The organism is Chitinophaga dinghuensis (assembly GCF_003259435.1).
GTDB lineage: Bacteria > Bacteroidota > Bacteroidia > Chitinophagales > Chitinophagaceae > Chitinophaga > Chitinophaga dinghuensis.
Map to the genome: position 1 here is coordinate 230,687 of NZ_QLMA01000001.1, position 922,746 is coordinate 1,153,432.

At 44.9% G+C, this 922,746-nt stretch carries 761 protein-coding genes, 16 tRNA genes and 1 other RNA gene (2 of these 778 only partly in view); 490 read left to right on the forward strand and 288 right to left on the reverse strand.

Going from position 1 to position 922,746, the window contains the following annotated elements:
- The 4 genes in view from CLV59_RS00830 to CLV59_RS00845 are tightly spaced (at most 36 nt apart) and all read left to right on the forward strand, a layout consistent with a single transcriptional unit that may run on beyond the window.
- Positions 1–2,830 carry the 3' portion of a TonB-dependent receptor gene (locus CLV59_RS00830; protein WP_170137611.1) on the forward strand. 512 nt of this gene lie to the left of the window's left edge, so the window shows 2,830 of its 3,342 coding nt (coding positions 513–3,342); its start codon lies beyond the left edge, outside the window; it ends in the stop codon at positions 2,828–2,830.
- 36 nt (positions 2,831–2,866) lie between these two features.
- Complete coding sequence (locus tag CLV59_RS00835) at positions 2,867–4,549, forward strand: RagB/SusD family nutrient uptake outer membrane protein (RefSeq protein ID WP_146616100.1); 1,683 nt, start codon at positions 2,867–2,869, stop codon at positions 4,547–4,549.
- A gap of 11 nt (positions 4,550–4,560) precedes the next feature.
- The gene (locus CLV59_RS00840; protein WP_111590113.1) at positions 4,561–5,766 is read left to right on the forward strand and encodes a glycoside hydrolase family 27 protein; all 1,206 of its coding nucleotides are present in this window, start codon (positions 4,561–4,563) and stop codon (positions 5,764–5,766) included.
- Entirely contained in the window at positions 5,766–7,208 is a 1,443-nt protein-coding gene (locus CLV59_RS00845) for a hypothetical protein (protein ID WP_111590114.1), read from the forward strand. The genes CLV59_RS00840 and CLV59_RS00845 overlap by 1 nt, the downstream gene beginning before the upstream one ends.
- Positions 7,209–7,263: 55 nt before the next feature.
- Here the strand turns inward: CLV59_RS00845 and CLV59_RS00850 are convergent, their stop codons facing one another.
- A complete protein-coding gene (locus CLV59_RS00850) occupies positions 7,264–8,643 on the reverse strand; it encodes a Fic family protein (protein ID WP_111590115.1) in 1,380 nt (459 codons plus the stop codon).
- A gap of 328 nt (positions 8,644–8,971) precedes the next feature.
- Between CLV59_RS00850 and CLV59_RS00855 the strand changes: the two genes are divergently transcribed.
- The 3 genes from CLV59_RS00855 to CLV59_RS00865 are packed head-to-tail and all read left to right on the forward strand — an operon-like array spanning position 8,972 to position 10,601.
- On the forward strand, positions 8,972–9,346 hold the full coding sequence (locus CLV59_RS00855; protein WP_111590116.1) for a VOC family protein: 375 nt from the start codon (positions 8,972–8,974) through the stop codon (positions 9,344–9,346).
- Positions 9,343–10,032 carry a class I SAM-dependent methyltransferase gene (locus CLV59_RS00860; RefSeq protein ID WP_111590117.1) on the forward strand — a complete coding sequence of 230 codons (690 nt, stop codon included), beginning with the start codon at positions 9,343–9,345 and terminating at the stop codon, positions 10,030–10,032. The genes CLV59_RS00855 and CLV59_RS00860 overlap by 4 nt, the downstream gene beginning before the upstream one ends.
- Before the next feature lie 8 nt (positions 10,033–10,040).
- Positions 10,041–10,601, forward strand: a complete 561-nt coding sequence (locus CLV59_RS00865) for a hypothetical protein (RefSeq protein ID WP_111590118.1) — start codon at positions 10,041–10,043, stop codon at positions 10,599–10,601.
- Here the strand turns inward: CLV59_RS00865 and CLV59_RS29145 are convergent, their stop codons facing one another.
- On the reverse strand, positions 10,602–10,964 hold the full coding sequence (locus CLV59_RS29145; RefSeq protein WP_245950794.1) for a hypothetical protein: 363 nt from the start codon (positions 10,962–10,964) through the stop codon (positions 10,602–10,604).
- Between CLV59_RS29145 and bla the strand changes: the two genes are divergently transcribed.
- The 5 genes from bla to CLV59_RS00890 all read left to right on the forward strand — a co-directional run bounded on the left by bla (position 10,912) and on the right by CLV59_RS00890 (position 14,113).
- The gene (gene bla, locus CLV59_RS00870) at positions 10,912–11,667 is read left to right on the forward strand and encodes a class A beta-lactamase (protein WP_245950784.1); all 756 of its coding nucleotides are present in this window, start codon (positions 10,912–10,914) and stop codon (positions 11,665–11,667) included. The genes CLV59_RS29145 and bla overlap by 53 nt on opposite strands.
- A gap of 51 nt (positions 11,668–11,718) precedes the next feature.
- The gene (locus CLV59_RS00875) at positions 11,719–12,213 is read left to right on the forward strand and encodes a hypothetical protein (RefSeq protein ID WP_111590120.1); all 495 of its coding nucleotides are present in this window, start codon (positions 11,719–11,721) and stop codon (positions 12,211–12,213) included.
- A gap of 3 nt (positions 12,214–12,216) precedes the next feature.
- Complete coding sequence (locus tag CLV59_RS00880; RefSeq protein WP_111590121.1) at positions 12,217–12,564, forward strand: hypothetical protein; 348 nt, start codon at positions 12,217–12,219, stop codon at positions 12,562–12,564.
- 10 nt (positions 12,565–12,574) lie between these two features.
- Positions 12,575–13,294: an ATP-grasp domain-containing protein gene (locus CLV59_RS00885; RefSeq protein WP_111590122.1), complete on the forward strand. Its 720-nt coding sequence runs from the start codon at positions 12,575–12,577 to the stop codon at positions 13,292–13,294.
- Between the two features lie 114 nt (positions 13,295–13,408).
- Positions 13,409–14,113, forward strand: coding sequence for a DUF1028 domain-containing protein (locus CLV59_RS00890; RefSeq protein WP_245950732.1), 705 nt, complete (start codon positions 13,409–13,411; stop codon positions 14,111–14,113).
- Positions 14,114–14,195: 82 nt separating this feature from the next.
- Here the strand turns inward: CLV59_RS00890 and CLV59_RS00895 are convergent, their stop codons facing one another.
- Positions 14,196–14,858 (reverse strand): hypothetical protein, encoded by a 663-nt coding sequence (locus CLV59_RS00895; protein WP_111590124.1) that lies wholly within the window; start codon positions 14,856–14,858, stop codon positions 14,196–14,198.
- A 206-nt stretch (positions 14,859–15,064) separates the two neighbouring features.
- On the opposite strand from CLV59_RS00895, the gene CLV59_RS00900 reads away from it, so the two are divergent.
- Positions 15,065–15,628 (forward strand): collagen-like protein, encoded by a 564-nt coding sequence (locus tag CLV59_RS00900; protein WP_111590125.1) that lies wholly within the window; start codon positions 15,065–15,067, stop codon positions 15,626–15,628.
- A gap of 156 nt (positions 15,629–15,784) precedes the next feature.
- Here the strand turns inward: CLV59_RS00900 and CLV59_RS00905 are convergent.
- Positions 15,785–15,858: transfer RNA gene (locus CLV59_RS00905), tRNA-Met, on the reverse strand.
- A 125-nt stretch (positions 15,859–15,983) separates the two neighbouring features.
- Positions 15,984–18,518, reverse strand: a complete 2,535-nt coding sequence (locus CLV59_RS00910) for a mechanosensitive ion channel family protein (protein ID WP_111590126.1) — start codon at positions 18,516–18,518, stop codon at positions 15,984–15,986.
- 117 nt (positions 18,519–18,635) lie between these two features.
- Between CLV59_RS00910 and CLV59_RS00915 the strand changes: the two genes are divergently transcribed.
- Positions 18,636–20,213 (forward strand): glycerol-3-phosphate dehydrogenase/oxidase, encoded by a 1,578-nt coding sequence (locus tag CLV59_RS00915; protein ID WP_111590127.1) that lies wholly within the window; start codon positions 18,636–18,638, stop codon positions 20,211–20,213.
- 21 nt (positions 20,214–20,234) lie between these two features.
- On the opposite strand, the gene CLV59_RS00920 is transcribed toward CLV59_RS00915, so the two are convergent.
- The 4 genes from CLV59_RS00920 to CLV59_RS00935 are packed head-to-tail and all read right to left on the reverse strand — an operon-like array spanning position 20,235 to position 22,391.
- Positions 20,235–20,825, reverse strand: a complete 591-nt coding sequence (locus CLV59_RS00920; RefSeq protein WP_211323696.1) for a nitroreductase family protein — start codon at positions 20,823–20,825, stop codon at positions 20,235–20,237.
- 11 nt (positions 20,826–20,836) lie between these two features.
- Positions 20,837–21,271, reverse strand: a complete 435-nt coding sequence (locus tag CLV59_RS00925; protein ID WP_111590128.1) for an acyl-CoA thioesterase — start codon at positions 21,269–21,271, stop codon at positions 20,837–20,839.
- A 21-nt stretch (positions 21,272–21,292) separates the two neighbouring features.
- Positions 21,293–21,874 carry an RdgB/HAM1 family non-canonical purine NTP pyrophosphatase gene (rdgB, locus tag CLV59_RS00930; RefSeq protein WP_111590129.1) on the reverse strand — a complete coding sequence of 194 codons (582 nt, stop codon included), beginning with the start codon at positions 21,872–21,874 and terminating at the stop codon, positions 21,293–21,295.
- Between the two features lie 16 nt (positions 21,875–21,890).
- A complete protein-coding gene (locus CLV59_RS00935) occupies positions 21,891–22,391 on the reverse strand; it encodes a hypothetical protein (RefSeq protein ID WP_111590130.1) in 501 nt (166 codons plus the stop codon).
- A 130-nt stretch (positions 22,392–22,521) separates the two neighbouring features.
- Between CLV59_RS00935 and CLV59_RS00940 the strand changes: the two genes are divergently transcribed.
- The 3 genes from CLV59_RS00940 to rpsG all read left to right on the forward strand — a co-directional run bounded on the left by CLV59_RS00940 (position 22,522) and on the right by rpsG (position 24,815).
- Complete coding sequence (locus tag CLV59_RS00940; protein ID WP_111590131.1) at positions 22,522–23,619, forward strand: branched-chain amino acid aminotransferase; 1,098 nt, start codon at positions 22,522–22,524, stop codon at positions 23,617–23,619.
- Between the two features lie 316 nt (positions 23,620–23,935).
- Positions 23,936–24,316, forward strand: a complete 381-nt coding sequence (gene rpsL / locus CLV59_RS00945; protein ID WP_012789278.1) for a 30S ribosomal protein S12 — start codon at positions 23,936–23,938, stop codon at positions 24,314–24,316.
- Between the two features lie 31 nt (positions 24,317–24,347).
- Positions 24,348–24,815, forward strand: coding sequence for a 30S ribosomal protein S7 (gene rpsG / locus CLV59_RS00950; RefSeq protein ID WP_111590132.1), 468 nt, complete (start codon positions 24,348–24,350; stop codon positions 24,813–24,815).
- Between the two features lie 344 nt (positions 24,816–25,159).
- Here rpsG and CLV59_RS00955 read toward each other — a convergent pair whose 3' ends face one another.
- The 5 genes from CLV59_RS00955 to CLV59_RS28750 are packed head-to-tail and all read right to left on the reverse strand — an operon-like array spanning position 25,160 to position 30,531.
- Positions 25,160–28,084, reverse strand: coding sequence for a beta strand repeat-containing protein (locus CLV59_RS00955; protein ID WP_111590133.1), 2,925 nt, complete (start codon positions 28,082–28,084; stop codon positions 25,160–25,162).
- A 12-nt stretch (positions 28,085–28,096) separates the two neighbouring features.
- Positions 28,097–28,516: a hypothetical protein gene (locus tag CLV59_RS00960; RefSeq protein WP_111590134.1), complete on the reverse strand. Its 420-nt coding sequence runs from the start codon at positions 28,514–28,516 to the stop codon at positions 28,097–28,099.
- A 59-nt stretch (positions 28,517–28,575) separates the two neighbouring features.
- On the reverse strand, positions 28,576–29,742 hold the full coding sequence (porV, locus tag CLV59_RS00965; RefSeq protein WP_146616103.1) for a type IX secretion system outer membrane channel protein PorV: 1,167 nt from the start codon (positions 29,740–29,742) through the stop codon (positions 28,576–28,578).
- Between the two features lie 31 nt (positions 29,743–29,773).
- Positions 29,774–30,280, reverse strand: coding sequence for a T9SS type A sorting domain-containing protein (locus CLV59_RS00970; RefSeq protein WP_111590136.1), 507 nt, complete (start codon positions 30,278–30,280; stop codon positions 29,774–29,776).
- Between the two features lie 11 nt (positions 30,281–30,291).
- The gene (locus tag CLV59_RS28750) at positions 30,292–30,531 is read right to left on the reverse strand and encodes a hypothetical protein (protein ID WP_146616104.1); all 240 of its coding nucleotides are present in this window, start codon (positions 30,529–30,531) and stop codon (positions 30,292–30,294) included.
- A 774-nt stretch (positions 30,532–31,305) separates the two neighbouring features.
- Here CLV59_RS28750 and fusA point away from each other — a divergent pair.
- From fusA to carA, 36 genes are all read left to right on the forward strand, one after another.
- The gene (fusA, locus tag CLV59_RS00975; protein WP_211323697.1) at positions 31,306–33,450 is read left to right on the forward strand and encodes an elongation factor G; all 2,145 of its coding nucleotides are present in this window, start codon (positions 31,306–31,308) and stop codon (positions 33,448–33,450) included.
- Between the two features lie 378 nt (positions 33,451–33,828).
- The gene (locus tag CLV59_RS00980) at positions 33,829–34,632 is read left to right on the forward strand and encodes a glycosyltransferase (RefSeq protein ID WP_111590138.1); all 804 of its coding nucleotides are present in this window, start codon (positions 33,829–33,831) and stop codon (positions 34,630–34,632) included.
- A gap of 23 nt (positions 34,633–34,655) precedes the next feature.
- Positions 34,656–35,426, forward strand: coding sequence for a polysaccharide deacetylase family protein (locus CLV59_RS00985; protein WP_111590139.1), 771 nt, complete (start codon positions 34,656–34,658; stop codon positions 35,424–35,426).
- Positions 35,427–35,700: 274 nt separating this feature from the next.
- The gene (locus tag CLV59_RS00990; protein WP_111590140.1) at positions 35,701–36,300 is read left to right on the forward strand and encodes a hypothetical protein; all 600 of its coding nucleotides are present in this window, start codon (positions 35,701–35,703) and stop codon (positions 36,298–36,300) included.
- Positions 36,301–37,691: 1,391 nt separating this feature from the next.
- Complete coding sequence (gene rpsJ / locus CLV59_RS00995; RefSeq protein ID WP_012789286.1) at positions 37,692–37,997, forward strand: 30S ribosomal protein S10; 306 nt, start codon at positions 37,692–37,694, stop codon at positions 37,995–37,997.
- Between the two features lie 194 nt (positions 37,998–38,191).
- Entirely contained in the window at positions 38,192–38,809 is a 618-nt protein-coding gene (gene rplC / locus CLV59_RS01000; protein WP_111590141.1) for a 50S ribosomal protein L3, read from the forward strand.
- A gap of 1 nt (position 38,810) precedes the next feature.
- Positions 38,811–39,449 (forward strand): 50S ribosomal protein L4, encoded by a 639-nt coding sequence (gene rplD, locus CLV59_RS01005; RefSeq protein WP_111590142.1) that lies wholly within the window; start codon positions 38,811–38,813, stop codon positions 39,447–39,449.
- A gap of 52 nt (positions 39,450–39,501) precedes the next feature.
- Positions 39,502–39,801, forward strand: coding sequence for a 50S ribosomal protein L23 (gene rplW / locus CLV59_RS01010; RefSeq protein ID WP_111590143.1), 300 nt, complete (start codon positions 39,502–39,504; stop codon positions 39,799–39,801).
- Positions 39,802–39,889: 88 nt separating this feature from the next.
- Positions 39,890–40,723 carry a 50S ribosomal protein L2 gene (gene rplB, locus CLV59_RS01015; protein WP_111590144.1) on the forward strand — a complete coding sequence of 278 codons (834 nt, stop codon included), beginning with the start codon at positions 39,890–39,892 and terminating at the stop codon, positions 40,721–40,723.
- 68 nt (positions 40,724–40,791) lie between these two features.
- Positions 40,792–41,058, forward strand: coding sequence for a 30S ribosomal protein S19 (gene rpsS, locus CLV59_RS01020; RefSeq protein ID WP_111590145.1), 267 nt, complete (start codon positions 40,792–40,794; stop codon positions 41,056–41,058).
- A gap of 45 nt (positions 41,059–41,103) precedes the next feature.
- Positions 41,104–41,451 (forward strand): 50S ribosomal protein L22, encoded by a 348-nt coding sequence (rplV, locus tag CLV59_RS01025; RefSeq protein ID WP_111590146.1) that lies wholly within the window; start codon positions 41,104–41,106, stop codon positions 41,449–41,451.
- Positions 41,452–41,510: 59 nt separating this feature from the next.
- On the forward strand, positions 41,511–42,287 hold the full coding sequence (gene rpsC / locus CLV59_RS01030) for a 30S ribosomal protein S3 (protein WP_111590147.1): 777 nt from the start codon (positions 41,511–41,513) through the stop codon (positions 42,285–42,287).
- A 59-nt stretch (positions 42,288–42,346) separates the two neighbouring features.
- Positions 42,347–42,766, forward strand: coding sequence for a 50S ribosomal protein L16 (gene rplP, locus CLV59_RS01035; protein WP_111590148.1), 420 nt, complete (start codon positions 42,347–42,349; stop codon positions 42,764–42,766).
- Positions 42,767–42,833: 67 nt separating this feature from the next.
- Positions 42,834–43,034, forward strand: a complete 201-nt coding sequence (gene rpmC / locus CLV59_RS01040) for a 50S ribosomal protein L29 (RefSeq protein WP_111590149.1) — start codon at positions 42,834–42,836, stop codon at positions 43,032–43,034.
- A gap of 59 nt (positions 43,035–43,093) precedes the next feature.
- Positions 43,094–43,354: a 30S ribosomal protein S17 gene (gene rpsQ / locus CLV59_RS01045; protein ID WP_111590150.1), complete on the forward strand. Its 261-nt coding sequence runs from the start codon at positions 43,094–43,096 to the stop codon at positions 43,352–43,354.
- A gap of 70 nt (positions 43,355–43,424) precedes the next feature.
- Positions 43,425–43,793, forward strand: coding sequence for a 50S ribosomal protein L14 (gene rplN / locus CLV59_RS01050; RefSeq protein ID WP_073083202.1), 369 nt, complete (start codon positions 43,425–43,427; stop codon positions 43,791–43,793).
- 168 nt (positions 43,794–43,961) lie between these two features.
- The gene (rplX, locus tag CLV59_RS01055) at positions 43,962–44,300 is read left to right on the forward strand and encodes a 50S ribosomal protein L24 (protein WP_111590151.1); all 339 of its coding nucleotides are present in this window, start codon (positions 43,962–43,964) and stop codon (positions 44,298–44,300) included.
- Positions 44,300–44,875 (forward strand): 50S ribosomal protein L5, encoded by a 576-nt coding sequence (gene rplE / locus CLV59_RS01060; protein WP_111590152.1) that lies wholly within the window; start codon positions 44,300–44,302, stop codon positions 44,873–44,875. The genes rplX and rplE overlap by 1 nt, the downstream gene beginning before the upstream one ends.
- A 20-nt stretch (positions 44,876–44,895) precedes the next feature.
- Positions 44,896–45,165, forward strand: coding sequence for a 30S ribosomal protein S14 (rpsN, locus tag CLV59_RS01065; RefSeq protein ID WP_073083209.1), 270 nt, complete (start codon positions 44,896–44,898; stop codon positions 45,163–45,165).
- A gap of 128 nt (positions 45,166–45,293) precedes the next feature.
- A complete protein-coding gene (rpsH, locus tag CLV59_RS01070; RefSeq protein ID WP_111590153.1) occupies positions 45,294–45,692 on the forward strand; it encodes a 30S ribosomal protein S8 in 399 nt (132 codons plus the stop codon).
- A gap of 129 nt (positions 45,693–45,821) precedes the next feature.
- On the forward strand, positions 45,822–46,376 hold the full coding sequence (rplF, locus tag CLV59_RS01075) for a 50S ribosomal protein L6 (protein WP_111590154.1): 555 nt from the start codon (positions 45,822–45,824) through the stop codon (positions 46,374–46,376).
- A gap of 92 nt (positions 46,377–46,468) precedes the next feature.
- Complete coding sequence (gene rplR, locus CLV59_RS01080) at positions 46,469–46,822, forward strand: 50S ribosomal protein L18 (RefSeq protein WP_111590155.1); 354 nt, start codon at positions 46,469–46,471, stop codon at positions 46,820–46,822.
- Between the two features lie 52 nt (positions 46,823–46,874).
- Positions 46,875–47,393, forward strand: a complete 519-nt coding sequence (gene rpsE / locus CLV59_RS01085; protein WP_111590156.1) for a 30S ribosomal protein S5 — start codon at positions 46,875–46,877, stop codon at positions 47,391–47,393.
- Between the two features lie 94 nt (positions 47,394–47,487).
- On the forward strand, positions 47,488–47,673 hold the full coding sequence (gene rpmD / locus CLV59_RS01090) for a 50S ribosomal protein L30 (RefSeq protein WP_111590157.1): 186 nt from the start codon (positions 47,488–47,490) through the stop codon (positions 47,671–47,673).
- A 122-nt stretch (positions 47,674–47,795) separates the two neighbouring features.
- Entirely contained in the window at positions 47,796–48,242 is a 447-nt protein-coding gene (gene rplO, locus CLV59_RS01095; protein WP_111590158.1) for a 50S ribosomal protein L15, read from the forward strand.
- Positions 48,243–48,320: 78 nt separating this feature from the next.
- The gene (secY, locus tag CLV59_RS01100) at positions 48,321–49,664 is read left to right on the forward strand and encodes a preprotein translocase subunit SecY (RefSeq protein WP_111590159.1); all 1,344 of its coding nucleotides are present in this window, start codon (positions 48,321–48,323) and stop codon (positions 49,662–49,664) included.
- 112 nt (positions 49,665–49,776) lie between these two features.
- Positions 49,777–50,577, forward strand: a complete 801-nt coding sequence (gene map / locus CLV59_RS01105; protein ID WP_211323698.1) for a type I methionyl aminopeptidase — start codon at positions 49,777–49,779, stop codon at positions 50,575–50,577.
- A 148-nt stretch (positions 50,578–50,725) separates the two neighbouring features.
- Complete coding sequence (infA, locus tag CLV59_RS01110; protein ID WP_012789309.1) at positions 50,726–50,944, forward strand: translation initiation factor IF-1; 219 nt, start codon at positions 50,726–50,728, stop codon at positions 50,942–50,944.
- Positions 50,945–51,008: 64 nt separating this feature from the next.
- Entirely contained in the window at positions 51,009–51,125 is a 117-nt protein-coding gene (gene rpmJ, locus CLV59_RS01115) for a 50S ribosomal protein L36 (protein ID WP_073083232.1), read from the forward strand.
- 62 nt (positions 51,126–51,187) lie between these two features.
- On the forward strand, positions 51,188–51,568 hold the full coding sequence (rpsM, locus tag CLV59_RS01120) for a 30S ribosomal protein S13 (RefSeq protein WP_111590161.1): 381 nt from the start codon (positions 51,188–51,190) through the stop codon (positions 51,566–51,568).
- A 112-nt stretch (positions 51,569–51,680) separates the two neighbouring features.
- Positions 51,681–52,082 (forward strand): 30S ribosomal protein S11, encoded by a 402-nt coding sequence (gene rpsK, locus CLV59_RS01125; protein WP_073083840.1) that lies wholly within the window; start codon positions 51,681–51,683, stop codon positions 52,080–52,082.
- A gap of 155 nt (positions 52,083–52,237) precedes the next feature.
- On the forward strand, positions 52,238–52,843 hold the full coding sequence (rpsD, locus tag CLV59_RS01130; RefSeq protein ID WP_111590162.1) for a 30S ribosomal protein S4: 606 nt from the start codon (positions 52,238–52,240) through the stop codon (positions 52,841–52,843).
- Positions 52,844–52,910: 67 nt separating this feature from the next.
- Positions 52,911–53,906: a DNA-directed RNA polymerase subunit alpha gene (locus CLV59_RS01135; protein ID WP_111590163.1), complete on the forward strand. Its 996-nt coding sequence runs from the start codon at positions 52,911–52,913 to the stop codon at positions 53,904–53,906.
- Positions 53,907–54,007: 101 nt separating this feature from the next.
- Positions 54,008–54,490, forward strand: coding sequence for a 50S ribosomal protein L17 (gene rplQ / locus CLV59_RS01140; RefSeq protein ID WP_111590164.1), 483 nt, complete (start codon positions 54,008–54,010; stop codon positions 54,488–54,490).
- 188 nt (positions 54,491–54,678) lie between these two features.
- Positions 54,679–55,506 (forward strand): hypothetical protein, encoded by an 828-nt coding sequence (locus CLV59_RS01145; RefSeq protein ID WP_111590165.1) that lies wholly within the window; start codon positions 54,679–54,681, stop codon positions 55,504–55,506.
- Positions 55,507–55,642: 136 nt separating this feature from the next.
- On the forward strand, positions 55,643–56,755 hold the full coding sequence (gene carA, locus CLV59_RS01150) for a glutamine-hydrolyzing carbamoyl-phosphate synthase small subunit (protein ID WP_111590166.1): 1,113 nt from the start codon (positions 55,643–55,645) through the stop codon (positions 56,753–56,755).
- Between the two features lie 833 nt (positions 56,756–57,588).
- Here the strand turns inward: carA and CLV59_RS01155 are convergent.
- Complete coding sequence (locus CLV59_RS01155) at positions 57,589–58,791, reverse strand: pyridoxal phosphate-dependent aminotransferase (RefSeq protein ID WP_111590943.1); 1,203 nt, start codon at positions 58,789–58,791, stop codon at positions 57,589–57,591.
- Between the two features lie 127 nt (positions 58,792–58,918).
- A complete protein-coding gene (locus tag CLV59_RS01160) occupies positions 58,919–59,320 on the reverse strand; it encodes a DUF1573 domain-containing protein (protein ID WP_111590167.1) in 402 nt (133 codons plus the stop codon).
- 201 nt (positions 59,321–59,521) lie between these two features.
- Between CLV59_RS01160 and CLV59_RS01165 the strand changes: the two genes are divergently transcribed.
- Together CLV59_RS01165 and CLV59_RS01170 are read left to right on the forward strand one after the other, a co-directional pair.
- A complete protein-coding gene (locus tag CLV59_RS01165) occupies positions 59,522–61,924 on the forward strand; it encodes an alpha-ketoacid dehydrogenase subunit alpha/beta (protein WP_111590168.1) in 2,403 nt (800 codons plus the stop codon).
- A gap of 258 nt (positions 61,925–62,182) precedes the next feature.
- A complete protein-coding gene (locus tag CLV59_RS01170) occupies positions 62,183–63,502 on the forward strand; it encodes a DUF3472 domain-containing protein (protein WP_111590169.1) in 1,320 nt (439 codons plus the stop codon).
- 72 nt (positions 63,503–63,574) lie between these two features.
- Here CLV59_RS01170 and CLV59_RS01175 read toward each other — a convergent pair whose 3' ends face one another.
- From CLV59_RS01175 to CLV59_RS01200, 6 genes are all read right to left on the reverse strand, one after another.
- Positions 63,575–64,996: a M57 family metalloprotease gene (locus CLV59_RS01175; protein ID WP_111590170.1), complete on the reverse strand. Its 1,422-nt coding sequence runs from the start codon at positions 64,994–64,996 to the stop codon at positions 63,575–63,577.
- 382 nt (positions 64,997–65,378) lie between these two features.
- Positions 65,379–67,139: a RagB/SusD family nutrient uptake outer membrane protein gene (locus CLV59_RS01180; RefSeq protein ID WP_111590171.1), complete on the reverse strand. Its 1,761-nt coding sequence runs from the start codon at positions 67,137–67,139 to the stop codon at positions 65,379–65,381.
- A gap of 18 nt (positions 67,140–67,157) precedes the next feature.
- Positions 67,158–70,553, reverse strand: coding sequence for a SusC/RagA family TonB-linked outer membrane protein (locus CLV59_RS01185; protein ID WP_170137612.1), 3,396 nt, complete (start codon positions 70,551–70,553; stop codon positions 67,158–67,160).
- A 460-nt stretch (positions 70,554–71,013) separates the two neighbouring features.
- Positions 71,014–72,129 (reverse strand): FecR family protein, encoded by a 1,116-nt coding sequence (locus CLV59_RS01190; RefSeq protein ID WP_111590173.1) that lies wholly within the window; start codon positions 72,127–72,129, stop codon positions 71,014–71,016.
- A gap of 63 nt (positions 72,130–72,192) precedes the next feature.
- Entirely contained in the window at positions 72,193–72,765 is a 573-nt protein-coding gene (locus tag CLV59_RS01195; RefSeq protein ID WP_111590174.1) for an RNA polymerase sigma-70 factor, read from the reverse strand.
- A 109-nt stretch (positions 72,766–72,874) separates the two neighbouring features.
- Positions 72,875–73,123: a hypothetical protein gene (locus CLV59_RS01200; protein WP_111590175.1), complete on the reverse strand. Its 249-nt coding sequence runs from the start codon at positions 73,121–73,123 to the stop codon at positions 72,875–72,877.
- A gap of 156 nt (positions 73,124–73,279) precedes the next feature.
- Here CLV59_RS01200 and CLV59_RS01205 point away from each other — a divergent pair, with 156 nt between their 5' ends.
- The 3 genes from CLV59_RS01205 (at position 73,280) to CLV59_RS01215 (ending at position 75,562) form a co-directional block, all read left to right on the forward strand.
- Positions 73,280–73,546, forward strand: coding sequence for a hypothetical protein (locus tag CLV59_RS01205; RefSeq protein WP_111590176.1), 267 nt, complete (start codon positions 73,280–73,282; stop codon positions 73,544–73,546).
- 10 nt (positions 73,547–73,556) lie between these two features.
- Positions 73,557–74,516: a D-2-hydroxyacid dehydrogenase gene (locus CLV59_RS01210; RefSeq protein ID WP_111590177.1), complete on the forward strand. Its 960-nt coding sequence runs from the start codon at positions 73,557–73,559 to the stop codon at positions 74,514–74,516.
- Positions 74,517–74,803: 287 nt separating this feature from the next.
- On the forward strand, positions 74,804–75,562 hold the full coding sequence (locus CLV59_RS01215) for a response regulator transcription factor (protein WP_111590178.1): 759 nt from the start codon (positions 74,804–74,806) through the stop codon (positions 75,560–75,562).
- Between the two features lie 584 nt (positions 75,563–76,146).
- Here CLV59_RS01215 and CLV59_RS01220 read toward each other — a convergent pair.
- Together CLV59_RS01220 and CLV59_RS01225 are read right to left on the reverse strand one after the other, a co-directional pair.
- A complete protein-coding gene (locus tag CLV59_RS01220; RefSeq protein WP_111590179.1) occupies positions 76,147–76,857 on the reverse strand; it encodes a YebC/PmpR family DNA-binding transcriptional regulator in 711 nt (236 codons plus the stop codon).
- A gap of 84 nt (positions 76,858–76,941) precedes the next feature.
- Positions 76,942–78,438 carry an amino acid permease gene (locus CLV59_RS01225; protein WP_111590180.1) on the reverse strand — a complete coding sequence of 499 codons (1,497 nt, stop codon included), beginning with the start codon at positions 78,436–78,438 and terminating at the stop codon, positions 76,942–76,944.
- A gap of 193 nt (positions 78,439–78,631) precedes the next feature.
- Between CLV59_RS01225 and CLV59_RS01230 the strand changes: the two genes are divergently transcribed.
- From CLV59_RS01230 to CLV59_RS01240, 3 genes are all read left to right on the forward strand, one after another.
- The gene (locus CLV59_RS01230; RefSeq protein ID WP_111590181.1) at positions 78,632–79,906 is read left to right on the forward strand and encodes a dicarboxylate/amino acid:cation symporter; all 1,275 of its coding nucleotides are present in this window, start codon (positions 78,632–78,634) and stop codon (positions 79,904–79,906) included.
- 69 nt (positions 79,907–79,975) lie between these two features.
- Positions 79,976–80,662, forward strand: coding sequence for a DedA family protein (locus tag CLV59_RS01235; protein WP_111590182.1), 687 nt, complete (start codon positions 79,976–79,978; stop codon positions 80,660–80,662).
- Positions 80,663–80,757: 95 nt separating this feature from the next.
- Positions 80,758–81,993: an MFS transporter gene (locus CLV59_RS01240; RefSeq protein WP_111590183.1), complete on the forward strand. Its 1,236-nt coding sequence runs from the start codon at positions 80,758–80,760 to the stop codon at positions 81,991–81,993.
- Between the two features lie 8 nt (positions 81,994–82,001).
- Here CLV59_RS01240 and CLV59_RS01245 read toward each other — a convergent pair whose 3' ends face one another.
- The 3 genes from CLV59_RS01245 to CLV59_RS01255 form a co-directional block, all read right to left on the reverse strand.
- Positions 82,002–82,463 (reverse strand): MarR family winged helix-turn-helix transcriptional regulator, encoded by a 462-nt coding sequence (locus CLV59_RS01245; RefSeq protein WP_111590184.1) that lies wholly within the window; start codon positions 82,461–82,463, stop codon positions 82,002–82,004.
- A gap of 161 nt (positions 82,464–82,624) precedes the next feature.
- The gene (mdh, locus tag CLV59_RS01250) at positions 82,625–83,563 is read right to left on the reverse strand and encodes a malate dehydrogenase (protein WP_111590185.1); all 939 of its coding nucleotides are present in this window, start codon (positions 83,561–83,563) and stop codon (positions 82,625–82,627) included.
- A 146-nt stretch (positions 83,564–83,709) separates the two neighbouring features.
- Positions 83,710–84,207 (reverse strand): peroxiredoxin family protein, encoded by a 498-nt coding sequence (locus tag CLV59_RS01255; protein WP_170137613.1) that lies wholly within the window; start codon positions 84,205–84,207, stop codon positions 83,710–83,712.
- Positions 84,208–84,396: 189 nt separating this feature from the next.
- Between CLV59_RS01255 and efp the strand changes: the two genes are divergently transcribed.
- The 3 genes from efp (at position 84,397) to accC (ending at position 86,936) form a co-directional block, all read left to right on the forward strand.
- Positions 84,397–84,960, forward strand: a complete 564-nt coding sequence (gene efp, locus CLV59_RS01260; RefSeq protein WP_111590187.1) for an elongation factor P — start codon at positions 84,397–84,399, stop codon at positions 84,958–84,960.
- Positions 84,961–85,005: 45 nt separating this feature from the next.
- Entirely contained in the window at positions 85,006–85,494 is a 489-nt protein-coding gene (accB, locus tag CLV59_RS01265) for an acetyl-CoA carboxylase biotin carboxyl carrier protein (RefSeq protein ID WP_111590188.1), read from the forward strand.
- 104 nt (positions 85,495–85,598) lie between these two features.
- Positions 85,599–86,936, forward strand: a complete 1,338-nt coding sequence (accC, locus tag CLV59_RS01270) for an acetyl-CoA carboxylase biotin carboxylase subunit (RefSeq protein ID WP_111590189.1) — start codon at positions 85,599–85,601, stop codon at positions 86,934–86,936.
- A 235-nt stretch (positions 86,937–87,171) separates the two neighbouring features.
- Here accC and CLV59_RS01275 read toward each other — a convergent pair whose 3' ends face one another.
- The 4 genes from CLV59_RS01275 to CLV59_RS01290 form a co-directional block, all read right to left on the reverse strand.
- Positions 87,172–87,807, reverse strand: a complete 636-nt coding sequence (locus tag CLV59_RS01275; protein WP_111590190.1) for a hypothetical protein — start codon at positions 87,805–87,807, stop codon at positions 87,172–87,174.
- Positions 87,808–87,858: 51 nt separating this feature from the next.
- On the reverse strand, positions 87,859–88,605 hold the full coding sequence (locus tag CLV59_RS01280; protein WP_111590191.1) for a hypothetical protein: 747 nt from the start codon (positions 88,603–88,605) through the stop codon (positions 87,859–87,861).
- 65 nt (positions 88,606–88,670) lie between these two features.
- Complete coding sequence (locus tag CLV59_RS01285) at positions 88,671–89,435, reverse strand: hypothetical protein (RefSeq protein ID WP_146616105.1); 765 nt, start codon at positions 89,433–89,435, stop codon at positions 88,671–88,673.
- Between the two features lie 174 nt (positions 89,436–89,609).
- On the reverse strand, positions 89,610–91,799 hold the full coding sequence (locus tag CLV59_RS01290; RefSeq protein WP_111590193.1) for a glutamine synthetase III family protein: 2,190 nt from the start codon (positions 91,797–91,799) through the stop codon (positions 89,610–89,612).
- A gap of 348 nt (positions 91,800–92,147) precedes the next feature.
- Between CLV59_RS01290 and purL the strand changes: the two genes are divergently transcribed.
- A complete protein-coding gene (purL, locus tag CLV59_RS01295) occupies positions 92,148–94,370 on the forward strand; it encodes a phosphoribosylformylglycinamidine synthase subunit PurL (RefSeq protein ID WP_111590194.1) in 2,223 nt (740 codons plus the stop codon).
- A gap of 52 nt (positions 94,371–94,422) precedes the next feature.
- On the opposite strand, the gene CLV59_RS01300 is transcribed toward purL, so the two are convergent.
- The 3 genes from CLV59_RS01300 to CLV59_RS01315 form a co-directional block, all read right to left on the reverse strand.
- Positions 94,423–95,778, reverse strand: coding sequence for a Fic family protein (locus tag CLV59_RS01300; protein WP_111590195.1), 1,356 nt, complete (start codon positions 95,776–95,778; stop codon positions 94,423–94,425).
- Between the two features lie 117 nt (positions 95,779–95,895).
- On the reverse strand, positions 95,896–98,223 hold the full coding sequence (locus CLV59_RS01305) for a TonB-dependent receptor (protein WP_111590196.1): 2,328 nt from the start codon (positions 98,221–98,223) through the stop codon (positions 95,896–95,898).
- Positions 98,224–98,974: 751 nt separating this feature from the next.
- On the reverse strand, positions 98,975–100,216 hold the full coding sequence (locus tag CLV59_RS01315; RefSeq protein WP_111590198.1) for an aminotransferase class I/II-fold pyridoxal phosphate-dependent enzyme: 1,242 nt from the start codon (positions 100,214–100,216) through the stop codon (positions 98,975–98,977).
- A gap of 185 nt (positions 100,217–100,401) precedes the next feature.
- On the opposite strand from CLV59_RS01315, the gene pafA reads away from it, so the two are divergent.
- The 3 genes from pafA to CLV59_RS01330 all read left to right on the forward strand — a co-directional run bounded on the left by pafA (position 100,402) and on the right by CLV59_RS01330 (position 103,709).
- Entirely contained in the window at positions 100,402–102,069 is a 1,668-nt protein-coding gene (gene pafA, locus CLV59_RS01320) for an alkaline phosphatase PafA (RefSeq protein ID WP_111590199.1), read from the forward strand.
- Between the two features lie 163 nt (positions 102,070–102,232).
- Positions 102,233–103,012 (forward strand): enoyl-CoA hydratase/isomerase family protein, encoded by a 780-nt coding sequence (locus tag CLV59_RS01325; RefSeq protein WP_111590200.1) that lies wholly within the window; start codon positions 102,233–102,235, stop codon positions 103,010–103,012.
- Between the two features lie 49 nt (positions 103,013–103,061).
- Positions 103,062–103,709: a hypothetical protein gene (locus CLV59_RS01330; protein ID WP_111590201.1), complete on the forward strand. Its 648-nt coding sequence runs from the start codon at positions 103,062–103,064 to the stop codon at positions 103,707–103,709.
- A gap of 79 nt (positions 103,710–103,788) precedes the next feature.
- Here CLV59_RS01330 and CLV59_RS01335 read toward each other — a convergent pair whose 3' ends face one another.
- Positions 103,789–104,205 (reverse strand): hypothetical protein, encoded by a 417-nt coding sequence (locus tag CLV59_RS01335; RefSeq protein ID WP_146616106.1) that lies wholly within the window; start codon positions 104,203–104,205, stop codon positions 103,789–103,791.
- Between the two features lie 150 nt (positions 104,206–104,355).
- Here CLV59_RS01335 and CLV59_RS01340 point away from each other — a divergent pair, with 150 nt between their 5' ends.
- The 3 genes from CLV59_RS01340 to CLV59_RS01350 all read left to right on the forward strand — a co-directional run bounded on the left by CLV59_RS01340 (position 104,356) and on the right by CLV59_RS01350 (position 107,574).
- Complete coding sequence (locus CLV59_RS01340) at positions 104,356–105,777, forward strand: tetratricopeptide repeat protein (protein ID WP_111590203.1); 1,422 nt, start codon at positions 104,356–104,358, stop codon at positions 105,775–105,777.
- Positions 105,778–105,957: 180 nt separating this feature from the next.
- Entirely contained in the window at positions 105,958–106,722 is a 765-nt protein-coding gene (locus tag CLV59_RS01345) for a phosphosulfolactate synthase (RefSeq protein ID WP_111590204.1), read from the forward strand.
- Between the two features lie 120 nt (positions 106,723–106,842).
- Entirely contained in the window at positions 106,843–107,574 is a 732-nt protein-coding gene (locus tag CLV59_RS01350) for a shikimate dehydrogenase family protein (protein ID WP_111590205.1), read from the forward strand.
- 51 nt (positions 107,575–107,625) lie between these two features.
- Here CLV59_RS01350 and CLV59_RS01355 read toward each other — a convergent pair whose 3' ends face one another.
- Entirely contained in the window at positions 107,626–108,423 is a 798-nt protein-coding gene (locus CLV59_RS01355) for a class I SAM-dependent methyltransferase (RefSeq protein WP_111590206.1), read from the reverse strand.
- A 74-nt stretch (positions 108,424–108,497) separates the two neighbouring features.
- Here CLV59_RS01355 and truB point away from each other — a divergent pair, with 74 nt between their 5' ends.
- Entirely contained in the window at positions 108,498–109,187 is a 690-nt protein-coding gene (gene truB, locus CLV59_RS01360) for a tRNA pseudouridine(55) synthase TruB (RefSeq protein WP_111590207.1), read from the forward strand.
- Between the two features lie 60 nt (positions 109,188–109,247).
- Here truB and tamL read toward each other — a convergent pair whose 3' ends face one another.
- On the reverse strand, positions 109,248–111,641 hold the full coding sequence (gene tamL / locus CLV59_RS01365; protein WP_211323699.1) for a translocation and assembly module lipoprotein TamL: 2,394 nt from the start codon (positions 111,639–111,641) through the stop codon (positions 109,248–109,250).
- 144 nt (positions 111,642–111,785) lie between these two features.
- Between tamL and CLV59_RS01370 the strand changes: the two genes are divergently transcribed.
- From CLV59_RS01370 to CLV59_RS01380, 3 genes are read left to right on the forward strand one after another with little or no spacing between them, the layout of a single operon-like run.
- Positions 111,786–112,526 carry a TrmH family RNA methyltransferase gene (locus tag CLV59_RS01370; RefSeq protein WP_111590209.1) on the forward strand — a complete coding sequence of 247 codons (741 nt, stop codon included), beginning with the start codon at positions 111,786–111,788 and terminating at the stop codon, positions 112,524–112,526.
- Positions 112,523–113,569, forward strand: coding sequence for a hypothetical protein (locus CLV59_RS01375; RefSeq protein ID WP_111590210.1), 1,047 nt, complete (start codon positions 112,523–112,525; stop codon positions 113,567–113,569). Before CLV59_RS01370 ends, CLV59_RS01375 begins: the two co-directional genes overlap by 4 nt.
- Positions 113,535–115,877, forward strand: a complete 2,343-nt coding sequence (locus CLV59_RS01380; protein WP_111590211.1) for a hypothetical protein — start codon at positions 113,535–113,537, stop codon at positions 115,875–115,877. The genes CLV59_RS01375 and CLV59_RS01380 overlap by 35 nt, the downstream gene beginning before the upstream one ends.
- Here the strand turns inward: CLV59_RS01380 and CLV59_RS01385 are convergent, their stop codons facing one another.
- Complete coding sequence (locus CLV59_RS01385) at positions 115,878–117,113, reverse strand: ABC transporter permease (RefSeq protein ID WP_111590212.1); 1,236 nt, start codon at positions 117,111–117,113, stop codon at positions 115,878–115,880.
- 113 nt (positions 117,114–117,226) lie between these two features.
- Between CLV59_RS01385 and CLV59_RS01390 the strand changes: the two genes are divergently transcribed.
- Positions 117,227–118,516 carry a type IX secretion system plug protein gene (locus CLV59_RS01390; protein WP_111590213.1) on the forward strand — a complete coding sequence of 430 codons (1,290 nt, stop codon included), beginning with the start codon at positions 117,227–117,229 and terminating at the stop codon, positions 118,514–118,516.
- A gap of 39 nt (positions 118,517–118,555) precedes the next feature.
- Here the strand turns inward: CLV59_RS01390 and CLV59_RS01395 are convergent, their stop codons facing one another.
- The 5 genes from CLV59_RS01395 to CLV59_RS01415 form a co-directional block, all read right to left on the reverse strand.
- Positions 118,556–119,869, reverse strand: coding sequence for an NAD(P)/FAD-dependent oxidoreductase (locus tag CLV59_RS01395; RefSeq protein WP_111590214.1), 1,314 nt, complete (start codon positions 119,867–119,869; stop codon positions 118,556–118,558).
- Between the two features lie 174 nt (positions 119,870–120,043).
- Entirely contained in the window at positions 120,044–121,543 is a 1,500-nt protein-coding gene (gene glpK, locus CLV59_RS01400; protein ID WP_111590215.1) for a glycerol kinase GlpK, read from the reverse strand.
- A gap of 143 nt (positions 121,544–121,686) precedes the next feature.
- Positions 121,687–122,340 carry a fructose-6-phosphate aldolase gene (gene fsa / locus CLV59_RS01405; protein WP_111590216.1) on the reverse strand — a complete coding sequence of 218 codons (654 nt, stop codon included), beginning with the start codon at positions 122,338–122,340 and terminating at the stop codon, positions 121,687–121,689.
- A gap of 122 nt (positions 122,341–122,462) precedes the next feature.
- Positions 122,463–122,562: signal recognition particle sRNA small type (gene ffs, locus CLV59_RS01410), an RNA gene on the reverse strand.
- A 105-nt stretch (positions 122,563–122,667) separates the two neighbouring features.
- On the reverse strand, positions 122,668–123,399 hold the full coding sequence (locus CLV59_RS01415; RefSeq protein ID WP_111590217.1) for an RDD family protein: 732 nt from the start codon (positions 123,397–123,399) through the stop codon (positions 122,668–122,670).
- A gap of 45 nt (positions 123,400–123,444) precedes the next feature.
- On the opposite strand from CLV59_RS01415, the gene CLV59_RS01420 reads away from it, so the two are divergent.
- The 5 genes from CLV59_RS01420 to CLV59_RS01440 are packed head-to-tail and all read left to right on the forward strand — an operon-like array spanning position 123,445 to position 128,831.
- Positions 123,445–124,446, forward strand: a complete 1,002-nt coding sequence (locus CLV59_RS01420) for a stage II sporulation protein M (protein WP_111590218.1) — start codon at positions 123,445–123,447, stop codon at positions 124,444–124,446.
- Position 124,447: 1 nt separating this feature from the next.
- The gene (locus CLV59_RS01425; RefSeq protein ID WP_111590219.1) at positions 124,448–125,263 is read left to right on the forward strand and encodes a hypothetical protein; all 816 of its coding nucleotides are present in this window, start codon (positions 124,448–124,450) and stop codon (positions 125,261–125,263) included.
- Positions 125,260–126,483, forward strand: a complete 1,224-nt coding sequence (locus tag CLV59_RS01430) for a DUF4350 domain-containing protein (RefSeq protein WP_111590220.1) — start codon at positions 125,260–125,262, stop codon at positions 126,481–126,483. The genes CLV59_RS01425 and CLV59_RS01430 overlap by 4 nt, the downstream gene beginning before the upstream one ends.
- On the forward strand, positions 126,484–127,464 hold the full coding sequence (locus CLV59_RS01435; RefSeq protein ID WP_111590221.1) for an AAA family ATPase: 981 nt from the start codon (positions 126,484–126,486) through the stop codon (positions 127,462–127,464).
- A gap of 14 nt (positions 127,465–127,478) precedes the next feature.
- A complete protein-coding gene (locus tag CLV59_RS01440) occupies positions 127,479–128,831 on the forward strand; it encodes a DUF58 domain-containing protein (RefSeq protein WP_170137615.1) in 1,353 nt (450 codons plus the stop codon).
- Here CLV59_RS01440 and CLV59_RS01445 read toward each other — a convergent pair.
- From CLV59_RS01445 to gatC, 5 genes are all read right to left on the reverse strand, one after another.
- Positions 128,828–129,466: a hypothetical protein gene (locus CLV59_RS01445; RefSeq protein ID WP_111590222.1), complete on the reverse strand. Its 639-nt coding sequence runs from the start codon at positions 129,464–129,466 to the stop codon at positions 128,828–128,830. The genes CLV59_RS01440 and CLV59_RS01445 overlap by 4 nt on opposite strands.
- Positions 129,467–129,477: 11 nt before the next feature.
- A complete protein-coding gene (locus tag CLV59_RS01450; protein WP_111590223.1) occupies positions 129,478–130,068 on the reverse strand; it encodes a riboflavin synthase in 591 nt (196 codons plus the stop codon).
- Between the two features lie 30 nt (positions 130,069–130,098).
- Positions 130,099–130,656 carry a cob(I)yrinic acid a,c-diamide adenosyltransferase gene (locus CLV59_RS01455; protein WP_111590224.1) on the reverse strand — a complete coding sequence of 186 codons (558 nt, stop codon included), beginning with the start codon at positions 130,654–130,656 and terminating at the stop codon, positions 130,099–130,101.
- Positions 130,657–130,728: 72 nt separating this feature from the next.
- Positions 130,729–131,439 (reverse strand): ABC transporter ATP-binding protein, encoded by a 711-nt coding sequence (locus CLV59_RS01460; RefSeq protein WP_111590225.1) that lies wholly within the window; start codon positions 131,437–131,439, stop codon positions 130,729–130,731.
- Positions 131,440–131,445: 6 nt separating this feature from the next.
- Positions 131,446–131,736: an Asp-tRNA(Asn)/Glu-tRNA(Gln) amidotransferase subunit GatC gene (gatC, locus tag CLV59_RS01465; RefSeq protein WP_111590226.1), complete on the reverse strand. Its 291-nt coding sequence runs from the start codon at positions 131,734–131,736 to the stop codon at positions 131,446–131,448.
- 98 nt (positions 131,737–131,834) lie between these two features.
- Between gatC and trpS the strand changes: the two genes are divergently transcribed.
- The 9 genes from trpS to CLV59_RS01510 all read left to right on the forward strand — a co-directional run bounded on the left by trpS (position 131,835) and on the right by CLV59_RS01510 (position 144,594).
- The gene (trpS, locus tag CLV59_RS01470) at positions 131,835–132,839 is read left to right on the forward strand and encodes a tryptophan--tRNA ligase (RefSeq protein ID WP_111590227.1); all 1,005 of its coding nucleotides are present in this window, start codon (positions 131,835–131,837) and stop codon (positions 132,837–132,839) included.
- 53 nt (positions 132,840–132,892) lie between these two features.
- Positions 132,893–133,528 carry a deoxynucleoside kinase gene (locus tag CLV59_RS01475; protein WP_111590228.1) on the forward strand — a complete coding sequence of 212 codons (636 nt, stop codon included), beginning with the start codon at positions 132,893–132,895 and terminating at the stop codon, positions 133,526–133,528.
- A 187-nt stretch (positions 133,529–133,715) separates the two neighbouring features.
- A complete protein-coding gene (locus CLV59_RS01480; RefSeq protein ID WP_111590229.1) occupies positions 133,716–134,489 on the forward strand; it encodes a hypothetical protein in 774 nt (257 codons plus the stop codon).
- Complete coding sequence (locus CLV59_RS01485; RefSeq protein ID WP_111590230.1) at positions 134,477–136,477, forward strand: ComEA family DNA-binding protein; 2,001 nt, start codon at positions 134,477–134,479, stop codon at positions 136,475–136,477. Before CLV59_RS01480 ends, CLV59_RS01485 begins: the two co-directional genes overlap by 13 nt.
- Before the next feature lie 496 nt (positions 136,478–136,973).
- A complete protein-coding gene (locus tag CLV59_RS01490) occupies positions 136,974–140,333 on the forward strand; it encodes a SusC/RagA family TonB-linked outer membrane protein (RefSeq protein WP_111590231.1) in 3,360 nt (1,119 codons plus the stop codon).
- A gap of 35 nt (positions 140,334–140,368) precedes the next feature.
- A complete protein-coding gene (locus CLV59_RS01495; protein ID WP_111590232.1) occupies positions 140,369–141,730 on the forward strand; it encodes a SusD/RagB family nutrient-binding outer membrane lipoprotein in 1,362 nt (453 codons plus the stop codon).
- Positions 141,731–141,808: 78 nt separating this feature from the next.
- Positions 141,809–142,123 carry a DUF3467 domain-containing protein gene (locus CLV59_RS01500; RefSeq protein ID WP_111590233.1) on the forward strand — a complete coding sequence of 105 codons (315 nt, stop codon included), beginning with the start codon at positions 141,809–141,811 and terminating at the stop codon, positions 142,121–142,123.
- 39 nt (positions 142,124–142,162) lie between these two features.
- A complete protein-coding gene (locus CLV59_RS01505) occupies positions 142,163–143,236 on the forward strand; it encodes an Ldh family oxidoreductase (RefSeq protein WP_111590234.1) in 1,074 nt (357 codons plus the stop codon).
- A 35-nt stretch (positions 143,237–143,271) separates the two neighbouring features.
- Positions 143,272–144,594 carry an aspartate kinase gene (locus tag CLV59_RS01510; protein WP_111590235.1) on the forward strand — a complete coding sequence of 441 codons (1,323 nt, stop codon included), beginning with the start codon at positions 143,272–143,274 and terminating at the stop codon, positions 144,592–144,594.
- A 92-nt stretch (positions 144,595–144,686) separates the two neighbouring features.
- On the opposite strand, the gene CLV59_RS01515 is transcribed toward CLV59_RS01510, so the two are convergent.
- Genes CLV59_RS01515 through dinB form a run of 4 tightly spaced genes read right to left on the reverse strand, consistent with a single transcriptional unit; the run spans position 144,687 to position 149,868 of the window.
- Positions 144,687–145,148, reverse strand: a complete 462-nt coding sequence (locus CLV59_RS01515; protein ID WP_111590236.1) for an RES family NAD+ phosphorylase — start codon at positions 145,146–145,148, stop codon at positions 144,687–144,689.
- Between the two features lie 21 nt (positions 145,149–145,169).
- Positions 145,170–145,619, reverse strand: coding sequence for a type II RES/Xre toxin-antitoxin system antitoxin (parS, locus tag CLV59_RS01520; protein WP_170137616.1), 450 nt, complete (start codon positions 145,617–145,619; stop codon positions 145,170–145,172).
- A gap of 38 nt (positions 145,620–145,657) precedes the next feature.
- Positions 145,658–148,612: a DNA polymerase III subunit alpha gene (locus CLV59_RS01525; RefSeq protein WP_111590238.1), complete on the reverse strand. Its 2,955-nt coding sequence runs from the start codon at positions 148,610–148,612 to the stop codon at positions 145,658–145,660.
- Positions 148,613–148,656: 44 nt separating this feature from the next.
- A complete protein-coding gene (gene dinB, locus CLV59_RS01530) occupies positions 148,657–149,868 on the reverse strand; it encodes a DNA polymerase IV (RefSeq protein ID WP_111590239.1) in 1,212 nt (403 codons plus the stop codon).
- 252 nt (positions 149,869–150,120) lie between these two features.
- Here dinB and CLV59_RS01535 point away from each other — a divergent pair, with 252 nt between their 5' ends.
- A complete protein-coding gene (locus CLV59_RS01535) occupies positions 150,121–150,783 on the forward strand; it encodes an SdpI family protein (RefSeq protein WP_111590240.1) in 663 nt (220 codons plus the stop codon).
- 88 nt (positions 150,784–150,871) lie between these two features.
- Here CLV59_RS01535 and CLV59_RS01540 read toward each other — a convergent pair whose 3' ends face one another.
- Positions 150,872–151,312, reverse strand: coding sequence for a cytochrome B (locus CLV59_RS01540; RefSeq protein WP_111590241.1), 441 nt, complete (start codon positions 151,310–151,312; stop codon positions 150,872–150,874).
- Between the two features lie 113 nt (positions 151,313–151,425).
- On the opposite strand from CLV59_RS01540, the gene CLV59_RS01545 reads away from it, so the two are divergent.
- The 24 genes from CLV59_RS01545 to trhA all read left to right on the forward strand — a co-directional run bounded on the left by CLV59_RS01545 (position 151,426) and on the right by trhA (position 173,915).
- The gene (locus CLV59_RS01545; RefSeq protein WP_111590242.1) at positions 151,426–152,178 is read left to right on the forward strand and encodes an XRE family transcriptional regulator; all 753 of its coding nucleotides are present in this window, start codon (positions 151,426–151,428) and stop codon (positions 152,176–152,178) included.
- A 520-nt stretch (positions 152,179–152,698) separates the two neighbouring features.
- Positions 152,699–153,025: a cupin domain-containing protein gene (locus CLV59_RS01555; protein ID WP_111590244.1), complete on the forward strand. Its 327-nt coding sequence runs from the start codon at positions 152,699–152,701 to the stop codon at positions 153,023–153,025.
- A gap of 77 nt (positions 153,026–153,102) precedes the next feature.
- The gene (gene rpsU / locus CLV59_RS01560; protein WP_111590245.1) at positions 153,103–153,300 is read left to right on the forward strand and encodes a 30S ribosomal protein S21; all 198 of its coding nucleotides are present in this window, start codon (positions 153,103–153,105) and stop codon (positions 153,298–153,300) included.
- Positions 153,301–153,385: 85 nt separating this feature from the next.
- The gene (locus CLV59_RS01565) at positions 153,386–154,327 is read left to right on the forward strand and encodes a tyrosine-type recombinase/integrase (protein ID WP_394336924.1); all 942 of its coding nucleotides are present in this window, start codon (positions 153,386–153,388) and stop codon (positions 154,325–154,327) included.
- A 493-nt stretch (positions 154,328–154,820) separates the two neighbouring features.
- On the forward strand, positions 154,821–155,120 hold the full coding sequence (locus tag CLV59_RS01570; RefSeq protein ID WP_111590247.1) for an HPF/RaiA family ribosome-associated protein: 300 nt from the start codon (positions 154,821–154,823) through the stop codon (positions 155,118–155,120).
- 236 nt (positions 155,121–155,356) lie between these two features.
- Positions 155,357–155,430, forward strand: a tRNA-Thr gene (locus tag CLV59_RS01575).
- A 74-nt stretch (positions 155,431–155,504) separates the two neighbouring features.
- A tRNA-Tyr gene (locus CLV59_RS01580) sits at positions 155,505–155,589 on the forward strand.
- A gap of 158 nt (positions 155,590–155,747) precedes the next feature.
- Positions 155,748–155,820: transfer RNA gene (locus CLV59_RS01585), tRNA-Gly, on the forward strand.
- A 29-nt stretch (positions 155,821–155,849) separates the two neighbouring features.
- Positions 155,850–155,921 (forward strand) — tRNA-Thr (locus CLV59_RS01590).
- A gap of 112 nt (positions 155,922–156,033) precedes the next feature.
- Positions 156,034–156,114, forward strand: a tRNA-OTHER gene (locus tag CLV59_RS28835).
- A gap of 72 nt (positions 156,115–156,186) precedes the next feature.
- Positions 156,187–157,374: an elongation factor Tu gene (tuf, locus tag CLV59_RS01595; RefSeq protein WP_111590248.1), complete on the forward strand. Its 1,188-nt coding sequence runs from the start codon at positions 156,187–156,189 to the stop codon at positions 157,372–157,374.
- Between the two features lie 99 nt (positions 157,375–157,473).
- A tRNA-Trp gene (locus tag CLV59_RS01600) sits at positions 157,474–157,544 on the forward strand.
- A gap of 108 nt (positions 157,545–157,652) precedes the next feature.
- A complete protein-coding gene (gene secE, locus CLV59_RS01605; protein ID WP_111590249.1) occupies positions 157,653–157,850 on the forward strand; it encodes a preprotein translocase subunit SecE in 198 nt (65 codons plus the stop codon).
- A gap of 6 nt (positions 157,851–157,856) precedes the next feature.
- Positions 157,857–158,423, forward strand: a complete 567-nt coding sequence (gene nusG, locus CLV59_RS01610; RefSeq protein ID WP_111590250.1) for a transcription termination/antitermination protein NusG — start codon at positions 157,857–157,859, stop codon at positions 158,421–158,423.
- 86 nt (positions 158,424–158,509) lie between these two features.
- Positions 158,510–159,679 (forward strand): transglutaminase domain-containing protein, encoded by a 1,170-nt coding sequence (locus CLV59_RS01615; RefSeq protein ID WP_111590251.1) that lies wholly within the window; start codon positions 158,510–158,512, stop codon positions 159,677–159,679.
- Positions 159,680–159,776: 97 nt separating this feature from the next.
- Positions 159,777–160,967 carry a transglutaminase domain-containing protein gene (locus CLV59_RS01620; RefSeq protein ID WP_111590252.1) on the forward strand — a complete coding sequence of 397 codons (1,191 nt, stop codon included), beginning with the start codon at positions 159,777–159,779 and terminating at the stop codon, positions 160,965–160,967.
- A 60-nt stretch (positions 160,968–161,027) separates the two neighbouring features.
- Positions 161,028–162,203, forward strand: a complete 1,176-nt coding sequence (locus CLV59_RS01625; RefSeq protein WP_111590253.1) for a transglutaminase domain-containing protein — start codon at positions 161,028–161,030, stop codon at positions 162,201–162,203.
- Positions 162,204–162,453: 250 nt separating this feature from the next.
- Positions 162,454–162,897: a 50S ribosomal protein L11 gene (gene rplK / locus CLV59_RS01630; RefSeq protein WP_111590254.1), complete on the forward strand. Its 444-nt coding sequence runs from the start codon at positions 162,454–162,456 to the stop codon at positions 162,895–162,897.
- A 44-nt stretch (positions 162,898–162,941) separates the two neighbouring features.
- A complete protein-coding gene (gene rplA / locus CLV59_RS01635; protein ID WP_111590255.1) occupies positions 162,942–163,631 on the forward strand; it encodes a 50S ribosomal protein L1 in 690 nt (229 codons plus the stop codon).
- Positions 163,632–163,694: 63 nt separating this feature from the next.
- Positions 163,695–164,231 carry a 50S ribosomal protein L10 gene (rplJ, locus tag CLV59_RS01640; RefSeq protein WP_111590256.1) on the forward strand — a complete coding sequence of 179 codons (537 nt, stop codon included), beginning with the start codon at positions 163,695–163,697 and terminating at the stop codon, positions 164,229–164,231.
- A 93-nt stretch (positions 164,232–164,324) separates the two neighbouring features.
- Positions 164,325–164,693, forward strand: coding sequence for a 50S ribosomal protein L7/L12 (gene rplL, locus CLV59_RS01645; RefSeq protein WP_111590257.1), 369 nt, complete (start codon positions 164,325–164,327; stop codon positions 164,691–164,693).
- A 221-nt stretch (positions 164,694–164,914) separates the two neighbouring features.
- Positions 164,915–168,724: a DNA-directed RNA polymerase subunit beta gene (gene rpoB / locus CLV59_RS01650; protein WP_111590258.1), complete on the forward strand. Its 3,810-nt coding sequence runs from the start codon at positions 164,915–164,917 to the stop codon at positions 168,722–168,724.
- Positions 168,725–168,849: 125 nt separating this feature from the next.
- Complete coding sequence (gene rpoC, locus CLV59_RS01655; RefSeq protein ID WP_111590259.1) at positions 168,850–173,145, forward strand: DNA-directed RNA polymerase subunit beta'; 4,296 nt, start codon at positions 168,850–168,852, stop codon at positions 173,143–173,145.
- A gap of 128 nt (positions 173,146–173,273) precedes the next feature.
- Positions 173,274–173,915, forward strand: a complete 642-nt coding sequence (trhA, locus tag CLV59_RS01660; protein WP_111590260.1) for a PAQR family membrane homeostasis protein TrhA — start codon at positions 173,274–173,276, stop codon at positions 173,913–173,915.
- A gap of 36 nt (positions 173,916–173,951) precedes the next feature.
- Here trhA and CLV59_RS01665 read toward each other — a convergent pair whose 3' ends face one another.
- Together CLV59_RS01665 and CLV59_RS28840 are read right to left on the reverse strand one after the other, a co-directional pair.
- Positions 173,952–174,563 (reverse strand): hypothetical protein, encoded by a 612-nt coding sequence (locus CLV59_RS01665; protein WP_111590261.1) that lies wholly within the window; start codon positions 174,561–174,563, stop codon positions 173,952–173,954.
- Between the two features lie 145 nt (positions 174,564–174,708).
- Positions 174,709–175,137 (reverse strand): hypothetical protein, encoded by a 429-nt coding sequence (locus tag CLV59_RS28840; RefSeq protein WP_111590262.1) that lies wholly within the window; start codon positions 175,135–175,137, stop codon positions 174,709–174,711.
- A 113-nt stretch (positions 175,138–175,250) separates the two neighbouring features.
- On the opposite strand from CLV59_RS28840, the gene CLV59_RS01675 reads away from it, so the two are divergent.
- From CLV59_RS01675 to CLV59_RS01700, 6 genes are all read left to right on the forward strand, one after another.
- Positions 175,251–175,955: a DUF4397 domain-containing protein gene (locus tag CLV59_RS01675; protein WP_111590263.1), complete on the forward strand. Its 705-nt coding sequence runs from the start codon at positions 175,251–175,253 to the stop codon at positions 175,953–175,955.
- 171 nt (positions 175,956–176,126) lie between these two features.
- Positions 176,127–176,729, forward strand: coding sequence for an OmpH family outer membrane protein (locus CLV59_RS01680; protein WP_111590264.1), 603 nt, complete (start codon positions 176,127–176,129; stop codon positions 176,727–176,729).
- A gap of 88 nt (positions 176,730–176,817) precedes the next feature.
- Positions 176,818–178,251: an APC family permease gene (locus tag CLV59_RS01685; protein ID WP_111590265.1), complete on the forward strand. Its 1,434-nt coding sequence runs from the start codon at positions 176,818–176,820 to the stop codon at positions 178,249–178,251.
- A gap of 691 nt (positions 178,252–178,942) precedes the next feature.
- Entirely contained in the window at positions 178,943–179,545 is a 603-nt protein-coding gene (locus CLV59_RS01690) for a DUF4254 domain-containing protein (RefSeq protein WP_111590266.1), read from the forward strand.
- A gap of 23 nt (positions 179,546–179,568) precedes the next feature.
- Complete coding sequence (locus CLV59_RS01695) at positions 179,569–180,603, forward strand: glycosyltransferase family 9 protein (RefSeq protein WP_111590267.1); 1,035 nt, start codon at positions 179,569–179,571, stop codon at positions 180,601–180,603.
- Positions 180,604–180,688: 85 nt separating this feature from the next.
- Positions 180,689–180,759: transfer RNA gene (locus CLV59_RS01700), tRNA-Gln, on the forward strand.
- An 80-nt stretch (positions 180,760–180,839) separates the two neighbouring features.
- On the opposite strand, the gene CLV59_RS01705 is transcribed toward CLV59_RS01700, so the two are convergent.
- From CLV59_RS01705 to CLV59_RS01725, 5 genes are all read right to left on the reverse strand, one after another.
- Positions 180,840–181,730, reverse strand: a complete 891-nt coding sequence (locus CLV59_RS01705) for a metallophosphoesterase family protein (protein WP_111590268.1) — start codon at positions 181,728–181,730, stop codon at positions 180,840–180,842.
- A gap of 8 nt (positions 181,731–181,738) precedes the next feature.
- Positions 181,739–183,544 carry a RagB/SusD family nutrient uptake outer membrane protein gene (locus CLV59_RS01710; protein ID WP_111590269.1) on the reverse strand — a complete coding sequence of 602 codons (1,806 nt, stop codon included), beginning with the start codon at positions 183,542–183,544 and terminating at the stop codon, positions 181,739–181,741.
- 25 nt (positions 183,545–183,569) lie between these two features.
- Positions 183,570–187,034 carry a SusC/RagA family TonB-linked outer membrane protein gene (locus tag CLV59_RS01715; protein ID WP_170137617.1) on the reverse strand — a complete coding sequence of 1,155 codons (3,465 nt, stop codon included), beginning with the start codon at positions 187,032–187,034 and terminating at the stop codon, positions 183,570–183,572.
- A 257-nt stretch (positions 187,035–187,291) separates the two neighbouring features.
- On the reverse strand, positions 187,292–188,347 hold the full coding sequence (locus tag CLV59_RS01720; protein ID WP_170137618.1) for a FecR family protein: 1,056 nt from the start codon (positions 188,345–188,347) through the stop codon (positions 187,292–187,294).
- Positions 188,348–188,465: 118 nt separating this feature from the next.
- Complete coding sequence (locus CLV59_RS01725; RefSeq protein WP_111590271.1) at positions 188,466–189,059, reverse strand: RNA polymerase sigma-70 factor; 594 nt, start codon at positions 189,057–189,059, stop codon at positions 188,466–188,468.
- A 315-nt stretch (positions 189,060–189,374) separates the two neighbouring features.
- Between CLV59_RS01725 and CLV59_RS01730 the strand changes: the two genes are divergently transcribed.
- Positions 189,375–191,750, forward strand: coding sequence for an ABC transporter permease (locus CLV59_RS01730; protein ID WP_111590272.1), 2,376 nt, complete (start codon positions 189,375–189,377; stop codon positions 191,748–191,750).
- Between the two features lie 43 nt (positions 191,751–191,793).
- Here CLV59_RS01730 and CLV59_RS01735 read toward each other — a convergent pair whose 3' ends face one another.
- On the reverse strand, positions 191,794–193,251 hold the full coding sequence (locus CLV59_RS01735; protein WP_111590273.1) for an aminoacyl-histidine dipeptidase: 1,458 nt from the start codon (positions 193,249–193,251) through the stop codon (positions 191,794–191,796).
- A gap of 168 nt (positions 193,252–193,419) precedes the next feature.
- Here CLV59_RS01735 and CLV59_RS01740 point away from each other — a divergent pair, with 168 nt between their 5' ends.
- The 8 genes from CLV59_RS01740 to CLV59_RS01775 all read left to right on the forward strand — a co-directional run bounded on the left by CLV59_RS01740 (position 193,420) and on the right by CLV59_RS01775 (position 202,979).
- Entirely contained in the window at positions 193,420–193,995 is a 576-nt protein-coding gene (locus tag CLV59_RS01740; protein ID WP_170137619.1) for an RNA polymerase sigma-70 factor, read from the forward strand.
- Positions 193,996–194,079: 84 nt separating this feature from the next.
- Complete coding sequence (locus tag CLV59_RS01745) at positions 194,080–195,309, forward strand: FecR family protein (RefSeq protein ID WP_111590275.1); 1,230 nt, start codon at positions 194,080–194,082, stop codon at positions 195,307–195,309.
- 54 nt (positions 195,310–195,363) lie between these two features.
- Complete coding sequence (locus CLV59_RS01750; RefSeq protein ID WP_111590276.1) at positions 195,364–198,750, forward strand: TonB-dependent receptor; 3,387 nt, start codon at positions 195,364–195,366, stop codon at positions 198,748–198,750.
- A gap of 16 nt (positions 198,751–198,766) precedes the next feature.
- Positions 198,767–200,194 (forward strand): RagB/SusD family nutrient uptake outer membrane protein, encoded by a 1,428-nt coding sequence (locus tag CLV59_RS01755; RefSeq protein WP_111590277.1) that lies wholly within the window; start codon positions 198,767–198,769, stop codon positions 200,192–200,194.
- An 8-nt stretch (positions 200,195–200,202) separates the two neighbouring features.
- Positions 200,203–201,327 carry a TlpA disulfide reductase family protein gene (locus CLV59_RS01760; protein ID WP_111590278.1) on the forward strand — a complete coding sequence of 375 codons (1,125 nt, stop codon included), beginning with the start codon at positions 200,203–200,205 and terminating at the stop codon, positions 201,325–201,327.
- Between the two features lie 150 nt (positions 201,328–201,477).
- A tRNA-Gln gene (locus CLV59_RS01765) sits at positions 201,478–201,548 on the forward strand.
- A gap of 85 nt (positions 201,549–201,633) precedes the next feature.
- Positions 201,634–202,524: a carbohydrate kinase family protein gene (locus CLV59_RS01770; RefSeq protein ID WP_111590279.1), complete on the forward strand. Its 891-nt coding sequence runs from the start codon at positions 201,634–201,636 to the stop codon at positions 202,522–202,524.
- 62 nt (positions 202,525–202,586) lie between these two features.
- Positions 202,587–202,979 carry an acyl-CoA thioesterase gene (locus CLV59_RS01775; RefSeq protein WP_111590280.1) on the forward strand — a complete coding sequence of 131 codons (393 nt, stop codon included), beginning with the start codon at positions 202,587–202,589 and terminating at the stop codon, positions 202,977–202,979.
- 10 nt (positions 202,980–202,989) lie between these two features.
- Here CLV59_RS01775 and CLV59_RS01780 read toward each other — a convergent pair whose 3' ends face one another.
- The 3 genes from CLV59_RS01780 to CLV59_RS01790 form a co-directional block, all read right to left on the reverse strand.
- Entirely contained in the window at positions 202,990–204,516 is a 1,527-nt protein-coding gene (locus CLV59_RS01780; protein ID WP_111590281.1) for a hypothetical protein, read from the reverse strand.
- 37 nt (positions 204,517–204,553) lie between these two features.
- The gene (locus CLV59_RS01785; protein WP_111590282.1) at positions 204,554–206,155 is read right to left on the reverse strand and encodes an NAD(P)/FAD-dependent oxidoreductase; all 1,602 of its coding nucleotides are present in this window, start codon (positions 206,153–206,155) and stop codon (positions 204,554–204,556) included.
- A gap of 150 nt (positions 206,156–206,305) precedes the next feature.
- Entirely contained in the window at positions 206,306–207,163 is an 858-nt protein-coding gene (locus CLV59_RS01790) for a hypothetical protein (RefSeq protein WP_111590283.1), read from the reverse strand.
- Between the two features lie 219 nt (positions 207,164–207,382).
- Here CLV59_RS01790 and CLV59_RS01795 point away from each other — a divergent pair.
- The 12 genes from CLV59_RS01795 (at position 207,383) to CLV59_RS01850 (ending at position 231,069) form a co-directional block, all read left to right on the forward strand.
- A tRNA-Gln gene (locus tag CLV59_RS01795) sits at positions 207,383–207,453 on the forward strand.
- A gap of 345 nt (positions 207,454–207,798) precedes the next feature.
- Entirely contained in the window at positions 207,799–212,445 is a 4,647-nt protein-coding gene (locus CLV59_RS01800; protein WP_146616108.1) for a hypothetical protein, read from the forward strand.
- Positions 212,446–212,455: 10 nt separating this feature from the next.
- Positions 212,456–214,546 carry a fibronectin type III domain-containing protein gene (locus CLV59_RS01805; RefSeq protein WP_111590285.1) on the forward strand — a complete coding sequence of 697 codons (2,091 nt, stop codon included), beginning with the start codon at positions 212,456–212,458 and terminating at the stop codon, positions 214,544–214,546.
- A 38-nt stretch (positions 214,547–214,584) separates the two neighbouring features.
- Positions 214,585–219,441, forward strand: a complete 4,857-nt coding sequence (locus tag CLV59_RS01810; protein WP_111590286.1) for a hypothetical protein — start codon at positions 214,585–214,587, stop codon at positions 219,439–219,441.
- A gap of 21 nt (positions 219,442–219,462) precedes the next feature.
- Entirely contained in the window at positions 219,463–221,745 is a 2,283-nt protein-coding gene (locus tag CLV59_RS01815; RefSeq protein ID WP_170137620.1) for a fibronectin type III domain-containing protein, read from the forward strand.
- Positions 221,738–225,346: a polymorphic toxin-type HINT domain-containing protein gene (locus CLV59_RS01820; RefSeq protein WP_111590288.1), complete on the forward strand. Its 3,609-nt coding sequence runs from the start codon at positions 221,738–221,740 to the stop codon at positions 225,344–225,346. The genes CLV59_RS01815 and CLV59_RS01820 overlap by 8 nt, the downstream gene beginning before the upstream one ends.
- 5 nt (positions 225,347–225,351) lie before the next feature.
- On the forward strand, positions 225,352–225,822 hold the full coding sequence (locus CLV59_RS01825) for a hypothetical protein (RefSeq protein ID WP_111590289.1): 471 nt from the start codon (positions 225,352–225,354) through the stop codon (positions 225,820–225,822).
- 339 nt (positions 225,823–226,161) lie between these two features.
- Entirely contained in the window at positions 226,162–226,632 is a 471-nt protein-coding gene (locus CLV59_RS01830) for an SMI1/KNR4 family protein (protein WP_111590290.1), read from the forward strand.
- A gap of 62 nt (positions 226,633–226,694) precedes the next feature.
- Positions 226,695–227,090: an SMI1/KNR4 family protein gene (locus CLV59_RS01835; RefSeq protein ID WP_170137621.1), complete on the forward strand. Its 396-nt coding sequence runs from the start codon at positions 226,695–226,697 to the stop codon at positions 227,088–227,090.
- A gap of 103 nt (positions 227,091–227,193) precedes the next feature.
- A complete protein-coding gene (locus tag CLV59_RS01840; protein WP_111590292.1) occupies positions 227,194–227,928 on the forward strand; it encodes a hypothetical protein in 735 nt (244 codons plus the stop codon).
- 55 nt (positions 227,929–227,983) lie between these two features.
- The gene (locus tag CLV59_RS01845; protein ID WP_111590293.1) at positions 227,984–229,333 is read left to right on the forward strand and encodes a PKD domain-containing protein; all 1,350 of its coding nucleotides are present in this window, start codon (positions 227,984–227,986) and stop codon (positions 229,331–229,333) included.
- A 17-nt stretch (positions 229,334–229,350) separates the two neighbouring features.
- On the forward strand, positions 229,351–231,069 hold the full coding sequence (locus CLV59_RS01850; protein WP_111590294.1) for a hypothetical protein: 1,719 nt from the start codon (positions 229,351–229,353) through the stop codon (positions 231,067–231,069).
- 85 nt (positions 231,070–231,154) lie between these two features.
- On the opposite strand, the gene CLV59_RS01855 is transcribed toward CLV59_RS01850, so the two are convergent.
- From CLV59_RS01855 to CLV59_RS01900, 10 genes are all read right to left on the reverse strand, one after another.
- Complete coding sequence (locus CLV59_RS01855; RefSeq protein ID WP_111590295.1) at positions 231,155–232,513, reverse strand: DUF3472 domain-containing protein; 1,359 nt, start codon at positions 232,511–232,513, stop codon at positions 231,155–231,157.
- 57 nt (positions 232,514–232,570) lie between these two features.
- A complete protein-coding gene (locus tag CLV59_RS01860) occupies positions 232,571–233,626 on the reverse strand; it encodes a DUF5007 domain-containing protein (protein WP_111590296.1) in 1,056 nt (351 codons plus the stop codon).
- A gap of 25 nt (positions 233,627–233,651) precedes the next feature.
- Complete coding sequence (locus CLV59_RS01865) at positions 233,652–234,347, reverse strand: fasciclin domain-containing protein (protein WP_170137622.1); 696 nt, start codon at positions 234,345–234,347, stop codon at positions 233,652–233,654.
- Between the two features lie 29 nt (positions 234,348–234,376).
- Positions 234,377–235,861 (reverse strand): RagB/SusD family nutrient uptake outer membrane protein, encoded by a 1,485-nt coding sequence (locus CLV59_RS01870; RefSeq protein ID WP_111590298.1) that lies wholly within the window; start codon positions 235,859–235,861, stop codon positions 234,377–234,379.
- A 23-nt stretch (positions 235,862–235,884) separates the two neighbouring features.
- Positions 235,885–239,049: a SusC/RagA family TonB-linked outer membrane protein gene (locus CLV59_RS01875; RefSeq protein WP_111590299.1), complete on the reverse strand. Its 3,165-nt coding sequence runs from the start codon at positions 239,047–239,049 to the stop codon at positions 235,885–235,887.
- A 515-nt stretch (positions 239,050–239,564) separates the two neighbouring features.
- Complete coding sequence (locus CLV59_RS01880; RefSeq protein WP_111590300.1) at positions 239,565–240,767, reverse strand: hypothetical protein; 1,203 nt, start codon at positions 240,765–240,767, stop codon at positions 239,565–239,567.
- Positions 240,764–241,174, reverse strand: coding sequence for a hypothetical protein (locus CLV59_RS01885; protein ID WP_111590301.1), 411 nt, complete (start codon positions 241,172–241,174; stop codon positions 240,764–240,766). Before CLV59_RS01885 ends, CLV59_RS01880 begins: the two co-directional genes overlap by 4 nt.
- A gap of 92 nt (positions 241,175–241,266) precedes the next feature.
- The gene (locus CLV59_RS01890) at positions 241,267–242,022 is read right to left on the reverse strand and encodes an SOS response-associated peptidase (RefSeq protein ID WP_111590302.1); all 756 of its coding nucleotides are present in this window, start codon (positions 242,020–242,022) and stop codon (positions 241,267–241,269) included.
- Between the two features lies 1 nt (position 242,023).
- On the reverse strand, positions 242,024–242,512 hold the full coding sequence (locus CLV59_RS01895; RefSeq protein WP_111590303.1) for a hypothetical protein: 489 nt from the start codon (positions 242,510–242,512) through the stop codon (positions 242,024–242,026).
- Positions 242,513–242,519: 7 nt separating this feature from the next.
- The gene (locus CLV59_RS01900; RefSeq protein ID WP_245950736.1) at positions 242,520–242,939 is read right to left on the reverse strand and encodes a LexA family protein; all 420 of its coding nucleotides are present in this window, start codon (positions 242,937–242,939) and stop codon (positions 242,520–242,522) included.
- A 219-nt stretch (positions 242,940–243,158) separates the two neighbouring features.
- Here CLV59_RS01900 and CLV59_RS01905 point away from each other — a divergent pair, with 219 nt between their 5' ends.
- Positions 243,159–244,034: a methyltransferase domain-containing protein gene (locus tag CLV59_RS01905; protein ID WP_111590304.1), complete on the forward strand. Its 876-nt coding sequence runs from the start codon at positions 243,159–243,161 to the stop codon at positions 244,032–244,034.
- 25 nt (positions 244,035–244,059) lie between these two features.
- Here the strand turns inward: CLV59_RS01905 and CLV59_RS01910 are convergent, their stop codons facing one another.
- On the reverse strand, positions 244,060–244,197 hold the full coding sequence (locus CLV59_RS01910) for a TraB/GumN family protein (RefSeq protein WP_111590947.1): 138 nt from the start codon (positions 244,195–244,197) through the stop codon (positions 244,060–244,062).
- 105 nt (positions 244,198–244,302) lie between these two features.
- Entirely contained in the window at positions 244,303–244,962 is a 660-nt protein-coding gene (locus CLV59_RS01915; RefSeq protein ID WP_146616109.1) for a hypothetical protein, read from the reverse strand.
- A gap of 89 nt (positions 244,963–245,051) precedes the next feature.
- Here CLV59_RS01915 and CLV59_RS01920 point away from each other — a divergent pair, with 89 nt between their 5' ends.
- Positions 245,052–245,606, forward strand: a complete 555-nt coding sequence (locus CLV59_RS01920; protein ID WP_211323700.1) for a hypothetical protein — start codon at positions 245,052–245,054, stop codon at positions 245,604–245,606.
- A 12-nt stretch (positions 245,607–245,618) separates the two neighbouring features.
- On the opposite strand, the gene CLV59_RS01925 is transcribed toward CLV59_RS01920, so the two are convergent.
- Complete coding sequence (locus tag CLV59_RS01925) at positions 245,619–246,116, reverse strand: RNA polymerase sigma factor (RefSeq protein WP_111590306.1); 498 nt, start codon at positions 246,114–246,116, stop codon at positions 245,619–245,621.
- 14 nt (positions 246,117–246,130) lie between these two features.
- Positions 246,131–246,967 (reverse strand): TraB/GumN family protein, encoded by an 837-nt coding sequence (locus tag CLV59_RS01930; protein WP_170137623.1) that lies wholly within the window; start codon positions 246,965–246,967, stop codon positions 246,131–246,133.
- A 570-nt stretch (positions 246,968–247,537) separates the two neighbouring features.
- Here CLV59_RS01930 and hisG point away from each other — a divergent pair.
- From hisG to CLV59_RS28845, 19 genes are all read left to right on the forward strand, one after another.
- Positions 247,538–248,392, forward strand: coding sequence for an ATP phosphoribosyltransferase (hisG, locus tag CLV59_RS01935; RefSeq protein WP_111590308.1), 855 nt, complete (start codon positions 247,538–247,540; stop codon positions 248,390–248,392).
- Between the two features lie 15 nt (positions 248,393–248,407).
- Entirely contained in the window at positions 248,408–249,703 is a 1,296-nt protein-coding gene (gene hisD, locus CLV59_RS01940) for a histidinol dehydrogenase (protein ID WP_111590309.1), read from the forward strand.
- The gene (gene hisC, locus CLV59_RS01945) at positions 249,696–250,769 is read left to right on the forward strand and encodes a histidinol-phosphate transaminase (protein WP_111590310.1); all 1,074 of its coding nucleotides are present in this window, start codon (positions 249,696–249,698) and stop codon (positions 250,767–250,769) included. The genes hisD and hisC overlap by 8 nt, the downstream gene beginning before the upstream one ends.
- Positions 250,766–251,902 (forward strand): bifunctional histidinol-phosphatase/imidazoleglycerol-phosphate dehydratase HisB, encoded by a 1,137-nt coding sequence (hisB, locus tag CLV59_RS01950; protein ID WP_111590311.1) that lies wholly within the window; start codon positions 250,766–250,768, stop codon positions 251,900–251,902. Before hisC ends, hisB begins: the two co-directional genes overlap by 4 nt.
- A gap of 254 nt (positions 251,903–252,156) precedes the next feature.
- Positions 252,157–253,566 (forward strand): anthranilate synthase component I family protein, encoded by a 1,410-nt coding sequence (locus CLV59_RS01955; RefSeq protein WP_111590312.1) that lies wholly within the window; start codon positions 252,157–252,159, stop codon positions 253,564–253,566.
- A gap of 1 nt (position 253,567) precedes the next feature.
- Positions 253,568–254,137 (forward strand): anthranilate synthase component II, encoded by a 570-nt coding sequence (locus CLV59_RS01960; RefSeq protein ID WP_111590313.1) that lies wholly within the window; start codon positions 253,568–253,570, stop codon positions 254,135–254,137.
- Between the two features lie 55 nt (positions 254,138–254,192).
- On the forward strand, positions 254,193–255,185 hold the full coding sequence (gene trpD, locus CLV59_RS01965; RefSeq protein WP_111590314.1) for an anthranilate phosphoribosyltransferase: 993 nt from the start codon (positions 254,193–254,195) through the stop codon (positions 255,183–255,185).
- A complete protein-coding gene (gene trpC, locus CLV59_RS01970) occupies positions 255,185–255,991 on the forward strand; it encodes an indole-3-glycerol phosphate synthase TrpC (protein WP_111590315.1) in 807 nt (268 codons plus the stop codon). Before trpD ends, trpC begins: the two co-directional genes overlap by 1 nt.
- 12 nt (positions 255,992–256,003) lie before the next feature.
- Positions 256,004–256,651 carry a phosphoribosylanthranilate isomerase gene (locus tag CLV59_RS01975; RefSeq protein ID WP_111590316.1) on the forward strand — a complete coding sequence of 216 codons (648 nt, stop codon included), beginning with the start codon at positions 256,004–256,006 and terminating at the stop codon, positions 256,649–256,651.
- A 26-nt stretch (positions 256,652–256,677) separates the two neighbouring features.
- On the forward strand, positions 256,678–257,886 hold the full coding sequence (trpB, locus tag CLV59_RS01980; RefSeq protein WP_111590317.1) for a tryptophan synthase subunit beta: 1,209 nt from the start codon (positions 256,678–256,680) through the stop codon (positions 257,884–257,886).
- 6 nt (positions 257,887–257,892) lie between these two features.
- Positions 257,893–258,663 carry a tryptophan synthase subunit alpha gene (gene trpA / locus CLV59_RS01985; protein WP_111590318.1) on the forward strand — a complete coding sequence of 257 codons (771 nt, stop codon included), beginning with the start codon at positions 257,893–257,895 and terminating at the stop codon, positions 258,661–258,663.
- A gap of 27 nt (positions 258,664–258,690) precedes the next feature.
- Positions 258,691–259,284, forward strand: a complete 594-nt coding sequence (hisH, locus tag CLV59_RS01990) for an imidazole glycerol phosphate synthase subunit HisH (protein WP_111590319.1) — start codon at positions 258,691–258,693, stop codon at positions 259,282–259,284.
- A 4-nt stretch (positions 259,285–259,288) separates the two neighbouring features.
- On the forward strand, positions 259,289–260,431 hold the full coding sequence (gene hisA / locus CLV59_RS01995) for a 1-(5-phosphoribosyl)-5-[(5-phosphoribosylamino)methylideneamino]imidazole-4-carboxamide isomerase (RefSeq protein WP_111590320.1): 1,143 nt from the start codon (positions 259,289–259,291) through the stop codon (positions 260,429–260,431).
- Positions 260,432–260,441: 10 nt separating this feature from the next.
- The gene (gene hisF, locus CLV59_RS02000) at positions 260,442–261,197 is read left to right on the forward strand and encodes an imidazole glycerol phosphate synthase subunit HisF (protein WP_111590321.1); all 756 of its coding nucleotides are present in this window, start codon (positions 260,442–260,444) and stop codon (positions 261,195–261,197) included.
- 20 nt (positions 261,198–261,217) lie between these two features.
- Positions 261,218–261,811 carry a bifunctional phosphoribosyl-AMP cyclohydrolase/phosphoribosyl-ATP diphosphatase HisIE gene (gene hisIE, locus CLV59_RS02005; protein WP_111590322.1) on the forward strand — a complete coding sequence of 198 codons (594 nt, stop codon included), beginning with the start codon at positions 261,218–261,220 and terminating at the stop codon, positions 261,809–261,811.
- A 24-nt stretch (positions 261,812–261,835) separates the two neighbouring features.
- Positions 261,836–262,921, forward strand: a complete 1,086-nt coding sequence (locus CLV59_RS02010; protein WP_111590323.1) for a TlpA disulfide reductase family protein — start codon at positions 261,836–261,838, stop codon at positions 262,919–262,921.
- A gap of 71 nt (positions 262,922–262,992) precedes the next feature.
- Complete coding sequence (locus tag CLV59_RS02015; RefSeq protein ID WP_111590324.1) at positions 262,993–264,129, forward strand: TlpA disulfide reductase family protein; 1,137 nt, start codon at positions 262,993–262,995, stop codon at positions 264,127–264,129.
- Positions 264,130–264,283: 154 nt separating this feature from the next.
- A complete protein-coding gene (locus CLV59_RS02020) occupies positions 264,284–264,646 on the forward strand; it encodes a BlaI/MecI/CopY family transcriptional regulator (protein ID WP_111590325.1) in 363 nt (120 codons plus the stop codon).
- Positions 264,647–264,662: 16 nt separating this feature from the next.
- Positions 264,663–266,231: a M56 family metallopeptidase gene (locus tag CLV59_RS28845; RefSeq protein WP_170137624.1), complete on the forward strand. Its 1,569-nt coding sequence runs from the start codon at positions 264,663–264,665 to the stop codon at positions 266,229–266,231.
- A 138-nt stretch (positions 266,232–266,369) separates the two neighbouring features.
- Here CLV59_RS28845 and CLV59_RS02030 read toward each other — a convergent pair whose 3' ends face one another.
- A complete protein-coding gene (locus CLV59_RS02030) occupies positions 266,370–267,422 on the reverse strand; it encodes a formylglycine-generating enzyme family protein (RefSeq protein ID WP_111590326.1) in 1,053 nt (350 codons plus the stop codon).
- Between the two features lie 162 nt (positions 267,423–267,584).
- On the opposite strand from CLV59_RS02030, the gene CLV59_RS02035 reads away from it, so the two are divergent.
- From CLV59_RS02035 to CLV59_RS02065, 7 genes are all read left to right on the forward strand, one after another.
- Complete coding sequence (locus tag CLV59_RS02035; RefSeq protein WP_245950738.1) at positions 267,585–268,982, forward strand: GH1 family beta-glucosidase; 1,398 nt, start codon at positions 267,585–267,587, stop codon at positions 268,980–268,982.
- Positions 268,983–269,182: 200 nt separating this feature from the next.
- Complete coding sequence (locus CLV59_RS02040) at positions 269,183–269,791, forward strand: RNA polymerase sigma factor (protein WP_111590327.1); 609 nt, start codon at positions 269,183–269,185, stop codon at positions 269,789–269,791.
- Positions 269,784–270,497, forward strand: a complete 714-nt coding sequence (locus CLV59_RS02045) for a tetratricopeptide repeat protein (protein ID WP_111590328.1) — start codon at positions 269,784–269,786, stop codon at positions 270,495–270,497. Before CLV59_RS02040 ends, CLV59_RS02045 begins: the two co-directional genes overlap by 8 nt.
- A gap of 2 nt (positions 270,498–270,499) precedes the next feature.
- Positions 270,500–271,927, forward strand: coding sequence for a S8 family serine peptidase (locus CLV59_RS02050; protein WP_111590329.1), 1,428 nt, complete (start codon positions 270,500–270,502; stop codon positions 271,925–271,927).
- A gap of 4 nt (positions 271,928–271,931) precedes the next feature.
- Positions 271,932–274,706, forward strand: a complete 2,775-nt coding sequence (locus CLV59_RS02055) for a CHAT domain-containing protein (protein ID WP_111590330.1) — start codon at positions 271,932–271,934, stop codon at positions 274,704–274,706.
- Positions 274,707–274,782: 76 nt separating this feature from the next.
- Positions 274,783–275,316 carry a hypothetical protein gene (locus CLV59_RS02060; protein WP_111590331.1) on the forward strand — a complete coding sequence of 178 codons (534 nt, stop codon included), beginning with the start codon at positions 274,783–274,785 and terminating at the stop codon, positions 275,314–275,316.
- A gap of 26 nt (positions 275,317–275,342) precedes the next feature.
- Positions 275,343–275,906 carry a hypothetical protein gene (locus tag CLV59_RS02065; protein WP_111590332.1) on the forward strand — a complete coding sequence of 188 codons (564 nt, stop codon included), beginning with the start codon at positions 275,343–275,345 and terminating at the stop codon, positions 275,904–275,906.
- A 106-nt stretch (positions 275,907–276,012) separates the two neighbouring features.
- Here CLV59_RS02065 and CLV59_RS02070 read toward each other — a convergent pair whose 3' ends face one another.
- On the reverse strand, positions 276,013–277,242 hold the full coding sequence (locus CLV59_RS02070) for a hypothetical protein (RefSeq protein ID WP_111590333.1): 1,230 nt from the start codon (positions 277,240–277,242) through the stop codon (positions 276,013–276,015).
- Positions 277,243–277,263: 21 nt separating this feature from the next.
- Positions 277,264–278,598: a DUF4270 family protein gene (locus CLV59_RS02075; protein ID WP_170137625.1), complete on the reverse strand. Its 1,335-nt coding sequence runs from the start codon at positions 278,596–278,598 to the stop codon at positions 277,264–277,266.
- Positions 278,599–278,846: 248 nt separating this feature from the next.
- Here CLV59_RS02075 and CLV59_RS02080 point away from each other — a divergent pair, with 248 nt between their 5' ends.
- The 5 genes from CLV59_RS02080 (at position 278,847) to CLV59_RS02100 (ending at position 283,588) form a co-directional block, all read left to right on the forward strand.
- A complete protein-coding gene (locus CLV59_RS02080; RefSeq protein WP_170137626.1) occupies positions 278,847–279,845 on the forward strand; it encodes a Kelch repeat-containing protein in 999 nt (332 codons plus the stop codon).
- Positions 279,838–280,173, forward strand: coding sequence for a DUF4907 domain-containing protein (locus tag CLV59_RS02085; RefSeq protein ID WP_170137627.1), 336 nt, complete (start codon positions 279,838–279,840; stop codon positions 280,171–280,173). Before CLV59_RS02080 ends, CLV59_RS02085 begins: the two co-directional genes overlap by 8 nt.
- A gap of 308 nt (positions 280,174–280,481) precedes the next feature.
- Positions 280,482–281,678 (forward strand): sensor histidine kinase, encoded by a 1,197-nt coding sequence (locus tag CLV59_RS02090; RefSeq protein ID WP_170137628.1) that lies wholly within the window; start codon positions 280,482–280,484, stop codon positions 281,676–281,678.
- Positions 281,675–282,388, forward strand: coding sequence for a LytR/AlgR family response regulator transcription factor (locus tag CLV59_RS02095; RefSeq protein ID WP_111590338.1), 714 nt, complete (start codon positions 281,675–281,677; stop codon positions 282,386–282,388). The genes CLV59_RS02090 and CLV59_RS02095 overlap by 4 nt, the downstream gene beginning before the upstream one ends.
- A gap of 75 nt (positions 282,389–282,463) precedes the next feature.
- Positions 282,464–283,588, forward strand: coding sequence for a cysteine desulfurase family protein (locus tag CLV59_RS02100; RefSeq protein ID WP_111590339.1), 1,125 nt, complete (start codon positions 282,464–282,466; stop codon positions 283,586–283,588).
- Between the two features lie 203 nt (positions 283,589–283,791).
- Here the strand turns inward: CLV59_RS02100 and glmM are convergent, their stop codons facing one another.
- Positions 283,792–285,174 (reverse strand): phosphoglucosamine mutase, encoded by a 1,383-nt coding sequence (glmM, locus tag CLV59_RS02105; RefSeq protein WP_111590340.1) that lies wholly within the window; start codon positions 285,172–285,174, stop codon positions 283,792–283,794.
- Positions 285,175–285,338: 164 nt separating this feature from the next.
- Here glmM and CLV59_RS02110 point away from each other — a divergent pair, with 164 nt between their 5' ends.
- From CLV59_RS02110 to CLV59_RS02275, 33 genes are all read left to right on the forward strand, one after another.
- Positions 285,339–287,360: an LTA synthase family protein gene (locus tag CLV59_RS02110; protein ID WP_111590341.1), complete on the forward strand. Its 2,022-nt coding sequence runs from the start codon at positions 285,339–285,341 to the stop codon at positions 287,358–287,360.
- A gap of 9 nt (positions 287,361–287,369) precedes the next feature.
- Complete coding sequence (locus CLV59_RS02115; protein ID WP_245950740.1) at positions 287,370–288,122, forward strand: class I SAM-dependent methyltransferase; 753 nt, start codon at positions 287,370–287,372, stop codon at positions 288,120–288,122.
- The gene (locus CLV59_RS02120) at positions 288,116–288,694 is read left to right on the forward strand and encodes a phosphatase PAP2 family protein (protein WP_111590342.1); all 579 of its coding nucleotides are present in this window, start codon (positions 288,116–288,118) and stop codon (positions 288,692–288,694) included. Before CLV59_RS02115 ends, CLV59_RS02120 begins: the two co-directional genes overlap by 7 nt.
- A complete protein-coding gene (locus tag CLV59_RS02125; protein WP_111590343.1) occupies positions 288,691–289,425 on the forward strand; it encodes a ZIP family metal transporter in 735 nt (244 codons plus the stop codon). The genes CLV59_RS02120 and CLV59_RS02125 overlap by 4 nt, the downstream gene beginning before the upstream one ends.
- A gap of 24 nt (positions 289,426–289,449) precedes the next feature.
- Positions 289,450–290,742, forward strand: coding sequence for a hemolysin family protein (locus tag CLV59_RS02130; protein WP_111590344.1), 1,293 nt, complete (start codon positions 289,450–289,452; stop codon positions 290,740–290,742).
- Between the two features lie 143 nt (positions 290,743–290,885).
- Positions 290,886–292,421: an HAL/PAL/TAL family ammonia-lyase gene (locus tag CLV59_RS02135; RefSeq protein WP_111590345.1), complete on the forward strand. Its 1,536-nt coding sequence runs from the start codon at positions 290,886–290,888 to the stop codon at positions 292,419–292,421.
- 20 nt (positions 292,422–292,441) lie between these two features.
- A complete protein-coding gene (fabG, locus tag CLV59_RS02140; protein ID WP_111590346.1) occupies positions 292,442–293,170 on the forward strand; it encodes a 3-oxoacyl-ACP reductase FabG in 729 nt (242 codons plus the stop codon).
- Between the two features lie 34 nt (positions 293,171–293,204).
- Positions 293,205–294,428, forward strand: coding sequence for a beta-ketoacyl-[acyl-carrier-protein] synthase family protein (locus CLV59_RS02145; protein ID WP_211323702.1), 1,224 nt, complete (start codon positions 293,205–293,207; stop codon positions 294,426–294,428).
- A gap of 190 nt (positions 294,429–294,618) precedes the next feature.
- Entirely contained in the window at positions 294,619–294,876 is a 258-nt protein-coding gene (locus CLV59_RS02150; protein ID WP_111590347.1) for a phosphopantetheine-binding protein, read from the forward strand.
- Entirely contained in the window at positions 294,876–295,748 is an 873-nt protein-coding gene (locus CLV59_RS02155) for an LpxL/LpxP family acyltransferase (RefSeq protein WP_111590348.1), read from the forward strand. Before CLV59_RS02150 ends, CLV59_RS02155 begins: the two co-directional genes overlap by 1 nt.
- 100 nt (positions 295,749–295,848) lie before the next feature.
- Entirely contained in the window at positions 295,849–296,268 is a 420-nt protein-coding gene (locus CLV59_RS02160; protein WP_111590349.1) for a 3-hydroxyacyl-ACP dehydratase, read from the forward strand.
- A 12-nt stretch (positions 296,269–296,280) separates the two neighbouring features.
- Positions 296,281–297,021, forward strand: coding sequence for a hypothetical protein (locus tag CLV59_RS02165; RefSeq protein ID WP_111590350.1), 741 nt, complete (start codon positions 296,281–296,283; stop codon positions 297,019–297,021).
- A 6-nt stretch (positions 297,022–297,027) separates the two neighbouring features.
- On the forward strand, positions 297,028–297,447 hold the full coding sequence (locus tag CLV59_RS02170; RefSeq protein ID WP_111590351.1) for an acyl-CoA thioesterase: 420 nt from the start codon (positions 297,028–297,030) through the stop codon (positions 297,445–297,447).
- 9 nt (positions 297,448–297,456) lie between these two features.
- Complete coding sequence (locus CLV59_RS02175; protein WP_111590352.1) at positions 297,457–298,653, forward strand: beta-ketoacyl synthase N-terminal-like domain-containing protein; 1,197 nt, start codon at positions 297,457–297,459, stop codon at positions 298,651–298,653.
- 50 nt (positions 298,654–298,703) lie between these two features.
- A complete protein-coding gene (locus CLV59_RS02180; protein WP_245950742.1) occupies positions 298,704–299,765 on the forward strand; it encodes a class I SAM-dependent methyltransferase in 1,062 nt (353 codons plus the stop codon).
- Between the two features lie 61 nt (positions 299,766–299,826).
- Positions 299,827–301,083, forward strand: coding sequence for an NAD(P)/FAD-dependent oxidoreductase (locus CLV59_RS02185; protein WP_111590354.1), 1,257 nt, complete (start codon positions 299,827–299,829; stop codon positions 301,081–301,083).
- Positions 301,076–301,675: a beta-ketoacyl-[acyl-carrier-protein] synthase family protein gene (locus CLV59_RS02190; RefSeq protein WP_111590355.1), complete on the forward strand. Its 600-nt coding sequence runs from the start codon at positions 301,076–301,078 to the stop codon at positions 301,673–301,675. Before CLV59_RS02185 ends, CLV59_RS02190 begins: the two co-directional genes overlap by 8 nt.
- Positions 301,676–301,729: 54 nt before the next feature.
- A complete protein-coding gene (locus tag CLV59_RS02195; protein ID WP_111590356.1) occupies positions 301,730–301,993 on the forward strand; it encodes a phosphopantetheine-binding protein in 264 nt (87 codons plus the stop codon).
- Positions 301,990–303,183, forward strand: coding sequence for a beta-ketoacyl-[acyl-carrier-protein] synthase family protein (locus CLV59_RS02200; RefSeq protein WP_111590357.1), 1,194 nt, complete (start codon positions 301,990–301,992; stop codon positions 303,181–303,183). Before CLV59_RS02195 ends, CLV59_RS02200 begins: the two co-directional genes overlap by 4 nt.
- 9 nt (positions 303,184–303,192) lie before the next feature.
- Positions 303,193–304,257 carry a beta-ketoacyl synthase chain length factor gene (locus CLV59_RS02205; protein ID WP_111590358.1) on the forward strand — a complete coding sequence of 355 codons (1,065 nt, stop codon included), beginning with the start codon at positions 303,193–303,195 and terminating at the stop codon, positions 304,255–304,257.
- Positions 304,258–304,277: 20 nt separating this feature from the next.
- Entirely contained in the window at positions 304,278–305,030 is a 753-nt protein-coding gene (locus CLV59_RS02210; RefSeq protein ID WP_211323704.1) for a polysaccharide deacetylase family protein, read from the forward strand.
- Positions 305,023–305,655 carry an outer membrane lipoprotein carrier protein LolA gene (locus tag CLV59_RS02215; RefSeq protein ID WP_111590360.1) on the forward strand — a complete coding sequence of 211 codons (633 nt, stop codon included), beginning with the start codon at positions 305,023–305,025 and terminating at the stop codon, positions 305,653–305,655. Before CLV59_RS02210 ends, CLV59_RS02215 begins: the two co-directional genes overlap by 8 nt.
- Positions 305,656–305,665: 10 nt before the next feature.
- Complete coding sequence (locus tag CLV59_RS02220; protein ID WP_146616110.1) at positions 305,666–306,262, forward strand: hypothetical protein; 597 nt, start codon at positions 305,666–305,668, stop codon at positions 306,260–306,262.
- A gap of 4 nt (positions 306,263–306,266) precedes the next feature.
- A complete protein-coding gene (locus CLV59_RS02225) occupies positions 306,267–306,626 on the forward strand; it encodes a 3-hydroxyacyl-ACP dehydratase (RefSeq protein ID WP_111590362.1) in 360 nt (119 codons plus the stop codon).
- A 4-nt stretch (positions 306,627–306,630) separates the two neighbouring features.
- A complete protein-coding gene (locus tag CLV59_RS02230) occupies positions 306,631–307,842 on the forward strand; it encodes a DUF2062 domain-containing protein (RefSeq protein WP_111590363.1) in 1,212 nt (403 codons plus the stop codon).
- Between the two features lie 9 nt (positions 307,843–307,851).
- A complete protein-coding gene (locus tag CLV59_RS02235) occupies positions 307,852–311,730 on the forward strand; it encodes a trifunctional MMPL family transporter/lysophospholipid acyltransferase/class I SAM-dependent methyltransferase (RefSeq protein WP_111590364.1) in 3,879 nt (1,292 codons plus the stop codon).
- Positions 311,720–313,243, forward strand: coding sequence for a phytoene desaturase family protein (locus CLV59_RS02240; protein WP_111590365.1), 1,524 nt, complete (start codon positions 311,720–311,722; stop codon positions 313,241–313,243). The genes CLV59_RS02235 and CLV59_RS02240 overlap by 11 nt, the downstream gene beginning before the upstream one ends.
- Complete coding sequence (locus CLV59_RS02245; protein WP_111590366.1) at positions 313,221–314,939, forward strand: C45 family autoproteolytic acyltransferase/hydolase; 1,719 nt, start codon at positions 313,221–313,223, stop codon at positions 314,937–314,939. The genes CLV59_RS02240 and CLV59_RS02245 overlap by 23 nt, the downstream gene beginning before the upstream one ends.
- Before the next feature lie 6 nt (positions 314,940–314,945).
- Entirely contained in the window at positions 314,946–315,323 is a 378-nt protein-coding gene (gene acpS / locus CLV59_RS02250; RefSeq protein ID WP_111590367.1) for a holo-ACP synthase, read from the forward strand.
- Between the two features lie 26 nt (positions 315,324–315,349).
- Entirely contained in the window at positions 315,350–316,642 is a 1,293-nt protein-coding gene (locus tag CLV59_RS02255; protein WP_111590368.1) for a phenylacetate--CoA ligase family protein, read from the forward strand.
- Positions 316,643–316,671: 29 nt separating this feature from the next.
- Positions 316,672–316,965 carry a hypothetical protein gene (locus CLV59_RS02260; protein ID WP_111590369.1) on the forward strand — a complete coding sequence of 98 codons (294 nt, stop codon included), beginning with the start codon at positions 316,672–316,674 and terminating at the stop codon, positions 316,963–316,965.
- Positions 316,966–317,236: 271 nt separating this feature from the next.
- On the forward strand, positions 317,237–317,758 hold the full coding sequence (locus CLV59_RS02265) for a hypothetical protein (RefSeq protein WP_111590370.1): 522 nt from the start codon (positions 317,237–317,239) through the stop codon (positions 317,756–317,758).
- A gap of 425 nt (positions 317,759–318,183) precedes the next feature.
- Positions 318,184–318,477 (forward strand): hypothetical protein, encoded by a 294-nt coding sequence (locus CLV59_RS02275; protein WP_111590372.1) that lies wholly within the window; start codon positions 318,184–318,186, stop codon positions 318,475–318,477.
- 141 nt (positions 318,478–318,618) lie between these two features.
- Here CLV59_RS02275 and CLV59_RS02280 read toward each other — a convergent pair whose 3' ends face one another.
- Positions 318,619–319,107 (reverse strand): DUF6702 family protein, encoded by a 489-nt coding sequence (locus CLV59_RS02280; protein ID WP_111590373.1) that lies wholly within the window; start codon positions 319,105–319,107, stop codon positions 318,619–318,621.
- 68 nt (positions 319,108–319,175) lie between these two features.
- Between CLV59_RS02280 and CLV59_RS02285 the strand changes: the two genes are divergently transcribed.
- From CLV59_RS02285 to CLV59_RS02310, 6 genes are all read left to right on the forward strand, one after another.
- Positions 319,176–319,760, forward strand: coding sequence for a HupE/UreJ family protein (locus CLV59_RS02285; protein WP_111590374.1), 585 nt, complete (start codon positions 319,176–319,178; stop codon positions 319,758–319,760).
- A 17-nt stretch (positions 319,761–319,777) separates the two neighbouring features.
- Positions 319,778–322,099 carry a M1 family metallopeptidase gene (locus CLV59_RS02290; RefSeq protein ID WP_111590375.1) on the forward strand — a complete coding sequence of 774 codons (2,322 nt, stop codon included), beginning with the start codon at positions 319,778–319,780 and terminating at the stop codon, positions 322,097–322,099.
- 126 nt (positions 322,100–322,225) lie between these two features.
- The gene (locus tag CLV59_RS02295) at positions 322,226–322,663 is read left to right on the forward strand and encodes a hypothetical protein (RefSeq protein ID WP_146616111.1); all 438 of its coding nucleotides are present in this window, start codon (positions 322,226–322,228) and stop codon (positions 322,661–322,663) included.
- A 28-nt stretch (positions 322,664–322,691) separates the two neighbouring features.
- A complete protein-coding gene (locus CLV59_RS02300; RefSeq protein WP_111590377.1) occupies positions 322,692–323,510 on the forward strand; it encodes an alpha/beta hydrolase in 819 nt (272 codons plus the stop codon).
- Positions 323,511–323,820: 310 nt separating this feature from the next.
- A complete protein-coding gene (locus CLV59_RS02305; protein WP_111590378.1) occupies positions 323,821–324,978 on the forward strand; it encodes an alginate lyase family protein in 1,158 nt (385 codons plus the stop codon).
- 111 nt (positions 324,979–325,089) lie between these two features.
- On the forward strand, positions 325,090–326,205 hold the full coding sequence (locus CLV59_RS02310; RefSeq protein WP_245950745.1) for an alginate lyase family protein: 1,116 nt from the start codon (positions 325,090–325,092) through the stop codon (positions 326,203–326,205).
- 181 nt (positions 326,206–326,386) lie between these two features.
- On the opposite strand, the gene CLV59_RS02315 is transcribed toward CLV59_RS02310, so the two are convergent.
- The 9 genes from CLV59_RS02315 to CLV59_RS02355 all read right to left on the reverse strand — a co-directional run bounded on the left by CLV59_RS02315 (position 326,387) and on the right by CLV59_RS02355 (position 344,238).
- Entirely contained in the window at positions 326,387–327,949 is a 1,563-nt protein-coding gene (locus CLV59_RS02315) for a SusD/RagB family nutrient-binding outer membrane lipoprotein (protein WP_111590380.1), read from the reverse strand.
- Positions 327,950–327,983: 34 nt separating this feature from the next.
- Positions 327,984–331,112, reverse strand: coding sequence for a SusC/RagA family TonB-linked outer membrane protein (locus CLV59_RS02320; RefSeq protein ID WP_111590381.1), 3,129 nt, complete (start codon positions 331,110–331,112; stop codon positions 327,984–327,986).
- Positions 331,113–331,492: 380 nt separating this feature from the next.
- Complete coding sequence (locus CLV59_RS02325; protein WP_111590382.1) at positions 331,493–333,097, reverse strand: SusD/RagB family nutrient-binding outer membrane lipoprotein; 1,605 nt, start codon at positions 333,095–333,097, stop codon at positions 331,493–331,495.
- Positions 333,098–333,126: 29 nt separating this feature from the next.
- Entirely contained in the window at positions 333,127–336,270 is a 3,144-nt protein-coding gene (locus CLV59_RS02330) for a SusC/RagA family TonB-linked outer membrane protein (RefSeq protein WP_111590383.1), read from the reverse strand.
- Between the two features lie 156 nt (positions 336,271–336,426).
- On the reverse strand, positions 336,427–338,004 hold the full coding sequence (locus tag CLV59_RS02335; protein WP_111590384.1) for a SusD/RagB family nutrient-binding outer membrane lipoprotein: 1,578 nt from the start codon (positions 338,002–338,004) through the stop codon (positions 336,427–336,429).
- A 14-nt stretch (positions 338,005–338,018) separates the two neighbouring features.
- The gene (locus CLV59_RS02340) at positions 338,019–341,504 is read right to left on the reverse strand and encodes a SusC/RagA family TonB-linked outer membrane protein (protein ID WP_111590385.1); all 3,486 of its coding nucleotides are present in this window, start codon (positions 341,502–341,504) and stop codon (positions 338,019–338,021) included.
- A gap of 12 nt (positions 341,505–341,516) precedes the next feature.
- Positions 341,517–342,548 carry a FecR family protein gene (locus tag CLV59_RS02345; protein WP_111590386.1) on the reverse strand — a complete coding sequence of 344 codons (1,032 nt, stop codon included), beginning with the start codon at positions 342,546–342,548 and terminating at the stop codon, positions 341,517–341,519.
- A 72-nt stretch (positions 342,549–342,620) separates the two neighbouring features.
- Positions 342,621–343,211: an RNA polymerase sigma factor gene (locus CLV59_RS02350; RefSeq protein ID WP_111590387.1), complete on the reverse strand. Its 591-nt coding sequence runs from the start codon at positions 343,209–343,211 to the stop codon at positions 342,621–342,623.
- 151 nt (positions 343,212–343,362) lie between these two features.
- Positions 343,363–344,238 carry an AraC family transcriptional regulator gene (locus CLV59_RS02355; protein ID WP_111590388.1) on the reverse strand — a complete coding sequence of 292 codons (876 nt, stop codon included), beginning with the start codon at positions 344,236–344,238 and terminating at the stop codon, positions 343,363–343,365.
- A gap of 264 nt (positions 344,239–344,502) precedes the next feature.
- Between CLV59_RS02355 and CLV59_RS02360 the strand changes: the two genes are divergently transcribed.
- From CLV59_RS02360 to CLV59_RS02390, 7 genes are all read left to right on the forward strand, one after another.
- Positions 344,503–345,525, forward strand: a complete 1,023-nt coding sequence (locus CLV59_RS02360; RefSeq protein WP_111590389.1) for a LacI family DNA-binding transcriptional regulator — start codon at positions 344,503–344,505, stop codon at positions 345,523–345,525.
- Positions 345,526–345,710: 185 nt separating this feature from the next.
- Entirely contained in the window at positions 345,711–348,812 is a 3,102-nt protein-coding gene (locus CLV59_RS02365) for a SusC/RagA family TonB-linked outer membrane protein (protein ID WP_111590390.1), read from the forward strand.
- 24 nt (positions 348,813–348,836) lie between these two features.
- Positions 348,837–350,411 (forward strand): SusD/RagB family nutrient-binding outer membrane lipoprotein, encoded by a 1,575-nt coding sequence (locus CLV59_RS02370; RefSeq protein ID WP_111590391.1) that lies wholly within the window; start codon positions 348,837–348,839, stop codon positions 350,409–350,411.
- 702 nt (positions 350,412–351,113) lie between these two features.
- Positions 351,114–354,398 carry a SusC/RagA family TonB-linked outer membrane protein gene (locus CLV59_RS02375; protein WP_111590392.1) on the forward strand — a complete coding sequence of 1,095 codons (3,285 nt, stop codon included), beginning with the start codon at positions 351,114–351,116 and terminating at the stop codon, positions 354,396–354,398.
- An 18-nt stretch (positions 354,399–354,416) separates the two neighbouring features.
- A complete protein-coding gene (locus tag CLV59_RS02380) occupies positions 354,417–356,132 on the forward strand; it encodes a SusD/RagB family nutrient-binding outer membrane lipoprotein (RefSeq protein WP_111590393.1) in 1,716 nt (571 codons plus the stop codon).
- A 595-nt stretch (positions 356,133–356,727) separates the two neighbouring features.
- Complete coding sequence (locus CLV59_RS02385; protein ID WP_111590394.1) at positions 356,728–359,985, forward strand: SusC/RagA family TonB-linked outer membrane protein; 3,258 nt, start codon at positions 356,728–356,730, stop codon at positions 359,983–359,985.
- Between the two features lie 29 nt (positions 359,986–360,014).
- Positions 360,015–361,715, forward strand: coding sequence for a SusD/RagB family nutrient-binding outer membrane lipoprotein (locus tag CLV59_RS02390; RefSeq protein WP_170137629.1), 1,701 nt, complete (start codon positions 360,015–360,017; stop codon positions 361,713–361,715).
- Positions 361,716–362,117: 402 nt separating this feature from the next.
- Here the strand turns inward: CLV59_RS02390 and mutS are convergent, their stop codons facing one another.
- Entirely contained in the window at positions 362,118–364,727 is a 2,610-nt protein-coding gene (gene mutS, locus CLV59_RS02395) for a DNA mismatch repair protein MutS (protein WP_111590396.1), read from the reverse strand.
- Positions 364,728–364,773: 46 nt separating this feature from the next.
- Here mutS and CLV59_RS02400 point away from each other — a divergent pair, with 46 nt between their 5' ends.
- The 8 genes from CLV59_RS02400 (at position 364,774) to CLV59_RS02435 (ending at position 370,695) form a co-directional block, all read left to right on the forward strand.
- A complete protein-coding gene (locus CLV59_RS02400) occupies positions 364,774–365,310 on the forward strand; it encodes an RNA methyltransferase (protein ID WP_111590951.1) in 537 nt (178 codons plus the stop codon).
- A gap of 16 nt (positions 365,311–365,326) precedes the next feature.
- A complete protein-coding gene (locus CLV59_RS02405) occupies positions 365,327–366,193 on the forward strand; it encodes a UbiA-like polyprenyltransferase (protein ID WP_111590397.1) in 867 nt (288 codons plus the stop codon).
- 29 nt (positions 366,194–366,222) lie between these two features.
- Positions 366,223–366,642, forward strand: a complete 420-nt coding sequence (gene ruvX, locus CLV59_RS02410) for a Holliday junction resolvase RuvX (protein WP_111590398.1) — start codon at positions 366,223–366,225, stop codon at positions 366,640–366,642.
- Positions 366,643–366,672: 30 nt separating this feature from the next.
- Entirely contained in the window at positions 366,673–367,251 is a 579-nt protein-coding gene (gene def, locus CLV59_RS02415) for a peptide deformylase (RefSeq protein WP_111590399.1), read from the forward strand.
- Positions 367,252–367,413: 162 nt separating this feature from the next.
- Positions 367,414–367,890: an RNA polymerase sigma factor gene (locus CLV59_RS02420; RefSeq protein ID WP_245950747.1), complete on the forward strand. Its 477-nt coding sequence runs from the start codon at positions 367,414–367,416 to the stop codon at positions 367,888–367,890.
- Between the two features lie 5 nt (positions 367,891–367,895).
- The gene (locus CLV59_RS02425) at positions 367,896–368,795 is read left to right on the forward strand and encodes an anti-sigma factor (protein WP_111590401.1); all 900 of its coding nucleotides are present in this window, start codon (positions 367,896–367,898) and stop codon (positions 368,793–368,795) included.
- A gap of 246 nt (positions 368,796–369,041) precedes the next feature.
- A complete protein-coding gene (locus tag CLV59_RS02430; RefSeq protein ID WP_111590402.1) occupies positions 369,042–369,647 on the forward strand; it encodes an anti-sigma factor in 606 nt (201 codons plus the stop codon).
- Positions 369,648–369,747: 100 nt separating this feature from the next.
- Entirely contained in the window at positions 369,748–370,695 is a 948-nt protein-coding gene (locus CLV59_RS02435; RefSeq protein ID WP_111590403.1) for a hypothetical protein, read from the forward strand.
- Here the strand turns inward: CLV59_RS02435 and CLV59_RS02440 are convergent.
- Together CLV59_RS02440 and CLV59_RS02445 are read right to left on the reverse strand one after the other, a co-directional pair.
- Entirely contained in the window at positions 370,692–372,317 is a 1,626-nt protein-coding gene (locus tag CLV59_RS02440; protein ID WP_170137630.1) for a gliding motility-associated C-terminal domain-containing protein, read from the reverse strand. The two genes, CLV59_RS02435 and CLV59_RS02440, sit on opposite strands and share 4 nt — an antisense overlap.
- A 184-nt stretch (positions 372,318–372,501) precedes the next feature.
- Positions 372,502–373,605, reverse strand: a complete 1,104-nt coding sequence (locus tag CLV59_RS02445; protein WP_111590405.1) for an RluA family pseudouridine synthase — start codon at positions 373,603–373,605, stop codon at positions 372,502–372,504.
- 67 nt (positions 373,606–373,672) lie between these two features.
- Here CLV59_RS02445 and lipB point away from each other — a divergent pair, with 67 nt between their 5' ends.
- The 3 genes from lipB to CLV59_RS02460 all read left to right on the forward strand — a co-directional run bounded on the left by lipB (position 373,673) and on the right by CLV59_RS02460 (position 375,358).
- Positions 373,673–374,371 (forward strand): lipoyl(octanoyl) transferase LipB, encoded by a 699-nt coding sequence (lipB, locus tag CLV59_RS02450; protein ID WP_111590406.1) that lies wholly within the window; start codon positions 373,673–373,675, stop codon positions 374,369–374,371.
- 305 nt (positions 374,372–374,676) lie between these two features.
- Positions 374,677–375,054 (forward strand): hypothetical protein, encoded by a 378-nt coding sequence (locus CLV59_RS02455; protein ID WP_111590407.1) that lies wholly within the window; start codon positions 374,677–374,679, stop codon positions 375,052–375,054.
- A gap of 4 nt (positions 375,055–375,058) precedes the next feature.
- On the forward strand, positions 375,059–375,358 hold the full coding sequence (locus CLV59_RS02460; RefSeq protein ID WP_111590408.1) for a hypothetical protein: 300 nt from the start codon (positions 375,059–375,061) through the stop codon (positions 375,356–375,358).
- 65 nt (positions 375,359–375,423) lie between these two features.
- Here CLV59_RS02460 and CLV59_RS02465 read toward each other — a convergent pair whose 3' ends face one another.
- From CLV59_RS02465 to CLV59_RS02475, 3 genes are all read right to left on the reverse strand, one after another.
- Positions 375,424–376,158, reverse strand: coding sequence for a hypothetical protein (locus tag CLV59_RS02465; protein ID WP_111590409.1), 735 nt, complete (start codon positions 376,156–376,158; stop codon positions 375,424–375,426).
- 67 nt (positions 376,159–376,225) lie between these two features.
- A complete protein-coding gene (locus tag CLV59_RS02470) occupies positions 376,226–377,125 on the reverse strand; it encodes a 1-aminocyclopropane-1-carboxylate deaminase/D-cysteine desulfhydrase (protein ID WP_111590410.1) in 900 nt (299 codons plus the stop codon).
- A 90-nt stretch (positions 377,126–377,215) separates the two neighbouring features.
- Complete coding sequence (locus CLV59_RS02475; protein WP_111590411.1) at positions 377,216–378,556, reverse strand: alpha-L-fucosidase; 1,341 nt, start codon at positions 378,554–378,556, stop codon at positions 377,216–377,218.
- A gap of 131 nt (positions 378,557–378,687) precedes the next feature.
- Here CLV59_RS02475 and CLV59_RS02480 point away from each other — a divergent pair, with 131 nt between their 5' ends.
- From CLV59_RS02480 to ilvA, 8 genes are all read left to right on the forward strand, one after another.
- Entirely contained in the window at positions 378,688–379,590 is a 903-nt protein-coding gene (locus CLV59_RS02480; protein ID WP_111590412.1) for a sugar phosphate nucleotidyltransferase, read from the forward strand.
- Entirely contained in the window at positions 379,590–380,672 is a 1,083-nt protein-coding gene (locus CLV59_RS02485) for a phosphotransferase enzyme family protein (protein ID WP_170137631.1), read from the forward strand. Before CLV59_RS02480 ends, CLV59_RS02485 begins: the two co-directional genes overlap by 1 nt.
- 607 nt (positions 380,673–381,279) lie before the next feature.
- On the forward strand, positions 381,280–382,182 hold the full coding sequence (locus tag CLV59_RS02490) for a branched-chain amino acid transaminase (protein WP_111590414.1): 903 nt from the start codon (positions 381,280–381,282) through the stop codon (positions 382,180–382,182).
- Positions 382,183–382,496: 314 nt separating this feature from the next.
- Complete coding sequence (ilvD, locus tag CLV59_RS02495) at positions 382,497–384,176, forward strand: dihydroxy-acid dehydratase (protein WP_111590415.1); 1,680 nt, start codon at positions 382,497–382,499, stop codon at positions 384,174–384,176.
- A complete protein-coding gene (gene ilvB / locus CLV59_RS02500; protein ID WP_111590416.1) occupies positions 384,142–385,893 on the forward strand; it encodes a biosynthetic-type acetolactate synthase large subunit in 1,752 nt (583 codons plus the stop codon). Before ilvD ends, ilvB begins: the two co-directional genes overlap by 35 nt.
- Before the next feature lie 49 nt (positions 385,894–385,942).
- On the forward strand, positions 385,943–386,479 hold the full coding sequence (gene ilvN, locus CLV59_RS02505; RefSeq protein WP_111590417.1) for an acetolactate synthase small subunit: 537 nt from the start codon (positions 385,943–385,945) through the stop codon (positions 386,477–386,479).
- Positions 386,480–386,558: 79 nt separating this feature from the next.
- Positions 386,559–387,602, forward strand: coding sequence for a ketol-acid reductoisomerase (ilvC, locus tag CLV59_RS02510; protein ID WP_111590418.1), 1,044 nt, complete (start codon positions 386,559–386,561; stop codon positions 387,600–387,602).
- A 58-nt stretch (positions 387,603–387,660) separates the two neighbouring features.
- Positions 387,661–388,920 carry a threonine ammonia-lyase IlvA gene (gene ilvA / locus CLV59_RS02515; protein WP_111590419.1) on the forward strand — a complete coding sequence of 420 codons (1,260 nt, stop codon included), beginning with the start codon at positions 387,661–387,663 and terminating at the stop codon, positions 388,918–388,920.
- A 96-nt stretch (positions 388,921–389,016) separates the two neighbouring features.
- Here the strand turns inward: ilvA and CLV59_RS02520 are convergent, their stop codons facing one another.
- On the reverse strand, positions 389,017–390,066 hold the full coding sequence (locus CLV59_RS02520) for an NAD(P)-dependent alcohol dehydrogenase (protein WP_111590420.1): 1,050 nt from the start codon (positions 390,064–390,066) through the stop codon (positions 389,017–389,019).
- Between the two features lie 86 nt (positions 390,067–390,152).
- Here CLV59_RS02520 and CLV59_RS02525 point away from each other — a divergent pair, with 86 nt between their 5' ends.
- The 8 genes from CLV59_RS02525 to CLV59_RS02560 all read left to right on the forward strand — a co-directional run bounded on the left by CLV59_RS02525 (position 390,153) and on the right by CLV59_RS02560 (position 401,609).
- A complete protein-coding gene (locus tag CLV59_RS02525; RefSeq protein WP_111590421.1) occupies positions 390,153–390,953 on the forward strand; it encodes an SDR family NAD(P)-dependent oxidoreductase in 801 nt (266 codons plus the stop codon).
- Positions 390,954–390,965: 12 nt separating this feature from the next.
- Positions 390,966–392,102, forward strand: coding sequence for an NAD(P)/FAD-dependent oxidoreductase (locus CLV59_RS02530; protein ID WP_111590422.1), 1,137 nt, complete (start codon positions 390,966–390,968; stop codon positions 392,100–392,102).
- Positions 392,103–392,502: 400 nt separating this feature from the next.
- Positions 392,503–394,881: a glycoside hydrolase family 95 protein gene (locus CLV59_RS02535; RefSeq protein WP_111590423.1), complete on the forward strand. Its 2,379-nt coding sequence runs from the start codon at positions 392,503–392,505 to the stop codon at positions 394,879–394,881.
- 194 nt (positions 394,882–395,075) lie between these two features.
- Positions 395,076–396,752 (forward strand): sodium:solute symporter family transporter, encoded by a 1,677-nt coding sequence (locus tag CLV59_RS02540; RefSeq protein WP_111590424.1) that lies wholly within the window; start codon positions 395,076–395,078, stop codon positions 396,750–396,752.
- A gap of 93 nt (positions 396,753–396,845) precedes the next feature.
- Complete coding sequence (locus CLV59_RS02545) at positions 396,846–398,351, forward strand: xylulokinase (RefSeq protein ID WP_111590425.1); 1,506 nt, start codon at positions 396,846–396,848, stop codon at positions 398,349–398,351.
- Between the two features lie 19 nt (positions 398,352–398,370).
- Positions 398,371–399,699: a xylose isomerase gene (gene xylA, locus CLV59_RS02550; protein ID WP_111590426.1), complete on the forward strand. Its 1,329-nt coding sequence runs from the start codon at positions 398,371–398,373 to the stop codon at positions 399,697–399,699.
- 42 nt (positions 399,700–399,741) lie between these two features.
- Complete coding sequence (locus CLV59_RS02555; protein WP_111590427.1) at positions 399,742–400,692, forward strand: aldose 1-epimerase; 951 nt, start codon at positions 399,742–399,744, stop codon at positions 400,690–400,692.
- 200 nt (positions 400,693–400,892) lie between these two features.
- The gene (locus CLV59_RS02560) at positions 400,893–401,609 is read left to right on the forward strand and encodes a carboxypeptidase-like regulatory domain-containing protein (protein ID WP_111590428.1); all 717 of its coding nucleotides are present in this window, start codon (positions 400,893–400,895) and stop codon (positions 401,607–401,609) included.
- Between the two features lie 781 nt (positions 401,610–402,390).
- Here CLV59_RS02560 and CLV59_RS02565 read toward each other — a convergent pair.
- Together CLV59_RS02565 and CLV59_RS02570 are read right to left on the reverse strand one after the other, a co-directional pair.
- The gene (locus tag CLV59_RS02565; RefSeq protein WP_111590429.1) at positions 402,391–403,485 is read right to left on the reverse strand and encodes a S1C family serine protease; all 1,095 of its coding nucleotides are present in this window, start codon (positions 403,483–403,485) and stop codon (positions 402,391–402,393) included.
- A 6-nt stretch (positions 403,486–403,491) separates the two neighbouring features.
- Positions 403,492–404,067 (reverse strand): RNA polymerase sigma factor, encoded by a 576-nt coding sequence (locus tag CLV59_RS02570; protein WP_111590430.1) that lies wholly within the window; start codon positions 404,065–404,067, stop codon positions 403,492–403,494.
- A gap of 133 nt (positions 404,068–404,200) precedes the next feature.
- On the opposite strand from CLV59_RS02570, the gene CLV59_RS02575 reads away from it, so the two are divergent.
- The 8 genes from CLV59_RS02575 to CLV59_RS02615 all read left to right on the forward strand — a co-directional run bounded on the left by CLV59_RS02575 (position 404,201) and on the right by CLV59_RS02615 (position 412,605).
- Complete coding sequence (locus CLV59_RS02575) at positions 404,201–404,434, forward strand: hypothetical protein (protein ID WP_111590431.1); 234 nt, start codon at positions 404,201–404,203, stop codon at positions 404,432–404,434.
- A gap of 782 nt (positions 404,435–405,216) precedes the next feature.
- Positions 405,217–406,041, forward strand: a complete 825-nt coding sequence (locus CLV59_RS02585; protein WP_111590433.1) for a prephenate dehydratase — start codon at positions 405,217–405,219, stop codon at positions 406,039–406,041.
- Between the two features lie 12 nt (positions 406,042–406,053).
- Positions 406,054–407,220: a pyridoxal phosphate-dependent aminotransferase gene (locus CLV59_RS02590; protein ID WP_111590434.1), complete on the forward strand. Its 1,167-nt coding sequence runs from the start codon at positions 406,054–406,056 to the stop codon at positions 407,218–407,220.
- A 5-nt stretch (positions 407,221–407,225) separates the two neighbouring features.
- The gene (locus CLV59_RS02595; RefSeq protein ID WP_111590435.1) at positions 407,226–408,068 is read left to right on the forward strand and encodes a prephenate dehydrogenase; all 843 of its coding nucleotides are present in this window, start codon (positions 407,226–407,228) and stop codon (positions 408,066–408,068) included.
- Positions 408,069–408,101: 33 nt separating this feature from the next.
- Positions 408,102–409,211 (forward strand): chorismate mutase, encoded by a 1,110-nt coding sequence (locus tag CLV59_RS02600; protein ID WP_233180703.1) that lies wholly within the window; start codon positions 408,102–408,104, stop codon positions 409,209–409,211.
- A 4-nt stretch (positions 409,212–409,215) separates the two neighbouring features.
- Positions 409,216–410,241 (forward strand): 3-dehydroquinate synthase, encoded by a 1,026-nt coding sequence (gene aroB, locus CLV59_RS02605; RefSeq protein WP_111590436.1) that lies wholly within the window; start codon positions 409,216–409,218, stop codon positions 410,239–410,241.
- Between the two features lie 41 nt (positions 410,242–410,282).
- Entirely contained in the window at positions 410,283–411,551 is a 1,269-nt protein-coding gene (gene aroA / locus CLV59_RS02610; protein ID WP_111590437.1) for a 3-phosphoshikimate 1-carboxyvinyltransferase, read from the forward strand.
- 52 nt (positions 411,552–411,603) lie between these two features.
- On the forward strand, positions 411,604–412,605 hold the full coding sequence (locus tag CLV59_RS02615; protein WP_111590438.1) for a chorismate synthase: 1,002 nt from the start codon (positions 411,604–411,606) through the stop codon (positions 412,603–412,605).
- A gap of 189 nt (positions 412,606–412,794) precedes the next feature.
- On the opposite strand, the gene CLV59_RS02620 is transcribed toward CLV59_RS02615, so the two are convergent.
- On the reverse strand, positions 412,795–413,514 hold the full coding sequence (locus CLV59_RS02620; protein WP_111590439.1) for an FKBP-type peptidyl-prolyl cis-trans isomerase: 720 nt from the start codon (positions 413,512–413,514) through the stop codon (positions 412,795–412,797).
- Between the two features lie 101 nt (positions 413,515–413,615).
- On the opposite strand from CLV59_RS02620, the gene CLV59_RS02625 reads away from it, so the two are divergent.
- Positions 413,616–414,809: an acyloxyacyl hydrolase gene (locus tag CLV59_RS02625; RefSeq protein ID WP_111590440.1), complete on the forward strand. Its 1,194-nt coding sequence runs from the start codon at positions 413,616–413,618 to the stop codon at positions 414,807–414,809.
- Positions 414,810–414,860: 51 nt separating this feature from the next.
- Here CLV59_RS02625 and CLV59_RS02630 read toward each other — a convergent pair whose 3' ends face one another.
- The 4 genes from CLV59_RS02630 to CLV59_RS02645 form a co-directional block, all read right to left on the reverse strand.
- The gene (locus CLV59_RS02630; protein WP_111590441.1) at positions 414,861–416,747 is read right to left on the reverse strand and encodes a CocE/NonD family hydrolase; all 1,887 of its coding nucleotides are present in this window, start codon (positions 416,745–416,747) and stop codon (positions 414,861–414,863) included.
- Positions 416,748–416,825: 78 nt separating this feature from the next.
- On the reverse strand, positions 416,826–417,182 hold the full coding sequence (locus CLV59_RS02635; RefSeq protein ID WP_111590442.1) for an MmcQ/YjbR family DNA-binding protein: 357 nt from the start codon (positions 417,180–417,182) through the stop codon (positions 416,826–416,828).
- A 69-nt stretch (positions 417,183–417,251) separates the two neighbouring features.
- Complete coding sequence (locus tag CLV59_RS02640; RefSeq protein WP_111590443.1) at positions 417,252–418,145, reverse strand: hypothetical protein; 894 nt, start codon at positions 418,143–418,145, stop codon at positions 417,252–417,254.
- A gap of 46 nt (positions 418,146–418,191) precedes the next feature.
- Positions 418,192–418,704 (reverse strand): hypothetical protein, encoded by a 513-nt coding sequence (locus CLV59_RS02645; protein ID WP_111590444.1) that lies wholly within the window; start codon positions 418,702–418,704, stop codon positions 418,192–418,194.
- A gap of 194 nt (positions 418,705–418,898) precedes the next feature.
- On the opposite strand from CLV59_RS02645, the gene CLV59_RS02650 reads away from it, so the two are divergent.
- The 3 genes from CLV59_RS02650 (at position 418,899) to CLV59_RS02660 (ending at position 422,756) form a co-directional block, all read left to right on the forward strand.
- A complete protein-coding gene (locus tag CLV59_RS02650) occupies positions 418,899–420,152 on the forward strand; it encodes an alkaline phosphatase family protein (RefSeq protein WP_111590445.1) in 1,254 nt (417 codons plus the stop codon).
- Positions 420,153–420,305: 153 nt separating this feature from the next.
- Positions 420,306–422,522: a heavy metal translocating P-type ATPase gene (locus tag CLV59_RS02655; protein ID WP_111590446.1), complete on the forward strand. Its 2,217-nt coding sequence runs from the start codon at positions 420,306–420,308 to the stop codon at positions 422,520–422,522.
- A 24-nt stretch (positions 422,523–422,546) separates the two neighbouring features.
- Entirely contained in the window at positions 422,547–422,756 is a 210-nt protein-coding gene (locus tag CLV59_RS02660) for a heavy-metal-associated domain-containing protein (protein ID WP_111590447.1), read from the forward strand.
- A gap of 91 nt (positions 422,757–422,847) precedes the next feature.
- On the opposite strand, the gene CLV59_RS02665 is transcribed toward CLV59_RS02660, so the two are convergent.
- From CLV59_RS02665 to gcvP, 6 genes are all read right to left on the reverse strand, one after another.
- Positions 422,848–423,090: a hypothetical protein gene (locus CLV59_RS02665; RefSeq protein ID WP_111590448.1), complete on the reverse strand. Its 243-nt coding sequence runs from the start codon at positions 423,088–423,090 to the stop codon at positions 422,848–422,850.
- Between the two features lie 25 nt (positions 423,091–423,115).
- Positions 423,116–423,766, reverse strand: coding sequence for a hypothetical protein (locus tag CLV59_RS02670; RefSeq protein ID WP_111590449.1), 651 nt, complete (start codon positions 423,764–423,766; stop codon positions 423,116–423,118).
- Between the two features lie 22 nt (positions 423,767–423,788).
- On the reverse strand, positions 423,789–425,771 hold the full coding sequence (locus CLV59_RS02675) for a TonB-dependent receptor plug domain-containing protein (RefSeq protein WP_111590450.1): 1,983 nt from the start codon (positions 425,769–425,771) through the stop codon (positions 423,789–423,791).
- 106 nt (positions 425,772–425,877) lie between these two features.
- Entirely contained in the window at positions 425,878–426,573 is a 696-nt protein-coding gene (locus CLV59_RS02680; RefSeq protein WP_111590451.1) for a LytR/AlgR family response regulator transcription factor, read from the reverse strand.
- On the reverse strand, positions 426,570–427,595 hold the full coding sequence (locus tag CLV59_RS02685) for a sensor histidine kinase (protein WP_111590452.1): 1,026 nt from the start codon (positions 427,593–427,595) through the stop codon (positions 426,570–426,572). Before CLV59_RS02685 ends, CLV59_RS02680 begins: the two co-directional genes overlap by 4 nt.
- 148 nt (positions 427,596–427,743) lie before the next feature.
- Entirely contained in the window at positions 427,744–430,605 is a 2,862-nt protein-coding gene (gcvP, locus tag CLV59_RS02690; RefSeq protein WP_111590453.1) for an aminomethyl-transferring glycine dehydrogenase, read from the reverse strand.
- Positions 430,606–430,769: 164 nt separating this feature from the next.
- Between gcvP and CLV59_RS02695 the strand changes: the two genes are divergently transcribed.
- Positions 430,770–431,264, forward strand: coding sequence for a YkgJ family cysteine cluster protein (locus CLV59_RS02695; RefSeq protein ID WP_111590454.1), 495 nt, complete (start codon positions 430,770–430,772; stop codon positions 431,262–431,264).
- 6 nt (positions 431,265–431,270) lie between these two features.
- Here CLV59_RS02695 and CLV59_RS02700 read toward each other — a convergent pair whose 3' ends face one another.
- Complete coding sequence (locus CLV59_RS02700) at positions 431,271–432,524, reverse strand: MFS transporter (RefSeq protein ID WP_111590455.1); 1,254 nt, start codon at positions 432,522–432,524, stop codon at positions 431,271–431,273.
- A 131-nt stretch (positions 432,525–432,655) separates the two neighbouring features.
- On the opposite strand from CLV59_RS02700, the gene CLV59_RS02705 reads away from it, so the two are divergent.
- Positions 432,656–433,876: a PQQ-dependent sugar dehydrogenase gene (locus CLV59_RS02705; RefSeq protein WP_170137632.1), complete on the forward strand. Its 1,221-nt coding sequence runs from the start codon at positions 432,656–432,658 to the stop codon at positions 433,874–433,876.
- 180 nt (positions 433,877–434,056) lie between these two features.
- Positions 434,057–436,174 (forward strand): carboxy terminal-processing peptidase, encoded by a 2,118-nt coding sequence (locus CLV59_RS02710; protein WP_111590457.1) that lies wholly within the window; start codon positions 434,057–434,059, stop codon positions 436,172–436,174.
- An 832-nt stretch (positions 436,175–437,006) separates the two neighbouring features.
- On the opposite strand, the gene CLV59_RS02715 is transcribed toward CLV59_RS02710, so the two are convergent.
- Positions 437,007–438,611, reverse strand: coding sequence for a S41 family peptidase (locus tag CLV59_RS02715; protein ID WP_111590458.1), 1,605 nt, complete (start codon positions 438,609–438,611; stop codon positions 437,007–437,009).
- Positions 438,612–438,769: 158 nt separating this feature from the next.
- Between CLV59_RS02715 and CLV59_RS02720 the strand changes: the two genes are divergently transcribed.
- The 8 genes from CLV59_RS02720 to CLV59_RS02755 all read left to right on the forward strand — a co-directional run bounded on the left by CLV59_RS02720 (position 438,770) and on the right by CLV59_RS02755 (position 448,281).
- Positions 438,770–439,621 (forward strand): N-acetylglucosamine kinase, encoded by an 852-nt coding sequence (locus CLV59_RS02720; RefSeq protein WP_111590459.1) that lies wholly within the window; start codon positions 438,770–438,772, stop codon positions 439,619–439,621.
- A gap of 22 nt (positions 439,622–439,643) precedes the next feature.
- Positions 439,644–440,462 (forward strand): N-acetylmuramic acid 6-phosphate etherase, encoded by an 819-nt coding sequence (gene murQ, locus CLV59_RS02725; protein WP_111590460.1) that lies wholly within the window; start codon positions 439,644–439,646, stop codon positions 440,460–440,462.
- 31 nt (positions 440,463–440,493) lie between these two features.
- Positions 440,494–441,057, forward strand: coding sequence for a hypothetical protein (locus CLV59_RS02730; protein WP_111590461.1), 564 nt, complete (start codon positions 440,494–440,496; stop codon positions 441,055–441,057).
- Between the two features lie 100 nt (positions 441,058–441,157).
- Positions 441,158–441,844 (forward strand): succinate dehydrogenase cytochrome b subunit, encoded by a 687-nt coding sequence (locus CLV59_RS02735; RefSeq protein ID WP_111590462.1) that lies wholly within the window; start codon positions 441,158–441,160, stop codon positions 441,842–441,844.
- Between the two features lie 19 nt (positions 441,845–441,863).
- Entirely contained in the window at positions 441,864–443,837 is a 1,974-nt protein-coding gene (locus CLV59_RS02740; RefSeq protein WP_111590463.1) for a fumarate reductase/succinate dehydrogenase flavoprotein subunit, read from the forward strand.
- A gap of 62 nt (positions 443,838–443,899) precedes the next feature.
- A complete protein-coding gene (locus CLV59_RS02745) occupies positions 443,900–444,664 on the forward strand; it encodes a succinate dehydrogenase/fumarate reductase iron-sulfur subunit (protein WP_111590464.1) in 765 nt (254 codons plus the stop codon).
- A gap of 137 nt (positions 444,665–444,801) precedes the next feature.
- Entirely contained in the window at positions 444,802–446,187 is a 1,386-nt protein-coding gene (locus tag CLV59_RS02750) for a Gfo/Idh/MocA family protein (RefSeq protein ID WP_111590465.1), read from the forward strand.
- A 48-nt stretch (positions 446,188–446,235) separates the two neighbouring features.
- The gene (locus CLV59_RS02755; protein ID WP_245950748.1) at positions 446,236–448,281 is read left to right on the forward strand and encodes a S9 family peptidase; all 2,046 of its coding nucleotides are present in this window, start codon (positions 446,236–446,238) and stop codon (positions 448,279–448,281) included.
- 90 nt (positions 448,282–448,371) lie between these two features.
- Here the strand turns inward: CLV59_RS02755 and murI are convergent, their stop codons facing one another.
- The 5 genes from murI to CLV59_RS02780 all read right to left on the reverse strand — a co-directional run bounded on the left by murI (position 448,372) and on the right by CLV59_RS02780 (position 451,270).
- A complete protein-coding gene (gene murI, locus CLV59_RS02760) occupies positions 448,372–449,196 on the reverse strand; it encodes a glutamate racemase (protein WP_111590467.1) in 825 nt (274 codons plus the stop codon).
- A 15-nt stretch (positions 449,197–449,211) separates the two neighbouring features.
- Positions 449,212–449,874 carry a carbonic anhydrase gene (locus CLV59_RS02765; protein WP_111590468.1) on the reverse strand — a complete coding sequence of 221 codons (663 nt, stop codon included), beginning with the start codon at positions 449,872–449,874 and terminating at the stop codon, positions 449,212–449,214.
- A gap of 67 nt (positions 449,875–449,941) precedes the next feature.
- Positions 449,942–450,343, reverse strand: a complete 402-nt coding sequence (locus CLV59_RS02770) for a hypothetical protein (RefSeq protein WP_111590469.1) — start codon at positions 450,341–450,343, stop codon at positions 449,942–449,944.
- 35 nt (positions 450,344–450,378) lie between these two features.
- A complete protein-coding gene (locus CLV59_RS02775) occupies positions 450,379–450,780 on the reverse strand; it encodes a hypothetical protein (RefSeq protein ID WP_111590470.1) in 402 nt (133 codons plus the stop codon).
- Positions 450,781–450,841: 61 nt separating this feature from the next.
- Positions 450,842–451,270, reverse strand: a complete 429-nt coding sequence (locus tag CLV59_RS02780; protein ID WP_111590471.1) for a hypothetical protein — start codon at positions 451,268–451,270, stop codon at positions 450,842–450,844.
- A 257-nt stretch (positions 451,271–451,527) separates the two neighbouring features.
- Between CLV59_RS02780 and CLV59_RS02785 the strand changes: the two genes are divergently transcribed.
- Positions 451,528–453,171, forward strand: a complete 1,644-nt coding sequence (locus CLV59_RS02785; protein WP_111590472.1) for an ABC-F family ATP-binding cassette domain-containing protein — start codon at positions 451,528–451,530, stop codon at positions 453,169–453,171.
- Between the two features lie 59 nt (positions 453,172–453,230).
- On the opposite strand, the gene CLV59_RS02790 is transcribed toward CLV59_RS02785, so the two are convergent.
- On the reverse strand, positions 453,231–453,626 hold the full coding sequence (locus tag CLV59_RS02790; protein WP_111590473.1) for a response regulator: 396 nt from the start codon (positions 453,624–453,626) through the stop codon (positions 453,231–453,233).
- 445 nt (positions 453,627–454,071) lie between these two features.
- Positions 454,072–455,037 carry a hypothetical protein gene (locus CLV59_RS02795; protein WP_111590474.1) on the reverse strand — a complete coding sequence of 322 codons (966 nt, stop codon included), beginning with the start codon at positions 455,035–455,037 and terminating at the stop codon, positions 454,072–454,074.
- A gap of 110 nt (positions 455,038–455,147) precedes the next feature.
- Between CLV59_RS02795 and CLV59_RS02800 the strand changes: the two genes are divergently transcribed.
- Positions 455,148–455,873: a ribonuclease H-like domain-containing protein gene (locus CLV59_RS02800; RefSeq protein WP_111590475.1), complete on the forward strand. Its 726-nt coding sequence runs from the start codon at positions 455,148–455,150 to the stop codon at positions 455,871–455,873.
- A gap of 21 nt (positions 455,874–455,894) precedes the next feature.
- On the forward strand, positions 455,895–456,890 hold the full coding sequence (holA, locus tag CLV59_RS02805; protein ID WP_111590476.1) for a DNA polymerase III subunit delta: 996 nt from the start codon (positions 455,895–455,897) through the stop codon (positions 456,888–456,890).
- An 84-nt stretch (positions 456,891–456,974) separates the two neighbouring features.
- On the opposite strand, the gene CLV59_RS02810 is transcribed toward holA, so the two are convergent.
- Positions 456,975–457,910 carry a bifunctional riboflavin kinase/FAD synthetase gene (locus CLV59_RS02810; RefSeq protein ID WP_111590477.1) on the reverse strand — a complete coding sequence of 312 codons (936 nt, stop codon included), beginning with the start codon at positions 457,908–457,910 and terminating at the stop codon, positions 456,975–456,977.
- Between the two features lie 128 nt (positions 457,911–458,038).
- On the opposite strand from CLV59_RS02810, the gene CLV59_RS02815 reads away from it, so the two are divergent.
- Positions 458,039–459,217 carry an AIR synthase related protein gene (locus CLV59_RS02815; RefSeq protein WP_111590478.1) on the forward strand — a complete coding sequence of 393 codons (1,179 nt, stop codon included), beginning with the start codon at positions 458,039–458,041 and terminating at the stop codon, positions 459,215–459,217.
- Positions 459,218–459,293: 76 nt separating this feature from the next.
- On the opposite strand, the gene CLV59_RS02820 is transcribed toward CLV59_RS02815, so the two are convergent.
- Together CLV59_RS02820 and CLV59_RS02825 are read right to left on the reverse strand one after the other, a co-directional pair.
- Positions 459,294–460,841, reverse strand: a complete 1,548-nt coding sequence (locus CLV59_RS02820) for a M56 family metallopeptidase (protein ID WP_111590479.1) — start codon at positions 460,839–460,841, stop codon at positions 459,294–459,296.
- The gene (locus CLV59_RS02825) at positions 460,838–461,209 is read right to left on the reverse strand and encodes a BlaI/MecI/CopY family transcriptional regulator (protein WP_111590480.1); all 372 of its coding nucleotides are present in this window, start codon (positions 461,207–461,209) and stop codon (positions 460,838–460,840) included. The genes CLV59_RS02820 and CLV59_RS02825 overlap by 4 nt, the downstream gene beginning before the upstream one ends.
- Positions 461,210–461,470: 261 nt before the next feature.
- Between CLV59_RS02825 and CLV59_RS02830 the strand changes: the two genes are divergently transcribed.
- From CLV59_RS02830 to CLV59_RS02840, 3 genes are all read left to right on the forward strand, one after another.
- Complete coding sequence (locus CLV59_RS02830; protein WP_111590481.1) at positions 461,471–462,166, forward strand: cell division ATP-binding protein FtsE; 696 nt, start codon at positions 461,471–461,473, stop codon at positions 462,164–462,166.
- Positions 462,167–462,396: 230 nt separating this feature from the next.
- Entirely contained in the window at positions 462,397–462,669 is a 273-nt protein-coding gene (gene rpsO, locus CLV59_RS02835) for a 30S ribosomal protein S15 (protein WP_111590482.1), read from the forward strand.
- 150 nt (positions 462,670–462,819) lie between these two features.
- Positions 462,820–465,144 (forward strand): polyribonucleotide nucleotidyltransferase, encoded by a 2,325-nt coding sequence (locus tag CLV59_RS02840; protein WP_111590483.1) that lies wholly within the window; start codon positions 462,820–462,822, stop codon positions 465,142–465,144.
- A 79-nt stretch (positions 465,145–465,223) separates the two neighbouring features.
- Here the strand turns inward: CLV59_RS02840 and CLV59_RS02845 are convergent, their stop codons facing one another.
- Entirely contained in the window at positions 465,224–465,826 is a 603-nt protein-coding gene (locus CLV59_RS02845; RefSeq protein WP_146616112.1) for a hypothetical protein, read from the reverse strand.
- Positions 465,827–465,929: 103 nt separating this feature from the next.
- Here CLV59_RS02845 and prmA point away from each other — a divergent pair, with 103 nt between their 5' ends.
- The 3 genes from prmA to CLV59_RS02860 all read left to right on the forward strand — a co-directional run bounded on the left by prmA (position 465,930) and on the right by CLV59_RS02860 (position 468,475).
- Entirely contained in the window at positions 465,930–466,748 is an 819-nt protein-coding gene (prmA, locus tag CLV59_RS02850) for a 50S ribosomal protein L11 methyltransferase (protein WP_111590485.1), read from the forward strand.
- Between the two features lie 122 nt (positions 466,749–466,870).
- Entirely contained in the window at positions 466,871–467,527 is a 657-nt protein-coding gene (gene plsY, locus CLV59_RS02855) for a glycerol-3-phosphate 1-O-acyltransferase PlsY (RefSeq protein WP_111590486.1), read from the forward strand.
- Between the two features lie 132 nt (positions 467,528–467,659).
- Entirely contained in the window at positions 467,660–468,475 is an 816-nt protein-coding gene (locus CLV59_RS02860) for a M48 family metallopeptidase (RefSeq protein WP_111590953.1), read from the forward strand.
- Positions 468,476–468,553: 78 nt separating this feature from the next.
- Here the strand turns inward: CLV59_RS02860 and CLV59_RS02865 are convergent, their stop codons facing one another.
- Positions 468,554–469,498, reverse strand: a complete 945-nt coding sequence (locus tag CLV59_RS02865) for a hydrogen peroxide-inducible genes activator (protein ID WP_111590487.1) — start codon at positions 469,496–469,498, stop codon at positions 468,554–468,556.
- A 118-nt stretch (positions 469,499–469,616) separates the two neighbouring features.
- A complete protein-coding gene (locus tag CLV59_RS02870; protein ID WP_146616113.1) occupies positions 469,617–470,945 on the reverse strand; it encodes a hypothetical protein in 1,329 nt (442 codons plus the stop codon).
- Between the two features lie 182 nt (positions 470,946–471,127).
- Between CLV59_RS02870 and CLV59_RS02875 the strand changes: the two genes are divergently transcribed.
- The 4 genes from CLV59_RS02875 to CLV59_RS02890 are packed head-to-tail and all read left to right on the forward strand — an operon-like array spanning position 471,128 to position 474,354.
- Positions 471,128–471,865, forward strand: a complete 738-nt coding sequence (locus CLV59_RS02875; RefSeq protein ID WP_111590489.1) for a glycosyltransferase family 2 protein — start codon at positions 471,128–471,130, stop codon at positions 471,863–471,865.
- A gap of 17 nt (positions 471,866–471,882) precedes the next feature.
- Entirely contained in the window at positions 471,883–472,680 is a 798-nt protein-coding gene (locus tag CLV59_RS02880) for an O-methyltransferase (protein ID WP_111590490.1), read from the forward strand.
- 51 nt (positions 472,681–472,731) lie between these two features.
- Positions 472,732–473,529, forward strand: a complete 798-nt coding sequence (locus CLV59_RS02885; protein WP_111590491.1) for a carboxylesterase family protein — start codon at positions 472,732–472,734, stop codon at positions 473,527–473,529.
- Positions 473,530–473,559: 30 nt separating this feature from the next.
- Positions 473,560–474,354 (forward strand): carboxylesterase family protein, encoded by a 795-nt coding sequence (locus CLV59_RS02890; protein WP_111590492.1) that lies wholly within the window; start codon positions 473,560–473,562, stop codon positions 474,352–474,354.
- Between the two features lie 305 nt (positions 474,355–474,659).
- On the opposite strand, the gene CLV59_RS02895 is transcribed toward CLV59_RS02890, so the two are convergent.
- From CLV59_RS02895 to hemA, 16 genes are all read right to left on the reverse strand, one after another.
- Entirely contained in the window at positions 474,660–476,087 is a 1,428-nt protein-coding gene (locus CLV59_RS02895) for a TolC family protein (RefSeq protein WP_111590493.1), read from the reverse strand.
- Positions 476,080–479,220, reverse strand: a complete 3,141-nt coding sequence (locus CLV59_RS02900; RefSeq protein WP_111590494.1) for an efflux RND transporter permease subunit — start codon at positions 479,218–479,220, stop codon at positions 476,080–476,082. The genes CLV59_RS02895 and CLV59_RS02900 overlap by 8 nt, the downstream gene beginning before the upstream one ends.
- 29 nt (positions 479,221–479,249) lie before the next feature.
- A complete protein-coding gene (locus CLV59_RS02905; protein ID WP_111590495.1) occupies positions 479,250–480,362 on the reverse strand; it encodes an efflux RND transporter periplasmic adaptor subunit in 1,113 nt (370 codons plus the stop codon).
- 127 nt (positions 480,363–480,489) lie between these two features.
- Positions 480,490–480,876 carry a hypothetical protein gene (locus tag CLV59_RS02910; protein ID WP_146616114.1) on the reverse strand — a complete coding sequence of 129 codons (387 nt, stop codon included), beginning with the start codon at positions 480,874–480,876 and terminating at the stop codon, positions 480,490–480,492.
- 154 nt (positions 480,877–481,030) lie between these two features.
- Positions 481,031–481,456, reverse strand: a complete 426-nt coding sequence (locus CLV59_RS02915) for a hypothetical protein (protein ID WP_111590497.1) — start codon at positions 481,454–481,456, stop codon at positions 481,031–481,033.
- A gap of 52 nt (positions 481,457–481,508) precedes the next feature.
- Positions 481,509–483,116 (reverse strand): RagB/SusD family nutrient uptake outer membrane protein, encoded by a 1,608-nt coding sequence (locus CLV59_RS02920; protein WP_170137633.1) that lies wholly within the window; start codon positions 483,114–483,116, stop codon positions 481,509–481,511.
- Between the two features lie 11 nt (positions 483,117–483,127).
- Positions 483,128–486,463 (reverse strand): TonB-dependent receptor, encoded by a 3,336-nt coding sequence (locus tag CLV59_RS02925; protein WP_170137634.1) that lies wholly within the window; start codon positions 486,461–486,463, stop codon positions 483,128–483,130.
- 172 nt (positions 486,464–486,635) lie between these two features.
- Positions 486,636–487,637, reverse strand: a complete 1,002-nt coding sequence (locus CLV59_RS02930; protein WP_111590500.1) for a FecR family protein — start codon at positions 487,635–487,637, stop codon at positions 486,636–486,638.
- A 67-nt stretch (positions 487,638–487,704) separates the two neighbouring features.
- Complete coding sequence (locus tag CLV59_RS02935; RefSeq protein ID WP_111590501.1) at positions 487,705–488,274, reverse strand: RNA polymerase sigma-70 factor; 570 nt, start codon at positions 488,272–488,274, stop codon at positions 487,705–487,707.
- 174 nt (positions 488,275–488,448) lie between these two features.
- The gene (gene hemL, locus CLV59_RS02940) at positions 488,449–489,735 is read right to left on the reverse strand and encodes a glutamate-1-semialdehyde 2,1-aminomutase (RefSeq protein ID WP_111590502.1); all 1,287 of its coding nucleotides are present in this window, start codon (positions 489,733–489,735) and stop codon (positions 488,449–488,451) included.
- 69 nt (positions 489,736–489,804) lie between these two features.
- Positions 489,805–490,776, reverse strand: a complete 972-nt coding sequence (gene hemB / locus CLV59_RS02945) for a porphobilinogen synthase (RefSeq protein WP_111590503.1) — start codon at positions 490,774–490,776, stop codon at positions 489,805–489,807.
- A gap of 27 nt (positions 490,777–490,803) precedes the next feature.
- Positions 490,804–491,718 (reverse strand): oxygen-dependent coproporphyrinogen oxidase, encoded by a 915-nt coding sequence (gene hemF, locus CLV59_RS02950; protein WP_111590504.1) that lies wholly within the window; start codon positions 491,716–491,718, stop codon positions 490,804–490,806.
- Positions 491,718–492,746: a uroporphyrinogen decarboxylase gene (hemE, locus tag CLV59_RS02955; protein ID WP_111590505.1), complete on the reverse strand. Its 1,029-nt coding sequence runs from the start codon at positions 492,744–492,746 to the stop codon at positions 491,718–491,720. Before hemE ends, hemF begins: the two co-directional genes overlap by 1 nt.
- A gap of 2 nt (positions 492,747–492,748) precedes the next feature.
- Positions 492,749–493,465, reverse strand: coding sequence for a uroporphyrinogen-III synthase (locus CLV59_RS02960; RefSeq protein ID WP_111590506.1), 717 nt, complete (start codon positions 493,463–493,465; stop codon positions 492,749–492,751).
- The gene (gene hemC, locus CLV59_RS02965) at positions 493,455–494,375 is read right to left on the reverse strand and encodes a hydroxymethylbilane synthase (protein WP_111590507.1); all 921 of its coding nucleotides are present in this window, start codon (positions 494,373–494,375) and stop codon (positions 493,455–493,457) included. The genes CLV59_RS02960 and hemC overlap by 11 nt, the downstream gene beginning before the upstream one ends.
- A gap of 4 nt (positions 494,376–494,379) precedes the next feature.
- Positions 494,380–495,633, reverse strand: coding sequence for a glutamyl-tRNA reductase (gene hemA, locus CLV59_RS02970; RefSeq protein ID WP_111590508.1), 1,254 nt, complete (start codon positions 495,631–495,633; stop codon positions 494,380–494,382).
- A gap of 328 nt (positions 495,634–495,961) precedes the next feature.
- Between hemA and hemH the strand changes: the two genes are divergently transcribed.
- The 8 genes from hemH (at position 495,962) to CLV59_RS03010 (ending at position 505,436) form a co-directional block, all read left to right on the forward strand.
- Complete coding sequence (hemH, locus tag CLV59_RS02975) at positions 495,962–496,996, forward strand: ferrochelatase (RefSeq protein ID WP_111590509.1); 1,035 nt, start codon at positions 495,962–495,964, stop codon at positions 496,994–496,996.
- A 19-nt stretch (positions 496,997–497,015) separates the two neighbouring features.
- The gene (hemG, locus tag CLV59_RS02980) at positions 497,016–498,362 is read left to right on the forward strand and encodes a protoporphyrinogen oxidase (RefSeq protein ID WP_111590510.1); all 1,347 of its coding nucleotides are present in this window, start codon (positions 497,016–497,018) and stop codon (positions 498,360–498,362) included.
- A 62-nt stretch (positions 498,363–498,424) separates the two neighbouring features.
- Positions 498,425–499,555: a Re/Si-specific NAD(P)(+) transhydrogenase subunit alpha gene (locus tag CLV59_RS02985; protein ID WP_111590511.1), complete on the forward strand. Its 1,131-nt coding sequence runs from the start codon at positions 498,425–498,427 to the stop codon at positions 499,553–499,555.
- 55 nt (positions 499,556–499,610) lie between these two features.
- Positions 499,611–499,928: an NAD(P) transhydrogenase subunit alpha gene (locus tag CLV59_RS02990; RefSeq protein WP_111590512.1), complete on the forward strand. Its 318-nt coding sequence runs from the start codon at positions 499,611–499,613 to the stop codon at positions 499,926–499,928.
- A gap of 12 nt (positions 499,929–499,940) precedes the next feature.
- Positions 499,941–501,491, forward strand: a complete 1,551-nt coding sequence (locus tag CLV59_RS02995) for an NAD(P)(+) transhydrogenase (Re/Si-specific) subunit beta (protein ID WP_111590513.1) — start codon at positions 499,941–499,943, stop codon at positions 501,489–501,491.
- A 44-nt stretch (positions 501,492–501,535) separates the two neighbouring features.
- Positions 501,536–502,936, forward strand: a complete 1,401-nt coding sequence (locus tag CLV59_RS03000; protein ID WP_111590514.1) for a methyltransferase RsmF C-terminal domain-like protein — start codon at positions 501,536–501,538, stop codon at positions 502,934–502,936.
- A gap of 96 nt (positions 502,937–503,032) precedes the next feature.
- Complete coding sequence (locus tag CLV59_RS03005; RefSeq protein ID WP_111590515.1) at positions 503,033–504,013, forward strand: LysM peptidoglycan-binding domain-containing protein; 981 nt, start codon at positions 503,033–503,035, stop codon at positions 504,011–504,013.
- Positions 504,014–504,215: 202 nt separating this feature from the next.
- Entirely contained in the window at positions 504,216–505,436 is a 1,221-nt protein-coding gene (locus tag CLV59_RS03010) for an erythromycin esterase family protein (RefSeq protein ID WP_111590516.1), read from the forward strand.
- A 96-nt stretch (positions 505,437–505,532) separates the two neighbouring features.
- Here CLV59_RS03010 and fmt read toward each other — a convergent pair whose 3' ends face one another.
- Together fmt and CLV59_RS03020 are read right to left on the reverse strand one after the other, a co-directional pair.
- On the reverse strand, positions 505,533–506,459 hold the full coding sequence (gene fmt, locus CLV59_RS03015) for a methionyl-tRNA formyltransferase (protein WP_245950751.1): 927 nt from the start codon (positions 506,457–506,459) through the stop codon (positions 505,533–505,535).
- Between the two features lie 37 nt (positions 506,460–506,496).
- Positions 506,497–507,669, reverse strand: a complete 1,173-nt coding sequence (locus CLV59_RS03020) for an exo-beta-N-acetylmuramidase NamZ family protein (RefSeq protein ID WP_211323706.1) — start codon at positions 507,667–507,669, stop codon at positions 506,497–506,499.
- Between the two features lie 108 nt (positions 507,670–507,777).
- On the opposite strand from CLV59_RS03020, the gene CLV59_RS03025 reads away from it, so the two are divergent.
- A complete protein-coding gene (locus CLV59_RS03025) occupies positions 507,778–508,206 on the forward strand; it encodes an FKBP-type peptidyl-prolyl cis-trans isomerase (protein ID WP_111590519.1) in 429 nt (142 codons plus the stop codon).
- A 54-nt stretch (positions 508,207–508,260) separates the two neighbouring features.
- On the opposite strand, the gene CLV59_RS03030 is transcribed toward CLV59_RS03025, so the two are convergent.
- Positions 508,261–508,485: a cysteine-rich CWC family protein gene (locus CLV59_RS03030; protein WP_111590520.1), complete on the reverse strand. Its 225-nt coding sequence runs from the start codon at positions 508,483–508,485 to the stop codon at positions 508,261–508,263.
- A 74-nt stretch (positions 508,486–508,559) separates the two neighbouring features.
- Between CLV59_RS03030 and pepT the strand changes: the two genes are divergently transcribed.
- The 3 genes from pepT to CLV59_RS03045 are packed head-to-tail and all read left to right on the forward strand — an operon-like array spanning position 508,560 to position 510,982.
- Positions 508,560–509,807: a peptidase T gene (pepT, locus tag CLV59_RS03035; protein ID WP_111590521.1), complete on the forward strand. Its 1,248-nt coding sequence runs from the start codon at positions 508,560–508,562 to the stop codon at positions 509,805–509,807.
- A gap of 48 nt (positions 509,808–509,855) precedes the next feature.
- The gene (locus tag CLV59_RS03040) at positions 509,856–510,572 is read left to right on the forward strand and encodes a MotA/TolQ/ExbB proton channel family protein (protein ID WP_111590522.1); all 717 of its coding nucleotides are present in this window, start codon (positions 509,856–509,858) and stop codon (positions 510,570–510,572) included.
- A gap of 11 nt (positions 510,573–510,583) precedes the next feature.
- Positions 510,584–510,982 (forward strand): ExbD/TolR family protein, encoded by a 399-nt coding sequence (locus tag CLV59_RS03045; RefSeq protein ID WP_111590523.1) that lies wholly within the window; start codon positions 510,584–510,586, stop codon positions 510,980–510,982.
- A 20-nt stretch (positions 510,983–511,002) separates the two neighbouring features.
- On the opposite strand, the gene prmC is transcribed toward CLV59_RS03045, so the two are convergent.
- Positions 511,003–511,887, reverse strand: coding sequence for a peptide chain release factor N(5)-glutamine methyltransferase (prmC, locus tag CLV59_RS03050; RefSeq protein ID WP_111590524.1), 885 nt, complete (start codon positions 511,885–511,887; stop codon positions 511,003–511,005).
- A gap of 46 nt (positions 511,888–511,933) precedes the next feature.
- Between prmC and ribD the strand changes: the two genes are divergently transcribed.
- The gene (ribD, locus tag CLV59_RS03055; RefSeq protein WP_245950752.1) at positions 511,934–512,962 is read left to right on the forward strand and encodes a bifunctional diaminohydroxyphosphoribosylaminopyrimidine deaminase/5-amino-6-(5-phosphoribosylamino)uracil reductase RibD; all 1,029 of its coding nucleotides are present in this window, start codon (positions 511,934–511,936) and stop codon (positions 512,960–512,962) included.
- 48 nt (positions 512,963–513,010) lie between these two features.
- Positions 513,011–513,607, forward strand: a complete 597-nt coding sequence (locus CLV59_RS03060; RefSeq protein WP_111590526.1) for an IMPACT family protein — start codon at positions 513,011–513,013, stop codon at positions 513,605–513,607.
- 500 nt (positions 513,608–514,107) lie between these two features.
- Here CLV59_RS03060 and CLV59_RS03065 read toward each other — a convergent pair whose 3' ends face one another.
- A complete protein-coding gene (locus CLV59_RS03065) occupies positions 514,108–514,998 on the reverse strand; it encodes a 3-hydroxyacyl-CoA dehydrogenase family protein (RefSeq protein ID WP_111590527.1) in 891 nt (296 codons plus the stop codon).
- Positions 514,999–515,064: 66 nt separating this feature from the next.
- Positions 515,065–515,721, reverse strand: coding sequence for a carboxypeptidase-like regulatory domain-containing protein (locus CLV59_RS03070; RefSeq protein ID WP_111590528.1), 657 nt, complete (start codon positions 515,719–515,721; stop codon positions 515,065–515,067).
- Positions 515,722–515,858: 137 nt separating this feature from the next.
- On the opposite strand from CLV59_RS03070, the gene CLV59_RS03075 reads away from it, so the two are divergent.
- The 3 genes from CLV59_RS03075 to pyrF all read left to right on the forward strand — a co-directional run bounded on the left by CLV59_RS03075 (position 515,859) and on the right by pyrF (position 518,615).
- The gene (locus CLV59_RS03075) at positions 515,859–516,956 is read left to right on the forward strand and encodes an Mrp/NBP35 family ATP-binding protein (RefSeq protein ID WP_111590529.1); all 1,098 of its coding nucleotides are present in this window, start codon (positions 515,859–515,861) and stop codon (positions 516,954–516,956) included.
- Positions 516,957–517,062: 106 nt separating this feature from the next.
- The gene (locus CLV59_RS03080; protein WP_111590530.1) at positions 517,063–517,692 is read left to right on the forward strand and encodes an FMN-binding negative transcriptional regulator; all 630 of its coding nucleotides are present in this window, start codon (positions 517,063–517,065) and stop codon (positions 517,690–517,692) included.
- A 95-nt stretch (positions 517,693–517,787) separates the two neighbouring features.
- Positions 517,788–518,615, forward strand: coding sequence for an orotidine-5'-phosphate decarboxylase (pyrF, locus tag CLV59_RS03085; RefSeq protein ID WP_111590531.1), 828 nt, complete (start codon positions 517,788–517,790; stop codon positions 518,613–518,615).
- Between the two features lie 89 nt (positions 518,616–518,704).
- Here pyrF and CLV59_RS03090 read toward each other — a convergent pair whose 3' ends face one another.
- Entirely contained in the window at positions 518,705–519,142 is a 438-nt protein-coding gene (locus tag CLV59_RS03090; protein WP_111590532.1) for a YciI family protein, read from the reverse strand.
- Between the two features lie 124 nt (positions 519,143–519,266).
- Between CLV59_RS03090 and CLV59_RS03095 the strand changes: the two genes are divergently transcribed.
- Positions 519,267–520,445: an acyl-CoA dehydrogenase family protein gene (locus tag CLV59_RS03095; RefSeq protein WP_111590533.1), complete on the forward strand. Its 1,179-nt coding sequence runs from the start codon at positions 519,267–519,269 to the stop codon at positions 520,443–520,445.
- 8 nt (positions 520,446–520,453) lie between these two features.
- Positions 520,454–521,497, forward strand: a complete 1,044-nt coding sequence (locus CLV59_RS03100) for an FAD:protein FMN transferase (protein WP_111590534.1) — start codon at positions 520,454–520,456, stop codon at positions 521,495–521,497.
- A 74-nt stretch (positions 521,498–521,571) separates the two neighbouring features.
- On the opposite strand, the gene CLV59_RS03105 is transcribed toward CLV59_RS03100, so the two are convergent.
- The 3 genes from CLV59_RS03105 to CLV59_RS03115 all read right to left on the reverse strand — a co-directional run bounded on the left by CLV59_RS03105 (position 521,572) and on the right by CLV59_RS03115 (position 523,703).
- Complete coding sequence (locus CLV59_RS03105; RefSeq protein ID WP_111590535.1) at positions 521,572–522,192, reverse strand: outer membrane beta-barrel protein; 621 nt, start codon at positions 522,190–522,192, stop codon at positions 521,572–521,574.
- Positions 522,193–522,227: 35 nt separating this feature from the next.
- Positions 522,228–522,863 (reverse strand): DUF4136 domain-containing protein, encoded by a 636-nt coding sequence (locus CLV59_RS03110; RefSeq protein ID WP_111590536.1) that lies wholly within the window; start codon positions 522,861–522,863, stop codon positions 522,228–522,230.
- Positions 522,864–523,076: 213 nt separating this feature from the next.
- On the reverse strand, positions 523,077–523,703 hold the full coding sequence (locus CLV59_RS03115) for an HAD family hydrolase (RefSeq protein ID WP_111590537.1): 627 nt from the start codon (positions 523,701–523,703) through the stop codon (positions 523,077–523,079).
- A gap of 198 nt (positions 523,704–523,901) precedes the next feature.
- Here CLV59_RS03115 and CLV59_RS29390 point away from each other — a divergent pair, with 198 nt between their 5' ends.
- On the forward strand, positions 523,902–524,090 hold the full coding sequence (locus CLV59_RS29390) for a type II toxin-antitoxin system HicA family toxin (protein WP_111590538.1): 189 nt from the start codon (positions 523,902–523,904) through the stop codon (positions 524,088–524,090).
- Positions 524,091–524,144: 54 nt separating this feature from the next.
- On the forward strand, positions 524,145–524,534 hold the full coding sequence (locus CLV59_RS03125) for a helix-turn-helix domain-containing protein (protein WP_111590539.1): 390 nt from the start codon (positions 524,145–524,147) through the stop codon (positions 524,532–524,534).
- A gap of 99 nt (positions 524,535–524,633) precedes the next feature.
- Here the strand turns inward: CLV59_RS03125 and CLV59_RS03130 are convergent, their stop codons facing one another.
- Complete coding sequence (locus CLV59_RS03130) at positions 524,634–526,010, reverse strand: amidohydrolase family protein (protein WP_111590954.1); 1,377 nt, start codon at positions 526,008–526,010, stop codon at positions 524,634–524,636.
- A 232-nt stretch (positions 526,011–526,242) separates the two neighbouring features.
- Between CLV59_RS03130 and CLV59_RS03135 the strand changes: the two genes are divergently transcribed.
- The 3 genes from CLV59_RS03135 to CLV59_RS03145 all read left to right on the forward strand — a co-directional run bounded on the left by CLV59_RS03135 (position 526,243) and on the right by CLV59_RS03145 (position 529,090).
- Entirely contained in the window at positions 526,243–527,472 is a 1,230-nt protein-coding gene (locus CLV59_RS03135; protein WP_111590540.1) for an amidohydrolase, read from the forward strand.
- A gap of 126 nt (positions 527,473–527,598) precedes the next feature.
- Complete coding sequence (locus CLV59_RS03140) at positions 527,599–528,075, forward strand: DUF4822 domain-containing protein (protein ID WP_111590541.1); 477 nt, start codon at positions 527,599–527,601, stop codon at positions 528,073–528,075.
- A gap of 157 nt (positions 528,076–528,232) precedes the next feature.
- A complete protein-coding gene (locus CLV59_RS03145) occupies positions 528,233–529,090 on the forward strand; it encodes an AraC family transcriptional regulator (RefSeq protein WP_111590542.1) in 858 nt (285 codons plus the stop codon).
- 92 nt (positions 529,091–529,182) lie between these two features.
- Here CLV59_RS03145 and CLV59_RS03150 read toward each other — a convergent pair.
- Together CLV59_RS03150 and CLV59_RS03155 are read right to left on the reverse strand one after the other, a co-directional pair.
- Positions 529,183–529,266: transfer RNA gene (locus CLV59_RS03150), tRNA-Leu, on the reverse strand.
- A 77-nt stretch (positions 529,267–529,343) separates the two neighbouring features.
- Positions 529,344–530,492 (reverse strand): sensor histidine kinase, encoded by a 1,149-nt coding sequence (locus CLV59_RS03155; protein WP_111590543.1) that lies wholly within the window; start codon positions 530,490–530,492, stop codon positions 529,344–529,346.
- 120 nt (positions 530,493–530,612) lie between these two features.
- Here CLV59_RS03155 and CLV59_RS03160 point away from each other — a divergent pair, with 120 nt between their 5' ends.
- The 7 genes from CLV59_RS03160 (at position 530,613) to CLV59_RS03190 (ending at position 534,583) form a co-directional block, all read left to right on the forward strand.
- On the forward strand, positions 530,613–531,665 hold the full coding sequence (locus tag CLV59_RS03160) for a glycosyltransferase family 2 protein (RefSeq protein WP_111590544.1): 1,053 nt from the start codon (positions 530,613–530,615) through the stop codon (positions 531,663–531,665).
- Between the two features lie 57 nt (positions 531,666–531,722).
- Complete coding sequence (locus CLV59_RS03165; protein ID WP_111590545.1) at positions 531,723–531,935, forward strand: hypothetical protein; 213 nt, start codon at positions 531,723–531,725, stop codon at positions 531,933–531,935.
- Positions 531,936–532,089: 154 nt separating this feature from the next.
- Positions 532,090–533,319: a PepSY-associated TM helix domain-containing protein gene (locus tag CLV59_RS03170; protein WP_111590546.1), complete on the forward strand. Its 1,230-nt coding sequence runs from the start codon at positions 532,090–532,092 to the stop codon at positions 533,317–533,319.
- Between the two features lie 216 nt (positions 533,320–533,535).
- A tRNA-Gly gene (locus CLV59_RS03175) sits at positions 533,536–533,611 on the forward strand.
- A 53-nt stretch (positions 533,612–533,664) separates the two neighbouring features.
- Positions 533,665–533,740: transfer RNA gene (locus CLV59_RS03180), tRNA-Gly, on the forward strand.
- Between the two features lie 53 nt (positions 533,741–533,793).
- Positions 533,794–533,866 (forward strand) — tRNA-Gly (locus CLV59_RS03185).
- A 423-nt stretch (positions 533,867–534,289) separates the two neighbouring features.
- Complete coding sequence (locus CLV59_RS03190; RefSeq protein WP_111590547.1) at positions 534,290–534,583, forward strand: GNAT family N-acetyltransferase; 294 nt, start codon at positions 534,290–534,292, stop codon at positions 534,581–534,583.
- A 143-nt stretch (positions 534,584–534,726) separates the two neighbouring features.
- Here CLV59_RS03190 and CLV59_RS03195 read toward each other — a convergent pair whose 3' ends face one another.
- Positions 534,727–535,227, reverse strand: a complete 501-nt coding sequence (locus tag CLV59_RS03195) for an OmpH family outer membrane protein (protein WP_111590548.1) — start codon at positions 535,225–535,227, stop codon at positions 534,727–534,729.
- A 180-nt stretch (positions 535,228–535,407) separates the two neighbouring features.
- On the opposite strand from CLV59_RS03195, the gene CLV59_RS03200 reads away from it, so the two are divergent.
- From CLV59_RS03200 to CLV59_RS03215, 4 genes are all read left to right on the forward strand, one after another.
- Positions 535,408–536,031 carry an RNA polymerase sigma-70 factor gene (locus tag CLV59_RS03200; protein ID WP_245950754.1) on the forward strand — a complete coding sequence of 208 codons (624 nt, stop codon included), beginning with the start codon at positions 535,408–535,410 and terminating at the stop codon, positions 536,029–536,031.
- Between the two features lie 10 nt (positions 536,032–536,041).
- Positions 536,042–537,016 carry a FecR domain-containing protein gene (locus CLV59_RS03205; protein ID WP_111590550.1) on the forward strand — a complete coding sequence of 325 codons (975 nt, stop codon included), beginning with the start codon at positions 536,042–536,044 and terminating at the stop codon, positions 537,014–537,016.
- A 2-nt stretch (positions 537,017–537,018) separates the two neighbouring features.
- Positions 537,019–538,860: a peptidase associated/transthyretin-like domain-containing protein gene (locus CLV59_RS03210; RefSeq protein ID WP_111590551.1), complete on the forward strand. Its 1,842-nt coding sequence runs from the start codon at positions 537,019–537,021 to the stop codon at positions 538,858–538,860.
- Positions 538,861–538,932: 72 nt separating this feature from the next.
- Complete coding sequence (locus tag CLV59_RS03215; RefSeq protein ID WP_111590552.1) at positions 538,933–539,961, forward strand: hypothetical protein; 1,029 nt, start codon at positions 538,933–538,935, stop codon at positions 539,959–539,961.
- 50 nt (positions 539,962–540,011) lie between these two features.
- On the opposite strand, the gene CLV59_RS03220 is transcribed toward CLV59_RS03215, so the two are convergent.
- Together CLV59_RS03220 and CLV59_RS03225 are read right to left on the reverse strand one after the other, a co-directional pair.
- Positions 540,012–540,890, reverse strand: coding sequence for an SMP-30/gluconolactonase/LRE family protein (locus CLV59_RS03220; protein WP_111590553.1), 879 nt, complete (start codon positions 540,888–540,890; stop codon positions 540,012–540,014).
- 79 nt (positions 540,891–540,969) lie between these two features.
- Entirely contained in the window at positions 540,970–541,860 is an 891-nt protein-coding gene (locus CLV59_RS03225) for a helix-turn-helix transcriptional regulator (RefSeq protein WP_111590554.1), read from the reverse strand.
- Between the two features lie 97 nt (positions 541,861–541,957).
- Here CLV59_RS03225 and CLV59_RS03230 point away from each other — a divergent pair, with 97 nt between their 5' ends.
- From CLV59_RS03230 to CLV59_RS03240, 3 genes are all read left to right on the forward strand, one after another.
- On the forward strand, positions 541,958–542,359 hold the full coding sequence (locus tag CLV59_RS03230) for a hypothetical protein (protein ID WP_111590555.1): 402 nt from the start codon (positions 541,958–541,960) through the stop codon (positions 542,357–542,359).
- A gap of 182 nt (positions 542,360–542,541) precedes the next feature.
- Positions 542,542–545,088, forward strand: coding sequence for a phosphocholine-specific phospholipase C (locus CLV59_RS03235; protein ID WP_111590556.1), 2,547 nt, complete (start codon positions 542,542–542,544; stop codon positions 545,086–545,088).
- Positions 545,089–545,252: 164 nt separating this feature from the next.
- Positions 545,253–547,784 (forward strand): CBM96 family carbohydrate-binding protein, encoded by a 2,532-nt coding sequence (locus CLV59_RS03240; RefSeq protein WP_111590557.1) that lies wholly within the window; start codon positions 545,253–545,255, stop codon positions 547,782–547,784.
- A 100-nt stretch (positions 547,785–547,884) separates the two neighbouring features.
- Here the strand turns inward: CLV59_RS03240 and CLV59_RS03245 are convergent, their stop codons facing one another.
- Positions 547,885–548,652, reverse strand: a complete 768-nt coding sequence (locus CLV59_RS03245; protein WP_245950757.1) for a murein L,D-transpeptidase catalytic domain family protein — start codon at positions 548,650–548,652, stop codon at positions 547,885–547,887.
- A 355-nt stretch (positions 548,653–549,007) separates the two neighbouring features.
- Here CLV59_RS03245 and CLV59_RS03250 point away from each other — a divergent pair, with 355 nt between their 5' ends.
- The 3 genes from CLV59_RS03250 (at position 549,008) to CLV59_RS03260 (ending at position 552,442) form a co-directional block, all read left to right on the forward strand.
- Positions 549,008–550,714 carry a DUF885 family protein gene (locus CLV59_RS03250; RefSeq protein ID WP_111590558.1) on the forward strand — a complete coding sequence of 569 codons (1,707 nt, stop codon included), beginning with the start codon at positions 549,008–549,010 and terminating at the stop codon, positions 550,712–550,714.
- A gap of 24 nt (positions 550,715–550,738) precedes the next feature.
- Positions 550,739–551,515, forward strand: a complete 777-nt coding sequence (locus tag CLV59_RS03255; protein ID WP_111590559.1) for a DNA-formamidopyrimidine glycosylase family protein — start codon at positions 550,739–550,741, stop codon at positions 551,513–551,515.
- Between the two features lie 78 nt (positions 551,516–551,593).
- Positions 551,594–552,442 carry a bifunctional UDP-sugar hydrolase/5'-nucleotidase gene (locus CLV59_RS03260; RefSeq protein WP_111590560.1) on the forward strand — a complete coding sequence of 283 codons (849 nt, stop codon included), beginning with the start codon at positions 551,594–551,596 and terminating at the stop codon, positions 552,440–552,442.
- Here the strand turns inward: CLV59_RS03260 and CLV59_RS03265 are convergent.
- The 9 genes from CLV59_RS03265 to CLV59_RS03305 all read right to left on the reverse strand — a co-directional run bounded on the left by CLV59_RS03265 (position 552,439) and on the right by CLV59_RS03305 (position 562,348).
- Complete coding sequence (locus CLV59_RS03265; RefSeq protein WP_111590561.1) at positions 552,439–553,281, reverse strand: SDR family NAD(P)-dependent oxidoreductase; 843 nt, start codon at positions 553,279–553,281, stop codon at positions 552,439–552,441. The two genes, CLV59_RS03260 and CLV59_RS03265, sit on opposite strands and share 4 nt — an antisense overlap.
- A 12-nt stretch (positions 553,282–553,293) precedes the next feature.
- Positions 553,294–554,166 (reverse strand): phytanoyl-CoA dioxygenase family protein, encoded by an 873-nt coding sequence (locus tag CLV59_RS03270; protein ID WP_111590562.1) that lies wholly within the window; start codon positions 554,164–554,166, stop codon positions 553,294–553,296.
- Positions 554,167–554,422: 256 nt separating this feature from the next.
- On the reverse strand, positions 554,423–554,995 hold the full coding sequence (locus tag CLV59_RS03275) for a nucleotidyltransferase family protein (protein WP_111590563.1): 573 nt from the start codon (positions 554,993–554,995) through the stop codon (positions 554,423–554,425).
- Position 554,996: 1 nt separating this feature from the next.
- Positions 554,997–556,142 (reverse strand): XdhC family protein, encoded by a 1,146-nt coding sequence (locus CLV59_RS03280; RefSeq protein ID WP_245950759.1) that lies wholly within the window; start codon positions 556,140–556,142, stop codon positions 554,997–554,999.
- A gap of 4 nt (positions 556,143–556,146) precedes the next feature.
- Complete coding sequence (locus tag CLV59_RS03285) at positions 556,147–558,345, reverse strand: xanthine dehydrogenase family protein molybdopterin-binding subunit (RefSeq protein ID WP_111590564.1); 2,199 nt, start codon at positions 558,343–558,345, stop codon at positions 556,147–556,149.
- Positions 558,342–559,322, reverse strand: a complete 981-nt coding sequence (locus CLV59_RS03290; RefSeq protein ID WP_111590565.1) for an FAD binding domain-containing protein — start codon at positions 559,320–559,322, stop codon at positions 558,342–558,344. The genes CLV59_RS03285 and CLV59_RS03290 overlap by 4 nt, the downstream gene beginning before the upstream one ends.
- Positions 559,319–559,951 (reverse strand): 2Fe-2S iron-sulfur cluster-binding protein, encoded by a 633-nt coding sequence (locus CLV59_RS03295; RefSeq protein WP_111590566.1) that lies wholly within the window; start codon positions 559,949–559,951, stop codon positions 559,319–559,321. Before CLV59_RS03295 ends, CLV59_RS03290 begins: the two co-directional genes overlap by 4 nt.
- Positions 559,952–560,052: 101 nt before the next feature.
- Complete coding sequence (locus CLV59_RS03300) at positions 560,053–561,270, reverse strand: tetratricopeptide repeat protein (protein ID WP_111590567.1); 1,218 nt, start codon at positions 561,268–561,270, stop codon at positions 560,053–560,055.
- A 103-nt stretch (positions 561,271–561,373) separates the two neighbouring features.
- On the reverse strand, positions 561,374–562,348 hold the full coding sequence (locus CLV59_RS03305) for a sugar phosphate isomerase/epimerase family protein (RefSeq protein WP_111590568.1): 975 nt from the start codon (positions 562,346–562,348) through the stop codon (positions 561,374–561,376).
- A gap of 144 nt (positions 562,349–562,492) precedes the next feature.
- Between CLV59_RS03305 and CLV59_RS03310 the strand changes: the two genes are divergently transcribed.
- Together CLV59_RS03310 and lepB are read left to right on the forward strand one after the other, a co-directional pair.
- Positions 562,493–563,392, forward strand: a complete 900-nt coding sequence (locus tag CLV59_RS03310; protein ID WP_111590569.1) for a hypothetical protein — start codon at positions 562,493–562,495, stop codon at positions 563,390–563,392.
- 74 nt (positions 563,393–563,466) lie between these two features.
- A complete protein-coding gene (gene lepB, locus CLV59_RS03315) occupies positions 563,467–564,627 on the forward strand; it encodes a signal peptidase I (RefSeq protein WP_111590570.1) in 1,161 nt (386 codons plus the stop codon).
- 50 nt (positions 564,628–564,677) lie between these two features.
- Here lepB and CLV59_RS03320 read toward each other — a convergent pair whose 3' ends face one another.
- From CLV59_RS03320 to CLV59_RS03330, 3 genes are all read right to left on the reverse strand, one after another.
- Entirely contained in the window at positions 564,678–566,093 is a 1,416-nt protein-coding gene (locus CLV59_RS03320; protein ID WP_211323707.1) for an amidohydrolase family protein, read from the reverse strand.
- Positions 566,090–567,274 carry an MFS transporter gene (locus CLV59_RS03325; protein WP_211323708.1) on the reverse strand — a complete coding sequence of 395 codons (1,185 nt, stop codon included), beginning with the start codon at positions 567,272–567,274 and terminating at the stop codon, positions 566,090–566,092. Before CLV59_RS03325 ends, CLV59_RS03320 begins: the two co-directional genes overlap by 4 nt.
- Before the next feature lie 84 nt (positions 567,275–567,358).
- Positions 567,359–568,198 carry a helix-turn-helix domain-containing protein gene (locus CLV59_RS03330; RefSeq protein WP_111590572.1) on the reverse strand — a complete coding sequence of 280 codons (840 nt, stop codon included), beginning with the start codon at positions 568,196–568,198 and terminating at the stop codon, positions 567,359–567,361.
- 65 nt (positions 568,199–568,263) lie between these two features.
- Here CLV59_RS03330 and CLV59_RS03335 point away from each other — a divergent pair, with 65 nt between their 5' ends.
- The 15 genes from CLV59_RS03335 to CLV59_RS03405 all read left to right on the forward strand — a co-directional run bounded on the left by CLV59_RS03335 (position 568,264) and on the right by CLV59_RS03405 (position 585,457).
- Positions 568,264–569,229 (forward strand): YheT family hydrolase, encoded by a 966-nt coding sequence (locus tag CLV59_RS03335; RefSeq protein ID WP_111590573.1) that lies wholly within the window; start codon positions 568,264–568,266, stop codon positions 569,227–569,229.
- 134 nt (positions 569,230–569,363) lie between these two features.
- On the forward strand, positions 569,364–569,954 hold the full coding sequence (locus tag CLV59_RS03340; RefSeq protein ID WP_111590574.1) for an RNA polymerase sigma factor: 591 nt from the start codon (positions 569,364–569,366) through the stop codon (positions 569,952–569,954).
- A gap of 55 nt (positions 569,955–570,009) precedes the next feature.
- Entirely contained in the window at positions 570,010–571,233 is a 1,224-nt protein-coding gene (locus CLV59_RS03345) for a FecR family protein (RefSeq protein WP_146616115.1), read from the forward strand.
- A gap of 347 nt (positions 571,234–571,580) precedes the next feature.
- Positions 571,581–574,952 (forward strand): TonB-dependent receptor, encoded by a 3,372-nt coding sequence (locus CLV59_RS03350; protein WP_111590576.1) that lies wholly within the window; start codon positions 571,581–571,583, stop codon positions 574,950–574,952.
- 20 nt (positions 574,953–574,972) lie between these two features.
- On the forward strand, positions 574,973–576,520 hold the full coding sequence (locus CLV59_RS03355) for a RagB/SusD family nutrient uptake outer membrane protein (RefSeq protein WP_111590577.1): 1,548 nt from the start codon (positions 574,973–574,975) through the stop codon (positions 576,518–576,520).
- Positions 576,521–576,550: 30 nt separating this feature from the next.
- Positions 576,551–577,426: a PKD domain-containing protein gene (locus tag CLV59_RS03360; protein WP_111590578.1), complete on the forward strand. Its 876-nt coding sequence runs from the start codon at positions 576,551–576,553 to the stop codon at positions 577,424–577,426.
- Between the two features lie 66 nt (positions 577,427–577,492).
- A complete protein-coding gene (locus CLV59_RS03365; RefSeq protein ID WP_111590579.1) occupies positions 577,493–578,332 on the forward strand; it encodes a glycoside hydrolase family 16 protein in 840 nt (279 codons plus the stop codon).
- Positions 578,333–578,344: 12 nt separating this feature from the next.
- A complete protein-coding gene (locus tag CLV59_RS03370; RefSeq protein WP_111590580.1) occupies positions 578,345–579,754 on the forward strand; it encodes a glycoside hydrolase family 30 protein in 1,410 nt (469 codons plus the stop codon).
- A 21-nt stretch (positions 579,755–579,775) separates the two neighbouring features.
- A complete protein-coding gene (locus tag CLV59_RS03375) occupies positions 579,776–581,200 on the forward strand; it encodes a glycoside hydrolase family 30 protein (RefSeq protein ID WP_111590581.1) in 1,425 nt (474 codons plus the stop codon).
- A gap of 85 nt (positions 581,201–581,285) precedes the next feature.
- Entirely contained in the window at positions 581,286–581,909 is a 624-nt protein-coding gene (locus CLV59_RS03380) for a Crp/Fnr family transcriptional regulator (protein WP_111590582.1), read from the forward strand.
- Between the two features lie 63 nt (positions 581,910–581,972).
- Positions 581,973–583,388 carry an MBL fold metallo-hydrolase gene (locus CLV59_RS03385; protein WP_111590583.1) on the forward strand — a complete coding sequence of 472 codons (1,416 nt, stop codon included), beginning with the start codon at positions 581,973–581,975 and terminating at the stop codon, positions 583,386–583,388.
- Between the two features lie 2 nt (positions 583,389–583,390).
- A complete protein-coding gene (locus CLV59_RS03390) occupies positions 583,391–583,963 on the forward strand; it encodes a YeeE/YedE family protein (protein WP_211323709.1) in 573 nt (190 codons plus the stop codon).
- A gap of 8 nt (positions 583,964–583,971) precedes the next feature.
- Complete coding sequence (locus CLV59_RS03395) at positions 583,972–584,376, forward strand: DUF6691 family protein (RefSeq protein WP_245950761.1); 405 nt, start codon at positions 583,972–583,974, stop codon at positions 584,374–584,376.
- Positions 584,345–584,950, forward strand: a complete 606-nt coding sequence (locus CLV59_RS03400; protein WP_317048641.1) for a BrxA/BrxB family bacilliredoxin — start codon at positions 584,345–584,347, stop codon at positions 584,948–584,950. The genes CLV59_RS03395 and CLV59_RS03400 overlap by 32 nt, the downstream gene beginning before the upstream one ends.
- An 81-nt stretch (positions 584,951–585,031) precedes the next feature.
- The gene (locus tag CLV59_RS03405) at positions 585,032–585,457 is read left to right on the forward strand and encodes a BrxA/BrxB family bacilliredoxin (RefSeq protein ID WP_111590586.1); all 426 of its coding nucleotides are present in this window, start codon (positions 585,032–585,034) and stop codon (positions 585,455–585,457) included.
- Between the two features lie 53 nt (positions 585,458–585,510).
- Here the strand turns inward: CLV59_RS03405 and CLV59_RS03410 are convergent, their stop codons facing one another.
- Together CLV59_RS03410 and CLV59_RS03415 are read right to left on the reverse strand one after the other, a co-directional pair.
- The gene (locus CLV59_RS03410) at positions 585,511–587,853 is read right to left on the reverse strand and encodes a beta-glucosidase (RefSeq protein WP_111590587.1); all 2,343 of its coding nucleotides are present in this window, start codon (positions 587,851–587,853) and stop codon (positions 585,511–585,513) included.
- Between the two features lie 48 nt (positions 587,854–587,901).
- Positions 587,902–588,861 (reverse strand): 2-hydroxyacid dehydrogenase, encoded by a 960-nt coding sequence (locus tag CLV59_RS03415; RefSeq protein WP_111590588.1) that lies wholly within the window; start codon positions 588,859–588,861, stop codon positions 587,902–587,904.
- A 113-nt stretch (positions 588,862–588,974) separates the two neighbouring features.
- On the opposite strand from CLV59_RS03415, the gene CLV59_RS03420 reads away from it, so the two are divergent.
- The 4 genes from CLV59_RS03420 to CLV59_RS03435 all read left to right on the forward strand — a co-directional run bounded on the left by CLV59_RS03420 (position 588,975) and on the right by CLV59_RS03435 (position 594,094).
- Positions 588,975–591,050 (forward strand): alpha-N-acetylglucosaminidase, encoded by a 2,076-nt coding sequence (locus CLV59_RS03420; RefSeq protein WP_111590589.1) that lies wholly within the window; start codon positions 588,975–588,977, stop codon positions 591,048–591,050.
- 274 nt (positions 591,051–591,324) lie between these two features.
- Positions 591,325–592,818, forward strand: coding sequence for an ArnT family glycosyltransferase (locus tag CLV59_RS03425; protein ID WP_111590590.1), 1,494 nt, complete (start codon positions 591,325–591,327; stop codon positions 592,816–592,818).
- A gap of 210 nt (positions 592,819–593,028) precedes the next feature.
- Complete coding sequence (locus CLV59_RS03430) at positions 593,029–593,718, forward strand: hypothetical protein (RefSeq protein ID WP_111590591.1); 690 nt, start codon at positions 593,029–593,031, stop codon at positions 593,716–593,718.
- Position 593,719: 1 nt separating this feature from the next.
- Entirely contained in the window at positions 593,720–594,094 is a 375-nt protein-coding gene (locus tag CLV59_RS03435) for a hypothetical protein (RefSeq protein WP_111590592.1), read from the forward strand.
- Between the two features lie 4 nt (positions 594,095–594,098).
- On the opposite strand, the gene CLV59_RS03440 is transcribed toward CLV59_RS03435, so the two are convergent.
- Both CLV59_RS03440 and CLV59_RS03445 read right to left on the reverse strand, forming a co-directional pair.
- Positions 594,099–595,145 (reverse strand): response regulator, encoded by a 1,047-nt coding sequence (locus CLV59_RS03440; RefSeq protein ID WP_111590593.1) that lies wholly within the window; start codon positions 595,143–595,145, stop codon positions 594,099–594,101.
- A 4-nt stretch (positions 595,146–595,149) separates the two neighbouring features.
- Positions 595,150–596,439 carry a PAS domain-containing sensor histidine kinase gene (locus CLV59_RS03445; protein WP_111590594.1) on the reverse strand — a complete coding sequence of 430 codons (1,290 nt, stop codon included), beginning with the start codon at positions 596,437–596,439 and terminating at the stop codon, positions 595,150–595,152.
- Between the two features lie 67 nt (positions 596,440–596,506).
- On the opposite strand from CLV59_RS03445, the gene CLV59_RS03450 reads away from it, so the two are divergent.
- Complete coding sequence (locus tag CLV59_RS03450) at positions 596,507–597,193, forward strand: Rossmann-fold NAD(P)-binding domain-containing protein (RefSeq protein ID WP_245950763.1); 687 nt, start codon at positions 596,507–596,509, stop codon at positions 597,191–597,193.
- A 60-nt stretch (positions 597,194–597,253) separates the two neighbouring features.
- Here the strand turns inward: CLV59_RS03450 and CLV59_RS03455 are convergent, their stop codons facing one another.
- From CLV59_RS03455 to CLV59_RS03500, 9 genes are all read right to left on the reverse strand, one after another.
- Positions 597,254–598,192, reverse strand: coding sequence for a PorP/SprF family type IX secretion system membrane protein (locus CLV59_RS03455; RefSeq protein ID WP_111590596.1), 939 nt, complete (start codon positions 598,190–598,192; stop codon positions 597,254–597,256).
- A 174-nt stretch (positions 598,193–598,366) separates the two neighbouring features.
- Positions 598,367–600,931: an outer membrane beta-barrel family protein gene (locus CLV59_RS03460; protein ID WP_111590597.1), complete on the reverse strand. Its 2,565-nt coding sequence runs from the start codon at positions 600,929–600,931 to the stop codon at positions 598,367–598,369.
- Between the two features lie 462 nt (positions 600,932–601,393).
- The gene (locus CLV59_RS03470; RefSeq protein ID WP_111590599.1) at positions 601,394–602,107 is read right to left on the reverse strand and encodes a LytR/AlgR family response regulator transcription factor; all 714 of its coding nucleotides are present in this window, start codon (positions 602,105–602,107) and stop codon (positions 601,394–601,396) included.
- A complete protein-coding gene (locus CLV59_RS03475; RefSeq protein ID WP_111590600.1) occupies positions 602,107–603,147 on the reverse strand; it encodes a sensor histidine kinase in 1,041 nt (346 codons plus the stop codon). Before CLV59_RS03475 ends, CLV59_RS03470 begins: the two co-directional genes overlap by 1 nt.
- Positions 603,148–603,220: 73 nt before the next feature.
- Positions 603,221–604,552 (reverse strand): ABC1 kinase family protein, encoded by a 1,332-nt coding sequence (locus CLV59_RS03480; RefSeq protein ID WP_111590601.1) that lies wholly within the window; start codon positions 604,550–604,552, stop codon positions 603,221–603,223.
- A gap of 2 nt (positions 604,553–604,554) precedes the next feature.
- Positions 604,555–605,181 carry a TetR/AcrR family transcriptional regulator gene (locus CLV59_RS03485; protein ID WP_111590602.1) on the reverse strand — a complete coding sequence of 209 codons (627 nt, stop codon included), beginning with the start codon at positions 605,179–605,181 and terminating at the stop codon, positions 604,555–604,557.
- 95 nt (positions 605,182–605,276) lie between these two features.
- Positions 605,277–606,434, reverse strand: coding sequence for an MFS transporter (locus CLV59_RS03490; protein ID WP_111590603.1), 1,158 nt, complete (start codon positions 606,432–606,434; stop codon positions 605,277–605,279).
- Between the two features lie 110 nt (positions 606,435–606,544).
- Positions 606,545–607,543 (reverse strand): LLM class flavin-dependent oxidoreductase, encoded by a 999-nt coding sequence (locus tag CLV59_RS03495; RefSeq protein WP_111590604.1) that lies wholly within the window; start codon positions 607,541–607,543, stop codon positions 606,545–606,547.
- Between the two features lie 174 nt (positions 607,544–607,717).
- The gene (locus CLV59_RS03500) at positions 607,718–608,281 is read right to left on the reverse strand and encodes an NADPH-dependent FMN reductase (RefSeq protein ID WP_111590605.1); all 564 of its coding nucleotides are present in this window, start codon (positions 608,279–608,281) and stop codon (positions 607,718–607,720) included.
- Positions 608,282–608,357: 76 nt separating this feature from the next.
- On the opposite strand from CLV59_RS03500, the gene CLV59_RS03505 reads away from it, so the two are divergent.
- Together CLV59_RS03505 and acnA are read left to right on the forward strand one after the other, a co-directional pair.
- Positions 608,358–608,993 carry a helix-turn-helix transcriptional regulator gene (locus tag CLV59_RS03505; RefSeq protein WP_111590606.1) on the forward strand — a complete coding sequence of 212 codons (636 nt, stop codon included), beginning with the start codon at positions 608,358–608,360 and terminating at the stop codon, positions 608,991–608,993.
- A gap of 40 nt (positions 608,994–609,033) precedes the next feature.
- Positions 609,034–611,760 (forward strand): aconitate hydratase AcnA, encoded by a 2,727-nt coding sequence (acnA, locus tag CLV59_RS03510; protein WP_111590607.1) that lies wholly within the window; start codon positions 609,034–609,036, stop codon positions 611,758–611,760.
- On the opposite strand, the gene CLV59_RS03515 is transcribed toward acnA, so the two are convergent.
- Both CLV59_RS03515 and CLV59_RS03520 read right to left on the reverse strand, forming a co-directional pair.
- A complete protein-coding gene (locus CLV59_RS03515; protein ID WP_111590608.1) occupies positions 611,757–613,988 on the reverse strand; it encodes a cation:proton antiporter in 2,232 nt (743 codons plus the stop codon). The genes acnA and CLV59_RS03515 overlap by 4 nt on opposite strands.
- Before the next feature lie 149 nt (positions 613,989–614,137).
- Complete coding sequence (locus tag CLV59_RS03520) at positions 614,138–614,665, reverse strand: dihydrofolate reductase family protein (RefSeq protein WP_111590609.1); 528 nt, start codon at positions 614,663–614,665, stop codon at positions 614,138–614,140.
- A gap of 101 nt (positions 614,666–614,766) precedes the next feature.
- On the opposite strand from CLV59_RS03520, the gene CLV59_RS03525 reads away from it, so the two are divergent.
- A complete protein-coding gene (locus CLV59_RS03525; RefSeq protein ID WP_111590610.1) occupies positions 614,767–615,663 on the forward strand; it encodes a YihY/virulence factor BrkB family protein in 897 nt (298 codons plus the stop codon).
- A 3-nt stretch (positions 615,664–615,666) separates the two neighbouring features.
- On the opposite strand, the gene CLV59_RS03530 is transcribed toward CLV59_RS03525, so the two are convergent.
- The 3 genes from CLV59_RS03530 to CLV59_RS03540 form a co-directional block, all read right to left on the reverse strand.
- Positions 615,667–617,772, reverse strand: a complete 2,106-nt coding sequence (locus CLV59_RS03530) for a type IA DNA topoisomerase (RefSeq protein WP_111590611.1) — start codon at positions 617,770–617,772, stop codon at positions 615,667–615,669.
- A gap of 38 nt (positions 617,773–617,810) precedes the next feature.
- Positions 617,811–619,190, reverse strand: coding sequence for a polysaccharide lyase 6 family protein (locus CLV59_RS03535; RefSeq protein WP_111590612.1), 1,380 nt, complete (start codon positions 619,188–619,190; stop codon positions 617,811–617,813).
- 94 nt (positions 619,191–619,284) lie between these two features.
- Positions 619,285–619,695: a response regulator gene (locus tag CLV59_RS03540; RefSeq protein WP_111590613.1), complete on the reverse strand. Its 411-nt coding sequence runs from the start codon at positions 619,693–619,695 to the stop codon at positions 619,285–619,287.
- Between the two features lie 286 nt (positions 619,696–619,981).
- On the opposite strand from CLV59_RS03540, the gene CLV59_RS03545 reads away from it, so the two are divergent.
- The 5 genes from CLV59_RS03545 (at position 619,982) to CLV59_RS03565 (ending at position 624,041) form a co-directional block, all read left to right on the forward strand.
- A complete protein-coding gene (locus CLV59_RS03545) occupies positions 619,982–620,362 on the forward strand; it encodes a hypothetical protein (protein WP_111590614.1) in 381 nt (126 codons plus the stop codon).
- A gap of 164 nt (positions 620,363–620,526) precedes the next feature.
- Positions 620,527–621,345, forward strand: coding sequence for an MbnP family protein (locus CLV59_RS03550; RefSeq protein WP_111590615.1), 819 nt, complete (start codon positions 620,527–620,529; stop codon positions 621,343–621,345).
- Between the two features lie 5 nt (positions 621,346–621,350).
- Positions 621,351–622,376 carry a cytochrome-c peroxidase gene (locus CLV59_RS03555; RefSeq protein WP_111590616.1) on the forward strand — a complete coding sequence of 342 codons (1,026 nt, stop codon included), beginning with the start codon at positions 621,351–621,353 and terminating at the stop codon, positions 622,374–622,376.
- Between the two features lie 108 nt (positions 622,377–622,484).
- On the forward strand, positions 622,485–623,408 hold the full coding sequence (locus tag CLV59_RS03560; RefSeq protein ID WP_111590617.1) for a transporter: 924 nt from the start codon (positions 622,485–622,487) through the stop codon (positions 623,406–623,408).
- A 42-nt stretch (positions 623,409–623,450) separates the two neighbouring features.
- Positions 623,451–624,041 (forward strand): TMEM175 family protein, encoded by a 591-nt coding sequence (locus CLV59_RS03565; protein ID WP_111590618.1) that lies wholly within the window; start codon positions 623,451–623,453, stop codon positions 624,039–624,041.
- Between the two features lie 396 nt (positions 624,042–624,437).
- Here CLV59_RS03565 and CLV59_RS03570 read toward each other — a convergent pair whose 3' ends face one another.
- Complete coding sequence (locus CLV59_RS03570) at positions 624,438–625,262, reverse strand: universal stress protein (protein ID WP_111590619.1); 825 nt, start codon at positions 625,260–625,262, stop codon at positions 624,438–624,440.
- A 173-nt stretch (positions 625,263–625,435) separates the two neighbouring features.
- On the opposite strand from CLV59_RS03570, the gene CLV59_RS03575 reads away from it, so the two are divergent.
- Positions 625,436–626,407, forward strand: a complete 972-nt coding sequence (locus tag CLV59_RS03575; RefSeq protein WP_111590620.1) for an NAD(P)H-quinone oxidoreductase — start codon at positions 625,436–625,438, stop codon at positions 626,405–626,407.
- Here the strand turns inward: CLV59_RS03575 and CLV59_RS03580 are convergent, their stop codons facing one another.
- A complete protein-coding gene (locus CLV59_RS03580) occupies positions 626,408–627,118 on the reverse strand; it encodes a Crp/Fnr family transcriptional regulator (RefSeq protein WP_111590621.1) in 711 nt (236 codons plus the stop codon).
- A 76-nt stretch (positions 627,119–627,194) separates the two neighbouring features.
- On the opposite strand from CLV59_RS03580, the gene CLV59_RS03585 reads away from it, so the two are divergent.
- Both CLV59_RS03585 and CLV59_RS03590 read left to right on the forward strand, forming a co-directional pair.
- Positions 627,195–627,815, forward strand: coding sequence for a class I SAM-dependent methyltransferase (locus CLV59_RS03585; protein ID WP_111590622.1), 621 nt, complete (start codon positions 627,195–627,197; stop codon positions 627,813–627,815).
- A gap of 22 nt (positions 627,816–627,837) precedes the next feature.
- Positions 627,838–628,089: a hypothetical protein gene (locus CLV59_RS03590; RefSeq protein ID WP_111590623.1), complete on the forward strand. Its 252-nt coding sequence runs from the start codon at positions 627,838–627,840 to the stop codon at positions 628,087–628,089.
- A 77-nt stretch (positions 628,090–628,166) separates the two neighbouring features.
- Here the strand turns inward: CLV59_RS03590 and CLV59_RS03595 are convergent, their stop codons facing one another.
- Positions 628,167–628,952 carry an AraC family transcriptional regulator gene (locus CLV59_RS03595; RefSeq protein WP_111590624.1) on the reverse strand — a complete coding sequence of 262 codons (786 nt, stop codon included), beginning with the start codon at positions 628,950–628,952 and terminating at the stop codon, positions 628,167–628,169.
- Positions 628,953–629,091: 139 nt separating this feature from the next.
- On the opposite strand from CLV59_RS03595, the gene CLV59_RS03600 reads away from it, so the two are divergent.
- The 3 genes from CLV59_RS03600 to CLV59_RS03610 are packed head-to-tail and all read left to right on the forward strand — an operon-like array spanning position 629,092 to position 633,081.
- On the forward strand, positions 629,092–630,429 hold the full coding sequence (locus CLV59_RS03600; RefSeq protein ID WP_111590625.1) for a TolC family protein: 1,338 nt from the start codon (positions 629,092–629,094) through the stop codon (positions 630,427–630,429).
- A gap of 5 nt (positions 630,430–630,434) precedes the next feature.
- Positions 630,435–631,499: an HlyD family secretion protein gene (locus tag CLV59_RS03605; protein WP_111590626.1), complete on the forward strand. Its 1,065-nt coding sequence runs from the start codon at positions 630,435–630,437 to the stop codon at positions 631,497–631,499.
- The gene (locus CLV59_RS03610) at positions 631,492–633,081 is read left to right on the forward strand and encodes an MFS transporter (RefSeq protein ID WP_111590627.1); all 1,590 of its coding nucleotides are present in this window, start codon (positions 631,492–631,494) and stop codon (positions 633,079–633,081) included. Before CLV59_RS03605 ends, CLV59_RS03610 begins: the two co-directional genes overlap by 8 nt.
- Positions 633,082–633,157: 76 nt before the next feature.
- Here the strand turns inward: CLV59_RS03610 and CLV59_RS03615 are convergent, their stop codons facing one another.
- A complete protein-coding gene (locus CLV59_RS03615; protein WP_111590628.1) occupies positions 633,158–633,877 on the reverse strand; it encodes an SDR family oxidoreductase in 720 nt (239 codons plus the stop codon).
- Positions 633,878–634,014: 137 nt separating this feature from the next.
- Positions 634,015–634,950, reverse strand: a complete 936-nt coding sequence (locus CLV59_RS03620) for a helix-turn-helix domain-containing protein (RefSeq protein ID WP_111590629.1) — start codon at positions 634,948–634,950, stop codon at positions 634,015–634,017.
- Positions 634,951–635,018: 68 nt separating this feature from the next.
- On the opposite strand from CLV59_RS03620, the gene CLV59_RS03625 reads away from it, so the two are divergent.
- The 6 genes from CLV59_RS03625 (at position 635,019) to CLV59_RS03650 (ending at position 644,415) form a co-directional block, all read left to right on the forward strand.
- The gene (locus tag CLV59_RS03625; protein WP_111590959.1) at positions 635,019–636,281 is read left to right on the forward strand and encodes an acetyl-CoA C-acetyltransferase; all 1,263 of its coding nucleotides are present in this window, start codon (positions 635,019–635,021) and stop codon (positions 636,279–636,281) included.
- A 97-nt stretch (positions 636,282–636,378) separates the two neighbouring features.
- The gene (locus tag CLV59_RS03630; protein WP_111590630.1) at positions 636,379–639,156 is read left to right on the forward strand and encodes an endopygalactorunase; all 2,778 of its coding nucleotides are present in this window, start codon (positions 636,379–636,381) and stop codon (positions 639,154–639,156) included.
- 47 nt (positions 639,157–639,203) lie between these two features.
- Positions 639,204–640,001 carry a HipA family kinase gene (locus CLV59_RS03635; RefSeq protein WP_111590631.1) on the forward strand — a complete coding sequence of 266 codons (798 nt, stop codon included), beginning with the start codon at positions 639,204–639,206 and terminating at the stop codon, positions 639,999–640,001.
- Positions 639,979–640,368, forward strand: a complete 390-nt coding sequence (locus CLV59_RS03640) for a DUF3037 domain-containing protein (protein WP_111590632.1) — start codon at positions 639,979–639,981, stop codon at positions 640,366–640,368. The genes CLV59_RS03635 and CLV59_RS03640 overlap by 23 nt, the downstream gene beginning before the upstream one ends.
- A gap of 33 nt (positions 640,369–640,401) precedes the next feature.
- Positions 640,402–641,985, forward strand: coding sequence for a beta-N-acetylhexosaminidase (locus CLV59_RS03645; RefSeq protein WP_111590633.1), 1,584 nt, complete (start codon positions 640,402–640,404; stop codon positions 641,983–641,985).
- A 69-nt stretch (positions 641,986–642,054) separates the two neighbouring features.
- Complete coding sequence (locus tag CLV59_RS03650) at positions 642,055–644,415, forward strand: hypothetical protein (protein ID WP_111590634.1); 2,361 nt, start codon at positions 642,055–642,057, stop codon at positions 644,413–644,415.
- A 67-nt stretch (positions 644,416–644,482) separates the two neighbouring features.
- On the opposite strand, the gene CLV59_RS03655 is transcribed toward CLV59_RS03650, so the two are convergent.
- The 7 genes from CLV59_RS03655 to CLV59_RS03685 all read right to left on the reverse strand — a co-directional run bounded on the left by CLV59_RS03655 (position 644,483) and on the right by CLV59_RS03685 (position 660,619).
- A complete protein-coding gene (locus CLV59_RS03655) occupies positions 644,483–645,913 on the reverse strand; it encodes an alpha-L-fucosidase (protein ID WP_111590960.1) in 1,431 nt (476 codons plus the stop codon).
- A gap of 17 nt (positions 645,914–645,930) precedes the next feature.
- A complete protein-coding gene (locus tag CLV59_RS03660; RefSeq protein ID WP_111590635.1) occupies positions 645,931–647,709 on the reverse strand; it encodes a RagB/SusD family nutrient uptake outer membrane protein in 1,779 nt (592 codons plus the stop codon).
- A 31-nt stretch (positions 647,710–647,740) separates the two neighbouring features.
- On the reverse strand, positions 647,741–650,866 hold the full coding sequence (locus CLV59_RS03665) for a SusC/RagA family TonB-linked outer membrane protein (protein WP_111590636.1): 3,126 nt from the start codon (positions 650,864–650,866) through the stop codon (positions 647,741–647,743).
- Positions 650,867–650,884: 18 nt separating this feature from the next.
- Positions 650,885–652,519 carry a RagB/SusD family nutrient uptake outer membrane protein gene (locus tag CLV59_RS03670; RefSeq protein WP_111590637.1) on the reverse strand — a complete coding sequence of 545 codons (1,635 nt, stop codon included), beginning with the start codon at positions 652,517–652,519 and terminating at the stop codon, positions 650,885–650,887.
- 18 nt (positions 652,520–652,537) lie between these two features.
- Positions 652,538–655,366 (reverse strand): SusC/RagA family TonB-linked outer membrane protein, encoded by a 2,829-nt coding sequence (locus CLV59_RS03675; RefSeq protein WP_111590638.1) that lies wholly within the window; start codon positions 655,364–655,366, stop codon positions 652,538–652,540.
- Positions 655,367–655,396: 30 nt separating this feature from the next.
- On the reverse strand, positions 655,397–656,200 hold the full coding sequence (locus CLV59_RS03680) for a CHRD domain-containing protein (RefSeq protein ID WP_111590639.1): 804 nt from the start codon (positions 656,198–656,200) through the stop codon (positions 655,397–655,399).
- Between the two features lie 327 nt (positions 656,201–656,527).
- On the reverse strand, positions 656,528–660,619 hold the full coding sequence (locus tag CLV59_RS03685) for a hybrid sensor histidine kinase/response regulator transcription factor (protein WP_111590640.1): 4,092 nt from the start codon (positions 660,617–660,619) through the stop codon (positions 656,528–656,530).
- Between the two features lie 275 nt (positions 660,620–660,894).
- On the opposite strand from CLV59_RS03685, the gene CLV59_RS03690 reads away from it, so the two are divergent.
- The 5 genes from CLV59_RS03690 (at position 660,895) to CLV59_RS03710 (ending at position 668,310) form a co-directional block, all read left to right on the forward strand.
- Positions 660,895–661,296, forward strand: coding sequence for a hypothetical protein (locus CLV59_RS03690; RefSeq protein WP_111590641.1), 402 nt, complete (start codon positions 660,895–660,897; stop codon positions 661,294–661,296).
- Positions 661,297–661,368: 72 nt separating this feature from the next.
- Complete coding sequence (locus tag CLV59_RS03695; RefSeq protein WP_111590642.1) at positions 661,369–662,943, forward strand: tetratricopeptide repeat protein; 1,575 nt, start codon at positions 661,369–661,371, stop codon at positions 662,941–662,943.
- 237 nt (positions 662,944–663,180) lie between these two features.
- Positions 663,181–665,943, forward strand: coding sequence for a TonB-dependent receptor (locus CLV59_RS03700; protein ID WP_111590643.1), 2,763 nt, complete (start codon positions 663,181–663,183; stop codon positions 665,941–665,943).
- Positions 665,944–665,960: 17 nt separating this feature from the next.
- Positions 665,961–667,223 (forward strand): right-handed parallel beta-helix repeat-containing protein, encoded by a 1,263-nt coding sequence (locus tag CLV59_RS03705; RefSeq protein ID WP_111590644.1) that lies wholly within the window; start codon positions 665,961–665,963, stop codon positions 667,221–667,223.
- A 19-nt stretch (positions 667,224–667,242) separates the two neighbouring features.
- Complete coding sequence (locus CLV59_RS03710) at positions 667,243–668,310, forward strand: phytase (protein ID WP_111590645.1); 1,068 nt, start codon at positions 667,243–667,245, stop codon at positions 668,308–668,310.
- Positions 668,311–668,370: 60 nt separating this feature from the next.
- On the opposite strand, the gene CLV59_RS03715 is transcribed toward CLV59_RS03710, so the two are convergent.
- Positions 668,371–669,057, reverse strand: coding sequence for a hypothetical protein (locus CLV59_RS03715; protein WP_111590646.1), 687 nt, complete (start codon positions 669,055–669,057; stop codon positions 668,371–668,373).
- A gap of 71 nt (positions 669,058–669,128) precedes the next feature.
- Here CLV59_RS03715 and CLV59_RS03720 point away from each other — a divergent pair, with 71 nt between their 5' ends.
- The 9 genes from CLV59_RS03720 (at position 669,129) to CLV59_RS03760 (ending at position 689,095) form a co-directional block, all read left to right on the forward strand.
- The gene (locus tag CLV59_RS03720; RefSeq protein WP_111590647.1) at positions 669,129–669,587 is read left to right on the forward strand and encodes a MarR family winged helix-turn-helix transcriptional regulator; all 459 of its coding nucleotides are present in this window, start codon (positions 669,129–669,131) and stop codon (positions 669,585–669,587) included.
- 2 nt (positions 669,588–669,589) lie between these two features.
- Positions 669,590–670,144 (forward strand): cysteine hydrolase family protein, encoded by a 555-nt coding sequence (locus tag CLV59_RS03725; RefSeq protein ID WP_111590648.1) that lies wholly within the window; start codon positions 669,590–669,592, stop codon positions 670,142–670,144.
- Positions 670,145–670,461: 317 nt separating this feature from the next.
- Complete coding sequence (locus CLV59_RS03730) at positions 670,462–681,354, forward strand: T9SS type B sorting domain-containing protein (RefSeq protein WP_111590649.1); 10,893 nt, start codon at positions 670,462–670,464, stop codon at positions 681,352–681,354.
- A 31-nt stretch (positions 681,355–681,385) separates the two neighbouring features.
- Positions 681,386–682,405, forward strand: a complete 1,020-nt coding sequence (locus tag CLV59_RS03735) for a PorP/SprF family type IX secretion system membrane protein (protein ID WP_111590650.1) — start codon at positions 681,386–681,388, stop codon at positions 682,403–682,405.
- A gap of 27 nt (positions 682,406–682,432) precedes the next feature.
- Entirely contained in the window at positions 682,433–684,403 is a 1,971-nt protein-coding gene (locus CLV59_RS03740; protein WP_111590651.1) for an OmpA family protein, read from the forward strand.
- Between the two features lie 164 nt (positions 684,404–684,567).
- Complete coding sequence (locus tag CLV59_RS03745; protein ID WP_111590961.1) at positions 684,568–685,896, forward strand: sulfatase-like hydrolase/transferase; 1,329 nt, start codon at positions 684,568–684,570, stop codon at positions 685,894–685,896.
- Between the two features lie 101 nt (positions 685,897–685,997).
- Positions 685,998–686,720, forward strand: coding sequence for a DUF4369 domain-containing protein (locus tag CLV59_RS03750; RefSeq protein ID WP_170137635.1), 723 nt, complete (start codon positions 685,998–686,000; stop codon positions 686,718–686,720).
- Positions 686,721–686,865: 145 nt separating this feature from the next.
- Positions 686,866–688,029: a TlpA disulfide reductase family protein gene (locus CLV59_RS03755; RefSeq protein ID WP_111590653.1), complete on the forward strand. Its 1,164-nt coding sequence runs from the start codon at positions 686,866–686,868 to the stop codon at positions 688,027–688,029.
- 94 nt (positions 688,030–688,123) lie between these two features.
- Positions 688,124–689,095, forward strand: a complete 972-nt coding sequence (locus CLV59_RS03760; RefSeq protein WP_111590654.1) for a hypothetical protein — start codon at positions 688,124–688,126, stop codon at positions 689,093–689,095.
- 6 nt (positions 689,096–689,101) lie between these two features.
- Here the strand turns inward: CLV59_RS03760 and CLV59_RS03765 are convergent, their stop codons facing one another.
- Positions 689,102–689,707, reverse strand: a complete 606-nt coding sequence (locus CLV59_RS03765; protein WP_211323711.1) for a GNAT family N-acetyltransferase — start codon at positions 689,705–689,707, stop codon at positions 689,102–689,104.
- A gap of 76 nt (positions 689,708–689,783) precedes the next feature.
- Between CLV59_RS03765 and CLV59_RS03770 the strand changes: the two genes are divergently transcribed.
- The 3 genes from CLV59_RS03770 to CLV59_RS03780 all read left to right on the forward strand — a co-directional run bounded on the left by CLV59_RS03770 (position 689,784) and on the right by CLV59_RS03780 (position 695,769).
- A complete protein-coding gene (locus CLV59_RS03770; RefSeq protein WP_146616116.1) occupies positions 689,784–690,167 on the forward strand; it encodes a hypothetical protein in 384 nt (127 codons plus the stop codon).
- Positions 690,168–690,253: 86 nt separating this feature from the next.
- A complete protein-coding gene (locus CLV59_RS03775) occupies positions 690,254–694,615 on the forward strand; it encodes a CusA/CzcA family heavy metal efflux RND transporter (RefSeq protein WP_111590657.1) in 4,362 nt (1,453 codons plus the stop codon).
- Between the two features lie 14 nt (positions 694,616–694,629).
- Positions 694,630–695,769: an efflux RND transporter periplasmic adaptor subunit gene (locus tag CLV59_RS03780; protein WP_111590658.1), complete on the forward strand. Its 1,140-nt coding sequence runs from the start codon at positions 694,630–694,632 to the stop codon at positions 695,767–695,769.
- Between the two features lie 71 nt (positions 695,770–695,840).
- Here CLV59_RS03780 and CLV59_RS03785 read toward each other — a convergent pair whose 3' ends face one another.
- Complete coding sequence (locus CLV59_RS03785; protein ID WP_111590659.1) at positions 695,841–696,638, reverse strand: class I SAM-dependent methyltransferase; 798 nt, start codon at positions 696,636–696,638, stop codon at positions 695,841–695,843.
- 229 nt (positions 696,639–696,867) lie between these two features.
- On the opposite strand from CLV59_RS03785, the gene CLV59_RS29095 reads away from it, so the two are divergent.
- The 11 genes from CLV59_RS29095 (at position 696,868) to CLV59_RS03835 (ending at position 707,767) form a co-directional block, all read left to right on the forward strand.
- Positions 696,868–697,227: a hypothetical protein gene (locus CLV59_RS29095; protein WP_211323713.1), complete on the forward strand. Its 360-nt coding sequence runs from the start codon at positions 696,868–696,870 to the stop codon at positions 697,225–697,227.
- 23 nt (positions 697,228–697,250) lie between these two features.
- The gene (locus CLV59_RS03790; protein ID WP_262511893.1) at positions 697,251–698,387 is read left to right on the forward strand and encodes a glycoside hydrolase; all 1,137 of its coding nucleotides are present in this window, start codon (positions 697,251–697,253) and stop codon (positions 698,385–698,387) included.
- A 931-nt stretch (positions 698,388–699,318) separates the two neighbouring features.
- A complete protein-coding gene (locus CLV59_RS29395; protein WP_394336926.1) occupies positions 699,319–700,515 on the forward strand; it encodes a histidine kinase in 1,197 nt (398 codons plus the stop codon).
- 12 nt (positions 700,516–700,527) lie between these two features.
- A complete protein-coding gene (locus tag CLV59_RS03800; protein WP_111590661.1) occupies positions 700,528–701,265 on the forward strand; it encodes a LytR/AlgR family response regulator transcription factor in 738 nt (245 codons plus the stop codon).
- A gap of 216 nt (positions 701,266–701,481) precedes the next feature.
- Positions 701,482–701,661 (forward strand): hypothetical protein, encoded by a 180-nt coding sequence (locus CLV59_RS03805; RefSeq protein WP_111590662.1) that lies wholly within the window; start codon positions 701,482–701,484, stop codon positions 701,659–701,661.
- A 36-nt stretch (positions 701,662–701,697) separates the two neighbouring features.
- Complete coding sequence (locus CLV59_RS03810) at positions 701,698–701,886, forward strand: hypothetical protein (RefSeq protein ID WP_111590663.1); 189 nt, start codon at positions 701,698–701,700, stop codon at positions 701,884–701,886.
- A 173-nt stretch (positions 701,887–702,059) separates the two neighbouring features.
- Entirely contained in the window at positions 702,060–703,034 is a 975-nt protein-coding gene (gene gwsG, locus CLV59_RS03815; protein ID WP_170137636.1) for a grasp-with-spasm system ATP-grasp peptide maturase, read from the forward strand.
- Complete coding sequence (locus tag CLV59_RS03820; RefSeq protein WP_111590665.1) at positions 703,012–703,191, forward strand: hypothetical protein; 180 nt, start codon at positions 703,012–703,014, stop codon at positions 703,189–703,191. Before gwsG ends, CLV59_RS03820 begins: the two co-directional genes overlap by 23 nt.
- A gap of 2 nt (positions 703,192–703,193) precedes the next feature.
- Entirely contained in the window at positions 703,194–704,264 is a 1,071-nt protein-coding gene (gene gwsS, locus CLV59_RS03825) for a grasp-with-spasm system SPASM domain peptide maturase (RefSeq protein ID WP_170137637.1), read from the forward strand.
- Between the two features lies 1 nt (position 704,265).
- Positions 704,266–706,473, forward strand: coding sequence for a peptidase domain-containing ABC transporter (locus CLV59_RS03830; RefSeq protein WP_111590667.1), 2,208 nt, complete (start codon positions 704,266–704,268; stop codon positions 706,471–706,473).
- Positions 706,463–707,767, forward strand: coding sequence for an HlyD family secretion protein (locus CLV59_RS03835; protein ID WP_111590668.1), 1,305 nt, complete (start codon positions 706,463–706,465; stop codon positions 707,765–707,767). The genes CLV59_RS03830 and CLV59_RS03835 overlap by 11 nt, the downstream gene beginning before the upstream one ends.
- A 54-nt stretch (positions 707,768–707,821) precedes the next feature.
- On the opposite strand, the gene CLV59_RS03840 is transcribed toward CLV59_RS03835, so the two are convergent.
- The gene (locus CLV59_RS03840) at positions 707,822–709,939 is read right to left on the reverse strand and encodes a glycoside hydrolase family 97 protein (protein ID WP_111590669.1); all 2,118 of its coding nucleotides are present in this window, start codon (positions 709,937–709,939) and stop codon (positions 707,822–707,824) included.
- A 320-nt stretch (positions 709,940–710,259) separates the two neighbouring features.
- On the opposite strand from CLV59_RS03840, the gene CLV59_RS03845 reads away from it, so the two are divergent.
- The 3 genes from CLV59_RS03845 (at position 710,260) to CLV59_RS03855 (ending at position 714,008) form a co-directional block, all read left to right on the forward strand.
- Positions 710,260–712,344: a chondroitinase-B domain-containing protein gene (locus CLV59_RS03845; protein WP_111590670.1), complete on the forward strand. Its 2,085-nt coding sequence runs from the start codon at positions 710,260–710,262 to the stop codon at positions 712,342–712,344.
- Between the two features lie 83 nt (positions 712,345–712,427).
- Positions 712,428–713,198 carry a hypothetical protein gene (locus tag CLV59_RS03850; RefSeq protein ID WP_111590671.1) on the forward strand — a complete coding sequence of 257 codons (771 nt, stop codon included), beginning with the start codon at positions 712,428–712,430 and terminating at the stop codon, positions 713,196–713,198.
- Between the two features lie 30 nt (positions 713,199–713,228).
- On the forward strand, positions 713,229–714,008 hold the full coding sequence (locus tag CLV59_RS03855) for a hypothetical protein (RefSeq protein WP_111590672.1): 780 nt from the start codon (positions 713,229–713,231) through the stop codon (positions 714,006–714,008).
- An 8-nt stretch (positions 714,009–714,016) separates the two neighbouring features.
- On the opposite strand, the gene CLV59_RS03860 is transcribed toward CLV59_RS03855, so the two are convergent.
- Entirely contained in the window at positions 714,017–715,012 is a 996-nt protein-coding gene (locus CLV59_RS03860; protein ID WP_111590673.1) for a lipid A deacylase LpxR family protein, read from the reverse strand.
- A gap of 74 nt (positions 715,013–715,086) precedes the next feature.
- The gene (locus CLV59_RS03865; protein WP_111590674.1) at positions 715,087–716,463 is read right to left on the reverse strand and encodes a glycoside hydrolase family 47 protein; all 1,377 of its coding nucleotides are present in this window, start codon (positions 716,461–716,463) and stop codon (positions 715,087–715,089) included.
- Positions 716,464–716,682: 219 nt separating this feature from the next.
- Between CLV59_RS03865 and CLV59_RS03870 the strand changes: the two genes are divergently transcribed.
- From CLV59_RS03870 to CLV59_RS03900, 7 genes are all read left to right on the forward strand, one after another.
- On the forward strand, positions 716,683–717,759 hold the full coding sequence (locus tag CLV59_RS03870) for a sensor histidine kinase (RefSeq protein WP_111590675.1): 1,077 nt from the start codon (positions 716,683–716,685) through the stop codon (positions 717,757–717,759).
- Entirely contained in the window at positions 717,734–718,435 is a 702-nt protein-coding gene (locus CLV59_RS03875) for a LytR/AlgR family response regulator transcription factor (protein WP_111590676.1), read from the forward strand. The genes CLV59_RS03870 and CLV59_RS03875 overlap by 26 nt, the downstream gene beginning before the upstream one ends.
- Positions 718,436–718,531: 96 nt before the next feature.
- Positions 718,532–720,076, forward strand: coding sequence for an alpha-N-arabinofuranosidase (locus CLV59_RS03880; RefSeq protein WP_111590677.1), 1,545 nt, complete (start codon positions 718,532–718,534; stop codon positions 720,074–720,076).
- Between the two features lie 74 nt (positions 720,077–720,150).
- Positions 720,151–721,824 carry a ribulokinase gene (locus CLV59_RS03885; protein ID WP_111590678.1) on the forward strand — a complete coding sequence of 558 codons (1,674 nt, stop codon included), beginning with the start codon at positions 720,151–720,153 and terminating at the stop codon, positions 721,822–721,824.
- Positions 721,825–721,829: 5 nt separating this feature from the next.
- Positions 721,830–722,528, forward strand: a complete 699-nt coding sequence (araD, locus tag CLV59_RS03890) for an L-ribulose-5-phosphate 4-epimerase AraD (RefSeq protein WP_111590679.1) — start codon at positions 721,830–721,832, stop codon at positions 722,526–722,528.
- A 9-nt stretch (positions 722,529–722,537) separates the two neighbouring features.
- Positions 722,538–724,016 (forward strand): L-arabinose isomerase, encoded by a 1,479-nt coding sequence (araA, locus tag CLV59_RS03895; protein ID WP_111590680.1) that lies wholly within the window; start codon positions 722,538–722,540, stop codon positions 724,014–724,016.
- A 99-nt stretch (positions 724,017–724,115) separates the two neighbouring features.
- The gene (locus CLV59_RS03900; RefSeq protein WP_111590681.1) at positions 724,116–724,814 is read left to right on the forward strand and encodes an NUDIX hydrolase; all 699 of its coding nucleotides are present in this window, start codon (positions 724,116–724,118) and stop codon (positions 724,812–724,814) included.
- Between the two features lie 9 nt (positions 724,815–724,823).
- Here the strand turns inward: CLV59_RS03900 and CLV59_RS03905 are convergent, their stop codons facing one another.
- The 4 genes from CLV59_RS03905 to rhaT all read right to left on the reverse strand — a co-directional run bounded on the left by CLV59_RS03905 (position 724,824) and on the right by rhaT (position 730,793).
- On the reverse strand, positions 724,824–726,167 hold the full coding sequence (locus CLV59_RS03905) for an FGGY-family carbohydrate kinase (RefSeq protein ID WP_111590682.1): 1,344 nt from the start codon (positions 726,165–726,167) through the stop codon (positions 724,824–724,826).
- A 58-nt stretch (positions 726,168–726,225) separates the two neighbouring features.
- Positions 726,226–727,500, reverse strand: a complete 1,275-nt coding sequence (locus tag CLV59_RS03910; RefSeq protein WP_111590683.1) for a sugar isomerase — start codon at positions 727,498–727,500, stop codon at positions 726,226–726,228.
- 81 nt (positions 727,501–727,581) lie between these two features.
- Entirely contained in the window at positions 727,582–729,711 is a 2,130-nt protein-coding gene (locus CLV59_RS03915; protein ID WP_111590684.1) for a bifunctional aldolase/short-chain dehydrogenase, read from the reverse strand.
- A gap of 26 nt (positions 729,712–729,737) precedes the next feature.
- The gene (gene rhaT, locus CLV59_RS03920) at positions 729,738–730,793 is read right to left on the reverse strand and encodes an L-rhamnose/proton symporter RhaT (RefSeq protein ID WP_111590685.1); all 1,056 of its coding nucleotides are present in this window, start codon (positions 730,791–730,793) and stop codon (positions 729,738–729,740) included.
- A 189-nt stretch (positions 730,794–730,982) separates the two neighbouring features.
- Here rhaT and CLV59_RS03925 point away from each other — a divergent pair, with 189 nt between their 5' ends.
- The 5 genes from CLV59_RS03925 (at position 730,983) to CLV59_RS03945 (ending at position 740,365) form a co-directional block, all read left to right on the forward strand.
- On the forward strand, positions 730,983–732,017 hold the full coding sequence (locus CLV59_RS03925) for a GntR family transcriptional regulator (RefSeq protein WP_245950767.1): 1,035 nt from the start codon (positions 730,983–730,985) through the stop codon (positions 732,015–732,017).
- Between the two features lie 326 nt (positions 732,018–732,343).
- On the forward strand, positions 732,344–735,574 hold the full coding sequence (locus CLV59_RS03930; protein ID WP_111590686.1) for a SusC/RagA family TonB-linked outer membrane protein: 3,231 nt from the start codon (positions 732,344–732,346) through the stop codon (positions 735,572–735,574).
- A 19-nt stretch (positions 735,575–735,593) separates the two neighbouring features.
- Positions 735,594–737,420 carry a RagB/SusD family nutrient uptake outer membrane protein gene (locus tag CLV59_RS03935; RefSeq protein WP_111590687.1) on the forward strand — a complete coding sequence of 609 codons (1,827 nt, stop codon included), beginning with the start codon at positions 735,594–735,596 and terminating at the stop codon, positions 737,418–737,420.
- Positions 737,421–737,431: 11 nt separating this feature from the next.
- Positions 737,432–739,027 carry a DUF5123 domain-containing protein gene (locus CLV59_RS03940; RefSeq protein ID WP_170137638.1) on the forward strand — a complete coding sequence of 532 codons (1,596 nt, stop codon included), beginning with the start codon at positions 737,432–737,434 and terminating at the stop codon, positions 739,025–739,027.
- A 15-nt stretch (positions 739,028–739,042) separates the two neighbouring features.
- Positions 739,043–740,365, forward strand: coding sequence for a pectate lyase (locus CLV59_RS03945; protein ID WP_211323715.1), 1,323 nt, complete (start codon positions 739,043–739,045; stop codon positions 740,363–740,365).
- A 32-nt stretch (positions 740,366–740,397) separates the two neighbouring features.
- On the opposite strand, the gene CLV59_RS03950 is transcribed toward CLV59_RS03945, so the two are convergent.
- From CLV59_RS03950 to ppsA, 6 genes are all read right to left on the reverse strand, one after another.
- The gene (locus CLV59_RS03950) at positions 740,398–741,351 is read right to left on the reverse strand and encodes a phytanoyl-CoA dioxygenase family protein (protein ID WP_111590689.1); all 954 of its coding nucleotides are present in this window, start codon (positions 741,349–741,351) and stop codon (positions 740,398–740,400) included.
- Positions 741,352–741,435: 84 nt separating this feature from the next.
- Positions 741,436–743,367 (reverse strand): SPFH domain-containing protein, encoded by a 1,932-nt coding sequence (locus CLV59_RS03955; RefSeq protein WP_111590690.1) that lies wholly within the window; start codon positions 743,365–743,367, stop codon positions 741,436–741,438.
- A gap of 370 nt (positions 743,368–743,737) precedes the next feature.
- Complete coding sequence (locus CLV59_RS03960; protein WP_146616117.1) at positions 743,738–744,472, reverse strand: hypothetical protein; 735 nt, start codon at positions 744,470–744,472, stop codon at positions 743,738–743,740.
- Positions 744,473–744,560: 88 nt separating this feature from the next.
- Positions 744,561–744,986, reverse strand: coding sequence for a VOC family protein (locus CLV59_RS03965; protein ID WP_111590692.1), 426 nt, complete (start codon positions 744,984–744,986; stop codon positions 744,561–744,563).
- 67 nt (positions 744,987–745,053) lie between these two features.
- On the reverse strand, positions 745,054–745,815 hold the full coding sequence (locus CLV59_RS03970; protein ID WP_111590693.1) for an AraC family transcriptional regulator: 762 nt from the start codon (positions 745,813–745,815) through the stop codon (positions 745,054–745,056).
- A gap of 20 nt (positions 745,816–745,835) precedes the next feature.
- The gene (gene ppsA, locus CLV59_RS03975; protein WP_111590694.1) at positions 745,836–748,271 is read right to left on the reverse strand and encodes a phosphoenolpyruvate synthase; all 2,436 of its coding nucleotides are present in this window, start codon (positions 748,269–748,271) and stop codon (positions 745,836–745,838) included.
- 151 nt (positions 748,272–748,422) lie between these two features.
- On the opposite strand from ppsA, the gene CLV59_RS03980 reads away from it, so the two are divergent.
- Positions 748,423–748,926: an Lrp/AsnC family transcriptional regulator gene (locus CLV59_RS03980; protein ID WP_111590695.1), complete on the forward strand. Its 504-nt coding sequence runs from the start codon at positions 748,423–748,425 to the stop codon at positions 748,924–748,926.
- Here the strand turns inward: CLV59_RS03980 and CLV59_RS03985 are convergent, their stop codons facing one another.
- Together CLV59_RS03985 and CLV59_RS03990 are read right to left on the reverse strand one after the other, a co-directional pair.
- Positions 748,927–749,553, reverse strand: a complete 627-nt coding sequence (locus tag CLV59_RS03985) for a 2,3-bisphosphoglycerate-dependent phosphoglycerate mutase (protein WP_111590696.1) — start codon at positions 749,551–749,553, stop codon at positions 748,927–748,929. It abuts the gene before it with no gap.
- Positions 749,554–749,782: 229 nt separating this feature from the next.
- Positions 749,783–751,210, reverse strand: a complete 1,428-nt coding sequence (locus CLV59_RS03990; RefSeq protein WP_111590697.1) for an amino acid permease — start codon at positions 751,208–751,210, stop codon at positions 749,783–749,785.
- A gap of 147 nt (positions 751,211–751,357) precedes the next feature.
- On the opposite strand from CLV59_RS03990, the gene CLV59_RS03995 reads away from it, so the two are divergent.
- Both CLV59_RS03995 and CLV59_RS04000 read left to right on the forward strand, forming a co-directional pair.
- Complete coding sequence (locus CLV59_RS03995) at positions 751,358–752,794, forward strand: arylsulfatase (protein ID WP_111590698.1); 1,437 nt, start codon at positions 751,358–751,360, stop codon at positions 752,792–752,794.
- 231 nt (positions 752,795–753,025) lie between these two features.
- Positions 753,026–754,210: a serine hydrolase domain-containing protein gene (locus CLV59_RS04000; protein WP_111590699.1), complete on the forward strand. Its 1,185-nt coding sequence runs from the start codon at positions 753,026–753,028 to the stop codon at positions 754,208–754,210.
- 79 nt (positions 754,211–754,289) lie between these two features.
- Here the strand turns inward: CLV59_RS04000 and CLV59_RS04005 are convergent, their stop codons facing one another.
- The 6 genes from CLV59_RS04005 to CLV59_RS04030 all read right to left on the reverse strand — a co-directional run bounded on the left by CLV59_RS04005 (position 754,290) and on the right by CLV59_RS04030 (position 762,570).
- On the reverse strand, positions 754,290–755,726 hold the full coding sequence (locus CLV59_RS04005) for a c-type cytochrome domain-containing protein (RefSeq protein ID WP_111590700.1): 1,437 nt from the start codon (positions 755,724–755,726) through the stop codon (positions 754,290–754,292).
- Positions 755,727–755,738: 12 nt separating this feature from the next.
- On the reverse strand, positions 755,739–756,665 hold the full coding sequence (locus CLV59_RS04010) for a sugar phosphate isomerase/epimerase family protein (RefSeq protein WP_111590701.1): 927 nt from the start codon (positions 756,663–756,665) through the stop codon (positions 755,739–755,741).
- A gap of 16 nt (positions 756,666–756,681) precedes the next feature.
- Positions 756,682–758,166: a DUF1501 domain-containing protein gene (locus tag CLV59_RS04015; RefSeq protein ID WP_111590702.1), complete on the reverse strand. Its 1,485-nt coding sequence runs from the start codon at positions 758,164–758,166 to the stop codon at positions 756,682–756,684.
- 13 nt (positions 758,167–758,179) lie between these two features.
- The gene (locus CLV59_RS04020) at positions 758,180–760,891 is read right to left on the reverse strand and encodes a DUF1553 domain-containing protein (RefSeq protein WP_111590703.1); all 2,712 of its coding nucleotides are present in this window, start codon (positions 760,889–760,891) and stop codon (positions 758,180–758,182) included.
- Positions 760,892–760,974: 83 nt separating this feature from the next.
- On the reverse strand, positions 760,975–761,856 hold the full coding sequence (locus tag CLV59_RS04025) for an AraC family transcriptional regulator (protein ID WP_111590964.1): 882 nt from the start codon (positions 761,854–761,856) through the stop codon (positions 760,975–760,977).
- Between the two features lie 69 nt (positions 761,857–761,925).
- Positions 761,926–762,570: a peptidylprolyl isomerase gene (locus CLV59_RS04030; protein WP_111590704.1), complete on the reverse strand. Its 645-nt coding sequence runs from the start codon at positions 762,568–762,570 to the stop codon at positions 761,926–761,928.
- 121 nt (positions 762,571–762,691) lie between these two features.
- On the opposite strand from CLV59_RS04030, the gene CLV59_RS04035 reads away from it, so the two are divergent.
- From CLV59_RS04035 to CLV59_RS04070, 8 genes are all read left to right on the forward strand, one after another.
- Entirely contained in the window at positions 762,692–764,803 is a 2,112-nt protein-coding gene (locus tag CLV59_RS04035; RefSeq protein WP_111590705.1) for a GDSL-type esterase/lipase family protein, read from the forward strand.
- Between the two features lie 159 nt (positions 764,804–764,962).
- Positions 764,963–766,213: a hypothetical protein gene (locus CLV59_RS04040; RefSeq protein WP_111590706.1), complete on the forward strand. Its 1,251-nt coding sequence runs from the start codon at positions 764,963–764,965 to the stop codon at positions 766,211–766,213.
- A 225-nt stretch (positions 766,214–766,438) separates the two neighbouring features.
- The gene (locus CLV59_RS04045; RefSeq protein ID WP_211323717.1) at positions 766,439–767,029 is read left to right on the forward strand and encodes a hypothetical protein; all 591 of its coding nucleotides are present in this window, start codon (positions 766,439–766,441) and stop codon (positions 767,027–767,029) included.
- Positions 767,030–767,147: 118 nt separating this feature from the next.
- Positions 767,148–767,834 (forward strand): response regulator transcription factor, encoded by a 687-nt coding sequence (locus CLV59_RS04050; RefSeq protein ID WP_111590708.1) that lies wholly within the window; start codon positions 767,148–767,150, stop codon positions 767,832–767,834.
- Complete coding sequence (locus CLV59_RS04055; protein ID WP_111590709.1) at positions 767,831–769,156, forward strand: sensor histidine kinase; 1,326 nt, start codon at positions 767,831–767,833, stop codon at positions 769,154–769,156. Before CLV59_RS04050 ends, CLV59_RS04055 begins: the two co-directional genes overlap by 4 nt.
- 115 nt (positions 769,157–769,271) lie before the next feature.
- Positions 769,272–770,654: a TolC family protein gene (locus CLV59_RS04060; RefSeq protein WP_111590710.1), complete on the forward strand. Its 1,383-nt coding sequence runs from the start codon at positions 769,272–769,274 to the stop codon at positions 770,652–770,654.
- 51 nt (positions 770,655–770,705) lie between these two features.
- The gene (locus CLV59_RS04065) at positions 770,706–773,981 is read left to right on the forward strand and encodes an efflux RND transporter permease subunit (RefSeq protein ID WP_111590711.1); all 3,276 of its coding nucleotides are present in this window, start codon (positions 770,706–770,708) and stop codon (positions 773,979–773,981) included.
- Positions 773,982–774,009: 28 nt separating this feature from the next.
- The gene (locus CLV59_RS04070) at positions 774,010–775,131 is read left to right on the forward strand and encodes an efflux RND transporter periplasmic adaptor subunit (RefSeq protein WP_111590712.1); all 1,122 of its coding nucleotides are present in this window, start codon (positions 774,010–774,012) and stop codon (positions 775,129–775,131) included.
- A 38-nt stretch (positions 775,132–775,169) separates the two neighbouring features.
- Here the strand turns inward: CLV59_RS04070 and CLV59_RS04075 are convergent, their stop codons facing one another.
- Positions 775,170–775,667: a Panacea domain-containing protein gene (locus tag CLV59_RS04075; RefSeq protein WP_394336928.1), complete on the reverse strand. Its 498-nt coding sequence runs from the start codon at positions 775,665–775,667 to the stop codon at positions 775,170–775,172.
- A gap of 418 nt (positions 775,668–776,085) precedes the next feature.
- On the opposite strand from CLV59_RS04075, the gene CLV59_RS04090 reads away from it, so the two are divergent.
- The 12 genes from CLV59_RS04090 (at position 776,086) to CLV59_RS04145 (ending at position 793,764) form a co-directional block, all read left to right on the forward strand.
- Positions 776,086–776,676 (forward strand): RNA polymerase sigma-70 factor, encoded by a 591-nt coding sequence (locus tag CLV59_RS04090; RefSeq protein WP_111590716.1) that lies wholly within the window; start codon positions 776,086–776,088, stop codon positions 776,674–776,676.
- A gap of 80 nt (positions 776,677–776,756) precedes the next feature.
- Positions 776,757–777,890: a FecR family protein gene (locus tag CLV59_RS04095; RefSeq protein WP_111590717.1), complete on the forward strand. Its 1,134-nt coding sequence runs from the start codon at positions 776,757–776,759 to the stop codon at positions 777,888–777,890.
- A gap of 114 nt (positions 777,891–778,004) precedes the next feature.
- A complete protein-coding gene (locus tag CLV59_RS04100) occupies positions 778,005–781,322 on the forward strand; it encodes a TonB-dependent receptor (RefSeq protein ID WP_111590718.1) in 3,318 nt (1,105 codons plus the stop codon).
- A 10-nt stretch (positions 781,323–781,332) separates the two neighbouring features.
- The gene (locus CLV59_RS04105; protein ID WP_111590719.1) at positions 781,333–782,760 is read left to right on the forward strand and encodes a RagB/SusD family nutrient uptake outer membrane protein; all 1,428 of its coding nucleotides are present in this window, start codon (positions 781,333–781,335) and stop codon (positions 782,758–782,760) included.
- 22 nt (positions 782,761–782,782) lie between these two features.
- On the forward strand, positions 782,783–784,246 hold the full coding sequence (locus CLV59_RS04110; protein ID WP_111590720.1) for a redoxin domain-containing protein: 1,464 nt from the start codon (positions 782,783–782,785) through the stop codon (positions 784,244–784,246).
- A 214-nt stretch (positions 784,247–784,460) separates the two neighbouring features.
- Positions 784,461–785,096: an RNA polymerase sigma factor gene (locus CLV59_RS04115; RefSeq protein ID WP_170137639.1), complete on the forward strand. Its 636-nt coding sequence runs from the start codon at positions 784,461–784,463 to the stop codon at positions 785,094–785,096.
- 81 nt (positions 785,097–785,177) lie between these two features.
- Entirely contained in the window at positions 785,178–786,221 is a 1,044-nt protein-coding gene (locus tag CLV59_RS04120; RefSeq protein WP_111590722.1) for a FecR family protein, read from the forward strand.
- A gap of 77 nt (positions 786,222–786,298) precedes the next feature.
- Positions 786,299–789,391: a SusC/RagA family TonB-linked outer membrane protein gene (locus CLV59_RS04125; RefSeq protein ID WP_111590723.1), complete on the forward strand. Its 3,093-nt coding sequence runs from the start codon at positions 786,299–786,301 to the stop codon at positions 789,389–789,391.
- Positions 789,392–789,396: 5 nt separating this feature from the next.
- Positions 789,397–791,235, forward strand: coding sequence for a RagB/SusD family nutrient uptake outer membrane protein (locus tag CLV59_RS04130; RefSeq protein ID WP_170137640.1), 1,839 nt, complete (start codon positions 789,397–789,399; stop codon positions 791,233–791,235).
- Positions 791,236–791,488: 253 nt separating this feature from the next.
- The gene (locus tag CLV59_RS04135) at positions 791,489–792,325 is read left to right on the forward strand and encodes a helix-turn-helix domain-containing protein (protein ID WP_111590725.1); all 837 of its coding nucleotides are present in this window, start codon (positions 791,489–791,491) and stop codon (positions 792,323–792,325) included.
- Between the two features lie 115 nt (positions 792,326–792,440).
- Complete coding sequence (locus tag CLV59_RS04140; protein ID WP_146616120.1) at positions 792,441–793,154, forward strand: hypothetical protein; 714 nt, start codon at positions 792,441–792,443, stop codon at positions 793,152–793,154.
- 22 nt (positions 793,155–793,176) lie between these two features.
- Positions 793,177–793,764, forward strand: a complete 588-nt coding sequence (locus tag CLV59_RS04145; protein WP_111590727.1) for a hypothetical protein — start codon at positions 793,177–793,179, stop codon at positions 793,762–793,764.
- 62 nt (positions 793,765–793,826) lie between these two features.
- Here CLV59_RS04145 and CLV59_RS04150 read toward each other — a convergent pair whose 3' ends face one another.
- Positions 793,827–794,822 (reverse strand): GlxA family transcriptional regulator, encoded by a 996-nt coding sequence (locus CLV59_RS04150; protein WP_111590728.1) that lies wholly within the window; start codon positions 794,820–794,822, stop codon positions 793,827–793,829.
- Positions 794,823–794,957: 135 nt separating this feature from the next.
- Between CLV59_RS04150 and CLV59_RS04155 the strand changes: the two genes are divergently transcribed.
- Positions 794,958–795,464, forward strand: coding sequence for an SRPBCC family protein (locus tag CLV59_RS04155; protein WP_111590729.1), 507 nt, complete (start codon positions 794,958–794,960; stop codon positions 795,462–795,464).
- Between the two features lie 4 nt (positions 795,465–795,468).
- Here CLV59_RS04155 and CLV59_RS04160 read toward each other — a convergent pair whose 3' ends face one another.
- Complete coding sequence (locus CLV59_RS04160; protein WP_111590730.1) at positions 795,469–796,236, reverse strand: alpha/beta fold hydrolase; 768 nt, start codon at positions 796,234–796,236, stop codon at positions 795,469–795,471.
- Between the two features lie 203 nt (positions 796,237–796,439).
- Here CLV59_RS04160 and CLV59_RS04165 point away from each other — a divergent pair, with 203 nt between their 5' ends.
- Positions 796,440–797,423 (forward strand): hypothetical protein, encoded by a 984-nt coding sequence (locus tag CLV59_RS04165; RefSeq protein WP_146616121.1) that lies wholly within the window; start codon positions 796,440–796,442, stop codon positions 797,421–797,423.
- A gap of 241 nt (positions 797,424–797,664) precedes the next feature.
- Here CLV59_RS04165 and CLV59_RS04170 read toward each other — a convergent pair whose 3' ends face one another.
- The 16 genes from CLV59_RS04170 to tssO (CLV59_RS04245) all read right to left on the reverse strand — a co-directional run bounded on the left by CLV59_RS04170 (position 797,665) and on the right by tssO (CLV59_RS04245) (position 814,735).
- Positions 797,665–798,441 carry a PoNe immunity protein domain-containing protein gene (locus CLV59_RS04170; RefSeq protein ID WP_111590732.1) on the reverse strand — a complete coding sequence of 259 codons (777 nt, stop codon included), beginning with the start codon at positions 798,439–798,441 and terminating at the stop codon, positions 797,665–797,667.
- Between the two features lie 25 nt (positions 798,442–798,466).
- On the reverse strand, positions 798,467–799,849 hold the full coding sequence (locus CLV59_RS04175) for a PAAR-like protein (protein ID WP_111590733.1): 1,383 nt from the start codon (positions 799,847–799,849) through the stop codon (positions 798,467–798,469).
- Positions 799,850–799,861: 12 nt separating this feature from the next.
- Positions 799,862–800,752, reverse strand: coding sequence for a hypothetical protein (locus CLV59_RS04180; RefSeq protein WP_111590734.1), 891 nt, complete (start codon positions 800,750–800,752; stop codon positions 799,862–799,864).
- Positions 800,746–802,566 carry a type VI secretion system Vgr family protein gene (locus CLV59_RS04185; protein WP_111590735.1) on the reverse strand — a complete coding sequence of 607 codons (1,821 nt, stop codon included), beginning with the start codon at positions 802,564–802,566 and terminating at the stop codon, positions 800,746–800,748. The genes CLV59_RS04180 and CLV59_RS04185 overlap by 7 nt, the downstream gene beginning before the upstream one ends.
- Before the next feature lie 27 nt (positions 802,567–802,593).
- Positions 802,594–803,205: a hypothetical protein gene (locus CLV59_RS04190; RefSeq protein ID WP_111590736.1), complete on the reverse strand. Its 612-nt coding sequence runs from the start codon at positions 803,203–803,205 to the stop codon at positions 802,594–802,596.
- A 1-nt stretch (position 803,206) separates the two neighbouring features.
- The gene (locus tag CLV59_RS04195; protein ID WP_111590737.1) at positions 803,207–804,127 is read right to left on the reverse strand and encodes a hypothetical protein; all 921 of its coding nucleotides are present in this window, start codon (positions 804,125–804,127) and stop codon (positions 803,207–803,209) included.
- 84 nt (positions 804,128–804,211) lie between these two features.
- Complete coding sequence (gene tssD, locus CLV59_RS04200; protein WP_111590738.1) at positions 804,212–804,610, reverse strand: type VI secretion system tube protein TssD; 399 nt, start codon at positions 804,608–804,610, stop codon at positions 804,212–804,214.
- A 108-nt stretch (positions 804,611–804,718) separates the two neighbouring features.
- Positions 804,719–805,123, reverse strand: a complete 405-nt coding sequence (gene tssD / locus CLV59_RS04205; protein ID WP_111590739.1) for a type VI secretion system tube protein TssD — start codon at positions 805,121–805,123, stop codon at positions 804,719–804,721.
- Positions 805,124–805,370: 247 nt separating this feature from the next.
- Positions 805,371–805,907 (reverse strand): NAD(P)H-dependent oxidoreductase, encoded by a 537-nt coding sequence (locus tag CLV59_RS04210; RefSeq protein ID WP_111590740.1) that lies wholly within the window; start codon positions 805,905–805,907, stop codon positions 805,371–805,373.
- Between the two features lie 53 nt (positions 805,908–805,960).
- A complete protein-coding gene (locus tag CLV59_RS04215) occupies positions 805,961–807,352 on the reverse strand; it encodes a DUF5458 family protein (protein ID WP_211323720.1) in 1,392 nt (463 codons plus the stop codon).
- A gap of 83 nt (positions 807,353–807,435) precedes the next feature.
- Positions 807,436–807,882, reverse strand: a complete 447-nt coding sequence (locus CLV59_RS04220; RefSeq protein WP_111590742.1) for a type VI secretion system contractile sheath small subunit — start codon at positions 807,880–807,882, stop codon at positions 807,436–807,438.
- Positions 807,883–807,970: 88 nt separating this feature from the next.
- Complete coding sequence (locus CLV59_RS04225; protein ID WP_111590743.1) at positions 807,971–810,391, reverse strand: ATP-dependent Clp protease ATP-binding subunit; 2,421 nt, start codon at positions 810,389–810,391, stop codon at positions 807,971–807,973.
- Positions 810,388–812,766: a type VI secretion system protein TssR domain-containing protein gene (gene tssR, locus CLV59_RS04230; protein ID WP_111590744.1), complete on the reverse strand. Its 2,379-nt coding sequence runs from the start codon at positions 812,764–812,766 to the stop codon at positions 810,388–810,390. The genes CLV59_RS04225 and tssR overlap by 4 nt, the downstream gene beginning before the upstream one ends.
- Positions 812,767–812,792: 26 nt before the next feature.
- Positions 812,793–813,713 carry a PKD domain-containing protein gene (locus CLV59_RS04235; RefSeq protein ID WP_111590745.1) on the reverse strand — a complete coding sequence of 307 codons (921 nt, stop codon included), beginning with the start codon at positions 813,711–813,713 and terminating at the stop codon, positions 812,793–812,795.
- Positions 813,713–814,207 (reverse strand): type VI secretion system TssO, encoded by a 495-nt coding sequence (tssO, locus tag CLV59_RS04240; RefSeq protein ID WP_170137641.1) that lies wholly within the window; start codon positions 814,205–814,207, stop codon positions 813,713–813,715. The genes CLV59_RS04235 and tssO (CLV59_RS04240) overlap by 1 nt, the downstream gene beginning before the upstream one ends.
- A gap of 12 nt (positions 814,208–814,219) precedes the next feature.
- Entirely contained in the window at positions 814,220–814,735 is a 516-nt protein-coding gene (gene tssO, locus CLV59_RS04245) for a type VI secretion system TssO (RefSeq protein WP_111590746.1), read from the reverse strand.
- 235 nt (positions 814,736–814,970) lie between these two features.
- Between tssO (CLV59_RS04245) and CLV59_RS04250 the strand changes: the two genes are divergently transcribed.
- Both CLV59_RS04250 and CLV59_RS04255 read left to right on the forward strand, forming a co-directional pair.
- The gene (locus CLV59_RS04250; protein ID WP_111590747.1) at positions 814,971–815,408 is read left to right on the forward strand and encodes a GPW/gp25 family protein; all 438 of its coding nucleotides are present in this window, start codon (positions 814,971–814,973) and stop codon (positions 815,406–815,408) included.
- Between the two features lie 12 nt (positions 815,409–815,420).
- Positions 815,421–817,235, forward strand: a complete 1,815-nt coding sequence (locus CLV59_RS04255; protein WP_146616122.1) for a type VI secretion system baseplate subunit TssF — start codon at positions 815,421–815,423, stop codon at positions 817,233–817,235.
- A gap of 4 nt (positions 817,236–817,239) precedes the next feature.
- On the opposite strand, the gene CLV59_RS04260 is transcribed toward CLV59_RS04255, so the two are convergent.
- Together CLV59_RS04260 and CLV59_RS04265 are read right to left on the reverse strand one after the other, a co-directional pair.
- Complete coding sequence (locus CLV59_RS04260; protein ID WP_111590749.1) at positions 817,240–818,397, reverse strand: hypothetical protein; 1,158 nt, start codon at positions 818,395–818,397, stop codon at positions 817,240–817,242.
- A gap of 17 nt (positions 818,398–818,414) precedes the next feature.
- The gene (locus tag CLV59_RS04265; RefSeq protein WP_111590750.1) at positions 818,415–819,302 is read right to left on the reverse strand and encodes a TssN family type VI secretion system protein; all 888 of its coding nucleotides are present in this window, start codon (positions 819,300–819,302) and stop codon (positions 818,415–818,417) included.
- A 128-nt stretch (positions 819,303–819,430) separates the two neighbouring features.
- Here CLV59_RS04265 and CLV59_RS04270 point away from each other — a divergent pair, with 128 nt between their 5' ends.
- The gene (locus tag CLV59_RS04270) at positions 819,431–820,339 is read left to right on the forward strand and encodes a type VI secretion system baseplate subunit TssG (RefSeq protein WP_111590751.1); all 909 of its coding nucleotides are present in this window, start codon (positions 819,431–819,433) and stop codon (positions 820,337–820,339) included.
- Between the two features lie 120 nt (positions 820,340–820,459).
- Here the strand turns inward: CLV59_RS04270 and CLV59_RS04275 are convergent, their stop codons facing one another.
- Positions 820,460–821,293, reverse strand: coding sequence for a tetratricopeptide repeat protein (locus CLV59_RS04275; RefSeq protein ID WP_111590752.1), 834 nt, complete (start codon positions 821,291–821,293; stop codon positions 820,460–820,462).
- Between the two features lie 130 nt (positions 821,294–821,423).
- Between CLV59_RS04275 and CLV59_RS04280 the strand changes: the two genes are divergently transcribed.
- From CLV59_RS04280 to CLV59_RS04290, 3 genes are read left to right on the forward strand one after another with little or no spacing between them, the layout of a single operon-like run.
- Positions 821,424–821,891: a hypothetical protein gene (locus CLV59_RS04280; RefSeq protein ID WP_111590753.1), complete on the forward strand. Its 468-nt coding sequence runs from the start codon at positions 821,424–821,426 to the stop codon at positions 821,889–821,891.
- A gap of 60 nt (positions 821,892–821,951) precedes the next feature.
- A complete protein-coding gene (locus CLV59_RS04285) occupies positions 821,952–822,950 on the forward strand; it encodes a DUF2157 domain-containing protein (RefSeq protein ID WP_111590754.1) in 999 nt (332 codons plus the stop codon).
- Positions 822,937–824,025 (forward strand): hypothetical protein, encoded by a 1,089-nt coding sequence (locus tag CLV59_RS04290; protein ID WP_111590755.1) that lies wholly within the window; start codon positions 822,937–822,939, stop codon positions 824,023–824,025. The genes CLV59_RS04285 and CLV59_RS04290 overlap by 14 nt, the downstream gene beginning before the upstream one ends.
- A gap of 79 nt (positions 824,026–824,104) precedes the next feature.
- On the opposite strand, the gene CLV59_RS04295 is transcribed toward CLV59_RS04290, so the two are convergent.
- The 3 genes from CLV59_RS04295 to CLV59_RS04305 all read right to left on the reverse strand — a co-directional run bounded on the left by CLV59_RS04295 (position 824,105) and on the right by CLV59_RS04305 (position 826,484).
- The gene (locus CLV59_RS04295) at positions 824,105–824,995 is read right to left on the reverse strand and encodes an NAD-dependent epimerase/dehydratase family protein (RefSeq protein ID WP_111590756.1); all 891 of its coding nucleotides are present in this window, start codon (positions 824,993–824,995) and stop codon (positions 824,105–824,107) included.
- Positions 824,996–825,276: 281 nt separating this feature from the next.
- Positions 825,277–825,783: a hypothetical protein gene (locus CLV59_RS04300; protein WP_111590757.1), complete on the reverse strand. Its 507-nt coding sequence runs from the start codon at positions 825,781–825,783 to the stop codon at positions 825,277–825,279.
- Between the two features lie 173 nt (positions 825,784–825,956).
- On the reverse strand, positions 825,957–826,484 hold the full coding sequence (locus CLV59_RS04305; RefSeq protein ID WP_146616123.1) for a hypothetical protein: 528 nt from the start codon (positions 826,482–826,484) through the stop codon (positions 825,957–825,959).
- Between the two features lie 247 nt (positions 826,485–826,731).
- Between CLV59_RS04305 and CLV59_RS04310 the strand changes: the two genes are divergently transcribed.
- The gene (locus tag CLV59_RS04310; protein ID WP_111590759.1) at positions 826,732–827,718 is read left to right on the forward strand and encodes a hypothetical protein; all 987 of its coding nucleotides are present in this window, start codon (positions 826,732–826,734) and stop codon (positions 827,716–827,718) included.
- Between the two features lie 249 nt (positions 827,719–827,967).
- On the opposite strand, the gene CLV59_RS04315 is transcribed toward CLV59_RS04310, so the two are convergent.
- From CLV59_RS04315 to CLV59_RS04335, 5 genes are all read right to left on the reverse strand, one after another.
- Complete coding sequence (locus tag CLV59_RS04315; protein ID WP_146616124.1) at positions 827,968–828,477, reverse strand: hypothetical protein; 510 nt, start codon at positions 828,475–828,477, stop codon at positions 827,968–827,970.
- A gap of 66 nt (positions 828,478–828,543) precedes the next feature.
- A complete protein-coding gene (locus tag CLV59_RS04320) occupies positions 828,544–829,242 on the reverse strand; it encodes a Fic family protein (RefSeq protein ID WP_111590761.1) in 699 nt (232 codons plus the stop codon).
- 128 nt (positions 829,243–829,370) lie between these two features.
- Positions 829,371–829,456, reverse strand: a tRNA-Leu gene (locus tag CLV59_RS04325).
- 20 nt (positions 829,457–829,476) lie between these two features.
- Positions 829,477–829,549 (reverse strand) — tRNA-Gly (locus CLV59_RS04330).
- A 121-nt stretch (positions 829,550–829,670) separates the two neighbouring features.
- Complete coding sequence (locus CLV59_RS04335; RefSeq protein WP_111590762.1) at positions 829,671–830,504, reverse strand: RHS repeat protein; 834 nt, start codon at positions 830,502–830,504, stop codon at positions 829,671–829,673.
- A 138-nt stretch (positions 830,505–830,642) separates the two neighbouring features.
- Here CLV59_RS04335 and CLV59_RS04340 point away from each other — a divergent pair, with 138 nt between their 5' ends.
- From CLV59_RS04340 to CLV59_RS04350, 3 genes are all read left to right on the forward strand, one after another.
- The gene (locus CLV59_RS04340; RefSeq protein ID WP_111590763.1) at positions 830,643–831,947 is read left to right on the forward strand and encodes a DUF3667 domain-containing protein; all 1,305 of its coding nucleotides are present in this window, start codon (positions 830,643–830,645) and stop codon (positions 831,945–831,947) included.
- 9 nt (positions 831,948–831,956) lie between these two features.
- Entirely contained in the window at positions 831,957–832,736 is a 780-nt protein-coding gene (locus CLV59_RS04345) for an enoyl-CoA hydratase-related protein (protein ID WP_111590764.1), read from the forward strand.
- 100 nt (positions 832,737–832,836) lie between these two features.
- The gene (locus CLV59_RS04350) at positions 832,837–833,379 is read left to right on the forward strand and encodes a hypothetical protein (protein WP_111590765.1); all 543 of its coding nucleotides are present in this window, start codon (positions 832,837–832,839) and stop codon (positions 833,377–833,379) included.
- Positions 833,380–833,430: 51 nt separating this feature from the next.
- Here CLV59_RS04350 and CLV59_RS04355 read toward each other — a convergent pair whose 3' ends face one another.
- Complete coding sequence (locus tag CLV59_RS04355; protein WP_111590766.1) at positions 833,431–835,689, reverse strand: Tex family protein; 2,259 nt, start codon at positions 835,687–835,689, stop codon at positions 833,431–833,433.
- Positions 835,690–835,890: 201 nt separating this feature from the next.
- Here CLV59_RS04355 and mazG point away from each other — a divergent pair, with 201 nt between their 5' ends.
- Entirely contained in the window at positions 835,891–836,661 is a 771-nt protein-coding gene (gene mazG, locus CLV59_RS04360; RefSeq protein ID WP_111590767.1) for a nucleoside triphosphate pyrophosphohydrolase, read from the forward strand.
- A 16-nt stretch (positions 836,662–836,677) separates the two neighbouring features.
- A complete protein-coding gene (locus CLV59_RS04365; protein WP_111590768.1) occupies positions 836,678–840,487 on the forward strand; it encodes a sensor histidine kinase in 3,810 nt (1,269 codons plus the stop codon).
- Between the two features lie 383 nt (positions 840,488–840,870).
- Here the strand turns inward: CLV59_RS04365 and plsX are convergent, their stop codons facing one another.
- From plsX to CLV59_RS04380, 3 genes are read right to left on the reverse strand one after another with little or no spacing between them, the layout of a single operon-like run.
- Positions 840,871–841,821, reverse strand: coding sequence for a phosphate acyltransferase PlsX (gene plsX, locus CLV59_RS04370; protein WP_111590769.1), 951 nt, complete (start codon positions 841,819–841,821; stop codon positions 840,871–840,873).
- 48 nt (positions 841,822–841,869) lie between these two features.
- A complete protein-coding gene (gene rpmF / locus CLV59_RS04375; RefSeq protein WP_073079237.1) occupies positions 841,870–842,064 on the reverse strand; it encodes a 50S ribosomal protein L32 in 195 nt (64 codons plus the stop codon).
- A gap of 12 nt (positions 842,065–842,076) precedes the next feature.
- Positions 842,077–842,619, reverse strand: a complete 543-nt coding sequence (locus tag CLV59_RS04380; protein ID WP_111590770.1) for a YceD family protein — start codon at positions 842,617–842,619, stop codon at positions 842,077–842,079.
- Positions 842,620–842,872: 253 nt separating this feature from the next.
- On the opposite strand from CLV59_RS04380, the gene CLV59_RS04385 reads away from it, so the two are divergent.
- A complete protein-coding gene (locus CLV59_RS04385) occupies positions 842,873–845,287 on the forward strand; it encodes a PAS domain S-box protein (protein WP_111590771.1) in 2,415 nt (804 codons plus the stop codon).
- Positions 845,288–845,292: 5 nt separating this feature from the next.
- On the opposite strand, the gene CLV59_RS04390 is transcribed toward CLV59_RS04385, so the two are convergent.
- Positions 845,293–846,171 carry a fructosamine kinase family protein gene (locus CLV59_RS04390; RefSeq protein ID WP_111590772.1) on the reverse strand — a complete coding sequence of 293 codons (879 nt, stop codon included), beginning with the start codon at positions 846,169–846,171 and terminating at the stop codon, positions 845,293–845,295.
- A gap of 12 nt (positions 846,172–846,183) precedes the next feature.
- Here CLV59_RS04390 and CLV59_RS04395 point away from each other — a divergent pair, with 12 nt between their 5' ends.
- Entirely contained in the window at positions 846,184–847,269 is a 1,086-nt protein-coding gene (locus CLV59_RS04395; protein WP_111590773.1) for a DUF3810 domain-containing protein, read from the forward strand.
- A gap of 91 nt (positions 847,270–847,360) precedes the next feature.
- Here the strand turns inward: CLV59_RS04395 and CLV59_RS04400 are convergent, their stop codons facing one another.
- Positions 847,361–848,308, reverse strand: a complete 948-nt coding sequence (locus CLV59_RS04400) for an arginase (protein ID WP_111590774.1) — start codon at positions 848,306–848,308, stop codon at positions 847,361–847,363.
- Positions 848,309–848,553: 245 nt separating this feature from the next.
- On the opposite strand from CLV59_RS04400, the gene CLV59_RS04405 reads away from it, so the two are divergent.
- From CLV59_RS04405 to CLV59_RS04420, 4 genes are all read left to right on the forward strand, one after another.
- A complete protein-coding gene (locus CLV59_RS04405) occupies positions 848,554–849,693 on the forward strand; it encodes an acyl-CoA dehydrogenase (protein WP_111590775.1) in 1,140 nt (379 codons plus the stop codon).
- Between the two features lie 105 nt (positions 849,694–849,798).
- On the forward strand, positions 849,799–850,485 hold the full coding sequence (locus CLV59_RS04410) for a YggS family pyridoxal phosphate-dependent enzyme (RefSeq protein WP_111590776.1): 687 nt from the start codon (positions 849,799–849,801) through the stop codon (positions 850,483–850,485).
- A gap of 19 nt (positions 850,486–850,504) precedes the next feature.
- Positions 850,505–851,740, forward strand: a complete 1,236-nt coding sequence (locus CLV59_RS04415; protein ID WP_111590777.1) for a peroxiredoxin family protein — start codon at positions 850,505–850,507, stop codon at positions 851,738–851,740.
- A gap of 451 nt (positions 851,741–852,191) precedes the next feature.
- Positions 852,192–852,494: a YtxH domain-containing protein gene (locus tag CLV59_RS04420; RefSeq protein WP_111590778.1), complete on the forward strand. Its 303-nt coding sequence runs from the start codon at positions 852,192–852,194 to the stop codon at positions 852,492–852,494.
- Between the two features lie 86 nt (positions 852,495–852,580).
- On the opposite strand, the gene CLV59_RS04425 is transcribed toward CLV59_RS04420, so the two are convergent.
- Positions 852,581–853,306: an SRPBCC family protein gene (locus tag CLV59_RS04425; RefSeq protein ID WP_111590779.1), complete on the reverse strand. Its 726-nt coding sequence runs from the start codon at positions 853,304–853,306 to the stop codon at positions 852,581–852,583.
- 179 nt (positions 853,307–853,485) lie between these two features.
- Here CLV59_RS04425 and CLV59_RS04430 point away from each other — a divergent pair, with 179 nt between their 5' ends.
- Positions 853,486–854,331: a 3-keto-disaccharide hydrolase gene (locus CLV59_RS04430; RefSeq protein WP_111590780.1), complete on the forward strand. Its 846-nt coding sequence runs from the start codon at positions 853,486–853,488 to the stop codon at positions 854,329–854,331.
- Between the two features lie 262 nt (positions 854,332–854,593).
- Positions 854,594–855,208, forward strand: a complete 615-nt coding sequence (locus tag CLV59_RS04435; protein WP_111590781.1) for a hypothetical protein — start codon at positions 854,594–854,596, stop codon at positions 855,206–855,208.
- Positions 855,209–855,336: 128 nt separating this feature from the next.
- Here CLV59_RS04435 and CLV59_RS04440 read toward each other — a convergent pair whose 3' ends face one another.
- Positions 855,337–857,082: a DUF885 domain-containing protein gene (locus CLV59_RS04440; RefSeq protein ID WP_111590782.1), complete on the reverse strand. Its 1,746-nt coding sequence runs from the start codon at positions 857,080–857,082 to the stop codon at positions 855,337–855,339.
- A 220-nt stretch (positions 857,083–857,302) separates the two neighbouring features.
- On the opposite strand from CLV59_RS04440, the gene CLV59_RS04445 reads away from it, so the two are divergent.
- Both CLV59_RS04445 and CLV59_RS04450 read left to right on the forward strand, forming a co-directional pair.
- Positions 857,303–858,013 carry an RNA ligase family protein gene (locus CLV59_RS04445; protein ID WP_111590783.1) on the forward strand — a complete coding sequence of 237 codons (711 nt, stop codon included), beginning with the start codon at positions 857,303–857,305 and terminating at the stop codon, positions 858,011–858,013.
- Complete coding sequence (locus CLV59_RS04450) at positions 857,997–859,106, forward strand: AAA family ATPase (RefSeq protein WP_111590784.1); 1,110 nt, start codon at positions 857,997–857,999, stop codon at positions 859,104–859,106. The genes CLV59_RS04445 and CLV59_RS04450 overlap by 17 nt, the downstream gene beginning before the upstream one ends.
- Before the next feature lie 397 nt (positions 859,107–859,503).
- Here CLV59_RS04450 and dcd read toward each other — a convergent pair whose 3' ends face one another.
- A complete protein-coding gene (gene dcd, locus CLV59_RS04455; RefSeq protein WP_111590785.1) occupies positions 859,504–860,040 on the reverse strand; it encodes a dCTP deaminase in 537 nt (178 codons plus the stop codon).
- Between the two features lie 123 nt (positions 860,041–860,163).
- On the opposite strand from dcd, the gene CLV59_RS04460 reads away from it, so the two are divergent.
- The 7 genes from CLV59_RS04460 (at position 860,164) to lpdA (ending at position 868,175) form a co-directional block, all read left to right on the forward strand.
- The gene (locus CLV59_RS04460; protein WP_111590786.1) at positions 860,164–860,787 is read left to right on the forward strand and encodes a 4'-phosphopantetheinyl transferase family protein; all 624 of its coding nucleotides are present in this window, start codon (positions 860,164–860,166) and stop codon (positions 860,785–860,787) included.
- Positions 860,788–860,828: 41 nt separating this feature from the next.
- Entirely contained in the window at positions 860,829–861,332 is a 504-nt protein-coding gene (locus CLV59_RS04465; RefSeq protein WP_111590787.1) for a shikimate kinase, read from the forward strand.
- Positions 861,325–861,717: a DUF423 domain-containing protein gene (locus CLV59_RS04470; RefSeq protein WP_111590788.1), complete on the forward strand. Its 393-nt coding sequence runs from the start codon at positions 861,325–861,327 to the stop codon at positions 861,715–861,717. The genes CLV59_RS04465 and CLV59_RS04470 overlap by 8 nt, the downstream gene beginning before the upstream one ends.
- Positions 861,718–861,783: 66 nt before the next feature.
- Positions 861,784–863,202: an alpha/beta hydrolase family protein gene (locus CLV59_RS04475; RefSeq protein ID WP_170137643.1), complete on the forward strand. Its 1,419-nt coding sequence runs from the start codon at positions 861,784–861,786 to the stop codon at positions 863,200–863,202.
- Positions 863,203–863,222: 20 nt separating this feature from the next.
- Entirely contained in the window at positions 863,223–865,901 is a 2,679-nt protein-coding gene (locus CLV59_RS04480) for an FtsK/SpoIIIE family DNA translocase (protein WP_111590790.1), read from the forward strand.
- 133 nt (positions 865,902–866,034) lie between these two features.
- A complete protein-coding gene (locus CLV59_RS04485; RefSeq protein ID WP_111590791.1) occupies positions 866,035–866,700 on the forward strand; it encodes a LolA family protein in 666 nt (221 codons plus the stop codon).
- A gap of 68 nt (positions 866,701–866,768) precedes the next feature.
- The gene (lpdA, locus tag CLV59_RS04490) at positions 866,769–868,175 is read left to right on the forward strand and encodes a dihydrolipoyl dehydrogenase (protein WP_111590792.1); all 1,407 of its coding nucleotides are present in this window, start codon (positions 866,769–866,771) and stop codon (positions 868,173–868,175) included.
- Between the two features lie 78 nt (positions 868,176–868,253).
- Here the strand turns inward: lpdA and CLV59_RS04495 are convergent, their stop codons facing one another.
- The gene (locus CLV59_RS04495; RefSeq protein ID WP_111590793.1) at positions 868,254–871,073 is read right to left on the reverse strand and encodes a S8 family peptidase; all 2,820 of its coding nucleotides are present in this window, start codon (positions 871,071–871,073) and stop codon (positions 868,254–868,256) included.
- 506 nt (positions 871,074–871,579) lie between these two features.
- Between CLV59_RS04495 and CLV59_RS04500 the strand changes: the two genes are divergently transcribed.
- Positions 871,580–872,404 (forward strand): M57 family metalloprotease, encoded by an 825-nt coding sequence (locus CLV59_RS04500; protein WP_211323722.1) that lies wholly within the window; start codon positions 871,580–871,582, stop codon positions 872,402–872,404.
- A gap of 188 nt (positions 872,405–872,592) precedes the next feature.
- Positions 872,593–873,324 carry a dioxygenase family protein gene (locus CLV59_RS04505; RefSeq protein ID WP_111590795.1) on the forward strand — a complete coding sequence of 244 codons (732 nt, stop codon included), beginning with the start codon at positions 872,593–872,595 and terminating at the stop codon, positions 873,322–873,324.
- Between the two features lie 9 nt (positions 873,325–873,333).
- Here CLV59_RS04505 and CLV59_RS04510 read toward each other — a convergent pair whose 3' ends face one another.
- The gene (locus tag CLV59_RS04510; protein ID WP_170137644.1) at positions 873,334–874,026 is read right to left on the reverse strand and encodes a LytR/AlgR family response regulator transcription factor; all 693 of its coding nucleotides are present in this window, start codon (positions 874,024–874,026) and stop codon (positions 873,334–873,336) included.
- Positions 873,998–875,095, reverse strand: a complete 1,098-nt coding sequence (locus tag CLV59_RS04515) for a sensor histidine kinase (protein WP_111590797.1) — start codon at positions 875,093–875,095, stop codon at positions 873,998–874,000. Before CLV59_RS04515 ends, CLV59_RS04510 begins: the two co-directional genes overlap by 29 nt.
- Positions 875,096–875,226: 131 nt before the next feature.
- On the opposite strand from CLV59_RS04515, the gene CLV59_RS04520 reads away from it, so the two are divergent.
- Positions 875,227–877,389, forward strand: a complete 2,163-nt coding sequence (locus tag CLV59_RS04520; protein ID WP_111590798.1) for a S46 family peptidase — start codon at positions 875,227–875,229, stop codon at positions 877,387–877,389.
- 93 nt (positions 877,390–877,482) lie between these two features.
- Here CLV59_RS04520 and CLV59_RS04525 read toward each other — a convergent pair whose 3' ends face one another.
- Both CLV59_RS04525 and CLV59_RS04530 read right to left on the reverse strand, forming a co-directional pair.
- Positions 877,483–878,376 carry a class I SAM-dependent methyltransferase gene (locus CLV59_RS04525; protein WP_245950770.1) on the reverse strand — a complete coding sequence of 298 codons (894 nt, stop codon included), beginning with the start codon at positions 878,374–878,376 and terminating at the stop codon, positions 877,483–877,485.
- Positions 878,377–878,424: 48 nt separating this feature from the next.
- Entirely contained in the window at positions 878,425–879,972 is a 1,548-nt protein-coding gene (locus CLV59_RS04530; RefSeq protein WP_111590800.1) for an acyl-CoA mutase large subunit family protein, read from the reverse strand.
- Positions 879,973–879,993: 21 nt separating this feature from the next.
- Here CLV59_RS04530 and CLV59_RS04535 point away from each other — a divergent pair, with 21 nt between their 5' ends.
- Positions 879,994–880,971, forward strand: a complete 978-nt coding sequence (locus CLV59_RS04535; RefSeq protein WP_111590801.1) for a M23 family metallopeptidase — start codon at positions 879,994–879,996, stop codon at positions 880,969–880,971.
- A 28-nt stretch (positions 880,972–880,999) separates the two neighbouring features.
- Here the strand turns inward: CLV59_RS04535 and CLV59_RS04540 are convergent, their stop codons facing one another.
- The 4 genes from CLV59_RS04540 to CLV59_RS04555 form a co-directional block, all read right to left on the reverse strand.
- Complete coding sequence (locus CLV59_RS04540) at positions 881,000–881,530, reverse strand: DUF7935 family protein (RefSeq protein WP_111590802.1); 531 nt, start codon at positions 881,528–881,530, stop codon at positions 881,000–881,002.
- Between the two features lie 136 nt (positions 881,531–881,666).
- The gene (locus CLV59_RS04545; protein WP_111590803.1) at positions 881,667–882,860 is read right to left on the reverse strand and encodes a pyridoxal phosphate-dependent aminotransferase; all 1,194 of its coding nucleotides are present in this window, start codon (positions 882,858–882,860) and stop codon (positions 881,667–881,669) included.
- Between the two features lie 144 nt (positions 882,861–883,004).
- A complete protein-coding gene (locus CLV59_RS04550; RefSeq protein WP_111590804.1) occupies positions 883,005–883,718 on the reverse strand; it encodes a DUF4397 domain-containing protein in 714 nt (237 codons plus the stop codon).
- 52 nt (positions 883,719–883,770) lie between these two features.
- Positions 883,771–884,964 (reverse strand): serine hydrolase, encoded by a 1,194-nt coding sequence (locus tag CLV59_RS04555; protein ID WP_146616125.1) that lies wholly within the window; start codon positions 884,962–884,964, stop codon positions 883,771–883,773.
- A gap of 217 nt (positions 884,965–885,181) precedes the next feature.
- Here CLV59_RS04555 and secDF point away from each other — a divergent pair, with 217 nt between their 5' ends.
- Positions 885,182–888,346: a protein translocase subunit SecDF gene (gene secDF, locus CLV59_RS04560; RefSeq protein WP_111590806.1), complete on the forward strand. Its 3,165-nt coding sequence runs from the start codon at positions 885,182–885,184 to the stop codon at positions 888,344–888,346.
- A 168-nt stretch (positions 888,347–888,514) separates the two neighbouring features.
- On the opposite strand, the gene CLV59_RS04565 is transcribed toward secDF, so the two are convergent.
- The 5 genes from CLV59_RS04565 to nusB all read right to left on the reverse strand — a co-directional run bounded on the left by CLV59_RS04565 (position 888,515) and on the right by nusB (position 891,296).
- Positions 888,515–888,814 carry a HesB/IscA family protein gene (locus CLV59_RS04565; protein WP_111590807.1) on the reverse strand — a complete coding sequence of 100 codons (300 nt, stop codon included), beginning with the start codon at positions 888,812–888,814 and terminating at the stop codon, positions 888,515–888,517.
- A gap of 49 nt (positions 888,815–888,863) precedes the next feature.
- Complete coding sequence (gene coaE, locus CLV59_RS04570) at positions 888,864–889,463, reverse strand: dephospho-CoA kinase (RefSeq protein ID WP_111590808.1); 600 nt, start codon at positions 889,461–889,463, stop codon at positions 888,864–888,866.
- Between the two features lie 91 nt (positions 889,464–889,554).
- Positions 889,555–889,899, reverse strand: coding sequence for a preprotein translocase subunit YajC (yajC, locus tag CLV59_RS04575; protein ID WP_317048642.1), 345 nt, complete (start codon positions 889,897–889,899; stop codon positions 889,555–889,557).
- A gap of 27 nt (positions 889,900–889,926) precedes the next feature.
- A complete protein-coding gene (locus CLV59_RS04580) occupies positions 889,927–890,364 on the reverse strand; it encodes a DUF1573 domain-containing protein (protein WP_111590809.1) in 438 nt (145 codons plus the stop codon).
- Between the two features lie 35 nt (positions 890,365–890,399).
- Positions 890,400–891,296, reverse strand: coding sequence for a transcription antitermination factor NusB (gene nusB / locus CLV59_RS04585; RefSeq protein WP_245950772.1), 897 nt, complete (start codon positions 891,294–891,296; stop codon positions 890,400–890,402).
- Positions 891,297–891,590: 294 nt separating this feature from the next.
- Here nusB and CLV59_RS04590 point away from each other — a divergent pair, with 294 nt between their 5' ends.
- From CLV59_RS04590 to CLV59_RS04605, 4 genes are all read left to right on the forward strand, one after another.
- Positions 891,591–891,872 (forward strand): co-chaperone GroES, encoded by a 282-nt coding sequence (locus CLV59_RS04590; RefSeq protein ID WP_111590811.1) that lies wholly within the window; start codon positions 891,591–891,593, stop codon positions 891,870–891,872.
- Between the two features lie 62 nt (positions 891,873–891,934).
- Positions 891,935–893,569 carry a chaperonin GroEL gene (gene groL / locus CLV59_RS04595; RefSeq protein WP_111590812.1) on the forward strand — a complete coding sequence of 545 codons (1,635 nt, stop codon included), beginning with the start codon at positions 891,935–891,937 and terminating at the stop codon, positions 893,567–893,569.
- A 132-nt stretch (positions 893,570–893,701) separates the two neighbouring features.
- Complete coding sequence (locus CLV59_RS04600) at positions 893,702–894,199, forward strand: FKBP-type peptidyl-prolyl cis-trans isomerase (protein WP_170137645.1); 498 nt, start codon at positions 893,702–893,704, stop codon at positions 894,197–894,199.
- Positions 894,200–894,254: 55 nt separating this feature from the next.
- Positions 894,255–894,761, forward strand: coding sequence for an FKBP-type peptidyl-prolyl cis-trans isomerase (locus tag CLV59_RS04605; protein ID WP_111590814.1), 507 nt, complete (start codon positions 894,255–894,257; stop codon positions 894,759–894,761).
- A 67-nt stretch (positions 894,762–894,828) separates the two neighbouring features.
- Here the strand turns inward: CLV59_RS04605 and CLV59_RS04610 are convergent, their stop codons facing one another.
- The gene (locus tag CLV59_RS04610) at positions 894,829–897,123 is read right to left on the reverse strand and encodes a S41 family peptidase (protein WP_111590815.1); all 2,295 of its coding nucleotides are present in this window, start codon (positions 897,121–897,123) and stop codon (positions 894,829–894,831) included.
- Between the two features lie 192 nt (positions 897,124–897,315).
- Here CLV59_RS04610 and CLV59_RS04615 point away from each other — a divergent pair, with 192 nt between their 5' ends.
- Together CLV59_RS04615 and CLV59_RS04620 are read left to right on the forward strand one after the other, a co-directional pair.
- Positions 897,316–898,743, forward strand: a complete 1,428-nt coding sequence (locus CLV59_RS04615) for an L-serine ammonia-lyase (protein ID WP_111590816.1) — start codon at positions 897,316–897,318, stop codon at positions 898,741–898,743.
- A gap of 106 nt (positions 898,744–898,849) precedes the next feature.
- Complete coding sequence (locus CLV59_RS04620) at positions 898,850–901,651, forward strand: hypothetical protein (protein ID WP_111590817.1); 2,802 nt, start codon at positions 898,850–898,852, stop codon at positions 901,649–901,651.
- Positions 901,652–901,752: 101 nt separating this feature from the next.
- Here the strand turns inward: CLV59_RS04620 and CLV59_RS04625 are convergent, their stop codons facing one another.
- The 3 genes from CLV59_RS04625 to CLV59_RS04635 all read right to left on the reverse strand — a co-directional run bounded on the left by CLV59_RS04625 (position 901,753) and on the right by CLV59_RS04635 (position 906,322).
- Positions 901,753–902,238 carry a hypothetical protein gene (locus tag CLV59_RS04625; protein ID WP_111590818.1) on the reverse strand — a complete coding sequence of 162 codons (486 nt, stop codon included), beginning with the start codon at positions 902,236–902,238 and terminating at the stop codon, positions 901,753–901,755.
- Positions 902,239–902,293: 55 nt separating this feature from the next.
- On the reverse strand, positions 902,294–904,942 hold the full coding sequence (locus tag CLV59_RS04630; protein ID WP_111590819.1) for a valine--tRNA ligase: 2,649 nt from the start codon (positions 904,940–904,942) through the stop codon (positions 902,294–902,296).
- Positions 904,943–905,305: 363 nt separating this feature from the next.
- Entirely contained in the window at positions 905,306–906,322 is a 1,017-nt protein-coding gene (locus CLV59_RS04635) for a threonine aldolase family protein (protein WP_111590820.1), read from the reverse strand.
- A 330-nt stretch (positions 906,323–906,652) separates the two neighbouring features.
- Between CLV59_RS04635 and CLV59_RS04640 the strand changes: the two genes are divergently transcribed.
- From CLV59_RS04640 to CLV59_RS04655, 4 genes are all read left to right on the forward strand, one after another.
- Positions 906,653–907,510, forward strand: coding sequence for a sigma-70 family RNA polymerase sigma factor (locus CLV59_RS04640; RefSeq protein ID WP_012793808.1), 858 nt, complete (start codon positions 906,653–906,655; stop codon positions 907,508–907,510).
- Positions 907,511–907,716: 206 nt separating this feature from the next.
- Positions 907,717–908,667: a thioredoxin-disulfide reductase gene (trxB, locus tag CLV59_RS04645; protein WP_111590821.1), complete on the forward strand. Its 951-nt coding sequence runs from the start codon at positions 907,717–907,719 to the stop codon at positions 908,665–908,667.
- A gap of 75 nt (positions 908,668–908,742) precedes the next feature.
- Positions 908,743–909,093 (forward strand): dihydroneopterin aldolase, encoded by a 351-nt coding sequence (locus tag CLV59_RS04650; protein WP_111590822.1) that lies wholly within the window; start codon positions 908,743–908,745, stop codon positions 909,091–909,093.
- A 100-nt stretch (positions 909,094–909,193) separates the two neighbouring features.
- The gene (locus CLV59_RS04655; protein WP_111590823.1) at positions 909,194–909,949 is read left to right on the forward strand and encodes a tetratricopeptide repeat protein; all 756 of its coding nucleotides are present in this window, start codon (positions 909,194–909,196) and stop codon (positions 909,947–909,949) included.
- A gap of 62 nt (positions 909,950–910,011) precedes the next feature.
- Here CLV59_RS04655 and CLV59_RS04660 read toward each other — a convergent pair whose 3' ends face one another.
- On the reverse strand, positions 910,012–911,343 hold the full coding sequence (locus CLV59_RS04660; protein WP_111590824.1) for an MATE family efflux transporter: 1,332 nt from the start codon (positions 911,341–911,343) through the stop codon (positions 910,012–910,014).
- 90 nt (positions 911,344–911,433) lie between these two features.
- On the opposite strand from CLV59_RS04660, the gene CLV59_RS04665 reads away from it, so the two are divergent.
- The 5 genes from CLV59_RS04665 to CLV59_RS04685 all read left to right on the forward strand — a co-directional run bounded on the left by CLV59_RS04665 (position 911,434) and on the right by CLV59_RS04685 (position 915,204).
- Complete coding sequence (locus CLV59_RS04665) at positions 911,434–912,309, forward strand: DUF3822 family protein (RefSeq protein ID WP_111590825.1); 876 nt, start codon at positions 911,434–911,436, stop codon at positions 912,307–912,309.
- Complete coding sequence (locus tag CLV59_RS04670; RefSeq protein WP_111590826.1) at positions 912,300–912,854, forward strand: RsmD family RNA methyltransferase; 555 nt, start codon at positions 912,300–912,302, stop codon at positions 912,852–912,854. Before CLV59_RS04665 ends, CLV59_RS04670 begins: the two co-directional genes overlap by 10 nt.
- 27 nt (positions 912,855–912,881) lie before the next feature.
- Positions 912,882–913,358, forward strand: coding sequence for a pantetheine-phosphate adenylyltransferase (coaD, locus tag CLV59_RS04675; RefSeq protein ID WP_111590827.1), 477 nt, complete (start codon positions 912,882–912,884; stop codon positions 913,356–913,358).
- An 11-nt stretch (positions 913,359–913,369) separates the two neighbouring features.
- Positions 913,370–913,801 (forward strand): hotdog fold thioesterase, encoded by a 432-nt coding sequence (locus CLV59_RS04680; RefSeq protein ID WP_111590828.1) that lies wholly within the window; start codon positions 913,370–913,372, stop codon positions 913,799–913,801.
- 98 nt (positions 913,802–913,899) lie between these two features.
- Positions 913,900–915,204 (forward strand): hypothetical protein, encoded by a 1,305-nt coding sequence (locus CLV59_RS04685; RefSeq protein ID WP_111590829.1) that lies wholly within the window; start codon positions 913,900–913,902, stop codon positions 915,202–915,204.
- Between the two features lie 43 nt (positions 915,205–915,247).
- Here the strand turns inward: CLV59_RS04685 and CLV59_RS04690 are convergent, their stop codons facing one another.
- Entirely contained in the window at positions 915,248–915,889 is a 642-nt protein-coding gene (locus CLV59_RS04690; protein WP_111590830.1) for an NUDIX hydrolase, read from the reverse strand.
- An 84-nt stretch (positions 915,890–915,973) separates the two neighbouring features.
- On the opposite strand from CLV59_RS04690, the gene pyrE reads away from it, so the two are divergent.
- Positions 915,974–916,609 carry an orotate phosphoribosyltransferase gene (gene pyrE / locus CLV59_RS04695; RefSeq protein ID WP_111590831.1) on the forward strand — a complete coding sequence of 212 codons (636 nt, stop codon included), beginning with the start codon at positions 915,974–915,976 and terminating at the stop codon, positions 916,607–916,609.
- 50 nt (positions 916,610–916,659) lie between these two features.
- The gene (locus CLV59_RS04700; protein ID WP_111590967.1) at positions 916,660–917,031 is read left to right on the forward strand and encodes a heavy-metal-associated domain-containing protein; all 372 of its coding nucleotides are present in this window, start codon (positions 916,660–916,662) and stop codon (positions 917,029–917,031) included.
- A gap of 103 nt (positions 917,032–917,134) precedes the next feature.
- Here CLV59_RS04700 and CLV59_RS04705 read toward each other — a convergent pair whose 3' ends face one another.
- A complete protein-coding gene (locus CLV59_RS04705) occupies positions 917,135–917,590 on the reverse strand; it encodes an LEA type 2 family protein (protein ID WP_111590832.1) in 456 nt (151 codons plus the stop codon).
- A 394-nt stretch (positions 917,591–917,984) separates the two neighbouring features.
- Between CLV59_RS04705 and CLV59_RS04710 the strand changes: the two genes are divergently transcribed.
- Positions 917,985–918,614, forward strand: coding sequence for a WbqC family protein (locus CLV59_RS04710; protein WP_111590833.1), 630 nt, complete (start codon positions 917,985–917,987; stop codon positions 918,612–918,614).
- 244 nt (positions 918,615–918,858) lie between these two features.
- Positions 918,859–920,262: a type III PLP-dependent enzyme domain-containing protein gene (locus CLV59_RS04715; RefSeq protein WP_111590834.1), complete on the forward strand. Its 1,404-nt coding sequence runs from the start codon at positions 918,859–918,861 to the stop codon at positions 920,260–920,262.
- 421 nt (positions 920,263–920,683) lie between these two features.
- Here CLV59_RS04715 and CLV59_RS04720 read toward each other — a convergent pair whose 3' ends face one another.
- Together CLV59_RS04720 and CLV59_RS04725 are read right to left on the reverse strand one after the other, a co-directional pair.
- On the reverse strand, positions 920,684–921,562 hold the full coding sequence (locus tag CLV59_RS04720) for a hypothetical protein (RefSeq protein WP_111590835.1): 879 nt from the start codon (positions 921,560–921,562) through the stop codon (positions 920,684–920,686).
- Positions 921,563–921,746: 184 nt separating this feature from the next.
- Entirely contained in the window at positions 921,747–922,187 is a 441-nt protein-coding gene (locus CLV59_RS04725; RefSeq protein WP_111590836.1) for an Hsp20/alpha crystallin family protein, read from the reverse strand.
- A 239-nt stretch (positions 922,188–922,426) separates the two neighbouring features.
- Between CLV59_RS04725 and CLV59_RS04730 the strand changes: the two genes are divergently transcribed.
- Positions 922,427–922,746, forward strand: partial view of a BrxA/BrxB family bacilliredoxin gene (locus tag CLV59_RS04730; RefSeq protein WP_111590837.1) — the 5' portion only. Its footprint extends 94 nt past the window's final position; the window shows 320 of its 414 coding nt (coding positions 1–320); it begins with the start codon at positions 922,427–922,429; its stop codon lies beyond the right edge, outside the window.

Consider the following 922,746-nt stretch of genomic DNA (forward strand, 5'->3'; position numbering starts at 1 on the left):
AGAAGTGCTCATCGGTAAAAGTCAGTACGTTACTGTAGTAATGAAACGTCTGGTGGCACAGCAGCAGGAAGTGGTGGTAGTAGGCTATGGCACGCAAAAGAAATCCACCCTGACAGGATCTGTAGCGATGATGAAAGGAGAGGAGATGGCCAAAGTTCCCTCTGCCAACGTATCCAATGCCTTCGCAGGACATATACCCGGCGTAATCGCCAACAATCGCTCGGGCCGCCCCGGAGACGATAACTCGTCCTTATACATCAGAGGATTCAACTCCTTCAGTGGTGGCGTAGACCCGCTCATACTGATTGACGGTATTCCAGACAGAAATATAGACCGCCTGAATCCCAATGATATCGAAAGCGTTACCGTGCTGAAAGATGCTTCTGCAGCTATCTATGGCGTTCGTTCCGCGAATGGCGCCATCCTCGTTACCACCAAAAGAGGAAAGGCAGGTAAACCACAAATTTCCTATGAAGGATCATATGCCCTGCAACAACTTACCAGGATGGAACATCGCGTAAACTCCTGGCAATACATGACTTACTATAATGAACTGAATGGCTATAATGGCAGCACTTTGCCTTATACACAGGCAGACATCGATAAGTACAAAGCAGGTAATGATCCCAATTATACCAGCACTGACTGGCAGAAAGCCGTATTCAGAAAAAATGCGCCACAAACCAATCATAGCCTCTCCGTACGCGGAGGTTCGGAAGCAGTGAAATTCTTTATCTCCGGCCAATACCTCTCCCAGCAAAGCAACTGGGCCAACAGCGACGAGAATTTCAAAAACTATAACCTGCGCTCCAATATCGATGCAAGCGTTTCTAAAAACCTGAAACTAACCTTTGATATCGCTGCCAGAAAAGAAGAAAGGCAATACCCCGCTATTTCTGCCAACAGCATCCTGCATGAAACCGTAAGTATGTATCCGTTTATTCCGGTGCACTGGACAAACGGCCTTCCTTCAGCAGGTATAGCCAACGGGCGGAATCCTTATCTGATGACATCTTCACAAACCGGATACGATAATGTAACAGACCTTTTCGTACAACCTAAAGTGGGATTCGACTGGCAGTTACCTGCTGTCCTCAAAGGTCTCTCTGTAAGCGGTTACATGGCTTTTGATTACCGCCTCCGCAGTGAAAAGATTTTTACCCGCCCTTGGGATGCTTATTCTTTCAGCCTTAATACCAATACTTACAATAACCAACGTAGTAGCACTGCCATTCTAAGCCTTACACAAGACGAAAGAATCTACAATGAAAATACCTACTTCTACAAAGTAGCATTCGACAGATCATTTGGAAAACATACCATCAATGCTTTCCTCGGTTATGAACAAACTACTTCTACCTTTAAGCGTACCCTCGCATCCCGCAAGAACCTGGTGAGCGATCAGCTGGACCAACTGTTTGCCGGAAGCGCAGTCGATCAAATCGGTACTGGTAGCGCTACACAAGACGGGAGAGAAAGTTATCTCGGTAGATTATCCTATTCCTATGCCGATAAATATCTCGCAGAAATCGTAGGTCGTTACAATGGCTCCTTCAATTTTCCGAAAGGTAAACAATGGGGTATGTTCCCTTCCGCTTCTCTGGGCTGGCGTATCTCCGAAGAGAATTTCTTCAGAGAGAACATTCACTTTGTGGATAACCTGAAATTACGGGCATCCTGGGGGATTATGGGAAGTGACGCGGTAGCGAAATACCTGTATCTCGCCAGATATTCTCTCGTAAGCAATATGTCATCAGATTACTGGAGCGCTCCTAAAGAATATTACACCTACTTCGGCCCCAACTATTCTGAAGCTACTGCGCTTTATCTCGCTTCTGTTCCAAATATTGATATTACCTGGGAAAAGCAAGACACGAGAAACTTTGGTCTGGACGCTGTTTTCCTGAATAACAAATTAAGCGTTACGGCTGATTATTTCCGTAACCTCAGGAAAGATATCCTGGCGCCAAGAAACGCTTCCGTTCCATACTATTCCGGTATGACGCTGCCAGATGAAAATATCGGCAGAACGCTGAACAGAGGATTCGACTTTATTGTGAACTACAGCAGTAGTTTACGGGATGTGAAATATAATGTGGGCGTGAATTTTACCTATGCGAAGAGTAAAGTAATCTTCAAAGATGAAGCGCCGAATATCCCTGATTATCAAAAAACAACTGGTCTGCCTATCGGCTCCTGGCTGGTTTATCAAACAAAAGGAATTTACCGCACCAAAGAAGAAGTAGCTAGTTCGCCACATATGGCAGGCGCTGCGCCAGGCGATTTATGGATTGTGGATAAAAATGGCGATGGTAATATTACTTCAGATGATCAGGTACGCATTCCTGAATCTGCCTATCCACAAGTGGTATTCGGTGTTACTATGGGCGCCAGTTACAAAGGATTGTCTTTAGATCTGGTCTGGGCTGGTCAGACAATGGCTAAACAACTGATCCTGCCTCAAATGCAAGGTTCGATTGTAGCGCCGCCACAATGGTTGTACAACGACAGATGGACGCCTGATAACCCGGATGCGGTTTATCCACGCGCCTTCAACTCAAAAGATCCGCGTAATTCCGTGTATGCCGACTTCTGGCTGATGGACGCTTCTTTCATCAGATTGAAATCTGCACAACTGTCTTATATGATTCCTAAAAGCGTGTATGGCCGCATCGGAATTGAAAATATACGCGTGTTCGTGAGTGGGTTCAACCTCTTCTCTATTGACCATATGAGGAAGTTTAACCGTGATCCGGAAACAGATAACGTGACTGGAATCAGTTATCCGCAAACAAGAGTTTATCGCGCTGGAATTAGCATTGGGCTGTAGTTCCATATTATTTGTGTACGCTTAAATCTACTAATCGTGAAAAGTTTATATAGGAATTTAGGAGTGGCATTACTGGCTGCCTGTAGTTTGATGGCTTGTCAGAAAGATGTACTGAATAAAATGCCGCTGGATTCATATTCTGATCAGTCAGTGTGGAAAGACCTGAATCTGGCAGAGGCCTTCGCTGATTTTCAATATACCATCCTGCCAAACCCAGGCCACTATTGGGATAAACTGACCAATCGTTCCTGGGCATTGTCTTCCGCCTGTGATGAAGCCTATAATAGGTTTGATGACTATAATGCCTCCATCATGAATTCCGGATCGCTGACGCCGGATAACCTGAATAACTTTGATATCTGGCCGGAAACCTATAAGAGAATACAGGACTGTAATACTTTCCTTTCTAAAATTGATAATGTTCCCGGCGACGCTACCCGAAGAAATCGCCTCAAAGCAGAGATCACCTATCTGCGCGCTTATGCTTACTTTAAACTAATCAGCGACTATGGGGGAGTACCTTTGGTTACCAAGCCATTTGACCTCAACAGTAAGTTTGATATGCAGCGCAGCTCCTTTGAGGACTGTGTAACATTTATTGTGGGAGAATGCGATGCCGCCGCCGCCGTTTTACCAGACAGCTACCCTAATTCAGCAGGAGAACTGGGGCGTGCCACCAAAGCAGCCGCGCTGGCCTTGAAATCCAGAGTATTGTTGTATGCTGCCAGTCCATTATGGAATACCACGAATGATTCCAAAAAATGGCAGTTGGCTGCTGATGCCGCCAAAGCAATTATTGATATGCCGGGCTATCAATTGTATACAGGGAATTATGCAGATCTGTTTACGACCCGCAATTCCGAACTCATTATGACAAGAGCGGGCAGCAAACAATATCTCTGGGATGCTTTCCAGGGAGTTGAAATGTTCCTGGCCCCAAATGGTTATCACGGCTGGTCTTCATTTGCGCCCAGTCAGAACTTGGTGGATGCTTTCGGTACTGCCGACGGAAAAGATATCACAGATCCTACTTCCGGTTATGATCCACAACATCCTTATGCAAACAGGGATAACCGTTTTTACAGCGACATCATTTGTGATGGCCGTCCTTATGGTCGTCCGGAATTCTTCAAAGACAGATACACCGCCGGTCACAGTAACGTGGCGGAAATGTATGAAGGTGGTCTGGATTCGCAGCAAGGCTGGGACACCTGGAATGCCACGCTTACCCGTTATAGCTTCCGTAAATATCAGGATACTACTTACAATTATAATGTAGAGACGCAAACCAATAAGTTCTGGATAATCGCCCGATTATCGGAAATATACCTGAACTACGCAGAAGCGCAGTACCAACTGAAAAACGAAGCAGAAGCGCGCCACTACCTGGATTTATTGCGTCATCGGGCAGGTATCGTCAATGATTTGCCAGGAAACCTCACCGGACCAGATCTGCTGAAAAAAATACAGAACGAAAGACAAGTAGAGCTGTGCCTGGAAGGACATCGCTACTATGATGTACGCCGCTGGAAAATTGCAGACGATACAGAGAATAAGCCATTAGGTGGCATGAAGATCATCAAAAATACAGATGGTACTAAAACCTATTCCTACATCAAAGTGCAGGACAGACGCTTCCTCCCGCAACATTATTTATTGCCCATTCCAAGAGAGGAAATCAGAAGAACCAATCTCTTACAAAATCCAGGATACAATTAATTGCTACCAATATGAAAAAACTAATGATATGGATGCTGGCACTGGCTTTCGTCCAAACCGCATCTGCACAGAAATTTGAAGGACTGGCGCCCACTCCGCCAATGGGTTGGAATAGCTGGAATACCTTCCAGGTCGAGATCAACGAAAAGATGATCATGGAAATGGCCGATGAGCTGGTGAAAACAGGCATGAAAGACGCCGGTTATAACTATCTCGTACTGGATGATGGCTGGATGGCTATGGAAAGAGACAGTTTGGGGAACCTCGTTCCTGATCCGAAAAAATTCCCCCACGGACTCCGCGCCGTAGTGGATTACGTACATGCGAAAGGGTTAAAATTTGGCATGTATAACTGTGCCGGTACATTGACTTGCGCCAAATATCCAGGTACCCGCGGATATGAATACCAGGATGCCAGAAACTACGCCGCCTGGAATATTGACTATCTGAAATACGACTGGTGCAATACCAAAGGCATCAATGCCAAAGAGGCTTACACCACTATGAGTAATGCCTTGCGTAAAGCAGGACATCCCATGATTTTCAGTATATGTGAGTGGGGCGTGAATAAACCCTGGGAATGGGGAGAACCAGTTGGCCAACTGTGGAGAACAACAGAAGATATCTGGCAGGTATTTGACTCCGTACACAGTCATGGTACCTGGGATGCATTAAGCGTAATGCGTATCTCAGATTTACAGGATACGCTGCGCAGATATGCTGGCCCTGACCATTGGAATGATCCGGATATGCTGGAAGTAGGCAACGGCATGACTTTGTCGGAAGACAGAACTCATTTCTCTTTATGGGCCATGATGGCGGCCCCGCTGATGGCCGGAAACGATATCCGTAAAATGACACCGCAGACAAAGGAAATCCTCACCAATAAAGATGTTATTGCTATCGACCAGGACCCGCTGGGCATCCAGGGATTCAAATTCTCAGATAAGGATAGCCTGCAAATCTGGTTTAAACCCTTGCAGAAAGGGGATTGGGCAGTTTGCTTCCTGAATCGTGGCAGCACAGAAAAAAAGGTAAGCTTCAACTGGCAACAAACGCCGGTAGTAGATAATATTTTCCATCATACGCTGGATAATAAAGGCCGATATACCCTCTATAATGTCTGGTCACATAAGAATGAAGGTACCACAGAGAAGGTTTTCAATGCCAGCGTAAAATCGCATGATGTAGTGATGTTCCGTTTAAAGAAAGGTTGATGATGAGAAAGCTATTGTTATTTATCGTCGGATTTTCCCCATTTTTCCTGCAAGCCCAGGAACCTGCGAAGTTCGTCACCAATGATACCACATTGCAGCAGTCATACGACTGGGCGGTGAAGATGGCGCTCCATTACCGGGGAAATCCCTCTGATCCTGCCGGCCCCTGGTATGAGGCGGCCCTGCCTTCCCGCGATGCCTACTGTATGCGGGATGTGGCCCATCAAACTATTGGCGCCGCTATCTGTGGAATGAATAAGGAGAACAAAAATATGTTGTCTTCCTTTGTTCGGAACATCTCTGAAAGCAAGGACTGGTGCTCATATTGGGAGATTAATAAATACGGAAAACCTGCTCCTGAAGATTATCGGAATGACAGGGAATTCTGGTATAACCTGAATGCGAATTTCGATATTATCTACGCCTGTTGGAAGTTGTATCAATGGACGGGAGATAAAACATATATCTCAGATCCTGCATTTACGGCATTCTTCCGGAAAACTACGGAGGAGTATACACGAAAATGGTTGCTACAGCCGGAGTCCATAATGACCAGGCCTTTACATCCAAATGCGCCGGAACCTTTCAACGAACAGGATTATTTCCATCGTTGCAGGGGATTGGCTTCCTATGTGGAAAATGTGGGGGATCTGAAAGTAGGCATAGACCTGATGGCCACGATTTACCGCGGTATGCTGTCATATGCATTCATCCATGCGGAAAATGGCGATACCGCTGCCGCGGCGGTGTACCGAAAGAAAGCGGAAGATTATCGCCAATTGATGGAGGGGCAGTGGTGGAATGCGGCTGGAAACCGCTACTACACTTATTATACTGGAGCAGGGAAGTTTGGAAATGGAGAAGGAGAGATGTTCTTACTCTGGTTTGATGCGTTACAGGATGCTGCACGCAGAAAAGCGACGGTTGAACATCTGCTGCAAAGTAAATGGAATGTGGAAACAATGTCCTATATGCCTGTGATCCTCTTCCGGGAGGGCTATTGGCAGCAGGCTTTGGATTATATCCGGCTATTAAGTAACCCGGCTACAGAAAGAAGACAATATCCTGAGGTTTCTTTTGGTGTGGTGGAAGGAATTGTACGTGGACTAATGGGAATAACCCCCGATGCGGATAATAACCGTATAACCACTCTATACAGAGGAAGCAATACCACCACCGCTTCCTTGAGTGATTTACAGTTATTAGGGACTACCATCTCCCTACAACATACTTCCTCCTTCACCATTCTTAAGAATCAGGGAAAACGTGATGTATTATGGCGCGCCACTTTCGTCGGAAATTACAAAACCATCAAGGTAGGTAATGCCCTCCTGAAAGCGCAACAAATAACCGATAACAATGGGCATATCCTCTCCTTTGTGGATATTCCTGTTGGCCACGGTAAAAGCGTAAAGGCAATGCTACAAAAAAGCTCAGTTTAATACAGCATATACGGTTTACTTGAAAAGGCGTCCGGTTCTCCGGATGCCTTTTTTATTATCTATTCCAGACGGATCTCCATTTTTCAAATTCAGAAGGCCGTACCCGGAACCGCGCAAAGTTCCCTTCATGGAGTGATAACAGTTCTGTGTCGACAGCTTCGATGAATCGTGAGCGGTCTTCTGCAGGCAGGATTTGAGCTTTTTCATTGATGATCATTACTGCTATTTCTGGAGGGATAACATCCGTGATAATTTCATAAACGATGGCGCCGATTTTATCCCGGTATTTTAATCGAAAAGGGTCCGGTTCTCCTAATGTTTGACGTAATGCTGCATATCTAACAGAGGATCGTTCATAGGCCCACATGAACACATCTTTTAGTAGCTCTATTCTATTTAATTCATAAATGGCTAACATCCCATTGATAAACAGATTTTGAGGAACATCCACAAATGCGAGCGGAGCAAGATTATGTTTATTTAGTGGGATATTGGCTGCTAGCCTTGCCACCCTTTTATTTACATCATCAAATGGTTGTAAATAGGGAAGATGGACCATTGCAAAAAATGTTTGTTCAAATGGATCTTCAATTTGGGATGCCTTTTCTAACAAAATATCCAGCATTTCCTCAATTTGCTGAGGTATGCCAAGTGGGGTAAATACAGAGTCTGAAATGCCTACTCCAAACTGTCGTAATCTGCCAGAGGCACTGGGATCAGCGAGCAAATACTGTGAAAGTATTGCATGCAAACTAATAATGGAATAACGGTTAAATCCTATTTCATCGGCAGAACCCACGATGAACTCAATCGCATCTTTATGATTGAGTATCATTTGTGTTTCCATCGCTGATTTATTATCTGGAATTCTGCCTCGTGTGATCAGCTGCTGCGTGTCCAGGAGGCTATAAGTATTACCTTCCAGGCGACTGGAATTCCAGGATAGATCGATCAACAGCCGCTGAAGAATTTCTTTGGCGTACGTGCCTGCCGGTTGGTCCAGTCGGGCAGTTTTCCCCAACTCTGCGAGTTTCTGTTGCTCACTTTTAGTTAAATAACTGTCCACATTAGGACGATAAGAGGTTAGGAAGTCTCTGTTATACCCAACTGGATGTCGACGCGAAAGAGGAACGGATAGCATTTCCAACAAATGTTCACTCTCTGGCGAAATAGTGATTTTACTTTGAAGCTGCGCCTCAGAGGATGTTTTTATGGAGAATTTGCTTAGACGATAAAGGGAAGATTTTGTAGAACCAGATTTATGAATGATCCCCTCATCCTTTAACTGTTCCAGTCTGCGTTGGAATGTACGATCTTTCAAATCCAGAGCAGATTGGTCTTTAATAGCAGTAAGTGATGCTCCCTCTGGAAATTTTTCCAGTGTAACAAGAATCTGTTCAAGCTCAAGGTTAATCTCGGGGTTCTTTTTTCTCATCTTTCGCTATTATTTTAAAAGATTACAAATTCGAATATTGACACTTATTATTCGTCATTACGACAAAAAAATCACAGTATATGACGTAAATCCGCTTCTTTTTTTCAAAAATACTTCATTTTTATGTCTTTTATGACGTTTAATGGTTAATTGCGTCGTAAAATAGAGTCTATTTGTGACGTAATTAATGTTTTAATATGTGTATTATTTGTATAGTGTGGTTATCATGTGGCTCCGTGGAAATATCTGAAGGCTATATTTAATATTGACCGGAACTCCCCACTTTATTTTACCTTCCATCCTGTTTAACATCTATCATTACCCAGTTATGCACATTCGAATAGCCCGACATACCACTTCCTTACAACCTGTAATCGACTTTTACACCCAACTCCTGGGATGTGAAATATTAGGTGATTTTAAAAATCATGATAACTACGACGGCGTTTTCATCGGTATCCCCGGGGAAAACTGGCATCTGGAGTTCACCATTTCAGATGAAAAGCCAGTACATACGCCAGATGAGGATGATTTGCTGGTATTTTATGGAGATAACTACCATGCCTATACGGAATTGGTAAAAAAAGCGCGATCGCTGAACATTCCCGAAGTGGAAGCCAAAAATCCTTACTGGACAAAGAATGGAACCACATTGTTAGATCCTGATGGGTTCAGGATTGTACTAACTTATAAGCAGAGATGAAAGGCCTTCTTTCAGAAGCTGAATTAATCTGGTCCCCGATAGTGGCGAATAATCGGATGAATCGTAAGAGAGTAGCCACCGGCGTGAACAGTTATGAGAAAGATTTGCGTTTCAATCCAAGTGCCTATCTGGATGAGCAATTGCTGGCTCAGTCCAATGTATCGTGGCTGGATCTGTGCTGTGGAGAAGGAAATGCATTACTGCAATATGCGCAATCTATTGCTGATAAAAGTTTACAGGACAAGGTGAATTTGGTAGGAATTGATTTGGTAGACGCGTTTCAGTCGGTACCACCTTCCATTCACTGTGTGAAATTCAGAACAGGGTCCCTGGTTGATATGTCCTATACCACTCAGTTTGATCTGATCACCTGTGTCCATGGATTACACTACATCGGAGATAAATTAAGCGTTTTAGCCACATTGCTGAAAGCCCTGCAACCGCATGGAATTTTCATAGCTAATCTGGATTTAAATAATATCAAACTACATGGCGACGCCAATCATCAATTCATAAAACAGCTCTTTAAGATTAACCGAATCTCCTATAATAGTCGGACTAAAATAGTACAATGTGAAGGCCCGAGAGACCTGCATCTCCCTATAACCTACTTAGGCGCCGATGACCAGGCCGGCCCTAATTATTCCGGCCAGGAAGCAGTGGATTCCTTTTATTCATCTTTTTAAAACATACGATGGGAATAGATATTGAATTAAATACTGATGCCGATGATCTCGTATATGATTTGGAGTATAACAGGGACGATGCCAACTTTTACAAATACAATTTGAGCAGAGGATTTTGTCGTATACTTCTTTATAGAGAACTGATAGATGGAGAACCAGAGCTGGATCAGATCGCAAGACTCACGGATACGGATGTCTCCGAATTTTATAAAATGGAAGCGTTTTTCAATGACCAGGAACTTTCCGCTGCATTGAAGAAAGTAAAGGTCATAGGAGAGCGAAAGCAGGCATTGCAAGACGCCATTCAAAGGATGTATGATCCCAATATTGATCGTGTCCTGGACACTGTCAATTCATTGATACAAAAGTTATCTGTGTTCAACCATTTCGCTCATTTATTGACGAATCCGGAAGCAGTTGAGCATGCTTACTATTTCAACAATTTTAATACAGATATTGGAAATGGATATATAGGAAATAACTTTGGCCAGGATCTGCGTAATTTCAAACGCTTTCTGGAGTATGCCAAAAGTAAAGGCGCTACCATGGCTTATTTCAGGTATGAATAATCAGGTTGTTGCCACTAGTGTCTGCTCTCCATGGTCGAGGTAAATATTGCCATTTTTTGCTTGAAGGAGTTTTAAGTATTTAGTGGGAGTATAAATTAAGCTAGAAAGGATTAAGAAGATTTCCTGAAAACTTATACTGCAAAAATTGGATATTGTAATCATTATGAAAAACGGAAAATCAATACTTATAAGCCTCATTGGGGCTGTTATAACCCAGTTTGCTATTCCTGCCTTTGCCCAACAATCATTACGAGCAGAAATAGCCGCTATAGCCGGAAAAATACCTGCTAAAGTAGGTGTGTCGGTCCGGGTGTTGGAAACGAATGATACCATTTCTTTTAATCGGGACTTACGTCTGCCCATGCAGAGCGTTTATAAATTTCCCATTTCGATGGCAGTTTTAGATCAGGTAGACAAGGGTCGGCTGACGCTCCATCAACCCATTAAGATTGAGAAGGCGGATCTTACTACTGATGGCGTTAGTCCATTGCGCGACAAATATCCGAATGGTGGCGTGAGTCTCACCATAGATGAGTTACTCGATTATAACATCCGTTCCAGCGATGGCAGCGCCTGCGATATCTTGTTGAAGGTACTTGGTGGCCCTGCGGCTGCGAATAAATACATACATCAATTAGGGATCAAGGATATTAATATTGCTACTACAGAAGAGGCTCAGGTGCAACAAAATGATGCGAAAACCCAATATAAGAACTGGTGTACGCCGTCGGCGATGACCTTGCTCCTGGAAAAGTTCTATCTGAAACCCTTGCTCTCAGATTCCAGTAAACGCTACCTTTACCATCTGATGGCCACTTCTGGCCCTGGTAAAAGACGCCTGAAAGCGCAATTACCTGCGGGCACAGAGATCGCCCATAAAACAGGTACTTCCTGGACTATAGAGGGCATTACCGCCGCTACGAACGATGCAGGAATAATTACGCTCCCGAATGGGAAACATGTTGCTATAACGGTGTTTGTTTCAGACGCAAAAGCCAGTGAAGCGGAGCGGGAAGGAACGATTGCCGCCATTGCAAAAGCAGTATGGGATGCATACTCTAAGTAAGAAACTAATTAATATACAGATGGAAGAGGATTCTTCCCAAGAAATAATAGCATGAACGAGCAAACAGCATTTCCGCCGGTACCTGAATGGAAACCAGATCTTCCGGTTGACATAGACCAGATCTTAGAGAAAGTAAAGTATTACACAGATGAGAAGATCCAATTTGCCATCTTCAAGAATGGCACCGTTACCTATTTCGGAGAAGAAGTAGAGAACATCCGGGAAAGTGCTGTTGCCATACTGGAGCAGATTTTTAATTATCATCCTGATTTTGCACCTCGATTTATGGATGATCGCAATATCATTATCGAGTATAGTCAGCCTGCATTCACATTGGTTTTCGAAGAGGAAATAAATCAACACTGGGATTACATCGAAGCTAATCACCAAAAAGGGATCTGCAAAGATGAAGTGCTCGTTGATGATCAGGGCCGACAGAATGTTTTCGACAGAATTGGTAAGATCTGCCTTTTCGGACGCGCACAGATGTTCATGGATGCACAGGCACCGGAAGTAGTAAAAATATTTGAACCCAGGAAAGCATAAAACATGAACCCCCAAAGAGATAAAAGAAGAATCATCACTTATCCGCCCGAAACCCTAAGAACCTTCAGGGTATCAGCATATGAGTGGATTGATAACCTGAACTTCACCATCAGGCCGGAAGAGTGTCTGGATAATGCAAGCGAATATGTCAATATTGCGAAGGAACTGTTTTTGGAAGCAGGCTGGGATGGAGATGGAGAGGTGGAGTTAATGTGGGTTCCTCCATTTATGTTCGATGAGCAGCAGGAGGAAGTGACGACGGCAGGTATTACATTCTGGCATGTGAAACAGCTGGAAGATGGGACGTCCTGGTTATTATCACCGATAAAACTGCCATTTGAGCGATATTAAAACTGCCCCAATGAATAATCCTATCACCCTGTTAATACCTGAAAAAACTGATGTGGAATTTGACCAGGTCGTTACCGCTTGGACGAACAAAGGAGGCCAGATTAGACGATTAGGTAAGTATTGGATAAAGGACGAGTCTTTGAACCAACAGCCCATTGCAATATATGGCAATCAAACGTTTTCATTGGTCTTAGCCCAGATTTATAATGTCGCATTAGTCTCTCCGGACGATACTTTGATTGCTGCCCTGGATAAGAGCTGGACGAAGCGAGATATTAAGCTCAAAACAATAGAACAGGTATTGGATACCGATTTTCCAGTATTTATAAAGCCTGTTATCCCCAAGCTATTTCTTGCCGGTATTTTCCAAACACGTACCGATTTCCAACAGGTTATAAATGGTTTACAGCAAGAGGAACAACTCATTCTTTCCAGTATCATAGCGCCTATTCAGGCAGAAGCAAGATGCTTTGTAATGGATGGAATCATCAGGGATGTAGCCTTGTATGAAGGAGATGCTGATTTGAAAGAAGCACGTCACTTTTTGTCCAGCTTTATAGACAAGTTCAAAGATCAACTCCCGAATGTAGTAGTGGTGGATGTTGCTTATAATGAAGGATTGGGCTGGTTTGTGCTGGAGTTTAATGCATGCTGGGGAGCTGGACTTAATAATTGCGATGCGGAGAGTGTAATTGATTGTATCATTAGGGCAACAGAACCAGTGCTTTAATCCGCTGTATTATTACTGAGCTAAAAACACAGGGTATAGCGTTATTTTCATAGGGTTGGTTTGCAGACTTGATTTCGTAGATATCTCATCATAACTGCTGTATAAATGAAAAGAATGGCACGTTTAATCCTGATACTTGGTTTATTGCTGGTGGGAGTCAATAATGCCAACGCCACCTGGTCAATTATTATAATTGATCCCAAGACCAAAGAAATTGGTATTGCCGGCGCATCCTGTACGTTTAGTGTGTACGGCATCGGCGGAATTGTGCCTGGAAAAGGTGCAGTAGTAGTACAGGCAATGAGCAATAAGCAAGCAAGAAACAAGGGTCTTCAAATGGTGCTCGCAGACGCTTCCCCTGAAGAAATCCTGAATGCTATTAAAGATCCGTCTTTTGATCCTGAAGAACAACAGTATGCAGTGGTCTGTTTGAATAAGATCTATCAGCCACAAACTTACACCGGAACAAACACCACTACAGAGAAAGGGACAGTGACTTCTTCGGGAATTTCTATCCAGGGAAATACCCTCAGCAATAAAGAAATGCTGAATCAGATCTTAAAGGTGGCCCTTAAGGCCCAGAGAAAGGGATTGCCTGTTCAAGAGGTCTTAATGCTCGCCTTAGAGGCCGGTGCAGCATACGGTGGCGATAAGCGTTGTGGAGACAGAAAGGCTTCCAGTGCTTTTCTTACGGTAGCAAAAGAGAATGATGATCCCCAACATCCATTTCTAAATCTCATCATTAATCAAACTGATGAGACCTCAAATGCAGTTAAAACGCTGAGAAAAAAATTCGATCATTGGAAGGCGACTAATTAAATGCGGGATAGACAGCCCGGGGTTTATCTGTAATTGCCGGGAACTGCTAGTCTCAATCATGATAAAGACCATTCAATAAAAATTAAATTTCATCACCGTAAGGCTTCCACTCATGCGCGGTAGCTGGATGCTGCCATGGTAAAGTGGGAATGCATGGCGTTACATAGTGGTATATCTTATACAGTCCATAATCCTTATGCATGTGTATAGATAGAAACAGTGATAAATGCTTATAGGTATCCGCCCGGGTATACTCTTCAGATTCCACCGTGTAATAGGTCTTGCAAGTATGACAGGCTATTGTCCAAGTTGATTTACTTACATCTGGCTGATCCTTGGATGAATCGTATATCCGAAGATCATATCGATCCAGGTATTCATCACAGTAATCTTGTTTGCACTTATTATTGCAAAGCTGGAACCACTCCGTTAAAATAACAGGTGAGGCCTGATCGTCTATAAGCTTCCCACAGTGAGCGCATCCAATTCCTTTATTCTGATAGGAGTCCCAAAATGACCGGGAACGGCTGTCTTCCTCCCATTCTTGTGGATGATTATCCCATGGAACTTCCATAGTTCCATCGTTGGAATGAAATAACTCACAGTCTGGCATACTATGCCAGGTCATAAAGGTTTTTACATGGTGGTGCTGTAGTTGAAACCCTTCCCACTTGTATGCTTTTTGTGATCCCAACCAGATGAACTTTTTACAACTCAGACACCCTATGTGCATTTCAACTCCCATGATATATCTAATAGTTTTAATGCAATTATAGGAAACATAAGGAGTTCTTAATAAATTGACTATTGTTTTGTTACAATATTCAGTTTCAAAGAAATAGCAGCAGCCTCATTTTACTGGGCTTTCGCGCTATGAATTTTTGAGGAAATATGTAATTTGTGGCCCTAAATTGAAAATCCCTAATCATTCACCCCAACCCAATTTTCCATATGAAGAAGTATAAACTTATGCCATCGTTAGTCCTATTGTCAGGACTTTTTATCCTTATTTTCATGATTTCCTGCAGTAAAGAAGGCCCAGCAGGCCCAACTGGTCCTGCCGGTCCCGCTGGGCCCAAAGGAGATTCCAACTCCGGCACGGTGATCTACTCCGGATGGCTGGATGTACCGTATAAACCAGATACAGTACACAGAATAGGTGGTAAAATTGATACAATAGGTTACTTTGCTATTATTGATGCACCAAAACTCACGTTGGATTTATTGAGTACTGCGGAGGTAAAAGTATACCTCAATACCAGCAATCCAAGTGATCCTGTTATTTATTCGCTGCCTTATGTTGGAACTTCCGGCCTTAACATTCAGGTGTCGGTGTCCAAGCAGAAGATTCAATTGTATGCCAATGGGAACATGAGTACTTTCACTAATAATGGTATTAAGTATCAGCAATACCGCTATATGATTGTGCCAGGCAATGTACAGGCTAGATCTGCTGCCTCAGTAAATTGGTCGGATTATGCCTCGGTAAAATTGTATCTCGGATTAAACGACTAAAATGAGAAAGAAGGTGTTTCAATAATCGTTGAGGCGCCTTCTTGGCAAAAAAGTGAAGGTTATTAATTTGAGTTAATCGACCACCAAACCGACTACCATCCCCAAACGGAAAAGCCGCAAACCTTTTATAGTAAAAGATTTGCGGCTTTTTATCTGTAGCGAGATCGGGAGTTGAACCCGAGACCTTTGGGTTATGAATCCAACGCTCTAACCACCTGAGCTACCTCGCCATATTTTGTTTTGAGAGTCACCGCCGAAGCGCTATCCCCAAAACGGGAGTGCAAAGATAACGGCTAATAAATGAATAATCAAAATGTTAATGCAACTTTTTTTAAATTTTTTTTTGAAATCGCTATTAACCCTCATCGGAAGGAGCATCTTTTTCCCAGGATTTTAGGATGTCTTCATCAATACTTCGAATGTGTAAATCCCGCTGTGGATAAGGCAATTCAATGCCTGCCTTATTCAAAGCATCGTAGATGAATTCTAAAACATCACTCTGCAATGTACCCGCATTCCCCAAATCAGAAATCCAGAATAAAACTCTGAAATTAATGGAGTTATCAGCAAACTGACTCAGTAAAACCACAGGCGCAGGTATGGTTAATACACCTTCACGCCCAGGAAAGGCGCTGTATATGATCGTTTTCACCTGCTCCACTTCGCTGCCATAACCCACTCCAATCACCACCTCCACCCGACGGGTACGGTTACTCAATGTCCAGTTGATTAACTGCTGAGATATCAGCTCGCCATTCGGCACAATCACCTCTGAACCATCATAAGCGGATATCTTACTGGAACGTATCCCTATCTCCTTCACAATCCCCGACCGAGCTCCCAACTCTATCACATCGCCCACTTCTATCGGCTTCTCAAAAGCCAATATAATCCCCGATACCAGGTTATTGACAATATTCTGTAACCCAAATCCAATACCTACTCCCAACGCGCCAATAACAATAGTAATTTTATCCATAGGAATACCCGATGCGGAAAATGCGAGCAAGATACCTCCCGCAAGTACCGCCAGCCGAATCAATAACATGGCTGATCCCAGCTTGTTTTTCTTGCCTGTTGCCTGCTGACCGGATGTCCCGAATAAATACGAAATCAACTGGGAAACAATAAACGCTACCCAAATAACAAGCACAAATACGATAATACTGCTAAAAGAAAACTCCAGATTCCCCAACGTTCGCCCAGTGGAAAGGAACGATTGTATCCAATCATAAATATCTTCATAGACATACAAATTCCGCGATACCACCATCAGCCAGCCAACGAACGCCATCACGGTAAACAACGTACGAAGTTTACGTTGTACCTCCTGGAAATCTACAAAAGAGATAAAACTACTGCTACTCTTATTAGCCTCAATTTGCAAATACACCGCTTCCAGCAAAATGGAGGTAAGCATGTAAAGATTGACGGCCATCATCGTATTTACAACTGCGCTGGAACCTAGTATCTTAGCCAGATTCACCCTGGCAATGAGTACCATGAACAACGATAATCCCGCAGTAATGATATACAGTATAAACAACGGCCGCACAAATTTAGGCGCAGCAAATGTATGTATACTCTCTTCCCGCAAAAGCCGAAAACCCAGTATCAGCGAGAGAATAGCACCAACGAGAATGCCCCATTGCTCCGCATAGGTAATCTCTAACAACAAGTTATTCAGAGAGTATAACACCAACAATCCACCTAAAAATAACCAGTCCCGGAATAATTTCTCAGACAGTTCCTGATAGAAAATCCTGGAAACTGCCGCCAGAATAATCATCCAGGTCAATTCTGTATACAACACCGGATATCGGATAGATAATACCGCCGATAATGTAGAGATGAGTATTATCGTACTGGCAATCGGATATTTAAATAAATATTTGGAATGCTTCAGAATAGCCTCCGCTTCCTCTTTCTGATGCCGGATACGGATACGCCGGATGTTATAATAGGTCCACCAACCAAAGAGTACAGCCAGAATAATCCATATGAAAATGACCGGCCATTGAATGGAAAAAAATAACCCCAATACCTTCGTGCTCTTGTGTAGCGACTGCCGCGCTACATGTACAAAACTCAATGGGTTAATACTATCCCGATGCGGATTCCAGATATAACGGTAATCCCGGCTAAACATATGTGTGGTAAACAGTTGCAGCCGATAATTCATGTCTTCCAACAGATTACTGACATCGATATATCTGTTCGCCACTTTGTTCTGCAATAACCCTATTGTAATCAGATTAATCCTATTGGCACTGTCCACCGACCGGAACTTGGTAATCAGATTGGATAACTGCCCCACATAAAATCCATACAACTCATCCTCCGACGGTATATTCCGCATCGCCGTATCCCTGCGCAGTGAATGAATAGTATCATTGATGGCCACCAACTGATCATAATAGGAAAAGAGGATAGACTGCCAGGAACTCAGCTTGCGCTGCAATTGCTCCAACATAATTTTGTTGGTCTGGATATCGTTGAGATTCGGAGTCCTGGAAAGGCCGGCGATATTCATCTTCACAAGCGCCAGCGAACTATCTACCAACGGCAGATTGTCACTAATGGCCATCGTGTCAAATCCTTTTTTCAGAGAACTCATTTCCTGATTCAGTAACAAGGTGTAGTTCTCTATCCTGTTAATTAACAACGCGACTGTCGTATCTGAACGTCGAATCCCCGAACCATTGCTGGTATCTGCCGCCAGCCGCTTGAGATTCCGGCTGATAGTGGCACTGTCTATCGGCTTCAGGGTGTCATGTATCTGAGACGTAATGGGTACGGTTTTCTTCCGCTGTGCAAAGCTTTGCTGGCAAAACAGTAGCGTGAAACAACAGGAAAGAAGTAAAAATATGGTGCTGTATCTGTTCTTCATGGTAGACTAGCGACATTTACAGGAACGCTTTTCAGCGGTTAAAAGTTTGCCGCTTCCAAACATTTGCTGCCCTGCATCGTTTTAGAAAAGATATCCACTGCCGGAAAAACGCTGTATATGAAAAGAGAAGAAATCGTTGCTACACTTAGAACTGACCTTCAGCCATGGGATATTATTGTAATCGGTGGCGGTGCTACCGGACTGGGAGCTGCCCTGGAAGCCGTTACCAGGGGCTATCGCACCCTACTCCTTGAACAAGTGGATTTTGCACAGTCTACTTCCAGTAAAAGTACCAAGCTGGTCCATGGCGGCGTTAGATACCTGGCACAGGGAGATGTCAGCCTGGTACGGGAAGCCAGCAAAGAAAGAGGCCTGCTGGCACGCAATGCGCCTCATTTAGTACGTAATCTGTCTTTTGTTATACCCACTTTCAACTGGTGGGAGAACCTGAAATACACCATCGGATTGAAAATGTATGATTGGCTGGCAGGGAGACTAAGTCTCGGTAAATCAAAACATATCTCCCGAACAGAAGCGCTGGAAAGACTTTCGACCCTGAAACCAGATAAGCTGGCAGGTGGCGTTCTGTACCACGATGGCCAGTTCGACGATAGCCGCCTCGCCGTTAACCTCGCTCAAACTATCGTAGACAAAGGCGGCACTGTCCTCAATTATATGCGGGTAACCACTTTACATAAAGATGAATTCGGACGCATTTCTGGTCTAACGGTAAGGGATATACTGGATGGGGGAGACGACATCTACTTAAACTCAAATGGCGTCATTAACGCTACAGGCGTGTTTGCGGATGATGTTCTGGAAATGGATAATCCTGCTGCGCCAAAATCCATTGCCGCCAGCCAGGGTGTACATGTTGTCCTGGACCGAAAATTCCTTCCTGGTCATGATGCCCTGATGATCCCCTCCACCAGCGACGGACGCGTGCTTTTCGCTGTTCCCTGGCACAATAAAGTCGTGGTGGGAACCACCGATACGCCCGTCAATACAATCTCATTGCAACCCCATGCCCTGGAAACTGAAATTAATTTCATCCTTACTACGGCCGATCAATACCTGGCCGCTCCTCCAAGTCGCGCAGACGTAAAGAGCGTATGGGCCGGCCTTCGCCCATTAGCCGCCGCTAAGGCCGAAGGACATAAAACCAAAGAGATTTCTCGCAGTCATAAAATCATTGTGGCGAACTCCCGCCTGATTACCATCATCGGTGGTAAATGGACGACCTATCGCCGTATGGGACAAGATGTGGTAGAAAAACTGGAAAAAGTACTGGTCTGGAAACCTACACAGTCGGTAACAGCTGAACTACCCATCCATGGCGCCATGAGCGGCGTTAACTGGGATGATCCCTGGTATTTTTACGGTAGTGATGCGGCCCGGATTCGCGATCTGGAAGCTAGTCAGCCGGAACTCAGCGAAATCCTGAGCAAAGAATTTGGGATTAGTAAATCACAGGTAGCATGGGCGGTTCGCGAGGAAATGGCCAGATCTGTGGAAGATTTCCTGGGTCGAAGGGTCAGACTCCTTTTCCTCGATGTGCAGGAGGCCATTCGTATAGCCCCTGCCGTTGCTGCTGTTATGGCCAGTGAGTTACGGAAAGACGAGAGCTGGATAGCCAGGCAACTGGAACACTTTAATGCAATTGCTGCCACCTACATAATAAAACCGGCGAACTGATATCGTTCGCCGGCAATTAGATTACATCCATTTTACTTTTTCTTCCGTTGGTTTTACCCTACGACCTGCAACTGCCGGCTCGTCGGTATATCCCAGATAGAAGAAGCCAAGTACCTGATCTTCATCTCCTAAGCCCAGATAATCTTTCATAGCCGGGTGGAAAGTCATACCGCCAGAACCCCAGTAAGCTGCAATATGGCGAGCCGTTGCGGCTAACCACATATTTTGTACGGCACATGCAACAGACGCTACTTCTTCCACCACAGGAATGTTTGGCTTGTTACCACGTTTCATGCAAATAGCTATTACGTGAGACGCGAGATCACCCTGCGTCTTCAGCTTATCATAGTTACCAGCGATGTACTTTTCAGCAGGTGTATACTGCTTGTACAAATCTGCATGGGCAGTACAGAATTCCTGTACTTTATCGCCACCATATACTACAAAGTACCAAGGCTCTGTGTAGCCGTGAGTGGGAGCCCAATCAGCCATCTGAAGCAATTCCTGAACGGTTTCGTTTGAGATTTTCTTACCGTTCATGCTCGTCGGCTTGATGTTACGTCTGCGACTAATTAAATTATCCACCAAAGTGGCTGCTGTTGTATCTACCATATTCTTTGTTTTTATTTTTCAAGACTGGCCTTCATTTCGTGCGACAGTCGAGCTACTTTACGTGTGTTATAATCAAAGCATACCATGCCGGTTTTACCTTCTGCTACAGCAATGGTTTTATCTTCCCGGGTAGTGGTGATGCGGTAATATAGTTCAAATCCGAAAGCGCTGAATTCAGCGGCAGTTACCTCCACTTTTAGTATATCCCCATGAAAGGCTTCTCCTTTATAAGTGATGGCTACATCGGCCATGATCAGGCCAGTATTCGTAGTATGATCCAGTTCTACATAACCCAGATGCATCAGATATTGCAGGCGGGATTCATGCATAATGCTCAGGATCGCATCATTGCCTACATGTCCACCGTAATTCACATCCTGTATTCTCACAGGTATATCGGTACTGAAACTGAAATTTGCAGGTAAATCGAGTTTAATTCTTGCCATTATTAGGTTTTAGGGAGATGATTATGCTTGAATAGTATTCAGGAAGGCGGCAAACTGATGGAAAGCCTTCGCACGGTGACTATACAGGTTCTTTTCTGCCATATCCATTTCTGCAAAAGCCTTGGTGGCTCCATCAGGCACAAAAATCGGATCATAGCCAAAGCCTTTTTCTCCTTTCACTTCAGTGGTAATAGTTCCGCTGCAAATACCTTCAAACTGGTACTCTTTGTTATCAAGAATCAGGGAAATCACCGTTCTGAACTGTGCAGCGCGATTCGTAACGCCTTGCATTTCCTGCAAAACTTTGGCAATATTATCTGCTGCCAGCTTTTGTTCTCCGGCATATCTTGCGGAGAGTACGCCAGGAGCGCCATCTAAAGCGTCTATTTCTAATCCGGTATCCTCCGAAAAGCAATTGGTATTGGTCATTCTGTGGATAACCTCCGACTTTTCCCGGGCGTTGGCCTCCAGCGTATCGTGCGGTTCCGGAATGTCAATATCTATACCTGCATCCTGTAGCGTAATGATTTCCAGATGATCGCCTACTAAAGATTTGAATTCCTTTACTTTATTCTCGTTGTTCGTCGCAAAAATTAATTTCATTCTAAAATATTTATAATCAAGCGATTGTTAATAATTGTTTGAGGCCGGACCAAAGCCTTGCTTTAAGTGCTTTATCCGTACCTATGATTTGCAGATGGTCTGAAAACAGTACTGCGCTCTCTCCAAGCGTAAATAACTGGTAGGAGGGAAGCTCATCTATAGAAAGTTGCTGTGGTGCAATCCCAAATACAACGGCTTGCTTTATTTTCAGTGACTGTTGCCAGTCGCGGAAGGTGAATTCCGGCTGTGAACTGATGTTAATAAGGGCTACATCCTGCATTCCCAGTTTACAAGCGTTTAATATATTGGTTAAGAGGTTGAATAATTCGTCGTTTAAATAGGGTTCACTTTCGTTTTGTATGAAGAGGGCAACGTTTTTTTGATTTTCTCCTAAATATTTGACTTTCGGCAGTGGTTTTTGCACAGGTGCAGCTTCCGGAGTTTTACCGGGAATCAGCGGCTGGGCAAAGAGTTTGGCCAAAAAGTAAGGGTCCAGTTGCAAATCTTCAAGTGACATAATTATTATAATAATTTATTATATGAAGGCCCCGCGTGGGGAAAAATCAGTTTATTTGCACAGTCGCGCCTTTTCAGGCAGTGACACACGCAACGAAAGTGTAAAAATATTGAGATAAAATTGATTAACCATGATGGTAGCTAAATCAACAGCAAGGGAAGAAGCTGTAAAGAAGATCAAAGTCACCAAAACAGAGCACAGCAGAGTAGGTGAGGTAGATTTTAATAATCTGGTTTTTGGGAAGAAATATGCAGACCACATGCTGGTAGCAGATTTCGACGGTAAAGAATGGGTCAATGCAGAAATTATCCCTTTCCAGAACTTTTCAGTGAGTCCTTCCAACGCTGCCTGGCACTATGGTCAGGCCATTTTTGAGGGTATCAAGGCATACAAAGATCAAGAGGGTAACCCAATGATCTTCCGCCCCTATGACAACTACAAACGTTTTAATCTTTCTGCGGAAAGAATGGGTATGCCTTCTGTTCCGGAATGGCTGTTCATTGGCGGATTAGATATGCTGATCGACCTGGATCGCAACTGGGTACCAACCGGAGAAGGTTGTTCCCTGTACCTGCGTCCTTTTATGATTGCAGCAGATGAGTTTATCGGGGTACGTCCTTCCGAGACTTACCGTTTCGCTATTATCAATTCTCCATCCGGACCATATTTCAACAAGCCTATCAAACTGCTGGTGCAGGATAAATATGTACGCGCATTTCCTGGTGGCGTAGGTTACGCAAAAGCTGCCGGTAACTATGGCGGCGCTATGTATCCTACAATGCAGGCGCGTAAAGAGGGCTACGACCAAATCCTCTGGGTAGATGGCTATGAGCATAAATACCTGCAGGAATGCGGTACCATGAACGTATTTGCTATCATTGGCAACACGGCAATAACGCCAGATCTGTCTCAAGGTACTATCCTGGAAGGGGTTACCCGTGACAGCGTGATGGAAGTTCTCCGCGATATGGGCCTGACAATCGAAGAACGCCCGATCTCCATTGACGAAATCGTTACTGCATATAATAATGGTACCCTCCGCGAAGTCTTCGGTACAGGCACCGCTGCGAGTGTGGCTTATGTAGAAGAACTGGATTACAAAGACAATCAGCTGAAACTGGATACTACTAAATATGAAGTAGGTGCTGAAGTAATCCGCCGCCTGGATGGCATCCGTACTGGTAAAGCAGCGGATACCCGCGATTGGAATTACATAGTAGGTGAATAATCAGCCTGTTATATAATGTTATTAATAGAGACTTATGTCCCTCGGGAGACATAAGTCTTTATTTTTAGAGGGCCTGGGAATTTTTTATGGTAGATTAATTGAGAAATCATACCTTTGCGTTCCGGTTAAAGGTAAGCGTATCAATTACCTTGGACCCAAAGCCACTTCCGGGGTAGTTGCACCCATCGACGGTGTGACAAAAAATTTTCGAAACAATTTTGTTATTCACACATATAGTTTTACCTTTGCCGTCCCAAAATTCCCATATGGGAAATTTGGATGTCATTGTAAACAGACATAAAAAACTAGGTAAAGAATGCCTACTATACAACAATTAGTAAGAAAAGGAAGAGAAATTATCCGGGCTAAGTCCAAGTCCAGGGCATTAGATAGCTGCCCTCAGCGCCGTGGCGTTTGTACTCGTGTATACACTACTACGCCTAAAAAACCTAACTCCGCATTGCGTAAAGTTGCGAAAGTGCGTTTAACAAACAAAGTTGAGGTGATTGCCTATATCCCAGGTGAAGGTCATAACCTCCAGGAGCACTCTATCGTACTGATCCGTGGTGGAAGGGTAAAAGATTTACCAGGTGTTCGTTACCACATCGTTCGCGGTTCTTTGGATACTGCAGGTGTGAAAGACAGAAAGCAGAGCCGTTCCAAGTATGGTACCAAAAAGGAAAAGGCTAAAAAATAATAATTATAACTAGTAGTAATTTTCAATATAAATGAGAAAGCAAGCTGCAAAGAAATTGCCTCTGGCTCCTGATCCAAGATTTAATGACAAGCTGGTTACCCGCTTTGTTAATAATGTTATGGAGCAAGGAAAAAAGAGCATTGCCTATAAAATTTTCTACGATGCTGTGGATAAAGTGAGCCAAATGACCGGCGAAAACGGTTACGAGGTTTGGAGAAAAGCATTGACTAACGTAACTCCTGCTGTAGAAGTTAGAAGCCGTCGTATCGGTGGTGCTACCTTCCAGATCCCTGCTGAGGTTCGTCCAGATAGAAAAGTATCTCTGAGCATCAAATGGTTAGTTCGTTACGCTGGCGAAAGAAACGGTAAGAGCATGGCTGACAAGCTGGCGAATGAAATCGTAGCTGCAAGCAAAGGTGAAGGCGCTGCTTTCAAAAAGAAAGAAGATACTCACCGTATGGCTGAAGCTAACAAAGCTTTCTCTCACTTCAGAGTATAGTTCTTGCCTCCGGGCAAACTCAATATATTTGGCGAACAGTTCTGTTATCGGAACTGTTCGCCTTTTTGTGCTTTAAGCCCCAAGGTAAACAACATACCTTCCTCAGCCCTCATGTCATACCTAATAAGCCCCCTAAGAGAAAATGATGATATTTGTTAGCCGACTATTCAATGCCGCCAAAGTGGCTGCCCTAGCCTTTCTGTGCCAATAGAACCCACTCCCGGCAACCAAATCCGCGTCTCCCTGAAATCCTCAACAACAATTACCAGCGTCCTCCCAATATATACACATAAGAAAACCGGACACTGAAAGTGCCCGGCCCATTTATGCTATACAAAACACTACTACTTTACATTTACCAGTACCCGAATCCTTCCTTCGCCCACCTTCAGCTCCTCCAACGCCTTACCAATCGCCTGTCCCGGTTTTAACTTATTCAAGTCCGCCTTCATCGCATACCCGGCCCTACTGGCCGTTACAAGGATATCCCCACGATGAATTTCACCTCCCTCATCACATACCTTAGTAGGAATGACCCCTACCACACCCATAGGAACCTTATCGGAAAGATCCGCATCTATGTGTTCTTCCGTCATTAATACACCCGGTTTGGTCGCATATACCCCAGCTACCAGTGTAGAATATGCCTCATTCGACTTTACAACCGTTCTGTCTTTTTCAACATCAATGATCAACACATCCCCAGGTTCATAGGAAGATATATCACCACTAACATCAAAAGCCTCCGCCATATCGGCGCCACCCAATTGCGTACCACCGTTAAAATATCCTCTGCCAGCCCGACTAACACGCGCCACATTAGAACCGCCTGTTTGAAAAATTGCGAGGTCACCATTTGATCCGGTATGATTTACTAACAGGCCAGTTCCCTGGCCATTGTTTACTACCTGCACTGCAATACCAAAACCACTGGTACTAGTGTGTTCAAAATAGCCGGCATAGCCCCCCGTTCCGGATGCTACTCCATATATGCCAGCTGCCCCGCCATTACCAAACATACTGTTTACTTCACCACGTACACCCGCGCCAATACTCATTGTGTTGTTGACAAAGAAGTTCCCTGCGTTCCCCAGAGAGTGATCTGATACTACTCCCGACCCGGTATTAACCACCTGTAGCGTATTATCAATATTCGAATTATTAAAGGTTTGAATCAATACGGCATTGCCACTGGTACCTGTATGGTTCAATATCGCTCCTTGTCCCTGTCCGGCGCTCGTTACATATAAGGCCGGTCCGAATCCTGTACTGCTGGAATGCTCAAAATAGCCGCCATATCCGCCTGATCCGGAAGCTACGCCATATACCCCTGCCGTTCCATTATTACTGAAAATACTATTTACCTCACCCCGAACCCCGGCGCCAACACCATTCTTATTGTTCATAAAGAAATTGCCAGCATTGCCCTGGCTGTGGTCCATGACCACTCCCTCCCCGTTATTTACTACTTCCAGGGCATTATTTGTATTGGCACTGTTGATATTCTCAAAAAAGGCCGCTCTGCCTGTAGAACTATTCAGTCCAACCCGGCCAGCTACACCAGCGGAAGTACCAGATGTATTGGCTGAAATAAAGCCATATACGCCATATCCGCTGCCTTCATTACGACCCACAACAGTGCCTATACCGGCCGCAGAATTTCCCCTTCCTGTTACCGCTTCTCCTCCGCCTGTGTTATCCCCAACAACGCCACCTCCTGAAATACTGGTAGTAGTGCCATGTATGGCAAATCCCGTACTTCCTGTTGCATCAACACCATTGCCACCACCAGCAGTGGTGACTACCACTGTACTGATATTATTCGCACTATTCAGATTCTCAAACTTACCTGCCATACCTGTACTACCACCTACGCCAACACGACCCAATACGCCGGCCCCATTCCCGGAAGCATCCGTAGCCACAAACCCCTGTACGCCATAACCAGGACCGTCATTCCGACCTACCACCGCGCCTGTTGGAGTACCGCTGTTACTCGTGGTAAGCCCTGTTACAGCCTCCCCGCCAGTTGTATGATGCCCAAGAACACCTGCTCCTGATAGGACACTGGATGTTGCATTCACGCCACTTCCTCCTGTACTGGTGGAAGTAATGGCATTGCCGCTACCGTTTGTAGTTACTATCAACGCATTATTTGTATTGGCATTATTAGAAATGGCAATATTGACAGGTATACCTGTTGTACTGGTGGCAAATAGCCCTGTTCCCGAGTTGGAATTGGCATACGCGCCATACCCAGCTCCCGTGGCATTTCCATAAATGCCAATACCAGTTGTGGCGGTACCATATACTCCCCAGCCTGAGCCATTCTGAGAGCCCCAGACGCCTATTCCAAGTCCTCCCGTACCGTTATTGATTCCTCTCACAGCCGTGGAAAAACCGCCTGGAGCTGTAGAGGATATCGTACCACGAATGGCGGAGATATTGGCAGATGTGGAGTTTGCAACACCCTCCAACTGCGTACCATCGCCGTTGTTCGTCAGGGAGAACAGTGTAGCAGGAAGATTAAAGGTATTCGCATATGGAATCGTAAAACTTCCACTACCAGCGGCCGGTCCCCAATTAGTACCATCAAAAGTGAGTACCTGTCCCGCTGTCGGGGCAGTATTGGTTACTGGGTTCCCCTGGATTTTTGCAACAGTTGGATTAGGATACGTACCACTAAGATCTCCTCCTGCTGCAATACCAGAAATGGTACCCGCAGGTCCCTGTGGTCCTTGTACGCCTGCTGGTCCTATAGGTCCAATTGGCCCCACTGCTCCTACGGGTCCCTGTGCCCCAGCAGGTCCAACAGGTCCCGCCGGTCCCGCATCTCCTTTAGGCCCTACTGGCCCCGGCGCACTGTTCGCTGCGTAAAGAGAGAACGGCACACTCATTAACTGTGAAGTACCTAATTCTGAAAAATTACTGCCGCCGGTAGATACTTCCACCCGCAGATATTGATTGGCCTGTGCCCACGGAATTGCAGCGAAAGTGCCGCTCACAGGCGATCCTTTACCGATCTGCAATGTGAACAGACCCAGTTGATTCGTGGTAACATCCTGTGTTTCCTGATACTGCACATTGCCGGCAGGAGAGCCACTGAGGACAGTAAATCTCACTTGCAACGACTGGTTGGGAAGAGTGGTACCATTCGCATTCCGCGCCACCGCCTGATAGTTGATGCCACTCAGGCCGCTCTGGGCTTGAGATTGTAGCTGCAATAGCGCTAGCAGGATGAAGGTGTATAGTAAAAGTTTCCTTTTCATACTGAAGTATTTTTATTGGTTAGCAGGTTTTGGGGTCATGACTGGTTTGTTTGAATTGGCCGGCCCTGGAGGTGGCCCCTGTTGTTCTATAACTGGAGGTCGTGCATCAGTGGCAACAGGTTTAAATAACTGCTGGGCAGGAATTGTAGAGGTGGTACCTGGGATTTTTCCAGCAGCAGGATTTCCTGCCACAGGACTCTTATCCGAAGGATTCGCGGATACTGGTTTTGCACCTTGTGGAGACGGTGTGGTATAGGCGCGCTGTACGCCTGCTTGAGTCCCATTTCCTGGTTTAACCGGTAATGCTTCCTGTTTCGTTTTTACTACGGCTCCATCCGAAGTTTTGATCGGTACTTTTTGATCCTGTGCACTTGCGATGCCCGGCAGTTCTATTCCTGCAATAATTAGCAACAAAATGATTATTGGTTTCATATGGGGATGTTGTTTTTGCTGTTTAAAGTGATCTTGATTTACAGTTAAAACCCTTGGTATTATTGCTCTCCGCTAATATTGTATATCAATGAAAAGAGCAACGTTTTCTTGGTGTAAAGGCTACTACCTGTTGGAATCTGATAAGCCATATTTAGCTCTACATGCTCAAAGCGCAAACCTATACCACTGCTGAAATGTTGCCGGTAGCCCTTATTGGGATGCTCATAGAAATAACCCGTTCTCAGGAAAAGAATTTTCTTGTAGGAATATTCAATGCCGGAACCAATGGTGAATTCCCGCAACTCCTCTGTAAATCCGCCAGGGGCATCGCCAAAAGAAGAAAAAATAGACCCAACCACACCCCTGTTGGGATCTTGTCCTTTGAGGATAGTATTGGTAACCATACCATTGGAGTCGACTGCATATATAGGTGGAGTGGGGACCAGCAGCTTATTGATTTCTGCTGAGATGGTGAAAGTATGAGCGGTTGTATTAACGAAGGCATACCCGCCACCAATCCGCAAATTCATTGGCAGAAAGCTTTTGCGAACTTTATCATCTGTGTAGGATAACTTAGTTCCCAGGTTGGTAATACTTACGCCAAAACAGTACCTGTTGCCGAATTCCAAATTATCTGCACTATTCTGGTAGTAAAATCCAACGTCACCAGCTACTGCAGATGCCGGTTTTTGCTGAAGCCCATTGAAATTCCCCTGGCCTAGTTGACTGCGTATATACCTCAGCGATATAGCCAGAGAAGTACGGTGTCCCAACTTTCTGGCGTAACTGCCATCTACAGCATATTCTTTCGGGGTATAATCCTGGATGATAGTGCCATTATCATCCCGAAAGGTGACATTTCCATAGTTGAAATACTTCATAGACAGGCCAACAGCCTGGCTTTGCTCTTGTCCGAAATTTTTGAAAGCGGCTATATAAGCCATGTTGGACCGGCTGTTATTGATACCCCACATCCAGGGAGAATAGTTGGCGCTTACGCCCCAGCTGCCCGCAAATACGATCTTGGCGGCATTAGACCATAGGGCATTTACATCAGGACTTAAACCTGTGGCGGCATCTCCGGCGCCAGCGCTGCGGGCATCCGGGTTGACCAGCAGGAAACTCGCCCCAATGTCGGGCGGTCTTTGCTGACTTTTCTGTGCCATCATGATGGATGGTAGAAAGAGCATGCACACCAGCAAAATCAATACGTAACATTTTTGCATAATCAAGCTTTTTATTTGGAGTGCGATGAGGTTACTGGATAATGACTTTTTCGTAATAGATCGATTGTGCGATTTTAAATCGCAGCGTATAAATCCCTGCTGCAAAGCGATTAACTCCAATCACCATTGTATTTCGGCCTGCTCCCAAAGACTGCTGTTCGGTATACATAGTCTGCCCCGCAGTGTTGATGAGTTCAATTTGAACATAAGATGGGCCCAGTAAATCCAGTTGAATTTTCAGATTGGTGGAGGCCGGGTTGGGGAAGATGATATACCCTTTGACCAAATTGGCTCCTGGCGGGGGCGGGGGAAGCTCTTCTGGTTGCTGGAAGCCTTGTGTCAACAGCAGGTGTCCGTCCGTAATCATGGTTATCACCGGTTCCCCGATGGTATACTGCATCCGGAGAGTGCCCACAGTGCCGCTGCCACCGGAAGTGGCTACTACCTGCCTGTTGAGGACTACCTGCGCTTTTACACTGGTGATGGCTACTCCCAGCAACAAGAGTAGACACATACCTGTACGTGCTAAAACAGTCATAAATAAAATTGTTAATGTGTATTGTCGGAGTTTGGAATGGTAACTGTCTGGTTTGTAGATAATAAAGTGGATGCTGGTTGTTCAAGAAGGGTTATTAGCCTTTCCGTGGCGGCTACTACAGATCTTAGTAGCTCATTTTCTGCCTTAAGTGCTGTCGCAGATGTCTGATATGAGCCCTGGTGACGGGAATTCCGGAGTAATTGGTGGAGTATGTGGAGATCCTCCAGCATACTGAGTATTATACTTTCCATATCTCCGCTGTTGATTTAAAATATCCTTGCGCATATTTTTAGGGGATTGACCAACGTAAAGCCATTCTAATGCAGCATTGTGCATGAGTTAGTAATAGCCTTAGTCGGCATATACCAAGCTGGAGTAATCACAAAACCTGCATTCTTTTTTAGGCAGGAAATGATGAATACAACGTGGCTGGTACGGAATAAATAAATAGATCCTTCTGCGCAAGGATGTGTAAATGAAAAAATCTCGCGTGATTGCGCCTGGTGCCCCATGAATTGCGGTCGGCAATGAACAGTAACTATGGGGATGAATTGGAATTGCCTATCCTACAGAAATATAAGACCGATTTAGCATGAAAACCTGTTCTGTATTGATTTGGGATTTACTCTTCGATAAAGCTCTGCTGTTAATGGATAAGTATTAATTTTTCATGATTTTTCGGTTTTTTGATAAAGAACTGGACACCTGGTCACTTTGGTGTTAAAACATTCAATTTGAATTGCTTATCCGTGCTTTGGGGGATTACTACCTGTGCAATTGAACACCAAAAGCAACATAAATGTTCTCTAATGTATCGAATCATTTAAAAAGTTATCAGGAATAAGTGAAATTTGGCAGATATTTTTTCGATTCCGGTTGTTTTTGAAGGGCTGACGGCAGAGCTATTACGCCCGAAAAATCGTTAAAGAATAAATAACATTTTCGCAAAGGGAGGAGGTTTTATTTATTGCCGGAAAAAGATTACCTTTGCCCCCCAAATTGCATTATTTAGTCATTTTAATATTATGGCAGACTTAAAATTTCAAAGGAACTTTGGTATTGCGGCGCACATTGATGCGGGTAAAACCACTACCACAGAGCGTATCCTGTATTACACAGGTAAATCCCACAAGATTGGTGAGGTACACGAAGGTGCCGCTACCATGGACTGGATGGCACAGGAGCAGGAGAGAGGTATTACCATTACATCTGCTGCTACCACTTGTTTTTGGAATTTCCCAACTTTACAGGGTAAAGGTACTCCAGACACCAAGCAATATAAATTCAACATCATCGATACTCCGGGCCACGTGGACTTTACCGTTGAGGTAGAGCGTTCCCTGCGTGTACTGGACGGTCTGGTGGCACTGTTCTGCGCTGTATCCGGCGTTGAACCTCAGTCTGAAACCGTTTGGCGCCAGGCTAACCGCTACCGCGTACCACGTATCGGTTTCGTTAACAAAATGGACCGTTCCGGTGCTGACTTCCTGAACGTAGTTAAGCAGGTTAAAGAAATGCTGGGTGCTAACCCTGTTCCTTTAGTACTGCCTATCGGCGCTGAAGATACTTTCAAAGGTGTGATTGACCTGATCACCATGAAAGGTATCATCTGGGACGAAGAAGGTAAAGGTGCTACTTACCAGGAAATCGAAATCCCTGCCGACATGGTAGAGGAAGCGAACGAATGGAGAGCTAACCTGGTAGAAGCAGTTGCTGACTACGATGATAAACTGATGGAGAAATTCTTCGAAGATCCTAACTCTATCACCGAAGCAGAGATCCACGAAGCTATCCGTAAAGCAACTATCGATATCGCTATCATCCCTATGATGTGCGGTTCTTCCTTCAAAAACAAAGGTGTTCAGAAAATGCTGGATGCGGTTTGCCGTTACCTGCCTTCTCCAATGGACATCGAAGCAGTAAAAGGTACAAACCCTGATACTGGCGAAGATATCGAGCGTAAACCAGATGCAAAAGAACCATTTGCTGCGCTGGCGTTCAAAATCATGACCGATCCTTTCGTAGGTCGTCTGGCGTTCTTCCGGGCTTACTCTGGTCACCTGGATGCAGGCTCTTATGTCCTGAATACTCGTACCGGTAGAAACGAGCGTATCAGCCGTATCATGCAGATGCACGCAAACAAACAGAATCCTATCGATTTCATCGAAGCTGGTGATATCGGTGCGGCTGTTGGTTTTAAAGATATCAAAACCGGTGACACCCTGTGTGATGAAAATCACCCAATTGTCCTGGAATCTATGACCTTCCCTGAACCAGTTATCTCCATCGCTATCGAGCCTAAAACTCAGGCGGACGTTGATAAAATGGGTATGGCCCTCGCTAAACTGGTAGAAGAAGATCCTACCCTGAAAGCGAAAACCGACGAAGAAACTGGTCAAACAGTTCTCTCCGGTATGGGTGAGCTTCACCTGGAAATCATCGTTGACCGTATGCGTCGCGAATTCAAGGTAGAAGTTAACCAAGGCGCTCCTCAGGTGGCTTATAAAGAAGCCCTGACCGCTAAAATTGAACACCGTGAGGTATTCAAAAAACAAACTGGTGGTAAAGGTAAATTCGCTGACATCCAGGTAGAAATCAGCCCTGCTGATGCTGAATGGCTGAAAGAAAACGACGGTAAATCCTTCCAGTTCATCAACGACATCTTCGGTGGTGCTATTCCAAAAGAATTCATCCCTGCTGTTCAGAAAGGCTTCGAAGCTTCTATGAACCAAGGTGTTCTGGCTAACTTCCCGCTGGTGAACATGAAAGTGCGTCTGTTTGATGGTTCTTACCACAACGTGGACTCCGATGCTATGGCATTCGAGCTGTGCGCTAAATCTGCTTTCCGTGAAGCTGCCCGTAAAGCTAAACCAGTTCTGCTGGAGCCAATCATGAAAGTAGAAGTTCAAACCCCAGACCAATACATGGGTGACGTAACAGGTGACCTGAACCGTCGTCGTGGTATGCTGGAAGGTATGGACTCTAAAAACGGTGTTCAGGTAATTAAAGCTAAAGTTCCATTGAGCGAAATGTTCGGTTATGTAACTCAGCTGCGTTCCCTGTCTTCCGGTCGTGCAACTTCCATCATGGAGTTCTCTCACTACGCTCCAGCTCCAAACAACGTTGCTGAAGAAGTGATCGCGAAAGTTAAAGGAAAAGTAAACGCTTAATCACTAAGCGTCAACGAATAAGAAAAGGGTGTTCCTCTAAGGAACACCCTTTTTGGTTTTAAACCATCCCCATTTTAATAAAAGTATACCCTGAGTCAACCCTATTGTAAAATATCGGACAGCAGCCCCGAAAAGTATTCATCTCCCTATAATCCCCCTAAAATGGTATTGTCAATGCAGTAACTTTCTATATTTTACAGATAATAACCTGCAACTGTATAAATGCTTTTTGCCTGCCAGGGTTTTCGGTCTTTTCCGGGAGCCCTTTTTTTATTTTAGGAATAGAGGGTAAAACATTGTTGGTGCGTCTATAGGGATAGAAGTGTGAATTAGTGTTAAAATTAATACCTGTTTCGTTTACTGATAGCCGCCAGAACTATGTCATATACAGTAACATCATTACCTATAGTACAACAAGTAGTACAACAAGCACCTCCTGCAACTGTTATAATTAAGCCGGCAGAACCGGTTGTTCTTACTCCTGGCCTCGATCTGATTCTACCTTGCTGGAATCCATCAGGCCAGTGGGTGGAATCTTTAATCCAACATTACCACGAAGTAGTGGATATCATGGGCGCCGTTCCTATCCAGCTAATTCTGGTAAATGATGGCTCCCTGAAGAATTTTACTTCAAAACATATCTCCTGGTTGGAAGCAGCTATTCCAGGTATTATCATTGTGGATAACAAGATAAACCGCGGTAAAGGTTTTGCTGTCAGAGAAGGCGTAAAACGCTCTCAGCATGCCTTCCAGGTATATACAGACCTGGATTTCCCTTTTGGCATTCCTGCCGTCAAATCCGTCTACGAAGCCTTGCAAAAAGGAGCAGATGTAGTAGCTGGTGAAAGGGGAGACGCGTACCTGCGTGAACTGCCGCGCAAACGCCGTATCATCACCCGCATCAACCGTGCGATGAATAAATTCATCCTCGGTATGAAAGTGAGCGATGCACAGGCTGGACTGAAAGGTTTCAATATGATGGGCCGGGATATTCTTCTGGGTACCACCATCGACGGCTTTCTGTACGACAGCCAGTTTATGTATAAAGCCGGCAAACGCAACCGTCTGAAAATTGGAACGGTTCCTGTATTCTGCCGTCCGGGTATTACCTTCTCTGCTTTCCGCTTCAAACTGTTGCTGAAAGAACTGAAAAATTACCTCCAGATCATCAAAGGCGCATAGCCAACGTATAGCGGAAATATTATATGAGTCAACAGAAAAGGATATTGATTAGTGTAGATGTGGAAGAGTTTGATATTCCCGAAGAATTTGGGCGACAAGTATCCCTGCAGGATAAACTGGAAGTCTCCCGTCGTGGATTACAAACGACACTGGATATTTTTGAGAAATATAATGTCCGTGCCACCTTCTTCATCACTGCCTACTGGGCACAGCATTATCCTGAACTGATCCGCCGTATTGCAGCCCGCCATGAAGTGGCTTCTCATGCCTATTACCACAGCAGTTTTACGGACGCAGACTTGGAAGGGTCTCGTCTTGCCTTACAGGAAATCAGTGGGCAGCAAGTAAAGGGCTTCCGTATGCCTCGTTTGAGAGAGGTAAATATGGATGCCTTACAAAAGGCTGGTTATCAATATGATTCTTCTGTTAACCCTACCTGGTTGCCGGGTCGTTACAATAATTGGCATATCCCCAGAACGATGTTTCGCAAGGAAAATCTCTGGATTATTCCCAGTTCTGTATCGCCTATGGTGCGTTACCCCATTTTCTGGCTGAGTGTTAAAAATGCCCCATTGTGGGTGACAAGACATTTTAGTCGCCAAATCCTGAGGAAAGACCCCTATCTCTCTTTTTATTTCCATCCCTGGGAGCTTACAGACCTGCAAGGTTATAATTTACCAGGCTATATCAGCCGGGTAAGCGGGGAAAAGATGTGTCGCAAGCTGGAAGGATTTCTTGCCTTTTTACAAAAGAGGGGGAAATTTTGTGCGCATGCAGACATCATTCCCTCCTGATTTCATTATCTGAATAATTTTCTTGGTCATTCATTCAACAACATGAATGTTAAAACTGTTATGGAGGTTAAGTAGCTGAAAACAACTGCTTTACTGAAGACATTACACCGTCTGAAGTGCGGCATTTTAACAATTGGCTACAATTATTAGCAAAGTATACTGTACGGCAGATCCTGTGAAGAGCGAATGTGCGCCTATCTTATTTGATCCCACCTGCGAATAATTCCATCGTCTTTAACAGTCAACATGACATTCATTAATTAAAAATTAGACCATGAAGAAAATTCGTCTCCTCACCCTTTTCGTTTTTACCCTGATATTCGGTAGTGCCAGCGCTCAGATTCAGAAAGGAAATATTATGATAGGCTCAGATATTACCAGTCTGGGTTTAATATTTCAGAATTCCAGTACCACGTTCAATTTTAATCTGGATCCTAAGGTGGGCTGGTTTATCAAGGATGGACTGGCTATTGGCGGTTATGTAAATTTTGGATTACAGACCTCCAAGGGAGCTGGATCGGATGTCAATTATGGCGTAGGCGCATTTGCCCGTTATTATGTAGAGGATAAGAATGTACGCAAGCTGGAGTTCTCCAAGCGGGTACGGTTCTTTGCTGAAGCGAATGCTGGTTTTGCAGGGCGGAATCCTGCCAGTGGTGCTTCTACCAATGGTTTTAATATAGGTATTGGACCTGGTATTTCTTACTTTATTACACCGAATGTAGGTTTGGAAGGTTTATTCAAGTATGACCTGACAGTAGGTGGGGGTAATTCCACTACAGCGAATCGTTTGACTTTAGGTGTAGGCTTCCAGATTTTCCTGCCTAGTGCGAAAGCGAAGCAGTTGTACAAAGAGGAGCGCAATAAAAAGTAGTTGTTTAGTCTGTCATATTGAGATGGTCCTGGAGGTTTCTCTTCAGGACCATTTTGTTTAGGAATCCTTACTGGATAAGGATTGAACAGAATGAACAAGCAGGCTGGAGAATGAATATACTGAATGGATGTAATATCGCTTCCAGCATGTATTTTAGCGATATAGGCTCAAATTATAGTCTTGCATGGGATTGCCGAAAACCAAGAATAGAGTAGGCGAAATTTTAACTAAAATTGCTGTTACTATGCTTAACACAATTCTGATGGCAGTGATCAAATTCCTGAACACTGTAACTGGCGCTCTGTAAACCCTTACGGCTGTTAAATGATCAGTCAAAAAACTGGGAACGCCGAAAACCAGTAATAGAGTAGGCGCTAATATTAAATCCTTTTCACTATGATTCTGGATGCATTATATACCTTTTTAAAAGGTTTGGTAGCATTGCTGGTATCTACCTTGGGAGGGGTTTGATATACTTCCCACTGGGTTAAGCCGAAAACCAGGAAAAGAGTAGGCGTTCACAATGAAAATTAACTACTATGAATGCTCTGACACAATTGCTGCAAATGCTGATTGCATTGCTGAAGTCTTTACTGGGTGGTCTGTAATATAGGCTCCTGGATGTAAGAGGGAATCATAAGGTGCATAAGTATTCCCTTTTCAAAATCGATTAACCGCTGTGTGGCTAACACAGCGGTTTTTTTATTAGGATTACTTACCAGATGTGAATTTTATTTAATATTGAATAACCATGTAATCCTTTACTGTAGCGGAATGAACGGAATGAATAAATAGAAGTAAATGAACAAAATGAATGGATGTTAAATGCAGGAATGCTTTTATTTTCGGGTCCTGGTAAGAAAGTTACCCCTGGGTGGAGCCGAAAACCAGGCATAGAAGAGAGTAGGCACATTATTACCTATTAAAACCTTGTTTTATGGCATTATTGAATCAACTGCTGGCACTGATCTTAGGATTAGTAAACTCATTATTGGGCGGTATCGGTGGTGGTCTGCCTCTGTAAGAGGTGATCATGGGCTGATTTTTTGCTCTGGTTATTCCAAGGGCTGCTCCGGGAGAGCAGCCCTTTCTTTTTTGAAATATTTTTGAAAAAGGGAAAAAAATTTTTGGTTTTCTGTAGGAGGTTTGTATATATTTGTCGACCCGGCATGTTAACAAAACTTAAGGCCTAAGCTACACAAAATGAATGCTTTCTACCGGCCTCATCATGCTGGAAAATCCTCATAGCCCCACCTGCTGCGCTGCCAAAGCATGTCTTTTGTCAGTCATCTTATATTTTTTTCCGGAGAATTATTTGCCAAATAAAAAGAAAGGATTACCTTTGCCCTCCCAAATTGTAAAGGGAAAAAACAAAGAGAAGTTCATTGCATATGTCTCAGAGAATAAGAATCAAGCTGAAGTCCTACGATCATAACCTGGTAGATAAATCTGCTGAGAAGATCGTTAAAACCGTGCGTAACACGGGCGCCGTGGTAACAGGTCCAATTCCTTTACCAACAGAGAAGAAAATTTTTACAGTGCTGCGTAGCCCGCACGTAAACAAGAAAGCGCGCGAGCAGTTCCAACTGTGCACGCATAAGCGTTTACTGGATATCTACACTTCTTCTTCCAGAACTGTAGATGCACTCAGCAAACTGGATTTACCTTCCGGTGTTGAAGTTGAAATTAAAGCATAGGACAACAGCAAGGCTGGGCAAAAGGCCCGCCTTTAATTGATTTATGGTTACTCTGACTGAATATCAGTGAGTAACAATTTTAACATAATTGACATAGGTCGCGCCTTCTGGGCGGCCGCCCAATAAATGTATTTAAACCGCCCATCCTGGGGATAGCTAGAAATCCCCCAGGCGCTGGGTAAAATCATATAAAAATGAAAGGTATTATTGGTAAAAAGATTGGTATGACCAGTATCTTCGAGGAGAATGGTAAGCAGACTGCCTGCACCATTATCGAAGCTGGTCCCAACGTTGTAACACAGGTAAAAAACCTGGAAGCAGATGGTTACAATGCAATTCAGGTTTCTTTCGGAGAAAAGAAAGAGAAGCACACCACAAAAGCAGAATTGAATCACTTCGCGAAAGCAAGCACCTCTCCCAAACGTTTTGTTAAAGAATTCCGCAACCCGGATGTACAGAAAGCCCTCGGCGAATCTATCACCTGTGATATCTTCACAGAAGGTGAATTAGTTGACGTTGTTGGTACTTCTAAAGGTAAAGGTTTCCAGGGTGTTGTTAAACGCCACGGATTTAGCGGTGTGGGTGAAGCTACCCACGGTCAGCACGACAGATCCAGAGCTCCTGGTTCCGTTGGTGGATCTTCTTATCCTTCCCGCGTTTTCAAGGGTATGAGAATGGCAGGTCAGACAGGTAATGAAAGAGTGAAAGTGAAAGGCCTGAAAGTTCTGAAAATTTTCCCTGAAAAGAATTATATCCTGGTAAGTGGTTCCGTTCCCGGCCACAATGGTTCAATCGTTTTAATCCAGAAGTAACATGAAGATCGATATCTTAAATATACAAGGTAAGCAAACAGGAAGATCTATTGATCTGCCTGAGGAGATTTTTGGTGTTGAGCCTAACAACCACGTAATCTACCTGGCAGTTAAACAATACCTGGCTGCTCAGCGTCAAGGTACTCACAAAGTGAAAACCCGTGCTGAAGTAAAAGGTGCTTCCCGCAAACTGCACAAACAAAAAGGTACTGGTGGTGCTCGTAAAGGTAACATCCGTAACCCTCTCTACAAAGGTGGTGGTACCATTTTCGGACCAAAACCTCACTCTTGGGCTATTAAACTGAACAGAAAAGTAAAAGATCTCGCTAAGATCTCTGCACTGTCAGTGAAAGCTAAAGAAAACAGCATCATCATTGTTGAGGATCTGGCTATCCAGACTCCAAAAACAAAAGAATTCGTTGGTATCTTAAAGAACCTGAACATCAACGTTGACGGAAAGAAAACTATGTTTATCACTCCTGAGTACAACGAAAGTGTTTACCTGTCTTTAAGAAACATTCCTACTGTGGATGGAGCTATGCTGAGCGATATCAATACTTATGATATCATGAACAGCAACTTCCTGGTGTTCACAGAAAGCGCTGCTAAAATCTTCACTGAAGAGCCTGTAGAAGCTTAAGGAGTTGTAAACCAATTAAATAACACAGCTATAAAGCTATAAGCTATATAAGATGAGACCATCAGATGTTTTAATCAAACCGGTAGTAACCGAAAAGGTGAACAAAGCCACCGAAAAATTCAACCGCTACTACTTCATCGTTGACAAAAAAGCCAACAAACTGGAGATCAAAAAAGCAGTGGAAGAATTCTATGGTGTGTCTGTGGCAGATGTGAATACCGCAGTTATGCCAGGTAAAGCAAAATTCCGCTTTACTAAAGCCGGTTTCATTTCAGGTAAAAAACCGTCTTACAAAAAGGCGATTATTACCCTCGCAGAAGGCGAAACTATCGATCTGTATGCTAACATGTAGTGCCGTTCCGGCTGCATAAGCCGGGATGTGGATGTATATACAGATTAGTAACTATAAACTATAACATTAACTTTTTAGGAAGTAAATAATGGCACTGAAGAAATTTAAACCAATGACAGCCGGTACCCGCTGGAAAATTGGCAACGCTTACGCTGAGCTGACCTCGGATACCCCTGAAAAAAGTCTCCTCGAGCCTGCTAAGAGAAGTGGCGGTAGAAATGCTCAAGGTAGAATGTCCATGCGTTACATCGGTGGTGGACACAAGAAACAATACCGTGTAATCGACTTCAAACGCGATAAACAAAATATCCCAGCTACCGTTAAAACGATCGAGTACGATCCAAACCGTAGCGCATTTATCGCACTGGTGAGCTATGCTGACGGTGAAAAACGTTACATCATTGCTCCTCAGGGTCTGCAAGTAGGTGGTACCGTTATCAGCGGTGCTGAAGTTGCTCCTGAAGTAGGTAACGCACTGTTGCTGAAAAACATGCCTCTGGGTACTGTTGTTCACAACATTGAGCTGCAGCCAGGTAGAGGTGGTGCTATCGCAAGAAGCGCCGGTGCTTATGCCCAGCTGAGCAACAAAGAAGAAAAATATGCAGTACTGAAAATGCCTTCTGGTGAGCTCCGTAAAGTGCTCAACACTTGTATGGCTACTGTAGGTACCGTTTCTAACTCCGACCACGCACTGCAATCTATCGGTAAAGCAGGTGCTAACCGTTGGAGAGGTATCCGTCCTCGTAACCGAGGCGTTGCGATGAACCCAGTAGATCACCCGATGGGTGGTGGTGAAGGTAAATCTTCAGGTGGTCACCCTAGATCTAGAACAGGTAAATATGCGAAAGGTCTGAAAACCAGAAAACCGCATAAGAGCTCTGACAAACTGATCATCAGCAGAAAGAACGGTAAAAAATTATAATATTTCGGCATTCGGATTCCGGTCCTGAAAAACCGGAATCCGAAAATGAAAATCATAAATAAATAGACATGGCTCGTTCCATAAGAAAAGGTCCTTACGTAGACCAGAAATTAGAGAATAAAGTAGAAAAGATGAATGCAGGCACCAAACGTACTGTTATCAAGACGTGGAGCCGCCGTTCTACTATCACTCCTGATTTCGTAGGCCACACTTTCGCAGTTCACAATGGCAACAAATTTATTCCTGTTTATGTAACGGAATTCATGGTAGGCCACAAACTGGGCGAATTTGCACCTACTCGTAACTTCAGAGGACACGCTAACAAGAAAATGTAATTATAGTCTGAGCAATCAGACACTAAATAATAAAAGAAATTTATAATGGAAGCAGTAGCTAAGCTGAATAATAATCCTACATCTACCCGCAAAATGCGTTTGCTGGCAGACCTGATCCGCGGTCTGGATGTGGAGAAGGCTTTGAATATTTTGAAATTCCATCCTAAGCACCCAAGCGTACCTTTAGAAAAACTGCTGGTATCTGCTATCGCTAACTGGAAAGTGAAGAATGAAGGTGCAAGGGTAGAAGACGCTAATCTGATCGTTAAAACTATCATGGTTGACGGTGGCCGTACGCTGAAAAGAATGCGCCCTGCTCCTCAAGGTAGAGGTTACAGAATCCGCAAGAGAAGTAACCACGTTACGATCGTAGTGGACGGTAAAAACGCTTAAGTGTTTCATACCAAAGAGAGAAATTAAAACTATTAAACTAATAGACAAATAACCAGAACATGGGTCAGAAAACAAATCCTATTGGTAACAGGTTAGGTATCATCAGAGGATGGGACTCTAATTGGTATGGCAGCAAAAAAGATTTTGCTACCAAACTGATCGAAGATAACAAGATCAGAACATATCTGAATGCCCGTATCAACAAAGGTGGCATCTCCAGAGTTGTGATCGAAAGAACTTTAGGTAAGTTGATTATCACTGTTCATACTTCTAAGCCTGGTATCATCATAGGTAAAGGTGGTAACGAAGTTGACCGCATCAAAGAAGAACTGAAGAAGCTGACAGGTAAAGAAGATGTTCAGATTAACATTCTGGAGATCCGTCGCCCTGAAATGGATGCAAACATCGTTGCTGAAACAATTGCTAAACAAATCGAAAGCCGTATCAACTACAAACGCGCTATCAAAATGGCAATTGCTACTGCACTGAGAATGGGTGCTGAAGGTATCAAAATCAAAGTAAGCGGACGTCTGGGTGGTGCTGAAATTGCTCGCGCTGAAGAAATGAAACAAGGTCGCGTTCCTTTGCATACTTACCGTATGGACATCGATTACGCTTCCCTGTTTGCACTGACCGTTTACGGTAAAATCGGTATCAAAGTATGGATCTGTAAAGGTGAAGTACTGGGCAAACGTGATCTGAATCCTAACGTGCTGACTGGTAAAGAAGGCGATAACCGCGGTGGCCGCGAACATGGCGATCATCACCGTGGCGGAGAAAGAAGAGAGCGTGGTGAGAGAAGAGGCGGTGAAAACCGTGGCGGTGGCCGTAGATAATATCAAACGGTACCAGACTTAAACAATTACTATTAACATTAACATTAACAATATAGACGATGTTACAGCCAAAAAGAGTGAAACATAGGAAGATGCACAAAGGTCGCATCAAAGGGAACGCTAAAAGAGGCGCTACCCTGTCCTTTGGTACTTTCGGCCTCAAAGCATTAGAACCTAAATGGATCACTGACAGACAAATCGAAGCTGCTCGTGTTGCTTTAACTAGGCACATGAAACGTGAAGGTAACGTTTGGATCCGCATTTTCCCTGACAAACCTATCACTGCTAAACCTCTCGAGGTAAGGATGGGTAAAGGTAAAGGTGCACTTGACCATTGGGCAGCAGTAGTGAAACCAGGTAGAATCTTATTCGAAGCAGACGGCGTTCCTTTACAAGTTGCTAAAGAAGCAATGGAACTCGCAGCTCAGAAACTGCCTATCAAAGTGAAATTTGTAACCAGCCGCGACTTCGTTGCGTAATCTGAGGTACACAATCTAACAAATAATCCAGTTCCCGCTAAAATGGGTACTGTTCAAATCAAATACAATGGCAAAAGAAAAGCTGGATCTGAAAAGCCTGAGCGAACAGGAGCTGAAAGAGAAAATCTCTGCTGAGCAACTGCGCTTGAAGAAAATGACATTCGGTCATGCAATTACGCCAATCGAGAATCCAATGAGCATCCGCTCCGTGAGACGCGATATCGCACGCATGAACACCGAACTGCGTAAAAGAGAACTGGGCTTCTAATCCTCCAAGCATTAGTATAACATTTATGACCTCCTCCGGGAGAGTTAAATATTTTAACAATGACGACCGAAAGAAAATTAAGAAAATCCAGGATTGGTGTGGTTTCCTCCAACAAAATGGATAAAACCATTACTGTAAAGGTGGAACGTAAAGTAAAACACCCGATCTATGGTAAATTCCTTAAAAAAACTACCAAGTTCATGGCTCATGATGAAAAGAATGAGTGCAGCATTGGCGATACCGTGAAAATCATGGAAATCCGTCCTATGTCTAAGAACAAATGCTGGAGACTGGTAGAAGTAATCGAAAAAGTAAAATAATTTATAATTGTTTCAAGCTGTGGCCAGCAATCCTGGTTTCAGCCGCTGATTAAACAACAAACTCATTACGATGATACAACAGGAATCAAGACTGAACGTAGCTGATAACTCTGGTGCTAAAGAAGTTCTTTGCATCCGCGTATTAGGTAACTCCGGTCAGGACTACGCTAAAGTAGGTGATAAAATTGTGGTAACCGTTAAGGATGCTATCCCAGGCGGTGGTGCGAAAAAAGGTATGGTTACTAAAGCCGTAATCGTAAGAACCAAAAACAAATTACGTCGTAAAGACGGTTCTTATATCCGTTTCGATGATAACGCGGTTGTACTGCTGAACAACTCAGACGAACCTCGCGGTACCCGTATTTTCGGTCCGGTTGCTCGTGAGCTCAGAGACAAGGGTTATATGAAAATTATCTCCCTGGCTCCTGAGGTGTTATAAGATATTATCGAATTTGGAATTTTGGTTTTTTCCCGTTTTTTACCGGAAAATCCCAAAATTCCATTATTTGTAAATATTTCTTATCTTTGCAGCCCGTTTGCAAGAACGAAAAAACATTTATCAAGCGAAACAGCCGTTTCGCTTGGCGTTTATAAATAAATCAAAGTAATGAAAACTAGATTTAAGCCTAAATTCAACATTAAGAAGGGCGACCTGGTTGCGGTTATTGCCGGCGATGACAAGGACAGGACCAAAGCTCGTAAAGTGCTGGAAGTTCAGCCTGACAAAGCCCGCATTATTGTAGAGGGTGTTAATATTATTACCAAGCACACTAAGCCTACTGCTCAAAATACCAAAGGTGGTATCGTTAAGCAGGAAGCTCCTATCGCTATCTCCAATGTGATGCTGTGGGATGCCAAAACTGGCGCTCCTACCCGTATCAACAAACAGAGAGAAAACGGTAAATTAGTTCGTATCGCTAAAAAATCAGGGGAGGTAATTAAATAATGGCTAACACTACATATACTCCAAGACTGCACAAAAAATACAAGGAGGAAGTTGTTGCAGCACTGATGAAGAAATTCCAGTATAAAACTGTAATGCAGGTTCCTCGCCTGGTTAAAATCTGCCTGAACCAAGGTATCAACGGTGCAGTAGGTGATAAGAAACTGGTAGACATCGCTGTGGATGAAATGACTCGCATCGCTGGTCAGAAAGCTATCCCTACCCTGTCTAAAAAGGATATCTCCAACTTCAAACTCCGTAAAAACATGCCTATCGGTGCTCGCGTTACACTGCGTGGTACTAATATGTATGACTTCCTGGATCGTCTGATCGCTGTATCCCTGCCACGTGTACGTGACTTCAAAGGTATCAACGAGAAAGCATTTGACGGCCGTGGTAACTACACTATGGGTGTTACAGAACAAATCATCTTCCCTGAAATTGATATCGATAAAGTGACCAAAATCTCTGGTATGGATATCACTTTTGTAACAACTGCTACCACCAACGAAGAAGCTTACGAGCTGCTGAAAGAAATGGGTATGCCGTTCAGGAATATGAAAAAAGATAATCAGTAAATCGAAACGATAATAAAACTATGGCAAAAGAATCCGTAAAAGCCAGACAAAGGAAAAGAGAAGCTATGGTAGCCAAATTTGCAGAAAAACGCGCTGCGTTAAAAGCTGCAGGTGACTTCGCTGCTCTGGACCAGCTGCCTAAGAACGCTTCTCCTGTTCGTCTGAAAAACAGATGCCAACTGACCGGTCGTCCTAAAGGCTACATGCGTCATTTCGGTCTCTGCAGAAACATGTTCCGCGACCTGGCACTTGCTGGTAAAATCCCTGGCGTTAGAAAAGCCAGCTGGTAAAAATTTCCCGGATGCAGCTCAAATGGCCCATTTAGGCGCCATTTTCCCTGCTTCCCTATTAGTTATTTGATTCCCATCTTATACTGATTGGATATCGCATTGTAAAACATCATCAAACTATTTAAACAATGGTTACTGATCCAATAGCAGACTTCCTGACTAGAATCCGGAACGCGCAAATGGCCACCCACAGGATCGTGGAAATTCCGGCTTCCAAGCTGAAAAAACGTATTACAGAAATTCTGTACGATAAAGGTTATATCCTGAAGTACAAATTCGAAGAAGATAACAAACAGGGCGTTATCAAAATCGCTCTGAAGTATGATCTTCAAACTAAAGAACCCGCTATCAAAGAACTGACCCGCATCAGCCGTCCAGGTCTGCGTCAGTACTCTAAACCGGAAGACTTCAAACGCGTTAAGAACGGTTTAGGTATCGCTATCATCTCTACTTCTAAAGGAGTAATGACTGATAAAGAAGCTAAAGCTCAGAACGTAGGTGGTGAGGTTGTTTGCCACATCTATTAATAAATTCTTTGTTTAGCGGTTGGTCTCCAACCGCTAAACTTACGTAGATTATCTGCCATCTAAGCTCACTATACGGCGCTGAAAACAGGTAATCGGTACTATATCTCTAACAACTTTAAACTTAAAGTTATGTCTCGTATAGGTAGAGCTCCTATCAAACTGGCTGCAGGCGTTACAGTATCTGTATCTGCAACTAACGAAGTAACCGTAAAAGGCCCTAAAGGCGAATTGAAAAAAGCCATCGATAGGGATATCAAAGTCGAAGTAGCTGACGGCGTTGTAAACGTTATCCGTCCTACTGACCAGATCCGCCACAAAGCACTGCACGGTCTGTACCGCGCACTGTTACAAAACATGGTAACTGGTGTAACTGAAGGTTATAAGAAACAACTGGAACTGGTGGGTGTGGGTTATAAAGCATCTCACTCCGGACAGTTACTGGATCTGGCCCTGGGTTACTCTCACAATATCGTATTCGAAATTCCCCAGGAACTGAAAGTTTCTACCTTAACTGAAAAAGGTCAGAACCCTAAGATCATGCTGGAAAGTATCGATAAACAATTACTTGGTCAGGTTGCCGCTAAACTCCGCAGCCTCCGTAAACCAGAGCCTTACAAAGGTAAAGGTGTACGCTACAGCGACGAAGTTGTACGTAAGAAAGCTGGTAAATCAGCAGGTAAATAAAATATTTAAGTTAGCTAATCAGCTGAAAATGGCTGGTTAGCTGATTTTAACAAGATCCCGGCAGCATCGGGGTTATAAAAAAAGAACTCACAATGAGCACAAAAGTTAACAGGAGACAGAAGATCCGTTACCGCATCCGTAAGAAAATCTCTGGTACCACTTCGGTTCCTAGATTATCTGTATTCCGCAGTAATAGCGACATCTATGTGCAACTGATCGATGATACCAACGGTACTACTCTGGCTTCAGCTTCTTCCCGTGATAAGGATATCCAGGCACAGAAAGGTACTAAATCTGAAAAATCCAAACTGGTAGGCGCTGCACTGGCTACTAAAGCTACTGCACTCGGCCTCACTACCTGCGTATTTGACAGAAGTGGTTATTTATATCATGGTCGTATCAAAGCCGTAGCTGACGGAGCAAGAGAAGGCGGTCTCCAGTTTTAATAACAGGGTCCGAATTTTTATAATTCTGAACAAGTAATTCTTATAAAATAAAATGGCAAAGAATTCATTCAATAAAGTAAAAGCCGGTGACCTGGAACTGAAAGAGAAAGTTGTGGCGATCAACCGTGTTACTAAAACCACCAAAGGCGGTCGTACTTTCAGTTTCTCCGCACTGGTAGTTGTAGGTAACGAGAACGGCGTGGTAGGTCATGGTCTCGGTAAAGCTAAAGAAGTACAACAGGCTATCACTAAAGGTATAGACGATGCTAAAAAGAACCTGATTAAAGTTCCTGTTATGCATGGTACTATTCCTCATGATCAGTTCGCTAAAGAAGGCGCTGCCAAAGTACTGATCAAACCTGCCGCTCATGGTACTGGTGTGATCGCTGGTGGTTCTATGCGTGCTGTGCTGGAAAGCGCTGGCGTTACTGACGTACTGGCTAAATCTTTAGGTTCTGCTAACCCACACAACGTGGTAAAAGCTACTTTCAAAGCCCTGGGTCTCCTGCGTGAGCCAGTTAGCATAGCTAAAACCAGAACTGTTTCTCTGAAGAAAGTATTCAACGGTTAATCTGTTCTCCGAAAGGAGAACCGGTTTAACCCGGAGAATATCAGAACATATTTTATTAACAATTAAATTACTCCGCTTCAGCGGATAGGGATTTATGGCAAAGATCAAGATCACTCAGGTGAAAAGTGGTATCGACCGTCCTGAAAGGCAGAAACTGACCTTGAAGGCTCTGGGACTGAACAAAATGCACGCTTCTGTAGAAGTTGAGGCTACTCCTCAGATCCTGGGTATGGTTACCAAAGTGAACCATCTGGTTAAAGTTGAGCAGGTAAACGGTTAATTTCGTAACACTGCTGTGGGATTGTCTGTTGATAATCTTACATTTACATTTGCAACTTTACTATAGATATTTTACATTTAAAGCGAGCGGTTAATTTCCGCGTAAGTAAAAAAAATTGAATTATGAATCTGCATTCTTTACAGCCTGCAAAAGGCTCCGTACATAAAGAGAAACGTCTGGGTCGTGGTGAGGCTTCCGGTAAAGGTGGTACCTCCACAAAAGGTAACAAAGGTATTCAATCTCGCGCTGGTTACTCCAGCAAGAGAGGCTTCGAAGGAGGTCAGATGCCAATCCAGCGCCGTATGCCTAAACGTGGCTTCAAAAATAACAACCGCGAAGAATACCAAATCTTCAACCTGGGCCAGATGGACCAATTAGTTGAAAAATATGGTCTGCAGGAATTTAACCTGGATACCCTGTTCATGAATGGTCTGATCAACAGAACTGCTAAAGTTAAGATCCTGGCTAACGGTGAACTGAAAGGTAAGGTGACTGTTAAAGTGAACGCTATCAGCGAAAAAGCTAAACAGGCCATCGAAAGTGCAGGTGGTTCAGTAGAACTGGTATAAGACTTTACGACTGAGGAGACGCCTACGGAGTAGTGCGTCTTTTCATATTTAATAGCGCTATTAAACCTTTATCTTCCTGTGAAGAAATTTATCGAAACGATTAAGAATATCTGGAGTATTGAGGATCTGCGTAACCGCATCTTAACCACCCTGCTCCTGGTCCTCATCTACCGTGTAGGATCTTATATTACGTTACCTGGTATCGATGCCAACGCCCTCTCCAACTTTTCCAAGAGTTCAAACCAGGGGATTCTGGGGCTGTTTAATATGTTTGCGGGTGGATCGTTTTCAAGAGCTTCCATCTTCGCGTTAGGTATTATGCCTTACATTTCTGCGTCTATTGCTATTCAATTGTTAACTATAGCAGTACCATATTTCCAAAAATTGCAGAAAGAAGGAGAAAGCGGCCGCAAAAAGATCAACCAATACACCCGTATTCTCACAGTTATAGTAACTGGATTCCAGGCAAGCGCCTATGTTGCTTACCTGCGTAACCAGTCCGGTGGCGCTATTATTCCTGAATATGGCACCTTCTTCTTCTGGTTGTCTACTACCATTGTCCTCACAGCAGGTACTATGTTTGTGATGTGGCTGGGTGAGAAAATCACAGATAAAGGTATCGGTAATGGTACTTCCATCATCATCATGATGGGTATCCTTGCTCGTCTGCCTCAGGCTATCATTGCCGAATTCTCTACGAAAGTAGAAGGCGGTGGCGGTGGTCCTATCCTCTTCCTGATTGAGATCGCTATCTTCATCCTGATTACGGTAGGATTGATTCTGCTGGTACAAGGTACCCGCAAAATACCGGTTAACTACGCAAAACGAATTGTAGGTAATAAACAATATGGTGGCGTACGCCAGTTCATCCCACTGAAAGTGAATGCAGCCGGTGTAATGCCGATCATCTTCGCTCAGGCTATTATGTTTATTCCTGCGACCGTTATCGGTTTCGCGACTTCTTCAGAAAGCGCTTCCGGCTTTGTTCGTATCTTCTCTGATCATACTAACAGCTGGTATAACCTGATCTACGGTGTCTTAGTGATTGTATTTACTTATTTCTATACTGCGTTAATCTTCAACCCGACCCAAATGGCGGATGAAATGAAACGCAACAACGGTTTCATCCCTGGCGTTAAACCAGGTACAGCTACTGCTGATTATATCGGCGCTGTTATGGACCGTATTACCCTGCCTGGTGCATTCTTCCTGGCACTGGTAGGTATCCTGCCAGGTGTAGCTGCTGCATTCAGAATTAACAGTAACTTTGCTACCTTCTTCGGAGGTACTTCCCTCCTGATTATGGTGGGTGTTATCCTGGATACACTGCAACAGATCGAAAGCCAGCTCCTCATGCGCCACTACGATGGTCTGATGAGCACCGGCCGTATCAAAGGCAGAACTGCTCCGGCAAACGCATAAGCATTATGCTGCCCTCAGGGCATTAGAAATAAACATAGCCACAGAAGCATAAACCCAAGATTTATGCTTTGGTGGCTATGTTATTTAACTGTCAGGTAAGAAAAAGATTGTTATGATTCATTATAAGACAAAAGAAGAGATCGAACTCATCCGTAAAAGTGCCCTGTTATTGAGCGCTGCCCTGGCGGAAGTGGCTAAGTCCATCAAACCCGGGATGACTACTCTGGATGTAGACGCGGTGGCTGACAGATACATTGTTGAAAACGGAGGAACGCCTTCTTTTAAAAATTACAAAGGTTTCCCTGCTGCTTGCTGCATCTCCGTAAACGAGGCAGTAGTACACGGAATTCCGAACAAATACGTACTGAAAGACGGCGATATCATTACCGTAGATTGCGGTGTGTATATGAATGGCTTTCATGCCGACAGCGCCTACACCTTCGCCATCGGAAACGTTGCGGAGAATGTATTGCGACTGATGGGCGCCACTAAAGCATCTCTTTACAAAGGCATTGAGAAAGCTATAGTAGGTAACCGTATCGGCGATATCTCCTACGCGATCCAGGAATATACGGAGAAAGACAGGGGATATGGTGTGGTAAGGGAACTGGTAGGTCATGGCCTCGGTCGTAACCTGCACGAAGATCCACAAGTACCCAACTATGGTAAACGTGGTAGCGGACCGGTAATGAAAGAAGGTCTGGTGATTGCCATTGAGCCAATGATTAACCTGCGTTCCAAAGACGTAGAATACCTGGAAGATGGCTGGACAGTAGTGACGAGAGACAACAGTCCTTCTGTACATTTCGAGCACACGGTTGCAGTAGGGAAGGGAAAAGCGGATATTTTGTCCAATTATACCGACATCGAAAGAGAGGAGAAAAACAATCCGGAATTGAATACAAACTATTAATTATAAGGGAGCTATCCATTTATAATTAATCATATTTAAAGGCGAAGAGGCAGGAATTAATATAAACCGGCAATAATATTAAGAATAATCCGGGGAAATTTTTCTAATTCAAAAGATAAATGCTATCTTTGCAGTCCTAAAAATTTTTATGGCAAAACAGGCACTCATTAAGCAGGATGGAATAATATTAGAAGCCTTATCGAACGCTATGTTCCGTGTAAAACTGGAGAATGGGCATGAGATTCTGGCCACCATTTCTGGAAAGATGAGAATGCACTACATCCGCATTCTGCCAGGAGATAAGGTGGGGGTTGAGATGAGCCCATACGATTTATCGAGAGGCCGTATAATTTTCAGATACAAGTAAGAGATTGGTATTTGTCGGGCTGGAAACTACAATTTAAAATATAACCTTTTATAAATAAATAATCATGAAGGTAAGAGCTGCAATCAAAAAAAGAAGTGCGGATTGTAAAATAGTTCGTAGAAAAGGTGTTCTGTTGGTAATCAACAAAAAGAACCCTCGCTTCAAACAACGTCAGGGTTAATTTCTGGAACTTGACGGAATTTGATTTTTTAATCAGAATCATATAAAATCTAAAATAGAAATATGGCACGTATAGCCGGTATAGATCTTCCTAAAAATAAAAGAGGAGAAATTGGCCTCACCTATATTTTCGGTATAGGCCGTTCTACCGCCCAATATATCCTGAACAAGGCGGAAATTGATGTAAGTAAAAAAGTGAAGGATTGGAATGACGATGATCAAGCTGCCATCCGTAACATTATCAACGCTGAATTTAAGGTTGAGGGTCAGCTGCGTTCCGAAGTACAAATGAATATCAAGCGTCTGCTGGATATCGCTTGCTACCGTGGTCTGCGTCACAGGAAAGGCTTACCGGTGAGAGGTCAGCGTACACGTACTAACAGCCGTACTCGTAAGGGTAAACGTAAGACAGTAGCTGGTAAGAAAAAAGCAACTAAGAAATAATAAATAAAATCCCAGGTTGAAATCCCGAATTCCGAGTTCAGGGGGTTTCAATTGACAGAGATAGTCGTGTTAATTTGGGATCTGGATTTCATATTTGGAATTTAATATAATTATGGCAAAAGCAACTAATACAAAAACTGCTGCTAATAAAAAGAGGGTAGTAAAAGTAGATAACTACGGAGATGTTCATATCTCTGCTAGCTTTAACAATATCATTGTAAGCATCACCAACAAACACGGTCAGGTTATCTCCTGGTCTTCTGCTGGTAAAATGGGCTTCAGAGGTTCTAAAAAGAACACTCCATATGCAGCTCAGCTGGCTGCACAGGATGCTGCTAAAGTTGCTATGGACGCCGGTCTGAAAAGAGCAGACGTATTTGTAAAAGGCCCGGGTGCTGGTCGTGAGAGCGCTATCCGTGCGATTGCAAATTCTGGTATCGAAGTGAGCATGATTAAAGACGTTACTCCTTTACCACACAACGGTTGCCGTCCTCCTAAGAAAAGAAGAGTATAGGAATATATAATTACAGATTCCAGATACTGGTCAGGATACAACTGACTGGTGTCTGGACTTTGTAGTTTATTATTATAAAATGGGTGTATGATCAGGTTTTTAGATTTTTTGAAGAGCATACATCATTAACTAAAAAATCTTTATTATATTCAATTATGGCAAGGTACACAGGACCAAAGACCAAAATTTCCAGAATTTTTGGTGAACCCATTCTCGGCAATGGCAAGTATTTAGGTAAGAACAGCAACCCTCCAGGTCAGCATGGCGCAAACCGCAAACGTAAACAGTTAGGTGAATACGCTCTGCAGCTGAGAGAAAAACAAAAAGCAAAATACACTTATGGTGTTCTGGAGCGTCAGTTCCGCAACCTGTTTGACGAAGCTAACCGTAGAAAAGGTGTAACTGGTGAGGTATTGATTAAATTACTGGAAGCTCGTCTGGACAACACTGTGTTCCGTCTGGGTATCGCGCCTTCCCGCCCTGCTGCTCGTCAGCTCGTGTCTCACAAACACATCACCGTTAACGGTATCATCGTTAACACTCCATCTTTCCAACTGAAACCAGGAGACATCGTTTCCGTGAAAAACAAAACCGCAAACAATACCGCTTTAACCAGCGTTATCCGTGGTAAAAATCCAAAATTCAGCTGGTTGGATTGGAACGAGAAAGAAATGAAAGGTACTTTCATTGCTTATCCTGAGAGAGAGAGCGTTCCTGAGAATATCAAGGAACAACTGATTGTGGAATTGTATTCTAAGTAATAAAGAGTAGTCCATGGCCATGGTCATGGACTAATTTCATATTTAAACTCATAAATCTATCATATCAATGGCGATTTTAAATTTCCAGAAACCTGATAAGATCGTATTGCAGAAGTCTACCGACTTTGAAGCTCAATTCGAATTCCGACCATTAGAACCAGGTTATGCTGTGACTATCGGTAATGCGTTGCGTCGCGTGCTGTTGTCTTCCTTGGAGGGCTATGCCATTGTGGGTATCAAGATTGAAGGAGCAGATCATGAGTTCGCTACGCTGAAAGGTGTTACTGAAGACGTTACTGAGATCATCCTGAACCTGAAACAGGTTCGTTTCAAGAGAATCTCTGAGAATGATGTAACGAACGAAAAGATCACGCTGTCGATCAAAGGTAAAACAGAATTCCGTGCGGATATGATCGAAAAAGCTACCAGCTCTTTCCAGATCATGAACCCGGAACTCCTCATCTGCACACTCGATCCTTCTGCAAAGATGGACATCGAACTGACTATCGGTAAAGGCCGTGGTTATGTTGCTGCTGAAGAGAACAAACCTAAAGATGCAGTGTTTGGCTACATCGCTATTGACTCTATCTTTACGCCAATCAAAAACGTAAAGTATAGCATAGAAAATACCCGTGTGGAACAAAAGACCGACTATGAGAAACTGATCATGGAGGTTGTTACCGACGGTACTATTCACCCTGAAGAAGCAGTGAAACAAGCTTCCCGCATCCTCATTCAGCACCTGATGATCATCACCGATGAGAACATCAGCTTTGATACCAAAGACGCTGAGAAAGAAGATGTAGTGGACGAACAAACACTGCAACTGCGTAAGATCCTGAAAACACCACTGGAAGATCTCGATCTGTCCGTACGTGCATTCAACTGTCTGAAAGCAGCGAAAATCAACTCTCTGAGCGAACTGGTACAGTACGAGCAGGAAGAACTGATGAAATTCAGAAACTTCGGTCAGAAATCCCTGAGCGAAATCGAACAAGTACTGGGCGAAAGAGGTCTGCACTTCGGTATGGATCTGTCCAAACTGAAACTCGACGAAGAATAATCTTTATATCCCCTTTTCATCAAAAGTGTGAAGGGGATTCTTATTTCTAATAAAAGTACCCTGCAATTCCTGACACGGTGCAGGGGGTAAAACAAAATGTCATGCGTCACGGAGTTAAATTAAACAAATTAAGCAGAACTGCTTCCCACCGTAAAGCCCTGATGTCTAATCTGGCTTGCGAACTGATCAGCCACAAACGTATCACTACTACACTCGCTAAAGCGAAAGCACTGCGCGTGTATATTGAGCCTATGCTGACCAGAGGTAAAAACGACTCTACTCACAACCGTAGAATCGTGTTCAGCTACCTGCAGGACAAAGAAGCCATCAAAGAACTGTTCGGTGTTATCAGCGAAAAAATCGCTAACCGTCCAGGTGGCTACACCCGTATCATTAAACTGGGTAAACGTGTTGGTGATAACGCAGAAGTTGCGATGATCGAACTCGTTGACTTCAACGAAATCTACGGTAAAACTGCAGAAGCAGATAAAGCTCCTGCTAAGAAAACTCGCCGCGCTGGTGGTGCTAAGAAAAAAGCTGAAGGTGAAGCATCTGCTGAAACCCCAGCTGAATCAGCTGAGTAATTTATTTATAGATTACAATATTTGGAAAAGCCTCGCATTATACGCGAGGCTTTTTTATTACAGAAAACTTGCCATCTCCCTAAATTTCCCTTCTATACCTATCTTCTCTAATTAAGAAATTATATATATTTATAATTAGTAGTATATTTATTGTGTCGACGAACGCTGCTTATAACCATACCAGACCTATGAAACACCTTCTTTGTACCAGCTGTAAACACCCTAATCCTGTGAAATCGGAATACCAGACCTTCTGTGAAGGCTGTGGGAAGAAGCTGCCCAATACATTTGCTGACTGGCGGCAATTACATCCAATGGCCAGTTTTGAGGAATTCCGGGAAACAGTGGGAATTACCATAAAATCGCCCAGAAAGAATAGGTTCACTGCCTGGATGAGGGAACAGACTTTACCACAGAACAGGGCGAAAGTGATTATTTTCTTTACGCTTCTCTTTGTATGTATCGCTACGGCGGGTACCCTCTTCGGGAAGAAAGCTGTGTACTCTTTATTATATCCTAAGGCGCCTAAATCGGTCCTTTATGCCAACTGGACAACAGCTACTATAGGTCGCCAGCCAATGACCATTAGCACCCCTCTTAAGCTCTGGGTACACGATCAACCTTTGCAACCAGATGAGGCTGGTAAAGTGACATATGCCAAAAGCTACCGGAATGAGGATGGTGGCGGCGTACAGATTGCTGTTAGTCTGATCACCTATTCGGATAGTATAGGAAATACATTGGACAGAGCGTTGGCTATCTCCCGAAATGAACTGAAAGAGAATAAACAACTTGCTGAAATTCAATCTTCTCCGGTGCCTGTTCTAATTTCAGGACTCCAGGGATCATTGGAAGAAGGCACTTATTTGTATCAAGGGGCTATACGACTGGGATTTTCTGATTTGGTGATTGTACGTGGAAAAAGCCGTTGGCAGATACATATCAACTATCGTGACGATGATCCAAATGGCCAGGAAGTGGCTAGAAGAGTACTGAAATCTGTTAAAATTAAATAGACAATAAAAACTGAGGCAAAAAAAATCTGTAATTAACCGTTGCATTTCATAACTTTGCACGGTTTTTTATCCGAACCTTCCTGGGCCCAAGCCCTCGAAGGTTTTTTTTAAAAATAAAACAAGACAGATACCAGAAATGCCTCAGACGAGAACCATCCAACCTGCCATACTGCTGTTAGAAGACGGTACGGTTTTTCAGGGAAAAGCTTTTGGGAAAATTGGCACTGCTGCCGGTGAATTAGCTTTCAATACCGGTATGACGGGTTACCAGGAAGTGTTTACTGACCCTTCTTACAAAGGACAGGTGCTGATTATGAACAACTGTTACATCGGTAACTACGGTACTAAAACCGATGATGTAGAAAGTAGCAGTGTGAAGATCAGTGGTCTGATCGCTAAGAATATCGCGTATAACTATTCCCGGAAAATGGCTGATGAGTCCCTGGAAAAGTTCCTGACCGATAACAACCTGGTAGCAATCTATGATGTGGATACCCGTGCATTGGTTACGCATATCCGCAGCAAAGGCGCCATGAACTGCATTATCTCTTCTGAAATTCTGGATGTAGAAAAACTGAAGGAAGAACTGGCGAAAGTGCCATCTATGGAAGGTTTGGCATTAAGTCAGGAAGTGAGCACCAAAGAGGCTTATACCCTTGGCGATCCTGAAGCGCCTATCCGCATCGCGGTAATGGATAATGGAGTGAAGCGTAACATGCTGAAATGCCTTTCCGAAAAAGGAGCTTATCTGAAAGTATTCCCAACGGATTCCAAATTCGAGGAAACAGAAACTTTCCAGCCACATGCTTACTTCATTTCTAACGGTCCTGGTGATCCGGCTCCGTTGAAGTATGCGATTGACACTGTAAAACAGATCCTGGCGGCAGAGAGACCTTTGTTCGGTATTTGCCTGGGTCATCAGTTGCTGGCATTGGCGCACGACATTCCAACTTACAAAATGCACCATGGTCACCGCGGTCTGAATCATCCGGTGAAAAATCTGCAAACTGGTCTGTGTGAAATTACTACCCAGAACCACGGTTTTGCAGTAGATGCTAAAGCGGTAGAAGCGCATCCTAATGTGGAAGTGACGCATATTAACCTGAATGATAATTCTGTTGAAGGTATCCGCATTAAAAACAAACCGGCATTCTCTGTGCAGTACCATCCGGAGTCAACTCCTGGTCCGCACGATAGCCGTTATCTGTTTGATGATTTCTTTACGATGATTAAAGCTAACATGAAGTAATACTTCGGTTGTTTTAAATATAATTTATGAGGTCCCGTTACTATCAAGTAGCGGGATTTTTTTTTGCGGTCTTGTCCGTTCATACCGAAGGCATGTACGGACAAGACCGATATTTTTTATTTTCCTTCGTGCCCTTGGCACGAAGGAAAATGTGAGGCTGGTATAAAATGAGACGGTCCCGAAGAGTCGGGACCGTTGCATTTTAAAATTCCACGTTATGAAAACAAACGAAAATATCACCATGCTAGGCATGGGTATGTTCCGCCGTTTTATTACATAACAATATTATAAAAAAATCAGGTGTAATAGTGAAAAGACGTGTGTAAATTTTTCGATTTAGTATGAAAACGCCACGAAAACAGGGAAATCCGGGACGAAATCCGTTTGTAGGGCAAAAAAATACGGCTCTGTGATCAGAGCCGTTTGCCTTTATAAATTCCACGTTATGAAAAACTGATACAAAAATACGATATTTTGCTAAAACGTTTTAGTAAAACTTTGTTTTTTACAGATTGCTGATAATTCAATCTTTTCAATCTTGTAAACTTAGTGATTCAAAGGTCGGACCAAAAAAACGTTTCGAAAAATTCTACAGGTTAAATAATTCTTAAACAAGTTTAGATTTTGCAGAACCTATCGTATGTGTAAATATTTTTATGTTTGAATTTTTTCGTGCTTTTGTTCTTTCTGTATCAAATATACAAAAGTAAAAACGAAAAATGCAAGAGGTGGACCTAAAATTTTGTGTGTTTTGTACAGAAAACGATATATAAAATTATTTATAATTTGTTTTGCGCACATTATTTAGGACCACCTCTTGAAAAAGCGGGTAATTATTTTATTTCAGTACGACCTGGATATACTTTCAGCGCTTCTGCCAGGCAGACCATTGCATGACGAATATCTTCCAGATTCAGTACATACGCCAATCTAACCTCATTTTTACCAAGGCCTGGAGTAGCATAGAAACCAGTAGCTGGAGCCATCATAACTGTCTGACCGTCATGGGTAAACTGCTCCAGAATCCATTGACAGAATTTATCAGAATCATCAATTGGTAACTGTGCCATCGCATAGAAAGCACCACCTGGATTAGGGCAGAAAACGCCAGGAATATCATTCAGCATTTTTACCAGGAGGTCGCGGCGACTCTGATATTCCGCTTTGATACCATCGAAATAATCAGCAGGCAGATCCACTGCAGCCTCACCCGCAATTTGGGCGAAAGAAGGAGGACTTAATCTCGCCTGTGCGAATTTCATAGTAGCATCGAGGACTTCCTGATTTTTGGTTACAAAAGCACCAATACGGCCACCGCAAGCGCTGTAACGTTTGGAGATAGTATCCATGATGATAACATTGTTATCCAGGCCCTCCAGGTTCATGGCGCTGAAGTGTTTGCCGGTATAGCAAAACTCGCGGTATGCCTCATCAGAGAAGAGATAGAGGTTATGTTTCAGACACAGCTGTTTCAGGACTTCCATTTCTGCTTCGCTGTAGAGGTACCCAGTTGGATTATTCGGGTTACAGATCAGAATAGCGCGGGTGCGGGAAGTAATGGCTTTTTCAAAATCTTCCATAGCAGGAAGTGCAAAGCCAGTACTGATATTAGCAGTGATCGTTTTGATTTTTACTTCTGCTTCTACTGCGAAACCATTGTAGTTCGCATAGAAAGGCTCAGGTACGATGATCTCATCTCCTGGGTCCAGGCAGGCCATAAATGCGAAGAGAATCGCCTCAGAACCGCCGGTAGTCACGATAATCTGGTTGTGCGTTACATCGATATCAAATCGTTTGTAATATTCAGTCAGTTTACGGCGATAGCTCTCATTTCCTGCGCTATGGCTGTATTCTAGGATTTTGAAGTCGGAATGACGCACTGCATCCAGAATTGGTTTTGGTGTTTCAATGTCCGGCTGACCGATGTTCAGGTGATAAACCTTTACACCTTTTTTCTTTGCAGCTTCTGCAAATGGGACAAGTTTTCTGATAGGAGAGGAAGGCATTTGCTTACCTCTCTGGCTAATGGTAGGCATAAAATTGTTTTGATTCTTTTGCAGTGCAAAGATAGGAGAAATAGGTGTCTGGAAGTCCAGATAAAAGGGAAACAAAAAAGCCTTACAGTTGGACTGTAAGGCTTTTTTTATGAGAAGTAATTTTTACTTATTTGCTTGCTGGGTTTCCAACTGTTCCGGTGAGGTGGAGTTCTTTATCAGAATCTACTCCTCTGAATTTAACCCAGATGGTTTTGTTCTGCTGGCCGATGCTGCTAGCATTGTAGTTCGCAGTTACTTTACCTTTTTTGCCAGGCAGGATGGGCTCGGTAGTCCATTTTGGAGTGGTGCAACCACAGCTTGCGCGTGCCGCTTCGATCAGAACCGGTTCTTTAGAGATATTGGTGAATTCAAAATCTACAGAAACTGGTTTGTTCAATTCAGTTTTACCGAAATCAATGGTTTCTTTCGCAAATTTAACTTTAGTATCAGCAGGATTCTGAGCTTGTTGTGCCCACAGCGCTGTTGAAATCATCAAAGTTGCAAATAGGGATAGAATAAACTTTTTCATTTTTTATACTGGTTTTAAAAGCGACTGGTTAAAAAAAATTAATTTGTTGCTTGTTCCGAAACAAATTTACGGCCAAAAACTATTAGATACCTTACAATTTATTAAATTCTTATTAAAAAAATCAGATTATTTTAAATGTGAATTTTTCAGGCATTTCTGAACTGTATAATTAACCGTACTTTTGTGCTTTAACCAAGAGGCATGATAGAAAATAACGAACTCGCTATGAATATAGAAAGCCGGTTGTCATTCGAAGAATTCCGTAAGGAGGTGTTAAATGACTACAGGTTGGCCTGCGAGAGCAGGGAAGTTAGTCTCCTCGCCCGTAAGGAGGTACTTACTGGTAAAGCTAAGTTTGGCATTTTTGGCGATGGAAAGGAAGTGGCGCAGATAGCGATGTCCAAATATTTTCAACCGGGGGATTTCCGCTCAGGTTACTATCGCGATCAAACTGTTGCATTTGCCACAGGCATTGCTAATCCTGAACAATTCTTTTCGCAATTATATGCAGATCCGGATGTAAATCATGATCCGTTTTCCGGTGGCCGCCAGATGAATTCTCACTTCGCTACTCCAAATATGGATAAAGAAGGGAACTGGTTACCATTGGCGGACATGAAAAACTCTGCTGCAGATATGGCGCCTACCGCTGGTCAAATGCCACGTGCATTGGGCCTGGCGCTAGCTTCCAAGCTGTTCCGCAAAGTGGAACAACTGGAAGACATGACACATCTTTCCAACCATGGAAATGAAATCTGCTTCGCTACCATCGGTGATGCTTCTACTTCTGAAGGTCATTTCTGGGAAACCATGAATGCTGCTGGCGTATTGCAGGTTCCTTTGGCTGTTTTTGTATGGGATGACGGGTATGGTATCTCCGTACCACGTAAATATCAGACTACCAAAAACTCTATTTCCAAAGCGCTGGAAGGTTTCCGCAAAGCAGATGGTACCAACGGTTTTGATATCTACAATCTGAAAGGTTGGGATTATGCCGGTATGTGTGAAATTCTGGAGCCTGCGATTCGCAAGATTCGTGAAACACATACGCCTGCGCTTTTCCACGTAGAAGAAATCACGCAGCCACAAGGTCACTCCACTTCCGGTTCCCATGAGCGTTATAAGAGTAAAGAGCGCCTGGCCTGGGAAAAAGAATTCGACTGTAATGGAAAAATGCGTTCCTGGATTTTAGAGAATGCATTATCAGACGAGGCTACGCTGATTGAAATTGAAGCCGCTGCCAAAACAACCGCTCAGGATGCCCGTAAAGCTGCCTGGGAAAAATATATTGCACCAATTAAGAACGAAGTGCAGCAGTTTATCGCACTGGCAACTCCTGTAGAAGCAGTAGCCGGAGCTAAAGTTGATTTCGTTCAGCAAACTATTCGCGAACTGCAGGCTAATCGTGAGCCACAGCGTCGTGATATTTTAAAAGCAGCAGCCAGTATCCTGGTACGTCACAAAGCGCTGAAAAATGATCCTGCAGTTCAACAACTGCAAGCTTATTACGATACTTACCTCGCACAGGAAAAAGATAATTACAATTCTTTACTCCATGCAACTGGTATCAACTCTGCATTGAATGTACCGGTAGTACCTGCAGAATTTGGTGCAGAACCTACTGTTATCAACGGCTATGAGGTATTGAATAAATACTTCGATCAGCTGTTTACCAATAATCCTAAAGTCTTTGCATTCGGTGAAGACGTTGGTAAAATTGGAGACGTAAACCAGGGCTTTGCTGGCTTACAGCAAAAGCATGGCGGTTTCCGTATAGCCGATACCGGTATCCGTGAACTGAGTATCATGGGACAAGGTATTGGTATGGCGCTGCGTGGACTTCGTCCTATCGCGGAGATTCAATACCTGGATTACCTGTTATATGGTCTGCAACCACTCAGCGATGATGTGGCCTCTTTGCAGTATCGTACGAAAGGCGCTATGTATTGTCCCCTGATTGTGCGTACACGCGGTCACCGCCTGGAGGGTATCTGGCATAGCGGTTCTCCGATGGGTATGATTATCAACTCCCTGCGCGGTATGCATGTATGCGTTCCACGTAACATGGTGCAGGCTGCTGGTATGTACAACACCCTGCTGCAAGCAAATGAACCGGCATTGGTAATTGAATCTCTCAACGGGTATCGTCTGAAAGAACAACTGCCAGTAAACCTGGAAACTTTCACAGTGCCTTTAGGTATTCCTGAAGTGCTGAAACAAGGTGATGATGTAACTATCGTTACTTATGGTTCCATGACAAGAATTGTGGAAGAAGGCGTAGCTACGCTGGAAGAGCTGGGAATCTCCTGCGAAGTGATTGATGTACAAACATTACTGCCGTTTGATATTAACCATATTATCGTAGAATCATTGAAGAAGACGAACCGTATTCTCTTCACGGATGAAGACGTACCTGGTGGCGGAACTGCTTATATGTTCCAGCAGGTAATGGAAAATCAGGGCGGTTACCGTTGGTTGGATGTAGCACCTCGCACCTTGAGTGCACAGGCGCATCGTCCGGCTTATGGTTCTGATGGCGATTACTTCTCCAAACCAAATGCGGAAGATATCGTTCGTGTGGTGATGGAAATGATGGAAGAATAGTCGTAAGACTTTGAATATTAGGGAGAAGGCCAGTCGTCAGACTGGCCTTTTTTCATTTCAGCCGGGCTGGAGGCTCTGTCATAATTCTGCCAGAAAAGAGGAGATCATTTAGTTTTATTAAAGGTGGATTTTACTTTTATTATTGTTGACGACCCGAACCCGCGTTTTTTTTCAGTGAACAAGTAACAGTGAACTGGTTATTCCTTTTGTACATGGAGCACTCCTCAATAATCACTAACCAAAATCCACATCACTCACATGAAAAAGCACCCTATTATTTTGCTTTGCCTGTTACTGTCGGCATGCGCAAAGTATAACAGCAGTGAACTACTTTCCAAGCAAAGTACTGTTTCAGAAGGCATTACGCCATTATTAACCGCTACAGACACCGTAACCCTATACTCTAACGGGTACGTATATCCGAAAGATCAGAGTAATGGTTACGGATCAATTGGCGCCAATGGTTTAGGCGCATGGACGGATAGCGCTGGTATTACCAGAGTGTATTTTTATCCCACTACCACAGGAAGTATTAATGTATCGGTTCGTGTGAAAGCGCCCTCCAATACTAATACATTGCGTATCCGACTGGACAGCTCCGGGACGAGTTATAATGTAGTGGTTAATCAAACCTCTTCTTATGTAACGTTGAATGTAGGAGCGTTCAATATTTCGTCGGCTCAGTATCATTGCATAGAGATCAAGGCAGTGACCAAGAATGGCACGTATCTCCCGGATGTTCAATCTGTTATTATCACCAGCTCTTTGGGACTGAAATACAATAAGAGTCAGTATCGTAGTGCGCCCGCTACCCATCTGAGTTACAAGTATCCTGGCGATAGCGCTATTTCCTGGTTTTATACAGAAGTAAATGTACCAGCAGGAGCAGATCCGTTGAATGCGTATTATATGACCAATGGCTTCTGGGACGGCTATTTCGGTATACAGGTAAACGGGCCAACTGAAAGAAGAATTCTCTTTAGCATCTGGAGTAATTATGATACTAATAATCCGAATGAAATTCCGGCAGATTATGCCGTTACATTGGTGCGAAAGGGAACCAATGTCGTGAGTAATCAGTTTGGCGGCGAAGGTTCTGGCGGGCAAACCTACCTGGTGTTTCCTTGGGTGACGGGTAATACGTATAAAATGCTTGTAAATGCGGAAGCCTCCGGTACGCATACACTCTTTACTGCCTGGTATTATGCGCCGGAAAATGGCGCCTGGAAACTCCTGGGAGAATGGGATAAATCGAAGACCAACGGGCAGCTACTTGGCGGATTATATTCTTTTGTGGAAAACTTCGGTAGTAATGGGCAGGACTTCTTCAAAGCGAGGTATGGTAATCAATGGGTAAGGACCAAATATGGCAATTGGATTGAAGTAACACAAGCCTCCTTCAGTACTACTGCCAGCGATGCGGCACATCAGCGTTATGATGAAGGAGCCGGCGTTGAAAACAGTATGTTGTATATGTACAGTGGCGGTTTCCGTCAGGTGGGTAACAGTGTAGGCGTAATCTACACCAGGCCTGCAACGGGTACTCCGCCATCCGTAGATCTGACTACGCTTCCATAAATGTAATGCTCCATGTAAAAGAAGAAGCACGGTAGCATGCTACCGTGCTTCTTTTATGAAAGTAAATATGTATTAGTAATTAGTAACTGTGGATATTCCCTGGAAAGCGGCGGCGTTGCTGTTGCTGCCCACAGATACGGTATTGTCTTTATACCAGAAGTAGCGCCAGTCGGATGTTTCAGCGATGCCCACTGCTCTGATATCTGAATATGATTTTCCAGCAGGGAGTGTGTAGGTTTGGGAAGCGCTGTAGTAACCCAGGTCTGTGGAGTTACCAACAGAATAGGTGCCATCATTATACCATGCATAGCATCTGCCATCCTGTTTGCTGATACTGATACCAACGATGTTTGCAGGCGTTTTGCCGGCAGGGAGCGCATATGGATACCTCGTGTTTAAGGTGGGGTAGGTATTGAGTTGATAGAATCCACCGGTACCTACATAACCATCCTTGTACCAAACGTACACGAGATTGGTATTTGCAATGCCAATTTCCGCTACATCAGCAGGGGTTTTACCTGCCACGAGACTGTAAGTATTCATCTCGCCGTAAATCCGGGTAGAGTTGCCTCTGGTAACATTGCCGCTCAGGCCCCAGTAGAAGCTACCGTCATCGATGCCGATATCTGCGCCTGCCATAGTGCTTATACTACCGGAGTTGCCGCTGGCATTAGGCGTTCTTGGGTAGAGGTAACGGGCGCCAATCAGATCATAGTTATCAAATACCGGAGATGGAGCGGTTGCAGGAATCACTGGCCACATCAGCGATTGGTTGTCGTTTGCGATGGTGCCTGGAATCAGTGATCCGCCACCACTACCATCGGAGTGAGTAAAGCCGATGACGTGTCCCAGCTCATGTGCGATGGTCATTGCTTTCAGTTCTGGGCTGAAATAATTGTAATAGGTATTAATGCGCAATGAATCGCCAGTTGTGCCATTTGATTTTGGTAAATAGGCATATGCAATGGTATTGGAAACTTCGTACCAGCTATCATTTGCCACGAGATCATAGGTGGTATTATCTGAATAAATGGTAAAGGTAATTCTGGTAGAGGAGCCGAGCAGGTTGTAATTATTCCAATATTTGATGGCATCTCTGAGGGCTTTTTTCCAGGCAGGATCATTGATGTTATCCTTAATCCGAATGTTGCTGACTATATTGCTGTTTAACAGGTAAGGCCATCTGTATTGTTCTGTTGACGGGGCTCCTGTTGAATAGGGTTTAGTCTTCATGTAACCTTGCACATCTTTCGTGGATATCAGGATGTCTCCATGCATGATGAAAGCTTGTCTGCCAGCATCATAAATAATCAGGGATTCCTTTATGCCGGTGGTTTGAGCAAGATATAATTTCATCTTACTGATTTCCTCCTCCGAAGCAGGATTTTCCTTTGTAATGGGTTGAGATTCGATGTTACCTTTTTTACAGGCAACAAAGAAGAGGGCGAGGGATACTGCTACGGTACCCGTGAGTTTCACAAACATCGATTTCATAATGATTATATGTATTTGGTTATAATGACTGAGGGTTGAATGCTACATATAGGTTTCGTTTACTCAAGATAATATGATATCTACAATAATCCAGTTTAATTTTTATCATGATAAGCAGTCCTAAATAGACGAAGCCACTGCATAGCATATAAGAGTGCTATTGCAATGGCTTCTGATGTAGATTAAAAATTAAAGCAGTTCCAGGCTTAGATAATTTCTTTTCTTTATGGCGCTGCAAAGGTGTGGGAATAATGGAAATGAAACTACAACACACCGGGGAATTAATGATTTGTTTACACTGTTTTGGGGATAAAGGGATGTAAAGGCCGCAGTACAAAACTTCACAGGTACCGATGCCGATACCTGTGAAGCGATTTTAAGGCTAATTCCAGCCCGGATTCTGGGTCATGGTAGAACCGGGTACCTGGAGCTCTGATAATGGAATAGGGGAGAGATAATCCCTGTTTATGTTGAATTTATAGCCGGAGCTCATCGCGCCTATCTTCTGATACAGTTCGATATAGCCGTTGGCATCTACCGGATAGCTGGACAACAGATTAGCAGGAACGGTATTTACCCACTGTTTCAGTTTGGCTCCTTTAGGCTTCCAACCAACGATCAGTTTGCCCATAGCGCCCCAGCGCATGATGTCGTCTCTCCTGAATCCTTCACATGCCAGTTCAATTCTTCTTTCCCGGCGGACTTCATTCAGAATAGGACTGATATTGTTGAATACCCAATTCGGATCGTTTACAATGGCGCCCATCATCAGGTTGGGCATACCTACCCTTGCGCGGGTTTTGTTGATCGTCATGTCGATGTCTGCCTGTGTCAATGATCCCAGTTCTGCTTTTGCTTCTGCATAGTTCAGCAATACTTCTGCATAGCGCATCAGGATTAACGCGGTAGTGCCCACATCGCCTGCATACTGCTGATAATAATCCGGATTATGGCCTTTGTATACCTGATAGCCGGTAGCTGGTTTACCTTCGTTGGCAGCATTGAAAGTCGGTACCTGGAAGATCAGGTTTGGAGCGCCTCCTGGCTGATTGTTGGTAACGATATGCTGACCATCGTTCACATACATGGTTTGCATCAGACGTGGATCTCTGCCGAGTACTACCTGATTCAGGGAATCATCTCCTTTGTACATCGGACTCACTGCAATCGGCTGACCATCCAGGCAGAGGTAATCATCCACGAGATTTTTAGTGAGACCGCGGCCGGCGCCACTATTCGTATATCTGTGCCAGTTATGAGTAGGACCCGTGGTCAGATTATACTGACGCCAGAACATGATTTCTTTACTGCTGGTGAAATCGGTTTGATTAAAGAGCGACCAGTAACCGAAAGATTTACCCACATTATCCAGTTGGAAAAGACCGGAGCTGATCACCGCGGATGCTGCATCTGCGGCTGCCTGCAAATATTTGTTCGGAGTGGCGCCCGCAGGTACGAATGGCGTACCCGCCAGGTATTTTTCCCAGGTGCCTTCAAACAACGCAACACGGGATTTAAAGGCCAGGGCGTATTCTTTGTATACGCGGCCAGCCTGGCTCGCAGGTTTAGACGGCAGATAAGCAATTGCACTGTCCAGATCCGCCATAATTGAATCTGCAATCACATTACGAGGTAGTCGTTTATTGAACAGTTCCGCTGAATTCGGATCGAGGGCTTTACCTACCCATGGCAGATCGCCAAAGGTTTTCATCATACCGAAGTAAAAATAAGCGCGGAAGAATTTTGCTTCGCCTACATAAGGTTTCACATTATTCCATGGCTCATTTACTTTGGAATAGTTATCCAACAGGTAGTTGATGTTGCGGAGCGTACTCCAGCCCCAGCCGCCACCACTGGATGGTACCACTGTTTCTCCATTCATCCAGGTATTGTAGCTCATGTAGATCATGTTATCAGAACCCTGGTCTGCATCCAGTCCATAAATACCAATTGTACCATAACCAGTATAAGCAGGAAGCGCGGCATAAAAACTATTGCTATACAACTTCAGATCGTTGGATGTTTTCCAGTACTGGGCATCACTGATCACTGTTTCTGGGCTTCTGTCCAGGAAATCCTTTTTGCAGGATGCCAGGCCGGCAACAGCCAGTAAACACGCGGAAATTATCTTAGGAAAACGCATATGCGGAATATTTTTTAATTAGAGAATGATGTTAACACCACAGGAATAAGTTCTTTGCAGCGGATAAATTTTCGCATCGCTGATAGATAATTCCGGATCCATGGTTTTGATAAGCTTGGTGAATGTTGCAAGATTTTCCACGCTCATGTATACACGTACTTTCTGTGCATGTATGCGGTTGATCAAATACTTAGGCAGTGTGTAACCCAGTTGGAGATTTTTGATACGCATGTACGATGCATTTTGCAGGTATCGTGTCTGCACCTGTGTATTTTTATTATTCTCGCTGCTCATATAGAACTTAGGGAAATAACCATTCAGATTGGTAGGAGTCCATCTGTTCATTTGTGCAGTGAATGGAGAACTCTGCCACTCATCGCCTACGATACCCCAGAAGTAGTTGGAGCTAATCCAAACATCTCTCTTGGCAATGCCCTGGAGGAATACGCCCAGATCAAAACCTTTGTAATCAAAAGTCAGATTCAGACTGTATTGATAACGAGGAGTATTGTTACCGATAACGCGCAAGTCGCCGCTGCTGTCTACGGTGTTTTTACCATTGTTAATAATGCCATTGCCGTCAAAGTCTTTGTAGATAACATCTCCGGCGCGCCAGGTGCTATTCCAGAAAGATGCTTTAGGCGCTTTGGCTGCATCTGCATCAGATGCATATAATCCCAGTGTGGTATAGCCCCAGATCTCGCCAAGGGATTGTCCTGCATAATAGGTATCCAGTGTGCGGGAAGGGTTGTTGTATCTTACCACTTTTCCTTTGTAGTCGGAAAGGTTGGCACGTACGCCATAACCCAGTTCTCCGATTTTATCATTCCAGGTAATGGTTAATTCGAAACCTTTTGTTTGAATAGCGGCGTTGTTAATTCTCGGAACGCTTGCACCTAACAAGGCTGGTAATACCTGTGCGGGGCCGGCAAAATCATCTGCCTTACGGATATAGTAATCGAAGTTTACACCCAGTCTGTTATTCAACATGGCAAGGTCTGTACCGATGCCATAGGATGTAGTGGTAACCCAGGTCAGGTCTGGATTTACCAGTGGTGGCTGACTCACAGATGCCTGTTTACTGCCGCCAAATAACCAGCTGGTGTTATTGGGAGAAGTAGTACCTAAGCTTGGGTAGAATGGATAATAAGTACTGATGCTAGGATCTCCCAGGAACAGCTGATCCGGAGAAGAACCATAACTACCTCTGATTTTAAATGCATTCAATACATCTTTTAAATTGGCCCAGAAAGGCTCTCTGTCTACGTTCCAGCCTGCGGAAACGCCTGGACTGAATTTCCATCTGTGTCCGGCCAGGAAGCGGGAAGTACCATCATAACGGCCATTTACTTCCAGGAGATATTTATCCGCATAATTGTAATTGAATCTTCCGAAGAATCCTTCTACAGCCAATCTTCTTACCTGATCGGAGATTGTTGGCGTCGTATTATAAGTCAGATTTAAAGAGGGAATATCGTTGGAATACAATAGAGAGTTGGATGCGGAATATGCGGTATAGTTAGTCAGCTCACTGGTGAAACCGCCGAGCAGTCGGAAGTTGTGTTTACCAAATCCTTTTTCATAGGAAGAGTACGCGTTAATGATGTGATGTTCATTACGGTAGTTACTGCGTGAAAAGGAGTTTGGCGTAGTACCACTGGTAGGGGCGGTAGAACCATCAGGTAAGTAAGTATAAACAGTTTTCAGGTGATTTTGCTGATCGTATAAATCGCCATCAAAGGTATAGTTACCAATGATTTCCCAACCTTTCAGCGGATTGAGTTTAATCTCTCCTGTCAGCATAGGCTGATCTTCTGTCGATTTATTCCTACCGCCTTCTTCATGCAGTGGCACGTTACTTTCTGCACTGAAATGTCCATCAGGATTGATGAGGGAAACAGTAGGGAATTTTCTGGCAATCTGGTGCATATAGTTACCACCTGTCTGACCAGAGTAAACGTTAGGCGTATTATACATGGATCTGCTGATGGTACTGCGCAGGGTAAAAGACATCCAGTTGGTGATATTGGAGGTCAGGTTCGCTCTTACGTTGAAGCGTTTGAACTGATCATTACCGTAGTTATACATACCGCCATGATCGTTGTAACCGATGCCAATGTAGTAGTTGCTTTTTTCAGTGGCGCCGCTGATACCCAGGTTATGTTGCTGACTGAAAGCAAAATCTTTGAAGTAAATTTTAAACCAGTCGTTGTTGGCGTTGCCGGAGTTCCAGTTTAACCAGCTATTGGAGTTGGGATCTTTAATCGTTTGTGTAGTGATAGTTCCTGCCTGATAGGCTTTGATTCTGTCAATTGTTTCCTGGCTGAAGAATGGCGCTCTTCCTGCGTTTGCGAATGCTTCATTGTAGAGATTCGCGAAGTCCAGGGAGTTCAGCATTTTAGGAAGATTGATGGTTTGTGCCCATGCGAGGTTGTTATCGTAGGTGATTTTAGTCATTCCCACTTTACCTTTTTTGGTGGTGATGAGAATCACACCATAAGGCGCGGAAGAACCGTAGATAGCGGTAGATGCTGCATCTTTCAATACGGAAATACTTTCTACATCGCTGGGATTGATGGCATTGATATCGCCGCCCTGGATACCATCAATAACTATTAATGGACTTCCGGTGGCGCCCAGTCCCGTATAGCCGCGTACGTTAATATTTTGGGTAGCATTGGGAGCGCCGCCACTGGTATTGGTAGTAATGTTCAGACCAGCTACCATCCCTTGTAACCCTTGTGTGACGCGGGTAATGGGTCTGTTCTCCAGTACTTTACCAGATACCTGCGCTACTGCGCCGGTGAGGTTTACTTTTTTCTGCGTACCATAGCCTACCACTACTACGTTCTCCAGTTGCGAAACCTCTGGCAGAAATTTGATAGTGACGGAAGATTTTCCTCCCACTGGTACTTCCTGTGTTTGAAAACCGATATTTGACACCACGAGCACAGCATTATCAGGAATACCCGATAAATGAAATTCTCCGTTTCCATTGGTGATAGCGGCTTTCTTCATTCCTTTTACCATTACTGTGGCGCCGGGAACAGGACTTCCCAAATTATCCACCACACGTCCACGCACTGTATCAGCAGGCGCTGTAACAGGCGCTGGTGGCGGCACAGATTTATTCAGAATAATTGTCTCTTTAATGAGTTTCCAGGAGAGGCCCTGCTCTTTCAGGAACATGTCCAAGACATTTGGTAACGGAGCGTCTACCACTTCAATGGTCACATTATGTGCGTTGGATAATACATTGGCGTGATACCAAAACTTATAGCCTGTCTGTTTTTCGATTTCAGTAAGCGCTTCCTGAATCGGCCGGTTTTTCTTACTCATAGTAATTTTCTGAGAAAAACCTTTTGCACTGATTTGAAGGAAACTGACGAGTAGAATTACGGTTGTTAGTTTCATAACCTTCCAGATTTTGGTCTTCGGACGTGCATGTCCGGGCTGATTGATTGTTTGCGGTGACAACAGCATAGATGGATTATTAAGGATAACAGAATAGTGAAGAGATAAGCAGATCCTTGTCGGATGTGATGATCCGACTGATATACCTATCAGTTCTTTACATGTTCAATCGTGATTAGTTGGTCATAACCGGGGTGGCGGAATGGTCCGGTCAGATTTGTTCACTGGCTGTCTGATGTTTGTGATTTAGTGTCAGGTGATGACCGGAAAGCATACCAATCCGGTTACTTGATCTTTGGTTGCAGGGACGGCCCCTTGACATGACGATTTTAAAGACATAGATTTGATTTAGGTGATAAAAAATGCTTGATCGAATTGCGTTTTATTGCCGTTGGAACCGGGTAATGTTGGCGCATTCCCGGTTTCTTTATGCGCGATTGTTTTTACATGATAAGTTCACTTATTCCGGATATACTATCAGTTTATTTTTGTCCACTTTGGTATGAATGCCGCTTTCTGTTAGAATAGCGAGTACATCATCGAGTTCATAGCTTTTTTTAATGTTCCCTGCGAATTTCAGATCCGGAATATCGCCGGTGTACACCACTTCCAGGTTATGCCATCTGGCGATCTGCCGGATGATGACTGGCGTACTTTCTCCATTGAGGGAGAAGTAGCCGTTTTTCCATGCGATTACATGCTCGGTGTCTGCATGTGGAATAAATTCAATTCCTTTATCAGTAGCCATTTTTGCCTGCTGACCAGGTTTCAGCAATAAGGAATCATGTTGCTGATAAACCTTTACGGCGCCATCCAGTAATGTCACATTTGTCTGTGGTTCATCCGTATAGGCGTTGACGTTAAAACTTGTTCCCAGCACTCTTATTGCTTTATCTCCGGAATGTACTACAAATGGTTTTTCAGCATGTTGCGCTACTTCGAAGTAGGCTTCTCCAGTGAGTTCCACAACGCGTTCCTGATGATGGAAGCTGTTGGGGAAGCGTAGTTTCGAACCTGTGTTCAGCCATACTTTAGTACCGTCTTGTAGCACCATCAGAAACTGACTTCCCGCAGGTGTAACTAATTCATTGATTTGGTTATCGGCTTCGCCGTTATTTTGGGAGACAACAAGTCCTCCCGACAGATGTATACTATCATTGCCCTGTGTAAGGGTACTGTTATCGTCGTTTAGTTCAATCTCGCGGCCATCGGCCAGTTTAAGGACTGCTTTTTCATTTTGGGCAGGAGTGCTTTTTCCTGCCAGTATTTTGGTGGAATTACTTTTTTGGTGTTGCCACCAGGTCATTGTTCCAACAGCCATTAAAGCGGCCACGGTAGCGGCAGCGCTGATGCGGAGAATACGCATTTTTACTTTTCTCCGGGCAATACCTGTGTTTTTATAAATGCGCTCTTTGAGGATAGCATTTATTTCCGCGGGGGTACCCATCTGTTCATCATTCCACTGTTCATCGTTCTCCAGGGTGTCCAGCAGCTTGTGGTATCTGTTAATATCCGTATCAGTTGCGGTTCCCAGGGCAATTTTTTCGGCCAGGGAAGCCAGTTCTTCGTGGATCAAAGCAATAGCTGTTTAATATTAGTAACGTGAGAAAAGGGTATCCCCCAAAGGGAGAGAAAAAAATTATAAAAAGTATAACAGCAGGAGGAGAGACAAAATACCGCCGATGAATAAACGAATCCTTTTCAGGGCGATTGTAATCTGGTTTTCCACTGTTTTCACAGAGATATTTAGGCGACTGGCTATTTCGGCGTGGGAGAGGTGTTCATGTCTGCTGAGACTGTACACTGTTCTGCATTTGTCGGGCAGGGAGCTGACAGCATCCGCGATTCTGGTTTTCAGTTCCCGTAAATGAATTTCATCTGTGGAAACAGTTTTTTCTGTGATATAGTAGAGTGAGTTGATGAGTTGCTGGCGCGATTTATCTGCACGAAGATAATTGGCCATTTTGTACCTGGTAGCGGTTTTAAGATATTGTTTGAGATGGGTGATTTCCACCGTTTCTCTGTTTAGCCAGAGCCATGTAAACACTTCCTGCACTACGTCGAGCGCCATCTCTCTGTCTTTCAAGGTACAACAGGCATGTTTATAGAGATCAGACCAGTACCGGGCATAGATCGTATCAAATGCCGGCACTTTTCCATTTTTCAAGTGGAATAAAAGTTCACTGTCCTCCATCGCGTTCCAACCGATCATAATCGATTCGATAATTAATTAGGCGAGAATAATATCTTAATCGCAATCTAAGTTTAATTGTCTAGTGAAGGTTATAGTATTTTGCTGAAGGGTAACGGTATTTTAACGCTTATCTGGAAGCGGTGAGCTTGTGTACACATTCCTGCATTTGGTCCTCAGAAAACAGCAGTCGTTTTTTATAGCCTAATTCTTCACCATGGAGGTATCCGAAGGTGAGGATGTACTGTGCCAGTTGTTTAGATTTTTGGAGGCCTGGGAGGGATTTGAGTAGATGTGTCGGACCACTGTGGGTGCCGTGAATAGTGAGCTCGAAAGAAGTGTGAACGGAGGTTATTACGGCAATGAATGGTTTTTGCATAATTGGTGGGTTTTTATAAATATAGTCATTTTGGGTTAAAAGAATTCATAAATGGATAATAAATTCATTAATGGATAGTAATTATTATAATCATAGTTATAATAGCTATTATAGCTATGTAATTGTCAAATTGAAACAGTCTATTTCAGCATAATCATGAAGGACAGACGATATAAAGTTGTTAAATCATTCTTCGAAAAGGATAGCATCGACCAGATCCTTAATGTCTTTGATGTGCTTCCAATTTCGACAGTAGCCAAGGATATGGGAGTTAATTATTCAACTTTATATCGGAAGATTCAAAATCCACGGACATTTACAATTGGGGATATTCTGGATATAGCAGCGTTGATTGAAATAGAGCCAGAATTGCTGCTAAAGTTGATTGCTAAGGAGAATAAGAAGAAATCTAAACCTCAGTAAAACATCATTTATGTTGAATATAGTTGTATTGGACGGATATGCACTTAATCCTGGAGATCTCAGTTGGGATAGTCTAAAGGCTTTAGGAAACGTCACTATTTATGACCGGACGCCGGAGGCGCAGGTGGTAGAGCGTTCCATTGATGCGGACATTGTATTAACCAATAAATCCATTCTTAGTGCGGAGAGTATCGCGCGGCTGCCGCAGTTGAAATATATTGGTGTGATTGCTACTGGTTATAATGTGGTGAATATTGAAGCGGCGAAGGCGCGGAATATTCCTGTTACGAATGTGCCGGCGTATAGTACTGCAGCGGTAGCGCAGTTGACATTTGCTTTGATCCTGGAGTTATGTCACAGGACTGGAGCGCATAGTGATGCGGTTAGAGCGGGGCGTTGGGCCAGCAGTAAGGATTTTTCTTTCTGGGACTTCCCGTTGGTGGAACTGGAAGGGAAAACGTTGGGAATAGTGGGTCTTGGGCAGATTGGGCAGGCGGTAGCGCGGATAGGGTTGGCATTTGGGATGAAAGTAATAGCACATCATAAGCATCCAGAGCGGGATAAGATGGAGGGAGTTACGTTTGTGGATTTAGCTACTTGTTTCAGAGAGGCGGATGTGGTGAGTTTACATACACCAATGAGTGCGGCCAATAAAGAATTTGTGAATGCAGCTTTATTACATACTATGAAGAAGACTGCTTTCCTGATCAACACCAGTAGGGGAGGATTGATCAATGAAGCAGATGTTGCGGCAGCGTTGAGGGAAGGGCTGATTGCAGGGGCAGGACTGGATGTATTGTCTACAGAGCCACCTGCAGCAGATAATCCATTGATCAGTAGTCCTAACAGTATTATCACTCCCCATATTGCCTGGGCGACCTCAGCCGCGAGAGAAAGGTTACTGAATAAGGTGGTCGAGAATCTTGTCGCGTTTTTAGCCGGACGGGCTCAAAATGTCGTAAACAAATAAGATATTTCATATGTTATAAAACGTATAGTTGATAAAAAATTTAAACTATTTTTTATTGCTATACGTTTTTTAATTGTATACTATACCCTTATAAATATGTTCATTTTTCAAGTTTGGAATGAACAAAATGAACAAAAACCCCACAAAATGAATGAAAAGACTGATTGTTCTTCCATTACTTAATCGGTACTTTGAATAAACGTAAAAAATACCCTTTGTCAGGGTAGCCCAAGATCGAGAATCGCAGTTAGCAATTTTTCTAGTTACAACATTTAAATCTATCTAAAATGAAACCGACCGTTTTATTGGTAGAAGATGATCAGTTTTTTGCCAAGGTTATGAAAAGGCATATAGAAAAAGCCGGCTATGAGGTATTATACTGTGCGGATGGTGCTGAAGGTTGGGATACCTTTCAACAGAAGGATATTGACCTATGTGTTATTGATGTGGTCATGCCAAAGAAAGATGGTTTTGAACTCACCAACGATATTCGCAAAATCAATGAAAATGTCCCCATTTTGATCACTTCCTCCCGTTATATGGAGCAAGACCGTATGCATGGATTCGAAGCCGGTGCGGATGATTACATTGTAAAGCCATTCAATATGCAGGAATTTCTGCTGCGATTGGAGGTATTCATTAAAAGGGCCCGACTGCTCCGCAGTGAGAAGCAAATCACCTATACGGTAGGTAATCTCTGCTTTAATTATCAACAATGCGCAGTAACCATGGATGTAGAACGTCCAGACCCTTCCGGCAACGGCACCTTCCTCGAAGCAACCGTTACTCAACTTCCACCGAAAGAATCGGATCTCTTTAAATATTTATGCGAAAATCCCAATAAAAAGCTCAAACGGGACCAAATCATGTCTTGTGTTTGGGATGGGGAAGACTCGTATAACAAACGTACTATGGATGTTTACCTGACCCGCTTAAGAAGGTATATAGCCCCGGACCCTACCATCAGTGTTCAAACCTACCACGGCAAAGGCATTATGTTCGTGGCAGATGAACCGGGCCGGACACAGGAAATTGTCAAAGCCTGACTTTAATTATTGGCTGCTACTATCCGTTGAAAATCGATTACGTCCTGTTTTTAAAACAGGACGTATTTATTTTAGGGCGTTTGCTGGTTTTTTCTCGCAGAGCAGCATAAGCAGCAAAGCAGCAAAGAAGTTGGATGGATCGGAGCGGAGGTTTTTCACGCAAAGGCGCAAAGGGTAATATGGATTGTGTATTGTTGTTATTTTAAGACCGCAAAGAATTTTTAAAGTACTTCCCCTCCTTGCTTTTCGGGATAGTAATAGAGTAGTTAGTGTGTTTGTAGCTTAAATCTTTGCGAGCTACACCAAACATTTTCAAACAACAAAAAGTAGTACTTCCTCTCCTTGCTTTTCGGGGTCGTAATAAAGTAGAGTGTTAGTAGTTTAAGTCTTTGCGAGCTACACCAAACATCTTCAAACAACAAAAAGTGGTCCTTTGCCTCTTTGCGCCTTTGCGAGAAACGGGCAATACACCCTTTTCTGCTGCTTTGCTGCTTCTGCTGCTCTGCGAGAAAAAACCAGCAAACGCCCTAAAACAAAACGTCCCGCCATTAAGGCAGGACGCTTCGCTGTTATTGTTTTTGTACTTACTTCAGATTGTGGAAAACTGCCTGTACGTCGTCGTCTTGTTCCAGACGATCTACCAATTCCAGTACTTCTTTAGCCTGGTCTTCTGATAATTCAACGAGGTTGGCAGGGATGCGCTTCAGTTCAGAGCTGATAACTTCTAATCCTTTGTCTTCCAAAGCTTTAGACATATTACCAAACTCAGTAAAAGCAGCGCGGATAATAATATTACCTTCTGAATCTTCTCCAATTTCTTCTAAACCGAAGTCGATCAGTTCCAGTTCCAGCTCTTCCAGGTTCTGGCCAGCATTTTTCACCTTGAACTCGCCTACGCGGTTGAACATGAAACCTACGGAACCACTGTTACCAAGGCTACCGCCGCATTTGTTGAAGTGCATACGCACGTTAGCAACAGTACGGGTAGTGTTATCAGTAGCAGTATCCACCATGATGGCAATGCCATGAGGTGCATAACCTTCGTATACAACTTCTTCGTAGTCAGTTTTATCCTTACCCAAAGCGCGTTTAATCGCAGCGTCAACACGGTCTTTCGGCATGTTTACCGCTTTCGCATTCACTATACAGCGACGCAGGGCAGGGTTATTATCAGGATCAGGGCCAGCTGCCTTTACGGCGATTGCTATATCCTTACCTATTCTGGTAAACTGCTTAGCCATCCTGTCCCAGCGGGCAAACATGGTAGATTTACGTACTTCAAATATTCTTCCCATTGGAGTGGTATCTTATTATTGGATCTTTAAAATAATCCGCAAATTTAAGCTAATCTGGTAAAGTAATGAAATCCACATCCGGGATTAATCCATCATCTTACGCGCCTTACTGTGTTTAACGCTGTAATTAAAGTAGATGATAAAACCAATACCCAGCCATACAAACAGACGAGTCCAGTTTTCCAGACCGAGACTGATAATCATGGTCAGGCAGGCCAAAGCGCCTACGATTGGCAGGATTGGCACCCAAGGAGTTTTGAATCCACGAGGTGCATCCGGATTATTTTTACGCATAATAATTACCCCGATGCATACCAGTACAAAGGCAAACAAGGTACCGATACTGGTCATATCGCCTACTACGCTGTCTGGTACAAACGCAGCAAACAAGGTAGTGAATACGAAGAACATCCACTGAGAACGATATGGAGTACGATATTTAGGGTGCAGTTTTGCAAATACAGGAGGTACCAGACCGTCGTTACTCATAGAGTAGAATACGCGGGTCTGACCCAGGAGCATCACCAGGATTACAGAAGAGAAACCAGCCAGGATAGCAACTGTAATGAAGGTCGACAACCATGCATAACCGTGCATATAAGTATCGATCGTATAAGCTACAGAAGCCTCACCACCTGCTCTAACGAAATCTTTGTAAGGTGCGATACCTGTCAGTACATAAGAGAACAGGATGTACAGTATAGTACAGATGGCCAGAGATACCAGGATACCGATAGGCATATTTTTCTTAGGATTCACAGTTTCCTGTGCAGCAGTAGATACCGCATCGAAACCGATGAACGCAAAGAATACCACACCGGCCCCTCGCAAGACGCCTCCCCATCCATGGTTGAAGAAGTTGGAATAATCCACTACCTGTCCGTTATGCATGGTAACAGTACCCGCATCAGCAGCAATGGTGAATGGAGTATGGTTAGCAGGATTGATAAACTGCCATCCCAGGATGATGAAGAGAATTACGATCGCCACTTTACAGATAACAATGATGTTGTTAACAATGGCAGAACCCTGAATACCGCGTACCAGGAGCATTGTTAATAACAACAGGATACCAACAGAAGGGAGGTTCATCATACCTCTTACACCAGCATCGCTGATTTCAAAAGGACTATGACACCATTCATAGGGTATCGTAACGTGGAAAACGTTGGTGAGAAGTTTGTTGAGATACTGAGACCATCCAATGGCCACAGTAGCTGCCCCAAGGGCATATTCCAGCACAAGATCCCAACCGATAATCCAGGCAATAAATTCACCTAATGTGGCATAGGAGTACGTATAGGCACTTCCTGCAATCGGAATCATAGAAGCAAATTCGGCATAGCATAAACCCGCAAGGGCGCAACCAAATGCTGCAATGATAAAGGAGATTGTAACGGCTGGTCCGGCATGTTGACCTGCGGCAGCAGCTGTTCTAACGAAAAGACCAGCACCAATGATAGCGCCGATACCAAGTGCGATCAGCGATCCTGCACCAAGCGTTCTTTTAAGACCTTTTTCTGAATCAGATGCTTCCGAAAGTAAGACGGACAGTTGTTTCTTGGCAAATAGTTTGCTCATAAGCCAAATTGTTGGTTGATTGTTTTAAGGTAGATTTGTTTGTTGTTGATTGTTAATCGCCAAATATAATAACTGGAAACCAAAATCCCTTGCTTTATTTTACCTTCGGCAGCTCATAATTAAGCCAGTAACCTTATTTTTGGGAAAATTTAGGTTACAACAAAAACATCACAGCAATTAATTCTACCGTCGCATGAAGAAATCCAACAAGCTTACATTGTTCATCTTTGTGGCTATGATCCTCGGGATAGCAACAGGATACATTGTAAACTACTCATTTGGACAAGCCAATCCCACGCCCGCTGAACAAGCGAGCATTCAGAAATTTAGTAACAACATATCTATTCTGACTGATATCTTTCTCCGCCTGGTGAAAATGATCATCGCCCCACTTGTATTTTCTACACTAGTGGTAGGTGTGGCAAAAATGGGAGATATCAAAGCGGTGGGCCGCGTAGGTGGAAAAACAATGCTGTGGTTTATCAGTGCAACCTTTGTATCATTGTTTTTGGGATTAGTGCTGGTAAATATCATGAAACCAGGTCTTTCCCTGTCATTACCCCTCCCTGATACACACGCATCTTCAGGGATTTCTAAAGCGGATATGACCCTCAGAGGCTTTTTCCAGCACGTAGTGCCGGACTCTGTTGTAAATGCAATGGCCCACAATGAAATTCTGCAGATCGTAGTGTTTGCAATTTTCTTTGGTGTAGCCGCTGCGGCTATAGGTGAGCAGGCCAACCCTGTTGTGAAACTGATGGACAGTCTCGCTCACATCATGCTGAAAGTAACCGGCTTTGTAATGAATTTCGCTCCATTCGCAGTATTTGCTGCAATGGCTGCCATCGTAGCAGATAAAGGATTGAGCGTTTTATGGGTATACGGTAAATTCATTACCCAGTTCTATGCAGGATTATTCAGTTTATGGATCGTTTTAGCGCTGGTTGGATTTATGATACTCGGCAAACCGGTGTTCCGCTTGCTGGGATTAATCAAAGATCCTGTACTCCTGGCTTTCGGTACCGCTTCCAGCGAAGCGGCTTACCCACGTACCATGGCGGAACTGGAGCGTTTCGGTTGTGACAGTCGCATCGTTAGCTTTGTATTGCCACTGGGTTACTCTTTCAACCTGGATGGTTCAATGATGTATATGACTTTTGCCAGCTTGTTCATTGCCCAGGCGTATGGCATGCATCTGCCTATAGATCAGCAGATTACAATGCTCCTGGTGCTGATGATTACCAGTAAAGGGATTGCGGGCGTTCCCCGTGCAAGCCTGGTGGTAATTGCAGGTACGCTTTCTATGTTCAATATCCCTGAGGCGGGGTTATTACTGCTCCTCGGTGTGGATCACCTGCTGGATATGGGACGTTCTGCTACTAACGTAATCGGTAATGCAATGGCTACCGCAGTTGTTTCCAAATGGGAAAATAAACTGGAGCTGGAATCTGCCGATCATAGTGCCTAATGCCAAACATTAACATTCTCATTAGAGATTCTTTTTTATTTTACCGATCCCGAAAGTATTTTTTATCGCATGGACCAGATAATTGAGTTATTCAGACATCTCATTAATCCTAAGTGGATTATTGATCACGGAGGGTTATACCTATTAGTAGCTATTATTTTTGCAGAAACAGGCCTGTTTGTAGGCTTCTTTTTGCCGGGAGATTCTCTGCTTTTCCTGGCAGGATTTTATGGTAAAGAGATATGTGCCAGCTTTCATGATGCACCATTCTTCATAGTGATGTTGGTGATCGCGCTGGCTGGCGTACTTGGCAATATGGTAGGATTCTGGTTTGGACGTAAATCCGGCCCCGTATTATTTAAACGGAAAGATTCCCTGCTTTTCAAGAAAAAACATCTTTATCAGGCGAAAGAGTTCTATGACAGATATGGTGGCGGCGCTATCTTTTTTGCCCGTTTTCTGCCAATAATCCGCACTTTCGCACCAATTGTAGCCGGAATTGTAGGCATGGAACGCAAACGTTTCATGTTCTTTAATATCGTTGGTTCTTTCTCCTGGGTATTCTCTATGATGCTGGCAGGTTATTTCCTGGGTAAAAAATTCCCTGGACTGAAAGACCACCTGGAACTGATAGTGATCATCCTGGTGCTGATTACCACGCTACCAGTAATATTGAAGCTGGTATTCGGAAAAGCAAAAATTCCACACGATCATCACATTGTAGATGAATCATCCGAAATAACAGAGTCTAAATAAAATATTAATAAAAAATGCCATGAAGTATTATCTTTCATGGCATTTTTGTTTTTATCAGCCACGTTTATTTTTCCATTTTTATCAGCCAAAGAAAAATGAAAACCGATCAACCATCAGCCTCTATCTTCAACATTGCTGTCATCGTTGCTTCACTGGGATATTTTGTAGATATCTATGACCTCTTGTTATTTACCATCGTCCGGGTACCGAGTTTAAAATCATTAGGGCTTCCCCAGTCAGAAATTGATGCGGGGGCAGGATTGTTATTGATAAACATCCAGATGGTTGGGTTATTGATAGGCGGTATTTTCTGGGGGATTTTGGGAGATAAAAAAGGGAGACTCAGTGTGCTCTTTGGCTCTATTCTCATCTATTCAGTAGCCAATATCGCTAATGGCTTTGTACATGGTATCAATGGTTATGTTCTCTGGCGCTTTGTGGCAGGCTTTGGACTGGCAGGAGAGCTGGGAGCGGGTATTACATTGGTATCTGAAATTCTGCCCAAAGAGAAAAGAGGCTACGGTACCATGATTGTGGCTACAGTGGGGGTTTCTGGGGCAGTTGCAGCCAATCTCATTGCAAAAGCGGTGGGCGACTGGCGCATCTGTTACTTCATTGGGGGCGGTTTGGGCCTTGCTTTACTGTTGCTACGTATCAGTGTAATGGAATCGCATATGTTTAATCAGGTGCGGCAATCTGCTACTACGAGAGGAAGTTTTGTAGCGCTTTTTACCAGTAAGGAACGGTTTTTAAAATATCTGAAATGCATTTTATTGGGTACGCCTACCTGGTTTGTAGTAGGTATTCTGATTGCGTTTTCCAATAAGTTTGCTGCCGAGATGCAGGTACAGGGCGTGATTAGTCCTGGCGATGCAGTGGCATTTTGTTATGCTGGTTTAGTCTTGGGGGATTTCAGCAGTGGTCTTATCAGCCAGGTGTGGAAGAGCAGGAAGAAAGTGATGTTATTATTTTTGGTGCTGACAGCTATTATGGTGGCCATTTATTTGAATTTGCATGGCGCCAGCACGGTGTTATTTTATACAGTATGTTTCTTCATGGGCTTCAGCGTAGGTTTCTGGGCCATCTTCGTCACTATAGCAGCGGAAAGTTTTGGGACCAATTTGCGTGCAACGGTAGCTACCACTGTTCCTAACTTCGCCAGAGGAATGCTCCCATTGATTTCATTATTGTTCATTGCCGTGCAGGGGAAATTTAGCCTTTTGCAGAGCGGTGCGATTGTGGCGGCGGTATGCATAGGCGTATCCATGCTCGCAGCGTGGAGCATCGAGGAAACCTTTGGGAAGGATTTAAATTATTTGGAAAAGCTATAGGGGTTCAGTCAGGAGTAGTGATCCAGTACTTTATCCAGCAAATGGTTTAATTGTGCTGCTTCTTGCTCGTCCAGTCCTTTCAATGTATTTTCCAGTTGATTGATGTCTTCATCAATTCTGTTAAGGAGTTCCAGTCCTTTAGTGGTGATTCTGACGTCTACGGATCGTCTGTCCAGTTCACTGCTTTTGCGTTCTACCAGATCTGTTTTCCGAAGACGTTCCACGAGTCGGGATACATCGCTCATTTTGTCCAGCATACGATCTTTGAGAACGTTGATGCTGGCGGCTTGGGGATGTTGTCCGCGGAGGATGCGCAGTATGTTAAACTGCTGCATGGTGATATCGTAGTTTTTAAAAAACTGCTGATGGCGGGAGGTCAACCAGTTGCCCACAAAGATGAGGCTTACCAGCCCTTTGTGATACTCGTTGCTAAAGGATTTCTGAGTAATTAACTTTTCCAGGTTAGACATACGCACAAAAAGATGTAACAATATTATTATATCGAAATTACGATTCTTTTTTAACACTACTTAACAGTTTGAAGCGCTTCCCGGTTTTAATTGATTGAAAATAAAAAGGATCAGTGGAGACCACTGATCCTTTTACTTCTTTAAGCAAGCAGGGATAGGCTTTAGACCTTTTCCTGCATATTATCCAGTACGTCCATTACTTCTTTTACATGTTTAGCAGAAGTATCGAGTAATTCTTTTTCGCTGGCATTGAGCTGGAGTTCAATGATTTTTTCGATACCATTTTTTCCCAGTACTACGGGTACGCCGAGGTAAATATCTTTCAGGCCATATTCGCCGGTGAGCCATGCACACACGGGGAATACGCGTTTTTCATCTTTGAGGATGGCTTCCACCATTTGGGCGGCAGCGGCGCCTGGAGCGTACCAGGCGGAAGTACCGAGGAGGTTGACGATTTCGCCTCCACCTACTTTGGTACGTTGGATTATGGCTTCCAATTTATCTGTGGCTACCAGTTCTGTTACAGGGATACCTGCAACGGTGGTGTATCTTGGGAGAGGAACCATGGTGTCGCCATGGCCGCCCATCAGGATAGCCTGGATATCTTTTGGAGAGCATCCGATTTCATCTGCCAGGAAAGCACGGTAGCGGGCAGTATCGAGGATACCGGCCATACCGAATACTTTGTTGCTGTCTTTTTTAGCAGTGAGGAATGCGCAATAGGTCATTACGTCCAGCGGGTTGCTGACAACGATAATGATGGCATTTGGCGAGTGTTTGGTAATATTTTCAGTTACTGAACGAACGATGCTGGCGTTTGTGGAAATCAGATCGTCGCGGCTCATGCCGGGTTTCCGGGGTAGTCCGGAAGTAATAACCACCACCTCGCTACCGGCTGTTTTGGAGTAGTCGTTCGTAACGCCGGTGACTTTGGTCGTGTAATAATCGATTGGTGCCTGTTGCCATGTATCCAATGCCTTTCCTTCAGCTGTTCCTTCCTTGATATCAAGCAAAACCACCTCCGTTAAGAAATCTCTGTGAGCAAGTACGTTGGCGCAGGTGGCGCCTACGTTTCCGGCTCCTACTACTGTAACTTTCATCTTGTCTATGGCTTTTTAAAGTGAACAAAAAATGTATAATCAAGTTACGCATTTGGAATCAACAAAATGCGTTTTGTGCCGAGAATAATTAATTTATTTATTCAAGAAAAAAAGCCTGTCACTAATTGGTAGAGACAGGCTTAAAATTATTTTTTGAGGTAATAGAGGAGGGAGTCTATTTTTGCAGTCCCTTCGAAGCCGTGGACGAATTTATCTTTGGCGGTGTAGATATACAACCCGGGGAAGAATTTCAGGTCATAGAAATACATGATCTGGCGGGTGGGCTCACTGGCCATGATGATGTTGGAATACTTTGATATATTATAATGGTTATAGTATTCTTTCATTTGTTCCACCTGGAAGGGCGTTATCATCAGAATCTGGTAGTTCTTAAATTTGTCGATGTTTTGAATGAGTTCTTCGGTGAGGTGTTTGCAATGATCGCAGTCTACACTGAAGACAAATACCATCGTTTTCTCTTTTTTTAGATCCTTTTTAGTGATCACATGGCCATCTGGTAAGGTCAGGGGGAATGCCGGGATGATTGGATACTGCAAATAAGAAGGCTTCGTTGGTGTTTGATTAAACTGAGCTTTAAGCAGCATGGGCATGCAGATGGACAGCAGTAGAAACAGATAACGCATATTCATTGAATTTCTTGAATTTTGAGGTCAATTTACCCCTTTAATGTCATTTTCTGCATTAAAATGAAGAAAAAAGGGTTAAAAAGGCACTAATCTCCCTATTTTTGGGAATAAGTTGCTCGTTCATATGCGAAATATTTTACTTTTGCATTCCTTATAAATTTTTAACTTAAAAATTAGTAACCTTTTATGGCTACCACCGCAGATATCAGAACAGGATTGATTATCAAGCTGGATAACAGCTTATATTCTGTTGTAGAGTTTGGTCAGAACAAAACCGCCCGTGCAGCAGCAAAGGTTTGGGCTAAATTGAAGGGCGTTGACAATACACGTTCTATTGAGCACACCTGGAACTCCGGCGATACCATCTTCCCGGTTCGTATCGAGAAGAAACCTTTCCAATTCTTATATAAGGATGACACTGGCTACAACTTCATGGATAATGAAACTTTTGAGCAAATCGTAATGGCTGAATCTGCTATTGATGCTCCTCAGTTCCTGAAAGATGGCCAGGAAGTTAGTGTTCAGATCAATACTGAAACTGATCAATACATGGCGGTTGAATTACCTGATAAAATCGTTGCGCTGGTAACTTATTCAGAGCCAGGCGTTAAAGGTGATACTGCTACCCGTACCTTGAAACCAGCAACCGTAGAAACCGGTGCAACTGTAATGGTTCCTTTGTTCGTAGAAGAAGGCGAAATGATCCGCATCAACACCAAAACTGGTGAATATATCGAGAGAGTAAAATAATTGCTAGTCTAACTATATCACATTTCTAAACCAAAAGCTGTCTACATGGACTTTAAACAGATTCAGGAACTGGTAAAAATGATTAACAAATCAAATATCAGTGAACTGAGCATCGAGCAGGACAAGTTTAAGATTACAATAAAACAGAAAGATAACGAAGTACAACAGGTTATTGCTGTACCTGCGGCGGTTGCGCCAGTGCAGGCAGTAGCGCCTGCAGCTCCAGTAGCTGCGCCTGTTGCATCTGCAGCGCCAGCTGCTGCTGCTTCTGCTCCAGCTGCTGCAAAAGCAGACAACCTGATTACCATCAAATCACCAATGATTGGTACTTTCTACCGTTCTGCTGGTCCTGATAAGCCTGCTTTCATCAACGTAGGTGATGAAGTAGCTTCCGGTAAAGTTGTTTGTATCATTGAAGCGATGAAACTGTTCAATGAGATTGAAAGTGAAGTATCCGGTAAAATCGTGAAAGTGCTCGTTGACGACGCTACTCCGGTAGAATATGATCAACCTTTATTCTTAGTTGAACCATAATAGCATTGTAGCCTTTGGTCGTTAGCCTTTAGTTTTCGCGTCTCTGCATAACTAAAGGCTAATTGCTGAGGGCTATACTCTTTTATTAACTTATCAGGAAAACAATGTTCAAAAAAATACTGATTGCTAACCGTGGAGAAATTGCCCTGCGTATTATCCGTACCTGTAAGGAAATGGGTATCAAAACGGTGGCAGTTTATTCTACCGCAGATAAAGACAGCCTGCATGTGAAGTTTGCAGACGAGGCAGTGTGTATCGGTAAGCCACAGAGCAGCGAATCTTATCTGAATATCCCTCACCTGATGGCTGCTGCTGAAATTACTAATGCAGACGCTATCCACCCTGGTTACGGCTTCCTGGCTGAAAATGCCCGTTTTGCCGAGATCTGTGGTGAACATGGTATCAAGTTTATCGGCCCAACTCCGGAAATGATCCGTAAAATGGGTGATAAAATGACTGCAAAAGAAACCATGATCGCTGCTGGCGTACCAGTTATCCCAGGTTCCGAAGGTTTGCTGAAAGATGTTGCGGAAGCAAAAATGCTGGCAAACAAAATGGGCTACCCGGTGATTATGAAAGCTACTGCCGGTGGTGGTGGTAAAGGTATGCGCGTGGTTTGGGAAGAATCAGAACTGGAAAATGCTTACAACATGGCTAAAAATGAAGCCCGTGCTTCATTTAACAACGACGGTATTTACATGGAGAAATTCGTGGAAGAACCTCGCCATATTGAAATCCAGGTTGCTGGCGACCAATACGGTAAAGTATGTCACCTGTCTGAAAGAGATTGCTCTATCCAGCGTCGTCACCAGAAGCTGCTGGAAGAATCACCTTCTCCTTTCATGACGCCTGAACTCCGTGAAAAAATGGGTGCTGCCGCTATCTCTGCCGCATCTGCTATCAACTACGAAAGCGTTGGTACCGTTGAGTTCCTGGTAGATAAACACCGTAACTTCTACTTCATGGAAATGAACACTCGTATCCAGGTAGAACACTGTGTTACTGAAGAAGTTATCAACTTCGATCTGATTAAAGAACAAATCAAGATCGCTGCTGGTATTCCTATCTCCGGTAAAAGCTATACTCCGCAGATGCACGCTATTGAGTGCCGTATCAACGCGGAAGATCCATACAATGATTTCCGTCCGTCTCCAGGAAGAATCACTACCCTGCATATTCCTGGCGGTCACGGTGTTCGTGTGGATTCACATATCTATGCCGGTTACGTTATTCCTCCTTTCTACGATTCCATGGTGGCTAAAATCATCGCAGTTGCACAAACTCGTGAAGAAGCTATCAACACTATGGAGCGCGCATTAAGCGAGTTCGTAATTGAAGGTGTGAAAACTACCATTCCGTTCCATCAGCAGCTGATGCGCGATGAGAACTTCAGAAAAGGTAACTTCACTACCAAATTCATCGAAACATTCAAAATGCAGTAGACGCGTGTCTCCCCGAGACATCACTATTGTTACTTGACACATAAGTAAGCCCGTATCTGCATTGCAGATGCGGGCTTTTCATTGCATTTATAAATAAAAAAGGTCGCCCGGTAAGGCGACTTTTTTATTTTGAGGCTAAGTTCCTTTTGAAGGAATCTGGATTGAATTAAATGGATGGAGTCAGGCCGTGAAAGTATGGTAACAGCAATTGTGATGAGCAATTGCGAGAAGTTCATTAATTCCTTCCGGGAGTATTTCTCCCAGGAATATCCCTGCTTTGTGTCTTTTTCAGGTTTTGCATTCTGTCCTGCATACTGGCCGAAATGGCTTTGTATTTCGTATACTGGTCAGCGTTAAGAACTCCCTGTACCTGGCTGTCTTGCACATTCTTCAGTGAGTCCAGTTTCTCTTTTCTAACTTGTTTGGAGATTCCGTTATCCTGTCTGATGGCTTTGGCCTGATCCCTAAAACTTTTATTAATGTTTTTAAGTTGCTGTGCCTGTTCGTTCGTCAAACCCAGTTCCTCTTTGATTTTTGCCCGAACCTTCTGACTGTCGGTACGGTGCATATCCGCCATTTGATGCATGGCGATATGTTGTTGTTTCCATTTTGCCAGCTGATCCGGAGTGAGTACGGTCTTGATTCTATCTTCCCGGTTGAAGCTGAGTTCCTGGAGTTTTACTTTTTTATCATCTGCGGTAAGACTTTTATCTGTTCTAATCTGTTGCGCATCTTTGATAAATGCTTTGTTGATAACCTTCAGTTGGGCAGTCTGGGTAGCAGATAGGTTCAGGTTTTTCGTTCCAGAGGAATCCTGTGCCATGGCATAAGAGGCAGCAGTCAAAAAGATAAGGAGTAACAGGTGTCGCATGTTACGGAAAATTTTCTCTTTTTGACTGCTGAATCCTGCAATCGTTTAAAGCTATTCGTAGATAACCTGCACGGCTGACAAAGAGAGGTTATTAATTAGGCTGGAAGTCCGATAATCTACAGTAGGAATCTCCAGTGGCAGTTGCTTGTTATTGTAGCTGGTCGCAATATACCCGTTGTTTTTACTATAGTCGCCGCTGATCAGCTGCCAGATGGGGTTGATGAGCCTGATATTGGGCTTGCCGTCGTTGGTGGGATAGACCGTCAGGTTGCCGTCTGTATTGTATGTAAATTCCTCGTGCGTAGTGTAGGGGAATGGTCCGGAAAATACCCGGTCAATGGTGGCAATCCTGTTTTGGCTATCCCAGGTATAGGTTCCCCGGCCGTGAGGCACATGTGTATTTCCTATAAACACATTACCATAATACTCGCCCCAGGTATAGATAGAGTCATTTACTACTTTACCATGGGTGTCATAGAAGAATAGCCGGGCATATTCGAAAGTGCTATCGGTATAATAGCCAATGTAATTAAGGAGGCGGCCATGCTGATCATAATTAAAACGATACGAAGGATAGCCTGTACTGACATGGCTGCGGAGGATTCTGCTGGGATCTCCTTTAGCATTGTACTCAAATTTGATCGTGTCAATTTGGGAATAATCTGTCTTGTAGATCAGTTGCTTGATCCTTGGTGGGCGGAGCGGATTATTAGGCCAGGTGGTATCAAATTTTTTGCAACTGGGGAGTGCGGCGCATAGCAGCACTGCCATCGCCATGAGGTGAAGGAATTGTTTCATTTGGTGTTTCGGTTGAGATAGTGAATAATTAGGATAGGCAGGATATTCCTGCGAGTATTTAAAGTCTATTCGTAAATAATCTGAGCGCCGCCCAGCCATATGCCGTGGATAAAGTCTCCGGCAGGGTCGCCTCCATTCAGCGCTGGGATAGCGGTTGGTAACTGCTGATTGTAACTGGTAGCGATGAATCCATTGTTTACACTAAAATCGTTGCTTAGTAGTTGCCAGACGCGATGTAAGGATTTGAGATTTTTATTGTTGTCTGTAGTGAGATAGCCAGTCAGATTACCTGCGGTGTTGTAGTTGAAATCCAGATGGTTGGTAGTTGGATTACCTGGTATCCAGATCGTTCTGTCTATAGCTTTAATGCGGCCCAGATAATCGCCGAAATAGTTCGTGGTCATAAACTGGGACTGGGAAGATGGAACAAGCACATTTCCATAGTAGAAGCCGAAGTTATAGATAGAATCTTGTACCGGGTAACTGGGGATACTGTAGAAGAACTTCTGGGCATACTCAAAATAAAACTCATTGTAAAAGGCGATGAAAGTGGTCAGTCGGCCGTTTGCATCATAGTTGAAGCGATAGGATGGGTAGCCGGTGCTAGTGACTTTGCGGATGATACTGTCGGGGTTTCCCTGTGCATTGTAATAGAATTTGAGGGTGTCTGTTCCGCCATTCTGTAAAAGGTATTTGATTCTTGGGGAGCCGAGCAGTTCAGTTTGGGCTTTGGCAGAAGGTTTGGGGCTGTTGATGTCATTTTTTTTACAACTGGACTGTACAGCGCATACGAGCATGGCCAGGGCCATGGGGCGAAGGGATAGTTTCATTGGTGATTCGGTTAGATGTGAATAATTAGGTTGAGCAGGCTAACAGAGGGTATAGGTTAAGATTATTGGGAAGCTAAGTTATAGGGACATACTGCGGTGGGGAATACAGTGGGAAAAAATAAAGCCCCGGATGAAAATCCGGGGCTAATCATACACCAAAACAATCTTACGGTTTTATCGCAAGAAAAGCAGCTCTCTATATTTGGGCAGTGCCCATTTTTTGTCATCTACCAGGAACTCCAGTTTATCGGAGTGGTAACGGATTACGTCAAAGTAAGGCTTGATTTTCTCACAGTAGTCGATCGCTTTCTGGCGGCTGTCGGTCAATTTATTGGCCACTTTGCGCGCTTCGATCATAGCCTGTACGTTCTCGCTGATGACATTGATATGTTCAGAAATTTTGTTAGCGATTTGTTTCTGTGCTTTCACATTTTCTTCGCCGAGACCAATTTCTTTCAGGCCTTTGATGTTAGTGATCAGTTCGTTGAGGTAGCTGATCGCAGAAGGCAGAATAGTGTTGGTTGCGAGATCGCCGATTACGCGGGCTTCAATCTGCACTTTTTTCACGTAGTCTTCCAGGAGGATTTCGTGACGAGCGTGTAATTCTTTCTCGTTGTAAACGCCTACTTCGGCAAACAGTTGGGCTGCTTTTTTAGTTAAGAAAGCATCCAGCGCTTTAGGAGTGGTTTTGATATTTTCGAGACCTCTTTTTTCAGCTTCTTTTTCCCACTCTTCGCTATAACCGTCGCCTTCGAACAGGATTTTTTCCGAATCTACAATATATTTTCTAAGAGTTTGCATAATTGCAATCTCTTTTTTCTCACCTTTTTCGATCAGGCCATCTACTTCTGTTTTGAAATCGGTCAGGGTTTTAGCCACGATAGAGTTCAGAACGGTCATTGCAGATGCGCAGTTTGCGGAAGAACCTACAGCGCGGAACTCGAACTTGTTGCCGGTGAAGGCGAACGGAGAAGTACGGTTACGGTCGGTATTATCCAGCATGAGTTCTGGAATATGACGGTGCAGGTCCAGTTTCAGGATAGCTTCGTCTTGTTCGTCGAACTTGTTGTTTACGCGGGTTTTTACTTCCTGCAGTACTTCGTAGAGGTATTTACCGGAGAATACGGAGATGATAGCAGGAGGAGCTTCGTTTGCACCCAGGCGGAAATCGTTGCTAGGGGAAGCGATGCAAGCTCTCAGCAGGTCAGCGTAATCGTGAACGGCTTTGATAGTGTTTACGAAGAAAGTGAGGAACATGAGGTTGGTCTTAGGTGTTTTACCAGGAGCCAGCAGGTTAACGCCGGTGTCGGTAGCCATAGACCAGTTGTTGTGTTTACCGGAACCGTTGATACCAGCGAATGGTTTCTCGTGCAGTAACACTTTCAGTTTGTGACGTTTAGCCACTTTATTCATTACGTCCATCAGCAGGGAGTTGTGGTCCACCGCGATGTTTACTTCTTCAAAGATAGGAGCGCACTCGAACTGAGAAGGAGCTACTTCATTGTGACGGGTTCTCAGCGGAATACCCAGTTTATAGGATTCTTCTTCGAAATCGCGCATATAAGCATAAGCTCTTTCTGGAATAGCACCGAAGTAGTGGTCTTCCAGCTGCTGACCTTTGGAAGGAGCGTGACCAACTACGGTACGACCGCAGAGGATCAGGTCAGGGCGAGCGTTCGCCAGGTTTTCGTCTACCAGGAAGTATTCCTGTTCCCAACCGAGGGTTGGAGTAATCTTGGTAACGTTTTTATCGAAATAGTTACAAACATCTACGGCAGCTTTGTCGATTGCAGCAAGCGCTTTCAAAAGCGGCGCTTTATAATCGAGTGATTCGCCGGTGTAAGCAACGAAGATAGTAGGAATGCAGAGGGTTTTACCATATCCTTGCTCCAGGATGAACGCAGGGGAAGAAGGATCCCAAGCAGTGTAACCACGAGCTTCGAAAGTTGCTCTCAGACCGCCGTTAGGGAAGCTGGAAGCATCTGGTTCCTGTTGTACCAGCGCATCGCCGTCAAAAGTTTCCAGGGCAGAGCCATCACTTTTCAGGGTAAAAAAGGAGTCATGTTTCTCAGCGGTAGTACCAGTCAGTGGTTGGAACCAGTGGCTGTAGTGAGTAACACCTTTTTTCATCGCCCAGGCTTTCATGCCGGAAGCGATTTGCTCAGCCATTTTACGCTCAAGCTTGGTGCCGTTCTTAATAGAGTTCATCAGGCTCTTGTATGCCTCATCGCTCAGGTATTCACGTACGATTCGTCCGGCAAATACATTAGAACCGAAAACTTCGGTGATTTTGCCATTATGCTCGGTGATTTTGGAGTCGACGCCAGCTAAACCTTCCAGCGCGGTAAAACGTAACGATTGCATGCTGTAATTAATTTTACACAAAAAAACACAATCCTCTCCGGAAATGCAACAAAATTGTTCGGATTAACCAAAAAATTACATTACTAGTCTAAAAAAGCAGCTTATTTTTTCATTTGGTCAAAAAAATGACGCCTCACTGTCTGGAAACTGATAAATTAAAAAATTAATAATATGATAAGTGCTTTCAGATATAATAGTAACAATTGGGGCTAAAGAGGTTGGTGTTGGAAGGTGTTAAAAAGGAGGTGGATAGTTTCTGTGAATCGGTGGGTGACTCTTGGGATTTGCCGGAAAATCATGTAGGTTTGCATCTTCTTTTTAATTACTCGGTTTTTTATACTTAAATACATGCAAACCACCGTAGAAATTGCTGAACAGCTAGGACTTACCGCTGACGAGTTTGAACGAATTAAATCCATCTTAGGCCGCACTCCAAATTTCACTGAATTGAGTATGTACTCTGTAATGTGGAGTGAGCATTGCAGCTACAAAAACTCAATCGTGTGGCTGAAATCACTGCCACGTGAAGGAGATCGCCTGCTGGTAAAAGCCGGTGAAGAGAATGCCGGTCTTGTTGACATCGGCGATGGCTATGCAGTGGTATTTAAGATTGAATCCCACAACCACCCTTCAGCGATTGAACCTTTCCAGGGTGCTGCAACAGGGGTTGGTGGTATTCACCGCGATATCTTTACCATGGGCGCCCGCCCAATCGCAGCACTGAACTCTCTGCGTTTCGGTAATATCAACGACAAGAAAACCCAACACCTCGTTAAAGGGGTAGTAAGCGGTATTGGACACTATGGTAACTGCTTTGGTGTACCAACCGTTGGTGGTGAAGTATATTTTGAAGACTGCTACGGTACCAACCCATTAGTAAACGCGATGAGCGTAGGTATTGTAAAAGTAGGTCAAACCGTTTCCGCTACTTCTCACGGTGAAGGCAACCCTGTTTTCATCGTAGGTTCTGCTACCGGTAAAGACGGTATCGGTGGCGCCTCTTTCGCTTCTGCGAACATCACAGAGGACAGTGCCGAAGATCTGCCAGCAGTACAGGTAGGTGATCCATTCCAGGAAAAGAAGCTGTTGGAAGCTTGTCTGGAAATCATCAAAACCAAAGCTATCATTGGTATGCAAGATATGGGCGCTGCCGGTATCACTTGCTCTACCGCTGAAATGAGCGCTAAAGGTGAACATGGTATGCATATCTGGCTGGATAAAGTTCCTACCCGCCAGGAAAATATGAAAGGATGGGAAATGCTGCTGAGCGAAAGCCAGGAGCGTATGCTCATCGTTGTGAAGAAAGGCCAGGAAAAACCAGTACTGGATATCTTCGAGAAATGGGATCTCCACTGTGTTCAGATCGGTGAAGTAACCAAAGATAAGAACCTGAAATTCTACATGAATGGCGAACTCGAAGCCGACGTTCCTGCTGAATCCCTGGTACTGGGCGGTGGCGCTCCTCAATATCACAGAGCTTACACCGAACCTGCTTACTTCGCTAAAGTAAAAGCATTCGATATCCAAAATATTCCGGATACTACCAACGCTAAACTGGTAGCTGAAAGAATCATTGCTCAACCTAACATCGCTTCCAAACGCTGGGTCTACAACCAGTACGATAGCATGGTAGGTACTGCAAACGCCAGCACCAACGCGCCTTCCGACGCTGCGATTGTTCTGGTAAAAGGTAGCGAAAAAGCATTGGCAGTAACGACCGATTGTAACAGCCGCTATGTATTTGCTGATCCACATATCGGTGGTCAGATCGCTGTAGCTGAAGCTGCACGTAATATCGTTTGCTCTGGTGGTGAGCCAGTGGCTATCACCAACTGCCTGAACTTCGGTAACCCTTACGATCCGGAAGTATACTACCAGTTCGTATACGCGATCAAAGGTATGGGCGAAGCTTGCCGCAAATTCAATACTCCTGTTACCGGTGGTAACGTGAGCTTCTATAACCAGTCTCCGGACGGTCCTGTTTATCCTACTCCTACCATTGGTATGCTGGGTGTGCTGGATAATATGAACCATCGTCTGACCCTCGATTTCAAACACGAAGGTGACCTGGTATACCTCCTGGGCCGCAGCCGTAACGATATCAGCAGCTCTGAATACCTGCACAAAATCGTTGGCGTGGAATTCAGCCCTGCTCCTCACTTCCACCTGGAAGAAGAGCACCGTCTGCAACATGCAGTTACCAAACTGAACAAAGCGGGCGTATTGCAGTCTGCACACGACGTAAGCGAAGGTGGTCTGTTCGTTACCCTCTTCGAAAGCGCTATGCCTAATAACCTGGGCTTCGAAGTGAAAACTAACAGCCATTTCCGTAAAGATGCATACCTGTTTGGTGAAAGCCAGAGCCGTGTAGTCGTAACCGTTAGACCTCAGGATAAAGAGAAATTCGAATCTATCCTCCATGGTCTGCTGGATGCAACTGAAACCTCTGTTCGTCATGAACTGATCGGTACTGTTAAAGGCGACAGCATCGTGGTGAATGGTGAAGTTTGGGGTACTGTAAGCGACTGGAAAAAACCTTACAACACTTCCGTTGAAGAACATCTGAAATAGTAGATAGCTATTCTATAAAGGAAACGGTCACTTCGAAAGAAGTGACCGTTTTTTATTTTGTGGATTCTACTTTTATTCTTTCAAAAAGATCTCTTACAGCTGTTTTAACTATTAAGATTCTTTCTTCTGATGTGATAAACTCGTTATACTTTCGCTCATATAGTACGTTATTATGTGCTTGTACTATATAATGATATTTCTGGAAATTGAAACGAATTCCTGTTTGTATGAATGAAAGTCGTTCATGATTGTACTGATAGTCAATTAATCCGATTTTTATACTAATTTCATTTATTCTATCAGATACATCCTCATCATTAGTAAGATTTTCGTACCCACGAACATAATTTCTCATCTGTAAATCAAGGTCTTTAAGGGTTGGCGGGTTTTGTTCATTCACTGAATAAATTACTTTATGATTTTGAAATAAGTTATAAAAAACACTAATTTCATCTTGGAATAGTTGGAATAGTTCAATAATCTCACTGCCGTCGTATAGTTTGTATATAGTAATATCATTTTTTCTAATGCTTTTCGATTGATTCGCAACAATTTGTCTCTTCCAAAGTTCTATTTCCTTATTTAGATCTGCTTCTTCTTCCAGATTATCTCCATTTGCTCCATTAATATATAATTCTAAGCTCCATATCAGCTGTTGCCCAATGTAATAAACAAAAGCATCCAAATTACCAGTATCCGCTTGGTTGAGAGCAAACAAGTAATTCCGTTTGTCTTCTGATTTAATGATTACGGGAGGATAGTTGTTTCTCAATAATGAATAATTCATCAGCAGACGGGATAAGCGCCCGTTGCCATCATCAAAAGGGTGAATCCTTACAAATCTATAGTGTAGTAGTGCAGCCAATTGTATAGGATGTAATTCCCCAGCGTCTTCTTCTTTTCGATACCAATCTACCAGTTCTTGCATCAACGCTGGAGTTTCTTCGGGTGTGGCATATTTGAATATTTCTCCATTTGGCAACAGAACATGATTGGGCGCGGACTTATAAGTACCCACCTGTATTTGCTTTTTTGAAGGCTGTCCTGAGGATGTAACAGCGTCTCTCCAATATGGCCGGACAAGCAAAACTTCATGAAGGTTCCGGATTATTGATTCTGAAAGTGGACGCTCCTTGTCTGCTGCCATTTCTTTAATGATTTCAAAGGCAACATCATGCGCTTTCATTTCCTCATATTCCCGCAGATCATGGTTCCCACTAGTTTTGTCAAATATCAGCAACAACTTCGTTTCTCCATAAGTGAGCGTATTCCCTTCAATATGATTGGAATTGTAGTTGAACTCCAGACGTACTTTTCCATTGATACGTTCCTGGTATTCTGGTTTTATAGGTTGTAGTTCCCACAGCCTTTTGGCAAGCTCGTTTATTGTAGCAATTTGATTGTCCATGGAGTTGAGCAGCGGATTGAATGCTACTATGAATTTCCCAAAAATCTTTGGCGCCACCAAACAAAAATGCCGGAAAGTGCATACTTCCCGGCATCCATAATATTGATAATTATAATCTTAGAACCTGTAATTCAATCCGAGATTAAACCTTGCACCTGCCCCTTTAATATAACTATCGGTAGTCACTCTTGACTGTGCCATCACTGGATAGTAATCTGCGTTCAGCAGGTTATCCACGCCAAGACGAAGGGTAGTGGCCTTGTTGAAATGATAAGCTGTGTACAGGTTTACCAGGCTGAAACTATTCACTGGACCAGCTCCAAGATCCCAGTCATTCGTTTTAGGATTCAGTGCAAAGCGTTTGCGGCTGCCGCTGTATACATAATACACGCCGATATCCAGTTTTTCCTTTACAGGAGAATAGTTGACATTAAAGGTGGCTTTATCTGGAGAGATACGACTGCCAGGGAGATAAACGCTACCCGCTGCCGCATCTTTTTTACCTTCAACATGGGCATAGGAAGCACTTGCGGAAAGGGTTGGCAGGAACTGATATCCAGCAGTCAGTTCGAAGCCTTGAATGCGCTCTGGCGCACGTTCCGGAGTAGCTACGCCATTGATGTCTACCAGACTGCTGCCCAGGTTGGAAGTGCTGACATAGTAAGATCCGGAGGCATTGAATTTGCCGATGTTGCTGGAAAAACCTACTTCATAATTGTTAGTGATGATAGCATCTGTCTGGATAGAACCTTTTACACTGGCTCCTCCCGGAACATCTTTGGCCAGTCGTAATGTGCGGCCCAGGTCATACAGGGAAAAGCTCTGTGAGAAACTGATAAAAGGATTAAACCATTCAAACTTCGTGTAGCGAAGACCAGTATTAAATGTCAACGCTTCATAAGGAAGATTACCACCTTTCACATGTACACCGCCTGCGTAGTTACCAAATTTGATCGTTGTGAAATCAGGAATATCGAGTGATACATTCTCGTAACGAGCGCCTGCTTTCAGGAGGAAATCCTTGAAGATAAAGGCTTTCAGCTGTGCATAAGGCGCATAGTTTTTCATATCCATTTTAGGCACAAACTTGCGGCCATCTACCAGCGGTTGTTCGGTTACATCGTTAAGGACATCCACTCCATAAGTGATGTCTCCATTGAGATTCGGACTCACGTTAACGACTGTATTAAAATTAGCGCGAATCCCTTTTTTCTTGGAAGAAATGGCAGAGTTGCCACCCCCTTCATAATAATCAGAATATTCGAAGATGGTGTAGAAGTCTTGGTAGTAAAGGTTTACATCCAGACTCGTATTTCTGAAAATTCGTTTATTGGTATACGTGAGATATGCGTTATGGTTATAGGGAGTACCCTGTTTAGCGCCAGGAGAAGTGCCAGGAATACCGATGATCGGACTTTCCCCGAATTTACCACCGGAGTTTACATAAGTGGCATTCTGCATGGTGCGGTAGTAATTGTACATTACCTCAATGCGGTTGTTGGCATTGATATTATAGCCCAGCTTTGCGAAGCCGTTAATGTTTTCATTTTGTGCGAGCGACTGGAAAGGGGCGATTACCTGGCCTTTTGCATCTTTATAAACGCCGGTTTGCTCATAGGTACCACTTACCACGTAATCGAATTTATTCACAGTACCGCTGAAGTTCTGAGAAATTCTTCCGCCCATACTGTTGGCTGCAGATGTCAGAGAGCCGCTGGTGCTGATATCGGTGGAGCCGCTGAATTTAGTATCCTGGTTCGCTTTTTTGGTGATGAAGTTGATGATACCGCCATCGGCGCCGTTGCCATAGATGGCAGTGGCTCCTTTAATGACTTCTACTCTTTCAATCACAGATACATCGATGCTGCGCATGTCTTTATCGCCATTGCGGAGTGGGGTCGACTGAGGAATCCCATCGATCATAATGAGCATGCTGCGGCCGCGAAGGGTTTCTCCCTTTTTAGTAGCGGTATTGGTACCGAGGGTGAGTCCTGGTACATTCAGGCCAAGTAACTGGTTTATATCAGTAGTAATGGCGCTCTGTTCCCGGAGTTGTTTACCGCTGATGATGGTGATAGAACTAGGCACAGTACCGATGGTTTCGCGGTTACGGCCGGCGGTTACCACCACTTCCCCCAGTCCTACATTGGAAGAACTGATTTCCAGGGATAGACTGATGTCTCCCTTATCCATTACTACCTCTTTTTCAGTGGTATTGTAACCAATACCGGTAGCGATCAGTTTATAAGTGCCTGGTTGCACATTTCGAAGGGTAAATCGGCCATCTGTGGCTGTTATAGCGTGTTTCTGTGTGCCTGCGAGGTAAATACGTAGACCAGGTATCGGTTGGTGGGTACTATCTTGGATGTTCCCTGTAATGTTTTGAGCTGCGAGTTGTAATGTGGTCAAAAAGAGCACTAATCCTGCTGATAAAATCTTCTTCATATAATCTTCTCAAAATAGTTGGCCGGCACGAATGTGTTATTATAATTTCCGTGTATATTATAAAATATAGATATATAACTCTGCTTACCGGCAAATTTCATTTGCCGACGCAAAGGTAGGTCTGCATGTTCTTTATGATTTACGCAAAAGGGAAAAAGGATAATCGAAAACGGAAAAATTGGTGTTTTACTGATTTATTATCGCAGTGGGGATAATTAACAAGCCGTTAACAAAATACCACGAAAGTGTTATGAAATGTTTGATTAGGAAGTCTATTTTTGAATAGAATCAAATGCGAACGATTTCTGAATTATAGAAATCTTAACCATATAAATAATTTGGAATCAATAGATTCTAACGTTCTATGAAGACCATTGTTCTCTACCATGTCCTACTGAAAACAAAGTGAACTTTACACCTAGTGAAAGAACGATTTGTTGTAAGGGCTGTGCACAAGGCGCAGCCCTTTTTGTTTTTAGGTCTATTGCTCGCAAAGGCGCAAAGGGGCGCAAAGTGCGCAATGGATGATTTTGCAGGCGCCTTCGGCGCTTTTCTTTTTTCTCGCAGAGCAGCAAAGCAACAAAGCAGCAAAGGATGTTATATGTTTCCGGAAAAGGAAAGCCCCCGCTAAAAGCGAGGGCTGTATAATATATTTATAAACAATATATTTATAAACAATCGGTAGGTCTTTGCTGCACTGCTGCTTTGCTGCTTTGCGAGCAAAAGCCGAAGGGCCGAAGGTCCAAAGGCCCTAAACCATTGGGATTTCCGCTACTTCATACACTTTAGCATCCAGTTTTTGTTTAGTTTCTGTAAATGCTTTCAGTGTCAGTTCGATATCCTCATCGGAGTGCGCTGCAGTAGGGATGATACGGTAGATGATCTGACCTTTAGGGATTACCGGATATACTACGATAGAGCAGAAGATATTGTAGTTTTCGCGGAGATCCAGGCACATAGCAGTTGCTTCCGGAATATCGCCTTGCAGATAGATCGGCGTAACAGGAGAGTTGGTATGACCGATATTGAAACCTCTGTCTTTCAGACCTTGTTGCAGTTTGCGAACGTTAGCCCAGAGTTTTTCTTTGAATTCAGGATGTTTGCGCATCAGCTGCACACGTTTCAGATGCCCGATAACGATAGGCATTGGAAGTGATTTTGCAAAGATCTGAGAACGCATGTTGTAGCGGAGGTAGTTGATAATGGCTTTGTCGCCGCTAATGAAACCGCCAATAGAAGCGCCAGATTTAGCGAAAGTATTGAACAGCAGGTCGATCTGATCCTGAACGCCTTGCTCTTCACCAGTACCAGCACCGGTTTTACCCATAGTACCGAAACCGTGTGCATCGTCTACCATCAGGCGGAATTCGTATACTTCTTTCAGGGCAGCAATTTCTTTCAGTTTACCCTGATCGCCAGCCATACCAAATACGCCTTCTGTGATAACAAGAATACCGCCACCAGAGGTTTTCACCATTTCAGTAGCACGTTTCAGTTGTTTCTCCAGATCTTCTATGTCGTTGTGTTTGAATACATAACGGTGGCCTTGGTGCAGGCGCAAACCATCGATCAGGCATGCATGTGCTTCCGCATCATATACAATCACATCACGACGGTTACATATAGCATCGATAGCACTCATAAAACCCTGATAACCATAGTTTACCAGTGTAGTATCTTCTTTACCCATGTAGTCGGAAAGCTCACGCTCCAGCTGCTCGTGATAATTAGTGTTACCGGTCATCATACGTGCCCCCATTGGAGCAGCCAAACCAAACTCAGCAGCAGCCTGTGCATCTGTTGCACGCACTTCCGGGTGATTCGCCAATCCCAGATAGTTATTCAGGCTCCAAACAATCTTCTCTTTACCCCTAAATTTCATACGGGGTCCTATTTCTCCTTCCAGTTTAGGGAATGCGAAATAGCCATGGGCTCTGTCTGAATGTTCCCCAATAGGGCCCATATGTTTCAGCAGTTTCTCGAAAATATCCATATGCTATATTATGAAATGGTTAATTACCTTAGTTTAAAAACGGACACAAAGGTATTAAAATTATAGTTTTTGTAAACTTGAGTTCGATTTCATTGTTCTAGCCAAACATATGCCAATTCATGTGATTTTCGTGCCAAAACATTGATAGTCTGTTATTTCAGTTATATAATAATAATTTAAATTTGATGAAAAGGATTTACTATTTATCCTGCCTGTTTTTGTTGGCAGTATCTTCTGCCTCGGCACAGAAAGCCACTTCTCCTAAACCTTTTAATCACCACCAGGCGCCAAAAAACGCCACGAATACCGGCAAACCTAAGCTGGTAGTGGGTATGGTGGTAGACCAGATGCGTTGGGATTACCTGTATCGCTATAATGCCAGATATGGGGCCGGTGGTTTTAAGAGATTACTACAGGAAGGGTTTACCTGTGAAAATACTTTGATCAATTATACGCCAACCATTACTGCATGTGGACATACCTGTGTGTATACCGGTTCTGTACCTGCTATTCACGGAATTATTGGCAATAACTGGTTTAGTCCGGATCTGGGCAGGTCAGTATATTGTGCGGAAGATACCACGGAAACCACCGTTGGCAGTACTTCCAACGCCGGAAAAATGAGTCCGCGTAATATGCTGGTAACAACCATTGGCGATGAACTGCGTCTCTCCAACAATTTCCAGAGCAAAGTAATTGGCGTAGCTATTAAAGACAGAGGGGCTATCCTGCCTGCAGGTCATAGCGCCAATGCGGCTTACTGGTATGATGGATCTACCGGCAACTGGGTGACCAGCACTTATTATATGAAGGAACTGCCTACATGGGCGCAGGAATTTAACAAAGAGAAGTTCCCGCAACAGTACCTCGCGAAACCTTGGACTACATTGTATCCCGCGTCTACCTATATCCTCAGTACTGCTGATGAAAAGCCTTACGAGGGCAAGTACAGGAACGCTACAAATACTTCTTTCCCGCATGAACTGAGCAATATCGCCAATGGCTCTATTGCTGCTACTCCATTCGGGAACACCATGACATTGGAATTTGCTAAGAAAGCCATGGAAGCCAATGCGTTAGGGCAGGGGGAGACAACCGACTTTCTGGCCATCAGTTTGTCGTCTACGGATTATGTAGGCCACCAGTTTGGTCCTAATTCCGTTGAAATTGAAGATACTTATCTGCGCCTGGATCAGGATCTGGCTACTTTCTTCAAATACCTGGACGCCAAAGTGGGTAAAGGCAATTACCTGTTCTTTATCACTGCCGATCATGGTGTGGCACATGTACCGGGCTTTATGGAAGAGAACAAGCTGCCTGGAGGTACCTGGAATGATGCGACTGCCATGAATACGCTGAATGATGAGGTGAATGCGCAATTTGGTTTTAAGGGAGCGATTCGTGCAGTAGAAAATTATCAGTTCTGGTTGAATCATGCAGCTATTCAGGCTGCCGGCAAAGATGAAGCGGCTATTTCTTCCTTTATCTGTGCACGACTGATGAAATCTCCTGCCATTGCCAATGCCTTCCCAATGAAGGATCTGAATGCAGTTATTCTACCTACTGTTATGCGTAATATGCTGACAAATGGCATGAATGCCAAGCGTAGCGGCGATATCCAGGTAGTTTTAGCGCCTGGTTATATTGATGGCGGCAAAACAGGGACTACACATGGTTTATGGTACCCTTATGATGCGCATATTCCATTAGTATGGATGGGATGGGGTATTCATCCGGGAAAAACTAATCGTACTATCGGAATGACCGATATCACGCCTACACTGGCGGCACTGTTGAAAATACAGATGCCTAGCGGTAATGTGGGACAGGTGATTGAAGAGATTACCAGATAATATTCGTATAGTCTGTACAGTGAGGATCAATTGAGTACGGATTAATGTTTTTTTCTTACATTGCTGTCACTCTCACTGGAGGAATAGCGGAAAGGTGTAATGGGAGGTTGAAATCCCCTTACACCTTTTCGTTTTTCCGGAGGGTACAATTAAATACAGATCAATGGCTTATTCGTTTATACTGTATGAGGTGGCGGATCGTATAGCCACTATCACGTTGAATCGTCCTGAAAAGAGAAATGCGCTGAATGGCGCGTTGGTAGCAGAATTGCGTCAGGCGTTCCAGGCAGCAGCCCAGGATGAGGCGGTGAAAGTAATTGTACTGAAAGGGAAAGGGGAAGCATTTTGTGCTGGCGCCGACCTGGATTATTTACAGCAGTTGCAAGTGAATACCTACGAGGAAAACCTGGCGGATTCACGGGAACTGATGTCATTATTTAGGGAGATTTACGAACTTGACAAAATAGTGATAGCCCAGGTAGAAGGGCATGCCATCGCGGGCGGTTGCGGGCTCGTTACGGTATGCGATCTGAGTTATGTCGTACCAGAAGCCCAGTTAGGATATACAGAGGTGAAAATCGGCTTTATTCCGGCTTTGGTGGCGGTATTTCTCGTCAGAAAGATAGGAGAAGGAAAAGCCAGGGAATTATTATTGACTGGGCGGCTCGTTACAGCGGAAAAAGCAGCCGTATCCGGATTAATCACCGCAGTAGTACCTGCCGCCGAAATAAAGGAATATGTAGCTAAAGTGGCCACAGGCTTGTGTAAGGAGGCATCAGGGAATTCTCTTAAAGTGACCAAAAAGCTGATTGGCACAGTGTTGGACTTATCCTTACGGGAGAGCCTGGAATTGGCCGCCGAACAAAATGCAACCACCAGAGGACATGAGGATTGCAGAAAAGGAATTGCTGCATTTCTGAATAAAGAAAAGCTCATTTGGTAGTTGGGAAGCGAAAAACAGTCCCTCCTGTCAAAGAAAAACAGACCATACTATGTCATACCGGTTATTTCTAACAATATTATGCCTGTGGATAAATGTTGCCGCCTTTGCGCAACGTTCCGTCTCCGATGCGAAGATTACCTATAAGATGGAATTGCCGCCGGAAATGGCGCAGACAGACGCTATGCTACAGGATAGCAGGTTTATTCAGTATATGCGGGGACATATGAGTCGCATAGACATTAACTTCAACATTGTCAATTACACTTACCTGATCAATGCCCGGGATGAGACGATGACCACACTGATAGATCAGCATGGGGCCAAGTACTTGATTCGTGGCAATAAGGACCAGTTTGAGAAGGATTTAAAGCAATATGAGGGTACTAAGTTCGTGGATCAGCAGGAGGTAAGGGAAATTGCGGGATACAAGTGTAAAAAAGCGATTGCCCAGTTGCCGGATGGCAGTACTTATGTGGTGTATTATACGCCGGATCTGGTGCCGGAGAACAAGCGTTACAATCAGCGATTTGCTAATTTAAACGGGATGGCTCTGGAGTTTGAGATACCTACTAAGACGGGGGCAAAGATTATGGTAACGGCTACTAAGGTAGAATTGATACCGATACCTGCTTCTTATTTTGATGTGCCTAAATCGGGGTATAAAGAAGTGAGTCAACAGGAGTTAAGAAATATGTAAAGTTATTGTTGGGAAAGATATTTAACAGAAAAGGCTGGTCAATGACCAGCCTTTATTATTTGTACTGAAGAAACGTTAATTAGCCTTTTTTAAGTGGCAGGATAATCTGCAATTTCTGGAAATTAAGATTACCTGGCATTTGTTGTTGTACCTGTACACTGGTAGGAACAACGTAAGTAACATTACCTTTGGTGAAAGTGGTTACCTGTTGGAAGTTAACAGCACTTGTATTTGTAGTGGTGTTGTTAGTGTTGGTAAACTTAAAGTTGGAGCTGAAAGCGCCAGAGTAGCGGTAACCAGCATCCAGACCCAGGTTTGTTTTGGGCATGGCCGTATTCAGAACAAAGTGCGTGTTCTCTGTCTTTTTCACCTTGTCTTTGTTATCGTTAGGCAAGAAACTGTTGTTTGCCTTCGCAGCAGTAGCGAACAGCGCCATAGCGCTTGCCAACATGCAAGACAATGAAAAGACCTTCAATATGTTAGTTTTCGTTTTCATTGTAAAACAAAGATACAACAATTTCGCTTAATTATATAACAAATTTTTAACGCTAGATAATGTTAAAACTTAAGAATTTGTTAAAAAATTTATAAAAAGTTAAATACCACTGCTTTTTGGTGGATACGGAAATTGATTATATTTACATTAATGAGTAAAGACTTTTCATTTTTAAACGAGGATTTTGATGATCTGAGAGATTTATTGCAGCAGTTTGAAAACCTCAGAGCTGGTAAGTCTCATTCGTTCCTGGACGAAGATTCATTTGAACAGATCATAGACTATTACGACGAGCATGATGAGATGCCTATTGCACTTCAGGCCGCTGAAATAGCCATAGAACAGTTTCCCTTTTCTGCCGCTTTATTGTTAAAAAAGGCCAACTTACTGATAGAAACAAAGAAGTACAACGACGCCCTTGATTTACTGGAAAGAGCCGCTGTTCTGGACCGTAACGATATCAATCTCTACATATTACAAACGGACGTATACCTGGCGCTGGGGCAACACCAGAAAGCCGCCAATGTACTGGAAGAGCAGATTGATCAGTTTGAGGGAGACGACCGTACCGAGTTGCTGTTGGAACTGGCGGATGTGTATGACGACTGGGAGGAGTTTGAGAAGGTATTTGATTGCCTGAAAATGGCCCTGGAGCATGATCCGAACAGTGAAGAAGCCCTACATAAGATTTGTTTCTGGACGGAATTTACTGGTAGAAATGAGGAAAGTATCCGTCTGCATACCCATATTATTGATGAGTTCCCTTATAATCACCTTGCCTGGTTCAATCTGGGTACGGCTTATCAGGGGCTGAAGCTCTATGAAAAAGCCATAGATGCTTATCAGTATGCCCTGGTTATCGATGAGAAATTCGATTATGCCTACCGAAATCTGGGAGATGCCTATATCCGCCTTCGTAAGTACACAGAAGCGATTGAAGTACTTCAGAAACACCTGGAAATAGCCAAACCGGAAGATGTCATCTATGAGGCTATAGGGCATTGTTATGAGCGCCAGCGCAAATACACACAGGCCCGCTACTATTACCGTAAAGCGTCCCATCTTAGTCCAAACGACGACAAACTATACTACAAAATTGCAGTGGCTTACATGATGGAGGCCAACTGGAATAATGCTGTCAAATCCCTGCAGAACGCATTGAAAATCAATAAAACCAATGCGGAATACAATATGAGCATGGGAGAATGCCTGCTGGAATTGGATAAATTTAAGGAAGCGCTCGTTTACTTTATGAATGCGGTGCGTACCCGTCCAAAGAGCGTTTCTACCTGGCAGGAGTTGATCAGAGGCTTGTATGTAGGAGGTTTCCTGGAAGAGGCCCTTGCCCAGCTTGAGACAGCAGAGGAAAAAGCAGGTAGAAAGCCAGTATTCCAGTATTACAGAGCTGCTATCCTGATTACCATGGGTAAAACCAAGGAAGGACTACTACATCTGGAGACCGCCCTTCAGCAAAATCCCAAAGCTTTAAAAAAGTTAGTGGAGCTGGACCCGGCTATTTTACAGCATGTGAGTGTGGTTGATCTCATTGCGCAGTATCGCCGCAAACGTTAACCAATGTTATTTACTTTTAAAATAAAGTATAGCTTCTTATTTTTGCGCCGGTTTTTAATTGTCATGCTTAAAAACCGACTACTATTTCCGGTTACTAAAATTGCCCACGAAGCTATCCCATAGTGCCTGGCTGAACTAGTTGAGTGTTTTAATGACCATAAGAAGATAAAAATATTGCAAATGAATTTTAATCTGACACAAATCCCGGAAAGGACTCAGAAGCCTCGCAAACATGGACTGACCATGGTCATGGATAAGGGGCTAAGTTTGGAAGAAGCCCGTAATTTTTTATCTGCTGCCTCGCCACACGTTGACATCATTAAGCTGGGTTTTGGTACTTCCTTCGTCACACCCAATCTTCGTCAGAAAATCGAATTGTACCAAGCCGCCAACATTCCTGTATACTTTGGCGGAACTTTATTTGAAGCCTTCCTCATACGCAATCAGTTTGATGAATATGTAAAAACTGTACAGGACTACGGTATCAGTTACATGGAAGTTTCTGACGGTTCTATCATCATCCCACACGCTGAAAAATGCGGCTACATCGAAAAACTCGCTAAACTCGGTCTGGTACTGAGTGAAGTAGGTTCCAAAGATGCTGAACACATTATTCCTCCTTATAAGTGGATTGAATTGATGAGCGCCGAACTGAGTGCTGGTGCTACTTACGTAATCGCCGAAGCGCGCGAAAGCGGTAACGTAGGTATCTATCGTGGTTCCGGTGAGGTGCGCGAAGGTCTGGTACAGGAAATCCTGACACAGATTCCTGCTGAAAAAATTATCTGGGAAGCCCCTCAGAAAGCACAACAACTGTACTTCCTGGAACTGGTAGGCTGCAATGCCAACCTGGGTAACCTGGCGCCTCATGAGGTAATTTCCCTGGAAGCAATGCGTGTTGGTCTCCGTGGCGACACCTTCCACCTCTTCCTGGATAAAGAATAGTAACTGGTTTGCCGGCATCGTAGATGTTTGCTTCCAGTTTGCCGCCTAATAAGCGGTTTAAGGCAAAATCGACATCATTGATGTCGATTTTGTTTTATTCACTATCAACTAAAAATCTGTATGAAAACATACGGTCTTATCGGATACCCACTCAGTCACTCCTTTTCGAAAGGGTATTTTGCAGAGAAATTCAACAGGGAACAGATTACTGGCTGTCAGTATGAGAATTTCCCAATCCCGGAAATCGCCACTTTCCCGGCATTGCTGGCACAGCAGCCGGAGTTAGCTGGATTGAACGTCACTATTCCCTATAAGGAAGTGGTCATCCCTTTCCTGGATGAGCTGAGCGATGCCGTAAAGCATATTGGGGCGGTGAATTGCATCCGGTTTGAAAATGGCCGTAAAATCGGTTACAATACGGATGTTATTGGTTTTACCAATTCGTTGAAACCATTGCTGCAGCCACATCATACCCGTGCATTGGTCCTGGGTACCGGTGGCGCTGCCAAGGCGGTCATGTATGCGCTGCAACAGTTGAATATAGCCTATACTTTAGTGAGCCGGAAAGCAGGCCTCAATGCTGTAGCCTATGATACGCTCACAGCGGAAGATATGGCGGCTAATACCCTTATCATCAATACAACGCCATTAGGTATGTATCCGAATGTGGATGATATGCCTCCAATCCCTTATCAGTACCTCGATAGCAGGCATTTGTTGTACGACCTCGTTTATAATCCGCCTGAAACGAAGTTTTTACTGGAAGGAAAGGAAAGAGGAGCTACGATTAAGAACGGCCATGAAATGCTGATATTACAGGCAGAAGCAGCCTGGGAAATCTGGAACAAGTAAAATATTCCGATATAAAACGAAAAGACCGACAGGATCACTGTCGGTCTTTTTTTATTGTGGCTTAATCATGTAATACACACAGGTGGTCAGGAAATCCCTGAAGTAGGGAATGGCGGCAATCGGCCCCCATTGCTTTTTGGCACTCACTCCGAATTTATATTTATAAATGGGATTGATGAGATAGAAACGTCGCTGGGTGATGTTGTATCCCTGGCGTTTAGTGATTCTTTCAAATCTTTCTATGGAGATGCCGGTATCCTTTACTTCCATCAGATCTTTGATGGTGGGTTCATCTTCTCCGAATGCTTTAAGCACGCCCTTATACATGGGCCTTGGCAGCAGATGGATGTATGGAACCATACTCAGAAATTTGTTGGCGCATATCTGCTGATGTCCGCCATGTGGCATATACCAAGGTGGAAACCCAAAGTATATTTGTCCGCGGGGACTCAGCAATTGTTTCATATGGCCCACAATCTTTTCCTGGTCAGGAATGTGTTCTATGGCATCTTTGAGGATGATTATATCGAAGGAGTTACGGAACTCCCCTAAAAAATCAACATCATAAATGTTTTTGGCAATAAGTTTCAGCTGTCCGCTGGAGACATAATCTCCCAGGAAGCTGGTGGCCAGCTCAATTCGATAGGGTACAAGATCTACACCTACACACTGGCAGCCAATTTCCAGGAAAGGAGTTAATACTCCCCCTTCTCCGCAACCTACTTCCATTACGCGAAGTCCCTTCATTTCAGGGAATTCTTGCTGGATAAAAGGTATCACGTAGTCGCGGGAATTGTCTACCTGTTGCTGGTAACGTAATCTAGCGTCTGTATGATGTTGTAACGACATGGTTTGAAAATTCCGTGAAAATAGGTAAAAAAAGCAAAAGCTGAAAGCTGATTGCATAAAGCTATCTTTGCAAAATGCAAACTGAAGAAAAAAATAATTTCCAGGAAGGGGCAGTGGTACTGATCAACAAGCCACTGACCTGGACTTCCTTCGATGTTGTACGTAAAATAAGAAATACCACCAAAGCGAAAGTAGGACATGCCGGCACATTAGATCCATTGGCTACTGGCCTCCTTATTTGCTGCACTGGTAAAATGACTAAAAAAATTAATGAGTACCAGGCACAGGAAAAAGAATATACCGGCACTTTCACGCTGGGCGCCACTACGCCTACTTTTGACCTGGAATCGGAACCTGAAAATTTTAAGGATACCAGCCACCTGACCGATGCGGATATCCAGGCAGCTACCGCTCCTTTCTTAGGAGAGATCATGCAGTTGCCTCCTATTCATTCTGCCATCAAACAGAATGGAAAGCCTATCTATCACCTGGCCAGACAAGGAGTTGAGGTGAAGGTAGAGCCACGAAAAGTAACGATCACTGAATTTGAAATCACCAAAATTGAAATGCCAGTGGTACATTTCAGGGTAGTTTGCAGTACGGGAACTTATATCCGTTCTCTGGCAAATGATTTTGGTGCAGCTTTAGGTGTTGGTGGATATATGAGTAGTCTTTGTCGTACCCGTATTGGGGCATTCAAGCTGGAAGATGCTGTTGAGATGAATGATTTCATTGCGCAGCATAGTGTGAAGAAAGAACAATAATTTGTACGTGTCTACATAAAAGTAAAAACCCGTCTCTACTCAGCAGGGACGGGTTTTTTGTTAGAACGGATAGCCAATCGCTACGTTCCAGATAATATTATTTCTTCGCCAAACGGCGCTGCCAAGGTCCCATTGGCTGATATACCAGCCATTTTTGTTGCCTGTGAAGTAAGGCACTTTCAGTGGAATACCCCAGTCGAGGCGTATCAGGAAGTAGTTGAAATCCAGTCGCAGACCTGCGCCGGTACCTACCGCGAGGTCGTGGTATAATTGATTAAAGTGGAATTCAGATCCGGGGCGGGTGCTGTCTGGATTTACCATCCAGATATTACCCATATCCAGGAAGGTAGCGCCTTTGAGGTTAACGCTTCCTCCAAACATTCTCAGGAGATCAAAGCGATATTCCACGTTGCCCTCCAGTTTCATGTCGCCTGTTTGATCCGGGAAGATCTGTGCAGTAGAGGAACTGTCTTTGTAGGAGCCAGGGCCCAGTGTACGCAGTCTCCAGGCGCGAATACTATTTGGACCGCCGGCAGTAAACTGGCGTACATAAGGCAATACTTGCGAATGGCTGTATGGAATACCGATACCTGCATATACGCGGGTGGCCAGCCCACTGTGTTGGTTTAGCTTCCAGTAGTGTCTGTAGTCTGCCTCCAGCTTCACAAAATTGGAAATCATCACATTAGTCATTCTTTCCAGGTTAGATTTCTTGTTGGTGGCAGCGTTGATGATGCTATTGATACCATTCAACCAGAGACCGGATTCTTCCAGGTTGATGCGGAAATAGGTATAGTGGCGTTGATGCAGTACATCATTATTGCTGTAGATATAGGAAATGTTCTCCCCGCCAATAAGGGCCGGCTCGAAACTCCTTTTCAGGTAAGGGTTTGGGTCCACAATAGTATCCTGGAAAGCTGGATTCAGGATAACCCCGACATAGTTGAGCGTGAATGGTCTTACAATCCAGCGGCGATAGTTGCTGGAGTTCCAGTCGTAGCCATAAGAGAGGTTGATACTGGTGATATCGAACTTCTGCACACGGGAAAGGTAGTTGGCGCCCACTGTCAGCCTCGTTTTTACATTGGAACGAGGGTTCTGGTGAATATTGAAAGGCAGTGCAAACCGTGGCCAGGTGAATCCGAATTCCCCGCCAATTTCCTTGGATTGCAATGCCCATTTATTATTCGGATCCTTGATAAGCTCTATACCTGTGTTTAGGCTGAAGTTAAACTGGGTGGCACTTTTTCCTAGGTTAATATGGCGATAGTTCAGGCCAACGCCGCTACCTAACAGATAATCCGAGCTATTGCTTACTTCAAAATTGAGGCCTAGTTCTTGTTTCTTACGTGGCGACAAGAAAAGGTAGGCATCAAGAGAGTTGGTGGTATCTTTTGCTTCCTTGTATTGGAGGGTTACAAAGAGCCAGAGGCCCAAATCGTATAATTTGTTGATGGTATTATTATACTGTTGCAGGGAGTACACTTCGCCAGGGCGCAGGAGAATGGATTTGGACAATATTTTCGGACGGAGCATCTCCTGATGTTCCCGGATGGTAAGGAATTTGCGAGTATCCTCTTTAAAAGTAGGATCGTTGGGATTGCCATTGATAGGATAATCCGGATAGGCGTAAACTTTCCGGATGAAATATTTCTGCCATAAAGAAGTGGCGCTATCTTCCGGGTTCTTAATTATCACCTCCACATTCATGGTTGGTTTTTCTCTTCCTTTGTTTTCCTGGAAGATATTGACCAGGCCTTCGAATGGGTTTAGCTGATTTTTGAACAAGGCTTTGTTCAATGTGTCCACACTGAACTCGATGGCATCCCTATTGAATTTATAGTAGCCAGCATCTTTGATGATGCGGGTGAGTCGTTCTCTTTCGCTGCTGAAGTTGGATGACTTGAAGGTATTTCCTTTCTGGATAAGGGAAAGGTTTTCTTTGGCCTGCACTACTTTCAGGATATTGGTATCCGGGATATTATAGGTAATGCGGTCAATAACGAAGTTCCGGCCTGTATTGGCACTGTAAACGATGCTTGCTTTCCGGCCTTTAACGGATGGATCAGCAGTCACTGTAGCGTAGAAATAGCCCTGGTTATGCAGATAGGAAGTCATGCGGTCGAGGGCTTCTTTTGTTTTAGTGCTGTCGTATATGGAAGGTTCTTCCAGATTGCGTTTGGAGAGTACCAGGTTCCAGAACCAGTTGGATTTTTTCTCGTTATACTTCTGATTATACAGCCAAACCTTGATACGCGTACCCAGCAGTTTGGAGTTGGGCTGTTGTACCATCAGGGATTTGGAGGATAATGCGCTGCGGATATCCTGTTTTTCAGCGGTCAGCAGATCCCCTTGAACGCTTACTTTGCTACTTACGTACAGGTCTTGATTCTGTTGCAGGTATTTCGTATTGGAGCAGGCGCCCAGCATCAGTATTACGAGCAGTAACAGCAAATAATTCAGCAGGACTGTCCTAAATTTTTTTGGCGGCTGCATCACGGGCGAAAACGTTATTAAAACTTTTAAAAGGAAATGCTGACAAGTGGGCTACACGGCCTGTTCTTGGCTGATTAAAAGAAAACGTGTAGGTTTGGGCCCATGTTGTCAAAGGCGCAAATTAAATATATTCAATCATTACAGCACAAAAAAAACAGGCAAAAATCCAGCCAGTATATCGCCGAAGGAGATAAAATTGTCCAGGAGCTGATATTGGCAGGAATGCCGGTCAAAGCCGTATATGCTACTGCCGATTGGGTGGAGCAACATGCGGCTGCATTAGGTAAGCTCCCGGCAGATGCAGTGTATACCGTGGAAGCGCATGTGCTGAAACAATTATCTGCACTGACAACTCCTAACAGGGCCATGGCCCTGCTGGATATGCCGGAGGTCACCTATATTGTGCCTGTATCCGGACAGCTGGTGCTGGCTTTGGAAGCCATCCAGGACCCAGGTAATATGGGGACCATTATTCGCATCGCCGATTGGTTTGGTATTTCCCAGATCATTTGTTCCCCGGATTGTGTGGATGTGTATAACCCAAAGACTATACAAGCCACCATGGGGAGTATTGCCCGGGTTCGTATAGTCGAAACCGATATAAAGGAAATGCTTACGCAGACATCAATACCTTCTTATGCAGCTACCCTTCATGGCAAGGATATTACGGAATATTCCCGGCTGACGGAAGGCATCCTGTTGATTGGAAATGAAGGCAGAGGCCTTTCAGAAGAGGTGATTGCGGCATCTACCCATAAAATTACCATACCCAGAGTTGGAGGGGCGGAATCGCTCAATGCCGCTGTGGCTACTGGTATTATCTGTGGTCGTTTACTCATATGAGATATCTCCTGATTATTAGTTCACTATTGTTCCTGTTGCCCGCCTGCAAGTCCACCCCTTCGCGGCAGGTAACGCCTGCATTCTACTTCTGGAAGCAAAGCTGGACCGGCAATGCCACTGAACTGGAATACCTCCGTCAGTTGCCGGCAAGGAAATTATATGTGAAAATGTTTGATGTGGCCCCAGGAAGTAAACCCGGAGAAGCAGTACCTGTTGCTATTTTTCAGCAACAGCAGCCACTACCAGCCGATCAGGAAATTGTTCCTGTCATCTTCCTGATGAATGAGATCTGGAATAACCCGCCGGATACTACCCTGGCAGCGCAACTAGCCCAGCGAACAGAGAAACTGCTCGGCAGTTTATGTAGTAGTCTCCCTAACAAACAACCTATAAAAGAAATCCAGATCGATTGCGACTGGACCAAAACCACGAGGGATACTTATTTCCGGTATTTAAAGGCACTGCAGCAATTACCTTTCTTCAAAGGGAAAGACGTTTCTGCTACCATCCGAATGCACCAGATAAAATTCAGGAACAGTAGTGGCATACCTCCTGTGAATAAGGGTTTACTCATGTGTTATAATATGGGAGACCTCCGTAAGCCCGGAGATCATAACTCTATCCTGGATATCAGCACAATGGAGTCGTATATCGGAAACGACCGCATTTCAAATTATCCTTTACCTTTGGATATTGCTTTACCACTTTTTCAATGGACCGTATTGTTTGAAAACAATCAGTACAAAGGAATTCTGAGAAATGTGGGTACACGGGAACTTGAAAATAAAAATTTGTTTATACCTCATGGCAAGCAGCTGTTTGTAGTACAGAAAGATACCCTGATCAACGGTTACATGCTGAAAAAAGGCAGTGAACTTCGCCGCGAAATTACCAACGTAAAACTGCTGGAAGACGCAGCGCAACTTATTTCCGCACAACGACAATCATATAACCCTACGGTTATCTTCTATCATCTCGATGCTGCTACCCTGGACAATTATCCATTGCATGAATTACAAAAAGTGTATCGTCTTTTCAATTAGCTTTTTAGCTGTTTTTTTCGGGAATATCATCTATTCCCTTTCCTGTGGGCCGGAGCCAGACCCATATGATTATTACATTTCCTATTTCAATCCATACCTGAAAGGGCAGGGCTACGAACCATTTTATTATACTTCACTGGAGCAGTGGTATGATGATGAGATGAGTCCTGAATCGCAAGCCAATGTGGAAGAGTGGAAAAATTATGCAGGAGAGAAAGGCATCTCCACAGATGATATTTACAAGTACATTTATCATTCTTCCCATGAACAGATGGCGCAGGTATCTGCCTGCAGTGCCGGTGGAAACGATTGTATGTTCCCCGATAGCGTGAAAAATAACAGCTTTGTCAAATTCCTGAAAGAAGGAAAAAACAAAGAGGCGGCTCGTTACCTGTTGTTTGCGAAAGACTGTGAAAAGTACGTCTATATTGAAGATCGCTGGGCTGATCCGGTAGATAATACCGTTCCGATGGCGCAACTGTTTAAGCAAGGTACAGAACTGGTGGCTGGCGTGAAAGATAAGGAAATAGCACAGCGTTATAAATTCCAGTTACTGCGTCTGACGCATTACCGCAAGCTGTTTAGTGAAACAGTACAGGCTTTTGATCGCGATTTCTCAAAGCCAGTGCCTAATTCGCTGATTTATAATAAAGCGCTTGCCCTCAAAGGTGGAGCCCTGCTGCGTTTGAAAGATTCTGTGAATGCGGCATATGTGTTTTCAAAAGTATTTGAGAATGCGGTGAGTCAACGCCGGATGGCTTTTACCAATATGATGTGGAGCAATACAGTAGCTAAAGACGTATTCCCACTTTGTCGGAATAATAAAGAGAAAGCCAATGTAGTAGCTATTTTCAGCTTGGCTAATGCCGGAGTAAGTACCAATGCATTGCGTACAGTGTATCAGTTGGACCCACAGTCTCCTGCTATGAACGTATTGCTGGGAAGAGAAATTAATAAGCTGGAAGATGATTACATGACGCCTGCTATCCAAAAGGAAATTGACAGTACTGGGCTCGCGCTGGGATATTATTCTTATTATTATTCTCATGGCAGCGACTCTGTTTACAAGCCATATGCCAAGCAGCTTCAACGTTTCGCAGATAGTGTTGCAGAGAAGGGTAATGTAAAAGATCCTGACTACTGGAAATTGAGTTCCGCTTACATTGCATATGTAAGAAGAGATATGGCTGGCGCTAAAGCCAGGCTGAGTAAATATTCTATCACTGATCCTGCTGTGAAAGATGCATGGGAACTGGTGAATATCCTTGTGACTGTAAATCAGCAAAAGAAAATAGATGCTGCTTTCGAAGCGGAGCTGCTGCCTTCTTTGAAATGGCTGGATAGCAGAATGGCGCAACGGAATCCGGAAAGATGGTACAATGTGGATAAGGAAGTATTTTTTAATAAAGCTTATCGTAACCTATTGACATCAGTGATTGCGCCTGCTTACCGCAAACAGGGCGATTATGTGAAAGAAGCGTTGGTGCGTGGCCGTTGTGATTCTATTAGTCTGGGTACTCCTCCTTATGGTGCATCCGATATGTTGGGCGACCAGATGACAGCGGAGCAGTTGATTACCTTCAGTGATTTCATGAAAAGTGGAAATAAGACCGCTTATGAAAGCTATCTGGCGGGATTCTTTCCGAAAGGCATGAATATGAATCTCTTGATTGGTCGGGCTTTCATGCGTGTGAATAACTTTTCAGCTGCATTGCCTTATTTGAAAAAAGTGCCGGTGAAAGAGCAGCCGGTTTCTTACCAGGTATTTGCGGATCAGTTGCAGGATTTTGGATATGATAAGGAGACGCCTGCTTATCGTACCAAGATTACCATATCCCAGTTCTGCGAGCAAATGGTGAATTTGATCACGAAAACAAAGACGCCACCTGTGGATGCAAAGGTGTATCATAAGCTGGCTACCGGTTTGTTCAATCTTTCTTATTATGGTAAAACTTATTTCTTCCTGAAAGACGACAGGCACTCTACAGAATGGTATACCACCGCTTGTGAAAAAGATCCTTTCGAAAGACAATACTATGGGGTCTATGATGCGGAGATCTTCTATGCAAGGGCTGCTCAGGCTGCAACAGATAAAGAGTTTAAGGCGAGATGTTTGTTCCTGGCGGCTCGTTGTTCACAAAAGCATGTGCCGGAAAACAATGATGACAAGAAGTATTACAATGCGTTGATGCGTAACCGTTATTTCCCGGTACTGACTGCCAACTATTCGCAGACAGCGCTGTACCAGGAAGTATATGATCAGTGTAGTTATCTGCGTGATTATGTACGCAGTACGCCAAGAAAATAATTATTTGAACTGTATTGCTTTTACCGGCGTGATTTTTCTGATAATCAATGAAGGGAGGAGCAATACAGTAACACATATCAGCAAGGTGCCGGCGTTGATAAGTACTACTTCTTCCCAATGCAAGGAAATGGCTGCAACAGACATATAATAGGAATCTTCCGGTAGTTTGAAGAACCCAAAGGTTTGTTGCAGCCAGGCCAGGCCCAGGCCTACAGCATCCCCAATGAGGATTCCCATAATGATAATATAAGCCGCCTGGAAAACGAAGATCCGTTGGATTTTCCAGTTGCGCATCCCCAGTGATTTGAGTATTCCCACCATATTGGTACGTTCCAGGATAAGGATAAGAATAGCGGTGATCATGTTGATGATGGCTACAATCGTCATGATGACGATGATAATGATTTCGTTTTTGTTCTGTAACTGCAGCCAGTCGAAGATATTCGGATAAATTTCCTGAATGGTACGGGTAAACAGTTCGTCTGTTAATACATGTTCATCGATGTATCTGGCTACTGGTTCCATTTGATGGTAGTCTTTCAGGGTTACCTCATAACCGCCGATTTCGGTGCGTGTCCAGTCGTTTAGCTTGCGAATAAGATCGATATCTCCGATAACATAGGTTTTATCGTATTCTTCGATAGCGGTTTTGTATATACCCGTTACCGTTAGTTTGCGGGCGCGTGGCGACTGGCTGCCGCCCTGGATGAAATAGATAATTATTTTATCGTTTACGCCTACCTGTAACTCTTTCGCCATGCTGGAAGAGATAAGCACTCCCTGAGAGTAGGTGCTGTCGTTGAATTGCAGTAGGTTGCCGGCTACCATGAATTGCTGGAGTTTAGGCCAGTCGTAGTTTTTGTCTACTCCTTTGAACAGTACGCCGTCAATTTCCTTATCTGATTTGATAATAGCGGATTTTGTGGCATAGGGAGCGATGAAGCTCACCTGTGGCAACTGGCGTACTTTCTTCACCAGTTCGGGGCTCAATTCGAAGGATTTCTCTTGTGTGAGTGGGCCTGCGTTGGGTTGGTACTGGTTGATGTGGATATGTCCCCAGAAACTGAAGATTTTATCCTGGATTACTTGCTGGAAACCATTGACCAGTCCTGTCGCCAGGATCATCACCGCAACACTGATGGCGGTAGCGCACAACGCGATGTTGATGATGAATTTGGAGAAGGAAGAGCTTTTATTGAAAGCGATCCGGGTGGCGATAAAGCGAGATAAATCCATTAACTGTTTGAATATTTATAAAAATAAAGGTAACCACGCTGGCGACAAAATCAAAAATTCCGGGCAGCCTAAATGTTAAAATAGTCGTAACTTGACTTAATCAATTACTGAATATGCGTAAAGCACTTATATTTTTGGCTGTCCTGTATGCGACGTTATTACCAGCAATATTGAAAGCCCAGTCCAATGCAATTACTCCGGATCATGTATATATGAACAACATCAAGTCTGTAAAGTTAAACCAGGCGGGAGATCCATTGAGCTTGCCGATGGTGACGCTGGGTTCAGGCGAGAAGCTGGAGTTGTCTTTCGATGATCTGGACAATGATGTAAAGGATTACTACTATACTTTTGTACTCTGTAATGCAGACTGGTCGCTGGCTCAGGTGAATCAGCTGGAATACCTGAGAGGGTTTTCGGAGCAACGAATTCAGACTTATCGTTTATCTAGTATTGCCTTTCAAAAGTATACGCACTATAGTGTAACGCTGCCTGGCAGTAATAGTTTTCCTACCCGTGCGGGCAATTATATCCTGAAGGTTTATCTGGAAAGCGATACCACACAACTGGCATTTACCCGTAGACTGTTGGTGGTGGATAATCGTGCGGGGATAACGGGTTATATCCAGCAGCCAGTGAATCCAAAATTATTCCGTACCCATCAGAAAGTGAATTTTGAGGTGAATATGGGTGCATTAAATATTCCGAATCCATTCGACCAGGTGAAGGTGGTGATCCTGCAAAATGGGCGCTGGGATAATGCTATTTCAAATTTAAGACCGCAGTTTATCAATGGAAATGTGATCAAATACAATACAGAAATGGATTGTGTATTTCCGGGAGGGAAAGAATGGCGATGGATAGATTTGCGTAGTTTCCGTTTACAGACGGAGCGGGTGAAGCATACAGAGTATCATCGGAATAGTACAGACGTGTATGCCCAGCCGGATGTGGAGCGGGCAGATAAGATTTATCAGTTTATAAAAGACATTAACGGGAAGTATTATCTCGCTACATTGGATGATTATGATCCCAATTTTGAAGGGGATTATGCCACTGTACATTTTCAGTTTTTATCGCCGGAGCCTTATGCACAGTACAATATGTACATATTTGGAGAGGTGACTAACTATGAATGTAATGATGCGAATAAGATGACGTATAATCCTGCTACCAGGGCTTATGAGTGTTCACTATTCCTGAAACAGGGTTATTACAATTATATTTACGGATTAGTGGATCAGCATGATCCAGCTGGGAAGTTCGATACGTCTCTGACAGAGGGAGACAGTTGGGAAACAGAGAATAATTACACGATTCTACTGTATTACAGAGGACTGGGAGCGAGATATGACGAGCTCGTGTCTACCTTAACGTTGAATTCAATTCTGAACCGAAAATAAAAAAGAGGCTGTCTGGTAAAGGCAGCCTCTTTGATTTTATTAATGTTCGATTGTTTGCCGTAGCTTGACGATGTTGGCGGCGCCTCGTTTGATGATGATGCGGGTACCTCTTTCGAAAGTAAAGTAGCGGTAGAACCAGTTGATGAATACCACCAGTTTGTTACGGAAGCCGAGAAGGCTCATCAGGTGTACCACCATCCATACAACCCATGCAAAGAATCCGTGCATTTTCAGTTTACCCATTTCCACCACAGCACGGTTTCTACCGATGGTAGCCATACTTCCCAGGTCTTTATAATGGAAGGCGATAACAGGTTTTTTCTGCATGCCCAGTTTGATATTTTTAGCCAGGTTAACGCCTTGCTGGATCGCCACCTGTGCCACCATTGGGTAGCCTTTAGGGAAGCGGGAATCATTGGTCATCTGAGCGATATCGCCGATAGCATAGATATTTTCGTAGCCTTTCACCTGGTTGAACTCATTGACCAGGATACGACCGTTTGGCAGCAGAATGTCCGCAGGAAGGCCGGCTACAGGCACACCTTTTACACCGGCAGACCAGAGCAGGGAATGTGATTTGATTTGTTCGCCGTTGCTGAGGGTGACCACTTTACCATCGTATTCGTTTACATGGGTGGACAACATCACGCGAACGCCCAGTTCCTCCAGGCTCTTCAGCGTTGTTTCAGAAGTTTTTTCCGTGAAAGAAGCGAGGAGTCTTGGTCCTGCTTCAACCAGGTAAACGTTCATGAGATTTTGCGGAATGGAAGGATAATCTTTAGGCAGAATATATTTGCGGAGTTCAGCGAAGGCGCCAGCGAGTTCCACGCCAGTAGGGCCTCCGCCTACCATTACGAAGTTCAGTTTAGGTTTTATTTCCTCTGGGTCGGAGAGGAGTAAGCTTTCCTCAAATTGTTTCACCACATAGTTACGGATCTGTACCGCTTCAATGAGGGATTTCATGCCGATGGCTTGCGCTTCAATAGTTTTATTGCCGAAGAAATTGGTATTGCTGCCGGTAGCAAACACCAGGTAATCATAGCGAAGTTCACCAATACCGGTTTCCAGGATATTTTCTGCTGCTCGTACGCCGGTTACTTCCGCCATGCGGAATACCAGGTTTTTCTGTTTGCGGAATATTCCGCGTAGAGGGAAGGCGATACTATCCGGTTCCAGGCCTGCTGTAGATACCTGGTACAACAGTGGCTGAAACAGGTGATAGTTGTTCCTGTCCAGCAGCACTACCTGAACGGGGAGATTTTTCAGATGTTTGGCCAGGTTAATACCTCCAAAACCACCACCTACAATCACTACCCTAGGGTCGTTCGTTTCCGGAATGTTGAGCTGACTCATAAAATTTATTTTAAGAAGAAGGATATCGTTTTCGCTGTTCTACAGAATTCTTATGCACAATTCCTGTGCTAGTGTTAATGATTATCAAAGTTACTAAACTTTCAGAAAAAAATGAAAGTTTATTTGTGTAATTTCTACGCAAAGAGACGAGATTTTATTGTAACAGCGAAAAAATTATTCCAGGGGTTCTGTCCAGGCTTGTGCGGCGTGGATCGCTCGTTTCCAGTTATAGTACAGTTGTTTGCGGGTATTTTCTTCCATTTGTGGTTTGAAGGTGGCATTGATTTGCCATTGTTCTGCGATGGATGCTATGCTATCCCAGAAGCCCACTGCGAGGCCTGCGAGGTAGGCGGCGCCGAGAGCGGTTGTTTCGGTGATATTGGGGCGTACCACGGTGGCATGGAGGATATCGGCCTGGAATTGCATCAGTAGGTTATTGTTGGTAGCGCCGCCATCCACGCGTAATTCAGAGATCGTAATGCCGGCATCGGCTTCCATTGCTTTGAGTACATCCATAGTTTGGTAGGCGATACCTTCCAGGGCGGCTCTGGCGATATGAGCGGCGGTAGAGCCGCGGGTGAGGCCTACCATAGTACCACGGGCGAACTGATTCCAGTAGGGGGCGCCGAGTCCTGCGAAAGCAGGTACGAGATAAACGCCGTCGCTATTTTCCACGGTAGCCGCCAGTTTTTCCACATCTGCGGAGTGGCGGATGATACCGAGTCCGTCGCGGAGCCATTGAACGACTGCGCCACCGATGAAGATACTTCCTTCCAGGGCGTAACAGGTACGGCCATTGATTTTCCAGGCAACAGTAGTCAGGAGATTATTTTTGGAAGACATGGGTTTGTCGCCGGTGTTGAGTACCATAAAACAGCCGGTTCCGTAGGTATTTTTGATCATGCCTGGTTCTGTGCAGAGTTGCCCGAAGAGGGCGGCTTGCTGATCGCCGGCGATACCTGCTACAGGAATGGCGTAAGGCGTAATAGTAGCCTGGGTATTGCCGTATAATTCGCTGGATTGGCGGACTTCCGGCATCATGGACATGGGAATATCAAAGAGTTTGAGGAGATCTTTATCCCATTGCATGTCGTGGATATTGAAGAGTAGTGTTCGGGAAGCGTTACTCACATCAGTGATATGGAGTTGTCCGTGGGTATAATTCCAGACGATCCAGCTGTCTACCGTACCAAAGATCAGGTCGCCGTTTTCCGCTCTGGCTCTGGCTCCTGGGATATTATCCAGTATCCATTTGATTTTGGTACCAGAGAAGTAGGCATCGAGAATGAGTCCTGTTTTCTCTCTGATCATTTGTTCCTTTCCTTCTTTTTTCAATTGGTTGCAGTAGTCGGCCGTTCTTCTGTCTTGCCACACAATGGCGTTGTGTACGGGTTTCCCGGTTTTTCTGTCCCACACAATGGTTGTTTCTCTTTGGTTGGTGATACCGATGGCAGCGATATCAGCGCCGGTGGCGTTTGCGCGGAGGATGGCTTCACCTGCAACGCCGGCTTGAGTGGTCCATATTTCCATGGGATCATGTTCTACCCATCCGGCCTGGGGGAATAGTTGTTTGAATTCCTTTTGGGCAACGGCTACAATGGCGCCTTGTTTATCGAAGATGATAGCGCGGGAAGACGTGGTTCCCTGGTCCAGTGCGAGGATATATTTTGCCATACGGAAGGATTTGCTGCGTATATGTTTAACAGCAGAGCAGGCGATTTGTTGTTGGGGGGAGAAGGGGGAAGGGAGACGCGGTTACAAAAAAAATCCCCGGTACATCTCTGCACCGGGGATACACCATCTAAAAAATATTGCGATTACATTTTCTTGGCATCTTCCAAGAACTTCGCCAGCCCGATATCCGTTAAAGGATGTTTCAGGAGACCCAGAATAGAGTCTAACGGGCAGGTACATACGTCTGCACCTACTTCAGCACATTTCACGATGTGGAGTGCGCTGCGGATAGAGGCGGCGAGAATTTCAGTTTTGAATCCCTGAACGCTGTAGATCTGAGCGATCTGAGCGATCAGTTCAACACCGTCCCAGTTGCTATCATCGATACGACCGATGAAAGGGGATACATATTTAGCACCAGCTTTCGCGGCCAGGATAGCCTGACCAGCAGAGAATACCAGTGTACAGTTAGTTCTGATACTGTTGTCAGTAAACCATTTGATGGCTTTAATACCGTCTTTAATCATTGGCACTTTCACCACGATGTTAGAATCAATGGCTGCCAGTTTCTGTCCTTCTTCGATGATGGATTTGAAGTCGGTAGAGAATACTTCTGCACTTACATCACCAGATCCAACGATTTCGCAGATGTCTTTGTAGTGCTGCATGATAGCCGCTTCACCTTTAATCCCTTCTTTCGCCATCAGGGATGGATTGGTGGTTACACCATCCAGGATACCGAGATCGTGAGCCTCACGTATTTGCGCCAGATTAGCTGTATCAATAAAGAATTTCATACTATGTTAAATTAAAGTTGTAAAGGTTTGTATCACTTTGTGGAGCTACTGTCATTAGAGAAGGAGGTGAGAATAAAACCAGCTGACTACTGACAGCGACTAATGACCTTTTTAAAGAAAAAAAAAGGCAAGTTACTTATATCGCACCGCTTCAACCGCCTACCCTTGCTACATTCCTGTCCTGGGGGGATTCAGCAGGAGCTGGTCGTATAAGACTTGCCGGTTGCAAAGGTAATACAATGTGTTGTAAATCCAAATTTTATGCGCTTTTTCTTGAAAAAAAATTTTGCGCCGACTTTTATAATCACGCTGAAATCCTTTGTGGGCTTACTTTTCAACGGTAGTGTAATAGTTGTAGTCGTTCAGTACGGTTTCAAGAAAAACGGTATCAGGCAGGGTGGTGTTGATTTTCAGCACCTCTTTTACACGAGTGGCCACTCGTTCCGCCAGACGTTTGTCTCCCAATAATGCTCTATCTAACATCTCTTTAATTTTATTCATGTCTCTGTCAGATAGACGTAAAATCTCTGGAAACTGTGGTTTATAGTCGGTCATAGAAAGATCGCGGAAAATCGTTTCGCTGATGCTTCCTTTAGTTTTAATATTAATGACAATGGTAGCGGCGGCAATATCGCCTACCCTTTGTTTTAACGGGGACCGCAGTATAGAAATGATAGGAAGCAAAGCCCAGAAGAAGATCGGCTGCTCAATAATCCGGAAAATATATCGGGTGAAAAACTGACTGCGGGAAGGCGTATTACCAATCATACTCACTACCCGGATGTCCATCGCTTTTTTACCGGGTGTCTGCCCATTCATATACATTTCGAACAGTAAAGGGTATAACAAGACAGGAATAAGGATTCCCAGCAGGAATATGGCTGATAATCCTTCATTATTGAAAATATCCTTCATATTCCCTACAATCATTACAAAGATGACCACAAAAACGACCTTGATGACAAAATCTATCAGCCAGGCAAGGAATCGCTGCCCAAGATCTGCGGCCTGGAATTCCAGATCAATGTTAAATGAAGTAGGGATTTTAATGGTGCTCATGCTCAAATCTACATAAATGTTTATATATTGTTCCGACAATCAGGCATGAGAGAATCTCTATTTATCAAGAAAAATTTAGCACGCTGGAAAAAATACCAGGAGGAACCCACCGACGACCCGGATGAGATGTCCGATCGTTTTGTGTCTGTTCTGGACGATCTGTCCTATGCTAAAACATTCTATAGTTTCAGTAAGGTTACCCGCTACATCAATAGTATCGCGGCAAACATTTTCCAGAAGATATATGCCCACAAGAAAAATGATGATGGAAGATTCCAGTTATTTTTCAAGTATGAGCTACCCTTACTTTTCAGAAAATATCACCGGACCCTTTTATACAGTTTTTGCTTTTTTACCATCTTCGTATTGATCGGCTCCTTTTCTAGTGCTCATGACGATACCTTTGTCAGGGGAGTATTGGGGGATGAATATATCAATATGACGGAAAGAAATATTGCCAGCGGTGATCCGTTCGGGGTCTATAAGGGCGAGTCTCCCTTGTTAATGTTTTTATATATCGCCTTCAACAATATTTATGTGTCAATGCAATGTTTTGTGTTTGGCATCTTTCTGTCATTTGGCACATTGTATTTCCTGTTTCGTAATGGCGTAATGGTGGGCGCTTTTCATTATATTTTTGTGAAACATGGGCTTGGCTGGAAAGCGGTATTAATAGTGATGACCCATGGTACATTGGAATTATCCAGTATTGTCATCGCAGGTTGTGCCGGTATGATACTGGGCAACAGTTTGCTTTTTCCAGGAACGCTTACCAGGCTTGAATCTCTGAAACGAGCTGCCAGAGACGGGATTAAAATTATGATCTCGCTGATTCCTGTTTTCATTGTAGCTGCATTCCTGGAAGGTTTTATAACCCGTTATTCCGCCATGCCTGCATTGGTAAGCATATTGATTCTGTTGGCATCTTTAGGATTTATAATCTTCTATTTTATCTGGTATCCCATCCGCTTGCATAAGCAAGGCTATGCTATCAGTGAAAACGGAAAGATCACGATTACTCACACTTTACCGGCATCCCAGGACTGATATGAAGAAAGCACTGTGTAAATTTCTGATCATTTTTGCTGGTATATTGTTGATGGGCAACAATAGAACGGTACATGCCGCCGTAAGACAAACGATTGAAGATTCTGCAAAGATCGGTACCATTAACGCTGATGGCGTCACCGACGCGGAAGATACCGTTACAGAAGAAGCGGAAGCAGACAGTGTTGCCGTGCCTTATCCCGTAGCTTTGAACCGTGCCGTTTCTGATAAAAAACTCGCTGAATTAAAGGAAAATAAGAACCTGAATTATATTGATCTGAAAGAAGAGCAGGCGGGGAAAACCAACTGGTTCGGGCTTATTGTGCAAGCAATCATTATTTACATCACCTTACACATCATTGTATTCCGTTGGGTCATCATTGGAATTATTGCTGCCATCTTATTGTATATTCTTTACCGTTATATGAAGAAAAACGGGCTGGGTTTCTTCCGCAGCGTGCCGTTAGTAGGGGAGATGCAGGTAGCACAGGAAACAGTATTGCATACTGCTAAAGACTATGAAAAGAAAATATTAGAAGCCTCCACAGATGGGAATTTTAAAGAAACGATTCGTTGGTGGTATCTGTATACATTATTTCAATTATCTGAAAATAACCTGATCAAGCCATCCATAGAAAAGACCAATAAGGATTATCTGAGGGCGATGAGAAACACGCCCTACTACCGGCAGTTTTCTATTCTGACCATGGACTATGAATATGTCTGGTATGGCAGCTTTGATCTTCCCAAACAAGATTTTGAACAACTGGAACAACAATTCCAGGATTTTAAACATCAAATCAGCAAGAGCGCGTGAGCAGGAAATTCTACTATATTGCCGGTACTGTCATAGCGATCCTCATTGCATTGCTGATGATAAATAGTATTCAATCCAACCAGGATGAGCAGCGGAGTAATGATATGTCCAAACCTACCTTCTCTGGAAAGGATAAAAAGGCCGGCGGTACCTATGCTGCAAGAGAACTGTTACCTTCTCTTTTTAATAATCAAACATTACAGGTAGTTACAAAGTCATTTGCAAGCACCTACAGAAAAGAAGAAACACTCAAGAATTCCGGTAGTGTCTACATCATTGTTGCAGAGAAACTGTTTGTTACAGAGCAGGATGTTACCGACATGCTGAAATTTGTAGGCGATGGAAACGAGTTGTTTATCGCAGCTAACCAACTGGATCAAAACCTGAAATCCCGACTGGGTATAGAAACGGAGGTACTGGGCTTTGGTGAAATGGTACAGCCCGGCGTTCAGAACTATTTGGATTCTGTCAACAAGATCAGTGCTTCCTATCGGTATAATGGTCCCATGTTGGAAAGATATTTTTCCAAATGGGATTCTTCCCGCATGCAAATACTCGGAACTTCGGCGCATAATGAACCTAACTTTGCCAGTGTGCGTGTGGGTAGTGGTTTTGTTTATATTTTACTGAACCCGTATACCTTTACGAATTACTTTGTATTGCATAACCAGAATGCACAGGCATTGGCCATTCAGATGAGTTATCTGGACCCTCATGCCGACAATGTGTACTGGGACGAATTCTATAATACGCAGAAGGGGCCCCGCAATTCTGAATTCTCGGAATGGCAGGTGCTGTTGAAATATCCGGCCTTCCGCTGGGCGCTTTGGCTGAGTATCATCCTCATGTTATTATATGTGGCTTTTGAAAGCAAACGCCGTCAGCGCATTATTCCGCTGAAACCTGTAGTGGCTAATGCTTCGCTGGAATTCGTAGATGCTATAGGGCAACTTTATTATCAGCAACAGAACCATGCGAATATCTCTCATAAAATGGTGACGCATGCACTAGAGTATATCCGTACCCGTTATTATATCAATACTAATGTGCTGGATGATGATTTTGCGACCCTGCTATCCAATAAATCGGATGCCCCGATCGATCAGGTGAGACGCATGACCAGCCTGATGAAAGTAGTACAGGATCATGGTTATATCGACAGCGAATTTGTAACGGACTTATATAGAAGCATTCAACTTTTTTATCTAAATACTAAATAAATGGATACGAATACCTTTCAACCCCGTACTGATTTGTCTGCACTCCAGACTGGTGTGGAGGCGATCAGAGAGCAAATCGGTAAAGTGATAGTTGGACAATCAGAGATGGTAGACCTGCTGATAACTGCATTGCTGGCACAGGGACATGTGCTGATTGAAGGCGTACCGGGCGTAGCTAAAACATTGACCGCAAAACTGCTGGCACAAAGCATTGATGCCGGTTTCTCACGTATACAATTCACTCCGGATCTGATGCCGGCAGATGTACTCGGTACCTCTGTATTCAATCCCCAAACCAGGGAATTTGAATATAAGAAAGGTCCGGTTTTCAGTAATCTTATTCTGATTGATGAAATCAACCGCGCTCCCGCTAAGACACAGTCGGCCCTCTTTGAAGTGATGGAAGAACGTCAGATTACCAATGACGGCAATACCTATCGCCTGGAAAGGCCGTTCATGGTGATTGCTACGCAGAATCCCATTGAACAGGAAGGTACTTATCGCCTGCCGGAAGCGCAGCTGGACAGGTTCCTCTTTAAAATACAAGTGAAATATCCTGATTTACAGGAAGAAATATCCATTCTGGAGGCTATGAACAGGTTACATACTCCTGCTGATATTACCAGTGTAGTGGAAAAAGTACTGACGTCTGCGGAGCTGATTCATTATCAACACCAAGTGAAACAAGTAAGAGTAGATGAGAAAATTCTGCATTTCATTGCAGAAATTGTTCACGCTACCAGACAGCATTCTTCCTTGTACTTAGGAGCTTCTCCTCGTGCATCCATTTCCGTTATGAACTGCGCGAAAGCACAGGCAGCTATGAATAACCGGGATTTTGTGATACCAGAGGATGTAACCGGTATTATGAAGCATGTGCTGCGTCATCGTATTATCCTGACGCCTGAAAGAGAGATGGAAGGCATTACCACAGATGATGTGATTGACCAGATTATTAAAACAGTAGAAGTTCCAAGATAAATTCAACTATCGCGATGCCAGGAGCAATTAAAAGTAATTTCTATCAAAAACTATTCTTTCGCAACAGATTTTATCTGCTGGTAGGAGCTGATATTCTCTTGTTCCTGGTGGCATTTTTTATTCCCGCTTTATTTTTGTTAGGAATCCTGTCTGTTGTTTTGACGGTGGTGTTAGTATTGGTAGACATGCTGCTATTACTGACCAAATCCAGAGACGCTATGGTGGCAGACAGGGCATTGGCCAATCGTTTGAGCAACGGAGATCCCAATGAAGTGAAGCTGGTAGTGCGTAATGGCTATCCTTTTCCTGTCACTGTAACTGTTTTGGAGGAGGTACCGCTGCAGTTTCAATGGAGGGACTTTACTTTACAAACGCAAATGGCGGCGGGAGGGGAACATACATTCACCTATTCCCTTCGTCCGGTAGAGCGGGGCGTATATGCATTTGGTAATACGAATGTATATGTACACACTGCATTGGGACTTATCAGCAGAAGATTTGTGATAGATAACCCAATTGAAGTGGGCGTCTATCCGAGCTTCCAGCAACTACGTAATTATTCTCTCAAATCCTTTATCGCACAGATGGATACAACAGGTATACATCGTAAAAGGATGGTAGGACATAGTATGGAGTTTGACCACATTAAATCCTATACCAAAGGGGATGATGTCCGAACGCTTAACTGGAAAGCCACTGCACGTACGGGCACCTTGATGGTGAATAGTTTTGTGGAAGAGAAAAGTCAGCAGATTTATTGTGTGATAGACAAAGGTCGGGCGATGCGGATGCCGTTTGATGGATTGGCGTTATTGGACTATGCCATCAACTCTACTTTAGTGTTCAGCAATATTGCGCTTTCAAAAGGCGATAAGGCGGGATTAATCACTTTCACGGAGAAGAAAATGGAAATGATCCCGGCGAGTAGTAAGATGGTGCAGCTCAATACCATTCTGGAATCGTTGTATGCGCAGGAAACCCAATGGCAGGAGAGTGATTATGAATCTTTGAGTGTACAATTACGTAGCAGATTATCGCAGCGTTCTTTGTTAGTGTTATACACGAATTTTGAGTCAATGTCTGGCTTACAGCGGCAGTTGCCTTATTTGCGCCGACTGGCAAAATATCACTTATTATTGGTGGTGTTTTTTGAGAATACAGAATTGAAGAAAGTGACGGAAGACGTAGCCTATGATCTGGAAGGAATTTACAAGCAGACGATTGCCCAGAAATTTGCTTATGATAAACGTCTTATCGCGAAAGAGCTGGGGAAATATGGAATTATGTCTATTCTGACGCCTCCGGAGCAACTCACTGTGAATGTGGTCAATAAGTATCTGGAGTTGAAATCCAGGATGTTAATTTAGTTTTTATCGGGCATTTGTTTGACAGGTATGTCGGACAGCAGATACATGGCCGGATTTAGTTTGTACCAAGCTTCCACCCGAATTATTTTAGTCGTATCGCCGGCAGGCAACAGGAGATCCTGACCAATTAGTTTGCCGGCGGATATTTGAAAATGCACTTCATTGGTATCCAGTGGGAGAATTTTACCGCTGCTGAATTTCCCTTCTATATTTAAGTAAAAGTGAATATTTCTTTTCAGGCTGTCTGCATAATGATTGAAGCGCATGCCTGTGAGTTGTGGTAGCTGTAGATCAGCCGTAACGGGGTTTTCGCCGGGCAAAGTAATGGTTAGCTGGATGTGGTAATTATCTTTAGCCAGTTGGGTTCTGTTGAAGGTTAGAATGCCGGCGCGACTCACCTCTCCATTTGAGGATTTGACTTCCATTTTACTCCATCTGAGAGATCCATTGAAGCCGTTGGCGGTGGCAGTTTTGCTGCTATCGCTGTAGACAAGTTCTATTCCGATGGGCGTATTATTATATAATTCCGGAACGGCGTTGTAATCGTAGGCTGCGTGTGCGGCCACCAGCTTCCGTTGCTGACCGAAGGCCAGCAGCGGAAGAGTGATGCTTATCAGCAGTAATAACTTCTTCAAGCGGGAAATTTTTAAGAACGGACTGACAGTTGTCTCGCTACATATTTACCCAGTATATCAAATTCCAGATTAATGCTGCTACCTGGTTCGATATATTGAATATTCGTGAATTCGAAGGTATATGGAATGATGGCCACAGAGAATTCGCTGTTGGTGACATCAAATATTGTCAGACTGATACCATTCAGGCAGATGGAGCCTTTTTCTACTAGTAGTCCTGCAAATTCGCCAGGGTATTGGAATCTGAACAGCCAGCTACCATCCTGAGATTCGCGGGAAATGCAAGTGCCGGTGGTATCCACATGACCTTGTACCAGGTGGCCATCTATGCGGGCATTGAAGACCATAGCGCGTTCCAGGTTTACTTTCTGGCCGGGAGTGAGCAGGCCCAGGTTGGTCTTTTGCAGGGTTTCTGCAACGGCCACTGTAGTGTAGGTATCTCCTTCTACACCGGTAACGGTGAGGCATACGCCGTTATGAGATACGCTTTGATCTATTTTTAACTCCGCTGCCATAGCGGATTTTATAGTGATAGTCAGGTTTCCGCCTTCCTGTCTGGTGGAAATTACTTCTCCTTGTGTTTCAATGATTCCTGTAAACATATCGCAAATTTAATAAAATCTGAATTGGGCTTAGCTGACTCTTGGTTTCCAAGGTATTTCTTCGGCGCCCAGTTTATGGCCGGTCCAACGGGCGAGAACGAAGAGATAATCACTCAGTCGGTTAAGATATTTGAGCACCAGCGGTTCGATGAACATTTCCTGTTCCATCATACCTACGCAGAGGCGTTCTGTGCGGCGGCACACGCATCTCGCTATATGACAAGTAGATACTGCTACATGACCACCCGGAAGGATGAAAGAGCGCATCGGTGGAATTTCTTCATTCATCTGATCGATGGATTTTTCCAGCAGGGTGATATCCGCTTCGTGAAGATCGGGGATCTTCAGTTTGGTTTCCTTATCTGGATCGCAGGCCAGTGCGGCGCCTACGGTGAACAGCCTGTCCTGGATTTCTCTGAGGAGGTTTTTGGTAGCTGTATCGGCGATATAATCGTTTACCAGGCCGATATAGGAGTTCAGTTCATCGACGGTACCGTAGGCGTCGATGCGTATATTGCTTTTAGGGACTTTGGTGCCGCCTATGAGGGAGGTTTTACCTTTGTCGCCTGTTTTGGTATATATCTTCATGTACTAAAATTAAAACAAAAATCCTTCCGGTATTGCCGGAAGGATCGAAGTATATAAAGGGAGCAGCTTTTATTAGTGGCTGTTTACCAGATATTTTTCATTTACGCGGTCGGATTCGATCACGCCATCGCGGAGACGGATGATACGACGGGCATGGTCGGCGATGTCTTCCTCGTGGGTTACGAGCACCACGGTGTTGCCGGAAGCGTGGATACTTCCGAAAATATCCATGATTTCGATGGATGTTTTGGTATCCAGGTTACCGGTAGGTTCATCGGCGAGGATGAGGGAAGGATCATTTACCAGGGCTCTGGCGATGGCCACGCGCTGGCATTGACCTCCGGAGAGTTCATTCGGTTTATGGTCTGCACGGTTTTCCAGTTTCACTTTTTCCAGCATGGCCATGGCTTTTTCCAGGCGTTCTTTTTTATTGACGCCTTGGTAAATCAGTGGGATGGCTACATTTTCCAATGCAGTCAGTCGCGGCATGAGGTTAAATTGCTGGAATACGAATCCGATTTCTTTTCCTCTCACATGTGCCAGGGAGTTGTCATCCATTTTGCTGACATCGTGTCCGCTGAGGATGTAACTGCCGCTGGTGGGGGTATCCAGGCAGCCCAGGATATTCATGAGCGTGGATTTCCCGGAGCCGGAAGGTCCCATGAGGGCTACATACTCATTTCGGAAAATGTCCAGAGAAACGCCTTTCAGTACCGGCAGTTCATTTTTGCCGAGATAGTAGCTTTTTCTGATTTCTTCCAGGTGGATAACAGACTTTTGCATGTAAGGTTATTTCTTTATTATTTTGGGCACTTTGAAGTATTCCTCGTTGGCGGCAGGTGCATTCTGCAGCGCTTCTTCCCTGCTGATGGATGGTTTTACCTGGTCTTCCCTAAACACATTATAATCTTCCGTAAGATGGAGGAGTGGTTTAACGTGGGAGGTATCCAGTTCGTTGAGTTTTTCTACGAAGGTGATCATCCGTTGGAGGTCGCCGGTAAATTCTTTTTTTTCTTCCGGACTGAATTCCAGTCTGGAAAGATCTGCCAATTGCTGTACCAGAGTATCGTTGACTTCCATAATCAAATTAAAGGAAAAGGTAATGAAATATAAAAGGTAAATTGATAGTATTCCAAAATTAGGGATAAACGGCCAGATATTTTAAATTGCGCCCTGTTATGGCAACAGAAAAAGAAATTGTGGTGAGCGGCATACGCCCCACAGGGTATTTACACTTAGGTAATTATTTTGGTGCTATCCGTAATTTTATCCGGATGCAGGAGGACTTTAACTGCTACTTCTTTGTGGCAGACTGGCATTCACTTACCACCCATCCTGATCCGAAAGATCTCCGTGGTAACGTAGAGCGGGTACTGGCAGAGAATATTGCTTCTGGCCTGGACCCAGAAAAGGTAGTACTGTACGTACAGAGCGACGTTCCCGAAATTTCAGAGCTTTATTTGCTGATGAATATGCTGGCTTACGTAGGTGAGCTGGAAAAAGTACCAACGTTCAAAGACAAGGTAAGATTACAGCCAGAGAATGTAAATGCTGGATTGCTGACCTATCCGGTGCTGATGGCTACCGATATTCTTATCCAGCGCGCTGTAAAGGTGCCTGTTGGAAAAGATCAGGGCCAGCATCTGGAAATGGCGAGAAACTTTGCACAGCGTTTTAACCATCGTTATGGTAACCTGTTCCCAGAGCCGGAAGCCTTTAACTATGGCGATAGCCTGGTACGTATTCCAAGCCTGGATGGGAAAGGTAAAATGAGCAAAAGCGAGAACGAAATGGCTACGCTTTACCTGGCAGATGAAGATGATAAAATTCTCAACAAAATTAAGAAGGCTAAAACGGACAGTGCTACCGGTGTGATAGGATCTCCTATGCCAGAATCGGTGAGTAACCTGATAGACCTGATGAAACTGGTGTCTGCGCCGGATGTAGCCACGTTCTACACCGCAGCCTGGGATGATCAGACTATTCGTTTTGGCGATATGAAGAAGCAACTCGGAGAGGACATGGTGAAATTCATTGCGCCTATCCGTGAGAAAGCGAAGGCATTACAGCAGGATCACGCTTATATGCAGCGTATTATGAAAGAAGGTGCGGAGAAGGCCAGAGAAAATGCATCTAAAACACTGAATGAGGCCAAGAAATTAATCGGTATAAAATACTATTGAAAAAGTGAACGCAAGTAACTATTTTCAATAAATCATACCATATCAACAAACGCATGGCAAAACAAGCAAAAGTTAAACATATCGCAATTGCGGGCAATATTGGTGCAGGGAAAACAACGCTGACCGAAATGCTTTGCAAACACTATAAATGGCATCCGCAATACGAAGATGTGGAACATAATCCTTACCTGAATGATTTCTATGAGGATATGCCCCGCTGGTCTTTTAACCTGCAGATTTATTTCCTGAATGGCCGGCTGAAACAGCTGCTGGAAGTACAGAACGGTAATAAAACAGTGATCCAGGATCGTACGATCTATGAAGATGCGCACATCTTTGCACCGAACCTGTACGAAATGGGGCTGATGACCAAACGGGATTTCGATAACTATTTCAATTTCTTTGAGACATTGAAATCCATGGTGAAGCCACCGGATTTGCTGATTTACCTGCAAGCCTCTGTACCTACGCTGGTAGCACAGATTCAGAAAAGAGGCAGAGAGTATGAAGAGAATATTCGCCTGGACTATCTGAAACGACTAAACGAATATTACAACAACTGGATTGAGAAATATAAAGAAGGTCCGTTGCTGGTAATCGATATTGATAAAAACAAGTTTCCGGAAAGTGAAGAAGATCTGGGTGAAATCATCTCCAAGATTGACTCTCAGCTGTATGGGCTGTTTTAATATATTGCAAAAGAAATAAAAGAAATGGATTGACGTCGCAGATGTCAATCCATTTCTTTTTGTACAGTTTTTTAGTTTGTTAACATGTAATAAAGGTTTGTAGTAGAGAGATGAAATAGTTTTGTGATTGATAAGTTTGTTTTCCCATTTATTAACCCATGTGTTTATGTTAACCCGGTCATGGAGGATGCTAGTCCTGCATTTGTTGATTATATTTTTTCAATTGATTTATGGAGACGTAAAGGCCCTTGCTGTTCAGCTTACTGCTTATGGCAGGTTTTGGGGAGGAGCGGCTTACGGAAGCGGATTTGCAGATGCGCTTGTGGCAGCGGAGAATCCGGCTATACTGGCGGATGCCAGGCATTTCAATGCTGGTATTTTCACAGAAAGGCGATTTGGCCTGACGGAAGTACCGTTGCATATGGGAGCGCTGATGATTCCTGTAGGAATGGGTGGCATAGGGGTGCAGGTACGTCAGTTTGGGAATAGCTATTGGAAGGAGCAGGCGGTGAGTGGCGGTATGGGGCTGCATTTGGGGCATGACCTGGGAATAGGGGCACAGTTAGGATATCATAGTACATCTGTTTACCAGTATGGGAGTAAAGGAATACCAACGGCAGTATTGGCATTGAGGTGGCGTCTTGGCCCTGCTTGGATGGCTGGCGTGCAGGTAATCCGGGAAGGAGATTGGCAATACAGGATAGGAGTGGGCTGGCAGTCGGGTACAGGATTCCTGCTGGCAGCGGAGTGCAGGCAGCAGGAAGGGAAATTAATACCTTTAGTGCAGGCGATCTATAGAATAATTCCTTTGCTGGCTATGCAATTGGGCGTAAGTGGTTGGCAGCCTGCTCCACAGTGGGTTGTGATGCTGATATTAGGACGACTGCGGATTGATGGCGGGGCATCAATGCATCCGCAACTGGGCTTCACTCCAACAATAGCGCTGGTATGGGGAAAATAGTTGGCTTGCTTTGTTTGTTGGCGCTATCGCTGCAGGTATGCGCACAGGAAGAATTGCCTGCTAGTATACAGCAGTCTGTCGAAGCAGTAACGGCGGCCACTACTTCGGTAAGTGAAGATGATGAGCAATGGCAGTTATTACAGCAGCGCATCCATCACCGTATATCATTGAATACCGCAGATGCCGCGCAGTTGACAGCCTTAGGAATACTGCTGCCTAACCAGGTGGAAAGTCTGTTGCGTTATCGTGCGTTGTTGGGAGACTTTATCAGTATCTATGAATTGCAGGCAGTACCGGGATTTGATGTCGATCTGATAAAGCAACTGTTGCCTTATATCAGTACAGGGGAGGGTTTTAAGCCACAGTATGGTATTCGTGACAGGTTTTCAAAAGGGGAAAGGAGTTTACTGCTGCGTTATGGCAGACAACTGGAGGCATCAAAAGGATATGTATCGGTGAATGGAAAACCACCGGCATATGCTGGCAGTATAGATAAAGTGTTTATTCGTTACCGTTATAACCTCACCGGGTATACGAGTTATGGCGTATCTATGGAAAAAGATCCCGGAGAAGCTTTCTTTCGGGGAGCGCAGCGATATGGCTTTGATTTTTACAGCGCCCATCTGTTTATCAGTAACTACCAGCATGTGAAAGCATTGGCGATAGGCGATTTCTCTGTAAACATGGGCCAGGGGTTGATACAATGGCATAGTCACGCTGCGGGGAAGAGCGCGATGGTATTGCAGGTAAAGAAAGAAGGAGAGGTAATAAGACCCTATACTTCTGCCGGGGAGTATTATTTTTTTCGGGGAACAGGAGCGACGGTGCAAGCAGGGAAACTGCAACTGACTGCATTTTGCTCTCTCCGTAAGCTGGATGGAACCGTTCCCGGAACAGATACTATCACTGATACACAAGTGGCTACGGCTTTACAATCGGCCGGCTATCACCGTACCTCCACAGAAATAGCGAAGATGAATGCAGTGACACAATTTAGCAGTGGCGCAGCTTTTCGTTATGTAGGGAACTGGAATGTGGGGGCCAATATCATTTATCATCACCTTTCACCAGGATTGGAGAAGTCTGTGAAACCGTATAACCAGTTTGATTTCAGAGGGAATGGACTCATGAACTATAGTCTGGATTATGCGCGCACCTTTGGGAATATGCATTTGTTTGGAGAGCTGGCCCGTGATCAGCAGGGGCATATGGCCTGGTTGCAAGGCGCATTGATCAGCGTATCCGCGAAAGCCGATCTTTCTATGGTATACAGGAACTATGACAAGGCTTATCAAAGCTTCTACAGTAAGGGGTTTGGAGAGATTTATAATACACGTAATGAACAAGGCATTTACATGGGTTGTAGTCTAAAGCCTGCCGCTCGCTGGACAGTAAGTGGTTACGTGGATTGGTTCAGGTTTCCCTGGATACGCTATGGCATCAACTATCCGTCGGGAGGATGGGAATATCTCCTGCAGTTAGGCTGGACATACCGAAAAAATATTATTATCACAGGTAGAGTAGTGAGTCGGAAAAAAGATGAAGAATTGCTAACGCATATACGTTGTCAGGCGGATATAAACATCAACAGAAAATGTGCGGCCAGCACGCGCCTGGAGTACGCAGGATTCCGTACTGCGGCTGGTTTGCAGCCAGGATTGTTTTTATACCAGGATGTCAGTTATAAATTTCGAAGGTTGCCTGTGAGTATAGCTATAAGGGGAGGATTATTTAATACGGGAGGCTATCAGTCACGAATATACGCGTATGAAAGCAGTGTCATGTATGAAAACAGCGTAGGTCAATATTATGGAAACGGGTGGCAATACTACCTGAATTTGAAATGGAAACTGGATAAGAAATTAACTTGTTGGGGGAAAATACATCAAGTGATTTATCTTGATAAACAAAAGATTGGGAGTAGTTATGACATGATTGAAGGCAATAAAAAGACAATGGTGCAAGGCCAGTTAATCTATTCGTTTTAAGTGCTAATTATTAAAATCGCCTTAATTTGCGGTGCTTAATAAATTGATATGCAGTTGTTTATATTGACAATGTAATATTGGTTAAAATAATGTTAATGGAATTTGCGCATCGATTTATTTTTTTTTCTACCTTGTGCGTATTCAACCAAAATCTAAATCTAAAACGTTAATGAAAGAGGCTCCAATCTTTTTCAGACAACTTAGTAGGTGGGGTGTTAGCCAATTGAAGATGCATTTGATATAACTGGGTTTGTTAGCGTCGCGTTCTGTTAAGCCACGTAATTAGTTGACCGTTTTAATTTGGAATTATTTACCTGTAAGGTTTTTGCTTTTTTGACGGATAAATTAGTCTCACAAAAAAATATCATATGCTGACTTTCGATATTAAATGTCTCGCAACGTAACCTGCTTAGAGTTTCTGATTGAAACTATCTGATTTTTAGCAATCAAACATATAATTGTTATTTTTTCTTTTCAACCAAAATCTGAATCATCTATGAAAAAGATGCTACTCTTTTTCGTTGTGTTCCTTGCAATGATGAACATGACTACTTATGCCCAGCAGCAACTGGTAGCCGGAAAGGTTACTGGTTCGGATGGAGCACCCCTTCCTCTTGTTACCATTCAAATCAAAGGTACTACCAAGGGGACTACTACTGATGCAAATGGTAATTACAAACTCAGTATTGATGGTAATAGTGCCGTACTTATTTTCAGAAGCGTAGGCTATCAGAATAAGGAAGTAGCCGCTACCGGCGGTTCTGCACTCAACGTAATACTGTTGGCAGATAATAAGAATCTGGAAGAAGTGGTGGTAACAGCGTTGGGTATCAAACGTGAAAAAAAATCACTGGGATATTCCGTACAGGAAGTGAAAGGTGACCAGTTGATGAACAACAAAGACAACGTTATCTCTGCTATGTCAGGTAAAGTTGCCGGCGTACAGGTTACCAACTCCACTGGTATGCCAGGTTCCTCTTCCAACATCATTATCCGTGGTAACCAGTCTATCTCCGGTAACAACCAGCCGTTGTTTGTAATTGATGGTATTCCTATCGATAACAGCGTTAACTCCACTGAAAGCAATCTGCAAGGTGTACAAAACTCCAACCGTGCAATTGACCTCAATCCTGATGATATCGCTTCTATGTCTGTATTGAAAGGACCTGCTGCTACTGCATTGTACGGTATCGGCGCTTCCAATGGCGCGATCATTATCACCACTAAAAAAGGTTCCAATACCGCTGGAAAAATGAATGTTTCTGTAAACTCCTCTGTGACCTGGAGCCAGGTAAATAAACTGCCTGAATTCCAAACAAAATATGCACAAGGTAGTAACGGTATGTATATGGGAGCAGATGTTCCTGCTACGCGTTCATGGGGCCCGGATGTAAAAAATCTGACCTACTATAACAATACTTCTGATCCTAACGATCCTAATAATCCAGGTAATTATCTCTGGAGCTATCTGGGTAACCTCACCTATTTAAATGATGTTACAGATCCTTCCAAACCAGGCAGCACTACTATTGTAGGACATAAAGATCCTCATGGTACAGGCGCTCCTGTTAGGGTCTATGATAACGTAAAAGATTTCTTCGTAACAGGTCATACTTATGATAACTCTGTTGCTTTGTCTGGCGGTAATGATAAAACTTCTTATCGTCTGTCTTTATCCAACCAGAAAAACAATGGTGTTGTTCCACTCAGCACCTTCAATAAAACAACTGTAAGATTAAGCGCTGACTCTAAAATGACAGATAAACTGTCTTCCAGCGCCACTATCGCTTATATCAATTCCGGTGGTACACGTATCCCTCAGGGTGGTGGCGTTTCCGGTATTGGTCTGGGTCTGTACCGTACCCCTATCACCTTTGATAATAAAAATGGCGCTACTAGTCCTACCGATCCAAGAGCGTACATCCTGCCTGATGGCCAGGGCTCTCAGCGCGCCTTCAGTGGCTTCGGCGGCGACGGCGTACACACGCCTGTTTTTGATAACCCTTACTGGTCCATCAACAACGAACAGTTTAAAGATGAAGTAAACCGCGTAATGGGATCAGCTACTATCAGCTATGATGCGTTTAAATGGCTGAATATCTCTTACCGTGTAGGTGGCGATATTTACTCCGACAGACGCAAACAGCCTTACCCACTGTATTCTGCAATACAACCTACCGGTATGATTATGGAAGACCAGTACCTGAATAGAATACTGAACTCTGATTTATTCCTTACTTTCCATAAACAACTGAACAGAGATCTGGACATGACTTTCATGTACGATAATAACCTTTATAGCTTCTATAAAGAGAATATCGCGCCAACAGGTAATAACCTTACTTTCCAGAACTTCAATAACCTCTCCAATGCAGTAAATATTCTCGCTTTTGAAGGTGTGTTCAAACAAAGAAGAGCATCCAATATCGGGGATCTGCGTCTGGCATATAAAGATCAATTATTCCTGCATGCCAGCGGACGCGTGGATAAAAGCTCCACACTGCCAAGAGATAACAACACCTTCTTCTATCCTTCTATCGATTTAGGCTGGGTATTCAGTGAACTGAATGCACTGAAAAACAGTAACGTACTCTCTTTCGGTAAAGTACGCGTATCTTATGCGGAAGTAGGTAACGATGCTCCTATCTATTACCTGTATCCAAACTATGTAAGCGCATTCTTTGCGGATGGTTTTACCAGTGGTATCACTTTCCCATTTGCCACTGCTAATGGTAACATAGGTGGCTTCATGGCAAATGGTACTACCAGCTCTGGTGGCTCCCGTTTGAACAACCCTAATCTGAAACCGGAAAGAATCAAGCAATTTGAAGCCGGCGTGGAACTGAAATTCCTCAAAAACCGCATCGGAGTTGATGTTGCTTACTACCGTAAAAAATCTATCGACCAGATTCTCGCAGTACCTGTTTCCAGTACTACCGGTTTTGGAAGCATCGTGTTGAATGCGGGTGAAATCACCAACCATGGTGTGGAAGTACAGATAAATGCTACTCCAATCAAAGCACGCAATTTCAGCTGGGATATCATGATCAACTGGGCAGCCAACCGCAGTCTCGTAGGTGAACTGTATCCTGGTGTAGACCAAGTCGGTCTGGGTGGTTATACCGGCGCTGTTGCCAGCGCAATGAAAGGTCAGCCTTATGGCGCCATCTTCGGTAACAAATATCTCCGCGATGCACAAGGCAACATGGTGATTGAAGACCGTCCTTCTGAAGGCGCTGGTAAATACGGTTTCCCTATTCCTGACCTGTCTAAGAGCGTTTCTCTCGGAAGCTTTAACCCTGACTGGATCTCCGGTATCGGAAACACCTTCTCTTATAAAAACTTTAGCCTCTATGCCCTGGTCGATATTAAGAAAGGGGGCGTAATGTGGAATGGTACACGTGGTGCACTGGTTACCTACGGACGTGCCAAAGAAACAGAGAACAGAGGATCTACTACTGTCTTCAAAGGCGTAGCAGGTCACCTGGATGATAACGGAAATACCGTATTGGCAGGCAAAAGCAACGATGTTACTGCAGTACTGGGCCAGGCTTGGTATACTGGTAATGGTGGTGGTTTCGGCCCTGTTGCTGAACCATTCATCGAAGATGCAGGATATGTAAGACTGCGTGAAGTAAGCCTGTTCTATAAATTCAACCCTAAACTGTTGGGTGCTACCAAATTCATTAAAGGACTGGAAATAGGTTTTGTAGGAAGAAACCTCTGGCTGCATACCAAATACACTGGTGTAGACCCTGATGGAAGTCTGACTGGTGCTGGTAACGCACAAGGCCTGGATTATTTCACTGCGCCTTCTACAAAGAACTATTCATTACAGCTGAAATTATCCCTTTAATACCAATAGTCTTTAATTCTTAAAATGTTGATTGTATGAAATTCAGAAATATTATCGCTACAGGGTTATTGGGATGTGCACTGTTTACAGGGTTCTCCTGCTCAAAAGCTTTTGTAGATCCTGACATCAACAAAGACCCGAATAACCCGGTGTCTGTGTCTTCATCTGCCTTGCTGCCTTCTGCGGAAGTGGCTATGGGCTATACTTTCGGAAGTGATTTTTCCCGCTTCGGTAGCATGTTTGCACAACAGATCACTGGTGTGGACAGACAGTTCGAAGCTTATAACAGCTACATCTTCTCCACGCAGGATTTTGATAACTGCTGGTCGCTTGTTTATTCTTCCATCATGAAGAATCTGCAGCTGATGATTGTAAACTCGCCAAAAGGAAATGGCGGTTATAATCCATACAGCAGTATCGCTAAAATCCTGATGGCTTATTCTATCACCACTGTTTCTGACTATTGGGGCGATGTTCCTTATTCTGAAGCATTCAACGGGTTAGATAAATTACAGCCTAAATACGACAAACAACAGGATATCTACACTGCTGCGCAGAAATTGCTGGCAGATGCCGTTGCTAACCTGGCCTTACGTCAGGCGCTGCCTGGAACTGTTGAACCAGGAGCAGATGACATCGTATTTGGCGGCGATATCAACAAATGGATGCAACTGGGAAGAGTACTCCAGGCCCGTTTGTATATCCATGTATCCAAATTCGATAACACTGCCCCTCAGAAAGCACTGGATGCCATTGCAGCCGGTGGTTTCAGCAGTAATGATGATAATTTCCAGGTGGCCTTTGGTTCTGCCGCAACATCCAACGCCCCTTACTATCAGTTTGAAACTGGCCGTGGTGGATACCTGGCATATGATATCAGCTATTGGTCTACTACCTTACAGGCAAACAATGACCCAAGGTATCCAAGACTGATAGATGTTTCCGGCGGTGGTCTGAATAAGAACTACTATTTCAATCCTGCTGGATCAGTTCCGCTGACTACTTATCCTGAACAGCTGTTCATCCAGGCAGAAGCCTACTGGCGCTTGGGTAACCTGCCACAGGCAGCCATTGCATACCAGGCTGGTATCGCCGCTTCGATGAAGCAATATGGCGTGGCAGATGCCGATGCGGCTACTTATATCGCTGCAAATGGTACGCTGTCCAATGTTGCTGCCACTGCATTCACGCAGATCATGACACAAAAATATTTTGCCATGTACCTGAACCCTGAGGTGTTTACCGACTGGCGTAGAACAGGTGTACCTTCGCTTACTCCGATTGCCGGTACCCAGATTCCTCGCAGGTTCCTTTATCCACAGCAGGAGCTCAGCTATAATGCACCTAACGTGAATTCCAAATTGGGACTTTACAGCAAAGTTTGGTGGGATCAATAAACAGATTTTCACTACTGATAAAAAAAGAGGGCCATTTGAGCCCTCTTTTTTTATTTTTGTACCGCTAAACTATAAATCATGGAAAATCAGCAGGAAGAACAACAGCAACTTAATATTGAGTTGAGTGAAGAAATGGCAGAAGGACAATACGCGAATCTCGCTATCATCACCCATTCCAACGCAGAATTTGTAGTAGATTTTGTAAATGTGATGCCAGGTCTGCCTAAAGCAAAAGTTAAATCCCGAATCATACTCACACCGCAACATGCCAAACGTTTCATGAAGGCTATGTTGGAGAATATCAAGAAATACGAATCCGTACACGGCACCATTCAGGATCAGGAGCCAGTTTCCCTGCCAATGAACTTTGGCGGTCCTACCGCTCAAGCATAAGCCAGTATTGAATTTAGTACGTATCTCAGCTTTCTTGCCATGGAAAAAACATTTTCATATCATCATTTATTGGAATTTACCCATGAGGTTTTTGTACACATGGGTTGTTCTCTCGAACACGCACGCCTCGCCAGCGAAGTACTGGTAGCAGCGGATCTCAGGGGTATCGATTCTCATGGGGTAGCGCGACTCTCCGGGTATGTACGCCTCTGGGAAGCTGGCAGGATTAATGCCAAACCGAATATCCGCATTGTCCACGAAACGCCCAGTACTGCTGTGGTAGATGGAGATGCCGGACTTGGTCTTGTGGTAGCGCCTTTTGCTATGCAGGTAGCCATTCAGAAGGCTGCGGCTGTAGGTACCGGATGGGTGAGCGTGAAAAATTCCAACCACTTTGGTATTGCCGGATATCATGCGATGCAGGCACTCGATCAGGATATGATCGGTATGGCTATGACCAATGCCAGTCCCCTGGTAGCGCCTACTTTCTCCAAAGAAAGAATGTTGGGTACCAATCCCATCGCAGTAGCCATCCCCGCAAAAGAACAACCGCCGTTTGTGGCTGACTTCGCTACTACTACTGCAGCCAATGGTAAATTGGAAATATTGCAACGTAAGAACGAAGAAGCGCCATACGGTTGGATTCAAGACAAAGACGGACAGCCAAGTACCAATCCGCATGAGCTTAAAGATGGTGGCGCATTATTGCCATTGGGTGGCGATAGAGATCATGGAAGTCATAAAGGGTATTGTTTGGGAGCAATTGTTGATATATTTTCGGCCGTGCTTTCAGGAGCTAACTATGGTCCGTGGGCGCCTCCTTTTGTAAGTTTTCTGCCACTGGCGCCAGATCCTGTAGGAGAAGGCCTGGGACATTTCTTCGGAGCTATGCGGGTAGATGCTTTCCGCCCCGCAGATGAATTCAAGGAACACATGGATAAATGGATTACCCGCTTCCGCGCAGCTACACCCATAGCAGGTAAGGAAGTATTGATTCCTGGTGATCCGGAAAGAGAAATGCAGCAACACCGCCTGGAAAATGGTATTCCGGTGCTGGCCCCTGTAGTCAAGGATTTACAGGAAGTTGCCGCGAAGTTTAAACTTAATTTTTAAAATATTCTCAATCATTTATATACAATTCTATTCAGATGAAAGTGTTAAAATTTGGTGGAACCTCCGTGGGAAAACCAGAGCGTATGCATTCGGTAGCACAGCTGATCACCGCAGATGATGATCAGAAAATTGTAGTGCTATCAGCACTGTCAGGTACTACTAACTCCCTCGTGGAAATTAGCCAGTCATTGTCAGAAGGTAAGAAGGACCAGGCTAAGAAGCAGATCGATAAGCTGGAAGGCCACTATCGTTCTTTCTGTGAGGAGCTGGTCAAGACCGAGGCTGGCCGTGCCAACGCGAAGGCTATCGTTGATGAACACTTCGAATTCCTGAATATTATCCTGAAGATTTCCTTCAATGAAGCATTGAATAAGGATATTCTGGCACAGGGTGAATTGCTGTCTACCCGCCTGTTCTGCGTTTTCCTGCAAGAAGCAGGCATTAAAGCAGGACTGTTGCCAGCACTGGATTTCATGAGCATCGATGAATTCGAAGAACCTGAAATTCCAAAAATTAAGTCTAAACTCACCTCCCTGATTGATAGAAACAAGGATATAAAACTGTTCATTACACAAGGTTATATCTGCCGTAATGCAAGAGGAGAAGTGGATAACCTGAAACGCGGTGGCTCTGATTACTCTGCATCTCTGATTGGTGCAGCCATTCAGGCGGATGAAGTGCAGATCTGGACAGATATCGACGGTATGCACAACAACGACCCTCGCGTAGTAAAGAAAACCTTCCCCATCGAACAACTGTCTTTCGATGAGGCTGCGGAGCTGGCGTACTTTGGCGCTAAAATCCTGCATCCTGCTTCTATCTGGCCTGCCCAGCATTTCAACATTCCGGTGAAACTGCTGAATACCATGCAGCCAGAAGCAAAAGGTACTATCATTACTGAGTTGCCTAACGGTAACGGTGTGAAAGCTATCGCTGCGAAAGATGGCATCATCGCCATCAAAATCAAATCCAGCCGCATGTTGCTGGCTTATGGCTTCCTGCGTAAAATCTTCGAAGTATTCGAGAAATTCCGCACGCCAATTGATATGATCACTACTTCTGAAGTAGCAGTATCCCTGACGATCGACAATCCGCATCATCTGGATCAGATCGTGAAAGAACTGCAGCCATTTGGTACTGTGGAACTGGATTATCAGCAGGCGATCGTTTCCATCGTTGGTAACGAAGTGGCAGCTACTCCTTCTATCATCACCAAATTGTTCTCTTCTCTGGAAGAAGTGCCGTTGCGCATGATTTCTTATGGTGGTAGCAGACACAATATCTCTATCCTGGTGAATGCCCAGTTAAAAGACAGAACACTGCAACTGCTGAATAAAGGCTTATTCGGTCTGGAATAGAATTCCCTGACCTGATTTTATAAAGTAAGACAGCCGTCCCTAGGGACGGCTGTCTTACTTTAATCAAAAAAATAATGCGGTGAAACAGCAGGTTATGACTTGCTCAATCGCTGATCGAAAAGAAAAGGTTTTGTTTCACTGACGATGATTCCCTGCGCTTCCGGATGTTCCGGATTAATCAGGTAATTATATTCGTCAGCAATTACCACAGACGGAATTTTCAGCACCGCATATTTAGCTGTTGCTATCCACTCGTCCCCGATACACTGCAATTCCGGCAATGGGGCGAGCGATTGCCAGTTGCCTGGTAAGTCTTTCTCCGTGAGGGTTTTGATGGCTATGTTGTCGGGAATATGGATTCCTGCGATGCAGAAATCTTGTATAATGTTTTTCAGCGGAATATGCACCAGTACTTCCAATGCTGCCAGTGCCCTGGAGCCTGCGGTGTATACAATAGAATGCCCTTTGCTGTTCCAGCGGCCACCATACAGGCGCGCACCAGTTCCGCTCAGATCATTAATGTAGGCACACTTACTGATCCTGTAAACGTTCATGAGTAATATATCGAGGTGATGCTATGCAAACAAGCCATGTTCTATGCGGCCAAGTTCATCCTGAATGAGCTGAAAACCAAACGTAGTGTCTAATAGCGAAATAGGGAGTTGATAGTTGAAAGCCGGCAACGGAGTACGCATCCATTCCTTGAAATTTTCGAGATCACCGAATACCTCGGTGCCCCTTTGGTACAGCGCGGAAAGCATTATCGCCCGCTCACTGGTATCCAGTGATAGCTTGGCATCATCCGCATAACGCTGTAATGTTCTCTCTGATATATGTACGACCTGCGCCAACTCCGTCAATGAAAATGAAATCTGTCTGCTCAGGTTTAATAATGCTCGTTTGATAATGCCACTACGGGACAATGCAATGAAATCGAAATAGCCGCCACCCAGCGCATGACTGGCATGACTTGTATCAATCAACAAGGCATTTTCCTGTACCTGATATCCTTTGAAATTTGACATAACCGACATTTGTCGCAAAAATACAACAATTTGTCGTATTAATTGCTTTTATCTTCGAAATAACCGATTTTTCGCATCCAGCTGATTTCCAGTGTAATAACGCCATAATCAGATACGACCTTCCCTTGCAGGATATAAAATCCGCCCTTCTGGAAAGGATATTGCCGCAAACTGTCCGGAAAATGTACCGTATCCACAAACTCATCTTCCGCATCCAGGAAAGTACCAAAACACATCGGATCTCCTTTGGAGGTACGCAACATTTTCATGGTCACATAATAGCCCAGCGTCATAATCTCCTTACCAATATATTGATGAAAATCACGGGCAGGGGTATACGTGGATTGTTCATGCTGTAATATACTGAAGGGGGATTGCAAAGGGAACCCCAGCAGGTCAATTTCATCAAAGGCATCTTCGTGCGCATGATAGGCAAGTTGAGGAAGCGTACAATCTACCGGCGTTGGCCTGAATAATGGCAGGTGATGTATCTGTCTGACTTCACGGGCTTTGGCTAGCAGACTACCTTTCCACAGCAGTTCTTTTTTCGTATAGCCGGTAAAGTGAAAACAGCCAATACGAATAAGAATTTCCATTTGTTCCGGCCCGGGGCCTACGCGGGAAACAAAATCTTCCAGGCTTACAAAAGGCCCGTTGTGTTTTCTTTCTTCCAGGAGTCGCTCTACCAGCGCGAATTCCAGCCCCTCGATGTGAATAAAGCCCACATATACTTCTTTACCATGAATATTGGTGAGATAGTCGCTTTGATTGATACAAGGGGCATGTAACTGAATACCTGTTTGTTTTAGCTGGTTGAAATACAGTTCCCTGCTGTAAAATCCTCCGAAATTATTGATCACCGCCACCATGAACTCAGCAGGGTAGTAGGTTTTGAGATAAAGACTTTGGTAACTCTCCACAGCAAAGCTCGCAGAATGCGCCTTAGAGAAGGAAAAATTGGCAAAGCTGGCAATTTGTCTCCATACCTCCTCACTCACATGCCGGGGATGACCTTTGGCATCGCAATTATTGAAAAACCTTGCCTGTATCTGTTCCAGGTCTTTCATACCTCTGTATTTTCCTGCCATGGCTCTTCGCAGGCGATCTGCATCGGCCAGTTCCATGTCGGCAAACTTATGCGCCACTTTGATAACATCTTCCTGGTATACCATGATACCAAATGTTTCCTTCAGTAATTCCTCAATAACGGGATGGAGGTATACTACTGATTTCGGGTTATTGAAACGTTCAATATATTGTTTCATCATGCCGGATTGGGCCACACCAGGGCGGATGATGGAACTGGCGGCTACCAGCGATCTGTAATCATCGCAGCGTAATTTGGTGAGCAACTGCCGCATAGCAGGAGATTCAATGTAAAAACACCCAATAGTATTCACGCCGCGCAGATTGGCTTTCACCTGTTCATCCACCATAAAAGCTTTTACATTGTGGATATCGATGTCTACATCATGATTTTGTTTGATGAGATCAATGGCATCCCGGATATGCCCAAGTCCTCGCTGACTGAGGATATCGAATTTATACAACCCGATGGCTTCTGCCTGGAACATATCCATCTGCGCTGTGCTGAAGCCCTTTGGCGGCAGATAGGTGGTACAATAATGATGGATAGGCGACTCACTAATCAGAATGCCGCCTGCATGGATACTGAGATGATTGGGAAATGATTTTTCCTGGTTATCCATCAGTTGACAGAAGTGCAGAATTTTTCGCTGTATTTTATCTTCATCCAACTTCACACTAAAGCCTCCCTGCAGGATACGATCGATTTCTTTCTTCGGTAGTCCATATGCTTTCCCCAGTTCCCTGACAATGGCATGTGTCTGGAAAGTAGTGACAGTGCCCAATAACGCCGTATGTTCCGGCCCATATTTATTAAAGATGTAGGTAGTGATTTCATCCCGGTCTTTCCAGGAAAAATCGATATCAAAATCAGGCGGAGAGCTGCGATAGAGGTTCAGGAACCGTTCGAAATAAAGATCCAGTTCTATGGGATCTACATCTGTAATACGTAGGCAATATGCTACGATGGAATTGGCGCCGCTACCGCGACCTACATAGAAAAATCCTTTTTCCTGGGCAAAGCGAATGATGTCCCAAGTGATCAGAAAATAGGATTCGAAATTGAGTTTTGCAATGATATCCAGTTCCTTTTCAATGCGGGCGGCGGCAGATTCATGATTGGTGCCATAGCGATAAATCATTCCTTCAAAAGCAAGATCCCGTAAGAGTTTACGGTCTTCTTCCACACTTTTGGTGAATATTTTTTTATTGCGGGGGATATTCATTTGCATTTCCACCTCGCAGGCGTTCAGTACTGCCAGCGTATTCTCCACGATATGCGGATATCTTTCAAAATGTTCCACGAGATCGGCGGGATGAATAAAAGTTTCATCAGGAGCAGCGTAGGTTTCGGGCGAAAGCTGGGATATCAGGATATTCTGGTCGATGGCTCTCAGCACCTGGTGTAATTCATAATGTAGTTCATCCTGGAAGCTCACTGGCTGCATGATTACCAGTTTATCTTTCAGTGCAATAGTGTCTATCCGGAATAATTTATTGATATCCTTTACGCGTACGCCCATAAGTTCATGCGGCGCCAATGTATGCGGGGAGCGAGACCCCCAGGGATAGATCACGAATGTATCCGGCAATTCAGGGGCTTGTTCGGGAAATGGTTCTCCGGTATGTAGTTTATAGGAAAGAAATTTATTGATATGGTACCAGCCGTTCTGATTGCGGGCCAGCAATAGATAACAGAGGGTATGTTCATTTCTGCATTCCAGTCCCAGTACGGGTTTGATATCTTGCTCCCTGCATTCAGTAGCAAAGGTCCATGCATCGGAAGTGATGTTGATATTGGTTAGCGCAAGGGTGGTGATACCGAGTTCTTTTGCTTCCCGGATGAGTGTTTCAACGTGCATGGTGCCATATCGCAGGCTGAAAAATGTTTTGCAGTTCAGGTACATGATGTGGTTTTTGACAATTTTCTTTTATTGGTTAGTCGCCTGATTTATTTTTTATGAAATGGGGAGATGTCTCGTTTTCGGGCCAGCAGCTTCTTATCTGGGGGAAGTACATTGGTGCCTTTCATCAGAAAATCCCATCCGAAGCGGTTTTTAATTTGATCGATGGCCTGATATAGCGCAATCATTTCCTGGGTATCGTCAAAAAGGCTGATCTGATAATTCCCTTGTACGAGGTGACTGAACCGTACGCCTATGAGTCGCACTAACAACCTGCGGTCATATAATTTTTTAAAGAGTTCTTTTACTTTTTCCAATAGGATATGGTCGGAGCAGCAGTAGGGGATAGATAGCTGTTTGGTAACGGTTTCAAAGTCGGAATACCGGATTTTCACCGTGATGCATCCGGTTAGTTTATCCTGTTGTCGTAGTTCGAAGGCAATTTTTTCTGTCATGCGTACCAGTTCGGCGTGCATGAATTCCATATCGATGGTATCGATGGGGAAGGTACTTTCAGTAGAGATAGATTTTTGTTCATAGTAGGGAACTACGGGAGATTCATCGATGCCGTTGGCTTTTTTCCAGAGGGAAATACCATTTTTTCCCATCCAGGCTTCCAGTAGGGAAACGGGTACTTCGCTGAGCGTTTTCACGGTTTCTACGCCGCGCCGGCGTAGTTGTGCAGCGGTTTCTTTCCCTACCATGGGAATTTTTTCTATGTTGAGTGGGGCAAGAAATGATTTCTCTTCACCGAACATGATTTCCAGTTGACCGTTTGGTTTGGCTTCATCGGTGGCTACTTTGGATACGAGTTTGTTGGAGGCGAGGCCAAAGGAGATGGGGAGTCCGGATTCTTTGATGATTGTTTTCCTGAGTTCGGTGGTCCATTTGAGGGAGCCGAAATATTTATCCATGCCACTGATATCGATATAAAATTCATCGATGGAGGATTTCTCGTAGAGGGGGGCTTTGTCAGCGATGATTTCGGTGACTTCGCGGGATTTATTGCTGTATGCTTCCATGTCTCCACTGCGTATGATGGCATGTGGACACAAGCGTAGTGCGGTTTTCATGGGCATGGCAGAGTGGATGCCGTAGCGTCTGGCTTCGTAGCTGCAGGCAGCTACAACAGCGCGGTCGCTACTGCCGCCTACAAGCAGGGGTTTGCCAATCAGGCTGCTATCCTGTTGGCATTCTACAGAAACGAAGAAACAATCAAGGTCGAGATGCGCAATGGCGCGTTGTTGCAACGATATCATAACTCACAGATTTAAAGTGATGTAATCGTTTCAGGGAAAAGTTGGGTTAGGTGCTGTATATCCCGCACAGTAGCGGGACTTCAAATATACTAACATTTTTAGTTTTACTAAAATAATTAGTATTTAAGGCGGGGAACGGAATGAATTTTGTAATTTTGCAACATATAGGGGATTTAATCTGTAATTAGTTAAGCATATGAAAATGAGGTAGAAAGGCATTGAACGTACTCATCTTTTCAAAAGCAGGTTCCTATGACAAAAACAGATCTTCGCAAAGAGCTTCTTCTCCTGCTACTATTTGTAGCGCCGCTCATTTACATGGGAGTGATATGGAGGAATATACCGGATGTGTTCGGGCAGGCGGTAGAGCCTGTTCAGCAGCAAATAAAGACGAAAGAGGACTTCCTGCTGCTTATGATATTTGTCTTTTTTACAAATGCCCTAATGTATTTCTTGTTCAGGTATTTGCCAAGAACAGACGATGAGTCGGTTTCCGATCCGGAGTTAATGCACCGGGAATATTACAAGGTTAGATTTGTTATCCAGATATTTCTTTCAGCGATCGCATTTATTGTTCTTTTCATGGTGCAAACGAGTCATACTTATGCGATGGAGCGTTGGGCGTTTATTGGAATAGGTCTGCTGATAACGGGTGTGGGCTTATATCTGAAGGGGTTAAAGCCCAATAACTATGTAGGGGTGCGTACACCTTGGACGCTTAGGGATCCGGAAATATGGAAGAAAACACATATGATGGCCAGCTCCTTATGGACAGCGGTGGGCATTGTATTGATTGCAGGGGCATTTTTCATGTCGCTCATAACAGGAGTATTTGTTATATTTGTAGCATCATTTATACTTCCGATATTGCCTTATATATACTCATTCCGATTGGCAAATGAGGATAAGGGTTAACAAGAAACGATTAATAGTGGTCAATACATAAAAAGAAATGGCGGCTCTGACAAGGCCGCCATTATTATTTTGGGAGTAATTACACGGATTAATAGAACCCTCTCTGACCTTTAGTCATTACCAGACCGATGATAATAAGAATTAACACCAGGGCAATGCCGTAGAAGTTCAGCGCCAGTTTGTGTTTTTTGGCTGCATCGGTTGCCTTCTTCACTTTAGACTTACCAATATGTACCAGTGCAATGGCAATGATGGCCAGCGTTTCATGTTCTACCGTAAAGAAACGGAGAATAGGCTCCTTCATAGCTGCGCCCATATCTGCGCGGGCAGCAGTAACGAGACTGCTCGTAAAGAACAGGATAATTCCAACCAGCAGCTGGATATCGCAGGCGATCATAAAGAAAAGCCCTGCTTTATTATCAGCAGCGGTGAAAGGCGTTTTACCAGAAACGCCTTTGTAAGCACGGATGACGGCCCAGATACCTGTGAGCAGTACTGCCCATCTCAAAATGGAATGTACAAGTAACATAAGTTAGTGAGTTGATTAATCCGGGCAAAAATAAGTTCTGATTCGCAGATATATTTGGTAAATGATAAAAATATTTGCTAATTTTGTTAGCAAAGTACTAAATTGTTTAGGTTATGTCCGTAGTATGCCAGAATTTGAAATATCTGCGTAAGCAAAAAGGCTGGACGCAGCAAGAGTTTGCCGATAAACTTGGCATCAAGCGTTCCCTGCTCGGCGCATATGAAGAAGAGCGTGCGGAGCCGAGAACAGAAGTGCTGGAACAGGTCAGCGATATGTTCCGGGTAACAATAGATGATCTGCTTCGCAGAGATCTGGGTTCCCAAAAGGATAACTTCCTGGAAAAACGTCGTCAGCAAAAATTGGGCAGCAGCAGGCAGTCCATCACCTTTGTTCCGGTAAAAGCTGCTGCAGGTTATCTGGCAGGCTATAACGATGAGGAATTCATCGAAGAGTTGAACACCTTCACGTTGCCAATGCTGGGCGCCGGCGATTACAGAGCCTTTGAAATAGCCGGGGATTCTATGCTGCCGGTAACTTCCGGATCTGTAATTGTCTGCCATAAGGTAGATGGCTGGGAAGAAATTAAAAACAATGAAACATACGTGGTAGTCACTTCCCGCGGTGGTATTGTTTTTAAACGTATCGTAAAAAGCAACCGCTCTAAATCGAAGATTACCCTCGTCTCCGACAACAATCAATTCGAGCCTTATGCGGTAGAAATGGAGGATGTGCTGGAACTCTGGCAGTCAGATGCCATCGTCAGCAAATCCAGTCAGCAAAGCCGTATGAGCGTGAATCACCTGGCAGATATGGTGAGCCAGCTGCAGGATCAGGTGAGCATGTTGAAAAAGAAAATAAAAGACTAAATAAAGTAACCTGTTGCCAACATACTGCCCTTCAGGCAGTAAATTCCACAGGTAGCGCCATTTCGTTCCGGAATGCGTGTCATTTCATTGATTTTTTACTGCGGGAAGAATGCCCGCAGTCTTTATCTGCGGGAGCAGATCGGGCGCCCTATTCCGTATCTGTTCCCAGCTATCCAGATTTCCTTGTTTCCGGATTTTCCTACGTTTCCGAGAACAACCCCGTTATTGCCCGGTTGCCCGCTGATCCCGGTAATTAGCAGTTATTACCGTGACCACCAGGTAACCGTAGCAAACGGGAAAAATCAGGCAAAACCGGCAGAAAAGCTGCCCATTTACCCAACTTACTAATTCAAAGTAATTAGTACATGCCTGAAAACCGGTACACAAAGGCACAAGATGATGCCCGTTGCAGTTTTGCGCCTTTGTGTACCGCGGCAACTCCGGTCATTCTTTGGCTAATCGGCCGAAAAATCATAATTTAATTGACGATTTCAATCCGATCACCCAAATAGTTCTATCTATGAGGTTCCATGTATCTATTGCTGAAGCGATGCAACAGCTAAAGAAAAGTGAAGATGATTTCGCAGTGCTCTTTGAACATGGCAGCATGCGCGGCATTATCTTCAGACCCGAAGAACTGGATGATCAGGAACCCCATATTCAGGACGAAATCTATATTGTACTCAAAGGATCCGGTGATTTTACCCTCGAAGAAAAAACGGTTAAGGTAGGGCCCGGTGACTTCCTCTTCGTTCCCGCAGGCGCCGAACATCAATTCACGAACTTCAGCCCTGACCTGCTTTTATGGGTTATTTTCTATGGTGAAGAAGGAGGTGAAGAAGATTGAGAGAAAAAAATAGATCCTTTTTGGTTTTAAAAAATATTGTGTTATCTTTGCGTTCCTAAAAATAAGAGGCAAAAATTATGTTGATAATTGATTCTAAAGATTGCGAAAACATAGACAAGGCGCTGAAAAAGTACAAGAAGAAATTTGAGAAAGCTCGCATCCTGCTGCAACTCAGATCACGCCAGTCTTTTACCAAACCTTCTGTTAAACGTCGTAATGAAGTGCTGAAAGCAGTTTATAAACAACAGTTGGCTTCTGGTAAAATTGAAGGATAATTCCTATTGCTAATTTATTCGTTAGCAACTCAAAATATTTGATGATTGTAAGGTTTTTAATAACTTTACAATCATCAATCTTTTTGTGTTGAACGAAGAACTCTACTCCTTATCCGAGCGTTTCCTGACTCACCTGGAGCTCGAAAAACGGTATTCTGAACATACCAGCAGGGCCTATCGCAGCGATATGTCCCAATTCCTTTCCTTTATTACCGCCAAATTTGGCCGTACCATCCTCACCGATATCTCCCATATTATGATACGCGAATGGCTATCAACCAATATGGATAAATCCGTGACGGCCAAAAGCGTTAACCGGAAAATCTCTACCCTTAAATCATTCTTCAAATACTGCCTCCGGCAAGGACTGATTAAACAAAGTCCAATGGTGAAAGTCATTTCCCCAAAAATCAGTAAACGCCTACCCGGATTTATTGATGAAAAAGGTATGCGCGCCCTGGAAGAAAATGTCAGCCCCGTATCCCTGACTTCCTCCATCATATTCACAGACGATTTTGAAGGACGTACACACCGACTCATTTTCGAAGTGTTTTATCAGACGGGCATCCGTTTGTCTGAATTAATAGGCCTGGAAGAATTCAAAGTAGATAAACGTAATCTCACCATCAAAGTGCTGGGAAAAGGGAGTAAAGAGCGACTGATTCCCATCAATAACGCATTAGCTGCACTGATAGAGGACTATAAGTCCGAAAAGAGAGCGCACCTGGAAGGATTTGAGGAAAAGGTACTCTTTGTACATCCCCACACAGGAAAGAAGCTGTATTCCAAGTATGTCTACCTCACCGTCAGAAGATACCTGACAGAACATCAGATTACTACGCTGAAGAAGAAAAGTCCGCATTTACTGCGACATACCTTCGCTACCCATCTTACCAATAATGGCGCGGACCTCAATGCGGTAAAGGAGCTGCTGGGACATGCCTCCCTCGCTGCTACGCAGGTGTATACGCATAATACCATTGGCAAACTGAAAGAAGTACATAAACAGGCGCACCCGAAAGCATAGGTGGCGTATGTATAAAACGGAAGAAGGGGCTGAATTTCAGCCCCTTCTTCCGTTTTATACATATCTGCTGCTAGCGCTTATATTCCGGCCGGAAACGGATAAAATCCTGGGCACGACTATTGTTTCTCTGTTGGGGAACAGCCGGAATTACAGATAATATGTGGCAATGTGATAGGGAGACACGGATGCACAGGTCTGATCAGCTATTTGAAAATGAGAGCTGAACGCAGCATTTTCAGCGGTCCTTGAGGAGTGCTGAGCTCAGTCTGGGCGGGCGATTGCAGGAAGCGTAACAAAAGGTTGTTTATAGTGTTGAATATGTTAGATATCAGGCAGATAATTTCATTTTAACAAAATATTACGCGGTATAGTAGCAGCGAATAGATAAAGTGAGTATATTAGTACAAGAAGTTCTTTCACACTAAAGAGAATGCCTATAGCCAAGCATTACCCATTAGTACACAGATTGTTAAAATTTAAAAAAATTAGTGCTATGAACGTTCAAATTCAAACTGTGCATTTCGATGCTGATTCAAAATTGATTGATCACGTGAACAGAAAAATTCAGAAATTGAACACGTTCCATGATCGAATAGTAAGCGTGGATGTTTTTCTAAAGTTGGACAATTTAGCGCATCAGATAAAAGATAAAATTGCGGAGATAAGAGTCCGAATACCGCGACAGGACTTGTTTGTAAAGCACGAGTCTAAATCCTTCGAGGAGTCATTTGACCTAGCATTTGACTCATTAATCAACCAGGTAAAACGCAGTAAAGAGAAAAAACTTCAATAATTTTTTGAAATAATTTTGGAAATATCAATTCCTTTGCTACCTTTGCCATCCCGATTACAAAAAGGGATCGGTAAAAGGTAGCAAAGTTCTTTATAGCAGGGCGTTTTAGCGGAAACAAATGATTTTTTAATAATTTGTAAGAAACTAAAAAAAAGATTTGGAGAATTGATAAAAACTCTTAATTTTGCGCTCTCTTTCAACGAGTTACTTAATTGAAAGAATGTTTTTTGAAAGATGCCAGCATAGCTCAGTTGGCCAGAGCTACTGATTTGTAATCAGTGGGTCGGGGGTTCGAATCCCTCTGCTGGCTCATCGTTTTGGTTAAGTTGTTCGGGTACTAACGGTATCCGGACAACGAAAATCAAAGATCAGAAAAAATTGTTAGGGCAGGTTCCAGAGCGGCCAAATGGGGCGGACTGTAAATCCGCTGTCTACGACTTCATAGGTTCGAATCCTATCCTGCCCACCAAACGGCGTGTTCCGCCTTTGCCTTAGCAGAGGCGGAACATAGTTGTGAAATGGCAGGTGAGTCGTTAACATCACCACCCTGTGGTACAACAGCCTTTATGTTCTTTAATTTAATTAATTAATTCGTTTTCCGGTTTATCTGGAAAGTAGAATTAAAATGCGGGAGTAGCTCAGTTGGTAGAGCGACAGCCTTCCAAGCTGTAGGTCGCGGGTTCGAGCCTCGTCTCCCGCTCGCATTTTTAATCAGATGCAATTTTTCAAGCTGTTGTAGCTCAGGGGTAGAGCACTTCCTTGGTAAGGAAGAGGTCGAGAGTTCAATTCTCTTCAACAGCTCATTGAATTTTTTGAAATAGTTGTAGTGAGTAGTTAATAATCGCATCAACAACTCCATAAAATTCGAATTTCGGAATTCGAATTTACCAATTCCCACTCCGAAATTAAACTTAGCGTTGTAGCTCTATGGAAGAGCAGTTGCAGTGAATAATATTACTGTAAAAGGAAATGAGTTCAATTCTCATCAGCGGTACAAGTTTGTAAATCGTGTTTTATTAAACAACTATCAATACAATCTTTACAAACCATCTAAAAAGAAAATACAATGGCAAAAGAAACCTTTAAGCGGGATAAACCCCACGTAAACATTGGTACCATCGGCCACGTGGACCACGGTAAAACTACCTTGACTGCTGCCATTACCACAATTTTGGCAAACAAGGGTCTGGCAGAGAAGAGAGGTTATGATGAGATCGATGCGGCTCCTGAAGAAAAAGAAAGAGGTATCACTATCAATACAGCTCACGTTGAGTATCAGACTGCAAATCGTCACTATGCTCACGTTGACTGCCCTGGTCACGCTGACTATGTGAAAAACATGATTACCGGTGCTGCTCAGATGGACGGTGCTATCCTGGTGGTTGCTGCTACTGACGGTCCTATGCCACAAACAAGAGAGCACATCCTCCTGGCTCGTCAGGTAGGTGTTCCTCGTATCGTTGTGTTCATGAACAAAGTTGACCTGGTTGACGATGCTGAACTGCTCGAACTGGTTGAAATTGAAGTTCGTGACCTGCTGAGCTCTAACGGTTTCGACGGCGATAACGTTCCTGTTATCAAAGGTTCTGCTACCGGTGCTCTGGCTGGCGAAGAAAAATGGGTTGGTGCTATCGAAGAACTGATGGCTGCAGTTGATGAATATATTCCTCTGCCTCCACGTCCAGTTGATCAGCCTTTCCTGATGTCTGTTGAAGACGTATTCTCTATCACCGGTCGTGGTACTGTTGCTACCGGTCGTATCGAGCGCGGTCGTATCAAAGTTGGTGACAACGTTGAGATCGTAGGTCTGGTTGCAGAAAACCTGAAATCAACTTGTACTGGCGTTGAGATGTTCAAAAAACTCCTCGACGAAGGTGAAGCTGGTGACAACGCTGGTCTGCTGCTGCGCGGTATTGATAAAGCTCAAATCCGTCGTGGTCAAGTAATCTGCGCTCCAGGTTCTATCACTCCTCACACCGAATTCAAATGCGAAGTTTACGTACTGAGCAAAGAAGAAGGTGGTCGTCACACTCCATTCTTCCAGAAATACCGCCCTCAGTTCTACTTCCGTACCACGGACGTAACTGGTGAGGTTGAACTGCCAGCAGGCGTGGAAATGGTTATGCCAGGCGATAACATCACTCTGACTGTAAAACTGATCGCTCCTATCGCAATGGATAAAGGTCTGAAATTCGCTATCCGCGAAGGTGGTCGTACAGTAGGTGCTGGTCAGGTAACTGAAATCCTGAAATAAGGACTACATATTGTGAATCTGATTCACAATCTAAATAAAACCATTAGCTTTGACTATCGAAGTCAAAAGCTGAGATAACTCAAAGCTAATGGTTCATACACGGGCATGGTGCAACGGTAGCATACGGGTCTCCAAAACCTTTGATCTGGGTTCGAATCCTAGTGCCCGTGCAAGGTTAAAAAATACAAAATGGTTGAATTGTTATTATTTTAAAAAAATAGAACAATTCAACCTTTTTAGGCTTTATCCAAATTGACCAACAAAACGCATTTTAACTAATGAATAAGATCAGAAATTACTTCCGCGAGTCTTATCATGAACTGGTTTACAAAGTGTCCTGGCCTACCTGGCAAGAACTGCAGTCCTCTACCATGATAGTCCTGATTGCTACCATCTTTGTAACAGCTCTGGTATGGGGCATGGATGCAGCCTCTAACTTTGTGTTAACTCACTATTATCAATTATTCAAACACTAATCAAATATGGACGCAACCAATACTCCTGCGCAGGAAACAAAGTGGTACGTGCTCCGCGTTGTTAGTGGCAAGGAAAAAAAAGTGAAGGAATACCTGGATATTGAAGTGCGCCGCTCCGATTGGGGTAACGTAATCACCCAAGTCTTCCTCCCCGTAGAAAAAGTTTATAAAGTGCAAGCCGGTAAAAAAGTAATGCGCGAAAAAAACTTCTATCCGGGTTATGTGATGATCGAAGCCATCGATGGGAAAATGACCGACGAAGTAATACAGGCCATCAGAAACGTGTCCGGTGTTATCCACTTCCTCGGTAAAGAAAAACCTATCGCGCTCCGTAAAGCAGAAGTAAACAAAATGTTAGGTAAAGTCGATGAACTCTCCGATCAGGGTCTCACCATGTCCGAACCTTTCATCGTTGGTGAAACAATCAAAATTATCGATGGTCCTTTCAATGACTTCAACGGCGTTATCGAAGAAGTTATCGAAGACAAAAAGAAACTGAAAGTAACTGTAAAAATCTTCGGTCGCGCTACTCCAGTAGAACTGAACTTTATGCAGGTAGAAAAACTTTCCTAAGTTCCTTTACATCAACAAATCATATTGGAAAACGTTCCGGTTCTTACCGGAACGTTTTTCGTTTATATACCAGATGTTTTCTTACCATGAAGTGCCTGATTTCTTCTCTTCTCCTCCTGATACTACTGCAGTACAGCGGAACCGCGTCTGCCCAAACCCCTACGCCTGTTCCTACATCCCAGGACACCGCAGTGATCACCATTCCGAATAACGCCGCCGTTTCCCCGCAGGCAATGGGCCAATGGTTGAAAAAGAATACCCCGAATGATTATGAGGCGGTAAAAGCGCTCTATCATTGGATAGGGCACCATATCACCTATGATGTAGTCATGATGACTTCCCGAACAGATGTCTATAAAGACACCTTAGAGGCGGCTGTCCGAACCCTTACCTCCCGTAAAGCCATTTGCCAGGGATATTGCTCCCTCTTCTATGAAGTATGCAAACAAGCCAGCATCCCTTTACACCTGGTTTCCGGATATGTTTACATAAACGGACAGCTAGCCCTGGATGGTGGCCACAGTTGGCTAGGCATCAAATTAAACAACAAATGGCATATCATTGATCCCACCTGGGGAACAGGCTCCGTGGATGACAACAACAAATTTGCATTCGGATTTAACTGGGATAACTTCCTCATTTCACCGGACAAAGCCATCTTCACACACGTTCCTTTTGATCCTGTTTATCAATATCTTACACATCCCGTAAAGCCAGCTGAATTAAGAGACCAAACCTGGTCCGAAGCATCGAAACGATCAGCCATCAACTTTGAAGATAGTCTCCTCGTTTTTTCGAAACAAAACATGCTGCAATCTTATACCGGCCGATTACAGCGACTGGAAAAATATGGTATCATCAATCAATTGCAACGGGAACAAGCGCAGTATCTCCGACAATCCATGCCTTATGCAGCTTATGCCTCGGATTCAATCAGTGGCATCACCGGAAAATATCGTGCATTAGTGGATCGCTCCAATAAATTAGTCAGCAATCTAAACGCTTACAGTGCCTATGTAAATGGAGGAATGAAACCGGCCAAATCTGACAAGGAAATACTGGACTGGCTGACTAACCTAAACAAAGAGGCGAAAGATATTCATGCCGCTGTAAGCCCTATGAACTTTATGTCTGCCGAGATGCAGACGAATAAAAATGATTTTGTAAACAGAATGAAGTCCATGATTAGCAGCCTGGAAAACAGCCAGAAATCTATGTCAGACTTCTTAACCAAAAGAAAGCTGGTCCAACGTTAACCGTACATCCAGTTTTAATGGTAGCATTATTATGTATTACTGATATTTGTAGTTCCTATTCCATCATAACAAGCTAGTAGCCAATTTTTAAGAGTATATGAGAGTAATCGCCATGATTACCGGCGTTTTGCTGACTGTAGCAGTAGCACAAGGACAAACTACTAAACCTAAAGCGGTAGCTAACCCGGTAACAACCTATAATACCATCCCTGATACGGAAGTGCTATCCACTACGGCAATAGCTGACTGGTTAAAGAACAACAGTAAAAATCAGACAGAATCCTTAAAATCTATTTATGCCTGGATTGGTAAAAATATTGCCTACGATACCCGCAATACTTACGATCCGCAGTATTACAAAGACACCACAGATGCAGCCTCGAAAACCCTGCGTACCAGGCAAGGCATCTGTTATGGGTATGCGTCACTTTTTATAGAAATTGCCCGAAAAGCGGGAATTTCTGCCATTTTCGTAACCGGTTATACCGTAAACGGGGGGCAATTAAGTGCCGATGGCAGTCACGCCTGGGTAGCCGTGAAAACGGATAATAAATGGTCGTTGATAGACCCGACCTGGGCGGCAGGGGGTGTAAGCGGTAATAAATTCTATCCTTCTTTCACCTGGAAATACTTCATGGTGGCGCCGGCGGTATTTGTAAAAACGCATGTACCCTATGATCCGATGTACCAATTCCTGGATCATCCCTTCCGCCATGATGAAATTAAGGAGAACAAGTTAACGGTGGCGGCTACACGTCCTGTTTTTGCATATGAGGATTCAATTGCCATGTGGCAAAAGCTGGATAGTAATGCGCAGGTGGTGAGTGCTGTTGAACGTATCCGCAGATTTGGCGTGAGTAATGTTTATTTGTCTACCGAATTGAGTTACCTGTTGCAGAAGCTGGAAGTAACTCGTCATAATGAGAAAGTGGAATCACAGAACGCATTGATTGACAGGTATAATGCGGCCAACAGTAAATATAATTTGCTTGTAAGCAACTTCAATGATTACGTCAATTTCAGGAATAAACAGTTTACTCCTGCCAAATCGGATCAGGAGATTCGTGACTGGGTGGATGGTATGGCAGGCGATCTGGAGAAGATTTATGCCATGATAAAGGATATTCAGCTGGAGGAGCGCAGGCAGCAGGAGCAGGTCAATGATACTAAACAGCTGCTGGACAAGATCAAACCTCGTATTGAGGAGGAGCAGGCATTTGTAACGAAGTACCTGAAAACGGGGAAAATGTTCAGAAAGTCCTTGTTTTATAAATTTCGATGGATGTGATTGCTATATGAATAGCGACTTTGGTTTTTTATATTTATAGAGATAATTATCCCAGTTACCATGAGAGTCATTTCAACAGTAATCGGGTTGCTGGCCGTGACGGTGGCCAGTGCCCAGCAACCTAAGCCAGTGGCCAAGGTGGCGCCGGAAGTCGGCGTGGTGTCTATTCCGGATGATGTTACCAATAGCGCCAGTGCGATGGCCAGGTGGTTGAAAGCCCACACCGCCAACGCGCATGTATTACAGCAATCATTATATAAGTGGATTGCCACGCACATTACGTATGATGTGCCTAATATGTACCAGCAGCGGGATTATAGAGACACGGTTGCAGCAATACAGCGAACATTACGCAGTAGAGTGGGGGTGAGTGCAGATTATGCCAGTTTGTATGCGAAGGTTTGCCAGGAGGCTGGTATTGCCGCCTATACGGTGAACGGATATTGTTTACAGCATGGAGGGTTGGCGCCTACTGGGTCGCATGATTGGGTGGTTGTAAAGAATGGTGGCTCCTGGACGGTAACGGACCCTACCTGGGGTGCAGGAACGGTGGATGGCGCGCGCTATACGCCGCAGCTGAATTGGGAATGGTTCCAGATGAGTCCGCAGGTAGCTGTAAAGAGACACGTCCCTTTTGACCCAATGTGGCAGTTGCTGAGCAATCCGGTGAGGCATGATGAGGCTGGGGTTAGTCGCCTGGCGGGAAATAATTTCAACTACAATGATACGATTGCTTTATACCTGCGGTCTGCCCGTTATGAGCGTTTGGCGGGTACATTGGCGAGGATGGAGCGTTATGGCGGAGGGGCTAATCCTTTTGTGATGGCGGAGATAGATTGGTTGAGTAAGACGGTAAAGGTATTGGCGGCTAATCGTCAGATAGAGGAGCGGAATCGTTTGGTGGACAAGTATGAGTCTGCGGAGGGGAAGTATCAGGAGATGGTTAGGATGTATAATGATTATGTGACTTACAAGAACAAGCAGTTTCAGCCGGAGCAACCGGATGCGGCTATTCGGAAGATGATGGATAATATGACGGGGCGGCTGGGAGAAGTAGAGAAGTTGATGGGGGAGATGCGTGGTCGTGATGTGGAGTTGGCTGGTCATTTGGGTGAGTTGGAGGCAGCGGTGCGTGGTATTCGGGAGAAGATTGTGGAGGAGCAGGGTTTTGTGAATAAGTATATAAAGACGGAGAGGGGTAAGCGTCGGGAGTTATTTTATGTGGGGGGTGTATAATATATAGGAATTGGGGAAAATGGTGTACATTTGCACGCCTTGAATTATAAGGAAAAAAGTCGGGTAATGCAATAGATTTGTAAAAAAAAGTTGGTTCTAAGCAAAAAGGATGCCCAAAATCAAAAACTTTTTGACAAGTTCGTATTATTATATACCTTTGCATCCCGTTTAAAAGGTTATTTGAGTTCCTTTTAGTTTTGGGAGTCTTCTGTCCTGCAGAGGGCGTTTTAACCAAATTAAATCAAAAAGTATGGCAAAAGAGATCGCAACGTACGTGAAATTGCAGGTTAAAGGCGGCCAGGCCAATCCTGCACCTCCAATTGGACCTGCACTGGGTTCCAAGGGTGTGAACATCATGGAGTTCTGCAAACAGTTCAATGCTCGTACCCAGGATAAAATGGGTAAGGTATTGCCTGTGTTGCTGACTGTTTACACAGACAAGTCATTTGACTTCGTAATTAAGACTCCTCCGGCTCCAGTTCAGCTGTTGGAAGCTGCCAAAATTCAAAGTGGTTCTAAAGAGCCTAACCGTAACAAGGTTGGTAAAGTAACCTGGGCGCAGGTTGAAGCAATTGCACAGGATAAAATGCCTGATCTGAACTGCTTCACACTGCACAGTGCTATGAGCATGGTTGCGGGTACTGCACGCAGCATGGGTATTACTGTTGAAGGTAAAGCTCCTTGGGAAAACTAATTGTTTCACCCTGTTAAGGCAGGACTTAAAAACATTTTGAAAAAATGGCAACTAAAAAGAGAAAAGTAGCTGAAGCAAAGGTGGAGAAAAACAAAGTTTACTCTCTGAAAGAGGCTTCTACTTTGGTAAAAGAAATCAACTGCACTAAATTCGACTCTTCTGTCGATTTACATATCCGCTTAGGCGTTGATCCTAAGAAAGCAGACCAGGCTATCCGTGGTTCCGTAACGCTTCCTCACGGTACTGGTAAAACAAAAAAAGTGTTAGTACTTTGCACCCCTGATAAAGAAGCGGCTGCAAAAGAAGCTGGCGCAGATTTCGTGGGTCTGGACGAATTCATCACTAAGATTGAAGGTGGCTGGACTGACGTAGATGTGATCGTCGCTACACCTGCTGTAATGCCTAAAATCGGTAAACTGGGTAAAATCTTAGGTCCTCGTAACCTGATGCCTAACCCTAAAACCGGTACTGTTACTAACGATGTTGCAGCTGCTGTAAATGATGTTAAAGGCGGTAAAATCACTTTCAAGGTTGATAAAGCTGGTATCATCCACGCTTCTATCGGTCGTGTATCTTTTGGTGTTGAGAAAATTGAGCAGAACTCTATGGAGCTGATCAATGCTATCATCAAGCTGAAACCAGCTACTGCGAAAGGTACTTACCTGAAAGGCCTGTCTATGGCTTCTACAATGAGCCCAGGTATCGCTATCGACACTAAATCTGTTCAAAACTAATTGATCACGAGTGTGTAGTCTGTTATACCGCAAGGGGAATGGGCTAGCTGCAAACGTAATAATATGAATAAAGATCAAAAAAATGAAGTGATCGAACTGCTGAAAGGCAAGTTCTCTCAATACAACAACTTCTACATCACTAACACTGAATCACTGACTGTAGCGCAGGTTTCTAACCTGAGGAAAGCGTGCTTCGATAAGAATGTAGAAATGAAGGTTGCAAAAAACACCCTGATTAAGAAAGCGCTGGAATCTCTGGATGCTGAGAAATATGCAGGTGTTTTTGATGCGCTGAACGGTGTAACTGCACTGATGTTCTCTGATTCTCCAAAAGAGCCAGCTCTGATCATCTCTTCTTTCCGTAAAGCGAACAACAAACTGGAAAAACCAGTTCTGAAAGCTGCTTTCGTTGCTGACGAAATCTACGTTGGTGACAACCAGCTGAAAGCGCTGACTGAAATCAAGACTAAGAACGAGCTCATCGGCGAAGTTATCGGTCTCCTCCAGTCTCCTGCAAAACGCGTTATCGCTGCGTTGCTGGAAAAAGGCAAAAACGAAGGTGGCGAAGTTGTTGCAGCAGAAGCTCCAGCAGCAGAGTAATCTTTGGGAGAGCATTCTCCCTACAAACATTTGGCTTCCAAGTCATAATATATAACAAACAACAATTACAAAAATTAATTAAATATTTATAAAATGGCAGACGTAAAAGCATTAGCCGAACAATTAGTTGGTTTAACTGTTAAGGAAGTTCAAGAACTCGCAGATGTTCTGAAAAATGAGTATGGTATCGAACCAGCTGCTGCTGCAGTAGTAGTTTCTTCTGGTGATGCTGCTCCAGCTGCTGAAGAAAAAACTGCATTCAATGTAGTTCTGAAATCTGCAGGTGCTAGCAAACTGAACGTAGTTAAGGTTGTAAAAGACCTGACTGGTCTCGGTCTGAAAGAAGCGAAAGAACTGGTTGACGGCGCTCCTAAATCAGTAAAAGAAGGCGTTAGCAAAGCTGAAGCAGAAGATCTGAAAGCTAAGCTGACTGAAGCTGGTGCTGAAGTTGAAATTCAGTAATTCTTTGCTTAGTATATACATCTTTTAAAGGTCAAAAGTGCGAACAGCACTTTTGGCCTTATTCCCTTTGGGAAAGTGTCTTTTTCAGAGAGTCAAAATAGGGAATCACTTAAGTGAATTTGACAACGTGCAGAAAGGCAATATTTTATGAGGATGGGATATTGGCAAAGAAATCTTAATTTCCCTAATTCTTACAAGTCATATAACTGCTAACTTCGAATATGTCTCTAAAAAAAGCCCAAACAAACGAAAGAGTAAATTTTGGAAAGATCAAACAAGTTACTGAGACACCGGATCTGTTGGCTATCCAAATCCAATCTTTCAAGGATTTCTTCCAATTAGAAACCACACCAGACAAGCGAAATAACGAAGGTCTTTTTAAAGTATTTAAAGAGAACTTCCCGATTACGGATACGCGTAATATCTTCAATCTGGAGTTCTTGGACTACTTCGTTGATCCTCCACGTTATACCATCGAGGAATGTATTGAGCGTGGGCTTACCTACTCCGTTCCGTTGAAGGCGAAACTTCGTCTCAGCTGTAACGATGAGGAGCATGTGGATTTCCAGACTATTGTGCAGGATGTGTTCCTAGGTAACATCCCTTACATGACCCCTAGAGGTACTTTCGTTATTAATGGTGCTGAACGTGTAGTTGTTTCCCAACTTCATCGTTCTCCTGGTGTTTTCTTTGGTCAATCCATACATCCGAACGGAACCAAGATTTACTCTGCAAGGGTAATCCCGTTCAAGGGCGCGTGGATGGAGTTTGCAACGGACATCAACAATGTGATGTACGCTTACATTGACCGTAAGAAGAAATTCCCGGTTACCACCCTGTTACGTGCGATTGGTTATGAAACAGATAAGGACATTCTCCAGCTGTTTGGCATGGCGGATGAAGTGAAAGCAGACAAAAAATCCCTCGATAAATACGCTGGGAAAAAATTGGCTGCACGCGTCCTGAGAAGTTGGGTGGAAGACTTTGTGGATGAAGATACCGGTGAAGTAGTAAGTATCGAGCGTAATGAGATTATGCTCGAGCGCGACAGTATTCTGGATGAAGCGAACATTGAAACCATCGTGGACATGGGTCTGAAGAGTGTGTTCGTTCAGAAAGAAGAGGTGAGCGGCGACTTCTCCATCATCTACAATACATTAAATAAGGATACTTCTAACTCCGAGCTGGAAGCCGTTCAGCATATCTACCGCCAACTGCGCGGTGCAGATGCGCCGGATGATGAAACAGCAAGGGGTATCATTGATAAATTATTCTTCTCCGACAAACGTTATGACCTCGGAGATGTTGGTCGTTACAAAATCAACAGAAAACTGGGTCTTCCTACGCCGCTGGACATGAAAGTCCTCACGAAGGAAGATATCATTGCCATCATCAAATACCTGGTACAACTGACCAACAGTAAAGCAGAGATCGACGATATCGATCACCTGTCTAACCGTCGTGTTCGTACTGTAGGCGAGCAGTTATATGCTCAGTTTGGCGTTGGTCTGGCACGTATGGCTCGTACCATCCGTGAAAGAATGAACGTTCGTGACAACGAGGTGTTCACGCCAGTGGATCTGATTAACGCAAGAACACTGTCTTCCGTAATCAACTCCTTCTTCGGTACTTCCCAGCTGTCACAGTTCCTGGATCAAACCAACCCGCTTTCTGAGATCACGCACAAACGTCGTATCTCCGCTCTCGGACCCGGTGGTCTGAGCCGTGAAAGAGCAGGCTTTGAGGTTCGTGACGTTCACTATAGCCACTATGGCCGTCTGTGTACTATCGAAACTCCGGAAGGTCCAAACATCGGTCTGATTTCTACCCTCTGCGTTCACGCGAAAGTGAATGAAATGGGCTTCATCGAAACTCCTTACCGTAAAGTAAACAACGGTAAAGTGGACATGACGAATGTAGAATTCCTCAGCGCTGAAGAAGAAGATACCGTGAAAATCGCGCAGGCAAACGCTCCGCTCGATGATAAAGGTAACTTCATAAATGATAAAGTTAAATCCCGCGAAACCGGTGACTTCCCTATCCTCGACAGAGGCGAAGTGGAATTCATGGACGTTGCGCCGAACCAAATCGTAGGTCTGTCTGCATCACTGATTCCGTTCCTGGAGCATGATGATGCCAACCGTGCGTTGATGGGATCAAACATGCAACGTCAGGCGGTACCTCTGATCAATCCTGAAGTACCTATCGTAGGTACAGGTCTGGAAGCGAAAGCTGCACGCGACTCCCGTCTGCAGGTAACCGCTGAAGGTAAAGGTGTGATCGAGTTCGTGGATGCAAAAGAAATTCATGTTCGTTACGAGCGTGATGAGATGCAGAAACTGGTGAGCTTCGAAGATGATCTGGTGATCTATAACCTGACCAAATTCGTTAAAACGAACCAAAGTACCTGTATCAACCTGAAACCTTGTGTGAAGAAAGGTCAGCGCGTGGAATTTGGCGACTTCTTAACAGAAGGTTACGCTACCCGTGGCGGTGAGCTGGCACTGGGACGCAACATGAAAGTGGCGTTCATGCCTTGGAAAGGTTACAACTTTGAGGATGCGATCGTAATCTCTGAGCGTGTTGCACGTGAAGATCTCTTTACATCTATCCACATTGACGAGTATGAACTCGAAGTACGTGATACTAAACTGGGTGAAGAGGAACTGACTCCGGATATTCCTAACGTAAGTGAAGAGGCTACAAAAGACCTCGACCAGAACGGTATCATCCGTGTTGGTGCGCACATTAAAGAAGGCGATATCCTGATCGGTAAAATCACTCCTCGTGGTGAATCTGATCCTTCTCCTGAAGAGAAACTGCTCCGCGCAATCTTCGGTGATAAGGCTTCTGATGCGAAAGACGCTTCTCTGAAAGCGCCTCCATCAACTGAGGGTGTGGTAATCGACAAGAAACTGTTTAGCCGCGCTAAGAAAGATAAGAACTCCAAAACCCGTGAAAAAGCGGCGCTGGAGAAACTGGAAAAAGTTCACCAGAAGAACGAAGAGGATCTGCTGGAAGTGCTGATGAGTAAGCTGCAGGTATTACTGAAAGATAAAGTATCTCAAGGTATTACTAACACTTACGGCGAGGTGCTGATCTCCAAAGGATCTAAATTCTCTCCTAAGAACCTGGTAAACATTGATTTCCAGAACGTGAATCCGCTCGGCTGGACTACCGACGAGGTAACCAACGATCAGATCAACACCCTGCTGCACAACTACAACATTAAGTACAACGAAGAACTGGGTCGTTACAAACGTGAGAAATTCAACATTTCTATCGGTGACGAACTGCCAGCCGGCGTACTGAAACTGGCGAAGGTTTACCTGGCTAGCAAACGTAAGTTGAAAGTGGGTGATAAGATGGCGGGACGTCACGGTAACAAGGGTATCGTTGCTAAGATCGTGCGTGATGAAGACATGCCGTTCCTGGCCGATGGTACTCCACTGGATATCGTACTGAACCCACTCGGGGTACCTTCCCGTATGAACCTTGGACAGATCTATGAAACCGTATTGGGTTGGGCAGGTCTGAAACTGGGTGTACGCTTTGCTACTCCAATCTTTGATGGTGCTACCACTGAAGAAATTGCCAGCTATATCAATGAAGCCGGATTACCTAGCTTCGGTCACACTTACCTGTATGATGGTGAAACCGGAGACCGCTTCCACCAGAAAGCGACCGTGGGTGTTATCTACATGCTCAAACTGAGCCACATGGTGGATGACAAGATGCACGCCCGTTCTATCGGACCATACTCTCTCATTACTCAGCAACCGCTGGGTGGTAAGGCACAGTTTGGTGGTCAGCGTTTTGGTGAGATGGAGGTATGGGCACTGGAAGCATACGGTGCGTCCAATATCCTGCAAGAACTGCTTACTATCAAATCCGATGATATCGTAGGTCGTGCGAAGGCTTATGAATCAATTGTGAAGGGTGATAACATACCTAAAGCAGGTGTGCCTGAGTCCTTCAACGTATTGATCCATGAATTGCGTGGTCTGGGTCTGGATCTGAAATTTGACTAAGAGCTTTTAGCTACCAGCCGTCTGCAGCAAGTGCAGATGGCTGATAGCTTTGATATTTCGCAGGAATAAAATTTTTGTCGTTGTTTCTTCGGAAACGGCGGCTAACAGCTAAAAGCTAATTACAGATGGCTATCAAGAAAGAAAATCGTCCTAAATCAAATTTTAACAGCATTACCATTAGTCTGGCTTCTCCTGATGTAATTCTGGAGCGTTCATACGGTGAAGTGCTGAAACCTGAAACCATCAACTACCGTACTTACAAGCCGGAACGTGATGGTTTGTTCTGTGAAAGGATTTTTGGTCCTGTAAAGGATTACGAATGCTATTGCGGAAAATATAAACGTATCCGTTATAAGGGTATCGTTTGCGACCGTTGTGGTGTAGAAGTTACGGAGAAGAAAGTACGTCGCGAAAGAATGGGACATATTCGTCTGGTTGTTCCCGTTGTACACATCTGGTACTTCAAATCACTTCCAAATAAAATCGGTTACCTCCTGGGTATGTCTTCCAAAAAACTGGAGACTATCATCTACTACGAAAGATATGTAGTGATCCAGGCGGGTGCTAAACAGGAAAAAGGTATGAACTACGGTGATCTGCTCACTGAAGAAGAATACCTGGATATCCTGGATACGCTGCCAAAAGACAATCAACTGCTGCCGGATGAAGATCCGAACAAGTTTATTGCGAAAATGGGTGCGGAAGCGGTAGAAATGATGCTGGCTCGTATTGATCTGGATGGTCTTTCTTACCAACTGCGTAACCAGGCTGCAACTGAAACTTCTCAGCAACGTAAAGCAGAGGCTCTGAAACGCCTCAGCGTTGTAGAAGCTTTCCGTGAAGCAAATGGTCGTGTTGAAAACCGTCCTGAATGGATGGTAATGCAATATATCCCTGTTGTTCCACCAGAACTGCGTCCGTTAGTTCCGTTGGATGGTGGCCGTTTTGCGTCTTCTGACCTGAACGACCTGTATCGCAGGGTGATCATTCGTAACAATCGTCTGAAACGTCTGATCGAAATTAAGGCGCCTGAGGTGATCCTGCGTAACGAAAAACGTATGCTGCAGGAAGCGGTGGATTCTCTCTTCGATAACAGCCGTAAATCTAACGCTGTTAAAGCGGAAGGTGGTCGTGCGCTGAAATCACTGTCAGATGTACTGAAAGGTAAACAAGGTCGTTTCCGTCAGAACTTGCTCGGTAAACGTGTGGACTACTCCGGTCGTTCCGTTATCGTGGTAGGTCCTGAACTGAAACTGCATGAGTGCGGTCTGCCAAAAGATATGGCGGCAGAGCTGTTCAAACCGTTTATCATTCGCAAACTGATTGAAAGAGGTATTGTGAAAACCGTGAAATCAGCTAAGAAGCTGGTGGATCGTAAAGAAGCAGTAGTTTGGGATATCCTGGAAAATGTACTGAAAGGTCACCCAGTTATGCTGAACCGTGCTCCGACACTTCACCGTCTGTCTATCCAGGCATTCCAGCCTAAACTGGTGGAAGGTAAAGCTATTCAGTTGCACCCGCTTGTGTGTTCTGCGTTCAACGCCGACTTTGACGGTGACCAGATGGCGGTACACGTACCGTTGAGCAACGCGGCTATCCTGGAAGCACAGCTCCTGATGCTGTCTTCTCACAACATTCTTAACCCGCAGAATGGTACGCCAATTACCCTGCCTTCACAGGACATGGTACTCGGTCTGTACTACATCACTAAGGGTAAGAAAACAATGGGTGATGAGATCGTAAAAGGAGAAGGTAAAGCTTTCTACTCTGCAGAAGAAGTTATTATCGCACATAACGAAGGTAAAGTTGACCTGCATGCGCACATCCGTGTTAAAGCTGATGTAAGAAATGCTAAAGGTGAACTGGAAAGAAAACTGATCGAAACTACCGTAGGTCGCGTGATGTTCAACCAGCACGTTCCTAAGGCAGCCGGTTATGTAAACGCCCTTCTGACTAAAAAGTCCCTGCGTGAAATCATCGGTGACATCATCAAATACACGAACATCCCTACTACAGCGAAGTTCCTGGATGATATCAAACAGTTAGGTTTCCGTACGGCATTCCGTGGTGGTCTGTCCTTCAACATCAATGACCTGATCATTCCTGACGTTAAGCAGGATATGATTGACAGCGCAGCTGGCGAGGTGGATGAAGTTTGGGATAACTACAACATGGGTCTGATCACGAACAACGAACGTTATAACCAGATCATTGACATCTGGTCCCGCGTCGATACCAAAGTAACTGAAACGCTGATCCGCGAGCTGGCTACAGATAAACAAGGTTTCAACTCTGTTTACATGATGCTGGATTCCGGTGCGCGTGGTTCCAAACAGCAGATTAAACAGCTGGCTGGTATCAGGGGGCTGATGGCTAAGCCTCGTAAGAGTGGATCTACTGGTTCTGAGATTATCGAGAACCCGGTATTGTCCAACTTTAAGGATGGTCTGAACGTATTGGAATACTTCATTTCTACGCACGGTGCTCGTAAAGGTCTTGCGGATACGGCGTTGAAAACAGCGGATGCGGGTTATCTGACTCGTCGTCTGGTGGACGTTGCACAGGATGTGGTAATTAACGACGAGGATTGCGGAACCCTGCGTGGTATCGCTACCTCTGCCCTGAAAGATAACGAAGAGGTGGTAGAACCACTGTACGATCGTATCCTGGGCCGTACTTCCCTCCATGATGTGTACGATCCGCATTCAGATGAGCTGATTGTAGGCGCTGGTGAAGAAATCACAGAAGATGTTGCACATCGTATTGAAGAAAGTGCTATTGAAACTGTAGAAATCCGTTCCGTTCTGACTTGCGAAAGCCGTCGTGGTGTGTGCGTAAGATGTTATGGTAAAAACCTGGCAACTGGTTACACTGCTCAGAAAGGTGATGCTGTAGGTATCATCGCTGCACAGTCCATCGGTGAGCCTGGTACACAGTTGACACTGCGTACCTTCCACGTGGGTGGTGTGGCTGGTTCTACATCTGTTGAATCCGGCCTGCTTGCCAAATTCGATGGTACTGTACAGTTTGACGGTCTGCGTACCACTACTTACGAAAACGCTGAAGGCGATAAAGTACAGGTGGTTATCGGTCGTACCGGTGAGCTGCGTATCATGGATGTGAAAAATGATCGTCTGTTGATCACTAACAACATCCCTTACGGTTCTACCCTGTTAGTAAAAGATGGTCAGAAAATCGCTAAAGGCGATCAGATTTGTACCTGGGATCCGTTCAACGCCGTTATCGTGTCTGAAATCCCTGGTAGCATTCGTTTCGACAGCATCATTGAAGGTATCACCTTCCGTGAAGAAGCGGACGAACAGACTGGTCACCGTGAGAAAGTGGTTATCGAAACCAAAGACAAAAACAAGATCCCTTCCATCGTTGTAGAAGGCAACAAGGAAGTGAAATCATACAACTTGCCAGTTGGATCTCACATCGTAATTGATGAGGGAGACAGCGTGAAATCAGGTCAGGTTATCGTGAAGATCCCACGTGTTATCGGTAAACTCCGAGACATCACGGGTGGTCTGCCTCGTGTAACTGAACTGTTCGAGGCACGTAACCCAAGCAACCCTGCTATCGTTTCTGAAATTGATGGTGTGGTAGCATTTGGTAACATCAAACGTGGTAACCGTGAGATCATCATCGAGAGCCGCGAAGGTCAGATTAAGAAATACCTGGTGCCATTGACTCGTCACATCCTGGTTCAGGACGGCGACTTCGTGAAAGCTGGTACTTCTCTGTCCGACGGTTCTACTACTCCTGCTGACATCCTGGCTATTAAAGGTCCGTTTGCCGTTCAGGAATACCTGGTGAATGAAATTCAAGAGGTTTACCGCTTACAGGGTGTGAAGATCAACGACAAGCACATTGAAGTGATCGTACGCCAGATGATGCGTAAAGTAAACATTGAAGATCCAGGCGATACCCGCTTCCTGGAAGGCGATACTGAAGACAGATTCGACTTCTTTGAAGAGAACGATAACATCTTCGATAAGAAGGTGGTAACAGAAGCAGGCGAATCCGCTGTACTGAAAGCTGGTCAGATCGTGACCCTGCGTCAGGTACGTGAAGAGAATTCTCTCCTGCGTCGTGCTGATAAGAAACTGGTTGAATTCCGCGATGCGCAGCCAGCAACTTCCAGCCCGCTGTTACAAGGTATTACCAAGGCTTCCCTGGGAACTCGCAGCTGGATTTCTGCAGCGTCCTTCCAGGAAACTACCAAGGTACTGTCTCAGGCAGCTATCAACGGTAAGATCGATGACATGATGGGCTTGAAAGAGAACGTTATCACCGGTCACCTGATCCCTGCTGGTACAGGTTTACGTGAATTCGAAAACATGATCGTAGGTTCTAAAGAAGAATACGATATCCTGGCATCTTCTAAAGAAGTATTCCAGTTTGATGAAGAAGAATAGTGCGTAAGCATTTTAATATTGAGAAAGCCTCTCCTGCAAAGGAGAGGCTTTTTTATTGTCGCAGACTCGTGTCTCCCTAAATCATCAGATCATAAATAACCCTTAGCTTTGAGTACAAATCATAGCTTATGGGAATTATAGTACAGCAGACTTACTCCAGGCAGCAGGAAGTAGTGAACGGGTTGATACATGCAGCAGGAGTGATTTTCGGTGTCAGCGCATTGCCGGTGCTGACCGCCATTGCCGCCACACATGGTAATACTCCGGGAATTGTGGGGGCGGGTATTTACAGTTTTTGTTTTATTCTTTTATTCACCAATTCCACGGTATACCATCTCAGTTTGGAGCAGTATGTCAAGAAGATTTTCCTGGTGTTGGACCATATCAGTATTTATTTCCTGATAGCAGGTACGTATACGCCGTTTTTGCTGATGTATATGCTTAATTCTTTCGGGATAATATTGTTGTGTATACTATGGGGACTAACGTTGGTAGGCGTATTTTTCAAGATCTGGTTTACGGGGAGATTTGAGATATTATCGACCGTTATTTATCTGGCGATGGGCTGGATTATGGTTATTGGAGGAAAGCGTTTCTTTGAAAATATGCCCATATCCGTTATTGTGATGTTGTTTGCGGGTGGGTTGTTATACTCTGCAGGTGTGTTTTTCTATGTTTGGGATAAGTATAAGTTTACGCATGCTGTCTGGCATTTTCTGGTGCTGGTAGCGGCGATATGTCATTATGTAGCGGTGTTACTGGCTGTATAAAAAAAGCGGATATCAATCGATATCCGCTTTTTTTTGCTATGCTTTCTTTGCTTTTTTGTTGATGAATTTGGCGAGTTTTTTACCACTTACGGCGTAGCATTCTGAGATACGACCGCCGGTGTCAAAATCATAACCGCCGAAAGTACGGCCAGGAGCGTCTTCCACAGTTATTCTTGCCAGTACTTTATCAGGATTTGCAGTTTCAACGAGCAGTACTTCTGCATCGATTCTGGCGTTTTTGCGCATTACGCCAACATTATAGCCTGGTTCAGTAGAGGTCGTGTGAAAGATCAGCGTGTATTTGCTGGAGTTGTCTTTGGTAATTTGGAAGTCGCTGTTTTCATTGAACAATTCTTCAAATTTGGGTTCGAATTTCTGTGCTCTGTCGCCAACCCAGGCTTTTGCCCATGCGTCGCCACGACCAGCTTCTTTTTTATTGTAGGTAGCGGTTCTGTCGGAAACATAATCTTGCTCTCTGTCGTACTTGCCTACACTCATATGATCGTAGGTATATTGGACGTTAATAGAGGTCTGACCTTTCAGAATAGACGCCAGGTTGCCTTTGGCGAGTTCGATTTTTTGTGCTTGTGAAGTTAGTCCAGCTAAGGTTAGGGAAGCGCCGAGTAATACGGCTGGGATTATTTTCATGATAGAAATTGAGTTTGGGTAAATTTAATGCATCTCCATTTATACATTAGTGGGTTTTTGTAACTATAATTTTCTAGTATAAAAATAATTGGCAGCTTAAAAGCGTGAAAAAAAGGCTGCATCCGTAGACACAGCCTTTTTAAGTTTATTGTTTGTTTTCGCGTTCTTCTTTTCTTTTCACCTGATCTTTTTTCTTTGGATCGTGGTGGAAATCTTTTTCATCTTTTCTTTTTTCGTCTTTTCGTTTATCCTCCGTTCTTTTCTCCTCTTTTCGTTTATCATTTTTATCATGATTGAATTCGGATTTCGGATGTTTGTTGGCAGAGCTGTCGCGACGGAATTCTTTTCCATCTTTTCTTACCTCGTTTTTGTCGTGGTTCCACTCAGCTTTGGAATGCTTTACGGCAGCGCTGTCGCGGCGGAATTCACCTTTACTTTGATGCTGTGCATGTACGCTATCGCGGCGCATTTCATGCGGATGGTTTTGTTTATCATTTTTGTTTTTTTCCTGTGCAACAGCAGAGAAAGACAGCCCCAGTACAAAAGCGGGCATAAGGATAGTGGTTAATTTCATAGTGTAAAAATTAAAAAAAAATATAAGTTGACGGAGGCTTAGACTGTCGGCAGGAATAATTGTTTAAAAGCAATTAAAAGTTATTTTTGAGTTCTCAATAACGTTCCGGACGGATGAAACAGATTTTAACAGTATTATTTCTGGGGGTACTTGCATTTGCCGCCTGTAAGAAGGATGTGGATAGTGCAATACCAGTAACGCAGTCGCATTTTATGTTTATCAATGGTGTTCCGGGATCGAGTTTCGGGGTAAGGGTAGATACGGTGAATGTGTCTAATGGCGTGCCTTATGGACAAGGGAGCGCATATGCATCATTCCGGGCACAGGCTTATAACCTGTATATATATCCGGTCAATAATCCTTCGAATGTAATCAATCTGGGACAGGTGAACTTGCGGAATGGCCGTTATTTTTCTGGCATACTGGGTGTGGATTCCACCAATACGGGGTTGGTATTTGCATTTACAGAAGATGATTTATCTGCGCTTCCAGGCAAGAGTGCTCGTTACCGGGTGGTTGATCTGAGCGATAGCTATAGAAGTACTCGTAATACCAAAGTGCCGCTGGGTCTTGATTTTGCGGTGGATACAAGTATTATACTGAATGGATTTGCAGGGATGGGATTCACTGCGCAATCCTCTTTCAAAACTATTTATGCAGACAGTAGTTACAAGCTGAATGTCTTTTGGGCAGACTCGTCTAAGCGACTGGGAGTATTTCCGATGAATCTGAACAACGGCAAGGTGTATACGTTTGTAGCAACAGGCAATGCGTTGGATACTGTGAATTTTAATGTATTTCCGGTGTTACACAACTAAAATTGCTATATTGGGGAGAAATAGGCTGAAATCTGCTGTAGCAAGGCATGACCGACCTTGTTAAGTTAAAACATAGCTAAATATTTTAAATCAAAGTCGAAAATCCGGCAAAATATTTATTTTAGCCGTTCTATTTTCAAAACTAAAATTCAGAAAATCTACTTAACAAACATGCGCACTCGTAATCAAATCGTGACTAAAGGATTAGTAGCCACACTGACAGCAGGCTTATTCATGGCGTGCCAGAACAATAAAACTGCCGGCACTGCACCTGCTGCAAACACTGCTTCTACTGCAGCTGCTACCAATGGAGGTTTCAAAATTGCGTATGTAGATCTGGATTCTCTGGAAGCACATTTTGAGTATTTCAAAGAGAAGAGAGCAGAGTTGGAGAAGAAACAGCAATCCATGGAAAATACGCTGCAGGCGAAGGCTCGCGGATTGCAGAATGAGTTTGAAAATTTACAGCGTAATGCATCCAGCATGACACAGGAGCAGGGAGAAAACGCACAACGTTCTATTCTGGCAAAGAAACAGCAACTGGAGCAGGAAGCGCAACAAATGAGAACTACTTATTCTGAGCAGGAAGCTAAATTCAATGATGAGTTACAAACTCGTCTGGATGGTTTTCTGGAATCATTCAATAAAGACAAGCGTTTTGCTTATATCTTCTCTTATCGTAAGGGTGTGAGCAATATCTTGTGGAAAGATTCTAACTATGATATTACTGCTGATGTTATCAAGGGGATGAATGAAGCGGGTGCATCAAAATAACCTGTGGAAATACAAATCTTGAAAAAAATATCTACCTTATAGTCCTGGTTCATTGAACCAGGATTTTTTTTTACTTCTACTTTAACTTATGGAAATCAACCAAACTAAATCCTTCAAGCCAACTTTAGGCTTACTCGATGCCACGATGGTCGTAGCCGGCTCCATGATTGGGTCCGGGATTTTTCTTGTTACCGCTGAGATTGCCCGTAATGTAGGTGGAGCAGGATGGATCACTGCCATGTGGGTATTGGCGGGCATTGTCACGCTGATAGCTGCATTGAGCTATGGCGAGCTTTCCGGTATGTATCCCAAAGCGGGAGGTCAGTATGTATACTTGCGGGAAGCTTATAATCCCTTTATTGCATTTCTTTTTGGCTGGACGCAGTTCGGCGTTATTCAGACAGGTACTATTGCTGCGGTGGCGGTAGCATTTGCGAAGTTCACTGCATATCTGATTCCTGGTTTCAGTGAAAAGAATCTGTTGTTTGAATCATCGTTGGTGAATATATCTGCTGCGCAGATTGTGGCCATTGTATCCATCATTATCCTCACGTATATTAATACCAGGGGGGTACAGCATGGAAAGGTGATCCAGACCGTATTTACGATGGCTAAGTTATTGTCCCTTTTTGGCCTGATTATTTTTGGTTTTCTGCTGGGGGCAAAAGCAGAGATTTGGAATGCTAACTGGGAGCATGCATGGAGCGCGGCTTCGTTGAGTATGACTGATAACAATCTGGTGTCGTCTTCCTTAACTGGCCTGGCTTTCCTGGGAGCAATTGCGATCTCTATGAAAGGTACTTTGTTCTCCAGTGATGCCTGGAACAACGTTACATTTATTGCAGCGGAAATCAAGAATCCGCAGAAGAATATTGGTCGTTCTTTATTCCTGGGAACGTTGATTGTGACGATTATTTATGTGAGTGCTAATCTGATGTATCTGGCGGTGTTGCCACTGAATGAGATTGCGTTTGCAGCGAATGACAGAGTAGGGGTAGCAGCCGCAGAGCATATTTTTGGCGGTATTGGCAGTAAGGTGATTGCAGTGATGATCATGATTTCCACGTTTGGATGTAATAATGGATTGATTCTTTCCGGAGCAAGAATTTATTATACCATGGCACAAGATAAGTTGTTCTTCAAGGGAGCAGCAGAGTTGAATAAGAACAGCGTGCCTGCAAAGGGGCTGTGGATACAGTGTTTCTGGGCATCGTTCCTTTGTTTGACAGGGCGTTATAATGATTTATTGGCGTTAGTAATTTTTGGCGTACTGATATTTTATGTGCTGACGATCCTGGGAATTTTCGTGTTACGTAGGAAGCGTCCGGAGATAGAGCGCCCCTACAGGGCATTTGGCTATCCTGTACTGCCGATTGTCTACATTGTGGTAGCGTTATCGTTGGCCATCCTGTTGTTGATGTTTGAGACAAAATACACACTGCCGGGCCTGGGTATCATACTGTTAGGCGTTCCGGTGTATTATCTTGCAATGAGCCGTCAGCGCAAGGCTTCGGCGAGCTAAAATGGATAAAAAAAATCACATTTTCACACGAACGTTGTATAAAAAAAGTGGGCCACTGCACATAATATTGCAGTGGCTCCTTTTAATTTGCATGAAGAGACGAAGAGATAAGGAGATGGATGGAGTTTCCCCGATTAGCAATTAAAAGAAAACCCTGAAAGTTAAAATTGGCCATGTGGACTTTAACCTGAGGAAATGAAGTTTGGAAGTCCGGCAAACAGTAAAAACTACATTAATGATTGTTCCCGCCGTGGACACGGCAAAAAAGAATGTGACTGATTACTGTGACGATAGTTTTTTTATACCCTCAAAATATTATTTGCCATAGAGTAATGTATACTCCAATTAAAAAATTACAATTTCAAAATATTAATGCCAACGTTAACGGTATGCTGCAATGATGCATGCTATTAGCAAGAGTAACAAGTTATGAGGTAATGACCTTGCGGGATTCGTATCCACAAGATAACCATTAATGCCTACACGATTTGCATTCTCGAACATTCACATGACAATCTTTTACAATAAGCGTATGGTTTCAACCGTGCGCTTTTTTTTTGCTCGCAAAAGAGCAAAAGAATAAAGTGCGCAAAGGCGTTTGAGGTTACAGCGCATATAAAACGATACATATTTAAAATTTATTATGTGAAAGTGATTGTCAACAGATAAAAATTCTTTATAATTTTGCCGGATGTTTACTCAACTGTGCAATCAGATATTTAATCAGAGCATACTGGACTATCACCAGTATAATGATGTTCATCAGAGCATTAGCAATCCATATGAAAAGAGCAGCATTGAGCACCTGCTTTATTTGAAAAACTGGATAGACACGGTGCAGTGGCACCTGGAAGACATTATTCGTAATCCTGCGATAGACCCGGTGGAAGCCTTGGGTATCAAGCGTTGGATTGATAAAAGTAACCAGGAGCGTACCGATGTGGTAGAATACATTGACAGTTATTTCCTGGATAAATACAAGGATGTATCAATGGTGGCTAATGCTGCTATTAATACAGAGAGTCCGGCCTGGGCGATTGACCGGTTGTCTATTCTGGCGTTAAAGATTTATCATATGCAGGAAGAGGCTACCCGTGAGGATGCTACGCCGGAGCACAGAGAAGCGTGTCAGCGTAAGCTGGATATCCTGCTGGAGCAGCGTAAGGATCTGGGTACGGCCATTGAGGAGTTATTGCAGGATATTTCGGCTGGTAAGAAATATATGAAGGTGTATAAGCAGATGAAGATGTATAATGATCCTTCACTGAATCCGGTATTGTATAAAGGGAAATAGTCCAATTTTCAAGATTTAGCAAGATGGCAGCTGAACAAAGCAAGCGAACCATTCTGGTATTCCGGTTTTCTGCATTAGGGGATATGGCGATGACCATACCGGTGATGCAGCAGATGCTGGAGAGTAATCCGGGGGTGGATATTGTGTTTGTATCCAATAAGAACTGGGGGGCTTTATGTGAAGGCATTCCGGGGATTACTTTTTATCCGGCGGATTTCAAGGGTGTTCACAAAGGGTTTCCTGGTTTATTCCGTCTTTTCCGGGAGTTGCGTAGCAAATTCAGGATTTCGGCGGTAGCGGATTTACACAATGTGCTTCGGTCTCTGGTGGTGAGTACATTTTTCCGTTTAACGGGAGTACCGGTGCGGACAATCGACAAAGGGCGTGCTGGTAAGAAGGCGTTGACGCGGAAGGAAGATAAAGTACTGCAGCCGCTGACGACTACCATTGAGCGGTATGCTCAGGTATTCCGTGGATTGCAGCTTTCCTGCGAAATGGGTACTAAACCCGTTTTTGCGCCTCGTCCTTTACCTGAATCCGTATTGGCGGTAACAGCATCCAAGGGAACGGATAAATGGGTGGGAATCGCCCCTTTTGCCACATATGTGGAAAAAATGTATCCTTTGGAGAAGATGGAAGAGGTGATTGCGGCTGTTTCCGGAGAAAAGGGGCATAAGGTGCTGCTTTTTGGCGGGGGAAAAGAGGAGGCGGCACGATTAGGCGCTTTAGCGGCTAAATATCCGCAGACAGTATCTGTGGCGGGGCGTTTGTCTTTGAAAGAGGAGATGGCCGTGATTAGTCAGTTGGATACCATGGTGAGCATGGATTCCGCGAACATGCATCTGGCCTCGCTATTTGGGGTGCCGGTGGTTTCTGTTTGGGGAGCAACGCATCCATATGCCGGGTTTATGGGCTATGGACAGTCGGCCGACAATGCCGTACAGATCCTGGATCTGGAGTGCAGGCCATGTTCTGTGTTTGGGAATAAGCCTTGTTTCAGAGGAGATCATGCTTGTATGGAGTGGATCAAACCGGCGCAGATATTAGAAAAACTGTAAGCTGAAAAGTTTTTTTTGCAGATTCAAAAAAAAGCATACTTTTGCAATCCCAAACAACGGGGGTATATGCACCATAAGCATTGATTGCCCGATAGTATAAGGGTAGTACATCAGATTTTGGTTCTGACTGTCTTGGTTCGAATCCAGGTCGGGCAACTACCGGAACGGTCAACGTTCAAAAAAAAGCGTCTCTACTGAGACGCTTTTTTATTTTGGGTGATTTCTCTTTTTCCTGATCAGGAATGTGCGATATAATCGTTTTCCACTTTACCATCTGCGTATAATTTGAGGATAGCATAACCAGGAGGCGTTTCCAGGTAATAGCCTTCCCCGGCAGATTCCTTATCTCCCGCTCCCCACCAAAAGCCGCTCATTGCGCCATTACAGCAGTAACGCACGCCGTTATACACCGCATTATCGGATAGATGATTATGACCGCTCAGACAGACTTTCACTTTATCGCGATGCTGATAAAACAACGCTTTCAGTTTGGAATGATCTGAATGACCGCCACCTACAAGGATAGGCGTAATACCCAGTATTGGATAATGCGACATTACCAGGGTAGGCGTACCGGCCGGCAATGATTGAAGGTCCTTTTCCAGCCATTTGTATTGCTCTTCATCAAGCGACACATTATCGTTGTTACCGTCCAGGATGATAAAATGCCAGCCTTTCCGGGAGAAACTATAATAACGGTGCGGGATATTTAAACGTTTTACAACATAGTCTTTCCCATACATGGAATCCTCTTTGGAAGGAGCTTTCCACCACATATCATGATTCCCGAGGCAGCTGTAGATATCATAGGATTTGATGGTGCTGATACAATCATCCCAGATGCCCCAGAGTTGTGTCACTCGATCTCTCGTCACATTATCATAAGAAGCGTCGAAGATGGAATCTCCTCCGTTCAGAAAGAAATCAATTTTTTGCTTTTTAATTTCTTCCAGGCACTTTTTGAATCGCGCTGGCGCATTGAGATCTTCGCGTATATGCACATCCGTTATATGCGCTATAGTGAGAACCGGGCTTTGCTTGCCGGTTGCGGCGCTGGCGGCCACCGGTCCCAGAAGGGAACCGGCTGCCAGCAGACCTGTACGTTTTAATATATCTCTTCTATTCATAAGATGGTTTATTCCCAGCCAAAAATTTGCTTCAGGTTCGGATTCAGCACTACCTGTGTATTAGGAACAGGGCGATAATAGAATTTAGGTTCCTGAAAATTTCGTGTATTCGTTTCCGTTACTATGTTTCCTCCGGCAGCGCCATTTTTCAGATATACGGTTACATCGTCGCCAAAGCTGCCTGCTTTGTAGTAGTCCAGTGTGATATTCAGTGAATTTTTCTCTTTATTACCTTCTGCCGGGATATCCTGGCTTTTATCAATCAGGATGATATCCGGAATGCCATCGCCTGTCATGTCGTATTTGCCCAATCCTGGGAAGTACATGCCTTCTGGAATTTTTTGCAGCAGTTTACCGGCGTGCCATCTCATCAGATCATCGTAGCGATAACCTTCCAGTGCCAGTTCCACGCGTCTTTCGCGGCGGATTTCCAAAATGGTTCCTTTAAGGGAACTGTTTACATCTGGATATTGGGAGGCAAGGACGGGGTCAATATTGGCGTTGCTGGTAACCATGTCAATGGGAGGCATGCCTGCACGGGCACGAAGGAGGTTTATTGATTTATCCAGGTCGCTTTGGGTGAGTTTTTCTTTTTCCGCGAGTGCTTCCGCATAGATCAGCAGCGTTTCTGCATATCGGTATACCGGGAAAAACATACTTCCTGCCACTACGTTATCAGTGGTATTGAAATAACCTTTTACCTGGTGGTAGCCAGTGAAGTTTTTATTTAAGCGCTGAATGTACGGGCGTGTATCGTTCGCGCGTTTAAAACCTGGATAGGCCAGCGTTTGCACCATGCGGGGATCTCTGTTCACAAACTCCTGTGTAAACTGAAATTTATCGTAGCCCGGGATGTCTGTGAAACGTGTTCCATCTTGCATCAGGTAAGTTTGTATCAGGTCTCGTGAAGGTGACTGTTCATAATCGCCGAACACATAACTATTGATATTACTGTTGCTGCTACCGTTACTTTTCGCGTAGTCGGACGAGTTTGCCAATATTATTTCCTTGATTTTCGATGCATCCTGGCTGGCGAAAAGAGCTGCATAAGATTTGGAGGCTCCCTGGTCCGTATAGATAGCGAATTTAGCGGAGGCCATAATGTCCCTGGTTTGGGTCAATGCGCTGTCTAGAAAGCGTTCTGCAGTGGGTTGCAGATTCAGTTCCGGGTGGTATTTCCGATAGGTACCTTCATAGAGTGCAATTCTGGCGAACAGCATTTTTACAGCCCAGATGTTAGGCGTACCCACGGGTACTTTTTCCCGCACGTGACTGGCGGCGAATGATAAATCGGCCATCATACTATCTACTACTAATGCGCGGGGATCGCGTCCTTTGTAGAGGGCTGGATCTTCCGGGAGTAATGTTTTCCCATACCATGGCACATCGGAGAAGCGGCTGATTTTAGCAAAGTAAAATGCGGCACGGTAATATCTGGCCAGGCCGGCATAATGGTCTTTTACTTCCTGTGTTACGGCAGCTTTGTTGTAGTTGTCCAGGAAGTAATTGATGTTGCGTAGGCGTCCCCAATCCCAGCCACCAGTAATGGTTTGAGAGGTGGGTGTTCCAATCATCATATTTTTTATTTCGATGGAGCCTGTAGTAGCGGTGTTATCGCTGCTTTGGTCGCCGAGATATTGCCAGGTGCCTGGCAGGTCGAGTAATCCATTAATATAGAGGGAGAGATCTGTTTCTGACTGGAAGAACAGCTCTGGAGAAATGGTGTCCTGTGGATAACGGTCCAGGAAGCCCTTCTTGCAGGAACTACTGATGATGAGTAGTCCTACGGCGATATATTTAGTAATTTTTTTCATGTTGCGATAATTGTAAAGTCCGGTATTACAAGTCAAGATTTAACCCTACTGCATATTTGCGCTGATATGGATAAGCCCATCCATAGCCGTCAATAATAGATTCCGGATCTACGTATTTTTTAATAGCGGAGAATTCGAAGATATTTTCTCCACTAACGAAGAAGCGTAAACGATTAATGTGGTAGCGTTTTGTGATGGAAGCAGGTACTGTATAACCCAGTGTAACGTTCTTGATGCGCAGATAAGCGGCACTTAACAGATATTTTGATTGCGGAATATCCAATCCTTTATGGTTATTGTTGTCGGCGAGCCAGGACTGTAATATCGGATAGTAGGAATTGGTATTGGCATCAGCGAGTCCAGCTTTGATATATGATTCGCTGTGTTTGGCGCGGGTGGCTTCATTATCGGCAGTAGCCCGGTAGTAGTCGAGGTTCCATGGATAGATATTCGCATAGGGTTGCTGGAAAGGGCCCCAGAACAGGTAATGATGCGGATAGTAATCCATTTTGGCGATACCCTGCATAAATACAGAGAGATCAATACCATTCCAGTTCATATCCAGGTTTATACCGTAACGATAGTGTGGACTGGTATTACCGATTACTTTCAGGTCTTTGGGATCTTTTGCAGAAGTGCCCAGTTCTATTTTATGGTTGCCATCGAGGTCTTTGTATTTAGGCCAGCCTTCTTTGATTTCCAGCGCGCCCCATGGAACGATGGCGGATTCGTCCAGTGATTTGATGTCGTTCTTGTCTTTGAAGTAGCCGTCATTGGTCAGGCCCCAGATTTCGCCGAAAGTTTTTCCATCCCAGTAATTGCCACTGAATAGTTGTTGGTCATTTTTGTAATGTGTGATAATTGTTTTGTCGTCAGACAATGTCACTTTGATACCGAAGTTGAATGGTTTACCGGCGACTTTAAAATCATTGCGGTAAGCGGCGGAGAGTTCCCATCCGCGGGTGGATAAATCGGCCGCATTTCTCAGCGGGGCGCCGGTGCCGAGTACGGCAGGGAGTTCCTGGCCGGGAGCGAGCATGCCGGTGGTATTGCGGATAAAGTAGTCGAATGAAGCCTGGAATCTGTTTTCCAGCAGGCCAATGTCGGTACCCACATTGGTAGTGGTTACTTTTTCCCAGGTGTAGGTAGATGGATCAATTTTCAACAGAGGCGCACCTGAGATTACTGTTTGATTAAAGTTACCGTCTATCAGGTAGCCGGAGTTGGAGGTAGGTAGTTGTTGCAGGTATCCGAAGTAGGATACATTCTGGTTGCCCAGACTACCGTATGAACCTCTGAATTTGAGTACAGAGATCAATGGTATTTTTTTAATGAATGCTTCTTCGCTGGCTATCCATGCCGCAGATACGGAGGGGAAGAGTCCTACGCGGTTGCTGGATGGGAATCGGGAAGATGCGTCGTAACGGCCATTGGCTTCGATGATGTATCGGTCTTTAAAAGTATAGTTGATACGTCCAAAGAGGCTTCTGATGGCGTAGGAAGCGTAAGTGCCTGTGGCGGAGGCATCGCCGCTGGTAAGTTTTATATATGGTAATGATGGGGAGATGATATTTTTCTTATTGGCCGAGATGTCCTGGGATTCATAGCTTTCCTGGTTGTAACCTGCAAGCAATGTGAAAGCATGATTCCTGGCGATCGTTTTATGATAGTTGGCATACAGGTCGAAAACATCGTGTCTCACAAAAACATTTTCTTCTGTTACAGCGCTACTACCTTCCTGGCGAACATCCTTGGGGCCATAACCGATTTTGTACATGTTCTGGTCTACATGGTATTTCCATAATTCGCGTTGGAAGCTGGCGTCTCCGGTGATTTGCAGATCATTGTTCAGGAATGAGCCAACGCCTTTGATAACATCCTGGAAACCGAAGCGGGTGGCAACATTGCGGCCGCCGTCTACCAGTTGAGCAGCGAGGCGTCCTGCGCCGGAATTGCCCCAGGTACCATCAGGATTTACGGCCACCTGCGTAGGTTGGAGATAGTATACATCCGTGATATTGTAGGTAGGGCCGTCTGCCTTGGTTTGATAAATACTCAGGTTATTATCTACTTGTAACCAGCTAATTGGTTTCAGGTTGATTTTTGCGCGCATGCCGGTTCTGTTCCATTCATCTTTCGCTAATCTGTTCAGGCCATTTTCTTTGGTATAGTCGGCAGACAGCAGATAAGTAACGGGCATTTTCTTAGCTGTTTCAGCGCTACCGCTGAGGGAGATGCTATGATATTGGGAAGGATTGGTTTTGCTGAAGAAATAGTCATTCCAGTTATTGCTGCCCATATAAGCCCATTTTGTGGGATCGTTGGGGTCGATGCGGGTATCTGGGAGGGAGGGATTTTCTGATCTTTCTTTAGCCCATTTATAGTATTCGTCGGAATAGTTTACATAGTCCCATGGCGTGTTGTCTGTAGACGTTTCCAGCACGCGGGAATAGATGTAAGGATCGGTAACGGGGGTAGGTAATATGGTACGGCGTGATTTTGCAAAATAGTTGTTATAGCTGAGCGTTTGTTTACCGCCGGCAGTACCTTGTTTGGTAGTGATGAGGATAACGCCAAAAGAGGCCCTCGCGCCGTATATGGCTGCGGAAGCGGCATCTCTGAGAACAGATATAGAAGCGATATCGGCGGGATTGAGGCGCATCATATCTTCTGTAGCAGAAGCGATACCATCAATGATAATCAATGGCGGTACGGTACCGTTGCTACCGGCGATGGTTGCGATGCCGCGGATATTGATATTAGGTACCTGGCCGGGTTTACCTCCGGCATAGCTGATATTCAGGCCGGGGCTCAGACCTTGGAGTCCTTGCATGACGTTGGCGATAGGTCGTTCGGCCAGTTGTTTACCGGCGATTTGATCAATGGCGCCTGTTACGTTAATTTTTTTCTGCGTACCGTATCCCACAACGATGACTTCTTCCATGGAGTTCCTGGAAGGTTCCAGTGTAATGGTGATTTTATCGCGGCCATTCACGGCAACTTCCTGTTGATCGAAGCCTACGTAAGTGAGTTGTAGTATAGCATTTTCGGGAACCTTTAAGTCGAAGTTTCCTTTCTCATTTGTAACGGTACCGATGCTGGTATTTTTTATGCGTACGCTTACACCGGGCAGGGATTCTCCTGCGGGGTTTACTACATGTCCTTTCACGAGGATGTCGTTGCTGACCGTATTGGCGGGGGCAATAACGATCAGTTTATCGGACATTTTTCTGAAGCGGAGGGAGGTATGGTCCAGGATTTTATCCAGGACCGCATCGATGCTCCAGTCTTTGGCATCCAGTGTTATTTTATGATTGGCAGGCAGGTTGTCGTCGTTGTAAACAAACCGGTAATGGCTGTTTTGCTCGAGGAGGGCCAGCGCCTTCTCCAGTTGCACCTGCGTGAGTTTTACTGTAATAGTAGATTGAGAATGCACAGCTGCACTTACGTGTAAGAATGCAACGGTGATCAGCAGCATTGAAAGCTTCATAAAAATTAACAGTTTATATAGCTTCCGACCTGGCGGAAGCCAATTGCCCACTGTACTTTTTTTCATACATTTGTTTTGTTGGTTAATAAATTGTTGATGGAAAGTTTACCCAATACGATGCCGTTAACCGATATTTATGCGGGGAATGGTGCGAACATTTCCCGTTTTTTTTCGGTTACTAGCTAAATCCTTTTTGCAATAAAGTTTTAGAAATTACTGTCTGTTCAGGCTATTGTTTTTTTAGGTGAATAGAATAGTTATTTAATCCAGATTTTTCCAGTACTGTCTTTCTCCCAGGTAAAGGAGCGTGTATTCTCCAATGCGTTCAGCACTTGCTCCAGGCTTTCTCTTTCAAATACGCCGGTGAAGTAAAAATTCCGTTTATTATCATCGCGGAAATCTATTTCGATGCCATACCATTGTTCCAGCATGGCGGCTACTTTTTCCAGTTTCAGGTGTTTGAATGCCAGTTTATTTTGTACCCAGGCGGTTTCGGTGAAGATGCTATCCTGTACCAATGCCAGCTTACTTTTTTGCGGTACCGGCGTTGGAGCGGCGGATGTAGTTTGCTGCATGGCGGCGTTCACAGGGACCGTCAGCTTTTCGTTGGGCCGGAGAGCAACCACCTGCCGGGAATCATTGTTCATCACTACTTCTACAGCGCCCTGCACGAGAGAGGTCACTGCACTGTCTTCTGTTGGATAGGCTCTCACATTAAAGGAGGTACCTAATACGTGTACATGAAATGTTTTGGTATGTACGTGGAATGGTCTTTCGGCGTCGCCGGTCACCACAAAAAATGCTTCCCCTTCAAGGGTTACTTCTCTTGGTTTATGCGGTTCGAAATGTTCCGGATAATTTAGTTTGCTTCCAGCGTTTAACCATACCCGTGAGCCATCCGGTAATATTATTTGTGAGCGCGTCCGTTTGGAAGTGACCAGTTGTGCCAGTGGGACAGGGGCTTTTGTTGGTTTGGAATGGAAGAAGTACATACCCATCGTTACCAATACTAATATGCTGGCGGCTATACCTGCATACAGTTTCCAGATTTTTCGTGGCGCCGTTGTTGCTGGTACTGGTTCCCGCACTTCGATTGCCTGTTGTAACCGAAGCTGGTGTTTTTCCAGTAGTTGCTCTACCTGAGCATGACTATATGAATTTTTGGCGGACTTCCAGTTTTGTGCAAATACCTCGCGTATATGCGCGGCATTGGGGTCCTGCAGCAACAGTTGTTGCAGGGCCGTAGCTTCTTCTTTCGAAAGTTCACCGGCCATTTCGCGTGCGAGTAATGTGTAGAGATTTTCCTGGTCCATAGTTAGAGATAAGAGACAAAATATACTGCCCTTTTGGGGTTTGTAATAATTATTTGACTCTCCCTTACAAGAAGGACAAGTAAAAGGGTAAAAACTCCCTAAAGAGAATTGAAAAAAATCAGGAATCGATGCGGAGAAAGCTTTGCACGATTTCATTCGACAGGTCGAAACGAATTACCTGGGATATTTTTTTAACAGCAATAGTAAGTTGAGCGTCCACGGTTTTGGTGGAAATATTCAATAGAATGGCTACTTCCCGGTAACTGAGGCCATCATGTTTGATTAAACGGAATATCAGCTGGCAACGGGTGGGCAGGGAACGAATGGCCTTTTCTATTTTCTGGGCAACTTCTGCAGATACCATTCCGTTTTCGGCATCGGGTGCTATGGACAGCATATCCAGATTGATATGATCCAATGATCTGTGCTGATGTTTCTTTTGTTGTGCTAAAGTATTAAGGGAAAGATTTTTGGTGCTGACATACAGATATACTACCGGATTGTCTACATGTGACAAATCATTTCGTTTCTGCCACAACGTGATAAACACATCCGACACAATTTCTTCTGCCAGATGAAAGGAAGATACAATGGATGCAGAAAAATGAATCAACCGGGCACAAAGCGCTATGTATAATTCATTGTACGCCTGAATATCGTTCTCATAGCAGACCCTTTGAAAAAGCGATTGTATCTGCTTATCTTTTCCCATTGCGCAAAAGTATATTAATCGGAATAAGTCTTTTATTAAGAGTTTGTTACGATTTTGGTTGGACGTATATCGCTGTTATTGCAATATATACATTTTTTTGAATCTCGTGTATACACTGCTGTTATATGGCTGTTTGTGTTTATGTAAAATTCATTGCAGGATACTCGTTATAGTAGTGGGGGCAATGAAGTGGTGTTTATTGTTCAATTTTGATGCATCTTCGTCCGTAAATGGACAGGGTTTATTCTATTTGTATTTGATAGTCAATGTATTATATACTGGCATCCTATTCGGGATGATCATCAAAAAAAATTTATGATTCGCAATTATCTGAAATCGGCATGGCGGAATTGCAAGTCCAATCCCGGATATACTTTATTGAATGTAGCTGGACTAGCTATTGGGATGACGGTTTCATTGATAATTGGCCTTTGGGCCTGGCATCAGTATACCTATGATCGGTTTCTGCCTGGATATGAAAATATTTATCAGGTGAAGTCCAATTATGTGGATAATGAGGGACAGAAGCATGGGATGGCCCAAACATCTCTGCCATTGGCTACCGCCATGAAGACGGAGGTGCCGGGAGTAGAGCGGGCGGCCATCACCGACTGGTTTTCTGCGAAAGGAATTCTAGTAGGAGACCGGAAATACATATTGAAAGGAGGAGCGGTAGAACCGGAGTTTCTTGATATTTTTCATTATCAGGTGATCCGTGGAGACGCGGGTTTGTTGAAAACACCCAATAATATCCTGCTTACGCAGTCTACAGCAAAAGCCCTCTTTGGCAATGAAGATCCAATCAATAAGATCGTTCGACTAGAGAATCAGCAGGATCTGCGTGTGGCGGCTATACTGGCTGACGTTCCGGATAATGCCACTATTAAATTTGATTTTCTTTTTCCATTCCGAAATCTGGAAATGCAAAGTCAGGGTCAATGGATACAGGGTATTCGCAACGACTGGCAGAATAATTCCTTTCAGTGTTTTATTAAACTGGCTCCGGGAGTGAATTTGGCCGGGGTGGAAAAGAAAGCAAGCGATCTGATTTATGCTCACGTTCCGGCTACGCATTTGAGTGCCATGTTGCATCCATTAACGCAGTGGCATCTCTACGACAAAATTGAAAATGGAAAAGTGGTAGGCGGATTTATAGCTTATGTGCGGATGTTTATCATCATCGGATTACTTATTCTTCTGATTGCCTGTATCAATTTTGTGAATTTGTCCACTGCCATGGCCGATAAACGGGCGAAGGAAGTAGGAGTTCGAAAAGCAATCGGGTCTTCGCGGAGTAGTCTGGTAATGCAATTCATGATACAGTCGTTCATGTTGACAGCTATCGCAGCTGTATTGAGTATAGGGATGTTGTTTGTCATCATGCCATTTTTTAATGCCATGGTGGGCGCATCTATTCAGCTGCCATATCAACAGCCATTTGCCTGGATGACATTGGCGTTATTCATTTTGATCGTAACGATATTGGCGGGTAGCCGGCCGGCGTTTTTGTTGTCGGGTTTCCGTCCGGTGGTAGTATTGAAGGGAGGAAAGCAGCATAACAAATCGGGAGGCATGATGCGGGCAATGATCATTGTGCAGTTTGCCGCTTCTGTAGCATTAATCATCGCAACTATAGTTATCTATCAACAGATACAATATGGAAAGTCGAGACCTACAGGATATAATGCCACCGGCTTGGTATCTACAGAGATGACTGTAGATCTGGATCATAGTTTTCCTGCGCTGAAAAATGAACTGTTAGCGTCCGGAGCGGTGACATCGGTAACGGCTGCACGAAGTGCGATAACAGATGTATATTCTCATGGCGTTATCAACCAGTGGGAGGGCAAGACGGGAGGGCCATCTTCCTTTATCAACGTTGTCAATATGTCTGTGCTGGAAGATTATTTTCATACGATTGATATGCCTATTAAAGAAGGTCGTGATTTTTATCAAACGATGGCGGCTGATTCTGGGATGGTCATTGTAAATGAGGCTGCCGTGAAGAAAATGAATTTGCAGCATCCGATAGGGCAGGTGATCGTTTTTAATGGTAAGTTGCGTCTTACCATTGTAGGTGTGGCGAAGGATGTATTGATGGAATCGCCGTTTACACCTACAGAACCGACTGTATTCCTGCATGAAAAAAGCAATGGCAGCATCATTTATCGTCTGAACAGCCAGATTCCAACGCAGGAATCGCTGGCAAAGATAGCGGCTATCTTCTCCCGTTACAATCCTGCATATCCATTTGAATATACATTTGCAGATGTGGCCTATGAACAGAAGTTTAAGATGGAAGTGCTGACAGGTAAGCTGGCAGGGATTTTTGCGGTCCTTGCTATTTTGGTATCCTGTTTTGGGTTATTGGGGCTTGCGGCTTTCTCTGCTTCCAGGAGAACGCGAGAGATTGCCATTCGCAAGGTGATGGGCGCTTCCACGATGCATCTGTGGTTATTACTTAGCCGGCAGTTTTTGTTGCTGGTGACGGTAGGAAGCGCGATTGCTATTCCGCTGGCATGGATGATATTACAATCCTGGTTGGAACAGTATGATTATCGTATTCAGATATCGCCGATTGTTTTCGTATATGCTTTTCTGTTAGTAATGTTAGTAACCCTTTGTACGATTAGTTATCAGGCCATAAAAACGGCCATTTTGAATCCTGCTCACAGTCTCAAGTCCGAATAGTTGATTAAGAAAAAAGGCCGTCTCTTATGAGGCGGCCTTCATTTTATGCTTTGGCAGGTATTTCCTGTAATGTATGTGTCAATAGTTTGTAGAAACGTTCTACCGCTGAGATTTGCACTCTTTCATCCGGGGAGTGTGCATCCAGGATGGTAGGGCCGAAGGAGATCATATCCATACCAGGCAGATGAGATCCGAGGATGCCGCATTCGAGTCCGGCATGAACGGCGCCTACTTCAGGTTCCTGGTTATATTGTTCCTTAAACAGTTTTGTCATTACCTGTAAGATGGCGGAGTCTTTATTCGGTTTCCAGCCGGGGTAGCCGCCTTCCTGATTAATAGTGCAACCTATATTTTCCAGTCCTGTTCTTACTGCGAAGGCAACATCTTCTTTGGTGCTGTCTACGCTGCTGCGTTGCAGGGACTGGGTGGTAAACGTACCATTTTTTGCAATGACGCGGGCCAGGTTGGTAGACGCTTCTACGAGTCCTGGTATTTCCGGGCTCATACGGAAAACGCCGTTTGGCAGTGCGTATAATGCCCTGGTGAGTTGGGCGAAATAGGCAGGTTCCATCATGATACCGGGATGGGTGGTGGAGGTGAATTCCACGGCCAGTTTAGGTTCTACCTGTTTGTATTCCTCTTTGATGGTTGTTTCGTAGTTGTTTACGAATTGGAGGAAGTCGGCTTCTTCTGATTTAGAGATGAGGATTTGGGCGGTGGATTCGCGTGGGATGGCGTTGCGGAGAGAACCGCCATCGAGCGATACCAGTTGGATATCGAAGACTTGTTGTGCTTTGTAGAGCAGTCGGTTCATCAGTTTATTGGCATTGCCGCGTCCTTTGTGGATATCCATTCCGGAGTGTCCGCCTTGTAAGCCTTTTACTTTCAGGATATAGGAGAGGAATCCTTCGCCGGCAGGGACTTCTTTATAAGTGCCGCTGGTATTGGTATCCAGGCCACCGGCGCATCCGATGGTGAAGGCATGTTCTTCTTCTGTATCCAGGTTGAGGAGGATGGTACCGCTGATATTGGCGGGGTCCAGGCTGATGGCGCCTGTCATACCGGTTTCTTCGTCGATGGTAAACAGTGCTTCAATGGCAGGATGTACCAGGGATTTATCTTCCAGGATGGCCATGATGGCAGCCACGCCAATCCCGTTATCAGCGCCGAGGGTAGTGCCTTTGGCTTTTACCCAGTCGCCCTCAATGAACATATTGATACCTTGTGTATCGAAGTCGAAATCGGTATCATTATTTTTCTGGTGCACCATATCGAGGTGTGATTGGAGCACTACTGTTTGTCTGTTTTCCATGCCGGGGCTGGCAGGTTTTTTAATGATGACGTTGCCGGTAGCGTCTTTGATTACCGGAAGGCCTAGTTTCTCGCCGAATTTCATGACGAATTCAATTGCCGCGGCTTCTTTTTTAGAAGCTCTTGGAATTGCGTTCAGGTGGGCGAAGTTTGTCCACAGTGCCTGTGGCTGCAGTGTGTTCCATTCCATTGTTGTAACGATTTTAGGGCATATTTCAAGGGGAAATATGCCCGTCCAATTTAGTAAATAATGAAACGGTGGGAGTATATATTTTTTAGGCGGACCTAGGATGTGTCTGGCGGGGCTTTTTGATTTTAATTTATATATTTGGAGCAATCCGTCCTAGTTATTTAAATTTTGAGTCAGCAGCACCAATCAGACAACTATTCGTGGGTAGAGCTACAGCGCGACCCTGCCGCTTTTGAACAATTCTTTAAAAGTACGGTAGCTGGTTTGTGTGCCTATTCGTGGCGGATAGTGAAAGACCGTCAGGCGGCGGAAGATATTGTACAGGAGTTTTTCTCCAGGTTCTGGCAGCAACGAGCCGGTTTACAAATTCAGGTATCTCCACGGCGTTATGCTTTTCGGGCAGTACATAATGCCAGTCTTAATTATTTACGTGACAATAAGTTGGTTTCCGAAGATCATTTACTGGAAGAGTTGCCGGCGGATGAAGATCCGGTGGAGCGGGAGTTATTGTTGCAGGATAGGGTACGACAGTTGGGGCAGGCGATTGCGGCTTTACCTCCACAGTGCAGAATAGTATTTGAAAAGGTTTGTTTGGAGCAAAGGAAGTATAAAGAGGTGGCAGAAGAGTTGGGGATATCCGTTTTTACGGTGAGGAACCAGGTTAGCAAGGCATACGAAATTTTAAGAAATAATATTATTCTGGCGCTGATATCCTTGATAGTATTGTGTTTGCTGGGGAGATGAAATTTTTTTCAAAATTTTTTCTCCCTGACGTAGTACATATTCACTAAGTCAGTGTCCTATTCATACAGGTCCTTATAGTTTTTGATGGAACATTCAGATATAGAGATATTATCCGGAATCCTGAGCGGAGCGTTGCAACCGCAGGATGCTATTGTGCAATCCTGGTTGCAGGAGGACCCTGCTCGTAGTGTGCTTTTGAAAGAGCCGGCGGAATTGCGTCGGTTGTTGGAGGAGCTGCAGCAACAGCGTTCTTTTGATGCAGATGCTATGTGGGGGCGTTTTGTGGTAGCGCATCAGATGGAGCATGAGCAGGCAAGTGGCGATACTGCCGGCCTGGGATATGCGGAGGAAGTTGATAATAAAGGGAGACACGCAGTTATAGAGACGGGGCCTGCTACAGGGAAAGTGGTATGGATGCGTTATCGGAGGGCGATTGGCTGGGCTGCCGCGGTGATATTGTTATTGGGGGGAGTGATGTTCTGGCGCATGAGATCTGTTGAGAGCAGTCATGAGAAAGGATTAGTGGCGGCGGCGCAAAAACCGGTAGGGAACTATGCGGTGTTGCGGGCAGGGAAGGAGGAAGTGGATCTGCATGGAGGAGACAGTAGTTTTGTGCTGGGAGGAAACCAGGTGCAGGTACAAGGTGGTAGCATGCAGGTTGCGGCGACGAAGCCAGTGGAATATACATTAACGACGCCGCGTGGGGCTGCGTATCAGGTGCAGTTACCTGATGGTTCTAAAGCCTGGCTGAATGCGGCCTCCAGCATTACGTATCCTTCCGCGTTTACAGGAGGGGAAAGAGTGGTGACCGTTTCTGGTGAGGTATACCTAGATGTGGCGGCAGTGGCCTCGCAGCCATTTATTGTTCATACGCGTGGACAGGAGATCAGGGTATTAGGTACTGCTTTCTGTGTCCGTGATTATGAAGAAGACCAGCAACAACTGACTACGCTGGTAAGCGGTAAAGTACAGGTAGTAGCAGATGGAAAACAACAATTACTGCAACCGGGTGAACAGGCCGTGTTGAAAGATGGACGGATGCAGGTACAACAGGTGAATACAGAAGAATACACTTCCTGGAAAGATGGATGGATCCGGTTTAACAACAAGCCGTTAAACAGTATTCTGCAAACGATCTCCAGGTGGTATAATGTAGATATTAATACAGAGCACCAACTAGTATCAGGACAGTTCTTTACTTGTTATCTGGATAAGAACCAAAGTCTGGGCGAATTATTACAGTCATTGAATAACAGCACCAACCAATTTTCATTTTCATTGCAAGGATCAACCATTACAGTAACAAAAAAATAGTTCGGGAGTACTCACAACACATCTGATCTTTTTTATTAACCAAAATTAATAGTGATGAAACTAAAGGGGATACCTATGCCTTTACGCGAAGGCTGGGCGCAACTTTTACGCGCTACTCTGCTATGCTCCTGCCTCTGTGTATATGCAGGTACAGTGGAAGTAAAAGCCCAGCAGCCCAAAGCAGCTATTACATTATCTGTTAAAGACAGAAGCGTAAAATCTGTATTGCAGGATATTCAAAAGAAAACTGCCTACGAATTCTTTTACAGTGATACAGAAGTAGATCTCAGTAGACATGTAACGGTGAACTTGCAACAGGCATCCCTGCAAGAGGCGCTGAATGCGGTACTGGGAAAACAGTATAACTGGCGTATACAGGGTAAATACATCTACATCACTTCTCCTGCTGCAACAAAAGGTAATGAGAAAGGACAGTTGTCATCGGAACAAGACAATACTTTCCCTGTTAACGGTACTGTTACAACTGTATCCGGTGAGCCACTGGCGGGTGTTTCCATACGTGTAAAAGGAACGAACAGTGGTGTGGCTACAGATGCAAGAGGCAGTTTCCATCTGAATGCAGCTAAAGGGCAGCAACTGGAAATTTCTTTCCTGGGATATGATCGTCGTGATATTAAGATGGATTCCGTATCAGGCTCATTGCATGTAACATTACAGGAAACGCCGAGATCCCTGAATCAGGTGGTGGTAACGGGTTACACCAATAAAAGAATGGGAGAACTGACAGGTGCGGTATCACAGGTGAATGCTGAAGATCTGCAAACAACCACTACTCAATCTATCCTCGATAACCTGCAAGGTAAAGTGGCAGGTTTGAACATTACCGTTGGTGGCGGAAACAGCGGTTCTAACACCACCTCTTCTATCGTAATACGTGGTAAGGGTTCCATGGGATATGATGTAACCCAGCCACTGGTAGTAATTGACGGTATTATCCAGAACTATAGCGGTTCAGATGATCCATTGTCCAATATTTCACCTTCAGATATCGCTTCTATCACGGTTTTGAAAGATGCGGCATCTGCGGCAATATATGGTTCCAGAGCCGCCAACGGCGTATTGGTAATTACTACCAAACGCGGCTCAGCAGGTGGCAGCGGTACAAAAATCGGCGGGAATATTACCTATGGCTCTAATAAGGTTAGTCAGGGTAAGTTTCGTATGATGAACAGTCAGGAACGTTATGACCTGCAACAGCAAATTTATCGCAACCAATATCTGGCTACTAACCCGAATGCGACTGATGCGGCGGTGAATAGTTATGTGAAAAACATGGTGCCAGACAGTGTGCTGAAATATAATACAGACTGGAATGATCTGCTCCGTCGTACTGGCCAGACACAGGATTATAATGTCTGGATTTCCGGTGGCGATCAGCGACTGAAATACTATGCGTCTGGCGATTATTTCAATGAAGTAGCGCCTATAATAACGGACAATTATAAACGCTATAACTTCCGTTTTAATACAGATTTCCAGGCTACTGAAAGATTGTCTCTCGCTACTAATGCCAGCATTTCCTATTCCAGTCAGCGCTCCGGAGGGTTCTATGAACCTTACACTAATGCGTGGACAGTTATGCCATGGGATACTCCTTATAATTCTGATGGTTCCCTGAAACTTGGAGGAATGGATGAACCAGGCTGGTATAGCGGTGTTGCGTATAATCCACTCTATGGAAAGAACTATGATTACGGAACGAATAAAACCACCATTGGTTCATTTGACCTGAGTCTCCGATATAAACTGACCAACTGGCTTACACTTAGTTCTCGCAACAGGTACAGTTTTTCAACTGGTGAGTTGACCAACTATGTTGATCCGAGGGATGTATCAAGTCCGTACTCCTATCGTGGCGGTCTGATGATGCTATCCACTCCTAATGGTGGTAATATTATCACTACTGAAATGGCGCAGGTGGACAAAACTTTTGGTAAGCATCATATCAGTGGACTGGCGGCATTTGAGTATAATAAAGTGACGTCAAAAAATGCTGCCGCTATTGTGTATGGACTGAAACCAGGCATTCAGAGCATTGGCGCCGGAGATCAGAGTACGCTTGTTTATCGTAATGCCATCACAGAAATTGCTTATCTCTCTGCCTTCTCGGAACTCAACTACTCCTATGACGGACGATATTTTGCGACTGCCAGTTTCAGAAGAGATGGCTCTTCTAAGTTTGGTCAGAACAACAAGTATGGTAATTTTTATGCTTTCAGTGGCGCATGGCAGTTGAGCAAAGAAAGCTTTCTCCGCAATGCGAAGAACCTGGACCTGCTGAAATTGCGCTTCAGCTATGGCGTTTCCGGGAATGATCTTCCGTTAGGCGCGTATCAGTATCTCTCTTTATATAGCTATCTGGCTTCCAGTGATCAATATAATCGTCAGACCGGCGCTATACAGTCGGCCCAGGGAAATCCAAACCTGCACTGGGAAATGCAGTATACTACCAACATCGGTATTGACGCAGGTTTCTGGGATCGCGTGAATGTAACGATGGAGTTCTATCAAAAAATGAATAAAGGCTTGTTGTTGCGTGTTACGCCGCCTGCTACCAGTGGTGGTAATGCATACTATGCTAACATGGGCCGTATCCGTAACAGAGGTATTGAACTCACCGTGAACACCAGACAGTTGAAAAACACTGCTGTGAAGTGGTCTACTGATTTCACCTTTGCTTACAACAATAATAAAGTACTGGAACTGCAACCAGGAACGGATAAACTGTATGATGGCCAGTATATGGGTACTGCAAGACTGATAGGTCAGCCTATGAACAGTTATTACATGCCGGTATATGCAGGTGTGGACCCAGCTACCGGAAATTCCCGTTTTGAAGTACTGGAGAAAGATGCCAATGGAAATTATACCGGTAAAGTATCTTATACCAATAATCCAGGAAATGCAACCCTGCAGATTTTGGGTAGTAGTGATCCCAAATACATTGCAGGCTTGTCCAACAACCTGAGCTACAAGAATTTTAATCTTTCTGTGATGCTGAGTTATTTCGGCGGTTTAAAAATGTTGAACCGTACCCGTGCAGATCTGGATCTGGATGGATCTGATGTAACCAGCAACAATGCTGCGCCAGCAGCAGGACAGGTAAGATGGGATCATCCCGGACAAATTGCTGACCTGCCAAAAGCCGGTAACAAAGTGGATGCTTATTTCCCTACTTCCAGGTATTTAGAGAATGGTGAATTCCTTCGTTTGAAAAACGTAAGGCTGGGGTATAATTTCCCTGACCGCATAGTGAAAAAACTGAAGGTCTCTAAACTGAATGTATTTATGTCTGGCGATAACCTGATGACTTGGACCAAATTCACAGGTATGGACCCGGAGAATGCGATTGGAGAAGAGAATGAGAGTAAAACTCCTTTCACAAAAAGGTTTATGGGTGGTATACAGGTAACATTCTAACTTAAATTAAATCACAATGGCAATCAATATAAAGCGATCTGGCATCATTGGAGTTATTTGTCTTGGACTGCTTGGTTCCTGCAAAAGTGCGTTGGATCTCAAGCCTAAAACGGACCTGGATGCATCTACAGCACTGACTGGGTATGACAACCTGCAGGTAGCATTAAGTGGCGCTTATTCTCAGTTGAATAACTATAAATACATCACTCCCTTTTTTAACCAGGTGGAGATGAGTACAGATAATGTGGAGGTGATGAAGGCCGGCAATAATGCCACCACTACCAGCATTGAGAGTTATTCCTTTATGCGCACTGCTTCCATGATGGATATTCAAACATGGGGCACGGGATATAAAGTTATCTATGCCGCGAATATGGTGATAAATGCTATTCCGGATAATTCGGCGGCCAATCTGCTGCAACTCAAAGGGGAAGCGCTTTTCCTGCGTGCATTGGTACATATGGAACTGGTGCAGGTATATGGTAAGCCATATGTGCAGGATGGCGGCAGTAACCCTGGTGTTCCGTATATGACCTCCACAGATGCTACCTTATTGCCTTCCAGGAATACGGTGAAAGAAGTGTTTACTTTGGCGGCGGCAGATTTTGAAAAATCAGCCACCTTCCTTACACAATCCAAAGCAAATGCATACGCCAGCAAAGAAGCCTGCTGGGCAGCACTGGCTGATCTGTGGCTGAATGCAGGAGATAATACAAAAGCGATTACCTACGCAGAGAAAGTAATCAACAGTGGTAAATTCTCCCTGGTACAGGGCAGTACTTATCTCAACTATTTCAATAATGATCACAGTGCTGCAACAGATAAAGAAACCATCTTTACCATTAAGAGTGTAGATGGGCAGGCAAAAGGTTATTATGGCCTGGGCTACAACTATACGCAAACCAAATATGCGGCCGTATCTGCGCCGTTACTTAGTCTGCTAACTGAAACCGCCGGAGATGTGCGACTGGGCTTCTATACCAAGCTTTCTACAGCGAGCGGGGATCGTTATTTTACCACCAAATTTATCCAAAGCGGTAATACCGCAGTGAGCTCCCCAGTAATGTACAGACTGGCCGATATGTACCTGATTCGTGCAGAAGCCAATGTTAAAACTAATCCACAGGCTTCTTTGGATGATGTGAATCTGTTGAGAACAAGAGCAGGTATCAGCGGCGCAGGCTTATACCAGTTAGCAAATCTGCATGGCAGACCTACCGTTTTACAAGTAGTACTGGATGAGTCGAGGATAGAGTTTGCATTTGAGAAAGGGCGCCGCAGAATGGATCTGCTGCGAAATGGTTTACCTGTTGTACGCGACTATGTAGGCAGTACCGTTCCTGGTAGCCATATTAATATTCCGGCTACAGATAAGAGCATGATTTATCCTATACCTGCAACTGAAATTACTGTCAATCCTCATCTTACACAGAACCCATTTTAATTGAATTTATGAAACAGTTCACATGTACCCTGCTGGGATTAATGACGCTGACAACGGCGGCTTTTGCGCAGGACAAAAAGAATTTTCAGCTCAATGGTAAGATCACTGATCACAAAGAAGGCAAAGTTTATGTTTGGTATCTGGATAGTGCAGGAGATCGTACAATTGATTCGATACAATTGAAGAATGGCGCATTCACTGTAAAGGGAAAGCTGGAAACAGTGGCGATTGCCTATATCCAACAGAATATGAGGAGTGATGATAAGGCAATGTTGGCCCTGGTACCAGGAACTCAAGCATTTACCTCCACCTGGAATGATATGGGAGCGGGAAGTGTAACTGGCGGAGATCCTGCCAATGCTGGTTTGCATGCACTGCAGCTGGAGAAAAAACGAATACAGCAGAAATATCAGGTAGTACTGGACTCGATGAGGCAAGAAAAAGATCATGATCAGGCAGCAGCTATCCGTGAAAGACTGGGGCCTTACTTTGAAGAAAATAGACAGGCAGACTACCAGTTTTTCAAAAAGTATCCAGGGTCTGTACTCACCGCATATCTGCTGCGTTTCCATGTATCTGACCTTCCGCTGAAAGAACTGAAGGGATATTATGAAGGCCTCAGTCCTCTCACTAAGAAAACAGGATTCGCCAAAGAGGTTGCAGAGGAGATCCGAAGCCTGGAACATGGTTCGCCAGGGGCTGTAGCAGCAGCTTTTACTGCAACGGATATGAGTGGTAAATCATTATCGCTGAGTGATTACAAGGGCAAGTACGTGTTGTTGGACTTCTGGGCTAGCTGGTGTGTACCATGCAGAAAAGGTAATCCACATCTGAAAACAGTATATGCAAAATACCAGCCGAAAGGATTTGAGATAGTGGGTATTGCTGATGATGACAGGAATGAAAAAGCCTGGACTGCTGCAGTGGAAAAGGATGGCCTGCCATGGCGCCATGTACTCAGAGGATCAAGCAAAGTGTATGATAAAACTGATCCCAACGATATCTCCTATAAATTCGGTATTCATTCTCTGCCTACCAAAATTCTCATCAATCCGGAAGGCATCATCATTGGCCGATATGGTAGTGATGAAGAGGCATTGGATAAAAAACTAAAAGAAATTTACGGGGAATAATTTTTTAGCCAACCATGTAGTATAGGCTGGGTGAACTTCTCATCCAGCCTATTTTTTTTAAATTTTTTTTGCGACCTCTTGTTTTTTTTCAAAAATATCCTACTTTTGCGATCCGTTGACGATAAATCAATGGATGCTAACAAGTAGCATTGCCCGATAGTATAAGGGTAGTACATCAGATTTTGGTTCTGACTGTCTTGGTTCGAATCCAGGTCGGGCAACTTAAGGCTTTACCTTTTAATAGACCGTTATAGTTTTCAACTATAGCGGTTTTTTATTTTACAGGAGTTTACTAACTTCCTGTATATGAAAACAGAAATTGTCTGCTTCGGAGAAGTGCTCTGGGATATTCTACCAGACAAAGAATTACCTGGAGGCGCTCCCATGAATGTTGCGTACCATCTGCAGAAACTGCACCATGTAACGGCAATGGTTACACGAATCGGTAAGGATGAGTATGGCGAGCGACTGTTGGATGTAATGCGTGGATATGGGCTGAGTACTGCTTATATCCAAGTAGACCCGACAGTGGCTACAGGTAAAGTGCTGGCCACAGTGACACCGCAACAAGAGATGTCCTACGATATTTTATTTCCCGCAGCCTGGGATTACATTACTTCAGATATACTTTGGGAAGCGCTGGAATCGCCTCATCCGGCCTGTATTATTTTCGGATCTCTTGCTTCCAGAAATGCTGTCAGCAAGCAGGCCTTGCAGGCTTTGCTGGGTAAAGTACGCGGCTTACGTGTGCTGGATGTGAATTTACGTCCGCCGCATTATAGTGTGGAACATATTACCTGGCTGTTGGAACATGCGGATATTGTAAAGATGAATGAACATGAGTTGCAGGAACTGAGTGGCTGGTATGGGTTGGAAGGGGATATGCGTGCATTGGTAAGGCAATTGAGCGATCGGTTTGTACTAAGAGCAGTATTGGTAACATTAGGAGCGAAAGGATGTCTGTTGTATGAAGATCACGAATTTTATCAGCAACCAGGGCATACCGTGCAGGTGGCAGATACAATAGGCAGTGGGGATGCATTACTGGCAGGATATATTCATGCCATGCTAACGGGTAGTAAGCCAGGGGCAGCACTTCGATTCGGGAATGCGTTGGGCGCATTGGTAGCAGGGAAAAGCGGAGGATGCCCGGATTATGAAACCGCAGAGATCATCACCATGATGCACCAGCATTGAGATTTTAACAATCGCTTTATAGAGAATGCCCTAATTTTGAGCCATATTAAATCGAGCGTGCAATGAATTTCTATACAAGGAAATGGGTGAAACCAGAGGACCTGAATGCGCATGGAACCCTCTTTGGCGGTAGCTTGCTGAGATGGATTGATGAAGAAGCTGCTATCTACTCCATCATTCAGTTGGGAACGAATCGTTGTGTGACGAAGTATATGTCCGAAATAAATTTCATCAATTCCGCTCGTCAGGGAGACATTGTAGAACTTGGTATCAAAGCTACTCACTTTGGACGCACCTCTCTGACATTGACCTGTGAGGTACGTAACAAGATCACCCATAAGAGTATTCTTACTATCGACAGAATGGTGTTTGTCAGCGTGGATGAACATGGGAAGCCCGTTCCGCATGGTAAAACGGCGATCACGTATACGGACGAACGATTAAGGGAAGAATAGTCAGACACTCTTAAATCCCCATCATTGCTTCATCTTCCTTCAACTCTTTGGGGGTAGGAATTGGATTGTTTTCATTTTTTTCTATTAGTAGCAGCACCGCAAATAGCTGGAGTACCATCAGCATCAGCTGATATCGTAAGATTACTGGAGCGGCCAGGGTGCTAAAGAAAAAATTCACGATCATGAAAACACTGAAGACGACGAGTACTTTGTTGAAAATCCGTCTTGCGTAACGGTGTCTCTTTAAATATAAATATCGGATCAACTCCTCCAGGAATACGATCTGGAGGAAAATTACCAGCATCACATATTTCATTATAATGAATGACTGTACTCCTGGCAACGGATTACTAACCGTGGCAGGCGTACCATTAAACCATGCCTGCATATTCACCGGCGTTCCATGCTTTGCACGAATATTATTTTCAATCAATTCCGGTGATGGACGCAGGTATTCCACCATATTGGGCAACCAGAAATACCTGGCGAAAGCCCAAGGATGATGAGTAATCATATAAGTACCATACGCTTCAAAGATGGGAGCTGTTTGTGCCCAACCACTGAAAGTATCATCAATGCCATATTTCTGTTTAGTATAAGAAAGTAGCGCCTTCATAGGGCCGTTGTCTTCCCACATATAATACGCACCATTAGCTGGCGTGGCTTTGTCTTTATTGAAAAGCGAACTGGTATAGAAAGCGTGTGTATATGCATTGATGCGCCGACAGTTCTGTGGAATATGTACGGTGTCATAAGGAATATAGGGGGCCATATACATCGCGTTATTGGCTAGTTGCCAGCTGCTGAATACTGAGAACTTTCTAACGCCGGTAGCGCGATAAGTGGCATTCATTGTGAAGATGATGAAGCCGGTTATCAGTAGAAAGGGGAACGCTACTGCAATAGATTTTTTCCAAAGTGGGGCGCGACAAATAATAAGTGGGAATGCGGCCACTATAGGAAAAAACATGGCATTATACCGGATGGTGAACACCAGCGCCAGTACAATGCCATGTAGAAGGAAAACCAATAAACCGGGCTTATAGAGCATCCACAGCAACAGCGCAAACCAGGTAAACCCGAGGGCAAGGAATAACGCCTCTGTAATTACATAGTTGCTGAGATAAAGAAATAAAGGGTTAATAAGTAAAAAGAGAAATGCACCGTAGCGAAAAATCTTTCCTGGTTTTAGCAGGTATAGTATGGTGAAATACAGAAAGAATGCGCCGCATTGAAGACATACATACTGAAAGGCCACTAATGCGGTTTCTGAGGCTGTAATAGTATGGAAGTATCGTAATATCTGAGAATAACCGATTGGCCATATATTAGCGGGAACATTATACATCGCCGCTGTAATGTAGGTTTCTGAGTCGGCAGTGATATCTGCATAAGGGTAGATCATTTTGAAAATGATCAGGTTTAGCAGGATGGTCACGGCCGCGACCCCAGCCAACAGGAGGTTACGCCTGTCGGCAAGGAGGAAGTAACGGAAACTATATTCCGTTGATTTGGGGTTGCGGTAAGAAGCGAACATCTATGGATATTTTGAGGATCACATACTGATAATCAGCTTATTTCTTCTCTTCGTGATATTCCTGTTCTGTATTGATAGACCAGATATTCGATTTAGTAGTAATACCGTTGCAGATATTATCTACAGCCACCATAGCGGTCAGCATAGAGTGGTCGGAGTTATTGTATTTATGCATACCATTTCGGCCTACGAGGAAAATATTTTCGAAGGTATCGAGGTATGTTCTTAATTCGTCGAAACGATCGTAAGTACCGAAGTAGGCAGGATATGTTTTTTCCATGCGTAATACGGTAGCGTCGAGTACATCTTCGTGGCGTGCCAGTCCGATTTTACATAATTCGTCGATGGCGATCTGGCGTATTTCTTCTTCTTTGAGTTCCCAGAATCCATCGCCGATATTACAAAAGTATTCCATTCCCACCCAGGTGGTATTGGGATCTTTCACCATGTACGGGCTCCAGTTATTGAATAGTTGGAGTCGGCCTACGCGGACATCCTTTTCCTGTATATAGATCCAGGTGTCTTTTAATTCGATCGGATTTACAGCGCCTGTTTTTGCATCGCTGAAAGTGAGACTCTTCAACAGAATACCAACAGTGATAAAATCTCTGTATAATAGTCCTGCCGCTACCTGGCGTACATTTTCAGGCACTTCTCCCTGCATGTCTGCAATGAGTTCCTGCATGGGCATGGTAGAGAAGAAATAGTCGCCTTCTATGATAGTGGCTTCGCCGGTAGTTTTATCTACTGCTTCGATAGCCGTTACCTGGTTTCCTTTTGTGAAGATTTTAGTGACATCATGCTGCATGTGGATAATGCCGCCTTTTTCTGTTACCTGGTGGGCTACTTCTTCCCAGAGTTGGCCGGGGCCAAATTTGGGATAGAGGAATTGTTCGATGAGACTTGTTTCTACATTTTTCTGATTGATATCTTTTGGTTTGCCGGCGTCCCAGGCTGATTTCAGCGCATGGGAAATGGCTTTACCAATGGAGATACCTTTGATACGTTGTGCGCCCCATTCAGCAGATATTTTATTACAGGCAATGCCCCATACTTTTTCTGTATAGTCTTTGAAGAAAAGGTGATAGAGTGTTTTGCCGAAACGGTTTATCATGAAGTCTTCCAGAGATTTCTCTTGTTTTCTTGGAAACAGCTGCGCATACATATAAGAGAACATGATGCTGATAGTTGTTGCCAGTCCGAGTTTACGGAGTGTATCAAAGGAAAGCTGGATGGGATAATTAAAGAATTTTTTCAGGAAGTAGATGCGAGACAAGCGTTGGCGTACCAGCATGATCAGATCGGGGTTACGGGCTACGAGCGTGTCTGTGTCGCTGTTATCTGGTTTTCTGATCTCGCGTGTTTTGCGTTGGTACGTGATATTAAATGCTGCTGCAGCTTCTTGTTGCAGTGGCATCATACTCATCCACCATTCCATTACGCGGTCAGATTTGGAGAAGAAGCGATGCCCTCCGATATCGATCCTGTTTCCTTTGTAATTAACGGTTTTCGATATTCCACCAATGTCAGTGCTTTTTTCCAGGACTACAGGGGTAATGTTGGTACGTTGCAGAAGTTCATATGCGGCAGTAAGGCCTGCGGGGCCTGCCCCAATGATAATTGCTTTTTTTGCTGGCATACTATTATGGTTTTAACAACAGCAATTCCTGCAGTGAGGAAGCACTGTTTTTGAGGGTATAGACTTCGGGTAGAATAGTATACAAGTATACCAGTCGCTACTGAAATGAGATGTCAGCGGCAACAAATGGAGGAGATAATTTTAGGGAGATTAGAATTTCCACTTATAGAAAAACACGGGAGAGGCGTTCCCCTCGCTGATAGTAACATAACCATCATTATTGGTGGTAATGGTAATACCTTCGCCTTGTTTTTCAGGGATGTAGGGAAGTTGTTTGCCGGGGCGTGCCATCGCTTGTTCTACCGTTTCTCCAGTATTACGATGCCAGTAGTATACAGTGGTGAGTGTTTTGATTACGATATGATGTCCGTCTTTGGAGATATCGCCGGAAGTGACCCAGGTGAAAGGAAGGGTGAGTAGTTCTTTCAGCACGGCATGATCGCCATTTTTGAATAGTAACGGGGTTTTATAAAGGTGAACGGATTTTTGTCTTTTGCTGATGATATAAATATTTTTAGAGATGGGGTCAATCATTAATGATTCCGCATCTTTGGGCTTATCGGGGTATTCCAGTTTGAGAACGTCGGCGGTAACGGTGGCTTTGGCAGCTGGTACTGTGGTGGGTTCCAGGAAGCGATATATTTTGATATGATTACGCATGCCGGCATTATCGCCTATATCGCCAACATATACATAGCTTTTCCCTTTTTCCGGTCCTATGCCTTCCGCGATATCTTCCCAGTCTTTATTGGACGCATTTTCAATCCGGAGTACACTGACTACATGCGCATTGCTGTTAATAAGAAATACGTCTGGTTTATTGCCGCTATCGTTGTGCGTCCAGAAATATCCTTTTAAAGGTACGCTGGAGGCAATTCCGGAAGCTTCATCCAGTTTATCGTTATCTATTTTCCCCAGCATGACCGGCTTTTCGGTAGAAACATCCTGTGCTGCAGCAGACAGCGTCAGGGAGAAGAGAGCAGCGATTGTGAGGAAGATGCGGCGCATGGATTAAGGGTTTTAGCTGCTGTTAATTTAGGAATATTTATGCGAAAATGACCGATTCAGTTGATTCTGAGGGGCTTTTAAGGAAATAAATTTTGGGATTTCAGGAGAAAAATTTGGTAAAAATAAAAGATAGTGTACCTTTGCCCTCCCGAAACAATGATGCTTTTATTTCATTTCATCAAGGGAATGAATAAGTACATAAAGTAGGAAAAGAGATTTTGCCCGATAGTATAACGGTAGTACGACAGACTCTGACTCTGTTTGTCTTGGTTCGAATCCAGGTCGGGCAACTGCCACAAGCCTTCTATACGCAGTATGGAAGGCTTTTTTGTTTCCCAGTACTCCCGCTCTCAGCTCAAAATACATAGGTAGATAAGTTGACTTCTTGTCTCCCCAAACCCCCCCTGTCGATTCTGTACTATTTGTTGATTTGATTCTCAATTAACTGTCGTCTCGCCATCATTAAATCAAAAAAATAACACAATAAATTATTAAAAACTATAACGTATTTAAATTATATATATAATTTTGAATTGATTTAATACTAAACACTAGGACAAGTACTGTACTTTTGGCTGTATGCATATGAGAGAGATATCCTATACGGTTGTTTAGATTAACCGCAATCCTAGCCTATGATAAAACGTTACCCGGCCCTATTACAGGTGGTCAGCCTTTTTGTGCTGTTACTACTACCTGCAAAAAGATTGTTTGCTGTTCCCATGGATACCGCACAGCATAATGCGATTATCACTACCATTGCTGAAAATGCTGGCAGAAGCTTTCCTATGATAGATGCGAAGATGGCTGCCAACCATCTGACATTCCCAGTAGTGCAACGGTTTACACCGGAGCAACTGGCCTTTGTCTATCCATCAGATTCTTCCTCCTCCGTTGAAAAAGATACTGCCAGAGGCATATTCTCAGAGCTGGACCGCACCAACAGATATGCGACCGTACTGGCTCCTGAAGAATTGAACACCTTGCCCATCGGCCTTTCCAATAACACGAATGAAAACGTACAAATAGCCATCAGCGCAGCCATTTTCCACCCGGATTATGCTGAACTGACAGCCTATGCACGCGTGAAAATACCGCAGCAACCAGGAGAACTGTTCTTCGGCATCACCGGTCTGAAACTCTCCTATACAGGCGGCATCATTGGAGATGCGCGACTCGTACTGCTCGGAGATGTGCCCATTCCAATCAATGGCGGTTCCGCCGCTATCATCCTCAAAGGTTCCCTTAATAAAAGAACCGGCGTCGCAGATCCAGACCTGACCTACGTTACCATTGATTGCTCTGGCTTCAAAGAAATGGGCATCGCTGCAGATGTAATATTCCCAAGAGGAATGCTGGTGCCATTGAAATCCGATGGCGAAAGAGATGAGAACCCTTCTGCACAAGTGAAAGCTGCTTTCAAAACAGTGGTGAGTAACTGGAATGATATCCTCGTGAGTATCGATTTACCAGCCTTCGAAATTACGCCATTGAAAGGCATCGGTTTTCGTGTAGGCCAGGCCGTATTTGATGCGAGCGATTTACGTAACTCCTCAGATATCATGTATCCGCCCGGTTATCAGCAGAAGTATATGTCGACCGAAAGCCCTAACCTCTGGAGAGGCGTTTACATCCGTAACCTGGAAGTAATGTTACCGCGACAATTCGCTGATAAAAACAGTTCCAGTAAACGTGTCAGCTTCGGCGCTACCAATCTCCTGATTGATAACAACGGTATCACCGGTTCTCTCTTTGGAAGAAACGTATTGCCTAATGGTTCTGCCTCCGGCTGGCGTTTCTCTGTGGATAAATTTAATATAGACCTGGAAGCCAATCACTTGGTAGGCGCAGGTTTCGACGGTATTATCGGATTGCCGGTGATGAAAGATCCGTTGCAATATACGGCGGTGATCACCGCCGATAATGAATATGTCCTTAAACTGAATCCGCTGACGACGCTTTCCTTTGATGTATGGAAAGCCAAAGCAGAACTGGATGCCAACTCCTGGGTGCGACTGGCACTCAAAGACGGCAAATTTCAACCAGAGGCTATGTTGAATGGTCGTATGGGCATTACCGTTACAGACAAGCCGGATTCTACAGGAACAGCCGTAGGACATTTCTCCGGTATCGTTTTCCAGGACCTGCACCTGCAAACAAAAGCGCCTTATATCACCACCAGTTATTTTGGTTATAAAGGAGATTCGAAGATGTCGAACTTCCCGGTTTCCCTCACAGAAATTGGTCTGCGTGCCACTGAACAGGAAGCAGCCCTGTATTTCGGGGTTAAAATAAGCCTGATGCAGGATAAGTTTGGCGGCGATACCCGCGTGGAAATGGTAGGTCGTATGGTGGAAGGAGATGGATTACAATCCTGGAAATTCGATAAACTCCGACTCGATGAAATAGCGATCCACGCCGATATCAGCAACTCTATCAACATTGAAGGGCGACTGAAATTCTACAGGGATGATGCAGTATATGGTAATGCGATTGGCGGATATATTAAAGCGGGCTTCCTGCAGAATAAAATTAAAGGAGAAGCACACGCTTTATTTGGTTCCACTACTTTCCGCTACTGGTACGTGGATGCAAAAGTATCCGGCTTCTCCATTCCGATCGTTCCGCCGCTGAACATCAGTGGCTTTGGAGGAGGCGCCTACTATCATATGAAGAAGAATGGTACCAATCCGCAGGCAACGCCAACAGGCGTAAACTATGTCCCCGATGAATCGACCGGACTTGGCCTAAAAGCGACGGTTGTCTTCAATGCGGTGAAAGATCAGGTGGTGAATGGAGATGTGACCTTCGAAATCGCCTTCAACAGTAATGGCGGTCTTAACTTCATCGGCTTCTTCGGATATGCGACCATCCTGAAAGTACTGCCAAGTATAGCTAATGGTAAGCTCAGTGATTTTGTTGCAGATAAATTCCAAAAACTCGCAGAGGCAGAGAAGAAGCTGACAGATAACCTCGGCGTAGTTGGCGAAAAACTGAATCAGCTGAAAGTATCTGATCCTTCGAAGATTGCAAAAGGTCTTTCCTCCGATGAATACAGAGCAGGTGAAAATGGATTGTCCGCTTACGTGGGTATTCAATATGATTTCCAGCAAAGTACCTTCCATGCGAACTTTGACTTGTATCTCAATGTAGCCGGCGGTATTATCCAGGGAACCGCTTCGGGCAACCGTGCTGGATGGGCGGTGATACATATTGCGCCAGGCGAATGGTATTTCCATATGGGTACGCCTACTAACAGACTTGGTGTGAAATTCGGTGTAGGCTCTATCAGTATTAAAACAGGCGCTTACCTGATGGTGGGTGATCATATCCCTGGATCTCCGCCACCGCCGCCGGAAGTAGCCGATATCCTTGGCGTAGATATGCAGGAACTGGATTACATGCGCGACTTGAATGCATTGGGAGATGGCCGTGGTTTTGCATTCGGCGCTAACTTATCTATAGAAACAGGGGACCTCACCTTCCTGATTTTATATGCCAACTTCAAATGTGGCGTTGGTTTCGACATCATGCTGAAAGATTATGGCCAGGATGTGCATTGTAAAGGAAGCAATGAACCGATTGGTATGGACGGCTGGTATGCGAATGGTCAGTCTTATGTGTACTTACAGGGTGAAGTAGGCGTAAAAGTAAATCTGAGATTTATTAAAGGCCGCTTCCCGATTATATCAGGAGCTGCGGCTGTATTGATGCAGGCGAAATTGCCGAATCCAACCTGGATGCGAGGATACATGGCCGTGAAGTTCAGCTTACTGGGCGGACTGGTATCCGGAAATATGCGAATGAAGATTACCATCGGTAGTGAGTGTGAACTGGTAACAGGATCGAGTCCGGTAGACGTGAAAATTATTTCCGATGTAACGCCTTCGAAAGGGGCCGCAGATGTGGATGTATTTGCCGCGCCGGCAGCCGCCTTTAATATGCGTATGAATAAAGCGTTTGATGTGGAAGATGATAATGGTACCAAAACCTATCGTGTTAAACTGGATACGTTCTTTGTAAGCGATAACGGCGTAAGTATTCCGGGCCGCGTTGAATGGAACAATAATATGGATGGCGTTACTTTCTATTCCAAGGAAGTACTGCCGCCTAAGAAACAACTGAAAGCTACTGTCAGAGTAACTTTTGAAGAGTTGGTTAGTGGTAAATGGCAGTTGGTATATGTGAATGGACAGCAAAGTAATGAAACGGAAGAACGTGACTTTACTACAGGTACTGCACCGGATTATATCCCTGTTCAAAATATCGATTATGCGTACCCGGTACTGGATCAGAAAAACTACTATAAAGATGAGCATAACAAAGGCTATGTGGTGCTCAAACGCGGTCAGAGTTATCTGTTTGATCCGCGTTGGTCTTATACTTTACAGGTAACAGGCGCTGATGGCAAACCGCAGCGTCAGCAGATGGCCTACAATGTAGCCGATCAGCGTATCGATTATGATATGGCGACAGTGAAAACCAATGAAACCTATAGTATTGATGTAGTGGCAGCGCCGCCGGGAGCAAGCGCCACCGAAAGCTTTGTATCCTATCAGACAAATGATGCAGGAGATGATGGCAGCTTCACTATGAAGAATAATAAAGCGGGAAGTGTAACCAGAGGAGACGTAACCAAGTCGCTGCTGGGGTATGCCTTCCATGCCAGCAAATATGCAACGCTGCAGGCAAAAATATCCGCCATTCCGGTACAGAGTGGGGTTTCCAACAGAGTGTCTTCTGATGTGATCAGTCTCCAGGCAGAAGTAGGTAAGTATGAATACTTCGATGTGCCTGAACTAACGGGTACCGCATATACTGCGTACCTGCCACTGGTACAAGTGACAGCAGTTCCTGAAGACGATTACTACATGAAGGATATTTATCCGTTGGTATATCAGCAATATCCGATGGATGGAAATATCCTGATCTCTAAACGTGACACCCTGCAATATGGCGTGGTTCCGCTGAAAGCGATGACGGTAATGAGCGATTACCTGATGGATGTCACCAAAGGAGATTTAAGCTGGTGGTTGCAGACACGGTTACCTTATACCTATAACTTACCTATGATCTATAACCTGGACTTCCTGGATTTACAGACACAGGTTGTGAACCGGTCTATTGAATATCCTGCGTTGATGCAGCAGTACAGCAAACTGGTAACAGAAGCATTTCCGTTTATCCGTCCGGGTAAGTACAAGGTGAAATATCAATATGTATTGCCTGGTAACAAAGCCGGAACGTCCACCACTATTTCATATCCTAACCCAATCAAATAAGCAATAAGACATGAACCTGAAGAAAATGAAATACCTATTGTTGATTTGTCTGTTGTTAACTGCCGGAGTTGTATCCGGACAAAAGGCAGAAGTGAATGCCACCCGAATTGTAGGCCGCGCTCAGGCTTACAGTATTAAGTTGCGTTGGGCAGTCACCAATGCCAGGGCCTGGAAACTCAGTAATCAATATGGTTTCCAACTGACGCGTTATACCATTCTCCGCGATGGTAAAATGCTGACTAAACCGGAAATGCAGGTAGTAAAAACGGAAGGTTTCCGTCCTCGTCCTTTAGATGAATGGGAAACCATTGCCAACAAAGACAATTACGCTGCTGTGATTGCACAGGCCCTTTACGGAAAGGATTTTGATGTGAGTGGAGGTAGTGGCTCCGGCGTGGCAAAGATGATCAACCAGGCAACGGAAGCGGACCAACGTTTTTCCATGTCCCTCTATGCCGCAGATAACAGTTTCGATGCCGCTGTAATGGCCGGCTGGGGATATGAAGACAAGACTGCCAGACCGAATGAAAAATATCTCTACAGACTTACCTCCATGGTCCCGGCCAACAAACTGAAAATTGATACCTCCAGTGTTTATATCGGCATTAATGATTTTAAACCTTTGCCTAAACCGGGTGATATAGGTGGACTCTTCGGTAACAGATCGGTTATTCTCAGTTGGGATTACACGTTGTTACAAACGTTCTATACCTCTTATGTGATTGAATGTTCCAAAGATAGTGGCAAGACCTTCGAGAAGCTCCCTGGCCTTCCCGTGACGAACTTTAATAAGAAAGATAAGAAGGCGTCTCCACGGATGTATTATATCGATTCTCTGGCAGATAACAATCATCAATACCAGTATCGGATCAAAGGCGTTTCTCCATTCGGAGAAGTAGGACCCGCCTCCAATGCAGTGGTAGGTAAAGGCGTGAATACGCTTGCCTTTGTGCCCAATATCCGTACAAAAACCGTAGACGAAAAAAACGTAGTGACACTCACGTGGGAGTTTGAAGCGGAAGGCAATAAATTCATTAAAGGATTTAGACTGAACCGCGCCAACAAAGCGAATGGAGCTTATACAGTAGTGGTAGATAATATTGCGCCTACCGCCAGAGAAATAACCTACGATAAACTCTTTCCATCCAATTATTTCACCATTACAGCAGTAGCGAAAGAAGGCGAATCAACCGTTTCTTTCCCTGTACTCGTACAGCCAATTGACTCAGTGCCTCCAGCGGTACCTACAGGATTGGTAGGTATTGTGGATAGTACCGGCATTGTTACCCTTACCTGGAAAGCCAATACAGAACCGGATATCCTGGGATATAAAGTTTTCCGTGCCAACAGAGATGGAGAAGAATTAGTTGCCCTCGTAGATTCAGTGCATCATAAAAATACTTATCGGGATTCCATAGGTGTGAAAAACCTCAATAGCAAAGTGTATTACACGGTTGCAGCATTGGATAGAAACTATAACCAATCCGCCAACTGTCCGGTAGTAATGTTGAAAAAGCCAGACCTGGTGCCTCCTGCAAGTCCTGTCATTACAGGCGTTCAGGTACTCAACGATGTAGTAGCATTAAACTGGGAACCTAGTCATTCTGAAGATGTGGCCTTCCATATTGTTTATCGTAAAGAAGGCAGAGATAGTGCCGACAAATGGCTGAACATTCAACAGCTCGACAAAAATGCAAATCGTTTTACAGATAAACTGGTAGAGACAGGCAAGACTTACTTCTACCTCGTTATTGCGAAGGACAGTAGTGGGCTGGAATCTATACCAGTACAGCCTGTTACGGCATTTGTGCCTTTGAATCCCAAAGATTTAGGCGTACGTTCTTTTGATGCATATGTGAATAAAGAGCAACGTTATATCGAATTATTTTGGAAAGACAACGTTCCGCAGGTAGCGGAATACCAGTTGTATAAAGGTGTGAAAGGAAAAGGCGTAACGCTGTGGAAAATTGTAAGACCAGGTCAGGGAAATCGGATCGTAGATGATAAACCCGCTGCTGGCGCTACTTATGAATATGGTATCCGGATCGTTTCTGATTCCGGCGCCATGGGAAAATATAAATCAATTGAAGTCATATACTAAATTATTTCATAGTTGTTAATCATCCTTATCCTCAGCCTATGAAACGAGTTTTACTATTTTTATTGTTGTTAGCCCCGGTAATGTTGCCGGCACAAACCACTATGGATGCAGGTTACCAGGTAGACTGGCGATTTAACTTTCATCATGGTGGCAACTGGCCATGTGGTAATTATGTACGTTATCATCTTACGTTGACGAATGGGTCAGTAAGACAGATGATAAATTATGAACAAGGTTGGATAAAGTGTAATACCGGATTTAATATCAATGAAGGGAATACCATCTATCTGAATACTTGGGAAATTCCTTCCAATATTCGTTTTACATACGATATTACCACACAGAGAATCAACAGCGGAAGTTGTAATACCTGTAAGGGAACCGGCTATTGGACGCCATCCTATGATACTTATCTACATACATTCTCCGATTTATGTAATGTGAATGTTTATAGAAGCTGGACGGATGGACCGGAAAATGGTAATTATTCCTTTAAGGTGACTCCATTTATTAATAAACTGCTCACTACTAACACAGAAAATAATATCCTCCCTGAGCTGGGAAATGTTATCCTGACTGCGCCGGCTGGTTTGCCCCGCGCGATGTATAACTGGGAGTACAATGTAAATGGGGGCGCATTTCAACCGTTACCAGCAGGGATATCCACTGCCACAGAATACCAACGCACCTTTACTGCTACGCAACTGTTTGGCGCCACACAGGCAGCCGCCTACTGCGCATCTGCTGCACGTATCGGTTTCCGTATCCGGCTTTGCAACAATATTTATAACAACGGTATACTCTACCTCACCTGCCGACTATCAGCACCGCAGCCTCTTTCATTCACGCAGAATGAAATCCTTTGTGCTGGCGGTAAAGGAACACTGAAAGTACATTTTAGTCGCGCTTTAAGAAATGACTTGCAAGAGCAACTGACCATCAGATTGGCGGACCCTGTTACCAAGATCACCAAGGTGGAAATGACTAACATCACCCTGGATGCCAATAATGATTACACCTGGCCAGTACCTATCAATGAAGATAACTACGAAGTGAATTTCACAGGTACTTATGTGCCCTTCGGTGGATTTGCAGCCATTGCTACTTATACCGGCGATCCGGCTTATTTCAAACAGATAACGGTACAAGCGCCGCCACCAGTGGTTTTCAATGTAGTGAAAAGTAATGATGAAAGATGTTATCAAAGTAAAGACGGGGTGTTTACGGTGAGTGCAAGCGGTGGAAAGCAAGGATTTGTGCTGAAACTCAAGAAGCCAACAGATGCCGATTATGTATCTTATCCGATGCCTGGAAACGCTATTACTATTAGTGGTTTAGCCAAAGGAAGTTACCTGGTGCAGGTGGTGGATAAGAATGATTGTCAGGGTAAAAATAACAGGAATGAAACGATAGAAACAGTAATAGTAGACGGGCCTTCTACGCCATTGGATGCCATCAGCGCCACAATGAATGATCCGCTGGCATTTGGTTCCTCCGATGGTAGTATAACCGTATATCTGAAAGGAGGTACGCCATTCCCGGGGCCAGCCTTATACCAGGTAACCTGGAAAAGAAGCGATGGCACCATTATCAGCAATGCCACTAACAGTCCGGGTTCCAGCAATGATTACATTACTAATATCAGCAATTTGCCACAAGGCACTTATACGCTGATCGTTACCGATAATAATTTCTCCGCTGTTACTACGGGTAATCCGGCAGGATGTACCTATACGGCTAACTATACGCTGACGCAACCGCCTAAATTGTTGGTCACTGCGTTTATCCGTGACAGTGTGCTTTGTAATGGCGATAAGAATGCAACTTTATCGCTTACTGCGCAAGGTGGTAAACCTAAAGTAACCGGTCAACCTTACAAATATGAATGGTTTGTGATTACAGGAGGCATTACTACTTCTATAGGTACCAGTCTGGATCTGGATGCAGTAGGTGCGGGTGATTACCAGGTGACTATTACAGACGCCAATGGTATCACTGCCACTTCGAATGTTGTTCATCTCATCGATCCTCCGGTACTCAAAGCACAGCTAAGTACAAGGAATGTCAGCTGTTTCAGTGGCTCCGACGCAACTATCTCCAGTACAGTCACTGGTGGAACCGGCACTTACCGGTATAAATGGAATACCAATGCTACCACGCCAGGATTGACAGCTGTTCCGGAAGGGGATTATGATGTGTTAATCACGGATGTACATGGTTGTAACGTGCATGAATATACGAGTATTACACAGCCGTCCAGAGAGCTGCGGATTGAAGAACAACAAACCATTTATCCATTGCAATTCGGTTCCGCTGATGGTAATATCCGTGTAGTCGTTAACGGTGCCACACCAAAAAAAGACGGCTCCTATCAGATTACATGGACCAAATCCGACGGGACTGTTATCTCCCAACATACTGATAATACCGTTGCGAATGGTTATCAAACTTATGTGGATAACCTACCTGCGGGTAAATATATGCTCACTGTAACGGACTCGCTCTATGATCCTACAGCTATTGCCAGTGATAGGCAGACTTGTTACCTACAAAGGGAATTTGAGCTGATAGAGCCGCCATTACTCACTATCCATATTGATTCTATCCATTATGTATCCTGCAAATCAGATGCAGATGCCATTCTGAAAGCGATTGCAGATGGTGGTATACCGCTGGATAGTACGCCGAAATACAGGTACGATTGGTATCGTGTGGATAACGGAACCAGAGTGGCTTTGAATGACCGCAGAGAAACAATCACCGGGTTGCCGGCTGGTACTTACCAGGTGCGGGTAACAGACTTCAATAATATCCAGAAATATAGTCAGTCGTTTGTAGTAGTAGAGCCAGATTCGCTACTGGCGCCATTGTCGACCCGAGATATCAGTTGCTATGGCGGTAATGATGGATTTGTGAAAACCACTGTCACCGGCGGTACGCTGCCTTACACTATTTCCTGGAGTAACGGTAGTTCTGATATTGCTTTGAATGACATGCCGGCAGGTACTTATAATCTGACTGTAGTGGATGCGCATGGATGTATGGTGAGCCATGATACGGCTTTACACCAGCCTGCTACGCCATTAGCCATTGAGGCAGAAGAATGGAAAAATCCGCTGGCCTTCACGTATACAGATGGTTACATTAAAGTGACTTTCAAAGGTGGAACCAAAAAAGCAGATAACGGTTATGATGTAGAATGGAAGAATCAGTTGGGGCAGACACTTACCACCGTGACCAATACGGTTACACCAAATGGATACGAGAGCTTGCTCAGCCAGGTAGGCGATGGTAAATATACGGTTACTGTGAAAGATGCGCAGTTCTCCAGAAGTACTAACGGTAGCGTAACTGGGTGCTTTGTAACGGAGACGTATACACTGAAAGAACCTCCATTGCTGGAAGCTGAAATTGAAAGAACACGTATTGTTACCTGCTATAAACGTACGGATGGTCAACTGACCGCACATGCGAAAGGAGGTATTCCAGCAACTAACGGTCTACCATACACGTATGATTGGTATAGAGTGGAAAATGGTGTGGAGACACAGTTACCAGGAAGAGATAGCATACTCAAAGGATTAGGTGCGGGCTTCTATCTTGTGAAAGTAACAGATGAAAATAGCATCACCAGATCTTCTCCTGTATTTGAATTGGTACAACCAGATACCTTGTCCGTAACGCTGACCAGTACGCCGGTTTCTTGTGAAAGCGGTCAGGATGGTACGGCTACTTCCACTGTAACTGGTGGTACATCTCCATTTACCTACGAATGGACAACTGGTGATAACACCCCGAATATCAGCAATGTGACAGAAGGTACCTTCTTTGTATTTGTGAAGGATGTGAATGGATGTGTGGCGCAGAATACGGTGGAGATCTACATTCCGGGCGGTATTAAAACGGATGAAGTAGTGACGCAACCACTTTGTAATAACTACTGCGATGGCGCTATTACCCTGAATATGAGCGGTGGAGTACCTCCATATCGTTATGAATGGAATGATGGTATCACCACAAAAGACAGAACAGGATTATGTGCGGGTAATTACACCGTAACCATCACCGATCATAACAACTGTAAACGTATTCAGCATTTCGTATTGAATAATCCTGCACCGCTGAAAGTTGATTTAGGTACAGAGAGAACCTTGTGTAATGGTCAAACCTTCACCATTAACGCGGCTATAGCAGATCCCCGCGCTACTTATTCCTGGACGGGCAGTAACGGATTTACTTCCAATATTCCGGAAATAACCTTCTCGCAACAGGGAGATTATCAGCTGGTAGTAACAGATGGTAATGGTTGTTCCGGTACGGGTACATTGCGTGTTAAACAAACCCGTGCAGATATTGCGGCAGAGTTTGTGGCATCTACACAGGTTTTCAGAGGAGAGTATGTTAGCTTCATCAATATCAGTAATCCACGCCCCGAATCGAATGAGTGGATTATTCCCACAGGAAGTAACATCAAAATTTTACAGAACACGCCTTTGCTGGCAGAATTACAGTTTGCAGATACAGGTACTTATGTGATTCAGTTGAAATCGAAAGTGGGCGCCTGTGAAGCGCTGTTCTCGAAATCTATTAAGGTACTGGATGATCAGCGCATTCCAACGCCAGGCGGAGCGAACGCGCCGTTTATCAAAACGTTTGAGATCTCTCCAAATCCTAATACAGGTCAGTTTGCGGCCCGCATTACGCTGGATAAAGCCTCTGGCATCAGGCTGCGACTAGTGAATATCATGTCCAACCAGTTGGTAAGCGATCGTCAGGCGAGTGGGGCGGCCGACTATAACCTAACCTATAGTTTATCAATTCCGGCAGGTACCTATGTGATGGTATTGGAAACGCCATTGGGTAATATGATCAGGAAAATAATCATCAACAACTAATCGGAGCCTATGTGTAAAAGAATGAAATTACTTCACAAACATTTGCTGACAGCCTTACTCACACTAATGCTGTCGGCAATCTGGGCCGGTTCCGAAGCGCAGAATTTTCCTGTAACAGCCCAGGTACAGGTATTGCCGCCGGTATCTGCGCAGATAACGTCTTTATATCAGGGAACCCGTCCGAAAATGATTGTCACGCTGATCAATACGGATATGCGTAAGCCTGTATTGAAAGTGCGTTTACGATTCACTATTAAAGGAACCCTGGCTACTTTGCGCAACAAGGATTACGCCTATTATCCGCCAATTGAGCTGGAAGCGGGTGTGCCGTTGCAGCTCACCCTGGATGATCTGGCGCCTTATTTCAAAACAGATAACCTGGATATATCCGGTATTCCCAGCTGGCAGTTTGCACAAACCAGTAAGTTGCCCGATGGCTACTATACCTATTGTGTGGAAGTAATAGAAACTATAAGTGGGCAGCAGGTGAGTAGTCCGCAATTGGGATGTTCTCCCACGGTATGGATCACTACCAGCGAGCCACCTTTATTGAATCTCCCAAAGAAAGGAGAGACCGTAGCGATGAGAGATCCTATGAACCTCATCTTCAACTGGACGCCGCGTCATATGAATAGTCCGAATGCCGCATTCCAGACACAATATGAGTTTACCATTGCGGAGTTATGGGATACGATTACACCACCGGAAGCTGCATTTTCCAATACGCCTCCATTGTATCAGGAAATAGTAAATACTACGACTTTCCTCTATGGGCCGGTGAATCCGCCATTATTGCCCTACAAACGATATGCATGGCGAGTGCGAGCTATTGCTAAGCAGGGATTAGATGAGTATGATATCTTCCGGAATAATGGGTATAGTGAAATATTTTATTTCAGTTTACAGGAAGACTGCCAGCCGCCGCAGATGGTTGCCTCCTCTGTGGAAAATGGTAAGATCACCATTTCCTGGAGTCCTTCTCCGAAGATGTTTGAATACCGTGTCGAGTATAGGGAGCAAGGTAATTCCGACGCTTCCTGGTTCAATATGAAGACCACGGATGACAGAGTTACCCTTTATGACGTATTACCAGGCCGTAGTTACGAATATCGGGTGGGTGGTTCCTGCACAGAGGGTATTACTTCATTCGGCGATATCAGGGGCTTTAAAGTACCGCAGCGAGATACTGCGTTGATGAGTCGCTGTGGTCTGATTCCTAATATCAACATTTCCAACCGAACCCCAATAGCCCAGCTGGTTTCCGGAGATATGATTTTTGCTGGCGACTTCCCGGTACGTATTATCACTGTTAACGGAGCAGGTTCATATAGTGGTACTGGTTATGTGATGGTACCATTCCTGGGAGATCAGAAAGTAGCTGTGAACTTCAATGGCATCACCGTGAATACGGACAGGAAGCTGATTGGAGGCGTAATCATGACCACGTATGACGCCAATAAGAAACTGGCGAGTGTAGGGGAAGTGGTGAATGCCATCAAGGATTTGGCAAGTGTGGTGAATGATCTGGGCCGGCTTAGTCTGGATATGAATTACCTGGATTACAAAAAGATTACGGAGGAGCTGCGGAAAATGGCGGAAGATGAGTTGCCACAGGAGTTGAAAGACAGAGTGATTGCGGCAGCTGATAAGATGGATAAGGCGAAGACGGATTATGACCAGGCGAAGAAAGAATACGACGAAGCTACTACGCCAGAAGAGAAATCCAAAGCCAAAGAGAAAATGAAGGCCGCGCAATCGCAGTTGGAGGAGGCGAAGAAAGAGGTGGAAGCGGTGAATAAAGAGAAGCAGAAGTTGATTAAAGCGGCCTCCGACCTAATTATAAAAGCTATCAAATCGCTGAAAAATGATATTAAAACCGGAGATAGTGATAAGCAAAATTATCAGAATGCTTTAGATGCACTGAAATCTCAGGTGGTAACTAATGCTGGTGAAACACTGCCAAGTGGATGGGGGGTAGCTGATCTCGGCACAGCGGAAGAAGAGGCATCTGATCAGGTAATGAGTGACCGCAGACAGTTTACACAGCAAGTCAGGGACCTATATTCCTTAAAGCTTTTGTACATCCGTGGAGAGTTGTTTAAGGCCTTCTTCAAATACTTCGACTCCTCTGATAAAGTGAGTCAGGAGTTTGGTAAGGATCCGGTTGTAAATGGTCGTCAGTTGTTGAAAGAAGTACTGCAGAAAAAACAAGACAAAGTACCTGATGATGAAATAATAGAATTCATCAAATCCAGCTTGATAAAATATCTTGAAGAAACCGCAAAAGAAGTATCCTATGAATAAGCATCATATAGTGAAATATTTATGTTGTCTGGTACTGTTGTGTATTCTATCTGTGAATGCCCGCGCAACCATGTGGAAGGACTCATCTGATGGATTTAATAAGGCTATAGCAGAAGCGGTAGCGGAACGGATACAGCATGGAGGTAGTCATATCATCTCCATGCATTTTGATGAAGTGACCAAGAATCACTTCCTCAAAAAGTTCAGGCTTTCCGAGGATGAGAAAATATGGAATATGGGACGGTTAGCTTATGCCGATGGCATGTTACAGGAATTCCAGGAAACAGTGGGAGATGATACGGAAGTTTATCTGGCAGTAATTGCTATTTATAACTACGCCAAGATCCAGGATAAAGAAGGACCTGCATTTGATTATCAATATTTCAAAGATCATAAAACCCAGGATGCAGGAGTTGGGAAAGGGATAGATTTTTTGAAGAAGGATATAGAAGTAAGAAACTACAATACGACTACTTTGATGAAAGAGGTGGTAGGGGAAAATGAGGGGAAAGATCCTACCCTGAAGGATATGGCTAAGCGGAAGGTGATGGTATACAGCATCGTAACCTATTTTATTCCACCAACTGGATTGCAGCAAGAAAAAGGGGTATTGGTTCATCAGCAGGGGTTATTGTATACCGCAGGTATTGATAAGCAACGGAGGGAAGATATCATTGAGCACCTAAGCAATTTTAGGGGAGGGTTAAATGGAACTACTGCGGAGAAAGCTACAAAGTTACCGAATAAAGAAGAACAGATACTGAAATCACTGGAAAATATCTGTTTGATTTATAAATATGGCCCTGGAGATGGTACCGATTATGATAATAACAGTATTGTACGTGAGGTTGATTACAATAAATCAATAATAGATGGAACAGCGCTAACCAAGCGACAAGGCAGAGTTAGCCCTCGTGTGAAGGATGCGCTGGCGAAGTATTTGGATAGGGTGAATAATGGCGCTGGGGATATGAAGGTGGATATGTTATTTCTGGATGAGAATGCCCCAAAAAATGAGGAAATCACCCAGAAGGCAGAGGGGAAAGCCAAGAAAGATAAGGCGCTATTGATGGAAGTAGAAGTTGATAAAAAAGGAGGGGTAATAAAGTTTAAACTCTTTAATGGAAGTGGTTATGGAGGAAGTTTATGTGAAGAGACGAAGTTAAGGGAGCAGCTGATAGAATTCTGTGACAAGTTTGGATATGAAAAGGATGATGAAAAACGCAGTATCCTCGAAGAGCCTGATCTGGCCTTGTTTGTAGCCTACAGAGGTGTGTTCAACTATTTGCAGTGTGCGACAGAGGAAACATACATACGCATCCATTACAATAATAGTGGCGTATACCTGGCAGCAGCAGGCTTTGTACATACCAGTATGGACATGCTGGACATATTATCAATGGTCACTTTTATCAGGGATGCTGTAGTTTGGGCAGGAAGATCTACAAAGAGTATAGGGGAGTTGATGGTGGAGAATACCATCTGGATGCTGAATATCAGGCAGCAATTTGAGAATGCAAAGGAATTCGCAACTGAATACGCTAAAACTAATACCCTTACTTATCAGGCTATTACAAAATTGTTGCCTCCAATAGTGAAAGCTGTTTTACCAGATGCAACGACATTCACAAATGTTGGTAACGTGTTCCATAAACTGGTAGATGGTGCAAAAGAAAATTGGGATAATCCTTATATCTATGGTCAGGCGACGGCTATCATTGTATTCAGTTGGACGGGTGCCGCTGAATTAGTGACATTGGTTAAAACACTCTCCAAAGGAAATATCATATTAAAGGCAAGTGCGGCTGCGGAGAAAGTAATGATGAAGCTGGAAAACCTGGTGCAGGATGGAAAGGAAATAGTTGCAAATACTGCAGAAGGTGTCAAACGGCTTGTTCGTACTGAAAGTGGAAAATGGGTATTAGTAGAGGAATTAGAAGGGCTTAAAAATTTTGAGGCATTATGGGCAAAATTGGGAAATGCTGCAAAGAAGCTGAAGGAGATAGGTTACTACATTGAAGAGGAAGGTGTATTGAAGCTCTTTAAGAGTTCAGCTAAGCAGGAGATGATAGCAGAGGTTACCGCGGAGAAAGTATTTGTGGAAATCGCTGAAATGACAGAAGGGTCGGCAATAGCAACTACTGGAGAAATGAAGTTGGCATTTCGTAGTAATGGTGAAGTGTTATTGGAAGAAGCTGGAGCACTCAGTATCAGGGAAGAAGGTGGTATTTACAGCGTTTGTCGGAATGGCGCTTGTTTCACCGGCGCTACCGAAGTATTTACCAATAAAGGTCGGCAGGCTATTTCTACATTGGAGCGTGGAGACAGTGTTCTTGCCTGGAATGAAACCACAGGTAAGCAGGGAATGAACAAGGTTAAGGGGATTATTAGGAAGACGACCAATAAACTGCTGCAATTGGCCTTTTCTTCTTCCATATTATTGGCTACTCCTGAGCATCCATTCTATGTGGATGGGTTATGGAAACAGGCCGCAGACCTCCACCAGGGAGATGTTGTTGTAACCGCAAATGGTGGTACAGATACACTCAGGAGTGTGGTAGTGAAAGATACAGTCTCCATGGTGTACAACCTGGATGTGGAACATGCCCACACCTATTACGTAGGTTCAGGTATTCTGGTGCATAATGCCTGTGCATTGGTGGAGTTACAGCAAAAATTAGGAAAAGACTTTAAGTCTCTCTTCAACTGGAGTAAGCGCACCGGCCTGAATATGGATGAATGGATGGCTTTCTGTAATAACCTGAATGCCACCGGTCACAGTGCAGATGAAATCCGTGAATTAGTCCAGTACCTGGGAAAAATAAATAAGACAGAATTTAGTAAATTGGTGTCTGTTCTGGGTAAAGAAGATCTATCCATTATTGTCAGAGGGCTGAAAACATATCCTAATGCATTGGATAACTTGCGCAATGTTAATAAGAGTTTAGATGAGGTGAAGTTATTCCTGAAGTATATGGATAAAGATATACATCCTAAATTTGCAGGGATTGTTGAGGGGATGAGTTCACATGAGTTTGATGCTTATATGGATCGGTTGAATAGACTGTTGGATAAAGATCTTAAGTTTAAGGATGGTGATATACAAAAAAGATATGATGCCTATCTAAAAGCTAAAAGGGGGCAGAAAAAACCGCCAAGATCGCCATCGGAATGGTTGGAGGCTAGTGAATATATGCAAGACCTTGGCCCGACTGCCAGGGGGAATAAATTCAATCAGAAAGCAAGAGAAAATATTTGGGATGCATATGTAGAAATTCGCGTAGAGGGTGGAAAGTATGTGGATGGATACACCCCTCCCATTGCTGGAAAAGAAGGACGAATTGTGTCTCGAAAAGCTATTGATCTTGATGATTATGGCCTGGATGACTTTGAAGCCCATTTAATAGAAATGGAAACCAAGTATAAACCAGGAACAAAAATTACAAGTGTAAAAGAAAAAGCAGATTTTCCTGATAATGTATTAGAAGGGCAAATGTACCTGGAAATACCTGATACTAACAGGAGTTTTCCGGGAATAAAAGCTTTCGAGGATCTTGCTTGGAATAAGTATAAAATTAAAATTAGTTATAGACCAGAGTAAAAATTATGAACTACGCAGATATTCAAAAGTCGGTATTGGAAGAATTAGATTTCTTAAACTTTCGTAAGGAGTTAGGTAATAAATACGGTTTGCAGGCTGATTACTGGAAGGCTCCAATTGATGTAGAGGTGGTGAAATCAATGCTGAAGGAAATGGGCTATACTGCTAAATACACAAAAACAGAAAATTTCTTTTCCATAAAGGAAAAGTATGGTGATATCGAGTTTACCTTTCAAACTACTTTGAAAGGTGGTTGTGTGGAAATTGGGTGGTATACTTTATTTGAGGGTAAGAAAGTGAATTATTCGGGGGCATGGACTAGAATTGCCATGGAGTTTTTGGGTGAACATATTCCACTGCCAATTCCCATGTTTAAGAATTATGAGGAATTAAAAGAAATATTGAGTGTTATTTTGAACAAGTATGGGGTCTATAAAGCTAAATTTATGGCTGCCGCCGCAAAAATGAATCAATAAGTTGTAATACGATACATGATTTTAACGAGGATTGAAAGATGCCTAATGGTATTCTACAAAGAGTAATACCAGAAAGGATTATGATGAACTAAAGGAAATTCTGACCGTAATATTTCAAAGGTGCAAGGAGTATTAAGCTAATTTCATTACTGCAATAGCAATGATTTCTGAATAAAAATATGAACTTAACTCTAATTCAAAAAGAAGGCATTGAAGTAACTGATTTCCTTAAGAAGTGTATATGATTTTTAGTGAGTTCGTTTTTTCAAAAGAAGCCCTTGACGAGACATCATCATTTTAATAATGGAATAAGATGGACATATAGGTAATATTTGATTTATGACGGATTTGACTGGAACCTCTTTTCATAAACTGGCCAAATATGCTGACTGCCTTGGTACCTTTTCTGGTATCTCGGCAGCAGAAATCCTGGAACTTGAAAAGAAAATAGGGTACACTCTCCCTAAGGTTTACAAGGAGTTTTTATCTATTTTTGGCAAGAGTTCCGGATATGTTTTCCCAGCTCACTATGCGACTTATCCAGAAGTACTGGAAAATAGAACCGATGCCATTCATGCTTTATATTTTACTGACAGTATTCCGGATGCAGAACGACCCATTATAAAGCCATCTTACTATTTCTTTGCCCAATGGCAGGGATATAATTTTTGGTTCTTTGATTGCGAAGAAAAACAAGATGACCCAATAGTATACTTATTCACCGATAGACCACGGATTGCGCCTACCAACATGACCTTTACACAGGTAATGTACTCGGAAGGACTCTATGATGCCGGAATGGGAGTATAACAAAAATGAAACCTGATTTTAATAATACACCTTTTCGCTCATTGCAGATGTATCAAAGGAGGATGTCTGAAACAGAAGGCCTTTCCGAATCTGAGATCATAGCATTGGAACAAGAATATGACGTAAAGTTCCCGTTAGTGTATCGGCAATTCCTGGCACTCCTGGGAAAAAAAGACGGGGGACTGTTTCATGGGTACTGCATGACTTACCCTGCTGTACGGAGAAATGGAGAAGGAGCATTGCAATTATTAAAACTTCCCGATGGCTCTTTACATCCGGTATCACAGGAATTAAAACCAGGTTACTTCTTCTTTGCACAATGGCAGGGGTATAACTACTGGTTCTTTGATTGCGATGCACCAGAAGATGACCCACTGATTTATGTGTTGACAGACGACAATAGAATTGATCCACTGGATCAGACTTTATCAGAATCGATTACAAATTTTGTCGGTTAAAATTCTAAATTGTTCTGAAATTTACTGTAGCGAATATCCTGATGAAAACATTATAAACCCACAGGTAGCCAACTACCTGCAAATATTTAAAATTTAACATCCTATGAGAAAAATCCTATTAGCACTGACTGTGATTACCTCCCTGATGGCTTGTAGTAAGAATGACGGTAAACCCGATCATACCATGGTATTTGGCGTTAAAAATGCCTGGCTGCACGTATACCCTACATATGAAGCCTGGAAAAATGATGATACCACCAAGGCGCTCTTTTCTGGTGTTACCGATGCAGATGGTATGATTAAATTACCAAACTATGGAACTGGGAAAGTCTGGTTATACATGGACATCAATAAGGAAAACAACAAGTATAACACTTGGGGTGTGGATTCCTTCAGGTTTGAATCGCTGGCCGGCGCTATTTATATGGCCATTTCTGAAGGCCCATTGATCGATCCTCAGGAATGGACCAGAAACCTCATCGGTACTCCCGGAAAACGCCCTTCCTACAAAATGGTAGACCAACTGATGTTTAATGGTTCAACCTATGTGAGCACCTGGAGTGGTTTATCTGAATGCGATAAACAACATACCCTGACATTCACCAAGGATTATGTAATGACCGATAAACCTGCTGCCTGCAGTACCGATGGTACGCTCACCGGAACATTTATTCGCTTCAATGGCAAGAAAGGAGAACCTACAATCGACGTGACACCAACCAGCAGCGCGGTTTCCTCTCTCAGCTTCTCCATGGATAAATCAGGCGCTAAACCAAAAATCAATGTATACCTCACTGTTGGTACTGCCAAACAGTTACGTGTATTCGAACTGCAATAAATCTTTCCTGCTGCGGTGACAACCATCGCCGCAGCAGTTAATACCCTATATCCCTATGACCCGTTTATTATCCTGTATCGTCTGTACCCTTTTGTTGTTCAGCTCCTGCTATAAAGAAGTAGGCGTGCCCGTTAGTATCGACTTTACCTATAAACTGAAAGATGAACACGTAACCGTACCCGCTTACGCTGACATCATGAATCGTACTACCGGCGCTACCAGCTTCAAATGGACATTCGAAGGCGGAGAACCAGAAGTCTCCTCTTATCAAAACCCCGGTACCATTGTATTCCGCACCGCCGGAAAACATAAAATCACCCTGGAAGCCTGGAATGAAGATGAACGACAAACCAAAACAATAGAAATACAACTGGATTCCTCGGTGAATATTTTATTCGATACCACTATCCTCATCAATCATTATTCTCCTGTGGAAGTAGCCATTAAAAATAATACCATCGGCGCTTCTACCTATAACTGGACATTCGAAGGCGGCAACCCCGCCACATTCTCCGGCGCCCAACCGCCTAATGTTACCTTTACAACCCCGGGAGAACATGCCGTTACCCTCTCCGTAAGCAATGGGGGCCAACAGTTTGTACTGACCAAAAAAATTACTGTCTTACCAGCACTGGTAAACGGTTTCGATATGCAGGCCGCATTTAAAGATGATGATGGCGAAGCTCCATTAACACTGCAATTGCAAAGTAAAGCTGGTTATTATATCACCCAGCAATGGCGCTCAGATGGCGGACAGTTGCAGTCTGATACCGCGTCTTCCAATTCCCTCTTCTTCCCCGATCCTGGTACCTACCATATTACCCTGAAGGTTGCAAACGGAAAAGAAACGAAAGAAGAAACAAAAGAAATCGTCGTTAAACCTAATTCAGGGCTGAGAACACTCAGAGACGTGAAATTCGGTATTGCTGCGAATAAAGACTATGGCCAGTTCTACAGCATCCTGCATAGAACCATGTATACCCAAACAGATGATATTGCCACAGTAGGAAAAGAGATCGACCTGGGATTCTTTGGTCTTAGCCAGACTTTCACCGTAAATAAATTCATTTCCCCGGACTCCAGTGCAAAAGGATATCCTTTTAAAACAATCCCGGGAGCTACCTATACCCGTTACTTTAATTCACAGGAAAACTGCGGCTGTGGCGTAACTGTAAGCAATGCTGACTTTGATAATCTAACGAATAGTCAGTGGCTGCGACAATTACGGCTGCCAGCTGGTGTAAACGAGTCTACCGCCTTTGATCAAACCCTCGTACCGCGCATCGTGCCGTTCGAAACTGCTGATGGCAGAAGAGGATTGATTAAAATCCGACAGTTCGTATCCAATGGTCAGCTATCCTATATCCTGACAGATATTAAAGTGGAAAAGTTCAAAGATGAATAGTTAACCTTCACCTACCTATGAAACGAATTTTATACCTGGCATCTCTGGCGCTTTTACCCGCCTGGGCGTCAGCACAACAAATTGACCTGGCCAACCTTCATAATATGTTTGGCAAGGGAAAACCACTGAAGGTAAACGGAGGCGTGTCTGCCAACACTATCTTCAGTAGCGGTAATGCACGCAGTCCCTTTGCATGGTATCTGAACGGTAGCCTGAACCTGAATATTCTGGGACAGGTAAATCTGCCCTTTTCTTTCAATCTTACCAATGCAGGAGCGGGATACTCCTATCCCACATTGCCCAACCGATTGAGCCTGCATCCTACCTACAAAGGGATAACGGCGCATATTGGCGATGTGGCGATGTCCTGGTCGCCGTATACGCTTTCTGGACATCAGTTTACTGGCGTTGGGGTAGACGTGGCTACTAGCAAGGAATGGACCATCTCCGCTATGTACGGGCGCTTGCGCAGGGAAGTAGAATATGATAGCCTGATGCCCAACCAAACACCCAACTACAAGCGTACTGCCTGGGGCGTGAAAATGGGATTGAATAAGGAAACTTATAGTCTGACCGGAATTGTATTTAAAGGAGAAGATCATTTGTTTAGTCTGCCACATAACCTGGACTCCCTGCATATTTATCCGGAAACCAATCTGGTGATAGGTTTAATAGGCGCTGTACGCCCCATTAAAAACCTTGAACTGAGTTTCGACTATACGAATAGCGGTGTGCAACTGGATTCCCGCGATCCTAATATGGGTTCGAAAATAGATGGAGGCATGAACCTAATGAGTTACCTGTATCATCAATCTGTTAGAACTGTTTTTTTCAAAGCGGTGAAGGCACAGATGAACTATTCCGTGAAAGGAAGTACGCTCGGCATCGGCTATGAAAGAATAGATCCCGGCTATCAGACAATGGGCGCTTATTTCTTCAATAATGACCTGGAAAATATTACCATTAATTTATCGCAACCCTTCCTTCGGGGAAAAGCCAATTTCTCTGCGAATGTGGGCTATCAACGGGATGACCTGGATCATACCAAATCAGGCAGTACCAGCAGAATGGTGGGATCTATGACAATGACTTATGCCCCTAACGAACGACTGAATACCAGCCTGAATTACTCCAATTTTCAAAGTTTTATGCATATAAAACCGCAATTCGACTATATCAATCAGGTATCGCCGATTCAAAACTTTGACACGCTTAATTTCAAACAGATATCCCAGAATGCGAATCTAAATCTAAACTATATGATTGGCGCCAATACAAAACGCCGTAGTCATAATATCAATTTGAACCTCAGCTTCCAGGATGCGGCAGATATTCAGAATGATGTACTGCGGAAAGGAAATGGTTCTCAATTCTATAACCTGAGTTCTGCTTACAGTCTGATGTTAGTGCCTATACAAACCAGTATCACGGCGGCTTTCAATCTGTCATATAATACAATTGGCAGAAATGATTTCATGACATTAGGGCCTACGTTGGGCGCCAATACTAAATTTTTCAAGAAGAAAATGAATGCGGGAATGTCTTTGTCGTATAACAGTAGTAACAGTGGGGAAGGAGCGCAGGGACAGGTGATGAACGTACGTTTGAATAGTGGATATACTTTCCTGGTGCGTCACAGGTTACAGTTTACGGCTATGCAACAAACAAGGTGGGCGCCTGCTAAACCAGCGGCTAAAGATGTTACTGGGACCTTGGGGTATAACTATTCTTTTTAGTTACAGAACTATTCACCATATTGTCTCTGCCCGAAGGGCAGGGACAACAAAAAAAAGTGAGGGCATTGCCCTCACTTTTTTTTGATTACTTCGCGTTATTAATCGCATGATCTACCTGCGCTTCCAGTTGTTTCAGATCCGTTACAGGAATTTTATTTCCTTTAGGGACCGTAGTGAACTGGTTGTATTGGGTGGCGCTGTATCCACCGGAGCTCATATAGAAAAGATCCTTCTGTTTAGCATCCTGGCCTCCGGCATAATCGCAACGCTGACCTGGTGCGCCATCCGTATAGGTCATACGGGCACGGTTAAACGAAACCCAGTCGCCACCGGCTATCTTTCCCCAGGCATTGCCATATAAGGCTTTGCGGGTTTGCTGACCATTACCAGGACCGAAGTTTTCCAGGAAGGAATAGTATCCGTCAAAGTAGCGTGTTTCACGCGGCGCTTTCCAACTGGCCATATATTGCCAGCCGTCTTTTTCATTATCCTTAAACCAGGCGGAATATACCACATAGTTATCCGGCAGTTTACGCATGTTCATGATGAACTGTACTTTGTCGCCGGTTTTCCACATGTACTTACGGTAGGTCTGGCCGCCGGTGCCTTCATTGCCAAAGCCGCCGCCGGTAACATCCTTGCCTTTCTCCAGCAGGGTTACTCTGTCTGTCTGACCCACTTTATTCCGGTCTACACCCTCGTTGGAACTATCCCATACGCTGAATAAAACTCTTCTTTCAGTACTTCTGTTGGCCTGTATACCGAAATAGCCTCTATAAAAGCCCAGGCTCATGTAATAGGTGTACATGGGATCATATCCTTCCGGAACGGTGATCTCGCCGTATAACCAGTCGTATTCGCGTTTAACCTGGTCTTCCGGACCAAAGCGGAGATGTACTGAAGGAGACGAAAGGTATTTCGTCTGGTGTACTTCTGCGCTGTCGCCGGAAACAGCGACAAACTTTAACTGGGATACCTGGAGAAATTCCTTGCCTGTCTTGCGTTTTGGCTGGAGCTCAAAACGATAATAACCGGCATCGCTGATGTTCAATGTGGCAGCATAGACCTGATTGCTGTCGCTTTCAAAGTGTAATTTGGCTTGTTGTGGGCGGAAGGAGCCATCTGTACGGGTAATGTTCAATAGAAGGTCTGATTTATCTCCTGCAGGCAGTTTGCCCTGGAGATATACTTTGTAAACAGCAGGTTTGGCATACAGATACCAGCTGATATTTGTGCCAGACTCTGTCCAGTTGCGAATTTCAGCGGAAGGCCTGTCCTGGTTGTACCGAACCGGATTATCTTCCCTATATGGTTCTACATATGATTTATTGGCGGGGATGATAAATGTTTTCGTGGTATCATTCCCGTTATATGCGGATGCGGAAGCAAAGAGTGGGAAACCCAGGGCTAGCATGCCGAAATGACGTTTCAGATGACGGATCATAATCGTATGATTGAAAAGAAGGCTGGCTAAATTTAGCCAGCCTTCGGTGAAATGGAATTACTTTTTCATCGTACACTGCAAGGTCAGCTCGTATACATAAGTGCCCGGCGTGTATATTTTGGTATTCATTCTGACATTCAGATTCACTGGTTGTTTGTTCCATTCGCCATAAGAAATGGTGTTAGGAGGGAACCAGTTTTTCGTATTGGCAGTATCAATCGACTGAATATACTGATTGTAGATACGATAGTAGCAATTCGTTCCGTTAGACTGTCCATCCCAGTAAGTATGTGGGAATGGTACTGTTGCAAACTGATGAATAGTAGCGGTATCGTTGGTGAACGTCTTCACAGCGAATGTTTCCATAGTTTTCAGGTAAGTACTTCCGCTAGGACGTTTCTGCAATGCCTGTGGCGGGAAAATATTACCATATTTATCTTTCACAACGAAGATAATCTGGTTAGGTTCACTCGCTACCTTTTTAATCTTCAGCCATGCAGTAGTAGAACGGCCGATCAGCTGATCAATCCAGTCTGCATCATAGGAGAAACGAATCGCTTCTTCCGCAGTGGTTTTGGCTGCCAGTGCATATGGCGCATTCACGTACTCATATTCTTTCGGCGCAGTAATAACGATATCACAGATATTTTTATACTGTTTGGTGCCGCGAGGATTTGAAATCTGTAAATCGATCGTATACGTACCGGGAGTGATGTTCGCCGTTACATCAGAGAAGATCAGCTGTCCGCTGGCAGCGAGAATTTCCAGTGGCTTCTTCTTTGTTTTGGAACGTTTGGCGTTGATCAGATCGAAGGTCGTATCTGTTGTAGGATCATATGGTTTGGTCCACACATAGGTGTCGTATTCCTGGAAGAATGCGTCTACGTGCTTACCGGTTGCTTTATCGCGTACATCCAGCAACGTTACATTCAATGGAGGCGTAGAGTTGTCCGGGATAATACCGGCCGACATTTTAAACACTCCTTGTGTAATCGTAAGCGGATTGTCTGCATAACGAGGATAGTCGCTCAGGTATCCTGTTTCTACTTTCTGACAGGCAGTAAATCCAGCTATCAGTGGCAGGCAGGCGAGTATGATATGTTTGAATTTCATTGTACTGATTTAAGATGGTTAGATACTAGTTGGTGTAGAAGTTCCAGATATGACTATTGGCCATTACATGAACGACCCCATTGGTAGTGAGTACCCCGGAAGTCTGACAAACAGATGCGATGTCTGCATCATCATCGTCATTTGGATCTTCGAGTTTGCCATCCACCCAAACATCCGGATCGCCGATTACCCGGCGGGCAGATACGAGGTAGGCAATAGTTGTCATTAAGCCATCTTTTGTAAAGGTGTATTTAGTGAGATACAGATTCAGCGGAGCGCCAGGAGTCAGGCTTTCAAAAGATTTACCGACTTCAGTCATCTGATCGCGGGTAACTTTTCCTTTGAAGCAATATCTGCTCATAGAATCACGCAGCATTTGCGGAGTGAACTCCTTTAACAGTGAATCCAGGGTATAATCCAGTTTTTCGGATACCTTGCGGGCAGCGTCTCTCCTGGTGGCGATATACTTATTGATAGAGTAATTGGTAGGCGCAAAGAAGGTAACATCGCCATTGATGATATCTTTCATGCCTGCTTTATCGATCAATATTAAAGTGGTATCAAACAGATGCCAGGAGTTGCTTTTCAGATAATCATAGGTCGTCATGTTGACACGTGGATTAGACACGCCACCATCGATTATCTGACCTTTTTTACAGCTGGAGAGACCATACATCATCATCAACACAGCAGCTGCTTTCAAAAAAATATGTTTCATCATCTTATTAGCTTGTTGTAAAGAGTTATTGACTAGTATTTTCCTTTCCACCATTCATTTTGAACAATCAGCGGGTTGTTGTTGAAAATGTTTTTGGCGATAGGCCACAACCACCCTTGTTTCTGCTGACGGTCCTGAGAGGATAACCAGTTAGGATAGAACCCGGTACGAAGCATGTCGAAGTAGTTTTGCCCTTCACCGGTGAGCTCGCGGATACGTTCTGCCAATATTGCGCGTTTAAGAATCTGACCACTGTAGCCCACGAATGGATCTACGCCTGCTCTTGCTCTCACGATGTTTGCAGTTGTCATAGCTGCGCCATCCTGACCCAGATTAGCCTGAGCTTCCGCTTTGAGCAGTATTATATCCGCCAGACGGAAGATGATGACAGGGGATTGATCCTTGTACAAAGGACTACCTGCTGTACTTTTATTGACTACATCTGAATATTTCAGGAAGGTGTATTTATCGCCCGATTTCAGTTTGAAGTAAGTCTTATACCTGGCATCCTTGTTTGGATCTGGATTCTCGTCTGTTTTATAGTAGGTAGACAAAGTTGCGGCTGCTCCCCAGTATAATGGTACCTGGTTAGGGTCTGTGAACGTGATACCAGTGGCCTGTGCCATTGGTATGGAGAAACCACTGCTTTGTGGATTACTTTCACCGTTCGCATCGTTGTTGCTCAGGGCAAAGATGGTTTCACTGGAAAGGCCACCCGTCTTGAACAAACGACCGAGCGTAGCGGCAGGCTCCAGTTGATATCCTCCCTGATTGATAACAGAATCAGCATAAGTAGCCGTCTGATCATATTTATGACGCCATGCGGAAACATGGGACAACAGGGAAAGCGCAGCGCCTTTATCAGCTCTGGATCCATCCTGGGTGCTGAAGTGCAGCAGCGCGCTTGCAGACTGCGCGTCTCCCATTACCAAATTTAACACGGAATCCTGTGGACTTCTGGCTTTTATCTTGATATCCTCTGCTTTGTAAATCGGACTGTTTTGTACAGGAACATCTCCCCATACGCGTACCATGCTGAAATAAGCCAGCGCGCGGAGAAAATAAGCTTCTCCGATATAACTGTTCTTAACATCTTCTGGACTTAAGATACCTGCCCCCTTGAATTTTGATGCCGGCAATTGCGCGGTCTTATCAATAATCATGTTGCATTGGTTGATAATGCGATACCAGTTGGTCCAGTCGTGGCATGCATCCTCGTAATACGATGTTTTAAAATCACCGGATTCTGGTACATTCTTCAGATAGGAACTTTCCGTAGCGTACATACCTGCTGGTAAATCCCCCCATATGAAGAAGGCATTTTTATTTTGCAGCGCAGTACGATAAAGCGCATAACCGCCGTTTACGGCTGCTTCGATATCCTGTTGTGAATTCCAGTATACGTTGTCGTAAGTACCGTTTTTGAGTTCATTATCGAGGTACTTTTTACAGGAACTCATGGAAGTCAGCGCACCCACGAGTAAAAGACTATATAAACTTAACTTGATTCTTTTCATTGCATTGCTTTTACAGGTCAAAACTAGAATTCCACACGTGCACCCAGGGTGAATTTGGTAGGCAGCGGATAGCCATCACCGAAATCATATCCTTGTGCATTTACGCGCTCTGCATCAATTCCGGAGAATTTCTGGAACATCGCCACGTTATCCATCATACCGTATACACGAAGACTGCTGAGTTTCATGTTGTCGATAAAGCGGAAAGTTTTTCTGTCGAAGTTGTAACCGAGATTCACGTTCTTAATACGGATATACCATCCTGGCTCTACGAACAGTGACTGACCTGCGCGCCAAGCATACAGGCCCATGAATGGATTCAGTGCCGGGAAAGTGGCATGGTCTCCTTCGTGCTTCCAGTAGTTGTATTTTTCCACATCAGACAGAGAAGCATTAGCGAAATCGCTAGGATTGCCATAGAACAGTCCATTGGAGAGCTTTTGAGCTAATGTCTGGTTTACGATCGTTCTGCCAAAAGTGAAAGTGGTCAGGAATTGAAGGGTAAAGTTTTTCCAGGTGAGCGTATTGGTCAGACCACCGGTGAACTTAGGATTCGGATCGCCATAGAAGGTAATATCGTTAGCGCCTACCACATCGGAGATCATGTAATCGCCGTTGATATCGCGCCATTTTGGATAACCCAGCATCAGCGTACCCCATTTAGTTTTTCCTACTTCACCTGTGTACGGATTTACTAACAGATCGCTTTTGCTGTTGATAACCCCGTCTGTAATGTACATCTGGTACATGTTAACAGGTTTACCCACTACATATACTGTTTGACCGTAATCGCTGTTAATATACATGTCACGGTTGCCATCAGGCAGTTTCGTTACCATGTTTTTGTTGAACGACAGGTTGAAGTTAGTTGTCCACTGCAGTTTATGGTTTGGGGTAAGGTTGCGGGTAGTCAGGTTGATTTCAATACCGGAGTTTCTTACGCCTGCAGCATTGGTCAGTGATTCCACATAGCCGGAGGTTTCTGGTACCCAAACGTTCAGTAACTGTCCTGTGGTATTTCTGATATACCAGTCAGCTTCCAGTCTGAAGCGGCCTTGCAGAATTTCCACTTCTGTACCCAGGTCAAATTGTTTGGATTGTTCCCAGGTCACATCATTACGTGTAATTTTCCTGAAGTCAGGCGTAATAACGATGTTACCGTTATAGGTGTTTACGTCTTTACTACCGTTATAGTTCTGATCACCGATTTTGTAAGCGTTGTATCTGCTCATATCGCCGATACTGCTTTCATCTCCGTTGATACCATAGCTGGCTCTCAGTTTGAGGAAATTGATGATCGGGAAGTGGTCGCGGATAAAGGCTTCTTCATGTACTAACCAACCGAGGGATACAGAAGGGAAGTAACCCCATTTGTTGGCCGCACCAAAGCGGGAGGAAGCATCTGCTCTCCAGAATGCGTCGAACATGTATTTATCGCGGAAATCATAATGCGCGCTTGCCATGTACGACAGCTTCGCGTAGGTGATATAGTCGGAAGTACCGCCACCATTCAGTTTGGAATTTCCGCCTACTACCTGAATATTATCATTTGGAATACCGCGGCCATATGCCATCAGCGCTTCACTCTGACGTCTTTCGAACTCTTGTCCGGCAAACAGGTTGATGTTGTGAATGCGGTTGATGGTTTTGTTCCATGTCAGATGGTTGGTCACCAGGTATTTGGTATACTGTGTAAAGGAAGACATTGCCTCTCCGGTTTTAGAAACAGACAATGCAGCAGGTGCAGCGTAGTCATATTTCGCGTTGGAGTAAGTAACCGCTCCTCTGGTAGTCCAGTGCAGGTTATCCATGATGTGGTATACTAACTGCAGGTTAACGTTCACATCATTGTTTACGTTATCGTTACGGCTACGGCTATACGGATTTACAATAGCATCTCTGTCTTCCGGTGTGAGGTAGATCAATGAGGTAGGCATATCGATAGGGCTCATCTTGAACACATCTCTCAGCTGGTTGTTAGCATCCAGTCCGCTACCTTTACCTACTTGTCTTAATCCTTTTGACAGGCGAAGATTGGATTGCAATTCCAGTTTTTTGCTGATTTGGAATCCGAGGTTAGAGTTGATAGAGTAACGCTTGTAACCGGTGTTGATGATAACTCCTTTTTCGTCGTACATACCCATGCTCACGCGGTAGTTTACGGATTCGTTTGCGCCGCTTACCCCGATATCATAGTTCTGTACCTGACCATTTTGATAGAAGAGATCCTGCCAGTTGTTATTGTTGTTGAAGGCAGGATTCAGACTGTCTGTCAGAATAATAGGTACCTGAGATCCCAGCTGCTCGTAGGTGCCATAGTTTTTAAGCATGGCCATTTTACGTCTGCGTTCTTCGGCGCCGATAACAGTGCTTACCTGTTGTGGTTTAGGAACCAAGCCATAGTAGGCATTCACGCTGAATTTAGCTTTACCGGTAGTACCTCTTTTGGTTTTAATGATAATTACCCCATTCGCACCTCTGGAACCGTAAATCGCGGCAGCAGAAGCATCTTTAAGGATGTCGATAGACTCGATATCGTTAGGGTTCAGGCTGGCGAGGAAGTTGGTTCCGGTGCTGTTGAATGATTTCACCTCATCATCGGAGATAGGAATACCATCGATCACATACAGCGGGTTACTGAAAGCCTCGTCTCCATCGAAGTTGGAGCCGGACATCAGCCGGGTATTACCACGTACCATCAGGGAGGTTTTCACACCTGGCTGACCGGTAAAGTTCTGTACGTTCACACCAGAGAGTTTACCTTGCAGCAATACGTCCACGCTGGCTGCGGGGAGGTTCTCAATATCCTTACCCATGATAGAAGTAACAGCGGCCGTACTTTTGGTACGCTTTACTTCCTGGTAACCGATTACTACTACATCTTTCAATGCTTTGGCATCCGGCTTCAATGTGATTTGAAAATCTGTTTTTGTACCAACGGTGATGGATTGTTGTTCATATCCCATGAAAGACACCAACAGCTTTGCAGCAGCGCTTTTCAGTGTGAGTACGAATTTTCCGTCGGGGGTGGAGGCGGTGCCGTTTGTAGTTCCTGCTTCGCGAATGGATACGCCAGGCAGAGCAACACCTTTGTCATCTTTGACTGTTCCTGAAATTTTTTGCCCCTGGGCGCTGACGGTATAACACAGCAATCCCAGTAGCGCTAAAAATAGCAGCTTCTTGTGCATGATCCTTGGTTTAGATAAAATGGAAATTGGTTAGCAATAGCAATTACCTGCTGTTCACGAGCAGATAATAATTGTTCACGTCTTGTCTGTTGTTACAGGTTACTTGGATATTTTATTGTTCACTAATAAATTTGACGAGTTTCCGGGCATTGGTTGATTCTCAAATGTTCGTTTCCATGATGGTTTCCATTCTAAAATCTGTTCACTGCTACACTAAATTCTGGTTACGCTACAATTACCGTCGATGCACAAAGTAAAAATCTTAACATTTTATTTTGAGTGTTTCTCTCATTCATGTGAATAAAATTACTTAATGACAAATCGCTCCGCAATATATACATCAGAATTATAAATTGCTTAAAATTAATTCATTGTGTTTTTAGATTGTATAAAATACACTATAAACTAGTTTAAAGTAGTTGTTTGTGGTTTAATTTTCATCATAAAAAAAGCCCTGTATTGACATATTAATGACAATACAGGACTTGTGGAGGTACAGGGATGATAAATTAAGGTCAGAAACTCACTTTCTCATTGCCAAAGCCCCAGTTTATGCCCAGCGCAGAGAAAAGTCGGGCTTTATTAAAACCGAAATCGTTACCGAATGTACCACTGAAATATAATGCCTTCGTAATCCGATAATTGATAAAGCCTACGAATCGCTGCGACTTCAAAGCCGTAACGCCGGTATAACTTCTATGCACATACTCAGTACCGAAGCTCACTGGATCAAACTCAAACATGATCTTTCCTCCAAGGTCTATCGCATTTCCGGGCCCGACTTCTTTTTTGTGCTGAGTATAGGCATCATACATGTAGCGCATATACATTGCTACCGACAAATAATTCAATTGTGATTTATCAGCGCGGCTGTTTAATGGGAGGTTTAGACCTACTGAAGTCCACACCGCAGTGCGTCCTGCTTTCCAGGTGCTATCACCCACGCCGTAAGCGGCATATGCAGTGGAAACATCCCACTGAAAAATAGGTTTTTCATTGAGCTGTTTCTCAATGGCTACTGTCAGGGAATCGGCTGTCACCCGATGTTGGAACTGTTGATCCGTTCCAGAAACGGCTGCCTGATCTTTTTTATCCAGTTGCTGACGGATACTGCGCATAGTAGCAGTATCCCCTCTAAGCCTCGCCTGGCGGTATTGACGGTATAATAAACTAGTATCCGTATACTGCCGTAGAATAACCGCTTTATCCAGATCTATCCACCGCTGCAGATTGGCCGATAGTCCAGCGGCATAGTTCTTTCTGTAAGCACGCAACAAGGTAACATGTGCGCCGATGGAAAAAACTTTCTGTTTGCCGTTAGCAGAATCCGCGCTCATATTTTTGTTGGCAAAAGCAATAGACAGACTCACAAATTTGGCGGCAGCAAAAGGATTGGTTTTCCAGTTGCTGGTTTTAAAGCGGCCAGAATCCAGTCCTACATAATTATAGAAGTTTCTGTTAGCCGGACTTATCAACCAATAGGGCGTTATTTCGGCGGCATAATTCTGTGGCCAGCCGTTGCCATTGTCGAAACTTTGCAGCAGACCGAGTGCAAAAGCTTTCGGCGTACCGGAAGTGCCGGTCAGTGTTTGAGACGCATCGATCAATCGGGTGGCGGCGGATTGCGGTACTGCCAGTTTATCGGTGTTTAAGACTGTCTGGGCTGTAACTTTCCCTGCCACGGAGATGCAGCAAAGGAGACATAGTAATTGCTTCATATGCTCGTCAGGAGAATGTCTTTGGTGATTTCGATCTTGGTAAAATCTCTATTCAGATCGATCATGGTATCCGGATTATTGAATTCTTTATGGCCGTCGATGCCGTTATCGATGATATACAGCATCTTAATGCGGGTGTATTCCAGTTGCCGGGCGATGATATCGGTACCGGTTATACGAATATGGGTGGTGATAGAGAGATACCTGCCTGAGATATCTGCCGCGTTCCCGATAATAGTGGGAGCAATATCGCCGCTGGCATTCGTGGAATCGCCTACGCTTGGTCCGATAGCTACCAGTTCGGTATCAGTCAGAAAGGCTCTGGTATCTGCGAATCCGCGGGTAGTTACATCAACGGATAATTTGATGGGTGTGGTGGCAGAGGCACCAACTTTATAGGTATTCATGTTGGCAGGTCTTAAAACACAATAGGGTTTAAACAGCAGGGAATTTTTCCTGTTGATGCAAGTTAGAGAATAGATTTGAAAACAGTGGTTAATTAATCTGTCAATACAGGAGGTAAGCCTTCATAATTGATATGCGCCAGTACGGATTCATCATCTGGCTTGGCTTTACGAACGGAGTTGACTGTCCAGTATTCCAATGTATCAGAGGGTTGCGTATACTGTAATACATCTCGTATATCTGTGTCCGTTAGGTTGGGTTTGATCCATTCTTCGGCCAGTTCGTTGGTGAGCATCATGGGCATGCGGCCCGCATTATCGCCGCCATTATGGATTTGCTGCATGACCTGGTTGGCCTGACGGGTAAGTAATGTGAAGGTGGGTATCGGTTCTGGTTTATCCACATCCCATGAATTGGAAAGTGTCCATAATCCAGCGATAAAGAATACTTCCTGGTCGTTGGATTTGATATAGTAGGGTACCTTATTCTTCCATCCAGGTATTTCCCGGTATTCGAAGAACCCTGTTACGGGGATGAGGCATCGCTGATGACGGATAGCATTCCACATGGTGCGCGGCTCCAGGACTTTTTCACTCCTGGCGTTGAGGAACATTTGTCTTTGTCGCTTTACTTTTTCCGGGGAGTTGAGCATTTTCGGAATAGGGCCCCAGGTCAGTTTGGCCAGTTGTGGACCTTCATGGTCCAGTACTATAGGCCATTGGGGATAAGACATACCTATTTTGTGATAGGTAGGGTCGAAACTGAGATCTGCCCCCGGAGCTGTATTCAGCAAAGGCATGAGCTTGAAGACGCTTTCAATCCTGGTGGTAAATGCAATATCGTAACACATGCTATCCTGCGATGATTTGATGTAAAGGTACTTTTAATTCCTCTTGTCCGTACCGGAGTGAAAGGAACAATTCTCCGTACTTGAAGAACAGTTCCACGTCAACGGTATGATTAGGGCGCCAGTTGGTATGTATGGAAATATAGCGTTTCAATTTATGTCCAAGTTCTTCGGAGGGCGCCCAATGTTCCTCTTTGAGCCAGGCGGCGAAAACTTTATATCCAGGCGGTTGTGAGGCCGCAATGAATAGTTTATCCATTTCTTCCTGACGATGGGCCTGGTAGATATATTTTCTTTTATCAAATCGTATTGCCTGAAAATGAAGGTTTGCTTCTCCGATATCCATATATGGCGTAATCAGGAAGGCCTCTTTGGTGTTGTTATCGCCGGGTTCAATGCCTGGCAGGTAACTTTGACGTACAAAGATGGAGTACCCGCTGTTGAGCAGGGTCGTTAGCAAAGGTTTGGTAAATAATACCAGTGGATTATACATGTCGATTTTATTTACGCATATCCACAATTACAGAGGTGACAACACCCCATACCTGGAAATCTGTTTCTTCAGTGATAACAATAGGTTTATAAAAACTGTTTTCCGGGTGTAATACCCAGTTGCGGCCGGCTTTTACCAGTCGCTTAACGGTATATTCTCCATCCAGTATTGCCAGGATAATATCTCCGGTGGATGGTTTGATGGATCTGTCTACCACGGCCATACAGCCGTCAGGCATATTTGCTTCCACCATACTGTCTCCTTTAACGGTGATGATAAAGGTACTATTGGGATGGGGTTGGAGGATCCTGGAGAGGTCTATTTTCGACTCCTGGTCGTCCTGGGGAGACTCGGCATACCCAGCGGGCATAGTAGTGTTAAAAAAGGGCAGGGTAACAAATTCTCCACTCAACTTCAATGCTTCCATAACTATCAATTTGAGAATACTAATATTATTAGCAAAGTAATGCTAAATTATTTAGTTTTTAAAATCTGATTGTTGATTTTTTTATTGGCAGATGGCCAGGCCGGTAGCGGCTTTGGGTATAACTTGCAGGGAATCAGTAGGCTGTAGAAATTCAGTAGCTTTCGTACCGCAGTGGTCTTTTTTTATCTTTGTTTGGTGACTCATCAAAATATGCCCGGAATGGAATTCTCCCCAATAATAGACCGTCAGTTAGCTTTTCATGCAAACAAAAATATTTGTAATGTGAGGCAATTGGCTACTATGGAATTTACGCCTGAAATGCGGCGGTTTATCGCTGAAAAGCGAGTATTGTCACCGGCCCTGGCGGATCGCCTGATTGGTTATATAGTAGACAATGTATTACGGCAATTCTATCAAGTGAATCAGTATTTCGCTTTTCCTGGAAGGGCAGTGGAAGAGTTACGGAAATTATATATCCGGTTAATGGAAGAGATATACACCGATGAAGCGGCAGTGGTCTCTCCAAAACACTATATGCGACTACGAAATTGGTTATGTCAATGGAACCCATTTGCAGACCAGTTATATACGCAGGCGCCTGATGAAATAACGCCGGTAGTATGTGCGGAATACCAGGCCAGGCTGCAGTTACAGGTATTGCAACTTTCCCCGGAAAATATCACAGGTCCATTGTTGGATATTGGTTGTGGAGAACATGCTTCGTTGGTGAAGTACCTGCGAAGTATAGGCGTGCAGGCAGTAGGAATAGACCGTATGCCACCACAGAACTCAGTCTCACTGCAATACGACTGGCTGGAATTTCCCTATGGTACTGCTCAGTGGGGAACTATTGTTAGTCACCTTGGCTTTTCCAATCACTTCCACCACCATCATTTAAGGGAGGATGGCGATTTCAGGCTATATGCGGCCAGATTTATGGATATGCTGTCTGGCTTGAAGCCTGGCGGTAGTTTTCATTACGCGCCAGGTTTGCCGGTAATAGAACGTTTTTTAAACAGACAGGATTTCCAGGTGGAAACTTTCCCTACTGGGCATCATGATTTTACAGCCACCGTGATCACGAAATTGAGATAAATCCTCATAACGGCTGATGATGCGCTTATTGGAAAACTGGTTCCACTTTATAACCTCTTGCTTTCAGCAGTCGGATAAGGCCATCATCCCCGCCGAGATGCGCAGCGTCCAGTGCAAAGAAACAGGCGCTCTCCTTTATTAGAAAGATGTGATGCTTTGGCATCAGTTGGGGAACTTCTTTCAATACCTTGCCCGCAAAGTGGGATCACTTTTGCGGGCAGTTTTATAGTGGGGAGATAAATAGCGATCGTTATTGAGTGATGAGGTTTTATGCCTCTTTAAATTCGTCCAGGATGTGTTTTACTTCTTCCGCATGCTTCCCATAGGTACGTTTGATCCATACTTCTGTTATCCAGGCGGTCAGCAGTATTACTATCACTACGAGCAGTACGGTGAGTATGGCCTGCATTTTAGTAATCTCTGAGCTGCGCAGCAGGACTGTATCAATGGATAATTTATAACTGCCGATGATGAGTATTCCTCCCAGCATAATTCCAAATGGAATGAGGCAGTAGGTAAAAGCCTTATACAGTTCAATATTCATTTTGATATCGTAGTATATTGCATAGAGGTTATCTTTTGAACTCATGGTATTATTGCTGAGATGTTTATAGCTGATGGCGAACTTCGTAAAGAAGTAGGTAGAGATCAGGAAGAAAACAAAGTACAGTAGGTAATATGGAAACATCAATGGTTTAGGTACATTCACCCAAAGTGGGAGAAACCCTACGAGTACTACGGCCAGCATTTGCACATAGAACTCACATTTCATTGTGTGGCGGATTTTATCTACAGGCATTTTTGCGGATTTTAATTTTTCAAGATTCACAGGCAGATTTACTTTATCTCCTGCATTGTCATTATTCCAGGCGGATTGGATATCGTCGAAGTTCATAGCTTTAATTGTTTGATGAGTGGTCGGCAACATGTGCTTCTTTTTGTGGTCAGCAACGTGTGCTTAATTTCAGTTTCGTGTAAGTATTCAGGCGGATGGTATCGTGTCTCCCTAAAATACTTGTGTTTAGTTCTTTAAATAATATTTTATGTGTCTGTTATCTTCATTCGGAGCCTACTTCAATTTTTGGCTCTGAGGCTACTACTTCTACTACTGCTTCTACTACTACTACTACTACTTCTGCTTCACCTTCTACTTCTGCTTCTACTTCTGCTTCTACTTCTGCTTCACCTTCTACTTCTGCTTCTACTTCTGCTTCTACTTCTGCTTCTACTTCTGCTTCTACTTCTGCTTCTACTTCTGCTTCTACTTCTACTTCTACTTCTACTTCTACTTCTACTTCTACTTCTACTTCTACTTCTACTTCTACTTCTACTTCTGCTTCTACTTCTACTTCTACTTCTGCTTTTACATCTACTTCTACTTCTGCTTTTAGTTCTGCTTTTAGTTCTACGTCAACATCAACATCTACACCTACATCTACTTCAACTTCAATTTCAACTTATAATTCTACTTTCAATTCACCTTCTAATGCTGATTTGGATTCTAGTGTTGATGCTAATTTAGATTTTGATGCTGATGTTGATTCAATTCTTCTATTGATTTCTTTCAGCTAGTAGTGCTGTGTTTTAGAATTCATAACCCTGTTCACGAATCAATTCTTTCAGTTTTGTTTTTGCTCTATTCAATTTTGTTCTGGCATTTACTTCTGTAATACCAAGGTTCTCGGCGATTTCCCTGTGTGAATACTTTTCCAGATGGTAGAAGATCAGCGCTTTTTCCAATCTTTCCAGTTTTTGAACAGCCCTATAAAAGTGGGCCAGTTGCAGTTCCCGGGTATCTGATGTTTCCTCGGCCGCAAGTTCGGGTACATCAGCGGTTGTTGTAGGTTTTTTCTGATCTTTTTTGAAAAAAACGATGGCGGTGTTTAATGCTACACGGTACATCCAGGTGGAGAAACTGCTTTGCTGTCGGAAATTATCATATGATTTCCAGAGTTGCAGAATGATCTCCTGTGCCAGGTCGTCCTGATCAGAGGGATTATCCATATACATTCGTGATATCTTATGGATGATCCCTTTGTTTTTCTCTATCTGGTCCAGAAATTCCTGTTCTTTCGTTTTCAAGAGGAGTTAAGCTTTTAGTTCAAAATAGGTTCAACGGTATAGCCTTTTGCCTGTAGTAGTTTGATAAGTCCATCATCTCCTCCCAGGTGTCCTGCGCCTACGGCGAAGAAGTTACTGCCTTTTTTCATCATATCAGGCATTTTGTTAGCCCAGTTCACATTTCTCACATGTAACATCCAGTATTTAGCATTGGTATCCATGAATTTTTCGGAGGTCATATCGTTATAAATTACCGGCAGATTCTCCTCTTTGTAAATCTTAACCATTCCATCCATAAACGCTTTATATTCCTCGAATGCCTGGATTTTTGCCAACGCATATTCATCTGTATATGCATTTTGTAAAAACCTCATCTGGGCTGTAATGGTTTCCAATGTATCCACTTTCATTTTACGTTGCATGGCCATTTTCAACAGCTCTGCCTCATACATCTTTAAGTCTGTACATGGATAAGTAGCATATATCATAAGACCAGAAATTGTAAAGAGAGAAGAATTATCTACCTGTGACAACGTCATTTTGGTGTATTTACGCAGAACAGAATCTATCATCTTGCTCTGATCCGGACTCAGTCTTTTACTTTGCGGTATAGGAGAAGCATCTGCTGCCTGCATTTCCTTCATGGCTGCCGGACTGAATATATCCGCCTCAATTACATATCTGTCCGCACTCTCCAACGCACGGGTTACTTTATCTTTAATCACAAAATCACTGCTACACATCATATGCAAAGTGCCAAACAAATAACTTGGCTTCTCCAAACCATTACCACTCACCTTCCATAAAAGTGATTTAGTATCCGATTGAGCCGCTACTACTGATACAGTTAATAACTTAATTAAAAAGCTCATTACAATAGATTTGAACATATTTCTCATGGCGTTGAATTTTTTAGTGTTTATGTTATTAGTAGCGCTTCGTTTGATTTCGTTACAGATTTTCTGAAATTTTTTTTACGATTAAAACCCGGCGCTTGTTTTTTGAGTGTTTAAATGATTAGTAACACATCATGCTGATTCGTTACAGATTTCTGGATATTTTTTTTATCGCCGAAAAAAACCAAGATTACTGGTTGTTTATATCATTAGTATGCGATCGCATTCATTCGTTACAGATTTTTGCAAAAATATTTTCACAAGAAAAAATAACAGCGCTTATACATTATTGTAACAGTGCTTATATAATGTGGAGATCAGCCACTGTTAAGGATTTGTTACCATCAGGCAGCCCCGAAAAAAAATATTTGTTTTGTTGATTTTGTTATTACTTTTGTAATCGAATTATGAAAGCAAACACACATATCCATCATCACCATCATACTTACCCGAACGGTAGGCTGGGATGATCATATGTATCCAATAATATTTGAAACATCATCTAGGGCTTGCCGCAACGGTAAGCCCTTTTTATTTGTATCCAAGATGAAACTAAAACTCGCCATCCAGAAATCAGGCCGCCTGCACGATGATTCTATCAAACTGCTGAAAGAATGCGGCATCGACATCAACAACGGTGTCAACAAACTGAAAACAGAAGCCTCCAACTTCCCGTTGGAAGTATTCTTCCTCCGCGACGATGATATTCCCCAATACATCGAAGACGGTGTCGCGGATATCGGTATCGTTGGCGAAAACGTAGTTCTGGAAAAGAAAAAACAGGTAGACATCGTAGAAAAACTCGGATTCGGTAAATGTCGACTCTCCATGGCAGTGCCAAAATCCATGGAATACAATTCCGTTGAAGATCTGCAAAATACCCGCATCGCCACCAGCTACCCAATTATCGTCAACGAATTCCTCCGCAAAAACAATATCAAAGCGGAAATTCATGAGATCAGCGGGTCCGTGGAAATCGCTCCCGGCATAGGTTTGGCCGATGGCATCTGCGACCTCGTCAGCAGCGGATCTACCCTCTTCATGAACGGCCTCAAAGAAGTGGAAACTGTCCTCAAATCAGAAGCGGTGCTCGCTGCATTCAAAAGCATTCAGCCTGCTCAAAGCAAATTACTGGATAAACTCCTCTTCCGCATCCAGGCTGTGAAAAAGGCGAAAAACAATAAATATATTCTCCTCAACGCGCCCAATGAAAAACTACAGGAAATCATTGCGCTGCTGCCAGGGATGAAAAGTCCTACCGTACTGCCTTTGGCAGAAGCAGGATGGAGCAGCGTACACTCCGTACTAAACGAAAATGATTTCTGGGATATCATCGAAAGCCTGAAAGCTGCCGGCGCCCAAGGTATCCTGGTAGTGCCAATCGAAAAAATGGTGATCTGATAAAAGCGTATAATCATGCAGATTTATAAATATCCAAATACGGCTACCTGGGGAGAAATCCTACAACGCCCTGTAATGGATACTTCCGCCCTGGAACAGAAAGTAGAGGCTATTCTCCAGGATGTTAAAGCTAACGGCGACCAGGCTATCCGCAAATACGCGGAACTCTTCGATAAACTACAACTCGCAGACCTGGAAGTGCCTGCCGCTGCCCTCGACGCGGCAGAAGCCTCCCTCGACCCGGCTTTGAAAGCTGCTATCAATCAGGCAGCTAAAAATATCCATACTTTCCACTCGGCACAACAATCTGTCCCCGTGGAAATTGAAACAATGCCTGGCGTTAAATGCTGGCGGAAATCAGTGCCTATTGAAAAGGTAGGACTCTATATCCCCGGCGGCTCTGCCCCGCTGTTCTCCACCATCCTGATGCTGGCCATCCCCGCTAAAATCGCTGGATGTAAAGAAATCATTCTCTGCACGCCCTCTACGCATCCGGCTATTCTTTATACGGCCAAACTGGTGGGCGTTTCCAAAATATTCACCATCGGCGGCGTACAAGCTATTGCGGCCATGGCCTATGGCACAGAGTCTGTACCCCAGGTATATAAAATATTCGGACCCGGTAACCAATACGTTACCTGCGCAAAACAACTGGTGAATAAAAGCGGCCTGGCAATAGACATGCCTGCCGGCCCTTCTGAAGTGGCGGTGCTGGCTGATGAGACCTGCATCCCGGCCTTTGTGGCTGCCGATCTGCTCTCACAGGCGGAACATGGCCCCGACAGCCAGGTGGTGCTGGTTACGACCAGCGAACAGGTGATAGCAGATGTTCAACAGGCATTGCAATCCCAGCTGGAAAAACTTCCCCGTAAAGATATCGCTGCCGCTGCACTGGATAATAGTCGCATCATCCTCGTGGAAGATAAGAATGCCGCCATGCAGCTCCTGAATGCTTATGCGCCCGAACACCTCATCCTGGCTTGCGCTGCTGCGGAAGAGATAGCTGGTAAGGTCACCAACGCCGGTTCTGTATTCATCGGAAATTATACCCCGGAAAGCGCAGGCGATTATGCTTCCGGCACAAATCACACCCTGCCTACAAACGGCTACGCTAAGGCCTATAGCGGCGTTTCGCTGGACAGCTTTGTAAAAAAGATTACCTTCCAAAAAATATCGGAAGGCGGCCTCCTGGAAATCGGCGCTACCATTGAGGCAATGGCAGCCGCAGAAGGACTGGATGCGCACAAACAAGCAGTAACCATCCGTTTGAATCAAATTATTGACAGCAGTAAAAAGAATATCAATGTTTAATCTGGACTCCCTCCTGAGGAATAATATCAAAAGACTGGTGCCTTACTCCTCGGCAAGAGATGAATTTAAAGGAGAAGCAACTGTATATATCGATGCCAACGAAAATGGCTACGGATCACCGTTACCTGTAAATTATAACCGCTACCCAGATCCCCTGCAATGGAAGCTGAAATATAAGCTGGCAGAGGTGAAAGGCGTACCTCCACAGAATATTTTCCTGGGCAACGGCAGCGATGAAGCAATCGATATCCTTTATCGCGCTTTCTGTAACCCAGGTGTGGATAACGTGGTATTATGCCCGCCTACTTACGGTATGTACGAGGTAAGCGCCAATATCAACGATGTGGTCATCCGAAAAGTGAGTCTGACAGAAGACTTTCAGCTGGATATTGCAGGGCTCCAGGAAGCCATTGATGAAAATACCAAACTTATTTTCATCTGCTCTCCTAACAATCCTACCGGTAACTCCATAAACAGAGCGGATATTGAACTGCTGTTGAATAACTTCGACGGAATAGTGGTGATTGATGAGGCTTATATCAATTTCTCCCGCCAGAAATCCTTTATCCAGGAACTGACGGAATATCCTAACCTGGTGGTGATGCAAACGCTGTCCAAAGCGTGGGGCCTGGCGGGTTTGCGCGTAGGTATGGCCTTCGCCAGCGAGGAAATTATCCATGTGTTCAATAAAATCAAGCCGCCCTATAACATGAACCAGTCGACCCAGGAACTGGCTTTCCAGGCACTGGATAATGTCACTAAGGTGAATGAGTGGATCAGAGAAACAGTGATTGAAAGAGACTTGTTATCTGCCGCACTGGAACAGCTTCCTGAAGTATTGCAGGTATACCCCAGCGATGCCAACTTTGTCCTCGTTAAAACGACCGATGCCAAAGGAATCTATACCTACCTTACTACTAAAGGTATTATTGTGCGCGATCGCTCCAAAGTGGAGCTGTGTGCCGGTTGTCTGCGTATTACCATTGGTACTCCTGCCGAAAACCAGCTGCTGCTGGAAGCATTGAAAACTTATCAACCGCAAACTGAAAAAACGGTCTCAGCATGAAACGGGTCCTCTTTATAGACAGGGATGGTACATTGATTAAAGAAGTGCCGCCAACATATCAGATCGATAGCCTGGAGAAAGTGGAATTCTATCCCAAGGTATTCGTAAACATGGCCAAAATCGCCTCTGAACTAGGTTACGAGCTGGCCATGGTGACCAACCAGGACGGCCTGGGAACCGCCTCTTTTCCAGAAGATACCTTCTGGCCAGCTCAGAACATGATTTTAAAGGCTTTTGAGAACGAAGGGGTAGTATTCGATGATATCTTCGTAGACCGCAGTTTTCCGGCCGATAACGCCCCTACGCGCAAGCCGGGCACTGGGATGCTGACCAAATACTTTTCCGGCGATTATGACCTGGAAAACTCCTTTGTAATCGGAGATCGTATCACCGATGTTCAATTGGCCAAAAATCTGGGGGCAAAAGCCATCTGGATGAATGAAGGTACCGGACTGGGCAGTGGAGAAATCGCAGATACCGCAGCGGGATTAAGGGATGTGATCGCTTTGGAGTCTACCAACTGGGATAAAATCTATGAATTCCTGAAGGTAGGACTTCGTACGGTAACGCATGTACGAAAAACCAATGAAACCGATATTACTATTACGCTCAACCTGGATGGTACTGGTAAAGCGAATATCCATACCGGCCTGGGATTCTTTGACCATATGCTGGATCAGATTGCCCGCCATGGCAGTATCGACCTGGAAATCATTGCAAAGGGCGACCTGCATATAGATGAACATCATACCATTGAAGATACCGGTATTGCTTTGGGAGAAGCAATTGCCAAAGGTTTAGGAGATAAAAGAGGGATAGAGAGATACGGATTTTCCTTACCGATGGATGACTGCTTTGCCCAGGTGGGGATTGACTTTGGCGGCCGTAACTGGCTGGTATGGGAGGCTGATTTTAAAAGAGAGAAAATAGGGGAGATGCCTACCGAAATGTTTTACCATTTCTTTAAGTCTTTCTCCGATGGAGCCCGTGCTAACCTTAATGTTAAAGCAGAAGGTCAGAATGAGCATCATAAGATAGAAGCGATATTTAAGGCCTTTGCCAAAGCGGTAAAAATGGCCGTAAAGCGCAACCCGACAAAAATGCAGCTGCCTAGTACGAAAGGAGTGCTATAATTTTCTTTCCTAATGGAAAAAAATTATTTGCATTTAATGTAAAAATGTTTCATTTTTGCTCTCATTATGCAGAATATCATGACAAATAAACATTGGTGGTGGCACGGAATCAAATCTTGATCTGTGTTACAGTGCCATGTTTCGTCCTGAAATATATTTGGAAGGCTCGCTGTTACACAGCGGGCCTTTCTACTTTTTATCCGGTTCCTTATTCATAATAATCACTTTCACTCATTTAGGATATTATATCAGTCATGCGTACCATTCAAGTAAAATCTAGATCCAAACAGATGCTGGCGGACGTATTCACGCCAGTGGGAATCTATCTCCGGCTGCGTGATAAATTCCCGGGCTCCATCCTCCTGGAAAGTACCGATTACAGGGCCAGCGAGAACAGCTTCTCTTTCATTGGTATCAAACCCATCGCGGGAATCGAAGTAACCTCTACCTCAAACTTTGAATTCAAGTATCCCAATCTCCCGGTAGAAAAGAAAGAACTCAAAAACAGAGACCAGGTAACAGGAGAGATAGATAAGTTTTTGAAGAATTTCAGTTTCACCGGCAACAACCCAGTACCACTGGCACAAAGCCTCTTCGGATACACCACCTTCGATGCAGTACAGTTCTTCGAAACGATTGAATTCAATAAACAGAAACAATCCGCCAATATCATCCCGCTGATGCGCTATCGCTTTTATCAATATGTAATAGCCATCAACCACTTTAAAGATGAACTTTATTTGTGCGAGAATCAGATAGAAGGCATTGAAAGCGAATTTGAACTGATAGAATCCCTCATCCGCCACAAAGACTCCCCCGGTTACCCCTTCACTACCACAGGCGATGAAACTTCCAATATGACAGATGCGGAATACATGCAAATGGTAGAACAGGGGAAACAACACTGCTTCCGGGGCGATGTCTTCCAGGTAGTTCTCTCCAGAGCCTTCCAGCAGCCATTCAAAGGCGACGAATTCAATGTTTACCGCGCCTTACGCTCCATCAACCCCTCTCCTTATCTTTTCTTCTTCGATTACGGCGATTATAAACTAATGGGCTCCTCACCGGAAGCACAACTGGTAATCCGTGATGGTAAAGCTACTATTCACCCAATCGCAGGTACTTTCCGCCGCACCGGAGAAGATGCACAGGATAAATTACTGGCAGATAAACTGCTGCAAGACCCTAAAGAGAATGCAGAACACGTAATGCTGGTAGACCTTGCCCGCAATGACCTGAGCAGAAATGCGACGGAAGTGACGGTAGACAAGTACAAAGAAGTGCAATACTATTCGCATGTAATTCACCTCGTCAGCGAAGTAACCGGCAAAACACCGAAAGACCTCAATCCTTTCTCTCTGCTGGCTTCTACCTTCCCTGCAGGCACCCTTTCCGGCGCTCCCAAGTATAGAGCAATGGAAATCATTGATGAACTGGAACCTACACCTCGCGGCTTCTATGGCGGTTGTATAGGCGCCGTTGGCTTCAATGGCAACTTCAATCATGCAATCATGATCCGCTCTATACTCAGCAAAATGAACACCTTGTACTACCAGGCCGGCGCCGGTGTGGTAGCCAAATCAGTGGCTTCATCAGAACTGGAGGAAGTAGGCAATAAACTCAATGCTTTAAAACAGGCCATCCTGCTGGCACAAAAAATTTAATATGAACATCCTGGTTTTTGATAACTACGACTCTTTTACATATAACCTCGTTCACCTCGTTGAAAAAATCATCGATGGTAAGGTAACAGTGGTACGCAACGACGAAATACCGCTGGAAAAAGTGAATGATTACGATAAAATCATTCTCTCCCCAGGCCCAGGTATTCCGGAAGAAGCCGGATTACTCCTGCCCCTGATCAAAGAATATGCGCCTACTAAATCCATCTTCGGCGTTTGCCTCGGACAACAAGCCATCGGACAGGCTTTCGGCGCTTCTCTCATCAATCTCAAAGAAGTTTATCACGGCGTGGCTACCAACGTGAATATCATCAGCGATAAAGGCCGCCTGTTCAATAAACTGCCCAAAGAACTGGAAGTAGGCCGCTATCACTCATGGGTAGTGGACGAAAAAACATTACCTGCTGAACTGATTATTACTGCCAGAGATGAAGAAGGATATATCATGGCACTCCAACACGAACGCTATGATGTATGTGGCGTACAATTCCATCCGGAAAGCGTACTTACCCCACAAGGCGAACAAATACTGAGAAACTGGCTGGAAATGTAATACCATCCGTCATTTTCAACATCATCAATTTCTTCAGTTTTATTCTTAATGTATCATGAAAAAGATTTTAAATTATCTCTTCGAACATAAAACTTTCAGCCGCGAAGCTGCTAAAGACATACTGGTGAACATTTCAAAAGGTATGTACAACGACAGCGAACTGGCTGCATTCATGACGGTTTTCCTCATGCGTAGCATCACCATCGATGAACTGCTGGGATTCCGCGACGCCCTCCTCGAACTCTGTATTCCTGTTGATCTGAACGGCTATGATGTGTTAGACATCGTAGGCACCGGAGGAGATGCAAAAAATACATTTAATATTTCTACCTTGTCCTGCTTTTTGGTGGCAGGAGCAGGCGCGAAAGTCGCCAAACATGGTAACTATGGCGTATCCTCCGTTAGTGGCGCTTCCAATCTCATGGAGCTGGTAGGATACAAATTCAAAAACGATGACAGCAAACTGAAAGCGGAACTTGAAACAGCAGGCATCTGTTTTCTGCATGCTCCACTGTTCCACCCGGCATTGAAGAACGTAGCCGGCATACGCCGCCAGTTGGGTATCCGCACCTTCTTTAACATGCTCGGACCTTTGGTAAATCCTGCTTTCGCAAAACATCAGCTCATCGGCGTATACAGCCTGGAAATGGCCAGGGTATATAACTATCTCTTCCAGCAGACAGACAAAAAATTTGTCATCGTACACAGTCTGGATGGTTATGATGAAATCTCCCTGACCGCAGACACGAAAGTAATTACCAATGAAGGCGAACAAGACTGGACGCCGGAACAACTGGGTAAACGTAAAGTACATTCAGAAGATATCTATGGTGGTAATACGCCGGAAGAAGCAGCTAAAATATTTAGCAAAATCCTGAAAGGGGAAGGCACATGGGCACAGAACTCTGTGGTATTTGCCAATGCTGCTATGGGACTATATAGCCTGGGTAAGTACGGCTCCTATGACGATTGCTTTGCTGCGGCAGTAGAATCGCTGGAATCCGGAAAAGCTTACCAATCATTTAAAAAACTGATCGAATTACAGTAATGAAAAATATACTCGCGGAAATAGTTGCGCATAAACAGATAGAAGTGGCAGCACGTAAACAACTTCGCAGCGTTGCTGAGTTGGAACAAGCGCCGATGTTTTCTCGTGAAACCCTGTCTCTGAGCGGTTTTCTGCGCCAGCCAGGAAAAACCGGCATCATCGCGGAATTCAAGCGCCGCTCTCCCTCTAAAGGACTGATTAATGGTAACGTAACTGTTCAGCAGGTAACGACTGCGTATACACGCTATGGCGCTTCGGGATTATCTGTTCTCACAGATGAGAAATTCTTCGGCGGTACCACAGACGATCTGTTGCAGGCACGTAGCTATAACCAGATTCCAATTCTGCGGAAAGACTTTGTAGTAGACGAATACCAGATCCTGGAAGCAAAAGCTATTGGCGCCGATGTGATCCTCCTGATTGCAGAATGCCTCACTGCGGATGAAGTGAAACACTTATCCACCTTTGCGGCGAATATCGGACTGGAAGTGCTGCTGGAAGTACATAGCGAATCCCAACTGGAAAAAGTGAGCGATCACGTACACCTGGTGGGAGTGAATAATCGCGACCTGACTACTTTTCAGGTCGACTTCAACCGCTCCTGTGAGCTGGCGCCTAAAATCCCTGCGGATAAGGTGAAAGTGGCAGAAAGCGGTATTAATGATCCTGCAAATATCGTAACCCTGTATAAAGCAGGTTTCGAAGGTTTCCTCATCGGAGAACATTTCATGCGCCAGGAAGATCCTGCCAGAGCATTTGAAAACTTCGTGCAGGAACTGGAACGGTTGAAATTAGCGCAACAATAAATCGGAGTAGTGATGGAGATAAAAGTATGCGGAATTACCCGGTTAAGCGATTTACAAATGTTGTTGGAGAATAAAGCGGATTATGCCGGATTTATTTTCTACGAGCGCTCACCCCGTTTTGCTGCCAGTAAAATCGATGCCAGATCGGTAAGAGAAACCACTGGTATCAAAAAAGTAGGCGTATTTGTCAATGCCACTCTGGAACAGGTGATTCGTACCATTGTGGATTATGGATTGGATCTGGTACAATTGCATGGCGATGAGACACCAGCCTACTGTGCTGCTGTGGCTACAAAAGCGCCGGTTATCAAAGCGTTTCGTATAGGCGCTGAGGTGAACTGGGAAAAAGATATCGCCCCTTTCATGGAGGTGACCCAGGCATTCCTTTTTGATACTGCTTCTGCAAAAGGCTATGGCGGTACCGGCGATCGTTTCAACTGGGAACTACTGCAACAATATCCTTTTCAACATCCTTTCCTGTTGAGTGGCGGTATTGCTCCTGGCCAGGAAGCGGAAATCGCAGCATTACAGCTGCCAGCTATGATCGCTGTTGACATCAACAGTAAATTTGAAGATAGTCCCGGTGTGAAAAATGCAGAAAAAGTAACTGCATTTATTACCGGCCTTCGTCTTGCGAAGCAGCAAACAACAAAACATTAATCGTCAAACAACAAAAATATTATAACATGGACATTGCGATTGATACCAGCAAATCCAAGTATCATGTGGATGAAAACGGTTACTACGGCAGGTTCGGTGGCGCTTATATCCCGGAAATGCTGTACCCGAACGTAGAGGAATTACAGCGTAGATATATGGAGGTGTTAAAAGATCCGGCATTTCAGGCGGAATTCGAAGATCTCCTGAAAAACTATGTAGGACGCCCTTCTCCGCTGTATCTTGCCAAGCGGCTGTCTGAAAAATATGGCGCGAAAATCTTCCTGAAAAGAGAAGACCTGAACCATACCGGTGCACATAAAGTAAATAATACCATCGGTCAGATCCTCCTGGCAAAGCGACTGGGTAAAAACCGTATCATCGCTGAAACAGGCGCTGGTCAGCACGGTGTGGCTACCGCTACCGTCTGTGCCCTGATGGGAATGGAATGTGTGGTGTATATGGGAAGTATCGACATTGAGCGTCAGGCGCCCAATGTGGCCCGTATGAAAATGCTGGGTGCAACAGTAGTACCTGCAACCAGCGGTAGTAAAACGCTGAAAGATGCTACCAACGAAGCTATCCGCGACTGGATCAATAACCCGGTAGATACCCATTATATCCTGGGTACCGCCGCAGGGCCACATCCTTATCCTGACATGGTGGCGCGTTTCCAATCCGTAATCAGTGAGGAAATCAAGAAACAACTGAAAGAACATACCGGTAACGAAAATCCGAACTATCTCGTTGCTTGTATAGGTGGCGGTAGTAACGCCGCAGGTACTTATTTTCACTATGTGGATGTGCCGGAAGTAAAGATCGTAGCCGTAGAAGCAGGCGGTAAAGGCGTGCATAGCGGCTTCTCTGCCGCTACTACCCAACTGGGGAAAATTGGTATCATCCATGCCAGCAAAACGTTGCTGATGCAAACAGATGATGGCCAGATTGTAGAACCACACAGTATCTCTGCAGGATTGGATTATCCAGGCATCGGACCTATGCATGCGCATCTGTTCGAATCAGGAAGAGGTTTATTCCTCTCCGCTACGGATGATGAAGCCCTGGCAGCGGCTTATGAACTGAGTTTGCTGGAAGGGATTATTCCTGCCATGGAATCGGCTCACGCCCTCGCGAAGCTGAAAGACCTGCCCCTGAAACCGGAAGATGTAGTGGTACTCTGCCTTTCAGGCCGTGGAGATAAAGATCTGAATACCTATATCGCTAACATGAAAAAGTAAGACAGTATGCAGAACCGTATAGATCAACTGTTTGCTTCGGGGAAGAAAAATATCCTGAATATATATTGTACCGCAGGTTTTCCTGAACTGAACGATACTGTTAAAGTAATGGAGGCCCTCCAGGAAAATGGCGTAGACATCATCGAACTGGGCATGCCCTTTTCAGATCCGCTGGCAGACGGCCCTGTTATCCAGGATAGCAGTACCCGTGCCTTGCAGAATGGCATGAGTCTACATAAACTATTTGAACAACTGGCTGGATTTCGCTCAAAAATTCATATTCCGGTCATATTAATGGGCTACCTTAATCCGGTATTACGATTCGGTGTAGAAGAGTTCCTGCAAAAATGCGCGGAAACGGGCGTAGATGGCCTTATCCTTCCGGATCTTCCAATGGCAGAATATGAACGCGATTATAAGCCGCTCTTCGAAAAATACAACCTGGACCTGATTTTCCTGGTAACGCCGGAAACAAGCGAAGCAAGATTGCGCAAAATCGATGAGCTCAGCAGAGGCTTCATCTATGCAGTGTCTTCCAGTTCTACCACAGGGAAAAATACAGATATGGGTAACCAGGAAGCGTATTTTGCCCGATTAAAAAATATGCAGTTAAAGAACCCGGTGATGATCGGTTTTGGTATCAGGGATAAAGCTACCTTCGATGCCGCCGCCGCTCATGCCAACGGAGCAATCATAGGTACTGCATTTATCAAAGCAATTGAGAACAGTACTGACCTCAAGGCTACCATAAAAGATTTTGTAGCAGGTGTTCGTTAGACCTGCACATAAGCAATCAGTTCAATTATGAAAACAGTAATTGTAAAATACAACGCCGGAAATATACGCTCAGTGCAGTTTGCACTGGAGCGTATAGGCGTTAACGGTATCGTAACGGATGATGAAACAGAAATCCGTTCCGCAGATAAAGTAATTTTCCCTGGCGTAGGCGAAGCCAGCACTGCCATGCAATACTTAAAAGAACGTAAGCTGGATCAGGTAATCAAAAATCTGAAACAGCCGGTACTGGGTATCTGTCTGGGTATGCAGCTGATGTGCAGCCACTCCGAGGAAAATGATACGCCTTGCATGGGCATCTTCGAGACCCCTGTAAAGAAGTTTACTTCCCCTGTGGAAAACCTGCTGAAGATACCGCAGATTGGCTGGAATAACATTACCAACCTGCATAGCGTACTCTTTGAACATGTTCCTGAAAACAGTTACATGTATTTTGTACATAGTTACTACGCAGCATTAGGGGCAGACACGGTGGCCATTACCAACTACGTTATCAATTACAGCTCCGCACTGCAAAAGGATAATTTCTATGCGGTACAGTTTCACCCGGAGAAATCTGCGGAAGCCGGCGCCCGTATCATCGAGAACTTTTTGAATATATAAACAAATGAATATACAACGCATCAGTGCAGAGGATACCTTACAGCTGCGACGGGATGTACTTTATCCCAATGAATCGCTGGCAGCCGTAATGGTGGAAGGAGATGATGACGGACTTCATTTTGGCGTCTATGAAGGAACACAACTGGTAACAGTTGTTTCGTTGTTTATAAAAGGACCTGAAGCCCAGTTCAGAAAACTGGCTACACTTCCCGCCTGTCAGGGACGTGGTTACGCTAAAGCCATCCTTGCACATGTATCCGATATCTGCCTGCATCACGGCGTGAAAACACTTTGGTGTCATGCAAGAGAGTCGGCCGCTACTTTTTATAACCGACTTGGCTATTCCAAGGTGGGGGATTATTTCACAAAAAATGGGATCGTATTTGTGAAAATGCAGATTCCACTGGCAGTTAAAATCATGAAGTCAACTATAGAAATTATTCCTGCAATTGATATCATCGACGGTAAATGCGTGCGCCTTACACAAGGCGATTACAGTCAACAGAAAGTATATAATGAACATCCACTGGAAGTAGCGCTGGAGTTTGAAGCCATTGGCGTAAAACGTTTGCATCTGGTAGACCTGGATGGCGCTAAGAAAGGAGCGGTTGTAAACTGGAAAGTACTGGAAGCAATTGCCGGAAAAACCTCGCTGATCACTGATTTTGGCGGCGGTATCAAAACGGATAAAGATTTACAGATCGTATTCGAATCAGGCGCCTCCCTTGCCACTATTGGCAGCGTAGCGGCCAAACAGCCAGAACTGTTTACCAGTTGGGTGAAACAGTATGGACAGGAAAAAATATTCCTGGGCGCTGATGTGAAAGACGAAAAGATCGCAGTAGGCGGTTGGTTAGAGACAACCACGCTATCAGTATACGACTTCCTGGAACAACATATCGCCAATGGCGTACAAAATATTTTCTGTACAGATATTGCGAAAGACGGACTGCTACAAGGTCCTAGCCTGGATCTCTACAAAAAAATCCTGGAACAATTCCAGCACATTAATTTTGTGGCGAGCGGAGGTGTCAGCAATATCGCTGATGTAGTGGCACTACAGGAAATTGGCTGTAGTGGCGTAATTATCGGTAAAGCTATTTATGAGGGTAAAATCTCTATGGCTGAATTAAAACCATTCCTCTAAATTTAATAGTATGCTCACCAAACGAATTATACCTTGCCTGGATATCAAAGACGGCAGAACCGTTAAGGGCATTAACTTTGAGAATATCCGCGATGCCGGCGACCCTATTGAACTGGGAGCGCTGTATGCATCTCAGGGCGCCGATGAACTGGTGTTCCTGGATATTACCGCTACCAACGAACGCCGGAAAACATTGTCGGCACTCGTAACAGAAATTGCCCGTCATGTGAATATTCCTTTCACCGTTGGCGGAGGCATCTCCTCTGTGGAAGATGTAAGTGTACTGCTGCAATCTGGAGCGGACAAAATCTCCGTAAATACCTCTGCATTTAAGAATCCAGTACTGATAGACCATCTGGCCAGAGAATTTGGTAGTCAGTGTATCGTGCTGGCCATCGATACCCGCTATGAAGAAGGTGATTGGTACGTATACCTGAACGGAGGTCGTGTGAAGACAGATATCAAAGCGTATGACTGGGCTAAAGAAGCTGTAAACAGAGGCGCAGGTGAGATCTTACTCACTTCCATGAATAATGATGGTACTAAGAAAGGATTTGCACTGGACATCACCGGCCAGTTGTCGCAAAATCTGAATGTACCCGTGATTGCTTCCGGTGGCGCCGGCACGATGGAACATTTTGTGGATGTTTTTGAGAATGCCCAGGCAGACGCGGCTTTGGCAGCCAGCATTTTCCACTATAAGGAAATTGAAATCCCTGCACTGAAGAATTTCCTCTATCAGAAAGGGGTGAATATGAGATTTTAACAAGACGAAATACAATATTTATGCAGATAGACTTTCAGAAATCAGCAGATGGCCTGGTACCGGCTATTATACAGGATGCAGCTACGCAGAAAGTGCTGATGCTGGGATATATGAACCAGGAAGCCCTGGAAAAAACACTCAACGAGAAAAAAGTGACTTTCTTTAGTCGCTCCAAACAACGTTTATGGACAAAAGGAGAAGAAAGCGGTAATTTCCTTTTCCTCCAGGATATCAAGGTAGATTGTGATGCAGATACACTGTTGATCAAAGCCAATCCGGTAGGTCCTGTTTGCCATACCGGCGCAGATACCTGCTGGGAGGAGAAAAATATCAGTAACGACTTCCTGTATGAACTGGAAGGGATCATCACAGACCGTATCAATAATCCTACGGAAAACTCCTATACCGCCAAGTTATTTGCTCGTGGTATTAACAAAATGGCGCAAAAAGTAGGAGAAGAAGCGGTGGAAGTAGTCATTGAAGCGAAAGATGACAACAATGAATTATTTTTGAACGAATCGGCCGATTTGCTGTTTCACTATCTCATCCTGCTGCAAGCAAAAGGATTTACGCTCAGTGATGTAATTTCGGTGCTGAAGCAAAGGCATAAATAGGTATATTTATTAAAATTTTAATTTATGAAACGATTTCTGTTGTTAGTGGGAACGGTATTGCTTACTGGTGCAGTATATGCTCAGGAAGTGGTATCCGGTGTGATTAAGGGAGGTACCGGAAAATATCTTTATTTGTTTGACGATAATGACAATAGCCCGGATGATTCAGTACTGATTAAGAATGATCAGTTCAGTTTTAAAATAAAATCGCCTAAGCAGCCATCTATTTACGCCCTCATTCTCAAGGATGTGGAGTATCCAATGTTGTTTGTCAGCGGAGAAGGTCCGGTACATTATGTAACAACAGCCACCACGTTTCCTATTGCCAGCGAAGTAAAGGCTGGTCAGAATACCCGGGATATGCAGACTTACCAGAAGGCTTTTGAGCCCCTGATTAAGCAGGCAGCAACCCTTAATAAAGAAGCCAGCGCCATCAACGGGACAGACGAACCTGCAAAAGCCGCCTTCCGTCAGAAAGTGGAGGTTTTCAGTAAAGAAGTGATTGAAGTAGGTACTAATTACGTAAAAGCCCATCCGAAAAGCATTGCCAGCGTTTGGCTGATGCTGAATGAACTTCGTAACAGGGTACAACCGGATACTTTCAAAGAGCTTTTTACCGGACTAGATAAGACCGTCCAAAATAGCAAATATGGAGAAATGGCTACCGCCTATATAAAAAGTGCCTACAGAAATGCAGTGGGCGTAACGGCGGAAGATTTTGTACAGGAAGACGTGAAAGGTACGCTGGTAAAGCTTTCTTCTTACAAAGGAAAATATGTACTGGTAGATTTCTGGGCTAGCTGGTGTGGGCCTTGCCGTCAGGAGAATCCTAACGTAGTAAAAGCTTATAATAAGTATAAAGATAAGAATTTCACCATATTAGGCGTGTCCCTGGATGAGAATAAGGACCGTTGGTTGGGCGCTATCACGCAGGATGGACTGGCATGGACCCAGGTATCCGATTTGAAAGGCTGGGGGAATGAAGTGGCCGTACAGTATGGTATTCAATCTATTCCGTCCAACTTCCTGGTGGACCCTAATGGGAAGATCATTGCACGCAACCTTAGAGGAGAAGCATTAGAAGCCAAACTGGCAGAACTGCTGCAATAGCCGTTTATCAATTTCAGGTTGATTTTCCCCGCCTGTTTGAGCAAATTTGTTATTCGTAAAAATAAAAACCAATGAAAAAATTAATTGTAAGCGCCGCTTTGTTAATGCCGGCCTTATTGTTTGCCCAGGATAAAAAGACTGTTACCGGAAAACCTTTCACCATTCAGGGAACTGTTGCCAACCAAAAGACCCCGGCAAAAGTATTTTTAAGAATGCGTAAAGGTGGTGAATCGTATATCGACAGCACTCTTACGAAAGATGGTAAATTCACTATCTCCGGCCTGATCGAAGAGCCAACAATGGCTGGTCTGATGCTTTCTCCTGAAGATGCAGGAAAATCAATGTCCATGCGTAAAGATATGCTGGCCATTTTCCTGGATAAAGGCACCACTACCGTAACTACTACAGATTCTATCAGCAAAGCTACTGTTACCGGTTCCAAAGCAAATGACGACTATAACAAACTGACAGAACAACTGAAAGGTGTAAACGCTGCAGGTAAATCCCTCCAGGCAGAATACCGCGAACTGGCACAGAAACAAGATAAAGAAGGTATCAAAGCCCTCGAAGCAAGATTTGATTCCCTCGACGCTGAAGAAAAGAAAATCGAAAAAGAATTCTACTTCGCAAATCAAGGTTCTCCTATCGCAATGTTCGTGCTGAACCAGGTAGCAGGTTATGACCTGGACCCTAAAGCAATCGAACCACTGTACAAAAAACTCGATAAAGACGCTAAAAACAGCCCTTCTGGTAAAGAATTCGCTAAAAGACTGGAAGCTGCCCGCAAAACTGCCGTAGGTAGCCCTGCAATTGAATTTGCACAGGCAGATAGCACCGGTAAAAACGTAGCGCTGTCTTCTTTCCGTGGTAAATATGTACTGGTTGACTTCTGGGCCAGCTGGTGCGGACCTTGCCGCGCTGAAAATCCAAACGTGGTAAAAGCTTACGAGAAATTCAATCCTAAAGGATTCGAAATCCTCGGCGTTTCCCTGGATGATAAAAAAGAAAAATGGCAAGCTGCTATCTCCGCAGATAAACTCACCTGGACACACGTTTCCGACCTGAAAGGCTGGAAAAACACCGTAGCTGAAATGTACGGCGTACGCGCTATCCCGCAGAACGTACTGATTGATCCTAAAGGAAAAATCATCGCTAAAAACCTCCGTGGTGAAGATCTGGAAAAGAAACTGGCGGAATTACTGCCATAATCTTCCGAAATAATGCTTGTTTCATAAACATATCGGGCAGCCTTCAGGCTGCCCTTTTTGTTATCCCAGAAAAAAAATCTTTTAAAAAAATTTGGACAATTACGAAATGTTCGTAGATTTACGAAACATTCGTAGATGTAAAAAAAGTCACCTAATGGAAAAGCTAAGTCAGCAGGAAGAAACTGCTATGGTAGCAATTTGGAAAGTGGGTAAGGGGTTCGTGAAGGACTTCCTGGAAGTACATGCTTCCCCCGCTCCGCCATATACAACCCTGGCCTCCACTATTAAAAACCTGGAGAAAAAAGGTTACATCGAAAGCCGTAAAGTAGGTAACGTATATGAATATACGCCAGTAGTAGAGGAACAGAGTTACAAACAGAAGTATATGAACAGCTTCGTAAAAGACTACTTCGCCAATTCCTACAAGGAACTGGTGTCCTTCTTTGCGAAAGAGAAAAAGATAAGCCCTGATGAACTGAAAGAGATCATCAAGATGATTGAAAAAGACAACCATTAATGTAAAAATTCGCTTTATGGTTCCAGAACTGCTGATGTACCTGTTAAAGGCTAATGTGGCATTGATATTATGTTTTCTGGCTTACAGGGTGGGACTGCGCCGTCTGACCTTCTATACGCTCAACAGGGTATTCCTGTTGACAGGTATAGTAGTAGCTGCCATTTTCCCACTGATAGATATCAACCCATTTGTGGAAAAGCATGACCAGATTACACAGGTACTGGTATATATGCCCGACTGGCAGCGGCTCCGTCAATCGCCACAGTTCAACTACTGGAATGTACTCGTATATGCATTCTGGATAGGTGTAACGGTGATGACTATCCGTCTCCTGGTACAATTATTATCCATGTGGCGTATCCACAAAACAGCCGTTGACGGCCAGATTGAAGGCCAACAGGTGAAAGTACTGGCATCTTCCGTTAATCCGTTTTCATTCTTCCGTAATATATACATCAATCCAAAACTGCATCAACCGGAAGAACTACAGGATATCCTGCGCCATGAACAAGTACATGTACGCCAATGGCATAGTCTGGATGTATTGTTAGGAGAGATCAACAATATTTTTTACTGGTTCAATCCGGGCGCATGGCTGATGAAATCGGCCATCCGTGAGAACCTGGAATTTATTACAGACCGCTACCTGCTTCGCCAGGGAGTCGATAAAAAGAATTATCAGTACAATCTGCTAAAAATAAGTGGGATCCCATACGCGACGGCCATCGCAAACAACTTCAATTTCTCACACTTAAAAAACAGAATCATGATGATGAACAAAAAGAAATCATCAACTATTCAGGTAGTACGCTACCTGGTACTGGGTGCAATGGTAGGTGGTGTTGTTTTATCCCTTAATTACAGTAAAGCAGCCAGTTCTGCCCGGAGTTTCCTGCCATTCACGCACTCCGACACCAATCAGGTAACAAAAATTGTTACAGGACATCCAGCTGTGGCTGTCATCAAACCAGCAACAGGAGAACCTTACACCGTTACCGCTGACACCATCTCTTTCACAGAAAATGGTACAGCAAAGCTGTTTGTTACCTCTGCGGATAAAATCCACATCAAGAATGGTAACAATACCCCGCATACAACCAGTACCGCCACCTTTACCACTACTATGGGCGTCGATACTGCCACTCGGATTACCAAAGTAGTAAGCACAGATGCAGCTGGAAATATCCATGAGGAAACTAAAGAAGAAAGAGTAATTCCTAATGTAACAGGAGCAGGAAATGTAATAGCAGTAACAGCAACAGATATGGTGATGAAAGGCACAGCTGTGAAAGATTCTGCGGCGAAGATGAGGATAGTAGTCGGTACAGCTAATAAAACAAATGAAACTGCAAAAAAGACAACTGTTACTTTAGGTAAAGCCACTAAATCAAAAACAGATGTCTCCCAATGCCTGATATTAGTGAACGGTGCAGAAGTTCCATGGGAAACAGCGAGAGCACTTGATGCGGAAGACATAGAATCTGTACAGGTATTGAAAGATAATGCAGCGACTTCCATCTACGGTACAAAAGGTGAAAATGGAGTGATCCTGATCACTACCAAAGCCGGTAGTCACAAGAAATAAGAGATTGCTGAACGCTATTCTAAAGCAAGATAAAAGAGATAAAGACTATAATCTTCCGCTATACTACAGCAAGATTTACTATCATAAGCAATAGCTGAGGTCGCCCGAATTCTTTCGGGCGGCCACCTTTTCAAAAATCTATTTTACAGAACGGGCACATCTGAAGCCCAGATTAGCCAGTCCAGATTCCGGGGTTGTCTTCATCCTGGCAGAAGCCCTGTAACCACGGCAATATTCATCACTACACATAAAAGACCCGCCACGGATCACTCTTACAGGTTGCCCCGGCTGCTCCGGATCAAAAGCTTCCGCCGGCCCTTGCGGATTTACCGCCAACTGACCATCCTTGCCATAATAATTGGCATTATATAAATCAAAACACCATTCCCAGACATTCCCCGCCATATCATATAGCCCATAACCATTAGGCTTATACGATTTTACAGGCGCAGTACCCGTAAAACCATCAGTAGCAGTATTCTTATAGGGGAAATTCCCATTCCAGGTATTTGCCTTAGGCTGCCCAACTGTCAAGGCTTCCGTTCCCCATGGATAAGCCTGGTCTTTCAATCCGCCTCTGGATGCATACTCCCACTCCGCTTCCGTAGGAAGTCTTTTCCCTGCCCATTTCGCAAAAGCGGTAGCATCTTCCCAGGACACCTGGGTCACCGGATGATTTTCCCTTCCCTTAATATCACTGTCCGGCCCTTCCGGATGTTTCCAGTTGGCTCCGGCCACAAAGCTCCACCACTGCGATACATCGTTGAATGGCACCGCATGATCCGGCGGTGTGAAAACCAATGCACCTGCTGCCAGCATACTGCTGTCAGGTTCAGGAGAACCCGGCGGTAAACCCCGCATCAGTTCTTCTTTGGAAATAGGCTTTTCTGTAGTAGTGACATAGCCTGTTTGCGCCACAAACAGCCCAAACTCCGCATTGGTCACCTCATGCTCGTCCATGTAAAAACTATCCACTTTCACCTGATGCTTAGGATATTCATCTGGATTACCCGTATTATCATCCGCTCCCATGGCGAAAGTGCCGGCAGGAATCAAGACCATCTTATTCAATGTATCCGGCGAAACCGGCGCTGTAACTGTACCGGATGATTGTGGCGATTGCCCACAGCTGCCCATCGCCAGCATTCCGGAAAACAGACAGATTTTTACTATGTATTCAGATACCTTCATTGTAATAGCTCACTGTTTATCAATAGCTTCAAAAATAATAATAAAGAGACGCGTAGTACTCATTTTTTCTGTCAACCGCTCTATTGGGCGGATTAATGGAGGGCTTAACAATTTTATAATTAATTATTTACTTAAAGTGTTGTAAACTGCATACATATTTCAATGACACCGCTGGTGGCATATAATACGACCAGTTTGCATATGCAGGAATCTGCTATTCCTTTTACCCGCCAGGATTTCGGCGATGATTTCCTCTGGGGGGTGACTATATCCGCCTTTCAAAATGAAGGAGCCTTCCTCGAGGACGGCAAAGGCCCTTCTATCTGGGACACTTTCTCTGCCCGCAAAGGCAAGATCAAAGATCGCAGCCACGCTCAAATAGCTACCGACTTCTACAACCGCTTTCTTCAGGATATTCTGCTGGCAAAGATCCTGGGTTTTTCCGTTTTCCGGTTTTCTATTGCATGGTCGCGTATCCTGCCTACAGGCACAGGAGAAGTAAATCCCGCCGGCATCGCCTTTTATCACAGAGTAATAGATGCCTGTCTGGAAGTGGGCCTTGAACCTTATGTAACCCTGTACCACTGGGATCTGCCCCAGGCGCTGGAACAGAAAGGGGGATGGTGCCATCGTGGCGTGATATTCTACTTCGAAGAATTTACCCGTATTGTGGTGAAGGAATATGGTACAAAGGTGCAGAACTGGATCATCCTGAATGAACCTTTCGGGTTTACGGCATTAGGATACATGCTGGGGGTACATGCTCCCGGAAAATTTGGTCTGTCGTATTTCCTGCCCGCTGTTCATCATACGGTGCTGGCCCAGGCGGCTGCCGCAAGAGTGATCCGCGAAGAAAAACCAGATGCCTGCATTGGTACCACCTATTCCTGCTCCCAGATTATTCCATATACAGATCATCCCAACGACCTGAAAGCAGCCCGGCGTGCAGATGCCCTGTTTAACAGGTTGTTTATAGAACCCGCCTTGGGTATGGGCTACCCGGTGGACGACTTCCCTCTACTGAAGAAGATAGGTAAGCGCTACGCCTTGTGGCGGGATTGGGATAAAATGGCATTCGACTTCGATTTTATCGGGATTCAGAACTATTTTCCACTAGTCGTGAAACACAATCCTTTCATGCCTATTTTAGGGATGACTGAAGTAAAACCGCATGCCCGCAAAGTGCCCGTAACCGGATTAGGTTGGGAGGTTAACGGCAACGGGCTATACGAAATCCTGAAACAGTTTGCGGCCTATGATAAAGTCAAAAGAATCATCGTGACAGAAGGAGGGGCCTACTTTCCGGATGTAGTCCATGAAGATGGCGGCATTCATGATACCGAACGCGTAAATTATTTCAACGAGTATATCGGCGCTGTTTTAAAAGCCCGCCAGGAGGGTATTCCGGTGGATGGCTATTTTGCATGGACACTCACCGATAACTTTGAATGGGCAGAAGGATACAGGGCCCGGTTTGGACTGATTTACGTCAATTTTGAAACGCAACAACGCATTATAAAAGACTCTGGCTACTGGTTCAAACAATTGCTGACTCAATAGTAGCCTAATCGCCTGAAAATGAATATGGACCGCCGGGGTGGCGGTCCATTTCTTTTGGAGTTAACATACCGTATTCGGTTTTTGTCAGATTCTTTCCCTATACTTCCTTAGTCGGCTCATAATTCCCGAAGGGAAACATCCCCATTGAAATTTTTTTTATGTATTTTAGTCTGCGATAATTGTTTTGTTTAAGACCTCTTATGATACCGTCATCAGCATATAATGGCAGGGAAGATGAAATCCTTGCAGGCTTACAGATGGGGGGCCCCAGAAGACGTGCGTTTGAAGACCTGCTGTATTCCTCATATCAATATCTTATCCGGGAAGGAGAGCGGAAATATCAGCTATCCGGAGAGGATAGTGCCAGCGCCTATTCAGACGCTATTATCAGCGTCATCGATAATATTACCAATAGCAAGTTTGAGGGTCGGTCGTCTCTCAAAACTTATACTACCCAGATTTTTTTCAATAAATGTGTTGACCTCAAACGAAAAAGTACGACTACTAAAGAGAAGGTACATCATCAGACCTACGACCTGGACCCGCTAATACTGATGTTGCCGGATAATGCCAGGAATGTGGTACAACAGCTGATAGACAATAGTAACCGTAGCTTACTGCAAAGAAAACTACGGGAGCTCGGCGAAAAATGCCGGGAATTATTGCTGCTGTTTGAAGATGGTTATGCAGACAGAGAGATAGCCGCTATGCTGTCCTACAATTCTGCCGATGTAGTCAAGGTGAGCAGGCGTCGTTGTTTGGAAAAACTAAAAGAAAAAATGAAGTCATTTAAAATCGGTTATGAGTGAAGTGCTAGACTATATAGATGATTATTTCACTGGCGCAATGGCCCCGGAAGAACGCACTGTTTTTGAAAAACGCTGCGAAACAGACCAGGCATTTGCCCAGGAAGTAGCCTTTTATATCACTGCCAGGAGCGTCATCCGGGAAGAACTGCATTCAAACAAACAACAGGATTTTAAGCACTTAAAGGTTCCTCGCCCACGTATGCGCGCACTGTACCGCTATGTGGCTGCAGCAGCGGCTATTCTGCTGCTGGTAATGGCTGGCTGGTGGTTCTCCCAACGTACTGATACACCCCAAAAACTGGCTGCTGGCTATATCCAGGAACACCTGCTGCAAATCAGCACTACGATGAGTCCAGGTGCTGATAGTCTCCAAACCGGCATCAGTGCCTATAATAAGGGCGATTATCCCCTGGCAGAGCAGATTTTCCAGGCACTACTGGGAAATGAGCAACTAAAGCCGGATGCTTTGAAATATCTGGGAATTGTATATCTTGTGACCAAACGATATGATCTCGCAATAGACCGGTTTTCTCAGCTTACTGCATTGCCCCTGTATGCCAACCCCGGTCCGTTTTACAAAGCCCTGGCCCTGCTGAAACGCGGCGCCCCAAATGATGTACAGCAAGCAAAAGAACTGCTGCTGGAAGTGAAGAACAAACAGCTGCCAGGCTACAAATACGCTACAGATTGGCTAAATAAAATATAACCATGAAACGTCGTAACCTCCTGTTACTGTTGATAATCATTTTGATTATCCTGCTACTGCTATTATTACGTCACTGCAATTCCGGTGGCGATACTGGTAACAAACCTACCATTGATAGCCCTTATAAAATCCCGGATTACAGAAAAGACCAGGTAGTCATTTTCTTCAAACAACCTCCGAATGCTGCTATCATTAGCCGTATCAAACAAAGTATGGCTTCCTCTGGCATCGATACCTCAAAAATTACGGTGCAAAAATGTGCGAATTGCACAGATATGCAGATAGAATTATGGAATGCTCCTCATATGGATACTTACGCAGTATCCGAACCTGTAAAAGGCGGAAGCAGCTCCGGAAGCGGCTCCAATGGGGTAGGCGAGGATACCGCCCTATTCGCTCCTAACTTTATTGTCAGCACACCGCCAGAAGAATATCCTAATATGCCTTATGATAGTCTTGGCCGCAAACGTGCTATCCGCTTCCCTTCTAAAGCCGGTGCAGATACGGTGAAAGTGGCTATCCTGGATACCGGTATAGATGATCAGCTCATGGGCTATCAGCAACTCTTCTGGAAAAATCCGGACGAAACCCTTAACAACGCCGATGATGATCATAACTGCCTGAAAGATGATATCTATGGCTGGAACTTCGTTGACAATAATAATAACCTCCGCGACGACAGCAGAGATGGACACGGCACCCACATCGCGTTGTTTATCATCAATGAATTCCAGCGAGACCAAACCAACGCATTACAACTGATGATCCTGAAAACGCATAACAGCAAATCAGAAGGCGATATGTTTAATATCCTCTGCGCCATGAGCTATGCGGCCAACAAAGGAGCCAATGTGATTAATGCTTCCTGGGGTTATTACAGCCTGTTTAAACATGCTACGCCTTATTCCCAGATCGATTCCATCATAACGGCAGGACTGGCGGCAAGAGGTATCCTGTTTGTAACCGCTGCCGGCAACCGTATGGCTGCCCCAGACGATAGCGCTATGAAGGCCGGTATAACTGGAACGAACCTACGTAATCTGGATCTTCACTATTTCTATCCGGCTTGCCTCGGCGGATCAAATAATAATATCATCGTTGCCACTACCGTAAACGATAGTATGGTGAGTCCTACACAAAACTTCTCGCCTTTCTATGTAGATCTTGGCGTACTGGCAGATGAAGAGGAAGGCGGTTTCCTCAAATTCAAAGTGCCTTACACACTGGGAACGCCACAATATGTTTCAGGCTCCTCTTATGCCACCGCTATCGTGACCGGACGTATTGCCGCTACCTGCAAGAAAAATGCATATACAGCGCCATTGCGTAAAAGCAATTTCCTGCAAACGGCCGGCTTAGATATTAAAGGGTCCGCCAAACTCGATCAAAACAAACAAGTAAACGGAGGAAAATATATTATTCATAATTAGCCCAATGTCCTCGGTACAATTGTCAGTATTCTTCCACTATCTTTTCCGCAGGCAGCTGATATTATTCAGCTGCCTGATGGCGTTTGGCTATACGCAAGGCCAATGCCCACCCAAATCTATGCTGATGGACAGTGTGATTGCGGTAGAGCAGAACAGTAGTCCCAATCCCGAGAAACTGGCACAGCTGCAAAAACTACTGCAATTGCAGCGCACCTGTTATCCTGAAAAAGATAGTATCTACGCCCGCATCATGCATCGAATGGGAAATATATATCACCTGATGCGCGTATGGAATAACGCTATTGCATATACGAAAGAAGCAATTGCTGTGAATCGGCACGCAAAAGCAAAACAAGAAACTTTCCTGGTAAACAGCTATTTTAATCTGGGCCTCTTCTATAATAAGTTGCAACTATATCCTGAGTCCTATCACTATTTCGATAGCTGCATTCTACTGGGAATAAAATATCCGGAGAAGACCAACATCGCGCTGATGGCCTTCGAAACGAAAGCATTTACCCTGTATGGTAATGCAGACTACCAACAGGCAAGGGAAGTAGCTGAACTCGGCGTAAGAGTAGCGCACAGTGCCGGCGATACGGTGTCGGAAGCGGCATTACTGGCGCAAAAAGCGCAATCCATGCTGGCCCTGGAAGATACCGCAGCAGGATCGGTTATCAGGAGAGCGGTAGCCTTGATGCCAAAGAATGCCCCCATAGAACATCGTATTTCTCTCTATGCCGTGTATGCTGGCATTCTTGCCAAAGAGAAGCATATCGCTGAAGCGATAAAATGGTATCGCGCAGCTATTCAACAAAATAGTCAGCTCCAGCGATGGGATCAATGTGCCCGTAGTATCCTTGACCTGGGAAACTGTTACGCGGAAGAATTAAAGAACCCACAACAGGCCATGCGCTGCTATCGGGAGGGAATTGAGTTTGCTCGTAAATCCGGAGATGCCTACACATTGGCAGGGGTGTATAACAATATTGGTTCTGCCTACTGGCATCTGAAAGATTATCCACATGCACTGGAAAATTACCAGGCGGGCCTGAATATATTGCCGGTTCATTTTACAGATACTGCTATTGCCAGTAATCCCAACTATGAAATGTTACGCAGCGTATCGAATGATTATTTCGTGTATACGTTGCTGAGTAATAAAGCAGAATCTTTGTTGGATCTGTATAAAACCACTCATAACAGAAAAATATTGTTGGCTGCCCTGCATACCTATCTGGTGGCGGATCAACAGGTAGATCTGATGAGAAGAAAACAGTACGGGGAATCTACGCAGTTGTATTGGCGGGATCGTACACGCAAGATGTATGCGCAGGCGATTGAAGTCTGCTACCTCCTGCAGGATGCCTTCTCCGCATGCCATTTCTTTGAAAAAAGCAGGGCGGTATTACTAAATGATAAACTGAATGAGCTGGGTGCAAAAAAATATTTGCCTGCGGCAGATGCGGAGCAGGAGCAACAGCTACGCATACACGAAACTACATTGCGGCAGCAGCTCGAATCCTTGACGCCGGAAAGCCCTGAATATCGCCAGGTGGCGCATCAGCTCTTTGATGCGAGAAGCGCGCTGGAACGATATATCTCCAACCTGGAAGTCTCGCACCCCGGATACTTCAGTTACAAATATGATACAACAGGTATCAGACCCGGAGATATCCGGAAATACTTGCTACAGGCGGGAGAGTCCATGGTGAGCTATTTTCTGACAGACAGTAATGCATATGTACTGACGGTTTCTCCGCAAGGAGAACGACTGGATCGATTTGCATGCAACCGGCATGAGCTGGAAGCCTTGCAGCGCCTGTTGGCACAACGTACAATGACGGCGGCCGACTATCACCAATACACAACATTGTCCTGGAAAATTTACCGGCAATTGTTTGCGCCGTTGCAGCTCAGGCAGGGGAGTGTGATCGTTTCTCCGGATGAATTCTTCCTGCCACTGGACGCTTTACATACAGATACTACTCAACGGAATAGTTTGCTGGTGCGGCAATATGCATTCAGTTATGTGTATTCTGCCCGTTCCCTCATCAAACGTTCGCGTATACATAACGGTGCGCCTTATGATTTCCTGGGTGTTGCGCCGGTGAATTACGCAGCTGAAATGCAGGCGCAACCGTTGTTGGGAGCTGATAGGTCGGTGGATAATATTCGTGGCGATTATCATGGCGCCCGGATTTTATCAGGTGTAAAGGCTACGAGGAAAAATTTCCTGGAACAGTTGCCACGCAGTAGTGTGGTGCAGTTGTATACCCATGCGAGTGCAGGAACGGAGCAAGGAGAGCCGGTATTGTATCTTGCAGATGCGACGATACGTTTGCCTGAAATTAAGTTGTTGGAAGACACGGTTACGTCGTTGATAATTTTGTCTTCCTGTGAATCGGGCGCTGGGCGCCTGGCCCAGGGAGAAGGCGTATTGAGCCTTGCCAGAGGCTTCACCCTCACAGGTATTCCTGCGGTTATTACGGCCCTCTGGCAGATCGATAATGCGGCTACTTATGAATTGACAGAAGACCTGCATGCCGCACTGGCAAAGGGCATACGTAAAGATATCGCCTTACAGCAGGCGAAATTGAAATACCTGGAAAATAATGATATAGACAGACAACTGCCCTATTACTGGGCCGCTTCTGTACTGATAGGGGATACAGCCCCTGTGCCTGTTGCCGAAAGTACCGGAATAGCATGGTGGTGGCTGCTGGCAGGAACAGTATTGTTGATAGGCGTCATCTTTATTTTGAAAAAAGTTTTGTAAAAGTGTTTCCCGGATTATTTCGTAACGCGACTAAATCTGTAGTGAAAGATTTTTCTAACTCCAAAATATTCATGCCATGTCAAATAATATCAATACTGTCAAGGATCAACTGGCGGAAATCACTGCCAGAGCTGCCAATGGAGGCGCCTTTTATCCTAATCCTGATGATCCTAATCCATGGCCATGGCCTATTGGACCGATTGTACGCGAGGCCTGGAAAGTGAGCCTGCTGGATATTATTGCGCGTCGTTATCCTGAGATTCATGATTATATCCATGGTGGCGGCCCGATTTGGAATAAAGCAGTCAATAAAGAAATATTTGCTCGCGCTATAGCGAAAGAAACTGTCTCCAATGCTTTGAACATTGCCTACACTGCAGGGGGGAAAGCCGAAGCTGCCGCGAAATATGTGGAGGATGTAACGGACGAATTATGTCCGCGTCAACCCAAATTCCCACGTCCTCATCATTTTGATGCACTGGAACAATTTATTATTGGCCAGGAGTTCAGGAATGCTGCGGCGGCTATCGAAAACGGCGCATTAAAGTCGACCTTGCAAAATGCGGCTGGTAGGCTATTTAACGCAGCTACCAGCAATGATGCGGGTTAATCACCATCCCCATTAACAAAACAAGTATGAAAAAATTTTTCAGTTTCGTAGTGTTCCCTGCAATTGCGTGCATAATGCTGTTAGGCAGTTGTAAAAAAGGAGATACCGGGCCTTCCGGTCCGGCAGGACCAGCAGGCAATGCCAACGTGATTTATTCCAACTGGATTCAAACAAGTAATTGGGTGAAATCAACTACTTCCGTGGGAAGCGGTAAAGTAACCTACTATTTTGATGTTGCCTCCAACGATTTAACACAGGATATACTGGATAAAGGAACCGTATTAGTGTATGCAGTGCTTTATAACGATCCCGATGGCGTAGGAATTGCCAAGTTGCTGCCCAGCATTTATTATGACGGAGGAAGTGCGGGCACCCAGTATCGTTTTCAGTATGGTTTATTCCTGAATAAAGTCCGTATTATTTGTGACGTAGTACCCAATGGGATTCCTGCGACCAGTAATAAAGTAAGAGTGGTAATTATTCCTGGAGGAGTATCCGGGGTAATTACAGGCCGCAGTGCTACGCCGCCAGATTATAGCAAACTTAGTTACGAACAGGTATGCGAAATGTATAATATCCGTCCGTACTGATTTGATTGAGCGTTACAATCACAAAAAAGTCCTGCACTTTGGGTTGAGTACAGGACAAAAATTAAAGGCAGCCATTCGCAGGGCTGCCTTTTTTGATGCGTTGAAATTAATTATAGATGCGTTTGATGAACCATATGTCTCTCAAACTGAAATTAAACACGGCATTGATATAATTCTCTTTCACCATTCCATTTGCACTGGTGCCTCGTTGTCCAACTTCCAGACCAATATAGTACCGCAGCTGTCCGTTTTTGCTAGGGGCAGAAAAACCTACGGTGCCGGATTTATCAGAGATGGCAGTGTTATTGATGACCAGTGGTGATTGCGTATAGCTGAAGCCCGCCTGGAAGGTCATACCTTCATAGGTTTTGTTATAATATTTCTTCTGCAAGGCGTATTCAATACCGGTAGAGTAGCGGTGACCATTCTGATAATAATAACCGGTTCCTTTATCATTCAGCCCATTGAACTGCTGCTGGCGGTAATCTGCCGCCCAGGTAATAGTACCGTTGGTGAGAGAGATACCACCGCCTATCTCAGTAGGGAGTGTGAAGTACTGAGGGTTTTGTGTCTCCGTATACAATACGGTTTCATCCTGGTTTACGATATTCACTTTTTCCTGCAGCTTCATCTTTGTCTGGAAGCGATAGGTGGCGCCCAATCCCAGTACCCAGTCTTTCCCTAATTTACCGCTGTACTGTCCGCCTGCGGTGAAGTTAGGTTTGAAGGTATAGGCATTGTTTTGTGTAACAACGGAATCGGAACCTACTGTCTGAGAAACGTTCAGCGGACCAAAGAGGAACCCGGTAGAAACGCCGACAGAGAAATTTTTAGAGAGCTGGAATCCATTGGAGATATAAGCTCTGTTCAAACCGCCTGTTCCTTCCCTGGTACCGGTTACCGGGTTGCCGGTTCCGGTGATGTATTGTTTGCTGAGCAATTTATAGTTGATGGTACTGAACGGCGTAATACCTGCGCTCATGCCCCAGAACTTAGCCGCCTTAAAACCGATTGCCAGTCGTTTGAAATTCACATCTGTGGCATTTTGGGAAAGATTAGTTCCCAGGTAACTTACATTGGTAGCGCCGATGGATACGTCCATCATAAAATTCTGTGGCGCTAGTCCGGTATAGGAAGCGGGGTTCAGTTCATTGAGATAACCTCCTGAACGACGACCGATACCGGTACTTCCCATACCATAATTTCGGCTGTAGTCCCTGGTTTCCAGATCTCCGATACCAAAGGCCGAATAAATGGAATTAAGCCCGTGTTGCGCTTTAGCGGCATTCGCACCTAACAGCAGCACCCAAAGTATATGTTGTTTTCTTATTCTCATGATGAGTATCTATGTAGAATCCTATTTGTACAGTATGTAGTAAACCTGGATTTTTAACTTGTTGTTTCCGTTCTGTTGATCACCCAATACCAGGCGGTCGAGGGTGGTTTTTCCATCGCTGGAACTAGGTGTCAGGGCCAGTCCGCGGGTGGTATAGCCAGTAGTGGAAAGTTCTGTCTGACAGTAGGAGGTGATGTCATACTGGTAATAGGTATGTTCATTGAACATATTATCGATTACCAGGGCGCCATAGGAAAGCGTATCTGTAATATTGTTGTTGGCATCCATATGACAGAGTGCGAGTCGTGGTGGAAGCCGGTAATTGGTATAGCTTCCCCGGATGGGTTCTACTGTCAGTAATACTTTCATGAGTTGGAAGTATTTACCTAATTGGAGCAGACTTTTGAGATACGGTATGTCGATGCGTGTAACCAACCCCGTTATAGGCTGCATATACGCTGTATTATTAGTACTAGTTGTAGGTAAGGTAGGCGCAGTAGGGCTCAGGGGGCTGATGGCCGTACCTGAGCGATTATACGCCACATGGTTAAATTGAAGGTTAGGAGCCGTCATTCTGAAATCAACGTACTTCACTGTCGTGATCATCTCATTAGCATGATAGTACAGTCGCATATAGAGGCTGCTGTCGTTTGCCAGGTAACCGGTAACGGACTTGCTGAGCGGGCCGGCCTGAATGTTCATTCCTTTGAAGAATTCCAGCCAGGTTGCGGAGGTGCTGATGTCTGCGCTTTTGCTGCGGATCATTTCAAACAGCTGTGCGCCCAATGCATCTGACATGGGTACGCGGATCACATTATCCGTTTTGGGGCGGATGATTCCTGTGAAAGAGCCAATAGGCGTGGTTTCCGTCTTAAAAGTATTGTTATTGTATATATTGTAATAGTTGGTAGCTGGTTGAATGGTTTGTATTACCCGGGAGATGCGGAAGTCTTGTGGAATGGTCGTATCTCCTACCGCATATCCATTTGGTTTCATGATCATCACCATGGAATCGTATGCGGCGCCAAATTCGGGAATGTCGAGGGTCGGCGGCGCAGCGATTTGAAAGTAGGTATCGGCGCTGATGTTCCCGAAGAGGGGGTCCGTGTTTTGACCAACGATGGCATTACCCGCGCCGGAAGTAGGAACGGAGTCGTACTGTATATTCTTCATTTGCACCGTGAGGGTGTCACTGAGGATATAATCTGTGTTCTGATCAGTACCAATGATATTGTCGTAGGTAAACCCTGCTTTCTGACAGGATGATAAAGCTGCTATCAGTAGCACTATTGCCAGGAGGCCCGTCAGCGGAAAACGGAAGACCCCGTAAATGAAACGATCCCTTTTATTATTCATAGTGCGCAATTTTAGACAGGATCGATACTTACTGACGCTGTAATATGCCAATAGGGGAAATTTATCGACGAACAGGATCATCCGTTCCATGTGCCGCCAATAGCGGCCCCGGCGGGGATATAACCCCAAAGATTACTGCTGGCAGATAAAAAACAGGGATTTATCCGCTAAAAACGGGCGAGTATCTATTTCCTGTTTGACGGAATGTTACTGCGGATAATTTTGGCGCTGTTAAAAAGGATATGCAAATGCGTAATTTCAAAAGTTATAGTTTATTATTGATCGCCTCGGTGCTGGCTTCGTGCTCCAAGGACAGTACATCTACCTCCAAGCTGGGTAACTGGATCAAGCGTTCTGAATTTGAAGGGGTGGCCAGAAGTGCTGCTGCATCATTTGTGATTGATAATAAAGCCTACATCGGTACCGGTTACGACGGTACGAACAGGCTGCAGGACTTTTGGGTATATGACGTTAGCCTGAATCAATGGACGCAGAAAGCCCTTTTCCCAGGTGTTGGTCGTAATAATGCCAGTGGATTTGCTGCAGCCGGCAAAGGCTATGTTGGTATCGGTTATGATGGTCTGAATAAATTAAGCGATTTCTATCAATACGATCCTACCGCAAATACCTGGACCCGCAAAGCTGATTTCGCTGGAAGTGCACGCTATGGCGCTGTTTCCTTCGCTTTAAAAGATCAGGGTTATATTGCTACCGGTTATGATGGTAACTGGCTGAAAGATAACTGGATGTATGATCCAACCAGCAACACCTGGACACAGGAGCAAAGTATCAATACCGGTAAAAGAACAGATGCATCTGTTTTTGTAATCGCTAACAGAGCTTATGTGTGCATGGGTACTGCCAATGGTACTAATGTGACTGACTTCTACGCGTATGATGCAGATCAGGCACAATGGATTCAGTTACGTCCTATTGCGAATGTATCTGACCAAAGCTATGATGATGCCTATAACTTCGCTGGTTATGCCGCTGCGGCTTTTGCCATGAAAGGAAAAGGTTACATCGCTACCGGTATTAAAAGCGGATTATCTACTGCCGTATGGGAATACGATCCTACAACGGATCTCTGGAATCAGAAAACAGACTTTGAAGGCGCTGCCCGCAGCTATGCTACCGGCTTCACCGTAAATGATCGTGGATTCGTGGTACTGGGCACCAGCTCCAGCCAACCATTCGATGATATGTGGGAATTTGATCCAACTGCACAATACAACCCAAATGACTAAACGTAATTATCTCCTGTTTGCCAGCTTCATGGTATTACTGGCAGTTGTCGCCTGGAGATTCGCAAAACATGCGGAACCTAAACAGGATGATATGCTGTCTGTCATAGCAGAACCTTTTCAGGTACACGATGGCTGGGGGTACAAGGTACTGGTAGGCGGAAAAACCTTCATTTATCAGGATGCTATTCCCGGACTACCAGGCAACAAACCTTTTACATCAAAAGATGATGCGCTGCGGGTAGGAAATATGGTGGTGACAAAACTCACCAGTCATAAAATTCCTTCCATCAATGAAGCAGATTTAAAATCATTGCAGATTAAATTCTGATATAGTCCACAAATTTATTGCAGTAACGCCTCCGTGACATGTGCACGGAGGCTTAGTTGCTTATAGCACACTCAACTGTTGAAACCCACTGTTTTGGGAGATTTTAAGGATTCTTTAAGAGTATTTTAATTGGATATTTTATTTTAACATATTGTATGTACTGGATTAACACATTTTAACATTAATGTTTCCAGATCCTTACTAAGTTTAACGCATCGTTATAGAAGATGCTTAACTTAAAACAGCTAACGAGGTATCGTCCGTTCATTATCAGCCTGCACGTTTTGGCGTGGGCATGCTTTCTGTTCATGCCCTTTTTCATATACAGAATTAAAATTCTGCACGCTGGTTTTTTCATAAAAGAACTCGTAGATAATCTGATATTAATCGGACTTTTTTATCTGAATATCTACGTACTGATACCTCGGTTTTTCAACCAGAAGAAAATCGCCATCTATCTCAGCAGTATCGTATTGTTGATCGTGTTTATCACCTTGCAACAGGTGTCGCTCGACTATTACGTATTCGGCCCGCGCATGCGCGCTTCCGCTGCTATTGCTTTTCGGGCAGATAGAAAAATGAATGATGTAACAGTAACTTCTGCTCCCGGCGCTACGTTTAATATGCGGGAAGTTATGCCGCCCCCCTTTCATCAGGTAGCAGAAGAGATGATTCCTGCACTACCTCCCGGCCCGCCGGTAGTTCATCAAATGATTCAGGATCCTGACAGTTTGATGCCTATACCCAGAAGAATGCGCATGCTGGGTATTGGAGGGGTTAAACCAAGTTTTTGGGAGTATTTGTTGTTTCCGGAAGTATTAAGGAGATCCGGATTCTTCGCACTGCTCATGCTTTTTATGAGCGGATTTATAAAAATAGCACAGGAATGGTTCAAAAGTGAGAAGCAACGGGAAGACCTGAAAGTGGAGAAGTTGAATGCAGAATTAAAATTTTTAAAATCACAGATTAATCCTCACTTCCTTTTTAACTGTCTAAATACTATCTATTCCCTGGCGCATAAAAAATCGGAAGAAACGGAACATGCTATCCTGAAGCTATCGACCATCATGCGTTATATGATTTATGAGTCTAATGAGGCCAAAGTTTTACTGGAACACGAATTACGCTATCTGAAAGATTATATAGACATCCAACAATTGCGTCTTCCCAAGGATATAGATATAGTTTATAATGTAAACGGGGACCCTGGCAGGCTGTTAATGGAGCCGATGTTGCTGGTGCCGTTTGTAGAGAATGCCTTCAAGCATGGTATTAGTTATGCAGAAGATTCATTCATTCACATTAACATTTCGATTGATGAAAATATGATCCAACTAATTGTTAAAAACAGCCACTTTAAAGAAAGAGTGGCAGAGAGAGGAGGTATAGGATTACAGAATGTAACCAAAAGACTGGAATTGCTTTATCCCGAAGACTATGCCCTGGATATCCAGGATGTTGGTAGCGAATTTATTGTTGATCTTAAACTGTTCCTGAAAAAATGATCAAGTGTATTGCGGTAGACGATGAGCCTCTGGCCCTTGAAATCATCGAGGATTATATCCGGAAAGTACCTTTCCTTTCCCTGGAAGGTAAATTCGAAAATGCAGCCACTGCGCTGCGATATTTGCAGGATGAACCGGTGGACCTGGTCTTCCTGGATATCAAAATGCCCGATATTACTGGAATACAGTTTCTGAAATCCCTCAAACATCCACCCATGGTAGTTTTTACTACTGCATATGGAGAATATGCACTGGATGGGTTTAACCTGGATGTGGTAGATTATCTGCTGAAACCCGTTCCTTTCGAACGTTTCCTGAAAGCGGCCGCGAAGGCCAGAGAACTGATGTCTGCCCACCAGCAGAAATCCAACCCTGTAGCAGAAGCTGCCTGGTTAAACGATTATATATTTATCAAAACAGAATATAAAATAATTAAAATAAATCTGGAAGACATCCTCTTCATCGAAGCCTTAAAGGATTACACCAAGATTTATACGCAGGTCCAACCGGTGTTGACGCTCCGTAGTCTGAAATCCTTCGAGACCAGGCTGCCGGCAGATAAATTTATCCGGGTTCACCGTTCTTACCTGGTAAGCCTGAATAAAATCAACTCCGTGGAAAAGAATACGGTGATGATAGCCAATCAGTCCATTCCCATTAGTGATGGGTATCGGGACCGGTTCTATGACGTCATCAACAAAAATTCGTAATTCGTATTTTTTTCGGACCTTTGCCCTGTTTTTTTGAAACCACCATTATTATTCTTTTTTTCAAAAACCATCGCATTGGAAAGAATATATTTTGACAACGCAGCCACCACGTCGCTTGACCCGGCAGTTCTGGAAGCTATGCTGCCCTACATGACGGAGAAGTTCGGAAACCCTTCTTCCATTTACTCTTATGGTAGGGAGTCCAGGCTGGGAATCGAAAATGCACGTAAGTCAGTCGCTAAAATTCTGAATGCCCACCCAGGTGAGATTTTCTTTACCTCTGGTGGTACTGAAGCCAGCAACACCGCTATCAATGCAGCTATCAGGGATCTGGGATGCAAACACATCATCTCTTCCCCTATAGAGCACCATGCTACCCTGCACACCGTAGAACATCTTCACCACGAAGGCGTGAAGCTGTCTTACGTAAAACTGTTGCCTAACGGACATGTGGATCTGGAAAACCTCCGCGAATTACTCGCCGGTTCCAAAGAAAGATCACTGGTGACTTTAATGCACGCTAATAACGAAATTGGCAACCTGCTGGATATTCACGCAGTAGGTACGCTCTGCAAAGAGTTTGACGCCATTTTCCATTCAGACACCGTACAAACAGTAGGTCACTATCCATTTGACCTGCGTAATACGCCTGTCCATTTCATTACCGGCGCTGGTCATAAATTCCATGGCCCTAAAGGCGTTGGTATGTTGTATATCAACGAAAACGTAAGAATCACTCCATTCATCCAGGGTGGTAGCCAGGAACGTAATATGCGCGCAGGTACCGAGAACCTCTATGGTATCATCGGCTTTGCCAAAGCGCTGGAAATGGCCACTGCTCAACACGAGGAACATAGCAAACATATCAACGATGTACGTATGTACATGGCGGAGCAATTGCAACAGCATATTCCAGGAGTAGACTTCAACGGTGACCTGAAAGGCCGCAGCCTTTACACCGTACTGAATGTTTCCTTCCCTAAAACGGAAAAAACTGAAATGATCCTCTTCAACATGGATATCAATGGTATCTGCGCTTCCGGCGGTAGTGCCTGCACTTCCGGCGCTAACGCAGGATCTCACGTTATCCAGGCAATCAACAACAATCCTAACCAGATTGCAGTCCGCTTCTCCTTCTCTAAACAGAATACCAAAGAAGAAGTAGATAAAGTGATAGCCAAACTGAAAGAAATCATCTAAACGAATCAAACGTTTCAATAAAACATCAAAGGTTCCGGGATTTCCCGGAACCTTTGATGTTTATAACTATACTTATTCTGTAAGCAGAACAGGTTCTGTAGGCTATACTACCCGAAAGGGATATAAATGAGAAATGGGATCAAAACCGCAGTTTTGACCCCATTTCTTTAAAAAAATAGCAGGAAGTAAACCTTCCGGCGGAATTAATGCATGAACTCTTTAATGTCTTGCATAATTCTCTTAGCGATATTATCAGCTGTAGTCTCATTCTGAGATTCAGCATATATGCGAATAATAGGCTCCGTATTGGAAGTACGAAGGTGTACCCAATCTGTTTCGAACTCGATCTTCAGGCCGTCTTCGGTGTTCACCGGCTGATTTTTGTATTTATCCTTGATTTTACCGAAGATCGTTTTTACATCTACTCCTTTATCCAGTTCTATCTTGTTTTTGGAAATAAAATAGTCAGGATAGCTGTTGCGGAGCGCTTTAATGCTTTTCTTACTGTGGGCCAGGTGGCTGAGGAACAGACCGATACCGATGAGGGCATCGCGGCCGTAGTGCAGATCCGGAACGATGATACCACCATTTCCTTCGCCGCCGATTACAGCATGTACCTCTTTCATTTTCTTTACCACGTTTACTTCGCCTACTGCTGAAGGAGCGTAAGTACCGCCATGTTTCAGGGTTACATCCTTCAGGGCGCGGGTGGAAGAGAGGTTGGAAACAGTATTGCCTTTGCGCTTAGACAGCACATAATCAGCCACTGCTACCAGGGTATATTCTTCGCCAAACATGCTGCCATCTTCACATACAAAGCAAAGACGGTCTACATCCGGATCTACAGCAATTCCCAGATCAGCTTTGGTTTTATTCACTTCATTGGAAAGTGCGGTCAGATTTTCCGGTAATGGCTCCGGATTATGGCTGAATTTACCGTTTACTTCACCGAACAGTACTTCCACTTGTTCTACGCCCAGCGCTTTCAGTAGTGCAGGAACGAAGATGGCGCCGGTAGAGTTAACAGCATCAACTACCACTTTGAAATTCCTTTCTGTAATAGCAGGAACGTCTACCAGTGGATAGTTTACAATCAGGTCAATGTGTTTTTGCAGATAGGAGTCGTCCTGGGTGTAGGTACCCAGTTTGGTCACGTCGGCAAAGTTAAAATCTTCGCTGGCAGCAATTTCCAGGAGTTCGGCTCCGTCTTCGCCGGAAATGAATTCCCCTTCGCCGTTCAGCAGTTTCAGGGCATTCCATTCTTTTGGATTGTGGCTGGCAGTGAGGATGATCCCGCCCGCAGCGTTTTCCATTTTTACGGCGATTTCTACCGTTGGGGTAGTGGATAAACCGAGGTCTACCACGTCGATTCCCAGTCCTGTAAGGGTTGAAACAACCAGGTTTTTCACCATTTCACCGGAGATACGGCCATCACGGCCAATTACTACCTTACGGTTTTCCGTATTCCTGCAGAGCCAGGTGCCGTAGGCTGCAGTGAATTTTACTACGTCAAGTGGAGAAAGTCCCTCGCCGGGCCTGCCGCCTATGGTTCCGCGTATTCCGGATATCGATTTGATCAGTGCCACAAGTATCTGTTTTTTAAGGAAGGCAAATATAAAAAAAACCGTTCCAGATTTCCTAATTAGTAAATTATGATGACCAACCCTTTATCAGGACTTGTAAAGCCTGCTTATCTGACAAGTTGTATTATATTTGCAGCTACGCTTTTAAAAAAACGGCTATACGTTACATGCAAAATTTATGGAAGGGTATACCCCGGTATATTCGTTATGTGTTTGTTCAGACACTGTTCCTTTTCCTGCTGACGGTCCTGTTCAGGGTGGTTTTCTACCTGTTCTTTTTCAAGACCACAATCACGGACAGTGCCATCATCCGAAAAGCATGGTACCTGGGCCTTAAATTTGACCTGCGTCTTACATTAATATTAATAGCCCCGCTGCTGATTGTCACATTAATCTGCCGCAATAGCTTCTTCACGTCAAAGGCTATACGCCGGGCTAATTTTATCTATCTTTTTATCATATACCTGGGTCTTACCTTATTATATATCCTCGATCTCGGACATTACGACTACCTTGGTATCCGCCTGGACCCCTCTGTACTCCGCTTCCTGGCTAAAGGAGAAAGGGCCGACAACGCACGCATGGTATGGCAAAGTTACCCCGTAGTACGCGGCTTCCTCGTCATCGCGGTATTCATGTTCCTGATAGTACGCCTCCAGAAGGCCACCTGGAAACGCTTTGCCGCACAACCTGTACAGTTATTGAATAAAGGTCCTTTCATCAGCTGGACAGTAGCCCTGATCCTCCTCACGGCCGGAGGTATTTATGGCAATATTGCCTATTTCCCGCTGAGATGGAGCCAGGCCATGTTCACCCGCGATAATGGCGTCACCAGTCTGGGATTGAATCCTATCCTGTATTTCGTGTCTAATCTGAGCGTGAAAGGGGATTCCTTCGACTTGCAGGAAACTAAGAAATACTACCAGACTACTGCCGAATATCTGGGCGTAGAACACCCGGATGTCAATACCCTGAATTATCAGCGTACCCATACCGGCGACAGTACCAAACCTAAGCTGAATATAGTATTGGTTATGCTAGAGTCTACCGGTGCTGCCCCTACCAGCATGTACGGTAACCCTATGCAGGCGACGCCCAACATGCAACGTTTAGCCGATAGTGGTATCCTCTTCAAAAACTTCTATGTACCTGCAGTAAGTACTGCCAGAACAGTGTTTGGCGTTACTACCGGTCTGCCAGACGTTACCCTGGTGCGTACTGCCAGCCGCCATCCAAAGATGCTGGATCAGCGTATCCTCATGGATCAGTTCAAAGGCTATAAAAAATATTATCTCCTCGGTGGAAATACCAACTGGGCCAATATCCGCGCAGTATTCACCAACAATGTGGAAGGTATCAAAATCTATGAAGAAGGAGATTATGATGCGCCTAAAGCAGATGTATGGGGTATTTCAGACTATGACCTGGTAAATGCTGCCAGCGCTGTTTTCAAAGAAAACAATGATAAGAAGCAGCCTTTTGTTGCCTTCCTGCAACTGGCAGATAACCACCCGCCCTACACTACTACCAAAGGAGCAGGCGATTTCAAAAAACTGGAAAAGACAGATATAGATAAGAATAAATTCGATAAATCCGGATTTGTATCAGTAGATCAGTTTAATGCCCTTCGTTATGAAGACTATAACGTAGGTCATTTGATCGATATGGCACGGAAAGACGGTTATCTCGATAATACTATTTTTGTATTCTTCGGCGATCATAACTGTATTCTGAATCCATACAGCTTTATGCCTCTGCCGGAGTATGAAATGGCTACCGGAAGCGTACACGTAGCCGCTTTCATGTACAGTCCTAAACATATCGGTGGTGGCCAGGTCAATACCACACCTGCCAATCTCATCGATGTATACCCAACGGTTGCCGGAATGGTAGGCATGCCGTATACCAACTATACACTGGGTAAAGATCTGTTCGATAGCACCGCCATCAAGGGTAAATACACCTTTATGACCTATGTGCGCAATCAACAGAACTACTACGCGATGATGAACGAGCAGTATCTGTATGAGGTGAACAGAGTGACCAACACTTCCGCGCTATATGATCTGAAAGCAGATCCACAGCGGAATGTCATCTCCCAATATCCTGATATTGCAAAATATTTAGATAATTTAACACGTGGCTATTATCAAAGCACACGATATTTACTGTTTAACAATAAAAAATAATAGAGATCAGTGGAAGCAGAAAAATCATGGTTTAAAGATTGGTTCAATTCTCCTTATTATCACATGCTATACAGCAATCGTGATGAAAAGGAAGCAGCTGCTTTTATTGATAAACTGCTGGCATACCTGCAACCCGCAAAGGATGCAGAAATGCTGGATGTGGCCTGTGGAAAAGGCCGTCATGCCAAATATCTGGCAGACAAAGGATATTTTGTTACAGGGATCGACCTGTCTACAGAGAGCATCAATGCCGCGAAAAAACTGGAAAATGCTCACCTGAGCTTCTTTCAGCATGATATGCGTTTACCCTTCCGCGTTAACTTTTTTGACGTCGTATTTAATTTTTTTACCAGCTTCGGATACTTCGATACACAGCGGGATAATGATAACGCCCTCCGTACCCTGAAGAATGCCCTGAAGCCGGGAGGCAAGCTGGTACTGGATTACCTGAACAGTAATTATGTAGCTGGACACCTCGTAGGTGCAGAAGTGAAAGAGAAAGATCAGGTGGTATTTGATATTCGCCGGGAGTTGAAAGATAAAAAATTCCTCAAGGAAATTAATATACTGGATCAGGCGAAAATGAGGAGACTACAGTACACCGAAAGCGTGAATGCCTTCACCAAAGAGGATTTTGAACAGATGTTCGCGCATCAGGGACTGGAGATTACAGACATTTTCGGTGATTATCATTTTAACAGCTTTGATGCACAGCGTTCACCGCGACTGATCATTATCGCTACAAAATCAAAGCCATGCTAGAGAATCTGCTTCGTGGCGATCTATGGTTATTTTTTCATATCAATGGCATGTGGCATAATGCCGTGCTGGATGTGATCATGCCCATTCTGCGGGAACCGTTTATGTGGGCGCCTCTCTACCTGTTTCTGGCATTGTTTGCCACGATTAACTTTGGTTGGAGAGGATTGTTCTGGATCGTTTTTTTCCTGTTAACATTTGCATTGTCTGATCAGGCAAGCCTTTTCCTGAAAGAATATTTCGGAAGAATCAGGCCCTGTCGTGATCCGATAGTATCTCATTATGCCAGGGTACTGGTAGTGTATTGCCCTATGAGTGGCAGTTTTACTTCCAACCATGCCGCTAATCATTTTGCGCTGGCTACATTTTGTTTCATAACTTTAAAATCAGCTTTTGGCCGTTACACCTGGCTGTTTTACTTGTGGGCAGCATCTATTGCCTATGCACAAGTATATGTGGGTGTACACTATCCCCTGGACGTATTCGGAGGGGCAGTGATGGGCGCTCTTATCGGGTTGCTGAGCGGTAGTTTCTTCAAACGTCGCATTAGACTGGAACCTGAAATAACATCATGAACTGGAACTATCTGATACTGGTATTGGCTGCAACGGTCCTTGGGGGAGTGATTCCGATGACCGTAAGGCGTATCAGTGCCAATTTTACTATTTATCTGCTGGCGTTTACCGGAGCTTTTCTCTTCGGTGTCACCATCATGCATTTGCTGCCGGAAGTCTATCATGATCTGGGGCATCAGGCCGGAATCTATATCGTACTGGGATTCTTTCTGCAGGTGTTCCTGCAGCAGTTGTCTCACGGTATGGAGCATGGCCATTCGCATATTCCTACGGAAACACATCATCACCATATCGCCGTAGTGCCGTTATTGCTGGGATTGTCCATACATGCATTCATGGAGGGGATACCGCTGGGCTTCAAGTATGAAGATCAGTCGGCCCTGCCTTCGTTGATGCTGGGGGTGGCTGCCCACAAGGTCCCCGAGGCACTCACATTGATGACCGTTATGATACATGCCCACAAAAGCCGGAAGCAACTCTGGCAGATTCTCGTCATTTTTGCACTGGTAACCCCACTGGCAGCAGTTTTGGCCGGATGGCTGGGGAATCGCTTTGAGGTCGTATCGCATTATTTAATATATCTGGTAGCGCTGGTGATTGGAGCATTTTTGCATATTTCGACCACTATTTTCTATGAAAGTGGGACGAAACATCACGAACTGAGCAGGAAGAAAGTGCTGGCAATAGCAATAGGACTGGTCCTGGCTTTTATTACCCTGATATTTGAATAATTAATTATTTTTAGACTTTATATCATGGAAGTCGTCATAATCATCATCCTCATTATACTCAATGGCCTATTCTCGATGTCGGAGATAGCATTGGTATCCGCCCGTAAGATAAGGTTGGAGCACCTGGCCAATAAGGGGGATGAAAAAGCAAAGGCAGCTTTGAAGCTGGCCAACAATCCGGACAGGTTTTTATCAACCATCCAAATCGGCATCACCCTTATCGGTATCCTTACCGGTATTTATTCAGGCGAGAACATCAAAACAGATGTGGTAGTCTGGCTAAATAATATTCCTGTATTACAGCCTTACAGTGGTCCGCTGGCCACCATTCTGATTGTAGTGGTCATCACTTATTTTTCCCTGGTATTGGGAGAGCTGGTGCCCAAACGTATCGCAATGGCTAAGCCGGAGTCCATCGCTAAGCGAGTGGCAGCGCCTATGACGTTTCTGTCCTGGGTAACCTGGCCGTTCATTTGGTTGCTGAGCGCCTCCACTAATGTGCTGGTGAATATATTCAACCTGCGTTCCGCAGACACACACGTAACGGAGGAGGAGATCAAAGCCATCATCAATGAGGGCACTACTTCCGGAGCTATTGAAGAGCAGGAGCAGGAAATTATCGAAAGAGTATTTCATCTCGGCGACCGGAACATCACTTCTCTGATGACCCATCGTACAGATATTACCTGGCTGGATATTAATGAGCCTCCAGGCATTTATCAGCCGAAGATTCACGAGAGTATGCACTCCGTGTATCCGGTATGTGATGGAGAAGTAGATGCGTTGAAAGGAGTGGTATCTATCAAAGATTTGTATGCCGTATCAGGGAAATCCTTGCCGCTGGCACAGATTATGAAGAAACCATTGTTCGTTCCTGAAAACAATACCGCCTATCAGGTACTTGAAAAGTTTAAGGAAACGCATATCCATGCTGCTTTTATTGTGGATGAGTATGGTACATTTCTGGGTATGATTACCCTGAACGATATCCTCGAAGCCATAGTAGGGGATATGCCTGAAACAGAGGAGTACGACGATTATGAAATGACGCTCAGAGATGATGGAAGTTACCTCGTGGATGCACAGATTCCTTTCTATGATTTTCTGGCAGAATTTGATAAAGAGGAATGGATGAACGAATTTGAGCAGGATTTTGATACCCTGGCCGGATTCATCCTACATCACCTGGAACATATCCCCAAAGTGGCTGAGAAGTTTAGCTGGAGAGGATTTACATTTGAAATAGTAGACATGGATGCCCATCGTATCGATAAAGTCATGGTTGTTCCGCCTATGCACACAACAGAAGAAGGTTAAACTCCTTCGCTGCACGTAGAAACCGCCAACCGTAGTTATCCGCAATTTAATAACGGAGTCGTTTAAATATTTGGATAAATCTGGCTTTATGCTATTTTTGAGCACTTTTTTACATAAACAATAAATTTAATTTAATAGTAACCATGGTTGCAATAGGAAGTAAAGCACTGTCTCTGGAAGAAGTGTACAGAGTTCTTTACAATGGTGAGGAGCTAGTACTGGAAGCAGCGGCTTTACAACAAGTGGAAGCCAGTTTCGAATTCCTGAAAAAGTTCTCCGCAAAGAAACTGATATATGGTATCAATACCGGATTTGGCCCTATGGCACAGTATCGCATCAGTGATGAAGATACCTTCCAGCTGCAGTATAATCTGATTCGCAGCCATAGTTCCGGTTCTGGCAAATTGATGTCTCCTTTACATACCAAAGGATTGATGATCGCGCGTTTGAGCAGTTTTATGCGGGCGCATTCAGGTATTCATCCGGAGGTAGTTCATCTGTTAAGAGACCTGATTAATAAAAACGTTTATCCTTGCGTGTTTGAGCATGGTGGCGTGGGCGCCAGCGGCGACCTCGTACAGTTGGCTCATCTGGCGTTGGTGTTGATTGGAGAAGGAGAGGTTTGGTATGAAGACCAATTACAATCTACCAGCGAGGTGTTTGCGAAGCTGGGACTCAAACCAATCGGTATCCATGTAAGAGAAGGTCTGGCGATTATTAACGGTACTTCTGCCATGACTGGCGTTGGTCTGGTAAACCTCATTGAGGCGAAAAGACTGCTGTCCTGGTCTATCACCATTTCAGCGATGATCAATGAAATCGTGGAAGCATTTGATGATCACTTATCTGCCGAACTGAATGCCGTGAAAAAACATGAAGGCCAGAACAAAGTGGCTGAAATCATGCGCGATGTGTTGGTAGGTAGCAAGATGGTACGTCATCGTCCGGATCATCTTTACAAAGAATTGGAAGAAGAAATTTTCAAAGATAAAGTACAGGAATATTATTCCCTCCGTTGCGTACCACAGATCCTCGGACCAGTATATGATACGCTGAAACAGGCGGAGCAACTGGTTGTACAGGAATTAAACTCTGTGAGCGATAATCCGGTAGTGGATCATAAACTGGAAAACGTATTCCATGGCGGTAACTTCCATGGCGATTATGTTTCCCTGGAAATGGACAAGATAAAAATTGCTATTACTAAATTATCCATGTTATCAGAGCGTCAGCTGAATTACCTGATGAATGAGAAGTTGAACCACAAGTTCCCTCCTTTCATGAATCTGGGTAAGCTGGGCTTTAACTTCGGTATGCAGGGCGTTCAGTTTACCGCTACCTCTACGGTGGCAGAAAACCAGACTTTGTCTTTCCCAATGTATGTACACTCTATTCCTAACAATAATGATAACCAGGATATTGTTAGCATGGGTTGTAATTCCGCTTTGATGGCTGGCAGGGTAATTGCAAATACTTACGAAGTGTTGGCGATTCATGTAATGACCATGTTACAGGCGGTAGATTACCTGAATTGTCACGAAAGACTGGCTGCGTTCTCACACAAAATATACACGGATGTGCGGGCGATTTTCCCTAAATTTATTGAGGACAGTCCGAAATACAAGGATCTGCAGCATATTAAAGCATACCTGATGGCCAATCAGCCGGTTCAGATATAGAAAATAAAATAGTTTAAGCAATGAAATGTGCGCTTATAACCGGTGGGTCGAGAGGAATAGGAAGAGCAGTATGTATTAAAATGGCAGAACTGGGATACCATGTTCTGATCAATTATAAAGGCAATGAAGCGGCCGCCCAGGAAACCCTGGAGGCCGTGAAAAACGCCGGAAGTACGGGTGAATTACTACAGTTTAATGTAGGAGAAGCCGAAGAAGTAAAGCAGGTGTTGGGAACCTGGATAGAATCCCATAAAGACGATCAGATTGAAGTACTGGTGAATAATGCAGGTATCCGTGAGGATGGCCTGATGTTCATGATGAGCGAAGGTCAGTGGAATAATGTACTGAATATCAGTCTGAATGGCTTCTATCATGTAACAAAGCAAGTGTTGAGCAGCATGCTGATGAAGCGTTACGGCCGTATCATTAATATGGTATCTTTGTCTGGTATTAAAGGCTTGGCCGGGCAAACCAACTATTCCGCCGCAAAAGCAGGCGTAATTGGCGCTACCAAAGCCCTTGCACAGGAAATAGCCAAACGTGGAGTTACTGTAAACGCCGTTGCTCCCGGGTTTATCAAAACGGATATGACTGCCGAACTGAATGAGAAAGAACTGGCTGCACAAGTTCCAATGAACCGTTTCGGTACTGCGGAAGAAGTAGCAGAAGCAGTGGCCTTCTTTGCATCTAAAGGCGCAGGCTATATCACTGGGGAAGTACTGAGTATCAACGGTGGTTTATACACCTGATAAAAATCCCAAACAAAAGTTAACCGCTGGTATTATGAACAGAGTTGTGATCACTGGAATGGGAATCTACTCCTGCATTGGGAAAAACCTGGAGGAGGTGCGAGATTCATTATACAAGGGCAAATCCGGTATTGTACTGGACCCTGAAAGGAAAGCATTCGGCTACCGTTCGGGGCTTACGGGCTATGTGCAGCGTCCTGAATTGAAAGGGCTGCTGGACAGACGTGCCAGGCTGATGATGCCTGAACAGGCGGAATTTGCCTTCATGGCCACCCGTGAAGCTTTGGCACAAGCGAGGATGGATGCCGACTACATAGACAGTACGCCTATCGGATTGTTATATGGTAATGATAGCTCCGCCAAACCAGTGGTAGAAGCGACAGATATCATGCGGGAGAAAAAAGATACCATGTTGGTAGGTTCTGGTTCTGTATTTCAGACCATGAACTCCACCGTTAATATGAACCTGGCCACCATTTTCAAACTGCGTGGCGTGAATTTCACCGTCAGTGCAGCATGCGCCAGTGGTTCACATGCAATAGGGCTGGGATATATGTTTATTCGCAGCGGGATGCAGGATGCCGTAATATGCGGCGGCGCCCAGGAAGTAAATGTTTACTCCATGGGTAATTTCGATGCGATAGCGGCTTTTTCCACCCGTGAAAGCGATCCTGCTAAGGCTTCCCGCCCGTTTGACCGCGACAGGGATGGCCTGGTGCCTAGCGGAGGCGCTGCCACAGTGATCCTGGAAAGTTTGGAATCCGCACAAAGAAGAGGCGCCACCATTCTCGGAGAAGTCCTGGGATATGGTTACTCCTCCAATGGCGCACATATTTCCAATCCAACCGTGGACGGACCGGTACGCAGCTTACAGATCGCCCTCAAAGATGCAGGTATGCAGGCAAATGAGATCGAATATATCAATGCCCACGCTACCTCCACGCCAGCAGGGGATGCCAGTGAAGCGAAAGCGATTTATGAAGTTTTTGGAGGTAATATTCCCGTAAGCTCCACCAAATCCATGACCGGCCATGAGTGCTGGATGGCTGGAGCCAGCGAAATCGTATATTCCATGCTGATGCACCAAAACGGATTCATTGCCCCTAATATCAACCTGGAGAATCCAGATGATGATGCCGCAAAATTGAACATCATCAGCAACACAATGAATAAAAAATTTAATATATTTTTGTCAAATTCCTTTGGATTTGGAGGAACCAACTCCTCGCTGATCGTAAAGGGATGGGACGGAAAGTAATTGATACTGGCCTATTTAGAGTATAATTTCGTTGCCCGCAATGACAGGGAGCCTGTTCATATGTACCCCTTTGTGTGTGTAACTACCAATATATTCTTAACTTTGGCGTTCGGACGATTATTGAAGATTTTACAGGCTTGGTTGGTAACCAATAGTATTTATTAATCAACCTATATCTGTTATACATTTTATGGAACTCAAGGAAGTAATAACTGTCACAAACAAATTTTTGGTCGAGGAATTTGAAGCTAACCTCGAAGATATTAAACCGGAAGCGAATCTGAAAGCTACACTGGACCTTGATAGTCTGGACTATATTGATATGGTAGTAGTCATAGAAGATAACTTTGGTTTTAAGGTAAAACCTGAAGACTTTCAGAGCATTGTCACTTTCCAGGATTTTTACAATTATGTAACTGCTCGTATTCAGCAAAAAGAACTCGTGTAATGCCGTCCTGGCAGGGAAAGTCGAAGGGAAATAAGCTGGGTTACAGTATATTCATTGCCATATTACGGTATGGAGGCGTGTATCCTGCTTATTTCCTGTTACGGTTTGTAGCCGCATATTATTTTCTTTTCTCCTGGAGTTCTTCCAGGCCTATTTACAAATATTTCCATACAAAAGCTGGATATGGCAGGCTGCGTTCTCTCGTCAGCCTGTACAGGAATTACTATATCTTTGGTCAAACGTTGATAGACAAAGTGGTGGTGATGGCTGATATGGCCAACAAATTCACCTTTGACTTCGACGGGGAAACGCATTTGCGGGAAATGGTAACAGGCGGCAAAGGAGGGATTCTCCTCAGCGCACACCTGGGCAACTGGGAAGTGGCCGGTCATTTGTTTAAGCGATTGCAGACACGCATCAATATTGTGATGTTTGATGGAGAGCATGAGCGTATCAAAGAATACCTGGCATCCGTTACAGGAGGCAGGAATGTGAATATCATCGTGTTAAAGGATGATCTTTCGCATATCTACGCCATCAATGATGCATTGAGCAATCAGGAATTGGTATGTATGCATGCCGACAGGTTCCTGCCTGGCAATAAGACCATGACCGCCAATTTGTTAGGATCGCCTGCACAGTTTCCACTAGGGCCATTCCTGCTGGCATCTACCTTCCGGGTGCCGGTTTCCGCAGTTTTTGCCTTCAAGGAATCCGCTACCCATTATCATTTTTACGCCACCCCGCCGAAAGTCTATAACGGCCGTAAGGAACAGGCGGCGGCGCTGAATGATTTTGTTGCCCATATGGAAGAAATGATCCGGAAATACCCTGAACAATGGTTCAATTATTTCGACTTCTGGGAAAAGTAAAGCCAGGTTTACCGTCAGTAAAATTTCCGGGTTTTTACTGTTAATAAATTCGTATAATTCTATTTACTTCGTATTTCTTTTAATACAATAACTTGTGAAGATGTTTATTCATTCAGACGATATAACCGCTTATATTCCGCAACGCCCACCCATTGTAATGATCAGTGGCATCTTGGAAGTAGAGGGCCCCTCTACCCGCACTGCCCTGCAAATTGCCGGGGATAATATTTTCGTGCAGGACGGGCATTTCACCGCGCCAGGACTCATGGAGAATATGGCGCAGACAGCAGCTGCCCGGATTGGTTATATCTCCAAACAGAATAATACCCCTGTTCCTTTAGGATTTATTGGAGCAGTGAAAGACTTTGAAATTTTCGAATTACCGCCAGCAGGAGCCACCATCGAAACAACCACCGTGATAGGTGCAGAAGTGTTCAATGCAACTATGGTGAACGCAAAAGTGATGTATCAGGATAAGGTGATGGCTCAGTGCGAACTGAAAATATTCATCAACCCCTAAATTTTAAGCATCATGAAAACCAGTAAAATTTTTCTGGTAGCAACCTTTATTCTGACTTGCTGTATGTCAGCCGCTCAGGCGCAAAAACTGAAGAATTTCCTCGATAACCAGGACTCTTCTTTCACCTGGCTGGGTGTGGATTTCACACAGGCGCGCGTTATCGCTGATGCCGGCGCAGACGCTACCGACGTGATTAATCGTCACTTTGCAGGTATCAACCAGGTGATCGTCAATGAACCCAAGAAGTATGATGTGCCCGGGTCTCTCCGACACAAAAATGTCACTTACGACATCTCCCTGGTAAATAAACACAATCTTACCACCAATTCCGAAACACTTAAATCCGATAATTCGGGCGACTTCCACAGAATTACCCCTGAGGATGTTGCGAAATTGGTAAAAAACTTCAATTTCGAAGGAAAAAAGGGAATCGGCGTACTTTTGGTAATGGATGGCATGAGCAAAACAGAAAAATCTGCTTCCATGTATCTGACCATCATCGATATGGGTACCAAACACGTACTGATGACCGAACGTATGGACGGTAAAGCACAAGGTTTTGGTTTCCGTAACTATTGGGCTTACACCGTTTATAAAGTACTGGGTCATTTTGATGATGACTACAAAAAACTCCAGGCTAAGTATGCAGATGCTAAAGACCCGGTAGAAGAACAGGAACAGCCTAAAAAACAAGGGAAAACTGCCGTAGCAGAAGGTCCGGCAGCTCCTAAAAAAGCGAAAAAGAAAGGATAATAAATAATGCGTTTAACCGAGAGCACCACCATATCAATCCGTTTTAATGACTGTGATCCATTAGGGATTGTATGGCATGGGAATTATGTGCAGTATTTTGAAGACGGAAGAGAGGCTTTCGGTGAAAAATACGGACTTCGTTACCTGGATATTGCTGCCGAAGGATTTACCGTCCCGGTGGTCAATATCCAGTGTGATTATAAGCGCCCCCTTCGTTACGGTGATAAGGTATTGGTGAAAACCACCTACATCGACGATCTGGCGGCGAAAATGAAATTTGAATACGTTCTTACCAATGCAGCCACTGGTGAAGTAGTAGCAAAAGGTTCCTCCGTGCAGGTGTTCCTGGACAAAGAAACTTCTCTGCTGCAACTTACTATGCCTCCTTTTTTCAGCAAATGGAAAAAGGAACAGGGGCTGATTTAAAAGGGTACTATGCAAAAGGTATTTGTTGCCGCTGATAATATTGTGAGTCCACTGGGCAGTACTACCCTTCAGAATTTCGAACAGGTGTTGCAGGGTAATAGTGGGATCCAACTGCATGATAATGCAGCCTATGCCGCTGCTCCGTTTTATGCTGCCATGCTGGCCCCCGGTCAGCTTGAATCCTATGCCGGACAGTATAACGCAAATGAATACACGAAATTTGAACGGCTGTTGCTCGTATCCATAGCGGATGCGCTGCGCCAGACCAATATCGACACACAGAGTTCCCGTACAGGATTCATTGTATCCACCACCAAAGGAAACATTGAACTGCTAGAGCAAAGTGTGGAGAAAGCGCAGGCAGTAGTTGCAGTTGGAGATATCCATGAGCCAGAAGCGCCTGTGGAAATACCAGTACATGAGATGCAACTTGGCGCTACCGCCAGGAAAATAGCAGACCATTTCGGTTTCGTGAATGAACCGGTGGTGGTCAGCAGCGCTTGTATTTCTGGATTGTTAGCTATCCTGACAGGTAAGCGACTGATTCAGGCAGGTATTTATGATCAGGTGATTGTGACGGGAGCAGATGTGCTGACCCGTTTTGTGCTTTCCGGCTTTCAGTCGTTCCAGGCTGTGAGTGCCGGCCCTTGCCGCCCATTTGATGCCAACCGTTCCGGCGTGTCGCTGGGCGAAGGCGCAGCTACTGTTATCCTGACAAATGATCCTGCGAAAGCAGGCGCTTTTGTGTTGGGGAATGGGGCTGTCAGCAATGACGCCAATCATATTTCCGGTCCTTCCCGCACTGGCGAGGAACTGGCAGCTGCCATGCAACTGGCGATGTCGGGGACTGGAGTACAACCGGAAGATATAGGCTTCGTGTCTGCCCATGGCACAGCTACGCTTTATAATGATGAAATGGAGGCGAAAGCCTTACATCATGCAGGTTTGGCTGAAAGACCAGTGAATAGTCTGAAAGGCTATTATGGTCATACCCTTGGCGCAGCGGGCTTGATAGAAGCTATTATTAGTATGCAGGCCCTGAAAAAAGGGGTCGTATTGCCAACCAAGAATTTTGAAACTCCCGGTGTAACCATGCCGGTAAATATTAGTAACGCCATTACGCACACGCAAGCTACGCACCTGCTTAAAACAGTATCAGGATTCGGAGGATGCAATGCCGCCATGGTTTTTAGTTTAATCAGCTGAATGCAGCGGCCTACAACAATCCCGAACATCAGCTACATTTAATCATTGTCGTGTTTAATAAAGAAACAAAAACAGCATTACAAGCCAAGGAAGCCGCGTTATGGCTCGCCTTCGCTCCGGTTGCTTTTCAGGCTACAAGGGCGCTGCGCGATATGGGTATTTTAACTGCCATCAGCAACAGCAGATCACAAGGTATCACCATCGAGGACATCATGGAACAAACCAAAATGGACCGATATGCTGTCAGAGTATTGCTGGAAGCAGGTTTAGGTATGGAACTGGTTATTGTGAATGACAAGAAATACACCCTTACCAAAACCGGATACTTCATTTTACACGATGAATTAACCCGTATTAATATGGACTTTACCCAGGACATCTGCTATAAAGGGATGTATCATCTGCGGGAAAGTCTGGAAACCGGTAAACCTGCTGGTTTGCGTGAACTGGGTCCATGGGATACCATTTATCCTGGCCTTTCTCTGCTGCCTCCTGCAGTGGGTAAAAGCTGGTTCGACTTCGATCACTATTATTCTGATCTCGCAACGCCTGCGGCGCTGGATATCGTATTTGAAAATAAACCAAAGAAATTGCTGGACATCGGTGGTAACACCGGTAAATGGGCACTGGCCTGCACTGCAAAAGATGCAGAGGTAGAAGTAACCATCTTCGATCTGCCTGGTCAGGCGGGTATTGCACAGCAAAAAATGAAAGATGCCGGCGTTGAAAACCGTGTGCATTTCCATATTGCCAATATCCTGGATGAAAGTATTCCTTTCCCTAAAGGGTTTGATGCTATCTGGATGAGCCAGTTCCTGGATTGCTTCTCTGAAGCGGAAATTGAATCTATTCTTTCCCGTTGCCGCGAAGCTTTGAACGACAATGGTACCATTTATATCCTGGAACCATTCTGGAACCGTCAGCAGTTTAAATCGGCCGCTTTCTGTCTGCAGCAGACTTCCCTGTATTTCACCGCTATGGCTAATGGTAACAGCCAGATGTACCATACGGATGATTTCTTCCAATGCGTTGAAAAAGCAGGACTGGTTATCGCAGAAGAAAATAACCAGATGGGACTGAATTACACCCTGCTGAAATGTAAGAAAGCGTAGTTATACATAGTAGTGCCTTGCAATCAAAATACTTAATCAATACATCCCAAAATTACATCGTATGAAAACTGAAAAAGTCGATGTGCTGGTTATTGGCGCTGGTCCTGCGGGATCAGTGGCCGCGTCCATCATTCACCAGGCTGGCTATAAGGTGAAAGTTGTAGAAAAACTGACATTCCCGCGTTTTGTCATCGGCGAGAGCTTGCTCCCACGTTGCATGGACGCCCTGAAGGAGGCAAAATTCATTGAGGCAATTGAAGCAAAAGGCTTCCAGCAGAAATATGGCGCCAAGTTCGTGAAAGGAGGGAAAGTTTGTGATTTCACATTCAAAGAGCAACATACGCCAGGATGGACCTGGACTTGGCAGGTGACGCGGGCGGACTTCGACAAAACCCTTGCTGATACCGTTGAAAGCATGGGAGTGCCAGTTTCATACGAGACAACGGTGACGGATATACGATTTAATGGATCTGATTCTGTAACTACTGTTGAGGATAAAGACGGTAATCAATCGCAGATTGAGGCGCGTTTTATTGTGGATGGTAGCGGTTATGGTCGTGTGATTCCAAAGCTGTTTAACCTGGAGAAAAACTCCAACTTACAGCCAAGAAAAGCATTGTTTGCGCATACGGTAGACAAACGTCGTTCGATGGCGGATGAGCCTAACCGTATCACGGCAGTTGTACATAAGAAAGGAACATGGATCTGGATCATTCCATTTTCCACTGGGGTTACCAGTTTAGGATTTGTGGGAGATCCGGAGTTCTTTGAACAATACCCTGGCACCGACGAGGAGAAGTATCGTGCATTGCTGGAAGCAGAACCTTATACCAGGGAGCGTTTCCGCGATGTAGAGCTGGTGTTCGAGCCTAGAATTCTGCAATCATGGTCCGCCACTACCGATAAATTCTACGGTGATGGTTATGTACTGACAGGAAATGTAACAGAATTTTTAGACCCGATTTTCTCTTCTGGCGTAACTTTGGCATGTGTGTCCAGTCAAACGGCCGCCAAGCTGGTTATTCGCAAACTGAAAGGCGAAGAGGTAGACTGGGAGAAGGAATATATGGAGCCAACTATGCAGGGAGTAAATACTTTCCGTTCATATGTAATGGCCTGGTATGAAGGTACATTGGATACCATTTTCTTCTCTGAGAATCCAGATCCTGAAATCAAAGGCAAAATCTGTTCTGTATTGGCAGGTTATGTATGGGATCAATCCAATCCATTCGTGATCAATCATGATACGGCTTTGAAACGTTTGGCGCGCACGATTGAATTAACGGAGAAATTAAAAAGCGGTTCATCAGTTGAGTAATAAAGCATATATAACAGGTACCTGTATTATCAGAAACAATGGCATTTACCATAACGGTGAACTCGTGTGGGAAGCGCCAGGTGCGGAATTGCAGGAATTTCTCAGAGGGGCATACGATCAGTTTTCTGGTCAGTATCCCAAGTTCCATAAAATGGACCCGCTGAGTAAATTGGGATGGCTGGCGGCAGAAGTACTGCTGAAAGATAGCCCTATACTGCAATTGCCAAAAGAAGCGGTGGGAATGATTCTTTCTAACCGTAGTGCCAGTCTGGATACAGATATCCGCTATTATGCCACCGTAAAGGATTTTGCCAGCCCGGCCTTGTTTGTATATACATTGCCCAATATTGTAATGGGTGAGATATGCATCCGGCATGGATTTAAAGGGGAGAATACATTTTTTGTATCCGAACAGTTCGATACCGCTTTGCTTTCTGCTTATCCTACGGAACTCTTGTCTGCCACCCCTTTACAGGCTTGCCTGGTAGCGTGGGTGGAGGTAATGGAGCAGGATTATGAGGTCATTATGGTATTGGTGGAGCGAAACGGTCAGGAAGTGTTGGACAAAGAAAGTCTGGATGCTATCCGATAGCCGGTTGTCTCCCCCGGTATACTTAAAAAAGTAAAAAAATAAACTATATAACACGTGGAAAAGTTGATGTCGGATCTGAAATCGCAGATCATTGAACAATTGAATTTGCAGGAAGTGAAACCGGAAGATATCGGAAATGATGATCCTTTATTCAAAACCGGTCTGGGCCTCGATTCTATCGATGCGCTGGAGCTGATCGTTCTGTTGCAACAGCACTACAACATCCGCATTGCCAACCCTGAACAGGGCCCTGAAATATTCCACTCCATCCGTACGATGGCAGAATTTATCACCGCTCAACAAAAACAGCAGGCATGAGTGAAAAGGTGTGGATAGCAGGTGGTGGCGTCATCAGTGGCATAGGCATGGATCTCCAGGAAAACCTGGCAGCATTCAAAGCAATGCAACCCGGTATGACGGCCATGGAATACCTGCACTCCGTGCATCGAAATACCTTCCCGGTGGCGGAAGTGAAGGCAGATAATGAGCAGCTGGCAGATATGGCGCGTATGCCGGAAAATACCAGCAGAACAGCATTACTCAGTCTGATCGCCGCCCGGGAAGCCTGGAAATCTACCGGACTGGGAGATATCTCTCAGTACAGGGTGGGACTGGTTTCTGCCAATACGGTAGGAGGGATGGACAAGACGGAAGATTTCTTTAATACCTTCCTGTCCAACCCACAAGGAGGAAGACTGCATCAGGTAATTCAACATGAATGCGGCACTGTAACAGAACTGGTAGCGGATGCGATGGGCATTCGTCATCATATATCAACTATCAGCACAGCTTGTTCATCGGCAGCCAATGCGCTGATGTATGGTACAAGACTGATCCGCAATAATATTGTGGATATCGTGATTGCCGGCGGTACTGATTCGCTGACCAGGTTTACGCTCAATGGGTTTAATACCTTGATGATCCTGGATCAGCAGCCTTGCAGGCCTTTTGATGAAACCCGCACCGGGTTGAATCTGGGCGAAGGCGCTGGATATGTTGTATTAGTTTCTGATGCACTACTGGCGCATATTCATCCATGGGCGCGACTCAGCGGTTTCGCCAATGCCAATGATGCTTATCACCAGACTGCCTCTTCCCCTGATGGAACAGGTAATTATCTGGCCATGAAAGGCGCGCTGGATATGGCCGGACTGCAACCGCATCATATCGATTACATTAACCTGCATGGTACCGGTACACAGAATAATGACGTGTCAGAAGGAATTGCTATCAATCGGCTGTTTGCGCCGCATTTCCCTGCTATGAGCTCCACGAAATCCTTTACAGGACATACGTTGGGCGCTAGTGGCGGAATTGAGGCCGTTTATGCTTCGCTGGCGCTTCGGGATGGAATTATCTATCCGAATGCCCGTTTCGAACATCAGATGAAAGAACTGCCTTTTGCGCCAGTAACCGCATTCAGTACCGGCAATGACCTGCATCATGTCATGTCCAATTCATTTGGCTTTGGTGGCAACTGCTCCAGCCTGGTGTTTTCAAAAGAATAACTGCATTACATGAACATCTATATAAATGGCTCCGGTTGTATTTCTCCGCAGGAAACTGCGCAGATAGGCCCTTTGTTTGCAACGCTGAGGGAATACGACCAGGTACGCCTTTCCACCGTTGATCCTGACTATAAGCAATGGATAGACCTGAAGCAGATACGCAGGATGAGTCGCGTGGTGAAAATGGGCGTTGGCGCTGCCAACCTCAGTATGGAGGAAGCTGGCATTACCATGCCAGACGCCATTATCACCGGCACGGCCTATGGCTGCCTCGATGATACCGGCGTTTTCCTCAATAAACTCGTTTCGCAGCAGGAAGAAATGCTGACGCCTACTGCCTTTATTCAATCGACACACAACACTGTTGGCGGGCAGATTGCCTTGCTGATGGGATGTAACGCTTATAACAACACTTTTGTACATCGCGGATTTTCCTTTGAACATGGGTTACTGGATGCGATGATGATCCTGAAGGAAGGCTCGGCAAAACATGTGCTGGCAGGCGGATTGGATGAAATTACCAATTACAGTCACCAGATCCTTTCCCGGTTGGGAATGTATAAAAAAGTGGCTGTAAAAACGATGGAGCTGCTCAACAGCCCGGAAACTGGTACTATTGCCGGAGAAGGCGCTGCGTTCTTTACGTTAAGTACAGAAAAAGGTGCACATGCAGCAGCAGAACTGGTAGGACTCTCCACCATCTATAAACCATTGTGGGAGGGAGAAGTGATAGGGGAGATCGTGAAATTCCTGGAAGCGCATGATTGTGAATTGGGAGATATAGACTTGCTGGTAACCGGACGTAATGGCCATATTGATCATGATGAGATGTATGAAGAAGTAGCAGCAGCGCTGTTTCCGGAGCATCCGGAAGCCTGCTTCAAACATCTTTGCGGAGAATATCCGACTGCCATGGCTTTTGGAACCTGGATGGCAAACAGAATGATAGCAGAGCAGGATGTACCTGCGGCAGCTATGTTTTATGGTCAGCCACCAACAAAGTTGAAGAACGTATTAATATATAATCATCATCAGGGAACGCATCATTCCATGATATTACTGCGTGCATGTTAACTCATCGGTTTACATACAGGATGCTGATCGCAATGATGGGGATCTGGGCATTAATCCGGTTTACCCTGGGGTATCATATCTCTGTGTGGTGGCTGACGGTGCTCCTGGTAGTATATATTGGATTATGTGTACGAGGTGCTATAAAGGTGCAGGCAAATTTTTTTATCCCTTCTCTGTCAAAAGGGGATACCACAGAAAAAGTGGTGGCTTTATCCTTTGATGATGGACCACTACCGGAATTTACACCTGTAGTGCTGGATATCCTGAAAAAGGAAAATGTAAAGGCCGGCTTTTTTTGTATTGGTAAAAATATTCCTGAAAATGATGAATTGCTGGAACGTATACATGCAGAAGGTCATGTAATCGGAAACCATTCCTGGAGTCATGATTTCTGGTTCGATATGTATAGCAGCAGGAGAATGATGATTGATCTGGACACGATGGAAGACCAGGTGCTGAATGTACTGGATCTGAAACCAAGGATGTTCCGGCCGCCATATGGCGTTACCAATCCCAATCTGGCGACTGCGGTAGCACGACAAAATCTGAAATCCATCGGCTGGAGTATACGGTCGCTGGATACAGTGGCTAAAGATGAAGAAAAGTTATTATATCATATTCTGTCACAACTGCATCCGGGAGCGATTATCCTGTTGCATGACACCTGTAAGATTACGGCAGACATTTTGCCAAGACTGATTGCAGGAATCCGGGAACGTGGTTACAGACTGGATCGAATTGATAAATTATTAAAAATATCCGCTTATGCGTAAATGGTTGTTACTGGTAGTTTGTGGATTGTTTTCCTTGCAGATGCAGGCACAGACAGGGTTTAAACCTGTTACGGACCTGGCTCCGCTGAAGCAGCAGTTTGCAAAAGCTGCCCAGAATACACAAAGTATCCAGTGTGATTTTGTACAGGAGAAGAATTTAAGTATGCTTTCCGATAAGATCACTTCCAAAGGAAAGTTTTGGTTCAAAAAGGATAGTAAGGTGAGAATGGAATATACACAGCCATCTTACTACCTGCTGGTGATCAATGGTAAAGAGATTAAAATCAAGGATGCCCAGAAGGAAAATAAAGTGTCCGGAAAAGCCAACAAACTATTTGACCAGATTAATAAGATCACCGTGGATTGCGTGCGTGGAACCGTGCTGGATAATGCCGACTTCACCACTAAAGCATTTGAAAATCCACAGTTCTACAAACTGGAAATGGTGCCGGCAAACAAGGCATTGAAAGAATATTTCAGCAAAATCACGCTGCTGGTGGACAAACAGGACTACTCTGTTTCTAAAATCACAATGGATGAACAATCCGGCGATGATACCACCATTAGTTTTCTGCATAAACAACTGAATGCAAATATTCCGGATGCGTTATTTTCTGCTAAATAGTTTGATTGTTTTGACGTTCGCCTTCGGCGGATGCCGGTCTGTCTATAAGGGTCTTCGTACTCAGGAGCATGGCGATGTGAACTGTATCCGAAAATTTGCACCACAGTTCAGCAATACTTTATACAGTACGCAGGTGAATGTCATGAAACATCATCTCAGCGGACTGGTATTTCTGAAAATGATGCCAGACAGCTCTTTGAGAATGGTGTTCGCGAATGAAATGGGATTTAAGTTTTTTGACTTTGAATATGATAAAGACGGCCATTTCACCAAACATTTCATTATCCCTAAGATGGATAAGAAAGCGGTGGTGAAAACGCTGAGTCAGGATTTTGCCCTGGTGCTCATGCGGCCCGACTTGTCTCAAGCCCACGTAGCAAAGGACGATAGTAGTACCTATGTAGTAGTGCCTACTGAAAAAGGGAATAATTACTATATAACGAATAACGACTGTACGCAGTTATTAAGAATAGAGAAATCATCAGAACGGAAACCGGTAGTACGTATCACCATGGATCATTATACCAACGGCGTACCTGATAGTATCTATATCAAACATCTCAATTTTAAATTTAATATCTCCCTGCAGAGGGTGGAAAAAAAATAAACACATGTTAGCTGGCAGCTTTTATACCATTACCGAACAGAAACAGGAACCAGGACAGGTAAATGCAACGATTGAACTGAATGCGTCGCATCCGATTTTCGGAGGGCACTTTCCGGAGCAGCCTGTGGTACCTGGCGTATGCATGATGCAGACCATCACTGAATTTCTGGCTGCAGCAACCAGCCGTAAGGTAACCTTGCAGAAAGCGAATCAGATGAAATTCTTGAATATGATTGATCCGCGTCAGACGCCGCTGGTGGATATACAGGTGCAGTACAAGGAAGAAGAAACCGGACTGAAGGTGACAGCTATCCTGAAGCGGGAAGATAAAACTTTCATGAAGTTCCAGGGACTGTTTAAATAATCGCATGTCTGTTTCGCCAACACATAACGAACTGTTTGAACAGCATCGGGTAGCCGTGCTGATTCCTACCTATAACAATGCCACCACGCTGGCAGCTGTATTGGAGGATGCGCTGACTTATACCCATCACGTCATCGTTGTCAACGATGGCGCCACGGATGATACGTCGGAGATTTTAGCCGCTAATCCGCTGATTCAGTTAGTATCGTATAGCCCTAACCGTGGGAAGGGAATTGCCTTGCGCAGAGGGTTTAGCTATGCAAAAGAGCAGGGGTATGACTATGTCATTACCATGGATGCAGATGGTCAGCATTTTGCATCTGATCTGCCGATATTACTACATAAGATTCAGGAAGACCCCAATGCGCTCGTCATTGGTGCGCGTAACCTGCAACAGGAGAACATGCCTGGCAAAAATACATTTGCCAATAAGTTCTCCAACTTCTGGTTTTATGTGGAAACGGGTCTGAAAGGACCGGATACGCAATCGGGTTATCGGTTGTATCCACTGCACCGTATGGGGAATACCCGCTACTGGTGTACTAAATATGAGTTTGAAATAGAAGTGCTGGTACGTAGTGCCTGGAAAGGAATAAAGATCGATTGGGCGCCTGTGCAGGTATATTACCCGCCAGCAGAAGAACGTATCTCCCATTTCCGTCCTTTCCGCGATTTCTCCCGTATCAGCGTACTCAATACGGTATTGGTTTTTATTACCCTCATCTATATCAAACCCAGAGATGTCATCCGTTATCTGTCTAAGTGGGATAACTGGAAAAAGATGTGGAGAGATGAAGTGCTGAATCCAACAGAAAGCAATGCGATGAAAGCGGCTGCTATTGGATTCGGGGTATTTATGGGCATCATTCCTATCTGGGGATTCCAACTGCTGGTAGCTATTCTGCTATCCATCAAATTTAAGCTGAATAAAGCGCTGGTAGTACTGGCAGCCCATATCAGTACGCCGCCGTTAACCATAGGGGTGTTATATGCCAGCTTTGTAACGGGGGAATTATTCATGGGGCAACATTCCAGGGACCTGATTTTTATGGGTCAAACCCTGGATGCTGTAAAGCAAACTATTAAGGCCAACTTCCTGCAATATGTATTGGGAGCCTGTACGCTCGCCGTAGCGGCAGGGATAACAGCATGGCTGGTGAGCTTCGCTTTACTTTCCGTATTCCGGAAAAAGAAACAACTTCAAAACGCACAGTAACAATAAAAAATGGCAAGTATCTTCGTAGCAATCTATAATTTCTTTGAACGCCATAAAGTCTGGCTATGGATAACGACTATCCTTAGCTTTCTGCTGGTTGGATTTTTTGCTTCGAGGGTGAAACTGGAAGAAGATATCACCAAAATTCTTCCCCAGGATAAAAAGCTGGATAAGCTGCAACAGGTTTTCCAGGACTCCAAATTTGCCGATAAACTCATTGTTACCATTTCGCAGAAAGATACGGCTGCCGGGCCCATGCCTGATAGTCTTCTCGCCTATGCTGCGGCGTTTACGGAGCAGGCCGGAGGACGGTTGTCTCCCTATATCAAAACTATCCAGGGACAAGTAGAAGATGCGACAGTCATGAACCTGATGCATCTGATACAATCCAATCTTCCCATCTTCCTGGAAGAAAAAGATTATAGCAGAATTGATCAGCTGATACAGCCAGACACGCTACAGCATTCTTTGCAATATGATTATAATACGCTGATATCTCCTGCCGGCCTGGTGCTGAAAAAGATGATACAGGCAGACCCGGTGGGTATTTCCTGGATTGGCGTGAAGAAATTGCAACAGTTGCAGGCAGATGATCAGTTTGAATTATATGATAATTATGTGATGACGAAAGACCATCGTCATCTGATGATATTCATCACGCCTGCCAATCCTCCTACTGCCACGAAAATTAACACCAAATTTCTGGCGGCACTGGATCAGTTACAGGACAGCCTGCGTACGCAATATCCACAAGTTAATGCCTCTTACTTTGGCGGCACAGCAGTAAGTGTTGGTAATGCCACACAGTTACGCATGGATACCATGCTGACGCAAGGTGTAACCATTTTATTACTGGTAGCGCTGATTGCGTTGTTTTTCCGTAAAAAGAGAGCCCCGGTATTAGTGATGTTACCGGTCATTTTCGGTGCATTGTTCTCACTGGCATGGGTATACGTATTTAAAGGTCATATCTCTGTAATTGCGCTGGGCGCAGGTTCTGTGGTATTGGGTATTGCGGTGAATTATTCCCTGCATGTATTTAATCACTTCCGTCATACGCCGGATATCAGGGAAGTAATCAGCGATCTGGCCACCCCTATGACGCTGGGAAGCTTTACAACAGTAGGCGGTTTCCTCTGTCTGCAATTTGTGAAATCCCCTATGCTGCATGATGTGGGGTTATTTGCTGCCATGAGTCTCGTAGGGGCGGCATTGTTCTCTTTGATCTTCCTGCCACACTGGATCGTTATCGGCCAACAGCCGGCGGGAACACAGGAGCATCACCACCAGGATAACTGGCTGGACCGCCTTTCCGCTTATAAGCCGGAGAAAAACAAATGGCTGGTAGGTGGCATCTTCCTACTCACTATCTTCTTTTTCTTCACTGCCAATAAAGTATCCTTTGAAAATGACATGATGCGGATGAATTATATGTCGCCCGAATTACAGGCGGCAGAAGCTCATCTGAACAGTGTCAATACGTATGTGGCCCAGTCTGTCTATGTTGTAACCGATGGCGACAACATGGAATCGGCGTTGGAACATACGGAGCAAATGATGCCGCTTATTCATGAACTGCAACAGAAAGGAGCCGTGAAAAAAGTGGCTGGCGTACAGTCGTTACTGTTATCCGACAAAGAGCAACAGCAACGCATTGCCCGCTGGAATGCTTACTGGACGCCAGAGAAAAAACAACAGGTACTGCAATACCTGCGCTCTCACGGAACAGCCATCGGCTTTAGTGCCAAGGCATTCGATTCCTTTGAATCCATGCTCAATACGAATTACCAGGTATTGAATCCGGATGATATAGACATCCTGAAAAGCGGTTCCCTCGGGGATTATATCATGCAACGGAAAGGAGCGGTATCGCTGGTGACCTTGCTGAAAGTAGACCCTGCACAGAAGAAAGCCGTATATGCGGCACTGGACAATCATCCGCATACGACAGTACTGGATAAGCAATATGCAGCAAACCGACTGGTAGATGTGATCCGGGATGAATTCAACAGCATTGCATGGATGACCTCTCTGCTGGTATTTGCGGCCTTATTGCTGTCTTATGGCCGTATAGAACTGGCCCTGATTACATTTATTCCAATGGCGATCAGCTGGATTTGGATATTAGGTATCATGGGGTTACTGGGCATCAAATTTAACATTGTAAATATCATCCTCTCTACCTTTATATTCGGTCTGGGAGACGATTACAGCATATTCATGATGGATGGATTACAGCAGGAATATAAAACGGGAAAGAAAACTATTTCCAGTTTTAAATCCAGCATTTTCCTGTCGGCCATCACAACAGTACTCGGATTGGGAGTACTCATTTTCGCGAAGCATCCTTCTCTGAAATCTATCGCTATGATATCTATAATTGGTATCGGCACGGTGGTATTGATTTCTCAGGTAATGATACCAGTATTGTTCAACTGGCTGATTATAAACCGTACCCGTAAGGGCTATGCGCCCTGGACGCTGAAAGGATGGGCGCTTTCTGTATTCTCCTTCCTCTATTTTACAACGGGATGTTTGATCATGACAGTAATAGGCTGGATACTGATCAGATTAAATCCATTCAACAAAGAGAAAGGCAAATATCTATATCACTGGATATTATCGAAATATACCCGTTCTGTGATTTACATCATGGGGAATGTGAAGAAACGGGTGATTAATCCGTTGCATGAAAATCTGGATACGCCTGCCGTGATCATCAGTAATCATCAGTCGTTCCTGGATATTCTGATCTCTACTATGATTCATCCCAAAGTGATTCTCCTGACGAATCAATGGGTGTGGAAATCGCCGGTATTTGGAGCAGTGGTGCGGTTGGCCGACTATTACCCTGTAGCGGATGGTGCAGAAGGGGCTATTGAAAAACTGAGAGCGCGCGTAAAAGAGGGATATTCCATCATGGTATATCCGGAAGGAACCCGTTCTCCGGACCCGAATATCAAGCGTTTTCATAAGGGCGCTTTCTACATTGCGCAGGAATTGGGACTGGACGTATTACCTATCCTGATTCACGGTACCGCCTATACGATGCAGAAAGGAGATTTTCTGTTGAAAGATGGTCATATTACCCTGAAATATCTTCCGAGAATCAAGCAGGATGATGCTAGTTGGGGAGATAACTATAGCGCACGTACGAAAACGATTAGTCGATATTTTAAAGCAGAATATGAGTTGTTGCGTAGGGAGATGGAAACGCCTAAATACTTCCGGGAACAACTGATCTACAACTACATCTATAAAGGCCCGGTGCTGGAGTGGTATATGCGCGTTAAAACGCGGATGGAAGGGAATTATCAGCAGTTTGATGCCTTGTTGCCCCGCGAAGGCCGGATCATGGATATTGGTTGCGGATATGGCGCCATGAGTTATATGTTGGCATGGCTTGCTCCGGGCCGACAAATCACCGGCGTAGACCATGATGAAGAGAAAATCATCACTGCCAATAATAACTACTGCAAATCATCTCAGTTGACTTTTATTCAGGGAGATGTGGCAGAGATGGAGATGGAACAGCACGATGCATTTATTCTGAGCGACGTATTACATTACCTGACCGCAGAAGAGCAGGAAACCTTGCTGGAGCAGTGTATCCGGAATCTTTCGCCGGAGGGCGTTATCATCTTGCGTGATGGAGATCTGGAGCGCGCTCAGCGACATGAAGGAACGAAATTTACCGAATGGTTATCCACAAAAGTATTCGGTTTTAATAAAACGGGCAGACAAGAATTGACTTTCCTGTCGGCTTCCGGCGTACGTAGCATTATTAAGAAGTATGGAGCTGTAGCAGAGGAAATAGACAATACCCGTTATACTTCGAATGTCATTTTTGTTATCCGAAAATCCCCCCAAAAACAGTATGCACAATAATGAGGTCATCGTCATAGGCAGTGGTCTTGGTGGATTAGTTACCGGCGCCATTCTCAGTATGAATGGCTATCGTGTACGTGTATATGAAAAAAACCGTCAGATAGGCGGGTGCCTGCAAACCTATTCCAGAGAGAAAGTCATTTTCGATTCCGGCGTACATTATATCGGCGGATTGGCTCCTGGTGAAAACTTGTACCAGGTATTCAAGTACCTGGGAATTATTGACAAGCTAAAGCTGAAACGTATGGATATGGATGGTTTCGACCATATCAGTTTCAGTGATGACAGCAAGGTTTATCGGCTGGCACAGGGAGAACAGCATTTTATCAATACCCTGTTAGCTGATTTCCCAGAGGAGAAAGTTGCGCTGGAAGAGTATTTCCGGATGGTGAAGAAAATATGTGGGAAATTCCCGCTATATAATCTGCGACTGGGAAATTATGAAGAGAAGCAGGAGGTATTGCAATATAATACCGCGGAGTTTCTTCGTTCGCTGACCAGCAATGAGCGTTTACAGCATGTATTGGCGGGCAATAACCTGTTATATGCAGGCGTAGCGGAAAAAACGCCTTTATATGTACATGCGCTGGTGTTGAACAGTTACATGCAGAGTTCCTGGAAATGTGTGGATGGCGGCTCCCAGATCGCCAAATGGCTGGGGCGTCGTATTACGGAGAATGGTGGGGAAATTATCCGGAACACTGGCGTAAGAGCCATCGTAGGAGCGGGGCAGGAGGTAGATTATATAGAGCTGCAAGATGGAAAACGCGTTAAAGCGGATCATTATGTGTCCAACCTGCATCCGGCTCAAACCACAGCGATTACCCATAGCGATGTGCTTCGCGGCGCTTATAGAACAAGGATGCAAACCCTGGAGAACTCCATCGGTGCTTTTGTACTGAATGTGGTGCTGAAGCCGGGTACCTTCTCGTATCTCAATTACAATTACTATTACCACGCCACAGATAATGCCTGGGCAGGAGTGGAGTATCATACTGATTCCTGGCCGGAAACATATGCTATGTATGTAGCCGCCAGTTCGCAGCATGAGCAGTATGCCGACAGTCTTTCTATAATGACCTATATGCGGTTTGAAGAAATGGAACCATGGAAAGACACGTTCAATACTGTTCTTCAGCCAGATACGCGGGGAGAGGCATACGAGGCCTTTAAGCGGGAGAAAGCCGAGCAACTGATCGCTTGCGTAGAAAAGCGATTTCCGAACTTCCGGAGTTGTATACAGTCGTACTATGTGGCCACGCCATTATCGTACCGCGACTATATCGGCACCGGAGATGGCAGTATGTATGGCGTCATGAAAGATTCCGCCAATCCATTAAGAACAATGATTTCTGCCCGTACCAAGCTGTCAAATTTGTATCTTACAGGGCAAAATCTGAACTTGCACGGGATTCTTGGCGTAACGATGAGTAGTGTCATCACTGCCTCGGAACTGCTGGGAATGGAACATCTAGTAACAGCTATTAACAATGTATCAGCAACAGACATATAACGTCAGAGGGAAAAAGAAGAAACGCAGTTTTTTAAGTAAGCTGCTACGTGTATTCCTGTGGATCATAGGAAGTATTTTGGTGTTGTTGATAGCCCTGGCTATTTACCTGGTAGTGGTGAGTAAAATGACGCCGCCTGATATTGCCAATAAGGAGGCGCTGAAACTCCAGCGTACGCCGCTGAATAGTACTGCATGGACACTGGGTAATAACTGGTTCCGCAAAAGCAACAGTGGTCTGTACGAAATGTATGTGGAAGGAGCGCCTTTTGAAAGAGGTGTCATCAATGGTAAATTATCTGCCGAGTTGATCCAGCGCCAGGAAGACGTATTCGTGGGGCAGATCACCAAGATGATCCCATCTACTTTTTACAGACATTTTCTGAAATATTTCATCGGTTTCTTCAATCGTGACCTCAGCCATAACGTGCCGGAGGAATTCAAAGAAGAGATCTATGGAGAATCATTCTCCGCTTCTCCGAACTACGATTATATCGGTAGTAACTATGAGCGCCTGATGAACTATCATGCAGCACATGATATCGGGCATGCATTGCAGGGAATGGCATTGGTAGGTTGTACATCCTTTGCCACCTGGGATGAGCAGTCGGCCGACAGTAACCTGATCATCGGACGTAACTTTGATTTCTACATGGGAGATAAGTTTGCGGAAGATAAGATGATTGTCTTCTATCATCCGGACAAAGGTTACAATTTTATGTTTGTCACCTGGGGCGGTTTTACGGGAGTAGTTTCCGGTATGAACGACCAGGGTCTCACTGTTACCATCAATGCGGCAAGAACAGACGTTCCATTTGGAGCGGCAACGCCGGTATCTTTAGTAGCAAGAGAAATCCTGCAATACGCTAAAACCATTGATGAAGCCTGGGCTATTGCCAGCAAAAGAAAAATGTTTGTATCTGAATCATTCCTGATTGGTTCTGCCAATGATAACAAAGCGGTAGTAATTGAGAAAACGCCAACAGGAATGGATAAATACAGTCCTAATCAACATTTCATTACCTGCACGAATCACTTCCAGGGCGATTCCCTGAAACAGTTGGCCTCCAATAAATTGCAGGTAGCTGAAAGTGCTTCTGAGTATAGGTATCAGCGTCTGACGGAACTGATGAAAAGAAACGGACCGAATACAGTGCAGAATACCGTGAATATCCTGCGTGATCGTCAGGGATTGCATGATGCTAATATTGGTATGGGAAATGAAAAAGCCATCAACCAGTTTATTGCGCACCATGGAATTGTATTTGAGCCGAAGAAGAAACTGGTATGGGTATCTACAGCGCCTTTCCAGATGGGAGAATTTGTGGCGTATGACCTGAATCAGATATTCAGCATGAAAGGCCTGCAAACGGATCATGAAGTATATGATACCACGTTGAATATACCGGCAGATCCATTCCTGCAAACAGCTGATTTTGCCAACTGGACGAAGTTTCATCATATGAAGGAACAGGTAGCCAATGGCGGTACGCTGGATGTGGCAGGGTTTATCAACACCAATCCTGAATTGTATCAAACTTACTGGATCATCGGGGATTATTTCTACAAGAAGAAAACCTATGATGAAGCCAAAAAATATTATGCCATCGCGTTAACAAAAGTAATCGCTACCAAAGGCGAGGAAAACCATATTCGCAAACAGTTGGAGAAATGTGAGCAGGCGTTACAGAAAAAATAGTGCAGTATGATTATCGGAATAGGTACAGATATCGTGGATGTTCAAAGGATAGCGGAAAGGCTGGCCAAAGGTACCGGGTTCAGAAACCTGGTATTCACCCCACATGAAATTGCCTATTGTGATCAGCAGACGAATGCTGCTGAGTCGTATGCTGCCCGTTTTGCTGCAAAGGAGGCCTTGCTCAAAGCCATGGGAACAGGATTTGGCCACGGAGGTATTCATTTCAATGAGATAGAAATCAGGAATGATATCAATGGAAAACCGGAATTGTTTCTCATCGGAGAAGGAGAAAAACGCTATGAACAGCTACAGATAAAGCATATCTGGGTTTCCTTATCACATGAAAAAACGGCTGCCATAGCTATGGTCATTCTGGAAAGTTGACCTTTGTCTCACTAAACAAAAATACTATGTATATACCCGATATTGAACTACAGTCATCCACCGCCATCCGGGCTTTCCAGGAGAAGGAAGTCCTGCATATGATCGGTTATCTGCAACAGTTTTCACCTTTTTATAAAGACTGGTTCAAACGGCATGGTATACAGGCAGATAGTATCAGGACTTTAGATGATGTGAAGAAAATTCCTCCTGTTACGAAGGAAGCTTTGCAAGAATATAACTGGGATTTTCTTTGTGTAGATAAAAGTAAAATTGCAGAATATACAACTACTTCCGGAACGCTAGGCCGGCCGGTAATTCTGGCATTGACGGAAAAAGATTTACAGCGTTTAAGCTACAATGAATACATCTCTTTCTGTTGTGCAGATGGTACCGACAGTGATGTTTTCCAGCTGATGTTAACGCTGGATCGTCAGTTTATGGCAGGTATGGCCTATTACAATGGTATCCGCAAATTGGGCGCTGGCGTACTGCGTGTAGGCCCTGGCGTGCCCAGTATGCAATGGGAGAATATTCAACGTATACAACCTACCACTATTGTAGGCGTGCCTTCATTTTTAGTGAAGCTGATCGCCTATGCTAAAGAACATAACATCGATATTAACAGTACATCTGTAAAGAAAGCAGTATGTATTGGAGAGAATATACGCAATACTGATTTCTCACTGAACGTATTAGGCAAGAAGATTACAGAACAATGGGATATTCGGCTGTATTCCACTTATGCTTCCACAGAAATGCAGACTGCCTTTACAGAGTGCAGAGCGGGGCAGGGCGGACATCATCATCCGGAATTATTGTATGTAGAGTTACTGAATGAAAATAATGAGCAGGTAGGACCTGGTGAAGATGGAGAAGTAACAATTACAACGTTAGGTGTGGAAGGTATGCCGTTGTTGCGTTACAAGACAGGAGATATTTGTCGTTATTACGATGAGCCGTGTAGTTGTGGCCGACAAACATTACGTTTATCTCCCGTGATAGGTCGTAAGAAGCAGATGATTAAATTCAAGGGTACTACTTTGTATCCGCCTGCATTATTCGATTTATTGAATGATATGGAAGAAGTAAGGGAATTTGTGGTAGAGGTCCATTCCAATGAACTGGGAACAGATGAGATATTATTGCATTTGTGGCCGTTGGAAGAATCGGAGGAAATGGATAGGAAGATACGTTCTTATCTGCAGGCGAAGTTACGTGTGATCCCGCAGATACATTATTGCAGCCAGCCGGAGATTATGAAGATGCAGTTCCCGGAGGCGAGTAGAAAGCCGGTGAAGTTTGTGGATAACAGGAAATAAATATTTCACATTCCTGTACCCATATTTACATGAATTATTTTTCGATCATTGCTATTGTGGCATGGGTTGTTTTGATTCCGTTAAGTATCTGTAGTGGTATTGTAGTAACTAATATAGAATGGTCGGCGGGAGATAAGCTTCCACGTGCCTGGAATGGTCGGACTGGTATAAAAGAGTTAAAAAAATATAGAGAAACAGTGACAGATAAAGAAGAATTGAAGCGTTTAGAACTGGGTATTACTTTGTTTAATATCATTAGATTTTTAGTGTGTTGTTTTGTATTGGCGGGGCTGGCTGCGGTTATTTGGCCGAGCACGAAATAGCTCCAGCGTAAAGTGTGATAGATTGGTGAAGAAGGTGTCTTCATAGTCAATTCTACCGCCCGTGCATTAGTAGTAAACATTATTTTGATGAAGGCCGACTTCTCTTCTTTATGAGGGAAGTCGGCCTTTCCTTTTAGGTGATCTCTCCAAAAGCAGATGCTTTTTTATCATTCTGATCTGTTCATTCTCATTCGTTCTGTTCATTTTCATTCGGGGATTAGAAAGGCTCATTCGCGTGTTTTCAGGTTGATCTGCCTGATAATTTGCGGTGATGAAAAGGAATCCAAACTATATAGATATTGAAATTGATGAATTAACAGATAGTATTGTTTGTAGTAAGACCGGAACTCACTTTGAGACGGATGTGCAGCAGGTTACAATGAAAGAGTGGGGGTTGATTAGAAAGGTAAAAGGGTGGAGGTTTGACTGGAGATTGGAGTTGTCTTATGAAGATAGGAGTGTGTATGCATTGTTTAAAAAGCAGGAGCCAGGGCTGATTCAGGGATTGGTAAGTTTTACCGGAGATCCCGATAATTATTATATGCATTTAATAGAAAATGCACCGTTTAATTTTGGAAAGAAGAAAGCGTATGAAGGGGTAGCAGGTAATCTGGTTGCTTATGTGTGTAAGCTTTCAAAAGATGCTGGATTAAAGGGTGAAATTTCTTTTCTGTCCAAGACAAAATTAGTAAACCATTATATAAAAACACTTGGTCCCAGTAGATTGTATTCTAATAAATTGGCTATCTTTGAAGAAGCGGCGAAACTGCTTATTGATAAATATTTTAAATAAAATTTTTATGAGCAATAACCAGGAAAGACCTTTGATAAACTTCGATTTGTTACAAAAATTAGATCCAATTATTATTAATACACCTCTTACCAGGAGGGAGAAATTTTATATTTCGCTGATGATGAGAGTTCGCCGATACACTGGAAAGGTTCTTCCATATCCTCCGCGCAAAAGAAAACTGCATCAGTGGAGTCGTAAGATTAACTGACCATCTCCCTACGGCATTCTAAAATCACTTTGTTTGTAATGAACCTGGTGGTGTGTTGTTATGGTTTATCACCGTTGGAGCTATCATTTTGATCCATTCATTTTTATCTGCGCTGTTCATTTTCGTTCGGGGATTCAAAACCTTTATTTGATGGTTTTTGGGTTTGTTTAATGCGTAATTTACAATTGCATAAGAATTACTTCAAATACTCATCTTTATGAGTAATAATCAAGAGAATGAGGATGTAATATTCGATCCATTGGATGATTTATGTTTTCAGAGCAATCCACTTTCAAAAAAGGAACGGTTTTATCTTCCGCTGGTGTATAGATTCCGTGAGGCAACAGGAAGGTTTCCTTTATGTTCTCCCAGAAAAAGAAAGTTGCATAATTGGAGTCGTAAGAATGGTAAACATAGAAACGGTATCGGAGTACATGTCGAAAGCTCTATGCCATTGGGTCTGCACATAAAACAGGTAAATGCTCTCTACGTTTTTACTGAACTTGCATAATTGGATTGAGCTGTTCATTCACCTCAATGTTGTTTATTCTCAACCGGGGATCAAAAAAACAGGAGGATTAGCAGGAATACGTCTTCCACTGCCTCTCAAAAGAAAACAATGTAAGTGGAGTCGCTAACCATCTTTGTGCTACTAAAATCCGAACTGCGCTACGGCTTGTGGATTATCTAACTTGTAGCTTTGTCTTTTTCCACCTACAATCACATGCACCATATTCGTCTGAGTCGCATGCTGTTCATAGAGTACATCATTTTTCACTTCCACTTTCTTAGGAGCAGGCACATTATCTGCTTCGAGGAAGCTCCATACGGCGTCTTCTTCAATTTTATAACCAATGAAGTGCAAAGGAATTATTTTCCCATCCAGTTTAACGGTAAGATGTTGGGAGAGATACGTGGCGATATAACCTTCTACCTGCTTACGGTTGGTCGGCTTAATGATATCTAATTTTATTTTAAACTGTTTTTTGAGGGTATTTTCCAGATCGTCTGTGAAGATACGACTGCTTACCTGAAGCTCGTTTTTGGCGCTGTTATGTGTAACCTCCGTAACGCTGGCATAGAAGGGATGCATAGCCGTCAACCACATGGCCATCCACCATTTACATAGTAATAATCCCACTGGAAAAAATTTTTAGGAAAAATTAACTTTTTGGTTATATAATTACAAATTTAGTCAAATTTGGTGCAATGGACGGTTTGTATTTTCAGTTGGGTTGGCAGCACATCATTAATTGGGACGCCTACGACCACATATTATTTATTATAGCACTTTGTGCGATGTATTTGCTGCATGACTGGAAAAAGGTGCTGATTTTAGTGACCGCTTTTACCATCGGCCATAGCATCACACTGGCACTCAGCGTTCTTAATATCATTCGCATACCCAGTAATATCATTGAGTTTCTGATACCTGTGACCATTTGTATTACTGCCATCACTAATATCATCCGGAAAGACAGTGAACCGAAAAAATTGCAGTTGAATTATTTCTATGCCTTGTTTTTCGGACTGATTCATGGTCTCGGATTCTCCAACTACCTGAAAAGTATGCTGGGGGCTCAAACCAATATCGTAGGGCCGCTGCTCGGGTTCAACCTGGGGCTGGAATGCGGACAAGTTTTAATCGTAATGATTATTTTACTCATCTCCGGAGCTTTCGTCAACCTCTCCGGGGTGAAACGCCGGGACTGGAATATGTGTATTTCCTCCGGCGCCTTCGGAATCGCCCTGGTAATGGTGATCGAAGGAGCAAGAGCAATGTATTTGAATTAGTCTTTTTTATACCGTTTATGAGAAAAAGTTTATTCCTGCTGGGAATCCTCTGTGGTAGCACTTTTGCGCTCTATGCACAGAATAATCCCGGCTCCAACCATGGCAATCGCTTTGAGCAACTGGGCACCATGCTGCAGTCGCCCAATATGTACCGCTCCGCCTCCGGCGCTCCAGGCCCTAAATACTGGCAGCAAAGAGCCGATTATGACATCTCCGCTACCCTGGATGATGACAAACAGCAACTCTCCGGTGCAGAAACAATTACATACTATAATAACTCTCCCGATCCATTGACTTACATCTGGCTCCAGCTGGATGAAAATCAACACGACGCCAAAAGCGAACTGCAAGGAATCAACGGCAGCCGCATGACGGATAAAATGACGATGGCCACCCTCAATACTATCCTCAAAGAGGATCAGGACCTGGGCGTGAAAATCGCGAAAGTAACAGACGCAGAAGGAAAAGCTACTCCATATACGATCAACAGCACAATGATGCGCATCGACCTGGCTAAACCACTTATGCCCGGCGAAAAATACCGCTTCAAAGTGGAATGGTCCTACAAAATCCCCGATCGTATGACGGTTGGCGGTCGTGGTGGTTATGAATACTTCCCGGAAGATAAAAACTACCTGTATACCATTACCCAATGGTATCCGCGACTGGCAGTATATTCCGATTTCCAGGGCTGGCAGAACAAACAGTTCTTCGGCTCCGGCGAATTTGCATTGACCTTCGGTAATTTTCGTGTACGCATGACCGTACCCGCAGACCACATAGTAGGCGGTACCGGCGAATGCCAGAACTATAAAGAAATGCTGACGCCCGCCCAGTTCCAACGCTGGCAGCAGGCACAAAGCAGCAAAGAACCTGTGGAAGTAGTCACCCTGGACGAAGCAAAGAAAGCAATGCAATCGCATGCCGGCGCTACTAAAACATGGGTATATGAAGCCAGCAATGTGCGCGACTTCGCATGGGTATCTTCCCGCCGCCTCGTTTGGGATGCCATGGCTACCAATGTAGAAGGTAACAAAGTAATGGCAATGTCTTACTACGGCCACGAAGCCTATCCGCTGTATCGCCGTTATTCTACCAAAGTAGTGGCGCATACCCTAAAATCGTACTCTAAGCATACCATTCCTTATCCTTACCCAGTGGCTATTTCCGTGGAAGCGGCGAACGGTATGGAATATCCAATGATCTGCTTCAACTATGGCCGCGCCGATAAAGACGGTACCTACTCTGAGGCTACCAAAAACGGTATGATCGGCGTAATCATTCATGAAGTAGGTCATAACTTCTTCCCGATGATCGTCAATTCAGACGAACGTCAGTGGACATGGATGGACGAAGGTTTGAATACTTTCTGCCAGTTCATGGCAGAACAGGAGTGGGACAGCAATTTCCCTTCCAGTCGCGGTCCGGCACATAGAATCGTGGATTACATGAAAATGCCAAAAGATCAGCTGGAACCTATCATGACGAATTCCGAAAATATTATCAACTTCGGACCTAACGCTTACGCGAAACCTGCTACCGGACTGAATATCCTGAGAGAAACAGTAATGGGTCGCGAACTCTTTGATTTCGCATTCAGAGAATATGCGCGCCGCTGGGCATTTAAACATCCAACGCCGGCAGATTTCTTCCGTACCATGGAAGATGCTTCTGCTGTGGATCTGGATTGGTTCTGGCGCGGTTGGTTCTTCGGAACAGAGCCTTGCGATATTGCACTCGACAGCGTGAAATGGTATCGCATGGATTCTAAAAATCCTGCCGTAAATAATCAAACTGCTCAAACTGCATACGATAAGAACATGGATCATGTGGCCCGTCGTCGTAATAAAGAAGCAGGCGTGAAATATGTCGTGGATCAGGATACCAGTCTGCAAGACTTCTACAGCAAGTACGATCGTTTTGCAGTGTCTAAAGAAGACAAAGCAGCGTTCGATAGCTACATGAGCACATTAACGCCAGCAGAAAAGAAGCTGTATGACAGCAAGAAAAACTTCTACGAACTGACCTTCAACAACAAAGGCGGTCTGGTAATGCCTATTATTCTGGAGTGGACATTCGCTGATGGCACTAAAGAAGTAGACCGTATTCCGGCTTACATCTGGCGTAAAAATGAATTCCAGGTAACGAAAGTATTTGCAAAAGATAAACAGGTAGTAGCTGTTCGACTGGATCCTTTCCGCGAAACAGCTGATATCGATGAAGATAACAACAGTTGGCCTCGTCAGGCAGCTCCGTCACAATTTGAGCTGTTCAAGGCAACTACCGCTCCGAGAGGAGCCAGCACCGGCGATAACCCGATGCGTAAAGCAAGAAATTAAAGTAGCAAAACCCGGACTGCAAATCCGGGTTTTTTTATGTTTTTAGGGAGACACGTGTCTTCGAAATGAAACGTTAAAAAGAGGTTCACTTGTTGGGTGGACCTCTTTTATTTTTTAGTTTTCATCGTGCAATTATTATTACTTCTATCCCTATTATCCTCCGGAGATACTGTCAGACATTATATTCGTGAAGAACGTTGGTGTAGTTTTTTTTATGAAACTATTCACCAGTATGATTATGCATTATTCGAGAGTGGGTCCTGCATGATAACAAGTGTTAATTTCGAGACATATACTGCATCCAGGAAGTCCGTTACTATTGATTATGGTACCTGGAAGCAGCAACAGGATACCATCTACATTACCTGCGCCACTGGTTTGGGAAAAAATGATACGCAGCGATTTTTATTGAGTGCGGATAAGCAAAAATTAATCAGGTTCAGCAGTGGACAGGCTATAGATACCTCAAAAAATACGATATACCGTTATCATCCCGGAGCGGAATGCCCGTTTGAAGTACGGGAGAAAATTCGGCTGAAAGTATATGATCTGGGGCATCTTTGATTTATATTTATACTTCAGAATGTAACATATGAACATGCGATTCTTCTTCACCTTATTACTCTGCTGTGCCCTGACGCAAATGACGATGGCGGCGGGAGTAGATACTATTTCCATTCCGAGCGCGGCCATGCATCGTAGTTTCCGGGCGGTAGTGATAACGCCGCAAAGTTATAGTGCAGGTAATCAGCGTTACCCGGTGGTATATCTGCTGCATGGTCATGGCGGTAATTACAGCAACTGGATTACAAAGGTGCCTGCATTAAGGGAAATGGCGGATGCTTACAATATCATGATTGTTTGTCCGGATGGGGCCATCAGCAGCTGGTATTTTGATAGTCCTGTTGATAGTAACTATAAGTTTGAAACATATGTTGGTAAGGAGATACCTGCTTATATAGACCAACACTATCCAACAGTAGCAACGAGCAAAGGACGCGCTATCGCGGGACTAAGCATGGGTGGTCATGGCGCATTGTTTATTGCCATTCGCCATCAGGATACATTTGGCGCAGCCGGGAGTATTAGTGGGGGCGTGGATTTAAGGCCATTTCCAAAGAAATGGGATATCGCAAAACGATTGGGAGATCCCGGTGAAAAGGGTACTAACTGGACCGACTACACGGTGATAAAACAAATCGAAAAATTAACCCCCGGAAAACTGGCTTTGACCATGGACTGTGGTGTGGATGATTTCTTTATCGATGTAAACAGGAATCTGCATAAAGCATTGCTGGAGCGCAAAATTCCACACGATTATGCGGAACGCCCAGGTAATCATGACTGGACTTACTGGGGGAACTCCATACGTTATCAATTACTCTTCTTCCATCTTTTCTTTGAACAATAATCTCGATTTACTCCTAATATGCCGAAGCCGCCCTCCAGGCGGCTTCGGCTATAACTAGAGGGAGGATCTTGTCGAAACCGCAGGTTTCAACAAGATCCTCCCTCTAGTATTTCTAATGTATATGATAGTTACGCGAAAACGTGTCTCCCATACACTTCTTGAATATTTTCTATATTTTCCATCTTTTCTTGTTTCTTTCCCCTCTTTCCTTAATTTTAGAAATCGATTGCACAAAATATCAGCGAAAGCATAGAAGCACCAGAAGAATTCCACGAACTCCGACCCTTATCATCATAAATTCAATTCCAGTATGAAAAAGAATACCCTTTTTTATGGCCTTGCTGTGTCCCTTATCACCGCAACCATCTGCTTATTTTCCTGTGGTAAAGACATCAAGGAAAATCCTGTCGTAAATAACGAGTCGCAAAAACCAAAAACTGAGCTTACCACTTTCGTACATCCGGGTGTCCTCAATACGCAGGCTAGTCTGGATTATGTAGGTGGCCAGGTAAACGGTGGAGATCCCAACCGTACTGCTTATTATCAGAAAGTAATTGATTATGTAGACAGCCATCCGGTGCCCACTTCTTTTTATGCTACAGTGGTAGTAGGTTCCAATGGCGCTACGTCTCCTTCTAAATCTCAGATCCGTAAGGATGCGGAGCTGGCCTATGCCCTGGCTTTGAGATGGGCAAAAACAGGTACGCAGTCCTGGGCAGATAAATGTATCAGTGTTCTTAACGGTTGGGCCTATACGTTTCAGAACTATGCCCTCCTGGATGGCAGTACCAACCCTAATCAGCCAGGATTGGAAGCCAGCTGGACAACCCCTTCCTTCGTAGCAGCAGCGGAAATTATGCGCTATTACAAGGTAAATGGCAACGGTTCCGGATGGTCTGCCGCTGATATCACACAGTTCCAGAACTACCTGAATAATGTAAAGAACAATTACATCAATAATATGCCGGTGTATAACAACAACTGGAACGCTTCTCAGGGCTATGCTAAAATGGCAATGGGTATCTTCCTGAACAGTACTACCGTGTACCAAAACGGCTATGACCTGATTACTACTTATGTTCCTATCATTATTCAATCCAACGGTACTATCCCTGAATACTGCGATCGCCAGGATTGTGTGCATTTCCAGTATTCTCTCACCGCTTTCGCTTATGCGGCCCAACTGGCAAAAATTCAGCAAGGCGATAATAGCCTCTGGAATTTAAACAGCAGCCGTATCAGCGCAGGTTATGACTACATGCGCTCCGCTTACCAAGGCAGCGCTTCCTGCTCTTATTGCTCTACTTCCAGTCCTGTATTCCCTGGTGTGGAAGTAGCCTATAACCACTATCAAACTTCTAACCTCTCTTATCTGAGAGGACTTCAGGCTCCTTTGAGCGTGCCGAATGATAATACTTTCCTCGGCTTCACCACTTATACCCATTACGGCGTTTCGAGTCTCCAATAATCAGCATATTAAAGGGTAGGAGCAAAGCAACAGTTGCACTCGCAAGCAACTGTTGCTTTTTTTTGTTCCGTTACGTATTTTAGCAATCGATTGCAAATAAATATCATGTTTATGAAGATACTTCGCTTGGCCATCAGGCTATGCTGTATGCTGGCGGTGACCAGTTTAATGACAGTTTCCGTGAATGCGCAACAGCCGGGGAAAAAGACTTTCGTACATCCGGCCATCCTGAACACCAAAGCCAGCCTGGATTACATCAGCCAGCAACTGAACAACAAGGATAGCGTACGCACAGCGGCCTATCAGAAAGTGGGAGAATTTATAGACAGAGTGCCATATCCCACTTCGTTTTTTGAAACAGTAGTTGTGGGCTCCAACGGCGCCACGTCTCCCTCTAAATCTCAAATCCGTAAAGATGCTGAACTCGTATACGCGTTGACGTTAGCTTGGGCGCATACGGGAAAAGCTGAATATGCACAAAAAGCAATAGGCATCCTTAACGGTTGGGCCTATACGTTTAAAAATTATGATCTCCTCGATGCGGCTACCAATCAGCGTCAGCCAGGACTGGAAGCCAGCTGGACAAGCCCCGGATTTGTGGCGGCCGCTGAAATATTAAGGTACTATAAAGTAAACGGTAAAGGCTCCGGTTGGAAAGAAGCAGATATAGCACAGTTTAAAACGTATCTCCATACGGTTGTTGAGAACTATATCAACAAAATGCCGGTCTATAACAATAACTGGAATGCTTCTCAGGGTTATGCAAAAATGGCTGCCGGAATTTTCATGGATAGCACTGCGCTATACCAGGAAGGATATGAAACCGTTGCGAAGTTCCTTCCCATTGTAATTGATCCTGATGGCCATATTTCAGAGTATTGCCATAGAAAGGATTGTGTGCATTTTCAGTATTCGCTCAATGCATTCACCAATGCAGCGGAGTTAGCAAGATTACAGGGAGATAACAGTCTGTGGCAGCTGAACGATCAACTCTTGTCAAGGGGATACGATTACCTGCGGAAAGCGATGGACAATAACGCAGAATGTTCTTATTGTACCTCCAACAGTAGTGTGTTTCCTGGTACAGAACTGGCGTACAGGTATTACAAAACGGACAACCTGGCCTACCTCCGCGCTTTGCGCCCGCCACAAGGCAGTTCTCAGGGTTATCTCTTCATCGGATTTACTACTTATACACATGCAAATGTGCCGGAGCAGCATCCATAAAAAAAGGTCGTCCATGAAATTGGACGACCGGTTTTCTAATTGCTAAATATGTCCTAGTTGTTATGAAAACTTTTGTTGCAAAGGCTTTAAAAAAGTAGCCGTAAGTAAGAATACGAACGGCGTTCAACATCTTGTATGTGACCTATGTAAATAAATACTAAGCGATTGCGAGAAAATAAATTTATTGTTTATCCCACCATACGCGGGTACCAAAGTTATTGGTGCCTTGTGCAGTAATGGCAGCATTGTAATTCTTAGAGTTAGCGCTGGCTTCTGTAGCTGGATACAGCATTCTTCTAGGAATCTGGCCACCGTTGTTGTCACCAGTATAAACCACTGGTACTAACTTCGGATAATCGGCTCTTCTCCAGTTACTGAATACTTCATACCAATCCAGGAAGGAAGCAGCCCAATACTGTGTATTAATCTGATCCAGACCGGTAGCAGCTGCATATGGATGTGCAGTCAGGTACTGAGATACTTGCGCATCGGTAATAACCGCAGATGCATCGTATTGTACCAGTTGTTTCATCGCGGCAGTTACACCATTGGTATAGTGTTGCTGTGCAGTACCACCCACGTTCCAGCCACGCTGTGCACCTTCTGCCAGGAGCAGTTCAGTTTGTGCGTAAGTCAGGATAGAGGTAATACCGTCCAGTTTCGCGAAGATATCCTTACGGAGCACGGAATACAATGTGATATCACCAGGGAAGTTAGGCGCCTTGTGAATATCGGTTGGACTGTTAGCGCCATTTTCATCGTAGCCGTTAGGCATACCAATCTGGTTGGCAGGTGTTCTGTCCTGTGTCTTTTTGATTTCAGCATAGTATTGCAGACGAGGGTCCTGGTTGCTTTGCATGAAATCTACAAAGGTTTTGCTCAGGTAAACGTTTCCTTTACCGATACCATCCCACTCACCGCTGAGAATATTACTGATTCTGTTAACAGTAGGACGTCCGCCGGAACCAACGTGAGAAACGTAAGCATTGTCATTGATGTTGGAGAGGGTACCGCCTGCTGCTCCTTTCTCTACCCAGGTTTGTGCGGCTGCCGGATCTACTTTAGACATACGCATACCCAGACGAATCATCAGGGAATAAGCGAGCTTTTTCCATTTGGTCAGATCGCCCTGATAAATCAGGTCGCCTTTACCTACTGCATCTTTGTTTGGATCGAGCGCTTTGGCAGCGGCATCCAGTTCATTCAGCATATCTGTGTAGATCGCTTTCTGATCATCGTAGATAGGCGTAGTGTTTCCGCCAATGTAACCCAGACCAGCCTGTGTATAAGGCACCATACCGTACATGTCTGTCAGACGGTGCATGATCAGTACGCGGTTGATTCTACCGATGTTGTACAGATTCTGATAGATAGGATTTGTTTTAGTCTGATTCAGCAGATCCACGATATATTTTACCTGAGAAGGGTAACCTACTGTGAATAAGGAAGCAGAGAAACCATCGTTGCGGCTGTATTTGTCGCCAGAATACCAACCTACAGTGGAAGACATTTGTTGCATCATCAAACTGAGGTAGATGATGTTTACGCGCCAGGTTTCAAAGCTGTAATCGTTGTTACCGGTGAATTCCAGCTGTGCTCTGGTCAGATTGTACAAAGGTACAGTTGTTTCAGAGGTGGCGCTGTTTTTATCGGTATTCAGATCTTCAAACTTTTTCGTACAGGATGACATGAATGTCAGAGCCGGTATTGCGAGTAGTATGGAATATTTTTTAATTGCTTTCATGTTGCTGTTTTTTGAACTTCGTACAAGGCCTTAATTAGAATTTCACGTTCAGGTTCAAACCATAAGAGGCTGTCGTTGGCACGGTCGCATATTCCAGACCCTGACCAGCACCATTGTTGTAGAATGATTCCGGATCGATGTTCGGAGTATGTTTGGAGATGTAGAACAGGTTTCTTCCAACGAGAGACAGGCTCAGACCAGCAATTTTGTTATTAAATGCGCTGGCAGGGAAGTTGTAAGTCAGACTCAGGGAACGGAATTTGATGAAGTCTGCATTGTATACCTGCAGTGCGGAGATAGAACCCAATCTGCCATAGTAAGTTTGTGCATCTACGTGTTTGGTAACCGCTTTACCAGAAGCGTCTACACCTTTTACGTCGATACCGGTTTCACGACCAGGCAGGGTTTCTTTACTCAGACCTACGTTATAAGCGGTAGCGTTAGTACCGGAATAGATACTTGCACCGTTTTTGAAGTCAATCAGGAATGAAAGGCCGAATCTTTTGTAATTGAATTCGTTGGTCCAACCGCCTGTAGTAGGAGCAACAGCAGTACCCATGTATTTCAGAGGGCCAGCTTGTGGTAATCCGCCATCATCGAGGATCAGGTTACCTTGCGCATCTCTCAGGTAATCAAATGCAGCCACCTGGAAAGCAGGCATACCTACTACGTGTTTAGAGTATGCTCTTTCTGTTCTGGACTCATCCATTTGCAGGTCTGTCTGACCAGCAGCGAGTTGCAGTACGGTGTTTTTGTTATGAGAGATATTCACGGTAGTGGTCCAGCTGAAGCTACCAGTTTTAATTGGCGTACCGGAAACGAGTAATTCAATACCCTTGTTTTCTACTTTACCAAGGTTAACGAGTTTGGTATTGTAGCCGGAAGCGCCGGACACGGTGCTGGCAACGATATCGTTGTTAGTTGTTCTCTTATACCATGCGAAGTCTACGCTCAAACGGTTGCGGAAGAATCCTAACTGTGCACCGGCTTCTATTTCTGTACCTTTCAATGGTTTCAGTGCGGTGTTTGGCATATCTGTTGGCAGGTTGCCGATAGCCTGTCCGTTGATGCTGGCGCCAGCGAGGGTAGAGTAGTACAGCGCTGTTTTAAATGGATCTGTATCGCCACCTACCTGAGAGATACCACCGCGGATTTTCGCGAGGCTCAACCAGTCTCTCTTCAGGGTTTCAGACAGCAGGTAAGAAACGCTTACAGAAGGGTAGTTATAGGAGTTGTTACCTTTAGGCAGGGTGCTGGACCAGTCATTACGATCGGTAATGTTCAGGAACACAGTGCTCTTATAGCTCAATTCTGCTGATCCGTAAACGGAGTGAATTTCTTTATTAGGCTGTGTGATGTTTGGCGTGATAACGCTGGCAGTACCGGGGTTATAAACGTTGTTGAAAGCCAGACCGTCAGCTACCAGGGTCAGGTCTTTTCTGTCCTGACGCATGAAGTTACCACCTGCAGTCATACCGAAATGGAAGTTACGGCTGATTTGTTTGTTGATACCGATTAATGCTTCTGCGTTCAGTTCATTGAAAGTAGCAGTACCGTCGCCGAGTAATTTACCACTGTGTTTGAAGGCGATACCATAAGGCCAGATACTCTGTCCGTTGAAGGTATAGTAGTCGTTACTCAGTCTACCCTGGATGTACAACCAGTCTAATGCCTGGTATTTCATACTTACGTTACCTGTTACTCTGTTTTTGGTAGTCAGGTTAGTCGCTTTTGCAGCAGCAAAATAAGGGTTGGTATTGAACTGGTTGGCATTGAATTCAGTTTCGAAGCCAGTCAGCGGGTCCCATCCTGGAGCGAGATCTTTTGCTCTCACGTTATTAGGAAGGAACATGATAGCGAAGTTACCGTTTGCAGGCGCATCGCTCACGTTAGAACGGTTTGCGCGTTCTTTGGTATAACCGATGTTCACACCGCCGGACCATTTTTCATTCAGTTTGAAACCGAGATCCAGGGTAGCGTTATTACGTTTGTAGTAAGAACCAGGATAGACGCCGAGGTTTCTCAGATCGCCGAGGGAAATTCTGAAGGTAGTATTCTCATTACCGCCAGAAACCGCCACTGTATTGGTGATAGTGGAACCTGTACGATAGAAATCTTTGAAATGACTACCAGACTGATTGCTGTAAGGAGCAGATTTACCATTGAAGATAGGAGTGGAAGAACCATCCAGTTTTGCACCCCATGAAATCAGACCAGAAGCTAATGCAGAAGTGGCGTCAGTAGGTTTTGCACCCTGAATACCTTGTCCGTATACATCCTGGAAGTCGCGGAAATCATGTACTTTATCAATAGTATAGTTAGAGTTTACTTCTATACCCAGACCTTTACGTGATTTACCGGATTTGGTGGTGATAATGATAACGCCACCGAGTGCGCGGGAACCGTACAATGCGGCAGCAGCGCCACCTTTCAGTACAGTCATATCTTCGATATCATCCGGGTTGATGGCGGAAATACCATCACCGAAATCGGCGCCGCCATATTTACCAGGGTTACCCATGTTGAGGTTGGCATAAGGAACGCCATTTACCACATATAATGGTTGAACCATTCCATTCAGAGAGGCCACACCACGGATATTTACCCTGGAAGAACCACCCGGACCAGTTGCAGGAGCAGTACTGTTCACACCAGCTACTTTACCAACGAGCGCATTGGCTACGTTGATTTCGCGGGCTTGTGTGAATTCATTGCCCTTTACTTTAGTCATGGCATAACCTATACTTTTCTCTTCTCTTTTAATACCTAAGGCGGTTACTACCAGCTCATTCAATCCGGTAGCGCCTTCTACAAGGGCAACGTTAATTTCATCGCTGCTGCCCACAGCAATTTCCTGTGATGCATAACCCACGAAGCGGAATACCAGTACATCTCCGGCTTTTGCAGCCAGTTTGAAATGACCGTTGGCATCTGCTTGTGTACCTTTATTGGAACCTTTAATCACTACAGTAACTCCTGGTAATGGAGTACCTTTTGCGTCTTTTACAATACCGTGAATCTCCTTCTGCTGAAAGTTGGCATGCAGCGTAGTGACATTGGCCACCCTCGCAGCGGAAGCGGCAAAAGCACTGTCAGTTACCACCGCACCCAGAGAGAGCCCGGCTACTGCACATACTTTTACAAGGCGTAGGTTTTTTTTCATACTTGCCTGTTTTTTTGATTTGGTTTGATAAATGATAATTTAAGTCCCGTGTATCGAGTGAACCGTTTTTCATTATACGTAGAAAGTGAAACTGTACAGGTCATTAGGGATACATCAGGTATGTTGTTTTAGTTATTGTGTCCTATCTATTTTCGTATAGTCGTTATCGTTACAGTAAGTTTTTTTATTTGATCGCTTGTATAGGAGTCGGGCCATTTTTCATTTAGTACCATCCAAACATTAAAAAATTGCAAATTTTTTCTGCAAATTTTTCGAAGTGTAAATTGTACACACCCTTACTGGATAAGATAAAAAAAGCCGGTCCTTGATAGGACCGGCATCGATTTTTATGCACGCGATTCAAAATAAGAAAATGAATATTATTGAACGGGGTCCCACCAGAGATGAGTGCCGCCTACGTCTTTTTGTGTACTCAATGTTGCAATAGCTCTGTCTACCGCCGCTTTATTGGTCTGGTATTCATTGCTAGGGATAGGAGCTCTTCTTACAAAATCAGTAGTACTGATTTTATTGCCACTATTATTAATGACTACCGGGAATAATTTTGGATAACCTGTTCTTCTGAATTCAGACCAGGCTTCTTCTCCTTCCGGGTACATGGCAATCCATTTCTGGGTAATGATACGTTCCAGGCTTCTGTCGAATGAAGCTGCGGGGTCCCATTTGATAGTGATGGTGCTCAACCAGGGAGAACCGGTGAGTATATCATTGGAACCAGGCGTAATCGCTTTCGGATCTACATAAGGGGCAGGAGTGGACGTGTTATTATTAATGTAAGCGGCTGCATTACCAATTTTATATTGACTGAAAGAGGTACTGATACCGGTTTCATAATTGGTTTGTGCATTGCCGGCGTTCGCCCATCCGCGCAGTGCTGCTTCTGCTTTCAGAAACCAGGCTTCTGCCGCGGTCATCAACTGTATCTTGTTGGGGAACAGGGCCAGTTTAGAGTAGCCTACATATCTTTCCTTGGCATCGATGTTAATACCATTGCGGATACCTTTGTATAGTCCTACTACTGCCGGATCAGTGGCCGGTTGTACATAGAAGGGAAGTCGGGGATCGGAGTAACCATTCATGATGGATTCCAGTGGAGCGCCCATACGGATATCATCCCAGGAATCATTAATCACATTCAATGGATGGGTAGTACTCCCGATATCCACAAGGAAGTTGTCGTTTGCTGTTGTCAGTAAGCCCGCTGGATCTGCCAGAGCAGCTTCTCCTTCTGCTTGTGCCTTGGCTGGATCTATACGTACAATACGTAATGCCAGTCGTAATCGTAAGGTATTGGCGAATTTTAACCATTGCGTGTAATTCCCTCCATATACCAGATCGGCTTTTGCAAAAAGAGTACTGGCGGGCTTCCCTGAGAAAGGGGTGAGCTGTGCTATGGCGTCTTTTAAATCTGCAAAAAATGCATAATATGCGTCTTTCTGACTATCGAAATCAACGCCCCCTTCTGCATTGGGAACATTGTATTTTGTGTAGATAATGGGTCCGTAGATGTCGCTCAGGCGATGCATCGCTTCTACCCGAAGTATTTCTGCCATCCCTACTGCATCCGGTAACTGTTTCGTTTTAGAAAACTGTATGGATTTATACAATGGGTTCATCACATTGGCATAACCTACTGTGAAAGCGGAACTGGTCCAGCCATCCAGCAAATTATAGTTCAGGTTATTACTATTACCGGCAAATGGCGTAGCACTCATCATATAACCGCTGAATACATCCCCCAGCAAATTTTGCTGTAACTGGAAAGTAGGAGCGGGGTTGAAGAGATAGATACTACGTTGTGCCTGTTGCAGCTGCGCCGCTACGATGGCAAAATCTGGTTCCAGATCACGATCAGTGGAACCGTATGGATTTTTGTTGATGTCCTCGAAGTTCTTTGTACAGCTGCCGAAGCTCAGTAGGGCCGCAACCGCCAAACCTGCTATCTTGAATGATTTATAATTCATGGCTTTTGTTTTTGTGGTTCTGAATGGGTTTAGAGGGATAACTTCAGGTTAAGGCCAAAGCTGCGGGTAGCTGGTAAACCAAATACGTCCACACCCTGTAAACCATTGTCAGTACTCATGCTCAGCTCAGGATCATAAGGCGCTTTCTTCGTGAAGAAAAACAGGTTACGTCCTACCAGTCCCAATTTGAGATCTTTTACTGCTTTGCTGTGCAATGGGAAAGTGTAAGTGAGCGATAATTCTCTCAGCCGTACATTCGTCGCATCATACATATAGTATTCTGTGATACCTGCACGACCACCTACTGCGCCATAGAAAGTGGCTGCATCAATAGGACCAGAGAATTTGCCGCCACTTGCTTTTGTAGCTGCGATGTTCACACCGCCGGCATCGCGGGCTGCTGCTGTGGCTTTAGATACGCCATATTCATCCAGCATTGCCTGTGTGATACTCATTACCTTACCGCCAAAACGACCATCAATAAGGAAACCAAGATTCAGTTGCTTCCAGGTGAAACTGTTATTCCATCCCAGGAGGAACTTCGGTGTAGGATTGCCCAGGTAGGTAAGCGGTCCGTCTGCAGCTTGAGGGCGACCATTATCATCTACAATGATACTGCCATCTGGCGCGCGTTTGAATGCTTTACCATAAATATCGCCGAAGGAGCTGCCTTCATGTAATACCAGCGCATAGTTGTTCACATTATCGCCTTTCGGTGTAATGGTGTAGTCGCCATGCAGTTCTGGCGCCAGTTCCAGCAGGGTATTTTTGTTGCGGGTAAAGTTGATAGTGGTATTCCAGCTGAGATCTTTTTGTTTGATTACCTGGTAACCTAAAGTGGCTTCAATACCCGTGTTGCGCACGTTACCTGCATTGATAAAGGCGTTAGGGTAAAGGAAGCCACTCGATATGCGGAAATCGAAGTATTGATCTTTGGTGTGTGAATTATACCAGGTGAAATCGAAATTCAACCGGTTATCCAGGAAACGCCATTCTGTACCCAATTCCACAGAGGTGGTCATTTCTGGTCTTAAGGTTTTATTCAGAAATGCGCCGGAGGTGTTGGAAGTAAGGATACCGGAGGTGATGGTGTTTGTAGGAAGTGTGGCGAACGGCGCTACGTCGTTACCCACTTTAGCGTAGGAGGCACGTAGCTTACCGTAATCCACCCAGGAAGGCATCTTCACCACTTCGCTCAGAATGGTGTTCAGACCTGCTGAATAATACAGATAACCTTTGCTTTTATTCGGCGTATAAGCCAGGGTGGATGACCAGTCATTACGTCCGGTCAGATCCAGGAAAACTTTTTCTTTGAAGTTGATACCTGCTGTGGCAAAAACAGATTGCAGCTGTCTTCTCAAACCGGTAGGCACCACTCTGGTGGCGGAATTCAGATTCAGGTTACCAATGTTGAACACATTGGCAAATGCCAGATCTCCATCTTTGGAATCCAGGAAAGTTCTGTCCTGTTTGAGATCGGTGATACTGGTACCTGCGGTGAAATTCAAACCAAAGTTGGAAGAGATTTTAGGCGTACCTATCAACAACAGATCGCCATAATACTGGGTGCTGGTAATATAGTCGTAAGAGTAACGACCATTATTATCGGCAATAGTAAGCTGTGTACCTGCATTGGCTTTCAGCTCATATTTATCCCAGGATTTGTTGGCATTACCTCTCGCCTGTACATTCAGCCATGGCGTTAACTTATAGCGAAGCGTAAGGGAGGCGATGATGTTATCTTTTTTGTTTTCGGTCACATTCCTGTTGAGAATCCAGTAAGGGTTTTGTTGTGAATCCTGTCCACCCTTTTTATCGTCGTAATTGATGTTCCACCAATTCTGGAGGTACATATTGCGGCTAACACTGAAATACTCAAAATTATCAGCATAATTCTGGAAATTAAGTCCACGTGGAAACAGATACAAACCAGTGATAGGGTTGAAGTACAATCCTGAGCTAGGGCGGTTATGCGCATTCTGCGTAGTGGCCAGCACATTCGCATCTACGTTCAGCCTGTCATTCAGAAAGTTGGCATTCTCCCTGAAATTCACGGTATGTTGTCCAAATTTGGAGGTAGGCAGTACTCCTTTATTGCTGGTGTTGGAATAAGAGAAGTAAGTCTGCGCTTTTTCGGTACCGCCGGAAAGATTAATGGAATTAATCCAGGTAGTACCTGTCTGGAAGAAGGATTTTACGTGATCCGGACTCGTACCTTTAGGACCCCAGCTATACAGGTTGTCCTTGTTGGTCTGCATGTAATTATACTGCATATCCGGACCGTAGGCGGCCTTGTCCAGCATGAAGTTGGAAGAGTAGTTCACTTTTGTCTGACCTGCTTTTCCTTTTCTAGTGGTAATCATAATTACGCCGTTGGCGGCCTGGCTACCGTATAATGCGGAGGCAGAAGCGCCTTTCAGCGTATTGATGCTCTCAATATCATCCGGGTTGATGGTACTGAGGATATCTCCACCATCGCGACCGGCAGAATTGGCTCCGGAGGATTGTCCCCACAGATCTGTTGGTTGAGCGCTGGTGAAATTGGCGATGGGTACTCCATCTACTACGTACAGTGGTTGGTTTTCGCGAATGGATTTTTGTCCGCGCAGGATAACCCTTGCGGAACCGGCTACGCCAGAAGCGCTGCGGTTTACCTGCAGCCCGGCGATTTTACCGGAGAGACTGTTCACTACGTTACTTTCTTTAACGGTAGTGAGGTCTTCATTTTTTACGGATTGTGTGGAATAGGTTAACTCCTTTGCCTTGCGCTGAATACCCAGCGCAGTAACTACTAATTCATTTAATCCTCTGACGTTGTCGTCCATGATAACTGCAATCGTATTGCTGTTACCAACAGTTACTTCTTTTTGTCCGAAACCTACTGAGCTAAATACTAATACATCACCGTTTTTTGCATCGAGATGGAATTTACCATCCGGGTTTGTTTGTGTACCTCTGTTGGTACCTTTGATTTGTACTGTTACTCCAGGCAACACATTTCCCTTACTATCGCGAACAGTACCAGTAACATCTTTGTTCTGGAATACACTACGCAATGAAAGTCCCGTTCCTGGGAGGCCTGTCGCTTTCACCTGCGCATTGTCTGCAATTATGGAAGTGAGGGCAACGGTGGCAGCCACACACACTTTCATAAGGCGTAAGTTGTTTTTCATACTTGCCTTTTTTTGGTTAATAAATGGGATATATTATTCAGATATTGGTTTTCAGGAATTACATTGGCATTTTGTTGTGGAAAGGAGTCGCGCGGGTTTAACAGTAGTACTATATAAATGGAAAAAATTTTTTCCAGGGGTTAACAAACAATCCGATTAATGTAAATCCCACCAAAGAGAAGTACCGCCATTGTCCAGGCCTTTAAGGGTGGCGGCAGCCCTGGCAGCGGCTTTAGGGTTAGTGATATATTCCTGGTCGGGTATAGGCAAACGTCTGATAAATTTTTCTGTGGGAATAGTATTCCCGCTGTTATTTATCACTACAGGAAACAATTTTGGATAGCCCGTTCTTCTGAATTCACTCCAGGCTTCCTGACCTTCCGGAAACATCGCAATCCATTTCTGTGTAATGATACGTTCCAGTTTAATGTCATTATTATCCCCATCATTCCATTTGATCGTAATGGTGCTAAGATGTTTATCTCCTGTAAGCACGTTGTTCAATGCATTCTTGGGATCTATATAGGGCGCAGGTTTGCTGGTATTATCGTTGAGATACGTGTCGGCATCCGGGATATTGTACTGACGAAATGATGTAATAATTCCTTTATTGTAATTGCTGCCGGCATCGCCTGCGTTCTTCCAGCCGTTGAGTGCCGCTTCTGCTTTCAGGAACCAGGCTTCTGCTGCTGTCATGAACAATATCTTACTATCGAATTTTACCAGATAGGAAAAACCGGAATAAGTCTCCTTCGTGCTGATACTAATCCCATTGCGTATACCATGATATACATTCGGACCTTCATCTGTATGTACGAAATAACGCGGTAACCGCGGATCATTATAACCGGTCAGAATAGATTCCATCGGAGCGCCCATCCGGATATCCGCCCAGTTATATCCAATGATATTTAAAGGATGTGTAACAGGTGAAATATTTACATTGAAATTATCATCAGGTGTGGTCAGTAGTCCTAATGGGTGCGATAATGCAGCTTCTCCCTCCAGCTTTGCTTTAGCGGGATCGATGCCGTTGATACGTATGGCCAGCCTAAGTCGTAGCGTATTAGCAAACTTCACCCATTTCGTATAGTCGCCTTTATACACCAGGTCGAAATTGGTAAACCGGGAAGCAGCGTGGTTGTTGATAGAGTCCGTCAATACGCCTATGGCTTCTTTGAGATCTTTGAAGAACGCGTAATACGCGTCTGGCTGCGCATCATAATCTATACTTTTATCTGCATTGATCTCGCCATAATGCGTATAGATAACCGGCCCAAAAATATCGCTCAACCGATGCATCGCTTCTACTTTCAGTATCTGCGCCCATGCATAAAAATCCGGATACTTTCCTTTGGCTTTCTCCTGCGCAAAATCGCAGGGCCTCATCACATAAGCATAGGTAACAATCCATGGCTTGATATTCCAGTAGTAACGCAGACTATAAGTCATGTTATTGATATTGCCATCAAAAGGATTGGGCGACATCATATATCCTGAAAAGATATCTGCATTTAAATTCTGCTGTAGCTGCGCAGTAGGAGGATCGTTATATATTAACAGGTTCAGCTGGGCTTGCGACAATGGCTCTCCCATCAGCTGATAATCTGCTTTCAGCTCCTCTTCCGTGAAATCATTTGGGTTTCTGTTAATCTCATTAAACCGTTTGGTACAAGCGGTGGTCAGCATGGCAGCCGCAATAACTATTACCAACGGATATAACCACTTTTTCATAACATCCAGATTTTTTAGAATCCGATTTTCAAATTCATACCCATGCTGCGCACAGGGGGAAGTCCGAATACATCTACTCCTTGTAGACCATTGCCCGAACCCATGGATACTTCAGGATCAAAAGGCGCTTTCAGATAGAAGAAAGCGAGATTGCGCCCCATCAGGCCTACGCGGGCTGTCCGGAGCCATTTCCATTTCAATGGTAAACGATAACTCAGACTTACTTCCCGCAGTCGGATATTGGTCGCATCATACATATACAATTGCCCTACGCCGGCTCTGCCACCAACGGTAGAATAATATTTCTCGGCGGACATCTTTCCGGTGAAGGGTCTGCCGTCTTCATAAACAGCATTTATACTCACACCGCCATTGTCACGGGCTTTGGCAGTTACTTCACTTACGCCATACCAATCCAGTACGGCTTGCGTTACACTCATCACCTTTCCGCCGAAATGCCCGTCTACCAGGAAACTCAGAGAGAAGTCGCCATAATAAATACTATTATTCCATCCCAACGTAAATCTGGGATTAGGATTACCCACTCTCTTCGGCGTCGCATTCGTTTTTAAATTACCACTGTTATCCAACACAAACTGTCCTTTGGCATTTGTCACCAGTTCTTTATTGCCGTAAATATCGCCCCAGGAACCGCCTTCCTGGATAAAGGAACCAAACATATTCACGCCGAAATCCGTGAGAACAAAGCTATTGGTGCTATCAGCGCCGGGAATTTCTTTGTTACTCAGTTTAATCACTTTGTTCTGGTTGATCGCGAAATTAACCGTACTGGTCCAGTTTACTTTTTTATTACGTACAGGCGCTACCGTTAGCATTGCTTCCCAACCTCTGTTTTGGATATTACCCATGTTGAGGTAATAGGTGAGATACTTGGAACCTACCGGGGCAGGGACTTCCATGTATTGCTTATAGTTATTGTTTTTATACCAGGTAACATCGAGAGACAAACGGTTTTTGAACAGCCGTGTTTCAAACCCGGCTTCGAGCGACTGGTTATCTTCCGGCGCCAGGAACACGCCCGGATAAGGAGTACGTTGGTTCAGTACCACGCGGGAAACTCCGGCAATCGTCTGCATGGTGAAAGGGGCAGGGTTGCTGGCATAGCTGGCAATATCATTTCCCACTTTGGCGAAAGAGGTACGCACTCTCAGGAAATCTATCACCTTAGGCATTTTCACCACATCGCTGAGAATAAGAGAGGCTCCTGCTGAATAATAGAAATATCCTTTGTTGAGCGTAGGCGTGTAGGCGAAGGTGCTGGACCAGTCGTTCCTACCGGTAATATCCAGGAAGAAAGCATTACGAATACCCAGTTGCACATTGCCGAAGAGTGCCTGCAACTGTTTCTGTTCCACAGATTGCTGTGCATCCATGGCAGTACTCATAATATTGGAAACGGCAAATTTATTGGGATACATCAGTCCCGGATCTGCATGGGGATTGGCGCCATTGTAAGTGCGTTCATGCGCTTTTACATCTGTAATGCTTCCGCCTATGTTACCTGCCAGATGCATCCAGTTATTCACTTTTCCACTGGCATTGAGCAACAGATCCGCATATAGCTGCGTGTTGAATTCTTTCTCCAGGGTATAGCGACCATTGGAGGCTGCGAGTACTACTTGGGTACCCGCATATGCATTGAGTTCGTATTGATCTAGGGATTTATCGAAGCTACCGCGACTTTGCACCGACAACCAGTTGTTTAGCTGGTAAGTGAGGCAGATGGTGCTCATTCCTCTGTAGCGGGAATCCAGGCGGATATCGCGTTTGAGCGCCCACATAGGATTTTGCTGATCGTCCTGACCTATCCATTTTCTGTCGTTCCGGATATTCCACCAGTTTTGGAGATAGAGGTTTCGATCTTTATCCAGGTATTCAAAATTGTTGCTATAATAATCGAAATCCTGTCCTCTGGGGAAGAGATATAGTCCTGAGATAGGGCTGTAATACAATCCAGAAGAGCTGCGGTTGTGGGTGGCCTGGGCAAGGAAAGACACCGTAGCGTCCATGATGAGGCGGTTGTTCAGCAGCTTGAGCGTTTCACGAAAATTGATGGCATGCCGATCAAGAGAGTTGGTCGGCAGAATTCCTTTGTTGGTTGTATTGGCGTATGATAGGTAGCTCTGAGCTGTTTCCGTTCCTCCGCTGAAGGAGATGCCGTTGGTCCAGGTATAACCGGTATTATAGAAATGTTTTACGATATCGGGTGTATGAATGGGATCGCCCCAGCTGCCTGGAGATCCTGGTTGCAGACTGCCTACGTTATCGCGGCCGGGCGGATCTGTTTGCCCGTAACGGTATTGTAAGTCGGGCAGGAGAGAAGGCGTTTCGATGGTGAAGTCGGACGAGAAATCCATTTTACTTCTGCCTGCTTTGCCTTTCCTGGTGGTGATCAGGATAACGCCGTTTGCGGCCTGGCTGCCATAGAGGGCGGCGGCCGAAGCGCCTTTCAGGATACTGATACTTTCGATATCATCTGGGTTGATATTGGAAATACCGTCGCCGCCATCGCGGCCACCGGCGCCGATGGTATTGTTGGATTGCCCCCATACGTCGTTGGGTTGGGAAGGAGTGAAGTTGGCATAAGGAACACCGTCCACGATGTACAGTGGCTGATTTTCGCGGGTGGATTTATTACCGCGGAGTACCACTCTCACTGAACCGCCAATGCCTGATGCATTGCGGCAAATGGTAACGCCGGCAGTTTTACCTGCTAAGGTGTTCATGACGTTTACATCTTTTACCAGGGAGACATCATCCCCTCCGAGTTGTTGGGTAGCATAGGGCAGCTCTTTGGATTTTTTCTGGATGCCCATAGCGGTTACCACCAGTTCGCCTAATGCGCGGATATTTTCCTGGAGGGTGATATTCACTTCCGGGGAAGCGCCTACCATGACCTCTTTGGTGAAGAAGCCTACAGAGCTGACAACGAGTACATCGCCGGGAGCGGCTTTGATGTTGAAAGCTGCATCGGCGTTACTTTGCGTGCCTTTATTTGAATTTTTTATTTGGATAGTTACTCCTGGAAGCGGCGTGCCTTTATTATCGCGTATCGTGCCTGTTATGTCTCTGTCCAATGAAACTTTACTGTCCAACTCCACAGAAAGTGACGGTGCATGATCACTTTCTGCGCCAACAATAATTTTATTGTTTTTTCGGGTAAACTTTAATCCTGTTTGATCTGATAACTGTGTTAATACTTCATCTATGGGAACTTTTATACAATTCAGCGTCACTTTCTTTTTCAGATTCAGATCTGAGTTATCGTAGTGAAAGTTCAGCCCTGTTTTGGTTGATATTTCAGACATCACTTCTTCCAGGTTCTTATCCTTTGCCTGGATACTGACGACGATGGGTAATAGTGGTTCTTGTATGTGCCGGACCGTGCTGCCTACGGAAGTAAGGCTGCCGGCCAGCAAGAGTGTCAGTATCAGTCCGAAGGATAAAAACCATTTCAATGGGCATGGTTTTACCCTCATAATGACCTTGTTTTAATTTTTTAGATAAACAGTATCGTTTTTAATGGTATACTTAATTGATTTCAGATCACTGATGACATCCATTACCTCTTTCAGGTCTTCTCCTTGTTTGAAGGTACCGTTGTACTCCCACTCGGTTTTATCGCTGTGGTTGATCACGGTCACGCCGAAACGGTTACGGATAGCGGTGGCGAAATCGTCGAAATTGGCATTTTTGAAAACGAGGATACCTTTTTTCCAGCCGATGATTGCTTCGGGGTTGGAGAAGCTGGTTTTGATCATGCTGAGGGATACCCTGTTATAGTTGAGTTGTTCGCTGGGCATCAGGATAGTTGATTCTTTGCTGTTATTGGTTCTGGCAACTTTCACTTTGCCATTGATCAGGGCAACAGTAATCTTATCCTCATGGGCATAGGATCTGATATTGAAGGCGGTACCGAGGGCTGTTGTGGCCAGGTCGCCGCTGTATACGACAAAGCTGCTGTTAGGGTTTTGGGCAACTTCGAATACAGCTTCTCCTTCTTCCAGATATATATTACGGACGTTATTGCTGAAATGTTCCGGATAACGGATACGGGTACCCGCATTCATACAGATGCCGCTACCATCTTCCAGTTTAAAGCTTTCTGTAAGGCCATAGGGCGTACTCACTTCCACGAATCCGTTTCGGATGATGCGGGTAGCTTTTTTGGTATGATTGGCAGCAATATGAGGAGGCGTATCTGTGTTGGCGGTATGCCCTATATTGCGGTATACGAATATGCCTGCTGCAAGTATGACAGCGGCGGCGGCAACTGTATACCAGGGTTTCATCTTCCTGACTTTGGCAACTGGCGCTATAGTAACAGCCGGAGCTGGTGCAATTTGTTCGTTTATAAGTAGTTTAACTTCATCCAGTTGCAGATTCAACGCGTCTTCCTCCATCACAATCGACTGTTGACGGTTGATATTTTCGAACCATTTTTCAATGATATCCGCTTCCTCCGGTGAGCAGGTGCCCTGGTTATATCGTTCCAGTAATATTTTAATCTGTTCTGTGTCCACCTGATAGCGTTTTTGATGTTGTAATGTCGTAATAACGTGGAAAAGGTACTATATACAGCTAAAAAATTAATATTAGCGGATGCATCCTAACAATATGGAAATAATGACCAGGATGATGTCCGGTTGCGCATAGTTGGCTCTTAATATCTTTAAAGCTTTGGTAATCTGATTTTTAACGGTTTGCTGGGAGAGATTGAGATGAGTGGCAATCTGTTCTACTGTCAGGTTTTCAAACCTGCTGAGCATGAAAATTTCCTTCATCTTTTCCGGCAGATGGTTGATGGCCTCAAACATTTCCTGTGTTTTGGCTTTGGTATCCAGCTGGTCGGATATAGAATGCGGCTGCTCATCGAAATGCTCGATCAGCTGCTGCAGATATTTGCGATAGGTGGTATTTTTCCGGTAGATATCAATAATCTTATGCCGGGCTGCCTGGTAGAGGTATGATTTAAGCGACTCCTTCAAAACCAATGTCTGACGCTTTTCCCACAAGGATATAAACAGATCTTGTAAAACATCCTTACTGATTTCAGCGGCATCCAGTTTACTATAAATGAATAAATACAGCGCCTTGCTGTACCGGTCATAAATGGTATTAAAGGCAGCAATATTATCGCTTTTCAGCAGCGATACTAATTCCTGATCTTGATAATTGCTGTACATCTAATTACAGGTGAGGAAAAAGCGGTTTGGTTGACAAATGTTAACTTCTTCCCATGAAAGTAGTAAATATTCCGGGAGATTTCCGCATTATTTTTCGGGAATATAGTATCAGCTACCTGGTTCCGTTGGCAGACGCGTGCCGGCTTTCTGCTTATGCTTCTTTCAGTCTCAATTCATTCTTGTATTCCTTCGGCGTTTTACCCACTATCTCTTTGAAGAACCGATTAAAATTAGAAAGGTTCTTAAAGCCACAGGAATAGGCTATCTCCGCAATGGACCAGTCTTCCTCTGTCAGCCGCTTGCAGGCATGACCAATACGCACTTCATTGAGGAACTGCACAAAGGATTTCTTGGTGCGGTTCTTAAAGAAGCGGCAGAACGACTGTGGCGATAAATTAGTGATACTGGCCACATCCTGGAGGGATATCTCTTTGGAGAAGTTATTCATCACGTACTTGAAAACTTCGTCAATTTTGTGGTTATCCTTCACATTATAGGCATGGGAGTAACCGGTGCTGGCCAGGTAATAGCAATCTTTTGTTTCTGACAACGTTTTCAGGATATGCAGCAGGGAAATGATACGCTCCAGCCCCTCTTTGCGAGGCAGCGACAAAATCTCCGGTTTCAACTTGTCATAGGTAGGCCCCGTGATCTTCATACCCCGTTGTGCCTTGTGAAACAACTCACTGAGGGCTTTCGTCTCCGGTAAACCATAAAATTTCTCTCCAAATATATCCTTTGGAAAATAAATTACGACCGAACGAGCCTTTAAATGCTCATCACCCTTGTAATATTCCTCATCATTATACCAAACATGCGGTATGTGCGGACCAAGAAACACCATGTCGCCCTCTTCAAAGCTCTCAATGCTGTCGCCCACAATCCTTTTTCCATGGCTCTCTGTCACGAAAACCAGTTCACATTCCGGATGAAAGTGAAACGGCGTATTGAAATGCGGATCACATCGCTCTATGATAGTGATCTGGTTATCGGCAAAGGCCCCAACTTTAATAAGAATGGGTTTCATTCATGTATTAATTTAATAACGATTTCTATTATGGCAATTTGTCTCAGGAGTATTACCATTGTCCTATGAATGTTGCCAAATTATTAAAAATTGGTTAAAAAAATATCATTATTTGGAAAATAACCTTTTAATGTGATATGGATTACAATAATTTTTCATGCAGCTTGTCCCCCCCCGTTTTTGGAATAATTCCTGCAACTATGTAAATTTCAACTTCATTTTGTAATTTACGCTGAGCTAAATCGATATAGCATAACTCTTATTATGAAAGGTATCTCCATTAAAGATATTGCAAAACAAGCAGGGGTATCACCTACCACTGTTTCATTCGTACTGAATGGCAAGGCAAAAGAGAAGAGGATCAGCGATCAGGTAAGCAAGAAAATCCAGAAAATTGCGGGCAAGCTGAAATATAAACCAAATCAGCTGGCCAGAGGCTTACGAACAGGCAAAACCAAAACAATAGGCCTTATCGTGGAAGATATCGCCAACAGCTTCTTTGCCACACTCGCTAAAGTTGTGGAAGATGAAGCCGATAAATTTGGGTATAAAGTACTCTACGGCTCCACAGAAGATAATACGGAAAAAGCAAAAGGCCTCCTCGAAGTACTCAAGTACCGCCAGGTAGACGGCTATATTATCACCCCAACCAAAAACCTGGATAAGGAGATAGAACAGCTGCAATCTGCCGGTAAACCCATCGTACTGGTAGACCGTTACTTTCCGCAAATGCCTTCCCATTATGTTGTAGTAGATAACTATAAAGGCGCCTACGACGCTACCGCTCATCTGGCCGCCCAGGGCTTTCAGAAAATAGGAATCGTCACCACCACCTCAGACCAGGTACAGATGAAAGACCGTCTGGATGGTTATGCCGATGCCCTCAAAGACGCCGGTATCACCTATAATAAAACACTGGTGAAAAAATTGCCATTCGACCTGGATAAAGATGGCTCCAATGAGGAAATCAAAAAATTCCTCAAAACTTCCAAAGGCCTCGACGCTGTTTTCTTTGCCACCAACTACCTCGGTATCCGCGGTATTGAAAGCATCCGCAACCTCGAATGGCAAATCGGTAAACAAATCGGCGTAGTATGCTTCGATGATCATGATATCTTCCGACTCTATACACCCGCTATCACCTGCGTTGCACAACCCATCCAGGAAATCGGTCAGCAACTCGTCAACATCCTGATGAAGGAATTAAACCATCCTTCCGCGGCACTGCAACAAGTGGTATTACCACTCAATCTTATCTTGCGCCCTTCCAGTCAACATAACGGCTAACCGGCGTACTTCAACGTTTTAGCTAAATATTGACATCATATTTAACCAGCACCGAAATGGTGCTGGTTTTTTTTATTTTGTCTCAACACTTTCTCTCTGAACGTTGTTACATACTGTATCAACCAAGATCCATTTGTCCCTGCCTCCACGTCGAAAATCGATTTGCTTAACCTTATATCTTAAACATGCAGAAGAACGCTCTTCAGGTCATCTTCCTGTTCCTGTTACTGTTGCTGGCTGCCCCCGTAGCATGGGCACAACAAGAAGTAGGAGGCACGGTAGTCGATGAAGCTACCAATTCCCCGTTAGTAGGCGTAGTTGTACTCGTAAAAAGTACCAATAAAGGTACCGCCACCAACGAAAAAGGAGAATTCCATATCAATGTTCCCCCCGGAACGGTACTGACTTTCCGGCTGATCGGCTATCTCCCGAAAGATATACCGGCTACAGACAATCCAATGAACGTACGCCTCGCACAGGATAATAAAAACCTGAATGAGGTGGTCGTTACTGCACTCGGTATTAAAAAAGAAAAGAAAGCCCTGGGTTATTCCATCACCGAAATCAAAGGCGATGAACTCACACAAGCACGTACCACCAACGTAGCGGCTACGCTGGCAGGTAAAGTAGCCGGACTCAATGTGAGCGTGGCTTCTACCGGCCCAGCCGCTTCTACACGCATCATCCTCCGCGGTAATACCTCCATCGATAAAAGCAGGAATAACCAACCCCTCATCATCGTAGACGGTATCCCCATTAATAATGATAACCTCGGTAGCGCCAATGAATACGGCGGACAAGATGCCGGAGACGGTTTTTCCAGTATCAACCCAGACGATATCGCTACCATGTCCGTCCTGAAAGGCGGTACCGCCGCAGCTCTGTACGGTTCTCGTGCAGCCAATGGCGTTATACTCATCACCACCAAATCCGGCATGTCCCGGAAAGGTGTAGGAGTAGAGTATGCCAGCAATTTTGTACTGGATAAACCCATCCTGAATACGCTCGACTGGCAGTACGACTATGGTATGGGCTTGAATGGCGTGAAACCAGCAAATGCTGCAGAAGCGCGTTCGGCAGGACTCTTCAGCTGGGGCGCCCAACTGGACGGCTCCCCGGTCATTCAGTACGACGGCGTAACAAGGCCATACAGCGCAGTGAAAAATAACTTCAAAAGTTTCTATAAAAGCGGTTACACCTTCACCAACTCGGTAGCATTCGGCGGTGGCAATGAAAAAATTAATTACCGCTTCGGCGCTACCGACATGAAGAATGAAGCTATGCTGCCCAACTCTGGTATGCGAAGAGATAACCTCAGTCTAAACGTAAACGCCTGGCTGGGTCGCAAACTCTATCTGACGGTAAATAGTAAGTACAGTCGCGAAAGAGTATACAACCGCCCCAGAGTATCCGATTCCCCCGGTAATGCGAACTTCTCGCTGTACATGCTGCCCACCAGCTTGTCGGTCCTCACGCTCCGGGATCACAAATACAATGCGCAAGGCTACGAAGCCAGATGGGAAGCCAATGAATACATCACAAATCCATGGTTCTCGGTGTACGACTTCCAACAAAATGATAAACGGGACCGGTTCATCAATTCTGCTGAACTGAAATACGATATCCTTCCCTGGTTATATGCGAAAGGTCGTATAGGCGCAGATATGTGGTATCGTAACAACTTCGCTATTACACCTACAGGTACTGCCTATAATATTGCAGGACAAATCAATGATATGGCCCGTCAGAATTTCTATGAAGTAAATGCGGATGTTATGCTTGGCGTAGATAAATCCCTGAGTAAAGATTGGCGACTCACTGCTTTCGTTGGTGGAAACCAGATGCATAATAAAAATGATAAGTTCTATCTGAATGGGAACGGCTTCTTTATTCCATTCTTTTATGATCAATCCAACCTTGTTACGAAAACTGTACTCAATGATATTATTGAAAAGAAAATCAATTCTGTCTATGGCTCTGCGGAAGTGGCTTTCAGAAGTTATCTCTACCTGACAGCCACTGCCCGTAATGATTGGTTTTCTACTTTATCGCCTTCCCAATGGAGTATCTTGTATCCTTCTGTGGGATTGAGTTTTGTATTATCGGACGCATTCCGGATGCCGGAAAAAATTAACTACCTGAAGTTGCGTACATCCTGGGCACAGGTAGGAGGAGATACCGATCCATATCGTTTATTCCTGGCTTACCAGGTGCAAAATCCGTTTTTAGGACAGGCAATAGCAGATGTGAAGAAGGCTCCTGACGGTAGTTATGCCGTACCCAATGCGTCATTACGGCCACTGGTAAATACCAGCTACGAAGCCGGTCTGGAAGCGAAATTCTTTGACAACAGACTCTCGCTCGATTTCGCTTATTATACCCGCACCACCAAAGACGATATCCTGCAAACCACTATTTCCAATGCTTCCGGATATAATACGGCTTTCATCAATGTCGGTAAAGTGAAAAACTCCGGTGTAGAATTGTTGTTAACTGGAACGCCTATACGTAGTTCAAATTTCAGCTGGGATATCAGTCCCAATTTCTCCTATAATAAGAATGAGGTAGTCGCCCTGAATGCCGGGGCCACCAGTGTGCTGGTGTCTAACGTACGTACTTTTAACGTGTCTATTCAGCATATTGTAGGCAAGCCATTCGGACAGATAGTAGGGTATAAGTTCAAGCGCGATGCACAGGGGAATATTCTATTCAATAGTGCGGGCAAGCCTTTACAGGGCGATTATACCGCCTTTGGAACCGGCGTTGCGCCGTTTGCAATGGGCCTTACCAATACATTCACGTTTAAGGCATTCTCTCTTAGTCTCCTCATCGATGGGAAATGGGGTAATAAAATTTATTCCGGTACAAATGATTACGCCTACTACTTCGGACTGCAAAAGGCAACGCTGCAGGGGCGACAAGGAGGTATCAACATAAAAGCGCAGGACCCCAATGATCCTACACAGTACGTTACGAAGAATGTAGCCTCACAGGACTATTTCCAAAACATCGCCTTCAACATCGCAGAACCATTTATCTACAAAGGCGATTTTGTCAAACTACGTCAGGTGATATTCACGTATACATTACCGCATTCTGTGATTGCAAAAACGCCACTGACCGCGGCTTCCCTGTCATTCGTAGCCCGGAATTTATGGATCATTTATAAAGATCTGCCAGGTATAGATCCGGAGTCCAGTTATACCAGCGGAGCCGGACAAGGCGCCGAAGTAATGGGATATCCGCAGGCCCGCAGTTTTGGTCTGAACCTGAATGTAAGATTCTAATCGTTTATTTAAATCAGCCAGATTATGATTCGCACTACCTATAAAATGTTGATAGTACTGGCCCTGGCAGGTATAACAAGCATGTTGGCGTGTACTAAAAATTTTGAGAAAGTAAATACAGATCCCACCTCAGCACCAAATGTTACACCCAATATTTTGTTGACCAAAGGGCTGTTGTTTGTCTCCGGCGGAGAATATGAAGCATGGCGCGCCAATTTGATTTACTGCTCCATGATGATACAGCATTTTTCTTCGTTGAGTCTGACTTATGTTGGAGATAAATATCTCTACAACGACGATTACTCCGGAGCGGCTTTCAATTCGTTCTTTCCGAACGCAACCAAGATACTAAGCATTATTATCACCAATACAGACAATGATCCATCCAGCGCGAATGTCAATGCCATGGCACGTATTGCCAGAGTGATAGTATTGCAGCGTATAACGGATTTGTATGGAGACATACCCTATTCTGAAGCATCGAAGGGATACACTAATCAAAATTTTTACCCCGCATATGATCACCAGGACGCCATTTATGCTGGCTTTGCCGCAGAACTGGAAAAGGCGGCAGGTATGCTGGATGAAACAAAAGTGAATCCCGGTTCTGCGGATATCTCCGGCTATGGCGGTTCTCCAACGCAATGGAAGAAACTGGCCTACTCCCTCATGTTACGGGTGGGCATGCGCCTGTCGAAGAAGTCTGACCCAACACAGGCAAAAACTATTGTGCAGAAAGCAATTGCTGGTGGCGTGTTTACGGATCGTACAGATATATTCTATATCAAACATGCGGAAGGCGATTATGATAATCCCAATAGTCATGTAATCGGTACGTATAATAATGCGCGTCAGCAGACCGGGAAAGACAACTTGTCCATAAAGTACAGCAAGTCTTTCATCACTATGTTGCAGACCAAAAATGATCCTCGTTTACAGATCATCAGCGAGTTGCCGAAGCCCGATTCCACCCCTGGAGGAAGCGATGTGCCTGCGTTACAAAAAGGATTACCTAACGGTTACGATAACACGTCTGATCCTGTATACGGCATTGCCTCCGTGGGAGACCCGAATCTGGCGCATTACTCGCAGCCCAAGCAATATTTGGCACTACCTAATACGCCGAACATTTTCATTACGTATTCAGAAGTACAGCTGATGTTGGCGGAAGCGGCAGCGAGGGGCTGGACCAGCGGTTCTCCCACTGGCTACTTCATAGAAGGCGTGAGGGCGGGCATCTGGCAATATACCCTTTATTCCCCCGCCATTGTCTATGATGATGCAGGGGCTACGGCATACGCCACTGCACAATCGGCCGCACTGGGAGGAGGATTAACGGCCCAGTTGCAGGCAATCAATGAACAATATTACATCACTACTTTACTCAATGAATATGAAGCCTATGCTAATTGGAGGCGTACGGGTTATCCTGTGCTAACGCCTACCAATTACAAGAATAATGAAACGAACGGCCAGATTCCGCGCCGATTGCGGTATCCACGGGGAGAGTATAACTCCAATGGCACACACGTAAATGCAGCAAATGCGATACAAGGGCCGGATCTGTTTACTACGCCCATGTGGTGGGATAAACCCTGAGGGAATAGCGGTTTACAAAACAAGTGCCCGGAATCTCTTTGATTTCGGGCATTTGCGTTTTTAGCAGTGTGTATTTTGTACGCAATCAGAATATTTTCCTAGTGCAAAAAAATTTTAACAAAATGTTTTGGAGTCATGAAAACTTTGACTAAGTTTGATATTGGAAAGCATTCTATGATATTCTAATCCCGAACGCTTTCTTTTTTTAGATGCTTTAGCTAAAACGTTTTACTACTGCATTTACAGAACTTACAGCTTTACACCGAGAGAACCGAAATCGAAGAATAAAACAGAGCCAAAATCAAATAAAAGAATTAGTACTTAGTTGAGAGAGTAGTGTAGCAAGAGATCCTAAAACAATACCAACGAAATAATTAAAATGGGTTAAAAGGAGATTCGTTTATTTAATTTATCAACCAGTATTAGCGTTTCAATGCACGTAAGATTCCAACCTGATGACCAGGAGGACAATGCCATGCCTCTTGTATCCACAGAATAACAAGGAAAAAACATTGTGAACGAAAAGTAGTGAAATGGATATACCACAATACCTGTGGTAAGGAGTACTGTACCTGTTTAATACTGTTTTGATCCCAGCGCTTTCAAAACCGGTTTTTCCAAAAAGAAAAATAGCGGCATGACATTGCTATGCACAGTGCTGCCGCTTCTGTTCACTTATCTGTTATCTTAAATCAGTAAACCATGAAAAGATCGCTACAATTACTTGCGGTCCTTTTGGCGCTCTGTTGCCAAATCGTTTTAGCGCAGGACAAACGTAACATCGCCGGCGTTGTACACGATGCCAAAGGAAACCCATTACCAGGGGTTACAATTCTGGAAAAAGGTACCAAATCCGGTACAACAACTGATCTCAACGGAAAATTTTCTATTGCTGTTGCACCTGGCGCCATCATCCAGGTTTCTATGGTAGGTTATGGCAAAACAGAAGTAGCCACTACCGCTAAAACATCATATGATATCTTACTCGAAGACGATGCGAAAGGTCTGAACGAAGTGGTGGTAACGGCACTGGGTATCAAACAAAGTCGTAAATCCCTCGGGTACGCTGTCTCCTCCATCAAAGGAGATGAACTTACCCAGGCAGGTACTACCCTCAACCCGGTACAAGCCCTCTATGGTAAAGCTGCGGGCGTTGGCGTTATCGCCGGTTCCGCTGGTCCTATGGGCGGTATCAACATCAAAGTACGTGGCGCTGCAAGCTTGACGGAAGGCGCTAACAACCGCCCTCTGATCGTTGTGGACGGTGTGGTAATCCGCGATGCAAATACCAGCATGGCTTCCCGTAACTATGATCCACTGCACTCTGTTGACTATGGTACTGGTATCAACGATATCAACCCTGATGATATCGAGTCTATCGACATCCTGAAAGGCGCAAAAGCGACCGCTCTCTATGGCGAGAAAGGCGCTAACGGCGTTATGATGATCACCACTAAAAGTGGCTCTCATGCTAAAGGATTCGGTGTAACCTTGTCGCACCAACGCACCATCGAACAACCCGTTAACTATATCGATTTCCAAAACGAATACGGTTCCGGTCTTACTCCTTATGATACCGCCTATACTTACATCAATGGCGTAAAAACAAGGAAAGTAAACCCTAGCCGCTTCAGCTTCGGTCCTAAGTTCACTGGCGAACCAATGCAATACTTCGACGGTACAATCCGCCCTTATAGCGCTGTACCTAATAACTTCATGAGCCTCTTCCAGAACGGTAGCTCCAACAGAACCAACGTGGCTATCTCCGGCGCAAGCGATAAAGGTAGCATGCGCCTGTCCTACACCAACTTCGGTTACGATGATATCCTGGAAAACTCCTGGCAGAAACAAAACACTTTCAGCTTCAACGGTACTATGAAGGCGTCTAAATTTGCAACCTTCGAAGTAACCTCCAACCTGTACAGTGTGAAATCCAATAACCGCCGTCCTTCTATCGATGGACTGGTAGCTTGGGGTATGAACCGCGAATATCCACTGGCACAACTCCGCCAATACTACCGCGATTCTACCGGCCACAGACCAAACCTGGACGCTGCTGGTCTGCCTAATATGATCACTAAAATGTTCGACTTCTGGTGGAATCAGTACGATAACTTCAATACCGATACCAAACTTCACCTGATCTCTTCTGCTAAAGCAACCCTGAACTTTACCAAAGATTTATCTATGGTAACATTTGCTGGTGTGGATTATACCAATACAGATTTTATCAGCATGGAAAAAGAAACCAGAATCTATCCTAAGATCGCTGGCGGTACTTACTCCATGCAACGTGATAACTACACTATCCAGACTTACCAGTCATACCTCAACTACAACCACGATTTCTCCAACGATCTGCACTTGTATGCAATGGCGGGTGGTTATGTACAACAGGATAACTATAACAGCATCTTCGCCAGCACCACCGGCGGCTTCCGCGTACCTGGATGGTTCTCCCTGGACAACAGCGCCAGCTTCCCTGATCTGGGCTCAGCTGGTAAAGCAAGAAGAGCTTCCAGAGGTAGCAGCATCACTTACAGCTCATTTGGTACTTTACAAATGTCCTGGAAAGATCGCTACTTCGTAGAAGGTACCGGCCGTATGGACTGGAACTCTACCCTGTATCCTAAAAACAACCACTACTTCTATCCAAGCTTGTCCTTCACCTGGGACTTCACCAAGGATATCCACATCCCTAAACTGAACTACGGTAAATTCCGTATCGGTTGGGCAGACGTAGGTAGAGGCGCAAGCAGCAACTACTTCGCATACAGATACTATGATGTAAACAGTATCGTTGGCTATAACAACGCTACCACCATCATCGGCATGGAATCCATGTTCGCCAATGAACTGTTGCCAGAACGTAAACGTGAGTATGAAACTGGTTTCGAAGCAGGTTTCTTTCCAAAGAGCCGCCTGTCTATCGACTTCTCCTTCTATACCAACAACGTATACAACCAGATCATGGGTGTAAACCTGTCCAATACCACCGGCAACACGCAGATCCGTATCAATGCGGGTAACGTGAAAAACTGGGGTTATGAACTGGGCCTGAAAGGCACGCCAATCCTGACCAAAGATCTCACCTGGACAGTAGGTATCACTGCTGCTACCCAACGTTCCAAAGTATTGAAACTGTACCCTGGTATTTCTACCAACCCAATCAGCGGTAATGCCGGTTTCAAAGTGGTAGCAAAAGAAGGTCGTCCGGTAAATGAAATTCAGATGTTCGATTATCTGAAAGATGATAATGGAAACAAAGTTGTTAATGCAAACGGTCTGTATCAACTGAGCAATACCATGAGCACTGTAGGTAATACACAGGCGAAAGTATTGGGCGGCGTTTACTCTGATCTTAACTACAAAGGCGTATCACTGCACATTGGTCTGGACTACAAATTCGGCGGACAGATCTTCTCCTATACCAACTACTACATGACAGGTCTGGGTGTTACTAAAAATACCCTCGCTTACAGAGATACAGAACATGGCGGTTTAACTTACTATGTAGATAAAACTACCGGTAAAAACACTGCATGGACTAACGGTCAGCCTGCACCTGCACAAGCAAAAGATGGCAAACTGTACTTTGATGGTATGATCCTCGACGGTGTGAAACAAACAACTGACGGAAGTGGCAATACTAAATATGAGAAAAACGATATCATCACTTCTGCTACCAGCTACTACCAGACTTACATCAACGATCTGAGCACAGCTTGGGGACCAGACAGACTTTTCAAAAACGATTATATCAAATTGCGTGAACTGGCTGTTTCTTACGACCTGCCTCGCCGCTGGTTACAACCAATCCACCTGCAGTCTGTAAAAGTTACTGCCGCTGCACGTAACCTGTTCTACCTGTACAAAACATTACCAAACGTAGATCCTGAGTCCACACTGGGTTCCGATATCTTCATCGAAAACTCATTCTATCCATCTACGCGTACTTACAGTCTTGGTGTAAATGTTAGTTTCTAATTTGATAAATGCTGACAAATGAAAATTAATCTCTCTAAAATACTCATTGGCTTATGTCTTGGCGTATCGCTGACATCCTGCCAGAAAGAACTGGAAGACCAGTTCAAGAATCCTGAAAAATCGAATCCGCCATTAGATCAGAAATGGTCTGGTATGTTTACCGCTACCCTGTATGGTTGGAAATTATATGTAGGCGACTATGGAGAATGGTACTGGATGCTGAACAGCGGTACCGGTATTCCAGGTTACGCGCAGATTTCACAGCGTTATATCACCTCCCGTTACTCCTGGTTCAATACCTATGATGATTTGAAAACCGGTAATGGTTTCAGTGACAGCGGTATCAATGATTTCTTCAACAGCTTCTACAAGAATACCCGTAACTACGGAGAGATGAGAGACATGGTGGCTACAGCCCCTGCTGATCAGAAGAATGAAGCGATGTTCTACCTGAAACTTACAACTGTCGTAAGAGATTTTGGTGCGCTGAAACTCATCGACCTGGTAAATAACGTGCCTTTCACACAAGCATGGCAGGGCGCTGCAGGAGTATTCTTCCCGCAGTATGATGATGCGCAGAAAACCACAGAATCGATTCTGGGTGAACTGAAAAGTATTGCAGACACGCTTCCTACCTTGTACAATAATCTCTCTGTTGCTGGCAAGTCTGATTTTGTTAAACAAGATTTTGCAGCCAAAGGAGATGTGAACATGTGGATACAATATATCAGCATGCTCCGTATTCGTTATGCAGTGCGTATTGCAGGTGTAAATACTACGCTTGCTAAACAGATCCTGACGGAAGAATTAGCAAAGCCAAGACCTACCAAAGATATCGTCTGGCAGATGCCTTTCACTGCTGATCCACTGAGCGGCGGTACCTGGGAACGTGGCTGGTACGAAAATGCCTTCGCTGGTTTCGTTCCAAACACTATCCTGAAACGCATGAACTTTGGTACTAATGCTTATGAACCAGGAATAGACGATCCACGCCTGCCTGTTATCGCAATGCCTACCAAATTCAACGACTACCGTGGCGTATCTTATAATTCCGATGCACAGGATGCACCATATGCAGCAGGAGAGAAGTATTATCCATATGCAGACGACTTGCCTTCTTCCCTGGCACAGAACGCTAAATCCATGTACAACCATGCTACCTATTGCCGCAATACCATGCCTGGCAACTGGATGACTTTAGGTGAACTGGACCTGCTCCTGGCTGAAATTGAACTGAAAGGACTGGGTGCTACCGGCAAAACGCCAGGTGAACATATCCAGAATGCAGTTATCCACTCTACTGCTTATTGGTACTGGGTGAATGGCCTGAGCGCTTATCAGAAAAATACCGTGCTGCACCCAGCTGCTCCTGATGCCGCAACGGTAGCCACTTACGCTACTGTTGTACGCACCAAATTTGAAGCTGCCAGCACCGTGGAAGATAAAATGGAAATCCTGATGCAACAGAAATATATCCATCTGAACCTTCCAGGAACCATGGAACTGTTTGCGGAACTGCGTCGTACCAGACATCCTAAACTGGAGCCATTCACATTCGGTGGTAAAGCCATGAAACCAGTGGCAGAAAGAATTCGCTATCCAAACAGCGAACTCCAGACCAATACCGACAATTATCTGAAAGTGAAAGCGCAAGACAACTACATCACGCCGATCTTCTGGGTGCCTGCCGATAAACGTGCGGAATCCTATTATCGCGACGATTATAATTATTAAACTTTTCCTTTATAAGCGAGTTAGCCCCAAAAGGAAACTGTATCGAAGTACATTCATACTTTTCGATCAAAAAAACAAAAAAGGAAATGACGTCCATGACGTCATTTCCTTTTTTAATTCCGCTTTTTCCTGTCTAATATCCCCACTGGTGTTATTTTAATTTATCGATATATTATTTTCACTCTGATAACAAACAGTTAACAGAAAATAAAAAAATTGTTAATTCTTTTTTGACAATCTCAGAATTATATCTATGTTTGGTTTGTTATTTTCAGCGAATAACAGAGAATCTGTAACGTGAATTTTGAAAATTGTGAAGACGATGTACTACAGGTTTTTTTTATCAGTAGTTTGCTAAAACGTTTTACTACTGGTGGTTTACCATCTGGGCTGAAAAATAATGCCAACGGAATGCCAGGCACGCGATGCCGATATATTAGTAAAGGATATTATTTAGAGACGGAAACTTTTCGAGGACGGAAACCAAAATGCTTAACGGAACCTATTCCACATTGGAAGGATAACTGTATGGTAGTAGCCTCCTGTATCTTGATGTGACTGACTCACTTGTAATAAATTAAACCAAAAGGAAACTATGCGAAGATCACTTCTTCTCGCCACGTTGCTATTTTTATGCTGCGCCGTTACTGCATGGGCACAGAATAAGAAAGCTATTACGGGTACCGTAAAAGATGAAAAAGGAACACTGCTGCCTGGTGTAACAGTGAAAGAAAAAGGCACCGCCAACGGAACGATGTCCGCCGCCGACGGTTCCTTCAAAATCTCAATTACTCCTAACGCTACACTGGTACTGTCCTTCATCGGATATGCCAACCAGGAAGTAGCTGTAGGCGATCAGTCTTCCATCTCCGTTGTACTGAAAGAAGATAATAAAAACCTGAACGAAGTTGTCGTAACGGCAATGGGTATGAAACGCGAATCGCGCAAACTGGGTTATGCGATCACTGAACTGAAAGGTAATGATCTCGCTAAATCCAACCAGGTAAACCCGGTTTCTGCCCTCCAGGGTAAAGTGGCCGGTGTGGATATCTCCAGCGCTGCCGGTGGTCCTCAAGCTGCTCCTCGTATCGTACTGCGTGGCGCCAAAACCCTGACTGGTAAAGACCAGCCTATCTTCGTTATCGATGGGGTGATCTTCGAAAATGATGTTACTGCTAACGACGTAAACTTCGGTAACGTTCTGAAAAATATGAACCCGGATGACTATGAGTCAGTTTCTGTGCTGAAAGGCGCCGCTGCTACTGCATTGTACGGTTCCCGCGCTATCAACGGCGCTATCCTCATCACCACCAAAAAAGGGGTGACCAGAAAAGGTATCGGCGTAAACGTAAGCCAGACCGTTCAGCTGGAAAAAGTATATCGTGGTCCTATCGATATGCAGAATACCTATGGTCAGGGTATCGACGGGTTATATGATAACCAGTGGGGTTACAGCTTCGGCTCCAAAATGGACGGAAGCGATGTGAAACTTCCTGACGGTTCTACCGCTAAATATGTACCGCAACCTAACAACGTAACTGATCTTTACCAAACCGGTAAATATTATAATACGAACGTTTCCATGGAAGGTGGTAACGACAAAGGTACTTTCCGCCTGTCTTACTCTCACCTGGATAACAACTCTGTTTCTCCAAACAACAGCTTCGGCAGAAACACTATCTCTTTCAAAGGCTCCCAGACTATCTCTAAAGTACTGAGCGCTGACCTGGGCGTAACCTATGCCAATTCAAAAACATTAAACCCTGACCGTCAGGGTGGTGACTATACCAGCTACAACATTGGTCGTAAATGGGTATATATTTTCCCACGTAACTATAATCCTAACTACTGGAACCAGCCACAGAACTATACCGGTCCTAACGGCGGCCGTGCCAGTACAGGTACTCACCCAGGTGCAGATTACTTCTTCCAGAATGCTTATAACAGCTGGACCAGAAAAGAAAACCTCTTCATGGGCAACATTGCTGTAAACGTAACTGCTACTGACTGGCTGAAATTCATCCTGAAATCTAACTTCTCTAACGAACAATCTGCTGATCAACGTAAAGAAGCTGGTACCGGTCCTAACTTTACTGGTTCTGATGGATTCTACAGTGAAGCTGGTGTAAACAAAACACAATATACCTTTACCGGCCTCGCTCAGATTACTCCTAAAGTGGGTAAAAGATGGGAAGGTTCTATGCTGACACTGGGTACTGAAACCTGGAACAGCGGTATCGGTAAACAATATAATAACTATACCGATGGTGGGCTGCGTATCCCATTCATGTACGATCTGAGCAATGGTGTGAACCTTAAACTTAACAACGATCCACTGTTGCGCAAACGTATCAACTCCATGTTCTTTGCTGCCAGCTTCAGCTACAACAATGAACTGTTCCTGGATGTAACCGGCCGTAATGACTGGTCTTCCGCACTGACTTACCCTAAAGGCAGCCTCGGAAAAACTTCCAATTCTTACTTCTATCCTTCTGTAAGTGCTGCATGGGAATTCACTCAGACGCTGAAAAACAGCATGCCTTCCTGGATTACATATGGTAAACTCCGTGCTTCATTTGCAATGGTAGGTGGTGATACTGATCCTTACACTATCAACGCCGGTTACTATAACTCAGATATCTTCAATGGTGCCAGCAGCAGTGCATCCTCATTGCCACTGATCACCTTCTATCCAAACGGTCAACTGCCTAACATGGCACTGAAACCTTCTATCGCGAAAAGCTGGGAGTTCGGTGCTAACGTTCGTTTCCTGAACAACAGACTGGGCATCGATGCGGCATGGTATCGTACTGTAACCACCAACCAGATTATTCCGCTGACAACTACACAGGAAAGTGGTGTTACCGGTCGCTGGATCAATGCAGGTGCAATGATGAACAGAGGTCTGGAAATCGCGATCAACGGTACTCCTGTTCAAGGTAAAAACTTTACTTGGGATGTAACCCTGAACGGTAGCCGTAACAAAAATAAAATCCTCGAACTGGCTCCTGGCGTAAATACTTACACACTGGGCAGCGATCAGAACGTGGATGCAATTGCACAGGTAGGCGGCGCTTATGGCGACCTGGTAACCGACTATGGTTACACCCGCAATGCTGCCGGTCAGCCAATCATTACCCTGAACGGCGCTGGTGCAGATTTCCCTGCTCAATTCAAACGTGGCCATGCTGTAGTAGGTAATATTCAGCCTAACTGGAACCTGGGCCTCCAAAACCAGTTCAATTATAAAAACTGGTCACTGGGCGTACTCGTACAGGCTCGTATCGGTGGCGACTTCTTCTCTGCTTCTCACCAGTATGGTACCGGTAAAGGTAATACTGCTAATACCGAATACGGTCGTGATGCTGCACACGGTGGCCTGTCCTGGACAGATGCTTCCGGTCGTAAACGTGACGATGGTATGCTGCCTGATGGCGTTCTCGCTGATGGTACTACTGTTCAGGTGGATGGTAAAGATGTTAACATCGGTGGCATGACTTACAAAGATGCTTACGCTAAAGGTTATGTAACTGCGCTTACTCCAATGCAGTACTACGGTATGATCGGCGACTGGGGTATCGGTATCCGCGAAGCTTCAGTGTTTGATGCTTCTTATGTTGCACTGCGTGAAATTTCTCTGGGCTATTCTCTGCCTAAAGAACTGGTGCAACGCTGGAAAATGACCAGCCTCCGCGTGTCTCTCGTAGGTCGTAACCTGGGTTACCTGTTCAACAACCTGCCTGATCACATCAATCCGGAAGCTGTTCGTAACAACGCAACATTTGCATTCTCTGAATATGGCGCCGTTCCGTTCATCCGTAACTTCGGTGCAACTATCCAGATCGGATTCTAATCATGCTGTTTAACTCAAACAAATTTAAAATGAAGACTATAAATAAATTAGGAATTGGTGCAGCACTGGTTGGTTTAACCCTGGCATCCTGTACCAAAGGATTCGAGGATCTGAACCAGAGTCCGAAAGTGAGTCCTACCACTTCTCCCGAAATGATGCTCACCCTTCCTGGAAAAGCAATCGTTGATCGCGACTTTATGTGGTTCTACGATTGCTACCAATACCAAATGCAATGGATGCAATATGGCGTTCCTGCACCTGGGACTTCCCTGGGCCGTCTGTTTAGTCCGGAGAATACCAACGATTTTTACAATGCTTTCTATAAGAACATCGGTCCAAACCTGGTAGATATTGATTCTACCATCAGCAAAATGCCGGAAGCTACCCGCGCTAACTTGGCTGAAATCGTGGCTATTGCTAAAGTGATGAAGGTTTATTCTGCATGGAGAGTTTCCGATGCAAATGGTAGCATTCCTTATACGAAAGCTTTTGGCGCTCGTTATAATGGTACTTTAACCCCTGAATACGATAGCCAGGAGAACCTGTTTGATGTCTGGGAAGCGGATCTGAAAGCTGCACTCGCTTCTTTCAACGCTAAACTGCCTAATCAGCTGAAGGCAAGTGGCTATGATATCTTCTATAATGGAGACGCGACTAAATGGGCAAAGGCTGCGAATGTGCTGCGTCTGAAACTGGCTATGCGCCTGATGAAGAGAAATCCACAGAAGGCTACTGCTATCGCGCAGGATGTAATGACTAACGCTGCTGGTCTCTTCACCAGTAATGCTGATGAATGGAATTTTGTTTCCAATCCTAACAGCTTCGCAAGAAGTGGTAACTGGAACATGGCTAACAGTCCACTCGTAGGTTCAAAAGGCATTATTGATTACATGGTAGCCAATAATGACCCTCGTTTGCCACTGTTCTACGAAAAGAACGGTTATACCAAAGCGGCGTTCGACTCCCTGGTTGCAGGTGGTGTACTCGCTCCCGGTTCCGTATATCCAAACCAACAATTTGTAGGTGCTCCGGCTTCTCCTGATAAACGTAAAGATCCTGCTTATGCCGGTTTCTTCGCAGTGAGAAACTACTCTATGACCTTCAATGGTAAAACAGTAGCAAGAGCTATCGACACCGTTTCTTATGTACAACACCGTCTCTTCAACTCAGAAGCAGAAGGTCGTATAGCAGGTGTCTACACACAACCTATTCTGACCTATGCCGAGCAATGCTTCATGATTGCTGAGCTGTCCGTTCGCGGTATTATCAGTGGTCAGGATGCTGCTACCTGGTATAATAAAGGTATCAGAGCTTCTGTGGGCGCTTACAATGATATGGGCCGTCTGGCTACTATTCAGGACTATACACCCGTTAACAACGCAGATATAGATGCCTATATCGCAGGTGCAAACGTAGCACTGACAGGTAACCAGACTTCTGATCTGGAAAAAATCGATATCCAGATCTTCCTGAATCACTTCAAATCTCCTTGGGAAGCTTGGGGTTCCTGGAAAAGAACCGGTTATCCTAAAGCTGGTGGTATCCTGAACCTGGAACCAATGGTTTCAAACGGTGCTACCATGACCCTACCTCGTCGTTGGGCACTGCCTCGTCCTACGGTTGCAGAACAACAACCTAACTGGCAGAACGCTATCAGCGATATGCAGAAAACCGGTGAATACGGCGATATGAACGATTATACCGGCCGTGTATGGTGGGATATGAAATAAGTAATCATTTTGTGATGATTAGATAGTACAGTAAAGAGTGAAGAAGAATCCTCCGCCTAGGCGGAGGATTTCTTTTTTCTCGCAAAGCAACAAAGCAGCAAAGCAGCAAAGGATTAGAGCAAAGATTGAAGTCTGATTGTTTCTCGCAAAGTGCGCAAAGGGCAAAGGATGATGTTTTGTTGTTTGTTTAAGCCCGCAATGCTTTTGAATGTACTTGCCCTTTATTAGAAAAACTAAAAAAGTAAAATGAGCTAGTAGTTAAATTCTTTGCGAGCTTCTTTAAAATAACAAAACATAATCCTTTGCCCCTTTGCGTTCTTTGCGAGAAACATTCAGACTTCAATCTCTGCTCTAATCTTTTGCTGTTTTGCTGCCCTGCTGCTCTGCGAGCAAAAACGCCACCTATCCGATCATACTCTTAATCTCATTCAGTTTCAGCAAAGCCTCCACTGGCGTCAATCTGTTGATATCCACGCTTTCCAGCCGATCACGTATCTCCTTAAATGTATCGCTATGGGCATCAAATATATTCAGCTGCAACTTCTGTGAAGACGTAGCAATGTTTTTTATATTCTGCTGGAATGCGCCATCAATATGCTTCTCTTCCAGTTGTGCCAGTACTTCATTGGCCCTGTTAATCAGCTCCGGCGGCATACCAGCCATTCTGGCTACATGAATACCAAAGCTATGCCTGCTGCCACCCGGCGCCAGTTTGCGCAGGAATATAATCTTGTTCCCCGACTCCATATTGGTAATATGGTAGTTTTTCACCCTTCCTAATTTTGCTTCCAGCTCATTCAGTTCATGATAGTGCGTAGCAAAAAGAGTTTTAGGCCGATGACCGCTCATGTCGTGCAGATATTCCACAATGCTCCAGGCAATGGAAATACCATCGTAAGTACTGGTGCCACGCCCGATTTCGTCCAGGATGACCAGACTTCTTGGCGTAATACTGTTGACAATACTGGCCGTTTCATTCATTTCCACCATGAAAGTAGACTCGCCACCACTCAGGTTATCAGATGCGCCTACCCGGGTAAAGATTTTATCTGTCAGACCAATTTCCGCGGACGCGGCAGGCACAAAACTACCCATATGCGCCATCAGCGTAATCAACGCTGTTTGTCGCAATAAAGCAGATTTACCACTCATATTAGGCCCAGTCAGAATGATGATCTGTTGCTCCTCTTTATCCAGGGTAATATCATTGGCAACATAAGCTTCGCCTGCTGGCAATCCTCTTTCAATCACCGGATGACGCCCTTCTTTTATCAGCAGTTCGTATCCATCCGTAATCTGAGGTCTGCGATATTTATACTGCACGGCATTATGCGCAAAACATAACAGGCAGTCGATCCGGCCAAATACCTGTGCATCGGTCTGTATCGGTTCAATATATTTTTGCAGATCAGCCAGAAGCTCATCAAAGAGTCTTGTTTCCAGCACAAGGATTTTATCCTCTGCGCCTACAATCTTCTCTTCGTACTCTTTCAGTTCCGGCGTAATATACCTTTCCGCATTCGCCAACGTCTGTTTACGGATCCAGGTGTCGGGCACCTTGTTTTTATGGGTATTGGTTACTTCCAGGTAATAGCCGAAAACGTTGTTGAAGGCTATTTTCAGGGAAGGAATGCCGGTAGCTTCGGATTCTTTTTGCTGTATCTGGAGGAGATAATCTTTCCCTTTGGTGGCAATGGCTCTCAGGTCATCCAGCTCTTTGTTCACGCCATCTCTCATCACGCCGCCCTTATTCACCAGTACCGGAGGATTCTCCATTACCTCATTGAGAATGCGGTCCAAAATACCCGGACAGGTATCCAGCTTGGCTTTCAGCCGTTCCAGGTAGTCGTTTGTATTTCTTCCCAGCAAGGTTTTAACGGCAGCCACCTGTTGTAAGGCTCTGGCGAGCTGCATGACTTCCCTGGGGTTGATTTTTTTCAGTGGTATTTTAGATACGAGTCGCTCCAGATCGCCTGTCTGCTTCAGATGTCCGCGTAAATCGTTTGCCAGCGCAGATTCTTTGATCAGGTATTCCACCGTATCCAGGCGTTCGTTGATACGATCCTTCTGACGGAGTGGAAATACCAGCCAGCGTTTAAGAAGACGCGCACCCATAGGAGTGACAGTGTTATCCAGGGTTTTGAGCAGGGTGTGCCCATTTTCCACGCTGCTGTTGAGCAGTTCGAGGTTCCGCACTGTAAAGCGGTCCATCCAGAGGAAATCATCCTGGTCTATACGCTGAATGCGTGTGATATGCTGGAGATTCGGATGTTCCGTATCCTTCAGGTAATGAAGTGTAGCGCCGGCCGCAATAGTGGCGGCATTCAGTCCTTCCACCCCAAAGCCTTTCAGGGAATGTGTCTGGAATTGTTTCAGGAGGATTTCTTCCGCATAGGTAGTGGTAAAAATCCATTCTTCCAGAGTATATGTATAGAAGCGGGTACCAAAGGTAGCCTTGAAGTTCTTTTGTTGCTGACGGGCAAACAATACCTCTGCAGGGCGGAAGCTCTGGAGGAGCTTATCCACATATTCAATACTGCCTTCGGCCACAAAAAATTCGCCCGTAGAAATATCCAGGAAGGATACGCCGGTCACCTCTCCGCCGAAATGTACTGCCGCCAGGAAGTTATTGCTGGCGTTTTCCAGGAGTTTATCATTCACGGCTACTCCAGGGGTCACCATTTCCGTTACGCCACGTTTAACGATACCTTTTACCGTTTTGGGGTCTTCCAGCTGATCGCATACCGCCACCCGGTAACCGGCTTTTACCAGTTTGTGAAGGTAAGTATCCAGTGCATGATGGGGAAAGCCTGCCAGGTCAACATAGCTTGCAGATCCATTAGCCCTTTTTGTCAGTACAATTCCCAGTACTTGCGCGGCAATGACCGCATCTTCATTGAATGTTTCATAAAAGTCGCCCACACGGAACAGTAGCACGGCATCGGGATATCTTTCCTTGATGGCTTTGTGCTGTAGCATGAGCGGGGTTTCTTCCGATTTGCTTTTTGCCATGGCGCAAATATATAAAACTCAACCCATCCTGTTATCTTTGCAGGCAATGAGAAAACTTAGCATGGATGAATTAGGCCGTAAAACCGTGGAGGAATTTAAGGCCGCCAATAAAACGCCTGTTGTCCTGGTGATGGACAATATCCGGAGCATGCACAATGTGGGCTCCGTTTTTCGTACCGCCGACGCCTTTCTGTTACAGGGGATTATCCTTTGCGGCTATACGCCGGTACCGCCTCACAGGGATATCCATAAAACAGCCCTGGGAGCCACTGAAACGGTAGAATGGCAATATGCAACCACTACAATGGAAGCTGTAAAAGACTTACAGGAAGCGGGTTACAAAGTGATGGCAGTAGAACAGGCAGTTAACAGCGTACGCCTGGATCATTTTCAGCCAGGTACCGATCAGCCACTGGCACTGGTTTTCGGTAATGAAGTGAGCGGGGTAGACGGAGATGTAATGAAAGCGGTGGACGGTTGCATAGAAATTCCGCAACTGGGGATGAAACATTCCCTCAATATTTCGGTGACAACCGGTATTGTGGTTTGGGATATCTTTGTAAAACTACAAGCTAACCATTAAATATTTTTATTTACATATGTATACAACTATAAATAAATATCTGTCACTTGTAAAATTTGCGCATACCATCTTCGCGATGCCTTTTGCGCTGATAGGCTTTGTGATGGCTATCCAGAGGGGAGGAGGCAGCTTTAGCTGGGCTACTTTCGGACTGGTGCTACTCTGCATGGTATTCGCCCGCAGTGCCGCTATGGCATTCAACCGCTGGCTGGACGTAGATATCGATAAACTGAATCCCCGTACCGCCAAGCGCGAGATTCCTGCCGGCATTATCTCCAAAAAGAATGCAATGGCCTTTATCCTGGGCAATGTGATATTATTTATAGCCACCACCTGGTTTATCAATCCCATTTGCTTCTACTTATCTCCGGTGGCCCTGCTGGTAGTGTTGGGCTATAGCTATACAAAGCGTTTTACCGCCCTTTGCCACCTGGTGCTGGGTGTGGGCCTTTCCCTGGCTCCAATCGGCGCTTACCTGGCCGTTACAGGCCAATTTGCCATATTGCCGGTGATGGTATCCGTACTGGTCTTATGCTGGGTATCCGGTTTCGATATCATTTACTCCCTCCAGGATGAAGATTTTGACCGTTCCCAACAGCTGAACTCTATTCCTGCCTGGTTGGGCTTATCTGGCGCACTGCGTTTCTCCGAAGTACTGCACGTCATTGCAGCCGCCCTGGTGATCACAATCGGCGTCGTAGGTCACTTCCACTGGCTGTACTGGATAGGGGCCGCTACCTTTGTAAGCATGCTCGTGTCTCAACATATGCTGGTAAAACCTAGCGACCTGAGCAGGATCAACATTATGTTTATGACCACAAATGGTATTGCCAGCGTGGTATTTGCCGTTTTTGCTATCGCAGACATGTTGTTCCTGGGATAATACTTTTACACTTATTAAAAATTGATGATATGCCACGTATTATGGCGATTGACTACGGGAAGAAGAGAACGGGGCTGGCAGTGACAGATCCCCTGCAACTGATTGCCAGTGGCCTTACCACCGTGTCTACACACGACCTGATCCCTTACCTGAAGAAATACTTTGCGGCTGAAGCAGTAGAAACCATTGTCATCGGGGAACCTAAAAACCTGGATGGCACCGCCACAGATGCCACGGCCCTGGTAACAGAATGCATCCGCATCCTGAAAAAGAACTTCCCGGATATCCCGGTAGTGAAGATGGACGAACGTTTTACTTCCAAGATGGCTTTCCAGAGTATGCTGGACAGCGGCTTGAAGAAGAAAGACCGCCAGAACAAAGCCCTGGTAGACGAAATCAGCGCTACCATCATCCTGCAGGAATACATGCAGCGGGAAAAAAAGATATAAATTTGTAATTTAAACCAAGTCATAAGAATCATGATATTGCCAATAGTAGCTTACGGACATCCGGTACTGAGAAAGGTTGCGGAAGATATTACGCCGGAATACCCGGGGTTAACAGAACTTATCGCCAATATGTGGCAGACCATGTATGCCTCCAATGGAGTAGGTATTGCGGCGCCTCAGATCAATAAAGCGATTCGCCTGTTTGTGGTGGACTCCAAACAAATTATTGAGAGCCTGGAAGAAGACGAAAAAAATGACTACCCTGGCGATGAAGGCGTTAAAGAAGTATTCATCAATGCGCATATCGTGGAAACCGGCGGTAAAGAATGGCCTTACAACGAAGGATGCCTGAGTATCCCTAAAGTAAGAGAAGATGTAGATCGCCCGCAAACAGTTACCCTCAGCTATATGGACGAAAATTTCCAACCACAGGAAAAAACTTTCACCGGCGTTACTGCCCGCGTTATTCTGCACGAATATGATCATATAGATGGCGTATTATTCATCGATCATCTTAAACCACTGAAACGCAGGATGTTGAAAAGCAAACTCGACGATATTACCAAAGGAAAGATTAGGGTTGATTACAAAATGTCTTTCCCGAAATAGGAAAATATTTTGTAATGTAAATAAAACCTGTTATTTTGGACATACATATCCAGACATCCATCAAAGATTAACATCCATATCCTCTTGGGCGCTACGTTTACATACACTGAAGCTGAACTGGTTCAGGGCCTCAAAGCCAGGGACGAAAAAATATTCAGCTATTTGTACGATCATTATTCCCCTGCACTATATGGTGTGGCCCTTAAGGTCATTACAGATGAAACCACTGCCGGCGACGTCCTGCAGGAAGTATTCGTAAAGATCTGGCGTAGTATTGATAAATACGATGCTTCTAAGGGCCGTCTTTTCACCTGGATGCTGAATATAGCACGAAACACCGCCATAGATAGTTTGCGGTCCAAAGCATATAAACTGGAGCAGAAAATTACGGACGTTAACAATCATGCATTGATGTATGAACCCCAAATGGCTGTACACCTCCAAGTAGATCACCTCGGCCTCAGCAAAGCAGTCGAATTGCTCCAAAAAGAACAAAGAATCATTATTGACCTGGCGTACTTCAAAGGTTGTACCCAGGAGGAAATAGCAAAAGTACTTGACATACCACTGGGTACAGTGAAAACCCGGATGCGCAATGCCATCATGCAATTGCGTGGCCTCTTAAAACAACAATTGTAAACTGCGTGGACATAAACCGTTACATATCCTCAGGTGTGCTGGAAAGCTATGTGTATGGTCTGCTTCCAGATGAAGAACACTCGGAAGTGGAAGCCATAGTTTTGCGATATCCGGAGGTTCGTTTGGTAGTCAATAATCTGCAACAACAATTGGAGGACTTCGTGCATAACTACGCCGTAACCCCTCCGCCCGCCCTCAAAGCCCAGTTGCTGGATATGATCCATAACGAATCTACCCCGGAAGGCGAAGCACTACTCCCTGAAGAACTACGATTGAATACCCATATGGTATCCAATCAGAAAGCCGCTCCCCCTCCAGCCGCTTTCACCGCCATACCCGGCAAAAAAAAAGCTAGGGACCGAATCTGGAAATACCTAGCGGCAGCATGCATACTTATCCTCGTTATCAGTGCAAGTATCAACCTCTTTCTCCTAAAAGATTCTACCGATTATAAAGGCCGCTACCAGCGACTCATCGCAGCACAACAGAAAATTGATGCCGATAAATCACTGGAGTCCAACCAAACGGCCAGCTTCCGTGAAACAGAAGGAGATGAATCTCTGATGAACGATCCCGCTGTAATCTGGGTGAAAACCTCCGGATACGGCCACCACAACGCAGGAGCCGCCTCCCTCGGATGGGATAAGAAATCCAGAGAAGTCTATTTCATCAACTGGCAACTGCCAGAACCCCCGGAAAATAAACAATTTCATATATGGTCCGTTTCTGACCATCAATTGCAAGACGCTGGAATGCCGGAAATCAACAGATCCAATACCGGTAAACTCCAGCACATGAGAAGAGTCATAGAGAATCCTAAAGCCTTTGTGATCACCCTCGAACCAAAAGGTGATTCCACCGGCCCCGACGACGCGGAAATCTTTCAAACCGCCAAATTCAAGTAGTGGATACCATGGAATGTTCAGAATAATACGTGTCTCCCTACTACTATATATACCCACATTAGCCATTTATCAGATACAAAGTTGATTTATTGTACAGCCCTGTTGTTGTTGTTTTGTGTGACGTCATAAACATGTTACCATTGCCCCTGCGTGCAATCGTATCCCTCGTAGCAATATATCAGGGCCCGGTAACAGTTGTTGGAAACGTTTATTAAACCAAATCCATAAACTAAAACAATTCCGTAAATGGAACAACACAAATTCACCCCAGCCGATGCCCTGGCAAAGCCTATGGAAGAACCCAAAGGCCTATCCTGGAAATCCATTGCTGCCCTCTCTTTCCTGTTGCTGATCGTCAGCCTGGTGCTCAACTATTTCTTCTTTAACCGCTGGAAAGAATTCCGCGATTATAAAGACAAATATCAGGCACTCTTAGTATCCCAAAACTCCATCCAGTCCAAAAACGAGCTGTATAAAACTCGCCTCGAACAACTGGAACAATCACTCAACATCATGGAAGATCCTGCTGTGATGAAAGTGAAAATGCCTGGTACCAAACTGAAACCTGATGCGGTAGCCACCGTATTCTGGAATACCCAAAGCAAACAAGTATACCTGAAGGTGAATAACCTCCCAGAACCAGCGGCCGATAAACAATACCAACTGTGGGCTATCGTAGACGGCAAACCAATTGATATGGGCGTGTTTGACATGGGCGATACCGCTAAACTCCTCCAGAAAATGAAGATAACAGACAAAGTACAAATGTTTGCTGTTACCCTCGAACAGAAAGGTGGTGCCGTTCAACCAACACTTGAACAAATGTACGTAGCCGGGAAAATTCCAGGCTGATCCAAATAAATAGTATTTTTTTTGAAAGCTGGCATCGGCGCTTTTCAGCGCTTTTGCCAGCTTTCGCTTTGTTACTTCCCCTATTTCATTAACTTGCGGTATGTCCAATCGCCTGAAAAGTATACTCGTCACCGTTATATTATGCAGCTCCGTGCATGCGCTCAAAGCCCAGGATACTGCCCATTACAAAGGAATGACCATCAACCTGGATGAAGTCACCGTAGCCGCTAAGAAAATAGGATTCGATATAAACAGCTTCATTAAAAGGGTGGAAGATGATACTACTTTCTACAGAGCCTTCAAAAATCTCCATATAGTAGGATTTACCGGCGATAACGACATTCGCATCTACGATAAGAAAGGACAAGTGGAAGCTTCCCTGAAAAGTACTACCCTTCAGGAAATGAAAGGACGATGCCGCACCATGCAGGTCACCAGTGAAAATGTAACCGGCGATTTCTATGACCGTAAAGGCAATTACAATTACTACACCGCTGAACTGTACGCCAACCTATTCTTCACGAAAGGAACAGTATGTGTAGATGACAACGGCAACACACCCGAGCGCTCCAATGGCTCACTCGCCAAACATAAAGCCCAGCTGAAACAACTGATCTTTAATCCTGGTAAACCCGTGCGCGGCGTGCCTATCGTAGGCAATAAAGTAGCCATCTTCAACTCCGATGTAATGCGGTATTATGATTTCTCTATCCGCTCTGAAAATTATGTCAATGGCATTCCCTGCTACGTTTTCACCGCTAAAGCAAAAGCTGATCTGGGTCGGATGGACAGAGGAGAAATTGTAATCGATGAACTGATTACCTGGTTCAATAAAGATAATTTTGAAATTGTAGGGAGAAAATATGCGCTCTCTTATAAAACTTTTCTGTTCGACTTCAACGTACAAATGAATGTGCAAATGACGAAGTTCAACGACCTCCTCATTCCTTCTCTGGTTACATATGCAGGAACCTGGAATGTGGCCTTCAAAAAGAGAGAAACTGCGGCTTTTATCGCCAAATTCCACAATTTTACTGGTAGCAATTAATACACAACGGTTACAGCGCCACTGACGTGAACTGCTTGTTGCGTATCCTTGTCTACATAATCAACAACATATACGTAAGTTCCCATAGCTACTGGCTCTCCCCGGTAAGTACCCCGCCATCCTACCTGAGGATCGGTGGTATAAAACATCCTTTCGCCCCAGCGATTGTAAATACTCATCTGGAAAATCGCCAACGGACAACGATATACCGGCCGGAAATAATCATTTCGGCCATCCCCGTTGGGCGTAAATGCATTAGGGAAAAATACCGTACACGAACATTCTGTATATCTCACTACCACAGAATCCACTGTTTTCCCGCATTCATTATAACCACTCACACTATACACACCCGGTTTGGTCACCGTAAATACCGGTACACTGGTACTGTCCTGCCACTTAAAGTTGCCGCCAGCTCCCCTTGGATAAAGGGTATAAGGCGTACCGCGACATAAAATAGTATCCATACCCAGATTAGCTCTCAGGGTATCGACATAAGAAACGTGAATAGTATCGAAAGACTCGCATCTTCCAATCTGAGCATGTACATAATAATTGCCAGGCTTAGTTACGTAGTAGGTGGCCTGGTCGGAATTATCCTGCCAGGTATAGGTGCCATTTCCAAAATCGGCCGTCAACACCAGGAAATTACCCTGGCAAAGGGTAGTATCATTCCCCAGATTGATTTTACGAAGTCTGTTATAGTTCACAAAAATCGTGTCTACTACGCTGCAGGTATGATTGATTTCCACCAATGCCCATACATCGCCTTCCGTGTTAACTGTCACGGATGGAGCAGTAGAACCCGTACTCCATAGCCAGGCAGTAGCCTCCGGTATTTTTGGCGCCAGCGTCACAGATTCACCCGGACATAACAACGTATCCGGTCCTAACGAGAACGGATATTCCGGACCTGTGAACGTGACGGTCTTGCTATAAAACATCGAAGGACACCCTTCCGGATAAACAGTTACAGAGTAAGTGCCTGAAGTACGTACATCCTGCACTGGTTCCGTATTACCGGTATTCCACAGGTAGGTACAGTTTTGTGCAGTGGCATCCAGCTGAATGTTTTCATTGGTACAAAGCACCAGATCCGGCCCCAGATCAATCTTAGGGATCGGCGTGAAAAACACATTCACAGAATCTTTGATGAGGCAGCCATCAATTTTCAATTTATAAGTATCGCTGGTATCGGCGAGGATAGAAGATTGCGTGGAGCTGTCCTGCCATAAATAATTAACGCCCGGAATAACAGGTCCCTGAATCAGCATACTACCGCCTTCACAAAGGGTTACATCCTGTGGGCCGAAGTCATACACAACCGGAGTAACGATCGTAATCGGTTGACTAACGGTTTGGGATACGCCGTTCGTCCAGGTGGTCAGCGTAACCGTATACGTGCCTGTACTGGTGTAAATATGATAGGCTTTTTTGATACTGGCAGAGGAATCCTTACCTGCACTACCAGGATCTCCGAAATGCCATTTGACGGAATCTATGCCGGTAGTGTTCTTGATAGCGAAATAGACGCTGTCATTTACACAGGTGGAATTAAAAGTAAATGTCTGTGCGGTTGCAAGGAACGGACATACGAGTAGCATGACCAATATCAGGGGCATGCAACATAGATAGTTAGAACGAATGAAGGTATATAGGCTTCTCATGTGTGGTGACATGGTAACTGCCTACTAAATTATGTAAAAAAATAATGTGATGGGAGTAAATAATATGAAGAAATAAATATTTAATTGGTAGGATCGCTTAAAAACGTCGCCCCGCGGGGATGCGGGGCGACTAACTTTATTATTGTGTGTCTTCTTCCCATTTTTGATTGGGAGTCACTTTTTCTTCCAGTGGTCGAGCGGCTACATACCGTTTCCATTTCTCGAGTACGGTGGTGAAATCAGTAGGGAGTTGACTTTCGAAATACATTTGCTGGCGGGTGCGTGGGTGAATGAAGCCCAGCTGTTGTGCATGGAGGGCATGTCTTGGCATGATCTCGAAGCAGTTTTCCACGAACTGTTTGTATTTAGCGAAAATAGTTCCCTTTATAATGCGGTTACCGCCGTAGGTTTCGTCATTGAAGAGGGAGTGTCCGATATGCTGCATATGTACCCTGATTTGGTGGGTACGACCAGTTTCCAGTCTGCATTCCACCATGGTTACATAATTGAAGCGTTCCAGTACGCGGTAATGGGTGATTGCTTCTTTACCATATTCGCCGTCAGGGTAGGCGTCCATAATTTTACGGAAGCGTTGATGGCGGCCTACATGCGCCACAACAGTACCTTCATCTTCCTTAAAATCGCCCCATACCAATGCAATATAACGACGATGAACAGTATGATCGAAGAACTGTTTGGCCAGATCGCTCATGGCTTTATCAGACTTGGCCACTACGAGGAGGCCGCTGGTATTTTTATCGATACGATGTACCAATCCGAAGCGGGGTAGCGTAGGCTCGGTAGCCTGGGTTTTGTCCCCAAGGTACCAGGAGAGACCATTTACAAGCGTCCCTGTATAGTTGCCACAGCCAGGGTGTACCACCATGCCAGCAGGTTTATCGATGATTAATATATCCTCATCTTCATAAACGATATTCAGTGGCAGTTCTTCCGGCAGTACTTCAGTGCTTTCCGGACTTTTGTTGGAGTACACAAGAATCCTGTCCAACGGGCGGATTTTGTAGTTGGATTTTACTGGTTTATCGTTTACCAGTACCATTTCGCCATCGAGGGCTTGTTGTATTTTATTGCGGGTGGCGCCTTCAATACGGGCGGTGAGGAATTTATCAATACGGACAGGCTCCTGGCCTTTATCTACTACCATATTGATTTTTTCATATAATTCCTCGCTGCCATCACCGTTTTCCAGCTCATCTTCCAGTTCCAGCAATTCTTCAGCCATTAGATCATAATTTTTGCAAAGGTACGTATCTTTGCGGGCTAAATGCCAGGGGTAAAAGGCAAAAGCTATGAGTAAGCAACAGATTGTAGTAAAGGATCTTGGAAAGATTGATTATCAGCAGGCTTGGGACTACCAGGAAAGTCTTTTAAAGGAGAATGTTCAGTTGAAAGCGGCGGCTGGCGATGTCAGTCCAAAGCCCACTACCAACTATTTGCTTTTCTGTGAGCATCCGCCTGTGTATACATTGGGTAAAAGTGGACACCTGGAAAATCTCTTACTCTCGGAAGAACAGCTGGATGAGAAAGGGATAGGCTTCGTGAACACCAATCGTGGCGGGGATATCACTTTTCATGGACCTGGCCAGATAGTGGGTTATCCCATTTTAGATCTGGAAAATTTCTTCACCGATTTAGGCAGATACCTGCGTTCACTGGAAGAAGTCATCATCCGCACTATTGCCGAGTATGGTGTAGTGGGGGATCGTTCTCCTGGAGAAACCGGCGTGTGGCTGGACCCGCAGGATAAGGTAAAGGCCCGTAAAATCTGCGCGATGGGCGTAAGATGCAGCCGCTGGGTAACCATGCATGGTTTTGCACTGAATGTGAACACGCCGTTATCTTACTTTGGTAATATTATTCCCTGTGGTATTGTGGATAAACAGGTCACCTCCCTGAACAAAGAAGTGGGACATGATCTGGATATTGCAGAGGTACAAGCCAAGCTGGCGAAGCATTTCAGTGAGGTGTTTGATGCCGAAATGAAGTAATATTTTATATAGTAATCGATATTTTTCCTTTGAAGCCGGTCGCTCTGACCGGCTTTTTTTATGCGCTTTTTGATTGGTGAATTATCTATTTGATAATGATGTAATCAATTTAAAATCAATTATATAAATATTATGTATTAACCATTTATTAACTTTCCTTGTTATGAAATAGCTGTTCATTTGTGGTAGAAAAACCTGTTTGTTATGATAGAAGTTAATCCTAGGTCGTTGCCGGGTGGCAATGGTATCCTTAGAAAAATTAATAAAGAGAAATTAAATACAATACTAACATTCAAATCTCCAAAATGACTACTGAGGCAAGCATTACAATCACCAAGCATGAAGGAAGTATCGCCTTCATATCTGTCCGAATGCCAATCTGGACTAAATGGAACGCATTCGGAAATTTATCTGTAATCATTCCACTTTTAGGTTTTGAAACCTTTGCGAAAGATGAAAAAGATGCGGAGCATGCAATTGAAGAGGCCATCATCTCTTTTTGTGTAGTTGCGGAACGCTTTGGCCAAGGGATTACCAAAGAATTGCAAGCACTTGGATGGCGAATTGCAGGCGAGGATAATTTAGAATATGGGTTCGATTATACCGATGCTGTTTTAGAAAACATTTTTAAAATGGGCAAGCATTATGAAAACCCTCATTTAAAACTGGAATTAGCAGCTTAATCCCATGGCAGATAATTATTATCCTACTGTCTCGATGGTCTTTATTTTAGAATGCATTTGTAATAGTGGCGTTATAGAGATTGGCAGTATTGTAACTACTGGAGATACCACCATGTTTATTTTAAAAGGACCACAGGCGATATTCAAAAGAACATGCATTGTAAGAGAAGTTGAAGCCGGTCAAGTAACATATGAAAATGCGACAGGATTGGCTATTCGCTTAGGTTTTATGGGGGAGTTGTTAGATTGGTTATGCGAAAATAAAAATTGGAAGGATGGTGGCTATTTAGACAGAGCAATATAAAAAAAGGAATGGACTGGCTTGCCAGTCCATTCCTTATATAAAAAGCGTTTCTTGCTGTAAGTAACTTACATTTTATAATTCAGCGGGATAAAGAAATTCCATTTCTCTTTCAGTTTCCCATCTTCAAATAATTCAAAATTAAACCAACCTGCATGCAGGAAAATAGCTTTCTCCAAAATCAGAGAAGGAGATTTCACATGTTCTATATCGAAGAGGTAAGCGCCATTGGATTCGAAGAATTTAACGCTGTAGCGTTTCTTCTCGGCTTCAGGTAATTTGATATTTACATTACCATCGGCGGTGGTGTACACATAGTTGGAAGGGTGCCAAACCACGCGCTCTGGTTCTTTGTTTTCCTGCTCTTTCCCACGAAGGCCACGTGCCGCATCTTTGATATCTGCATATTGCAGTTTCATATCGGCGCGAATGGTGCTGTCGCTCAACGCCAACATCGTCTTACTGTAGAAATAACGACCGTTATTGAAGAGAATAAAAAGACGGTAGTAGTTGGTACCCGGTAATGGTTTATTATCCTGGTAGTTATTGCGTGTTTCATTAGGATCTTTCACATAACCGATAGTGTTAAAGTTAATCACACTATCAAGAGAGCGCTGTACGCCAATCTCTTTCACATCCCGGAAGCCGGACAGCCACTCCAGTGAAATCTTTCCGGTTTTAATGATCGCATTAAACTGCGGTAGTACCGGCGGATTCTCTGGTTCCTGCACCTGCGCGCTTACACTGAGGGTGGTGAGTAATAAAATTCCTATAGCAATAGAAAATTGCACGATCTGCTTCATACTAAAATTAATCCTATCTCTTAAAGTTGGCAAAAATACACTACCTGCCAAATATAACGAACAGTTTTTAAAATGCCAGTATTCCTTGCTGCTGTGACTGGTTGCCCTGCAATCCGCCGGTATGTATCAGCAGTATCTTACTGTGAGCTGGAAAGTACTGTTGTTCCAGCAATTGACGGAATGCCATCACCATTTTGCCCGTATAAATAATGTCGGTAGGTATGCCAGTTTCAAGATAGAATTCATTCATGAACGCTATCAGCTCCTGATTTATTTTCCCATAACCTCCCTGATGAAATGCTGTGAGTAATTTCCAGGAAGACAGATGTTGGGGAGATAACAAGTCCGCTATTGCTTGCTCCAGAAAACCTGCCCCTTTCAGCACCGCTATTGCCAATACTTCCTGGTGAACGCCTGCGGCATTGATCAATCCTGCTGCCGTGGTGCCAGTCCCGGCGGCGCAGAGAATATGGGAATAATCCTCCAGGGGAAACAGGGATAAGATTTCCTCACAGCCCCTGGCTCCTGCGGCATTGTGGCCCCCTTCAGGAATTACAAACCCTTCCTGGCGGAGTTTTTCCAGGTCAGGATTCCCGGGTAGCTGCATGGCGCTGTATTGAGCGCGACTCACAAATCTGAGTTGCATACCGTTTGCGGCGGCATGACGCAGGGTGGGATTGGTGTCCGACTGCATCTCGTCTCCCCGTATGATACCTATACACGATAATCCATTTTCCCGGCAGGCCTGTGCTGTGGCTGCAATATGGTTAGACCAGGCCCCACCAAAAGTAATGATGGTCTGATATCCTTCTTGCCTGGCTGCTTCCAGGTTGTATTTCAGCTTAAACCATTTATTGCCGGAAATGACCGGGTCCAGTTTATCCAGTCGCACCATGGAAGCAGTCATCCCTTCCGGTAGCCAGGAGGGGCGGACAGGGTCCAGGGAAATATTGTTGTAATCAGCCATGGGAGCGAAGGTACAGTATACGGAATAAGAAAGGGCGCAATGGTAATAAAAAGATACCTTTGCGCCCTGATAATTGGATAAGAGATTCGGTTATTCGTTGGTCAGGAAACCTCCTTTGCCACGGTAAAGTTTCACTGGTTTGTCCAGTTTTACTTTCAGCACAGTCACATATTTATCCTGAACGGATGCAGGAACGTCGATGTAGACCAGTCCTGGTACAGGGCTCCAGGAGATTTTTCCTACAACTTTGTGTTGCAGTTTTGTACCGTTACCCACTACGCTGATATCCTCAATTTGATTATTCAGGCCTTTGATGACTACCTGACCACTGGTTTTACCAGGCAGGAAGAGATAAAGGGTACTGGAATCTTTGGAAAGGGTAGTAGGGCCATAGAAGTGACCTTGCGGGATACCTCCAATAGTATTGAAGATGGCTTCGCCATTTTTCTTATTCCATGCGCCCAGTTCTTTGAGTACATGTACTTGTTCAGCGGGGATAGTACCATCGGCTTTTGGTCCGATGTCCAGCAGCAGGTTACCGCCATTGCTTACGGCATCCACGAAGATGGTAATAATTTCGAAAGGCGTTTTCCAGTTGGTGTCTTGTGGCTGCCATCCCCAGTTATTGTTGATGGTCATACACAGTTCCCACCAATGGTAGTGAGGACGGGTAACAGGGAAGTTTTGCTCAGGAGTGTCGTAATCGCCATATCCTTGCAGACGGCCATTGATAATGGTATTTGGATTATGGCCGGTGAGCATTTTGCGCATTTTCTCTGCTTCCCATTCTTCCGCAGAATGTTCCCAATCGCCGTCAAACCACCACAAATCGGGGTTGAAATTATTCATTACTTCAGCCATCTGGCCTTCGTAGAATTTCAGGAATTGCTGCCATCTGGCTGGATCTTTCTTAATATCGTAGCGGTTACTGTCTTTCAGAAACTGCGGATAATTGATATTGGACCAGTCGATTAGTGAAAAATAGGCACCACATTTGATGCTATCGCGGCGCAAAGCGGCGTAGAAGGGGGTAAGAACGTCTCTTTTTGCCGGTGTGCTGTTAGCTACATCTAGTTTACTTAATTTACTGTCCCACAGGGCTACGCCGTCGTGGTGTTTGGTGGTCATCACAGCGTATCTGGCGCCGGATTCCTTGATGAGGTCAGCCCACTCCTGTGGATTATATTTATCAGCGGTAAATCCTTTTAGCTGAGCCATATAATCAGGATAAGAGATTTTCTTATTGTGGAAGGACCAGGATTCGTCCACGCCTTTTACAGAATAAATGCCCCAGTGGATGAAAATGCCCAATTTGGCATCTGCAAACCACTGCATTTTGTCTTTAATTTCGGCGGGATTTGTTTTCTGTTGCGCGTTTGCGCTTGTAAATAGCTGTAAGGCACAGGCACCCAGCAGGATCAGTCTTCTCATCGTTCCGTTTAAATTAGTCTTTGAAATAAGTGCTAAACACAAAAAGAACTGTGAAAATAGTAAGTATTGATTAAATTTAGCGCCGATTATTTCAGGTAAATAATTGAAAACTATAAATCTAAAACAAACAAATGCAACCGACTCTTTTGATTTTGGCGGCCGGTATGGCCAGTCGATACGGCAGTTTGAAGCAAATCCAGCAATTTGGCCCCAGTGGAGAAACCATTATTGACTACTCTATTTATGACGCAATACGCGCAGGATTTGGTAAAATAGTATTTATCATCCGCGAGAATTTTGCGCAGGAATTTAAAGAAATATTTGAGCCTAAGCTGAAAGGGCGGGTGGCAACTGATTATGTATATCAGGAAATGGATGCCTTTGTAGGTGATCACCAGGTTCCTGCAGACAGGACCAAACCTTGGGGTACTGCACATGCGATTCTTTGCGCTAAAAACGCGATCAACGAGCCATTTGCAGTGATCAATGCGGATGATTTTTATGGCGCGGATGCATTTGTGAAAATGGCGGCATTCCTGAAAGGAGAATCTACAACTGATATCTACAGTGTTGTAGGTTATGAGCTGGGCAAAACTATCAGTGAGCATGGTTCCGTATCCCGCGGCGTATGCGCAGTGGATGGTGCTGGATTCCTCGCTGAAATCAATGAGCGTACAAAAATCTATACAGATAACGGACAGATTGTTTACGAAAACGGCGATGGTAGCAAACACCCGCTGGCAGCAGAAACACCTGTGTCCATGAACTTCTGGGGTTTCGATCCTAGTGTGTTCTCGCTGAGCCAGGACCTGTTTAATGAGTTCCTGGATAAAAACCTCAGCAATCCAAAGGCAGAGTTTTTCATTCCGATTGTGGCCGATGAGTTTATTCGTCGTGGCAAAGGGAAGGTGAAAGTGCTGCCTACCAGTTCCCAATGGTTCGGTGTGACCTATAAAGAGGATGCACCGGGCGTACAGGCTAGCCTGTCGGAGCTGGTAGCCCAAGGAGCATATCCCAACAATTTATGGAAATAATGCCCAACAAGCAAATCCTTCAGGCTTTCGGACTTGAGCCTGAAGGATTGAATGTCCGACGATTCGGATCAGGACATATCAACAACACTTTTCTGCTGGAAAAGAAAGAGGATGGCAGTAAATACGTTCTACAGAAAATCAATGTAAACGTATTCAGGGAACCAGGTATTATCGCCACCAACCAAAGAATGGCAGCTGATTATCTGGCAATACATCATCCGGGGTATCTGTTTATCACGCCCATTCCCACTGTTAACGGAGATGAGCTGTTTGTGATCGACAACGAATACTGGCGTATGATTCCCTTTATTGCGGATTCCGTAACGGTAGATCAGGCAGATAACCCAAAGCAGGCATATGAAGCAGCCAAACAGTTTGGACGCATGGCCAATTACCTTTCGGGGATCGATCTGAAACCGTTTAAAGCTTCTATTCCAAATTTCCACAATCTCACATTGCGTTACGCCGCCTTCCAGGAAGCCATTCGCAATGCCGCAGATGACAGAAGAAATGCCGCAGAAGAGATGATTGATGAATTCCTACGCTACTCCGACATCGCAGTAACGTACGAGCAGTTGAAGACAAACCCGGAATTCAGGGATCATTTGATGCACCACGATACCAAAATCAATAACGTATTACTCAATAAGGATACTTTCGAAGGTATATGTGTGTGCGACCTGGATACGCTGATGCCGGGAAAAATTATCTCCGATCTCGGCGACATGGTCAGAACTTACGTCTGTCCCGTGTCCGAAGAAGAGAAAGACTTCACGCAAGTAGTTATCCGCGAAGAGTATTTCGAAGCATTAATGCAGGGATATCTCGGAGAAATTGGCGGTACACTTACCAAAGTGGAAAAAGAACAACTGTTCTTCGCAGGAAAGTTCATGATCTACATGCAGGGAATACGATTCCTCACAGATTATTTAAACGGGGATGTCTATTACCCAATCAAGTACCCAACTCATAATTTTGATCGCGCTAAAAATCAGCTGACATTGCTTCAGCGATTGATCGAAAAACAAGAAGTGTTGCAGCAAATTATCAACAAATGTCTGCAAGTCAGTGAACAGGTTTAGAAAGTGAACAAAAGAAATGAAGCTATTGAAGGCCGTCTCTCACCAGTAGAGACGGCCTTCTTATTTTTTGATGGTGACGTATTTGACCAGCGAAACGTCCGAAATGCCCGCGAATCGGGCATTTCGGACGTTTCTTGTTTTTGTAATTGCTTCTCGACTGCCAAAACAACAAACGAAAAACTAAATATCAGGTCCATTTTACACAAAATTCCCTCTGCTATCTAACTATGAAAATTGCGATTTGTTTAGAAAAACCCTAACTAACCGCACTGATTTTTGAATATTTTCAAAATCCCTTATAGCAATTAATTTTTGACGAAAATTTTGACCCCTTATTGTTTTTTATTTTTTTCACAGATACTTTTGTATCGATAGAAAAAAATATCACAAACCTCCATGTGGGTAAATAAAGACAATATAAAACTTAATCACATTGTTCCTCAGTTGAACTGGGCGATCACAAAGGTCGTGATTATTGTCGTTGTCATTATTAGCCACCAGTATGGAGGATAGGTACACGTGCATATACAACACTGAAATACGCCTTCCTCCGCAAAGAGGAAGGCTTTTTTTTTGACCAATATTGACTGTTAATAATTTCAATTTTATGTATAGCTATTACAACGACAACACCATTATTTATCTCGACGGTGAATTCCGCAAAGCATCAGCCACTACCACTGACCTGTATGGACAATCTCTCCACTACGGATACGCTGTTTTTGAAGGCATCCGCGCCTATAAAACCGCTAACGGAGAAGTGAAAATCTTCAAAGCCAAAGAACATTACGACAGGCTCCGTCGCTCCTGCGAATTAATCCACATCCCCTTCAAATGGACGAATGAAGAATTGATCGAAGCTACCTACAAAATGCTGGAGATGAACAACATGGAGGAAGCATACATCCGACCGTTGGTGTACTGCCCGCCAAACATGACACTCAAAGCAGCATCAGATAGTCACATCCTGATATGCGCATGGGAATGGGGAGCATACCTCGGCGAAAAACTGCTCAAAGTGATGACCTCTTCCTTCGAACGTCCAAATCCTAAAGCTTTCAAAATCGAATCCAAATCGGCAGGCCTTTATGTAAACTCCATACTCGCCTCCCAGGAAGCTAAAGAGAAAGGCTACGATGAAGGACTCCTGCTGGACCAGCAAGGTTTCGTTGCAGAAGGACCAGGCGCTAACGTATTCTTCGAAAAAGACGGCAAAGTATTCACTCCTCCAACCGGCTCTATCCTCCCAGGTATTACCCGCGCTACCGTTATCGAACTTTGCCACGAACTCAATATCCCACTGGAAGAAAAACTCTTTACCATCGATGAACTCAAACAAGCTGACGCTGCCTGGTTCTGCGGTACCGCTGCAGAGGTAATCGGTCTCGACTCCCTCGATGGTCAATCGTTCGGCAAACCATGGGCAGATTCTCTCGGTAAAGTGCTCCAGCAAGCTTACAAAGCAAGAGTACTGGAAAAAGCATTCGAACGTACGCCTCAACTGGCCTAAAAATATTTCAAAAGGCATTGAGTATGAAGCCTCCGGAGTTATTATGAAATGCATAACAGCAAGTCGACTTCAGTCAATGTAATTAGCTTTATACTTCATACTTGATGCCTTCTGATTTTTTTGAAGACTGTAAAACGAAAAAGTAAAAACCCTCAACTGTAAAGGGTTTCCAGGCGCTAAAGCCAAATTTGAAGACCGGTTAATAATGAATTCTTAGTTTGAATATCAAATCCCCACCGGCTAATTTTAAACCAACTTTTAAAATAGGATTACTATAAACCATTGGTAATCTGAAACAATAATAACTCACAGCAATGGAATTGAACAAGTACAGCAAAACGATCACGCAAGATCCTACGCAACCAGCCGCACAGGCTATGCTGCACGGGATCGGTCTGACAGACGAAGATCTGAAAAAAGCACAGGTAGGCGTGGTGAGCATGGGCTATGATGGCAATACCTGCAATATGCATCTCAACGACCTCGCTAAAGATGTGAAAAAAGCCGTCTGGGCGAATGATCTGGTCGGTCTGAACTTCCACACTATCGGCGTCAGCGACGGCATTAGCAACGGTACTGAAGGTATGCGCTATTCTCTCGTCAGCCGCGATCTGATTGCTGATTCTATTGAAACTGTTGTGGGTGCACAATACTATGATGCAGTAATCACCGTTCCTGGCTGCGATAAAAATATGCCTGGTTCACTCATGGCAATGGGGCGCCTCAATCGCCCGTCTATCATGGTGTACGGCGGTACTATCGCTCCCGGTAAATGGAAAGGTCAGGACCTCAATATCATCTCTGCTTTCGAAGCGCTGGGCCAGAAAATGGCTGGTACTATCGCTGATGAAGACTTCAAAGGCATCGTACACAATGCATGCCCTGGCGCTGGCGCCTGTGGTGGCATGTACACTGCCAATACCATGTCTTCCGCTGCAGAAGCACTCGGTATGAGCCTGCCTTACAGCTCATCCAACCCCGCCCTGAGCCCGGAGAAAAAACAAGAATGTGAAGATGCTGGTAAATACATCCGTCTGCTCCTGGAAAAAGATATTAAACCCCGCGATATCATGACAAAAGAAGCATTCGAAAATGCAGTCACTGTCATCATCGCACTGGGCGGTAGTACCAATGCGGTACTGCATCTCATCGCGATCGCAAAATCTGTTGGGGTACAATTAACATTGGCCGACTTCCAGCGCATCAGCGATGCTACTCCGCTTATCGCCGACCTGAAACCAAGCGGTAAATACCTGATGGAAGACCTCCACAATATCGGAGGCGTGCCATTAGTGATGAAATACCTGCTCCAACAGGGACGCCTACACGGAAATTGCATGACCGTTACTGGTAAAACAATCGCTGAAAATCTGGAGTCCGTACCAAATATTGACTTCACCATACAGGATATCATCGTTCCGCTGGAAAAACCATTGAAAGCAAACGGACATATCCAGATATTATACGGCAACCTCGCCACTCAAGGCTCTGTTGCTAAAATCACCGGTAAAGAAGGCGAACGATTTAAAGGCCCTGCACGCGTATTTGATGGCGAGTTTGAACTCATCGCAGGTATACAGTCAGGCCGCGTAAAACAAGGGGATGTAGTGGTAATCCGTCAGGTAGGCCCTAAAGGCGCGCCTGGTATGCCTGAAATGCTGAAACCTACCTCGGCTATCATGGGCGTGGGATTAGGCAAAAGCGTGGCACTCATCACCGATGGCCGTTTCTCCGGTGGTACACACGGATTTGTAGTGGGACATATCACGCCGGAAGCCTTTGAAGGCGGAAATATTGCCCTCGTTCAAGACAACGATATTATTGAAATAGATGCAGTGAACAATATCATCAATGTAGAAGTGAGTGATGAAGAACTGGCGGCTCGCCGTGCTAAGTGGATACAGCCTGCATTGAAAGCATCCAATGGAATTTTATTTAAGTACGCAAAACTTGTAAAAAATGCAACAGAAGGATGTGTTACCGATGAAGGCTGAGAAAGAAGCCGATAAGCGGTTAGACGTTAAACCTGTAATCACCGGCGCAGAAGCCTTAATGCGTTCCCTCGTAGCGGAAGGCGTTGAAACAATCTTCGGTTATCCCGGTGGTGCTATTATGCCTATCTATGACGCCCTGTACGATTTTCAGGATCAGGTGCATCATATACTGGTAAGGCATGAACAGGGCGCGACGCATGCTGCCCAGGGTTATGCCCGCAGCTCCGGCAAAGTAGGCGTAGCTTTTGCTACCTCCGGCCCAGGCGCTACCAACCTGGTAACAGGACTGGCTGACGCTTATATGGACAGTACGCCAATGGTTTGCATCACCGGTCAGGTGGCTGCTTCCCTCTTAGGCACCGACGCTTTCCAGGAAACAGACGTGATTGGTATTACCATGCCTATCACCAAATGGAATATACAGGTCACTAAACAGGAAGATATTCCTGATGCTATTGCCAAAGCATTCTATATCGCCCGCAGTGGCCGTCCAGGCCCTGTTCTGGTAGATATCACCAAAAACGCACAGGTAGGCAAATGTGAATTTGAATATAAAAAATGTGAGTTCATCCGCAGTTATCAACCTATTCCGGAACTGGATCAGGAGGCGGTAACCGAGGCGGCGGCATTAATCAACAGCGCTAAGAAACCATATATTTTCTGTGGTCATGGCGTATTGCTATCTGGCGCTGAAAATGAACTCATTGCACTGGCAGAGAAAGCACAGATTCCTGTTGCTTCCACACTGCTTGGCTTGTCTGCGGTTCCTGTAGATCATCCACTATATGGCGGTCTGCTGGGTATGCACGGCAACTACGCGCCTAACATGCTCACCTGCGAATGCGACCTCGTAATCGCAGTAGGTATGCGCTTCGATGACCGTGTAACCGGCGACGTGAATACTTTCGTGAAACAGGCGAAAGTCATCCATATCGAAATAGATGCCGCTGAAATCAATAAGATCATCCGTGCGGATGTGGCTATCCATGCAGACGCGAAAACTGCACTGGAAGCGCTGAATCAACTCATAACGCCTGCCCGTCACGACGAATGGCTAAAGGAGTTCGAAGCCGGCCATAAAAAAGAGTACGACAAAGTACAACACCGTGAGCTCTATCCGGAAGCCGGCGAAATAAAAATGGCCGAAGCAGTAAGACTGATCTCCGAAAAAACAAACGGTGAAGCCATCCTGGTAACAGACGTGGGCCAACACCAAATGATCGCGTCTCGCTACTACCGTTTTAAAAACCCCAATACCAACATCACCTCCGGTGGTATGGGTACCATGGGCTTCTCTGTACCAGCAGCCATGGGCGCAAAAATGGGCGCTCCGGAAAAAGAAGTAGTAGCAGTAGTAGGCGATGGTTGCTTCCAGATGACATTACAGGAACTGGGAACCATTTATCAATCTCAGATTGGTGTGAAAATGGTAATCCTGAATAACAACTTCCTGGGAATGGTAAGACAATGGCAGCAACTGTTTTTCGACAAACGATATTCCTCCACTGAAATGACGAACCCTGATTTCGTACAGATTGCTAAAGGATTCTTTATCCCCGGCAAAAAAGTAACAGCAAGGGAAGACCTGTCATCAGCAATCGATGAAATGCTCGCTACCAAAGGCGCATATCTGCTGGAAATTGTGGTGGAAAAAGAAGATAACGTATTCCCCATGGTACCTGCAGGTGCACCGGTCTCCACTATTCGTTTAGAGTAGTACCGCAGCATTCACGCGTATTGTTTATCAGTAATTCACAACAGGACTTATGCAAAAAGAATATACAGTCACGGTATATACGGAGGATCGTATAGGTATCACTAACCGTATCACCATCATCTTTACCCGCAGAGGAATCAATATCACCAGTCTCACCACTGCTGAAACAGAGATCCCTGGTGTGTACAAGTTTGTTATAACGGTAATGTCTACACGCGAACAGCTGGACAAGGTAGTCGGACAGATTGAGCGTCTGATTGAAATTCACCGTGCATTTGTACATGAGGAAGACGAGGTGGTATACCAGGAACTGGCGCTCTATAAAATCTCTACAAAGGCATTACATACCGCCGGAGATGTGGAGAAGCTAATCCGGGAGAATAATGCACGTATCCTGACCATTACCGGCGATTATTTCGTAATAGAAAAAACAGGCCATCAGCAAGAGCTGGTTGATTTTATCAAAAAGCTGGAGCCATATGGGCTGATAGAATATACTAAAAGCGGGCGCGTAGCGATTGTCAAGTGGAGTCGTCGTTTCCATGAACATCTGAAAGAACTGGATAAATCCGTAGCCAGCTATTAATCTTAGACATCATATTCATTCACAATTCACACCTGGCTTTGTGCTATAGACACAGGCCAAATGCAAAAAAGAAAACAACATGGCAACCATCAATTTTGGCGGCGTACTCGAAGAAGTAGTAACCAGAGAAGAATTCCCTATGGAAAAAGCTAGGGAAGTGCTGAAAAACGAAGTGATTGCAGTTATCGGTTATGGTGTACAAGGCCCAGGCCAGGCACTGAACCTGAAAGATAACGGCTTTAACGTTATCGTTGGTCAACGTAAAAACTCTGCAACCTGGGATAAAGCTGTTGCTGACGGCTGGGTACCAGGCGAAACACTGTTTGACATTGAAGAAGCAGCTGCAAAAGGTACTATCATTCAGTTCCTGCTGTCTGATGCTGGTCAGATCACTCTGTGGCCTACTCTGAAAAATCACCTGACTCCAGGAAAAGCACTGTACTTCTCCCACGGTTTTGGTATCACTTATAAAGATCAGACAGGTATCATTCCTCCTGCTGATGTGGATGTTATCCTGGTAGCTCCTAAAGGCTCCGGTACTTCCCTGCGTCGTCTGTTCCTGGCTGGTCAGGGTCTGAACTCCAGCTACGCTATCTTCCAGGATGCTACTGGTCGCGCTAAAGAACGCGTTGTTGCGCTGGGTATCGGCGTTGGTTCCGGCTACCTGTTCGAAACAGATTTCAAAAAAGAAGTATTCTCCGACCTGACCGGCGAACGCGGTTCCCTGATGGGTTGTATCCAGGGTATCTTCGCTGCTCAGTACGAAACCCTGCGCAGAAACGGTCACTCTCCTTCTGAAGCGTTCAACGAAACAGTAGAAGAACTGACCCAATCACTGATGCCACTGGTAGCAGAAAACGGTATGGACTGGATGTATGCTAACTGCTCTACTACTGCTCAGCGCGGTGCGCTCGACTGGTGGAAGAAGTTTAAAGACGCTACCCAGCCTGTATTCGATGAACTGTATGCCAGCGTTGCTGCAGGTAAAGAAGCTGCCCGTTCTATCTCTTCCAACAGTACTGCTGATTATCGCGAGAAACTGAACGAAGAACTGAAAGAACTCCGCGAAAGCGAAATGTGGCAGGCAGGTGCGGCTGTTCGCAAGCTGCGCCCTAATGCGTAATATACTGTAACAGGCTGCAAGGCTGCCTTGCAGCCTGTTATTCAAACTTTTTCTTTTTATGTCCACCAATACTACCACGGGCGTCAGCTCACTCAACATACTGGATGCGGCGGTAAAACTGAAACCAGTTGTTAACCGTACTCCACTCACTTACTCCGCAACCCTCTCCAGACGCTATCAATGCGATGTATACCTGAAAAGAGAGGATATGCAAATTGTACGATCTTATAAATTGCGTGGGGCATATAACCTGATTAGCAGCCTTCCTGCCGATTTGCTGGCAAAAGGCGTTACCTGCGCCAGCGCAGGTAACCATGCACAGGGCTTTGCCTATGCATGTAAAGCAATGAATATTAAAGGCGTGGTTTTCATGCCGATTATCACTCCCAAACAAAAAGTTACCCAGGTACGCATGTTCGGCGGCGAGAACATCGAAATTCGCTTAGTCGGCGATACTTTCGACGATTGCTCCGCTGAAGCGCAAGCCTATACGAAAGCGGAAGGCATGACTTTCATCCCCCCTTTCGATAACCCGAAAATTATTGAAGGACAAGGTACCGTAGCAGTGGAAATTCTGGAAGATCAGTCCCAGGTAGATTTCCTCTTCGTTCCGGTAGGCGGCGGTGGACTTGCAGCCGGTACTGGTACCTATTTCAAAACATATAGTCCTAAAACCCGTATCATCGGCGTTGAACCAGAAGGAGCTGCCTCTATGCTCACTGCACTGGAAAATGGCGGCCCTGTTACACTCAACGAAATCGAAAGATTCGTAGACGGTGCTGCTGTGAAACGCGTAGGTACGCTCAATTACGAAATCTGCAAGGAAGTACTGGAGAAAATGCACCTTGTCAACGAAGGAAAAGTATGCTCCACCATCCTGAAATTATATAATGAAGATGCCATCGTCGTAGAACCTGCCGGCGCCCTCTCTATCGCGGCCCTGGACGATTTTGCCGATGAAATCCGTGGTAAGAAAGTGGTTTGTGTCATCAGCGGTAGCAATAACGATATCGACCGCATGCAGGAAATCAAAGAAAGATCACTGCTCTACGAAGGACTGAAACATTACTTTATTGTACGTTTCGCTCAACGACCAGGCGCATTGAAAGAATTCCTGAACCACATGCTGGGACCCAATGACGATATCACCCGCTTTGAATACATTCAGAAACATAACAAAGAATCCGGCCCTGCCCTGATTGGTATTGAACTGGGAAGAAAAGAAGATTATGATGTGCTGATCGCTAACTTCCGCAAGTACAATCTCAACTTCACTGAATTAAATAAAGACGATAACCTGTTTGGTTATCTCGTATAAATCTTCCCGCAACGAAGATAAAAAGTAAAGGATTGACGCCCACGCGTCAATCCTTTACTTTTTATACAACTTCTTTAATTTAGTGATGACTACTGCCTATTTCTTCAAACTGGCAATATCTATCACAAACCGATACTTTACATCTCCCTTCATCATCCTTTCATACGCTTCATTAATCTTTGGAATGTCTATCACTTCTACATCCGCAACGATGTTATGTGCTGCACAGTAATCCAACATTTCCTGTGTTTCCCGAATGCCGCCTATCAATGAACCTGCAATACTGCGTCGGCCCATGATGAGCTGGATAGCTGGTACCTGTGAGGCTTCCGGCGGTACGCCCAGACAAATCATCACGCCATTCAGATTCAGTAACGCTAAAAATTTGCCGTATTCATGTGGTGCTGAAACTGTATTGATGATGAAATCAAACTGGTTACGTAATGCTTTCATCTGCTGATCATCTTTAATCAGTGCAAAATGATGCGCGCCCAGTTTTCTGGCATCCTGCTCTTTAGACGGAGAAGTACTCAGCATGGTTACTTCGGCGCCCATAGAGGCCGCCAGTTTCACAGCCATATGACCTAAGCCACCAAGTCCAAGTACAGCTACTTTGTGACCTTTGCCCACTTTCCAGTAACGCAGCGGAGAATAGGTCGTAATTCCCGCACAGAGCAATGGCGCTACGCCATCCAGCGGTAATTTATCGGACACATGCAAGGTGTATTTTTCATCCACTACAATCTGAGTGGAATAACCGCCATAAGTAGGCGTTTTGCGATCCATTTCCGTGCCGTTGTAAGTGGCGGCATTTCCTTTCTCGCAGTATTGTTCTTCTCCTGCTTTACAAGGATGACACTCCCGACAAGAGTCTACAAAACAACCTACGCCAGCCAGATCGCCCACTTTAAAATTTTTCACGGCAGATCCTACTTCTGTAATGCGTCCTACAATTTCATGACCAGGCACCATCGGGTACATAGAGCCTCCCCATTCATCTCGTACCTGGTGAATATCAGAGTGACATACGCCGCAATAGAGGATGTCGATGCGCACGTCATGTTCGCCAACAGGGCGCCTGTCAAAACTCCAGGGGCCTAGTGGAGTGGTGGCGCTTTGCGCCGCATAAGCTTGGGTTGCGTTCATGAGGAAATAATTTTATCTAAGCTACGGATTTTGTAGATTGAATAGCGTTTTGGAACTTGATTACTCATCTTGCAAAATATTTAGATATGGACCTGCAATTACAGGGCAAAGTAGCCATCGTTACTGGCGGTAGCAAAGGAATCGGAAAAGCAATAGCAGAGGCGTTGTTGAAGGAAGGCGCGAAGGTAGTTATCAGCGCAAGGAATACGGATGAGGTGGAAGATGCCGCAGCCACACTACGACTGGAAGGATATGATATAACGGCTGTGCCGGCGGATATGTCCAGAAAAGAGGACCTGGAACAGTTGGTGGCCGCCACTTTGCACCGATATGGACGTATTGATATTTTAGTCAATAATGCCGGTACGATAGACACGATTGCGCCTATTCACGATATTTCCCTGGGGCAATGGAGATATATCTTCGAAGTGAATTTCTTCGGCGTAGTAGAGCTGACAAACCTTGTCATCCCTGTAATGCTGAAGGAAAAAGGCGGACGCATCATTAATATTTCTTCAGAGAATGCGGTGCAGCCAGACCCCATGATGGCGCATTATAACGCCACAAAAGCAGCTTTGAATAATTACTCCAAAACCCTATCCATGGCTTATGGAAAGGATAACATTTTAGTGAATACAGTATCGCCGGCCTTTATCCGCACGCCGTTACTGGATGATATGCTGGATAAAATGGCAGCAGAAGCAAACACGACCAGAGAAGAGGCTACCCGTATATTCCTCAAAGAAAACCGCCCCTACCAGGTGTTGGGCAGAGCCGGTCAGATGGAGGAAACTGCCGGTATTGTTGTCTTCCTGGCCTCCAATCAGGCTTCCTTTATTACAGGCGCTGTATTTAGAGTTGATGGCGGTTCTGTTGGTACCGTATAAATATTTAGTGAGATGCTGAGTTATTGGGAAAAAACTAGTCTTTTACAATACGATTATATCATCGTAGGTAGCGGAATTGTTGGACTGTCTACCGCTATAAGTATTAAAGAGGCGGATGAAAATGCCCGCGTACTGGTGCTGGAAAGGGAAGTCCTGCCAACAGGCGCCAGTACTAAGAATGCCGGCTTTGCCTGTATCGGTAGCCTGACGGAAATCCTGTCGGATCTGCAAACCATGTCGGAAGCAGAGGTACTGCAGTTGGTCCAAATGCGTTATGAAGGACTACAACTGCTCCGCCAGCGATTGGGAGATAACGCTATCGGCTATACGGAAAATGGTAGCTATGAACTCATTACTACCCACGATGAATGGGCGCTCGATAAAATCGATCAGGTGAATTCCTTACTGGGACACTTCTTCCCGCAGCAGCCTTTTTCTGTTGCCTCGGGAAAACTATCTGAATTCGGATTTGATCGTCAAACAGTGAAAGCCATCATCAGCAATAACTACGAAGGCGAATTACATACAGGAAAGATGATGCGTAGTCTCATAGACCTCACATTTCGTTTAGGCGTGGAGGTGAAAACCGGCGCTGTAGTTACCCGGGTGGAGGATCTGCAACACAGTGTAAACGTGGTTGTACCGCATCATCTCCTGCAGGAAGATATAATCTTTAGCGCCAGGAAACTGATTGTTTGCACCAATGCTTTTACAAAAGAGTTATTACAGGATCAGGGAGACACGGTGCCGGGAAGGGGACAGGTACTCATCACTGAACCGATACCAGGACTCCCTTTCAAAGGGATTTTTCATTTCGAAGAAGGATTTTATTATTTCCGGGAGCTGGAAGGTCGTGTACTTTTCGGCGGTGGCCGGCAATTGGATTTCGCCGGAGAATCCACTACCAGTTTTGCCTACAACGATCGTATCCAACACGAACTGGAAAACATCCTCCGCAAAATAATTCTTCCCAATCATCCTTTTACAATCGCCGACAGATGGACGGGAATCATGGCCTTCGGCAAAACAAAACAACCCATTATCCGACATCATTCTCCCAATATCATACTAGGTGTCCGAATGGGTGGAATGGGCGTTGCCATAGGATCAAAAGTAGGCGCACAATTGGCTGATCTGGCGCTGAAATAATATATGGCGAATGTTTCACGCAAAGGCGCAAAGAGGCAAAGCAGCAAAGGCTTATGTATTGTTGTAGTCTTGTATGATTGTATAATGATGAATTAGCTCGAAGAAAGTTAGCTACTCTTTCTCCATCCTGAAATATCTTTTCAAAAAAGAGTGTAAGTACTACAACCTACTATTGCGGGCTTAATAACAACACAACATAATCCTTTGCCTCTTTGCGCCTTTGCGAGAAACCATCCGCACCGATCCTTTGCTGCTTATGCTGCTTTGCTGCCTTGCGAGAAAAAAGACAGCGCCGAAGGCGCCCCATTCTGCAATCCATTGCTAAGCGTATTATCCCCGTTCCTGATACCGATTTAACCCCAGTATTGACAGGACTTTCTATTTTATATATTTTGGGGGAATGAGAAAGTTGCTAGTCCTCGCCATTTTGGCGACCAATTCCACGTTCGCCCAACAGAAACCCTTGAAGCTGTGGTATAAACAGCCCGCCGAAAAATGGATGGAAGCCTTGCCTGTAGGCAACGGCCGCCTCGGTGGTATGATCTACAGTCACCCGCAATCTGAAACGATACAGGTAAATGAACAAAGCCTCTGGGCAGGTACAAAGTTCAATGACGCCAACCCTGGCAGTCTTCGTGTACTCGACTCCGTTAGGCAACTCCTGTTCCAGGGAAAAACGGCAGAAGCCGCAGCGCTGGCCCGTCCTAATATGGTGGCGGTAAATGGTGAAAACTCCTCCACAATAGCCAGAAGCTTCCGTTCCTACCAAACTTTGATGAATGTAAACTTCATCCTGGATAAGCGAGGGTATACCAATTACACCCGGGAACTGGATCTCACCACAGGAGTTGTTACCAGCTCCTATACCAAAGATGGCGCGACATATAAAGAAGAAGTCTTCAGTTCTGCACCAGGAAATGTAATGGTAGTGAAACTCACTGCCAGTCGGCCTAAGGCGTTGAATACTACTATTTACCTGAATCGCCCGGACGATAGCAAAGGAGGAACGTCCATGTACAAAGATTGCAGTACCCATACTGCCGGCATCAACCGCATTGTGCTCACTGGGCAGATTGTAGATACCAATCCCGCAGAAGGTCCGGAAGGGAAACATATGAAGTTCGCCGGGAGCCTAACCGTCCTGAAACAAAACGGTATCCTCAACGCAGTAACCGATAGCCTGAAAATCCATGACGCAAATGAAATAGTGTTACTCATTGATGGCGCTACCAACTACGATTTCGACAACCTATCCATAAAAGATAACGTTGATCCGTTGGCGTTGCTGAACAAAGCGGGCGCAAAGCTGAAAGGCGCCTCCTGGGAAAGCCTCCTGGCCGCTCATATAAAAGACCATGCTGCTTTAATGAACCGGGTGCAGTTCTCCCTGGGTACCGATGGAAAGGATATCCCTACAGATGAAAGACTCCAGGCCGTGAAAAATGGCGCGTATGATCCGGAACTAACCACGCTCTTATTCCAGTACGGCAGATATCTTTTGCTCGGTTCCTCCCGCCAGCCGGGAGTATTGCCGGCGAATCTGCAAGGAATCTGGAATAATCATATCAATGCCCCATGGCAGTCTGACTTCCATACCAATATCAACCTCCAAATGAATTACTGGCATGCAGAATCCGATAATCTGTCGGAAACCGTATTGCCGCTGGTGAATTTTATCAATAATATCCGTCCGGAAGGGCGCATCACCGCCCGTAAAATGTACGGCGCCCGTGGCTGGACAATGCACCACGCTACTGATGCTTTCGGCAAAACCGGCTTACAGAATGAAATGTTCTATGGCACCTTCCCAATGGGTACCACCTGGGTGCTGATGCATTTCTGGGACCATTATGATTATAACCGCAATTTGCGATTCCTGGCAGATACGGCCTATCCGGCCATGTATGAGCATGCGCAGTTTATCAAAGACTTCCTGGTGAAAAGTCCGGAAGGATACCTGGTTTCGGCACCGGCTTACTCTCCTGAAAACTGGTACGTGGACCCTGTAACGGGTAAAAATCAATCGCTTACCTATGGTCCTACCATGGATAACCAAATTATCCGCGAATTCCTGACCCGCTATATAACGGCAGCGCATATACTAAAAAAAGATGCTGCCTTCGCTGATAGCATGCAGCAGATTATTTCCCAACTTCCTCCCACCAGGATCGGGCAGGATGGCAGGATACTGGAATGGATCAAAGAATACAAGGAAGAAGACCCGGGTCACAGACATATGTCTCACCTATTCAGCCTGTATCCCGGCAACCAGATCAATGAACAAACGCCTGCACTCTTTGCCGCAGCCCGTAAAACCCTGGAGTTTCGCTTATCTCATGGCGGCGGACATACCGGCTGGTCCCGCGCCTGGATCATCAATTTTTATGCGCGATTGAAAGATGGAGAGAAAGTATATGAAAACGTACAAGCCCTCTTTAAGAAATCTATCTACAGCAACCTGTTCGACGACCATCCGCCTTTCCAGATCGATGGCAATTTTGGCTCCGCAGCGGGCATTACGGAAGCCCTGCTTCAAAGTAATGACGGGATGATTGAGCTCTTGCCAGCACTCCCTGCCGCCTGGAAAGAAGGTAATATTTCCGGCATTCGGGCCAGAGGCGGTTTTGAAGTAAGCATGGCCTGGAAAAATAATAAGCTCACAAAAGCCAGTCTGAAATCCCTCAGTGGCGAAAAGGTAACGGTAACGTATAATGGAAAAAAGGTGCAGTTGCAGCCCGCAAAAGGCCAGACAGTAACCCTCGAGGGTATCATTCCGTAAATTTAAAGGGTATCAAATGTTACATTTTTTGTTAACGGACTTTGATATGTGACAGAAAATGATAGTTTTGAACCCGCCCTAAAAACCGCAGAATTTGCCTGCGGTTTTTAGTTTTGATGGGATGTAAGGGTATTTTTTACATTTATTTCGCTAAATTGTTCCGCTATTAATTTTAACAACCACGTTTGAACGTTATGAATCACACGCTTCATTATCTTGATTACCTTGTTTTCCTCATTTATTTTATCATCGTTGCGGGATACGGGTACTACATCTACAAAAAGAAAAAGAAGGCAACAACCGACTCGAAAGACTTCTTCCTCGCGGAAGGCTCTCTTACCTGGTGGGCCATTGGCGCTTCCCTGATCGCTTCCAACATCTCCGCTGAACAGTTTATCGGGATGTCAGGAAACGGGTTTAACATCGGTCTGGCGATTTCCACGTACGAATGGATGGCAGCAGCGACACTGATTGTGGTGGCCATCTTCTTTCTGCCGATCTACCTTAAAAACAAGATTTATACCATGCCCCAGTTCCTGGAACGCAGGTATAATCAGACGGTAGCCACCATCATGGCGGTATTCTGGCTATTATTGTACGTGGTTGTAAACCTTACATCCATCCTCTACCTGGGTGCGTTGGCTATCACCACCATTTCCGGGATTAACTTCTATGTATGTATGGTGAGCCTGGCAGTATTCGCCATCATCATTACCCTGGGCGGTATGAAGGTAATCGGTTACACAGACGTAATCCAGGTATTCTTCCTGATCCTGGGCGGTCTGGCTACCACTTACCTGGCGCTGCAACTGGTATCCAGCCAGTTTGGTAGCACCGGCGTACTGAATGGCTTCAAACTGATGACAGAACATGCCAGCGATCATTTCCACATGATTATCCATAAGGAGAACCCTAAATTCCTGGATCTGCCGGGACTTAGCGTACTGATTGGAGGTATGTGGATTGTAAACCTGAACTACTGGGGATGTAACCAGTATATCACGCAGCGCGCTTTGGGCGCCGATCTCAAAACAGCCCGTAACGGTCTGTTATTCGCAGGTTTCCTGAAACTGCTGATGCCTATCATCGTGGTTTTACCAGGTATCGCCGCTTTTGTTCTCTGGAAAGAAGGTCAGTTCCAACAAGAAATGACAAAAGGTGGTTCCTTAAATGCAGATAACGCCTATCCTGTATTGCTGAACCTGCTGCCTGTTGGGCTGAAAGGACTTTCTTTTGCCGCCCTGACCGCCGCTGTAGTGGCTTCCCTGGCAGGTAAAGCGAATAGTATCTCCACCATCTTCTCCCTGGATATTTATAAGAAAATCTATAATAAAGAGGCAGATGAAAAGAAAATTGTAAGTGTAGGTCGTATGGTGGTAGTGGTAACCATGGTGATTGCCGTGGTGATTTCCAACTTCCTCGGTATCGACAAAAAAGGAGGCTTCCAGTTCATCCAGGAATACACCGGTTTCGTATCTCCGGGCGTATTCGCGATGTTCGCATTGGGCTTCTTCTGGAAACGCACTACTTCCAGCGCAGCCCTGTTCGCTATGATCGGTGGGCTGTTACTGTCTTTCTTCTTCAAATTCCTCCCTGGATTCGCAAACCTGGAAAGCCTGTACTCCATTGGCTTATCCGTTCTCAACCCGGATTCAGGACTGTATGAAATTCCATTCATCGACAGAATGGGTATCGTGTTTGTGATCTGCGTGATTGGTATGGTGATCATCACCCTGGCTAATCCAAAGAGTGCAAACAATCCGAAAGGACTGGCTATCGATGCTTCTATGTTCAAACCATCACTGGGCTTTACTGTTGGTGCAGTGCTGATTTGCGGCATCCTGATGGCGCTCTACACTGTTTTCTGGTAGTCGTTTAATCTTAAAAATATATAACTTCAGTAGGTCGCACCTTTATTAGGTGCGACCACTGGATATCTATTGCCAACGAAAAATCATTTCAACATGTATTTTATAGGCTACGATATAGGCTCTTCTTCTATCAAGGCAGCATTACTGGATGCAGATTCCGGTAAATGCCTGGCCGCTGCTATCAGCCCTTCCAGAGAAATGCCCATGCAGGTTTTACATACCGGTTGGGCTGAGCAAGATCCCGATCGCTGGTGGAGTGAGGTGATTAATGCCACGAGATTATTACAACAACAACTCAGCTTCGACCCCAAAACAGTAAAAGGTATTGGGATCGCTTACCAGATGCATGGACTGGTATGCGTAGATAAACAGCAGCAGGTGTTGAGACCCGCTATCATCTGGTGTGACAGCCGTGCTGTAGAAACCGGTCGCCAGGCCCTCCATGCACTCGGGGAAAAATACTGTCTCACAAACCTGTTGAACTCTCCAGGAAATTTTACCGCCTCCAAACTACGCTGGGTACAGGAAAATGAGCCGCATGTTTATGAACGTATCCATAAAATTATGTTGCCGGGAGACTACATTGCGATGAAGCTCACCGGACAGATCGCCACTACGGTATCTGGCCTTTCTGAAGGCACCTTCTGGGATTTTACCCGCCAATCCATAGCCGACGAACTTTTAAGATATTATAACATTGATCCCGCGCTACTTGCTGCTATAGTACCCACTTTTGGCGAACAAGGTCTGCTGACAACTGCCGCCGCAGAGATCCTGGGACTATATCCTGGTACGCCTGTCACTTACAGAGCCGGCGATCAACCTAATAATGCATTCTCCCTGAATGTGCTCCAACCCGGCGAAGCCGCTACCACAGCGGGTACTTCCGGTGTGGTGTACGCTGTCAGCGATCAGCATGCACATGATAGCCAAAGCAGAGTGAATACCTTCGTACATGTGAATAACATGGACGGCGGCGGCGTACGCAATGGCGTCCTGATGTGTCTGAATGGCACCGGTATTGCCAACAGCTGGCTTAAATCGGCAGTAGGGGATATGAGCTATCCCGAAATGAATGAACTGGCCGCCACTGCGCCTATTGGCGCCGGCGGATTACAGGTATTCCCATTCGGCAACGGCGCTGAAAGAATCCTGGGAAATATGCGTATAGGGGCCACCGTTAGTCAGCTGGACTTCAATCTCCATGGCAAAGAGCATTTACTGCGCGCTGTACAAGAAGGAATTGTTTTTGGTCTGAACTATGGTATGGATATCATGGCAGAAATGGGCCCCTCTATTCACCGGGTACGGGCAGGACAGGCAAATATGTTCCTCAGTCCACTTTTCCGCGAAGCCTTCGCCAATACTGCCAATGTGGTAATTGAACTATACAATACAGACGGAGCACAGGGCGCCGCCAGAGGAGCCGCTACCGGCGCCGGATATTATAACTTTAAGACAGCCTTTCATGGCATGGAATGCCTGGCTGTTATAGAACCGCAGCAGCACTTGCAGCAACAGTACCTGGAGGCTTACGGACATTGGCTGTACGGACTAAAACAACGTCTCTCTCTCGGAGAGAATGCGGATAATCTTTAAATTAAAAATCCACATAGTTATGAGTATTACACTTGGAAACAGCGAGTATTTTAAAGGCATAGGTAAAATCAACTATGAAGGCCCAAACACGGATAATCCACTGGCCTATCGCTGGTATGATGAAAACAGAATCATCGCCGGCAAATCAATGAAGGAATTATTCCGCTTTGCAGTATCATACTGGCATACCTTCTGCGGTACCGGTGGCGATCCGTTTGGTCCCGGTACAAAGCAATTTCCATGGTTGACAGCCACGGATGCCGTTCAGAGCGCGAAAGATAAAATGGATGCAGCCTTTGAATTTATCACCAAAATGGGATTGCCTTATTACTGCTTCCACGATGTAGACCTGGTAGATGAAGGCAGCAACGTAGCGGAGTATGAAAGTCGCATGCAGCAAATAGTAGCCTATGCAAAAGAAAAGCAACAGGCGAGTGGCGTAAAACTACTCTGGGGAACAGCCAATGTATTCAGCAATCCCCGTTATATGAATGGCGCTTCCACTAACCCTGAATTCTCTGTAGTGGCTTATGCCGGCGCTCAGGTGAAAAACTCCCTGGATGCTACCATTGCCCTCAACGGAGAAAACTATGTTTTCTGGGGTGGCCGCGAAGGTTACATGACCTTGCTGAATACTAATATGAAACGCGAACAGGAACACCTGGCGCGCTTCCTGACCATGGCGCGTGACTATGCCCGCAAACAAGGATTCAAAGGTACTTTCTTCATCGAGCCTAAACCTTGCGAGCCTACGAAACACCAATACGATTACGATAGTGCGACCGTAATAGGCTTCCTGCGCCATTATGGACTGGATAAAGATTTTAAACTGAACATAGAAGTAAACCACGCTACCCTGGCAGGCCATACCTTCCAACACGAACTGCAGGTAGCTGCCGATGCAGGTATGCTGGGCAGCATCGATGCTAACCGTGGCGATGCCCAGAATGGTTGGGATACTGACCAGTTTCCTACCAACCTGAATGATCTTATCGAAAGTATGCTGATCATCCTGGAAGCTGGCGGATTCGCTGGTGGCGGCGTAAACTTCGACGCTAAAACCCGTCGTAACTCCACCGATCTGGAAGATATTTTCCATGCACATATTGGTGGTATTGATACCTTCGCGCGCGCAGCCATCGTAGCGGAAAAAGTACTGACACAAACTTCGTATAAGCAATTCCGTAAGGACAGATACGCATCTTTCGACAGTGGAAAAGGTAAAGATTTCGAAGCAGGCCAACTGACGCTCGAAGACCTGCGCAATATTGCCGCTGCTGGTCCGGAACCTAAGCTGGTAAGCGGTAAACAGGAATGGCTGGAAAATATTATTAACAACTGTATTTAATATTTTCTATTTTGTAAGCCTTCATTTCAAAAAACAGGAACAATGAGATTTAGTATTCATTCAATACAGGAAGCAGGCTTTGATATCTTAGCGCTGAAAGATGAGCTGGGCGCCACAGTGGAAATCATCCCGGCACACGGCGCTCTGCTGCATGGCTTCAAGATTAAAAAAGGAGCGGAAACCCTCAATCTGATTGACAGTTACCGCGATCTGGCAGATATGCAGCAAGATTTGAAAAGCAGCTTTAAGAATGTAAAACTGAGTCCATATGCCTGTAGAATTAAAGATGCAAGGTATACCTTCAATGGAAAAGACTATCTGCTGGAACAGACTATAGCTCCGGGAAATGCGATCCATGGCTTATTGTACGATGCGCCATTCAATGTGGTGGCACAACAGGCGGACGACAACAAAGCGACTGTAACACTGGCTTATAGCTATGAGCTGACAGATGCAGGATATCCATTTGCATATGATTGCACCGCTACTTACACCCTGTTGCCAGGAAATGAGTTGCAGGTAAGCACCAGCATCGCCAGCAGAAGTAATGAGGTAATGCCGCTAATGGATGGATGGCATCCTTACTTCACTACTGGTACGCCGGTGGATGAACTGGAACTGACTTTCGCCTCTAAGGAAATAGTGGAATTCGACGCTAAATTAATTCCAACCGGAAAGGTGCTGCCTTACACGGAGTTTACGAAAGGTAAACTGCTGGCGGGTGTGGAGCTGGATAATTCCTTCCTGCTGGACTTCGTACAGGCGCAGCCGTTAGCGGTGCTGCATGATCCGAAGAAACAAATCCGTATCAGTTTCTTCCCAGGAGAAAGTTATCCCGTATTGCAGATTTATATTCCGCCGCATCGCAACAGTATTGCCATCGAGAACCTGACCGGTGCGCCAAATGCGTTTAATAATGGTCTGGGACTGGTACAACTGGCGCCGGGTGAAACAAAAACATTCGACACCCGTATTAAAGCAGAAGTCCTGTAAAATTTAACAAATCAGATAACCGGCGCTACTGGCGCTATGGTCAATAACTGAAATCCTTGCGATATATCGTCGCAAGGATTTTTTACTTTAATATGCGACTAAACCCTAATATTGTATTGTTAATTACTTGAACATAAGAAGTCCCTGAGCTGTTGAAATGAAGGAGTTGTTCGTTAGGATTTAAACTAATACAGGAAATTATGAAGCAATTTGCCCGCATTTTAGCCTTATGCTGTGCATGGGGATGGTTAACCGTACAGCTCGTTCAGGCACAGGTGACGGTGACTGGGGTGGTATCTGATACGAACCGGTTGGTGTTGCCTTATGCAACTGTTACTAACCTCAAAACCGGTAAGCATTCCGTCACGGACCAGGGAGGTTTTTACCGGATTTCAGCCTCTCGTGGCGACAGGCTCACCGTTTCATTCGTGGGCTACAACTCCGATACAGTGATGGTTACTGCAGCTTCCGGCGATCAGACGATCAATATTAAAATGACGGTGACCAGTAAATTCCTGAAAGGAGTGGATATCAGTGCGAAGTATTCCCCTTATCAGTTGGATTCCATTGCCAGAAGGGAGCAGTATGGCTATCTCCTGGATCTGCCGAATCAACCGTTGGCAGGAGGAAATACCCCTCAGGGAGCAGGGATCGTATTCAGCCCGATTACCCGGTTTTCCAAAAAAGAGAAGCAGAAACGGCAGTTTAAGGAGAATTATGTGAAGATGGAGGAGGAAAAATACATTGATTCCAGGTTTACACCGATATTGGTAAATCGTGTGATTGGTTTGAGTGGAGATTCGCTGCAGCATTTCATGCGGGATAATTATCCTACCTATGATCAGATGCGGGCAATGGATACCAATGATTTATACTACTGGATAACAGACAAGTATAAAAGCTGGATGAAGAAATAAACCAAACGCTTTTTTATAGTAGAAGGGGGCCTGCAAGAAGCTGGCTCCCTTTCTTTTTTCCTTTCTTTTGGTATGAATATCCTTGATAGGGGATAGGTCGGCAGGGGAACCATTGCTATATAAAATGGGTGTTTTGAGCTAAAAAGGCCAAGTTTTAGTCTTTTCGGTATATAAACGAACTGCACATAAGTTGAAAGGGCCTGCATAGAGCAGGCCCTTTCTTTATTTTTCATTTTCCAGTTAAAAGCAAGATTATTAGTATTGTTTAGGGAGACACGTGCACACTGGCCAAAGTTGGTACTTAAAATTTCGACGCTAAACTCCCATCATGTTTAAGGTCTGTAGGTATGGCACTTTCCGAAAGCTAATGATTTTTTTGGGTTTTTACAATTAAACCCGTGATTTTATTCTTTTTCTTCGTGCGTAATGCGGATTGCCTATGCGGCAGGATGAAAGGAGTAGCCCCTTCTTATACCTGGAATGCTTTGTACAGTATTCATTTCACACAGGTATTACCACTAAATACATCAACTGGTAAATCGTTCTCGGATTTTTGGAAGTAGTTGAGTATGTGGATTTCTTTTAGTGAAATATTGCAGATAATCACTTTGCAGCTTTTGGTCATTGGCTACAAAGTAGAAAAGCTGGCATCTTGCTTAGCTGGAGTAAGCGTTCCCTTTTTACTTAATATCCCAGGTAAATAGATTGGTACTAAGTGGTGGGTTTCTCCTAATGATGCAAAATGATAAATAGTTGGTGGCCTGCGAAGCAGGCCATATGATTAGTTGTATACTTTAACGAGGTATACGAATTCTTCTACTTTTTTGATTTGGTCTACGCGGCTGAGGCCATCCAGTTTGCTTTTATGGCTCCATTCTTTTTTAGGTTGTTTATCTTTTGGCATTTCATCCAGCAATCTTTTAAGATGAGCTGACTTCACTGCGAAGGCGATGCCATCTGCGGTGGTTTGTTTGCCAGTGATAATACCTACGATATCGCCTTTAGCATCCAACAGTGGACCGCCACTGTTGCCTGGATTGACAGGGATAGATACCTGGTAGGCGGTTGTATCCCCGTTGAAGCCGGTTTTAGCAGAGATATAACCTTTGCCGTAAACGATTTCATCTCTTGGGTATCCCATGGTAAATACTTCTTCACCGAGGGTAATACTCTGCGGTTTGAGTGCGTAAGGCAGTGGTTGGCCTTTAAAGGTACTGTCTGCTATTTTCAGCACAGCGAGGTCGCTGGAAATATCTTCAAAAACGCTAACCGCTTTAAATGCTTCTCCTTTGGTATTCTGTACGTATATGGAATCGGCGCCTGCCACTACGTGTAGGTTGGTTACGATGTAACCATTACCAGATACGGCAAAACCGGTACCGCCGTAGGTGCCGGGATTGACAGGTGCTTTGTTTTTGTCCTTGATATCGTTGATAAGAGCGTTTTGAGAGCGCTGAATATTATTCAGTACGCGTCTTACGTCCTCGTATTGGGCAGTAGATTTATTACGGCTGTTGTTCTGCAGGATAGCAATGGTAGACAGAGAGGTCACCAGGGCAATACAGGCTGCAGCAGCCAGATTGGTAATGGTACGGCGGCGTATACGGGTACGCTTGGCAGCCTGGTTGGCTTCCATCGCCTCCATACGTAAAGCGCTCATATCCAGTTCGCCATGGATGGCATCCATCTGGGCCTGGAGTTGCTGACGGCGGCCCATGTGGTCCAGTTCCTGTAAAAGGAGCTGGTGCTCTTCCACCTGGCGGTTAATTTGAGGATTGGTACGACGCAATTCATCAAAGGCAGCTTTCTCCTGCACTGTCATTTCCCCTTCCAGGTAACGCTCAATTTCGCTGATCAGAAACAAATCTTCTTTCATGGCTGCTTATAATGATGTATTGTATTTGTCGAAAAATATTTTCTTCAGTCGCATCAGACACTTATACTTCTGGGTTTTGGCGTTTTCCGAGTTGGTATACCCGAATTTCTCCGCTATTTCCTGCATGGATTTCTTATGCAGGTAATAATCTTCCAGAATGGTCTTACATGGTTGCCCCAGGCTTCCCATGGCATGTTCCATTATCTTATATTGTTCATCTTTCGCCTCGTGTTCATCTATTACGTCCGTTGCCGGGATGATTTCTTCCAGTTCGACAGGTAAGGCATAAAGGCCGTGGTTGCTCTGTAATTTTTTCAGCCAGAGATGGCGACATACAGAATAGAGGAAGGTTTTTAACCGGCTCGTCAGTGTAAAGTCCCCACCACATACCTTCTCATATAATACGATAATGGCTTCCTGGAACACATCCTTGGCATCATCCTCAGACCCATTATGCTGTAAAATCATGCGTAAAACAACTGGAAAATTCTCTGAATAGATGATTTCCAATGATTTACCATCATTTTTTGCCAATCCCAGCAATAAATCCTTGTCTTTTCCTATGTCTTGAATATGCTTCACTCTTTAATACAGTTAAAAGGCTTTTGGTAACCCAAAGTACCGAAAAAAAAATTTTTTAAAACAATGGGTTACCTTTTGGGTGATCTGGGTATAAAAGGTAAATCATTCAAAAAACATCCTAAATTATTGTACAATGAAGAACGTTATCAAATTTGGTTTCTTAGCTCTCGCTTTCGGTATTTTCGCAGTTGCTTGCGGTGGTGGTGCTTCTGAACAGAAAGCTGACTCTACTGCAACTCAAGCGACTCAAGCAATTGACTCTGCTGCAAACGCTGCTAACCAAGCAGTAGGTGCTGTTGCTGATTCAGCTAAAAAAGCTGTTGACTCCGTAGCTAAAGCTGTTGATTCTTCTGCTGCTAAACACTAATTTGCAACACAACGCATATTAATAAATGACCGTCTCTATTCAGTAGAGACGGTTTTTTATTTTATAGCAGCCAGAGTCGCCAACATTTTTATCTTATTATAAAGGCCGTTCTATTTAAAGCTAATAAATGCCCCTCTACATATACTGTCTATACAACGGTTAATATTGCGCCCCAATTTCCTAAGCCCTCTTTTTCGAAATTAATACCCAACTAATCAATATAATTGATCCAACAGCTTAGCCCGCTTTCACTTATTTAAAATAATAACCCCTGATTTCATTAATTCCACCCCTCCATTTTTTACAAGCATTAAAAAATATTCAATAAAAAGGTGTCATTTTTGAAAAAAGAAAATTTTTCGGTCTTGGCTATTGGAAAATTAAAATCACGTTGTATTTTTGTTCCATCATCGAAAAATAACAAACACGATAATGAACACACAAGTGACTTTTGGTTTTTTTGGCTTTTATTATTTCTGGTACCAGGAATAGGGAGGTCATTTGTGTACTAAAATAAAAGATACTTAACAAAAGGCCTCCCGCGAAACGGGGGGCCTTTTTTGATTTAGCAATATTCATTATATGAAAAAGCAATTCACTAGCTACTTTTTTTATTACTTCTCTTACTTCTTTTATGCGAAGAAGCCGGGGACTCGTTTGCAATAATCAAACTTTAAATATCAAAGTTCTAATAGCAAAGGGTCCCGTTGTCGGGGCCCTTTCTGTTTTAGGTAGCTAGTTGCTACAGCAACTAAAAATAATATTCAATCAATCACATACACATGAAAATTGCGATACAGGGGTTTGAAGGATGTTTCCACCAGGTGGCAGCTCAATCGTATTTCGGTAAAAATATCGAAACGGAAAACTGCGCGTCTTTCGCTGAACTGGTTAGAAAAGTAAAACAACAACCTGATGTGGATGCCGGTATCATGGCCATCGAAAACTCCATCGCAGGCAGCATCCTGCCCAATTACAGCCTGATCAAAAACTCAGGATTGCACGTAATCGGAGAAATCTACCTGCAAATCAATCAACACCTGATGGTATTACCAGGCCAGACAATGGACGATATCAGAGAAGTACATTCCCATCCAATGGCATTACTTCAATGTATGGACTACCTGGAAAAATACCCTCACATCAAATTGGTTGAAACCGAAGACACCGCCCTCAGCGCTAAACACGTTCGCAGCAAAAAGTTGAAATCTACAGCAGCGATTGCCGGCAGTCTCGCAGCAGAAATATTCGAACTCGATATCATCGCTCCAAATATTCATACCAACAAAAATAACTATACACGTTTCCTCGCCGTTTCTAAAAAACCAGTTGAAACCGCGCCAGATGCCAATAAAGCATCCGTGTATTTTCAAACAAGCCACGAACGCGGAAGTCTCGCCAGCGTGCTCACCAGGATAGCAGAAGCAGGTATTAACCTCTCTAAACTGCAATCCTTCCCAATCCCCGCCAAAGTATGGAATTACTACTTTCACGCGGATATGGAATTTGATAACCTGCAGGATTTCCAACAGGCACTCAAAGAAATTGAACAACATACCGAACACCTCAAAGTATTAGGTATCTACAAAAAAGGTAAAACGCTTTAATCAGGTCATTATATGCACATACAGGTAGCTAAAAGATTACAAGGCACGGAAGAATACTACTTCTCCAAAAAGCTGCGCGAAATTGAACAGATGAATCAGGATGGTACCAAAGTAATTAACCTCGGTATCGGCAGCCCGGATCTGCCCCCACATCCTTCTGTTGTAGAAGCGCTGCACTCCAATGCAGCACTACCTAACACGCACGCTTATCAGGGGTACAAAGGAATTCCCGCGCTGCGTAAAGCAATGGCCGACTGGTACCACCGCTTTTACCATGTAACGCTGAATCCTGATACGGAAGTACTCCCGCTCATCGGCTCTAAAGAAGGTATCATGCATATTTGTATGACCTACCTGCAAACAGGCGATGAAGCGCTGGTTCCTAACCCAGGATATCCTACCTACCGCTCTGCAGTTAGCCTCAGCGGCGCTACTGTCAGAGACTATGACCTGACAGCTGAAAATAACTGGCTGCCTGATCTTGATGCACTGGCAAAAACAGATCTCAGCAAAGTGAAACTGATGTGGGTAAACTACCCCAATATGCCTACCGGCGCTAAAGCTACGAGAGAGTTCGCTCAAAAACTGATCGCTTTCGGTAAAGCTAATAATATCCTTATCTGCCACGATAACCCTTACAGCTTCATCCTCAATGAGGAACCTGTAAGTCTCCTCCAGGAAGAAGGCGCAAAGGAAGTGGTACTGGAACTCAACTCCCTGAGCAAATCCTCCAACATGGCGGGATGGCGCGTGGGAATGTTGGTAGGAAAAGCAGAATGGATCAACGAAGTGTTACGCTTCAAAAGCAATATGGATTCCGGTATGTTCCAACCATTGCAAATGGCGGCTGTTAAAGCCCTGGAACTGGGAAAAGATTGGTATGATCAACTGAATGCTATTTACCGCTCCCGCAGAGAAAAGGTATTCCAACTATTGGACATGCTGCACTGCGAATACGATAAAAACCAGGTAGGGATGTTCGTTTGGGCTAAGATCCCTGCTACTTACGATAACGGATATACGCTAAGCGATGCAGTACTCTATAAATCCCGCGTATTTATCACTCCCGGCGGCATCTTCGGTAGTAACGGTAACGGATATATCAGAGTAAGTCTTTGTCAGGATGTCAAAGTATTTGATGAAGCCATTGAAAGAATAAAAAACACGATTAATAACTAATAACGATGATTGCTACAATAATAGGAACGGGTCTTATCGGTGGTTCCCTGGCTATCAGCCTGAAAGAGAAAGGTGCAGCCAGTCATATCATCGGGGTGGATCAGCAGGAATCACACCTGCAGCGTGCCAAAGAACTGGGCATCATCGATGAAGGCGCTTCGCTGGAAGAGGCAATGAAACGTTCGGATCTTATTGTGCTGGCTATCCCAGTGGACGCGGTACTGAAAGTACTCCCCATCCTGATGGATAAGGTACAACCCGGACAAGTAATTATGGATGTTGGTTCTACCAAGAAAAATATCTTACAACTCGTTGCCGGTCATCCAAACAGAGGTCGCTTCGTGGCTGCCCACCCGATGGCCGGCACCGAGTATTCCGGCCCCGATGCAGCTGTACGAAACCTCTTCACCAATAAAACAATGGTGCTCTGCGATGTGAAAAACAGCGATGAAGATGCACTGGAAATGGTGGAAAATATGGTGGATCAGTTGCAAATGCGCACGGTGTACATGAACGCTGAAGAGCATGACCTTCACACGGCCTATGTGTCACACATCTCCCATATCACTTCTTTCGCACTGGCATTGACAGTACTGAAAAAAGAAAAAGAACAGGGACGCATCTTCGAACTCGCCAGCGGTGGTTTTGAATCTACTGTCCGCCTCGCGAAAAGCTCCCCTGATATGTGGGTGCCTATCTTCAAACATAACCGCAGCAATGTGCTGGACGTACTGGAAGAACATATTCACCAGTTACAGCAAATGAAAACATTACTGGAAGAAGAAGATTACGATACTTTCTACAAGCTTATTCAAAAGTCAAATAAAATCAGGAAAATCCTGAAATAACATTAATCAGATAAAACGCAGTAACTTAATACTATGGAACAGCATACTACAATGGAGCAGATTCTTGCTAACACCAAATTCTCCGATCCTTCTTCGGACAAAAAGCCGCTGATCATCTCCGGCCCATGCAGTGCAGAAACAGAAGAACAAGTCCTGGCTACAGCACTGGCTTTACAGAAAACAGGTAAGGTAGACGTTTTACGCGCCGGTATCTGGAAACCACGCACCCGTCCAGGTTCTTTCGAAGGTATTGGTACTAAAGGTCTGGCATGGCTCCAGAAAGCGCGTGAACTGACCGGTTTGCCGCTGGCTGTGGAAGTTGCTACCGCTAAACAAGTGGAAGATGCCCTGCACTTTGGTGTGGATATCCTTTGGGTAGGAGCCCGTACTACTGTGAATCCTTTCTCTGTACAGGAAGTGGCAGATGCGCTGAAAGGCGTGGATACTACTGTACTGATTAAAAACCCTATCAACCCTGATCTGGAACTCTGGATCGGCGCTGTGGAAAGAATTCAGAAAGCAGGTATCTCTAAAGTAGGCCTGATCCACCGTGGATTCTCCAGCTACGGTAATACTCAATACCGCAATGCTCCAATGTGGCACCTGGCTATCGAGCTGAAACGCCGTATGCCTGAACTGCCTATGATCTGCGATCCTTCTCATATCTCCGGCCGCCGCGATATCCTGCAAGAAGTTTCTCAGGAAGCAATCGACCTGGATTACGATGGTCTGATGCTGGAAACACACGTGGATCCAGATAACGCATGGTCTGATGCGAAACAACAGGTTACTCCTGAGAAACTCGCTGAAATGCTGGATGCTATCGTTTGGCGTCGTGAACATACCGATAAAAAAGACTTCAACTCTGCCCTGGAAAAACTGCGTGCGCAAATCAACCAGGTAGATGATGAAATCATGCTGCTCCTGGGTAATCGTATGAAGATTGCTGAGAAAATAGGTACCTACAAAAAAGAAAATAATATCACCATTCTCCAAACTAACCGTTGGAATGAAATCCTGGAGCGCAACATCGCCAAAGGCGAGAAACTGGGCCTCACCAAGGAATTCATCCTGAAATACTTCGATGCTGTTCACCTGGAATCTATCAACCGCCAGAACAGGGTAATGAACGAAGACAAGTAACAGTATGAAGATACAAACTCATCAATTCAGGCAGCAGACTTCCAGGTATTTCCTCGGGGAAAGTCTGCTGCACCTGGGCAATCATGTGGATATTCACCGCTCCGTACTCGTGATCGATGAAAATGTGGAACTTCAGCATGGCGCGAAATTGCAGGGATGGAAAAAGATCATCGTTCCCGCTGGTGAAGAAGTGAAAAACATGGCTACGGTGGAGAAAATCATCGATGGACTCATCAGCTATGAGGCAGACCGCAAAACCACCCTGGTAGGGATTGGCGGCGGAATGCTCACAGATGTTGCCGGCTTCGCTGCCAGTATCTATATGAGAGGTATCCCTTTCGGCTTTGTTCCCACAACATTGCTGGCACAGGTAGACGCTTCTATCGGAGGTAAAAATGGCGTTAGTCATGGTAAACAAAAAAACCTGCTGGGCACCATTACCCAACCGGAATTTATCCTCTTCGATTATGCGTTACCGTTAACAATGCCAGATGAAGAATGGCATAACGGATTCGCTGAAATCATCAAATACGCCTGCATCATGGATGCGGAACTGTTCGACTATCTGGAGGTAAATAAAGAGCGTGCACTCGCCCGCGATGTGGAAGTACTGCAATACCTGGTAGAGAAATCAGTAGATGCCAAAACCAAAGTAGTGCTGGAAGATGAGCTGGAAACCGGCCCCCGTCGCTGGTTGAACTTTGGTCATACCCTCGGACATGCAGTGGAAAAACTGGAGCATATTGCACATGGAAAAGCAGTGGCAATAGGTATGGTAGCTGCCGCAAGGTTCTCCGAACAATTGATGGGATTCCCTTCCGATCAGACCCAGCGCCTGATTCGCCTGATTGCCGACTACCAGCTGCCGGTGGCATTTACGTCCGATAAAGCAGCCGCTTTCGATATCTTCAAACTGGATAAGAAACGTGAAAAAAGCAGTATTCATTTTGTACTGCTGGAAACACTGGGGAAAGCTACTACCAAAGCGGTTCCATTGGATGAACTGAAAGCAATGATGCAGCAGTTGTAAATTTTATCTAACTAACTAAAACGGCTATACGAAATAAATATATGCAAGTTACTGTATTCCCGGCCAGGATATCCGGAACGGTTACGGCCAACCCTTCTAAAAGTGCGATGCAGCGCGCGGTAGCAGCCGCCCTGCTGGCCAATGGCAAAAGCATTATCCGTAACCCGGGCCTGAGCAACGACTGTCTGGCAGCAATGGATGTGGCTGAAAAATTAGGCGCCACAGTTATTCGCAAAGCAGATGTGATCGAAATCGACAGCAATGGTATCCAGCCCCGCCTTAACGAAATAAATTGTGGAGAATCCGGACTGGGTATCCGTATGTTTACGCCTATAGCTGCACTGGCATCACAAGCAATTACGATCAATGGTCATGGTAGTCTCACTACCCGCCCAATGAACTTCTTCGAAGAGGTATTACCACAACTGGAAGTGAAAGTTACTTCCCGCGAAGGTAAACTACCCCTTCATATTCAGGGACCACTGCAACCCCGCGATATCACTATCGATGGTAGTCTCAGCTCCCAATTCCTGACAGGCCTGCTCATGGCCTATGGTAATGCTGCAGAAAATGTAACCATTACTGTACAGGACCTGAAAAGCAAACCTTACATTGCTTTAACCCTTCAACTGATGGCACATTTTGGTGTGCAGGTTCAGCAACAAAATTTTGAAACCTTCCATTTCGGTAAAAAACAACAATATCAAGCAAAGGAATATACCGTGGAAGGCGACTGGAGTGGCGCTGCCTTTTTGCTGGTAGCTGCTGCCGTGGCCGGAAGAGCAGAGGTACATCATGTGAACACTGAATCAGCCCAGTCTGATAAAGCTATTCTGGATGCATTGCGCTCGGCAGGCGCTTATATCCTGCCAGGCATGTTTACCATGAACATCGAAAAAGATGGTCTGAAAGCATTTGAATTTGATGCTACAGATTGTCCTGACCTGTTTCCGCCACTGGTAGCGTTGGCTGCTAACTGTAACGGTACTACGAAAATTCTGGGTGTTAGCCGACTGGCGCACAAAGAGAGTGATCGAGGACTTACATTACAGCAGGAGTTTGGTAAAATGGGTATTCGTATTGATCTGAACGGCGATGAAATGCTGGTACATGGTGGTACCGGTATCAAAGGCGCTACTGTCAGCTCTCATAACGATCACCGTATTGCTATGGCTTGTGCTGTGGCAGCATTAACGGCAGATGCTCCGGTCGTAATTGAAAATGCAGAAGCGATCAATAAATCCTATCCGGAATTCTATGACCACCTGCGTCAAATCGGCGGAAAGGTGGAAACTACGGTAAACGCCTAGTAGCCTTGCTATCCGGATATCAACATATTTATCTTAATTAAATTCTCAGCGTGTGAACAGTTTTGGCAGAATATTCAGGGTTAATGTTTTTGGAGAATCCCATGGGGCCAGCGTCGGTGTGAATATCGATGGCGTACCTGCCGGTATCTCCCTGAAACAGGAAGATTTCCTGGCCGACCTGGAACGTCGCAAAGGAGGCTCCAGAGGAACCACTCCTCGCAAAGAAGAAGACCTTCCTTTCCTGAAATCAGGCGTATTCAACGATCATACTACCGGCGCTCCGGTTACGATCATGTTCGAAAATAATAATACCCGTAGTACCGATTATGAAAAATTACGCGAGTTTCCCCGCCCAGGTCATGCCGACTTTGTGGCAACAGAGAAATTCGGCGGTTTTGAAGATTATCGTGGCGGCGGGCATTTCAGCGGCCGTCTCACACTCAACCTGGTGGCTGCCGGCGTTATCGCAAAGAAAATCCTCGGCGATAGCATCCAGGTAAATGCAGTGATTACGGAAGTAGGCGGCTATAGCAACCCCGAAGAAGGCCTGGAAGCTGCTATTGCAGCAAAAGACTCCGTTGGCGGTGTAGTAGAATGTAGAGTAGACGGCCTGCCCATCGGACTGGGAGAACCTTTCTTTGATTCGCTGGAATCATCCCTGGCACATGCCGTTTTTGCTATTCCTGCCGTAAAAGGAATTGAATTCGGCGCAGGCTTCGCTGCCGCCAAAATGAAAGGCCTTGAACATAATGACCCTATTATTGATAAAACCGGTAAAACCGCTAGTAACCACGCCGGTGGCGTGGTCGGCGGGATTACAAATGGCAATCAGCTGGTGTTTCGTATAGCCGTGAAACCTACCTCCAGTACGCCTAAAGAACAACAAACACTCAACATCAAAAGTGGTGAAGTGGAAACATTCAGTGTAAAAGGCAGACATGATCTCTGTATTGCACTACGTGTTCCTGTTGTGCTGGAAGCAGTTACTGCAATGGTGCTGGCAGATTTCATGTTGCTGGAACAACGCAGACCAAGAGTGTTTAAGCAATCCTAAGTGGAAAAGAGGATTTCAAAACAATGCCTGGCTTTTTGCCAGGCAATTTTATTATAGCCAGTGATCATGTAAAATCTTTTGTCTGTTGTCCCTGCCCACTGGGCAGGGACAACAGACAAAAATAAAAGCAAAATATGAACGTCGCAGACGTTCATATTTTGCTTTTATTTTATTAATTATTTAGTAAGACTACTTTACAATTTCCAGCAGCTCCACATCAAAGATCAGGGCGCTGCCCGGACCAATTTTCGGACCTGCCTGACGATCGCCATAAGCCAGATCAGCAGGGATGAACAGTCTCCATTTAGAACCTACTGGCATCAGTTGCAGTGCTTCTGTCCAGCCTTTGATAACGCCGCTAACAGGGAAGGAAATCGGCTCGCCTCTTTCTACTGAGCTATCGAATACAGTACCATCGATTAATGTACCGTGGTAGTGCGTTTTAACTTTATCATTCAAGGTTGGTTTCTCACCATTACCTTCTTTCAGTATCTGGTATTGTAATCCGCTAGGCAGCGTCACTACACCAGGTTTCTTCTTGTTCTCTGCCAGGAAATGTTCACCGGCTGCTTTATTCTTAGCAGATTTTTCTGCTTTCAGCTGCTGCAGGTAATTACTGATACTCATATTTGCTTGTTCATTTGTTAGTAACTGAGGATTCTTTTTCAGCACATCGGAGATGGCTCTGCTCAGGACAGCTACATTGACATTTGCCATGTCCTGCGCCTGGATATTTTCAGCGATACTAATGCCTATGCCATAGCTTACGCTGTCAATTCGGGTTTTCAGGATAGAATTCGCCGCAGGTTTAGCCGTAGCTTTTGCTGGTTTGGCAGCAGGCTTAGTCTGGCTGAAACCTTTTACAGACAATACTCCCAGTGCACCCAGGAAAATGTATTTCTTTAGCATAATGTTGATTATAACCTTTATAATTTAAGGGATATTCTCGCAAGTTAAGCAAATCCAACAAAAACATCCCGCCAATTGTTGAAGCCAATAGTATCGGAATTATGAAATATATAACTGTTATTTGTTACTTGCTGTTGCTGGCCCTATCTGTACAAGGCCAGGATTCAACCGACTTATGGCAACGAGCGAAAATGGACCCCAACCTGGGTAGTCATAAGTACCTGGAATTAAAACTACATGCAGGCGAACACTTATATACTGGCGGGGAGCTGACAAGTGCCCTTGATCATGGTTATAAGGCGGTAGAGGTACGCCTGGGATGGCAATCCTCCGGCCGGGAAAACTGGCAGCGGGTATTTAACTGCCCCAGTTACGGTGTTGGGTTTTATACCGGCAATATTGGTAACCCAGCTGAACTGGGCTATCCCAGCGGGGTCTACGGATTTATTTATGCGCCCGTGCACCGACGTAAGAAGCATTACTTTGTAGTAGGCCTGTCCCTGGGTATCACCTATGATCTGGCCCCATATGACTCCCTGAAAAACCCTAACAATGATGCCATTGGCTCCAAAGTGGATGTCTATTTCAATGCAGATGTAGGCGGCGTATGGGAAATAACCAAAACACTAGATCTTGTATATGGAGTAGATCTTACCCACTTCTCCAACGGGCGCATGTCTATGCCAAATCTGGGCCTGAATATGCTGGGAGGAAACGTAGGCATACGCTATCACTATAACTCTATCACAAGGATTGTTCGCACGCAAATTGACAGTAATTACATCGCTTCCCGAAGACCTACCTATGTGTTCAAACCCATTATTCCGGTCAGGCATTATCATCAACTAAGCGCTTACCTGGCAATAGGATCTGTGCAACTGAGTATTGATGATAGTGTGAAGGCGTCCTATGGCACCGCTTCCCTGGTGCTGGAAGATGCCTACAGATACAGCAATTTTGGTAGCGTAGCTTTGGGAGTGGACGGCTTTTATGATGGAAGTCTGGGTTGGGTTTATCGTAAAGAATATGGCACAGACAGAGCTACAGATCGTATGCTGCTGGGCATGCACATAGGCCATAGCGTACACCTGAGCGATTTTGAAATTATAACCCAGGGAGGTACTTATTTGTGGAGACGCGATAACTATAAAGGGGATTGGTTTCTTCGTGTAGCCATTAGGTATAATATCCAGAAATATGGTTTCGTGCAGATAGGCTTAAAAACTATAAATGGCGGAGATGCAGACTGGATCGAGTGGGGAGGTGGGGGGAGATACCGCTTTGGCTTTAAATGACAATCGTCCACCTATTGGCGGACGATTGCAATATTTCCTTGTAGAATTTTATTACTTCACGATTGGCAGTACAACACTGGAAGGATGAGCAGCATCGTGATAGATACGAATATTTGCCTTCTGGAAATCTTTCGCATCAGCCTGGTAGATATCCATGAACTGCTGCGGGTTACGATCTACCAGCGGGAACCAGCTACTCTGTACCTGTACCATGATACGATGTCCTTTCTTAAAAGTATGCGCCACATCCGGGAGCGTGAATTTCACTGCTGAAGGTTGATTCGGAATGAATGCTTCCGGTTTTTCAAAACTGTTACGGAACTTACCACGCATTACTTCTCCACGTACCAGCATCTGGTAACCGCCCATTGGGTAAGTAGAAGATGGCACGCGACCATGTTCGCTCGGTGCATCCGCTTCATAACGGAAATCATCTGGGAATACGTCAATCACCTTTACAATGAAGTCTGCATCGGTACCACTGGTGCTGGCAATAAGATCAGCTACCAACGGACCCGCCAGAGTGATATCCTGATCAAGTACAGGCGTCTGGAATACTACTACATCCGGACGACGACTGGCGAAACGCTGATCATCTGTCATGTAGGTAATAGTACGGGTGAAATGCACATCTTCTGTATAAGGAACCGGTTTGGCAGGATCGCTTACATATTCGCTGAAACTATTGTCGGCAGTTGGTTTGGAGAAAGATAAACCGCCATCAGGCTGTAGATAGATATTCTTTTCCTGCATATCTGCCGGAGGCCATACAGGCAGCTTTTTCCACTGGTTTTCACCTGTGAAGAAAATAGTAGCTTCTGCAATATCCGTTGCATTGCCTTTATCTTTCAGGTAATAGTTAAAGAATGGTACTTCTACATTCTCTGCATACCAGTCAGATGTATTGCTGTCAAAACGGATATTACCTAAATGAGTACCGTTTTTGGAAGCCCACTGACCATGATACCAAGGGCCCATTACAATACGGTTGTTGGTACCTTTGCTTTGTTTCTCAATGGCTTTATAGGTATTCCATGCGCCGAAACAGTCTTCTGCATCAAATACGCCGCCTACTACGAGCATCGCTGGTTTCACGTCTGTAAGGAAGTTACGGACATTGCGCGCTTTCCAATAATCGTCATAAGTAGGGTGGGCATACATTTCATGCCAGAACTTAATACTGTCGCCGATGATTTTGGCAAAGTTTTTCAGCGGACCTGTTTCCAGATAGAATTTGTAGTTATCGCGGGTATAGAACTTATATCCTTCCGGTCCTTTAGAAGTAGGAGCAGGGTGAGGACGATCAAAACTAGTGTAGAACGGAAACGCATCTGCGATGAAGAAAGCGCCGTTGTGGTGAAAGTCGTCTCCCATAAACCAATCAGTAACCGGCGCCTGCGGACTTACCGCTTTCAACGCAGGATGATTGCTTAAAGCGCCCATAGTAGAGTAAAAACCAGGGTAAGAGATACCGAATTGGCCTACTTTACCATTATTGCCTGCCACATTCTTTACCAGCCAGTCTACAGTATCGTAAGTATCTGTTGATTCATCAATATCCTTTTTGCCTTTTTTAGGATTGTAAGGACGTACATTCACAAACTGTCCTTCACTCATCCAGCATCCGCGCACATCCTGTACTACCATGATATAACCTTCATGCAGGTAACGGTTGTACTGATTCGCATATATAGCGCGGAACTTGGATTCGCCGTAAGGACCGGCAGAATAAGGAGTACGGGTCATCAGGATCGGATGCTTTTCCGATTGATCCTTTGGAATATAAATAGCCGTATACAGCTTTACACCATCACGCATAGGAATGGTTACTTCCTTTTTGGTGTAGTGTTCATACATCCAGAGAGAATCCTGGTTTATAGCTTTGGTGATTAGCGGTAAAAATAGTGCGGCATAGGCCAGCAGCAGCCATTTTCTCATAAACAGTTTAGTTTTTAAGACGGCGTAAAGTAATAAAAAGCTGGCTTATTCCCGCTGGAAAAAAGGATATATGGCAAATCACTGCTGTGATTGCAGCGCTTCCCGTACCTTTTTAGGAAGACTTTTTACAACCAGATCATAAGAGTTTTTGGTCCACTCCAGGATAAGTTTATTGGAGATACCGGAATCCATACTTACTGAATTCCAATGCTTTTTGTTCATATGATAGCCCGGTGTTACGCCTTCATAGCGTTCCCGCAATTCCACCGCTTCTTCCGGATCACATTTCAGGTTAATAAATTCAAACAGCTCAAGATCTGTCAAGGTAAATACCTTGCCCATCACCTTGAATACAAGGGTTGTTTCTCCAAAGGGAAATTCTTCTGTTACGCCAGGAAGAGAGAGACAGTATTCTCTGAATTTTTCTATGTCCATAAAATACCAATGCTGAAATTCCCTCACAAGTTAAGGAAATTCCAGCATCGGAATAATTTTCGCAACAGCTTATTGCTGCTGATAATAGAACTGAATATTGTATTTCTTTCGCACAGGTTTTTCCTGGTCGTTCAACTCATATTTAATGTAGGATTGCTCCAGCGGCAGTTGTGTTACCGGATCATATCGATAACTACACAATACCGACTCGCTGGCCGTACTGGAAAGACTACCGGAATAAGAATCGGTTACTGTTCGTTTGGTCATATTATTGGCTGCGTCGGCAAACAAAATATTCCGGTTGAAAGTAGCCATTGCAATTCCCGGATAATCCCTGCACAAGGCGGAGAACGGATTAGGATTACTGTCGTATTCCTGCTCTGTAATTACCTGGTGACTGGTATATGTCTGACTTTCTTCGGAAGCCGGAAAGTAATCATATGCAGTATGTTTCTGTGGATTGGCATTGCGATACTGGATCGCATCATAGGTAAGGTAGGCTTTGTTGTTATAGATGACCGTATCCATTTTGCCAATCTGGATAGGCTTACCTTCTTCATTAGTGAAAAAGTGCAGCGTATCCGTTAACAGGCCATTAGCCGTTCTCCTGGAAAGAGAATAACGGGTAAACCCCGTTGGATGGTAATCGACAGAGTCAATCTCCATCAGTTCATTTCCCCAGTACTCCATTACCTTTTCCACTTTATCCTGAGGACCATAAACGTATTTGTTATGTGCATCCCATTTGCCTGTAATATCATCATAAAACCAGATCTCCGACAATCTCCCTTTCTCATTATAGATGATACTGTCTGTCAGTTTCCCGTTGATGGTTACTTTATGCAGTAAAATCAAGGGTTTGCGAATAATTGGTTTATCCTCACGTATCAGCGCTGCAAACAGCAGCAGCATGGCTAATACAGCGGTGGCTAATATCAGGAATCGGGATCGGACCGTTTTCATAGGTTAGGTGTTCAATAAATGGGTAAAATATGGAACGATAGTCAGTCTATTTGCGAATGATAGAAATGATAATCCTGGAATACCTGGCGTAGCTGATTTCTACTTCCTGACCGGCGCGGTATCCTTCCAGTTGTCCGCGCATCCAATAAAACAGTCGTTTACGGCCTGTTTCCAGCTTAATAGATAAATTGGTTTGCGTATCGTTGTTCTCTACATAAATCGCCTCCAGCGGAGCCTGGATCAGGCCTTTTTGTAAGGTGGTCAAATCTTTTTTGATAGACCAGTAGCGAATGTCTGTTACTTTGATCAATGCAAACATCAGCGCAATGATAAAGCTGAACAACCATACCCAGAACCAGATGTTGGTGTAGGAAAACTTAGACTGGTCCGCGTCTATGCTGGTATGACGGGTGTACAGATAAAGCTGTGGTACAATGGCGGCCAGGAACAGCAGCGTAACACCTACCAGGAAAAATTTCGTCAGTTGTTGTTTGTTCTTCTTAAGGGCTTCCCGCAACAGGAAGTTCTCCTCCGTTGTCATAAAGGTGTAATCGGACATGGTATATAAGGTTTTTCAGATGTGCTAATATAAATAAAAAATATCAATTATTAAAATTTGCATATGTGTTTTGAGGCCAATGGATTAGCAGCTTTATCAGCGGAATGGCCAGAAAGTAAATATTACCTAATTTGCGGACTGCTTTATATCTGGCATTCATTTGTTGTACCCCGTCACCATTAAAACAAGCAATTTTGAAACGGTTATTTATTGTAGTCGCAGCGGTATTATTCGTTGGCCTGCAGGTACAGGCACAGGATACCACCCAGCAGATTGTAGAAGGACGTGCCAACAGCGCATCAAATCAAACCCGCCCGTATGTCATCATGATTTCTATTGATGGCTTCCGCTTTGACTATGCAGAGAAATATGGCGCAGAGAATCTCCAGCGCCTCTCCGAAAATGGAGTGCGTGCTTTAGCCATGCAGCCGTCTTTCCCTTCCCTGACCTTCCCTAATCACTATTCTATTGTCACTGGTCTCTATCCTGCCCACCATGGCCTGGTAGATAACCATTTCTGGGATCGTAAACGTAAGGAAGCCTACAAGGTAGGAAACGTGGCAGCTGTAACGGATGGCAGCTGGTACGGCGGCGTTCCGTTATGGGTGCTGGCAGAGAAAAACAAAATGGTAACGGCCAGTTATTTCTGGGTAGGCTCTGAATCAGCCATCCAAGGTATCCGTCCTACCTACTATTTCCAATACCAGGAGAAAACAGGTATCGATTCCCGTATCAAACAGGTTACCGACTGGTTGAAATTACCGGAAGAAAAACGCCCTCACCTCATTACCTTCTACTTCCCTGAAGTAGACCATGCCGGCCACCGTTACGGTCCGGACAGCGACAGCGTTCGCGCAGCGGTGAAGTTTGTAGATGCTGCTATCGCTAAAATGACGGCAGAAGTGAATAAACTGAATTTGCCAGTTAGCTTCGTAATTGTGTCCGATCATGGTATGCTGAAAGTTGATAATGACCATGCCATTCCTATGCCGGAAGACACCGTGCTCACTACGCTGAAAGTTTTAGCCGGCGGAGAAAAAACAATGTACTACGGAGAGAAGCCGGAAGATATTCAGAAAGCTTATGAGTACCTGAAGCAACACGAAAACCATTATACTGCTTATCTGAAACAGGAAACACCTGTTCGCTGGCATTATGGTCAGGAAGATATCTATAACCGTATTGGAGATATCATCCTGGTGGCTGAACCTGGATATGCTTTCCAATCCGGTTCCCGCAAACCACCTCTGGGCCACCATGGTTACGACAACAACCTGACAGATATGAACGCCATTTTCATGGCCTGGGGCCCTGCATTTAAATCGCATCAACGCCTCGCTACTTTCGAAAACGTAAACGTATACCCAATGGTAGCACGCATTCTCGGCCTTACCATTACCCAACCTATCGATGGTAAACTGGAAGTCCTCGAAAGCATTCTGAAATAGTATTAATATATAGTTATCATTATATAGGGGTGTCTCAAATATGTTTGAGACACCCTTTTTTATGCCCCCAAGAAATTATATAAATCATAGTAAAGATTGTATAACAGTTCCCGCCTGTATGTGAACGACCTTTGTATAGTCAATTTGAAACATATGCAAGTACAGGAACAAACAATAAAGAAAACCTTTCCCATTACCGGATTAAGTTGCGCATCCTGCGCCGTTAGTGCTGAATCTATGTTAGGCGCAACTCCAGGCGTTTTGCACGTAGGAGTAAACTTCGCTAACTCCAGCGCTACTGTAGAATATCAACCCACTGTAGTTTCGCCTGAAAACCTGAAATCAGCCCTTCAATCAATAGGCTATGACCTCGTAACAGACGACAGCGAAGCTGCTGCTGAAGCCCTTGAAGATTTACACCAACAAAATTTTCGTACGCTGAAACGCAAGGCAGTGTGGTCTATCGTCTTCTCCATACCACTGGTGATCATCGGCATGTTTCTGATGAATATACCATATGCCAACTACATCATGTGGGCCTTGGCTACTCCGGTTGTCCTGATATTCGGCCGCCAGTTTTTTGTAAACGCATGGCGCCAGGCCACCCACGGTAACGCCAATATGGATACCCTCGTGGCACTCAGCACCAGTATCGCTTATATCTTCAGCGTATTCAATACCCTGAATCCTGAATTTTGGCATAGCCGCGGATTACACGCCCACGTGTACTTTGAAGCCGCCGCAGTAGTAATCACCTTTATATTATTAGGCCGACTCCTGGAAGAAAAAGCAAAGTCAAATACTTCTTCCGCTATTAAGAAATTGATTGGCTTACAACCTAAAACGGTAACGGTTATACGTAATGAGGATGAAACGGTAGAAATACCACTCTCCCAGGTGCAAGTAAATGATCTGATACTCGTAAAACCAGGTGAAAAAATCCCTGTAGATGGAAAAGTGATCTCCGGCAGTTCTTATATTGATGAAAGTATGATCAGCGGCGAACCGCTCCCAGTACTGAAAGAAGCAGATGCAGAAGTATTCGCTGGTACCATCAACCAGAAAGGCGTTATCCGTTTCCGAGCCACAAAAGTAGGTGGCGACACCATGCTGGCGCAGATCATTAAACTGGTACAGGAAGCGCAGGGAAGTAAAGCACCCGTTCAGAAACTGGTAGATAAAATCGCAGGAATATTTGTACCTGTAGTAACCGGAATCGCGCTACTGACCATGATTGTTTGGGTGATCCTCGGAGGCGACAATGGCTTCACACAAGGTTTACTCGCCATGGTAACCGTACTGGTAATCGCCTGCCCATGTGCTTTAGGTCTTGCTACTCCAACCGCCATTATGGTGGGCGTAGGTAAAGGCGCCGAAAACGGCCTGCTCATCAAAGATGCAGAAAGCCTGGAACTGGCACATAAAGTAGATGCAATCGTACTGGATAAAACAGGTACTATCACCGAAGGAAAACCTGAAGTAACAGATATCCTCTGGGCGGTGAATAATGAAACCGCCGCGGTGCTCTACTCTATGGAACAACAATCCGAACACCCGCTGGCAACTGCTGTAGTGAAATATATGGATAACGTCAAACCTGTTACCCTCGAATATTTCAACAGTATCACCGGTAAAGGGGTAGAAGCAAAATACAACGGTAAAAAATACTTCGTCGGTAGCAGAGCTTACATCGATGCCCAGAAAGTAACGGTGCCGGCTACACTGGAAGAGAAATCCCGTCAATGGTTACAGAATGCGGCTACCGTCATCTGGTTCGCCAATCAGGAACAAGTCCTCGCTGTAATTGCTATTGCAGATAAAATCAAAACTACATCAGTTGCAGCGGTAGCCAAACTCCAGGAAATGGGCGTAACCGTATACATGCTGACCGGCGATAATGAACAAACCGCTGCCATCGTTGCTGCAAAAACAGGTATCACCCACTTCAAAGCTGGCGTACTGCCATCCGATAAAGCAGCCTTCGTGAAAGAACTGCAACAACAAGGACATGTAGTAGCTATGGCAGGAGATGGTATCAACGACAGCCACGCGCTCGCTCAGGCAGATGTAAGCATCGCAATGGGTAAAGGAACTGATATCGCAATGGACGTTGCCAGAATGACCCTCATCTCTTCTGATCTGTTACAAGTGCCAAAAGCGATTAAGTTATCTCGCCAAACAGTGAAACTGATCCGCCAGAACCTTTTCTGGGCCTTTATCTACAACCTGATCGGTATTCCGCTGGCAGCAGGCGTTCTGTATCCCATCAACGGATTCCAACTGGACCCAATGATTGCCGGTGCTGCAATGGCCCTCAGCTCTGTATCTGTAGTAAGTAATAGCTTAAGATTGAAATACGCAAAACTTTAATAATAACTGAAAATTCGAATCAATATGGAAACTTACAAATTCAAAACCAACATCAATTGCAGTGGCTGTGTAGCAGCAGTAACGCCACATCTGAATAAAGAAGAAGGTATCGGTCATTGGGAAGTGGATACCAAAGTAAATGATAAAATTCTGACCGTGGAAGCAAATGGCAAGACGCCTGAAGAAGTAGCCGCCGTAGTAGCGAAAGCCGGCTTCGAAGCAGAAAAAATATAAGGTAATCAGGATAACGGGCATGCTGACAAATAAAACAAAGGACGTCTCCATAACAGAGACGTCCTTTCGATTTGAAAAGCAGCCCCGCAAACTACTTTTCTACCCGTTCCGTTGACCATGGCCCCATGCACTTGCCATCTGCATTACGATGCCAGGCCATACGCATCAGTATAATATTTACGGCTATAAAAGCTACAATTCCCAAAACTACTGCTACCTTGGTAATGCCTGCCAGTGCCGGTTTTGAAGCGAAGTTCCCGAATACATAACCGATCACAAACACCATGCAAGCCCCAAACATAATACGTAACAGGATTAAAATAATGAAAGGCATATCAATGTATTTTTAAGGTGAATAACTACTTCATTTTTTGCAGTAACGCTTCATTGGAAGTCTTTCCCCAATGAGGAGCTACATTATCTGCCGACTGTGCCGCCAATAATTTCAAACTCTCTTCTGCCAGTTGTTTCGCCTGACCTTTATCCCCTCCCCAAAGTTTAGGCGTATAATATTTTACCCAGGCACTAGCATACAGCATGCGAGGATTCTGTGGATTCAAGCGTTTAGCTTCTTTCAGATACTGCTCTGCTACCGGTCCATACTTACGTCCATAAGTCATAGGATTGATAAATACTTTCGTCCGATTGATCATACTCATCACCACATATAATTCTGATAATTCCTGTTTCTGATGAGCCGTATCCAGCAAATGCAATGCGGTATTAGCCTGGTCTGCTCCCTTGTTGCTGTATGGCTCAATTTTTTCACCGTCGTCCTGGTATAGAAATCCAATCTGTGCGTTACAAAGCGCTGCATAATAATAGGGCAGCCATTCTGTTTTACGGGTTACTGCGATATTGCTGAATTCCTTTTCCAATGCTTCGTAATCTTTGGGAGACACGGCTTTGTCGAGCCGTGAAACTGCTGTCAATAAAGCGTCTGAGTGCTGTTGTGCCTGTGTTGCAGCAACGAAACAAATAGCCAATAACAGTAAGGTGATTTTTTTCATTTGATGTAATTTATATGGATGATTAATTAAGATTGTCGAGTATGTCATTCGTACGATCCTTACCAAAACTCATAAAGATGCCAATGTAAAAATTGCGTGTAGCCGGTGGCGTTATTGCTGTTTTTGCCTGGCCATTATAACTATATTGATAACCGAAAACCTGCTTGTTCCCCAGCAAATTCCCCACACCAGCGCCAATGCCACTGAAGTCTTTCCACTTACTACCCTTGAAGAAACTGGTTAGCCAGGCTACATGAAGATTGACCGTATTATACACAGGCGTACTACCTTGATCCGCGATATAGGTATGCTGGTTATCATTGGTGTATTGAATATTGTAATATGGCCGTCCGGTGGCAAAAGCCCAGGATAAATTGATGAAAGTATTGATCTGTGGCAGCTGCTGTTTAATAGCGATGGTAGCGGTATGCGGACTCGTATAATTCGGTCGCATGCTATAAGGATAATCCATATAATGCCTGCTGGCATCCAGATACGTATAGGTAATCCAGTAATCCAGGTTTTTAATGGTTCGTTTATCTCTGAAGAATAATTCGATCCCTTTCGCATAGCCGTTGCCGTTATAGCCATAGGTTGGAAGGAGAGTGGGAAGACGCTTGTATTCCTTGTAATACGCTTCCGCCCTGAAAAGTCGGTTGCTGGCCTTATAAGTATAATTCAGTATATAGTGCGAAGCCTGGGATGCATCCTGGAAAAAGATCCCATAAGCGGCATTGAACTGGCTGTTACTACCTGCTTTCCAGGCAAGACTTATGCGTGGCGCAGGATTCCACTTATTCAGCAACGAAGCGTACTCCAAACGTGCGCCAGCTTTAACAGCCAGTCTATCCGTCAGCATGATATCCGTTTCACCAAAAACGGCAGTGAGATAATTGGTACTCCGCAGCAATGTATCATTAGATACGCCATCTTCATGCGTATAAAACTGCTCTGCTCCAAAGCGCAGCACTTCATTGCCTGGAAAATAGTGGGTCAGTACCACACGTCCTTGCGCAAACTGTTCTGCATTCCGACTATCTAAATCTTTATATTGATAAGGCACCATATCCAGATTAACGGGCGCCCCAACGGCATCTATCAGTTGATTGCGATTGCTGACATGCAGATAGTTGTAGCCAGCACTGGCATCTAATCTCCATGAATCGCTGAGGCGGTCCCGATAACTGAGCGTACTAAAGTTGTTCATACCTTTGACCTGAAAGGCGTCCCTCAATGCTGCGCTGTCTATATCCTGATTACGCATCCCTACATTGCTGTTGCTCCAATTGGTATAGAATTTCAACATCCCTGTTTTGCCTACCCTCCAACGGAAATTGGCATCTGCCTCTGTATAACTGGGGCCCGCAAAGAAATCAGGCCGTTGTGGTACGATACGATTATATAATTGCTGATTAGAATAACGTACAGTGGCGCCATAGCTAAATCTGTTAGAGGTTAATCGCTGAAAACCTGCTGCTGCATTGGAAGGGAACAAACTGAAAGAATAAGATGATTTATCTGGTAAGTCGTCGCTTTCAAGGATCAACGCGCTGCTCATAGCTTGCCCATACAGGGCAGAATAGCCGCCGGTACTGAATAATATGCCTTTAAACAAAAACGGATTCACCCTTGCATACTGAATGATGCCAGGCACAGAAGGATAATTGGGATGAGGCATCAGACTCCCGTCAATAAACTGTTTGGTTTCACTTGCAGTACCTCCTCTAACGAAAAGTCCTTCTGTTTCCCCTATCTGTTGTGCACCGGGAAGATAACGTAATGCCATACTGATATCGCCGCCGTTGCCCGCTACTGTCACTGCATCAATAGGCGTCAGCGACGCGCCTTTTGCTTTATCACTGGCATCGAATGCGCCCGCAGTGATGGTGACCTGTTGCAGGTTTTTGGTTCCTGGCAGCAAAGTGCTGTCCTTCTTTTCCTGCGCTTGCAGCAATGTTGCGGAACTCGACAGAAAGATGAAAGCAATGACCGGATAGTGTTTCATGGCAGATGTGATTATCTGCAAACAAAATTACCGGCAAAGAGAAGGCGTTTTTTGTGCTGTAGATCAGGGGTGCAAGTGTGCCGACAGAATTATCATTTCTGTATACTTATTTCAGGAGTAACTCCATCTGTTGCTTGTAGAAGTCGCTGTAAGGAATTTCTGTCTCCCCGATACACACCATATCCCGCTTAATAGCCGTCACGGCGGCAGCCGCCACCAGAAAGGATCTATGTATGCGCAGAAAAGCAGGAGGGTAAAGCTTTTCTTCCATGGCCTTTAAGGTCATGCGGGTAAGTACTGGTTTTGCTGGCTGACGAAAATGAATCTTGATATAGTCTTTCAATGCTTCCACATACAATACTTCTTCAGGGTTAATCTTCACGAGGGTATATTCCACATTCACGAAAAATGAAGGAGGGAAAATAGTAGGGAGAACTGGCTGTCTCATCTTAAATAATTCCTGCGCGCGATTACAAGCTTTAAGGAAACGCTCGAAACTAAAGGGTTTCAGCAGGTAGTCCACAATTTGCAAATTGTATCCTTCGATGGCATATTGTTCATATGCAGTTACAAAAATCACCATAGGCGGATGCGGCAGCGATTGCAAAAAACTAATACCATTAAGGCGTGGCATCTGGATGTCCAGGAAGATAAGATCTATGTTTTCTGTTTGCAATACAGCCAACGCTTCCGTGGCATTGCTGCAAGTGGCCACCAGTTCCAGGTAAGGAATCTGTCGGATATTATCTTCCAACAATTCCCTGATCAGTGGTTCGTCATCTACTGCAATGCAACGTATCATGGCAATTCAAGGATTAATTTTATTTGAAAGTCAGGATATTTATCTGAAATAGTTAGTGTGTAATGATCCGGGTAAAGCAGCTGTAGTCTTGCCTTTACATTAGCAAGTCCGATGCCGGACCCATCATCTTTATGAGCTGGGGCATGATCTGCATATTGATTGCTGACTTCAAAAGTAAGCACTTTATCTTTCCCGTAGAGGAGGATGTTAATGGTAGGTTGTTTCGGGAGATCAATGCCATGCTTGAATGCATTTTCCACAAATGGAATAAGTAACATCGCATCCATCTCACTGTTGGCTGTAACTTCATCCATTTGCAACTGGAAGTTGATCTGCACACTGTTTCCTAGCCGAAGGCGTTGTAGCGCTATATAATTTTCGAGGTATTCCCTTTCCCTGTTTACATTTACTTTTTTTCCAGAAGCATCATACATCATATAGCGCATCAGCTCGGAAAGCTTTAGTAGCGCAGGTTCCAGCTGATCAGATTTTTTACGGGCCAATGCTACGAGGTTGGTGAGCACATTGAAAAGGAAGTGCGGATTCACCTGAGAGCGAAGGAACTTCAGTTCTGTTGCCAGTTGCTGGGCCTGTTGTTCTTTCACGCGCTTTTCTCGTGCAATGGCTGCCATCACCCGACAATAAATCAGACTAAAAACAAACACTATAATGGAAGGAGCAAATACAAATTTGTAGGCGGCTGTATCATGCAATACCTCCGGAAACCAATGTACCAGCAGGAACCATTTCACTTGGAATGATACCATGATCAAAATGCCCACGCTTATAACATACAACCACCAATGTTTCTGGTTCCACCATTTCGGATACAGCACATATGCATGACAGTAAAAAATGACCATATGAATAACGCCGGCCAAGGTGAAGTACAGACCCGGAAGAGGGCCAATTTTGTAATCATTGGCAGCATTGGAGATAAGGTAAGGGAGCAATAGAATAAGGCTCCATATCAGCACATGAAGCCCGATTACGCGGTAATTGTATTGCTGGCTGCCCTCCATGACAGAAAGGTAAGAAAAATAGCGGGGTTCGCACAGTGGTGTTGAGATGAAACTTCTTGTTAGCGCGACAGGAAGGTGAATTCTGGCGATAAAAAAACAGGGCAATCCTTGCGGACTGCCCTGTTGTATCTTACTATCTGGGTAAAGCTTATGCGTTTACTTCCTCGTAAGCACTTACTGGTTCGCAGGTGCAGATGAGGTTTCTGTCGCCATGCGTATTGTTAACGCGGCTTACAGAAGGCCAGAATTTATTCAGTTTAACATACTCCAGTGGGTAAGCAGCTTGCTGACGGCTGTATGGACGGGTCCATTCATCGGCAGTGATAACGAACTGTGTATGAGGCGCATTTTTCAGAACGTTGTTTTGTTTGTCTGCTCTGCCTTCTTCTACTGCGCGGATTTCTTCGCGGATAGACAGCAGTGCATCGCAGAAACGATCCAGTTCGCCTTTATCTTCACTTTCTGTAGGCTCGATCATGATAGTACCGGCAACAGGGAAGCTCATAGTTGGAGCGTGGAAGCCATAGTCCATCAGACGTTTTGCCACATCTTCCGCTTCAATACCAGCAGCAGCTTTGAACGGACGCAGATCCACGATGAATTCGTGTGCGCAGGTACCATTCACGCCATTGTACAGGATATCATATGCTTTTTCCAGTCTTGCCTTCATGTAGTTGGCATTGAAGATAGCATACATAGAAGCTTTCTTAACGCCATCAAATCCGAGCATACGGATATAAGCGTAGGAGATCAGCAGGATGCTGGCAGAACCATAAGGGGCAGCAGATACCGCATTGTTGGAAGTACCGCCGTTCAGGTCTACGTGACCAGGCAGGAATGGAGCCAGGTGTTTTGCAACACAGATTGGACCCATGCCAGGACCACCGCCACCGTGAGGAATAGCGAAGGTTTTATGCAGGTTCAGGTGACATACGTCTGCACCAATCAGACCAGGAGCGGTCAGACCTACCTGTGCATTCATATTGGCGCCATCCATGTATACCTGTCCGCCATGTTGGTGGATGGTAGCGCAGATATCTTTCACACTTTCTTCATATACGCCGTAGGTAGATGGATAAGTGATCATGATACCAGCCAGATCTTTCGCATGCAGTTCAGCTTTCGCTTTCAGATCATCTACATCGATGTAACCGTTTTCCAGCGCTTTCACTACTACCACTTTGAAACCAGCCATTACTGCAGATGCAGGGTTGGTACCGTGTGCGGAAATAGGAATCAGCATGATGTTGCGGTGACCTTCGCCACGGCTCTCATGATAATCACGAATCACGAGCAGACCCGCATATTCACCCTGAGCGCCACTGTTAGGCTGCAGACTGCAAGCGTCGAAGCCGGTGATAGTGCTCAGATATTGACCCAGTTCAGTGATCATTTGTTGGTAACCGCCTGTCTGATCTTTAGGCGCAAATGGATGCATTTTGCTCCAGTGTGCCCAGCTCAAAGGAATCATTTCAGTGGCTGCATTCAGTTTCATGGTGCAGGAACCCAGAGAAATCATGGAAGTATTGAGCGACAGATCTTTGTTCTCCAGCAGTTTCAGGTAACGCATCATCAGTGATTCACTGTGATAGCTGTTGAAATGCGGGTGAGTGAGGAATGGAGAAGTACGTACCAGCGCTTCAGGAATAGCGGTAGAATTGCTGTTCACTGCATTCGCATCGGTGTTACCTGCTCCGAAGATACCGAGGATATCATTGATATCGCCGATAGTAGCGGTTTCATCCAGGGAGATACCCACATTACCGTTAGAGAAATAACGGAAGTTGATACCAGCGCCCTCTGCTTTGGCTTTTACATCGGCGCCGCTTACAACGATAGTATCGAAGAAGCTGTTAGCAGCCAGTTGCAGACCTTTTGCAGCGAGTTTGTCGCCCAAAGTCTTCGCCAGTTTAGCAGTACGGGTAGCAATATTTTTCAGCCCCTCCGGACCATGGTATACTGCGTACATAGCGGCCATATTAGCCAGCAATGCCTGTGCAGTACAGATATTGGAAGTAGCTTTTTCGCGTTTGATGTGCTGTTCACGGGTCTGGAGCGCCATACGCAGTGCGCGGCCACCTTGTGCATCGATACTTACGCCGATGATACGACCAGGAATAGTACGCTTGAAGTCATCTTTCACTGCGAAGAATGCCGCGTGAGGACCACCAAAACCTAATGGAACGCCGAAACGCTGTGCAGAACCCAATGCAGCATCTGCTCCCAGTTCGCCAGGAGAAGTCAGCAAGGTCAATGCCAGCAGGTCAGTAGCCATTGCTACGAATGCGCCAGCAGCATGTACGGAGTCTATAAAGTTGCGGTAATCTTCTACAGCACCCAGGTTGTTAGGGTATTGTACCAACGCGCCGAAGAAAGACGCATCGATTTGTGCAGTTTTATAATCACCCACTACAACTTCAATATTCAGAGGAGTAGCGCGGGTGTAGATAACATCGAGCGTTTGTGGGTAAACATGCTCGTCAACAAAAAACTTAGGCCTGCTCAGGTGGTCATGATCTCTGTTGAGGGTATTGAAGAACATCGTCATTGCTTCAGCCGCCGCAGTAGCTTCATCCAGCAGGGAGGCGTTCGCAATTGGTAAACCGGTAAGATCACTTACCATGGTTTGATAGTTCAGCAAACTTTCCAGACGGCCCTGAGAAATCTCAGCCTGATATGGAGTGTACTGGGTGTACCATCCTGGATTCTCGAACACATTACGTAAAATCACACTAGGAGTGATCGTGTCGAAGTAACCCTGACCGATGTAGTTACGATAAACCTGGTTTTTCAGTGAAATCTCTTTCAGATGGCGCAGGTAATCATTTTCACTTATCGCAGCGGGAATAGCCAGTGGCGTGTTCATTCGAATAGCGCCAGGTACAGTTTTGTTAATCAGCTCGTCCAGATTGGCAACGCCTATGGTTTCCAGCATCTGGCTCTTCTCAGCTTCATTCGGCCCTATGTGACGGGTCACGAATTCATTTTGTTGAGTATCAAAAAGATTCATGATGTAAGCAGGTAGTTTGAAATAGAATGCGCAAAGCTATGACGATTTTAAGCAACTGCCAAACCTCCGCCACCAGGCTGGTTAAATCGGTGATAAATAACCACTTTTAGTAGTCAGGGAATGTCATAGTATTGTCCATCTATGAAATGCCTATCTTTGCGCCAATGAGCAACTTACTTGAAAACTGGGAACAGAAAGCGAAAGATAAACAGAAAGCCAACAAACAGTTCCTCCAGAAACTACAAACCAGGCGCGGAAAAGGAGTGGAAAAACTCCTCCCGGAGCTGCATGAGGAAGCATTCAGCAAAATAGATTGCCTCGAATGTGCCGGATGCTGCAAATCCATCAGCCCCCGCTTTAAAGCGCCCGATATCAAACGCATTTCCAAATTCCTGGGGATGAAGGAAGCCGCCTTCATCGATACCTACCTCCGTATCGATAAAGACGAAGATTATGTGGTGAAGTCAAGCCCATGCCCATTCCTGGGCGCAGATAACTATTGCGGCATCTACGATGTAAGACCAGGAGACTGTCATAACTACCCGTACACCGATAGCCACGACTTCTACAAACGCCCAAATATCACCTACAATAACAGCACTATCTGCCCGGCAGTATACTACGTCCTGGAAAGATTAAAAGAAGATATGAAGCTCTGACGATCGTCAGGGCTTCAGGTCCAGCTTACGCATGGCCGGAGAAATGATATAAGTGGTGACCACCACTCCCAATGTAATACAGCCTCCCAGTACGACAGATGGAACCAATCCTATGGCCCTTGCCATAAACCCGCTTTCAAAAGCGCCCAGCTCATTGGAAGATCCCACAAACATAGAGCTCACTGAAGCAACCCGTCCACGCATCTCATCCGGCGTTTTCAACTGCAGAATAGTCTGCCGGATAATCACACTCACCCCATCAAATACGCCACCAAACAACAATGCAGCCATAGATAAGAGGAAAGTCGTCGATAATCCGAATACAATGATGGTCAGGCCAAAAGCAAATACCGCTGCCATCAGTTTGATACCCGGTTTATGATTCAATGGCTTATGCGCCAGGATAAACATCGTAATGAGTGAACCTACTGCCGGCGTGGAACGGAGAATACCATATCCAAGAGAATCAGTATGCAGGACATCTGTAGCAAATACCGGCAGCATGGAAATAGCCCCTCCAAAAAGTACGGCAAACATATCCAGGGCCATAGCGCCCAATACCACTTTGGTGTTCCAAACGAACTTTATACCCTTGGTAAGACTATCCACAAATCCTTCACCACCTTTGTAATAGATCGGTTTGGGCTTTATTTGGATAAGACTGAACAATGGCGCCAGGAATATAGCTACTACCAGCAACATAGACCAATGTACCCCAAAAAGATAGATGAGAAACCCGCCCAGCGCCGGTCCCAGCACTCCGCCTATCTGCCAGGCAGAACTGCTCCAGGTAGAAGCATTGGCATATAATTGTTTAGGAACTAACAGCGACAGCAATGTAAAGGTAGAAGGACTGGTAAAAGCCCGCACAATCCCACCCAGGAACACCAGGGCATAAATCATGTTTAATACCCAATGAGTAGGAATACCTTTTACTACCTGGTCCCAAGTGAGTAAAAATAACCCCGTGGAAATGAAAATATAGGCAATGACACATTTCAGCAGCAGCCCGCGTTTTTCCCGTTTATCCACAATATGTCCTGCGAATGGAGCCAGCAGTACCGCGGGAATAACCTCCGACAAACCAATCAATCCCAATGCAAAAGGATCTCTGGCCAGTTCATTTACTTTCCATTCAATAATAGCAAACTGCATCGCCAGCGCAAATACAAGGGCAAAGCGAATAACAAGGTAATAGTTGAATTCCGGGTAACGTAGTGAAGCGTATGCGTCCGTACTGGTAGATGCCTTCGAGTCCAAGCTGTTGAAATTTTACACGAAGGTAAACAGGTCGTTAAAATAATCCCAATAATTGATAAATGCCATCCATCAAATCTATGCGGATTATTCCTCCCATTGATTATTTTTATCCTGCTAAAATTCTGCATTCTATGAAAAGATACCGTTTTATCGGACTTATATTGCTGTCGGCACTAAATACCCTTACTTCCAGGGCCGGAGAACCCACTACCCCGGCGGAACCGCCTGCCAGAACAGTAAAGTTGGAATTGGTAACAGATCAGTTCATATCCCCGGTAAATATGGCAGTGCCGCATGATGGCAGTGGCAGATTATTCTTCTGCCAGAAAGAAGGTAAGGTTTGGGTGGTGCAGAACGGAAAGCTCCTGCCACAGCCATTTGCAGACGTTAGCGCAGAAATGGTGAAGATCAATGCCGCCTATGATGAACGAGGCCTGCTGGGCATGGCTTTTCATCCCCAGTTTAAGAAAAATCATAAACTGTATCTCTACTATAGTGCGCCTGTTCCCAATCCGGTAAAAGGCTTGAATCATAAGAGCAAACTGGTGGAATTCACCGTGTCTGCCAGCAACCCCAATGCCGTTGATCCCAATTCTGAACGGATACTGTTTGAACTGGATCAGCCGGAATCCAATCATAATGGCGGCCAGCTGGCCTTCGGCCCGGATGGCTACCTCTATGTAGGACTTGGAGATGGTGGTGGTGGTGGAGACAAACACGGTACCATCGGAAATGGCCAGGATCTGGGTACCTGGCTGGGGAAAATTCTTCGCATAGATGTAAATGGCAAACCTTATAAAGTACCTGCTGATAATCCTTTCGTAAAAACAACCGGCGCGAAACCGGAAATCTGGGCCTATGGCCTGCGTAACCCATGGCGCTTTTCATTCGACAGAGGAACTGGCAAACTTTTCGCAGGAGATGTAGGACAGAATTTGTATGAAGAAGTGGATATCATCAGCAAAGGAGGTAACTACGGCTGGCGCATCATGGAGGGTTTCCATGATTTCAACGTACCTCCGGGAACGAATAAACTGAAACTGATCCCACCCATCCATGAATATAACCATGATCTGGGTATCAGTATTACAGGCGGTTATGTATACAGAGGCAATGCTATACCATCACTGAAAGGGCTCTACGTATTTGGGGATTACAATGGGAAAGCATTTGTACTCGTTCCGAATGGCTCCCAGTGGACAAGGGCAGACCTGAAGTTTACCAATACTCCGGAAGATAACCTCCAAATCCTTAGCTGGGGCGAAGATGAGAAAGGGGAGCTGTATATGCTGACCAGCGCTTCTACACGTAATGGCTTCAAAGGAGCCATCTATAAACTGGTGAAGAATTAAGATAAAACGGGATCATTTTCAAAAGCAAACATTCCCGGTGCTTTTTTCGTTATCCAGAGTAAGGAGGACGGGCATTTCAGCCCGGCCAAATTTTTGTTAAAAAGGTAAATAATTCCATTTCTGACGGATGAAATTACTTTATATTTGATTTGACAATATTGTTGTTCAACTGAGTTACATATGAGACTGAAAGTGATAATCCCGGTAGTGCTGATCACCCTCTCTGTAGGGGTACTGGCCTTTACCAAAATGGGTCATTATGGCGATCCTCCAGGTCGTTATGAGATAATAATGAACCTGGTAGGCCAAATGCTGAAAGAGGGCCACTACCAACCGAAGACGATTGATGATGCCTTTTCCAAAGAAGCTTTTAATAAATACCTGCGTAGTCTGGATGCTGAGAAGAAATTCTTCCTGAAATCAGACATCAACTCCCTGATGCCATTGTCTACCCACATCGATGATGAACTGCAGGGCGCTCCTTTGGATTGCTTCCGTAATGTCAACGTAGTAATCAAACAACGCGTGGCAGAAGCAGCGGCCATCTACCCCAAAATTCTTGCAGAACCCTTCGATTTCACCAAGGATGAAAACGTAGTACTGGATGCAGACAAAATTGATTACCCGGCAGATGAAAACGCCCGGTATGAAGCTTGGCGCAAAGTCCTGAAATACCGCACCATGGAGAAATTAACCGATCTCCAGGAAATCCGCGATAAATCCAAGGAAGACAGCGTGAAAAATAAAACCGATCAACAACTGGAAGTCGAAGCCCGTACAAAGGTGAAACAACTGTATGATCGTTATTTCGAAAGACTGAAAAATCACCAGGACGATAACGACCGCTTCAGCCTCTATGTGAACGCGATCACTTCTACCATGGACCCACATACCGACTACTTCCCTCCTGATGAAAAACGTCAGTTTGAAGAACAAATGGCGGGTAAATTCTTTGGTATTGGCGCTGGCCTTAAAGAGGAAGATGGTAAAATAAAAGTCCTGAGTATCATTACAGGTAGCCCTAGCTGGAAAGAAGGGCACCTGAAAGCAAATGATGTGATTATGAAAGTTGCCCAGGGAGACAAAGAACCTGTGGATATCACGGGTTACCCTGTGGAAGATGCGGTGAAACTGATCCGCGGTACCAAAGGTACTACCGTAAAACTCACCGTGAAAAGCGTGGATGGTACCGTGAAGGTCATCACCATCGTTCGCGATGAAATCGTGCAGGAAGAAACCTTTGCTAAATCAGCAGTCATCAACGGTACACATAAAATTGGTTATATCTATCTGCCGGAATTCTATTCCGACTTCAACGACCGTAATGGCGCCCGTTGTGCGGATGATGTAGCGAAAGAAGTAGCCAAACTGAAAGCGGAGAAAGTAGAAGGTATTATCCTGGATCTGCGCTTCAACGGCGGCGGCTCTCTGCCTGAAGTAGTACAGATGGCTGGTTTGTTTGTACCGGAAGGCCCGATTGTACAGGTACGTTCCCGTGGCGGCGATGCCGTAGTATTGCGTGATCGCGATAAAAATGTACAGTACGATGGTCCGCTGGCGATCATGGTAAATGAATACAGTGCTTCTGCTTCTGAGATCCTGGCGGCTGCTATGCAGGATTACAAACGTGCAGTGATCATCGGTAGCAAACAGACCTTCGGTAAAGGTACCGTGCAGCGTCTGTTCTCTCTGGATGATTTCTATGCTGCCAAAGATGGTCAGAGTCTGGGTGCATTGAAACTCACCCAACAGAAATTCTATCGCGCTAATGGCGGTTCCACTCAGTTAAAAGGGGTGGCTTCAGACATCGTGCTGCCAGATCCTTATTATGAAGTATCTGAGCGTAAAGACAGCGATGCGCTGGCATGGGATGAAATTCCTAAGTCTAATTTTAATTACTGGTCTAATCCTGTAAATGTAGAACCATTGCAGAAGAACAGTGAGAAGAGAATGGCTGCCAGTCCTGCATTCAAACTGCTGAATGAAAATATCGCTACCCTGAAAAGGATGGAGAAACAGGAAAGCTATTCCCTGAACATGAATACTTACAAGGCAGAACAGAAAGTAAACACTGCTGCCCTGAAGAAATATGACAGCATCAATGAAAAGGTGAAGGAACTGAACATCACCTCCATGAAAGTGGATCTGGATAAAATTGGTAACGACTCCACTAAAGTGGCGCGTAATAAAGACTGGTTAAAGGCCAGAACCAAAGATATCTACCTGGATGAAGCGGTGAATGTGATGAATGACCTCATCGTTCAAAGCTTGCCTAAAATGCAGCGTAAAGCGCAATAATTAATTGACCATATTTAAATAGAAAGAGCGACCGCACCTGCGGTCGCTCTTTTTTTATTAGCCTTCGGCAGACACGTGTCTCTCCAAATTCATCTTGTACTCACACAATCGCATAATACCAACGCCGTAGTCTCCTTCGCAGTCACTATTTGTTAATCGTTTTACATTACCGCCGACGGCTCCCTCACCGTTAGGGCTGAACTGTCCAGCGTGCAATAGCCTTTCCTTACTTGCTAATCGTTTTGCATTACCGCCGTAGGCCCCCCGCGCCGTCAGGTGCGGAACAAAACAAAAAAAGTGAAACGATCGGCTTGCCGGTCGTTTCACTTTTTAAAACAATCAAAATATATACTACCTTCTCTCGATGGAGCTAGAAAATTACCTCCTTACTTGCTAATCGTTTTGCATTACCGCCGTAGGCCCCCCGCGCCGTCAGGCGCGGAACAAAACAAAAAAAGTGAAACGACCGGTTTGTCGGTCGTTTCACTTTTTAAAACAATCAAAATATATACTACCTTCTCTCGATGGAGCTAGAAAATTACCTCCTTACTTGCTAATCGTTTTGCATTACCGCCGTAGGCCCCCCGCGCCGTCAGGCGCGGAACAAAACAAAAAAAGTGAAACGACCGGTTTGTCGGTCGTTTCACTTTATTAAACGATCAAAATATATACTACCTTCTCTCGATGGAGCTAAAAAATTACCTCCCTACTTGCTAATCGTTTTGCATTATCGCCGTAGGCCCCCGCGCCGTCAGGCGCGGAACAAAACAAAAAAAGTGAAACGACCGGCTTGCCGGTCGTTTCACTTTTTTAAAACAATCAAAATAGATAATTAATTCTCTTTATCCAGCACTTCCAGTGCCTTCTTCACCACAGGGTCCGTAGCATTAATCGCTTCATAAAACCCTTGACTACGATACAGCTGTCTCGCCAGCAGCGCTTTAATCCGGGATTTAATCTCCGTCTCGTCTTTGGCGCTCAGCCTATCCATTCCAGGCACGCTGTCTTTCTTCGCATATTCTTTGAACTGATCAAAGAGAGCAGGTGTAGTCTGGAATTTATGGGTGAAATCTTCAGCATCTTTATACTGCGCAAACTCTTCTTTATGGGAAGTATAGTAATGGTATGCGAAATTGCTAAAGCTATTACGTGTATAGATCGCCATCAGCGTAGGAGAGAAGCGGGTAGTATCGAACGGAATGAAAATGTCCGGTGTAATACCGCCGCCGCCGTATACTTTTCTACCAGAAGCTGTCTGGTAAGGAACGGTATCTGTGATATGGATACTGTCTTTATTCACCAGTTCTCCGTGATTGAAGCGGTTAGTGATATCTTCATCGTAAGCATCGCGGCCGTTGGAGTATGATTTCTGGATGCTACGTCCGGAAGGAATATAGTAGCGGGCAACTGTCAGACGCAGTGCGCCACCGTTGTCCAGGTCATATTGTTCCTGCACCAGTCCTTTACCGAAGGTACGTCTGCCGATGATAGTACCTCTGTCCCAGTCCTGAATAGCACCGGCAAGGATTTCACTGGCGGAGGCAGAACCTTCATCTGTGAGGATGGTCAGTGCGCCTTTCTCAAACATACCCGGACGTTTGGTTTTGAAGTCGGTCCGAGGGAAATCTTTTCCTTTGGTGTATACGATCAGTTTTCCATCGCCCAGAAGTTCGTCTGCAATGCGGGTGGCAGCGTCCATAAAGCCGCCAGGGTTCTGTCTTACATCTATGATGAGTTTCTTCATGCCGGCTTTTGTCAGCTTGCGCATGGCTTCCAGGAACTCGTCATAAGTTTTGGCAGAGAATTTACTGATTTTGATATAACCTACTTCCGGCTGTATCATATAGCTGGCATCGATGCTATACAGTGGGATAAGTCCACGTTTGATTTTAGCAACGATCTGTTTATTGTTGCGCAGCAGGGTAGTGGCCACTTCAGAGCCAGAAGGACCGCGGAGCAGTTTACGGATTTTATCGGTGGTAATACCAACGCCGGCAACGATGGAATCATTGACTTTCAGGATCTTATCTCCGGTTTGCAGACCGGCTGCTTCAGAGGGGCCACCGCTGATCACTGATACAACATTCACTGTATCGGCAGTAATATTGAATTCCACGCCAATGCCTTCGAAGTTGCCTTCCAGATCTTCATTTACCGATTGGAGCTGAGAAGGTGGAATATATACAGAATGCGGGTCCAGATGTGCGAGAATGCCTTCTATGGCTTCCTGCTGGAGCGTTTCAGTATTGAGGGTGTCGACATATTTAGTTTTGATCAGGTCCAGTACTTCCTGTACAGGGCCTTTATCAGGTTTGGTAAAGAATACAGTGGTACCGCCTGTATTGGAGCCGGGCATTTTATGACCCAGGAACATTCCCAGTGCCAACACCACAGCCATTAAAAGAGGTAAAAAAACATTCAGCTTCCTGTTTGACATAATTTGATGATTATCCCGCGAATTTTATGACCAGTCTTGCAACCTAAACTTCAAGATCCCTATTTGTTTTTATGGAACGCTTTTGTTTAAATTGTGACAAAAATAGCAATAATCGGGTGCAAACCTTTACGAATCTTTAAATTGATAAATAAACGGACATGCCTGGAAAAATAAAGCTGATAGCTGATAGCGGATCTACCAAGGCCGAATGGGGCCTACTTGGGGCAGCGGCCCCCGGACCATACAAAACCCAGGGTATTAGTCCTTACTTTCAGACGGTAGAACAGATTGTCGAAATTTTTAGGCAGGAATTACTGCCTCAACTGCCAGCAGGGGTACAGATAGACGATATCTATTTTTATGGCACCGGTCTTTCCCAGGCAAAGAATGTAAGCGCCGTGACGGCGGCATTGAAAGCTGTATGGCCAGATACCAACATTGAAGTAGATCACGACCTGATGGGCGCTGCCAGGGCCTTATGCGGCCGCGGACCAGGTATTGCCAGTATCCTCGGTACCGGCTCCAATAGCTGTTACTATGACGGAAATGGTATTATTAAGAACAATCCTGGCCTGGGATATGTACTTGGAGATGAAGGAAGTGGTGCTTATCTTGGGAAAAAGGTATTGCAATATTATCTGTATAATACCTTTGATGAAGAATTGATGGCCCGATTTGACCAGAAATACAATACCAACAAGGATGAAATCCTGGAGAATGTATACCGTAAACCCCTGGCAAACCGTTACCTGGCTGGATTTGCAACATTTCTGTCGGAAAACCGCCAGCATTTTATGATTGAGAATATCCTGGAAGATGGACTGAATGACTTCTTCTTCAATCATATTTATAAATACCGCGAAAGCTGGACTACCTCCCTGCACTTTGTAGGCGGTGTAGCCTGGAATTTCCGCGATATCATCAAGGAACTATGCGATCTCTATGAACTGCCGATGGGCCGTATTCTTCGTACGCCTATGGAAGGTCTGATCGAATATCATCATTCATAATATTTCAAACCACGTATATAATATGGCATTCACAAAAGTTACCGAACAGGAATCTCACTACCACCACCTGGAAAAAATGAGCATACAGGAATTGCTGACAAATATTAATAAAGAGGATCAGACAGTTCCCCTGGCAGTGGCAAAGGCCATCCCTCAGATAGAGAAGCTGGTCGCGGTAATTGCAGATAAAATGCTGGCTGGTGGCCGATTGTTTTATATGGGCGCCGGTACCAGCGGACGACTCGGTATTGTTGATGCCTCTGAATGCCCGCCTACCTTTGGTGTGCCACATGGTCTCGTAATCGGAATTATTGCAGGGGGAGACGCAGCCATTCGCAAAGCAGTGGAATTCGCAGAAGATAACAGGGAACAAGGCTGGAAAGACCTCCAGGAATTCGGTATTACCGACAAAGATGTGGTGATAGGCATCGCTGCAAGCGGTACCACCCCATATGTAATAGGTGCGCTGGACAAATGCCGCAGTAATGGTATTACCACCGGTAGTATCAGCTGTAACCCAGAATCTCCTATCTCCGCTTCCGCAGATTTCCCGGTGGAAGTAGTAGTAGGCCCTGAATTTATCACCGGCAGTACCCGTATGAAAAGCGGTACCGCCCAGAAACTGGTTCTGAATATGATCTCCTCCGCTGTGATGATCCAGCTGGGAAGAGTAGAAGATAATAAAATGGTCAACATGCAACTCAGCAACGAAAAACTGGTAGACCGTGGCGTGAAAATGCTGATGCAACAACTTTCCCTGACGGATTATGAAGAGGCGCAACGCCTGCTCCTAAAGGCTGGCAGCGTTAAAAAAGCCGTGGAGGATTTTGAAAAAGCCTGATTTTAACCCACATTTGTTCCAATAACCTGCTATGCACGACATTGAGCCATATTACAACTGGCGCCATTTATATACGGCGGAGGAGGATGAACTTTCACCCTTCTATGGCCGCGAATACAGTGAATTTGAATACTCAAATACCGTATATAACTATTACGTACACCCTCAATGGGACGAATTCGGGTCCCGTAACCTGTACCTGAAAGTACTCTACGCCGATTACCAGTTTAATTTTGCCGTTATTGAACTCCTGGGTGAATGGAACGATACCCTGGATAATGATATAATGACCCTCAAACGAGAAGTCATTGATCTGATGGTCGCGGAGGGTATCAGGAAATTCATACTCATTGCAGAAAATGTCATGAACTTTCACTCCTCAGATGACAGTTATTACGAAGAGTGGTGGGATGACATTAAGGACGATGGTGGCTGGATTGTAATACTCAACATGCCTCCGCATACCCGCCAGGAATTCGAGAAAGCAAGATTATACAATTATGTGCATTTCCTGGAGGACGAAAAGTGGCGAACATATCAACCAATGCACTTGTTTAACATGATTGACAATGTCATGTTGAGACGGCTGGAATAAGGTTTACTGATAAATATCATTTGGTTTTAATTTTTCCTGTCCTAAATTTGCCCGACATTTCAACAACTTTTTTTATACTAGGAAGCTTAGATTTTTACTTATGAAGTGGTCACAGTTCTTTAATACCTCTATCGGTAAAAAGTTATTGGTAGGTGCTACCGGCTTGTTTCTCTGCAGTTTTGTGCTCGTACATCTGGTAGGGAACCTGCAACTGTTGTACAAAGACGGCGGTAAGGCGTTTAACAGCTACGCCCAATTTATGGGTCACAACAGCTTAATTCAATTTATTGCATGGGGACTGAAAATTGTGATCCTGTTGCATGCATTTATTGCAATCCAGCTCACACTCAAAAACAGAGCTGCCCGTCCGGTGAAATATGCCGTGAATCCGGGCAACCAGACTTCCTCTTGGTTCAGTCGCCAAATGGCGATCATGGGAAGTATCCTCTTTATCTTCATCGTACTGCACCTCTCTCAGTTATGGGGTAAATTCCACTACGGTGAAATGCCTACGCAGACTTATGAAGGCATTGCAGAACCGCTGAAAGATCTGTACACTGTAACTTATGATCTTTTCACCAATCCTTTAATGGTGCTCATCTATGTAATCTCTATGATTGCATTGTCTTTCCACCTGATCCACGGTTTTAAAAGTGCCTGCCAGACTTTCGGTCTGAATCATAGTAAATACAACGGAATCATCAATTTTATCGGTGTCTGGATTTTCGGTATCCTGATCCCAGTTGGCTTTGCTGCCATTCCCGTTATTATCTATTTAAATAAATAATTCTGAAAAGTTAGGATATATGTTGAACGCAAAAATTCCTGCAGGCCCATTAAATTCAAAATGGGAAGATTATAAAGGACATTGTAAGCTGGTAAACCCTGCCAATAAACGTAATCTGGAAATTATCGTTATTGGTACCGGTTTAGCTGGTGCTTCAGCAGCGGCTTCATTAGGTGAGTTAGGATATAAAGTTAAAGCATTCTGCTTTCAGGATAGCCCACGCCGCGCTCACAGTATTGCTGCCCAGGGTGGTATCAATGCTGCAAAAAACTACCAAAATGATGGTGACTCCGTTTACCGTCTCTTCTACGATACTGTTAAAGGTGGCGATTACCGCGCACGTGAAGCCAACGTTCATCGTCTGGCAGAAGTAAGTGGTAACATCATCGACCAATGCGTTGCGCAAGGTGTTCCTTTTGCGCGCGAATACGGCGGCCTGCTCTCCAACCGTTCTTTCGGTGGTACCCAGGTACAACGTACTTTCTATGCTGCGGGTCAAACCGGCCAACAGCTGCTGCTCGGCGCTTACTCCGCTCTGGAACGTCAGGTAGCTCTCGGTAACGTGACTATGTACAGCCGCCACGAAATGCTGGACATCGTGAAAATCGATGGTAAAGCACGCGGTATCATCGCACGTAACCTCATTACAGGTCAACTGGAACGCCACTTCGGCCACGCTGTGCTGATCTGCTCCGGTGGTTATGGTAACGTTTTCTTCCTCTCCACCAACGCAATGGGTTCTAACGTAACCGCTGCCTGGAAAGCTACCAAAAACGGCGCTTACTTCGCAAACCCTTGCTTCACACAGATCCACCCTACCTGTATCCCGGTTTCCGGCGATCACCAGTCCAAACTGACCCTCATGTCAGAATCACTGCGTAACGACGGTCGTATCTGGGTGCCTAAAAAACAAAACGATACCCGCAAAGCCAGCGATATCCCTGAAGAAGAAAGAGATTATTACCTGGAAAGAAGATACCCTGCATTCGGTAACCTCGTTCCTCGTGACGTGGCTTCCCGCGCTGCTAAAGAAAGATGCGATGCCGGTTATGGCGTAGGTACTTCCAAACAGGCAGTATTCCTGGACTTCGCAGCGGCAATTGAACGTTATGGCAACATCGAAGCCAACAAACGTCAAATGCACGGCGTATCCAAAGAAGAAATCATTAAACTGGGTAAAGAAGTAGTTGCTGAGAAATACGGTAACCTCTTCGATATGTACGCTAAAATCACTGGTGAAAATCCTTACGAAACACCAATGCGTATTTACCCTGCCGTTCACTATACAATGGGTGGCCTCTGGGTAGACTATGAACTGCAAACAACCGTTCCTGGGCTGTACTCCCTCGGTGAAGCTAACTTCTCTGACCACGGTGCAAACCGTCTCGGTGCTTCCGCACTGATGCAAGGTCTGGCAGATGGTTACTTCGTAATCCCTTACACTATCGGTAACTACCTCGCTGACGAAATCCGCGTAAAAGCAATTTCTCTCGATCACCCTGCCTTCGCTGATGCAGAAAGCAAAGTACGCGATACCATCGCTAAACTGATGAGCATCAAAGGTTCCAAATCCGTTGACCACTTCCACAAAAAGCTGGGTAAAATCATGTGGGATAAATGCGGTATGGCCCGTAACGAACAAGGTCTGAAAGAAGCAATCGAAGAAATCAGAGCCCTGCGCGCTGAATTCTGGAAAGATGTACGTATCCCTGGCGATGAAAATGAATTCAACCCTGAACTCGAAAAAGCTGGCCGCGTGGCTGACTTCCTCGAACTGGGCGAACTGATGTGCCAGGATGCGCTCAACCGTCGCGAATCTTGCGGTGGCCACTTCCGTGAAGAATCTCAAACGGATGATGGTGAAGCAAAACGCGATGACGAAAACTTCAGCTATGTAGCTGCTTGGGAATATAAAGGCCCTTCTGAATATGTACTGCATAAAGAAGACCTGGTATTCGAAGAAGTTAAACCTTCTCAACGTAGCTATAAATAAGGGTAACGGCCACATTACATACAATACGGCCACGATTAATAATCAAATAATTGTCCAAGCATATGGAACATTATAACATGAACCTCACATTAAAAGTGTGGAGGCAGAAAAACAGAAACGATCAGGGTAGATTTGAAACACTGCAGGCAAAAAATATTTCTTCTGAAATGTCTTTCCTGGAAATGTTCGACGTGGTGAATGAAGATCTGATCAACGACGGAAAAGAACCAATCGCATTTGACCATGACTGCCGCGAAGGTATCTGCGGTATGTGCTCCATGCACATCAACGGTCGCGCTCACGGCCCTTGGGACGGTACTACTACCTGCCAGCTGCACATGCGCGCTTTCAAAGACGGCGATACCATCACCGTTGAACCTTGGAGAGCAGGCGCTTTCCCTGTGGTGAAAGATCTGACCGTAGACCGTAGCGCTTTCGATCGTATCATCGAAGCAGGTGGTTATATCTCTGTAAATACCGGTAACGCCCAGGACGCTAACTGTCTGCCTATCGATAAACATAAAGCAGATCTGGCTTTCGCTGCTGCTGCTTGTATCGGTTGCGGCGCTTGCGTAGCTGCTTGTAAAAACTCTTCCGCAATGCTCTTCGTATCTGCGAAAGTTTCTCAACTGGCACTGTTACCACAAGGCGATCCTGAAAGAAAAACACGTGCCCTCAACATGGTGGCACAAATGGATAAAGAAGGTTTCGGTAGCTGCACCAACACTGGCGCCTGCGAAGCGGAATGTCCTAAAGAAATCTCTCTGACCAACATCGCGCGACTGAACCGTGAGTTCATCGGCGCTGGTTTGACTACAGAGAAATAGTCAGCTTTTACTAACTGATGCAATATTTAAAAGTCCTCTCCCTCGCGGAGAGGATTTTTTTTGCCCGCCACTCATCCTTCTAATAACGGCCTTCCGGGATTTTTTTACTATCATGTGTACCCACACACTGAAACCTTATGTCTGAACAATCTCGTAGAAAATTCATCAAACATCTCGGCAGTACCGCGGCCCTGCTGGGAGTTGGCCCACTGGCAGCCCTTGCCAAAGATCGCGAAACCATGGAACTACTGCAGCCCAATGCCCACGTGTCTTCCAATGATAAAATCAGACTCGCCTGCATCGGCATGGGAATCATGGGCTTTGGCGATGTTAATTGCGCCCTGAAAATTCCAGGCGTAGAACTAGTTGCAGCCGCTGACCTGTACGACGGCCATCTCACCCGGGTCAAAGAAGTTTATGGTAAACAAGTGTTTACTACCCGCGATTACCGCGAAATCCTCCACAGAAAAGACATTGATGCGGTCATCATTGCTACGCCTGATTTCTGGCATGATACCATGGCTATTGATGCCATGAATGCCGGTAAAGCAGTATACTGCGAAAAGCCTATGGTGCAACAGATCGAGGAAGGACACCAGGTAATTGCGACGCAACAGCGCACCAAAGCCATTTTCCAGGTAGGTAGTCAACGCGTGAGCAGCATTGTGCTTGCAGAAGCCCGGAAAAAATACCTGGCCGGCGAAATAGGCCAACTCAATATCGTGGAAGCCCGCATGGATCGCCATTCTGCACTCGGCGCCTGGCAATACTCCATTCCGCCGGATGCTTCCCCTAAAACAGTCGATTTCGATACCTACCTGAAGGATACCACCAAGATGCCCTACGATCCCAAACGCTTCTTCCGTTGGCGCAATTACAGAGCATATGGAACAGGTATTCCCGGCGATCTCTTTGTACACCTGATTTCCGGGTTACATTACATTACGGGTTCCCTGGGGCCGGAACGTGTATACGCTACCGGAAACCTCGTGCAGTGGAAAGATGGCAGAGACGTACCTGATGTGGTAGTGGCAATTTTCGATTATCCTGCTACCAGTACCCATCCTGCCTTCCAAATGACGCTCCGCGTGAATTTCGCAGATGGCGGCGGCGGTGGAGAAGTAACCCGCTTGATTGGTACGGAGGGCGTTATGGAACTGGGCGGTAATGAATTCAAAATTAAAAAACATAAACTGCCGCAAGCTCCCGGCTATGGCGGATGGGATACATTCAATACTTTCCCCGAAGCCATACAACAGCAGTTTGTTAAGGAGTATCAACGCCAGTACGGCACTGCGGCCGAAGCTACTGAGCTAAGCACTTCCGGCTATACGGCCCCAGTCGGCTATGACGACCGACTGGAACATTTCCATAACTTCTTTGAATCGGTACGCACAGGCAAACCAGTAGTAGAAGACGCTACTTTCGGCCTCCGTGCTGCAGGTCCGGCTTTACTTTCAAACGAAAGTTATTTCAGCAAACAACTTATTCATTGGGACCCGGTAGCCATGAAAATCGTATAGGTTTATTTTCCTTAATTTTATCTGCATTCAAAACAATGCAAGATGAGCATGGAAAATATTACCCCGCCGTCCGCAGAGAAAATCGCCAAAGAACTCTCTATTCACGGACATACCCGACAAGATGACTATTATTGGCTAAATGATCGCGAAAATCAACAGGTAATCGATTACCTGAATGCCGAAAATACTTACCTGGAAGCTGTTCTCGCTCCTCAGAAAGAGTTGCGTGAACAGCTTTTCCATGAAATGAAAGGCCGTATTAAAGAAACAGATATGGGCGTTCCCTATCTGAAGAATGGCTACTACTATTATACCCGCTACGAAGAAGGACGGGAATATCCCATCTATTGCCGCAAAAAAGATCACCTGGATAACCCGGAAGAAATCATTCTGGATGTGAATATCCTCGCTGAAGGACATAGCTATTGCCAGGTGAGCGGACTCACTATCAGTCCGGATGCACAACTGCTGGCTTATGGAATAGACACGGTTAGCCGCCGTAAATATACCCTGCGCATAAAAAATCTGAGTACCGGAGAACTGCTGCCAGACAGCATTACAGATACAACTCCTTCTTATACCTGGGCGGCGGACAATCTAACGTTGTTCTATACACGAAAAGATCCCGTTACACTGCGAGCCGACCGCGTGATGCGACATCTACTGGGCAGCGAAGCCGAAACTGATACCGAAGTATATGTAGAAGCAGATGAAACCTTTGATGTTGGCGTTCACAAGACCAAGTCTGGGAAATATATCCTTATCACCAGCGAGAGCACGTTGACTTCAGAAATTCGCTATATCCCTTCCAATACGCCTGCTGCCGAGTTTACAGTATTTCAGCCGCGTACCCGGGAAATGCTTTACCATGTAGATCATCGGGATGATAAGTTTTATGTACTGACCAACTGGGATGCATTGAATTTTAAACTGATGGAATGTCCGCTGGATCAGACTTCCAGGGAACACTGGCAGGAATTGATTCCGCATCGCAGCGATGTATTACTCGAAGAGCTTTCCCTCTTCCAGGATTATATGGCATTGGGTGAGCGCAAAAATGGTCTTACGCAAATACGTGTCATACACTTCAAAACGGGCAGGGAGCAGTATATCCAATTCTCTGAAGCGGCTTATTCGGCTTATATCAGCAACAATCCGGAGATGGACAGCCACCTGCTTCGCTATGGCTATGTATCCATGATTACGCCAGGTTCTGTGTATGATTATAATATGCAGACAGAAGAATCTGTATTGAAGCGTCAACAGGAAGTCCTGGGTGGATATGACCAATCGCAGTATGTATCAGAGCGATTAATGGCAGTAGCCACCGATGGTACAACGGTACCTGTTTCTATCGTGTATCGTAAGGGATTTACGAGAGATGGAAGTCGCCCGCTATTGCTTTATGCATACGGATCTTACGGCCATAGCATGGATGTCTATTTCAGTAGTGCTACCCTCAGTTTACTGGATCGTGGCTTTGCTTATGCGATTGCTCACATCCGGGGAGGGCAGGAGATGGGACGTCAGTGGTATGAAGACGGAAAGATGTTTAAGAAGAAAAATACCTTTACTGATTTCATTGACTGTGCTGATTTCCTGGTGAAAGAAAAGTATACTTCTGCGGCGCATTTGTATGCCATGGGAGGCAGTGCCGGCGGCTTGTTGATGGGCGCAGTGATCAATATGCGTCCTGAGTTGTGGAATGGTGTGGTAGCGCAGGTGCCATTTGTAGATGTGGTCACTACGATGCTGGATGAAAGCATTCCGCTTACTACCGGAGAGTTTGATGAATGGGGGAATCCTAAAAACAAGGATGCCTATGATTATATGCTGTCTTATTCTCCCTATGATAATGTTCGTAGTACTGACTATCCGAATCTGTTGGTGACAACAGGACTGCATGATTCGCAGGTACAATATTGGGAGCCGGCAAAATGGGTCGCGAAGTTGAGAGAACTGAAAACCGATCGCCATTTATTGTTATTGCATACAAATATGGAAACGGGGCATGGAGGGGCTTCTGGCCGATTTGAAATGCTGAAAGATAAGGCATTGGAGTTCGCATTTCTGCTGAAATTGGAGGGCTACTAATCTCTAACAGATTCCTGCCTGCCGCAGAGATCAATATAAAAATAAAGGCCTTGACATCGCAGATGTCAAGGCCTTTATTTTTTATACAGCTTATAATTTCTCTGCATCAATTTTCTCCGATATCACTGTGTGTCCGAAGAAAATTTCAGCCATCTTATCAAAGATGCCGGGATCATCAGTGGTATAGAAATTACGTTTATGCGTTTTCGTTAGGCGCTCTTCCATTTCAGGATGTCTTTTCAGATAATCCTGCAGGCTGCGGGCAACGATTTTTCCCTGTGCCAGTACGGTGATACCGCCGGGAAGGTGTTGCTTGATTTTACGCATCAGCAAAGGATAATGTGTGCAGCCTAACACCAGCGTATCGATGTTGGTGGATTGGGAGAGGATTTTGTCGAGATATTCCTTTACGAAGTAATCTGCTCCTTCGTTGTCATGTTCATTATTCTCAATGAGCGGTACCCACATTGGGCATGCTTGCTGGAATGTTTTGACATGCGGATAGAATTTGGCAATTTCTATCGGATAGGATTCAGAATTAACGGTGCCGTTGGTGGCGAGAATACCTACTTCTCCCGTTTGGGTGATGGTGCCTACCATTTCTGTGGTGGGCCTGATAACACCCAGTACCCGGTTGTCTGGCGCAATTTGTGGCAGGTCCTTTTGTTGAATGGTTCTGAGTGCTTTTGCAGAGGCGGTATTACAAGCTACAATCACCAATGGACATCCCATATGAAACAGTTGCTGAATGCATTGTAACGTATAGGTATGAATGGTGTCAAATCCGCGGTTGCCGTAAGGTGCGCGGGCGTTGTCGCCGAGGTAGATATAGTCGTAATCTGGTAGCGCTGCTACAATTTCTTTCATAACCGTCAGGCCGCCATAGCCTGAGTCAAAAATACCAATAGGACCCATCGTCAATTATTGAAATTATTCGGAATCGTTCTTCATGAGGCCTTGTCCTGTCAGATCATAGATACGTTGGATTTCGTGCAGTACGCCTTCGAAATCGATCTGGAGATCTTTCAGTAAACCGTTTTTCAGATCATATACCCAGCCATGAACGGTAGGGTAGCCTTTGCTGGTATACATTTTCTGTACGGCAGCAGTTTTGATAATATTGATGCACTGTTCCTGTACGTTCAGTTCTACCAGTCGGTTGTAACGGTCGTGTTCATTAGTGATGGCATTGAGCTCATCCATATGGAGGCGATATACGTCGCGGATATTCCGGAGCCACGGATTAAGGATGCCCAGATCTTGTGGTTGCATGGCTGCTTTCACCCCGCCGCAGTTATAGTGACCGCAAACGATGATATGTTTCACTTCCAGGTGCACAACGGCATAATTGATGACGGACATTACGTTCAGGTCTGTATTGCATACCAGGTTCGCAATATTGCGGTGTACGAATACTTCTCCTGCTTCCAGTCCCATGATCTCGTTGGTGGGTACACGGCTGTCGCTACAACCAATGTAAAGATATTTGGGTGATTGGGAGTCTGCCATTTTCTCAAAGAAATCGGCTTCAGTGGCTGTTTTAGAAGCAACCCACTTTCTGTTGTTCTCAAAAACCTGATTATAATCAGTCATAGCGCGCAGTTTATTTTGCGCTAAAGATACGGACGAAAGTGGTTTCAAAAATGCGGGGCAGGCGAACTTATTTATTTGCCAGCGCAATGGCTTTCGTGGCGATCATCAGCAGTTGCTGATGTCTTAATGTGGCATATTTCCCGCGTATTGCAGAGCGGGCATTTTTCGTCTTGAAATATCTGAAAATAAGAAAGGCAATCACTAATACGGCGCCTATTTCTAACGTTATAATTGCTCTGTTTATAGCATACAAAACCCCTGTTGTAAGCGTAATGATTAATACGCCGATAAATTCAGGGATGTATACGAGGATGCGGGGAGGCATTACCAGTGCATGAATTTCCTCTGCGATAAAATAGATCATTCCTGTTGATAATTCTGGCAATAGTTTTTTCTCTATCAGGCTATCAGGTGTTTCTCCTTTTGAAAGGTATACATCTATGTCTTTTACATATTGCAGATAATTCATAGGTTAATAGAATATAGAGTGAAAGACTATGGTTGTTATTTCATTCCCAGATTGGCTGCTTGTAATTGATCGGCGAATGCATCCAGGTATTTTGCCTTGGTAATGATGGGTGCATCTTTTTTAGCTACGTTATGCTCTTTTGATGCTTGAAATAAGGGAGCCCCCAATGGTCCGAGAATAAAAAAAAGTGGCAAGAAGAATAGTGCTAAAACATCCGCTAAGATCCACCCGTACTTGCCTTCCACGAAGTTCATGACTTTATTGGACTTGGGATAGGTATTCCAGTCGGGATGTGCATCCTCATATGCCTGGATCGTCTGGATGGTCATTTGTACTTCATTTGCAGCCATTGCAGAGCGGGTAATGATCATTTCCTCATCCAGTCCTTCTTTAAGCAACGCATCTATTTTGTGAACTTCTGTATAGTAATTCAGCATAACCGAATTTTTATGGAGATGACATCACAAAATAGATGGACGTCGTTAATGAATGAGCGAATTAGGCAGTGGTTGCTGCTTGTTCTCTGGCGGCTTGCAGATCATCTGCGAGCTTTTCGAGCATATGTGTCTTACTAATGTTATAATCCATATTTTCCTCATCTTTTTCGGATTCGTTCAGCATTACAAAATAGGCGACTATTCGGATCGCGCCGATAAATACGCATAGCCAGCCAATCCACGCTGGGGCGGATGCAACGATTCTGAAAAGTCCTATCAATATGAATCCGATGCCATACACCAGTGGGAGGGCAGATTGATGTTTTGATTTCGGTTTAAATTGCTGTTTATGTTGCCGATAGGCAACTGCCACCTGATCAATCTCGTCTTCGGTCAGTTCTTTAACCAGGTTATCTTTTTTGATGGAAATAACGGATTCTCCCTGGTCAATCCAGTAAGCTACTTGTTCTACCTGATAATGAAAGTTCATAGGGTATAGGATTTACTATGTATATATTGTTGATTATGTGTGATTTGTTAGGATAATTTCGGGAGACGACCGCCATTCGGACAAATATACTTCCGTTAAAGCGTCGTTCTCTTACATGGTCACAAAAGTAAATTTATAAGTTATTTATTAATATTCCATTACAGCGGGTGTAAAACTAATATTACCTTATCATGTCTCATGTTGGAAAGCCGGGTATATATTCGTAACTTTGCGGCTTCAAAATTTACATAGCCAGCATGATCAGTGTTAAAAACGTAACCCTCTCTTTTGGAAAGAGAGTATTGTTTGACGAAGTAAACCTCAATTTCACGAAAGGGAACTGTTATGGTGTGATTGGGGCCAATGGAGCAGGTAAGTCTACTTTCCTGAAGATATTGTCCGGTGAAATCGAGCCGAACAAAGGTACCGTGGAAATCACTCCCGGCGAGCGTATGTCCGTACTGAAACAGAACCACTTTGAATTTGACGAAGTTACGGTACTGAATGCAGTATTAATGGGCAACAAGAAGCTGTGGGAGATTGCCAATGAGCGTGATACCATTTATGCAAAAGAGGACTTCACTGAAGAGGATGGTATCCGTGCAGGCGAGCTGGAAGGCGAATACGGCGAGATGGGCGGTTATACTGCTGAAAGCGATGCCGGAGTACTGCTCGGCGACCTGGGTGTAAAAGAAGAACTGCACAATGTATTAATGAAAGATATTGCAGGTAGTATGAAAGTACGTGTGCTCCTGGCACAGGCACTGTTCGGAAATCCTGATATCCTGCTCCTGGATGAGCCTACCAACGACCTGGACGTGGAAACGATCGGTTGGTTGGAGAACTTCCTGGCAGACTACGAAAACATCGTGATCGTTGTATCCCACGACCGTCACTTCCTGGATGCTGTTTGTACACACGTTGCTGATGTGGACCGTGCAAAAATCCAGATCTTCAGCGGTAACTACTCCTTCTGGTATGAATCATCCCAGTTGATGGCCCGCCAGATTGCCGATAAGAACAAGAAGATGGAAGATAAGCGTAAAGACCTCATGGACTTCATCGCCCGATTTTCTGCCAACGCTTCTAAATCTAAACAGGCTACTTCCCGTAAGAAAGCATTGGAAAAACTGGTAATCGAAGATATCCAGCCTTCCAACCGTAAATACCCTGGTATCATCTTCAAACAAATCCGTGAAGTAGGTAACCAAATCCTGAACGTAGAGAAACTGGAAAAATCAATTGACGGTCGTAAGCTGTTTACTGATGTTACTTTCTCTGTGAACAAAGGAGATAAAGTGGCCTTCCTGTCTAAAGACCACCTGGCGCTGACTACCTTCTTCGAGGTAATCAATGGCGAAGCAGAAGCAGACAGCGGTAAAATGGAATGGGGTACTACCGTTACCAAAGCATACCTGCCAAACGATAACGCAGAATTCTTCACCGATAAGGATGTAAATCTCCTGGATTGGTTACGTCAGTACGTGCCTGCTCACGTAACAGATGTAGACGAGCCATTCCTGCGCGGATTCCTCGGTAAAATGCTGTTCGGTGGCGATGAGATCATGAAGAAAACTTCTGTACTGAGTGGTGGAGAAAAAGTGCGTTGTATGCTGAGTCGTATGATGCTGCAAGATCCAAACGTGGTTATCCTGGACGAACCTACCAACCACCTGGATCTGGAATCAATCCAGTCATTCAACGAAAGCATGATCAACTATAAAGGTATCGTACTGTTCACTACACATGACCATACCTACATGCAATCCGTAGCAAACCGTATCATTGAACTGACTCCTAAAGGTATTATCGATAGAATGATGACCTTTGATGAGTACCTGGCTGATGAGCGTGTAAAATCGCTGCGTGAAGAAATGTACAGCAATGCAGTATTAGCATAGTCGTTAAGATAGATAAACTAAAAAGGCCCTCTCTGTTCTACAGAGAGGGCCTTTTTAGTTTAAAGATATTCCTCAATCACCTTTAGTTTGTTTTTGTCCAGGGGCTTGGTGATATACGCCATTAACTCCGGCGTCTTCTCTACTTTTTGCAAATCCCGAACATCCACAGAGGATGAACACATAATAATCGGAATCGAGTTTTTGAGGGATGTTTTCAGACCACGATATGCTTCAATGAAATCCCAACCATTCATACGGTCCATATTCATGTCCAGGATTATAAGCGAAGGCAGCGGTGGCTGAGGTACGGCAGATAGATGGTCCAAAGCTTCTTCGGCACAAAGGAATGATGTTACAACCAGATTGTCGTCCTGCTGTACCAACATTTTTTTTATGATGAAATGAAATATTTCATCATCATCTACAACGTACACTATTTTGTTGATGTCTTCCATGCTTGTGTATTAATTGGGCTTCTGAACTATTCCGGTAATAGCTTAAGGGAGGTAAAGCATCAATTTTTCATTTGAATAATGCACCGGATGAGCATCATTAAAACAAAGGATGTTCTGACTTCAGGGTTGAATAGGGTGTTCTGAAATCTGCTATCGATTAGTTTTAATAGTATGGGTTATCCGTCACATTATACGTCCTGGTCACTAGCTGCTTTAATGCATTGGTTTCTTTGTTCCAGTGCTTACTGGCCTCCGGCTATCTCTTTCTGATTATGAACACAAAGAACGTTAATTTAATTTTATTTTTATATATAACTTTTCTCCAATAACTAATCATTAACAAACCCTCTCCTCGAAAAAAGTACACTTATTTGTCGCATTAAAACAGAAAAGGCGGAACAACTGTTCCGCCTTTTCATAATTTCTTGTATGTATTAACAAGCCATTAAAATAATCCACCTTTTCTCAGTGTTACTTTACCCTGACCAATCTTAAAGCCATTGTGATAAATTTCTACTGCATAGTCGCCTGGTTTGAAATCAGAATTCTGTTTCCAATCCATGGATACTGCCTGTTTCTGGCCCTGAACATAACTTACAGTTTTCTTAGCTGTATATAATTTTTCAGTACCGTCTTCCAGTGTGAATCTGCCGGAACCCAGCGCTTCTACTGCCAGTGGTGAACCATCTGGTGCAGAAATAGCCACATAGATTTCTTTGTCACCACTTGGTGCAATTCTGTTATCATCCAGATCAAACTCCACGCGCATCATATCTGCTTTCTTCGCTTTGGTGGTAGCCACTTCTTTGCCGTTGTTTTTTACACGGATTGGCTCCAGCCGGATGTTGGATGCATGTAATACAGAACCAAGTTCTACCTTCTTACCAAGACTGTCTTTCACAGTAGATACAGAATCTCTCTCTTTACGCGCTACATCTCTTTCACCAGCCAGTACAATTTTCTCGCCTTCCAAACGCTCAATTGTTTGCTGATATCCTTCAATGTTAGATTTCAACTGCTCAATCAAACGACGCGCTTCTGCCAGTTCTGCCTGAGTAGCATTTTTCTTGGTCAGAATGCTGGAAATCCTCGCTTTCATATCCTGGATTTCCTTATCCTTGGTTTTTACGAGACTGTCCATGCGGGTGTTCTGACTGATCAAATCATCCAGACGCGCATTCGCAGCATCATATTCCTGCTGTAAAGCATCATGTGAGGTATTTAAAGAATCGATCTGGACTTTCTGAGTAGATACGATTTCATTAGATTTGTTCTTGTCGTACCACATGTATATCCAGGTACCTGCCAGGGCAGCGATCAATATACCATAAATTAATACATTGCGACTGCTACGGGGTTTTTCTGGTCCGGGAGATCCCGGTGCAGGCGTGTTAAAAGTGTTCTCCGTCATAGTTGTTTGTTTTATGTTTATGTGTTATATGGTTAAAAATCGTTATTCAAAAGTAGGTATTAAAAATTATTTTTAGAATAGTCAAGTCTTAAAAAAACAGTTTTCCATCCGTGTTACCTAATATTGGACTAGATCAGTTATTGCTCCTTGACATAGAAACCACGCCCGGTGAGGCGGCATTGGAGCTACTTCCCGCACACATGCAGGCGCTCTGGCGGGAGAAAAACACAAAAATTGCGCCAGAATCAGAAACTGAAGATGCTTCTTATTCAGATAGGGCAGGCATCTTCGCCGAATTTGGCAGAATCGTTTGTATATCAGTGGGTTTCTTCCACCTGGAAAATAACAGATACCAACTTCGACTGAAATCTTTCGCCAGCGAAGACGAAGTTGCACTGCTGAATAATTTCTTTGACCTTATTCAAAAATTCCAGGAAAGAATACCCAGCTTTCAGTACGCTGGCCATAATATACGGGAATTTGATATCCCCTTTATTTGCCGCCGTTCTGTGATACATCAGTTATCTTTGCCGAAATCACTGCAGCTACATGGCCTTAAACCATGGGAAGTGCCCGTGGTGGATACCCTTCACCTCTGGCGCTTTGGCGATTTTAAACATTATACCTCTCTTAAACTGCTCACCGCCGTCATGGGAATAGACTCCTCCAAAGACGATATTGATGGCAGTATGGTTGGAAAGGTATTCTGGGAAACTAAAGACCTGGAACGCATCGCTACCTATTGCCAGAAAGATGTACTGGCCGTAGCGCAACTCCTGCTCCGGTTTAAAAGATTACCATTGCTGCTGCCGGAAGATGTTGTGGTGATCAAATAATTTTAATAGCTCGTACCATCCATGGATTATCAGGATATAATAAAAGACTGGAAACAGAAAAAATTTAAAAGCCTTTACTGGCTGGAAGGGGATGAAGACTTCTTCATCGACCAGGTGGTGAATTATGCAGAACACCATCTCCTGGAGGAAGCGGAAAAAGGATTTAATCTCACGGTGCTGTATGGAAAGGATACCGACTGGAGCACGGTTATTAATGCTTGTCGCCGATATCCTATGTTCGCTGAACGTCAGGTAGTCGTACTCAAAGAAGCCCAGGCCATGCGCGACCTCCTGAAACTGGAGGCCTACATCGATAATCCGCTCAACACTACTGTGTTTGTAGTGGCCCACAAACAAGGCAAAATCGATGGAAGGAGTAAAATGGCCAAGCTGATTAAGGAAAAAGGCGTACTCCTTTCTACCAAAAAATTGTACGATAACCAGCTACCTGCCTGGACTGAAGGATATGTCACCAGTCGGGGACTGGCTATCTCCCAAAAAGCGGCTATACTCCTGGTGGATCATATTGGTAATGACCTCTCCCGGATCGCCAATGAAATAGATAAGCTTCTCGTTAATCTGCCAGACAAAAAGAAAATTGACGAAAGCGATATTGAAAAATATGTAGGGATCAGTAAAGAATACAATGTATTTGAATTACAAAATGCATTAGGGCAGAAAAATGCGACCAAAGTGTATAAGATCATCAGCTATTTCGCGGCCAATCCTAAGGCGGCTCCTATGCAAATGATGCTCCCTGCACTCTATAACTATTTTTCCAAAATGAGCCTGGTATTCGTCGTGAAAGGCGGTGAAAAAGATATCGCTGCTGCATTGGGCGTCCATCCTTTCTTTGTGAAAGATTATATCGGGGCAGCCCGCAACTATGGCCCGGAAGCAACGGATAGAGCCATTCTGTTGCTGCATCATTATAACTTACGGAGCATAGGCATTAATGATAGTGGCGTAGAAGACGGAGAACTCCTGAAAGAACTGATGTACAAGATAATGGCATAACTATAAATCAGTATAACGAAAAGGCCCTCTCAGCGAAACTGAGAGGGCCTTTTTAGTTTTATCTGCAGATAAAAAGAGGTAAAGCTACCTGGAAAGAATTTCCTTCGCTTTCTCTGCATCCGCTGAAATCTGTTTCACCAGATCATCGATATTGTCAAATTTCTGATTGGCGCGGATATATTCTTCAAAATAAACGGTCAGTGTCTGGCCGTAAATTTCTCTGTTGAAATCAAAGATGTGGACTTCCAGTCGCAGATCCGTACCATTGAAAGTAGGGCGGGTGCCGATACTCATCACGGCAGGAATAGTGGTCCAGTGGCGATTCAGCGATACCTGTACTGCATAGATACCTTCTTCCGGAATCAGTTTACGTTCGTCTGCCAGTTTCAGGTTGGCAGTAGGAAATCCCAGCTGACGGCCCATTTTATCGCCATGAACAACCGTGCCGGTCATAAAATAGCGGTATCCCAGCAGCTCATTGGCCAGGCGGATATTACCGTCCTGTAAGCTTTTCCTGATTTTAGTAGAGCTGACGGTGAGGTCATGTACTACCTGTTGTGGAATTTCTATCAGTTCAAATCCAAATTTTTCCTTTTCAACTTCCAGCAGTTCCAGTCCGCCTTCCCGGTTATGACCAAAACGATGATCATAGCCAATAATGATGGTATGTGGATGGAAACGGGCTATGAGGAAGTCTTCCAGATAAGCCTGTGCGGATAATTCAGAGAAAGCCCTGGTAAAAGGTACTACCACGAGGTGGTCAATGCCCTGTTTTTCCAGGAGTGCAATTTTTTCGGGAAGGGTCGTCAATAATTTGACTGGCTGAGCAGAGCTGCCCAGTACTTCCCGCGGATGTGGGTCGAACGTAACAATCACCGTTTCGCCGTTGCAGGCCGCAGCAGCCTGTTCCAGTTGCTGCAGAATGTAACGATGGCCAAGGTGTACGCCATCAAAAGTACCAATGGTAACAACCGCATTACGGAATTCCGGTAAGTGATCTAAGTCCCTGTGAACCTGCATATAATTCTATAACAATCAAAAAGCCCCGCAAATCTAACACATTCGGCGGGCATTCTGCGCGGAATCTGTTACTTTTGCAGCCGGAAGCAATTTCTACTATCTCTAAATTACTAAATCTCTAATTCCAGGTGGACCAGAATATTTACGCCAAACGTGGAGTTTCCGCAGGCAAGGAAGATGTACACAACGCCATTAAGAACATTGATAAAGGGCTTTTCCCAAAAGCTTTTTGTAAAATAGTGCCCGATATCCTGGGCGGTGATGAAGCCTATTGCAATATCATGCATGCTGATGGCGCCGGTACCAAATCTTCCCTGGCTTATGTTTACTGGAAAGAAACCGGTGATCTCAGCGTTTGGAAAGGCATTGCGCAGGATGCTATTATCATGAATATGGACGACCTGCTTTGTGTAGGCGCCACCGATAATATTTTACTTTCTTCCACCATTGGCCGTAACAAGCAACTGTTGCCTGGTGAAGTAATTGCCGCTATTATCAATGGCACAGAAGAAATTCTGGCGGAACTCCGTAATCATGGTATCAGTATTTACTCCACCGGCGGGGAAACTGCCGATGTGGGTGATCTGGTGCGTACTATCATTGTGGATTCTACCGTTACCTGCCGTATGAAAAGAGAAGATGTGATCTCTAATGATCGTATCCAGGCAGGAGATGTAGTGGTAGGGCTCGCCTCTTATGGTCAGGCAACTTATGAAAGCAGCTACAATGGCGGTATGGGAAGCAATGGTCTGACCAGTGCCCGTCATGATGTGTTCCATAAGGCAATTGCAGAGAAATATGCAGAAAGCTTTGATCCGGGAATTCCTTATGAACTGGTGTTCAGCGGCAATAAAGCATTGACAGATAAAATTGATATCCCTGGATTTGGTCAGGTAGACGCGGGTAAACTGGTATTGTCACCTACCCGTACGTATGCGCCGGTGATCAAGAAAGTATTGGAACAATTCCGTCCGCAGATTCATGGTATGGTGCATTGCAGTGGCGGTGCGCAGACAAAAGTGCTGCACTTCATAGAGAACCTGCATGTAATCAAAGACAACCTCTTCCCTGTACCTCCTTTGTTTACGCTGATCCAGGAACAATCAGGTACTTCCTGGAAAGAGATGTACCAGGTATTTAATATGGGACACCGTATGGAGTTGTATGTGCCGGAAGCCATTGCAGCAGATATCATCGCGATTTCCAAAAGCTTTAATATTGACGCACAGATTATTGGAAGAGTAGAGGCGGCCGACAAGAAACAAGTAACCGTTAAAGCGCCTGCAGGCACTTTTGTTTATAATTAATGTTGTGTTGTTTAGAAAAACTAAAAGCCGTCTCTACCTGGTAGAGGCGGCTTTTTAAGTTTTGTGTGGAAGGAAATTATCGATTGGGTTCGAACCTGACAGGCAGGGCATACTGCACAGCAACCTTCTTCCCTTGATGTGTGCCTGGAATCCATAATGGCATGGCGTTTACTACTCTGATAGCCTCTTCTTCCAATCCATATCCAAGTGATTTTCCCATCGGTTGAACATCCCTTATCCTGCCGTCTGCCTCCACCACGAACAGTAGGAAAACGGTGCCTTTAATATGTTTTTCCTTTGCCTCTTTGGGATATTTCAAATTTTTGATGAGGTAGCCCACTATATCATTGTCGGGGAACTGAGGCGGCTTTTCAACAAAGGTCAATACATCAGATGGTTTGCAAGGTAGTCGGAAAGTAACGGGTAACACTACCTCGGAAGCGACCTTTTTATGATTTTCCTTTGCAGGTTGCCAGTTAGGCATGCTGTTCACAACGCGTAGCGCTTCTTCGTCCATCTCCTTGCTGATTTGCTGTTTGCCGGCTAAAGTGTGGGCATTGGTGATTTTCCCATTGGCTGCTACAGTGAAGTGTATCATAACGGTACCACTGATACGATGGTCGATAGCCGTTTGGGGGTATCTGAGGTTGTTGATGATAAATTCTTCCATCGGGATTTGTCCACCTGGATAGGCGGCTTGTTTTTCCGGATCGGAAGATTGTCCCGTGGCGTTCATGCCTGCTGCAACAGGCATGGATGTTTGTTTCGCCGCAGCCACGAAAGCGAAGGAACAAAAAATAATACCAGCTACCGGGAGTATCATCACTCTTCGGAGATAGCTGAATCTGTCTTTTTGGATTTGTGTTAACATAAGAATACGTCTTTTGATTGGCGGATAAAAAAAGTCATTCGTTATAGCAAACTGTCTGCTCTGAAAGGCGCTCTGGAGGATAGCTTCCGCGTATCCGGAGATTTCCTTACCTGCAGCCTTTTTATCGGCAATAAATTCATGAACAAGGGCGAGTTCTTTCTGGGTGAGATAGAATACGGGGTTGAACCAGCAGATAGCGCTGATGATGCTCATCCATATTTTATCGATGCTATGATATTGACGGACATGCACCATTTCATGCTGCAACATGCGTTTGCCTTGCGGGTCGTACATGGGCGTGTCATAATGCCAGAATATCCAGGAGAAGAAGGAGAAGGGGCTGGTGGGTTGGTCCAGTGCCACGAGTATGTAATCCTGCACGGGTTCTTGTGGCAGGCGTTTCGCCAGCTGAATAATACGCCAGCAGGAAACCAGCAGACGGAGCAACAACAGGGCCGCGATTATCCAGTAAAGGATGGTGAGCAGGTACTGGTAGCTGAAGGTAGGGCGACTACTCAGGCCTTCCCGGATGGTAACGGCCGTATAGGTATAGGCGTAAACAAAAGAAGCGGATGTATCGGTGGATTCCAGTGGTATTTTAAGTAGGGGCACCAGCAGCGATACTATTGGAAGCAGGAGGAGATAGTATCTGTTCCATTCGTGAAATCTTTTGTTGCGCAGGGCGAGCAGGTAATATCCGTAGAGGATACCGGAGCTGCAGATGACCTGGAGAAAATAGGTGAGTATTTTCATTTATTGTGTTTTTGGGCGTCTTTGATATGTTCTACCAGTTTTTCCAGTTCCTGTACGCTGATATCCTTTTCTTTAATAAAGAAGGATACGAGGTTGCTGAAGGAGCCTTCGAAGTAACCTTTTACGAGGTGGCTCACTGTTTTGTGGCTGTATGCTTCACGGGAAATGGTGGCGGAGTATTGATGTGATTTACCAAACACTTTAAATTCTACGAATCCCTTTTCGATCAGGATTTTGATAAGGGTAGACACGGTGTTGTAATGTGGCTTTGGTTCCGGCATGGCTTCGATGATATCTTTCACGAATGCGGGACCTGTTTGCCAGAGTGCCTGCATAATTTGTTCTTCTGCTTTGGTGAGTTGTTTCATGTTTCGCTGGATTTTCTCGTTGAATAAATTTAAAACTAATAATTTAGTTGAACAACTAAATTATTAGTTAATTGACTAAGTAATTAGTTTAGAAGTGTGAAAAATGTAAAAACGGGAGAAAAAGGTGGAAAAATGGTCGATTTGAGGAGTTGAGAGATAAAAAAAGAGGGGTATCTGTAATAATTATGATTTTACGTAAGAAGTTATATACGAATTGGTTATTTTTGTTTCTCCAAGCTAGAACTAAACGAAAAACGTTACATGACGCCCGAACAGCCAATTATACAATTGTCGAATGCGAGTATATATCAGGGAAATTCTCTGATATTATCAGATGTGAATATTACCGTAAACAAGGGGGAGTTTGTGTATCTCATTGGGAAGACGGGAACCGGTAAATCCAGTCTGCTGAAAACGTTATATGGCGATTTACCATTAAGGGATGGTATTGGCCAGGTAGTGGGATTTGATTTAAAGAAGATGGACTGGAAAAAGGTGCCTTATCTGCGTCGTAATCTGGGGGTGGTATTTCAGGATTTTCAGTTATTGACGGACAGGAATGTGCACGACAATTTAAAATTTGCGCTCCGGGCTACCGGTTGGCAGGATAATAAACAAATTGAGGATAAGATTACGGATGTGTTGGATAAGGTAGGTTTGGGTACAAAAGGATTCAAGATGCCTTATGAATTGAGTGGCGGGGAGCAGCAGCGTGTGGATATAGCCCGTGCTATGCTGAATTCGCCTCGTTTAATTCTGGCGGATGAGCCTACAGGTAATCTGGATCCGGAAACTTCCGATGGTATTATGCAGTTATTGTTCCGTATTTGCAGGGAGGGTACTGCTATTGTAATGGCTACGCATGATTATATAGTATTACAGAAATTTCCATCCAGGGTATTGCGTACAGAAAATGGTCATGTGACGGATAATGCTGCCGTGAACTTTTCATCATAAGGGAATGGTGGGCGTAGAGGCTGTCATCTCCCGAAGGGCAAAATGAGCAAAAACTACTTTTTTTGACCCCACTTTAATGGTTTTATACTGAATCAGAGTTGTTTATGCATATAAAAAGCTCTGAAATAATTATATATTCCCTTGTAAATTGGTAATTCATATTTTTTAAATTACCTTTGCACCGGAAAAATAGCGACAAAAAAAATTATTATTACTTATTATTATTCAAGATGTCTTACTTAACTGTTGAAAAGAAAGCCAATATTTTTAAGGAATTTGGTGGAAGCGAGAAAAATACAGGCTCCGTGGAAGCACAAATTGCACTGCTGACTGAGCGTATCAACAGCATTTCCAATCACCTGAAAGCGAACAAAAAAGATTTCTCTACTCACCGTGGTCTGATGAAAATGGTAGGTCAGAGAAAGCGTTTACTTTCTTACCTGTCAAAAACTAACCTCAGCGGCTACCGCGCCCTGATTGAGAAGTTAGGTATCAGGAAATAACCAAGACTTAATTATAGTGCTATTCCCAACTTTCTGGTTGGGAATAGTTTTTTTGTATGTATACGTTTTGTTGTTCCGTTTAACTGATTGTCTGTAAAGGAACAACGTCATGTTGCAAATTGCTTTCAATTTATTAATCCTCACTTTTTTATGAATCTGACACCTATTTCAGTAAAGTTCGATATAGGAGACGGTCGTATAGTGACCATCGAAACCGGCAAGTTAGCCCGTCAGGCTGATGGTTCGGTGACGGTGCGTCTGGGTGACTGCATTCTGCTGGCAACCGTTGTTGCCAATAAAGAACCAAAACCTGGCCAGTCGTTCTTCCCACTTACTGTTGACTACCAGGAAAAATTTGCTTCAGCTGGCCGTATACCAGGTTCTTTCTTCAAACGTGAAGGCCGTCTGTCAGACTACGAGGTACTGATCTCCCGCTTGATCGACCGTGCGTTACGCCCACTGTTCCCCGATGATTACTTCTGCGAAGTACAGGTGCTTGTTACCCTGGTATCTTCAGATCCTGAGGTAATGCCGGATGCGCTGGCTTGTCTGGCTGCATCTGCTGCACTGGCTGTTTCTGATGTACCTATTCAGGAAATCATTTCTGAAGTACGCGTTGCCCGTATCGAAGGTAAATACGTTATCAATCCTAACCGTTCCGAGCTTGCTAAAGCCGACATGGATTTCATTATCGGCGCTACCGATAAGAACATCATGATGGTGGAAGGTGAAAGTAAGGAGTGTCAGGAAGAAGACCTGATCCAGGCGATTGAAGCGGCGCATGCTGCTATTCGCGTTCAGGTGAAAGCGCAGGAAGAACTGCGTCAGCTGAAAGGACTTACTGGCAAACGCGAGTATACCAAACCGCATACCAACGAAGAGCTGCAGGCTAAAGTAGCGGCTTTCGCAAAAGATAAAATTTACCAGGTTGCAAAATCTGCTTCTGCAAAACATGATCGTAGCGATGCTTTCAAGAAAATTGCAGAAGAGCTGAAAGAATCTCTGGGTGAATTACCTGAAGAAGATCAGCCACTGGTAGGTCAATACTTCCATGATCTGGAGAAAGAAGTGATTCGTAACATGATCCTGGACGAAAAAATCCGTTTGGATGGTCGTTCTTTGGAGCAGGTTCGTCCGCTGGCTATGGAAACAGATATCCTGCCTTCTCCGCATGGTTCTGCACTGTTTACCCGTGGTGAAACACAGTCTCTGACTACTGTTACCCTGGGTACGCCTGAAGATGAGCTGCTGATTGAAAGTGCAGCCACTTCCAGCTACGTTAAATTTATTCTCCATTATAACTTCCCTCCGTTCTCTACTGGTGAAGTGAAGCCTATGCGCGGCCCTGGTCGTCGTGAGGTAGGTCACGGTAACCTGGCGATGCGTTCCCTGAAGCAGATGATGCCAGGTGGCGAATACGCTTACACCGTGAGGGTTGTTTCTGATATCCTGGAATCTAACGGTTCCTCTTCTATGGCTACTGTATGTGCTGGTTCCCTGGCACTGATGGACGCTGGCGTACCTTTGCCTAAACACATTTCCGGTGTGGCAATGGGTCTGATCTCCCGCGCTTCTGATGGCAAATGGGCAGTACTGACCGATATCCTCGGTGATGAAGATCATCTGGGCGATATGGACTTTAAAGTAACCGGTACCCGTGATGGTATCTGCGGTATCCAGATGGATATTAAAGTAGATGGCCTTAGCATGGACGTTATGCGTCAGGCACTGGCACAAGCAAACAAAGGACGTCTGCACATCATTGATGCAATGTATGCTGCGGTTCCTGCTGCTCGCCCTGAGCCTAAACCACATGCTCCACGTATGGAGAAAATCATCATCGATCGTGAATTCATCGGTGCTGTGATCGGACCAGGTGGTAAAATCATCCAGGAAATTCAGCGTGAAACCGGTACTACCATCAACATCGAAGAAGTTGGTGAAACTGGTGAAGTAAGCATCTTCTCTGCACAGAAAGAGGGTCTGGAAAAAGCGCTGAAATGGATTAAAGGTATTGTTGCCGTTCCTGAAGTAGGCGAAGTATATGAATCAGTAGTGAAATCTATTATGCCTTATGGTGCATTCGTAGAGTTCATGCCTGGTAAACAAGGACTGCTGCACATTTCTGAAGTATCCTGGAAACGTCTGGATACAATGGAAGGCGTACTGTCTGAAGGTGAAACCGTGAAAGTAAAACTGACCGGTACTGATCCTAAGACTGGCAAGTTCAAACTGAGCCGCAAAGTGCTGATGCCGAAACCAGAAGGTTACGTAGAACGTCCTGAGCGTGAAGAGCGCGGCGACAGAGGCGATCGTGGTGACCGTGGCGACAGACGTGGTCCTCGTGACGACAGAAGAAACGGTGGTGGCGACAGACGCGATTTCCGTGATCGTGGCCCTCGTGAAGATCGTGGTCCTCGCGAAGATCGCAATCAGCCTGAGAAACCTCAGGAGCCTTATTTCGATGAACAATAGTCTGAAATAACTGCTATATAAAAAGCCCGACTCTGAATTGAGTCGGGCTTTTGTTTTACATATGAATCAAAAAAGGGAATTACCTGGATCTGGAATAGAGTGGAGACAATTTTTGTTCCACTGCGTAGGTACTTTCTCTGAAAATCTGTTTACCGTTATTGAGGCGGAATGCTCTGAAATCTGCTCCCGGAACCACTTCCATAATCATTTTATAACTGGTCACAGGTAGTTGTGGTTTTACAAATTTCTCGATCACCTTCAGTTTGGCCTGCTGTAGCAAGTCTGCCATAATACATTCCAGATAAGGGAGGAGAATACCTTCATCTTCCGCCCATTGCATGTACATTTTAGTAGCGCTGAAGCTCAGGTCTTTATGTGTGGTGTCTGCCAGATAGCAATAGGCTTTCTGGAAGTGAGTGGCCATTTCTGCTTTCGTGAAATTTTTGAAAGACACGTGGTTGAATGCCCGGCCGCTGTACTGTTGGCGTGGGAGGGAAGTATCCATCGTGTTCAGGTAATCCATCAGGAATACTCTGTTAATGATGATTGTTACGTTTTCCCCATCATAAACAATTGAATCGGTCATGGGTTCTTCCGGAGGTGGAACCTTGATAACAGTGGTTTGTGCCATAGCTGCACAGGAAATTGCCATGGCAGACAATAGCATGAGTAGTGTTTTCATAGGTGTATAGATATTATAAAAATCAAATATAATATTATTTCGATTTTCTACAACAAACTTCCTCTGAGGTATATCGTCTGGAATTCAGTTATCTTTGCCGCTTATGTCACACATCGCAATTACAATACAGGCAACGGGCGCAGAAGCGGAGTTGCTGATCGCGCAGTTATCGGCTGTTGGATATGAAGGGTTTGAGGAGCAGGAAGCGGCATTGGTAGCATTTATTCCGGAAGGGGATTTTGATGCGGCCGTTTTGGAGGAGTTACTGGGAGCTAACGGTATTACCTATACGCAGGAGTTGATACAGCAACAGAACTGGAATGCAGTATGGGAGAGTAATTTTCAGCCGGTATTGGTAGATGATTTTTGCGGTATCAGGGCTAATTTCCATGAAGCGTTTGTGCCAAAGCCCCAGTATGACATAGAGATAACGCCTAAGATGTCGTTTGGTACAGGGCATCACGCTACTACTTCTTCTGTGATTCGTTTGATGAAAGATATATCTTTTGAAGGGCGTAAGGTATTTGATTTTGGTACGGGAACTGGTATTCTGGCGATTCTGGCAGAGATGATGGGCGCGGAGGTTGTGGATGCAATTGATTACGATGAATGGGCGGTAAATAACACCCTTGAGAACCTGGAAGCGAACCATACCACTAAAGTAAAAGTATGGCAGGCAGATAATTTGAGCGATATCTCGCAGAAATATGATATATTGCTGGCGAATATCAATTGTAATATACTGTTGCACTTTATGGCAGATATGCGCCGGCTTTTATCCCCTGGCGGTATCCTTTTGCTAAGTGGCATCATGCCAACTGACGAGACACAAATTCTGGCCGCAGCTACTCCTCATGGATTTGAATTGCAGCGAAAAATTGAGAAAGACAACTGGCTGGCACTGCAGTTCATAGTGCAATAGAAATTATGCGAAAAACACATATGAAAGTTATTGAATTTCCAACTTTTGTGTTACAAACTTTCCTAATATTCGCTTAATTTTAACACAATATTTGTTATCTTAGCAAGACCTAACTTATAGTGATGATAGAATTTTTATTGCTTATTTGCGCTTATCTGATAGGATCTGTACCTACTGCTGTTTGGGTAAGTAAAGGTGTATTTGGCATGGATATCCGGGAGTATGGCAGCGGCAATGCCGGCGCTACAAATACTTTCAGGGTACTGGGGCCAAAAGCAGGTACGTTCGTAATGATTGTAGACATGCTGAAAGGTGTGTTGGCAGTGAGATTGGCGTATTTGTTACCACAGTATCAGGATATTGAGCATTTATCTCAGCTGGTAAAAACGCAACTGGTCAACTTCCAGATTGCATTAGGACTGGCAGCAGTACTGGGGCATATATTCCCTATCTGGGCAGGCTTCCGTGGCGGTAAAGGTATTGCTACGTTATTCGGTTTAGTACTGGGTATTCAACCGCTGGTAGCGCTGTGTTGTGTAGGCGTATTCCTGATGATTCTTTTTCTGACAAGATATGTATCATTAAGCTCGATCATTGCTAGTATAGCATTCCCTGTACTGATACTATATATCTTTAATGAGCCGGAATTGTATTACCGTATTTTCGCTATTGCTGTTGCATTACTGGTAGTACTTACGCATCAGAAGAATATTGGTCGTTTGCTGAAAGGAAATGAGAGCAAAGTGCCTTTGTTCAAGAACCGCAAGGAAAAACATTAATTTGCATTAAATATTATTGAAAGAGCTTATTGGAACGGATGTTGCAATAGGCTCTTTGTTTTTTTAATGCATATCATAAAAGATAAATATTTCTTAGGTTTGCATCGCTTATCGCAAAAATTTGATAAACCCATGAAAAAGATCGCATTCGCGTTTACTGTCGCAGCCGCATTTCTTTCAGGATGTTCGAGTGTTCCTATTACCGGAAGAAAACAACTGAACCTCCTCCCCGAAAGCACCATGGAATCCATGGCATTACAAGAATACCAAACCTTTTTGTCGTCCAATAAAGTAGTTGCGCAGGCAACGAACAAGGATGCTGACATGGTGAAAAGAGTAGGCCAGCGTATAGCCGCTGCCGTTACTCAGTACATGAATCAGCAAGGTCAGGGAGCTTCCATTGAGAGTTATAAATGGGAATTCAACCTGGTGGACAGCAAAGAAGTGAATGCCTGGTGTATGCCTGGAGGAAAAGTGGTGGTATATACCGGACTGTTACCGGTTACGCAGAATGAGACAGCGTTGGCCTGTGTAATGGGTCATGAGATTGCTCATGCGATTGCTCGTCATGGTAATGAGCGTATGAGTCAGCAGATGGTGGCGCAGGGCGTACAAGTAGCGGGTGCGTTGGCATTGGGTAAGAATCCTACTGCGGTGAATATTTTCAATCAGGCAGTGGGTGTAGGCGGTAACGTAGGACTGCTGGCCTTCTCCCGTCAGAATGAACTGGAAGCAGATCACCTGGGTGTTATCTTCATGGCTATGGCCGGCTATAACCCACAGGAGGCCATTCCTTTCTGGCAGCGTATGGCGCAGTTGAGTGCCAGCTCCAGCAAGCCGCCTGAATTTCTTTCTACTCACCCTAGCGACGATCGTCGTGTGGCGCAGCTGCAACAGTTGATGCCGGAAGCATTGAAATATTACAAACCTGCTGGTACTAAGAGCTAATCACAGGTAATCATAACATAAAAAAGCCCCCGACATGTGAAATGTCGGGGGCTTTTTTATGTTATGAAATCAATATTGTTAGTCGTTAATAATCTCTACTACTTTTTTATTCTTCTGTACTTTCATCTTCTCCGGCACATGTGCCAGTATTTCGGCCTTAAAGGCCTCAATTAAGGCTTGTTTGATGAAATGCCTGTGTGTCACCAGACTGATCTCCCTAACTGGTTCTGGGGTCTTAAAATAGCGCACCATATTCAATTGTTTGGGCGACAGATCCTGGAGGGAGAGTTCCGGGAGGATGGTATATCCTTCGTTGAGGTCTACCATGCGTTTCAGCGTTTCCACGCTGCCGGTGTTATATTCCAGATTTTTGTATTCTCCCATGGTGAACTTGTCTTTACAGATATTGAGGACCTGATTGCGCATGCAATGGCCTTCATTGAGGAGCCATACTTCTTTCACGTCGAGATCTTCTGGTCGGATGACCTTTTTCTCGTAGAGTTCATGATTTTTGGAAGTATAGACTACAAATGATTCGTAAAAGAGGGGATGTTCTTCCAGGTGGGGATTATGCAGTGGCGTGGCCAGGAGTCCGCAATCCAGCAGTTCCTGTTTGAGTTGCTGCATGATCTGTTCCGTGGGATATTCCCATATTTCCAGTTTGACCTTAGGATATTTTTTCATGAAGCCGGTCAGGATGCGGGGGAGCAGATAAGGCGCCAGGGTGGGGATGATACCTACTTTCAGGTTGCCTTGAACTTCTTTTTTCTGGTCGGCGATGATTTCCCGGATGCGGGCATTTTCTTTCAGGATGATCCGGGCTTGAGCTACCACGGCGGTTCCGATTTCTGTGGGCACTACTGGCAATTTACTGCGGTCAAACAATTTGATCCCCAGCTCATCCTCCAGTTTTTGAATCTGCATGCTCAGCGTTGGTTGTGTTACGAAACACTTCTCTGCCGCTACTACAAAACTTCTGTAGGTGTCTACCGCAACAATATACTCCAGTTGTACAGTCGTCATTTCCTTGCTTTGAGGGTGTAAAGTTATTGATAAAATCTATTAAACCTCAAAAAGAAATTGGGGATTTAAGGATGTTTTAACCCTTAAATCCCCAATTACAATATTGTTGGGAGTCCGCTTAGAAGATTCTGTAGCGGTATTTGATTTTTTCGGTATTCTGATACAGTTCCCTGATATTGATAGAGGCCTGAATTTCTTGTACGGCTTCTGTTTTCAGGTTTCTGAATTCGGCTTGTTTGGTATCGATCACATTTTTTTCCGCCAGGCCGTTGTCCTGTGCAATTTTCAGGGAGTTATTCACTTTACTGTAGTAGGAATCCAGCAGGGTGAAGTACTCGTTGTACAGGTTTTCGAAACGTTTGGTTTGTAATACCAGGTCTTCCAGTTGGTTATTGACTTCTTTCAGGTTTGGATTTTCTCTCAGCAGGGATTCGTAGTCGATACGTTTGTTTTTGCCGGTATATTTGGCTTCCAGCTGATTGAAGAAGTCGATCACCTTGTCTTTTTTGAAATCGAAGAAATAATCATTCATGGTAGCGCTGAGTGACTGATTTCCTTTCTGTGGAGGAGCGAATTTCAGGCTGGTAGCTGTGAATGAGAGGTGATCGAAGAGATTTTCCTGGAGGAGGCCCAATTGATCTTTATTGAAGTTCAGACCATATTCGAACTTCTGGTTTGCATCATTGAGGGCAGTATAGTAAACGACGTATTTATTTAATTCTTTTTCGAACTCCTGCAGGGATTTCTGGTTAATTTGTTTGTTGTTCACGCTTACGCTGTGCAGGAAGTTCATTACCGAGTTGGCGATGGCCAGGGGCGGCGTCAGACTGGTAAAGCTTTGGAAAATGGGACTATTGATGATAGATTTGGTAGATTCTACGATCTTACTGTTTTTGTCTCCTTTTTCTGATTTGTTTTTCAGGATGATTTTTTCCACGAGGTCCACGATGCGGTCGCTCAGCGAGAAGCCAAGGGCCTTACTTTCCGGGTTGTTCAGGGAAGTAATGAACACATCCAGGTTGTTGGTGGTAGTACGGGATTTCAGGTCAATGATTTTTTTGTTCAGCAGGTAATAAGTTTCGCTGGCATTGATGATATTGGATTTGATCAGCTCATATTTACTGATATTGTCCAATTCTTTTCCTTGTAGGAGGGCCTGAATATAATTTGAATTCTGTTTGTCACTGTCTGTAATACGTTGTAACTCCTCAATAATGTGCCGGATAGTGGTGTCCTGGGTCTTAATGGTAGGAGATACAGTAGATTTTAACTCCGGTTCCTGTGCCTTTGCGCTCAGAGAAAGCAGCATGACAACGAAGGCGGGTACTAGTTTCAACCAATTTTTCACAGTAAGTTTTTCAGCCAGATATACTAACGGCAATGCTACGCTGCGTTCTTGAGAAACGCCGTGGTTACGTTGGATTCCCGTTGGTAGTTGATTTAACATGCGTTTTTGCTTTTTGTTAACAAAAATTTGAGAAAATATGATGCCAAAAATATCAAGGGGCAAAGATAAATAATAAATAACAGTTAAAATTAAATCATGATGGGTGGTACAGGTTTTATATTTTGAATTATCGTCAGGTAAGTTACCTTTGCACACTGAACCTACAAATTGTATCTGCATTCATGTTGAATCAAAAAAAGGTAGTGGTGGTGTTACCGGCGTATAACGCGGCACTTACACTGGAAAAAACATATAGGGAAATCCCTTTTGACATCGTTGATGAGGTAGTATTGGTGGATGACTGCAGTAAGGACGACACGATTGTGGTTGGCCAGAAACTGGGCATTAAGCATATTATTCGCCACGATAATAACAAAGGTTATGGCGGAAACCAAAAATCCTGCTATAACAAGGCATTGGAACTGGGAGGGGATATTGTGGTGATGTTGCATCCAGACTATCAGTATACGCCTAAGCTGATTACTGCTATGTGCAGCATCATTGCCAATGATGTGTATCCGGTAGTTTTCGGTAGCCGTATTCTTGGTAAAGGAGCGCGCAAAGGAGGTATGCCGGCTTATAAATATATTTTCAACCGCATGCTTACGCTTACCCAGAATATCCTGATAGGTCAGAAGTTGAGCGAATACCACACAGGTTATCGTACTTTTTCGGGAGAAGTATTACGGAATATCAACTATATGGCTGATAATGACGATTTTGTGTTCGACAATGAAATGGTATCACAGATCTTCATGAAAGGTTATGAAATTGCTGAAATCACCTGTCCTACCAAGTATTTTGATGAGGCCAGCAGCATCAATTTCAAAAGAAGCGCTATTTATGGGTTGGGTGTATTGAGAGTATCTCTCCAGCATCGTCTGCATAAATGGGGCATTATTAAGGGTAAAATTTATTAACATAATTAACTGAGTCAGTGAGTTTAGCGCAACAGTTTTCAGTAGCAGGTAAATACCTGAAATACTACTTCACAGCAGGAAACCGTCATGATGTACATTCCCCATTCGTATTTTCTCTGATTGAGGAAGTGCTGCGGGATAAAAAACAGCAACCTGCTTTTCGTGAAATAGAACTGTTGCGCCAGCAGCTCCTCCGTAGTGAGGAAACCATACAGGTTACTGACCTGGGCGCAGGCTCCATTGTTTCCGGCGGTAATGAGCGTCGCGTTCGGGATATTACCCGCTATGCTGCCAAACAGCCTAAATTCGGCCAGTTATTCTATCGGCTGATCCAGCACCTGCAACCGCAGTACCTGGTGGAACTGGGGACGTCCATGGGACTGTCGTCTTCCTATATGGCAAAAGCAAACCCTAACGCTACCGTATACACGATTGAAGGCTGTCCTAATATAGCCGCCAAAGCACGATCCAATTTTGATTCCCTCGGTATCAGTAACATAGAACAACGAATCGGAAATTTCGATACGGTATTACCGGAACTATTGCCACAATTGCCACGACTGGACTGGATGTACGTGGATGGGAATCATAGAAAGGAACCCACCTGGAACTATTTCCAGGAAGCCCTGCCCTTTGTACACAACGATACAGTGCTGATCTTCGATGATATCCACTGGACCCCTGATATGGAAGAAGTGTGGCATCGGATTATGCAGTCTGAACAGGTGACTTATACCATAGATCTGTTCTTTATCGGATTAGTGTTTTTCCGCAAAGACTTCAAAGTGAAGCAGCATTTTACGCTCAAATATTAGTACTTGCTATAACGCATTGGAGGTAGTATATTGTTAGAAATATCTACACTTATGCGCTACCTCAAAATAGTATGCTGTCTGCTACTATCTGCAATCGCTATACAGACACAGGCTCAGACGCCTGACTCCCTATTCAGTTATGAATCGTATATCCGTCACGGTGATACGCTTCGTTACCGGATGATGATGCCATTGCATCATGATATCCACAAGAAATATCCGCTGATCATTTTCCTGCATGGCGCAGGAGAAAGAGGTAGCGATAATAAAGCCCAGTTGAAACATGGCGGCAACTGGCTGGCGAATGATAGTCTCCGTGAGGCTTTCCCTGCATATGTCATCTTCCCGCAATGCCCTGTCAACGAAACCTGGGCGCCTATGAAAGTGAAGGTGGATTCCGCTGCTAAACGTATGAGTTTTGATTTTCCCTTAGATGGCGCCCCCACCCAACCTACAGCGCTGTTGAAACCCTTGCTGGATTCCCTGATTGCCACAGGTAAAATAGATACTAAAAGAGTGTATATCGGCGGACTATCACTAGGCGGAATGGGTACATTTTATATGATCACTAAGTATCCGCAAATGTTTGCTGCCGCATTCCCTATCTGCGGAGCGGGAAATGTAGATGCGGCTGTAAACTTCGCGAAAAAAGTGCCTGTGTGGATTTTCCATGGTGGAGCAGATCCGGTAGTTCCTGTAACCGCTTCCCGACTGTACGCAGAAAAACTGAAAAGTTTAGGCGCTGATTATAAATACACAGAATATGAAGGAGTGGGGCATAACAGCTGGGATAACGTTTTCGTTCAGCCTGGTGTGTTAGAATGGCTGTTCAGTCACAAGCAAAAGTAGTCTCCCTATATATCAATTATAACAATAGTTATGCGCTACTTAAATATTTTGTGCTGTCTGCTATTATCTGTATTCGCTATACAGACACAGGCTCAAAAGGCAGATTCGCCATTCAGCTATGAATCGTATACCCGTAACGGTGATACGCTCCGGTACCGGATGATGAAACCATTGCATCACGATATTCATAAGAAATACCCATTGATTATTTTCCTGCATGGCGTGGGCGAAAGAGGCAATGATAATAAAGCCCAGTTGAAACATGGAGGCAGCTGGTTGGGGAATGATAGTCTCCGTGAGGCTTTCCCTGCATATGTTATTTTTCCCCAACTCCCCGTTCCTGAAACCTGGGCGCCGATGAAAGTAACGTATGACTCTACTACCAAAAAATATGCTTTCGATTTTCCACCAGATGCGCCGCCAACCAAACCTACCGCATTGCTGAAATCATTGATTGATTCTCTGAATGCTACTGGCAACATAGATACGAAAAGAGTATATATCGGCGGATTGTCGTTAGGTGGAATGGGCACCTTCTATATGATTACGCATTATCCACAATTATTTGCTGCTGCCTTTCCTATCTGTGGCGGAGGTGATGTGAATGCTGCCGGAAATTTCGCCGGAAAAGTGCCTGTATGGATCTTCCATGGAGGAGCAGATCCGATCGTACCTGTTACTGCCTCCCGCGCTTATGCAGAAAAACTGAAAAGTTTAGGCGCTGAATATAAATACACAGAATATGCTGGCGTGGAGCATAACAGCTGGGATAAAGTTTTCGTACAGCCGGGAGTGTTAGAGTGGCTGTTTAAGCATAAGAAATAGTGCTGAAAGCGGTTCTTTTTTCTCGCAGAGCAGCAAAGCAGCAGGGCAGCAAAGTGGTGAAGCAGCAAAGATTGCGTTTTGCTGGTTTCACGCAAAGGCGCAAAGGAATAAAAAGATTTTGTTTTGTTATATGATTATGTATTGTTGTTTATTTAAGCTCGCAAAGTACAGCACTACTATCTCACTATACTTTTTAGACTTTAAAATTATAGTGAGATAGTACCCCTGAGAGCCTTTGCGGGCTTAAAAAAAACAACAAAACACAATCCCTTTATTTCTTTGCGCCTTTGCGTGAAAAATGGTTTTTAATTGCCTCCCAGTGCCCGATAAAGGGTGATCATTCCCTGGTACACATTTCGCCTGGTGTTGACCAGCGTTAGTTCCGCTTCCAGTACGCTTTTTTGAGCAGTGATTACTTCCAGATAATTAGCATAGCCGGTAGTGAAAAGCAGGTTAGCGGTAGACACGGCCTCTTGTAAGGTGGTTACTTCTTGCTGCTTCAATAGCCAAACGGCTTGTTCATTTTCTACTTTGCTCATCACTGTAGCCACTTCCGCGTATCCATCTATAATAGTTTGCTGATAACGGTAAAATGCAGTCATGGCATTGGCTTGGGAGATATTGTACTGCGACTTCAACTGCTTCTGATTGAATACGGGCGTTGTAAGTCCGCCTAATGCACCCCAGGCAATAGATCCTGGCTGAAACAGCAAACCTGCTTTAAACGCATTAAATCCTGTATAAGGAGTTATGGTTAAAGACGGGAAGAAAGCCGCTCTGGCTGCCCTTACATCCGCTTTTGTAGCGGCGAGGTCCAGTTCTGCCTGCTGTATATCCGGACGATGCAATAACATATAGCCCGGAATACCTTTATGCAAGGTTGCCGGCATAACGCTGGCCGCATCTGTACTACGTTTTATTGGTTGCGGTAAGCGGCCCAATAAAGCATTCAATTGATTTTCTGTAGCTGTGATCTGCTGTTTGACGTTATTTTCCAATGCCTGGGTACTCAGCAGCTGCGCTTTGAATTGCTGCACTGCCAACTCCGTTGCGCGACCTCCGTCTTTTTGGATGCTTACTGTTTTTACTGCCGCGTCCTGTAAACTGATATTACGACGAATGATGACGAGCTCATTATCCAATGCGACCAAATCGTAATAGAAAGTGGCTACTCCCGCTACCACTTGCGTGCTGAGCAGCTTCCTGCCTGCGGCGGAAGAAAGATAACGGGAAAGTGCCGCGTCTTTCTGTGCCTTGATTTTTCCCCACAAATCTATTTCCCAGTTACTCCTGAACCCAACGAAAAATTCGGGGGTTGGATTCACACCTACTTTTTGATCCTTATCAATATTGGGAGAGAGGTTGGTATCAAAGTTACCCACGCCACTCATGGTATAGTCGCCGAACTTATCTGCACTGGCACTGATAACGCCGTTCACCGTAGGGAGCCAGGCATTCCTGGCAATGCGTAACTGCGATTGTGCCGCAATTACGCGTTGAGCTGCTGCCAGCAAATCGAAGTTGGCAGCAAGGGCTGTATCGATGAGCGATTTCAAATGCGTGTCCTGGAATACTTGTGTGAAACTGGTCATGTCCAGTGTATCCGTTGCCGTTACAGGTACTGCCACAGAAGGCGGCGTTTCCAGGTGTTTCGGAACGCTGCAGGCGCCTGCGCCTACTGCAAATAACAGTGCCAGCAGTCCCTTATATTTATGGAAAGATGATTTATTCATTCGTATAATTATTTATGGTGACCTCTTTCTTCCGAACTAGGGAAGCGAAGAGTACATAGAGTCCTGGTATGACAAGCACACCGAATATGGTTCCTATCAACATGCCGCCCGCCGCTGCGGTGCCGATAGAACGGTTACCCATTGCACCTGCTCCGGAAGCAATACAAAGCGGAATCAAGCCGGCAATAAATGCGAAGGAAGTCATCAGGATAGGACGTAGTCTGGATACAGCTCCGGAAATGGCTGCTTCCATAATACCTGCGCCATGTTTGTTTTTCAGAATAGCGAATTCCACAATGAGGATCGCATTCTTACCCAGCAAACCAATCAGCATGACCAATGCCACCTGTGCGTAGATATTGTTTTCCAGACCCAGTACTTTCAACGAAAGGAATGCGCCAAAAATACCGGCAGGTAAGGAAAGTATTACGGGCAGCGGTAACAGGAAGCTCTCGTATTGGGCTGCCAGCAGCAGGTATACGAAGACGAGACAGATCATGAAGATATATATCGCCTGGTTGCCGGAGAGAATTTGTTCTCTGGTCATACCACTCCATTCGTAACTGTAGCCGCGAGGCAGTTCTTTCTTTGCTGTTTCCTCTACTGCTGCAATTGCCTGGCTGCTGCTGTATCCTGGAGCTGCGTCTCCATTGATCATTGCAGCTGTGTACATATTGTAACGAGTCAGCTGTTCAGGTCCGTATACCCGTTCCAGTTTGATGAAGTCTGCATAAGAAACCATTTCGCCACGATCATTTTTTACATGCAGTGCCAGAAGATCTTCCGGTTTTGTTCTGTAGCGAGGATCTGCCTGTACCATCACTTTATACATCTGTCCGAAACGAATGAAGTTGGATGCATAAAAGCTACCCATCAACGTTTGCAGGTTGCTCATGGCATTGTCGATGCTAACACCCTTCTTCGCAGCCATGGCTTGATCTACATGGATCATGTATTGTGGGAAGCTGGCGTCGAAGCTGGTGAAGGCGCTGCTGATTTCTTTTCTTTGCTTCAGCGCTGCGATGAATTTTTCCGTGATATCAGCTGTTTGTTTGATATCGCCAGCGCCGGTTTTATCGAGGATACGCAGCTCAAACCCGGAGCTGTTACCGAAACCGGGAACGGTAGGAGGAGGGAAGAATTCAATAGTAGCATCGCCGATATCAGCAGTTTGTTTTTGGAGTCGTTCGATGATGTCCTGAACAGATGCTTTACGGTCGTCCCATGGTTTCAGGTTCACCATGCCCATACCGTAGGAAGCGCCGGCTACTTCATTCAATAAACTGTAACCAGCGAGGGTGGATACAGATTCCACTTCTTTGGATTGTGCCGCGATAGCCTGTACCTGATCCAGCACTTCCTCTGTACGCTCCACAGTAGCGCCTGGAGGGGTAGTCACATTCACATAGATCATACCCTGATCTTCCGTAGGGATGAAGCCGGAAGGAAGAATGGCACTGATGCCGTAAGTAGCGGCGAAGAAGAAAATTAGGCATCCTATCGTAATGATTTTTCTGCCGGCGATTTTTCGGATAAGTGCCGCATATTTATTTTCAGTAGCGGTATAGCCTTTGTTGAAACCTCCGAAGAGCCGCTGTAGCAGAGTCTTTTTGGCTGGTTGTCCGGGATTATGCTTTAACATGATCGCACAGAGTGCAGGCGTTAACGTTACTGCGTTGATACCGGATATCACGATAGAAATAGCCAGTGTGAGCGAGAATTGTCGGTAGAAAACTCCCACCGGACCGGAGAGGAACGCCACAGGAATAAATACGGCCGACATCACCAGCGTAATGGCTACCAGTGCGCCACTGATCTCTTTCATTGCTTCCAGCGTGGCTTCCATTGGAGGAAGGTGTTCCTCGGTCATTTTCACATGGACGGCTTCCACTACTACAATCGCATTGTCCACCACAATACCGATGGCCAATACGAGTGCGAAGAGCGTCAGCAGGTTGATAGAGAAGCCCATCATTTGCATGAACGCCAGTGTACCGATCAGGGCTACTGGTACCGCCAGTGCAGGAATCAGCGTGGAACGGAAATCCTGGAGGAAGAGGAATACCACGAGGAATACTAGCAGGAAAGCCTCGAATAAAGTTCTGACTACTTCATGGATAGAAGCGTCCAGAAAGCGGGAAACGTCGTAGTTGAAGTTATAGGTCATGCCAGGAGGGAAGGAAGTATTTTTCATCTCCTCCATTTTGGCTTTTACATTGTTGATAACATCGCGGGCATTGGAGCCGGGGCGTTGTTTCAGCATGATAGAAGCAGAGGGTTTGCCATCTGTTTTAGATACCATGCTATAGGTGAGGGAGCCGAATTCCACATCGGCAACGTCTTTCAGGTGAAGCACAGAACCATCGTTTCCTGCGCGGAGAACGATGTTTTCATATTCTTTTGGCTCAAAGAATTTGCCCGTATAGCGCAATACATATTGCAGCATATGCGGGTGTTTATCGGAGCTTTCTCCTGTTTTGCCGGGAGCCGCTTCAATATTCTGTTTGCGGATCACCTGGATGACTTCATCGGAAGAAACGTTATAAGCCAGCATGCGATCGGGTTTCAGCCAAACGCGCATAGCGTATTCCTTGGCGCCCATAATTTCTGCGCGGCCTACTCCATCGATACGTTTCAGTTCCTGGAGTACGTTAATGTCTGCGAAGTTGTAGATGAATTGTTCATTCAGTGTGGTGTCTTCGCTCATGATATTGAGGTAGAGCAGCATACTGTTCACCTCTTTTTCAGTAGTTACGCCTGCTTTGATCACTTCTTCTGGTAGCTCGTCGATGACGGTGGCTACGCGGTTTTGTACGTTAACGGCTGCCTGATCAGGGTCGGTGCCGACCTGGAAGAAAACCTGGATAACAGTGATACCGTCGTTACTGGAAACGGACGACATATACGTCATGCCAGGAACCCCGTTGATAGCGCGTTCCACCGGAGTGGCAACGGCTTTGGCACATACTTCCGCATTGGCGCCGGTGTATTTGGCGGTTACGGTTACAGAAGGCGGAACGATGTCCGGGAACTGGGTTACCGGCAGTGTAAACAAGGCCAGTAAGCCTACCAGTGTGATAATAAGAGATATAACCAGTGATAACACTGGTCGTTTTATGAATGTAGAAAACATGAATTGTCAGTTTCGGTAATGCAGAAATGTTATAAACTCAGTAAGCTGTCCATTGCTACAGATCTTGGTGCGATCTGCATACCATCGCGGATATTGCGTACGCCTTCGCATACGATATGTTCCCCGGGACGGAGACCGGATTGGACAATGTAGTAATGAGCGAATCGTGTCTGCGGAACAAAATTTCTCATTTTTACAATTCCCTGTTGGTCTACAACAAACACATAGTTTTTATCCTGCATTTCGAAAACTGCTTTTTGCGGAATGATAACGGCACTATCGATATCATTACTCAGTTTCACTTTGCCGCTGGCGCCATGTTTCAATAATTTAGCTGGGTTGGGAAAACGGGCACGGAAGGCGATAGAACCTGTGTTTGCTTCGAATTCGCTTTCCATGGTTTCAATTTTCCCTGGTAACTGATAATCGGTACCATCTGCCAGTACGAGTTGTACCTGATCAGAATTGGCGTTGCCTTTATGTTGGGCTTTTTGGTAATGCAGGTATTCTGTTTCTGACACATTGAAATAAGCATATATTTCTTTGTTATCAGATACGGTGGTGAGCAAGGTACCCTCGTTGATCAGGCTTCCTTTTTTCAGCGGGATGCGATCGATGATACCATCGAAAGGTGCGCGGATACTGGTGTAAGAGAGACGCATTTCTGCATTGGCCACGGCTGATTGTGCCTCATCGATTTTTGCTCTGGCAGCGGCCAGTTTGGCGTTGGCTACTTCCAGTTCAGAGGCGGCAATTACTTTTTTCTCGGTCAGTAATTTCACTCTTTCCAGTTCCAGTGCGGCAGATTTTGATTCTGCTGTCAGGCTGCTCAGCACCGCTTTTGCCTTGGAAAGTTCTGCTCTGTATTCAGCATCATTGATCCCGAAAAGGAGTTGCCCCTTCTTTACTTCCTGCCCTTCATCTACATATATTTTATCCAGAAACCCATTGACGCGGGCGCGTATTTCCACATTTTGCACCGCTTGAATATCGGCTACATATGCCCGGTGAAGAATGGTATCTTTCGCTATTATTCTGGCTACTGGTAATGATTTGAGGTCTTCTTTCTTTTCGGCTTTAGTGACACATCCGGCCATAAAAAGTACGATCAGCGATGTATATATCCCTGTGTATTGACGCATAGCAATAAGTTATTGTGCCGTCCTGACGGCAAATTTATTTTTTAAATACAGCAAATAGTGGTGCACAAACCGTTTGCACGGCAGGCAGTCGTGGAAGATTAAAGGCTAAACGAAGAAATGGCTGTACTCAAAAAGGGGTGAAGCGGAAAAGAAAGGAATAATACGCTGGGCGGAAAGACTTGCCAGGCAAGTATCTTCCGGTTTTAAGCGGAGAGAAGTAAATACTTTCGGCGATGCCATCTGTATCTATATACGTGATACGATTGGCAATGCTGAGCTGTTGGTTAGTAGCAGAAAGATAATACTTTGTTTTGCGTTTGCTCCTGGTTGCATGGATGGATTCAGGAATATCATCCTCATCGAGGTCTTGTTTTAACTGAAGACGTTCAATGAGACTATCGAAGTATTCTTCTTGTGCTTCTTCCTGATCTATCTGTTGGAAAAGTGTGAGCGGTTGTTGTTGGATCGTATGTACACGGGCGCTGGCAGCCTGCTGCAAGCACAGCAGTAGCATCAGTGACAGTATATAGCGAACCTTCAACATTTCACAAAAATAATGGATTATGCCTAATTTTTTGTGTTGTTTGTGGTGAGTGGTACCAACACATATAAAAAAGGGCACCTCAAGTACTTGAAGTGCCGTTTCTTTTATATTGTAGTATTTGTAACTACGACCCTTTTATTATTAGAGAATATATGTTTGAATTTTTACCGCTTTGAGAAGTTATTTTATAGATACCTCCTCCTTTGCTATAATCGCTCATATGGCCTAATGAGGGAGATATTTTAGCATATTTAGATTGAGATGACAGCACAAAGCGTACATTGAGATACCTGATATCTACGCCTGGTTTCAGCGTTACGGAAATGATCATAGTATCTGAAGGTTTATCTAGTTTTTCCACATTGGTAATAGCATCTGTTACAATTTTCGGAACTGATTTAGTAGCGATGACATCATTTTGTAAGGAATCTGCTATCATGATATCCTGTACTAATGCCTGATCGCTTTTAGCGCCAATTGGCTGATCGTCTGCCTTGGAGCAGGCATAAACGGAAATAAACAGAAAGGCAGCTATTAAGTATTTATGCATATGAGAAATGTGTTTGAATGTTGAAATAATGGAAGACGACCGTCGCTCTGACCTACCAATTTGGATTCTGGATAAGGTTGGAGTTTTTGATAATTTCGTTGAACGGAATCGGCATGTAATACATGAAAGGCAGGAAGACGTTCGGTTTAGGATCAACCACTACTCTTTCATATTTCCATCCGTTACCTAATTTAGAAATCTTCATACCGGTGTATTGTTTACCATTCAGTACTTCCGGTTTATCTGCAATTTTCCATCTTCTGAGATCCCAGTATCTTTTCATTTCAATACATAGTTCCACATATCTTTCGTTGCGAATCAGGCTACGCATAGAATCCTGACTGATATTTGTTCCCAGGGGAGCGGTGATGCCTGCACGGGTGCGGATGGCATCCAGGGCGCTGTTTACAGTGGCATCAGGACCCGTGGCCTCATTGCGTGCTTCCGCATAATTCAGTAAAATTTCCGCATAACGGATTTCGATCCAGTTTTGATCGCTACCTTTTCCGGAGCTGTAGCCTTTATTGGTTTCGTCCACTCCTTTACGTTGATAGTAACCTGTGTTGGTACAGAAGCTTTTACCGATACCATCCGGATCTTCCACATTGGTGTATTGGGTGCGACCGCAATACTCAGATCCGTTGTAAACGATAGCGGCGTAGAAACGTTTATCTCTGCCTACATAAGGGTTATTAGGATCATAACCGCTGCCAGCCTGTGAAATACCGAGTCCGTTTGCCATCGGGAACGCATCTACGAGTTCTTGTAAAGGGCAACGTTTAGGGCCAATACCGTTTGCAATAGACAAGGGTTTGGCTTGCGCATCCCAACCATGTTCTTTATCCGGCTTGCTGTATTGTACTTCGAAAATCACCTCGCTATTGCTTTTATCCAGCATTATGCGACGAACATCTCCATAGAGGGAATATTGTTTCAAATCCATCACTGCTTTGGCTGCCTGTGCGGCCGCTTCCCAACGGGCCGGATCATTCTGGGTATTGTACAACTGGCTGGCATAAAACAGCAATGCCCGGGATTTAAGTGCCAGTGCGGCGCCACGGGTAGCGCGACCATTCTGGGTTTTACCTTTATCCGGTAAGAGCGCTGCCGCTTCATCACATTCTTTCACTATAAACTGATAGCATTCATCGATGGTATTTCTTTTCACCAGCAAATCATCGCTCATATCTTGTGGCAGGGTGATGATCGGTACGCCGCCATATCTTTTCACCATATCGAAATAGGTGATTGCGCGGAGAAATTTAGCTTCTCCCAGATATTGATTTTTCAACGCATCCTTTAAGGTCGACTTGGTAGTGATACCTAGAATAAATTCATTGGCTTTACGAACATCTGCATAAGCCCAGTAATCAAAATAGTTGGAAGTGGCGCTCCATGCGCCAGACATGATGGTAAAAGGAGTGCCGGAAGTACCGGAGATGCGTGTCTCATCACAAATATTATCCTGAATAGGAGGATTTCCGTTATCAAAGCCGGGTCTGTTGGCATAGATGTTATTGAGAAATAATCTGGTGAGATTCTCATCTTTCCATACAGCATCTGAATCTACCTGGTTTAAACTGTTTTTATCCAAAACCTTTGTGCAGGAGGAAAGCAGAACTGCCACCAGCAGCAATGCGATATATTTATTTGACTTCATATTAGACGGCATTAGAAAGTTAAGTTTACACCCAGGTTAAAGCTCTTCTGTTGAGGATAATAAGCTCCTTTACCTGCGGTAGATTCAGGGTCGAATAATTTGAACTGATCAATGGTAAATACATTCAGACCAGAAGCGTATATGCGTAAACGTTCGATATTTCGAATCAGATTTTTAGGGAATGTATAACCCAGTTCGAAAGATTTCAGGCGCACATATCCGGTTTTCTTCAACCAGAAATCAGAATCTCTGTCATTGTTAGATTCTTTGTCGAGGTAAGCTCTTGGGTATTTAGCGTTTGTATTGGTGGGAGACCAGTAGTCCAGCAAATATGCGAAGCTGTTGGAGTTGCCGCCGGTATCGAACATATTTCTTCCGGTACCTGTCAGCATAATATTGCTCATGAATGCGCCCTGGAAGAGTAGTCCAAGGTCAAAATTATACCAGTTGGCGCTCATATATAAGCCCAGGATTACTTTGGGCGTAGTGCCATTGTAGGAGAGCACGGTATTGTCATAATCATCTATTACGCCGTCTCCATTGAGATCTCTGTATTTGATATCTCCCGGTTTTGCTACGTTTTTAACGAATTGCATCGGATTGCTGTATACGTCTTTATTGCTTTGGAACAGGCCATCAGAGACTAATCCAGTTACGTAGTCGATTGGTTTTCCTTTGCGTTTCAGATAGAAAGGCGTGTTGTCCGCTTCGTCCAGGACGATCACTGTATTGTGTGCGTAGCTACCATTGGCTTTAATGAAGTAATTTAATTTTCCGATGTTACCGGTGGTGCTAAGTGATACTTCAAAGCCTGTATTATCCACTACAGCGTAGTTTTCATCTGGCAGGGTGCGGCCGAAAGTACCAGGAATGGAGAGGGTACGCTGACGCAGAATGTCGGAGGTGCGCTTGTAGAAGTAGTCTGCTTCAAAGCCCAGTTTACCATTGAACATAGCGCCTTCGATACCGATATCTGTAGTTCTGGCTTTCTCCCAGGTAACATTCGGGTTAGGATATACGCCATAAACGATCGACTGATCTACTTTTCCATCGAATACAGCGGGTTTATCGAAGCTGTAATACTGGTTATATTGGAACGGTCCGATTCTGTCGTTACCCAGTAAACCATAGGAGCCGCGTACTTTTAAGTTATCGATGAAATGCAGGCTGCTGGCATTTTTAAAGAAGGACTCTTCGGAAATGCGCCAGCCGAGAGATGCTGCCGGGAAGAAACCGAATCTTCTGCCTGGAGGGAAGTTTTCAGAACCATCGTAGCGGAAGGAAAATTCTGCCAGGTATTTGGTATTGAAATCATAATTAATTCTTCCTACATAACTGAGGCGGCCTGTTTCTGCGGCAGATCCGTCGTTGTTTTTATCGATAGCTCCACCAGCGCCGAGTTCATCTACCAGGTTACTTGGGAAGTTGGTTCTGTAAGCGCTGAAGGTATCGGCGCGACTGGTATATTGTTCATAGAGCAGTAATCCGCCGATATGATGTTTTCCAAAATCGCGGGAGTAGTTCAATGCCAGGTTGAGGGTAGTACCTCCATTTTGTTCCATGCCTTGTGTCAACTCCGTTTTGGTCAGGTTTTTACCTACCGTTTTGGTAAGGATCACATTGCCGTTGGCGTCCAGGTCGTACATGGTATAAGGCACATCAAATTCTTTTTTGAAGTTGGTGTTGCGGTTATAGTTCATTCGGCCAGTAACGTTTAATCCTTTGGTGATGAAGTCCAGCTCATGTTTGAAGCTGATCGTACCGAAGAAGGATGCCAGTTCATTGCGCATGTAACCTTTGCTGTTGATTTCTTCGATGGGATGTTCTCCGGTAGTATTTTTCGGAGATCCGTCAGGGTTATAGGCGTTGAAAATTGGTTTCTCACGGATAACATGACTGAAGATAGTAGCGTCGGTGAATTCAGGGCTGGTGTTTTTGCCCAGTCTGCCATCTACGTCTACAGAGAGGGTAAGGCGTTTGTTAATACGTGCGTCTACGTTAGATCTGAAACTGTAACGGGTATACGAAATATTATCATACATGCCTTGTTGGTTCAGGTATCCGGCAGAGAAGAAGTATTTAATATTTTCGGAACCTCCGTCAACGGTCAGATTGTGTTGGGATTGGAGTGAATTCTTTTTGAAAGAAGCGGCATACCAATCGGTTCCTACTTTTCCATTTTTGAAATCTTCTAACTGAGCGGCGGTATAGAACTGCGGCGCGTATTGTGGATTGTTAGGATCTTGTCCGGCATTGATACGGGCGGCATTATTCGTTTGTGCGTACTCGTAAGCTGACATCAGTTTAGGATATCTGGTAGGCATTTGCAGACCTTCATATCCGGAGTAATTGAATCTTGGCTTTCCGGTATGCCCTCTGCGGGTAGTAACAAGAATAACCCCGTTTGCGGCTCTGGCGCCATATACGGCCGCAGCGGCAGCGTCTTTCAGAATGGTTACGGATTCCACCTCGTTCGGGTCCAGTTGATCAAAAGGTCGCACCACACCATCTACGACGATCAGCGCATCATTGTTACCGAAAGTACTTTTACCACGAATGGAGATGCTGGAACCGCTGCCGGGCTTACCACTGGTATTGGTCGCGATCAGGCCAGGAAGGCGGCCTACAAGGGAGTTGCTGAGATTGGAAGAAGGTGTTTGTAATAATTCTTTTGTGCCGACACTGGCTATCGCGCCGGTTACGCTCACTTTCTTCTGCGTGCCATAGCCCACTACCACTACTTCATTGATGTTAGTCGTGTTTGGGGCCAGGATAATGTTTGCAGAGGCGGCAGCAACGGACATTTCTTGTGAAATGTATCCCATGAGTTTGAAGACAATAATGCCGTTGGCATCCGGTACCTCAAACTGGTATTCTCCATTGGGATCAGAAACGGCCCCTTTGTTGGTACCTTTCAGCATCACCGCTACGCCAGGCAATGGATTGCCGGAAGCGTCTGAAACGCGTCCTCTTACTGGAATAGCGCGGGTAGCAGCGGTAGTTATTTTATTCGTTTCGGTGTCATTTTTTTTCTGGATCAGTACAATCATTCCATTGGAAAGCTCGTAGGTAATGCCTTCCGGTTGGAGGAGTTTGTTGAGTAATACCGAAAGTGTCCATTGTTTTGATTCTACATTCACTTGTTTGTCGACCGGAACAAAATCGCGGCTGTAGACAAACTTCACGGGAACTGTTTTCTCCAGGGAGTTGAGCAGGTTGCCCAGGTTATTGGCGCCGGCGTTCACAGTGACTGTTTTTTCCAATACCGTCTGACCCTCTGAGGTATTGGCATAAGTCACGCCTGTGAATAGAAAAACCAGGCAAATTTGACTCAGTGTTATTTTCATAACGATGGGTAGTCTTGAAAGAAATTGTAAATGAAATTTCATAGATTTAATTGTTTCATTTCGCGATTTAAATGAGACATAAACGGATGCTGTTACCTGTTTTGCAGGTAAGTTCTGTTGTTGCCTGGGGGTGCTGGTACCACCTCCGGGCATTTTTAATCCCTTTATGCGATTAGTACTGTGATGATGGTTGTTGTAGTGTTATTTCCTGACCTTTAATTGAATAGTTGATATTGACTGCTTTGTGCATCATTTCCAGGATGGCTGGTAGGTGCATGCCTGAGAAATCTGCTTTTAGTGTGTAATGTGCGATGGTACTGTCTTTGATGATAATATTTACCTGGAATCGTTTGTTGAGTGCCTTACTGATTTCGTTTATGGTTGAATTATTGAAATTGAGTTCACATCTTTCCCATATATCGGGAGTGGCAGCATCTACATTTAACAGTTGAATTGGTTGACTGGCAGCTGTAATACTAGCTTTCTGGTGTGGCAATACGGTAGTTGCGGCTGTGTTCTGCTGGAGGCCGCGTACCGATACTTTTCCGGAGAACACGGTTACTTCCGCATGGGAAGCGGTTTCCCTCATACTGAAACTGGTGCCTAATACTTCTGTAGTCAGGAATCTGTTGCTGACGCGAAAGGGCAGTTTTGTATTTGTGGTCACATCGAAATATGCTTCCCCTGTGAGGCGCAGATGACGGTTACTCGTACCGAATCCTTCTGCTGCAATCAGTGTAGCGTTAGGTTTCAGCCATACGGTGCTGCCATCGTCCAGTTTGAAAGTGCGTATGGAACTGGAATTGTTTTGCAGGATCTCATGTACCACCATGGCAGGCGCAGGGCTGTAGTGAGATCTGTATTTACTGATACCGATGATGAGCAACGCGACAGCGGCGGCACTGGCAGCCGTATATCGCAGCCATTTGAATACAGGTTTAGGTGCAACAGAGAGGGTAGCTGGTGTAGAGCGCTCCTGAATGCGTTGTTGGATACCGTGCAGCATTTTTTGCTGTAGCGCTTGTAAATTGGTGGCAGACAGCTGTTGCAGCGGATCTTCCTCCTGTTCCCAGGCTGCATACCATTGCAGTATTTCATTTTTTTCCTGATCCGTACAGCTATCGTTGAGGAAGCGCCGTATCAGATCCGGTGGTGGAATCTCATATTTTTTCATAACGTAATTGTCCTTATGTATAAAGACAGGTAAGTAGAAGAGATCCCTGAGTCGGTAAGAAAAAAAATTATACAAGTAGGGAGAGCAGGCTGTCTTTCAGTTGCAATTTCAATGTTTTCAATGCTTTGGTCAGATGGCTTTCTACGGTTTTTTCTGAAATCTGGAGTCGGGCTGCTATTTCTTTATTGGGCAGATGTTCTTTTCTGCTGAGTTGATAGACTTCCCGGCATTTGAGGGGGAGCTTTTCCACTTCTCTTTCTACGAGCGCGGAGAGATCATTGGAGGTAATGATTGCTTCGAGGGAGTCGTCGCTATCATTGGAGAGGGCTTTCAGGTAAGCTTTCCAACGTTCACGTACTTCTTCTTTTTCCAGATGGTTGAGTACTGCATTTCGGATGGCGGTATGCAGATAGGAATGGAGAGAATATCGTATATCGATGGTAAGGCGATTTATCCAAAGATTGGTAAAGATATCCTGGATAATTTCTTCTGCGAGTTCTCTGGATTTGATACGGCGATAGGCGGCGGTGTATAGTGAGGCCCAGTAACGGTTGTATATTTCCACAAACGCGGAATTGCTGTCACTTTTGAGTAGAGTCAGCAACTCATTATCTGTATAGTTGGTTACAGCTATCATGCGGTGGAATACTGCAAACAAAATAAGGAAAATTACATTAGGAGGTAGGGTTGGTGAAGATAGTGTTAGTTTAGTAGAAGAAAGTATTGATTTAGGGAGATGAGGGCAACAAAAAACCGCTTCATATGGGTATATGAAACGGTTTACCACTCAGCACAAGGATTGAATTGTTAACTATTTGATCGCCTGCATGGCAGATTTCGCGGCCTGTATGGTAGCATCCAGGTCTTCGGTGGTCAGTGCGTTGCACATAAACCAGCTTTCGAAAGCAGAAGGAGGCAGATAAATGCCGCGTTCCAGCATGGCGTGGAAGAATTTTCTGAACAGCTCATTGTTTGCAGCAGAAGCAGATGCAAAATCAATAATTGGATATTCGGTGAAGTGAGCGCTGAGCATAGAACCGATCTGGTTGATTTGGTGTACTACGCCGGCGCCGCCAAATGCTTCCCGGAGGCCATTTACAAGATAGGTCGCTTTTTCTGCCAGTTGCTGATAGATCACTGGATTTTCGTTCAGTGTATTCAGGAGGGTATAACCTGCTATCATGGCGATAGGGTTGCCGCTGAGGGTACCCGCTTGATATACTTTACCGGCAGGTGCGAGACATTCCATCAGTTCTTTAGGACCAGCAACAGCGCCTACAGGCATACCGCCGCCGATGATTTTACCGAAAGTTACGAGGTCTGCACGGATACCGAGTAATTCCTGTGCGCCACCGCGAGCGAGGCGGAAGCCAGTCATTACCTCATCAAAAATGAGCAGGATATTATTTTCATCGCAGAGCTGACGCAGTCCTTCGAGGAATCCTGGTTGAGGCAGGATACAGCCCATGTTACCAGCAATTGGTTCCACGATGATGGCTGCGATCTGGTCAGGGTTATCTGCGATCAGTTGTTGTACAGCAGGGAGATTGTTATACGGCGCAGTGAGGGTATCCTGAGATACGGAAGTAGTTACGCCAGGAACCGCCTGGATACCGAGTGTAGCTACGCCACTGCCGGCGCTAACGAGGAATGCATCTGCATGTCCGTGGTAGCAGCCTTCGAATTTGATAAATTTATTTTTGCCAGTATAACCGCGGGCAATGCGAATAGCTGTCATGCATGCTTCTGTACCGGAGTTCACCATACGAATCATATCAACGTTGGGAACCATGCTGGTGATCAGTTCAGCAATGCGTGTTTCCAGTTCGGTGGGAGCGCCGAAAGAGGTAGAGCGGGTGGCATAATCCTGGATGGCTTTCACCACTGGCTCATAGGCATGGCCGAGGATCATAGGGCCCCAGGAGTTGATATAATCGATGTATTTATTGCCGTCAACATCATACATGTAAGGACCTTGTGCACGTTCCATGAAAATAGGAGTGCCGCCTACACTTTTGAATGCCCTTACCGGAGAGTTTACTCCGCCTGGGATCACACGTTTCGCCTGCTCAAAAAGGTTTTCGCTTTTGCTGTACATGCGGTGAATAGTTTAATCTTGAATATAAATTTAAAGGTGCAATTTACTTAAAAAATTGCACCTGCTTTTTTATTGCTGAAGCAGCTTCGCTGCATCTTTCGCAAAGTAGGTAGCGATCAGGTCTGCGCCTGCACGTTTCAAACTGGTGAGGGATTCAATGATAGCTTTTTCTTCATTGAGCCAGCCATTTTGAGCAGCAGCTTTAATCATAGCATATTCTCCACTCACATGGTATGCACTAACGGGAACGGTAGTACGATCTTTAATGATGCGGATGATATCCATGTAAGCCATTGCTGGTTTTACCATTACAATATCTGCGCCTTCCTCGATGTCCATCATTGTTTCACGGATAGCTTCACGGGAATTTGCATAATCCATCTGGTAAGTTTTTTTATCACCGAAGCCTGGTGCGGAATCCAGTGCATCACGGAAAGGACCGTAGAAGCAGGATGCATATTTTGCGCTGTAGGCCATGATACCCACTTTGTCAAAACCGTTTTCTTCCAGGATGTTTCTGATAGCGAGGATACGGCCATCCATCATATCGCTGGGGGCTACGAAGTCGGCCCCAGCTTGCGCATGGCTCAGACTCATACGTGCCAGTACTTCTACAGTTGCGTCGTTCAGAATTTCGGTTCCTTCTACAATGCCATCATGACCGTAGGAGGAATAAGGGTCCAGGGCAACATCTGTCATTACTACCATTTCAGGAATGGCGGCTTTGATAGCGCGGATACTGCGTTGCATTAATCCGTTTGGATTAACGGCTTCTGTTCCTTTATTATCTTTTACATTGTCAGGAGCCTTAACAAAAAGCAGTACGCTTTTAATGCCCAGCGCCCACAATTCTTTTGCTTCTTGTACGGTCAGATCGAGGGAGTAGCGGAAATATCCCGGCATAGAGCTGATCTCTTCCTTCACATTTTCTCCTTCGGTTACAAATAACGGAGCGATAAAATCGCTTGGTGTCAGGATTGTTTCCGCTACCATTGCGCGAATAGCAGGAGAAGTTCTCAAAATTCTGTTTCTACGGATCATCTTATAATATTTTAAAATTTTCCAAAGTTACTTAGCCCATTCTCTTGGCTTCAGGTATTCTACCAGTTGAGCTTCCGGACTTCCAGGTTCAGGATGGAAATCATATTCCCATCTGGCTACTGGCGGAAGGCTCATCAGGATAGATTCCGTACGGCCGTTTGTTTTTAGTCCGAAGAGGGTTCCTCTGTCGTGTATAAGGTTAAACTCCACATAGCGTCCGCGTCTGTAAGCCTGCCAGTTACGGTGTTCATCCGTATATGGAAGGTTCATGGTGCGTTCAGCAATAGGCAGGTATGCTGGCAGGAAAGCTTTTCCGTTGGCTTGGGAGAAGGCAAAAATTTCTTCTACTGTACCAGCGGTGCCTGGGCGGAGATAATCAAAGAAAATACCGCCAATACCGCGAGCTTCGTTGTTGCGATGTTTATTCACGAAATATTCATCGCAGTGTTTTTTATATTTTGGATAGAGATCGGTTCCAAATGGATCACAGGCATTTTTGAATGTCTGGTGGAAGTGGATACCGTCTTTTTCATCCAGGTAGTACGGCGTGAGATCGGCGCCGCCACCGAACCAGCTGTCTTTCAATAATCCATCCTGATCATACAGTTCAAAGTAGCGGAAATTCGCGTGAACGGTAGGAACAAAAGGATTACGGGGATGCATCACGAGGGAGATACCGCAGGCCATAAACTGGCTGTTGGTAACGCCGAACTGTTGTGCCATTACTTCTGGTAGCTGGCCATGTACGATGGAGGTGCTTACGCCGCCTTTTTCAAATACATTACCATCGGCGATTACGCGGGATTTTCCGCCACCGCCGCCAGGGCGTTCCCAGAGATCTTCCCGGAAGGTGGCCTTGCCATCGATTTTTTCGAAAGCCTGGCAGATATCATCCTGGAGCTGGTGTATAAAAGAGATAAATTCGTTTTTGACCGACTTCATTATCCGTGTGCTTTTACGGTTTCAACAAATGCTTTAGCGTGAGCTACTGGCACGTTAGGTAAGATACCATGACCGAGGTTAGCGATGTAACGTTGTCTACCAAAGCCTTTCAGCATTTCTTTCACTGATTTCTCGATTTCCGGAATTGGCGCCAGCAGTTTAGCAGGATCGAAGTTACCTTGAAGGGTTACATTTTCACCGGCGAATTTGCGCGCCAGTTCTGGTTTAATGGCCCAGTCGATACCGAGGCCATGAGCGCCGGTAGCGGCCATATCTTCCAGTGCAAACCATGCTCCTTTTGCGAACACGATGGTAGGGCATACATCTTTCAATGCTGCAACGATCTGACGGATATATTGGAGAGAGAATACTTCAAAGTCGACAGGGCTGAGTAATCCGCCCCATGAGTCGAACACCTGTACCAGATCGGCGCCGGCGGCCACTTGTGCTTTCAGATAAGCGATGGTGGTATCGGTGATCATTTGCAGGAGTTGGTGTGCTACTGCTGGTTGTTGGTAGCAGAATCCTTTAGCCTCATCAAATGTTTTAGAGCCTTTACCTTGCACCATGTAGCAGAGGAGTGTCCATGGGGCGCCTGCGAAACCGATTAATGGTACGCGGCCGGCGAGGGTTTGTTTGGTCAGTTTGAGTGCATCGAAAACGTAGTGGAGGCGCTCGTGTACATCTGGCACGCAGAGGCGGGACAGGTCTGCCGCACTTTTAACAGGTTGTGGCAGGAGCGGTCCTACTTTTTCCACCAGTTGTACTTCCATGCCCATGGCTTGTGGAACAACGAGGATATCGGAGAAGATGATTGCTGCATCCACACCTACCTGATCAACAGGCATAACGGTGATTTCTGTTGCCAGTTCTGGATTTTCGCAGCGTTCAAAAAAGGAATATTTATCACGCAGCTTGATATAGTCCGGCAGGTATCTTCCAGCCTGACGCATCATCCATACGGGTGTGCGGGAAACAGTTTCACCTTTGAGGGCTTTTAGCAGTAAGTCATTCTTCAATGCGCTCATTCTTAGCAATTATTGTTGTTAAAGTATGATATAGTTGTTTGCACCATACTGTCGGCATCAACGTTGGTGCTGATAATAATTTTGTTATTGGTAACTTCCCGGAGAGCGTTGGCAGTGGTGGTTCCTATGGCGAAGCACACGGTATCCGCGGGGATGCTGTTGGCAGAGAAATAGCTGCTAACTGCGCTGGGGCTGAAGAAGAAGATCCCATTGTAATGGTCAGCCACTTTTTCCGGTTGCGGATTATTTTCGTAGATCACATATTTATTCACCTGTATTCCGGCCTGGCTAAGGGTTTCGGGAAGTTCTTTGCGGTGGATATTACCACAGAAGAAATTGACAGTATGAATATTTTTCAGTTGGAGCATGGCGTTGGCCAGCTCTATGCCATAAGGGGCCTGCGCAATGATGGCAGACGCCGGGAAGGCTTGTTCTGCTGCAATCCGGGTATTTCCGGAGATACAGCAAATGTCGTTGGATATATGAATGTCTCCCAGTATTTCCCGGAGGATATTCACGGCATGAGCGCTGGTAAAGGCCATGGGAATATCTGCGAGTATGCTGCGGATGTTATCTTCACCGGAGAGTTCGGGCAGACGGACAGGGGAGATTTGTATGAATTCTTTTACCGTAATGTCAATACCATGGTCGGCCGCCGTCTGGATCAGACTTGCAGGGATTGGTCTTGTACATAATATGCGGTAATGATCATTTGACATTTCTTATCTGTGCTACAATTTCAGCGGCGCCTTTAGCCAGTAATTCTTCCGCGGCATCTTTACCGATGTTGGTAGCGTTGCCAGTGGCGGATTGGCGGGAGGTGCTGAAAAATTTAGTTCCATCGAGGCTGCAAATTTCGCCTTCGAAGAAAACGGTATCGTCTTGAATATGGGCGTATGCGCTGATAGGGGTGGTGCAACCTCCCATGAGCGTACGCAGAAATTCTCTTTCAACTTTGGTGGTCAGGGCGGTAGGCGCGTGGTTGAAAGGAGCGCATGCATTCAGGCAGAAGGCGTCGTCTTCACGGCAAACCGCTACTACAGCGCCTTGTGCTGGAGCGGGCAGCATCCAGTCCAGTTCTACGCTTGTTTCCGGACGCACATTGATTCTTTCCAGACCGGCGGCGGCAAAGATGGCGCCGTCCCAGTTTTCAGCTGCAAGTTTCTGCAGGCGGGTATTTACATTTCCGCGCAGGTTGTGCAGTTGATGTTGCGGATATTTACGCAGCCATTGCGCTTTACGGCGAACGCTGCTGGTAGCAATGTTCGCGATATAGTCTGGTTGCTCTAGGAAATCCGTATTGGTTTTATATACCAGCAGATCCTTTACAGGACCGCGTTCCAGTATTGCTGCGGTAACGATTTGTTGTGGCAGCTGGGTAGGTACATCTTTGTAAGAATGAACGGCAATGTCGATGCGGCCATTTAGCAGTGCGATGTCAAGACTTTTAGTAAAGATTCCTTGTACACCGATTTCGTACAGGGGTGTAACCAGGTCAATATCTCCTTCACTTTTGATCGGTACCAGTTCTGTTCTGTATCCCTGTGCGGTCAACAGATTGTTTACCTGGTGTGCCTGCCATAGTGCCAGTTGGCTTTCTCTTGTGCCTATCCTGATAACTTTTTCCATTTTGTTATTCCTGGTTAACTCCTGTCTCGAAAATATCGTTAATCATGGAGATATAGAGATCACTTTTCTCTGTTTCCTTGCGGACTTTACCTGCCATGAGATTAATCATTTTTTGAATGATACGGCCAGAAACCTGTTCCATATCTTCTTGTTTGTAGGTAGCGCCATTTTTCTGCTGCTGAATTTCGCGCATGTGAATTTCATGCAGTTTATCCTTCACCGCTTTCAGTACTACTGCGTGTTTGCGCATTTTGTACCAGTAGAGGAATTCCTCCATATGTTCATCGATGATGGCAATGGCTTTTGGCACTTCGCCCATTCTGTTTTGCAAGGTTTCATCCTGTACTTTGGAGAGTTCATCCACGTTGATGAGGGAAACATGCTCCAGATCGCCGACTGCTGCTTCTACGTTGAATGGAATAGAGAGATCTATTACCACTTTTGGAGAAGTGTTGCGGAGATGATCCACGAGAACGGTGGGTTGTGGCGCGTTGGAAGCTACGAGAAGTACATCCGCTTGTTGGATTTCAGGCACCATATTTTCGTAAGGCGCATATTTCAATCCGTGTTGAACCGCGAAGTCTTCTGCAACCTGAAGGGTGCGATTGATGAGGGTAACCTCTTTCACGCCCAGGTATTCGATCATATTTTTGGTGGTGTTGCGGCCTATTTTGCCTACGCCCAGCAATACGATCTTTTTATCTTTAATGTCAGGTACTTTGCGTTCCATCATACGTACGGCGGCGAAGGCCACAGATACGGTTCCGGCGCTGAGTCCTGTTTCTGTTTTGATTAATTTTGAAACCTGCAGGACACTGTTTACCAGTCTTTCCAGGAAGCTGCCGAGTGAGCCTTCTGATTTGGCAAACTTGGCGGCATTGCGGATCTGACCAATGATTTCATAGTCGCCCAGGATCTGGGAGTCCAGACCGGTTCCTACCTGGTATAAATGCCTGATAGCTTCTTCACCGGATTTGGTGTATGCAATTTCCAGTAATTGATCTCTATCGCCTTTTGTTTGTTCGCATAACAGGTCGATGAATTGCCCTGGACTGGCGGCAAATCCATACACTTCTGTTCTGTTACAAGTGGAGAGTACAAAGAGATCATCTAATTGCACAGTCCTGGCATGCTCCAGGAGTTGTTGGTATTGGGCCGGGTTGATGGCGTATAATCCCCTGATAGCAGCGTCTGTTTTCTTATAGTTGATCCCAACGATATGAAAATTTGCTATTTCTTTTGAATGACTGACCTGCATGTTTCTGTATAAGCTTCCGGGTGCAAAAATACTGGCATACGCTGCAAACAACTGGATTAGGCTGTCATTAGTGTGTCATATCTTCCACTGGTAATCAATACGATGAAAAAATGATATTTATCAGTTTTCGTGCTTTTACGGATGAGGCTGGCCATAGAGGTGCATTTGTCTGCCAAAAATTAAGATCGCATGATTTAATCATTACAAACAGATGACATTCGCACGCTACCTATTACTTTTCTCTATGCACAAGTTAGGATATTCTATGTTCAGCCCTGAATCAAATTACCTGAAACAAGCCTAAATTTGCTTCAATTTTAAAGAAAGCATGGTCAATAAATCTGATGTAGGAATTGTATTGATGAATTTGGGCTCACCTGATTCTACGGCTGTTCCGGATGTTAAAAAGTATTTGATGGAGTTTTTGATGGATAAACGTGTAATCGATTATCCATGGTTAATGCGCAAATTACTGGTGGGCGGTGTAATTGTTCCCAGGCGTGCACCCAAATCAGCGGAAGCTTATCAGTCCATCTGGTGGGAAGAAGGCTCCCCGCTAATGGTGCTTACAAAACAATTGCAGACAGCCGTGCAGCACGATATGGAGATGCCTGTGGAGATAGCCATGCGATATGGTAATCCTTCTCCGGAAGCGGCTTTCAATAAACTGTTAGCCGAGAACCCGCAGCTGAAAGAGGTGGTGCTTTTGCCACTATATCCGCATTATGCTATGTCTTCCTATGAAACAGCCGCGGAGTATGCGAAAGAGATTTACCGTAAAAAGAAATACAAGTTCAAACTAACTATAGTACCTCCGTTCTATGACGAACCGGATTATATCCAGGCAGTAGCGGAAAGTATGCGTCCATATCTTCAGCAAGATTATGACTATGTGCTTTTCAGTTATCATGGCGTACCGGTGAGGCATATACGAAAAGGAGATATTACCGGCAAACATTGTTTGCAGGTGAATGATTGTTGTCATGTGAAATCGCCCGCCCATGAGTTTTGTTATCGTCATCAGGTAACAATTACCGCCGAGCTGGTGGCAGAGAAACTGGGCCTTCCTAAAGATAAATGGGGCATTAGCTTCCAATCCCGTCTGGGGAAGGAAGAGTGGATACAACCTTATACTGCAGCCCGTTTTGAAGAGTTGCCGAAAGAGGGAAAGAAAAAGCTATTGGTAGTATGCCCGGCTTTTGTATCCGATTGTCTGGAGACGCTGGAGGAGATTGCCGTTGAAGGGAAACATACATTTATGAGTAACGGAGGCGACAGCTTTACGATGATACCATGTTTGAATGTACACCCACTGTGGGTAAATGCGATCGTGAAATATTGTACGCAGTTGATAGAAAAGTAGAACGTAAAAGATTATCCTAATGCCACAGCAACCCGTTTTAATCGTTGGAGCCGGATTATCCGGATTAAGCATCGCCTATGAGCTGCAGCAGCGCCAGATTCCTTATCTGGTGATGGAAGCGGCCGATCATGCAGGCGGAGTATTGAAGTCTTTGCAAATAGATGGATTTGAGCTGGATGCCGGCCCGAATTCGCTGGCTGCATCGCCGGAAATGTTTGCTTATCTCCAGCAACTGGGACTGGGCGATAAAATTTTGATGGCCGCAGCTGCCAGTAAAAACAGGTTCCTGGTAAGGAACCATACCCTTCATGCCGTTTCTCCACATCCTCTTAAGATAATCGGGTCTAAGTACCTGAGTCGCGCCAGCAAATGGAAATTATTTACAGAACGGTTTCGTACCTCTGTACCTCCGGCTGGGGAAGAATCTGTATCCGATTTTGTAACGCGTCGATTCAATAAAGAAATAGCCGACTATGTATTTGACCCGGTACTCTCTGGTATCTACGCTGGTAATCCAGATAGGCTGAGTATTGGAGAAGTATTGCCCATGTTACCTCGCTGGGAGAAAGAATACGGTAGTATCACGAAAGGGCTGATGAAGGAAAAGGGCGCCATGGGCGGTAGAAAAATCATTAGTCTAAAAGGCGGAAATGCTGAACTGGCAAAGGCCTTGCTGGATAAGTTACAGACGCCGGTGAAATTCAACAGTGCCGTTAATACCATTCAATCTACCGCATCCGGATATGAAGTAGGGTATATAGAGAATGGAACCCTTTCTATTCAGGAATTCTCCCGCATCATCCTGACTACTCCGTCGTATAGTACCGCCAATATGATAGCGCCATTGGATTTATCGCTGGCCGGCATATTGCAGGCGGTGGAATATCCTGAAATGGGCGTATTTCACCTGGGGTATGATGCCAAAGCCATTGGCAATCCGGTAGACGGCTTTGGGTTCCTGGTGCCTAACAGAGAAAACCTGCATTTCCTCGGCGCTATTTGTAATGCGGCTATTTTTCCGGAGAAAGCGCCGGAAGGAAAGGTCTTGTTTACTGTATTTACAGGTGGGGCAAGACTACAGCATTACTTGCAGGCAGGCGATCCTGCGGTACTGCGCCAGCAGATTCTCAGCGAATTAAGTCAGATATTACATATTTCTGCTGCGCCTGTGATGCAGCATTTTACCATACTGAAAAAAGCAATTCCACAGCTGAATGTGGGTTATTCCCATCTGCGCACGGCTGTAGAGCAATTTGAACAAACCTGGCCAGGTATCCACATTGCCGGCAATTATGTAGAAGGAGTGGCTGTTCCCGCACTGATACAGTATGCAGGCCAGCTTGCAGACAAGATCTCAAAAAATTAATTCGGGGGAAAAAGAAATTGTGACACATTTTTTCTTTAAATTCCAATATAATTTTCCACCAGATGATTGTAGGAATTTTAAAAGAAAAAAACAGGGAAACCCGTGTTTCACTAGTCCCAGAAGTAGTGAAGCAATTGCAGCAGATGTCCGTAACCGTGTGGGTGGAGCAAGGGGCCGGCGCTAGCGCTTTCTTTGATGACCAGCAGTATGTTGCTGCCGGAGCGGTGATTCGCTCCGAATCCGAGATCCTTTCCCAAGCGGATATTATCTGTGCTATTCACCCTCCAGGTGCGGAATTGTTAGCAACTATTCCTCCCGGGAAAATTGTGATCGGCGCCCTTCAACCACTTTACCGGCCGCGGGAAGTGGAGCAATGGGCTTCCAGCAGTATTACCGCATTAAGTTTGGATGCTATTCCTCGTACTACACGTGCACAGAGTATGGACGTGCTGAGTTCCCAGGCGAATATCGCCGGTTATAAGGCTGTCTTGCTGGCTGCGTATACCTATAGTCGTTATTTTCCCATGTTTATGACTGCGGCAGGCAGTATTGCGCCCGCCAAAGTACTGATACTGGGGGCCGGCGTGGCCGGGCTCCAGGCCATTGCTACTGCCCGCAGGCTGGGAGCAGTGGTAGAGGTATTTGATACCCGGCCTGCTGTGAAGGAAGAAGTGATGAGTCTTGGCGCTAAATTCGTTGAAGTGGAAGGAGCGGCAGATGCTTCTGCTGCCGGCGGTTATGCTGTGGAACAATCGGCTGACTATCAGCGGCTTCAACAACAACGAATTGCAGAAAGCACGGCCAAAGCAGACATCATCATTACAACCGCCCAGATACCCGGAAAAAAAGCGCCCGTATTGATTACAGCAGAAATGCTGGATAATATGCGTGCCGGCGCCGTGATTGTTGACCTGGCTGCAGCCACCGGAGGTAATACCGCAGCCACCCGGAACAATGAAAATTATCTGCACAACGGAGTAACTATCATTGGAGACTCCAACCTGGCTGCTACTATGCCATCCGACGCAAGTAAACTCTATGCCAGGAACCTCTTGAATTTCCTGAAACTGATACTTACCAAAGAAGGAAAACTGGACATTAATTTCAATGATGACATCGTTGCAGGAGCCTGCATCACGCATAACGGAGAAATCGTGAATGAGCGCGTGAAAGGAATGTTGCAGCCCGCATAGACTGTCATCTCCCTATATAATCATTCCACATCCGAACAATATAAAAACATCAGCAATGGAACAGGTATCCGTATTTATTCAGCAGCACATAGAACTAATTTATGTGGTGATATTGTCTGTTTTCCTGGGGATAGAAGTGATATCCCGCGTGCCTTCCGTATTGCATACGCCGTTGATGAGTGGCGCTAATGCGATTCATGGAGTGGTCATCATTGGCGCTATCATCGTGATGGGGAAGGCTGAACCAGGCAACTATCTGGCGCTGATACTAGGATTCCTGGCAGTCATATTAGGAACGATCAATGTGGTGGGAGGATTCGTTGTAACGGATCGCATGCTGGAGATGTTCAAAAATAAGAAGGATAAAAAATAAAAGTCATAGCTTATGTCCAGCATACTATCTGTTATTTATCTGATTGGCTCTGTTACATTCATACTCGGACTGAAGATGCTAAGTAAACCAGATACTGCCCGTAAAGGCAATCTGGTGGCTGCTTCTGGAATGACGCTGGCCATACTGGGAACCATATTTCTCTATAAACCTGAAGGACAATCCCTCCATAATTACGGTTGGATATTCGCCGGTCTGCTCATTGGTACGGTGATCGGCGTAATGGCTGCCAAAAAAGTGAAAATGACCGCCATGCCTGAAATGGTGAGTATGTTCAACGGAATGGGAGGCGCTTGTGCCGCCCTGATTTCCATCGTAGAATTCAATCATCTTCAGGGAAATAATACTTCCGCGATGGCGGCTGCCATGCAACATGTGCAGCAAGCAGGCCAGATGCTGGAACAATTGGGCCAGGGACAGTTCTCCGAACAAAGGGAACTACTACAGTCTCTTTTCCAGGTCGATTATAGAGGAACGCTGCTGATTATTGTATTGGGACTGATTATCGGATCCGTATCCTTTGCTGGTAGCGTGATTGCCTGGGGGAAGCTGAATGGAAGCGTGAAGGATTTCTCTTTTTCAGGGCAACATATTGTCAATCTGGTTGTACTCGGACTCATTGTGATACTGGCGGCAGTATTGCTGATAGATGTCAATAACACTTTACCACTGTGGTCTCATGGAAAGACGGCTGCTACCGGTTTCAACCTCGTATTTTATGGACTGCTGTTATTATCGCTACTCTATGGCGTGTTGTTCGTGTTGCCCATCGGGGGCGCGGATATGCCTGTAGTAATATCATTACTGAACTCCTTTACGGGAGTGGCAGCGGCTTGCGGCGGTTTCCTCTATGATAATCCCGTTATGCTGACAGGCGGTATACTGGTAGGTTCAGCAGGTACTATCCTGACCATCCTCATGTGTAAAGCCATGAATCGTTCGCTGAAGAATGTACTGATTGGTTCATTTGGCGGTAGTAAAGCCGGACCTGCTGGCGGCACAAAAGATCAGGGATCGTATAAAGAAATTTCGCTCTCAGATGCGGCAGTGGTGCTGGCTTATGCGAATAAAGTAATGGTTGTACCCGGATATGGCCTCGCTGTAGCGCAAGCCCAGCACGTATGTCATGAACTGGAAAAGCTGCTGGAAGAGAAAGGGGTAGAGGTGAAATATGCAATTCACCCAGTGGCAGGCCGTATGCCAGGCCATATGAACGTATTGCTGGCAGAAGCAGATGTGCCTTATGAAAAGCTGCTGGAGATGGAAGAGGCCAATGCAGAACTGCCTACTACAGATGCTGTATTGGTTTTAGGGGCCAATGACGTCGTGAATCCGGCTGCTAAAAACGATGCTACCAGTCCCATCTACGGTATGCCTATCCTGGAAGTGGAGAACGCCAAAGTGGTCATTGTGAATAAACGCAGTATGAAACCCGGATATGCCGGTATCGAAAATGATTTGTTTTTCCAGCCTAAAACCTCCATGCTTTTTGGAGATGCCAAACAGATGTTACAGCAGCTGGTGGCCGAAATAAAGCAGGTATAATTGTCGACGCGGATGTTTTGTTTACATTTGCGAAAAACAGTTCATTGTCTAATACATTACCATCTGCACTTATTGCATCATTGGAAGGATTGCCTGGTTTCGACAGGGAGTCTTTTTTGCGTGTGCATGCATCTGCTGAAAAAATCACGTCTCTTCGATTAAATCCACATAAACTAACTACTGCCGGGCAACAAGCCGCAGTACTGGAATCGCTTTCTGCCAGCGGGGTGACGCGTGTTCCCTGGAGTGAGCAAGGCTATTATCTTCCACAGCGGCCTTCTTTTACACTGGATCCCTATTTCCATGCCGGCGCTTATTATGTGCAGGAAGCTTCTTCTATGTTCGTAGAGCAGGCATTGCGGGCTACAGTAGACCTGGATGCGGAACTGCGTGTGCTTGATCTTTGTGCAGCTCCTGGCGGAAAATCTACCTTATTGCAATCGCTGATCTCGGAACAAAGTTTGCTGGTATCGAATGAGGTGATTAAGCCGAGAGCCGCTTTACTGGCAGATAATATTACCAAGTGGGGGAGTGCTAATGTGGTGGTGAGTAATAACGATCCGCGGGATTTTAGTCGCCTCCCCGGATACTTCGATGTAGTGGTGATTGACGCTCCTTGTTCCGGTTCAGGTTTGTTCCGCAGAGACCCGGATTTGATACCGGAGTGGTCGCCGGAAAACGTAACGCTTTGCAGTCAGCGTCAGCAGCGTATTCTGGCGGATGTATTGCCTGCGTTGAAAGAGGATGGCATCCTGATTTACTCCACCTGTTCCTTCTCCAGGGAAGAAGATGAACAAATATTGGATTGGTTATCGGAGCATTTTGACCTGGAGAATGTGGAAGTGCCATTGAAAGAAGAGTGGCATATCGTTTCCGCTGTATCTTCCCAAAATTGCACGGGGTATCGCTTTTATCCGGATAAGCTACAAGGGGAAGGCTTCTTCATTGCCTGTTTCCGGAAGAAAAACGGGGAGCAGCCACGTAAGTTCAAAGAGCAGAAGAATACCTTCCTGGGAGCAAAAGAAAGACCGAGATTGAATGACTGGATCATTGGCCCTGAGCAGTATGAATTTCTGATGCATCAGGAAGATGTATTAATTTTACCAAAAAATTTAGCAAAAGATATTTCACTGTTACAGCAACAGTTGTATATTCGCAAAGCGGGTGTGAAAGCCGGACAATTAGGACAGAAGGAATTAATACCCGATCATCAGCTCGCTGCGAGTACCTTGGTATCTGCCAACATACCAGGGGTTAACCTGAGCTTGCAGGAAGCGTTGCATTATCTGCGTAAAGAAGATCCAGGCATTCGTGCCGATGTGAAAGGCTGGGTATTGATGCGTTACGAAGATATGAACCTGGGATGGGCGAAAATTCTGCCCAACAGGATTAACAATTATTATCCGAAAGAACTGAGAATTCTGAAAGATATAAACGGATTGTAACTATACTACGGGCTGCAATTTTTTCGTTTGTAATTCAAGCAGATTGTCAGGAATTAAGATTAATTTATTGCCCGAAAAAGTATAAAAAGAGTTAGTATGTTAAAATCGATTCTATCAATTGCCTTATTTGGTTTGAGCGCAGGAGTAGTGAAGGCACAGGACACGCTGCAGGTAATGGGTACTAGCCCTGATCTGTACATAAGCCATATCGTAAAGAAAGGAGAAAACTTTTATAGTCTCAGCCGTACTTACGGTGTTCCTCCAAAAGAGATTGCTACCGTTAACAATACTTCCATGGATCATGGATTACAACTAGGACATAGTTTACATATTCCACTGACAGCAGCTAACTTTTCTCAAAAAGCAGATGCCAGCGGAACCCCTGTTTATCACAAAGTGACAGACAAGGAAACATTATATCGTGTCTCTGTAAATCATAATAAAGTGCCATTGGAGAATATTCGTCAATGGAATAATTTTTCTGGTGATGGCCTGAAAAAAGATAGCTACATCGTTATCGGTTTTCTCAAAGCAGGCGGTAGCGCAGGATCTGCGCCAGTTGCAGCTGCTAAGAAAGAAATGCCAGCAGAACCAGTAGCAGAACCAGTGGAGAAACCACAACCAGCTTTACCTGCACCTAAAAAAGAATCAGCAAAGAAAGAAGCTGAGCCTCGCCCAGTACAGGAACAATCCGAACAGATTGCAGATGCGCCTACTACCTCCGCGCCTGCACCTGCAAGAACCCCGGTTGCTGTAGCCAATGGTGAAAACTTTGAAGAAGTATATAATCAACAAACCAGCAACGGTAAGAAAGCGAATGGTGAAAAAGGCCCTGGTACCTGGTTTAAGAGCAACGCGGTAGGTAAATATTATGCTTTGCATAATACAGCTCCTCGCGGTACAATCATTAAAGTAACCAATCCGCTCAATGGTAAATCCATCTATGCAAAAGTACTGGATGTAATTCCTCAGATGAAAGCCAATGCTGGCCTGATCATCAAACTGAGCGACAGTGCACAGGATGCATTGGGTAGTAATGAAAGCCGCTTCTATTGTGAGCTGAGTTACGAGAAGTAATTTTAAGAAGACATTATATATTCGAAGCGCATCCGTCTCTGCTTAGCAGAGACGGATTTTTTTTGTTTTAAGATTTATCTAGTATAAAATCGCCATAAAGCGGCTAATATATGAGAAGGCATAGCTTTTGATTTGTCCTACCTTTCGCGCCTGCTGAAACCCTCTGCTGATAAAGGATCAAAAGCAGTTAAATGCTCTGGGTATGAAAACAATCCATTTTACCATTCTTATTTTTCTTACGCAATTCTCTTTGATAGCTGCTGTATGTGGGCAAGTTACTCCTCATAAAATCGCAGCCATTCATCCTGAAAATGCGGATTACAACGATCTGCATTTTCTGAGAGAAGAACTAAAGGATGTACGCATTATTGGACTGGGAGAACAAAGTCATGGTGATGGTGCAACATTTGAAGCTAAGGTGCGACTAATTAAATATCTCCATGAGGAGCTTGGATATAATGTCATTGCCTTTGAAAGCGGATTATATGATTGCACTAAGGCCAATGAAATAATGGAAGCAGGGGGCGGTGCTAATGAAAATATTTTTAAAGCCATATTCGACACGTGGAATTGTGAAGAAGTAAGAAAGCTAGCGGATTATATGGACGAATGCCGGAAAAAAGGACAGCCGTTAACGTTAGCTGGCTTTGATTGCCAACTGGCAGGGGATTTTGCAAAGAAAGATTTTATCACAGACTTCACTCAGTTTATTAACACAACAGCATTGGCAACTCGACAGCCCATTCTGGAAGATGAGATCACTTTTGCTGATGCGCTCAGAAAGCATATCAAATTCTCTAATTTTTTCACGAAATTATCTGCTGCAGACACGACTATATTGTTTAATACCATTAGTAGGCTTCAGCAAGCTATTGCCACTCATCATCTCGCTGGAAAAGAGATCGCTTACTGGTTACAGATAGCCGATAATATCCTGGTGGATTACAGAAGGAAATATGGGAATTTCTCTCTTCGTGACTCCATTATGGCAAGTAATTTAACGCTAGCTACAAATACCATTTTTAAAGAGAAGAAAATAATACTGTGGGCAGCGTCTTCTCATCTTGCATACAATGTCAACCTGGTTGCAGACAAGGATTTTCGTAAATCATCCATGGGGAATGATTTGCGGAAATCATTTGGTGCTGCCTATTACTGCATGCTGTTTACTTCTTATACTGGTAAAGCGAAAGTTGGATTTCTAAATCTGAAAGTGGGACAACCGGCTAAAGATGGTCTGGAATCATATCTTAAAACGATCATGCAGGACTATGGTTATGTAAGTCTGCGTAACAGGACTGCGGATTTATGTTCGCACGGGGCTAACGCCAAAGTATTTGGACATAAAGCGTTGAACATGGATCTCTGTCATATGGCGGATGGCGTTTTTTATATTGAAAAAATGACGCCTGTCAGGTATTAAGGTTGCTTTTATGGGGCTTGTAGTACTCCTAAATACTAAAAACAACAGGCTGCAGATACCATCTGCAGCCTGTCCTGAATATTGAAAAATATTAAATTAAAATCTATACCCTCTCAAAAATTCCACCACGTTCATTTTCTTTTTCCCTTCCAACTGTATCTCATCCAATACGAGATAACCGTCTGTAGCGGCGATCTTCAGGAAAGTTTTCTGATCTGTTTCATATTCTCCTGGTGCAATAGTGGGTTGTATATGTTCTTTATGGGCCTTATATATCTTCATGCTTTTTCCTTGCAGCGTACTCCATGCAGCGGGGTAGGGACTTAATCCACGAACCAGGTTGTACACCGTATCAAGAGATGCTTCCCAGTTGATCTTACAGGTTTCTTTAAAGATCTTCGGCGCATGTTTGATATCGGCTGCTTCGAAATGGGCCTGGGGCGTACCTTTAGCGGTGCCGGCGGCGATCGACTGCACCGTTTTCAGCAGCAGGTCTGCACCTGTTTGCATGAGGGCATCGTGGAGTTCACCGGCAGTTTCATCTTCGCGAATAGGCACTTCCTGGCTGTACAGTACGTCCCCGGTATCAATTTCATGTTGCAGCTTGAAAGTGGTGACACCGCTGGATTTTTCACCGTTGATGATAGCCCAGTTGATAGGAGCTGCACCGCGATACTGTGGCAACAGCGACGCATGTACGTTGATAGTACCTTCCGAAGGCATATCCCATACCATTTCTGGTAACATACGAAAAGCCACTACTACTTGCAGATCCGCCTTCAAAGCTCTTAACTCTTCGATGAATGCAGGGTTTTTTAGCTTTTCTGGTTGCAGCACCGGTAAATTATTAGCGACCGCATATTTTTTAACGGCGCTTTCCTGAAGCTGCAAGCCTCTGCCAGCGGGTTTATCAGGGGCGGTAATCACCGCTACCACATTAAACCCATTCTTTACCAATATATCTAAAGACGCCACGGCAAAGTCGGGCGTACCCATAAAAATTATTCTCAAATCTTTTGACATATTGCAAAAATATAAAGGTTCTTGCTAACAACCTGTTTTATTCTGCATACAGCAGATACTTCGCGCGGATACGTTTGAATTTCTCCAGGCCGGGTTCCCAGGTTTTACGGATCGCCTCTTCACTCATGCCGTCCTTGATTTGTTGCATCAGGATAGCGTTCCCTGCGAGCTTGTTGAAGAAAGGAATGAAGAATTTGCTTTTGTCCGGATAATTTTTGTAGGCAGATAACAGCCATTTCAGTTGAATTTTTCTCCCTAAGGATGGCGTGGCTTCCGGCGCATGGGAAAGATCTTCGCCATAACAAAGAGAATCTTTCAATGGCGGATTTTTAGCGCCTGGCGTACTGCGAGGGGTAAACGAGAATCCGGTATTAGGCAGCGATGGAGCGCCATATATCTGGAAAGGCTTGTCTGTACCGCGTCCGAGACTGATATTGGTACCTTCAAAGAAACAGAGAGAGGTATACAGATTCACGGCCTTCATGTTTGGAATATTAGGAGAAGGCGCGATGGGTAATGCATAGAAAGTATGATGGGTATAGTTCTTACACGATATTATCCGAATATTGGCTTTCATGCGTTTTTGGAGCCAGCCTTCGCCATTAAGCATACGAGCATATTCGCCGATGGTCATGCCATGCACGATGGGAATAGGTTGCATGCCTACAAAGGATTTGAAGGCGGTATCCAGAATGGGACCATCTACATAGTCGCCATTAGGATTGGGTCTGTCCAGTATCAGTACTTGTTTTTTATTCTCTGCAGCGGATTCCATGATTTCCTGGAGGGAGGAAATGTAAGTATAGAAGCGTGCGCCAACATCCTGGATATCAAAAATAATGACGTCAACGTCTTGTAAATCGGCTTTGGTCGCCTTTCTATGGGCGCCATATAAAGACACTATAGGCAAGCCGGTACCTGGATCAGTGGCATTGCCTACTTTCTCGCCGGCGTCTGCATTTCCTCTGAAACCATGTTCTGGACTAAAAATTTTCTGAACTTTTATTTTTAATTTCAACAAGGAGTCCACTAAATGTGTATTACCTATAGTGGCAGTCTGGTTGACCAGCAATGCAACGCGACTATTCTTCAGTGATGGAGCCCAGTCGCTGATCTGGTCTGCGCCAGTGATTACGTTGGTCGCATATTGGGCCATAGCCTGGCTTCCAAGCATACAGGTCAGGAAAGTAGCAATGAGTATTCGTTTCATAAATGGAATATACGGCAATTCAATTGTGTTGTACAAAAAAATGGTGATTCGGGAAGCTTTACTTACCTTGCGGATAATTCTTATCTTAACATTAAATAAATAATTATTATGCAAACTGTTAAAAACGGGGATACAATTAGAGTACACTACCATGGCCGTTTAACTAACGGTACTACCTTCGACTCTTCAGAAGGCAGAGCGCCACTGGAGTTCACCGTAGGTTCTGGTATGGTAATCAAAGGTTTTGACAATGGTGTGCTGGAAATGAAAGTGGGCGACAAAAAAACCATCAACATCCCTGTTGATCAGGCATATGGTCAGAAATCACCGGAATTCATCATCGATTTCCCTAAAGCAAATATCCCAGAAGGTCTGAATCCTGAAGTTGGTATGCAACTGCAGATGAGCGGTCCTGAAGGTCAGGTTATCCCTGTTCGCGTAGTAGCTGTAAGTGATGAAAATATTACCCTGGATGGTAACCACCCTCTGGCTGGCGAAGATCTGATCTTCGATCTGGAACTGGTAGAAATTTTATAATCACCATATTTTCGCGAAATCCTCTCCATGCTTAGTGTGGGGAGGATTTTTCTTTTACTGGCTGTCTCCCCCTTTCACCTGCACTGCCTTTAATTCAGCCCTTAATGCATGCAAGCAGCTTTCACAAAGACAATCCTCATACCTTTCCGCAATATAATCCCGCTCCGTCCTGCTCAGGTATAATTGTGTGCACCAGCATCTGGCGATATCATCCACGTTGCATTGAATGCTGCCACCGCAACGCGGACAAGTAGTTGTATAGCCTTCCTGTTCTCTCATTATTCAAATTTAATGAATTCGGATTTTACATTGACGGCATAAATGCATCCCCGATTTTTCCTTAGGTTTGCAATATGTTTACAAATTATAAATATACCGTAGATGAACGCTTCAAGCGTTATGCGCAAATAGATACACAATCAGACCCGCTGAGCAGCAGCTTTCCTACCACCGAAAAGCAGAAAGACCTCTCCAGGCTTCTCGTACAGGAACTGCATGCCATGGGTATTACCGATGCAGAACTGGACCCGCATGGCTATGTATATGCTACCATTCCTGCTAATACTGACAAAAAAGTTCCTGTTATCTGCTTCTGCAGCCATGTGGATACCTCTCCGGACAGCAGTGGCACCAACGTAAAACCGCTCGTTCACCTGAACTATGACGGGAAAGATATTCACCTGCCAGATGATGCTACTGTTATCATCCGTGCCAGCGAACACCCGTATCTGGCAAGTAAAAAGGGAGATGACATCATCACTGCCAGCGGTCTTACCCTCCTGGGTGCAGACGATAAAGCCGGTGTGGCGGAAATCATGGATGCCGCCAACTTCCTGATGACGCATCCTGAAATCAAGCATGGCGCCATCCGTATCCTGTTCACTCCTGATGAAGAAGTAGGCCGCGGTGTGGAAAAAGTAGATATGAAGAAGCTGGGGGCCGACTTTGGCTACACCATGGATGGTGGCGAACTGGGATCTCTGGAAGATGAAAACTTCTCCGCCGATTCCGCCAAAATCGTTATCAGTGGCGTCAGCGCACATCCAGGTGCGGCGAAAGACAAACTGATCAGCGCCATCAAAATTGTTAGCGAAATCGTAGATGCGTTACCGAAAGACAGCCTTTCCCCTGAAACAACTGAAGACAGAGAAGGGTTTGTTCACCCGGTTCGTATAAGCGGCACCGTAGAACAAGCAGAAATAGACTTCATTATCCGTGATTTTGAAACATCTGCTCTGGAAATGCATGAGAATTTCCTGCGCCGTATCATGGAAAAAGTGCTGGAACGCTACCCTGGCGCAAAAGGCGTACTGCGCACCCATGAACAGTACCGCAATATGAAAGAAGTGCTGGATCAACATCCGGAAGTAACGGCCTATGCTGCTGAAGCGATCCGTCGCGCAGGAGTACAACCGTTGAAAATGAGTATCCGTGGCGGTACCGATGGCGCGCGTCTCTCTTTCATGGGACTGCCTTGTCCAAATATTTTTACCGGTGAAATGGCCCTCCACAGCAAACATGAGTACGTGAGTATCCAGGATATGCAAAAAGCAGTACAAACTATTGTACTTCTGGCACAGGTTTGGGAGGAAAAAGCATAATTCGTAATTATTTTACTATTTTAACCGTTATTAGTATAAATTCAAAACATGTTGTTAGGACTTATCACGCTATTACAGGATCAACTTCTTCCCAAGGCAGATACAGTAGCACAGGGCGTAACCGCCGCTGCAGCAACGGCAGACAAGCATATCAGTCTGCTGGAATTACTGAAAAACGGCGGTGTGCTGATGATTCCATTGGGCCTGCTGTCAGTGATTGCAGTCTTCGTCTTTGTTGAAAGATGGCTGACTATCTCCAAAGCTGGCAAACTGGAAGACAACTTCATGCCAATGATCCGCGATCAGATCATGAATGGTAATATCCAGGCTGCCCGTTCCCTGGCGAAGAATACCAACAGTCCTATCGCACGTATGATTGATAAAGGTATCCAGCGTATCGGTAAACCCATCGATGCTATCGAGAAATCCATGGAGAATGTAGGAAAGCTGGAAGTGTACCGCATGGAGAAAAACCTGGTTATTCTGTCTATTATTGCCGGAATTGCGCCGATGTTCGGCTTCCTGGGTACGATCGCAGGTATGATCCAGACCTTCTTCAACATTTCTATCACCTCCGATATCACCCTGGGAACCATTGCCGGCGGTATCTATGTAAAGATGATTACTTCCGCTACTGGTCTGATTATCGGTATTATTGCCTTCATCGGTTACAGCTTCCTGAATGCGCAAATCGATAAAGTGGTGAATAAAATGGAGAGTGCCTCCGCTGAATTTGTGGATATTCTGCAGGAACCAACCCGCTAAACTAACGGATAATGAATTTACGCAGTAGAAACCGGAAACATGTGGAGATGGATAAATCAGCATTGAACGATATCTTGTTCATCCTGCTGCTGTTCTTCCTGATTGTTTCCACGCTGGCCAATCCCAACGTGATCAAACTGGCGCTGCCAAAGGCTACCAGCAATACCAAAGCCAAACAAACGGTGGTGGTAAGCATCAATAGTAACCATGAGTTTTTCGTAGGTACCAATAAAGTGCCTTTCGAATCGCTCAAGCAAGCGTTGTTACCTGCGCTGACCCACGAAACCGTGGACCCCACCGTGGTAATCAATGCTGAAAAAACAGTTCCTATTGAAGATGTTGTAAGTGTGATGGAAATAGCCAGATCAGTAGGGGCTAAAGTAGTGCTGGCCACAGCGCATAAAGAATAATATTCAAACAGGAATTACGGTTATGCCGTAATTCCTGCTTTTACCATACGGTCTTTTCCAAAGAAATCCTGCTTTAGTTCAACCCCCTCAAAGCCAAGCCCCTGCAATAACTCCACTACCTCTTTTCCCAAAGCTTCATTGATTTCAAAATATAAATATCCTGGTTTACTTAGCTTTTCCAGTGCAGTAAGGGCAATATGCCGGTAAAACAACAAGGCATCATGGTCTGGAACAAATAATGCCAGCGAGGGTTCGAAGCCCCATACCTGCTGTTGCATTTCTGCCTGCTCCTTTTGTGTGATATAAGGGGGATTGCTGACAATTATATCAAAAGATTCCAGTGCGCCCATTTGCACCGAATCCAAAGCGTCTAAATGACGGAAATTCACTTCCAGATTCAGTTTGGCCGCATTGCTGCGGGCTACGTCCAGTGCCGCATCGCTCACATCTGCACCAGAGATAACTGCATCTGGCATGGCGGATTTAAGCGATAAAGGAATACATCCACTCCCTGTGCCGATGTCCAGAATATGGAGCCCGTGTCTCCCTACAGTATCTTTAACTATCCAATCTACCAGTTCCTCCGTTTCTGGCCGGGGAATCAGCACAGCGGGACTTACATTGAACTCCAGTCCGTAAAACCAGGCTGTGCCCGTGATATATTGGATAGGCTCCATGCGCTGCAGCGCAGCAATAGCAGCTGTCAGTTGCTCCTTTTGCGCCGGTGATAAGTCACGTTCCTTATGAATAATTCTGTCCAGTTTTCCCAGGCCGGTAATATGCTCCAGTACTATATGTGCGATGTTCGAGGCTTCCCGCTCATCGTAAATATCGCCTATGGCGCCGGTAATAAAAGTGAAGGCCGTTTGTATAGTCAATGGTAAAAACAATATTTTTGCAAACATACTTATATCACCGGGGATTATGGATAGCACTTTCAATGAATTTTTTATGCAACGTTGCCTGGAGCTGGCCGCCATGGGAGCCGGTCATGCCGCTCCCAATCCTATGGTCGGGGCCGTGCTCGTACATCAGCAACGTATCATTGGAGAAGGTTATCACCAACAGTATGGTCAGGCCCATGCAGAAGTGAATTGTATTAACAGCGTAGCGCCGGAAGACAAGGACCTGATTTCCAGGGCTACGATGTATGTCAGCCTCGAACCTTGCGCACACCATGGAAAAACGCCTCCTTGTGCCGATCTGATTGTGGAGAATAAGATCCCGCATGTGGTCATCGGTTGCCAGGACACTTTCTCCAAAGTGGCCGGAAAAGGTATAGAAAAGCTCAAAAAAGCCGGAATTTCGGTCGAAACGGGCGTACTGGAAGCAGAATGCCGGAACCTGAACCGTCGGTTTTTTAACTTTCATGAACGGAAAAGACCTTATGTCATTCTGAAATGGGCGCAGACCCGTAATGGCCTGATGGCTGCGGATGACTTCAAACCAGTCCGGATTTCCAATACCTATACAGACAGGCTCGTACATCGCTGGCGCAGTGAAGAAATGAGTATTCTGGTAGGTACCGGCACTGCCATACACGATAATCCTAAACTGAATACAAGACTATGGCCAGGAAAAGATCCTGTGCGCCTGGTCATTGATAAGGCGCTGAAAGTGCCCCATGAATATCATGTTTGGGACGGTAGTGTGCCTACCATCTTTATTTCCGGACGCTCGGCTGATTCCGAAGGCACTTCGGAAATTATGCAACTGGATTTTTATGATGACCTGTTGCCACAACTACTGGATCAGTTACATAAAAAGAACATTATCAGCGTGCTGGTAGAAGGTGGCCCGCATGTACTGGAACAGTTCATTGAGAGCGAACTGTGGGACGAATGCCGGATCATCACCGGCCCGGGTACACTGAAAGGAGGGAAGCCGGCCCCTGTACTGACAAACGCCGCCCTAACGGATACGTATACACTGGATACAGACAGGGTAGATATTTACCATCGACAGGCAGATGGAATGTAAGTGCAATAAGCGCGCATGTGAATTAATTGGTTATTCTAAATTGTTTGGATGGAAGTTTACTTTACTATAGATAAGAATGCTGTAGCTGAATTTAAAGACAGGGGAAGTAAATTCCTGGCATATGCATACCCCGTAAAATCAGCGGAAGATGTCAAAACCTGCCTGCTGGAAATCAAAAAAGAACATCCGAAAGCAACGCATCATTGCTATGCTTATCGCTTAGGTACAGATGGGCTGCAATACCGCGCCAATGACGACGGTGAACCGTCCGGAAGCGCCGGAAAGCCTATTCTCGGCCAGATCGACAGCAAACAATTAACAGATGTACTGGTGGTGGTGGTACGTTATTTCGGCGGAACGCTACTGGGCGTACCAGGACTGATCAACGCTTACAAGCTAAGTACTGCGATGGTGTTACAGTTAGTGCCGGTTATCCAGAAAAATGTGGAGAAACGCTATCATCTGAGCTTCGATTACACCATTATGAATGATGTGATGATGGTGGTAAAGCAACATAATGTGACCGTGCTGGCGCAGGAAATGCAATTATTTTGTTCCATGGATATTGGAATACCTAAAAGCCAGGAAGAGCTGTGCCTGCTGAAGTTGCAGGATATCCGCGGACTGGAAGTGAAGGCTGTTTGATGCGCCTGCGGTGGTTTCGCTCGCAGAGCAGCGTAAGCAGCAAAGCCGCATAAGATTACGTTTGCTGGTTTCTCGCGAGGGCGCCTGCGGCGGCTTTGCTCGCAGAGCAGCATAAGCAGCAAAGCAGCATAAGATTACGTTTGCTGGTTTCTCGCAAAGGGCGCAAAGAGGCAAAGGATTATGCTGTGTTGTTTGATTGTGTTTTGTTGTAGCTCGCAAAGACATATGTACTATCTCACTAAACCAATTTGCCCTAAAGTATTTGAAGACAAGTACCCTCAAGAGCATTTGCGGGCTTAACTAAACAACAAAACATAATCCTTTGCCCCTTTGCGCCCTTTGCGAGAAACCCATCCGCGGTTATCCAACAATCTTCATTGCTGCTTAGCTGCTTATGCTGCTCTGCGAGAAAAACCCGGCAAACCTCGATCTCCCCATAAATCCTTTGCTGCTTAGCTGCTTATGCTGCTCTGCGAGAAAAGAACCAGCGCCGAAGGCGCTTACCCTTCAAATCTATCGCTTACCACCAGGTCTTTGCTACCCGGCGTATATTTATAGAATCCTTCGCCGCTCTTAGCACCGAGGTATCCGGCTGTCACCATATTTACCAGCAATGGGCATGGCGCATATTTAGGATTACCGAAACCGTCGTGTAATACATTCAGGATGGAGAGGCAAACGTCCAGACCGATGAAATCCGCCAGTTGCAGCGGCCCCATTGGATGGGCCATTCCGAGTTTCATCACTGTATCTATTTCCGCTATGCCAGCAACGCCTTCAAAGAGGGAATAGATGGCCTCATTGATCATTGGCATCAGGATGCGGTTGGCAATGAAACCTGGATAGTCATTCACTACGCAAGGTACTTTACCCAGTTTTTCGGAAAGGGCTACAATGGTTTTGGTGACTTCTTTTTCAGTCGCATAGCCATTGATGATTTCCACCAGTTTCATCACTGGTACGGGATTCATGAAGTGCATACCAATCACTTTACCCGGGCGTTTGGTAACAGCGGCGATTTTCGTGATGGAAATAGAGGAGGTATTCGTAGCCAGAATGGTATCAGGTTTTGCATGCTGATCCAGGTCCTGGAAGATTTTCAGTTTCAGATTAATATTTTCGGTAGCTGCTTCTACTACGAGGTCTGCTTCCTTAACGCCAGTGGCGATGTCTGTGAAGGTGGTAATATTGGCCAGGGTTTCTGTTTTCAGCGCTTCTGTTACCGTACCTTTAGCTACCTGTCTGTCCAGGTTTTTGCCAATGGTCTGTAATGCTTTCTGCAAGGCTGCTTCCGCTACATCGATGAGGTGTACCTGAAAGCCATTCTGCGCAAATACGTGAGCAATACCATTTCCCATGGTACCAGCGCCAATTACTGCAATTTTTTGCATGGTGTATGAAACGTTTTATTCGTTTACAGGATGAATTTATGATGAACAAATAAACGAATAAACCGCCTAATTATCATCATCTTTCCTTTTGAAATCTCCCCGTTTCCAGGCTTGGATGAACTGTGCCCAGGAGAGTGGGTTGAAAATATTCTGTGGAGGTGGCTGACCGGCGTAATAGAGGGACTGCGCCTGTTTCTTCAGGTACATATTGGTGCCTTCTCGGCCGTCGATAGGAGTGACGCGGGCAAGGGCGCGCAGCCGGTTGCCTTCTGTATTTTTTCGGGCTACCTCGTAGGCATCATCAGGGATGTCCATACTGGCAAAAGCCCGTTCAAATTCTTCTTTGGTGAGATATGGACGAATGATGGTTGCCGGGAGATACGTAGTATCCTCGATCATCAACTGTATCAGAGAATAGGCGTTGCCAGGCAGATTCACCGGAATCTTATAGTCCTTTTTCTTAAACCCGACAGCAGAGAAGCTTAAAGTATCGCCTTTGAACACCACAATGGAAAATACCCCCTGACGGTTGGAGATAGTACCTCTGCCCTGGCCCTTTACCATGATGCTAACTGCTGGAATGGCCTTCAGGCTGTCCGCCGTCATGGTGATACCAGATATCTGGATAATGCTGTCTTTAAATTCCTGAATCTGTGCTTTCAGAAGGAAAGGAGATAAAAGGAAAACAATTAAAAGTGACAGTATGTAGGATCTTTTCTGCATTACCGCTGTAAGATATAGAAATTTATTTAAGTGTTATGATCATACTTCCTGACAGTTACAGCGAAGCAAATCAGAGTTGTAAATTAAGCCCCAATTGGGTTAACTTTGCTCCCTGGAATCTAATTTAACAACAATTTATGATGACGAAAGAGCAGATTTTAAAAGCCCTGAGCAACGTAGAAGAACCAGATCTGGGGAAAGACCTGGTGACGTTGAACATGGTTAAAGATATAGAAATAGACGGGAATAAAGTAAAATTTACGGTAGTACTGACAACGCCTGCATGTCCGCTGAAGGATATGATCCGCAATGCCTGTGTGAATGCAATTCACATGCTGGTGAGCAAAGAAGCGGAAGTGGAAGTGGTAATGACTGCGAATGTTAGCAGTAAACGCAAAGATGGAAGTGGGGCACTGCCAAATGTGAAGAATATTATCGTAGTGGCATCCGGTAAAGGTGGAGTAGGTAAATCTACTGTAGCCGCAAATCTGGCCCTGGCACTAGGTCGTGATGGCGCAAAAGTAGGCCTCATGGATGCTGATATTTACGGTCCTTCCGTTCCTATTATGTTCGGCGTACGCGGCGAACGTCCTATGATGGTGAGCGTAGAAGGTAAAGGTATGATTGAGCCAATGGAAAAATTTGGTATCAAATTCATGTCTATCGGTCTTCTCATCGATGAAAGAGAAGCAGTGGTTTGGCGTGGTCCTATGGCCAGCAGCGCGTTACGCCAGTTCATCACCGATGTACACTGGGGCGACCTGGACTATCTGATCATCGACATGCCTCCAGGCACCGGCGATATTCACCTGACACTCGTACAGACAGTTCCTGTTACCGGCGCAGTCATCGTAACCACTCCACAAGACGTGGCCCTCGCCGATGCGAAAAAAGGTATCGCCATGTTTATGGGCAAACAGATTAATGTACCTATCATTGGCCTGGTGGAAAATATGGCTTACTTCACACCTGCTGAACTGCCGGAAAATAAATACTATATCTTCGGTAAAGAAGGCGGCCGCAAACTGGCAGATGAACTGGATATTCCTTTCCTCGGCCAGATACCGCTGGTACAGAGCATCCGCGAAGGGGGCGACTATGGCACGCCTGCTATGGCTGGCGATGAACCTGTCACCCGCAAGGCTTTCCTGGATATCGCCGGCGCCGCTGCCCGCAATATCGCCATGCGCAATGCCAATATAGCGCCTACTAAAATGGTGGATATCGTAGTATAAGCGATTTTCCCAAGTATAAATATTTTATGGATATGCAGACTTCTACCTTCATCAAGGGGAACGTCTGCATATTTTTTTTGTAACTTTTAAACCTAATCCCTGAATTATGTACACCTCGAAACTCAACAGAGAAACAGACTGGAACAAAATTGAAGCCTTCATGCGGGAATTCAGCTTCGCCATGGTGGTGGATACAGATGAACATGGCGTTCCGCAAGCTACACATCTCCCCCTGACCTTAAAACAAACGCCCGACGGAAAATATGTACTCCAGGGCCATATTGCCAAAATCAACAAGCAATGGGAGTATTTCGGCAAACAAGATACTTTAGTGGTCTTCTCCACACCCCATGCTTATATTTCATCCTCCTGGTATGAAAAAGATAAAATTCCTACCTGGAATTATATGGTCGTACATGTGCACGGAAAAACACGCATTTTATCCGAACAGGAGCTCATTCAAAACCTCGATGATCTAATGCAACATTATGAAGCCGCGTCTCAACACCCTGTTAATTTAAAAGATATAGATGAGAAAACTTTAATAAGTAATTTGAAGGCGATCGTGGGGTTTGAAATAGAAGTGCGTGATATTAATGCAAATTATAAATTGAGTGGCAATAAAAAGGATGCAGATTTCTTTAATATCATCAAACACCTGAGAGAAAAAAATGATCAGGAATCCCACCGCATTGCAGATGAAATGGAAGCCAGACGGCCTGTACAGGATATTTAAAAAAATAAAATGCGTGCGGGTAATTATCAGGGTAAAATGAAATAACTTTAATTGGGCCAGTTTTGCTTACCTTTGCGCCCCAAATAAAACCGACTATGAATCGACAGGAATTGGTGAATCTGATTAAGGAAAAGCAGTCTTATCTCTGCGTAGGTCTTGATACAGACCTGCAAAAGATTCCAAAGCACCTGCTCTCTCATGCAGATCCGGTGTTTGCTTTCAATAAGGCGATTATTGACGCTACCAAAGATCTTTGTGTTGCTTATAAAATCAACACAGCGTTCTATGAGTGCATGGGTATTCGCGGATGGGAAAGTCTGCAACGCACCATCGAATATATCCCGCAGGGGATTTTCACCATCGCAGATGCAAAGAGAGGTGATATCGGAAACACATCTACGCAGTATGCGAAAACCTTTTTCGATACTTACAATTTTGATTCCGTAACAGTAGCGCCTTATATGGGCCGCGACAGTGTGGAACCTTTCCTGCAATTTCCTGAAAAATGGGCTATCATGCTGGGACTGACTTCCAATGAAGGCAGCCAGGATTTTCAGCTGCAAAAATCAGGAGAAGAATATTTGTTTGAGAAGGTACTGAAAGCGGGTATGCAATGGGGTACGCCGGATAATCTCATGTTTGTGATCGGCGCTACACAGCAATCTTCACAACTGGGTGAAATTCGTAAGATGGTTCCAGATCATTTCTTCCTGGTTCCGGGCGTAGGCGCACAGGGCGGCAGTCTGGAAGATATTTCCCGTCAGGCCATGAATAAGGATTGCGGACTGCTGGTGAATGCCAGTCGCGCTATTATCTACGCTGGAAACGGAGAAGATTTTGCAGAAGAAGCTAGAAAAGTAGCGAAACAATACCAACTGGAAATGGCTTCTTATCTGAGCCAGATGGCAGTAGGTACTATTTAATAGAACTTATCAGACAAAAAAGAGCAGTAACTGCATTGGTTTTCCTTGCATTGCTGCTCTTTTTTGTTGGCCCGTCTTGAAGTGATTCACTATTTGAACACACAATTTTTTGCTGTCCACCAAGGTTTGATCTCGAATGTTAAACGGCCTGCGTTCACTGCAGGATCTGTCTTAACTAAACCGGCAGCTTCCAGACTGTCTTTACAATCCATAATAAATATGCCTTTCAGATCGCTCTCATCGCCGAAAGGCCCTGCTATCAGTATCTTTCCTGCTTTAGCCAGTTTACCAATGTTCTCGAGGTGTTTACGCTGAATTTCTGCGGCTATTACTGCTTGTTGATCCCTGTGTGGTCCTGTTTTCAGAAACACCATCCAGTAGCGTTTCATGGTGGGGGTAGTATCGGACTTTGCTCTGCCTGGTAGAGCGGTAACTGCAACGGATCGTAACGGGGTGGGACGGAATGAAACCATTACAGCGACCAGGAATCCCAGCAACAGTAATGCCGGAACAACTTTGCTTGCCATAGCTCTCGAATTTAACTAAATGTACTAACTTATTAGAAATTAGTAGATTAATTGTCGAAAAAATACTGTCCTTTTCAATTCGTTATAACTCACTATATTGCTATCAACCAAAACTTAAGCGCTCATGCTGAAAGATCTTTTCCAGTCGCCCGATTACTACAACGTAGACGAACTCCTGCAGGAAGAACATCTGTTAATCCGTGATGCTGTCAGACAGTGGGTAAAGAAAGAAATATCCCCTATTATAGAAGACTGTTGTCAACAGGCGAAATTCCCTTCTCATATATTGCCCGGCCTTGGCGAATTAGGCTGTTTCGGACCTACTATCCCCGCTCAATATGGTGGCGCAGGCCTGGATTATATTTCCTATGGTTTGATGATGCAGGAACTCGAACGCGGCGACAGCGGTATACGATCCACCGCTTCTGTACAAGGTTCTTTGGTGATGTATCCCATTTTTGCATTTGGCAGTGAAGCACAGAAAGAATGGTATCTCCCTAAATTAGCCAAAGGAGAATTCATGGGCTGTTTCGGACTGACAGAACCGGACCATGGCTCTAATCCGGCAGGAATGATTACTAATTTCCGGGAAGATGGCGATCATGTGATTCTCAATGGCGCCAAGATGTGGATTTCCAATGCGCCCTTCGCGGATATCGCAGTGGTATGGGCTAAAGATGAAGCCGGCGTAATACGCGGACTCATTGTAGAACGTGGCATGGAAGGATTTTCCACGCCTGAAATCAAAGATAAATGGAGCTTACGCGCTAGCGCAACCGGCGAGTTAGTGTTTGATAATGTACGCGTTCCAAAAGATAATATTTTGCCTGGTGTGAAAGGTCTGAAAGGACCGCTCAGCTGCTTGTCGTCTGCCCGCTATGGTATCGCCTGGGGCGCAGTGGGCGCCGCGATGGACTGTTATGATACCGCATTGCGTTACGCCAAAGAGCGGGTACAGTTTGGACGACCAATTGGCGGTTTCCAGCTGATACAAAAGAAACTGGCAGAAATGGTAACAGAAATTACCAAAGCCCAACTGATGAACTGGCGACTTGGCGTATTAAAAAATCAAGGGAAAGCCACGCCTGCACAAATTAGTATGGCCAAAAGAAATGCCTGTGAGATAGCCCACAATATAGCCCGCGATGCCCGCCAGATACTCGGTGGTATGGGTATTACCGGTGAATTCTCCGTGATGCGTCATATGATGAACCTGGAAAGTGTGATTACCTACGAAGGCACACATGAAGTACATTTGCTGATAACTGGTATGGATATTACCGGTTTGGATGCCTTTAAATAGTGAACAAAATGCGCCGGATTTTAATGCTGGCAGTAAGCTGTCTTTTTCTGTATGGGAAAGGATCTGCGATGCTGCGTATATGCCAACACGTTAGTGATTCTCTACCGCTTCGACTGATGTCCTGTGAAGGTAAAGCACAGGGAACTTATTATATCGTTAAGTATTTATCTGCCGACACGGCTTCTCTGCAACGCCAGGTGGACTCCGTGTTTCGGGTGATTGACCACTCCCTTTCCCTCTATCAGCCAGGATCGTTGATTAACCAGTTCAATGCCTCCGGTCGTGTAGAAATGGATGAACATATGGCCGTGGTTATTCAAAAATCTATTGAAACTAATCGCGCTACTGGCGGACTTTTCGATATCACCGTGAAACCGCTTGTATATCTGTGGGGCTTTGGCGTAAAGAAGCCATCTTTCCGTGGCGTACCACCGGCAGATAGTCTCAAAGCCGCGATGCCGTATATCGGTTCCCGTTATCTCCGCGTAAGCGGCAACACCTTAACTACTGCCAAGCCTGGCGTACAGATAGATTGCAATGGTATCGCACAAGGATATACAGTGGATGTAATTGGAAGATTTCTGGAAACGAAAGGAATTCATAATTACCTGGTGGATGTAGGTGGCGAACTATGTGCGAGAGGATTTAATGCACAGCATCAGCGATGGAGTGTAGGGATAGAAAGGCCATCGAAGGGAGATACCACTTATGAGCCTGTTCCTGGTATTGTAAGGTTGGCAGAGGAAGGGATTGCCACCAGTGGGAATTACCGTCGTTTTTTTGACCAGGGGAAGACGCGATACGCTCATACCATCCATCCGCTCACAGGAATAGCGTTGCATAACAATATTATCAGTGTAACGGTGATGGCAAAAGATTGCTTTACCGCAGATGCATTTGATAATCCGCTTATTCTGATGGGCGTGCAGCAAGGGATTTCCTGGATAGAAAGTCATCCGCAGTATGGATTATCTGCCTTGTATATTTTCAGGGCAGACGACGGTACTATACAGGAAGCATATACGAAAGGATTTGATAAAAGAATGGAGTAAAAAAAAATCCCGCAGCTGTAATTAGCTACGGGACCCACTCTCACATTTCCTTTCTTAGAATATGGATAAAATACCTAGTTCAGATGGAATTTTAATCCCGCACTGTATTGCAGGCTCTGATAATTGGTGATATCGCCTACTTTATACGGAGAATAGTTATAACGTACGTTGGCATTGAACATCACCGGAGACGCTTTGCCGAAAGGTACGTTGATACCAATTTCAGGAGTTACGAGGAATTGCCAGCTGTTATCGGCTTCCACAAACTGCCCCCAATATTTATTGTAGTCCATATTGGCCACGCCCACAGCTACGTTTGCGTAGGGAATGATCGCTTTGTCTGGTTTGGTAAAAGCCCATCCAACAGTGGCTTGTATGGGAATGACGCGTAATGTTCTCGTTTGTACGGCGGAAACGTCGCCGAGTTTATCGGGGTAAACAGCGCGGGGAACTCTTTCGTAGAAATCCTGAAAACCTGTTCGGAGTCCTACGGAAAGCTGATCATTCAGCATGTATTGTAGTCCTGCACTCCAGCCACGGAAGCTGGTTTTGTTGGAGTAGTTCTGCAGAGAGCTGAGGGGGCTGGCAACAGAATAATTCACATCGATGGATAAAGGAGGACGTACCTGTGCGGATACGGTTTGTGCGGCGAAACAGCCAGCAAAAATGAACATCCAATATTTAATCTTTTTCATCTTCCACTCAATTTAAGGTTCAACGTTACTATTGCTTATTTGTTGGTCAGGTATGGCGACTGATCAAAAGATGCTTGTACCATGTTATTGACATTGCTTGTGGTCCATACGCCGGTACCGCGCCAGAGGGCGTTCCATATAGCGGTTATTTTATTATTCGGACCAGGATTTTTCAGGTCAAACAGGTCAATAGCAGTTTGTCTTTCACTTACTTGATATACTACATAGTAAGAAGGCCAGTACCATCCGCCGCCAGGGTAGCCCCAGTAGCCAGTGTCCCATATACCGCCCCACCATCCTGGGTTCCAGGAAACATTGGTGAAGGTGTTATCGATGCGGGTGAGTGCCACGCCAAGATCGGGTTTGGCGCTTTTATTCACCAGGGTGTAGCCTCTTGCCTGCATAGCGGCTGTAACGGAAGCGATGAGTTGTTTATCGTAATCTGTCAGTGCTTTTTTGGAGGTATCCGAACGATTACTTAATACGGCAACGGAGTCCACGATACTGAATGTCGCGTATGATTTAAAGTTAGCTTGTGTGTCGTGGTTAGTGATGTAAATTCTGGACTCCTCAGGGGTCATATCTTTCAGTGGGTCCTTGCCACAACCGCTGAATGATATCAAAGCTGCGAGGGCAGCAATGCTGCTGAGTAAATAAATTGTTCTTTTCATATCCTAGCGTATTAATTTCTATATGGTTTCCTACGTAATGACTAAACGCAATGGGGTCAACGGAATTATAATGGATTATAACTGCGTTTGTATTTATTGTTCAACGGGTTAGATACGGCAAAGTTACACTAGGTTTATCCGATTACTGTTAAGGTAATCATAAAATGGAATTCGGGTTAACAACAGGAGGAGGTTACGTATTAAGACGAAAACTTAGTTTAAAATTTTCTTATGCAAGAGATCGTTCTTGAGTTGTGTTGCATTAACGAACTGAATACTTTCGATACCCATGTTTCTGGCAGCATTTACATTACGGATATTATCATCAATAAATAATGCATGATCAGCGCTTTCCTGGTATCTGTCGAGTAGCAGATTAAAAAATCCCGGCGATGGTTTGCGCTGTTTCTCTTTGCCGGATACAACGATACCGTCAAACCATTGCAGGAATTTATATTCCATTAATGCCAGTGGAAAAGTTTCGTTAGACCAGTTTGTTAAAGCGTACAGGCGGTATTTTCCACTCTCTTTTAATTCCTTTAACAAGGCAACGCTATCGGCGATTTCTCCCACCATCATTTCCTTCCAGCGGCCATAATAGGCACGTATCTGGGCTTCATATTGGGGATGTTGTTGAATCAGTAATTCAGTAGCATCCAACAGACTGCGGCCAGCATCCTGTTCCTCATTCCAGTCCGAAGTGCATATTTCCTCCAGGAAATGCTCCATTTCAGCCTCCGTAGTGAAAATTTTACGGTATAAATAGCGGGGATTCCAGTCAATCAGCACGGATCCCAGGTCAAAAATTATAGCCTTATAATTCGGCTCCAGGTTTTGCATAGGTTTATCAATAAAAAAGGAAACGACAGACTAAAATACTACTATTTTATATATTAGATAAAAATTAATAGGAAGAAGGCTGATTTCGAGGATGGGAGGCAGAAGCTCTATTTTTGTATTTTAGTAATAAAATAATTACTTTTGAATCCAAGATAAAGTAATAAATGTATTACCTTTGATTTGAATGAAATCTGGGTAATGAAATCGTCGGAGTTACTGCGAATTCTTAGACGGGATGGTTGGTATGTGAAGCGGGAGGGAAAAGGAAGCCATAAGATATTAGTTCATCCCACCAAAAGCGGGGAAATTGTCTATCCAGATCATGGTAGTGCTGAAATAGCACTTGGTCTGCAAAGGAGAATATTGAAACAGGCAGGACTAATTTGAACGTATTGATATTTTCGACATTGTAATCTTAAATAGTACACAAACCTTACAGCTATGAAAAGAATTGTGTTTGTTGTAGAAAAAACCGGAACTGGATACTCAGCCTTTGCCAAGAATTTTGAGAAATATCCAATCGGCACAACGGGTAAAAATATGAGAGATCTTAGAAAGAACATTTTAGATGCTACACATCTCTTTCAGGATGCACATCATTTGAAACATGCAAAAGAAGATGATATTATCATTTCACTGGATTTGCATCAATTTTTTGAATATTATAAAATCATAAATGCTACCGCTTTGGCAGAAAGAATAGGCATGAGTCAATCATTGTTATCCCAATATGCCAATGGGATAAAGTCTCCTTCAGAGAAGCAAACGAATAAGATACTACAGGGAATTAGAGAGTTAGGAAAGGAGTTTACGCAATTAGAATTAGTTTGATATTCCAGAAGCTTTATCTGGCTATATCCTTTCCAAACAAAAAAGGTGAAAAAGCTTTGCGCTTTCTCACCCTTTTCTCTTCTGTTCTCTCGGTAGTTGCTAATATACTATCTGACCTTTGTGGATCAGTGATTTTACGGGAGAAATTCTGGCCACTGCTTCGGCAGAGCAGCTCGCATCAATCAATACAAAATCTGCTGCATCGCCGGCTTTAGGCCATTGCTGATTACCCTTATCATCCAGCGGAAGGATATCTCCTGTAGCCAGTCTTAAACTTCTTGATAACGGCAGCTCTGTAGCATAGCCATACAGTTGTGCCATCAGGTTGGCCTTTTCTAATACGCTGCCTGTACCCATACTGCTCCAATGATCCACGATACTGTCATTGCCAGTCATCACTTTCACATTGTATTTATACAGCGTAGGGATGGGCATAATAAGTCGCCCGAAAGGAATAGTAGAAACAATGCCAACTCCTGCTGCGCCCAGTTGCTCCGCAATTTTTTCCTGTTGGGCCTTTTCCAGCTTACCCAGTACAAAACAGTGACTCAGGAAGGTTTTATGCTTCAGGGCAGGATTCTCGTTGACTTTCTTTATCAGGTATTCTACTGTTTTTAAACCCGATTCGCCGGATTCATGGAGGTGAATATCGATCCCTTTTTTATTGTCCAGTGCCAGTTGAACGGTGAAGTCGATCGTTTTTTCGATGGCGCCATCAACGGTGTATGGGTCCAGGCCTCCGATGAAGTCAATGTCCATCTGGGCCGCATCTTTCAGGTAAGGAACAGAGTCGGTGTAAAAAACGCCGTGCTGCGGAAACGCTACCAATTCTGCACCGAAGGAACCTTTCTTGTTTTCCAGCGCTTTCTGGAGGTTTTTGAGGGATTGCAGTTTGGAGGTAGGTTCAATATTCACGTGACTTCTTGCGAAGTTTGTACCCTTGGATTGCAACAGTTCTACGAGTTTCTCTGCTCTGTAAGTGGAGGTTTTCAACATATCCGGAAGAATCTGTTGTTCCAGCGCTATCATCCCTTTGACGCCGCCCGGGCCTCTCCTGGTGGCCTGCCATGGGCCTCCATACCAGGTTTTATCCAGGTGAATATGCATATCCCGGAAAGCGGGCAACATCAATAATCCTTTTGCATCGATGGCATTAGATACATTCGGTTTATTGGCGTAAATACTTTTTATTTTACCATTTGCTACTTCTACACAAAATAATTCGGTATTGGTATGGACTACTTCCCCTTCTTCATATCCGAAGCCTGTTTCCAGTCTCACATTCTTGAACAGATAACTCTTTCCACCTTTGCTTTCCGTGCTATCAGCGCCCAACTCGCCCGGAGCGCCGTTTTCCCCTGCCGTGCCAGCAAATGAGTTGGCGGAGGCCAGCAAGCCGGAGGTAAAGGCCATTCCTGCCAGTCCCAATCCAGACATTCTTATAAAGTCCTTACGGGATATTTCCGATTTCTTCATAGTCCAAATGCTTTTTGACAAATTTACGCAGGCTCTTTCCCCTTTCTGTGTAGGATTCATGCATAACCTTGAAAGATTTATCACTAAAAACGGCTTTTAACCCATTAAAATAAACCTTACTGTTATAAATCTTTCAAGTATCCATATAGATAGCACAAAGATTTGGGGAGAATAAACTTTTACTTTGTTCCATACACATTCCTTGAATTTGTAAATAGTTTATCTGAATAATATGGAACAAGCGATTAAAATAACCAACGACAAATCCTATTCCTTCAAAAATGTACTGCTGGAAACAGGATTTGAGTTTGACGGAACGGAAGTGGTGAAAACAAAGACTGCACTTTTCTGTGTAGAAATTGAAGATGGGAAAATCAAAGCGATCACTCCCAATGATCCCAATAAAGCCGCCATTGACGCGAAAGGTCGGTTAATGCTTCCTGCATTTAAAGATATGCATGCGCATCTCGACAAAATGCTGTTTGGTCTGCCATGGCAAGCCGTTTCTTCCAAAAGAAAGACAGTAAAGGATTTCATCGCCTATGAACAAAAGATGATTCCTGAATGGCTGAATACCTCCATTGAACGTACGGAAAAACTCATCCACTTTTTACAAGGATATGGTACCCATTATATCCGTTCGCATTTCAATATCGATCCTACTTCCGGCTTCGACTCTCTGAAGCATCTGGAAATAGCATTGAAGAATAAAGAAAAAACAGTAGGCGCTGAATTGGTGGCATTTCCGCAGCACGGCGTCTTTTATACTGATACCGCTCCACTGCTGAAAGAAGTGGTGAAAATGAATATTGATTTCATCGGTGGCGTAGATCCTTATTCCATTGACGGAAGCATTGAGAAAACAATGGATCTGATTACGCAACTGGCTGTAGATAACAATAAGGGGATCGACATTCACCTGCATGAAAGAGGAGCGAGTGGGGTGAAAACGATCGAATACCTGATCAACGCAGCTACACAAAATCCTACACTGCAGGGGAAAACCTTTGTCAGCCATGCTTTTGCGTTAGGTCATCTGACGCCTGCTGAAACGGAGTCTATTGCAGCGCGACTGGCAGCGGCCCGTGTAGGTATTGTTTCTTCTGTTCCTTTTGGTAATACTATTATGCCTATTCCTACGCTTAGAAAACATGGCGTGGAAGTGCTGATCGGTAACGATAATATCCAGGATCACTGGAATACATTTGGCTCTGGTAATATGTTACAGAAGGCCCACCTGATCGCAGGACTTTATGGCTATTCTTCTGAACTGGACCTGTCGCGCGCATTAGGTTTTGCAACCAGATATACCTTGCCATTGGACGATAAAGGCAATCAGCAATGGCCTAAAGCGGGCAATGATGCAGACCTGGTATTCCTGGATGCTTCTTGTTCTGCAGAAGCGGTAGCAAGAATGTCGAAAGTAGTATCACTGGTGCATAAAGGCAATATTGTATATTGATTTTTAGGGAGACGCGGCCCCGCCAGATTGCAGGCATGTTATAAATCTTACAAGTATTGAGATGAAAAGTGCAACGGCAGCTTGCGCGGGGCAAATACCTTTGTAGTGCTTAAAAATTTCATCACTATGAAGAATTTCAAGAAAGTTACTACCGCATTACTGTTGGCTGTTTGCACCACCTTATTCTTTAGCTGTAAAAAGAAAGACGATGTAAAACCAATGACTCCAAGTGAAACACTGGCCAGCACTTTCTGGTTAACTACCGACGCAAAAAATAACAAAGGCGAAAAAGTAGCATTAACAGATGCAAACGTGGTGAACTTCGTAGGTTTTGCTTACTTCAAAGCAGATGGTACTTTTACCATGTATAACCTGGACGACTCTCCGAAAATGCATGGCGACTGGACCGTTCCTGCTGATGGGAAAACCCGTACCATCGTGGCAAAAGACGCTAATGGCGCAGTGCTGTTCACCCGCGTAGTGGATATTACCGTGCTCACTAAAATGGAATTCACTTACCGTGTATATCCAAATGCGGCCGACAAAACTGTTTACTTCGATATCATCCACACGCCAACTACTCACGCAGAACCTAAGAAATAATTACATTTCCTATACTGTATTGTAGAATGGAGTGTCGTTGATTTAAAAAACGTTGCTTCTTAACTGTATTAAATGGACTGACCCGCAGGTCAGTCCATTTTTTATCTGCATAACTTTCCCTATTTTGAGTGTTGAACACGCAACTCAATCTGTTGATATGGCACTTTATGACGACACAAGCTATATTCCTGTTTTAGGTTTACACGAATTCAGGAAAACCCAACAGGCTGGCAGGGAGGAATTCCTGTATAATGAATTACATGGAGAACGTCATATTGATAAGCCGCATAAGCACGACTTTTTCATCATCAATCTATTTGAATCGGCTAAGGGCGTGCATAATATAGACTTCCACGATTATCCAATAGGCAATAAACAGGTGCATGTCCTGTTTCCCGGACAGGTGCATACCTGGAGCATTAAGCCCCGGACAACAGGGTATCAGCTGATGATCCAGCAGCAGTTTTTCGAACGCTTTGCGCCTTCTTTACGGTTCTCCTTTTCCAATTACATGAACCATCCGGTCATTCCGCTGACCAATGACAACTTCAATTTGCTGAAGTATGAATTTGATGCCATCCGGGATGAATTGAATTCCCCGAATTCCGTACAAGAGGTAATCAGTGCCAGAGCGGCAGTCATCGCAGCAATTATCAGCAAGGAGGCGGAAAATATTTTCACAGACCTGAAAGTATTTCAGTCTAATCCAAGGCTGGCGAAGTTCAATATGTTGATAGATAAATTCTACAAGCAGGAGAAACTGGTAGGTTTTTATGCCTCAAAACTGCATATCTCCGCCAATTATCTGAATATCCTTTGTAAGAATCATCTCCACGTCTCAGCTACAAAGCTGATTCAGCAAAGAGTACTCCTGGAAGCGAAGCGCCTTCTCCAAACAACGGATCTCTCCATCAAAGAAATTGCATTTGAGCTCGGCTTTGTGGATCATGCATACTTTTCTAATTTCTTTAAGAGTCAGGCTGGAATCACGCCAACGCAATTCAGAGAAGGGTAAGGTGGAGGAAGAGATTAACAACACAATTTTGTAAACTGCTTTAAATGAAAAAAGGTGAAAAAGTTTGAACTTTTTCACCTTTTAATTTTGAGTGCGAAGAAGGAGATTCGAACTCCCAAGCCCTTTCAGGCACTACCACCTCAAAGTAGCGCGTCTACCAATTTCGCCATCTTCGCATCTGGTAGAATGGGATGCAAAAGTAGGGTCTTTTTCCAAATAAACAAATTTATTTATTCATTTTTCTAAAAAAGTTTTATTTCCTGAGCATGATGCGGAAGGTAGTGCCTTTATTTACCTCTGAATTTTTTATGCTCAGCCGCCCGCGATGATAGTCTTCTATAATGCGTTTGGCAAGAGAGAGGCCAAGGCCCCAGCCGCGTTTTTTGGTACTGAAGCCCGGCTTGAATATTTTATCAAAATGACTTTTAGGAATTCCTTTTCCGGTATCGGCCACATCGATGGTAACCATCGCAGAGTGATTTTCGATGGTGATATCTATCTTTCCTTTCCCTTCCATGGCGTCCAGTGCATTTTTCAGGAGGTTCTCGATAACCCAATCGAACAGTGGGGGAGAGATCATGACAGGTAGTTCCTGTTCGGTTGCATGAACGCTGATCTGTACTTTTTGTGGCGCACGCCTGCGGATATAGGCTGCCATACTTTGAATTTGGGCTACCACATCTTTTTCTTCCAGTTTGGGTACGCTGCCAATTTTGGAAAAACGGTCTGTGATCAGTTTCAGTCGGTCCAAATCTTTCCCCAGTTCATTGACAATGGGGACATTGGCTTCATTGTCCCGAAGTATTTCCAGCCAGGCCTCCATAGAGGAAAGCGGCGTTCCTAATTGATGGGCGGTTTCTTTGGCCAGGCCCACCCATACCAGGTTTTGGGTAGCACGGTTGGTACTTGATAAGCCGAATAATACTGCTCCGATAAATAAGGCTACTACCAGCAACTGAATATAGGGGTAGTATTTCACCTGTTTCAGAATGAGGGAATCGCCATAGTAAACGTAGTTATAGATTTTATTCCGGGTATCCACTTCTATGATAAAAGGAGGATGTTGTTTCTTCAGGGACAGCAGCTGTTCATGCAGATAGGTGGGGTTTTGCGCCACTTTGGAGGTATCAATGTTTCTGCTGTCCAGGATATTACCAGAGGCATCTGTCTGAATCAACGGAATGGTCGTATTGGTGGTAACGATTTCTGTAGCCAGGTTCAAATTGACATCTGAAGTGGCTTTCAGCAGTTCCCGGTATGCTTCTACCCAGGTAGCTACTTTTTTTCTTTCTTCGTCCTGTATTTTAGCCGACAGGTTACTCACAAACCAGATGGTAGCCACGATAATGGCTACAGCAATTGTAACCAGTATAAACTTCCAGCCGATAAACTGTTTAAACATACTTCTAATTTAAGATATATTCCGCTTCAGCGTTTCTTTAATTGGTAGCAAATATTAAAATCCTTTGTTGCATATTTGCATCTCCTAATTTTTATTATTCACGCATAAACGTTTAATCAGTTGTCCGTATTGCCATCAGTAGCCGTTGTAATATTGAACTGGAACGGCAAAAAATTCCTGGAGCAGTTTTTACCTTCTGTTTGCCGGTCTACTTACGGTAATCTGCAGGTAATCCTGGCCGACAATGCCTCTACGGATGATAGCGTAGCGTTTGTGCAGCAACATTATCCGCAGATCCGGATTGTCCGGAACCCCAGTAATAACGGGTTTGCAGGCGGTTATAACGAAGCCCTGCAACAAGTGGAGGCAGACATTTATGTGTTGTTAAATCAGGATGTGGAAGTAGAACCAGGCTGGATTGAGCCTGTGGTGGCGATGATGCAGCAAGACCAGCGTATTGCTGCCTGTCAGCCTAAACTCCGCGCCTGGCATAATAAAGCTGAATTTGAGTATGCCGGGGCTGCCGGCGGTTGGATGGATATCCTTGGATATACGTTTTGTCGCGGCCGTATCCTGTATACTACAGAAATAGATAATGGCCAGTATGATGATCCCCAGGATATATTCTGGGCAACCGGCGCGGCATTATTTATACGTTCTTCCTGTTTTCATGAGGTAGACGGCTTTGATGCCGATTTCTTCGCGCATATGGAGGAGGTAGACCTCTGCTGGCGTTTACAGCGGGCTGGTTACCGGATTTGTTATTGCCCGGATTCACTGGTGTATCATGTGGGTGGAGGAAGTTTGCCTCAGGGAAATCCTCGTAAGCTGTACCTGAATTTCCGGAATAACCTGATGATGCTCTGGAAGAATTTGCATTCCGAAGATCGTTGGATTGTCTTATCCCAGCGTTTTTTCCTGGATATTCTGGCCGCGCTGAAAAGTCTGGCCGCTGGAAAACCCCGGGATATGAAAGCGATCGGCAAAGCATATATCGACTATCGCCGATGGAGGAGAAAATATAACAGGGCGGAGCGGGATAAGCTGCCGGAAGTGAAGCTGATGAAGATGAGCGGCGTATTTCACGGGATTATGATATGGAGATATTATTTCCTTCAGCATAAAAAATTCTCCGAATTAAAGCATGAAAATGCCCGTAAAGCGGTTTTTTAAATTTTGCTTTGATTATTATGATAGTTGATGTAAGTTTGCAACGGAAATAAACTGAATATGGAACACAATACAACAGAAAATACAGTAGCAAATCCGAACGATGTAACCTTGGATAAGGTATCTACTTCCCGTTTTATTTTTTATGTACAATTGTTTTGCATACTGGCTTTCATGTTGGGCGGTTGCTACAACCTTTACAAACATCACTACCCTGGTAAGCCGGATGTAGCTGTTCCAGAAAGCACACTGTACAATCCAAAGTATAAATAAGCGGTTTTTCGCTTCAACATAATTATCGACTGAGCCTTCCGTATCCCGGAAGGCTCTTTTATTTTCCGTATCACGTAAATGCTTTTCCGGATCTGAGTAGTTTCTGCGGGGTGTAGCGCTGAAATTTGCACTTCAGCGTACGTAATCACTATCTATGATCAGGGAAAAGGCTAAAAAAGGAACAAAAGGCGGAAAATCACGTGTTCGGAAGGTTATTGACTGGCTGCATCTGTGGCTCGGTCTGGTTTCAGGAATTATTGTACTGGTAGTGGCTGTATCTGGATGTGTGTTTACTTTCCAGAAAGAAATCAACGAATGGTATTACCACGATAAAATGTTTGTCACTCCCGCCGGTACTCCGCTGCCGGTAACCCAGCTTACCCGCAATGCCCAGGATGCCCTGGGGGCAGACCGTCCGGTAAGTTTTGTCACCACCTATAAAGCGCCGGATCGTGCCTGGGAATTCATGACCTATAAAGGCAATGATACTGCCCTTACTTATTTCGGGGCAGTGGAGTATTATGAAGTCGCGCTGGTGAATCCTTATACCGGGAAAGTCACGGCGGTGGTAGATTACAAGCACAATTTCTTTTTCATCGTTAAATATTTGCACTGGAGCTTATTGCTGAATACCCCATATGGCCAGCCGATAGTAGGCTGGGGAACCTTCATCTTCGTAATATTATTAATTACTGGTTTGGTGCTCTGGTGGCCGAAGAAATGGACCAAAGCTTCGAGGGAGCAGAGTTTCAAGGTGCGCTGGAAAGCGGGATTTAAGCGAGTGAACTACGACTTACATAACGTACTGGGCTTCTATGCACTGAGTGTTGCGCTGGTATTGGCTTTGACAGGAATGGTATGGTCTTTCACTTGGTTCCGTACTGCAGTTTATGTAGCTGCCAGTGGCTCTATAACGGCTCCGGCTAAACGAGATGTGAAATCGCAATTACAACCTGATAATAGTAGTATGCCTGTAAGTACGCTGGACAGTTGCTTTGCGGCAGCACAGCGCATTTTACCGGATGCAAGGAGGTATTATATTCGGGCTGCCGCCTCGCCTGAAGCTACGCATACCATTGGCGGATATAAGAGCAGTGAACAATATTTTAGCGCTGATGAACTGAAGTTTGATCAGTATAATGGAAAGTTACTCTCTCGCATAAACGACACACACAAGAACAGAGGAGAGCGTTTGATTGAAATGAACTACGATATTCATGTGGGTGCAATAGGTGGAATCTGGGGGAAAATAGTTGTTTTCATAGTAGGATTAATCTGTGCATCGCTGCCAGTAACAGGCTTCTACGTGTGGTGGAATAAGAAGAAGAAATCAAAGAAAAAGATTGTTTTGAGTAATAAATCAACTGTAGATACATCTTTGTAAAGAAAAATCAACAAAATAAATTATAGCCTGAAATGCTTTACTGTACTGTGTTTGATAGAGATGTGCAACTGTTGTTACTTGAAAAAGTTTCAAAAAAAGTAAAAAGAAATTTTGTGATTTAACTTCGTTTCCTATCTTTGCAATCCCAACGAAAAAAGGGAACTACCTCGAACAGTAACAACTGTTTACATTTGTTGGAAAGATCTTAACAGTTTTGCGGAAGTAGCTCATTTGGTAGAGCACGACCTTGCCAAGGTCGGGGTGGCCGGTTCGAGCCCGGTCTTCCGCTCCAGTTTGAAAAGTTCGGTAACGGACGCATCAAAACAGTTCTTAAAATACATCCCTGCGGAAGTAGCTCATTTGGTAGAGCACGACCTTGCCAAGGTCGGGGTGGCCGGTTCGAGCCCGGTCTTCCGCTCCAGCTTGAAAGTTCGATAACGGGCTTTTCAAAACAGTTCTTACAATACACCCTTTGCGGAAGTAGCTCATTTGGTAGAGCACGACCTTGCCAAGGTCGGGGTGGCCGGTTCGAGCCCGGTCTTCCGCTCAAAGCCTGATCAGATCTCTGGTCAGGCTTTTTTTATGCGCTTAAATATTTTTTTCTCGCAGAGCAGCATAAGCAGCAAAGCAGGAAAAGCCTGTGATTTGTTGGAGAGAAAGTAATTAATGGAGTATATATTTATGATTTTGTATGTGATTGTTTGTTAATCTGTCGGATCGCTTAATATATATCTGATTTAGGTTGAATTGGGTACTGTATTTTTTCGGGAGACGACAACTGCTCTGACCTGTAAATTTCCTACAGCAGCCGTTTTAGGCGGCTATCTCCCTAAAATTTCGTATCTTTGCCATCGTAAATCTGTCAAGTGATATCTCTATATCTGTGACGCTAGCTTTATCAACTTCCCTTTTGAAAAACACTTTCCCTTTTTCACCTGAACAGGTAATCGTGTGATTTAATAAATTTATCATGAAGGATTTTAAGATTATTGACAACAAAGAGGCCAGACAGTTTGAAGCGCATATCGCTGGACAAACGGCCAAAGTAATTTATGAAAGAAATGGTAGCCGTATCTTCCTGACTGGGGCAGAAGTGCCTCCAACCTTGGAAAAACAAGGGGTTACAGCGCTTTTACTCGGTAAAGTGATGGAAGAGATTCAGGCACAGAATTTCAGAATGGTGCCTTCCAGCAAGAAAGTAGCAGAGTTCGTACGCAGTAACCCTCGCTGGAAATCTTTACTGGCACATGGTTTACACATCTAAGATATAGGAACAGCTTAGGCTGCCGCTATCGACTGTTAAAGAGATGGGATGATACTACAGAATGGCGTAAGGAGAGCAAAACATCTTCTCTAACAGTAAATAGCAGGCAGCCTGGCATTTCTTTTTTTACAGATAATCTATCACTACTTTATCCCCAGCTTCGCCTTTGCAAAGGGCATCAGATCATCTGCATCGTTGGCCACTATGACCGCATCTCTGGAGTTATCAAGCACCAGCGCATAACCCTTTTCTTTGAGCAGCGCCTTTAAAACTTCTTTCGCTTTCTTAATAATAGGATCCAGCAATTCACCTTCTCTACTATTCAGCTTTTCCTCCATCCGATATTTATATTCCTGGATATTAGCTTGTTGTTGCTTTAAGGCAGTCACCCGGATTTCCTTCTGTCCATCCGTCATTTTACTAGCCAGACTATCAAATTCTACCAGATTTTTGGTGTATTCCGCCACCATCACTTGTCCATCTGCATTTAATTGATCTGCATATTTTTGTAATGAATCAGCCGCTTTTTTGGATTCCGGCATCAGACTTACCAGCTGCTGGAAATTAATGTAAGCCGTTTTGGTTTGTGCAGACACGCCCATGCTCAAGCCTAAGAGCGCTACCAGGTAATAGAGATACTTCATTCGAATGATTAATTTCGACCCAAAATAGTCGTCCTTTTGTGAAAGTTATCCTAATACTGTTATAAGAGAATGTTAAATTGATGAATCCGTTACATTTCCTTGATTCTCAATACCCAAAAAAATTCTTCTTCCCGCATGGGGGTATATGAATATTAAAGTGTCGTTATTAAAAGCACTCAATTGACAGAAGGAATTATCTTTGAGCATAGTTTTCAAAACCTACGCATGGAGTTGATGGATACCGGTAACAAGGCTGTACTGGAAAAGGAGGAAACATGGACCTTTGAGCAGTTGTTTAAAACCCACTACAAAGGCCTGCACGCCTACGCCTGCACCATCCTGAAGGATGATATCATGGCAGAAGAAATGGTACAGAATGTTTTTTGCAAACTCTGGGAGAAATCCAAGGATATACAGATCAAATCATCTGTATCGGGATACCTATACAGAGCTGTTTATCATGAAAGTATCAATCATATTCGCCATGAAAAAGTGAAAGCTGCCCACGCAGCCCATACACGCTATCGCATGAATCAGCCCGGCGCTACCAGTCACGCTGCCGGCAAAGTACAACTGCGCGAACTACAGGAAAAAATTGATAAGGCATTAATGGTACTACCAGAGAAATGCAGAACCGTTTTCCAGCTAAGCCGCTTCGAAGACCTGAAATACCAGGAAATCGCAGACCGACTCAGTATATCCGTGAAAACAGTGGAGAATCAAATGGGTAAAGCCTTACGGATTCTCAGAGAACAGCTGGTAGACTTCCTGCCCCTTCTTTTAATTGTATTGATAAATTTGTAATCAACAACCTGTGAATCAATTTAACGATCATATAAACGACGATGTGCTGGTGAAATACCTGCTGGGAATGGCTTCCGGTAGGGAACAAGCAGCGGTGACTTCATGGCTGGCTGAAAATAGCGAGAATGAACGCTATTTCCGCCACTTCCGTATCATCTGGGAAGAAAGCCGTGATCTCGCCTCCAAAAGTACTGTAGACGAAAATGCGGCCTGGGAACGCTTCCAGCAACGCGTTAATACTAATCCCTCCGGCGCTCAGGTGGTAGCCATGACGCCTCGCCGCAACTGGCTGCGTATAGCCGCCGCCGTTACTGTGCTTGTAATCGCCGGCTCCGTTGCATACCTGTTCCTGCAACCCTCCAATCCCAGGCAAATGGCTGTTAAGTCTGGTAATACTACGCTTCAGGACACCCTCCCAGATGGCTCTGTGGTTACCCTCAACCGCCACTCCTCCATCACCTACGCCGCCTCTTTCGGAAAAGAAAGGGAAGTAACGCTGGAAGGCGAAGGCTTCTTCAATATCGCTGCAGATCCTTCCCGCCCTTTCATCCTCCACGTTGGCGACGCCCACGTACGCGTACTCGGTACTTCCTTTAACGTCAGAAAAGCTAAAGAGAAAATAGAAGTGATCGTGGAAACAGGGGCAGTGGAAGTAAATAATAATAACAACGCGGTGCAATTGCAACCACATGAAAAAGCAGTAGTCAACGGTAACGCTTCTCCTGTTAAAGAAACTAACAAAGGAGAACTCTATAATTACTATCGTACCCGTACCTTTGTCTGTGATAATACGCCGCTGGAACAACTGGCAGAAAAACTCAGTGAAGCTTATGGCGTAGACATTTCAATCGCCGATAATAAAATCGGTAACATTACAATCACCACCACTTTCACAGATACCTCTCTGGATACCATCCTGGGCGTTATCAGCGGAACGTATAATGTCAAAGTGGAAAGAAACGGAAATACGATCACACTGAAATAACCATGCCTCCAAAACGATATTACGCTTTACTGTTAATATGCTTTCTGTTGCCTGCAGTAGGTTTTGCACAACAAATTCTGAACCGCACCATGGATGTGGACATACGGAATAAGTCACTCGCCACTGCATTGCAACTGATAGGCAAGAAAGGAAACTTCACTTTTTCGTATATCAGTAACAGTATCCCTCAGGATAGCCTCGTTACTATCATTGAAAAAGGAAAAACAGTCCGGCAAATATTGGATAAATTGTTGGATGGAAACTATCAGTATAAGGAATACAATAATTACCTGATCCTTCAAGTCAAGCCACCAGGGCAGTTCTTCTATGTCTCGGGATTTGTCACGGACCGGGAAACAGGACAGCGCATTTCCAATGCGACGGTCTATGAACGACACCAACTCATTTCTACTTTTACGAATAACGAAGGTTATTACAGGCTGCGGTTAAGGGATAAATATCCCGCCGCAGCCATCAGTGTTTCTAAGGACCTCTATGCGGATACCTCTCTTCTGCTCCCCATCAGCAACGATCAGACAGTCAATGTAACGATATCTCCCTATACCCGCATGCTACCCACTGTGGAGATAACCGGTCATTCACAGGTAGAAAAAACATGGTTTGGTAAACTCCTTCTTTCCTCCAAACTTCGGCAACAGAGCGATAACCTCCGTCACTTCTTTGCGGATAAGCCCTACCAGGTATCCCTGATACCCGGACTCGGTACGCATGGCCGCATGGGAGGACAGGTAGCCAATAAATTCTCTCTTAATGTGCTGGGTGGTTACACTGCAGGCGTAGATGGTGTGGAACTGGCAGGGGCCTTCAACATCGTGAAAAATGATGTACACAATGTACAGGTAGCCGGATTACTTAATATGACTGGTGGTAAAATGATTGGTGTACAGTTAGCCGGACTGCATAACAACGTGCTGGATTCCATGCATGGTGTACAGTTAGCAGGGATTTCCAATAACATTATCGGTTCTCAGAAAGGAGTGCAGATCAGTGGCGCCGTACAAAGAGTAGAGAAAAATATGACTGGTGTGCAGGCAGCCGGACTAATTTCCAGCACCTATGGAAAGGTAGATGGACTGCAGCTTTCTGGCGCATGCAACTTTGCAATGGACTCCCTGTATGGCGTTCAGGTAGCTGGCATACTGAACAGCGCAGAGAATGTACATGGTCTGCAGGCTACTGCCGGCGGTAACCTGAGTGCCAATATGCATGGATTGCAGGTAGCCGGCATATTTAATATTGCCCATAACGTAGAAGGTACCCAGGTATCCACTTTTTTCAACAGAGCGCGCTATGTAAAAGGCGTACAAATTGGCTTTGTCAATGTTGCAGACAGTACTACCGGTTATATGATCGGATTTATCAACATTGTAAAGAAAGGGTATCATAAATTATCTGTTTCCAGCACAGACCTTGTGCCATTCAATGTTTCCTGGAAAAGCGGAAGTGCAAAACTATACAGTATTCTGTCCGGTGGTATGAGTCTGGAAGATCCGGGACGCTCCTTTGTATTGGGATATGGTATCGGTAGAGAGATGTTGATGCATCCGCATTACAGCGTGACTGCGGAGTTATCTGCACAGACGTATCATCAGTCCGGCACAAGCGATGAGTTTCAGGTATATCGGGCCTCCGGGGCATTCTTATATAAGCCAAGAAAAGGGCTGGCCATTTTTGCAGGACCAGTTATATCCGCTGCTGTCCTGGATAAAACTACTCGACCGGAACTACCTGTTTCACCATTACCCGGTAAAAATTATTTAGGATTTGGCAACGGAGATACCCGTCTGTGGCTAGGTTGGCAGATTGGAGTTACTATATTCTAATTTTTTTTGTGAAGTGGTAGGGGTATGTATTTAGTAGCGTGTCGTAAATACGAACGACTAATAAATACAGTAATGAAAAAAATATTTTTATCCCTGCTGCTTGCAATGACAATGCTGGAAATGCAAGCCCAGAACAACTCTTATGCGCCAGCGCATCTTAGTTTGATATACCCGCTGTCTACCAATGGAAGACACGCTGCCGACTATACGAATCGATTCTCATTAAACATATTAGGCGATGTATCCCGTGGGGAAACTGGCATTGCGATTGCCGGTTTCGCTAACGTGGTCAAAGAACAGGCGCATGGCGTACAGATTGCTGGTTTCGCCAATCATATTGGAAATACCAATAAAGCTGTAACCATCGCGGGTTTTACCAATGTTATTCATCAACGGGCTGATGGAGTGATGTTATCCGGCTTCGGTAATTTTGTAAAAGAAGACATGATGGGTGTCCAGGTGGCGGGCTTCATGAATACTGCAGCCAATTCAGGCGGTACACAGGTTGCAGGCTTTATGAACAAAGCTGACAATGCAGAATTACAGGTAGCCGGATTCATTAATATCGCGAAGAAAGTGAAAGGCGTGCAGGTAGCCGGTTTTATCAATATAGCGGACAGTAGTGAATATCCAATCGGATTAATTAACCTGGTAAAGAATGGAGAAAAGCAGATATCATTAACCGTTGATGAATCTGCTACCGCGATAGCCAGTTTTAAGTCCGGCAGCAAGCATCTCTACGGCATACTGGGCGCCGGTTATAACTTAAAAAGTCCACAACACCTGTATGCACTCCAAGCCGGGGTGGGATGGCATCTCCCGTTACTCTCACACTTACGCCTAAACGTAGAAGGAACCCAAACAGTGTTGACCGATTTCAAAAAAGGTATTTATAGCAAATGGACCATGGGCGGTTACCTGGCTTATCGCTTCGGGGATCGTATAGAATTGTTTGCAGGTCCGAATATGAACTGGGTAAGCATCAGAGATGGAGTAGGGGCTGATCTTATCGGTCATTACATCTGGACAAGAGACCGTGCAAATAATAAATTTGATGGCATGTTCGCTGGCATGCAGGCGGGTGTACAGGTCCGTTTATAAAGCGGAAAAACCGTAACGCTGCTTTCCCTCACAGCGTTACGGTTTGTTCATTAATTCAAAGGAATACGCAGTATATCTGCATCCAGAAAAGCGGGCACAATAGCCGTGTTTCCGCTGAGGGTAAAGTCTGCCGGACCATTCATCAACGGGGCTTTCACCGTAGTGATCTTACCGCTGGCAATATCCAGCAAGAGTAAAATTCCCTTCTTTTCGAACGATACCCAATCAGAGATAACCAGTTGCTTTTTGTTAGCAGTCATCTCTATACCATCATAAAATCCTTTGCGCTCGCTTAAAGGAATGAAAGTATCCGGTTGTTTTTTCAGGTCAATATAACCAATGAGGCCATCCTGTGTTTTCAGGCTACCGAAGCCGCAGGCATAGAGCCGGCCACTAGTGGCATCGTAAGTCAGGCCGTTGGCGCCTCTTACATCAGACTGCAGTTTTAACGCTTCGTAACTTCCGCCAGCGTCTAAGTGAATAGTGAAAATTTTGTTGATATCGGAAGCGGAGACAAACAGCGTATGCTCATCTTTTTTGGTGAGGTCATTCAACAGCAGCGTGCCAGTGGCGGAGAAATCGAGTGTGAAAATTTGTTTGCCTGTGGAGACATCAAACCCTTTGACCTTGTCTACGTCTGCTACGTACAGCGTATGGCCTACGATCGCGGTGCCTTTAGGTGCATCGAGACCTGTTGCAAATACAGTTCCCTGGCCTTTTTTATCCATTTTCCAGATAACGCCATTACCATCTTTAGCTGAGGGATCGCCGCCTGCGCCAAGATCAGTGATAAAGTAACCTTGCTGAAAGGGAATAATGCTTTCAGGGGTCTTCATAAATTTGCTGCTATTCAGTTGTTGCGCTTGGGAGGTTTGGGTATAAACTGCGCCAGCCAGCAACAGTAATGCTTTTGTGATGTAGTGTTTCATTGCCTTATCATTTATGACAACAAAACTACTGCGCAGATGGCCTGTGCTGATAACAGGAACCGATCAATTAATGGCAATTTCAGTTCATGGTTGTAGCGGTAATTTTGGGCTTCCTGGAAATTCCAGGCGTTTCTCCATAAAAGGCTTTATAGCATTTAATAAAATAGGAGGTCTGCTCAAATCCACATTCATCCGATATTTCATTAATATTCTTATCGGATTGTTGCAAGAGATAATGCGCATGTTTCAGTTTCTCATCATTGATCCACTTTTTCGGACTGGCATTATAAATACGGGAGAATTCTCTTTTAAAAGTAGAGAGGCTCAGTCCGCAAAGACTGGCGTATTCCTGTAAACTTAATGGTTTCAGCAGATTGGCTTTGATGGTCATAATCAGATGCTCGCTAGACTGGCAGAACATATGATGAAAATAGGCCAGGATATGCCGGCGGTTTTCTCCCGAAAGCAGTAACAGTAAAACTTCTCTCAGCTTGAGCTCCAATAACAGCGATGTGTTTTCGTGTGGGCGTTCTATATACTCCAGGATGGTATTGCGCACACTGATCACCTGATCATTGCAGGCCATCACCATGGGAGCCGGTAAAATATTTTTAGTAAAGTCTATTCCGGCGTCCTCACTGAGAAAGGATCGCAGCAGATTGTCGTCCATATGTAGTACGAGCGACTGATAGGGATCCTTGCCATCTGGCATGAGGTTGGACATATAGTAGGCGCCGCGTTTCAGCAGGATAATATCGCCCGGATGGGCCATGATATTCTCATCGGGCAGGTGAATTTCCTTACAACCGGAGATTTGAAAAACTAAAGTATGGGCAGTTAGAAAACCTTCTGACCTATTCGATTGTTCTACCTGTTTATAAGACGCAATGACTGATTTGCCTGAATAAGTGAGTTTTATAAGAGGAGAACCCTTGATCTGCTCTAACGCTTGTGGATATCTGGGTAGCATGTTAGTCTGAATTAGCTTGCCGGATTTATGGCATTGTATTTGGATATTATCCTTTTACAACAAATTAGCATTAGTAAATCTACAAATAATCTACTATATGAAAAAATGGTTATACTCCTTGTTGGCGCTGGTTTTGTTAACCGCAGCGAGCTGCACGAAAACAACAAATGAAATAGTTCCAAACACAACTATCATTGTCGATGTACAATCGAATCAATGGAAGTATGATTCATCTACAGGAACATATTACATTTCGATTACCACGCCTGAAATCAACACCAGTAATAATCAATCGCATGGTATTTTAGTTGCGATGTCCAGGGACCAAACGTTATATGAGGCATTGCCTGAAGTGTATAACAATACTTCCTTCACTTACATTTATCAGCCTGGAACTGTACTTATTGAAGCGCAGGGAGTAAACGGAGCTGCTATTCAGCTACCGACATCTGCTCTTCGTTTCAAGATTACTATAATTCCGGCAAACGCCACCAATTAAGTTTAACCTAAATACATATACGAGGCTTGCTGCTTGTGCAGCAGGCCTTTTTTATTGGTTACCGTTCATATAATTAACAGCTACTTAATAAGGATGGTCCCGTTTAATTTCCTATTTTCAGCCACCATTGCCGGAAGGCTGTGTAGCAGCCATTCCGCGGTGAACATGAAAAATAAAGGAAAATGGATACCAGAAGAGATTTTATCAGAAAGGCAGCCCTACTATCCGGAGCTGCCGGCGTATGGGGCGCAATGCCCGGTTCTATACAACGGGCCTTGGCTATTGATCCCAAGCCGGGAACTACCTGGCAGGATGCAGAACATGTGGTGATCCTCATGCAGGAGAACCGTTCTTTTGACCACTGTTATGGCTCTTTGCAAGGGGTACGCGGGTACAACGATCCCAGAGCAATCACACTGCCTAATAAGAACCTGGTTTGGCTGCAAAGCAATCATGCCGGCCAGACTTATGCCCCTTTCCGACTGAATATCAGGGATACAAAAGCCACCTGGATGTCCAGTCTCCCGCATTCCTGGAGTAACCAGGTAGATGCCCGCAATAATGGTAAATACGATAAGTGGCTGCTGGTAAAACAGAGCGGTAACCGCGACTGGGCGCCAATGCCATTGACCATGGGCTTCTACGACAGGAGAGACATTCCTTTTTATTATTCTCTGGCAGATGCCTTCACCGTATGCGATCAGAATTTCTGTTCTTCTCTGACGGGTACTACTCCTAACCGACTGTATTTATGGACCGGTACTCTTCGCAGCGAGCAGCAGGATGGCGCTCAGGCCAATGTTTGGAATGAAGATGTAGACTATGGCCGTGAAGCCAAATGGACCACCTTCCCGGAAAGAATGCAGGATGCAGGCGTGTCCTGGCGTATTTACCAGAATGAAATCAGTGCAGCAGGACTGGAAGGCGAAAAAGACGGACTACTGGCCAATTTCACAGATAATCCGATTGAGTGGTTCTCTGCTTATAATGTGCGTTTTGCCAAAGGGCATATGGACTATCTGCAACGTCAGCTGAAGCAGCTCCCGGAAGAAATTGCCGCGAAGAAAAAAGAGCTGGCAGGATTGACAGCAGATTCCGACGCGTATAAGAAACTGGAACGAAGCATTGCCCGTGGCGAAAAAGAACTGGAGCAGGTGAAGAAAGATGCGGTAAAATATACGCCGGAAAACTTTGCTAAACTGTCTAACAGAGAGCAGGAATTACATCAACGTGCATTTACTACCAATATCAGCGATCCGGATTACCATGAGCTGGAAACCCTGGAATATAAAGACGGAGATCAGGTGAGGAAAGTATCTGTGCCTAAAGGAGATATACTCCATCAGTTCAGAGAAGATGTGAATAACGGAAAATTGCCTACGGTATCCTATCTCGTTGCACCGGGGGAATTCTCGGATCATCCGGGTTCTCCGTGGTACGGCGCCTGGTATGTATCTGAAGTACTGGATATTCTGACGAAAAAAGAAGAAGTATGGAAGAAGACCATTTTCGTTTTATGTTATGATGAGAATGATGGTTATTTCGACCACGTTCCTCCATTTACCGCTCCGCACAAACCGGGCACCGGTAAGGTTTCCGCTGGCATCGATACCGCTTTGGAATATGTATCGCTGGAAGAAGAAGAAAAGAAAAAATATATCGGGAAGGATTATCACAGAGAAAGTCCGATAGGCTTGGGCTATCGTGTTCCGCTGGTGATTGCGTCGCCTTGGAGTCGCGGTGGCTATGTGAATTCAGAAGTATGTGATCATACCTCCATTATTCAGTTCCTGGAGAATTTCCTGAAACATAAGACCGGTAAAGATATTAAGGAAACGAATATTTCCGACTGGCGCAGAACTGTTTGTGGCGATCTGAGTTCAGTATTCCGTCCTTTTAATGGAGAGCAGTTAAACTTTCCGTTTGAAGTACGCAATGAAGTAATGGAAGGCATTTACAATGCGAAGTTTAAGAAGTTGCCGGACAACTTCAAAGCCTTGACAGCAGAGGAGATTGGCGCCATTAATCATAACCCTGCCGGTTCCGGTTGGATGCCGCAACAGGAAAAGGGAACAAGACCGTCCTCTGCGTTGCCTTATCAGTTGTACACACATGGTAAACTAAGCGCCGATAAGCGTTCCTTTGAGATCAGCTTTGCTGCTGGTAATGAAGTATTTGGGAAGAAAGCGGCTGGTGCGCCTTTCAACGTATACGCGCCAGGTAATTATATCCAGGGAGATACCCATACTATGGGACCTTTACGTACCTGGTCCTATGGCGTGAAAGCAGGCGATCGCATTGCAGATAGCTGGCCTTTGCAGGAATTCGAGAATAGTCACTATCATCTGCGCCTTTACGGCCCGAATGGTTATTTCCGCGAGTTCCAGGGGAATGCAGCAGATCCGGCTGTTACGCTGGAGTGTGAATATGAGCGTAGTAAGATCAATCGCAATAAACTAACGGGGAATGTGGCGCTGCAAATTACTAACCATAGCGGCGCGGCTGTAACCATCATTGCGAAAGACCTGGCCTATGGCAGGAAAGAAATGAAGCTCACTGTGGCTGCAAAAGGTAAATCCACTTTACTGATGGATGTATCTAAGAGTGGACAGTGGTATGATTTCAGTGTAGCCGTAGCCGGTAGCAATACTTTCTCGCAACGCTTTGCAGGTAGGGTAGAATCAGGTAAAGACAGTATCAGCGATCCTTTCATGGGTAGAGTGAGCTAATAATGCAGATTTATAGGGAGGCCTGTTAAAAAGATGAATTCTTTTTAACAGGCCTCTTTTCTTTTTATTAAATAAATTATATATTTATGAAATAACCCTTTCTTCCGTTGTAATCGATCATTGCAAAAGTTTCAGATACTCTTTATTTAACCAAAAAACGAACAATGGGAAAATTATCTACCCTTTTGCATTCGATTGCATTTTGCGTTGGTGGTTTGGCGTCGCAGGCAGCGATGGCACAATCCGGCATGAAAGTGATTCCGGTATCAGAAGATACCTATGTAAACAGCAACACCGCAGACGATGGCCGCAATGCCAATTACGGCTCCTCCACGCAGCTCCGTTTCCGGTATTCACAGAACAGTGCCAGCTCGGTTTACAACCTTATTACCTATCTTAAATTCAGTCTGAAAGGACTGGGCCTGCCCGCAGGAACGATCATTGATTCCGCCACGATGCAGGGAACGGTTTATTATTCTCAGACAGGCGCTGGTCATATGTGGCATGTATTGCCAGTGGCCAATAATACCTGGACGGAGACTACTGTTACCTGGAATAATAAACCAGGTATTGGTCCGGATACATTGAGCGTAGTAGCCAAGCCAGCGGATGCTATTGGAGATTCTACGCCTTACACTGCGCTCTGGCGCGGGTTGAGCAGCAGGGTACAATCGGCGCTCAAAGCAGATTCCCTCGTTTCTTTCGCGATCTATACCCGACTGAATTCATCAGCGAATACCTCTATGTATTCCAGGGAATGGACCGTACCCATGCAACGCCCTCAGCTGACGATCTACTATCATCAGGATACGAGTGTGGTAGTGCCTCCGCCGGCGCGGCAGGTAGAAACGCGCAAGCATAACCTGAACATCATCTACTTCCTGCCTACGGATGTAGATACCGTGGCAGGCTATCGGCAACGCCTAAACGGTATTATGCTGCAAACGCAGGATTTTTATCGTAAATGGATGAACTATTACGGCTACACGAATGAGACATTCGGCTTGCGTAAAGACAGCGATGGACTGGTGAAAATCAGTATCCTCCATGGTTTATATGATCGTACGCATTATCCTTATGATGGAGGCGGCACCCAAATTATCCCGGAAGTAAACGCGTTTTTTGCGGCGAACCCTGGTGAGAAAAACAGTACGCATACGCTGGTGATCCTGCCACAGGATGATTATAATCCTTTCTATGGTTTGGGTAATGGCTGGTGCTTTGCGCTGGATAATCCCAATATAGATACGAGCTATTTCGCCACAGGCGGCACTTCCGCCTATATCGGCGGATTGGTGCATGAGCTGGGACATGGCCTGAACCTGCCGCATGATAAAGAAAAAGTATCCGAAAAGAATGATCCTGCCAAAGGTACTGCCCTCATGGGCAGCGGGAACCAGACTTACGGTCGCGCCCCTACGTTTATGACCGCTGGCGAATGCGCTATCCTGCATACTTGTGAGGTATTCAGAACAGAAGATGCTATTACCGATTTATATGGTGGCGGAAATGCTTCATTTACGAATTTCCATTCCAACTATAGCAACGGTAATATTAACTTGTCTGGTAAATTCACCACTACCAAAGCGATCAGTTCTATCGTTATCTACAATGATCAGGATGATGATGGCGCCAACTATGATCAGCTGGCCTGGGTGGGCACGCTGGTTGGCAGCGATAGCTTTAATGTATCTATGCCAGTGGCGGAGTTCTGGAAGAAATACAGTACTTACACGTTGCGCATTAAATTCGTATTTGCGAATGGTTCCTCAAAAGATATCACCTATCCATATCGCTTCGATAATAACATTCCGGTAATAGACATCAATTTCGGCCCTGGCAACAGACCAGATGGTATTACGCCAGTAGCGGATACGTATATACGAAATGGTAGTTATGCCAATACCAATTATGGAAATGATTCTTCCCTGAGCGTGAAGCCTGATCCCAACAGCGGTTATAAACGGGAGACATTCCTGAAGTTCCGACTGAGTGATTATGCAGGTAATTTAGCTCATGTAGACACGGTTCGGTTGAGTCTGAAAGTGCGTGGCGTAAATACGAATGGCGGAAAAACCAATCTGGTCGTGAAATGGGCTGCCAAAACCAACTGGGATAACAGCGACGCTAACAGTCTCACCTGGAATAAATGGACAGCTGACGGCACTTATATCGATTCTCTCAACGCCGGATTTTACTATGGCGGCAACTGGATGACCTGGAACATCAGTAAAGATACTTTGCTAAAGCGTATCCGTAGTGGCGATTCCCTGTTGGTATTCCATGTATATGGCGTTTTCACCGGTACAGATGCCAGTACCTCAGATATCACCTTCTTTGCAAATGAATCTGCTCTTGCCGGCGACAGGCCATCCTTGTCATTGCTGGAGAACAGCGCACTGCAACCTTTATCGGCGCCTGCTTCCATGAACAAGCAGTCGGCCGCTATGTACAGTATGAAACTGGCTGATGGGTTACAGGTATATCCTAACCCTGTCGCCTCTACGCTGAATGTAAACGCAGCAGCGGGAGGTAGCGCCCTAATTAGTAATAGCAATGGCGTGTATGTAAGGAGAGTAATGCTGACAAAAGGAAATGGTAATAGTATTGGAGTGGGAGATCTGCCAGCGGGTACCTACTACCTGCAGCCGGAGAAAGGTAACTATGCTCCTGTGAAATTTATCATAGCGAGATAGGTAAAAGTTATAGCATACATGCATGAAGAATAAAAGAAAGGGCCTGACGCTTGACGTCAGGCCCTTTTTGATTTGTTTTGATGTAGGTAGTACGTTTATATTAAGTAGCACTTGAATCTCTGGAGATCATCTTTGTGTGCATAGAATAAGTTTTATCCCTACTGTAAAGGAAGAGGCAACTGCCGTTGCGGATGCGCTCAATTACTTTGCGGTGAACGCTTTCAGGAATGGCAGGACAGCCGAGGCTTCTGCCAATATATCCTTGTGATTTTATGAGCGATTCATTCACATAATTGGCACTGTGCATTACGATGCCACGAGCCATTGCATTGTCGTTGATGCCGGCTTCTTCTCCCTGTAAACGCAGCGACAAACCATGTTCGCCTCTGTAGGAATCGCCTGTCACGAAGAAACCAAGACTGCTCATAAAGCTGTTCGGACGGTTAGAAAAATTATTGGCACTTACAGTACCGGAATTTCTACCGTGAGACACCAGTGTATTGAACAACAGCATTTTATTCTGTAAGTCAATTACAAAGAGTCTTTTCTTAGTGGAAGGGAGACTAAAATCAATAATAGAAAGTACTTGATCATTCTTGATTTTTCCTTCTTCATTCAGCTTATTATACCCTTGCATGGCATAGTCGAACGCTTCGCGGGATAGTCCTAACGAATCGAGCGCTAATTCATCATAAAGGCTTACTTCTTCTACCTGTAAAGAATCCTGAGCTGGTTGGCCGGTGGAGACATGTTTGGCTGTTAGAATATTCTTGCCTGTGGTACTAAAAGAGGTAATAAGGAATGCAAACGCACATACTGTTACTGCAAAAACCAACGGTTTTATCACTTGCTTCTTTTTCAATTTCACGCCGTAGTTGTTTTAGTTAATTACATTGATTGTTTGGTGGATTTTTTAAAAAATCGAGTAAAACGAATTTACCGATTTTCTCATGGAGATAGCTCACTGAAATGTTGCTTCAGTCTGCTTGTAATGTTATTTTAACAGTTATTTGACATAGGTCGATAAAATGTATATATCTTAAATTTAAAGACAAGGATTGTATATAGGCGGACAATATCAGTAAATCGTATACAGGCATTGCGTCTATCTTTGTTTTGACGTTTCGTAAAAGAGAAAAGCAGCCATAAAAAATACCAGGCCGGTAATGAAAATGCCGGCCTGTTTTATTAATTTTTCAGTCGATTCAAATCCTTCACTTTATATGAAAACATTATTTGTTTCCCTTATGTGCCTATGCCTGTTGCGGGCAGTACCGGTGGTTGCGGAGTCGCCGGTAACAGCATTGATTCAGCGGGTAGATGCCGACGTAAATGGACTAAACCGAGTATATATCTTCCGGAATAGTCCTGAATATTTCAACCGCATGGGGATCTACTATAATGATGTATTGAAAGAACTTCAAAGGATTAACTTTAAATCGTTGTCTGTAGGTGAGCAGGTAGACTATATTCTCTTGCAACGGAATATCCGCCATGAGCTGGGAAACCTGCAAACTAACGCCAATCTGTATACGCAAATAAAACCGCTTATTCCTTTTGCAGACGATATTATGGCCTTGCAGATCAAGCGTCGGCGGGGCGATAAGCCGGATGCACAACAAGTTGCCGCCACATTAGGAAAAGTACAGACCAGCTTGCAAACCGCGCTCGCCGCATCAGATAAGCAAAGTGGTTATAATGCTGTGGCCTACCGCAAGGCTGCTGAGGTAGTGAACGAATTAGAGAAAGGCTTGGAAAACGTATATGACTTTTACTATGGTTATGATCCGCAATTCAGTTGGTGGGTGAAAGAACCCTACCGGAAAGTAGATAGTTTGCTCGCCAGATACAGTGATCAATTGGATAATGTGCTCGCGGATAAAGCCGATAAATCCCTCGATGTTTCCGGTATCAAAGGAACGCCCATTGGTAAGGATGCATTGGAAGAACTCCTGCAATTTGAAATGATTCCCTATGCTCCTGAAGATCTGGTGGCGATTGCCAATAAAGAATTTGCCTGGTGTGATGCAGAAATGAAGAAAGCTGCCGCGGAGATGGGCTATGGTAATGATTGGAAGAAAGCCCTAGAAAAGATTAAAGAAAATCATGTAGCGCCAGGCGATCAGCCAGCACTCATCAACAGGCTGGCAAATGAAGCCATCAGGTATGTGGAAGATAGGCACCTGGTAACGATTCCTGAGTTGGCTAAGGAAAGCTGGCGTATGTACATGCTCACCAAAGAACAACAACGTTTTGCGCCTTTTTTCCTGGGCGGGCCCTCTATACTCATCGCCTATCCGACGATAGATATGGATGAAGCTTCCAAGGAAATGAGTCTGCGTAGCAATAACTACGGATTTGCACATGCTACCGTATTCCATGAATTAATACCAGGTCATAACCTGCAAGGCTATATGAATCAGCGCTACAAGTCCTACCGGCAAGAATTCAGTACGCCATTCTCCGTAGAGGGGTGGGCGTTATACTGGGAAATGCTCCTCTGGGATAAAGGCTTTCATGCCACTCCTGAAGAAAAAGTAGGCGCACTCTTCTGGCGTATGCATCGTTGTGCAAGGATTATTTTCTCCCTGAATTATCATTTGGGTAAATGGACGCCGCAACAGTGCATCGACTTCCTGGTAGAGAGAGTGGGGCATGAGCGATTCAGCGCAGAGTCGGAAGTACGGCGGTCTTTCACTGGAGGCTATGGTCCGTTATATCAGATCGCGTACATGATGGGCGGTCTGCAGTTGCGCGCATTGCATAAGGAAATGGTAGACAGTGGTAAAATGACAGAACTGGCTTTCCATGATACCTTCCTGCAGGAAGGGCCCATTCCGATAGAAATGTACCGTGCCATTATCATGAAACAGCCGCTCAGTCCGGATTATAAATCACAATGGCGTTTTGCCGATCATCTGATTAAATAACTTACTTTTAGGAAAAAGGGAACCATGCCTGAATTACCTGATCTGGAAGTCTTTCAGCAAAATCTGTCCAAGGTATTGCTGAAGAAAAAGTTAGAAGACATTGAAGTGCCTGTGACAAAGAAGCTCAATGTTACTATCGCGGCGCTTAAAAAAGCCTTGGTAGGGCAAACGCTGACGGATATACGCCGGTCGGGGAAAGAGCTGGATTTTATCTTTGGAAAATCTCATACGCTGGCCATGCATATGATGTTGCATGGAAAATTATATTTGCTCAAAGCCGGAGAAGAACAAAAATTTACGATCGCTTTATTGCATTTCACTGGTGGACATACCTTGGCGTTAACTGATTTTCAGCGGGCAGCGGCGCTTACGCTCGATCCGCCGGCAAAAGAGGCTCCGGATGCGCTTTCCAAAGATTTCAATGCGAAGTGGTTAACGGAGACCCTGGCCAAGAAGAAGACGACCATTAAGAAATTCCTGACGGACCAGCATCAGGTATTGGGTATCGGCAATGCCTATGCGGATGAAATCCTTTACACGGCACGTATCTCTCCATTTTCCATTTGTAGCAAAATACCAGAGAAAAAGGTGGCAGACCTGGTGAAAGCTGTACAGAAAGTATTGAAAGACGCGATTACAAAGATCAATAAAAGTCATCCTGGCATCATTGCAGGCGAAGTGAGGGATTTTATGCAGGTACATGTGCCCAGGAAAGAGAAGAGCCCTGGAGGCTATCCTATTAAGCACCTCGATAAGGGAGGCCGCACTTATTACACGGATGAGCAGGAATTGTATAAATAACTTTCGGGGGATGTAGAAATTATCTAGCAGAGAGTTATTATCTTTACGCCCAATTATACCGGATATATCCCAAATACTATGATCACAGAACGTCGTAACTTCTTACGCAATGCCGGACTAGCTACCGGTTTGCTCTTTTTCCAAAAGCCCCTTTTCTCTCTTGCATCTGTTACTGAAAATGCCGCTGTTGTTGGGGGAGATGCCAACAAACTACAAGTGCGTCATACCAATGATTTGCATGGCACTATGCCTGATTTCCTGACTAAAAACAAACAGGGTCTGTTGCTCGATGCTGGCAGTTTTTTGGGTAAGTCCGGGAAATACGCCACAGATCTGGAAATGATTCAGGCAATGAATGGTAAAGGATACCAGGCTGCGGGTATCGGGGTAAATGAGCTGGCTGCAGGACAGGAACATCTGGCTGCATTGCTGGAAGAAATGAAATTTCCGCTGGTCAACTGCAACTATGAATTTTCTGACGTTCGTTTGCAAAAAGGTATCCGTAAATATGTTATCGTATATGCGGGACCGTATAAAATCGGTATTACCGGCGTAGGCGGGGACGTAAAAGGTGTCCGCGGCGTAGAGGTAAAAGATCCGCTGACTGCCGCTACAGCGGTGGCAGCACGCTTAAAACAGGAAATGGACTGCGACTATGTGATTTGTCTGTCCCACCTGGGATATGAGCGGGATCTGACTTTATTGAGTAATAAAAGCATGGTTTCCAATACAAGACATATCAATTATGTGATTGGCGGTGGCATACAGGGCGTTGTGCCCCGTACGCTTGTTGCCTGGAACAAGGATAAAGAAGAAACAATTCTGCACCAGGGGCTGAGCACAAATGATGCTTACTGCCATCTGGACGTTCACTTTAATGAGAACAGGCAGCGCATTGGTATTGCTCCCCGCATGATGTGGGCTTAAATATTTGCAGCAGCTGTTGCTTCCTGTCTGAGGGAAGCAACAGCTGTTTGTTGACGCGTGTCTCCCGTTTCATAAATATCCCCGGCAATCCTCTCCACCAATGTTTTCGGGAAAAATTTAGGTAGCCACGCATTCAGCTTGTTCGTAAACCCCGGAATAATCTCTGCCTTTCCGTTGAATAAACCCCTGATGGCAATCTTCGCCACTGCTTCCGATGTCATATTGAACCGATCCGCAATAGCGCGCGTGCGTGTACCCATACCTGCACGGTTTACAAAATCCGTATCTGTACTACCCGGACTCAAAGCACTCACGGAGATGCCTGTACGCCGCAGCTCATATCGCAGACTCCGCGTAAACGACAACGCGAAAGCCTTGGTGGCCGCATAAATATTCAAATAGGGAACCGGTTGGTAAGCGGTGGTACTCACTACATTCAGCAGGTAAGCCTTTTGAAACTTACGCAACACGGGTATGTATGCGTGAGAAAGACCCACCTGTGCACGGATATTCACATCAATGATATTGAACGAATTGGGCAGTGGAATATGTTCAAAAGCCCCGTTCAGTCCATATCCTGCGTTATTCACTACCACTTGCAGCTGATCATGATATGGCGTGGTAAACTGCACCACTTTCTGCAATGCGTCTGTAGCGGATAAATCCTGGTGCAACGCATGCACATGCACCCGATAAGTAGCTGCCAGTGTAGTAGCCGTATCTTCCAGTGCCTGCCCATCCAGATCCACCAGTAGCAAATGATAATTTTTTTCGGCAAGTGCGGCGGCAATGGCTTTACCAATGCCTTTGGCAGCCCCGGTAACAAGTGCGTATGACATCTTGAAGAAGTTTTAATGAGATGATTTTATCAATTCCTTTTGTGTTGCTTTAGCAGTGGCCCACTGTGGTTTTCCGCCATATAAATGCGCCAGTTTATGGTAGAATGGAGTAGGACTGCCGGTATGTTTAGGCTGATAAGCGCCCGTGATAATGGGTATGTACATTACTCTACGGCGACTCTCCTCTCCAATATTGGGCGATTGCTGCACTCTATGCCATAACCGGCCATCATGGATTGTTAGATCACCCGCCTCGATATTGAAGCCTACTTCTTTCTTATCCGGATGATGATCAATGAAATACTTCTTTCTGAAAAGCAGTCGGAATAAACTCTGTTTATGCGTGCCCGGTAGTACGCGTAATCCGCCGTTTTCCGTTGGGCAATCGTCCAGATGCAGGCCTACGTTCAGCATTGGCATAATACGGCTGCCGAGGAACAGGTCGCGCGGACTATCCGTATGCCATCCCAGTTGCCGGAACTGGCTATTGGCAGAGTTGACATAGTGATTTACTACGAGCCCGTCTTTTTCATTTTCTCCGATGCGGCCATCATAGGGGCCGAGGAGTTGGAGTAGTGACTGGAGGCGCTCATCGCGGAGGAATTCACGTAATACATTGCTGTATTGAGAGGCAAATGCGATGCGTTGGATGAGTGGACTTCCATCTACATCGGTACCAAATTTAAGTGGGGTTCCATTGATTTTCTGGATGTCGTTGCGCAGGAGCAGGTCTTGAACTTGGTTGACCGCGTTGAGCAGCAGGTGAACGGTGTCCTGGTCGATGAAATTTTTAAATTGAATAAAACCATGTTGATGGAACCATGCAAGATGTTCGTTGGTTACCGTCTTATCCAGACGGAACACTGGTTGGCGATTCGTTTTCATGACGAATTAGTTTGTAGGCGGTGAACAAAAAGATTAATGCTGTGGGGCGGAATTAGGTGGGATTACCGCGAAGGTGGTGGGTATTAACAACAACAATATCCAGGACGCATTGAGATCGTCTTGTGTTTCGCCTGCTGGCGATTAACCTGAGAAATAAGTGTTGTTAAGTGTTTCATGGTGATATATTTTAATAGTCTACCATTCTTATAGACAAATATAAAGAAAGTTTCCGCTTACAAAAAAAATATTTTTTCCATTACTGAGAGAGGAGTGCATTATAATCTCCAATGGTATCAATATCAATGCCTCCCTGGGGGAAGTCGACTGTTTTTACCTGGTCTTTATATTGTTGGAGTAGTTTACGGGCGCCTTCGGGGCTTTGGAGGGCTTGTAAAGCGGGGAAAAATGCTTGCTGGAAGAGAACTGGAGTACCAATGGCTTTATTGTATGTACAGGCAACAATAGGGGAGGGTGTTGCGAACATACGATGCAGCAGGCGCGAATCGATAAAAGGTTGATCGCACACTAAAAGGAAAGTGCTACTAACGTTATTGTATGTACGTAGTAAGAATTGCATGCCTGCTGCAATGCTGCTACCCATGCCTTCGGCCCATTTTTCATTGATGACAATATTGATATGCAAGGGTGCAATATGTGGTTGGATATTGGCGGCATTAGCGCCCAGCACTACTATCACCGGACCTATATTACTGTTTAGCGCCGTATGAATAACGCGCTCCAATAATGTTTGCTGTTCCAGTTGCAATAGTTGTTTAGGCTGACCTAATCGCTGAGAAGCGCCGGCGGCAAGGATGATAATACCTGTCATGTCAGAGATGCTGTGTGGTGATTATTTGTGCTCTCCGGTTGTGGATGGCTCCTTTTTTATCGCGGAGGGATTGCCCGCTGGTGGCTGGGCCTGCCGTTACCCGTTTTATTTCGCTGGCGATGCTGAGTGCAATTTCTTCGGGAGTAGCGGCGGCTATATCCAATCCTGCCGGACCGTATATCCGTTCACGTTGTATGGCAGTAATGCTGTCCGATTCTTCCAGCATACGCTGTAGTTTCTTAGCTGGCCCCAGCACGCCAATGTAGGGTAGTGGAAAGTGCACCAGTTGTTGCAGTATTTTCAGATCATAATTATAGTTGTGTGTCATGAGAATGGCTGCGGAGTAAGCGTCTGGAACGAGATGCTCCAGTGCATTTTCTGCTTTTGCGATATGGATAGTCGTATCCGGGAAACGTGTAGCAGTAGCGTAATTGGGCCTACCATCCAATAGGTGCACATGCCATCCCATCACCTGTGCGATGCGGGCCAGCGGTTGTGCATCATTGCCAGCACCCACGATAATTAATTGCGTAGCGGGTGTAATGTAGGATAATAAAGCCGTAAGCTGATAATCCGGGGAGACATATGATTTTATAATACTGGCGCGCTGATGATAGGCTTCCTGTACATCCTGGAGAATAGCTTGTTGCAGCATATCTCCGGGAATGGTACCCACATTCTTATGCTGGCGGCAAAGCATGCGTGTACCTGGTTGAATATCCTTTCGCTGCTCTTTATTGAATAAGGTAATTAGTATGGATTCCTGACGAGTTGAAATAAGTTGTCGGATAAGTTGCAGGGGATTGTTACTGTCTTCTGCTGTAATGGGTTCCAGCAAGATGTATATGATACCATTGCAACCCAGTCCCACACCTAATTGCGCATCATCCTCATCGGTGGTATCGTAGACGACCAACATGGGTTGTTGTTGCATCATGACCAGCTGGGCTTTTCGGAGCGCATCTCCTTCCAGGCATCCGCCGCTGATAGCGCCGGTGAGCGTGCCATTTTCTGTTACCAGCATTCTGGCGCCAGGTTGGCGGTAGGCAGAGCCATCCACATGTACCACTGTAGCCAGTGCTGTGCGGAGGCCCTGTTGTTGCGCTATATCATACGCTTTCACAATATCTTCCAGCTCTTTTATCATAACATTATATCAGCTTATCTGGTGTGATAGGCAGATCCCGAACGCGTTTGCCGGTGGCGTTATATACTGCGTTGGAAACGGCGGCAGCAAAACCTATCAATGCAATTTCTCCCATTCCTTTCGAACCCATTGGGTTGATGACAGGATCTTTTTTATTGATGAAAAGAATATCTGTAGGAGGCGTATCTGCGTGTACCGGTACATGATAGTCGCCGAAATTATTATTGGCATATCTGCCATAGCGATGATCCAGTACGGCTTCTTCTGTCAGTGCCATACCAATACCACCTACTACGCCGCCGATCATCTGGCTGGCAGCAGTTTTTGAATTTACAATAGTACCGCTGTCGGCCACAGATACCACATGTTTGATACGTACTATTCCTGTAGATGCGTGTACATGCACTTTCGCGAAGTGTACAGAGAAAGAATACATAGAATATTTCTTTCTTTCATCGCCCGCTTTGGAGGTAGTCGTAACCTGTAATACAGGCGTATTAGACTTTTGCAGGATATCGCTTAATGAGATTTCCATTTTTCCTGCGTCGCCTGCTGTAACCAGGTAACCATTTTCGAATGTGGAATTTTCCGGCGTACTGTTTTTGAAGTCGGGAATATGTGTCGTGGCTAACTCCAGCAGTTTCGTTTTCAGCTCCTGGCAAACGTCGTGTACGGCGCTACCTACAGTAGAGACGGTGGCGGAGCCGCCTTGTTCCGGCGCATCTGGAAAAGTAGATTCGCCCAGTTGAAATTGAATATGATTGGGGGAGATGCCGGTCGCGTCGGCAGCAATTTGTACCATTGCAGTAGCGGTGCCGGGCCCGATATCTGTGGTGGCGCTTTGTACTACCAGAGAGCCATCTGATTTAAAGATGGCGCCGGCGCTGGCTTTCCCGCGGTGCGCGCCGAATACGCCTGTGCTAACGCCGTAACCCACGAACCAATCGCCTTCTTTGAGGGCGCGTGGATTGGCGGGTCTGTTGTTCCAGCCTATTTTGGCGGCTCCCATTTCGTAAGCTTCCCGGAGGTAGTTACTGGAGAAAGGGAGATTTTTTTCAGGATCTGTTGCAGCATAGTTTTTCACACGCAATGCCAGTGGGTCCATTCCTAATTTATAGGAGAGCTCATCGATGGCGGATTCCAATGCGAATGCGCCGGTGGCTTCGCCGGGGCCGCGCATCCAGATGGGCGTGCAGACATTGATAGGCACTATTTTATAGCGTGTATTTACATTCGGGCATGCATACATGAACCGGCTCATACTGGTGATGGCCTCTGTGAAATCTTCATAAGTAGAGGTACTGGCGATTGCCTCATGGGTGATGCCTACCAGTTGTCCATCTTGTGTAGCGCCGATACCGATTTTCTGATCTGCTGCCGGCCGATGTCCTACCATGGTGAACATCTGATCTCTGCTGATGACCAGTTTTACTGGTTTGCCTACTTTCTTTGCGGCAATGATGGTCGCAATTTCGTGTGGCCATATCCGTAGTGCCATCCCGAAACCGCCGCCTACAAAGGGGGAGTGGACAACGATATTCTGATCCGGGATTTGGAATATCTCCCGGAGGGCTACCTGACTGTTTTTTACGCCTTGTGTTTTTGACCAGATGGTTAGGTTATCCGGGCCATCCCATTTGGCGATGATACCGGCGAGTTCCATTGGATTATGTACTTCAATAGGCGTACTATAGCTGGCTTCCAGCTGTACCGGCGCTGTTTTCCATGCATCGGTAGTACCGCGTACATAATCTTTCATACGGTCTGTTTGATAGGCGGCTTTATCGTTGGCGCGCATATCCGTATGGTGCACCTCTTGTTCGTATTGTATTTTCACCAGAGAAGCGGCGTATACGGCTCTTTCCATGGTATTGGCCACCACGATAGCTACGGGTTGTCCGTTGGCATAAATGCGATCATCTGCAAAGATGCGGAGTTGTCGTCTGGCCTTTCCATCTGGTTGTTTATATCCGGGAGCAGGAGCTGTATTCAGATGAGATACAACGTCCAATACGCCTGGGGCGTGGAGGGCCGCTTTGGTATCAATGCTTTTAATGCGGCCGCTGGCGATTGTACTGCATACCAGGCAGGCATGCTGTAGATCTTCCATGTGATTGTCCGCGAAATATTTAGCGCCGCCGGTTACTTTTAATCGGCCATCTACACGGTCGAGCGGTTTGCCTACATTTTTATCCTGTCTCATACCGATGTTGCTTTTAATAGTGCAGTGACAATACTATTCGGGGCCAGCTGCAGTTTGAAGGAATTGTGTTCATATGCCTTTGCATTTTCCATGGCAACGGTGGCGGCTACACGAAAATTTTCTTCTGTAGCTGTTTTACCGATGAGTGATTGCTCCGCGGCTGCGAGTCGCCAAGGCTTATGTGCCACACCGCCCATGGCTAGTCTGGCTGATTTGATAACATTCCCATCCAGTTCCAGGGCCGCGGCTACAGATACCAATGCAAATGCATAGGAAGCTCTGTCTCTGACTTTCAGGTAGTAGATATTCTTCGTGTATGGATTATTGGGAATTTCCACGGCAGTAATCAGTTCTCCTTTGCCGAGGTTATTATCTTTTTCGGGCGTATCTCCTGGCAGGCGATGGAAGTCGGCGAAAGGAATTTTTCGTTCTCCTTTCGGACCGGTTACCAGCACTGTTGCATCGAGGGCTACGAGTGCTACGCACATATCGCTGGGATGTACTGCGATGCATTTATCGCTTGCGCCGAAAATGGCGTGCATGCGATTTACGCCGCCAATAGCGCCGCATCCGGAGCCTGGCTGGCGTTTATTGCAAGGCATGGCCGTATCATAAAAATAAGAACATCGGGTGCGTTGCATCATATTTCCGCCTACAGTAGCCATGTTGCGCAGTTGCTGTGAAGCGCCTGCCAGCAAGGCTTGAGAGAGCAGAGGGAATTGTGCTTTCACCTGATTATCGGCGGCTACTGTACTGTTGAGTGCCAATGCGCCGATATGCAATTTATCTTTGCTGAGTTGAATATCTTTTAGGGGAAGATTGTTGATGTCTACCAGTTTTTCAGGTTGCATCACGCCGTTCTTCATGAGGTCCAGGAGGTTGGTGCCGCCAGCAATGAACCGGGAATTGTCTCCTTTGGAAACGGCGTCTATAGCTGCTTTCGGGCTATTGGCCCTTACGAATGAGAATGGATTCATACTTTTTGCCCTCCTTGTTTTACTTCCAGGACGGCGCTGACAATATTGTCATAAGCGCCACAGCGACAAATATTCCCGCTCATAAATTCACGTATTTCTTCCGGTGAGTTGGCGTGTCCTTCCCGGATACATGCCACTGCTGACATGATCTGGCCTGGCGTACAGTAACCGCACTGGAAGCCATCGTGCTTAATAAAAGCCTGTTGCATGGGATGTAATTCCTCTCCGTTAGCAAGTCCTTCGATGGTAGTGATTTTCTTGCCTTCCTGCATGACGGCAAGCGTCAGACAGGAGTTTACCCGCATACCATTGATATGAACGGTGCAAGCGCCACACTGGCCATGGTCGCAGCCTTTCTTGGTGCCGGTGAGGGCTAATTGTTCCCGTAGAAGATCCAGCAGGGTAGTGCGTGGTTCTACAGATAGCTGTTGTTTTTTCCCATTAATCTCCATGCTCACAGGTACTTTTTCGAAGAGAGCGGCGATGGCTTCATCTTTTTCCGCTGCTTTCAGTACGATAGGAGGAGTTAGTGCAAGCGCCATCATAGCGGTGGACTGCTTGAGGAAACCGCGACGGGTTTCGTGGAATTCTTTTTGTTCTGATTGTTTTTCGCTGTGGTCTTGTGACATACACAAGTATTTTGTACACTCGAAATTTAGCTAAAAAAAACGGTTATTTCCGCTTTTTTTGAAGAGCGGAAACAACCGTTAGGAAAAGGTTTTGCGGGTTATCAGAAGCCTGCGTCGCGAAGGTGTTGCAGCCACTGCTGCCCGAATTCATTTGCTGGTTCCAGTTGCAACAGTCTTTCGAAAGAGGCTTTCGCTTCTTTGAACTGATCCATATGATAGAAAAGAATAGCTCTGTTCAGGTGTACGTATGGATTGTTGGGCGCGATTTTCATGGCCTCATCATAGCTTTCCATAGCTTCCGGATACTTTTCTTGTAGCATGAGCACGGAACCTTTATTCATGAGGAGACTGGCATCAGTTGGCGCTTGTTCCAGGCCTTTGTTGGCAAATTGAAGCGCTGATTCCAGGCGCATTTCCACGCTTTTGCGGAGATCTTCATTTTCGCCGTTATCTTCCATGAACTGGATGGAATGAGTCACGGACTCCATGAGGGTCACTACTTGCTGAGAGTACCAGGTAGCGCTTTTTTCCACTTCCTGTGAAAAAGGAATGGCGTCGAGGTCCAGTTCTTCTGTTGTTTCCGGCGCAGTGGGCATCCACTGACGGGCTGGTTCATACCACCAGTTGCAGAATTCGCCCAGTTCTCCGCCATGCGGAATATCTTCAATGTAGGGGAGGCCTTCCTGAGGAATTGCGTTTTTGCTGATGATAATCTGGAAGATGGTTTCCAGGTCTTGTTTCTGCAGTGGGATACCGTCTTGTTCCGCTTGCATCACCATATAAGGGAGCAGCAGGTACCATAGGCTCAACAGATCGGTGAAATCCTGTTTGGCGGCGTATTCCACGATAGTCAGTGCCAGATGGAAGAAGCCCATTGGTTCGGGGGCGGTTGCATCTTTGCCGGAGATCGTGCCTGTGGCCACCATTGCAGACCATAACAGGGAACCTGCATCGCAGTACAGGATGTATTGTTTGGTAGCATGATCGTAGTTGGCGTATCCTGCTACCGGATTGGAAGTAGCGTCCCATTCTTTGCCTGGATTGGCATAGATGAAACTGAATTTCTGATCGGCTGCCAGATGATCGAAGTAGGCCTGGTGTTCCAGGTAGGTTGGGTGAGCAGTGATCGGAAAAGTATATACGTAGTGATGTTTAACCAGTGTATCCATTACCCTGAAATGGGTAAAGCCAGTATCAAAGCTGTCTTGCAGCTGGTACAGGTTGAAGAAGAGACTTCTGTAGTCAGCCTGGGAATCCTGACTGTTGTCCAGGCAGAGAATAGATAACTCTACCAGTGATTCTATTTCGTGCATCGCCATAGTTACTGCATTATTTTGCCGCAAAACTAGGACATTTCTGCCTTTTCTGTAGAGAGGGGGAGGAAAAGCCTTCGGCAGACACGTGTCTGCCGAAGGCGAAATATTATTTAAGCAACGTATTTTTTACGTAGTTATAGCTGTTGGTGATACTTTGGTAAGGCTCAGTGGTGATTCTGTCCTGTTCCACATAGAGGTGTTTCACGCCAGCTGCCGGCGCTTTGGCCAGGATGCGTTTGAAGTCTACTGCACCGGAACCAACATCCGCAAAAGAGGCCATAGACAATAGTTCCATCGCTTTTTTATCGGCATTGGCAGGAGATACGAGTACTTCTTGTTTGGCTTTGTCGATATCTTTCACGTGCAGGGCAAAGAAACGTCCCGGGGCTTGTGCAAACAATTTCACAGGATCGAAGCCGGATTTGATGGCCCAGAATAAGTCGAGTTCAAAAAATACAGACGATTTATCTGTGTTTTTCAGCATGATATCATACCCGGTACCAGGAGCGTCTGTGAGTGGCTTGAATTCCCAGAAGTGATTATGGTAGGCTACATGCAGTCCGGATTTTTTACAATATTCTGCCGCCTTATTCAATTGATCTGCAACGAATTTGTAGTAGTCGGCCGTAGGAGGCGTATCCCATTCCGGGAAAGGCAGTGCGGGCACTACAAAATATTTCTGGCCCAGTTCTGCTGCATATTCTACTTGAGCCTTCAGCTCATCATCTTTTCCATTTCCTTTGGTGAGGAAATGGTTGAGGCCATAGTGGCCACTTGGAGAAACCAGGTCCAGACTTTTTAATATCGCTTTCAGTTCTTTCACGGTCAGGCCCCAGAATTTTCCTGCATCTCCTGGCTGATAGCCGTAATAAGTTTCTACTTCTCTGTAGCCGATTTTAGCTACGCTGATGAGGGTTTCTTTGGCATTTTTGTCCAGCAGATCACGGAGTGTATACAGCTGTATGCCTACTTTTTTAGGGAGGCCATTGTCTTTAGCGAAGGCGGAAACTGCGCCGGGCAACATCATTGCAGCAGCCATTAAACCAGTCTGCTGAAGAAACGAACGTCTTGAAGTACTCATATGAAGAACATTATTATAACGTGGAAATATGTCGGGATGAAAATAGTAAAACGAAATTGATTGCAATGAAAAATTATTGCAAGGCACAATAATTTAGGAATATATTCCGTATTTATCTTATCTAATCACACCTACAACTAACGCATGAAGCATCTGTTATTATCTGCTTGTATTCTGTTACTGCTGTCAGCTTGCAGTAAGTCGTCTGATCCTGCCACTACGGGCCCTCAGCTGATCTTTAAATTCCATTTTGATTCTACGCAGGCGCGGCTGGGTAATACGGGCCAGCCGGTATCTGTTGCGGCGGGGAATGCCGGGCAGCATCCTCTTTTTCGCAAAATGAGTTCTCATTATCTGGAACTGGCGCCTACGGCCAATACGATGTTAGGAAAGGGGGCTATTTTGTATCGTGCGCCAGAAACTACTGCTGGCGGCGAGTCTGCCATCGATTTTAGCAAGTCCACCGCAGTAGGCGAGGGCGAAACTTTCTTCAAGGTACCACTGAGCCAGGTGGCGGCCGGCAGTTATGAGTGGTTGCGGTTATCCCTGGCTTTTCAGGAGTATGATGTGTCTTTTCACGTGGATACGGTGATCAGCGGTTTTCCTATCAAGGGAGATTATACGGGCACTGTGGCTTCGTTTATTGGCTTTAATACTTATTTGCAGGACTTCCTTGTAAAAACGAAAACGGTTTCTGTCAATGGTAACCGTAAGCAGGGTTACTGGGCTTTTGAATCTGCGTTGGCGGGGCAGCCGAATGTGGTGTCTGGTCAGGCGCCGGCAGGGGCTACTACGGTGGTGAATCCATTGTTTGCCACATCGCCTGTACCGGCGGGGTCTTGTGTGGTAACTGCGGCATTTGCCCCTGGTAAGCTGGTGATTACCGGACAGGAGCAAAAAGATATAGTCGTTACCGTTAGTTTGTCTGTGAATAAGAGTTTTGAGTGGGTGGACGACAATAAGGACGGAAAGTGGGAGCCGCTGAGTGGAGAGAAAGTTGTAGATATGGGCATTCGCGGAATGATTCCCCGTATTGGCAACTAAAAAATGCTGATACCCTGCTGCAACTGAGCTGCAGCAGGGTATAGTACATTCATCCACACTTAAATCAGTGACGGATGAAGTTTTTTTCCCCACGTAAGCCTGCCGCGAATACTGAAAAGAAAAAGAAATCATTGCTCAGGGAATGGATTGATGCGGTTGTTTTCGCAGTGATAGTGGCTACTCTCATCAGAACATTTCTATTTGAAGCATTTGTTATCCCTTCTCCATCCATGGAGCAGACGTTATTAGTGAACGATTATATTTTTGTAAGTAAGGTCAGTTATGGCCCCAGGATACCTAATACCCCACTGGCCATTCCATTTACAAATGCTACCATGCCTTTTTTTGTGGGGGTAAAGCCTTATTCCACCGCTGTTAAATGGCCTTTTATGCGGCTGCCAGGATTTGGCAAGCCTAAGAGAAATGATGTGATTGTATTTAATTTACCAATAGGAGATTCGGTGTTACTGAATAAAAAAGGCGAAGAGGTAGATTATTATCATGAATTATATAAAGAAAGATATTTATTGGATGTCCGTCCGGTAGATAAGCGGGCTACCTGGATAAAACGCTGCATAGGATTACCGGGAGATACGATCACCATCAGGGATGCCATGATATCTGTTAACGGTCAGCCGCAAGTATTACCCCCAACATCAGAGTTGAAATACGTAATTATCGATAACTCTTGTAAAACATTGCCAGATTCATTGCGCAAGGCTTTACGAATCGATAGTAATTTCTATCAGTTTTATGCAGATTCAACCAAAACATTGTATAACCTAACAGCAGAGGCGAGTGAAAAACTGCGAAAGATGGGTTATCGGATGGAGGTGTTTTTGTCAACCGAGAAGGATAGAAGAATGTTCCCTTATGATACCATGTATGCGTGGAACCGGGATCACTATGGTCCTGTTTATGTGCCGAAGAAAGGAGATGTAGTGCAATTGACCAACGAAAACATCGGGTTATATACCCGGATAATTGCCAGTTACGAAGGGAATAAGTTGGATACGACGAAAGGAAGGATATTGATAAATGGAGTGCCCGCGTCTTCCTATAAATTTAAAATGAATTATTACTGGATGATGGGAGATAACAGGCATAACTCTGAAGACTCCCGTTACTGGGGCTTTCTGCCGGAAGATCACATTGTAGGAAAGGCGTCTTTGATATGGTTAAGCGTGGGTCCTGGTAATATTAGATGGCGAAGAATGCTTCACTTTATTCAATAAAAAACCGTCTCTGCAGATGGAGCAGAGACGGCAGTTCAATGTTCATTATTCTATTTATTGCTGTTGCTTACTTGTTGTAACAATCCATCCAGCGCTTGTCTGTTCAGCAGTTTCCCTTTAACTACTACTGCATTTATTTTTTGCGTGTTGGTGATATCGTCCAGTGGATTGGCATTCAATAATAGGATGTCTGCCTTTTTACCGGGAGCGATTGCGCCGTAATTAGTTTTGTGCAGGAATTCAGGAGAATTAATCACAGAGGCTTGTAATGCCTGCAATGGCGTGATATGGCCGAATTGTACCATCAGTGCCAGTTCCTGGTGCAAACCAATTCCCGGATAGTCGTAAGAGTTAAGATAGCCTGCATCTGTACCTGCCATTAGTTTCACGCCGGCTTTTTCCAGCAGCGGCAGAATCGCCGCGGTTTTGGCAAATACTTCCTTGCGCCATGCGATAGCGGCGCTATCGTCTTGCATGGTACGGTTTACGCGCCATGCGTAAGTGCCCTGAATCCCTTTACCGATGTATTGCAGGTAGGGATCATGTTTATGATCATCCTGATCCAGGTAGGCAAGCAGGTGAGGCAGTGTAAGCGTGGGCGTTACTGCTGTACCGCGGGCGGCCATCATACGATACGTTTTCATAGCTGCTGCGGTGTCGAAATGAGACATGATATATTTGTTAATATCACGACCTTTCAATTCGCCTTTTGCAATCATCTGAGATAAGGCGGCTTCATCTTTCACGCCTGCTTTCCACGCATATCCCAGATGTTCTACTGCGCTCAGTCCTGCTGCTGTAACCTGGTCCATTGTGAGTGTATATGGAATATGGGCAGACACGGCCCATCCGCGTTTCCGGGCTTCCCTCAAAGCTTCGAGATAGAGATCGTTTTTGAGGGTGTTGTCTGTCACTTTTATGAAGTCCACTTTAATACGTTGCAATGAATCCAGCGCTTTTTGCAATTCTTCGCTGGTGCCTATTTCCAGGTCGTTCAGCCAGATGGATTTATAGCCTTCCAGTTTAGGTCCGGAGGTGAAAATAGTAGGACCTTGCAGGGTACCATTGTTGACTTCTCCTCTCCATTTTATCACGAGGTCGCTGATATCTGCGGAGCAATCTCGCACGGTGGTGATACCATGGGCCAGATATAAAGGGAGGAAGTTTTTGTTTTCATTGGCGAGGGTATCGCCGCCACCGAAGTGCATGTGCATATCCCATAATCCGGGCATGGCATATTTTCCGGCAGCGTTGTAAGTTTCGCTGGCTTTGAATTTATTGGCCTTGCTATCGTTTGTAACAGCGATGATCGTATCATGGCGAACGATGATAGATTGGCCTGATTTAATTTCTCCGGTACGAACGTCGATGACTTTCGTGTTGCGGATAATGAGATCGGCCTGTTGGCTGAAGGCGCTGATGCTACCTGCCATTGCGATAGCGGCCAGCAGAATTTTTTTCATCATTGTAGGTGGCGTTGTTTTATGTTGATGATAAATGCGGTCAGTATGAATGCCGCGCCCAGTAAGCATACGGCTATCCAACCGCCTTCGCCCCATGCGATGGCGCCCAGTAATGATCCTACGGAACCGCCTGCAAAGGAACTGGAAATATATACTGTATTGAGTCGGCTTCTGGCTTCCGGACGCAGTGCAAATACTTTCGATTGATTGGAGATATGCGTTACCTGCATACCTACGTCTAACAATATTACACCTGCTATTAAACCTAACAGCGAAGCGGCGGAGAAGCCCATTATCAGATAGGCGGCCAGTGCGGCAATAATACCTAAACGAATTGTAAAGTGAGGTCCTTTATTGTCGGTCGATTTACCGGCAATAGGCGCTGCCAGTGCGCCACAGGCTCCGATGATGCCAAATAAACCTACCATATCGCTTTTGAAGAAGAAAGGACTTCCTTCCAGCAGGAATACGAGGGTGGTCCAGAAGACGCTGAAGGCGCCGAACATGCAGAAGCCGGTGAAAGCTGCTTGTCGTAAGGAAGGTAATTCCCTGATTAAAGTAACCAGTGATTTCATCAGGCTGGCATAGCTTCCCATGAAGGAAGGCGGATTTTTAGGCAGTTTAGCGGCAAGAATAAACATGAGTATCACCATGGAGATACCGCCGGTGATGAATACTGTTCTCCAGCCCAAATGTGCGCCAATAAAGCCGCTGAGGGTACGGGATAAGAGGATGCCGATGAGTAATCCGCTCATCACTTTCCCTACAATGCGCCCTCTGGATTCTTCCGGAGCCAGTGTAGCGGCCATGGGCAGCAACAGTTGTGGTACGGCGGAGAAGAATCCTATGAGTAAACTGGCCGCTATCAGCATGGGGAAGTTGACTGCGGCGGCAGCCAGGAACATGCAGACAGCGGCGCCTGCAATTTTTATCAGGATTAGTTTTCGTCTTTCTGTTTTATCGCCCAGCGGCACAATGAATAATAATCCCAGTGTATAACCTACCTGGGTAATAGTAGCTATAATGCTTACCTGGCCAGCGCTCAGGTGGAATGTCTCTGCGATTTGTACCAGCAGAGGTTGGTTGTAATAAATGTTGGCAACTACCAATCCACATGTGATGGCCATCAGCATAACCAGTCCTTTGCTTATCGTGGTAGCAGGGGCTTTTACACGTTTGTCCATAAAAACATTTTCAATCATATACCTGCAAAGGTAGCGGGAGGTAGAAGGGGAAAATGGTACTCATTATCACATTGCGGGTACTTTTTATTTTTTGCGTCGGAACTCCAATGGGGTCTGGGAAGTGTATTTGCGGAAGAAGCGGGAGAAGTAGGAACTATCTTTAAAGCCCAGTGAATAAGCTATTTCGCGGATGTCCATGGTGGTGAGGGAGAGCATGCGTTTGGCTTCCAGGAGTATGCGTTCGCGGATATATTCTCCGGCGGTGCGTCCTGTTTCGCGGCTACATACCTGGTTCAGGTAGCTGGGGGTAATATGGAGTTTGTCGGCATAGAACTGAACGCCTGCTTCCTGGGTATAGTGTCTTTCTAACAGTTGCAGAAATTTATTAATCAGGTGATTGCTGGTACTGTGGCTGATTCCAGGATGCGCGGTGGTATACCAACGTTGGAGCAGGAATAAAACCACTTGTAAACGATGGTGGAGGATATTGCTGTAGAGTGGCTGGTGATGGGCATTTTCTTCGTTCATTAGGCGGAATTCCTGTTGGATTTGTTTCAACTGTGCGGGGGTAAGTTGGAGAACAGGAATCGCATTAGGTGTGAAGAAGGGCCACAGCGGGCCTTTCTGAGCAAGGAAAGCTGGAGAAAACATCACCTGGTAGCCGTGGGTATCTGCGGAGATATCCCATTGATGGGCCTGGCCTGGCGCGAGGAAAAAAATGCAGCGGTCGTGTACAGGATATTCTTCAAAATCGATGGTATGTGTGCCTGCTCCTTTTTCTATGAGCATCAGCATATAGAAATCATGTTTATGCGGTTCCGCTATCACAGTGGTGTTGATAGGGGCATGCTGAATGATTTTGAAATCTTCCGCTCTGTAGGGAAGGTCAAATATCTTTTCTATACCGAAAACAGGCAGTTTCATATGTTATAAAGGTAGTACAATGATTTGTGCTAATTATAGGTGAAAGTGACTAATTTTGTGGTGTTATGCCACTCGTGAACCATTCAGCATATGAAGCGCCCATGTTCTTGCGCAACCGTCATTTACTGACGATTTATCCCACACTATTTCGCAAAATAGCGCCGGCGGATTATAGAAGGGAGCGTATACCTACACCTGACGGTGATTTCCTGGATCTGGATTTCAGTGAAAAAGGAAACGACAAGGTCGTGGTGATTTTGCATGGACTGGAAGGAGATGCTTCCAGGAAATATGTATTGGGAATGGTGCATCATTTCAATGCGGGGGGGTATGATTCTGTGTCGATGAACTTCCGTGGTTGCAGTGGAGAGCCCAATCAGGCATTACGATTTTATCACAGTGGAGAAACCGGCGATCTGGATACCGTTATTCGTTATATCGCGTCCTTGAAAAAATATTCCGCTATTCACCTGGTAGGGTTTTCTCTGGGAGGAAATGTAACCCTGAAATATGTGGGCGAACAAGGAGAGCAGATTAATCCGCTGATACGGTCGGCGGTGGCTATTTCAGTCCCTTGTGATTTGGCCAGTAGTTCCGTGGAACTGGCCAAGGGACATAACAGCATTTATATGAACCGGTTTATCCGTAGTTTGGGCCAGAAGCTGAAAGATAAACAGGTGCAGTATCCTGAAGCAATTGATCTCACTGATTATAATAAAATCCGCAATTTCCGGCAATTTGACGATCGTTATACAGCGCCTATACATGGATTTAAAGATGCCATGCAATATTGGACGGCATGCAGCTCGCTGTACTATCTGAAAAATATCAGTATTCCTGCCTTACTCATTAATGCGCAGGATGATCCGTTTTTAAGCAAGGAATGTTTTCCGTTTGAGTTGGCGGCTACGCATCCCTTTTTACATTTTGAAGCGCCTCGAACCGGAGGACATGTAGGCTTCGTAGGTTTTAAAGACCCGGTTTATTGGTCAGAAAGACGTGCGCTGGAGTTTACTGCTGCTATCTGCTGATAGTGTAAAAAATACCTTTAATAAGAATTGTGTCTCCCAAAATCATCTGCTACAAGAGATTGTTAAAAACACCTTGTAATTTTAACTGTTTTTTATAATTTACGCTCAGCCTTTAGCATCTATTTCTTATTACTATGGAGCGTATGCCATCCGAAGAGGAAGTGTTAAACAGGATGCGTGATGGAGATGAATCTGCCTTTTCAAGTATTTATCGGCACTATCACCCTGGTTTGTATGTTTACTTGTTACGATTCTGTAAGGTCCCGTCATTGGCGGAAGATCTGGTGCATGACGTATTCCTGAAGGTTTGGGAAATACGGGAAAGAATTAATCCGCAACTATCATTTAGCGGCTATCTGTACAGGATAGCACGGAATCATGTGTTAAAAACAATTCATAAGCTGGCAGATGACCATGCACTCCGGGCGCAATTGTTTATGCAATTGCAGGAGCGGGAGCACAGCAATGAAACGGATGTGTTGTCAAAGGAATATAACCGTTTATTCCAGGAAGCTTTTGCGGGGCTTACGGTACAGCGTCAGAATGTATTCCGCCTGTGCAGGCAGGAAGGAAAGAGTTATGATGAGGCAGCGGCCATTTTAGGCATCTCCAGGAATGCTGTCAAGAAGCATATGGTACTGAGTATGCGCTTCATTCAGGATTATATTTATCGTCATGGGGATATATTAATCGCCTCTTGTATGGTGGCGGCTATGATGAACTAAAAAAATATTTTTGACAGGGGGTACCCTGTTTCTTCATTTCCGGATATTATAAACAGTGGCACTGCTAAAAAGTGCCGGACACGTTAAAAACGTTATGCATCACCCTGCATCTTATTATCAGCAACTTTTGACCAGATACCTGGATGGGAATTGTACGCCTGCAGAAGTCGAAGAACTGCTAGCATGGCTAAACACCCCTGAGGCGCGGCGTGCTGCGCTCACTACGATGCAGGAGGATTTTGAGCGGACGATGTCCACCCCTGTCAATGTGCCTGAGGCGATGAGTAATCGTGTGGAAACGAGGCTATTGCAGGAAATTAGTAAGAACAAAGTGGTGCCTATGTATCAGCAGCGCCGCAAAAAGTGGTTAGCGGCAGCTGCTGCCATGACTGCGCTGGTGGTAAGCGCTGGCTATTTTATAAAGCATCATCGCGTGCAACCGGCTGTAATTCAGCCTATCGTGCATGTAACAGATATTAAGCCGGGATCAGACAAAGCCATTCTGACCCTGGCGGATGGAACGCAGGTCACGCTGGACAGTGCAGGACATCAGGTCATTGCCCAGGGAGGTACGCAGATCAAGCAAAAAAACGGTCAGTTGCAATATGTGGCGGCTGGTAATGCTACACAGGCGGTGATATATAATATGTTGCGTGTACCTCGCGGCGGACAATTCAAACTGGTATTGCCGGATGGCACTACCGTATGGCTGAATGCCGCTTCCAGTCTGCGCTATCCTACAGCTTTCACCGGCAATAGCCGTACGGTGGAAATAGAAGGACAGGCTTATTTTGAAGTAGCACAAAACAGTAATAAGCCTTTCATTGTGCAGGCGGGAAAAACGACGATACAGGTACTAGGAACCGGTTTTGATATTATGTCTTACCCAGACGAAAAAGAGCAGCGTACCACCTTGGTAGACGGTGCGGTGAAAGTAATATCTGGTAAGACAGAGAAAATACTGAAGCCGGGGCAGCAGGTTGCTCTGGACAACGAAACCGGAGTTGCTACTGTACAAGATGCGGATGTACAGGGTGTTATCGCCTGGAAAACCGGCTTCTTTGAATTTGATAATGTAAGTCTTGCTACCGTATTGCGTCAGTTAGGACGCTGGTATGACCTGGACATAGATAACAGATTTTTGCATAATAACGCCAGGTTGGGAGGCCGTATCAGCAGAAACCTTCCACTGTCAGAAATATTGCCTATGCTGAGGAGTGCTGGAGCGGATTTTCATTTGAATGGACGAACGCTAACTGTAACTGCAGCAGATAACTAGATTTTATTGAGAAGTAGAAAATTATTAACTAAAACAACCAAAAGAAAGGACAGCGTATAATCATGGCCGTTATTCCACGTCGGCAGTACCACGTTCACTAATTGTAAAAACTGAAAACAAAGAAAGCAAACACACAATGACAACCGAAACTAGCTAACAGTTTCCTTGTCCAAAAAAAACCGGAAGCGCTCGCAACACTCCCGGCAACATTTGGGCAGGTTAACTGAACAGAATCCCTTATCGAATCATATTCGTCAATTCCCAAACACTACAAAAGTATGCAATTTAACTTTAGTGGTATAGTTTCCGGTACCCGGAAGTTTATATCTACAAAAACGTTCTGCGTTATGAAATTGACTGCCTTTTTGCTGCTTGCAGCGTGCTTACATATTAGCGCAAAAGGATTGTCGCAGCAGATCACTCTCACAGAAAAAGGAGCCCCCCTTAAAAAAGTGCTCAGAGAGGTTGCCCGTCAGGCGGGAATATCTGTTGTTTATGATGAAACTCAACTGGCTGCAACTAATCCAGTGACTATTTCTGTTAAGAATGTATCTGTTCAGGCAGCATTGGATAAAGCCCTGGAAGGACAACCATTGTCCTATAAAGTGGACGGTTCCCGTATCACCCTGATCAAGCTGCCTCCTCCCGCCACTATCTCCCAGGACTCCTCCCTTACAGTTAGTGGGAGAATTCTGGACGAAAAAGGCGACCCCATTATCGGGGCAACCATCCGTATCAATGGTACCAGCACAGGCACCACTACAGATGCAGCCGGAAAATTTTCCATTAAAGTGCCCGGGCCCAAATCCCAGCTGGCTTTTTCTTTTATCGGCTATACTCAGCAAGTGTTGCAGGCGTCGGCTAATCCGATGACTGTTAGACTCTCTCTTTCTGCTACCTCTCTGACAGAAACGGTAGTAGTAGGTTATGGTATCCAGAAGAAAAGCGTAGTAACGGGGTCTATCTCTTCCATCAAATCTGCTGAATTTGAAAATCAGCCGGTTACCCGCGTAGAACAAGTATTACAAGGCCGTACTTCCGGCGTTACCGTAGTAGCGGCTTCCGGTCAGCCCGGTTCTGCTTCTGCTGTTCGTATCCGCGGTAATACCAGCTTTAATAATAACGATCCACTTTGGGTAGTGGATGGAGTGGTTGTGGATAACGGCGGTATCAGTTACCTGAACCAGTCTGATATCGAATCCATTGAAGTACTGAAAGATGCTGCATCTGCCGCTATCTACGGTACCCGCGCTGCCAACGGCGTTATCCTCGTTACCACCAAAAAAGGTAAAGCAGGGAAACTGTCTGTCAGCTACAATGGTTACCTCGGTACTTCGGCGCCAGCTCGCAAGCTGAAAATGCTGAATGCCATGGAATATGCTACCCTGCGCAATGAGGCCCTCGTTGCCGATGGCAAAGCGCCTTTATATGCAGACCCAAAATCGCTGGGTCAGGGTACCGACTGGCAGGCGCAGATCTTTAATAACAGCGCTGCCCGTCAGAACCACGAAGTGAGTCTGAGCGGCGGTAACGATAAATCTACTTTCTATACTTCCTTTGGTTTTATGAAGCAGGAAGGTATCGTTGCTTCTGCTATCTCCAATTATCAACGCGCTTCTTTCCGTACCAATTCTGCTCATAAAATCGCTAAATGGCTGACTTTCGGTGAGAATATTGGCTACTCTTATGAGAAAACATTGAGCCTGGGTAACACCAACTCCGAATTTGGCGGCCCGCTTAGCTCTGCGATCAACCTGGACCCTATCACTCCTGTAGTAGAAACGGATCCTGCAAAAGCTAACGCTTCCCCATATACGAACAATGGCGGCTTAGGTATCTGGAGAGATGCCAACGGTAACCCTTACGGTATTTCCGGCGTAGTGGGACAAGAAATCACTAACCCGCTTGCCTATATTAAAGCCAGACTGGGTAACTATAACTGGGCGCATAACCTGGTAGGTAACGCTTACCTGGAAATGGAGCCTATAAAAGGATTGAAAGTACGCTCTTCCCTGGGTGGCAAACTTGCCTTCTATGGTTCAGAAACATTTAACCCTATTTCTTACCTGAACTCTTCTACTACCAACCCTCGTACTAACTTCGCACGAGACCAGAATAACAGCCTTGCCTGGAACCTGGAGAATACCATCTCCTATTCCCGGATTATTAATAGCCACGACTTCACCATCCTCGTTGGACAAGGTGCTTATATGGACGGTCATACTGCGAATACCAACGTTGTATACTACGATATTCCTGCAACTAATTTCAAAGGTGCATCCCTCAACTTTAACACAGCACAGGCCAACCGCCTGGCAAGTGGTAAAGATGGACAAGAGCATAGAGTATCATCCCTCTTCGCCCGTCTGAACTATAACTATCAGGAAAAATATCTCTTCACCGCTATTGTGCGTAGAGATGGTTCCAGCAGATTTGGCCCTGAATTCAAGTACGGAACATTCCCTTCTGTTTCCGGTGGTTGGGTGCCTTCCAAAGAATACTTCTGGCCAGAGAATAAAGTAATCGACTTCCTGAAAATCCGTGGTGGATACGGAACAGTAGGTAACGACAACATTACAGACAACGGCTTCCTCTCCACTATTGGCGATGGCAGAAACTATACCCTTGGTTCAGATGGTAAAATCTGGGTAGGTAACAGCCCGAATGCCCCTGCAAACCCTGGTCTGCATTGGGAAGAAACCCGTCAGTCCAATATAGGTTTTGAAATGGCATTCCTGCAACATTTCAACTTCACATTTGACTGGTTCAATAAGAAAACTGTGGGCATCCTGATGAATCCACGCGTACCAACCTACACCGGCGCATTCGGTAATCCTCCTGCAAACGTAGCGGATAACCAGAACCGCGGGGTGGATCTGGAACTGGGATATCATGGCAATGTTGGAAAAGTGAAACTGAATGTAAATGCCAATGCATCTTATGTGAAAAATACAGTGTTGTACCTGGGTGAAGGCGTTAACTACATCACTACCAGTCAACAAACATTCCAAAGCAGTACTTATCCTATCACCCGTACCATTTTGGGCCAGGCTTTCAATGCTTTCTATGGTTTCAAAACAAACGGTATCTTCCAGACACAGGCAGATGTGGATAACTACAAAGATGCAAAAGGAAATAAAATCCAGCCAAATGCAAAACCAGGCGATTTCCGCTGGGTAGATACCAACGGCGACGGTCAGATCACAGATGCTGATCGTCAGATCCTCGGTAACCCTACTCCAACCTGGACATATGGTCTGAACATCTCTGCTACTTATAAAAACTTCGACCTGGCCCTGTTTGCACAAGGTGCAGGCGGAAATAAAATCTTCCAGGGACTTCGTCGTCTGGATGTACTGAACGCTAACTATCAGGTGAAAGCCCTGGGCCGCTGGACTGGTGCTGGTACTTCCAACGATTATCCGCGCCTGATTGATTCAGATCCTAATCACAACTTCTCCAATCCTTCTGATTTCTACCTGGAAGATGGCAGCTATGTACGTCTGAAAGTATTACAGCTGGGATATACTTTATCTAACCAGATTATCAAACGCATCGGTGCACAACGTGTAAGGATATACGTAACAGGCGAGAACCTGTTCACCTTCACAAAATATACCGGCTTTGATCCGGAAATCGGTGGAACCATCTCCAGCATCGACCGTGGTATTTACCCACAGGCACGTTCTTACATGGTGGGACTGAATGTTACTTTCTGATAATTTAAACACAGGACGAGATGAAAAGAAATTTCTTTAAATATATCATGGCAGCAGCAGGAGGATTTATCCTTCTTGCAGCTTGCAGCAAGAGTTTTATCACCGTTGATCCAAAAGGAACTGCGGTAGAAAGCAATTACTACCGCAATCAGACGGAAGCTTTCAATGGTCTGATCGCTGTATATGATGTGGTGGGCTGGCAAGGTAGCATGTACATAACCAAAGTGGGTATGGCCGATGCCGCCAGTGATGACCATTATGCTGGTGGCGGTGGCGCCACGGACGTATCTGGCTTACAGGTAATGACCAACTACACCGTAGACGCAGCACAAGGACCCTCTTCAGAACTCTGGCAGAAAGGCTTTGCCGGTGTTTTCCGTGCAAACCTGTTGCTCACAAAGCTGCCAGGCGCCACGATGGATGAGAACCTGAAAAAGCGCTATGCAGCCGAGTGTAAACTCCTTCGTGCGCATTTCTATTTTGATCTCATCAGATTATTCAAAAACGTACCGCTTATCACTAAGCCATTGGCCAACAGCGAAACTTATTCTGTTGTACAAGCCGCTCCTGCTGATGTGTGGGCACAGATTGTGAAAGACCTTCAGGATGCTATTGCAGAATCACAGCTGCCGGATAAAGTGGCTGGTGCGGAATTAGGTCGCGTTACAAAAGGTACTGCACACGCTTTGCTGGGTAAAGTGTATCTCTGGCAACAGAAATATACAGAAGCAGCTACAGAACTGGCGGAAGTAAATGGCGCTGATCCGGGTAATGTGAGCGCGAAATATGGTTACAACCTGTTGAAAAACTTCGGTGATCTCTGGAAATCAGACAACGCCTCTAAATTCAACAGCGAATCCATTTTCGAAATATCTTTCACTTCATTGAGTGGAGGTACCTGGAACTGCGTTTCCTGTACAGAAGGTAATGTACTGAACATCATGGTAGGACCACGCGGTTATAAACCTACTGCCGGCGCTCCTGATTATTATTCCGGTTGGAGCTTCCTGCCTGTAACACAGGATCTCTATGATCTGATGCATTACGATCCCCGCTTTAAATATACCATCGCTGATCTGGACAGCCTGGAAAAGAACGGTATTGCACGTTATGACAAAGGATATATGAATACCGGCTACTTCCTGGAAAAATTCGCTGCTCGTAGCTCCAATATCACCAAAGGCGGTGGTAACACAGAGCTGAACTTCGGACAGAATATGTACGAAATCCGCCTGGCTGATAGCTACCTGATGGAAGCAGAAGCTTTGATAAAAGGAGGTCAAGGGGGAGACGTGGGTACCCGCGCCTACAAACTGCTCAATGCAGTTCGTGGCCGTGTAGGTTTGCCCGCTGTTGCCGCTACCTTCGATGTTATCATGAAGGAAAGAAGAATGGAACTGGCTGGTGAAGGCCAACGCTGGTTTGACCTGGTAAGAACCGGACTGGCCCCTACAGTACTGGGATCAAGAGGTTTTAAAGCCAATAAAAACGAAATCCTGCCAATTCCATTGCAGGAACTGGAAAACACCAAGCTGGAACAGAACAAAGAATATGGCGGCACTAAATAATGTTGCCAGTTATCCTAAAATCGTATATCCATGAACGTTATAAACAGAAATATTTTTGTTGCCGCGATGCTAGGTATGGCTTCTTTCTCTGCCTGCACGCCGGAAAACAGCAATAAGAAGCTGGATGCAATTCCTGCTGCTTCCTTTACGGTTGCCCCTGTTGCCACCAATGCGAACCGTTTTGTAGTAAATAACACTACGCCGGGAGCATTCATGTATGTTTGGACAACCCCTGTGGGCGGCGCTTCCAGACTACCATCAGATACCTTTACCTTCGGACGTAAAGGCGATTATGATATCAAACTGGTAGCCTATTCTCAAGGCGGTTCTTCTACCACTACCAACAAAGTAAGCGTGGCCAATAACCTGCCACCCACTTTGATTCTGCAAGGCGCCAATTTAACCGATGCAGGCGCCAGCGCTTTCTGGAAGGTGCTTAAAACGCCTGGTACTGCTACTACTATCAACTTCTCCGGTACAGGCGTGAATTTCTCCAGTGGAGGAACCAGTAATGGCGCTATCTATCAGAGAGTTAAGATCAACTCTATGCGCGACTACTACGTGAATGTATACGCACATGGTAATGGTATGGTGGGCGACTCTGCATGGTTGGACGTATATCTTTCCAACAGCGAACCGTTGACTAACTGGGACTACACTACGAATTTGTATGTGTCGCTGAATACGAGAAAAGGTTGCGGCGGTGCTGCGTTCAACGGCAATATGAATACAATTGCCTGCTTTGGCCCTGGAGCTGGTAAAAACGGATTTATCACTTTCGGTTCTTCCGGTGATTACTACCTCGTCATTAAAGCGGGTTCTCTCGGCAGCAACCCTGCTTCCAGTAACCTGGGCGCTGGCGGTATTACCGTAGACAGCGTAAGCCTCTGGGAACAGATCAGATAATATACTATCTTGAATGGAGTCGTTACCAACAGTAACGACTCCATTCTTACCTAAATATTTGTTGTTATGAAACTGCTTGCCGGCTTGTGCCTTCCACTGCTGCTTGCCGGGCATATATGCCTGGGAAATAGCGATACCACCTCCCCTAAAAAAATCATCGTTGATAAAAAATGGGCCTTTGAAAAAACGCCCATATGGTCGGATGAATTCAACTATACCGGCCAGCCCGATTCCACCAAGTGGGGCTACGATATCGGGGGCAGAGGATGGGGAAATCATGAGCTGCAATACTATACCGATCGCGGTAATGCTACCGTGGAAAATGGTTTGTTACGAATAGTTGCAAAGAAGGAAACAAAAGAAAATCGCAATTATACTTCAGCAAGACTCATCACAAAAGGGAAAGGGGATTTCCTCTACGGCCGCTTTGAAATTAGGGCTAAACTTCCTTCGGGAAGAGGTACCTGGCCTGCTATCTGGATGTTGTCCACCGACTGGACCTACGGCGGATGGCCTAACTCCGGGGAAATAGATATCATGGAACATGTGGGGTACGATCCTGGAAATGTGCATGTAAGTACCCATACCAAAGCGTATTATTTTAAAATCAATACGCAGAAAACAAGTATTACAAAGGTTGACAGCATCTATTCGGCTTTTCACACCTACCGCCTGGATTGGACGCCAGCTACTTTACGCGCCTATATCGATGATAAACAAGTTTTCGAAATGAAAAATGAAGGCGCCGGTTTCGAAGTATGGCCATTCGACAAAAGATTTCATTTGCTGTTGAATATCGCTGTGGGCGGAGACTGGGGAGGCAAAGAAGGCGTAGATGATGCCATATTTCCTGCCACTATGCTGGTAGATTATGTGCGGGTATACCGAATGATAGATCAACCTTAATATCCACGAATTATGAGAACAAACAAATATATCCTTATATATTTTTTATCCCTGCTACTGGTGGGAAACGTGTCTGCCCAAAAAAATAAAAAGGGCGATGCACCCGCCATGGAAGCCTGGATCACTAATCCGGACCGCTCTGCATTGCTGCAACATCAATCGCAGGCGAGTCCTTTCGGTACTACAGATAACGGTACTCCTGTCATCAACGTAAATGCAAAAGAGCGGTTCCAGAGTATAGATGGTTTTGGTTTTACCCTTACAGGAGGCAGTGCCACCCATATCCATCAAATGCCCGCTGCTGCACAAGATGCACTGTTGAAAGAATTGTTTCTGACAAAAGATAATGGTATAGGTATCAGTTATCTGCGACTCAGTATTGGCGCATCGGATCTGAGTGCGGAGGTGTTTACATATGATGATGTTGCGGGAGACACGAGTCTGCAACACTTCTCCATTGCCCAGGAACAAGTGGATCTGATTCCTGTTATGCAACGCATCCTCCAGTTAAATCCCCGTATTAAAATACTGGGTTCTCCCTGGACAGCCCCCGCCTGGATGAAAACCAATAATAGTTTTATCGGAGGAAGTCTGAAACCGGAATTCTATCGCGCCTATGCACAATATTTTGTAAAATACATCCGTGCGATGAAGGCGGTGGGTATTCCCATTGATGCCATCACTATTCAGAATGAACCATTGCATGGCGGTAATAATCCCAGTATGGTAATGCAGGCGTCAGAGCAGGCGGAGTTTATCAAAACTGCACTGGGACCCGCTTTCAAGGCCGCAGGGTTGAAAACGAAAATCATCCTCTACGATCATAACTGCGATAAGCCGGAATATCCCATGAGTATACTGGCGGATAAGGCAGCGTATCCTTACATAGACGGTTCTGCGTTCCACCTCTACGGAGGCACTATAGACGCCATGTCTAAAGTACATGAAGCGTATCCCAATAAACATCTTTACTTCACAGAGCAATGGTCAGATGGTAAAGGGAATTTCGGTAGGGAACTAACGGGGAATACTACACGCTTAACGGTGGGGGCTACACGTAACTGGAGCAGAAACGTGTTGCAATGGAATCTGACCTCCAATCCCGCACTTACCCCACATACGGATAAGGGCGGTTGCGGACAATGCCTGGGCGGCGTTACCATTGATGGTAGTAATGTAACGCGGAATTCATCTTACTATGTAATTGGCCACGCTGCTAAATTTGTAGCTCCTGGGTCCGTTCGGGTGGCGTCTTCCGTTATATCAAATCTCGATAACGTAGCTTTTATCACCCCTGCCGGGAAAAAAGTACTGATAGTTGTAAACAATCATCCACAGGCACAGGAATTCCAGGTAAATGACAACGGTAAACTGGCAGTGGCCAGACTGGAGAGTCATGCTGTTGGAACCTATGTCTGGTAAATATATTTGAGCACTCAATCCATGAAAAGAATAATTTTAAGCGCAATGTTGCTGGCCTGCGCGATGAGCAGTTACAGTCAGCAAAAGAAAGTCACCGTATACACAACGGCTGCGAATACGGATCTGCGACTGGCACAAACAGGCACCCTGGAATTTAAATCCATGCCTCAGCCGCTGGAAACGGAGCCCTGCGTTTTTGTAGATCCTAAAGTAAGCTTCCAAACCTTCACTGGTATTGGTGGCGCACTGACAGATGCTTCTGCTGAAACTTTCGCCAAATTGCCTAAAGCAAAACAAGAAGAATTACTGAGAGCATATTATAATGTGAATAACGGTATCGGGTATACGTTTGCACGTACCAATATTCAAAGTTGTGATTTTTCCAGTGATACGTATACTTACATCGAGGAGCACGACAGTACCTTAAAAACATTCAATATCAAACATGATTTGCAGTATAAAATACCATTCATCAAAGCCGCTACCCAGGCGGCGGGAGGTAAACTGCCGCTGTTTGTAAGCCCTTGGAGTCCGCCGGCATGGATGAAAGATAACAACGATATGCTGCATGGCGGTCATCTGCTCCGCAAATATTATCAGGCATGGGCAAATCATTATATCAAGTTTATCCGTTCCTATGAAGCGTTGGGTATTCCTGTATGGGGACTGAGTGTACAAAATGAACCGATGGCCAAACAGAAATGGGAGTCCTGCATTTTCACGGCGGAAGAAGAAAGAGATTTCATCAAAGGCTACCTCGGACCAACGCTGGCGAAATCGGGCATGTCCAATAAAAAATTACTCTCCTGGGATCATAACCGCGATCTGCTCTATCAACGCGCCAGTACGCTGTTACAGGATAAAGAAACAGCCAAATACATCTGGGGTATCGGTTATCACTGGTACGAAACCTGGACGGGCAGCGATATGCAGTTCCAGAACGAACGACTGGTACAACAGGCTTTCCCACATATTAACCTCGTATTTACCGAAGGTTGCGTAGAAAAATTTGACTACAATCGCCTGCATGACTGGGCTATAGGCGAACGTTACGGCTATTCCCTGGTGAACGACTTTAACAGTGGCACCGTTGCATGGACTGACTGGAACGTGCTGCTGGATGAAAACGGCGGCCCTAATCACGTGGGTAATTTCTGCTTTGCCCCGGTGCATGCAGATACCAGAAGCGGAGAACTTATTTATACCAATGCCTATTACTACCTGGGGCATTTCTCTAAATTCATTCGCCCTGGCGCTAAGCGAATAGTGAGCTCCAGTAGCCGCTCTCCATTACAAACAACCGCTTTCCGCAATCAGGATGGAAAACTGGCAGTAGTGGTGCTGAATATGAGCGACAAAGAAATCCCGTATCACCTGTGGATTGCGGGTAAAGCTGCGGCCACTAGTAGTCAACCACATTCCATCAGTACGTTAATAATAGAATAGGCTAATATATAAGTATTTCATAACGAGTAGATGATGATATAAAGCCCTCCGTTTCGTCCGGAGGGCTTTTCGTATATTTGTAGGTATGGATATATTGAATTCAATAACTGCTTTTCAATCTTCTCCTGAATTACGAGAGAAGTTGTATGAATACAGTGATGTAAAGACGTTTAAAGAAGGGGATGTGATTCTGAATGAGCAGTCGAATATCCGCGCTATTCCTATTGTAGCCAAAGGGAGTATGCGGGTCATGCGCACGGATGATGATGGCAGGGAAATACTGCTTTACTACATCAGGGCGGGTGAAAGCTGCATTATGTCTTTTTTGGGAGGCATGCACCAGGAGGAAAGCAAAGTGAAAGCCGTGGTGGAAGAGGATGCGGAGATTTATTTTCTGCCGATTGAAAAAGTAGGCATATTCATCAAGGAATATCCGGAGTGGTTGGATTACATTTTCCGCTTATATCACAAACGTTTTGAAGAGTTACTGGAAGTGGTGAACGCTGTTGCCTTCCGCAAGGCGGATGAGCGCCTGTTGCAGTTGCTGCAAAAGAAAGCGGAGCTGACAGGCAGCAAAAAGCTGCAAGTAACGCATGAACAGCTGGCAAATGAGCTGGGAACTGCCAGAGCAGTGGTTTCCAGACTATTGAAACAATTGGAAGAAAATCAGGTCCTGAAACTGGGCAGAAATAAGATTGAGCTTATGTAACAAATGTCACAGTACAAGAAAAACTAATATAGGACCTTTGGTATATCAAAACTGGATATAACTATGCATGTAGAACAGATTTATACCGGATGTTTGGCCCAAGGCGCCTATTATATCAGCTCTGCTGGCGAAGCTGCCATCATTGACCCATTGAGAGATACCGCTCCTTATTTGCAGCGTGCTGCCAAAGATGGAGTTAAGATTAAATATATCTTCGAAACGCATTTTCATGCGGACTTCGTATCAGGTCATCTGGACCTTCATCAGCAAACCGGTGCGCCCATTGTATACGGCCCCGCCGCCGATCCTGCCTTTGAAGCCATCATCGCAACAGACGGACAGGAATTCAAAATCGGCGATGTAACCATCCAAGTATTACATACGCCTGGCCATACGCTGGAAAGCGTCACCTACCTGTTGAAAGATGAGACAGGAAAAGATTACGCCATCTTCAGCGGAGATACGCTCTTCCTTGGGGATGTAGGCCGCCCTGACCTGGCGCAGAAAAAAGATCATATCACAAAAGAAGATCTGGCAGGCATGCTGTATGACAGTCTGAATAACAAAATTATGCCCCTGGCAGACGATGTGATCGTATATCCTGCACATGGCGCCGGCTCTGCCTGCGGTAAAAATATGATGAAAGAAACAGTGGATACATTGGGCAACCAAAAGAAGCTCAACTACGCCCTGAATCAACCGGATAAAGCCTCTTTCGTAAAGGCGGTAACAGATGGACTGCTACCTCCTCCCGATTATTTCCCTGCCAACGTTTTGATGAACAAGCAAGGGTATAAAAGTCTGGATGAAGTAATGGAACGCGGTCTGATGGGCCTCACACCGGAAGCATTTGAATCTGCTGCAAATGAAACCCGTGCGCTGATCCTGGATACCCGCGATAACACGGCGTTTACAGCAGGCTTTGTGCCGAGGTCCGTGAATATTGGTCTTCGTGGCGATTTCGCGCCATGGGTGGGCGCACTCGTTGGCGATGTAGCCCAGCCACTGCTGCTGGTAAGCGAGCCAGGAACAGAGTCGGAAGTGATCGAAAGATTAAGTCGCGTAGGCTTCGATAACGTGATCGGATATCTGGAAGGAGGATTTGAAAGCTGGAGAGACGCGGGTAAAACAGTGGATACCATTCATCGTATCAGCGCAGACACCTTCGCCGAAGCATTTAATGAAGATACAACGGTAATAGATATACGAAAACAAACAGAATACGATGCAGAACACGTAAAAGATGCTTACAACAGACCGCTGTCTGATATCAGCGCCTGGGTGAAAGAAGTGGGACACAAAAATCAACATTTCTATATTCACTGCGCCGGCGGCTACAGAAGCAGCATTGCCGCCAGTATCCTGCAAATGCACGGTTACCGCAACTTTTCTGAAATAGCCGGCGGTATGAACGCTATTAATAAAACAACTGTACCTGTTACAGACTTTGTATGCCAATCGAGAACATTTAAAAATTAATAATGGAACAACTGAGCGCAATGCTCCGTCAGCCCTGGCCATGGTATGTGGCTGGGCCGCTGATTGGGTTAACTGTACCCTTACTTTTAATTATCGGAAACAAAACATTTGGTATCTCTTCATCACTGCGACATGTATGCGCGGCATGCATGCCCGCCAGGATACCGTTTTTCAACTATAACTGGAAACAGGAAAAATGGAATTTGGTTTTTGCTTTGGGCATTTTACTAGGGGGATTTATAGCGATGGAATTCCTGAGAGATAGTACAGCCGTAACTGTGCATCCTCACCTGGTAAAGGAATTAGCGGGCTATGGCATCCAGGATTATTCTTCGCTGGTACCCAATGACCTCTTCACCTGGTCTCAATTATTAACGCCACGTGGATTGATCATGATGGTGGGCGGCGGTTTCCTCGTCGGGTTCGGTACCCGCTATGCTGGCGGATGTACGAGCGGCCATGCTATCATGGGCCTCTCTTCTCTGCAATGGCCTTCCCTCGTAGCTACCTGTTGCTTTATGATAGGCGGTTTCATTATGGCCAACCTGATTCTCCCAGTTATCTTATCACTTTAATCATTGCTATGCTGAAATACTTATTGGCAGGAACTGCCTTCGGAATAATATTAGTCAAAGCTGAACTGGTGAGCTGGTTCAGGATACAGGAGATGTTCAGACTGCAATCATTTCATCTGTATGGCATCATCGGAAGCGCGGTGTTGACAGGCATGTTGTCTATATGGCTGATTAAAAAGTTTGGTATCCGTACTATTGGCGGAGAGAAAATTAATATACCAGATAAGAAATTTAATAAAGGAAATATCTACGGTGGATTAATATTTGGTTTAGGATGGGCGCTAACCGGCGCTTGTCCGGGGCCGTTGTTAGCGCAGGCTGGTGGTGGCGCTACTGTTATAGCGGTAACATTACTAAGCGCTATTGCCGGAACATGGGTCTATGGCCGATTTAGAGAGAAGCTCCCTCATTAAACAAAACAGCCTGTGTCGACTGACACAGGCTGTTTTGTTTAATGAGAAATTATGGGAAACGACTTCTACCTATAACCTTTTACAATTACGAAATGTTATAGTCTTTGATATTTCGATTTACCTTATTTTTTCATCCCCCTCAAAAACGAAAGTTATGCCTTACTCTCCTTTATTAATCAAACCTTTCAAGGACGAACTGACCTCTATTGGTGTGAAGGAATTATTAACTCCTGAAGATGTTGATAAGGCGTTAGATCAGCCTGGCACTACACTGGTGGTAGTTAATAGTGTTTGCGGCTGTGCTGCCGGCATTGCCCGCCCTGCTGTAAGGAAATTACTGGATGATGAGTCCGGCCATAAACCTGACCGTATCGTTACTGTATTTGCAGGACAAGAGCTGGAAGCCACTGCCCGTTTTAGGCAACACATTGCTGACATTCCTCCTTCCTCACCCAGCTTTGCATTGTTTAAAGACAAGGAACTTATATACTTTATTCCCAAACATAGGATTGAAAGCAGGGATGCCAATGCTGTAGCATCTGACTTGCTGTCAGTTTTTGAAGAATACGCTTAGAAACTTAATATAAAAAGGCCGTCTCTACTTAGTAAAGATTTATCATTCACCCTATTTTTTCACCCCTCAAAAACTGATGTTATGCCTTATTCTCCTTTATTAATCAAACCTTTCAAGGATGAAATCGTAGATGCAGGTGTTAAGGAATTACTTACTGCTGCAGATGTCGACAAGGTGATGGCACTGAATGGTACCACGCTGGTGGTAGTCAACAGTGTTTGTGGTTGTGCTGCAGGTGTGGCCCGTCCGGCGATTAGGAAACTTATGGAGGATGATTCCGTTAAGAAACCTGATCGCATTGTTACCGTATTCGCAGGCCAGGACCTGGAAGCAACTGCAAAGTTCAGAAGTTATATCCCCGATATTCCTCCTTCTTCACCAAGCATTGCGCTGTTTAAGGATAAAGAAATAGTATATTTCCTTCCTAAATTCAGAATTGAAAGTCGTGATGCCAATGCTGTGTACAACGACATTGTGAGCGCATTGGAAGAATTGGTGGCGGGATAATCATAATCATAAAAATAGAAACGCCGTCTCTACTTAGTGGAGACGGCGTTTTATTATTTTGCTGCCAGTACCGGCTTTACTTTCTCTACTATCATTTCCTTATCCACCCGAAGTGTAGCGGTTTGTCGCACATCCGTTGCAGAAGCGGAGAGTTGTAGGGTATATATCCCGGGAGACACGATCCATGCAGACCTGCTTTCGTCAAACCAAGCCAGGTCCATCGCCGTAATCCCAAATTGTAAATTATCCTTTTCTCCTGGTTGTAATAATTTGGTTTTCGCAAAAGCTTTTAACTCTTTAGCCGGCCTTCCTGCTTTTATAGCCGGCGACTGTACATATAACTGCACGACCTCTTTACCAGCCTTCTTTCCGCTATTTCCCACTGTAATACTCACTTTAACAGGCGCCACATAAACAGGACTGCTCAAACGTAACTGGCTATACGAAAAAGTAGTATAAGATAACCCATGTCCGAATGGATAAGCCACCGATATATTTTTAGTAGTGTAATAACGATATCCTACATAGATATCTTCCGTGTAGGTAATTTCCGATGGCTTGCCCATCAATGGATTCGCGCCGGAATTATCTGCGCCTGGTATTTCTTTTCCGGGGAAATTATCTGCGGAAGGAACATCTGTGTAGTTAAGAGGGAAGGTAGCTGCCAGTTTCCCGGAAGGATTGACATTACCATTCAGCACATCTACCATGCAACTGCCGCCTTCCTGGCCAGGCTGCCAGGCAAGGAGAATGGCATCTGCCATGTCGCGCCAACTGGCCGTTTCAATAACTCCATCAATATTCAACACAACGATGACCTTTTTATTTTGTGCATGGAAAGCGCGACTAATACTTTCCAATAAAGCGATTTCATCTTTTCTTAGATTGAAATCATCCGCTACTTTTCTATCGGAACCCTCGCCGGCATTACGTCCCAGGGTGATAACCGCCGCGTCCATATATTTAGCGAGGCGGCCAATAGTTTCTGTATCCAACTGTAATTCCGGAATGGCCGGTGGTGTACCGAACAGGGAATGCGATTTAGGTTGCTCTGCTAACTGGTTAGTGATATATTTACTGTACTCTGTCTGCAATCCGGCATCCAATACAAAACCTCCTTGCAGCATGGCCTTATCCAGGTCCGTTACATACGCCTTGAAAACCCCGCCGCTGCCCGTTCCTCCGGCAATAATCCGATAGGAGGTCACGCCGAATAAAGCAATTTTTCCAGGCGCTCCCACAGGTAATGCATTTTCATTTTTCAACAGCACCATACTTTCTGCACCAGCTCTGCGCGCAATAGCTGCACTAGCTGCCAGATCCGGTTTATCGGTATAAGCATATTTCCTGAAAGTAGGAGATTGTAAGATTAACTGTAATATGCCCGCTACATTTTCATCTAATACTTTCATTGGCACTGTTCCTTGTTTTACCGCTGCCAGCAGGGCGTCCGACTGTGCCGCATAACCTGGCATCAGGAGATTGTTGTACGCCAGTAACTGTTTGACAGGATCTTTACCGCCATACCAGTCAGTCATCACAATACCGTTATACTTCCATTCGTCGCGCAGTACGCTTTTCAGCAAGCCAGGATATTCGGACGCATACGTACCGTTGATGAAATTGTAGGACGACATGACGGTCCATGGTTTGGCGGTCTTAATGGCCAATTGAAAATTGCGCAGATAGATTTCCCGGAGCGCTCTTTCGCTGACATGGGTATTCATCTGCATGCGATTGAACTCCTGATTATTGGCAGCAAAATGTTTAACAGAAACGCCTACACCGGCAGATTGCACACCGCGTACCATGGCGGCAGCAACGAGTCCCGAAAGAACCGGGTCTTCCGAATAATATTCAAAATTACGTCCACCCAATGGATTGCGCTGTATATTCATACCTGGCGCCAGTAATACGTCAATTCCATACTCCAGCGCTTCGCGGCCCATCGCTTTTCCTACCTGCGTTACCAGAGCAGTATCCCAGGAGGAAGCCAACAAAGTAGCTACAGGAAAGGCTGTAGCATAATAGGTATGCGTAGTGTCATGATGCCTGACAGGGGAAATACGTATGCCCGCAGGACCATCCGTAAAAGTGAGAGAAGGAATACCTAATCTTGGAATGGCATGCGTTCTGCCGGAGGCCCCCGGTACTTTTTCCGGTACGGCATCATCAGCAGGATTGCCAGGAGGTAAAATGCCCGGTGGTAACCCTTCTATATGCAGGCCCATGCCCGTAACAATACTGACCTTTTCTTCGACGGTCATGGCCGCGATGACCCGCGGGATACTCTGTTTGTCTGTAAGTCTGATATGGTTGCGATCCTGTGCCATCGTATTTACTGTAACAGATAACAGTACAGGGATGGACATACGTTGGAGTAACTTGTGTAGCATAGGGAACGATATCTTCTTCCCTAATATACTTTTTTTAAAGCATATTTTCTACTCCTGGATAAGATTCGGCAATGGTGTTCCTTGTATGGCTGCAATCACATTTTCCGCAGCCAGACTAGCCATAGCATTGCGGGTACCGCTGGTGGCAGATCCGATATGTGGCAAAATGGCGACAGTAGGTAGTCTTAATAGCGGACTATCAGGACTCATAGGTTCCGGGTTCGTAACATCCAAACCCGCTCCCCAGATAAGACCTTCCTGTATCGCTTCATATAAGGCGGTTTCATCATGAATAGCGCCTCTGGCAGTATTGATGAAAATGGCCCCTGGCTTCATTTTACGGAAAATATCTTTGGTGAAGACCCCGCGTGTAGCGGCTGTGAGTGCAGTATGCACACTGAGTACATCGCTTTGCTCCAGCAGTTCTTCAAAGGAAACATAGCGTGCGCCAAATTCTTTTTCTGCGGCCATATTTCTCCTGCGATTATTGTAGATCAACTTCATATCAAAAGCACGGGAACGTTTGGCGAGTACTGTACCTATCTGGCCTAAACCCCAGATACCGAGGGTTTTCCCTTCCAGGTCAATGCCCAGATTAGCAGTTGGGTCAGAGAATCCCCATTCATGTTGTAATATGCGCTGATGCATAAAGAAGGCCTTCCTGGCTACTGCCTGCATGAGGAGAAAGGCTATATCGGCAGTGGATTTGCTGGGAATACCCGGCACATTGGTAACAGGAATACCCAGTTCCCTCGCTGCCGCAACATCGATGTTATCATATCCGGCAGACATGAGAGCTATCAGTTTCAGATGGGTGACTTTCTCCAGAAAGGGCCTTGGCATTGGTTTTCCACCGGCGTAATACAGTACGTCATAATCCTGTAGCTGGTCGGCCAGCTCGTCTGGCGACAAATTTCTTCTCTCTTTCCATTCGGTAACGTTGATGCCTGCACGCTCCATTAAAATACGGCCCTCGGCCGGTATCACTCTCGTTGCAAAAACCTTCATAGCAAAAAATATTGGTGGCTGTGGAATTTGCAACAAAGATAGTGCCTCCCCGGTTTACACTGGTTTAACAAAAATAAAAGCATTTTATACCTTTGGTAGCTAACAGTGAATCAATGAGAAAACGTTTTCTGACGCTTATACTGCTGCTATTCGCCGCAGTATCCACTTATGCCGCCGATTTTGCAGGCGTGCGCGCTCTGGCTGCACGCAGGGTGCCCTGGCTGGAAAAGTCCCTGATACTCCAGCAAATTGCTGGTGAAAAGGGAAAGGAAATTTTTGAGCTGAGTACTTCCGGGAATAAACTGATTATCAAGGCATCTACTGCCAGTGCCGCCGCGGAAGGGCTCAACTGGTACCTGAAATATTATTGTAATAGATCAATGTCCCATATGGGAGACAACTTGTCGCCTGTAAGCCCCTTGCCCCAAATAGCAGCGCCGGTGCAGATTTTCACGGAAATGCCGGTGCGTTATGCGTTAAATTATTGCACCATCAGCTATACCATGAGTTTCTACAGTTGGGCTGACTGGCAGCATGAACTGGACTGGATGGCATTGAATGGTGTGAATGTAATGCTGGCAACGGTAGGAACAGAAGCTATTTGGCAGCGCACCTTGCAGCGACTGGGCTACACCCCGGAAGAAGCGCGCGCTTTTGTTGCCGGACCTGGTTTTACCGCCTGGTGGCTGATGGGGAATCTGGAAGGCTGGGGCGGTCCCGTCTCCCAACAAATGATTAATCAACAGGAAGAATTGCAACATAAGATCCTTGGCCGTATGAAAGAACTGGGCATAGCGCCGGTTTTACAGGGATTTTATGGTATGATTCCCGTTAATATGAAAGAAAAGCTGCATTTGGATAAAGTGGTGCCGCAGGGGAAATGGGCCGGCGGATTCCAGCGTCCTGATTTTCTGCTGCCGCAAGACAGCCAGTACGCGAAAATTGCCGGGATCTATTACGATGAGATGAAACGTACTTATGGTAAGGATATCCAATACTTAGCCGGCGATCCTTTCCATGAAGGTGGTAATGCAAAAGGGCTGGATGTCACCGCTGCGGCTAAAGGTATTCAGGAGGCTATGCAAGAGGCATTTCCAGGCGTAACCTGGGTATTGCAGGGATGGCAGGCAAATCCGAAAACAGCACTGCTGGCCGGATTGGATAAATCAAAAGTACTGGTACAGGAACTGTTCGGAGAGAATACCGCCAATTGGGAATCCCGCAAAGGATACGAGCAAACGCCGTTTATTTGGTGTACGGTTACCAATTTTGGCGAAAAACTGGGCTTATATGGCAAATTACAGCGTTATGCAGATGAGGTGTACAGGGCATCCACAGGGCCGTACAAACATCTAATGCGTGGAGCAGGTATTATGCCGGAAGGAATTCATAATAATCCGGTTATTTATCAGTTGGTGCTGGAGCTCCCATGGCATCAGGAGCATGTAGTGGTAAAAGACTGGATAACTGCATATGTGCGTTCCCGTTATGGCAGTGAAAATACCCACGTAGAAGAGGCATGGCAGCAATTTGTAGCCACTTGCTACAGCAGCTTTGATAAATACCAGGAAGGGCCAACAGAATCTATTTTCACCGCCAGACCTACTACTGATACAACTCGCCCGGTTTCTACCTGGGGCACCAGACACAGGAATTATGATACCGCCGCTTTCCGGCAGGGAGTAGCGCAATTCCTCGCCGTCGGGCCTGCAATGAAGCGTAGCGAGACTTATCAAATCGATGCGATCGACTTTCAGAGACAGGTGAATTCCAATAGAGGAGAGTACTTATATACGCAAATGATTACTGCATGGAAGAACAGTGACGCGCCGGCATTACATGATTACGCGAATCTATTTCTCCAGCAGATGCAGCAACAGGATAGCTTGTTGTCTACCAATAAACATTTCCGACTGGATACCTGGTTGAATTCCGCGATGGCAATGGGTAGTACATCCGCTGAAAAAAAACAGCTGAAAAGAAATGCGAAAGTACAACTCACTTATTGGGGGCCAGATAATCCTGATACAGATCTGCATGAATACGCCAATAAGGAATGGGGTGGACTGATGAAAGAGTTATATATCCCCCGTTGGAAATTATTTACGGATGATCTCTTCCATTCAAAAGAGAGGGCATCGCATCCGGTGAACTTCTTCCAATTTGAAAAAGAATGGACAGAAAAGTGATCTGAACGACAAAAAAGGAGCAATCAACGATTGCTCCTTTTTTTATTTTTCGGTTAATACTAGATTACTTCAAAGTTTTATCAGATTATGATTCTTCCTTTGTAGGATTGTCTGTGAATCAGGAATGTGTAATTATTACCACAAAATATTTCCTTCAAAGAGGAATATTTGCAACAATACCTATACTGCTTTGTTGTAATATGGGGACAGGCGGGAGGCATGAAATTTGAAATTACGCGATGTATAACTGTCATCATTTAATAGTCTGGATTGCATGAATGAGTCATCGACTAACCTGATCGGCTACACTAAAACTGATCGCTGGATATTTTCGGCTGTATGCATTATTGCATTGCTGCGGATTTCATGTATCTGGTTGATGGGATTAATGCCGCAGGATGCATACTATTATTTTTACGGGCAACATCCGGCATTATCTTACTTTGATCATCCGCCGGCAGTGGCCTGGCTTACGAGAATATTTACAACGATTTTCGGGCGTCATGCATTTGCCATAAAGTTAGGCGATACGGTTGTCACGATGTTGACAGTTTGGACTTTTTATGTGTTGGCGAAAAAGTTTCTTAGTCTGCACAGAAGCTGGAATGCATTGTTATTATTGTTTTCCACTTTGATGGTCACTATCTTGTCGTTGGTTACGACGCCGGATGTGCCATTGATGTTGTTTTGGACGGTATCATTAATTTGCTTGTATAAGGCGATCTTTGAAGATAAGCCACAATGGTGGATCTGGACAGGTTTGGCGATGGGGCTGGCATTTGACAGTAAGTACACCGCAGTGTTATTGCCTATGGGGACAGTTTTATTTTTACTGCTGTCTGGTCGCAATCGACGTTGGCTAATTTCGCCGTGGTTTTATGGGGCGGTGGTCGTCTTTGTACTGGCTATCTCTCCGGTCATTATCTGGAATGTCGGGAATCATTTCGCCTCTTTTCGTTTTCAATCTTCTGAAAGGGCGCATGATATTGAAGTGAACTGGCTGGATGTGCTTGGGGTAATCGGGCATCAGTCGGCCATATTATTACCAGTTTTGTTTTTCGGGATATGCTATTACCTGTGGAAAGCGTTACGACGCTACGGACTACGCTGGTGGCGGGTTCCGGATAAGGAGTTATGGTTGTTATGTTACTTTCTTCCTTTGTTTTTGGGATTTTTTTTAATCTCGCCTCTTTATTGGGTAAAACTAAACTGGATGATGCCTGCGTATATAACTGGGATCATTTGGGTAAGCGTATGGTTAGGGAAGCGATGGCTGCGTTGGCAATATATCTTTTCCCTGGTAGTACACCTGGCGCTGGCTGTAGAAATTCTGTTTTACCCGGTACCGGTGAAGTCGGATGATACCTGGGCCGGATGGGAGGGATTAGGCGAACAAATGCAACAAGTATCCTCGAATTATCCTGCTGATTTTATTTTCTCTGCCGATGATTATAAAACAAGCGCAATGCTCAACTTTTATCTGGGTAGGATGGTTTATTCTCAGGAGATAATTGGCAAGAGAGCGCTGGAGTTTGATTTTATTGGTACAGATCTGAATAAATTAAAAGGCAGAAATGCCCTCTTTATAAACTCGCTGACTGATGTGAACGACGATACCGATGAACAAGCATTTGTGAAAGAGTTACAACCGTTCTTCAGCAGTATAGAACAAATACCGCCTATCGTGGTAAAGCAACATGGCAAAGTTATCAGGAAGTTCCTGGTGTTCAGATGTATGGATTATCATCCGCCTGAACATTCCAATTAAAAGACACCTGATGATGACCGTCATAAATTGTATTGATGAGAATCATCCGTTTAATGTGTAAGATCATTTTTTTTAGATGTAAAGCACTGTAGCTTTGTTTTACAGTTAACATCTATCTAAAGTTAAACGGATGTCAGTCTTTACTGGTATCTCGTCACCGCTGCTAGCAGCGGTGACATTTTTTAGATCAGCAATCAAAAACGACCCAATATGTACACCGAATCTTCTCTCAACTCCATTCAACAAAGATTTTGCGAAGGTTTTCTGTATTTCCCGTTCAAGCAGTTGAAGAAATCGGGCAATCATATTTATAAGCAGTATAAATCGCAGTCAGGCATACGTCAGGTGCTGGATGAACAAAAAGTTACGATAGATTTCCACATATTTTTTGCACAGCAATTGCGGGAGAAAATCGCGCGGGTGGCTGTTCCTAATGGCATCTCACTGATGCGCCAGGTGGAGGATTTGTTCGAAGGTAATGGCAGAAGTGAACAAACTACCGCCGCCGTATTTACCACGTTCACCGAAATACTGACCGCCTATTACAGCGAGTTATCCAATTATCAGTCAGTCGTATTATTGCGTCAGCAGGAATCATTAAAACCAATGACTAAGAGAAATCCTGATTGTAGCAATGCTGCAGATGTTTTCAGTAGTGAATGGCCCCGGATGATCAAGCAGTTCATCAACAACGGTAATGCCGTAGTGAAATTCCTGCAAGAGAATCTGGAAACAAATAATTCCTATCATCACCTTCCGGCTGATTGTACCCAACAGGAAGTAGAAGATGTCATCGTTGGTATACAGGCATTCAATGCAATTCAATATCAGCTGATATCCCTGCTGAAACAATGGCATCAGCGACAGCAGCAACACAATCGACAGGTCTATCTAAACTAGTATGCAACATTTGGAGAATAGCATTCATGCAAACGCGGAACAGGACAGGATTTGTCGCTCGTGGCTCACAGTAGTGGAAGAACTGAGAGCAGAGAACGCCCTGTTAATCCGCTTGCTGGCTGCGGCTTTATCCAGGACAGTAACCCATGAGTTTGTAGAAACCGCAGAAAAATACCAGGCCCGTTTCCTGATTGTAGAAGAAGGACTCCTGCTTTTACGCCATGAAATTGGGGCAGTACGCGAATGGCTGAGAGAGCAAAGGACAACCAGCATACCATACACCTTTCACGAACTGCAACGCGATGTTGATAAAACGGAACAAGACTTTGTGACCTTACGTGCCCATTTCCTGCAATTCGCAGGCATGAATCAGTAATGAATTAACTGATAATAGCGGCCAGCTTGTCCCTGTCTGTAATAATAATATCCCCTTCCTTCAATTGAATTAATGATTCATTCCGGAAATCCCCTAAAGTTCTGATGAGTGACTCTTTCGCTACACCGGCCATCGCTGCCAGGTTGTCTCTGCTTACATGCAACGTATAGTCGTTTCCGGTACCGTTGAATTTTTTGTCCAGCAATAGCAAAGCCTCTGCTACTTTTTTACGCAGCGAATTATAAGCGATACCAATTAACTGTTGTTCTCTTTCTGCAGTGCTTTTTGCGAGCAGTTGTACAAACTTCCGCATCACTGGCGGATGTTGATTGATGAGTAGTTCAAAATCCTGTTGAGGAATCAGCAGTACGGCAGTATCATCCATGGCTTCTGCATCTTCCTGGTAGGCGCCCTCCTGTAACATAGCCTGGTAGCCGAAGAAATCGCCTTCATTATACAGTCCGATAATTAGTTCTTTGCCTTCTTCATTGCGCTTGGAAGTTTTTACTTTTCCCTGTGTGATGTAGTAAAGGAATTGTGGCTTATTACCTTCCGCATAAATTTGTTGCTTCTTCTTAAAATGGGAAGTTGGTTTATTGTTTTTAAGCGAATCGAATATTTCTTTTTCTGTGAGATGACGTAACAGTTGACTGGTGCTGCTTCCTTTATCCTGGCGGAGTTCGGCAGATCTTTTCAGACGGGAAGCCACTGCGTTGAGTAGTTCCGTGCCTTCAAAAGGTTTGGTGATATAATCATCGGCGCCTTGCTCCATTCCTTTACGTTGCTCGTTTCTGTCGGTCCGGGCAGTGATGAAAATGAAAGGAGTGCGTTGAAGCGTTTCATTTTTATGTAGCAAATGGAGTACGCCAAACCCATCAAGTACCGGCATCATGATATCGCAGATGATGAGATCCGGTTTATGTTCCAACGCCATGGCTACGCCTTCTTTTCCATTGGAGGCAGTTAGTACCTGGTAGTTGGCCAATTCGAGAATCTCGGTCATGTTATCGAGAATTTCCCGGTTGTCTTCAATCAATAAAATTTTCTCCATAAGCTTATATTTCGACGCAGGGAATAGTTACCAGGAACTCAGAACCTTCTTCCATGCTGGATTTGCAGGTAATAGATCCGCCCATAATCTCCGTATACCGGGATACGATATGCAGGCCAAGGCCAGTGCCCTGGATATGGGAGGCGTTACTGCCCCGGAAAAAGCGTTCAAACAGGTGCTGACGATCTTCTTCGGAAATACCTATTCCTTTGTCTTTGACAGACAGTTGCAGGTGTTGATGATTGCTCTCGCTTCTAACAGATATGATGGCGCCATCGGGCGAAAATTTAATGGCATTGGACACCAGGTTCATCACAATATGTTTTAGTAAACCAGGATCAAGACTAACAGTTGGCGTGCCATGATGCGCATAGTATACCTGTTGTGAAGGTTTCCGGAGTCCCTGCATTTCGCTAATGACGGAACCGATTATTTTACTTGGTTCAAAGGTACTATTCCGGAGTTGAATTTTTCCTTCCTCTATTTTACCCACAGAAAGGAAATCATTCAACAGGTCCGTTAATAAATTGACAGAAGAAACGATGCGTTGAATATGTTTATCTCTTTTCTGTTGATCTTCCGTTTGCTGATATTGTGCAATCAGGTATACGCTGGAAAGGATGGTGCTGAGGGGAGTTCTGAATTCATGCGATGCCAGTGATACAAATCGGGACTTCAGTTCATTCAGGTCTTTTTCTTTTTCCAGCGCTTCCCGCAGATCGGCTTCTGCTTTCTTTTTTTCGGAGATATCTATGGCGATGCCTACGTATCCGGTAATCTGGTTAGCGTCTCTGATGGCGGATATGGTGAGGGATACCGGTAGTTTGGTACCGTCGCGGCGGATATAGTTCCATTCGTATTCGTTGGGAAGATTACGTTTGGCTTTGATGGTCAGCGTTTCGAGACCTGGCTCCACTGTTTGTTGTAGTTGCAGCGAGAATTCTACTGCACGGTTTTCCAGTTCTTCCGGATCGTGAAAGAGTAGGGGAGACGCGATTTCAATCATGTCCACAGCGCGATAGCCGAGGAGTCGCTCTGCGGTAGGATTAAACCAGCGGATAAATCCTTCCGGACTGAAAACGATGATAATGGCATCCGCATTATTCCAGATACTGCTGAGGAAGCTGTTCATGCGCTGCAATGCATTGTCTTTCGCTTCGTCCTCGCGGATACGATTTTTCAGTTGTTCAATAGTGTCAGTTAGCTCTTTTGTGCGTGCTGCCAGCAGCTGCTCAATTACTGCCGGATCAGGTTCATTCACACCTACCCCTTTTTCCTTGTTGCTGATTGTCATTTGAATAGGATGATGCGTATTATAAATTTAACGATTCGCGATACTTTGTGTATCTTACAGTTAACGTATGTCGATGAAACTCAATGTGATCATAACAGGTACAACCGGAATGGTTGGTGAAGGTGTTCTTCACGAATGCCTACAGCATCCGGATATTGCCTCAGTACTGGTCATTAACCGCAAAACCTGCGGTATCCTGCATCCTAAACTGACAGAAATAATCCATCACAATTTCTTTGATATTTCTGCCATCACGCCACAGTTAAGAGGATTTAACGCTTGTTATTTTTGTGTAGGAGTATCCTCTATTGGCATGAGGGAAGAAATATATAAACACTTAACCTACGATCTGACAATGTACCTGGCCGGTGTGTTGTCGGCAGAAAATCCTGATATGACTTTCTGCTACGTTTCAGGAGCAGGAACGGACAATACAGGAAAGAGCGGTCGCATGTGGGCCCGAGTGAAAGGTCAGACAGAAAACGACCTGATGCAGCTGCCATTTAAAGCTGTTTATAACTTTCGCCCGGCATATATACAGCCCATGAAAGGTTCTTCCAATACCCATAAATTCTACTACGCTTTTGCATGGCTATACCCTCTATGGCAATTATTATTTCGTAATTATGTTTGTACCCTGAGGGAACTCGGCGACGCGATGATCCTTGTCTCCCAAAACGGCTACCAGTCGCATATTCTGGAATCTAAGGATATCATTAAAGTCATAAAAAACAATTTTTCTGCCATTGGCTAAAAAATAAAAATCCCGCTGAACCAGCGGGATTTTTTGATATGCAAGGTGTAAAAACAGGTGCTATTGGAATAAATTAACCCGCAGGTTCAGCTCCATAGAACCATTGGAATAGGTCTGTAAGCCTGCTGTTTGCGTAGTATACAAGAATTGAATATGCAGGTAGGGAATATATGCAAAACCCGCTCCCAGTGTGAAATTACCCGTGGAATGATAAATAGCGGTGGCATCGGCCCAATTATGTAATAAACCCGCTTTTACGCCCACATCCAGGATGCCGTCTCCGCCATAAATATTCCGATAGAATGCTTTAGGCTCTACGCTGGTAATCTGTTCGCCGGCGTCAAACCTGTAACCTGCACCCAGGATAAACTGCTCTGTACCATAAGTTCTGCTTTCTGGTTTGTTCTTCGCAAAACTGAATACATTCGGAATGCCTGCCTGCAAGGTGAGATGCCGGTTAGTATAGGATACCCCAAAATCCGATTCAAAGTAGTTATCCCTACGGTTATAGGCGCCTACTGACGGATCATTGGGATCTGCATTCATTTCCTTGGTATTCAGGTGCTTGCCATAGAATACAGCGGAAATCCCAAAGTTGAGATATTGTTTGTTATGCCCTAACGGGAGATGATAGGCATAAGTGGCGGCCACCCGTGTATTACTCAACAACCCGGCGGCATCATTGTATACCTGCAACCCAGCGCCTACGCGATATCCTACAAAACCGTCTGCAGTTACTAGCTTGGTTTGTGGACTGCCGGGCATATCTGTCCATTGCTTGCGATAGGCGAGGTTTACATGCAGGCCGCTATCCAGTCCGGCAAAGGACGGGTTAGACATATAGGGATTCAGGAAGTATTGTATTCCCAGTGGATCTACTACAGCATTGGAGTTCCCAAAGCTCTGCGCCCGGGCCACCTGACTACTGCAATAAAAAAGTGCAACGGTGAAGCCGATCCGTGCTAATATTTTGTTGGTGTGCATGCGGAACCTCATCATATATAGGTATAGGTATGGGATGATGTACTCTTAAAACATGCAAATATAATATAATGTATTGCTCTTTTATATATGTTCGGAGAAAATTTGTTCCGAAATGGATAAAAAAAGGCCGGGAGCAGAGTGAACCTTTCCGCTTCCCGGCCTTACAACTATAAGGATTGTGTACGTGTGTTACTGCATTACCTCAGACATACCCTGCATACCTGCTCCCATATTCTTACGTTTGAACAGGGAAACATCCATCTTACCAAAACGATAAGCGAGTGTCAGGCGGAACATCTGCGGGTCACGCAAACGGCTGTACGTTTGAGTGAAGAACGGACTCTCTGAGTATTGCTCGCTGATTCTGCTTCTGAAGATATCGTTGACTGCCAAGGTCACGGAAAGTGCATTGGTTTTCAGGAAGCTTTTCTTCAGTGCGGCATCAACGCCATACATGGATTTGATGTAACCCTGAGAAGCGTTCACCGACTGCTGCATAGGAGGTCCATCCTGGCGTTGCGGCTGGTTAGCCGGGAGATTGGTTTTGGACTGATAAGTACCAGACAGCTGTAACTCAAATTTAGCCGGCAGCTTGAAGTTGTTATTCAGTTTACCAAACCAGCTCCATAACGCATCCTGTGAAGCGCCATAATTGGTGGTGTTGATCTTGGAATTATAAATATTCACGTTGGCAGAAAGACTCCACCATTTTGCAATGTTGGTGGTGGCAGTCAGTTCCGCACCGGCAGCATAGCTGGAATTAGCGTTGATGTAAGTGTTGATTAACAGACTGTCATTCGTAGCTGGGTTCAGCTCTTTCTGCAGATATCTGGTAATCAGGTTGTTGGTGTACTTATAGTACAGCGTAGCCATGAAAGTGCTATTGTTCTTAAAGGTCTTCAGGTAAGAAAACTCGAAAGACTGTGTAAACTCTGGCACCAGGTTCGGATTACCTTTCGTGATATTCAGACGATCGGTAGAATCAGTATATGGTATCAGCTGCATGAAGTTAGGGCGGTTAATACGGCGGGTATAACTTGCTTGCAGTTCCTGGTTGTTTTTCAGCTTCTCTGTCAGGAACACAGAAGGGAAAAGGCTTGCAGGATAGCTGTTGCTGAATTTCTGGTTCTTTCCGAGGATTTCTCCATCATAGTTACTGCTTTCCAGACGTAAACCTACCTTATAGCCAAATTTGCCGATCTGGTCGGAAACACTGGCATAAGCGGCATAAACGTTATCGTTGTTTTTGTAATGGATGCTGGTAGCTGGTACCACTACATAATCGCCGGAGTTGGGGTCCTGGAAGTAGTTCAGGGTGTTGGTATTGATTGTTTTTCTGGAGAAACGCAGACCTGTTTCCAGTTTCATGGTTTTGGTCAGCGGATCAACGAAGTCGGTTTGAGCGGTCAGGAAGCTGATATCGCCACCACCGTTGATTTTCTGTACTTCTTTACCACCGATCTGAGAGGTATTGCCTTTCAGGTAATTGGTGGTGTAAAGTGCGTCGTTTTCAGAAGAACCTCCGAAGTAGTTGACATCCACTGTCCACTCTTCGCCTTCTTTCGGAAACAGTTGTTTCATACCCAATACCAAACCATTGGCATTGAACTGGAAGCGGGAATCAGAGATACGTTGACTGAAATTGCTTACTGTTCCGGCTGAGAACAGGCTGTCAGTGCGGGTTTCGATCGTTTCTCCTGGTTTCATGGTACCATGTACTTTGATACCGGCAACGGAAATCGTAGTACGGTTGGTCATGAAGTAGTCTACTCCCAGTTTACCAAATACAAAACCGCCGTCGGTTCTGTTGCTGTTATCCTGATGAATATAGGATGGCGTACCGCCATTACCGAAATTGTTTCTGTCGGTAAAACCAGTGCTTCTGCTTTTGGATTGGTTACCCATTGCGCTGGCACTGACATTGAATTTACCCTGACGCAGGTTGAAATCCGCGCCGCCATTCAGTGCGCCACGTTTGTCCACTCCTGCACGCAGGTTACCATTGTAACCGGTTTTGCGGTTTTTCTTCAATACCAGGTTCAGAATACCGGCGTTACCACCGGAAGCATCATACTTAGCAGAAGGGTTGGTGATCACTTCAACGCTTTCAATAGCGTCTGCTGGCACCTGGTCCAGGGTCAGCGTGGTAGGACGACCATCAATATAGAGTTGAGGACTTGAATTTCTAACGGTTACGTTTCCGTCGATGTCTACGTTCACAGATGGAACGTTTTTCATCACATCTACTGCTGTACCGCCAGCACTGGTCAGATTCTTCTCCACATTGAAAACTTTCTTGTCTACATCAAGTTGCATCAGTGGCTTGGAACCGGCTACAGTTACGCCTTGTAACTGGTTAACATCCAGTTCCAGCTTCAGATTACCCAGATCTTTATCCAGTGGAGGGAAAGTTACCGGACGCTCAATTGTTTTGAAACCAGTCACACTGATTTTGAGTTTTAAACCCCGACGCAGTGGAACGTCTTCTAAATTAAATTCACCATTAACTTTGGTTAAAGCTCCTTTTACAAGTACATCCTTAGGTTTTTTGGTTACAGAATCGATTTTGCTTTGGAGGATGATAACGGATGCATAGGGAACTGGCTTACCGTCGTTGTCGAGTATTTTACCATAGAGATGCCCGGTCATACCGCCTGGCGCGGCGCCACCAGCACGTGGACCAGCTGGAGCTTGGGCTTGTGCGCCCAAAAGGGATAAAGTCAAAATGGTAATTAACAAGTATAACTTTTGCATAATAAAGAAAATTACGAGTATGCAAAAGTATTACTGGTTTTTATTGTTTTAAAGTAAATGCGACCATCTTAGGAAAAAATGCTACGAAAGTTATGTTTTTTGACGCCAACGATGGGGGAGGTGCGCCTGCGGCGCTGGATTTTTTTTCTCGCAGAGCAGCAAAGCAGCAGAGCAGCAAAGGAATTTGTTGTATTGCTGCGGAGGGGGATCTCGCAAAGTGCGCAAAGAAACAAAGGCATATGTTATGTTGTTTTGTTAAGCCCGCAAAGGCTTTCCAGGGTACTATCCCTCAAATTTTTTAGCGGCAAATTGGTTTAGAGAAGAAGTACATATGTCTTTGCGAGCTACAGCAAAACGCAATCAAACAACAAATCATATTCCTTAACTTCTTTGCGCCCTTTGCGAGAAACCAGCAAACACAATTTTTTGCTGCCTTGCTGCTTTGCTGCTCTGCGAGAAGAACTAAAACCCCGTCTTGCCAGTAAGCGCCTGCAAGGTATCCCGATAAGTATCGCCTACCGGTAACTCCAGCTCATCAAGGAATACGCTGTTCTTGCGGATAGCGGTAATACAGGAAACAGCTACGATATAAGATTTGTGTATACGGAGGAATTTGTTGTTAGGTAGTTGTTCCTCCATGGATTTTATGCTCATTCGGGTTACAACGGGCTTGGTATTATTTTTTAAATGAATGCGTACATAATCTTTCAGCCCTTCAATCCAGATAATATCTTCAAATACCACTTTGAAAAGACTGTAATCCACATTGACGAAGAAGAATTCGGGGGCAAGATCCCTCCCGGATTTATTCCCGGTTTTTAAAAGGAAAAGTTCATAGGCCTTATTACATGCTCTTACAAAACGCTCCAGGGGCACCGGTTTTACGAGATAATCGGTAACGTCCAGGTTAAATCCTTCCAGGGCATATTTTTCGTAAGCAGTAATTAATATGACCATCGGTTTGCTGGCCATAGATTGCAGAAACTGAAGCCCCGTGAGTCCTGGCATCTGAATATCCAGGAAAATGAGATCAATGGGTTGTTTTTGCAGTACCTCTATCGCTTCGAAGGCATTGTTACATTTGGCTACCAGCTGGAGGTAAGGGACTTTTGAAATATTATCTTCCAGTAAATCAAGCGCCAGCGGTTCATCGTCTACGGCAATACATTTCAGCATCAGTGCAGATTTAGTTGCAATAATACAGAAAACCATCCATCCTCTTTCCGGATGTCCAGTTTATGCTGATGGTCATATAATAAGTTGAGTCGGCGACTCACATTCGCCAGCCCGATGCCGCTCGTCTTATCTTTGACTTCCATCGGAATATCATTGTATTTATTCCTGACACTAAAGAAAAGTACGTCTTCCATTACTTCCAGCCTGATATCTATCATGGCATCCATAATCATACCTGTACCGTGTTTGAATGCATTTTCCACGAAAGGAATGAGCAGCATAGGCTCTATTTCATGGCCCGTTTCAGGCGCATCCAGTTGTGAAACAATGGTGACATTTTTACCAAAACGCTGCTGCTGAAGATCTATATAGCTTTGAAGATACTCTGTTTCCTTTGCCAGCGGCACCTTCTGCTCGTCGGTTTCGTAGAGCATGTAGCGCATCAGACTAGAAAGCTTTATCAGAGAAGGTTCCAGGGCGTCCGACTTCTTCCTGGCCAGAGCCACCATGTTGTTCAAGACGTTGAACATAAAATGAGGACTCACCTGGGAACGTAAAAGAGATAATTCTGTCTGGAGATTTTCTTTTACTTTTTCAGACGCGAGTCGGTCGTTGAGCAGACGATCCTTGATCATCTGGTAGGCTGTACTCGAGGATAATACGAAGAAGGATGTGAAAAATGTAAAGAGGATAGCTGGTTTGATATCAATTTTGTGAGCTTTCAGAAAGACCATCTCAAAAGTGTACCGCATACTATATAACGCCAGCAATATCGTGAGCAAAGAGGCGCCGTATTCCAGGTATCTTTTCTTATAAACAAAAGAAGGTATATAAACGAGGGCATTCAGATAAAAGAACCCTACCAGCGATAAATAATATACATAGCTAAATACCGTCCAGGCATCATGATCAGGAGAAAGTTTCCGCTCAGGGTCCTGGTAGGAAGGTTTCAGCAGGTACGGCAAGGCATATAGCAGCACCCACGTAAATACATGCAGCGCTGCCACCGCCCATTTATTTTTATACCATCCTTGTTTCATTCCCTGAAAGTAAAATTATTCTTCCTGCCAAGGGTATGATTGCGACCAACTCCGAAAAATATACGACGAATACCTATTCAGGTTGTTCACCGGCCACCAGCCGCTGGATTCTATGCTGACTGGTAATAATATTCGATTTCAGGTCGCTGAGAATAGAGTATAACCCGAAATAAGTACGATTAATATATAGGGAATGACTGGAGCCCCGCGCTACTTTAGACTCGCGCACTTCTTTCATATTGTACAATTCATCCATGTAAGCATATATCTCATTAAAATATACTTCATTCCCAAAATCAAATGTCTCCTGTGTAAAAGGCAATGTCATCAGATCTATCATATGTTGAAATAGTTCTGAGAAAAATGCCACTTCTTTAGGACTATCGGTAGGATGAATCATTTCCAAATTGGTATAAATCTGGTGCCGACGATCCGTGTCTTTCAATACTTCTTTATCTACCAACAGGAAATAATTGGTGTAGAAATCTTCCGGAATCACCTTCACACAACCAAAATCAAAGATGCCCACTGTACCATCTGCCTGCATAAGGAAGTTCCCGGGATGCGGATCAGCATGGACTTGTTTTAGTTTATGTACCTGGAACTGATAGAAATCCCAGAGCGCCTGGCCGATCTTATTACGGATATCCTGGCTGGGATTCGTTTGCAGGAATTCTTTCAGATGCATACCATTGAGCCAATCCATGGTAATGATACGTTCGGAGGAGTATTCCGGATAATAGACAGGAAACACCAAGCCTGGAATATGCGCACAGGCCGCAGATAATGCCATAGAGCGTTCCAGCTCCAGTTTATAATCTGTTTCTTCCAGTAGTTTCGTTTCTATCTCTTCAAAATATTTATCCATATCTGCTTCCTTCATGCCTACAATCCTGATGGCAAAAGGTTTCACGATGCGGAGATCCGATTTCACGCTGCTGGCCACTCCCGGATACTGGATTTTTACGGCCAGTTCTTTCCCGTTTTTCACGGCTTTATGTACCTGTCCGATACTTGCGGCATTGGAAGCATGTATATCGAAACGGTCAAACAGTTGGGTCGGCGTTTTTCCTAATGTTTTAACGAAAGTATTCACTACCAGCGGCCCGGAAAGCGGAGGCGCACTGTATTGCGACATGGCAAACTTTTCTGAATAGGCTTTCGGGAGCATGCCTCTGTCCATACTGAGCATCTGCGCCACTTTCAGTGCAGAGCCTTTGAGATTGCTGAGCGTATCATATATATCCGCCGCATTATCTTGGTGGAGCGCTTCTTTAGTAACAGAAGGGTCCATAAGTTTGCGGGTGTAGTGTTTAATATAGTTGGTGCCCACTTTCAGGCCGGTAGTCACGAATTTACCCGCGCGTTCTACCTTCCCGGTGGGAATGTTAGTTTGTTCTTTCATCGCTATCGTTTCATAAACAGAAATTTCCCGAAGTCGAGAATACTATCGAGCGTATTGGAGCCTATCAGCTGGAAGCTAAGATTGACGGCCTTTTCAATGGCAGCATCCGTCAGTTCGAAATTTACGCTGGTATCATCCAGCCAGTATTTTAATACGAACATTGCCTGTACCCAGAAGCCATGAACATACTGGTCTGAAATATATTTTCTTTCTTTTATTTCGGAAGACACGTAACCCTCCTTAATGAGCGCCGCCGCAAATTCATAGAAGGCGGTTTTAAACGTATGTAGCTTCTTCCTATATACTAATGGGATGTGAAAAATATCTTTCTGTAAAAGGAAATAACTACGGTCGTCCCGCAATTTTGATACCCATAGAAAATAAAAGGAAAGCAACTTTTCCTGGGCATTATACTGGTGATAGGTTTCATCCGCCTTCAACTGACTGACTGTTTCCTCAAAAACCGACAACCATATATCCTGTTCTACCGATTCCAATGAACTGTAGAACTCATAAAAGGAACTCTCCGGCATGTCCAGGGTCTTGCACAACATGTACACAGACACCGGTTCCTTGCCGTTTTCCAGCAGATATAATTTATAAGCGTTTCGGATACTATTCTTGTCCATAGACTGGCAATTTTGGGTTACGTAAACAAATTTACGTCACTTTGTAATACAAAGTGAATTTTTCTATGGCTGGATATGTTAAATCTGAAAAGGGATTAATCTTCCTGAATTTTACTCACCATCCAGATGATGACAAGTCCGCAAATAGCCATGATACTGAAGGAGATACGCAGACTGGAAGCTTGTGCTACGAAGCCTACCAGTGGTGGAACCACGAGGAATCCAAGATAACCGATCGTAGAGATAGAAGCGATGGTTTGACCGCTGTTGGTATTTTTTGATTTTCCGGCGAGACTAAATACCAGTGGCACTACACAGGCTACACCGAGGCCGGCACAAATGAATCCCAGGATAGCGGTTATCGGGTGTGGGAAAAGGATCGCGGTGCCTAGTCCTACCAATATCAGCACGCCACTGTATTTCAGGATGGTTTTAATTCCGGCACGTTGTACGATTTTATCTCCGAACAGCCGTCCTAAAGTCATGGCGGTCATGTAAATCCAGAAGGCAGTAGCAGCCTGGGATTTGGTACCGCCTACTACTTTCTCATAATAGATGCTGCTCCAGTCGTACATCGTATTTTCTGTAGCCATACAAGCGAAGCAGATGAAAGAAAATTTCAACAGGGATTTATCCGGTAATGAAAAGGCTGGTTTCTTTTCCAGGCTGGGTACAGGTGTATCGGGATAGGTATGCGGATAATAAATGATGGTGAAGAGGAGGAGGAGTAGACTGATGCCAAACAAATGCCAGCTGGGAGCCACGTTGTAGTTGATCATCAGGAATCCTATCCCGGCGCCGGTTACGCCGGCTATACTCCAGATACCATGAAAGGTGGTGATAATCGATTGTGGAAAGAGTCGCTGTACCAGTACAGATTGTGCATTCATACTCAGGTTGAGCAGGTTTCTGGCAGATCCGAAGCAAAGCAGTACCAGTGAGAGTTGCCATATGCTGGTAGTAAAACCAGGCATACTAAGAATGAGGTTGAAGAACATAGCGCCAAACACCATGATTTTTCTGCTGCTGAACTTTCCCAGTAATAGTTGGGTAATGGGCATGGTGCACATCAAGCCGATAGGAAGGGCCAGCAGTACTAATCCCAGCTGTGCCTCATTGAGTCCCAGCTGATGCTGAATGGAAGGAATCCTGGAAGCCCAGGAGGAGTATCCAAGTCCTGATATAAAAAAGAATACGGAAGTGGCGATCCGGTATTGTCTTGCATTGGTTTCTTGCTGCAAATCGATAAACATCCTGCTCGTACGGGCCTTTTATGGTCAACCAGGTCGCAAAATTAGTCAGAAAAAAATCCTTTTTTCAGGTAATTCTGCGACCTGGTATTGCTGTATAGTAACTATTTCAATTAGAATAAGTTAGACACGAGTTCCACGGATTTCTTTGTTGCCTCAAAATCGTCAAAGAAGGTGGAGATGATAATTTCATCTGTATCATAATCGGCTGCCAGGGCTTCGATGCGAGCTTTCATCTGTGCAGGTGTGCCATAGATCATGCGCTGACGATTGTATTTGATACGTGCCTGTTGTGGAGCGGAATATTCAAATTGAATGATATCCTCATAATCTGGATACGGACCTCTTGCGCCGGATTCAATATAGAGCATACGAAAATCCATCTCTGTGAGCCATCGTTGAACAGTGGCTTCATCTTCAGCGCAGAAGCCGAAAATGCCTACGTTCACGCGGGGTTCGGCTAACAGGTCAGAAGGTCTGAAATGCCGACGATATTCTTTCACAGCCTCAGGGCCTCCGTTCGGATTGATGAAGTGTGCAAAAGAGAGCGCCATTCCCAGATGTGCTGCAAAATATCCACTGCCGCCGCTGGAGCTGAGTATCCAGAGCTCGGGTACCGTTTCCGCCTGCGGGATGGCGATAATATTTTCATGTGGAGATTCGCTTGTCTGATGATCTGTGAGGAATGCGCGCAGGTCTTTGAGTTGCTGCATGAATTCCTGTTCGCTGAAGGTATTGGATGGATTCAGCAAAGCTGCAGTGGGCCTGTCTCCACCAGGAGCGCGACCTACACCCAGATCTATCCTGCCGGGGAAGATGGTTTCCAGCATGCGGAAGTTCTCTGCCACTTTCAGTGCGCTGTGATTGGGCAGCATGATACCGCCTGACCCTACGCGGATGTTGGGGGCTTCTCCTGCAAGGTGAGCCAGCAATACTTCCGGTGTGGAGCCTGCTATTTTTTGGAAATTATGGTGTTCTGAAACCCAGAAGCGGCTGTAACCCAGCTTATCCGCCAGTTTTACCAGTTCTGTGGTCCGCAGAATAGCCTCTTTAGGCGTACTGTTACGCGCTATAATAGATTGATCAAGTATACCCAGTCTGATTTTCTTCATTTTGTCTGTCGATTTTCTGAATACAAATTTACCCAGTAATCACAGATAAGGGGGAAAGTAAGATATTGGTAATGCTTATAGCGGTATAGAGCGCGTATATAGGATAGAAATGGGGGAAACGTAAAGTAGCAACAGCAGCTGCCCGAAGCTGCTGTTACCACCCATTCCTGTTCATCAGTGTTGTTTATCCGCAAACTGGAACTTTACGTCTGTTAACAGATTTACGAGCAGTTCGAATTTCTTCTGGTATTCCTCTGTGATGCTATAGTCTGCATTGAACAGATGTCCGCGTACAGTAGGAACAGAATAAGGCAATACCCATGCTCTCAATGCTTTGGCTACTGCTTCCATGGTATTGATACCTTGCATAGCGTGGCCGCCTTCTGCCCAGCATACCATTCCTACCACTTTGTTGGTCAGATAAGGTACTTTTTCTTTGGAGCTGATTTCAATCCAGTCCAGGCAGTTTTTCATGGCGCCCGTCATGCTGCCATGATATAAGGGGGTGAGCCATATATGCAGATCCGCATCGCGGAAGATATTCGTCATTTCTCTGGCCGACTCCGGTACTTGCTGGAGGCCTACGGTATCAAAAAATGGGATAGCCGCTTCCGCCAGGTTGAAAACTGTTGTTTCCATTCCTTTTGCTTCCAAAAGGCTGCGTAAACTGGCGATAATGGCATAGGACGTGCTCGTTGGTTTTTTTTCCAGCGATCCATTGAATAATAATACTTTCATGATGGCAGTATTAAATTTTTAATGCGGGACAAAGTTAGTAGTTTTGTGAATAAACCAAATAATTACTTTGTTTATTATGAAAAATAATTTGCCGGATAATGAACAGGCGGTGTGGATATTGAAGACCAGGGGCCCTTTGCCGCTGCACGCACTGGCGGAAGCATTAAAGGTGACCACGGAAGGGGCGCGTTTTCAGTTACAGAAATTGGCTGCCGACGGGCTGGTACAAGCTACTACGGCCGTGAAAGGACGTGGCAGGCCCCAGCAAATCTGGTCGCTGACTGAAAAAAGTGAATCAAGATTTCCTGATACACACGCTGAACTTACACTCCGGCTCATCAGCTCCATTCGTGAAACACTAGGAGAAGATGCATTAAACGAGGTTATTTTGTCTCAACAAAAAAATAATATACGTAAATATAATACGGAATTGAAACAATTCCCTGAACTGGAAGATAAACTCCAGGAACTGGCCGCCCTGCGCGATAAAGAAGGATATATGGCCAGTTGTACCAAAGAAGGAGAGAGCTTCCTGCTGATAGAAAATCATTGTCCCATCTGTGCGGCAGCGAAAGCTTGTCAGGGTTTCTGTAAGGCGGAACTGGAAACATTCCGTACAGTGCTGGGAAAAGAGGTGAAAGTACAGCGGGAAGATCATATCATAGCAGGCGCCCGCCGCTGCGCCTATCGCATCACACCGCGAACAATATAGTCAGCTCGCTGGTTGATTAGTATGGTCAAAATCTTTACTAATGCAATCACGTATCGCTTCACTGACAGACCTGGAAAAAAATGGGAAGAATATTTCCCGACTGCCATTTTCTATTCGCATTCTGCTGGAAAATGTACTTCGCAACCACGATCAGTTTGCCATCACTGATGAACATGTCAACACCCTTGTCAACTGGACGCCAGAACCTATTGACAAAGAAATACCTTTTAAACCGGCCCGCGTACTCATGCAGGATTTCACTGGTGTACCCGCAGTGGTGGATATTGCTTCTATCCGCGCGGAAGTTATTCGCCGGGGCAAAGATGGCGCCCGCATTAACCCACTCATTCCGGTAGACCTGGTAGTGGATCACTCCGTACAGGTAGATTTCTTTGGTACCGGTTACTCCTATACGAAAAATGTTGCCTACGAATACGAACGCAATACAGAGCGTTATCAGTTGCTGAAATGGGCTCAGCAAGCCTTTGGTAATTTTACGGTAGTGCCTCCGGGCATGGGGATTTGTCACCAGGTAAACCTGGAATACCTCGCTCATGGCGTGGTGGAAAGAGATGGCTGGATATTCCCGGATACCCTTGTGGGTACAGATTCTCATACGCCGATGGTAAATGGTATTGGCGTACTGGGTTGGGGCGTTGGCGGGATAGAAGCTGAAGCGGCCTTGTTAGGACAGCCACTGTATTTCACCTGTCCAGAAGTAATCGGCCTCCGGTTAACCGGCCAGTTATCCGAAGGTGTAACGGCAACGGATATGGTGCTTGCCATTACTGAAATGCTCCGTAAGTATGGCGTGGTGAATAAATTCGTGGAAGTTTTCGGAGATGGCCTTGATCATTTATCGGTGCCCGACAGAGCCACGATCTCTAATATGTCGCCGGAATTTGGTTGTACCGCCACTTATTTTCCTATCGATGATCAGACCCTTCGTTATATGCGCCGTACGAATCGCCCGGAAGAAGTGATTCAGCGGGTGGAATCCTATTGCAAGGAGAATATGCTCTGGCGCACAGGGAATGAAAACATTGCATACTCGGATATACTGGAACTGGATCTCTCTAAAGTAGAATCCGCGGTAGCAGGGCCTAAGCGGCCGCAGGACCGCATTCCTGTCAAAGATGTGCATACGCGTTTCCAGGAGCTGATGGATAAGGAATTCAAACGTATGTATACGCCGGAAGGCAAACGCAGGGATACGGCCTGGTTGTCGGAAGGCGGCTCTGGAACAAGTTTTACCTACGAAATACAGAAACCTTCACAGGAAGTGGAAGTAGAGCAGGATAGTCTGCAATCAGTACGTATTAAACTGAAAAACCAGGAATATGTACTGAGTGACGGGGCAGTGGTGATTGCTGCCATTACCAGTTGCACCAATACTTCTAATCCGAGTGTGATGATAGGCGCAGGTTTAGTGGCTGCCAAGGCGGTAGCCCGGGGGCTCACCGTGAAACCCTGGGTGAAAACGAGTCTGGCCCCTGGTTCCAGAGTAGTAACGGAATATCTCCAACGTTCCGGATTACTCACAGATCTGGAAGCTTTACGATTTCATGTGGTAGGGTATGGCTGTACTTCGTGTATTGGTAACAGTGGTCCTTTGCCACCGGCGATTGCGGAGGCGGTAGATAAAGGCAATTTGATTGTGGCATCTGCACTTTCCGGGAATCGCAATTTTGAGGCAAGAGTACATCCGCAGGTCAAAATGAATTTCCTGGCATCGCCCATGTTAGTAGTCGCATATGCCCTGGCAGGCCGTATCGACACCGATCTGCTGACAGAACCGCTGAGTTATGACCCTAACGGAGAACCGGTATACCTGCGGGAGATCTGGCCTACACAGCAGGAAATCAATGCTGCCATGGAAAAGGCCGTATTGCAGTCAGATTTTGAAGAAACCTATAAAGTGATCTTTGATGGAGATGAACAATGGAGAGGCTTGCTGGCGCCTTCCGGTGAAAACTACCATTGGAGCCAGAACTCCACTTATATCCGGGAAGCGCCTTTCTTTGAAAATCTGCCTGATACGCCGGAAAGTATCCAGGATATTGAAGGAGCAAGGATTCTGCTGAAACTGGGCGATTCCGTAACTACGGATCATATATCTCCCGCAGGATCATTTAAAGCGGATAGTCCCGCTGGTAAATACCTCATTGATCACGGAATAGATCCCCGGTTATTTAACTCTTATGGCTCTCGCAGAGGGAATCATGAAGTGATGATACGCGGAACATTTGCCAATGTGCGTATCAAAAACGATCTGTCGCCTAAAGAAGGAGGCTTTACAACGGTCATTCCTTCCGGCATGGTGATGTCTGTTTTTGATGCCAGTGTGCAGTATGCCAGTCATAAAGTGCCGCTGATGATATTAGCGGGGAAAGAGTATGGCAGTGGTTCTTCGCGCGACTGGGCCGCAAAAGGAACGAATCTGCTGGGAGTAAAAGCGGTACTGGCAGAGAGTTTTGAACGTATTCACCGGAGTAACCTCGTAGGAATGGGTGTGCTGCCACTGGAATATATTAACGGGCAGAATGCTTCACTATTAGGACTTACCGGTACAGAGTTATATACTATACGTGGGATTAAAGATGGGCTGGAGCCTAATAAGCTGCTGCAGGTAACGGCTGTGCCATCGGAGGGAGAAACCATTGTATTTAATGTAAAATGCCGCCTTGACTCAGCTATTGAGATAGCTTATTACAGCAATGGCGGCATTTTACAGTATGTATTAAGAGAATTTCTTAAGAAGGCTTAGCCTTTGAATTCCTGTATGCGCTTGCGGTCGCCCACGAGCCATACAACGTCTTCCCATTCAAAAGTGGTGTCGGAGGAGGGGTTGAGCATTTTCTCTCCTCCTCTGGCAATACCTACTACCAGGGCTTGTGTTTTTTCACGAATGCCGGAAGTACGCAAGGTTTTGCCGGTTAATCCGTTGTTTTCGTCTACAACAATACTTACCAGGGAGACATTATCTTCTCCATCTGCTTCTTGCTTTCCTGTATTGATACTGGAGTTGGCTACTTTCGAGAATTCCTCGAGCTGAGTATCCGTACCAATCACTGTGATCTTATCATAAGGAAAGAGCTTTTCTGTTCTGGCAGGAGTGAAGATGGTAAATTCGCCTCTGCGTATAGCGCCGATATTGATACCGTATTTTTCCCGCAGTTGCAGGGCTTCCAATGGAATATCAATTAAAGTACTCCATGGATCGATAACGATTTCGCTCACTTGTGCATCCCAAGGCAGACTAACCAGTTTCTTGGATTTTTCTTCTTCTGCAGTTTCTCTGGCGTTCAGGTTAGTGAGGAATCTGCTTTCAATTCTGTTATAGAATTTCTGTAGTTGATTTCTTACTGCTACCAGTACGACCAGCATGCCGAGAATAGTGCCCAGTAAGGATGGTAGCAGCGGGAAGAACTGATTGATAAAGAAACCTACCAGCAATACCGCCACCACGCTACGCATCAACTCTGCCACTACCAGCGGTCCGCGGTTGTATTTGGAGTCGAGCCACAGCGATTTGTAAGCGATGCTTTGAATTTTTTGTACCACCATTGCCCAGATGAATGGCGCCATGGCCACCATACCAATGATTACGGTGGTCATTCTTGCCCAGAACGGATTACTGAACTGTTTCATCAGGAACGGGCCGAGATAGATTTTACAGATCATCGTGATGGCGAACATCAGTACGCCGTTGAGAATAATCACGCGAACGTATGAACGAAGTACTTTTCTCCAGTCGCTTTCCCCTTGCAGGGTTTGGGAACTGGCGCTATATCGGTTGAGAGAAGCAATCCATTTCGGCGGCAGTACTTTCTCCAGCCAGTTGTAGAAAGGCATGGAGAATTTAATCATATAAGGCGTAGTAAAGGTGGTAATGGCAGACGTACCTACGGCTACCGGGAAGAGGAAGTCGCTGGTAACGCCGAGGGTCATACCCAGTGTGGCGATGATAAATGCAAACTCGCCCACTTGCGCCATGCTCATACCTACTTGTACGGCTTGTTTCAGTGGTTGACCGGAGAGCAGCGCTCCCAGGGTGGTACTGATACATTTTCCGAAGATGGTGAGTAAGGTTATCCAAAGTACCGGCCATTTGTATTCAACGATCATTTCCGGATTGATCAGCATACCTACTGATACGAAGAAGATAGCGCCGAAGAGGTCTTTCACTGGTTGGATCAGATGTTCTACTTTCTCTGCTTTGGTGGTTTCTGCGATGATAGATCCCATGATGAATGCGCCCAGTTCAGCGGAGAAGCCTACTTTGGTAGCGAGGATCACCATGCCGAAACAAAGTGCGATACTGATGACCAGCAATGTTTCCTCATTGATATACTTCTCCATTTTTTTCAGGAAAGTAGGTAGCAGGAAGATGCCTGCGAGGAACCAGAGCGCCAGGAAGAAGAGGAGTTTCAGTACAGTGAGAATCATGTCTACGCCTTCAAACTGTTTACTCACCGCCATGGTGGAGAGCAATACCATCATCAGGATCACCACAATATCTTCAATTACCAGTACGCCGAAGACGATTTTTGTAAATGATTTCTTTTTGATGCCCAGTTCTTCAAAAGCCCGGATAATGATGGTGGTAGAAGAACTGGCCAGTAAGCCGCCAAGGAACATACTATCCATGAAAGACCAGCCCATCCACTGTCCAACGAAGAAACCTGCGACAGTGATACAGGCTATTTCTGTGAAGGCCGTAATGGCAGCGGTGCCTCCTACCCGCATTAATTTCTTGAAACTAAATTCGAGGCCAAGGGAAAACAGGAGGAAGATAACGCCTATCTCAGACCAGGTTTTAATACCATGGGTATCTCCGATAGAGGGGAATAATTTGAAGTTAGGACTCACTATGAATCCCGCAATTATATAACCCAACACCATAGGTTGTTTAAGCCGCCGGAATAGCAGTGTGATAATTCCAGCGGCGCCTAGTATCAAGGCCAGGTCAATAATTAACTGTGGTACATGCATACAGAAAAGGTGGTTTAATTACGCGTGAATATTCATTGTGCCAGCACGAAACGTGCTATGGTATTGCTCAAAGGCCGATTTAACGATTCTTTGCCTGCTCGCTAATATATCGCTTTTTTTCCAGTATGCTTCCTCCTGTCATGGATTTACTACCTTTTGTAGCGTAATTCCAGTACCCCGTTTTTGTTTTTCTTCAGATGTGTTAGTTCAAATTGACGTAGGTGCTGTACGCCGCCAAACAAAGGAATGCCAGCTCCAAGTACGATGGGGAATTGTGCAATATGTAATTCATCGATAAGATCTGCGGCCAGCAATACGGTGTTGATCTGACTACCGCCGATTAACCAGATATCTTTTCCTGGTTTGTTTTTCAAATGCTTTACAAACCTTACCATGTCTCCATCTACAAAATGAACATAAGGGGCGATGGAAATGTTTGCACTTTTGGTGAAAACGTAATTGGTCTTTTCTTTGTAAGGAAAAGGATCAGCCAATTGTAATACATGCTTGTACGTTTGGTTACCCATTAGCGTAACATCAATTTCCTCCAGGAATTCGGCATAACCATAATCGTTTCCGTCTTCGTTGGGGAAGTTGAGAAGCCAGTCGATATTACCTTCTTTTGTCGCAATGTAGCCATCAAGTGTGATGGCAATGTAGAGTTTTAATTTGCGCATTCTTTCTGATTTTAGGGCGACAAGAGTACTGCAATTTTTAATTCAAAACAAAAGATAATCTCCATATCATTCTGCTCTAAAGATTTTGCTAATTTTGCGCTATGATTTTGAAAAAACTGGTTACCGCATTTAGGGCTGCCTTTCAAACACTCATTGCAAATGACCCGCTGCGATTAGCGGGCGCCACTGCATTTTTCACCACTTTTGCACTCCCCGCCATATTGGTAATTCTCATACAATTGCTTAGATTAATTTTTCGCTTACCGCATTCCGGCAAGCGTTTATTTGAGCAGCTCAGCGGTATCATCGGCGTAGAAACGACCGACATGGTTCGAGGTACATTACATGCTATCCGCGGTATTGCACAGAATGAAATTATCACTGCATTAGGATTTTTATTTCTCCTCTTTGTGGCTACTACATTATTTAAAGTAATCAGTAGTTCATTGAATCAATTGTGGAATCTGAGGGTAGTACACAAGGAAAATTTCTGGCGCATTTTACTCGCCAGATTGAAGGGGCTGATGGTGATCTGTTTCATTGGAATAATATTTCTGATAGACTTGGTTGCCAGTGCTGCACAGCGTTTTATTGCTGCTATCATTGCTAATTTTCTTCCTGCGCTCAGCGGATATTTCAACAGTGCGTTGAATTATGCGATCTCTGTGGTAACTGTCACTTTATGGTTTTCTATGGTATTTTATTTTTTACCGGCAGGAAGGCCAACCAAAAAAATACTGTTTACTGGTGCATTTGTAACGAGCATTCTGTTTAATATCGGTAAGCTGATACTTAGATTGGCACTGAATTACAGTAGTATCAATAACATCTATGGCGCTTCTGCCTCTACTGTTTTATTGTTGCTTTTTGTATTTTATACCGCTATGATTTTCTATTTCGGCGCAGCGTTTACCCAATCCTGGGCGCATGTAAACGGAGAGCGTATTATTCCACGCAGACATGCCGCCAGCTATCAGTTGACCATGATCGATAAATAATGCTTATTCAATGATGGTCTGAAAATCCTTATTCAGTGCGATTTTCCCTTCGGTAGGAGCCCCATCTGGTTGTTGCAGACCTTTGATTTTTCCTGTTTTACCCTTTGTAATCAGATCGGTAATTTGTTTGTCGGATAATTTCTTTCCAAATATTTCGAAAGGTACTTTAAAGCCGCAAACGCTGAAATTACTGCAACCATACGCCGTATTTCCTTTCTTCAGCGGATGAGATTTACATTTCGGACATTGCAGCTCCTGCATGTCTGGCGCAGGTTTTTTGGGCGCGCGCGGTTTCTTTGTTTTCTCCTCTTCTGGCGGCGCTTCTGGCGCAACAGTAATTACTTTGTAGGAATTGGTTTTAACTTCTTTGGTGAGATCTACTACCATCTGGATCAGTTCCTGTTTAAAAGTCTCCATCGCATATTCGCCTTTTTCTATCAGGCGCAGTTTGCGTTCCCACTGACCGGTGAGTTCAGGACTTTTCAGAATTTCCGTCTGGATCGTGTCTATCAAATCCATACCTGTTTGTGTGGCATAGATATTTTTTTTCTTTTTGTCGATATACTTCCTTTTGAACAGCGTTTCGATAATAGCAGCCCGGGTGGAGGGGCGACCGATGCCGTTGTCTTTCAGGAGGTCTCTCATTTCCTCATCTTCTACCTGTTTGCCTGCGGTTTCCATCGCACGAAGCAATGTTGCTTCCGTATAGGCTTTAGGAGGAGTTGTTTTCCCTTTATGTACGCGTGGTTCATGCGGACCTGATTCTCCCACTGTAAATTCAGGAATAATTTTTTCGCCTTCTTCCTCTTCGTCTTTCTGGATATCGTTGGCGTATACTTCTTTCCAGCCTGGTTCCAGGATCTGTTTACCGGTGGCTTTGAATTCCACCTGTCCTACTTTTCCCAGTACGGTGGTATTGGAAATTTTACATTCCGGATAGAAGGCTGCTATAAAGCGACGTGCAACGAGATCGTATATACGTTTTTCTTCCAGCGAGAGACCTTGCGGGTAAACGCCGGTAGGAATTATCGCATGGTGATCTGTTACTTTCTTGTCATCGAAGACTGTTTTCAGCTTTGGAATGGGATTGGCCAGGATAGGTGCTGTGAGCGCCGCATAAGGCGTCATATCCTGGAGAATGCCCGGGATTTTAGGGTGCAGATCCTCAGAGAGGTAGGTGGTATCTACTCTTGGGTAGGTCACCAATTTTTTCTCGTAGAGGCTCTGGATATATTTCAGCGTATCGTCTGCGGAGAAAGCGAATTTTTTGTTGGCGTCCACTTGCAGAGCGGTAAGGTCGTACAGGCGTGGATTTCCTTCCTTTCCGTCTTTTCTTTCGAAGCTGGTGATTTCGAAGAGATGCTCCTTCAGGTAGGCGAGGCCTTTATTGGCTTTTTCTATATTCTTCAGACGTTCAATTGTTGCTGTGAATTCTGTTTCCCGGTAGATGGTTTTGAGTTCCCAATATTCTTCAGAAACGAAGGCGTTGATTTCTTTTTGGCGGGCCACGATCATGGCGAGGGTAGGGGTTTGTACTCGTCCGATGGAGAGTACTACTTTTCCTACAGCAAATTTCTTGGTAAACAGGCGGGTGGCATTCATGCCTAGCAGCCAGTCGCCGATGGCGCGTGCACTTCCGGCAGCATACAGATTATTGTATTGTTCGCTGTCTTTCAGGTGCTGAAAGCCGTTACGTATAGCCTCTTCCGTTAGGGATGAAATCCACAGTCGTTTGATAGGGGCCGTACAACGGGCTTTCAGCAATACCCATCGTTGAATCAGTTCTCCTTCCTGGCCGGCATCGCCGCAGTTAATCACTTCTTCGCACTGTTGAACCAGTTGTTCTATGATTTTAAACTGTTTTTCGACGCCGCTATTTTCGATCAGTTTAATACCGAAGCTGGGCGGGATCATGGGTAGATCTTCCAGTCGCCAGTATTTCCACTGATCATAGTAATCATGTGGTTCTTTCAGTGTACAGAAATGCCCGAATGTCCAGGTGACCTGGAATCCATTTCCTTCATAATATCCATCCTTTCTTTGCTTCGCGCCGATAACGGTGGCGATATCGCGGGCTACGCTGGGCTTTTCTGCAATACAAACCTTCATACCTGAATTAAAGTCCGAAGATAAGGAAAGCCTGAAAATTATTTTGCGAGGTAACCAGTTTGAGTGGCTTCCATCATAGTGGCGGTAGCAGGAGCGTTGGATAATTGGTCTGCGCCTGCATCGAGCGGAGCTTTGCGGGGTTGACCATCCATATCTGTAGAAACGCCTGCTATGGCTTGTTTGCAGGCGCCTATTGCCGGGCTGCCGCTGGTAAGATGCCAGATGCCGTTATTGTCTTTTACGAGTTTAGGATCTGTCATGCGTGCGCCGGTGGCGGGCATGTCTCCATTGCCGCTTACTTGCCAGAGGATGTTGCCGGTCCATACGGCGCCGGGGAAAGTACCTCTGATATCGGCTGCTTTCCCACCGCCCTGGATAATATTCCAGGCAATGGTAACGGCGGTGGCGCCGAGGCCATCTTTGCGATCCGACATCAGGATATTGGCGTGATTGTTAACCAGCGTATTGAAGGCGATGAGAACAGAATCGGGCCTGTCGTGGCAGGTAAGGAGAGATCCGGTGGCTACTTCTCCGTCGCCATTGCCGATATTAATACCTATTTCACAGTTTTCGAAGTAGTTGCTGTGGATGATATGATGATCTCCGAATATACGAAGGCCGGGTGTTTGAGTAAAATAGTTGCCATAGACCTGGCAGTAGTTGCCATGGCGGAGTGTGAACTGTGCTTTACAATTGCGGATGGTATTGTAGCGAAGGGTAACGGCAGATGATTTTACAGAGATGAGTTCATTTTCACCTGCGCAGGCTTCAAAAACGTTGTACTCCACGATACTGTTACTGTTGCTCATACTGAATCCGCTAAGTCCGAACTGCAGGGCTTCTGCGCCGTTTCCTGTTTGTGGCTGGAAGTCGTTGAAGTAGTTATGATGAATCCAGAGTCGTTCTGCGATTTGGCTTCCCTGGCCACGAACGGCAATGAATCTCCCCATACTATTCTTATGTTGGAAGGTGTTATAGTCTACTTGATGGTCGCTACCGGCGAGGAGTAGATATTCGCCATCGCCGGTAGTCTGGAAGACGTTCCGGGTAAAGCGGCAAAAACTGGTGCCTGGAGCGGTTTTAGTATGATTGGATTTATGGGTGAATTTAAACCATTTAATGTCTACGTATTTAGCTGGAGCGATGACCATGAAACCGCCGTTTCCGGTGATTTCGGCGCCTGCGGGGGAGGCGGACCGGATAATAATATGAGCGCTATTAGTACCGGCGCAGGCGATGGTAAGATCTGTGCTGGTGGTATATACGCCGTCTGCGAGGATGATTTCATCTCCTGGGTGTGCTTTGTTGACGGCGGTTTGTAGCGCATCGATAGAATTGACGCGGATGGTTTCTGCGAGCGACGGTAAGGTGGCGCAGGAGGCAAAGGTGAATGCGGCGATAGCAGCAATTTTTCTCATGTTGAGGAATGGATTAAGACAGTGATGGCACTAAAATAGTGATTATTGCAAACGATTGCAATAAAGGTGTGAAAAAATAAAATTGATAATGGAATTAATTTCTCAGCATATGTTTCCATTTGTTTTCCAGGATATTGCGAAGATTATCGCATAAATCCGTGAAGGAATTGGGTTTGGTCATGAAGAATTGAGCGCCCAGGTCCATGGCATCGTTAAAATCCTCTCTTAGGGTGGAAGTGGAGAGCATGATGATCTGGGTGAGTTTGAGGTGAGCGATTTTTTTGAGAGCGGTGAGGCATTCTTTCCCGTTCATTACTGGCATATTGATATCCAGGAAAATAAAATCAGGGATGGAGATGCTGTTGTTTTGTAGTTTGGAGATGGCTTCTACTCCGCTTTCAAAAGTAAGCGCAAGGCTTTCAGGAGATACTTCCTGAAGTGCGTCACAGAACAATTGTCTGTCATCTGCATCATCATCTATCATCAGAATCGTGCGCTTAATCATACTTGTGTTTTTGAAATGAGGACCGGTTTTCTTGTGTATGGTTTTTCAAAGGTATCCTTATCAAAGGCATTGGTCTGATAAAGATAATCATTTGATCCGGTAAAAACTATATTTTTTCTGCGGTGATAATGCAGTGAAATGATTCGCGGATTACCATGCAGAGGAGTGAATGCAAGTTAATCTCCTTTGTAAATAAATAGGGTGATGTAATAGTTTTTAACATTTTTTTATTCATTCAAAGTATTTATGAATTACCTTTGCGCGCAACTGACTGTAGCTCCATCTCATGCGAAAAAAACTCATCACGATATTGTTGTTGCTCACCTGGTTTTGCCAGTTGTCGGGCCGCTATTTCGTTATGTTGGAGTTTTATGTGAGTCAGCAATACATTGCTGCCAATTTATGTGAAAACCGTGACAAGCCTAAGTTACATTGTAATGGTAAATGTCATTTGCGTAAGCAGTTGAGTGCAGAAGAAAAGCGTAACGAAGAAAATCCGGAGCGCAGAGCAGAGCATAAAAGTGAGGTTTTTCATGCCGGTAATCATCTTGCTATTACTTTCCAGGCAACTACATTTAGTACGCAGCAACAATTCAAAATACCTATCACCATTGGTTCTCCTGTAGATCAACCTACTGCTGTATTTCACCCGCCTGCTACGGCTTGATTACATCCATCTTTCTTTCTATTTCTTTTTATTAACGACAACTATTGTTGCGACATCATTTGTATGTCCATCTGATAGCTTGTTTTCAACATTTTTTCTCTTTTACTGCCGACATTGATTCGGCGGGAGGGATTGCTATTGCTCATACTTAAGCTATTCATACCATGAATATTAAATTCGTTTTCATTTATATACTTGTTATTTCCGCTATTGTACTCCAGTCATGTTCCCGTAAAGATGAAGTGGCGCCTGCAGGCGGAGGAGAGATGTCTACCTTGTCTGTTCAATTCGACAATATTGTGGGCGCAAAGAAGTTGCAGTTGAATACCGGCACTTATGTAAATGCCAGTGGAGAAACCTTTAAAATATCCTTGTTACAGTATTACATCAGTAATATTCAGCTGAAGGATGCAGCTGGAAAAACCTTTGTAGTACCGCAGGACAGCAGTTACTTTCTGATTAAGGAGGGGAATGGTCCATCACAATTTGCCAAAGTACGGGTGCCAACGGGAGATTACTATACGCTCAGTTTTGTGTTGGGAGTAGATAGTTTACGCAATACGATGGATATCAGCAAACGTACAGGTGTACTGGATCCTGCAACGGGTATGGATAATGGTATGTACTGGAGTTGGAACAGCGGGTATATTTTCTTCAAGATGGAAGGAACCGCAGATGCTGTGCCGGCGGACCCTTCCGGGCAGCATAAATTTCGTTATCACATCGGGGGCTTTGGCGGATATAGCGCACCTACCATCAATAATGTAAAAACAATCACCATTGATTTGCGCAATGGCGGTATTCCCAAGGTACGCGTGGGCCGGGAAGCGAATGTGCATCTGATGGTGGATGTGTTGAAAGTATTTGATGGAAGTACGCGTGTAAGTCTTGCTAAAAATTCTTCTGTCATGTTCAGTGATTTTTCGACACTCGTTGCGAATAACTATATAAACATGTTCTTCCATGACCATACAGAAAACTAGTGGCTATGTATCGTAAACATTTGATAGTACTGCTTTGTGTAAATATTATATTGTTTGCATGCAGTAGAAAAAATGATACTGCTCCGTTATTTGCCGGCTTTCAACCGCCGGCAAATTTCCCTGCCCCGGTGTATGATCTGGCAAAGAATCCTGTTACCAGAGAAGGGTTTGAGTTAGGACGAAAATTATTTTATGAACCGAGGATGTCGAGGAATAATACGATATCCTGTGGAGATTGCCATTTGCAGACATCGGCATTCACCCATCATGGGCATGATGTGAGTCATGGTATTGATGACCGCTTAGGCAGCAGGAATGCGCCTCCCATCATGAATCTGGCCTGGCATCCGGCTTTCATGTTGGATGGAGGAATATTTGATTTGGATTTGCAGCCTATTGCGCCCATCATGAATCCGGTTGAAATGGATGAAACCATGGAGAATGTACTACAGAAGCTCAGGGGGATTCCTACTTATCCGGAATTATTCCGTAAAGCTTTTGGTACGCCGGAGATAACGACGGCCCGACTCACCAAAGCAATGTCGCAATTTATGGTGATGGTTGTGAGCAGTAATTCCAAGTACGACCGGGTGATGCGTGGGGAAGGAATGCAGTTTACAGCGGCAGAAAGCGCGGGCTACAAGGTGTTTCAGCAACAATGTAATAGTTGTCATAAGGAACCTTTGTTCAGTGATTTTTCCTATCGCAACAATGGTATCGGAGCGGGGCCTAATAATGATTTAGGGAGATACGATATCACGCTGAATGCAGGGGATAAATACAAATTCAAAGTGCCTAGTTTGCGTAATCTTGGCTTTACGGCTCCTTATATGCATGATGGCCGTTTTTACGCCTTAGCGGGAGTATTGGATCATTATACCCATGAGGTGCAGGATATGCCCACGCTGGACCCTTTACTGAAAAATGGGCTGCCCTTATCCGCAACAGACAAAGAATACCTGCTGGCATTTCTGCAAACGCTGAATGACACAACATTTATTAATGACCGAAGATTTTCTGAACAGCCGTAAAGTGCGCTGCAAAAGCTTTGCAGATAACATTTTTGTGGATGCAAGAAGGATTTGCAAGGCGTTCCTTTTAAGGAAGATGGAAAGTTTTCGGAATAACATTAGCACATCATGAAGAAAATAATATTAACATTCATCTTATCAATACTAACGCTAACGGGCATACGAGCATGCGATATCTGTGGCTGTGGCGTCGGGAGTTATTATCTGGGTATTCTCCCGGATTTTAGTAAGCGCTTTGTTGGCCTGCGCTATCAGTATAAAACACTGCAATCTCACCTGGGGCCACATGGTACTACCTCTTATCTCACCACTGCCGAAACTTATCAAACAGCGGAATTATGGGGAGGTTGGAACCTGGGAAAACGTTTCCGGATATTGGGCTTTGTACCAATGAACTTTAACAGTAAAAGTAATCAGGGAATAGTGCAACGTCAGTCTGGACTTGGAGATATTGCGGTGATCGGATTTTATAATCTGTTGGATAAACAGCAAACAGTAGGGAACGGTAAACTGCTGGTACAGTCGCTCTGGGTAGGGGCTGGTATTAAAGGTCCTACCGGGCGATATGAACAAGCCGCTAAACAAGCCGGAGGCGAATCTCCCAATAACTATCAACTTGGAACAGGGAGCATGGATTTTACCATGAATGTCATGTATGATGTGCGATTAATGGATGCCGGCATCAATGCCAATTTGAGTTACAAGATGAATACCACTAATCATTACGACTATCGTTATGGCAATAAGTTTACCGCGAATATACTGGCCTACTATAAATTCAGAGTAAGGGAAAAACTAACGCTGGCGCCGGATGCAGGCGTGTTATATGAGGCGGCTGCAAAAGATCTGGATGCGGGTATGCAGATGGATATTTCCGGCGGACATACGCTGATGGGCACCGTAGGGGCGGAAGTGACCATGGGTAAAATCAGTATTGGAGGGAATTTTCAGCCGGTGATTAATCAGTCGCTCGCCGAAATGAGGGTGAAAGCCGGTAACAGGATGATGATTCACACCACGGTGTTGTTTTAAAGATGGTCGAATTAAATATGCTTTATTCAGTATATTTAATTCATGAATAAAGCCCGTCTTGAAGCCTTTAGTGATGGCGTATTGGCCATCATCATCACCATCATGGTACTGGAAATAAAAGTTCCGCATGGAGCGGAATGGTCAGATTTACTGAAACAGTATCCGGTATTTTTCAGCTATATACTGAGTTTTATGTATGTCGGTATATACTGGTGTAATCATCATCACCTGTTGCATACTGTGAAACGTGTAACCTCCGGGATAATGTGGGCTAATATGCACCTGTTGTTTTGGTTATCATTGGTTCCTTTTGTGACTGGTTGGATGGGAGAAAATCATTTTGCACCCCACACTGTCACTGCTTATGCATTGGTGATGATATTATGTGGATCTGCATTTTCAGTACTGCAAATAGCTATCAAGAAAGCCAATCCTAACGAGGGTAGGTTGGGATTGGCTTTGGCCAAATTGCGCACTAAAGCTTATATATCCGTGGTAGGTTATTTAATCGCTATTGCACTCGCATTTGTAAATACCTTTTTCTCTGGGGTTATTCTTTTGCTGGTGGCGGTAATCTGGTTTATCCCGTCGAAAGCGGTAGAACAGGCGCTGGAAGAAGAGCAACAAGGATAATCAAATCCTGCTGGCGACAAAATTGTTATAGTGGCTTGCTCGAGCTGTTCTGTTTTCATTTTGTCTGGCTTTTTTTCATGAAAAGAGATCCATAGCATGGTTACATGCTATGAGATGAGGTATGGTATGGTAGGGTGTTGTATTGTATTGTATTGTATTGTATTGTATTGTATTGTATTGTGTTGTGTTGTGTTGTATTGTATGGTTTAAGTTAGGATAACTATAACGGCAATACGAATATTGCATAAGACCTATCATGAAAATACTATTCTCACCATTTTGTTGCCGTCCCTTCCTTGTAAATACTTATAGGATCATTGTAATTGAAACTATTATGGGTATAATGGCATAGCGGTTAAGACATAGGTTTCGTGCTGTTGCATTAATCCATGACATCTATAGTGGCAATACCAGCAATGGAACAGTAGTATTCCAGGCTAATCGTTGTGTGACGCTTTTTTGGAAGAAAGATAATATGCTGTTGTTTTTGCGATGAATGGTGATAATCACATCTGCATGATGCGCTTGTGCAAAGTTGTTAATAGCAGAAGCCACATTATTGCTGGTGTCATAATGGTATTCCACGTTATATTTATCCAGCAGGTCGTGCATGAGTTGGATCTCATCTCTTAACTCGGTGGTATAGCGTTCATTGCGAGCCAGATTAATCACCAGTACATGCCCCTGTAGTAAATCAAGTACACGGATCAGGTGTTCTTTACCTGCTTCTTTGAAGGTGGTAAGATCTATTGCCAGCACAATTTTTTTAGGAATGGTGATTGGGGCATCCACAGGAATCAACATGAGCGGCATATTGATCTGGGCCATCGTGCGAATGGCAGTACTGCCTACCAATACTTTTTCCAGGTTGGATTTTCCTTTCATACCCATCACAGTCAAACGTACATCCTCATTTTTACTGATCTCATCCAGTACTTCATTAATGGGAAGATTAGTACTGATACTGCGGATGGTAGTTGATTCACTGGTGATTACACTGAGTTTGGTTTGCCAATCCTGCAATAGTTTTTCGCTATCCGCCTGCAAATCGGGAATGCTCATGGCCACCACTGGTTGGTTGGCAAGTGCGGTAGGATTCAGGAAATAACTATTGAGTAGAATTAGTTGCTGGGTATTATAATATTTGGCCAGAAAGCAGGCATACTCGGCTGCATGAAAGGCTGTGTCGGAGAAGTCGGTCAGAACCAGAATAGTTTGCATATGATTAGATATTAACTATATTGAAAGAACAATCGAACATCATTATGGTTTTTATAAAGCAGGAAGAGAGTTGCTTCGTCAAGAGAAATACTACCGTTGAGGTGTGTATTTAAAAAGACGGCGATTGCAGGGACTGCTACAAAGAGTATTTCAAGATATAAAAAAATCGTGTCATGCGCGCAATAATAATTTATCAACCAGGAGCTCCCTCCATGCTACAATTGAAAGAAAGACAGCAACCTATAGCAGGAGCAGGCGAGGTATTGATAAAAGTACATGCTGCCGGCGTGAACCGCCCGGATATAGCGCAGCGCAAAGGAAATTATGCAGCCCCTCCAGGTGCGCCGAAAGAAATACCAGGCCTGGAAGTGGCCGGAGAGATTGAAGCAATCGGAGAAGGTGTAGATAGGTGGAAAGTCGGCGATAAAGTATGTGCGCTTATTGCAGGCGGCGGTTACGCGGAATATGTTGTTGCGCCGGCAGGGCAATGTTTACCTGTGCCCGCAGGTTGGGATTTCATACAGGCATGTACGTTACCCGAAACGGTATTCACTGTTTGGCATAATGTTTTTCAGCGGGGCCATCTGCAGCCGGGAGAGCATCTGCTGGTACATGGAGGTAGTAGTGGCATTGGTATTACCGCTGTTCAACTGGCGGTAGCAGCAGGCTCGAAAGCCTATGCTACTGCGGGAACAGATGCGAAATGTGCTGCCGTGATGGCTTTAGGAGCTACTTTATGCGTGAACTACAGAACTACTGATTTCGTAGAGGCGTTGAGGGGAGAGGGGATTGATGTAATATTAGATATGGTAGGAGGAGATTATATTCCTAAAAACATCAATTTGTTGAGAGAAGAAGGCCGGTTGGTGTTTATCAATGTAATGCGGGGACATAAAGAAATGCTGGATGCCCTTGCAGTGATGCAGAAACGACTGACCATCACAGGAAGTACCCTGCGTAGCCGGGATTTGAAATTCAAAGCGGCGCTGGCAGCTGATGTAGAAAAGCATGTATGGCCATGGATTGAACAAGGAAAGTTCAAACCGGTGATATATAAGGTCTTTCCGCTGGGAGAAGCCGCTGCTGCCCATCAATTAATGGAAAGCAGTGAACATGTGGGAAAAATTGTACTCCAGGTGATTTAATCAGCAATCGTAATTGGAGATTTCTATCAGTTTACGAATATCCAGGATTTCAATCTTACGGCCCTGGGTATTAATGATAGCAGCCTCTTTGAATTCTTTAAGGAATCGTACCACGTTTTCCTTGGCAGTGCCAACAATACTCGCCAAATCCGTACGGGAAATATTAATTATTACTGGCGCACCAGACGTATGATCATCCTTGTATTTTTCTCTTAATACAATGAGGGCAATAGCCAACCTTTCTTTAACAGATCGTTGTGCAAAGACAGATATCGTATTGCTGAGTACCGCAAATTCATGACTCAAGGCCTTTAAAAGTCGCTGCGTAAGTATAGGCGATTGCGCTAAAGCAGCCAAAAAGTCCTCTTTTGGAACGAAATCCAGCACACAATCTTCGAGGGCGGCAGCTGAATCTGGGTACCTGTCTTCACCCAAAATGGCATGATATCCGATTATTTCTCCCGTATTAGCAACATATATAATCTGTTCTTTCCCGTCTTTGTCTGCCTTATATTTCTTTATTTTACCATGTTTAATGAAATATATTCCGGCCGGAATTCCCCCCTCTTTAAAGATGAGTTCTCCCTTTTCAAATGCTTGCTCCTGCCGGTTTTGGCATAGCATTTCATACTCTTCCTCCGGAAGGTGCTGAAAGATGGATTGTGACTTGAAATTCCATTTATCTATCGGAAAAATGCCAGTTAAGCTCATACACACAATTTACCCAACCCTAAAAAAATTGATTTTTATCAACGCAACAGGTTGAATGCAAAGTTAACTTTGCAGGATGGAATTATCAACAGAGGCAGGAATTAGTGAAAGATTGGTGAAACCGAACTGTTTTTTGAATGATGGAGCGTTTGACTGGCTGTACCCTGAGCGGATACAGCGTTTGTCCAGACGTCACTGGACGCCGCTAGGAGTGGCAAAAGCATCTGCCAGATTCCTGGCAAATAAGCCAGGAGCAAAGATCCTGGATATTGGCAGTGGGGTGGGGAAATTTTGCCTGGTAGGCGGACATTACTTCCCGGATGCCTATTTTTACGGAGTGGAACAAAGGGAAGAATTGCATCAGATTGCCCTGGAAGCCAGAGATATGACGGGAAAATTTAATGTGGAATTCATTCACGGCAACTTTACCCACCTGGATATGGACGATTTCGATAATTTCTACTTTTATAACTCCTTTTTTGAAAATCTGGATCATAATGACAGAATTGATCACCAGATAGCATATTCTCCGAGCTTATACGTCTATTACTGTAAGTATCTGTTTAAATTGCTCGATGCAAGACCCTCAGGCACCCGCCTGGTTACTTTTCACAGCCTGGGAGATGAAATTCCTCCCGCATACCACCTCGTGGAATCCTCTATTGATACCCTGTTGAAAATGTATATTAAAAAATAATTGATAAGCGATAAATATAAGCATGATGAAAGCAGAAGGAAATATTGTCCCGATGGTAATGAGTCAAATTAAGAAAGGTGAAAGCTACGCAGAAGTAGAATCAATCATTCAGAATGCTGTAAGTACTCTGTCTGAACCAAACAAACTGGCATCCTTGGAAAAATTGCATGCCGAACTGGACGCAATGAATCCGCTGGACTTTAACAGCACGGAATGGAATGCCTGCCGTTACGCGAGAATGTATCTCCGTACCCAGATGGCCGAAGCTATCTGAGTTCAGAAAAATGGTATTTTTATTGAAAATCTTATGCCTGACCAGGCAGTAACTAAAGCCTTCCCATTCGGAAGGCTTTAGTTTTTCCGGAAATCTGTTGGCCGGGAATGCGTAAATTCCTGAAAAGCATCACTAAATGAACTAATAGACGTATATCCTACCGCATAGGCAATATCACTCACCGGCCGCGATGTCTTCAATATCATCTCAATCGCCTTTACCATACGCAATGTCCGCAGAAACTGCAGAAAGGATATATGCATGGAAGATTGAAACAACCGGGACATAGACCGCTGACTAAGATTAAAATGCTTACTCACACTCTCCAGCGTCAGGCGTTCTCCAATATTTTTCTCCAGGTATTTAATAATATGTTGCATCTGATCATCATCTGTGGTAGGCAAAATGATCGGCAATGCCTTGTTATTTAATTGTGGCAGTAGTTTCTTCAGCGATACTAAAAATTCGAAATTATAATCCTTACGCGTTACATGATAGCCATCCCAGCGCTCGGTATAATTAATCATTTGTATCAGCAACTCGCTGGCAGGGTAAATACCTAACTGACTGTAAAATGGGTCTGTATCATCGTCGTGGGAATAAAAATAAAGGGAACGTAATACAGTGGCCGAATAACCAATACGCAATATATGAGGCATGCCCTGCGGTACCCAGAAGAAATGTCTGGCAGGTATTACATATGTCTTATAATCTATTGTTATATACGCAATTCCTCCCTCCACATAACTCAACTGCCCCTTATTATGCTTATGCAGCGGAATCAGTTTCTCCGATTTCTCATGCATTACAAACACAGCATTACGCTGCTTGTTAATCTCCGGTAAGGATGCAATCAACCCCATTTTTTCAACATTTTAACCCGCCACAAAGGTAAAAATTTAAATTGGCCGGAATCATGAAAAAATTGACTATTTATCAGAAAGGGCAAATTATTTACTGTTCTAATTTTGCGTCGGATATGGATGATAGTATCTAATTTTTATGAATTACAAACATCGGATTATTGCCACCTGTATGATTTTGGCAATCCACTCATTACCCATTTACGCGCAGGAACACAACGCTGCCCTAAATGATACCCTGAATATAACATTGCCGGAAGCCTGGCAAAAAGCGGAAGCCTACAGCCGCGCCATCGCCATCAAAAAGAAAGCTACCGACATCGCCGGAGAAGAAATCAAAGATGCTAAGATGGAAAGACTACCAGAAGTGGAAGTCATGGCCAGCGCGGAGAAAGCGACCAACATCCCCATCTACGGAAATGGTATCTTCTCCAAACCTACAGAACAGCATGAAGTGATTCACAATCTCTACAAAGCCAGCGCTGATTTCTACTTCAATATTTACAATGGGAACAAGCTAAACCTGAAAATTGAGGAAGACAAAGTATTACATCAGTTATCCGCTATTCATCAGGAAGAAACTGTTTCCCAGATCAGATATCAGACGGCTGCTTTGTTCCTGGAATTACAACAGGCGCAGATCTTCAGGGAACTTATCCTAAAAGATATTGCCGATCAGGAAAAGCAATTGCAGGAAATCAGAACCTTTCACCGCAACGGTACTGTCCTGAAAAGCGATGTACTTCGTGTGGAACTGGATCTTTCCAAACGTAAGCTGACACTGGTGAAAATTGAGAATGATATACTCATCGCCAATCAGAAATTAAATATCATTTTGGGAGAGCCGGACGACAGGCCCGTACATCCGGATTGCGCTGTGATGGTTGAAAACAACGGGTCTTACAATGATTACCTTGCCGCTGCACTCCATCATTCATATATGTACCACATATCTGAACAGCAAACAGCAATTAGTCGTCTTCACCTGGAGCAGGTACGTGCAAATGTTCGTCCGAAAGTGGGACTGTATGGAGACTTCTGGTATTCGAACCCGCAGATATTCCTTTATCCATACAATCCCAGCTGGTATTCCGTCGGGATTGGCGGTGTGAAAGTATCGTTTCCGATATCTTCTCTTTATCATAATGCGCACAAGGTAAGTGCAGCAAAACTGGAATATGAAAAGGAAGAAGAAACGCATAAGGATACAGAAGATAAAGTGCGTCAACAGGTGAAAGAAGCATTCTTAAGATACAGAGAATCGCTGGTGCAGATAGATGTCGCCACCACCAATGTGACCCGTGCAGAGGAGAATGCACGCATCATCAAAAGTGCTTATTTTCATCAGGCATCCCTCGTTACAGACCTGCTGGATGCTGATGTACAACTGCTGCAAACGCGCTTTGAGCTGGCCGCAGCAAAGATACTCTCCCAAAATAAATACTACTTACTCCAGCATATCACAGGTACGCTATAATTAAAATGAAAAAGAAACATTTAGTCACAGACAGGCTGATCACCAGGATCACAGGCTGGATGGCCGGTATTATTGTACTTGCACTGGCCGTATGGGGACTTCAAACTATCCGCTCCTGGTATCTGTACGAACAAACAAATGACGCCCAGGTACAGGAATATGTAAACCCCGTAATAGCAAGGGCTGGCGGTTTTATTGTTGCGGTGAAGTTTGAAGAAAACCAATCCGTGAGAAAAGGAGATACCCTCCTCGTGATAGACAACCGGGAATACACCCTGCAATCGGATCAAACGGAAGCGTCTATACGAAAAGCAGAAGCGCAGTTGCACGTATTGGAAAGTAATATTCATACACTGGAGAAAACGGCCAGCGCATCTAACGCTCAGATTGATGGGGCCAAAGCCCGCGTATGGAAGCAGGAGCTGGAATACAAGCGTTACAAGGAAATGTATGATGATGAAGCCGCCACCAAGCAACAGTTAGAAAATGTGCAGGCAACTTTGGATATCAATAACAGCGATTATAAATCGGCCAGAGAAAATTTCGATGCCGCTACCTCCCGTATTGCAGATGCGCGAGCGGAGAAATCGGTCGTAGAAGCAGAGATAGCCAGACTTCGTTCTTTATTGGATCGTCATAACCTGGATGTGGAATATACCGTGGTCAGGGCCGCATATGATGGCCGTATGGGTCGTAGAACAGTGGAGCCCGGACAAATGATCGATGCCGGGGAAACGTTGGCATATATCGTGAATAATGAAACAGATAAATGGATAGTCGCCAATTATAAAGAAACACAAGTGGCAAGTATGCGTGTAGGCGATACCGTTAATATTGTGGCGGACGCTTACCCGGATCAACATTTCAAAGGAACAGTTATCTCACTGTCGCCCGCCACTGGTTCCAGTTTTTCACTGTTGCCGCCAGATAACTCTACCGGTAACTATGTGAAGATTGTGCAGCGCATACCGGTGCGTATACGTGTGGATGGAGAACGGAAAGATATCGACCGACTTAAAGTGGGCATGAATGTGAATGTCTATCTGCCTAAAAAACAGCATCATGGATAATTCCATTCCCATATTCCGAAAGTGGACGCCGGAATGGCTGATTAAGATCATGCTGTTTCTGTTGATCGTGCCTTCTATCGCGCTATTTTTTCTGCCGATGGCCAATATCAATGCGGCGGCGGGATACTATGGCTGTGAACCGGCAGATATCCAGTTTTCAGTAGCGTTATTCTACGCGGGATATGTAGGTTTTTACAGTCTGGAACGCCGGTTCTTCGTGTTTATGGCGGCAAAAGAGTATTTCGTTGTATTCACCTTTTTGCAAATCCTCACCTGTCTGATTTGTTATCATACCAATGATCTGAATATCTTTTTGCCGGTACGTTTTATTCAGGGAATGTTGTTTGCATGTACAGTGAATCTTTCCTTGTCGCTCATGTTTACCCGGTTGAAAAGCGAGCGGGCCAGGGAAATCAGTTTTTCTGTATTCTTTGGGTTCCTGTTGTGTGCCGTTCCTTTCAATAACCTTGTAACAGCAGATCTGATAGATGCGATGGATTTCAATGCGGTGTACAAAGCCGCCATATTCGCCTATTTGCCTTGCTTGTGTTTGTTGGTGTTGACGATGAACGGGGTGAGACTCAATGTACGTTTTCCGCTCTATAACCTCGACTGGCAGAGCTTTGTACTCTACAGTATCATGCTCTGTTTATTTGGTTATATCATGATTTACGGGCAGGAGTATTATTGGATGCAAGATCAACGAATACGCAACAGCGTTATAGGGATAGTAGTAGTGTTATTGATTTATATAGTGAGACAAAAGCATATGCGGCGGCCGTATGTACACCTGAAAATATTTCGGTACCGGAATTTCAAGGTGGGGCTGTTGGTGCTTTTTATCATGTATATCTGTCGTTTTGCTTCCGGTATCACTAATACATTCTATGCAGTCGTCTTGAAATTTGACCCCATGCATGTGTCTTATATGAATATTCTGAATATTGCGGGATTGGTGCTGGGGGTGATTATTGCCTGCTGTTTGATATTGCAGAAGAAGCATATCCGGTACATATGGGTACCAGGATTTCTGTTGTTACTAGGATTTCATTTGCGGATGTTTTTTCTGTTTGATGTGCAGGCAGACGAGTTTAACTATTATCTGCCATTGTTGGCACAAGGTATTGGTGTGGGCCTGATTATGGTACCTACCATAGTATATGCTATTTCTTCTGTTCCAACGGCGGTAGGGGCTTCGGCTTCAGCGGTATGTCTGGCAGTGCGTTATTTGGGATTTTGCGTAAGTATTGGGCTAATTAATTTCTTTGAGTTATTCGGAAAGAGCAGGCATTACAACGCATTCCAGGATCATCTTACCAAGCTGGACCCGGTGGTCAGACAAACCCTGCGTATGCAGGCGCACAAATTGGAAGCAAAGGGAATGGTGGCTGGAAAAGCAATGCGGGCCTCGGACAAGCTGCTGGTGAATGCTGTGAATACACAGGGCCAGATACGTTTTGCCATGGATTACTATGAATTGATGTCGTGTTTAATTGTTTTAACGTTGGTACTGATACTATTGTTTCCGTACCTGAACAAGACAGCAGTTTATCTGAGATCCCGCAGGCTTTCTCCTGCTTAAATTTTGTAGATCATACATGTGTTAATAATCGTCCACGTAACCGGTCGTCCCATTTTTGGGACGACCGCTTTATTTATTATAAACTCAATCCTCCGTCTACTCGTACAACCGTTCCTGTTACAAAGTTATTTCTTGCGAGGAACAGGATACCGTCTGCTACTTCTTCTGGTTTTCCTACTCTGCCAGCTGGCGTTTGCGCAGCATAGCTATCGAAGGCCGCTTTTTTATCTGCTGTGGGGAGGAAGTCCCACCAAGGGGTATCAATGACGCCTGGAGAAACAGCGTTGATGCGTACGGGTTGTATCTCTTTAGCAATAGCTGGTATCATCAGTTCCAGGCTACCATTGATTGCTGCCAGTCCGGATGTGCCTGGAAGTCCGAGTATACTTGAAACAGCTGTTACGATGGTGATACTACCCGCTTTGTTAATATGAGGCAATGCTGCCTGTATGGTATTTAGCTGTGGCCAGAATTTTCCTTCAAAGCCTTCCTGTAAATCCTGCAATGGTAGGGTAGAGAACTGACCTGCGCCTTTTCCTCCACTGAGGGTAACTACCAGATGATCAAAGGGGCCATGTTCCTGGAAGAACTGATCCAGCGCTGCGCGATCGCCGCTATCCACTGCTGCCGTGTTAATCCCGGGGAGTGCTGCGGCAGCCTGTTGTAATTTCTCTTTAGAACGACCGGTAATAGTCACTTGTGCTTTTGCATCCTGCAATTGTCTGGCGGCAGCAAGGCCAACACCGGTAGAGCCGCCTGCTACGATAACTTTTTTTCCTTCGAAATTTCCTGACATAATATTTGGGTTTTGTGATACAAAGTTGGGGCAAAATGATCGGTTGATTATTATCCTGATTATGCAAAGGATTAACTCGATTATGCATTATATATTTTTGGAGATTTTGGGGTAAATGGTAGTTCGTATGAAAACCATTATCCACTCTTCCTAAACCCCAGTGGCGTCTGCCCTGTCTGTTCCCGGAAGAAACGATTGAATCCTGCAGGGTCACTAAAATCAAGGCGATGGGATATCTCTGCGATAGTACTATCCGTGAATCGCAATAGTGCCTTGGCTTCCTGAACCAACATTGTACTGATAGCGTAAGATGCCGTATGGCCCGTCGCCTCCCGAACAGTCCTGTTCAAATGATTAGGGGTTACTCCCAATAAAGCGGCATAATCAGCTACTTTACGCTTAGCCAAATAATGCTGGCTGACCAGTTTCCTGAATCGGGGTACCAAATAGGCCGCACGTGTATCCGTTGACGTGAGATGTAATTCCTGACGTATATACGATCTTTTAATAGCGAGTAATAACAAGTAGAAGTACATCTTTATCGCCACATTCCTCCCGGCTTTCAGCTGACGTAGTTCCGCGTCTATCTGTTGTACATGTGCAGTGACTTCGGTGATCTCCTCGGTATTGAGCTGAATGAATAACTGCCCCTCTATGCTGAAAAAGGGAAACTCTTCCTGAAACTTGTCCGGCGCTAATAATCCTTCCAGGAAATCAGCTTCAAATAAAGCATAGTATCCGAATGTACCCGGCTGGATATTACATTTGGTAAACACCTGTCCCGGATAAGTAAAACTGATAGTACCCGGCTGATGGCGGAATTCCTCTACACCCAGTCGCACATCCACTCCGCCTGCAAGCGTAATACTCATCCTATAGAAATCCGATTTCAGCGGACCTACCGCAGGCACCAGCCCCTGACTGGAATAAATCTCGAAACCCTTGATTTTGTGGGTGTCCGGAAGGTTATTATATCCGAAAGCAGAATTATCACTGGTATCCCGATGCAGATGTCGGAAATCCTGCAGGTGATAAACGGGTATTTCTTCCCGGGTTAATTGCCGTTTAGCCATGATGAGAAAGCATGTTTTGTAAAGATACAATCCAGGAGAATATACTTAACTTTAAGAAAACCCTGATCATGGAAAAAGTCGCTATTATCGGCTCCCGCCGCGTCCCTTTCGTGAAATCGTTTACCCACTATCTACGCACCTCCAACCAGGATATGCTGACTGCCTGTCTGCAAGAAATAGTGACCCAATACGGCCTCTCTGGTGAACGACTGGGAGATGTAGCGCTGGGAGCTATCATGAACCGTTCCACCGATTGGAATTTCGCAAGGGAATGTGTGCTGGGTAGCGGTCTCGATCCGCATACGCCTGCATACAATGTGGTCAGGGCATGTAGTACCAGTCTGGATGCTGCAGTACAACTAGGACTCCGTATCAGGGCAGGTCAAATCGAGGTGGGGATTGCAGGAGGTAGCGACACTAACAGTGATCTCCCGATATTATTCAGTAAACAATTCAGTTGGAAGATGGTCGCCTTACGAGGCGCCCGCAGCTTAGGGGAAAGATTAAAAATACTGGCCTCTTTTCGTATACGCGATCTGTCGCCACTCTATCCCGGTATCGTAGAACCTCGTACCGGCTTGTCTATGGGCCAACATACGGAATTGATGGTGAAAGAATGGGGCATTACCCGGGAAGCGCAGGATGAACTGGCATATCATAGTCATATGAATGCAGAGAAAGCTTATCAGGCAGGCTTCTTCAAAGATCTTGTTTTTCCATTCAAAGGAGTCGTAAAAGACGCCATTATTCGCCCGGATACCACCCCTGATAAACTCGCGAAACTGAAACCTGCTTTTGACCTTACAGGAAAAGGCAGCCTTACAGCAGGAAATAGTACGCTCTATTCAGATGGAGCCGCTGCCGTATTACTTGCCACTGAATCCTATGCGCAGAGCAGGAATTGGCCGATACTGGCATATCTGGAAGACGCCGAGTCCGCAGCAGTGGATTATGTCCATGGAGAAGGATTGCTGATGGCGCCCACTTATGCCGTAGCGCGACTCCTGAAAAGAAATAACCTGAGCTTACAGGATTTTGATCTGTATGAAATTCATGAAGCCTTCTGTGGGCAAGTACTATGTACCTTAAAGGCCTGGGAAGACCCTGCATATTGTAAGAAGCTGGGTTATGATGCGCCGCTTGGTAGCATTGATCGTACAAAATTAAATATCAGAGGAGGCAGCGTGGCTATCGGGCACCCATTTGGCGCAACCGGCGCAAGAATATTGGGACAAACAGCAAAAATGCTCCAGGAAAGAGGAGGCGGAAGAGCCCTGATATCCATTTGTACAGCAGGAGGTATGGGACTGGTGGCCATTGTCCAACGATAAGCTAATTTCCTATCAGTTTCAGGGAAGACTGCGGCATCTTTTACGACCACAAGCGCTTATTTTAGGGCCATGTACGCACATTGTACAGCGCATCGTTATGAAATTCTCATATCTCCTTTTTGCAATACTATTGATCTGGGGTGGCCTGACGCCCGCCAGTGCCCAATGGCTTTTTAGTCTTCCTAAGAATTTTGCTGGATTTCACCAGGATACTATCACTGTTTCCTATGGCCAGACATACGCTTACACAGTAGATACAAAACAAAACGAAGGACTGATAAATACAGGAGTGGATGCCAAAGGCTTCATGCAGCAATTAATGGAAAGGGATAACCGTAGCCACTTTAAGCTGACAGATTCCAATCATTTACGTCTGGACTGGGAGACCGGCGCCGTTAGTCATTATTACCTGCAATGGAAAGAAAAAGCGCTTACCGGGACATTAGTTGTACCAACGAATACATTACGTGCCAATGCTTTGACGGATTTACAATTCTCTTTTACTGCTGGTCAGCGTACGCCTAATGCGACAGTAATATTTGAAATACCTGCATCACTGCCGTTTAATCCGGATAGCATACAGGTGAATATATTGGGCAGAGGCGTAATGTTACTTAGTCAATTGGCCACCACTTCTTCCGGTAGAAGTGGAAAGGGTTACCCTTATCCATATATCGGCAAAGGCAGTGTGGTGAAGCGTGAAAAGATTACACAGATAATATTGCAGCACCTGGATTTGCGCGCTCAGAATGGCGTGGATGTGGCACTGTTTATACCAGGAGTACATACGCCCGAGGCGCATAAAATTGTCGAAATAAGCGCCTGGTACACCACCACCGAGCCAAAGGTGCTTGAAAGCGGGCTTGCGAAAAACATCCTGCTGTTCGAAAGTGACAGAATTATGCTGAAGCGAATACCACTTCAAATGGAGCGTTATGAAAATAATGAATCTACTTATACCACCGCTACTTTTGAATGGAATTACCCGGACAATGTAACGCTACAGCAATCCACAGATCATGGCATAACCTGGAGTGCTGCAAAAGCCAGCATCAATGGAAAACGGGCTGTGGTGAAAAACCTGAAACCAAACAAGTACTATACTTTTCGGCTGCAGTATGCGAATAAAACATCCAATACAGAAAGCATATATACCGGCATGCTGGATGTAAAACAATATCGCGCCAGCGGAAAGGAACAGGAAGATCAAACGGATTCTATTAATGCCGCTATTCTTACATTGCATAAAATGGGAGGAGGAACATTACGCTTCCCTCCAGGAGCCTACAGCGTGCGCACGATTCATTTACAATCCAATGTCTACCTCTACCTGGAAAAAGGCGCAGTGATCAAAGCGTTAAAAGGAGGAGATGCGCCAGAAACCACCTGGTTCTCCGACAGAGCCTATCGATCCGGACTTTCGCCCACAGACAAAGGGCCTTATGAAGATCCCGAGAATTATCTCACCAAACAGGATGTAGGCCATCATTACTTTCATAATGCCATGTTTTTCGGAGAGCGACTGGATAATGTGAAAATCATTGGTAACGGGACTATTTCCGGTAATGGTAACCTGGTAACCAGCGATAAGGTGATGAATAATGCGGCCAACAACAGATGTGATAAAATGTTTTCTTTGAAGCTATGTACCAATGTGGAAATTGGAGGCGTGTATAATCCGCAGGATTTATGGTATGATGAAACCCAGGATGCGCCCTATTACATCGGAGAAAAAGGGGAGAAGCATTTTGATACAGATAATATGTTGCATATAGATCAGGGAGGACATTTTGTGTTATTGGCCACGGGTACGGATAGTATCTATGTGCATGATACTTATTTCGGAAAAGATCATCAGGGATCAGCCAGGGATATATATGATTTTATGGGATGCAATCATGTAACGGTGACGAATATATTTTCCCGGGTGAGTTCAGATGATATTGTGAAACCAGGGTCCGATTGTTCCCTTGGATTTACCCGCCCCTCAAAGGGCTTCAGGGTACGGAATATTATTGGCGATACAAATTGTAATCTCTTCCAGATAGGATCTGAAACCGCAGATGATATTTCAGATATCTGTGTAGATAATATCTACGTGTTGGGCGCAAATAAAGCAGGATTCTCCATTTCTACCAATGATGGCGCAGATATCCATGATATTCATCTCAACTGTGGACACACTGGGCCTTTACATCATCGTTCGAAGATGTTGAGAACCGCAGCGCCTTTCTTTATCTCTGTCTCCAATCGTGCACGTATCCTGGGCGCTACGGCAGAAAAGTTTCAGTTTACAGAAAATGGAAGAGCACATGATGAATTGTTGATCACCAATGTGAACATTGGAAAAGTAGAACGCATTACCATCAATGGTATTGATATTAGTGAGATATATGGCGGTAGCTCCTTCAACGGTTCCCGCTGGAAATCGTATGATGGCAGTCAACGCCGGTTTTCTGCCATAGTAGCCGGTTACAGCTTGCCTGATAATATTGGGTTTACCTTGCCAGATGGTCGTAGTACAGGTTATATCAATGATATTTCCTTTACAGATGTTCATTTCCTGGGAAAAGGCGGCAACCCGCTATCTGATACGGCACAGGTTCCTGTAGAGCTGGGAGTAGGACAGTACAACGCCGCAGATCTGAAGATCCAACCTGCTTACGGTCTTTGGGCCAGACATGTTCAACAATTGAAAATAGATAGCTGCAGTTTTCGTTTTGAACAGCCGGACCACCGGTATGCTATCTTCCTGGATGATGTGCAGCAGGTGAAAATGATGAATATTAAAATGATGAAAGTTCCTGCTCTCCAGAATGGTATCAGCAGCAGGAATACAACAGGAGTACAGCTTTCAAATATTGCTACATTCTGAAAAAAATGATCTAATTTTCGGGCTGTTGGGAAAGAAAAAACGTCAGTATGAATGAAATGCAACCACAGCTACGAACAGTCAATGTAACCCGCTATATCACACCATTGCGGGAAGGCGGTTCTATGCCGGCTATAGCCGAAGCAGATGATGGATTTATGTATGTCCTTAAATTCAAAGGGGCAGGACAGGGAGTGAAATCCCTGATAGCAGAATTATTAGGTGGAGAGATTGCCAGAACATTGGGCCTTCGTATACCCGAATTGGTATTTGCGAACCTGGATGAATCTTTTGGCAGAAATGAAGGAGATGAAGAAATACAGGATCTCCTGAAATCAAGTGTAGGACTCAACCTGGCCTTGCATTTCCTTTCAGGCGCTATCACTTATGATCCTGCCGTTACTGTAATTGAGCCTTTGCTGGCCTCAAAAATCGTTTGGCTGGACGGACTCCTGACCAATGTAGACCGTACACCCAGAAATACAAATATGCTCTGGTGGCGAAACGAATTATGGCTGATCGATAACGGCGCTTCGCTGTATTTTCATCATTCCTGGCAGAACTGGCAAGAACAGGCAGTAAGGCCCTTTGCACAGATCTCGAATCATGTGCTGCTACCACAAGCCACTGAACTGGAATCCGTGGATAAGGAATTCCGTGCCATCCTCACGCCAGAACGTATACGCGGCATCGTGAACCTCATCCCTGATGCCTGGGTCTCTAACGGCGACTGGGAGGAGACGCCCGATGAAGTACGTGAAGTCTACTATGAATTTTTAACAACCAGGATTAAATCATCAGATATCTTTGTAAAAGCAGCTCAAAATGCACGAGAAACACTTGTTTGAATATGAATATGCGGTAATCCGCATTGTGCCCAGGGTGGAGCGGGAAGAATTTCTCAATGTAGGAGTCATTCTTTACTGCAGGCAGAAACGTTTCCTGCATTCATTGGTGGAGCTAAATGAAGAAAGGCTGCAATGCTTTGCGCCTGCAACAGAACTGAACCTGGTGAAAGAATACCTGTCTGCTTTTACCCAGATATGTGCCGGACATCCTACCGGCGGGCCTATTGCCAAGGGAGATGCCGCTGCACGCTTCCGCTGGTTGACCGCCAATCGCAGTACCATTCTCCAGACATCAAGGGTACATCCCGGTATGACCGCCGATCCGGCAGCCACCCTGGAACGCTTGCTGGAGGAACTGGTGAAGTAAGAGAATTTTTATCGACCTAAATCATACTGAACAGTGAAACAATTTAAAACCTTTGCCATTTTGTTGCTGGCGACGTATAACGTACACGCACAAACGCAATGTCCCATTATTCCCAAGCCACTTACAGCGGTGGTGGCCAAGGGAACTTATCATCTCCCGGCAACTATTCCTGTAGTTACAGAACAACAGGAAATAAAGAACACGGCAGATTACCTGAGCAAAGAACTCACCGCTTTTCATTTGCCAGCAGAAACTGCCGGCAAACAGGCCATCCGACTACAAGTTACAGCGCTGAAAGATAAAAATCCGGAAGCCTATGTATTGCAAATCAGTAAAACAGGTATCCTGATTAAAGGAAATACGCCGGAAGGAATTTTTAATGGTACGGTTTCTCTTTTGCAACTGATACAGCAGGAAGGTGGAAATCTGCAATACTGGACCATCACCGATGCGCCCAAATACGCCTGGAGAGGCTTTATGCTGGATGAATCCCGCCACTTCTTTGGCAAAGAGAAAGTGAAATCGCTGCTCAACTGGATGGCCTATTACAAACTGAATCGCTTCCACTGGCACCTCACCGATGAACCAGCATGGCGTATTCAGATTGATCAATACCCCAAACTGACCACTATCGGCGGAATGGGGAACTACACCGATCCACAGGCTCCGGCACAATACTATAGCAAAGGGGATATCCAGGAAATAGTAGCATATGCACGCCAGCGATTCATTGAGGTAATTCCTGAAATAGATATGCCGGGTCATGCTACTGCCGCCAATAAAGCCTATCCTGAATACAGCGGCGGCGGCTCTAAAGGCCATCCTGAATTCACTTTCAATCCGGGTAAAGAAGCCACCTATACTTATCTCACTAACGTCTTGCACGAAGTAAATCAACTTTTCCCTTACGGTATGATTCACCTGGGCGGCGATGAAGTAAGCTATGGCAATGAGAAATGGCATACCGACAGCAGTATTCAACAGCTTATGCAGCGGGAACATCTCTCTACCTTGAAAGATGCAGAACTATACTTCATGCGTAGAATGTCCGATTCCGTATACAGCATGCATAGTAAAATGCTGGCATGGGATGAAATGGCAGAAATCTCCCTGCCACGTGATAAAACAATTATCTTCTGGTGGCGCCAGGATAAACCGGCTACCCTCCAAATGGCTTTGCAGAAAGGTTACACCACGGTGATCTGCCCAAGATTGCCACTGTACTTCGATTTCGTGCAGGATAGTACCCATCGCCACGGCCGCAAGTGGAATAAGCTGTATAACAGTATTCAAAATGTCTATGCATTTTCTCCTGAGAAATATGTACCCGCTGATGCGAATCAATCGCTCATAGCAGGTATGCAGGCCAATTTGTGGACGGAAACCATTCCTTCTGCAGAACGACTGGATTACCTTACTTTCCCAAGAATATGCGCCCTGGCGGAAATCTGCTGGACACCCACTGCGCAGAAAAATGAAGCCAACTTCATGAAGCGCCTGAAACCACAACTGGAGCTGTTTAAAGCAGCAGGTCTGTATTACTATGATCCGTTTGAGCCAAACCTGCATCCAGAGCCGGTTCCGAAGAAAAAAACGGTAAGCGATTATAAGGATTAATATAAACGACAGCTTTCCATTGATGTAAAAATATTAAGTGTTCCGCGTACATTTTATTAATTTGTACGCATGAAACGTCTGAAGCTATTGTTTTCGGTAGCAGCGCTTTGCATAGAAAGTATCGCGTTTGCACAGACGAAAACACTGAACAATGAACAATGGAAAGCTGTCATTCATCCGGATGGCACTATCACCTCACTATTAGTAAATCGTCATGGAACATGGGATTCCATTCCCATGCAAACAGATACGCTGAAAGGCGTGTCTTGGTATGTGATGCAGAACAAGGTAGCTGTACCTGTTCACCTGGAAGATAAAGGTAATTTCTGCTATGAAGGCTTGGTGGACGGGATCAAATATAGCCTTAGTTATAGTGCTGCATCAAATGGCGCTTTAGCCATCAAAGCGCTTATCCGGAACGGAAGTGCAGCTGTATTCCAACCGGAAAAAGCAGGGCTGCATATGGGGATCAGCAATTACATGGCCGGATATCCGCAATGGAACAGTATTTACTTTCCTACCATGCTCCGGGCAGAGAAAACACATTTTACCGGCTATCTGGAAACGCCTACCGGCAAACTCCTGACAGTAGCCTCTCCTGATCCCATCGCCTCCTGGAGTATGAATTATAACTTTGGTTATGGCGATGCAAAAATCTTCTTCTGGGGACATCGTATTTATACCTTTAACCTGGATCTCCTGAATACCCAGCCTTTACCGGCGCGTCATCCTGCTATCAATGCGTTGAAGCCGGGAGAAACCCGCAGCTGGACCATCCTGCTCAAACCGACAGATCAACTGAGTGAAATCCCGGCTACTTTAGCGCAACTCACCGGCGCGCCTGCGTTTGATTTGCCAGCCACCACAAATGAAGCAGGAAAGACATTTCTCATCGATATTAAAGGAGAAGTTCCCCGCAGCGTAACCGTTACTGCTCCTAACGGTAAAGTATCTACGCTGGTAGCCGCGTCTTCCCAACAATATCTGCCTGTGGAAGGTCCTGGCGTGTATACGCTGACTGCCACCAACCGCAACGGTAAACGCGCGGAAGCTATGATCTCTGTGAGGAATCCCTGGAGCTGGTATTTACAACATGCCCGCACCGCTGCACTGAAATATACGCAGAAAGCTAGCTGGAACTGTGAAAACTGGTATGGCTTCTATTCGGCTTATCTCGCACAATGCTACTTCCCGGATAACAATACACTCACGCAAACGAATAAACGATTTGATAGCATCATGCCGTTGATGTATGCTGCTACCTGGGAACCCACCAAGATGCAGAACCGAATCCAGAATCACACTACCACCATTGGTATACTGGTAGATAAATACCGGGCAACCGGAAATATCCGTGACCTGGAAGCGGCTGCCACACTGGCCGACTGGATTCTGAAGAATGCACAAAGTGAAGACGGCGCCTACAGACGCGGTCATACACATTATACCAGCGTAATCTATGTGGCGAAGAGTATCATGGAACTGATGGCAGAAGAAAAGAAGCTGTCTGCATCCAACTGGAAAGAACGCTATAATCGCCATTATGCTTCTGTAAAACGCGCTATTGATCAGTTGACAGGCGGCGTTACAGGCCTGGATACTGAAGGGGAGCTAACTCTGGAAGATGGCATGATCAGTTGTACCGCTTTGCAAATAGGCGCTTTTGCATTGTTACAGGAAGACAGGGTTGCAAAGGCCCGCTATACCCGCTCTATGCTGGAATATTTGGATATGCACGAATGTCTGACACAACTGGTAAAAGCGGATAGCCGTCAACGTGGGGGGACTATGCGTTTCTGGGAGGCGCAATATGATGTGTTACTGGCCAATAATATGTTTAATTCTCCACATGGCTGGACAGCCTGGAGGATTTACGCCACCTATTATGCTTATTTACTTACAGGCGAGGAAAAATGGTTGGTGCAAACGATGAATGCCCTCGGTAGTTGCGCGCAACTGATGGATTTCAAAACCGGAGACCTGCGCTGGGCTTTTGTTACAGATCCATATGTGAATACGTTGCAGGTAACAGGGAACTTCCCTGGTACAAGTCCTGATAACTACAATAATAACCAATATAAAACCGAAGAAGGTACTTATAAGCCTGTTGTTGTAGGGGAGCAATATGTACCCATGATTGCCAACTGGTTCTATGCGAATTCATCTGACAACGATGTACACGAGATTTTCAAATGTATGGAAGAAGTGGCGCTGACCAGCGCTTATGTGCTGGAACGAAAAGATCGCAGCCTTTTGGCATATAACTGTACTGCCGAATGGAAAAATGGTATACTGGTTATTCATACTGCAGAAACGCTGGTAAATAAAGTGCATGTAAATCTGCCATTACCCCGCGAGGTGAATATCAGCTGGAAGAATAAAACCGCCCGGAAATACGCTGCCAACAGTGGATCATCCTGGTTACAATGATAAAAAAATAGGGCATCAGCAGAAGCTGATGCCCGTTCATTTGGGGCTAACCGATCATGCATTATTTTTAGGTCTTCGCTTTTTCGTAACTGCCTTTGGCATTACCTTCCCGATAATCTACTTGTATTACCTGCGGAGACGTGTATTGTTTTACAGGAATATGTATGAGGTATTGATTGGCGGCAATCTCCTCTACCTTCAGGCTAACGCCTTTGCTGTCAAGGAATGCAGCTTTTTCCAATATCATACCTTTGGGTGTATTCACACGCAGCAATCCGCTTACAGGTACGTTAAACACGACCATATTCAATTGATTGCTACCCTTCTTTTTAGTGTAATATCCCCAGTCTTCTTTTTTCATACCGGCATAGTCGCAATCCCAGATCACATTCCCGTATTTGCTCATCCATGCGCCAATGGTGTTAGCTATATTCAACTCCTGCGGACGGAAAGTTCCCTCTCCGGAAGGACCGAAGTTCAAGAGGAAGTTGCCCCCCATAGAGGTGGTATGTACCAGCATTTCCAGTAATTCCAGCGGCGATTTCACATGACTGATGCTCCAGTCTTTATGATAACCCCATTGATTTTCCGGAATGGTCATGCAGGCTTCCCAGTCCCATTTGGTAACGGCCAGGTCGGTAACGGGATCGGGTAAACGACGTTCGTAGCCGGATTCATAATCGCCCATCAGTTGTCCGTTGGAATCTTTATGGCGTTTACCATAATCGTCTGCACGAAGGCGACTGTTTACAATCACTCCCGGACGTACTTCCTTCAGCATTTTCTCCACTTCATAGGTCCATTTGCCATTCAGTTTTACGGAATTATCCCAGGTACCATCAAACCAGAATGCTTTAACGGTGGGGTAATTCGTAGCCAGTTCTTTCAGCTGGTTGTAGGCGAAAGTCAGGTAGCGACTCATTGCGACGCTATCTTCCGGCGTTTTGATATCATATCTCCAATCCGGATGATGCCAGTCGAGTACAGAGTAGTAGAAGTTTACATCAATACCCTCTGCATTATAGGCTTCCACCAATTGTTTGATGATATCCTTTTTATAAGGACTGTTAGCTACCGTGAAGTTGGTATACTCGCTTGGCCAGAGGCAGAAACCTTCATGGTGTTTGGTAGTGATGGTCATGTATTTTACGCCCATCTTCTTAGCCATTTTAGCCCAGGCTTTCGCATCGAATTTTACGGGATTGAACTGGTACATCAGAGAATCCCATACAGGCGTAGGAATATGGGCGCTGGATTTCAGAAATTCAGCGGCATAGTTATAAGTTTTACCATTCCAAACGCCTCCCGGGATGGCATAAAGCCCCCAGTGAATGAATTGTCCAAACCGGTTGCTACGCCATTTATTCATGGCCTCATCCGATCGTTTGCCGGTGTACTGCGCGCCATATTTTAAAGGTATGGCGCGTTTGGTACTGTCTTGCGCTCCTGCCTGGAAAACTGCTCCCAGTAAGGCTGCGGCGATAATAAGTTTTTTCATGGTCCGTATAAAATTAATTACCATCCTGGATTCTGCAATAAGGTAGCGCTTTTATTTACCTCGTCAAAAGGCAGTGGCGCGAAATACATTTTAGGATACAGGAACACTGCATTCAGTGCGGTAATCGTCTGGTAAGTAAAGGAATTGTCTTGTTGTTTGGTCACCATCATACCCTGGATAGGTCTGTTCTCTGTAACTTCCGCTGTTTTCCAGCGACGTGTATCATAGTACCAGTGGCCTTCGTAAGCGAATTCTACTTCATACTCATTGCGGATAATGCCTCGCATGGCTTCTTTGCTCATACCTGCATCCAGGCCGTACATATTATCAGCGCCCGGAAGAATACCGCCACGTTTACGAATGCTTTTAACGATATCATATACTTCCGGCGTAGGGCCATTCAGTTCATTCATCGCTTCAGCATAACCCATCAGGATTTCGGCATAACGGATAACAGGGTAGACCCTTTGTGTATTGGTATATTTACCGGTACTGTCATTACACATCTTACGGCTGTAGTAGCCTGTTTTAGTGGAGTAAGCTTGCAGACCATCGGCAGAAAGTGTACCCTGCCAGGTTTTGAAGATATCCACTGGGTCCATTTTCTTGGTGCTGTTGTTGTAAACAGTTGCCTGATTATAGATGATGGAATTATAGAACCTTGGATCTCTGTTGTTGTAAGGGAATTTAGGATCGTAACCGGAGCCAGGTGAACTGGTGGCTTTACCGTTGGCCATACCGAATGCATCTACGAGATTCTGACTGGGAGTACTCCATCCTGAACCGCCGCGGGAAACCGGGAACCATGCGCCTTCCAGGTTGGTATTGTAGCCCATCATGTAAGGCATGATGTATTCGGAGTTTTTACGGAGCAGGAATAATTTCCAGAAGCTATACCCAGCTCTTGTACCAGGAATGGAGGCCGTTTCATACAGGGAATAGTTATTGGAATTCATCACTGCTTTGCAGGCGTCTGCTGCTTTCTGCCATAGGTTTGCATCGTAGGATGCGCTATAGCTGATCAATGGTTGCAGTTGTCCATCCGTGGAAATAGGGTTACCGTTGTACAGCGGACTAGCAGCTGTCACCAGCATGCGGGCTTTCAGCGCCATACACATGCCCTGGGTGATGCGGCCATAGTCGGCCGCCGGCTGATCTACTGCTGCCGGCAGATCTGCTGTTGCTTTATCGCATTCCGCTACGATGTAGTCTATGCACTCTTTGTAACTGTTACGTTTATAATCGATAGGGGTGGAGAGGTCGGAGTAGATCGTGTCTCCCACTAGCATCACACCACCGAAATACCTTACCAGCTGGGCATAGTACCAGGCGCGCAGATATCTCGCTTCAGCGGAAGTGCGCAGCTGCATCCCAACAGAAAGCGGCGAGCCTTTCACCTTCTTTATGTACTGATTGGCAGCCCTGATTTTTTGGTAATAGGTTTTATAGTAGTTGGTGGTAAAGTAGTTCCTGGCAGTAGAGGCGCCTGTGATAAAGCTGGCTTGCGGATCACTGTAATAAGAAACAGAGTGAGACGTCATATCCTCCATACAGGCATAGTCGTTCCCTACAGCGGAAGTGATCAGCGTATACCGGTTATGGATTAAGTCCATACCGGTATATGCATATAAATCAGTCAGAAAGCTCAGTGTTTTGGCACTGTCCGAGAATACCATCTGTTCGGTCAAACTTTCTGTCTGCCGTTTGTCGAGGAAGCTGTCGGACTTTTTACAGGCTACCATCATGGCGGTTACCAGGCATCCTGCTGCGATATATTTGAAGAGTTGTTTAATCATTTGTCTGGATTTTACGATACAACAATGCTTGTTACAGTCCAACCTGTAATCCCACGTTATATATTCTTTGTTGTGGATATTCACCTATGCTGGATGACATGGCTGATTCCGGATCAATGGCTACCGGCAGTTTGTTGTATACCAGGGCCAGGTTATAACCATTAAAGTAGACACGGATATTCTTCACCATCTTGCGTTTCAGCAGGGATGGAGGAATCGCGTATCCAACTTCAACGTTTTTCCATCTTACATAATCGCCTCTTCTGTACCAGTATGTGGATGACTGAGGGCTACCTTGTCCATCCGCAAGGGCTGGGTAAGTAACATCTGTCGTCCATGGCGTCCATCTGCCAAGGTTGAAAGGAACGGATTGTCTTTCAGGGCGACTATACGCCAATGAACCACGTTGAATGTTGATCACATAATCAAAGGAACCCTGGAATAAAGTACTGAAGTCAAAACCTTTGTAGGAGAAGCCGAAGCTCAGGCCGGAAACGTATCTCGGCTGATTCACGCCCATCGCCAGTTTATCATTATCGTCGATGATACCATCGCCGTTGAGGTCTGCGAATTTCAGCGCACCAGGGAAGAGGTTCTGCATAGGTACGCTGGTAATCAGTTTAGGACTGTTGAATACATCTTCCACATCCTTGAACATACCCACGTATTTGTATCCAAATGCTTGTCCGATGGATTTGCCTGTCTGTGTCATCCATGGATACTTCGCCATGGGTTCATCTCTGTAGAGGATTTTGTTTTTTGCAAAACTGATCTGACCTTTTACGAAGTACTGCACTTTATGAGAACGGTTGTTGTATTCTACTTCCACTTCATAACCTTTGTTGCTCACGCGTCCGAGGTTTAATGGCGGAAGACCTACGCCTACAGGCTGAGGAACGGTACCGCGGGTAGAAAGGATATCATAACGGTAGTTATCGAAGTAGTCGGCTACGATACCGATTTTACCATCAAACATTTTGATGTCCACACCGATGTCGGCTTTGCGTTCTTTTTCCCAGGTCACCTGGTCATTGCCAAGATCGCCTTCCACAGTACCATTGTAACCTACAGGTAATTCGCCGAAGTTGTACCCTTTACCGCCGGCATAAATCTGCTCATACAGGTATTTGTATGCACCGATTTTATCGCTACCTACAAGGCCATAGGAACCGCGGATTTTGAAGGCATCGATGAAGTGGATATTATCTTTGAAGAAGTTTTCTTCACTGATATTCCATCCCAAACCGAGCGCCGGGAAGAGACCATATTTTTTGCTGCTGGCAAAACGATCGGACCCGTTATAACCGGCATTGATATCTACCAGGTATTTCAGTTTGTAGTTATAACCGATACGGCCGGTGATACCGCGGAAGTTTGCAGGGATACCTGCATATACTACGTTGTCGGTACTATTCCATGCGTTGCTGGTATTGGTATTTTGGTTGAACAACAGTAATCCGGAGAAGTTATGTCCACCGAAGCTTCTGCCATAGTTCAGGGAACCTTGCAGATTCAGCTTACGGGCGCTGCCACGATATCCGCCGGAAGAAGAGAGTTTACCCATTCTGTACAGGTTATTCACCACTGGTTTATAGGCTTCCGCTACTGCATCATAGTAGTACATCAGGATTTCGTTATTGGCACGTGTAAGACTGCGGGCGAAGTTATAATCGCTTGCCAGCGATACTAATACGTTTGCAGATAGTCCCGGCGTGATGAAGTCCAGTTTATGGGTAGCAGAGGTCACCACGTTGAAGTTGTTTTCAAAGCTGCGTTGATAACCCGCATACTTGAGGATAGCCACCGGATTCATTTTTGTACCGGTAGACAAAGTTCCGCCCAGTGTACCGTTCTCGTTGTAAATCGGATAGCCGAAAGCGGAGAGTTGTCCGTCCCAGAGATATTGGAATATAGTACCTCCTGCGCCGAAAGCCTTATCATTTGGTTCGTTGGTGGTACCGAATCTACCGGAGAGGTCTACACGAACATGCAGGTCTTTGGTAGGGTCGATGTCGATATTGGAACGGAAGTTATAGCGATTATAGAAGTAGTTGCCGTTATAGCCTTCGTTGGCGCTATAGTTTTTATAAATACCGCCTTGAGTAAGATAACCCAGAGAGATGAAGTATTTGATGAAATCAGAACCACCGCTGATATCGAAGTTGGTTCTGTTCTGCATGCTGTATTTTTTCATCAGTTCGCTCCACCAGTCTACGTTTGGATGCATATACGGATCACTGTTGTCCTTGTAGTAATCCAGGTTGTTACCGGCGAAGAAGGTTGGATATTTCACAGCGGGATCACGCATATTGGTGGTTTCGTATTCCCGGAGCAGGCTCAGGGTAGTGTAACCATCATTCATTTTGGGAGGACGCGTAGGCTTCAGGAAACCAGTTTCATTACGCACGGTCAACTGTGGCTTACCGGATTTACCACGGCGGGTGGTAATCACCATTACGCCATTCGCGCCACGGATACCATATACGGCAGTAGTAGAAGCGTCTTTCAAAATAGAAATACTTTCGATCTCATTCGGGTCCAGCTGACTTACCTGGTCGTAAGAGAATTCGATATCATCCACAATGATCAGCGGGTTGTTGGCAGAGTTGTTATCAGTAGTGTTGTAGGAGCTGATACCACGGATCTGAAAGGCCGCGCCATCTTTACCTGGCTGACCACCGCGTTGTTGTGTAAACAAACCTGGCAAACGACCAGCCAGTGCATTCTGCAAACTGGCGGAAGGGCTCTGACGAATCTGCGCACCGGAGATGGAGCTCACGGCGCCCGTTACCGTAGGCTTTTTAGGCGTACCATAACCAATTACCACAACGTCTTCCATGCCTTTCACATCTGGTTGCAGCACAATTTTACCATTCGCTTGTGCCGCAGGAATTTCACGTTTGAGATATCCTACATAAGAGAAAATGAGAATACCCGCTTTGCCTTTAAGTGTGAGAGAATATCTTCCTTTTTCATCTGTAGCCACACCATTGGTAGGAAAGTCTTTTTCAAAAACAGATACGCCTATTAGTGGCTGCGCTCCTTCTGTAACGGTACCATTAATAGTTGGGCCTGTTGCCGGTTTCTGGGCAATGGCAGGAATAGCCATGTACAGCAGAAAGCAGCAGCAGAGAAGATGATATAATAGTTTTTTCATTGTTAGCCTTGTTTAATGTTACCAGTTAGGATTTTGACGCATGTTAGGATTGGCCACCAATTCCTTGTAAGGAATAGGGAAGAGGAACATGCGGTCGGCAAGGAATTTAGTAGGCGTTACTTCTACCGCTTTATAGGTGAAGGTCGCATCCGGATTTTTGGTGATCTGCATACCATGCAGTGGCGTGTTCAACACTTTATCCGCCATTTTCCATCGACGTATATCCCAGAATCTTTGTTCCTCGAAAGCCATTTCTACACGGCGTTCGTGGCGAATGCGGGCGCGCATCTGGTCTTGTGATAATCCTGTTGGCAGCGTATAGGGATTGAGTTTAGCGCGTTTGCGAATCTGTTCAATGGCGTCGTATACTTCTTTCGTTGGGCCGGTGGCTTCGTTGAGCGCTTCGGCGTAGTTCAGCAGTATTTCTGCATAACGGAAGATCGGGAAGCAGTGATCAGAGCTGGCGTAGCTACTGGTAGTACCGGAAGTGGTAAGGAACTTACGCATATAGTAACCGGTACGGGTTTCGCCGCTGTTGGCCTTGCCGAAGCCGGCCGGGCGGTCTATCCCACCGTCAAACGTTTCTATATTTCTTCCTAACCACGACATGTTATTATGGAAGATGGTGTAGTAAAATCTTGGATCACGATTCGTATAAGGAGCCGTGGCACTGTATCCGGAGCTGGCATCGCTGATCATTTTACCATTCGCCATTTCAAATTCATCTGCCAGTTCCTGTGTAGGATTGGTTCTACCCAGATCACCACGTTTTGAACCTACAGGACCGTTATTCATCTCTACCAGGTAACCCTGTCCGGTCATATATGCCAGGATAGTTTCGCTGTTCTTGCGCTTGAGATACGGATCATCATAAGCGGCAGTGAGTGCATAGTTCTTGGTATCAATGAGGTCTTTGGCGGCTTGAGCGGCTGACTGCCATTTTTCAAGATTATTGTCCGGATTGTTGAGCGTACTCGCAGCATAGAGCAGTACCCTTGATTTCAGGGCCATAGCGGCGCCGCTGGTGAGTCGGCCATAATAAGCGGTAGCATAGCTAACCGGCAAATATTTACGGGCGGTATCAATTTCTGTTACAATGTATTTTACACATTCATCATAACTATTACGGCTATATGATAAATTAGAATTGATATCAAAAACTTTGTCGCCAACAAGAGGAACGCCGCCCCATCTTTTGATTAGTTCAAAGTAAGCGACGGCCCGGAGTAATCGCGCTTCGTTTTTCCATTGATCTTTCAGTCCCGCAGTTTTTAAAGGTACCTGGTCTATTTTGGAAAGGAAAAGATTTACTTTCTGAATAAGGCCATAGTTCTGCTCCCATCTGTTATCGGGCAGATTGAAGGGCGTCCATTGACCATTGGAGAAATATTGTACGGCGTCTGTTCCATTGCTGGGAACAGCATCATCGGTACCGGCATCGAGGATATTATCGCCTATGCGATTGAAGCCGGATGGAAGATCTGCGTAGCTGTTGTAAAGAAATCTTTCTGCGAAAACGCCCAGTGAATCCAGTTTGTCGAAAACCAGGTCCTCATTCACAAATTCCAGCGGCTCCTTTTCGATCACATTTTTCTGGCAGGCTGTAATGCCAATACAGGCCAGCACCGGGAGTAATATGGTATATTTTCTCATTGTTATTAGCGTTTTGTATTACAGTCCAAGTGTGATACCGCCGTTGATAGCGCGTACATTGGCCAATGGATTGTTGATAGATTCCGGATCATACCTGTCAATGTTTTTAATAGTGAACAGGTTATATGCGTTTACAAACAGGCGCAGTTTGGTGATTTTACTGTTGGGCAGCAGCATACTTTTAAAGTCGTATCCCAGCTCCACATTTTTCAGACGTATATAATTACCATTGCGCATCCAGAAGCTGGAAACCTGGCTGTTGTTGATATTGGAGCCCAGTGTCAGGCGTGGGAATTCTGCATCGGTGTGAGTAGGCGTCCAACGATCCATATGCGCTTCCTGTGCGTTGCCGAAGTTGCTGGTATAGAAAGGCATAATGCTGGAAGAGAGCAGAATGTTTCTGTTGGCGGCGCCCTGTATCAGCAATTTGAAATCGAATCCTTTATAGAAGAAACCGCCGCTAATGCCATAGTTGATCAGTGGTTTGGTAGTGCCGATGGGCGCTTTGTCCAGGTCGTTGATCACGCCGTCGCCATTCAGATCCTTGTACTTAATATCTCCGGCAGATGGCGTATAGCCTTGCAGGTTAGCTGTTTTGTTGAAATCGTCTCCTGCCTGATAGAATCCTTCTGCTATCAGTCCGAAAAGCTGACCTACTGGTTGTCCGGTGCGATACAGCCAGGAGTAAGGATAATTTTGATCGCCGGTATGTAGTACTTTGCTGGCAGCTACAGCAATGTTGCCATCCAGGTAGTATTTGAACGCTTGTTTGGTAGCGGGACTGTAATGAACCGTTGCTTCAACACCGGTATAGCGATTGATGCCAATGTTTTCCAGCGGGTAAGTTTGTCCGAAGATACCGGTGTTCTGACCTCTGATTTGCAGGAGGTCGGATAATCTGTTGCGGTAAAAGTCCAGTACGACAGACAGTTGGTCATGTAGCAAGGCGGCTTCCAGGCCTATATCGAATTTTACGCCTTTTTCCCAGGAATAGTTGGGATTGGCTACCTGTGTTCTGAATGCGCCGGGAACACTGCCCGCAGTTTCTCCCACATTGTAACCAGTACCGTCAATGGTGAAGTTGGTTAAGTAAGGATAGTAACCATCCGGATCTCCCCATGCTGTTTGTCCGGCAGAGGCACGCAGTTTCAGGCGATTGAACAATTCGCTGCTGAAGAAATTTTCATTACTGATCACCCAGCCCAGTCCTACAGAAGGGAGGAAGGCGCCGCGTTTGCCGGGTTGATATCTGTTCAGGCTACTGTAAACAAGACCCAGATCGGCGAAATAAGTCTTATTGAAATCGTAGCTGGTAGTAAGGCCGGCGTTGGTGTATACAATATTGAGCTGATTGAAGCTGGCAATGCTGTTATCTTTATTGAAAGTGGCCAGGAGATTAAGGTGGTGGTCATTCCACTGATGGTCGTATCCCGCCATTACATTGACATAGTTCTGCCGGATCTGTTCACTGACAGTGGCATTACCGGTTCCTACAATGCCATCAGATCCGTATTGAATATAACTTCCGGCAGGTGCGCCAGCAGTGGTATCTAAAGCATATACTGCATATGTTTTGGAACGGCCAACGTTTTCATTGTAGTAGTTGTTCATGGACAGTTGTCCTTTCACCCACAATCCTTTAATGAAATCGTCCAGTTTGTAGGTCAATGCCATATCTGCGCTGACACGGCGCTGGGTATTCTGCGTATATCCTGCGCCGATTGCATCTGCAACAGGATTTTTACGATACAGGTTGGTACCGCCCCAGCTTCCGTTTGCATTGGTGACAGGGAATGCAACTGGTGGCGTGTTCAGGATACTCTGAATCGGCTGGAAAGATCCAAGTCCGGGTGCATACGCTGTAGAAATAGAACCAAATACATTCAACGCCAGTTCTATGTCCTTGTTGAATGACACCGAAGCATTGGTACGGATACTATATCGTTTGTAATCGTTGTTGGTATTGTAGCTGTTTTGTGGAGAGGTATTAAAAATACCGCCTTGTGCAAAATGCTCCAGGGAAGCATAATAATGATAGTTGCGTGCAGTACCTGCCAGATCGATATTATAGCGTTGCTGACTGGATGATTTACGCATTACTTCGTTCATCCAGTTAACATCCGGCAGTGCGTATGGATTGTTGGTGTGATTTTTCCATGCGTCCAGCATAGCGGGCGTATAGCGGGGAACGCTGCCCGGGGAAGTATTCAGCTGTGCTTCATTATATAAGGTAGCGTATCCGTAGGCGTTGAGTAATTTATCCCGGTAAAGTGGTTCCAGGGTGCCGTATTGGGCAGAAGCGTTTACCTCAAATGCTTTATGTCCTCTGTCGCGGGTAGTAATGAGTACAACGCCATTGTTGGAGCGCTGGCCAAACATTGCAGTGGCGAGGGCATCTTTCAGGACGGTCACGCTTTCAATGTCTGCGGTGTTAAAACCGGTATAGTTTCTTACTACGCCATCGATGACGATGAGCGGCGTTTTGCCGCGGAGATACAGCAAGGCAGCGTCTGAACCGCCGGTGGCGCTGTTCTGCACCGTGTATAATCCTGCCAGTCTTCCTGTAAGCGCATTGGTGATGTCCGCTGTCAGGGTGCTATTTACATCGCTGGTATATATGGAACTGGTGGCAGCCACCATGTTGCTACGTTTGGAAGTGCGGTTCCAGAGGTAGGTAGTTTGACCAAACCAGGAACTATCTTTTGCCGGCAGTATTTTTTTTATCAGGGAATCCTGCGGTAAGGCCATTGCCGGGGAGCTCATTCCGGCAGTGGTAATAACGGCAAGGCACCAACGAACTATTCGTGGAGACGGTGCGGTATGCCTTTTATAGGAATTTTGCTTCATTTTAATGTGTTTAGGGAACAGGAATGTGGTTTATCGCACCAGTCCGCGAACCAGGCCATTAGGGAACAAGGTGGAATGCACGTCCACATATAATGGGTCGGAACGCAGTGCGCGCAGCGGTTCCCCGGTGATCGTCATGTTCATCTGCACGCCATAATCGGCTGCGCCGGAACAGAGCTTCAGTAAGGTCACTCCGGTAGGCGTATGAATATGGGCTTCCTTCAGTACATCTCCCGCCGGTAGGTTTTTGACATCGATTGCATACCAGGCGATGTTATCATCTGTCATGCGCAGTGAGAATTTTGCGGTGGAGGTGTTATTGGCAGTTGGAACTACCTGACTACCATCCATATTCACATCCAGGGAGAGAATGATTTTCTTATCTAGTTGACCACGTACAATGCCGCCAGGATTAGCCTTGGAAACAATCTGCATATAAGCGGCAGATTTAATCAGACTGTCAGCTATCAATTTAGGCATCGGCATATTGCCGCTCATTTTTTTGCCGTTAAAGTTGCCGGTGAGTGTAAGCAGGGCGGTATTATTATTTTGAACCGGACCACCAATGCGAATGTCTACCCCTTCCGGAGCAATACCGCCAGGAAGTGAGTCGAAATAAATGTCATAATAAAGCTGGTAATCGTCGCGGAGGTACAGGAGGGCATACGCGCTGGCTCCATTACCGGGTGTTGCAGGTACCACATTGGCCCCCTTCATTTGAATATTCCACATCTTCAACACAAACTGATTCGACTCTGGATCTTTTTTACAGCCTACGAGCGCGTAAACTGCAATCATCAGCATGCAGAAAAGGAATACGGGATTCTGACGCATGTTTTTAAGGATTTAAAATAGTAAGGCAATAGCAGGATAAGCAACTATCAGATGTTGATGGTCGCCTAGCAGCTTTTCATTATTCACTTGGAAAATTTTGGTAATATGTCTACATGATTACTGTTGATGGTTGATAAATAAGCCTACGGAAATACAGTTTTAGTTTGCGATTTTTTGGTCTGTTTCTGTTGCGGTAAAAATAGCCTTCTCCCAGGATCTGATACAGGTCATATCTCTCTTTTATACCCGTATTTTGTTTCAAATCTACCCGGTAAATGGTTTCAAACGGGGATGTTATTTGTAAAAATATAATATGTATGGATTTGATTATTTTTCTATTGACTGTCCATTGCGACCATATTCAGATGGGAGCTGATTAAATTCCTTTTTAAACCATTTCCGGAAGTAATCCACATCCGAGAACCCGACCATATAAGCCACTTCATTCACATTATATTGCTGACTAGCCAGTAACCGGGCCGCCTGTTGCAGCCGGATACTCCGGATAAATTCGATGGTGGTCTGATTGGTGAGCGCCTTCAGTTTACGGTATAAGGTAATGCGACTCATATTCACCGCGGCTGCCAGTTCCTCTACGTTTAAACTGGCCTCGGCGATGTTTTCTTCGATATAAGTAATCACCATTTTCAGGAATATATCATCCGGACCCGTCAGCGGAATGCTTTCCGGAGGGAGGGCGGCTACCTGGCTATATCGTTCCCGAAGGAGGCGGCGCGACTCCAATAAGTTCTGTACCCTGGCCGTGAGCAGAGAAATACTGAACGGCTTGGTGATATAGTCGTCTGCCCCGGTTTCATAACCCTCCCGTATAAACGAAACCGTACTCCGAGCAGATAAAAGGATAATAGGTATATGGCTGGTACGATTATCATTCTTCAAAGCATGGCATAGCTCTACTCCGTTCATACCGGGCATCATTACATCGCTGATGATAATGTCAGGGAGACACGAAGTCGCCAGTTCAAGACCCGTCTGCCCATCAGCAGCCAGGTGAAGGTGGTAGTTTTGGTTGAACATCTCCGCCAGGTAATGCAAGACATCTTTATTGTCTTCCACAATCAACATCACCGGCTTTTCCCCCTCTTCCTGTTCCAGTGGCTGCTCGACATCTTCATCTATAGGGGTACTCTCCAAAACGTTGGTAGTACGGGTAGGGGTCATTTCCTCCGGCTTCAGGTGCTGATTGCCGGCAGGAATACGCACACTGAAACAGGTATAACCCCGTGTATCGGCGTTGGCCTGTCTGCTCTGTATCTGGATGGAGCCATGGTGCAAGGTGACCAGGCCACGCACAAATGCCAGTCCAATCCCCGTTCCCCCTGTTTGCAGATTATTGAAATCGTAATGATTGAACTGCCCGAAGATTTTTTCAAAATGACTTTCCGGGATACCAATGCCGTTATCCGTCACCTGCAACAGTAACTGGTTACCTTCATAAGATAAGCTCAGTTGTACTTCTCCGCCCGACTGTGTAAACTTCAATGCATTGGAAAGGAGGTTGAACAGGATTTTCTCGAATTTATCCTTATCAAACCAAATCATCATTATTTCCAGGGAAGAGCAGAGGCGCAGGGAAATATTACGCTTTGTAGCCAGGCTCTCAAATGCGCCGGTTATTTCCTTACAAAATGCAACCATGTCTGCCAGTTCGGCCTGTAAAGGAATGCCGCCTTCCTCCAGCTGACGGAAATCCAGCAGTTGATCCATGAGTCGCATTAAGCGCTCTCCATTTTGCTGAATGAGTAACAATTGCCGGCGTTCATTATTTTCCAATAAGGTGTTCTGGAGTAACTTTTCCACTGGCGCCATGATGAGTGTCAGCGGCGTTTTGATATCATGGGAGATATTCGTGAAGAAGTTCATTTTGTTTTTGGCCAGTTCTCTGTCTTTCTCCCGGTATTCCTGCTGTTTCATGATTTCATGTTTGAGCAGGGTAGTACGCAGGGAATAATAGTAATACCAGATCAGGATACCTACAATCAGCAATACATAAAACAAGTAAGCGTACCAGGTTTTCCAGATGGGTGGTAATACGCGTATATGCAGAGAAGTAGGCTTTTCGCTCCAAACGCCATCGTTGTTGGCGGCTTTCACTTTGAAAATATAGTTCCCGGGGTCCAGGTTAGTGAAAGTGGCCGCTGTCTGATGTCCTACATAATGCCATTTATTATCGCTGTGTAGTCCTTCCATCATATAGGCGAACTGGTTAGAACTGGGGTTGATATAATTTAACGCGGCGAAATGTAGTGTGAAATAGGCCTGATCATGGGTCAAGGTAATTTTATCGGTATAGGTGATAGAGGTGGTCAGCGGCGATTTCTCCTCTGTCACATTCACAGGAATATTCTTGATCAGCATGCCCGTGAGGATGACCTGTGGCCCAGATGTATTATTGAACATTGTTTTGGGGCTGAAACGAACAATCCCATTGATACCGCCAAACATGATATCTCCGTTGGCGGTTTTAACAGCCGGGTTCAGGTACTCCGTGGCGCCGGCCCAGTTGCTGGCGCCATAGTTAGTGACGGTGATTTTCCGCATTCCATCCACCGCCAGCGAATCCTGGATGACCTTCATAATATTATCCTGCCCGCTGATCCAGAGATTACCGTTGTCGTCTTCTACAATACCGCGGATAATAATGTCTGCCAGCCCGGTTTCTATGTCTAGCTGTTTCAGCATGGAGGAAATGCCGTCTACATACATCAAACCGTTATCGTGTGTGCCAATCCAGATTTTTCCATTATGATCTTCGCGGATACAGTGCACATTTTCAGGATGGTTAAAAGTTTGTGTCCAGCGGTTATTCATCTGTATAAAGTGGCGGCTGCCAAAAGGAAGACGGCATAATCCCGTGGTGGTGCCGATCCATAAGTTAGCATGCGTGTCTTCATACAAACAATTAATTTCTCCTGCCATCAAACTATTGGGATTATTGTTATTATGCAGAAATCCCTGACTGCGCAGATTTTTATCGAGGAAGTATAAGCCACTCTCTGTACCAATCCACCAGCCGTTTTGTCCCTTCTCCATGGCAAAGCAGGCGTGATTGCCTTTACCTTCCGGATCGCGTTCACTCCGCAATGGAATTCGTGTAAACGTTGCCGTAGGAATATGAAACAAATACAATCCCTCCAGACTACCTACCAGCAGATGTTCGTCGTCCTTTACCAGTAAGGATTTGATGATTTCTTTATTGGCATTCTCCGTAGGTGCGGGAACGTGATAGTATTTAAAAGTATGTTGCTGACGATCGTAATAGTTAATGCCGGCAGAGGTAGCGATCCACAGATTGTGCAATTTATCTTCCGCAATAGCCATAGCGATACGACTATTCATCCCAATTCCGTCTTTCATCAGCCAGGAAATATAGTTCATATCGCTGCCCGGATGTACCTGACTGATGCCGCCCCAATAGGTGCCTATCCAAACGGTGCCCGCTTTATCCTGGAGTATAGAGCATACAGAATTGTAACTGAGCGAAGAGGGATCGTATTTATCATTTGTGTAATGCGCTACCACTTTGCGATTGCGTAATATATACAAGCCTTTGCGCGTACCCACCCAACACTCGTTCCTGATGAATTTTACCGCTTTCACCATTTCATTGGCCACATTGTTTTCCGGATCGGCGGCATGATAATGAATAGCGGCGCCGGTAGCTGTATCCAACATAAAGAGGCCATGGCCCTGGGTTCCCACCCATACTTCGCTGTTATGGAGGGTAATGCAATGAATGGTAGACTGCATCTGTAAGGCAGGAGGAACAGGTAATGATTTTCCGGTACCGGGCTGATAATGATATAAAGATGCGCCGTATCCTATCCAGAGATTACCATTCTTATCTTCCGCAAAGGCTCTGGGGATAACGCTTCTGTTAAAGGTATCTGAAGGAAGCGGAATATGCACCAGTTGTTCTTTGTCCGATTGATAAGCAAAGCATCGGCGCAATGCGCCCACCCATATACGATTATGACTGTCTTTATAAATAGCGCTGACATCCTGGATATCCGGTTCGCCACTGGCCATACGAAACATTTCCATCCGGGTATCATAGATGTTCAAACCGTTTGCGGTACCAACCAGGATATTTCCTTTATCATCTTCCGCCAATGCATTGACGAAGTTGCTGCTGATACTTCCGGTGTATTTATTATTACGAAAGATTTTTATTTCATCGTCGCTGTATCTGCAAAGGCCATTTTCGGTACCGATCCATATAAAGCCTTTACTATCTTGTAGTATACAGTTGACAGTACTCTGGGGTAAGCCCTGGGCAATACCCAGGCGGGTGAAATGTAAGGGATTTTCCTGCGCATGTATGCTACAACACATTAGCAACAGCAACAGGCAGCAGGCAAGGTATTTTACCGGCAGGGATTTTCCTACACACAACATAGCTCTTCTTAATATTTGGTTGACACTACAGGCAATGCTGAAGTTAAGGTGGTGAAACGAAAATTCTGAAACCAAGATAAGATAGTATGGGGAAAGGTTAAAATATTGCCGAAAATTGACGCCTGGGGCCGGTTTTCACACATAAATGTAAAAAATACACCTTCCGTGAAAATAGTATTATGAATTGACATGTTGTTAATACAGCATTTGATTTTACGATCCCTCTTATGCGCTATCTTTGTGCTCCAATTGTTAGACACCAAAACTATTCTTACATGAAAACGGAAATCAATTACCTGCTTGTTGATACCAATGATGATCGCAGGGTGCAATATTATTATGCACTGGATTTGTTAGGTAACCGTAAGGCTTGCATCTGTATGCCCTCGCTGGATAAGGCTTTGGCGTATTTACAGTCGCATCCCGAATTCCGTCCGGATTATATCTTCGCCAATACTATTAATACTAAATCAGAGAAGACAGCCTTCAATACCCAAGTACAGATTCTGCCAGAAATGTCGGATACAACCGTGGTATTCAGTCACTACGATGAAATATACTTCTCCAACGACGATTATAAAGTAGTTACCCTCATCAATCAACTGAAAGCCAGACTGCAACAGGTGCAGCAAGCCAGTCAGAAAAGAAGACTGCAGCCTGCCACAGATCGTCGTTAGTTATAATTTGATAACATACAGGTAACACAAAAAATATTTCTTTGTGCATTCATTTAACTATCTGAGTGCTGTATGTATCGTTATTGTAAGTGGCTGTGGTTTTGCCTTTTGATTTTTATTTTTCCTGTTGCCTATGGTCAGACAACATCCTTTCCTGCCATAGATCAGGCTTCCAGGCTAGGAAGAGCGTTTCCGGATTCTGCCTTCCAGCTGTTGCGCGTATTGCATGATGCTGCGGCTGCAGCGCATGATGATGTACAAACTGCCGCCTGCCTGCAACAAATGGGAAAGATCTGCACCGATCAAGGCAATTACTCAAAAGCCCTGGAGTATTTCCAACAGGCAGAACAACTGTTACCCGCATCCGCCACTCAGTTACAGGCAGCCAACTACAATGAACTCGGCCAACTGTATTATCACAATATCAATAAAGCGGCCGCCCGGCAAATGCACTTGCGTGCCCTGGAGCTCTACGGCAAAATTGGCGATACTCGCGGAATGGCCGCCACCTACGGGCATATTGGCCATCTCTATGAAAAAGTACAGCAACCCGACAGCGCCTTCTATTTCCAACGCCTCGCCCTCGCCGCTTATGAAAGCGTCCACGATAACGACGGCATAGCAGGGATATACGAAAATCTGGGAAGTATATATGAAGATCAGGAAGCATATGATTCGGCACTGGTCTGTTTTAATAAAGCATTAGCCATATACGAAACCAACCACGATAAAATCGGTAGCATTGAAGTGGTCAATAATATCGGGGATATCTACCGGAAAACAAACCGCTACCAACAAAGCATGGTATATTCCCGCCAAGCCCTGGATATGGCAAAAGCCACCGGCAATAAATACCAGCAAGCCGCCGCCTGCAAGGATATCGCACAAAACTTTCACCTGCTGGGACAACACGACAGCGCCTATCTGTACATGGAACAAAGTCGGAAGTTGTCTCTCTCCATCTACTCTGATCAGAATAACCGGCAAATGAATTTCCTCCGTATTCTCTACGATATCAACCGTAAGAACCAGGAAATTATGAAACTGGAAAACAGCCACCGCCTCAATGTGATTATTTACAGCGCCCTCGCCGCGGTGCTGGTATTACTGGTGGTGGTCGGATTACTGGTCATCTCCCGGCAAAAACTTAAAATAGCCCAGCAAAGAGTAGTCACCGCAAAAAATGAAGAAATCCAACTGACACAAAAAGACCAACTGGAAATCAATAGTAAGAAACTGGCCTCCCATACTTTACAAGTGATCCAGCGTAACCAGTTCATGGATGAACTGAAAGACAGCATCAGCGGCATTGTAAAAGATGAAAAAAGGGATAACAAAAAACAACTGCAGCAATTGGTCCTGCGAATAGAACAAAACCAACACCAGGAAAATCAATGGGAAGAATTCAACGGCATTTTTAACCAGGTACATGAATCCTTCTTCGAAAAACTAAATGGCGTTTGTCCGGATCTGACCCCTAATGATATCAAACTCGTTGCCCTTCATAAGATGAATATCAATTCCCGGGATATGGCTACTATTCTGGGCATCTCACAGGATAGTTTACGCGTGGCAAGATACCGGGTACGTAAAAAATTAAACCTCCCGGAAGGAGATACGCTCATGACATTTGCCCAACATTTGTAGCGCTTAACATTCGCTTAATATTGGCTTAACGTAATGGTAATGGTTATTGGCGTAACGGTTATGTAATTGAAAATCAATTAATTGTGTGCTGTTTGTATACGCTGATAACGCTTTGTTTACGCCTCTGTTAACGGTGATAACGATATGCTTACGGGCATTTCTTGAGAATTGAAGGGTGTGTTTTCACATTTGCATCGGGCATGAAAAAATCGTCGCCCTGGCAAAAAACACATTACGATGAAGTCATTGTTACAAATTATTTGCTGCCTGATGTTGAGTATCTCCACTGCATTTGCAGGAGGTATTAAAGGGCATGTATTCGATCAAAAAACCGGTGAGCCGTTACCGGGAGTAACCATCCTTTTACAGCCATCCGGGAAAGTGGCGGTGAGCGGACTCGATGGCGCCTATGCCTTTAAAGAAGTATCAGCAGGCAATTATACCCTGGTGATTTCCCACCTTACCTATAAGTCATTAAGCAAAGCAATTAATGTTGTAAAAGAAGATAACGCCCGCTTTGATGTTTATCTCAGCGAGAAAAACAGCAAAGAACTGACAGAAGTAGTGATCGCTGCCAGCGGCAAAGCCTCTTCAGAAAATACTGCCCGCAAACTGGAGCAGAAATCCCCCGTGGTAATGAACGCCGTTTCCGGCGCAGCCATTGAAGTATCTCCGGATCTTACAGTTGCCAGCGTGATTCAGCGTATCTCCGGTATCTCTATTGAGCGTAGCAGCAATGGCGAAGGCCAGTATGCTATTCTTCGCGGTATGGATAAACGTTATAATAATACGTTGATCAATGGCGTGAAAATCCCTTCTCCGGATAATAAGTACCGTTATGTTCCGCTGGACTTATTCCCTGCCGATCTGTTAGAGCGCCTGGAAGTTTACAAATCCCTGACGCCAAATATGGAAGGCGATGCAGTAGGTGGCGTGGTAAATATGGTAATGAAAGACGCGACTCCGGGTTTACAGCTGAATGCTAATCTGGGCGCAGGTTATAGCCAAATGGTACTCAATAAAGGGTATACCAGTTTCTCTGCGGATGCTGCCAATACAAAATCGCCTTATGAAATTTATGGCCGTGACTATAAAGCGACACAGGCGGATTTCAACAGCGGAACAATGGATTATAAAAAGAAAAACTTTGCCCCTAATACCGTGGGCGGTTTGAGCGTTGGCCAACGTTTCCTGAACAATAAACTGGGCGTAATCCTGGCGGGAAGCTATCAGAATACTTTCCGTACTACTACCAGCAGCCTGTATGGCGTTTCTGTAGATGCAACAGATAAATTCGTTGTTATCACCAACCAGAGTGAGCGCCTGTACAGCGAACAACAACGCCGCAGCGGTTTACACGCAAAAGTGGACTATGTGTTCAATGATCAGCATAAAATCTCTTTCTATAATGCCTTTATGTCGTTGAGTAATTTTCAAACGAGAGACGGCCTTGTCACCAACATTGCTATCGGCAACTATGATGCGGAAAAGGGAAATGCACAATTGACCTATGAAACCCGTACCAGAAGAACAGATCAGCAAATTTATAACGGTACCCTGCATGGCGATCACGAATTACTCCACGACAGACTGAAATTACAGTGGTCTGCCGTAGTATCGTCTGCCAGAAATGATGTACCGGATAATACCACTATTGATGTACGTGGCGTGCGTAGCAGTTTCCAGGAAACCCGTACTACTGTTGACAGAGCGAGTCGCCGTTGGGAAAGAAATACAGACAATGACCTGGCCGGTTACCTGGACCTGACCTATAAAGCGCGACTGGGCGGCGCCAAAGCAGATTTCTCTGTGGGCGGCTTGTATCGCGATAAACAACGTAGCAGCTTTTATAATAACTATACCCTGTTTCCTTCCAACATCAATGCACTCTACGGAAAAGACTTCCTCCAGTACACAGATATCAAATGGGATGTACAGAACCCAGGCGGCGCAGTAGCCAATGCATTCACCTATGATGCGTCTGAGAAAGTGGCTGCCGGATATGGTATGTTTCATGTGAAAGGAAGTCGCCTGGATGTTACTGGTGGCGTACGCATTGAACACACCGATCAGGGATATCATATGTTTTTCCCACAGGGAGAAAACAAACCGGTTAACAGTCAGGTATACACGGATGTGTTGCCAAGCCTGAACCTGAAGTACGAATTAAAACGTCATCAGCAACTGCGCGCCAGCTATTTCCGTTCTATCAACCGTCCTGGCTTCTTCGAAATTGTACCAGGCAAAATGAAGCAGGAAGAATATGTGGAGCTGGGTAATGCAGACCTGAAACACGCTGTAGCGGATAACTTCGATCTGCGTTATGAGTGGTTCCCTAAAGCAGGCGACCAACTGTTGATAGGCGCATTCTATAAAATCATTGCTAACCCTATCGAATATACGCTGCGCGCAGATTCTACTCGCGGCCAGGATATTTACTATACGCCAGGCAACTTCGGTACTGCCCGTAACTACGGACTGGAAGTGGATTTCATTCACTTCTTCAATATGCTGGGCGTGAAAGCGAACTATACTTATACCCATTCTGCCATCACCACTGCAAAGAGTACCCGTATCAGAGATGATAAAGGCGATCTGAAAACAATTTCTGTTGATCAGACCAGACCGCTGTTTGGACAGTCGGCTCACATTGCCAACCTGTCTTTACTCTACAAGGATGTACGTCATGGTTGGGATGCACAGCTGGCAGGCGCTTATACCGGTCCTCGCATCACCACTGTTTTCCAGTTCGTGGATAATGATTTCTGGCAGAAAGGATTCGTACAAATGGACCTGTCTGTAGAAAAACATTTCCGCAAACATTTTACCGTGTATGCAAAAGCAGGCAACCTGCTGAATACGCCAGCAACAATTTTCATCAAAGGCGCGAACGAAAGAAACAAATTAGTGCCGGGTCAAAAGGCTGGTTCTAATGAAACCATTATCCGTAAAGACTATTACGGTCAGACTTACCTGCTCGGATTCCGTTACAAATTATAATCTATAAAAACTGTATCATGACTATAAAGCATTATTTCTTTCTGTTACTGGTAGCAGCGGTGGGCATCAGTAGTTGTAAAAAAGCAAACATCGACGTAGATCTGAGTGAGCGTACTGGTAATGTAGAAGGGCTGAAAGGCGAGGTATATGGCATCTGGCCGAAAGGAAGTATTCAACGTGTGGCTGGCGATATCATTGTGCCTGTAGGAAAATCGCTCGTGATAGAAGAAGGCGTAACAGTTATCATGGATACGCTGGCGAAACCAGAGTTTATTGTAAAAGGTAATTTATATTCCATGGGAACAGCTGCGTTCCCGGTAAAGATCACTATTGAAGAACCTTTCCGTACTGCCGCGAAGAAATTTGGCGGTCAGTGGGGCGGCATTCTCGCAGCGCCTAGTGCCGGCGAACTGCTGCTTGATAATACCATTCTGGAATATGGCGGTTCTACTACCACAGAAGCTTCCAGCTCTGTAAAAATGGGACTGTACAAAGCGGTGAGTGGCGAAAATCTGCCAGCACTCTGGTATAGCAACACCAAAGGTAAACTGGTGGTGACCAACAGTATTGTACGTAATTTCCAGGAAGACTGTACCTACATCGAGGGCGGTTCCATCATCTTCTCCAATAATAAATTCTATACAACTGGTTTAACCGGTGGGGAAGGTATCAACATCAAATCAGGTTGTATTGCGGATGTAGCTTATAACCTGTTTTATTCCAACAATACCAATGCCCTGAAGCTCTCCAATGCCGGCGATCGTAATCCGCAGGCACATGTGATTGCCTATAACAACACCATGGTGAATACCGGTTGGAGAAGACCTACCATCAAGGGTGGCAGCGTATGGCTGGAAGCGACTGTTTATGCAGAACTGTATAACAACCTGTTCGTAAATACCCGCTTTGGTATTAAACACGATACCAAAAAACTGGAAGATGCCCGTTCAGTGATCAGCAACAACATGTACTATGGCTTTGATCAGGCAACTGTAAATCAGTTCCAGCCAGGAGGCGACGTAATAGGAGGGAAGAATGAAGTAATTGGTAAGAATGCGGGAGACAACGATCCTAAGCTGGTGAATTATCCTTTATCAACCGTGATGAGCAACCCAGACTTCAATACTGCATGGGATTTCCATGTACAGACAGGATCTCCTGCGATTGGCAAAGGTATTAATACTTTCAAACCTAATTTTCCAAACGGACTGGAAATGAACGGCATTCTCTATGCGTCTCCGGCTCCATCAACTACTATTGGCGCATTTTCCGCCCAGTAATTAATCTATCAACGAATACATGAAATATATTAACAGCGGATTGATAGCAGCGTCCGGATGGGCGCTGCTGCTGGCCACGGCCGGCTGTGCAGGCAATAAAGCACTGACAGGAAATGTTATTCAACCAGTAATCATCACAGAACAGGTGAAGTTTGATTCAGATGATCCTGCTATCTGGATTAATAAGGCAGACCCGTCCCAAAGTTTGGTGATCGGTACTGATAAAGCCGAAGATGGGGCGCTGTACGTATTTGACTTGCAGGGGAAAATTAAACAGGATTTGGTGGTGCGCAACATCAAGCGTCCCAACAACGTGGATATTGCCTATGGGTTGCTGCTGAACGGAAAGCCCGTGGATTATGCGGTTACTACAGAGCGTATGACCCACAATTTGCGTTTCTTCTCATTGCCGGATATGAAACCTCTCGATGATGGCGGTATTCCTGTATTTGAAGGCGAAGAGGGCAAACAATACCGGGACCTGATGGGGATTGCCGTATATACTTCACCGGAAGGAAAGCAATATGCTATTGTAGGTAGAAAAGATGGCCCGAAAGACGGCAGTTATTTGTGGCAATATGAGTTGTCTGATAATGGACAGGGAAAAATCAAAGCTACGCTGGTACGCAAGTTCGGACAGTATAGCGGTAAGAAAGAAATAGAAGCGATTGCGGTGGATAATGAACTGGGTTATGTTTATTATTCTGATGAGCAGTATGGGGTAAGACAATATTATGCAGACCCGGCTAAGGGAAATGAAGAATTATCTCAGTTCGCCAAAACAGGATTTGCAGAAGATCATGAAGGTATTAGCATTTTCAAAACTGCGCCGGGAAAAGGGTACATCCTGGTGTCGGATCAGGGTGCAAATAAGTTCCAGATTTTCCGCAGAGAGGGTACGGCGAGCAATCCACACCAACACGACCTGCTCAAGGTGGTAACTGTAAAGGCTGGCCACAGCGACGGTTCTGATGTAGTCAATATCCCATTGAACGAGACCTTCAAACATGGTTTGTTTGTAGTGATGAGCGATGATAAAACCTTCCATTATTATCGCTGGGAGGATATTGCCGGGAAAGATTTGTAGTCAACTGTTTTTCATAATTGCGTCGGTATATTGTCGGTAAGGCAATATGCCGGCGCTTTTTTATTTGTCCACCATAATACTGCGTATAAATGCGGGATAAGCCATAGAGTGGTTTAATGGCAGATGGCTGGTGTGTAACATATTACTGAGAAATTCCGCGTACTCTCCAGGGATGGCGTTGCCAAACCATTCCGCTGCGAAGGTATACCATGTCTGTCCCTCTACTTCCAGTTTAGTGTATTCGAGCTGACAGCCGTCCTCTGTTTGGGCGAAGAGATCATATAGTTCGTAGGTGGCGTTTTCTTTTCGAACCACTTTTACGCCTACACGTTGTTTTTGTATTCTTATCCGGAAATAGTTGTTGCTGTTGTCGATGTCGTTCAGGATTTTCACAGGGATCTGTTTGCCGATCAGTTTTTCCCAGCTTTCGAGGAGACCGGCAGCAACAGGAGATATCTGTACTGCTTTGGGACTACTGCAGCGGCGTTTGAGTTCCATATTGCCATCGCGCAATTTAATGCTGCGGTGGTTGTTCTCCGGAAGGTAGAAGTAGATATCCGTGCGGGCGGGTACATCCTTCAGGTTGCGGCCATGACTGGAAAACCAGTGCTGAATGCCACTGTCTGGGGCGGTGAAGAACCAGCGTAGTTCCTGACTACGATAAACGGTTTTCAACTGGAACATCCGGCGCATACGCCGGGTAATCTGTTGCCACAATGGCTGGCGATATGTTGCGAGCGTCTGCATTAAACATAAGTTAAGGAAAATTTTGCGGAGAAAAAATAGTAAAGTAACTTTACAAAGTTAATATAACAATTATGATCACCAAGAAGGACCAGGAAGTAGCCCTGGCATTGCGGCAGCTGGTAACAGCCATGAACAAGCGTCTGCGTAAGCAGATCAGTAATCCGGAGCATTTGTCGATCGCGGAACTGAACGTCGTAGGCATGTTAATGCAGCAAAAAGAGATGTTACCCTCCGAGCTGGGCGCTCAGCTGCATATATCTTCTCAGTTTATGTCGCAGGTACTGAAGCGCCTGCTTGACCTCGGTTATATTTCCCGCCGTATTTCTCCGGAAGATAAGCGTAAGAACCTCATCTCGCTGACCAAAGCAGGGGTGCAGAAAGTGGAACATACCCGCAGAGAAAGAGAAGAATGGCTGGCTGCCCAGATAGCAGAGATCTTTACCAGTAAAGAGAAAGATACCATTAAATCCACTTTGGCGCTATTGAAGCGACTGGAAGACAGAATACCAATTATGCAATCAAAAATATAAACATGGAAAAGTCAGTTTTGTTGCTCATGGATTTACAGGAGCGAATGATGGAGAACGTGGAGGGATCGGCTACCTTGTTGCAACATGTGCGCATTGCACTGGATGGAGCCAGGAAAGCGGGTATTCCAGTGATTTTTGTACAACTTGGATTTGAGGAAGGCTATCCGGAAGTAGGAGAAAAGAACAAAGCATTTGCCGGCTTAAAACCATCCGGCTTCTTTCTCCCTTCAGATACTAAAAGAGCTATTGTCAAAGAAATCGCTCCCCTGCCCGGAGAAACGGTGATTTGCAAAAAACGTTACAGCGCTTTCGCCGGTAGTTCGCTGGAAGTGATACTGCGCGCTATGCAGGCAGACCGACTGGTAATGTCCGGCGTTTCTACCAGCGGTATTGTACTTAGTACTTTCCTGGCCGCCGCCGACATGGATTTCAATATGACCGTGCTGCAAGATTGTTGCCTGGACAGAGATCCGGAAATGCATCAGTTTCTCTTCGAGAAAATCTATAGTCGCAGAGGTCTGGTACAAAATGCGGCCGACTGGGTGAAGTCCCTCTGATGAATTCTTCTTCCGCTAAATGCGCAAAGAAACAACAGCATTGCTTTGTTTCTTTGCGCATTTTTTATGTTAGGTTTCCTACTTATGAAATATAGACCCGATCTGAAATTACTTATATACGTGTATTCTTATATGTATTTTATGTTTAGATTTTTAATGAACCATATTTTTATTTTAGTGTTGTAGTTCCTGTCGCTTACCATGTATTGTATGTAGAGAGAGTGCTGTAAGCCATACTTATGTATAGTAAACCCTGATCCTGTTTCCCCTTGCCACCAGTGGTTATTACCGCGACTAACAGATCAAAAAGGATCTCTATGAGGAAATTCTACCCTGCAATTAGCTTCTGTCTATTTTTGCTTGTCCTATTATTTACTGCTCAAACAGGAAATGCGCAGTCATGTACCGGTTCCTTAGGCGATCCTATCTTCAAGGAAACATTCGGTGACGCAGGAACTACGGTAAAGCCTACACTGGGCCCGCCATTACCTCCGGGTATCACTACGTATACCTATTACAGTCCGCAAACGGTGAGTCGCCCTGTTGGTCCATATCCTGGCCAATACACCATTAGTAATACCACCAGAGGGTATAACAATACTTATTTTGTGGATCGTCCGGACCATACTTCTGGTACGGGTACCGGTTTTTGTATGGTGGTGGATGCGAATGCCACTCCTGATAAATTCTATGAACGTACGATCACTGGTCTATGTGCAGGTACTACTTTTGAGTTTTCTGCATGGATCATGAATATCAACCCACAGGCAGGCGTATCCCAGCCCAGTCTGCGTTTCGATATCGTAGACGCCAACAATCCCAATGGCGCTCCTATCATCTCCGTTTCCACCGGTAATGTGCCTTATCAGTCGCCCGGAACGTGGGTACGACAAGCAGGCGTATTCCAGATGCCCAGTACTACCAGCTCTGTGATATTACGTATCTTCAGTAATACGCCTAGCAGCAATGGTAATGACCTCGCCTTGGATGATATTGCCTTTGCGGCTTGCGGCCCCCCAATCACCTTTACACAGGGCGCTGGAACCATCTGTTATGGAGGTACAGGCACCTTAAATGTATCGTTGCCCGCCGGTAGTTATTCCAATTATTTCTTCCAGTTGCAGAATCGTCCACTCGGTACTACCGACTGGACAAACGTTGGCGGTGTAGTGAATAATGGCGGTAGTAATACCAGAACTTTCACCATTCCAAATGCACAAGGAGGCTATGAATACAGGGTATTGGCAGCTGGAGGAACAGCAGAAATCAACAGTGCCAATTGTCGCGTAACTTCCAGTCCTATAGAACTGAAAGTAATAGATTTTGTCAGCACTATTACTGGTACAACGCCTATATGCTATAATACTGCTACTACACTAACTGCCAATATTTCCCCGAATGGTACAGGTAATCCAACTACTGGATTCACTTACCTCTGGGAATCCAGTCCTAATGGTACCGGTAACTGGACTACTGTCGGCGGACAAACAGGCGCCACGCTGAATACCGGTCCATTGACCAGCAATACGTATTATCGTGTAACCGCCACCGTATCTGGATGTAACGGAAGAGGCGTATCGCAGGTATTTGCTGTAACGGTCTATCCACAGATTACTGCTTCGGTACCTGCCCAGCCTTCTTTATGTCAGGGTACAGCCACTTACCGCCAGCCTTATGCTATTACTTCCGGAACAGCGAATCGCTATTCCGTGACCAGTACGGATATGCCAGGCTTTACAACGGTTAACAATGCTACATTGACCAGTTCTCCGCTGAATGTGGTCATTCCGGCTAATCTGGCGCCAGGCACCTATCACCTGAACTTTACTTTCGGTAGCAGTACTACCGGTTGTACTTCTCCTGTTTATACCCAAACAGTCGTTATTGTTGCACAACCTACTATTCCCAATGCAGGGAATGATACCACTATCTGTAGCAGTAACACGATGAACCTTGCCGGAAATACGCCTACTTCCGGTACCGGTACCTGGACACAGGAATCCGGACCTAATAATGTTACTTTCAGCGATGTTCATAATCCGCAGACACAGATCTCTGGCTTACGGCCAGGTACCTATCGTTTCCTTTGGACCATTGGAAACGGTGTTTGTACTGCAGCTTCTGATGAAGTAGTGGTAACAGTGTTGGCTGCACCTACTGCTGCCAATGCGGGACCTGATCAGGTACAGTATAATACAGGCGTATTTGTGATGCAGGGAAATACCCCTACAGTGGGTACCGGAACCTGGACGGTTATCAGTGGCAACGCTACGTTGTCGAATCCTTCCAACCCGAATACAAATGCGACAATCGCTCCTAATACTTCTGCTACGTTGGTTTGGTCAATCAGTAATGGGGTATGTCCTCCTAGCAGGGATACCGCAGTGATACAGTATATCAGTGCGGCCGATATACAGATTTCCAAAACCATTTTGGAGAATGGACCATATCTTGCAGGGCAGGATTTTATATATCGTATCGTAGCGATCAATGCCGGGCCCAGTAATGCCACTGCCGTGCATATCACGGATCCTTTGCCGGCTACCTTTATTGCATCCAGTGTAAACGTTGCCGTTACTGGCGCCGCCAACCTGATCGCCAATAATTCCACACTGACGAATGTAGATGTTACAGCAGACATTCCGATAGGCGGCGCTACGGTGACCATCATTGTTACCGGTAAGCTGTCGTCTGCCTTAAACGGCGATATTACCAATACGGCAACTGCTGTATCACCGAATGTACCTGACTCTAACGGAGCTACCAGTACTATAACAGTACCGGTTATACGCAGACCGTACATTAATATAGTGAAACAGGCGCCTGCCACTGCTATTGCAGGAGGTCCCATACAATTTAGCGTGGTTGCCAATAATACGGGGATTGGCGATGCGGTGAATACCGTGATAACGGACGTTATCTCTTCCAAGGTAACTGGTGTTTCCTGGACAGCAATTGCTACCGGAAAAGCGACTATTGTCAGTGGCGCTACAGGTACTGGAAATAATTTAAGTATCACTGCCAGTATGCCTGCGCGAGACACGGGTAAAATATATATCAGTATTACCGGTACCGTAACGCCTGGCGCTACTGATAATATACTCAATCAGGCTATTGCTACGCCATCTGAGCCAGCATCGACACCATTCCCTTCCAATACTACTACTACAATGATCAGCAGTACCCCTGGGCTGTTGATTAGCAAAATGCATACTGGTAATGTGATACTGACGGCTGGTTTACCGGTGGAATATACCGTCAAACTGACGAACAACGGTCCTAGTAATGCAGTAGGAACTGTTATCACTGATAATATACCTGCGGCAGTGCTGAATCCTACCTGGACTTCCGAGGTACAGGGTGCAGCAACCATTACCAGCGGCGCAACCGGCAGTGGTAGTAATCTGAGTATGACAGTGAATGTACCTGCTGGTGCATCCAATGCTATCATTATACACATAAAAGGTACGATCAACCCTGATTTCACGGGTACGCTCACCAATACTGCCAGTGCACAAGCGGCAGAGCCAAATGTACCTGTGGTGTTCTCTACCGATCAGGCTACTGTGAATCCTCTGGTGAAATTTACCATTGTGAAAAACGGTCCTGCTACAGCAGCAGCAGGTAGTACCATCACTTATACAGTAGATGTAACCAACGAAGGACCATCTAACTCCAAACATACTATTATCACGGACCTGATACCGCCTGCATTATTTGATGTCAGCTGGACAGCCAGCGTATCTGGCGGCACAGCTATTATTAATTCCGGCGCAACGGGTACGGGTAATAATGTTTCCGTAGATGCGAATATGAACGCTGGCGCTTCCATTCGGGTTATTATTACAGGGACTATACAACCGCCGCTGTTAGTACCAATTCATAATACTGCGGAAGTAACGCCATCAGAACCAAATACAACTCCTGTAATAAGTAATGAAGTCATTACTACAATCATTGCACAGGCTAAACTATATATCACAAAAATTTCTGTAGATACCGCCAGTGCGGGAGGCAATATCACCTACGGTATCGTGGTAACGAATGCTGGTCCGAGTAATGCACGCGGGCTAACTATCACTGATATTGTGCCATCACAGATTCAGAATGTGTCCTGGACATCAGTGGCTATAGGAAATGCCTCAGTGCTGACGGGAGCATCCGGTTCCGGCAATAACCTGACGATAACAGGAGATCTTGGCGCAGGAGGTAGTAATGGTATTGCTATTACTGTCAGTGGTACTATTGCTTCCAATTTTGCAGGTATCCTCACGAACAGTGCCATTGTAAAACCATCAGAACCTAATAGTACCGGCGATACTTCTACTAAAACAACCGTGGTAAATCGTCTGCCTGAACTCAGCATTACCAAAAGCTCAGTGGATGGTATCATTGCAGGCGACAGCCTGACATATACTATAACGGTAAAGAATATAGGACAAGCAGATGCAATTGGTACGGTGATTACTGATACTATTCCTGCAAGTCTGCTGGGAGGATATTGGACTAGCGCCACTACAGGAGCTGCCACTATTGTCAGCGGAGGTGCGGGTAGCGGCAGATTTGTGAATCTCCGTGCAAATATTCCTGCTGGTTCTTCCAACAGTGTGGTGATTACTATTAAAGCCAAAACAGATCCTGGAATAGATACTACGCTGATCAACAGGGCTACAGCTACGCCTGCTGAAGCGGTACCTCCAGTGTCTTCCTCCAAAACAGTGCGGGTACGGAAAATTCCGGTGGTAAGCATTTCCAAAGCTGGCCCTGCACAACTGAATGCAGGTGAGCAAATCGTATATACGTTACTGATAACAAACACCGGATCTTCGAATGCTAATAACCTCCTGATCAGCGATCAGATACCTGTACAAGTGCAAAACCCTACCTGGCAGACCACCGTCAACGGCAGCGCCCAGGTGGTGGCCAATGGCACGGGAACAGGCAATAATTTGGGTATTACTGTGAATATTCCTGCCGGTAAGGGGAACAGTGTCTCCGTAATGATTACCGGTAAAGTAGATCCATCCTTCTCCGGCTCCTTTACAAATGGCGCTGCCGCTATTCCGGCAGAACCAGGATCAGTACCTGCCAGTTCCAATCAGGTAACGACTACTATTAATCAGCGGCCAAACATTCACCTGCTGAAGGCCGGACCTACCAGCGTGAATGCGGGCGAAGTAGTGACTTATACTATCACTGCTACGAACATGGGTCCATCCAATGCGACCAATACAACTATTACTGATGCCGTATCTGCAATATTGACAAATGTTAGCTGGACAGCCACCGCAAATGGTACTGCCACTATCAGCTCCGGCGCAACCGGTAGCGGTAATGCTGTGAGTGTTGTAGGAAATATCGGAGCAGGTGCAGGCAATAGTATTACGATCACTATCACAGGCACGGTTCCTGCTTCCACCGCTCCAACCACTTTCCAGAACTGGGCGGTTGGTACGCCATCCGAACCAGGTATACCTGCCGTAAATTCAGATACGGTAACGACTACACTGGTTCGTAAACCTGGCCTCCTGATAACGAAAACTGCGCCAGCCAATGCATATGCTGGTAACACTATTGTATATGGACTCCGTATTTTGAATGTCGGACCTTCAGATGCAAAAGGCGCTACTATCGTGGATACTATTCCGGGAGCGGCGGTAGTAACCAACTGGGTAGCCGTATCCGGTGGCAGTGTTGTTATTAATTCTGGCGCCAGTGGTACAGGAAATATAATTAACATCAATGCAGATATTCCGGCAGGAGAAAGTAATTATATCCTGGTGCTGGCACAGGCGAGTATAAAATCCGATTTCACCGGTCAAATTGTAAATACTGCCAGAGTAGTCCCTGCTGAACCGGGAGCAACAACAGGCATATCTACTGTTACTACAGACGTAACATCTTATGCAAAACTGGAAATCAGAAAAGCTGGCCCGGCAACCATTACAGCAGGAAGTAATATACTGTATACCGTAGAAGTGGTGAATCATGGCCCTAGCAGCACGAATGGCGTGAGTATTACAGATAATATTCCAACAGGTATCATCAATGCTACCTGGACAGCTACTGCTGTTGGCGGAGCTGTCATCACCGCTGGAAATACTGGAACAGGCAATATCGCCTTAATGGCTAATATACCTGATTCTGCTGCTGCAAAAATCACCATTGTAGTATCTGGTCAGGTAGATCCATCCTTCACCGGATCTACTATTCTCAACACGGCTAAAGTTCTGAATCCAACTGGTATCCCACCAATTGGCGACAGTACTACTGTTACTACTACTGTTAGCAGAGTAGCGGATCTGCAGATCGTAAAAACCGGTGCGGCCAATCAGGCAGCTGGCGAACCAACACAGTATAGTCTGCGTATCACCAATGCGGGTCCTTCAAACGCAGTAGGAGTACATATTACAGATGTGATTCCGGCCGCCATACAAACCCCTAACTGGACAGCTACTGCGAGTGGTAATGCTACGAATATTACGCCTGCCAGTGGTACCGGTAATGTGGATCTCACCGCAGATATCCCTGCGGATGGAAGCGCTGTGACAGTGGTGATCAACGGAATTACGTCTCCGGCTGCCGTCAATAATTCTACGATTGCCAATACGGGTAATGTGGCCTTCCAGCCAGGTATACCTATTACAGATCCTGTACTCTCCAATAATAGCAGTACAGTGACTTCCACAGTGGATAATGATCCGGTGGTAAGAATCGCCAAATCTGGCCCTGCTACTGCGAATGTAGGCGATACCATTACCTACCAGGTGGTGGTTAGAAACGGCGGCTCCGGAAATATTACCGGCGCGCTCATCACAGATAATGTTCCTGCGGATATCCTGGTGTATAACTGGACTGCCTCCGCTACTGGTACCGCTACTATTACCGGCGCTACCTCCGGCGCCACCAATGCGGTTTCTACTACAGGAAATATTCCTGTAGGACCGGCCAATACATTGGTGGTAACCATCAAAGGCGTTGTCAGCAACACGGTGGCAGCACAGGTAACCAATACTGCAACAGTGGTGGCAGGCACTAATAAACAAAGCTCTGTTGTTACCACAATCAACAATAATGCGGATGTAAGTATCGTCAAGAGCGGACCAACGAATGCTATTGCAGGTAACGGTATCACCTATACGCTGATAGTAGCGAACCGTGGTCCTCGGGATGCTAATACTGTCCAGATACAGGATGTGATTCCTGCTGCCATTACGAGTGTTACCTGGTCGGCGGTAGCTACTGGTAACGCAAGTATTATGGGTAGTCCGCGTATCGACAGCAGTGGAAACATAATTGATATGCCGGTGAGCATAGCGGCAGGTGCTTCCAATTATATCACCTTTACCATTACAGGTACGGTGGCAGGCGGTACTGCCAGCGGCGCTATTACAAATACTGCGAATGCGGTGGTAACGGGTGTTACAGACATTAATCCATCCAATAATACCAGTACAGTCACCACCATCATCGGCAAACAATATGGCGTAACCCTCCAGAAAGGCGGTCCATCAACAGTGGTAGCTGGTAATACAATTACGTATACCATTCAGGTGGGCAATGAAGGACCGAGTGATGTAACAGGACTGAATATTACAGACATCATTCCTGCGGCTGTCACCAATCCTTCCTGGACAGTACTGATACAGGGAGCTGCCGCAGTTACAGGTCCATTTAGCGGCACCGGCAATGTCAATACAACTGCCGATATTCCGGCCGGTAGCGGTAACCTGGTGGTCATCACAGTAGTGGGTACCATAGACCCATCTGCTACAGGTACCGTTACGAATGTTGCCACCGCATCGGCCACAGGTATAACGCCGGTATCGGATACTGTGGTAACGCGTATCAGCCGACTCACGCAGTTGGATGTACGAAAAACGGGTCCGGCAAAAGTGACTGCTGGCGTGAGTATGACGTATACTATACGCATTACTAACAATGGCCCAAGTAACGCCAGAGGAGTTGTAATTACTGATACGATAGATAGCCGCCTTACTAATGTCAGCTGGCAGGCAACAGGAGGAAACGGAGCTATCATAAATAGCGGTGGTACTGGCACTACGCCACAGATCTCTGTGAATGCAGATATTCCTGCCGGTAGTGGCGCTTATGTAATGATCATGGTAACAGGAACCGTGCTGCCATCCGCTACAGGAACAATCATCAATACTGCCACCGCTACTCCTGCCGACAGCGGTAATATGCCTGCTGTGAGTCCGCCGGTAACTACCATCATTGAAAGCAAACCAATGCTGAATATCCGTAAGAGCGGACCTTCATTCGCGGCCGCTGGCGCGCCTGTGAACTATGTGCTGATGGTCACCAACAACGGTGCAAGTAACGCTACCGGCGCACTTATACAGGATGTAATACCTGCCGGTATCACACAGGTTACCTGGAAGGCCAGCAGCAGTAACGGTAGTTCCATTACGACCGACAGCAGTGGTACGGGCAATAATATTCAACTGAACGCGAATATTCCGCCACTGGGTAATATAATGGTGAATATCATGGGTACAATCGATCCTGCTTATTCCGGAACGATTACCAATACCGCCATTGTACAACCTGCTGAACCTGGCGTATCAGGAGATACTTCCAGTATACAAACTACCGTGAACCAGACGCCAGGAGTAGAGATCCTGAAAATGGGTCCGTCACAACTGCAATCCGGACAGCCGATCACGTATACTATCACGGCGCTGAATAATGGCCCAAGTAATGCGATGAATGCGGCCATCAGAGATATTGTTCCATCTGCTATTCAGCAAGTGACCTGGTCCGCTACTGCGCAAGGTGCTGCCAGCATTGTTGGCGGAGGTACAGGCACTGGTAATAATGTCCAGGTGACAGCCAATATTCCTGCAGGTTCCGGCAACAGTATTACGATCATTATCAATGGTACTACCAGTTCTTCCTTCAGGGATACGCTCCGTAACCTGGCAACCATTACGCCTGCTGAAACAGGTGTGCCAGATTCTTCTGTGGTAGTGCAGACTGTCGTGCAAGGTTTACCGGTGTTAACTATCAGTAAAACTGGGCCAGCAATGGCAAGTTCGGGAGACAGCATCACCTATAATATCACGGTGCGTAATACCAGTACGAGCGATGCGGTGAACTTTAACGTGACGGATGCGGTACCTGCAACATTAACCGGTGTGAGTTGGACTGCTACAACAACTGGCGCCGCTAGTATCACCAGTGGTACTTCCGGAACAGGCAATGCCATCAGCCTGACCGGCAATCTGCCTGCTGGCACAGGAAATACGGTAAGTATTATGGTGAAAGGGCTTATTCCATTCACGTATTCCGGTACGATCATGAATACCGCAACCGTTACGCCTGCAGAAAGCGGTACTACGCCACAGTCTTCCAGTTTGTCTACCACCGTTCCTGCTGGTTCGATCAATAACAATGTACAACTGAACATCAGCAAAACAGGCCCTGCTACCATGGTAAGAGGCAAGCAGGCTACCTACGTGATCAATGTATCCAACTCCGGTGCGAAAACAGCAAATAATGTGGTAATTACGGATGCGGTACCAAACGTACTGACAAACGTAACCTGGACGACTACCACCATGCATACGGCTACGATTTCTCAGGGCGCCACCGGCACAGGCAATGCAGTGAATGTAGTGGCTACATTACCAGGAATAGATACCAGCAGCATCCAAATTGTGATTACCGGAACAGTAAGAGCTGATGCGCCTACAGGTACTGTCACTAACGTGGCAAACGCGGTATTTGCCGGTGCACAGACCACTTCTAATCCTGTACAAAGTGTTATTGGCAGCCAGGCGGATCTCTCCATACAGAAAACTGGTAGTACACAGGTGTATATCGGTCAGACGATTACCTACAATCTGCTGGTAGTAAATGCTGGTCCATCTTCTGCGGACGGGGCAGTGGTGCAGGACGTATTACCGGCAGGTTTACAGAACCCAGCTATCACTATCCTCTCTGCATCGAATGGTGCGGCGAATGTAGTACCAGTCATTACAAACGGTACTGCTACTATTACAATCAACACCTTCCCAATACAGGGCGCCGTATCCATCCAGATTACGGGAACTGCGTCCACTGCGGGCTCCTATAGCAATACTGCTATCGTGAATACGCCAGCTGGTTTACCAGATCCAGACAGCTCCAATAATATCAGCAATACAGTAATTACTACCGTGTTGCCGAAAGCGCAACTGGATGTGAATAAATCAGTGAGTCCTGCCGGTCCTTATCAGCCAGGACAACAGATTACCTACGTACTGTCCGTAACAAACAACGGACAGGCTGGAGTGAATCCGGTTGTAGTAACAGATACATTACCGCCTGCCGCTGTTCTGGGAACTCCAACATATACCAATCCGCCAAGAGGTACAGTTACCCTGAATAATGGCGTGCTTATCTGGAATGTAGGCTTACTGAATGCAGGCGAAACACTCACCTGGAGCTACAGCGCTACTATCCTCGGAAAAGCTTCCATCAGGAACATCGCCATTGTTACAGGTCCACCGGATGTAACGATTCCGGATACTTCTGAAATCACCATTTCCAGTGCAAGATTTGCAAACCTGAAAGTAACCAAACAGCTGAATACACTTCCTCCGCTGAAAGTAGGACAGACCCTGCAATTCACAGTTGTTGCCACCAATCAGGGACCAGATACTGCTACCAATGTGATCATGACAGATCAGTTGGAAAATGAACTGGGCATGCCGTTGACATTTACGCCAAGCGTAGGCAATGCGGTATTTGATGCGGCGAGTCGTACCATCAGTTGGACTATTCCTGCATTGCCTAGCGGACAATCGGCCACCCTGCAGTTTACCCTTAAGTTGATCAGTGGAGGATCTGTGGGTAATACGGCTACCATCAGCGGTAATGAAGTAGATCCTGATTTATCAGATAACACATTTACTATTACCAGAGTGCCTGTCACCGGCGATGATATTTTCATTCCAAATGTAATCACTCCAAATGGCGATGGTAAGAATGATAACTGGGTGATCGAAGGGCTGGATCGTTATCCTGGTTCCGCAGTGTATATCTACAACAGATGGGGTAACCAAGTCTATCAGAATAAGAATTACGATAATAAATGGAATGGAGATGGCCTGAATGAAGGTACCTACTATTACATCCTGAAGCTGAATTCTCCAACGCAGGGAACACGTGAATACAAAGGCTGGATTGAACTGCTTCGGTAAACCTTACTTATTGACATCAAAATCATTTCCTATGGGAATTAAATTTAAAAAGGAATCTGTATTAACACTGTGCATATTGCTGGTTTTACTACTGCCTCGTCAGGTGGAAGCCCAGCAGAATCTACAGTTCAGTCAATATGTATTTAACATGCTGGCCGTAAACCCAGCATATGCAGGATATAAAGAAGATCTCTTCGCAAACGCCATCTACCGTAAGCAATGGGTGAATTTTCCCGGCGGGCCACAAACGGGCGGCGTCTCCCTGGATGGCGCCCTTACTTCCTCCAGGGATGCCAGAGTGGGACTGGGTATGCAAATCATGTATGATAAACTGGGGCCACAGGATGCTACTTCGATTTATGGTATGTATTCCTACCGAATTCCGCTCAATGAGGATGGCGATAAAAGACTCTGTTTGGGTATAGGCGCTGGCGTTACACAATACTCAATTGACGGATCTACGCTGATGTATAATGATGACAATGACCCCTCTATCCCTATGGGCCGCGCTTCCACCTGGATTCCGGATGCGCGTTTCGGCATCTACTACTATACGCCAAGTTGGTATGTAGGCGCTTCCATGATGGATCTGTTCTCACTTTATACAGATCCTTCCCGCTACTACTGGAAAGGATATCAGTATAAAACCATCCGCAAAACGCAACATATGTACGTAAACGCAGGATGTATGCTGAACCTCTCGGATAACTTTAAACTGAAACCTTCTGTACTGTGGAAAGAGGATTTCAAAGGTCCCTCCAATTTTGATTTTACCGCTTTACTGCTGATTGCTGACCGTTTGTGGGTGGGTGGCTCTTATAGGACCGGTATCAAATTATGGAATAAACCTGCATTATCCCCGGATCTGGAACAGCTGGATGCTGCCAGTTTTATGGCACAGTTCAATGTTACGCAACAACTACGCATTGGATATGCCTACGATCTTACCATCAATAAAATGGCGTCCTATCAGAGCGGATCTCATGAACTGTCGATCGGCTACCTGTTTAATGCCAAACGTACCAGGGTAACCAGTCCCCGTTATTTTTAATGCTGCATGACGCTATAAAAATTGACTATGAGAAGCATTTTAACTCTACTCTCTTTGTTTTTTATTATCCAGATAGCACGGGCACAGGAGCAAAAATCTTTGCTTACACAAGCGGATGTGTTGTATGATAAGTATGAGTATGCCCGCGCTGCTTCAATGTATAAACGCATCGCGGAGAAGAAAAAAGATAAAACGCCTACCGCAGTACTGGTGAAGCTGGCCGATTGTTATCGTGGAATGGATGATTATAAAGACGCGGCGGACTGGTACAGCCAATTGCTTTCCCGCAGCGATGCGCCGGCAGATACGAGATTCTATTATGCAGAAGCCTTGAAAAATTTGGGACGTTATGAGGAAGCAAAAGCCGCTTTCCAGCAATATGCGCAAGCGAATCCCCAAGCGCCCGGCGTACAGGCAAGGATCGCGGGCTGCGACTCCGCTGTATACTGGATGCAGTATCCACTTAATGCAAGTATCCGAAATGAAACGCGATTGAATAGTAGTCGCTCCGATTGGGGCGCTACCCGTTATCCAGGCAGTGTGGTGTTTATGTCAGATACCTTAATGAAAGACAGATTAAAACCAGGCAGCAGGTTTAATCGTAACGATTACGGACGTACGAGAAGAGCTTTTTATACCCTTTATAGTGCAGACACCAGCAAGAATGGAGCAGTGTATATCGATGATTTCTCTCCTGCGTTGAACCATTCCCGTTACCATGTGGGCCCTGTCACCTTTGATAAATCTTTTCATACTGGTTATGTGACGCTTACAGATCCAGATAGAAAAATCCCCACCGTGAAAACGAAAGGCCGCCGCCCTGTGAAATATGGTTATCGCCGGCTGGAATTATATACTACTGTAAAAGATACCAATCAACAATGGATGGCCCCACAACCATTTCAGTATAATAAAGCGGACCAATATTCAGTAGGTCATGCGGCATTAAGTCCGGATGATCAAATCCTGTATTTTGCTTCGGATATGCCTGGCGGACAAGGGGGCACCGACATCTGGTATTGTGAAAGACAAGCAGATGGCAAATGGAGTACGCCAGTGAATTGCGGACCATCGATTAATACCGCAGATGAAGAAGAATTCCCCACTGTAGGACCAGATGGCACGCTGTACTTCAGCAGCACCGGCTGGCCGGGTATGGGAGGCTTTGATATGTTCCGCAGCACAGGTAGCAAATCCCAGTGGAGTACTCCGCAAAACCTGCGCTATCCTTATAATTCGCCGGGTGATGATTTTTACTATACCAACTACGCGGATGGCGGCGCTTATTTTGCCTCCAACAGATCAGGAGGGTTAGGGGGAGACGATATCTATTCCGTAGCTGAAATACCTCTCATCAATCAGCCGCTGACGCCATTGACCATTCCGTTTGTTGGTAAGGTATGTCCGCCGTTGAGAGGACAATGTATTTACATCTATAACAGGCAACGTGATATGGGTTGGTGCTTTAGCGGAGATCCTGACCGGAATATCCAGCTGACCCTGGAGAAAGAAACAGATTATGTTATCCGGATTCATGAAAACGGCAGACGTGTGGATTCTATCGAATTTAATACCCGCGGCATGAAAGATGGAGAAACAGTATTCAAAGATATCTGTGTTGAAAAGAAATTACATACTGGCGATAAATTCATTTTGCAAAACCTGAACTACGATTATGATAAGTGGAATATCCGTCCGGATGCCGCACTGGTGCTGGATTCTCTGGCAGATATTCTGAGGGCGCATCCTACTATGAGGGTACGACTCGTAGCCTATACAGATAGTCGCGGTTCTTCGGCCTATAACCTGCAGTTATCACGTAAGCGTGCAGCCTCGGCGGTACAATACCTGATTGCACATGGTATCGATAAGAACCGCATCAGCTCTGCGGGGAGAGGAGATACGAATTTGTTGAACCGTTGTAAGAAAGGCGTGAAGTGCAGTGATGCAGAACATGAAGTAAACAGGAGAACAGAAGTAGAGATATTACATGAATAAACAGGCAATAATTATAAGCGACATACAGTGAAACATCCCTATGGGAACAACTATTAGCAGAACCATTACGACAGGCCCCTTTTGGGGCTTGTTTTTTATAGGGGAAATTATCCTGATTTTAATGGAGGCAGATATTATCTTTGGCTGACTGGAAAGTTGAACACATGAAAAAGAAATTACTCGCGCTGCTATTGTTGGCAGCAGGATGCATCACAGATGTCAATGCACAGAAAAAGCCCAATGTCATCTTCGTGCTAACGGATGATATGGGATACAGTGATCTGAGCTGTTACGGGAATCCCCTGATTCGTACGCCATTCCTGGATAAAATGGCCAATAAAGGAGTGAAGGCCACGGGATACATGGTGTCTTCGCCTACTTGTACTCCTTCCAGGGTTTCATTGATGACAGGTCGTTACCCTACCCGTTCACAGCTGAATTTCCCTATCCCTCCGGGATATAAAATCGGATTGCCGGATGAGGATGTGACAATTGCAGAAATGCTGAAAGGCGTAGGTTACAATACATGCATGATAGGAAAATGGCATATGGGAGACATACATCCCTATAACCTGCCGAATGCCCAGGGATTTGACCATTACTTCGGGATGCTCTACAGCCACGATTATCGTGCGCCATATGTAGCTACAGATACCACTATTAAAATATTCCGCGACCGTACGCCGGAAATTTATCGTCCGCAGGATACCAGTCTGACAGGACTCTACACCCAGGAAGCAATAAAATACATCCGTACGCAGAAGAAAGACAAACCTTTCTTCCTGTACCTGGCGCATAATATGCCACATCTGCCAGTGGATGCATCCGGGAAGTTTAAAGGTACTTCGCCCGGAGGCCTTTATGGTGATGTGATTGAGGAAATTGATGCCAACCTGGCTTTGCTCTGGGAGGCCCTGGAAAAACAAGGTCTTGCTGATAATACCATTTTTATTTTCAGTAGTGATAACGGTCCTTGGATCGATTTTCCGGATCGTATGGCCAAAGACGGGCATACAAAGCCATGGCATGTAGGCAGTCAGGGCATATTCCGTGGTAAGAAAGGAGATACCTATGAAGGCGGTCATCGTGTACCTTTCATCATTTACTGGAAAAACCATACGCCGGTTGGAAAAGAAATTCCTGATGCCTTTACCAGTATGGATATCCTGCCAACCCTGGCGAAGTGGGCGAATGCGCCATTGCCTGCCGGTAGAAAAATTGATGGCGAACCAGTGGATAGCTTGCTGACAGGTAAAATTGCACATTATAACCACTCGCCGATTTATTATGTCAACTATGGGGTAGCAGAAGCTATTCGTGTGGGCGATTGGAAATTCCGCCGGGGAGGCGCTAATGGTACGCCTACCACCACGGAGCTGTTCAATCTGAAAGAAGATGTACGGGAAAAAACAAATCTGGCCGCCCAGTATCCGGAAAAAGTAAAAGAGCTGGAAGCCTTACTGGATAAATATGACGGGAATACCCCTAACTAGAAAATGCGCTATGGTTGCATGTTTGGAGTATGGGTATACGGAGTAATACGTGTCTTCCGGAAATAAACATGCAACTTCGTCCAAATTTTTTTGAATATCCTATGAAATCATTTGTATTACTGACGGCCGTTCTGTGCTCGTCCCTGTCCTTATTTGCTCAGCAGAATTATACTATTCAAGGAAAATTACCTGCTTCTTATAATGGTGGAAAAGTGTTTCTACGACCTGGAATAGGCAGTAATAAACAATATCAGCAATTGGATTCTGCCATTATCCAGAATGGCGCATTTAAATTGAAAGGGAGTACCAAAGATCCTGTAGGCCTGACCATTGATGTAACTGTGGATACAACTTATGGTATGGTGGCGGCTACCAAATCGTTTTTTATTGCAGCAGGCGATAAGATGCAAATCGTGATAAAACAGGCTTATGATCCCTATAAAGAAGAGGTGAATGAAGCCGATGTTAGCGGTTCTGTAGTCAACAAAGATTATGACAGCTATTGTACCCTGATAAAACCTATTTTACCTTGTTTAAATGGTGAAAATGAGGCGCCTATGCTGGTGGATGAAAATGGAAAAGCCGACGCCACGCAGTTTAAGGAACAAGAGGAGAGAAAACAAAAATGCAAAGCCCAGGAAGAATTGCTGCAACAACAATTTATTACTGCTCATTCCAATAGTTATGTTTCCTTGTATCTGCTGAGTTTACAAGCGCAACAACAGACGAATATATCATCTTTACAGAAGCTATACAATACGCTGTCCCCCACTTTGAAACAAACCGTATTAGGAAAAGAAGTGGCAAAGCGTATTGCTAAATAGATAAGCTGTTTTTGCCAGATCACCTAAACGGATATACGATATCCTCATTGTTGAATGGTGTGCTGATGGAATTCCTGGCACAGATGCCTGCAATTATCGAAAAAAATCGCATATTTAGGCCATCACAAAAACCAACCAACAGTATATGAAATCTATCGTATTATTTACGGCAGCCCTATGCGCTGCTGTGTCTGTATGTGCGCAGCAGGAATATACCATTAAGGGAAAAGTACCAGCATCTTTGAACGGCTCCAAAGTGCGCCTGCAGGAAGGAGAAGGCTTTGTCGGTAAAAAAGAGGTGATTGACAGCGCAATTATCACCAATGGCGAATTTAAACTGAAAGGTAAAACAACGAATCCTGTTGCCCTGCATTTGTCTGTAAGGAGCACAGATGAGAGCCGTCCAATGATTATTGGCACCAGGCAGTTGTTTCTCTCGGCAGGGGATAAGGCCAATATAGATTTGCGGGCAGATTCCGTTTCCTGGAAAACAATTAGCAGCGCACCTGTCAGCGGCAGTAGCCTCACTAAAGATTATGACCAGCTCACCGCACAATTAGCTCCTGGTGATGCATCTATGGACTCCGTAAGAAAAATAATGGGCCGTTTGCGCGACAAACAACCTATCGATACGGCGGTCTTTAATGCAAACTCGCATGCACTTTCCAAACTCTCCGGCGAACAGGAAGCTTTGAAATTAAAGTTCATGGAAACGCATTCAGACAGTTATTTATCGCTTCACCTGTTGAGCAAACAAACAGGACGTCGTATCGTGAATGTTGTGCCAGTACAGCGTTTGTTTGAATCTTTTTCACCAGCTGTAAAGTCTACCGAATTAGGTAAAAAAGTAGCAGCAGAAATTGCTAAATCAGCTGTGTTTGCGCCAGGAAAAACAGCGCCTGATTTCTCCGCTGCACAACCCGATGGCCGTATGCTGAAATTATCTGATCTGAGAGGGAAATATGTATTGGTCGATTTCTGGGCTAGCTGGTGCGGACCATGCAGAGCAGAAAATCCTAATGTGGTAAAAGCATATGAAGCCTTTAAAGATAAAGGTTTCGATATCCTTGGCGTATCCCTGGATAAACCTGATGCAAAAGATAAATGGGTAGAAGCAATTGCCAAAGATGGACTGACCTGGCATCATGTGAGCGACTTGCAAGGATGGGATGGAGCAGTACCTAAACTGTATTTCGTCAGAAGCATTCCTACTAACTTTCTGCTGGACCCATCTGGCAAAATAGTAGACTCAAACCTGCGAGGGGAAAGGCTTCATGAAGTATTGAAGCAACTCCTGGAAAAGAAATAAACACAAAGAAGGGCCGCCAGTGCGGCCCTTCTTTAATAGAAATCCTTTCGTAATAAATAACTATATTTAACCCATATCTAAATTGAAGTAACCCATGAAGTATTTGTTGATCCTGGCGATGCAGCTTTTTCTGCCTGACTTAATAGTCCCTCCTGCATGTAGCGATACATTACAATTAGAACGCGTAAAATTAGACGGCATTGGCAGTATGATGACCGGTGGAGGCGGAGAACAGCAATCATTAACGCTTACCAAAGTTGATTTTGATAAGAAAGATACCATTCGGTTATCAGCTATTATCTATCGCAATAATGCGGTCTATAAAATGTTGGATGGTTATAGCTATGCCGATTTCCTGGACAACAATAACTTGTTTGCATTGGATCTTGATGGAAAACCGTGGAGATATCATCTCTCTACACAACAACGGGAAAAATTTATCACCGATTTGCCTTTGGATGGTTTATCAGGAGCCGATTTCAACGTTCGCAAATGGAAAGGGAAGCCAGGACTGATGATACGTACAGATTCCGCTATCTTATTCCAGGGCGCGGAGGAATCTCAATCAAAGAAAATACTGCAACTGGAACAATTCCAACAGTTAAATAAAGCATTTGCGGGTATTGTATCTTTTGATATTTATGAAGACAAGATGCTCACCATACTGAGAAATGCCGATGAGAATGAAGAAACGAGAAACTTTGAAGTATGTTACTTTGATGGTAGCAAGGCTGTATCACTGTACCGTTTTACTTCCCTCGGAGATGGCGACGTATTGCCGGCCGTTCGCTTTGCCGGGCCAGATCAGTATTTCCTAAGCTTTAACGATAGCTGGGGACGTATTCAATTAAACGATATCCGGGAAAAAAAGGCAGGTCCTTTATTTTGTATAGATAGCGCCATCATCAAGAATATTACTTACAGAAATAATCAGTTGTACTGCGAGATGATGAAAACTATGACCCCGCAGGCAATTGCATCTATGCAGGATTATATCAAACTGACTTTCTCCAGGCTGAATGTGTATAAGGTATTGAACAAATTTGATATAAAACAGGGGCAATAGCCCGGATTACCGGGAGCTGGTCAGCTTACTGTGAACGAGGTTTTCCAGGTGTACTTTTGTTTCTGGCCATTCATCATCGATGATGCTGTAACAGGCACTGCTACGTTTCCCATCATGGCGAATGGCTACATTCCGGAAAATGCCCTCGAATTTGGCGCCTAATCTTTCAATCGCTTTCCTGGAATGTAGATTCTTTTCTCCTGCAATAAAGGCCACCCTTATAGTTTTCAAGTCATCAAAGCAGTAATTCAGCAAGAGTAATTTACATTCTTCATTATAACCCGTGCCCCAATATGCCGGAAGGTACCAGGTCCAGCCGATTTCCAGCGTTCTGTTGGCCTGATCAAGTTTTAGCAGGCGGGTGGTGCCAATAGTATGGCCGGTTTGCTTGTCTATAATACTAAAAGGATATTGGGTTTGCTGGGCGCGTGCCCGAAGGGCTTCATGAAGAGCGGTCCGAATATCCGCTTCTGAACCGGAGATGGGGAGGTGAGTCCATATGCGCTCATCGAGGCTGCTGGCGGCAATCTGGTCAATTTCCTGTTCTACCAGGGGAACCAGAAGGATACGCCGACTTTCCAGCATAACAGGGTGTTTTATCCAGTCTCTCATAAGATTCTAATAAGGGTATTTTCAAATTATTAATAATTTTGCAGCTCCAAAGACTTATTTTTTATCTTTGTACTTCGTGAAAAGAGTAATTGCATATATCATTTTGGCGGTTTTTCTGATGCAGAATACTACCCTTGATCAGTTACTGAAGTTGCCAACCCTGGTTATTCACTACCAGGAGCATCATCAGCTGAACCGGGAGTTGAGCGTATCGGATTTCCTCTGTATGCATTACATGACGGAAGATGACAAAGATGATGACAATGACAGAGATATGCAGCTGCCCTACAAAACAGTAGACGTGCATGCACTACAGCATATTTATGTGCCACTTGCCAGAATTGTAGCCGTCAAACAGCAGCAGGAGAGTTATGTGATCCCTGTAAAGTATCCGGTACTGAAAGACTGTTATCTTCCTGAGCCTGCCTTATCCTCCTTATTCCGTCCTCCCCAGGCATAAACATTTCATTATAACTCTTAGTTATTCATCTGAAACACAGATGAAAGGAATTTGTTTTGCCAATTTGTATTAACGATTTTTAGGATATGCTAAACAAGATTATTAGCTTTTCTGTGAAGAATAAGCTAATTGTAGGGCTATTCGTCCTTGCACTGATCGGCTGGGGCGGATATGAAGTAACGCGTCTACCCATAGATGCAGTACCAGATATTACAGATAACCAGGTACAGGTTATCACCGTATCGCCGTCGCTGGGAGCGCCGGATGTAGAACGACTCATTACCTTTCCCATAGAACAATCCTGTAGTAATATTCCGGGCCTGAAGCAACTCCGTAGCTTCTCCCGGTTTGGATTGAGTCTTGTCACCATTGTATTTGACGATGCAACAGATGTTTACTGGGCACGGCAACAGATCGCAGAGCGCTTGCAGCAGGTATCCCGCGATATCCCTGCCGGCGTAGGATCGCCGGAAATGGCGCCAGTGACCACCGGACTGGGTGAAATTTACCAATATGTATTGCGTCCAAAACCTGGTTATGAAGACAAATACGGCCCAATGGAACTACGTACCCTCCAGGATTGGATAGTGCGTCGTCAGTTGCTGGGAACCCCTGGCGTGGCCGATGTCAGTAGCTTCGGGGGATTATTGAAACAATATGAAATTGCGGTAAGACCAGGGCAGCTGAAAGCCAATAATGTCACTATTGCAGACGTATTTGACGCCCTTGAGAAAAATAATAGCAATACCGGGGGCGCCTATATTGAAAAAGGACCAACAGTATTGTATATACGTAGTGAAGGGCTTACCAAAAGCATTCCCGATATCGAGAAGATTGTAGTGAAAACCCTGCCCAACGGTATGCCGGTGCTTATCCGTGATGTGGCCACCGTACAACTCGGCGCCGCAACACGCTATGGCGCTATGTGCTATAACGATAAGGGGGAAGTGGCCGGAGCTGTAGTGATGATGCTCAAAGGAGAGAATTCTTCCGCAGTGATCAAAAGGGTAAAAGCGAAAATCGCAGAGATCCAACAATCACTGCCGGAAGGCGTAGTCATCGATTCATTCCTGGACCGTACCAAAATGGTGAATAACGCTATCAGCACTGTGGAAACGAACTTGGTAGAAGGAGCGCTGATTGTGGTGTTTGTACTGGTATTTTTCCTGGGCAACTTGCGGGCCGGTTTGATCGTGTCTTCCGTAATCCCTTTATCAATGCTGTTTGCCATCACGCTGATGAATATGTTTGGCGTAGGCGGAAATTTGATGAGTCTTGGCGCTATTGACTTCGGACTAATTGTGGATGGTACGGTGATCATCGTGGAAGCGATATTACACCGGTTTAGCCATTCGGAGAAATTCCGGACACTGATGCGGATAGACCAACCTACCATGGACGAAGAAGTGAATACCAGTGCAGGACAGATGATTAAATCTGCTGTATTCAGTCAGATAATCATCCTCATTGTATATATCCCTATTTTATCCTTACAGGGTATTGAAGGAAAGATGTTCAAGCCAATGGCGCTCACTGTAGGTTTCGCCATCTTAGGCGCATTCCTGCTTTCCATCACTTATGTACCAATGATGAGCGCACTGTTTCTCAGCAAGAAAATCAGTCATAAGCCCAGTGTGGCCGACCGCATGATGACTTGGCTGGAAGCCCGCTACCAGCCGCTCCTGGCAAAAGTGATGTATTATCCTAAAACGATTATTGCCAGCGTACTGGTGTTGTTTGCGATCTCCGTATTTATCCTGGGGAGAATGGGGGGAGAGTTTATTCCGCAGTTAGAAGAGGGCGACTTTGCAGTAGATACGCGACTGCTCACTGGTAGCAACTTACATACTACTATTGCCGCTACACAGCAGGCATCTTCTATATTGTTGAAAAAGTTTCCTGAAGTGGAAGAGGTAGTAACTAAAATCGGTAGCGCAGAAATTCCTACGGACCCTATGCCGCTGGAAGCCAGCGATATGATGGTCATCCTGAAACCTAAGAAAGAATGGACTTCTGCGAGCTCCTTCCCGGAACTGTCGGAGAAAATGACAAAAGAGTTATCTGCTGTTCCCGGTATCAGCGTTGGTTTTCAGTTTCCTGTGCAGATGCGGTTCAATGAACTGATGACTGGCGCAAGGCAGGATGTTGTTTGTAAGATTTTTGGGGAAGACCTGGATACGCTGGCCCATTACGCCAACAGAATGGGAGAAGTCATAAAAACAGTATCGGGAGCTACCAATCTTTATGTAGAAACAGTGACAGGGATGCCTCAACTCGTGATCACCTATGATCGCGATGCGATGGCGCAATATGGCCTGAATGTCAGCGATATCAACAGAGTCGTTAACACCGCATTTGCCGGACAAGCTACAGGACTGGTATATGAAGGAGAAAAAAGATTTGATATGGTGGTTCGCCTCGCCAATGATGCCCGTCAGCATATCAGCGATGTACAGAACTTACTGATACCTACCAGAACAGGTAACCAGATACCATTACAGCAGGTGGCGAAAGTAGAAGAGATAGAAGGGCCCAACCAGATTCAGCGCGAGAATACCCGCAGAAGAATCATCGTTGGTTTCAACGTAAATGGAAGAGATGTGCAGTCGATCGTAACTGAACTTCAGCAGAAAGTGGCTGCCAACATGAAACTGCCTCCTGGTTACACGATGGTATATGGCGGTTCTTTTGAGAACCTGACTGCTGCAAAACAACGTCTTTCCATCGTAGTACCGATAGCGTTATTCATGATTTTCATGCTGCTGTATTTTGCATTTAATTCTATCAAACAAGGGTTGTTAATCTATACCGCAATTCCATTATCTGCTATTGGCGGTATTTTGGCGCTGTGGGCGCGTGGAATGCCTTTTAGTATATCCGCTGGCGTTGGGTTCATTGCCTTGTTTGGTGTGGCGGTATTAAATGGTATACTGCTGGTGACAGAGTTTAACCGCCTGCGCAGCGAAGGGTGGACAGACATGAAAAAGATTGTATTGTATGCCACCAAAACAAAGCTGCGAGCAGTATTGATGACAGCGCTGGTGCCTTCCCTGGGCTTCATCCCGATGGCATTGAGTAAAGGCGCTGGTGCAGAAGTGCAAAAACCGCTGGCCACAGTAGTAATAGGAGGCTTAATTATATCCACCATGCTGACATTATTCGTACTGCCGATGTTCTACATTCTGTTTGATAAAGGATTCGGATTTTTCCGTAACAAAGGAGTCGTAACAGTAGCGGCTATATTAATTTTATCTTTCCCATTGGCATCGCATGCACAGGAGAAAGTATCTCTGGATACCGCATTGCACCGTGCATTACAGCATAACCTGCGAGTGCAGGCGGCCAGAGTGGGAGAGCAGTATTATCAGGCATTGAAGAGAAGTAACCTGGATATAGATAAAACCAATGTCGGTTTTGAATATGGGAAGATAAACAGTATTGCAAACGACAATCGTTTTACGATCTCCCAGGGGGTACAATTTCCCACCGTTTATCAGCGACAAAGAAATGTAAACCTGGCTAATATTGCTATCAGTAAGGTCAATACCCAGTTACAGGAGCAGGATATCAAAGCGGCGGTGAAACAGTTGTTTTATGGATTGCTGGTAATGCAACGCCGGGAGCAATTGCTGATGGAAGCAGACAGTATGTACAGCGTTTTCCTGCAAAAAGCATCGCTGCGTTTTAAAACCGGCGATACGGATATCCTGGAAAAGTCTACCGCAGAAAACCAGCGCCAGCAGATCGCGAATCAACTGGCGGTATTAAGAACAGATTATGCCGTGGCACTAAATCAGTTCCGTATACTGCTCAATGAGTCGCAAATAGTGGTGCCGGAACATGATAGTATCGTATATAGATTACCGTTATTGCCTGATACCAGCGCAGTAGATAATACCCCTACGATTGCTATGCAACATTCCTTACTCAACAAGAGCAAGGAAGAATATAAACTGGAGAAGAGCAGACTCCTGCCTACTTTCAACCTGGGGTATAATAACATGAGCATTATCGGATTGCAGCCAATCGGTAACCAGGAAGTGTATTTCGGTGGGGGCGACCGTTTTTCATCTGTCAGTGTAGGCGTGGGCGTGCCCATTTTTGCTACAGGGCAACGTTCTCGTATCCGGGCATCCAATGTATACATGATGCAGCAGCAAAGAGAACTGGATGCCACCAGGCAGCAACTGGGAACAGCCTTACAAAATGCAGTAGAGCTGTACAAACGCCATGCGTCCTTATTACAGAACTATGAGCAGGTAACGCTACGCAATGCGCAGTTGGTGATCAATGCTGCCAATAAACGCATGGTAAGCGGCGAAATAGGCTACCTGGAATGGGTGATCCTCATCAACCAGGCGCTGGACATGCGCAGCAGCTATTACAATACTATCGAGCAGTTGAATAATGCTGCTTTTACCGTAGAAAAATTGAGCGGAAATATTTAATAAACAGTCGTCGGATGAAAAAGACCATCATTTTATTATATACATGTAACGCCTTGCTGATGGCTTGTCAGAACAAGCCGCAGGAGGCAAAAGCGCCCGTAGCAGTAGTCGCAGATACGGTGACTAACACAGTAGAACTAACGCCTGAACAAATAAAAAATGGCGATATTCAAACAGGTGCTGTAACAGTGAAAACCATGCATTCTTTGCTGAGAGTGAACGGTGTGGTGGATGTGCCTCCGCAGAATGTAGTATCTGTCAGTATGCCGTTAGGCGGTTATCTAAAAACGATGAAACTATTGCCTGGCATGCCTATTTCGAAAGGGCAGGTATTGGCTACGTTGGAAGATCCGCAATACATCCAACTGCAACAGGATTACCTGATGGCAAAAAGTAAATTGCGCTACCTCGAAGCGGATTACCTGCGTCAGAAAGAACTGAATGAATCCAAAGCCAATAGCGATAAGGTATTTCAGCAGGCTAAGAGCGAGTATGAAGGACAAAAAGTTACCGCCAGCGCATTGAGGGAAAAGCTGCAACTCATCAACATCAATCCAGATAAGCTCAGCGATGCCTCTATCACTAAATCTGCCAGTATCTATGCGCCCATTTCCGGCTTTGTGACCAAAGTGAATGTAAACACAGGGAGATATGTAAGTCCTACAGATGTGTTGTTTGAGCTGATTAACCCGGCAGACTTACATCTTAGCCTGACAGTATTCCAGAAAGACCTGCCTTACCTCGCCGAAGATCAACAGATTATCTGCTATCCGGTGAATAATCCGGATGAGAAGTATACCGCTACCATACATCTGATTACTCGGAATGTGGATGAGAGCAGGAGCAGCGAAGTACATTGCCATTTCAATAAGTATGATAAGAAGCTGGTGCCTGGTATGTTTATGAATGCGGAAATAGAGCTGAATAATGCACATACGCTGGCTGTGCCTGAAGGGGCAGTGGTAAAATGGCAGAATAAGAACTATGTGTTTGTGGCGGACAGCAAGAAGACCTTTACAATGACGCCAGTGGAAACAGGTACTACCTATGACGGCTATACGGAGATTAAGACAGATCTTGCCGGAAAGACGCTGGTGACCAAGAATGCATATACGTTGCTGATGCAGTTGAAGAATTCAGGAGAAGAGGAATAAGCTAACGCGAAGCTATAAACGAAAAAGGCAGCTGATTTTTTCAGCTGCCTTTTTCGTTTATAGCGAGATGACTATTTCACTGCCATGATAGAGTATGCCATGGGAAGTTTGCCTTCCAGTCCCTTAATCTGCCACTTGCCTCTGAAAACCTCCACGGTATTGGAGAAGCAGTTATACGGCGAATAGTCGAACTCGTGGAAGAATTGGATATGCAGGCCGGCCCGGATGAGGGCATTCAATATCTCTGAGATGGGGTGATTCCAGCCATATTCCTTTCCATAAACGGGCGCGCTTCTGTTGGCATAAGAGCCTTCCTGGTCGGTTTCAATCACGCCGGTATTAAAGTAGGAATATTCAATAGATTGAAAGTTGTCTCCATACATCCACATCATTGGATGGAAGTCTGCCATATAAAATCTACCGCCTGGTTTCAGATAGTGAGCAACGATGGCGGCCCATTTATCCAGATCCGGTAACCAGCCGATGGTGCCGTAGGAGGTAAATACGATATCGTAATGCTGATGCAGATGGGTTTTCAGATCGTATACATTACTACAGATAAACTGGGCGGGAATAGCTGTTTCCTGTGCCAGTTGCTGGGCATGATGAATGGCATTGTCTGACAGATCTACGCCAGTAACAATGGCGCCTTCACGGGCCCAGGAAAGGGTATCCATACCGAAATGGCATTGCAGATGGAGCAGCGATTTATCCTTGACGGCGGTGAGCTCTGTCAGTTCGATGCTGTTGAGCGTGGTGGCTCCTGCTTTGAATGCAGGTACGTTATAAAATTCGGAATCCCAATGTAAAGTGGTCCACTGATTCCAAAGTGATTTATTCGCGTCGAAATATTGTTGAATTTCATTCATGGTTAACGTTTTTTTGCTGATACTTTTTTATCTATTCCTGCGCAGTCATTTTCCCTGTATTCCGCCACTAGAAAAGCTTTATTAAATTTAAGTTACGATTGAAGGGTGTAGACTGCGTTATGATTTTTTAATTCCTATTTTCAATTTTCTGGTGCACTAAAGTTACGTAATTCCGCCATAGTAAAACCTATGGAACAGATATCCTTTTCTCTAAACCCAAAATTGAATAATGAAAAACAAACATTTCAAAACGCTTGCACTGCCTGTAATGGCAGCCATTTTCAGTGTAAGTTGTTCCAAAGAAGTTAAGCAGGATGCACTGCAGCAAATCTCAGGAAGCAAGGCGCAGATAGCTTCTACCACCCCGGGAGTAGACAGCGCGAACATTGCGCTGAACTGGAGCCAGGGATTGCAGCCTATTCAAGGCTTTGGCGCTTTCGCCGGACGTGTTACCCCATTCTTTGAATCTGCCAACAGAGATACCATTATGTCCTTGCTCTGGGGTAGTGCCGGTCTTCAGTTGAATATCATTCGTGGGGAAATTCTCTACACTTCACTTATCCATTCGACAAATCTACTGGTATTGTAACGGTAAAACCTGCGGGAACAGATATTAATATCGTTCCGGGTTCCGCAGCCTACAATGCGCTTACAGATGATCAGAAAGCCCAGATTGCACAATTGTGGGTATTAAAAACCGTTAAACAGCGTTATCAGACTCCTATTGCATTTGCCAGTGCCTGGACGCCGCCTCTTTACATGAAAACCAATACCGGTAGTGTAAGCGGACAAAACTTCAACGGTTTGAATTATAGCTGTTGCTCTACTGATTTCGCAAATTACATTGCGGGATTTGTGAAAAGTTACCAGAATGAAGGCGTTAACTTATTTGGCGTATCTCCAAGCAATGAGCCGGAGAATGTATTCTCTGCCTGGCCGGCGTCTTACTGGACCGCTTCTCATCTCGGTCAGTTTGTGACCAATAATCTGCGTCCTGCATTGAATAATCAGGGACTGAATAGCGTAAAGATTATCTCTGCTGAAAGTGCAGCATGGGGTACGGCCAACAGCTTTTTGTCTTCCATGGATAAAAGCAATGTGGACATCCTCGCCGGCCACGGTTACGTGGAGCCAGGCGATTTGATCCTCGGCAAGAAAGGTTTCAATCAGAATCCTACTACCTGGAACTATGCTACCGGCAACAAACCAACATGGGTGACAGAAGCCTCTGATGATGGCGGCACTTATGATGCCAGCATGACGGAAGGTCTGAAACTGGCTACTACCATGCATAAATTCCTCGCTAACTGTAGCGTGAACGTATATGTGTACTGGTTAGGTATGCTGGCATTCCAGAATAATGAAGCCCTGATCTGCACTAAGAGCGACGGTACTTTGGAATTCCCTAAAACTTATGATGTTATGGGTAACTATTCCAGGTACATTAAACCTGGCTATTACCGTTTTGGAGCAAGTGTTTCCAACAATGGTAACCTGCTGGTGTCTGCCTATAAAAATCCAACTACAGGCGCATTCAGTATCGTGGTGACCAATACCGGATCTGTACCTGTAAATTGCGCTTTGGGGCTGACAGGCTTCACGTCTTCCACTATCACTGGCTATGTTACCTCCGCAGCCAGCACTGCGCATTGGGCAGCTACTGCTCCGATTGCAGCCAACAGCAATGGCAGCTTCACCGCACAGGTGCCTGCTTACAGCGTTGTTACCTATACCGGCGTAAGTAATTAATTACCTATTTTAATACGCTTCAATTTGTTGTTCCTGCCCACCAGGCAGGAACAACAAAAAATCCCCAAGGATCACGTCTGATCCTTGGGGATTTTTTTGGTAAGGACCTCGAATGAGGAAATTATTTCTATCTTTGTTTTCATTACTGTAGAGATAGCTGTCATGTGGGCTATTTCCAACCATTATCAACTATCAACCAGGCCTATAATTGAGCATGAAGAACCTGTACAGACCATGTATTGCCATTGTCGCCCTTATTGTACTGATATGCCTGTATACAGGCTGCGAACAGTCGGCACACCCAAAGAAGAAATTTATAAGAACTGTTATAAGTACGCAGGATGCTGCATTTCTTCCCTTTATATTGTCTCAGGATACCCTTGGGAAGCCGGTACAGGAGCAAAGAGTGAAGGAGATCCTCGCTGCATTTGAAAAAGAAGGGAATAAGGAAGACGATCCATATTATCACTATTTCCGTGGATACCAGTATCAGCTAAACCGGAAGTTTGACAGCGCCTTGTATTTTTATAAACAGATGGAGCCTACTCCGACAGATTCTCAGCTGATTAGCCTGATGGATTATTCCATCCTGAACATGAGTATCAACACTACCAACATCACCAAAGCAGAACAGGCAACGCAAATCCTGGAGGCTATCAAAAAAGGAGAACGGTATAACAGCTTATTCCTCTACCGCCTGTATGATCTGATGGCAATGGCTTACTATAACAATCGTAAGATGGAGAAATCGGCCACCTTTACCCGACTGTATTTTGTCCATTCTCCATTTAATAGACACCCTATTATACGGCAGCGATATTATGATATATTCTTTATGCTATCTTCCCAGCAGAATAACCAGGCGTCCATGCAGCAGTACCTGGATAGTGCCCGTCAGCTGGCAATCGACATAAAGGATAGTATGGCATTAATGCGGACATTCGACTATGAGGCGCAATTATATGCCAGTAAAAGAGAATTGGGGAAAGCAATTGCATGTGAGAAGATATATTTTAATTATATAAAGACACATGATCGTCTGCAACCATATGTTTTTAATAACCTCGCTACCAGTTTTGTACGCAATAATCAATCTGATTCTGCTATTTACTATTATAAAGCCTGTATCGACTGGGCTGCTGCCAATAAGAAACCTGTCAACCTTTTCAGTATTTATGAAGGATTAGTGGAGTCGTATCGGAAAAAAGGAGATTATAAGAGCGCCCTCCAGGCATTCCAGACTTCTTTCGAAATATACGCGAGGAATAATGATTCCATTGAAGCCGGTAAGATTGAAGAACTCCATACCCGCTACCAGACAGAGAAAAAAGACCAGGCGATAGCGGCGCTGAAAACAACCAATGCATTAAGTGAGAAAGTCATCTCCCAACAACGTTGGATATTTATCGTCATCTCCACCTTATTGATTGTAGGCGCATTTTTCATTTATACTATCTACCGGCAACGCCTACTCCGGGAGAAGAATGAAAAACTCCAGATAGATAACAAGCGCTTGTTGCTGGAGCAAAAGACCCGGCAGCAGCAACTGAATCCACATTTTATTTACAATGCCGTAGCTAATTTGCAGGGCCTGATTAGCAGCGACAGAAAGCAGGAGGCCAACGCTTACCTGGTTTCATTTTCCCGGTTGATGCGCAATATACTGGAACTGAACCGGCAAGATTTTATCTTACTGGAAGAAGAAATTAACTCGCTGGAAAATTATATCCGCTTGCAGCAAATGCGCTTCACCGGAATGTTTGATTACGCGATAAATGCAGATGGATTAGATAAAGAAGAGATCCTGATACCGCCCATGCTGATCCAGCCATTTGTGGAAAACGCCATAGAGCATGGATTTAAAACGATCGACTATAAGGGGCTCCTGCAAATCACTTTCCGGGAACAAGGGAAGCAATTGGTGATCACCATTGATGATAACGGGGTAGGAGATAAGATGCAAACAAATCAGAACAAGGAAAAGAAATCATTATCGCAGATAATTGTACAGGAACGACTGGATTTACTCTTTAATAAAGAACAAAAGCTGGCATATTTTTCGTGTAGCCCCAAGCAACATGAAAATGGTTTTACTGTAATGGTAGCCATCCCCTTGATAACAGCATAAATACTGGAACAGATGACAGTGTACATTCTTGAAGACGAAACGAATATCCAGAAACACATAATTGCCTTGGTGGCGCAAATACCGTATTTACAGTTAATAGGGTATGCTGCGGATATCGTCAAAGCAGAGAAGGAGATTCCCCAACTGAAGCCGGACCTCATTTTGTCAGACATACAATTGAAAGACGATACCTGTTTTAACCTTTTTAACCGGATTGATATATCTGCCATGCAGGTACTTTTTATTACTGCCTATGACCAGTATGCCATTCAGGCCCTCAATCTCGGTGCATGTGGGTATTTGCTGAAACCGCTGGATACGGAGCTATTCAACGAAACCATTGATCGTTGTTTCCGAAAAACAGAGCAGCATAAGTTTAATCAGTACCAATTGGAGATCGCGGCTACGCATTACCGGGGAAATGCCCGTCCGAGGAGGATTGCTTTGAAAAGTGCCGCGTTTACACAGGTTATTAATATAGAGGATATTGTGTATTGCAGCAGTGACAAAGGGTATACCACCTTTTGGTTGAAAGATGGTACGTCCATTCTCGTTTCCAAAGTATTAAAAGAATATGAATCTGTTTTACCACCCGATACTTTCCTGCGTTGCCATCAGTCTTTCCTCGTCAATGGACATTTTGTAAATAAATTCTTTAAAGACGGCTACCTGGAAATGACAACAGGCGCGCAAATACCGGTGTCGGAGCGGAAAAAAGATTCGGTAGCCAGTTTCCTGGAGCGCATGTAAATGGCGAATATTTCCCCTTTTTCTACAAATAATGACTGATTGCCTGCAAATATTAATCCACCCCTCAGCCAATAGCTTTCCTGTATTAATTTTAGGTCAGAAAGGGATAAGCCCTGTAATTAACCATATACGAGTGACCTATTGAAATGCATAAGGAGACATAATGCACCCCAAGGTCAGCCTAGATATATGTAGCATGTTCTAAATTAAACATATATGAAAAAGCTGGAAAAATTAAATGAAAAGAAAGTGGAAAGCCTGGAGACCATCAAAGGTGGTTTAATGGCACTGCAACCTGAATTTTCCCTGGAAGATGGTCAGGAAAAAACCACTTACAATGAGGCTTCCTGGAACGGAAAACATTGGGTAACTGATACCAGACCGGATGCAAAGTAATCACTGATTTGTTAACTAATTAGAATTAAGTAAACCATGAAAAAATTCCAAAAATTAAACGAGAAGAAAATTGCATCCCTGGAAACCGTTAAAGGTGGATTAATGGCGCTGCAACCAGAATTTTCTATGGAAGATTCCGGCGAATCAACAGGAACAACCACCCACACTCCTTCACAAGTGGGCGATCAGTTCTTCTGCGATCACAAAACAGACACTAAAAAATAGCGTCGGCAGTCAGTTCACCTGTTAAGTTAACCTTCAACTGGTACTGAACAAATAACTAGAGGCTGTCCTGCGATGAGGGCAGTCTCTTTTGTTAACTACCTTAATAGTTACGATCATCCATTGTTGACCCATCTATAAGGATGCATCTGATGGGCAACAAAATAGCATTATTGATGAGCCGGAAAATTTTGATCTTAAGCCAGGCATACCTGGAAACCACCACGGACGCCGTATGCCAGTGGCTGGATTATTACCAGGTTCCTTTTCTCCGGTTAAACGGAGAGGATTTATTTCAATGGGAAAGCCTGGATGCCATTCCCCAAAATGAAGACATCGCTGCTGTATGGTACAGAAGGAAGGTATTTCAGTTTCCTTCAAAATACAGCCTTAAAAAAGAGCATACGCCCACCAACTATACCTTAAAGCGATTTTTGATAGATGAGTTTAACGGGTTGCATAGCTTGTTATTTCACACGATTGACCGGCAGAAATGGCTGAATGATCCAGTCATAGAGGATAACCTCAACAAACTGCATGTATTGATGTTGGCCAAAGAATACGGCCTGCAAATTCCGTTTACGGAAGTAGTTACCCGGAAAACATCGGTGGTGGCACTTTTAGAGCAACATCCGGAGTTGATTGTAAAACCGCTGGGAGAATGTATCATGGTGGAAGATGAAAACGATACAAAGTTCAAGATGCTGACGGTAGTAGTAAACGCGTCTAACCTACATCGGATGCCAGATCAGTTTTTTCCTTCTATGGTACAGGAGAAAGTAGAGAAGAAGTATGAAGTAAGGGCTTTCTACCTGGATGGCGCTTTTTACAGTATGGCTATCTTCTCCCAAAATAATCAGAAAACAAAAGATGACTTCCGGAATTACGATCAGGAAAGACCTAACAGAACAGTGCCTTACCAACTGCCGGCAGATGTGGAAGGTAAACTTCGGAAAGTCATGCAGGAGCTGCATTTCGGAACGGGGTCCATTGATTTGATGGTAGACAGACACGGGGCTTACTATTTTTTAGAAGTAAATCCGGCAGGCCAGTTTGGGATGGTGTCTTTCCCCTGCAACTATTACCTGGAGAAGAAAATGGCACAAGTATTAAGCAAGGCATACCTGTATGAAAAAGAAATTCACCAGTAAACTGAAAGAAAAGGAGCTGTTGCCTCTCACATTATACTACCTGGAAGAGGCGGCTCCATCCAATGGCAGCCATGTGATCAAGATGGAAAAAGCGAGGAAGATCAATGCATCCGCATATGAACTACTCAACTTTTACAAGGCTATTTCAAAATTTTAATGATGGAATTTTTAAATATATATGCAAACTGTCAGTTGGTACACGGCGCAAACATGTCGTTGCTCTGCGATTTGCAACTGCATAAATTTTATCATATTCCCAATGATACTTTTGAAGTTTTACAGTATTTGAAACAACATTCCATCCAGGATTGTATCGCGCATTTTGGGGAAGATAATCAGGAAGCGATAGATAGCTATATCCATTTTGTAGTAAAGAAAGAAATGGGATTTATAGATGATCGCTTGTTGGAACAGTTGATTCCTATTGACTTTCAGTGGGATCGATTTACGCCTGTTACCAATGTAATCCTGGAATACAACGAACGATTAAATTATGCCAACAAATTCGTAGGTGATTTATTTGATTTGAATGTGCAGGCACTTGAAATCAGATGTTATCATACTGTACAATTGGATCATCTCCTTCCGCTAGTGGAAATGTTCAATGATAAAACATTGAGAGTAATTAAGCTGATACTGCCCTATGATGGCAGTATCAGTCTTAATGATTTGGAGACGGTAGTGAAAAAGAATCCCCGTGTGAAGTCGATATGGATACATGATGCTCCGGAACATAAGGTGGAAAAGATTTTCAATGATACGGTGGCTGTTGTTTCCCTCGCAAGGCCCATTAATGCTTGTACGGCATGTGGTGAAATCAGCAGCAGTTACTTTCAGTCGAATATGGAGTTGTTCTCTGAAAGTCAGCATTACAATACTTGTCTGAATCGTAAATTATCGATCGACTATAATGGTTACATCCGGAATTGTCCTTCCATGGAGCAGCATTTCGGACATATGGAGGAGGTGGAATTGTCGGCAGTGTTGAAGGATCCGTTATTAAAAGAATATTGGGGAATCCGGAAAGATGATATTGATACCTGCAGAGATTGTGAATTCAGGCATGTATGCACAGATTGCAGGGCTTACCTGGAAGAACCGGAGAATAGGTATTCCAAACCATTGAAATGTGGATATAGCCCTTATACAAACGAATGGGATGTATGGTCAGAGAATCCCCTGAAACAAGCGGCGATGGATCATTATGGTCTGAGATCATTGGTGAAATAGTATGCGTTTAAAATCATTCCCGAATTATAGGCAGCCAGATGGAAAGGACTGCGGTCCTACCTGTATAAAGATTATCAGTAAACATTATGGTAAACTGGTAGATATACAGACCGTCCGCGATCTTGCCGAAACCACCAGAGAGGGTAGTTCTCTACTGGGGCTTTCCAATGCGGCAGAAGCATTGGGTTTCAGGTCGCTGGCAGTAAAAATCGACTTTAATACCCTGGTGGAGGATGTGCCTTTACCCTGTATTTGTCATTGGGGGAACCAGCATTTTGTGGTGGTGTATCACATTAAAGGGAAAGGCGACCATACAACCGTATACGTTTCTGATCCTGCGTTTGGACTCCTGAAATATAGTAAAAAGGAATTTGTTGCAAGTTGGATGGGAGCAGGAAAACAGGCAACAGATGAAGAAGGAATTGCTTTGGTGTTCGAGCCTACGCCCACTTTTTATGAGAATGAATTCAATGAAAAACCTGATAGAAAGAGCTTCGCATTTCTATCGAAGTACGTGTTTAGATATAGAAACCTCATGCTCCAGCTGGCTATCGGATTGCTGGCTGGCAGCATGTTGTCGCTGATTTTGCCCTTCCTGACCCAGAGCGTAGTAGATGTAGGCATACAGAATCATGATCTGAACTTCGTCTACCTGGTATTATTGGCCCAGGTAATGTTGTTTGTTGGTAAAATGGCGATAGAAGTCATAAGAGGATGGATCTTATTACATCTTTCCACCCGCATCAATATATCTATCGTTTCTGATTTCTTTATTAAGCTCATGAAGCTGCCCATCAGCTTCTTCGATACAAGGATGACCGGCGATATCATGCAACGTATCAGCGATCATCAGCGCATAGAACAACTGCTCACCAGTTCTTCATTGAGTACGCTCTTTTCACTGTTTAACCTCATCATTTTCAGTATAGTCCTGTTATGCTATGATTATCGTTTGTTCCTGATTTTCATATTGGGTGCGGGCCTGGCAGTTACCTGGATTTCTTTTTTCCTGAAAAAGCGCAGGGAACTGGATTACAAAAGATTCTCGCAGACCACCCAGGAGCAAAGTAAAGTAATAGAGCTCGTCAACGGTATGCAGGAAATAAAGATGCATAATGCGGAGAAGCAAAAGCGCTGGGGATGGGAGTTTATGCAGGTAAGATTGTTTAAAATACAGATACGTTCTCTTTCTTTGGAACAGTGGCAATCGGTAGGAGGAAACTTTATCAACCAGATGAAAGATATCATGGTGAGTTTCCTCGCTGCCAAACTGGTGCTGGACGGAAAGTTGACCTTAGGAATGATGCTTTCTGTTCAGTATATCATCGGTCAACTAAACGGACCCTTGATGCAACTGATAGAGTTTATCAGGCATACGCAGGATGCCAGAATTGCGATGGAACGATTAGGGGAGATACATGACAAGGAAGATGAAGAACCTCTCCAGGAAACGCTGGTAAAGGATATTCCAGAACGTGATATCGAAATAAGTAATGTGTCTTTTCGTTATACTGGCGCCAGTAAACCCGTTTTTGAAAATCTCACGCTAAGTATTCCCTATCAGAAAACTACTGCGATTGTTGGGGCTAGCGGCAGTGGTAAAACTACTTTGCTGAAACTGCTCATGAAATTCTATGAGCCGGGAGAAGGAGAAATAAAAATAGGGAATGTACCCCTGAAGAATATTTCCCCTAGATACTGGCGGGAGCATTGTGGGGTGGTGATGCAGGAGGGTTATGTGTTTAATGACTCCATTGCTGGAAATATTGCAGTAGGGGAAGATAGTATCGATAAGCAAAAACTACGCAGAGCAGTGGAAATTGCGAATATCAAAGATTTTATTGAAAGTCTGCCTTTAAGTTATAATACCGTAATCGGTAATGAAGGCATGGGAATCAGCGGTGGACAAAAACAACGGCTGTTCATCGCCAGGGCCGTATATAAATCGCCGGAATATATCCTCTTTGATGAGGCTACCAGCGCACTGGACGCCAATAATGAAAAAGTAATCATGCATAACCTGGAGCATTTCTTCAGGGGGAAAACGGCGATTGTCATTGCACACCGATTATCTACTGTAAAACATGCAGATAAAATTATTGTACTGGACAAAGGAAAAGTGGTAGAAGAAGGAAGTCATGCAGAACTGGTGGAAAGAAAGAGAGAGTATTATCGGTTAGTAAAAAATCAATTGGAGCTTGGAAACTAAAAAGGATATACTCGATACCGTAGAACTCCGTTCAGAAGGGGTACAGGACATTATGTCGCAACCTCCGCACTGGATGGTACGTTGGGGCAATACCGTTATACTCCTGTTGTTACTGTTGATCTTAATCATGAGCTACCTGATTAAGTACCCCGTATTTATTCCGTCTACCGTAGTAATATCTTCCCAAAATCCGCCAGAGAAACTGGAAGTAAGGGTCAATTCCAAAGTGGAAGAGATCCTTGTTCAGGACCAGCAACAAGTATCCAAACAACAAATACTGATGGTGCTCCAGTCTACGGCCGATTTCAAGGATGTATTACGCCTGCGGGATATCATGGATACCATCAGCGGTAATAACCTGGTACATTTTCCTATTCATGAAACGGCCGGTTTTAAACTGGGAGATATTCAGGCAGATTATAACGCCTTTGCGAAAGCTTTGACAGATGCGCAGCTGAATGAGCGGCTGCAGCCTTATTCGCCCGACTATATCGCCGCAGAACAGAGTCTTGCTACCTCCAGGAGCAGAATACAAACGCTGCTGCAGCAAAAGAAGCTGGAACTGGCGAAACTGGAACTTTCCCAGAAGGAGTTTGACCGGTACCAGCAACTGTTTGGAGAGAAGGTAGTATCGGCGGCTGAAATGGACCAGGCAAGAATGAAGTTGTTACAGGCACAGCAGAATGTAGAAAACCTGAATATATCTATCTCTCAGTTACAGGAAAGCATCAGCGGCATTATGAAAATGCGCAGTGGCGCTACTATCAATGCGCAGAAAGATAATATCAACTTCAACGCGCAGGCGGGCCAGCTCTTTGAGCAACTGCGTAAATCCCTCTATGCATGGGAACAGAACTACCTATTGTTAGCCTCCATTGACGGTACGGTGAGTTTTCAGCAGTTTATTGGGAAGAACCAGTTTGTGAAGCAAGGCGATGTCTTGTTCTCCATCATGCCGAAAGAAAGAGACCTGCTGATGGGACGATTGCAGGTGCCGTCCATTAATTCAGGAAAAGTGAAAACGGGACAGAAAGTACTCGTCAAGCTGGATAACTATCCATACCAGGAATTTGGGATGGTAGAAGGCAAGGTGCAGAATATGGCCAGTGCGCCGGATAAAGACGGGAACTATTATGTATATATCGTGTTACCGAAAGGGTTACAGACATCCTTCCACAAACAATTACCATTCGACCGGGAGCTGCGAGGCAATGCAGAAATAATTACGCAGGACCTGCGATTAATAGAACGCGTGTTCTACCAGATGCGTAAATTATTGGGGTATCAGTATTAAATAAAAAAGCCCCGGAAAGTGTGATTTTCCGGGGCGGGTTTTCAAGAATGGTTATTATTTCTTTTCTTCTGTGAAGCTGATGGCGTATCCGCCGCCAGGAGCACAGTATTGAGAGAGTTTCGACTTATTCGTTACCGTTATCTTCCGGATCGTGTATGCCTGTGGGTTAGTTTTGTAATGTGCCTCTTTCGCATCTGCATAGATGGTGGCAGTATACTTTTTACCAGCTTCCAGGAAATCCAGCGTAATAGTAGAAGTGCGGGCATTTTCTCCTTGCACGCTGCCTATGAACCACTGACCGGTACCTTTTGCTTTACGCGCTACCGTGATATACTGTCCTGGCTCTGCTTCCAGGTATTTGCTTTCATCCCAATCCACTGCTACATCTTTAATAAACTGGAAAGCATCTTTAAAACGCATGTAATTTTCCGGAATATCCGCCGCCATCTGTAATGGGCTATACATGGTTAAGTAGAGTGCCAGTTGATTTGCGAGGGTACTGTTTACATGGGAATGGTTATCCGGATTCATTTTGCTGATATCCATTTCGAAGATACCAGGGGTATAGTCCATCGGACCGCCTACCAGGCGAGTGAAGGGCAGAATAGTTACATGATTAGGTTTGTTACCGCCGAAAGCCTGGTACTCTGTACCTCTGGCAGATTCATTACCGATCAGGTTGGGATACGTACGTGCGATACCGGTAGGACGTACTGCCTCGTGTGCATTCACCATGATATGATATTGCGCCGCTTTTTCAATTGCATACTGATAGTGGTTCAGTATCCATTGACTATAGTGATGTTCGCCGCGTGGGAGCATATTGCCCACATAGCCGCTTTTGACTGCGTCATATCCATTCGCGCGCATGAATTTGTAAGCCGTATCCATATGACGTTCGTAGTTTCTAACGGACGCGGAGGTTTCATGGTGCATGATTATTTTCACGCCTTTAGAGGCTGCATAGGCTTGTAGCGCAGCTACGTCGAAGTCGGGATACGGTGTCACGAAATCAAAAACATAATCTTTTGAATTGCCGAACCAGTCTTCCCAGCCTACATTCCAGCCTTCTACCAGTACGCCGCCGAAGCCATTCTCTGCTGCGAAATCGATGTATTTTTTCACATTGGCATTGTTTGCGCCATGTTTACCGTTTGGTACGGCTTTGCTGTAATCTGTAACGCCTAACTGAACGGTAGGGTATTGATCTGTATAGGCCCAGGTACTTTTTCCGGTGATCATTTCCCACCATACGCCTACATACTTCACTGGTTTGATCCAGTCGGTATTCGCAATTTTCGTAGGCTCGTTCAGGTTATAGGTCATCTTGCTGGCGAGGATATCTCTGGCATCGTCGCTTACGATGATGGTGCGCCATGGAGAGGTGCAAGGGGCCTGCATATGGCCTTTGTCGCCGGTAGCGTCAGGAGTGAGCCATGACTGGAAGATCATGTTTTTGTCGTCCAGGTTCAGATGCATGCAGGAGTAGTTAATCAATGCTGCTTCATGCAGATTGATATAGATGCCTTCTGCTGTTTTCATCATGAGAGACGTTTGTACGCCAGTAGGCGAGAAGGTGGTCTGTGATACGTTAGGCGTAACAGCTTTAGGCATCAGGCCACGTATTTCAGAGAGTTTGGAGGTGGTGTAATCGTATTCCTGGGTATCGTAATCGCCGGGAATCCAGAAGGCGGTGTGGTCGCCGGTCATGGCGAACTGCGTTTTCTCTTCTTTGATAACGAAGTAGGTCAGATTCTTCTGAGCCGGGAATTCGTAACGGAATCCAAGTCCGTCATTGAAGAGGCGGAAGCGAATAATCACCTGGCGGTCCGTAGCCTGCTGTTGCAAGGTAACGGCCATCTCATTATAATGGTTACGGATTGTTTTCACTTCTCCCCATACCGGATTCCAGCTCTCATCAAAGGTGTTGCGCTTGGTGTCGGCTATAGAGAACCCATGGAGCAAAGATTGTTTGTCGTCTTTCAATTCCAGTCCCAACGTACTTTCCTTTACAACAGGTTTGCCTTTGTAGGTCAACTGATAGGTCGGAGTCCCGTCTTTCAGCAGACTGAAGGTCATTATAAATTTTTCATCGGGAGATTTTAGTTCCTGCGCATAGGCATAGCAGTAAGAGATCAGCCACGTGGAAATCAGTAAAAGGTACTTCTTCATATTGATACTTTGATATTTATCGTCGCAAACCTGAAAACTACTATAACCGGCCCTTTTGTTCGTTGTTGTGTGTATAAGGAAAGGCGGTGTTTGTATAAGAAATCCGGGGTTTGGTATCTGTGGCCAAAAAGACCGCTAAAATCGGGCATCTACAAGCGAAAATAATAATTTTTGCAAACGATTGCAAAAATTAGAAAAATTTGTTATTTTAGAGAAGAAGTTATGTTCACCTATGAAAGAAGTCCTGCGATATAACTTGCAGGGAAGGCATTGTTAATCAGATGATTTACCGTATTTAAAACCGCAAAACCCACCTCAGTATGAGATTTGTTTTTTACCCACTTTTATCTAAGCTTCACCACAAGCTATTGCTTTTATTATTAGGTATCTTAACGGTAGGGCAACTACAGGCTGCTACTGTAAATGTTTCTTCCTTATCGGCATTACAAACGGCTATTAACAATGCTGTAGCGGGAGATGTGATTATTTTGGCCAATGGCGTGTATACGGCTACTACTGCTATCAACATCAATAAGCAGGGTACTGCTACGCAGCCGATTACTATTCAGGCGCAGACCATCGGAGGCGTGGAGATTACCGGTACTGCCGGCGTGACGCTCACCGGCTCTGCGAAGTACATTATCATCAAAGGGTTCAAGTTTACTTTTAATGCCAGTCTCGCTACCATGGCCAGCGGCACCAGTTTTTGCCGTTGGACCCGCAATGTGTTTCAAACACCTGGCGCTGGTGAAAATTTACTGTTGAATGGAAATGACCACGAGGTAGATTACAATACTTTTCAGCATAAAAATGCCATGGGCAGATTTATTGCTGTGAGAGGCAGTGGCAGTCAGATCGCGCAGCGACTGCATATCCATCACAACTATTTTTATGACCAGGCGCCTCAAACGGACAATGGCGCTGAAACTGTGCAGTTCGGCCTCAGTGGTTACAGTCTGTCTTCCTCTAATAGTGTGTTTGAATATAATTTATTTGAGAATTGTGCAGGAGAGAATGAACTGCTTTCTGTAAAGGCATCCGCAGTAACTATACGTTACAATACTATCCGAAATTGTGCTGCGCAGTTTACCCTGCGTCACGGAAATTTCGATGTGGTATATGGTAACTACTTCATCAACACACCAGGTATCCGCATCTTCGGAGACGATCATAAAATATTCAGCAATCATTTTGAAAACTGCAATCCTGCCATCAACATTGGAAATGGCGATGGAGAGGTAGCAAACGGTGATGCATTAACCGTGCATGACCGGCCAGATCGGTGTCTCATTGCATTCAACACCCTGGTGAATAATACCACCAATTATGTGCAATCCGGTAGATCCGGAGGATTAGGCGCTACTTATACCACTTTCGCCAATAACATTATCCAGGGCGGTGGGCCGGCAGCTTCTATTGCAGGACCTTATACAAATGCTACCTGGACAGGCAACATCATCTATAATACCAATGGGGCCGGCGCGCTGCCTTCTGCTAGTTATATTACTGTAAACCCGCAACTGGCAAGGGATGCCACAGGATCTTTCCACTTGCAAAGCGGTAGTCCTGCTATAGATGCCGCTGTGGGTACTTATACTGGTATTGTAGCAGATATGGATGGACAGCCTCGTTCTGGTACGCTGGATGTAGGTGCAGACGAGGTGTCTGCCGCTCCTGTCATTGCCCGTTTATTACAACCCGCTATGGTAGGAGTAAATGGCGCAGACCCGGTAGATTGCCAGCCCGTGATAGCCAGCGCCGATGACGGAAATGTGCCGGCGAATGTATTGGACGGCGACTTTAACACCCGTTGGTCTGCCAGTGGAGACGGTCAATGGATACAGTTTTGTTTAGGTGACACCATGAAGGTCACAGGTGTGAAAATCGCTTTCTTAAGCGGAAACCAACGTAAATCGACCTTCGATATAAAAGTGGGTTATGATACCAGTAACTTGTCTACCGCCGCAGCAGGCCTGGTAAGTTCCGGTACCACCACCGCATTCGAGACATTCAATCTCGCCACCCCTGTAACGGCAAGGTATGTACGAATTGTAGGCCATGGCAACAGCCTGAACTTATGGAACAGTTATACTGAGGTGCAAATCCTTACCAGCAGTACATTAGCGGCTGCCAAAACAGCGCCAGCTACCGAAATGGTACTGGATGTATATCCAAATCCTGCCGGTTCCCAGGCTACAGCTACCTTTGAACTGAAACAGCCTACTGTAGTGTCGCTGGTACTGTACGATCTCTCTGGCAAAGTGATTAAAAACATAGCTGCCGGACGGTTGTCTTCCGGTAAACATACTTATGCACTCCCGCTCGAAAACCTGAGTGGAAGTACTTATCTGTTGCAACTGAACTGTAACGGACAAATTACCAGCAAAAAGATTAGCCGCCTGTAAACATATACTGAACATAACTTCCAGGGCTGACCGAATGGTCGGCCCTATTTTTTTGGTAGCTTAGCGCCATGAGTTTAACGTTTATGGATTTTATAAATAGCGTCCAGCAACTGGGAGGACTGCCTAACGCAGATGTTCCGCAGTTAGAGCAGCAGCTGGAAGAGCTATTTGACATGGAAGGGTATGAAGATTACTGGGAAGATACTGTATCATGCCTGGATTTACCACGAGCAGTGAAAGCCCTTTCAGACCTGGATAAAGCGGGGTATTTCAGATATGCGGCTACAGACATGAAAGATCTGATTCACTTATATCATATTGTCTGGTTCAATGAAGACGGATTGTATAATGACAGCCTTTATGGCCCTGAATCTATTCTTTTCCTGGATCAACGGTTTGTCTTCCTCGATGCGGAATATCTCTGTGAAACAGGGGGATTTGAATTTTTCCTGACCAATCTGAGATTAGCCACAGACAGTATGGGCGTGGAGTTGGATTATGAGGAACGATACGAAGCATATGCTCCTGGGAAATACGCTTATCGCATGTTTGTGAATGGAAAGCCATTTACTTTCAACTTGGACGCAGAAAAGCATCCACATATTTTTGCACATGCAGCGCTTAAAAGTATCCTTATCGTTAACAAGGAATTGGAATTGCAACAGTATCCGGAAAGACTATATCCCATATCTTTAGGTACCGATGGCGCCGTAATGATATTAACGCCGGAGCAGCAGCAGATGGTAGGGAGCCTGATTCCTGATGTACAGAATAAACCACTGACTATAGAAGAGTGGTGTAAAGAATTTGACGTACCGTATTGGGGAGATGATCCGGAATTATATCTGGGGTAAGACAGAATTTCCTACTGATTAATAAGACCTATGAAACTATCCTATAACGCATTTATACAGGAGATACGCCACCTCGGACAATTCCAGGATCTGGAGGATGATCGGTTGCAGTATCTGGAAGATTACCTGACCTATTTTTACAGGGAAATGCCGGAATATTGGTACAACGATATTGCCAATATTGATTTGCCCAAGGCGGTGAGTGTTGTCGCGAGCCTGGATAGAATGGGGTATTTCCGGTTAACAGATCCAGGTAAGGTGAATTTATTAAAGCTGTTTTACATAATGGGCTTTAATGAAAACTGTTTTAATGCGGAGATTATTTGGGAAGAGCAGCAGCTAGACAAGCGTTGGTATGTGGTAGATGGAGAAAATTTAATTGAAGGCGGTTTTGATGACCAGATGAAAGATATGCGACCCAGCTTTGAGCGACTTGGAGTACAAATTAATTATCGTATAGAATGGGTGGGCGATTCGCCAGGAGAGGGGGTAGCATATTACTACGTCAACGATCATGTATATTCCTCCGATTTTCGTAAAGAAACAGCCCCTGGTTACTCCCATTGGGATCTTTACGGACTTAAGTTTATCCTGATAATAAACAGGGAATTAGAGTTGCAGGAAGTAACGGAAAGATTATATCCATATTGTAGCGGTAATAGTTTGGCCGTGCTGATACTGACTCCGGAACAACAAGCCTATATTCAATCCGTAACAACGAATCCCCGGGAAACGCCATTGGTAATAGAGGAATGGTGTCAGCTATTCAACGTACCTTTTCGTGGCTATGATCCGCAGCTTTACTTTTAATAGACATTCTACCAACTGTAAGACACACTAAAGTTTCCTGTCTCATTATTGGATAATCCGTTCACAATTGGATTGGTGGTCTTCTGGCCGAGAGAGAATCCCCAACGTTTATAGGTTCCCGTTAGTGCAATATCCAGATGCGGGAGTACTTTTTTACGGGAATAGGGGCGAAGGTTTTCTGCCTGTTCTGCCGGATAGGGCACAGAAGTGAATACGCCGCCGTCTACCAGGGAGTTATGGAAATTGGCCGCCAGGCTGGGGCGGATGGTAGTGTACAATTGCCATGGCTTGTGATCGTGTCTGCCGTTACTATACTGTTGAAAGAAACCATCATAATAGGGCTTCATCCAACCAATACGGATATTGGAATAAAGCGCGAGCCCATCAATCATAGTACCCAGGAAACCCTGTGCGCCTCCACTGATCTGCATGTGAGGCCCCAAATCAAGAATTTCCTTTTCCACAATAAAATTCAGATTGATCAGCACGTCAGTTTTTAACTGGTAGCCCCAACCTGCGGGCTTACGATAGTCCAGAATATGATGTAGCAGCGTCTGCATTTCCTTTGCCAGGGCGGGAGGGCCCATTACTCCCATCACCAGTTCCGTTTGCAGGTTATATTTCTTTACAGGATTGGAAGAATGAAGAGAATGGGTGAGATACAACCCTCCGGAGTAGTAATAGTCGGCCGGATCAGGGACCGGCCATGTCAGGTAGGTTGGTGTGAACATTACCTGCATGAAACTATAACCATAGGTATTCACTGCATTAGGGCCGGCTTTGGGCATCCAGGTATCCAGTATAGAGCGACTAGGTTTATCTTTCAGATAAAACAGATCGAATCGGGTGCCATTCGTATAGGCCTGGTCGTTATTGAAATGTATGACGTTGATGAAGTCGTTATCTTCATACAATCTGAACATTCGTTTATATTCCTGCTTTTCCTGTGCCATTGCGGGAAATGTCAATCCCAGTATCAGGCAACATTGTATAATTAACTTCATGCCATCCGCCGTTAGAAGAGTTAAATGATTTGCTCAAAAGGGCGTCCAGGAGCAAAGATATATAGTTAAGGCTTTCAATTTAATCCCAGGCGCTTTTTTACTTCCGCTGGCCGGAACCCAGATTTGCGGAATGGATGCGCTTCTGTATTGAAGACATATTTATCCGGATTAACGCCATCATTGCCGCCAAACAGCAGATAGTAGTACTTCATCGTTTCAGCAAAGAAGAAAGTAGGGAGTTCGTTACGCTGTTTTTTCGTACGTACGTCAGCGATAGCAGTAAAGGCAATATCTGTCTTGCAGTATTTTATCATGTCCTGATAATATTGCTGTCCCCTGGCGAGATATTTGGCATCGTCCGTGAAATAGTGGAGATACCAGGTAGATTCGATGATCTCCGGGTTGAGATCATAACTCGGATTAAAAGGAATCCCTTTTCTATAATCGTATTCCATGGGCTCTAATCCGTATTTATTCCACAAGCCATTCCATGTATCCTGGAAAACGGCAGCCCTGGCGGTATCTCCGGCAAGGCATAAGAGTCCTGCCCAGAAAGCGTCGTAGAGGGTAACGGTGGTGGATGTACGTTCTCCGGTATCCATATTGACACGCCCATACCAGACACCGGTGGACGTATGATCCGGAATGTATCGGTTGATAGCGGTAAGACTTCTGTCCCAGATAGGTTTCAGATCGGGATCTTTAAACAGCAACCAGGTTTTCAGGAGGTATTCATAATAGGAGTCGACGCCAGCCCCAATGAAACTGTTGCGGTTGACCCATTCCCCCGTTTCATTGTTGATTTCTTCTCCCACAAGATCCAATGCAGAACGCTTACTCCAGAGGTAGAGGTTCGCTTTTTTTGCGGCCTGGTAGTATTTGGGGTCTTTTGTATAATAGCTGAGAATACCCATTTCGAATATATAGGAACCGGCTTCCGCAGTATTCACCTTGTATCCCTTTACAGCCCCTGTTTTCAGGTTGACCCAATAGTAGGGGATACCGGTGCGCGACTTAAACGCCTGTAATAGCCGGTCGCCAAAATCTTTTGTCTTTTCCAGGATGCGCGGATCGCGGGTATATTCATACATACAGAGCAGACCGCCCAGTACGCGTATATTGACCTCAAAGGTTTTAACATAGATATCTTTATCAAAGCTCACACTGTCTTTGATATACTGTTCCACTTCCGCTGCATATTTGTTCAGATGCATGACCCGCATAGTGCTATAGGCATCTATAGGGGAAATATGAAGGGATTCCTTATACCAATCTGATGCGGTTTTAGTAAGCGGTTCCAGTACGTCATGCCCCCAGGCATAGGTACGGTAAGCTTCCCAGGATCTGACGAATTCATTCTTTACATCTTCTGCTGTGGGAGCAATCGTTTGCGCGGTAGCGGTTAATACCAGCAACCAGCTTGTAAGGAATGTCAGGATGATTCGCTTCATGATACGGTATACTTTAAAGGGGAATGCAGAACGCTCTGATAGGGAAGGTAGGAAATATTATGGTAAAAAGACATTAGACGATTATCCGAATAAGCCAGGCAATATTTACCTTGTAGTGTAACTTTAGGACTTGAGGGATGAATGAGGGTGATTGGTGAATTCACTGCAAACGTTTACCTTGACTGACGGTAGTTTTGGGAGGAACAAAACATTTTTAGTATGAACATCACAATGATATTAAAGAAGGACTTGCCCGGCACCATTCTCCGGCGATTATACTGGATACCGCTGCCTTTCATTTTCGCATTCCTCGTATGGATATCCCAGCGTACCACTCCCTTTTTACAGGAACGTTTCATGGACTCCTATGGCACTATCCTCCAGAATAATTTCGTGACCAGTCTGATCATATTAATGGTGGGTATTCGTACCTTCTTTACAGTAGAAAAATTGGTGCTGGCAGACCGAAATGCCAGATGGAGTGCAAAAAACATAATTGCCCTTGCTTTTCTGGGCATTTATCCTATTCTGATTTTGGTCGTCATGTATTGCATCTCCTGGCCTATTGCATTTATTGGAGGTTATCTGTTGCTTTGTGGTTATGTTACTATCTTTCCTTCCGCCATACTGGGAATGTTATCTGCCACTATACAACAATGGAATAAGGCCAAACATCGCATGCTGGAACTGCAGCGCAACAATGCCGTGATGGAGAAAGAACTGCTACAGGCCAGAACGAGCCCGCATTTTCTCTTTAACACCATCAATAACATTGATGCATTGATAACCAGGGAACCGGAAAGAGCCTCTCTGTATCTTAATAAACTCTCCGGTATTCTGCGGTTTATGTTGTATGAGTCCAGTGCCGACAGTGTGCCGCTGGGAGTGGAACTTAGTTATATTGAAGAGTATGTAAATCTGCAACGTATTCGCTCAGTGAACCAGGACTTCGTACGTATGCATGTTACAGGAGATACTAATTCCTGGTTGATTACGCCTATGATCTTTATCCCTATCATTGAGAACGCTTTCAAGCATGTGTCTACCAAACTTACCAATGACGCCATCACGCTAAATTTCGCGATGGAAGGAAACAAGATTATCTTCAATTGTATCAATCTTTTTCAACCTGAAAAGCCGTCTGCAGATGAAGGCGGACTTGGATTAGGGCTGGTAACACAACGACTGGAACTGATGTATCCCGGAAGATATAGCATGCATACCGCAGTGAAAGGAAATAGTTATCACGTGTACTTAAAAATTGAACTCGATGCAGTTGGAATGTATCATCATTGAAGATGAACCGTTGTCCCTGGAAAAGACCGCTGGGTTTGTTGCGAAAGTCCCTTACCTGAAACTGGCAGGGACTTTCTACAGTAGTATGGATGCCTTGCAATATCTGAAAGAACATAAAACAGATCTTATTTTTCTGGATATTGAAATGGAAGGACTGACAGGCATAGAATTGTTACAGTCGCTACAACAGCGGCCGGCAGTGATTATCACCTCTGCTTTTGAGAAATATGCATTGAAGGGATATGAACTGAATGTGGTGGACTATCTGCTGAAGCCTTTTGACTTTCCCCGTTTCCTACAGGCAGTGGATAAGGTAGCTGTCAGGGATAACGTTGCCGCACGTACGGAAAGAAATTTCTTTATGATTCAGCATTCATGGCGTACCCAGAAAGTATGCTACCAGGATGTACTGTATATAGAAGGAATGCGGGAATATCGCTGTATTTATACTGCTAAAGAGAAAATTCTCACTTTGCAGTCTTTCATTGAACTGGAGCAGATGCTGGACGCTACGAAGATCTGCCGTATACATAAATCCTGGATGGTCAATGTAGAAAAGGTGGAATTTATTGAGAAAGGCCAGGTAAAAATTGGAGATAAATTCCTGCCATTGAGTGAAACGTATAAATCCGGTTTCTATAAAGTCATGGGACTGAGCGAGTCCGGAGAAAGATGAAAAATAATTCCTGATAATAATTGTAAGTTTGACAATTAATTTGTTTTTTTGAGGATAGGAGGTATACCTCCCCGTTATGAAAACTAAATCCTCGTTATGAAAAAGTATTGTTATATCCGTCTGGGCATAATGGGTTTGCTGCTATCCTGGCAGGCCGTTAATGCACAGAATACTGTTAGCTTTCTGAAAGACACCACCGGACCCGTTATTAATCGAAATATTTACGGCCATTTTGCGGAACATCTGGGAAACTGTATCTATGGCGGTTTTTACGTGGGAGACACGAGTCATATACCCAATACCAAAGGCGTCAGGCAGGATGTGATAGCCGCATTGCGTAAATTGAAGATACCTAATTTGCGCTGGCCTGGCGGCTGTTTTGCAGATACCTATCACTGGAAAGATGGGATAGGCCCGAAGGCAGGACGTCCGGCGATTGTGAACACGTGGTGGGGAAATGTTACGGAAGACAACAGCTTTGGCACCCACGACTTTCTTAACATGTGCGAGGAGTTAGGCACAGAGCCCTACCTGGCAGGAAATGTTGGTAGTGGCACCGTACAGGAGCTATCAGATTGGGTACAGTATGTCAATTTTGAGGGGAAAAGTCCGATGTCGGACCTTCGGGTGCAGCATGGCAGGAATAATCCCTGGAAAGTGCGTTTCTGGGGCGTAGGGAATGAAGCCTGGGGCTGTGGAGGCAATATGCGGCCGGAGTACTATGCAGACATTTACCGCAAGTATGCCACCTTCATGCATAGCAACTGGAAAAATGAACATCTCTTCCGCATTGCTTCCGGCGCCAATTCCTCCGATTACAACTGGACGGAAGTACTGATGAAGAACATTCCTAAAAACTTACTGGAAGGCGTGGCCTTGCATCATTATGCTGTGATTAGTTGGAATCAGAAGGGAGATGCAGTGAACTTCAGTGAGCGCCAGTATTTTCAGACCATGCAATCCGGTTTATTCATGGACAGCCTGATTCATAAACACAGCGCCATCATGGATAAGTATGATCCCCAGAAGAAAGTAGCCCTGGTGGTAGACGAATGGGGCGGTTGGTATGATGTAGCATCCGGTACCAATCCGGGTTTCCTCTTCCAGCAGAATACCATGCGCGATGCAGTACTGGCGGGAGCTACGCTGAATATTTTCAATAATCATGCAGACAGAGTACGTATGGCCAACCTGGCCCAGGCCATCAATGTATTGCAATCCGTCATCCTCACCCATGGAGATACCATGATCCTCACGCCTACCTATCATGTAATGGAGATGTACAACGTGCATCAGGATGCGACCCTTATTCCCATAGCCATTCACAGCAACGACTATACGCTGGGTAAGGAAAAACTGCCTGCGGTATCCGTGTCTGCATCCAAAGACAAGGCAGGCGTTACCCATATCACGCTGGTGAATATCGATGCCAGCAAAGCCCAGGATATTACTGTGAATACGCAGGGGAGTTTTAAGTCGGTAAACGGCCGTCTCCTTACCTCCGCCAAACTGCAAGACTATAACAGTTTTTCCCAACCGGATAAAATCAAGCCAGTAGCCTTTAATGGCGCAGCTATCCGGAATGGCAACCTCACGGTAAAGATTCCGCCTTATGCTGTGGTGGTACTTACCTTGCAATAATTTTACCGGGAATACCTGAGGTCGTATTCCCCTTTTTTATAACCATTTTTATAATTGTCAATATTACAATTAATATGATGGGTGTTTATGTAATAGGGGTGGATTTTGGAACCGATTCTGTGAGGTCGGTGATTGTAGATAGCAGAAACGGCCAGGAAATAGCTACCACTGTAGTGCACTACCCCCGCTGGCAGCAAGGGTTGTACTGTAATCCCGCGGTGAATCAGTTTCGGCAGCATCCGCTGGATTATATCGAAAGCATGGAAAGTGGTATACGGCAGTGCCTTCGCATAGCCGGACCGGCGGTAGCATCCGGTATAGCGGCCATCTCAGTGGATACCACCGGCTCTACGCCGGTAGCAGTAGACGAATCAGGGACTCCGCTGGCATTGCTGCCCGCATTTAAAGATAATCCCAATGCCATGTTTGTCTTGTGGAAAGATCATACTGCCATCCCGGAAGCTGCCATTATCAATCATGCGGCGGCCCGCTTTCCGGTCGATTACCTGCAATTCGTAGGAGGGATATATTCTTCTGAATGGTTCTGGTCTAAGCTATTGCATCTGCTTCGTACAGACGAAAAGGTGAGCGCCGCAACCTGGTCCTGGGTAGAACATTGTGACTGGATTCCCTTTCTGCTTACAGGAGGTCGGGATGTACGCACCATGCGCAGAGGGATCTGCGGCGCAGGACATAAGGCATTATATGCCGAGGAGTTTGGCGGATTACCACCAGAAGAATTTTTCACCGCCATTGATCCGCTGTTAGGCGGTTTCAGATCACGGCTCTTTGATAAAGTTTATACCGCTGCCGATCCCGCAGGGAACCTCTCGGCGGAATGGGCAGAGCGACTGGGACTTCATACAGCCGTTATCGTTGGAGTAGGAGCATTTGATGCCCATATGGGCGCCGTTGGCGGACAAATAGCGCCCTATCATCTCAGTAAAGTCATGGGTACTTCTACCTGCGACATGCTGGTAGCCCCAATGGAGGATATGAAGGGACGTCTTGTGCGTGGGATTTGCGGCCAGGTGCCAGGTTCTGTTATTCCCGGAATGATGGGCATGGAAGCCGGACAGTCGGCTTTTGGAGATTGTTATGCCTGGCTGAGTAATCTCCTTGCCTGGCCATTGCAACAGCTCATTCCAGCTACCGCCTTCCTGGAACCAGCCATAGCAGCTAAAGTTCGGGATGATGCCCAGCAGCGGATACTACAGGAATTATCCAGACAAGCCGCTCTTATTCTTCCCGATGAACACAGCGAACTAGGAATAGACTGGCTGAATGGTCGACGTACTCCCGATGCCAATCAGGCCCTTAAAGGCACGCTTACCGGGTTACATCTGGCTTCTGATGCACCGCGACTTTTCCGGGCCATAGCAGAAGCTACCTGTTTTGGAGCCCGGGCTATCGTAGAGCGATTTGAAAGAGAAGGCATGCCGGTAAAAGGTTTGATAGGGATTGGCGGTGTTGCCAAAAAATCAGCGTTCATCATGCAACTGATGGCAGATACCATGAATATGCCTATCCGCATACATCGTTCTGAACAAACCTGCGCACTGGGGGCTGCTATGTTTGCCGCCACTGCCGCAGGATTATATACGCGCGTGGAAGATGCGATGGAGGCTATGGGACAAGGATTCGACAACGTTTATCAGCCCGATGTATCACGTGTCTCCCTATACGAAACACGCTACGAAAAGTATAAATCTCTGGGAGAATTCACCGCTACACTAACCATCAACTAAATATCATGCAGGTTTATCAAACCATCCGTGAGGCGGCATATGAAGCCAATATGCAATTACCGGCGCTGGGCCTGGTGTTGTTCACATTTGGTAATGTGAGCGCTGCAGATCGCAGTAAAGGACTGTTTGCCATTAAGCCCAGCGGCATTCCCTACCAGGAATTATCTCCCGCTAAAATGGTCGTGGTGGACTTTGACGGAAAAACAGTGGATGGCGCCCTGCGGCCTTCTTCTGATACTTTGACGCATGCCGTACTGTATAAGCATTGGGAAGACATATGCGGTATCGCGCATACGCATTCTACCTACGCAACGGCATGGGCACAAAGTCTGCGCGATATTCCCGTATACGGCACTACCCATGCTGATCATAACACCGTAGACATTCCCTGTGCATCCCCTATGTCGGATGAGATGATATCTGGGGACTATGAACTGCAAACCGGTTATCAGATTTTGAATACGCTCACTGCAAGAGGGTTGAGCCATCAGGAAATTGAAATGATCCTGATAGGTAATCATGGCCCTTTCACCTGGGGCGCTACTCCCGCCCAGGCGGTGTATAACAGCGCGGTACTAGAGAACATCGCACATATGGCGCATTTGACAGAATCGATAAATGGAACGGTAGGCCGACTGAAAGAGTCTCTCATTCGCAAACACTATGAACGTAAACATGGCCCGCAGTCGTACTACGGCCAATAAAAACTTTTTATGATCAACCTGAAATCGCTGGAACTATGGTTTATAACTGGTAGTCAGCATCTGTATGGAGAAGAAACTTTAAAACAGGTAGCAGCGCATAGCATGGAAATAGCTGCTGCCCTGAACGCTAATTTTCGTATACCCGTTACAGTGATATATAAACCTGTTGTAACCACTCCGGAAGAAATATATAACGTTTGCAGAGAAGCCACTGCCTCTCCGGCATGTATCGGCGTGATCACCTGGATGCATACGTTTTCACCTGCTAAAATGTGGATTCAGGGGTTGAAAGTTTTATCCAAACCATTATGTCATCTGCATACACAATATAACCAGGATATTCCCTGGCAGGATATTGATATGGATTTTATGAACCTGAATCAAAGCGCACATGGCGACCGTGAATTTGGTTTTATGGTGAGTCGTATGCGAATGAACAGAAAAGTAATTGTGGGTCATTGGCAGGATGAAGCAGTAATAGGAGAGTTGGGCGCATGGGCGAGGGTTGCAGCCGGGTGGCATGATTGGCAAGGCGCCAGATATGTTCGATTCGGGGATAATATGCGGTATGTGGCGGTTACAGAGGGAGATAAGGTGGAAGCGGAGTCTAAATTTGGCTTCTCTTGCAATACCCACGGTATTGGTGATCTTGTTCGTGTAGTAAATGAAATAACAGATGATGAGGCGGATAAATTGGTGCAGGAATACGCGGACGCCTATACGATTTCCGGAAATCTGTTATTGGATAATGCCTTGCGGGAGGCTGCCAGAATTGAGCTGGGAATGAAATATTTCCTGGAGGCTGGAAATTACAAGGGCTTCTCTGATACCTTCGAAGATCTGCATGGATTGCAGCAATTGCCGGGTATTGCCGTACAGCGCCTTATGCAGGCAGGTTATGGATTTGCAGGGGAAGGTGATTGGAAAACGGCCGCCCTCGTACGCGCGATGAAAGTCATGGGACATGGCCTGCCTGGTGGTAATTCATTCATGGAAGATTATACTTATCACTTGGCTCCGGGAAATAATATGGTGCTGGGCGCGCATATGTTGGAAATTTGTGCCTCCATTGCAGCAGGAAAACCTTCCTGTGAGAAGCATCCATTGGGAATAGGAGGAAAGGCTGATCCGGTGCGATTAATATTTGATGTGGCGCTGGGTGATGCCCTCAATGCCTCCCTGGTAGACATGGGAAATAGATTTCGTTTAGTCGTTAACGAAGTAACTGCCGTTATCCCGCCGAAACCGCTTCCGAAGTTGCCTGTTGCCCGTGTCCTTTGGAAACCATTGCCGGATATGTCTATCGCTTGTACTGCCTGGATATTGGCTGGAGGAGCGCATCATACTTGTTATAGCCAGAATGTAAGCGCTATGCAGTTGCAGGATTTCGCAGATATAGCGGGCATCGAAATGTTACTGATTGATGAACATACAGACCTGCGTCATTTTAAAAATGAAATTCGCTGGAATGAAGCCAGCTATAGGTAGCTAAGGATACATCACCCACTCTTTGTCTTTTATCATTCTCCCCGTGCACAAATCACTATATTTGTGCAACGGGGAATCTGTTTCCTGTTAGACGCAGTTATGAAAAAATATTCCAAGCAGTCCAGAATGCTCCTGGCGGTAGATTGTATCATATTTGGTTTCGATGGCCAGGAACTGAAGCTGTTACTGATTCAGCGCGGTTTTGAACCTCGCAAGGGAGAGTGGAGCCTGGTGGGAGGTTTTGTAAATGCAGATGAAAGTGCCGATACCGCAGCAGCCCGAATCCTGAGTAAACTAAGTGGGCTGGATGGCGTATATATGGAGCAGTTGCATACCTTCTCTGCCCCACACCGAGATACCGTGGAGCGTACAGTGTCTGTAGCTTATACGGCTCTGATTGATATTCAAAAACTCAAGCAACAATTGCATGAAGATTTTCATGCGGTCTGGTTTCCAATAAATCATCATCCTGCGCTTATATTTGATCATCAGCAGATGGTGGATAAAGCGAAAGAGGTATTGCGCTATAAAGCTGCGCTGCACCCGCTTTTGCTGGAGCTGATGCCTGCGAAATTTACTATTCCCCAATTGCAGCAATTATATGAATCGGTGTATCATCAAACCTTTGATAAGGGGAATTTCTCCCGCAAAATATTATCTACAAAGTTGTTGGTGAAGCTAACGGATAAGGATAAACTGAGTTCCAAAAAAGGGGCTTACTATTATAAGGTAGACCGGAAGCGTTATGAGGCCAGCAAACAGGCTGCGCTGCATTTTATGCCGGGTGATAGTCAGTAAAATAGTAATTTATTCTGCCATAATGGGAAGGCCGCCGGCATAGTATTTCAACTCAATGATACCGTTGGGTATATTTTTCGAATTCCAGGCATTGTGAATAGCCAGGGCCGCGCCCATAGCGGTGGCTTGGGCCATAGAGGCTGCAAATACTTCTACTCCGGTAAACAGCATGGCCAGCATATTCATGTAAATCTGGTTTTTACTGAACCCGCCATCTACAAAAATTCTTTTCACACTATTATCGTTCATGACTAATCTGGTAGCCTGGTATTGCTGTGCTGCAAGGTCGAACAACAGTTGATGATAAGCGGCTGTGTCGGTGGAGAACTGGTGCAGGTCTCTCTCTGCAAAAATACCTGCTGGCTTCAATGGAAGTGTGGGATCGTATTCCATGTGCCGGTATTTTAAAGTAGCTTGCCCAAAGTGTGCCGCAATTCGTTTCATCTGTTGTTCATGTTCGTAGCCCGCAAATAATCGGGAGGCCTTCACCGGATTTCCCTGGTAAGTCATGTAGCAAAGACAATCTTGTCGTAGTTCTGCTGCGGTGAGCGGGGTATGATTAAATGGATTCAGACTGATGCACCAGGTGCCGGTGCTTAACAGAATGAAGGGCTCATGAAAGCATACGAGATAGGGTATCAGCGCGGCGGAGCTGTCATGCAGACCGGTACCGATCTGGTAAGTATTACCGGGAAACAGCGGAGGTAATACTTGGGCGGCGGGCATAATGGGCGCCAGTTTTTCGTATATTCCTTCCTGATATACCCAGTGATGGTATTTATTTTCCTGGAAGTTCCAGAGATTGGTATGACAGCCGATGCTGGTAATATCGCTGGCTGGAACGCCGGTGAGCAGGTAGCTCATGTACTGTGGCAGGTGCAGGGCATAACGGGTAGCCTGAAAAATAGCAGGTTGCTCATATTTGAGTCGGTACAATTGCATACCGGAATTAAGACTGCCGAGTACGGGAGATGACATCTGCACTGACAACAGATCTTCCCCACCGTATTGGTGGTAGAAGTTCTGTTGTAGGGCAGCAGGGTATTGCTTAAGATAGTTGTAAAGGGGGGTGAGGGGGCGGCCTTCTTCATCAATATACACGAAGCTTGCGCCGTAGGTAGAGCAATTAATTGCTTTGACTTCTACGTCCTTTTTTTTGAAGACTTCCCGCAGTGAATCAAAAACAGATAAGCGGAGACTTTCGAGGTTTTCGCAGGGATCTCCGTCTTCGTCTGTTGTTTCGTTAAATCTGGCGGTACGTTCAAAAATAAGCTGGTATTGCTCATCAAAGAGGAGCAGTTTTTTGTTGGTTTTACCAACATCAAAGATGACTATGACCGGTGTCTTTTTCATGCCTGGTAAAAAGTTTGGGGCCAACGCATGAATGGCTGAACTTAATATTTGGGTTTTCCTATAATCCTGTTGCGACAGACACAGATCCGCGTTCCCGGATAAGGTTTTTCCTTACTTCGGAAGAACGGAATATGCACAGTGGCATGAGTGCGCCGCCATCGCGGAGGCGTGCTTCTGCCACCAGTGGACGTACGTCTGTACGGTATGCCTGTTGAAGAATTTCCTGTGCGCGTACTACATCATTCAGTTTCTGCGCTTCTGCCAACTGCCTGCGATCCACCAGTAATGCCTGAGCATAGGCCAGCATAATAGCTTCTACTGACTGCAGCAGGTCTTCCAGGGGATCTTTCACATTATGGCTGGCGTCTATCATCCAGCCTAAATCGGTGGTATGTTCCATGCCGCGGGCGTCCATACCATCTATCAGTTCATTGAAAATGAGGAATAACTGATAGGGTTTGATGCTGCCAACGGTGAGATCATCGTCGCCGTATTTGGAATCGTTGAAATGGAATCCACCTAATTTGCCTTCCATGAGCAGCAGCGATACAATCTGTTCGATGTTGGCATTAGGGAGATGATGGCCTAGGTCGACCAATGTGTAGGCTTTTTCGCCTAATTTATTGGCGTAGAGCAGACTTTGACCCCAGTCGCCCACTGTAGTGGAATAGAAATTGGGTTCGAAGGCTTTATATTCTACGAACATCTTCCAGTTTTCCGGGAGGGCTTTATAAATTTCCTGTAGTCCGGAGAGGGTGTTCTGAAAGGCTTTTCGGAAGTTCAGTTGTCCTGGAAAGCAGGAACCGTCTGCGAGCCAAACAGTGAGGGAAGTGGAGCCGAGTTCGATACCGTAGTTGATTACCTCGATATTATGATCAATAGCTTGCTGTCGGGTAGCGCTGTCCGTATGTTGCAGAGAACCATATTTATAGCTCAGTGGCTGGCCCGGCTGATCCTGGAAGGTGTTCGAGTTCATTGCATCGAAGCTAAGGCCGTATTGGGCCGCTAATGCCCTGATATTAGCAGGGTTAGATGGAATGTCCCAGGGGATATGCAGAGATATGGCGCCACTGGAGCGGTTGAGGGCGTGCAGCAGACCTATATCCATGATTTTTTCTTCCAGGTTACGGGGTTCGCCGCCGCCTGCAAACCGGGCGAATCGGGTGCCTCCGGTACCTAAAGCCCAACTGGGGATGGCTACCTGGAAAGCTCTTAGTTTTTCAATGATGGCCTCTGCATTGGGCACTGTGCTTGCAATGTAGGCAAATGCTTTTTGATGCGCGTTCAGCACGGGGTCGTTGTACTCGGCGATCTGGTATTTTTCTATTTCCATAACCGGGGTATTTTCAGGTCATATAAAATACTTCATTTATCGGAGATATTACAGGAGAATTATGCTGCAATATCTCATCTACTATCGGACGAATGCCATGGCAACGCCACCATCCACGTTCAACACGTTACCCGTTGCTTTGTTCAGCAAACCGCTGACAAAAACAAAACAGGCATTGGCGATATCTTCCGGCAATATAATTTCATTGAGTAATGTTCTGCTGGCATAGAAAGCCGGCAGTTCTTCCACTTTGATACCATATGCTTTGGCTCTTCCTGCCGCCCAGGCGCCCTCCCAGATTTTACTGTCGGAGATAACCGCATCTGGATTTACAACGTTGACGCGTATACGATCAGCCCCCAGTTCGGCAGCGTTGAGTCGACTCAAATGTAACTGAGCAGCCTTCGCAGAGCCATAGGCGGCATTATTAGGGCCTGATACCAGGGCATTTTTACTCACTATATTCAGTATATCTCCGCCAATCTGTTGTTTGCGCATTAGGGCCACGCCTCCTTGTGTAACGAGGAACTGGCCTTTCACCAGCACATCATAGAGCAGGTCCCAATCTGCCTCTGTATGTTCATCCAGCGGTTTGGAGATGGAAAGTCCTGCGCAGTTCACCACGATATCCACGCCGCCAAAGGCCAGTGCCGTATGGCGGAAGATGGCTTCTACATTGTCTTTACTGGTTACATCCAGCAGGTAGGAGGTAAATCCGTCTTTTCCAAACTGTTTATCAAATGCTGCTTTTGCATTTTCGAGCCGGGTGGTATCATTGTCGCAGATCACTACTGCGGCGCCTTCTGCTGCAAATTTCTGTGCAATTGCTTTTCCTATACCGCCGGCGCTTCCTGTTACCAGGGCAATGCGGCCGGAGAGGGGTTTAGGTTTGGGCATTCGTTGCAGCTTTGCTTCTTCCAGCAACCAGTATTCGATATCGAATGCTTCTTGTCGTGGTAAAGCAATGTAGGAAGAGATGGCTTCTGCTCCCCGCATAACGTTAATCGCATTGATGTAAAACTCGGCGGCTACGCGTGCCGTCTGTTTATCCTTTGCGAAGGTGAACATACCTATTCCCGGCCAGAGGATCACCACGGGGTTAGGGTCCCGCATAGCCGGGCTGTTAGGATGTTTGCAGACATTGTAATACTCCTCATACATTTTCCGATATGCTTCGAACTGTGGCTGCAGTTGCAGTTTGATTTCAGTCGGATGACCCAGATCCGCGGTAGCGGGGAGGTCTAGTACGAGGGGGCTGATTTTGGTACGAAGAAAATGGTCAGGACAGCTGGTGCCCATAGGGGCTAATCGGGGCAGATCTTGAGAATTAATGAATTGTAATACCCTTTCATCATCGGTAAAATGACCGATCATGCGGGTATGTCCGGAGCATGCGCCACGGAGGATAGGAGCAAGGGCCGCAGCCTGTCTGGCTCTTTCCGCCGGCGCCGGCGTTTCTATTTTATTACCTCCGAAAACGGGGCGTTTCACGCCTTCATGTTCCTGGATGTAGGCGGCACAGCGTTCAATTACCTCGAGGGTATTGATATAGCTCTCATAGGCCGTGTCTCCCCAGGTAAAAAGTCCATGGGAGCCCAGCATAATACCTCTGATACCTGGGTTTTCTTCCAGGCATTGTTGTAATTGCAGTCCAAGATCGAATCCGGGGCGTTGCCATTCCACCCATCCGATGGTGCCGTTAAACAATTCAGTGGTAATGGCTTTTCCATCTTTGGATGCAGCAATGGCTATTGCCGCATCCGGATGGAGATGGTCTATATGCTTGAAGGGTAGAAAGGCATGAAGGGTTGTATCAATGGAAGGCGCTTTTGACTGAAGGTCGTAGATACAGTGGTTGAGTAGTTCCACCATATCATCTTCCATCTGTATTCCTTTGTAGATATTTTTCAGTTGATGAAGTTTCTCCAGATATAATGCAGCCAGGCCATTGCGTTTGAGGGTGCCCAGGTCGCCGCCGGAGCCTTTTACCCACATCACATCTGTTTCTGCATTGGTGAGAGGGTCGTTGGCTGTGGCCTTGCAGGAGGTATTACCGCCGCCGTAATTGGTGAGACGCAGGTCTGCGCCGAGCAGGTTAGAACGATAGATGAGTAGTGCTACTTCATCACCCGCCATGGATGCAGCTTTTTCTGCATCCCACAAATAACTCACATGTTTGAACCGGGTGATCGTGTCATTATTGATTGACATAATTGCTTTTTCGTTTTTTCGCTAAATCATTTAACCAGGGAATTACCGTATCCCACCAGCATAACCGAGATGATGATGACTGTAATTCCTATCAGGATGGTACTAAGTGTTTTTTTGCTGACGCCTTTCCATTCTCTCAATGCAAATCCCCACATACTGGAAATCAGAATGATAAAGGCCATATGCAGTATCCAGGAACTGGGTGCATTTTCCAGTTTGCTTTCGCCCATGCCATAGAAGAAGAACTGCAGGAACCAGGTGGTACCGGCGATAGCGGCAAATAAGTAATTGTTGATCAATGGAGTACTGCGATTGACATAATCTCCAAAGCTGCGGTTGCGGGTATTGAGGATGATGCACCATACCAGGTTGGTGGTAAGTCCGCCGAGCATAATAATGACAAAAATGACATTATTACGGAAAAGAGGATTCGCCTGGTTTTGCACAGCAGCACGGCCCATTGGTTCTCCGGCTGCAATAGCAAAGCTCATACAGGCGCTGAGGATACCTGAAATAATGGCTACCGCCAGCCCCTTTTTAAGATCAAATTCTTTAATATGTTCCTGCTTCTTATCTTCCGGAAGGTCTTTTTCTTTGTACATGCCGGCTCGCCCGCAAATGGCAATGCCTACAAGACAAACCACCACACCTAGCAGTATAAAATACCCGCTGGTGTGGTGGAGCATTTTCGAAAAGTTATCTGGACTGTCTGTGAAAAATTCCCGGTAGATTGGAGGGATCAATGCGCCAAAAGCAGAGCAGAAGCCTAATGCTACCGCCATACCCAGACTCATACCGAGATACCGCATACTAAGACCAAAGGTTAAGCCCCCAATGCCCCATAGTACGCCAAGAAAATAGGTCCAGAAAAGGGTAATTCCGTCTGTACTTTTTATGATTTCAATAAAGGATGGTACTGTTAGCCATGCAGCTATGAATGGTATGATGAGCCAGGAGAAAATGCCGCCGGTAATCCAGTAACTTTCCCAGCTCCAGCCTTTTACTTTCTTATAGGGAATATAAAAACTACCGCTGGCGAACCCGCCTATAAAGTGAAAAATAATCCCAAGTATAGCTTGCATAGTGGAATTTTAAGGCTAAAGTTGTTTTTACTTCTTTTGCTAAAATTACATCCCGTCCGCCGTTCAACTGTCATGGACTGTCATGTTCCCATGCAGGATATTCATTTATTTGTTAACTTAACATACGATTGGTATGCTTACTGTACAATTAGTTACCTTGTAGAACGAACACCTAAATTCCACACCACGGTGATAAAACAACACCCGATATTCAAGTATTTATATATTGATGATTTTTCGGTCACACCCAAATACTTCCAGCTGGCCAATTCTATCATCAAATGCATCGCTGACGGAAAGCTCCAGCAGGATGATATCATGCCCTCCATTAATGAAGTCAGTTTTGAATTTGATATCTCCCGGGATACGGCGGAAAAAGCATATAAATACCTGAAAGGACTAGGTATTCTCGGATCTGTTCCCGGTAAAGGCTATTTTATTAAACATACTAACCTGGGCCGTCAGTTTAAAATACTGCTCCTGTTCAATAAACTCAGCGAACACAAGAAGATTATTTATGATTCCTTCGCCGCCAAACTCGGAGAACAGGCCAGCATCGATTTCTATATCTATAACAGCGACTTCGGCCAGTTTCGAAAATTACTCTCCCAAAACCTGGACGCCTATACGCATGTAGTCATCCTCCCTCATTTCCGGGAAAGATGGGATAAGGTAGATGAGGTAGTGAATAGTATTCCCAAAGAAAAATTAATCCTCCTCGATAAAAAACTAAAAGGAGTTACAGGCACCTATGGCGCCGTATTCGAAGATTTCCAGAATGATATTTATGCTGTACTGGAACAGGCAAAAGCTAAACTGCAGAAATACCAGACTATAAAAATCATCTTCCCTAATCATAGCTATTACCCGGAAGAAATTCACCAGGGCTTCCTGCAATTCTGCCAGAACTATGCCTTTCAATATCAGGTGGTGGAAGACATCGAAAAAGAAAACATTGAAAAAGGAGACGTATACATCAATCTCCGCGAAAGCGACCTCGTTACCCTCCTCGAAGGTATCATCTCAAAAGACCTCACTATTGGAAAAGATGTAGGCATCATTTCTTATAACGAAACCCCACTGAAAAAATTAATTCTCAACGGACTGACCACCATCTCAACGGATTTTAAATTCATGGGCGAAACTGCTGCACAATTAATCCTTGACAACGCTCCCGCACAAGTGGAAGTTCCCTTCTATCTAACGCTCCGCCCTTCACTGTAGACCGTTTGTGTTATATCTCTCTCTTTCCAGGTAAAAAAAACGCTTCTGGGAACGATTGCGTAAATAAATACCCGGAAACAGTTGGCTATTAGAAAATTGAAGTGTAAACTTGTTACTGAAGCAGTGGAATTGACCAAAACAAGGCCATTGGCCATATAGGACACGTTATAAAGGATTGTACTGGATGCTTCCTTACCTATCGACTTTACTGAAATGCACGTTAGCGTAAAGGCATAATTTATCAACACAGCTGTAAAGCTGATTCTATCAACCTAAAATCTATCGAAAGGAGTCTCTTACAGGACATTAAATCACTATTTCCACTTATGAAAAGATTTCTTTTCCTTGTTGCCATTCTTTGTGGCAGTATGGCTGGCTTTGCCCAATCCCGACAGGTAAAGGGTACCGTCACCAACAAAGATGCCGGCGATCCCTTGCCCGGCGTAACTGTACGACTGCGCAATTCCACAACAGGGGTGAATACAGATGTTAACGGTCAGTTTATCATCAACCTGCCCGATGATAAAGCGGCAGAATTACAATTCACCTATATCGGCTACCAACAAAAAGTTATTCCGGTAAAAGCAGGACAATCTATCACCATCGTGCTGGAACCTTCTAACAGTAATATGAATGAGGTGGTAGTAGTTGGCTATGGAACTGTTACCCGTGGCGACTTCACAGGGTCCGTTTCCAGTATCAACGCTGCCAAGGAACTGAAAGATATTCCTGCAAATACAGTGGCAGAAGCCCTTGCCGGACGTCTCGCAGGCGTGCAGGTAACTACCACGGAAGGACGCCCCGGCGCTGATATCCTCGTGCGCGTACGCGGCGGTGGCTCCATTACACAGGATAACTCTCCATTATACATCGTGGACGGAATACAAGTGGAAAACGCCTTGTCTCTTTTATCTCCCCAAGAAATTCAATCCATCGACGTATTGAAAGATGCGGCTTCTACAGCCATATATGGCGCCCGTGGCGCTAATGGCGTGGTGATTATCACTACCAAAGGCGGTAAGGATATGAAAACACGCATTAACTACGATGGCTATTTCGGTAATCGCAACATCATCAATAAACTCCCGGTGCTCAAGCCTTACGATTACGTGAAATACCAGTACAAAGTATATAACTACAATACCGATGACGCCACCGCCAATAGCTTCCGTGATAAATACGGCCGTTGGCAGGACCTCGATATTTATAAATCAATGCCCTTCACCGATTGGCAAGACATGGTGTTTGGACGAGATGCTCATAACCTAACCAACGTCGTAACAGCGACCGGTGGTAACAAAAACTCCAGCTTCAACCTGACATTGAATAATGTGCAGGAAGACGGTATCATGTTAGAGTCAGGATACCGCAGAACCATGGCTGCCTTTAAGTTTGATCACAATGCATCAGACAAGTTGAAGTTGGGAGTTACCGCCCGTTATGGCCGCCAGCGCGTAGATGGCGTAGGTACCTCCGCCACTGGTTCTCAGGGAACCAACAGACTGCGTAACGCTGTTAGATACAAACCATTTATTGCGCCCGGCAATGAAGATATCGTGGATGTATTCGATGTGGACTACGCAAATCTCACCAACCTGACCAGCCCTGTACTACTGGCACATAATGAGTTGAAATATGATTACAGAAACGATGGGAATTTCAGCGGTTATTTCAGCTATGATTTCAATAAGAAACTGACCTTTAAAAGTGTTGCCGGGATTACTGCTTCCACCGGAAAAGCTAATACCTACAATGGCAAAGTTACCAGTATCGCTCGTAACAATGCCGATATGCCTGTAGTAGTTATCACTACCGCAGAAAACACCACACTGACGAATTCTAATACTTTAACCTATAAGAATACTTTCGCTGGAAAACATAACCTGAACCTTTTGTTAGGACAGGAAATATACCAGACAAAAGCCACCGGATTCAATTCAACTGTGAAGTGGATGCCGGCAGATCTTACTCCAGATCAGGCCTTCGCGGGTATTCAGAAAGCGTCTCCGCCTACCGGACAAATCCAGGACCCTCCTACTACTTCACAATCGGAAGCAAAGCTGACATCTTTCTTTGCAAGAGCAAACTATTCTTATAACAACAGATATCTGCTGACAGTCACCGGCCGTTATGATGGCTCTTCCAAATTCAGCTATGATAATGGTTTTGCTTTCTTCCCATCTGCCGCCGCTGCATGGCGCGTGGCAGAAGAAAAATGGTTCCAGAATGCCAACATCAGCTGGCTCACAGATCTGAAAATTCGCGGTAGTATCGGTACTTCCGGTAACAACCGTATCGATAATGATCTTTATCGTACTATGTATGGCACCAGCACTTCCAGCTATGCTTTTGAATCGGCCGTTACACCCGGACTCGCGCCACTGTCATTATCCAATCCAAGATTGAAATGGGAAACGACCATTGCCCGTAACCTCGGACTGGATATGAGTTTCCTGGATAACAGAATTAATGCCACACTGGATGTGTACCGCAACAATACCAAAGATCTGTTACTGAATGTGAAAATACCTACCACTACAGGTTATACAGATCAGATTCAAAACGTAGGTCAGACGTTAAATACCGGCCTTGAACTGCAAGTGAATGCAAGCGTACTGGCAAAGAAGAAATTTAACTGGAATATCAGCTTCAATATCGCTACCAACAGAAACCAGATTGTAAGTCTCGGTACCGACCCTTCCGGTAATCCGCTGAAATCTTATCTCGTACAATCCGGATGGGTAAACAGTTTACAGGATTTCATGGTAGAAGTAGGCAAGCCTATCGGTCAGTTTTATGGTTACCTGACAGATGGTTATTATTCAGTAGATGATTTTGATTACAATGCGTCTACTAAAAAATATATACTGAAGCCAGACGTACCAAATGATGGCGCTGTTGCCCTGGGAAACAAAGATCCGCAACCCGGCGATCTGAAACTGAAAAAGCTCTCCAATGATAAAAATATGACGATCACTCAGGCAGATCGTACGGTGTTAGGTAATGCACAACCAAAGTTCTTCGGCGGTATCAACCAACAGTTCTTCTGGAATGGCTTTGATATGAGCGTTTTCCTCAATTTCTCTTATGGCAACAAAGTATATAACGCCAATAAAATTGAGTTTACTACACAATATCAATATAAAGATAACAACCTGCTGGAGTTCATGAAAGACAGCTGGAAATGGTACGATGATAATGGCGTGAAAGTGACAGACCCGGCTGCACTCAAGGAGCTGAATAAAGATACTAAATACTGGACAGCGCCTGCAGGCAACTATTTCCTGCATTCCTTCGCTATTGAAGATGGCTCTTTCCTCCGTATCAGCAATGTCACATTGGGATATTCGTTACCAGAGAAAATGCTGAAACGTACGAAAGTATTTAGCCGCCTGCGTGTATACGCTACCGTTAATAACCTGTATACTTTCACTAAGTACTCTGGTTATGATCCTGAAGCCAACACCAGACGTTCTAATCCGCTGACGCCATCTGTAGACTATGCGGCTTATCCCCGCAGCCGCTTTATGCTGGCTGGTTTGAACGCATCTTTTTAATCTTTAACTCGTTCAGAAAATGCGCAGAAAATCTCTATATATCATCTTGGTGGCGGCAGGCATTGCAGTGGCGCCATCCTGTAAAAAATACCTGGCGGTGGACTCGCCCTCTACCATCCTCATTGAAGAAACTTTTAAAACAGTCTCTAACTCCAATAGTGCGGTGGTCGGCGTATACGCAATGCTGATAGGCGATAATGGCTATGGTAGCCGTATTGCCTGTTTGTTCCCACAGTCGGCAGATGATTTCAAAACCTCCGGCGACTATAGCGCCGACGACAGACGCGGTATCAGTATGTATGGCGCCAGTGCGGGTAATACGGATCTCATCAATCCCTTTAATCAGCTGTTTAAAGGCATTGAAAGGGCCAATAACTGTATTAAATATATTCCGCTCTCCAATCCTTATAAGAGCGGAACGGCAGAGGAACAAGCAACTATGCGGAAGCTCTATGGCGAAGCCCTGACACTCAGGGCACAGTTTTACTATGAAGCCATTAGAAACTGGGGCGATTTACCGGCTCACTTTGTTCCTGCGGCAGATATGGTGGATCTATACCAGGCAAGAGTGGATCAGGATACCATCTATGACCATTTGTTAAACGATCTTGCAATAGCAGAAGACCTCATACCTTGGAGGAGTAAATCGCCAGATAAAAACCTGCGTCTCACCAAAGCCGCAGTGAAAGGGCTTCGTGCAAGAATAGCGTTGGCGCGTGGCGGTTATGCGCTTCGCACTGCTACTCATACCATGGAACGGAGATCTGACTATAAAAAATATTATGAGATCGCCCTGAAAGAGTGCAAGGAGATCATGGATCAACCAGGAGAACATGGCTTGAATCCAGTGTATGAGAATATCTTCAAAAGCCTACATACCAGTACCCGCATGGATGATGCGCATGAGCTGATTTTTGAAGTGGGCGCTTTTGGCGGTAATGCCAGTACCGACAGTAAGCTGGGCTATTACAACGGGCTTCGTCATAATACCAGTTCCAAATTTGGCGGTGGCGGCGGAGGTATCAATGCGTTACCTACTTATTTCTATGAGTTTGACTCTATCGCCGATTGCCGCAGAGATGTTACAATCAACTGTTTTGAAATAGATAAGGACAGCAAGAAAATCATGAATACCGGAATAGCCATGACAGATGGAAAATTCAGACGTTCCTGGACTGCTATTACGGGTACTTCTCAGAACCTGGCTATTGACTGGCCTATTCTTCGTTTTGCAGATATCCTGCTGATGTATGCGGAAGCGGACAATGAAGTAAATGGCGCACCTTCCAGCCTGGCGCAGAATGCCCTGGATATGGTACGCAGAAGGGCTTATGCAGGTCATGAAGACAAATTACCTGCTATTCCTGCTGATAAAGAGGGATTTTTCAAAGCAATTGTACAAGAACGTTTATTGGAGTTCGGCGGGGAAGGGATTCGTAAATATGATCTGATCCGCTGGAATCTGCTGGCAACAAAATTATCGGAGACGAAAACCAAGCTGCGTCAGTTCATGGTGGGAGAAGGCCGTTATGCGAATCTGCCGCTGTACGTATATACGAAACCAGCAGATTATAACCTGCTTCCTTCCGTACTGGAGGTTTCCAAGTTAGATAATTATGGCGGAGAGCCTGCAAAGACGCTGTTTGAGCCAGGACTGGGCGCTTCCACTGCGCCGTCAGGATATACCTCCAAGGCATGGCGTGCAGCCGTGAATGAAGCTTATCTGACCAATGAACTGAAAGGATATGTGTACTACTTCGAAGAAAACAAGAAGGAGTTATTTCCTATCCCTACGGATGCTTTAAATACCAATTTTAAACTCAAGCAGAATTTCGGTTACAATTAATCCCTATGATAATGAAACGCAGCATAAATTATTCTTTTATCCTGGTCGTTCTGCTGGCAGCGTTTTCGCTGTTGTCCTGCCGCCGTACGGAGGTAGATATGCAGCTGTCGCGCACTTTTATGCCTTCCGGCGATATTAAGATTTCCAGTGGACAAACTTCCGCTACCATTTCATGGGTGGCAGCTTTATATACAAATAAGGCTACCTATACGGTTGATTTGTCGCAAGATTCCTCCTTTCAGACTACCGCGCGTCGCTTTACAACTGATACTGCCAGTATCGTTATAACAGATGATTATTTGGTGAGTCGTACTAAATATTATGTACGCGTACGTACTAACGCAAAGGATAGTACGAAAAGTTCGCTCTGGCTGACCAGCAACGCTTTCAGCATTACCGGCGAACAATTATTTCTTGCTTTATCTGCTGCTGATATCATTGATAAATCGGTTATTCTAAAATGGCAGACCACTACTGCGCTCAGTAAGATTGTGCTGAAACCGGCATCTGGAGCGGAAGTAGTAGTAAATTTAACTGACGCAGAAAGTCAGGCGGGAAAAAAGCAGGTAGATGGATTAAAAGCATCCACTACTTACACCGCGGAAATATTTACGGCTACAGGAAAGAGTAAAGGTATTCTCACCTTTACTACTAAAGCAGGTGTTCCTGCCGGCGGATTACTGGTAGATCTGACTGGTTTTACCAACAGACCATCTGTATTGGCAGACACGTTTCCGTTGATACCTGCCGGAAGTACTATTGTCCTGAAGCGGGGAGAAACTTATGTAATCGGCGCTGAGCTGGCGATTGATAAACCTGTATCCTTTGTGAGCGAGATCAGTTTCAGTCCGGTATTCCCTGTAATTAAATTCAACAGCAATCTGAACTTAGGCGCCAATACGGCTATTGACTCTATTGTTTTCCGGGAGTTAACGCTCGTGGGCGCAGATTATACGGCCTCTTACATCCTGAATGCGGATAAGCCATGTACTGTCAATAAAATGATCTTTGAATCCTGCAAGATGGAGATCTTCAGAGGCGTATTAAGGATCAAGTCTACCGTAGACGGTACTACGGTGAATAATGTGCTGATGAATAACTGTATCATCGACAGTATTGCAGATTATGGCGTAGTGAATGGTAGTGCAGCAGGAGCTTTCCTGAATGTTACCATTCAGAACAGTACCATTTATAAAGTACAGAAAGTGATTGTGGGCAGAAAACTTTCTACATCTGTATTGCTCTCTGATTGCACCATCAACGAAGCGCCACAGGGCGGCGGTTCCAACTATTTAGTGGATTACAGTTCCTCCATTAACGTTACCAATGGTATCAAACTGACGAGCTGTATTTTGGGGCCAGGGCGATTGAATGGGACCAGTACCGCGGTACGTGGAATAGTAGCCGGTAGTGGCACTTCCGTTACTTCCAGCAACAGTTTCAGTACATCCGATTATTCAGCTTCCGCGAACCCGATACCAGGACTTACAGGATACAGTGGATCTTCCACTGCATTGTTCCAGGCGCCGGCCGCGGGTAACTTCTATCTGAAGGATAATAACTTTTCTGGTAAATCCACTGTAGGAGATCCACGTTGGAGACAATAAACTAACAACTCATATATGCTGAAAAGATTTTTCTGGCAGATGATGATGACAGGATGCTTGCTGGCTGGCGTTGTACATGCGCAGCAGCAAGCCTTTCCTGGTGCGGAAGGATTTGGCAAATTTGCTACAGGCGGCAGAAATGGCCGCGTGATTTTTGTTACCAACCTGAATGATAAAGGACCTGGAAGTTTGCGCAGCGCCGTAGAAGCCAAAGGTCCCCGCATTGTAATATTCCGCGTTTCCGGAACTATTGCCCTGCAATCTTCCCTTTCTATCAAAGAAGGAGATATCACGATTGCTGGGCAATCGGCCCCCGGAGATGGTATATGCGTAAGCAATTATCCCACTTATGTAGAAACGCATAACGTGATTATCCGGTATATGCGTTTCCGTTTGGGCGATGAATCCCGCAAGGAGAATGATGCCCTTGGTGGCAGGAGAGGGGGGAACATCATCATTGATCATTGCTCTATGAGCTGGGCGATGGACGAATGCGCTTCTTTCTATTACAACAGTGACTTTACCATGCAATGGTGCCTGATTGCTGAAGCGTTGAATGAATCTTACCATGTGAAGGGCGCCCATGGATATGGTGGTATATGGGGCGGAACAAAAGCCAGTTTTCATCATAATCTGATCGCCAGCAATAATAGTAGAAATCCGCGTTTCAGCGGTTCTTCCACCACGCAGAATACGGTGGATGAGCTGGTGGATTTCCGGAATAATGTGATCTATAACTGGGGTTTTAACAGTGCTTACGGAGGAGAGGGCGGCCGTTATAATATGGTGAACAATTACTACAAGGCCGGACCAGCTACTAAAAAGAACGTGCGGAATCGTATTATCAATCCTTCGGAGCCATATGGGAAGTTTTATGTAGATGGAAATTATATTTACCAGGATGCAGTTGTTACGGCGAATAACCTGAATGGTGGCGTACAATGTAAGGACCCGTCTGCAGCGGTAGTATCAACGCCTTTCGAAGTGGCAGCAGTAACGTCTACGGATGCACGAACGGCTTATGATGCGGTGCTGAAAGGAGTGGGAGCCAGCTTTAAAAGAGATGCCACTGATCTGCGTATCATCAGGGAAGTGCAGACAGGGAAATCTGCTATGGGTAAGCAAGGCAATGGCATTATAGATTCGCAGACAGATGTAGGAGGATGGCCAGTACTCCAGTCACTGCCTGCTGACACAGATACAGACGAAGATGGGATTCCGGATGCCTGGGAAAAGGCGCATGGATTAAATCCTGCTTCTGCAAATGATCAGAATGGACATGATCTCGATAAAGACTATACGAATATTGAAGTCTATCTGAATAGTATTGTTAAATAAGCATCAGCGTAACGCGACGGGGAGTATTATCATCAGCACTTTGTGAAACTGACGTATTGTACGAATCTTGGTAATATATCCCTGTTGGCGGTAGCGCAATGTGGCAAAGTATGTTGCCATAATATCACATCTCCTTTCCTCCCAGGAATTTTTACCGCTCCAGGTTGCACTTTTATGGCCTGCCGCGCTGCGGTAAAATCTGCAAATGTTGAAATGTAGTCTTCATATTGATGTTGAAAACCCGGTATTACTTTTAACGGGCCACGGTTTTCCGGTACATCTTCCAGGTAAATCAATCCTTGTATATTAAGTGATAGTGGTTGTTCCGGATCAATATCCCAATGTAAATGTTCATGTCTGAATTTCCAGGAATCCGTTTCTGGTGGATTATAGCTTACTTTTTCTGTATTGGCGATAAGTTGATGGGTACCGTATAATTCAGCAAACAACGCTTTAAGCAGCGGGTGATTTCTGATAGCGGCAATAGCAGGATCTTGATACTGTTGTAACATCAGACCATGCCAATCGGGATTTTCGGGATACCAGGTATCCTGGTTTTGCAAATCGATGCCCATGGAATTGCGAATAACAGCCACTACTTCATCGCATAGTTGATCGGGTACAAGTCCTCCGATACGAAGATAGCCCTGCGTTTGCCAGCATGCTTGCTGCTCCGCTGTCAGTGAGAATGTGGTTGGTAGACTACTTTCACTATTTTCTGATGTAAGCCATTGCTGGTATTTCTGTGCAGCTTCCTCCAGGAAAGGAGCGCCTTTCAATGCCAATAGCCATTCCCTGAAATGCTGTGGATCTTTGCAGGCAGTATATAGGAAATTATAGGTTTCGAAAGCGCCGATCTCCGCAAAGCCCATCCATCGTACTTCGTAATAACTGAAATTTTCAAAAACGGGGGCGGTCTGTCGATTTTTTTGTGCCAGGTGTGTGGCAACCATTACTTGAATAAAGGAGTGAAAGTCATGTGGCATAAGGCCCAAGATAGAATTAAATAAGCAAACGCCGCAAGAATGCGGCGTTCGGTTTTAGAATTGGCGGATAGAGAGGGTTAACTGTTATTTGTTTTCACTTGCTTCATTGCTTGTATTTTTATCGTTATTCTTTTTTGCAACATCTTCGAGGAGTCGGAGTCCCAGTAGTCCGGAGATAGGGCCATTAGCTCCTTCGCCTCCACCGATGAGTACATCCGGCATGATGCGGATATTCTGTGCACCGATGGCTTCCATTACTTTCAGTTGGGTGAAGTTATTGCCACCCATTGCTTCTACTGCGAGTTTATAAGACTCTGCACTAGCCTGACCGGTAGCGAGGATTTTTTCTGCTTCTGCTTTACCTGTGAGGGCGATTCTTTCTGCTTCGGCTTTAGCGATCCATTCTGTACGTTCTGCCTCAGCTTTTGCCAGTAATCTCACTTTTTCAGCTTCACCGGCAGCCATCAATTTCATTCTGTCGCTGTCTGCATTCGCCTGAAGACGTACGCTGTTGGCATCACCGGTTGCTTTTTTCACGGAAGCATCGGCTAATCTTTCAGCGATCCATACGCCTTGGTCGGCCTTCACGATTTCTTTCTGCATATCGGCGATCGCGGTTTCTTTTTCCAGTTTCTGACGGGTTTCCTGTGCCAGTCTTTCTGTATCGTAGGTAACTTTCTGTTCCTCGGCGATCTTACGGTCTGTCAGGGTTTTCATCAGTGTTTCCGGAGGAACGATATCTCCGATGAGCGTATCTACGCCAAATACGTTGTATTGTTCCAGTACATGACCGATATGTTCTTTTGCAGATTCCTGTCTTTCTTTACGACTGGTCAGGAAGCTGATTACATCAGAGCCCTGGGCGGAGTTACGGAAATAGTTACCGATGGTTGGCTCCAGTACCTGCGTTACGAGGTTACTCATATTACCGAAGCGTGCAATTACTTTAGGCGCTTCATTGGTGGGAATATGAATGATCTGGGACACATCCAGGTTGAAAGTAAAACCGTCTTTACTGCGAACGGTAATGGTACAAAGGTTTTTATCCAGTTGGTGGGCTTCGCTTCTGGCGGATGCCCAGTTCAGAACGAGGTTGGTGGTAGGTACCAGTTCCACGTTCATGGTATATGGATTGATAGGGTATTTACCAGGGCCCAGTGGCTCTGCCCATACGCCTTTCTGACCTTTGGCTACGATATTACCATGTTTGAATTCTGCACCGCTGATGTCTATTCCATCATTACCCACATAAGAGATTACAACGCCTACATGTCCGATGGCTATTTCTGTCATTTTCACCAGCTCGATTTTTGCAAACCATGGGTGGATAAAGTAAGTACCAGCCAGTACTACTTGTTCCTGTAACCCTTTGTAGCCGCCGTTTTCGAGGAAGGTGTCCACATCCTGGAAGTTGTTGTGACTTTCGACGGTGCGGCCGGCGATGGCGCCAGTTTCCAGCGCTTTACCTTCCATGGTGGTAACAATACCTACAGCGTTTTCAGGAACGGTAATAGTATCTGTAATTTCCACATCGAAGAGGAAGGTGTTGATACGATAAGAACCGGGCGTGATGATGCCTGTTTGTCTACCTTTACGACCTCCGTTTTGCAGGAATGATACTGCATCCTGATAGGAGTCGCAAGGGACTTTTCGGGCAAGTATTTTGCCTGTTTCCAGCTCAGTGCCATCTTTGGCGAGTACAAGCCCGATTTTTCCCGTGGGGATAATGGTGAAAGGCTGGAAGGTAATACTGTACTGCCATATCCATTTCCAGAAATAGATACCTGGAGCCAGTGTCTGGCCTTGAAAACCGGCTTCTCCGTTAGTGGCCACAATGCGGCCTTCGGGCAGCTCCTGCTTTCCAAGGAGTACGAATTTTTTGGTAACAAGACCAATACGGTCTTCTGGTACGATTACAACGCCAAAGCATATACGAAGTATTACTTTGTAGAGTACAAGGCATAGTACGGGCACGCCGATGAGCAACGCCCACATCAAAGTGGATGTTTTTTCCATTATTAGGGATTTAGAATGTGTGTGTTGAAATATGTGTATACAGAAGGTTCTATAGCTGCGTTTTCATTTCAGGGGGCCCTAGAAATTTTAATGGCGCTATATATCCAAAAGGTATGCCAGAACTGTTATTAGCAGAAAGGTGGTGAAGTGTTGAAGTTGGTCAGAATGTAGGCTGTCAAAAACAAAATGCCTCTATTGTCGGATTCCATTGAGTGTGTGAATTACGCAGTAAAAGTGGCGTTTTTTTTAATATAAACAAAAATATTTTTACCAGCTTATCTTGTGGTTGACAAAACATTTGATTATTAATGCTCCTGTTTGTCGCTCTTTTCCAGTGGGGAGGAACGACAAACAGAGCGGCTTTGTTGTTCTATTTAGCAACAGGCATATTCATTGCATCCACCGCCTGAATCAATGCAGCTTCCTCTACGTTATTGCCGGAAATATATTTATTCAGAGCGGCTACTGCTACAGGATCTTTGTCTATTACAGTTAAGATGCTTTTCTTCTTCAGTTGAATTTTTGTGGCTTTATTATCCTGTACCAGGTAGTAAGTATATTTCTTTTTGTATTCGTTGTATGGTTTGCCTGTTTGTACCATACCTTTATCGGTATAGTCGGCATGTGTGAAAGTGATCCCTATATCTTTCAGTAGCACATATTTACCTTCGGTAGACAACTGCTCCGCGAATTTCATTGCGCCATCCAGATTGGCGCGTACAAAGGCATGTACTTCATTACCTTTTTTGAAATGCATGGCCTGTACATTGTTGGTTTCAGGAATATATGCTTTGCCATCTCCACCTTTGATGATGACTTCATTTTTTTGCAGATCCATATTTGCCTGATAGATGACCGATTTCTTTACAGGCTGATTGTCTATGGAGTCCAGCCACATATATCCCCAGTCGTCAAACAGATAAGGGGTGCCAACGGTTCCTTCAGGAGTGGAGAAGCTGTTGGCCGTGAAAATAGAACGGCTACGCATGAAGTTATCTAATGCGTTTGACATTTGATTGGTGCGGAAATAGCTGGTAGAATCCTGCGCAGTGGCCTGTATGCAGGTGATTACTAACAAACAGAGGTTCAGGGTCACTACTTTCATAAACATGGTTTTCCCTAATTTAACGATTTTTCAGGGAAATAACTGCGGCATTGCCGCAGTTAAGCTAGATAGTTCCGATTCCTATATATCAGGGCAAAATGATTTCATTTTTATCATTCATCTCCCAAAACGGATTATGCGCTACTTCAAATAAATGTCCATCTGGGTCTGCAAAATAACCGCTGTATCCTCCCCAGAATACTTCCTGTGCCGGCTTGACAAGCGTGGCTCCGGCAGCAGTGGCCAGTTGTAATACTGCATCCGTTTCCGCTCTGCTACGAGTATTATACGCCAAGGTAATGCCTCTGAAACCATTTCCTGCTGGCGATTGCAAGGCATCTTCTGCCAATTCATTCCAGCCATAAAGAGATAATACAATCCCTCCCAAAGGAATAAAAATCACGCTTTCCTGGCTGGCAGAAGAACGTTTCCAACCTAGTCCTGCTTCATAAAACTGAATGGACTTCGCCAAATCCCTGACACCGAGGGTAATCAATGATAATCGCTGTTGCATGCTCGTTTCGTTTACTGGTGCAATGTAATCAGGAAGTACTATTGGTTGTTTGTAAAAAAACGAATTATTATTGCCGCAGGAATGTTTCCGGCGGAGCGCCGGCCATCTCCCTAAACTCATGGGAAAGATGTGCATGATCATAATAACCCACCTCCAGCGCTACCTGTAAGATCTGCCCTGGAGAAGTGTTACGGAGGATTGCTTTGGTGGCTAAGAAACGGGTAATGCGACAGAATGTTTTCGCACTTACGCCGGTGTATTCTTTAAACTGTTTTTCAAAATTTCGTATGCCCGTCGCCGTGGCATGGGCCAGATCTGTTGTGCGGATATTGCCGTTTGCCTGTCGAATCAGCCGAAGTCCTTCCTGTATGCGTAATGCAGGGCCAGGAATGATGGTCAGGCGAGACAAAAAGAATTGATTGAGACGGGATATTTTAGTGGCAAGGGCAGGCGCAGTCTCCAGTAATTGTTGAAGCTGCTCCTGCCACTCACTTGATATGTCAGACACCGGAATATGGTCGTCGGTAAGTAAATGGAGCGGAAAGCCCATGAGTATTTTCATGCCTCCCGCCCTAAAACGTATGCCCAGCAAATGACTTCCTGCAGTATGGTGACTGTTGTTGCAGACCGTCATCGTGCCTACTGTAAACGCATCATAAGTAGCCAATTGCTGACTGCCTACCATCACTTTTGCGCTACCGATATTGATGATGATATCGGCACAACTGTCCGGTAATATGCAGAGTTGCATATCCTCCGTTGCATGGCTGACCCAATATGCATCTATATAGGCGGCCAATGCAGGATGTGGTGGTATGGTGAAATACATACCACCAAGTTAGCAATTTATCAGACAGTAGCGCCAACTGCTGCGTGTTCCGCTTCAGATATCGCTTTCAGTGTTTTTGTAACAGCGTCTGGCGTTACAGAAATACTATCAATACCCTGACTGATCAACATTTTTGTGAACTCCGGAAAATCAGAAGGGCCTTGTCCGCAGATTCCTACTTTCACATGATTTTCTTTTGCTACGCGGATTAATCGCGTAATCATACGCTGTACCGCAGGATTCATTTCATTATATAAAGATGCCACTATGCTGGAATCTCTGTCCAGTCCCAATGTCAACTGTGTAAGGTCATTGGAGCCGATGGAGAACCCGTCTATATGTGCAGCGAATTCTTCTGCCATAATGATGTTGGAAGGTAATTCTGCCATCAGATATACTTCCAGCCCGTTAGTACCGCGCTTTAATCCAAATTCTTCCATTACTTCCAGGACTTTATCCAGCTCCTCTACGGTACGACAAAATGGAATCATGACTACAACGTTGCTCAATCCCATGGTATCCCGCACTTTGCGGATGGCGGCGCATTCCAGTTGGAAAGCAGGTTTGTATTCTTCGGAATAATATCTGCTGGCGCCTCTCCATCCGATCATCGGATTTTCTTCTTTAGGCTCGAAATATTTTCCACCTAAGAGGTTGAAATATTCATTGCTCTTGAAATCAGAGAAACGAACAATCACCTTCTCCGGATAACAGGAGGCAGCAATTTTTCCAACGCCATAAGCCAGTTGATTGATGAAGTAGTCCGCTTCATTTTTATGGCCTTGTATAAGCTGTGTAATTTTTTTAGTGAGATCCGCATCTTTCAGTTCTCTGTGTCTCAGCAATGCTAAAGGATGGGCTTTGATATAATTGTTGATGATGAATTCTTCTCTGGCTAATCCCACGCCTCTGTTGGGCAGATGTGAATATTGGAATGCCATGGCGGGAGTGCCCACGTTCAGCATCAGTTGTGTATTGACAGCAGGGAGTTCCTGCAAATCCAGCGCTTCTTCCACAAATGGCAGGATGCCGTCGTACACTACGCCTTCTGTTCCTTCAGCGCAACTCACGGTAATAGACTGGCCGGAGGTCAGCTTGTCGGTAGCGTCGCCGCAACCTACAATGGCAGGTATCCCCATTTCTCTGGCTACGATGGCAGCATGGCAGGTACGTCCGCCTTTATTAGTGACGATGGCAGAAGCCATTTTCATGATCGGTTCCCAGTCGGGGTCCGTCATATCTGTTACCAGCACATCGCCGGGTTGGAAGCCCAAACCTGCATTCAGCCTGTTGTCCAGGGAGAAGAGAATATTGACATTGCCTGCGGCGATTTTATCGCCAACGGCAATACCTTTCAATATAGGTTCTCTGTTGGCAGCGGCTTCGCCGAAGCTGTAAGAAATTACTTTGCTATGGTCCTTGCGGGAGTGAATGGTTTCCGGCCTTGCCTGAACAATATACAATTCATTGGTAAGTCCATCCAGTGCCCATTCTACGTCCATAGGACACCATTGTCCTTTTTTAGTGGAATAGTATTTTTCTATGCAGGTGACCCATTCTGCCAGCTGCATGATTTGTGCATCCGTCAGGCAGAACTGATGCTGGGCCTGTTTTTCCACGTTGATGATTTTGGTGCGTTCGTCGCTGCTTTCGCCGTACACCATTTTCTTTTCTTTGTGGCCCAGTTTCTTTTCCACGATAGGCGTGTATCCGGAGCCGAGCAGAGGTTTGTATACGATGAATTCATCCGGAGAAATAGCGCCTTGTACTACCATTTCGCCTAAGCCCCAGGAACCGTTGATCAATACTACATCTTTGAAGCCGGATTCTGTATCCAGAGAGAATGCGACGCCGGAAGCGCCGAGATCAGAGCGTACCATTTTCTGTACACATACGGAAAGGCCTATACTAAAATGATCATATCCGAAAGTGGAGCGGTAGCTGATGGCACGATCGGTGAAGAGACTGGCGAAACAGTTGCGTACAGCGTCTACGAGGGCAACAGGGCCACGTACATTCAGGAAGGTTTCCTGTTGTCCGGCGAAGGAAGCATCCGGCAAATCTTCCGCAGTAGCGGAACTACGTACGGCTACATCCGTTTGTTCCTGACCGTATTGTCTGGACAGATCATGGTAAGCGGCAATGATTTCCCGGCTCAGCTCATGCGGAAAGCGGGTGCTGCTGATTGCCTGACGGATACGCATACCTGCTCTGCGCAAACTGGTAATATCTTCGAAGTCTATATTATCGATCTGTTCCTTGATATAAGATTCCAGTCCGCTATGTTGGAGGAAATCATAATATGCGCGGGTAGTGATAGCGAATCCGGTGGGGATTTTCACGCCTGCCTCTGTTAAACTGGAGATCATTTCGCCAAGGGAGGCTGATTTACCGCCTACTAGGGAAATGGAATCCAGGCTCACTTCTTCCAGGGGTAATATGATATGTTCTTTCATGATAGTACGATTTGTTACATGAAGGTATCTCCCTATACCGGTAACTTTGATGATGATGGGCCGACACCGAAAACAAAACGGAATTGCGGCCCCTAATCCGAATTTTTTTCAGCATTTGTACCTGGATACCTATTTTTGAGGAAAATCAGACATGGCTTTTATTCCCGATATGCTGGATATGTGTATAATGGACATACTACAACAGGATGCGCGGACGACTAATAAAGAGATCGCCGCCAAACTGGGGAAGTCGGTCACTGCCATATTTGAGCGGGTGAAGCGTCTGGAGGCAGAAGGGTATATCCTGGGATATATTGCCGTATTGAACAGGAACAAGCTGGGAAATGCCCTGGTAGCCTATACCAGTGTGACCCTGGAAATGCATGGTCACGACAGGCTGATGGCCTTCGAGCAAAGCATAGATGGGTTCTCGGAAGTCCTGGAATGTTATAAAATGAGTGGTCAGTTCGACTATCTGTTAAGAATCGTTGTGGCCGATATGGAGGCTTATGACGCATTTTACTCCAATAAACTCTCCAAACTGGATAATATCCGGAAAATACGCAGTCTCTTCGTTTTATCGGAATCCAAGCATGAGCGGGGACTTCATCTGAAAACGGAGTTCGTCAACAAAATAGATCATCGTACCAAATAATCAGGCGAGGGAGGTCTTGCCGTAGCGGAGGCGCAGCGATTCCAGCATGTGTCGGTCCATAATGTATTCCAATGGCACGCCAGTGGCTAGTTCACGCTGTAATATTTCATCCGGACTAAGATTATCCAGGAACATGACCAGTGCCCGCAGACTGTTGCCATGTGCCACAATCAGTACGTTCTCGGCCGCTTCCAGATGAGGGAAGATGGTATGAATGAAATAGGGGATGGTGCGGTCATAAGTATCTTTGAGGCTTTCTCCGCCGGGAGGGCGTACATCAAATGAACGACGCCATATATGTACTTGTTCGTCGCCGTATTTGGCGGCGGTGTCGGCTTTATTGAGACCTTCCAGATCGCCATAGGAGCGCTCATTGAGGGCTTTATCCTGAATCACAGGGATACCGGCAGCGCCACATTCCTGCAGAACAATATCCAGGGTATGCTGCGCTCTTATCAGGGTAGAAGTGAAAGCAATATCAATACGTTCTCCACGCAGCTCTATTCCGGCTTCTTTGGCTTCTTCTCTGCCTTTCTCCGTGATATCAATGTCTTTCCAGCCTGTGAAGCGGTTTTCCAGGTTCCATTGTGATTGCCCATGTCGGATTAAAAACAATTTTACACTCATAGTAGGAAGCTTTTTATTGCTTGCAAAGGGCGCAAAGCAAACAAGGTAAATCGTTGTTGTTGAAGGATATTTACTTTATCTCGCCTTGCAATGACCTACTGATCATTGGTGCTTCAAGCGTTTGTCTCCGTAAGGATAAACAGTACTCTTAATACTTCTCCTTAAACAACATAACACCATCTTTGTTTCTTTGCGCCCTTTTTATCTCTGCGTCCTTTGCGAGAAAAAATTATGCTTTTCGTTCTTTATTCTTTTTCACTATCAGGTAGCAGATGAAAAGGAAGAATACCCAAATTGGTATCAGTGCTACCGGCAGTTGCAATCCTGTGATCCACATCAACACTAATATACCTACGAGAAATACGAGGCAGATATAGTTGGAGAGCGGATATAGGAAAGAAGGGAATTTAGTAGGCAGACCCGCGTCTCTCTTATTCTTCTTAAACTGAAAATGAACAACGGTTATCATCAGCCAGTTAATGATCAGGGTTGATACCACTAATGACATTAACACTTCCAGCGCTTTCTCCGGCATCAGTTTATTCACAATGATACATATCGCTGCAAAGAGGCCAGATACTACGATAGCCTGTACAGGCACACTGTTTTTATTCAGTTTGGAAAGAAATTTAGGCGCATTGCCTTGTTCTGCCAATCCGTATAACATGCGACTGTTACTATATACGCAACTGTTGTAAACAGATAGTGCAGCTGTCAGTACGATGAGATTCAGCGCATTCGCGATCAGACTTGTGAAGTTAATAGTAAAGCCAAAAATCGTGTACTGGAAGCCTTTCAGACTTTCGAATACCGTAACAAAGGGACTACTTTTCGTAGTAATATCTTTCCATGGCGACAATGCAAACAGTATCACCAACGCACCTACGTAGAAAATGAGAATACGGTAGATCACCTGGTTGGTGGCTTTAGGGATGGTTTTCTCTGGTTTATCTGCTTCTGCAGCAGTGATACCAATGAGCTCCAATCCTCCAAAGGAGAACATGATCAGCGAGATGGCTGCCAGTAATCCCTCGTATCCGCCTTTACCATCGGATGCCAGCAGTCCTTTAGGGAAAAAGCCGCCGTCGTTCCACAGATTGGCTACAGTGGCCTGAGATCCGCCGCTGCCGCTGATCAGCAGATAGGTACCAAAAACAATCATGGCAATGATCGCCACTACTTTAACGATAGAGAACCAGAATTCAGCTTCGCCGTATACTTTTACAGAGCTGAGATTCAGGGCATTGATGGCTACAAAGAAGAAGCAACTGGATGCCCAGAGCGGAATTTCAGGCCACCAGAACTGCACATATAAACCGATGGCTGTCAGTTCGGACATACTTACCAGGATATATAAAATCCAGTAATTCCATCCGGAGGCAAAGCCTGCAAAAGTGCCCCAGTATTTATAAGCGAAATGGCTGAAGCTTCCGGAAACCGGTTCTTCCACCACCATTTCTCCCAGCTGACGCATAATAAAGAAAGCGATAACGCCGGCCAATGCATAACCGAGGATAACAGAAGGACCCGCCAATACAGCCGCAGGGCCTATGCCCAGGAATAACCCTGTGCCAATAGCTCCACCGAGGGCTATCAGCTGGATATGCCTGTTTTGCAGCCCTCTTTTAAGGTGCTGCGCTTCGTCTTTTTGTACCATTGTTGATTTCAAGTTGATTGCTATAGGTAGGTTGCAATATGTGTAATTTTAACTAATTCCTTCAGAAAAATATACTTCCACTCATGTAATAGGCTATGATAAGTGTATTTTGAACGTTAAATTAGCCAGGTATAAATACCAGATTCCATGACATTTCTGAGAAAATCGGCCGGTGTGGCTCTCCTGGGAGCAGCACTTCTGCACACGGCCGTAACAGTGAACGCACAAAAAAAACAACCCAATATCATCTTCATCCTCGCGGATGACCTGGGATATGGGGACCTTAGCTCTTATGGGCAACAAAAATTCAGCACACCTCATATCGACCAACTTTCTAAGGAAGGAAAACGATTTACCCAGTTTTATGCAGGTACTTCTGTGTGTGCGCCTTCCCGTTGCTCTTTTATTTCCGGCAAACATACCGGCCATACTTTTGTAAGGGGAAATAAAGAAATCAGACCCGAAGGGCAACAACCCATCGCAGATTCTGTGGTGACCCTAACAGAAGTACTGAAAACAGCGGGCTATAAAACCGGCGCCTTTGGTAAATGGGGCCTCGGACCAGTAGGCTCTGAAGGCGATCCTATCAAACAAGGGATTGACCAGTTTTACGGATATAACTGCCAGATGGAATCCCATCGTTATTATCCGACACATCTCTGGAGTAATGACGACCGTGTAGAGCTAACTGCCAACGGTCAGTTAGAACATACGGCCCAATACGCCCCTGAAATTATCCAGGAACAAGCGCTGAAATTTATGGAAACCAACAAAAATCAGCCATTTTTCCTCTATTTGGCGTATACATTACCACATGCGGAACTAATTGCGCCAGAAGATAGTATCCTGGCTCGTTTTAAAGGAACCTTTCCAGAGAAACCATATAAAGGCGCTATTTACGGACCTGAACCCAAAAAGAACGGGTATGTCTCCCAGGAATATCCACATGCTACTTTTGCTGCCATGGTGACCAGGCTGGATATGTATGTAGGCCAGGTAATGGCTAAACTAAAAGAACTGGGCCTGGATGATAATACCTTGGTGATCTTTACCAGCGATAACGGTCCGCATGCAGAAGGAGGCGCCGATCCGGCATTCTTCAACAGCAGCGGTAACCTCCGCGGTATTAAAAGAGACCTGTATGAAGGCGGCATCCGCGTTCCTTTTATTGCCAGATGGCAGGGCAAAATTAAGGCAGGCAGCGTGAGTAACTATACCGGCGCTTTCTGGGATATGATGCCTACTTTTGCGGATCTTGCAGGAGTGAAGACGCCTCAGCATATTGATGGAATCTCTATTGTTCGGGAGCTGACCGGCAAAAAGAAACAGGCGCAACATCCATTCCTCTATTGGGAATTCCATGAAAACGGCGGCAGACAAGCAGTTCGACGCGGTAACTGGAAAGCGGTGAAAATGAATGTGACAGCCAATCCTGCTCCAGGGTTAGAGTTATATGACCTCTCAGTAGATCCCGCCGAACAACATAATGTGGCTGCTGCAAATCCTGAAATTGTGAAGCAAATGCAGGCAATTATAGATAGGGAACATGTGGAATCAACGATATTCCCACTGTTGAAGAAATAGTATTACACCTCTATTAAATGTAAATGGCTAACCAATTCGTTTTGGTTGGCCATTTACATTTAATAGAGGCCCTGTCAGTTAGGACCCTGTACATTAGTGTCCGCAAATAGCACAACCATTACACAAAACTGAACGGTCAGAGAATGGCTTCATCTGCCTAAGATTATGATAATCAGTATAGGAGGACTTTGGCATGTTTATGTAAATACCAGTTGAAATAATACAAAAATTATGAAACGTCTTCTTCTGGTAATCCTATTCATACAGCTGGTGGTGATGACGAATGCTCAAACCATCCACAGACTTAATAATACTACTATTGATGGCGCTGCACTGAGCCGCCGGATAGAAAAGTTAATGGATACTACTCATGTGACCGGTATGGTAGTGAGTGTATTTAATTATAACAGGCCCGTATATATGAAAGCATTCGGTTATGCTAACATGGCTACACAACAGCATATGGACACCAGTACGATCTTTTGGTCTTGCTCTTTGAGTAAGGCTGTATTTGGCTACTGCGTCATGCGTCTTGTAGAAAAAAATATTATCCAACTTGATACGCCGTTGGTCAACTATCTTCCTAAGCCACTTCCTGATTATGTATTTACTAAGAAAACCCGTGGCTATCAGGATATTCGCAACGATCTGCGCTACCAGCGCATCACCGCCAGAATGTGCCTGAACCACACCACCGGATTCCCCAATTATAGAGGTTTTGAACCTGATGGGAAACTAGTAATCAAATATGATCCAGGTACAAAGTTTAGCTATTCGGGAGAAGGTATGTATTTGTTACAGTTCGTCCTGGAGCAGATTACAGGTAAAAGTTATGAAACGTTAGCACAGGAAGAAGTGTTTAAGCCATTGAACATGCAACACACCAGCTACGTATGGCAGGAGCAATTCAATGCGAATCATGCGGTGGGGCACGACACCGCTCAGCACCCATATGAATTTGATGAACGTACAAGTCCACATGCTGCTGGCTCTATGTATACCAATATCAGTGATTACAATAAATTCTTTGCGGCATTATTGCAACATAAAGGACTGTCTGTAAAAAGTTTTAACAGCCTTTTTCATTCCGATATTGCCATTCTCTCCAAGCAACAGTTTGGTCCTAATTCGCTGGTAGACGATAAAACGCCCGCTAATACGCCGCTGTCCTATGGACTAGGATTCGGACTGTTAAAGACTCCTGTAGGCACTGCCTTTTTTAAAGAAGGACATAGTGAAGGATGGGATCACTATGCTATAGGGTTTCCTGCTGCTGGAAGCGCTATCATCATCATGACCAACAGTGATAATACCTCAGGTATATTCAAGGAATTATTGGAAAATGCAATTGGCGATGTATATACGCAATGGTTTTGGGAGAATTATTTACCATATAACTATGTGTCACAGCAATAATCATTATAATCGGCCCTGATGGCCTGTCAGGGCCGATTATAATGATTACTGTTGTTTCATGAAATCTATTTTGCCGGTACTAATTCATCTGTTTGTGATATGCGATCGTATCTGATGCCAATACAGGTAAACGATAGCCTCCCGTATCAATTTTAAGTCCTGTAATCGCTGTAGCTAATTGTTGAACGCTAGCCGCACTGACCTTTGTTTTGTTCACGTATAACTGCTGTAGTTTCTTATTTTGTTTTAGCGAGACGACAGCCGCATCTGTTACAGCGGTTTCACTCAGGTTCAGATACATCAATTGCTTACAATGGCTCAGCTGCTGCAGTTTGTCGCCCTTGACAGGCGTACCGCGTAAGGTTAAGCGGGTGAGTTGCTGCAATTGCCCCAATGTTTCCAGCGACTGATCTGAAATTTGTGTGCCAGACAAATCCAGCCATATCAATTGCGCTTTTAATGGCAATAACAGCTGAATGTCTTTATCTCCAAATGCTCCGGCAGTAAATGCGGAAACAGACAAGTAGTGGCTGTTAGCGCCTACAGGCAATACCTTAAGGCCCTTAGCTGTTAATGCGGCAATAGCGCTTTCACTGGCAGCTGCTACTTCGGACGCAGGCACCGTTTCCAGCTGGTCTAGTGTTTTTGCCGGCTGCATGGCTGCCAGTACTGCCTGGACGCGTACATTCTTCGGTATATCTTTCACTTTTTTATCGGCGGGTGCGCCATTGGCAATCCACCAATGTAACAGTTCCGTTTCTGCCGGCGATAAGGAAGGTTTCCCTTTTGGCGGCATCCGGTGTTCATCCTCTTCCTGAAGTAAAATGCGTTTGTATATTTCACTCTCCTCAGGAAGACTATCCTTCAATACAGGCCCGTTCTCCCCACCTTTACGCATCAGGGCCAGGGATTCCAACTGTAAGCCGCCTTTCAGCTTTTGCTGACTATGGCAACTCACACAACGTGTATTCAATACCGGTTGTATCAAATCTTCGTATATCCTTGCATCGCTGATATCCTTGTAGTCAGGAGCAGCCGCTTTTGCAGGCTGACTGGCAAACCTGCTTAATGCTGCCGGCATGGCGGCACTGAGGTAGTTGTCGCCATGCGTTAGACTACCGCCATAATGCCCTGTTATTGTAATCAGTAACAACATACTGATACCGGAAAGTATTAACAGCCATGGTTTACGGCGAAGTAATCGCCAGCAGATCCAAAATAAGCCACTACTAACGGCAACGGATATACCAAGATAAAAATGGGTGTCCAATAAGTTTTCTGCATACCCTCCATCTTTGGAGAGGAAGTAGCCGGTGATACAACTGGTGACAGCGGAAAGACATGCCAGTAGCAGTAACAAGGGGACGGCTGTTTGAAAACGCTGCCATCTGGGCCTTTGACTAAGGAGTATCAGAAGAATCGCCGCTACGAGAATACCGATGGGTAAGTGTACCAATACAGGATGCATTCGTCCTGAGAAACTGATCCAGCTACCGTTATTTTGCAATAGAATCATGTTCACTGTTTATTATTTACCATAACGCTGGCGTAGCTGTTGCAGCATGTATACATTGATATCCCATTGATTGGCGACTGGTTGTCGTGTATACGGCAACGTTGGGAGATAATCTGCCGGTCCAAACTCTGTAAGCATGGTGAGGGACTTTCCTGCCTCCTGATGATATTTCACTACCTGATCCCACCAGGTGAAATGTTGCTTCACTGTATTGGCCCACTCCGGCGCTCTCGGATCATTGACCTGTGGTCCTTCCTGGTGGCCTACCCGCGTATGAATATGACTGGTGCGTGAAAGAGCGGCAGCTACGGCTTCCGGCTGATCTTGCAAGAGCGATTCATGAACATTACACCAATGGGAAATATCCAACGTCAGGCGCAGATCAGGTTTGGCAGTGATGAACTGGCGCGTAATATGCGCAGCAAAGAGCATTCTACTCCGATGCGTTTCATGGTACACTGGAATACCGGTATCGCGACTATACCGCATGGTCATTTCAATCAGTGCAGCATTCTGTTCGAAAGTAAAGTAGTCGCGGCCACTATGACAATTGATGTACAACGGACGAACTTCATTTTTCGCAGTTGCGGCACGTAAGTTCGTTTCAAATTCAGCGGCATGTTTTTCATAGTTGCTACTACTGCCCGCACAGAGATATCCTACGGAGAGATGATTTTCTTTCAGCGCGCGATACAGTTCTTGCTGTGTATCGGTATTGGAAGACCACCATACTTCAATCCCATCATATCCGGCATTTTTGGCGGCAGCACAGAATTCGGCCATACTGCCAGGATAGCCCCAGTTGGTAGCCATAATGGAAAGCTTGAAACCTGATTTAGGTTGTGCAGCAGCAAAGGCAAAATCAGGTAGTGCAGGCAGACAAAATGCGGCGCCGAGGAGGGATGTCTGCCTTAAAAAATTTCTTCTTTCTATGTTCATGCAATAAATACTATCGTTAACTTAAAATTGGTGTGATAACTTTCCCGCTGGTATCTGTCAGACGGAAAGGACGGCCCTGAAACTGGTAGGTGAGTTTTTCATGATCAAATCCCAGTTGCTGAAGAATGGTAGCGTGAATATCATTGATGGCTACTTTTCCTTTAATAGCGGAATAGCCGATTTCATCTGTTTCGCCATAGCTACATCCCTTTTTGATGCCGGCGCCGGCCATCCACATGGTAAAGGCTTCCACATGATGATCGCGGCCCAGGAATGGCATGTCTTTGCCATCGCGGTTTTCCTGCATAGGCGTACGACCAAACTCTCCTCCCCATACAACCAGTGTTTCATCCAATAATCCTCTTTGCTTCAGATCCTGTAACAGCGCAGTGATGGGGCGATCTATTTCCCTGCATTTATTCCGGAAACCGTAGTCAATCGCCAGGTTTTCATCTGTACCATGACTATCCCAGCCCCAGTCATACAGCTGTACAAAGCGAACGCCTTTTTCCACCAGTTTCCTGGCGAGTAAACAGTTATTGGCAAAGGATTCTTTACCTGGCTGCGTGCCATACATCTCATGGATATAATCCGGTTCATTGTTGATGTTCATGACTTCCGGTACAGCAATCTGCATCTTATAGGCGAGCTCATATTGGGAAATGCGGGCGAGTGTTTCTGGATCGCCATACGCCGTATATTCTTCCTCGTTAATCTGGTTAATGGCGTCAATAGAGGCTTTGCGCAGGTCGCGGTCCATGCCGTCAGGATCAGTGAGAAAGAGCACAGGATCTCCTTTGGTTCTGCATTGTACGCCCTGGTATACAGATGGAAGAAAACCGCTGCCCCATACGCTTTTGCCAGCATCTGGCGTTTTTCCGCCGGAAGTCAGTACCACAAAGCCCGGGAGATTACTGTTTTCCGTTCCCAATCCATATGTTACCCAGGAACCGGTACTCGGCCGCCCCAATCGCGCACTACCTGTTTGCATTAACAGTTGGGCCGGGCCATGATTGAACTGGTCTGTCTGCACTGCTTTCAGAAATGCCACATCATCGGCCATGGAAGTGAAGTGTGGCAGGTGGTCAGAGATCCATGCACCGGAATTTCCATGTTGTTTGAACACGGCCTGTGGGCCCAGCATTTTAGGGACGCCACGTATAAAAGCGAATTTCTTGCCTTCCAGCAGGGAAGGAGGACAAAGCTGATTATGTAGTTGAGCCAATGCGGGTTTATAATCGAAAAGCTCCAGCTGAGACGGCGCTCCGGCCATATGGAGATAAATCACACTCTTCGCTTTCCCGGGGAAATGAGGCGCTTTAGGGGCCATCGGATCGCCGGTAAGGGCCTGTGGCTTTGAACTGGAGCCACAGCTTGTCAGGAAGGACCCTAATGCAAAAGCACCCAAACCAGTTACACAGTCCATCAGGAAATGCCTGCGGGTAGTATACCGGAGGTGTTCCTTATTGGCTTCATCTATCAATTTCTTATATCTGGACATAACAGACCGTTTATCAGGATTTGGTGAGAAATTCATCCAGGTTCATCACTGCATTGGCAACTGTGGCCAATGCGGCGGTAGCAACTGTGTCTTTACCAGCAGTGGTGCATTGCAGCATTTTACAGGCTGCCGCCGGATTCTTTTGAAACCTGGAAAGTGCATTGTTATATAGCGTCATCAATATTTTCAGTTTACTATCGCTGATAGGTTTGAACAGCGCACGTTCATAACCCCAGCGAATACACGTAGCAGGATCATTTCCCTGTAACTGCATCTGTTTGGCCAATGCAACGGCTGTTTCAATGTATACCGGGTCGTTGAGCGTTACCAATGCCTGTAAAGGCGTATTGGTGCGTATTCTGCGCTGCATACAAACCTCGCGGCTACTACCATCGAAGGATAACATGGAAGGATAAGGACTGGTGCGTTTTTGATAAACATACAGGGCGCGCCGGTATTGATTGCCATCTTCCGCTTTCTTCCAGTAAGCGCCACTCCATACAGATTGCCAGATATTATCTGGTTGATAGGGCATCACACTTGGGCCATGGAGTCCTGGATTTAGCAATCCGCTGACGCGTAGAGCCTGGTCTCGCACTTCTTCGGCGGTTAGCCTGAAATGAGGTCCCCTGGCCAGCAGCCGGTTAGCAGGATCTTTTTCCAGCAGTGCGGGCGTTGTTACGGAAGACTGCCGGTATGCGGCACTCAATACGATCTCCCGAAGTAACGGTTTGACATGCCATTTGTAACCGTGCATGAACTGATAGGCCAGGTAATCGAGCAATTCCGGGTGAGAAGGAGGAAAGCCTTGTGTGCCAAAGTCTTCCAACGTCTCTACTATACCTATTCCAAACAGTTGTTCCCAAAGTCTGTTTACCATTACCCTGGCGGTCAGCGGATTCTGGTCGGAGGTCATCCACATCGCCAGTCCAAGGCGGTTCCTCGGCGCATTGGCAGGGAATGGATTTAAGGAATGAGGTACATCTGGGGTGACCACTTTTCCGGGTACCATCCAGTTGCCTCGCTCAAAAACATGGGTGGTTCGCTGCATGGAAACAGGGTTCTCCACCATCACCGGCACATCATCCGGCTGCATGTTAATGATGGCCATCAGCTGATCGTTGATCTGCTGGTATCCAGGCATCCCTTTTCCCGGGAGATCTTCCCGGAAGGCGAACCACTCTACGCCACACACGCTGGCATCCTTTGGCAGACTCGCATTCCGGAATATGAGAAATAAATCATGTATGCCGTTGGTAGCGGGAATGGGAATATTGGCTGCCACCCGACCTTTCGTAGGCGTTAAAGCGTAGGTAATCCATTTGGGCCCTGCCAGGCTATCCAGTCGTATTTCCAATTGTCCGCCAGGAGTGCCTGTCCAGTAATTCATTAACAGGTGCGTTTTACCTGTCAGATCCTGCTTGGGTAGGCGACAACTGCCACCAGGGCGTATACCCAGGTATTTGGTGTCTGCGAGTGCGCCATTGATATATTGATCGCAGTCATGTGCATGTCGTTTGGGTTCCAGTACCTGCATAAATTCCTGCACATCTGCTACCTGTGTGGTATTGCCATGAGCGGCCACCCAACTGCTCACCTCCCGCACCTGTACGTTACTAACGCTGTCGTACAAACGCAGTTTAGGATGTTCCATGTGGGTATCTTCATCACGGGTGTTATTGAGGAATGCCAACAGCTTGTAGTAGTCTTCGAACCGGAAAGGATCATAAGGATGACTATGACATTGCACGCAGGCAATGGTTACTCCCTGGAATACATCCATCGTAGTACTCACCCGATCCATCACGGCGGCGGTGCGGAATTCTTCGTCTTGTGTTCCGCCTTCATCGTTGGTCATGGTATTGCGATTGAAAGCGGTGGCGATCATTTCTGACTTTCCGGAATGCGGGAGCAGATCGCCGGCCAGTTGCTGGATAGCGAAGCTATCGTATGGAAGGTCGCGGTTGAATGCATCGATGACCCAGTCGCGATAGCGCCATATTTTTCTGCCGTCATCGCGCTCGTAGCCTTTGGTATCTGAATATCGGGCGAGGTCCAACCACATAGCGGCCCAGCGCTCTCCGAAGTGAGGGGATTGCAGCAAGGTGTCTACCAGCTTTTCATAGGCGTCAGGACGCTTATCTGCCGCAAAGGCTTTTGCCATTTCAGCGGTAGGAGGGAGGCCGGTGAGATCAAAACTAACCCGTCGAAGCAGTGTCATTTTATCGGCTTCGGGAGAGGAGGACAGTCCTTCCTCTTTCAGTTTTTTGTTGATGTAATGATCGATTGCATGTGTAGCATCAGGTGCAGCAGGCGCTTTGGGCGGAACGTATGCCCAGTGTTCTCCCCATTCTGCACCGGATTTCACCCAACGGGTGAGGAGTGCTACTTCCTCTTCTGAAAGAGGAGCGCCTTTCTGTGGCATGCGCTCTTTAGGATCTTTGCAGGTGAGTCGCCGTATAAATTCACTCTTTTCCGGATGACCGGGAATGATAGCAGGTTTACCGGATTTGGTGATGCCGAGCGCCTCTTCCCGGAATAAAACACTGAATCCTCCGCTTTGCTTTACGCCGCCATGGCAGCTGATGCAATGCTTATTGAGAATAGGTTTTATTTCCGTACTAAAATCAGGTTTACGCGCACTATTGCAGGCAGCGAAGATGCCGCCGATGGCAATGGCAATGGAGATGTTCACTGTTTTTCTCCGCGTGGAATAGATTCCCATTTACTATTTTGATTGACCAATATAAAGGTAGGGTGGGCGGTCATTATTTTTCCTAGATGATCCGCTGGTAATGATGGATTATATTATGATCCTGCTTTTCTTTCCCGGTATAGATTTGGCGAAATACCCATGATCTTTGTAAACAGTCGGGAGAAGTAATACGGGTCCTCCATACCTAGTCTGCCTGCAATTTCTTTAATACGTAAACTGGTAAAAAGTAAGTACTGACAAGCCTCCTGCATTTTTAACTGGTTGAAATACTCGATAGGAGAAAAGCCGGTTCCTGCCTTGAAAACCGCTGAGAAGTGCGACTGAGAAAGGTTTACGGCTGTGGCCATTTCTTGTAGCGATAACATGGCGTCAATATGCGCACGCATATACTCGATGGATGCATCTATGGAACTGTGTTGTGGAGACGTATTGTAATCTGCATTTGGATAGATACAAGTAGCCAGGAAAGACCAGAAATGCATATTCGCATATTTCAGATTTTCTAACTTAAAGCCTTTGTCCAATTGTTCATAGCTCCTGTCAAATAGGGAAATCCTTTGCAACGACCAGCGAAGGAAAGTACGGTAACCCTCCCATTCCCGGATAGCTGTTTCCAGGAGCCCGTCTGCGCTGCTGCCAAGAAAATGAGCCCAGTAAATAGTCCATGGATCTTTTACATCCGCACTGTATTCATGCGGCGTTTTACGCGGAATAAGGAAACAGTGTCCTGGTTGTATATTCCAGACTTCGCCTGCAACAATAATACGGCCTTTTCCTTCCTTGCAATAAATGAGTATGTGTTGATCTGCGCCCTGTAAGCGGCGACAGTGGTGGAATCTGGCTTTAGGATAGTACCCGATATCCGTAATATACAAGGGCGCCAGCACCGGATCTTCGGGGCAGTGCGTGGACAGCAGGTTGCGGGGCAATACAATCATGCGTTGCCCCTGGAAGCCTTCTTTCTTCCTGATCATAATGGCGGTTTCCTTGAAAATAAGAAAATCCATCCTTGCATCAGAAAAAAATGGATGAACGGAAGTGTATTATTTCTTCTTTTTAAGCACAGTGACGCTGAATTTCACTGGTAGTAAGGGTACATCCTGTTTGTTAGTAGGCAGCGTGCTAATCTTTTCTACTACATCATATCCTTCCGTAATTTCTCCGAAAACGGTGTAATCACCATCCAGTCGAGGTATACCGCCAACGGTCTTGTAAACTTCGCGATGAGCAGCAGGGATTTTGATATGTGTTTTCGCCTCCACAGAATCCAGTTGTGCGTCGGTATATTTTTTACCAACTGTAAAATAGATCTGGTTAAAATAGGACGCCTTCTCTTTGTTATCATCTCTGCCAGCCCCGAGGGTACCGCGTTTATGAAAGAGATCTGGTTTTATTTCTGCCGGAAATCGGGGTGCGCCTAATTCCGGGTGTTGTTTTTCTTTCAGCAGAATAGAATCATCCAGCTCGCCTCCCTGTATAACAAAGTTTTTGATCACCCTATTGAAATGGGCATGAGAGTAAGTACCTTTCTTTACTTCCGCCAGGAACATATCCCTGTGCTTAGGAGTTTCATCATACAGCATCACGGTGAAATTGCCGTAATTGGTTGTGAACTTCACGCGTACAGATTGTGCCTGTACAAATTGTGCACAAAGCAATAGCAACAGTATATAGCAGCCCTTTTTCATAGCAGTTATTTGGTTCAAGTTATTGAAATTTGAGAAGATAGTGTAATGAAACAGCATTTTAGAATAATAAATCCGCGCCCTGGCCGCTTATCTTTGAAGACTTGATCAATTCCATCCATGTATGAAAAAACGAAGTAGTCTCTTCCTTTTACTGGCTTTGCTTTTGTTTCCATCGACCGTAACTGCACAACGTAAGATCATTGTTTCCTGTTTGGGAACGAGTATTACTTATGGCGCCGGTATGTACAACCGGGAGAAGAACAACTATCCGCAGCAATTACAATATTTGTTGGGGAATAATTATGAAGTCCATAACTATGGCGTGAATGGCGCTACACTCCTCGATAAAGGGAATAAACCTTATCGTAGTCAGCCTGCTTACGAACAGGCGCTGTCTGCCAATAGCGATATCATTTTCCTGGAGTTTGGTACCAACGACAGCAAGCAAATCAACTGGCAACACAAAGAGGAATTTGTACAGAACTACAAAGCATTGATTGGCGCATTGCAAAAGAAAAAACATTCGCCTCGTATTATCTTGTTGCTGCCTGTTCCCAGCTATTTAAAAGATAGTACCAGCATTAACGATAGTATTATCCGTACGCAGATTCATCCTTTCATTCAGCAGGTGGCTTATGAAACAGGAGTGGAGTTGATCAACTTATATCCGGGATTTATTGGCCAGCCGGATCTGTTGCCAGACCAGATCCATCCTTCCTCTATAGGCGCAGCAATGATTGCGAGGCGATTGTATGAGGCGGTGAAAGTAAAGGAAGATCCTCGTTTTAATATTTATAGGAAGATGCATGTCGCTACAACCGGCAGTTCGTTCTATGGGTATGCATGTTATGATTTTACGTATGCCGGGAGAAACTGTAAAATCGTACAGCCGAGAGTGACCGCTGCGGGCAGGCCATGGGTATGGCGTGCACGCTTCTGGGGACATGAACCGCAAACAGATATCGCCATGTTGGAGCGCGGTTATCATATTGTGTATTGTGATGTAGTGGAAATGTTCGGCAATCAAACCTGCATTGATATATGGAATAAATACTACCAATTTCTGACGGGTATGGGGCTGCATAAAAAAGCCTTACTGGAAGGAATGAGTCGCGGTGGTATTTATATTTATAATTGGGCGCAGGCGAATCCGGATAAAGTGGCAGGTATATATGCAGACGCGCCTCAACTGGACTTCCGCAGCTGGCCCAGAAAAGGGAGCCTTACCAATTGGGAAATTTTCAAGCAGCAATATCATCTGACAGAAGAACAAGCCCTGCACTTCACAGGAGCCCCGCTGGATCATGCGGAAGCTATTGCAAAAATGGGATTCCCGATGTTGCATGCGGTAGGAGATGCAGACAGTACGGTGCCAGTGGCGGAGAATACCGCCCTCTTTGAACAACGTATTAAAGCGGCTGGCGGAAACATTACGGTAATTCATAAACCTGGAGTAGCGCATCATCCGCATAGTCTGGCGAATCCGAAGCCAATAGTAGATTTCATGTTACAGGCTACTGGTCATAAAATCAATTTCGCAGTGCTGCCGGTTCCTGGCGCAGAGTATCGTAAGGCGGCTGGCTGGAAAATTGACAATGGCTGGTGGGAACAGCATGCCGATATTGATAGTTTGCTACAGGCACAAAAAGGACAATTGGATATTGTTTTTGCAGGAAATTCCATCACTCAAGGGCTTGGCGGACATAGAACCAGAACCACCAACAGAGCAGGATTTCAGGCATTCGACAGTACATTCAGTAAATGGAAATGGGAGTGTGCCGGCATCTCTGGCGACAGAGTACAAAATCTGTTATGGCGGTTGCAAAACGGTCAGTACAAACAGTCGCAGCCTAAAGTACTGGTAGTAACCATTGGCGTAAATAACTTCGGAGACAACGACAGCGGTGCAGAGATTGCCGCTGGTATATTGGAAATAGCTAACTGGGTAAAGCGTAACATGCCAGGAACAAAATTATTACTGACAGGGTTATTACCAACCGGTTTCACCCCTGAGGAGCCCCGCCGCCAAAAGTACAATGAAATACACCAGGTGCTGGCTGCAGCTAACCATGACGGATATACGTATTTGCCACTTACCAGCGCTTTCACTAATAGCGATGGCACATTAGATGCCGGCTGCTATGCAAAAGATGGTATCCATCTTACAGCGGAAGGTTACCGCAGATGGGCGGCTGCACTATCACCGCAGTTGGAAAAGATGCTGGCCAAGTAGGACATTCATCCCTGTTTCTTTTGAGCGGAGACAGGGATGTTTGCTTTGAAAGCGTGTGAAAAAATTATTAAGTTAGTGTAAACCTCAGTTTTGGAACCTGTTTCGTGTATAGCTTTACGTTATGAATATATGTAACTGTCTGCCAACAATAGTCCATCCATGATACGCTCAAAATTTCCATTTTACATCCTGCTGGCGGCTACGCTGATGTCTTGCAGCAGAAAAGAAACTGCTGATATCGGGAAAGGTAATCCTGCTGTCACGCCAGGAACAGAAGCCAACACCGTCACTTATACAGACGAAAGCGCTTTCGTGAGCAGTTTGTCTTCCTATGGTTATAAAACGCCAGATCAGCTCAATCTCAATCGGGTGGCTTCTACCAGCGGATACAATACAGTATATGGATTTAATATTCCTGCCGCCAATCAGGTGACTGGCTTTAAATGGAATGATGGCGATGAAGCCACCAATGAGTGGCGTCCGCAGGGGATCACCGGTTTCACCATGGCAGGCAGAAAATTCTTATTAGTAACATGGTATGGGGTAGACCCGGGTACTATTGCCGGAGTGGCCAATCAACATAAAGGTGTGCGTGTCTCCCTGGTCGATATCACCAACATGAACAGTATTACGTACAGGCATATACTGTTGGTACAGAGTAAAGGCAATATGACGAATTCCGCGCTATATAAGTCATCCAACACCTATAATCAGCTGGATGCTTTCTGTCCGGTAACCATTCATGCAGGTGGAGTAGCTTGCTTTGCCGGTAAAATATATGTAGCCGATACGAATCTGGGTATACGTGTATTCGACTTGTCCAAGTTTATATCCGCTGCAGGAGATTCCGCTGAAACTAGCTGTGGTAAAGTGTCGAATGGAGATCTGAAAGCATTTAACTATGCTTATATTTTACCGCAGACAGGCTATTATAAAATTACAAATGCAAAACCTTTCTCTGCTATTGAATTAGGAGAAGGCGCTACTGCGGCAGATAAATATCTCTGGACCTGTCAGTATATTACTTCCACAGAAACCGCTACGCCACAGGTGTTTGGTTTCCCGTTGAATGCGGCTGGAACTATTACTACCGCCACACAACCAGTGGTGATAACTCCCATTGATAATACTAACGGTAACGTATATAACATGCAGGGCGTATTCCGTGCAGGAACAAAAACCTTCATGACTACAACTGGTAACAGTTCGTATGAGGGTTCCACTGCGCGACTCGTTCGTTTTGCAGATGGCGCAACAGCCGGCGTACGCTATCGCTGGCCACATGGCGCAGAAGATCTTTACAGAGATGAAGCTACTGGCTATCTCTGGAACCTGACAGAATATGAAACCTCCAAATACGGCCAGGATAACCGGGTGGTATTTGCAGTGCGACTGTCGGACTACAATTAATTTATCCTATATTCCCTATGACTCCACACGAGGTTGTGCGAATTTTGTTTCTCGCAAAGAGGCGAAGAGGCAAAGAAGCAAAGACGCAAAAAAGTAATGGCTTATGTTTTGTTATTTGAAACAACAACAACAAAACATCATCTTTCATTCCTTTGCGCTTTTACGAGAAACAAATTCGCCCAACAACCTCGTTTTTTATTAACTTGTATCCTCATAAATTATTCTATGATGCGATACCTGTTATCACTATGCCTTTGTATGGCTATCGGCTTATCGGCAATGGCCCAGAAAGAAAAGAACGAACTACATTTTACCAGTAGCCAGGCACAAAGGATTACTGTATATAAAGGAACTGTTTTCGTGAATGGCAACAAAGCCTTCATCTTCCCGGAAGACAATATCAATTATCCCAGCAAAAGAAACCGACTGATTGAAGATGGTAAATCCGTTTTCCTTTTCCTGGATGTAGCGATGAAAACAGGCGCCAACAGATTATATGTTTTCAATATTGACCATTCCCTCGCAGATACCCTCCTGACGGCTGTCAGCTCAGATGTGAAAGACTGGGATCATGATGGCAACATGGAATTTGGCGGTGCTGAACCTGCCATTCCATATGTACCATTCACCGATAAAGGCAATGACTCTGCTTATTATGTACCTTCCCGATTTTATGAGATCCGGAAAGGGAAGATTACCTATGATGCTGATCTGACAGAAAAAACTGATATCAAGGCGAATGGCGTCTTCCTGGCAGAACCTTACGATGCCTCCGGCAAACCCAAGCTGATCAAACGCAAGAAGAAATATAGTTAATAAATTGATTATCAATATAAGAGGCCGTTCGGAAGAGCGGCCTCTGCTGTTTTTAGACTGGGTGGAACTTCAAAATTGCTATAACTTTGTATAACACTTTGCATGTAACTGCGTACATATGAAAGTATTGATAGTAGAGGATAACCGGGAATTGTCCAGCGGCATAGCGGATTATCTGACAGGAGAAAAATACATCTGTGAGCCGGCTTACGATTTTGAAACTGCCAGCGAGAAACTGGCTTTGTTTACCTACGATTGTATCCTCGTAGATATCATGCTCCCTGATGGCAATGGACTGGAATTGCTAAAGCAGATCCGTCGGGATGATATCCGCAGCGGTATCCTCATAATCTCCGCCAAAGATGCCCTCGATGATAAGGTCAAAGGATTGGATGAAGGCGCAGATGATTATGTGATCAAACCTTTTCATATGTCGGAGCTGCACGCCCGTTTGCGCGCCATTTACCGACGCAAGAAACTGGAAGGCCCCAGTAACCTGGTCAGCTTTAATGAAATAGAACTCAATACAGATACAGTAGAAGCAAAGGTGAACCAGCAACTGCTGGATGTCACCCGCAAGGAATTTGACCTGTTACTGTACTTTATCGTCAATAAAAATCGCGTACTTTCGAAACAGGCGATAGCAGCCCATCTGTGGGGAGATTATACCGATAATCTTTCCAATTTCGATTTTGTATACCAGCACGTTAAGAATTTAAGAAAGAAGATCAGCACGGCAGAAGGCACAGATTATATTGAAACGGTTTACGGACTGGGGTACAAGTTTAATACGTCCAAGCAATGAAGTTAATCAATAAAATCACCATGTGGTTTCTGGGAGTGATCCTGCTGGTAACGCCAGTTACCATGTTCATTTCCCGGAATAATATCAAGAAACACCTGGATCAGGCGGAGATTTCCCGCATGACAGGCGTCAATGACCACGTGTATAAGCAGTTGTTAGCTGGCGGAAAGCCGGATCATTATACCCATGGCCGTCCGATAGAGGTGAGTTTGTACCAGGGAGCAATGCCCCAGCAAAAAGTGCAGGTGAGAAAAGAGAACCTTGCAGAAGATGATATGGTGAAGAAAGAATGCCGTATTACAGTCGATTCCTATTATCCAATCGGAGACCAGATATATAAAATTTCCTCTTATAACTTCGTACTGAACTCACAGGATATCTTTGACGGGATGTTATATACCGTTGTTTGGAAAATGCTGATAATGGTGCTGGGAGTGGGTCTTACGGCCAGGTTCCTTTCCAGGATTATTCTGGAACCTTTTTATAGGGCTATGAAAGCCATCAAGGAGTTCGATCTGAAGCGCGGAGATAGTAAACTGAAATTGCCGCATACGACCACCAAAGAGTTCCAGGAATTAAATGCTTTTTTACGGAAGATGACAGACAAAGCGGCCGCAGATTATGCCTCTGTCAAGGAGTTTAGTGAAAACGCGTCACACGAACTCCAAACGCCGCTGGCCATCGTGCGCAGTAAGCTCGATCTCCTGAGCCAGACGCAAATCGACGATCGGCAGGCCACCCTCATAGGCGATATGCAGTCTGCCATTGAACGACTATCGCATATCAACCGTAGCCTCGTCTTGTTAACAAAACTGGAAAACCAGGAATATAAAACGGCAGAAAGTATTAAATTCTGCAAGGTTACCCGTAATGTAATGGATACTTATGAAGACTGGATAAAAATGAAAGAGATCCGGTTACATAGTAATCTTGATAAAAATGTAACGCTACAAATACACCCTGTACTGGCAGAAATCCTGATTGGTAATCTGCTCAGTAATGCTATTCGCTACAACGATGAAGGAGGACAGATCCGCATCGATCTCACCCGTCAATGGCTGCGTATCAGCAATACTGGTCATCCGCCTGATTTGCCTACCGCCGATATGTTCAGCAGATTTAAGAAAGGCAACCAATGTAATGAAAGTACCGGCCTCGGCCTGGCTATTGTAAAACAGATCTGTGATGTAAATGACTTTTCTGTGACGTATCAATTTGAAAAAGGCTGGCATCAGGTAAAGGTACAATTCAGACAGGCGGAACTCCCTACAGTAGAGGGTTCTGGCGATATGTCCCGTGAAGGTCAGTTGGCGGTTTCCTGATTTACCTCTCAGAAATATTCCAAATTTGAAGCAACCTTCAAATTTACTTCAAAATGTGACGATCACTTTGCAGTTGAATTCTAATCAGACTTACCGGCTGTAAAAATCTAATCACATGTGGAGTAAGAAACTCTTGCTGTTGGCGCTATTATCCTTTCTGATGAATGAATACCTATGCGCTCAACAGGTCTTTACCCTTCAGCAGGCCATCGATACCGCTATTGCCAATTACGGTACTATTAAAGCGAAAGCCAGTTATACCGCTGCTGCCAATGAGCAGGTAAAGCAGGCGCGCCGCGACTATCTGCCTAATGTAAATTTATCGGCCCAGCAGGACTATGGGACCATCAACGGCCAAAATGGCCCCATGTATGGCTTTGGTGGCCTCGCGGCCTCTTCTTCCGGCGTACCGCTGGACCACCAGAACTGGAACGCTGCCTTCGGCGCCTTATATCTCACCAACATAAACTGGGACTTCTTTGCCTTCGGACGCGCAAAGGAGAAAATAAAAACCGCAATGGCGGCTGCTACTCAGAACGATAAAGATTGGCAACAGGAAATTTTCAGACACAAAATTAAAGTGGCAGCCGCTTATTTAAATCTTGTAGCGGCACAACAGCTTACCCGTTCCTTCAAAGACAACATGGACCGCGCCGATACCGTTCGCAAACTGGTGCGTGTACGCGTGCTCAATCACCTGATTGCCGGCGTCGATTCCTCTCAGGCAAATGCCGAGTATTCCAGCGCCCGCATCACCTGGACGAAAGCCAAAGATGCTGAACAAGAACAAGGAAATCAACTGGCCCAATTGCTGGGAGTACCTGCTCAGAATTTTACAGTAGATACCGAATTCGTGAAGAGAATTCCAAATCTCGCTGATGTACAATTATCAGAAGACAATCACCCAGTGTTACAATGGTATAAAAGCAGAATTGCTTTAAGCGATGAACAGGCTAAATACTACAAAACACTCTACTATCCTGCCTTTTCAGTAGTAGGCGTATTGCAGACAAGAGGCTCCGGATTTGGCAACAACTATGGCGTGGATCAGCATAACTTCAGTCAGGGATATTGGGATGGCGTTAACCCTACGCGTACCAACTACTTAATAGGCGTGGGCGTTACCTGGAACATCACCCAGCCGCTGCGTATCTCCCGACAAGTAAAAGCACAGCAACAAATCAGCAAAGGTCTGCAATATGAATATGATCTGGCAGACCAACAGATAAAAGCACAAATGCAACTCTCTGATACCAAACTGCAAAATGCCCTGGATAATTTCCGGGAAGTGCCGGTGCAAGTGAAAGCTGCTTCTGACGCCTATCTCCAGAAATCCGTCCTTTATAAAAATGGACTGACCAACCTGGTGGATCTTACGCAGGCAGCCTATGCGCTGATACGCGCCCAAACAGACAGAGATATCGCTTATGTAAATGTTTGGCAGGCGTTGCTGATAAAAGCGGCTGCTGCCGGAGATTTCAATGTGTTTACCTACTAACGCTGTCGTATAAACGGAAACCATGCTAGTATTATCTAAGAACAATTTATTATGAACCTGATTAGTTTTGCGCTTAAGAAACCTATTACTATTTTGGTACTGGTGGCCGGTCTGTTCTTCTTTGGAATCAAGGCGGTAAACAGTATCAAGATAGATATCTTTCCTAAACTGGATCTACCCGTATTGTATGTTTCCCATCCATTCGGCGGTTATACCCCTGCCCAGATGGAAACGTATTTCGCTAAACAATATATCAACATCTTTCTTTTCGTAAATGGTGTTAAAAGTATTGAAACCAAAAACATCCAGGGTCTCACCCTGATGAAGATCAACTTCTATCCCGGTACCAACATGGCCCAGGCTGCAGCGGAGGTCAGCGCCTTTTCCAACAGAATACAGGCCATCTTCCCACCTGGTTCCAATCCGCCCTTTATCATTCGCTTCGATGCCTCCACCTTGCCAGTAGGACAACTCGTACTCAGCAGTGATAAACGCAATAACAACGAATTACTAGATCTGGCAAACGTGTATGTACGTTCTACTTTTACGTCTATACCCGGACTGGTAGCCTCTCCTCCATTCGGAGGTAACGTGCGTACCATTGTTATCAAAGCAGACCCGGAATTACTCCGTCAGCATAACATGACAACGGATCAGCTGGTAGAAGCGATGCGACTGAACAACCAGACAACGCCTTCCGGTAACGTACGTATCGGTGATAAGAACTATATCACACCGGCAAATACCACTATCAGAACGGTAAAAGACTTTGAGAATATTCCTCTATTCAAAGGAGATGTAAAAAACCTCTATCTCCGGGACGTAGCCACCATTGAAGATGCTGCGGATATCACTTCCGGTTATGCATTGGTGAATGGTCGCCGCTCCGTATACCTGAGCGTGGCGAAAAGTGCGGATGCTTCTACATGGGAAGTAGTACAAAATCTGAAAGCAGCATTGCCTAAAATCCAGGCCCAGCTGCCGGAAGATGTGAAATTATCCTATGAGTTTGACCAATCCACCTATGTCATCAACTCTGTAAAAAGTTTGTTATCCGAAGGTATTATCGGGGCTATTCTCACGGGTCTGATGGTATTGCTCTTCCTGGGCGATGCCAGGGGCGCTGCCATTGTAATCCTGACTATTCCTACCTCTATTATATCGGCGGTATTGTTCCTTTCATTGACAGGACAAACCATCAATATCATGACGCTGAGTGGTCTGGCCCTGGCGATTGGTATCCTGGTAGATGAGAGTACGGTAACGATAGAAAATATACACCAGCATTTGGATATGGGTAAACCGAAGGCCCTGGCTATCTGGGATGCCTGTCAGGAAATTGCCTTTCCAAAATTGCTGATCCTCTTCTGTATCCTGGCGGTATTTGCGCCAGCCTTTACCATGGGCGGTATTCCAGGATCTTTGTTCCTCCCGCTGGCATTGGCGATTGGCTTCAGTATGATCATCTCCTATTTCCTGGCACAGACATTCGTACCTGTGATGGCCAACTGGATGATGAAAGGTAAACACCACAAAAAATCAGATGGTAAACTGATGACGGATGCAGAAGAATATGAAGCAGCCGGTTTGCCAAAAGGTAGTGAAAAGAATACCTGGGATCAGAAAGAAATGCTGGTAAAACATGCCGACAGCAACCGGGATGGTAAAATCAGTCGCTTCGAAAAATTACGTCAGCGTTATCTTCGCTTCCTGGATAGAATGATGCCTTATCGTCGTCCGATTGTAATTGGCTACCTCGTAGTAGTGGGAGCTCTTGCAGCCTTGATGTTTATCGGTATAGGCAGAGACGTATTACCGAAAGTAAACAGTGGCCAGTTCCAGGTGAGACTACGCTTGCCGGATGGTACCCGTATTGAAAATACAGAAGCTGCGACTCTCAAACTGACAGATGCCATCAATAACCTGGTAGGAAAAGAACATGTGTCTATCACCTCTGCTTATGTAGGGATGCATCCGCAACAGTTTTCCATCAGTCCTGTCTTCCTTTGGATGGCGGGTCCTCATGAGGCGGTGTTGCAGGTAGCATTGAAAGAGGATTACAAAGTAAACCTGGATGAGCTGAAAGATAAGATCAGGCATAAGATGGAAGAAGTCAGTCCCCAAATGAAATTATCATTTGAGCCGATTGAGTTAACAGATAAGATTTTGAGTCAGGGTTCTCCTACACCGGTAGAGGTAAGGTTCTCTGGTCGTGATAAGAAAATGAATGAGCTGTACGCTCAAAAAATGGTAACAGAACTGAAAAAGATTGCCTATCTCCGGGATGTGCAGATTGGACAGTCAATTCATTATCCAGCGGTGAATGTGGAAATTGACCGTGTACGCGCGGCACAGTTGGGCGTGGATATGACCGACGTTTCTCGTTCCTTGATTGCATCCACTTCTTCTTCCCGATATACAGAAAAGAATATCTGGGTAGATGAAAAAGGAGGCAATAGCTATAGCGTACAGGTACAGATTCCGGAGAGTAAGATGGCTAGTAAGGATGATATTAGTGAGATACCATTGCTTAAGAATGCTTCCCGTCCGGTATTAGGGGATGTGGCGGACCTGAAAGATGGCGTTACTTACGGAGAAACCGACAACCTTGGCGCTATGCCAATGCTAACGGTAACGGCTAACCTGAATAAAAAGGATTTAGGCTTTGCTGCCGGAGATGTGAAAAAAGCCATTGCTAACCTGGGAACACTCCCGCGTGGTTTGAATGTGGAAATGATTGGTTTGAGTACAACGTTGAAGGATACACTGGATAGTTTACAAGGGGGATTGCTGGTAGCCATTGTAGTAATATTCCTGATGCTGGCGGCCAACTTCCAGTCGTTCCGCGTATCTGCGGTGGTATTGGCAACGGTACCTGCGGTATTGTTAGGCTCGCTGGTATTGCTGATGATATGTCATTCTACCTTGAACCTGCAATCGTACATGGGGATGATCATGTCGGTGGGTGTATCCATATCTAACGCCGTATTGTTGATCACTAATGCCGAGCAGTTACGTAAATCCAATGGGGATGCGTTGTTATCAGCCAGAGAGGCAGCAGCATTACGTTTGCGACCTATTCTGATGACAGCCCTGGCCATGGTGGTAGGTATGATTCCAATGGCGAGCGGACTCGGAGAAGCGGGAGATCAGTCGTCTCCGCTGGGAAGGGCCGTAGTGGGCGGTTTGATCGCGTCTACCTTTGCGGCACTCTTTATTCTGCCATTGGCCTTTGCATGGGGACAGGGAAGAGCTACTACACAAAGCGTTTCACTGCATCCTAGGGATGAAGAAAGTATTCACTATATTCCTGAAGACGAAAAATAAATTATAAAATTTTTATAAATCGAATCATATGAACAGCGGTTTGCGTAATTTTTTTCCTTTCTTATCAGCCATGATGCTCACGGCTGGGCTATACAGCTGCGGGAATTCCGATGCTAAGGAGGAAAAGGCTGCTGCTGCGGAAGCGGCGCCAGCTCTGCAGGCATTTAATTTGCAAAAAGGGAACGTTTCCTCCAACATAAAAATACCAGGTGAGCTGATTGCCTTTCAACAGGTAGACCTGTATGCAAAGGTGAGTAGCTTTGTAAGAAAGCTGAATGCAGACGTGGGTACACAGGTAAGCGAGGGACAGTTATTAGCGACGATGGAAGCGCCTGAGTTAAATGCGCAATTGTCCGGAGCGGAGTCTAAACTGAAATCCCAGGAAGCTATTTATTTATCCAGCAAAGCGAACTACGATCGTTTACTGGAAACCAGCAAAACGCCTGGTACGGTATCTCAGAACGACCTGGATATTGCTTTCGCCCGTCAGAAGTCAGACCTGGCTCAACTGGATGCTGCAAAGGCAGCTTTGCGGGAAGTCGGCGATAACAGAAATTACCTGACTATCCGTGCCCCATTCTCCGGGGTGATTACTGCCCGTAACGTAAGTGCAGGCGCCTATGTAGGCCCGGCAGGAAAGGGTTCTGAACTGCCAATTTTTACCTTGCAGGAACAGAAAAAATTAAGGCTGGTAGTGAGCGTACCGGAAGCGTATACCAGTTATCTTACTAGCCAGAGCGAAGTGGCCTTTACGATTCATTCCCTGAATAACCGGAAATTTACGGGTAAAGTCATTCGTCTGGCAGGCGCACTGGATCGCAAGTTGCGCTCTCAGCACATAGAGATCGATGTTCCCAATAACGATAAAATCTTGCTGCCTGGAATGATTGCAGAAGTGAGCATTCCGTTGAACAGCGCTACCAGCAACTTTGTAGTGCCGTCTACTGCTATTCTGAATTCCACAAAAGGAGTTTTTGTGATCAAAATCCAGGATCATAAAACGAAATGGGTGCCTGTTACTACTGGCCGCAGTGAAGATGGTAAAACCGAAATCTTCGGTGATCTGAACGAAGGAGATACATTGATTACAGCTGCTACAGAAGAAGTGAGGGATGATGTGACCGTGCCCGCAGTGAAAGTAGGAAAATAGAATGGATGTTGTCTAATAAGAAAGGAGTTGGGTGAGTTTCATCCAACTCCTTTTGCGTTTTTTCTTTCCTGCGCCTTTTTTTCTTTTTCCGCTAGTTTTTCCCTCCTTACTTTTCCGCCATGGAAATGAGCATACATCGCTCTGAATGTAATTTTTCTACCACGTCCTACAAATCCTAATCCTGCTCTGGCATTTAGCCATGGGGCTTCGCCATATGTTAAGTACCCCAAAAAACCCAAATCCAGCTTACCATAGGCATTGATTATATCATGAATGAACCGGGACTGTCTTTCTTCCAATTGCAGGGATTGTAATTTGACCCTGGTGGCTTCCGTTAGATCCATACCAACTGGGAGTTCTGGCTTTATCTGGTTTTCCAGGTACGCATCATCATCATATTTATCAGCAAAAGCAGGATATACCGGGCCGCTACCCCAGGCTTCAGGCACTTCCCTGAATAATGGATGTTTTCGAAAAAGACAAGATGCCAGGCTTGCAGGTAGTATAATAACCTGTGAACTCTTTGCTTTTGTGATTCCAGGCCTGCTGCATTTAAATAAAGAATGACATAATCAGCTAAATCAAAAAATTTTACTTCTGTAGGCATTGTTAATTTAATTGGTTTGAAATAATAGTTAGGAACACTGAATCTATTACCAGCATTAAAAAAAACGCCGATCATCATATTCAATGACGAATACATAAAATTTAGGCAAGAAGGAGGGGAGGTGTGTATAAAAATAGGAAGTCAGTCAATATATATAAAATGATGATAATGGCCAAACTGGCCATCAGACAGACTTACAATCTCCGGCAAGAGGAAACGAATTTAATACTAACTTTTAAGCGCACAAAAAAAAACTGCGATTTTTCAAAAAGTTATACCAATATTTTCAAACTTAAATTTAGATTATTACGGCCTTTAATTATTTTAGTGCCAGAAATCGGGAGAATTTGACAAGGGATACCACTTATAGTGACCTGGAACTGATAAGCATGTTGAAACGGGGAGATGTCCATGCATTTGATATGCTGTATTCCCGCCATTGGTCTGGTATGTACCAGGCGGCTTTTTACCTGCTGCGAGATCAGAATGCCTGCATGGATATTGTGCAGGATATTTTTGCGTGGCTATGGGAGAAGCGCGACCAGCTGGAGATACAGGCTGTACCTTCCTATCTCCGCGCTGCGGTTAGATTTAAAGTGGCCAACTATATCCGCTCCGGGAAAATCCGGGAAGGATTTTATACGGAACTGGCTGGGATCACAATGCCATCTATCCCAGGCCCGCAGGATTTCCTGGAACTGAATGACCTTAAAATAGTCATACAGGAAGTCATCAACAGTCTGCCTCCTAAATGCCGGGAGATTTTCCTCCTCAGCAGAGACGGACAACTCACCAATCAGCAAATTGCTGACCTGTTACAAATTTCTGTCAAAACTGTGGAAGCACAGAAAACGATTGCACTAAAACGCATCCGATCCGCCGTAGAACCTCATCTGCTGGCGATGTTACTACTACCTGTCGTTACCCATTGTCATTAATTGAAAAGAAACAGAAAAATTTTTGCCCCGCTTTAAGGGTATAGGTTTTTCTAAGTGCCTATGTATGTGATCACGTTTGTATGACAAGAGAGGAACTATTTTTATTGGCTGAAAAAGTAGCATCAGGAACCGCTTCTGATATGGAGCTGATGCAGTACAACCAGGTTTTCCATGCCTTCCGGGCGGAAGAGAACTGGAATGAAGCTCTCCTTGGCAATAAACAAGAAATGGAAACGGCCATCAGAAAACGATTGCAGCCGATATTGGAGAAACGTCGCGTGCCTAATCTGCAACCATTCTATAAATGGGCTGCTGCGGCAATGGTGGCTGCAATGATGACAACCGGTTATTTTTATTTCAGAACAGAACGCGCTGTGCTGGCGCCACAAGCGGAACGTTTTCATAATGATATTCCTGCGCCAGCCGGAAACCATGCTGTGCTTACTTTATCAAACGGTCGGCAAATATTATTGGATAGCGCCAGCAATGGACTGCTGGCGCAGCAAGGAACGGTAACCGTTTCCATGGCAGCCAACGGTCAAATCATCTACAACGGTACAGATCAGGTCAGCAATGTCAATACGGTACAAGTACCGCAAGGAAGCCGGCCACTGGCCATGGTATTATCAGACGGGACGAAAGTATGGATAGACGCGGGTTCTTCGCTGACATATCCTACCGTATTCACCGGCAAATCAAGAGTCGTTACCGTTACCGGACAGGCATTCTTCGATGTTACGCCGAACAGTCATGAACCATTCCTGGTGAAAAACAGCATGGATAGTTCCACTGTAGACGTACTCGGTACCAGCTTTAACATCAGGGCTTTTCATGATGAACATATTGTGAAACTCACCCTCCTGGATGGAGCCGTTAAATTCAATACCACAAAGACGACGCAGCTCCTGCACCCGGGACAACAGGCCGCTGCTGCCGCCAATGGCGCTATACAGCTTACAGCAATAGCAGATCTGAAAGCAATAACAGCCTGGAAAGAAGGACTGTTTTATTTTAATGGAACCGACATACCCACCATCATGTCGGAATTACAACGGTATTATAATGTAGAAGTAGTTTATCAAACGGATGTGCGAGACTTTTTTGTCGCTAAAATACCAAGGGATGTGCCTGTGTCTCAGTTACTGAATCTGTTGGAGATGACCAATCTCGTTCATTTCAAAATTGACGGACGGAGAATTACAGTGATAAAATAGTCATGCACCATTACCATCATTCATCGCTATAAGGTCCATGGATTTTATAGAAGGGAAAGTATTGTCTGAATCTACCGCAATAGCGGCATTATTAATGAAAATCAACCAGAAGCTATGCTTGTCAGAAAGCCATGGGGTGTGCTATGCCCGCACTTACCAACCTATTCTAAATGTTGTATTCTCTTGTTACTGGGATGCCTGTTGTTGGCAACCCAAACCATGGCACAAAAAGTGACCATGAATCTGAAATCCGGTACCCTTGAAAAAGCATTCCAGGAAATTGAAAAACAAACTGGATTAAGCTTTATCTATGGTAAAAATCAACTGCGTCAGGCAGCGCCGGTTACTATTGTTGTCAAAAACCAGGACCTGGAGGAAGTGCTGAAGGCACTATTCAATAACCAACCATTAACTTATTCCCGTTCGGGAAACTTTATCGCTATCCGCTCCAGGTCCGCAGCTACAGAAGCACAACAGGAAAATGTCACGGAAATTACTGTCAGTGGCGTTGTTACGGATGCTAAAGGCAATCCGCTGCCTTCTGTTTCTGTCGTGATTCCCGGAACGCCTTTCGGCACGATGACCAACGACAAAGGAGAGTACCGTCTTAACCGTGTGCCTGTTACTGCCGAAATGGTGGTATCATATATCTCTTATCAAATGCAGCGGGTGCCTGTCAAAGGCCGCGCGCTCATCAATATCCAGTTGGAGGAACAAGTTCGCTCGCTGGATGAAGCAGTGATCATCGGTTATGGCACTACTACCAAACGTGTGAATACGGGATCTGTTAGCAGTATCACTGCACAGGAAATAGGTAAGCAACCGGTGGCGAATCCTTTGGCAACGCTGCCCGGCCGTATTCCAGGGGTACAGATCACGCAACAAAACGGCTTGCCCGGAAGTAGCGCTATCGTACAGATAAGGGGCCAAAGTTCATTGAATTATGGCAATCTCCCCCTATATGTAATTGATGGCGTCCCTTTCACTAATTTCAGTGGCGGCCAACCTGTAACAGATAACCTGAATGCCTGGGGTGTTAGCGGTGCTAATGGCGGTATCAGCCCATTCAGTATGATTAATCCGGATGATATCGAAAGAATGGATATCCTCAAAGATGCGGATGCTACGGCTATCTACGGCGCTCGCGGCGCTAATGGGGTCATCCTGATCACTACTAAAAAAGGGAAATCCGGTAAAACGAGGTTTAACGCAAACGTATACACGGGGTCCGGAAAAATCAGCCGATATATTCCCATGATGAATACGGCCCAATACCTGGATCTGAGAAAGGAGGCCTTCAAAAACGATGGATTAACGCCTAATACAGCCAATGCTCCTGAACTAACGGTGTGGGATCAGTCGGCCTACACAGACTGGCAACGCTACCTCGCAGGCGGCACCGCGCATAGTACAGATGCACAAGCCTCTGTTTCCGGTGGCGATGCTAAAACACATTTCCTCTTTAGTGGCGCCTACCACAAGGAAACAACCGTGTATACAGGCAACTTCAATAGCCAACGGCTGACAGGCCGCCTGTCAGCGGACCACGCGTCTTCCGATAATAAATTCTATGCGGCTATCACTGCTAATTATTCTTCCGATAAAACGGTGCTACCAGTGTCTGATCTGTTGTCGATGTACAACCTCCCACCCAATATGCCACTTTATGATAAGAATGGAAACTTGGTATGGTCGCAGGGTTTCAATAATCCTATTGCATTATTGCGACGTCAATATACCGGCAATACTTCCAACCTGATGGCCAATGCGAATATCCGTTACCGTATTATTCGCGATCTGAATTTTAAAGTGAACCTTGGCTATACGAATACACAACTGGATCAGATTACTATGCTGCCTGCTTCTACACAGAACCCGGCAAACAATCCTACCAGCTCTGCTAATTTTACTAACAATAAATCACAGAACTATATCATAGAGCCCACGCTGGATTATACCCGTGATTTTTACAAAAGTAAACTGACGGCATTAGTTGGTGGCACGTATCAAAGAAGTCTGGCGAATGGTTCCAGTCTGAGTGGACAAAACTACAGCAGCGAGGCATTGATGGGTTCTCTTACTGGCGCTGGTCTGATCACAGTGAATTCTACTACTTATTTCGATTATAAATACGCTTCTCTGTTTGGTCGTTTGAATTATGATTATGACGGCAAATACTTACTGAATGCCACTTTCCGTAGAGATGCTTCTTCCCGTTTCGGACCGGATAATATCTTCGCAAACTTCGGCGCCATCGGTGCTGCCTGGATCTTCAGCCGGGAACAGTTTGTTGAAGATGCCTTACCATGGCTGAGCTTCGGTAAGTTGCGCGGTAGCTATGGCTCCACTGGAAACGATCAGATTACCAACTACATCTTCCTGCCATTGTTATCTTCCGCAGGTACTTATCAGGGACAGACAGCCCTCTACCGTAGCTCGCTGCCTAATCCTGGTGTCAGATGGGAAACAACCCGCAAGCTGGAAGTGGCGATGGAACTGGGTTTCCTGAAAGACAGAATGATGTTCACGGCTGATTATTATCGTAATCGTTCAGGAGATCAGTTGTCGTATGCATCGCTGCCAACACAGTCTGGATACAATAGTTATGTGGTGAATCTGCCGGCAGTAGTACAGAACAGCGGTGTGGAACTGGAACTGAATACGACCAATGTTAAATCCGGAAAATTCAGTTGGAATACTACTTTCAATATCACCTTCCCACAAAATAAACTGCTGAAATTCCCTGGTATAGAGAACTCTTTTTATTCCAGCAGTTACATCGTGGGCCAACCCATTGATGTGGTAAGGAGATACGTGTACACTGGTTATGATCCTGCCACTGGTATGCCGAAATATGCAGATCTTAATAAAGACGGCAATATTGACTATAACAACGACAGGGCGGTGATTCCTCCAGGTACGCCGTTCTTTGGAGGCTTGAACAATACCCTCACTTACCGGAACTGGGATTTTAGTTTCTTCTTTCAGTTCAACCATCGTAATGGTAGTACTAATAATCTCAATACTCCTATTGGTAGCAGCAGGAATAATCAAAATACGTCTTTGCTGGATAGGTGGAGACAGCCAGGCGACATGGCCGCATTCCCTGCAGCGACGTCCACATCGGGAACTCCTATCTATAACGCCTACACGCAATATTCCAGTTCCACTGCGCTTTGGGGAGATGCCAGTTATATCAAACTACGTACAGTTAGTTTATCCTATAACCTGCCACAGGCTTGGCTGACGAGAATGAAGTGCAGCAATTTCAGAATATATGCGGAAGGACAAAACCTGTTTACCTGGATGAAGAACAAGTATATCTATGATCCGGAAACCAGCATTTCTGGCGGTGCTCCAGGATTAGGCACCGGCGCTATTGCCATGCCTCCGCTACGCACCATCGTGTTTGGTATTAATTGTTCATTCTAAAATCTGAATCATGCTTCAACATAACATAAAGCGAAATTTAATTGTATTAGCACTTGTTGGTAGTGTCTTTTCTTCCTGCCGCAAGCTGGTAGAAATAGGTGCGCCTGTTAACCAGGTAGGACTGGATCAGAGCTTCTCCAGCGATGCCACCGCCAGTAGTGCAGTGCTGGGTATTTATAACGCCTCCTCCACGCGCAGCCTGATTTTTCCTATGAGTGAATTACCCGGTTTATCAGCGAATGAATTACAGAACAATATCTCGTCTCCTGCATATGATGAGTTCAGAACAAATAGTATCACCATTACCAATACACTCGTGGCTAATACGCTATGGTATTATACCTATGGCGCTTTGTCGCAGGCAAACGCCATGCTGGCGGGTATTACCCGTAGTACCGGACTTTCAGATGCAGTAAAAAATCAGCTTACCGGGGAAGTAAAAACCTGGAGAGCGTTGCTGTTTTTTCAACTGGTTAATTATTTCGGAGATGTGCCGATGCCGCTTACCGATGAGCCGTTGATCAATGCTACATTACCTAGAACGCCAGCAGCACAGGTTTGGCAACAGATCATTAAAGACCTCACCGCAGCAAGAGAGGTTTTGTCTGATACTTATCCTTCCACGATGAGAGTAAGAATCAACCGACAAGCCGCCAATGCATTATTGGCGAGAGCTTACCTCTATACGAAGGATTGGCAGAATGCGGAAACCGCTTCCAGTGCGGTAATTAACTCTGGTATATACAGTTTGAATACAGATCTGAACACAACTTTCTCTAATACCAGTAATGAAATCATCTGGCAGTTGTTCACGTTAACAGGACTTTCCATCTATACTACAAACACAGATGCCAATGGTGGCAGCTATGCCGCTGCAACAGGAACTGTTCCTGGTGTAACGCTGACGGATACACTCTATAATAGTCTGGAAGCCGGCGATTTGCGGAAGACTAACTGGGTCGCACCTACGGTAATTGGCGGTACCAATTATAAAGTGATCACGAAATATAAACTGCGTGTAGTCGCTGCCGGTACCACTACCGGAAATGAATACAATGTAGTGCTTCGGTTGGCAGAACAGTATCTCATTCGGGCAGAAGCGCGGGCGCAACTGGCTAACCTTCCCGGCGCTATTGCGGACCTGGACAGTATCCGAAAAAGAGCAGGGTTACCATTCCTGGACAATAATAGTACACAGCCGGTATTACTGCTGGCGGTTGAAAAGGAAAGAAAAGCGGAGTTATTTGGAGAATGGGGGCATCGCTGGTTTGATCTGAAACGTACGCCAGGATTGATGGGAGGTCAGACTCGTGCAGATGATGTTATTGGGGGCATGCGCCCTGCCACCTGGACCAGCACGGATATCCTGTATCCGATACCGGATGCACAGCGGGTAGCTAATCCATCGTTGACACAAAATCCTGGTTATACAAATTAATTACCACCATTAATATATCATCATGAAAAAGTTAATACCAATCCTGCTTTGTGGGGGCTTGCTCGGTACAGTGAGTATCGCGTCTGCCCAAAACAATCAGACAGATACCCTGAAAAATTATTATAGTCAGCTATTGAAAGGGGATGAAAAAGATCACCAGTTGCTGACAACAAAGATGTATGGCCTGTTGAAAAGCAAGAAGGAAGAGGACTGGATAACCGCCAGCAATTTCTTTTATCAGCTGAAGCTGGGGAAAGTAGCTGATTCTGTTACAAGTGCGGCGAAGGAAAAATTCCCGGCAGGGATTATTGTCCGCAATACCTCCGTAGAGGCGATCTACAACGAGCCGGATGCTGTTCAAAAGGAAAAGTTATATAAGCAATGGCTGCAGAAATATCCGCCTGCGAAGTTCGGACCGGAAAGAATTATCTATGATTATGCACGAAACAGTGTTTCCAAAGCATATGCGGAAGCGGATAATGTTACAAAGGCGGTAGCATATGCGAACAGTATCGAATCGCCTTTCTGGAAAGGCGAAGGCTGGGCTGGAACAGCCATGACCTTACTGAAAAAAGGACATTATGCAGCAGCGAAAGATTTACTTAAGAAAGCGATAGATCTTTCCTGGTCCTTCAGAACTACCCGCAAAACGGAGTTTGGCGCTGGCTTTGCGGCTACGGGTTATCCTGGCTATCTGAGTACTTATGTAAACTGCCTGTACCAGGAGCAACAATATGATTCCGCATTGGTGTATATCCGTCGTGCTGCCGAGGCAGAAACCCCGGTAAGGCCAGGCGTAAATGAAATGTACGCCAAAATTCTGCTCGCGAAAGGCGATTACCAGCAGGCATTTGAGAAACTCAGTGCGATTGCCGCACAGGGCATGTTGAATGCTTCCTCCAAAGAGCAGTTACAACAAGCCTATACGAAAATTCGTGGCGCCAATGGTTTTGAAGGCTACCTGGATTCTCTGAAAGGCGGACTGGATGAGAAAATCAGACTGGAGATGGCGAAACAGATTATCAGTGAGCCTGCTCCTGATTTTACCCTCACAGATGTAGATGGCAAAGCCGTTTCGTTATCGTCTCTCAAAGGAAAAACAGTCATACTGGATTTCTGGGCAACATGGTGCGGCCCCTGTAAAGCCTCTTTCCCAGCCATGAAGAAGGCCGTGGAAAAGTATAAGAACAATCCGGAGGTGGTATTCCTCTTTATTCATACCTGGGAGAAAGATAATGCTGCCATTGCGAATGCCAGGAGCTTTATCACCAATAATCATTATCCTTTTGAAGTGCTGATGGATCTGAAAGACCCGGCCACAGGCATCAATAAAGTGGTAGACGCTTATAAGGTGAGAGGTATTCCTACTAAGTTCGTGATCGATAAGCAGGGAAATATCCGGTTCCGGTTCACTGGTTTTACCGGCGGAGAGGATGCCGCTGTAGCGGAAGTAGCTGCCATGGTAACATTGGCGAATGAGAAATAACCTGGTTTTTAACTGTAGAAAAGAAAGGGCTCCTGTTTGATCAGGGGCCTTTTTTTATAATATACCCCATACCGTTAGGCATATACGATATAACAGGTTTTTCTCATTTATTTCATTTTTTTGTTAATTTAACCAGAAGATAATAATGAAGGGAGGCCTTGGCCCCTATGATTTAAATAGTTTTGTGCACTTTTTAAAAGGTAACTCTTCAGCGATGCACCATATTACGGAAGATTGTGAATTGATTAAGATGCTCGGGATGGGCAGCCAGGAAGCCTTTGTAGATCTGTACAATAAATACAAACACGGCGTATACCATAATATCACAAAAATAATCCAGGACCCTGTGCTGGCACAGGATATCATGCAGGAAGTTTTTCTCACGCTCTGGAATAAACGAAATAATATTGCCTCCATAAAAGCCGTTGGTAGCTGGCTCTTTGTGATTAGTTATAATAAGTCGGTCGATCACCTTAAAAAACGACTGAAGGAAAATAAGTTGGTGGCACTGATGGCCGACTGTCCGGAGGATATCCTCGAGGATACTCATTCCTCACAAGAGCAAGAAGAGGATTATGAACACCGCATCTGGCTGTTGAATAATGCCATAGAACAGCTGCCGGGCCAGAAAAAGAAAGTCTTCAAATTGTTCCGCCTGGAAGGGAAATCCCATGAGGAAATAGCCGCGATTACAGGAATCAGTATACAATCTGTCAAAGATTACCTGAAACAATGTACCGCCATCTTACGTAAACACCTGAACGAAAATTCCGGTAATGTCAGTGCAGAATCCCAGCTGTTCCTGCTTTTCCTGGTTTCCGGATACCTGCTTCAAGGGCATCTTTCCTAAAGTATTTTGAATTAACATTTAGTTAACATTGGATTTTATCCCCAAATCGGGATAAGCCAGTCTTTATAGCAAAGGCAGTGAATGAACGAGCTACATCAACTTATAAATAAATATTGGCAGGGAACGAGTTCCCCTGAGGAAATGCGCCGCCTTTACCAGCTGTTATCGAGGGATAATGCGGCTGATCTGTATGCATTGCAGGTAGAATATGATGAAGTGATAGAGAAATACCAGGAGAGAATGCCGGGAGATGCGGACCAGCGAGTACTGACAGGATTATTAGGAGAAATCAATAAGCAAGCATCCATTGTTTCGTTTAGTCGTAACCGTTTGCAGTTCTGGAAGACGGCGATTGTGGCGGTAGCGGCCTGCGCTGCCTTATTAATTGCTGTAACCATGCCGGGCATCTGGTCTTTGAAGCAGCAGTCGGCCACCCATCAACAGGAAATAGCGGCTAATGAAATGACCGTTATCCGGGCAGATAAACCCATGCATATTGAATTGACTGACGGAACGGGTATTGTGCTGGAGAAGGGTAGTAGTATTCAATACAGTAAACAGTTTGGCGTAGCTGAAAGAAAAGTATACCTGGAGGGAAATGCCATTTTTACGGTTATCAGGAATGAAGCTATACCGTTTGCCGTTGTTGCTGATGGCATCATCACTACTGCGCTGGGAACGAAGTTCGCCGTAAGTAAGGTCGCTATGGGTAAAGTTCAGATTCATTTATATGAAGGGAAAGTAAGTGTGGCGCCAGTATCGGGGAAAGCAGACCGCATACTGATGATGCCGGGTGAATCTTTGCTGGTAGAACCGGAAGGATTTAAAACGAGTCTGACTGCACCTGTATCAACAGCGAAAAAAATGATCTCGCCAGCTGCAACAAATGAAGCAAATGGTGAACTAATATTTAAAGAAGCATCACTGGAACATATATTTGACGTATTGGGCAGGAAGTTTGAGAAGACCATCATTTGTAATGATTCGGATGTAGTAGCCTATCGTTTTACAGGCAATTTCCCGGCGGAGGGCAGCGATTGTGAGTCGATCCTGCGCACGCTGTGCGGCCTTAACAAACTGGCGTATACTATCAAAGGAAATACCATTTACATAAATAAACAATAAGTCATCCCGGAAGGTACCGGCAACAGTGTTTACCAACGGCACTGTGGCGGAGCTATGCCTAAAATGAAAACAGAATTATGAAGAAAAAAATTGCAGGTATCGTCAGTAGCCTATTTTATCTTTTTTTCGTTCTGCTCACCACCAAAGCAAATGCACAAACAGTATTGCTTAGAGGAACAGTACTCGATGAAAAGAATTCCCCTGTGATAGGAGTGACGGTTATCGTAAAATCAAATGCACAAACGGTAGCGGTGGCACAGACGGATACAGCCGGTATGTTCACGCTCAACAAATTATCCACCGGGGTTAAATACGATCTTTCCTTTACCTGTATTGGATATATCTCCTATACAGAAAAGGAGTTTAGTCTTTCCGAAAAAACCAATACCCTCCTGATTCGCATGAAAGGAGATCCTGCCGTGCTCAATGAGTTGGTAGTAGTAGGATATGGTAAACAAAGGAAGATTACCTTAACCGGCTCTGTTGCCTCTGTGGAAACAAAAGAGCTGAAATCATCTGCTGTCTCCAACCTGAGTAATGCGCTGGTGGGCAGATTACCTGGATTGATTGCCCGTCAGTCGACCGGCGCTACCGGCCAGGATGGTTCCAAAATATGGCTGAGAGGACAATCCACCTACTCCAGCAGCAACAATCCACTCATCATGATCGATGGCGTTCCCAGAGATGGTTTTGAGTTCATTGACCCCAATGAAATTTCCAATATCACTATCCTGAAAGATGCTTCTGCTACTGCTATTTATGGCGTACGCGGCGCCAATGGTGTTATCCTCATAACCACCCGCAGAGGAGAAGCAGGAAAAGCAAAAATTCAGGTGAATGTAGAACAGGCTGTGAAAACCCCTATGAAACTGCCTAAATACCTGCATTCGGCAGATTACTTCCGCCTGCATAAACAAGGTCTCATCAATGACGGCGCTACTACAGAAGCATCCCTGTATACAGATGATTATATTAACAGGTATGATGCATCCAAAAACTGGCCCGACAGTCTGGAATATAAATACCTGTATCCGGATGTTGACTGGATACATGAACTGCTGAAACCAGCATCCATGCGCACTGTAGCCAATGCGAATATTTCCGGCGGTACACCCGGCCTGAAATATTTTATCTCCGGCTCCTATTTCCATGAAGATGGTATTTATAAAAGAACCGGCGACTTCCCAGGCTACAATACCCAGGACGTAGAGAACCGTTTTAATTTCCGCTCCAACCTGGATGTGAAACTGAGCTCCTGGTTATCCGCTGAACTGGGATTAGCCACCATCGTGCGTAACCAGGTAATGCCGGATATCTACCAGGATGAATTCTTTACCCTCCTGAAAAAAACGCCGCCTTATGTGATGCCAATGACCAACCCCAATGGTTCCATCGCACAGGTAGCCGGTTATACCAACCCTTATGGAGAACTGGCTGCCAGAGGTTTCCAGAAACCGAATTCCTTCTATACGCAAGGAACGGTAGGACTCACCAGCAACCTGGATTTCATCACAAAAGGACTTTCCTTCAGAACAAGATTCTCTTTCGACTCCTATAACTCCAATGGTTTTTACAGATCCCGTAAGTATTATACCTATACCTACCAGGGAAATAATAAATACCAGATGGTGAATAGCGGTCAGGACTTCCTCAACTATGCGCTCTATAACCAAAATTATTACTACAATATCAATCCGGAGTTTTACCTGAACTATAATAAACAGGTACAAAAACATAACATCTCCGGTATGTTGTTGTACCTGATCACTTCCAAAAGTGTGAGATCTACCAACGCCACTGGCGCATTGCCTTACAGGCAGCAGGGCCTGACGGGTAGATTCTCCTACAGTTACGACGATCGTTATATCACAGAATTTGATTTCGGATATAATGGCTCTGAGAATTTTGCCAAAGGTAGAAGATTCGGGTTCTTCCCCGCTGTATCGGCTGCCTGGGTGCTCAGCAGAGAAAAGTTCCTCTCCTCCGCCAACAACTGGTTAGATCTGCTTAAACTGCGTGTATCCGCAGGTAAAGTAGGTAACCAGGACCCGGGAACACGCTTTGCTTATCAGAGTAACTGGAACATCAATGCCAAAGGTTATAACTTCGGCACCAACTATGACAATACCATGCCAGGCGCTGTGGAAGCCGCTGCCGGCAACCCACAGGTAACCTGGGAAACTGCCAGGAAGTACAATGGCGGTATTGATCTCTCCATCAAAAATGGATTGTTCTCCTTCACCGGCGACGTGTTCTATGAACACAGAACTGGTATCTACCAATCATCTTCCCCAATTATCTCCGGATTCCTGGGATTGGTAACATTCCCTAAACTCAACGGCGGTATTGTAGATAACCACGGCTTTGAGTTTGAAGTAGGTCACAGAAACAGGCTTTCCAAAGATCTCAACTACGAAGTAAAAGCTACTTACTCCTTTGCCCGTAATAAAATTATCAAATACCTGGAAATACCTATGCCAGACAGAACATGGCAGCAAGTAACAGGCACCCGCATCAACTCTATCTTCTCCTATGTGGCAGATGGATACTTCCAATCCAAAGAAGATATCGCCAAAGGCCCTAATCAATCGCTCTTTGGTGTAATGCAACCAGGCGATATCCGCTATAAGGACCTCAATGGAGATGGCATTATCAATAGCTATGACCAAACCTATCTGAATAAAGTAAGCGAACCAGAACAGATTCTCGGCGTGTCCTTGTCCATGTCTTATAAAGGAATCGACTTCTCCGCTCTCTTCCAGGGCGCCTTTGGAAGATATATCGATGTTGCAGGCCCGGCAATTTTCGGACCTCAGAACGATTTCTCCAATATGTTATCCGACTGGAAAGACAATTACTGGACACCAGAACGTCCGGATGCAAGATATCCCCGCTTAATGGCCATCAAGAATGTGGTAAACACACAACATTCCACTCAGTGGCTCTGGAAAGCGGATTATGTGCGACTGAAAAATCTGGAAATAGGATATAACCTGCCCAAAGCCTGGACAAATCCGATTGGCCTGCGTAATATCAGGGTATATGTGAACGGTAATAACCTGCTTACCTGGAGCACACTGCGATTGTTTGATCCGGAAGAAGATAACGCTTCTCCAAACTATCCGCTGATGCGTACCTACAATGCTGGTTTGAGTCTCTCTTTTAAATAATGATTATGATGTCTAGAAAAAATAAAATATTCCTCTTTCTCTCTTTCACCACGATGCTCGCATCTTGTAAAAATTACCTGGACATTGCGCCCAAGGAGTTTTATACAGAAAACGATCTGTTCGCAGATGTAGCGCAGGCAGAGAAAGAAGTAGCTGTTCTATACGGCGATCTGAACGGGGATTTTGATGGCACCGCCGATGGTTCCATTCTTTCCCTGGTTTGTGATGAAGGTTATCCTACCTCCCTGCAAGCTAAAGCCAGCAAGTACATTTCCGGCGGCTGGACCAGCACCAACGATGATATGCGCAACTTCGATCAGATGTATCGGGAAATACGCATTGGTTATCACTTCCTGGAGAATATTGACAAAGTGCCTATCAAGAACGATAACCAGACTACCCAATATAAAACGGTGATCATTCCTCGCTATAAAGGAGAAGTAAAATTCCTGATCGCTTATTACTATTTCCTGTTGTTCGAAAAATATGGTGGCGTTCCTATTGTGGATCATTATTACACCGTTAATCAAAATGATGAAGCACTGAAACTGCCTCGTGCAACAGTAGATAAAACGGTCTCCTTTATCACAAAACTCTGTGATGAAGCCGCAGCTGCATTACCACAGGATTACGCAGATCAGGATATCGGAAGAGTAACCAAAGGCGCTGCCCTGGCCCTGAAAGCGAAAGTACTTCTGTATGCGGCCAGCCCTCTTTTTAATGGCGGTGAAATAGATAACCAGGCGGTAACAGTAGATGGTACATCTGTTAAAAACACGATTCTCGGCGTAAAAAACCTGGATGGTACCCTCATCTTTAATACGACCTACAACAAAGAAAAATGGAAACTGGCCATTGATGCTATTAAGGCTGTAATGGACCTGGGTATTTACGATCTGCGTGCAGATCGTGCGGAGCTATTCTACAAACGAGATTACAAGGAAGTGATCTGGTTCAGACAAGGTGGCCCCAGCAATAACTGGGAAGCGAATACAATGCCTAACGGGACCGACTATGGCGGAACCGGCGCTATCAGCACTCCGCAGGAAATGGTGGATGCTTATGAAATGAAAAATGGCCTCGCGATTACTACCCCTGGTTCCGGCTATTCAGAAACCGGTTATGTAGATACCCTCATGCGCGTATTCAGAAACCGCCAGTGGCAGACCGTTAAAACAACTATCTCCAAAATGTATTTTAACAGGGACCCTCGCTTTTACACCGATCAGTATTTCAATCAAATGCCATTACTGGGTAGAAACGTGATCACTGAATTTACCAAAGCCCTGGGTACTAACCAGGATGGATGGGGTAAAACCGGACAGAGTACCCGTACTGGTTACTATGTACAAAAATGGAATGATCCTACCCAAAACCTGAAAGACAGACCCAATACCAATTACAGAAATTATCCTTTCATTCGCTACGCAGATGTATTACTCTGGTATGCAGAGGCACTGAATGAATACTATGGTCCTGTAACAGATGCATATACAGCGCTCAACCGCGTAAGAAGCCGTGTAGGCATGCCTGGATTACCCCTGACCACAGCGGATAACACCCAGCAAGGGCTGAGAAAACGTATTCAAAATGAAAGACGTATAGAGCTTGCCTATGAAGGCGCCAGATACTATGATATCCGCAGGTGGTTAATCGCAACCGCTCCTGAACAGATGAAAATGACAGGCATGAATATCATGGAAGGCGGCGATAAATTCTATGCAAGAATTCCATTGCTTTCAGGTACCCGTATCTTCCCGGTGAATTATTATTTATCTCCTATACCTTCCTCAGAAACGGCTATTATGCCTACGCTGACGCAGAACTATGGATGGGGAAGATAATGTTGCTGTATGTATAATGAAAAATGCCGGAGGCCTGCAATGTGGCTTCCGGCATTTTCTTTTACAACCTTAAAGTATAAATTATATTACTAAAGTGGATGGTAATCCGGTAAAAAATTATATAATATTTTTTAATATAATGAATAGATTCACAATAAATTAAAAGAACGGTCGACAGGAAAGTAAGGTTTGTGCGATAAAACTTATACCTAATTTGTATATTTGTATTCAACCGTTTACCCCTTTATCCATCATGGTTTCGACCACTGAAATATTACCAGCATTACCGTTAAGGGATTATATCCGCTGCTATTGTTTGCGGGAGATTGACACTTGTGATCAGGATATTATCAAGCCTATTCATGCGATCGATTTCGCCACGATGACTTTCTGGCTGAGCAATACGCCACTGGATTATGAAACGGTGCAGGGGACAGTATCGCTAAATCTCAAACAGCGTCATCTGCTGGGTTTACAAACAGTTTATCAGGGCTATCAAAGATACAACGGTAAATATCGTTTCCTGACCATCAACTTCAAAGGAAACGGTTTCTTTCGGTTGTTTCATATTCCCATGCACTACCTCAGTGATCACTTGCTGCATAGTGATGATGTCATTGGTCAGCAAGTGGCGTTGCTACAGGAACAATTTGAAGCCGCCAACAGTATCGCTGCTATCGCCACGGTGGCAGATACCTATTTCCTGGCCGCTTTGTCCGGACAACAAAAACGAAATGCAACAGATAACATTACCGCTGCGGTAGATTTTATAGTAAAAAATCCCGCTGCAGTTAATGTTAAAGATCTGGCAGGACATGTAAATATGAGCCTGAGAAGTTTTGAACAGCATTTCGCGGAACAGGTAGGGCTCTCCCCAAAATTATATACCAGATTGGTTCGCTTCAATAAAGCCTTGTTATTAAAATTATCCGCTCCTCATCGGGAATGGACGGATATCGCCCACAGCTTGGGTTACTTTGACCAGATGCACCTGGTAAAGGATTTCAAAGTTTTTAGCGGACATTCCCCCAGAAGTTTTCTCCAACAACTACCTCCGCCCCCAGAGAACTACGTCCAAAAACTCGGCTAACCAAGATTTGCGATTTTTTACTATTCCAGCCCTTCTGACCTCGGTAATTTAGCAGCACAAAGCCACGGTAATGTATGCCATTGCCCAATGACATGTGTGTTCTAAATTATAAGTTATGAAACAGCTATTGAGCTTATTAACCTGCCTGTGCATGGTTACTGGCTTCAGTTTTGCGCAATCGTCTTTGCCTGCACAAATACAGTTTAACTATGAAGTAGTGCAGCAGATGAATATTAAAAATGGGGAACAAAGCGGTACCAATACTTATTACTTTACTACCAATGGCGACTTTACCGCCATTAAATCCAGTACGGGAGATAACGGTATGTCGATGTTGATTTATACCAAAGATGGTAGCGGTTGGCTGGTGGATGACGCCAGAAAAACCATCACCGGCGTCAGTATGAATAAAGTGATGACAGGGATGGCGATGAAAGGAAATAAAAACCCCAAAACAAAACCAGCGAGAACACTGACTCCCACTGGGAAAACAAAAAAGATCTGTGGCAGAGAAGCCGTAGAATACCAACTACAAAGTGAAAAAGGTACCACCAATTTTTGGTATGTACCCGTAGAATTCCCTACAGCACGCCTCTACACCGCAGGTATTGGAGGCGCAGGCCTAAGTAAACTGGGGGCAACAGCCAACCCTTTAGGAACCGCCGTGGATAAGAATTACCTCGTAGCAGAGGTGGAAAATGGCGGACAAAAAGCAATTGAAACAAAAAGTATTACCAAGACCGCTTTCAGTTTCTCCACCGCAGGCTATACCATCAAGGATTTGAGAGGCAAGAGCCTGGGAGGAATAATAAAAGAGCAATCAAAGTAGCATACTTGTAACAAATACCAACATGAAACATTTTATCTATGCCTTAATGCTATTGGTCTCTTCTTCCGCCAATGCACAAATCACGAAGGAAGTAATTCGTCCGGGAATTAAGATTTTGTGCGAGCCAATGGCATTCTTCAAACCATATGTAACAGATGATCCGCAAAAAGGGTTAGCAGCAGGTCCTTCCACTGTCCAAATTACGGTTGTGAATCCGGTATCCGGTTCCTGGAATGTTTTCTATACAGGGAACAATACCACCAATCAAGGATACATTACCAATTACAAAACAGTAATGACCAAGGATGGCACTTTCCTGATATGGCAGGCCGATATGTTGATCAGCGATCGTTTTGAACGCATGGATAAAGTAAATAACCCATTCCCGGTGAATAAGGCAACACAACCATTTTCAGAGCAAAAATCATTGCCAGCAAAGATTACTTTGAATACCTGTACAGGAGATGTGGAAATAACCGGACAAGTGGTGGGAACAAAAAAATACCATTGTACCGTTAGCCCTTCCAATATCCTGTATGGATGGGGGAACGATGGTAGTTTGCTCGCCATAACATTTGGAACGCCTGTATACGCGCATCCGGTAAATTAATCTCAAGACATTTTTGACACCCTGCGAGAGTGCCTATCAGTTATGGTACAGGAGGAGGAAACTCAGGCAATGTGGGCCCTTTTTCTTCCATATTTTTCCTGGTAGGCACGTGGTGTCATCGCTACATGACGTTTAAATACCTTACGGAAGTAGTTAACATCATCATATCCGCAATGCAGCGAAACCTGCTCAATTCCTTCCTGTTTACGCTCCAGCATTTCCTTGGCAGCCTCTATACGTACCCGTTGTAAGTATTCAAAAGGCGTATTGGCAGTGGCACTCTCAAATCGTCTGCATAAGTTACGAACACTCATGCTGCAATGGGAGGCGATGTCTTCCAATGTTAACGTATCTTGAAACTTATCTTCAATATATTTTTGTGCACGTGTGATGACTTCATCCCCATGTTCATATTGAAATTTGAAGATGGAAAAAGTCCGTTGTGGAAGATCATGCACATTAATCATCAATATTTTGGAAGCAGCCGTTGCTTCCTCATGGCCGCAGAACTTTTCTATCAGGTAGATCATAAAGCTGGTGAAGCTAAAAGCGCCACCACAGGAGTAGAGACGACCCTGGTCCACAATTACTTTATCATCCTGTAATTCAATATTCGGGAAGCGTTCCCGGAATGGTTTGGCAAACAGCCAGTTGGTGGTGATTTTCTTTCCCTCTAGTAAACCAGTGGCAGCTAACAGGAACGCACCTACGCAAATACTTGCCAGTTCTGCTCCCTGGGTATATTGTTGTTGCAGCCATCGGATCAACGTTTGTTCTCCTGTGATGACCGCTTCGATCCTCTCGAAATACATAGCCGGGATAATGATAAGATCAAAGACCTCCTCTGTGCTGAGCTTAACAGGTTGGGTGGAACCTGCCGGGGTAGTATAAAAATGTTGTGTAGAATGATTTAGGGAGACGAATTCTACTCGGATTTCCTGCTTCAACTTGTTGCCGGTTAGTAGGGGATACATCCGGATCATTCCTCTCCAGATATCAGCGGGGCCTGTGACGCAGGTGGGTACCGCATCTTCATAATTCAATATGGCAATACGCATGAGTATACTTGTTTGGTAAACTACCGTTTAAAGTTACAGCTATTTGGCAAGATTGTCTTGGTTTGTTGTCACTATTGTATTGGTTGTCATCCAACGATTCGACCTAATTTTGGAAAGCATAAATCAACACCGCATATGACAAATCAGGATTATCAGAACAGCATGATGGTGAATACCACTGCGCAGGTTGCCTTCCAGGCAATAACCACTCAGATTAACAAATGGTGGAGCACAGATTACCAGGGTGCTGCCAGTAAAACAGACGAAGAATTTACAGTAAGATTTGGAGAAACTTTCATGACCATGAAAATTGGAGAAGTGGTGCAAAATGAGCGCATTGTTTGGTACTGTGTAGGCCAAAACCAAGTACCGCCTCCAGGAACAAAGTCGCTGCAAAATCCAGCTGAATGGGTAGGCACTACTATTATCTGGACCATCTCCTCAAAAGACAATGGTACCGAGGTCACCATCCATCATCCGGGACTGACCCCTATGTTCGAATGTTGGGCTATCTGCCAGCAGGGTTGGAATCAGACATTGGACAGTCTCAAATTACTCCTGGAAACAGGAACCGGTCTGCCTTTTGGAGGCCTCAGTGGCGAATATCTGGAGAATGCACAGTCTTATGATGCAGCCCATTAATCGCTTAGTATAAGGATTGAATAAAAACAGCGGCACGGTCTAATACAGGCTGTGCTGCTTCTTTATGTGGGGTATGACCTATACCAGGAATCATATAAACGCTTGCTTCTCCTGATACCTGTTGTGCAATTCCCTCTACCTGCGCTATAGTACCGTACTCGTCGGACTCGCCCTGGATAACCAGGACCGGACATTTGATGCCAGGCAGAAAGTCTGTAATATCCCATGAACGAAATGCATTACTCAACCAGGTATCAGCCCACATATGGAATACTGCCTCCGTTTTATCCCCATGATACTTTTCCAGTTTCTTTTTTAAATCAGTATGCTGATATAGTTTCACGGCTTCTCTAATGCCATTTAAAGTGATTTCTTCCACGAAAATATGTGCCCCCTCTGTAATCACTCCTTTAATCCGATCTGGGTATTTTCCCGCGGCAATCAGGGCAATAGAGCCTCCATCGCTATGCCCGAACAAGATAACATTTGTGAGCGCACATGTCTCCAGTAATAACATTAAGGTATCTGCCTCCTGCTCCATATAATCGTTTGTTCTGGAACTGGTCGTAAAGGGATCTGATTGTCCATAACCTTGCCGGTCGTATACCAGTACATTGCACTGGGTCATTTCTCCCAGCTGCTGAGGAAAGCTCCGCCAGAGGGTAACGCATCCCAGGGAATCATGCAGAAAGACAATAGTGGGTCTGTTTTCATCGATAATGAAAGAGAAGGAGTGAAGGCGCGTGTTTTGAATATGAAGATGTTGATGCATTCATGTATGCTTACAAAATGACTAATATAGGATTCATTTGGTGTATTAGCGGAAATAATATTCCTAGTCCTTAAAATTGGCTATTGATGTCTCGCCGCAGTTATCCTTATTACATTTAAAAAGTACCATTGCTGGAAATATAACCTATATTATTTATTATCCCTGAACCCATCAACCCAAAACCCTCAAATATTATGATGAGCATGAAGCACTATTTAGTTATTTTAGGTCTTACAACTGTACTGTTTGCAAGTAGTTGTAGCAAGAAAAACACATCATTGGCTCCTGAAAAAATCCCTTCAGTCCAGGGGACAAAAGATCCCATTGTTGACCATGGTCGGCTCTTTTTCTCCTCTCAGGCGGATTATGTTGAATTCATAAAAAGGAATTTCAGAAAGAAAATGCAGGATCAGCTAGGATTTATATCTCTAAATTCTACCCTAAGAAGTTTATCTGACAAAGTTCCTGTTTCTGCTGAAATCAAGGATTTACGTGACTTCGGATTTCCTGCGGAACTGCTTTCGATTTTAAATGAGCATGGTGAAATGCGGATTGGTAATGATATCATTTGGTATCATAATGGCAAAAAGTATTATATCCCTGTAGTGGATGAGGAAAGACTTTCTGTTATCAAGGAACAACCTGGTTTAATAGCACAATCTTTTGATGCGAGGCAAATCAAATTACAGACAACAGATCCTAATGGTAAATCAGATCTAGGCCTTACTGCAACTGATTCAAGGTACATTAAAGAATTTTTCCTTTGGGGAAATGTACATACAAGGTTCGTTCATGAAGTAACCGGGTTTATTGAAAATACCAACGTAGGAACGTGGATAGCTTATTCTGTAATCAGACTTAAACTAGAGTGGAAGGATTGTTGTAAATGGAATCCAGCCACATCGATGAGAGACATTTCAGTAAACCTTACAGGAAGTGCAAATCTGTATAATGGAACCGGTACTTTACCTACAAACGGATTTTATATAATGGGACCAAGCGTTGCGATAAATGAGACAGACGTTTCTAACAGTGATTATGTCCTTACATTGGCAGCTGTAGAAGGACGGGGATCATTACTATCTGGTTCACATTGGACGTTGAGACTGGATGGCTCTATTTATCAGTATGCCCAAAATGATTATTTAACCAATGCGTGGACAAATACAGGTACTCCGCTATGGTAACATCCTAAATTTTGCCCCCAAAGATATCTTATAACGATACCTTTGGGGGTGCATAGATTTACTTACAGTAACAATAATGTGGTCAATTTTACAGTCGTAAGTACATAATGAAAATAAACCTCTAGTATTTCTTTCCATTACTCGCCGGAAATTAATTTGATATTTCCATTTCGTTGATGCAATATCTCGTGGTAGTATCTCGCAAAATCCCCAGTAGAGTTTGGGTTTGTTGATCAGAGCCTTATCTGCGCCAATGCACCAAATCATACGGATAGTAAGGACTATCTTTAAAAGACGAATCGTCCAATTGCATTATTTTAGTAATGGCGCCCGCTTCCCAGCACCAGTAGCCAGTATAAGCATGGTCTTTTGTATGATTGTTATACCAGGGATCATTGCTGTGTAGGTCGTACCACTTTTCCAGATACTGTTTCATTGCAACAGTAGCCTCTTCTTTATTCATTCTGGTGATTTCCAGTAAGGATTGGTAAAGAGAAGGCCAGATCACTGCATCAGGAGTAGGACCCGTTGCTTTTCTGGCATTGATGATAAACCAAAGAATACCATCCGGCCGCCACTCTGCATAGTCCGAACCTTTATCGGATTGTTCAACATACTGCACAATGCCATTATATTTATCATCAGGGATCTGCAACAAGTAACCGATGGAAACCATATCCAACATATCTGCATAAGCGGAATCCGGCTCCCAGCCTTTGGCATACCAATCGGAGGCAGTAATAAACAAATCGTAACAACTTTCCATAGGCTGTCCCATGGAGTAAGCCACTGAAAACTTCATCAGGTAGTCAAGTGCCAGCGACCAATCATGGTAAGGCTCCGCTCTGCCTTGCAGCAACAACGTTTCCCGTGTTTTCTTATCCATTGCAATTCGTTCGTCTTTCTGTTTGAGGGCTACCTCAAAATATTTGGCATTTTTGAGTGGAGCTCTCTGATTAGGAGAACGATCTTCTTCCTTTACATTTGATCCGCCGAACAATTTGTTTAAAAACCCCATTATATAAATATTTTGAAAAAATAAATCAGAACCATCCTGCTATTGTCTTACCCAGTCCACTGCCAAGAAGGCCGCCTATGGCTCCTCCTACCAATCCGCCAACCACGGTTCCTACACCGGGACAAATAGCAGTACCAATTATTGCCCCCAATTCGGCTCCTGCCCAACCACCGGCGAGCGCGCCTGCTGCGCCGCCAACAGCCTTTTGGGTTTCTTTACCAAAGTGTCCTTCTTCCTGGTAAGTATTGTAAACATTAATACCTTCCAACACAACGCCTACTACTATGAGCCCTCTGCCAGCTACTTTTCCGGCAGCACTCAATACTTTGGATCGGGATACTGCCTGTGAAACCTTGAAGAGTCCTTCATTTGCACCCGTAGCTAATTTACTATTTCTTACGGCCTGAGAGAAATTTGAATTTGCCAATGCCTTAATAGGACGTGAATTACGGACAGACGAGCGTACGCCATTGATAAGCGTGCCTGCCCGACTCGGTTTAATCTCCAATGTCTCTTTCTGGCCACGGGTTTGTTTGTAACCCCTATCATCCATCGTTTCAGAATGCATCCTGCCATCTGGCGCTACCTTGATCATTTCGCGATTGAGCGTACCCATATCATTGGCTTGGGCCATGGCTGCTCTGTCGGCCGGATTAATCCCGCCATTATCTATATGTGCCTTTGTCCAGCGTCTGCTGGTTTCGCGACCATATGTTTTAGTATTCTCTAAAGTGGCGCCATTATACTTGGCATCTGTTAATTTGTAAGTACCATTTTTTTCATAAGCCCCATCTATTCCGGGAGCAGTATTTTTATCAATATTGATCACCGGATGCTCAGATCGTACATCTCTCCAGCCTTCCTGGCGATGATACACGTTATCTTTCATCTCTCCGTAGTTCCCGCCTCTCCTGTAATCCTTATCGCTGTTCGGTCTTACCAGACTTAGTTTACCATTTTCCACATCATAAATGGTGCCTCGTTGTACATAATCCAATGTGCCATCGTAACTACCAAAGGTCCAGGAGCCAGCGCCAAGACCAGTTACGCCATCGGCTATTGGGCCTAAGGCGCCGCCGCCACCGGATGGCGCATTAAAATCGACTTTTACTTTTCCCCCTTGCTTACACAACAGGCACGCGTCTTCAAATACAAGCTTATACCCATTCACTTTCACCCCCTGGTTACATTTATCCCAGTATATGGGTTGCGGTTGGCAACTGCCTCCAGATGCGGAACACCGACCCATCGGCATAATATTCTCCCCGGGGATCATATCCATTTCACTCGCTAGGTTTTCGCCATAGATTTTGGTATTGTTGTGATGCGTCACCTTCAGACGGGTAGGAGCGCTCCCTTTATCGCAGGTGAGCCAGCTATTATCAGGTATGTATTTTTTTGTTCCCATATTGCCGGATATTTACGCGGTAGGTGCCGCAGCAACATTGAAATTCTTTTTTAGTTCATCAGCTCTGGCTGTATCAATTCGTTCCAGCACATGTGCAGAAGCAACGGAATACCAATCAGCCACTTTTGTTTCCAAATACAGTTCGCCAGCCAGTAACCAATGCTGTTTGTCGTATTGTAATTGTTCTTCCATCGACACATCCAATTGGGCGCTGACATTAAACATTCCGGTAAGATCCTTTAGCATACGGGCAAACATCTTCCTGTCGAACTTACTTTCATCCAGTTTGCCCTTTGTCTCCAACTGGCAACTATACTCGCCAATACCGTATTCTTCTGTCCAGGTAGCCTCAACGGATAGTGGCAGATCTACCTGTCCGAAAAAACCATGGAGCAATAAATGCTGCTGATGTGATCCTGGTTGTCCATCGAAATTGTCCTGAAAGAAAAAACGCCAGCCACTGTATCCCTGTAACGATTGCAGGAAGCGTGGTTTGTCTTTCAACAAAGCATCGGTTGCTGCAATGAGTTCTTCCAGTCCTTCTTTCATATGTTTATATTTCCTGCGGAGATGCGTGACATACGAGGTTTCCCATTTCTCACGAATCTCGAAGAGGTTGCGGATGTCTTTCAGTTGCCCTGCTTCATCCAGTACTATTTTCAATGGCGATTGCAGGATTTCCATATCCATGGCCCATTCATGGATGACAGCAGTACCTTCTAATTGTTGAGCAAGAAGCTGGTACTCGTAGATCGTGTCTCCCTTATCTTCTCCTATCATCTTCATCCGCACTACTTTCTGTTGTACGAATTCCATCAACCGGCCGCCAACAATGGTTCTGTTGGCAGAGGTCAGATGATATAAAGCTTCATCGCCTGGTTTGGGTCTGTGTATATTTAGCATTGATTGATCTCGATTTCGCTGGCAACAAATTCTCCTTTGGCGCCGCCATGGGCATGGAATTTCTCGCTTGCGGTGAGTGTAATCTCTTTAGAATCCAATTTATATACGCCGGCGGCAGAGCTGATATTCACATCTTTTGCAGTAGAAGTTAAGCTGATATCTTCTGTATCTGCTGTGCCGCTGATGCTCTTCTTTGCGCTGATGGTAACGGTGCCATCGCCGCCGCCTTGCTCGCCAGGTTGCGCATTGATCGTAACGCTGTTGCTGGCATTCAGCACGAAATCGGTTGTATTAATGACCATTTTCTGCGGAGCATTCAAAGTAACAGTCCCATCTCCATGCATGATCAACACGTTGCCGCTCGGGTCTTTCACGGTAACACTACCTTTATTGTCATCCAGGGTTACAGTAGAACCGCTGCGGGTAGTCAGACTCTTTACGCCATTTGCAGCACCGCCACCGCCGCCGGTTTTACCGTGGAACACGCTGCCCAGTACTAATGGTCGGGCAGTATTTCCTTCTTCAAAAGCTACCAGTACCTGATCGCCTTTTTCCGGAACAAAGGTGAAGCCTCTGTTCTTACTAACTTTATCAGAGCTACCGGCATCCGGTGTTACTACGCGCAACCATTCAGAAGCATCGTTGCAACTGCAATCCCATTTAAACTTCACTTTCACCCGACCTTGTCCTTTAGGGTCAGCATTATCTTCTACAATGGCAAGTTGCATATCTGCAAAAGGCTTGTCATAATCGCGAACAGGAATTTTTTCTGCATCGGCAGTAATTCCTTCGAAAGTATGATAGTAGTGTCCTACGCCATCGAGATGGTGATAAATAGCGGTGACGAGGAAACGACCGAGTTGTTGCACGTTGAAGTTCAGTACCTCTTTCACACTCATGCCTACATCCACTATTTTGCCAATGGCCACCTGCGGATTGTCGCCAGTAGCGGTAATTTGCAGCAGGTCGGCTATATTGGCTTTATCTTCATTGTCTACGAAGGTGTCCATATCTTTTTTTGTGTCGATACGCACGTTCGTAGGCTGAGAATATACTTTGCTATACAGTTCATTGGACGCATTCACGGCATGTGCAAGGTCTGGCTGGCCGGAGGCTGCGGCTTTGGCTTCTGCTTTGAAAAGTTCGTCTTCTGCCGGTTTGTAAGCGAACTTGCGGCTTTTCAGCGGGGCTACCTGCATAGCATATTGCAGACTATTCACATCGCGGCCGTATACCAGTTTCACTTCTTCCAGTTTATCCGGCTTGCCGAAATGAAGTTTAGACCCGTCATAGAAGAACCATTCATGGTATTCTGCAGAAAGGCGGTTGATAAAATCATAATCGCTTTCACGATATTGGATCATATAGTCAATCGGTTCTTTCCTGGCAGGATTCAGGGTGAGATTCAGTTCATTGGAGGGAGCGTCTTCGGTCGCTTTGCGTATGATACCGCTCAGGTCTTTATTGAGATAGGAGCCGAGATCAGGGCCGCGGTCTATCAAAATGCTTGGACTATAACCGCTGATGATGAGGGTTCCATGGTAGCCATGGCTTTGCGACAACTCTACGCGTGTTACTTTTCCCACGAAGAGTTGTTCTTTTCCCAGTTCACTACCAAATTGTACGGTAATGCTTTTACCCATGAATCCACGGGATTTTTCCAGGGATATCATGCCCGGGGCGCCTTGCTCATCATGGTTGAAGCGCAGCTCAAAATAATGATGCGCATTGAAGCGCTGTTCCAGGGTAAACGTCGAAAAATGCAGGATCGGCGTCCCTTCAATGTTGATAGTTACTTGCAGTTTCCCTTCCATAGGTTAACCTGTTTACAATGTTGAATGTCAGCCTTTGACAGGCCATTTTGCATAATATGCCACCACTCTGTATTCCCCGCCAATACGGGCGAATACGAAAGCAAAGAAGTTTTCCGAGCTACCATTCTTCTCCGGGTATTGTTCATATACCTCATAGAGCTTTGCGCCTTTGTCCGTTCCCTGCCGTAGTGTATTGTAGTAGTCCTCATCCATCTTATCATCTATCTCTTGCAGGTTCTCTTCGCCTGCTTTGGGTATCAGTCGCATAACGGCTGGATGAAAGATGTTGGAGTAGTATTCGCTGAATTCAGTGTTATGCACTATCCCAGCTGATTTATCTATTTCCATCGATTTCAGATCCTCATTTGTCCATTGTTTAGCTGTTTGCAACGGGAAATGAATGATCTTGCGGATGGCTGCTGAATCATTGTTTTTTACCGCCTGCTGGAATACGGCAAAGGCTACACGAAATTTCGCCTCATCTGTTTTAGCAGTCGGTGTACTATCGCTGTGGGCTTGTACGCTTTTTGGCTGCAGAGAGTCGGGTTGTTGACCTTTATCTCCGGACTGTCGGTTGCCGCAGGCGGCGAATGTCAATACAGCACAATATCCCAGTACAGCGAATAAAATTCTTCTCATATCAAAATCTTGGTATATAGATCAATCCCCTGTCTTCCATTCGTTTCAGTATCACGGCTGATCCGCATTGGGCAGAAACGGCCTCGCTATCGAACTTACCATCTGCTACATATTTTCCTTTCGTATATTGATTGGAGTAGCTCCAGAGATAAGGGGAGTTCATACTATGAAATTTAAAGTAGCCGAAGCCGTTATATGCCTCCAGTTTACGTAAGATGAAAGGTAGTTTCCAGTTGGTTACTTTATCGAAGCCCATTAATTTCAGGGCATCGATGGCGCTTTCTTCAAACGTGAAGGGGGGAGGGTGATTCACTTTGGGGCGTCCGGCGGGTACCTGTCGGGTAAGAGCAGTAAGCGGATCGCCGTTATGTAAATGTTTATTAAAACTGAAGCCACATTCCAGGTAGTGCACGCAAGCGATGAAATACCAGGGAATCCGGCCATTGGAAATGAAATTCAGGTCACTGTTTAACTCACTTATAAAACCCAGCCCGAATGGATTGGATTTCGGAGAGAATCCCAAAGAAAAATCCGGCAGCATTCCTGCGCCTTGCTGAAAGGAGTATTCCGGTACGCTGGCCGCGGGATTGTACAGCTGCTGTAAACTGCCGGGAAATGCATTGAACTGCGGACGACTTTTAAACAACGACGAAGTGCTGAAAGTGCCTTCCAACGCGCCGCCTGCCTGTACCATCGTAGAGATATCATCATATCTTTTGCGGTTGGCAATTACTTTATCGTCGATAATTTTGTCTACCTCTGCTATCTTTTCCTTTGTAATAGTACAGGTGTCAAAAAGGTGCTGATACTCCACGTCGGATGGCGTGGCGGGTACAGACTTGGCCTTAGCCTTCGTCTTCGCTTTGATTTTACCCTTTTGCTTTGGCTGTACAGTAGGCGATATGTGTTTCTTTTTTTTCATGTTGGCGTTAACAGGAATGACAGGGGTACTGCCCGAAGGCAGTACACACTGTGTGAAATGAATGATGTTCTGTTAAGGAACGCATTAACTTCTGCCTGGCCAATCGTTTACATGTTCTGCATTACCCAGTTTGAGGGTGCGTGCAGAAATCACGAAACTCAGCGTCATGGGACGGTTACCCACTACGTTGATGCCTTCATTGTATTGGATGATGTAGCTGTCAGTGAAAGTGAGCTCTTTCATTTTGGCATCTTCATCTGATTTTTTGATGATGATTTTGCCACTGAAAGGTTTATATTGATTATTCACCATAGACTCAATCACAGAAGTATCTTCCGTTGATTCTACTTCTACGTGAATAGTACCGCCGTATACGCCGGAAGAAGGACGACCTTTTGCGTCAACGTCGCGGTTTAATGAAAAACTGCATTGCAGTACATCGTAAGTTTTTGAGCCTAATTGAATTTTTGCGTTAAATGCCATTGTATTCCGTTTTAAAGTTATTCGAAGGTTGTTTGTACGCATGTATACGCCATGCAGACAAGCTGCAATGGAAGTTCATCATACATGAAGATCAGAGGAGGAGTGGGGTTACGCTTTATCCCTGCCTGGCCAGTCATTTACGTGCTCGGCATTACCGAGTTTCAACTTGCGGGCGGAAATAGTAAAGCGAAGTTTCATTGGATCTGATCCAATAACGCTGATACCTTCGGAATACTTAATGATGTAAGCATCTTCAAAAGATACTTCTTTCATTTTGGCATCTTCCTCGGATTTTTTGATGAGGACTTTACCAGCAATAGGTTTAAACTGGTTGTTTACCATTGCTTCAACAATAGAGGTGTCTTCAGTGGATTCGATTTCCACATCGATAGTACCACCATAAACGCCGGACGCCGGGCGGCCCTTGGCGTCAACATCCCTGTTCAGGGAGTAATTGCAGCTGAGTACATCGTACTCCTTGCCTGCCATGTTTAATTTTGCATTGAATGCCATAATGATTAAAATTTATAGGTAACAAATAAAAAAACAATGGTCTGCCTCGCACTAAAATGTGCCAGGTTCGGGTCGAACAAAACTTCCTATGGTTACTAATTAAACTGGTTCTTCTGATAGAAATGGTTCATCTTCGGTACAAACAACGCTCGCCTGATGTTTCAGTTCTATTCGTAAAAATAAATAATTTTCTATCGATTATAGCTTTCGTACAGGCATTTCATGCAGTGTTAACATAAATAAATCACTACATAAATTTCTCTCCGAATGCAATCATTTTCGCTATCCATTTTTTTGCATAATCATTCTCCGGAGAGTGCACATAGCCAATGGTGCAGGTTCTCACTGGAATGATTCTGCAACGCTCCAATACGTTCCTTTTGATGGCGTGATAAGTAGGTGTCTTATTCATCTGCCATTCTTTCCAACTGGCTTCATCCAATACAGACACTATGCGTGCGGATTTTCCGGCATAGTGCTGCCCTGGTGCAAACAGTCGGTCAAAAAAACCAGAGAGCTTGGCAGGGATAGAATCGTGATTCACTGTACAGAACAGTACAATATGATTCGCCCATTTTACTTTTTCTGCCGCATCCAGCAGATCTGGTTCCAACGGAGTGATCTGGTTATTGAACTGCTTATTGGGAAGGAATTTCAGGTCCATGATCGCTATCTCTTTTACGGTAGCGCCTACCTTTTCCGCTCCCTGCCTGTACGCTTTCGCAAACTCGTGGTTAATCCCTGTCTTTTCAATATCTCCGTGCAGCATTAATAAATTCTTCATACCCTTCTAAAATAGGGCTTTCGGAAGAAAAAATCAAACCGCCCGGTAGTGGATTACTTTGGCGTTGCGGCGTATTCTGTATTCCACGTACGTTGTTCATCTTCGCCCTTATAGCCGTCCAGCTTCACTACAAAGCTTTTTGCCGGGAAATAAGGAGTAATATGAATATCCAGGTGGATACGATCTTTCTGTACATCATCCTGCTCAAAACGAATGATTTTGAATCGTTCGATGAGGGCGTCCGGGCCTTGGATACTATCCAGGAACTTGACGATCTGTGCGCGCAGGTCATGTTCTGTTTTGGAGTTCCAGTTCTCAAAAGCGCGGCGGTTCAGGAAATCAAACAGTACTTTGGTAATATAGTCGAACACGCGTACCACAGAATAGGTTTGCAGGCCGATGTTGTCTCCGTTGAAAAGGGTCTTCGCAGAGAATGCCATTACCTTGCCGTATTCATTTACCATAGGTACCAGGCCGATACGCTCCAGTTGGGAGATCTCACTCTTCTTAAGATCAAAGCGTACCCCGTCGGCTTCATTTACGGCCCCGTGTTTCTTACCGGCAGTCACCTGGCTCATTAAAGTATAATACATCTTTCCAGCCAGGGAAGCAGAACCGGGAACATGCAAATCATCTTCTTCGCCGGCAGATTCCACTTTACCGCGGCCTACCAACCAGTTGCAGGTCATGATGACATTGGAACGGTAAGCATCGGCGCCAGTGAGATTTGCAGAGGTAAACAAATCGATCACATCATCCGGTTGATCCAGATTAGCGAAGTCCGTTACCAGCATCGCTTTGTTGTTATGGGCAATCTTTGCCCATCTTTCCACTACTTTGTTAGCGCCCAGATAACCTGGTATCACCAGCAGGGAATAGTTGTCGCGCAGATCCAGGCGATCGTAATTGTGTTTGAGCTCTTCTGCCACATGCTCAATGAAACGTGGATTATCCAGGTCTGTGAGCTGCGACATGGCAGCATTTATAATATTCACATTGGTGAGTTTATCACTTTCTGTGTTCTTATAGAATTGATGTACGGTACGATAAGCCTGTTCCAAATCTCGGGTCGCTTCCAGTGCCTGGCCGATATTCTTTTGCAGCAAGGCTTCCGATTCCTCTGCACGGTGCTGACTCTCGTCTTTCAGTTCAGATACGGTGGCATCTTTACTGAGCAGGTCCTGCCAAAGTTGAATTTTTTTCAGGAGCTCTTTCCTTTCTGTGGCTTTATCCTGATCCGTTAGAAATATCTTTTTGCGTGCTTTACGCTCGGGGTTGAGATTCTGCAAACCATCCACAATGGCTTCAAGGAAATCATATCCGCCAACTTTTACCAGTTTTTGCAAACTGTCTTCCAGGGACATGGGAGCTGATGTCGAAGCTGCGTGCTGTAGTACAGGACGCTCCTGACGAGTCTCCTGCGTTCTTTCGTTTGATGCTGACATGCGTTTGTGTTTATCGCCACGAGGTGGCAGGGATTAATTCAGTTTTCAATCTATGGTTAAGTGCTGTCGGGTCCTATCGTATGCTATATATTCTGCTGCAATTCTTTTGCAAGGTTTTCCAATGCGGCAGCAAAAGCCTGGCGTGTTTCGGGGTTTTCCAGCGTCGCTTTCAACGTCTTGTTTGTTTTGAGCTGACGTATGATGTTCAGATACATTTCACTTTCCACATTCAGATCACGCAGTTGGTTGCTCTGCTGTATCATACTTTTTACTGAAAAATCACCGAGGTGATCAAAGTGTAATGTTTCATTAACAGTAGACCCGTCTTTCTGCTCGAAATCTACGCTCACTTTAGGTTTGAAATGTTTAAAGACTTCTTCTACAGTTTTCAGGCCTTCAACAATTTCTGGTTTAATGGGTTCCTGTTCGGTTAACTGCTGAACGAATAATGTCTTGTTTGGAGAGATGTCAACAAACGCTTCTGACGTATCAATTCTTCGTTCATTTCCCCCGATTTCATAATTAAACATAATCGGTACTTTTTTTTGATGATAGATATTCAGTGTTATAAAACTAATGATTTTTCCGATGAACTCGGCACACCTAACTATTAATTTTTTAAGCCTCGGTGATTTTCCAAACCAACTCTTCCGTTCCATCCTTTAATAATAGTGTGATCTTTTTACCAGAAGATACTTCTCCTGAAATGATTTGTCTGGATATGGGCCTTCTTAACTGATTTCTGATAACACCCGTTATTTGTCTTGCTCCATATCTTGGCGTAAACCCACTGAGCGCAAGCGTTTTCCTGGCATCATCTGATATCTCCAATGTTATATGCTGCTTGTGTAATGCTTCCAGTAAACTCTTCAGTTGTATATCAAAAATCTTGATCACATTTTCTTCAGTAATAGGACTGAAAGGTACAATCTCAGATAACCGCGCTAAAAATTCCGGCCTGAAATGTTGCGTCATCAATTCCATTAATTGATTAGGCTGCGGCATTTTAGCATTATTGAACTGCGCTGAGATCCATTCACTCCCAATATTGGACGTAAATAATATCAATGCATTGGAGAAGTCGCCCTCCTTTCCCAATCGGTCATGTATCAGTCCCTCATCCATTATTTGAAGAAAGATGTCAAATACAGAAGGGTGGGCCTTCTCAATTTCATCAAACAACAATACGGTATATGGCTGCTGCCGAATTTTATTCACTAATAATCCGCCTTCTTCATAACCAACATATCCCGGAGGTGCGCCATACAATAATGCTGCACTATGTTCTTCCTTAAATTCACTCATATCAAAACGGATCATCGCCTTTTCATCATTGAAGAGAAATTCCGCAATAGATTTGGCTAGTTCCGTTTTACCGGTTCCTGTAGGTCCCAGCAAAAAGAAGGACCCTATCGGCTGTCCCTTTTTTCCCAAGCCGCTACGAGATTCCAATATTGCTGCTGAAAGGGCCTTCAGTGCATGATCCTGACCTACTACCCGTTGTTTTAACTGCGCTTCCATATTCATGAGCTTCTCTCGTTCCTGGGTCTGTATTTTCCCAATAGGAATGCCAGTTTTGAAAGCAATGACTGCAGCCACATCCTGCTTGCCAGTTTCTGTAATTTTTTCCTTCGCAAGTTCTCTTAACTTATCAAGTGTCGATTTTAGATAGGAATACAGACTTTCTTCATCTTCCGGAGGCTCCGCATCAAGGCGGCCCAATAGCACCGGACTGAGTTTGCGTCGCAGGCTAATGAGCGTATCCGTAGATGAAATATTTAACTCTTCCTCTAATTCCTGTAACTCCCTGACGGAGGTATCGTTCATCATCCGGATAGCAGCCATTGTTCTGTCCAACAAATCAAATGCCGCATCCGGGAGGCGCCGGTCTTTCATATAACGTTTAGCCAGTCGCACACATTCTTCCACCGTTCCTGGTTGCACCTTCAGTTCGTGATGCGCTTCATATCGTTCCAGTTGACATTGCAGCATTTTAACCGCAGTGTCTATATCCGGTTCTGCCACCTGTACTACTTCGAAGCGGCGACTAAAAGCCTTTTCCGGTTCTATTATCTTCCTATATTCTTCAATAGTAGTTGCACCTATAACGGTAATCTCCCCACGCGCCAACTCTGGCTTCAGTAAATTACCTGCGCCCGATCCAATCGATCCCTTCAGGTCCAGCAGGGCATGGATTTCATCAATAAACAGAATTACCTTGCCTGATTGTTTGAGCGCTCCAATGATCTTTTTTAAACGATCTTCAATTTCGCCTTTGTAAGACGCGCCTGCTATTAATGCGCCAGTATCCAATTCCAATATCCTGGCATCTTTTAATGCACCTGGCACTTCCCCTTTCACAATCTGTTGCGCGAGCCCATCAATTAGTGCCGTTTTTCCCACACCCGCATCTCCCGTAATAATTACGTTCGGTTTCGACCGACGGCAAAGTACCTCCATGACCATACGTAATTCCATATCACGACCTATAATGGGATCAATTTTCCCTTGATTGGCGGGAGCGGTACGGTCAATGCAATACTTAGCCAATGCGCCGCTTTTCTGTTCTCCGGGAATCCCTTCTTCCTGAACAGAAGGCTGAATAACTGTATCGTTGAGATATACCTCCAGTAAATCCCTTTCTTTCACCGGAAAGGATTTCATCTGCTCTGCTGGAAAACCTATATTGGGTTTGGAAAGAGCAGTAAGTACACATACAGGGGTAATAAGATCCAGTCCCATTTTCAACCTTACATCATCTGCCTCTTCGAATACCAATGCTACTTCCGGTGTCCCCTTTACATCAGGATGCAGCTGTTTGGCATTGGGGAATTCGTCCATGCGTATTTCAGCCCACTCCTGTAAGTACCCCGGATCTTTATCCAGTGCAGTCAGCATGGGCCGCAAACCTGTTTCCTTATGCATTAGTCCTGCCAGCAGATGCGGCGGACCATAACTGGCATGATGCCGCTCCTTCGCAAGAGATTCGGCTACATGAACTGCATGCTTCACGGATTCGCTGAGATTGAGGATGTTCATAACTTCCAGTCGCTTTGTGAGATGTAGAAATAAGGTTTGCCGTTGGAGGTAAAGTAATCAGCTGTTTGTAGCTGTTTCTTCACTACTTCATTACACTTACGTAAATAAGTAATGAATTTTTCGAAGTCCTGTTCATGCATGCCTCGTTTCAGGTCGTTCACAGAATAACGACTAAATGGCTCCAGGTCTTGTGGTAAACCAGTTACCTTTTCCAGGTATGCCGGTAGTTTCATATTTCTGATGGCAGACTTATTATACAGATCTTTCCACTGGCTTTGACCATACGTTACATATTCTCTCACCAGTTTCTTACGGTAATCTTTCCTGTCCTGCTGAAGGTTATCCCCTGCGAGGCGCGACAAGAGATCCGATAATTGCAATACCTCGTCCTGACTCAACAGTATCTGGTATTCCATGGGAGAATTTTTGTCCACCAGTGGATCTTTCGTCTCCATATCGAAATAATATTTGAAGGCATTATGCGGGAGCTGTTCTCCCAGATTATTGGGTAATACCACTTTGCCTGTATTGATGGAAGACATAACTGGTAACGTAATCTTTTCCCTTAATCGTCCTGAGATCATAAATACGCTGTCCAGCGATTTGATGATCTGTTTATTATCGGTGTATACTTCACCGAGGAAGCGATTCAGGGCCATCATCATTTCACGGTTTGTTTTTACTGCGCCACGTCCCGGGAATACAATCGCCCCAGGAATCAGGCTCCCATCCGGATAGTTCAGGTAGTAGGAAACGGAATCGGTGTAGGCAGTGTTGAACTGTTGTGTTACAGCGAGGCCTTCGCCTTTTACCATACGGAGTTTTTTCTGATCTGCCTGTAACTGGGCCGCTCTTTCCAGCAGTTGTCTTGATTGTAAAACGAAATTATTGAACGACGGATCAAACTTGTTATAAACCTGGAATACCAGCATTCTGGCATCTACCTCTGCGAGTCCACGTACCAGTTGATCTTCCGTCGGTCCGCTTGTATTTTTCATATTGTTCCCTGTGCTACCTGCTACGATAATTATATTGGTCTGCATAGGGTAGTGTTTCAGTATTTTGACCGCTTCCTGGAGGCCTTCATAATAAGGTTGATCATTCACTAATCCATTACAACGCTGGGTCATGCCGGCCTGTTTGTTGATGAAGTCTACCAGTCGGCTGAAATTATCCGTGGGTTCAAATACGTTCATCCCTTTGGCCTGTACACAGCCTTCATTGGCACGATATACTACTGCGCCAAAACGGTAATTGTAACTGGCATATCCTTTCTTACCAAATACATCTTCAAAATTCTGAATAGTATTGGTGATACCAGGAAGATAATCGCGCATCGCGCTACCGCCATCGACTACAAAAATTACGTTGACATGATTGCCAAATCTGCGTAAATGCAGGTAGTTGTTATAGTCGATGCGGGTACCTTTGATGTTAATCACTGTATTGGATGATTTATCAAATACATTTCCTGCTACGGCTGATTTATAGGGCATGTTTAAACCAAGGCCGCGCTGTTGTACTACCGGCGCTGTACGGAATACGGGATTTCCCGGCTCCAGTAGCGGATCATATTCAAAGTTGCCTCCGTCTGGAGAAGCAGGTTTCAGGTGTTCTCTGAAATATTTTGCGGCGAGAGAATCATCATCAAAGGATTTGGTTTTGCCGCTGCCTACATAGAGCCGGCTTCCCCAAAGGTGCACCACATCAGCGGACACCCATCCGGAGGTAAGCGCTGCGGCGCTATCCGCAGTAAGTTGGCTTGCATGGCCCACTAATGCTTTCTTGCCATCTTCTGAAAACTTATAGATATAGATCAGATCATTCAGTTTCAGCTTTTCCGTTGCGGGCGTTTGTAGTTCCGGAGAGTTATAAACAATGATGGAATCATGAACGAAGTAGTATTTGGGCTGCACGATGGGGCCTGCGCCACTGATAATGCCTACCGCCTTGTAAGGGAAGCGGGTGCGCTCATCTACCAGGGCTTTTTGCCACATCAGCACCTTACTGCGTGGAATCCAGCCATAACTGACAGCTTTTCGTTTATCCCCAATACGTGACCCTTTCTTCAGGATGGAAGGATCATATTTTACCAGGCGCAGGTAGCCACCTCTTTCGTCACTGACAAAAAAAGGCTGCATGAAATTAAGCTTCTTGAAAACCAGGGTTCCGCCTGGGGTAGTAGTGGTGTAATTCCCTTCGCTATCGGAGAATACAATCCAGGCGCTGGCATCGGTTTTACCGGAAGGATCTTTTGTTTGCGGTGTCGGGTACCTGAAGTTGACAGGCATTTTCTCAATACGTTTACCCGAGTAAAACTGGGCTTCCGCATGGAAACAAAACAATGTGGCGATTAACAATACGATGACTCTCATCTGCTAAACAAGATATGGATTAGAAATTACTTTTCTGTTCTATGTTGTTGCACATTTACCATACTTACACATTTCTTTGGAGACATAGTTAAACCTACTTCATCTATCACAATATTCTTACTGAATGTAAGTCCAATGCAATAGGAGTAGAAGTCTGTTTTCTTGCTCCCTGTTTCATCTGATGCCTGTGCGGAAGTCTTTTCACCATTGCATAGATATTTCTTCACCAGATAATAATAATGCGAATTGAAATTCTTTCCGCTGGCAATAGCCTGCAGGTGAAGCTTGAAGTCATTCTTCATGGCTTCTCCGCCGGCGCCGGGGTCTATCATGTCGAGGTCATCAAAGGCGGTGATGTTCAGGGAATAAAATACCGGGGCAGCACTTTTATCCGTTTTGAGCATCACATTGTACCTGCCCGGACTACGATACGTATAAAAGGCCGTACGCCCTTTGGCATCTACGCGGCCTGTTTCTCCGAAACTCCATTCGAAGATATTGGCATCGCCTTCTGCTTCGAGACGTAACTGCTCTCCAACAGTTCCTGCCGTTGGTCCGGTAATATGAATACTATCTATTACGACTACCGGTACCGTGTCTTTCACTACCACGGCAAATTGCTGCTGCATTTTACCATCTACGGTGAGGCGTACGAGGTAGGTTCCGGCAGTACGGAATTTGTAAAATCCGCTTTGCTCTTTTGTTTTACTACCGTCGCCAAACTCCCACTGCCACTGCTTTGCACCCGGAGTATTATCAGTATATACCAGGTTCTCGTTCAGGAAAATCTCATCTTTCAGTAAGTGTGCATTTATTTCACGATGACTGAAGAGGATCTTTATTAGGAAAAATACCACTGCCAGTACAAGTACCGCTACAAGAATGTATATATAGATTCGGCTGCTATTGCCTGTTTTTAATGATTTATTTTTAGTTGTACTTTCCACTAGTTCCTGCTTTGGTTGATAATCGCCTCCTGTATGCCTCGTTTGGAGAGTTTGCAGCGGTCCAGGTCGCTGTTGAGTTTCTCTATGTTATGGTAGTTACCTCGCAGCTCCTTTTTATCGTAAAACATTACTTCAAGCAATTGTGCTTCCTGAAGAAATGCCTTGTAGCGGACGTCATAAGACTTGCGCTGATAGGCTGCTTTGATACTGCCAATGGCATTCAGAATATCCGATTCCAGAAAGAGGGCTTGCACAGAAGGATCAAAATCCATAATCTTCTTATAGGTAGAATCCACTGCCGGACGCATTTCTGCAGCTACAGACTCGAATTGCTTCTCCGACGTGATTTTCTGCGCCAGCTTATCTTTCATGGCACTGTTGCCAACATCACTGCCGGAAAACAACAGCCATGCGAGGAGTACAATGGTGAAGAGACTAAGCACCAGCAGGAATATAAACTGCTCTTGCCGCTCTTTAATGCTAAGATGCGCCATATGATATAACGTCTAATATCCGTTTAACTTTTTCATTGCCTTTTTCGTGGAGTTACCGCAAGCTTCCAGTTGTTCACGCAGGCTTTCCATCTGAAAGCGGGTTTGTGACAGGGAATCTTTCAAGCTGGCTAATACCATGACGTTCTTCGTCATCTTACCATACAATTCATAGCTCGGGACCACTTCCAGTTGCTTACGCTCATCCAGCAAACCCCGGACACGGTTATTATCCGACTGCACGCCGTTTATCAGCAATGCCTGGTTACTGAGCTCCTGCGCATCAGCATTTACATATTGAGTCAGGGACCTGAACTTGAGCAATACGTTATCAAAACGACTAGTTACTTCCTCCCGGTAGTAGGCCAGTTGATCGTAAGAACGCGACTGCTCTCCCAGCAATTGCAGCTCATGCCTGCTGGTAAAGAAAAAGCATGCAACACCGACTAAAACAAACAAAATCAGAATAACGAAATGAATGATAAATTTAAAATAGGCTCTATTCAATTCGTGTAAATTGATCGGCTTCATGTATTATGGCTCCACTTTAAGGATCGGTTCAATAATATGGTTTATGCGTTGTATGGTTACACCTACGCAACAGGGTTAAATGTTGCTGTGATTATGCGTTTTGTCGGGCTAAAAACGTATCATCTAATATTCATATATCACATAATCACTGGTCGAATATACTCACAAATCGCATATGAAAAAATGTTTTTTATTCATTTTTTTTTAGTTTTATGATAAGTTAATATGTTAACCAATGGCCATTTCTTATTATAAAAAACCTTTCGACTTCTCTCGCGTTTTTTCCAATAATCCGCTGGAAACCTGTGATAACGGGGCTTCCATCGCGCAACATATTGAATTAATCATCTTCACCCGATTCGGTGAACATCGGTTCGATCCTAACTTCGGCTGCGAAGTATGGGAGCTGGACTTCCAGTTAATCGTTAATCAATCCATGTGGGAAGATCGCATGTGCCAGTCGTTGTCTCAAGCTATAACCAGCCAGGAGCAAAGGTTGTATGGTGTCGACTGCGAAATTAGGATCACTGACGTTGAGAAAGTATTTCCCCTGCGAAGGATTACTGAAATAAAAAAACGTGTAGACATTATTGTGAGTGGAAAACTTGCTACAACAGGAGAGAACTATGTTTTTAATACTGCATTGTTTCTCAGTCCATTATCTTCTGAATAACCGCAAAATATTATGATGCAGTATCCATTACACTATAACTCCAAAGATAATATACGCGCACGCCTGATGCAGACTGCGGCTGATTTCTGGGGCATACGTTCCACAGCGGATCTCGACCCGCTCGTGCGTTTGCTGATAGAAGCCCTCTCCGGCGAACTATATAACCTCGGCAACGATTTGAAAAATACAGAAGGCCGGCTCCTTAATAAACTGGCAGCCTTACTGACACCAGATCTGCTGACAGCGGCATTGCCTGCCCATGCATTAATGCAGGCTTTTCCTATTGAAGAAAGCGAACTCCTGCGGGAAGACCGCCACTTCGTTTACAGTCCAAAAAAAGAAAGCGGCGCACAAGAAGTATTCTTCTCTCCCGCAATGCCAGTGCATATCTACGATGCCCGCATCGCTTACATGGCAACAGGATCTCATCTTTATATGAATGATCCTCACCGAGGGAAAATTCTCATTGGCGCAGGTAAACATCTGCCTTTGCAAACACTCTGGTTAGGACTTCGTATCAATAATCAATTATCCGAACTAGATAACTTTCCGCTTTATTTCAACTGGCCCCACTTTGGATTCGATAACGAATGGTACCAGTTGCTCGCATTGTGCACCGGGAAAGTGAATGGTCATGAGATTCAATTGCAGCAAGGTTTTCCTGCCCGCCCTTCCGCTACAGATAAAGAAAATATCCTGCAACAAACATTGGCTTTTGATGTGATGCCAGTGATCACCAGGGATGTTATACATTATTATGATCCTCACTTCCTGCATTTTTCTATCCGGCCTCATGCATTCGAAACGAAGGCCTGTCCTGAAGTATTCCGTTCCTCCTTTGATGAACGTACCCTCAGCAATATGCAGGAACAGCTCCTATGGCTGGAGATCAAATTCCCGCCTGCCATTCAGCTAGATAACGTGGACGTATACACGAATGCGATTCCAATGATGAACCGGCGATTACATCAAATTACCCATCGGTTTAAAGGTATTGGGAATATCATTCCGGTGAAACCAGGTGTCCAGGAGTTCTTTCTGAGCGTACATCAACTCAGCGATAGCCATGGGAAACCCTATTTCCCGGTATCTTATAACAGTAACGAGGAAAATGAACAGGATGCTTATTCTGTTCGATTGGGTGGTGCGGAAAGGTTCGACAGCAGGAATGCCCGTGAAATCATTAACTATTTGTTTGAGTTGCTACGTGATGAAAGCGCAGCGTTTTCGGCCTATGGCTATGATTTCCTCAACGATATCCTGAAAAACCTTCAGCAAAACCTGGCATTGGTGGAACAAAAGGCACGTAAATCGCTCCATGCCCTGACGGAATCCACCCGTTACGTGATCGTAAAACCATCTTCTCCAACAGAGACGATGCATCTTTCCTACTGGACTACGCAACATGATGTTGCCCATCAACTGCGCAGTGGGATGCTGCTCACCCAGTTTGAAGGATCAGGTACCCGCGCAGACTCTTTAGTATTGCTGACAAAGCCCGTTGGCGGGCGACAAGCAGCCGACAGAGGGAACCTCTTACAGGCCTATAAATATGGACTAATGACCCGCGACCGTATCGTAACGGAAGATGATATACGAAACTTTTGCCGCCATGAACTGGGCGGACGTATAGCAGATGTGAAAATTCAACGGGGAGTAATGGTGTCGCCACATCCAAAAGAAGGATTGAAGAAAACGACCGACATACTTCTCACACCTGCGCAGCCTTTTGAAAAAGAAGAATGGGAGTTTACGCAACAATCATTGCTGCGTAAACTGGAGTCACGCAGTGGATTACTGGTGACCTACAGGGTATTACTTGCCTAAATACTTAATCCAGTAAACTCCAGGTATTGCGCGCCTTCGTTTGTTCGATGGTGCGCTGTTCTGCCACTACGATATTCTCCCTGCGCTGGCCAATAAACTCCAGACTACTGAGCTTATTCCACAAGGCAGACAATACCTGCATGCAATCCTGCACTTGCTGCATAGAATGCCGGATATTGTAATGATCATACACGATATCTACTGTTTTTGCAAGCAGGTCCTCGAAATTCCCCGGTGTCACGTCTCTCCACTCATAAAAATATTTGAGCATCTCTTCTTTCTCACGGGAACCTGGGTAATTCAAGCCGGTATAAAAGATATGTGCAAGGTTAGAGAAGACGCCCACCATTACTACGGGCGATTGCTGATGTACCATATTCCGGTAGGTGAAAAATACCTGCGCTATATAGTCCAGCATACGCTCGCAGAGCGCTTTTATATTGTTGGCGAGATCCGTGCGCTGATCGCGAGCAGTAACCTTTTCGATAATACGAAAACTACTCATCTGGATATCATTTAACAACATACTAAGTTGTTCATAATATCTGATTAATGCCGGATGACTAACAACAGCAGTACTGGGGGGAATATATTGATCATTGGCAGACACGCGTCCGTTCTTACGAACAAGCTGGCCGATCACAAGGTGATGCAGGCTCATATCCGGTGCTGTCACCTGTTCTGCTGGCAGTATGGCTAATTCCACTCCATTCAGTACATGTGGATGCCGTGGCGGCGTTTCTCCCGGATCAGGCGTGCCTGCAGGAACACGTTCATATGGATTTACACTGAGTACTACATTATAATAGTTCACCTGATTTTCCTCCTGGGCCTCTTCTTCTGCAAAAGAGTAGGAGCGCACCAGTTGTTCGGCATATGCTTCCGGCAGGATATGAATGCGTATACCGCCAGCAGTAATGGCATTGCACTGCCGCAAACGTATTTCTACTTGTCGCGTAGCACGTTCATTTATTTCGAAATCGCAGCTGAGACGCTGACCGCGATAAGGCGGCAGCAGCCCGAAATCATAGCTATGGAGGAACAGGGAGGCGGTATCACGGATCGCATCTGTGAAGTGATCTTCCGTTTCCATAAAGTGACGACGGGAGATCTTCATCCCATCTATCCAGTTAACAGCAGCGTGTTTGCGAGGAAATAACATAAGAATCTTTTAAATGATCACAAAATGACAACCCTGTCTTCACCGCCGGCTTCCTGTTGCAGTCGGGTAACTCTTCGCGCAAAAATGGTGTGCTTTTCCGTTACCTGGTTCTGTGCAATGCTTTCTGCGGGGTCAATGAACTGCTTGCGGGAGAAGAAACTGGGCTTCAGATAGAAGATCCAGCCATAGGGCTCTTCTCCTGTTGCATAGTGAATGCCATTACGTGGGAACTTAATATTATAGTCGTCTATGAATTTCTTGAACCATACGCCGAAGTTCATGTCTGGCGGCGCTTTTACCTTTACTTTCAGCGGAGAGGGATCGTTGACCGCTTTAAATACTTCTACCTCCAATACTTTTAACTTATCGATATCCACATCAAACATATCCAGTGGCTGTGTGCCATGAGGATAGTACCATACTGTATAAATCTCAGAAGGAATGCTAATCATTGCCATATACGTCCACCAGAAGAGCAAGGGGACCATAAATACCCAAACAGAGGTGGCGGCCAGCCAGCCATAATCCAGGTCATTCAGGCGATTGAAAATCAGTTTATAGAGATAGCATCCCAGCAACATGCAGATGACTCCCATCAGTACCGTCATTCCCTTTTTTGTTTCCAGGGCGGCAGGGTTGTGGCGTGCCAGCAGGAAAACTGCCAGGATGCCAAACAACAGGTAACTCAACTGCGACAAGAGGTAACCCCATGGCATGAAATACAGTCCCAGTAAACTGAATAACCCAGGGATAGCCAATACAATACTGGTGAGCAATAGCGTGACAATGAGCTTACGACTGCTCATCAGACGGTTCTTCTTATTTAAGACGAACATGATAGCCCCCATGATGGCGGCCACGAGCGGAAAGAATATATAACTTACAAAGACAGACTTTACATCCATAGTTTACGATATGGTCAAACGGCGGTTAATCTAAAAACATTTTTCACAGGCAAGGGTCAAAAATTTTAGGGTTTTGCCTGATTTTTGTGCTAATTTAAGGACTACAAATTTAAGAGAATAATTAATTTATGGAGGACTCCCCATCATTTAATGTCAACAATTTTCATACCGATTACAAGGCGGCCGTGCTGGCAGCGGAGTTGGTAGAAGCGGGATTTGATATTAATCGTTTGTTTATATGGCCCTCTGGCAGCAACAGGCGCAATTTTGCCAAAGATGTACTGAGCGTCGATTGGTACGCGCCCGATGGTGGCTTCAAAGATTATCTTTGTATTAAGAGTAGCAGGGAAGGAATGTATGATATGTTACCGGAAGGCATCTTTCATACCGCAGTGCCCTATTCTTCCACCAGAACCACCGAAGAACTGATCGACCAGATAAAACTCCACAAAGAACAGGAAAAGCAGGCAAGGAAATTCTTTCTCCCACTGGAAGCGGAGATCAATCAATTCCGCATACTCATTGAGCTCTACGAAAACAAAATCGATAAGAAGAATATTTACAACGATCTGGTGGAAATATTCCGGCCAGGTTGGGAGATTTTTGAACTCCTGGATCAACAACAGGCCAACATCTTCCTACACCTGATTCCTATGCTCCACGACGCAAAGGGCGACCTGGAAAAGTTGGAGCAGGTACTGGTATTAATGTTACAAATGCCTGTACAGGTGAAAATCACTGCTGCACAAGTAAGGACTGCCACCACTGGCAGTATCCTCGGAGAAAGTATGCTGGGCGTGGATCTGGTAGCAGGAAATGCCTTCCTCGAAGGAGATGAAGAAGTGTTAATACAAGTGGGGCCTATTGCTCCCGCAGCTGTTATTCGCTTAATGCCAGGCGAGCGTCTTGAGCAAGTAGTGCGCTGGCTGGTCAGTTACTTTGTACCGGCTGATATGGAAGTACGTTTGGAAACAGTAATCACAGAACGTAGTATGCAGTTGGAAGAAAGTGTGTTGGGATACACCGCATTTATTTAGCGTTATCCGGCCTGACCATGGCTATAGGAGTAGTAATCGGAATGGCTGTCATCTCCCGTAAAATATAAAAGCATCGCCATGATAACGATGCTTTTATAAAATGATCCTTTATATAAAAACTTACTTTTTCTTCGTAGCCCAAATCTTTTTTGTGGACTCGAAAAAGTCGATGATCGGTTGTTGCGTATAGATATCGATATAATCTGTCCAATATTCAAATGCCTCGTGTAGCGAACCGGCAGGCATTTCTTCCTCTAAAAATCCAGCTGGTGGCGTATGTCTTTTCTTCACAATTTCCGCAGGTAAATACGGATTCACTGCAATTGCGTCTACCAGCAGTTGCGCTGCACTTTTATGATCTTCATCCAATATGGCCAGCAATAATTTTCCATAAGCAAATGAAATGGTATGCTCAACAGGATAGCTATCCAGAAGGTCTCTTGCTGCACTATAATCCTCTAATGCAAAGAGGCATTCCAGTTTTAGATGCCTCGCCCCCTGATTATCCAGCGGATTTAACTGCAGCATTTCATTGTAGACTTCAATAGCTTTATCAAACTCCTCATTAAATTGCAGTTCCAGTCCATACAAATGGCAAGCTCTCAGATAAGGTCTGTTATTGGTAATCTGCCATGAAAGTCGGGCTGTTTTTATTTTAAATTCTTTAGGAAAGCATTCTTTTCCCAGTCGATATACCTTTTCGGCCACCAGATAGCTTTCGAATTCTTTTTCCTGGTTCCTGAAAGCGACCGATAAATGATTATAAGCATCCAGGAAGTAGGGATGTTCTTTGATGATTTGCTTCAGAATTATTTCGGAGAAAACGTCATCCGTATTCAACATACCAATGGCTGCAGTATACTGTTCCAATGTTTTTTCTCCATAAAAATCGTCAGGAAGGATGAATTCCCATTCATTCCCTGTAGATTTCTCTACCCGTGGTTTGAGGATCATAATGACAGCTATAATTTGCTAACAAGATAGGCAACTTTACCCTTAAAACCTTAAGGACCTGAACGGTATTTCTCCGCCTCCTTGTATTGAATTATTAAAATTTAGCGATCTTGTTTGAAAATCCCTGATTATGACCGGACAGGAAATGATGGAGTTCAAAGCTAACTTGAAGCGCATAGGTGAATCGCTTATCCAGGAACGGATTGCTGCCACGAAATTGGCTATCGATAATGCGCAGGAGGCTGCGAACAGCGAAGAGAAAAGTTCGGTAGGAGATAAATACGAAACCGGAAGGGCCATGGGACACCTTCAAAAAGATATGTTCACCAGGCAGCAGCTCGAGAATAAGAAAGAACTGGAACAGTTGCAGAAAGTGAATGTCAATACTATTTATTCCGGCGTTCAAACGGGGGCCTTTGTGAAATGTGCCGATTATGCTTTCTTTATTGCAGCGGGACTTGGAAAGCAGCTGCTGGATGGCCAACAGATTTTTTTCCTGTCCCCAGGCGCTCCGCTGGCAAGATTGTTACTTCACAAGAAAAAAGGGGATCACTTTCTCTTTAACAAGCAGGAAATGACGATTCTTGATGTTTTTTAAAGTCGTCCTGTATCTTTAATTATATATGGAAACATGAACATATTGTTATAATTTCCGCCCATGAATATGCGTATGTTCGAAAAACTGCAGGGCGACGGACAGCTATCCCCGGCATCCGCGGAGAAACTCCGTAGCGCCGCTGCAGCGAAATTGTTTAGCCTCCATTGGGAATTGAAGACCATTCTTTACCTCGGCGTATTGTTATTAAGTGGCGGCTTGGGGATACTTATTTATAAGAACATTGATACGATTGGGCACCAGGTGATCCTGGCCATTATTGCTGCCGCGTGTGCAGGATGTTTTTATTATTGTTTTAAACACCGAAACCCCTTCTCCTGGCAGAAAGTAGCCGCACCAACGCCATTTTTTGATTACGTTTTATTGTTGGGTTGCCTGCTGTTTGTCACCTTTATTACCTACCTGCAAGGGGCATATACCGTATTTGGATATCATTATGGTACAGCTACTTTTATCCCATTGGTGGTGCTTTTATTCAGTGCCTATTTCTTTGACCATATCGGTGTGCTGAGCTTAGCTATTACGAACTTCGCCGCGTGGCTGGGGGTAAACGTGTCGCCTTATGCTTTACTCAATGGCTTCTCATTGGATGACGTACATCTCATTCATACAGGCGCTTTTCTTGGCGTTGGACTGATCCTTGCGGACTTCCTGAGTAACCGTCTGAATAAAAAAGCGCATTTCGGATTTACCTACCGCAACTTTGGAACGCATGTATTCCTCATTGCATGTCTGGCTGGGATGTTTAGTAGTGGTCTGGATAAAGAGGGAGACAACAGATACCTGCTCTGGTTTTTGTTCCTGGCAATTGGCTGCTGGTGGTTTTTGAAAGAAGCCTTCAGACATAAGAGTTTCTACTTTCTACTCATCGTATCGCTCTATGCCTATGTAGGGTTGAGTTACATGGTGATTCGTTTGTTGGTGAGTAGCCATGAGTTGGACGTTATTTATTTAGGTATTCTCTATTTTATTGCTTCGGCCATAGGGTTGATTGTGTTCCTGGTGAAAGCCAACAAAATTATTAAACATGCTAGCGTATAATAAAACACAGTTGGATAATCAGGAGATTATCGCAGCTACTGAAAAGGCATATAAACAAGGGTACATTAGCGCAGAGGAAAGAAATAATATTACCGAGGCACATCCGGTGGAGTTATACTCCCCGAATGTCTTTATGCGTGTAGGGATTTTCGTTTTAACAATGATCATCGCCATCTTTTCTATGGGACTGTTTGGCCTGATGTTACTTAGCGGAAATGCATCGGAGGGAACTTTCAGAGGATTGTTGTTTTTCTGTGGTATAATAAGTTATGCGGCTGCTGAGTTGTTGATAAAAGGAAAACATCATTATAAATCGGGTGCTGATGATGCGCTCATTTACTTCAGTGCTATCTGCATCTTCTATGGTGTCTTACTGGGCACTCACTACGAGAATGAAATTCGTACATCGGCTCTTGTCATAACTATCATTAGTGTTTATATCAGTCTGCGCTTCGCTGATATGATCGCCACTGCTGCTGCTTTTGGTGGATTAATGTGGTTATTATACAGTTTTATTCCTAATCCATGGGTAATAATGATCGTATCATTAGGTAGCTATCTGCTTGCTGTCAGACTGAAATATAAATACTACGCCAGTAATGCGCTGGTCTTACAATCGCTTGCATTACTTACCTTATATGCTGCTGGTAATTATTTCGTAGTAAGGGAATTGACAGGGAGGACGCTATCCATCTTCTGGGTTAGTACGGTATTGATACCGCTTATTTATCTCTTCCTGGGAGTCTATAAAAAGGACAGAACTTTACTGCGTATCGGCCTTCTCCTTATTGCGGCGATGGTCTTTACCATTAGGTATTATCATAGCATTGCGCCATTGGAAGTGGCTATGACTTTTGCGGGCGCGGGAATGATCGCCATTGCGTATGTCCTTCTCCGTTATTTAAAAACGCCGAGGCATGGATTTACATCTGAAGAAGATGATGAAGAACAAACAGGCGCTTTACAACTGGAGTCTTTGATCATTGCGCAGACCTTCCATAAATCTGCTGAAAGCGATCATGTTAACTTTGGCGGAGGTACTGGTGGTGGTGGAGGAGCTTCCGGAGATTATTAGAAAATTATAAGTGCAAAGAATTTTTAAAGTAGTAACAAAAAGGCGCCGCGGGAGCGGCGCCTTTTTGTTGAATGGCTAATCAGATCTCTTCCAATAAATTATCGAATACAGGCTGCCAGCCGAGTTCTTGTCGCGCTTTAGCTGCGCTGGCTACAATATTTGACCCTAGCCCGAAATGTGCCATCGCAGGGCCCCATATTTCGATAGCCTCGCTTATGGAAAGTGATTTTACTTCCTCTTTCAACCCCAATGAACGATTGATTTGTTCCGCGATCGCCTTAAAGGAAGTAAGACCATTTTCAGCATAGTAGAATGAGCCAGCGGGGGCTTTATCTATCGCCAATTCATAGAGCGATAATAAATCCATTACATGGACATTTGAAGTCAGATGTACACCTTTCCCGATCATGATAGCACTTCCGCGTTGTCTGGCGTCTCTCATCAATGTGGGAATCTGGTCACTTTCCTGTTTTAATGCCAACCCTTTTCCATATACCATCGTCGGACATATTACTACTGTATGTATACCTTTTTCTGCATAATTCATCACTTCGCGGTCAAGGAGTACGCGGGCGGCTCTTTCCAATACTGGTTTTTCAATAATATCCGTGTAGGCGTTGCTGTTAGCAAATTGTCCGGCTGCTTTATCGCCGAGTATGCCGCCGCCGGAAGTGTGGATATACATTTTACCGCTGCCTTCCAATGCCTCGAGAATGGTCGCCGCCAGGAAAGTGTCATCAGAATTGGCCACATTGATCACGATATCGGCAGCCTGAAGTTCTGCTGTAAATGCAAGGTCGTCAATCATTGGTCCTGCAGTGGCATTAATACCCAGTGCCTTTAATCTGGGAACATCTGCTTCCCTGCGTACCCTGCTATATACCTCAAATCCTTTCTGTTGTAAATAAATCGCCAATGAGCCCCCAATGTAACCGGTGGTGCCGAGAATGAATACGCGCTTTGTTGCCATATGTTTTTTGACAGTAAATCTGAGGGAAGGAGAGGAATTGAACAACCCGATTCTTGCGGTATTTTAGGAGTGAGTGCGGAGAAGGGGGGATTATATCACAAACAGAAGGGATTGTGGAAGAGGTGCGCTATTAGCATAACTACATTGCAGAAGAATTTGGAGTTTGTACTATTACTGAAATTAGTTCATGATACAAGCAAACAGCACAGCGTAAGCGGTGCGTTTTGCTTGTATTGCTTTTATATAGTCTGGTTTGAACATCATTCCGGCCCAATATTGGATCATTTGTTTTGACGCATGCGGTATCTAATTTGTGCCATGGATTTTTCATAGGCGGCTTTACTCTCCTTTATATACGTCTGCATCTCTTCACTTTCTTCGAATTCCTTAGATTTTTGACTATCGTATTTAAACACCATTAATAATGCAAAAATACCAATCACTATTATTATCCCGAAAAGGACGAGTCGCTGATGGTCTGGTTTCCATTCATATACCTCACATATAGCGCAGAGAGCACCCACCAATACCACGCCCAAAGACAATAAAATTCCAGCTGCTGAATCAGGTGGAGGGGTTGGTCTAATGGGATAAACTACTTCCGTCATATCCACTTCTTCCTCCTCTTCCTGTATTGCTGTAATTTTCGGTTTTGCCTCATCTACAATCGGAGGAGGAAGCATAAAAATAGAGTTGCAGTAATTGCATTGAGCCAGATCGTTGCGTTCAGGTAAGAGTTTAACATTAGCGCTACCACATTGAGGACAAGTCAGAGCAAGCATTTCCATGGATATAAAGGATAAGGTTGATGTGTAAAGTTAACAATCGTTGTGAGATTATATACTTTTTATCTCGCAGGAGAAGTTGGTTCGGGAGATACTATCTGAAGAACTTAAAAGGCATCGCTTATGCGATGCCTTTTAAGTTCTTCAGAACGCCAGTTTATAACCTGGTTTGAGTATCATTCCGCCTCGCTTTCGGATTGTTCTTTGTGACGCATGCGGTATCTGATTTGTGCCATGGATTTCTTCCAGGCAGCTCTTTGTTCCTTTTTATACGTCCGCATCTCTTCACTGTTTCGGAATTCCTTTTCTCTTTCATTCATGGATTTAAACACCATTCCTAATGCAAAACAGCCAATCATAAATAATGTTCCCCAGGTGGCGATTTGCTGCGGAGCTAATTTCCCATTAAGGAGCACATTGAATCCGCAAACTCCGCTCACCAGTGTCAGGCCTCCAGATAGTATAAGTCCTGCTACAGGCTCAGATGGAGGGGTTGGTTTAATGGGAAAAACGACTTCCGTCATATCCACTTCTTCCTCCTCTTCCTGTACTTCTGTAATTTTCGGTTTAGCTTCATCTACAACCGGAGGAGGAAGCATAAAAATAGAGTTACAGTAATTGCATTGAGCCAGGTCGTTGCGTTCAGGTAAGAGTTTAACATTAGCGCTACCACATTGAGGACAAGTCAGAGCAAGCATTTCCATGGATATAAGGGATAAGGTTGATGTGTAAAGTTAACAATAGTTGTGAGAATATATACTTTTATATCTCGCAGGAGAAGTTGGTATGGGTGAGGATAAAAGATAGGATCATTCCTGTGATCAGCCTCCGACCATCCTGATAAAGAAATGCCCTGGAAACACATACGAAGAAAATTTGCCCCCATTTGCTGGTTTGCTTATATTAGATCAACCACTGTACTAACCAGCCTTAAGGGCCAAATAAAGCATAATGAAATTAGCGCCCACTCAGACATTTGAAATCCAGGATGCCGGACAAAAACAATTTCACAGGTTCGTACTCTTAAATACAGGCACTGTTGTGGGATACTATTCACAGGACGATACCTGCTTTTTAGAGTGGTTTAAAGGCAACGAAATCGTGGAAATAAAGGTAGATGAAATAGCCTGTGATGTTTTCGAAACTCCGGCTTTCTTCCATTTTCAAAACTATGTAGGGCTTTATTCTTCCAAAAATGACGTCGTCATTCTATATGGTGAAAGCAATAAAAACATTCCTACCAGGATTTCTATCACTAATCATCTTCCTAAAACAAAGTATCCAAATTTCGATAGACCCCTGTCTAATTACCATTCTGCCGGCAACACGGATACTAACATAATACCTATACTTTTTACCGATGCGGGCATGTTACCTATATATGCCGCCAACCTGCAGGTGGATGTAGAAAAAGGCACTGCTACTTGGCTGGATTTAAAATACTGGAACAACAAACACCTGATTCCTCTGGAAAACGAAAGTTTCGATAAGCCGCAAAAACCATTTACAATCTTACATGCGCTGAATAAAAAGAATGTTTCACTCCTGTATGGGATCGGCGACAGGGATGGCGGTTATTTAAAGCCGGGAATGGAGTTCTCGGAATTAAATGCGGTGGATGAAAAAGGAATGGTGAAAGAGACATTATTTTCTCTGGGAAGATTGTATAAAGAGAGTAAAAAGGGAGGTAAAGAATGCACGTTCTCTTCATCGGGTAAGTATGCCATACTGACGCCGGCATTTAAGTCCGACGATTGGAAAAACAAGCAAAAGTTATTAGATCTGGATAGCAAACAGCTTATTGACCTGGAACTTCCGAAAGTGCTTTCGGATTACCGGGTAATTGATCATAATAATGAAGTGTTTTTGTTGGTGAATCGGCATCCCAACCTGGTATTTGCCGGCACTGATAGTATTATTCTTTGTAAGGCGCAATAGCCATTAGCGTTATATCATCATCTACAAAATTTACTTTGATTAACAGCCATAGCCAGGTGTACTTCCTATCCTTTTCTTAGGCAGCCTATTGCGGAGTTGCAGCAATAATACGCCTAAAATACAAAGAAGGTTAATGCCAGTAGCATAGATCATTCCAGATGCATCACAATTTTTTGAAACTCCTATGATTCAAATTTTCCAGTGATGGGGCTTTAAATATAGCAGCGGAAAATGTCACCTGCTTTTGTGTCATTTTTTCTGGCGCTCACGTTCTTCCATTTGGGCCCAGGATTTAGCGACGGCAGCATCCCTTTCTCTTATATATGTCTGCATCTCTTCACTGTTTTCATATTCTTCTTGTTTTTCACCCTCGTTTTTATATACCCTTACCAATGCAACAACACCAATCAGTAATAGTATTCCCCAGACAGCGACAGACTGAGGGGCTGAAGTCCCTCCCGTTGACGACACAAGTATACCGATTAGACCCACTATTAACATGCCTCCAGGCAATATATATGAACCTATTGGCATAGGGGGAGGGGTTGGTTTAACGGGATAAACTACTTCCTCTTCCTCTACTTCCAGCTCTTGCTCTTGCTGTACTTCAGTTATCTTCGGTTTTGTGTCCCCCATAGGAGCAGCAGGGATAAAAATAAGCGCTCCGCAACGATTGCATTGAGCCATATCGCTGCGTTCAGGTAATAGTTTTACATCAGCACTGCCACATTGAGGACATGTTAGAGCAAGTATTTCCATGGATATAAGGGATAAGGTTGATGTGTAAAGTTAGTAATTGTGACGGGAATGTACGTTTTTTATCATTCAGGAGAAGTTAGTTAGTAGGATATTATCACAAATGGAAAAGGCATCGCTTATGCGAAGCCTTTCAGCTTTTTTCAGAACGCCAGTTCTATGTGTACGCAGGATGGGAGTTGAACCCACATTCGCATTCCATGGGTGTATCTTCACAAAAACCAGGTAAATCATGCTGGAGAAATAAAAGACCTCCTGTATATCCAATTTTTGTTTCACCAAGAATTCAATGTCACTGTACAGTTTTTCCATTTCAGTATTAACTATAAATGGAGAAGCTGCGACATACTCAATTCTTCCATCCTCAGTGGTGACATACATATTCTGATTTCTGAAACGTCCCTGCCAATTGCTGGATACAATATGTTTAGCTAATATGCCATGTACTTTTGAGATAGTCTCTTTAGTAGGGGTATGATCTTTAGCAAATTGATAGGCAAGGTATAAGTCGTCAATTTTCCTTGTATAATCTGGCTGAAATTCAATGCCAAAGCGCTTATGCTTTATGTATGAATCTAACTCGATAGGCTCACCTTCGATTTTACTGGAATATACTGAAGCAACCGAAGTATAAAAACTGAAGTCACCATTAGATAATTCGGCATCCTCTAATGCTGAAAAAGTAGTAGCAAGGGCTTTTGCATCAACCTTATCCTTGAATTGTTGTAATAAGTCTTCGTTTATTATTTGAAGTAGGTAACGACTCATACGATGCAAAAATTGAATGATGCAAGGAGAAATCCGCGAATAGAAATATTGGAAATCTTACACAAACAAAAAAAGGCACCGCTTTCGCGATGCCTTTTAGCTTTTTTCAGAACGCCAGTTCTGATCTGTACCCCAGATGGGAGTTGAACCCACACTCGCATTGCTGCGAACGGGATTTTAAGTCCCGCGTGTCTACCAATTCCACCACCAGGGTATCAAGGTGTTAAACCTTAGAGCGGAAGACCGGGCTCGAACCGGCCACCCCGACCTTGGCAAGGTCGTGCTCTACCAAATGAGCTACTTCCGCCTATCTTTTAAGAACTTTCCCAAGATACTCACCCAGTGGGCTTTTTTCGTTGGGATTGCAAAGATAGGAATCTTTTTGAATTTACAAATTTTTTTTCAAATGATTCAAAGAAATTTATGCATTAAGGATTAAAAGTATAATTATACTTTACCATCCCCAACAGCTCTCTTCCTTTACCATAGCAGCTTTCACGGTCAGGAAGACCATTCCCCTGATAACTGTATTCCCAAACAGTATAACTGGAAGTAGCAGTGTTGACAGCCGTCATTTTCTTCATTTGCTTGCCTTCATATTCAAACATATAGTCCGGCAACATACGTTTCTTCGCTGCATTATAACTGTAGATGTCCGTTAACTGACCATCCTGATCATACTTAAAATACGTACGCTTACCCATAGCCGGCTGCTCCTCCACTACATGCCCCTGCTCATCTGTCTTGAACCTCACCACCAGGGAATCATTACTGACACTCTTTTTCTGGACCATCAACTGCAGTCGGCCCGCAGTATCATACTGGTAATTACGGGTTTCTTCAAACTTCAATTTGCTATTCAGCGCCTGTGAGCTGCTGCTCACGGCCAACAAACGACCACTCTCATCATAACGGTACTGGGTAATCGTTACACTGGCGCCTGTACTATCTACCGTTTTAGTCAGCAGCCCCTTGGCAGAAAAACTACTGATTAAGACCTCATATCCAGTAGCAGTACTATTGGTAATAGCGCGCATCTGATGGTAAGTCGGACTTAATAACCGTACACAGCGAAAATCCTTATCCACCTGCATGGAGGGGTCGAAAGTCTGCACCATCTGGGAAGCTACCTTCTGTTGCTTCAATAAGGCCAGATTGGCAACGGTAAATTGCGTATTCACTATATCCTGGAAATAATACTGACTGCTGGCAGCTTTGGCTATGCCCAGCAAACATATCAGCATGGTAATTAATCGCTTCATGTAAAGATGTTCGGCTTTTGCGTTTGCAAATTAAACGTAAAATTCAATTTAAAATTTTTCAGATGTTTGTTTTTCTCGTCCAATAAACGCTGTCCGGATTATTTTTATATTTTTGCCCGGCCATTAATCTAAATCTAAGTGAAAACACAACCTTTACGTTCAGATAACCACTGCCTTAACTGCGGATTTGAAGTACCTGAGAGATTTTGTAGCCATTGCGGACAGGAAAATACAGTACAGCATGAAACATTTGGCCACCTGGTAAAACACTTTGTTGCCGATATCTTTCACTATGATTCTCAATTCCTCCTTACCCTTAAATATCTGCTGTTCAGGCCAGGATTCCTTACCAGGGAGTATATGGCCGGTAGGAGAGTAAGATATGTAAACCCCATAAAACTTTACGTATTTGTCTCTTTCGTCTTCTTCCTGACAGCGTTTGGTGTGTTTTCCAAACATATCATTACGATCAATTCCGGAGCAGACGACACTCCCAGAAAACATAAAAAGAAAACAGAAGCCGCTTATGTAATCGATTCTGTTAATCAGCTGGTATCGAACGAAATTGCCGCCAATACGGATTCTCCAAAAATACATACAGAAAAACCAGTAACTGCGCATACATCTCCTGATGTCAGCCAGTCATCTGATAGTCTCACTGGATACAGGTACCATGCCGCACCAGATACAGCCAAACAGCTATCTGCGGAGAGGGGCGCATCTACGAATGAACCAGAAACAGCCTACGAAAAAGGCTTAATTTCCATCACTCATGACTCTCTCGATACGGCTGAAGGAGACAGTATCCACCACGAAATTGCAGCGGAAGGGGATCATGCTGCCATGGAAGCCCTGGAAGGAGATGGACACGGACCTAACAAAGAGGCATTGTTTAAATTCAGCCCCCGCGTAAAACGTTATCTGGCCGAACAAGCAGCCCTCCCAGAAGCCCAACGAAGCAATAAACTGATTGCCAGCTTTAAAATAAGATGGTATTACTTCCGGGACCTGACCTCAGGGGGACTTCCCAATGAGGTGAATAGCCTTGTCTGGAAAAAAGTCAATGAAGACCTCATCCATCATGCGCCAAAAGTAATGTTCCTGCTGTTGCCATTATTTGCATTGCTGACGAAATGGGTGTACAGAAAAGATAAGACACTCCTCTATGCGGACCATGCTATCTTTGCACTACACTTCCATTCCTTTATGTTCATCACCATGCTGGTAACAGCCTTGATCGTTCGTATCTGGCCAGCATTTGATGGTTTCTCCTGGGCGCTATGGGGCTCCTTTATTTACCTGGTACTCGGACTGTATAATAACTATAAAAGGTCCATCAGAAGAACCATCTGGAAGGCTGCGGTGATCTGGATTAATTATATATTGATTGTTGCATTCGTATTATTTTTAGCAGGTACGGTAATATTTTCAGTATTTCTGTAACTTCCATCCATGCAACCAGAATTTATAATCATACACCAGCAAGTGGCGCCCTATGTTGCGCACATCCAGTTAAACAGACCCAAAGAACTCAACGCGCTGAACCTCCAGCTAATGGGAGAACTCCGCGATGCGCTCAAACAACTGGATGCTGATGACCAGGTAAGGGTCATCGTCCTCAGTGGCGACGAAAAAGCCTTCGCCGCAGGCGCCGATATCAAACAAATGATGGGTAATTCCGCCATCGATATGTATAATATCGATCAATTCTCTACCTGGGATACCATCAAAAAAATTAAAAAACCCATTATCGCTGCAGTGAGCGGCTTTGCCCTCGGCGGCGGCTGCGAACTCTCCATGCTATGCGATATGATCGTTGCCAGCGAAACCACCCGCTTCGGCCAGCCTGAAATCAAATTAGGCGTAATGCCCGGCGCTGGCGGTACCCAACGCCTCACCCGCGCCGTGGGTAAAGCACTCGCCATGGAAATGGTCCTCACCGGTAGATTTATCACCGCCCAGGAAGCCCTCCAGGCCGGCCTGATCAATCGTATCGTCCCGGTAGAACTCTTCCTCCAGGAAGCGATCAAACTAGCCGCTGAAACAGCCGCAATGAGCCCTCTGGCCCTGAAAATGGCCAAAGAAGCTGTCCTCAAGGCATTCGACTCCTCCCTGGAAGACGGCCTCGTTTTCGAACGAAAAAATTTCTACCTGCTCTTCGCCTCTGAAGACCAAAAAGAAGGAATGAAAGCTTTCGTGGAAAAACGAACACCGGAATTTAAAGGCAGATAATAAAATAATATTAAACTTTTTATTATTTGATTTGTTAACCCCAATAGCACCTGCCCAATCAGGATGGTGGTACCTGATTGATCACGGTCATCCAACAAATATGCTAAAACTTCGTCCACATGATGCCTGGCTGTTATGGTTACTGTTGCTGCTGCCCGGCGCCGTTACTCAACAATCCTGTAATAGTCCCGTTCAGAAGGTGAGAGCCCTCGTCTACTCCGACGACCTGACTCCTCCGGAAATGGATACCATGCAAACCATCACTGATACCATCCACGCTGAAATCGTCAATTCCTGGCATACCTTCAATACCCTTGATGGCAAATACCCGGAAGATATCGAATTACTGGACATGGAACCCCTGAAAACAAGACTCTCCAAACTACTGGGGCCTCAAATGCAGGAAGATTTCCTCGAACGCTTCGACGTTACACCCCCGCTGGAAGTGGAAGAAAATATCCTCTTCGATGAAGGCTATGAAGTAGGCCACAGAGACGAAGCCGCAGCAATCGCAGTAGACATGAACGATGATATCATCTACGTAGGACTCAATATCGGCCACCATCTCCGCATCTTCAGCGAGAAAGGAGATACGCACTACCCACAGAAATTCCAAACCTGGATAAAGAAATTCAAACAATAAAAAAAGCCCCGGTTGATCATCAACCGGGGCTTTGCTTTTATAGCAGAAAGATTAATTAAACTTATTCTTCAACGCTGCCAACTTCGCCTGGAAGTCATTCAGCGGCTCCTCTTTACGGGCAGGCTTGTCTTTACGCTGCTGCTCTTTACGAGGACCAGACGACTGCTGCTGTCCGCCGCCTTTCTCATTGCTGTCTTTCATCGACAATGAAATACGCTTACGCATCGCATCTACCTCCAAAACAGTTACCTGTACCTTCTGGTTAAGCTTTACCGCTTCGTTAGGATTGCTGATGAATTTGTTGGAAAGATGGGAGATGTGTACCAATCCATCCTGCTTCACCCCAATATCAACGAAAGCGCCAAACGCAGTGATATTCGTTACTACGCCCGGTAATACCATTCCTGGTTTTACGTCTTCAATTTTGTGAATACCTTCTGCATACTCAAAAATGCTGATCTCATCCCTTGGATCGCGACTAGGCTTGGCCAACTCTTTCAGAATGTCTTCCAAGGTGAGCAAACCAACTTCTTCGTTGATATAATCCTTAGGATTGATTTTCTTACGGAGATCATCTTTACCCATCAACTCTTGTATGGAACAATGCTGTTTTGAAGCCATTTCCTCTACAATCGCATAACGTTCAGGGTGTACAGCCGAATTATCCAGCGGATTATCGCCATTTTCAATACGAAGGAAGCCCGCGCACTGCTCAAAAGCTTTTTCTCCCAGTCGGTGTACTTTCTTCAGCTGCATACGGTTGCTGAATGCGCCGTTTTCCTTACGGTATTTCACGATATTCTCCGCCAGGGATGGACCCAGACCGGAAATATAAGCCAGCAAGTGTTTGGAAGCGGTATTCAGATTCACGCCTACGTTATTCACACAGCTTACCACCACGCGATCCAGGCTCTGTTTCAGGTTCGACTGATTCACATCATGCTGGTATTGTCCTACGCCGATAGATTTAGGATCAATTTTCACCAGTTCAGCCAGCGGATCAATCAATCTGCGACCAATAGATACCGCGCCACGAACAGTTACATCCTGGTCAGGGAATTCCTCACGGGCTACCTCTGAAGCAGAATATACAGATGCGCCGCTCTCATTTACCATGAAAACATTGATCTTCTTGCCGAAATCTATCTTCTTAACAAATTCTTCTGTTTCACGACCTGCTGTACCATTACCTACTGCAATAGCTGCAGTGTCATAACGATCCGCCCATTTTTTCAACAAGGCTTCCGCATCATCGCGCTTATAGTTCTTTTCCAGTGGGAAAATAACATCATGATCCAGCATATTACCTTGGTTATCAAGTGCTACCACTTTACAACCTGTTCTGTAACCTGGGTCAATGGCAATCACCGCTTTCGGCCCCAGAGGAGCTGCCAGCAATAATTGACGGAGGTTTTCAGCAAATACGTCGATCGCTTCGCCGTCTGCTTTTTCTTTTGCGCCAGCACGGAATTCATTTTCCAGGGAAGGACGCAGTAAACGCTTGTAAGCGTCTGTAGCGGCTTTACCCACTTGCTCAGCAGCAGTGCCTTTACCAGTAACAAACTGTTTGTTCACAATACCCATGGCATCTTCTTCCACCGGAGCAATAGAACTAAACAGAATTCCTTCGCTTTCTGCACGGAGAATAGCCAGCACACGATGGGATGGCATCTCCTTTAAATCTTCTGCAAACTCGAAGTAATCCTTGTATTTGTTACCTTCTTCTTCTTTGCCTTCCACCACTTTGGAGGTCAGCTTACCAGTGTGGGTAAAGAGCTTACGGAGTTTGTCTCTGCATTCCGCATTCTCGTTGATCCACTCTGCAATAATATCTCTCGCTCCTTTCAGCGCTTCTTCTGAAGTAGCTACAAGTTCGTTGATAAAAGTTTCTGCTGCAGTGGTGTCTCCGTCCTGCTGGTCAAACAGCATTTTGGCCAGAGGCTCAAGACCTTTCTCAATTGCAACAGTGGCGCGGGTTTTGCGTTTTGGTTTGTACGGGAGATAAATGTCTTCCAGTTCTGCAAGAACCCATGTAGCTTCCAGTTTTTCCTGGAGCTCAGGAGTCATCTTTTCCTGCTCAGTAATGGTTTTGATGATGAACTCGCGGCGTTCGTCTACTTCTTTGTAACGCTTCTGCAAATCCTCGATCCTACCAATCTGCACCTCATCCAAACTGCCTGTTACCTCTTTACGGTAACGGGAAATGAAGGGTACGGTAGAGCCTTCAGACAACAGATTCATCGTATTCTCCGCCTGTCTGGAGGAAATACCCAATTCCGATGAAATAAGTGCAATGTGTTTCGGATTCATGTCTAATTCATTTTGGGATGCAATTCAATGCTGCAGGCAATTATCCTGTCCTCACAGCAAAAATAAATCGCTAATTTATAGCTCGCAAATGTAACTAAATTGGCCTTTTTCCCAAGAAAAAGAAATTCACAGTTTCTGGCTTGCTTATTGCTCCGATCTGGCCTCCTTTGATGGACTTTTTTTATTTATTTTTACGGCAATATGGAAAAGACAGCCACATTTGACAGACTACTCCAGATCATGGACGATCTGCGGGAAAAATGCCCCTGGGACCGGAAACAAACCATCCAGACGCTCCGCCAGCTCACCATCGAGGAAACCTATGAACTCGCTGACGCCATTACGGACGAAGACTGGAAGGGAATTAAGGAGGAATTGGGAGACATCATGCTCCATATGGTGTTTTATGCAAAAATAGCGTCGGAAAAGCAGCTTTTTGATATTAATGATGTGATCAACGGGGTGTGCGACAAGCTGATAGCCCGCCATCCGCACATCTATGGAGATGTTACTGTTGCCGATGAAGAAGAAGTAAAGCAGAACTGGGAGAAACTGAAACTGAAAGAAGGTAAAAAATCTGTGCTCGGCGGCGTTCCCAAAGCGCTCCCTGCGCTGGTGAAAGCCATGCGTATCCAGGAAAAAGCCAAACAAACCGGCTTCGAATGGGAAACAAACGAACAGGTGTTTGATAAAATACAGGAAGAACTAAAAGAACTGGAAGACGCCGTTAAATCCGGTAACCAGGATCACACTGAGGAAGAATTCGGTGATGTGATGTTCTCCCTGGTAAACTATTCCCGCTTCCTGCAAATAGATGCAGAAAACGCGCTGGAACGTACCAATCGTAAATTCCAACGCCGTTTCCAGCAAATGGAGGAACTGGCCCTCAGCCAGGGACGACGTCTCAACGATATGTCCCTAACGGAAATGGATACACTATGGAACCAGGTAAAACAACTGGAAAAAGCTTAGTCCAAATATTTGTCTCTTGATCGACACTAAAGAAATACGCCTCTTCTTCCTGCGGCATGGTTATCTGCTGATTATAGCGGCATGGCTCTTCACTTTCGCCTTCCTCTTCAGCAACTACTGGTCCTATTACTCCTCGCCGCAGGGAGTACAGCACAGCCTGGAAAAAAGTATCCGGGAAAGAGAATCCGCATTCAATAAACTCCTGAAAGATACTGCTGTAGTCAATGAACTCTTTAGCAGAACCTATTCCGAAGCCACTATCAAGAAAATCGTGGATCAGGAATACCAGGTATTTGCTTACGATTCTACTTCAACAGAAGGCTCCTGGCTTACATTCTGGAGCACCAACACGGTGCAACTGGATAATATCCCCAATAACTTCAGACAAGGAGACTACTTCCTGAAACTGAAAAATGGATACTATGAAGTACTGGTAAGACCCGTTCTAGCGCCCAAAGGACATATCCGGCATGTAGTGGGACTGATTCCTGTACGCATGGAATACGCCCTGCAAAACCACTACCTGGTCAATCATTTCTACGATAAACCTGCCCTGGGCCGCGAATATCAGATCCATATCTTCCCACAGCATTATATGGCTTCTGAACATATTGTGCTGCCCGTCATCAACAGCAATAATAAAACGCTCTTTTACCTGGATTATGATAAAACCTCGCACTCCCGGCCACCGAACCTCTTCAGCGTTATATTCCGGGTACTGGGTAGCATCTGTGTCCTCATCTTTATAAATCTCTTTGTTACCCTGCTGGCCAAAACCACAAACCCTCTATACGGCTTCCTCTTCTTATTCGCTGTAGTATTGGGTTTGCGTGTACTCAGCTACGTATATGCCTTCCCGTTCAATATGCGGGCGCTGAATATCTTCGATCCAAGCATCTACGCTAAAGATGAAATATTCCGATCCCTCGGCGATCTGGCCATCAACGTTATTCTCGTTTTCTGGATGATTGTGTTCTTCCGCGAACACGTGAAAACCATTAATCCGCCAGTCATTAAGAAACGCTGGCAGCAAAGCCTGATCATCATCTTTGCGAGCCTCGTACTTTACGTAGTAGAACAATTCCTGGCAGATCTCATTCAATCGCTGGTAATCGATTCTCGTATATCCTTCGACGTTACTAATTTCTTCAGTCTGAATGAATATAGTGTCATCGGCTTTGTGGTACTGGGTTTCATCTCATTCAGCTTCTTGTTCTTCTCTCAGATCATCAACTATCTGCTGAATGAACTGACGAATTTCCGCTATCGTACTAAATATATCTGGCTCGCTGCGGTTGGTATTATCTGGATATTATTCCGATTGAATAATCCGGATATTCCTTTCACAGTGACCATGGTAATATGGCTGCTGCTCTATATTGTGTTGCTGGACTTCATCGCTGACCGGTTCGAGAGTACAGTGGCTACCGTACCTTTTCTCTTCTGGTTATTTTTGTTAACAGTGACCACTTCGGGAACTATTGTCTACTATAACAATCAAAAAGAAGTCACGGCCCGTATAAGTCTGGCAAAAGATCTCTCCAAACAAAAAGATCCTTACCTGGAAATTCTCCTGAATGATATCGGGAAGAAAATGGAGCATGATGAATACCTGCAATCATTTTTCGATCACCGGGAAACTGTGCCCAGTAAGTCGGAGCTGGAGAACGACCTGATGCAGAAATATTTCCAGGGATATCTGAGCCGCTTTAATGTATCCTTCTATCCATTTGATGAAAACGGCGATCCCATTTATCCATCGGATACAATCAGCTACATTACCTTCAACCGGCATATGTTGTTCGACTCGGAAGCCGCACCAGTACAGCTGGGAGGGAATGATCTGTATTATTACGAAAAGAGCTTCAAACAATACAGTTACATCGGGAAGAAAGAATTTTTTAGTCCCGTAGATCATGCCGGTATCGGTTGGTTATTGTATGTAATTACGCCGAAATTAACTACCACAGACCGAATATATCCAGAACTACTGGTAGAAGGGGAAATGACAGATGCAAGCAGAGAGAACGCGTCTGCCTATTCCTATGCGATATACGACAAGGGAATACTGGTAAGTAATAACAACGATTTTCCATTTCCTATCCGGTTGTACGCCCATGAATTACCGGCATCGGATGTCTTTGTGCGCCGCGACAGAGGCCGGTCTGAGCTGATTTACAAAGCCTCTCCGGATAAAGTGGTGTTGGTAGTAAAAGAGAACAGAACTTTTGTGGAGTTTATTGCGCTTTTCGCATGTATGTTCTGTTTGTTCCTGCTGATCATTGTTATTTATAAAGTCTTTGATCTGCTGATCAAAGCGAGGATGCGTATCAGCAATCTGCGTAGTCTTGTTAAAGTGAGTATTCGCAGGAAAGTACACGGTACTATTATTTTCATCGTCGTATTTTCCTTTATCATACTGGGGCTTACCACTATTAAATTCTTCATTTATCGTTCAGAAGTACAGAATAAAGAGAAGCTGAGTAAGGCCATGGGAGAGGTGGCCAATGATGTAGAGAAGGTATTTGATAATCAGCAAACGCATGATCAGGTAGGTGATATTTATGATTCTCATTTGTTGGTACAGTTGAGTAATTCTCTAGCCAATATTGCCGATGATCGCGCGATGGATATCAATGTATATGACCGCGATGGCAATCTGCAAATCACTACGCAACCGCTGATGGCGGAGAAAGGGCTCATCTCCCGGAAAATGGACCCTATGGGGTATTATCAGCTGTATAATCAGCAGTTGATCCAATTTATTCAGTACGAGAAAATTGGTACTATGTCATTCCTCTCTGGCTATGTTCCTTTGAGAAATGATAGTGGAGAAGTATTTGCGTATTTGAATGTGCCGTATTTCGCTACACAAACGGAGTTGAAGCAACAAATTTCCAGCTTCCTGGTGGCGTTGATTACGTTCAATGCCTTTATCTTCCTGATTGCGGGTATCATTGCGTTATTGATAACGAATTCGATTACACGTTCTTTCTCGCTGGTAACAGAAAAATTACGTCACGTAAATCTGGGACAGCGTAACGATGAGATTGAATGGGACAAAGATGATGAGATCGGAGCGTTGGTGAAAGAGTACAACAAGATGGTTCGTAAACTGGAGGTCAGTGCGGCGCGACTCGCTAAGAGTGAGCGTGAGGGCGCATGGAGAGAAATGGCGCGTCAGGTGGCGCATGAGATCAAGAATCCGCTAACGCCAATGAAGTTGAGTATTCAATATCTGCAGCGTGCAATTGCGGAAGACCGTCCGAATGTGAAGGAAATGTCCAAAAACGTGGCGAATACCCTCGTTGAGCAGATAGAGCATCTGGCGAATATTGCATCTGATTTTTCGGCCTTTGCGCGTATTGGCGAGCCTAGTAATGAAGTGGTATTGGTCAATGAAGTGGTGCATAGTCTGACAGATTTATATCAGAGCGATCCGCATTGTGATGTGATTTACCAGGAGCCAGACAGGAAATATTTTGTGTATGCAGACAAAACCCAGATGAACCGGCTGTTTACAAATCTACTACAGAATGCTATCCAGGCGATCCCTGAAGAGGAGAGGGGCCAGATTCTGATTCGATTCCAGGCTACCTATGATAAGTTCTTAATAGTGAGTGTTGCTGATAATGGAGGGGGTATTTCTCCTGAAATTCAGTCCAGGATATTTGTTCCCAACTTCACTACTAAGTCTTCCGGAACGGGTCTTGGTTTAGCGATGTGTAAGAATATTGTGGAGCAAATGAGAGGGGAAATCTGGTTTGAAACCAAGTTAAATGAAGGTACTACCTTCTACGTAAAAATGCCTATCTACGAAGATTAATCGGATATAATCCTCCGCCAGCGCGGCGTCCCATCCTTATGCGCGTCCGCCCGCAAGGGCGGAACTCCCCCGGGAATAAAACAGACATCGTAGGTGTCCGTTTTTTGTTCCCGATCTCCGCTTGGCCAGCGGCACGTCCCCGCCCGCAAGGGCGGAATTTCCCCGGGAATAAAAACTGACATCGCAGATGTCAGTTTTTATTCCCGCCAGCTTACACTTTAGGTCATACCTAACATCAATTTTCGTCAGCAGCCCGCCCGCCCGTAAGGGCGGAACTCCCCCAGCATCCGCTTCGGGAAAAAATACGATATCATCCTCCACAACTCATAAAAAAACGAAAGGCGCTGAAATCTCAGCGCCTTTCGTTTAATAATTTTAGCAGATTAAGCTTCTTTGTTACCAAAGCTGGCAGTAATCTTTTCCAACAGTTTAGTTTGTAGCATTTGCTCTGCGAGCGCCAGCATATTTTTAAAGGCAATGCCTTTGGAGATACCGTGACCGATTATAACGGGCTTGGATACACCGAGAACGGGGGTACCACCGTAAGATTCAAAATCAAATTTGTTGAGATAGTCATCATTGATACCACGATGTTTAGCGATATCATAGAAAGACTCGGCCATTTTCAGGATGATGTTTCCTGTAAAGCCTTCACAAACGATTACATCAGCTTTGCTAGTGAAAACATCTCTGCCTTCTACGTTACCGATGAAATTGATTTGTTTATTTTCCTTCAGGAGCGGATAAGTCGCCTGTGCTAGCAAATTGCCTTTTCCTTCTTCTTCTCCGATATTGAGGAGGCCAATTTTCGGATTGGGCCTTTTCAGGATATATTCGGAATAAAGGGAACCTAGTTGGGCGAATTGTGCCAGGTTTTCTGGTTTGCAGTCGGCATTGATACCCACGTCGAGCAGGAGGCCGTAGCTACCGTCTTCGCGGGGAACAGGAGTTGATATCGTAGGACGTTGCACACCCTCAATTCCCTTAATAGAATAATAGGTACCCACCATCATAGCTCCGGTGTTACCGGCGCTAATGAAAGCGTCTACCTTTTCATTCTTTAATAAGTGGAAACCAATAGAAATAGAGGATTGTGGTTTCTCTTTCAGTGCCTTGGTAGGGTGTTCATTCATCCCAACGATTTGAGATGAATGAACAACTGAATATTTTGATTGGTCCAGCTGTGCTTCGGCCAGGAGAGGAGTGAGCTGTTGCTCGTCTCCAATCAGAACCAGGTGCACATCTGATGCAACAGTGTCTAAATATAATTTTACTCCTTTTACTGCTTCTGTGGGTGCGAAATCGCCACCCATCATATCAAGCCCGATTCTCATGTAACTCAAGTTTGTTCTTGTTAGCTCGGGTAAAATTAGTAAAATTAATTATTTAGCAGCACTCTGTTTTTCCAACACTACTTTACCTTTGTAGTACAGTTTGTTTTCTACCCAATGAGCACGGTGTCTCAGGTGCACTTCTCCGGTTGCGCTGTCTGTGCTTAATGTATCCGCTACCGCCTTATAATGCGTTCTTCTCTTTGCTGATCTTTGCTGAGAATGTCTGCGTTTAGGATTTGGCATTTTATTTAATTTTTAATTGTCCTTAAATTTATCCAACCCTTTCCAGATTGGGTTATCTTTCTCTTTTGCCTGCTGGTTCATTCGTTCCAGCATTTCAATCACCTTTGGATTACATCCGCTTTTGCCATCGGCAGTATCAGGATGTATGTGCTGCATCGGAATACTCAAATGTATAAACTCATAAATCAGGTCAGACACATTCAAATGCGATTCCGTCCTCGAAATATAAGAAACATCCGGATCTTCCTCACTCTCTGCCATCTCCTCCGGATTATCCACCAGTTTTACCACATGATGAAAATCGTCCCACAATTGCAGCTCGAAGGGCTCTCCACAACGATCGCACGTTACCGTGGCCGTTCCGCCAATCTCAAACTTCAGCATGAAGAAACTACTCTTCTTGTCCAGGCTCAGATTAATCGTCGCCTTCACATTACTGAAATCCCTCGGCCCCTCATAGTTATCAAAGAAACTATCATCCACCTCATACTGAAATGAATGCACCCCTGGTTTTAATCCTACAAAGGCTATCTCATATTCTCGGAGTGGTTTCATAACAATATCCTCACTTTTAGAGGGATGCAAAGGTAATTAAATATTTGCAATTGCAAAAATTTCCTAAATTTGTTCACTATTGATATTATATTTATATATATATTTATATGATAATAAAATATCAGCCATATTTCTGCTTTGCGGCACCTGGCGAGGATTACAAAGGTAGTCTTTTAAACCGGTATTCCACCCCCATTTTCGCAAAGTTTTATTTATTGAAAACCCTTAGTCCCCCTATTCCATCAAAAAAACGATGAAGTCGATAGGAAAAGAAGCTAACAGAAAAACTACTCCAGCAACAGGAAATGCCAACAGTATTCCTGATCTGTTCGCTATGCCCATCAGCGCCTGGCTACAACAAACGAACGCCGGCATTATGGTCAATAACGAAAAATATCAATGTATATGGGTCAATGATGTCCTCAAACAACATATCGGCGATATCATCCCCCATAAAGCCTCCTGGTCGAAAGTGATCAATATCCTCGCCCCACTCCTCGAAGATCCGGACGCCTTTAAAAAACAACTGCAAATCCTCCGGAAAGAGCAGAAACCCTGGTTCGGTTGGGAACTACCCTTCGCAGATGGCCACTATCGCGAAGTGACATACCTTCCCCTCTTCGAAGGCGACAAATTTATGGGCAGCATCTGGCAAATAGTGGATATCACCCGCCGCAGAAGCGTGGAAGACGCCATCAGATGGAATGAGGAAAAATTTAGATCCGTTCTCAATAACCTGAACGCCGCCATGTGCGAAACAGACCTGGACGGAAGAATAACACGGGTCTATGAAAGCTTTTGCCGACTTTCAGGCTACAAAGAAGACGAACTCATTGGCAAAAATATCACCGACGTATTCGTTCCGGCAGAGAAAAGAACCTTTGCCACCGCCCTTCGCAAAAAACGACTGAACGATAATGTTCCACTACTATACGACCTGGAAGTAGTCCTCAAAGATGGCTCCCGCCGATGGGTACTCTGCAGCTCCACCAACGTGTATGACCGCAACGGTCACATCACCGGTGGCGCCGCCGTTCACATGGATATCACCCGCCAGAAAATGCTGCAACAGGACCTCGAAAATGCCCGCCGCGCCGCCGAAGAAGCCCGACAGGCACAAAAAGAGTTCCTCGCCAGTATGAGCCACGAAATCCGTACTCCCCTCAACGCCATCATCGGAATGGCCCACCTCCTGGAAGAAACTCAGCTGGACAACCAACAAAAGGAATATATCAACCTCCTTAAACATTCTTCCGGAATACTGCTGGGTATTGTCAGCGATATTCTCGATATTTCCCGCATCGAAGCCGGCGAATTACAGGTCAACCAAAGGGAATTCCATCTGAGAGAACTGATTCAATCCCTGAGACATACCTTTGAACTGAAACTGGGCCGCCGCCCTGTGAAAATTACAGCAGAACTAGACCCTGCTATCAATACCTGGCTGATTGGAGATAATATGCTCCTGAACCAAATACTACTCAATTTGTTAGGTAATGCAGAGAAATTTACCACAGAAGGACAGATCGCCATCAGGGTACAACAAGAAAGCTGGCTGAATAATAAAATGTGGATCAGCTTTCGTATATGCGATACCGGTATAGGCATCAAGAAAGATAAACTGGAGCATATCTTCCGCAACTATAAACAGGCCGAAGGCGATATACGCGAAAAATACGGCGGAACAGGATTAGGACTGGCCATAGCCAAACAACTGGTAGAACTACAAGGAGGCACGATCGTAGTAGAGGAAGTACCCGGCTTTCAAACAGCCTTCTGCTTTACGCTGCCCTTCATGGATACCGGCAAACCACTGGCTGCCGGCAACCGCAGCAACGCCAGAAAACTGCAGCAACGCACCTTTGAAAATGCAAACATCCTGGTAGTAGAGGATAATCAAATGAACCTCCGCTACATAATGAGCCTGCTGCAGAAATATAAAATCAATTATAATGTAGCTACCAATGGACCAGACGCGATTTATTTCCTGGAATCCAGACAATTTGACCTTATTCTCATGGATATCAGAATTCCTGGTATGAATGGTCTGGAACTGGCTCAAAAAATCAGGGCAGACGAAAACCTGCCCAACGTAGCCACTCCCGTGATCGCCACCACCGCCGTTGCTATGGAAAGCACCGCTACCATGGCCCGCGCTGCCGGTATCTCGGATATACTAACCAAACCTTATACACCCGACCAGCTACTACAGCTGTTCAACAAATATCTCAACGAAGACGAAACAGAAATTATAATGGAAGAAGTGCAGAATATCAGCGGCTATGATTTCAATCCCGACTTAAATGTCCAGTTTCTAAACGGACTGTATGAAAATAATATCTCCTATGCCGCAGATCTCTTCGAAATATTTATCCGTATTATCCGGGATGAAATGGCTAAAGTAGGCGAACAACTGGAAAGATCCGACTGGACTTCCATGAAATTCAACCTGCATAAACTAAAACCAAACTTCGCCATGGTCGGACTTACCTGGATCACGGAAAAAATCCAGGCACTGGAAGGCATCCTCGTCGTGGATCAGGAACAACGCAGGAACGAAATCACCCGACTCTACAACGAAATTGTAAGTGAAATGAACAAATATTATCCGATAGTGAACGCGGAATACGAGAAAATGCGCAAATTCATAGAAACCAACGGCCTCTGATTTAATTAATACGCTGCCAATATCTCCCTGACACTACTGTAGTAGTTCCCTCCAAACAGAAGGGTATGCACCAGCAACGGATATAATTGACATACGCCTATGCGTTGCTGCCAGCCCGGAGCCAAAGGATATATCGATTGATAAGCATAATAAAACCTGGTGTCGAAGCCGCCAAAGAGTCTTGCCATACCAAGATCCATCTCCCTGTGCCCATAATACACAGCAGGATCATAAATGCAAGCCTTGCCATCAGGGCCTATCAGGAAATTACCAGACCACAGATCGCCATGCAACAATGCCGGCTTCTCCTGCGGGAATAACTTCGGCAAATGACGGCATAACCGCTCCATCTGCTTCACTACACTGCTTTCTATGATGCCTTCATCATAACCCAGTTTAGTGAGTGGCATCAGTCGGTTAAAGGCATAAAAAACGGACCAGTTGCTATAAGGTGTGTTGTATTGCTTAATCGTTCCAATGTAATTAGGAGTAGGAAAACCAAAGGTATCCTGCGTTTGCATATGCTGACGGGCCAGCCCCGCCGCAAAATCTTCCCAGAAATCGCCAATCGCATTTCCCTTTTGGATAAATTCCATTAATAAGAAGGTCTTGCCGCCTGCTGTTCCAGTGGCTAATGGGCGTGGAACTGCCAATGCCCTTGCTTTACGCAGCGCTTCCAGTCCGGCAAATTCCTGGCGAAACATTTCTGGGTACCTGGTGGCATCATTCAGCTTAAGGAAAAAATATCCCTCATTGGTGTTTATCCGGAATGTTTCATTTATCTCCCCGCCACCAACATTTTTTGCTTCATTAATGTGTATTTTCACCTGCAGTTTTTCAGATATGGCTCCGCCAAGCAAAATTTGTAAAGATTCATCTATCATGATCCTCTTTCTATGGAATTAAAAACCAAAATTAGAGTAAAGGTTATCCGTATTGTACTAACACTGACGGCTATACTGTTGTTAAAAGGATTAATGGGCTGGAGTTCCCGGTTCGGATACTTCTACTTCAATGGGTGGTATAAGTGGACCAGCGCTGTTTTCAGACAACTCACAGGTATAGTGCCTTTTAGTGTTGGCGACGTAATTTATACACTGTGGATTATAACAGGAATTTTTTATTTGTTAAAACTATGTTATAAACTGATCCGGATGGAGTGGGCAATGGCCGGTTATCAAGCACTGAAGGGCATTCACGCCCTACTGAACCTCTTTCTGGCCTTTCTGGTACTCTGGGGATTAAATTACGAAAGACAACCGCTAACGCCAGATACAAGGCTGGTTTCCGGCCCTTATAATACAGATCAACTCTATCGCTTGTCGGATACCCTGGTGCAGCTGGTGAACCGCGACAAGCTGCTACTGGGAGATACGGGGAGCGTTACCGGCCCAGACACCAGTACTGTACCCGTTTTTAAAAGAGCCGTTATGGCGTATGATGCAGCCGCAGGGAGATGGCCAGCTTTCAGGTATGAACATCCCAGCATTAAAAAGGCATTGTTCGGCGAGTGGCTCAACTATACAGGCACTACCGGCTATCTCAACCCATGGACCAACGAAGCACAGGTAAACACCGCCTCGCCGGAAGTGATGCTCCCCTTTATTACCTGCCATGAAATTGCCCATCAGTTAGGCTACGCGCCGGAAGAAGATGCGAACTTCGTAGGGTACCTGGCCGCAACCAGTACTACGGATAGCCGTTTCCGTTATTCGGCCAACCTGGAAATGTTTTTATACAGCGTAAGGCAGTTATCCTGGAGAGATACCACACTGGCCAGCCAGGTATGGCACAAAGCAGTACCCGGCGTGAGAAAGGATTATAAGGCCATAGTACAGTTCTACAGAAAGTATGAAGGAAAAGTAGACGACTACAGCGCTATGTTCTACGATCAATATCTGAAAGCTAATAAACAACTGAAAGGAATCCGCTCCTATAGCGAAGTAACCGGCTGGCTGATTACTTATTTCGATATCAGATAAAAAGTCAACAGGCCGTCCCTGCTCAGCAGAAACGGCCTGTCGCTTTATGTAACGATGTTGACAGGAGGCCTGGCGGTCTCCCGAAATAATACTAATTCATCATCAGCACATTCACACTACGCTGCAGGATATTAAATGCTATCTCCGCCATCAGGTTCTCCCGATCCAACGTAGGATTCACTTCCGTGATTTCAAAACAGCAAATCTTACGATGCTGCATAAACTTGGAAATCAGGTCTTCTGCCTCTCTTTCACGTAACCCATTACTCACCGGCGTTCCAGTACCTTTTGAAATGGAGGAATCCAGACTATCCACATCAAAGGAAACATAGATGTAATCACAATCGCTCAGATAGCGGAATACAGACCTGGAAATGGCTTCCGGCCCCTTTCTGCGCACTTCGCTGGTAGTAATCACCTTCATGCCATATTGTTTGATCAGATAATCTTCTTCTTTTTCATAATCCCGCAGGGATATAAATACGATATCTTCCGGCAATACTTTAGGCGCTATCTTTCCTATATTTTTCAAGGCATTCCAGCTCTTGGAGGTCTGCTCATCAATTTCATGCACCTTGCATTCCAGGTTATCCTCCGCAATAGCTGTGGCCAGCGGCATCCCGTGCATATTGCCGGAAGGTGTGGTATATGGCGTATGCAGATCCGCATGGGCATCTATCCAGATCACTCCCAGTTTGGATTTAGGATGGGCCATCTTCAAACCCGCAATGGTGGCGCCTGCGGTACTATGATCGCCGGATAATAATACCGGAAACCAATTAGCTTTTACCGTTTCGCAAACACTCTTGCTGATACGCTCATACATAGTGAGCAAACCTTTGATTCTTTTGGCGTAAGGCGATTCAATGGGCTCAAACAGCAGTTTGTTCTCTGTTTCGATGGCTTCTGTAGGAAAGTGAACAAAGAAGTTACTCATGAAATCCAGGGCGGCAATTTTGATCGCTTCCACGCCCAGACTGGCGCCGCGGGTACCTGCTCCTATCTCTGATTTTACTTCTATTATCTTGATATTCTTCATAAAAAGGGAATATGCTATACGGCAAGCTAAGGGATTTTACCTGAACCCCCAAAGCAGAGCGCCGCCCGGGACACAAAAAACATAGGATGTTTAATGAACTATATCCAATCCCATAACGTTATTGTAGCGATTTATTCAATAATCTCTGTGATCTGATAAACAACATTGAATTTTATTGAAGGCATTTTTTTAGCTCCTTATTTATGGATAATTTGTGCATATCACACTAAAACAACAAATTTTACATGGATTATCAAATCACAGAAGAACATCTCATGATACAGAAGGCCGCTCGCGACTTCGCTGTAAATGAGCTCTTGCCTGGTGTTATAGAGAGAGACGAAAAACAATCATTTCCTGCAGAACAGATCAAGAAACTGGGAGAACTTGGGTTCCTCGGGATGATGGTAAGTCCTAAATACGGCGGCGCCGGTCTGGACACCATTTCCTATGTGATTGCAATGGAAGAAATTTCAAAAATAGATGCTTCCGCCTCCGTAGTAATGAGCGTGAATAACTCCCTCGTTTGCTGGGGCCTGGAAACTTACGGTTCAGAAGAACAAAAACAAAAATATCTTGTACCTTTAGCTAAAGGAGAGATCATCGGCGCTTTCCTCCTCAGTGAGCCGGAAGCAGGTTCCGATGCTACTTCTCAGCGTACCACTGCGGAAGATAAAGGAGTTCATTACCTGTTGAATGGTACCAAAAACTGGATCACCAACGGTAACTCCGCCAGCGTATACCTGGTCATTGCCCAAACGCATCCGGAAAAAGGTAGCAAAGGGATCAATGCCTTTATCGTAGAGAAGAACAGTCCCGGTGTGACCGTAGGCGCTAAAGAAAATAAACTCGGTATCCGTGGTAGCGATACACATAGTATCATGTTCCAGGATGTGGTGGTTCCAAAAGAAAACCGCCTCGGCGAAGATGGATTCGGGTTTAAATTTGCCATGAAAACATTGGCCGGCGGCCGTATCGGTATTGCCTCTCAGGCACTGGGTATCGCCAGCGGCGCTTATGAACTGGCACTGAAATATTCTAAAGAAAGAAAAGCTTTCGGTAAGGAAATTTCTCAGCATCAGGCTATCCAGTTCAAACTGGCAGACATGGCCACTCGTATCGAAGCCTCCCGTCTGCTCTGTATGAAAGCAGCCTGGGAAAAAGATCACCACCTGGATTATACCCTCAGCGGCTCCATGGCGAAAGTTTTTGCTTCTGAAACGGCTATGTGGGTGACTACGGAAGCCGTTCAGGTACACGGTGGATACGGTTTCGTAAAAGAATATCATGTAGAACGCCTCATGCGTGACGCTAAAATTACCCAGATCTATGAGGGTACCTCCGAAGTACAACGTATTGTAATCGCAAGATCCATACTTCAATAAGGTGCATAATATGTCAATTGTTATACAACGCTCTCCCAGTAACGGGGGAGCGTTCTTTTTGGGCCATATCTGGCATATCAGGCCAATCTTCCCTATTTTTGCCCCATGGCAATTAATCTAACGGCATATCATCAGATCCTGGGCGAACTGGCCCCTTATAAAGCGCGACTGGTAGCAGTTTCCAAAACAAAACCTGTAGAAGATGTAGAAGCGCTCTATGAAGCAGGACAACGTATCTTCGGAGAGAACTATGTACAGGAACTGGTAGATAAAGAAGCCGTACTTCCACACGATATCGAATGGCACTTCATCGGACACCTGCAATCCAATAAGGTCAAGTATATCGCGCCATTTGTAAAAATGATCCATGCAGTGGATAGCCTGAAACTGCTCACAGAAATACATAAACAGGCACAAAAAAATAACCGGGTCATCGATTGCCTCTTACAGTTGCATATTGCAGCAGAAGAAACTAAATTTGGCCTCGACGAAACGGAACTGTATGACTTACTGGATACCTGGCAACAGGAACAGACGCAGTTTTCCGGCGTACGCATCGCAGGACTGATGGCAATGGCCACCAATACTACCGACGAAACACAGATTCGAAAAGAGTTCCACCAGCTCCATTCAATTTTCGATACTGTTAAAAATAAATATTTCAGCGCGCAGGACTATTTCAAAGAACGCTCCGTAGGGATGAGCGCCGATTATACTTTGGCATTGCAGGAAGGCAGTACCATGGTCCGTATCGGCAGTATGCTCTTCGGAGAAAGAAACTACAACAAATAACATTTTTAAGGTTAATGCTATGAAGAAATTATGGAGCTGCCTGGTGGCAGGAATATCCCTGGCCGCATGTAATACCGGCGCAAAAAAAGACCTGCAACCAGGAACCTGGCAGGCCAAGCTGCATCGTAAAGACGGTGCCGCCATTGTTTTTAATTTTGAAGTGAAAGACACCGCCGGTCATAAAGTACTTTTTGTACTGAATGCGACAGACCGACTGCTGGTAGACGATGTGAAGGTAGAAGGAGATTCCGTCTTCATTAAAATGCCTTTCTTTGATTCTGATTTCAAAGCGCAACTACAGGCCAATGGGGAGATGACCGGTACCTGGACCCGCCACCTGGCCGATAAGGATGTAAGCATACCATTCTCTGCTACTCCTAATACCACCGAACGCTTTCCTGTAAATAATCCTGCTAAAGGATCTGTAAACGGCCGTTGGGCTACCTGGTTCAAAGGAAAAGACAACGATTCCTCTTATGCCATTGGAGAGTTCAAACAGCAAGGTAATACCGTTCATGGCACTTTCCTGACCACCACCGGCGATTATCGCTTCCTGGATGGCGTACTGGATGGAGATAGCCTGAAACTCTCTACTTTCGACGGTTCTCATGCCTATCTGTTCACCGCCAAAGTAAGCGGCGATGCTATTGTAGGCGGTACTTTCTACGCCGGTATCGGCGATGGAAAAGAAAGCTGGTCTGCCATAAAAAACGACACTGCCAAACTCCAGGATGAAGCCACCATCGCTACACTGAAGCCTGGCGCAGGTCCGCTGACCTTCTCCTTCCCCGATATGGAAGGCAAAAAGGTAAGCTTACAGGATGAGCGCTTCCAAGGAAAGGCGGTTGTTATTACCCTGATGGGCTCCTGGTGCCCTAATTGCATGGATGAAACGAATTACCTGAGCGACTGGTACAAAAAGAACAAGGACCGTGGCGTAGAAGTACTGGGCCTCGCCTATGAACGTACTACCGACTTCGATAAATCTAAGAAATCGCTCTCCGGCTTCCTGAAACGTTTTGATGTGCAGTATCCGGTACTGATTACCGGCGTTACTCCCGGCGATCCGGAAAAGGGCGCTAAAACCCTACCGCAGCTGACAGGCATCAAAGGATTCCCGACTACCATCTTCATCGACAAGAAAGGTAATGTAAAAGAAGTGCACACCGGCTTCAACGGACCTGGTACCGGCGAACATTATGAAGAATTCAAATATAATTTTAACAGATTAATAGACCAGCTCTTAGCAGAGTAGGGGAGCGTCTTGCGGGGCAGAAAAGGACTTTTTAAATAAATTTATTATTTTCGTTTCTTTCAAAAAGTTTTGAAAAACAAAAAATCCTGATTATTTTACTGCTCCGTTTGACTTTATAAATTCCATTATCTACTCGCTTATCTTATCCACATAGCCGGAACGAATGTCAACGCTGATATTGTTCCGGCTGTATTATTTAATATAAAATTACTGGTTATAACCCATTACAACCGTGAATCAGCGAATGCTGATCCTCATTTTGGGAGTATAACGGCAACGTATATACGATATCTGGGTTTAACAAAATTTTTATGTTGATTGAATCACACTAATTCAGCCTATGTAGTCTATTGGGCCATTCTTGGCCTGATATTTGAAAATTTGACCCTACGCAGTGCAGTTAAACTAAGTGCTGTAATCATTTGTTAAACCATAATAAAAACCAGTGATTATGTCTACTATTAAATTTTTAGCAGGCGCTTTGGCCGGTCTTACTGCCGGTCTTGTTATAGGTGTTCTCACAGCCCCGGACAGTGGAGAAGGTACCCGCAATAAAATCAAATACAGGGCTGGGAAATGGCGTCGGAAAATCAACAAAATGGTTGGAAAAGGAAATGGAGAACTGGATGAACTCCGCGACGTATTTGAAACACAGGTAACCGGACTGAAGGATGATGTTCGTGAAAAAGTTTTAAAACTCATCAATGAAAGTCAGAATACCTACCACAACTTTAAGAAAGAAGCATTGTCATAACGCATTACGAACAGTGATGAACAAGCAAAAAAGAAACAGGCTGCAACTATACGCTGCAGCCTGTTTTATTTTAAACAAGGAAGACTTCACTGTGCCGTTTCTCCGGTTTCCATAAAATGCTTGAACCGCCGGATGTCATTTACCACCATTCGCTCAAATGCAGGATTCAGTAACCACGCTAACCCGCTGCCTATCTGCCCCGCAGGGGCTCTGTAGGTCAACATAACATCCACAGCTGTACCTCCACCCGGAATATCCGTAAACGTAACCCTGCCTGCAGTCGCAATACTGGAACCCGCTAAAGATCGCCATCCCAAGAACTGACCAGGAATCTCTTTCACGATTTCAGCATCCCATTCCAGCGTACCAATGCCCCCAGGGCCCTTCACCACCCAGTGGGAATGTAATGGATCTCTTTCTTCTACCGACTGCAAATGCTTCATAAAGACGGCCAGATTACTGAGTTGCCGCCAGAAATAAAATACTTCTTCACGTGGATTATCAATCAGAATAGCAGTTCTGATATTCACTGCCCGCGTATGCCTGTCGGGCTGCCGTTTTCCCATAACGCCATTAAATAAACTATTGCCGGAAATGCCACGGTACAGGAGATAACCCGCTCCCAACAGTTTCAGCAGGCTATTAACCGGTTTCTTGTCAACGCTGCTGATGGCTGCACCTAATAACCAAGCACCTGTGAAGATGGATACAATGCGGCCTTCAGGACTCACATTGATGATGCTGGAACTATTATATAGCAGCCCTGCGGCAGGATGAACCTGCCCATTGATCTGTTTGTTTGCTATCATCATACAATTGCTGGTTTATCTTCCCTCCACCAAAATCTTGCAATAATTTAACATTTTGATAAGTATTGGTTTAGATATGTGATTTATTTCTTTTTATGTGGAACTAATGTCACGCTGCGAAAAATATTACACAATCCGGCAGCAATTATTTTTATATCTTCCGCAGCATAAACTATGAACAAATGAAAAGCATATTAACCACGTTATTATTATTCAGTACCCTTGTAACCCAGGCACAGAAAGAAATTGCGCCAAGTAAATGGGTGAAGATGTTCAACGGAAAGGATTTGAAAGACTGGGATATCAAAATCACAGGTTATGATCTCAACGATAATTTTGGAAATACCTTCCGCGTGAAAGACGGACTCCTCACCGTGAATTACGACCAGTATCAGCAGTTTGATGAAAAGTATGGTCACATTTTTTATAAGAAGAATTTCTCTGCATACCTGATTGTAGTGGAATATCGTTTCACGGGCGAGCAGGTGAAAGGGGGCCCAGGCTGGGCTTATCGTAACAGCGGCGTTATGTTGCACGGACAACCGGCTGCTACCATGGGAAAGAACCAGGATTTTCCTATTTCGCTGGAAGAGCAATTATTAGGCGGTAATGGGAAAGACGCGCGTACTAACGCTAACCTATGTACGCCAGGCACCAATGTAGTAATGAATACAAAACTCATCAAGGATCATTGTATTTCTTCTACCTCCAAAACTTATCATGGTGATCAGTGGGTACACGTAGAAGCATTGGTACTGCGCGATTCCGTCATCAAACATATTGCCGGCCAGGATACTGTATTAGTATATAATCAGCCGCAAATTGGTGGTGGCAACGTTTCTAACTTTGATCCTGCTGTAAAAACAGATGGTAAGCTGCTGACAGAAGGTTCTATTTCGCTGCAGTCTGAAAGTCACCCTGTAGCATTCAGAAAAGTGGAACTCTTTGACTTGTCGCCCTACGTAAATGATCCTAAGAAATTAGCCTATATCATAGAGCTGCTGCAAAAAAGAAAATTCAATAAGTAAAAGATATGGTTCCCGCTGCAAGGCGGGAACACTTTTTATAAGTGCATCTGCGCCCCAAAATAGCAAGTTAGCTCCACTAATATTCTCTTCTGTACCAGATAAGAAATATTCGCTGCCATTTATCATCTGCACCCCCATCCTCCTTCTTAAAGCCAGTATATTTATATTCTGTAACTATATGCAGTGATTAGACATACCCCGTAAGTACTGAGCATTTTTTCTTTAGATCCGCATTAAGTAAAACCAAAATAAAAGTATCCCCATGTTTAAGATCATTCACCTAATCTGTATGTTAGGCGCATTACTCATTTTAGCAGCATGCAGCAAAACCGGGCCTGTTGGCCCACAAGGGGCTCAGGGACCTGCAGGCCCGACTGGCGCCCAGGGAAATGCCAATGTAAGCAGTGGTAATTTTACATTGACCAATGCACAATATGTACTCGATTACTGGTCCTATCAACCCTCTCCTGGTGCAGGTACAGCCATCACCGCTAAAATGGCTACAGTAACGCTGGCAGACATCACAACAGATATCTTTAATAAAGGAACCGTGTTGTTATACATAAAACAACCATCCTCATTTGGTGCAAATCCAGCTGTATGGGCGCCTGTACCATGGCAGATCTCCAGCTTCGTGACGGGTTATCTCATTAATGTAAGCTACACTTATGATATAGGAAAACTAAGAGTATACTATATGTTCTTACCAACAGACCATGCACCTACAAGTCCGATTCCTAACATCTCTACAGTGACTGTACCCAGTTTCGATTTCAAATATGTTATCATCGGAGGCAATCCAAATGCCCGTGCAGCAGCGCCTATAGACTATAACAATTACGAAGCCGTTAAAAATTATTATCACCTTCCGGATTGATAAGACTATAACTATATTCAATACGGAACAAACAACTATCAATTTCTTCCGGAAACGACTAAAAAAGAGGGGAGTTCAGTTGAAACCGCATGTTTCAACTGAACTCCCCTCTTTTAAAAAATTAATAATTATTTCAGCATCAACTGACTAATATACTTCACCGGCGCACTACCATAACTCAAGAACTTCTCATTAAAAGCCTTCAGCTGATAGTCTTTCCCCATCTTCTTCTTATAAGCTTCCCGCAGGTCAATAATTTCCTTATACCCCGTGAAATAAGAAGTTAACTGTACACTCGTAACACTCACTCTGCGCCATTTACCTTCCGCCTCAGCCTGTTGCTGGAAAGCCTCTTTCGTCAGCAAGTGCAGCGCGTCTTCCTTACTCATGTTATTCACATGAACACTATAATCCAGAATAGTATTACAAACCGTACGAAGGTTCCATTTATACCACATCAACCACATTTCAGGTTCATTGTTGCCGTAGCCATTTTCCAGCATCATCTGCTCAGTGTAAACCGCCCATCCTTCAATCATAGCGCCATTGCCCATGAGAGATTTAATCAGACTAGGCGATTGATTTGAATACACTAACTGTGTATAGTGGCCAGGAATAGCTTCATGAATATCCAGGATCTGCATGATATAGTGATTGTATTCGCGCAGATAGCTTTCTGCTTTATCAGCAGGCCATCCTTGTAAGCTACCTACATTGTAGTAAGTATTGCCACCTTTATCATATGGGCCAGGAGCGCTGATGGAAGCACCAGCGACGCCTGCCATGTAAGCAGGTTCTTTACGTACAACCAATGGTTTAGTTGGGTCCAGGTATAACAGATCTTTTTCTTTGATGAATTTCACCAGTTCAGGAATCTGTTTTTCAATGGCCGCCTGGAATTCTTCCGGCTTCACATGACGCACGCTCAGCGTATCTATCATACGACCAATCAATTCCAGAGAATCTGTTGGCAGGGGAGTGGTACCAAAATATTTGGGCCATAATTCCCGGCTGATGCGGGTCATTTCTTTATGAACAAATTGTTTGCGGGCAACAGCAGAATCAAATATTTGCTGGGCTGAGAAAGCAGATTGTATCTGGTAGTTGAATTTCTGCTCATACAATGCTTTGCCAAGTCTGAAACTGCGTGGATTCGCAGGTTTCAGTGCGCCGAGCCAGGTAGCGTAATCGTGCATTGCTGCAGCTGCTGTTTTGGCGCGAGCAATCATTTCTTTTTTCTCTTCAGCGGGAATATTGGTTTTGTTGAGCGAGTCTACAAAATCCTTTTCCAATACAGGTGCGCCGCCATTGTTCTGATCAATAGCCAGTTGCTGTAACTCAGGAACTGGGTTGCTGATCTGTGCTTTGGCTGCTGCGTAGTAGGCCGGCACATTACGTAATCTTGCATAGAAGCTACGCAGCCTTGTTTCCAATGGCGCGTAGTTTTCATTTAATATGGTAGCGAAAGTATTGCTGACATTGAAACTGGAAGGGTCCCACTGATTGGATTTCAATTCATTGATACCCCAAACATTCGATTTAAGGTAGTTTTCAATTAATTGATAATCGATTTTATTAGCGTCTGTCAGTTTATCCAGACTATAAGCTTTCAACGAGTCCAGATGACGGGCACTGAAGGCGAGACTGGCGGCATTGGCAGCGCTGTCTGGCACAATGAGTACGCTGTCATATTTGTGGAAGCCTACTTCTGTAGCCCAGCCTGGGTTTTCTTTCCAGAGGTCATCAATGAAATGTTGGGAATAATTACCGAAGGCAATGTTGAGGGTACTGTCTGTACCGCTGCTGCTGCCGCCACCTTGATGGCAGGCCGAAAATGCTGCCACAGTGGCGGCACATAGTATTAGTTTTTTCATGTGGGTTTAGTTGGTTGTAAGAAAACGTAAGATACTATTTTGATAGGGGAATAGCGGTCAGATTTACAAGGATGGTATTTTTTTCTTAGCTTTGCATCGCAATTAACATAAAAACTGCAAAACTTTGAGCCATGTAATATCACAGGCATATTAATCAAGCCCTTAGCCGTTCCAGCTCCGGATCGGCCTGTGATTTTATTGTTGACTAAAACCCCGCAACATGGCAATTTCAAGAAAGTATGGCCGTACCTGGCATTACCCGTTTTCACCGGGAACTACCAGCGATGACCGTATTCAATATAACTACTGGGATCAGTTAAAAATGATTCCTCAACTGGTGCATACCGAAAAACTGGATGGCGAAAATAACTGCCTCTCCAGGTATGGGGTGTTCGCGCGCTCGCATGCAGCGCCTACTACGTCCCCTTGGACAGCCTCTATTCGCCGTTTCTGGGAATCTGTGAAGAATGATCTGGGAGATATGGAAATCTTCCTGGAGAACCTCTATGCGGTGCATTCTATCGAATACCGCAACCTGGATCAGCATTTTTATGTTTTCGGAATAAGGGAGCAAGACAGATGGCTGAGCTGGGAAGAAACCCGGTTTTATGCTGCCATGCTGGATTTGCCGGTAGTACCGGAACTAAAGATACTCACGCCGCCGGCTACACGAGAGCAATTCGAGAAAGATACCCTGGAACTGGTGACAGGCCCTGGCACTTTCGATCCGCATGATGCAGCCGACGGTTCTCCTGTTACAATGGAAGGTATCGTTACCAGAAACACCGCCGCATATCCGGTGAGTGAATTCGCAAATAATGTATTTAAATATGTCCGCAAAGGGCATGTAAAAACAGATGAACACTGGACCAGGCAATGGCGACGTGCGAAACTGAATCACGAAAATGGAAATTATGTGGACTATAGATAAAGATAAATCATGGCAACATCTGCACGACACCTGGTATTGGGTGAGCAGAATGGAAGGCGTTCCACAGGACCCGCATCATCATGCAGAAGGGAATGTAGCCATTCATACCCGCATGGTGCTGGCGGCCCTCGAGCAATTGTCTTCCTATCAGCAGCAGGAACCGCAGCAGCAGGAATTGCTGTGGGCGGCCGCGTTGTTGCATGATGTGGAGAAATACAGCACTACAGAAATATTGCCGGATGGTCATATCACCTCACCCGGCCATGCCCGCAGAGGGGAAATGACCACCCGTAATATCCTGTATGAAGAAATACCTACCCCTTTTTTCATCAGGGAACAGATCGTGAAACTAGTACGCTATCATGGGCTGCCATTATGGGTATTCGATAAGCCTGATCCCGTAAAAGCCTTGATCAGCGCAAGTTTTGATGTGGACACGCAACTTCTCTCCATCCTGGCACGCGCAGACGCGCTGGGACGTACTTGTACGGATACGGCAGATCTGCTTTACCGCATTGATTGCTTCGAAGCATTGGCAAAAGAACAGCGTTGCTGGGGTGTACCAAGGAAGTTTGCTACTGCGCAGGCGAAGATGAATTATATTATGAAGACGAATGTTGACCCAGACTATGTTCCTTATCCGGAGCATGGAAGTAAAGTCGTAATCATGAGCGGACTCCCAGGATCTGGCAAGGATACTTATGTGAAGCGGTATTGTAAGGATCTCCCGATGGTATCGCCGGATGAAATCCGCCGTAAACATGGCATTGCCCCTACAGATAAAAGTGGGAACGGAAAGGTCATCCAGGAGGCCAAAGAGCAGGCGAAGATTTTCCTGCGTCAGGGAAATGATTTTGTATGGAATGCTACCAATGTCACCCGCCAAATGCGGGAACAGTTGGTCAGTTTATGTATGACTTATCAGGCGGAGGTCAAAATCGTATACGTAGAAGTGCCAGCAGCGGTGTTGTTTGCCCAGAATAAACAAAGGGAATATGCGGTCCCGGAAAAGGCCCTGCATCAGCTGATACGCAAACTGGAAGTCCCTTCCTTAACGGAAGCGCATCAAGTGGAGTATATCGTGTCTCGCTAATGATAGCGCCTGCGGCGCTTTTTTCACGCAAAGCAGCAAAGGGGCAAAGCAGCAAAGAATTATGTTTTGTTGTTTTAATACATTAAAATATATGTATAAAGAAGGCTATCCAATGGATAGCCTTCTTTATAAAAAATATCAAACATTCGCTCTAGTTCCTTTGCTGCATTGCTGCTTATGCTGCTCTGCGTGAAACAAACACTCGCTCTAATTCCTTTGCTGCTTTGCCTCTTTGCTGCTCTGCGTGAAACAAACATTCGCTCTAGTTCCTTTGCTGCTTTGCCCCTTTGCTGCTCTGCGTGAAACAAACATTCGCTCTAGTTCCTTTGCTGCTTTGCCCCTTTGCTGCTTTGCGTGAAACAAACTCGCGCTAATCCGCGTGAAACAAACTCGCGCGTTAGAATTCGTTTTTCCACATCATACTTTCCACTGGTCTGATGGTGCGGCCGTTATATTTTGCGTTGCCTTTTTTGTTATAGAATGTTTCCACATCTCCTTCTACCACAAAGTAAATCAGCTGTCCGATAGGCATACCGGCGTATACGCGAACAGGTTGTGCACAGGAAATTTCCAGTGTCCAGGTATTGCAGAAGCCTACGTCTCCTTTACCAGCGGTGGCATGAATATCGATGCCCAAACGGCCTGTGCTGGACTTTCCTTCCAGGAAAGGCACATGGGCGTGGGTTTCCGTATATTCCAGTGTAACGCCCAGGTATAAGGTACCTGGTTGCAGCACATATCCTTCTTCCGGAATCTCAAAATGTTCAATCTCGTTATGCTGGCGTGCATCCAATATGCGATCCCGATAGGTGGCCAGATACTTGCCCAGGTGTACGTCATAGGAGTTGGTACCAAGATATTTCCTGTCGTATGGAGATATCACGATGGTGCCTTTTTCGATTTCCTCCAGTATGCGCTTGTCAGACAAAATCATGTGCTTAGGTAGTTTGCTTTAGCTGTTAGTAATTTGGATTGGTAGGAAAAAGCGGTTAAAGAAAAGCTAATATGTGCCGGAAATGCGCTTTTATTCACCCTTTTTCTATTAATTTGGCAAGATATGCCATTAATACGTACCATACAAATTGATCCGGACACCAGACTGGGGTTGTGGAAAATTAGTGAACAAGAAGATTATTTCCGGAGCAAAATAACGATTAGCAGAGATATTCATCACCCGCACAAGCGGCTGCAACACTATGCAGGACGTTTGCTACTGGTGACCCTTTTTCCGGATTTCCCGATGCATGAGGTCATCGTTGGAGATACCCGTAAACCGATGTTGCAGTGTGGAAGCTATCATTTTTCAATTTCCCATTGCGGCGATTATGCTGCGGCGATCGTTAGCCGTAAATCCGCTGTAGGCATAGATATTGAAGGCGTTCAGCCGAAAATCGGAAAGGTAGCGCATAAGTTCTTATCGCCTGTAGAACAGGCCTTCATCGATCCGGTAAATATGCTAAAGCATCAGACAGTCTGCTGGAGCGCCAAAGAGGCCATGTTCAAGTGGTATGGCCTTGGTAGCGTGGATTTCAGAGAAAATATGCAGTTGGAACCATTTCCTTTTATGCCGGCAGGATTTATTCAGGCCGATTTTGTGAAGCCGGATACAAATACGCGATTATATTTGCAATATATATTGGAAGATGACCTGTGCCTTGCCTGGACGCATCCTGTAGGATAAGACACTGACCTTCAAACTAATTTTTAATAGTTTCGTTATCTATGAAGATATTTTTACTCGGTTTTATGGGAGCCGGCAAATCCTATTGGGGTAAACAACTTGCAGAACACTGGCAGGTACCTTACTATGATCTGGATGAAGTGATCGTGGAGGCAGAAGAAATGGCTATCAGTGATATCTTCGCTACCAAGGGAGAAGATTACTTCCGGGAAAAGGAAAGTATGCTGCTCCGTGAACTCTCCAGGCAGGATAGCTTCCTGATCTCCTGCGGAGGAGGTACTCCCTGCTTCCAGGATAACATGGACTTCATGAACGAAAAAGGAACTACCGTTTGGATAAATCCGTCTGTTGCTGCCATGGTGGAACGCCTGACCCGGAAAAAGTCGAAGCGCCCACTGATTCAGGACCTGGAGGATGAAGACCTGAACGATTACGTAGAAATGAAACTGGCCGAAAGACGCCAGTTCTACGAACAGTCCAGGCACATCATCTCCTCGGATCATATTACCCTGGATACATTTACAAAAAATATAGATCATGCATAAGAGTTTTTTAGTTTGGGCAGCCGCTTTAGGGGCGCTGGCAGTAGTTTTGGGCGCATTTGGCGCACATAAGCTGAAAGAGCTGGTTCCTCCTGAAACGGTAAGTACTTTTCAGACAGGCGTTACCTATCAGTTTTATCATGTTTTTGCTTTACTGGCAACAGGAATCCTGTTTGCCTATGCTCCGGGTTCCCAGATGTTATGGGCCGGCAGATGCTTTATAATCGGCATCTTCCTCTTCTCCGGATCATTATATCTGCTCACAATGCTGAAGGCCACCGAAACAGTAGGCCTTTCCAAACTGGGCATCATCACTCCCATAGGCGGCGTCTTCTTTATCGTCGGCTGGGTACTGCTGCTGCTCTCCATATTAAAAATCAAAGCGTAAAAAATTTCGAAAATGCTTTGTGCAGCTAATTCGCACAAAGCATTTTTTTATTTAAGTATATTCACGATGCGGAAATATGTATGGGCGCTGATAACTTGCCTCTGTGGAGGACTTTCAGCTGTTGCGCAAACAGCCGGTAATGTATCCGGTAACTGGTACGGTATCCTGAAAACGAACCAGGAAAAACTTAGATTCACGATTAACCTCACCCAAAAGGCAAGTGCCCTTAGCGGTACCATCGCTTTCCCGGATAAATCCCAACAATCCAGAACTTTTGATAGCGCCAGTTTGAAAGATGGTATCCTCTTTCTGCAACTGAAAGCCTACGATCTCGTTTTTGTAGGAAAAGCACAGCCAGAAGCCAATAATATCAATGGCCGACTCATCTGGGGAAATATTAAAGAGAATGTAACGTTAACTCATAAAGAGATTAAAGCCGAGGAGCTGTATGAAAGACCTCAGGAACCCAAACCTCCTTTTCCTTATCACACAGAGGAGCTGACTTTCCTGAATGAACACGACAGCGTAAGATTGGCAGGAACTTTGACATTGCCTGCTGGCGCTATGGGCGATTGTCCGGTGATCGTTATGATTTCCGGCGCTGGCCAGCAAAACCGGGATAATGAAATTGCCCGTCATAAAATGTTTCTGGTGATGGCTGATTATTTCGCCAAACATGGTATCGCTACGCTTCGTTATGACGACAGAGGCATAGGAGGATCAGGGGGAGACGCGGATACTACAGATATCGAGGGGTACGCCCGTGATGCGGCTGCAGCAGTACGTTACCTCAAAGGAAGAAAAGAAGTAGACAAACATAATATCGGATTACTGGGCTTTGGAGAAGGTTCCATCGCTGCGCAGATAGTAGCAGCAGATAATCCTACTATCTCTTTTCTGATTTCCATGGGTGGAATGGGCGTTAGCGGCAGAGAATACATCGATCAGAAAATGATTGCTGTAGGTAGAGCATATGGTCAGTCTGATGCCGAGATCAAAGATCATCTCAAACAAACAAAACCTTACTGGGATGCATGGGCCGCCAATGTGCCATACGAACAGGCTAAAGCCAATGCAGCAAAAGTACTGGAACAGGCATACGAAACGTTACCAAAGGATTATAAACAAGGCGTAACGAAAGAACAATTTGCGCAAGCTGATAACATAAGTCCGGAAATGTTGTCTATATTACGTTATCAACCTGTCACCAACTTGAAACGCATCAAATGCGCATTCATGGCAATTAACGGAAACAACGATCTGACGGTCAATGCAGATAGTAATCTGAAAGCGCTGGAACAAGGTTTGTTAGAGAATGGAAATAACATGGTAACTGTCCGTAAATTCGCAGGACTAAATCATTTGTTTCAGCAATGCAAAACCTGCACAGAAGATGAGTATGTGGAGCTGGAGCAAACCATCGACCCATTGGTGCCTGAATTTATTACCCATTGGGTATTGCAGTTGATACCGTCAGGCAGGTAGTCCCAATTTATAGAGAAATTATGTCCAAGAATAAACTGAAAACCGAAAAACCAGAAAGTAAAAAAGCCAAAGCTGCACCAGCCCCGAACCCGGAAGTATTGAAGAAAGATAAGGAGCCTGAGGTGAAAGTGAAAGAGCTGGTCAAAGATGAGCGTACCCATAAAGTAATGGGTGTGTTCTTTCTATTACTCTCCCTGTACTGTTTCATTGCCTTCACTTCCTATATTTTTTCGTGGGAAGAAGATTTCGATAAAGTTAACCGATACTCGACAAAAGAATTATTCTTTGGAGATGTGAAAGTGGATAACCTCCTGGGAAGGCTGGGAGCTTATGTTTCACATGGTTTCTTCTACAAAGGATTTGGAGTAGCCTCTTATTTGTTTTGCTATTTCTTTTTCCTGTTAGGCGTCAATTTTATTGTGGGCCGCCGTGTATTCAGGGTTTGGCGCAACGTTAAATATATTCTCTTCGGCCTGCTGTTCATCAGCATGACGATGTCTTTCCTTTCTTTCGGCGCCGAATTCCCCTGGGGAGGAGCAGTTGGAAATGCCCTCAACAAATGGGGAACAGGCTTCGTTGGTAAAACAGGTACTGCACTGTTCCTGTTGGTAACAGGACTGGCATGGCTGATATGGAAGTTCAATTTCGATTTCAAATGGCCGGAAAGAAAACCGAAACCGCCTAAACCTGCACCTGTACCAATGGCTGCGGCTACAGCTACTGCTGCGCCAGTTGTACCTCCAGCCGCTGTACCAGAAAAAGTACAACAATCGCCGATTGCTGCCGCTAAAGGAAATGGGCTGAAAGAGGATGGAGGCGTAATGGTCATTCCGCCAGGAGACCCCGAAGAGGAAGAAGAACTACCCGCTATGCACCTGGTGGAAAAAGAAGACATCACCGTAATCCCGGCACACATACCGCATACCGTACCACTGGCAATGCCGGAACCGGAAATAATGGCGCCAGTCATTGAAGAGGAAGATGAAGAAGATTATACAGATGAAGAGCTGGAAGCCGCAGGGCCCATGCTCTATATAGATGATAAGCTGGAAAAACCACAGGAACTGGAAATCAACCAGGAACCTGTTGCCAGGAAAAAGAATAATGCACCGGAAGTTGCCTTCGAAATCAAGCCGACTTACAATGATGAGGAGGAAGAAGAAGTAACGCCTGTGCATACAGCCGTGTCCGTAGATCCTTTTGATCCGGCACTGGATCTCAGTAACTATAAATATCCGGGACTGGATTTACTAGCCAACCACAGTGCGGATAAAGTGATCGTACAGGACACCGGTGAGCTGGAGAAAAACAAAAACCAGATCATCGATACGCTGAAGAACTATGATATTTCTATTCAGAAAATTTCGGCTACAGTAGGGCCTACCGTGACGCTCTATGAGATTGTTCCGGCCGCAGGCGTACGTATCTCCCGTATCAAAAATCTGGAAGATGATATCGCCTTGAGCCTTTCTGCTTTGGGTATCCGTATCATCGCGCCTATTCCTGGAAAAGGAACCATTGGTATTGAAGTGCCGAATGTGAAGAAGTCCATCGTTTCTCTGAAAAACCTGCTTGCTTCAGAGAAGTTCCAGAACAGCACCATGGACCTGCCAATTGCAATAGGTAAAAAGATTGATAATGAGAACTTTATCGCGGATCTGGCAAAAATGCCACACTTGCTGATGGCAGGTGCTACGGGTCAGGGTAAGTCGGTGGGTATCAATACATTGCTGGTATCGCTGCTCTATAAAAAGCATCCATCCCAGCTGAAATTTGTACTGGTGGACCCGAAAAAAGTGGAATTATCCCTTTATAAGTTAATTGAGAAGCACTTCTTAGCCAAATTACCAGGTGAGGATGATGCTATTATTACTGATACAAAGAAGGTTATACATACGCTCAATGCGTTATGTATAGAAATGGATTTGCGGTACGACCTGTTGAAGGAAGCGGGTACCCGTAATATCAAAGAGTATAACAGCAAGTTTACACAACGTCGGTTGAATCCGCAGAAAGGTCATCGTTATCTGCCGTTTATTGTGCTAGTAGTGGATGAGTTTGCGGACCTGATCATGACGGCGGGTAAAGAGGTGGAAATGCCGATAGCGCGACTGGCACAGCTGGCCCGTGCGGTAGGTATTCACCTGATCATTGCAACGCAACGTCCGTCTGTAAACATTATCACGGGTACGATCAAAGCGAACTTCCCGGCACGTATCGCCTTTAAGGTATCTTCCAAAATCGACTCCCGTACCATCCTGGATATAGGTGGGGCGGAACAGCTGATTGGTCAGGGGGATATGCTGGTGTCATTCAACGGAGAGCTGGTGAGGCTGCAATGTGCCTTTGTGGATACGCCGGAAGTGGAGAGCGTGGCGGAATTCATCGGGAACCAGAAAGGGTATCCAGATGCCTTCCTGCTGCCGGAATATGTAGATGATAAAGATACCGAAGGAAGGGAATTCAGTCTGGCAGACAGAGACCCGTTATTTGAAGAGGCCGCTCAGGTGATTGTTCAAACCCAGCAGGGTTCTACCTCGCTACTGCAACGCAGGATGAAACTGGGGTACAACCGGGCAGGGCGACTCATGGATCAGCTGGAAGCGGCTGGTATTGTGGGCCCGAACATGGGTAGTAAAGCCAGAGAAGTACTGGTGAAATCAGATATGGAGCTACAAGAGATTCTGGATACTTTGTAAATAATTATTAAAGAAAACGTTAATATAGTCACGCTTTCATTGAAATATCCGAATTTTGAGCAGCAAAAATGACACTAATGACCTATCGGCATAGCATTTGACAAGATAGGTCAGCAAATAAAAAAGAACTACGATGAAGAAATTTGTATTAACAGGAATGTTGCTGAGCGGCATTATTTTCGGCGGTATGGTACAGGCGCAGAGCAAGGTTGCGAACGACCCTAAGGCCAAGACTATACTGGATGGAGTAAGCGCCAAATTTAAGACCCTGAAATCCGTAGTCGCCAATTTCGTCCTGAAAGTAGAAGGAGCCAATAACAGTGTAACCGACTCCAAGAAGGGTACGGTGTATATGAAAGGCCCTAAATATAAGGTGACCATGGATGGCCAGGAGATCATCAGCGATAATAAAACTTCCTGGACATATGCAAAGGATGTCAATGAGGTTACCATCAACAACGTAGACCAGAGCGGCGGAGCCATTACTCCAGCCAAGCTGTTCACCAATTTCTACGATAAAGACTTCCTCTATCGCCTGAATCCGGAAACCACTGAAAAGGGCAAAGTGCTTCAGAACATTGAAATGACGCCTACAGATAAATCTAAAAATATCTTTAAAGTGATCGTTTCTGTGGACAAAAAAGCCCAAAATATTGCCAAAATGAAGGTTTTTGAGAAAAATGGCAATCATTACACCTACGAAATCACGAATTTTACCCCTAATGCACCCGTTACCGACGCAACATTCATCTTTGATGCGAAGAAATATCCTGGTGTAGAAGTGGTAGACCTGAGGTAATTAATTCCAAATACCGGAATTCACAATTAATTTCTACCTTTGGCAAGTTTCAATAAAAAATAAACAATATGGCATACGACGTAATCGTAATTGGTAGTGGGCCCGGCGGATATGTGGCTGCTATCCGTGCTTCTCAGCTGGGATTTAAAACCGCTATCGTGGAAAGAGAAAACCTGGGTGGTATCTGTTTAAACTGGGGCTGTATTCCTACTAAAGCATTATTAAAATCTGCACAGGTATTTGAATATATGCAGCATTCCAAAGATTATGGTATCTCCGTTGCGGATGCACAGGTGGACTTCCCGGCAGTGATCAAACGTAGTCGTGGCGTTGCTGATAAAATGAGCAGGGGCGTTCAGTTCCTGATGAAGAAAAATAAGATTGATGTGTTGATGGGCAATGGTAAAGTAAAAGCCAAAGGCCAGGTAGAAGTTACCGACAAAGACGGTAAAGCTACTGCATACGACGCTAAACATATCATCCTGGCAACAGGTGCACGTGCACGTGAACTGCCTAACCTGAAAATCGATGGTAAAAAGGTAATCGGTTACCGCGAAGCGCTGGTACTGCCTGAAATGCCTAAATCCATGATCGTAGTAGGTTCCGGTGCAATCGGAGTGGAATTCGCTTATTTCTACGCTACTATGGGTACTAAAGTTACCATCGTAGAGTTCATGCCACGCATCGTTCCAGTGGAAGATGAAGATATCTCCAAAGAACTGGAAAAAATCTACAAAAAGAAAGGTATCGATATTATGACCAACGCCAGCGTTGAATCTGTAGAAAGTGCAGGCAACGGCGTGAAAGCGAAAGTTAAAACTGCTACCGGCGAGATCACCCTCGAAGCGGATGTAGTACTGAGCGCTGTTGGTATCGCTGCTAATATCGAAAACATCGGTCTGGAAACAGTAGGTGTTAAAACCGATAAAGGCCGTGTAACCGTTGATAAATACTATGCAACCAATGTTCCTGGCATCTATGCTATCGGTGACATGGTTCCTGGTCAGGCACTGGCTCACGTTGCTTCTAAAGAAGCCATCGTTTGCGTGGAAGCTATCGCTTACAACGAGAAGAAATACGCTCACAAACCTGCTACCATCGACTATATGAACATCCCTGGATGTACTTATTGCGCTCCTGAAGTAGCTTCTGTAGGTTATACCGAAAAAGCAGCTAAAGAAGCTGGTTACGAAGTGAAAGTGGGTAAATTCCCATTCTCTGCTTCCGGAAAAGCTACCGCTGCAGGCGCACCAGAAGGTTTCGTAAAAGTAATCTTCGACGCGAAATACGGCGAATGGCTGGGTACCCACATGATCGGTGCGAACGTTACCGAAATCATCGCGGAAACAGTAGTTGCACGCAAACTGGAAACTACTTACCAGGAAGTACTGGATTCAATCCACCCACACCCTACTATGAGCGAGTCTGTAAAAGACGCGATCGAAGTAGCTTACGGCGAAGCGATCCACCTGTAATGTTTACATACTTAATTAAGCATACACGAAAAAGCCCTCGCATCTGCGAGGGCTTTTCTATTTCAAGAAGATATTATCTTACTGTTTCACAAACTTCCGCGAAAATATCCTGCTGCCATTATAGTATATCACACAGGTATACGTCCCCGCCGGCAACTCCGCCACACTAATGCCTTCCAAAGTATTCGTGATGGTAGCCCTGATTCTCACTCTTCCGCTCATATCGGTGATAACTACCTGTCTTGCTCTTACCTGCGGATCCATAATACCCAAGGTACTGACAACAGGGTTGGGGAATAACAGAATATTCCCGGATATATTCAACTGCACCATAGATACGTCAGAATAAATAATACGACCATCTGTCGTGGTCAGCTTCACCCGGTAATACATAATACCTTCCCAGGTTTGCTGATCCGTGTAATAATATAGCAGCCCGCCATTGGTAGGAATCGTTTGCAGCGTTTCCCATGTTTTACCGTTATAACGTTGCCAGGCAATACTTTGCAGTTGATATTCCGTGGCCAGTGAAAGCGTAAGCTGTACGAAATTATCGGAGGTCCTGTCGGCCACCAGGGCACGCACATAACAACTGACCCCCTGTTTCGTAAAATCGAGCGTATAGCCGCGTTGTCCTTCCCATCCGGCTATATGTATCGGACTAACGGCGAAATAGGTGGAATTAAGCCTGGATTTAGCTAATATGATGAATGTATCACGAACCTGCTGATACGGTTGCAAAGCCGTTTTACCCATAGTGTACAGTTGATAAGCTGATGCATTGGTAACCGCACTCCAGGAAAGTAAGACGCTGTCGCTGCAATTAAAGCCCACATTGATATTAATCATGGGGGAAATGCCAAATGCCGGTGAGATAAATGCCGTATCCGGTAGCTGAAATTTCAGCATGGCTTTACTGAAAACGGCAGGTGTGAACCAGGCCAGGTGTTCCGCTGTAACAGGAAGTCCCGAGATAATTGTACTCCAGGTGCGACCACTGTCAAGACTATACGAAACATCTCCATTGCCGGTATAGGTAGTCTCCCAATAGAAATTAACATCCGTATTGGCGGTTAGTAAAGTATTGGTAGTAGGCTGTTGCCATACAAAAGTTTGTTTGGGAACAAATTCATAGGCGATGTACCACGACTGCCTGCCACTTAGTTGTTTGCCTTGTACTGCAATGTGCGCAATGCCTGCGGATGGATTATCAATGGTCACTTGTTCCACATTGTTGAGGGTATCTACGCCGCGTTTGGCGGCAGCAGCAAGGGAATCCGCATTAGGGTAGGGGTTAAGGACCCATGGCAGATAGGTTTGTCCATCCGTGCCAGTCACACGCAGATCGAGGTCGTTGATCAGTGCTTTAGGCGCATTGGCAGCTGCAGCAGGGTCGTTCCAGCAAAGGGTAATTTTTACCAGCTGTGTGTTAGCAGGAATGGTAATATCTGTTGTCGTAGTGTTATTGTTGGTGGCTGCGCCGACGATATATCTTTTATCCTGAAGGGTTTGCAAGGCATGGGCGGCATGCAAACTACCAAAACCGATTTTATAGTCCGGCATTGTTCCGAAAGGGCGCTTGGCACTGTTGAGTAGGATGGCTTTGAGTAAGGCAGAAGGCATCGCACTGAAATGTTGCTGACGCCATGCATCCTGCACCATTGTTACTACGCCGCTTACTGCAGCCGAGGCGCCGGAAGTACCATCTTGTCCGAATGCAGAGATCTCCGGTTTTATACGACCATCATAGGCGGGGCCATGAGAGGCGAGGGAAATGAATCTGCCATCAGCATCTGTACCACCGGTGACAATTACATTTTTTGCTTGTTTGAAATTGCCGGAGAGATTCGCATACACGAGATTCTGATAAGCCCCTGAAGCAGGAGCCTGTGTACCAATATTACCTGCGGAAAACACATGTACAATTGTGTCAGCGGAAGCAATCTGCTGATCATAGGCCACCGCTTCAACGCCGTAATAGTTTTCTATAGCCGTACCGTAGGAGTGGTTCTGAATGGTAATGTTATAATTACGATAGTAGGTGCTGGTATCGGGGAGCAGACTTTTATTAAAATCCGAACTACTAATGCCGGCGGCTGGAGCGGCTCCCAGTCCCAATGCACCTGTATTCCCGGCTCCCGCAATTATAGTAGCCATGGTGCTGGCATGCGAGGTGACGGTATTGGAAGCATCCGGATTGTAAATAATTCTGCCGGCAAGATCAATATCGGTGGTGTCAAAGCGATCTTCCTTAACGGAGACGGCTATACTTTTTCCGTTGAAATCGGGGAAAAGTTGTTGGGCTACATTGATCCTGTTGACGTATGGATTGGCAGTGTTAACAATCATTTCTATTCTTGCTTTCCTGACCTGGTCTGCAAAATGGATTTGTTCCTGACAAATGAATGCGGGCCAGTCGGCCACTGCGAGTTTAACGACCGCCGTGTGATAGTCTTTCCGATAATTGCTAATACGGGCCATGGTCATGGCGGTGAGGGAATCTTTGAAACTAACCTGAACGGCTATACTATCTGTTGCAGGGAGGAGCGTTATACTTGTTACCAGGTTATCGCTGGCCTTCCAGTTGCAATTGGCGATATCGGCATAGACCATATTTTTTTTCAGGTGAGGGTCTGAGGGAACGGCAGATAATATAAAGCAATTGTTACTGAGTACTTTCAGGAGTCCGTACGGAGACAGTTTTAGCACGGGTACGGATTTGTTGAACTTCACGAGGTAAAGGACGCCTGGCAACGGAGCGACTGTGTCGGCAGGGTGTTGGGTACTGTAACGCAATCGCATGCTGTCGGTTCCACCTGCATCCTGGGCAGCGGCCATAATGCGGCAAAGCAACAGGAAAATAAGCAGGGAAGGGAGTTTTGGCAGATAGTTGTTCATGCGGGAAAGTCAAAAAAGCGGTGATTTATTTGGCTTCAAACGTTCTTAAAACTATAGAAATAAAACGTGCTTCCCAATTTTTTTCTGTGAGTTTGTAAAATGTTTTTTTTAAATTCAATGAAAGTTGTAATATTGGTAACATAACTTGTAAATGAAAATCGTCAACAAAATCTGAGCTTGATCGCACAACAATTTAGCGTTAGTTAACTTATAAGAAGAGCAAATCTGAGAACCAGTCGGACTGGTTATTTTAAATCATCACCAATCATTAAGAAAGCTGCCGTTTTTGGATAAAACCGCGTGAGCTGTAGTTTTGCTTAGCACTATTATTGATAAATCTGAGAGCCCGTTATTTGAGCAAACTAGCACTGTAGAGCACTATAGTCCTCACTGTGTATCCTCCATGAATGATAGTTCCATACTGTCGATGTATTGATCTGCCTGTTCTTAAAAAAACAGGAGTCAGGAATAGTTTTTTTTATTCTAAAAACCCAAAATCTGAGTCTATGAAAAAGCAGACACTTAGTGTTCTTTTCTGCCTGATGGCTGTATTTGCCATTGTTTCCTGTAACAAAAATAACAGCACCACTGAATCCAAACCACAGGAAGTTAGTGATGCAACGTTAGCCCAGATCAAAGCCTATGGCTTCTCTACAAGCGATGTACATGCTACTGATGGTGGTGTGATCGTAGAAGGTGACATCTTCCTTTCTCATGATCAACTGTCACAAAAAGTTAGTGGTCCTACCTTACAGGTAGCAAACACTGAACAGTATCGTACTACTAACCTGGTAACTGGTCTGCCTCGTACTATTACTGTACTGGTAACTGGCCTGGGTAGTGCATTTATTGCTGGTACTGATACCGCAATCGCCCGCTACAATGCGCTGGGTCTGCGTATCAAATTCCAACGCATTACCTCTGGTACTCCTACCATTACTATCCAGGGCTTTAACCAAGGTCCTTCCGGTGGTTACATCACTTTAGGTTCTTCTGGTTTCCCAACCAGCGGTGGCGCTCCTTACAACCTGATTCAGATGAACACCAACGCAGCAGCTTATGGTTCTAACCCTAATGTTCTGTATGTAGGTTCTGTTATTCAGCACGAAATCGGTCACTGTATCGGTATGCGTCATACTGACTACATGAACCGTGCTTACAGCTGCGGCGGTACTGCTACCAACGAAGGTAGTGCTGGCGTAGGCGCTATCCAGATCCCTGGTACTCCTAGCGCAGCAGATCCTAACTCCTGGATGCTGGCTTGCTCTAACGGTGGTAACCGCACTTTCAATGCTAATGATATCATTGCACTGAAATATCTGTATAACTAATCGTTTGCAGGGTTAAAAATTATTGGGAGATGCAGCCCAGGTTTCCCCAGACTTATTTTGGGTGTAAATCTGTCGAGCACATTTGGTTGCATCTCCCTATTCACTATCTAACGATACTTCTATACGGTTTATCTAGTTTTTTTCTTTTTGTCTCCATGACAAAGAATCTTTGAATAAAAAGAACACACATGGAACAATCAAGAAAAAAATTCCTGAAAAACCTGGTCATAGGCGCAGCGGCAATACCTACTGTTTTCGGCGCCTGTAAGAAAAATGACAGCGATAAATCCACTTCCGGAGAAACGGGCGCCAACAGCAATAACAGCGCCTGCGCTAATTCTCCACAGGAAACAGATGGACCTTATCCATTATACAGCAGCAGAAATAATTCTATTACACATATGGATATTACGGAAGGTAAAACAGGTATTCCCCTTAATGTGATCATCAATATTCTAAACGTAAACAATAACTGCAAACCCCTGGAAAATGCAAGGGTGGACATCTGGCATTGTGATAAAGATGGTTACTATTCCGGCTATACGAATATTGGATATCTAGGTACGCAGAATAATGAAAACGCTACTTTCTGCAGAGGGATTCAGTCTTCAGATGCCAATGGACAAGTGAAGTTTGCCACCATCTATCCCGGTTGGTATACTGGCAGAATTACGCATATCCATGCACAGGTATACGTCAATAATACACTTAAAGTAACTACACAAATCGCCTTCCCGGACGATATTAATACCATTGTATATAAAACAAATCTCTATGCCGCTCACGGGCAAAATACTTCGGTGGCAAGAAATAGTGCAGATGGCATCTTTGCAGATTCGCTATATGCCGAACTAGCAGAAGTGACAGCCAATACAAATGGAGGGTATGATATGATCCATACCATTCGTATCAGCGCATAGGAAATAACTTCAGGGTTGTTTCCATTCTTTCATAAATTGTATATAACTATCGCCAACAGGTAAGATCATCCCGCAATTCATTTTCACACGGCGGTTACTAATAGATCGTATCTCCCTGACAGCTACAATAAAACTACGATGTATTCTGCTGAATTTATCTGCAGGAAGACAAGTCATCATTTTCTTCATCGTCATTAAGGTCATCACTGGCGGCGCATCATGCAGATGTATGCGCAGATAGTCTTTCAGACTTTCAATATATTTTATCCGATGGGTATTGATTTTTAATACCTGGTAAGACGAGTGTACTACAATGTGATCTGTTTCTTTTTCTGCCGGTTGCTGTTGCATCAGGGAAAAAACTTTTTCCATTGCCCGCTCAAATCGTTCCTGGCTAACAGGCTTCAACAGATAGTCTACCGCATTCAATTCAAATCCCTCGAACGCATACTGCTTGTAAGCGGTGGTAAAGATGATCATGGGGCCTTTGCCAATGGCATGCGCGAGTTCAAGACCGCTGATATCCGGCATGTTAATGTCCAGGAAGATGACATCCGGTTGGGAATGCCGTAACCAATCTGCCGCAGCGATGCCGTCATCAAAGGTTTGGAGTAATTGCATGGCCGGGAACCTCTGGGCATACGTAGTAATAACGTGATGTGCCGGCGGTTCATCATCTATCACTATGTATTTTATCTCCATAAAGTCCTTGTAGTATAAGTGAAACGACAAAATTTCCATTAAGATTTTCAGTACTCAACTGATATCTTTCCGGATACAGATGTTCCAGTCGCTGTTTGGTATTCGCAATACCAATGCCGGTGCGGTTTTCCTGCTGTAATGATCGGAATACGCGATTCGTGCATTGAAAATGTACCTGATCTGCCGCTATGTCCAACTGAATTTGAATCTCTGAAGGATCATGGTTACTCACGCCAAATTTAAAGGCATTCTCCACAAAAGGCAGTAACACCAGCGGTGCAATACACTTCACTCCTGGATCTCCATTGATGGTAAACTGTACTTTAGTTTGTTTGCTCAGTCGTAGCCGCTGGAGATCTATATAGTCCGTCAGACAACCAATCTCGCCCTGCAACAACACATAATTCTTGTTCTCTTCTGTCACATACCGCAACATATTGGAGAGCTTCATGATACTGGGAGCGGCAAATTCGTTGTGGGTAATAGCCAGCGAATATATATTGTTGAGCGTATTAAACAGGAAGTGAGGATTGATCTGCGCTTTCAGAAACGAAAGCTCCGCCTGTGTTTTGCGGGTTTCGGCATATAGCGCACGTTTTTCTGTTTGTCGCCACCGATGCGTCGTTTCAATAGCCACACTCAATGCCACCGTTAAAATAAACAGGAACAAACTGATATAATCCGGATGGAACCGCATGCGGACCTGCCCTGGTGGGAATCCGGGTGGCATAGGACGTCCTCCCGGCGGATGCATGGGCAACGGATGTGGAAACCGCATGAACAAATGATCAAACGGTTGCATCAGGTTGACCATCAATAATAACAGAATGATGGACAGAAAATAAAGCGGATATTGTTTTTTGAAGAATAATTGCGGAAACAGAAAATTGGTATGAAAATAAAAAAGGGCAGAGTAAGTGATCACGAAAACAAAGAATTCCGGAGAAAATAAAATAGCAAGTGCACGATTGCTATCGGTTTGCCCACCGATAAACAGCAGAGGTAAACTAATAAGCAGCAGCCAGCCCGTCAGATGGGCCAGCACAACAGAAGATTTTAACCGAATCATGCACGACAGAAATTTAATACACCTGTGAAATTTGGTTCAAAACGGTCAATATTCTACTATTAACTCTGTAAACAACGGTATTATGTCGATGAATGATGTAAATTGCCAGCTTTATTAAAAGAATATCAGATATGTTGCTAAAATCAGTGAAGTCATGGATGCTGCTGGTACTTGTAGTACTCACGCAGCAGGTTTATGCTACTGAGGGAATGTGGTTACCGCAGCTGCTCTCCAATCTCAATGAAAAAGAGATGAAGGGTATGGGTATGAAAATCAGCGCCTCAGATATTTATAACATCAATAAAGGAAGCCTGAAAGATGCGATTGTCAGCTTTGGCGGTTTCTGTACTGCTGAAGTAATTTCCTCACAAGGATTACTGCTGACCAACCACCACTGCGGTTATGATGCTATCCAGAAGCATTCCTCATTGGAGCATAATTACCTCGACAATGGCTTCTGGGCCAGAACAGCAGCCGAAGAACTGCCGAATCCAGGTCTTACAGCTACTTTCATCGTTCGCATAGACGACATCACCAAAGCTGCTACCCAAAATGTGAAAGCGGGTATGACAGAAAAGGAAAGACAGTCTGTCATCGATAAACAACTGGCTATCATCAAAAAAGAGGTGAAGAAAGAATCCTGGCAGGATGTAATGATTAAGCCTTTCTTTGAAGGCAATAAATATTATCTCTTTGTAACGGAGACGTATAAAGACGTACGTCTGGTAGGTGCGCCTCCTTCTTCCATCGGCAAATTCGGTTCGGATACCGACAACTGGGTTTGGCCGCGTCATACAGGCGATTTCAGCATGTTTCGTATCTATGCCGGCAAGGATGGTAAACCAGCCCCTTATTCCCAGGATAATGTGCCTTTAAAGCCTAAATACTTCCTCCCTATTTCCATGAAAGGAGTGAAAAAGGATGATTTCACTATGGTAATGGGCTTCCCTGGCCGTACCACGGAATATCTGCCTTCAGAAGCAGTAAAACAAACGGTGGAAGTACTGGACTTCTCCAAAGTGGAAATGCGCGACGCTGCCCTGAAAATCTGGGATGGCTACATGCGTAAAAATGAGCAGATCAAAATTCAATATGCTGCGAAATATGCTTCTACTGCCAACGCATGGAAGAAATGGCAGGGAGAGATGCTGGGTGTGAAGAAGACAGACGGTATCGCGAAGAAACAGCGCTATGAAGCTAATTATAATCAGTTGCTGAATGCAAATCCTGCGCTGAAACAGCAGTATGCAGGCGTACTGGATACCTTGAATGAATTGTATATCAAGATCAATCCATATGCTCAGGCAAGAGATTATTACAATGAACTGGTGAAGAATACCGAAATCCTGACAGCAGTGGATAAACTGATTGCACTGGCAGATGATGCGGAAAGCCAGGGCGCCGGCCAGTACAACACGCTGCGCGATAAATTCATGGAATCCATGAAGGCCTTCTACCAGAACTATAATGCAGGTGTTGATAAAGATGTGTTTATCAGTCTGATGGATATCTACGCAGCGAAAGTACCAGCGAATTTCCGCAGTGCGCGTTTCAATAGTAGCTGGGCGAGCTTTACCGACAGCCGCAAATTGGCGGATCAGGTATATGCGACGTCTAACCTGACTTCATATGATAAACTGGCTGCCGTTATGCAACAGCCGCAGCAAGCAGCGTTGGCCACATTGGCCAAAGATCCTGCTGTGCAGCTGGCCATTGTACTGCGCGAAGGTTTCCGTGAAAAAGTAGCGCCTACCTTAAATGCGCTGCAACTGGATATCAATAACCGTCAACGTACCTATATGCAGGCGCAAATGGATGTATTTGCCGGTAAGAAGAATTTCTATCCGGATGCCAACAGTACCCTGCGTGTAACCTACGGTAAAGTAGATGGTTACAGTCCTGCCGATGGCGTTCAGTATGATTATTACACCTGGCTGGATGGCGTAATGGAAAAATATATTCCTGGAGATTATGAGTTCGATGTACCTGCGAAGTTGATAGAACTTTATAAGAATAAAGACTATGGCAAGTATGGCGTGAATGGTAAAATGCCGGTATGTTTTATCGCGTCTAACCATACTACCGGCGGTAACTCTGGTAGTCCTGCACTGAATGCCAATGGTCAGCTGATTGGTCTGAACTTCGACCGTACCTGGGAAGGCACCATGTCTGATATCAATTATGATCCGTCTATCTGTCGGAATATCATGGTGGATATCCGTTATGTACTGTTTATCGTAGATAAATTTGCCGGCTGCAAACGCTTGGTAGATGAGATGAAATTGGTAAACTAAGTGAACAGCTCCGCTGTAAAAACGAAGCGCAACACATTTGTGCTGCGCTTCGGAATAAAAAAATTTAGCCAGCTCTATTCGAGCTGGCTTTTATTATGCGTTGACTTTACATTCATATACAATAGAACTACATCTGTCTACTTCTTTGAGTCCTCTTCTGTAAGAGCGTAAGCCCTGGAAGAAACCGGCCAGCAGCCTGCTTTTCCCCGTTTTATATTTTTCGCTCAACAAGCTTACATAGAAGCCATCAAACACCATCGGATGTTTTTTAACCACCTGGATGTTATGTTGTGCCAGCAAGGACTCCATAGAGGCGGGAGAGAAGTGGTATAAGTGACGCGGCACATCGTATGCGGCCCAGCATTCCTTATAATAGCCCGCGTCCAGGGAAGTATAGTTCGGTACGGCAATAATGATAGCGCCGCCTGGTTTTACCAGTTTACGGAGCTGTTCAAGATATGGGTGGAGGTCATGTACGTGTTCCAGTACATGCCACATGGTGATGGCATCAAATTCTGCTGCTGGAAGAGAGAAGAGCTGATCGATGGGACGGGCTTCAATGCCATATAATTGTTTGGCATTTTCTCTGGCAGTATCATCAGGTTCCAGGCCCGTTACCGCCCAACCATTTGTTTGCATATAATGGAGGAAGGCGCCAGTTCCGCTTCCGATGTCCAGCAGTTTACCCTGTTTCAGACCGGTAGCGGATCTTACCCAATTCTGTTTGGAACGCAGCGTGATTTTTCTTACGCTGTGATACAGGCGGTTGATCAGACCTTCCCGGGTTTCTGTGTGAGAAATGTATTCCTGTGATTGATAGTATTTGCCAATGCTGGCGCTATCCGGTACATTTTGAGTAAACCTTCCGGAACAGCCTCCGCAATGCCAGATACCGAAATTTTCTTTAGATACAGTGTAGTCTTTTGCAGTAAGCACTTCATGAATCTGTGAGGAACCACAAAGCGGACAAGTATTACGGTAAATCAAAGTAATGCAGTTATTTTTTTGGCAAGTTAATATTAAAATATTTTATCCTTAATGGTATTCTCCCCATTCTGCGCGTAATGCATCGGCAATTTCGCCTAGCGTAGCCAGATGTTCCACCGCTTCCACCACTAATGGCATCAGGTTTTCATCTGTATGGGCGGCTGCGCGGATGCGTGTCAGTAAAGCGTTTACGGCTTCATTATTACGGCGGGAACGCAGGTCCTGGAGGCGCTCAGATTGCACCTTCCGGATACTGTCGTCTACGCGGAATACTTCCGGAGGGGTATCGTCTGTAGTCGTAAATTTATTCACGCCTACTATTATTTTTTCATTGTTCTCGATATCTTTTTGATACTTGTAAGCGCTCTTCGCAATTTCATCCTGTACAAATCCTTGTTCAATAGCGCTGACAGCGCCGCCCATGGCATCGATTTTATGAATCAGTTCCCAGGCTTTGCTTTCTACTTCGTTGGTCAGCTCTTCTACATAGAAGGAGCCTGCCAGCGGATCAACCGTATCGGCAATACCACTTTCAAAACCCACGATCTGTTGTGTACGAAGGGCTATACGTGCCGCATCTTCTGTAGGAAGCGACAAGGCTTCATCAAAACCGTTGGTATGGAGTGATTGTGTACCGCCCATAGTGGCAGCCAGCGTTTGAATGGCCACCCTGACAATATTGTTCAGCGGTTGTTGTGCGGTGAGGGTACTGCCTCCGGTTTGTGTATGGAAACGCAGCATCTGTGCCTTCGGATCGGTGGCGCCGAGTTCTTTGGTGATCTGTGCCCACATACGTCTGGCAGCGCGGAATTTGGCTACTTCTTCAAACAAATGATTATGCGCATTGAAGAAGAACGACAATCGTTTGGCAAATACGTTAATGTTCAGCCCTTTTTCAAGCGCCGCTTTCAGATAGGCCTTCCCGTTAGAAAGGGTGAAAGCCAGCTCCTGTACAGCGTTAGCGCCGGCTTCACGAATATGATATCCGGAGATAGAAATGGTATTCCACTTGGGCACTTCCCGGCTACAGTAATCAAAGATATCCGTGATAATACGCATAGAAGGCTTGGGTGGGTAGATGAAAGTCCCTCTGGCAGCATATTCCTTCAGAATATCGTTTTGGATTGTTCCTGAAATTTGTTTCAGGTCAGCTCCCTGCTTTTTCGCAAGTGCAATATAGAGTGCCAGCAGGATAAAGCCTGTGGCGTTGATGGTCATAGAGGTGGATATTTTTTCCAGTTCAATTCCTTTGAACAGTATCTCCATATCCTCCAGCGAATCGATGGCTACTCCTACTTTTCCCACTTCCCCTTCGGACATGGCATGATCTGAGTCATACCCAATCTGTGTAGGAAGATCAAAGGCCACACTGAGTCCCATTACCCCCTGGCTCAGTAAGTAATGATACCTGGCGTTCGACGCTTCTGCTGTACTGAAACCTGCATACTGGCGCATGGTCCAAAGCTTGTCGCGGTACATGGTAGCGTGGATACCTCTGGTAAACGGGAATTCTCCCGGCTGTTCGTGCATTGGCACTTCTTTGGTGTACACCGGTGCAATAGAGATGCCTGAATCGGTCTGAATATTTTTTTCCATCTTAACTATAGTATCATTGCAATGTTACATAATTATTACGGTACTTCGTGGCTGGGAAAAATATTGATATTTGCAGATAAGTTAACTTCGTCTATGATTATCTACGCCTTACTGGGGTTGACCTTAATACTGGCTTTTGTGAGTCTGCGCCTGATCTGGAAGGCGGGAAGCCGTTCCCTGAGGGTATCTTATAGTTACCTGCTGACAGGCATTTCCCTCGCTTCATTTATTTATCTCTACGGCACCTGGGTTTATCTGAGCATCTATGCAGATGATGTGTTTGGCATACTGGCGTTGCTATTATTGCTTACCGGATTTTTCAGGAAGAAGCAAAACGCTGCAGGCCCGTCTTCCTGGCGTTTCCGCGCGAACCTCTTACTAGCTATGCTACTGACAGGCCTCTCTGTACTTTACTTTACAGGTACTACTGGCAGTAGTAAAGTGGTGAACCTTTCCTTTCCATTTAAAAAAGGAAATTACTTCGTTTTACAAGGAGGAAAAGGATTGCCTACCAATGTATTTCACTTTAGCTTGCGGGGAGCGGTATATGCCATGGATATCGTAAAGCTTAATCATTTTGGCGGTAGGGCAGACAAGGTGTTTTCCAAACGGCTGTCCGACTATGAAATCTTCGGAGATACGCTGTATGCGCCCTGCAACGGACGCGTAGTCAGAGCCTATAGTAACAACCCGGATAATATACCTCCTAACATGAAAAGAGGCCCTAAGAATACCAACCAGGTTTTACTGGAAACGGATAGCACTTATATTTTCATGGGACATTTACGCATGAACAGCGTTTTGGTAAAGGACGGTGAAGAAGTGGTGGTGGGTCAGCCACTGGCCTGTATAGGAAATTCAGGATTCAGTACAGAACCCCATTTGCATATACAGGTGCATCGCCGGCAGGAGGGGATTCCCTGGTACCTGGGACAGCCTTTGTACATTCATTTCAACGGAAAAGGCTACCTGTTGAATGAAGTAATTCATAACAGATAGCCTTTTCAGCTGTGCAGTATGACTGCAGTTATTTCATAATTTTTTTTGCTTCCGCATTGATGATCTCCGCCACCAGCTCAGAAGGAGAGGCGCCTGCTTGCAGAAATACTTCCAGAATATGTTTGTTGAGCTCCAGTGCCTGCGCATCTGGTCCTAACCCTGTAGCCACCTGATTGATGACAGTAATAGTCTGGTCTTTCAAGGTTTTAACGGCATCCCAGGCTTGGTGCGACACGTATATCTGCTGGGTAACATTGTGTTCAAATTCTGCCTTGATATTATGTACCAGCGCTATTTGCATATCAACAGCGCTCATAGCGGGCTGGTAAATACGACCAATGAGGTTCTGTGGAGCAATACGTTCTACGTACAACGCCATTCTTTCATAAGCTTGCAACTGCAGGGGCAGCACGGCGTTACGATCGCCGCTGGTAGAGGCTACCGCTGGTTCCTGCGATGGCTGGTCAGCTTTCTTCTTGAACATATCCTTAAACGTACTGTATACCATCCAGACAGCTCCTACGGCAAGTACGATATACAGTAATTTCTGCGTATCCATTTTCTTGATTCAGGTTTTGAGATACAAATATAGAAAACAATTATATATAACTATGGTCACTAAAAAGGGATTTTTTAATTCCCGCTGTTAAACAGTCCGAAAATTAAAAAATCCCCAGCATATTGGAAAACCTGAATTATTGCAGTTTGCCGAGCCACTCTTTCATGCGTGCTGCCCCTGCCTGGAGTTTGTCCATAGAGGTAGCATAGGAGAGGCGGATGCAGTTTGGCTGTTCGAATGCGCTGCCGGTAACGGTAGACACATGTGCGCGGTGCAGCAGGTACATACACAGATCATCGGCATTTTTGATGGTATCTCCTTCGAAGGATTTGTTGAAGAAGGCACTTACATCCGGGAACATATAGAACGCTCCTTCCGGATCATTTACTTTTAATCCTGGTATTTCTTTCAGCGCTTCGTGGATATACTCCCGACGTTTTTTGAACTCTGCTACCATTTCATAAGCGGAGCTGAGACTGCCGGTGAGGGCGGTGACAGCAGCTTTCTGGGTGATAGAGCAGGTAGCGGAAGTAAACTGGCTCTGGATTTTGTCGCAGGCTTTGGCGATTTCCAGTGGCGCGGCCAGGTAGCCCAGGCGCCAGCCAGTCATAGCAAATCCTTTACTGAGGCCATTGATCACGATAGTCCTGTTTTTCAGGTCTCCAAATTGAGCGATGCTTTCGTGTGCGCCTACATAGTTGATATATTCATATATCTCATCGGAAATGATGAAGACATTAGGATGTTTATCAAATACTTTTGCCAGTGCAGCCAGTTCTTCTTTGGCATATACAGAACCGGTAGGGTTGCAGGGAGACGAGAACATGAACAGCTTGGTCTTTGGCGTAATGGCCGCTTGCAGCTGTGCTGGCGTTATTTTATAATTGTTTTCAATGCTGGTGGGAACGAATACCACTTCGCCCTGGCAGAGTTTTACCTGTTCTGAGTAGGTTACCCAGTAAGGGGTAGGGATGATGACTTCGTCGCCTGGGTTTACCAGTGCCAGTACGGCATTGGCTAAGGCCTGCTTGGCGCCGGTGGTAACCACGATTTGATCCGGCGTGTATTCCAGACCGTTATCACGTTTCAGTTTATGTACGATGGCCGCTCGCAGGTCTGCGATACCGGCAACCGGCGTATAGTGCGTAAATCCTTCGTCGATGGCTTGCTTGGCAGCCTCGCGTATATGTTCGGGCGTATTAAAGTCAGGTTCTCCAATACTCAGGTCCACAATGTCGATTCCCTGGGCTTTCAGCTCACGTCCGAGCTTGGCCATTTTGATTGTCTGAGGCTCTGAAATACGAGAGAGCCTTTCTGCAAGTTGATTCATAAGCTAAATGTAGGATTGACCGGAGCAAACCTACAGAAAAAAAAGAAAAATTTCCCGGAAAGATCTGGAAAGGTGCCGTATAAACGCAGAATGGACCGGATGTCCGGTCCATTCTGCGTTTGCTGGTAGCAATATTTTCAGGGCTTAGTAAGCCGCATAAATAACGTTGGTGCTAGGTTTATCGTTGCCAGTGCTGGTAGCGTTGCCTGTCAGGTAGCCAGTGTACACTGCGCCAGTCTGCATGGAACCTACAGAGATGGAATTGTTGGTAGCCACTACTTCATCCGTACCTGCTTTCTTAACAGTGATGGTAGTTGCATTTACCAGGTTGGTAATCAGTTGCAGACTAGGATCAAAGCTGTTGCCTACATAGCTTACATTGGACGCAACTTTAACGCTACCCAGGAACACATCCACAGGGCCTGCATTTTCTGACATATTGTAAAAACGGAAATTCACTGCGCTGGCGCTGTAGTTAGACAGATCCGTGCTTACAATAGCGGATTTTATTGGATTGGAACCATAGATAAATAAAGAATAGTAGCGCAGGCTATCCAACTGAGCGCCAACCTGTGTCAGTACTGAATCTGTAGTACCGTTCGTGATTTTATAGGTGTATTGACCGCCATAGTTGCCGATAGGGGCATTGATAATACCAGTGAGTGCGGTTTTGTTCTTTTTGGTTCCATTTTCATACAGATTGATGGAACTTGGATAAGTGGATACATTCGCTAACAGCATCCAAAAAGTAGGTCGTTGATTGGAAACGTCTACATTGTTCTTCAGACAGGAAGTCATTCCCAGGGTGGTGGCTATCAGCATAACGATAGCCCCGATACGCATTTTCTTAGTTAGCATCTGCTCTCAGTTTTTATTTTGTATGAAATTTAGCTTTTTCAATTTTCTTGACTTAGACCTTTGGTTGAAAGCGACTTAGGTCAGGTGTAACTTTTCTTGGCCTTTCCAGCTCCATCTTGTAAATCATTTCTCCCAGTGCCTGCAGGAACGGTTTTCCAATGGTTTCAAACGCCAGCTGGTCATCTCCCAGGATGCCATCTTTGTTGACATAGACAGTGGCTGACAAAAGAAATTCAATATTATTTCCAAAGTCGACAATATAAGCAGTGTCTGTCAAAAATCCATATGCCCATCCCGGTTTATTGAATATTCGTATATCTGCTGGGATGTTCGCCAGCTTGTTGCCACCGTACAGCAGGAACTTAACATAAGCCTGGTGATATTGACGCGGGTCATATACAGGATCAATTGATTCCCCGGGATATTGCGACATACAACGATACAAAAAATCGTAATCGCTTTCCGTTAAACGGTAACGCTGCTGATTTGTTACAGCCTCTGGAAAAAAAATACTTCGCATTATATCATGAAGGGATGCCAGCGGCAGCCGATTGCGAATGGAGAAGTCCATCGGACCTTGCTGCAACACGCCTCTGTGATCATACCAGGCTTTCCCGATCCGGTCTTCCCGGGGAGAAAAAACTATGCGACTGTAAGCAGGCGGTTGTTCATAAATGTTTTGCCCCTGATACAGGAATTGCATGGCATTGGTTTGCCGATTGGCTTCTTCATGAAGGGGAAGACCCACCCGATGTCTGATCTGAACGTCTTTATAACCGTTTTCCCATAATCGCCGGTTAAATGCCTCCTGACCAATAAACTCATACAAACGGTTATAGGCGTCATTGTCGCTGATTAGGAATATTTTTTTGATATAGTGTGCAATGGATGCGTGCCCTGATGCCGCGGAACGGTCTTGTATTACTCCCGGATTGACTTCGTGGATAGGATTAATATATAGTGGGGTATGAATATTTAAATTTTCAATATTTAAATCCCGAAATTTTTCCATGGCCAGTATGGCGGCTGGTAGTTTGACAGTAGATGCTGGGTAAAAGTAGCTGCCAGTGCGGAAATGGTAGTCCTGGAACAGTGGTTCCTGCTGTTCATTCCGGTCGATCCGGGTGTATATGACTTGTAGCCGATAATCTTCCGCCTGGCTGAAAATAGCCTCCAGTATGCCTTTTTTGTGCCTCCACCAGGATTCCCGGAAATTATCTGTTGGTCGATAATGAAGGGTTTGCATATATTTGTCGGTATTAACGCGCTGTAAAGCAATGGAAATATATTGAAATCCAGCCGAAACCAGAATCGCAGATTTGTAATTTTTTTGTGCCAACTTACCCGTAAACACAAGCCGGTAGCTGATTTGCGCCTATTTTCGAAAGGGCTTTAATATATCAATTTAAATTCTATCTTTGCAACTCTTAAAAATTTTTTATTATAAACCCGAAACAAACAATATGCAACTTAAAGGACTGGTAAGATTTTTTGCCATCGCACTGATCCTTATCTCTTTGTACCAATTGTCCTTCACGTTTTTGGTGCGGAACTATGAGAAGAAGATAGAGCAGCAGGCCGAAACTGATGTGGCCAAAGAATATCCCTCCGCCGACAAGAAATATCCTGACAACAAAGAACTGCAGGGTTTCTATTCTGATACGCTGAAGGGATTTGTAAAACAAAGAAGACAAGAGATCGTGGATAGCACCAGCAATAAAGAGATTGCAGGGTTTCCATGGAACGTTACCTACAACAAAGCGAAAGAAAAAGAACTGAACCTCGGTCTGGACCTCGTGGGTGGTATGAACGTAGTACTGGAAGTAAGCGTTGAAGACGTTATCCGCGCTTTATCCGGTCAATCCAAAGACCCAGCTTTCAACAAAGCTCTGGACCTGGCTAAAGAGAAAAGAAAAACCAGCCAAACAGACTTTGTTACTTTGTTCGGGCAAACTTATGCGGAGGTTGCTCCAGAGGGCAAACTGGCGAACATCTTCGCAAACGCATATCAGAAAGATATCAATTTCAACTCTTCCAACCAGCAGGTACTGGACATGATTCGTAAAGAATCACGCGCTGCCATCAAAAATACCTATATCGTACTGCAAAAACGTATTGATAAATTCGGTGTGGCACAACCAAATATCAGCCTGGATGAAAATAAAGGTCTCATCTCTGTGGAACTGGCCGGTGTAGACAACGCAGAACGCGTTCGTAAATACCTGCAGGCTACCGCTAATCTGGAATTCAGAGAAGTTTACAAAAACAGCCCTGAAACTTTCCAGACTATCCTGACACCAATGAACGAGGCGGTTAAAAACGCGCTGGGCAATGCTCCTGAAAAAGTAGACACTGCTAAAGCTGCTGTTGCCGCTGCCAATACTGCCGCTAATCCTGCCGATACTTCCAAAGACGGTAGCCTGAGCGATTACCTGGCTAAAAAAGATACCGGTAAAGGTGCTAAAGCTGATACTGGCCTCGCTTCCAACGAAGCAAAACTGAAAGCTGCACAAAAAGAAAATCCGCTGTTCACCATCCTGTTCCCTCGCCTGGATCAGAACAATAACATTGTTCCTTCTCCTAGCGTTGGTTACATGCTGCCAAAAGATACAGCTACTTTCCGTCGCTACCTGCAAATGCCTGCAGTACAAGCGGCTCTCCCTAAAGATGCCGTTTTCGCTTTCGGTCCTGAAAACAAAACTGATAAACACGGCCCACTGGAAGTTTACATCCTTAGAGTAAACCCAGCAAACCCTGCTCCACGCGTTGGTGGCGAAAGAGTAATCGAAGCTCACCAGGACGTTGACCAGAACAACCAGCCTGAAATCAGCATGACCATGGACGGTCAAGGCGCGCATGAGTGGAGAAAACTCACCGCTGAACTGGCTCCGGCTGATCGTAACAATCCTGCTACCTTCAACTACGTTGCGGTAGTACTCGATAACATCGTTTATTCTGCTCCTTCTATCCAGAATGAAATCGCTGGCGGTCGTTCTTCGATCTCCGGTAGCTTCACTCCAGAAGAAGCTGGTGACCTGGCGAATATCCTGAAATCAGGTAAAATGCCAGCTCCTGCTAAAATCGTTCAGGAACAAATCGTAGGACCTACCCTGGGTGCTGAATCCATCGCGGCTGGTGCTAAATCATTCCTGATCTCCTTTGTAATCATCTTCGTACTGATGCTGGTTTACTATAACAGCGCTGGTTGGGTAGCGAACATCGCACTGATCCTGAACCTCCTGTTTACCTTCGGTATCCTCTCCTCGCTGGGCGCTACGCTCACCATGGCAGGTATCGCCGGTCTGGTACTCACCATCGGTATGGCTGTGGATACGAACGTAATCATCTTCGAAAGAATCAAGGACGAACTCACACACGGTGAATCTTATCAGTCCGCTATCGAAAAAGGTTACAAAAGATCACTGGCGCCTGTACTGGATGGTCACGTGACTTCCTTACTGACTGCATTCATCTTGTTCTACTTCGGTCTCGGTCCTGTACTGGGCTTCGCTACCACTCAGATCATCGGTCTCTTACTGTCCCTGTTCTGCGGTATCCTGGTTTCCCGTATGGTTACTGACTGGTGGACTAACAAGAAAAGACACTTCGAATACTTCACTCCAATTTCCCGTAAAGTATTCAAACACGCTGCTTTCGATTTCGTTGGTAAACGTAAAATTGCTTACGTGATCTCCGCTATCGTAATGGTTGCTGGTATCTCTTCCTTCTTCCATGGTTTCGATCACGGTATCGATTTCTCTGGTGGTCGTAGCTTCACCGTTCGCTTCGAACACCCAATGAACTCTGACCATGTTAGAGAAGCGCTGAAACAAGAATTCGGTTCCGAGCCTTATGTGAAAACAATTGGTAACACCAACCAGCTGAACATCACTACTGCTTACAAAATCGAAGAACAAAGCCTGGAAGTAGATAAAGAAGTAACTGATAAACTGTACCATGGCCTGAAACAATACTACAACGCCAGCGTAACACCAGAAGTATTCGCTTCCCGTTACATCGTTGGTTCTCAGACCGTGTCTCCAACTATCTCCGATGACCTGCGCGCAGGTGCGGTGAAAGCGACAGTACTGTCTATCGTAGTAATCTTCCTGTACATCCTGCTGCGTTTCAGCAAATGGCAATATTCTATCGGTACCATCTTCTCCCTGCTGCACGACGTACTCGTTACCCTGGCAGTATTCTCCTGGTGCAGAAGCTTCGTTCCGTTCACACTGGAAATTGACCAGCACTTCATCGCGGCGATCCTGACCGTTATCGGTTTCTCCATGAACGATACCGTTATCGTGTTCGACCGTATCCGTGAATACTTCCGTACCGGCGTACACGGCAGAGACCGCGACACCGTTATCAATAAAGCGATCAACGATACCCTCAGCCGTACAGTGATGACATCTCTGACTGTATTCCTGACCATCCTGATCCTGTTCATCTTCGGTGGCGAAGTAACTCGCGGTTTTGCATTCGCAATGCTGATCGGTGTTGTTACCGGTACTTACTCCTCTATCTTCGTAGCGGCTCCAGTACTGGTAGACTTCGATAAAAAGAACGAACTGGCTAACGAAAGCGAAGTACTGTCTGCCAAGAAAGATCTGGCTAGCACCAAATAATAAGCTTTCTGTAAGAAAAAATGTTTGATAAATATAAGGCTGTCTCTACTCGGTAGAGACAGCCTTTTTGTTTGGAGGAGTTTTCATTTTATTCCATTGCCTGCAGGGCATAAAAAAATCGACATCATAGATGCCGATTTAAATCATATCTGATAACTGCGATAGTGCTTATTGTGGCGTAATAAATACAAAACCGCTTCCCTGTTCATTTTGCTGGTAATCTACCTGCATACCTGCCAGGTACATACTATGCGCTTTCTTAATAATAACCGGAATCCCATCTACATCCAGTAACTGGTCATCTTCCGCTTTTTCATCAAATCCAATCATATAGCCCATGCCAGAACATCCGCCACCTTTTACGCCTATACGCAGATAGGGAAAAGATGCGGTTGTAGCCAACAGCTGCTTCACCACAGATTGTGCGGCGGGAGTCAGCGTAATGAGCGCCGTCATTCCTGCTTCCATTTTTCAAAGTTTAGAAGTCAAAGGTAGGAAATGGTGCGCTGAAAAAAGGTTATTGCTTTTCCTTTGCGAGTGCCAGTAGCTGTTCGTGAAGAGCGAGTACCTGCGGAATGACCATATGTTGTTCATCATTATAAACCACATAATCGCACAACCGCATTTTAATGACTTCGTCTATCTGTTTATAGACGCGTGCCAGGACATCATTACGGGAGACATTATCCCGCTTCATCACCCGGTGTACCCGAAGAGGGAGAGGGGCGCTGACGCCAATGATTTTATCCAGGTAGTGGAAAGATTCAGATTCAAATAAAAGGGCGGCCTCCTTTAATACATAGGGAGTATTTTGTTCGGATGCCCATTTGTCGGAATCACGGATAGTGGCAGGGTGCACAAGTGAATTCAACAAGTCCAGCTGCTTTTTATCGTTGAAAACGATATTAGCGAGGTATTTCCGGTTCAGAGAGCCATCTTCGCCATATACGTCAGCTCCGAAATGCTGAATAACCTGGTTTGCCAGGTCTTTATCCCTGATAAGAATATCTTTAGCCCTTTCATCGGCATAGTATACTGGTACGCCCAGTAATTCAAAAATTTTGCTGACGGTGCTTTTGCCCGAGCCGATGCCTCCTGTAATTCCAACCTTTAACATAGCATGTCCAATTTAATGAAAAATGCCTAAAAACAAAGCCGGTGCAGGGAATAAATTCGCTGCACCGGCTGAAATATGTAAGCGTGGCTAATTAAGCCTTAACGCCTGAAGTTCTTTGTTGTAACTGTGTGGTATACTCCATGCTGATGGTAGAACGTTCAATAGTCAGGTAAGTACCTGCAGCTACTTCCAGTACCATAGTACCATCGTCATTGAATTTTTTCACTTTACCGTGAATACCGGCAATGGTAACAATTTTATCACCCTCTTTCAGGTTTTCGATAAACAGTTTCTGCTGTTTAGCTTTTTTGGTCTGAGGACGGATCATGAAAAAGTACATTACTACGAACATACCACCAAAGATCAGGAGGGATGGTAAAGAGCTACCACCGCCGCCTTGTGCAGGAGCTGCTAATAAAACATTCAGCATATTCATCTATAATTGATTTTAATAGTTCAATAATTATTTACGGATAATATTACAGCGAATAACAGGTCCTACCTGAAAGCCTCTGCCATCGTTCAGGCGCAGAGATACTTCCTTCTGCGTATATCCTTCTTTACCAGCGCTGTCAAAAATTACTTTGATGTAACCGGATTGTCCTGGTTTCAGTGGATCTTTAGGCCATTCTGGTACAGTACAACCACAGCTGGAGATGGCATCTTCAATGATTACATCCGCTTTACCTGTATTGGTATACTTAAAGGAGTATTCCACTTTCTCACCTTGGGTAATTTCACCAAAATCATGGGTGGGCTCTTCAAATGTGATCGCTACGTCCTTCCCGTTAACAGTTTTTGCCTTAATGGTATCTATTGCAGCTGCATTATGACCCACATTGCCATTACAGGCAGCCAGGATGAAACAACCACAGGTAAGGAGATAGAACAGTGTTTTCATTGTTGATGCTATTTAAGTAAAAATAGTTTCTACGCTTATTTTTTAGGACGATCCTGCTTTTTTACCAGCTGTTCTTTTTCAAGATCTTTCAGGATATTATCCAGGATACCATTGATAAACTGACCACTCTGCGGTGTGCTGTAAGCCTTTGCCAGGTCAATGTATTCATTAATGGTTACTTTAGTTGGAATAGTAGGGAAGTAAAGGAATTCGCATACGCCCATTTCCATCAGTAACATATCCACGGCAGCAATACGTTCCGGGTCCCAGTTCTGCAGCTTAGGTTTGATGAGCTCCAGGCAGTATTCTTTTTTGTCGATTACTGTCAGCAGCAGTTCCTTGGCATAATCCAGCTTTTCTTTGCTGATCAGCTGCATGAAATTGAACAGATGCGGTTTGTTGAAATAATTACTGAGCAGGATACTCATCATTTCTTCATCATCGCCCCAGTGGAGGAAACAATCTTCCATGTGCTGGATGAAGAGCTCGTTTTTAGCCAGTACCTCTTTATAGATGAACTCCAGTATCTCTTTTTCTCCACCTTTTGTACGCTGGTCGTCCGCAATATATGCTTTATAGGCATCAGTGGCAGTGAGCAGGTTGTACATTTTGCGAATTAACTCCTCATCCACCAGGCGTTTCATTTTCCATTGTTCCAGATTCACCTGGAAACCACGGTCATTGATAATCTGGTAAATGAATTCATTGCCTGCAATTTTAGTGTTTACCTGCAGGTCCTCAGCGGAGGGTAAATGTTTGGAAGCACGGGCTTGCGCATCTGTCTCTGCATATTGCGCCACCTGCACTACGGAATAAAGTAAATAAGTAAAGATCTGGCAGGTCTGATCCAGCTTTTCATTCAAAAGTCTGGTAGCCGTACCCGGCTTAATACTGCTTTGCTCCATCGTTTCCAGGGCGTAAAGTGTTTGCATTACTTTTACCCGGATATTTCTTCTACTGATCATCGTATAAAAAAGAACTGGTATAAGGGCGCAAAACTAGAGAAAAAAATCGATATTTACGGATTCAGGACCATTTCAGATACTTAAATTCATGGATTCCACGATGGCCCTGTCATTTTTTCCTGGTCTCAAAGCTGATTTGTCAGTGTGAATGGCATAGTCCGACAGTTCGATCTGAAAATTTGACCCAAACATGCCCTTGGCATAATTCTCGCGGGCGATCTGAACATAATTTGAAATACAATTCTTTAAATAAAAACTACTATGGCTAAAAAATTAAGTATTAAACCTTTAGCTGACAGGGTAATCGTGAAACCTGCAGCAGCAGAAGAAAAGACCGCTGGTGGTATCATTATCCCGGATACTGCAAAAGAAAAGCCGCAGAAAGGCACTGTTGTAGCAGCTGGTCCTGGCAAGAAAGATGAGCCTGTAACTGTTAAGGTGGGTGATACTGTACTGTACGGTAAATATTCCGGTACTGAAATCAGCATCGAAGGTGACGACTACTTAATCATGCGTGAATCTGACATCCTGGCTGTAGTTTAATTACTAACAGGAATATTCCCCGGTTAATTGTTTTAATCTCTAAATTTTTACTCTAAAGAATTATGGCAAAACAAATATTCTTCGATATAGAAGCCCGCAACAAAATGAAAAAGGGCGTTGACGTCCTGGCTGACGCTGTGAAAGTTACCCTCGGTCCTAAAGGCCGTAACGTGGTAATCGAGAAAAAATTCGGCGCTCCTGCTATTACCAAAGATGGTGTTTCCGTTGCTAAAGAAATTGAACTGGAAGACCCAATCGAAAACATGGGCGCTCAAATGGTGAAAGAAGTAGCTTCCAAAACCGCTGATCTGGCAGGTGATGGTACTACCACCGCTACCGTTCTCGCTCAATCCATCATCGGCGAAGGTCTGAAGAACGTAGCTGCAGGCGCTAACCCAATGGACCTGAAACGCGGTATCGACAAAGCTGTTAAAGGCATCGTTGAAAACCTGAGAAAACAATCTGAAAAAGTTGGTAACGACAACAAAAAAATCGAACAGGTTGCTACTATCTCCGCTAACAACGATAGCGAAATCGGTAAACTGATTGCTGAAGCAATGAAAAAAGTTACCAAAGATGGCGTTATCACTGTAGAAGAAGCAAAAGGTACCGATACTACCGTTGAAGTAGTAGAAGGTATGCAGTTCGATCGCGGTTACCTCTCTCCATATTTCATTACCAACAGCGAAAAAATGCAGGCTGAACTGCAGAATCCTTACATCCTGATCTACGACAAAAAGATCAGCACCATGAAGGATATCCTGCACATCCTGGAAAAAGTAGCTCAGCAAGGCGCTCCTCTGGTAATCATCTCCGAAGATCTGGAAGGTGAAGCACTGGCTACCCTGGTAGTAAACAAACTGCGCGGTACCCTGAAAGTTGCTGCTGTTAAAGCTCCAGGCTTTGGCGACAGAAGAAAAGATATGCTGCAGGACATCGCTGTTCTGACCGGCGGTATCACCATCTCTGAAGAACAAGGTTACAAACTGGAAAACGCTGACCTGACTTACCTCGGTCGCGCTGAATCAGTTACCATCGATAAAGACAACACTACTATCGTAGGTGGCAGAGGCCAGAAAAAAGATATCCAGGCTCGTATCGGCCAGATTAAAGCACAAATCGAAGTAACTACTTCCGATTACGATCGCGAGAAATTACAAGAACGCCTGGCTAAACTGTCCGGTGGTGTTGCTGTTCTCTACGTAGGTGCTGCTACCGAAGTAGAAATGAAAGAGAAAAAAGATCGCGTTGACGATGCTTTACACGCTACCCGCGCTGCCGTTGAAGAAGGTATCGTTCCTGGTGGTGGTGTGGCTTACATCCGCGCTATCGAAAGCATCGAAAAACTGAAAGGCGAAAACGAAGACGAACAAACTGGTATCGCTATCGTTAAACGCGCAGTAGAAGAACCTCTCCGTCAGATCACTGCTAACGCTGGTATCGAAGGCTCTATCGTAGTACAGAAAGTAAAAGAAGGTAAAGCGGACTTCGGTTTCAACGCTCGTACCGAAACTTACGAAAAAATGCTGTCTGCGGGTGTTATCGACCCAACTAAAGTGAGCCGCATCGCTCTGGAAAACGCTGCATCCATCGCTGGTATGCTGCTGACCACTGAATGCGTTATCGCTGACAAACCAGAACCTAAATCCGCAGCTCCTGCAATGCCAGGTGGTCACGGTATGGGTATGGACTACTAATCAGTATTCTCCTTATAAAAAAAACTCTTCCAACCCTGGAAGAGTTTTTTTTATGCGCTAATCTTTATCTTCCTTGTAACTTTCCCTAATTACTTCCCGTTTAAAAGGCAGAAGTGTAAAATTATGACGCGGATGAAACATTTATTACTGTTCACTACTTCTCTTATTCTATTCATTTTCAGTAGCTGTACAAAAGGAGAGAACATTACGGTGCGAGATATCATGAATGGCGTTGCCGAAAGCGACAGCAATCTGAAAAAACTCATCGATGCCCGGAACGATAACCCCGTGATCCGGGACTCCTCCGGTATGTACTATAAAATCCTGATCCAAGGCGATTCAGTAAATTATTGTGCGCCTACCTCTATTCCTGTGGTTAGCTACAGCTATCAACTACCTGCCGGACAAATAGTTGTCAGCTCTTTTGCCCCCACCGATTTTAATAAAACACCACTGAACAAACATATTATTGGCTGGCAAATTGGCCTGCGCAAAATCTCCAAAGGTGGACGAATTCGCATGTATCTCCCTCCGGACCTGGCCTTCGGTGATGCCGGCATCCCCAACCTGGGCATTCCGCCAAATTCCATCATTATCTGTGAAGTATCCCTCGTTGATATCATCAAATAACTAACAAATTTTTATACATTCGTCACACAACTAAAAACTTAGCCAATTACTTAAAATGAAGAAATTCTTATTCCTGGGGATTGCTTGTCTCGCCCTGCTAGCCGCTTGTAAAAAAAATGATACGCCAGCTCCTTACGATCCATACCCACAATTTGTGATCGATTCCACCAAAATTCAGGCATACCTGAAAGCGAACAATATCACCAATGCCAAAATGGATGCTTCCGGCGTTTTCTACCAGATCTCCAATCCAGGCACTGGTACAGACTCCCTGAAATGGACCAGCTATCCTACTGTTGGATACGCAGGCTATCTCATGAACGGTACCACCCTCGGCACTAAGTTCGACAGCAACGACTCTACTAACTTTTCTTTCAAAGCCCAGATGCGCCAACTCATCCCTGGTTGGTACTACGGTCTGAAATATCTGCGTAAAGGTGGCCAGGCACGTCTGTATATCCCTTCTGGCTGGGCATACGGACCAGATGGTTGGAACGGTGTTCCTGGTAATGCTGTACTCATCTTTGATGTAAAACTTTTCGATTTCACCGCAGGCAACTAATTTCCTGCTTCCTATAAAATAATAAAGGCAGCCACTATGGCTGCCTTTATTATTTTATGTCATTCACTCATTTTTGTGTGGCCAACTGCAATGCCTTTTCCAATATTTCATCCTTCCCCGCTGCAAGTCCCGCCAACGTTGGTGTAACCGCCACATTAGGCACGATCCCCCTCAAATGATGCTTACTACCATCATGATTTTTTACCAACATCCCCGTAAAAGTAAAACTATAGTTGCCCGGCAGATTTATGATATTAATATTCCCGTTAGTACCCACCGTAGGCGCCCCAATAATAGTGGCCAGATGCTCATCCTGCACATACCCCATATAACTTTCGGCATAACTGATAGCGCGACTGTCAATCAGGAAAAATACTTTACCCTTTATATGCGGCAACTTCGGCGTAAGATTCCAGCCAATTTCTGCGTAAGTGGTCCCATTGAAGTCGGGGCGACTGTTCTCCGGAACAAACATCCAATGCGCATTCTCTTTCCTTTTTATCAAATATTGCAGCAATCCATGGTTGCTATTGGGATATCCCCGCAAATCACAAATCAATGATTTGGCGCTGGCAATCTCCTGGATATGAGCACGAATACTATCCATCGGTTCTCTGTCCAGATCAATATAAAATATGCCTGGCTGTAGCCAGCCCATACTACTAGTGCGCTTGGTATCCCGGTAATGCTGTTGGGCATTAGCCATACGTACTGCCGTTACCGTGAATGCCTTCCCGTCCCGTAATATGCCCAATGACAGTTTAGAGTCAGGAGCTCCGGCTCCCAACTTATTAATCCCTCTGTATTCTTTATGTTGAGGAGAACCGCTGATGTATTTTTTTAAGTCAGTAAGATAAGCTTCCACAGGATGTCCGTCTACACTTGTTACTACATCGCCGGGTTGTAATGTCCCTTTCAGGTTTTCATCCAGAACAGCCGCCACTGCGATTTTCCCATCGGCGCGTGTAAAAATCACTTTGGGATAGTGGACAGGTGTCTCCCCAGCCCTTTGTACATATATATGACCATCATTCAAACTGGCAGTAATCCATTCTAATGTATGGGTGAAATCATCTGCCGATTTAGCGGCTGCGGCCTGTATCAGCCCATCATGTAACCATTGATCCGGCTTTTCTGCCACATCTTCCCAGTAAGGAAAGAAATGACGCAAAATACTGTAAGACACCACAATAGCGCCCAGCCTGGTGCTGAGAGAATCGCCGCTGATAAGCGGCGATTGCGCATTCAGCGCAACCCGCAGTAAACTTAATGCCATGGAATCTGCCATGGGATAAGTCCTCTCACTGTTACCGTATAAGGCTAAAGGAACAGTGCAGGATACGCCAGGAATCAATGTTTGACGAATGTATTCTCCGGGTTGAGGATACGCGGCAAATAGTGGCTGTGCCAATATGCCACTCTGCGCAGGAGCCAGACTGCTGATAAGTAAAGATGATTTTCCTTCTTTGGCATCTTCCGCTACGCAGGCAATCTGGTAATTACTGGCCTGTGAACTGAAACTCCAATCTGCCGGGGCATGCTTGTCGCCATGATTCTCAAACCCTGCATTTTTCAAAGGGATTTCCTTCCAGTTATCGCCTTCTCTAACTTCCAGTTTTAGTCCGTCAAACCATACTTTTCCCTTGCCTTGCAGCATAGATCCCAGAAAGAGGCTTTGTCCATCTGCATCAATACGACCAGTAATAGAGAACTGTTTCCAGGTGTTCTCTGTGGCTGGATGATCGGCCATATTGTTAAAAAATCCCATGCCGTTGGCTTTATCTACACGAATCCATAGTAAGCCCTGTCCCCCCTCGTTAGATAATACTTTCAACCAGCCGGAATAGCGGAACTCTTTACCTTGAAGGGCTTGGGCGTCCAATCCCTGATAAGTGGCGAGGTAATCGGCTGCATCGTTTTCCAGCGGTAATGGGCGATTAATACGTATGCTTTTATAGGTATTGTCTTTCCCGCCTAAATTGGGCAGTTTAACGCCTTTATGTTGCCAGGCAATCACTTTGTAAGAAAATGGATCTGGGGGAATAATGGATGGAAGACCGGGTTCCTTGCCGCCGTAAACTACTGCGGCTGGCGCTATTGGCTTAAACAGCTGATTCAGGCTTTGTATTAATTCCAGATTGCTTTTTGCTTTCAGCACTTCCTGGCTGCCATAAACGGCGAAATTGTCCCAGGAAATACTGCTGGCCTCATCGGAAGGATGAAAGAATCGTACGTATCCATACATTTTGGCAAAGGCAGTAAGATTATCTGCTTCCCTTGTACTGAGCGGATGCTGCGCAGACACGGACCCGCCAAATAATGCGGCTACACCGGTAATAAGTAAGGTGGGCAATAATTTCATAGTCACTGAATGGCGATTTAGTTACTGAAAGTAAGCAGGAAAATTATACCAGACTGTAGCAGTACCCCAACTTTAACGATTTGGATGCACCATATTATCAAGTAATCCGGAGAAATTATTGGAATCGCGGGAGCAGGGCGGATTTTATCTGCTTAAGTTGCCTTAATTTTACAGATAAATCAATTATCACTAGTGGCACACGAATGTATATCCGTATTTGATATTTTTAAGATAGGCGTAGGTCCATCGAGTTCCCATACCCTCGGTCCATGGCGTGCAGCACTGCGTTTCCTCCATGATCTGGAAAAGGAAGGCAAGCTTCCTACCGTCTCCCGTTTACAGGTCCTCCTGTACGGTTCTCTCGCCAAAACCGGCCATGGACACGGTACAGACATTGCCGTTCTGCTGGGCCTCTGTGGCGATGATCCCGTTACCTTCGACGTAAACCAAATCAATCCAAAGATTGACGCTATACGCCGCAACCGTAAAATGACCGTTGCCGGCAAATATGAAATTGACTTCGACCCCATGGAAGATGTCACTTTCCTCTTCGATGAATCCCTGCCTTTCCATCCCAATGCACTCACTTTCCTCATTACCTTCAACGACGGTGATCAACGGGCTGCTACCTATTATTCCATTGGTGGCGGATTTGTAGTGCAGGAAGGAGAAGGTAATAGTGCCGGATCTGCGGTAGACCTGCCATTTCCCATCGATACGGCCCGTCAGTTACTGCAATGGTGCATCAAAACAGGCTTCAGCATCTCTGAAGTGGTAATGGAAAATGAACTGGCATGGCGTCCGGAAGCGGAAACCAAAGCCGGAATTCTCAATATCTGGCGCGTAATGCAGGAATGTACTTTCCGTGGTTGTCACACTACTGGCGAACTGCCAGGAGGACTGAAAGTAGCCCGTCGCGCTTTTGCTTTGAATAAAAAACTGCTGCAAGGCCGTACTTATACCGACTATGCTTCCTGGATTGAAGCAATTCGTGCAGGAGGAGAACATTTCTCCTATACACTGGACTGGGTTTCCTGCTTTGCCCTTGCGGTAAATGAGGAAAATGCTTCCTTTGGCCGCGTGGTAACTGCTCCTACAAACGGCGCTGCTGGCGTTATTCCAGCGGTACTCCAGTACTTTATCGCTTTCTGCGATGGCCTCCACGATGATAAAATCATTCAGTTCCTGCTGACAGCCTCCGAAATCGGTAGCATCTTCAAGAAACGTTCTACCATCTCTGCGGCCATGGGTGGCTGTCAGGCGGAAATAGGCGTCTCTTCTGCAATGGCAGCCGCCGCACTGACAGAATGCCTGGGCGGTTCCCAACGCCAGGTGCTGATGGCCGCGGAAATAGCCATGGAACACCATCTCGGACTTACCTGCGATCCAATCGGCGGACTGGTACAGGTTCCATGTATTGAACGTAATACAATGGGCGCCATCAAAGCCATTACGGCTTCTCAGTTGGCATTACAGTCAAATCCGGAACTGGCAAAGGTTTCCCTGGATGCTGTAGTGAAAACCATGTGGGATACCGCACTGGACATGAACTCCAAGTATAAAGAAACATCAGACGGCGGCCTGGCCGTAAATATTCCTATCAGTCTCCCTGAGTGCTAATAGGAAAAATACCTTATCAAAAGGCTGAACGATTCGTTCAGCCTTTTTTATTTACGGTGCATTGGCGGAAATAAACTATATTTCGTACCTGCTTATCTGAACTCCTATGCGTTTTTACATCGCTGCTTTTTTGCTCTTGGCAAACCTACAACTCGCTGCTCAACAATTCGGAGGAAATCCCTCCAGTCTTAAATGGCAGCAAATCAACACGGATACTGTCCGGGTCATTTTCCCACAGGGATTAGGCCAAACGGGCGAGCGTGTAGCCAACATCGTTACTTACCTTAACCGCTATACCCGGCAATCTATCGGCAATAAAGAGCGGAAAGTGAGTATTGTATTGCAAAACCAGACCATGGAATCAAATGGTTACGTGGCACTGGGGCCTTTCCGTTCGGAATTCTATCTCACGCCGCCACCTACTTCCTTTGATCTGGGCTCCATGAACTGGGCGGAACAACTGTCGCTCCATGAATACCGGCACGTATTACAGAACATGAATTTCCGGCAGGGAGTGTCCAAAGTGGCTTCCTGGCTGGGTGGGGAGTTAGGACAGGCAGCGGCCACTAATATTGCTGTTCCAAACTGGTTCTGGGAAGGAGATGCTGTGACCATGGAAACAGCACTGAGCGAGCAGGGAAGAGGACGACTCCCCGCTTTCTTCGACGGTTTCCGCGCACTTTCCCTGGCGAATAAGGATTATCGCTATATGAAAATCAGAGGCGGTTCCTACAAAGACTTCACGCCAGATCATTATCCTTTAGGATACCTGATGAGCGTGTATGGCCGGGATCACTTTGGTACAACATTCTGGAAGGATGTTACGAGAGATGCGGTCCGCTACAGAAACGTCTTTTACCCAATGTCCCGGGCCATGAAAAGACGTACAGGCATGAACGTTACCTCCTTCTATCATACTACTATCAATTATTATGATTCCATCTGGAATGCCTGGGCACAAAGACCCGAGATTACACCTGTAAGAACCGTGTCGCCTAAGGAAAAGGTATTTACCAGTTATAAATACATGTACCCAGCCGGAAACCACGATTTTGTAGTGCTGAAAGGCTCCTGGAATAAGATTCCGGCATTTTACCTGCTGCATCCGGATGGCGCCGAACAATTATTGACATATCCGGGAATTGTGTATGACGACTATTTCAGCTATCGCAATAACAGGATAGTATGGGCTGCCGCCAGATTCGATGCCCGCTGGAGCTGGAAGGAACTTTCCGTCATAAGAGTTTATGACCGCAATACCGGCCATACGCATACCATTACAGCCAGAGGGAAATATTTCTCCCCGGATATTAATAATGACGGATCAAAAATCATCGCCACCACAGTGGACCCTGACGGCAAGTATGGCTTGCAACTGATCAACGCCCAAACCGGCGATATTGAGAAAGTCTTGCCCAATCCGGATAACCTGTATTTTGCCAATCCCCGTTTCAATAGCAGGGAGGATGGAGTCATTGCCGCTACCCGTGATAAACATGGGAGAATGGCGCTGACAGAGCAATCCCTGGCAACAGGTACGATTACCAACTTATCAGACTTCAGTTTTAATACCATCGGCGCTCCTGCCATTTATGGAGATACTGCCTATTTCACCGCAGGTGGCAAAGATGTCAATAACGTTTATGCGATGACGTTATCCGACCGAAAAGTATACCAGGTAACAGACCGCCCGAATTCAGTGCTGTTTGCAGCACCCGCACAGGATAGTCTGCTTTTCAGCGAGTTTACAGATAAAGGCTATAAACTGTTTCAATCCTCTTTATCTGCCAGCAACTGGAAGCCCGCCGATCTGACAGTCAGAAGTAACAGTGCCTGGCTGAATCCGGAGTTTCATGAAGGAGGTAATGTGTTAAACAAAGTGCCGCATGATTCCCTTTCTGTCGAAAAATACCGGAAAACCACTGGTTTCTTTAATTTTCATAGCTGGGTGCCCACTTTCAATGATCCGGAATATAGTATAAACCTGTTAGGGAATAATGTGCTGAATACTACTTCTACCTCCATTGGCTATACCTATAACAGTAACGAAGGAACATCCGATATAGGGGCTAGTTTCATGTATGGAGGGTGGTTTCCGTGGTTGGGTACCGGTGTCGACTATACGATAAATAAAAGTGGCCTTACCTCCAAAGGACAACGTGTCTACTGGAACCAGCTCAGCTGGCATGCCGGCGTAACGGTCCCATTGAATTTATCATCCGGACTATATGGCCGTTCGCTCACTTTCTCTTCCAATTACTACATTCAACAGCTATATGCCGACGGTTTGCGATTCCGTGTAAATCCGCAGCAGTACACTTCTACAGCCCTTGTATTCAGCAATCAGCGCCTGCGAGCTACCCAGAATATTTACAGTCATTTTGGTCAGTATCTGGCATTGCAGTATAACAGTTCTATAGGCTCGCTCCGTGGAAATCAGTTCTATGGCCGGTTTGATTTAAGTCTTCCGGGGCTGTCAAAGAATCATAGTCTGGTATTACAAGCCGCTTATCAACGCCATGATACGCTGGGCAACTATAGTTTCACGGATCGCTTCGTATATGCGAGAGGGTATAACATTCCTTTCTATAACCGTATTTATAAGCTGGGCGCCAATTATCACTTCCCGCTATGGTATCCGGACTGGGGATTTGCGCAAATACTCTATATCCGTCGTGTTCGTGCGAATGCTTTCTTTGATTACAGTCGCGCGAATGATTACATCCGTAAGGTGGATAATTACTATCGCTCTACGGGTGGGGAACTATACCTGGATACAAAACTGGGGAATACGATACCGTTTACCTTTGGTATGCGGGTGAGCTACCTCCTGGACCCAGACCCGGTGGATAATGCGAAGGCCAGAGTAGATTTCATCATCCCATTACAACAATTATTCTCCTATTAACGACATAAACCGCGAAGTGCGGGATCAATACAAAACAAAAAGCAACATCGGAGATGTTGCTTTTTGTTTTGCCAGATTATTTGCTATCCTGCAAGTATAAATTATCTGATAATAAATTTCAGGGACGGTGCTTTATAAATCTTTTCAGGGGTATACTGGATAAGGATTTCATCGAAATAGAGAACATCTCCTTTTTCCAGTTTTTCTTTCATACCCTTGCTCCAGGTTGGACTCATTTTGGCGGCTTTGAAATTCTCGCCGATAAAGTCTTTATAGACGCCGGGTTGTCCGGTTGTATCGTTTAGGTAGACTTCATGCTGTTCGAATGTGAAGGCAAAAGAAATCACCGGATATTTAACGCCTTTTTCATCCCGCACAATCAAGGCAGAATCCAGGAGTTTGACCACTTCATTTTTAGGTAAAGAGTCGCTGAGGAAAATCCCCCAGGTAGTCACCAACTTCGTTGGATGTTTAGCGTTGTTATTGGCTGCGGCTGTAGCTGGCTTTTTCACAGGCGTTTTGGATGACTGTGCGAAACCCGCATAGCCTGTCAGTAGCAGTGCAGAAAGTAACAGGTGTTTGATCATAGTATTGGCGGGAAAAAGAATCGCCCGGTATAGAACGACCGGGCGATTGAAAAAATTATAAGGATTTCAGACTTTCCTCTATCGCCTTTATTTTGGCTTCGGCGTCTTCTTTCTTTTTGCGTTCTACATCTACTACTTCCGGTTTCGCGTTCTGAACGAAGCGTTCATTGGCGAGTTTCTTTTCTACGGAAGCAAGGAAGCCTTGCAGGTAAACCAGGTCTTTCTCCAGGGTTTCTTTCTGTGTGCTGTTGTCCAGTTCAGTTTCAGTGCCCAGGTAGAATTTATCTTTCTGTACTACCAGTGTAATACATCCTGGAACTGCTTCTTCCACATAGATCACTGCTTTTGCATTCACCTGTTTCGCGAGGATGCTTTCGATTTGTTTGAAAGCATTTTCGTGTTTGGTTTCGATATGCAGTACAATCGGATCTTTTGGTTTGATCTGGTGTTTCTGTCTGGCTTCGCGGATGCTGCTGATTACTTCTTTCAGGAGAGCGCCTTCTGTCAGCGTAGCATGAGATGGCGCTTCCGGTTTGATAAATTGGAGGAGCATCAGGGAGTCATCTTCACTGCGTACTTTCAGCAACTGATAGATTTCTTCTGTGATGAACGGCATGTATGGGTGCAGCAGTTGCATCAGTTGTTCGAAGAACTGAACGGTTTGTTGGTAGAGGGAAGCTGCGATTGGTTGTTCAAAACCAGGCTTCACCCATTCCAGGTACCAGGAGCAGAAGTCGTCCCAGATCAGGCCATACAATGATTTCAGGCCTTCGCTGAGGCGGAAGTCGTTGTGCAGGCTTTCTACTTCAGCTTGTACTTCACGCAGGCGGCTTTCAAACCATTTCACAGCGAAGTGATTCGCAGCGATATTGGTTTGATCCATTTCCTGGTTCTGTTCCCACATTTTCACCAGTTTCAGTGCGTTCCAGATTTTATTGCCGAATTTGGCGCCCTGGTCGCAGCTGGAATCATCGAACAGAAGGTCGTTACCAGCAGGGGAAGAGATCATGATACCAAAACGAACAGCATCAGCACCAAATTGGTGGATCAGTTCCAACAGGTCTGGAGAATTCCCCAGCTGCTTACTCATTTTTCGCCCTTGTTTATCGCGTACCATACCTGTGAAGTACACGTCGTTGAAAGGCTTCACCTCTTTATATTCCAGGCCGGCCATGATCATACGTGCCACCCAGAAGAAGATAATATCCTGACCTGTTACGAGAACAGAGGTAGGGTAGTAGTAGTTGATATCTGCGTTATCTGGGCTGGAAATACCGTTGAATACTTCCATTGGCCAGAGCCAGGAAGAGAACCAGGTATCCAGGCAATCTTCATCTTGTCTGAGATCGGCTGCATTAACGGTGATACCGCGTTTTGCGAATTGTGCAACTGCTTCAGCAGCAGTGGCAGCAACTTCAAAGGAGCCGTCGTTGGTATACCATGCAGGGATTTGTTGTCCCCACCAGAGTTGGCGGGAGATACACCAATCCTTCACGTTTTCCATCCAGTATTTGTAGGTTGCCAGGAATCTGTCGCCAGGATGGATGTTTACATCGCCGTTTACAACTGCATCCAGGGCTGGTTTGGCCATGTCTGCCATTTTAACGAACCACTGTGTAGAGATACGAGGTTCAACTACTGTGTCTGGGTTACGTTGACTGTAACCGAGGCGGGTAGTGTATTCCTGTTCTTTCACCAGCAGGCCGGCTTCATCGATTGCGGCAATTACTTTCTTACGGGCAACGAATCTGTCTTCGCCTACGAAAACTACCGCAGCGGCGCTGAGGGTACCGTCGTCGTTCAGGGTATCGATTACTTCCAGGTTATGTTTCAGACCCAGGTTATAGTCGTTGATATCGTGTGCAGGCGTCACTTTCAGGGCACCGGTACCGAATTCTTTATCTACGTAGGTATCGAAGATAACAGGGATGCGGCGGTTTACCAGTGGTACAGTAGCGTAGAAGCCTTGCAGGTGTTTATAGCGATCATCTTCCGGATTTACGCAAATAGCGGTATCACCCATGATGGTTTCCGGGCGCTGAGTAGCGATGGTGATGAACTCACCGGTAGGAGTACCTTCTGCGTTGGTGATAGCGTATTTTACATGATACAGTTTACCCTGGAGATCTTTGTATTCCACTTCCTCATCGCTGAGGGCAGTTTTAGCTTTTGGATCCCAGTTGATCATGCGTGCGCCGCGATAGATGAGGCCTTTATTATAGAGGTCTACGAATACTTTAATAACTGCTTCGTAGTAGTGATCGTCCATGGTAAAGGTCACGCGATCCCAATCGCAGGAGCAGCCCAGTTTTTTGATCTGGTGGTAGATGATACCGCCGTATTTATCTTTCCATTCAAAAGCGTATTTCAGAAACTCTTCGCGGGTCAGTTGTGATTTCTCGATGCCTTTCTCGCGTTTGAGCATATCTACCACTTTGGCTTCAGTAGCAATGGAAGCGTGGTCGGAACCGGGTACCCAGCAGGCGTTGAATCCGCTCATGCGGGCACGGCGTACCAGGATATCCTGAACGGTTTCGTTGAGGGTATGGCCCAGGTGGAGTACACCAGTAACATTGGGAGGAGGAATGACGACCGTAAACGGTTTGCGTGAATCCGGAGTAGAACGGAAGTAGCCTTTTTCCATCCAATGTTGGTACCATTTTTCCTCAACCGTGCCAGGTTGGTAATTCTTAGAAAGTTCCATGCTATTATAATATGAGTCTGCAAAAATATAGAAAAAAGCGTAGTAATTGCTCGCAAAGGGGGGATTGCTCGCAAAGAGGCAAAGGGGGCAAAGACGCAAAGAAAATTATTGAGGCGGATGTTTTTGCTCGCAGAGCAGCATAAGCAGCAAAGCAGCAAAGGGAAATTATTGAGGTGGATGTTTTTGCTCGCAAAGCAACATAAGCAGCAAAGCAGCAAATGATTTGATCAGAAGATTATGTATTGTATAAATAATATATATGTTCTGTTGTTTTCTTTGCTGCTTATGCTGCTCTGCTGCTTTGCGAGCTAAAAAAAATACGCCTGCGTCTTTGCGCGCCTTTGCGTCTTTGCGAGAAAAAAACTAACTCATCGCCGCTATTACCTGGCAGGTTTTTTCCACCATTTCTGGTGTTACATCCAGGTGTAGTACCATTCTCACTTGTGTGGCGGAGATAGGGATGACGAGGATATTATTGGCTTTCAGATGATCCGCAAATTGTTGGGCTGTCAGTCGGCCTTTTACTTCAAAGATGAGGATATTGGTTTCTACTGGCAGGAATTCGCCGATGAAGTCATGTTGTGACAGTTCGGCAGCAATTTTTTTCGCATGCAGGTGGTCTTCAGCGAGACGTGCTATATTGTTCTCCATAGCGTAGATCCCGGTGGCAGCCATATATCCTGCCTGACGCATGCCTCCGCCTAATTTCTTACGGACGCGGCGGGCAGCGCGGATATAATCGCGGTCGCCCATTAGTACAGACCCCATAGGGCAGCCCATCCCTTTGTTCAGGCAAACGGAGATGCTGTCGAAGGTTTTACCATAGTCTTTAGGATCTTGTCCGGTGGCTACCAGTGCGTTAAACAGGCGGGCGCCATCTAAGTGGAGGGCAAGATTATGCTGCGCACATACATTGCGTATCGCTACTATATCTTGCCAATTGTAACAGGCGCCGCCCCCTCTGTTGGAGGTATTTTCCAGGCAAACGAGGCTGGTATTGGCGCGGTGGATATCATCCGGCTGAATGGCTGCCAGTACCTGGTCTGCAGTGATCATACCTTTTTCTCCGTGGATGGTATGCGCCTGTGAGCCAGAGTTAAAAGCGATACCGCCACCTTCATACACAAATACGTGGGAGAGGTGGGAGCAGATTACTTCATCGCCAGGACGGGTATGTACATTGATGCCAATCTGATTGGACATTGTGCCGGAAGGGCAGTAAAGGGCTGACTCTTTGCCAAAATAGTCTGCCATCATGGCTTCCAGTTTGTTAACACTGGGGTCCTCTCCGAAAACATCATCGCCGACAGGGGCGGTAGTCATGGCCTGTAACATGCCATGGGAGGGACGTGTAAAAGTGTCGCTTCTAAAATCGATCATATCGTTGGAAAATTTGCAAATTCAGGATCAATAAATTAGTGAACGGTATTAATTTATGAAGATTTTTTTTCAATTGTTAAAATTTGACTAAAGCTACGTTGCACAAGAACTAAATGGTTATGAAATCTCGTTAATAAAGGGTAATTTGTTATTAAGTCAGCAAAGTAAGGAAGAGATTTGGTAGAGTGATTCGTTAGCACGATCTTTGCAGGCTAATTTGAAGTAGAAGACAGATAGAGCGGGAAACTTTGTAAGTTATATAATTTTGGTATTTCGAACAAAAATTTTCTTTCTCTGTTACATTATTTATAAACCAATACAATTTTTCATATGAGGCAACTTAAAATTGCCACCCAGATCACCAACCGTGATTCGCAGGCGGTAGAAAAGTACCTGCAGGAAATCTCGAAGATCCCTTTGTTAACACCTGAGGAGGAGACCGTTTTGGCGCAGCGTATAAAAATGGGCGATCAAAAGGCTCTTGAAAGATTGACTACAGGAAACCTTCGTTTCGTAGTTTCCGTGGCAAAGCAATATCAACATCAGGGGCTCAGCCTCAGCGACCTTATCAATGAAGGTAATTTAGGTTTGATTAAAGCAGCGCAACGATTCGATGAAACAAAAGGTTTCAAATTCATTTCCTATGCTGTATGGTGGATTCGCCAGTCCATTTTACAGGCGTTAGCGGAACAAGGTCGTCTTGTTCGTCTGCCGCAGAATAAAATTGGTACTTATAACAAGGCGAACAAAGCTTACATGGCGTTTGAACAGGAAAACGAGCGTGAACCTTCTACCGAGGAACTCGCAGAAATCCTGGAAATGTCAGAATCGGAAATCAACAATATTTTCCAGAGCAATACCCGACATATGTCACTGGATGCACCAGTACATGAAGCTGAAGACGTAGCGATGGGCGATCTGCTGGAAGGTGGAGACATTACCGACGACGATGTTATGCGCGATTCATTACGCGAAGAAATACGCAGAGTACTGAAATCGCTCAGTCCACGTGAAGCAGAAATTGTGAACGCTTATTTCGGTCTGGATGGTGAAAACGGGGCAACAATCGAACAAATCGGTCAGAAATACGATCTGACTAAAGAAAGAATCAGGCAAATTAAGGAACGCGCTATCAAAAGGCTGCAGAAAGCCCGCTATAGTGGCGCTTTGAAATCCTATCTGGGATAATTTCATTTTGGAATTCTCTTGATCCTGAAACCGTCACCACGGTTTTTTCATCAGATAATAAAGAAATCTACATATCCTCTTTATTCTATAAGTACACCGGCCTTGTAATTACATGGCCGGTGTTTTTATATTAATACATACTCGTATTTTTGCAGGCTAAAATCGTACACCAATCATTAGAAACTTTTATACAGTAACTTAGAAGTATGGAAAACAAGAACCAGCAAGAGCATGTGCATTTACTGATCATCGGTTCCGGCCCAGCCGGTTATACCGCAGCGATATATGCCTCCAGAGCCAACCTCAAACCTGTACTCTATCAGGGTATCCAACCAGGTGGCCAGCTTACCATCACCACTGAAGTAGAAAACTATCCAGGCTACCCGGAAGGTGTCCAGGGCCCGGAAATGATGGTCGACTTCGAGAAACAAGCTACCCGTATGGGCGCAGATATCCGTTACGGTCTCGCTACTTCCGTTGACTTTAGCCAACAGCCATATAAAGTAATCATCGATGAAGAAAAGGAAATCACCGCTGACGCCGTGATTATCGCTACCGGCGCCTCCGCAAAATGGCTCGGTATCCCTTCTGAACAACGTCTCAACGGTAGCGGCGTTTCTGCCTGCGCAGTATGCGACGGTTTCTTCTTCCGTGGTAAAGAGGTAGCTATCGTTGGCGCCGGAGATACAGCTGCCGAAGAAGCACTGTACCTCTCCAAAATGTGCAGCACCGTACATATGCTCGTACGTCGCGACGAAATGCGCGCATCTAAAGTAATGCAGGACCGCGTACTGAAAACTTCCAATATCATCGTTTACTGGAACGCTGAGACAGATGAAGTACTCGGCGAAAACAAAGTGGAAGCAATCAGAATCCGCAACAACAAAACCAATGAGCTGAAAGAAGTCCCTGTAAGCGCCTTCTTCGTAGCCATCGGTCACCAGCCTAACTCCGCTATCTTCAAAGATTACCTGGAGCTGGATGAACAAGATTACATCGTTACCGTTCCTGGTACTTCCCGTACCAACGTGGAAGGCGTATTCGCCTGCGGCGACGTTCAGGATAAAATTTATCGCCAGGCTGTTACCGCTGCAGGTAGCGGTTGCATGGCTGCCCTCGACGCAGAAAGATACCTCTCTGCTAAAGGTCATCACTAATATTTTATCAAATCATATGCAAATGCCGGATAAGCCCCAAAGCCTGTCCGGCATTCGCTTTAATCAAATCCTCCCATGCTTACCATCGCTCTGGAAAAAATCAGCTTCCACGCCTTTCATGGCCTGTTCCCGGAAGAAACCATCATCGGAAACGAATTTATCCTCGATATCTCTGTTCGTATACCCGGTACCGTACCCATCGACGATCTGGCCAATACCGTCAACTATCAGGGGATCTATGAAATCGCACGCGAAATAATGGCTGTTCCCAAACCCTTACTGGAAGAGGTAGTTTTCCAAATCTCCGATACCCTCAAACTACGCTATCCCGCTATCACTCACAGCGCTGTTACCCTCCGGAAAATGAACCCACCGATGGGCGCCAGTATCCGTAACTCACTCGTGGCATTAGAAAAGGATTATTGATGACATTTTGTAGGTAAACCATGCGGGATTTAATTTGTTATTTTCGTAGTTTTATAGCTATAGGTTAATCAACAAATTCTTTAAACTTAAAACCTGTCCTATGGTGAAAAAGATGCTTACTGTTTCCCTGCTGCTCCTGGCAACCCTGATCACCAAAGCCCAAACGGTGGAAGAGATGGTAGCCCAGGCCAAACAACTGGAAACACAAATGAAAGAACAGGAGGCGTTTGATAAGGATAAAGAAATACTGAAAATACAACCTACCAACCTGGACGCATTGGTACAAGCCAGTGAAATGGCTTCCCGCATCGGCAATCGCCAGAAAGATAAATCCACAAAAACAACCTGGTTCAATCAGGCTAAAGACTACGCTGCCTCCGCCCTGAAGGTAAATCCCAACAGCGCCACGGCCAACTATGCAATGGCCGTTGCTATGGGACGAATGGCACTCATCTCCGGCGCGAAAGAAAAAGTAGCCGCCTCCAAAGACGTGAAAAAATACGCGGAACTCGCCATTAAATTTGATCCGCAAATGGGCCCCGCCTACCATGTACTGGGAAAGTGGAACTACGAAGTAGCCAACCTCAACGTGTTTGAAAGAGGCGCCGCAAAAATGCTCTTCGGCGGACTACCAGACGGCTCTCTCGCCAATGCAATCGTTAACTATGAGAAATGCCGCCAGCTAGATCCAGGCTTCATTCTTAATTACTACGAACTGGCCAGAGCTTACAAAGCCAACGACCAATCCGATAAAGCCATTGAAGTACTGAAAAAAGCGCTGACATTACGCAACCTCACCTACGATGATGCCAGTATAAAAGCAGATTGCAAGAAAATGCTGGACGACCTGCAATAAAAAAACTTACTATAAAAAGAAAGGACCTGCATGATGCAGGTCCTTTCTTTTTATAGTAATCACTAAATCGCTTTTCCTCTCCAACGCCCACTTTTCAGATACCAGACACTCATAATAAATATAATAATCCAGTAGAAGAAATCGGCCCCCCAAGCGAGATGTAATGGACTCCGCATACGCTCTATCACTATATCACAATAGATCAAATACCCAATTACTGCCACTATTTCCGTTATCAGGTTCATACGGGTATTCCCCGTACCGGTCACGCCATTCAGGACTACCGCCGAAACGGCCATCAACAAAGTACTGAGAGAGATAACCCGGATAGACAGAATGGAGTCTGCAATCAGTCCTGCATCAGTAGTGTAAATATGCAACAGGGTATAAGGGAAAATGTTTACCAGGGCACATACTACCAATGAACAGGCCAGACTGTATAACGAAATCCGGCGGATGGCTTTGAACACCTGGTCCTGTTTACCTTGGCCGATTAAGTTACTCACCATGGTATTACAAGTGGCTGCCAATGCCCAGGTGAAAATCCCGAACAAGCCAAATACGCTACGCAGCATATTGGAAATAGCCAGCGGACGCTCGCCCAGGTGCTCTATGAAAATGAAAAACACAAACCAGCTGCCTATACTGAATAAGAACTGTACAATAATAGGTGCGGAAACATTCAGGATACTTTTCAGAATGTCCCAGGATGGTCGCAAATAGCTGAATAAGCTGTACGTGAGATAGTATCTCTTTAGAAATAATATACTGTAGGCTACGGTAAAACCAGTGGCTTCGGCAATAATGCTGGCAGTGGCTGCGCCATTCAGGCCCATGGCGGGCAATCCGAGCTTACCGAAGATCAGGCCATAATCAAATACAATATTTACGATTTCCTGGCAGAAAGAAGTAACCGCCAATACCTTGGAATGTCCGCTGCCTATGTAAAAGGCATTGGCCATACTTAGCATCATCAGCAGAGGAAGTCCCCAGATACGGATACGAATAAACGAAATGGCGGCTTCGTAGATCTGAGGGTTATGCAGACTATGCGCAAAGAAATAAGGAGCGGCCAGTAAAGTAATACAGATGGCCACCAGGGAACAACAGAAACCCAGCATTAATCCGTTGGAAAATAATTGACCTATCCCGCCATAGTGGCGTTGTCCGGCCCTACGGGCAATTAATACCTGCATACCGTTATTGAGGCCATAGGCAATCATGTACATTACCAGGTAGTAAATTCCGGCAATCCCGTTGGCGGCCAGCTCAAATTCTCCGAGCCTGCCCAGGAAAGCGGTATTCGTCATGTGGTTAATCTGGGGAATGATGAGAGCCAGACATATAGGAGCTGCTATCTTTATAATATCCCTGTTCGATACTTCCAGTTGCATGGTGCGAGTCTTGCTAGTGGCAAAGATATACTTCCTGCGAGGCAATTAAAGTAAAAAGTTTATTATTGTATTTCATTTAGATTCTATAACATGCCTGTGGCCTATAACATCCATCCTGCATTTACGGTAGACGATGAAACGCTGCTGGAAACCGATCTTACCTCTTGCCACCTGCTGGTGCTGGTAGGTACCGGTACTTTCAGCTATGTGGTGTATGAGCCTGTTGCAAAGAAATTCCTGGCATTGAAATCCTATCATTTCCAACCGCAGAAAATTGCACTGGCGGACCTGGAGATGATTGAGGAGGTTTTTGAAATAGATAAACTGCTGTTTACCGCTTTTAAATCCGTATTGCTGTCTTTTGATACCGGCAACGGTGTACTGGTACCTCAGCAATATTTCAATTCTGCCATCAAAAAGGATTACCTGCACTTAGTGCAGCCAGAAAAAGTACAGGAAGCAGTACTTTCAGATCTCATTTATGGTCAGCCTTTTGTAAATGTCTACAGTCTGGATAAAGACCTGGTAGGATTCCTGCGTAAGGAATTCTCTTCGGATCTGGTATTACACGCCAATTCCGCATTACTGTTGGCCTATCCGCTGGACCTGGACTTTTACAGCGATAAGGGAGTGGCGTTTGTGGAAGTACAACGTCATGCGGTGACCATCACGGTTTATAAAGGAGGTAAATTGCTGATCCAGCAGCGAGGGGAATACCAGACTGGATTGGACGCAGTATACTTGCTGATTAGCACTTTAAGGCAATTAGAACTGGATGAACGTCAGGTGAAGGTGAAGCTGTCCGGCGCCCTGGTAAAAGATAACGCAGTTTACCAGGAAATGTACAAGTTTATCCCGAATCTGGAATGGGCACAACGCCTGCCGGGATTCAACTACATCGGAAGGATGCAGGAAATACCGGGCTATTATTTTCACAACTTGTATGCGTTAGCATTATGCGTATAATCGGAGGAGCGAGTGGGGGCAGGAGATTTCAGCCACCGGCAAAAATGCCTAATACCAGGCCTACTACAGATATCGCCAAAGGTGGTCTTTTTAATATCATCGAGAATAATCTGGATATTCCATCCTTAAAAACATTGGATCTCTTTGGCGGAACAGGCAGTATCAGTTATGAACTGTCGTCCAGAGGGGCTACAGATATGACTGTAGTGGAGAAAGACCCGTCTATGGCGGATTATATCAGCAAAACGGCTAAAGCCCTGGATATTACTACCTTGAAAGTGGTAAAAGCAGATGTCTTTAAATATCTTCAGCAATGTACGGAACAGTTTGATTTCATCTTTGCAGATCCGCCTTATGCCATGGATACGCTGGATAAATTGCCGCTGGTAGTTTTTGAAAGGCAGTTGCTTAAAGCGGAAGGATGGCTGGTCATCGAACATACCAATCACAACAATTTTAAAAATTATTCATACTACCGGACAGAAAGAAATTACGGCGCTACTATTTTCACCATCTTCATTAACAGAGAAGAACTGAAACGCTGATATCGGTCCAACAAATCTGAACCCTTTATGAACATTTGTCTTTTCCCCGGCACCTTTGATCCGATCACGCTGGGCCATACAGATGTAATTGACCGCGCACTGGATCTTTTCGATAAACTGGTTATCGGGATAGGCTATAACAGCGCTAAACAACCCATGTTCCCATTGGAACAACGGATGGAATGGATTCGCCAGCATTATAAGAATGACAGCAGAGTGGAAGTGGCTTCTTATCAGGGGCTTACCATTGATTTCTGCAGAAAGATCAATGCCCGTTTTATTCTGCGGGGCATCCGCGGAGTAGGCGATTTTGAATATGAAAAAGCGATTGCAGATGTCAATCGTACCATGGAACCAACCGTAGAAACTATTTTCCTTACCTGTACGCCGCAATACGCGAGTATCGCTTCTACACTGGTAAGAGATATTCATCGCCATGGTGGCGATGTGTCGCCGTTTATACCGGCCGCTGTATTGGAAGGAATTAAAAGTCTTCAAAAATAAAACTGCTGCATATGAAAGCAATCTGGCATTCAACGGATGTATCACTGGATCAGCTAAATGAGTTGAGTAGCAATACCATGGCTGAATACCTGGAAATGGAATTCACAGAGATCGGAGCAGATTATCTGAAAATAATGATGCCTGTGGATAAAAGAACAACACAGCCTTACGGTCTTCTCCATGGCGGGGCTTCTGCAGCATTGGCGGAAACTGCGGGCAGCGTGGGCTCTGCCTTGATTATTGATCAGCAGAAGTCAATTTGTGTTGGTATGGAGATAAATGCCAATCATATCAGAGGGGTTAAAAGTGGCTACGTACATGCAACGGCCAGACCATTGCACATCGGCGCTTCCAGTCACGTTTGGGATATCCGAATTACAGATGACCAGCACCGGTTGGTCTGTGTAAGCAGACTCACGGTGGCTATCCTCGCCAAAAAATAATCCGATTTTATTATTATACCCGTCCAGATGAAGGCGGAGACCCACACGAAGCGACATCCCAGGATGTCGCTTCGTGCAATATTGACCAACTAACTATTATGAAGAAATCCATTTGCCTGTTACTGAGCGTTTTTACGGTTACTACTGCTTTCTCCCAGGGGAAATCTCCCATTGTTACTACTGATATTCCGTTATTCTGGAATGCCTATGATGCTGTCACTGCTACTACTGATAGCAGTCGGCAAGCAGCACTTTTGCAGACGATGTATTTTGACAAAGGCTCTGCCGGATTGAAAGCTATGATGGAGGCCAGACGGTATACTGTGAAGGATTATATGAATGCCATCCGCCGTTACCCGGAATTCTGGAAAACCATTCGTCCGAATATGATGAAGGTGGATAAATATGCGGCGGAAATACAGAAAGGCATCACTGCATTCAAAAAGATTTACCCGGCAAAACCGGCATCGATCTATTTTACGGTGGGGGCTATGCGTTCTAACGGAACTACGCAGGCCGACAAAGTACTGATTGGGGCGGAGATTGCGATGGCAGATTCTTCCGTTGTTACAACAGAGTTCCCTGATCAGTTAGGTTATCTGAAGACCTTCTTCAGTTCTAATCCCATCAAAGATCTGCCTTTTCTGAATATACATGAATATGTACATACACAGCAGAAAAGCACTATTGGGGAGCTCCTGCTGACACAATGCGTGATAGAAGGAGTGGCGGAATTTGTTGCCGTTAAAGCGATGGGTATTCCTTCTCCGAATCCGCCGATTGCCTTTGGTAAAGCAAATGATATTGCGTTAAAGGAGGCGTTTTCAAAATGTATGTTCTCTCCATTTACAGATAACTGGCTTTATAATAATGCGAAGAACGCTTTTGGAATGCGGGATCTGGGCTATTATATGGGTTATGCCATCTGTGAAAAATACTACGAACAGGCAAAAGATAAGAAAGCCGCTATCAAATCCATGATAGAACTGGATTACAATAATGAATCACTGTTGTACCAGTTTGTAGACAGCACGCATTACTTTGATCAGCCGGTAAGTGTGTTAAAGGCAGCGTATGAAGCCAGCAGGCCGGTGGTTAGCAGTATTTCAGGATTTGATAAAGGTTTTGGGGGTGTTGTAGCACCTGGTAAGCACCAAATTGTAATACAGTTTTCTCAGCCGCTGGATAAGCGATTCCGCAATTTTGAGATAGGACCGGCAGGAGAATCCGCCGTCATGCGGGTGCAAAAGGTAGTTGGATTTACGACTAACCCCAGTGCAATTATTGTGGATGTGGACTTACTGCCTAATAAACATTATCAGTTGGTGCTGGGAGAAGAGTTTCGGACGAAAGAAAGTATTCCCCTGCGAAAATACCTGATCGATATTACCACAGGGGAATAGCAGATGGGAGACTTCGTGTCTCCCTACAATATGCATTATAATATTAATTAATACTGATAGTGCCTTTTGTTTCGGCGGCTTTAAATACATCACGGATATTCTCGTAGGAGAACTGGAGGTATTTATTGACGTTCTGTGGTTTTACCCATTGGATATCCAGGATATCTTCTTCGATTTGAGGAACGGTTAATTCCGTGCCGGTAAATTCCATGTGATACCAGTAGGTGTGTTTCAGCACCTTTTTATTTTTCATCGGGTAGTAGTGGTAAGTTTCCGTCAGTTTACCTGTCAGTGCAATGGTATGCAGTCCTGTTTCTTCCGCTACTTCCCGTACGGCGCAGGTTTCCAGGTCTTCTCCTGGGTCCTGTTTGCCTTTGGGGAGGTCCCATTTACCTCTGCGGAACATCATCAGCACTTCCCCTTCCGGGTTGGTAACGAGGCCTCCGGCGGCCACCAGCACCGTAAAGTGTAGCGATACTTTCTTCAGCAGTTGCTTCACATCTTCCCGGATAAAAACAGCATGATGTTTTTCACCTTCTTCCAGTTCAAGTAATACTTTGTCGATGGTTTCGGTGCTGGGATCTTCGTATATAGCTGTTTCCTCGAAGCCAGCAGGGATAGCGTCGTGGCCTGGACATAACAGTAGTGGACGTTCGTTGAGATATATCGTGATGTTCGTTTGCATGGATGCAAAAGTAATACGGATGAATTAATTCAGATATGATATGCTGGAATAATTACGAATTAAATCGATAATTTTGGCGCTTGTATGACTAAAATAAGCGAAAAACAAGTTGCAGAAAAGCTGCTGCAGGTGCAGGCAGTAAAGTTGAGTCCGGCCCAGCCTTTTACCTGGGCGTCTGGCTGGAAATCTCCCATCTACTGTGATAACAGGAAGATATTATCCTATCCATATGTAAGGGATTATATCAAATCCGAGTTATGCAATGTGGTATTCGAAACTTTTCCGGATGCTGCTGTAATTGCGGGTGTAGCCACTGCGGGTATACCTCATGGCGCACTGGTAGCCGATCAGTTGAAGCTTCCATTTATCTATGTTCGTTCCAAGCCGAAAGAACATGGAATGGGTAATCAGATTGAGGGCGTATTGCAGGCTGGTCAGCAGGTAGTTGTAGTTGAAGATCTTATTTCTACTGGTAAAAGCAGTCTGGAAGCTGTTCAGGCTATTCGTGCTGCTGGCGGAGAAGTAGTGGGTATGGTATCGATCTTCAATTATGGCTTTGATGTAGCAGTAAAAGCATTTGAAGCGGCGGGAGTGCCTTTCCACTCTCTGAGCAACTACAATGCGATGATTGCCCTGGCAGAAGAGAAGGGAATTGTAAGTGCAGATGAAATTGCTACTTTACAAGCCTGGAGAGCTGCTCCGGATCAATGGGGTAAATAGTCGATATATATATAGGCTTTTTTGTATATTGGATGCGTAAATCTAACAATATGCGTACGTTAAAATTAGTTCTGGTCCTGATGCTGGCAACCTTCGGCATTGCAGCGGCCCAGCAGCAGAAGTCTTTGGCGACAGTCAAAATCAATACGCCAACCGTTCAGTGTGAGTCTTGCAAGAATCGTATTGAAAGATATTTGTCCCGCGAAGAAGGGGTACAGTCTTCCAAAGTAGATTTCAAGAAACATGTTACTACGGTGAAATATTGGACCGACAGAACGAATGTGGAGAATATCAAAACTGCGATTGCCAATTGCGGGTATGATGCAGACAATGTAACTGCGAATACTGAGTCTTACAATAAGTTGCCATTATGCTGTAAGAAGCCGGAAGATGGTGGCGGAATGGACCCGAAAAAGCACTAAATCGGGGATAATTCCCTAAAAATATAAAAATCCCCCTTCCATTTCGGAAGGGGGATTTTATTTTGATTGCCGGCATAGCCGGATATAAACAGAGGAAAAATTATCAGAAGAAGTTGAGTGCCTGTTTGGTTTCGCATTTAATAGGGAATGGCAGGTAGACGCCCCCTTTACCTATTTTACACTTACCGGTTGCTTTGATGGTTACTTCTTTATTGGAGAAGGCAGCGAAAGCATTTTTCAGCACATTACCCATATTTACTTCCAGTTTTACAGGAAAATAGAAAGTATCCTTCGCCGGAATTTGGATGATGGTATCCTGGGAGGAGTGACCTACTTCCGTATCGTCGATGAAGAGATCGAAGGAGGCATCTTTGAGTTTGAGTTGGTAGTTATTTGGATTGTAATAGGCGAGTGTCAGGCGGACTGTACTTTTAGACATGCCGAGCTCTCCCATTTCAAACCCTGCTACTCTTACAAACTGTAAATCCTTTGTTTTTTCGCAGGCGGAGGAGATTCCCCATATTGCAAAAACAATCAATATAACACGGAATATTTTCATGATGGTATCCTGTAATAAAATTTCACCAAACCTAATTCAAAGGAATTGTATCACAAAGGAGGGGAAAGTTTTTAGGAAACAATTAACGAAGGGGAGGCAATAAGTAAATTTTATTATTTATATAAAAAAAGCCTGTTTTTAGGGAAAACCGTTATCTTTGAAATCTCCGCACAGGTCGCTAAAAATCAATTCGTAAGCGACTAATTTCTTTAGTATTTTTGCATTTTTGAAAAGATTCCGACTTTAAGTAAAATACTAACAACATTAGCATATTTATTTATTTTCTATGATTTGTCAGTGAGTTACTTAAAGTGAATTATTAAGCGTTTAACTTTAACTAACAGTAGTGCCCGGGAGCTAGATTTTCGGGTACGGGAGCCTAAATTTTGACAACATGTCAGTGAATGAAAATAACTCAACATTATTAATTGAATCACAGTATTTTCCATCAATTGATTTTTACAGCACATTAATTGAGCACGACATATTGCAATTGGAGAGATATGAGAACTACCAAAAGGTGACTTACCGGAACCGTTGTTATCTGGCGGGGCCAAATGGGAAAATGATTTTGAGTGTTCCTTTGACGAAGGGGAAAAACCAGCGGACGATTATGAAGGATGTTCGGATTAGTAATGAAGAGAGATGGCAGTCGCTCCACTGGAAAACGCTTGTGTCAGCTTACCGTCGGTCTCCTTGGTTTGAATATTACGAGCCGGAGCTGGAGGCATTGTATGAGAAGCAGTTTGATTTTCTGATTGACTGGAATATGGCTTGTTTGGAATGGGTGAATAATAAACTGGGTATCCGTCAAACAATATCATTTACAGATGGTTATCAAAAGGAAGTACCTGGTGTAACAGATATGCGTGACAAATTAATTCCCGGCGAAGTACTACATCCTGAAATTCAATATCCACAAGTATTTGAAGACCGTACCGGATTCATTCCTGGTCTCAGTATCCTGGACCTGCTTTTCTGCGAGGGAAAACAGTCGATCGAAATCATTAAATCGTCAAAATAAAATATTAAATAATCTTATTTAATTAACTGACTTATAATTGTTTGTATATTTGCGGTTTGCTCGGTAGTGATTTTGCAAAAAAATTACTGCAGCAATCGACAAAATATTTAGCTTTGCAACCAATTTTGCTGGGGTTCAAACTGACGTAGGTGTGTAAACCAGGAGTTTTCCAGCGAGGAAAAGGAGCATTTATCCTGAAGTTTAAATTTTATTACTCATTCCTAAAATTCATTCTCAGCAGTAAATGAATAGCACCTACACAGACCTCGTTAAGCAGACTTTTGAATTTCCTCAGGAAGGATTCGATGTAAACGATAACTACCTGGAATTTAATGGTCTGAATATTAAGGCGTTGATCGACAAGTACGGGACACCATTCAAGCTGACTTATCTGCCCAAAATTGGAATGCAGATTAACAAGGCCAAGAAGATGTTCAATGATGCCATCAAGAAGAACAGGTATGACGGACAGTATTTTTACTGTTATTGTACCAAGAGTTCGCACTTTTCTTTCATTATGGAAGAAACCTTGAAACACGGCATCCACATCGAAACTTCTTCGGCATACGATATTGATATTATCAATAAACTGTATGAACGTAAGAAAGTGACAAAAGAAACCTACGTAATATGTAATGGTTTCAAAACCAAGCCGTACACCAGGGCTATCTCCAAATTGATCAATTCAGGGTTTAAGAACGTAATCCCTGTTCTGGATAATAAAGAGGAACTGGAGGAGTATCAGAAGAACATCAGAGTCACGAAAGAGAAGGTGAAGCTTGGTCTTCGTATAGCTGCAGAGGAAGAACCTACCTTTGACTTCTATACTTCCAGGCTGGGCATCCGCTCCAGAGATATTCTGGAGTTCTATGTAGACAAACTGAAAGGTAACCAGAAGTTTGAGCTGAAAATGCTTCACTTCTTTATGAATAAGGGGATAAAGGATGATATCTATTACTGGAGTCAGTTGAACAGATCTATCAACCTTTACTGCCAGCTGAAAAAAATCTGTCCGGAACTGGATAGTATCAATATCGGTGGCGGATTCCCGATTAAGCACTCCCTTGGGTTTGACTATGACTACAATTATATCGTTAACGAGATTGTAGCCAATATCAAAGCCATGTGTAAGAAAAACAAGGTGCCGGTACCAAATATCTACACAGAGTTTGGCTCCTTCACCGTGGGAGAAAGCGGCGCAGTTATCTATAGCGTGGTAGGTGAAAAAATTCAGAATGACCGTGAGATCTGGTACATGATCGACAGTTCATTCATCACCACACTGCCAGATACCTGGGGTATTGGGGAGAAATTCCTGATGCTGCCCATTAATAAATGGGACCAGGAGTACCAAGAGGTGCATCTGGGAGGTATTACTTGCGACGGGTATGACTTTTACACATCTGAAGAGCATATAAATGCTGTGTTCCTGCCTAAGCAGAATGAAGGTAAAGAGCCGCTGTATATCGGTTTCTTCCATACCGGCGCTTATCAGGACCAGCTCAGCGGTTATGGCGGTATCAAGCACTGTTTGATTCCTTCGCCTAAACACGTGATCGTTGGTTATGATAAAAACGGTCAGCTGAAAGATTGGCTCTATGCGAAAGAGCAGAGCGCTCAGAGCATGTTGAAGATTTTGGGTTATTAAAATAATGGGTTAGTAATCCTGCAAGCCTCCCGATTTTTCGGGGGGCTTCTTTTTTATAGCCATCTAAAGGGCATAAAAAAAGGCTTTCATGAAGAATGAAAGCCCTATCACGGCATAGGTTAGATCTAGATTATTTCTCAGTATAAGGACAATAGGAATATTTTAAATATTTTCTAACAGTACAAAGGTACCGCGAGCCGGAATTACTGGTAAGCCCAAAAAGTTGTAATTTTTATAATACGACAATAATATGGTGAGGGTGAACGTTGTCGGCCAAGAAGCCAGGCAGTACTGAAAAAAGTGGATAATGAAGCGATTTTTTTGATCTTGGGACACTCAAATACTAACGCAAATGCTCACACTTCCGTGTAGTATTATGCAGTAAAAGTCAACACTGGCTGTTTTTTCGCTCAAAAGCATACTATTTTAGCGTATTGATCGGTTTGCGTGGCTCCTCCTTCGTTTTCTCCTCATCTTTGGATTCATTCAGGTAATCGATCGCAATCGCGCATTCCTTTTCTATTTCCGTAAAGCAGGCTTCCAGCAATTCGAGTTCTCCGTTATTAAAGGCATTTTTACCAGATCTGGAGAACCCTTTTACCAGGAGGAAATGTTTGGTGAGATGTTGATTGATGAGAGACAACTGCTGTTTTTGCTGTTGGAGCGTACGTCTTCGTTCCATGGCCATGACATTCTTATAGTACATACCCATTGATCTGATCATGAACAGCAGGTAGACAGACATTACTATCGGATTGGAAACAAACTGAAAAGGTCTGGAGAATCCGGAGGCAACATACACTTCAATGCCATGTAGTTTAATATATGCAACTGCGCCAAGATATAATATAATAACCAGCGACCAGATCAGGGAGGTGGTCAGATTAACTGTGATATAGCAAAGCAGCACGCTCATCATCCAGATGGTGGCGTATTTCGGGCTGACGTCCTGGTTATTGAAGAAGGAAGACAGTAATGGCATGAAAAGCGTCGTCATGGAAGTGAGCGTTCCCACAATTCGGGCAGACAGCCCTTTGCGCAACAGCCACAGGCAGATGAACAACATGCCCATCATGAAGGGAATCAAAGTTAGATTCACTTCATTAACAGTAATTAATGCCATAAGTCCCACCGGAAGGAGAGACAGGCAGTAAAAAAATATGTAGTCAAACAGGAGTTTTATTTTCGCCTGTTCGTACAGGTCATGGGTACGGTTAACCACATCTGCAATAGCTGCATTTTCTGCACGGTAATAAATGCTCTTGATGAATAGCCAGGTACCCCTGAAGAATTTGATCATTACTTCAAGCTTAGATAAAGCAAATTATTGCATAAAATCCATGCGGGGATTCAACGTTTGTGTGAATTATACACGATTATAGTAGGAGAGGGGCCATAAAAAAGGGCCGCATTACTGCGACCCTTTTGCTTTCTAAACCCCCATTTCGATAGTTCTTTCCTACGAAATCACTATTAACTAACCCTTATTCAACTACGATTGATTTAGGTGCTTCCTGTGTATTTTCCTTTTTAGGGAGTGTTACTTTCAGGATACCATTGTCATATTTTGCTGCGATTTTCGCAGTATCGATCGCTTCACTGATGGTGAAGGAGCGTTTGAATGATTTGAAAGAGAACTCACGGCGAACCTGCTTTTCGTTCTCATCTTTTGTATCTGCTTTTTTCTCTGCGCTGATGGTTAAAGCCTTGGCGTCTGCGTTAATTTTAAAATCTTCTTTATTAAATCCAGGTGCTACTACATCCAGTACAAAACCTTCTTTGGTTTCTGAAATGTTTACCGGAGGATGTGCTGTGAAATAATCGTTGGTGAGAAAATCGTCTTTTGCAATTTTATTCCAGCCGTTGTTTAAAATATCACCTACCAGTCCATTGATGCTTCTTGGTCCGAATGTTACGTGTGTCATAATCTTTCTTATTTTTTTGGTGTTAATTCTAATTTTGTTTTACACCTGATACAGATCAAATGGGATACCATGCCAGTTAAACTGCTATTTTGTTAGTAAAATAGTTACAGATTATGCCATTATGTCTGTTTGATTGTTTGTGAAGTGTCAAAAAGTCTACCTTAGGGTTCATTTTTTTACATTTTGGATAGCAATGATTAACTTTGTTGGAAATTTCAACTAAAAAAAACTGTTATTATATGTATCCAGCGGAATTAGTACTGCCTAGAAAGGCTGAGCTGACCGATTACGGTTTTGAAGAATTATTGACGAAAGCACAGGTAGACGACACATTGAAACAAGCAGGTACAACCCTGGTGGTGATCAACTCTGTATGTGGCTGTTCCGCAGGTACAGCACGTCCGGGCGCGCTGATGGCGGTAGCTCACAGTGAGAAAAAGCCAGACAGACTGACTACCAGCTTTGCGGGTTTTGACCTGGAAGGTGTGGCAGCTGTTCGTGAGCATCTGTTACCTTATCCTCCGTCTTCTCCGGCAATTGCCCTCTTCAAAGATGGTCA

Excerpts from the sequence above, each read along its gene's own strand:
- CLV59_RS02255 (WP_111590368.1), top strand. The coding sequence starts at position 315,350 with ATGTATATACCCGATATTGAACTACAGTCATCCACCGCCATCCGGGCT.
- CLV59_RS00940 (WP_111590131.1), top strand. The coding sequence starts at position 22,522 with ATGATGGTAGCTAAATCAACAGCAAGGGAAGAAGCTGTAAAGAAGATC.
- CLV59_RS03765 (WP_211323711.1), bottom strand. The coding sequence starts at position 689,707 with ATGAGAGACTGGATAAAACACCCTGTTATGCTGGAAAGTCGGCGTATC.
- CLV59_RS02225 (WP_111590362.1), top strand. The coding sequence starts at position 306,267 with ATGTTAGCTGGCAGCTTTTATACCATTACCGAACAGAAACAGGAACCA.
- CLV59_RS02240 (WP_111590365.1), top strand. The coding sequence starts at position 311,720 with ATGCACAATAATGAGGTCATCGTCATAGGCAGTGGTCTTGGTGGATTA.
- CLV59_RS03880 (WP_111590677.1), top strand. The coding sequence starts at position 718,532 with ATGAAAAAGTATTGTTATATCCGTCTGGGCATAATGGGTTTGCTGCTA.
- CLV59_RS04510 (WP_170137644.1), bottom strand. The coding sequence starts at position 874,026 with ATGGAGATAAAATACATAGTGATAGATGATGAACCGCCGGCACATCAC.
- CLV59_RS00980 (WP_111590138.1), top strand. The coding sequence starts at position 33,829 with ATGTCATATACAGTAACATCATTACCTATAGTACAACAAGTAGTACAA.
- CLV59_RS02120 (WP_111590342.1), top strand. The coding sequence starts at position 288,116 with ATGCTAGAGAATCTGCTTCGTGGCGATCTATGGTTATTTTTTCATATC.
- CLV59_RS02755 (WP_245950748.1), top strand. The coding sequence starts at position 446,236 with ATGGAAAATATTACCCCGCCGTCCGCAGAGAAAATCGCCAAAGAACTC.
- CLV59_RS02705 (WP_170137632.1), top strand. The coding sequence starts at position 432,656 with ATGAAAAGATACCGTTTTATCGGACTTATATTGCTGTCGGCACTAAAT.
- CLV59_RS03935 (WP_111590687.1), top strand. The coding sequence starts at position 735,594 with ATGCGCAGAAAATCTCTATATATCATCTTGGTGGCGGCAGGCATTGCA.
- CLV59_RS04140 (WP_146616120.1), top strand. The coding sequence starts at position 792,441 with ATGAAACAGCTATTGAGCTTATTAACCTGCCTGTGCATGGTTACTGGC.
- CLV59_RS04470 (WP_111590788.1), top strand. The coding sequence starts at position 861,325 with ATGCATAAGAGTTTTTTAGTTTGGGCAGCCGCTTTAGGGGCGCTGGCA.
- CLV59_RS29145 (WP_245950794.1), bottom strand. The coding sequence starts at position 10,964 with ATGGGCAGACGTAAGTCCCGATTAAAAGAAATGGTATCATTCGTTTCC.
- CLV59_RS02590 (WP_111590434.1), top strand. The coding sequence starts at position 406,054 with ATGCACATACAGGTAGCTAAAAGATTACAAGGCACGGAAGAATACTAC.
- CLV59_RS04600 (WP_170137645.1), top strand. The coding sequence starts at position 893,702 with ATGAAACATTTATTACTGTTCACTACTTCTCTTATTCTATTCATTTTC.
- CLV59_RS03125 (WP_111590539.1), top strand. The coding sequence starts at position 524,145 with ATGAAAAGAATTGTGTTTGTTGTAGAAAAAACCGGAACTGGATACTCA.
- purL (WP_111590194.1), top strand. The coding sequence starts at position 92,148 with ATGCAAACCACCGTAGAAATTGCTGAACAGCTAGGACTTACCGCTGAC.
- CLV59_RS03570 (WP_111590619.1), bottom strand. The coding sequence starts at position 625,262 with ATGCAAACTATTCTGGTTCTGACCGACTTCTCCGACACAGCCTTTCAT.
- CLV59_RS04210 (WP_111590740.1), bottom strand. The coding sequence starts at position 805,907 with ATGAAGAATTTATTAATGCTGCACGGAGATATTGAAAAGACAGGGATT.
- CLV59_RS02600 (WP_233180703.1), top strand. The coding sequence starts at position 408,102 with ATGGAACAGCATACTACAATGGAGCAGATTCTTGCTAACACCAAATTC.
- CLV59_RS02265 (WP_111590370.1), top strand. The coding sequence starts at position 317,237 with ATGAAAAGGAATCCAAACTATATAGATATTGAAATTGATGAATTAACA.
- CLV59_RS02400 (WP_111590951.1), top strand. The coding sequence starts at position 364,774 with ATGAGAAAACTTAGCATGGATGAATTAGGCCGTAAAACCGTGGAGGAA.
- truB (WP_111590207.1), top strand. The coding sequence starts at position 108,498 with ATGCAAACTGAAGAAAAAAATAATTTCCAGGAAGGGGCAGTGGTACTG.
- CLV59_RS02155 (WP_111590348.1), top strand. The coding sequence starts at position 294,876 with ATGCCGTCCTGGCAGGGAAAGTCGAAGGGAAATAAGCTGGGTTACAGT.
- CLV59_RS04270 (WP_111590751.1), top strand. The coding sequence starts at position 819,431 with ATGGAGGACTCCCCATCATTTAATGTCAACAATTTTCATACCGATTAC.
- lepB (WP_111590570.1), top strand. The coding sequence starts at position 563,467 with ATGAAGTTTTTTTCCCCACGTAAGCCTGCCGCGAATACTGAAAAGAAA.
- CLV59_RS01850 (WP_111590294.1), top strand. The coding sequence starts at position 229,351 with ATGAAACGAATTTTATACCTGGCATCTCTGGCGCTTTTACCCGCCTGG.
- CLV59_RS01215 (WP_111590178.1), top strand. The coding sequence starts at position 74,804 with ATGAAACCGACCGTTTTATTGGTAGAAGATGATCAGTTTTTTGCCAAG.
- CLV59_RS01785 (WP_111590282.1), bottom strand. The coding sequence starts at position 206,155 with ATGCCAGCAAAAAAAGCAATTATCATTGGGGCAGGCCCCGCAGGCCTT.
- CLV59_RS03140 (WP_111590541.1), top strand. The coding sequence starts at position 527,599 with ATGAAGAATTTCAAGAAAGTTACTACCGCATTACTGTTGGCTGTTTGC.
- pafA (WP_111590199.1), top strand. The coding sequence starts at position 100,402 with ATGAAAAGGATTTACTATTTATCCTGCCTGTTTTTGTTGGCAGTATCT.
- CLV59_RS03435 (WP_111590592.1), top strand. The coding sequence starts at position 593,720 with ATGCAACATTTGGAGAATAGCATTCATGCAAACGCGGAACAGGACAGG.
- CLV59_RS01555 (WP_111590244.1), top strand. The coding sequence starts at position 152,699 with ATGAGGTTCCATGTATCTATTGCTGAAGCGATGCAACAGCTAAAGAAA.
- CLV59_RS03380 (WP_111590582.1), top strand. The coding sequence starts at position 581,286 with ATGGATATATTGAATTCAATAACTGCTTTTCAATCTTCTCCTGAATTA.
- CLV59_RS04555 (WP_146616125.1), bottom strand. The coding sequence starts at position 884,964 with ATGCAAACCCTTCATTATCGACCAACAGATAATTTCCGGGAATCCTGG.
- CLV59_RS03460 (WP_111590597.1), bottom strand. The coding sequence starts at position 600,931 with ATGCAAAAGTTATACTTGTTAATTACCATTTTGACTTTATCCCTTTTG.
- CLV59_RS01895 (WP_111590303.1), bottom strand. The coding sequence starts at position 242,512 with ATGTATAATCCACTGGTATTATTTACCAAACCTTTGCTAACGACCCTG.
- rpsC (WP_111590147.1), top strand. The coding sequence starts at position 41,511 with ATGGGTCAGAAAACAAATCCTATTGGTAACAGGTTAGGTATCATCAGA.
- rplA (WP_111590255.1), top strand. The coding sequence starts at position 162,942 with ATGGCAACTAAAAAGAGAAAAGTAGCTGAAGCAAAGGTGGAGAAAAAC.
- hemB (WP_111590503.1), bottom strand. The coding sequence starts at position 490,776 with ATGATCCGTAGAAACAGAATTTTGAGAACTTCTCCTGCTATTCGCGCA.
- CLV59_RS03445 (WP_111590594.1), bottom strand. The coding sequence starts at position 596,439 with ATGACAATCAGCAACAAGGAAAAAGGGGTAGGTGTGAATGAACCTGAT.
- CLV59_RS03225 (WP_111590554.1), bottom strand. The coding sequence starts at position 541,860 with ATGCTACCCAGATATCCACAAGCGTTAGAGCAGATCAAGGGTTCTCCT.
- plsY (WP_111590486.1), top strand. The coding sequence starts at position 466,871 with ATGATAGAATTTTTATTGCTTATTTGCGCTTATCTGATAGGATCTGTA.
- CLV59_RS02235 (WP_111590364.1), top strand. The coding sequence starts at position 307,852 with ATGGCAAGTATCTTCGTAGCAATCTATAATTTCTTTGAACGCCATAAA.
- CLV59_RS04310 (WP_111590759.1), top strand. The coding sequence starts at position 826,732 with ATGAAATTAGCGCCCACTCAGACATTTGAAATCCAGGATGCCGGACAA.
- CLV59_RS04690 (WP_111590830.1), bottom strand. The coding sequence starts at position 915,889 with ATGCAAACGAACATCACGATATATCTCAACGAACGTCCACTACTGTTA.
- CLV59_RS01540 (WP_111590241.1), bottom strand. The coding sequence starts at position 151,312 with ATGTTACTTGTACATTCCATTTTGAGATGGGCAGTACTGCTCACAGGT.
- CLV59_RS02825 (WP_111590480.1), bottom strand. The coding sequence starts at position 461,209 with ATGAAACAACTCACCAAAGCAGAAGAACAAATTATGCAGGCACTCTGG.
- CLV59_RS03410 (WP_111590587.1), bottom strand. The coding sequence starts at position 587,853 with ATGCTACACAAGTTACTCCAACGTATGTCCATCCCTGTACTGTTATCT.
- CLV59_RS00925 (WP_111590128.1), bottom strand. The coding sequence starts at position 21,271 with ATGGCAAGAATTAAACTCGATTTACCTGCAAATTTCAGTTTCAGTACC.
- CLV59_RS04070 (WP_111590712.1), top strand. The coding sequence starts at position 774,010 with ATGAACAGCGGTTTGCGTAATTTTTTTCCTTTCTTATCAGCCATGATG.
- CLV59_RS02915 (WP_111590497.1), bottom strand. The coding sequence starts at position 481,456 with ATGCATAAATACTTAATAGCTGCCTTTCTGTTTATTTCCGTTTATGCC.
- CLV59_RS03405 (WP_111590586.1), top strand. The coding sequence starts at position 585,032 with ATGCCTTATTCTCCTTTATTAATCAAACCTTTCAAGGATGAAATCGTA.
- CLV59_RS28750 (WP_146616104.1), bottom strand. The coding sequence starts at position 30,531 with ATGGAAAGTATAATACTCAGTATGCTGGAGGATCTCCACATACTCCAC.
- prmA (WP_111590485.1), top strand. The coding sequence starts at position 465,930 with ATGTCACACATCGCAATTACAATACAGGCAACGGGCGCAGAAGCGGAG.
- fabG (WP_111590346.1), top strand. The coding sequence starts at position 292,442 with ATGAAATGTGCGCTTATAACCGGTGGGTCGAGAGGAATAGGAAGAGCA.
- CLV59_RS03860 (WP_111590673.1), bottom strand. The coding sequence starts at position 715,012 with ATGAAGTTAATTATACAATGTTGCCTGATACTGGGATTGACATTTCCC.
- CLV59_RS03635 (WP_111590631.1), top strand. The coding sequence starts at position 639,204 with ATGAATGAAATGCAACCACAGCTACGAACAGTCAATGTAACCCGCTAT.
- CLV59_RS02185 (WP_111590354.1), top strand. The coding sequence starts at position 299,827 with ATGAAAACTGAAAAAGTCGATGTGCTGGTTATTGGCGCTGGTCCTGCG.
- CLV59_RS01705 (WP_111590268.1), bottom strand. The coding sequence starts at position 181,730 with ATGAATAGAAGAGATATATTAAAACGTACAGGTCTGCTGGCAGCCGGT.
- CLV59_RS04060 (WP_111590710.1), top strand. The coding sequence starts at position 769,272 with ATGTGGAGTAAGAAACTCTTGCTGTTGGCGCTATTATCCTTTCTGATG.
- CLV59_RS03900 (WP_111590681.1), top strand. The coding sequence starts at position 724,116 with ATGAAAAAATATTCCAAGCAGTCCAGAATGCTCCTGGCGGTAGATTGT.
- CLV59_RS01915 (WP_146616109.1), bottom strand. The coding sequence starts at position 244,962 with ATGTTGCCGACCACTCATCAAACAATTAAAGCTATGAACTTCGACGAT.
- CLV59_RS03585 (WP_111590622.1), top strand. The coding sequence starts at position 627,195 with ATGGAATTATCAACAGAGGCAGGAATTAGTGAAAGATTGGTGAAACCG.
- CLV59_RS02125 (WP_111590343.1), top strand. The coding sequence starts at position 288,691 with ATGAACTGGAACTATCTGATACTGGTATTGGCTGCAACGGTCCTTGGG.
- CLV59_RS04250 (WP_111590747.1), top strand. The coding sequence starts at position 814,971 with ATGGCCATTTCTTATTATAAAAAACCTTTCGACTTCTCTCGCGTTTTT.
- CLV59_RS03105 (WP_111590535.1), bottom strand. The coding sequence starts at position 522,192 with ATGAAAAAGATTAAATATTGGATGTTCATTTTTGCTGGCTGTTTCGCC.
- CLV59_RS03650 (WP_111590634.1), top strand. The coding sequence starts at position 642,055 with ATGAAACGTCTGAAGCTATTGTTTTCGGTAGCAGCGCTTTGCATAGAA.
- CLV59_RS02730 (WP_111590461.1), top strand. The coding sequence starts at position 440,494 with ATGCACGACATTGAGCCATATTACAACTGGCGCCATTTATATACGGCG.
- ilvD (WP_111590415.1), top strand. The coding sequence starts at position 382,497 with ATGGAATTGAACAAGTACAGCAAAACGATCACGCAAGATCCTACGCAA.
- CLV59_RS04215 (WP_211323720.1), bottom strand. The coding sequence starts at position 807,352 with ATGTCAGCATCAAACGAAAGAACGCAGGAGACTCGTCAGGAGCGTCCT.
- CLV59_RS01870 (WP_111590298.1), bottom strand. The coding sequence starts at position 235,861 with ATGAAAAGAATCAAGTTAAGTTTATATAGTCTTTTACTCGTGGGTGCG.
- CLV59_RS01275 (WP_111590190.1), bottom strand. The coding sequence starts at position 87,807 with ATGCGACACCTGTTACTCCTTATCTTTTTGACTGCTGCCTCTTATGCC.
- CLV59_RS02475 (WP_111590411.1), bottom strand. The coding sequence starts at position 378,556 with ATGAGAAGACTGATCCTGCTGGGTGCCTGTGCCTTACAGCTATTTACA.
- CLV59_RS28845 (WP_170137624.1), top strand. The coding sequence starts at position 264,663 with ATGGTTCCAGAACTGCTGATGTACCTGTTAAAGGCTAATGTGGCATTG.
- CLV59_RS03135 (WP_111590540.1), top strand. The coding sequence starts at position 526,243 with ATGGAACAAGCGATTAAAATAACCAACGACAAATCCTATTCCTTCAAA.
- CLV59_RS04500 (WP_211323722.1), top strand. The coding sequence starts at position 871,580 with ATGAAAAAGCAGACACTTAGTGTTCTTTTCTGCCTGATGGCTGTATTT.
- CLV59_RS03855 (WP_111590672.1), top strand. The coding sequence starts at position 713,229 with ATGAAACTATCCTATAACGCATTTATACAGGAGATACGCCACCTCGGA.
- CLV59_RS02875 (WP_111590489.1), top strand. The coding sequence starts at position 471,128 with ATGTTGAATCAAAAAAAGGTAGTGGTGGTGTTACCGGCGTATAACGCG.
- CLV59_RS02695 (WP_111590454.1), top strand. The coding sequence starts at position 430,770 with ATGAGCAACTTACTTGAAAACTGGGAACAGAAAGCGAAAGATAAACAG.
- CLV59_RS01420 (WP_111590218.1), top strand. The coding sequence starts at position 123,445 with ATGAGAGAATCTCTATTTATCAAGAAAAATTTAGCACGCTGGAAAAAA.
- CLV59_RS01710 (WP_111590269.1), bottom strand. The coding sequence starts at position 183,544 with ATGAAAAAAATTACTAAATATATCGCCGTAGGACTACTCATCATCAGT.
- CLV59_RS02085 (WP_170137627.1), top strand. The coding sequence starts at position 279,838 with ATGACTAAACGTAATTATCTCCTGTTTGCCAGCTTCATGGTATTACTG.
- secDF (WP_111590806.1), top strand. The coding sequence starts at position 885,182 with ATGCAACTTAAAGGACTGGTAAGATTTTTTGCCATCGCACTGATCCTT.
- CLV59_RS03870 (WP_111590675.1), top strand. The coding sequence starts at position 716,683 with ATGAACATCACAATGATATTAAAGAAGGACTTGCCCGGCACCATTCTC.
- CLV59_RS04380 (WP_111590770.1), bottom strand. The coding sequence starts at position 842,619 with ATGAAACCACTCCGAGAATATGAGATAGCCTTTGTAGGATTAAAACCA.
- CLV59_RS04540 (WP_111590802.1), bottom strand. The coding sequence starts at position 881,530 with ATGGATACGCAGAAATTACTGTATATCGTACTTGCCGTAGGAGCTGTC.
- CLV59_RS03350 (WP_111590576.1), top strand. The coding sequence starts at position 571,581 with ATGAAATTGACTGCCTTTTTGCTGCTTGCAGCGTGCTTACATATTAGC.
- CLV59_RS04000 (WP_111590699.1), top strand. The coding sequence starts at position 753,026 with ATGAAACGTCTTCTTCTGGTAATCCTATTCATACAGCTGGTGGTGATG.
- CLV59_RS02445 (WP_111590405.1), bottom strand. The coding sequence starts at position 373,605 with ATGGCTGAAGAATTGCTGGAACTGGAAGATGAGCTGGAAAACGGTGAT.
- CLV59_RS04610 (WP_111590815.1), bottom strand. The coding sequence starts at position 897,123 with ATGAAATTATTGCCCACCTTACTTATTACCGGTGTAGCCGCATTATTT.
- CLV59_RS01570 (WP_111590247.1), top strand. The coding sequence starts at position 154,821 with ATGAACGTTCAAATTCAAACTGTGCATTTCGATGCTGATTCAAAATTG.
- CLV59_RS04590 (WP_111590811.1), top strand. The coding sequence starts at position 891,591 with ATGGCTAAAAAATTAAGTATTAAACCTTTAGCTGACAGGGTAATCGTG.
- CLV59_RS03690 (WP_111590641.1), top strand. The coding sequence starts at position 660,895 with ATGAAAACGGAAATCAATTACCTGCTTGTTGATACCAATGATGATCGC.
- CLV59_RS04625 (WP_111590818.1), bottom strand. The coding sequence starts at position 902,238 with ATGATCAAACACCTGTTACTTTCTGCACTGCTACTGACAGGCTATGCG.
- CLV59_RS02055 (WP_111590330.1), top strand. The coding sequence starts at position 271,932 with ATGTCCTCGGTACAATTGTCAGTATTCTTCCACTATCTTTTCCGCAGG.
- CLV59_RS03295 (WP_111590566.1), bottom strand. The coding sequence starts at position 559,951 with ATGTCACAAGACCACAGCGAAAAACAATCAGAACAAAAAGAATTCCAC.
- CLV59_RS03740 (WP_111590651.1), top strand. The coding sequence starts at position 682,433 with ATGAGAAGCATTTTAACTCTACTCTCTTTGTTTTTTATTATCCAGATA.
- CLV59_RS04130 (WP_170137640.1), top strand. The coding sequence starts at position 789,397 with ATGATGTCTAGAAAAAATAAAATATTCCTCTTTCTCTCTTTCACCACG.
- CLV59_RS01335 (WP_146616106.1), bottom strand. The coding sequence starts at position 104,205 with ATGAAAACGAAAACTAACATATTGAAGGTCTTTTCATTGTCTTGCATG.
- CLV59_RS01855 (WP_111590295.1), bottom strand. The coding sequence starts at position 232,513 with ATGATCCGTCATCTGAAACGTCATTTCGGCATGCTAGCCCTGGGTTTC.
- CLV59_RS04100 (WP_111590718.1), top strand. The coding sequence starts at position 778,005 with ATGCTTGTCAGAAAGCCATGGGGTGTGCTATGCCCGCACTTACCAACC.
- CLV59_RS03735 (WP_111590650.1), top strand. The coding sequence starts at position 681,386 with ATGGGAATTAAATTTAAAAAGGAATCTGTATTAACACTGTGCATATTG.
- CLV59_RS03730 (WP_111590649.1), top strand. The coding sequence starts at position 670,462 with ATGAGGAAATTCTACCCTGCAATTAGCTTCTGTCTATTTTTGCTTGTC.
- CLV59_RS03285 (WP_111590564.1), bottom strand. The coding sequence starts at position 558,345 with ATGAGACAGGATAAAAATGTAGGCAAACCGCTCGACCGTGTAGATGGC.
- CLV59_RS03215 (WP_111590552.1), top strand. The coding sequence starts at position 538,933 with ATGAAAAAAATATTTTTATCCCTGCTGCTTGCAATGACAATGCTGGAA.
- CLV59_RS02050 (WP_111590329.1), top strand. The coding sequence starts at position 270,500 with ATGAAACGTCGTAACCTCCTGTTACTGTTGATAATCATTTTGATTATC.
- CLV59_RS03545 (WP_111590614.1), top strand. The coding sequence starts at position 619,982 with ATGCGAAAAAAACTCATCACGATATTGTTGTTGCTCACCTGGTTTTGC.
- rpoB (WP_111590258.1), top strand. The coding sequence starts at position 164,915 with ATGTCTCTAAAAAAAGCCCAAACAAACGAAAGAGTAAATTTTGGAAAG.
- CLV59_RS03710 (WP_111590645.1), top strand. The coding sequence starts at position 667,243 with ATGAAATATATTAACAGCGGATTGATAGCAGCGTCCGGATGGGCGCTG.
- CLV59_RS02460 (WP_111590408.1), top strand. The coding sequence starts at position 375,059 with ATGGCAGATAATTATTATCCTACTGTCTCGATGGTCTTTATTTTAGAA.
- CLV59_RS02585 (WP_111590433.1), top strand. The coding sequence starts at position 405,217 with ATGAAAATTGCGATACAGGGGTTTGAAGGATGTTTCCACCAGGTGGCA.
- CLV59_RS03720 (WP_111590647.1), top strand. The coding sequence starts at position 669,129 with ATGATCACCAAGAAGGACCAGGAAGTAGCCCTGGCATTGCGGCAGCTG.
- CLV59_RS04725 (WP_111590836.1), bottom strand. The coding sequence starts at position 922,187 with ATGACACACGTAACATTCGGACCAAGAAGCATCAATGGACTGGTAGGT.
- CLV59_RS02820 (WP_111590479.1), bottom strand. The coding sequence starts at position 460,841 with ATGAAAATACTCACCTATTTTCTCCAGGTCATCTGCAGCTCCGGTATC.
- CLV59_RS01860 (WP_111590296.1), bottom strand. The coding sequence starts at position 233,626 with ATGAAATTCAAACATATCATACTCGCCTGCCTGCCACTGATAGCTGGA.
- mutS (WP_111590396.1), bottom strand. The coding sequence starts at position 364,727 with ATGGCAAAAAGCAAATCGGAAGAAACCCCGCTCATGCTACAGCACAAA.
- CLV59_RS04175 (WP_111590733.1), bottom strand. The coding sequence starts at position 799,849 with ATGGGAACAAAAAAATACATACCTGATAATAGCTGGCTCACCTGCGAT.
- trpS (WP_111590227.1), top strand. The coding sequence starts at position 131,835 with ATGGCAACAGAAAAAGAAATTGTGGTGAGCGGCATACGCCCCACAGGG.
- CLV59_RS03490 (WP_111590603.1), bottom strand. The coding sequence starts at position 606,434 with ATGTTTATCGATTTGCAGCAAGAAACCAATGCAAGACAATACCGGATC.
- CLV59_RS04505 (WP_111590795.1), top strand. The coding sequence starts at position 872,593 with ATGGAACAATCAAGAAAAAAATTCCTGAAAAACCTGGTCATAGGCGCA.
- CLV59_RS02575 (WP_111590431.1), top strand. The coding sequence starts at position 404,201 with ATGAAGAACGTTATCAAATTTGGTTTCTTAGCTCTCGCTTTCGGTATT.
- CLV59_RS03360 (WP_111590578.1), top strand. The coding sequence starts at position 576,551 with ATGAACGTTATAAACAGAAATATTTTTGTTGCCGCGATGCTAGGTATG.
- CLV59_RS04320 (WP_111590761.1), bottom strand. The coding sequence starts at position 829,242 with ATGAGTCGTTACCTACTTCAAATAATAAACGAAGACTTATTACAACAA.
- CLV59_RS04045 (WP_211323717.1), top strand. The coding sequence starts at position 766,439 with ATGATGCGATACCTGTTATCACTATGCCTTTGTATGGCTATCGGCTTA.
- fmt (WP_245950751.1), bottom strand. The coding sequence starts at position 506,459 with ATGTCAAAAGATTTGAGAATAATTTTTATGGGTACGCCCGACTTTGCC.
- CLV59_RS03775 (WP_111590657.1), top strand. The coding sequence starts at position 690,254 with ATGCTAAACAAGATTATTAGCTTTTCTGTGAAGAATAAGCTAATTGTA.
- CLV59_RS01690 (WP_111590266.1), top strand. The coding sequence starts at position 178,943 with ATGTTTACTCAACTGTGCAATCAGATATTTAATCAGAGCATACTGGAC.
- rplE (WP_111590152.1), top strand. The coding sequence starts at position 44,300 with ATGGCTAACACTACATATACTCCAAGACTGCACAAAAAATACAAGGAG.
- rpsK (WP_073083840.1), top strand. The coding sequence starts at position 51,681 with ATGGCAAAAGCAACTAATACAAAAACTGCTGCTAATAAAAAGAGGGTA.
- CLV59_RS02310 (WP_245950745.1), top strand. The coding sequence starts at position 325,090 with ATGAAGATACTTCGCTTGGCCATCAGGCTATGCTGTATGCTGGCGGTG.
- rplV (WP_111590146.1), top strand. The coding sequence starts at position 41,104 with ATGGAAGCAGTAGCTAAGCTGAATAATAATCCTACATCTACCCGCAAA.
- CLV59_RS03305 (WP_111590568.1), bottom strand. The coding sequence starts at position 562,348 with ATGAGTACTTCAAGACGTTCGTTTCTTCAGCAGACTGGTTTAATGGCT.
- CLV59_RS01350 (WP_111590205.1), top strand. The coding sequence starts at position 106,843 with ATGAAAACATACGGTCTTATCGGATACCCACTCAGTCACTCCTTTTCG.
- fsa (WP_111590216.1), bottom strand. The coding sequence starts at position 122,340 with ATGAAATTCTTTATTGATACAGCTAATCTGGCGCAAATACGTGAGGCT.
- CLV59_RS04280 (WP_111590753.1), top strand. The coding sequence starts at position 821,424 with ATGACCGGACAGGAAATGATGGAGTTCAAAGCTAACTTGAAGCGCATA.
- CLV59_RS01455 (WP_111590224.1), bottom strand. The coding sequence starts at position 130,656 with ATGAAGATATATACCAAAACAGGCGACAAAGGTAAAACCTCCCTCATA.
- CLV59_RS03475 (WP_111590600.1), bottom strand. The coding sequence starts at position 603,147 with ATGAAACAAGGATGGTATAAAAATAAATGGGCGGTGGCAGCGCTGCAT.
- CLV59_RS03525 (WP_111590610.1), top strand. The coding sequence starts at position 614,767 with ATGATTTTGAAAAAACTGGTTACCGCATTTAGGGCTGCCTTTCAAACA.
- CLV59_RS02015 (WP_111590324.1), top strand. The coding sequence starts at position 262,993 with ATGAAAAAATTAATTGTAAGCGCCGCTTTGTTAATGCCGGCCTTATTG.
- CLV59_RS02480 (WP_111590412.1), top strand. The coding sequence starts at position 378,688 with ATGCAACCGACTCTTTTGATTTTGGCGGCCGGTATGGCCAGTCGATAC.
- CLV59_RS00935 (WP_111590130.1), bottom strand. The coding sequence starts at position 22,391 with ATGTCACTTGAAGATTTGCAACTGGACCCTTACTTTTTGGCCAAACTC.
- CLV59_RS02925 (WP_170137634.1), bottom strand. The coding sequence starts at position 486,463 with ATGAAAATAACACTGAGTCAAATTTGCCTGGTTTTTCTATTCACAGGC.
- CLV59_RS03045 (WP_111590523.1), top strand. The coding sequence starts at position 510,584 with ATGAATTTACGCAGTAGAAACCGGAAACATGTGGAGATGGATAAATCA.
- rpmD (WP_111590157.1), top strand. The coding sequence starts at position 47,488 with ATGGCAAAGATCAAGATCACTCAGGTGAAAAGTGGTATCGACCGTCCT.
- CLV59_RS02535 (WP_111590423.1), top strand. The coding sequence starts at position 392,503 with ATGAGAAAGTTGCTAGTCCTCGCCATTTTGGCGACCAATTCCACGTTC.
- CLV59_RS04025 (WP_111590964.1), bottom strand. The coding sequence starts at position 761,856 with ATGATCAGGAAGAAAGAAGGCTTCCAGGGGCAACGCATGATTGTATTG.
- ppsA (WP_111590694.1), bottom strand. The coding sequence starts at position 748,271 with ATGAAAGAACATATCATATTACCCCTGGAAGAAGTGAGCCTGGATTCC.
- coaE (WP_111590808.1), bottom strand. The coding sequence starts at position 889,463 with ATGTTAAAGGTTGGAATTACAGGAGGCATCGGCTCGGGCAAAAGCACC.
- rpsQ (WP_111590150.1), top strand. The coding sequence starts at position 43,094 with ATGACGACCGAAAGAAAATTAAGAAAATCCAGGATTGGTGTGGTTTCC.
- CLV59_RS04630 (WP_111590819.1), bottom strand. The coding sequence starts at position 904,942 with ATGGAACTTTCTAAGAATTACCAACCTGGCACGGTTGAGGAAAAATGG.
- CLV59_RS01685 (WP_111590265.1), top strand. The coding sequence starts at position 176,818 with ATGGAAATCAACCAAACTAAATCCTTCAAGCCAACTTTAGGCTTACTC.
- CLV59_RS01800 (WP_146616108.1), top strand. The coding sequence starts at position 207,799 with ATGATAAAACGTTACCCGGCCCTATTACAGGTGGTCAGCCTTTTTGTG.
- CLV59_RS02360 (WP_111590389.1), top strand. The coding sequence starts at position 344,503 with ATGAAAGGTATCTCCATTAAAGATATTGCAAAACAAGCAGGGGTATCA.
- CLV59_RS04430 (WP_111590780.1), top strand. The coding sequence starts at position 853,486 with ATGAAAAGCATATTAACCACGTTATTATTATTCAGTACCCTTGTAACC.
- rpmJ (WP_073083232.1), top strand. The coding sequence starts at position 51,009 with ATGAAGGTAAGAGCTGCAATCAAAAAAAGAAGTGCGGATTGTAAAATA.
- CLV59_RS02375 (WP_111590392.1), top strand. The coding sequence starts at position 351,114 with ATGAAAAGATCGCTACAATTACTTGCGGTCCTTTTGGCGCTCTGTTGC.
- CLV59_RS02030 (WP_111590326.1), bottom strand. The coding sequence starts at position 267,422 with ATGAAGGTATCTGAATACATAGTAAAAATCTGTCTGTTTTCCGGAATG.
- CLV59_RS02830 (WP_111590481.1), top strand. The coding sequence starts at position 461,471 with ATGACGCCCGAACAGCCAATTATACAATTGTCGAATGCGAGTATATAT.
- CLV59_RS03715 (WP_111590646.1), bottom strand. The coding sequence starts at position 669,057 with ATGCAGACGCTCGCAACATATCGCCAGCCATTGTGGCAACAGATTACC.
- CLV59_RS03530 (WP_111590611.1), bottom strand. The coding sequence starts at position 617,772 with ATGAAGGTTTGTATTGCAGAAAAGCCCAGCGTAGCCCGCGATATCGCC.
- rpsO (WP_111590482.1), top strand. The coding sequence starts at position 462,397 with ATGTCTTACTTAACTGTTGAAAAGAAAGCCAATATTTTTAAGGAATTT.
- CLV59_RS04125 (WP_111590723.1), top strand. The coding sequence starts at position 786,299 with ATGAAGAAAAAAATTGCAGGTATCGTCAGTAGCCTATTTTATCTTTTT.
- CLV59_RS03390 (WP_211323709.1), top strand. The coding sequence starts at position 583,391 with ATGGAACAACTGAGCGCAATGCTCCGTCAGCCCTGGCCATGGTATGTG.
- CLV59_RS03370 (WP_111590580.1), top strand. The coding sequence starts at position 578,345 with ATGAGAACAAACAAATATATCCTTATATATTTTTTATCCCTGCTACTG.
- CLV59_RS02630 (WP_111590441.1), bottom strand. The coding sequence starts at position 416,747 with ATGAGAAAATGGCTGCTGCTGGCCTATGCCGCACTATTTTTACCGCTA.
- CLV59_RS01245 (WP_111590184.1), bottom strand. The coding sequence starts at position 82,463 with ATGTCTAACCTGGAAAAGTTAATTACTCAGAAATCCTTTAGCAACGAG.
- CLV59_RS02675 (WP_111590450.1), bottom strand. The coding sequence starts at position 425,771 with ATGAAACACTATCCGGTCATTGCTTTCATCTTTCTGTCGAGTTCCGCA.
- CLV59_RS04700 (WP_111590967.1), top strand. The coding sequence starts at position 916,660 with ATGCGTACGTTAAAATTAGTTCTGGTCCTGATGCTGGCAACCTTCGGC.
- CLV59_RS03910 (WP_111590683.1), bottom strand. The coding sequence starts at position 727,500 with ATGGAAATAGAAAAATACCAGATCGCCGAGTACAACGACCCCGTGCTG.
- CLV59_RS02135 (WP_111590345.1), top strand. The coding sequence starts at position 290,886 with ATGGTTGCAATAGGAAGTAAAGCACTGTCTCTGGAAGAAGTGTACAGA.
- CLV59_RS02870 (WP_146616113.1), bottom strand. The coding sequence starts at position 470,945 with ATGTTAAATCAACTACCAACGGGAATCCAACGTAACCACGGCGTTTCT.
- CLV59_RS02110 (WP_111590341.1), top strand. The coding sequence starts at position 285,339 with ATGCAAAATTTATGGAAGGGTATACCCCGGTATATTCGTTATGTGTTT.
- CLV59_RS04350 (WP_111590765.1), top strand. The coding sequence starts at position 832,837 with ATGCTAAAACTTCGTCCACATGATGCCTGGCTGTTATGGTTACTGTTG.
- CLV59_RS03400 (WP_317048641.1), top strand. The coding sequence starts at position 584,345 with ATGGCCGATTTAGAGAGAAGCTCCCTCATTAAACAAAACAGCCTGTGT.
- CLV59_RS03535 (WP_111590612.1), bottom strand. The coding sequence starts at position 619,190 with ATGAGAAAAATTGCTGCTATCGCCGCATTCACCTTTGCCTCCTGCGCC.
- CLV59_RS01160 (WP_111590167.1), bottom strand. The coding sequence starts at position 59,320 with ATGAAAAAGTTTATTCTATCCCTATTTGCAACTTTGATGATTTCAACA.
- rplO (WP_111590158.1), top strand. The coding sequence starts at position 47,796 with ATGAATCTGCATTCTTTACAGCCTGCAAAAGGCTCCGTACATAAAGAG.
- CLV59_RS02385 (WP_111590394.1), top strand. The coding sequence starts at position 356,728 with ATGCGAAGATCACTTCTTCTCGCCACGTTGCTATTTTTATGCTGCGCC.
- CLV59_RS03375 (WP_111590581.1), top strand. The coding sequence starts at position 579,776 with ATGAAAAGAATAATTTTAAGCGCAATGTTGCTGGCCTGCGCGATGAGC.
- hisG (WP_111590308.1), top strand. The coding sequence starts at position 247,538 with ATGAAACTAAAACTCGCCATCCAGAAATCAGGCCGCCTGCACGATGAT.
- CLV59_RS02065 (WP_111590332.1), top strand. The coding sequence starts at position 275,343 with ATGAAAAAATTTTTCAGTTTCGTAGTGTTCCCTGCAATTGCGTGCATA.
- CLV59_RS03260 (WP_111590560.1), top strand. The coding sequence starts at position 551,594 with ATGATCACAGAACGTCGTAACTTCTTACGCAATGCCGGACTAGCTACC.
- CLV59_RS02455 (WP_111590407.1), top strand. The coding sequence starts at position 374,677 with ATGACTACTGAGGCAAGCATTACAATCACCAAGCATGAAGGAAGTATC.
- CLV59_RS29095 (WP_211323713.1), top strand. The coding sequence starts at position 696,868 with ATGAAAAACAAACATTTCAAAACGCTTGCACTGCCTGTAATGGCAGCC.
- rpsE (WP_111590156.1), top strand. The coding sequence starts at position 46,875 with ATGGCAAAGAATTCATTCAATAAAGTAAAAGCCGGTGACCTGGAACTG.
- CLV59_RS02685 (WP_111590452.1), bottom strand. The coding sequence starts at position 427,595 with ATGGAGGGCAGCCAGCAATACAATTACCGCGTAATCGGGCTTCATGTG.
- CLV59_RS03630 (WP_111590630.1), top strand. The coding sequence starts at position 636,379 with ATGAAATTCTCATATCTCCTTTTTGCAATACTATTGATCTGGGGTGGC.
- CLV59_RS02290 (WP_111590375.1), top strand. The coding sequence starts at position 319,778 with ATGAGAAAAAGTTTATTCCTGCTGGGAATCCTCTGTGGTAGCACTTTT.
- araD (WP_111590679.1), top strand. The coding sequence starts at position 721,830 with ATGCAGGTTTATCAAACCATCCGTGAGGCGGCATATGAAGCCAATATG.
- CLV59_RS01315 (WP_111590198.1), bottom strand. The coding sequence starts at position 100,216 with ATGGATATTTTCGAGAAACTGCTGAAACATATGGGCCCTATTGGGGAA.
- CLV59_RS01955 (WP_111590312.1), top strand. The coding sequence starts at position 252,157 with ATGCGTACCATTCAAGTAAAATCTAGATCCAAACAGATGCTGGCGGAC.
- CLV59_RS02960 (WP_111590506.1), bottom strand. The coding sequence starts at position 493,465 with ATGTCAAATGATCATTACCGCATATTATGTACAAGACCAATCCCTGCA.
- CLV59_RS03905 (WP_111590682.1), bottom strand. The coding sequence starts at position 726,167 with ATGAAAAAGACACCGGTCATAGTCATCTTTGATGTTGGTAAAACCAAC.
- CLV59_RS03955 (WP_111590690.1), bottom strand. The coding sequence starts at position 743,367 with ATGGAAAAAACATCCACTTTGATGTGGGCGTTGCTCATCGGCGTGCCC.
- CLV59_RS02810 (WP_111590477.1), bottom strand. The coding sequence starts at position 457,910 with ATGCAGGTTCACAGGGACTTAGATCACTTACCGGAATTCCGTAATGCG.
- lpdA (WP_111590792.1), top strand. The coding sequence starts at position 866,769 with ATGGCATACGACGTAATCGTAATTGGTAGTGGGCCCGGCGGATATGTG.
- CLV59_RS02010 (WP_111590323.1), top strand. The coding sequence starts at position 261,836 with ATGAAACGATTTCTGTTGTTAGTGGGAACGGTATTGCTTACTGGTGCA.
- CLV59_RS02625 (WP_111590440.1), top strand. The coding sequence starts at position 413,616 with ATGAAATATATAACTGTTATTTGTTACTTGCTGTTGCTGGCCCTATCT.
- CLV59_RS02355 (WP_111590388.1), bottom strand. The coding sequence starts at position 344,238 with ATGAAACCCATTCTTATTAAAGTTGGGGCCTTTGCCGATAACCAGATC.
- CLV59_RS02430 (WP_111590402.1), top strand. The coding sequence starts at position 369,042 with ATGGAACAACACAAATTCACCCCAGCCGATGCCCTGGCAAAGCCTATG.
- CLV59_RS04095 (WP_111590717.1), top strand. The coding sequence starts at position 776,757 with ATGACAAGAGAGGAACTATTTTTATTGGCTGAAAAAGTAGCATCAGGA.
- CLV59_RS01745 (WP_111590275.1), top strand. The coding sequence starts at position 194,080 with ATGGAACATTCAGATATAGAGATATTATCCGGAATCCTGAGCGGAGCG.
- CLV59_RS04035 (WP_111590705.1), top strand. The coding sequence starts at position 762,692 with ATGAAAAAACGAAGTAGTCTCTTCCTTTTACTGGCTTTGCTTTTGTTT.
- CLV59_RS02380 (WP_111590393.1), top strand. The coding sequence starts at position 354,417 with ATGAAAATTAATCTCTCTAAAATACTCATTGGCTTATGTCTTGGCGTA.
- CLV59_RS03750 (WP_170137635.1), top strand. The coding sequence starts at position 685,998 with ATGAAATCATTTGTATTACTGACGGCCGTTCTGTGCTCGTCCCTGTCC.
- CLV59_RS01135 (WP_111590163.1), top strand. The coding sequence starts at position 52,911 with ATGGCGATTTTAAATTTCCAGAAACCTGATAAGATCGTATTGCAGAAG.
- CLV59_RS01200 (WP_111590175.1), bottom strand. The coding sequence starts at position 73,123 with ATGCAAAAACCATTCATTGCCGTAATAACCTCCGTTCACACTTCTTTC.
- CLV59_RS01845 (WP_111590293.1), top strand. The coding sequence starts at position 227,984 with ATGACCCGTTTATTATCCTGTATCGTCTGTACCCTTTTGTTGTTCAGC.
- CLV59_RS03235 (WP_111590556.1), top strand. The coding sequence starts at position 542,542 with ATGGATACCAGAAGAGATTTTATCAGAAAGGCAGCCCTACTATCCGGA.
- CLV59_RS03090 (WP_111590532.1), bottom strand. The coding sequence starts at position 519,142 with ATGGCAAGCAAAGTTGTTCCGGCATTACTGTTGCTGGGATTCCTGGTC.
- acpS (WP_111590367.1), top strand. The coding sequence starts at position 314,946 with ATGATTATCGGAATAGGTACAGATATCGTGGATGTTCAAAGGATAGCG.
- CLV59_RS02090 (WP_170137628.1), top strand. The coding sequence starts at position 280,482 with ATGCCCTTTTTCATATACAGAATTAAAATTCTGCACGCTGGTTTTTTC.
- CLV59_RS03210 (WP_111590551.1), top strand. The coding sequence starts at position 537,019 with ATGCCTCCAAAACGATATTACGCTTTACTGTTAATATGCTTTCTGTTG.
- CLV59_RS04195 (WP_111590737.1), bottom strand. The coding sequence starts at position 804,127 with ATGAAAAAAAAGAAACACATATCGCCTACTGTACAGCCAAAGCAAAAG.
- CLV59_RS00860 (WP_111590117.1), top strand. The coding sequence starts at position 9,343 with ATGAAAGGCCTTCTTTCAGAAGCTGAATTAATCTGGTCCCCGATAGTG.
- CLV59_RS02860 (WP_111590953.1), top strand. The coding sequence starts at position 467,660 with ATGAAAAAGATCGCATTCGCGTTTACTGTCGCAGCCGCATTTCTTTCA.
- CLV59_RS02150 (WP_111590347.1), top strand. The coding sequence starts at position 294,619 with ATGGAACTCAAGGAAGTAATAACTGTCACAAACAAATTTTTGGTCGAG.
- CLV59_RS28840 (WP_111590262.1), bottom strand. The coding sequence starts at position 175,137 with ATGAAATTAACCACTATCCTTATGCCCGCTTTTGTACTGGGGCTGTCT.
- rplC (WP_111590141.1), top strand. The coding sequence starts at position 38,192 with ATGAAAGGTATTATTGGTAAAAAGATTGGTATGACCAGTATCTTCGAG.
- CLV59_RS04475 (WP_170137643.1), top strand. The coding sequence starts at position 861,784 with ATGCGGAAATATGTATGGGCGCTGATAACTTGCCTCTGTGGAGGACTT.
- CLV59_RS04495 (WP_111590793.1), bottom strand. The coding sequence starts at position 871,073 with ATGAACAACTATCTGCCAAAACTCCCTTCCCTGCTTATTTTCCTGTTG.
- trpB (WP_111590317.1), top strand. The coding sequence starts at position 256,678 with ATGGACATTGCGATTGATACCAGCAAATCCAAGTATCATGTGGATGAA.
- CLV59_RS03060 (WP_111590526.1), top strand. The coding sequence starts at position 513,011 with ATGGAAGTTTACTTTACTATAGATAAGAATGCTGTAGCTGAATTTAAA.
- CLV59_RS04050 (WP_111590708.1), top strand. The coding sequence starts at position 767,148 with ATGAAAGTATTGATAGTAGAGGATAACCGGGAATTGTCCAGCGGCATA.
- hemA (WP_111590508.1), bottom strand. The coding sequence starts at position 495,633 with ATGCAGGTCAGTCATTCAAAAGAAATAGCAAATTTTCATATCGTTGGG.
- CLV59_RS00880 (WP_111590121.1), top strand. The coding sequence starts at position 12,217 with ATGAACCCCCAAAGAGATAAAAGAAGAATCATCACTTATCCGCCCGAA.
- CLV59_RS02840 (WP_111590483.1), top strand. The coding sequence starts at position 462,820 with ATGAATCTGACACCTATTTCAGTAAAGTTCGATATAGGAGACGGTCGT.
- CLV59_RS03425 (WP_111590590.1), top strand. The coding sequence starts at position 591,325 with ATGAATGAGTCATCGACTAACCTGATCGGCTACACTAAAACTGATCGC.
- CLV59_RS01390 (WP_111590213.1), top strand. The coding sequence starts at position 117,227 with ATGCGTAAAGCACTTATATTTTTGGCTGTCCTGTATGCGACGTTATTA.
- CLV59_RS04135 (WP_111590725.1), top strand. The coding sequence starts at position 791,489 with ATGGTTTCGACCACTGAAATATTACCAGCATTACCGTTAAGGGATTAT.
- CLV59_RS03665 (WP_111590636.1), bottom strand. The coding sequence starts at position 650,866 with ATGAAAAAACTATTATATCATCTTCTCTGCTGCTGCTTTCTGCTGTAC.
- rpsS (WP_111590145.1), top strand. The coding sequence starts at position 40,792 with ATGGCTCGTTCCATAAGAAAAGGTCCTTACGTAGACCAGAAATTAGAG.
- CLV59_RS04440 (WP_111590782.1), bottom strand. The coding sequence starts at position 857,082 with ATGAAAAAACTAATACTATGTGCCGCCACTGTGGCAGCATTTTCGGCC.
- CLV59_RS01375 (WP_111590210.1), top strand. The coding sequence starts at position 112,523 with ATGAGATATCTCCTGATTATTAGTTCACTATTGTTCCTGTTGCCCGCC.
- CLV59_RS03270 (WP_111590562.1), bottom strand. The coding sequence starts at position 554,166 with ATGAAAACGAATCGCCAACCAGTGTTCCGTCTGGATAAGACGGTAACC.
- CLV59_RS03230 (WP_111590555.1), top strand. The coding sequence starts at position 541,958 with ATGAAAAAATGGTTATACTCCTTGTTGGCGCTGGTTTTGTTAACCGCA.
- CLV59_RS02565 (WP_111590429.1), bottom strand. The coding sequence starts at position 403,485 with ATGAAAGAAGATTTGTTTCTGATCAGCGAAATTGAGCGTTACCTGGAA.
- CLV59_RS01230 (WP_111590181.1), top strand. The coding sequence starts at position 78,632 with ATGAAGAAATCCAACAAGCTTACATTGTTCATCTTTGTGGCTATGATC.
- CLV59_RS02260 (WP_111590369.1), top strand. The coding sequence starts at position 316,672 with ATGAATTATTTTTCGATCATTGCTATTGTGGCATGGGTTGTTTTGATT.
- CLV59_RS03805 (WP_111590662.1), top strand. The coding sequence starts at position 701,482 with ATGAAAAAGCTGGAAAAATTAAATGAAAAGAAAGTGGAAAGCCTGGAG.
- CLV59_RS02465 (WP_111590409.1), bottom strand. The coding sequence starts at position 376,158 with ATGAAGCAGATCGTGCAATTTTCTATTGCTATAGGAATTTTATTACTC.
- pepT (WP_111590521.1), top strand. The coding sequence starts at position 508,560 with ATGTTTACAAATTATAAATATACCGTAGATGAACGCTTCAAGCGTTAT.
- trpA (WP_111590318.1), top strand. The coding sequence starts at position 257,893 with ATGCAGAACCGTATAGATCAACTGTTTGCTTCGGGGAAGAAAAATATC.
- CLV59_RS03310 (WP_111590569.1), top strand. The coding sequence starts at position 562,493 with ATGAAGCATCTGTTATTATCTGCTTGTATTCTGTTACTGCTGTCAGCT.
- CLV59_RS03115 (WP_111590537.1), bottom strand. The coding sequence starts at position 523,703 with ATGCAAAACCTGGAGCCGAATTATAAGGCTATAATTTTTGACCTGGGA.
- CLV59_RS00915 (WP_111590127.1), top strand. The coding sequence starts at position 18,636 with ATGAAAAGAGAAGAAATCGTTGCTACACTTAGAACTGACCTTCAGCCA.
- CLV59_RS00890 (WP_245950732.1), top strand. The coding sequence starts at position 13,409 with ATGGCACGTTTAATCCTGATACTTGGTTTATTGCTGGTGGGAGTCAAT.
- CLV59_RS02865 (WP_111590487.1), bottom strand. The coding sequence starts at position 469,498 with ATGACGACTGTACAACTGGAGTATATTGTTGCGGTAGACACCTACAGA.
- CLV59_RS03960 (WP_146616117.1), bottom strand. The coding sequence starts at position 744,472 with ATGAAAGTAGTGACCCTGAACCTCTGTTTGTTAGTAATCACCTGCATA.
- CLV59_RS04120 (WP_111590722.1), top strand. The coding sequence starts at position 785,178 with ATGAACGAGCTACATCAACTTATAAATAAATATTGGCAGGGAACGAGT.
- CLV59_RS04550 (WP_111590804.1), bottom strand. The coding sequence starts at position 883,718 with ATGCTAACTAAGAAAATGCGTATCGGGGCTATCGTTATGCTGATAGCC.
- CLV59_RS00855 (WP_111590116.1), top strand. The coding sequence starts at position 8,972 with ATGCACATTCGAATAGCCCGACATACCACTTCCTTACAACCTGTAATC.
- CLV59_RS03915 (WP_111590684.1), bottom strand. The coding sequence starts at position 729,711 with ATGTCAATCAATAATGACACGATCACCCGGTTCAAACATGTGAGTTAT.
- CLV59_RS01255 (WP_170137613.1), bottom strand. The coding sequence starts at position 84,207 with ATGCGTTATCTGTTTCTACTGCTGTCCATCTGCATGCCCATGCTGCTT.
- xylA (WP_111590426.1), top strand. The coding sequence starts at position 398,371 with ATGAGTATTACACTTGGAAACAGCGAGTATTTTAAAGGCATAGGTAAA.
- CLV59_RS01875 (WP_111590299.1), bottom strand. The coding sequence starts at position 239,049 with ATGCACAAGAAGCTGCTATTTTTAGCGCTACTGGGATTGCTGTGTTAT.
- CLV59_RS02790 (WP_111590473.1), bottom strand. The coding sequence starts at position 453,626 with ATGGAAGACATCAACAAAATAGTGTACGTTGTAGATGATGATGAAATA.
- CLV59_RS01775 (WP_111590280.1), top strand. The coding sequence starts at position 202,587 with ATGAATTTCTATACAAGGAAATGGGTGAAACCAGAGGACCTGAATGCG.
- CLV59_RS02165 (WP_111590350.1), top strand. The coding sequence starts at position 296,281 with ATGAAAACCAGTAAAATTTTTCTGGTAGCAACCTTTATTCTGACTTGC.
- CLV59_RS04300 (WP_111590757.1), bottom strand. The coding sequence starts at position 825,783 with ATGGAAATGCTTGCTCTGACTTGTCCTCAATGTGGTAGCGCTAATGTT.
- lipB (WP_111590406.1), top strand. The coding sequence starts at position 373,673 with ATGAGTAAGCAACAGATTGTAGTAAAGGATCTTGGAAAGATTGATTAT.
- CLV59_RS04685 (WP_111590829.1), top strand. The coding sequence starts at position 913,900 with ATGAAGAAATCCATTTGCCTGTTACTGAGCGTTTTTACGGTTACTACT.
- CLV59_RS03020 (WP_211323706.1), bottom strand. The coding sequence starts at position 507,669 with ATGAAACGAATACTCATTGCTACTTTCCTGACCTGTATGCTTGGAAGC.
- CLV59_RS01880 (WP_111590300.1), bottom strand. The coding sequence starts at position 240,767 with ATGAAGCAATTACTATGTCTCCTTTGCTGCATCTCCGTGGCAGGGAAA.
- CLV59_RS01840 (WP_111590292.1), top strand. The coding sequence starts at position 227,194 with ATGAGAAAAATCCTATTAGCACTGACTGTGATTACCTCCCTGATGGCT.
- CLV59_RS02645 (WP_111590444.1), bottom strand. The coding sequence starts at position 418,704 with ATGTCCGATTACACCTTTATGACAACGGAGGAGAACTTCCTGTTGCGG.
- CLV59_RS02935 (WP_111590501.1), bottom strand. The coding sequence starts at position 488,274 with ATGATAGCTGTAACCAACTATACAGATAATGAGTTGCTGACTCTACTC.
- CLV59_RS03655 (WP_111590960.1), bottom strand. The coding sequence starts at position 645,913 with ATGAAAAAACTTATTATCGCCGCAGCCTTACTGGGAGCAGTTTTCCAG.
- CLV59_RS04705 (WP_111590832.1), bottom strand. The coding sequence starts at position 917,590 with ATGAAAATATTCCGTGTTATATTGATTGTTTTTGCAATATGGGGAATC.
- CLV59_RS02750 (WP_111590465.1), top strand. The coding sequence starts at position 444,802 with ATGTCTGAACAATCTCGTAGAAAATTCATCAAACATCTCGGCAGTACC.
- murQ (WP_111590460.1), top strand. The coding sequence starts at position 439,644 with ATGGCATTCACAAAAGTTACCGAACAGGAATCTCACTACCACCACCTG.
- hemH (WP_111590509.1), top strand. The coding sequence starts at position 495,962 with ATGGTCAATAAATCTGATGTAGGAATTGTATTGATGAATTTGGGCTCA.
- CLV59_RS01755 (WP_111590277.1), top strand. The coding sequence starts at position 198,767 with ATGGCAATCAATATAAAGCGATCTGGCATCATTGGAGTTATTTGTCTT.
- CLV59_RS03830 (WP_111590667.1), top strand. The coding sequence starts at position 704,266 with ATGCGTTTAAAATCATTCCCGAATTATAGGCAGCCAGATGGAAAGGAC.
- CLV59_RS00845 (WP_111590114.1), top strand. The coding sequence starts at position 5,766 with ATGATGAGAAAGCTATTGTTATTTATCGTCGGATTTTCCCCATTTTTC.
- CLV59_RS01720 (WP_170137618.1), bottom strand. The coding sequence starts at position 188,347 with ATGGACCAGGAAAATCTCTACACATTACTCGCACGCGAAATGGCCGGT.
- CLV59_RS01355 (WP_111590206.1), bottom strand. The coding sequence starts at position 108,423 with ATGTCGTTACAACATCATACAGACGCTAGATTACGTTACCAGCAACAG.
- CLV59_RS29395 (WP_394336926.1), top strand. The coding sequence starts at position 699,319 with ATGCGGACATTCGACTATGAGGCGCAATTATATGCCAGTAAAAGAGAA.
- CLV59_RS04405 (WP_111590775.1), top strand. The coding sequence starts at position 848,554 with ATGGATTATCAAATCACAGAAGAACATCTCATGATACAGAAGGCCGCT.
- rplN (WP_073083202.1), top strand. The coding sequence starts at position 43,425 with ATGATACAACAGGAATCAAGACTGAACGTAGCTGATAACTCTGGTGCT.
- CLV59_RS02930 (WP_111590500.1), bottom strand. The coding sequence starts at position 487,637 with ATGAAAAAATATGAGATTCCACCACCGGATCTGATACGGCGCTTCCTC.
- CLV59_RS29390 (WP_111590538.1), top strand. The coding sequence starts at position 523,902 with ATGAAATCGTCGGAGTTACTGCGAATTCTTAGACGGGATGGTTGGTAT.
- CLV59_RS03335 (WP_111590573.1), top strand. The coding sequence starts at position 568,264 with ATGCCACTCGTGAACCATTCAGCATATGAAGCGCCCATGTTCTTGCGC.
- CLV59_RS03470 (WP_111590599.1), bottom strand. The coding sequence starts at position 602,107 with ATGCTGAAATGTATTGCCGTAGACGATGAACCGCTGGCGCTTGATTTA.
- CLV59_RS03840 (WP_111590669.1), bottom strand. The coding sequence starts at position 709,939 with ATGAAGAAGTACCTTTTACTGATTTCCACGTGGCTGATCTCTTACTGC.
- CLV59_RS03785 (WP_111590659.1), bottom strand. The coding sequence starts at position 696,638 with ATGAATGAAATTCAACAATATTTCGACGCGAATAAATCACTTTGGAAT.
- CLV59_RS04335 (WP_111590762.1), bottom strand. The coding sequence starts at position 830,504 with ATGAAGCGATTAATTACCATGCTGATATGTTTGCTGGGCATAGCCAAA.
- CLV59_RS00920 (WP_211323696.1), bottom strand. The coding sequence starts at position 20,825 with ATGGTAGATACAACAGCAGCCACTTTGGTGGATAATTTAATTAGTCGC.
- CLV59_RS03430 (WP_111590591.1), top strand. The coding sequence starts at position 593,029 with ATGTACACCGAATCTTCTCTCAACTCCATTCAACAAAGATTTTGCGAA.
- CLV59_RS04650 (WP_111590822.1), top strand. The coding sequence starts at position 908,743 with ATGCTTACCATCGCTCTGGAAAAAATCAGCTTCCACGCCTTTCATGGC.
- CLV59_RS03980 (WP_111590695.1), top strand. The coding sequence starts at position 748,423 with ATGGCTTTTATTCCCGATATGCTGGATATGTGTATAATGGACATACTA.
- CLV59_RS04065 (WP_111590711.1), top strand. The coding sequence starts at position 770,706 with ATGAACCTGATTAGTTTTGCGCTTAAGAAACCTATTACTATTTTGGTA.
- CLV59_RS02230 (WP_111590363.1), top strand. The coding sequence starts at position 306,631 with ATGTCTGTTTCGCCAACACATAACGAACTGTTTGAACAGCATCGGGTA.
- def (WP_111590399.1), top strand. The coding sequence starts at position 366,673 with ATGATATTGCCAATAGTAGCTTACGGACATCCGGTACTGAGAAAGGTT.
- CLV59_RS03455 (WP_111590596.1), bottom strand. The coding sequence starts at position 598,192 with ATGATGAGGTTCCGCATGCACACCAACAAAATATTAGCACGGATCGGC.
- glpK (WP_111590215.1), bottom strand. The coding sequence starts at position 121,543 with ATGGCAAAATATATCCTCGCACTGGACCAGGGAACCACGTCTTCCCGC.
- CLV59_RS01485 (WP_111590230.1), top strand. The coding sequence starts at position 134,477 with ATGGGGAAAATAGTTGGCTTGCTTTGTTTGTTGGCGCTATCGCTGCAG.
- CLV59_RS03515 (WP_111590608.1), bottom strand. The coding sequence starts at position 613,988 with ATGCATGTACCACAGTTAATTATTGACCTGGCCTTGATACTAGGCGCC.
- CLV59_RS03640 (WP_111590632.1), top strand. The coding sequence starts at position 639,979 with ATGCACGAGAAACACTTGTTTGAATATGAATATGCGGTAATCCGCATT.
- rplL (WP_111590257.1), top strand. The coding sequence starts at position 164,325 with ATGGCAGACGTAAAAGCATTAGCCGAACAATTAGTTGGTTTAACTGTT.
- CLV59_RS01480 (WP_111590229.1), top strand. The coding sequence starts at position 133,716 with ATGCTAGTCCTGCATTTGTTGATTATATTTTTTCAATTGATTTATGGA.
- pyrF (WP_111590531.1), top strand. The coding sequence starts at position 517,788 with ATGAATCGACAGGAATTGGTGAATCTGATTAAGGAAAAGCAGTCTTAT.
- CLV59_RS02640 (WP_111590443.1), bottom strand. The coding sequence starts at position 418,145 with ATGAAAACGGTCCGATCCCGATTCCTGATATTAGCCACCGCTGTATTA.
- CLV59_RS00970 (WP_111590136.1), bottom strand. The coding sequence starts at position 30,280 with ATGACTGTTTTAGCACGTACAGGTATGTGTCTACTCTTGTTGCTGGGA.
- CLV59_RS03575 (WP_111590620.1), top strand. The coding sequence starts at position 625,436 with ATGCGCGCAATAATAATTTATCAACCAGGAGCTCCCTCCATGCTACAA.
- hemE (WP_111590505.1), bottom strand. The coding sequence starts at position 492,746 with ATGAGCGCATTGAAGAATGACTTACTGCTAAAAGCCCTCAAAGGTGAA.
- parS (WP_170137616.1), bottom strand. The coding sequence starts at position 145,619 with ATGTCAAATTTCAAAGGATATCAGGTACAGGAAAATGCCTTGTTGATT.
- CLV59_RS01240 (WP_111590183.1), top strand. The coding sequence starts at position 80,758 with ATGAAAACCGATCAACCATCAGCCTCTATCTTCAACATTGCTGTCATC.
- CLV59_RS02910 (WP_146616114.1), bottom strand. The coding sequence starts at position 480,876 with ATGCTACTGCTGTGCTTGCAGCAGGCTGCCAGCGCCCGTGTACATACG.
- rpsG (WP_111590132.1), top strand. The coding sequence starts at position 24,348 with ATGAGAAAGCAAGCTGCAAAGAAATTGCCTCTGGCTCCTGATCCAAGA.
- gatC (WP_111590226.1), bottom strand. The coding sequence starts at position 131,736 with ATGGAAGTCAACGATACTCTGGTACAGCAATTGGCAGATCTTTCCAGA.
- CLV59_RS03520 (WP_111590609.1), bottom strand. The coding sequence starts at position 614,665 with ATGCGCAAATTAAAACTCTACATTGCCATCACACTTGATGGCTACATT.
- nusG (WP_111590250.1), top strand. The coding sequence starts at position 157,857 with ATGGACGCAACCAATACTCCTGCGCAGGAAACAAAGTGGTACGTGCTC.
- CLV59_RS01620 (WP_111590252.1), top strand. The coding sequence starts at position 159,777 with ATGAGAGTAATCGCCATGATTACCGGCGTTTTGCTGACTGTAGCAGTA.
- CLV59_RS02340 (WP_111590385.1), bottom strand. The coding sequence starts at position 341,504 with ATGAGGGTAAAACCATGCCCATTGAAATGGTTTTTATCCTTCGGACTG.
- tssO (WP_111590746.1), bottom strand. The coding sequence starts at position 814,735 with ATGAAGCCGATCAATTTACACGAATTGAATAGAGCCTATTTTAAATTT.
- CLV59_RS02795 (WP_111590474.1), bottom strand. The coding sequence starts at position 455,037 with ATGACGGAGAACACTTTTAACACGCCTGCACCGGGATCTCCCGGACCA.
- gwsG (WP_170137636.1), top strand. The coding sequence starts at position 702,060 with ATGAGCCGGAAAATTTTGATCTTAAGCCAGGCATACCTGGAAACCACC.
- infA (WP_012789309.1), top strand. The coding sequence starts at position 50,726 with ATGGCAAAACAGGCACTCATTAAGCAGGATGGAATAATATTAGAAGCC.
- CLV59_RS00875 (WP_111590120.1), top strand. The coding sequence starts at position 11,719 with ATGAACGAGCAAACAGCATTTCCGCCGGTACCTGAATGGAAACCAGAT.
- CLV59_RS02435 (WP_111590403.1), top strand. The coding sequence starts at position 369,748 with ATGTCCAATCGCCTGAAAAGTATACTCGTCACCGTTATATTATGCAGC.
- CLV59_RS01960 (WP_111590313.1), top strand. The coding sequence starts at position 253,568 with ATGAACATCCTGGTTTTTGATAACTACGACTCTTTTACATATAACCTC.
- CLV59_RS03800 (WP_111590661.1), top strand. The coding sequence starts at position 700,528 with ATGACAGTGTACATTCTTGAAGACGAAACGAATATCCAGAAACACATA.
- rplD (WP_111590142.1), top strand. The coding sequence starts at position 38,811 with ATGAAGATCGATATCTTAAATATACAAGGTAAGCAAACAGGAAGATCT.
- tssD (WP_111590738.1), bottom strand. The coding sequence starts at position 804,610 with ATGGCATTTAACGCAAAAATTCAATTAGGCTCAAAAACTTACGATGTA.
- CLV59_RS01210 (WP_111590177.1), top strand. The coding sequence starts at position 73,557 with ATGTTGAATATAGTTGTATTGGACGGATATGCACTTAATCCTGGAGAT.
- CLV59_RS04680 (WP_111590828.1), top strand. The coding sequence starts at position 913,370 with ATGAAAGCAATCTGGCATTCAACGGATGTATCACTGGATCAGCTAAAT.
- ribD (WP_245950752.1), top strand. The coding sequence starts at position 511,934 with ATGCAACGTTGCCTGGAGCTGGCCGCCATGGGAGCCGGTCATGCCGCT.
- CLV59_RS02990 (WP_111590512.1), top strand. The coding sequence starts at position 499,611 with ATGGAACAGGTATCCGTATTTATTCAGCAGCACATAGAACTAATTTAT.
- CLV59_RS03415 (WP_111590588.1), bottom strand. The coding sequence starts at position 588,861 with ATGAAGGTTTTTGCAACGAGAGTGATACCGGCCGAGGGCCGTATTTTA.
- CLV59_RS02620 (WP_111590439.1), bottom strand. The coding sequence starts at position 413,514 with ATGCTAAAGAAATACATTTTCCTGGGTGCACTGGGAGTATTGTCTGTA.
- CLV59_RS02740 (WP_111590463.1), top strand. The coding sequence starts at position 441,864 with ATGTTGAACGCAAAAATTCCTGCAGGCCCATTAAATTCAAAATGGGAA.
- CLV59_RS04260 (WP_111590749.1), bottom strand. The coding sequence starts at position 818,397 with ATGTTATTTCCTCGCAAACACGCTGCTGTTAACTGGATAGATGGGATG.
- CLV59_RS01305 (WP_111590196.1), bottom strand. The coding sequence starts at position 98,223 with ATGAAGAAGATTTTATCAGCAGGATTAGTGCTCTTTTTGACCACATTA.
- CLV59_RS03845 (WP_111590670.1), top strand. The coding sequence starts at position 710,260 with ATGAGATTTGTTTTTTACCCACTTTTATCTAAGCTTCACCACAAGCTA.
- CLV59_RS01715 (WP_170137617.1), bottom strand. The coding sequence starts at position 187,034 with ATGAAGCTTTCAATGCTGCTGATCACCGTTGCATTCTTACACGTAAGT.
- CLV59_RS02075 (WP_170137625.1), bottom strand. The coding sequence starts at position 278,598 with ATGAATAATAAAAGGGATCGTTTCATTTACGGGGTCTTCCGTTTTCCG.
- CLV59_RS00955 (WP_111590133.1), bottom strand. The coding sequence starts at position 28,084 with ATGAAAAGGAAACTTTTACTATACACCTTCATCCTGCTAGCGCTATTG.
- CLV59_RS02365 (WP_111590390.1), top strand. The coding sequence starts at position 345,711 with ATGCAGAAGAACGCTCTTCAGGTCATCTTCCTGTTCCTGTTACTGTTG.
- CLV59_RS04345 (WP_111590764.1), top strand. The coding sequence starts at position 831,957 with ATGCAACCAGAATTTATAATCATACACCAGCAAGTGGCGCCCTATGTT.
- CLV59_RS02680 (WP_111590451.1), bottom strand. The coding sequence starts at position 426,573 with ATGATACGTTGCATTGCAGTAGATGACGAACCACTGATCAGGGAATTG.
- CLV59_RS03970 (WP_111590693.1), bottom strand. The coding sequence starts at position 745,815 with ATGTATTTCACCATACCACCACATCCTGCATTGGCCGCCTATATAGAT.
- CLV59_RS04660 (WP_111590824.1), bottom strand. The coding sequence starts at position 911,343 with ATGCAACTGGAAGTATCGAACAGGGATATTATAAAGATAGCAGCTCCT.
- CLV59_RS01525 (WP_111590238.1), bottom strand. The coding sequence starts at position 148,612 with ATGTACCTGAACTGCAAAACATTTTTCAGCCTGCGATATGGCACCATG.
- carA (WP_111590166.1), top strand. The coding sequence starts at position 55,643 with ATGCCTCAGACGAGAACCATCCAACCTGCCATACTGCTGTTAGAAGAC.
- CLV59_RS03990 (WP_111590697.1), bottom strand. The coding sequence starts at position 751,210 with ATGGTACAAAAAGACGAAGCGCAGCACCTTAAAAGAGGGCTGCAAAAC.
- CLV59_RS02490 (WP_111590414.1), top strand. The coding sequence starts at position 381,280 with ATGTATAGCTATTACAACGACAACACCATTATTTATCTCGACGGTGAA.
- CLV59_RS03195 (WP_111590548.1), bottom strand. The coding sequence starts at position 535,227 with ATGAAGTATCTCTATTACCTGGTAGCGCTCTTAGGCTTGAGCATGGGC.
- CLV59_RS03080 (WP_111590530.1), top strand. The coding sequence starts at position 517,063 with ATGTACACCTCGAAACTCAACAGAGAAACAGACTGGAACAAAATTGAA.
- CLV59_RS01425 (WP_111590219.1), top strand. The coding sequence starts at position 124,448 with ATGAAGAAAGCACTGTGTAAATTTCTGATCATTTTTGCTGGTATATTG.
- CLV59_RS00865 (WP_111590118.1), top strand. The coding sequence starts at position 10,041 with ATGGGAATAGATATTGAATTAAATACTGATGCCGATGATCTCGTATAT.
- CLV59_RS04165 (WP_146616121.1), top strand. The coding sequence starts at position 796,440 with ATGAAGCACTATTTAGTTATTTTAGGTCTTACAACTGTACTGTTTGCA.
- dcd (WP_111590785.1), bottom strand. The coding sequence starts at position 860,040 with ATGATTTTGTCTGACAAGCGCATACTGGAGGAAATCGAAAAAGGCACC.
- CLV59_RS04665 (WP_111590825.1), top strand. The coding sequence starts at position 911,434 with ATGCCTGTGGCCTATAACATCCATCCTGCATTTACGGTAGACGATGAA.
- CLV59_RS03760 (WP_111590654.1), top strand. The coding sequence starts at position 688,124 with ATGAAGTATTTGTTGATCCTGGCGATGCAGCTTTTTCTGCCTGACTTA.
- CLV59_RS02040 (WP_111590327.1), top strand. The coding sequence starts at position 269,183 with ATGATACCGTCATCAGCATATAATGGCAGGGAAGATGAAATCCTTGCA.
- CLV59_RS02780 (WP_111590471.1), bottom strand. The coding sequence starts at position 451,270 with ATGAACTTTCATTATCAGGTAGAACAAGTAGCTTACTGGATTGACCAG.
- tuf (WP_111590248.1), top strand. The coding sequence starts at position 156,187 with ATGGCAAAAGAAACCTTTAAGCGGGATAAACCCCACGTAAACATTGGT.
- CLV59_RS00840 (WP_111590113.1), top strand. The coding sequence starts at position 4,561 with ATGAAAAAACTAATGATATGGATGCTGGCACTGGCTTTCGTCCAAACC.
- CLV59_RS02735 (WP_111590462.1), top strand. The coding sequence starts at position 441,158 with ATGAAGTGGTCACAGTTCTTTAATACCTCTATCGGTAAAAAGTTATTG.
- CLV59_RS04255 (WP_146616122.1), top strand. The coding sequence starts at position 815,421 with ATGATGCAGTATCCATTACACTATAACTCCAAAGATAATATACGCGCA.
- CLV59_RS01170 (WP_111590169.1), top strand. The coding sequence starts at position 62,183 with ATGAAAAAGCACCCTATTATTTTGCTTTGCCTGTTACTGTCGGCATGC.
- CLV59_RS04415 (WP_111590777.1), top strand. The coding sequence starts at position 850,505 with ATGAAGAAATTATGGAGCTGCCTGGTGGCAGGAATATCCCTGGCCGCA.
- prmC (WP_111590524.1), bottom strand. The coding sequence starts at position 511,887 with ATGTTTGCAAAAATATTGTTTTTACCATTGACTATACAAACGGCCTTC.
- CLV59_RS04520 (WP_111590798.1), top strand. The coding sequence starts at position 875,227 with ATGTTGCTAAAATCAGTGAAGTCATGGATGCTGCTGGTACTTGTAGTA.
- fusA (WP_211323697.1), top strand. The coding sequence starts at position 31,306 with ATGGCAGACTTAAAATTTCAAAGGAACTTTGGTATTGCGGCGCACATT.
- CLV59_RS02785 (WP_111590472.1), top strand. The coding sequence starts at position 451,528 with ATGATCAGTGTTAAAAACGTAACCCTCTCTTTTGGAAAGAGAGTATTG.
- CLV59_RS04620 (WP_111590817.1), top strand. The coding sequence starts at position 898,850 with ATGCGTTTTTACATCGCTGCTTTTTTGCTCTTGGCAAACCTACAACTC.
- CLV59_RS00900 (WP_111590125.1), top strand. The coding sequence starts at position 15,065 with ATGAAGAAGTATAAACTTATGCCATCGTTAGTCCTATTGTCAGGACTT.
- CLV59_RS04155 (WP_111590729.1), top strand. The coding sequence starts at position 794,958 with ATGACAAATCAGGATTATCAGAACAGCATGATGGTGAATACCACTGCG.
- CLV59_RS01680 (WP_111590264.1), top strand. The coding sequence starts at position 176,127 with ATGCGCACTCGTAATCAAATCGTGACTAAAGGATTAGTAGCCACACTG.
- rplR (WP_111590155.1), top strand. The coding sequence starts at position 46,469 with ATGAGCACAAAAGTTAACAGGAGACAGAAGATCCGTTACCGCATCCGT.
- rpsM (WP_111590161.1), top strand. The coding sequence starts at position 51,188 with ATGGCACGTATAGCCGGTATAGATCTTCCTAAAAATAAAAGAGGAGAA.
- CLV59_RS03495 (WP_111590604.1), bottom strand. The coding sequence starts at position 607,543 with ATGAAGAAAATCAGACTGGGTATACTTGATCAATCTATTATAGCGCGT.
- mazG (WP_111590767.1), top strand. The coding sequence starts at position 835,891 with ATGGAAAAGACAGCCACATTTGACAGACTACTCCAGATCATGGACGAT.
- rplF (WP_111590154.1), top strand. The coding sequence starts at position 45,822 with ATGTCTCGTATAGGTAGAGCTCCTATCAAACTGGCTGCAGGCGTTACA.
- CLV59_RS01905 (WP_111590304.1), top strand. The coding sequence starts at position 243,159 with ATGGAATTCTCCCCAATAATAGACCGTCAGTTAGCTTTTCATGCAAAC.
- CLV59_RS01340 (WP_111590203.1), top strand. The coding sequence starts at position 104,356 with ATGAGTAAAGACTTTTCATTTTTAAACGAGGATTTTGATGATCTGAGA.
- CLV59_RS03620 (WP_111590629.1), bottom strand. The coding sequence starts at position 634,950 with ATGGCTAAACGGCAATTAACCCGGGAAGAAATACCCGTTTATCACCTG.
- rpsL (WP_012789278.1), top strand. The coding sequence starts at position 23,936 with ATGCCTACTATACAACAATTAGTAAGAAAAGGAAGAGAAATTATCCGG.
- CLV59_RS03885 (WP_111590678.1), top strand. The coding sequence starts at position 720,151 with ATGATGGGTGTTTATGTAATAGGGGTGGATTTTGGAACCGATTCTGTG.
- rplW (WP_111590143.1), top strand. The coding sequence starts at position 39,502 with ATGAGACCATCAGATGTTTTAATCAAACCGGTAGTAACCGAAAAGGTG.
- hisIE (WP_111590322.1), top strand. The coding sequence starts at position 261,218 with ATGCAGATAGACTTTCAGAAATCAGCAGATGGCCTGGTACCGGCTATT.
- CLV59_RS02210 (WP_211323704.1), top strand. The coding sequence starts at position 304,278 with ATGCTGATCGCAATGATGGGGATCTGGGCATTAATCCGGTTTACCCTG.
- CLV59_RS04465 (WP_111590787.1), top strand. The coding sequence starts at position 860,829 with ATGAAGATATTTTTACTCGGTTTTATGGGAGCCGGCAAATCCTATTGG.
- ilvC (WP_111590418.1), top strand. The coding sequence starts at position 386,559 with ATGGCAACCATCAATTTTGGCGGCGTACTCGAAGAAGTAGTAACCAGA.
- CLV59_RS02035 (WP_245950738.1), top strand. The coding sequence starts at position 267,585 with ATGACACCGCTGGTGGCATATAATACGACCAGTTTGCATATGCAGGAA.
- CLV59_RS03725 (WP_111590648.1), top strand. The coding sequence starts at position 669,590 with ATGGAAAAGTCAGTTTTGTTGCTCATGGATTTACAGGAGCGAATGATG.
- CLV59_RS03705 (WP_111590644.1), top strand. The coding sequence starts at position 665,961 with ATGACTATAAAGCATTATTTCTTTCTGTTACTGGTAGCAGCGGTGGGC.
- holA (WP_111590476.1), top strand. The coding sequence starts at position 455,895 with ATGGATTATCAGGATATAATAAAAGACTGGAAACAGAAAAAATTTAAA.
- hemL (WP_111590502.1), bottom strand. The coding sequence starts at position 489,735 with ATGTACAGCAAAAGCGAAAACCTTTTTGAGCAGGCGAAACGTGTGATC.
- CLV59_RS03670 (WP_111590637.1), bottom strand. The coding sequence starts at position 652,519 with ATGAGAAAATATACCATATTACTCCCGGTGCTGGCCTGTATTGGCATT.
- rpsU (WP_111590245.1), top strand. The coding sequence starts at position 153,103 with ATGTTGATAATTGATTCTAAAGATTGCGAAAACATAGACAAGGCGCTG.
- CLV59_RS03070 (WP_111590528.1), bottom strand. The coding sequence starts at position 515,721 with ATGCAGAAAAGATCCTACATACTGTCACTTTTAATTGTTTTCCTTTTA.
- CLV59_RS02070 (WP_111590333.1), bottom strand. The coding sequence starts at position 277,242 with ATGAGAATAAGAAAACAACATATACTTTGGGTGCTGCTGTTAGGTGCG.
- CLV59_RS02405 (WP_111590397.1), top strand. The coding sequence starts at position 365,327 with ATGTATACAACTATAAATAAATATCTGTCACTTGTAAAATTTGCGCAT.
- CLV59_RS03385 (WP_111590583.1), top strand. The coding sequence starts at position 581,973 with ATGCATGTAGAACAGATTTATACCGGATGTTTGGCCCAAGGCGCCTAT.
- CLV59_RS02160 (WP_111590349.1), top strand. The coding sequence starts at position 295,849 with ATGTTTATTCATTCAGACGATATAACCGCTTATATTCCGCAACGCCCA.
- CLV59_RS02715 (WP_111590458.1), bottom strand. The coding sequence starts at position 438,611 with ATGTCAAACAGGAAGCTGAATGTTTTTTTACCTCTTTTAATGGCTGTG.
- CLV59_RS02635 (WP_111590442.1), bottom strand. The coding sequence starts at position 417,182 with ATGGACATAGAAAAATTCAGAGAATACTGTCTCTCTCTTCCTGGCGTA.
- CLV59_RS04480 (WP_111590790.1), top strand. The coding sequence starts at position 863,223 with ATGTCCAAGAATAAACTGAAAACCGAAAAACCAGAAAGTAAAAAAGCC.
- CLV59_RS00885 (WP_111590122.1), top strand. The coding sequence starts at position 12,575 with ATGAATAATCCTATCACCCTGTTAATACCTGAAAAAACTGATGTGGAA.
- CLV59_RS03395 (WP_245950761.1), top strand. The coding sequence starts at position 583,972 with ATGCTGAAATACTTATTGGCAGGAACTGCCTTCGGAATAATATTAGTC.
- CLV59_RS04715 (WP_111590834.1), top strand. The coding sequence starts at position 918,859 with ATGAATAGCACCTACACAGACCTCGTTAAGCAGACTTTTGAATTTCCT.
- CLV59_RS03595 (WP_111590624.1), bottom strand. The coding sequence starts at position 628,952 with ATGGGGTTGATTGCATCCTTACCGGAGATTAACAAGCAGCGTAATGCT.
- CLV59_RS01910 (WP_111590947.1), bottom strand. The coding sequence starts at position 244,197 with ATGCCAAAGCATCACATCTTTCTAATAAAGGAGAGCGCCTGTTTCTTT.
- CLV59_RS00910 (WP_111590126.1), bottom strand. The coding sequence starts at position 18,518 with ATGAAGAACAGATACAGCACCATATTTTTACTTCTTTCCTGTTGTTTC.
- CLV59_RS04315 (WP_146616124.1), bottom strand. The coding sequence starts at position 828,477 with ATGGAAATACTTGCTCTAACATGTCCTCAATGTGGCAGTGCTGATGTA.
- CLV59_RS01205 (WP_111590176.1), top strand. The coding sequence starts at position 73,280 with ATGAAGGACAGACGATATAAAGTTGTTAAATCATTCTTCGAAAAGGAT.
- CLV59_RS01510 (WP_111590235.1), top strand. The coding sequence starts at position 143,272 with ATGAAAGTGTTAAAATTTGGTGGAACCTCCGTGGGAAAACCAGAGCGT.
- CLV59_RS00985 (WP_111590139.1), top strand. The coding sequence starts at position 34,656 with ATGAGTCAACAGAAAAGGATATTGATTAGTGTAGATGTGGAAGAGTTT.
- CLV59_RS02920 (WP_170137633.1), bottom strand. The coding sequence starts at position 483,116 with ATGAAGTCAAATAAATATATCGCATTGCTGCTGGTGGCAGTTCTGCTT.
- hemC (WP_111590507.1), bottom strand. The coding sequence starts at position 494,375 with ATGGAAAAAGTTATCAGGATAGGCACAAGAGAAAGCCAACTGGCACTA.
- CLV59_RS03030 (WP_111590520.1), bottom strand. The coding sequence starts at position 508,485 with ATGAGAGAACAGGAAGGCTATACAACTACTTGTCCGCGTTGCGGTGGC.
- CLV59_RS01835 (WP_170137621.1), top strand. The coding sequence starts at position 226,695 with ATGTCTGAAACAGAAGGCCTTTCCGAATCTGAGATCATAGCATTGGAA.
- CLV59_RS01890 (WP_111590302.1), bottom strand. The coding sequence starts at position 242,022 with ATGTGTTACGATATTGCATTTACCACCAGGATTGAAAGCGTCTTCAAG.
- CLV59_RS03040 (WP_111590522.1), top strand. The coding sequence starts at position 509,856 with ATGTTGTTAGGACTTATCACGCTATTACAGGATCAACTTCTTCCCAAG.
- CLV59_RS03325 (WP_211323708.1), bottom strand. The coding sequence starts at position 567,274 with ATGGACAAACGTGTAAAAGCCCCTGCTACCACGATAAGCAAAGGACTG.
- CLV59_RS02765 (WP_111590468.1), bottom strand. The coding sequence starts at position 449,874 with ATGACTGATTATAATCAGGTTTTTGAGAACAACAGAAAGTGGGTTGCT.
- CLV59_RS04445 (WP_111590783.1), top strand. The coding sequence starts at position 857,303 with ATGGCAATTTCAAGAAAGTATGGCCGTACCTGGCATTACCCGTTTTCA.
- CLV59_RS03930 (WP_111590686.1), top strand. The coding sequence starts at position 732,344 with ATGAAAAGATTTCTTTTCCTTGTTGCCATTCTTTGTGGCAGTATGGCT.
- CLV59_RS01300 (WP_111590195.1), bottom strand. The coding sequence starts at position 95,778 with ATGGACAATCAAATTGCTACAATAAACGAGCTTGCCAAAAGGCTGTGG.
- CLV59_RS02020 (WP_111590325.1), top strand. The coding sequence starts at position 264,284 with ATGGAAAAGCTAAGTCAGCAGGAAGAAACTGCTATGGTAGCAATTTGG.
- CLV59_RS03850 (WP_111590671.1), top strand. The coding sequence starts at position 712,428 with ATGGATTTTATAAATAGCGTCCAGCAACTGGGAGGACTGCCTAACGCA.
- CLV59_RS02390 (WP_170137629.1), top strand. The coding sequence starts at position 360,015 with ATGAAGACTATAAATAAATTAGGAATTGGTGCAGCACTGGTTGGTTTA.
- CLV59_RS02985 (WP_111590511.1), top strand. The coding sequence starts at position 498,425 with ATGATTGTAGGAATTTTAAAAGAAAAAAACAGGGAAACCCGTGTTTCA.
- rpmC (WP_111590149.1), top strand. The coding sequence starts at position 42,834 with ATGGCAAAAGAAAAGCTGGATCTGAAAAGCCTGAGCGAACAGGAGCTG.
- map (WP_211323698.1), top strand. The coding sequence starts at position 49,777 with ATGATTCATTATAAGACAAAAGAAGAGATCGAACTCATCCGTAAAAGT.
- coaD (WP_111590827.1), top strand. The coding sequence starts at position 912,882 with ATGAACATTTGTCTTTTCCCCGGCACCTTTGATCCGATCACGCTGGGC.
- CLV59_RS02440 (WP_170137630.1), bottom strand. The coding sequence starts at position 372,317 with ATGCCCCTGATATTGGTCATGCTACTCGTATGTCCGTTCCTTGCAACC.
- CLV59_RS04105 (WP_111590719.1), top strand. The coding sequence starts at position 781,333 with ATGCTTCAACATAACATAAAGCGAAATTTAATTGTATTAGCACTTGTT.
- CLV59_RS04580 (WP_111590809.1), bottom strand. The coding sequence starts at position 890,364 with ATGAAAACACTGTTCTATCTCCTTACCTGTGGTTGTTTCATCCTGGCT.
- hisH (WP_111590319.1), top strand. The coding sequence starts at position 258,691 with ATGAAAACAGTAATTGTAAAATACAACGCCGGAAATATACGCTCAGTG.
- CLV59_RS02245 (WP_111590366.1), top strand. The coding sequence starts at position 313,221 with ATGTATCAGCAACAGACATATAACGTCAGAGGGAAAAAGAAGAAACGC.
- CLV59_RS02215 (WP_111590360.1), top strand. The coding sequence starts at position 305,023 with ATGCGTAAATGGTTGTTACTGGTAGTTTGTGGATTGTTTTCCTTGCAG.
- CLV59_RS04395 (WP_111590773.1), top strand. The coding sequence starts at position 846,184 with ATGGAATTAAAAACCAAAATTAGAGTAAAGGTTATCCGTATTGTACTA.
- CLV59_RS02900 (WP_111590494.1), bottom strand. The coding sequence starts at position 479,220 with ATGTTTTCTACATTCATAAAACGACCAGTGTTATCACTGGTTATATCT.
- CLV59_RS04485 (WP_111590791.1), top strand. The coding sequence starts at position 866,035 with ATGAAGAAATTTGTATTAACAGGAATGTTGCTGAGCGGCATTATTTTC.
- CLV59_RS01325 (WP_111590200.1), top strand. The coding sequence starts at position 102,233 with ATGGCTTATTCGTTTATACTGTATGAGGTGGCGGATCGTATAGCCACT.
- CLV59_RS04670 (WP_111590826.1), top strand. The coding sequence starts at position 912,300 with ATGCGTATAATCGGAGGAGCGAGTGGGGGCAGGAGATTTCAGCCACCG.
- CLV59_RS04010 (WP_111590701.1), bottom strand. The coding sequence starts at position 756,665 with ATGAACATAGAAAGAAGAAATTTTTTAAGGCAGACATCCCTCCTCGGC.
- CLV59_RS03130 (WP_111590954.1), bottom strand. The coding sequence starts at position 526,010 with ATGAAGAAATCGGAAATATCCCGTAAGGACTTTATAAGAATGTCTGGA.
- murI (WP_111590467.1), bottom strand. The coding sequence starts at position 449,196 with ATGGGTCCTATTGGTATTTTTGACTCAGGCTATGGCGGCCTGACGGTT.
- CLV59_RS03615 (WP_111590628.1), bottom strand. The coding sequence starts at position 633,877 with ATGTCAGGAAATTTCGAAGGAAAAAAAGTTATCGTAGCAGGCGGCTCT.
- CLV59_RS04160 (WP_111590730.1), bottom strand. The coding sequence starts at position 796,236 with ATGCATCAACATCTTCATATTCAAAACACGCGCCTTCACTCCTTCTCT.
- CLV59_RS03290 (WP_111590565.1), bottom strand. The coding sequence starts at position 559,322 with ATGAATCCATTCTCATTCGTAAGGGCCAATAGCCCGAAAGCAGCTATA.
- CLV59_RS04530 (WP_111590800.1), bottom strand. The coding sequence starts at position 879,972 with ATGGAAAAAAATATTCAGACCGATTCAGGCATCTCTATTGCACCGGTG.
- CLV59_RS04305 (WP_146616123.1), bottom strand. The coding sequence starts at position 826,484 with ATGGAAATGCTTGCTCTGACTTGTCCTCAATGTGGTAGCGCTAATGTT.
- CLV59_RS04110 (WP_111590720.1), top strand. The coding sequence starts at position 782,783 with ATGAAAAAGTTAATACCAATCCTGCTTTGTGGGGGCTTGCTCGGTACA.
- CLV59_RS03190 (WP_111590547.1), top strand. The coding sequence starts at position 534,290 with ATGAAGGATTTTAAGATTATTGACAACAAAGAGGCCAGACAGTTTGAA.
- CLV59_RS02710 (WP_111590457.1), top strand. The coding sequence starts at position 434,057 with ATGAGACTGAAAGTGATAATCCCGGTAGTGCTGATCACCCTCTCTGTA.
- CLV59_RS02095 (WP_111590338.1), top strand. The coding sequence starts at position 281,675 with ATGATCAAGTGTATTGCGGTAGACGATGAGCCTCTGGCCCTTGAAATC.
- CLV59_RS03605 (WP_111590626.1), top strand. The coding sequence starts at position 630,435 with ATGAAAAAGAAACATTTAGTCACAGACAGGCTGATCACCAGGATCACA.
- CLV59_RS01865 (WP_170137622.1), bottom strand. The coding sequence starts at position 234,347 with ATGATGAAACATATTTTTTTGAAAGCAGCTGCTGTGTTGATGATGATG.
- CLV59_RS01280 (WP_111590191.1), bottom strand. The coding sequence starts at position 88,605 with ATGAAACAATTCCTTCACCTCATGGCGATGGCAGTGCTGCTATGCGCC.
- CLV59_RS03165 (WP_111590545.1), top strand. The coding sequence starts at position 531,723 with ATGGAACACAATACAACAGAAAATACAGTAGCAAATCCGAACGATGTA.
- trpD (WP_111590314.1), top strand. The coding sequence starts at position 254,193 with ATGAAAAAGATTTTAAATTATCTCTTCGAACATAAAACTTTCAGCCGC.
- CLV59_RS03965 (WP_111590692.1), bottom strand. The coding sequence starts at position 744,986 with ATGCAACAGCGATTATCATTGATTACCCTCGGTGTCAGGGATTTGGCG.
- CLV59_RS02305 (WP_111590378.1), top strand. The coding sequence starts at position 323,821 with ATGAAAAAGAATACCCTTTTTTATGGCCTTGCTGTGTCCCTTATCACC.
- CLV59_RS03330 (WP_111590572.1), bottom strand. The coding sequence starts at position 568,198 with ATGAAACTGCCTGTTTTCGGTATAGAAAAGATATTTGACCTTCCCTAC.
- CLV59_RS02995 (WP_111590513.1), top strand. The coding sequence starts at position 499,941 with ATGTCCAGCATACTATCTGTTATTTATCTGATTGGCTCTGTTACATTC.
- hemG (WP_111590510.1), top strand. The coding sequence starts at position 497,016 with ATGCCACAGCAACCCGTTTTAATCGTTGGAGCCGGATTATCCGGATTA.
- CLV59_RS04535 (WP_111590801.1), top strand. The coding sequence starts at position 879,994 with ATGTTACATAATTATTACGGTACTTCGTGGCTGGGAAAAATATTGATA.
- CLV59_RS03610 (WP_111590627.1), top strand. The coding sequence starts at position 631,492 with ATGGATAATTCCATTCCCATATTCCGAAAGTGGACGCCGGAATGGCTG.
- CLV59_RS02175 (WP_111590352.1), top strand. The coding sequence starts at position 297,457 with ATGCAAAAGGTATTTGTTGCCGCTGATAATATTGTGAGTCCACTGGGC.
- CLV59_RS03940 (WP_170137638.1), top strand. The coding sequence starts at position 737,432 with ATGAAACGCAGCATAAATTATTCTTTTATCCTGGTCGTTCTGCTGGCA.
- CLV59_RS03680 (WP_111590639.1), bottom strand. The coding sequence starts at position 656,200 with ATGCGTCAGAATCCCGTATTCCTTTTCTGCATGCTGATGATTGCAGTT.
- CLV59_RS01725 (WP_111590271.1), bottom strand. The coding sequence starts at position 189,059 with ATGGGAAAAGATAAGCAGATACAATCGCTTTTTCAAAGGGTCTGCTAT.
- CLV59_RS01165 (WP_111590168.1), top strand. The coding sequence starts at position 59,522 with ATGATAGAAAATAACGAACTCGCTATGAATATAGAAAGCCGGTTGTCA.
- CLV59_RS04170 (WP_111590732.1), bottom strand. The coding sequence starts at position 798,441 with ATGGGGTTTTTAAACAAATTGTTCGGCGGATCAAATGTAAAGGAAGAA.
- CLV59_RS04605 (WP_111590814.1), top strand. The coding sequence starts at position 894,255 with ATGAAGAAATTCTTATTCCTGGGGATTGCTTGTCTCGCCCTGCTAGCC.
- CLV59_RS04290 (WP_111590755.1), top strand. The coding sequence starts at position 822,937 with ATGCTAGCGTATAATAAAACACAGTTGGATAATCAGGAGATTATCGCA.
- CLV59_RS04460 (WP_111590786.1), top strand. The coding sequence starts at position 860,164 with ATGCCATTAATACGTACCATACAAATTGATCCGGACACCAGACTGGGG.
- CLV59_RS01225 (WP_111590180.1), bottom strand. The coding sequence starts at position 78,438 with ATGAGCAAACTATTTGCCAAGAAACAACTGTCCGTCTTACTTTCGGAA.
- CLV59_RS04450 (WP_111590784.1), top strand. The coding sequence starts at position 857,997 with ATGTGGACTATAGATAAAGATAAATCATGGCAACATCTGCACGACACC.
- CLV59_RS01495 (WP_111590232.1), top strand. The coding sequence starts at position 140,369 with ATGAAATTCAGAAATATTATCGCTACAGGGTTATTGGGATGTGCACTG.
- CLV59_RS01475 (WP_111590228.1), top strand. The coding sequence starts at position 132,893 with ATGGCAAAACAAGCAAAAGTTAAACATATCGCAATTGCGGGCAATATT.
- CLV59_RS01435 (WP_111590221.1), top strand. The coding sequence starts at position 126,484 with ATGGATACGAATACCTTTCAACCCCGTACTGATTTGTCTGCACTCCAG.
- CLV59_RS02775 (WP_111590470.1), bottom strand. The coding sequence starts at position 450,780 with ATGCTGAATTACTATACAGAAGTTCACAAAATAGATGCGTTGCTTAAA.
- CLV59_RS02885 (WP_111590491.1), top strand. The coding sequence starts at position 472,732 with ATGCGCTACCTCAAAATAGTATGCTGTCTGCTACTATCTGCAATCGCT.
- rplB (WP_111590144.1), top strand. The coding sequence starts at position 39,890 with ATGGCACTGAAGAAATTTAAACCAATGACAGCCGGTACCCGCTGGAAA.
- CLV59_RS03550 (WP_111590615.1), top strand. The coding sequence starts at position 620,527 with ATGAATATTAAATTCGTTTTCATTTATATACTTGTTATTTCCGCTATT.
- CLV59_RS04655 (WP_111590823.1), top strand. The coding sequence starts at position 909,194 with ATGGTGAAAAAGATGCTTACTGTTTCCCTGCTGCTCCTGGCAACCCTG.
- trxB (WP_111590821.1), top strand. The coding sequence starts at position 907,717 with ATGGAAAACAAGAACCAGCAAGAGCATGTGCATTTACTGATCATCGGT.
- hisA (WP_111590320.1), top strand. The coding sequence starts at position 259,289 with ATGAATATACAACGCATCAGTGCAGAGGATACCTTACAGCTGCGACGG.
- ilvB (WP_111590416.1), top strand. The coding sequence starts at position 384,142 with ATGCAACAGAAGGATGTGTTACCGATGAAGGCTGAGAAAGAAGCCGAT.
- rdgB (WP_111590129.1), bottom strand. The coding sequence starts at position 21,874 with ATGAAATTAATTTTTGCGACGAACAACGAGAATAAAGTAAAGGAATTC.
- tssR (WP_111590744.1), bottom strand. The coding sequence starts at position 812,766 with ATGAGAGTCATCGTATTGTTAATCGCCACATTGTTTTGTTTCCATGCG.
- tssO (WP_170137641.1), bottom strand. The coding sequence starts at position 814,207 with ATGGCGCATCTTAGCATTAAAGAGCGGCAAGAGCAGTTTATATTCCTG.
- CLV59_RS01235 (WP_111590182.1), top strand. The coding sequence starts at position 79,976 with ATGGACCAGATAATTGAGTTATTCAGACATCTCATTAATCCTAAGTGG.
- CLV59_RS03875 (WP_111590676.1), top strand. The coding sequence starts at position 717,734 with ATGCAGTTGGAATGTATCATCATTGAAGATGAACCGTTGTCCCTGGAA.
- rpmF (WP_073079237.1), bottom strand. The coding sequence starts at position 842,064 with ATGCCAAATCCTAAACGCAGACATTCTCAGCAAAGATCAGCAAAGAGA.
- CLV59_RS01535 (WP_111590240.1), top strand. The coding sequence starts at position 150,121 with ATGACAAAAACAGATCTTCGCAAAGAGCTTCTTCTCCTGCTACTATTT.
- CLV59_RS03100 (WP_111590534.1), top strand. The coding sequence starts at position 520,454 with ATGCGCCGGATTTTAATGCTGGCAGTAAGCTGTCTTTTTCTGTATGGG.
- CLV59_RS01750 (WP_111590276.1), top strand. The coding sequence starts at position 195,364 with ATGAAACTAAAGGGGATACCTATGCCTTTACGCGAAGGCTGGGCGCAA.
- CLV59_RS04710 (WP_111590833.1), top strand. The coding sequence starts at position 917,985 with ATGTCAGTGAATGAAAATAACTCAACATTATTAATTGAATCACAGTAT.
- CLV59_RS04390 (WP_111590772.1), bottom strand. The coding sequence starts at position 846,171 with ATGATAGATGAATCTTTACAAATTTTGCTTGGCGGAGCCATATCTGAA.
- CLV59_RS04425 (WP_111590779.1), bottom strand. The coding sequence starts at position 853,306 with ATGATGATAGCAAACAAACAGATCAATGGGCAGGTTCATCCTGCCGCA.
- CLV59_RS03145 (WP_111590542.1), top strand. The coding sequence starts at position 528,233 with ATGGCACTTTATGACGACACAAGCTATATTCCTGTTTTAGGTTTACAC.
- hemF (WP_111590504.1), bottom strand. The coding sequence starts at position 491,718 with ATGAAGTCGGTCAAAAACGAATTTATCTCTTTTATACACCAGCTCCAG.
- CLV59_RS03560 (WP_111590617.1), top strand. The coding sequence starts at position 622,485 with ATGAAGAAAATAATATTAACATTCATCTTATCAATACTAACGCTAACG.
- CLV59_RS03265 (WP_111590561.1), bottom strand. The coding sequence starts at position 553,281 with ATGTCATACGCACTTGTTACCGGGGCTGCCAAAGGCATTGGTAAAGCC.
- ruvX (WP_111590398.1), top strand. The coding sequence starts at position 366,223 with ATGCCACGTATTATGGCGATTGACTACGGGAAGAAGAGAACGGGGCTG.
- rpsD (WP_111590162.1), top strand. The coding sequence starts at position 52,238 with ATGGCAAGGTACACAGGACCAAAGACCAAAATTTCCAGAATTTTTGGT.
- CLV59_RS04190 (WP_111590736.1), bottom strand. The coding sequence starts at position 803,205 with ATGAGAAGAATTTTATTCGCTGTACTGGGATATTGTGCTGTATTGACA.
- CLV59_RS03010 (WP_111590516.1), top strand. The coding sequence starts at position 504,216 with ATGAAAACAATCCATTTTACCATTCTTATTTTTCTTACGCAATTCTCT.
- CLV59_RS03480 (WP_111590601.1), bottom strand. The coding sequence starts at position 604,552 with ATGAAAGAACAAACTAACATTCCCACCGGGAAGGTAGAACGCGCGGGT.
- CLV59_RS01195 (WP_111590174.1), bottom strand. The coding sequence starts at position 72,765 with ATGATCGGTTGGAACGCGATGGAGGACAGTGAACTTTTATTCCACTTG.
- CLV59_RS03820 (WP_111590665.1), top strand. The coding sequence starts at position 703,012 with ATGAAAAAGAAATTCACCAGTAAACTGAAAGAAAAGGAGCTGTTGCCT.
- rplK (WP_111590254.1), top strand. The coding sequence starts at position 162,454 with ATGGCAAAAGAGATCGCAACGTACGTGAAATTGCAGGTTAAAGGCGGC.
- CLV59_RS01460 (WP_111590225.1), bottom strand. The coding sequence starts at position 131,439 with ATGCAAAAGTCTGTTATCCACCTGGAAGAAATCAGAAAAAGCTACTAT.
- CLV59_RS04180 (WP_111590734.1), bottom strand. The coding sequence starts at position 800,752 with ATGCTAAATATACACAGACCCAAACCAGGCGATGAAGCTTTATATCAT.
- groL (WP_111590812.1), top strand. The coding sequence starts at position 891,935 with ATGGCAAAACAAATATTCTTCGATATAGAAGCCCGCAACAAAATGAAA.
- nusB (WP_245950772.1), bottom strand. The coding sequence starts at position 891,296 with ATGCAAACACTTTACGCCCTGGAAACGATGGAGCAAAGCAGTATTAAG.
- CLV59_RS01220 (WP_111590179.1), bottom strand. The coding sequence starts at position 76,857 with ATGGGAAGAATATTTGAAGTACGTAAATCTACCATGTTTGCCCGCTGG.
- accB (WP_111590188.1), top strand. The coding sequence starts at position 85,006 with ATGGACTTTAAACAGATTCAGGAACTGGTAAAAATGATTAACAAATCA.
- CLV59_RS01450 (WP_111590223.1), bottom strand. The coding sequence starts at position 130,068 with ATGTTTACAGGAATCATTGAAACACAAGGAGAAGTAATTTCCACCAGA.
- CLV59_RS03555 (WP_111590616.1), top strand. The coding sequence starts at position 621,351 with ATGTATCGTAAACATTTGATAGTACTGCTTTGTGTAAATATTATATTG.
- CLV59_RS01815 (WP_170137620.1), top strand. The coding sequence starts at position 219,463 with ATGAAATTACTTCACAAACATTTGCTGACAGCCTTACTCACACTAATG.
- CLV59_RS02370 (WP_111590391.1), top strand. The coding sequence starts at position 348,837 with ATGATTCGCACTACCTATAAAATGTTGATAGTACTGGCCCTGGCAGGT.
- CLV59_RS03945 (WP_211323715.1), top strand. The coding sequence starts at position 739,043 with ATGCTGAAAAGATTTTTCTGGCAGATGATGATGACAGGATGCTTGCTG.
- CLV59_RS01780 (WP_111590281.1), bottom strand. The coding sequence starts at position 204,516 with ATGTTCGCTTCTTACCGCAACCCCAAATCAACGGAATATAGTTTCCGT.
- tssD (WP_111590739.1), bottom strand. The coding sequence starts at position 805,123 with ATGGCATTCAATGCAAAATTAAACATGGCAGGCAAGGAGTACGATGTA.
- CLV59_RS03275 (WP_111590563.1), bottom strand. The coding sequence starts at position 554,995 with ATGACAGGTATTATCATCCTTGCCGCCGGCGCTTCTCAGCGATTAGGT.
- CLV59_RS03170 (WP_111590546.1), top strand. The coding sequence starts at position 532,090 with ATGATCAGGGAAAAGGCTAAAAAAGGAACAAAAGGCGGAAAATCACGT.
- CLV59_RS01615 (WP_111590251.1), top strand. The coding sequence starts at position 158,510 with ATGAAGTGCCTGATTTCTTCTCTTCTCCTCCTGATACTACTGCAGTAC.
- CLV59_RS01285 (WP_146616105.1), bottom strand. The coding sequence starts at position 89,435 with ATGAAACTATCCCTTCGCCCCATGGCCCTGGCCATGCTCGTATGCGCT.
- CLV59_RS03075 (WP_111590529.1), top strand. The coding sequence starts at position 515,859 with ATGATGACGAAAGAGCAGATTTTAAAAGCCCTGAGCAACGTAGAAGAA.
- CLV59_RS04115 (WP_170137639.1), top strand. The coding sequence starts at position 784,461 with ATGCACCATATTACGGAAGATTGTGAATTGATTAAGATGCTCGGGATG.
- CLV59_RS03155 (WP_111590543.1), bottom strand. The coding sequence starts at position 530,492 with ATGTTTAAACAGTTTATCGGCTGGAAGTTTATACTGGTTACAATTGCT.
- CLV59_RS03500 (WP_111590605.1), bottom strand. The coding sequence starts at position 608,281 with ATGAAAGTATTATTATTCAATGGATCGCTGGAAAAAAAACCAACGAGC.
- CLV59_RS01385 (WP_111590212.1), bottom strand. The coding sequence starts at position 117,113 with ATGGATTTATCTCGCTTTATCGCCACCCGGATCGCTTTCAATAAAAGC.
- CLV59_RS04400 (WP_111590774.1), bottom strand. The coding sequence starts at position 848,308 with ATGAAGAATATCAAGATAATAGAAGTAAAATCAGAGATAGGAGCAGGT.
- CLV59_RS03220 (WP_111590553.1), bottom strand. The coding sequence starts at position 540,890 with ATGAAACACTACATCACAAAAGCATTACTGTTGCTGGCTGGCGCAGTT.
- CLV59_RS03865 (WP_111590674.1), bottom strand. The coding sequence starts at position 716,463 with ATGAAGCGAATCATCCTGACATTCCTTACAAGCTGGTTGCTGGTATTA.
- CLV59_RS02905 (WP_111590495.1), bottom strand. The coding sequence starts at position 480,362 with ATGCGTCAATACACAGGGATATATACATCGCTGATCGTACTTTTTATG.
- gcvP (WP_111590453.1), bottom strand. The coding sequence starts at position 430,605 with ATGAATCTTTTTGATACTCAACAAAATGAATTCGTGACCCGTCACATA.
- CLV59_RS01330 (WP_111590201.1), top strand. The coding sequence starts at position 103,062 with ATGTCATACCGGTTATTTCTAACAATATTATGCCTGTGGATAAATGTT.
- CLV59_RS03025 (WP_111590519.1), top strand. The coding sequence starts at position 507,778 with ATGCAAACTGTTAAAAACGGGGATACAATTAGAGTACACTACCATGGC.
- CLV59_RS04145 (WP_111590727.1), top strand. The coding sequence starts at position 793,177 with ATGAAACATTTTATCTATGCCTTAATGCTATTGGTCTCTTCTTCCGCC.
- CLV59_RS02205 (WP_111590358.1), top strand. The coding sequence starts at position 303,193 with ATGAACATCTATATAAATGGCTCCGGTTGTATTTCTCCGCAGGAAACT.
- CLV59_RS02330 (WP_111590383.1), bottom strand. The coding sequence starts at position 336,270 with ATGAAAAACAACTTACGCCTTATGAAAGTGTGTGTGGCTGCCACCGTT.
- CLV59_RS02540 (WP_111590424.1), top strand. The coding sequence starts at position 395,076 with ATGAATCACACGCTTCATTATCTTGATTACCTTGTTTTCCTCATTTAT.
- CLV59_RS00990 (WP_111590140.1), top strand. The coding sequence starts at position 35,701 with ATGAAGAAAATTCGTCTCCTCACCCTTTTCGTTTTTACCCTGATATTC.
- CLV59_RS01505 (WP_111590234.1), top strand. The coding sequence starts at position 142,163 with ATGGAAAAAACATTTTCATATCATCATTTATTGGAATTTACCCATGAG.
- CLV59_RS02670 (WP_111590449.1), bottom strand. The coding sequence starts at position 423,766 with ATGAAAAAAATCACCTTACTGTTATTGGCTATTTGTTTCGTTGCTGCA.
- CLV59_RS00850 (WP_111590115.1), bottom strand. The coding sequence starts at position 8,643 with ATGAGAAAAAAGAACCCCGAGATTAACCTTGAGCTTGAACAGATTCTT.
- CLV59_RS01830 (WP_111590290.1), top strand. The coding sequence starts at position 226,162 with ATGACGGATTTGACTGGAACCTCTTTTCATAAACTGGCCAAATATGCT.
- CLV59_RS04055 (WP_111590709.1), top strand. The coding sequence starts at position 767,831 with ATGAAGTTAATCAATAAAATCACCATGTGGTTTCTGGGAGTGATCCTG.
- rpsJ (WP_012789286.1), top strand. The coding sequence starts at position 37,692 with ATGTCTCAGAGAATAAGAATCAAGCTGAAGTCCTACGATCATAACCTG.
- CLV59_RS01185 (WP_170137612.1), bottom strand. The coding sequence starts at position 70,553 with ATGAAACTAACAACCGTAATTCTACTCGTCAGTTTCCTTCAAATCAGT.
- accC (WP_111590189.1), top strand. The coding sequence starts at position 85,599 with ATGTTCAAAAAAATACTGATTGCTAACCGTGGAGAAATTGCCCTGCGT.
- hisB (WP_111590311.1), top strand. The coding sequence starts at position 250,766 with ATGAAACGGGTCCTCTTTATAGACAGGGATGGTACATTGATTAAAGAA.
- CLV59_RS03985 (WP_111590696.1), bottom strand. The coding sequence starts at position 749,553 with ATGAGTGTAAAATTGTTTTTAATCCGACATGGGCAATCACAATGGAAC.
- CLV59_RS02320 (WP_111590381.1), bottom strand. The coding sequence starts at position 331,112 with ATGAAAAAAAACCTACGCCTTGTAAAAGTATGTGCAGTAGCCGGGCTC.
- plsX (WP_111590769.1), bottom strand. The coding sequence starts at position 841,821 with ATGAGAATCGGGCTTGATATGATGGGTGGCGATTTCGCACCCACAGAA.
- CLV59_RS04515 (WP_111590797.1), bottom strand. The coding sequence starts at position 875,095 with ATGATTCGGTTAAAATCTTCTGTTGTGCTGGCCCATCTGACGGGCTGG.
- CLV59_RS03320 (WP_211323707.1), bottom strand. The coding sequence starts at position 566,093 with ATGATGAAAAAAATTCTGCTGGCCGCTATCGCAATGGCAGGTAGCATC.
- CLV59_RS04015 (WP_111590702.1), bottom strand. The coding sequence starts at position 758,166 with ATGTCCAGATATAAGAAATTGATAGATGAAGCCAATAAGGAACACCTC.
- mdh (WP_111590185.1), bottom strand. The coding sequence starts at position 83,563 with ATGAAAGTTACAGTAGTAGGAGCCGGAAACGTAGGCGCCACCTGCGCC.
- porV (WP_146616103.1), bottom strand. The coding sequence starts at position 29,742 with ATGCAAAAATGTTACGTATTGATTTTGCTGGTGTGCATGCTCTTTCTA.
- CLV59_RS03745 (WP_111590961.1), top strand. The coding sequence starts at position 684,568 with ATGAAAAAGAAATTACTCGCGCTGCTATTGTTGGCAGCAGGATGCATC.
- CLV59_RS04420 (WP_111590778.1), top strand. The coding sequence starts at position 852,192 with ATGTCTACTATTAAATTTTTAGCAGGCGCTTTGGCCGGTCTTACTGCC.
- CLV59_RS02285 (WP_111590374.1), top strand. The coding sequence starts at position 319,176 with ATGGACGGTTTGTATTTTCAGTTGGGTTGGCAGCACATCATTAATTGG.
- CLV59_RS01695 (WP_111590267.1), top strand. The coding sequence starts at position 179,569 with ATGGCAGCTGAACAAAGCAAGCGAACCATTCTGGTATTCCGGTTTTCT.
- CLV59_RS03340 (WP_111590574.1), top strand. The coding sequence starts at position 569,364 with ATGGAGCGTATGCCATCCGAAGAGGAAGTGTTAAACAGGATGCGTGAT.
- CLV59_RS01395 (WP_111590214.1), bottom strand. The coding sequence starts at position 119,869 with ATGAGTCAGCTCAACATTCCGGAAACGAACGACCCTAGGGTAGTGATT.
- CLV59_RS03250 (WP_111590558.1), top strand. The coding sequence starts at position 549,008 with ATGAAAACATTATTTGTTTCCCTTATGTGCCTATGCCTGTTGCGGGCA.
- araA (WP_111590680.1), top strand. The coding sequence starts at position 722,538 with ATGATCAACCTGAAATCGCTGGAACTATGGTTTATAACTGGTAGTCAG.
- CLV59_RS01730 (WP_111590272.1), top strand. The coding sequence starts at position 189,375 with ATGATTCGCAATTATCTGAAATCGGCATGGCGGAATTGCAAGTCCAAT.
- CLV59_RS03695 (WP_111590642.1), top strand. The coding sequence starts at position 661,369 with ATGTATCGTTATTGTAAGTGGCTGTGGTTTTGCCTTTTGATTTTTATT.
- CLV59_RS01490 (WP_111590231.1), top strand. The coding sequence starts at position 136,974 with ATGAAAAAGATGCTACTCTTTTTCGTTGTGTTCCTTGCAATGATGAAC.
- CLV59_RS02745 (WP_111590464.1), top strand. The coding sequence starts at position 443,900 with ATGGAACATTATAACATGAACCTCACATTAAAAGTGTGGAGGCAGAAA.
- CLV59_RS02555 (WP_111590427.1), top strand. The coding sequence starts at position 399,742 with ATGAGATTTAGTATTCATTCAATACAGGAAGCAGGCTTTGATATCTTA.
- CLV59_RS03675 (WP_111590638.1), bottom strand. The coding sequence starts at position 655,366 with ATGAAGCAAAATTCCTATAAAAGGCATACCGCACCGTCTCCACGAATA.
- CLV59_RS02720 (WP_111590459.1), top strand. The coding sequence starts at position 438,770 with ATGCCTGGAAAAATAAAGCTGATAGCTGATAGCGGATCTACCAAGGCC.
- CLV59_RS03240 (WP_111590557.1), top strand. The coding sequence starts at position 545,253 with ATGGGAAAATTATCTACCCTTTTGCATTCGATTGCATTTTGCGTTGGT.
- CLV59_RS04030 (WP_111590704.1), bottom strand. The coding sequence starts at position 762,570 with ATGAAAAAGGGCTGCTATATACTGTTGCTATTGCTTTGTGCACAATTT.
- CLV59_RS02145 (WP_211323702.1), top strand. The coding sequence starts at position 293,205 with ATGAACAGAGTTGTGATCACTGGAATGGGAATCTACTCCTGCATTGGG.
- CLV59_RS03365 (WP_111590579.1), top strand. The coding sequence starts at position 577,493 with ATGAAACTGCTTGCCGGCTTGTGCCTTCCACTGCTGCTTGCCGGGCAT.
- ilvN (WP_111590417.1), top strand. The coding sequence starts at position 385,943 with ATGCAAAAAGAATATACAGTCACGGTATATACGGAGGATCGTATAGGT.
- trhA (WP_111590260.1), top strand. The coding sequence starts at position 173,274 with ATGGGAATTATAGTACAGCAGACTTACTCCAGGCAGCAGGAAGTAGTG.
- CLV59_RS03505 (WP_111590606.1), top strand. The coding sequence starts at position 608,358 with ATGAAAAATAATTTGCCGGATAATGAACAGGCGGTGTGGATATTGAAG.
- CLV59_RS01545 (WP_111590242.1), top strand. The coding sequence starts at position 151,426 with ATGTCCGTAGTATGCCAGAATTTGAAATATCTGCGTAAGCAAAAAGGC.
- CLV59_RS04020 (WP_111590703.1), bottom strand. The coding sequence starts at position 760,891 with ATGGGAATCTATTCCACGCGGAGAAAAACAGTGAACATCTCCATTGCC.
- CLV59_RS01415 (WP_111590217.1), bottom strand. The coding sequence starts at position 123,399 with ATGAGCACCATTAAAATCCCTACTTCATTTAACATTGATCTGGAATTC.
- CLV59_RS02895 (WP_111590493.1), bottom strand. The coding sequence starts at position 476,087 with ATGAATAAATCATCTTTCCATAAATATAAGGGACTGCTGGCACTGTTA.
- CLV59_RS01975 (WP_111590316.1), top strand. The coding sequence starts at position 256,004 with ATGGAGATAAAAGTATGCGGAATTACCCGGTTAAGCGATTTACAAATG.
- CLV59_RS01735 (WP_111590273.1), bottom strand. The coding sequence starts at position 193,251 with ATGGAATGGAACACACTGCAGCCACAGGCACTGTGGACAAACTTCGCC.
- CLV59_RS03065 (WP_111590527.1), bottom strand. The coding sequence starts at position 514,998 with ATGCAAAAAATTGCAGTAATTGGCGCTGGTACCATGGGAAATGGTATT.
- CLV59_RS01345 (WP_111590204.1), top strand. The coding sequence starts at position 105,958 with ATGAATTTTAATCTGACACAAATCCCGGAAAGGACTCAGAAGCCTCGC.
- yajC (WP_317048642.1), bottom strand. The coding sequence starts at position 889,899 with ATGAATATGCTGAATGTTTTATTAGCAGCTCCTGCACAAGGCGGCGGT.
- CLV59_RS02660 (WP_111590447.1), top strand. The coding sequence starts at position 422,547 with ATGGAAACTTACAAATTCAAAACCAACATCAATTGCAGTGGCTGTGTA.
- CLV59_RS00960 (WP_111590134.1), bottom strand. The coding sequence starts at position 28,516 with ATGAAACCAATAATCATTTTGTTGCTAATTATTGCAGGAATAGAACTG.
- CLV59_RS02200 (WP_111590357.1), top strand. The coding sequence starts at position 301,990 with ATGAGTGAAAAGGTGTGGATAGCAGGTGGTGGCGTCATCAGTGGCATA.
- CLV59_RS03600 (WP_111590625.1), top strand. The coding sequence starts at position 629,092 with ATGAATTACAAACATCGGATTATTGCCACCTGTATGATTTTGGCAATC.
- CLV59_RS04545 (WP_111590803.1), bottom strand. The coding sequence starts at position 882,860 with ATGAATCAACTTGCAGAAAGGCTCTCTCGTATTTCAGAGCCTCAGACA.
- CLV59_RS02080 (WP_170137626.1), top strand. The coding sequence starts at position 278,847 with ATGCGTAATTTCAAAAGTTATAGTTTATTATTGATCGCCTCGGTGCTG.
- rpsN (WP_073083209.1), top strand. The coding sequence starts at position 44,896 with ATGGCAAAAGAATCCGTAAAAGCCAGACAAAGGAAAAGAGAAGCTATG.
- CLV59_RS01290 (WP_111590193.1), bottom strand. The coding sequence starts at position 91,799 with ATGCAATCGTTACGTTTTACCGCGCTGGAAGGTTTAGCTGGCGTCGAC.
- CLV59_RS02350 (WP_111590387.1), bottom strand. The coding sequence starts at position 343,211 with ATGTACAGCAATTATCAAGATCAGGAATTAGTATCGCTGCTGAAAAGC.
- CLV59_RS01810 (WP_111590286.1), top strand. The coding sequence starts at position 214,585 with ATGAAACGAGTTTTACTATTTTTATTGTTGTTAGCCCCGGTAATGTTG.
- CLV59_RS01175 (WP_111590170.1), bottom strand. The coding sequence starts at position 64,996 with ATGAAATCGATGTTTGTGAAACTCACGGGTACCGTAGCAGTATCCCTC.
- CLV59_RS01790 (WP_111590283.1), bottom strand. The coding sequence starts at position 207,163 with ATGCGCCGCATCTTCCTCACAATCGCTGCTCTCTTCTCCCTGACGCTG.
- CLV59_RS01625 (WP_111590253.1), top strand. The coding sequence starts at position 161,028 with ATGAGAGTCATTTCAACAGTAATCGGGTTGCTGGCCGTGACGGTGGCC.
- CLV59_RS04225 (WP_111590743.1), bottom strand. The coding sequence starts at position 810,391 with ATGAACATCCTCAATCTCAGCGAATCCGTGAAGCATGCAGTTCATGTA.
- CLV59_RS04220 (WP_111590742.1), bottom strand. The coding sequence starts at position 807,882 with ATGTTTAATTATGAAATCGGGGGAAATGAACGAAGAATTGATACGTCA.
- CLV59_RS02655 (WP_111590446.1), top strand. The coding sequence starts at position 420,306 with ATGCAAGTACAGGAACAAACAATAAAGAAAACCTTTCCCATTACCGGA.
- CLV59_RS01930 (WP_170137623.1), bottom strand. The coding sequence starts at position 246,967 with ATGAGCTTTTTAATTAAGTTATTAACTGTATCAGTAGTAGCGGCTCAA.
- rplX (WP_111590151.1), top strand. The coding sequence starts at position 43,962 with ATGAAAACTAGATTTAAGCCTAAATTCAACATTAAGAAGGGCGACCTG.
- CLV59_RS04565 (WP_111590807.1), bottom strand. The coding sequence starts at position 888,814 with ATGGAAGCAGGAATGACGGCGCTCATTACGCTGACTCCCGCCGCACAA.
- CLV59_RS03780 (WP_111590658.1), top strand. The coding sequence starts at position 694,630 with ATGAAAAAGACCATCATTTTATTATATACATGTAACGCCTTGCTGATG.
- CLV59_RS03700 (WP_111590643.1), top strand. The coding sequence starts at position 663,181 with ATGAAGTCATTGTTACAAATTATTTGCTGCCTGATGTTGAGTATCTCC.
- CLV59_RS03440 (WP_111590593.1), bottom strand. The coding sequence starts at position 595,145 with ATGGAGAAAATTTTATTGATTGAAGACAACCGGGAAATTCTCGATAAC.
- CLV59_RS01665 (WP_111590261.1), bottom strand. The coding sequence starts at position 174,563 with ATGAAAATAATCCCAGCCGTATTACTCGGCGCTTCCCTAACCTTAGCT.
- CLV59_RS01900 (WP_245950736.1), bottom strand. The coding sequence starts at position 242,939 with ATGGAAGCATTGAAGTTGAGTGGAGAATTTGTTACCCTGCCCTTTTTT.
- CLV59_RS02665 (WP_111590448.1), bottom strand. The coding sequence starts at position 423,090 with ATGCCTTTCATTATTTTAATCCTGTTACGTATTATGTTTGGGGCTTGC.
- CLV59_RS02045 (WP_111590328.1), top strand. The coding sequence starts at position 269,784 with ATGAGTGAAGTGCTAGACTATATAGATGATTATTTCACTGGCGCAATG.
- CLV59_RS04040 (WP_111590706.1), top strand. The coding sequence starts at position 764,963 with ATGATACGCTCAAAATTTCCATTTTACATCCTGCTGGCGGCTACGCTG.
- rplJ (WP_111590256.1), top strand. The coding sequence starts at position 163,695 with ATGAATAAAGATCAAAAAAATGAAGTGATCGAACTGCTGAAAGGCAAG.
- trpC (WP_111590315.1), top strand. The coding sequence starts at position 255,185 with ATGAAAAATATACTCGCGGAAATAGTTGCGCATAAACAGATAGAAGTG.
- CLV59_RS03580 (WP_111590621.1), bottom strand. The coding sequence starts at position 627,118 with ATGAGCTTAACTGGCATTTTTCCGATAGATAAATGGAATTTCAAGTCA.
- CLV59_RS02525 (WP_111590421.1), top strand. The coding sequence starts at position 390,153 with ATGGACCTGCAATTACAGGGCAAAGTAGCCATCGTTACTGGCGGTAGC.
- CLV59_RS02275 (WP_111590372.1), top strand. The coding sequence starts at position 318,184 with ATGAGTAATAATCAAGAGAATGAGGATGTAATATTCGATCCATTGGAT.
- aroA (WP_111590437.1), top strand. The coding sequence starts at position 410,283 with ATGCAAGTTACTGTATTCCCGGCCAGGATATCCGGAACGGTTACGGCC.
- CLV59_RS01675 (WP_111590263.1), top strand. The coding sequence starts at position 175,251 with ATGAAACAGATTTTAACAGTATTATTTCTGGGGGTACTTGCATTTGCC.
- CLV59_RS04720 (WP_111590835.1), bottom strand. The coding sequence starts at position 921,562 with ATGATCAAATTCTTCAGGGGTACCTGGCTATTCATCAAGAGCATTTAT.
- pyrE (WP_111590831.1), top strand. The coding sequence starts at position 915,974 with ATGACTAAAATAAGCGAAAAACAAGTTGCAGAAAAGCTGCTGCAGGTG.
- CLV59_RS02890 (WP_111590492.1), top strand. The coding sequence starts at position 473,560 with ATGCGCTACTTAAATATTTTGTGCTGTCTGCTATTATCTGTATTCGCT.
- CLV59_RS04635 (WP_111590820.1), bottom strand. The coding sequence starts at position 906,322 with ATGATCGATTTTAGAAGCGACACTTTTACACGTCCCTCCCATGGCATG.
- CLV59_RS03685 (WP_111590640.1), bottom strand. The coding sequence starts at position 660,619 with ATGTTGTGTGTAGGAAAATCCCTGCCGGTAAAATACCTTGCCTGCTGC.
- CLV59_RS01770 (WP_111590279.1), top strand. The coding sequence starts at position 201,634 with ATGAAAACAGAAATTGTCTGCTTCGGAGAAGTGCTCTGGGATATTCTA.
- CLV59_RS04265 (WP_111590750.1), bottom strand. The coding sequence starts at position 819,302 with ATGGATGTAAAGTCTGTCTTTGTAAGTTATATATTCTTTCCGCTCGTG.
- hisF (WP_111590321.1), top strand. The coding sequence starts at position 260,442 with ATGCTCACCAAACGAATTATACCTTGCCTGGATATCAAAGACGGCAGA.
- CLV59_RS01805 (WP_111590285.1), top strand. The coding sequence starts at position 212,456 with ATGAACCTGAAGAAAATGAAATACCTATTGTTGATTTGTCTGTTGTTA.
- CLV59_RS01380 (WP_111590211.1), top strand. The coding sequence starts at position 113,535 with ATGAATTACAAAAAGTGTATCGTCTTTTCAATTAGCTTTTTAGCTGTT.
- CLV59_RS04295 (WP_111590756.1), bottom strand. The coding sequence starts at position 824,995 with ATGGCAACAAAGCGCGTATTCATTCTCGGCACCACCGGTTACATTGGG.
- CLV59_RS04355 (WP_111590766.1), bottom strand. The coding sequence starts at position 835,689 with ATGAATCCGAAACACATTGCACTTATTTCATCGGAATTGGGTATTTCC.
- CLV59_RS04640 (WP_012793808.1), top strand. The coding sequence starts at position 906,653 with ATGAGGCAACTTAAAATTGCCACCCAGATCACCAACCGTGATTCGCAG.
- CLV59_RS03565 (WP_111590618.1), top strand. The coding sequence starts at position 623,451 with ATGAATAAAGCCCGTCTTGAAGCCTTTAGTGATGGCGTATTGGCCATC.
- CLV59_RS03995 (WP_111590698.1), top strand. The coding sequence starts at position 751,358 with ATGACATTTCTGAGAAAATCGGCCGGTGTGGCTCTCCTGGGAGCAGCA.
- rhaT (WP_111590685.1), bottom strand. The coding sequence starts at position 730,793 with ATGCAAGCTATACTTGGGATTATTTTTCACTTTATAGGCGGGTTCGCC.
- CLV59_RS04385 (WP_111590771.1), top strand. The coding sequence starts at position 842,873 with ATGAAGTCGATAGGAAAAGAAGCTAACAGAAAAACTACTCCAGCAACA.
- CLV59_RS01440 (WP_170137615.1), top strand. The coding sequence starts at position 127,479 with ATGCCAGGAGCAATTAAAAGTAATTTCTATCAAAAACTATTCTTTCGC.
- CLV59_RS02130 (WP_111590344.1), top strand. The coding sequence starts at position 289,450 with ATGGAAGTCGTCATAATCATCATCCTCATTATACTCAATGGCCTATTC.
- CLV59_RS00895 (WP_111590124.1), bottom strand. The coding sequence starts at position 14,858 with ATGGGAGTTGAAATGCACATAGGGTGTCTGAGTTGTAAAAAGTTCATC.
- CLV59_RS03280 (WP_245950759.1), bottom strand. The coding sequence starts at position 556,142 with ATGATAAAAGAGCTGGAAGATATTGTGAAAGCGTATGATATAGCGCAA.
- CLV59_RS04005 (WP_111590700.1), bottom strand. The coding sequence starts at position 755,726 with ATGATTCTATTGCAAAATAACGGTAGCTGGATCAGTTTCTCAGGACGA.
- CLV59_RS01515 (WP_111590236.1), bottom strand. The coding sequence starts at position 145,148 with ATGAACGTTTACAGGATCAGTAAGTGTGCCTACATTAATGATCTGAGC.
- CLV59_RS02845 (WP_146616112.1), bottom strand. The coding sequence starts at position 465,826 with ATGAAAACACTACTCATGCTATTGTCTGCCATGGCAATTTCCTGTGCA.
- CLV59_RS03095 (WP_111590533.1), top strand. The coding sequence starts at position 519,267 with ATGCTGAAAGATCTTTTCCAGTCGCCCGATTACTACAACGTAGACGAA.
- CLV59_RS02170 (WP_111590351.1), top strand. The coding sequence starts at position 297,028 with ATGCGTTTAACCGAGAGCACCACCATATCAATCCGTTTTAATGACTGT.
- CLV59_RS01370 (WP_111590209.1), top strand. The coding sequence starts at position 111,786 with ATGTTGTCAAAGGCGCAAATTAAATATATTCAATCATTACAGCACAAA.
- CLV59_RS03660 (WP_111590635.1), bottom strand. The coding sequence starts at position 647,709 with ATGATTAAACAACTCTTCAAATATATCGCAGCAGGATGCCTGGTAACC.
- CLV59_RS01825 (WP_111590289.1), top strand. The coding sequence starts at position 225,352 with ATGAACTACGCAGATATTCAAAAGTCGGTATTGGAAGAATTAGATTTC.
- efp (WP_111590187.1), top strand. The coding sequence starts at position 84,397 with ATGGCTACCACCGCAGATATCAGAACAGGATTGATTATCAAGCTGGAT.
- CLV59_RS04150 (WP_111590728.1), bottom strand. The coding sequence starts at position 794,822 with ATGCGTATTGCCATATTGAATTATGAAGATGCGGTACCCACCTGCGTC.
- CLV59_RS04410 (WP_111590776.1), top strand. The coding sequence starts at position 849,799 with ATGGCAATTAATCTAACGGCATATCATCAGATCCTGGGCGAACTGGCC.
- CLV59_RS04435 (WP_111590781.1), top strand. The coding sequence starts at position 854,594 with ATGTTTAAGATCATTCACCTAATCTGTATGTTAGGCGCATTACTCATT.
- CLV59_RS03110 (WP_111590536.1), bottom strand. The coding sequence starts at position 522,863 with ATGAAAAGAACAATTTATTTACTCAGCAGCATTGCTGCCCTCGCAGCT.
- CLV59_RS03485 (WP_111590602.1), bottom strand. The coding sequence starts at position 605,181 with ATGGACAAGAATAGTATCCGAAACGCTTATAAATTATATCTGCTGGAA.
- CLV59_RS03420 (WP_111590589.1), top strand. The coding sequence starts at position 588,975 with ATGAGAAAACGTTTTCTGACGCTTATACTGCTGCTATTCGCCGCAGTA.
- CLV59_RS01760 (WP_111590278.1), top strand. The coding sequence starts at position 200,203 with ATGAAACAGTTCACATGTACCCTGCTGGGATTAATGACGCTGACAACG.
- aroB (WP_111590436.1), top strand. The coding sequence starts at position 409,216 with ATGAAGATACAAACTCATCAATTCAGGCAGCAGACTTCCAGGTATTTC.
- hisC (WP_111590310.1), top strand. The coding sequence starts at position 249,696 with ATGTTTAATCTGGACTCCCTCCTGAGGAATAATATCAAAAGACTGGTG.
- CLV59_RS03355 (WP_111590577.1), top strand. The coding sequence starts at position 574,973 with ATGAAAAGAAATTTCTTTAAATATATCATGGCAGCAGCAGGAGGATTT.
- CLV59_RS03450 (WP_245950763.1), top strand. The coding sequence starts at position 596,507 with ATGTCGATGAAACTCAATGTGATCATAACAGGTACAACCGGAATGGTT.
- CLV59_RS01500 (WP_111590233.1), top strand. The coding sequence starts at position 141,809 with ATGGAAAATCAGCAGGAAGAACAACAGCAACTTAATATTGAGTTGAGT.
- CLV59_RS02595 (WP_111590435.1), top strand. The coding sequence starts at position 407,226 with ATGATTGCTACAATAATAGGAACGGGTCTTATCGGTGGTTCCCTGGCT.
- CLV59_RS03590 (WP_111590623.1), top strand. The coding sequence starts at position 627,838 with ATGATGAAAGCAGAAGGAAATATTGTCCCGATGGTAATGAGTCAAATT.
- CLV59_RS01885 (WP_111590301.1), bottom strand. The coding sequence starts at position 241,174 with ATGAATACCTATAAAGTTGGTGCCTCTGCCACCACACCCATCAAATTA.
- CLV59_RS03300 (WP_111590567.1), bottom strand. The coding sequence starts at position 561,270 with ATGGCGATGCACGAAATAGAATCACTGGTAGAGTTATCTATTCTCTGC.
- dinB (WP_111590239.1), bottom strand. The coding sequence starts at position 149,868 with ATGATATCGTTGCAACAACGCGCCATTGCGCATCTCGACCTTGATTGT.
- CLV59_RS02300 (WP_111590377.1), top strand. The coding sequence starts at position 322,692 with ATGAACATGCGATTCTTCTTCACCTTATTACTCTGCTGTGCCCTGACG.
- CLV59_RS01155 (WP_111590943.1), bottom strand. The coding sequence starts at position 58,791 with ATGCCTACCATTAGCCAGAGAGGTAAGCAAATGCCTTCCTCTCCTATC.
- CLV59_RS01145 (WP_111590165.1), top strand. The coding sequence starts at position 54,679 with ATGAAACACCTTCTTTGTACCAGCTGTAAACACCCTAATCCTGTGAAA.
- rpsH (WP_111590153.1), top strand. The coding sequence starts at position 45,294 with ATGGTTACTGATCCAATAGCAGACTTCCTGACTAGAATCCGGAACGCG.
- CLV59_RS04275 (WP_111590752.1), bottom strand. The coding sequence starts at position 821,293 with ATGATCCTCAAACCACGGGTAGAGAAATCTACAGGGAATGAATGGGAA.
- secE (WP_111590249.1), top strand. The coding sequence starts at position 157,653 with ATGAATAAGATCAGAAATTACTTCCGCGAGTCTTATCATGAACTGGTT.
- CLV59_RS02315 (WP_111590380.1), bottom strand. The coding sequence starts at position 327,949 with ATGAAAGCAATTAAAAAATATTCCATACTACTCGCAATACCGGCTCTG.
- CLV59_RS03950 (WP_111590689.1), bottom strand. The coding sequence starts at position 741,351 with ATGCCACATGACTTTCACTCCTTTATTCAAGTAATGGTTGCCACACAC.
- CLV59_RS02530 (WP_111590422.1), top strand. The coding sequence starts at position 390,966 with ATGCTGAGTTATTGGGAAAAAACTAGTCTTTTACAATACGATTATATC.
- CLV59_RS03625 (WP_111590959.1), top strand. The coding sequence starts at position 635,019 with ATGGAAAAAGTCGCTATTATCGGCTCCCGCCGCGTCCCTTTCGTGAAA.
- gwsS (WP_170137637.1), top strand. The coding sequence starts at position 703,194 with ATGGAATTTTTAAATATATATGCAAACTGTCAGTTGGTACACGGCGCA.
- CLV59_RS02335 (WP_111590384.1), bottom strand. The coding sequence starts at position 338,004 with ATGAAAAAGTGGTTATATCCGTTGGTAATAGTTATTGCGGCTGCCATG.
- CLV59_RS02560 (WP_111590428.1), top strand. The coding sequence starts at position 400,893 with ATGAAGCAATTTGCCCGCATTTTAGCCTTATGCTGTGCATGGGGATGG.
- acnA (WP_111590607.1), top strand. The coding sequence starts at position 609,034 with ATGCAATCACGTATCGCTTCACTGACAGACCTGGAAAAAAATGGGAAG.
- ilvA (WP_111590419.1), top strand. The coding sequence starts at position 387,661 with ATGTCCACCAATACTACCACGGGCGTCAGCTCACTCAACATACTGGAT.
- hisD (WP_111590309.1), top strand. The coding sequence starts at position 248,408 with ATGCAGATTTATAAATATCCAAATACGGCTACCTGGGGAGAAATCCTA.
- CLV59_RS02545 (WP_111590425.1), top strand. The coding sequence starts at position 396,846 with ATGTATTTTATAGGCTACGATATAGGCTCTTCTTCTATCAAGGCAGCA.
- CLV59_RS02060 (WP_111590331.1), top strand. The coding sequence starts at position 274,783 with ATGTCAAATAATATCAATACTGTCAAGGATCAACTGGCGGAAATCACT.
- CLV59_RS02470 (WP_111590410.1), bottom strand. The coding sequence starts at position 377,125 with ATGGCTGATTACAACAATATTTCCCTGGACCCTGTCCGCCCCTCCTGG.
- CLV59_RS01820 (WP_111590288.1), top strand. The coding sequence starts at position 221,738 with ATGAATAAGCATCATATAGTGAAATATTTATGTTGTCTGGTACTGTTG.
- CLV59_RS03810 (WP_111590663.1), top strand. The coding sequence starts at position 701,698 with ATGAAAAAATTCCAAAAATTAAACGAGAAGAAAATTGCATCCCTGGAA.
- CLV59_RS03005 (WP_111590515.1), top strand. The coding sequence starts at position 503,033 with ATGTTAAAATCGATTCTATCAATTGCCTTATTTGGTTTGAGCGCAGGA.
- CLV59_RS04285 (WP_111590754.1), top strand. The coding sequence starts at position 821,952 with ATGAATATGCGTATGTTCGAAAAACTGCAGGGCGACGGACAGCTATCC.
- CLV59_RS04185 (WP_111590735.1), bottom strand. The coding sequence starts at position 802,566 with ATGGAAGGGAAACTGCAAGTAACTATCAACATTGAAGGGACGCCGATC.
- rplQ (WP_111590164.1), top strand. The coding sequence starts at position 54,008 with ATGCGTCACGGAGTTAAATTAAACAAATTAAGCAGAACTGCTTCCCAC.
- rpoC (WP_111590259.1), top strand. The coding sequence starts at position 168,850 with ATGGCTATCAAGAAAGAAAATCGTCCTAAATCAAATTTTAACAGCATT.
- CLV59_RS02770 (WP_111590469.1), bottom strand. The coding sequence starts at position 450,343 with ATGAATTATCTGCAATATGTAAAAGACATAGATGTATACCTTTCAAAA.
- CLV59_RS01180 (WP_111590171.1), bottom strand. The coding sequence starts at position 67,139 with ATGCGTTTTCCTAAGATAATTTCCGCGTGTTTACTGGCTGTTGCCGGC.
- CLV59_RS03255 (WP_111590559.1), top strand. The coding sequence starts at position 550,739 with ATGCCTGAATTACCTGATCTGGAAGTCTTTCAGCAAAATCTGTCCAAG.
- CLV59_RS03755 (WP_111590653.1), top strand. The coding sequence starts at position 686,866 with ATGAAATCTATCGTATTATTTACGGCAGCCCTATGCGCTGCTGTGTCT.
- CLV59_RS03540 (WP_111590613.1), bottom strand. The coding sequence starts at position 619,695 with ATGATTAAGCGCACGATTCTGATGATAGATGATGATGCAGATGACAGA.
- CLV59_RS02485 (WP_170137631.1), top strand. The coding sequence starts at position 379,590 with ATGCCCAACAAGCAAATCCTTCAGGCTTTCGGACTTGAGCCTGAAGGA.
- CLV59_RS02520 (WP_111590420.1), bottom strand. The coding sequence starts at position 390,066 with ATGAACGCAACCCAAGCTTATGCGGCGCAAAGCGCCACCACTCCACTA.
- rplP (WP_111590148.1), top strand. The coding sequence starts at position 42,347 with ATGTTACAGCCAAAAAGAGTGAAACATAGGAAGATGCACAAAGGTCGC.
- CLV59_RS02325 (WP_111590382.1), bottom strand. The coding sequence starts at position 333,097 with ATGAATTATAAATCATTCAAGATAGCAGGTTTGGCGGTTGCGGCCCTA.